Annotated in this window: 914 protein-coding genes, 1 tRNA gene, 3 other RNA genes, 56 pseudogenes, 13 riboswitches and 10 other annotated features (2 of these 997 running past the window's edge); of the genes and pseudogenes, 708 read left to right on the plus strand and 266 right to left on the minus strand. The window is 35.4% G+C overall.

What is annotated here, in order from left to right:
* The 3 genes from JFU54_RS20630 to JFU54_RS20640 all read left to right on the plus strand — a co-directional run.
* Positions 1-152: the final stretch of a putative polysaccharide biosynthesis protein gene (locus JFU54_RS20630; protein ID WP_040963037.1), read on the plus strand. 1369 nt of this gene lie to the left of the window's left edge; 152 of the gene's 1521 nt are visible here — the last part of the coding sequence; its start codon lies beyond the left edge, outside the window; its stop codon occupies positions 150-152.
* Positions 153-295: 143 nt separating this feature from the next.
* On the plus strand, positions 296-1384 hold the full coding sequence (gene csaB, locus JFU54_RS20635; RefSeq protein WP_002087333.1) for a polysaccharide pyruvyl transferase CsaB: 1089 nt from the start codon (positions 296-298) through the stop codon (positions 1382-1384).
* Between the two features lie 148 nt (positions 1385-1532).
* Positions 1533-3395: an S-layer homology domain-containing protein gene (locus JFU54_RS20640; RefSeq protein ID WP_063217452.1), complete on the plus strand. Its 1863-nt coding sequence runs from the start codon at positions 1533-1535 to the stop codon at positions 3393-3395.
* A 94-nt stretch (positions 3396-3489) separates the two neighbouring features.
* Here the strand turns inward: JFU54_RS20640 and JFU54_RS20645 are convergent, their stop codons facing one another.
* A complete protein-coding gene (locus JFU54_RS20645; protein ID WP_063217453.1) occupies positions 3490-4869 on the minus strand; it encodes an O-antigen ligase family protein in 1380 nt (459 codons plus the stop codon).
* Positions 4870-5198: 329 nt separating this feature from the next.
* Between JFU54_RS20645 and JFU54_RS20650 the strand changes: the two genes are divergently transcribed.
* The 3 genes from JFU54_RS20650 to JFU54_RS20660 all read left to right on the plus strand — a co-directional run bounded on the left by JFU54_RS20650 (position 5199) and on the right by JFU54_RS20660 (position 6789).
* Positions 5199-5987, plus strand: a complete 789-nt coding sequence (locus JFU54_RS20650; protein WP_063217454.1) for an enoyl-CoA hydratase — start codon at positions 5199-5201, stop codon at positions 5985-5987.
* 137 nt (positions 5988-6124) lie between these two features.
* The gene (locus tag JFU54_RS20655) at positions 6125-6445 is read left to right on the plus strand and encodes a hypothetical protein (RefSeq protein ID WP_012260402.1); all 321 of its coding nucleotides are present in this window, start codon (positions 6125-6127) and stop codon (positions 6443-6445) included.
* A gap of 17 nt (positions 6446-6462) precedes the next feature.
* On the plus strand, positions 6463-6789 hold the full coding sequence (locus JFU54_RS20660) for a nucleoside triphosphate pyrophosphohydrolase (protein WP_002125566.1): 327 nt from the start codon (positions 6463-6465) through the stop codon (positions 6787-6789).
* Between the two features lie 20 nt (positions 6790-6809).
* Here the strand turns inward: JFU54_RS20660 and JFU54_RS20665 are convergent, their stop codons facing one another.
* A complete protein-coding gene (locus JFU54_RS20665; protein ID WP_012260403.1) occupies positions 6810-6989 on the minus strand; it encodes a hypothetical protein in 180 nt (59 codons plus the stop codon).
* A gap of 127 nt (positions 6990-7116) precedes the next feature.
* Here JFU54_RS20665 and JFU54_RS20670 point away from each other — a divergent pair, with 127 nt between their 5' ends.
* The 4 genes and pseudogenes from JFU54_RS20670 to JFU54_RS20685 all read left to right on the plus strand — a co-directional run bounded on the left by JFU54_RS20670 (position 7117) and on the right by JFU54_RS20685 (position 11420).
* A complete protein-coding gene (locus JFU54_RS20670) occupies positions 7117-8166 on the plus strand; it encodes a M42 family metallopeptidase (protein ID WP_201066123.1) in 1050 nt (349 codons plus the stop codon).
* 58 nt (positions 8167-8224) lie between these two features.
* Positions 8225-8477: pseudogene (locus JFU54_RS20675) on the plus strand (hypothetical protein); the annotation flags it as partial.
* 224 nt (positions 8478-8701) lie between these two features.
* Positions 8702-10294: an N-acetylmuramoyl-L-alanine amidase gene (locus tag JFU54_RS20680; RefSeq protein ID WP_201051328.1), complete on the plus strand. Its 1593-nt coding sequence runs from the start codon at positions 8702-8704 to the stop codon at positions 10292-10294.
* Positions 10295-10466: 172 nt separating this feature from the next.
* Positions 10467-11420, plus strand: coding sequence for a TRM11 family SAM-dependent methyltransferase (locus JFU54_RS20685; protein ID WP_012260407.1), 954 nt, complete (start codon positions 10467-10469; stop codon positions 11418-11420).
* Positions 11421-11621: 201 nt separating this feature from the next.
* On the opposite strand, the pseudogene JFU54_RS20690 reads toward JFU54_RS20685, so the two are convergent.
* Positions 11622-12122: pseudogene (locus tag JFU54_RS20690) on the minus strand (DinB family protein).
* Positions 12123-12543: 421 nt separating this feature from the next.
* Positions 12544-12759, minus strand: a complete 216-nt coding sequence (locus tag JFU54_RS20695; protein ID WP_080466626.1) for a YflJ family protein — start codon at positions 12757-12759, stop codon at positions 12544-12546.
* Between the two features lie 240 nt (positions 12760-12999).
* Between JFU54_RS20695 and JFU54_RS20700 the strand changes: the two genes are divergently transcribed.
* The 7 genes from JFU54_RS20700 (at position 13000) to JFU54_RS20730 (ending at position 19702) form a co-directional block, all read left to right on the plus strand.
* Positions 13000-13353: a DUF3870 domain-containing protein gene (locus JFU54_RS20700; RefSeq protein ID WP_001225455.1), complete on the plus strand. Its 354-nt coding sequence runs from the start codon at positions 13000-13002 to the stop codon at positions 13351-13353.
* A gap of 529 nt (positions 13354-13882) precedes the next feature.
* The gene (glaH, locus tag JFU54_RS20705; protein ID WP_085309444.1) at positions 13883-14821 is read left to right on the plus strand and encodes a glutarate dioxygenase GlaH; all 939 of its coding nucleotides are present in this window, start codon (positions 13883-13885) and stop codon (positions 14819-14821) included.
* 58 nt (positions 14822-14879) lie between these two features.
* Positions 14880-16082 (plus strand): L-2-hydroxyglutarate oxidase, encoded by a 1203-nt coding sequence (gene lhgO / locus JFU54_RS20710; protein WP_201066125.1) that lies wholly within the window; start codon positions 14880-14882, stop codon positions 16080-16082.
* Positions 16083-16325: 243 nt separating this feature from the next.
* Positions 16326-16787: a VOC family protein gene (locus JFU54_RS20715; RefSeq protein ID WP_078184551.1), complete on the plus strand. Its 462-nt coding sequence runs from the start codon at positions 16326-16328 to the stop codon at positions 16785-16787.
* A 205-nt stretch (positions 16788-16992) separates the two neighbouring features.
* Positions 16993-18045, plus strand: a complete 1053-nt coding sequence (locus tag JFU54_RS20720) for a proline racemase family protein (RefSeq protein WP_201066139.1) — start codon at positions 16993-16995, stop codon at positions 18043-18045.
* A 19-nt stretch (positions 18046-18064) separates the two neighbouring features.
* Positions 18065-19042 (plus strand): ornithine cyclodeaminase family protein, encoded by a 978-nt coding sequence (locus tag JFU54_RS20725; RefSeq protein ID WP_201066141.1) that lies wholly within the window; start codon positions 18065-18067, stop codon positions 19040-19042.
* Positions 19043-19189: 147 nt separating this feature from the next.
* A complete protein-coding gene (locus JFU54_RS20730; protein WP_201066143.1) occupies positions 19190-19702 on the plus strand; it encodes a protein kinase in 513 nt (170 codons plus the stop codon).
* 107 nt (positions 19703-19809) lie between these two features.
* On the opposite strand, the gene JFU54_RS20735 is transcribed toward JFU54_RS20730, so the two are convergent.
* Complete coding sequence (locus JFU54_RS20735) at positions 19810-20148, minus strand: hypothetical protein (protein WP_149190189.1); 339 nt, start codon at positions 20146-20148, stop codon at positions 19810-19812.
* 319 nt (positions 20149-20467) lie between these two features.
* On the opposite strand from JFU54_RS20735, the gene JFU54_RS20740 reads away from it, so the two are divergent.
* From JFU54_RS20740 to JFU54_RS20775, 8 genes are all read left to right on the plus strand, one after another.
* Positions 20468-22054: an ABC transporter substrate-binding protein gene (locus JFU54_RS20740; protein ID WP_002193307.1), complete on the plus strand. Its 1587-nt coding sequence runs from the start codon at positions 20468-20470 to the stop codon at positions 22052-22054.
* Positions 22055-22201: 147 nt separating this feature from the next.
* Complete coding sequence (locus JFU54_RS20745) at positions 22202-23152, plus strand: ABC transporter permease (protein WP_002125592.1); 951 nt, start codon at positions 22202-22204, stop codon at positions 23150-23152.
* A 6-nt stretch (positions 23153-23158) separates the two neighbouring features.
* Positions 23159-24010 (plus strand): ABC transporter permease, encoded by an 852-nt coding sequence (locus JFU54_RS20750; RefSeq protein WP_002035185.1) that lies wholly within the window; start codon positions 23159-23161, stop codon positions 24008-24010.
* A gap of 27 nt (positions 24011-24037) precedes the next feature.
* On the plus strand, positions 24038-25030 hold the full coding sequence (locus tag JFU54_RS20755; protein ID WP_201066145.1) for an ABC transporter ATP-binding protein: 993 nt from the start codon (positions 24038-24040) through the stop codon (positions 25028-25030).
* Positions 25023-25994, plus strand: coding sequence for an ABC transporter ATP-binding protein (locus tag JFU54_RS20760; protein WP_016119685.1), 972 nt, complete (start codon positions 25023-25025; stop codon positions 25992-25994). Before JFU54_RS20755 ends, JFU54_RS20760 begins: the two co-directional genes overlap by 8 nt.
* A 647-nt stretch (positions 25995-26641) precedes the next feature.
* Positions 26642-27166: a hypothetical protein gene (locus tag JFU54_RS20765; RefSeq protein ID WP_085309462.1), complete on the plus strand. Its 525-nt coding sequence runs from the start codon at positions 26642-26644 to the stop codon at positions 27164-27166.
* Between the two features lie 287 nt (positions 27167-27453).
* Positions 27454-27615: a hypothetical protein gene (locus tag JFU54_RS20770; protein ID WP_002150223.1), complete on the plus strand. Its 162-nt coding sequence runs from the start codon at positions 27454-27456 to the stop codon at positions 27613-27615.
* A gap of 150 nt (positions 27616-27765) precedes the next feature.
* Positions 27766-27924 carry a hypothetical protein gene (locus JFU54_RS20775; protein WP_002087303.1) on the plus strand — a complete coding sequence of 53 codons (159 nt, stop codon included), beginning with the start codon at positions 27766-27768 and terminating at the stop codon, positions 27922-27924.
* 144 nt (positions 27925-28068) lie between these two features.
* Here JFU54_RS20775 and blaIII read toward each other — a convergent pair whose 3' ends face one another.
* Positions 28069-29016: a class A beta-lactamase BlaIII gene (blaIII, locus tag JFU54_RS20780; RefSeq protein WP_201066147.1), complete on the minus strand. Its 948-nt coding sequence runs from the start codon at positions 29014-29016 to the stop codon at positions 28069-28071.
* Positions 29017-29528: 512 nt separating this feature from the next.
* Positions 29529-30851, minus strand: a complete 1323-nt coding sequence (locus JFU54_RS20785; protein WP_201066149.1) for an MFS transporter — start codon at positions 30849-30851, stop codon at positions 29529-29531.
* A gap of 224 nt (positions 30852-31075) precedes the next feature.
* Between JFU54_RS20785 and JFU54_RS20790 the strand changes: the two genes are divergently transcribed.
* The 9 genes from JFU54_RS20790 (at position 31076) to dnaB (ending at position 43700) form a co-directional block, all read left to right on the plus strand.
* Positions 31076-32665, plus strand: a complete 1590-nt coding sequence (locus tag JFU54_RS20790) for an ATP-binding protein (RefSeq protein ID WP_201066151.1) — start codon at positions 31076-31078, stop codon at positions 32663-32665.
* A gap of 19 nt (positions 32666-32684) precedes the next feature.
* Positions 32685-33362, plus strand: a complete 678-nt coding sequence (locus JFU54_RS20795) for a response regulator (protein WP_201066153.1) — start codon at positions 32685-32687, stop codon at positions 33360-33362.
* Positions 33359-34333 carry a tripartite tricarboxylate transporter substrate binding protein gene (locus tag JFU54_RS20800; protein WP_201066155.1) on the plus strand — a complete coding sequence of 325 codons (975 nt, stop codon included), beginning with the start codon at positions 33359-33361 and terminating at the stop codon, positions 34331-34333. The genes JFU54_RS20795 and JFU54_RS20800 overlap by 4 nt, the downstream gene beginning before the upstream one ends.
* A gap of 88 nt (positions 34334-34421) precedes the next feature.
* Positions 34422-36962, plus strand: a complete 2541-nt coding sequence (locus JFU54_RS20805; RefSeq protein ID WP_201066157.1) for an MrcB family domain-containing protein — start codon at positions 34422-34424, stop codon at positions 36960-36962.
* Complete coding sequence (locus JFU54_RS20810; RefSeq protein ID WP_201067294.1) at positions 36937-39381, plus strand: restriction endonuclease-like protein; 2445 nt, start codon at positions 36937-36939, stop codon at positions 39379-39381. Before JFU54_RS20805 ends, JFU54_RS20810 begins: the two co-directional genes overlap by 26 nt.
* 356 nt (positions 39382-39737) lie before the next feature.
* Positions 39738-40826, plus strand: coding sequence for a hypothetical protein (locus tag JFU54_RS20815; RefSeq protein WP_201066159.1), 1089 nt, complete (start codon positions 39738-39740; stop codon positions 40824-40826).
* A 203-nt stretch (positions 40827-41029) separates the two neighbouring features.
* Positions 41030-41356 carry a nucleoside triphosphate pyrophosphohydrolase gene (locus tag JFU54_RS20820; protein WP_201066161.1) on the plus strand — a complete coding sequence of 109 codons (327 nt, stop codon included), beginning with the start codon at positions 41030-41032 and terminating at the stop codon, positions 41354-41356.
* A 197-nt stretch (positions 41357-41553) separates the two neighbouring features.
* Positions 41554-42414, plus strand: coding sequence for a DnaD domain-containing protein (locus tag JFU54_RS20825; protein WP_201066163.1), 861 nt, complete (start codon positions 41554-41556; stop codon positions 42412-42414).
* Entirely contained in the window at positions 42411-43700 is a 1290-nt protein-coding gene (dnaB, locus tag JFU54_RS20830) for a replicative DNA helicase (RefSeq protein ID WP_201066165.1), read from the plus strand. Before JFU54_RS20825 ends, dnaB begins: the two co-directional genes overlap by 4 nt.
* Positions 43701-43926: 226 nt before the next feature.
* Here dnaB and JFU54_RS20835 read toward each other — a convergent pair whose 3' ends face one another.
* On the minus strand, positions 43927-44712 hold the full coding sequence (locus tag JFU54_RS20835; protein ID WP_070139661.1) for a TrmB family transcriptional regulator: 786 nt from the start codon (positions 44710-44712) through the stop codon (positions 43927-43929).
* A gap of 110 nt (positions 44713-44822) precedes the next feature.
* Between JFU54_RS20835 and JFU54_RS20840 the strand changes: the two genes are divergently transcribed.
* Positions 44823-45590: a TSUP family transporter gene (locus JFU54_RS20840; RefSeq protein WP_201066171.1), complete on the plus strand. Its 768-nt coding sequence runs from the start codon at positions 44823-44825 to the stop codon at positions 45588-45590.
* 144 nt (positions 45591-45734) lie between these two features.
* Here the strand turns inward: JFU54_RS20840 and JFU54_RS20845 are convergent, their stop codons facing one another.
* Positions 45735-46622 (minus strand): DMT family transporter, encoded by an 888-nt coding sequence (locus JFU54_RS20845; protein WP_201066173.1) that lies wholly within the window; start codon positions 46620-46622, stop codon positions 45735-45737.
* 295 nt (positions 46623-46917) lie between these two features.
* Between JFU54_RS20845 and JFU54_RS20850 the strand changes: the two genes are divergently transcribed.
* Positions 46918-47073: a hypothetical protein gene (locus JFU54_RS20850; protein WP_201066174.1), complete on the plus strand. Its 156-nt coding sequence runs from the start codon at positions 46918-46920 to the stop codon at positions 47071-47073.
* A 173-nt stretch (positions 47074-47246) separates the two neighbouring features.
* Here the strand turns inward: JFU54_RS20850 and JFU54_RS20855 are convergent, their stop codons facing one another.
* A complete protein-coding gene (locus JFU54_RS20855; protein WP_201066176.1) occupies positions 47247-47822 on the minus strand; it encodes a TetR/AcrR family transcriptional regulator in 576 nt (191 codons plus the stop codon).
* Positions 47823-47964: 142 nt separating this feature from the next.
* On the opposite strand from JFU54_RS20855, the gene JFU54_RS20860 reads away from it, so the two are divergent.
* The gene (locus JFU54_RS20860) at positions 47965-49440 is read left to right on the plus strand and encodes an MDR family MFS transporter (protein WP_201066178.1); all 1476 of its coding nucleotides are present in this window, start codon (positions 47965-47967) and stop codon (positions 49438-49440) included.
* Positions 49441-49482: 42 nt separating this feature from the next.
* Here the strand turns inward: JFU54_RS20860 and JFU54_RS20865 are convergent, their stop codons facing one another.
* The 4 genes from JFU54_RS20865 to JFU54_RS20880 form a co-directional block, all read right to left on the minus strand.
* Positions 49483-50010, minus strand: a complete 528-nt coding sequence (locus JFU54_RS20865) for a permease (RefSeq protein ID WP_201066180.1) — start codon at positions 50008-50010, stop codon at positions 49483-49485.
* Complete coding sequence (locus JFU54_RS20870; protein WP_033706476.1) at positions 50007-50489, minus strand: hypothetical protein; 483 nt, start codon at positions 50487-50489, stop codon at positions 50007-50009. Before JFU54_RS20870 ends, JFU54_RS20865 begins: the two co-directional genes overlap by 4 nt.
* Positions 50482-50823 (minus strand): PadR family transcriptional regulator, encoded by a 342-nt coding sequence (locus JFU54_RS20875; RefSeq protein ID WP_151304814.1) that lies wholly within the window; start codon positions 50821-50823, stop codon positions 50482-50484. Before JFU54_RS20875 ends, JFU54_RS20870 begins: the two co-directional genes overlap by 8 nt.
* Positions 50824-51122: 299 nt before the next feature.
* A complete protein-coding gene (locus JFU54_RS20880) occupies positions 51123-51269 on the minus strand; it encodes a YjcZ family sporulation protein (protein WP_000540380.1) in 147 nt (48 codons plus the stop codon).
* Between the two features lie 200 nt (positions 51270-51469).
* On the opposite strand from JFU54_RS20880, the gene JFU54_RS20885 reads away from it, so the two are divergent.
* Positions 51470-51706: a hypothetical protein gene (locus JFU54_RS20885; protein WP_002140614.1), complete on the plus strand. Its 237-nt coding sequence runs from the start codon at positions 51470-51472 to the stop codon at positions 51704-51706.
* Positions 51707-51860: 154 nt separating this feature from the next.
* Here JFU54_RS20885 and JFU54_RS20890 read toward each other — a convergent pair.
* A pseudogene (locus JFU54_RS20890) lies at positions 51861-52175 on the minus strand (DUF4352 domain-containing protein); the annotation flags it as partial.
* Between the two features lie 189 nt (positions 52176-52364).
* On the opposite strand from JFU54_RS20890, the pseudogene tnpA reads away from it, so the two are divergent.
* Positions 52365-52634, plus strand: a pseudogene (gene tnpA / locus JFU54_RS20895) (IS200/IS605 family transposase); the annotation flags it as partial.
* A gap of 35 nt (positions 52635-52669) precedes the next feature.
* Positions 52670-53749 (plus strand): RNA-guided endonuclease InsQ/TnpB family protein, encoded by a 1080-nt coding sequence (locus JFU54_RS20900; protein ID WP_201066182.1) that lies wholly within the window; start codon positions 52670-52672, stop codon positions 53747-53749.
* Positions 53750-53836: 87 nt separating this feature from the next.
* On the opposite strand, the gene JFU54_RS20905 is transcribed toward JFU54_RS20900, so the two are convergent.
* Together JFU54_RS20905 and JFU54_RS20910 are read right to left on the minus strand one after the other, a co-directional pair.
* Positions 53837-53989, minus strand: coding sequence for a hypothetical protein (locus tag JFU54_RS20905; RefSeq protein ID WP_201066184.1), 153 nt, complete (start codon positions 53987-53989; stop codon positions 53837-53839).
* A 549-nt stretch (positions 53990-54538) separates the two neighbouring features.
* Entirely contained in the window at positions 54539-54640 is a 102-nt protein-coding gene (locus JFU54_RS20910) for a YjcZ family sporulation protein (RefSeq protein WP_000505688.1), read from the minus strand.
* 286 nt (positions 54641-54926) lie between these two features.
* Here JFU54_RS20910 and JFU54_RS20915 point away from each other — a divergent pair, with 286 nt between their 5' ends.
* Both JFU54_RS20915 and JFU54_RS20920 read left to right on the plus strand, forming a co-directional pair.
* On the plus strand, positions 54927-55127 hold the full coding sequence (locus tag JFU54_RS20915; protein ID WP_012260457.1) for a hypothetical protein: 201 nt from the start codon (positions 54927-54929) through the stop codon (positions 55125-55127).
* A 261-nt stretch (positions 55128-55388) separates the two neighbouring features.
* Entirely contained in the window at positions 55389-55847 is a 459-nt protein-coding gene (locus tag JFU54_RS20920; RefSeq protein ID WP_002166233.1) for a putative iron-sulfur cluster-binding metallochaperone, read from the plus strand.
* 119 nt (positions 55848-55966) lie between these two features.
* On the opposite strand, the gene JFU54_RS20925 is transcribed toward JFU54_RS20920, so the two are convergent.
* Positions 55967-56290 (minus strand): hypothetical protein, encoded by a 324-nt coding sequence (locus JFU54_RS20925; protein WP_002064068.1) that lies wholly within the window; start codon positions 56288-56290, stop codon positions 55967-55969.
* A gap of 950 nt (positions 56291-57240) precedes the next feature.
* Between JFU54_RS20925 and JFU54_RS30250 the strand changes: the two genes are divergently transcribed.
* Positions 57241-57546 (plus strand): hypothetical protein, encoded by a 306-nt coding sequence (locus tag JFU54_RS30250; protein ID WP_012260458.1) that lies wholly within the window; start codon positions 57241-57243, stop codon positions 57544-57546.
* A gap of 61 nt (positions 57547-57607) precedes the next feature.
* Here JFU54_RS30250 and JFU54_RS20935 read toward each other — a convergent pair whose 3' ends face one another.
* The gene (locus JFU54_RS20935; protein WP_002125677.1) at positions 57608-57829 is read right to left on the minus strand and encodes a hypothetical protein; all 222 of its coding nucleotides are present in this window, start codon (positions 57827-57829) and stop codon (positions 57608-57610) included.
* Between the two features lie 12 nt (positions 57830-57841).
* Complete coding sequence (locus JFU54_RS29845; RefSeq protein WP_080019748.1) at positions 57842-58045, minus strand: hypothetical protein; 204 nt, start codon at positions 58043-58045, stop codon at positions 57842-57844.
* Positions 58046-58144: 99 nt separating this feature from the next.
* Between JFU54_RS29845 and JFU54_RS30255 the strand changes: the two are divergent.
* Positions 58145-58389 (plus strand): annotated as a pseudogene (locus tag JFU54_RS30255) (N-acetylmuramoyl-L-alanine amidase C-terminal domain-containing protein); the annotation flags it as partial.
* Positions 58390-58467: 78 nt separating this feature from the next.
* Here JFU54_RS30255 and JFU54_RS30100 read toward each other — a convergent pair.
* Together JFU54_RS30100 and JFU54_RS20945 are read right to left on the minus strand one after the other, a co-directional pair.
* Positions 58468-58590, minus strand: a complete 123-nt coding sequence (locus JFU54_RS30100) for a hypothetical protein (RefSeq protein ID WP_274378587.1) — start codon at positions 58588-58590, stop codon at positions 58468-58470.
* A 93-nt stretch (positions 58591-58683) separates the two neighbouring features.
* Positions 58684-59025, minus strand: a complete 342-nt coding sequence (locus JFU54_RS20945; protein WP_012260460.1) for a YolD-like family protein — start codon at positions 59023-59025, stop codon at positions 58684-58686.
* Positions 59026-59180: 155 nt separating this feature from the next.
* On the opposite strand from JFU54_RS20945, the gene JFU54_RS20950 reads away from it, so the two are divergent.
* Positions 59181-59462, plus strand: coding sequence for a barstar family protein (locus tag JFU54_RS20950; protein WP_201066185.1), 282 nt, complete (start codon positions 59181-59183; stop codon positions 59460-59462).
* A 616-nt stretch (positions 59463-60078) separates the two neighbouring features.
* On the opposite strand, the gene JFU54_RS20955 is transcribed toward JFU54_RS20950, so the two are convergent.
* From JFU54_RS20955 to JFU54_RS20965, 3 genes and pseudogenes are all read right to left on the minus strand, one after another.
* On the minus strand, positions 60079-61254 hold the full coding sequence (locus tag JFU54_RS20955) for an MFS transporter (protein WP_002140622.1): 1176 nt from the start codon (positions 61252-61254) through the stop codon (positions 60079-60081).
* A 288-nt stretch (positions 61255-61542) separates the two neighbouring features.
* A complete protein-coding gene (locus JFU54_RS20960) occupies positions 61543-61854 on the minus strand; it encodes an ArsR/SmtB family transcription factor (RefSeq protein ID WP_002087249.1) in 312 nt (103 codons plus the stop codon).
* Positions 61855-62048: 194 nt separating this feature from the next.
* A pseudogene (locus tag JFU54_RS20965) lies at positions 62049-62150 on the minus strand (TetR family transcriptional regulator); the annotation flags it as partial.
* A 244-nt stretch (positions 62151-62394) separates the two neighbouring features.
* Between JFU54_RS20965 and JFU54_RS20970 the strand changes: the two are divergent.
* A complete protein-coding gene (locus tag JFU54_RS20970) occupies positions 62395-63021 on the plus strand; it encodes a VanZ family protein (RefSeq protein ID WP_201066187.1) in 627 nt (208 codons plus the stop codon).
* 41 nt (positions 63022-63062) lie between these two features.
* Positions 63063-63317 (plus strand): annotated as a pseudogene (locus JFU54_RS20975) (hypothetical protein); the annotation flags it as partial.
* 244 nt (positions 63318-63561) lie between these two features.
* Here JFU54_RS20975 and JFU54_RS20980 read toward each other — a convergent pair.
* The 3 genes from JFU54_RS20980 to dhaS form a co-directional block, all read right to left on the minus strand.
* Positions 63562-63669 carry a YjcZ family sporulation protein gene (locus tag JFU54_RS20980; RefSeq protein ID WP_000505673.1) on the minus strand — a complete coding sequence of 36 codons (108 nt, stop codon included), beginning with the start codon at positions 63667-63669 and terminating at the stop codon, positions 63562-63564.
* Between the two features lie 294 nt (positions 63670-63963).
* Complete coding sequence (gene dhaQ, locus JFU54_RS20985) at positions 63964-64962, minus strand: DhaKLM operon coactivator DhaQ (RefSeq protein ID WP_201066189.1); 999 nt, start codon at positions 64960-64962, stop codon at positions 63964-63966.
* A gap of 19 nt (positions 64963-64981) precedes the next feature.
* Complete coding sequence (gene dhaS / locus JFU54_RS20990) at positions 64982-65548, minus strand: dihydroxyacetone kinase transcriptional activator DhaS (RefSeq protein WP_088038669.1); 567 nt, start codon at positions 65546-65548, stop codon at positions 64982-64984.
* A 178-nt stretch (positions 65549-65726) separates the two neighbouring features.
* On the opposite strand from dhaS, the gene dhaK reads away from it, so the two are divergent.
* Positions 65727-67478, plus strand: coding sequence for a dihydroxyacetone kinase subunit DhaK (gene dhaK, locus JFU54_RS20995; protein WP_201066196.1), 1752 nt, complete (start codon positions 65727-65729; stop codon positions 67476-67478).
* 226 nt (positions 67479-67704) lie between these two features.
* Here dhaK and JFU54_RS21000 read toward each other — a convergent pair whose 3' ends face one another.
* A complete protein-coding gene (locus tag JFU54_RS21000) occupies positions 67705-68346 on the minus strand; it encodes an FMN-dependent NADH-azoreductase (RefSeq protein ID WP_060750946.1) in 642 nt (213 codons plus the stop codon).
* A 210-nt stretch (positions 68347-68556) separates the two neighbouring features.
* Between JFU54_RS21000 and JFU54_RS21005 the strand changes: the two genes are divergently transcribed.
* Complete coding sequence (locus tag JFU54_RS21005) at positions 68557-69063, plus strand: RrF2 family transcriptional regulator (protein WP_061659488.1); 507 nt, start codon at positions 68557-68559, stop codon at positions 69061-69063.
* 179 nt (positions 69064-69242) lie between these two features.
* Positions 69243-69425, plus strand: coding sequence for a DAK2 domain-containing protein (locus tag JFU54_RS21010; RefSeq protein ID WP_061689902.1), 183 nt, complete (start codon positions 69243-69245; stop codon positions 69423-69425).
* A 354-nt stretch (positions 69426-69779) separates the two neighbouring features.
* Here JFU54_RS21010 and JFU54_RS21015 read toward each other — a convergent pair whose 3' ends face one another.
* A complete protein-coding gene (locus tag JFU54_RS21015) occupies positions 69780-70376 on the minus strand; it encodes a hypothetical protein (protein ID WP_088038675.1) in 597 nt (198 codons plus the stop codon).
* Between the two features lie 197 nt (positions 70377-70573).
* Here JFU54_RS21015 and JFU54_RS21020 point away from each other — a divergent pair.
* A pseudogene (locus JFU54_RS21020) lies at positions 70574-70714 on the plus strand (DAK2 domain-containing protein); the annotation flags it as partial.
* 98 nt (positions 70715-70812) lie between these two features.
* Here JFU54_RS21020 and JFU54_RS21025 read toward each other — a convergent pair.
* Together JFU54_RS21025 and JFU54_RS21030 are read right to left on the minus strand one after the other, a co-directional pair.
* Positions 70813-71364, minus strand: a complete 552-nt coding sequence (locus JFU54_RS21025) for a DUF4352 domain-containing protein (protein WP_061674076.1) — start codon at positions 71362-71364, stop codon at positions 70813-70815.
* Positions 71365-71606: 242 nt separating this feature from the next.
* A complete protein-coding gene (locus tag JFU54_RS21030) occupies positions 71607-71813 on the minus strand; it encodes a hypothetical protein (protein WP_002035364.1) in 207 nt (68 codons plus the stop codon).
* A gap of 257 nt (positions 71814-72070) precedes the next feature.
* A riboswitch (SAM riboswitch) is annotated at positions 72071-72175 on the plus strand.
* 82 nt (positions 72176-72257) lie between these two features.
* On the opposite strand from JFU54_RS21030, the gene JFU54_RS21035 reads away from it, so the two are divergent.
* From JFU54_RS21035 to JFU54_RS21045, 3 genes are all read left to right on the plus strand, one after another.
* Positions 72258-73316, plus strand: a complete 1059-nt coding sequence (locus JFU54_RS21035) for an LLM class flavin-dependent oxidoreductase (RefSeq protein ID WP_113769044.1) — start codon at positions 72258-72260, stop codon at positions 73314-73316.
* A complete protein-coding gene (locus JFU54_RS21040) occupies positions 73309-74265 on the plus strand; it encodes an ATP-grasp domain-containing protein (protein WP_201066198.1) in 957 nt (318 codons plus the stop codon). Before JFU54_RS21035 ends, JFU54_RS21040 begins: the two co-directional genes overlap by 8 nt.
* A 328-nt stretch (positions 74266-74593) precedes the next feature.
* A complete protein-coding gene (locus tag JFU54_RS21045; RefSeq protein WP_201066206.1) occupies positions 74594-76978 on the plus strand; it encodes an immune inhibitor A domain-containing protein in 2385 nt (794 codons plus the stop codon).
* Between the two features lie 172 nt (positions 76979-77150).
* Here the strand turns inward: JFU54_RS21045 and JFU54_RS21050 are convergent, their stop codons facing one another.
* A complete protein-coding gene (locus JFU54_RS21050) occupies positions 77151-77681 on the minus strand; it encodes a cysteine hydrolase family protein (protein WP_201066208.1) in 531 nt (176 codons plus the stop codon).
* A gap of 110 nt (positions 77682-77791) precedes the next feature.
* Here JFU54_RS21050 and JFU54_RS21055 point away from each other — a divergent pair, with 110 nt between their 5' ends.
* Positions 77792-77932 (plus strand): hypothetical protein, encoded by a 141-nt coding sequence (locus tag JFU54_RS21055; RefSeq protein ID WP_002011050.1) that lies wholly within the window; start codon positions 77792-77794, stop codon positions 77930-77932.
* Between the two features lie 65 nt (positions 77933-77997).
* On the opposite strand, the gene JFU54_RS21060 is transcribed toward JFU54_RS21055, so the two are convergent.
* Positions 77998-78204 carry a hypothetical protein gene (locus JFU54_RS21060; RefSeq protein WP_201066210.1) on the minus strand — a complete coding sequence of 69 codons (207 nt, stop codon included), beginning with the start codon at positions 78202-78204 and terminating at the stop codon, positions 77998-78000.
* Between the two features lie 384 nt (positions 78205-78588).
* On the opposite strand from JFU54_RS21060, the gene JFU54_RS21065 reads away from it, so the two are divergent.
* The 4 genes from JFU54_RS21065 to JFU54_RS21080 all read left to right on the plus strand — a co-directional run bounded on the left by JFU54_RS21065 (position 78589) and on the right by JFU54_RS21080 (position 82709).
* Positions 78589-80322, plus strand: a complete 1734-nt coding sequence (locus JFU54_RS21065) for an S-layer homology domain-containing protein (RefSeq protein ID WP_201066224.1) — start codon at positions 78589-78591, stop codon at positions 80320-80322.
* 123 nt (positions 80323-80445) lie between these two features.
* Positions 80446-81090, plus strand: coding sequence for a hypothetical protein (locus JFU54_RS21070; RefSeq protein WP_201066238.1), 645 nt, complete (start codon positions 80446-80448; stop codon positions 81088-81090).
* A 195-nt stretch (positions 81091-81285) separates the two neighbouring features.
* Complete coding sequence (locus tag JFU54_RS21075; protein ID WP_201066240.1) at positions 81286-81732, plus strand: MarR family winged helix-turn-helix transcriptional regulator; 447 nt, start codon at positions 81286-81288, stop codon at positions 81730-81732.
* Positions 81733-81764: 32 nt separating this feature from the next.
* Positions 81765-82709: an acetyl-CoA carboxylase carboxyltransferase subunit alpha gene (locus JFU54_RS21080; RefSeq protein WP_201066242.1), complete on the plus strand. Its 945-nt coding sequence runs from the start codon at positions 81765-81767 to the stop codon at positions 82707-82709.
* 444 nt (positions 82710-83153) lie between these two features.
* Here the strand turns inward: JFU54_RS21080 and JFU54_RS21085 are convergent.
* Positions 83154-83261, minus strand: a pseudogene (locus JFU54_RS21085) (YjcZ family sporulation protein).
* A gap of 265 nt (positions 83262-83526) precedes the next feature.
* Positions 83527-83997 carry a hypothetical protein gene (locus JFU54_RS21090; RefSeq protein ID WP_201066244.1) on the minus strand — a complete coding sequence of 157 codons (471 nt, stop codon included), beginning with the start codon at positions 83995-83997 and terminating at the stop codon, positions 83527-83529.
* 273 nt (positions 83998-84270) lie between these two features.
* Between JFU54_RS21090 and JFU54_RS21095 the strand changes: the two genes are divergently transcribed.
* The 3 genes from JFU54_RS21095 (at position 84271) to JFU54_RS21105 (ending at position 85238) form a co-directional block, all read left to right on the plus strand.
* Positions 84271-84660 (plus strand): YflT domain-containing protein, encoded by a 390-nt coding sequence (locus tag JFU54_RS21095; RefSeq protein WP_000448809.1) that lies wholly within the window; start codon positions 84271-84273, stop codon positions 84658-84660.
* A 50-nt stretch (positions 84661-84710) separates the two neighbouring features.
* Positions 84711-84911: a CsbD family protein gene (locus tag JFU54_RS21100; protein ID WP_000004264.1), complete on the plus strand. Its 201-nt coding sequence runs from the start codon at positions 84711-84713 to the stop codon at positions 84909-84911.
* Positions 84912-84986: 75 nt separating this feature from the next.
* Complete coding sequence (locus JFU54_RS21105) at positions 84987-85238, plus strand: GlsB/YeaQ/YmgE family stress response membrane protein (RefSeq protein ID WP_201066246.1); 252 nt, start codon at positions 84987-84989, stop codon at positions 85236-85238.
* Between the two features lie 163 nt (positions 85239-85401).
* On the opposite strand, the gene JFU54_RS21110 is transcribed toward JFU54_RS21105, so the two are convergent.
* The gene (locus tag JFU54_RS21110; protein WP_002140674.1) at positions 85402-85602 is read right to left on the minus strand and encodes a methyltransferase; all 201 of its coding nucleotides are present in this window, start codon (positions 85600-85602) and stop codon (positions 85402-85404) included.
* Between the two features lie 350 nt (positions 85603-85952).
* On the opposite strand from JFU54_RS21110, the gene rsbV reads away from it, so the two are divergent.
* The 5 genes from rsbV to JFU54_RS21135 all read left to right on the plus strand — a co-directional run bounded on the left by rsbV (position 85953) and on the right by JFU54_RS21135 (position 89498).
* Positions 85953-86291: an anti sigma b factor antagonist RsbV gene (gene rsbV, locus JFU54_RS21115; protein WP_002011067.1), complete on the plus strand. Its 339-nt coding sequence runs from the start codon at positions 85953-85955 to the stop codon at positions 86289-86291.
* A 6-nt stretch (positions 86292-86297) separates the two neighbouring features.
* The gene (gene rsbW, locus JFU54_RS21120) at positions 86298-86780 is read left to right on the plus strand and encodes an anti-sigma B factor RsbW (RefSeq protein WP_063217526.1); all 483 of its coding nucleotides are present in this window, start codon (positions 86298-86300) and stop codon (positions 86778-86780) included.
* Positions 86743-87519 carry an RNA polymerase sigma factor SigB gene (gene sigB / locus JFU54_RS21125; RefSeq protein WP_201066248.1) on the plus strand — a complete coding sequence of 259 codons (777 nt, stop codon included), beginning with the start codon at positions 86743-86745 and terminating at the stop codon, positions 87517-87519. The genes rsbW and sigB overlap by 38 nt, the downstream gene beginning before the upstream one ends.
* A 70-nt stretch (positions 87520-87589) precedes the next feature.
* On the plus strand, positions 87590-88030 hold the full coding sequence (locus tag JFU54_RS21130) for a ferritin-like domain-containing protein (protein WP_000017756.1): 441 nt from the start codon (positions 87590-87592) through the stop codon (positions 88028-88030).
* A gap of 325 nt (positions 88031-88355) precedes the next feature.
* On the plus strand, positions 88356-89498 hold the full coding sequence (locus tag JFU54_RS21135; RefSeq protein ID WP_201066250.1) for a fused response regulator/phosphatase: 1143 nt from the start codon (positions 88356-88358) through the stop codon (positions 89496-89498).
* A gap of 39 nt (positions 89499-89537) precedes the next feature.
* Here JFU54_RS21135 and JFU54_RS21140 read toward each other — a convergent pair whose 3' ends face one another.
* The 3 genes and pseudogenes from JFU54_RS21140 to JFU54_RS21155 form a co-directional block, all read right to left on the minus strand.
* Positions 89538-90395, minus strand: coding sequence for a CheR family methyltransferase (locus JFU54_RS21140; RefSeq protein ID WP_002140680.1), 858 nt, complete (start codon positions 90393-90395; stop codon positions 89538-89540).
* Positions 90396-90411: 16 nt separating this feature from the next.
* Positions 90412-93101: pseudogene (locus JFU54_RS21145) on the minus strand (response regulator).
* Positions 93102-93307: 206 nt separating this feature from the next.
* Positions 93308-93558 (minus strand): annotated as a pseudogene (locus tag JFU54_RS21155) (hypothetical protein).
* A gap of 222 nt (positions 93559-93780) precedes the next feature.
* On the opposite strand from JFU54_RS21155, the gene JFU54_RS21160 reads away from it, so the two are divergent.
* The 4 genes from JFU54_RS21160 (at position 93781) to JFU54_RS21175 (ending at position 95461) form a co-directional block, all read left to right on the plus strand.
* Entirely contained in the window at positions 93781-93921 is a 141-nt protein-coding gene (locus tag JFU54_RS21160) for a hypothetical protein (protein ID WP_002011076.1), read from the plus strand.
* A 36-nt stretch (positions 93922-93957) separates the two neighbouring features.
* A complete protein-coding gene (locus JFU54_RS21165; RefSeq protein ID WP_002011077.1) occupies positions 93958-94488 on the plus strand; it encodes a general stress protein in 531 nt (176 codons plus the stop codon).
* Between the two features lie 319 nt (positions 94489-94807).
* Entirely contained in the window at positions 94808-95011 is a 204-nt protein-coding gene (locus tag JFU54_RS21170; RefSeq protein WP_000635858.1) for a DUF4028 family protein, read from the plus strand.
* Positions 95012-95149: 138 nt separating this feature from the next.
* Positions 95150-95461 carry a YbjQ family protein gene (locus tag JFU54_RS21175; protein ID WP_000637510.1) on the plus strand — a complete coding sequence of 104 codons (312 nt, stop codon included), beginning with the start codon at positions 95150-95152 and terminating at the stop codon, positions 95459-95461.
* A 560-nt stretch (positions 95462-96021) separates the two neighbouring features.
* Here the strand turns inward: JFU54_RS21175 and JFU54_RS21180 are convergent.
* From JFU54_RS21180 to JFU54_RS21195, 4 genes are all read right to left on the minus strand, one after another.
* A complete protein-coding gene (locus tag JFU54_RS21180) occupies positions 96022-96327 on the minus strand; it encodes a hypothetical protein (protein WP_201051391.1) in 306 nt (101 codons plus the stop codon).
* Between the two features lie 55 nt (positions 96328-96382).
* The gene (locus JFU54_RS21185) at positions 96383-97567 is read right to left on the minus strand and encodes an MFS transporter (RefSeq protein WP_201066254.1); all 1185 of its coding nucleotides are present in this window, start codon (positions 97565-97567) and stop codon (positions 96383-96385) included.
* 76 nt (positions 97568-97643) lie between these two features.
* The gene (locus JFU54_RS21190) at positions 97644-98324 is read right to left on the minus strand and encodes a FadR/GntR family transcriptional regulator (RefSeq protein WP_201051393.1); all 681 of its coding nucleotides are present in this window, start codon (positions 98322-98324) and stop codon (positions 97644-97646) included.
* 164 nt (positions 98325-98488) lie between these two features.
* Positions 98489-99478, minus strand: a complete 990-nt coding sequence (locus JFU54_RS21195) for a zinc-dependent alcohol dehydrogenase family protein (protein ID WP_201066256.1) — start codon at positions 99476-99478, stop codon at positions 98489-98491.
* A 361-nt stretch (positions 99479-99839) separates the two neighbouring features.
* Here JFU54_RS21195 and JFU54_RS21200 point away from each other — a divergent pair, with 361 nt between their 5' ends.
* From JFU54_RS21200 to JFU54_RS21215, 4 genes are all read left to right on the plus strand, one after another.
* Positions 99840-101057 (plus strand): sensor histidine kinase, encoded by a 1218-nt coding sequence (locus JFU54_RS21200; RefSeq protein ID WP_088038718.1) that lies wholly within the window; start codon positions 99840-99842, stop codon positions 101055-101057.
* Positions 101047-101691 carry a response regulator gene (locus tag JFU54_RS21205; protein ID WP_002087211.1) on the plus strand — a complete coding sequence of 215 codons (645 nt, stop codon included), beginning with the start codon at positions 101047-101049 and terminating at the stop codon, positions 101689-101691. Before JFU54_RS21200 ends, JFU54_RS21205 begins: the two co-directional genes overlap by 11 nt.
* A 163-nt stretch (positions 101692-101854) precedes the next feature.
* On the plus strand, positions 101855-102289 hold the full coding sequence (locus JFU54_RS21210) for a hypothetical protein (protein ID WP_002186507.1): 435 nt from the start codon (positions 101855-101857) through the stop codon (positions 102287-102289).
* 122 nt (positions 102290-102411) lie between these two features.
* Entirely contained in the window at positions 102412-102828 is a 417-nt protein-coding gene (locus JFU54_RS21215) for a hypothetical protein (protein WP_088038721.1), read from the plus strand.
* Between the two features lie 40 nt (positions 102829-102868).
* Here the strand turns inward: JFU54_RS21215 and JFU54_RS21220 are convergent, their stop codons facing one another.
* A complete protein-coding gene (locus JFU54_RS21220) occupies positions 102869-103009 on the minus strand; it encodes a YflJ family protein (RefSeq protein ID WP_000273535.1) in 141 nt (46 codons plus the stop codon).
* Positions 103010-103161: 152 nt separating this feature from the next.
* On the opposite strand from JFU54_RS21220, the gene JFU54_RS21225 reads away from it, so the two are divergent.
* The gene (locus JFU54_RS21225) at positions 103162-103524 is read left to right on the plus strand and encodes a hypothetical protein (protein WP_002011092.1); all 363 of its coding nucleotides are present in this window, start codon (positions 103162-103164) and stop codon (positions 103522-103524) included.
* 26 nt (positions 103525-103550) lie between these two features.
* Here JFU54_RS21225 and JFU54_RS21230 read toward each other — a convergent pair whose 3' ends face one another.
* Entirely contained in the window at positions 103551-103736 is a 186-nt protein-coding gene (locus tag JFU54_RS21230; RefSeq protein WP_000539551.1) for a YhzD family protein, read from the minus strand.
* Positions 103737-104338: 602 nt separating this feature from the next.
* Between JFU54_RS21230 and JFU54_RS21235 the strand changes: the two genes are divergently transcribed.
* The 22 genes and pseudogenes from JFU54_RS21235 to JFU54_RS21340 all read left to right on the plus strand — a co-directional run bounded on the left by JFU54_RS21235 (position 104339) and on the right by JFU54_RS21340 (position 126811).
* Positions 104339-105580 carry a metallophosphoesterase family protein gene (locus JFU54_RS21235; protein ID WP_201051395.1) on the plus strand — a complete coding sequence of 414 codons (1242 nt, stop codon included), beginning with the start codon at positions 104339-104341 and terminating at the stop codon, positions 105578-105580.
* The gene (locus JFU54_RS21240; RefSeq protein WP_201066258.1) at positions 105577-108501 is read left to right on the plus strand and encodes an ATP-binding protein; all 2925 of its coding nucleotides are present in this window, start codon (positions 105577-105579) and stop codon (positions 108499-108501) included. Before JFU54_RS21235 ends, JFU54_RS21240 begins: the two co-directional genes overlap by 4 nt.
* A gap of 41 nt (positions 108502-108542) precedes the next feature.
* Positions 108543-109487, plus strand: a complete 945-nt coding sequence (yhaM, locus tag JFU54_RS21245; protein ID WP_002030183.1) for a 3'-5' exoribonuclease YhaM — start codon at positions 108543-108545, stop codon at positions 109485-109487.
* Positions 109488-109885: 398 nt separating this feature from the next.
* Positions 109886-110083 carry a hypothetical protein gene (locus tag JFU54_RS21250; protein WP_002150116.1) on the plus strand — a complete coding sequence of 66 codons (198 nt, stop codon included), beginning with the start codon at positions 109886-109888 and terminating at the stop codon, positions 110081-110083.
* A gap of 457 nt (positions 110084-110540) precedes the next feature.
* Positions 110541-111518: a ring-cleaving dioxygenase gene (locus JFU54_RS21255; protein ID WP_002186504.1), complete on the plus strand. Its 978-nt coding sequence runs from the start codon at positions 110541-110543 to the stop codon at positions 111516-111518.
* Between the two features lie 256 nt (positions 111519-111774).
* Complete coding sequence (locus JFU54_RS21260) at positions 111775-112869, plus strand: response regulator aspartate phosphatase (RefSeq protein ID WP_201066260.1); 1095 nt, start codon at positions 111775-111777, stop codon at positions 112867-112869.
* Positions 112869-113114, plus strand: coding sequence for a Phr family secreted Rap phosphatase inhibitor (locus tag JFU54_RS21265; RefSeq protein ID WP_201066262.1), 246 nt, complete (start codon positions 112869-112871; stop codon positions 113112-113114). The genes JFU54_RS21260 and JFU54_RS21265 overlap by 1 nt, the downstream gene beginning before the upstream one ends.
* Positions 113115-113353: 239 nt before the next feature.
* Complete coding sequence (locus tag JFU54_RS21270; protein WP_113769064.1) at positions 113354-114226, plus strand: alpha/beta fold hydrolase; 873 nt, start codon at positions 113354-113356, stop codon at positions 114224-114226.
* Between the two features lie 76 nt (positions 114227-114302).
* Positions 114303-114503 carry a sporulation YhaL family protein gene (locus JFU54_RS21275; RefSeq protein WP_002087191.1) on the plus strand — a complete coding sequence of 67 codons (201 nt, stop codon included), beginning with the start codon at positions 114303-114305 and terminating at the stop codon, positions 114501-114503.
* 211 nt (positions 114504-114714) lie between these two features.
* Complete coding sequence (locus JFU54_RS21280; protein ID WP_000554485.1) at positions 114715-115566, plus strand: DUF2935 domain-containing protein; 852 nt, start codon at positions 114715-114717, stop codon at positions 115564-115566.
* Between the two features lie 291 nt (positions 115567-115857).
* Positions 115858-116523, plus strand: coding sequence for a DUF7018 domain-containing (lipo)protein (locus JFU54_RS21285; RefSeq protein ID WP_000644839.1), 666 nt, complete (start codon positions 115858-115860; stop codon positions 116521-116523).
* A 28-nt stretch (positions 116524-116551) separates the two neighbouring features.
* Positions 116552-117625: a DUF3994 domain-containing protein gene (locus tag JFU54_RS21290; protein WP_088292348.1), complete on the plus strand. Its 1074-nt coding sequence runs from the start codon at positions 116552-116554 to the stop codon at positions 117623-117625.
* Between the two features lie 444 nt (positions 117626-118069).
* Positions 118070-118518, plus strand: a pseudogene (locus JFU54_RS21295) (helix-turn-helix domain-containing protein).
* Positions 118519-118608: 90 nt separating this feature from the next.
* Positions 118609-119169, plus strand: a complete 561-nt coding sequence (glpP, locus tag JFU54_RS21300; protein ID WP_000394293.1) for a glycerol uptake operon antiterminator GlpP — start codon at positions 118609-118611, stop codon at positions 119167-119169.
* A 228-nt stretch (positions 119170-119397) separates the two neighbouring features.
* Positions 119398-120219, plus strand: a complete 822-nt coding sequence (gene glpF, locus JFU54_RS21305; RefSeq protein ID WP_002134791.1) for a glycerol uptake facilitator protein GlpF — start codon at positions 119398-119400, stop codon at positions 120217-120219.
* 12 nt (positions 120220-120231) lie between these two features.
* Positions 120232-121722, plus strand: coding sequence for a glycerol kinase GlpK (glpK, locus tag JFU54_RS21310; RefSeq protein WP_201066264.1), 1491 nt, complete (start codon positions 120232-120234; stop codon positions 121720-121722).
* A gap of 133 nt (positions 121723-121855) precedes the next feature.
* Positions 121856-123538, plus strand: coding sequence for an aerobic glycerol-3-phosphate dehydrogenase (gene glpD, locus JFU54_RS21315; RefSeq protein WP_201066265.1), 1683 nt, complete (start codon positions 121856-121858; stop codon positions 123536-123538).
* A gap of 255 nt (positions 123539-123793) precedes the next feature.
* Positions 123794-124129: a nucleotidyltransferase domain-containing protein gene (locus JFU54_RS21320; protein ID WP_002087180.1), complete on the plus strand. Its 336-nt coding sequence runs from the start codon at positions 123794-123796 to the stop codon at positions 124127-124129.
* Complete coding sequence (locus JFU54_RS21325) at positions 124113-124496, plus strand: HEPN domain-containing protein (RefSeq protein ID WP_002188619.1); 384 nt, start codon at positions 124113-124115, stop codon at positions 124494-124496. The genes JFU54_RS21320 and JFU54_RS21325 overlap by 17 nt, the downstream gene beginning before the upstream one ends.
* A gap of 105 nt (positions 124497-124601) precedes the next feature.
* Positions 124602-125135 carry a sigma-70 family RNA polymerase sigma factor gene (locus JFU54_RS21330; RefSeq protein ID WP_201066267.1) on the plus strand — a complete coding sequence of 178 codons (534 nt, stop codon included), beginning with the start codon at positions 124602-124604 and terminating at the stop codon, positions 125133-125135.
* Positions 125136-125139: 4 nt separating this feature from the next.
* Positions 125140-125547 (plus strand): PadR family transcriptional regulator, encoded by a 408-nt coding sequence (locus tag JFU54_RS21335; RefSeq protein ID WP_012260507.1) that lies wholly within the window; start codon positions 125140-125142, stop codon positions 125545-125547.
* A gap of 7 nt (positions 125548-125554) precedes the next feature.
* Positions 125555-126811 carry an FtsW/RodA/SpoVE family cell cycle protein gene (locus JFU54_RS21340; protein WP_201066270.1) on the plus strand — a complete coding sequence of 419 codons (1257 nt, stop codon included), beginning with the start codon at positions 125555-125557 and terminating at the stop codon, positions 126809-126811.
* A gap of 6 nt (positions 126812-126817) precedes the next feature.
* Here the strand turns inward: JFU54_RS21340 and helD are convergent, their stop codons facing one another.
* The 3 genes from helD to JFU54_RS21355 form a co-directional block, all read right to left on the minus strand.
* Positions 126818-129154: an RNA polymerase recycling motor HelD gene (gene helD / locus JFU54_RS21345; RefSeq protein ID WP_201066272.1), complete on the minus strand. Its 2337-nt coding sequence runs from the start codon at positions 129152-129154 to the stop codon at positions 126818-126820.
* Between the two features lie 293 nt (positions 129155-129447).
* On the minus strand, positions 129448-130314 hold the full coding sequence (gene prsA, locus JFU54_RS21350; RefSeq protein ID WP_201066274.1) for a peptidylprolyl isomerase PrsA: 867 nt from the start codon (positions 130312-130314) through the stop codon (positions 129448-129450).
* 446 nt (positions 130315-130760) lie between these two features.
* Positions 130761-130955 carry a hypothetical protein gene (locus JFU54_RS21355; protein WP_000172693.1) on the minus strand — a complete coding sequence of 65 codons (195 nt, stop codon included), beginning with the start codon at positions 130953-130955 and terminating at the stop codon, positions 130761-130763.
* 118 nt (positions 130956-131073) lie between these two features.
* On the opposite strand from JFU54_RS21355, the gene JFU54_RS21360 reads away from it, so the two are divergent.
* Entirely contained in the window at positions 131074-131409 is a 336-nt protein-coding gene (locus JFU54_RS21360; RefSeq protein ID WP_002087170.1) for a YhaI family protein, read from the plus strand.
* A gap of 5 nt (positions 131410-131414) precedes the next feature.
* Here JFU54_RS21360 and JFU54_RS21365 read toward each other — a convergent pair whose 3' ends face one another.
* The 3 genes from JFU54_RS21365 to JFU54_RS21375 form a co-directional block, all read right to left on the minus strand.
* Positions 131415-131972 (minus strand): HTH-type transcriptional regulator Hpr, encoded by a 558-nt coding sequence (locus JFU54_RS21365; protein WP_002011118.1) that lies wholly within the window; start codon positions 131970-131972, stop codon positions 131415-131417.
* A gap of 299 nt (positions 131973-132271) precedes the next feature.
* On the minus strand, positions 132272-132634 hold the full coding sequence (locus JFU54_RS21370; RefSeq protein WP_002011120.1) for a YtxH domain-containing protein: 363 nt from the start codon (positions 132632-132634) through the stop codon (positions 132272-132274).
* Between the two features lie 208 nt (positions 132635-132842).
* On the minus strand, positions 132843-133277 hold the full coding sequence (locus JFU54_RS21375) for an HIT family protein (protein ID WP_001016832.1): 435 nt from the start codon (positions 133275-133277) through the stop codon (positions 132843-132845).
* Positions 133278-133858: 581 nt separating this feature from the next.
* Between JFU54_RS21375 and ecsA the strand changes: the two genes are divergently transcribed.
* The 6 genes and pseudogenes from ecsA to JFU54_RS21405 all read left to right on the plus strand — a co-directional run bounded on the left by ecsA (position 133859) and on the right by JFU54_RS21405 (position 139516).
* Positions 133859-134602, plus strand: a complete 744-nt coding sequence (gene ecsA / locus JFU54_RS21380; RefSeq protein ID WP_001292616.1) for an ABC transporter ATP-binding protein EcsA — start codon at positions 133859-133861, stop codon at positions 134600-134602.
* Positions 134595-135806, plus strand: coding sequence for an ABC transporter permease (locus tag JFU54_RS21385; RefSeq protein ID WP_201066276.1), 1212 nt, complete (start codon positions 134595-134597; stop codon positions 135804-135806). Before ecsA ends, JFU54_RS21385 begins: the two co-directional genes overlap by 8 nt.
* Positions 135807-135819: 13 nt before the next feature.
* Positions 135820-136527, plus strand: a complete 708-nt coding sequence (gene ecsC / locus JFU54_RS21390; RefSeq protein ID WP_002030211.1) for an ecs operon protein EcsC — start codon at positions 135820-135822, stop codon at positions 136525-136527.
* Positions 136528-136663: 136 nt separating this feature from the next.
* Positions 136664-137401, plus strand: coding sequence for a (Fe-S)-binding protein (locus JFU54_RS21395; RefSeq protein ID WP_201066278.1), 738 nt, complete (start codon positions 136664-136666; stop codon positions 137399-137401).
* Between the two features lie 2 nt (positions 137402-137403).
* A pseudogene (locus JFU54_RS21400) lies at positions 137404-138834 on the plus strand (LutB/LldF family L-lactate oxidation iron-sulfur protein).
* A complete protein-coding gene (locus JFU54_RS21405) occupies positions 138815-139516 on the plus strand; it encodes a LutC/YkgG family protein (protein ID WP_201066280.1) in 702 nt (233 codons plus the stop codon). Before JFU54_RS21400 ends, JFU54_RS21405 begins: the two are co-directional and overlap by 20 nt.
* 132 nt (positions 139517-139648) lie before the next feature.
* Here JFU54_RS21405 and JFU54_RS21410 read toward each other — a convergent pair whose 3' ends face one another.
* From JFU54_RS21410 to JFU54_RS21420, 3 genes are all read right to left on the minus strand, one after another.
* Positions 139649-139969 carry a hypothetical protein gene (locus tag JFU54_RS21410; protein ID WP_201066281.1) on the minus strand — a complete coding sequence of 107 codons (321 nt, stop codon included), beginning with the start codon at positions 139967-139969 and terminating at the stop codon, positions 139649-139651.
* Positions 139970-140083: 114 nt separating this feature from the next.
* Entirely contained in the window at positions 140084-140413 is a 330-nt protein-coding gene (locus JFU54_RS21415) for a hypothetical protein (RefSeq protein WP_201066283.1), read from the minus strand.
* Positions 140414-140594: 181 nt separating this feature from the next.
* Complete coding sequence (locus JFU54_RS21420) at positions 140595-140858, minus strand: DUF1433 domain-containing protein (protein WP_374100977.1); 264 nt, start codon at positions 140856-140858, stop codon at positions 140595-140597.
* 140 nt (positions 140859-140998) lie between these two features.
* Here JFU54_RS21420 and JFU54_RS21425 point away from each other — a divergent pair, with 140 nt between their 5' ends.
* The 15 genes from JFU54_RS21425 (at position 140999) to JFU54_RS21490 (ending at position 160572) form a co-directional block, all read left to right on the plus strand.
* On the plus strand, positions 140999-142246 hold the full coding sequence (locus tag JFU54_RS21425) for a lipase family protein (RefSeq protein ID WP_098219282.1): 1248 nt from the start codon (positions 140999-141001) through the stop codon (positions 142244-142246).
* A 14-nt stretch (positions 142247-142260) separates the two neighbouring features.
* Positions 142261-142557: a hypothetical protein gene (locus tag JFU54_RS21430; protein WP_001137435.1), complete on the plus strand. Its 297-nt coding sequence runs from the start codon at positions 142261-142263 to the stop codon at positions 142555-142557.
* 201 nt (positions 142558-142758) lie between these two features.
* Positions 142759-143340: a TetR/AcrR family transcriptional regulator gene (locus JFU54_RS21435; RefSeq protein ID WP_201066287.1), complete on the plus strand. Its 582-nt coding sequence runs from the start codon at positions 142759-142761 to the stop codon at positions 143338-143340.
* Positions 143341-143342: 2 nt separating this feature from the next.
* Positions 143343-143477, plus strand: a complete 135-nt coding sequence (locus tag JFU54_RS30105) for a hypothetical protein (RefSeq protein ID WP_277956409.1) — start codon at positions 143343-143345, stop codon at positions 143475-143477.
* Positions 143478-143715: 238 nt separating this feature from the next.
* The gene (locus JFU54_RS21440; protein ID WP_201066289.1) at positions 143716-144192 is read left to right on the plus strand and encodes a PH domain-containing protein; all 477 of its coding nucleotides are present in this window, start codon (positions 143716-143718) and stop codon (positions 144190-144192) included.
* On the plus strand, positions 144185-145624 hold the full coding sequence (locus tag JFU54_RS21445) for a PH domain-containing protein (protein ID WP_201066293.1): 1440 nt from the start codon (positions 144185-144187) through the stop codon (positions 145622-145624). The genes JFU54_RS21440 and JFU54_RS21445 overlap by 8 nt, the downstream gene beginning before the upstream one ends.
* Before the next feature lie 202 nt (positions 145625-145826).
* Entirely contained in the window at positions 145827-146480 is a 654-nt protein-coding gene (locus tag JFU54_RS21450) for a DUF975 family protein (protein WP_002125792.1), read from the plus strand.
* 218 nt (positions 146481-146698) lie between these two features.
* A complete protein-coding gene (locus JFU54_RS21455; RefSeq protein ID WP_002087154.1) occupies positions 146699-147133 on the plus strand; it encodes a hypothetical protein in 435 nt (144 codons plus the stop codon).
* A gap of 9 nt (positions 147134-147142) precedes the next feature.
* Positions 147143-147409, plus strand: a complete 267-nt coding sequence (locus JFU54_RS21460; RefSeq protein ID WP_159146329.1) for a CPCC family cysteine-rich protein — start codon at positions 147143-147145, stop codon at positions 147407-147409.
* A 418-nt stretch (positions 147410-147827) separates the two neighbouring features.
* Complete coding sequence (locus JFU54_RS21465; RefSeq protein ID WP_012260521.1) at positions 147828-148364, plus strand: TetR/AcrR family transcriptional regulator; 537 nt, start codon at positions 147828-147830, stop codon at positions 148362-148364.
* A gap of 172 nt (positions 148365-148536) precedes the next feature.
* A riboswitch (cyclic di-GMP riboswitch) is annotated at positions 148537-148627 on the plus strand.
* A 60-nt stretch (positions 148628-148687) separates the two neighbouring features.
* Positions 148688-156295 carry a SpaA isopeptide-forming pilin-related protein gene (locus JFU54_RS21470; RefSeq protein ID WP_201066294.1) on the plus strand — a complete coding sequence of 2536 codons (7608 nt, stop codon included), beginning with the start codon at positions 148688-148690 and terminating at the stop codon, positions 156293-156295.
* 800 nt (positions 156296-157095) lie between these two features.
* The gene (locus JFU54_RS21475) at positions 157096-158067 is read left to right on the plus strand and encodes a hypothetical protein (protein ID WP_201066295.1); all 972 of its coding nucleotides are present in this window, start codon (positions 157096-157098) and stop codon (positions 158065-158067) included.
* Positions 158068-158313: 246 nt separating this feature from the next.
* Entirely contained in the window at positions 158314-158610 is a 297-nt protein-coding gene (locus JFU54_RS21480; protein WP_201051441.1) for a protoporphyrinogen oxidase, read from the plus strand.
* A gap of 74 nt (positions 158611-158684) precedes the next feature.
* The gene (locus JFU54_RS21485; RefSeq protein WP_002140736.1) at positions 158685-159161 is read left to right on the plus strand and encodes a PH domain-containing protein; all 477 of its coding nucleotides are present in this window, start codon (positions 158685-158687) and stop codon (positions 159159-159161) included.
* Positions 159154-160572 carry a PH domain-containing protein gene (locus JFU54_RS21490; RefSeq protein ID WP_201066297.1) on the plus strand — a complete coding sequence of 473 codons (1419 nt, stop codon included), beginning with the start codon at positions 159154-159156 and terminating at the stop codon, positions 160570-160572. The genes JFU54_RS21485 and JFU54_RS21490 overlap by 8 nt, the downstream gene beginning before the upstream one ends.
* Positions 160573-160671: 99 nt before the next feature.
* Here the strand turns inward: JFU54_RS21490 and JFU54_RS21495 are convergent, their stop codons facing one another.
* Entirely contained in the window at positions 160672-161205 is a 534-nt protein-coding gene (locus JFU54_RS21495) for an antibiotic biosynthesis monooxygenase family protein (protein ID WP_201066299.1), read from the minus strand.
* A gap of 127 nt (positions 161206-161332) precedes the next feature.
* On the opposite strand from JFU54_RS21495, the gene JFU54_RS21500 reads away from it, so the two are divergent.
* From JFU54_RS21500 to JFU54_RS21525, 6 genes are all read left to right on the plus strand, one after another.
* The gene (locus JFU54_RS21500; protein ID WP_201066302.1) at positions 161333-163450 is read left to right on the plus strand and encodes a transglycosylase domain-containing protein; all 2118 of its coding nucleotides are present in this window, start codon (positions 161333-161335) and stop codon (positions 163448-163450) included.
* 189 nt (positions 163451-163639) lie between these two features.
* Complete coding sequence (gene hemE / locus JFU54_RS21505; RefSeq protein ID WP_201066303.1) at positions 163640-164686, plus strand: uroporphyrinogen decarboxylase; 1047 nt, start codon at positions 163640-163642, stop codon at positions 164684-164686.
* Between the two features lie 14 nt (positions 164687-164700).
* Positions 164701-165636, plus strand: coding sequence for a ferrochelatase (gene hemH, locus JFU54_RS21510; protein WP_201051447.1), 936 nt, complete (start codon positions 164701-164703; stop codon positions 165634-165636).
* A 19-nt stretch (positions 165637-165655) separates the two neighbouring features.
* A complete protein-coding gene (gene hemY / locus JFU54_RS21515; protein ID WP_201051449.1) occupies positions 165656-167077 on the plus strand; it encodes a protoporphyrinogen oxidase in 1422 nt (473 codons plus the stop codon).
* 217 nt (positions 167078-167294) lie between these two features.
* Complete coding sequence (locus JFU54_RS21520; RefSeq protein WP_201066305.1) at positions 167295-169661, plus strand: DUF6359 domain-containing protein; 2367 nt, start codon at positions 167295-167297, stop codon at positions 169659-169661.
* A 104-nt stretch (positions 169662-169765) separates the two neighbouring features.
* Positions 169766-170044: a hypothetical protein gene (locus tag JFU54_RS21525; protein WP_201066307.1), complete on the plus strand. Its 279-nt coding sequence runs from the start codon at positions 169766-169768 to the stop codon at positions 170042-170044.
* Positions 170045-170178: 134 nt separating this feature from the next.
* Here the strand turns inward: JFU54_RS21525 and JFU54_RS21530 are convergent, their stop codons facing one another.
* Entirely contained in the window at positions 170179-171033 is an 855-nt protein-coding gene (locus tag JFU54_RS21530; RefSeq protein WP_002125815.1) for a hypothetical protein, read from the minus strand.
* 228 nt (positions 171034-171261) lie between these two features.
* Here JFU54_RS21530 and JFU54_RS21535 point away from each other — a divergent pair, with 228 nt between their 5' ends.
* From JFU54_RS21535 to JFU54_RS21560, 6 genes and pseudogenes are all read left to right on the plus strand, one after another.
* Entirely contained in the window at positions 171262-171663 is a 402-nt protein-coding gene (locus JFU54_RS21535) for a BlaI/MecI/CopY family transcriptional regulator (protein ID WP_088292318.1), read from the plus strand.
* 2 nt (positions 171664-171665) lie between these two features.
* Positions 171666-173603: a M56 family metallopeptidase gene (locus JFU54_RS21540; protein ID WP_201066309.1), complete on the plus strand. Its 1938-nt coding sequence runs from the start codon at positions 171666-171668 to the stop codon at positions 173601-173603.
* A gap of 273 nt (positions 173604-173876) precedes the next feature.
* Complete coding sequence (locus tag JFU54_RS21545; RefSeq protein ID WP_061688996.1) at positions 173877-174449, plus strand: TetR/AcrR family transcriptional regulator; 573 nt, start codon at positions 173877-173879, stop codon at positions 174447-174449.
* A 206-nt stretch (positions 174450-174655) separates the two neighbouring features.
* Positions 174656-174880 (plus strand): annotated as a pseudogene (locus JFU54_RS21550) (YhgE/Pip domain-containing protein); the annotation flags it as partial.
* 641 nt (positions 174881-175521) lie between these two features.
* The gene (locus JFU54_RS21555) at positions 175522-176652 is read left to right on the plus strand and encodes an RNA-guided endonuclease InsQ/TnpB family protein (RefSeq protein WP_088292316.1); all 1131 of its coding nucleotides are present in this window, start codon (positions 175522-175524) and stop codon (positions 176650-176652) included.
* A gap of 143 nt (positions 176653-176795) precedes the next feature.
* Positions 176796-179384 (plus strand): annotated as a pseudogene (locus JFU54_RS21560) (YhgE/Pip family protein); the annotation flags it as partial.
* A 38-nt stretch (positions 179385-179422) separates the two neighbouring features.
* On the opposite strand, the gene JFU54_RS21565 reads toward JFU54_RS21560, so the two are convergent.
* Positions 179423-180145: a hypothetical protein gene (locus JFU54_RS21565; protein WP_201066311.1), complete on the minus strand. Its 723-nt coding sequence runs from the start codon at positions 180143-180145 to the stop codon at positions 179423-179425.
* A gap of 185 nt (positions 180146-180330) precedes the next feature.
* On the opposite strand from JFU54_RS21565, the gene JFU54_RS21570 reads away from it, so the two are divergent.
* The 3 genes from JFU54_RS21570 to yknW are packed head-to-tail and all read left to right on the plus strand — an operon-like array spanning position 180331 to position 181584.
* Positions 180331-180543, plus strand: coding sequence for a hypothetical protein (locus JFU54_RS21570; protein ID WP_088031250.1), 213 nt, complete (start codon positions 180331-180333; stop codon positions 180541-180543).
* A gap of 36 nt (positions 180544-180579) precedes the next feature.
* Positions 180580-180882 (plus strand): DUF2087 domain-containing protein, encoded by a 303-nt coding sequence (locus JFU54_RS21575; protein ID WP_141535390.1) that lies wholly within the window; start codon positions 180580-180582, stop codon positions 180880-180882.
* Between the two features lie 24 nt (positions 180883-180906).
* A complete protein-coding gene (yknW, locus tag JFU54_RS21580) occupies positions 180907-181584 on the plus strand; it encodes a YknW family membrane protein (RefSeq protein WP_002134857.1) in 678 nt (225 codons plus the stop codon).
* Positions 181585-181759: 175 nt separating this feature from the next.
* On the opposite strand, the pseudogene JFU54_RS21585 reads toward yknW, so the two are convergent.
* A pseudogene (locus tag JFU54_RS21585) lies at positions 181760-182100 on the minus strand (PH domain-containing protein).
* Between the two features lie 149 nt (positions 182101-182249).
* On the opposite strand from JFU54_RS21585, the gene JFU54_RS21590 reads away from it, so the two are divergent.
* On the plus strand, positions 182250-182759 hold the full coding sequence (locus JFU54_RS21590; RefSeq protein ID WP_201066313.1) for a GNAT family N-acetyltransferase: 510 nt from the start codon (positions 182250-182252) through the stop codon (positions 182757-182759).
* Positions 182760-182983: 224 nt separating this feature from the next.
* A complete protein-coding gene (locus JFU54_RS21595) occupies positions 182984-183997 on the plus strand; it encodes a LacI family DNA-binding transcriptional regulator (RefSeq protein WP_002087115.1) in 1014 nt (337 codons plus the stop codon).
* Positions 183998-184036: 39 nt separating this feature from the next.
* On the opposite strand, the gene yhfH is transcribed toward JFU54_RS21595, so the two are convergent.
* Complete coding sequence (gene yhfH, locus JFU54_RS21600; RefSeq protein WP_000567010.1) at positions 184037-184165, minus strand: protein YhfH; 129 nt, start codon at positions 184163-184165, stop codon at positions 184037-184039.
* A 203-nt stretch (positions 184166-184368) separates the two neighbouring features.
* On the opposite strand from yhfH, the gene JFU54_RS21605 reads away from it, so the two are divergent.
* The 29 genes and pseudogenes from JFU54_RS21605 to JFU54_RS21750 all read left to right on the plus strand — a co-directional run bounded on the left by JFU54_RS21605 (position 184369) and on the right by JFU54_RS21750 (position 216165).
* On the plus strand, positions 184369-185103 hold the full coding sequence (locus tag JFU54_RS21605) for an MBL fold metallo-hydrolase (RefSeq protein ID WP_201066315.1): 735 nt from the start codon (positions 184369-184371) through the stop codon (positions 185101-185103).
* A gap of 9 nt (positions 185104-185112) precedes the next feature.
* Positions 185113-186102 (plus strand): lipoate--protein ligase, encoded by a 990-nt coding sequence (lplA, locus tag JFU54_RS21610; protein WP_201066322.1) that lies wholly within the window; start codon positions 185113-185115, stop codon positions 186100-186102.
* 145 nt (positions 186103-186247) lie between these two features.
* Complete coding sequence (locus JFU54_RS21615) at positions 186248-186673, plus strand: hypothetical protein (protein WP_201066324.1); 426 nt, start codon at positions 186248-186250, stop codon at positions 186671-186673.
* Between the two features lie 177 nt (positions 186674-186850).
* On the plus strand, positions 186851-188383 hold the full coding sequence (locus JFU54_RS21620; RefSeq protein WP_201066326.1) for a fatty acid--CoA ligase family protein: 1533 nt from the start codon (positions 186851-186853) through the stop codon (positions 188381-188383).
* Positions 188384-188568: 185 nt separating this feature from the next.
* Entirely contained in the window at positions 188569-188820 is a 252-nt protein-coding gene (locus JFU54_RS21625) for a hypothetical protein (protein WP_000435464.1), read from the plus strand.
* A 27-nt stretch (positions 188821-188847) separates the two neighbouring features.
* On the plus strand, positions 188848-189873 hold the full coding sequence (locus JFU54_RS21630) for an S-layer homology domain-containing protein (RefSeq protein ID WP_201066328.1): 1026 nt from the start codon (positions 188848-188850) through the stop codon (positions 189871-189873).
* A gap of 233 nt (positions 189874-190106) precedes the next feature.
* Positions 190107-191162: a sulfate ABC transporter substrate-binding protein gene (locus JFU54_RS21635; RefSeq protein ID WP_002011197.1), complete on the plus strand. Its 1056-nt coding sequence runs from the start codon at positions 190107-190109 to the stop codon at positions 191160-191162.
* 21 nt (positions 191163-191183) lie between these two features.
* The gene (cysT, locus tag JFU54_RS21640) at positions 191184-192011 is read left to right on the plus strand and encodes a sulfate ABC transporter permease subunit CysT (protein WP_063217645.1); all 828 of its coding nucleotides are present in this window, start codon (positions 191184-191186) and stop codon (positions 192009-192011) included.
* Between the two features lie 11 nt (positions 192012-192022).
* Positions 192023-192880 (plus strand): sulfate ABC transporter permease subunit CysW, encoded by an 858-nt coding sequence (cysW, locus tag JFU54_RS21645; protein WP_201066330.1) that lies wholly within the window; start codon positions 192023-192025, stop codon positions 192878-192880.
* Positions 192881-192892: 12 nt separating this feature from the next.
* Positions 192893-193966, plus strand: a complete 1074-nt coding sequence (locus JFU54_RS21650) for a sulfate/molybdate ABC transporter ATP-binding protein (RefSeq protein ID WP_002125843.1) — start codon at positions 192893-192895, stop codon at positions 193964-193966.
* Positions 193967-194514: 548 nt separating this feature from the next.
* A complete protein-coding gene (locus JFU54_RS21655; RefSeq protein ID WP_242489443.1) occupies positions 194515-201228 on the plus strand; it encodes a DNRLRE domain-containing protein in 6714 nt (2237 codons plus the stop codon).
* 11 nt (positions 201229-201239) lie between these two features.
* On the plus strand, positions 201240-201707 hold the full coding sequence (locus JFU54_RS21660) for a hypothetical protein (protein WP_307838313.1): 468 nt from the start codon (positions 201240-201242) through the stop codon (positions 201705-201707).
* A gap of 320 nt (positions 201708-202027) precedes the next feature.
* Positions 202028-202549 (plus strand): annotated as a pseudogene (locus JFU54_RS21665) (SMI1/KNR4 family protein).
* Positions 202550-202589: 40 nt separating this feature from the next.
* Positions 202590-203441, plus strand: coding sequence for a leucine-rich repeat domain-containing protein (locus JFU54_RS21670; RefSeq protein WP_201066334.1), 852 nt, complete (start codon positions 202590-202592; stop codon positions 203439-203441).
* 89 nt (positions 203442-203530) lie between these two features.
* Positions 203531-204133 (plus strand): annotated as a pseudogene (locus JFU54_RS21675) (hypothetical protein).
* A gap of 588 nt (positions 204134-204721) precedes the next feature.
* Positions 204722-205791 (plus strand): annotated as a pseudogene (locus JFU54_RS30395) (RHS repeat domain-containing protein); the annotation flags it as partial.
* The gene (locus tag JFU54_RS21690) at positions 205792-206325 is read left to right on the plus strand and encodes a hypothetical protein (protein WP_201066335.1); all 534 of its coding nucleotides are present in this window, start codon (positions 205792-205794) and stop codon (positions 206323-206325) included.
* 359 nt (positions 206326-206684) lie between these two features.
* Positions 206685-207693, plus strand: a pseudogene (locus JFU54_RS21700) (RHS repeat domain-containing protein); the annotation flags it as partial.
* A 19-nt stretch (positions 207694-207712) separates the two neighbouring features.
* Complete coding sequence (locus JFU54_RS21705) at positions 207713-208075, plus strand: hypothetical protein (protein ID WP_201066345.1); 363 nt, start codon at positions 207713-207715, stop codon at positions 208073-208075.
* Between the two features lie 151 nt (positions 208076-208226).
* The gene (locus tag JFU54_RS21710) at positions 208227-208514 is read left to right on the plus strand and encodes a hypothetical protein (protein ID WP_113936564.1); all 288 of its coding nucleotides are present in this window, start codon (positions 208227-208229) and stop codon (positions 208512-208514) included.
* A gap of 75 nt (positions 208515-208589) precedes the next feature.
* Positions 208590-208736 (plus strand): hypothetical protein, encoded by a 147-nt coding sequence (locus JFU54_RS21715; RefSeq protein ID WP_207192694.1) that lies wholly within the window; start codon positions 208590-208592, stop codon positions 208734-208736.
* Between the two features lie 94 nt (positions 208737-208830).
* Positions 208831-209295: pseudogene (locus JFU54_RS21720) on the plus strand (DUF6882 domain-containing protein).
* Between the two features lie 63 nt (positions 209296-209358).
* Entirely contained in the window at positions 209359-209598 is a 240-nt protein-coding gene (locus tag JFU54_RS21725) for a protoheme IX farnesyltransferase (protein ID WP_201066348.1), read from the plus strand.
* 170 nt (positions 209599-209768) lie between these two features.
* Positions 209769-209948: pseudogene (locus JFU54_RS30400) on the plus strand (hypothetical protein); the annotation flags it as partial.
* Positions 209922-210827 carry a hypothetical protein gene (locus JFU54_RS21730; RefSeq protein ID WP_201067300.1) on the plus strand — a complete coding sequence of 302 codons (906 nt, stop codon included), beginning with the start codon at positions 209922-209924 and terminating at the stop codon, positions 210825-210827. The pseudogene JFU54_RS30400 and the gene JFU54_RS21730, both read left to right, overlap by 27 nt.
* Positions 210828-210936: 109 nt before the next feature.
* Positions 210937-211785, plus strand: coding sequence for a hypothetical protein (locus JFU54_RS21735; protein ID WP_201066350.1), 849 nt, complete (start codon positions 210937-210939; stop codon positions 211783-211785).
* Positions 211786-212852: 1067 nt separating this feature from the next.
* A complete protein-coding gene (locus JFU54_RS21740; protein ID WP_201066353.1) occupies positions 212853-213959 on the plus strand; it encodes a metallophosphoesterase in 1107 nt (368 codons plus the stop codon).
* A gap of 133 nt (positions 213960-214092) precedes the next feature.
* Positions 214093-215070: an HD domain-containing protein gene (locus tag JFU54_RS21745; RefSeq protein WP_201066355.1), complete on the plus strand. Its 978-nt coding sequence runs from the start codon at positions 214093-214095 to the stop codon at positions 215068-215070.
* 483 nt (positions 215071-215553) lie between these two features.
* Entirely contained in the window at positions 215554-216165 is a 612-nt protein-coding gene (locus JFU54_RS21750) for a hypothetical protein (RefSeq protein ID WP_201066357.1), read from the plus strand.
* 67 nt (positions 216166-216232) lie between these two features.
* Here the strand turns inward: JFU54_RS21750 and JFU54_RS21755 are convergent, their stop codons facing one another.
* Positions 216233-217354 (minus strand): anti-sigma factor, encoded by a 1122-nt coding sequence (locus tag JFU54_RS21755; protein WP_201066359.1) that lies wholly within the window; start codon positions 217352-217354, stop codon positions 216233-216235.
* Between the two features lie 5 nt (positions 217355-217359).
* Complete coding sequence (locus tag JFU54_RS21760) at positions 217360-217845, minus strand: RNA polymerase sigma factor (RefSeq protein WP_000824001.1); 486 nt, start codon at positions 217843-217845, stop codon at positions 217360-217362.
* A gap of 136 nt (positions 217846-217981) precedes the next feature.
* Between JFU54_RS21760 and JFU54_RS21765 the strand changes: the two genes are divergently transcribed.
* On the plus strand, positions 217982-218884 hold the full coding sequence (locus JFU54_RS21765) for an AraC family transcriptional regulator (RefSeq protein ID WP_201066361.1): 903 nt from the start codon (positions 217982-217984) through the stop codon (positions 218882-218884).
* Positions 218885-219036: 152 nt separating this feature from the next.
* Here JFU54_RS21765 and JFU54_RS21770 read toward each other — a convergent pair whose 3' ends face one another.
* Positions 219037-220779, minus strand: coding sequence for an ATP-binding response regulator (locus JFU54_RS21770; protein WP_201066362.1), 1743 nt, complete (start codon positions 220777-220779; stop codon positions 219037-219039).
* A 9-nt stretch (positions 220780-220788) separates the two neighbouring features.
* The gene (locus tag JFU54_RS21775) at positions 220789-221490 is read right to left on the minus strand and encodes a response regulator transcription factor (RefSeq protein WP_002064182.1); all 702 of its coding nucleotides are present in this window, start codon (positions 221488-221490) and stop codon (positions 220789-220791) included.
* Between the two features lie 139 nt (positions 221491-221629).
* Here JFU54_RS21775 and JFU54_RS21780 point away from each other — a divergent pair, with 139 nt between their 5' ends.
* The 9 genes from JFU54_RS21780 (at position 221630) to aceA (ending at position 232704) form a co-directional block, all read left to right on the plus strand.
* Positions 221630-222478: a CPBP family intramembrane glutamic endopeptidase gene (locus JFU54_RS21780; RefSeq protein ID WP_088038838.1), complete on the plus strand. Its 849-nt coding sequence runs from the start codon at positions 221630-221632 to the stop codon at positions 222476-222478.
* Positions 222479-222782: 304 nt separating this feature from the next.
* A complete protein-coding gene (locus JFU54_RS21785; protein ID WP_001006056.1) occupies positions 222783-223082 on the plus strand; it encodes a hypothetical protein in 300 nt (99 codons plus the stop codon).
* 222 nt (positions 223083-223304) lie between these two features.
* Positions 223305-224573 carry a M48 family metallopeptidase gene (locus JFU54_RS21790; RefSeq protein ID WP_088038842.1) on the plus strand — a complete coding sequence of 423 codons (1269 nt, stop codon included), beginning with the start codon at positions 223305-223307 and terminating at the stop codon, positions 224571-224573.
* Between the two features lie 135 nt (positions 224574-224708).
* Positions 224709-226436: a methyl-accepting chemotaxis protein gene (locus JFU54_RS21795; RefSeq protein ID WP_201066364.1), complete on the plus strand. Its 1728-nt coding sequence runs from the start codon at positions 224709-224711 to the stop codon at positions 226434-226436.
* 219 nt (positions 226437-226655) lie between these two features.
* A complete protein-coding gene (locus tag JFU54_RS21800; RefSeq protein ID WP_078184071.1) occupies positions 226656-227552 on the plus strand; it encodes a DMT family transporter in 897 nt (298 codons plus the stop codon).
* 401 nt (positions 227553-227953) lie between these two features.
* Positions 227954-228610 (plus strand): S-layer homology domain-containing protein, encoded by a 657-nt coding sequence (locus JFU54_RS21805; protein ID WP_088030986.1) that lies wholly within the window; start codon positions 227954-227956, stop codon positions 228608-228610.
* A gap of 348 nt (positions 228611-228958) precedes the next feature.
* Positions 228959-229633: an S-layer homology domain-containing protein gene (locus JFU54_RS21810; RefSeq protein ID WP_201066366.1), complete on the plus strand. Its 675-nt coding sequence runs from the start codon at positions 228959-228961 to the stop codon at positions 229631-229633.
* Positions 229634-229811: 178 nt separating this feature from the next.
* The gene (gene aceB / locus JFU54_RS21815) at positions 229812-231401 is read left to right on the plus strand and encodes a malate synthase A (RefSeq protein WP_012260535.1); all 1590 of its coding nucleotides are present in this window, start codon (positions 229812-229814) and stop codon (positions 231399-231401) included.
* A gap of 25 nt (positions 231402-231426) precedes the next feature.
* Entirely contained in the window at positions 231427-232704 is a 1278-nt protein-coding gene (gene aceA / locus JFU54_RS21820) for an isocitrate lyase (RefSeq protein WP_201066368.1), read from the plus strand.
* A gap of 136 nt (positions 232705-232840) precedes the next feature.
* Here aceA and JFU54_RS21825 read toward each other — a convergent pair whose 3' ends face one another.
* Positions 232841-233335 carry a DUF6584 family protein gene (locus JFU54_RS21825; RefSeq protein ID WP_002011284.1) on the minus strand — a complete coding sequence of 165 codons (495 nt, stop codon included), beginning with the start codon at positions 233333-233335 and terminating at the stop codon, positions 232841-232843.
* 275 nt (positions 233336-233610) lie between these two features.
* On the opposite strand from JFU54_RS21825, the gene cspA reads away from it, so the two are divergent.
* Together cspA and JFU54_RS29860 are read left to right on the plus strand one after the other, a co-directional pair.
* Positions 233611-233814, plus strand: a complete 204-nt coding sequence (gene cspA / locus JFU54_RS21830) for an RNA chaperone/antiterminator CspA (RefSeq protein ID WP_002011282.1) — start codon at positions 233611-233613, stop codon at positions 233812-233814.
* Positions 233815-233872: 58 nt separating this feature from the next.
* Positions 233873-234101 (plus strand): annotated as a pseudogene (locus JFU54_RS29860) (hypothetical protein).
* Positions 234102-234151: 50 nt separating this feature from the next.
* On the opposite strand, the gene JFU54_RS21835 reads toward JFU54_RS29860, so the two are convergent.
* Positions 234152-234337, minus strand: a complete 186-nt coding sequence (locus JFU54_RS21835; RefSeq protein WP_002011281.1) for a hypothetical protein — start codon at positions 234335-234337, stop codon at positions 234152-234154.
* A 301-nt stretch (positions 234338-234638) separates the two neighbouring features.
* Between JFU54_RS21835 and JFU54_RS21840 the strand changes: the two are divergent.
* From JFU54_RS21840 to JFU54_RS21875, 8 genes and pseudogenes are all read left to right on the plus strand, one after another.
* A pseudogene (locus JFU54_RS21840) lies at positions 234639-234716 on the plus strand (RNA-guided endonuclease TnpB family protein); the annotation flags it as partial.
* 49 nt (positions 234717-234765) lie between these two features.
* Complete coding sequence (locus JFU54_RS21845) at positions 234766-235347, plus strand: competence protein ComK (RefSeq protein ID WP_002011279.1); 582 nt, start codon at positions 234766-234768, stop codon at positions 235345-235347.
* A 334-nt stretch (positions 235348-235681) separates the two neighbouring features.
* Complete coding sequence (locus tag JFU54_RS21850) at positions 235682-236275, plus strand: TVP38/TMEM64 family protein (RefSeq protein ID WP_002011278.1); 594 nt, start codon at positions 235682-235684, stop codon at positions 236273-236275.
* 208 nt (positions 236276-236483) lie between these two features.
* Positions 236484-237047 (plus strand): signal peptidase I, encoded by a 564-nt coding sequence (gene lepB, locus JFU54_RS21855; RefSeq protein ID WP_002011277.1) that lies wholly within the window; start codon positions 236484-236486, stop codon positions 237045-237047.
* Between the two features lie 117 nt (positions 237048-237164).
* Entirely contained in the window at positions 237165-240680 is a 3516-nt protein-coding gene (gene addB, locus JFU54_RS21860; RefSeq protein ID WP_201066371.1) for a helicase-exonuclease AddAB subunit AddB, read from the plus strand.
* Positions 240677-244402, plus strand: coding sequence for a helicase-exonuclease AddAB subunit AddA (gene addA / locus JFU54_RS21865; RefSeq protein WP_201066373.1), 3726 nt, complete (start codon positions 240677-240679; stop codon positions 244400-244402). The genes addB and addA overlap by 4 nt, the downstream gene beginning before the upstream one ends.
* Before the next feature lie 23 nt (positions 244403-244425).
* Positions 244426-244704: an RNA polymerase alpha subunit C-terminal domain-containing protein gene (locus JFU54_RS21870; protein WP_002011271.1), complete on the plus strand. Its 279-nt coding sequence runs from the start codon at positions 244426-244428 to the stop codon at positions 244702-244704.
* 215 nt (positions 244705-244919) lie between these two features.
* Positions 244920-245627 (plus strand): DNA alkylation repair protein, encoded by a 708-nt coding sequence (locus JFU54_RS21875; protein ID WP_201051505.1) that lies wholly within the window; start codon positions 244920-244922, stop codon positions 245625-245627.
* Between the two features lie 55 nt (positions 245628-245682).
* Here the strand turns inward: JFU54_RS21875 and gerPF are convergent, their stop codons facing one another.
* The 7 genes from gerPF to JFU54_RS21910 form a co-directional block, all read right to left on the minus strand.
* Positions 245683-245898 (minus strand): spore germination protein GerPF, encoded by a 216-nt coding sequence (gerPF, locus tag JFU54_RS21880; RefSeq protein WP_001141570.1) that lies wholly within the window; start codon positions 245896-245898, stop codon positions 245683-245685.
* Positions 245899-245940: 42 nt separating this feature from the next.
* Complete coding sequence (locus JFU54_RS21885; protein ID WP_002087037.1) at positions 245941-246327, minus strand: spore germination protein GerPE; 387 nt, start codon at positions 246325-246327, stop codon at positions 245941-245943.
* 14 nt (positions 246328-246341) lie between these two features.
* The gene (gene gerPD, locus JFU54_RS21890) at positions 246342-246536 is read right to left on the minus strand and encodes a spore germination protein GerPD (protein WP_002087035.1); all 195 of its coding nucleotides are present in this window, start codon (positions 246534-246536) and stop codon (positions 246342-246344) included.
* A gap of 6 nt (positions 246537-246542) precedes the next feature.
* Positions 246543-247157, minus strand: a complete 615-nt coding sequence (gerPC, locus tag JFU54_RS21895) for a spore germination protein GerPC (protein WP_002087034.1) — start codon at positions 247155-247157, stop codon at positions 246543-246545.
* Between the two features lie 67 nt (positions 247158-247224).
* The gene (gene gerPB, locus JFU54_RS21900; protein WP_001012506.1) at positions 247225-247431 is read right to left on the minus strand and encodes a spore germination protein GerPB; all 207 of its coding nucleotides are present in this window, start codon (positions 247429-247431) and stop codon (positions 247225-247227) included.
* 14 nt (positions 247432-247445) lie between these two features.
* On the minus strand, positions 247446-247667 hold the full coding sequence (gerPA, locus tag JFU54_RS21905; protein ID WP_001111190.1) for a spore germination protein GerPA: 222 nt from the start codon (positions 247665-247667) through the stop codon (positions 247446-247448).
* Positions 247668-247763: 96 nt separating this feature from the next.
* Positions 247764-247943, minus strand: coding sequence for an aspartyl-phosphate phosphatase Spo0E family protein (locus JFU54_RS21910; RefSeq protein ID WP_002087032.1), 180 nt, complete (start codon positions 247941-247943; stop codon positions 247764-247766).
* A gap of 243 nt (positions 247944-248186) precedes the next feature.
* Here JFU54_RS21910 and JFU54_RS21915 point away from each other — a divergent pair, with 243 nt between their 5' ends.
* Entirely contained in the window at positions 248187-249089 is a 903-nt protein-coding gene (locus JFU54_RS21915; RefSeq protein WP_002125896.1) for a fumarylacetoacetate hydrolase family protein, read from the plus strand.
* Positions 249090-249123: 34 nt separating this feature from the next.
* On the opposite strand, the gene JFU54_RS21920 is transcribed toward JFU54_RS21915, so the two are convergent.
* On the minus strand, positions 249124-249408 hold the full coding sequence (locus JFU54_RS21920; RefSeq protein WP_201066375.1) for a hypothetical protein: 285 nt from the start codon (positions 249406-249408) through the stop codon (positions 249124-249126).
* A 104-nt stretch (positions 249409-249512) separates the two neighbouring features.
* A complete protein-coding gene (gene rocD, locus JFU54_RS21925; RefSeq protein WP_000616665.1) occupies positions 249513-250703 on the minus strand; it encodes an ornithine aminotransferase in 1191 nt (396 codons plus the stop codon).
* A 150-nt stretch (positions 250704-250853) separates the two neighbouring features.
* Here rocD and JFU54_RS21930 point away from each other — a divergent pair, with 150 nt between their 5' ends.
* Positions 250854-251222 carry a YisL family protein gene (locus JFU54_RS21930; protein WP_002011256.1) on the plus strand — a complete coding sequence of 123 codons (369 nt, stop codon included), beginning with the start codon at positions 250854-250856 and terminating at the stop codon, positions 251220-251222.
* A 53-nt stretch (positions 251223-251275) separates the two neighbouring features.
* Here JFU54_RS21930 and JFU54_RS21935 read toward each other — a convergent pair whose 3' ends face one another.
* Positions 251276-251830, minus strand: a complete 555-nt coding sequence (locus JFU54_RS21935; protein WP_002030292.1) for a DUF2777 domain-containing protein — start codon at positions 251828-251830, stop codon at positions 251276-251278.
* Positions 251831-252072: 242 nt separating this feature from the next.
* Here JFU54_RS21935 and asnB (JFU54_RS21940) point away from each other — a divergent pair, with 242 nt between their 5' ends.
* From asnB (JFU54_RS21940) to katB, 3 genes and pseudogenes are all read left to right on the plus strand, one after another.
* Positions 252073-253920, plus strand: coding sequence for an asparagine synthase (glutamine-hydrolyzing) (asnB, locus tag JFU54_RS21940; protein WP_201066382.1), 1848 nt, complete (start codon positions 252073-252075; stop codon positions 253918-253920).
* A 189-nt stretch (positions 253921-254109) separates the two neighbouring features.
* Positions 254110-254552 (plus strand): annotated as a pseudogene (locus JFU54_RS21945) (ferrochelatase).
* A 59-nt stretch (positions 254553-254611) separates the two neighbouring features.
* The gene (gene katB / locus JFU54_RS21950) at positions 254612-256078 is read left to right on the plus strand and encodes a catalase KatB (protein WP_201066384.1); all 1467 of its coding nucleotides are present in this window, start codon (positions 254612-254614) and stop codon (positions 256076-256078) included.
* Positions 256079-256259: 181 nt separating this feature from the next.
* Here the strand turns inward: katB and JFU54_RS21955 are convergent, their stop codons facing one another.
* Positions 256260-257492, minus strand: coding sequence for an ammonium transporter (locus JFU54_RS21955; RefSeq protein ID WP_002011245.1), 1233 nt, complete (start codon positions 257490-257492; stop codon positions 256260-256262).
* 157 nt (positions 257493-257649) lie between these two features.
* Between JFU54_RS21955 and JFU54_RS21960 the strand changes: the two genes are divergently transcribed.
* The gene (locus JFU54_RS21960) at positions 257650-259011 is read left to right on the plus strand and encodes an alpha-amylase family glycosyl hydrolase (RefSeq protein WP_002140815.1); all 1362 of its coding nucleotides are present in this window, start codon (positions 257650-257652) and stop codon (positions 259009-259011) included.
* An 18-nt stretch (positions 259012-259029) separates the two neighbouring features.
* Here JFU54_RS21960 and JFU54_RS21965 read toward each other — a convergent pair whose 3' ends face one another.
* Positions 259030-259521 (minus strand): YajQ family cyclic di-GMP-binding protein, encoded by a 492-nt coding sequence (locus tag JFU54_RS21965; protein ID WP_002011241.1) that lies wholly within the window; start codon positions 259519-259521, stop codon positions 259030-259032.
* 284 nt (positions 259522-259805) lie between these two features.
* Between JFU54_RS21965 and JFU54_RS21970 the strand changes: the two genes are divergently transcribed.
* Positions 259806-260660, plus strand: coding sequence for a CvfB family protein (locus JFU54_RS21970; RefSeq protein ID WP_002011240.1), 855 nt, complete (start codon positions 259806-259808; stop codon positions 260658-260660).
* A gap of 265 nt (positions 260661-260925) precedes the next feature.
* On the opposite strand, the gene JFU54_RS21975 is transcribed toward JFU54_RS21970, so the two are convergent.
* Positions 260926-261225, minus strand: coding sequence for a hypothetical protein (locus tag JFU54_RS21975; protein WP_201066387.1), 300 nt, complete (start codon positions 261223-261225; stop codon positions 260926-260928).
* A 630-nt stretch (positions 261226-261855) separates the two neighbouring features.
* Here JFU54_RS21975 and JFU54_RS21980 point away from each other — a divergent pair.
* From JFU54_RS21980 to JFU54_RS22000, 5 genes and pseudogenes are all read left to right on the plus strand, one after another.
* Positions 261856-262764, plus strand: coding sequence for an acyl-ACP desaturase (locus JFU54_RS21980; protein WP_002030281.1), 909 nt, complete (start codon positions 261856-261858; stop codon positions 262762-262764).
* A gap of 195 nt (positions 262765-262959) precedes the next feature.
* Positions 262960-263421, plus strand: coding sequence for a CarD family transcriptional regulator (locus JFU54_RS21985; protein WP_002166152.1), 462 nt, complete (start codon positions 262960-262962; stop codon positions 263419-263421).
* 545 nt (positions 263422-263966) lie between these two features.
* Positions 263967-264113, plus strand: coding sequence for a BC1881 family protein (locus JFU54_RS21990; RefSeq protein WP_002011296.1), 147 nt, complete (start codon positions 263967-263969; stop codon positions 264111-264113).
* Positions 264114-264395: 282 nt separating this feature from the next.
* Positions 264396-264629 carry a hypothetical protein gene (locus JFU54_RS21995; RefSeq protein WP_002166151.1) on the plus strand — a complete coding sequence of 78 codons (234 nt, stop codon included), beginning with the start codon at positions 264396-264398 and terminating at the stop codon, positions 264627-264629.
* Positions 264630-264867: 238 nt separating this feature from the next.
* Positions 264868-265100: pseudogene (locus JFU54_RS22000) on the plus strand (YuzF family protein).
* A 67-nt stretch (positions 265101-265167) separates the two neighbouring features.
* Here JFU54_RS22000 and JFU54_RS22005 read toward each other — a convergent pair.
* Positions 265168-265443: a hypothetical protein gene (locus tag JFU54_RS22005; RefSeq protein WP_002166150.1), complete on the minus strand. Its 276-nt coding sequence runs from the start codon at positions 265441-265443 to the stop codon at positions 265168-265170.
* A gap of 277 nt (positions 265444-265720) precedes the next feature.
* Here JFU54_RS22005 and JFU54_RS22010 point away from each other — a divergent pair, with 277 nt between their 5' ends.
* Entirely contained in the window at positions 265721-265975 is a 255-nt protein-coding gene (locus JFU54_RS22010) for a hypothetical protein (RefSeq protein ID WP_201066389.1), read from the plus strand.
* Positions 265976-265997: 22 nt separating this feature from the next.
* Here the strand turns inward: JFU54_RS22010 and prsA (JFU54_RS22015) are convergent, their stop codons facing one another.
* Positions 265998-266855, minus strand: coding sequence for a peptidylprolyl isomerase PrsA (prsA, locus tag JFU54_RS22015; RefSeq protein WP_201066397.1), 858 nt, complete (start codon positions 266853-266855; stop codon positions 265998-266000).
* A 130-nt stretch (positions 266856-266985) separates the two neighbouring features.
* Complete coding sequence (locus JFU54_RS22020; protein WP_001120851.1) at positions 266986-267117, minus strand: DUF3941 domain-containing protein; 132 nt, start codon at positions 267115-267117, stop codon at positions 266986-266988.
* Positions 267118-267217: 100 nt separating this feature from the next.
* On the opposite strand from JFU54_RS22020, the gene JFU54_RS22025 reads away from it, so the two are divergent.
* On the plus strand, positions 267218-268075 hold the full coding sequence (locus JFU54_RS22025) for a YitT family protein (RefSeq protein ID WP_002125914.1): 858 nt from the start codon (positions 267218-267220) through the stop codon (positions 268073-268075).
* Positions 268076-268101: 26 nt separating this feature from the next.
* Here JFU54_RS22025 and JFU54_RS22030 read toward each other — a convergent pair whose 3' ends face one another.
* The 3 genes from JFU54_RS22030 to JFU54_RS22040 form a co-directional block, all read right to left on the minus strand.
* Positions 268102-268299, minus strand: a complete 198-nt coding sequence (locus JFU54_RS22030; RefSeq protein ID WP_002011309.1) for a DUF3813 domain-containing protein — start codon at positions 268297-268299, stop codon at positions 268102-268104.
* Positions 268300-268440 carry a hypothetical protein gene (locus JFU54_RS22035; protein ID WP_000516816.1) on the minus strand — a complete coding sequence of 47 codons (141 nt, stop codon included), beginning with the start codon at positions 268438-268440 and terminating at the stop codon, positions 268300-268302.
* A gap of 105 nt (positions 268441-268545) precedes the next feature.
* Positions 268546-269355 carry a Cof-type HAD-IIB family hydrolase gene (locus JFU54_RS22040; RefSeq protein WP_002011310.1) on the minus strand — a complete coding sequence of 270 codons (810 nt, stop codon included), beginning with the start codon at positions 269353-269355 and terminating at the stop codon, positions 268546-268548.
* 490 nt (positions 269356-269845) lie between these two features.
* Here JFU54_RS22040 and JFU54_RS22045 point away from each other — a divergent pair, with 490 nt between their 5' ends.
* Together JFU54_RS22045 and clpB are read left to right on the plus strand one after the other, a co-directional pair.
* Entirely contained in the window at positions 269846-270025 is a 180-nt protein-coding gene (locus JFU54_RS22045) for a YjzC family protein (protein WP_002086997.1), read from the plus strand.
* A 172-nt stretch (positions 270026-270197) separates the two neighbouring features.
* Positions 270198-272798: an ATP-dependent chaperone ClpB gene (gene clpB / locus JFU54_RS22050; protein ID WP_201066405.1), complete on the plus strand. Its 2601-nt coding sequence runs from the start codon at positions 270198-270200 to the stop codon at positions 272796-272798.
* A gap of 33 nt (positions 272799-272831) precedes the next feature.
* Here the strand turns inward: clpB and JFU54_RS22055 are convergent, their stop codons facing one another.
* Entirely contained in the window at positions 272832-273014 is a 183-nt protein-coding gene (locus tag JFU54_RS22055) for a YjzD family protein (protein WP_001211111.1), read from the minus strand.
* Positions 273015-273170: 156 nt separating this feature from the next.
* Between JFU54_RS22055 and JFU54_RS22060 the strand changes: the two genes are divergently transcribed.
* From JFU54_RS22060 to JFU54_RS22090, 7 genes are all read left to right on the plus strand, one after another.
* The gene (locus JFU54_RS22060; RefSeq protein ID WP_002030268.1) at positions 273171-273905 is read left to right on the plus strand and encodes a lipase family protein; all 735 of its coding nucleotides are present in this window, start codon (positions 273171-273173) and stop codon (positions 273903-273905) included.
* A gap of 29 nt (positions 273906-273934) precedes the next feature.
* On the plus strand, positions 273935-274807 hold the full coding sequence (locus tag JFU54_RS22065) for an NAD-dependent epimerase/dehydratase family protein (protein WP_201066408.1): 873 nt from the start codon (positions 273935-273937) through the stop codon (positions 274805-274807).
* A gap of 64 nt (positions 274808-274871) precedes the next feature.
* Positions 274872-275048, plus strand: a complete 177-nt coding sequence (locus tag JFU54_RS22070) for a ComZ family protein (RefSeq protein ID WP_002011319.1) — start codon at positions 274872-274874, stop codon at positions 275046-275048.
* Between the two features lie 427 nt (positions 275049-275475).
* Positions 275476-276408, plus strand: coding sequence for a beta-ketoacyl-ACP synthase III (fabH, locus tag JFU54_RS22075; RefSeq protein ID WP_001100550.1), 933 nt, complete (start codon positions 275476-275478; stop codon positions 276406-276408).
* 31 nt (positions 276409-276439) lie between these two features.
* A complete protein-coding gene (fabF, locus tag JFU54_RS22080; RefSeq protein WP_002030364.1) occupies positions 276440-277678 on the plus strand; it encodes a beta-ketoacyl-ACP synthase II in 1239 nt (412 codons plus the stop codon).
* Between the two features lie 115 nt (positions 277679-277793).
* Complete coding sequence (locus tag JFU54_RS22085; RefSeq protein ID WP_002030365.1) at positions 277794-278585, plus strand: DUF2268 domain-containing putative Zn-dependent protease; 792 nt, start codon at positions 277794-277796, stop codon at positions 278583-278585.
* 141 nt (positions 278586-278726) lie between these two features.
* Positions 278727-279473, plus strand: a complete 747-nt coding sequence (locus JFU54_RS22090; RefSeq protein ID WP_002030367.1) for a YjbA family protein — start codon at positions 278727-278729, stop codon at positions 279471-279473.
* A 268-nt stretch (positions 279474-279741) separates the two neighbouring features.
* Here JFU54_RS22090 and trpS read toward each other — a convergent pair whose 3' ends face one another.
* Complete coding sequence (trpS, locus tag JFU54_RS22095) at positions 279742-280731, minus strand: tryptophan--tRNA ligase (protein WP_000110999.1); 990 nt, start codon at positions 280729-280731, stop codon at positions 279742-279744.
* 74 nt (positions 280732-280805) lie between these two features.
* Positions 280806-281023 (minus strand) — a binding site (T-box leader).
* Between the two features lie 105 nt (positions 281024-281128).
* The gene (locus JFU54_RS22100) at positions 281129-281509 is read right to left on the minus strand and encodes a DUF3899 domain-containing protein (protein ID WP_002125921.1); all 381 of its coding nucleotides are present in this window, start codon (positions 281507-281509) and stop codon (positions 281129-281131) included.
* A 319-nt stretch (positions 281510-281828) separates the two neighbouring features.
* Between JFU54_RS22100 and JFU54_RS22105 the strand changes: the two genes are divergently transcribed.
* The 5 genes from JFU54_RS22105 to JFU54_RS22125 all read left to right on the plus strand — a co-directional run bounded on the left by JFU54_RS22105 (position 281829) and on the right by JFU54_RS22125 (position 287543).
* Entirely contained in the window at positions 281829-283484 is a 1656-nt protein-coding gene (locus JFU54_RS22105) for a peptide ABC transporter substrate-binding protein (RefSeq protein ID WP_002125925.1), read from the plus strand.
* 126 nt (positions 283485-283610) lie between these two features.
* The gene (gene opp3b, locus JFU54_RS22110; RefSeq protein ID WP_000534165.1) at positions 283611-284540 is read left to right on the plus strand and encodes an oligopeptide ABC transporter permease; all 930 of its coding nucleotides are present in this window, start codon (positions 283611-283613) and stop codon (positions 284538-284540) included.
* Positions 284537-285553, plus strand: a complete 1017-nt coding sequence (opp3C, locus tag JFU54_RS22115; RefSeq protein WP_012260546.1) for an oligopeptide ABC transporter permease — start codon at positions 284537-284539, stop codon at positions 285551-285553. The genes opp3b and opp3C overlap by 4 nt, the downstream gene beginning before the upstream one ends.
* Positions 285554-285571: 18 nt before the next feature.
* Positions 285572-286615: an ABC transporter ATP-binding protein gene (locus JFU54_RS22120; RefSeq protein ID WP_002011337.1), complete on the plus strand. Its 1044-nt coding sequence runs from the start codon at positions 285572-285574 to the stop codon at positions 286613-286615.
* Positions 286608-287543, plus strand: coding sequence for an ABC transporter ATP-binding protein (locus JFU54_RS22125; protein WP_002086978.1), 936 nt, complete (start codon positions 286608-286610; stop codon positions 287541-287543). Before JFU54_RS22120 ends, JFU54_RS22125 begins: the two co-directional genes overlap by 8 nt.
* 191 nt (positions 287544-287734) lie before the next feature.
* Here JFU54_RS22125 and JFU54_RS22130 read toward each other — a convergent pair whose 3' ends face one another.
* Positions 287735-289180, minus strand: coding sequence for an MATE family efflux transporter (locus JFU54_RS22130; protein ID WP_201066410.1), 1446 nt, complete (start codon positions 289178-289180; stop codon positions 287735-287737).
* A 354-nt stretch (positions 289181-289534) separates the two neighbouring features.
* Here JFU54_RS22130 and JFU54_RS22135 point away from each other — a divergent pair, with 354 nt between their 5' ends.
* Positions 289535-291181: a peptide ABC transporter substrate-binding protein gene (locus tag JFU54_RS22135; protein WP_002125935.1), complete on the plus strand. Its 1647-nt coding sequence runs from the start codon at positions 289535-289537 to the stop codon at positions 291179-291181.
* Positions 291182-291210: 29 nt separating this feature from the next.
* On the opposite strand, the gene JFU54_RS22140 is transcribed toward JFU54_RS22135, so the two are convergent.
* Entirely contained in the window at positions 291211-291414 is a 204-nt protein-coding gene (locus tag JFU54_RS22140; RefSeq protein ID WP_000559981.1) for a hypothetical protein, read from the minus strand.
* A gap of 580 nt (positions 291415-291994) precedes the next feature.
* On the opposite strand from JFU54_RS22140, the gene spx reads away from it, so the two are divergent.
* The gene (gene spx / locus JFU54_RS22145; RefSeq protein ID WP_002011348.1) at positions 291995-292390 is read left to right on the plus strand and encodes a transcriptional regulator Spx; all 396 of its coding nucleotides are present in this window, start codon (positions 291995-291997) and stop codon (positions 292388-292390) included.
* Between the two features lie 50 nt (positions 292391-292440).
* On the opposite strand, the gene JFU54_RS22150 is transcribed toward spx, so the two are convergent.
* Complete coding sequence (locus JFU54_RS22150; RefSeq protein ID WP_002030376.1) at positions 292441-293115, minus strand: TerC family protein; 675 nt, start codon at positions 293113-293115, stop codon at positions 292441-292443.
* Between the two features lie 436 nt (positions 293116-293551).
* Between JFU54_RS22150 and mecA the strand changes: the two genes are divergently transcribed.
* The 4 genes from mecA (at position 293552) to pepF (ending at position 299056) form a co-directional block, all read left to right on the plus strand.
* Positions 293552-294235 (plus strand): adaptor protein MecA, encoded by a 684-nt coding sequence (mecA, locus tag JFU54_RS22155; protein WP_002030378.1) that lies wholly within the window; start codon positions 293552-293554, stop codon positions 294233-294235.
* A gap of 72 nt (positions 294236-294307) precedes the next feature.
* Positions 294308-295852, plus strand: a complete 1545-nt coding sequence (locus JFU54_RS22160) for a cardiolipin synthase (protein ID WP_002064255.1) — start codon at positions 294308-294310, stop codon at positions 295850-295852.
* Positions 295853-295943: 91 nt separating this feature from the next.
* Positions 295944-297179 carry a competence protein CoiA gene (locus JFU54_RS22165; RefSeq protein WP_201066412.1) on the plus strand — a complete coding sequence of 412 codons (1236 nt, stop codon included), beginning with the start codon at positions 295944-295946 and terminating at the stop codon, positions 297177-297179.
* A gap of 50 nt (positions 297180-297229) precedes the next feature.
* Positions 297230-299056 (plus strand): oligoendopeptidase F, encoded by a 1827-nt coding sequence (gene pepF / locus JFU54_RS22170; RefSeq protein WP_002134970.1) that lies wholly within the window; start codon positions 297230-297232, stop codon positions 299054-299056.
* Between the two features lie 132 nt (positions 299057-299188).
* Here pepF and JFU54_RS22175 read toward each other — a convergent pair whose 3' ends face one another.
* The 4 genes from JFU54_RS22175 to JFU54_RS22190 all read right to left on the minus strand — a co-directional run bounded on the left by JFU54_RS22175 (position 299189) and on the right by JFU54_RS22190 (position 301648).
* Positions 299189-299362: a hypothetical protein gene (locus tag JFU54_RS22175; protein ID WP_002086970.1), complete on the minus strand. Its 174-nt coding sequence runs from the start codon at positions 299360-299362 to the stop codon at positions 299189-299191.
* A 230-nt stretch (positions 299363-299592) separates the two neighbouring features.
* Positions 299593-300486: a ClpXP adapter SpxH family protein gene (locus JFU54_RS22180; RefSeq protein ID WP_002011359.1), complete on the minus strand. Its 894-nt coding sequence runs from the start codon at positions 300484-300486 to the stop codon at positions 299593-299595.
* Positions 300486-300884, minus strand: a complete 399-nt coding sequence (locus tag JFU54_RS22185; RefSeq protein WP_000043388.1) for a globin domain-containing protein — start codon at positions 300882-300884, stop codon at positions 300486-300488. Before JFU54_RS22185 ends, JFU54_RS22180 begins: the two co-directional genes overlap by 1 nt.
* A 185-nt stretch (positions 300885-301069) precedes the next feature.
* On the minus strand, positions 301070-301648 hold the full coding sequence (locus JFU54_RS22190) for a CYTH domain-containing protein (RefSeq protein ID WP_088038881.1): 579 nt from the start codon (positions 301646-301648) through the stop codon (positions 301070-301072).
* A 144-nt stretch (positions 301649-301792) separates the two neighbouring features.
* Between JFU54_RS22190 and JFU54_RS22195 the strand changes: the two genes are divergently transcribed.
* Genes JFU54_RS22195 through JFU54_RS22210 form a run of 4 tightly spaced genes read left to right on the plus strand, consistent with a single transcriptional unit; the run spans position 301793 to position 304558 of the window.
* Complete coding sequence (locus tag JFU54_RS22195; RefSeq protein ID WP_002030390.1) at positions 301793-302164, plus strand: UPF0738 family protein; 372 nt, start codon at positions 301793-301795, stop codon at positions 302162-302164.
* A gap of 30 nt (positions 302165-302194) precedes the next feature.
* Complete coding sequence (gene yjbM, locus JFU54_RS22200; RefSeq protein ID WP_002125951.1) at positions 302195-302833, plus strand: GTP diphosphokinase; 639 nt, start codon at positions 302195-302197, stop codon at positions 302831-302833.
* Positions 302834-302851: 18 nt separating this feature from the next.
* Positions 302852-303649 carry an NAD kinase gene (locus JFU54_RS22205; RefSeq protein WP_002011365.1) on the plus strand — a complete coding sequence of 266 codons (798 nt, stop codon included), beginning with the start codon at positions 302852-302854 and terminating at the stop codon, positions 303647-303649.
* Positions 303650-303664: 15 nt separating this feature from the next.
* Positions 303665-304558, plus strand: coding sequence for an RluA family pseudouridine synthase (locus tag JFU54_RS22210; protein WP_088038883.1), 894 nt, complete (start codon positions 303665-303667; stop codon positions 304556-304558).
* A 45-nt stretch (positions 304559-304603) separates the two neighbouring features.
* Here the strand turns inward: JFU54_RS22210 and JFU54_RS22215 are convergent, their stop codons facing one another.
* The 7 genes from JFU54_RS22215 to JFU54_RS22245 form a co-directional block, all read right to left on the minus strand.
* The gene (locus JFU54_RS22215; RefSeq protein WP_002140844.1) at positions 304604-305998 is read right to left on the minus strand and encodes a peptidase G2 autoproteolytic cleavage domain-containing protein; all 1395 of its coding nucleotides are present in this window, start codon (positions 305996-305998) and stop codon (positions 304604-304606) included.
* 223 nt (positions 305999-306221) lie between these two features.
* On the minus strand, positions 306222-306962 hold the full coding sequence (gene prpE, locus JFU54_RS22220; protein WP_002086958.1) for a bis(5'-nucleosyl)-tetraphosphatase PrpE: 741 nt from the start codon (positions 306960-306962) through the stop codon (positions 306222-306224).
* Positions 306963-307041: 79 nt separating this feature from the next.
* A complete protein-coding gene (locus tag JFU54_RS22225) occupies positions 307042-308202 on the minus strand; it encodes an FtsW/RodA/SpoVE family cell cycle protein (protein WP_002030401.1) in 1161 nt (386 codons plus the stop codon).
* Positions 308203-308332: 130 nt separating this feature from the next.
* Positions 308333-309259: a glycosyltransferase family 2 protein gene (locus JFU54_RS22230; protein ID WP_002030400.1), complete on the minus strand. Its 927-nt coding sequence runs from the start codon at positions 309257-309259 to the stop codon at positions 308333-308335.
* A gap of 6 nt (positions 309260-309265) precedes the next feature.
* Complete coding sequence (locus JFU54_RS22235; protein ID WP_088038889.1) at positions 309266-310024, minus strand: class I SAM-dependent methyltransferase; 759 nt, start codon at positions 310022-310024, stop codon at positions 309266-309268.
* A gap of 224 nt (positions 310025-310248) precedes the next feature.
* Positions 310249-311094, minus strand: coding sequence for a TylF/MycF family methyltransferase (locus JFU54_RS22240; protein WP_088038891.1), 846 nt, complete (start codon positions 311092-311094; stop codon positions 310249-310251).
* A 123-nt stretch (positions 311095-311217) separates the two neighbouring features.
* Entirely contained in the window at positions 311218-312096 is an 879-nt protein-coding gene (locus tag JFU54_RS22245) for a BclA C-terminal domain-containing protein (protein WP_201066414.1), read from the minus strand.
* Between the two features lie 165 nt (positions 312097-312261).
* Between JFU54_RS22245 and JFU54_RS22250 the strand changes: the two genes are divergently transcribed.
* The 10 genes from JFU54_RS22250 to JFU54_RS22295 all read left to right on the plus strand — a co-directional run bounded on the left by JFU54_RS22250 (position 312262) and on the right by JFU54_RS22295 (position 320289).
* Positions 312262-313359 carry a tetratricopeptide repeat-containing glycosyltransferase family 2 protein gene (locus JFU54_RS22250; RefSeq protein ID WP_201066416.1) on the plus strand — a complete coding sequence of 366 codons (1098 nt, stop codon included), beginning with the start codon at positions 312262-312264 and terminating at the stop codon, positions 313357-313359.
* 155 nt (positions 313360-313514) lie between these two features.
* Positions 313515-314204 carry a class I SAM-dependent methyltransferase gene (locus tag JFU54_RS22255; protein ID WP_002125965.1) on the plus strand — a complete coding sequence of 230 codons (690 nt, stop codon included), beginning with the start codon at positions 313515-313517 and terminating at the stop codon, positions 314202-314204.
* Positions 314201-314887, plus strand: a complete 687-nt coding sequence (locus tag JFU54_RS22260; RefSeq protein ID WP_002140852.1) for a glycosyltransferase family protein — start codon at positions 314201-314203, stop codon at positions 314885-314887. Before JFU54_RS22255 ends, JFU54_RS22260 begins: the two co-directional genes overlap by 4 nt.
* 11 nt (positions 314888-314898) lie before the next feature.
* Complete coding sequence (locus tag JFU54_RS22265) at positions 314899-315579, plus strand: glycosyltransferase family protein (RefSeq protein ID WP_201066418.1); 681 nt, start codon at positions 314899-314901, stop codon at positions 315577-315579.
* 14 nt (positions 315580-315593) lie between these two features.
* Positions 315594-316331, plus strand: coding sequence for a sugar phosphate nucleotidyltransferase (locus tag JFU54_RS22270; RefSeq protein WP_201066420.1), 738 nt, complete (start codon positions 315594-315596; stop codon positions 316329-316331).
* Positions 316332-316339: 8 nt separating this feature from the next.
* Positions 316340-316885: a dTDP-4-dehydrorhamnose 3,5-epimerase gene (gene rfbC, locus JFU54_RS22275; RefSeq protein WP_002011381.1), complete on the plus strand. Its 546-nt coding sequence runs from the start codon at positions 316340-316342 to the stop codon at positions 316883-316885.
* A 15-nt stretch (positions 316886-316900) separates the two neighbouring features.
* The gene (rfbB, locus tag JFU54_RS22280; RefSeq protein ID WP_201066422.1) at positions 316901-317872 is read left to right on the plus strand and encodes a dTDP-glucose 4,6-dehydratase; all 972 of its coding nucleotides are present in this window, start codon (positions 316901-316903) and stop codon (positions 317870-317872) included.
* A gap of 11 nt (positions 317873-317883) precedes the next feature.
* On the plus strand, positions 317884-318738 hold the full coding sequence (gene rfbD, locus JFU54_RS22285) for a dTDP-4-dehydrorhamnose reductase (protein WP_012260557.1): 855 nt from the start codon (positions 317884-317886) through the stop codon (positions 318736-318738).
* A 108-nt stretch (positions 318739-318846) separates the two neighbouring features.
* Positions 318847-319617, plus strand: a complete 771-nt coding sequence (gene fabI, locus JFU54_RS22290; RefSeq protein WP_201066424.1) for an enoyl-ACP reductase FabI — start codon at positions 318847-318849, stop codon at positions 319615-319617.
* A 147-nt stretch (positions 319618-319764) separates the two neighbouring features.
* Positions 319765-320289 carry a CotO family spore coat protein gene (locus JFU54_RS22295; protein WP_201066426.1) on the plus strand — a complete coding sequence of 175 codons (525 nt, stop codon included), beginning with the start codon at positions 319765-319767 and terminating at the stop codon, positions 320287-320289.
* A gap of 48 nt (positions 320290-320337) precedes the next feature.
* Here the strand turns inward: JFU54_RS22295 and exsY are convergent, their stop codons facing one another.
* On the minus strand, positions 320338-320802 hold the full coding sequence (exsY, locus tag JFU54_RS22300) for an exosporium assembly protein ExsY (protein ID WP_002125979.1): 465 nt from the start codon (positions 320800-320802) through the stop codon (positions 320338-320340).
* 124 nt (positions 320803-320926) lie between these two features.
* On the opposite strand from exsY, the gene JFU54_RS22305 reads away from it, so the two are divergent.
* A complete protein-coding gene (locus tag JFU54_RS22305; RefSeq protein WP_002140858.1) occupies positions 320927-321286 on the plus strand; it encodes a DUF1360 domain-containing protein in 360 nt (119 codons plus the stop codon).
* Between the two features lie 164 nt (positions 321287-321450).
* Positions 321451-321636: a cytochrome C oxidase subunit III gene (locus tag JFU54_RS22310; protein WP_201066428.1), complete on the plus strand. Its 186-nt coding sequence runs from the start codon at positions 321451-321453 to the stop codon at positions 321634-321636.
* A 76-nt stretch (positions 321637-321712) separates the two neighbouring features.
* On the opposite strand, the gene exsF is transcribed toward JFU54_RS22310, so the two are convergent.
* The 6 genes from exsF to JFU54_RS22340 form a co-directional block, all read right to left on the minus strand.
* Positions 321713-322216, minus strand: coding sequence for an exosporium protein ExsF (exsF, locus tag JFU54_RS22315; protein WP_002011391.1), 504 nt, complete (start codon positions 322214-322216; stop codon positions 321713-321715).
* Positions 322217-322383: 167 nt separating this feature from the next.
* On the minus strand, positions 322384-322854 hold the full coding sequence (gene cotY / locus JFU54_RS22320) for a spore coat protein CotY (RefSeq protein WP_002011392.1): 471 nt from the start codon (positions 322852-322854) through the stop codon (positions 322384-322386).
* 143 nt (positions 322855-322997) lie between these two features.
* Positions 322998-325064 carry an ATP-dependent helicase gene (locus JFU54_RS22325; RefSeq protein WP_201066430.1) on the minus strand — a complete coding sequence of 689 codons (2067 nt, stop codon included), beginning with the start codon at positions 325062-325064 and terminating at the stop codon, positions 322998-323000.
* 99 nt (positions 325065-325163) lie between these two features.
* Positions 325164-325586: a GNAT family N-acetyltransferase gene (locus JFU54_RS22330; RefSeq protein ID WP_201066432.1), complete on the minus strand. Its 423-nt coding sequence runs from the start codon at positions 325584-325586 to the stop codon at positions 325164-325166.
* 1 nt (position 325587) lies between these two features.
* Positions 325588-326106 carry a YjcG family protein gene (locus JFU54_RS22335; RefSeq protein ID WP_002011397.1) on the minus strand — a complete coding sequence of 173 codons (519 nt, stop codon included), beginning with the start codon at positions 326104-326106 and terminating at the stop codon, positions 325588-325590.
* A 90-nt stretch (positions 326107-326196) separates the two neighbouring features.
* Positions 326197-326928 carry an alpha/beta hydrolase gene (locus JFU54_RS22340; RefSeq protein WP_002030493.1) on the minus strand — a complete coding sequence of 244 codons (732 nt, stop codon included), beginning with the start codon at positions 326926-326928 and terminating at the stop codon, positions 326197-326199.
* Between the two features lie 203 nt (positions 326929-327131).
* Here JFU54_RS22340 and JFU54_RS22345 point away from each other — a divergent pair, with 203 nt between their 5' ends.
* Both JFU54_RS22345 and JFU54_RS22350 read left to right on the plus strand, forming a co-directional pair.
* Complete coding sequence (locus JFU54_RS22345; RefSeq protein ID WP_201066434.1) at positions 327132-328043, plus strand: DMT family transporter; 912 nt, start codon at positions 327132-327134, stop codon at positions 328041-328043.
* A 181-nt stretch (positions 328044-328224) separates the two neighbouring features.
* On the plus strand, positions 328225-328800 hold the full coding sequence (locus JFU54_RS22350; RefSeq protein WP_201066436.1) for a Crp/Fnr family transcriptional regulator: 576 nt from the start codon (positions 328225-328227) through the stop codon (positions 328798-328800).
* Here the strand turns inward: JFU54_RS22350 and JFU54_RS22355 are convergent.
* A complete protein-coding gene (locus JFU54_RS22355; protein ID WP_201066438.1) occupies positions 328790-329461 on the minus strand; it encodes a DUF4386 domain-containing protein in 672 nt (223 codons plus the stop codon). The two genes, JFU54_RS22350 and JFU54_RS22355, sit on opposite strands and share 11 nt — an antisense overlap.
* An 88-nt stretch (positions 329462-329549) precedes the next feature.
* Between JFU54_RS22355 and JFU54_RS22360 the strand changes: the two genes are divergently transcribed.
* A complete protein-coding gene (locus JFU54_RS22360; protein ID WP_088038902.1) occupies positions 329550-329945 on the plus strand; it encodes a PH domain-containing protein in 396 nt (131 codons plus the stop codon).
* Between the two features lie 24 nt (positions 329946-329969).
* Here the strand turns inward: JFU54_RS22360 and JFU54_RS22365 are convergent, their stop codons facing one another.
* Both JFU54_RS22365 and putP read right to left on the minus strand, forming a co-directional pair.
* Entirely contained in the window at positions 329970-330368 is a 399-nt protein-coding gene (locus tag JFU54_RS22365) for an Ig-like domain-containing protein (RefSeq protein WP_002125992.1), read from the minus strand.
* A gap of 159 nt (positions 330369-330527) precedes the next feature.
* Positions 330528-332006: a sodium/proline symporter PutP gene (putP, locus tag JFU54_RS22370; protein ID WP_201038541.1), complete on the minus strand. Its 1479-nt coding sequence runs from the start codon at positions 332004-332006 to the stop codon at positions 330528-330530.
* Between the two features lie 307 nt (positions 332007-332313).
* Positions 332314-332552, plus strand: a binding site (T-box leader).
* Between the two features lie 42 nt (positions 332553-332594).
* Positions 332595-332839 (plus strand) — a binding site (T-box leader).
* A 51-nt stretch (positions 332840-332890) separates the two neighbouring features.
* On the opposite strand from putP, the gene trpE reads away from it, so the two are divergent.
* From trpE to JFU54_RS22420, 10 genes are all read left to right on the plus strand, one after another.
* The gene (gene trpE / locus JFU54_RS22375; RefSeq protein ID WP_002086925.1) at positions 332891-334309 is read left to right on the plus strand and encodes an anthranilate synthase component I; all 1419 of its coding nucleotides are present in this window, start codon (positions 332891-332893) and stop codon (positions 334307-334309) included.
* Positions 334306-334893 (plus strand): anthranilate synthase component II, encoded by a 588-nt coding sequence (locus JFU54_RS22380; protein WP_201066440.1) that lies wholly within the window; start codon positions 334306-334308, stop codon positions 334891-334893. The genes trpE and JFU54_RS22380 overlap by 4 nt, the downstream gene beginning before the upstream one ends.
* On the plus strand, positions 334890-335915 hold the full coding sequence (gene trpD, locus JFU54_RS22385) for an anthranilate phosphoribosyltransferase (protein WP_201066442.1): 1026 nt from the start codon (positions 334890-334892) through the stop codon (positions 335913-335915). The genes JFU54_RS22380 and trpD overlap by 4 nt, the downstream gene beginning before the upstream one ends.
* Before the next feature lies 1 nt (position 335916).
* A complete protein-coding gene (trpC, locus tag JFU54_RS22390) occupies positions 335917-336678 on the plus strand; it encodes an indole-3-glycerol phosphate synthase TrpC (RefSeq protein WP_201066444.1) in 762 nt (253 codons plus the stop codon).
* Entirely contained in the window at positions 336675-337289 is a 615-nt protein-coding gene (locus JFU54_RS22395) for a phosphoribosylanthranilate isomerase (RefSeq protein ID WP_201066446.1), read from the plus strand. Before trpC ends, JFU54_RS22395 begins: the two co-directional genes overlap by 4 nt.
* Positions 337286-338479: a tryptophan synthase subunit beta gene (gene trpB / locus JFU54_RS22400; RefSeq protein WP_201066448.1), complete on the plus strand. Its 1194-nt coding sequence runs from the start codon at positions 337286-337288 to the stop codon at positions 338477-338479. The genes JFU54_RS22395 and trpB overlap by 4 nt, the downstream gene beginning before the upstream one ends.
* 3 nt (positions 338480-338482) lie before the next feature.
* The gene (gene trpA, locus JFU54_RS22405; protein ID WP_002140872.1) at positions 338483-339259 is read left to right on the plus strand and encodes a tryptophan synthase subunit alpha; all 777 of its coding nucleotides are present in this window, start codon (positions 338483-338485) and stop codon (positions 339257-339259) included.
* Positions 339260-339333: 74 nt separating this feature from the next.
* Complete coding sequence (locus tag JFU54_RS22410) at positions 339334-339684, plus strand: DUF4029 domain-containing protein (RefSeq protein ID WP_012260560.1); 351 nt, start codon at positions 339334-339336, stop codon at positions 339682-339684.
* A 127-nt stretch (positions 339685-339811) separates the two neighbouring features.
* Positions 339812-341311 carry an L-lactate permease gene (locus JFU54_RS22415; RefSeq protein ID WP_201066450.1) on the plus strand — a complete coding sequence of 500 codons (1500 nt, stop codon included), beginning with the start codon at positions 339812-339814 and terminating at the stop codon, positions 341309-341311.
* Between the two features lie 81 nt (positions 341312-341392).
* Positions 341393-342085, plus strand: a complete 693-nt coding sequence (locus tag JFU54_RS22420; RefSeq protein WP_193339760.1) for a DUF2278 family protein — start codon at positions 341393-341395, stop codon at positions 342083-342085.
* Positions 342086-342099: 14 nt separating this feature from the next.
* Here JFU54_RS22420 and JFU54_RS22425 read toward each other — a convergent pair whose 3' ends face one another.
* Positions 342100-342933, minus strand: coding sequence for a hypothetical protein (locus JFU54_RS22425; protein ID WP_201066452.1), 834 nt, complete (start codon positions 342931-342933; stop codon positions 342100-342102).
* 200 nt (positions 342934-343133) lie between these two features.
* Between JFU54_RS22425 and JFU54_RS22430 the strand changes: the two genes are divergently transcribed.
* Entirely contained in the window at positions 343134-343919 is a 786-nt protein-coding gene (locus tag JFU54_RS22430; protein WP_201066454.1) for a zinc ribbon domain-containing protein, read from the plus strand.
* Between the two features lie 19 nt (positions 343920-343938).
* On the plus strand, positions 343939-345171 hold the full coding sequence (locus JFU54_RS22435; RefSeq protein ID WP_201066456.1) for a TcaA 3rd/4th domain-containing protein: 1233 nt from the start codon (positions 343939-343941) through the stop codon (positions 345169-345171).
* 43 nt (positions 345172-345214) lie between these two features.
* Here the strand turns inward: JFU54_RS22435 and JFU54_RS22440 are convergent, their stop codons facing one another.
* Positions 345215-345637 carry a hypothetical protein gene (locus JFU54_RS22440; RefSeq protein ID WP_002140880.1) on the minus strand — a complete coding sequence of 141 codons (423 nt, stop codon included), beginning with the start codon at positions 345635-345637 and terminating at the stop codon, positions 345215-345217.
* Positions 345638-345836: 199 nt separating this feature from the next.
* Here JFU54_RS22440 and JFU54_RS22445 point away from each other — a divergent pair, with 199 nt between their 5' ends.
* The 3 genes from JFU54_RS22445 to JFU54_RS22455 all read left to right on the plus strand — a co-directional run bounded on the left by JFU54_RS22445 (position 345837) and on the right by JFU54_RS22455 (position 348411).
* Entirely contained in the window at positions 345837-347171 is a 1335-nt protein-coding gene (locus tag JFU54_RS22445) for an FAD-dependent oxidoreductase (protein ID WP_201066458.1), read from the plus strand.
* A gap of 101 nt (positions 347172-347272) precedes the next feature.
* Entirely contained in the window at positions 347273-347761 is a 489-nt protein-coding gene (locus JFU54_RS22450; RefSeq protein ID WP_002140882.1) for a GNAT family N-acetyltransferase, read from the plus strand.
* A gap of 239 nt (positions 347762-348000) precedes the next feature.
* A complete protein-coding gene (locus JFU54_RS22455; RefSeq protein WP_002030461.1) occupies positions 348001-348411 on the plus strand; it encodes a DUF3908 family protein in 411 nt (136 codons plus the stop codon).
* 32 nt (positions 348412-348443) lie between these two features.
* Here the strand turns inward: JFU54_RS22455 and JFU54_RS22460 are convergent, their stop codons facing one another.
* The 6 genes from JFU54_RS22460 to odhA form a co-directional block, all read right to left on the minus strand.
* Positions 348444-349034: a class I SAM-dependent methyltransferase gene (locus JFU54_RS22460; protein WP_061675883.1), complete on the minus strand. Its 591-nt coding sequence runs from the start codon at positions 349032-349034 to the stop codon at positions 348444-348446.
* A 92-nt stretch (positions 349035-349126) separates the two neighbouring features.
* Positions 349127-350689: a SagB family peptide dehydrogenase gene (locus JFU54_RS22465; protein ID WP_201066466.1), complete on the minus strand. Its 1563-nt coding sequence runs from the start codon at positions 350687-350689 to the stop codon at positions 349127-349129.
* Between the two features lie 22 nt (positions 350690-350711).
* Positions 350712-352661: a TOMM precursor leader peptide-binding protein gene (locus tag JFU54_RS22470; RefSeq protein ID WP_201066473.1), complete on the minus strand. Its 1950-nt coding sequence runs from the start codon at positions 352659-352661 to the stop codon at positions 350712-350714.
* Complete coding sequence (locus JFU54_RS22475; RefSeq protein WP_201066475.1) at positions 352658-354577, minus strand: putative thiazole-containing bacteriocin maturation protein; 1920 nt, start codon at positions 354575-354577, stop codon at positions 352658-352660. Before JFU54_RS22475 ends, JFU54_RS22470 begins: the two co-directional genes overlap by 4 nt.
* 125 nt (positions 354578-354702) lie before the next feature.
* Positions 354703-355959 carry a 2-oxoglutarate dehydrogenase complex dihydrolipoyllysine-residue succinyltransferase gene (odhB, locus tag JFU54_RS22480; protein WP_201066476.1) on the minus strand — a complete coding sequence of 419 codons (1257 nt, stop codon included), beginning with the start codon at positions 355957-355959 and terminating at the stop codon, positions 354703-354705.
* A gap of 129 nt (positions 355960-356088) precedes the next feature.
* Positions 356089-358956 (minus strand): 2-oxoglutarate dehydrogenase E1 component, encoded by a 2868-nt coding sequence (odhA, locus tag JFU54_RS22485; protein ID WP_201066478.1) that lies wholly within the window; start codon positions 358954-358956, stop codon positions 356089-356091.
* An 825-nt stretch (positions 358957-359781) separates the two neighbouring features.
* Here odhA and JFU54_RS22490 point away from each other — a divergent pair.
* From JFU54_RS22490 to JFU54_RS22525, 8 genes and pseudogenes are all read left to right on the plus strand, one after another.
* Positions 359782-359997 carry a helix-turn-helix transcriptional regulator gene (locus JFU54_RS22490; RefSeq protein ID WP_201066480.1) on the plus strand — a complete coding sequence of 72 codons (216 nt, stop codon included), beginning with the start codon at positions 359782-359784 and terminating at the stop codon, positions 359995-359997.
* The gene (locus JFU54_RS22495) at positions 359994-360371 is read left to right on the plus strand and encodes a permease (protein WP_201066482.1); all 378 of its coding nucleotides are present in this window, start codon (positions 359994-359996) and stop codon (positions 360369-360371) included. The genes JFU54_RS22490 and JFU54_RS22495 overlap by 4 nt, the downstream gene beginning before the upstream one ends.
* 28 nt (positions 360372-360399) lie before the next feature.
* Positions 360400-360582: a DUF3976 domain-containing protein gene (locus tag JFU54_RS22500; protein WP_002011459.1), complete on the plus strand. Its 183-nt coding sequence runs from the start codon at positions 360400-360402 to the stop codon at positions 360580-360582.
* A 136-nt stretch (positions 360583-360718) separates the two neighbouring features.
* Positions 360719-361072: pseudogene (locus tag JFU54_RS22505) on the plus strand (hypothetical protein).
* 49 nt (positions 361073-361121) lie between these two features.
* A complete protein-coding gene (locus JFU54_RS22510) occupies positions 361122-361319 on the plus strand; it encodes a hypothetical protein (protein WP_201067336.1) in 198 nt (65 codons plus the stop codon).
* Between the two features lie 125 nt (positions 361320-361444).
* Positions 361445-361525: a hypothetical protein gene (locus tag JFU54_RS29865; RefSeq protein ID WP_224992862.1), complete on the plus strand. Its 81-nt coding sequence runs from the start codon at positions 361445-361447 to the stop codon at positions 361523-361525.
* Positions 361526-361557: 32 nt separating this feature from the next.
* Complete coding sequence (locus JFU54_RS22520; protein ID WP_201066484.1) at positions 361558-362457, plus strand: ABC transporter ATP-binding protein; 900 nt, start codon at positions 361558-361560, stop codon at positions 362455-362457.
* Complete coding sequence (locus JFU54_RS22525; RefSeq protein ID WP_201066486.1) at positions 362450-363691, plus strand: ABC transporter permease; 1242 nt, start codon at positions 362450-362452, stop codon at positions 363689-363691. The genes JFU54_RS22520 and JFU54_RS22525 overlap by 8 nt, the downstream gene beginning before the upstream one ends.
* Positions 363692-364339: 648 nt before the next feature.
* Here JFU54_RS22525 and JFU54_RS22530 read toward each other — a convergent pair.
* Both JFU54_RS22530 and JFU54_RS22535 read right to left on the minus strand, forming a co-directional pair.
* Positions 364340-364412: transfer RNA gene (locus tag JFU54_RS22530), tRNA-Val, on the minus strand.
* A gap of 191 nt (positions 364413-364603) precedes the next feature.
* Positions 364604-364828 (minus strand): hypothetical protein, encoded by a 225-nt coding sequence (locus tag JFU54_RS22535; protein WP_000090219.1) that lies wholly within the window; start codon positions 364826-364828, stop codon positions 364604-364606.
* A gap of 283 nt (positions 364829-365111) precedes the next feature.
* Between JFU54_RS22535 and JFU54_RS22540 the strand changes: the two genes are divergently transcribed.
* The 6 genes from JFU54_RS22540 (at position 365112) to calY (ending at position 370230) form a co-directional block, all read left to right on the plus strand.
* Complete coding sequence (locus tag JFU54_RS22540) at positions 365112-365339, plus strand: hypothetical protein (RefSeq protein ID WP_000251865.1); 228 nt, start codon at positions 365112-365114, stop codon at positions 365337-365339.
* Positions 365340-365492: 153 nt separating this feature from the next.
* Positions 365493-366779, plus strand: a complete 1287-nt coding sequence (locus JFU54_RS22545; RefSeq protein ID WP_201066488.1) for a D-alanyl-D-alanine carboxypeptidase family protein — start codon at positions 365493-365495, stop codon at positions 366777-366779.
* Positions 366780-366976: 197 nt separating this feature from the next.
* Positions 366977-367546, plus strand: a complete 570-nt coding sequence (sipW, locus tag JFU54_RS22550) for a signal peptidase I SipW (protein ID WP_201066490.1) — start codon at positions 366977-366979, stop codon at positions 367544-367546.
* A 64-nt stretch (positions 367547-367610) separates the two neighbouring features.
* The gene (locus tag JFU54_RS22555) at positions 367611-368198 is read left to right on the plus strand and encodes a CalY family protein (RefSeq protein ID WP_201066492.1); all 588 of its coding nucleotides are present in this window, start codon (positions 367611-367613) and stop codon (positions 368196-368198) included.
* Between the two features lie 161 nt (positions 368199-368359).
* On the plus strand, positions 368360-369193 hold the full coding sequence (locus JFU54_RS22560) for a DUF4047 domain-containing protein (protein WP_201066494.1): 834 nt from the start codon (positions 368360-368362) through the stop codon (positions 369191-369193).
* A 443-nt stretch (positions 369194-369636) separates the two neighbouring features.
* Positions 369637-370230, plus strand: a complete 594-nt coding sequence (gene calY / locus JFU54_RS22565; protein ID WP_002011472.1) for a biofilm matrix protein CalY — start codon at positions 369637-369639, stop codon at positions 370228-370230.
* Between the two features lie 81 nt (positions 370231-370311).
* Here the strand turns inward: calY and JFU54_RS22570 are convergent, their stop codons facing one another.
* Both JFU54_RS22570 and JFU54_RS22575 read right to left on the minus strand, forming a co-directional pair.
* Positions 370312-370635, minus strand: a complete 324-nt coding sequence (locus tag JFU54_RS22570; RefSeq protein WP_201066496.1) for a helix-turn-helix domain-containing protein — start codon at positions 370633-370635, stop codon at positions 370312-370314.
* 79 nt (positions 370636-370714) lie between these two features.
* Positions 370715-370849: an anti-repressor SinI family protein gene (locus tag JFU54_RS22575; protein ID WP_002011474.1), complete on the minus strand. Its 135-nt coding sequence runs from the start codon at positions 370847-370849 to the stop codon at positions 370715-370717.
* Between the two features lie 341 nt (positions 370850-371190).
* Here JFU54_RS22575 and inhA1 point away from each other — a divergent pair, with 341 nt between their 5' ends.
* The 11 genes from inhA1 (at position 371191) to JFU54_RS22630 (ending at position 384324) form a co-directional block, all read left to right on the plus strand.
* Complete coding sequence (gene inhA1, locus JFU54_RS22580; protein WP_002011475.1) at positions 371191-373578, plus strand: M6 family metalloprotease immune inhibitor InhA1; 2388 nt, start codon at positions 371191-371193, stop codon at positions 373576-373578.
* A gap of 153 nt (positions 373579-373731) precedes the next feature.
* Positions 373732-375117 carry an aldehyde dehydrogenase gene (locus tag JFU54_RS22585; RefSeq protein WP_201066498.1) on the plus strand — a complete coding sequence of 462 codons (1386 nt, stop codon included), beginning with the start codon at positions 373732-373734 and terminating at the stop codon, positions 375115-375117.
* Between the two features lie 237 nt (positions 375118-375354).
* Positions 375355-376338: a spermidine/putrescine ABC transporter ATP-binding protein PotA gene (gene potA, locus JFU54_RS22590; RefSeq protein ID WP_002030425.1), complete on the plus strand. Its 984-nt coding sequence runs from the start codon at positions 375355-375357 to the stop codon at positions 376336-376338.
* The gene (gene potB / locus JFU54_RS22595; RefSeq protein ID WP_002126118.1) at positions 376335-377183 is read left to right on the plus strand and encodes a spermidine/putrescine ABC transporter permease PotB; all 849 of its coding nucleotides are present in this window, start codon (positions 376335-376337) and stop codon (positions 377181-377183) included. The genes potA and potB overlap by 4 nt, the downstream gene beginning before the upstream one ends.
* Before the next feature lie 6 nt (positions 377184-377189).
* Entirely contained in the window at positions 377190-377990 is an 801-nt protein-coding gene (potC, locus tag JFU54_RS22600; protein WP_002011483.1) for a spermidine/putrescine ABC transporter permease PotC, read from the plus strand.
* A 38-nt stretch (positions 377991-378028) separates the two neighbouring features.
* Positions 378029-379078 carry a spermidine/putrescine ABC transporter substrate-binding protein PotD gene (gene potD / locus JFU54_RS22605; protein ID WP_002011485.1) on the plus strand — a complete coding sequence of 350 codons (1050 nt, stop codon included), beginning with the start codon at positions 378029-378031 and terminating at the stop codon, positions 379076-379078.
* Between the two features lie 59 nt (positions 379079-379137).
* Positions 379138-379785 (plus strand): phosphatase PAP2 family protein, encoded by a 648-nt coding sequence (locus tag JFU54_RS22610; protein ID WP_201066500.1) that lies wholly within the window; start codon positions 379138-379140, stop codon positions 379783-379785.
* 110 nt (positions 379786-379895) lie between these two features.
* Complete coding sequence (locus JFU54_RS22615) at positions 379896-382088, plus strand: MMPL family transporter (protein ID WP_201066503.1); 2193 nt, start codon at positions 379896-379898, stop codon at positions 382086-382088.
* Positions 382089-382186: 98 nt separating this feature from the next.
* Positions 382187-382603, plus strand: coding sequence for a hypothetical protein (locus JFU54_RS22620; RefSeq protein ID WP_002126125.1), 417 nt, complete (start codon positions 382187-382189; stop codon positions 382601-382603).
* 100 nt (positions 382604-382703) lie between these two features.
* On the plus strand, positions 382704-383627 hold the full coding sequence (locus JFU54_RS22625; protein ID WP_002126127.1) for an RluA family pseudouridine synthase: 924 nt from the start codon (positions 382704-382706) through the stop codon (positions 383625-383627).
* Between the two features lie 91 nt (positions 383628-383718).
* A complete protein-coding gene (locus JFU54_RS22630; protein WP_002126129.1) occupies positions 383719-384324 on the plus strand; it encodes a DUF1648 domain-containing protein in 606 nt (201 codons plus the stop codon).
* Between the two features lie 35 nt (positions 384325-384359).
* Here the strand turns inward: JFU54_RS22630 and JFU54_RS22635 are convergent, their stop codons facing one another.
* From JFU54_RS22635 to JFU54_RS22650, 4 genes are all read right to left on the minus strand, one after another.
* Entirely contained in the window at positions 384360-385190 is an 831-nt protein-coding gene (locus JFU54_RS22635) for a CAP domain-containing protein (protein WP_201066505.1), read from the minus strand.
* A gap of 465 nt (positions 385191-385655) precedes the next feature.
* Positions 385656-386984, minus strand: a complete 1329-nt coding sequence (locus JFU54_RS22640) for a (Fe-S)-binding protein (protein ID WP_201066507.1) — start codon at positions 386982-386984, stop codon at positions 385656-385658.
* Complete coding sequence (gene glcD / locus JFU54_RS22645; protein ID WP_002188861.1) at positions 386981-388393, minus strand: glycolate oxidase subunit GlcD; 1413 nt, start codon at positions 388391-388393, stop codon at positions 386981-386983. The genes JFU54_RS22640 and glcD overlap by 4 nt, the downstream gene beginning before the upstream one ends.
* A gap of 117 nt (positions 388394-388510) precedes the next feature.
* A complete protein-coding gene (locus tag JFU54_RS22650) occupies positions 388511-389626 on the minus strand; it encodes a CdaR family transcriptional regulator (protein WP_201066509.1) in 1116 nt (371 codons plus the stop codon).
* Positions 389627-389762: 136 nt separating this feature from the next.
* On the opposite strand from JFU54_RS22650, the gene JFU54_RS22655 reads away from it, so the two are divergent.
* The 9 genes from JFU54_RS22655 to JFU54_RS22695 all read left to right on the plus strand — a co-directional run bounded on the left by JFU54_RS22655 (position 389763) and on the right by JFU54_RS22695 (position 397922).
* The gene (locus JFU54_RS22655; protein WP_002011594.1) at positions 389763-390734 is read left to right on the plus strand and encodes a YncE family protein; all 972 of its coding nucleotides are present in this window, start codon (positions 389763-389765) and stop codon (positions 390732-390734) included.
* On the plus strand, positions 390731-391402 hold the full coding sequence (locus JFU54_RS22660) for a response regulator transcription factor (RefSeq protein WP_002126137.1): 672 nt from the start codon (positions 390731-390733) through the stop codon (positions 391400-391402). The genes JFU54_RS22655 and JFU54_RS22660 overlap by 4 nt, the downstream gene beginning before the upstream one ends.
* A gap of 3 nt (positions 391403-391405) precedes the next feature.
* Positions 391406-392806: a sensor histidine kinase gene (locus JFU54_RS22665; protein WP_002011591.1), complete on the plus strand. Its 1401-nt coding sequence runs from the start codon at positions 391406-391408 to the stop codon at positions 392804-392806.
* Between the two features lie 229 nt (positions 392807-393035).
* Positions 393036-393725: a FadR/GntR family transcriptional regulator gene (locus tag JFU54_RS22670; RefSeq protein WP_307838320.1), complete on the plus strand. Its 690-nt coding sequence runs from the start codon at positions 393036-393038 to the stop codon at positions 393723-393725.
* A 168-nt stretch (positions 393726-393893) separates the two neighbouring features.
* A complete protein-coding gene (locus tag JFU54_RS22675; protein WP_002188863.1) occupies positions 393894-394613 on the plus strand; it encodes a (Fe-S)-binding protein in 720 nt (239 codons plus the stop codon).
* A 16-nt stretch (positions 394614-394629) separates the two neighbouring features.
* Positions 394630-396051 (plus strand): LutB/LldF family L-lactate oxidation iron-sulfur protein, encoded by a 1422-nt coding sequence (locus JFU54_RS22680; protein ID WP_002011586.1) that lies wholly within the window; start codon positions 394630-394632, stop codon positions 396049-396051.
* Entirely contained in the window at positions 396051-396761 is a 711-nt protein-coding gene (locus tag JFU54_RS22685) for a LutC/YkgG family protein (RefSeq protein ID WP_002030525.1), read from the plus strand. The genes JFU54_RS22680 and JFU54_RS22685 overlap by 1 nt, the downstream gene beginning before the upstream one ends.
* A gap of 112 nt (positions 396762-396873) precedes the next feature.
* Positions 396874-397596 (plus strand): prepilin peptidase, encoded by a 723-nt coding sequence (locus tag JFU54_RS22690; protein WP_201066511.1) that lies wholly within the window; start codon positions 396874-396876, stop codon positions 397594-397596.
* Between the two features lie 14 nt (positions 397597-397610).
* Positions 397611-397922 (plus strand): cyclic-phosphate processing receiver domain-containing protein, encoded by a 312-nt coding sequence (locus JFU54_RS22695; protein ID WP_002064363.1) that lies wholly within the window; start codon positions 397611-397613, stop codon positions 397920-397922.
* Positions 397923-397949: 27 nt separating this feature from the next.
* Here JFU54_RS22695 and JFU54_RS22700 read toward each other — a convergent pair whose 3' ends face one another.
* The 7 genes from JFU54_RS22700 to phaQ form a co-directional block, all read right to left on the minus strand.
* Complete coding sequence (locus JFU54_RS22700; RefSeq protein WP_002011581.1) at positions 397950-398801, minus strand: formate/nitrite transporter family protein; 852 nt, start codon at positions 398799-398801, stop codon at positions 397950-397952.
* 209 nt (positions 398802-399010) lie between these two features.
* Positions 399011-399805, minus strand: coding sequence for a TerC family protein (locus JFU54_RS22705; RefSeq protein ID WP_002086840.1), 795 nt, complete (start codon positions 399803-399805; stop codon positions 399011-399013).
* Between the two features lie 79 nt (positions 399806-399884).
* A riboswitch (yybP-ykoY riboswitch) is annotated at positions 399885-400057 on the minus strand.
* A gap of 38 nt (positions 400058-400095) precedes the next feature.
* Positions 400096-401415, minus strand: coding sequence for a TrkH family potassium uptake protein (locus tag JFU54_RS22710; RefSeq protein WP_033708914.1), 1320 nt, complete (start codon positions 401413-401415; stop codon positions 400096-400098).
* A 113-nt stretch (positions 401416-401528) separates the two neighbouring features.
* Entirely contained in the window at positions 401529-401714 is a 186-nt protein-coding gene (locus tag JFU54_RS22715; protein ID WP_000241212.1) for an alpha/beta-type small acid-soluble spore protein, read from the minus strand.
* Between the two features lie 142 nt (positions 401715-401856).
* Entirely contained in the window at positions 401857-402300 is a 444-nt protein-coding gene (locus tag JFU54_RS22720) for a MaoC family dehydratase (RefSeq protein ID WP_001067911.1), read from the minus strand.
* Between the two features lie 101 nt (positions 402301-402401).
* On the minus strand, positions 402402-402926 hold the full coding sequence (gene phaP, locus JFU54_RS22725) for a polyhydroxyalkanoic acid inclusion protein PhaP (protein WP_002011575.1): 525 nt from the start codon (positions 402924-402926) through the stop codon (positions 402402-402404).
* Positions 402927-402968: 42 nt separating this feature from the next.
* Positions 402969-403421 (minus strand): poly-beta-hydroxybutyrate-responsive repressor, encoded by a 453-nt coding sequence (gene phaQ, locus JFU54_RS22730; RefSeq protein ID WP_201066513.1) that lies wholly within the window; start codon positions 403419-403421, stop codon positions 402969-402971.
* 198 nt (positions 403422-403619) lie between these two features.
* On the opposite strand from phaQ, the gene phaR reads away from it, so the two are divergent.
* From phaR to JFU54_RS22755, 5 genes are all read left to right on the plus strand, one after another.
* Positions 403620-404102 (plus strand): polyhydroxyalkanoic acid synthase subunit PhaR, encoded by a 483-nt coding sequence (phaR, locus tag JFU54_RS22735; RefSeq protein ID WP_000566956.1) that lies wholly within the window; start codon positions 403620-403622, stop codon positions 404100-404102.
* Between the two features lie 152 nt (positions 404103-404254).
* On the plus strand, positions 404255-404998 hold the full coding sequence (locus tag JFU54_RS22740) for an acetoacetyl-CoA reductase (protein WP_002030515.1): 744 nt from the start codon (positions 404255-404257) through the stop codon (positions 404996-404998).
* Positions 404999-405081: 83 nt separating this feature from the next.
* Positions 405082-406167 (plus strand): class III poly(R)-hydroxyalkanoic acid synthase subunit PhaC, encoded by a 1086-nt coding sequence (phaC, locus tag JFU54_RS22745; RefSeq protein WP_000206840.1) that lies wholly within the window; start codon positions 405082-405084, stop codon positions 406165-406167.
* A gap of 94 nt (positions 406168-406261) precedes the next feature.
* On the plus strand, positions 406262-407455 hold the full coding sequence (locus tag JFU54_RS22750) for an NAD(P)/FAD-dependent oxidoreductase (RefSeq protein ID WP_002030511.1): 1194 nt from the start codon (positions 406262-406264) through the stop codon (positions 407453-407455).
* Between the two features lie 23 nt (positions 407456-407478).
* Positions 407479-408828 carry a TrkH family potassium uptake protein gene (locus tag JFU54_RS22755; RefSeq protein WP_201066515.1) on the plus strand — a complete coding sequence of 450 codons (1350 nt, stop codon included), beginning with the start codon at positions 407479-407481 and terminating at the stop codon, positions 408826-408828.
* Between the two features lie 38 nt (positions 408829-408866).
* Here JFU54_RS22755 and JFU54_RS22760 read toward each other — a convergent pair whose 3' ends face one another.
* Complete coding sequence (locus JFU54_RS22760; RefSeq protein WP_002011568.1) at positions 408867-409250, minus strand: DUF3905 domain-containing protein; 384 nt, start codon at positions 409248-409250, stop codon at positions 408867-408869.
* Positions 409251-409347: 97 nt separating this feature from the next.
* Between JFU54_RS22760 and JFU54_RS22765 the strand changes: the two genes are divergently transcribed.
* The 11 genes from JFU54_RS22765 to cbpA all read left to right on the plus strand — a co-directional run bounded on the left by JFU54_RS22765 (position 409348) and on the right by cbpA (position 421846).
* On the plus strand, positions 409348-409503 hold the full coding sequence (locus JFU54_RS22765; protein WP_002011566.1) for a hypothetical protein: 156 nt from the start codon (positions 409348-409350) through the stop codon (positions 409501-409503).
* 228 nt (positions 409504-409731) lie between these two features.
* Entirely contained in the window at positions 409732-410808 is a 1077-nt protein-coding gene (locus JFU54_RS22770) for a putative 2-aminoethylphosphonate ABC transporter substrate-binding protein (protein ID WP_201066517.1), read from the plus strand.
* Positions 410809-410827: 19 nt separating this feature from the next.
* A complete protein-coding gene (locus tag JFU54_RS22775; RefSeq protein WP_002086828.1) occupies positions 410828-411829 on the plus strand; it encodes a putative 2-aminoethylphosphonate ABC transporter ATP-binding protein in 1002 nt (333 codons plus the stop codon).
* Positions 411830-413587, plus strand: coding sequence for a putative 2-aminoethylphosphonate ABC transporter permease subunit (locus tag JFU54_RS22780; protein ID WP_002126162.1), 1758 nt, complete (start codon positions 411830-411832; stop codon positions 413585-413587). It abuts the gene before it with no gap.
* A 21-nt stretch (positions 413588-413608) separates the two neighbouring features.
* On the plus strand, positions 413609-414403 hold the full coding sequence (phnX, locus tag JFU54_RS22785) for a phosphonoacetaldehyde hydrolase (RefSeq protein ID WP_201066518.1): 795 nt from the start codon (positions 413609-413611) through the stop codon (positions 414401-414403).
* Positions 414404-414419: 16 nt separating this feature from the next.
* Positions 414420-415517 (plus strand): 2-aminoethylphosphonate--pyruvate transaminase, encoded by a 1098-nt coding sequence (phnW, locus tag JFU54_RS22790; protein WP_088038997.1) that lies wholly within the window; start codon positions 414420-414422, stop codon positions 415515-415517.
* Positions 415514-416698 carry a saccharopine dehydrogenase family protein gene (locus JFU54_RS22795; protein ID WP_061675917.1) on the plus strand — a complete coding sequence of 395 codons (1185 nt, stop codon included), beginning with the start codon at positions 415514-415516 and terminating at the stop codon, positions 416696-416698. The genes phnW and JFU54_RS22795 overlap by 4 nt, the downstream gene beginning before the upstream one ends.
* A 40-nt stretch (positions 416699-416738) precedes the next feature.
* Positions 416739-417521, plus strand: coding sequence for a DeoR/GlpR family DNA-binding transcription regulator (locus tag JFU54_RS22800; protein ID WP_201066520.1), 783 nt, complete (start codon positions 416739-416741; stop codon positions 417519-417521).
* A 438-nt stretch (positions 417522-417959) separates the two neighbouring features.
* The gene (locus JFU54_RS22805) at positions 417960-420218 is read left to right on the plus strand and encodes an NEAT domain-containing leucine-rich repeat protein (protein ID WP_201066522.1); all 2259 of its coding nucleotides are present in this window, start codon (positions 417960-417962) and stop codon (positions 420216-420218) included.
* Between the two features lie 249 nt (positions 420219-420467).
* Positions 420468-421097 (plus strand): class II aldolase/adducin family protein, encoded by a 630-nt coding sequence (locus JFU54_RS22810; protein ID WP_002011549.1) that lies wholly within the window; start codon positions 420468-420470, stop codon positions 421095-421097.
* Between the two features lie 125 nt (positions 421098-421222).
* Positions 421223-421846 carry a cyclic di-AMP binding protein CbpA gene (gene cbpA, locus JFU54_RS22815; protein WP_002140932.1) on the plus strand — a complete coding sequence of 208 codons (624 nt, stop codon included), beginning with the start codon at positions 421223-421225 and terminating at the stop codon, positions 421844-421846.
* Positions 421847-421913: 67 nt separating this feature from the next.
* Here cbpA and JFU54_RS22820 read toward each other — a convergent pair whose 3' ends face one another.
* Complete coding sequence (locus JFU54_RS22820; RefSeq protein WP_002011545.1) at positions 421914-422684, minus strand: divergent polysaccharide deacetylase family protein; 771 nt, start codon at positions 422682-422684, stop codon at positions 421914-421916.
* A 489-nt stretch (positions 422685-423173) separates the two neighbouring features.
* Between JFU54_RS22820 and JFU54_RS22825 the strand changes: the two genes are divergently transcribed.
* The gene (locus tag JFU54_RS22825; RefSeq protein ID WP_002030543.1) at positions 423174-423455 is read left to right on the plus strand and encodes an aspartyl-phosphate phosphatase Spo0E family protein; all 282 of its coding nucleotides are present in this window, start codon (positions 423174-423176) and stop codon (positions 423453-423455) included.
* Positions 423456-423484: 29 nt separating this feature from the next.
* Here the strand turns inward: JFU54_RS22825 and JFU54_RS22830 are convergent, their stop codons facing one another.
* The gene (locus JFU54_RS22830; RefSeq protein WP_002140933.1) at positions 423485-424981 is read right to left on the minus strand and encodes a DUF3149 domain-containing protein; all 1497 of its coding nucleotides are present in this window, start codon (positions 424979-424981) and stop codon (positions 423485-423487) included.
* A 194-nt stretch (positions 424982-425175) separates the two neighbouring features.
* Here JFU54_RS22830 and JFU54_RS22835 point away from each other — a divergent pair, with 194 nt between their 5' ends.
* The 4 genes from JFU54_RS22835 (at position 425176) to JFU54_RS29870 (ending at position 428371) form a co-directional block, all read left to right on the plus strand.
* The gene (locus tag JFU54_RS22835) at positions 425176-425622 is read left to right on the plus strand and encodes a MarR family winged helix-turn-helix transcriptional regulator (protein WP_002011538.1); all 447 of its coding nucleotides are present in this window, start codon (positions 425176-425178) and stop codon (positions 425620-425622) included.
* A 160-nt stretch (positions 425623-425782) separates the two neighbouring features.
* Entirely contained in the window at positions 425783-427477 is a 1695-nt protein-coding gene (locus JFU54_RS22840) for a M3 family oligoendopeptidase (protein ID WP_002011536.1), read from the plus strand.
* Positions 427478-427615: 138 nt separating this feature from the next.
* Positions 427616-428149, plus strand: a complete 534-nt coding sequence (locus JFU54_RS22845) for a DinB family protein (protein WP_002030551.1) — start codon at positions 427616-427618, stop codon at positions 428147-428149.
* 105 nt (positions 428150-428254) lie between these two features.
* The gene (locus JFU54_RS29870; RefSeq protein WP_000038354.1) at positions 428255-428371 is read left to right on the plus strand and encodes a DUF6254 family protein; all 117 of its coding nucleotides are present in this window, start codon (positions 428255-428257) and stop codon (positions 428369-428371) included.
* A 9-nt stretch (positions 428372-428380) separates the two neighbouring features.
* Here JFU54_RS29870 and JFU54_RS22850 read toward each other — a convergent pair whose 3' ends face one another.
* Complete coding sequence (locus tag JFU54_RS22850; protein ID WP_002140936.1) at positions 428381-429589, minus strand: ATP-binding protein; 1209 nt, start codon at positions 429587-429589, stop codon at positions 428381-428383.
* Positions 429590-429797: 208 nt separating this feature from the next.
* Positions 429798-429841, plus strand: a riboswitch (PreQ1 riboswitch).
* 93 nt (positions 429842-429934) lie between these two features.
* Between JFU54_RS22850 and queC the strand changes: the two genes are divergently transcribed.
* From queC to queF, 4 genes are read left to right on the plus strand one after another with little or no spacing between them, the layout of a single operon-like run.
* Entirely contained in the window at positions 429935-430597 is a 663-nt protein-coding gene (gene queC / locus JFU54_RS22855) for a 7-cyano-7-deazaguanine synthase QueC (RefSeq protein ID WP_002086813.1), read from the plus strand.
* Positions 430597-431088, plus strand: a complete 492-nt coding sequence (gene queD, locus JFU54_RS22860) for a 6-carboxytetrahydropterin synthase QueD (protein WP_002011526.1) — start codon at positions 430597-430599, stop codon at positions 431086-431088. Before queC ends, queD begins: the two co-directional genes overlap by 1 nt.
* On the plus strand, positions 431081-431797 hold the full coding sequence (queE, locus tag JFU54_RS22865) for a 7-carboxy-7-deazaguanine synthase QueE (RefSeq protein WP_201066525.1): 717 nt from the start codon (positions 431081-431083) through the stop codon (positions 431795-431797). The genes queD and queE overlap by 8 nt, the downstream gene beginning before the upstream one ends.
* 18 nt (positions 431798-431815) lie before the next feature.
* A complete protein-coding gene (gene queF, locus JFU54_RS22870) occupies positions 431816-432313 on the plus strand; it encodes a preQ(1) synthase (RefSeq protein WP_002140938.1) in 498 nt (165 codons plus the stop codon).
* 50 nt (positions 432314-432363) lie between these two features.
* On the opposite strand, the gene JFU54_RS22875 is transcribed toward queF, so the two are convergent.
* Entirely contained in the window at positions 432364-432549 is a 186-nt protein-coding gene (locus tag JFU54_RS22875) for a YkvS family protein (protein ID WP_002064385.1), read from the minus strand.
* Positions 432550-432805: 256 nt separating this feature from the next.
* On the opposite strand from JFU54_RS22875, the gene JFU54_RS22880 reads away from it, so the two are divergent.
* Together JFU54_RS22880 and JFU54_RS22885 are read left to right on the plus strand one after the other, a co-directional pair.
* Positions 432806-432961, plus strand: coding sequence for a hypothetical protein (locus JFU54_RS22880; RefSeq protein ID WP_162531637.1), 156 nt, complete (start codon positions 432806-432808; stop codon positions 432959-432961).
* 80 nt (positions 432962-433041) lie between these two features.
* Positions 433042-433644 (plus strand): histidine phosphatase family protein, encoded by a 603-nt coding sequence (locus JFU54_RS22885; protein WP_002140939.1) that lies wholly within the window; start codon positions 433042-433044, stop codon positions 433642-433644.
* A gap of 60 nt (positions 433645-433704) precedes the next feature.
* Here JFU54_RS22885 and JFU54_RS22890 read toward each other — a convergent pair whose 3' ends face one another.
* Positions 433705-434283 carry a GNAT family N-acetyltransferase gene (locus tag JFU54_RS22890; protein WP_201066527.1) on the minus strand — a complete coding sequence of 193 codons (579 nt, stop codon included), beginning with the start codon at positions 434281-434283 and terminating at the stop codon, positions 433705-433707.
* Between the two features lie 261 nt (positions 434284-434544).
* On the opposite strand from JFU54_RS22890, the gene JFU54_RS22895 reads away from it, so the two are divergent.
* From JFU54_RS22895 to JFU54_RS22975, 18 genes and pseudogenes are all read left to right on the plus strand, one after another.
* Positions 434545-434739, plus strand: a complete 195-nt coding sequence (locus JFU54_RS22895) for a hypothetical protein (protein ID WP_002030563.1) — start codon at positions 434545-434547, stop codon at positions 434737-434739.
* Positions 434740-434764: 25 nt separating this feature from the next.
* Positions 434765-435082: a hypothetical protein gene (locus tag JFU54_RS22900; RefSeq protein WP_002030565.1), complete on the plus strand. Its 318-nt coding sequence runs from the start codon at positions 434765-434767 to the stop codon at positions 435080-435082.
* 476 nt (positions 435083-435558) lie between these two features.
* Positions 435559-435918, plus strand: a complete 360-nt coding sequence (gene nrdI / locus JFU54_RS22905) for a class Ib ribonucleoside-diphosphate reductase assembly flavoprotein NrdI (protein WP_000959445.1) — start codon at positions 435559-435561, stop codon at positions 435916-435918.
* Positions 435905-436603 (plus strand): annotated as a pseudogene (locus tag JFU54_RS22910) (ribonucleotide reductase N-terminal alpha domain-containing protein); the annotation flags it as partial. The gene nrdI and the pseudogene JFU54_RS22910, both read left to right, overlap by 14 nt.
* A 401-nt stretch (positions 436604-437004) precedes the next feature.
* A pseudogene (locus tag JFU54_RS22915) lies at positions 437005-438390 on the plus strand (ribonucleoside-diphosphate reductase subunit alpha); the annotation flags it as partial.
* A 94-nt stretch (positions 438391-438484) separates the two neighbouring features.
* A complete protein-coding gene (gene nrdF / locus JFU54_RS22920; RefSeq protein ID WP_002011508.1) occupies positions 438485-439453 on the plus strand; it encodes a class 1b ribonucleoside-diphosphate reductase subunit beta in 969 nt (322 codons plus the stop codon).
* Positions 439454-439875: 422 nt separating this feature from the next.
* On the plus strand, positions 439876-441225 hold the full coding sequence (locus JFU54_RS22925) for an APC family permease (RefSeq protein WP_002140942.1): 1350 nt from the start codon (positions 439876-439878) through the stop codon (positions 441223-441225).
* 416 nt (positions 441226-441641) lie between these two features.
* Entirely contained in the window at positions 441642-441890 is a 249-nt protein-coding gene (locus JFU54_RS22930; protein WP_002011502.1) for a biotin/lipoyl attachment domain-containing protein, read from the plus strand.
* A 143-nt stretch (positions 441891-442033) separates the two neighbouring features.
* A complete protein-coding gene (locus tag JFU54_RS22935; protein ID WP_016119865.1) occupies positions 442034-444163 on the plus strand; it encodes a sigma 54-interacting transcriptional regulator in 2130 nt (709 codons plus the stop codon).
* Positions 444164-444280: 117 nt separating this feature from the next.
* A complete protein-coding gene (locus tag JFU54_RS29490; RefSeq protein ID WP_002011500.1) occupies positions 444281-444454 on the plus strand; it encodes a hypothetical protein in 174 nt (57 codons plus the stop codon).
* Between the two features lie 99 nt (positions 444455-444553).
* On the plus strand, positions 444554-446047 hold the full coding sequence (locus tag JFU54_RS22940) for an aldehyde dehydrogenase family protein (RefSeq protein WP_201066529.1): 1494 nt from the start codon (positions 444554-444556) through the stop codon (positions 446045-446047).
* Positions 446048-447421, plus strand: coding sequence for a putrescine aminotransferase (locus tag JFU54_RS22945; protein ID WP_201066531.1), 1374 nt, complete (start codon positions 446048-446050; stop codon positions 447419-447421).
* A 194-nt stretch (positions 447422-447615) separates the two neighbouring features.
* The gene (locus tag JFU54_RS22950; RefSeq protein WP_002064403.1) at positions 447616-447996 is read left to right on the plus strand and encodes a GntR family transcriptional regulator; all 381 of its coding nucleotides are present in this window, start codon (positions 447616-447618) and stop codon (positions 447994-447996) included.
* Entirely contained in the window at positions 447993-448691 is a 699-nt protein-coding gene (locus JFU54_RS22955) for an ABC transporter ATP-binding protein (protein ID WP_002086785.1), read from the plus strand. Before JFU54_RS22950 ends, JFU54_RS22955 begins: the two co-directional genes overlap by 4 nt.
* Positions 448688-449479, plus strand: coding sequence for an ABC transporter permease (locus JFU54_RS22960; protein ID WP_201066533.1), 792 nt, complete (start codon positions 448688-448690; stop codon positions 449477-449479). Before JFU54_RS22955 ends, JFU54_RS22960 begins: the two co-directional genes overlap by 4 nt.
* Positions 449480-449493: 14 nt before the next feature.
* Complete coding sequence (locus JFU54_RS22965) at positions 449494-450396, plus strand: ABC transporter ATP-binding protein (protein WP_201066535.1); 903 nt, start codon at positions 449494-449496, stop codon at positions 450394-450396.
* Positions 450396-451172, plus strand: coding sequence for an ABC transporter permease (locus tag JFU54_RS22970; protein WP_002064410.1), 777 nt, complete (start codon positions 450396-450398; stop codon positions 451170-451172). The genes JFU54_RS22965 and JFU54_RS22970 overlap by 1 nt, the downstream gene beginning before the upstream one ends.
* A gap of 313 nt (positions 451173-451485) precedes the next feature.
* Positions 451486-452499, plus strand: a complete 1014-nt coding sequence (locus JFU54_RS22975; protein WP_201066537.1) for a CPBP family intramembrane glutamic endopeptidase — start codon at positions 451486-451488, stop codon at positions 452497-452499.
* 29 nt (positions 452500-452528) lie between these two features.
* Here the strand turns inward: JFU54_RS22975 and JFU54_RS22980 are convergent, their stop codons facing one another.
* On the minus strand, positions 452529-452711 hold the full coding sequence (locus JFU54_RS22980) for a DUF3913 family protein (protein ID WP_000707108.1): 183 nt from the start codon (positions 452709-452711) through the stop codon (positions 452529-452531).
* A gap of 100 nt (positions 452712-452811) precedes the next feature.
* Positions 452812-453264 (minus strand): Lrp/AsnC family transcriptional regulator, encoded by a 453-nt coding sequence (locus tag JFU54_RS22985; protein ID WP_002011610.1) that lies wholly within the window; start codon positions 453262-453264, stop codon positions 452812-452814.
* Between the two features lie 123 nt (positions 453265-453387).
* On the opposite strand from JFU54_RS22985, the gene JFU54_RS22990 reads away from it, so the two are divergent.
* The 3 genes from JFU54_RS22990 to JFU54_RS23000 all read left to right on the plus strand — a co-directional run bounded on the left by JFU54_RS22990 (position 453388) and on the right by JFU54_RS23000 (position 454855).
* Entirely contained in the window at positions 453388-453801 is a 414-nt protein-coding gene (locus tag JFU54_RS22990) for a carboxymuconolactone decarboxylase family protein (RefSeq protein ID WP_201066539.1), read from the plus strand.
* Between the two features lie 13 nt (positions 453802-453814).
* A complete protein-coding gene (locus tag JFU54_RS22995; protein WP_016101497.1) occupies positions 453815-454369 on the plus strand; it encodes a cysteine hydrolase family protein in 555 nt (184 codons plus the stop codon).
* Positions 454370-454456: 87 nt separating this feature from the next.
* Entirely contained in the window at positions 454457-454855 is a 399-nt protein-coding gene (locus JFU54_RS23000; RefSeq protein ID WP_002011614.1) for an SseB family protein, read from the plus strand.
* Between the two features lie 27 nt (positions 454856-454882).
* On the opposite strand, the gene JFU54_RS23005 is transcribed toward JFU54_RS23000, so the two are convergent.
* Positions 454883-455803, minus strand: coding sequence for a S66 peptidase family protein (locus JFU54_RS23005; protein ID WP_002193257.1), 921 nt, complete (start codon positions 455801-455803; stop codon positions 454883-454885).
* 73 nt (positions 455804-455876) lie between these two features.
* Here JFU54_RS23005 and JFU54_RS23010 point away from each other — a divergent pair, with 73 nt between their 5' ends.
* Entirely contained in the window at positions 455877-457013 is a 1137-nt protein-coding gene (locus JFU54_RS23010; RefSeq protein WP_201066541.1) for an NAD(P)H-dependent flavin oxidoreductase, read from the plus strand.
* Between the two features lie 17 nt (positions 457014-457030).
* Here the strand turns inward: JFU54_RS23010 and dltD are convergent, their stop codons facing one another.
* The 5 genes from dltD to JFU54_RS23035 all read right to left on the minus strand — a co-directional run bounded on the left by dltD (position 457031) and on the right by JFU54_RS23035 (position 461347).
* Positions 457031-458206: a D-alanyl-lipoteichoic acid biosynthesis protein DltD gene (gene dltD / locus JFU54_RS23015; protein WP_201066543.1), complete on the minus strand. Its 1176-nt coding sequence runs from the start codon at positions 458204-458206 to the stop codon at positions 457031-457033.
* A complete protein-coding gene (dltC, locus tag JFU54_RS23020; protein WP_002011622.1) occupies positions 458203-458442 on the minus strand; it encodes a D-alanine--poly(phosphoribitol) ligase subunit DltC in 240 nt (79 codons plus the stop codon). Before dltC ends, dltD begins: the two co-directional genes overlap by 4 nt.
* Before the next feature lie 68 nt (positions 458443-458510).
* Positions 458511-459677 (minus strand): D-alanyl-lipoteichoic acid biosynthesis protein DltB, encoded by a 1167-nt coding sequence (gene dltB, locus JFU54_RS23025; protein WP_201066545.1) that lies wholly within the window; start codon positions 459675-459677, stop codon positions 458511-458513.
* The gene (gene dltA, locus JFU54_RS23030; protein ID WP_201066547.1) at positions 459674-461188 is read right to left on the minus strand and encodes a D-alanine--poly(phosphoribitol) ligase subunit DltA; all 1515 of its coding nucleotides are present in this window, start codon (positions 461186-461188) and stop codon (positions 459674-459676) included. The genes dltB and dltA overlap by 4 nt, the downstream gene beginning before the upstream one ends.
* 12 nt (positions 461189-461200) lie before the next feature.
* Positions 461201-461347, minus strand: a complete 147-nt coding sequence (locus tag JFU54_RS23035; protein WP_002011626.1) for a teichoic acid D-Ala incorporation-associated protein DltX — start codon at positions 461345-461347, stop codon at positions 461201-461203.
* 359 nt (positions 461348-461706) lie between these two features.
* Here JFU54_RS23035 and JFU54_RS23040 point away from each other — a divergent pair, with 359 nt between their 5' ends.
* The 5 genes from JFU54_RS23040 to JFU54_RS23060 all read left to right on the plus strand — a co-directional run bounded on the left by JFU54_RS23040 (position 461707) and on the right by JFU54_RS23060 (position 464769).
* Positions 461707-462885: an amidohydrolase gene (locus JFU54_RS23040; protein ID WP_201066549.1), complete on the plus strand. Its 1179-nt coding sequence runs from the start codon at positions 461707-461709 to the stop codon at positions 462883-462885.
* A gap of 223 nt (positions 462886-463108) precedes the next feature.
* Positions 463109-463273: a hypothetical protein gene (locus tag JFU54_RS23045; protein ID WP_181777915.1), complete on the plus strand. Its 165-nt coding sequence runs from the start codon at positions 463109-463111 to the stop codon at positions 463271-463273.
* Positions 463266-463712 (plus strand): flavodoxin, encoded by a 447-nt coding sequence (locus JFU54_RS23050; RefSeq protein ID WP_201066551.1) that lies wholly within the window; start codon positions 463266-463268, stop codon positions 463710-463712. Before JFU54_RS23045 ends, JFU54_RS23050 begins: the two co-directional genes overlap by 8 nt.
* Positions 463713-463736: 24 nt before the next feature.
* Positions 463737-464510, plus strand: a complete 774-nt coding sequence (locus JFU54_RS23055) for a hypothetical protein (protein ID WP_201066552.1) — start codon at positions 463737-463739, stop codon at positions 464508-464510.
* A gap of 97 nt (positions 464511-464607) precedes the next feature.
* On the plus strand, positions 464608-464769 hold the full coding sequence (locus tag JFU54_RS23060; RefSeq protein ID WP_002126244.1) for a hypothetical protein: 162 nt from the start codon (positions 464608-464610) through the stop codon (positions 464767-464769).
* On the opposite strand, the gene JFU54_RS23065 is transcribed toward JFU54_RS23060, so the two are convergent.
* Positions 464766-465674, minus strand: coding sequence for an aminoglycoside phosphotransferase family protein (locus JFU54_RS23065; protein WP_201066554.1), 909 nt, complete (start codon positions 465672-465674; stop codon positions 464766-464768). The two genes, JFU54_RS23060 and JFU54_RS23065, sit on opposite strands and share 4 nt — an antisense overlap.
* A gap of 99 nt (positions 465675-465773) precedes the next feature.
* On the opposite strand from JFU54_RS23065, the gene JFU54_RS23070 reads away from it, so the two are divergent.
* A complete protein-coding gene (locus tag JFU54_RS23070) occupies positions 465774-466283 on the plus strand; it encodes a biotin transporter BioY (RefSeq protein ID WP_201066556.1) in 510 nt (169 codons plus the stop codon).
* A gap of 26 nt (positions 466284-466309) precedes the next feature.
* Here JFU54_RS23070 and JFU54_RS23075 read toward each other — a convergent pair whose 3' ends face one another.
* The 3 genes from JFU54_RS23075 to JFU54_RS23085 all read right to left on the minus strand — a co-directional run bounded on the left by JFU54_RS23075 (position 466310) and on the right by JFU54_RS23085 (position 468086).
* Positions 466310-466459 (minus strand): hypothetical protein, encoded by a 150-nt coding sequence (locus JFU54_RS23075; RefSeq protein WP_201066558.1) that lies wholly within the window; start codon positions 466457-466459, stop codon positions 466310-466312.
* Positions 466460-466477: 18 nt separating this feature from the next.
* Positions 466478-466651, minus strand: coding sequence for a hypothetical protein (locus tag JFU54_RS23080; RefSeq protein ID WP_000343684.1), 174 nt, complete (start codon positions 466649-466651; stop codon positions 466478-466480).
* A 76-nt stretch (positions 466652-466727) separates the two neighbouring features.
* Positions 466728-468086, minus strand: a complete 1359-nt coding sequence (locus JFU54_RS23085; RefSeq protein ID WP_002140955.1) for an MATE family efflux transporter — start codon at positions 468084-468086, stop codon at positions 466728-466730.
* 182 nt (positions 468087-468268) lie between these two features.
* On the opposite strand from JFU54_RS23085, the gene uppP reads away from it, so the two are divergent.
* Complete coding sequence (gene uppP / locus JFU54_RS23090) at positions 468269-469060, plus strand: bacitracin resistance undecaprenyl-diphosphatase (RefSeq protein WP_002030627.1); 792 nt, start codon at positions 468269-468271, stop codon at positions 469058-469060.
* Positions 469061-469254: 194 nt separating this feature from the next.
* Positions 469255-469719 carry an SRPBCC family protein gene (locus JFU54_RS23095; RefSeq protein WP_201066560.1) on the plus strand — a complete coding sequence of 155 codons (465 nt, stop codon included), beginning with the start codon at positions 469255-469257 and terminating at the stop codon, positions 469717-469719.
* A 39-nt stretch (positions 469720-469758) separates the two neighbouring features.
* Here the strand turns inward: JFU54_RS23095 and JFU54_RS23100 are convergent, their stop codons facing one another.
* Together JFU54_RS23100 and JFU54_RS23105 are read right to left on the minus strand one after the other, a co-directional pair.
* The gene (locus JFU54_RS23100) at positions 469759-470346 is read right to left on the minus strand and encodes a thioredoxin family protein (protein WP_137076219.1); all 588 of its coding nucleotides are present in this window, start codon (positions 470344-470346) and stop codon (positions 469759-469761) included.
* Between the two features lie 33 nt (positions 470347-470379).
* Positions 470380-470810, minus strand: a pseudogene (locus JFU54_RS23105) (regulatory YrvL family protein).
* 162 nt (positions 470811-470972) lie between these two features.
* Here JFU54_RS23105 and JFU54_RS23110 point away from each other — a divergent pair.
* A complete protein-coding gene (locus tag JFU54_RS23110) occupies positions 470973-471392 on the plus strand; it encodes a MarR family winged helix-turn-helix transcriptional regulator (RefSeq protein ID WP_137076218.1) in 420 nt (139 codons plus the stop codon).
* A 153-nt stretch (positions 471393-471545) separates the two neighbouring features.
* The gene (locus JFU54_RS23115) at positions 471546-471701 is read left to right on the plus strand and encodes a hypothetical protein (protein WP_002011733.1); all 156 of its coding nucleotides are present in this window, start codon (positions 471546-471548) and stop codon (positions 471699-471701) included.
* A 22-nt stretch (positions 471702-471723) separates the two neighbouring features.
* On the opposite strand, the gene JFU54_RS23120 is transcribed toward JFU54_RS23115, so the two are convergent.
* A complete protein-coding gene (locus tag JFU54_RS23120; RefSeq protein ID WP_137076217.1) occupies positions 471724-472959 on the minus strand; it encodes a dicarboxylate/amino acid:cation symporter in 1236 nt (411 codons plus the stop codon).
* Positions 472960-474398: 1439 nt separating this feature from the next.
* Here JFU54_RS23120 and JFU54_RS23125 point away from each other — a divergent pair.
* Entirely contained in the window at positions 474399-475742 is a 1344-nt protein-coding gene (locus JFU54_RS23125; protein ID WP_002140965.1) for a TrkH family potassium uptake protein, read from the plus strand.
* Between the two features lie 34 nt (positions 475743-475776).
* Here the strand turns inward: JFU54_RS23125 and JFU54_RS23130 are convergent, their stop codons facing one another.
* Positions 475777-476151 (minus strand): hypothetical protein, encoded by a 375-nt coding sequence (locus JFU54_RS23130; protein ID WP_002011728.1) that lies wholly within the window; start codon positions 476149-476151, stop codon positions 475777-475779.
* A 307-nt stretch (positions 476152-476458) separates the two neighbouring features.
* Between JFU54_RS23130 and ytfJ the strand changes: the two genes are divergently transcribed.
* On the plus strand, positions 476459-476866 hold the full coding sequence (ytfJ, locus tag JFU54_RS23135) for a GerW family sporulation protein (protein WP_002030645.1): 408 nt from the start codon (positions 476459-476461) through the stop codon (positions 476864-476866).
* Between the two features lie 108 nt (positions 476867-476974).
* A complete protein-coding gene (locus tag JFU54_RS23140; RefSeq protein WP_000608225.1) occupies positions 476975-477064 on the plus strand; it encodes a hypothetical protein in 90 nt (29 codons plus the stop codon).
* Positions 477065-477492: 428 nt separating this feature from the next.
* On the opposite strand, the gene JFU54_RS23145 is transcribed toward JFU54_RS23140, so the two are convergent.
* A complete protein-coding gene (locus JFU54_RS23145; RefSeq protein ID WP_201066561.1) occupies positions 477493-477732 on the minus strand; it encodes a YkuS family protein in 240 nt (79 codons plus the stop codon).
* Positions 477733-477818: 86 nt separating this feature from the next.
* A complete protein-coding gene (locus JFU54_RS23150) occupies positions 477819-478058 on the minus strand; it encodes a DUF3911 family protein (protein ID WP_002140966.1) in 240 nt (79 codons plus the stop codon).
* A gap of 416 nt (positions 478059-478474) precedes the next feature.
* Between JFU54_RS23150 and ilvE (JFU54_RS23155) the strand changes: the two genes are divergently transcribed.
* The 20 genes from ilvE (JFU54_RS23155) to JFU54_RS23250 all read left to right on the plus strand — a co-directional run bounded on the left by ilvE (JFU54_RS23155) (position 478475) and on the right by JFU54_RS23250 (position 496709).
* Positions 478475-479371 (plus strand): branched-chain-amino-acid transaminase, encoded by an 897-nt coding sequence (ilvE, locus tag JFU54_RS23155; RefSeq protein WP_002011723.1) that lies wholly within the window; start codon positions 478475-478477, stop codon positions 479369-479371.
* 15 nt (positions 479372-479386) lie between these two features.
* Positions 479387-479615 (plus strand) — a binding site (T-box leader).
* A gap of 73 nt (positions 479616-479688) precedes the next feature.
* The gene (gene ilvB / locus JFU54_RS23160; protein WP_002140967.1) at positions 479689-481389 is read left to right on the plus strand and encodes an acetolactate synthase large subunit; all 1701 of its coding nucleotides are present in this window, start codon (positions 479689-479691) and stop codon (positions 481387-481389) included.
* Complete coding sequence (gene ilvN / locus JFU54_RS23165; protein WP_000822948.1) at positions 481386-481895, plus strand: acetolactate synthase small subunit; 510 nt, start codon at positions 481386-481388, stop codon at positions 481893-481895. Before ilvB (JFU54_RS23160) ends, ilvN begins: the two co-directional genes overlap by 4 nt.
* Before the next feature lie 21 nt (positions 481896-481916).
* Positions 481917-482933 carry a ketol-acid reductoisomerase gene (gene ilvC / locus JFU54_RS23170; RefSeq protein WP_003188179.1) on the plus strand — a complete coding sequence of 339 codons (1017 nt, stop codon included), beginning with the start codon at positions 481917-481919 and terminating at the stop codon, positions 482931-482933.
* A gap of 1 nt (position 482934) precedes the next feature.
* Positions 482935-484455: a 2-isopropylmalate synthase gene (leuA, locus tag JFU54_RS23175; protein WP_002064438.1), complete on the plus strand. Its 1521-nt coding sequence runs from the start codon at positions 482935-482937 to the stop codon at positions 484453-484455.
* 78 nt (positions 484456-484533) lie between these two features.
* Positions 484534-485598 carry a 3-isopropylmalate dehydrogenase gene (leuB, locus tag JFU54_RS23180; protein WP_002011718.1) on the plus strand — a complete coding sequence of 355 codons (1065 nt, stop codon included), beginning with the start codon at positions 484534-484536 and terminating at the stop codon, positions 485596-485598.
* On the plus strand, positions 485598-486992 hold the full coding sequence (gene leuC, locus JFU54_RS23185) for a 3-isopropylmalate dehydratase large subunit (protein WP_002011716.1): 1395 nt from the start codon (positions 485598-485600) through the stop codon (positions 486990-486992). The genes leuB and leuC overlap by 1 nt, the downstream gene beginning before the upstream one ends.
* The gene (gene leuD, locus JFU54_RS23190; protein ID WP_012260613.1) at positions 486970-487551 is read left to right on the plus strand and encodes a 3-isopropylmalate dehydratase small subunit; all 582 of its coding nucleotides are present in this window, start codon (positions 486970-486972) and stop codon (positions 487549-487551) included. Before leuC ends, leuD begins: the two co-directional genes overlap by 23 nt.
* Before the next feature lie 308 nt (positions 487552-487859).
* The gene (locus tag JFU54_RS23195) at positions 487860-489122 is read left to right on the plus strand and encodes an ATP phosphoribosyltransferase regulatory subunit (RefSeq protein WP_002140970.1); all 1263 of its coding nucleotides are present in this window, start codon (positions 487860-487862) and stop codon (positions 489120-489122) included.
* The gene (gene hisG, locus JFU54_RS23200; protein WP_033708301.1) at positions 489098-489733 is read left to right on the plus strand and encodes an ATP phosphoribosyltransferase; all 636 of its coding nucleotides are present in this window, start codon (positions 489098-489100) and stop codon (positions 489731-489733) included. The genes JFU54_RS23195 and hisG overlap by 25 nt, the downstream gene beginning before the upstream one ends.
* 11 nt (positions 489734-489744) lie before the next feature.
* Positions 489745-491034 (plus strand): histidinol dehydrogenase, encoded by a 1290-nt coding sequence (gene hisD / locus JFU54_RS23205; protein WP_201066563.1) that lies wholly within the window; start codon positions 489745-489747, stop codon positions 491032-491034.
* On the plus strand, positions 491034-491618 hold the full coding sequence (gene hisB / locus JFU54_RS23210; RefSeq protein WP_201066565.1) for an imidazoleglycerol-phosphate dehydratase HisB: 585 nt from the start codon (positions 491034-491036) through the stop codon (positions 491616-491618). The genes hisD and hisB overlap by 1 nt, the downstream gene beginning before the upstream one ends.
* Positions 491619-492248, plus strand: a complete 630-nt coding sequence (gene hisH, locus JFU54_RS23215; RefSeq protein WP_002011707.1) for an imidazole glycerol phosphate synthase subunit HisH — start codon at positions 491619-491621, stop codon at positions 492246-492248.
* Positions 492221-492940 carry a 1-(5-phosphoribosyl)-5-[(5-phosphoribosylamino)methylideneamino]imidazole-4-carboxamide isomerase gene (hisA, locus tag JFU54_RS23220; protein WP_088039034.1) on the plus strand — a complete coding sequence of 240 codons (720 nt, stop codon included), beginning with the start codon at positions 492221-492223 and terminating at the stop codon, positions 492938-492940. Before hisH ends, hisA begins: the two co-directional genes overlap by 28 nt.
* Positions 492934-493692 carry an imidazole glycerol phosphate synthase subunit HisF gene (gene hisF, locus JFU54_RS23225; protein ID WP_002166095.1) on the plus strand — a complete coding sequence of 253 codons (759 nt, stop codon included), beginning with the start codon at positions 492934-492936 and terminating at the stop codon, positions 493690-493692. Before hisA ends, hisF begins: the two co-directional genes overlap by 7 nt.
* The gene (gene hisI / locus JFU54_RS23230; RefSeq protein WP_002086731.1) at positions 493689-493994 is read left to right on the plus strand and encodes a phosphoribosyl-AMP cyclohydrolase; all 306 of its coding nucleotides are present in this window, start codon (positions 493689-493691) and stop codon (positions 493992-493994) included. The genes hisF and hisI overlap by 4 nt, the downstream gene beginning before the upstream one ends.
* 10 nt (positions 493995-494004) lie before the next feature.
* A complete protein-coding gene (gene hisE / locus JFU54_RS23235; protein ID WP_002011702.1) occupies positions 494005-494328 on the plus strand; it encodes a phosphoribosyl-ATP diphosphatase in 324 nt (107 codons plus the stop codon).
* Positions 494329-494340: 12 nt separating this feature from the next.
* The gene (locus JFU54_RS23240; protein WP_002011701.1) at positions 494341-495360 is read left to right on the plus strand and encodes a histidinol phosphate phosphatase domain-containing protein; all 1020 of its coding nucleotides are present in this window, start codon (positions 494341-494343) and stop codon (positions 495358-495360) included.
* Between the two features lie 68 nt (positions 495361-495428).
* Entirely contained in the window at positions 495429-495593 is a 165-nt protein-coding gene (locus tag JFU54_RS23245; RefSeq protein ID WP_002011700.1) for a YozQ family protein, read from the plus strand.
* Between the two features lie 135 nt (positions 495594-495728).
* Positions 495729-496709: a 2-hydroxyacid dehydrogenase family protein gene (locus JFU54_RS23250; protein WP_002011699.1), complete on the plus strand. Its 981-nt coding sequence runs from the start codon at positions 495729-495731 to the stop codon at positions 496707-496709.
* Between the two features lie 32 nt (positions 496710-496741).
* On the opposite strand, the gene pssA is transcribed toward JFU54_RS23250, so the two are convergent.
* Complete coding sequence (gene pssA, locus JFU54_RS23255; RefSeq protein ID WP_002011698.1) at positions 496742-497443, minus strand: CDP-diacylglycerol--serine O-phosphatidyltransferase; 702 nt, start codon at positions 497441-497443, stop codon at positions 496742-496744.
* 182 nt (positions 497444-497625) lie between these two features.
* Positions 497626-499512: an LTA synthase family protein gene (locus tag JFU54_RS23260; RefSeq protein WP_033708925.1), complete on the minus strand. Its 1887-nt coding sequence runs from the start codon at positions 499510-499512 to the stop codon at positions 497626-497628.
* Positions 499513-499765: 253 nt separating this feature from the next.
* On the opposite strand from JFU54_RS23260, the gene JFU54_RS23265 reads away from it, so the two are divergent.
* From JFU54_RS23265 to JFU54_RS23320, 12 genes are all read left to right on the plus strand, one after another.
* The gene (locus JFU54_RS23265) at positions 499766-500161 is read left to right on the plus strand and encodes a DUF3888 domain-containing protein (protein WP_172796649.1); all 396 of its coding nucleotides are present in this window, start codon (positions 499766-499768) and stop codon (positions 500159-500161) included.
* Positions 500162-500250: 89 nt separating this feature from the next.
* A riboswitch (Lysine riboswitch) is annotated at positions 500251-500432 on the plus strand.
* Between the two features lie 180 nt (positions 500433-500612).
* Complete coding sequence (gene lysA, locus JFU54_RS23270; RefSeq protein ID WP_002126306.1) at positions 500613-501929, plus strand: diaminopimelate decarboxylase; 1317 nt, start codon at positions 500613-500615, stop codon at positions 501927-501929.
* Positions 501930-502045: 116 nt separating this feature from the next.
* Positions 502046-502154: riboswitch (SAM riboswitch) on the plus strand.
* A gap of 72 nt (positions 502155-502226) precedes the next feature.
* Entirely contained in the window at positions 502227-502370 is a 144-nt protein-coding gene (locus JFU54_RS23275; RefSeq protein WP_000116159.1) for a YezD family protein, read from the plus strand.
* A gap of 87 nt (positions 502371-502457) precedes the next feature.
* A complete protein-coding gene (locus JFU54_RS23280; RefSeq protein WP_201066568.1) occupies positions 502458-503162 on the plus strand; it encodes a phosphoadenylyl-sulfate reductase in 705 nt (234 codons plus the stop codon).
* 39 nt (positions 503163-503201) lie between these two features.
* Positions 503202-504338 carry a sulfate adenylyltransferase gene (sat, locus tag JFU54_RS23285; protein ID WP_002011693.1) on the plus strand — a complete coding sequence of 379 codons (1137 nt, stop codon included), beginning with the start codon at positions 503202-503204 and terminating at the stop codon, positions 504336-504338.
* A 12-nt stretch (positions 504339-504350) separates the two neighbouring features.
* Positions 504351-504944 carry an adenylyl-sulfate kinase gene (cysC, locus tag JFU54_RS23290; RefSeq protein ID WP_002030679.1) on the plus strand — a complete coding sequence of 198 codons (594 nt, stop codon included), beginning with the start codon at positions 504351-504353 and terminating at the stop codon, positions 504942-504944.
* An 11-nt stretch (positions 504945-504955) separates the two neighbouring features.
* A complete protein-coding gene (locus JFU54_RS23295; protein ID WP_201066570.1) occupies positions 504956-506578 on the plus strand; it encodes a nitrite/sulfite reductase in 1623 nt (540 codons plus the stop codon).
* 10 nt (positions 506579-506588) lie between these two features.
* Entirely contained in the window at positions 506589-506789 is a 201-nt protein-coding gene (locus JFU54_RS23300) for a DUF3906 family protein (RefSeq protein WP_000366913.1), read from the plus strand.
* A gap of 84 nt (positions 506790-506873) precedes the next feature.
* A complete protein-coding gene (gene cobA / locus JFU54_RS23305; protein ID WP_002030683.1) occupies positions 506874-507650 on the plus strand; it encodes a uroporphyrinogen-III C-methyltransferase in 777 nt (258 codons plus the stop codon).
* 1 nt (position 507651) lies between these two features.
* A complete protein-coding gene (locus JFU54_RS23310) occupies positions 507652-508404 on the plus strand; it encodes a sirohydrochlorin chelatase (RefSeq protein WP_002030685.1) in 753 nt (250 codons plus the stop codon).
* Complete coding sequence (locus tag JFU54_RS23315) at positions 508379-508996, plus strand: NAD(P)-binding protein (RefSeq protein ID WP_201066572.1); 618 nt, start codon at positions 508379-508381, stop codon at positions 508994-508996. The genes JFU54_RS23310 and JFU54_RS23315 overlap by 26 nt, the downstream gene beginning before the upstream one ends.
* A gap of 61 nt (positions 508997-509057) precedes the next feature.
* Positions 509058-509304: a binding site (T-box leader), on the plus strand.
* Between the two features lie 111 nt (positions 509305-509415).
* Positions 509416-510771 carry a sodium-dependent transporter gene (locus JFU54_RS23320; protein WP_002140989.1) on the plus strand — a complete coding sequence of 452 codons (1356 nt, stop codon included), beginning with the start codon at positions 509416-509418 and terminating at the stop codon, positions 510769-510771.
* Positions 510772-510803: 32 nt separating this feature from the next.
* On the opposite strand, the gene JFU54_RS23325 is transcribed toward JFU54_RS23320, so the two are convergent.
* Positions 510804-510968 carry a hypothetical protein gene (locus tag JFU54_RS23325; RefSeq protein ID WP_003188170.1) on the minus strand — a complete coding sequence of 55 codons (165 nt, stop codon included), beginning with the start codon at positions 510966-510968 and terminating at the stop codon, positions 510804-510806.
* Positions 510969-511065: 97 nt separating this feature from the next.
* Positions 511066-512340: a murein hydrolase activator EnvC family protein gene (locus JFU54_RS23330; protein WP_201066574.1), complete on the minus strand. Its 1275-nt coding sequence runs from the start codon at positions 512338-512340 to the stop codon at positions 511066-511068.
* Positions 512341-512832: 492 nt separating this feature from the next.
* On the opposite strand from JFU54_RS23330, the gene gltP reads away from it, so the two are divergent.
* The 3 genes from gltP to JFU54_RS23345 all read left to right on the plus strand — a co-directional run bounded on the left by gltP (position 512833) and on the right by JFU54_RS23345 (position 516331).
* A complete protein-coding gene (gltP, locus tag JFU54_RS23335; protein ID WP_002011680.1) occupies positions 512833-514107 on the plus strand; it encodes a glutamate/aspartate:proton symporter GltP in 1275 nt (424 codons plus the stop codon).
* Positions 514108-514175: 68 nt separating this feature from the next.
* Complete coding sequence (locus JFU54_RS23340) at positions 514176-514694, plus strand: ribonuclease FAU-1 family protein (RefSeq protein ID WP_002030693.1); 519 nt, start codon at positions 514176-514178, stop codon at positions 514692-514694.
* Positions 514695-514814: 120 nt separating this feature from the next.
* Positions 514815-514920, plus strand: a riboswitch (SAM riboswitch).
* Positions 514921-515014: 94 nt separating this feature from the next.
* The gene (locus JFU54_RS23345; RefSeq protein ID WP_201066576.1) at positions 515015-516331 is read left to right on the plus strand and encodes a Na+/H+ antiporter NhaC family protein; all 1317 of its coding nucleotides are present in this window, start codon (positions 515015-515017) and stop codon (positions 516329-516331) included.
* A 68-nt stretch (positions 516332-516399) separates the two neighbouring features.
* Here the strand turns inward: JFU54_RS23345 and JFU54_RS23350 are convergent, their stop codons facing one another.
* Positions 516400-516822 carry a GNAT family N-acetyltransferase gene (locus tag JFU54_RS23350; RefSeq protein ID WP_201051660.1) on the minus strand — a complete coding sequence of 141 codons (423 nt, stop codon included), beginning with the start codon at positions 516820-516822 and terminating at the stop codon, positions 516400-516402.
* A gap of 310 nt (positions 516823-517132) precedes the next feature.
* Here JFU54_RS23350 and JFU54_RS23355 point away from each other — a divergent pair, with 310 nt between their 5' ends.
* The 6 genes from JFU54_RS23355 (at position 517133) to JFU54_RS23380 (ending at position 521094) form a co-directional block, all read left to right on the plus strand.
* Positions 517133-517489: a lmo0954 family membrane protein gene (locus JFU54_RS23355; protein WP_002011676.1), complete on the plus strand. Its 357-nt coding sequence runs from the start codon at positions 517133-517135 to the stop codon at positions 517487-517489.
* A 44-nt stretch (positions 517490-517533) separates the two neighbouring features.
* Complete coding sequence (locus tag JFU54_RS23360; protein ID WP_002011675.1) at positions 517534-518196, plus strand: PspA/IM30 family protein; 663 nt, start codon at positions 517534-517536, stop codon at positions 518194-518196.
* A 106-nt stretch (positions 518197-518302) separates the two neighbouring features.
* Positions 518303-519043, plus strand: coding sequence for a cell wall-active antibiotics response protein LiaF (gene liaF, locus JFU54_RS23365; protein ID WP_002126337.1), 741 nt, complete (start codon positions 518303-518305; stop codon positions 519041-519043).
* Positions 519043-520098 (plus strand): sensor histidine kinase, encoded by a 1056-nt coding sequence (locus tag JFU54_RS23370; RefSeq protein WP_002011673.1) that lies wholly within the window; start codon positions 519043-519045, stop codon positions 520096-520098. Before liaF ends, JFU54_RS23370 begins: the two co-directional genes overlap by 1 nt.
* Entirely contained in the window at positions 520095-520727 is a 633-nt protein-coding gene (locus tag JFU54_RS23375) for a response regulator (protein ID WP_000598709.1), read from the plus strand. The genes JFU54_RS23370 and JFU54_RS23375 overlap by 4 nt, the downstream gene beginning before the upstream one ends.
* A 10-nt stretch (positions 520728-520737) precedes the next feature.
* Positions 520738-521094, plus strand: a complete 357-nt coding sequence (locus JFU54_RS23380; protein ID WP_002126339.1) for a DUF3992 domain-containing protein — start codon at positions 520738-520740, stop codon at positions 521092-521094.
* A 24-nt stretch (positions 521095-521118) separates the two neighbouring features.
* On the opposite strand, the gene brnQ3 is transcribed toward JFU54_RS23380, so the two are convergent.
* A complete protein-coding gene (gene brnQ3 / locus JFU54_RS23385) occupies positions 521119-522474 on the minus strand; it encodes a branched-chain amino acid transport system II carrier protein BrnQ3 (protein WP_002140993.1) in 1356 nt (451 codons plus the stop codon).
* A 58-nt stretch (positions 522475-522532) separates the two neighbouring features.
* Positions 522533-522791: a binding site (T-box leader), on the minus strand.
* Positions 522792-523053: 262 nt separating this feature from the next.
* On the opposite strand from brnQ3, the gene JFU54_RS23390 reads away from it, so the two are divergent.
* Positions 523054-523263, plus strand: coding sequence for a hypothetical protein (locus JFU54_RS23390; protein WP_000880630.1), 210 nt, complete (start codon positions 523054-523056; stop codon positions 523261-523263).
* 39 nt (positions 523264-523302) lie between these two features.
* On the opposite strand, the gene JFU54_RS23395 is transcribed toward JFU54_RS23390, so the two are convergent.
* Positions 523303-524079: a class I SAM-dependent methyltransferase gene (locus JFU54_RS23395; RefSeq protein WP_201066578.1), complete on the minus strand. Its 777-nt coding sequence runs from the start codon at positions 524077-524079 to the stop codon at positions 523303-523305.
* A gap of 108 nt (positions 524080-524187) precedes the next feature.
* On the opposite strand from JFU54_RS23395, the gene JFU54_RS23400 reads away from it, so the two are divergent.
* Positions 524188-525039, plus strand: a complete 852-nt coding sequence (locus JFU54_RS23400; RefSeq protein WP_201066580.1) for a YhfM domain-containing protein — start codon at positions 524188-524190, stop codon at positions 525037-525039.
* 182 nt (positions 525040-525221) lie between these two features.
* Here JFU54_RS23400 and JFU54_RS23405 read toward each other — a convergent pair whose 3' ends face one another.
* Positions 525222-525419 carry a hypothetical protein gene (locus JFU54_RS23405; protein WP_000776287.1) on the minus strand — a complete coding sequence of 66 codons (198 nt, stop codon included), beginning with the start codon at positions 525417-525419 and terminating at the stop codon, positions 525222-525224.
* A 152-nt stretch (positions 525420-525571) separates the two neighbouring features.
* On the opposite strand from JFU54_RS23405, the gene JFU54_RS23410 reads away from it, so the two are divergent.
* From JFU54_RS23410 to hmpA, 3 genes are all read left to right on the plus strand, one after another.
* Complete coding sequence (locus JFU54_RS23410) at positions 525572-526669, plus strand: site-2 protease family protein (RefSeq protein ID WP_002011667.1); 1098 nt, start codon at positions 525572-525574, stop codon at positions 526667-526669.
* Between the two features lie 114 nt (positions 526670-526783).
* Positions 526784-527302: a hypothetical protein gene (locus tag JFU54_RS23415; RefSeq protein ID WP_201066582.1), complete on the plus strand. Its 519-nt coding sequence runs from the start codon at positions 526784-526786 to the stop codon at positions 527300-527302.
* Between the two features lie 190 nt (positions 527303-527492).
* Complete coding sequence (gene hmpA, locus JFU54_RS23420) at positions 527493-528701, plus strand: NO-inducible flavohemoprotein (protein WP_201066584.1); 1209 nt, start codon at positions 527493-527495, stop codon at positions 528699-528701.
* Between the two features lie 30 nt (positions 528702-528731).
* Here the strand turns inward: hmpA and JFU54_RS23425 are convergent, their stop codons facing one another.
* On the minus strand, positions 528732-529244 hold the full coding sequence (locus tag JFU54_RS23425; protein ID WP_002149445.1) for a Crp/Fnr family transcriptional regulator: 513 nt from the start codon (positions 529242-529244) through the stop codon (positions 528732-528734).
* Positions 529245-529414: 170 nt separating this feature from the next.
* On the opposite strand from JFU54_RS23425, the gene JFU54_RS23430 reads away from it, so the two are divergent.
* Positions 529415-529642, plus strand: a complete 228-nt coding sequence (locus JFU54_RS23430) for a hypothetical protein (RefSeq protein WP_201066587.1) — start codon at positions 529415-529417, stop codon at positions 529640-529642.
* A gap of 293 nt (positions 529643-529935) precedes the next feature.
* On the opposite strand, the gene JFU54_RS23435 is transcribed toward JFU54_RS23430, so the two are convergent.
* The 3 genes from JFU54_RS23435 to JFU54_RS23445 form a co-directional block, all read right to left on the minus strand.
* Positions 529936-530736, minus strand: coding sequence for a sulfite exporter TauE/SafE family protein (locus tag JFU54_RS23435; RefSeq protein ID WP_002086690.1), 801 nt, complete (start codon positions 530734-530736; stop codon positions 529936-529938).
* Between the two features lie 117 nt (positions 530737-530853).
* The gene (locus JFU54_RS23440; protein ID WP_002126356.1) at positions 530854-531852 is read right to left on the minus strand and encodes an inorganic phosphate transporter; all 999 of its coding nucleotides are present in this window, start codon (positions 531850-531852) and stop codon (positions 530854-530856) included.
* 11 nt (positions 531853-531863) lie between these two features.
* Positions 531864-532484, minus strand: a complete 621-nt coding sequence (locus tag JFU54_RS23445; protein WP_002086688.1) for a DUF47 domain-containing protein — start codon at positions 532482-532484, stop codon at positions 531864-531866.
* A gap of 311 nt (positions 532485-532795) precedes the next feature.
* Between JFU54_RS23445 and JFU54_RS23450 the strand changes: the two are divergent.
* A pseudogene (locus tag JFU54_RS23450) lies at positions 532796-534834 on the plus strand (transglycosylase domain-containing protein).
* 178 nt (positions 534835-535012) lie between these two features.
* Here JFU54_RS23450 and JFU54_RS23455 read toward each other — a convergent pair.
* From JFU54_RS23455 to JFU54_RS23465, 3 genes and pseudogenes are all read right to left on the minus strand, one after another.
* Positions 535013-535441 (minus strand): hypothetical protein, encoded by a 429-nt coding sequence (locus JFU54_RS23455; RefSeq protein ID WP_201066591.1) that lies wholly within the window; start codon positions 535439-535441, stop codon positions 535013-535015.
* 219 nt (positions 535442-535660) lie between these two features.
* Positions 535661-536553: pseudogene (locus JFU54_RS23460) on the minus strand (Gly-Xaa-Xaa repeat protein).
* Positions 536554-536839: 286 nt separating this feature from the next.
* Positions 536840-538105, minus strand: a complete 1266-nt coding sequence (locus JFU54_RS23465) for an ATP-binding protein (RefSeq protein WP_002126365.1) — start codon at positions 538103-538105, stop codon at positions 536840-536842.
* Positions 538106-538265: 160 nt separating this feature from the next.
* Here JFU54_RS23465 and JFU54_RS23470 point away from each other — a divergent pair, with 160 nt between their 5' ends.
* Entirely contained in the window at positions 538266-539111 is an 846-nt protein-coding gene (locus tag JFU54_RS23470) for a DUF72 domain-containing protein (protein ID WP_201066593.1), read from the plus strand.
* Positions 539112-539375: 264 nt separating this feature from the next.
* Here the strand turns inward: JFU54_RS23470 and JFU54_RS23475 are convergent, their stop codons facing one another.
* From JFU54_RS23475 to deoD, 4 genes are all read right to left on the minus strand, one after another.
* On the minus strand, positions 539376-539570 hold the full coding sequence (locus tag JFU54_RS23475; RefSeq protein WP_002011737.1) for a DUF3924 family protein: 195 nt from the start codon (positions 539568-539570) through the stop codon (positions 539376-539378).
* A gap of 125 nt (positions 539571-539695) precedes the next feature.
* Positions 539696-540226, minus strand: coding sequence for a tyrosine-type recombinase/integrase (locus tag JFU54_RS23480; protein ID WP_000806230.1), 531 nt, complete (start codon positions 540224-540226; stop codon positions 539696-539698).
* 107 nt (positions 540227-540333) lie between these two features.
* Entirely contained in the window at positions 540334-542145 is a 1812-nt protein-coding gene (locus JFU54_RS23485; protein ID WP_002141011.1) for a sensor histidine kinase, read from the minus strand.
* A gap of 201 nt (positions 542146-542346) precedes the next feature.
* Positions 542347-543054, minus strand: coding sequence for a purine-nucleoside phosphorylase (gene deoD, locus JFU54_RS23490; protein WP_000110707.1), 708 nt, complete (start codon positions 543052-543054; stop codon positions 542347-542349).
* 173 nt (positions 543055-543227) lie between these two features.
* Between deoD and JFU54_RS23495 the strand changes: the two genes are divergently transcribed.
* The gene (locus JFU54_RS23495; RefSeq protein ID WP_044438004.1) at positions 543228-544022 is read left to right on the plus strand and encodes a hypothetical protein; all 795 of its coding nucleotides are present in this window, start codon (positions 543228-543230) and stop codon (positions 544020-544022) included.
* A 4-nt stretch (positions 544023-544026) separates the two neighbouring features.
* Here JFU54_RS23495 and mprF read toward each other — a convergent pair whose 3' ends face one another.
* The gene (gene mprF / locus JFU54_RS23500; protein ID WP_201066595.1) at positions 544027-546609 is read right to left on the minus strand and encodes a bifunctional lysylphosphatidylglycerol flippase/synthetase MprF; all 2583 of its coding nucleotides are present in this window, start codon (positions 546607-546609) and stop codon (positions 544027-544029) included.
* 186 nt (positions 546610-546795) lie between these two features.
* On the opposite strand from mprF, the gene JFU54_RS23505 reads away from it, so the two are divergent.
* The 14 genes from JFU54_RS23505 (at position 546796) to JFU54_RS23570 (ending at position 559844) form a co-directional block, all read left to right on the plus strand.
* Positions 546796-547185, plus strand: coding sequence for a hypothetical protein (locus JFU54_RS23505; RefSeq protein WP_002011745.1), 390 nt, complete (start codon positions 546796-546798; stop codon positions 547183-547185).
* A gap of 22 nt (positions 547186-547207) precedes the next feature.
* The gene (locus JFU54_RS23510; RefSeq protein ID WP_201066597.1) at positions 547208-547699 is read left to right on the plus strand and encodes a YpuI family protein; all 492 of its coding nucleotides are present in this window, start codon (positions 547208-547210) and stop codon (positions 547697-547699) included.
* A 106-nt stretch (positions 547700-547805) separates the two neighbouring features.
* Positions 547806-548720: a superoxide dismutase gene (locus JFU54_RS23515; RefSeq protein WP_002030730.1), complete on the plus strand. Its 915-nt coding sequence runs from the start codon at positions 547806-547808 to the stop codon at positions 548718-548720.
* A 113-nt stretch (positions 548721-548833) separates the two neighbouring features.
* The gene (locus tag JFU54_RS23520; RefSeq protein WP_002086664.1) at positions 548834-549958 is read left to right on the plus strand and encodes a D-alanyl-D-alanine carboxypeptidase family protein; all 1125 of its coding nucleotides are present in this window, start codon (positions 548834-548836) and stop codon (positions 549956-549958) included.
* The gene (spmA, locus tag JFU54_RS23525) at positions 549951-550547 is read left to right on the plus strand and encodes a nucleoside recognition domain-containing protein (RefSeq protein WP_201066599.1); all 597 of its coding nucleotides are present in this window, start codon (positions 549951-549953) and stop codon (positions 550545-550547) included. Before JFU54_RS23520 ends, spmA begins: the two co-directional genes overlap by 8 nt.
* Positions 550544-551074, plus strand: a complete 531-nt coding sequence (gene spmB, locus JFU54_RS23530; protein WP_002086660.1) for a spore maturation protein SpmB — start codon at positions 550544-550546, stop codon at positions 551072-551074. The genes spmA and spmB overlap by 4 nt, the downstream gene beginning before the upstream one ends.
* A gap of 289 nt (positions 551075-551363) precedes the next feature.
* Positions 551364-552092 (plus strand): 23S rRNA pseudouridine(2605) synthase RluB, encoded by a 729-nt coding sequence (rluB, locus tag JFU54_RS23535; RefSeq protein WP_002064494.1) that lies wholly within the window; start codon positions 551364-551366, stop codon positions 552090-552092.
* A gap of 94 nt (positions 552093-552186) precedes the next feature.
* Positions 552187-552708 carry a thiol-disulfide oxidoreductase ResA gene (gene resA, locus JFU54_RS23540; protein WP_131246000.1) on the plus strand — a complete coding sequence of 174 codons (522 nt, stop codon included), beginning with the start codon at positions 552187-552189 and terminating at the stop codon, positions 552706-552708.
* A gap of 121 nt (positions 552709-552829) precedes the next feature.
* Complete coding sequence (resB, locus tag JFU54_RS23545) at positions 552830-554455, plus strand: cytochrome c biogenesis protein ResB (protein ID WP_201066602.1); 1626 nt, start codon at positions 552830-552832, stop codon at positions 554453-554455.
* A 14-nt stretch (positions 554456-554469) separates the two neighbouring features.
* Entirely contained in the window at positions 554470-555627 is a 1158-nt protein-coding gene (gene resC, locus JFU54_RS23550; protein ID WP_061675124.1) for a cytochrome c biogenesis protein ResC, read from the plus strand.
* A 301-nt stretch (positions 555628-555928) separates the two neighbouring features.
* The gene (gene resD, locus JFU54_RS23555; RefSeq protein WP_002011758.1) at positions 555929-556645 is read left to right on the plus strand and encodes a DNA-binding response regulator ResD; all 717 of its coding nucleotides are present in this window, start codon (positions 555929-555931) and stop codon (positions 556643-556645) included.
* A complete protein-coding gene (gene resE, locus JFU54_RS23560) occupies positions 556645-558420 on the plus strand; it encodes a sensor histidine kinase ResE (RefSeq protein ID WP_085963310.1) in 1776 nt (591 codons plus the stop codon). The genes resD and resE overlap by 1 nt, the downstream gene beginning before the upstream one ends.
* 142 nt (positions 558421-558562) lie before the next feature.
* Positions 558563-559144, plus strand: coding sequence for a cob(I)yrinic acid a,c-diamide adenosyltransferase (locus JFU54_RS23565; RefSeq protein WP_088039050.1), 582 nt, complete (start codon positions 558563-558565; stop codon positions 559142-559144).
* 85 nt (positions 559145-559229) lie between these two features.
* Entirely contained in the window at positions 559230-559844 is a 615-nt protein-coding gene (locus JFU54_RS23570; RefSeq protein WP_002141020.1) for a peptidoglycan DD-metalloendopeptidase family protein, read from the plus strand.
* 204 nt (positions 559845-560048) lie between these two features.
* On the opposite strand, the gene JFU54_RS23575 is transcribed toward JFU54_RS23570, so the two are convergent.
* Positions 560049-560735, minus strand: a complete 687-nt coding sequence (locus JFU54_RS23575) for a hypothetical protein (protein ID WP_201066604.1) — start codon at positions 560733-560735, stop codon at positions 560049-560051.
* 248 nt (positions 560736-560983) lie between these two features.
* Positions 560984-561123, plus strand: a riboswitch (FMN riboswitch).
* 163 nt (positions 561124-561286) lie between these two features.
* On the opposite strand from JFU54_RS23575, the gene JFU54_RS23580 reads away from it, so the two are divergent.
* A complete protein-coding gene (locus JFU54_RS23580) occupies positions 561287-561865 on the plus strand; it encodes an ECF transporter S component (RefSeq protein ID WP_002011769.1) in 579 nt (192 codons plus the stop codon).
* Positions 561866-561982: 117 nt separating this feature from the next.
* On the opposite strand, the gene JFU54_RS23585 is transcribed toward JFU54_RS23580, so the two are convergent.
* A complete protein-coding gene (locus tag JFU54_RS23585; protein ID WP_001151994.1) occupies positions 561983-562231 on the minus strand; it encodes a ferredoxin in 249 nt (82 codons plus the stop codon).
* Positions 562232-562528: 297 nt separating this feature from the next.
* On the opposite strand from JFU54_RS23585, the gene JFU54_RS23590 reads away from it, so the two are divergent.
* The 12 genes from JFU54_RS23590 to JFU54_RS23645 all read left to right on the plus strand — a co-directional run bounded on the left by JFU54_RS23590 (position 562529) and on the right by JFU54_RS23645 (position 572540).
* Positions 562529-563590, plus strand: a complete 1062-nt coding sequence (locus tag JFU54_RS23590) for a YpbB family protein (RefSeq protein ID WP_133059784.1) — start codon at positions 562529-562531, stop codon at positions 563588-563590.
* Complete coding sequence (locus JFU54_RS23595) at positions 563580-565109, plus strand: RecQ family ATP-dependent DNA helicase (protein WP_002086642.1); 1530 nt, start codon at positions 563580-563582, stop codon at positions 565107-565109. Before JFU54_RS23590 ends, JFU54_RS23595 begins: the two co-directional genes overlap by 11 nt.
* Complete coding sequence (locus JFU54_RS23600; RefSeq protein ID WP_002064506.1) at positions 565109-565672, plus strand: CPBP family intramembrane glutamic endopeptidase; 564 nt, start codon at positions 565109-565111, stop codon at positions 565670-565672. The genes JFU54_RS23595 and JFU54_RS23600 overlap by 1 nt, the downstream gene beginning before the upstream one ends.
* 22 nt (positions 565673-565694) lie before the next feature.
* Positions 565695-566174 carry a LysM peptidoglycan-binding domain-containing protein gene (locus JFU54_RS23605; protein WP_002126396.1) on the plus strand — a complete coding sequence of 160 codons (480 nt, stop codon included), beginning with the start codon at positions 565695-565697 and terminating at the stop codon, positions 566172-566174.
* A 71-nt stretch (positions 566175-566245) separates the two neighbouring features.
* Positions 566246-567022 carry a metallophosphoesterase gene (locus JFU54_RS23610; RefSeq protein ID WP_002141026.1) on the plus strand — a complete coding sequence of 259 codons (777 nt, stop codon included), beginning with the start codon at positions 566246-566248 and terminating at the stop codon, positions 567020-567022.
* Positions 567022-567897: a MerR family transcriptional regulator gene (locus tag JFU54_RS23615; RefSeq protein ID WP_002011784.1), complete on the plus strand. Its 876-nt coding sequence runs from the start codon at positions 567022-567024 to the stop codon at positions 567895-567897. The genes JFU54_RS23610 and JFU54_RS23615 overlap by 1 nt, the downstream gene beginning before the upstream one ends.
* Before the next feature lie 77 nt (positions 567898-567974).
* Positions 567975-568583, plus strand: coding sequence for a genetic competence negative regulator (locus tag JFU54_RS23620; RefSeq protein WP_002011786.1), 609 nt, complete (start codon positions 567975-567977; stop codon positions 568581-568583).
* Positions 568584-568931: 348 nt separating this feature from the next.
* Positions 568932-570218, plus strand: a complete 1287-nt coding sequence (gene gudB, locus JFU54_RS23625; protein ID WP_000225168.1) for an NAD-specific glutamate dehydrogenase — start codon at positions 568932-568934, stop codon at positions 570216-570218.
* An 80-nt stretch (positions 570219-570298) separates the two neighbouring features.
* Complete coding sequence (locus tag JFU54_RS23630; protein WP_002126403.1) at positions 570299-570508, plus strand: hypothetical protein; 210 nt, start codon at positions 570299-570301, stop codon at positions 570506-570508.
* Between the two features lie 95 nt (positions 570509-570603).
* Complete coding sequence (locus tag JFU54_RS23635) at positions 570604-570840, plus strand: DUF3961 domain-containing protein (protein WP_002011789.1); 237 nt, start codon at positions 570604-570606, stop codon at positions 570838-570840.
* A 79-nt stretch (positions 570841-570919) separates the two neighbouring features.
* Positions 570920-571450, plus strand: coding sequence for a peptidoglycan recognition protein family protein (locus JFU54_RS23640; protein ID WP_002011791.1), 531 nt, complete (start codon positions 570920-570922; stop codon positions 571448-571450).
* A gap of 109 nt (positions 571451-571559) precedes the next feature.
* Positions 571560-572540, plus strand: coding sequence for a YpdA family putative bacillithiol disulfide reductase (locus JFU54_RS23645; RefSeq protein WP_201066606.1), 981 nt, complete (start codon positions 571560-571562; stop codon positions 572538-572540).
* A 33-nt stretch (positions 572541-572573) separates the two neighbouring features.
* On the opposite strand, the gene ansA is transcribed toward JFU54_RS23645, so the two are convergent.
* Complete coding sequence (gene ansA / locus JFU54_RS23650; RefSeq protein WP_002030754.1) at positions 572574-573548, minus strand: asparaginase; 975 nt, start codon at positions 573546-573548, stop codon at positions 572574-572576.
* Positions 573549-573760: 212 nt separating this feature from the next.
* On the opposite strand from ansA, the gene JFU54_RS23655 reads away from it, so the two are divergent.
* The 5 genes from JFU54_RS23655 to JFU54_RS23675 all read left to right on the plus strand — a co-directional run bounded on the left by JFU54_RS23655 (position 573761) and on the right by JFU54_RS23675 (position 578222).
* Positions 573761-573934: a DUF5359 family protein gene (locus JFU54_RS23655; protein WP_002135263.1), complete on the plus strand. Its 174-nt coding sequence runs from the start codon at positions 573761-573763 to the stop codon at positions 573932-573934.
* A gap of 130 nt (positions 573935-574064) precedes the next feature.
* Positions 574065-574742: a (d)CMP kinase gene (gene cmk / locus JFU54_RS23660; RefSeq protein WP_002011798.1), complete on the plus strand. Its 678-nt coding sequence runs from the start codon at positions 574065-574067 to the stop codon at positions 574740-574742.
* Positions 574743-575071: 329 nt separating this feature from the next.
* Positions 575072-576220: a 30S ribosomal protein S1 gene (gene rpsA, locus JFU54_RS23665; protein ID WP_002030757.1), complete on the plus strand. Its 1149-nt coding sequence runs from the start codon at positions 575072-575074 to the stop codon at positions 576218-576220.
* A gap of 12 nt (positions 576221-576232) precedes the next feature.
* The gene (gene fni / locus JFU54_RS23670) at positions 576233-577282 is read left to right on the plus strand and encodes a type 2 isopentenyl-diphosphate Delta-isomerase (RefSeq protein WP_088039055.1); all 1050 of its coding nucleotides are present in this window, start codon (positions 576233-576235) and stop codon (positions 577280-577282) included.
* A gap of 151 nt (positions 577283-577433) precedes the next feature.
* Complete coding sequence (locus JFU54_RS23675) at positions 577434-578222, plus strand: hypothetical protein (protein ID WP_201051680.1); 789 nt, start codon at positions 577434-577436, stop codon at positions 578220-578222.
* Positions 578223-578348: 126 nt separating this feature from the next.
* On the opposite strand, the gene JFU54_RS23680 is transcribed toward JFU54_RS23675, so the two are convergent.
* Positions 578349-578483 (minus strand): YpzI family protein, encoded by a 135-nt coding sequence (locus JFU54_RS23680; RefSeq protein ID WP_000513901.1) that lies wholly within the window; start codon positions 578481-578483, stop codon positions 578349-578351.
* Between the two features lie 117 nt (positions 578484-578600).
* On the opposite strand from JFU54_RS23680, the gene JFU54_RS23685 reads away from it, so the two are divergent.
* The 30 genes from JFU54_RS23685 to JFU54_RS23835 all read left to right on the plus strand — a co-directional run bounded on the left by JFU54_RS23685 (position 578601) and on the right by JFU54_RS23835 (position 604892).
* The gene (locus JFU54_RS23685) at positions 578601-579212 is read left to right on the plus strand and encodes a YphA family membrane protein (protein WP_002086626.1); all 612 of its coding nucleotides are present in this window, start codon (positions 578601-578603) and stop codon (positions 579210-579212) included.
* On the plus strand, positions 579205-580098 hold the full coding sequence (locus JFU54_RS23690) for a YIEGIA family protein (protein WP_002086625.1): 894 nt from the start codon (positions 579205-579207) through the stop codon (positions 580096-580098). The genes JFU54_RS23685 and JFU54_RS23690 overlap by 8 nt, the downstream gene beginning before the upstream one ends.
* Positions 580095-580280, plus strand: a complete 186-nt coding sequence (locus JFU54_RS23695) for a capping complex subunit for YIEGIA (RefSeq protein ID WP_002086624.1) — start codon at positions 580095-580097, stop codon at positions 580278-580280. The genes JFU54_RS23690 and JFU54_RS23695 overlap by 4 nt, the downstream gene beginning before the upstream one ends.
* 124 nt (positions 580281-580404) lie before the next feature.
* Positions 580405-581715: a ribosome biogenesis GTPase Der gene (gene der / locus JFU54_RS23700; protein ID WP_002011811.1), complete on the plus strand. Its 1311-nt coding sequence runs from the start codon at positions 580405-580407 to the stop codon at positions 581713-581715.
* Positions 581716-581733: 18 nt separating this feature from the next.
* Entirely contained in the window at positions 581734-582756 is a 1023-nt protein-coding gene (locus JFU54_RS23705) for an NAD(P)H-dependent glycerol-3-phosphate dehydrogenase (protein ID WP_002011813.1), read from the plus strand.
* A gap of 116 nt (positions 582757-582872) precedes the next feature.
* Positions 582873-583124 (plus strand): stage VI sporulation protein F, encoded by a 252-nt coding sequence (locus tag JFU54_RS23710; protein WP_000369753.1) that lies wholly within the window; start codon positions 582873-582875, stop codon positions 583122-583124.
* Positions 583125-583351: 227 nt separating this feature from the next.
* Positions 583352-583555, plus strand: a complete 204-nt coding sequence (locus tag JFU54_RS23715) for a DUF2768 domain-containing protein (RefSeq protein WP_002011815.1) — start codon at positions 583352-583354, stop codon at positions 583553-583555.
* A 65-nt stretch (positions 583556-583620) separates the two neighbouring features.
* Entirely contained in the window at positions 583621-584334 is a 714-nt protein-coding gene (locus JFU54_RS23720) for a hypothetical protein (protein WP_002126422.1), read from the plus strand.
* A 242-nt stretch (positions 584335-584576) separates the two neighbouring features.
* Positions 584577-586055 carry a stage IV sporulation protein A gene (spoIVA, locus tag JFU54_RS23725; protein WP_000416521.1) on the plus strand — a complete coding sequence of 493 codons (1479 nt, stop codon included), beginning with the start codon at positions 584577-584579 and terminating at the stop codon, positions 586053-586055.
* 298 nt (positions 586056-586353) lie between these two features.
* On the plus strand, positions 586354-586626 hold the full coding sequence (locus JFU54_RS23730; RefSeq protein WP_001043860.1) for an HU family DNA-binding protein: 273 nt from the start codon (positions 586354-586356) through the stop codon (positions 586624-586626).
* Positions 586627-586747: 121 nt separating this feature from the next.
* Positions 586748-587317, plus strand: coding sequence for a GTP cyclohydrolase I FolE (folE, locus tag JFU54_RS23735; protein WP_002011819.1), 570 nt, complete (start codon positions 586748-586750; stop codon positions 587315-587317).
* A gap of 271 nt (positions 587318-587588) precedes the next feature.
* The gene (locus JFU54_RS23740; protein WP_002030763.1) at positions 587589-588341 is read left to right on the plus strand and encodes a heptaprenyl diphosphate synthase component 1; all 753 of its coding nucleotides are present in this window, start codon (positions 587589-587591) and stop codon (positions 588339-588341) included.
* Positions 588342-588370: 29 nt separating this feature from the next.
* Positions 588371-589084, plus strand: a complete 714-nt coding sequence (menG, locus tag JFU54_RS23745) for a 2-heptaprenyl-1,4-naphthoquinone methyltransferase (protein WP_002141031.1) — start codon at positions 588371-588373, stop codon at positions 589082-589084.
* Positions 589085-589129: 45 nt separating this feature from the next.
* On the plus strand, positions 589130-590092 hold the full coding sequence (hepT, locus tag JFU54_RS23750; RefSeq protein WP_002011823.1) for a heptaprenyl diphosphate synthase component II: 963 nt from the start codon (positions 589130-589132) through the stop codon (positions 590090-590092).
* A gap of 124 nt (positions 590093-590216) precedes the next feature.
* On the plus strand, positions 590217-590663 hold the full coding sequence (gene ndk, locus JFU54_RS23755) for a nucleoside-diphosphate kinase (protein WP_000415879.1): 447 nt from the start codon (positions 590217-590219) through the stop codon (positions 590661-590663).
* Between the two features lie 300 nt (positions 590664-590963).
* Positions 590964-592136 (plus strand): chorismate synthase, encoded by a 1173-nt coding sequence (aroC, locus tag JFU54_RS23760; RefSeq protein WP_002141032.1) that lies wholly within the window; start codon positions 590964-590966, stop codon positions 592134-592136.
* The gene (gene aroB, locus JFU54_RS23765) at positions 592136-593221 is read left to right on the plus strand and encodes a 3-dehydroquinate synthase (RefSeq protein WP_061675130.1); all 1086 of its coding nucleotides are present in this window, start codon (positions 592136-592138) and stop codon (positions 593219-593221) included. The genes aroC and aroB overlap by 1 nt, the downstream gene beginning before the upstream one ends.
* A 116-nt stretch (positions 593222-593337) precedes the next feature.
* Positions 593338-594450 (plus strand): histidinol-phosphate transaminase, encoded by a 1113-nt coding sequence (gene hisC / locus JFU54_RS23770; RefSeq protein WP_002141034.1) that lies wholly within the window; start codon positions 593338-593340, stop codon positions 594448-594450.
* A 157-nt stretch (positions 594451-594607) separates the two neighbouring features.
* On the plus strand, positions 594608-595882 hold the full coding sequence (gene aroA / locus JFU54_RS23775) for a 3-phosphoshikimate 1-carboxyvinyltransferase (RefSeq protein WP_061688848.1): 1275 nt from the start codon (positions 594608-594610) through the stop codon (positions 595880-595882).
* A gap of 107 nt (positions 595883-595989) precedes the next feature.
* Positions 595990-597252: a tetratricopeptide repeat protein gene (locus tag JFU54_RS23780; RefSeq protein ID WP_002086616.1), complete on the plus strand. Its 1263-nt coding sequence runs from the start codon at positions 595990-595992 to the stop codon at positions 597250-597252.
* Positions 597253-597325: 73 nt separating this feature from the next.
* Entirely contained in the window at positions 597326-597862 is a 537-nt protein-coding gene (locus JFU54_RS23785) for a ReoY family proteolytic degradation factor (protein ID WP_002086615.1), read from the plus strand.
* Between the two features lie 153 nt (positions 597863-598015).
* The gene (locus JFU54_RS23790; protein ID WP_002030770.1) at positions 598016-598471 is read left to right on the plus strand and encodes a YpiF family protein; all 456 of its coding nucleotides are present in this window, start codon (positions 598016-598018) and stop codon (positions 598469-598471) included.
* A 144-nt stretch (positions 598472-598615) separates the two neighbouring features.
* Entirely contained in the window at positions 598616-599128 is a 513-nt protein-coding gene (qcrA, locus tag JFU54_RS23795) for a menaquinol-cytochrome c reductase iron-sulfur subunit (protein ID WP_002030772.1), read from the plus strand.
* Positions 599129-599803, plus strand: coding sequence for a menaquinol-cytochrome c reductase cytochrome b subunit (qcrB, locus tag JFU54_RS23800; RefSeq protein WP_000932700.1), 675 nt, complete (start codon positions 599129-599131; stop codon positions 599801-599803).
* 43 nt (positions 599804-599846) lie between these two features.
* Positions 599847-600614 (plus strand): menaquinol-cytochrome c reductase cytochrome b/c subunit, encoded by a 768-nt coding sequence (qcrC, locus tag JFU54_RS23805; RefSeq protein WP_002011836.1) that lies wholly within the window; start codon positions 599847-599849, stop codon positions 600612-600614.
* Between the two features lie 512 nt (positions 600615-601126).
* Positions 601127-601717: a lipoprotein heptaprenylglyceryl N-acetyltransferase LhaT gene (lhaT, locus tag JFU54_RS23815; protein ID WP_002086612.1), complete on the plus strand. Its 591-nt coding sequence runs from the start codon at positions 601127-601129 to the stop codon at positions 601715-601717.
* Positions 601718-601742: 25 nt separating this feature from the next.
* Positions 601743-602429, plus strand: coding sequence for a lipoprotein intramolecular transacylase Lit (lit, locus tag JFU54_RS23820; protein ID WP_002030775.1), 687 nt, complete (start codon positions 601743-601745; stop codon positions 602427-602429).
* A 107-nt stretch (positions 602430-602536) separates the two neighbouring features.
* Positions 602537-603322, plus strand: coding sequence for a sporulation protein YpjB (ypjB, locus tag JFU54_RS23825; RefSeq protein WP_002141040.1), 786 nt, complete (start codon positions 602537-602539; stop codon positions 603320-603322).
* A 105-nt stretch (positions 603323-603427) separates the two neighbouring features.
* Positions 603428-604108, plus strand: coding sequence for a zinc metallopeptidase (locus tag JFU54_RS23830; protein WP_002086606.1), 681 nt, complete (start codon positions 603428-603430; stop codon positions 604106-604108).
* Positions 604109-604241: 133 nt separating this feature from the next.
* Positions 604242-604892, plus strand: a complete 651-nt coding sequence (locus tag JFU54_RS23835; protein ID WP_002141041.1) for a uracil-DNA glycosylase — start codon at positions 604242-604244, stop codon at positions 604890-604892.
* 28 nt (positions 604893-604920) lie between these two features.
* Here JFU54_RS23835 and JFU54_RS23840 read toward each other — a convergent pair whose 3' ends face one another.
* Complete coding sequence (locus tag JFU54_RS23840) at positions 604921-605802, minus strand: YitT family protein (protein WP_002011845.1); 882 nt, start codon at positions 605800-605802, stop codon at positions 604921-604923.
* A 391-nt stretch (positions 605803-606193) separates the two neighbouring features.
* On the opposite strand from JFU54_RS23840, the gene JFU54_RS23845 reads away from it, so the two are divergent.
* From JFU54_RS23845 to JFU54_RS23925, 17 genes and pseudogenes are all read left to right on the plus strand, one after another.
* A complete protein-coding gene (locus JFU54_RS23845) occupies positions 606194-606538 on the plus strand; it encodes a nucleotide pyrophosphohydrolase (RefSeq protein WP_002011846.1) in 345 nt (114 codons plus the stop codon).
* On the plus strand, positions 606535-607335 hold the full coding sequence (dapB, locus tag JFU54_RS23850; protein WP_002126457.1) for a dihydrodipicolinate reductase: 801 nt from the start codon (positions 606535-606537) through the stop codon (positions 607333-607335). Before JFU54_RS23845 ends, dapB begins: the two co-directional genes overlap by 4 nt.
* Positions 607336-607349: 14 nt before the next feature.
* Positions 607350-607745: a methylglyoxal synthase gene (gene mgsA, locus JFU54_RS23855; RefSeq protein WP_000684753.1), complete on the plus strand. Its 396-nt coding sequence runs from the start codon at positions 607350-607352 to the stop codon at positions 607743-607745.
* Positions 607746-607756: 11 nt separating this feature from the next.
* Positions 607757-608461 (plus strand): bacillithiol biosynthesis deacetylase BshB1, encoded by a 705-nt coding sequence (gene bshB1, locus JFU54_RS23860; protein ID WP_002011848.1) that lies wholly within the window; start codon positions 607757-607759, stop codon positions 608459-608461.
* A complete protein-coding gene (gene bshA, locus JFU54_RS23865; RefSeq protein WP_199673371.1) occupies positions 608458-609603 on the plus strand; it encodes an N-acetyl-alpha-D-glucosaminyl L-malate synthase BshA in 1146 nt (381 codons plus the stop codon). The genes bshB1 and bshA overlap by 4 nt, the downstream gene beginning before the upstream one ends.
* A complete protein-coding gene (locus JFU54_RS23870) occupies positions 609590-610783 on the plus strand; it encodes a CCA tRNA nucleotidyltransferase (RefSeq protein ID WP_201066608.1) in 1194 nt (397 codons plus the stop codon). The genes bshA and JFU54_RS23870 overlap by 14 nt, the downstream gene beginning before the upstream one ends.
* Entirely contained in the window at positions 610768-611748 is a 981-nt protein-coding gene (locus JFU54_RS23875) for a biotin--[acetyl-CoA-carboxylase] ligase (RefSeq protein WP_201067304.1), read from the plus strand. The genes JFU54_RS23870 and JFU54_RS23875 overlap by 16 nt, the downstream gene beginning before the upstream one ends.
* Before the next feature lie 342 nt (positions 611749-612090).
* On the plus strand, positions 612091-612927 hold the full coding sequence (gene panB, locus JFU54_RS23880) for a 3-methyl-2-oxobutanoate hydroxymethyltransferase (RefSeq protein ID WP_002011854.1): 837 nt from the start codon (positions 612091-612093) through the stop codon (positions 612925-612927).
* The gene (gene panC, locus JFU54_RS23885) at positions 612927-613775 is read left to right on the plus strand and encodes a pantoate--beta-alanine ligase (protein WP_016101475.1); all 849 of its coding nucleotides are present in this window, start codon (positions 612927-612929) and stop codon (positions 613773-613775) included. Before panB ends, panC begins: the two co-directional genes overlap by 1 nt.
* 12 nt (positions 613776-613787) lie before the next feature.
* The gene (panD, locus tag JFU54_RS23890) at positions 613788-614171 is read left to right on the plus strand and encodes an aspartate 1-decarboxylase (protein WP_000490176.1); all 384 of its coding nucleotides are present in this window, start codon (positions 613788-613790) and stop codon (positions 614169-614171) included.
* 130 nt (positions 614172-614301) lie between these two features.
* Complete coding sequence (gene dinG / locus JFU54_RS23895; protein ID WP_201066610.1) at positions 614302-617106, plus strand: ATP-dependent DNA helicase DinG; 2805 nt, start codon at positions 614302-614304, stop codon at positions 617104-617106.
* Between the two features lie 250 nt (positions 617107-617356).
* Positions 617357-617527 (plus strand): YpmA family protein, encoded by a 171-nt coding sequence (locus JFU54_RS23900; RefSeq protein WP_002086589.1) that lies wholly within the window; start codon positions 617357-617359, stop codon positions 617525-617527.
* A 7-nt stretch (positions 617528-617534) separates the two neighbouring features.
* Positions 617535-618038, plus strand: coding sequence for a cell wall elongation regulator TseB-like domain-containing protein (locus JFU54_RS23905; RefSeq protein WP_002141044.1), 504 nt, complete (start codon positions 617535-617537; stop codon positions 618036-618038).
* An 18-nt stretch (positions 618039-618056) separates the two neighbouring features.
* Positions 618057-619244, plus strand: a complete 1188-nt coding sequence (gene aspB / locus JFU54_RS23910; RefSeq protein WP_002011860.1) for an aspartate transaminase AspB — start codon at positions 618057-618059, stop codon at positions 619242-619244.
* A 121-nt stretch (positions 619245-619365) separates the two neighbouring features.
* Positions 619366-620073, plus strand: a complete 708-nt coding sequence (gene dnaD / locus JFU54_RS23915) for a DNA replication protein DnaD (RefSeq protein ID WP_000728546.1) — start codon at positions 619366-619368, stop codon at positions 620071-620073.
* Positions 620074-620088: 15 nt separating this feature from the next.
* Entirely contained in the window at positions 620089-620736 is a 648-nt protein-coding gene (nth, locus tag JFU54_RS23920) for an endonuclease III (protein ID WP_000933020.1), read from the plus strand.
* 3 nt (positions 620737-620739) lie between these two features.
* Positions 620740-621240 (plus strand): annotated as a pseudogene (locus JFU54_RS23925) (YpoC family protein); the annotation flags it as partial.
* Positions 621241-621282: 42 nt separating this feature from the next.
* On the opposite strand, the gene JFU54_RS23930 reads toward JFU54_RS23925, so the two are convergent.
* Positions 621283-624003: a penicillin-binding protein 1A gene (locus JFU54_RS23930; RefSeq protein ID WP_201066612.1), complete on the minus strand. Its 2721-nt coding sequence runs from the start codon at positions 624001-624003 to the stop codon at positions 621283-621285.
* A gap of 66 nt (positions 624004-624069) precedes the next feature.
* Entirely contained in the window at positions 624070-624672 is a 603-nt protein-coding gene (gene recU / locus JFU54_RS23935) for a Holliday junction resolvase RecU (RefSeq protein WP_002030800.1), read from the minus strand.
* A gap of 103 nt (positions 624673-624775) precedes the next feature.
* Here recU and JFU54_RS23940 point away from each other — a divergent pair, with 103 nt between their 5' ends.
* Positions 624776-625801 carry a DUF2515 domain-containing protein gene (locus tag JFU54_RS23940; protein WP_016101471.1) on the plus strand — a complete coding sequence of 342 codons (1026 nt, stop codon included), beginning with the start codon at positions 624776-624778 and terminating at the stop codon, positions 625799-625801.
* A 343-nt stretch (positions 625802-626144) separates the two neighbouring features.
* On the opposite strand, the gene JFU54_RS30265 is transcribed toward JFU54_RS23940, so the two are convergent.
* Positions 626145-626291, minus strand: coding sequence for a phage portal protein (locus JFU54_RS30265; protein ID WP_306302660.1), 147 nt, complete (start codon positions 626289-626291; stop codon positions 626145-626147).
* 118 nt (positions 626292-626409) lie between these two features.
* Between JFU54_RS30265 and JFU54_RS23945 the strand changes: the two genes are divergently transcribed.
* Together JFU54_RS23945 and JFU54_RS23950 are read left to right on the plus strand one after the other, a co-directional pair.
* Positions 626410-626652 carry a hypothetical protein gene (locus tag JFU54_RS23945; RefSeq protein ID WP_002030820.1) on the plus strand — a complete coding sequence of 81 codons (243 nt, stop codon included), beginning with the start codon at positions 626410-626412 and terminating at the stop codon, positions 626650-626652.
* A 15-nt stretch (positions 626653-626667) separates the two neighbouring features.
* Complete coding sequence (locus JFU54_RS23950; RefSeq protein ID WP_002011864.1) at positions 626668-627012, plus strand: YppE family protein; 345 nt, start codon at positions 626668-626670, stop codon at positions 627010-627012.
* A 25-nt stretch (positions 627013-627037) separates the two neighbouring features.
* On the opposite strand, the gene JFU54_RS23955 is transcribed toward JFU54_RS23950, so the two are convergent.
* Positions 627038-627229, minus strand: coding sequence for a YppF family protein (locus JFU54_RS23955; protein ID WP_002030817.1), 192 nt, complete (start codon positions 627227-627229; stop codon positions 627038-627040).
* Between the two features lie 177 nt (positions 627230-627406).
* Here JFU54_RS23955 and JFU54_RS23960 point away from each other — a divergent pair, with 177 nt between their 5' ends.
* The 13 genes from JFU54_RS23960 (at position 627407) to pbuX (ending at position 639094) form a co-directional block, all read left to right on the plus strand.
* Positions 627407-628045 carry a YppG family protein gene (locus tag JFU54_RS23960; RefSeq protein WP_201066613.1) on the plus strand — a complete coding sequence of 213 codons (639 nt, stop codon included), beginning with the start codon at positions 627407-627409 and terminating at the stop codon, positions 628043-628045.
* A 156-nt stretch (positions 628046-628201) separates the two neighbouring features.
* A complete protein-coding gene (locus tag JFU54_RS23965; RefSeq protein WP_151304715.1) occupies positions 628202-628633 on the plus strand; it encodes a CotD family spore coat protein in 432 nt (143 codons plus the stop codon).
* A gap of 56 nt (positions 628634-628689) precedes the next feature.
* Positions 628690-629244 carry an SLOG family protein gene (locus JFU54_RS23970; RefSeq protein WP_063217946.1) on the plus strand — a complete coding sequence of 185 codons (555 nt, stop codon included), beginning with the start codon at positions 628690-628692 and terminating at the stop codon, positions 629242-629244.
* Positions 629245-629341: 97 nt separating this feature from the next.
* Entirely contained in the window at positions 629342-629677 is a 336-nt protein-coding gene (gene gpsB / locus JFU54_RS23975; protein WP_000622426.1) for a cell division regulator GpsB, read from the plus strand.
* 87 nt (positions 629678-629764) lie between these two features.
* An RNA gene (rnpB, locus tag JFU54_RS23980) (RNase P RNA component class B) lies at positions 629765-630156 on the plus strand.
* A gap of 180 nt (positions 630157-630336) precedes the next feature.
* Positions 630337-631476 (plus strand): THUMP domain-containing class I SAM-dependent RNA methyltransferase, encoded by a 1140-nt coding sequence (locus JFU54_RS23985; protein WP_002011868.1) that lies wholly within the window; start codon positions 630337-630339, stop codon positions 631474-631476.
* A gap of 61 nt (positions 631477-631537) precedes the next feature.
* Positions 631538-631720: a DUF3921 domain-containing protein gene (locus JFU54_RS23990; protein WP_002126488.1), complete on the plus strand. Its 183-nt coding sequence runs from the start codon at positions 631538-631540 to the stop codon at positions 631718-631720.
* Positions 631721-631858: 138 nt separating this feature from the next.
* Positions 631859-633796, plus strand: coding sequence for an ATP-dependent DNA helicase (locus JFU54_RS23995; protein WP_002011942.1), 1938 nt, complete (start codon positions 631859-631861; stop codon positions 633794-633796).
* 118 nt (positions 633797-633914) lie between these two features.
* A complete protein-coding gene (gene ypwA / locus JFU54_RS24000; protein ID WP_002030824.1) occupies positions 633915-635432 on the plus strand; it encodes a carboxypeptidase in 1518 nt (505 codons plus the stop codon).
* Positions 635433-635481: 49 nt separating this feature from the next.
* Positions 635482-635955, plus strand: a complete 474-nt coding sequence (locus JFU54_RS24005; protein WP_063217945.1) for a GNAT family N-acetyltransferase — start codon at positions 635482-635484, stop codon at positions 635953-635955.
* Positions 635956-636109: 154 nt separating this feature from the next.
* Positions 636110-636868 (plus strand): type I methionyl aminopeptidase, encoded by a 759-nt coding sequence (locus JFU54_RS24010; protein WP_063217944.1) that lies wholly within the window; start codon positions 636110-636112, stop codon positions 636866-636868.
* A gap of 104 nt (positions 636869-636972) precedes the next feature.
* Positions 636973-637074: riboswitch (purine riboswitch) on the plus strand.
* A gap of 106 nt (positions 637075-637180) precedes the next feature.
* Positions 637181-637774, plus strand: coding sequence for a xanthine phosphoribosyltransferase (locus JFU54_RS24015; protein ID WP_002030831.1), 594 nt, complete (start codon positions 637181-637183; stop codon positions 637772-637774).
* Between the two features lie 3 nt (positions 637775-637777).
* Entirely contained in the window at positions 637778-639094 is a 1317-nt protein-coding gene (pbuX, locus tag JFU54_RS24020; protein WP_078184210.1) for a xanthine permease PbuX, read from the plus strand.
* A 15-nt stretch (positions 639095-639109) separates the two neighbouring features.
* Here the strand turns inward: pbuX and JFU54_RS24025 are convergent, their stop codons facing one another.
* Entirely contained in the window at positions 639110-640273 is a 1164-nt protein-coding gene (locus JFU54_RS24025; protein WP_201066615.1) for a DUF418 domain-containing protein, read from the minus strand.
* A 250-nt stretch (positions 640274-640523) separates the two neighbouring features.
* On the opposite strand from JFU54_RS24025, the gene JFU54_RS24030 reads away from it, so the two are divergent.
* Both JFU54_RS24030 and JFU54_RS24035 read left to right on the plus strand, forming a co-directional pair.
* The gene (locus tag JFU54_RS24030; protein ID WP_201067338.1) at positions 640524-640781 is read left to right on the plus strand and encodes a hypothetical protein; all 258 of its coding nucleotides are present in this window, start codon (positions 640524-640526) and stop codon (positions 640779-640781) included.
* 218 nt (positions 640782-640999) lie between these two features.
* Positions 641000-644659, plus strand: coding sequence for a dynamin family protein (locus JFU54_RS24035; RefSeq protein ID WP_201066617.1), 3660 nt, complete (start codon positions 641000-641002; stop codon positions 644657-644659).
* 3 nt (positions 644660-644662) lie between these two features.
* On the opposite strand, the gene JFU54_RS24040 is transcribed toward JFU54_RS24035, so the two are convergent.
* Complete coding sequence (locus JFU54_RS24040) at positions 644663-644917, minus strand: DUF3931 domain-containing protein (RefSeq protein ID WP_000369740.1); 255 nt, start codon at positions 644915-644917, stop codon at positions 644663-644665.
* A 71-nt stretch (positions 644918-644988) separates the two neighbouring features.
* On the opposite strand from JFU54_RS24040, the gene JFU54_RS24045 reads away from it, so the two are divergent.
* The 5 genes from JFU54_RS24045 to ssrS (JFU54_RS24065) all read left to right on the plus strand — a co-directional run bounded on the left by JFU54_RS24045 (position 644989) and on the right by ssrS (JFU54_RS24065) (position 647090).
* Entirely contained in the window at positions 644989-645456 is a 468-nt protein-coding gene (locus tag JFU54_RS24045; protein WP_002086567.1) for a GNAT family N-acetyltransferase, read from the plus strand.
* Positions 645457-645477: 21 nt separating this feature from the next.
* Positions 645478-645750, plus strand: coding sequence for a YpbS family protein (locus tag JFU54_RS24050; RefSeq protein ID WP_000451806.1), 273 nt, complete (start codon positions 645478-645480; stop codon positions 645748-645750).
* Positions 645751-645752: 2 nt separating this feature from the next.
* Positions 645753-646586, plus strand: coding sequence for a sulfurtransferase (locus JFU54_RS24055; RefSeq protein WP_201066619.1), 834 nt, complete (start codon positions 645753-645755; stop codon positions 646584-646586).
* Positions 646587-646702: 116 nt separating this feature from the next.
* Positions 646703-646885, plus strand: a non-coding RNA gene (ssrS, locus tag JFU54_RS24060) — 6S RNA.
* Positions 646886-646906: 21 nt separating this feature from the next.
* Positions 646907-647090, plus strand: a non-coding RNA gene (gene ssrS / locus JFU54_RS24065) — 6S RNA.
* Between the two features lie 55 nt (positions 647091-647145).
* Here ssrS (JFU54_RS24065) and JFU54_RS24070 read toward each other — a convergent pair.
* Positions 647146-647595, minus strand: coding sequence for a hypothetical protein (locus JFU54_RS24070; RefSeq protein WP_088030904.1), 450 nt, complete (start codon positions 647593-647595; stop codon positions 647146-647148).
* An 83-nt stretch (positions 647596-647678) separates the two neighbouring features.
* Here JFU54_RS24070 and JFU54_RS24075 point away from each other — a divergent pair, with 83 nt between their 5' ends.
* The 6 genes from JFU54_RS24075 (at position 647679) to JFU54_RS24100 (ending at position 652536) form a co-directional block, all read left to right on the plus strand.
* Complete coding sequence (locus JFU54_RS24075) at positions 647679-647990, plus strand: hypothetical protein (RefSeq protein ID WP_002126505.1); 312 nt, start codon at positions 647679-647681, stop codon at positions 647988-647990.
* A 3-nt stretch (positions 647991-647993) separates the two neighbouring features.
* Positions 647994-649229 (plus strand): glutathionylspermidine synthase family protein, encoded by a 1236-nt coding sequence (locus JFU54_RS24080; RefSeq protein ID WP_088039075.1) that lies wholly within the window; start codon positions 647994-647996, stop codon positions 649227-649229.
* A complete protein-coding gene (locus JFU54_RS24085) occupies positions 649226-649612 on the plus strand; it encodes a DUF350 domain-containing protein (RefSeq protein ID WP_002086561.1) in 387 nt (128 codons plus the stop codon). Before JFU54_RS24080 ends, JFU54_RS24085 begins: the two co-directional genes overlap by 4 nt.
* Before the next feature lie 203 nt (positions 649613-649815).
* A riboswitch (M-box (ykoK) riboswitch) is annotated at positions 649816-649981 on the plus strand.
* A 354-nt stretch (positions 649982-650335) separates the two neighbouring features.
* Complete coding sequence (locus JFU54_RS24090; protein ID WP_201066621.1) at positions 650336-651061, plus strand: P-type ATPase actuator domain-containing protein; 726 nt, start codon at positions 650336-650338, stop codon at positions 651059-651061.
* 131 nt (positions 651062-651192) lie between these two features.
* The gene (locus JFU54_RS24095) at positions 651193-652059 is read left to right on the plus strand and encodes a 5'-3' exonuclease (protein ID WP_002135339.1); all 867 of its coding nucleotides are present in this window, start codon (positions 651193-651195) and stop codon (positions 652057-652059) included.
* Between the two features lie 336 nt (positions 652060-652395).
* Entirely contained in the window at positions 652396-652536 is a 141-nt protein-coding gene (locus JFU54_RS24100; RefSeq protein WP_001228051.1) for an FbpB family small basic protein, read from the plus strand.
* Between the two features lie 67 nt (positions 652537-652603).
* Here JFU54_RS24100 and JFU54_RS24105 read toward each other — a convergent pair.
* Positions 652604-667635 (minus strand): annotated as a pseudogene (locus JFU54_RS24105) (DUF7507 domain-containing protein).
* Between the two features lie 122 nt (positions 667636-667757).
* On the opposite strand from JFU54_RS24105, the gene JFU54_RS24110 reads away from it, so the two are divergent.
* On the plus strand, positions 667758-668618 hold the full coding sequence (locus tag JFU54_RS24110; protein WP_201066623.1) for a GNAT family N-acetyltransferase: 861 nt from the start codon (positions 667758-667760) through the stop codon (positions 668616-668618).
* 34 nt (positions 668619-668652) lie between these two features.
* Here the strand turns inward: JFU54_RS24110 and JFU54_RS24115 are convergent, their stop codons facing one another.
* Positions 668653-669213, minus strand: coding sequence for a cysteine hydrolase family protein (locus tag JFU54_RS24115; protein WP_002064579.1), 561 nt, complete (start codon positions 669211-669213; stop codon positions 668653-668655).
* Positions 669214-669395: 182 nt separating this feature from the next.
* On the opposite strand from JFU54_RS24115, the gene JFU54_RS24120 reads away from it, so the two are divergent.
* Positions 669396-669656: a DUF6123 family protein gene (locus JFU54_RS24120; protein WP_201066625.1), complete on the plus strand. Its 261-nt coding sequence runs from the start codon at positions 669396-669398 to the stop codon at positions 669654-669656.
* 2 nt (positions 669657-669658) lie between these two features.
* On the opposite strand, the gene JFU54_RS24125 is transcribed toward JFU54_RS24120, so the two are convergent.
* The 3 genes from JFU54_RS24125 to JFU54_RS24135 all read right to left on the minus strand — a co-directional run bounded on the left by JFU54_RS24125 (position 669659) and on the right by JFU54_RS24135 (position 671907).
* Positions 669659-670564, minus strand: coding sequence for a DMT family transporter (locus JFU54_RS24125; protein WP_201066627.1), 906 nt, complete (start codon positions 670562-670564; stop codon positions 669659-669661).
* Positions 670565-670577: 13 nt separating this feature from the next.
* Complete coding sequence (locus JFU54_RS24130; RefSeq protein WP_002011911.1) at positions 670578-670964, minus strand: reverse transcriptase-like protein; 387 nt, start codon at positions 670962-670964, stop codon at positions 670578-670580.
* 70 nt (positions 670965-671034) lie between these two features.
* A complete protein-coding gene (locus JFU54_RS24135) occupies positions 671035-671907 on the minus strand; it encodes an aldose 1-epimerase family protein (protein ID WP_201066629.1) in 873 nt (290 codons plus the stop codon).
* Between the two features lie 132 nt (positions 671908-672039).
* Positions 672040-672084, plus strand: a riboswitch (PreQ1 riboswitch).
* Positions 672085-672090: 6 nt separating this feature from the next.
* Between JFU54_RS24135 and JFU54_RS24140 the strand changes: the two genes are divergently transcribed.
* The 3 genes from JFU54_RS24140 to JFU54_RS24150 all read left to right on the plus strand — a co-directional run bounded on the left by JFU54_RS24140 (position 672091) and on the right by JFU54_RS24150 (position 673695).
* Positions 672091-672579, plus strand: coding sequence for a QueT transporter family protein (locus JFU54_RS24140; protein WP_002011909.1), 489 nt, complete (start codon positions 672091-672093; stop codon positions 672577-672579).
* A 267-nt stretch (positions 672580-672846) separates the two neighbouring features.
* The gene (locus JFU54_RS24145) at positions 672847-673506 is read left to right on the plus strand and encodes a ribonuclease H family protein (protein WP_012260647.1); all 660 of its coding nucleotides are present in this window, start codon (positions 672847-672849) and stop codon (positions 673504-673506) included.
* 12 nt (positions 673507-673518) lie between these two features.
* Complete coding sequence (locus JFU54_RS24150; RefSeq protein WP_002011906.1) at positions 673519-673695, plus strand: zinc-finger domain-containing protein; 177 nt, start codon at positions 673519-673521, stop codon at positions 673693-673695.
* A 33-nt stretch (positions 673696-673728) separates the two neighbouring features.
* On the opposite strand, the gene JFU54_RS24155 is transcribed toward JFU54_RS24150, so the two are convergent.
* Both JFU54_RS24155 and cspB read right to left on the minus strand, forming a co-directional pair.
* The gene (locus JFU54_RS24155; RefSeq protein WP_002011905.1) at positions 673729-673977 is read right to left on the minus strand and encodes a DUF2564 family protein; all 249 of its coding nucleotides are present in this window, start codon (positions 673975-673977) and stop codon (positions 673729-673731) included.
* Positions 673978-674096: 119 nt separating this feature from the next.
* Positions 674097-674294, minus strand: coding sequence for a cold shock-like protein CspB (gene cspB, locus JFU54_RS24160; RefSeq protein ID WP_002011904.1), 198 nt, complete (start codon positions 674292-674294; stop codon positions 674097-674099).
* Positions 674295-674554: 260 nt separating this feature from the next.
* On the opposite strand from cspB, the gene JFU54_RS24165 reads away from it, so the two are divergent.
* The 8 genes from JFU54_RS24165 to JFU54_RS24200 all read left to right on the plus strand — a co-directional run bounded on the left by JFU54_RS24165 (position 674555) and on the right by JFU54_RS24200 (position 681268).
* Positions 674555-675283 (plus strand): YqcI/YcgG family protein, encoded by a 729-nt coding sequence (locus JFU54_RS24165; protein WP_002030884.1) that lies wholly within the window; start codon positions 674555-674557, stop codon positions 675281-675283.
* Between the two features lie 139 nt (positions 675284-675422).
* Positions 675423-676055 carry a LysE family transporter gene (locus JFU54_RS24170; RefSeq protein ID WP_201067310.1) on the plus strand — a complete coding sequence of 211 codons (633 nt, stop codon included), beginning with the start codon at positions 675423-675425 and terminating at the stop codon, positions 676053-676055.
* 19 nt (positions 676056-676074) lie between these two features.
* Complete coding sequence (locus JFU54_RS24175; RefSeq protein WP_002011898.1) at positions 676075-676368, plus strand: hypothetical protein; 294 nt, start codon at positions 676075-676077, stop codon at positions 676366-676368.
* An 82-nt stretch (positions 676369-676450) separates the two neighbouring features.
* Positions 676451-677080, plus strand: coding sequence for a sterol desaturase family protein (locus tag JFU54_RS24180; protein ID WP_002126527.1), 630 nt, complete (start codon positions 676451-676453; stop codon positions 677078-677080).
* 237 nt (positions 677081-677317) lie between these two features.
* Positions 677318-677659, plus strand: coding sequence for a DUF485 domain-containing protein (locus tag JFU54_RS24185; protein WP_002141080.1), 342 nt, complete (start codon positions 677318-677320; stop codon positions 677657-677659).
* 2 nt (positions 677660-677661) lie between these two features.
* Positions 677662-679212, plus strand: coding sequence for a solute symporter family protein (locus tag JFU54_RS24190; RefSeq protein ID WP_002011892.1), 1551 nt, complete (start codon positions 677662-677664; stop codon positions 679210-679212).
* Positions 679213-679559: 347 nt separating this feature from the next.
* Positions 679560-680909 carry an aspartate aminotransferase family protein gene (locus JFU54_RS24195; protein WP_201066631.1) on the plus strand — a complete coding sequence of 450 codons (1350 nt, stop codon included), beginning with the start codon at positions 679560-679562 and terminating at the stop codon, positions 680907-680909.
* 80 nt (positions 680910-680989) lie between these two features.
* Positions 680990-681268: a DUF3986 family protein gene (locus tag JFU54_RS24200; RefSeq protein ID WP_201066633.1), complete on the plus strand. Its 279-nt coding sequence runs from the start codon at positions 680990-680992 to the stop codon at positions 681266-681268.
* 63 nt (positions 681269-681331) lie between these two features.
* Here JFU54_RS24200 and JFU54_RS24205 read toward each other — a convergent pair whose 3' ends face one another.
* On the minus strand, positions 681332-682495 hold the full coding sequence (locus JFU54_RS24205) for a cation:proton antiporter (protein ID WP_002030896.1): 1164 nt from the start codon (positions 682493-682495) through the stop codon (positions 681332-681334).
* A 268-nt stretch (positions 682496-682763) separates the two neighbouring features.
* Between JFU54_RS24205 and JFU54_RS24210 the strand changes: the two genes are divergently transcribed.
* Together JFU54_RS24210 and JFU54_RS24215 are read left to right on the plus strand one after the other, a co-directional pair.
* A complete protein-coding gene (locus JFU54_RS24210; protein WP_201066635.1) occupies positions 682764-683594 on the plus strand; it encodes a MerR family transcriptional regulator in 831 nt (276 codons plus the stop codon).
* An 89-nt stretch (positions 683595-683683) separates the two neighbouring features.
* Positions 683684-685063 (plus strand): MATE family efflux transporter, encoded by a 1380-nt coding sequence (locus tag JFU54_RS24215; RefSeq protein WP_088039778.1) that lies wholly within the window; start codon positions 683684-683686, stop codon positions 685061-685063.
* A gap of 12 nt (positions 685064-685075) precedes the next feature.
* Here JFU54_RS24215 and JFU54_RS24220 read toward each other — a convergent pair whose 3' ends face one another.
* Positions 685076-685741 (minus strand): DUF421 domain-containing protein, encoded by a 666-nt coding sequence (locus tag JFU54_RS24220; protein ID WP_002126540.1) that lies wholly within the window; start codon positions 685739-685741, stop codon positions 685076-685078.
* Positions 685742-685943: 202 nt separating this feature from the next.
* Between JFU54_RS24220 and JFU54_RS24225 the strand changes: the two genes are divergently transcribed.
* From JFU54_RS24225 to JFU54_RS24240, 4 genes are all read left to right on the plus strand, one after another.
* Entirely contained in the window at positions 685944-686480 is a 537-nt protein-coding gene (locus tag JFU54_RS24225) for a YdcF family protein (protein WP_306475273.1), read from the plus strand.
* Positions 686481-686626: 146 nt separating this feature from the next.
* Positions 686627-686944, plus strand: a complete 318-nt coding sequence (locus JFU54_RS24230) for a magnetosome magnetite crystal formation protein family (protein WP_002011879.1) — start codon at positions 686627-686629, stop codon at positions 686942-686944.
* 165 nt (positions 686945-687109) lie between these two features.
* Positions 687110-687844, plus strand: a complete 735-nt coding sequence (nfsA, locus tag JFU54_RS24235) for an oxygen-insensitive NADPH nitroreductase (protein WP_061688961.1) — start codon at positions 687110-687112, stop codon at positions 687842-687844.
* 174 nt (positions 687845-688018) lie between these two features.
* Positions 688019-688447 (plus strand): sigma factor, encoded by a 429-nt coding sequence (locus JFU54_RS24240; RefSeq protein ID WP_061688867.1) that lies wholly within the window; start codon positions 688019-688021, stop codon positions 688445-688447.
* A 242-nt stretch (positions 688448-688689) separates the two neighbouring features.
* On the opposite strand, the gene JFU54_RS24245 is transcribed toward JFU54_RS24240, so the two are convergent.
* From JFU54_RS24245 to JFU54_RS24270, 6 genes are all read right to left on the minus strand, one after another.
* Positions 688690-689415, minus strand: coding sequence for a sulfite exporter TauE/SafE family protein (locus JFU54_RS24245; RefSeq protein ID WP_201066637.1), 726 nt, complete (start codon positions 689413-689415; stop codon positions 688690-688692).
* Between the two features lie 149 nt (positions 689416-689564).
* Positions 689565-690785: an MFS transporter gene (locus JFU54_RS24250; RefSeq protein WP_201066639.1), complete on the minus strand. Its 1221-nt coding sequence runs from the start codon at positions 690783-690785 to the stop codon at positions 689565-689567.
* 19 nt (positions 690786-690804) lie between these two features.
* Complete coding sequence (locus JFU54_RS24255; protein WP_000461279.1) at positions 690805-691254, minus strand: ArsR/SmtB family transcription factor; 450 nt, start codon at positions 691252-691254, stop codon at positions 690805-690807.
* Positions 691255-691382: 128 nt separating this feature from the next.
* Complete coding sequence (locus tag JFU54_RS24260) at positions 691383-692597, minus strand: MFS transporter (RefSeq protein WP_002141093.1); 1215 nt, start codon at positions 692595-692597, stop codon at positions 691383-691385.
* Between the two features lie 6 nt (positions 692598-692603).
* Positions 692604-693071 carry a VOC family protein gene (locus JFU54_RS24265; RefSeq protein WP_088039090.1) on the minus strand — a complete coding sequence of 156 codons (468 nt, stop codon included), beginning with the start codon at positions 693069-693071 and terminating at the stop codon, positions 692604-692606.
* Between the two features lie 194 nt (positions 693072-693265).
* On the minus strand, positions 693266-693382 hold the full coding sequence (locus JFU54_RS24270) for a YjcZ family sporulation protein (protein ID WP_000007805.1): 117 nt from the start codon (positions 693380-693382) through the stop codon (positions 693266-693268).
* 295 nt (positions 693383-693677) lie between these two features.
* Here JFU54_RS24270 and JFU54_RS24275 point away from each other — a divergent pair, with 295 nt between their 5' ends.
* Positions 693678-693896 carry an aspartyl-phosphate phosphatase Spo0E family protein gene (locus JFU54_RS24275; RefSeq protein WP_002141097.1) on the plus strand — a complete coding sequence of 73 codons (219 nt, stop codon included), beginning with the start codon at positions 693678-693680 and terminating at the stop codon, positions 693894-693896.
* 55 nt (positions 693897-693951) lie between these two features.
* Positions 693952-694140, plus strand: a complete 189-nt coding sequence (hfq, locus tag JFU54_RS24280; protein WP_002012071.1) for an RNA chaperone Hfq — start codon at positions 693952-693954, stop codon at positions 694138-694140.
* A 38-nt stretch (positions 694141-694178) separates the two neighbouring features.
* On the opposite strand, the gene JFU54_RS24285 is transcribed toward hfq, so the two are convergent.
* The gene (locus tag JFU54_RS24285; protein ID WP_002030912.1) at positions 694179-694781 is read right to left on the minus strand and encodes an HD domain-containing protein; all 603 of its coding nucleotides are present in this window, start codon (positions 694779-694781) and stop codon (positions 694179-694181) included.
* A gap of 172 nt (positions 694782-694953) precedes the next feature.
* On the opposite strand from JFU54_RS24285, the gene JFU54_RS24290 reads away from it, so the two are divergent.
* The 7 genes from JFU54_RS24290 to JFU54_RS24320 all read left to right on the plus strand — a co-directional run bounded on the left by JFU54_RS24290 (position 694954) and on the right by JFU54_RS24320 (position 703099).
* A complete protein-coding gene (locus tag JFU54_RS24290; protein WP_002012069.1) occupies positions 694954-695787 on the plus strand; it encodes a flagellar motor protein MotP in 834 nt (277 codons plus the stop codon).
* Between the two features lie 22 nt (positions 695788-695809).
* Positions 695810-696487: an OmpA family protein gene (locus JFU54_RS24295; protein WP_002012067.1), complete on the plus strand. Its 678-nt coding sequence runs from the start codon at positions 695810-695812 to the stop codon at positions 696485-696487.
* Between the two features lie 150 nt (positions 696488-696637).
* Positions 696638-697006 carry a response regulator gene (locus JFU54_RS24300; protein ID WP_000940577.1) on the plus strand — a complete coding sequence of 123 codons (369 nt, stop codon included), beginning with the start codon at positions 696638-696640 and terminating at the stop codon, positions 697004-697006.
* Positions 697007-697135: 129 nt separating this feature from the next.
* Positions 697136-699106 (plus strand): chemotaxis protein CheA, encoded by a 1971-nt coding sequence (locus JFU54_RS24305; protein ID WP_002012065.1) that lies wholly within the window; start codon positions 697136-697138, stop codon positions 699104-699106.
* A gap of 208 nt (positions 699107-699314) precedes the next feature.
* Positions 699315-700961: a flagellar motor switch protein gene (locus tag JFU54_RS24310; RefSeq protein WP_002012064.1), complete on the plus strand. Its 1647-nt coding sequence runs from the start codon at positions 699315-699317 to the stop codon at positions 700959-700961.
* Between the two features lie 29 nt (positions 700962-700990).
* Entirely contained in the window at positions 700991-702355 is a 1365-nt protein-coding gene (locus JFU54_RS24315) for a transglycosylase (protein ID WP_201066641.1), read from the plus strand.
* Between the two features lie 27 nt (positions 702356-702382).
* Positions 702383-703099, plus strand: a complete 717-nt coding sequence (locus tag JFU54_RS24320; protein WP_201066643.1) for a hypothetical protein — start codon at positions 702383-702385, stop codon at positions 703097-703099.
* Between the two features lie 38 nt (positions 703100-703137).
* Here the strand turns inward: JFU54_RS24320 and JFU54_RS24325 are convergent, their stop codons facing one another.
* Both JFU54_RS24325 and JFU54_RS24330 read right to left on the minus strand, forming a co-directional pair.
* Positions 703138-703920 carry a CheR family methyltransferase gene (locus JFU54_RS24325; RefSeq protein WP_002166047.1) on the minus strand — a complete coding sequence of 261 codons (783 nt, stop codon included), beginning with the start codon at positions 703918-703920 and terminating at the stop codon, positions 703138-703140.
* A gap of 39 nt (positions 703921-703959) precedes the next feature.
* On the minus strand, positions 703960-704457 hold the full coding sequence (locus JFU54_RS24330; protein WP_002012058.1) for a flagellar motor switch protein FliG: 498 nt from the start codon (positions 704455-704457) through the stop codon (positions 703960-703962).
* Positions 704458-704600: 143 nt separating this feature from the next.
* Here JFU54_RS24330 and JFU54_RS24335 point away from each other — a divergent pair, with 143 nt between their 5' ends.
* The 39 genes and pseudogenes from JFU54_RS24335 to JFU54_RS24520 all read left to right on the plus strand — a co-directional run bounded on the left by JFU54_RS24335 (position 704601) and on the right by JFU54_RS24520 (position 741448).
* Complete coding sequence (locus JFU54_RS24335; protein WP_002141107.1) at positions 704601-705065, plus strand: YaaR family protein; 465 nt, start codon at positions 704601-704603, stop codon at positions 705063-705065.
* A gap of 15 nt (positions 705066-705080) precedes the next feature.
* Positions 705081-705533, plus strand: a complete 453-nt coding sequence (locus tag JFU54_RS24340) for a hypothetical protein (protein WP_002012056.1) — start codon at positions 705081-705083, stop codon at positions 705531-705533.
* Positions 705534-705550: 17 nt separating this feature from the next.
* Complete coding sequence (gene flgK / locus JFU54_RS24345) at positions 705551-706849, plus strand: flagellar hook-associated protein FlgK (RefSeq protein ID WP_002012054.1); 1299 nt, start codon at positions 705551-705553, stop codon at positions 706847-706849.
* A 283-nt stretch (positions 706850-707132) separates the two neighbouring features.
* Positions 707133-707996: a flagellar hook-associated protein 3 gene (locus JFU54_RS24350; RefSeq protein WP_002012052.1), complete on the plus strand. Its 864-nt coding sequence runs from the start codon at positions 707133-707135 to the stop codon at positions 707994-707996.
* Positions 707997-708016: 20 nt separating this feature from the next.
* Positions 708017-709396, plus strand: coding sequence for a flagellar hook-associated protein 2 (locus JFU54_RS24355; protein WP_002012051.1), 1380 nt, complete (start codon positions 708017-708019; stop codon positions 709394-709396).
* 22 nt (positions 709397-709418) lie between these two features.
* On the plus strand, positions 709419-709787 hold the full coding sequence (locus JFU54_RS24360; protein WP_002012050.1) for a flagellar export chaperone FliS: 369 nt from the start codon (positions 709419-709421) through the stop codon (positions 709785-709787).
* Positions 709777-710049 carry a hypothetical protein gene (locus JFU54_RS24365; RefSeq protein ID WP_002141115.1) on the plus strand — a complete coding sequence of 91 codons (273 nt, stop codon included), beginning with the start codon at positions 709777-709779 and terminating at the stop codon, positions 710047-710049. The genes JFU54_RS24360 and JFU54_RS24365 overlap by 11 nt, the downstream gene beginning before the upstream one ends.
* 344 nt (positions 710050-710393) lie before the next feature.
* Positions 710394-710879: a flagellar basal body rod protein FlgB gene (gene flgB / locus JFU54_RS24370; protein WP_002012047.1), complete on the plus strand. Its 486-nt coding sequence runs from the start codon at positions 710394-710396 to the stop codon at positions 710877-710879.
* 20 nt (positions 710880-710899) lie between these two features.
* Complete coding sequence (flgC, locus tag JFU54_RS24375) at positions 710900-711313, plus strand: flagellar basal body rod protein FlgC (protein WP_113938430.1); 414 nt, start codon at positions 710900-710902, stop codon at positions 711311-711313.
* Positions 711314-711330: 17 nt separating this feature from the next.
* Positions 711331-711630: a flagellar hook-basal body complex protein FliE gene (fliE, locus tag JFU54_RS24380; protein WP_002064631.1), complete on the plus strand. Its 300-nt coding sequence runs from the start codon at positions 711331-711333 to the stop codon at positions 711628-711630.
* 22 nt (positions 711631-711652) lie between these two features.
* Positions 711653-713227 (plus strand): flagellar basal-body MS-ring/collar protein FliF, encoded by a 1575-nt coding sequence (gene fliF / locus JFU54_RS24385; RefSeq protein WP_002012043.1) that lies wholly within the window; start codon positions 711653-711655, stop codon positions 713225-713227.
* A 13-nt stretch (positions 713228-713240) separates the two neighbouring features.
* Complete coding sequence (locus JFU54_RS24390; RefSeq protein WP_002012042.1) at positions 713241-714245, plus strand: flagellar motor switch protein FliG; 1005 nt, start codon at positions 713241-713243, stop codon at positions 714243-714245.
* Positions 714232-714918, plus strand: a complete 687-nt coding sequence (locus JFU54_RS24395; RefSeq protein ID WP_033710117.1) for a FliH/SctL family protein — start codon at positions 714232-714234, stop codon at positions 714916-714918. Before JFU54_RS24390 ends, JFU54_RS24395 begins: the two co-directional genes overlap by 14 nt.
* Entirely contained in the window at positions 714915-716219 is a 1305-nt protein-coding gene (gene fliI, locus JFU54_RS24400; RefSeq protein WP_002141120.1) for a flagellar protein export ATPase FliI, read from the plus strand. Before JFU54_RS24395 ends, fliI begins: the two co-directional genes overlap by 4 nt.
* 115 nt (positions 716220-716334) lie before the next feature.
* Complete coding sequence (locus tag JFU54_RS24405; protein ID WP_002012036.1) at positions 716335-716745, plus strand: hypothetical protein; 411 nt, start codon at positions 716335-716337, stop codon at positions 716743-716745.
* Between the two features lie 10 nt (positions 716746-716755).
* The gene (locus JFU54_RS24410) at positions 716756-717865 is read left to right on the plus strand and encodes a flagellar hook-length control protein FliK (protein WP_002141121.1); all 1110 of its coding nucleotides are present in this window, start codon (positions 716756-716758) and stop codon (positions 717863-717865) included.
* Between the two features lie 3 nt (positions 717866-717868).
* Positions 717869-718447 carry a flagellar hook assembly protein FlgD gene (locus JFU54_RS24415; protein WP_002012033.1) on the plus strand — a complete coding sequence of 193 codons (579 nt, stop codon included), beginning with the start codon at positions 717869-717871 and terminating at the stop codon, positions 718445-718447.
* Between the two features lie 16 nt (positions 718448-718463).
* Positions 718464-719687: a flagellar hook protein FlgE gene (locus JFU54_RS24420; protein ID WP_002012032.1), complete on the plus strand. Its 1224-nt coding sequence runs from the start codon at positions 718464-718466 to the stop codon at positions 719685-719687.
* Between the two features lie 49 nt (positions 719688-719736).
* The gene (locus JFU54_RS24425; RefSeq protein WP_060748975.1) at positions 719737-720072 is read left to right on the plus strand and encodes a DUF3964 family protein; all 336 of its coding nucleotides are present in this window, start codon (positions 719737-719739) and stop codon (positions 720070-720072) included.
* Positions 720073-720447: 375 nt separating this feature from the next.
* Positions 720448-720932 (plus strand): annotated as a pseudogene (locus JFU54_RS24430) (LysR family transcriptional regulator).
* Between the two features lie 124 nt (positions 720933-721056).
* On the plus strand, positions 721057-721965 hold the full coding sequence (locus JFU54_RS24435; RefSeq protein ID WP_002064638.1) for a chemotaxis protein: 909 nt from the start codon (positions 721057-721059) through the stop codon (positions 721963-721965).
* Between the two features lie 490 nt (positions 721966-722455).
* Positions 722456-723403: a DNA-binding domain-containing protein gene (locus JFU54_RS24440; protein ID WP_201067312.1), complete on the plus strand. Its 948-nt coding sequence runs from the start codon at positions 722456-722458 to the stop codon at positions 723401-723403.
* Positions 723404-723498: 95 nt separating this feature from the next.
* Positions 723499-723728 (plus strand): annotated as a pseudogene (locus JFU54_RS29875) (Ger(x)C family spore germination protein); the annotation flags it as partial.
* A gap of 448 nt (positions 723729-724176) precedes the next feature.
* Positions 724177-725409: an N-acetylmuramoyl-L-alanine amidase gene (locus JFU54_RS24445; protein WP_002168735.1), complete on the plus strand. Its 1233-nt coding sequence runs from the start codon at positions 724177-724179 to the stop codon at positions 725407-725409.
* A gap of 619 nt (positions 725410-726028) precedes the next feature.
* Positions 726029-728749, plus strand: a complete 2721-nt coding sequence (locus tag JFU54_RS24450; protein WP_201066645.1) for a sensor domain-containing protein — start codon at positions 726029-726031, stop codon at positions 728747-728749.
* A 171-nt stretch (positions 728750-728920) separates the two neighbouring features.
* Entirely contained in the window at positions 728921-729697 is a 777-nt protein-coding gene (locus JFU54_RS24455) for a TerC family protein (RefSeq protein ID WP_002012018.1), read from the plus strand.
* Between the two features lie 104 nt (positions 729698-729801).
* Positions 729802-729994 (plus strand): annotated as a pseudogene (locus JFU54_RS24460) (hypothetical protein).
* Complete coding sequence (gene fdhF, locus JFU54_RS24465; RefSeq protein ID WP_201066647.1) at positions 729963-732902, plus strand: formate dehydrogenase subunit alpha; 2940 nt, start codon at positions 729963-729965, stop codon at positions 732900-732902. Before JFU54_RS24460 ends, fdhF begins: the two are co-directional and overlap by 32 nt.
* 15 nt (positions 732903-732917) lie before the next feature.
* Positions 732918-733400 carry a helical membrane plugin domain-containing protein gene (locus JFU54_RS24470; RefSeq protein WP_201066649.1) on the plus strand — a complete coding sequence of 161 codons (483 nt, stop codon included), beginning with the start codon at positions 732918-732920 and terminating at the stop codon, positions 733398-733400.
* A 175-nt stretch (positions 733401-733575) separates the two neighbouring features.
* Entirely contained in the window at positions 733576-733920 is a 345-nt protein-coding gene (locus JFU54_RS24475; RefSeq protein WP_002064644.1) for a Na-translocating system protein MpsC family protein, read from the plus strand.
* 16 nt (positions 733921-733936) lie between these two features.
* The gene (fdhD, locus tag JFU54_RS24480; protein WP_201066650.1) at positions 733937-734737 is read left to right on the plus strand and encodes a formate dehydrogenase accessory sulfurtransferase FdhD; all 801 of its coding nucleotides are present in this window, start codon (positions 733937-733939) and stop codon (positions 734735-734737) included.
* Positions 734738-734753: 16 nt separating this feature from the next.
* The gene (gene moaA / locus JFU54_RS24485) at positions 734754-735770 is read left to right on the plus strand and encodes a GTP 3',8-cyclase MoaA (RefSeq protein WP_201066652.1); all 1017 of its coding nucleotides are present in this window, start codon (positions 734754-734756) and stop codon (positions 735768-735770) included.
* Positions 735771-735976: 206 nt separating this feature from the next.
* The gene (locus JFU54_RS24490; RefSeq protein ID WP_201066654.1) at positions 735977-736771 is read left to right on the plus strand and encodes a formate channel; all 795 of its coding nucleotides are present in this window, start codon (positions 735977-735979) and stop codon (positions 736769-736771) included.
* A gap of 43 nt (positions 736772-736814) precedes the next feature.
* Positions 736815-737831 (plus strand): molybdopterin-synthase adenylyltransferase MoeB, encoded by a 1017-nt coding sequence (locus tag JFU54_RS24495; RefSeq protein WP_201066656.1) that lies wholly within the window; start codon positions 736815-736817, stop codon positions 737829-737831.
* Between the two features lie 19 nt (positions 737832-737850).
* Positions 737851-739164, plus strand: a complete 1314-nt coding sequence (locus tag JFU54_RS24500) for a molybdopterin molybdotransferase MoeA (protein ID WP_201067314.1) — start codon at positions 737851-737853, stop codon at positions 739162-739164.
* Complete coding sequence (locus JFU54_RS24505) at positions 739145-739609, plus strand: molybdenum cofactor biosynthesis protein MoaE (protein ID WP_201066658.1); 465 nt, start codon at positions 739145-739147, stop codon at positions 739607-739609. The genes JFU54_RS24500 and JFU54_RS24505 overlap by 20 nt, the downstream gene beginning before the upstream one ends.
* A gap of 4 nt (positions 739610-739613) precedes the next feature.
* The gene (gene moaD / locus JFU54_RS24510; RefSeq protein ID WP_201066660.1) at positions 739614-739850 is read left to right on the plus strand and encodes a molybdopterin converting factor subunit 1; all 237 of its coding nucleotides are present in this window, start codon (positions 739614-739616) and stop codon (positions 739848-739850) included.
* A gap of 36 nt (positions 739851-739886) precedes the next feature.
* On the plus strand, positions 739887-740375 hold the full coding sequence (gene moaC / locus JFU54_RS24515) for a cyclic pyranopterin monophosphate synthase MoaC (protein WP_201066667.1): 489 nt from the start codon (positions 739887-739889) through the stop codon (positions 740373-740375).
* 20 nt (positions 740376-740395) lie between these two features.
* Positions 740396-741448 carry a P-loop NTPase gene (locus JFU54_RS24520; RefSeq protein ID WP_201066676.1) on the plus strand — a complete coding sequence of 351 codons (1053 nt, stop codon included), beginning with the start codon at positions 740396-740398 and terminating at the stop codon, positions 741446-741448.
* A gap of 80 nt (positions 741449-741528) precedes the next feature.
* On the opposite strand, the gene JFU54_RS24525 is transcribed toward JFU54_RS24520, so the two are convergent.
* Both JFU54_RS24525 and JFU54_RS24530 read right to left on the minus strand, forming a co-directional pair.
* Positions 741529-742329, minus strand: a complete 801-nt coding sequence (locus JFU54_RS24525; protein ID WP_201066678.1) for a flagellin N-terminal helical domain-containing protein — start codon at positions 742327-742329, stop codon at positions 741529-741531.
* A gap of 255 nt (positions 742330-742584) precedes the next feature.
* Complete coding sequence (locus tag JFU54_RS24530) at positions 742585-743658, minus strand: flagellin N-terminal helical domain-containing protein (protein WP_097864567.1); 1074 nt, start codon at positions 743656-743658, stop codon at positions 742585-742587.
* A gap of 256 nt (positions 743659-743914) precedes the next feature.
* On the opposite strand from JFU54_RS24530, the gene JFU54_RS24535 reads away from it, so the two are divergent.
* The 19 genes from JFU54_RS24535 (at position 743915) to JFU54_RS24625 (ending at position 760228) form a co-directional block, all read left to right on the plus strand.
* Positions 743915-744706, plus strand: coding sequence for a lytic transglycosylase domain-containing protein (locus JFU54_RS24535; protein ID WP_201066685.1), 792 nt, complete (start codon positions 743915-743917; stop codon positions 744704-744706).
* Positions 744707-744768: 62 nt separating this feature from the next.
* The gene (locus JFU54_RS24540) at positions 744769-744993 is read left to right on the plus strand and encodes a flagellar motor switch protein FliN (RefSeq protein ID WP_000775712.1); all 225 of its coding nucleotides are present in this window, start codon (positions 744769-744771) and stop codon (positions 744991-744993) included.
* A gap of 14 nt (positions 744994-745007) precedes the next feature.
* Entirely contained in the window at positions 745008-745994 is a 987-nt protein-coding gene (gene fliM, locus JFU54_RS24545; RefSeq protein ID WP_002064659.1) for a flagellar motor switch protein FliM, read from the plus strand.
* A gap of 10 nt (positions 745995-746004) precedes the next feature.
* A complete protein-coding gene (fliN, locus tag JFU54_RS24550) occupies positions 746005-746364 on the plus strand; it encodes a flagellar motor switch protein FliN (protein WP_002064660.1) in 360 nt (119 codons plus the stop codon).
* Positions 746365-746376: 12 nt separating this feature from the next.
* Positions 746377-746697 (plus strand): hypothetical protein, encoded by a 321-nt coding sequence (locus JFU54_RS24555; protein ID WP_000121176.1) that lies wholly within the window; start codon positions 746377-746379, stop codon positions 746695-746697.
* A complete protein-coding gene (locus JFU54_RS24560) occupies positions 746694-747452 on the plus strand; it encodes a flagellar type III secretion system pore protein FliP (RefSeq protein ID WP_002126633.1) in 759 nt (252 codons plus the stop codon). Before JFU54_RS24555 ends, JFU54_RS24560 begins: the two co-directional genes overlap by 4 nt.
* A gap of 33 nt (positions 747453-747485) precedes the next feature.
* Positions 747486-747761 (plus strand): flagellar biosynthetic protein FliQ, encoded by a 276-nt coding sequence (locus JFU54_RS24565; protein WP_002011993.1) that lies wholly within the window; start codon positions 747486-747488, stop codon positions 747759-747761.
* 15 nt (positions 747762-747776) lie between these two features.
* Positions 747777-748538 carry a flagellar biosynthetic protein FliR gene (locus tag JFU54_RS24570; RefSeq protein ID WP_001055697.1) on the plus strand — a complete coding sequence of 254 codons (762 nt, stop codon included), beginning with the start codon at positions 747777-747779 and terminating at the stop codon, positions 748536-748538.
* A 10-nt stretch (positions 748539-748548) separates the two neighbouring features.
* A complete protein-coding gene (flhB, locus tag JFU54_RS24575; protein ID WP_151304683.1) occupies positions 748549-749595 on the plus strand; it encodes a flagellar type III secretion system protein FlhB in 1047 nt (348 codons plus the stop codon).
* Positions 749596-749618: 23 nt separating this feature from the next.
* Positions 749619-751685, plus strand: coding sequence for a flagellar biosynthesis protein FlhA (gene flhA / locus JFU54_RS24580; protein WP_151304682.1), 2067 nt, complete (start codon positions 749619-749621; stop codon positions 751683-751685).
* A 14-nt stretch (positions 751686-751699) separates the two neighbouring features.
* Positions 751700-753010: a flagellar biosynthesis GTPase FlhF gene (gene flhF / locus JFU54_RS24585; RefSeq protein WP_201066687.1), complete on the plus strand. Its 1311-nt coding sequence runs from the start codon at positions 751700-751702 to the stop codon at positions 753008-753010.
* A gap of 43 nt (positions 753011-753053) precedes the next feature.
* Complete coding sequence (locus tag JFU54_RS24590) at positions 753054-753857, plus strand: flagellar basal-body rod protein FlgG (RefSeq protein WP_201066689.1); 804 nt, start codon at positions 753054-753056, stop codon at positions 753855-753857.
* Positions 753858-754665: 808 nt separating this feature from the next.
* On the plus strand, positions 754666-755304 hold the full coding sequence (locus tag JFU54_RS24595) for an IS607 family transposase (protein ID WP_016103084.1): 639 nt from the start codon (positions 754666-754668) through the stop codon (positions 755302-755304).
* Positions 755264-756394, plus strand: a complete 1131-nt coding sequence (locus JFU54_RS24600) for an RNA-guided endonuclease InsQ/TnpB family protein (RefSeq protein WP_201066691.1) — start codon at positions 755264-755266, stop codon at positions 756392-756394. Before JFU54_RS24595 ends, JFU54_RS24600 begins: the two co-directional genes overlap by 41 nt.
* 268 nt (positions 756395-756662) lie before the next feature.
* On the plus strand, positions 756663-757961 hold the full coding sequence (locus tag JFU54_RS24605) for an NtaA/DmoA family FMN-dependent monooxygenase (RefSeq protein ID WP_201066698.1): 1299 nt from the start codon (positions 756663-756665) through the stop codon (positions 757959-757961).
* A 177-nt stretch (positions 757962-758138) separates the two neighbouring features.
* Positions 758139-758975, plus strand: a complete 837-nt coding sequence (locus JFU54_RS24610; protein ID WP_088031615.1) for a TrmB family transcriptional regulator — start codon at positions 758139-758141, stop codon at positions 758973-758975.
* Complete coding sequence (locus JFU54_RS24615) at positions 758965-759693, plus strand: AzlC family ABC transporter permease (protein ID WP_201066700.1); 729 nt, start codon at positions 758965-758967, stop codon at positions 759691-759693. Before JFU54_RS24610 ends, JFU54_RS24615 begins: the two co-directional genes overlap by 11 nt.
* The gene (locus JFU54_RS24620; protein WP_002086437.1) at positions 759684-759995 is read left to right on the plus strand and encodes an AzlD domain-containing protein; all 312 of its coding nucleotides are present in this window, start codon (positions 759684-759686) and stop codon (positions 759993-759995) included. Before JFU54_RS24615 ends, JFU54_RS24620 begins: the two co-directional genes overlap by 10 nt.
* A gap of 62 nt (positions 759996-760057) precedes the next feature.
* A complete protein-coding gene (locus tag JFU54_RS24625; protein ID WP_098776912.1) occupies positions 760058-760228 on the plus strand; it encodes a DUF3951 domain-containing protein in 171 nt (56 codons plus the stop codon).
* A gap of 206 nt (positions 760229-760434) precedes the next feature.
* Here JFU54_RS24625 and JFU54_RS24630 read toward each other — a convergent pair whose 3' ends face one another.
* From JFU54_RS24630 to JFU54_RS24650, 5 genes are all read right to left on the minus strand, one after another.
* Complete coding sequence (locus tag JFU54_RS24630; RefSeq protein WP_201066702.1) at positions 760435-760758, minus strand: hypothetical protein; 324 nt, start codon at positions 760756-760758, stop codon at positions 760435-760437.
* Positions 760759-760769: 11 nt separating this feature from the next.
* Complete coding sequence (locus tag JFU54_RS24635; RefSeq protein WP_193652662.1) at positions 760770-761363, minus strand: dienelactone hydrolase family protein; 594 nt, start codon at positions 761361-761363, stop codon at positions 760770-760772.
* Positions 761364-761366: 3 nt separating this feature from the next.
* Positions 761367-761702, minus strand: a complete 336-nt coding sequence (locus tag JFU54_RS24640; RefSeq protein WP_193652663.1) for an antibiotic biosynthesis monooxygenase family protein — start codon at positions 761700-761702, stop codon at positions 761367-761369.
* 191 nt (positions 761703-761893) lie between these two features.
* Positions 761894-762073 carry an H-type small acid-soluble spore protein gene (locus JFU54_RS24645; RefSeq protein WP_001025736.1) on the minus strand — a complete coding sequence of 60 codons (180 nt, stop codon included), beginning with the start codon at positions 762071-762073 and terminating at the stop codon, positions 761894-761896.
* 66 nt (positions 762074-762139) lie between these two features.
* A complete protein-coding gene (locus tag JFU54_RS24650; RefSeq protein WP_201066704.1) occupies positions 762140-763354 on the minus strand; it encodes a helix-turn-helix domain-containing protein in 1215 nt (404 codons plus the stop codon).
* A gap of 118 nt (positions 763355-763472) precedes the next feature.
* Here JFU54_RS24650 and JFU54_RS24655 point away from each other — a divergent pair, with 118 nt between their 5' ends.
* Both JFU54_RS24655 and JFU54_RS24660 read left to right on the plus strand, forming a co-directional pair.
* A complete protein-coding gene (locus tag JFU54_RS24655) occupies positions 763473-764741 on the plus strand; it encodes an MFS transporter (RefSeq protein ID WP_193652665.1) in 1269 nt (422 codons plus the stop codon).
* Positions 764742-764850: 109 nt separating this feature from the next.
* The gene (locus JFU54_RS24660; protein WP_002086429.1) at positions 764851-765375 is read left to right on the plus strand and encodes an outer membrane protein assembly factor BamD; all 525 of its coding nucleotides are present in this window, start codon (positions 764851-764853) and stop codon (positions 765373-765375) included.
* Between the two features lie 40 nt (positions 765376-765415).
* On the opposite strand, the gene JFU54_RS24665 is transcribed toward JFU54_RS24660, so the two are convergent.
* Positions 765416-766309 (minus strand): LysR family transcriptional regulator, encoded by an 894-nt coding sequence (locus JFU54_RS24665; RefSeq protein ID WP_201066706.1) that lies wholly within the window; start codon positions 766307-766309, stop codon positions 765416-765418.
* A gap of 161 nt (positions 766310-766470) precedes the next feature.
* Between JFU54_RS24665 and JFU54_RS24670 the strand changes: the two genes are divergently transcribed.
* From JFU54_RS24670 to JFU54_RS24690, 5 genes are read left to right on the plus strand one after another with little or no spacing between them, the layout of a single operon-like run.
* Complete coding sequence (locus JFU54_RS24670; RefSeq protein WP_098636146.1) at positions 766471-767463, plus strand: ABC transporter ATP-binding protein; 993 nt, start codon at positions 766471-766473, stop codon at positions 767461-767463.
* Entirely contained in the window at positions 767441-768466 is a 1026-nt protein-coding gene (locus tag JFU54_RS24675) for an ABC transporter substrate-binding protein (protein ID WP_201066708.1), read from the plus strand. The genes JFU54_RS24670 and JFU54_RS24675 overlap by 23 nt, the downstream gene beginning before the upstream one ends.
* Before the next feature lie 12 nt (positions 768467-768478).
* The gene (locus JFU54_RS24680; RefSeq protein WP_201066710.1) at positions 768479-770149 is read left to right on the plus strand and encodes an ABC transporter permease; all 1671 of its coding nucleotides are present in this window, start codon (positions 768479-768481) and stop codon (positions 770147-770149) included.
* Complete coding sequence (locus JFU54_RS24685; RefSeq protein WP_201066712.1) at positions 770146-771408, plus strand: MBL fold metallo-hydrolase; 1263 nt, start codon at positions 770146-770148, stop codon at positions 771406-771408. Before JFU54_RS24680 ends, JFU54_RS24685 begins: the two co-directional genes overlap by 4 nt.
* 20 nt (positions 771409-771428) lie before the next feature.
* On the plus strand, positions 771429-772262 hold the full coding sequence (locus tag JFU54_RS24690) for a hypothetical protein (protein ID WP_201066714.1): 834 nt from the start codon (positions 771429-771431) through the stop codon (positions 772260-772262).
* A gap of 53 nt (positions 772263-772315) precedes the next feature.
* Here JFU54_RS24690 and JFU54_RS24695 read toward each other — a convergent pair whose 3' ends face one another.
* Positions 772316-772738 carry a YfmQ family protein gene (locus JFU54_RS24695; RefSeq protein WP_061688919.1) on the minus strand — a complete coding sequence of 141 codons (423 nt, stop codon included), beginning with the start codon at positions 772736-772738 and terminating at the stop codon, positions 772316-772318.
* Between the two features lie 131 nt (positions 772739-772869).
* On the opposite strand from JFU54_RS24695, the gene JFU54_RS24700 reads away from it, so the two are divergent.
* The 6 genes and pseudogenes from JFU54_RS24700 to JFU54_RS24725 all read left to right on the plus strand — a co-directional run.
* Positions 772870-772986, plus strand: coding sequence for a multidrug transporter MatE (locus JFU54_RS24700; RefSeq protein ID WP_201066716.1), 117 nt, complete (start codon positions 772870-772872; stop codon positions 772984-772986).
* A 65-nt stretch (positions 772987-773051) separates the two neighbouring features.
* Positions 773052-773213: a hypothetical protein gene (locus tag JFU54_RS24705; protein WP_000109008.1), complete on the plus strand. Its 162-nt coding sequence runs from the start codon at positions 773052-773054 to the stop codon at positions 773211-773213.
* Between the two features lie 162 nt (positions 773214-773375).
* Entirely contained in the window at positions 773376-774011 is a 636-nt protein-coding gene (locus JFU54_RS24710) for a cupin domain-containing protein (RefSeq protein WP_201066718.1), read from the plus strand.
* A 100-nt stretch (positions 774012-774111) separates the two neighbouring features.
* Positions 774112-774540: pseudogene (locus tag JFU54_RS24715) on the plus strand (serine hydrolase); the annotation flags it as partial.
* Positions 774541-775181: 641 nt separating this feature from the next.
* The gene (locus JFU54_RS24720; RefSeq protein ID WP_201066720.1) at positions 775182-776312 is read left to right on the plus strand and encodes an RNA-guided endonuclease InsQ/TnpB family protein; all 1131 of its coding nucleotides are present in this window, start codon (positions 775182-775184) and stop codon (positions 776310-776312) included.
* Between the two features lie 143 nt (positions 776313-776455).
* Positions 776456-777118: pseudogene (locus JFU54_RS24725) on the plus strand (serine hydrolase); the annotation flags it as partial.
* A gap of 84 nt (positions 777119-777202) precedes the next feature.
* Here JFU54_RS24725 and JFU54_RS29880 read toward each other — a convergent pair.
* Positions 777203-777469 (minus strand): hypothetical protein, encoded by a 267-nt coding sequence (locus JFU54_RS29880; protein WP_060751579.1) that lies wholly within the window; start codon positions 777467-777469, stop codon positions 777203-777205.
* Between the two features lie 182 nt (positions 777470-777651).
* Positions 777652-778626 (minus strand): annotated as a pseudogene (locus JFU54_RS30405) (exosporium leader peptide-containing protein); the annotation flags it as partial.
* 141 nt (positions 778627-778767) lie between these two features.
* Here JFU54_RS30405 and JFU54_RS24735 point away from each other — a divergent pair.
* Both JFU54_RS24735 and JFU54_RS24740 read left to right on the plus strand, forming a co-directional pair.
* On the plus strand, positions 778768-779343 hold the full coding sequence (locus JFU54_RS24735; protein WP_201066722.1) for a histidine phosphatase family protein: 576 nt from the start codon (positions 778768-778770) through the stop codon (positions 779341-779343).
* A gap of 89 nt (positions 779344-779432) precedes the next feature.
* Complete coding sequence (locus JFU54_RS24740) at positions 779433-779804, plus strand: hypothetical protein (protein ID WP_000461762.1); 372 nt, start codon at positions 779433-779435, stop codon at positions 779802-779804.
* A gap of 39 nt (positions 779805-779843) precedes the next feature.
* Here JFU54_RS24740 and JFU54_RS24745 read toward each other — a convergent pair whose 3' ends face one another.
* Genes JFU54_RS24745 through JFU54_RS24755 form a run of 3 tightly spaced genes read right to left on the minus strand, consistent with a single transcriptional unit; the run spans position 779844 to position 781439 of the window.
* Complete coding sequence (locus JFU54_RS24745) at positions 779844-780764, minus strand: alpha/beta fold hydrolase (RefSeq protein ID WP_193652673.1); 921 nt, start codon at positions 780762-780764, stop codon at positions 779844-779846.
* Entirely contained in the window at positions 780716-781045 is a 330-nt protein-coding gene (locus JFU54_RS24750) for a DUF3147 family protein (RefSeq protein WP_113770021.1), read from the minus strand. The genes JFU54_RS24745 and JFU54_RS24750 overlap by 49 nt, the downstream gene beginning before the upstream one ends.
* Positions 781029-781439, minus strand: a complete 411-nt coding sequence (locus tag JFU54_RS24755) for a MarR family winged helix-turn-helix transcriptional regulator (protein ID WP_201066726.1) — start codon at positions 781437-781439, stop codon at positions 781029-781031. The genes JFU54_RS24750 and JFU54_RS24755 overlap by 17 nt, the downstream gene beginning before the upstream one ends.
* A 124-nt stretch (positions 781440-781563) precedes the next feature.
* Here JFU54_RS24755 and JFU54_RS24760 point away from each other — a divergent pair, with 124 nt between their 5' ends.
* Positions 781564-782391, plus strand: a complete 828-nt coding sequence (locus JFU54_RS24760) for a PP2C family serine/threonine-protein phosphatase (protein WP_201066733.1) — start codon at positions 781564-781566, stop codon at positions 782389-782391.
* 46 nt (positions 782392-782437) lie between these two features.
* On the opposite strand, the gene asnB (JFU54_RS24765) is transcribed toward JFU54_RS24760, so the two are convergent.
* On the minus strand, positions 782438-784261 hold the full coding sequence (gene asnB / locus JFU54_RS24765; protein WP_201066735.1) for an asparagine synthase (glutamine-hydrolyzing): 1824 nt from the start codon (positions 784259-784261) through the stop codon (positions 782438-782440).
* A 268-nt stretch (positions 784262-784529) separates the two neighbouring features.
* Between asnB (JFU54_RS24765) and JFU54_RS24770 the strand changes: the two genes are divergently transcribed.
* Both JFU54_RS24770 and JFU54_RS24775 read left to right on the plus strand, forming a co-directional pair.
* Positions 784530-785096 (plus strand): sigma-70 family RNA polymerase sigma factor, encoded by a 567-nt coding sequence (locus JFU54_RS24770; RefSeq protein ID WP_002086408.1) that lies wholly within the window; start codon positions 784530-784532, stop codon positions 785094-785096.
* A complete protein-coding gene (locus JFU54_RS24775; RefSeq protein WP_201066737.1) occupies positions 785093-786199 on the plus strand; it encodes a DUF4179 domain-containing protein in 1107 nt (368 codons plus the stop codon). The genes JFU54_RS24770 and JFU54_RS24775 overlap by 4 nt, the downstream gene beginning before the upstream one ends.
* Positions 786200-786239: 40 nt before the next feature.
* Here JFU54_RS24775 and JFU54_RS24780 read toward each other — a convergent pair whose 3' ends face one another.
* Entirely contained in the window at positions 786240-787313 is a 1074-nt protein-coding gene (locus JFU54_RS24780) for a beta propeller repeat protein (protein WP_201066739.1), read from the minus strand.
* A 268-nt stretch (positions 787314-787581) separates the two neighbouring features.
* Between JFU54_RS24780 and JFU54_RS24785 the strand changes: the two genes are divergently transcribed.
* Together JFU54_RS24785 and fbpA are read left to right on the plus strand one after the other, a co-directional pair.
* Positions 787582-788481 (plus strand): cation diffusion facilitator family transporter, encoded by a 900-nt coding sequence (locus JFU54_RS24785; RefSeq protein ID WP_201066740.1) that lies wholly within the window; start codon positions 787582-787584, stop codon positions 788479-788481.
* Between the two features lie 193 nt (positions 788482-788674).
* Positions 788675-788845, plus strand: a complete 171-nt coding sequence (gene fbpA / locus JFU54_RS24790; protein ID WP_002012091.1) for a Fur-regulated basic protein FbpA — start codon at positions 788675-788677, stop codon at positions 788843-788845.
* A gap of 52 nt (positions 788846-788897) precedes the next feature.
* On the opposite strand, the gene JFU54_RS24795 is transcribed toward fbpA, so the two are convergent.
* On the minus strand, positions 788898-789569 hold the full coding sequence (locus JFU54_RS24795) for a GntR family transcriptional regulator (RefSeq protein WP_002030983.1): 672 nt from the start codon (positions 789567-789569) through the stop codon (positions 788898-788900).
* 16 nt (positions 789570-789585) lie between these two features.
* Positions 789586-790551, minus strand: a complete 966-nt coding sequence (locus JFU54_RS24800) for a DMT family transporter (protein ID WP_016103098.1) — start codon at positions 790549-790551, stop codon at positions 789586-789588.
* A 368-nt stretch (positions 790552-790919) separates the two neighbouring features.
* Here JFU54_RS24800 and JFU54_RS24805 point away from each other — a divergent pair, with 368 nt between their 5' ends.
* Together JFU54_RS24805 and nhaC are read left to right on the plus strand one after the other, a co-directional pair.
* Entirely contained in the window at positions 790920-791579 is a 660-nt protein-coding gene (locus JFU54_RS24805; protein WP_002030981.1) for a class I SAM-dependent methyltransferase, read from the plus strand.
* A 395-nt stretch (positions 791580-791974) separates the two neighbouring features.
* Positions 791975-793378, plus strand: coding sequence for a Na+/H+ antiporter NhaC (gene nhaC, locus JFU54_RS24810; RefSeq protein WP_002135474.1), 1404 nt, complete (start codon positions 791975-791977; stop codon positions 793376-793378).
* Between the two features lie 40 nt (positions 793379-793418).
* On the opposite strand, the gene JFU54_RS24815 is transcribed toward nhaC, so the two are convergent.
* Both JFU54_RS24815 and JFU54_RS24820 read right to left on the minus strand, forming a co-directional pair.
* On the minus strand, positions 793419-793808 hold the full coding sequence (locus tag JFU54_RS24815) for a MerR family transcriptional regulator (protein ID WP_080019756.1): 390 nt from the start codon (positions 793806-793808) through the stop codon (positions 793419-793421).
* A 7-nt stretch (positions 793809-793815) separates the two neighbouring features.
* Complete coding sequence (locus tag JFU54_RS24820) at positions 793816-794526, minus strand: SDR family NAD(P)-dependent oxidoreductase (protein ID WP_088039152.1); 711 nt, start codon at positions 794524-794526, stop codon at positions 793816-793818.
* A 190-nt stretch (positions 794527-794716) separates the two neighbouring features.
* Here JFU54_RS24820 and fumC point away from each other — a divergent pair, with 190 nt between their 5' ends.
* The gene (fumC, locus tag JFU54_RS24825; protein WP_002141206.1) at positions 794717-796105 is read left to right on the plus strand and encodes a class II fumarate hydratase; all 1389 of its coding nucleotides are present in this window, start codon (positions 794717-794719) and stop codon (positions 796103-796105) included.
* Positions 796106-796200: 95 nt separating this feature from the next.
* Here fumC and JFU54_RS24830 read toward each other — a convergent pair whose 3' ends face one another.
* The gene (locus JFU54_RS24830; RefSeq protein WP_044441536.1) at positions 796201-796623 is read right to left on the minus strand and encodes a PH domain-containing protein; all 423 of its coding nucleotides are present in this window, start codon (positions 796621-796623) and stop codon (positions 796201-796203) included.
* Between the two features lie 132 nt (positions 796624-796755).
* Here JFU54_RS24830 and JFU54_RS24835 point away from each other — a divergent pair, with 132 nt between their 5' ends.
* Positions 796756-796947: a hypothetical protein gene (locus JFU54_RS24835; RefSeq protein ID WP_002141208.1), complete on the plus strand. Its 192-nt coding sequence runs from the start codon at positions 796756-796758 to the stop codon at positions 796945-796947.
* 38 nt (positions 796948-796985) lie between these two features.
* Here JFU54_RS24835 and JFU54_RS24840 read toward each other — a convergent pair.
* Both JFU54_RS24840 and JFU54_RS30410 read right to left on the minus strand, forming a co-directional pair.
* Positions 796986-797711 (minus strand): annotated as a pseudogene (locus JFU54_RS24840) (MBL fold metallo-hydrolase).
* A pseudogene (locus JFU54_RS30410) lies at positions 797685-797771 on the minus strand (MBL fold metallo-hydrolase); the annotation flags it as partial. The pseudogenes JFU54_RS30410 and JFU54_RS24840, both read right to left, overlap by 27 nt.
* A 220-nt stretch (positions 797772-797991) precedes the next feature.
* Here JFU54_RS30410 and JFU54_RS24845 point away from each other — a divergent pair.
* Positions 797992-798756 carry a DUF2087 domain-containing protein gene (locus tag JFU54_RS24845; RefSeq protein WP_088039153.1) on the plus strand — a complete coding sequence of 255 codons (765 nt, stop codon included), beginning with the start codon at positions 797992-797994 and terminating at the stop codon, positions 798754-798756.
* A 98-nt stretch (positions 798757-798854) separates the two neighbouring features.
* Positions 798855-800264, plus strand: a complete 1410-nt coding sequence (locus tag JFU54_RS24850; RefSeq protein WP_002086395.1) for an MATE family efflux transporter — start codon at positions 798855-798857, stop codon at positions 800262-800264.
* Between the two features lie 53 nt (positions 800265-800317).
* On the opposite strand, the gene JFU54_RS24855 is transcribed toward JFU54_RS24850, so the two are convergent.
* The gene (locus tag JFU54_RS24855) at positions 800318-801016 is read right to left on the minus strand and encodes a peptidase E (protein WP_002031081.1); all 699 of its coding nucleotides are present in this window, start codon (positions 801014-801016) and stop codon (positions 800318-800320) included.
* A 542-nt stretch (positions 801017-801558) separates the two neighbouring features.
* Between JFU54_RS24855 and JFU54_RS24860 the strand changes: the two genes are divergently transcribed.
* The 6 genes and pseudogenes from JFU54_RS24860 (at position 801559) to JFU54_RS24885 (ending at position 805353) form a co-directional block, all read left to right on the plus strand.
* Positions 801559-801957 (plus strand): DUF3942 family protein, encoded by a 399-nt coding sequence (locus JFU54_RS24860; protein ID WP_002031084.1) that lies wholly within the window; start codon positions 801559-801561, stop codon positions 801955-801957.
* 125 nt (positions 801958-802082) lie between these two features.
* Positions 802083-802499, plus strand: coding sequence for a BlaI/MecI/CopY family transcriptional regulator (locus tag JFU54_RS24865; protein WP_201066742.1), 417 nt, complete (start codon positions 802083-802085; stop codon positions 802497-802499).
* Between the two features lies 1 nt (position 802500).
* A pseudogene (locus JFU54_RS24870) lies at positions 802501-803314 on the plus strand (M56 family metallopeptidase).
* Positions 803315-803368: 54 nt separating this feature from the next.
* Positions 803369-804082 carry a cytochrome c-type biogenesis protein CcdA gene (ccdA, locus tag JFU54_RS24875; RefSeq protein ID WP_002031088.1) on the plus strand — a complete coding sequence of 238 codons (714 nt, stop codon included), beginning with the start codon at positions 803369-803371 and terminating at the stop codon, positions 804080-804082.
* 18 nt (positions 804083-804100) lie between these two features.
* Positions 804101-804655 carry a TlpA family protein disulfide reductase gene (locus tag JFU54_RS24880; protein ID WP_201066744.1) on the plus strand — a complete coding sequence of 185 codons (555 nt, stop codon included), beginning with the start codon at positions 804101-804103 and terminating at the stop codon, positions 804653-804655.
* Positions 804656-804669: 14 nt separating this feature from the next.
* The gene (locus tag JFU54_RS24885) at positions 804670-805353 is read left to right on the plus strand and encodes a prolipoprotein diacylglyceryl transferase family protein (RefSeq protein ID WP_002141213.1); all 684 of its coding nucleotides are present in this window, start codon (positions 804670-804672) and stop codon (positions 805351-805353) included.
* 48 nt (positions 805354-805401) lie between these two features.
* On the opposite strand, the pseudogene JFU54_RS24890 reads toward JFU54_RS24885, so the two are convergent.
* A pseudogene (locus JFU54_RS24890) lies at positions 805402-805946 on the minus strand (helix-turn-helix domain-containing protein).
* 149 nt (positions 805947-806095) lie between these two features.
* On the opposite strand from JFU54_RS24890, the gene JFU54_RS24895 reads away from it, so the two are divergent.
* Together JFU54_RS24895 and JFU54_RS24900 are read left to right on the plus strand one after the other, a co-directional pair.
* Positions 806096-807433, plus strand: coding sequence for a D-serine ammonia-lyase (locus JFU54_RS24895; protein WP_201066746.1), 1338 nt, complete (start codon positions 806096-806098; stop codon positions 807431-807433).
* Positions 807434-807587: 154 nt separating this feature from the next.
* Complete coding sequence (locus JFU54_RS24900; protein WP_002086386.1) at positions 807588-808835, plus strand: DUF445 domain-containing protein; 1248 nt, start codon at positions 807588-807590, stop codon at positions 808833-808835.
* 30 nt (positions 808836-808865) lie between these two features.
* On the opposite strand, the gene exsE is transcribed toward JFU54_RS24900, so the two are convergent.
* The 4 genes from exsE to JFU54_RS24920 are packed head-to-tail and all read right to left on the minus strand — an operon-like array spanning position 808866 to position 811867.
* On the minus strand, positions 808866-809822 hold the full coding sequence (exsE, locus tag JFU54_RS24905; RefSeq protein WP_201066747.1) for an exosporium protein ExsE: 957 nt from the start codon (positions 809820-809822) through the stop codon (positions 808866-808868).
* Complete coding sequence (locus JFU54_RS24910) at positions 809819-810889, minus strand: hypothetical protein (RefSeq protein WP_002086382.1); 1071 nt, start codon at positions 810887-810889, stop codon at positions 809819-809821. Before JFU54_RS24910 ends, exsE begins: the two co-directional genes overlap by 4 nt.
* Entirely contained in the window at positions 810882-811325 is a 444-nt protein-coding gene (locus JFU54_RS24915; RefSeq protein WP_002086380.1) for a hypothetical protein, read from the minus strand. Before JFU54_RS24915 ends, JFU54_RS24910 begins: the two co-directional genes overlap by 8 nt.
* Positions 811322-811867 carry an RNA polymerase sigma factor gene (locus tag JFU54_RS24920; protein WP_307838321.1) on the minus strand — a complete coding sequence of 182 codons (546 nt, stop codon included), beginning with the start codon at positions 811865-811867 and terminating at the stop codon, positions 811322-811324. Before JFU54_RS24920 ends, JFU54_RS24915 begins: the two co-directional genes overlap by 4 nt.
* Positions 811868-812086: 219 nt before the next feature.
* Here JFU54_RS24920 and JFU54_RS24925 point away from each other — a divergent pair, with 219 nt between their 5' ends.
* The 5 genes and pseudogenes from JFU54_RS24925 to JFU54_RS24945 all read left to right on the plus strand — a co-directional run bounded on the left by JFU54_RS24925 (position 812087) and on the right by JFU54_RS24945 (position 817197).
* A complete protein-coding gene (locus JFU54_RS24925; RefSeq protein ID WP_002012250.1) occupies positions 812087-812725 on the plus strand; it encodes a response regulator transcription factor in 639 nt (212 codons plus the stop codon).
* A gap of 4 nt (positions 812726-812729) precedes the next feature.
* Positions 812730-813829: pseudogene (locus JFU54_RS24930) on the plus strand (sensor histidine kinase).
* Positions 813830-813965: 136 nt separating this feature from the next.
* A complete protein-coding gene (locus JFU54_RS24935) occupies positions 813966-814904 on the plus strand; it encodes an ABC transporter ATP-binding protein (RefSeq protein WP_002086377.1) in 939 nt (312 codons plus the stop codon).
* A gap of 36 nt (positions 814905-814940) precedes the next feature.
* On the plus strand, positions 814941-816050 hold the full coding sequence (locus tag JFU54_RS24940; protein ID WP_201066749.1) for an ABC transporter permease: 1110 nt from the start codon (positions 814941-814943) through the stop codon (positions 816048-816050).
* Between the two features lies 1 nt (position 816051).
* A complete protein-coding gene (locus JFU54_RS24945) occupies positions 816052-817197 on the plus strand; it encodes an ABC transporter permease (RefSeq protein ID WP_002086373.1) in 1146 nt (381 codons plus the stop codon).
* 44 nt (positions 817198-817241) lie between these two features.
* Here JFU54_RS24945 and JFU54_RS24950 read toward each other — a convergent pair whose 3' ends face one another.
* Positions 817242-818180, minus strand: coding sequence for an esterase/lipase family protein (locus tag JFU54_RS24950; protein ID WP_201066751.1), 939 nt, complete (start codon positions 818178-818180; stop codon positions 817242-817244).
* Positions 818181-818299: 119 nt separating this feature from the next.
* On the opposite strand from JFU54_RS24950, the gene cls reads away from it, so the two are divergent.
* Positions 818300-819511: a cardiolipin synthase gene (cls, locus tag JFU54_RS24955; protein WP_201066753.1), complete on the plus strand. Its 1212-nt coding sequence runs from the start codon at positions 818300-818302 to the stop codon at positions 819509-819511.
* Positions 819512-819564: 53 nt separating this feature from the next.
* Here cls and pyrH read toward each other — a convergent pair whose 3' ends face one another.
* Positions 819565-820308, minus strand: a complete 744-nt coding sequence (gene pyrH / locus JFU54_RS24960; protein WP_002012233.1) for a UMP kinase — start codon at positions 820306-820308, stop codon at positions 819565-819567.
* A gap of 380 nt (positions 820309-820688) precedes the next feature.
* On the opposite strand from pyrH, the gene JFU54_RS24965 reads away from it, so the two are divergent.
* The 6 genes from JFU54_RS24965 (at position 820689) to JFU54_RS24990 (ending at position 830835) form a co-directional block, all read left to right on the plus strand.
* The gene (locus JFU54_RS24965) at positions 820689-821960 is read left to right on the plus strand and encodes a cation:dicarboxylate symporter family transporter (RefSeq protein WP_002012230.1); all 1272 of its coding nucleotides are present in this window, start codon (positions 820689-820691) and stop codon (positions 821958-821960) included.
* A gap of 24 nt (positions 821961-821984) precedes the next feature.
* A complete protein-coding gene (aspA, locus tag JFU54_RS24970) occupies positions 821985-823424 on the plus strand; it encodes an aspartate ammonia-lyase (RefSeq protein ID WP_002012229.1) in 1440 nt (479 codons plus the stop codon).
* Between the two features lie 74 nt (positions 823425-823498).
* Entirely contained in the window at positions 823499-825211 is a 1713-nt protein-coding gene (gene malS / locus JFU54_RS24975; protein ID WP_016092869.1) for an oxaloacetate-decarboxylating malate dehydrogenase, read from the plus strand.
* 64 nt (positions 825212-825275) lie between these two features.
* Positions 825276-826574, plus strand: a complete 1299-nt coding sequence (locus JFU54_RS24980; protein WP_201066755.1) for an ATP-binding protein — start codon at positions 825276-825278, stop codon at positions 826572-826574.
* Between the two features lie 2 nt (positions 826575-826576).
* Positions 826577-827509 carry a response regulator gene (locus JFU54_RS24985; RefSeq protein WP_002141232.1) on the plus strand — a complete coding sequence of 311 codons (933 nt, stop codon included), beginning with the start codon at positions 826577-826579 and terminating at the stop codon, positions 827507-827509.
* A 119-nt stretch (positions 827510-827628) separates the two neighbouring features.
* Positions 827629-830835 carry a DEAD/DEAH box helicase gene (locus JFU54_RS24990; protein ID WP_201066757.1) on the plus strand — a complete coding sequence of 1069 codons (3207 nt, stop codon included), beginning with the start codon at positions 827629-827631 and terminating at the stop codon, positions 830833-830835.
* A gap of 135 nt (positions 830836-830970) precedes the next feature.
* Here the strand turns inward: JFU54_RS24990 and JFU54_RS24995 are convergent, their stop codons facing one another.
* On the minus strand, positions 830971-831102 hold the full coding sequence (locus tag JFU54_RS24995; protein WP_000047589.1) for a DUF3934 family protein: 132 nt from the start codon (positions 831100-831102) through the stop codon (positions 830971-830973).
* A 408-nt stretch (positions 831103-831510) separates the two neighbouring features.
* Positions 831511-831770: a binding site (T-box leader), on the plus strand.
* 70 nt (positions 831771-831840) lie between these two features.
* Here JFU54_RS24995 and asnA point away from each other — a divergent pair.
* From asnA to JFU54_RS25010, 3 genes and pseudogenes are all read left to right on the plus strand, one after another.
* The gene (gene asnA / locus JFU54_RS25000) at positions 831841-832824 is read left to right on the plus strand and encodes an aspartate--ammonia ligase (RefSeq protein WP_201066759.1); all 984 of its coding nucleotides are present in this window, start codon (positions 831841-831843) and stop codon (positions 832822-832824) included.
* A 200-nt stretch (positions 832825-833024) separates the two neighbouring features.
* Positions 833025-833081, plus strand: a pseudogene (locus JFU54_RS30415) (hypothetical protein); the annotation flags it as partial.
* Positions 833082-833209: 128 nt separating this feature from the next.
* Positions 833210-833551: pseudogene (locus tag JFU54_RS25010) on the plus strand (helix-turn-helix domain-containing protein); the annotation flags it as partial.
* 289 nt (positions 833552-833840) lie between these two features.
* On the opposite strand, the gene JFU54_RS25015 reads toward JFU54_RS25010, so the two are convergent.
* Together JFU54_RS25015 and JFU54_RS25020 are read right to left on the minus strand one after the other, a co-directional pair.
* A complete protein-coding gene (locus JFU54_RS25015; RefSeq protein ID WP_088039161.1) occupies positions 833841-834293 on the minus strand; it encodes a VOC family protein in 453 nt (150 codons plus the stop codon).
* Between the two features lie 280 nt (positions 834294-834573).
* Positions 834574-835803 (minus strand): aspartate kinase, encoded by a 1230-nt coding sequence (locus tag JFU54_RS25020; RefSeq protein ID WP_002126737.1) that lies wholly within the window; start codon positions 835801-835803, stop codon positions 834574-834576.
* Positions 835804-836004: 201 nt separating this feature from the next.
* Positions 836005-836191: riboswitch (Lysine riboswitch) on the minus strand.
* A 192-nt stretch (positions 836192-836383) separates the two neighbouring features.
* On the opposite strand from JFU54_RS25020, the gene JFU54_RS25025 reads away from it, so the two are divergent.
* The 3 genes and pseudogenes from JFU54_RS25025 (at position 836384) to JFU54_RS25035 (ending at position 839538) form a co-directional block, all read left to right on the plus strand.
* The gene (locus JFU54_RS25025; RefSeq protein WP_078184290.1) at positions 836384-837292 is read left to right on the plus strand and encodes a DoxX-like family protein; all 909 of its coding nucleotides are present in this window, start codon (positions 836384-836386) and stop codon (positions 837290-837292) included.
* Between the two features lie 4 nt (positions 837293-837296).
* Positions 837297-837908, plus strand: a complete 612-nt coding sequence (locus JFU54_RS25030) for a DUF4166 domain-containing protein (protein ID WP_201066760.1) — start codon at positions 837297-837299, stop codon at positions 837906-837908.
* Between the two features lie 5 nt (positions 837909-837913).
* Positions 837914-839538, plus strand: a pseudogene (locus JFU54_RS25035) (YndJ family protein).
* A gap of 27 nt (positions 839539-839565) precedes the next feature.
* Here JFU54_RS25035 and JFU54_RS25040 read toward each other — a convergent pair.
* The gene (locus JFU54_RS25040; protein WP_012260721.1) at positions 839566-840051 is read right to left on the minus strand and encodes an 8-oxo-dGTP diphosphatase; all 486 of its coding nucleotides are present in this window, start codon (positions 840049-840051) and stop codon (positions 839566-839568) included.
* Between the two features lie 137 nt (positions 840052-840188).
* On the opposite strand from JFU54_RS25040, the gene JFU54_RS25045 reads away from it, so the two are divergent.
* Together JFU54_RS25045 and JFU54_RS25050 are read left to right on the plus strand one after the other, a co-directional pair.
* The gene (locus JFU54_RS25045; protein WP_201066763.1) at positions 840189-841451 is read left to right on the plus strand and encodes an MFS transporter; all 1263 of its coding nucleotides are present in this window, start codon (positions 840189-840191) and stop codon (positions 841449-841451) included.
* Positions 841452-841480: 29 nt separating this feature from the next.
* Positions 841481-841759, plus strand: coding sequence for a hypothetical protein (locus JFU54_RS25050; RefSeq protein WP_002135550.1), 279 nt, complete (start codon positions 841481-841483; stop codon positions 841757-841759).
* Between the two features lie 19 nt (positions 841760-841778).
* Here JFU54_RS25050 and JFU54_RS25055 read toward each other — a convergent pair whose 3' ends face one another.
* Entirely contained in the window at positions 841779-842243 is a 465-nt protein-coding gene (locus JFU54_RS25055) for a hypothetical protein (protein WP_002086342.1), read from the minus strand.
* An 89-nt stretch (positions 842244-842332) separates the two neighbouring features.
* Here JFU54_RS25055 and JFU54_RS25060 point away from each other — a divergent pair, with 89 nt between their 5' ends.
* The 4 genes from JFU54_RS25060 (at position 842333) to JFU54_RS25075 (ending at position 846073) form a co-directional block, all read left to right on the plus strand.
* Positions 842333-842641 (plus strand): alpha/beta hydrolase, encoded by a 309-nt coding sequence (locus tag JFU54_RS25060; RefSeq protein ID WP_088039168.1) that lies wholly within the window; start codon positions 842333-842335, stop codon positions 842639-842641.
* A gap of 328 nt (positions 842642-842969) precedes the next feature.
* Positions 842970-843782, plus strand: coding sequence for a polyphosphate kinase 2 family protein (locus JFU54_RS25065; RefSeq protein WP_201066765.1), 813 nt, complete (start codon positions 842970-842972; stop codon positions 843780-843782).
* A 532-nt stretch (positions 843783-844314) separates the two neighbouring features.
* A complete protein-coding gene (locus JFU54_RS25070) occupies positions 844315-844650 on the plus strand; it encodes a YrdB family protein (RefSeq protein ID WP_002064764.1) in 336 nt (111 codons plus the stop codon).
* 154 nt (positions 844651-844804) lie between these two features.
* Complete coding sequence (locus JFU54_RS25075; RefSeq protein ID WP_201066773.1) at positions 844805-846073, plus strand: MFS transporter; 1269 nt, start codon at positions 844805-844807, stop codon at positions 846071-846073.
* A gap of 137 nt (positions 846074-846210) precedes the next feature.
* Here JFU54_RS25075 and JFU54_RS25080 read toward each other — a convergent pair.
* Both JFU54_RS25080 and JFU54_RS25085 read right to left on the minus strand, forming a co-directional pair.
* Positions 846211-846312, minus strand: a pseudogene (locus JFU54_RS25080) (ketoacyl-ACP synthase III); the annotation flags it as partial.
* Positions 846306-846383 (minus strand): annotated as a pseudogene (locus tag JFU54_RS25085) (3-oxoacyl-ACP synthase); the annotation flags it as partial. The pseudogenes JFU54_RS25085 and JFU54_RS25080, both read right to left, overlap by 7 nt.
* A gap of 183 nt (positions 846384-846566) precedes the next feature.
* On the opposite strand from JFU54_RS25085, the gene JFU54_RS25090 reads away from it, so the two are divergent.
* From JFU54_RS25090 to JFU54_RS25115, 6 genes and pseudogenes are all read left to right on the plus strand, one after another.
* Positions 846567-847118, plus strand: a complete 552-nt coding sequence (locus JFU54_RS25090; protein WP_201066775.1) for a cobalamin biosynthesis protein CbiN — start codon at positions 846567-846569, stop codon at positions 847116-847118.
* Between the two features lie 480 nt (positions 847119-847598).
* A complete protein-coding gene (hflX, locus tag JFU54_RS25095; RefSeq protein WP_002126761.1) occupies positions 847599-848858 on the plus strand; it encodes a GTPase HflX in 1260 nt (419 codons plus the stop codon).
* A 268-nt stretch (positions 848859-849126) separates the two neighbouring features.
* Positions 849127-850337: pseudogene (locus tag JFU54_RS25100) on the plus strand (MFS transporter).
* 10 nt (positions 850338-850347) lie between these two features.
* A complete protein-coding gene (cysK, locus tag JFU54_RS25105) occupies positions 850348-851265 on the plus strand; it encodes a cysteine synthase A (RefSeq protein ID WP_002012169.1) in 918 nt (305 codons plus the stop codon).
* A 94-nt stretch (positions 851266-851359) separates the two neighbouring features.
* Positions 851360-851872 (plus strand): GNAT family N-acetyltransferase, encoded by a 513-nt coding sequence (locus JFU54_RS25110; RefSeq protein WP_201066777.1) that lies wholly within the window; start codon positions 851360-851362, stop codon positions 851870-851872.
* A gap of 93 nt (positions 851873-851965) precedes the next feature.
* A complete protein-coding gene (locus tag JFU54_RS25115) occupies positions 851966-852790 on the plus strand; it encodes a DUF4037 domain-containing protein (protein WP_201051825.1) in 825 nt (274 codons plus the stop codon).
* A gap of 41 nt (positions 852791-852831) precedes the next feature.
* Here JFU54_RS25115 and JFU54_RS25120 read toward each other — a convergent pair whose 3' ends face one another.
* Positions 852832-854466, minus strand: a complete 1635-nt coding sequence (locus JFU54_RS25120; RefSeq protein WP_201066779.1) for a putative polysaccharide biosynthesis protein — start codon at positions 854464-854466, stop codon at positions 852832-852834.
* A 220-nt stretch (positions 854467-854686) separates the two neighbouring features.
* Positions 854687-854909: a binding site (T-box leader), on the plus strand.
* Positions 854910-855213: 304 nt separating this feature from the next.
* On the opposite strand from JFU54_RS25120, the gene JFU54_RS25125 reads away from it, so the two are divergent.
* Positions 855214-856557 (plus strand): sodium-dependent transporter, encoded by a 1344-nt coding sequence (locus JFU54_RS25125; RefSeq protein WP_061675714.1) that lies wholly within the window; start codon positions 855214-855216, stop codon positions 856555-856557.
* A gap of 39 nt (positions 856558-856596) precedes the next feature.
* Here JFU54_RS25125 and JFU54_RS25130 read toward each other — a convergent pair whose 3' ends face one another.
* The gene (locus tag JFU54_RS25130; RefSeq protein ID WP_201066785.1) at positions 856597-857301 is read right to left on the minus strand and encodes a polysaccharide deacetylase family protein; all 705 of its coding nucleotides are present in this window, start codon (positions 857299-857301) and stop codon (positions 856597-856599) included.
* Between the two features lie 326 nt (positions 857302-857627).
* On the opposite strand from JFU54_RS25130, the gene JFU54_RS25135 reads away from it, so the two are divergent.
* The 5 genes from JFU54_RS25135 to JFU54_RS25155 all read left to right on the plus strand — a co-directional run bounded on the left by JFU54_RS25135 (position 857628) and on the right by JFU54_RS25155 (position 860936).
* Positions 857628-857891 carry a CD3324 family protein gene (locus JFU54_RS25135; protein WP_002031213.1) on the plus strand — a complete coding sequence of 88 codons (264 nt, stop codon included), beginning with the start codon at positions 857628-857630 and terminating at the stop codon, positions 857889-857891.
* A 155-nt stretch (positions 857892-858046) separates the two neighbouring features.
* Positions 858047-858733 (plus strand): DUF421 domain-containing protein, encoded by a 687-nt coding sequence (locus JFU54_RS25140; RefSeq protein ID WP_002126773.1) that lies wholly within the window; start codon positions 858047-858049, stop codon positions 858731-858733.
* A 110-nt stretch (positions 858734-858843) separates the two neighbouring features.
* Positions 858844-859485 carry a FusB/FusC family EF-G-binding protein gene (locus tag JFU54_RS25145; RefSeq protein ID WP_201066787.1) on the plus strand — a complete coding sequence of 214 codons (642 nt, stop codon included), beginning with the start codon at positions 858844-858846 and terminating at the stop codon, positions 859483-859485.
* Between the two features lie 164 nt (positions 859486-859649).
* The gene (locus tag JFU54_RS25150; protein WP_201066789.1) at positions 859650-860546 is read left to right on the plus strand and encodes an RCC1 domain-containing protein; all 897 of its coding nucleotides are present in this window, start codon (positions 859650-859652) and stop codon (positions 860544-860546) included.
* 189 nt (positions 860547-860735) lie between these two features.
* The gene (locus tag JFU54_RS25155; RefSeq protein WP_002012157.1) at positions 860736-860936 is read left to right on the plus strand and encodes a hypothetical protein; all 201 of its coding nucleotides are present in this window, start codon (positions 860736-860738) and stop codon (positions 860934-860936) included.
* A gap of 167 nt (positions 860937-861103) precedes the next feature.
* Here the strand turns inward: JFU54_RS25155 and msrA are convergent, their stop codons facing one another.
* The gene (gene msrA, locus JFU54_RS25160) at positions 861104-861640 is read right to left on the minus strand and encodes a peptide-methionine (S)-S-oxide reductase MsrA (RefSeq protein ID WP_002012154.1); all 537 of its coding nucleotides are present in this window, start codon (positions 861638-861640) and stop codon (positions 861104-861106) included.
* A 90-nt stretch (positions 861641-861730) separates the two neighbouring features.
* Complete coding sequence (locus JFU54_RS25165) at positions 861731-862489, minus strand: SDR family oxidoreductase (RefSeq protein WP_000911713.1); 759 nt, start codon at positions 862487-862489, stop codon at positions 861731-861733.
* 258 nt (positions 862490-862747) lie between these two features.
* Positions 862748-862993: a binding site (T-box leader), on the plus strand.
* 67 nt (positions 862994-863060) lie between these two features.
* Positions 863061-863299, plus strand: a binding site (T-box leader).
* Between the two features lie 151 nt (positions 863300-863450).
* Between JFU54_RS25165 and ilvE (JFU54_RS25170) the strand changes: the two genes are divergently transcribed.
* The 6 genes from ilvE (JFU54_RS25170) to ilvA are packed head-to-tail and all read left to right on the plus strand — an operon-like array spanning position 863451 to position 870357.
* On the plus strand, positions 863451-864350 hold the full coding sequence (ilvE, locus tag JFU54_RS25170; protein ID WP_000528143.1) for a branched-chain-amino-acid transaminase: 900 nt from the start codon (positions 863451-863453) through the stop codon (positions 864348-864350).
* 22 nt (positions 864351-864372) lie between these two features.
* Positions 864373-866088, plus strand: coding sequence for an acetolactate synthase large subunit (gene ilvB / locus JFU54_RS25175; RefSeq protein WP_201066791.1), 1716 nt, complete (start codon positions 864373-864375; stop codon positions 866086-866088).
* Positions 866085-866315, plus strand: a complete 231-nt coding sequence (locus tag JFU54_RS25180; protein ID WP_201066793.1) for an ACT domain-containing protein — start codon at positions 866085-866087, stop codon at positions 866313-866315. Before ilvB (JFU54_RS25175) ends, JFU54_RS25180 begins: the two co-directional genes overlap by 4 nt.
* 14 nt (positions 866316-866329) lie before the next feature.
* Positions 866330-867343: a ketol-acid reductoisomerase gene (gene ilvC / locus JFU54_RS25185; RefSeq protein ID WP_201066795.1), complete on the plus strand. Its 1014-nt coding sequence runs from the start codon at positions 866330-866332 to the stop codon at positions 867341-867343.
* Between the two features lie 46 nt (positions 867344-867389).
* Positions 867390-869063 (plus strand): dihydroxy-acid dehydratase, encoded by a 1674-nt coding sequence (gene ilvD, locus JFU54_RS25190; RefSeq protein ID WP_201066798.1) that lies wholly within the window; start codon positions 867390-867392, stop codon positions 869061-869063.
* A 31-nt stretch (positions 869064-869094) separates the two neighbouring features.
* On the plus strand, positions 869095-870357 hold the full coding sequence (ilvA, locus tag JFU54_RS25195; RefSeq protein ID WP_201066806.1) for a threonine ammonia-lyase IlvA: 1263 nt from the start codon (positions 869095-869097) through the stop codon (positions 870355-870357).
* 96 nt (positions 870358-870453) lie between these two features.
* Here the strand turns inward: ilvA and JFU54_RS25200 are convergent, their stop codons facing one another.
* Positions 870454-870681 carry a hypothetical protein gene (locus JFU54_RS25200; protein WP_012260734.1) on the minus strand — a complete coding sequence of 76 codons (228 nt, stop codon included), beginning with the start codon at positions 870679-870681 and terminating at the stop codon, positions 870454-870456.
* Between the two features lie 52 nt (positions 870682-870733).
* Positions 870734-871837, minus strand: a complete 1104-nt coding sequence (locus JFU54_RS25205) for a CapA family protein (protein ID WP_201066808.1) — start codon at positions 871835-871837, stop codon at positions 870734-870736.
* A 209-nt stretch (positions 871838-872046) separates the two neighbouring features.
* Here JFU54_RS25205 and JFU54_RS25210 point away from each other — a divergent pair, with 209 nt between their 5' ends.
* From JFU54_RS25210 to JFU54_RS25220, 3 genes are all read left to right on the plus strand, one after another.
* Positions 872047-872766 carry a DUF554 domain-containing protein gene (locus JFU54_RS25210; RefSeq protein ID WP_002031194.1) on the plus strand — a complete coding sequence of 240 codons (720 nt, stop codon included), beginning with the start codon at positions 872047-872049 and terminating at the stop codon, positions 872764-872766.
* A gap of 15 nt (positions 872767-872781) precedes the next feature.
* Positions 872782-873648: a GNAT family N-acetyltransferase gene (locus JFU54_RS25215; protein WP_033715330.1), complete on the plus strand. Its 867-nt coding sequence runs from the start codon at positions 872782-872784 to the stop codon at positions 873646-873648.
* A 116-nt stretch (positions 873649-873764) separates the two neighbouring features.
* Positions 873765-874979 carry a multidrug efflux MFS transporter gene (locus JFU54_RS25220; RefSeq protein ID WP_201066810.1) on the plus strand — a complete coding sequence of 405 codons (1215 nt, stop codon included), beginning with the start codon at positions 873765-873767 and terminating at the stop codon, positions 874977-874979.
* Between the two features lie 55 nt (positions 874980-875034).
* Here the strand turns inward: JFU54_RS25220 and JFU54_RS25225 are convergent, their stop codons facing one another.
* Positions 875035-875796: a DODA-type extradiol aromatic ring-opening family dioxygenase gene (locus tag JFU54_RS25225; protein WP_002012144.1), complete on the minus strand. Its 762-nt coding sequence runs from the start codon at positions 875794-875796 to the stop codon at positions 875035-875037.
* 209 nt (positions 875797-876005) lie between these two features.
* Here JFU54_RS25225 and JFU54_RS25230 point away from each other — a divergent pair, with 209 nt between their 5' ends.
* The 7 genes and pseudogenes from JFU54_RS25230 (at position 876006) to JFU54_RS25260 (ending at position 881837) form a co-directional block, all read left to right on the plus strand.
* On the plus strand, positions 876006-876929 hold the full coding sequence (locus JFU54_RS25230) for an alpha/beta fold hydrolase (RefSeq protein WP_201066812.1): 924 nt from the start codon (positions 876006-876008) through the stop codon (positions 876927-876929).
* A gap of 56 nt (positions 876930-876985) precedes the next feature.
* Positions 876986-877363: pseudogene (locus tag JFU54_RS25235) on the plus strand (pentapeptide repeat-containing protein); the annotation flags it as partial.
* A gap of 512 nt (positions 877364-877875) precedes the next feature.
* Positions 877876-878514, plus strand: coding sequence for an IS607 family transposase (locus JFU54_RS25240; RefSeq protein WP_201066814.1), 639 nt, complete (start codon positions 877876-877878; stop codon positions 878512-878514).
* Positions 878474-879604 (plus strand): RNA-guided endonuclease InsQ/TnpB family protein, encoded by a 1131-nt coding sequence (locus JFU54_RS25245; protein WP_201066816.1) that lies wholly within the window; start codon positions 878474-878476, stop codon positions 879602-879604. The genes JFU54_RS25240 and JFU54_RS25245 overlap by 41 nt, the downstream gene beginning before the upstream one ends.
* Positions 879605-879745: 141 nt before the next feature.
* Positions 879746-879976, plus strand: a pseudogene (locus tag JFU54_RS25250) (pentapeptide repeat-containing protein); the annotation flags it as partial.
* Positions 879977-880098: 122 nt separating this feature from the next.
* Positions 880099-880458 (plus strand): YunG family protein, encoded by a 360-nt coding sequence (locus tag JFU54_RS25255; protein ID WP_201066818.1) that lies wholly within the window; start codon positions 880099-880101, stop codon positions 880456-880458.
* Positions 880459-880511: 53 nt separating this feature from the next.
* Positions 880512-881837, plus strand: coding sequence for a bifunctional S-methyl-5'-thioadenosine deaminase/S-adenosylhomocysteine deaminase (locus tag JFU54_RS25260; protein ID WP_201066820.1), 1326 nt, complete (start codon positions 880512-880514; stop codon positions 881835-881837).
* Between the two features lie 207 nt (positions 881838-882044).
* Here the strand turns inward: JFU54_RS25260 and JFU54_RS25265 are convergent, their stop codons facing one another.
* Positions 882045-883415 carry an alpha/beta hydrolase gene (locus JFU54_RS25265; RefSeq protein ID WP_201067318.1) on the minus strand — a complete coding sequence of 457 codons (1371 nt, stop codon included), beginning with the start codon at positions 883413-883415 and terminating at the stop codon, positions 882045-882047.
* Positions 883416-883976: 561 nt separating this feature from the next.
* Here JFU54_RS25265 and JFU54_RS25270 point away from each other — a divergent pair.
* Positions 883977-885605 carry a peptide ABC transporter substrate-binding protein gene (locus JFU54_RS25270; protein ID WP_201066822.1) on the plus strand — a complete coding sequence of 543 codons (1629 nt, stop codon included), beginning with the start codon at positions 883977-883979 and terminating at the stop codon, positions 885603-885605.
* Between the two features lie 64 nt (positions 885606-885669).
* Here the strand turns inward: JFU54_RS25270 and JFU54_RS25275 are convergent, their stop codons facing one another.
* Positions 885670-886200, minus strand: coding sequence for a GNAT family N-acetyltransferase (locus tag JFU54_RS25275; protein WP_201066824.1), 531 nt, complete (start codon positions 886198-886200; stop codon positions 885670-885672).
* Positions 886201-886342: 142 nt separating this feature from the next.
* On the opposite strand from JFU54_RS25275, the gene JFU54_RS25280 reads away from it, so the two are divergent.
* The 3 genes and pseudogenes from JFU54_RS25280 to JFU54_RS25290 all read left to right on the plus strand — a co-directional run bounded on the left by JFU54_RS25280 (position 886343) and on the right by JFU54_RS25290 (position 889040).
* A complete protein-coding gene (locus tag JFU54_RS25280) occupies positions 886343-887041 on the plus strand; it encodes a response regulator transcription factor (protein WP_002165973.1) in 699 nt (232 codons plus the stop codon).
* A pseudogene (locus tag JFU54_RS25285) lies at positions 887031-888097 on the plus strand (sensor histidine kinase). The gene JFU54_RS25280 and the pseudogene JFU54_RS25285 overlap by 11 nt, the downstream one beginning before the upstream one ends.
* 82 nt (positions 888098-888179) lie before the next feature.
* Entirely contained in the window at positions 888180-889040 is an 861-nt protein-coding gene (locus tag JFU54_RS25290; RefSeq protein ID WP_201066826.1) for a M23 family metallopeptidase, read from the plus strand.
* Between the two features lie 59 nt (positions 889041-889099).
* Here JFU54_RS25290 and JFU54_RS25295 read toward each other — a convergent pair whose 3' ends face one another.
* Entirely contained in the window at positions 889100-890395 is a 1296-nt protein-coding gene (locus JFU54_RS25295) for an Nramp family divalent metal transporter (RefSeq protein ID WP_001030684.1), read from the minus strand.
* A 493-nt stretch (positions 890396-890888) separates the two neighbouring features.
* On the opposite strand from JFU54_RS25295, the gene trhO reads away from it, so the two are divergent.
* Positions 890889-891848, plus strand: coding sequence for an oxygen-dependent tRNA uridine(34) hydroxylase TrhO (gene trhO, locus JFU54_RS25300; RefSeq protein WP_002086277.1), 960 nt, complete (start codon positions 890889-890891; stop codon positions 891846-891848).
* 58 nt (positions 891849-891906) lie between these two features.
* Here trhO and JFU54_RS25305 read toward each other — a convergent pair whose 3' ends face one another.
* Positions 891907-893382 (minus strand): hypothetical protein, encoded by a 1476-nt coding sequence (locus tag JFU54_RS25305; RefSeq protein ID WP_201066828.1) that lies wholly within the window; start codon positions 893380-893382, stop codon positions 891907-891909.
* 175 nt (positions 893383-893557) lie between these two features.
* Here JFU54_RS25305 and panE point away from each other — a divergent pair, with 175 nt between their 5' ends.
* Positions 893558-894490, plus strand: a complete 933-nt coding sequence (gene panE / locus JFU54_RS25310; RefSeq protein ID WP_201066830.1) for a 2-dehydropantoate 2-reductase — start codon at positions 893558-893560, stop codon at positions 894488-894490.
* 74 nt (positions 894491-894564) lie between these two features.
* Here panE and JFU54_RS30110 read toward each other — a convergent pair whose 3' ends face one another.
* Entirely contained in the window at positions 894565-894693 is a 129-nt protein-coding gene (locus JFU54_RS30110; RefSeq protein ID WP_000038255.1) for a hypothetical protein, read from the minus strand.
* 140 nt (positions 894694-894833) lie between these two features.
* A riboswitch (cyclic di-AMP (ydaO/yuaA leader) is annotated at positions 894834-894980 on the plus strand.
* 144 nt (positions 894981-895124) lie between these two features.
* On the opposite strand from JFU54_RS30110, the gene JFU54_RS25315 reads away from it, so the two are divergent.
* From JFU54_RS25315 to JFU54_RS25340, 6 genes and pseudogenes are all read left to right on the plus strand, one after another.
* Positions 895125-896951 carry an APC family permease gene (locus JFU54_RS25315; RefSeq protein WP_201066832.1) on the plus strand — a complete coding sequence of 609 codons (1827 nt, stop codon included), beginning with the start codon at positions 895125-895127 and terminating at the stop codon, positions 896949-896951.
* Positions 896952-897555: 604 nt separating this feature from the next.
* Complete coding sequence (gene nheA / locus JFU54_RS25320) at positions 897556-898716, plus strand: non-hemolytic enterotoxin NHE subunit A (protein ID WP_201066840.1); 1161 nt, start codon at positions 897556-897558, stop codon at positions 898714-898716.
* Between the two features lie 37 nt (positions 898717-898753).
* A complete protein-coding gene (nheB, locus tag JFU54_RS25325) occupies positions 898754-899962 on the plus strand; it encodes a non-hemolytic enterotoxin NHE subunit B (protein WP_000162968.1) in 1209 nt (402 codons plus the stop codon).
* A gap of 107 nt (positions 899963-900069) precedes the next feature.
* Entirely contained in the window at positions 900070-901149 is a 1080-nt protein-coding gene (gene nheC / locus JFU54_RS25330) for a non-hemolytic enterotoxin subunit C (RefSeq protein ID WP_201066841.1), read from the plus strand.
* 234 nt (positions 901150-901383) lie between these two features.
* Positions 901384-902010: a LysE family translocator gene (locus tag JFU54_RS25335; protein ID WP_002031156.1), complete on the plus strand. Its 627-nt coding sequence runs from the start codon at positions 901384-901386 to the stop codon at positions 902008-902010.
* A 223-nt stretch (positions 902011-902233) separates the two neighbouring features.
* A pseudogene (locus tag JFU54_RS25340) lies at positions 902234-902463 on the plus strand (GNAT family N-acetyltransferase); the annotation flags it as partial.
* A 144-nt stretch (positions 902464-902607) separates the two neighbouring features.
* Here JFU54_RS25340 and JFU54_RS25345 read toward each other — a convergent pair.
* The gene (locus JFU54_RS25345; RefSeq protein WP_201066843.1) at positions 902608-902874 is read right to left on the minus strand and encodes a hypothetical protein; all 267 of its coding nucleotides are present in this window, start codon (positions 902872-902874) and stop codon (positions 902608-902610) included.
* Between the two features lie 339 nt (positions 902875-903213).
* Between JFU54_RS25345 and JFU54_RS25350 the strand changes: the two genes are divergently transcribed.
* The 6 genes from JFU54_RS25350 (at position 903214) to JFU54_RS25375 (ending at position 909519) form a co-directional block, all read left to right on the plus strand.
* The gene (locus JFU54_RS25350) at positions 903214-904164 is read left to right on the plus strand and encodes a nucleoside hydrolase (protein WP_002189206.1); all 951 of its coding nucleotides are present in this window, start codon (positions 903214-903216) and stop codon (positions 904162-904164) included.
* A gap of 575 nt (positions 904165-904739) precedes the next feature.
* The gene (locus JFU54_RS25355; RefSeq protein ID WP_000083030.1) at positions 904740-905183 is read left to right on the plus strand and encodes a carboxymuconolactone decarboxylase family protein; all 444 of its coding nucleotides are present in this window, start codon (positions 904740-904742) and stop codon (positions 905181-905183) included.
* A gap of 241 nt (positions 905184-905424) precedes the next feature.
* Positions 905425-905955: a GNAT family N-acetyltransferase gene (locus tag JFU54_RS25360; RefSeq protein ID WP_002126830.1), complete on the plus strand. Its 531-nt coding sequence runs from the start codon at positions 905425-905427 to the stop codon at positions 905953-905955.
* 551 nt (positions 905956-906506) lie between these two features.
* A complete protein-coding gene (locus JFU54_RS25365; protein ID WP_201066845.1) occupies positions 906507-906902 on the plus strand; it encodes a DUF3224 domain-containing protein in 396 nt (131 codons plus the stop codon).
* A 115-nt stretch (positions 906903-907017) separates the two neighbouring features.
* Positions 907018-907908 (plus strand): Vgb family protein, encoded by an 891-nt coding sequence (locus JFU54_RS25370; RefSeq protein ID WP_002168641.1) that lies wholly within the window; start codon positions 907018-907020, stop codon positions 907906-907908.
* A 663-nt stretch (positions 907909-908571) separates the two neighbouring features.
* A complete protein-coding gene (locus JFU54_RS25375; protein ID WP_088039203.1) occupies positions 908572-909519 on the plus strand; it encodes a DNA-binding transcriptional repressor DeoR in 948 nt (315 codons plus the stop codon).
* 48 nt (positions 909520-909567) lie between these two features.
* Here JFU54_RS25375 and JFU54_RS25380 read toward each other — a convergent pair whose 3' ends face one another.
* Positions 909568-909930 (minus strand): hypothetical protein, encoded by a 363-nt coding sequence (locus tag JFU54_RS25380; protein ID WP_088039204.1) that lies wholly within the window; start codon positions 909928-909930, stop codon positions 909568-909570.
* 156 nt (positions 909931-910086) lie between these two features.
* Here JFU54_RS25380 and deoC point away from each other — a divergent pair, with 156 nt between their 5' ends.
* From deoC to JFU54_RS25410, 6 genes are all read left to right on the plus strand, one after another.
* On the plus strand, positions 910087-910758 hold the full coding sequence (gene deoC, locus JFU54_RS25385; RefSeq protein WP_002012110.1) for a deoxyribose-phosphate aldolase: 672 nt from the start codon (positions 910087-910089) through the stop codon (positions 910756-910758).
* Between the two features lie 101 nt (positions 910759-910859).
* On the plus strand, positions 910860-912041 hold the full coding sequence (locus tag JFU54_RS25390; protein WP_000876193.1) for a NupC/NupG family nucleoside CNT transporter: 1182 nt from the start codon (positions 910860-910862) through the stop codon (positions 912039-912041).
* A 36-nt stretch (positions 912042-912077) separates the two neighbouring features.
* A complete protein-coding gene (locus JFU54_RS25395; protein WP_002165965.1) occupies positions 912078-913379 on the plus strand; it encodes a pyrimidine-nucleoside phosphorylase in 1302 nt (433 codons plus the stop codon).
* Positions 913380-913412: 33 nt separating this feature from the next.
* Positions 913413-913808 (plus strand): cytidine deaminase, encoded by a 396-nt coding sequence (locus tag JFU54_RS25400; RefSeq protein WP_000358532.1) that lies wholly within the window; start codon positions 913413-913415, stop codon positions 913806-913808.
* Between the two features lie 166 nt (positions 913809-913974).
* Positions 913975-914370 (plus strand): DUF2871 domain-containing protein, encoded by a 396-nt coding sequence (locus JFU54_RS25405; RefSeq protein ID WP_002158323.1) that lies wholly within the window; start codon positions 913975-913977, stop codon positions 914368-914370.
* Positions 914371-914385: 15 nt separating this feature from the next.
* Positions 914386-914850 carry a CcdC family protein gene (locus JFU54_RS25410; RefSeq protein ID WP_201066847.1) on the plus strand — a complete coding sequence of 155 codons (465 nt, stop codon included), beginning with the start codon at positions 914386-914388 and terminating at the stop codon, positions 914848-914850.
* A gap of 78 nt (positions 914851-914928) precedes the next feature.
* Here the strand turns inward: JFU54_RS25410 and JFU54_RS25415 are convergent, their stop codons facing one another.
* On the minus strand, positions 914929-915159 hold the full coding sequence (locus JFU54_RS25415) for a DUF896 domain-containing protein (RefSeq protein WP_201066848.1): 231 nt from the start codon (positions 915157-915159) through the stop codon (positions 914929-914931).
* 143 nt (positions 915160-915302) lie between these two features.
* Complete coding sequence (locus JFU54_RS25420; protein WP_201066850.1) at positions 915303-916010, minus strand: alpha/beta fold hydrolase; 708 nt, start codon at positions 916008-916010, stop codon at positions 915303-915305.
* A 142-nt stretch (positions 916011-916152) separates the two neighbouring features.
* Between JFU54_RS25420 and JFU54_RS25425 the strand changes: the two are divergent.
* Positions 916153-917019, plus strand: a pseudogene (locus tag JFU54_RS25425) (LysR family transcriptional regulator); the annotation flags it as partial.
* A gap of 58 nt (positions 917020-917077) precedes the next feature.
* On the opposite strand, the gene JFU54_RS25430 reads toward JFU54_RS25425, so the two are convergent.
* Both JFU54_RS25430 and JFU54_RS25435 read right to left on the minus strand, forming a co-directional pair.
* Positions 917078-917326 (minus strand): urease accessory protein UreH domain-containing protein, encoded by a 249-nt coding sequence (locus tag JFU54_RS25430; RefSeq protein WP_242489447.1) that lies wholly within the window; start codon positions 917324-917326, stop codon positions 917078-917080.
* A gap of 110 nt (positions 917327-917436) precedes the next feature.
* Entirely contained in the window at positions 917437-918429 is a 993-nt protein-coding gene (locus JFU54_RS25435) for a F510_1955 family glycosylhydrolase (RefSeq protein ID WP_201066852.1), read from the minus strand.
* Between the two features lie 223 nt (positions 918430-918652).
* Between JFU54_RS25435 and JFU54_RS25440 the strand changes: the two genes are divergently transcribed.
* Together JFU54_RS25440 and JFU54_RS25445 are read left to right on the plus strand one after the other, a co-directional pair.
* Positions 918653-919936 carry an aminopeptidase P family protein gene (locus tag JFU54_RS25440; RefSeq protein ID WP_002012280.1) on the plus strand — a complete coding sequence of 428 codons (1284 nt, stop codon included), beginning with the start codon at positions 918653-918655 and terminating at the stop codon, positions 919934-919936.
* 118 nt (positions 919937-920054) lie between these two features.
* Positions 920055-921689: a multicopper oxidase family protein gene (locus JFU54_RS25445; RefSeq protein WP_201066854.1), complete on the plus strand. Its 1635-nt coding sequence runs from the start codon at positions 920055-920057 to the stop codon at positions 921687-921689.
* Between the two features lie 51 nt (positions 921690-921740).
* Here the strand turns inward: JFU54_RS25445 and JFU54_RS25450 are convergent, their stop codons facing one another.
* Positions 921741-922286 carry a hypothetical protein gene (locus tag JFU54_RS25450; protein ID WP_002141309.1) on the minus strand — a complete coding sequence of 182 codons (546 nt, stop codon included), beginning with the start codon at positions 922284-922286 and terminating at the stop codon, positions 921741-921743.
* 438 nt (positions 922287-922724) lie between these two features.
* Between JFU54_RS25450 and topB the strand changes: the two genes are divergently transcribed.
* On the plus strand, positions 922725-922746 hold the beginning of the coding sequence (topB, locus tag JFU54_RS25455) for a DNA topoisomerase III (RefSeq protein ID WP_002012275.1). The gene runs 2123 nt beyond the window's last position; the window shows 22 of its 2145 coding nt (coding positions 1-22); it begins with the start codon at positions 922725-922727; its stop codon lies off the right edge, out of view.

The following is a 922746-nucleotide window of genomic DNA, read 5'->3' on the forward strand; positions in this document are numbered from 1 at the left end:
AACTGTGTAATGTGATAGATGTTACATCTTCAAGAATTATGACGTTATTATTCAGTGGTATAGCATTAAGTATTACAACCATTTTGTATGGTGTATGTGCTTTGAAATTAAAATGGATATCAATAAAAAAAATACCATTTTTGAAAAGATAAATATAAAAATTTAATTTTTTATTAAAATTCATATGAGCTGATAAAGAGGAAACTATGTAGGGTATCAAGTGTTTAGGTAAGGAATGGGTACCAGTTTATGCTAAATGAGATAAACGGTTACCTAGTTTTGGAGGAGATTTAGGGTGCGTTTAGTCTTATCAGGATATTATGGTTTTTATAATGTTGGAGACGAGGCGATTCTACAATCAATTATTGAATCGTTAAGTAAAGAGAACCCGGATATAGAACTAGTAGTACTATCAAATGATTCTAAATATACAAAGGAAATGTATGGTGTAGAATCGGTAGATCGCTGGAATATAAAAGCTGTTTATCATGCGATTAAAAACAGTGATGGAGTTATTAGCGGTGGCGGGAGCCTTCTTCAAGATCAGACAAGTACGAAGAGTATTCTATATTATACGGGTATTATGGGACTCGCCCGATTATTAAAAAAGCCGTATTATATTTATTCACAAGGAATAGGGCCAATTACAAAAGGATATAATCGTCTATTAGTAAAATGGAACTTGTCAAAAGCTTCCTATGTATCAGTTCGAGATGAGGATTCGTTTTTATATTTAAAAGGACTTGGTATAAAAAACGATATTGAAATTGTTCCAGACCCTGTTTTAACATGGAAACGAACAAAACAATCGGATTGGTTGCAAAAGCATTCGATACATGGAAAAGTAATCGCGGTTAGTGTACGTTATTGGCATGCAAAAGAAGATTATATAAAAAAATTAGCTATGGCATTAAAAAAATTAAAGCAAGAAGGATACCAAATTTTATTTGTTCCAATGCATGAGCCATTTGATCAAAAAGCTTCGCGTGAAGTAATAGAATTAATGGGAGAAGAGACGTATATGCTTCCATATAAAATGGATATCGACGAGAAAATATTCATTTTATCACAATGTTCATTACTAATTGGTATGCGTCTTCATGCACTTGTTTTTTCTGCAGTAGCCAAAACTCCAATGGTCGGGATTTCGTACGATCCGAAAATTGATTCGTTTTTAAGTCAAGTGAATCAGCCAGTTATAGGAAGTGTGGATGGCGAATGGAGTGCTGAGTATTTATATGAACTTGCAAAAAAGCAATTAATGCAACAAGGAACTGTGCAGCAAGAGTTACAATTAACAATAGATGAACTTCGGTTGCAAGGCAAACAGGCAACAAAGAAACTCATTGATCATATGGAAAAAGACACTTTATTAAAAAAGTAAAGTGTCTTTTATTTTGTTTTTTAATTTAATGAAAATTCTAATTATAAAAACGTTTTATGTTAATTTCTATTTATTATGCTAAAATGATTGCGATTATTATATAATCAAATTTGTGATAATAAATTCGTAGATTACGAGGAGGATAACCTTGAAGACTTTTTCAAAAGGTATAACAGCAGTGGCATTAACGGGATCATTACTTTTAACTCCTATTTCAAGTTATGCGGCAAATGATGATATTACAGGACATATGTTTGAGACGCATATGCGTTCACTTATTACTAAAGGAGTTTTAATGGGGTATGGTGAGAATGTATATGCGCCTGATAAACTAGTAACAAGAGCAGAGTTTGCTACATTCATAGCAAGGGCTTTAAATTTACCGAAAGCTGATTCGAATTTCGAGGATGTGCCGAAGACTTACGGTTTATATGATGGTGTAAGTAGAGCATATGGAGCGAAAATTATTAATGGTCGTACTAACGAGACATTCTCACCAAATGATGTGATTACACGTGAAGAAATGTCGATAATGGTAAAGCGAGCGTTAGACTATAAAAATATTAAAATAGCTGTAAGTCCGCTTATCTTTACTGATAAAGATAGTATTAACTATAAAGAGCATGTACAAGTTATGGTGGCTACTCAAATTATTAAAGGGTATCCAGAAGATAATACATTTAGACCACATTTATCAGCTACAAGAGGTATGGCTTCAGCTATGTTGGATCGCATGCTTCAGACAATTGAAAAAAACGGAAATAGCAATCCTATAGAAACTAAGAAATATGTCGTGATAAATGTAAGAGAAAACGGAACAGAGCAAGAAGTAGAGCGCTATAATACGTATAAAGAAGCGGTTACGGCTGCTCAAAATAAAGGTATGAATGCGGTGAAATACGAGAACGAATTTTTATGGATTAAAGATGGTTTTGCAAGTGCGAAGAGAATAACTGGGCAAAATATTATTAATATTTATGACGAGAAATTGTCAGCAGTATATACATATATTCAGTATGGAACAGAATTGAAAGTGTTAGAAATTGGCGAAGATCGTGTGAAAGTTCAAGTTTCTGGTTTGACAGGTTATGTGAAGAAGAATGAAATCACTTTAATTCCTACAAATGAAATGAAACAGTCTTCTTATTATGTGAAATCAGATGGATATTTATACCATAAATATTATACATATAATACAAGCTCACCTGGATATACAGAATTTAGATATGGTGTGGCACCTTCTTTCATGAAGCAAGGACAGCAAATGTATAGTGTAGATGGAAAGACATTTGGAGACGAAACTTTCTATCAATATTTCAATTATTTATCATTACGTTCGAAAACAGGTTATACAGCTGAACAACTAGATAGTTATGTGAAATCGATTAAGCCAGACTCTCCATTAATTGGTTTAGGAAAGAAATTTAAAGAAGTAGAAAGTAAGTATAATGTAAATGCATTATTCCTATATTCATTAGCAGTTCATGAGAGCTATTATGGAACAAGCGCTCTTGCAAAAGACAAAAATAATTTATTTGGTTTAAAAGCAACAGACGATAGTCCATATGGTAACGGGGAAGCATTTAATTCAAAAGAAGATTGTATTGAACATGCAGCAAAAGTATACATGAATGAAGGATATTTAAATCCAGGACATTGGCGTTATACAGCAACATATACAGGTGATAAAGCTGCTGGTTTAAATGCGAAATATGCATCTGATGCGAATTGGGGTAAAAAAGTAGCGGGGCATATGAATCGTTTTGATTCTTATTTAGGTAAAAAAGAATACAACAAGTATAAACTTGCACGTGTGATGAATGATGTGGAAGTGAAAAAGGATCCGCATAGATCAAATGAACGACTTTATCGCTTAACTACAAATAAAGTTGTAACAGTTACAGGTGAAGAAACGATAAATGGACAAGTGTGGGTTAAAATTATTTCTGATAATCCTGCTGTAAATGAAGCATATATCGCAAAAGAAAACTTAGAATACGTAACACACTAATTAAATATAAAAGAGAAAAACTGTTTATCTAGATGCGTTTATAAAAAAGGTGCTCCAAAAGCCAGCATAACTGACTTGTTGGAGCACCTTTTTTTTATTCAATTTCAAAATCAACAATCATATAAGCGAGTATAACAACGAAGAAAATACTAACGGATGGCGCTGTTAATACGTGCCCGGACATAAAGCCGATTCCAAGTGATAGGACGAGCGTGCTAGCCAGTAGCATATATTTCACAGTTAATATTTTCTTGAAGTTTGTCATGATACGAATGAATAATTTAATACCGAAGTATAGAAATGGTATTAAGTAAATAAGGAAACCGACGATTCCGAATGCAAAGAATAGGTCGTGGAAATCCATTTCGATTAACTTAATTTTATCAGTATAGTTACCAGCATAGCCCATTCCGAATAGTTTTTGTGATAGTGGTGCGTCTTTATAGTATTGTTTGTATACTTTTAAAAATTTATCGCGATCACTGTAAATTAAACTTTTCATTTCAGAGTCTGTTAGTTCACCCTGCTCATGTTTTTCTTCTTTAATTACTTTTCCTTCTTTTCTATCCTTTTCTTCTTGTACTGATTTTTTGTATTCGTATATTTGCATGTGGATGCCCATATTTTTTGCGATAGGAGTATGTGGTGTAAGTACAATTAAACCTCCTAGTACAATAGCGGCAACAACTGTATTTACGAGATATGTGAATCCTGTTCCTTCTTTTTTGCGATGAATCATATATTCAATGAATGAGAATAAAAGTGCCACGCCAAGCGTTAGAACAATTGCACCATATCCTACTTTCGTTCCGACCATAATACTTGCATACATCGCAAGCATTGTTGGAATCCAGTAATAGATTTTCGAGAAAGAAGTTGTTTTATGAATCGAATAGAGCACTACGATTGGGAACATAATTGCAAAAATAGAACTTAAATCATTTCCAGCAAAGAACCAACCTCTTGAGCCAATCTTTGAGTGAGGGTAGCTTGGGAAATCTGTACCAGTTTGCATTGCAACAATCAGTGTGATGCTTAAAATTAAAGTTGCATATAAGAAATATGTAATGATTTTATGCAACGTATATTCTTTATTTTTCAACTCTTTAAAGACGATGGTATATCCAAACAGTAGCACAATTGGATATATGCTCTTTAAAATAAACTTTACTTCTTCGCCAAATGAAACTGGAGATTTAATCATCATATTATTTGCAAGACCAATTGCTAGTACGATCCCGAGTAGGCATAAATAGAGAATGTACTTTTTCGCTCCAGGTTGTTCTCTATGAAGAAGTAGATAACCTAATGCAAGAAGCATAAAGGCGAAACGGACTACGATTCCAACTGTTGCGCTCATGTGTAATACATAGATTGAAAAAGACGTTAATAAATCTAAAATTGGTTGAAACACAATGAATAGCAATAGGAAATGCGGGAAGTAGTTATCCGTTTGTTTCAACTTATTAACCATATATTCCTCCATTTCTTCATTCCTTTAGTTCAATACCCAAGAGATGGGGATAAAAGCCTTGTTTACATAATAAGGCGAATGAATTTCAATATTTATTTTTTTGCATCAAAATTAAGAATACACTATTTCATTGTAATGGTAAATAGATGAAAAATATTGATAAACCGACTTTAATTTCTATATTTTTTAACGAAATTGGATGTTTTATACGGAGATATATACAAATTACGAGAAAATTAGACAGAAAATTAAGAAAAAAGAAGGATTTTTAACATGCTTTCTATAATTATATAAGTATAATCTTTATGTTGAAAAGAGGGGTATATATAATGGAAGTAACAAGTAAAACAGAATCTGTTGTTGTGAAATATGAAGGGCGCGTAGCAACGGTTATGGTCAATCGTCCAGAGGTTTTAAATGCATTAGATGAACCAACGTTAAAAGAGTTATTACAAAAGTTGAAAGAAGTGGCGGAAAGTTCTGTTCACGTTGTTGTGTTGTGTGGAAGTGGCCGTGGTTTTTCTGCGGGTGGAGATATTAAATCAATGCTTTCAAGTAATGATGAAAGTAGGTTTGAAGGCATCATGAATACAATTTCTGAAATCGTTGTGACGTTATATACGATGCCGAAGCTTGTTATTAGTGCAATTCATGGGCCGACTGCTGGACTTGGATTAAGTATTGCATTAACAGCTGATTATGTTATGGCAGATATATCATCAGTTATTGCGATGAACTTTATTGGAATCGCTTTAATTCCAGATGGTGGTGGCCATTTCTTCCTTCAAAAGCGCGTCGGTGAAAATATGACGAAGAAAATCATTTGGGAAGGGAAGAAATTATCAGCGACAGAAGCGCTAGATATCGGTTTAATTGATGAAGTAATCGGTGAGGATTTCCAAACGGCTGTGAAGCAAAAAATTAATGAATGGTTACAAAAACCAATCAAGGCGATGATTCAAACGAAACAAATTTTATGTGAAGTAAATCGTTCTAATTTAGAACAAACGCTTCAGCTTGAAAAGCGTGGTCAATATGCGATGAGACAAACAGCGGACCATAAAGAAGGTATTGCTGCTTTTCTAGAAAAACGTTTACCAGCATTTAAAGGGGAATAAAGTGAAGCTGTAATCCGTGGGGATTTATTTATCCCCCGCGGATTATTAGTTTTACTGCCCGTTAATTCGAGATAAAGGGAAGAAAGTGCTAACACATTTTAGTATAATTGTGTTAGCACTTTTTTTAGGAGTAATAAATGAAGAAAATTATCGGTGTTATCGTTATGATCTTACTTACATATTATGCTTTGCATAGTACACCATCTCTTGCGGTACGGACTGCATTATTCTTTGAGGGACATCCAACTGTTACTTTCTCTGGTGAAGTGAAGAAAGAACGGGATGTAAAAAAAGAGGCGATTCCTGATGAGTACCGGACCTTATACGGCGATAAGAAAGAAGAACCAGAGCATTACTTCTTTCCGGTAGTAAAGGCGCACGGATCAGGAATTGATATGTTAAGTGCTTGTGTGAAAAAAGAGTGGTTTTTCTATAAAGCAGAGCTTGGGTGTTATTAAAAGTGGGAGGAAAAGTGATGTCAACTTATAACAGGTTAGTAAGAGATCGTGTCCCGGAGAAAATTTTGATGTCTGGAAAAACATATACAGCACAAAAATTAACAGGGCAAGCTTACATACAAGCGTTAGCGAAAATTGGTACAGAAGAAATTCGTGAATTTGCTTCGATGAAAGAGCGTGAACATGCGCTAGATTCACTTGCAGATGCACTTGAAATTATTATTTCATTAGCGCGTGCAGAAGGTGCAACAATGGAAGATGTAGAGCTTATTCGTAAACAGAAAGAAGAAGAGCGCGGCGGATTTACAAGAGGGATTTATTTGATGGACGTTTCGGAAGAGTAGTTTTATAGAAAAAGCACAGCTTACTCAGTAGCGCTGTGCTTTTTTCCTACAATTAGGCTAATGATTAAGAAGATAATAGTTAATGCCCAGCCAATTGTAATTGAGGTAGTAGTGTGAACGACATAAGAGACTTGTAAACATAGTAATGATGATAAAAACCAAATAAGTGCAATATGTACATGTTTTTTCGTTACATTCATTTTTGTTATCTCCTTTTCACTTACTAAACTAAATTTTACTATAATTTAGAAAATTGAACTATATGAGTAGAGGTTTTATCGTAATTTCGCTATACTAAATAGTAGAGAGAATGAGGAGGAAACGACAATGGCACATCATGCAAAAGAAACGATGGAATTAATTAAAGAGCTTGTCTCTATTCCAAGTCCATCTGGAAACACTGCGAAAATTATTAATTTTATTGAAAACTATGTAAGTGAGTGGAATGTAGAGACGAAGCGTAATAATAAAGGCGCTCTTATTTTAACGGTTAAAGGAAAGAATGATGATCAGCATCGTTTATTAACTGCACACGTTGATACGTTAGGTGCGATGGTGAAAGAAATTAAGCCTGACGGTCGTCTTCGTCTATCTATGATTGGTGGATTTCGCTGGAACTCTGTAGAAGGGGAATATTGCGAAATTGAAACGTCAAGCGGTAAGAAATATACAGGTACAATTTTAATGCATCAAACTTCTGTCCATGTGTACAAAGATGCAGGGGAAGCGAAGCGCGATGAGAAAAATATTGAAGTGCGTATTGATGAGCGTGTCTTTTCAGCAGATGCAGTACGTGAGTTAGGAATTGAAGTAGGAGACTTCGTTTCATTTGATCCACGCGTTCAAATTACAGAGAGTGGATACATAAAATCACGTCATTTAGACGATAAAGTAAGTGTAGCAATTCTATTAAAATTGATTAAAAGATTGCAAGATGAAAAGGTAACATTGCCATATACAACACATTTCTTAATTTCTAATAATGAAGAAATTGGATACGGTGGAAACTCAAATATTCCAGAAGAAACGGTAGAATATTTAGCAGTTGATATGGGAGCGTTAGGTGATGGACAAACATCTGATGAATATACAGTATCCATTTGTGCGAAAGACTCTAGCGGTCCATACCATTACGCTTTACGTAAACATTTAGTTGAACTGGCGAAAGCGAACGCTATTGAATATAAAGTGGATATTTATCCATACTACGGATCAGACGCATCAGCTGCGATTCGCGCCGGATTTGATGTGAAACATGCATTAATTGGAGCTGGTATTGATTCTTCTCACGCATTTGAGCGTACGCATGAGAGTTCCATTATGTATACAGAAGCATTAGTGTATGCATATGTAATGTCTAATTTAATTGAGGAATAATTTCATAGCAAATAGAGAGGGCTGATTGAAAATATTATTTTTAATCAGCTTTTCATTAGCGCAAGTTTTTTATATTCATAAAGGAAAAGTACTCGAAGTGAAAATTGGCGAAGGTGACCTAGGTATTGCAGGAACTCGTTTTAAAGCTTTAGATAAAGGGAAGTTCCTTATAGGGAATTATGATAATGGAGAAGGAATATGGTATTTCTCGACTTTCCAAACAAATCTTGAGACGGGAAAAGCAGAAAGGATCGATCAGGTAAAGCTTTCTTTGGAGGAAGGGAATATATATTAAAGAAAATTTTAAATAATACATTAGGAAAAGCGATTAGAGTACTATGTACTAATCGCTTTTTTATATACATTCATTATCAGTTATATATATACGATTTTTGTTATGTGAAGGGAAAACGTATTTACTATAGATATATAATGTTATAAACTATGAAAGGATTAATTATTAGTTAATACTTTATAGTTAGTTTAATGGGAGAAATTGTATAAATATGAAGTTTCGAGAGGAGATTTATTTTTCATGAAGTACAAAGCAATAGCCGCAGGTATATTAGCAGCAAATTTACTAGCACATCCAATTAGTAGTTTAGCAGAAACGAAGAAATTTCCTGATGTTTCAGACGATGCGTGGTCGAAAGACGCGATTTATTATTTAGTAGAGAGAAATGTAATTAATGGTATGCCAGATGGTAACTTTATGCCACAAGGAAATTTAACACGTGCTCAAGCGGCAAAGATTATCGCAACAGCAATTGGCGTTAAAGTGGATCCAAACGCGAAGCCATCTTTTAATGATTCAAAAAATCATTGGGCAGCTCAATATATTGCAGCGATTGAAAAAAAGGATATTATTAAAGGCCGAGGACCGGGAGTATTTGATCCTGAAGGACAAGTAACTCGTGCTGAAATGGCGGCTATGCTTGTAAGGGCATATGAATTGAAAAGCCAAGTAACCGGAACAGCGCCTACAAAATTTGCTGATTTAGAAAATCATTGGGGTAAAGAAGAAGTAAATATTTTAGTAGAATTAAAACTTTCTTTAGGTACAGGTGACGGCTGGAAACCAGATAATTCTATTACGCGTGAACAGGCAGCTCAGCTTACTGCTCAAACAGATAAATTTGGAAAGAATAGTAATCGTCCAGTAGAAACAAAGAAAATATATATCGATAGAAAATTCATTACATATCACGGACCATCATTAACATCTGGGGTTAGTGCAAATCAGCATGATCCACAAATGGTTGAAGTAAAAGAAGAGCGAGATGGATGGATTAAAATTGCAACAAGTAACGGTGATAAATGGACACCTTTAGTAGAGAAAACAGAAGCTATTAAGGAAGGATTCACTACATATGCAGGGGCTTCCCATACTGCTAAAGTACTAGGTACATATGGAGCACAACAAGTAACTGTTATTGAAGAAAGCGGTAGCTGGATTCGCATTCGTACAACTAGTGGTTTCCAATGGGTTGATAAAAATCAATTGAACCCAGTGAAACAAGGGAACTTCTTAGAAGGAAAAGCGATTATTATTGATCCGGGGCATGGCGGGGTTGATCCAGGGCATTCTGGTGTGAAAATGGATGAAAGTGCTATCGTATTAGATACATCTTTACGCGTACAAAAACTATTTGAACAAAAGACACCATTTACTGTTTTATTAACACGTAATGATGATACACGTCCAGGAAATACCTCTGGTGAATCTTTGAAAAAACGTATAGAATTTGCGCAAGAAAATAAAGGTGATATTTTTGTGAGTGTTCATGCAAACGGGTTTAATGAACAAGTAGAAGGAACAGAAACGTTCTACTACAGATCAGCATCAAATCCAAATTCAGAAGAGAGCCGTGTACTAGCAGAAAAAGTACAAAAACGTTTAGTACAAGCACTTCAATCAAATGATAGAGGTGTAAAAACAGAAGACTTCTATGTAGTGAAATACAATACAATGCCTGCTATTTTAGCTGAACTAGGTTTCATCGATGCTAAAGGCGAAGGTGAAAAACTAGCTACTGAACAATGGAGACAACGTGCAGCAGAAGCAATTTATTCTGGTATTCTAGATTACTATGAATGGCAAGGTAACGATGTATCTTCTTATCGTTAATAATAGAAAAAATTATGGAAGAGATTGCCGAGAGGCAGTCTCTTTTTATTTATAAAACAAATTATAAAGGTTTCTCTTTATTTCGGGCATATGATATCATTTAATTTTATATGAAAAAGTATTTGAGTAATTTTGATCATAACAATTTTAAACGATAAAGGATGATAATAGATTGAGTAATCATAGTAAAACACCTGCATGTATATATACGTATGCATTTCGTGAGGAGGAGCGTGCTTTATGTTACTTGGAAATGCGCTCGTTCTTTGGAATGGAGTCTCACGTTAATATTTTGAAAAGTGATGTCAAAATTGATCCGAGTAGAAGTGCGTTTATGAAAGAGCGCGTTGAGGTTATGTATGAAGGAGACGACTTAGAAAGTATTTTAAAACAAGTAGAACAAATTGATTTGGCGGGGGCGTCATTTAAAGTTATCTTCGTTAAAATCAATGATCTTGGGAAAGAAAATAAAATTGAATATGGGGAAAGGCGTCTCATTGAACGCGACCTCGGTATGCATATTGAAGGAGAAGCGGATGTTCGTAATCCAGAGCGTGTATTCGGGATTGTTCCTCTTGGAGGACGCTGGTACTTCGGACACTATGTAGAAAGTGAGCCAGTTTGGTATCATCACATAAAAAAACCGCATAGTTATTCGACATCTCTTAGCACGCGTGTTGCGAGATCAGTTGCAAATATCGCTGTACCAAATCCAGAGGGAGTACGAGCTATTGATCCGTGCTGCGGCATTGGAACAGTAGTAGTAGAAGCACTTTCTATGGGAATTAACATTGTTGGTAGAGATATAAATCCACTTGTGGTTCTTGGAACGAGGAAAAACATCGCACATTTTGGGTTTGAAGGAACAGTAACAAAAGGTCCAATCGAGGAAATTACTGAGAACTACGACGTTGCAATTATCGATATGCCGTACGACTTATTTACGCATGCAACACCAGAAGACCAGTTCTCAATTCTTTCAAGTGCGCGCCGCATTGCAAAAAAAGTAGTCGTTGTCACGATGGAAACAATGGACGACATGATTCATGAAGCGGGATTTGAAATTACAGACCGCTGTATCACAAGAAAAGGATCATTTTCTAGACAAATTCTTGTTTGTGAATAGGAAAAGTCACCCGTTTATTAAATTAATAAATTACAGGATAGTTAGTCCATTATGAGGCTGATTATCCTTTTTTATTTAACAACAAATACAAAAACTCCATTTTGAATAAAGATTGATCAAAATGGAGTTACCCTTTTTAGCTAAGTATGAGATTTTTATAAAAAAGTTTGATTATTTTGCTGAGCCTTAATGAATAACATTTCAAGAATACCAATAAAAAGCATAATCAGTCATAACTGAAGAATCACCCAACTGATGTAACATAGCTGAAATATTCCCTCTATGATAGGTTCCATGATTCACAACGTGTAAGACCATTTCAGATATACTTGTTTCTCTTAATCCTGCCCATGGATTATCCAACATTATTCTCTTTTCCATATCTTCCTGTCTGTTCAAAAAGGTTTTAAACCGGGATGTTAAAGTGTGAAATTCCGTTTCTAAGTCTTCAATGGGCAGTTTCTCAATCTTTTCTTGAATTTGAAATGAAGATTGCATTGCTTCATTCATACTCTGACCCTCAAGGGTATGAAGTCATCCATATTCCACCAAATAGAGATGAGATAAAACCTTTGAAACAGAAGAAAAGACACTTTTCATTTCCTTTTGATATTTCTCAGGAGAAAGTGTCTTAAGATGATCAATAATCCGTTGATTTGCCCATACATGATAGTTATATAGATTTTCTACATGATTGGCCATACAATCGCCTCCTTATCATCACGTTTTTTAATGTTCTTTATCAGAATGAATTATTCCTTTAAATATCATTACTTATTTGATGAGATCTTCAACTAAATGGCCCAATTGTTGAACAAAGGTCAAAGCAATCTTCAACTAACCTGCCCCGTTAGTTGAAGTACATTTCTTCACAATGTTTATCGTTAGATTAACATAAATATCCAACAAGAAAACATCAAGCTTTTTTACAAAGCTACACTTGTGACAAAAAAGCTTATTTTTTCATTTTGTGGTGATTCTGAATTCTTAAGTTGATGGGCATGCCTGTGTAGGTGACCTTTTTTGGTTTGTATCAATGTGTGATTAGTTGGTAGTTTAGATGGGAGATTTGACGGGATTTGTTGAATAGACGATATATCTCGAGAGTTGTTTTGTTAGTGAATTACTCTTCTTTCGTTGTCTCTTGTTGTGCGATTAATAAATTGCGTAATACGTGTGCGCGGTAACTTTCTAGTTTTCGTCCTTCATGATAGCGAACACCTAATTTTTTTAGCTCAGCTACGTACCAGCCTTTTGTTCCGTAATACATGAGACCACTTCCTTTTTTCTTTTGAACATTATATGTGCCTGGGTGAGAGAATTTTCTTTTTTTATTCATGAAATTCGCGGAGTTTAATATTGAATATTCAGTTTATTTTTATTATGATTAACTTATTATCGGATGACAGTGATTAGCCTCGCTGTAAGCCCAGATTTATGTTTGAAAATGAAGAGAGTAACTTCTTTCCACTTGAGCTTCTTTAGCAGAAGTACGAGCTATAAGGATAAGGGTAGTAAAATTCAATGCAAATGTGTACATTGTTTTTCTGGCTCTTAACATAGTAACGGAGGATGAAATATGCGTAAAGGGACTTTTTTTATGGCAGGACATTCGAGACTTCCGAAAGGTATGGCTGTTCGCAGTATGTATGAAACATTAACAATTACAATTGAGGCAGATCATAAATATCATGTCATTATTGAAGCGTCATGTACGCTTGCGACAGAGCATGGTAGAGACTTCGTCGCTCAAATGTTGAGAGGACATAGTTTGCAAGATGGTATTGAGGAAATCGTTCAAGATATTACGGACCATTATCAAGGAAAAGCGCAAAATGCTATCGTCAGTGCGGTGAAAGATTTACATCGCCAATATGTAAGTTATTTAAATGATGAACAGCCCAGGGGAGAGTACGAGGAAACAACACCATAAAAACTATCTAGTTTACAACCATAAACGAGAGCCAGTTGTATTTCTTTTAAAGAGATACGACTGGCTTATTTTATTGAGGAGGCAAGAACTATGAAAAAGTTAAATGAAGTGTAAGTTGTAAAACAAGAGATGAAAAAAAGAGGGTGCGTAGAAAGTAAGGGGATTTTTAAAACGTATAAAGTATGTAGAGAAAATAATAAAAAACGAATTGACAGTTAGAATATTTTGAATTATTATTTAATTAATAAGATCCATACGAGAAATTAGCCTTCTCTATATTCGATCTTGCTTTCCTGTTTTACAAATATTCTCATACAAACTGTCTATTATTATTGTACTTTAAGAGATTAAAGAACACTCGTAATTATGAGCCAGTTGTACGTTTCTACGATTTTATGTCGTGGTATGCGTATAACTGGCTTTTTCGTTGTTAGGACAGTAAGACCGAATCTCAGCATAAGAAGATAAGGATAACTGTCTGTAAAAAGCGTCAATACATTCTTCATATTTAAATTAGGGAGGAATTGAAATGTCGATTATTACAGAACAAAATGCAAAGATGAAATTTGCAAAGAAATATGAGGGGTATGAGATTGTTCCTCATCCAGAGCATAAACGTTTATATCATATTACGCTAAACCAGCAATTGCTTAAGCAGTTTTTTGAAGAGGTAAAAGAGCATTCAGAGCAGTCATTACAATACATTCCTTATTCTCGGTTTAATCTTGCGGATGGAATGAGAAAGATTTTTGGGCAATCATTTATGGATAACATTCGCGGCATTGTTCATGACCGTGAAACAGGCGGATTTACAATTGGGGTACAAGGTGAAACGTCAGATCCAGCAGACTACGTGAAATTTGCAACAGCATTAACACATTTAATCGGGGAGCCAAACTTTGATGCAATGACAGGAACGTATTATGCTAGGTTTAATGTGAAAGATACGGATAGTAGTGATTCTTACCTTCGTCAAGCGTACCGATTGTTTACACTGCATACAGACGGTACATTCGTTGATGAGCCGACAGATTGGCTTCTTATGATGAAAATTGAAGAGCAAAATGCAGTAGGCGGAGAATCTCGTTTACTACATTTAGATGATTGGGAAGACCTTCATAAATTTAGAAATCATTCGCTCGCATCTGTTAAGGTTACGTATAAAGCGCCACCAAGTAAAAATGCGCAAGAAATCGTCTATCGTGAAACGTTTTTTGATGTGAATAATGCACCATGTATTTGCTTTATTGATCAGTTCGCTTATCCAGATAATATTGAACAAGCAAACTATCTGAAAGACTTATCATATTCTGTTGAAAACTCACCAGCAACACATGCATTGAAATTACCAATTGGTGACTTAGTTCTTTTAAACAATTTATTTTGGATGCACGGAAGAGCTGCATTTGAGAAAAATAAAGATTTATATAGAGAACTAATGCGTCAACGTGGTTGTTTTTCTAAATAAGTTTGTACGGCGGGTCTTAAAAAAGGCCTGCCTTTCATCATATTAAGGGGGAAGTAGGATGTATGACTTTATAATTATTGGCGGAGGAATTGTTGGGCTTTCAACGGGAATGGCTTTAACGAAAAAATTCCCTCGTGCGAAAATCGCAATCATTGAAAAAGAAAAGGAACTTGCACATCATCAAACTGGACATAATAGCGGAGTAATTCATTCTGGAATTTATTATAAACCAGGGAGTTATAAAGCGAAGTTTGCCAAAGAAGGAAATGCAGCTATGGTTCAATTTTGTAAAGAAAATGACATCGCTTATGACATGTGCGGAAAAGTAATTGTCGCTACAGAAAAGGACGAACTTCCTCTTTTACATAACTTATATGAAAGGGGCTTACAAAACGATTTACATATTGAAAAAATAGGTAAGGAAGAATTAGCTGAAATTGAACCTCATGTAAAGGGACTAGGAGCAATCCGTGTTCCTTCTTGCGGAATTGCTGATTATAGAGGAGTAAGCTATGCATTCGCTCGCTTAATTCAAGAAAGCGGGGGAGAAGTACATTTAGGAACAGCCGCAGAGCGTATTACTGAGAAGAAAGACGCCGTAACAATTGAGACGACTCAAGGTGTATTTAAAACGAAATTTCTCATTAACTGCGCTGGATTACATAGTGATCGTATTGCGAAAAAGACAGGTATATTAACAGATATGAAAATTGTTCCGTTCCGCGGTAAATATTACGAACTTGTCCCAGAAAAACGCAATCTCGTCAAACATTTAATTTATCCAGTTCCAAACCCAGAATTCCCGTTTTTAGGTGTTCATTTCACAAGAATGATAAACGGAGACGTACATGCAGGACCGAATGCAGTATTAAGCTTTAAGCGAGAAGGCTATACGAAAATGGACTTCGATATTAAAGACTTCTTGGAAACAATGACATACACAGGATTTTGGAAAATGGCGATGCCGAATATGAAAGAAGGCATAAAAGAAATGGTGCGCTCATTCAGTAAACAATCATTCCTAAAAAGCTTGCAGCGCTTAATACCAGAGCTTACAGAGAAAGATATCGTGCCAACCCATGCAGGAGTAAGGGCACAAGCCATTTTATCAAACGGAAATATGGTTGATGACTTTTGTATTATCCCCGGCATCAATTCTCTGCACATTTGCAACGCACCATCCCCGGCCGCAACGGCTAGTATAAAGATTGGTGAGGAGATTGTAAGGCAAGTGCCGGATGTGGTGGCGGTTAGGGTTTGATGGATCCCCCGAGTGATTTGAGTCATAAATCCGCCTCACTTTGAACGATAATATTACCGTAAATCATGAATTTGAAGAATCCCTTCTTATAAAGTAAAACTTTAATCAGTGATGGTTTTTCTTCAGCATTAGGGCTACGAAATTGAAAAATATTTAAAGGAAATACGATATCACTTCTATTTCTAGTTTATTAAAGTAGGCTTTATAGTAAGGATTTCTAAAAATATAAAGGAGGGATATGCTTTGTTTCCAGGTACTTTATATGAAACGCATGTTAAAACAAAAAATTTAGAAGTGGCAAAAGAGTTTTATACTAAACTTGGATTATTTCATGCTCGCACTATTGAAGAACGCCGTGTAGCTTTCTTTTGGTTTGATAAAGAAAATAAGAAGGAACAAATGCTGGGCATTTGGGAAGTATCGGAAGAAGCATTCCATACAAGTCACTTTGCATTCAAGGTTAACTATGAAGAAATCATTCATGCAAGAGAATGGCTTCTTAATAAAGGAATAAACCCAAGGGCTGCTTTCGGTCTTGAACCTTCCGAGCCTATGGTTCAAACGTGGACACCGACTGCAAATCTTTATTTTTACGATCCTGACGGCAATTCTTTAGAATTTCTATGTTTACTTCCTGAAAAGAAAAAAGTAAAACAAGACGTCATGTATTTGAGTGAGTGGGAAAGCTTGGAGAGTGAAGAATAAATTTGATTTTTAACTCGAATTTCGCAACGCTATTTTAAAGGGAACCATAACCTTATCTAAGTGGCAAAACTATGGCTTAAATCACCCCCTGAGTTTTCGGGGGATTTTTTTGTTTTGGGGCTAATAATCACCTACTGTATAAAAAAGTAGACAGTAGTGTGTATTTTTAAAAAAATGTATACAGATTTATACTCTATGCATTGGCATGATACTTGCAATGAAAATAGTATTAACATATAGGGGAGAGATAGAAATGAAGGTTAGTAAAGTGTACACGACAATTGATGCTCACGTAGCTGGGGAGCCGCTTCGAATTATTACGGGCGGAGTGCCAGAGATAAAGGGAGAAACGCAATTAGAAAGACGCGCATACTGCATGGAACATCTGGATCATCTTCGCGAGGTTCTTATGTATGAACCGAGAGGACATCACGGCATGTACGGTTGTATCATTACTCCGCCCGCAAGTCCTCATGCTGATTTTGGTGTATTATTTATGCACAATGAAGGCTGGAGTACGATGTGTGGTCACGGAATTATCGCTGTTATTACAGTTGGAATTGAAACAGGTATGTTTGAAGTGACAGGAGAAAAACAAAAATTCATTATTGATAGCCCTGCCGGGGAAGTTAGTGCGTATGCAAAATTTAACGGGAGCGAAGTAGAGGCAGTATCATTTGAAAACGTTCCTTCGTTCGTATACAAGAAAGACGTTCCTATCAAAATAGATGACTATGAATTTCAAGTAGATATCGCGTTTGGCGGAGCATTCTACGCTGTAGTGGATAGTAAAGAGTTTGGTTTGAAAGTCGATTTTAAAGATTTAGCTGCAATTCAAACGTGGGGCGGTAAAATTAAACACTACATTGAAAGTCAAATGGAAGTAAAACATCCACTTGAAGAAGATTTAAAAGGAATATACGGCGTTATTTTCTCAGATGAACCGAAAGGAAAAGACGCTAGCTTACGAAATGTAACGATCTTCGCTGACGGGCAAGTCGACCGTTCCCCTTGCGGTACAGGAACATCCGCAAGAATCGCAACTCTTTTTGAAAAAGATGCGTTACAAAAAAGAGAGATGTTCATCCACGAATGCATTACTGACGGCCAATTTGAGGGAGAAGTATTGTCGGTAACAGCGGTAGATACATATGAAGCTGTCGTTCCGAAAGTAACGGGGAATGCATTTATTACAGGATTTCATCAGTTTGTTGTAGATCCGAGGGATGATTTGAATCGGGGATTTTTGTTAGAGTAGAAGGAGGAGGTGGAAAGATATGCTAGTCATAAGCGCGAACGAACAACGAAACTTAGTAAATATGAACGAAGTCATTGAATACGCGGCGCTTGCTTTAAAAGAATTTTCCGCAGAAAGAACGATCACACCAATTCGCGGCTCATTACCATTTGCGAACGAGAAAAATACGGCATTAATTATGCCTTCAGTAGCGGAAGGACTTGAGGCACTTGGCTTAAAAGTAGTAACAGTAGTCCCCGAGAACAAAAAGATAGGAAAGAAAACGATAAACGGGATTGTTATGCTATCAGACTTTCAAACGGGAGAACCGCTTGCGCTTTTAGAAGGATCGTACTTAACGATGATTCGAACAGGTGCCTTATCAGGAGTAGCGACAAAACATTTAGCTCGTCATAATGCAAAAACCTTATGCATTATCGGTACTGGTGAACAAGCGAAAGGAATTGCAGAAGCTGTACTTGCAGTTAGAGACATCGAAAAAGTCATCCTATATAACCGAACGGAAGAAAAAGCGTATGCATTCGCGCAATATATCCAGGAGACATTTAACAAACCAGCTTACGTCTACAGGGATCCAAATGAAGCAATAAGCGAAGCGGACATCATCGTCACAACAACGAATGCATCCACACCAGTCTTCTCAGAAAAACTACAAAAAGGCGTCCACATAAACGCCGTCGGTTCATTCAGACCGAGCATGCAAGAACTACCATCTCACGCCATAGCTAACGCAAACAAAGTAGTAGTCGAATCAAAAGAAGCAGCACTAGAAGAAACAGGTGACCTTCAAGTCCCGATAAAAGAAGGGTTATTTGAGGCGAGCGACATCTATGCTGAACTTGGTCAGATTATAAGCGGAGAAAAAGCTGGTAGAGAGAATGATGAAGAGATTACTATTTTCAAATCAGTAGGTTTAGCAGTAGTAGATATAATAGTGGCGAAATACTTATATGAAAAAGCGATGGAACGTGGAGTGGGTACTACGATTCAGTTGTGAGGCTGCCTTTTGGGTGGTCTTTTTGTTTATAATGCGCGTATGCATCTCAATTGTAATGTGTAGTGTTTGCAAAGAAATTATGTGATGTATCATATATTCTGTTAAAATTAAACAAAAATGCATATAAGAAATTGCAGGTGAGAAACCTTGGATTTAGTTCGGAAATTAACTCGTATTTACGGCTTAGGGCTTTGCTGTGGGTTGTGGAGTAAAGCTGAAGTAATTCAATGGTGTGATAAATTGATTGAAGCAAGTGACAGTCCGCCATATGAAATAATTGAGATATCCTTAATGTCTAAAGCAAAGATAGATGATATTGAAGGGAAGTTATTTGAGTTTAGTAGCACAGTTGATGAAGAATACACTGTTAAGTTAACTCTTTCCGTCATTCATGAAAAACTAAAAAAACATGAACTGACGATTGAAGAATCAATTAAATGCACCACTAGACTTTTAGTCAACAGGGGGGTGCATTGGGAGGCGGAATACTTTGAATTGTATAGTCTAGACGATAGCTATGACTTAGCTAAAGATGGTGTTCATGTTGATTTAAGTCAAGTTATTCATACATATATTGAAATGTTAAGTATTTATAGTAAGTATTTTAGTGGGTTTGAAAAACTGTATTTTAAAGTAATGGGAAATGAATGGAGATTTTAATGTATATCAGTATTTGATTAGCTTTGTTTGTCCCTTATTTTCCATTTGGAGAATAAGGGACAAAGTTTTATGAAGGAGTAAATTTAGACACCAAGTATGCAGCTTTTTTACCACTCCCGCCATTCTTCTGTAATATCTTCTTCGGATTCTAAGCCAGCTATTCGTGCAGCTGCATCGATAAATTCATAGAGATCTTCTCTTTCCATTGTTTCGATAAAATGGTCATGTTCGATATTTAGTTCATTTAGTTTAATAACTACCTCTTTAACAACTTGCATTACTTCGACTTCGGTTGGAGTCTCGCCTAATTGCTCTAGATGGTTAATGTAAGTGTCAAGAACCTTATTTGTTGCACTTATATTTTCTTCAGTGAAAAATTCCCCATCTTCATCATGCTCAACCCATGAGGTTGTTGGTTTGTTTTTTTTCAATTCATCAAACGTCATGATAACCTCCTAAAAATGTTTTTTTATCTTTAATCTCATTCTACATTTTCAATTATATATAACAACCATTTCAGAGAAACTTTCTGTAGGCTGCTAGTTTTTCAACTCATTTTACGAGGCTACCTTTGCGTGGTCTTTTTATTTTACCCCCCGCATAAATATATTTTATCGCAAGAATTCATTAATAGATTTCAAACTGTCTATCTTTGCGAAAAAGTTTGACAATACATACGGGTAGTGGTAATTTAAAACCTATAAGAAAACTCGGTATTAATTCCGAGTTTTCTTATAGGTGTAAATAGTCGAGAGGGGTCGAAATATGAAGAAGTTGTTTGCATTACCATTTGTCCTACTATTACTTATTGCATTAGCGGCTTGCTCAGGGGAGAAAGATTCTTCGAAGCAAGCAGGAACTAGTAAATCAGGGACTCCGAAAGACGGAGGAACGTTAACAGTTGGTGTTAGTGATAATCCAGATACGATGAACCCGCTTTATGCGAATGATCGAGTGTCATTAACGATACAGCAAGCTTTATATGCACCGCTGTATCATATGGAAGACGGTAAGAAAAAGTTTGTTCTTGCTGAGAGCTTTACGCCTTCAGAGGATCAATTAACATGGACTTTAAAATTAAAGGATAATTTGAAATGGCATGATGGTAAGAAAATTACATCAGATGATATTGTATTTACATTTAAATCTATTCTAGATGAGAAGCAAAATAGTTCAAGCCGTGAAAACTTTATTTTTAAAGGAAAGCCGCTTGAGGTGAAAAAAGTGGATGAGCTAACGACTCAATTCGTTTTACCACAAGTAAGTGCATCTTTCGAAGGGGTTATGAACGATTTCTTCCCAATTCCGAAACATGTATTTGAAGGTGAAGCGGATTTAGTGAAGAGTAAGAAAAACTTACAACCTGTAGGATCAGGTCCATTTAAATTAAAAGAGTTTAAATCAGATGAATATGTTGCGCTAGAGCGATTCGATGATTATTTTGCTGGTAAAGCGAAATTAGATTCTGTCGTGTACCGCGTTGTAAAAGACCGTAATACAGCAAACGTTTCACTACAAAATGGTCAAATTAATATGAAGATGATTGAGCCGCAAGACTTTAAGAAATTAGATAGCACTGGGAACTTCTCAATGGTCACATTCCCTGAAGGTAGATTATTCTACTTAGCTTATAACTTTAATACAGACCTTATGAAGAAAAAAGAAGTGCGCCAAGCAATTGCGCATGCATTAGATAAGAAAGAAATGATTAACTCAGCGTTCGTTTCTAGTCAATTTGCAGAACCGGCAAATTCAATCTTAACACCAGACGCTATGTATTATGCGAAAGATATTAAAGAGTATAAGTATGATCAAAAAGAAGCGAAAGATTTATTAGCAAAAGCTGGTGTGAAAGATAAAGAAAAAATCCGCGTTATGTATGTAACGAATAATAAAATCATGGAAAGTCTAGCACTTTATACACAGCAAAAATTACAAGAAGTTGGCTTACAAGTTGAACTGAATGCATTAGATGCTAGTGCAGCAAGTGAAAAAGGCTTAGATAAAGAGAATAAAGAATATGACATTACATTCGGTGGTTACATAATGGGACCAGAGCCAGATTCATATAAGAGCTTATTCTTAAGCAATGCGGAATACAATTACGCACGTTATAAAAACGCTGATTTCGATAAATTATGGGAAGAAGCTGCAGTTGAAACAGATAAAACGAAACGCGCAGAACTATACCATAAAATCCAAGATACAGCGAGAGAAGACTTACCTTATCTTCCAATCGCATATCCGAAAGCAGTTATTGCAGTAGATAAAAAGTTTGATGGATTAAAAGAAGCAAAAGCAATTCCAGTTACAATGTTTGAAGATCTATCGAAGATTTATGAAGTGAAATAAGAAACAGTAAAGAAGCTGGTGGAAATCAGCTTCTTTATCCCGCTTTAATGGGCAGTAAGACTCCCACCTCAAAATCCGGCGAATGCGAGGAAGTTAGGCGGGAGTAAGGCTGATTAAAGTTTCACTTTATCTTGAGGGGGGAAGTTTGTGTATAAAGTAATTGCAAAGAGGCTTTTAAATGCGATTCCGCTTTTATTTGTTATTTCTATTATTTCTTTTCTATTAATAAAACTAGCGCCGGGCGATCCCGTTCGAAACTTTGTAACGCCGAATATGAGTCCGATTGACGTTGAACGTATTCGCAAAAGTTTAGGACTAGATCAGCCGATTTACGTGCAATATTTTTTATGGTTAAAAAATATTTTAACAGGGAATTTTGGATACTCACTTCAAAACCATCGTCCTGTTTTAGAACTTATTACAGAAAGATTACCCGCAACAATCGGGTTAATGGGATCATCTTTACTCGTCTCATTTGTAATCGCAATACCGCTTGGATTATTTACAGGTGTGAAAAAGAACTCGTTCTTTGATCGCATTGTGAACTTCATCTCCTATGTGGGAATCTCAATGCCAGTCTTTTGGTTCGCGTTACTATTAATCTATTTATTCTCTTTAAAATTGAACATGCTTCCGAGTATGGGTATGCGCACAGTCGGTCAAGATTCCTTCTTGGATATTGTCCAGCACGGCATTTTACCTTGCATGGTGCTAGCGTTCCAAAACATCTCTGTTTATATGAGATATATTCGCTCAAGTACAATTCAGCAATTAGAGGAAGATTACGTACAAATTCAATATGCGTACGGTGCTTCACAGAAAACAGTTTTATTTAATCACGTACTTCGAAACGTATTAATACCGATCATTACAATCTTCGGATTATCCATTCCAAGTTTAGTAGGCGGAGCGTTCATTACGGAAACAGTATTCTCATGGCCGGGACTTGGTTCACTCGGGGTAAATGCTATTTTTAGATTTGATTATCCAATTATTATGGCAATCACATTATTATCATCGTTCATGTTAATTCTCGGTAATTTAATTGCTGATATTTTATATGGCGTAGTAGATCCGCGCATTCGAATGAGGGGGTGATTTGGAATGAACAATAGGAGATTTCAAACGATAAAAAATAGTTTTACAAAAAATAAGTTTGTAGTAATGGGAGTTATTATACTGGGTGTTTTAACAATCGCGTCTCTTTTCGCATTCGTATCACCGTACGATCCTAGTAAAATGTCGATTCCAGATCGTTTACAAGAACCGAGTATGAGTCATCCGTTCGGCACAGATGATTACGGAAGGGATTACTTAACGAGAGCGTTATATGGCGGACGAGTTTCCCTTGCGGTTGGTTTTCTAGCGATGGTCGTTTCCATTACAATCGGAACCGCAGTAGGAACAATTAGCGGATATTTTGGCGGAAAGTTAGACAACTTCTTAATGCGAATTGTTGAAGTTTTAATGTCAATTCCATCATTCTTTTTAATGCTGTTATTAAATGCGTATTTAAAACCAGGAATTACAACGCTTGTTCTTATTATCGGATTACTAACATGGATGGACACCGCCCGCATTGTAAGGGCAGAAACGTTATCTGTAAAAGAGCGTGAGTACGTTTTATACGCAAAAGTGTCGGGACAAAAATCATTGATGATTATTGTAAGACACATCATTCCGAACATTTTATCAACCATTATAATCGCAGCGACATTAACAATTGCGACATCGATTTTAATGGAATCATCACTTAGCTTCTTAGGATTAGGTATTAGAGAACCAGATTCTTCTTGGGGCAGCATGCTAAATAATGCGCAAGGATACATAGGTGAAGCTTGGTATTTAACACTCTTCCCAGGGTTCCTTATTTTATTAACAGTACTAAGTTTTAACGTAATCGGTGAAGCGTTGAAAAAAGCTTTCGCGCCAAAAGGGGCTCATCATGAGAACTAATGCTTTAAGTGAGGGGGAGTGAAAAGCGTGTCTGAAAAACTATTAGAAGTAAAAAACTTAAAGACTTCTTTTTTCATAGAAGACGGTGAAGTAGAAGCGGTTCGCGGCGTTTCATTTAGTTTGAAAAAGGGTGAAGTCGTTGGGATTGTTGGCGAATCGGGAAGCGGAAAGAGCGTTATGGCGAAATCGGTTATGGCTCTCGTTACGTCGCCAGGGAAAGTGAAAGAAGGAGAGATTCTTTTTCAAAATGAAAACGTGCTTTCTAAATCGGAGAAAGAATTACGCTCTATTAGAGGAAATCAAATTTCACTTATCTCCCAAGATCCAATGTCGGCATTAAATCCAGTTGTGAAAATTGGTAAGCAAATGACAGAAGTAATTATAAGGCATCAAAAAGTGAAAAAGAGAGAAGCGCAAAATATCGCGGTCAACTTACTAAAACAAGTTGGTCTTTCTTCACCGGAAGAAAGGGTAAAACAATATCCGCATGAACTAAGCGGCGGAATGAAACAACGGGTTATGATCGCGATGGCAATGTCTTGTAATCCAGACCTTCTCATTGCGGATGAACCGACGACAGCGCTTGATGTAACGATACAAGCACAAATACTAGATTTAATGAAAAACTTAAAAAACGAAACGAATATGTCGTTACTTCTTATTACACATGATCTTGGAATTGTTGCGCAAAACTGTACACGCGTTATCGTTATGTACGGCGGACTTATTATGGAAGAAGGACATGTACTTGATATATTCCAATCGCCGAACCATCCATATACGAAAGGGCTATTAAACTCTCTGCCAAAAATATCGAACGGCGTAAAAGAAAGACTAGCTCCAATTCAAGGTGTAACGCCAAACTTACTACACCCGCCGAAAGGGTGCCCATTCGCAGAGCGTTGCCCGCATAAAATGGACATTTGTGAAAAAGAACGTCCACCATATTTTGAAATCGGAAACGGAAGACGCTCTATGTGCTGGCTAAACGATGAAATAGTAGGTGATTCCCATGCATGAAGAAAACTTAATTGAAGTTCGGAACTTAAAAAAGTATTTTCCTATTAAAAAAGGACTATTCGGCAGAAAAACAGAGCAATTAAAAGCAGTCGATGACCTTAGCTTCACAATAAAAAAGGGTGAAACATTCGGGCTAGTGGGAGAATCCGGCTGTGGAAAATCAACGACAGGAAGAAGTATCATTCGCTTACACGATGTAACGTCAGGTAACATTTTATTTGATGGAAAAGATATCGCGGATCTAAAAGAAAGTGAACTAAAAGAATATCGAAAACGAATGCAAATCATTTTCCAAGACCCGTACGCATCATTAAACCCGACAATGAACGTATTCCAAATTATTAGCGAACCGATGAACATTCATGGCTCTTACACAGCCGAAGAAAGAAAAGAAATCATTCTAGACCTTCTCAAAAAAGTAGGACTAAAAGAAGAACACCTATATCGCTACCCGCACGAATTTAGCGGAGGCCAAAGACAGCGCATTAGCATCGCACGCGCACTATCTGTAAAACCTGACTTCATCCTATGTGACGAACCAATCTCAGCGCTAGACGTCTCAGTCCAAGCACAAGTCGTAAACATGCTGCAAGACATTCAAGAAGAAACAGGAGTCACGTACTTATTCATCGCACATGACCTATCCATGGTAAGACACATATCAGATAGAATCGGAGTCATGTACTTAGGAAACATAGTAGAAATTGCCGACAGCGAAGACCTATACACAAAACCGGCACATCCATACACACAAGCACTACTCTCATCCATGCCAGAACCAGATCCAACAAACACAGGCAAAGAACGGATCATCCTAGAGGGAGAAGTACCAAGCCCACTAAACTCACCATCCGGCTGTAAATTCAGAACGCGCTGCAAATTCGCCACTGAAAAATGCGCACAGGAAGTACCGAAGATGGTTGAGATTGCGAAGGGGCATGAGGTGGCTTGCCATTTGTTTTAGATTTGAGGAAAAGCATCGGGGGGACCTGGTGGTATTTCAGTTGGTAATATGATAGCGCTTGTAGCGTTAAATAATTTATATAATAAACAATAAACATAAAAAAGAGCTAAGGTTCTCATACAGCCGTAGCTCTTTTTTATGTTTGTTAAACAATATCCTTTCAAAAAAATATTTAAGTCTATATTTATAATTTTTTCTATCTTAATGCATAAAGACAGGGGAGGATTATATTTAATTCCCTTCCATACCTCTGATGGGGTGGACATCAATGAGATGTTGTTTTTTGTTCACGGATTTTTAACATCTTTATTTACAGTGTTTTGAATGTAATAATAAAAAGTTTGCTTTCATATTAGAAAAGGTTAGTCCCTCACTTCACTCCAGTTAAAAACCTCACACCCAAAAACAAAGGGGAACTCAATTGTTCAAACTCATATAAAGTTTCAATCTTGTCTAAGCATCCATTAGGATATACAATTGATCATCTATTTTTCTTTACATAATCTCCAGATACAGTCCATATCAACTATAGATTCTTGTCTTATGCTAAATGTAATCAAAAAGCAAGTAGATAAAGATAATGACTAAAACATTAACTCTAGATACTTTTTTGATGAATATTACAAATAAACAGGAGGTAATGAAAAATGATTAAAACATTATTAGCAGGAGCACTTTTAAGTACAGGATTGGTAGCGGGAGGTGCAGTAGGTGCAGATGATGCGAAAATGGACAATTTAAAGTCAAATGAAAATAGTTCCAATCAAGTAATTACACAGAGTGCAGATGGAACAACGTCTTTCTCACAAAACTTTGATTTACCTAAAGATGCAGTGCCAGCAACTCCTAAAGGAGACGCAAAAACTGTTGAAAGAACAGAAGGTACAGGTTCTCAAGAAGGAAAAATGGTGCCAACAAAAGAAGGTACAGATTCTCAACCTGGATTTGAAATGGGAGCCCCTGAAAAACCAGAACATGCAAAAACTGTTGAAAGAACAGAAGGTACAGGTTCTCAAGAAGGAAAAATGGTACCAGCAAAAGAAGGTACAGATTCTCAATCTGGATTTGAAATGGGAGCCCCTGAAAAACCAGAACATGCAAAAACTGTTGAAAGAACAGAAGGTACAGACTCTCAAGAAGGAAAAATGGTACCAACAAAAGAAGGAAATTAAATACTATATAGTTATAACGAAGAGCATCCAAAAGGGGTGCTCTTTTTATATTGTAGGGATTAACTAGTTTTACTCAATATAGAACTATAGGAGGAATTGAGGCTAGAATAGGGGTTACTGTCTCTTCAAATCATGGTGTTGGAAGCACTAGTTTTGGTGGTAACGTTACAACATAAACATTTTATTAGAGATTTTTTAAATTTACATACACTCTAGATAGACTACATATCAACTTCAGATACTTGTTTTATGATACAAGTAATCAAACAAAAGGAGGGCAATACAAAATGATTACAACAGTATTAACAGGGCACTCTTTTAAGTACAGGAGATTATTAACAGGTGGAGAAAATGTTGAAGATGTACAGACAGATAAGCATATTCCATATGAACAAAATGAATTGCAGCAAACTCTAGAAAAGTACGATTCGAAGAAATTTGAGTTATAAAAAGAAAATAGATAAATATAGTGAAAATAGATAAATTGACAAGAGAAAAGCACTTTGTGTATATCACAGGTGCTTTTTATTTTCATTTTAATATAGGGCTTGAATTAAATTTTTACACTAAAATATATATGGTAAAAAGGGGGGAGTTCATTGCACAAAGTTATTTATGGAATATTAATTTTAATTTATACTTTGTATTCATTTTTTGTAAGTGATGGAAGTGAAGTAAGGTTTATTATGGTGTTAACTATAGTACTTATCTTTTCTGTAGTTTTAGAAAAAGGAAATGCAAACAAAACGACTGATTAAAGGTCTTTTTGTTTGCATTTTTTAGTTGGCTATTATAGTCCAGATACTTTAGGGGTAGCACCAAATTTCGTTTTTGGGATACTATTAAATTTTTAGTTGATGAAAACACCCGCCTAAAATAGAAAACTTTTAACCTATTATCATTTATTCCGTAGCTTTTAAGGTATTTAACACGACTTTGGTTGCGTCTGCAATAAGTTTATCATCGTATTTAGCATCTTCTTTATCATGATTAGAAAGTATAGCAAGAACAATCGGCTTTTTATTTGGTGGCCAAATAATTGCGATATCATTTCTTGTTCCGTAAGATCCCGCGCCTGTTTTATCAGCTACTTCCCAGCCTTTTGGTACGCCCGCACGAATCAATTTATCTCCAGTTGTATTTCTCTTCATCCAATCTACTAATAGTTCACGTTTTTCTATTGGAAGTGCAGTTCCTAATGTAAATGATTGAAGTGTCTTAGCTATCGCTTCTGGTGTACTGGTATCGTGTGTTTCTCCTGGATGCACTTCATTTAATTCAGGTTCAAATCGTTCTGAAGTAGTAACAGTATCTCCCATTTCTCTCAAGATTTTTTCAAATTCAGAGGGGCCCCCTAACTGTTTAAGAATCAAATTATGTGCTGTGCTGTCACTATATCGAACAGAAGCATCTGCAAGTTCTTTTAAAGTCATTCCTGTATCAACATGCTTTTCAGTAATTGGATTATAATTAGAAAGATCTTCATGAGTATACGTAATCCTTTGATCAAGAGCTTCTAATGAGTTCTTGCGTAAAAGAGCGCCCACAGCTAATGATTTAGATGTAGATGCAAATGCAAAACGATCATCTGCATGATAAGCAACAGTTTGATTCGTACCTGTGTCCAGTGCATAAATACCAAGCTTAGCATCATATTCTTTTTCAAGTTTAGCGAAAGATTGATTACCTGTATTTTCTTGTTTAATTTGATTAGCTTGATTCGTTTGTTTAGGTGGTTCAGATTGAGTGTTACTATTGGAACAGCCTATAAGTGATACGCATGAAAGTAATACTACAGGTACAATCTTTTTGTAATGTAAAATGTTAAAGAACTTGTTTAAAACGAACATAAATTTTCAACCTCTTTCAAGAATATATGGATTTTGTCTAGGTATTCTAAATACCAATGCAATTAAGGATGGCATAGGGTAACAATACTACTGCAGCTAAAATTTCACAGGTTAAAGGACATCCAAAACGTTTCTATGATTGATAAGTCACGGTTTGGGCTGTTTCTTTTTTGTTTCCACTTGTAATACTTAACCGTAGTATTACAATACATATTTTTTACTTTTGGTAATAATAAGTCCTTTCTTTTTTTGGTAATACATAAAAATAGATGTCAAACGGGATATGTTGTATCCAATCTGGACAACTAATGTTAGAAATACACTTATTAGACACTCTAAGTAATAAATTTGTTCCACTTTAAGATGAGGAAGAATTTGGGGTTTGTAAAATAACAATGGAACTACGTGTTTTTTCTTCATACAAAAACCTCTACATATAAGTAGAGGTTTTTAAATTGCGTATTAGTGAATTATGCTTTTTCAGATAAACGAAGATCATAGAATACATAATTTTAACTAGATTTATTATTAGCTAGTTTATCTCCACCACCAAGCTCCGCCTCAATCTGCGAAGTTTTCGATGACTCATCCATACGCCAATACGTAATAAAGCTTATCGCGATACATCCAGCTACGTAGAAGTAGAATAGTGATTCCATTCCGATACTTTTTAGCCATAATGCGATGAACTCAGCTGTTCCGCCAAATATCGCAACAGTTAGTGCATACGGTAAACCTACGCCTAGTGCGCGAATTTCAGTTGGGAAGAGTTCTGCTTTTACAATTGCGTTAATGGAAGTGTAACCAGTAACGATAATGAGGCCGACCATCATGAGTAAGAATGCTACCATTGGTTCTGTCGTTTTTTCCATGAAGAAGAAGATCGGCGCTGTTAGTAAAGTTCCGAGAATACCGAAAGCCATTAATAGTGGGCGGCGTCCAATTTTATCGGATAATAGCCCCGCAATTGGTTGAAGTACAACGAATATAAGTAGTGCGGCAAAGTTAATCCAGCTTACAACTTCTTTCGGAAGACCGACTGTGTTTACCATGAACTTTTGTAAATATGTTGTGTACGTATAGAATGCAACAGTGCCTCCTAGTGTTAGGCCGACTACTGTTAATACTGCTTTCGGGTGTTTCATAAGAGCGCGAACGGTTCCTGCGCTTTCGCGGTTTTTCGATTCCATATTTGAGAACTGCTCTGATTCATCCATTGTACGTCGAAGCCATAATACAGCTACTGCTCCCATCGCACCAATAATGAATGGAATACGCCATCCCCAAGCTTTCATATCTGGTTCGCTTAGTAATTGCTGAAGAACAATTTGAACGCCTAACGCAACCATCTGTCCAGCAACGAGCGTTACATATTGAAAACTTGAATAAAAACCACGGCGTCCACTACTAGCCATCTCAGATAAATATGTTGCGGAAGTTCCATACTCTCCGCCAAGTGACAACCCTTGAAGTAAACGAGCAAGAACTAAAATAATTGGCGCCATAATACCGATGCTTTCGTAACTAGGTGTACAGGCGATAATTAAAGAACCACCGGCCATAACTGTAATGGAAAGCGTTAATGCTGCCCGGCGGCCGTGTCGATCTGCATAACGTCCCATTAATAAACTTCCGATAGGGCGCATTAAAAATCCGACTGCGAAAATAGCTGCTGTGTTCAGTAACTGACTCGTTGGATCTCCTTTAGGAAAGAACTCTGCTGAGAAGTAAACAGCGAAAGCAGAGTAAACGTACCAGTCGTACCATTCAATTAAATTGCCGACGGAACCTTTGAAGATATTGCCGGCGACTCGGCTTGATTTTACTTGAGCCATAATAATTCCTCCTCTTGCTTATAAATAAAAGGTATATATGAAAGCGCGTTCAATGTAGTTGAATTGTACTGTTCTTTGATTAAAATCTCAATATTACGACAATTTTATTCTTTTTGTACTTTATGTACATGGAGAGTTTTAATAGTTGCTTCATTATTAGTTTTGTCATAATAATAGAAAAAGGAGATTGATAGTTTTGAATATTTTATCAAAGGATATGGAGTATGAAGAAATCAAGTAAAGTGTCATTACAAACGAAAATAGTAAGCTTAATAATTACATTAATTTTATTTGTCGTTCTCCTATTAGCGGGAATATTCGTTTACATTCAGTCTGTTGATACGAAACGGCAAGTGGAGCAGTTAGCACTGCAAACAGCTAAATCCCTTTCTTTTATGCCAGCTATAAAAGATGCTTTTCAATATAACGAGCATAAAAGTACCATTCAATCCATTGCGGAACAAGTTCGTGAGCAAGCTGGTGCAGATTATGTAATTATAGAAGATCGTTATGGCGTTATGTATTCACATTCTAATTCGGAGTTGATTGGTACAAAGAGTAACAATCCATATAACTATGAAGCACTCACTTTTGGTGGCTATTATACACTCGAAGGAAATGGTGCAAGTGGCCCGGCTTTAATGGCGAAGGCGCCTATTATTGTTCATAACGGAGACTACGATCAAGTTGTAGGCGTTGTGACAGTAGAGTTTTTAATAGAAGGTATTGAATCTAACATACTGAGCAGAACGAAAGAAATCATACTCTTCTCTTTAGCGGTGTTACTAGTTGGAATTGTTGGCGGCATTCTTTTAGCACGTAGCATTCGTAAAGATACACTCGGTTTAGAACCGAATGAAATTGCAGCGTTATACCGGGAACGAAGTGCGATACTACTATCCATAAAAGAAGGGATTATCGCTATTGATCAAAATGGTTTTATTACAATGATGAACACGTCGGCAGAAGAGATGCTACATGTAAATGATGATTATATGCAGCAGCACATTTCAAAAGTTTTACCGAAATTTAATATGGAGAGAGTGTTAGAAAGCGATCAAGAAATCGCGTTTCAAGATAAAGTGTTTATTTTAAATATGACACCAATACTCGAAAATAACAGTACGGTAGGCGTTGTATGTAGTTTTAGAGATAAAACAGAACTGCAAAACCTTGTGAACACAATATCTGAGGTAAGAAAGTATTCAGAGGACTTACGTGCTCAAACACATGAATTTACAAATAAACTGTTCGTCTTATCAGGATTACTTCAGTTAGGACATTACAGAGAAGCAATTGAATTTATCCAGCAAGAATCTACTATTCATCAAAGTCAAAACCATATTTTATTCCATCAAATTCACGATGCGAAAGTACAAGCTATTTTATTAGGGAAAATCGGGACAGCATCTGAGAAGAAAATTGATTTTCATATTGAAGGAGATAGTGCGCTTCATCCGTTACCAGACCATATAAAAGTTTCGCACCTTATTACGATCCTTGGAAACATAATCGACAATGCATTTGATGCGGTGAGTAATCAAAATGAGAAGAGTGTTTCATTTTTTGTTACGGATATTGGACACGATATTGTGTTTGAAGTGATAGATAGTGGAACAGGGATACCGGCAGAAAAAATCACGACCATTTTTCAAAAAGGATTTTCAACGAAAGGAAATGATCGTGGTTACGGACTAGCAAACGTGAAAGAAATGGTAGATCTACTAGAAGGAACAATTGAGATTCAAAACGAGAAAAGTGGGGGAGCTATTTTTACAATTTACCTTCCGAAAACATTGAGAGAAAGTACATGACAAACAGGGGGATGGGCATATGTTGAAGGTTGCAATTGCAGAAGATGATTTCCGCGTCGCGCAAATTCAAGAAGAGTTTTTATCAAAAATAAAGGACGTAAAAGTGATTGGAAAAGCATTGAACGCGAAAGAAACGATGGAACTACTACAAAAGGAAGAAATCGATTTGCTTCTATTAGATAATTATTTACCAGACGGAATCGGCACAGACTTATTGCCGAAAATTCATGCAGACTTTCCAGACGTTGACGTCATTATGGTTACAGCGGCGAATGAAAATCATATGTTAGAAAAAGCAATTCGAAATGGCGTAAGCAATTACCTTATAAAACCGGTCACGTTAGAAAAATTCGTTCGCACAATTGAAGACTATAAAAGAAAGAAGCAACTATTACATAGTAACAATGAAGTAAATCAAGCACTAATCGATAACTTCTTCGGTACTTCGCAAACACAAGACATAAAAAACTTACCGACAGGTGTGGATCCGTTAACATTGCAAAAAGTGAAAGGGATTATAAAAGGATTCGAAGAGGGAATTACAATAGAAGAAATGGGAGAACAAATGGGAGCCTCCAGAACAACCGCAAGAAGATATTTAGAATACTTAGTAGCGACAAACGAATGCACAGTAGAGTACACATATGGCATTATCGGACGACCAGAGCGAAAGTATCGAATAGGACGAGGATTATGAAAAAACGATTATTACTATGTATATGGATCATGACAGGAGTAATAGCTGGTTGTTCCTCGGAAAAACCTCAAACGAATACAGTAAACATAGACAAAGTAGAAATCGTTGCGCCAAACGTTCAAGGAGCAGGATGGGACTTAACAGCGCGAGCAATGCAAAAAACGCTGGCAGAAGAAAAAATCTTCACAAAACCAATCACTGTCACAAACAAAGTAGGTGGCAGCGGTGATGTCGGATGGAAATATACGAAACAAAAAGGTGGTCACGTACTGGCGATTAACTCAAGCTTACTCATAACGAACAACCTACTAGGCCACAGTAAACTAACATATAAAGACTTCACACCGCTCGCGACACTCGCATCAGATTGGGAAGTCGTTGTCGTCTCAAAAGAATCAAGCATAGAAAACGCAAACGAACTAATGGAACAACTAAAACAAGACAAGAAAAACTTCAAAATTGGCGTTGCCCCCGGCCTAGGAAACGACGATCACCTATCCTTCGTACAAGTAAGTAAAGCATTTGGCATAAACCCTGCCGAACTACAATTCTTCGTCTACGAAAACAAAGAAAAAATCATAAACGCCCTAACGAACAAACAAATAGGCGCCGCAACCATGACCCTATCCGAAGCCGAAAAACAATACAAAGCCGGCAAAATAAAAATACTAGCCGTATCCGCACCAAAACGGCTAGACCGACTACCAGAAATCCCAACTTGGAAAGAACAAGGAATCGACGTCATCTTCCAGCACTGGAAAGGAATTATGGGCCCGAAAGATATGACGGAGGAAGAGGTTGCTTATTGGGATAGCATTATTAAGAAGATGGTGGAGAGTGATAGTTGGAAGGGGATTTTGAGGGAGCGGGGTTGGGAGAGTTTTTATAAGGGGAGTGGGGAGAGTAGGATATTTCTTGAGGAGAGTAGTCAGGAGTATGGGGAGCTAGTGGGGAATAATAGAAATTATTAAATCATACGGTATGGCGTATGATTTTTCTTTTACACATAGTTTGGTAAAATAGTAGTAATTGTAATTTATTGTAACGGTGGGGATGAAAATGTTAGAGCAACTCATAATTGAATTGGCTAAATCAACGAAGCAGGTTGAAGATATAAAAGGTAATAAATCTTATTTGATTATAAATAAGGATGATGAAGGGTTATACGTTGAAATTAAATTTTCACGTGAACAATATGAAAATGAAGAGGACGCATTGTCTTATTTTAAAGTGGGCTTTGAACTTCTTAAGAGTGCTTGGGGAAAATTTATCGCTATGCGTACGATAAAGGGTGAGGATTTCGGACAAGCAAATGAATGTAATGCTTTCTTGGTAGCTTTCTTTTCACAGCTTCCATTTGTGAATGTGATGGAATCAGGAGCTATTACATTTAAAGAATTCCAAACTGATAATCTACCGAGTGAAAAATATGATAAAGTTATGCTCTTTTTAGAAGAGGTAATGAATGATACATATAATCCGATTAAGTTACGTGAACAAACGGATGAAAATTTATATAGTAGGAAGTCTCGTGCGCGTCAAGATTTAAGGTTACTGGGCTTTTTGAATGAATCCCATGAAATGAATAAGCTTCTATTAAATGAATATGTTCAATCGGAAGATAAAAATGTCTACATTGTCCAGTTAGTTTTAAAGCAGGAATATTTCCGTCATGCTTTATTTGTTCTTGGAGTGTTAGAGAACTATTCAAAGGATGAAAAGAAAGAAGCTTTAGTAGATTTAGGAATGGCGATTGTCCGAAATTCATTAGGGGATAATTTGATGGTTGAATCAGTAGCGAAGCGGCGTACGAATAACTTACTAGATTGGCTTGAACAAGTAGGGTTAGTTAATAGTGAATGGATTCCATCTGAACAATACATAAAAAAGGATGGAGAAAAGGGCGGTAGTATGAACAGTAATTTACGTGAAAAGTTTTTAATGGTTATGAATGAGTATTTACAGGCAAGGACAGAAAGATTTGCGGGCCATAAAATGGGATCGGTTGTTAGGAATGAGATGACAACGGAAATAACGAGGTTACCATTTATTGATCATAATCAGTATGTTGTCACAGGATCAATTGGACAAGGAAACTGGGCTGCTGTTCCATGGCTTGCAATTATGAATAAAGATATTACGACATCTACGCAGCGAGGATATTATATCGTTTATTTATTTAGTGAAGATATGGAGCGATTATATTTAACGTTGGCACAAGGTGTGACGGAAACGTCTAAAGAAGAGATGCAAAAGATTAAAGAAGAGATTCGTGAACAAATACATATGTCCCCAAAGGTAAAAAAAGATGATGAGATTTTCCTAGGAACAAGTCCAAAAGCGAAAGGATATGCGAATTCAACAGCGGCTTATATTGCGTACGATGCTAATAAAATGCCAAGTGAAAAAGAGTTAGTAGAAGATCTAGAAGAAATGCTTCGTTATTATGAGGGATTTATTGCTTACAAAGAGGAAGGAACGAAATATGAAATGATTTATGAGAGGAAAGAAGTGTATTTAGATCAACAATCCATTATCGATCATGTGTCTTCTTATATTCAAAGTAAAGGTTTCTTTTATGAGAAAAAGGATCTTATTAATTTCTTCCTTTCATTAAAGACGAAGCCGTTTGTGATTTTATCAGGTATTTCAGGTACAGGGAAAACGAAAATTGTTCAGTGGTTTGCGGAGAGCTTAGGAGCAACGGAAGAGAATGGACAATTTACGCTTATTCCGGTTCGACCTGATTGGAGTGATAGTTCTGACTTGCTTGGGTATGTGAACCTTCAAGGGGAGTTTCAAGAAAGACCGTTAATTAAGGTTCTTGAAAATGCAGATGCAAATCCAAACAGACCTTATTTTGTAGTGTTGGATGAAATGAATTTAGCTCGAGTGGAATACTACTTTAGTGATTTTTTAAGTGTAATTGAAAGTCGTAAATGGAAAGATGGAAAAATTATTACGTCACCAGTACTTCCAGAATCAATTACGAATAAGCATATTACGATTCCATCAAATGTATATATTATTGGAACTGTAAATATGGATGAAACGACACATCCGTTAAGTAAAAAAGTATTAGATCGTGCGAATACAATTGAATTTAATACCGTTAACTTAGATTATTTTAATTTCTTAATGGATATAGAAGAGAAAGAGGCTGAAATTGTTTCTAATCGTTCTTTAGCAACCGAGTATCTTCATTTAAAAGAATGTTTTAAAGAAAACGAAGATCTTGTGAGAAACATATCAAATATTCTAATAGAAATAAATAAAACCCTTGAATCAGTTGGAGCCCAAGTTGGATATCGTATACGAGATGAAATTTGCTTCTATATGGCATACAACGAAAAAGGAAAGTTATTGTCATTCGATGAAGCACTTGATTATCAAATATATCAAAAGATTTTACCGCGTCTTGCAGGTAGTGATGGAAGAACAGAAGAGGTATTAAAGCAGTTGTATGTATTATGCGCAAATGAAGAATATGATAGCGGCAATAATGATGCTTCATATGCTAAGTATCCTCGATCAGCTAACAAGCTCTCTCATATGTTAAGGAGGTTCGAGTATGATGGTTTCACCTCTTTCTGGATCTAATAATGAGATAGAGCTAGTTAAGATTGAAACAGAGGAGCTATCATTGACGATTAAAGGAAATCCTTATCATGAAAAATACGAGAGTTTAAAAGAATATCACGCTATGAACGCAGATGAAATGATGTATTTTCATGTGGATGGAAAAGTGGAATCTGTTTCTGTATTCGATGCAGGATTAGAGAGATTGGATGAATGTAAAAAACATCCACCCATCTTTTTTGAAAATAGAAGTTATCAGCTTGTTGTTGTTCCGAAAAAGAATCAACAGCTCTCTTTTTATCATGAACATCCGGGTTTTCGAAAGCAAGTTAGTTCCATTCAAATGGGTTCACTTCATGTGTTAATGGGGAATCTTTCATTTCCAAATGAAGTAGGAAATACAACGTTTGAAATTAAAGATGATCAAGATACTTTATTAACTGTTACATTTGAAGTTTTTCCGGCGAAACTTGATTATAAGGATGATTACAGAGCTTTATTAGATGAAGTAAATGATGAAATTTATAATTTAGCGTTTCATTTACTAAAGAGAACTTACTTAGGAGCATCTGCAATTTACGCTACAAACCCATCGAAGAATGAGTTCTATCGTATTTTAAATGATTCTTTTGAACGGTTTATGAAGTCGATCTCTCATATTAAAAGACAACCGCATCATACGCTTATGACTAGGCATCAACTTGTACGAGGAGAAAAAATTCGTAAATTGGATTCTGTCGGAATGAACTATTTGCGAAAGCGACCACACTTGTTACAAGAGAAAAACTGCATACCAACTAAAGGTATTACAGCTTATAAGGAAGTGTCATATGATACGCTGGAAAATCGATTTGTTAAATGGATGATTCAAAGAGTCGTACATAAAATAGATGATCTACTTAAGGCGCTAGAACCAAAGTCTAGATATACACGTGGTGTAACTGATGAAGACTTGTTAGAACGTGTGAAAAATATGAAATATCGAATGAAAAATGAATTGAACGATCCATTTTGGAGAGGAATCGGAAAATTAGATCGCTCAGTCTTTTCACTCGTTATCCAGATGGCGGCAGGCTATAGAGATGCGTATCAAATCTTCTTAATGCTATCGCGAGGTTTAACATTACGAGGACAAATTTTCAAAATGTCGGTAAAAGATGTCGCAAGGTTATACGAATACTGGACGTATTTAAAACTTGGACAAATTCTATCCAAAAAATATATACCGCTCCATCAAGATGTAATTCAAGTTAAACAAGACGGTTTGTACGTAACGTTAGATGAAAGTAAAACCGCAAAAAGAACGTTCAAGCATCCAGTCACTGATGAAGTAATAGAACTGTATTTCCAAAGAAGAAACGGTAGACTGCCAACAGTTACACAAAAACCAGATACGATGCTCGCTATTGAGAAAAAGGGAAAGAACTATCAATATCAATACATTTTTGATGCGAAATACCGAATTGATTTTGCTGAAAGATCTCATTATAAAAGGAAGTATGGCACCCCTGGTCCAATGGAAGAAGACATTAATACAATGCATCGTTACAGAGACGCACTAGTAGTGGAACAAGAGGGGCCTTTTGAGCGAACAGCTTATGGAGCGTACGTACTATTCCCGTGGAACCAAGAGGAAGCGTACGAGAACCATCCATTTTATAAAAGTATCGAAAAAGTAAATATCGGTGGCTTTCCATTCTTACCCAACGCAACAAGACTAGTCGAACAATTTTTAGACCATCTCATTGAAAAAAGCCCAGAAGAAATTATAAGAGAAGGCATCCTTCCAAGAGGCACAAAAGAAGAATGGCACTCCTCGCTAGAAGAAAAAGTATTAGTGGGCAGCGTGAAAACTGAAGCCGACTATGAAGCATATAGAAAAGAAGGGTTATACCAGTTACCAGTCACACAGTTAAAACCAGGATGGCAAGAAGCGAAGTACATAGCATTATATGCACCGAAAAAATGGCACGGAGAAAATGGTGGCATTCAATACGTAGCCAAAATCAAACACATTCAAATGCAACAAAACGATGAGCATGTACATTTTGAACTAGAGCCATGGAAAAAACTAGATCATCTCATCTGCCCAGTAGGATATGGTATTCAAACATACACAATAACAACTATGTCGTTATTAAAAGAAGTACAAGAACTCCCGGAACTCTTCATGAAATCAAAGGAAGAACGAATTCTTTGGAAAACACTACGCCGTTTTACGAAGCAGGTTAAAGTTGAGTTGGATCATCGCAATTTAGATGAGGCTTCTGCTGTTAAGAATTATTATGTGCAGAATGTCCAGATTTGGGTTGATTATGAGAATGAGGTGGTTATGGTGGGGAGAGATGGACGAGTTAAAGAAGTTCCTTTGGAGTTGGTTGTTGGGAGAGGTTCGGTGTTGTTTAGGGAAGTTTTAGAGGTGTTAAATGTTTTGGAATAACGTTTAGATACAAAGGAAGTTAGGTTATGGATAAGGGATGAAGTTTATTTTCGCATGGAACAAGTGAGTTTAGGCGAAGTGGAGAAATTTTTAAATATTATAGATAAATATTATGTGATATTAACGATGTTATTTCCGTATATATAACAATTGGTACTATATTAAAAATATAATAAAATTGTATCAAAATGGTAAATGTTTGAAGAATAAAAGATATTGATGTTATTTTGTTAATGACCGTTATCTATTCTATCAATTCATAAGACAAGTCTGCTTTTTAAAGCAAACTATCTAATTCTAAATTACAGAGTTTTTTAGGGGTTAAAATAGAGTGATAAATTTTTAGGGGGAAGAAAATGTTTGGTGGTAAGAAAAAGAATATGTTAGAAGCTAAGTTAAAAGATTCAATAAAAAAGACATTGGAAGAGAGAAGGGATTGCTACTATAAGGTGGTCTCGCAACATAGTAGCTCAGCAATTCAATCTCATTCAATTTGGAAATCGGGTATTTTGAAGTTAATATCTAAGGATAATCGGGTGTTTTGGATTAATCCTAATGACCGTTTTGAGATGTTTAGAGATGTAAAGGAATTATTTTCGTCTGTCATAGTAAAAAACGCAACGGTTTACAGAGGTTTTTGTAATGCCCATGACACCAATCTCTTTAAAGGGATAGAGAAAGATGAAATTTACGTCGAGAGCCTTATTCAAAAGTTTTTATATTCGTATAGGGCTTTCTCTCATCAGCATGTTCAGGATACCTTGTCAATAGAAGCCTATGAATTATTTGAAAAGGAAGCTACGAAATTATTTGAAATTAAGCAATTAAATGGAAAAGAAATTATGGCCATCCGAAATATGATTAAACAGATAAAAGAGCGCACAGAGAGGGGAAAAAGAATATTTGATAAAACAAGCAAAGAATTTCATAGCATATTTAGATTGATAGAGGAAAATAAGGACTATACTAGTGAGCTAAATGAAAAATTTATTTTAAAGTCTTACAAAATAAATAAAAAAATTGAGTGTGCATGTTCAGGAATAAGTGACCCTTTTTTAGATACCAAAGGAAACAAAATTATTAGAAATAATACAGGTTTTTTATTTATTAATTTGTTCCCAAAAGATGAAGACTCTTCATACTTTATAGTAGGTTTAATGAGGGATGATGAAAAATCTTACTTAGATATTATTAATTTTTTAGACCAAGAATATAAAAATTATGAATTAGGAACGGATAACACATTTTTACTAGCAGTACAAAATTTAGTTGTAAATGGTTCCGAGAATATTGTCTTATCACCTGAACTCTATTGCAAAATGAAAGAAGACAACTCTTTAAATAATTTGGTTAACCAATTCAAAGGAAGTGTATCATTAGATATTGGTGAGCTGAAATTTTATCAAGATGTAAAAAAAGATTATGGTTTTACTTTATTTAGTTGATAAGGTGGAATTTGTTTTTACCATAATACACCTTAGTGAAACCGTATCACAAGTGATAGTAAAACGGAAGGTTGAATTAAACGTAGAGTACAGCGAGTAGTAAATTAAAAAGCGCCCAATTATGGGTGTTTTTTGTTTATATAAATGTTTTTAGGATTTTTAAGTAAATAATATAGAAGAAAAACCAAACGGAGGAAAATCCCATGCCAACCTACAACAAACTAATCCGAAATAAAATCCCACAGATAATAAAAGCTAACGGAAAAACACCCACAACAAGAATCCTAAACAAAGATGAATACATAGAGGAACTATGCAAAAAAACAGAAGAAGAACTAACCGAATACCTAGAAGCAACAACAAAAGAACATAAACTCGAAGAACTATCTGACCTACTAGAACTAATCAACGCCCTAGCCGAACATGAAGGCACAACACTAGAAGAAATCAACAACATCCGAAAAAAGAAAGCAGAAGAACGAGGTAGCTTTTTAAATCGAGTCTTCCTAATCGAAGTAACCAATAACTAGCCCCTAGTAAGCCCCTCCCAAGCCCCTACCAAGTAATAAATCACTAAGAAAAAACACAACAAAACAAAAACACCAACAAACACCGTAGTAGTAGTCAAAAAAAAATTTGAAATAACACGCCAAAAACCCACCCCTCCTTCCTATATATAGTACAAAGAAGAATTTTTTACTTTTGAATCGGGACAGGAGGAATTGGGATGGCGGTGTATCGTAATGTGCAGGTGAATTTTTGGCAGGATGATTTTGTTTTGGATTTGACGCCGGAGGAGCGGTATTTTTATGTTTACTTATTAACTTGTTCGAAGACGACGCAATGCGGGATTTTTCCTTTTCCGAAGCGGTTAGCTGAGATGGAGACGGGTTATAACAGGGAGACTGTTGATAAGTTAGTGCAGCGCTTTATTGATTATGGAAAGATTCTTTATGATGCGGAGACGAGGGAGTTATTTATTTTAAATTGGCTTCGTTATAATCCTGTGACGAATACGAATGTGGAGAAGTGTGTGCTTCGTGAGCTGAAGGGTGTGAAGAATAAGGAGTTTGTACATATGTTTCTTCAGAAGTGTGCGGAGGAGGAGCTGAGTGTTCCGATGCTTTTAGCACATTTCGGTATGCCTGGTGATTTGGCTATTCATGATGTTGATCCAGTTTGCGAGGAGACGGAGGAAAAAGAGGTTGCACAGGAAGAAACGGGAAGTAAGGTGTTCACGTTTTATGAGCAACATTTTGGTAGTTTGTCTCCTTTTACGGTGGAGGAATTGAATGCATGGATGAATGATTTGTCAGAGGAGCTGGTGCTGAAGGCTCTTCAAATTTCGTATGAGAATAAAAATCGGAAGATGGCTTATGTGAAGGGGATTTTGCGTGGTTGGCACGGGAAAGGGTTTACGAAAGTGTCTGAGGTTGAGGCGGATACTGCGAATTTTCGGAAGAAGGGGGCGTCTGTTAGTACGGGGGAGACGGAGAATTTTTTGGCGAAGTGTGAGGAGTGGGAGAAGAATGCGCCGTCTGAGGAAGAGCTTCAGCGCTTTTTAGCGGAACGCGGGTGGCGGCCATGAGTATTCAAAATGTGGAGGCGGAAAAGACGGTGTTAGGTTCTCTATTACTGGATGGAGAGCTTATTAAGGAGTGCCGTTTGACGGAGCAGTATTTTTCTATGCCAGTGCATAAGTCTATATTTCAGCTGATGCGAAAAATGGAAGAAGAGGGGCAACCAATTGATCTTGTGACGCTCGTTTCTCGGATGAATCCAAATTTTTTGGAGAATATCGGGGGAATGGAGTATTTTATAGCATTAATAGAGGGTGTGCCTACGACTAGCAACTTTTCTTATTATGAGGGGCTTGTTCGAGGTGCATGGAAAATGTATCAGGCTGGCGTTCTTGGGCACAAGATGGGAGAGCGTCTTATTACGGAGAAGAATGAGAAAATTATTGGTGAGACGATTACGGCACTTTGTGAGTTAGAGGAAAAGGACTATGTATGTGAGTTTGATTTGAAGGATGCGTTAGTTGGTTTGTATGAAGAGCTTCATCAAGATACGAAAGAGAATACTGGTATTGAGACTGGTTATACATCGTTAAATAAGATGACGTGTGGATTACAGGAAGGTGATTTTGTCGTTCTTGGTGCGCGTCCTTCTATGGGAAAAACGGCGTTTGCGTTAAATATTGCACTGCATGCGGCGAAGTCTGGAGCGGCGGTTGGGTTGTTTTCGTTAGAGATGAGTAGTAAACAATTGTTAAAAAGGCTGGCGTCTTGCGCGGGTGAAGTGTCAGGAGGTAGGCTGAAAAATCCGAAGCATCGTTTTACGATAGAGGACTGGGAAAAGGTGAGTAAGGCGTTTGCGGAAATTGGTGAGTTGCCACTTGAGATTTATGATAAGGCAGGCGTTACAATGCAAGATATTTGGATGCAGACTCGTAAGTTAAAGAGGAAGCACGGCGATAAAAAGCTGTTAGTTATTGTAGATTATTTGCAGCTTATTACGGGCGATCCAAAGCATAAGGGCAATCGATTTCAAGAGATTAGTGAAATTTCACGTAAGCTTAAGTTATTAGCGCGTGATTTAAATGTTTGTGTAGTAGCATTATCGCAATTGTCTCGTTCCGTAGAGTCACGTCAAGATAAGCGCCCCCTTTTATCTGATTTAAGAGAGACGGGACAAATTGAGCAGGATGCGGATGTCATTATGCTTATGTATCGCGAGGATTATTATGATAAGGAAACGAAGCAGAAAGAGATGACGGAGATTCATGTGGCGAAGCATCGGAATGGACCTGTGGGGAGTTTTAAGCTGCGATTTTTGAAGGAGTTTGGGCGGTTTGTGGAGATGGTAAATTAGTAGGAGAAAAAAGGTGCGATTAAAAGAGATACTATAATTTTTTTACAAAGAGTAGTATAAAGAAAGACGTAAATAATGTTGAGAGATAATCAAAAAGTTCTTAAATATATAAATTTGTTAAGGGAGTATCCCTAGCTTTTTGCTTTATTTGGATAGAGGTAAATAAAGCATAAGTTTTCTATTTAATTAACTTATGCTTTGTTTTTTGATTCTTTGAATATGCTTCTTATTTTTCCATAAAGAAGGATTTTCGCTCTGTAGTAATCCATTGCTCCAAATTATCTTGGCTACGTTGGACAAGTCGATTCACTAACACATCATGCCATACATAATCCTCTAATAGGTATATATGAACGGGGTCATCTGTATAAAAAGCAATATTACGCTCCTCAAGTGATGGTCCATAAATCATCTCTTTAGAATCTATCGATAAAATAAACCAATGTTCTGTAGACAGGGTTTCTGTATAAGGTGTTATACGATGGGCTTCTAGATTTTTAATGGGATTTTCAACATGCAGGGTAATACCTTGTACTGTAACTTTATCAGCTACCTCAGATAGTTCCTCTTTTAACGCTTCATACATCTCATCCCACATTGAAATGACAATACGTTTTTGGGCTTTTTTTATTAATGCCTGACAGTAGCTAATTATTGTTTTATTGTCTTTTAAAGTAATCACTCGATTATCTGTTTTTTCCTCGAAAGTTTCTAGTTTTTTTAATGAATCACTGATTACTTCATAAGTAGACTGCCATTCTGATTGCGCCTTTTGTAAAAAGATTTCAACAGGTAGAGGTGAATAGCGAGTGGTGTCATTTATTTCTTCCTTCATGACAATTCCTTTTTCTACAAGGTTACCCAAAATCTCATAAATTCGCGCTCTTGGGATACCCGAATCCTTACTCACTTGGTAGGCTGTGACAGGCCCCTGTTTAACAAGAGATACATAAGATTTAGCTTCATATTCATTAAAACCAATTTTTTTAAGCTGTTGCACTATGTAGTCCACTTTTTTCGTCCTCCGATGTTTGCTTTTATATTTCAACGTTACAATAACTGTTTACATTTAGCAAATTATTAGTTACTATTCGAATAGTGACTAAAGGGGAGGCTACTAGTATGGATTTTTATTTAGACCCATCAGTATTAATTATTTTGATTGCTTTTGGATTTTTAGCTGCATTTATTGATTCAGTTGTAGGTGGTGGAGGACTCATTGCCTTACCCGCTTTATTATTTACAGGACTGAATCCAGCAAGTGCAGTAGCTACGAATAAACTAGCGTCGACAATGGGGTGTGCAACTAGTAATATTGTGTTTTATCGTTCTGGTAATCTTGATTTGAAATCGGCGTTTAAATTATTTCCACTCACTTTCATAGGTTCCGTAATAGGTGCATGGACCGTTCATTTAATGAACCCAGAAGTACTGAAGCCATTGATGCTGATCATGCTTGGTGCGGTTGCTATTTATACGATTTTCAAAAAGGATTGGGGTAGTGTTTCCACTCATAAGAAATTGTCCGGTCGAAACTTCATTATTTTTACTTTTTTTATTTTTATTATTGGTTTTTATGATGGGTTTTTAGGCCCTGGCACAGGTTCATTTTTAATGTTTTCTCTTTTATTTATTGGGTATGATTTTTTAAAAGCAGCAGGTAATGCGAAGCTTCTTAATTTAGGAAGTAATGTTGGTGCATTGTTGATGTTTATGTATGTAGGGCAAGTAAACTATGTGTATGGTTTTATAATGGGGATTGCTCAAATTGCTGGAGGGATTGTTGGCTCCAAATTTGCTATAAAAAAAGGAAGCGGGTATGTTCGTGCTCTTTTCATTACAGTAACCTGTTTATTGTTAGCGAAAAATCTTTACGATTATATTCATTAAGTAATTTTGAACATTTTTTAGATGCTACCTCATTCGAAGATAGCATCTAAAAAAAAGCTCATTTAAAAGAAAATTTAAGTTAAGAGAATGAAAATAATACAAATGACTATTTTCGGGGTATGTTCATCTATCTTAATAAAATACTCACTCCACATTCTTCTTATAATTAGGCCTCAACAAACTCTTAAAATCCACCTCAGCAATCAACACACTTACTAATATAAGTGTTGCTCCTAAGTACCCTTTTCCTGTGAGCGTTTCACCTGTGAAGAAGAAGGCAAATCCTGCGGAAAAGACAGGTTCTAATGAAAAGATAAGACCTGTATGTGTGGGAGTGGTGTATTGCTGGGCAATAACTTGCACAATGAATGCGACTGCGGTGCAAAATATGCTTAAGGCTAAGATTATTAGCCATGAGTCGATAGTGCCAGGAAGTTTTGGGGTTTCCATAACTAATGAAAAAATAAGACTAAATAGGCCGACAAAACCGAGTTGTACTACCCCAAGCGCAATTGAATTCACATGTTTTGTTACGCTTCCAGTAATGATGACGTGAATCGCATAAAATAAGGCAGACAGTATGCAAAATATATCGCCGTTACCAATCTTGAATTCACTAGTTAATGTTAGTAATCCGATTCCTATTATCGTTAACACAATTCCTACTATAACTTTCTTTTCAGGAATGTGTTTTAAAAATATAGCTGATAATATCGGAATGAAAATGACTGTGAGACATAGTAAGAAACCGGCATTAGACACACTAGTATACTTTGTGCCGAATGTCGCAAAAATGTAAACGATAAATAAAACAGAAGCTAGTATAAAGGCATACTTTACAGTTTTAAAATCAATTTTGAATAAGTGTTTGTAAAATATTAAACCTGATAAAAGAAAGGCAATAATAAATCGTAATGCGATTAAATTATATTCTTCTATGCCATCAAGTCCAAGCTTTGTAAGTAGGATGGATGCACCCCAAAAAAATGTAACTAGTAGTAGCATTAAATCAGCTTTTAATTGAATTTTCATTTCTATTCCCTCGTTATGTATAATTTATGATTCTATACCCCTTCTCCCATTGTTTATTTTAATATTAATTCTGAATATTAAAAACATAAATTTATCGACGTTTTTTTCAGAACAATTGGGAAGTAATAGTATGTATATAAAAAGCCCAGTTTAGAAGGGCTTTTTTCTATGTAAAATTTCATTTGTTTTGTTTACATAATATCTTTACAATCATTTGATAAAATAAAGTCAACTGCATATTGTGAGGGTGGATGGTTATCCCTTCTTTCTATTCGGAAGGAAAGGAGGTGATAATATGGAGTTTTTGATTGATCTTGTAAAAGAGTTTGTGAAAGCGACTGTGCGCGAAGTTTCAGCGTATTTTTTGCGGAAGCAACTTCTGGATAAGGACAACAAAAAACCCACTCCGCGCCGTCACAAGCAAAAGGGTGGGTTCCGCAAAAAGAAATAGCTTATAATAACCACCACCCTAAGCGGTAGCAGTTAGGGAAGAGATGTTAGCGCATCTCTTCTTTTTATTATATGCAATTTCATTCGATGTCACACTTATATAGTATTCTACTGAAAATATATCATATGTCTATTTTTGGGTCAATTTGATTACATGATCTAAAAGTTGTAATACTACTCCTTTTCAAACTGAAAAATATCCCGGTTAATAAGTTGGTGAAGAAATTGGTCCATTTCAGCAGCAGAAACTGTTCTTCCGTTTTGAAACCACCACGCACTTAATGAGGTGATTGCCCCTGAATAAAATTCAATGGTTAAATCATTTGGCATCGTATGATTTTTACACAGTTGATTTAACGCTTCTATTTCTTGTTTTCTTGTTTCGTGACTTAAATACTGTGTCCGGCTAATAAATTGTTCATCAGACATTTGCGCCTCTAATATTTTACCGATTTCTTCATGGTGTAGAAATTGTTCCATTACTTGAAATGGTTTACTTAATCGATCTGAAACCGGTATTTCAGCAATCATCTTGCTGTAGCGTTTAAATCCAAATGCTAATAAAGCATCTTTATCTTCAAAATGTTTATAAAAGGTTGTTCGGTGTACCATCGCGCGATCGCATATTTGGTTAATCGTGATGGAACTATATTTTTGTTTTGATTGCGTCATTAATTCAAATAAGGAATCCCAAAGTAATTTATGTGTACGTCTAATACGTAAATCAAGCTGTTTTTCATTATCGTTCATCTACAATTCTCCTTTTTTGTAGATTAAATATACAATGGCTTTAAATTGATTCTCCCTTTTTAATCTACATATGTATATTATATTACATGTGTTCCGGTGTATTTAAAGATTTTTAAGTAAAAAACAGGAGGAGAATCAATACATGAATATAACAACTAAGAGCCCTGCAAGTGGCAAAGTTGATACTTCTAATATGAAACATACCCCCATTTTAATTGCATTACTTTTAGGGGCAATGGTTGCATTATTAAACGAAACATTACTTGGTAATGCGTTAACTGTATTAATGAAAGAATTTGACGTAACAGCTTCAACTATTCAATGGCTTTCTACAGCTTACATGTTGGTGGTTGGGGTTTTAGTCCCGATTACAGCGTTACTTCAGCAATGGCTCACAACGAGACAAATGTTTTTAATCGCTATGGTAACGTTTTTAGTCGGTACATTAATTGCGGGATTTGCACCGACATTTTCCGTTTTATTAGTCGGCCGTATCGTCCAAGCAGTAGCGACGGGGTTAATTTCACCGTTATTAATGAATACGATTTTAATTATTTGTCCACCTGAAAAGCGTGGTGCCACAATGGGATTAATCGCACTTGTGATGATGTCAGCTCCAGCAATTGGCCCTACATTATCTGGAGTAATCGTTGATTCATTGAATTGGCGCTGGTTATTCTACATTGTTATTCCTATCGTGATTATTTCAATTATGATTGGAATGAAGTACATTAAAAATGTTTCAGAGTTAACAAGGCCGAAAGTAGATTATCCATCTATTCTTTTATCAACATTAGGTTTCGGCGGGATTGTGTATAGCTTTAGTGCATCAGGTGACTTAGGGTGGCCCGATCCGAAAGTGTATGGTGCTTTAATTGTTGGGCTTATATCACTATGTATTTTTACTGTGCGACAATTAAAAATCGATAATCCAATTTTAGAATTACGTGCATTTAAAGTCCCGATGTTTACAATATCAGTTGGATTAATCGTCATTGTGATGATGTCGTTATTTTCAACGATGACTTTATTACCGATGTTCCTGCAAACAGTGTTACTCGTTACAGCCTTTAAATCAGGAATAATAATGCTTCCGGGAAGTATTATTAGCGCCATAATGGGACCGATCGCAGGTAAACTATTTGATAAATTTAGTCCGAAAGTTGTTATCGTTCCCGGTATTGTGTTAGTAGGTATTGCAATGTTCTTATTTAAAGGCATTACTCCTGACACATCAATGGTACAAATTATTGTCATGCATAGCGTATTAATGGTCGGGCTCATGTTTGTAATGACAGCACAAACATATGGATTAAATCAATTAACACCAGATTTATATCCGCACGGAACAGCACTGTTTAATACGTTACAGCAAGTAGCTGGCGCAATTGGTACGGCTATCTTTATTTCGAAAATGTCTTCAGGAACAACTAAGTATATGGAAAGCTCAGCAAATCCAATGGACCCAGTAGAGAAGTTAAACGGTTTAACATCTGGATTCCAAGGTGCATTTACACTTGGATTAATCTTTATCATTATTGCTTTTATCGTATCGTTGTTCTTAAAAGAAGAGAAAAAGGAAATAAAGGCAGCGCAGGTTTTACAGAACGAGAATTAAGGTTCATATAAAAAAGACATCTTTATGATTAAAGATGTCTTTTTACATTTCTTTCGTAATATCATACTGCAGCAATTGCCGTTGATCGTAAAACTTCTCAAAAATAATGCCCATTACGTAGAAGAACAATAGTCCGAAGCAAATGTGAATGAGTGTAAAGGTAGCTCCGAATGAAGAAAATTCATACACCATAATTGGTAATTTCACAGTTGTCCAAACGCCTAAGAAAAATACGATGTATCTAATACTCGCGCCTTTTTTTAATAGTAGTGCTGCAATTGGAAAGGCAACATAGAGGGGACCAGCTGCAATTCCGCCTAATAATAGGGAGAATAATATTCCATATATGCCGGACTTTTCTCCCATATATTTCATTAGCGTTTCTTTCTTCACCCACTGATCAAGTAACCCTACAAATACTAGGACAGGTGGGAGTAGAAACAACATATCTAAAATGCTATTCCCCGTTAATTGTAATGCGCTCCATCCTAAAGATTGGTTTATAAAAGTTAGAATGATAAGTCCAATCAGCAAAATGAAAAAGAAGCGATATCTTTTTAGTTCCTTCATACCATCACCACCCAAATGATATATGAGAATAGGAGTGACATGAGTAATGCAGATGCATTACGAGCGTAAGCAAAGCTTCGTCCGAATATCTTTTGTTCCATCGGCAAGGTTGTAATTCCTACTGACATTAGTGTAGACATGAGTGCCGCAACTTGAGGAAGACCTGCGCCGTGCTGCACTAACGTATTACCAAGAGGAAACACGACAAAGCTTGGGATAAGTGCCACAGATCCGAGTAGTGCTGAATAAATAATACCTAAAAATCCAGACTGTTCTCCAATGATGGAAGAGATGAAGGACGGCGTTAAGATAGAAAGTGATAGTCCAACGAAAAGCATGATGGAGAGCATGGCAGGGAGGAGGTTTCGAAATATTTTCCATGATTTTAATAGGGCAGCTTTCGTTTTATTCCGATCCTTCATAAAAGAAATCCCTGTAAGAATAATGGCCAAAGTGTAAAGGATAGCACCATTAATCATGATGGGATTCCTTTAAGTCTTTATATTTGTCTAAGAAAAATGATAAGTTTTTCATTTTTTCCTCAATATCCATTTGAAAATCTGCTAATTGTTCTTTTCCGGCTGTAGTAATTCTGTACATCTTTCTCGGCTGATCTTGAACTGATGTACTTACATAAGATTCAATAGCACCTTCGTTTTCTAATTTCTTCAGCGTGCGGTAAAGGATGGCACTATCAATTGGATTGACCGGAAGTTCTTCTTCACATTGCTGAAGTAGCTGTCCGCCATAGTTATCACCTTCTGCTAAAAATAACAAAAGAAATGCACCTGTATGTCTTCCTGTATGCTTCATGAATATACCTCCTAGAATGAATTGGAATATATACTGTTAATGACAGTATACTGTTGTTAACAGTATATGGTGCATGAAGTGCTATGTCAATTTAAAAATGTTACTGAGGGGAAATGGCAATTCATGTTTTAATCTTGTTAAATAACAAAATAAAAGCCTACTGTTTTCTTGTGACAGTGGCTTTCATAGTTGGTAAACTACTATATTACGCTTAGGGAATCTCGCCTTTTGATAGTAACATATATATGTTAGCCCTATATTGAGAAATAAAAAAAAGACACTCTCAAGAGTGCCTCTTATTAGCAGCCGAATCCGCCGCCCCAACAGCTAGCTCCAACGATGATTAATAAGATAAAGAGCACAACAAGTAAGGCGAATCCACCGCCAAAACCACAGCCTCCACCACAACTACCACCATAGCCTCCACAACTACCACCATAGCCCATATTAACTCCTCCTTCCATAAAGTCCATATATTAATGGATTTATATCACTTTATGTTTTTACGGATAAACTTGAGCAGGTCCTTTTGAAAAAATAAAAGTACTCGGTATTTTAAAAGAGTTGACGAACTTATTTTTGTCACGAGTATTCCGCTTATTACATATGGTATTTTATTCTGTGCATTGGGGGAAAGGAGATCGTTATGGCTAATTCTGAGATGATATTACGTTTACTTACGGATTTAAAGATTGAGCAGCAAGCTTTAAAAGAACAGCTGGAGAAAATGCAAACAGCTTTGAGTATTCTTGAAGAAAAACCAACTATTCCTGAAGAGAAATCAACTACTCTTCAAGAGAAACCAGTTGTTACAAAGCAACGTGGACATTCTGGGTTTCCAACATCTTTTCGTGATTGGAGAGCATCTTCTCAAAAGAACTAAGGAATCCTATTATAGTGAGTTATACAAAATCACAAATGAAAAAGTACAGTCTACTGTAGTTAATACAGAGGCTGTACTTTTTGTTATGTTAGTATAAGTTGTGATAGGTGGTTTATCTATTTTGTAGAAAAGCCATTTTTACATTTTCTTTTGACTATTCCACTTTTAACTCGATCCCTTTATCCAACATATCGCCACTCACTTTTAAAGTTAATCCCTGCGTATTTTTCGGAACATCGAATACAATGTTCCCTTCCGAATTTTCATTAGGATTAAGAACACTAAATTTAAATATAGCAGTATTTGTATATTTGAGTACTAATTGAGATTCATTAGAAATGTGATATTCTCTTCCGGCTCCGTCAATTAATTTAAAGTTATTGCTATTTAGTGTAATGGGTTCCTCTTGACGATTATGCACTCTGACGTCTAATACTTTAAATATACCTTGTGCTTTAACTTCTCCATTACAGCCCTTTCCGAACGAGAAAGCCCATTGCCTTTAGGCATGGGATGAAAGTGAGGTTGGATACGGAGTACCACTAAAAATCGTAAGGTTCGTGGTACTTTAAGTATCCAAAGAATAGGTAGTTTCTTTGGGTCTGTTTGTTGTAATTTTTCGAAAATAAATGATACATTGTAACTATGATAAATGATTATAGAAGAATGTTTCAAAGTGTTGGTTGAAGAGATATGTAACGATCTTGATATTGTTAGTATCGCAATGGAATAGGATACCAAACACGTTCATTTGTTTTTAAATACACTGTCAACACTTAGTCCTGCTGATACAAGGGCAAAAATAAAAGGAGTGACATCAAAGTGTTTGAGAGAAGAATTCCCTCATCACAAGCACTTGCAAAGTTTATAGACGCGTTCCCATTTTGTTTCTACTGCTGGAAGTGTATCAAATGAGACAATAAAATAGTATGTTGAGAATCAAAAAACAAAGGGGTGAAACGTATGTCACAGACCCTAACAGTGAAAGTGAAATTGCTTCCCACAAAAGAACAAATTCGTTTATTGGAACAAAGTAGCCGAGAGTACATTAAACTCATAAATACACTTATATCTGAAATGGTTGAAACAAAGGAAAGTACGAAAAAAAGTACGAAAGATATTGAAGCGAATATACCAAGTGCGGTGAAGAATCAAGCAATTAAAGACGCGAAAGGCTTATTTGCTACAAAAGTAAAGAAAAGCAAGTATAAAATCATTCCGATTTTAAAGAGACCTGTTTGTGTATGGAACAATCAAAATTATTCATTTGACTCCACTCATATTTCAATCCCGTTTAAGGTAAAAGGAAAGTCAACTCGTTTAAAGGTCCGTGCTTTATTAATCGATAAAAAAAATCGCAATTTGGATTTGTTAAAACATAAGTTGGGTACACTTCGTATCACAAAGAAATCGAATAAGTGGATGGCCCAAATATCTGTCACACTTCCTACAAATGAAAGAGCAGGGACGAAAATTTTAGGAGTAGACCTAGGTCTCAAAGTCCCCGCGGTAGCAATCACAGCCGATGACAAGGTTCGTTTCTTTGGGAATGGTAGGCAAAATAAATATAGGAAGCGTAAGTTTCGTAGTGTTCGTAAGAAGTTAGGAAAAGACAAAAAAGTGAATGCGATTCGGCGATTTGATGATAAAGAACAAAGATGGATGCAAGATAAAGATCATAAAATAAGTCGTGAAATCATTGATTTTGCAATTGCTAATCATATTTCTGTCATTCGTTTAGAGCAACTAACGAATATAAGACAGACGGCAAGAACAAGCCGTAAAAACGAAAAAAACCTACACGCTTGGTCATTCTATCGTTTGTCACGATTTATTGCGTATAAAGCAACATTAGTTGGTATTCAGGTTGAATATGTAAATCCGGCTTATACAAGTCAAAGCTGTCCGAAATGCGCTGAAAAGAATAAGGCACAAGACAGAAAATACAAGTGTCCATGTGGGTTTGGGACACATCGTGATATCGTTGGGGCGATGAATATTCGCTACGCAACTGTGATTGATGGTAACAGTCAATCAGCCTAAGCACCTATATGGTCTGGTTTAGGAGGGGCAATGAGATGCCCTCATCTTGAAGGCTGTTTAAAACAGAAATGGACTGCGAACGTTTAGTCATTCAAGAATCCCACTCGTAAATCCGTAAGGATTCGGGCTTGCGACTTTAGTCGTGGGAGTCTCAATGCTAGATGTATCATGTGAACTGCAAGCTGATAATCCAAATAAGAATGTGCTACATAATAATGATGTTACTAACTTTTTGTTCATAGTTTGTTCCTCCGAAATAAAAGTACTTTCATGGGTGCCATAATGATTTAATAAATCTATATTTTTCTTTATATGTATTAAATGTTACATTTTATTATATTTATTTTGGAATAAAAAGGAAACTAGATACAAATAAACAAGACACTTTGCAGTGTCTTGTTTATTTAAGTTATGCGCATTACTTAATAAGACGTTAGTTACTCATCCTGAACATGAGTAACTATGTAAGATGGTTTAATTATAACATTTTAACCAGTAATGGGTCTATATGGAATTCTCAATAGTTTTTTTAAATTATTCAGAATGATACATGTGGTGAAAGGTATATATTATCTATAATAATTGTATATATAACTAGCCTTGTAATGAGTTTCTACTATATTTGAAATTGAAATATAAATGAAAAGAAAAGCACAAAGAAGGGGCTGTGGAATATGGGCGCTTGGGGAACTGGATTATTTGTATGTCACACTAAAGACCGAAAGTGATGAAGAGCTTTTTATTACAAAGAAAAGACACCCATATAAGAGTGTCTTTTCCGATAGTTTTTTAGCAGAAGCAAGAAGCTCCAACAATGATCAATAAAATAAACAATACAACTAGTAAAGCAAAGCCGCCGCCACAACTACTACAACTACCACCAAATCCCATAATAGTTCCTCCTTTAATAAGAGGGGAAAACAAGGGGTCACTCATGTATTTTAACGGATTCAATTTACTTTATGTTTTTTACGCAATAATTGAGCAGGTCCTTTTGAAAATAAAGAAAAGACACCCTAAGGTGCCTTTCTCCGACTTGAACCATCTTAATTTTAATAATATTGGTCATTGAGAAAAAAGAAAAAGCCCTATATAGGGGTATCACCACACGACTAGCCAGCACTCACACCTAAAAACAGGATGGAATGATAAAATGCAAGTTTAAGGAGGGGGAAGAATGAAAAATGTACATAGATGGTTAAATTATTTTGGTTTTATATGTGTGTGCATGTCTAGCTTCGGTTTTGTTTCTCGTTGGATTTTTCGTGATGTGATTGCACTCGATCAATTACTTGTTTTGAGTATAGGAAATATTATTTTAATAACAGCGTTTTTTGTAAAACGTTGTAGTAAAGAGTTACGAGGTGATAAAGGTTAATCGCCCTAAATGTAGTTTTAGAATTTCGCAATCGGAGTATATCTTTTGAAAAAGACTTATTGAATAATGACAGTTTATTTTAAGAAAGTAAATCGATAATATAGTAAATAATACTTTCCTTGACCCTGTACTATGGCACAGGGTTTATACTTTATATGAGGTGAGACAGATGCAATATCTTATTATCGGAACTTTAATAGATTCAGAAAAGAAAGTAGAAGAATATTTATAAAAATAATAAATTGTAAAGGTGGGAGAATAATGGAAGATTGTTGTAGTAACCTTAAAGGAATAAAAATTGAAAATAATGGTCATTGTCCATCATGTAAAAATAAAGCTAAGAATGTAAAGTTGATTACACTAAAATCATTGCTTAAACCATCGGCATTAGAAACATTAAATGCTAAAGAAAATCACTATTTTTGTTCAAACGAAGATTGTGATGTAGTCTATTTTGATACGAATAATAAAAAATACTTTGTATCTGACATAAAGGTAGCTGTAAATCAAAAAGATGAATCAGCAACTACACCAATTTGTTATTGTTTTGATTGGACAAAAGAAAAAATCAAACAATATGTAGAAAATGGACTTACTCCCAATCCAGTAGAGCATATTCGCGAAAACATAAGAGAAAATCGATGTGGTTGTGAAGTAAACAATCCACAAGGTAGTTGTTGTTTAGGCAATGTTACAACTTATATTAGAAAAATGTCATAAGGAACTTAAATGTTGCTTTTTTTCATCAAAATACTTTGGGGTATTTCAAGATCTCAAGTCGATGGGCATGTGACGTTGCCTCATACTCACCAAGCTAGTTAGGGTATGTTAAGTAAACCTTATGGATTTGTATATCTCATCCATCCACTTTCAGATTGTTTCGCTTTATACTTCCCATAAGACAGAAGCTTCATTGCCGAGCGATTGGCCGCATGAAAAACCAAGTTTAGCTTCAATTCTTCTTCCATTTCACTGGGATAGGTGGTAGATTCATAAACATAATAACCCGCCATGATACAGGGGATTACTTGCTCCGGTTCAAATCCATAAGCAGTTGCATCATCCACAACCAAATCAATGATGCATCGGTTTCCATCTTTAACTTTTTTCTGGAGTAATTTTTTTACCGATCCTGGTACTAATTCTAATATTTTATCCTTCATGTCAGTCACCTCATCTTTTATCATGTCCAGATAGCCTGGGGATATGTGTCAAACAGAATGAAGTTCTAACCGTAATTGCACAGGTTTAACAAGATCTTAAGGACTATATCACCCTAAAAGAGAAAATGAATTTAAATAAAAGAAACCCCGATTGTCTGCGGGGCTCCTAAGGGTAATCGTCAAGTAATGACGTACTCGACTAATTAACGATATCATGAATTTTTCGGTAAAAACGCTATTTTAATTTCAAACAAAAGAACAGTCAGCAAAAGCTAACTGCTCGGTTCTCCAAGGGGGAACAAGGAGAAATAACTTAATCGGTTGTCTACAGTATTGACGGAATATTGAATTTTATTCAGGGGACTATGTTATATGATTGATAAAAAATCCCTTTATTAGCAGTAAAACTCCGAGGAGAGACAAGACTTCAATTGAGAACCAAAACATGCTTTTTTGAGGTTTTTTAAACTCCATTATTATGGAAGAAAATAAAAAGGTTGCAATCATCATGATAATTAAGAGACGGATTATATCAGACATTAATAGCACTCCTAATATTTAATCAGTTTCATTATATAGTTATTTCCAATGAGATGGAATTTAAGAATTGTTTTATTGAAATTCGAACAAAAAAGGTCCTGTTGTCTCCAACAGAACCTTTTCTAAAATGGCAAAGAGTAACTCTTACCTTACTCTTCTGCTATATAATACACAAAACACGTATAGATGTGTAGAACAAGAAATTCCAATATAATTATTTGAATAAAGTGTTTAAAAGTATCTTGTCGGGGTTTAATATAAGGAATTAAATTACAAACGTTGATTTATCAATGGATATTAATGATGAACTAGAAAATGATAGTTAATAAAAAAATATTACAATAATGAAATGTGAAATATTGCATATTCAATCAAAATAGAAATTTACAAGTAGAAAGCGAGGAATAACAATGGGGCTAGGAAACCATAGAACAGAAAATAGTTTGAGTGTAAATGACAGGTGTTCCGGGTTCTACTATTTATGCGAAGAATGTCATTGGGAATTCCATAGACACTTCGAAACAGTTAAATCACACGAGTATGTTACGGAGACACCTAAATATACAGAATTGATAGGATTATGGGAAGTATTGAATGATCCATTATCTATGAAAGAGTTCAAGGAACTTGTTTATAAAGGATTGTATTTAAAAAGAAATGTACAAAAATCATTTAATGAAGAAGAAATAGAAGCAAACAACAAACAATTAAAGTAGCGAATTCGCTGCTTTTTTATTTTACATAGAAAAAAGGAAACCGCAAAGGATCCTTTTTATATTAAGCTGCTTTATAATTTTTATTTTTAATCCTATTTCTAGTATCCATAAATGCGGCGAATGTCGCTATAGCACCACCTAAATCATAAACTTGGAATTTGTGGACAAAAGCAAGTCCTACAATGAAATTGTAGCTGTATATAAAGCATGTAATACCGAACAGCCATAACATGAACTTTAAATCTTTTAAGCTCAATCTATAATTCTTAATTTTTTTCCACATATGTATCAACTCCTATTGTTCTGAGGTTCTATAGTTTTTCTTGCAGATCTCTCGCATGTTTACGATAAAGAATAGAAAGAAGATAACAGCTGCGATGCCATTAACCCAGTAATACGTACGTCCCATCGTGAATCCATCATAGAAGGAATAGGCATTCCAAATTATAAGGATTATTGAGCAGATAGTAGAGATCATTAATGAGCCAAAACTTCTCATGCTTTTCACCTCGATTCAAAGTTTTAGAACTTTTCGTACAATTATACATTTAAATAAAAAGATTTACAAAAGGAATTACCATAAGGAGGGGGGGGATGACTATACGCCCTAACGGGACAAACTGTTGGGAATTGTGAAGGAAACGGCGGTTCTAATGTGGATATCAATATGTTAAGTCAGGTGGATTCGATACTAACTCCTTAGATGAAGCTATTCAAGCTATGGCAGAACGAGGAATAAAAGGTAGCGTTAATGTTGATTCACTTTCTGGACTGTGTTATATCCAAACCGATGTCCTACCTAATACAGAGTTAGATAAGATTACTTGGTGGGTGGATACTTGATCAGGTGGTAAATGGTGGTATGAATATATCAAAGTTAGATAATAGTTGAAGCCGTCCTTAATCGGGCGTTTTCAACTATTATCTAAATGCTTCTTTAGTTTTCTCTATTGTGTTCTGTTCCTCTTTTGTATTTGTAAATTCGATAACCATAACAGACGGTCCAAAACCTAAACAAACAGCCTTTATCTTGCTAATTCTCACAAGAACTTACACTTTTTCTCTATCTGTATTTAACCTAGAATACAAGATTCTTTCATTTTTATTCCTGGATATATTTGAAAAACTGTATGTTTTTTATCTCAAATCAATTACATCTATAAATTTAAGGAAAATTCTGTTATAAGATGCATCAGTGCAAGTTATTAAATTCTTTATCGGATTTATGTCAGTTACAGTCACATATCTAGTAAGTAAATGACCATCTCTATAATAAGTAATCAATACCTTCTCTTCAGAAAGAAATGAACATAGTAACTTGTTTTCAATAATTTCTTGTTTGTCTTGGGTTAATGTAGGGCGCTCCACTTTTGTTTGTTTTTTAACAATCTTACCAATACCGATGAATTTCTTCGGTATTGAAGTGAATGGAGTCCGCTTAATCATTCCTATTTCTTTTGGCATATGTGTATAGTTCATGCTGTATATCTCCCTGATTGCTATTAATAACTGTATCATTATATCAATTTTTGGAGATGTTAGGATTATTTATATAATTATAAGATAAACATTTAGAGGTTTTTGACTCCTTATAAAATCAACCCAATTTAACTAAGCATGATTTATATATATAATTGAGTAATGCACATGAATCAATTATTACCATAGATGTAAGCAATATTTATAATGCAAAAGAATTGCATTTACTTCTTAAAGAGAAGCTTGAGTTTTCTAATTTGTACGGGGAAAACTGGGATGCTTTTTGGGATTGTATTACAGGATTGGTGTGTCCTTTGCCAAACAAAATGATCTTCGACGGATGGTCAAAGTTTGAAAAAAGGTTACCGAGAGATACGAAAATAATGAAAGAGTGTCTTCTTGATTATAATGAAGAGGATAGAAAGGATCCTGAATGAGCGTCTTTTTTATTAAAATTTATTTTTTAAAGAGTTACCTAGAAGAGAACAAGCTATTAATTAACAAAAAAGAAAAGACACCCTAAGGTGCCTTTCTCCGACTTGAACCATCTTAATTTTAATAATATTGGACTCCCGTCCGAATATTATTTTACCATGTTAAGTTGTTTTTGGAAATATGCCATATCGATAATTACAATATACGTTTTAGTTTTTAAATTATTTATCTTTCTAAAAGTTGAAATTAATAAGAACCCCATAAATGATAAACCATTCCACTAACGAAAAATACTAATCCTAAAAACAAAACAATTAAAGCAAGTACTCCATTTTGATTATGTTCCATAAAATTAGCTCCTTTTAGATTTATTTTTATCCCGCTATTTGTGGGCAGTAAAACTCCCACCTCAAAATTCAGCTGGAGCAAAGAAGTTAGGTGGGAGCCCTGCTGCCCGTAAACGCCCGATTGGTGAAGGCTAATACTCAGTGGGGGATGAACAAAACCCCCACTGAGTAAAGTTTCACTTTATATACAAAAAAGCCTTTAGTCGTAATTATGGCTAAAGGCTTTGATCATTATACTTTTTAGTTTATAAAATTTGAAACTGAAAATGTACTAGCTTGATAATGAAGCTTGGCTATTAGAATTGAAAAATTTTAGTTTTATTATAATTAACAGAAATGAGAGTAGTGTGAATATAAATCCGCTCCAAATAAGTTGGTGAATACCTAAGTTTGAAATGAACCAGCCTCCAATAGTTGTTCCTAAAGTAATTCCGAGATTTGAGAATGAAACGAATAGGCTATTACCAAATTCAGGCGCTTCTTTTGCTTCGCTTATTAACCATGTTTGACCAACAATTAATCCACCAGCATGTACGATTCCCCAAATGAATACGATAAAAATCATTGGAACAAGGTAGGAACCTAAATAATAAACCAATATGTAAACAATAGAATATAGGATAGGGAATAATATTACTGTATTTACTATACTTTTTTGCAGGAGACTACCAAATAAATGATTGCCTAAAATCATAACTATGCCAAATATGAATAGCATGATACTGATGAGAGATCCATTCATGGAAGTTACTTTGGCAAGGTACTCAGCGAAGTAGCTGTATACGGAAAACATGGCTGCAAAAAGGAATGTGACGGTTAAAATATTCAACCATAATCCTGGTTTGCCGAGTATACGAATTTGTTTGCCGAAAGACATTTTTTCTTTAACAGGCATAGAAGGAAGTAGGATTAGTATTCCAATGAATGCAAGAGTGTTAACAAGCGCTCCGAATAAGAAAGCAATTTCGAGTGAAAATTGGTCTGCAAGGTAAGAGGTTAGTGGTACACCTAAAGCAAAGCCAACAGTAATTCCCATGAAAACTTTTGTAACCGCTTGACCGCTCTTTTCTGGAGGGACAAGTTTAGCAGCTGTTACAAGAGCAATTGAAAAGAAGAGTGGGTGAAGTGCTGCCGGTAAAATACGAAAAATAAGCATGATTTCAAATTGTGTTGTATAAGCGTAGATTATATTTGAAATAACAAATGCAAAAATTGCTGTTAATAAAATTATTTTGCGATTAATACTAGAGACGAGCAGAATTAAAAACGGACCAGAAATAGCAACAACTAGTGCAAATATACTTACTAAAAATCCAGCTTGTGTAGTTGAAATTCCGAATTTTTGAGTGATTTGTGGTAATACGCCGACAATACCCATCTCGGTAGTAATAATTCCGAACACACCTATTGCGAGTGTCAGAATAAGTAAAGGATTTACTTTTTTCATTTATAAAACTCTCCATTCGTATCAGTATTTTGAAAGTAAATTCATTAACAAAGAAGCATTATTACAAGTATGATTGGATGCCAATATTATCTGGACTATGTAATTTTAAATACAATAACAGATATCTAAATAACTAGATATGATATATTAAAAAATTTTCTCCTTTCTATGTTTCTTGCTTTTATAGGTAGTGCAATTTTTTAAAAAAATAATTGGATACCTGTAAAAAAGCAGAATGTGTGAAAGCTAATAATCAATTGATATGTAGATTGATTATTAGCTTTCATTTTATAATTCGTTTTGAACGTATTCAGAAAACTCTCGTATTGTTTTTTCATTTCGGCGATAGTAGGTCCATTTTCCAATTCGGTCAGAGTCTAGTAGTCCTGCTTTTTTCATAGTTAATAAATAACTAGAAATAACCGATTGGGCTAAGCCAGTTTTAAGCTGGATATCTCCTACACACACTCCAACTTGAAAGCTAAGGCCTTGCTCTAGATAAGGTTTTTCATCGAAATGGTTTTCTGGATTTTTCAACCATGATAAAATTTGACATCTCGTTTCATTTGACAATGCTTTATAAATTAATAAAGGTTCCATAAGGATATTATATCTACTTTTATAGATTTGTAAATGGGTTTTGGTGATTTTAAGGGGATAAGGTATACGTGATCCCCTTAAATAGGAATAAGGTGCTCTTGATCTGTACCTTTTGTAAAGGACATTCTAAAAAAAGTTAGGCAACCTAAAAAAGATGATTTCTGTATGCAAACAGGAGTCATCTTCTTTAAATTCTATTGATAGCAAGAGTGATTATAGTACGTCATATATTTCTTAATTTCATGTTTTAACTGAACAAACGATTCACATGATTTTATATATGCTTCATCGGTTAAAGTACTACGAGGATTACGTGCAAAAATGATAATATTGTTAGGTTTAAGCATGTTGTTGCCTAGCTATTAATGGCGGATTCCTAAGAAGAGTAATAATAAAACCAAACTGAAGATTTAAGAAAAATTTTATGTTTACCCCATTTTTTATTTTAAAAGTTTTTCCTATCCTATAAATGAGTTACATCAAGAAGGAGATTAAAAATGATAAAGTCATAGATGAAAATGTAAAGTTAGGGGATTCTACATGCATACAGGAGTTTTGATGAGTTATTTGTATACTTATTTCTTTACTATTATTTTTTGTGTTGTGTTTCAAATTGGATTTTATTTTAAAGCGAAAAGAAATATATCTATTGAGCATTTTCTATGGGTATATGTTTTTCTATTCTACCTTTCGCTAGTGTATGGGGTGACGCAGATCGCAACTGTATGGGATATAAGTAGATATGAAACGTGGATTCGTGTCAGTCAAATTAACTTGACTCTATTTGATACGGCAGGTAGTACTACGTATCTTTTGAACATTGTACTGTTTATGCCGTTCGGTTTTTTATTACCGACTATTTGGCCACAGTTTAGAAAAATGAAAAACACCGTATGTGCGGGATTCTTTTTTTCATTGGCAATTGAGTTAAATCAATTATTAAATAATAGAATTACAGATATTGATGATCTATTTACGAATACCCTCGGGGCAATTGTTGGGTATGTAATATATAGAGTTTTATTTAAAATGTTTAAAATGATATGTAAAAGAGAGGGGAAAAAGCTTGATACGAACTCTTCTTTAGTCATAAAATACGAAGCTATTTTTTGTTTAGTTTGTTCATTTGTAGGTGCGATGTTAATTTATTATCCTGGAGACCTGTAAGCTTCCAATGAGATACGATCTCGTTTATAAAATGAGTCTAGTATTTTTTCCAATGAGCACAAGATTCTCTTTATACGTTATTAAGTTATTCAGCGGACTTTAAAATTATCAGCAATAATACTGGTGAGATTGGATTAAAGGCTGACAGTTTCTATCCAAGCTTTTCATTTATGTATGATGCGCAAGAATTATTTATTATTGGCGGGGAAGAAAAGTGGTCAGATATCCATTATATAAAAAGATTTTTCCATCTTGAGCAGATTACAGATGAGCTAACTATTGATGTAAGAAAATGAATTTGATGATGATGTGTGTTTTAATTATATAAGTTTTGGATCTAAGGAATTAAAGTTAGTTGAGCAACTTTGTGTAGGTGAAGGATTATTTGTATGTCACACTAAAGACCGAAAGTGATAAGGTGCTGTATAAATAACTAATTTGGATGACTTGAATGTATAAACTAAAAAATTTTCCTTTATGGAGAGTTTTTTATTACAAAGAAAAGACACCCATATAAGAGTGTCTTTTCCGATAGTTTGTTTAGCAGAAGCAAGAAGCTCCAACTATGATTAATAAAATAAACAATACTACTAATAAAGCAAAGCCGCCAGAAAATCCACAGCCGCCACAACTACCACCAAATCCCATAATAGTTCCTCCTTTAATAAGAGGGGAAAACAAGGGGTCACTCATGTATTTTAACGGATTCAATTTACTTTATGTTTTTTACGCAATAATTGAGCAGGTCCTTTTGAAAATAAAAAAAAGACACATTAAGGTGCCTTTCTCCGACTGGATAACCGCATTTCGAAACTGGTGGATAACTTGCAAATAGTATGTATGCTTCGATTTATTTACAGATACCTAAGATTTATACATTCTTCATATAAGTCAGTACTTTTGATTACTAAACGTTCAATCATCATAAGGTTTAGTTTATTGTTACCAACCACTCGCTCCAACATCCGCCTTCAACCACTTCACCCAATCCGAATCTTCTATTTTAAGCAAACTGAGCGAAACACCTTTCATATCTAAAGAAGTGAGAAGGGTACCAACCTTTACGAACTTCACATGTAAGCCTTCCAGCTCACATAAACGGCGAATATCGTTTGTGAAAATGTATTGTTCCATTAATGGTGTCGCACCGAGTCCGTTAATGAGGATGGCGAAGTTGTCACCTTTTCTCCAGCGATAAATGCTTTTTAGTTTGTTCATAAGTTCGATTGCTAATATTTCAGAAGAGGATAGTGCTTCTTTGCGGTAACCTTTTTCGCCATGAATACCAACGCCGTAAAAGACTTCATCGTCGTTTAATGTGAATGAAGCTTTTCCTTGTACTGGATCGTTTGCAGGTGAAAGGGCGACTCCTAATGTGTGTAAGTTTTGGATGACAGAATGGCCAAGTGCTGTTAGTTCTTCTAAAGAATGACCGCTCTCAGCGGCCGCGCCTACTATTTTTTGAATGAAAACAGTACCAGCGACGCCGCGTCTTCTTTTATTAAAAGAAGCATCATCTTCAATTGAAACGTCGTCATTTACGATGATGTGGTCAATTTGTCTTCCTTCTTCTTTTGCGATTTGTTCTGCCGCTAAAAAGTTTTCTACGTCATCTTTAAAGTTTTTTATGATGAATAAAATACTTTTATCTTTTGGCATTAAGCGAGTTGCCGCCACAATTTGTTCCACTGTAGGCGGAGTGAAAATACTGCCGTTTACGGCCGCCGTAAGCATGCCTTTTCCTACATAACCAATATCAGCTGGTTCATGTCCGCTACCACCGCCGCTTATGATAACAACGTTTTGCTCCATTTCTGCGATATCTTTTACATAAATGATGTTATGTGTTTCGTCGTAATTTACTTTGTCGTTATGTTCAAAATAAAAGCCATGCAGCATATCTTGAACAATATTTTCTACATCATTCATAATCTTTTTCATTGCTTTTGCCACCCTTTAATTACTTTGCTGATTGCTCCAGTAATAGTAGTAATTGATTGTTTATCATATTTTTCATGAGAGAAGACATAATGGACGGATCTACTTCACATTTACCTTCAATCCAATCTTTTATCGTCCCAACGAAGCCGTGACTATAAAAAGAGGCAATCGTATTTTTTGTCTCATCAGAAAGGCTGAATCCACAGCTCATCGATAGTTCATCAATAATCTTCATATATAAGTTTTTCGTATGCTCAAATAAATAGTGATTAAACGAGTTTTGCTCAATGACTTTAAAAGCATTTCGGTAAAATTTTTGATTTTCATAAAAGTAATCAAATAATAAATCGAAAATGTTTTCCCATGTTTCATAATCAAGAAAGTCTATAATGTTTTCTTTCGTTTCTTCTCTATAAATCCAGCTTAATAGTTCAAATTTATCTTTAAAATGATAATAAAAAGTTTGCCTACGCATTTGACAGTGTAACATAATATCGCTCACTGATATTTTATGAAACGACTCTGTTTCCATTAAATACTTCAATGAATTCGCGATTATCTTTTTAGAAATTATAGAAGAGGTCATCTGAATCATCCCTAGAATGTTAGTAATATGAAAATCCTACCTACAAATGAGAGCGGTGTCTTTAGACAGATTGTCCATTTTGTCCGTTTACTATAAAACGCTTTCATTTTAACATGAGTAGTAAGAAGAGGATTTCAAATATATCACAATATATTAAAGGAATTGAGGGAGAAGCACAATGAAAAAGATTATAAACAAACCAGAAACGTTAGTAATGGAAATGTGCAACGGAATGGTTATGGCTCACCCAGAGCTTGAGTTTTTGAAAAAATATAAAGTGATTAAAAAGAAAGAAATGAATGAAAATAAAGTAACGTTAATTAGTGGCGGTGGTAGTGGTCATGAGCCAGCGCATGCAGGACTAGTCGGAAAAGGAATGTTAGATGCAGCAGTGTGCGGAGATGTGTTTGCTTCGCCTTCACAAATTCAGGTATACCAAGCGATTAAAGAGACAGCTAGTAAAAAAGGTACGTTATTAATTATTAAAAATTATAGCGGCGATATTATGAATTTCAAAAACGGTGCACATTTAGCGACTGAAGATGGAATTGAAGTCGACTACGTAAAAGTAGACGATGATATTGCGGTAGAAGATAGTTTGTATACAGTAGGACGCCGCGGCGTTGCGGGAGTTATTTTAGTGCATAAAATTGCCGGCGCAGCAGCGGAAGAAGGAATGGATTTAGGAGCGGTGAAAGCTGTAGCGGAAAAAGCAGCGGCTAACGTGCGTACAATCGGTTTAGCGTTAACTTCTTGTACAGTTCCAGCAAGCGGATCACCTACTTTTACACTTGAAGAAGATGAAATGGAATACGGCGTAGGTATTCACGGTGAACCAGGTATTAAACGTGAAAAAACGATGTCAGCAGATGAATTAGCTAACCGTATGACAAATGATTTAATAAAAGATTTAGGAGTAAAAGATGGTGAGGAAATCGCACTTCTAGTAAATGGTTTTGGCGGCACACCACTGCAAGAACTATACTTATTTAACAACGCAGTTACGAGAGAATTAGCTGCTAGAAACATTAAAATTAATAGAGTATTCGTCGGTAATTATATGACGAGTATCGATATGGCTGGTATGTCTTTAACAGTGATGAAGTTAGATGACGAGTTAAAAACGTTGTTATCGAAAGAGTGTAATACACCAGCGTTTAAAGTAGATGGACCAGTTCAAAGTGTAGAGTACGTGAATGTGCTTGAAGATGTAGAAGAGAAGGAAGTTTCCTTCGAAATAGAAACAGCGGAAGAGCACGCTGTTATTAAAGATAATGTCATTACATTAAATAACATGATTTATCTCGTTGATAAAATGAGTGACATTATTATTAAAAATGAAGTACCGTTCTGTGAGTTAGATACACATGCAGGTGACGGCGACTTTGGAATGAGTGTTGCGAAAGGATTTAAGCAATTAAAACGTGAGTGGCATTCTATTGTAGATCAAGATAACGTAACGATCGGATCATTCCTTGACGGTTGTTCAATGATTATTATGGAACATTGCGGCGGCGCTTCTGGTCCAATTTGGGGCGGAGCATTCCGCGCAGCTAGTAAAGCAGCAGGCGAAAAACGTGAGTTAGCAGCCAAAGAGTTCGCTGAAATATTGCAAGCGGCACTTCACGGCATACAATCTATCGGTGAAAGATCGTTCGGTAGAGGAGCGGTAGTTGGTGATAAAACACTTGTTGATGCACTTGCTCCATGTGTAGATTCTTGGATTGACAGTGCTTCAAACGGCACAGACGTGAAAACTGCCTTCGAAAAAGGTGCAGAAGCAGCGGTTAAAGGAGCAGAGTATACGAAAGAAATCGTAGCTCGCATGGGCCGCGCCGGTACAGTTGGTGAAAGAAGTTTAGGCTATCCTGATGCAGGTGCGCATGCACTTGGGGTGATCTTCACGGAGATTGCGGGTAGTTTGAAATAGAAATTAAAAGATCCCCTCTGCCTTAAGGTGGAGGGGATCTTTAATTATAACCATCATTCTTCCAGTGAAAAAATTTATCCCGCGTTAACGGACAGTAAAACTCCCACCTCAAAATTTAGTTGGAGCAAAGAAGTTAGGTGGGAGATCAACTGTCCGTAAACGTCCGATTGGTTCAACTAATAATCAGTGGGGGATGAACAAAATCCCCACTGATTAAAGTTTCACTTTATTTGTTAGCCAATCTAGAAGCTGCTTCTTCAACTTCTTTATATGCATTTTGTAATACTTCATTTGGATCTAGTACTGCTGTTCCTTGTGCACGAACGATTTGATAATCTTCAATACCTAGGAAATTAAACATTGCTTTTAAATATTTATGAGAGTATTCCACTTCTGTATACCAATCATCATTTGTATAGATTCCTCCACTTGCTTGTATAACAAGCATTCTTCTTCCATCTTTAAGTAATCCCACTGATCCAGTTTCAGTATATTTAAATGTTTCACGTGCAATCATGATATTGTCCATGTAATCTTTTAACTTTGATGGAATATTAAAGTTGTGCAAAGGTAATACGATAACATACGTATTTGCACTTTTAAATTGTTGTAAAATTTCGGACATACGCTCTGTTACTTTTTGTTCTTCAGCAGTTAACTTCTGTCCATTTCCTTGCTTTTCCCATGCGCTTAAAACAGTTTTATCTATCATTGGTACTACATCATCGTATAAATTAATCTGTTCAATCGTTTCATTATTAGGAATTAATTCTTTATAAGATACTAAAAAGTGGTTAAGAACCTTAATGCTGACTGATGATGTATCATCCACTTTCGGATGTGCGTTTATGATAAGTGTTTTGTTCATTTGTATTTCCCCTTTTTAAAAGTTTTTACGTTTTAATTATCGACCAAATTAATCGTCGATTAGTTTGGTCTTTAATATAAACTCTGAAATTATTTTTGTCAAATGAAATACATACTATTCTAAAAGAGCCTTTTTTTATTTGACTAAAATTCTAAATGGTCCTAAGATACAATTTGATAACCCTTAAAATAAAAAGCAGGTGATTTGTATATGCAATATAGTGTTGGGGTTGAATATGCCTTGCATTGCCTAGTTTATTTAATTAATACTCCTTCCAAGGAAAGTGTTGGAATAAAAGATTTGGCAGAGTTTCAAGGACTTTCTGAAACATTTCTTTCAAAAGTTTTCGGTAAATTATCTAAAGCTGACATTGTGAATTCTGTCCCAGGTGTAAAGGGAGGATATAGGTTAGCTAAGTCTCCAGAAGATATCTCTTTTTGGGATGTAATAGAAGCTGTCGAAGGTCCAAAAACTATTTTTCAATGTAAAAATATTGTGCAGAATGGCCTACTATATCGAGACGAGGCTTGTAATTCTTGTGAACCTAGCAATTCTTCTTGTACAATTAACTTAGTAATGCTTGAAGCAGAAGAACACATGCGTGAGTTTCTCCGTAAAAAGACTCTTGCATGGTTAGATAAAGAACTTGACATTGTTTTACCTGAAAAAATAAGGGTAGATACTCGTGAATACTTCAAACAAAAAAACTCTAACTAAATCGCCATGACGAATTAGTTAGAGTTTTTTTGTTTTTTAATATTAATTCCATCATGTGAGTACTTCATCATAAATTCCTTCTTTAAATATCACATTTAATTAACTCATAAAGTTTCAAATTGATTAACATTAAAACTCTAAAAAATACAATTTTATTTTCGTAAAAAGTAAATGAATTTATGTTTTTAGATATTTTAAACATAGTGAAAATCGCCTTTGAAAAAGGAGCAGAGTATACGAAAGAAATCGTAGCTCGTATGGGCCGCGCTGGTACAGTTGGTGAAAGAAGCTTAGGCTATCCAGATGCAGGTGCACATGCGCTTGGGGTTATCTTTACGGAGATTGCGGGTAGTTTGAAATAAAAATTAGAAGATCCCCTCTGCCTTATGGTGGAGGTTTTTTTTATAGTTGAATGATATTATATAACCTTCTCTAATTTGATATTAGTTCTGTTGTAAATGGAATCCTTCATGTTAAATTTACAGGCGATTATGTAGTAGGGGAACGCCCGTTACGTGGAAAACTTGAAATCGAAGTAGTTGGTGGATCAGTTTTTTCTAATCCTACGAATCCTGGCCTTGTTGTTGCAAATCCCTCCATGGTATTTCATTATGGTGATTTTGTAGTTTTAAAAGGAAAATGAGAAAAAAATATAGATTTAGAACGATAAAAGGAAACGAGAAAGACATTTTCTTTTAAGAAAATGTCTTCCTTAATTAATAAAACAACTTTGGATCTGTATCTTTATTTTGAACTGCGTTTTCACTAATTTCAGTACTTGTAGTACAACTTGTCGAAAATAAAATTGGTATACCACATATAGTATCATTCATTACATCACGAAAAACTTTTGCAGCGACTTCTGTGAAAGTTTGACATAGGTTGGAAATATCATCATTAAAAAACTGAATTACTTCTGCAGAAAAAACTGGAAAAATAACATTTTCTCCACCTGGTAACTGTGGTTGTACAACAACTCGCTCAAAATACAAGTTGTTTTCTAACGCTACTTGAAACAAATGTGCAATTTCAAAAGCGTCTAAAGGACAAGGAATTGGATTTACAATTCCATCTCCACTAACACTAACAACAATAGTTACATTTACATTACCAAATTGTACTGTAGGTTTAAGAAGTGTAGCTAACGCAATCGCTTTTTCAACATCCGCAGTTTGTACTAAAATAATAAAATTTCCATCAGTCGGTATTAGCGGACCTACTGTTACAGTTGGATCAGCTCCTATTGAATTTCTGAGTTCATTAAAATATGTGATCCATGGCGGCGAAAGTTGAGGTTGTACATGCTCGTCCATTCTTTTTCCACCTCCTTATGCAATTCTTAATACTATAATATGAAAAAAAACGAATAAAGCATTAGACATATTTATTATTTTTTATAATGGGGTACCGCCACACATCTATCAACTTAAGCAATACAAACACCCCATGCCCATCAAGCTAATGTTTTTAATTCCTCCTATAACAAAAACTATCACCTCTCAGAAATAAAAGAGGAGCAGAGTATACGAAAGAAATCGTAGCTCGCATGGGCCGCGCTGGTACAGTTGGTGAAAGAAGCTTAGGCTATCCAGATGCAGGTGCGCATGCGCTTGGGGTTATCTTTACGGAGATTGCGGGTAGTCTGAAATAGGAATTAGAAAGTCCCTCTGCCTTAGGGCGGAGGGACTTTTATATATTCTTCATTTGTATCTATATCAAATTTTTCATTGCTTTTTGCTTATTTGAGACTTAGTTTTTTTGTGATTGCAGCTTATCGATTTTCCAGTGTGCTCCTAGAGATTCTAAAGAGCTTTCAATATAAAACATATATTCATCTGCGGTACTGGTTACTTCAAAAGCTATTTTTAATTCTACCGTTTCATTTGGTTTAACTTGTATATCAGAAGGGTTTTGGTCAAGCACCTTGCCTTCATAGGCCTTTCCGTCTTTTTCATCTTTTAAGTTATATTTTAATTCTGATAGTCCAATCATTTGACCTCGTACATTTTTTACAGAGACATTAACAACGACGGAATCGTTGTTAGCATTTAAATATGCACTTTGAACGGTGGCCAAGTAATAGCCTCCTTTAACACTCTCACCAACTAATAAAATACCTTGTTCTAAGCGGCTCATATCTTCTTTTTCTTCAAAATTTATTAATTCTTCATTTTCATTTTTTGCGGTTGGTTCTTCTATTGGACCATTTTCAACGGCACTATCTTTTTTATCTTGTGTACAAGCAGCCGTAACACTGGCTAATACTAGAATTAAAGTAAGTAATATGAATAATTTCCTCATAAAATTTATCTGTCTCCTTAAGTTTCTCAATTTTGTGCAACTATACATATTATAAAGAGATTCTATTAAGATTAACATAATGTCTCATTATTGGCTCAAAATAGGGGGTCTTTTAGACACCTTATTCTTGTTTTTTATTAATATGATTGGTGTATTTACTCTAGTTGTAGCGAAATCGTCCGTTGTTATCATTCCTACTGTATCATTAATAAACATCTGCATAATATGTAATTAGTATTATTTTATTCTTTAAATATCTCCGGTTTTTCAACTCTAAATGATTGCACCTCACCGCACTCTAAACAAAATGTGGTTAATAGTTTGGAACGTTTCCCTCCTGAAAAGAATCTACTAGATTCATCCTCACAAACATATGCATGATAAGCAGATCCAACCCTTCCTTCTTTAAATGTAGTAGAACCACAATTCTCGCATCGTTTATTTTTCATGTTACTAACATCTCATTTGATTGATATTTATTTTTCTGTGTTTTTAAGATAGAAGTAAAGCAACTTGGTTATAAATGATGTTTTCGACATGATACAACATAGCCCTTTATATATTCGTAAGTAAAACAACATAATACCCCTATAATTCTCTATAACAATATGATTTTCTATATATCATTTAATGTTTATCGGAAAAATAAGTATTAAAGTATTGAGTTTTATTATTCTGATGATTATAATAAATAAAAAACAAACAATTCTTATGTTGAGAAGTGGAGGGACGGGCCCTATGAAACTTCGGCAACCTCGTTTTAGACGAAAGGTGCCAAATCCTGCAGGTGAAAAAACCTGAAAGATAAGAGCGGTTCACTTAGTCAAGAAGGCTACTCTTATTTCGTTAAGAGTAGCTTTTTTTATGGCTAAAAGTTAAAGGGGGAATAGGTAGTGGAGTATGGTTTTTGGTTGCCGATTTTTGGGGGATGGCTTCGAAATGTAGATGATGAATCTATGCCACCTACGTTTGAGTATGCAAAACAAACAGCGCAAGCGGCAGAACAATTAGGTTTTTCAACAACACTTATTGCGGAATTAAATTTAAATGATATAAAAGGTGTTTCAGCACCAAGTTTAGAAGCGTGGACAACTGCGGCAGCACTTGCAGCAGTAACGGATAAATTAGAGATTATGACAGCTGTAAGACCTGGCTTCCACAATCCAGCAGTTACAGCGAAAATGGCAGCAAATATCGATCAATTAAGTAATGGCCGTTTTACATTGAATGTAGTTTCAGCATGGTGGGAAGAAGAAGCGAGACAGTATGGCGGAGTATTTACCGCACATGATGAAAGGTATGATCGCACAGAGGAATTTGTAACAATTTTGAAGGAACTTTGGAAAGAAGAAGAGTTTTCTTATAAAGGGAACTTTTATGAGCTTCATCATACGCATTTAAGTCCAAAACCTGTGCAGAAACAAGGCATTAAGATCTATGCAGGTGGTGAGAGTGAGCGAGGAAAAGAAGTAATTGTAAATCACGCGGATGCATATGTAATGCATGGCGGAACAGTGGAAGAAGTATTTGTAAAAATAGAAGATATGAAGAATCGTAGAAAGAAAGTCACAGAGGAGCCATTGCAGTCATTCGGGCTCGCGGCTTACGTCATTTGTCGTGATACAGAAGAAGAGGCGTTAGAGGAATGGAGACGCATAACGGATGTGAAAGACGATGCTTTAGGTTACGCGGGTTATCAAGACTTTATTAGTAAATCGCATTTGGAACAGCAAGTGAAGCTCAATGATTATTCCGTATCTAATCGCGGGTTACGTCCTAATTTAATCGGAACACCAGAACAAATTGCAGAAAGGATACTTGCTTTTGAAAAAGTGGGTGTTACGTTATTACTTTTACAATTTTCACCGCAGCTTGAAGAGATGAAACGATTTTCTGAAAAAGTGATGCCGTTAGTTGAAGCAAAAAGAAAGGAATTGATTACAAATGAGTAAAATTTACATATTACATGAGAATAAGGAATGGACGGATCATTTGGTGAAAAGATTGGAAGAACTGGAGTTACCTTATGAGGAGTGGTTTTTAGATGAAGGAACTGTTTCGTTAGAACAAGAACCTCCCCAAGGTGTTTTTTATAGCCGTATGAGTGCCTCTTCACATACGAGAGGGCATCGATATGCACCTGAATTGACTGAAGGGGTTCTTGCTTGGCTAGAGGGATACGGACGAACAGTATTTAATGGGTCTCGTGCATTACGCCTTGAAGTAAGTAAATTGAATCAATATGCAGCATTAAGAAATTTTGGGATACAAGTGCCGAAAACAATTGGTACTGTTGGCCGTGATAATATAGTAAAAGCAGCAAGGGAGTTAGGGGAAGTACCGTTCATTACAAAGCATAACCGTGCAGGTAAAGGCCTTGGTGTTCAACTGTTTCATTCCATTGATGCTTTAGAACAATATTTGGATGGTCCGACACTTGAAGAACCTATTGATGGAATTACTTTAATCCAGCAATATATTGAAGCGCCAGAACCATATATTACACGTTGTGAGTTTGTAGGCGGTCAGTTTGTATATGCAGTTAAAGTAGATACATCAGAAGGATTTGAGCTTTGCCCGGCAGATGCATGCTCGATTCAAGATGCTTTTTGCCCAGTAGGAGAAGAGAGTAAGAAAGAGTCGTCAACAAAATTTGAAATTATATCGGACTTCCAAGAGCCAATTATTGAACAGTACAAAGAATTTTTGAAAGAAAATGAAATTACCGTTGCTGGTATTGAATTTATTCGCAGTTCGGATGGAACAATTTATACGTATGATATTAATACAAACACAAACTATAATTCTGACGCAGAGTCTGTAGCTAATCAATTTGGTATGCTTGAGCTTGCTAAATTCCTTGGAATAGAATTAGAACAACAAGTAGAATCAGTTAAATAATATTGATTAAAAAATAAGGTTTTGGTGCAAACCTTTGCTAAATTAATAGTATCAGTATGTCCAAGTTTAAGAGCGTACTTACAAGGTTTTTAGAGTTTTTGCACCAGCAAAAAAAGTATCAGTTTATATTAAAAAACAGCCCAAGTTCGAATAAGGAACTTGGGCTGTTTTTATGTTTGTATTTTTTATCCTACGTATCCCACCCTGCACAAAAAAATATTTCTCAACATTTAATTGTTGAAAAACATTGAATATTCTCTATAAAGAGAATATTATGTTGCTATCGGCAAAAAAAACAATAATTCGCAGACACTGGGGAGGAAATGCATTGAAAAAGAATAAGAAGTTAAAACCATTATCAGTTTTAGCAACAGCGGCAGTACTAAGTAGTAGTTTTGCTTTTGGAAGTCATGCGGCGTATGCTGATTCGCCATCATCTCTACCAATAGATGAGCATTTAATACCGGAGGAGCGTTTGGCAGAAGCGCTAAAACAAAGGGGCGTAATTGATCAATCTGCATCACAAGCTGAGACGTCAAAGGCTGTCGAGAAATATGTTGAGAAAAAGAAAGGGGAAAACCCTGGTAAAGAAATCTTGACAGGAGATAGTCTTACGCAAGAAGCTTCTGATTTTATGAAAAAAGTAAAAGATGCAAAAATGAAGGAAAATGAACAGGCGCAGCAGCCAACAGTAGGGCCAGTAGCTGGACAAGGTGCAGGATTGAATTCTAGTAAATTAAATGGAAAAGTACCTACTGCACCAGCGAAGCAAGAAGAGTACAACGGTGCTGTTCGAAAAGATAAAGTACTTGTTTTACTTGTAGAATTTAGCGATTTTAAGCATAACAATATTGATCAAGAGCCAGGATACATGTATTCTAAGGACTTCAATCGTGAACATTATCAAAAAATGTTATTTGGTAATGAACCATTTACGTTATTTGATGGATCGAAGATTAATACATTTAAACAATATTATGAAGAACAATCTGGCGGCAGCTACACAGTTGATGGAACTGTAACGGAATGGCTTACTGTTCCAGGGAAAGCTTCGGATTATGGTGCGGATGCAGGTACTGGTCATGATAACAAAGGTCCTTTAGGGCCACGCGATCTTGTGAAAGAAGCATTAAAAGCAGCGGTAGCAAAAGGAATTAATTTAGCTGATTATGACCAATTTGATCAATACGATCAAAATGGTGATGGAAATAAAAACGAGCCAGATGGCATTATTGATCATTTAATGGTTGTACATGCTGGCGTTGGTCAAGAAGCTGGCGGCGGTAAATTGAAAGATGATGCGATTTGGTCTCATCGTTCAAAACTTGGATCAAAACCATATGCGATTGATGGCACAAAATCTTCTGTTTCGAATTGGGGCGGAAAGATGGCTGCATACGATTATACAATCGAGCCTGAAGATGGAGCGGTTGGTGTGTTTGCGCATGAGTATGGCCATGATTTAGGCTTACCAGATGAATACGATACGAAGTACTCAGGACAAGGTGAACCTGTTGAGTCATGGTCTATTATGAGTGGCGGCAGCTGGGCTGGAAAAATTGCAGGAACAGAGCCAACAAGTTTCTCACCACAAAATAAAGAGTTTTTCCAAAAGAATATGAATGGCAACTGGGCGAATATCGTTGAGGTAGATTATGATAAACTTCGCACGGGAGTCGGTGTTGCAACATATTTAGATCAAAGTGTTACAAAATCAAAACGACCAGGAATCGTTCGTGTTAACTTGCCAGACAAAGATATTAAAAATATCGAGTCAGCATTTGGTAAGAAGTTTTATTACAGCACAAAAGGAAATGACATTCATACAACACTTGAGACACCAGTATTTGACTTAACAAATGCAAAGGATGCTAAGTTCGATTATAAGGCATTCTACGAACTTGAAGCGAAGTATGATTTCCTTGACGTATATGCGATTGCAGAAGATGGAACGAAGACACGTATTGATAGAATGGGCGAAAAAGATGTAAAAGGCGGCGTGGATACAACTGATGGTAAGTGGGTTGATAAATCATACGATTTAAGCCAATTTAAAGGGAAAAAAGTAAAACTGCAATTTGAGTATTTAACAGATATTGCAGTAGCTTATAAAGGATTTGCGTTAGATAATGTTGCATTAACTGTAGATGGAAAAGTTGTTTTCTCAGATGATGCAGAAGGTCAGCCAGCAATGACGTTAAAAGGATTTACTGTATCTAACGGATTGGAACAGAAAAAAAATAACTACTATGTAGAGTGGAGAAATTACGCTGGTTCTGACACGGCGTTACAACATGCGCGTGGTCCAGTGTTTAATACAGGAATGGTTGTATGGTATGCGGATCAAAGCTTTACAGATAACTGGGTAGGCGTTCATCCAGGTGAAGGATTCTTAGGAGTAGTAGATTCTCATCCAGAGGCAATCGTAGGAACATTAAACGGACAACCGACTGTGAAGAGCAGTACGCGTTATCAAATTGCCGATGCGGCATTCTCATTTGATCAAGCGCCAGCATGGAGAGTAGACTCGCCAACTCGCGGTATCTTTGACTATAAAGGATTACCAGGAGTTGCAAAATTTGATGATTCTAAGCAGTACATCAACAGCGCTATTCCAGATGCAGGACGTAAGTTGCCGAAATTAGGATTGAAGTTTGAAGTAGTAGGTCAAGCTGAAGACAAATCTGCAGGTGCAGTTTGGATTCATCGATAGAATAAGGTGAAACTATGAGAGCTGTCCATAAGTTGGTGAAACTGACTTATGGACAGCTCTCTTCTTATTGTAGAAATAGGCAGTCTAGGAACCAGTTCATTGGAAAGCAATTCTTTGAAAGCGCAAGAGACTATCGTAAAAAATATATAGACTATCAAATATAGAAATGGAATCAAAACTCTATACTTTCGGAATTTTTTACGCAGGCAAACCATTGACCTATTATCTCGTTATGATGCTTAATAATTTGAGACGCCGATAATATTGTAGAATTATATGTACTATGTCCATTCTTTACAAGAGTAACGTCATACCCTAAGCTGTATGCACGCCGGCATGTTGCATCTATACAAATTTCAGATTGAATTCCTGCTATAACAACTCGTTTTATATTTCTCATTTCCAGCTCTTGTTGAAGACTCGTTTTATGAAAAGAATCCGGATGATTCTTTTCAAGAACGACATCTCCTGTTGCTGGAGCAATTGATTTATGAATTTCCCATCCAGGTGTCCCTTGGCTAAGCAAGGAACCGGACTTCCCGTTAAACTTCATATAAAAAATAGGGGCTGAAGCAGAACGGGCTTTAGAAATCAATAATTGAATAACTTTTAATAATTCCGTTCTATTATATAGGACTTTTTTCTCTTCAAATGAACCTACCTGTACATCAATAATAAGGAATGCTGTACAGCTTTTCATCATAAATACCCTCCTAATACTTGGTTCAAAAATACAAAAGTGAAATATATACAAACTACAATGCTATGCATAGTTAATGTGTCCAAAAGTTCCAAAGAATATTGCATGGAGGTATGAAGTGGATTCCAATAATTGTATCTATTCTTTTTCTAGAATCTGTTATTAAACCTGAAATCAAATATATAATTATTGGTGCAGCTATAATTGCTATTCTAGCCAATGTTGTTGCTGGAACGAAGCGTCTCTTTAAATAAATCGACTTCAAATTAATTTCCAAGACATTCAAAAGTATAAATAATTTAAGTGTCTTGGATATATTTTATCCTTTAAATATTTCTGGTTTTTCAACTCTGAATGATTTTACCTCACCGCACTCTAAACAGAATGTTGTTAATAGTTTAGAACGGCCTCCTGCTTTAAAGAGCGAACTAGACGTATCTTCACAAACATATGCATGATAAGCAAATCCAACTTTCCCCTCTTTAAATTTAGTAGAACCGCAATTATCACATCTCTTATTTTTCATAGTACTAACACCTCTTTAGGTTGATATTTATTTTGGTGTGTTTTTCTATTGTAAAATACATTTCTCCATCTGCTTTACAAATAGAAGCAAATTAACTTGGTTATAAATAGTGTTTTCGACATGATACACCATGTCCCTTTGTAAAACTTTGTGAAATATGCTGCTGAGGGCGGTCTGTATGTCATATTTCCTTTTTATTTATATATTCACAAGTAAAATAGCGCAATATCAGTACGAATCACTATAGTAATATGAATTTTTGCATATTTTGAAATTTATTATATCCTTCGAAAACTTTTAATTGTATAATGTGTTTTGTCATATTCTTTTAGATTTTTCGACAAAAAATAACAAAAAATAGAAGACGTATTGGGAGAAGGCATTATGTACACAAAACTATTAAAATCAATTACATCATTATCACTAATAGGTGGTGCTTTATTATATACAAATGGCAGTGATGTGAAAGCTGCTGAAGCGGGCGTTTTTTCTGATGTGCCTACATCGCATTGGTCGTATCCTGCGATTAAAGATTTAGCGAGCAAAAATATTATTTCAGGTTATGGAAATGGGATATTTGGCTTTGGGGATGTTGCGACGAGGGAGCAAGTTGCAGCTTTAATTTATCGAGTGCTAGTGCCGAATAAGCAAGGCGGTTCGTTTAGTAATGATGGAACTCGTTACGTATTAAAAGATGGCTCTACGTTTAAAAATCCTTACGGTGATATTAATCGAGATTCTACAATGTTTCCAGAAGAGGTATTAACTTTAACGAATTTAGGGGTTTTTAAAGGTGATGAAAATGGCCGATTTAGACCTAAAGCTTCTGTGAGTCGTGCGGAAATGGCACAAATTCTTACAAATGCTTTTCATCTTGCTGCTAAACAAAAACATACATTTAATGATGTTCCAAGTCCATTTTGGGCAGAAAATGCGATTAGTGCGGTGCAATCAAACGGAATCGCAGATGGTACAGGCAACGGGGAATTTGAACCATATGGCACAGTAACACGTGAACAGTATGCACAGTTTTTATATAAAACTTTGAAATATAAAAATACTGATGTAAAGGATACAGAAGACGCAGCATTATTAACAGCATTCAAAAATGAAGTGCAAACACGTATTAATACGTACGAAACGAATATTACACTTCCATATAAAACGAAAAATAGTAATACAGAAGAAGTGATGAATACACTTTTTAACGCGTATAAAGAAGTTGCAAGTAAAAATGAGTATACAAATTATAATAGATCGAATGTTTCATATGGACTTTCTGGATCCCCTGGAAATTATACATTTACGTTAAAGATTACATATCGCGAAACGAAAGAACAAACAGAGTATGTGATGAAACAAGCGAAAGCGATCGTTTCTTCTATTATTCAAACGGGAATGGATGATCATGAAAAAGTGAAGGCAATTCATGATTATGTTGTAAAACATGTTTCTTACGATACGTCTTATAAAGCGTATACAGCATATGAGGCACTCGCGAATCGTTCTGCCGTTTGCCAAGGTTACACACTATTAACCTATCAATTATTAAAAGAAGCTGGAATTGAGAATCATTTTGTAGTAGGAACTGGAGACGGTCAGCCTCATGCTTGGAATTTAGTTAAAATCGATAACAAATGGTACCATCTTGATACAACATTTGATGATCCAGTGCCAGATGTACAAGGCCGCGTAACGTATTCATATTTCAACTTATCTGATGAGCAAATTGCAAGAAATCATGAGTGGAACCGAGGGGACTATCCGCAAGCTACTACAAACTATTATAGTACATTAACAAATAAAATTGCGACAGGTGGTACGAAAGCACCTGCATATCAGCAAATATTGAAAGATACAAAGTTAAATTATTTAGGAAATGAATATATTGCAAATAACTATATTGAATTCAAAAATAAAATGCAGCAACGTTATAGCACAAAGTCAGCAAAGATTGAAATCCTTTATAAACAATCAATGGATGGCGCACTGCAAGATGTGAAAAAAGTAATTGGAGAAATCGGTTATCCGCAAGGAGCGAACCGTGTTTCTTATAAAGCGGAGCCGTATAATGCGAAAGAAGGATATTCTTTAGTGACGATTACGTTTATGTATTGATAATGAAAAAAGCATCTATTGCAGGTGCTTTTTTTATTATTTCGGTTCAACATAATGTGACAAAGGAACATAACTGCATCTGTTATGATAACTTTTGAAATTTTACATTTTGGAGGATTAGCAATGGACAAAAAGAAGATTTTTGCTGTGTTAATAGGAATCGTGGTTTTAATTGTAATTATTAATGTAGTTGTTACGAAAGGGAACACGACATCAACTAGTGAAAAAATGTACACTGAGAAAGAGTACAATAAATTAGTAGATGAGCATTTTGAAGAAGCGCAAAAGTTAAAAAGTGATAAGCGTGTATTAGAAACTGAAAATAAATCTCTTGATGCACAAGTTAAGAAATTAAAAGATGAGTTAGCGAAAAAAGAGCAACAAGTAGCGCAGCAGCCAGTTCAACAAGAACAACCTAAGCAACAATCACAACAACCAACACCAGCTCCACAGCCAGAAAAGAAAGAAGAGCCTAAACCAGAACAGCCTACGGGTGCATTCGCAAATCCTGTGAAAAGTATAAATAAAACAGAGGCAATGAATAAAGTGAAAGAAAAGGCGAAGCAAGACTTCCAAGATGACTATATGACGCAGAACTTTGTTGCTGAGGAGCAATCAAAAGCATTCGACTTCTTAAATGGAGTAGAAATCAAATCACAAGAAGAATTAAATGTGATGAAGAATGCATTGAAAGATTTTCCTAACGATTTTATGACAGTGAAGTTTGTTTATGAAGAGCAAATGAAGGCGAAGAATAAGCAAGGGTAATATAAAAAACGCTATCTTTTAAAAAGGTAGCTTGATGTTCTGCCATTTGTAGAAAACAATCCACTTATACCATTTTAACAAGAAGAAATATCTCGTCCATGTTGTAATATTGGCTTACGTTAAGTTTGTGAAAAAAACATATTCATGTATAATACAATTGATGTATGATACATTAATTGTAGGAGGGTGACCTTTTTGAAAAGAGAAGATGCCTTAAAACTAAGAACAGATATTAAGAAAATGATTATAATAACTGGGGTTTTTGAATCTCGAAATTTGCCCAATGGACCATTTGAAAAACCTTTACCAACTTCTCAAATGATGGCGTTAGAGGAACTAGAGGTGGAAAAATTAACTGTTTGGCAACTATCCAATAAACTTAGATTAGAGACTTCAACTGTAAGTAGATTGGTAGATAAGTTAGTAAAAAAGGGGCTTATTTATCGTGAAGTAAATGAAAAAAATAGAAGAGAACTTTTTCTGCACCTCACAGAAAAAGGTCACATAACTGTTAATTGCTTAAGAGAGCAATCCATTACATTTTATCAAAGTATTCTCAATAATTTATCAGAATCAGAACAAAAAATAGTTGTGGATGGTTTTGAATTATTTATTGATTCTATTTCTAAGCCTTTTGATTAGAGTGAGGTAAATCATAACATTTGGAGGGTAAAATGAGTTTGGATTTTGAACGTCCTATTATTGAATTAAAAGAGAAATTTGATGAATTAAAGAAAATTATGAAAGAAAATGATGTAGATTTATCGTCAGAAATTCATGTATTAGAAAAACGTTTAAATAAAATGCAAGATAAAATTTATTCTAATATTACACCTTTTCAACGAGTTCAAATTGCAAGGCTACGTAACCGGCCCACGACATTGGACTATATACCTTTATTGTTTACAAACTTTCTCGAACTTCATGGTGATCGATTATATGGTGATGATAAAGCAATGATAGGTGGTATTGCAAAATTTAAAGGGATGCCCGTTACGGTTATTGGTCATCAAAGAGGTAGAAATACAAAGGAAAATATAGAAAGAAATTTTGGAATGGCACATCCAGAAGGTTATAGAAAAGCGCTAAGACTTATGAAACAAGCTGATAAATTTAATCGCCCTATTATTACATTTATTGATACAATAGGCGCCTATCCAGGGAAAGGGTCTGAAGAACGTGGAATTTCTGAAGCGATAGCTCGAAATCTATTTGAAATGGCTACACTTAAAGTGCCAATTGTTTGTATTGTAATTGGAGAGGCATCAAGTGGTGGAGCTCTTGGCATTAGTGTCGGTAACCATATCCATATGTTAGAGTATTCATGGTACTCGGTAATTTCGCCAGAAGGAGCAGCATCTATCCTATGGAAGGACGCTAAGTATGCTCCAGAAGCTGCTGAACATATGAAAATTTCAGCAAAAGATTTAAAACATTTAGGAATTATTGATGAAATCATTCCTGAAATTAAAGGTGGAGCACAAAATGATATAAAATCACAGGCAAAAGTGATTGAATCTGTAATCGAATCATCTCTAAAAAAATTGATACTATTATCCTCGGAAGAGCTTATACAACAGCGGTATGAAAAGTATAGACAAATAGAGAATTATAAATGAAAATATTTAAAGTCCGTATTACATTTCGGAGGATTCTCGCAAAAAAATTCTAAATATTTTGTAAGTAACCTCTTAAACTGGGATATGCTGATACTATTACTCTACAAAAGGTGTGTGATCGGTATGGAAAAGGAAAATTTGTTCAAATGGAAGCATTATCACATACCCATCAACTTAAGAAATTGATTGTTCCCCAAAACGAAAAAATGAGCTGAATTCTCATACATAACTGTAAAAAGGTGAAAATTTCGTTATGGGGGGTATCTCAAAAGCTTAGGTTGATGGCAATGTGGTGCTCCCCCTGTTAGTAGTAATTTTAATATCACTATGGATAAATTACTTTTAAAACTTTACTTCCGAGAACGATAATTATGTAAATAAGCTGTCCATATGGGCAGCTTATTTTATTTTTTGTTTAGCACGGGGATCTTTTTCGATAGTTTTTTAGCAGAAGCAAGCAGCTCCAACGATGATTAATAAAATGAACAATACAACTAATAAAGCAAATCATCCAGCGAATCCACAGCCGCCACAACTACCACCAAAGCCCATAACAGTTCCTCCTTTAGATAGGAGGGGGAAGACAAAGGTTCACTCATGTGTTTTAACGGATTCAATTTACTTTATGCATTTATGAATGGAGCAGGTCCTTTTGAAAATAAAGAAAAGACACCTTATAAGGTGTCCTCTTTCGACTTGGAACATTTTAAGTTTAATAATATACGGTCTCGCCACTTACCTATTAGGCTGAAATTTTATAGTATTTCTGAACAAAATTTTGTGCTGATTTTGAATCCTTAAGTTGATGGGGATCCTTTTATGTTTTATCATTTTTAAAAAAATCCTTCATTATCTTAGCGCCTTTAATATTCACCGTTACAGCTTCTACTTTATCTTTCTTCTCATCTTTAGCAATCGTAATTTGTTCCTTATTATCAACCCACACAAGAAATTCTTCTTTTGAGTCATCTTTATATGTAACGGTTATAGTAGAATGCGCAGATGCTCTCTTTTTTTGATCTAGTGTGATTGTTTTCGGTGTTCCGTTTTGGACTGCTGAAGCGATTGATTGTATCATTTCCTCGTTATCTGTTTGAGATTTGGAACTAGTATTACTTGTTGTTCTAAGCATCTCAATGTTGGTAATGTCTGCAGAGTTTAATTGAATGGCATTTTTCGTATTTTCTTGCTTAGTTGTTGGAGTATTGTTTGTAGTAGAAGTGCTTGTACAACCTATTAAAGTGAAAGATAGAACACTTAGAGCGCATATAGATATGATTTTTTTCATAGTATCCCTCCTTACGTTTAATTATAACAATTTTCTGTTATTTTAGGTAGTTATTGTAAGGAGATAATTTTGTAAATCGTAGGGAGACATGTTTACTAGTTTTAATGATGTTCGTATGAATAATATGAAGCGTATATATGAAAAATATGCGGTTCATTCTCTATCAAAATCAAAATTCACATAATTTTTTTCATATTTTATGTTTAACATTTCGAAAATGGGTGTATTACATATAATATAACAAATAATTCATTTTAGAGGAGGAAGTTAAAGATGGAAACGAAGTATAGTAAACCTTTTGTATATGAATTTATTACGGAGAAAGAGGTCATGAATGCGGCGAATGATCTAGTGAAGAAAGGAATCGACCAAAAAGATATTTACGTATTAACACATGAGAAAGAAAGGACAGATAGAATCGCAGACAATGCAGACGTGAATACAATTGGAATAAAAGAAGAGGGACTTGGGACAAGTATTATTAATGTCTTTCAAAAAACGGGAGATCAGTTAAGAAATAAGATGCAAGAGTTAGGGCTTAATGAGGAAGAAGCTAACTTTTATGAAGAAAAACTGGATGAAGGGAAAATCTTATTATTCGTTAAGGATTTAGAAAGAGTCGGTGAATGGTTACAAGAAAGAAGATGCACGTATTCTATTTAAATTCATACTCTTTAAATCTACAAAACTATTACGAAAAGGAGATTGGAAATATGAGTGAGAGCGGGCTAAAAGAACAAATTACTGGTAAAGTTGAAAAGAAAAAGGGGCAAGTAAAAGAAGGAATTGGTGAAGTTACAGAAGATAGAGAGTTGAAAAATGAAGGGAAGTGGGAGAAGACGAAGGGAACTGTAAAAGAAAAAGTCGGAAAAGTGAAACAAAAGATAAGTGATGGATTGGATAACAAAGAATAATACATGTTTATCAAGCTTTGGTTAAACGCCAAAGCTTGATAAATCCATTATAAAAATAATATAGGAGGTCTAATTGTGGGACTTATTATTACGTGTATTGTAGGTGGACTTATTGGTATGTTAGCTGGAATGATTACAGGAAAAGAATTTCCTTTAGGTATAGTTGGTAATGTTATTGCGGGATTAATCGGATCTTGGGTAGGTAGTGCCTTATTTGGTCATTGGGGTCCTGAATGGGGAGGCATCTTTATTCTTCCAGCTTTATTAGGTGCAATCGTCTTTATTTTAATCGTTACATTCTTTTCTAGAATGCTACGGAAAGCATAAGCATTATAATGAATAGTAATCTTAAGTTTATTATATATAGCTATAAAGTTAATAAACTAATAAATATACATAAAAAAGCATCCAATTAAAATAATTTGGATGCTTTTTTAATGTATTTTACATAGGAATCAGTGAGGATGGCCCCACTGATTGAGATTACATATTAAGCTATCGTTACTTTTTTACAATTATTTATTCTTACGACCTGCCTCGGTTCTATATGAGATAAGTCCTCGCTATTACCTATATCAACTACAATTGTATTCGTTAGTATGTTAATAATGGAACCAATTAATTTTGTAGCATGATCGTGTCGATAAGAAAATTGAACAAAATCTCCCTTTTTAAAGCTGTGCTCTTCCATAGATAGATCCCCCTAAAAATAATGTTTATACATTATACATACACAAATTTATAAGGTTTAAACATTTGGTAGTATTTTTTTTAGTGTTAAGCTGAGAAAGGTGTAGAAAATTTATTTATCCCGCTTTAATGGGCAGTAAGCTCCCCACCTCAAAATTCAGCGAAAGCAAAGAATTTAGGTGGGGAATCAACTGCCCATAAAAGTCCGATTGGTGAGGGCTAATAATCAGTGGGGGATGAAGAAAACCCCCACTGATTAAAGTTTCACTTTATAATTAAAATGAAAAAATATGTTTAAAACTAATTTTTATGGGTAATTAAATAGTAGTAGTTTGAGATAAGGGGGCGGAAATGATGAATTTGGCAATAAATATTTTGCAAAATGATTTAGGTTATACAGTACAACTTAATGGTGAGATTGATGCGTATACGGCATCAGATTTGAAAAATAAGGTAATGCCTATTGCAAGTGAGAAAGAGGTTTATATAGTAGTAGATTTTAATAAGGTAGATTATATGGATAGTACAGGTTTAGGCGTTTTTATAGCGCTATTAAAAGCAATTAAGAAAAATGATGGGAAACTAGAGTTTATTGGTGTATCTAAAAGGTTAAAAAGATTATTCGATATTACAGGACTAACAGAAATATTAAATTTGAATTCAGATTTTGAAAAAGTAGAAAGAAGGTGACTAGGGATGATGGAGAAATTTGAAAAGATAGAAATGAAAATTCCTGCAAAAGCAGAATATGTGGCTATTATTCGTTTAACAATGGCTGGTGTTGCGAATCGAATGGGCTTTGCTTATGACGATATAGAAGATATGAAGATTGCTATTAGTGAAGCATGTACAAACATTGTACAACATGCATATAAAGAAGACGTTGGAGAAATTACAATTGTCTTTGGTCTATATGAAAATCGATTAGAAATTATGGTTGCGGATAATGGGGTTAGCTTTGATTTTAGCACCTTAAAAAGTAAAGTTGGTCCGTATGATATTAATAAACCAGTAGAACATTTGCCGGAAAATGGTTTAGGTTTATATTTAATAAATACGTTAATGGATGATATACAAATTATGCATGATGAGGGCATGACAGTTTTAATGACAAAATATATACAAAGAGAGCAGGTGGAGAATGATGGAAATCCAATCTCAACCTACAAATCTTACTAAAGAAGACGTTATTAAACTAATTGCAGAATTCCAACAAAACCAATGTGATGAAGCGCAGGAAAGGTTGGTTGATCACTATAAAAACCTCGTACATTCCATTGCATATCGTTATTCAAAAGGTGGGCCGATGCATGAGGATATTATACAAGTAGGGATGTTAGGGCTCTTAGGCGCAATAAGAAGGTATGATTATTCGATAGGGAATGCTTTTGAGCCGTTTGCAATACCTACGATAGTAGGAGAAATAAAGAAGTATTTACGTGATAAAACTTGGGGTATTCATGTTCCAAGGCGAATTAAAGATTTAGGCGGGAAAATTAAACTTGCGATAGAGGAGCTAACAGATCACCTACAACGTTCACCGAAGATTATAGAGATTGCAGATCATTTAGGACTATCCGAAGAGGAAGTTCTAGAAATTATGGATGCTAAAAATAATTATCAAGTATCTTCCTTAGATGATGTAGTTGAAAATTCATCTGATGGAAGTTCGGTAGCGAGAATTGAATCTGTAGGTGAAGTAGAGCAAGGGTATGAACAGACAGAAAGGCGTCTCGTTTTAGATGATATTTTTAACGTATTAAATGATACGGAAAAGAGTGTTATTCATTATATATTTGGAGAAAATTTAAATCAAAAGGATACAGGGGAACGGTTAGGTATTTCACAAATGCACGTTTCTCGTATTAAAAGACAAGCGATAAGTAAATTGAAGCAAGCGGTGTTTTTAGATACATAAAAAATTTAAAATAATTATGTTTAAAACATGAGAAAAGGGGTAGTTATTAAGTATAGGAGGAGATATTAAAATGTCACACGATGTGAAAGAACTAATCGAAGGATTGAATGAAGATTTAGCAGGAGAATACTCGGCAATTATTATGTATAACCATAATGCAGCTACGGTTTCTGGTATATATAGACAAGTGTTAAAACCTTTCTTTGAATCTGAAATTAGTGATGAACAAGGACATGCCCTATATTTAGCGGAGAAAATTAAGACGCTAGGTGGTACACCTACTACGATCCCTTTACCAGTGAAGCAAGTAGAAGATGTTAGAGAAATGTTAGAATACGCTAGACAATCAGAATATGAAACAATTAAGCGTTATGAAACGAGAAAAGAACAGGCAGCGAAATTAAATATGACAGAGTTAGTTGTAAAGTTAGAAGATATGATCGCAGATGAAACAAATCATATGGAAGAATTAGATCGCCTTTTAAATGACAAAGCGATGGTGTTAAATTAATAGTGGAAATTTACCCCACTTTAATGGGCAGTAAGACCCCCACCTCAAAATGCAGCGAAAGAAAAGAATTTAGGTGGGGGATCAACTGCCCATAAAAGTCCGATTGGTTCAACTAATAATCAGTGGGGGATGAAGAAAACCCCCACTGATTAAAGTTTCACTTTATAGAGTGAAAGAACAAACTCTCATTTCTAGGGGGTTTGTTCTTTTGCTGTATAAATACGTATGAGTAGGAAATTTTTATTTTATAACTGAGTATGCAATACTAGAAAAATAGAGAATGATAATAGATTTACATTTTAAATAAGAAAAGGGGAAATAACTTGTGTCCATTTTAATTGTCGATGATAATCCGGTTAACATCTTTGTAATTGAAAAAATTTTAAAACAAGCCGGATATCAGGATCTTGTATCGCTTAATTCTGCACAAGAGCTTTTCGAATACACCCATTTTGGAAAAGATTCTTCCAGGCATAATGAAATTGATTTAATACTATTAGATATCATGATGCCTGAGATTGATGGACTTGAAGTTTGTAGGCGATTACAAAACGAGGAGAAGTTTAAAGATATTCCTATTATTTTTGTAACAGCTTTAGAAGATGCGAATAAATTAGCTGAAGCGCTTGATATAGGCGCAATGGATTATATTACGAAACCTATAAATAAAGTTGAATTGTTAGCTCGTATGCGTGTGGCATTACGCTTGAAATCGGAATTGAATTGGCATAAAGAACAAGAGGAAAATCTTCGTAATGAATTAGATTTAGCTACACAAGTACAAAGAAACTTATTAAGTAGCCCATTAAGAGAAGATCATATAAAAATTGAAGCAAGTTACTTACCTTCATTCAAACTAGCTGGAGATATGTATTATTGGTATAAAATCGATGAAAACCGCTACGGTATTATATTATTAGATGTGATGGGGCATGGTGTATCTGCTTCATTAGTTTGTATGTTTATTTCGTCTGTATTACGTGAATCGATTAAATGTTTAATCGATCCGGAACTTGTCATTAAAGACTTAAATAAATATATGACTCTTTTACATAATGAGAATGACAATATTCCATATTATTTTACAGCGATATACTTAGTAGTTGATACAGAAAAGAGAACAATTGAATATGTAAATGCAGGACATCCTTCTGGATACGTTTTAGTTGATGAAGAGAATGTAGTGGAACTAAATCGCGGGAGTTGTGCGGTAGGATTTTTTGATGAAATAAAAGTCGAGAAGACAGTCATACCTTTTGAGAAGAACGCTCAAATTGTATTATTTACAGATGGTGTTCTTGAAGCAATTGCACATGATGAATTTGAGTCTGAAGAGAAATTACGTGCTTTTACAGAAAGAAAATGGGGAGATTTAGAAGAAGAGATAGAAGGGTTTTATAAGGAAGAACAGAAGAAAACACAATCAGATGATATGTGCTTAATTATGATACAAACGAATGCGAAATAAAAAGCGTATGAAATCCAAACAGAGGATTTCATACGCTTTTTATTGTATTTTTTGATAGATTTGTTCGTTAGGATTAAATTGAATATAATGCGGCATTATATGTGAAAAACGAAGAGTTTCTTTATTTCCTAAACATAGGAATCCATTGTGGCCTAAACTTTCATAAAATAGTTGCTGTACTTGGTTTTGAAGTTTACTTGTAAAGTAAATTAAAACGTTACGGCAAAGTATAATATGAAATTCGTTAAAAGATTGATCGGTTACTAAATTATGCTGTGCAAAAATAATGTTTTGTAAAAGGGATGGATTAAAATAAGCAAAACGATTATCTGTTGAATAATAGTTAGAAAATGCTTGTGTACCGCCAGCTTGTAAATAGTTTTTCGTATAAGTTTGCATTTTATTTAACGGAAGGATGCCTTGTTTTGCTTTTTCTAACACATTCGTATTCATATCTGTTGCGTAAATAACAGCTTTTTCACTTAATCCTTCTTCGTGAAGTAAGATGGACATTGATAACACTTCTTCACCAGTTGCGCATCCAGCATGCCAAATTCTAATTTCAGGATACTTTTTTAATTCAGGAATAACATGCTCTCTTAACGCTTTAAAAAAAGTAGGGTTACGGAACATTTCAGTTACATTAATGGAGAAATCATTTAATAACTGTTCTAGAAACCCTTCCTCATGAATTACTTTTTCAATTAATTTTGAAATGGTAGGGATATTAGAGAGCTGCATTCTATTACAAATTCTTCTATAAATAGATGTGCGAGCATATTGGCGAAAATCAAATCCTGACAGTTTAAATACCGCTTCCAATAGTAATTCAATTTCTAAGTTCGTACGCTTATCCATATCTACGGATGGATCAAAATTATAATACTTATTTTCCACTTAAACTAAACCTCACTTATTTTATTAACCATACACTCATTACCGAATAGAGTTGATGTAAATTTAATGGTTTACTTATATAATCTGAAGCGCCAGCAGATAAACATTTTTCTTTATCATTTGGCATTGCTTTAGCAGTTAATGCGATAATAGGTATTTCATGTAACCCTAAATTCATTCGGATATGTTCCATCGTTTCATAACCGTCCATATTCGGCATCATAATATCCATTAAGATAAGGTCAATATTTGTATTGCTTTTTAGTATTTCTAAACACTCTATGCCGTTTTGTGCAGTAATAATGTTGGCATGTTGTTTTTCTAATGCATTTTGTAATGCAAATATATTTCGATGATCATCATCGACAATTAAAATAGTTTTCTCTTGGAAGACGTTATTTGTTTCTGGAGTAACTATAGTTTCCTCAATAACTTCAGCAGGAATAACATCTTCTATCGTTGCTGCGACTTCTAAATTGGATACTTGTATATCAGTTAACCCATTTGGAAGGTTAGGAATATATACGGTGAAAGTACTGCCTTCTCCTACATTACTCTCTAACGTAATCCAACCACCTAATAATCTAGCAAACTCTTTACAAATAGATAACCCTAAGCCTGTACCACCATATTTTCGAATCGTTGCGCCATCTGCCTGTTGAAAGGCTTCGAAAATGAGTTGATGCTGTTCTGTAGCGATACCAATACCAGTATCTTTTACTGAAATTGTCATCCAATCTTTACTTATAGACTGCATTTCATGACTCAAATTGGTTGTTTCTATCGAATCGAAATGTAAAGAGACGGATCCTTTTTCCGTGAATTTAAATGCATTGGATAATAAGTTTTTAATAATTTGCTCAATCCGCTTTGCATCTGTATAAAATAAATCAGGAATAATATCACTGTCTTCAATAGTAAATTCGACATTTTTTTGTGCAGCTATATGTAAAAAGTTTTGCTGCATATTTGCTGCCATGTCACTTATGTTCGTTGCTTCAAAAATAACATCTAGTTTCCCAGCTTCTACTTTAGATAAATCTAGTATGTCATTAATTAAAGTAAGTAAATCTTTCCCTGATGAATGAATGACGGTTGCTAATTCAATTTCATCATCGGATAAATGATTATCATGATTTTCTCTTAACATTTCAGATAATAGTAAAATACTATTTAACGGTGTTCGTAATTCATGGGACATATTTGCTAGGAATTCTGATTTGTATTTTGAACTACGTAATATTTCGCTTGCTTTTTCTTCTAATTCTGATTTAGTAATTTCTAAATCAGTTGTCTTTTGTTCAGCCTCTTCAGTTCTAGACTCTAGTTGTTCATTCGTTGTTCGTAATTCTTCGGCTTGCATTTGTAGTTCTTCAGCTTGCGTTTGCAATTCTTCTGATTGAACTTGTAACTCCTCCGTCATTGCTTGTGATTCATGTAAAAGCGTTTGAATTCGCATACGTCCCATAATACTATGGATTGTTAGACCTAGGTTATCAACAGTTTGTTGAATTAAATCTTGATGTAAGTCTGAAATCTCAGTTACACTTACTAACTCCATTACTGCAATCACTTCATCTTCAAATAAGATAGGGATGACTAGTAGGTTTTGAGGGCGTATTTCTAATAAGCCACTAGTGACATAACGAAATTCTTCTGGTATTTCTCGAAGAATAAAGCTTTGTTTTTCTAAAGCACATTGCCCAATTAAACCTTCACCCATTTTAATGGATTGTTTTCCAACATCAGAACCTTGATCGGCGAAAGAAGCTTTCTTCACATAGTAGACAGTTTCTTCAATTTCTTCACGTACATAGAATGCACCGCAAGAGGTTTGCGTTTTTTGTATAACTCCACTAAGAATTTTTTTACCTAACATCTCAATAGAAGGTACACCTTGATACATTAAAATTAATTCTGCAAGCTCGGTTTGTAACCACTCTCTTTTAGATATTTCGTCTAGTAGGTGGTTCGTTGTATGAGCAAGATCTTTTATTTCATCCCGCGTGTTTACATGAATTCTTTCAGTAATTTTTTCTTTAGAAGAAATGGATTTAATAGCTTGAATTACGTTTTTAATCGTTTTTGTAATGGAATTCGAAATATAGAGTGAAATGATAATAGAAATACAAGAAAGTAAGAACAATAAACTGTATAACCAAATCTCTAATTTATTATTTTCAGTATCTAATTGTGCAGCTCTTTTTTCGTTAGTTGCTCCTCTACACCACGGAAGTTAGTTATCTGCGATTGTAATGACTGAATTTGAGTCGTGTCGATTGCTTGTATGTTATTACTATTGTGATTTGTAATTAATGGGTGAATCTCTTTATTAATCCAACTATTGATATTTTCATTAATCTGTTTTAATTTTTCTTGCTGAGAGGGGTTATCCTCTAATAGAGCAAAAAGATCTTGATAATGTTTTTCGTAATCCTTTTCCGCAGTGTTAAGGGATTGCACGTAATTTGCATTATTAGAAGTAATAAATCCTTTCGCTTTATTTTCAATTGTTAGCAATTCTTTCTCCACTTGATTCGTTAAATTAAGAACTTTAAAATCGTGATCAATAATAAAATTACGAGATTTTTGTAAATTGGAAATCTCATTGTTTAACATAATGAAAGAAATAAGTAAGAACAAAATCATAACTAAATAACCAGCCATAATTTTGTAGCGAATACTAAATTTTGCTTTCGATTTCATTAAAAATTCCTACCTTCAAGATTATTAAAAGTTTTCTATTGTAAAGAATGAAAAACGTAATATATATTATATCAGTTTTCATAAGGCCAAACTAGAAATCCCCCTATTGTATTAGGGGGTCTCGTTTTGAATAGAGGAAATCATTTTGAAATATAAAAACATATATGAAAAGTAACAATCGAGGGAATTGGGGGATAATAAAACTTTTAAGAAGGAAAGAGTGTGCTTAAAGCTTTTTTTGCATCTATTCCTTCAAAGATAAATAATACAAGCTCTCTCTTTTTACAGTAAGGAAAAAGGATATTAATGTGCTTAAGCTTTTAATAGAAGTAAGTGTTCCGTGTTTACTTATAAATAAATTAGTTTGAAATGTTGTCATTAAAGCATAAAAATGATGAATCTGCGTTATTGTAGGTGTTTCATTATAAAGAATAGTAGTAGATTGGATTGCATTCATCGAAATATTCCTTTCCATATAGTAAGCATAACAATATAAACATACCCGTTTTAAAAAATGTTAAACATATAAATAAGAAAAAATATAATTATAGTATTTTAGGTTTAGAAAGGGTTAAGAAGGGTATACATATACTACAAAGAGATTGACTGAAGATGAATTATAAGATTTCTAGTCTATAAAAATATACTTTTACTTTAAATAAAAAGGAGTCTGGTATACATGAATGAAATGATGATTGATATTACATTTGATTTAATTTACTTGTTAAGTAGTTCGCTTGTAATGCTGTTACTATTCGCTTTTTTCGTAAATGGTTATGTTAATAAGAAGGTTAGTGTATACAGAAATGAAGAAAGATAAAGATACATTATATAAAACTTTAGGAGGTTAATAGTTATGGATGTAGATAGAAAAATAGTAGGTATTTTTAGAACAATTGATGATGCGGCATTCGTTATTAATGAATTAAAAGATAAAGGATACTCGGCGGGTAACATTTCAGCTATTGCGAAGGATCAAAAGGAAATTGAACATCTGGAAGAAAAATCGGGTGAAAAAGTGAATAGTGAAACGGCACATAAAGCGGATATCTTTTCAGCGACAGGGCTTGTGGCAGGAGGAGTAGCAGGCGGACTCGGTGGTTTATTAACAGGTCTTGGTATACTTGCTGTTTCTGGAATGGGTCCAATCGTAGCAGCGGGACCTATCGCAGCAGCTATTGGAGGAGCCGGTATTGGCGGAGGAGCTGGAAGTTTAATAGGAGCATTTATCGGATTAGGAATTCCCGAAGAACATGCTAAAAAATATGAAGAATACATTTACGATGGAAATATATTAATTTTAGTAGATGCAAAATTAGATGATAAGTTAGAAATCTATAAAATATTTGATAAGCATAATGCTTATAACTCCGATTTCTTTAAATAATATTTACTTCACATATCAATGATGAAAAATGTAAACATAGTGAATATCGTTTTTGATCTTACAACTTTGGCGCGGCCGAGGAGTCGTATGACTATAAGAGAGGAAGGGCTTATAGTAAAAGATCAAGTTCTATTATGATATCCCGCTATTTGTGGGCAGTAAGACCCCCACCTCAAAATTCAGCAAAAGCAAAGAGGTTAGGTGGGGGATCAACTGCCCGTAAAAGCCCGATTGGTGAGGGCTAATAATCAGTGGGGGATGAACAAAACCCCCACTGATTAAAGTTTCACTTTATTGAAAAGGGAAGAGGTGTCTTTTCGTGATTGTAAAAATATTAAAGGATAGTAGTAATAGTTTCCTTTGTACAGTTCAAAATCAAAATGGGGAGAAGTATGTAAAGAAATGGTTTCATAAACAGAAAAACAAGGAAGAGTTAGGGCGACCAACTTTTAAAGAAGTAGAAAAGGATTGGAAAGAAAATAGAGAATCGTTTATGTATCCGAATGTTAAAGCACTTTATTAAGCATAATAGGCGCTTTATTCTTACAAAATTGTCACACTCCTGTAAGGTAATTCAATAGATTAGATACTTTTTCCGTGTCATAATAAAGACATAAGAAAGCTAATCAAAAAACTATAAGTTATTAGGAGAGTGTCAGTCATGATTGTAACAACAACGTCTGGAATCCAAGGTAAAGAAATTATTGAGTATATTGATATTGTAAATGGTGAAGCTATTATGGGTGCAAATATTGTCCGCGACTTATTCGCTTCCGTTCGTGATGTTGTCGGTGGTCGTGCTGGTTCTTACGAAAGCAAGCTAAAAGAAGCTCGTGATATCGCAATGGATGAAATGAAAGAACTTGCAAAACAAAAAGGTGCGAACGCTATCGTTGGTATTGACGTAGATTATGAAGTTGTTCGTGATGGAATGTTAATGGTTGCTGTAAGTGGTACAGCTGTACGTATATAAGTAAGTAAAAATACAGGCTCACCCCTTGAAGCTTATGCTTTGAGGGGATTTTTTTGTTTCGTGATTAAAGTTAAAATGAAGAAGAGTGGACGGATTTTTATAAGTGGAAAAAATAAGATGAGGGCGGATGTACTAGCTCACTCAAATGATATAACGGTTTAAGTGATAAAGTTGAAAAGAAACTATAATTTACATATGTTTAAAGTGCCAAAACTTTTTCGGCAAACGTTATTGTAAAAAATGCTAGGATTTCTCCTAGCATTTCGTGAGGGGGTATTGCACGGGAATTTAGATAATAAGCAGACGTACCCGCTTATTTCAAATGTAGTATATATTGTTTTCAAGGAGAAAAGTAAGAAATACAACAATCTTTATATATGTTTAACGAGAGTGTTAACTTTATGATAAATAATAAAATTGTTATTTGAGATAAGGAGAGGGAAATCAATACAAAAGGTGTATAGGATATGAAAGGGAAGGTGATAGTGTTGATGCAAAAATAAAGGACAGTACATATTGTATATGGCTACTATGTACTGTCCTCACTTATTTCTTTTGGATTATGAAAACTCATTACCTGTCTTGCTATAAATTTCATAGGCGAAATAACCAAATAAATAGCCTATTCCAGATCCTAAACTAATGGAAAGTAGTGAGGAATCCGGAAAAAACATACCGAAAATCAAACCAATTATACAGCCAACAAGCATTCCCATAGGTATGAAACTATCTAATAACAGTTGAGCTTTTTGAGATTTTTTCTTACCTAATTTTCCGTTCTTATATTTATGTTCCAATCTTTTAATTACAAATACTACAATTCCACCAACTATTACAACAGGCGCGATTGCCGAAATGAACCACATGTTAGAAGCTCCTTTCGTTTTTAATTAAATTATACCATATATTAACATTTTAAATTTAAGCGGAGACAAGATCTTCTGCATTTCTTTTCCTTTTATTCATGACTAAAGTTAATAGGAATAAAATGAAGCTTAAAAGTGCCATTATAATAAAAACTTGCGTATAACCATCAAAATAGTCACGAGCGATTCCTGCTAGGACAGGAATGAATCCGCCCATAATATATCCTCCTGACTGCATCATAGCAGTCCATGCACTCACATCTTCTGCAGTTTTTGTTTCATATAGCGGTAGCATGAGAGCGAGTGGAAATACGCCGCCGAGCCCGATACCTAGTAAAATAGAAGGGACCCATGGTGTAGTTAATGGGTAAATCATAAGCGATAAACCTACGAGTACGAAGCATATACTCCCTAATAACCAAAGTGCTCGGTTTTTATAAATATCCGCTAATGTTGGAATTAAAAAGCTGCATATCATTTGAACAACTGTAAAAACAGTTATGAGAGTACCAGCTTGTTCGCTACTGACACCCATATTTTGATTTGCGGGCGCAAGCCAAGTCGTAATGGAGTAAAAGATTCCTGATTGTAGTCCGAAAAAGATTGTAAACAACCATGCTTTTTTATTTCTTAAAGGTAAACTATTATTCTTTTTATCTTGTGTACTCGTATTCTTTTTTCGTTTCATAACCGGATACCAAAATATAATAGCGATAATAGTAAGTACACCCCAAAAAGCGAGTGCCATATTCCAATCGTCTTTTAATACATGTTGTAAAGGAATCGTTAACCCTGCACTTAAAGAAGCGCCAGTTCCCATGCCTACTGAATATATTCCAATCATTAAGCCGATTTTCGTAGGGAATTTTTCTTTAATAAAACCTGATAGTAACGGACCTGCAAGTGCAATTCCAATGCCGATAAATAAAGAGCTCGCGAATAATGTGGAAATGGAAGAGGTAAAAGCCCTCATACATGTAGCAAAGCCAATTAAAATAAGACAAGCCATAATTGATTTTTCTGCCCCATATTTTTTAATTACCTTCCCAGTCAGTAAGGCGAATGTCCCCATACAAAAAACAGGAATAGCTGTTAAAAAACTAACGGAAAAATTGCTTATATTTAAGTCTTGTCGGATTGTTTCTAATAAAGGTGAAATAGATGTAATTCCGATACGTAGATTAATGGACACAAAAAATAGTGCTAGTATATACAAATAAGTTCGTCCTTGATGTTTCAATTTGATTTTCTCCTCTCATAAACATCAGATGTTATTGAGTATATCATCTGATGTTTAAGTGTAATATATAAGGAGCTTATTTCAGCTCCAAATTTTGAACGGCGTATGTTCGTGCTTCTTCGGCATTTTGTTTTAAAATAGCTTGGAATAATTTTTCATGAATTTCAGAGTTATCTTCATAGTTCACTGTATTTAATATTAATTGGCTTAAAATGTGGCGAAGGGCAGGTACGAAAGATTGATACAAATCAAGTAGAACTTCGTTTTTGCTCGCCTTTGCAATTGCTAGATGAAACTGAATGTCTGCATCTATGTATGCTACATAATTTCCTTCTTGAAGGGCATGTTTTCTTTTATTCAAATGTCCTTTTAAGTATAAAAGATCCTCTTCACTTCGGCGCTGTGCCGCTAACATAGCTACTTCTTTATCTAACATATTTCTTGCTTCATACACATGATTAATATTAGCTGCTTGCAGTCGTTTTTCAAATGAATCTTGTGCTGTATTTAGTGAGACAATACGAGTACCTTGTCCTTGTCGAACTTCTAATATGCCGGCATGTACTAATATCTTTATGCTTTCTCGCAGCGTTGAACGTCCTACTCCTAACTCTTCCATTAATTGCGGCTCTGTAGGGAGGCGATCGCCAACTTCATACTCGCCAGAAAAGATTTTCTCTTGTAGACGTTCCAACACTTCATCGACTAATTTCCGCCGAGAAACTTTTGAAAAAGATTTCTTTTCGTTCATATTCATCTGCTCATCTCCTGTTATATTCATTTTTATGATAACCAATTTAAGTTCTGTTGACAATGTTATTTTTTAGGTAGTTGAAGCGGGGATACTAAAATAGGGTTTATAAGACATAAAAAAATCTATTTTGAAAAAATCAATCAAAATAGATCTTTCAATAGCATTTACTAACCCGTCAAAAACACTTTCCCTTTCGTTTTCTCAGCAGACTGCACGACATCAACCGCTGTTTTCACATCCGCTAAGTCATATGTAGAATGTACCGTCATAAAACGTAATTGCTTGTTTTCCACTAAGCGAATTAAGTGACGAAACGTTTCTTGCCATTTATATGGTGATACTTCTTTATTCCAATGCCGTAAATGAAATATGTTCGCGTGCACTTTTGCTTTCGTGACAATCTCTGCCCAGTTCACTTGTATTCCTGATAGAAGGCCGATCGTTAAAAAGCGCCCGTTTGGACGTAAGGAGAAAGCTAATTCATTTCCATCCGGTCCCCCGATAGAATCAATCGCTGCATCTGCACCAAGCCCGTTTGTTAACTCCATAACTGTTTCATAAAGCGGGGCAGTGGAAGTATCTATTACATATTCGGCACCGAGGCGCAGTAATTCTTCTGTATGCTTATTATTTCTCGTAACTGCAATTAATCGGAAGTTTAAAATTTGTGATAACTGAGCAAAAAGATGACCAATAGCGGATCCACAAGCATTTACTAATAAAATATCATTCTGTTTTAAGTTTAACGTTTCTGTACATGTAACCCATGCCGTAAGGGGATTAATATACATTTGTGCCGCTGTAAAATCATCGATGGAATCAGGGATAGGGACTACAAAATCAGCTGATGTCTTCACATATTCTTGCCAAGTACCTTCCCCGCGTAACGGTAAAACACGTTTACCGATAAGGTCTCTAGTAACGCCCGCGCCAACATCTTCTACAATGCCGACACCTTCATAACCAGGTATGTTAGGTAAAGGAATTCTATGAGCGTACGCTCCGGTTATTGGAATTAAGTCAGATGGATTAATCGGCCTAACTAACATACGAACGAAAACTTCATTATCTTTTAATGGTTCTATATTTTTATATTCAACTTGTAATACATCTTTTGGGTTACCAAACTCATGAAATTGAATGTGTTTTCCGTGCAAGATAAACGCTCCCCCTTAGTTTGATTGGGTTAATTATAGCATTTTCAGTTTAAATGATTATTTCATTAGCACTAAATAAAAGGGAACAGAAAGTCATCGTTTATACTTTGAGGAGATTTTGATTGTGAAAATGTTAAAAATATACATTAGTTATGTAGCATTGTATGGATTGCTGAATAATAATCTTACATAAACATCAATGCATTTCGATATACAATATTTCGTATTTGTATTTGGTAATGAGGATGAAGAGGAATCAGTGACTTATCCCGCTATTTGTGGGAGTGGGGCTGTATGTAAAAGCCTTCACTTTATCAAAATGTAAGTTGCATCTTGTATAATGTAATGGTGGAGGTCAGATATGAAAAAAATAAGTTTAAATATAGATTTGGATACAAATGTATTGGAAGTGGTATTTATTCCAAGAAGGTTTATTATTTTATGGATTACACTCGTATATATAGCTTCAATGCTTTTAGAATTTCGTAATAATATTTTCTCTATGGATAGTTTTTTCTTTACAATAGTCATTGTTATTCATACTATTTTTCATTGGTATGCGAGTTCATTAAAAAATAGGCAATTGTTGTACTTCTTTTTTGTACAACTTTTCATTGTGTTTTTGGCTGCATTTATTGCAACAAATGCTTCGATAGCGATTTTTGTTGGATTAACTCCTATTTTAATCGCCCAAAGTTTATATGTTTATAACAATATATTTAAAGTAATGGCAGTTTTTACTCTTATGTATGCAATATTTTGTGCTGCAATTAGTATCAATTATGGTGTGAATAAATTAGCTATTCTTATCTCTATGTTTCTTTTAGTATTAGCAATTATTATTCCTTTTTCTTACATTAATAAGCAGCAATTTGATGCACGTAATCGTATACAGAGCTATATTCAAGAGTTAGAGTCTGCATATATGAGAGTGGAAGAATTGACATTAGCTAATGAAAGGCAGCGTATGGCAAGAGATTTACATGATACGTTAGCGCAAGGTTTAGCAAGCTTAATTATGCAATTGGAAGCAATAGATGCCCATATGCAAAAAGGGAATACAGGACGCTCTCAAGAGATTATGAAACAAACTATGATAAGAGCGAGACAAACTTTACATGATGCAAGGTTGGTTATTGATGATTTGCGTCATACTACTAATTCATTTAATGGAGCAGTAAAAGAAGAGGTTCAACGTTTTTCTGAAGCTACGTCTATACATGTGAGATTTACTATCCAAAGTCCACCGTATATTTCAAGCGTAGTAAAAGAGCACTGCTTATATGTAATTAGTGAATGTTTAACGAATATCGCAAAACATTCACAGGCAACAGATGTTCATTTAAAAGTTGAATATATCGATAACATTGAAAAACTTACTATAGAAGTTGAAGATAATGGAATTGGGTTTGACACTGGATATATCGGTAAGAATCCTGGACATTATGGTTTAATTGGTCTAAATGAGCGTGTTCGATTGATTAAGGGAGAAATACATATATTGAGTGAAAAGATGAAAGGTACGAAAGTGTATATTCAAGTGCCTATAAATAAAGAAGGAGATAGCCATGAAACATAACGTATTAATTGTAGATGATCATTTCGTTGTAAGAGAAGGTCTGAAATTAATAATAGAAACGAGTGATTCATTTCAAATTATAGGTGAGGCTGCAAACGGAGAAGAAGCCCTTTCTTTCATAGAAAAGAAGAAACCTGATGTCATTTTAATGGATTTGAATATGCCTAAAATGAGTGGTTTAGAAACAATTGAGGCTTTGAATGAAAAACAAAACCATACGCCGATTATTATATTAACTACTTATAACGAAGATGAATTAATGTTAAAGGGAATTGAGTTAGGGGCAAAAGGATATTTGCTAAAAGATACGGATCGAGAGAATTTGTTTCGAACATTGGAAGCGGCTATTCGAGGTGAGATTTTACTACAACCAAATATTATGGAAAAGATAGTGAAGTATAAAAGGAAAGAAGTACATGCTGATAAGGTTGCAGAAAATAACTTAACGGTTAAAGAATTGTTTGTGCTGAAAGCTATTGCGCGCGGATATAAGAATAAAGAAATTGCATTTGATATGGGAATAGCTGAGCGAACGGTAAAAGCATATTTAACAAATATATACAATAAATTAGGTGTTAATTCACGGTCAGAAGCAGTAGCTGTATCTATTGAAAGGAAGTTAATTCATTTTTAAAACATTATATATGCCCAATCGTACATTATAGGCTTGCCCTTTTGTACGATTTTTTTATTTCTTTCTCATGTTATGCTTCAGAAAGTATGAGAGATTTAAGAACAATCTAATTGCATTACAATTATAGACGTTTCTAATGTAGGAAAGGAAGAAGAATAATTAAATGGAAACTTTGCTTTTAATTCCTGTATTAATTTTCTTTATTTGGCTGCAAAGCAAACAAAGAAAATTAAACTGGATAGATATTATAACTTTTCTCATGATGATAGGGATTATTACTTATACGGCGCCGCAACAAATGACTAGGGATTTACAAGCAGAGTTACTGGCAGTTACGCTTATTTCTTTCGCTATTGGTGTTTGGCAAGGTGGGGGAATTACAGTCTGTTATGAGGATGAAATTTTATATATTACAAATGGAAAACAGTATTCCATTTCATGGATTCTCTTAATAATTGGCAACATAATTATTATTAATATATTTGAAGGTGGATTTACATTTAATGGATCGTGGTTTCTTTTGTGTGGTGTTGTCATTACATCTGGGGTGAAAAACAGTATTCTATGTGTTCTGTACAAATTAACAGTGCGAAATTGAATGGAAAACCAAAGCTATTTTCTTTTACCCCAACATAAAACGTATTGCTGTAAGTTCATTAAAAGACCGTAGTTGATAAAAAATGAGATGGAAGTATTGGAAGAATGGGGGAGTTAACGTAGATGTTTCTACCTATTACTACATTTGATAGGTTTAGTTGGCTGGGGAATGTTGCTTTCTCTTCAGAAAAGACTAGTAGGAATCGAGCGCTATCGAGGGCTGAAGAAAGCAATGTTAATTTGTGTGAAAATAAATGTAGAGATTCAGTTAATAATATTCATCAAAAAATAAATGTGGATGCTTTGGACTATAGTAATAATCGTATATTGGGCCGTGCAGAACCCCATTCAACAATTGTCATAACAAGTAGTGATATGTATGTTGGAAGCGGACGGGTTAATAAGTATGGAGAATTTAAAATATATACAAATGATTATCTGGAAGAGTATTTGGTACTAGAAATTCAGTTGATAATGGGCGGTTTCTATCAAGAAAGTATAACGGTAAAGTTAAGGTATGATGATTTCCTTTTTATTTAGTAAATAAAAAGGAAGCAACCGTAGTCGCTTCCTACATCTATTAAGCCGAAGCTTTCTTCATTCTCTCAAGTAAACTAGATAAAATATGTGTACGATAAGATTCTAGTTTTTTACCTTCGTAAGTACGAATCCCTAATTTTTTAAGTTCTTTTACATACCAACCTTTGCTTCCGAAATACATGTGATCGCTCCCCTTCAACTTTGTTTATTTGTCCTGATTGTACTTGGAGGTACGGGTAATATAATGAAGGAAATGAATTTCGCGCGAAAATGGTTAACTTTGTTGCAAAAGACATATATACTAAGGGTAGTATATAACGAGGTGGGCAAGACGTGATTATAGAGAAGCACGAAATTCAAATTGACCAAATTACGAGCGGTAAAGTGAATATCTTTACTTTCTATAGAAATAGAAAGCAAGTTGATGATCATTTTTTACGATTGCAAGAACCATCGCTTACAGCAAACTACTTCTTCCATTTTCATTTTGATGCAGAGAGCTTGCATCTTCTGCAGGAAGAATTTCCAGGCGTATATCCGTACGACCGTAGTGACACGATTCACGACTGGACGGAAAAGATGAAAGCGGAATTGCAACATCAGATCCAAACAGGAAAATGGAATAAGCGCGTACGTATCGGTAATCGTATTCTAGATGTGGCGTTTACGTGGTGTGACGAAGATATAGTAGAGTGAAAAAGAAGCGGATGACGCTTCTTTTTTTAGCGCTGGAATAAAACGAGCTTACCTGCAGAAGATGTGCAGCGATGTGTTTTTTCGTACAATCCTTTTTCTTGTAAAATAGATTCACCTTTTGCTTTCGCTTCTTTTTCAGTTGCTGCCTCGAATGATTCGTCTAATGCTTTTGAACCATCTTTTTCAAAGACTGTTAGAACGTATACTCCCATGAAAATTCCCTCCAATAATTAAAATCAGAATCTTATAACTATTTTGTCATAAATCACTAGAATATGCAAAGAAATATATGACATTGCGTGTTACAATAAAGTGAAACTTTAACTAGTGGGGAGTCTTTTCATCCCCACTAGTTATTAGTTGAACCAATCGGGTATTTATGGGCAGTTTACTTTCAGATTGGCTTCTTTGCCTACTGCCCGTTAATACGGGGTAAAGTGAAACTTTAACTAGTGGGGAGTCTTTTCATCCCCACTAGTTATTAGTTGAACCAATCGGGTATTTATGGGCAGTTTACTTTCAGATTGGCTTCTTTGCCTACTGCCCGTTAATACGGGGTAAAGTGAAACTTTAACTAGTGGAGAGTCTTTTCATCCCCACTAGTTATTAGTTGAACCAATCGGGTATTTATGGGCAGTTTACTTTCAGATTGGCTTCTTTGCCTACTGCCCGTTAATACGGGGTAAGGTGAAACTTTAATCAGTGGGGGATTTTTTATTTCCTGCTTATTACTAGTTTTCAACAATTGAGCATTTATTGTTTGTGTTCATGCGGATAAGATGAAACTTTTGAACTATAGAAAGGATCGTTATTTGTGAAACAAGTGAAGTTTATACATGCGGCTGATTTGCATTTGGATAGTCCGTTTAAAGGGATGGAAATGAATGTACCACAGTCTGTTTGGGAGAGAATGAAGCAGAGTACGTTTGAATCGTTCGAGCGTATTGTTGATAAAGCGATTCAAGAGCGCGTTGATTTCGTATTACTAGCCGGGGATTTGTATGATGCGGAGACGAGAAGTTTGAGGGCGCAAGTGTTTGTGCGTGAGCAAATGAAGAGACTTTCGCAGTACGATATTCCCGTTTTTATTATTCACGGTAACCACGATCATTTAGGGGGAAGCTGGGCAGCGATTGAGTTTCCGGAAAATGTTCACGTGTTTACGGAGCCTTATGTGGAAGAGAAGTCATTTTATAAAAATGGTGAGCTTGTAGCTTCTATTTATGGTTTTAGTTATTTGCAACAGGCGGTAACGGATAATATGACAGCGCAGTATACGAAAATGAGTGATGCGCCTTTCCATATTGGAATGCTTCACGGAAGTGTGGAAGGGGATGCAGAACATAATCGTTATGCACCGTTTCAAATTCGTGAGCTGAAAGAAAAGCCGTTTGATTATTGGGCTCTTGGTCATATACATAAACGTGAAATTTTAGCAGAAGAGCCGTACATTATTTATCCGGGTAATATACAAGGTCGTCATCGTAAGGAAACAGGGGAGAAAGGTGCGTACCTTATTGAACTTACGAAACAAGGAACGCATTGTTCATTTTTCCATACGGCGGATGTTGTGTGGGATGAGATTGAAGTTAGTATCGATGGACTTGAAACTGTTGATGATCTTATGACGAGCGCGTCAAGTGCGATGAATGAATGCAGAAGAGAAGAGGAAGGCACGCTTTTAACTGTCGTATTTACAGGGCAGGGGCCACTTTCTCCTTATTTGCGTGAAGACAAGCGCGTGGAAGAGATTTTTCATATTTTAGCAGCTGGCGAAGAGCGAAAAGACTTTGTGTATGCGATGAAGTGGAAAAATGAGACGGTTTCTTTTGCGGAAATTGAACGTTTGAAAGAAGAAAATCATTTCGTCGGTAGTGTGCTGAAAGAGTTAGAAGCTTTCACAAATATGGACGGAGTATTGCGCACCATTTGGACATCTCCTGTAGCACGTAATAGCATTGAAGCTTTTACGGAAGAAGAGAAGAAAGAGATTCAAAAGGAAGCGGAAAATATTATTTTAGAGCAATTATTCCAGCAAGAGAGGGATAAAAAATGAGAATTGAAAAACTCCATATTTATGGCTATGGAAAACTAGAAAATGTGGAAATGGATCTGTCAATGCTGACGGTGTTGTACGGTGAAAATGAAGCGGGAAAATCGACAATTCGCTCGTTTATGAAAAGTATTTTATTCGGTTTTCCGACGAGAGGACAGCGCCGTTATGAACCGAAAGAAGGCGGGAAGTATGGCGGAGCGGTCACTGTTCAAACAGAGAAGTACGGCCGTTTGAAAATTGAACGATTGCCAAAGACGGCAGTAGGCGCGGTGACCGTTTATTTTGAGGACGGGAAAACTGGCGGCGAAGATATTTTAAACGATATATTAAGCGGTGTGAATGAAAGCTTATTTGATTCTGTTTTTTCATTTGATATGCATGGTCTTCAAAATATTCATCAGCTCGGCGAAGCGGATATCGGCAATTATTTATTTTCGGCCAGCGCAGTAGGAAGTGATGCGTTATTGCAGTTAGATAAAAAATTAGAAAAAGAAATGAATCAGCGTTTTAAGCCGAGTGGTCGTAATCCTGAAATTAACGTGTCACTGCAAGAGATGAAGAAAATTGAGGAAAAGATGAAAGAGTGGCAAGGGAAGATTGGCACGTATGAAAAACAGGTCGAGCAGTTAAAAGAAAGTGAAGAGAAACTTGCTTCTGTTCGTGCGGAAAAAGAGTCAGCCGAAAGACGAAAGCAAGATTATGAAATATTAGCGGCGCTTGAGCCTCTCGTTATTGAAAAGAGTGCGCACGAGAAAGTGTTGAAAAGCGAGAACGGGCAGTTTCCTGTAAACGGAATGGCGCGCTATGAGGCGGTAAAGGCAAAGATAGAACCGCTCCAAGTACAAATAGATTCACTTCAAAAAAAGATAGAAACAGTGCAATCAGAAATTGATTCCACAGAAATAGATAAAGCATTTTTACAAAAAGAAAGTTACGTAGAAGAACTTCGTATGCAGCATATGTCTTATGAAAATGCACGCCAAGAAATGCGTGATATGACGGGAAGTATTGCGAATATAAAAGAAGAAATCGCAGAACTACAGCAACAAATTGGCGCTACTTTTGAACAAGAGACTGTTCTTTCATTTGATATAAGTTTAGCGACGAAAGAATTAATTACACAAACGGTGCAAAAAGCGAGAGAGTTAGAAACGCAAAAAACGCAGCTTGATGAACGTTTCAAAACGGCTCAGGAGCAATTAGAAGAGCAAGAAGAAAATATAAGACAAATCAGCCAGCAAATGTTAGCTGATGAAGAAAGAAATACGTTAGTTGAGAGAGAAAAATCATTTCAAGATGCGGCGTTTATCGGTATGGGCGCAGAGAGAATGAAGCATAAGTATGAGGAAAAAACAGGGGCGGCTATGCAAAAGAAAAAACAGTGGCAAAGAATTTGTCTTCTGTTACTTCCTATTAACACGCTTGTTTTATTCACGAGTCTATTTATAGATAACCGCGCGCTATTATTTATTAGTGTCATTGTTTTTGTAGGGATTGTTTTAGCACTCGTTTTATATAAAGATCCTTCGGGTGGATTACAAGAAGAGCTTCTTACTCTTCAGCAAAGTGCTGGCGGTCGTCAAAGTGAAGAGGCGATGTCCGTTCGTTATCAGTTAGAAAAGGATGAAGAGATTCGAAAGTTATTTGAGCGAGAGTCTTATAAATTACAACAAATGGAACGTGCTTATGATAAAGTCGTTTCATCGTATGAAGAATGGGAGAGAGAAACTTTCCAAATAGGAGAACAAGTAGATGCGTATAAAACGCGCTATATGTTCCCAGAATTTTATACGTATGCGCACATGTTGCCAGCGTTTGAGCGTATTGAAAAAATGCAGCAATTATATCGTGATTTAGAGAAGCAAAGTAAGCGGAAATCTTCATTGTATGAAATGATTTCGCACTTTGAGCATAAACTAGAAACTGTTATCGATAGCACGGAGTATAGCAATTTACATGAGGCGCAAAGTCGTATGCAAAATGAAAAAGAGAAGCGCCAAACTTGTAAGCAGCTGAAAGAGAAGCTGGCGGAATGGCAAGAAGAATATGAGTTCATGCAAGAGCAATTAAAACAACTACTAGTAGAGCGAGATGGGTTATGGCATATCGCAGAATCTACAGATGAAGAGATGTTTTTAGAAGCTGGAAAATTGGCAGAGAAACGTGAAGACGCGGATAAGCAAGTGGGGCGTTTATTACCTCAAATTGATTTGTTAGAACAGCGCTTAACGAGTTTGTCATTAGCTGAGCATTATGAGGCTGACGGTTATGATGAAAAATTAAAGCAAGAAATTACAGCCGCGCAAAGCTGTCTGGCGCAAGAGAAAGAACTGACAGAGCGTATTGCGAAGCATCGAATAGAAATTGCGAATTTAGAAGAAGGCAGTACGTATGGTGATTTACTACATGAGTGGGAAATGAAAAAAGCGCAAGTGCGTGAACAAGTGAAGAAGTGGGCTGCATATGCGGCCGCAAAGACAGTATTAACGAAAACGAAGCAATATTATCATGAAGTGCATTTGCCGCGTATTTTACAAAAATCCGAAGAGTATTTCGTGTATTTAACAGGCGGGAGATATAGTAAAATATTCTCACCGTCAGAAGCGGAACCTTTCATTGTCGAACGTAACGATGGTATGCGTTTTTACAGTCATGAACTAAGCCAAGCGACAGCGGAGCAGTTATATTTATCGTTACGATTTGCGCTAGCGAAAACGTTTGAGCATGACTATCCATTTATTATTGATGATAGCTTCGTACATTTTGACGCGGTAAGGACGAATCGAACGATTGAACTTATAAAAGAAATTGCGAAAGATAGACAAGTTATCTTCTTTACATGCCATGCGCATTTATTAACGTATTTTACAGAAAATGAGATTATAAAATTAACACGTAAGCGTAAAGAAAATGAGTTGTAGTATGCTATACTAAAAGTAACTGATTTGGTGGAGGAATTCGAATGAAAAAGAAAATTGTAGAATATGAAGTTGGTGAACAAGTCGATGTTTTCTTGTTAATTAAAACAGCGACAAAAGGTCTCGCAAGCAATGGCAAGCCGTTTTTAACAGTAATCTTACAAGATCCAAGTGGAGATATTGAAGCAAAGCTATGGGACGTATCGCCAGAAGTTGAGAAACAATATGTAGCAGAAACAATCGTTAAAGTAGCTGGAGATATTCTAAACTATAAAGGACGTATTCAATTACGTGTGAAACAAATTCGTGTTGCGAATGAGAATGAAGTAACAGACATCTCAGACTTTGTAGAAAAAGCTCCAATAAAAAAAGAAGATATGGTTGAGAAAATTACGCAATACATATTTGAAATGAGAAACCCGAACATACAGCGTCTAACAAGACATTTGTTAAATAAGCATCAAAACGAATTTTTAGAATATCCAGCAGCGACGAAAAATCATCACGAGTTCGTATCTGGACTAGCTTACCATGTTGTATCAATGTTAGATTTAGCGAAAGCTATCTCGGCTCTGTACCCATCGTTAGATAAAGACTTACTATATGCGGGCGTTATTTTACACGATCTTGGTAAAGTATTTGAGCTATCTGGACCAATTTCTACGACGTATACGTTAGAAGGAAATTTACTAGGCCACATTTCTATCATGGTGAACGAAATTGGTAAAGCAGCAGAGGAACTACAAATCGATGCAGAGGAAGTATTAATCCTTCAGCACATCGTCCTTTCCCATCACGGAAAAGCAGAATGGGGTAGCCCAAAACCACCATTAGTGAAAGAAGCAGAAATTCTGCACTACATCGATAACTTAGATGCAAAAATGAACATGATGGACCGCGCATTAGGACGCACAAAACCAGGTGAATACACTGAGCGTGTCTTTGCTCTTGATAATCGTTCGTTCTATAAGCCGACGTTCCATAATTAAGATTGTGAATAGAATGGCCTCATTAAGTGTGGCATGACAATAAAATTGTTTAAAAAGATGGTGTGAAATTAAGTTTTCACACCATCTTTTATTGCCCTGATAAGGGAAGACACTGCAAATAGCTTTAAAAACCATTATTTATTCCTTGATGAGGAAAGAAATAATGAGAGAAAAAGATGTAAATCATACGGCAAATTTATATTCCATTAGCTCGTGTAAAGCTAATGGATGAGGATCTGTTGTCAATAAAAAAACGGATCTTAAACAAAACAACCCTTTTGCATATCATGTGATGCAAGGGAGGCAAGAGAACGTGTTCGTTGATTGGAAATCTTTTGTAGAGTATTCTAAATATAGAGTTGTATTAGGAATATTCTTTTAAGGAGAGTGATTACTTTATGCTAGGAAAATGGATGGATAAAGTAAGAGAACCTAGATGTATACACAATTATAAATTTATTAAAACTCAGGATAGTGAAAATTTTAAAACAGGGCAGATTGGGACAGCTAATATTTATAAGTGCGAAAAATGTGGTAAAGAAAAGGTTGATTATAAATATAACAGTGATATAAATAGTGATTTTTGGAATATATAAAATAAATCATTTAATGAAACAGAGAATTACTAATATTAATTATTCGCTAAAATTACAATTTATTGTAAGGATATTTGGCTATTAAAGAATTTTAATAGCCTATGATTAGTTCATTGATTGTGGGCTATTTATTTTGGCGAGTGAAAAGGTTTTATTACCAGTAGATATGAAAATAATTACGCCACAAAACATATAGCATTTTAAACTAATACTGAGATATTAAAAAATATCTCGAATTCAAGATAATTTACTTGCTTTTTAATCACTTGAGTTGTAAAGTGATAGTAACGAAAGGAATTATTACTTTCGAACGAATCGTTTTACACAGTGAATTATTTTTTTAACTATCACTTGACTGGTAAAATGAACTGATTACTTTTATAAATACGCGCTTTGTTGACCAGCGAGCAAAAATAAAACAGTTAAATATAAATTAAAACTATTGGAGGAATATAAAATGAACCAATTAAAAGGAATACACCACGTTACAGCGATTACAAGTAGTGCAGAAAAGAACTATGAGTTTTTCACTCACGTTTTAGGAATGCGTTTAGTTAAAAAAACAGTAAACCAAGATGATATTCAAACGTATCATTTATTCTTTGCAGATGATAAAGGTAGTGCAGGAACAGATATGACTTTCTTTGATTTTCCAGGCGTTCCTAAAGGTGTACACGGTACAAATGAAATTTCAAAAACTTCATTCCGTGTTCCAACTGACGCAGCGTTAGCGTATTGGGTGAAACGCTTTGACCGTCTCGAAGTGGAACATACAGGCATTAAAGAGCAATTTGGTAAGAAAACTCTTTCATTTGTTGACTTTGATGATCAACACTATCAATTAATCTCAGATGAATTAGATAACGGGATAGAATCAGGTACACCGTGGCAAAACGGTCCAGTTCCATTAGAATATGCAATTACTGGCTTAGGACCTGTATTTATTCGTATCGCGAACTTTAGTTATTTCAAAGAGGTGCTAGAAAAAGTTCTATTATTTAAAGAGATTGATCAAGAAGGAGAGTTCTACTTATTTGAAGTGGGTGAAGGTGGAAACGGTGCCTCTGTCATTGTAGAACATAATACGGTTCTTCCCGAAGCACAACAAGGTTTTGGTACAGTGCATCATGCAGCATTCCGTGTAGAAGATCGCGCTGTATTAGAAGAGTGGATTGAGCGACTAAGTCGAGTTGGACTCCCTTCATCTGGTTATGTAAATCGTCACTTCTTTGAGTCATTATACGCAAGAGTTGCGCCGCAAATTTTATTCGAGTTTGCAACAGATGGCCCTGGTTTTATGGGAGATGAGCCATACGAGACACTTGGAGAAAAATTATCTTTACCTCCATTCCTAGAGCCAAAGCGTGAAGAAATCGAAAAATTAGTTCGTCCGATTGATACAGTGAGAAGTACGAAGGAATTTATTAAAGAGTAAAAATAGAGATAATAAGTAGAAGAGCAAGTAGTTTTAGCGAATCGCTGGAATTGCTTGCTTTTTTATTTGGTCTATAAATTTTTCTGAAAAATGTTTCTCAAGTTTTACAAATAGAAATATTTGGTATAATTCATTTAAATTATAAATTTTCTGACAATTATTTTTCAATACATAGAAAAGGGGTGATAATATACAATTTGGATAATTGTATAAATATCCAAATTTTGTAAGTTTGGAGAAAAGGGGATGCGAAGGTATGGGAACAGATGTAGTAACGAAGGAGCAAATGAAACATTCTTTAGATAATTGGTATCGTGTAATGTTGCAGCAAAACATAGAGAAAGCAACGGAAATGAAAGAAGAAATTGATAGTACGATTAGTGGGTTGGACGTGGATCAGGATGTATTGCTTTATCATACATTATTGAATTTTAGATATGATGCATTAGTTGATTGGATTTCAATTAGAGAAGATAGTTTTGATAAAGTGGAATCTTTCGAAATTCCGGAAGAAGGCTTTCTAGCGTATTACTATCATTTTTTTAAAGGATTTCATTGCACATTAATTTCAAATTATAACGAAGCGAAAGAACAGTATGAACAAGCTGAGAAGCTATTGAAATATATTGCAGATCCGATAGAGCATGCGGAGTTTAATTATCGGATGGGGAATTTCTATTATCAAAAATATGACCAAGTTCATGCAATAGATTACTTGAATAGAGCCAAAGCGGCATTTTTGAAATATCCAGGCTATGAAATAAAAGTAGGATTATGTGAAAATGCTTTTGGACTATGTTGCGTAGACATAGATCACTATGAATTAGCGGAAGAGAACTTTAATGCTGCTATGGAAGTATTGCAAAAAGCAAATCAAAAAAAATATATGCTAATGGTTCGACATAATTTAGCTTGGCTTTATGCCAGTCAAAACCTTTCAGAATTAGCGATTCGCCATATATCTGAGGTGACAAAAAATTACCCAGAACATTTTAAAGCCTTGTTTGTAGAAGCACGTGAACATTACAAATTAGGAGAATATAATTTAGCGAATCCAATTGTTGAAAAAGGTTTAAATATTTGTATTGATTTAGGTGAAAAAGAATTTCAACATCGGTTTAAAATTTTGAAAGAACTCAATGGAAATTCTTCTATATCAATTATTGAAGATGTAATTTTAAAAGGCCTTTCTTATTTTGAGAGAGAAAGATTATGGGATTGTATTCAAGAATACACTGAAATTTTAGCAATGAAATTTTATGAGGTTGATGATTATGTTAAGGCAAGTAAATATTTTTATATGAATAATAAGGCTCAAAAAAATATATTGGAAAAGGGAGCGTTAAACTAATGAAGAAATTTCGTTTAGCTATTGTTGGGGCTGCATTAGTAGGGGGATTATCAATTGGATTCAATAGTTCTTTTACAAATCAAGCTGTAAATATAGGTGACACGGGAGGGGCACCAGCAAGACCAGACTACGTTAATATAGGTGACACGGGAGGAGCGCCAGCAAGACCAGACTACGTTAATATTGGTGATACAGGTGGAGCACCTGCAGATAATAGAGGAGACGGCGGAGTAAGCCAACTCTAATAACAAAGAAAGGGACTTCAACATGAAGTCCCTTTCTTTGTTATTAGGACATGTAGAGAAAAGAATTGACTTACTTTAAATGTGTAACTATAATAGTTACAAAGTAACCATCACTAATGGCAGTGAGTAATATTTTTTTAGTATAATTGTAACTGTCATGGTTACAATTAAAAACAATCATAAAACAACCAAATAATGTAAAAACTTTAAATAGCAACAAGAGAAAGGAGACGGGAATTTTGAAACGGTTTAAATTTTATTTTATTAGCGGTATTGTTCTTGTTTTATTAATAGTATGTAACTTCGTTGATAAGCCGATTGCGAAGGTTGAAGAAGTGAAAGATACTGTGATGATGAGGCTGAATACGAAAGAGAGTATGGCGCAGATTGATGGGCAGACGATTTATTTTAAGCAAATTGGTGAGGGGAAACCGCCTTTACTTATGCTTCACGGGTTCGGTGGTTCTTCAGATGGGTTTAATGATATTTATCCGGAACTTGTAAAGGACCATACGATTATTGCGGTTGATATTTTAGGGTTTGGGCGTTCTTCTAAACCAATTGATTTTCAGTATTCGTTTCCCACGCAAGTGAATTTATATTATAAGTTAATGAAGAAGCTCGGATACGATCAATTCGCAGTACTTGGTCATTCGATGGGCGGAGAGATGTCTCTAAATTTAGCGTATTTATATCCGGATGCAGTAACGCATCTCGTTTTAGCGGATTCTACAGGAATAGAGTCTTTCCAGCAAAAAGAAAGTTATGAAGTGCCGCCACTATCGACAGACTTACAAACTGTAACAGAGATTACGGATTATAATAAAAATGAAGTGAAAAATAGTCGCGATGATAAAGAGCATTATGATCAGCTTACGAAAATGAGAGAGCGCCGCATTGCGATGGAAGCAGATAAAATTAAGGTACCGACTTTAATTATATGGGGACGACACGATAAGAGTGTTTCTTGGAAAAATGGTGAACTGTATCATGAGCTATTTGCAAATAGTACGTTCCATATCATTGAAAAAGGATACCACGCACCGTTTCGCCAGGAACCAATCGAGTTTATGGAATATGTACAAGCGTTCTTCGCGAAGAATCCACAATAAAATTTAAGCATAAATCCACTTCTTTCCTCATAAAGTGAAACTAATAAGGCTTGTCTAAGGAAAGGGATGAACGAAAGTGGAAACTTTACCATGGTGGATTTATCTTGTAATCATTGGGATCGTATTGAGTGGCTACATGGTTTTATATACTTCGAAAAAAGAGCAAGAGATGGATAATGATTTTATCGAAAAAGAAGGCGAAGTATATATGAAGCGTTTAGAAGAAGAGCGAGAGAAGCGGAATCAGGATAGTGATAAAGATTCGGTATTGCTTTAATAGAAATTTTGACAGGCTACCGACTAGTAGAACTTTACATCTAGCTGGTAGCCTTTTTTGCTGGAGGAGCAGTATATGTTCATCAAGCTAAGCTTATACAAGTTGAATTTTACATGTATACAATATTCATCATGAACTTTTATTGATGGTATTTATATATTTTTTACTCATAAGAATGGAACTAGCGCAGTATTTACTGGGGGGATTAACAATGCATAGGGATGAAACATCATTACATCCTGATACAGGTGTTACATCTGTAATGTTTGTTGAGCGTTCATTAAATGAAATTCGTTTTTGGTCTAGAATCATGAAGGAGCATTCTTTTTTTCTTCGCTTAGGGTTTAGATGTGAGGATACTCAACTAATTGAAGAGGCTAATCAATTTTATCGATTGTTTGAACATATCGAACAAATAGCGCATTCCTATACAAATGAAACAGATCCTGAGCAAATAAAAAGATTTAATTCAGAAGTACAACAAGCCGCAACTAATATTTGGGGATTTAAACGAAAAATTTTAGGATTAATTCTCACATGTAAATTGCCAGGACAAAATAACTTTCCGCTTTTAGTTGACCATACAAGTAGGGAAGCTGATTATTTTAGAAAACGTTTAATACAATTAAATGAAGGTAAATTAGATGCTCTTCCTGATGCTATTATTAAAGAAAATGTTTTCTTTTTAAGGATTATGGCAGACCATGCTAAATTTATTGGTCATCTTCTTGATCCATCGGAAAGAAAGCTTGTAGACACAGCACGGAATTTTAGCAATGATTTTGATGAATTGATGTATCAAGCAATTGACTTAGAATCTATGAAACCACAATCCCAAACAGTCCCTCTTTTAGATCAATTTTTAGATCAAAATCGTGTGTCGGTTACATCTCTTCGGGATTTTAAGAAAACAGCACGTGATTTAATTGAGCAATGTAAAATAAAGAGTATCATTCATCCATTATTAGCAGACCATGTTTTCCGTGAAGCTGATAGATTTCTTGAAATAATTGATATGTTTGATGTTCATCTTACAAATATTCAATCCCAACCTAGATATTAGAAGATAAGGAAAGATAATATTTTACTTTCAGCTGAGAAGTTAACAATTTATTGTTAGCTTCTTTTCTTTGTGAATAAAATTTCTTTTCATTTAGTAAATTTCCCTTCAAAGACTACATAAATCCCTTTGACCAAATATGTAATTCTCTGTAAAATGATATATATGGAAAGATTATGAATATACAGGAAATCTATGGATAGTAGATTCTAATAAATTATTCGGGGGGATTTATTAGTTAAGTATATTAACTTGTTTGCACTGAATTTTACACATAAAGGGGTATTAGTAATCATGAAAGCAAAGAAATTAGTAAGTTTAGCGTTACCAGTTATGTTATTGAGTGGTTGTATTACAATTGAAACTGATGGTAAGAAAGCTGAACCAAAGAAAGAAGAAACGCAAAAGGTAGAGAAAGAGAGTAAGGCTGCTGAAAAAGAGAGTAAGTCAACGGATAGCAAGAAAGAGGATAGCTTATCTGTAGCGAAAGGTGAAGATACAAACAGTAGTTCATCAAGTAGTCAACAAAGTTCTTCTTCAAATAATTCTACTTCTTCTAATTCTTCAACTGGTAAGGTAACTGGTTCAGATGTTGAAAGGTACAAGGCAGATATTATAAACAGTGCCACTCAAATTGAAGATACAATGAAATTAATTGAAGGAATAGCAGATTCAGACGTAAAATCATACAAACAAAAGAAAAGTGAAGTACAACTGAGTTTAGGTGGAGCAAAGGCAACCGCAACGAAATTGAAGAATCTACAAGCACCTCCTGAGTTACAAGGAGAACAGGCGAAGATAAAGCAGTCGATGGAACTGTATGCGGATTGTTTTCAACTTCTCTTTGATGCATTAGACCAAGAAGACGAGAGTAAAATGCATCAATCATTAAGTAAAGCACAAGAAGGCTCAAAACTGTTTGAAGAAGCAGCGAAGAGTATCGGTAGCAAAACTAACTAAGAATAAATTACTTAAAGGGGTATGAGGTATGAAAGTGAAAAAACTAATAGCTGCTGCAGTTCCAGTTGCCATATTATTAAGTGGTTGTGTTACAGTAAAAGATTCGGAAAATAAAGAAGAAAAGACAGAAGAAACAAGTAAATCTAAGGCTGCTGAAACGAAAGAAAAATCAACTAATTCGAAAGAAGAAAGTAAAGATGTTCAAAAGGTTCGAGTTTTAGATGAAGATTATGCACAATATTTATTAGATATTGAACAGGATATGTTAAGACGATTTGATTACTATGATGCTTCTGTAAGAGATTTGAGAAATGGAAGTAAATCAAAAGCTGAGGTATTAGATAGTATTAAAGACATCTATAAAGTATTTGATAAGATAGAGAAGATTTACGCACCGCAAAAACATAAAGAAGAACAAAAAGAGATTGAAAAAGCGACAGGTAAACTAAGAGAAACATTCGGTGAAATAGAGAAGTTATTCAACGATAAAGGCTTCAGCTTAGAGACCGATAAGGAAATCTTAAATAAAGCAAATGCAAAACTAGAGGAAGCAAAACGTATTTGGAAACCTACATTCGATAAGTTAAGATCCGAGATAAAAGGTGATACAGCCACAGAAAAATCTACTAGTACAACAAGTAGTTCTATATCGACAAACCCAACTACTGATAGTCAGGCTCAAACAGATAAAAGCCAAGCTAAAACGGGGGTATTTGTAGGTACAGTTGGTACAAGTGAAGAGTTAGGAATTAGTTATGGAAACATGGAGAAGAACATCAAAGATGGGACTGAGATTATTGGTAACTGGGGTATTGATTACGGTAGTGGCATAAAAACTACGTTAGTACTAAAAGGTGATAAAACATTTGAGTCCTATGCGAACGGTTCTTATCCGAATAAAGATAACTACTTAACAGGAACATATGCGGTAGATGTTCCATCATTCCAGTTATCTTTAAAAATAACAAAAGCAGTTAAAGACGGTCAAGAAGTAAAGCTAACAAATGATAGTATGATGTATAAATTACAAAACTATGATGGAAACACATTACAAATTTATCATATGGACGATAACGTTCGTATTCGTTATGCAAAACAATAAATAGTTGGCAAAAAACTCTGTAATAAATTTTACAGGGTTTTTTGTTAGTTCTAATTGTATTTCTTCATTAATTTCCCTGGCGCTATTCATATTAGTATAAGTTGAGAAATCAACAAAACGATTTTCTTTTTGGAGAATGATAAGGATTCGGTTTTATTATAATTAGGGGAGAGTGGATAACGTATTGTTATCCACTTTTTTTATTTCCTAAAATATATCAACGATTTTTTCAATATATCGACTTACTGACACAAAGCGACAATGTTAAGAAGCACGATTATTGTTCGGGAAATTATTATAGAAGAAAAGCATATGAAATCGACATGATGCATAGCGTCATTTTTAGATGTAACGCACAAGTTGCACAACCTATGCAACGATAACTAGCTTTACTCTTCATCATTTATTTGACCATACTAGACATAGAGAGGTGATAAACACAGTATGATTTTTAGTGAACGTTTAAAAGAAGAAAGGGAAAAAGAAATTGGTCGCAAAATGATTTGGCTGAAAAAATTCATGTAAGTAGGCAGTCTGTTTCGAAATGGGAGACGGGAAAGAACTATCCGAGCATTGAAATTATTATTCATTTAAGTGATCTGTTCGGTATTACAATTGATGAGTTATTGAGGAGTGATGAAGAGTTGACGCAAAAAGTAATTGAAGATAGTAAACAATTAGCGCATCCAAAATGGAAGGTGTTCTTTGATGGTCTATTCATGCTGGGTGTATTTTTGTTTATTACAAAAATCGTTGTATGGGCGTTAAATAAGTTTGCCGGAGCAAGCATTACAATTGTCGCAGATGCACCATATGTAATGAATTTTTTACCGCTCCTATTAATGATTATAGGTGGTACGGTTTCTGATAAGTTGAAGAAAATATATAGATAAGAGAAAGATTTGTAAGAAATCCCCTACACTAGCTGTTCTTTTCACCCAAATTGTGTACTATAAAGGATAGATAGGAAGGGGACGTTTAGAATGGAATTTCATGAGCAAAAGATTTTGCCGGCAGTGAGGCAAATTAAAGATTTGGAGAAGCTATTACATAGTTCGTATGAGTATATTGTTATTTTAGATATTCATGTCGGTCAATTGAAGAGTGTTGTGTCGCTCGCGAAGCAGCATAATAAAAAAGTATTTTTACATGTGGATTTGATCCATGGATTACAAAGTGATGGGCATGCGACGGAGTTTTTATGCCAAGAATATAAACCGTACGGGTTATTATCGACAAAGGCGAGCGTAATTATGAAGGCGAAGCAAAAAGGTGTCGTCTCCATTCAACGCATCTTTTTAATTGATTCTAGCGCAATGGAAAAGAGCTGTAATTTGCTAGAAAAGACGAAGCCGGATTATATAGAGGTGCTTCCTGGTGCGTTAACGGGTGTCATTGCTGAGGTGAAAGAGCGTACAGGTGTACCAATTTTAGCAGGTGGTTTTATTCGAACGGTAGAAGACGTTGAAAGAGCGTTAAATGCTGGTGCGACAGCAATTACGACATCGAAAAAAGAACTATGGAAACATTACCAAAAAAAGTGACGAAAATGTGAAAAAATTCTGTTGACACCGCTTTCATTAAAGGTTAACATTATAGACAAGTTAATAAACGTGACGGAGAAAAGAAGAGATCCACATTTTATTGTTTCTATATATATTATATAGAAGCATGTAAGCTGTGGATCTTTTTCTTTTGAAAAAAAACGAATGGCCATTCATTTTACCTCTATCACTTTTCGAAAGCATTTAAATTGATTGTGGAGGGATTTTATGTCAGCATTTTTAGGGGAATTAATAGGGACTGCATTGTTAATCTTACTTGGTGGCGGCGTTTGCGCTGGTGTAAGTTTAAAGAAATCGTTTGCGAAAGATTCTGGTTGGATTGTAATTACAATGGGTTGGGGTCTAGCGGTTGCTATGGCAGCGTATGCAGTTGGATCAATTAGTGGGGCACATTTGAATCCGGCTTTAACGATAGGACTTGCGTTTAAGGGAGCGTTCCCATGGAGTGATGTACCTATGTATATCGCAGCACAAATGATTGGGGCAATTATCGGGGCAGTTCTTGTATATTTACATTACTTACCACACTGGAAAGAAACAGAAGATCCAGGAACAAAGTTAGGTGTATTTGCAACAGGTCCAGCAATTCCGAACACATTTACAAACCTTTTAAGTGAAATGATTGGAACATTCGTTTTAGTATTTGGTATATTAGCAATTGGAGCAAATAAATTTGCAGATGGTTTAAATCCATTTATCGTTGGTTTCTTAATTGTAAGTATTGGTTTATCATTAGGTGGAACAACAGGATACGCAATCAACCCAGCTCGTGATTTAGGTCCGCGTATTGCACACTTCTTCCTTCCGATTGCAGGAAAGGGCGGTTCAAACTGGAAGTATGCATGGATCCCAGTAGTTGGTCCAATTCTAGGTGGATCACTTGCAGGATTATTCCATCAAGTTGTATTTGAAGGAAAACAAAATTCAGCACTTATTTATGTGATTATTACAACTGTGATTGTATTAGCAATCTCTTATATGACAAGTAAAAAAAGTGAAGCTACTACAAATAGTAGAAAAGTAGCATAGGGGGAAACTGATATGAAAAAATATATTCTTTCATTAGACCAAGGAACAACAAGCTCACGCGCAATTCTTTTCAATAAAGAAGGAAACATCGTTCATTCAGCTCAAAAAGAGTTTACACAACATTTTCCAAAGCCAGGCTGGGTTGAGCATAATGCACAAGAAATTTGGGGATCCATTTTAGCAGTTATCGCAACTTGCTTAAGCGAAGCAGATGTGAAGCCAGAACAAATCGCTGGTATCGGTATTACGAACCAACGTGAAACAGCGGTTGTATGGGATAAAACGACTGGAAAACCAATTTATAACGCAATCGTATGGCAATCTCGTCAAACAGTTGAAATTTGTGATGAGTTAAAAGAAAAAGGTTATAGCGAGATGGTTCGCGAAAAAACAGGTCTTTTAATTGATGCATACTTCTCTGGTACGAAAGTAAAATGGATTTTAGATAACGTTGAAGGTGCAAGAGAAAAAGCAGAAAACGGCGAGTTATTATTCGGAACAATTGATACATGGCTTGTATGGAAATTGTCTGGCGGGAAAGCACACATAACAGATTACTCAAATGCATCACGCACATTAATGTTTAACATTCACGACTTACAGTGGGATGATGAGCTTCTAGACATGTTAACAGTACCAAAGAGCATGCTTCCAGAAGTACGTCAATCATCTGAAATATATGGAGAAACAATTGATTATCACTTCTTCGGTCAAAATGTACCGATCGCAGGTGTAGCTGGTGACCAGCAAGCAGCATTATTTGGACAAGCTTGTTTCGGTGAAGGTATGGCGAAGAACACTTACGGAACTGGTTGTTTCATGTTAATGAACACAGGCGAAAAAGCAGTAGCTTCTGAGCATGGCCTATTAACAACAATTGCATGGGGTTTAGATGGTAAAGTGAATTACGCATTAGAAGGAAGTATTTTCGTAGCTGGTTCTGCAATTCAGTGGTTACGTGACGGACTGCGTATGTTTAAAGATGCGAGCGAGAGCGAAGTGTACGCTAGCCGTGTTGAATCAACTGAAGGTGTATACATAGTACCGGCATTCGTAGGACTAGGTACACCGTATTGGGATAGTGAAGTACGCGGCGCTATGTTTGGTGTAACACGCGGTACGACGAAAGAGCATTTCATTCGTGCAACGCTAGAATCTTTAGCATACCAAACGAAAGATGTACTATGCGCAATGGAAGCAGATTCAGGTATTGAACTAAATACATTACGCGTTGATGGCGGAGCAGTTAAAAATAACTTCTTAATGAAGTTCCAAAGTGATATTTTAGACGTTCCTGTAGAGCGTCCAGTGATCAATGAAACGACAGCTTTAGGTGCAGCATACTTAGCTGGTCTTGCGGTTGGATACTGGAAAAACCAAGATGAAATTAAAGCACAGTGGCATATGGACAAACGCTTTGAACCAACGATGGAAGCGGAAACAAGCGAAGAGCTATATGCTGGATGGAAAAAAGCAATTGAAGCAACTAAAGCTTTCAAATAATCATAAACAGTGTTATAATGATGACAAGTTAATAATTCGGTAGGAGATTTGGAGAGACCACAACACGCTATAGAGGCGAAATCTATAGCGGAGCTTGTGGTCTCTTTTTTCGTTATCAAAGGGAGGAATTACCATGAAATTTTCAAGTAAACAACGTAAAGACGTATTAAATGGAGTAAATAAACAAGAGTTAGATGTGATCGTAATTGGTGGAGGTATTACTGGTTCTGGTATTGCATTAGATGGGGCAACACGCGGTTTATCAACGATTGTGTTTGAAATGCAGGACTTTGCAGCAGGTACATCAAGTCGTTCAACGAAACTTGTACACGGCGGTTTACGTTATTTAAAACAACTTGAAGTGAAAATGGTAGCAGAGGTGGGGAAAGAGCGTGCGATCGTATATGAGAACGGTCCCCATGTAACAACACCGGAGTGGATGTTACTTCCGTTCCATACAGGCGGCACGTTCGGGTCATTCAGTACATCAATTGGTCTTCGTGTATACGACTTTCTAGCAGGTGTAAAACGAAGCGAGCGCAGAAAGATGTTTAACCGTGAAGAAACGCTAAATAAAGAGCCTCTTGTAAAACAAGAAGGATTAAAAGGCGGCGGTTACTACGTAGAATATCGTACAGACGATGCGCGTCTTACAATTGAAGTAATGAAAGAAGCGATTGAACATGGTGCGAAAGCTGTTAACTACGCAAAAGTAGACAGTTTCTTATATAAAGATGGAAAAGTATGCGGTGTACGTGTAATCGATTTACTAGACGGAGAAGTGTATGAAGTTTACGGTAAGAAAATTGTAAACGCAGCTGGTCCTTGGGTAGATACACTTCGTGAAAAAGATAACTCTAAAAAAGGGAAAGTACTTCAGTTATCAAAAGGTGTGCATTTAGTAATTGACCAAAAACGTTTCCCATTAGGGCAAGCAATTTACTTTGATACACCAGATAAACGTATGGTGTTCGCGATTCCTCGCGAAGGAAAAACGTACGTAGGTACAACAGATACGTTCTATGATAAAGACGCAGCTGTACCGCACATGACAACAGAAGATCGCACATATATCATTAATGCGATTAATTACATGTTCCCAAGCGTGAAAATTACAGAAAAAGATGTGGAATCAAGCTGGGCTGGTGTACGTCCGCTAATTTATGAAGAAGGTAAGAATGCATCTGAAATTTCTCGTAAAGATGAAATTTGGACTTCTGAATCTGGTTTAATTACAATCGCGGGCGGTAAATTAACAGGATACCGCAAAATGGCTGAAATGGTAGTAGACTACGTAACGAATCTATTACAAAAAGAAGGCCATAGCGCATATAAGAAGAGCGATACGAAACATATGCCAATCTCTGGTGGTCATGTAAGTGGTTCACACGGATTCCCGGCATTTGTTGCGAAAAAAGCAGGCGAAGGTACGAAATATGGTTTAACGACAGCACAAGCGGAAAAATTCGCGAAATTCTACGGCTCTAACGTTGACGTACTGTTTGACTTAGCGAAAAAACATAAAGACGAAGCGAAAGAATACAACATGCCGCTAGACGTTCTAATCCCACTTGTATACGCAATGGATTACGAAATGACAGCGAAACCAGTTGACTTCTTCGTACGCCGCAGAGGCGCTGTATTCTTCAACATCCACTGGGTATACGAGTGGAAAGAAGCAGTAATCAACTATATGGCTGCGAAACTAGGCTGGAGCAAAGAAGAGCAAATGAAATACACAGTTGAATTAGAAAAAGCGTTAAGAGATGCTGTAATTCCTGTAGATCAACAAGAGCAAGCAGCTGCGTTAGCTTAAAAATAAACCGCGTGAGGGAGAGCCCTCGTGCGGTTTTTTGTTTTATTATATTTGTATAGAGTGTACTGAAATTAACTGAGTGTAGATTTTTGTTGCTTAACAGGATATGAATACGAAAGGTATAATAAGTATTATTATACCGTTTGAATAACTTAACAATTGTAGTAGTGTATTGGAGTTGAAATGAATCAATTTATTAATTTGCTTCTACAGTTAGGATTTATTGAGCAGGATTAATTTAAAGAGGTGAATGGAATGAATACTAATGTTCAAAAAGAGTTAAATCAATTAGTGGATAAAATGACTTCCTCTCTTTCTGATGTTAATAAAATTATTTTATTTGGGTCTCATGCTTACGGTATGCCTAATGAGGATAGTGATTTTGATTTGTGTGTAGTTGTTGATGGTATTGGTAAGAGGAAAAGAGAAGCCTTAAAGAAATTGAATTTAAGTATATTCGATGTAATGAAAACACCAGTCGATTTACTTGTTTACGGTTCTGAAGAATTTAATGAGCGTTCTGGTAATCCTGTAACAATGGAATACAAGATTGCTGAAGAAGGTAAGGTATTGTATGAAAAATTTCAGTGAGGCAAATTTATGGTTTGAAATTGCAGATTCAGATCTTAGAGCTTCTAATCATTTATTGTCTTTAATGCCTATTCCTTTTGCAATTATCTGTTATCATTGTCAACAGTGTGCTGAGAAATATCTAAAGGGGTATTTAACGTTTAAAGGAACTCATCCACCTAAAACGCATAATTTATTGCTGTTAGTAAAGGGATGTGCTGAATTTAATATGGAGTTCAATGATTTAATAGATGATTGTGCAGAGTTAAATAGTTATGCGATTGAAGTCAGATATCCTTATTTTGAAGAACTTAATAAAACAGACGTATCGCAAGCTATAAAAAGTGCGGGGAATATTAAAAGTTTTGTTTTAGAAAAAATTAAATAGTAGAGGATGAGCAAAACGGTATGGACATTTCCAACCGTTTTTTTATGAATTTATAAAACTTTTCCATACAGTGCGTCGTCTAATAAATGGGAAGGAGGAAATGATGTGGATGAATTAACGGTAGAAGCGTTTGAAATAGAAGATAAGGAACTCCTTATCGATGAAATAATGAACAAGTATGGACAAGAAGTCTTACAGCTTGTGTATTCATATGTGAATAATAAAGAAGTCGCTGAGGATTTAACGCAAGATATATTTGTGAAATGTTATAAAGCTCTTCATACATACAAAGGGAAATCGAATGTGAAAACGTGGTTGTGGAGAATTGCGATTAATCAATGTAAGGACTACATGAAAAGTTGGTATAACAAAAAGGTGATCGTGACAGAGGATGAAGCTGCTTATATTGGGGTTCAAAATGATAGTGTCGAACAAACTGTTATTCAAAATGCGAAGGACCGTGAACTGGCTTCTGCAGTAATGAATTTACCGATAAAATATCGAGAAGTCATTTATCTATTTTATTATGAAGAACTATCAATTAAAGAGATTGCTATTGTAATAGAAGTGAAAGAAAACACGATAAAAACGAGACTGAAAAAAGCGAAGGAGCTTTTGAAGAAAGGATTGGAGGAATAATCAAATGGAAGATCGATTAAAAGGCCTGCGAAAATCAATGGAGAATACAACGTTTAAACATTTGAGTTTTTCTGATCAACACCGAAAGCGGGTGCGCGAAAAAATCAATGCATCACACGAAAAGGAAGAGGACATCTCGTTAGCCATTTTACAACTCCTCAGTAATGAAAAAACAGGATACGAATTGTCACAGCTACTACGAGGGAGAGGGATTCGAAAATTCGAAGGGAATGAAGGGTTTTTATATACTGTATTACATCGTCTAGAACAGAATCGTTTTATCCAATCAAGTTGGGATCATTCAGGAGCTAAATATTATCAATTAAATGATAAAGGAAGAAAGATGCTGCGAAAGGCAGAAAAAGATTCTACGAAGGCACGGTTTATATTAAAAGGATTAGTACAGGAGTGAGATAAAATTGAACAAAAAAGGGGAGCGTTTTTTAAGCGAAGTTACCAATCACATTAAATCAAAAGAAGCAAAGAGCTTTGTAGCAACTGAACTAGAGTTTCACTTAAAACAGGCGAAGAACACGTGGATAGAAAAAGGTTTAGGTGAGGAAATTGCTGAAAATAAAGCTGTGGAACAAATGGGAAGTCCAATTAAACTAGGGCAGGAACTTAACAAACTTCATAAGCCGAAGGTAGATTGGTTCTTAATTATTTTATTAGTGGCTGCTATGGGGTTAGGGTTTTTGCCAATAATAGCTCTTGGGCATACGAGTGATTTATTAATGAACAAAGTAATTTTTGTTATTCTTGGCATTGCAGCAGCTATTGGGATCATGCTACTTGATTATCGGAAGTTAGAGAGGCTCGGGTGGCTGTTTTATACAATCGGTGTACTTATCTTGTTAATGATAAAATGTTTTCCGACTGGTTACGTGATTGGGGAAGCAATAATAAAAATTGGCCCCATCAAAATTGACTGTTTAATGACGATACCATTCTTCTTTCTAGCTTGGGCTTCTTTTTTCAATAATAGTAGGTTAAAGTTTATGCATCTTCTCATGTTGTACGTATTTTCTTTATATCTATTTTCGACTATATCAATTCTTTTACCAATTTTCATCTATATTACGATGGTATTCGTTATGCTTTGGTGGAGTAAGCTAGGAAAGAAAACCGCATGGCTCATTACAATATTACCAATATTACCATTTATTATTAGGGATCTATTTTCCTGGTCGGCTGTAAAAGAATACCGGATAGCTAGAATTTTAGGGTTTATAAACCCAGCGCATGATCAATGGGATTTACGTTTACAAGAGGCGATGTCTTCAGCAGGTTGGTTTGGTACATATGGAAATATAAAGTCTATCCCTGCTGCCCATACTGATTTTGTATTCGCGAGTTTGACTTACTATTATGGATATGTGCTTGCGCTAGTTCTTGTCTTGATTCTTTCTCTTTTTGCAGTAAGAATAATGAACATAGCTTATAAAATAAATGATGGTTATGGTAAATTGCTTCTCGTTGGCGGAGTGACTCTTTTTGTAGTTCATTTCATTTATAACGTTGGTATGATTTTAGGATTATTACCGCGTACTTCTATATCATTACCCTTTATTAGCTACGGATTGATACCAACTTTATTTCATGCATTTATAATGGGGATTGTGCTGAGTGTATATCGACGTAAAGATATGTCGTTTAGAATGAAAAAAACACCTTGATGATGATCAAGGTGTTTTCGTTACAAGTTCAAAACTCTCCGAAGTAGCCCCTGTTACAAAAGGACTAACCTCACCAACGCTATAAAGCTGCAATTCATGCATTGCGCGTGTACAAGCAGTGTAGAACAATCTACGTAGGCTCTCATCGCTGTATACATCTTTAGAAGCATCGTAAATAATGACAGCATCAAATTCGATACCCTTCGCTAAATAAGCAGGGATAACGACGATGCCTTGCTCATACTCGGCTGAGTTACTTTTCACAAGTTTAATATTCTCGATATGACTGAGTGCCTCGTATGCAGCGGCACTTTCAGCCGCGGATTTACATATAATTGCGATCGTATTGTGCTGTTGTTTTTGTAGTTCAGCAACTTTGGAAGTGATACGCTCATGCAGCTCACTGTAATCCGAAACTTTAGTTACTGTAGGCTTTTCACCGTCACGTTCAAATGCATTAATGTTCTTTCCTTCAGGTACGAGGTCCCGTGTAAATTCAATTATCGGTTTTGTTGAACGATAGCTACGAGTTAAGTTAATGCTGTTCGTTTCATCTGGTCCGTATAAGCTAGTAAGTGTATTGAAATTAACTGTTTCACTCGCATGGGCAAATATCGCTTGGTTAAAGTCTCCGAGTACAGTCATTTTTGCGGCAGGGAAGAGACGTTTTAAAAACTCGAACTGAAACGGAGAATAATCTTGTGCTTCGTCTACAAGTACGTGTTTAATGGATCTGTTCGTTTGGAAGCCTTCAATTAATTCTTTTAAAAGTAAAAATGGAGTCGCATCCTCGTAATGTAGCTTTCCTTCATCAAGCATGTTCACAGTTAATGAGCAAATTTCGTCCCATTCTTTAGGCTTTTCGCCAGTAACCCATGATGCATCTGTGAAGAGTTGTTTATATATTCCTGTGAAATTGATAAAACGCAATGTTTGAACGCCTTTACGCAACGGTTTTAATTTTTTACGGACAATCATACGACCGAGTACTTTCGTTTCTTTTTCATAATCATTAAAGGAGTTGTCATCAAACTCGCCTTTTTTCTGTAAGTATTTATAAGCTTTTTGATATTCATCTTTACTAAGTAGTTCAATTTCTTCTTCTACCCAAGGTTTTTTCAGTTCTGTTTTTTCAATTGTGTCTATTTGTTTGTTTAGCCAATCCGTTAACTTCTCAATTCGATTATGGAAGCGGAGGGAGGAATCAGTATTATAAAATTGCTCTGTAATTTCTTTAGCAGAGGCAATCAGTTTTCCTCTAAATTTCATTCCTCTAAATAGCATGCCTGAAGATTCAAGAGATTGTCTGTACGTTCTAATCATATCGAAAAATTGAGTAGATGCTTTAAATCGAATGCTCGCGTTTCGAGTTTTATAATTTGCGCTATTCGTTTCAGTTAGCATATATTCTAATTGCTCATAAGGGTCTTCAACGTCAAATGACTTGCTTAGTCTATGATTTAAATATTCTTGGAATGTAACTTGCTGCATATTTTCTTCACCGAGTTCTGGCAGTACGTTAGATACGTAGCTGTTGAACATGGAGTTAGGGGAGAAGAGAATGATTTGATCTGCTTTTAGCCATTCGCGATATTTATATAGTAAGTAGGCGATTCGCTGCAGGGCAGCTGACGTTTTACCACTACCAGCAGCTCCTTGAACGATAAGTAGTCGCCCTTCATCGTGACGGATAATTTCATTTTGCTCGCGCTGGATAGTAGCAACGATACTTTGCATATGTTTGTTTGTTCCTTTTCCGAGCGCTTGTTGCAGAATTTCATCTCCAATTGTGAGGCTCGTATCGAACATGGAATCAATCTCGCCATTCTGAATAATATATTGTAATTTTTTCTCCACATTACCGCAGATTACGCCTCCTGGTGTGCTGTATTCAGCCGGTCCTGGTGGATAATCGTAGTAAACACTTGAAATTGGTGCGCGCCAATCGTATATAAGAAAGTTTTCTCCGCTTGCATCGGTAAGTGTAGCAACGCCGATATAAATTTGTTCTGCACCAATTTCTCCTTCTTCTTTGAAATCAATTCGTCCGAAGTAAGGTGCTTTATGCATACGGCGTAGTGCGGCAAGTCGATTAAAGGTGTGCTTATGGGTAATTTGTGTTACGGCTAGTGACTGAGCTTGTTGTCTTAAGTTGATAACTGTTTCAAGATAATCGTCAAAAGTATCAGTATTAACTTTTACATCATCCCAAAAGTGTTTACGAATGTTGATTACTTCTGCCCGGCGTCTGCCAGTTTCGCTTTCCAGTTTATCAATTTGCTCCGTAATCGTTTCTATTACGTTATCCAATCGTTTTTGCTCTTGATCAAGTTTTTTGTTCATACGTAAGCACTCCTTTAAAAGTGAAAAATAGAGGTTGACTGAAGATGTGTTTTGGTGTACAATTAAGATACGGATAAATACATTCTTTTATTTTTATCGAATGCGTTTCTGTACTAATTTAACATAGTTTTTTAATTTAATCAATGATAATAAGATAAACCTTGGTTTCGTGCTGTACGAAATCAAGGTTTTTTTGTGTTGAATGGAGTAAGATGGGGGAGTATATCGATTTATCGGTAAAAAACTACTACAAAATAAAAAAGCTTGGGGCTACCCAAGCTTTTTTCACTTCATTATTTCTTTTCGTCTTTTTTAGCGTCAGCTTTTGGTTCTTCGAAAAGATCTTTCAAATCTTTATCGTCAACTTTTACGTCAGCTTTTTTGATTTCTTTCATCATAAGATCATTCATAAATTGAGCATCTTGTGTTTTTTCTTGAACTACTTCTTTTTTGATGTCAGCTTTTGCTTTATCGAAAGTTGCGTCAGCATGAGTCTCAGTTACTTTAATGATATGGTAACCATGCTGTGTTTTTACTGGTTCACTTACTTCATCTTTTTTCAGCTTACGAGCAGCTTCATCGAATTCTTTTACCATTTTATCTGGTCCGAAGAATCCTAAGTCGCCACCTTTTTCTTTTGAACCTGGATCTTCAGAGTACTTTTTCGCTAACTCTTCGAAAGATTTACCTTGTGCAAGTTCTTCTTTCACTTTTTTAGCAGTCTCTTCATCTTTTACAAGAATATGGCTTGCTTTAATTTCTTGCTTATAGTCCTCAAATTTTGCTTTTAAGTCTTTATCAGTAATTGCTTTTTCAATCGCTTGTTCTTGAGCTAATGAAGCGCGAACGCCATTTTTAACTGTTTCTTCTTTAAGGCCTTGTTGTTTCATTAGTGTATCGAATTGGTCACCGACTTGCTTTTTCATTTCATCGAACTTTTTGTCTACTTCTTTTTCATCGACTTTGTAGTTTTTAATAAGTACTTTTTCCATAACCATGTTATTTAGTACTTGTTTACCAGCTTGTGTCTTCATTTGATTGTAGAACTCTTCTTTAGTGATGTCACCAGCTTTAGATGTAACAATTTTGTCTGATGATGTTCCACATGCTGATAATGCGATTACACTTGTTGCGGCTAAGGCAAGCATAGCTTTCTTCATTCAATAAACACTCCTACTATTATGTATTTTTAATTTATCCCATACGAATGAAGAAACGCCTTATGATAGGTTATTTTCGTTCATAAGAACCTGATTAAGTCTCACTGATGTCTTTGCTTTTTTTATATGTAAAAGCACGCTTAACAGGGCTTACCGAGGCTTTAGGATAAAGTTTAGATGCGTGTCGTTTATTTCATAGTATAAGCAATATGTACAAAATTTAATATATCATATTTCGACGGGTTTTCCTATTGATAAAGAAATTTTAACCAGTTTGTGTCAGATTTTGAAAGGGTACCATATTGGGCGCATGTCGCATATACAGAAAAGAGGAGGGGATGGGGGATGAATTCAAAACTTATTTTATTACTTGTACTGTTTATTTTATTAGTTATAGTAGGTATAATTTGCTTATAGAGGAAAAAATGAGGAAGGGGCTTCCTTCCTCACTTTCCATGAAATATAATTTCTACATAACTAGAAATTAATAGAATGGTAATACATACATTAATAACTCGAAAGACACCGGGCTGGCGGCTCGCAGATATTTGTTTTCGCTCACACAGTGTATGTGTCATGAAATTCGTGTAAAATATAACAAGAAGTGCGAATGCAACAAAAACAACGGTTATAAGAGTCATGAGGCGAGACCTCCTTTTGGCTAAAATACATATACTTTATATATTGTATCATACGATATTTTGTTCGTGTTACAAAATTCAGAAATAGAAGACTTTGTGTTAGGAAGCGAGGGAGAAAATGGACGTTGTAAGAAGACTAGAACAAGCTGAATACTACGTAGACCTACTATTTAAAATGATTGATGAAGAAAAGTGTCCATTTTATTCTTTAATCATAAAGAAAAAAGCTCGTAAAAAAGACATTGAACGTATACTAAAACTTTGTGAAAGACTGAACGAACAATATGTAGTGGAGAAAGCAGAAGGCCTTCTATTGTTTGATGCGCTATTAGATCAATTTGAAAAAGCGCTTCCACATCAGCTCGAAGTACACGAAACTGCGGAAGCGCTAGCAAAGCAGGGCTTATTTGTGCCACTTATGAATGAATTCTTACGCATGATTGCGAAAGGATAAATAGATTATTTCTTAACTAATTTTTGATCGGTCTCCGTAAAGTTCTCCTCAATATTCTCTAATGATTTCTCAAAAATATCGATGAAGTCCTGTCCGTAAATATTGCGAAGGATCGCAATAAGTTCGATATTTTCTGGGAACTTACCGTAAAAATTACGAAGTTCAAGTGCCCCATTAAAAACAGAATTATTTTCAGGGTCATACTCCTCCATTAAGCGAAGTAGTAATTCTTCCCCTTTGTCTGTAATTTCAATGTACGTATTTCGTTTATCATCTTCTTTTTTAGAGAATACAAGATAGCCGCGTTCTTCTAGCTTTTTAGAGAAGTTAAACGCCGTTGATACGTGCATAACTCCAAACTTAGCAATCTCAGAAATAGAAGCCCCTTTTAAATGATAAGCGATTGATAAAATATGATGCTCGTTAATGTTTAAATCGTAAGGTTTAATCCATTGTTGCCAATCTTTCTCTACGCATTTCCATAACGCTTTCGATAATTGAGCAATACGTTGGCTGAAAATCATCGCTTCTTTTACCGAGTAATTTTTTTCTCCACTTTTCATTTACTCACCCACTTTAACATTCTTTTTTCATTATTATCTATTATGCCAGTAAAATAAAAATTAATAAAGTCTTTTTGTGAGAATTGTGAAAATTTTTCGGAAAAATAACATTCTATACAAATCATGCATAACTATGGAAGCGTTTTATGAGTCGAGAATACATGTGTTGTCTTTACATGTTAAGGGATAACATATATTGTAAATGCATAAAAACACGGCATATCTATGTGATATGCCGTGTTAAGGTCAATTCGTATGAAAAATATTTGTTATATGCAAAAAACTAAGCAGGAATATGTTTACGCTTTTTCTGGAACGGCTTCTTGTAGTTTCTCAATTGACTTTTGAATATCTAAAATTTCTTTTTCGATATGTCGTTTGTTTTGAGAAATATCTTGTTTCCAGTTAGAAAGCGTGTCATGCATATCGTCTTTTAGTTCTTGGAATACTTCTTTACCTTCTGAAGCAGTTTCAACGATTTGACGCTTTAATAACTTCGTATCAGCTGTAATATCAGCTAATGTTTTTTTAATATCAGTTCCTTTTTCTTTCAGCTTACCGCGCATAGCTTTACCAGAAGAAGGAGTTGAGAAAAGAACGGCTAGTCCAGCAACTGCTCCGCCGCAAAGTACACCTGTAATAAAGGATTTAGCTTTTGACATAAAAGGAAACCTCCTTATTTTTCGTTCGTATTCATGATGTATAAAAGTGTGCATATCTTTAAGACAAGGGGAAGAAAAGTGAGCTTTTCTTTCTTGTACATGCTATGCACAAAAAATCATACCCCCGGCATTTTTTGTGAAGAAAGAAGCCATACAATAAATGCCAGAGGAATCGGCTTGTTATGTATTACTTCTTATTATAGTGGCACTATTTCACACTATTTGCAATTGTACTTGCGATGTTTTGTAAATTTTCCATTGTGTATTCATTTTGGTGTGATTTCCAAACAGCACCGAAACCATCGTTTTCACCGTAGCGTGGAATTAAATGAAGGTGGAAGTGGAATACAGTTTGTCCAGCTTTCTCGCCGTTATTGTTAAGTAGGTTGAAACCAACTGGATTAAATTCTGCTTTCATTGCATTTGCGATTTTTGGAACGACCGCAAAAATATGTGATGCGATTTCTGGCGTTAACGCAAAAATGTCTTGTTTGTGAACTTTCGGAATAACAAGAGTATGTCCTTTTGTTACTTGACTAATATCTAAAAATGCAAGTACATGTTCATCTTCGTATACTTTTGAGCAAGGGATTTGCCCGTCAATGATTTTACAAAAAATACAATTGTCCGCTGTATGATTCATCGATCTCATCCTTTCAAATAGTCTTAGCCGTATTTTACCATAATTACATAGGAGAACAAACACGAAAAACAGGAAGCTGACTCAGCTTCCTGTTTTCTGAAGAGGGATTGAAAAAGCATTTTTTATAATTTACGGTTCGCAGACACCTCATTTATTTAAGAAATGCACGGTAAATCGGCTAAAGTTTCTGCCGTAGACACCCCATTTTCAAGTGAAATGAATTGCAATCTTTTTTTAAAATGAAATTGTTTATTTTTTAAAACAGTATATGCTCTTTCGGAGACACCCCGTTTCGAAAATGAAACAAATTATCTGGTTATGTGTAAATTTCATTGTCCAACTTGGACACCCCATTTCATGATGACTTCACTATGTTGTTGTACTCATCAATTGGTGGTTGCTTTTTCAATGTGTTCCTTCTTCACTAATTATGATGTCCGCTTTCGTAAAAATATATGCCAAGAAATTTAAATTTTTTTTTGAAGGCATCGATACTATGTAGTGCACCATGATTTTTGGTAAGATGAATATATACATTTCTTACAAAAGTGAATGAATATAAATGAAGAAAGTGGTGTCGTATGAGCGAGTTATTGCGTGTAGAAAATGTTACAGGAGGATATACGAAACGACCTGTACTGCAAAATGTTTCGTTCTCTGTTAATAAAGGCGAACTTGTTGGCTTGATCGGTTTAAATGGAGCCGGGAAAAGTACGACAATTAAACATATCATCGGTTTAATGGAGCCGAAAAAAGGAACTGTCACAATTAATGGGAAAACAATTCGTGATGATATGACAGCGTACCGTTCTAGTTTCTCCTTCATTCCAGAAACGCCAGTATTATATGATGAGTTAACGTTAGAAGAGCATTTGAAATTAACAGCGATGGCGTACGGTGTAGATGAAAAACAATATGAAGAACGCGTAGGACAACTATTACAAGAGTTTCGGATGAAAAATCGTTTGAAATGGTTTCCGTCTCATTTCTCAAAAGGGATGAAACAAAAAGTGATGATTATGAGTGCATTTTTAGTTGAACCATCACTTTACATTGTGGACGAACCTTTCGTTGGGCTTGATCCGTTAGCGATTCAATCACTTCTTCAAATGATGGATCAAATGAAAAAGAGTGGTGCGGGCATCTTAATGAGTACACATATTTTAGCGACAGCAGAGCGCTATTGTGATTCATTCATTATTTTGCATCAAGGTGAAGTGAGAGCGATGGGAACATTATCAGAACTTCAATCCGGGTTTAATATGCCTGGTGCAACGCTTGATGATATTTATATTGCGTTAACGAAGGAAGAAGATTATGAATAGCACAGCGTTATGGAAAGAACGATTTCGGCACTTTCTAAAAGAAGTTCGTACATATAGTAAATACGTATTTAATGATCATTTGAAATTTATTTTCGTATTTATCATCGGCGCAGGAGCGTATTATTACCAGCAATGGTTACAAACGTTAACACCTTCGTTTCCGACAGCGTTTGTTATGGCAGTCTTACTTGGCCTCGTATTAACAGCTGGGTCCATCCAAACGTTATTAAAAGAAGCGGATCTCGTGTATTTGCTTCCAGTTGAAGAAAAGTTAAAGCCTTACTTTACGAAGGCATTTCTCTTTACGTTTATGATTCAGTTATACATAATCGCAATGGTAGCAGCTGCGCTTGCCCCGTTATATTTCCAGCAAATGAAACAAACAGGTGCCAATTACATATGGATTGTAATCGCGTTTGTCATTGTAAAAGCGTGGAATTTATTCGTAGCGTGGGAAAAATCATTTTTAACAGATCAAAGCGTTCAAAAAGCAGATTGGTTCATTCGCTTTATCTTAAACGGCTTATTTGTGTACGTCCTTGTAGAACGTACTTCATTCATTTTTACCGGTGTAATTGTCTTTCTTATGGCACTATACCTTGCTGTTATGCATCAAAAGGTGAAAGGAAAGCCGATAAACTGGGAGTATTTAATTTCTGAAGAAGGTAAAAAAATGATGCTGCTGTACCGCATTGCGAATATGTTCGTTGATGTACCAGCGTTAAAAGAGAGAGTATCACGTAGGAAATGGCTTGATTTCATTCTTTCGATGATTGGTGAGAAACGTACATATTTATACTTATATACGAGAACATTTTTAAGATCGGGTAACTATTTCGGATTATATATGCGTTTACTCGTTCTTGGGGGAATTATTCTTTACTTCATCCCATTTTTATATGGACGTTTTATCGTAAGCCTTGTTTTCTTATACTTAATCGGCTACCAGCTCTTAACCCTTTGGAAACATCACCGTATGAAAGTTTGGCTTGATTTATATCCGGTAGGGGGAGACGAGAAGAAGAGAGATTTCCTTACTTTATTAAATGCGATTCTTATTATCGGCAGCGTTGTATTTACAGTTATATTTGCACTTGCGACGAAAGATTTCATAATGACCGGCATTTTATTTGTAGTAAGCATATTATTTAGTATTGGTTTCGTTTATCAATACGGTGCAAAGCGCATTGAGCGTTTAAACTGAAAGGAATGAACCTATGATTACATATGAAGAGAAGGTTATAAAAGAATTGGAGCAGTGGAAAGCTACATTCATGAAAGATTCTTCTATGATGACACGGTTCTCTAAAAAAGTGCAGGTGAAAGTGCAACAACTAGTGCCCGCGAAAGTGCAAAAGGTACTAACAGAAACGATTCGGATGATGGTGCAAACAATTAGTGCTGGATCAAACTTCATAAAACCGAAGCTAAAAGAAACGAACTGGTCACTGCAAAGAAGAGACGATGAAGTACGTAAAAAAATGGATGAGTACAAAAAAGTCGCAGCGGCAGAAGGGGCAGGAACAGGAGCAGGTGGTATTCTCCTTGGCCTTGCCGATTTCCCGTTATTACTTACTATTAAAATAAAATTTTTATTTGATGCAGCAACATTGTACGGATTTGATACGAGTAAAAAAGAAGAGCGCCTTTTTATTCTTCACGTTTTCCAACTTGCTTTTTCAAGTGACGATCACCGAAAAGAAGTATGGAAAGCGATTGAAACGTGGGATACAGAAGAAGAAAATCATATGGACTGGGAAAAGTTCCAAACAGAATACCGAGACTATATCGATTTAGCAAAAATGCTCCAGCTCGTCCCGATCATCGGTGCCCCGGTCGGAGCGTACGCAAATTATCAATTGTTGCAAAGGCTTGGGGAAGTGACGATGAATTGTTATCGTATGCGATTGCTTAATAGAAATTAATTTGTTTTACAAAAAGTATCCTAAATTACACATTTAGGATGCTTTTTGTTATTTTTATTCATATTTTTCATCTTTTTACCAATAATATACAAATAGAGTTACTTGAGATTACTTTACTGTATTTAGGGGTGCAAATATGAAAGTATCAATTTTTATCACTTGTGTGGCAGATGTTTTTTATCCAGAGGTCGGAAGTGATGTCGTCGAAATTCTTGAAGATTTAGGGTGTGAAGTTGATTTTCCAAAAACTCAAACTTGCTGCGGACAACCTGCTTATAATAGCGGGTATGTGAAAGAAACAAAAACAGCTGCAAAACATATGATTGAAGCCTTTGCTAGTTCAGAATATGTTGTGGCACCATCGGGGTCTTGCGCTATGATGGTTCACGAGTTTTCTAGCTTATTTTCTGAAAGTGAAGCAGATTGGAAGAAAAAAGCTACTGAACTTGGAAATAAAACATATGAATTCACACAATTTCTAGTTGAAGTGTTAGGGAAAGAAGATTTAGGTGCGGAGCTTCATAAAAAAGCAACGGTTCATACATCTTGTCATATGAGCCGATTAATGGGGATTAAGGAACCACCGCAAAAACTATTAAAGTGTGTAAAGGGACTGGAAGTTGTTTCATTGCCGCATAATTATGATTGTTGCGGATTTGGAGGGACATTCTCGGTGAAAATGCCAGAAATCTCTGAGCAAATGGTTGAAGAAAAAGTAAAGCATATTATGGAAACCGGTGCGGAATTGTTAATCGGGATGGATTGTAGCTGCTTAATGAATATAAAAGGACGTTTAACACGTAATGGTTATCAGATTGATGTAAAACATATTGCTCAAGTATTAAATGAAGATCGAAAACAAGGGGGGATATAGAGATGGGAATGAAAATTGGGAACGATCCCTTTCATAAGCGTACTGCAACAGGTATTGGGGATCAATTTATGCGACAGGCTGTCAGGAAAGCGCAAGATGGTCTGAGAGTCAAGAAATTAAAAGCTACTGAGAGTCTTGGGAACTGGGAAGAATGGCGAGCTTTAGGAGAAGAAATTCGAAAGCATACATTAGAAAACCTTGATTATTATTTATATGAGCTGAGTGAAAATATTGAGAAAAACGGTGGTTTCGTTTATTTCGCAAAGACTGCAGAAGACGCAAGGGAATATGTAAAAGAGATTGTAAAAAAGAAAAACGCGAAAAAAATTGTGAAATCAAAATCGATGGTAACGGAAGAGATTAGTTTAAATGAAGCGATTGAAGAAGCTGGAGCGTAAGTGTTAGAAACAGATCTTGCTGAATTTATTCTACAAGTGAACGACCACGATCCTCCCTCGCATATTGTTGTTCCATGCCTTCACAAGGATAAAGAACACATTTGTGAAATATTTAAAACAAAGTTAGATTATACTGGAACATCTGATCCTACGGAAATGGCGAGGTTTGTAAGATCGTATTTACGTGATGATTTTTTTGCAGCGGATATAGGGGTGACTGGATGTAACTTTGCTGTTGCAGAGTCTGGATCAATTTCTATCGTAGCAAACGAAGGAAATGCAAGACTTACTACGACACTTCCAAAAACGTTGATTACAGTTATGGGGATGGAGCGTATTGTTCCGACGTGGGAAGAGCTTGATGTTTTAGTAACACTTCTATGCCGAAGTTCTGTAGGACAAAAGTTAACAAGTTATATTACAGGGTTAACTGAGCCTGGCGGGACGGATGGACCTGAGGAATTTCATTTAGTCATTGTTGATAATGGCCGTTCCGATATTGTAGGAACAGAATTCCAAAGTGTCCTTCAGTGCATTCGTTGCGCGGCATGTATTAATGTGTGTCCTGTATACAGGCATATTGGTGGACATGCATATGGCTCAATTTATCCAGGACCAATTGGAGCTGTGTTGACACCGCTTTTAGGGGGATATGATGAATATAAGGATTTACCTTACGCATCTAGCCTGTGTGGTGCTTGTACAGAAGCGTGTCCAGTGAAAATCCCGTTACATGACTTATTAATTAAACATCGTAGCCGCATTGTAGAAGAAAAACAATCACCTGTAGCTTGGAACGTGGCTATGAAAGGTTTTGAAAAAGCGGTGAAGAGTCCTAGACTATTTTCTTTTGCAGCGAAGAGCGCTCCGTATGCATTAAAACCTCTTGCAAAAGGGGATAAGATCGAGCGTGGAATTGGGCCGTTAAAAGCTTGGACGGATGCGAGAGATTTTCCAGTTCCGAAAAAACAACCGTTTCGAGAGTGGTTTGAAAAACACGAAAAGGAGAACAATGATGGCCATCCAAAATCGTGAGGAATTTTTACTCCAGTTATCAGAAAAGCTTGGTAGGAAATGTCCAGAAGCAGTGAAAAAACCGAACTGGTCTTTTTCCCCGCAGTGGGATGTTTTTGACGGACTGGCGCAAGATGAACTTGTATTAAAGTTAATAGAGCACTGCGAAGTGATTCATACAGAAGTAAAGCGAACAACAAAGGAAAACCTTGTTGAAACATTGGGGTCTTTTATAACAGATTGGAATATCAAATCTGTTATATGTTCGAATGATGAGCGCTTTAATGAGTATGGTCTTACGCCATGTTTCAGCAATGAAGGAACAACACATTTTCGTACATGGGGATTAGATCATAAAGAAGAGGACGTAAAATTTGCGAAAGCTGCTGACCTTGGCATTACGTTCAGTGATATGACTTTGGCAGAATCAGGAACCGTTGTACTATTTAATGATGGGTTAAAAGGAAGGCATGTTAGTTTGCTTCCAGAGTCATATATTGCAATCGTTCCTAAAAGTACGATCGTACCAAGGTTAACCCAAGCTACAAAACTGATTCATGATCAAAGTAAAGCGGGAGAAAACTTGCCGGCTTGTGTGAACTTCGTTTCTGGTCCGTCAAATAGCGCGGATATTGAAATGAACCTTGTGGTAGGTGTGCATGGGCCAATTAGAACAGCGTATATTATTGTGGATGATCAATAATGATTTACGTGTGCGACAGAGCGCCCGCGCATACGAGTTGGAAATATAAATGAAACATTATAAGAGTACTGAAAATAGAAAGCGCTGGCTGTTAAATATAACCGGGGCTTTTTATTTTGCGTGCCCAGGTTATTAGTTTTTAAGTTCTAAATTTTTTGAATGAGACATAGAGCTTATACGATATTCTCCGCCACCATATTCTACATCCACAGAGAAAGTTTTACTTTTGTCATCTTTAACATGTCCATTTATAAAAACTGTTTGAAAATCATTGGGAGCAAATTTATGACTTGTAAGGGTTACTTCTAAATTCTCTTTTTCTTTGAAATATTCAATTGTTACTTTTTCTGCTTTATTAACTATTTGTTGTTCATCATTTTTTTTATCTATAGTACATCCTCCTAAAAGTATAAGTGTAAAAATAATGAATAATCTTATACCAAATTTTTTCACGTAGAATCACTCCATTAATATTGCGTTATATTTCTTTTTCCTAAATTTTATACCCACTGAACATTGTGGTGGGATATAAAGAAAAGGCACTTTAAAAGAGTGCCTTTTCCTTTATTATTTTAAATGTAAATTTTCACTTGTAGAGATTGAACCTATTGTATATTCATCTCCACCGTATTCTATTGTAATATTAAATGTTTTGCTTTCATCATTTTTTATATAGCCGGAGATAAAGATACCTTGTAAATCACTTGGACCAAATCTATAATCAGTGATTACTACATCTAAGTCTTGTTTTTCTTTGAAGTATTGGATTGTTCTTTCTTGTGCCCTTTCAACTATTTGTTGTTCAGTATTTTTTTTATCTATAGTACATCCTCCTAAAATACTTAAAATAAATGTAAAGAATAGAAAAAAACTAATCTTTTTGATTTTAATATCCATATTTATGCTCCAATAATGACATCTTGATTATATAAAATATCGTGATAGAAGGAATGTTTTTAGGGAAAAAAGCACTCACTTTTTCTGGTAGCGGGTGCTTTTTAGTTTTCTTTCTTATAAGGAATACTCCTGAATGAAAGAAGCAAACTTAAATAATTATGTTGACGTGAAACTATTAGATTTAATGTTTAAAATCAAAATTATTAGACGCTGAGATAGAACCAATATGATAATCATTAGCGTATTGGACTGAAGCGGTAAACTTTTTACTTTTGTCATTTGTTACATAACCTGAGATAAGGATAGTTTGAAAATCTTTTGGTCCAAATTTATGTTTGGTAATTGTTACATCTAATCCCTCTGTTTCTTTGAAATATTTAATAGTTTCTTCTTTTGCTTTATCAATTACTTGTTGTTCTTGTTGTTTTTCTTGTTTATTTTCCATAGTACATCCTCCAAAAATGGTAATTAAAATAATTAATATCAAAGAAAATAAAACTTTTTTCTTTTTATTTCCATGATTCTCCTCCAAAAAATGTTATTCTAATTTTTAGAATAACCTAAATTTTACGGGAGGGGAATGGTTTGAACAATAATAATCAAGTATTAGATGTTACGTATTATGAATTAGCCCAGAGGGCATATGATGATGATGAAACACTTCAAGGTAAAGTTGTGCTTAAAGATAGTGATAAAAATCTGATTCAAGAATGGAAGGTAGAAAAAACATTCCACGACAAACAAACCGGAATGGACGCAGTAGCCTTTGAACGAGATGTGGATGGCAAAAAGCAAGTTATGGTAGCTTTCCGAGGTACAGAAGGGGATAAAATTATAGAGAAAAACTCTTTAGGCATTCCGATGAAGTCAGGGGAAGGCATGAAGGATTTAAAAACGGATACCAATCATTTTGTATTACGAGAAGGTGTTCATGAACCAGCAGCACCTCCTGTAGCAGGGACTGAGAATGAAGGTTCAAAGAAATATTGGAATGAAGAGAATCAGCGCTGGGAAACACACAATCAATTCGAACAGGCTGAAAGGGTCATGAAACAAGTAACGGATACATACAAGGACAGGGATGATGTGGAGATATATACGACGGGTCATTCGTTAGGGGGAGCTTTAGCGGAATATGCAGCGGCATCTAATGATAATGTAAGATGTATGTCATGGAATGCGCCGAGTGCAAAACATTTGTTACCGCCTGATTTACAAGAAAAAGCAAATAATGGTGAGTTTAATAATAGAATTGTAAGTGTTGTTCACGGAAATGATTCAATTGGCTATGGACCATTTGGTGCATATGAAAGTCATATAGGCTCTACTTATGCGGTAACCCCACCAATTTCGAAAGAAGAAATGTCAAAGCTATCATTACAGCAAAAGATCGGGATGGATGTTACTCGATTTTTGAATTCGATAAGTGGCCCTGGTTATCACTATCAAACAGATCAGAACTTCCGGTTTGGAGAGAATGGGTCTTTATCCAATAAATACTTGTTAAATGTAGACACGAATGAAAGAGTTTATGATTCACCAGGCGCGTTATTAGGCGGGGGAGAAATTCGTGTAGTGGTAGAGAATTTAGAACAAGCTGTAAGAGATATGAAGCGAAACGCGCAAGAATTTCAAGATAGAGTACCGAGGTTAATTTCTAATATGATGACATTATTAGAAACGGCTGAAAGTAGACGGGTAGAAGCTAAAGTAAATAATATACGTGCACATGTAGAGCATTTAAGTTTTTGGTACATACGAACAGCAACGGAAATTTCAGATTTTATTGAGAAGAAAGCCGATGATTATAAGAAGACAGATCAACAATATTAAGGGAGAAGATTAGGATGCCGAGAATTTACTTAAATGAAGAAGCATTGAACCAAGCCTTACAACAATTTGACCATATGATTCAAGACTTAAATCATAATAAAAGAGTTGTAAGTAATGTACATAATTTACTCTTATCAAGCTGGTCGCAACTTGGAGTGGGGAAGAAGGCCATTAGCGATTTAGAATCTTTTAAAAAAGATATCGAAAGAAGGATGGAAGAATTAGAGTCTGATAAAAGAGAGTTAAAGGGTGCGATTGATTTATTAAAAGCGCTAGATCAAAGTTATGATTACATGGGGCCTAAATATTAAATTACAAGAAGCACTCACAAAGGTGCTTTTTGTAGTTTAACTGGATTAAAGATTATTGTAGTCATTATTAAGGAATATGATCCTAGATCCATAATGTAGATTGAAAAAGTAATATACAATTTTGAATCAAACTTGCAAACGATGATTTTTTATTTTACAATTTACTTACCGACCGGTAAGTAAAAATAAGTGAGGTACAGTATGACAAAGAATTTACAAACATCGCAAAACATTGTAGAGGCATCATTTAAACTCATGGCAGAGCACGGTATTGAGAAGATGAGCCTTTCTATGATTGCGAAAGAGGTAGGTATTTCAAAACCGGCTATTTATTATCATTTTTCTTCTAAAGAAGCGTTAGTTGATTTTTTATTTGAAGAAATTTTTTCTGGGTACCATTTTGCAAGTTACTTCGATAAAGAGCAATATACGAAAGAAAACTTTGCAGAAAAATTAATTGCCGATGGTTTACATATGCTCTCTGAGTATGAAGGACAAGAAGGCATACTACGCGTCATAAATGAATTCATCGTAACTGCATCGCGAAATGAAAAGTATCAGAAACGCTTATTTGAAATACAAGAAGATTTCTTAAATGGTTTCCACGATTTATTGAAGAAAGGTGTGGAACTTGACGTTGTGTCACAACAGGCAACGGAAGAAAATGCTCATACGTTAGCGCTCGTGATCGATAATATGAGTAATTACATGTTAATGGGATTCCAGTTAAAGTATAAAGAAATTTGGATTCGAAATGTGAAAAACGTCATGAAGGAGGAATAAAAGTGAAAATGCAAAAAAACTGGTGGCTCGGTTTTCTTGGATTTATTGGCATTTATCCCGCATTAACGGGCAGTAAGACCCCCACCTCAAAATTCAGCGAAAGCAAAGAAGTTAGGTGGGGGATCAACTGCCCGTAAAAGCCCGATTGGTGAGGGCTGATTAAAGTTTCACTTTATAAAATACCAGGTATGATTGAAGCTTTTCAAGCGGATGGAAGTTGGATGAAGTTAATCGGCTTCACTTGGCTACTTTGGTTCGGATATTTTATTCCTGAGAAGAAAGATAAAGAAGAATAAATACTAATTTTCTGTAAAGTTATGTAAAATATAGATTGAGAGTATTCGTATATTAGATTAATAGATTTGGAGTGGTTACATGGATCCATTGAAAAATGAAATTCATCCTGACATGGTCAAGGTGTGGAAAGTTCGTGCTGTAATTGAAGAAGGGATAGGTATTCTCGTCATCTTAGTATACCTTTTCCTCATGATAAAGTTTGATTGGTGGGCGTGGATTTTTTATGTGATGGTTGGGTTAACAGTTGCGCTAGCACCATTTTCGTACTTTTTATTCCCGAAACTACGTCAGCGTTATTATAGCTATCAATTAAATGAAGAAGAGCTTGAAATTCAGCACGGTCTTTTCGTTGTAAAGCGCGTATTAGTACCGATGATTCGTGTACAGCACGTTACAATTGAACAAGGACCAATTATGAGAAAATATGGATTAGCAGAATTACATATTTCAACAGCGGCAACTTCTCACAGCATTCCAGGCTTAACGATGTATGAAGCAGAAATGTTAAAAACGAGAATCGCAGAATTAGCGAAAGTGAGTGATGAGGATGTATAAGAGGCAGCATCCCATTACGATGTTATTAGAATTAAAAATAACAGACTTTATACCATTATTTATTTTCATGTTTAGTTTAAATGGAAAGTTTCCATTTTGGTATTTAATTCCCACTGGATTCGGTTTACTCACCGTCTTTTCAGCGTTTGAAAAATGGTATTACACAACATACTGGGTTGAAAATAACGTATTACATGTGAAACAAGGGCTCTTTGTGAAGAAGGAGAGCTACTTAAATAAAGAACGTGTCCAAACGATTAATACGAGTTCAAACGTGTTATATCAAATGCTCGGTTTAAAGAAAATTCAAATCGAAACAGCTGGTGGAGGCGATGATGCCGAAGTAAGCCTAGCTGGTATTACAGAAGATGAGGCGAAGGAGCTTATTTCCTTACTAAATGAGCCAACTCCAGAAGTAAAAGCAGAAGAAACATCAGAAGAAGTAGTGGAAAAAGAAATCGTTACAGAGGAAAAGCAAGCGACAGAATACAAATTAACTTGGAAAGAAATTTTATTAGCATCTGTTACATCTGGGCAGTTTGGATTGCTATTTTCTTTAATATTCTTCGTTTATAACCAAGTGGATGAATACATTCCGAAATGGATAAAAAATAAAGTAGAGTCATATGTAATGGATCATGATATATACGGCTGGATTTACATGGTAGCTATTTTACTTGTCATTTCTTGGATGATATCCACAATCGGTTATGCGTTAAAACATGGAGATTTCACAGTGAATCGAAGAAATGATGAAGTCCGCATTTCGCAAGGATTACTTGAGAAAAAAGAACTCGTCCTAAAGTTACATCGTATTCAAGGTATTACGATAAAAGAAAGTATTTTACGTCAGCCATTCGGTTATTGTGCTGTGCAAGTAGAAGTCATTCAAAGTAAAGGACTGGGTGACGAAAAAGAAAAAGTTACACTGCATCCTATCATTCGAAAAGAGCGCGTACAACAGTTACTTGCACATTTACAATTACCATACGAATTGAATACAAACATTATTTCATTACCAAAAGCAGCATTACGTCGTTACTTAATTGATAGTTTTATATTCTTCGCAATGCTAGCAATCCCGCTTACTGGAATAAGTATATACTTTGAAAAGTATTACATCATGTGGGCGTTGATTCCACTCGCGATCCTTATCTTTACACTTGGATACGGAACGTTTAAAACAAATGGTTACGGTGTAAACGGAGAACAAATTACGATTGTACATCGTAGTATTGGGAAACATACAGGGCTTGTAAGAAGAAGACACGTCCAATCAATTGAAAAAACACAATCATATTTCCAGCGCCGAGCGGATTTATGTACGTATACGTTTTCTAGTGCATCATCGAATTATAAACTAGAGCATACGAGAGTAGAAGATGCGGAGAGAATGCAGGATTGGTATAAGAAGAGAATAAGTGAGAATTAATTTAAAAAAGCTTGCCTATTATGAAAGGCAGGCTTTTTTGTTATGGAGAAATGAATAGTTTGATTCATATATGGGTGCAAATACAGCTCACATTTCTCAATACGTATCAGAAAAAAAGTAGTACCTTTCTATTTCAGGGAAATTCGTGAAATTTTTGATATAAATGGTATACTAATATAGAAATAATATTAGGAGGTTATATATGATAAGTCAGTTGAAAAGAGAAGCACTTGATGCATTAAAAGGAAAATGGGGATTAGCGGTAGGGGCAACCTTATTACTTGGAATCCTTATTGGAGCTGTTGAACTTCTAATTACAGGTGTTTTCTCGATGTTTTGGGGTTGGGAAGAAGCAAGTGATTCGCTTACAGTAAGTATTATTGCAATGCTTGTTATTGGTCCGTTAACAATAGGCGCCTACTATCTTGTTTTAAATGTAATCCGTGAGACTAGTGCTCGCATTGGTGATTTATTTAGATGGTTTAGCGATGGAAGTAAGCTTATGAAGTCGTTTTTAACATATTTACTAATGTATGTATACTTGATGCTATGGACATTACTTCTTATTATTCCGGGTATTATTAAATCATTTTCTTATTCTATGACGTATTTTATTTTGAATGATCGTCCAGAATACACAGCGAATCAAGCGATTACCGAAAGTCGCCATATGATGAATGGACATAAAATGGATTACTTTTTACTATGCTTAAGTTTCCTTGGCTGGTTCATTTTAAGTATTCTTACTTTAGGAATCGGTTTCTTATGGTCTGCACCTTATTTCTACGCGACATCGGCAGCATTTTATGAAGAGATTTCAAAAGAATATTATAAAAAAGAAGGTACTAGCTTCTAATAAACCACCTAAACCACTTGTCCCTTAAAGAATATAGGGAACAGACGGTTTAGGTGTTTTGATATGTGTTCTGTTTTCGGGTTCACTTCAGGATAAGGTATAGGTTTTTATATAGAAATTATTCCCTCTATGTTTTATCATAGAGGGTTATTTTTTCATGTAAAAATGATAGAAAATAATGAATAATATATGTGAAGGGAAAAGTGAGGTGAGCATGATTGAGGAAATTTTTAATTCCGTATTCCCATTCTTTATTAAGCTTATTTATTTCAATGACGATAGTTCAAATATACGATGAGAAGGGGATTTTCGAAGGAGGGCTATTTTCTATTTTTACGAATCTTTTTATTGCTATGGCCAACATGTTGGCTGCTACTTTGATAATTGGAATCCCTGTTGTTTTAGTTGGCTGTCTTCTTGGGGAGATATTGTTTAGGTGTGTTATTTTACCTGTAAAGCTACATTTTATTCCATCCTTAATTTTATATATTCTCTTAGCTATAAGTATTGTTTTTGGTTATGAAGTTATATCTGACGGGTTCCCTACAATATATGAAAATACGCGTATTGTTGTAATGATGTACTTTATGGGACTAACTGTCATTTGCTCTATTACATTTTTAGTAAGCAGGACTACATATGAAGAGAAATAAGGTGATTATATGAAATACACTTGTCCATGCTGCGGATATAAAACATTAGAAGAAGAACCACCAGGTACATATGAAATCTGTAACATATGTTATTGGGAAGATGATCCTGTTCAGTTTAACGATCATGACTTTGAAGGCGGAGCAAATGAGGTTTCGCTAAGACAAGCGCAGAAAAATTTCATTGCATTTGGTGCTTGTGAGGAATGTTTTGTTGAATCAGTTAGAAAACCGACTGGTGAAGATATGAAGGATGCTAGTTGGAAGCAAATTTGTTAAGTGGTTTATAGGTAGAAAATGTTATTACTTATAGAAAGAGAAGTAATAACATTTTTTATTTAGTGATTAAAGAATTGGCAACGTCTTATAAAATAAAACAATAAAGCTGATAGGGTGGTAGGAAGACCAGCGTCGAAAAATGCTTGAAAACTAAAGGATAGGAAATCGACTCGTTAAAATTGTATTTCGCATTTATGGGAATATTAGGAATTTATATAAATGTATAGATGTATAGTCTACGGAGTGTATTTAATGTTATCATATTGGATGATATGGAAATTTTTAATAGAAGAAGCAACTAACAATTCAAAGATAATGAAGCCTATATTGAATAAAAAAATACCTAGTAGTACTGAACAATATTAAAAATAAAATACGTATTTAGATAGAATTAGTAGAAATGAGGGTTTAAAAAGGAATGAACACGAGCATAACACGGCAAAAGATTTTAGCCGCCGCTTCTCAAATTGTTCAATTTAAAGGGGTAGCTAAGTTAACTTTAGAAGCAGTAGCAAAAGAGGCAGGTGTAAGTAAAGGTGGATTATTGTATCACTTTTCAAATAAAGAAGCTTTAATAGAAGGCATGATACTTAAAGGGACAGAGGAGTATCATGGTGCTATTCATAATAGGGTAACGGAAGACACAGAGAAGAAAGGAAGGTGGATTCGTTCTTTTGTAGAGGAAAGATTAAGTAATGAGAAAAGAACAGAAGAGTTGTGTAGTAGTATGATGGCAGCATTAATGCTAAAACCGGAATTACTTGAGCCATTACAACAAGCATTTCAGCAATTGCAAACTAAAATAGAAAATGATGAAATGGATTCTGTTTGTGCCACAATTATTAGATTAGCAGCTGATGGATTATGGTATTCGGAATATTTAGGGATTGGAAGACTAAGTTCTGAATTAAGAGAAAAAGTGATTCAAGCTCTTATCAATGCTTCCTATAAGTAGAATATACAAACTATAGAATAAAAAATAATTCCCCATTGGTTTATTTAATCCGATGGGGAATTATTTTTTTATTAGAATAATAGAACAATTTTGCAGGGTGTTGAATTATAACCGTCCAGACGGTATAGTAATATTTGGTTCAAAAGGAAAATGAAACAAAAAAAGAATAAAAAAATATTTTTAGCACACTATTCGAAAGGATAGGCCGCAAAGCTTAGAGTCTACGGTAATATATTGGTTACTAAGATCGTCTGGTTGCACATTTTTGATGCAACCGGACGGTCTTTTTTTGTTATATAAATATAAAAAATTAGGAGGAAATTATGCAAACGAAAAGTACTAAAAGGCACATTTCAATGGTTTCATTAGTTTTTCTAGTATTATTTTCAGTGCTGAATGTATGGGCTCCAGTTATTCAAGCCGCTGTGATAAAAAATCCAGTGGACGAGATTAATATTTCTCGTACTGATGGCACAACATCTGAACCATATCAGGCTTCAGATGGTATGAAAGTAGAAGTGAAGTGGTCAGCTAAAGAGCAAATAAAAAGTGGAGATCAATTCACAATTGATATGCCAAAAGAATTTAGAAAAGATCTTATGAATATGAGTTTTCCTTTAAAAGATGCTGAAGGCAAAACAGTTGGTATATGTGAGATGAAAAAGGGTCTATTAACGTGTACTATGGGTGATTATGTAGAAGGAAAGAATAACGTTAAAGGTTCTTTATTCGTAGAATTTTACTTTGGTCTAGAAGCATATGATGGTGTCCAAAAAATCCCATTAGAATTTAACGTTGATGGTCAAATCGTAAATAAAGAAGTAAGTGTAAGTAATACGACAGAGAGACCGAAGCCGCAGCCCAATACAGATAACCTATTGAAATGGGGTTCTTATAATCAAGAAGATCCGTCCATTGCTGATTGGCTTGTATATGTAAATGCAACTGGAACAGAAATGCAAGATCTTAAATTAACAGATACATTAGGACCTGGGCATGAGTTAATTACAGACAGTGTAGTATTAGAAGAGGCTGTATTTGAAGATGGTTATGCACCAACAAATATTAAGCCAGCAGATTTATCTAAAATTAAAATTAATGCAACGAAGACTGGATTTACAATTGAATTTCCAGACAGTTCAAAAGGTTATATTTTAAGATATAAAACAAAGATTACCAATCCCGCTGCAAAGCCTCATAAAAATACAGTGAAATTAGAAGGCAAAAATATTAAAACTGAAGAAAAAGTAGGAGAAGTATTCGTAAGTGGTGGGGGAGGAAGCGGTTCAGGCGAAGATAATCCACCTAGTATTGAAAAGAATATAGTTGATGAGAATGGTAAGCTTGTAGAGAATCAGCAGTTAGCGCAAATGGATCAACCTATTCAATATCAAGTTGGTACACATATACCAAACGATCCTCCTAAATACACATCTATGGTAATTAGTGATGATTTAGAAGATGTATTAGAAGTATTAGAGGCAAAAGTGTATGATCAAAATGGCCAAGATATTACTTCTAAAGGAACACTAAAGATAGATAAACAAAAAAGTGAAGTAGCATTTACGTTCGGTGAGAGTTTTGACTATAAGTCATATGAAGACCAGATAATTAACTTGAATATTAAGGCGAAAATTAAAGCTGATGCAGACTTATCTTCTTACGTAGATAAGAAGATTCCTAATAAAGCAGAATTACATTTTGATGATAAGAAATTAACATCAAATGAAGTAACGGTTACGCCGCCTGAACCTCCAAAAGACGGTACAGTAGCTATTCATAAAATAGATGCTGAGGATCCGACTAAAGAGTTAACAGGTGCCGAATTTGAAGTTCGAGATAGTGAGGATAAGGTTGTTGCAGTACTGAAAACAGGCGAAAAAGGTTTTTCAGCCCCTCAAACTTTAGCACCTGGAACGTATAAAATTTATGAAAAAGTAGCACCTGAAGGATATCAAAAATTAACAAGTCCGGTAGAGGTTACACTTCAAGCTGGAGAAACAAAAACAATTGAAATTAAAAATACCATGCAAAAGGGTCAAATTGAATTAAAGAAAATCGATTTGGAAAATGGTGGTAAAGTATTAGCAAATGCAGAGTTTGATATAGTAAAAGACGGTGTAGTAGTTGAGCATATTATTACAGATAAAGACGGTAAGGCAATTTCTAAACCGTTAGCACCAGGAAAATATATTTTAAAAGAAACGAAAGCGCCCGAAGGATACCAATTAAAAGAAAAAGAGTTCGAAGTAAATGTAACAGGGGACGGCATATTCCCAATAACAGTAGAAAATGCAATGGTAGACAAAGGTAATGTAGAAATTACAAAAGTGGACAAAGAAAGCGGCGCAGTATTAGCGGGTGTCGAATTTGAAGTCCAAGATGAGAAAGATAAAGTGGTAAGAAAAGTAGTAACAGATAAAGATGGAAAAGCAAACGTTTCAGATCTATCAGTAGGAAAGTACAAATTAGTAGAGACGAAAAGCTTACCAGGTTACAAGAAACTAACAGAATCAGTATCATTTGAAATTAAAAAAGGTATGACGACAGTCCTATCATTGAAAGTAGAAAATGAGCAGTTAGACAAAGGCTCATTAGAAATTACAAAAGTAGATAAAGACAGCCAAAAAGCATTAGCAGGCGTAGTCTTCGAAGTGCAAGATGAAAAAGGAAAAGTGGTAAAAAAAGTAACGACAGATAAAGATGGAAAAGCGAATGTCTCAGACTTATCAGTAGGAAAATACAAATTAGTAGAGACGGAAAGCTTACCAGGTTACAAAAAATTAACAGAGCCAGTATCATTCGAAATTAAAAAGGGTATGACAGAAGTCTTATCACTGAAAGTAGAAAATGAGCAGTTAGATAAAGGCTCAGTAGAAATTATAAAAGTAGATAAAGACAGCCAAAAAGCATTAGAAGGTGTAGTCTTCGAAGTGCAAGATGAAGCTGGAAAAGTAATAAAGAAAGTAACAACAGATAAAAATGGGAAAGCAAAAATTGCAGACCTATCAGTAGGGAAATACAAACTAGTAGAAGTTGAAAGTTTACCAGACTATAAGAAACTAACAGAGCCAGTATCATTTGAAATCAAAAAAGGCATGATCGAGGTACTATCATTAAAAGTAGAAAATGAAATGGTAGATACGGGAAACGTAGAGATAACGAAGATAGATAAAGATAATAAGGCGCCGTTAGCGGGAGTAACGTTTGTTGTCCAAGATGAGAAGGGCAATGAGGTAAAAAAAGTAACGACAGATAAAGATGGAAAAGCAAATGTTTCAGATTTACCTGTAGGAAAGTATGAATTAGTAGAGGTAGAAAGTTTACCTGGTTATAAAAAGTTAGAAAAACCAGTATCATTTGAAATTAAAAAAGGTATGACGAAGTCTTTAACATTTACTGTAGAAAACGAAATGGTGGATACGGGGAATGTTGAAATCACGAAAATAGACAAAGATAGTAAAGCACCATTAGAAGGTGTTGTGTTTGAAGTACGTGATTCAAAAGGTAAAGTAGTTACTAAAGTAACAACGAATAAAGATGGAAAAGCAAATGTTTCAGATTTATCTATTGGAAAGTATGAGTTGGTAGAAGTAGAAACACCAGCAGGATACAAACCGCTAGAAAAACCAATTTCATTCGAGATTGAAAAAGGTAGAGTTACAGCATTACAATTAACTGTCGAAAATGAATTAGTGGATACAGGAAATGTAGAGATTACAAAAGTAGACAAAGAAAATAAAGATGCTTTAGCTGATGCCGTATTTGAGATTCAAGACGAAGCAGGACAAGTAGTCGCTAAAATAACGACAGATAAAAGAGGGCACGCACAGGTTACTAATTTATCAGTTGGAACATACAAGTTGGTAGAGGTAAATGCACCAAAAGGATATAAGCAATTAGTAGATCCTATTACTTTCCAAATTGAAAAAGGTATGACAAAATCTCTTGCTTTAACAGTAGAAAACGAAATGTTAGACAAGGGTAATGTAGAAATTACAAAAGTAGATAAAGAAGGCCAAAAAGCATTAGCGGGCGTAGTCTTTGAAGTACAAGATGAAGCAGGCAAAGTAGTAACAGAAGTAACGACAGATAAAGATGGAAAAGCAAAAGTCTCAGACTTATCTGTAGGAAAGTACAAATTAGTAGAAAAAGCAGGCTTACCGGGATACAAAAAACTAACAGAGCCAGTATCGTTCGAAATTAAAAAAGGTATGACGAAAGTTTTATCATTGAAAGTAGAGAACGAACTGTTAGATAAAGGTTCAGTAGAAATTACAAAAGTGGACAAAGAAAGTGGCGCAGTATTAGCGGGCGTAACCTTCGAAGTGCAAGATGAAAAAGATAAAGTAGTAACAAAAGTAACAACAGATAAAGATGGAAAAGCAACAATTTCAGATTTATCAGTAGGGAAATATAAGCTAGTAGAGGTAGAAAGCTTACCAGGATACAAAAAACTAGCGAAACCAGTATCGTTCGAAATTAAAAAAGGTATGACAGAAGTCCTATCATTGAAAGTAGAGAACGAAAAGTTAGATAAAGGTTCAGTAGAAATTACAAAAGTAGATAAAGACAGTCAAAAAGTATTAGAAGGCGTAGTCTTCGAAGTACAAGATGAGCAAGGAAAAGTAGTAACAGAAGTAACGACAGATAAAGAAGGAAAAGCAAAAATCTCAGACTTATCTGTAGGCAAGTACAAATTAGTAGAAAAAGCAGGCTTACCAGGATACAAAAAATTAACAGAACCAGTATCATTCGAAATTAAAAAAGGTATGACGACAGTCCTATCAATGAAAGTAGAAAATGAGCAGTTAGATAAAGGCTCAGTAGAAATTACAAAAGTAGATAAAGACAGCCAAAAAGTATTAGCAGGCGTAGTCTTTGAAGTACAAGATGAGCAAGGAAAAGTAGTAACAGAAGTAACGACAGATAAAAGTGGAAAAGCAAACGTCTCAGACTTATCTGTAGGCAAGTACAAATTAGTAGAAAAAGCAGGCTTACCAGGTTACAAGAAGTTAACAGAACCAGTATCATTTGAAATCAAAAAAGGTATGACGGAAGTCTTATCATTGAAAGTAGAGAATGAGCAGTTAGATAAAGGTTCAGTGGAAATTACAAAAGTGGACAAAGAAAGTGGCGCAGTATTAGCGGGCGTAACCTTCGAAGTGCAAGATGAGCAAGGAAAAGTAGTAACAGAAGTAACGACAGATAAAGAAGGAAAAGCAAAAATCTCAGACTTATCTGTAGGCAAGTACAAATTAGTAGAAAAAGCAGGCTTACCAGGATACAAAAAATTAACAGAACCAGTATCATTCGAAATTACAAAAGGTATGACGACAGTCCTATCAATGAAAGTAGAAAATGAGCAGTTAGATAAAGGCTCAGTAGAAATTACAAAAGTAGATAAAGACAGCCAAAAAGTATTAGAAGGCGTAGTCTTTGAAGTACAAGATGAGCAAGGAAAAGTAGTAACAGAAGTAACGACAGATAAAGAAGGAAAAGCAAAAATCTCAGACTTATCTGTAGGCAAGTACAAATTAGTAGAAAAAGCAGGCTTACCAGGATACAAAAAATTAACAGAACCAGTATCATTCGAAATTAAAAAAGGTATGACGACAGTCCTATCAATGAAAGTAGAAAATGAGCAGTTAGATAAAGGCTCAGTAGAAATTACAAAAGTAGATAAAGACAGCCAAAAAGTATTAGCAGGCGTAGTCTTTGAAGTACAAGATGAGCAAGGAAAAGTAGTAACAGAAGTAACGACAGATAAAGATGGAAAAGCAAAAATTGCTGATTTATCTGCAGGAAAGTACAAATTAGTAGAGAAAGAAAGCTTACCAGGTTACAAAAAGTTAGCAGAACCAGTATCATTTGAAATTAAAAAAGGTATGACAGAAGTTCTATCATTAAAAATAGAAAATGAAATGGTAGATACGGGAAATGTAGAGATAACGAAGATAGATAAAGATAATAAGGTATCGTTAGCAGGTGTAGTCTTCGAAGTTCAAGACGAAACTGGCAAAGTAGTAACAAAAGTAACAACAGATAAGGAAGGAAAAGCAAACGTTTCAGACTTATCTGTAGGAAAGTACAAGCTGGTAGAAGTAGAGAGCTTGCCAGGATACAAAAAATTAGAAAAGCCGGTACCATTTGAAATTAAAAAAGGTATGACAAAATCTCTAGCGTTCACTGTAGAAAACGAAATGGTGGATACGGGGAATGTTGAAATCACAAAAATAGACAAAGATAGTAAAGCACCATTAGAAGGTGTTGTGTTTGAAGTACGTGATTCAAAAGGGAAAGTAGTAACAAAAGTAAAAACGGATAAAGATGGAAAGGCAAACGTTTCAGATTTATCTATTGGAAAGTATGAGTTGGTGGAGGTAGAAACACCAGCCGGATACAAACCACTAGAAAAATCAATTTTATTCGAAATTGAAAAAGGTAGAGTTACAGCATTACAATTAACTGTCGAAAATGAATTAGTGGATACAGGAAATGTAGAAATTACAAAAGTAGACAAAAAAAATAAAGATGCTTTAGCTGATGCCGTATTTGAGATTCAAGACGAAGCAGGACAAGTAGTCGCTAAAATAACGACAGATAAAAAAGGGCACGCACAGGTTACTAATTTATCAGTTGGAATATACAAGTTGGTAGAGGTAAATGCACCAAAAGGATATAAGCAATTAGTAGATCCGATTACTTTCCAAATTGAAAAAGGTATGACAAAATCTCTTACTTTAACAGTAGAAAACGAAATGTTAGACAAGGGTAATGTAGAAATTACAAAAGTAGATAAAGACAGCCAAAAAGTATTAGCAGGCGTAACCTTCGAAGTGCAAGATGAAAAAGATAAAGTAGTAACAAAAGTAACAACAGATAAAGATGGAAAAGCAACAATTTCAGATTTATCAGTAGGGAAATATAAGCTAGTAGAGGTAGAAAGCTTACCAGGATACAAAAAACTAGCGAAACCAGTATCGTTCGAAATTAAAAAAGGTATGACAGAAGTCCTATCATTGAAAGTAGAGAACGAAAAGTTAGATAAAGGTTCAGTAGAAATTACAAAAGTAGATAAAGACAGTCAAAAAGCATTAGCAGGCGTAGTCTTCGAAGTGCAAGATGAGCAAGGCAAAGTAGTAACAGAAGTAACGACAGATAAAGAAGGAAAAGCAACAATTTCAGATTTATCTGTAGGAAAGTACAAATTAGTAGAGAAGGAAAACTTACCAGGATACAAAAAATTAACAGAACCAGTATCATTCGAAATTACAAAAGGTATGACGAAAGTTTTATCATTGAAAGTAGAGAATGAACAGTTAGATAAAGGTTCAGTGGAAATTACAAAAATGGCTGCTGAAAGCAAGAATATATTATCAGGAGCTGTGTTTGAAGTTCATGATGAAAAAGGTAAAGTAGTAGCGAGAGTAACAACAGATAAAGAAGGAAAAGCAAAAGTCTCAGATCTATCTGTAGGTAACTATACACTTGTAGAAGTAGAAGCACCAAAAGGATATGAAAAATTAACTAATCCAATTCCATTTGAAATCACAAAAGGAATGATAAATTCAGTTCAATTAGAAGTATTAAACGAATTGAGTCATTTAGCACCACCAGGTCCAGAAAAACCAGATCCAGAGAAACCGGAAAAACCAGATCCAGAAAAACCGGAAACAACAGATCCAGAGAAGCCTGGAACAACAGATCCAGAGAAGCCTGGAACAACAGATCCAGAGAAACCTGGAACAACGAATCCAGAGAAGCCTGGAACAACGAATCCAGAGAAGCCTGGAACAACAGATCCAGAGAAACCTGAAAAAGAATTACCGAAGACAGGGCAGAAAATGCCTGTGGAACCATATATGGGAGCACTTCTTGTAATGATGAGTTTTGGATTACTCGTATTAGGTAGAAAACAGCAAAGATAATAAAAGTGAAAAGGTATCCTCAAAGTATTTGAGGATACCTTTTTTATCTTTATTTGGCATAAAAAAAGCATCTAGCAAAAGAATTAGCTGCAAATAAAAAACACAAGGGAAGATAAATGTCTTCCCGCTTCACGAATGTGCTTATTTCAAAAAAGTATAAAAACTAGCTTTATTATATATATTTGATGTGTAAAGGTATGGAAGGAAAAGTTTATACGTTTTCGTAGTGTTTTGTTGAAAAAAGAGCAATCTATGTAATTAATTTTAATGATTTAGGAAATAAGTCCCGTTCTTAAAGCGTTTGAAGAGCGATAGTCCAATAGTAGGTGGGAGATGAAATTAGGGTTGGAATCTTATTGGATCTTAAAATGTAGAGGGGGAAAATAATGTAAAAAAAACTATTGTATGTTTAAAAACCTTATGTTACATTTGTGTTACAAGAAAGTTACAAATCGTTACTTTTGTTACGATTTGTTTTCTGTTGCTTTTCGGTATGTTACAGATTATAGTTTGTATTCCAATTAGCTGAGAATGTTTAAAGCTGAAGAAATAGCAAACTATAAACGAAAAATGATTTTTCTATGTGTATAAGAGTGTGTGTAGTAAAGATTCTGAGTAGGGGCTTTATTAAAATTCCTTTTTGTCTTAAAAGAAGAAGAAAACCAACTACCAACTATTTAGGAGTTTTAAGTAATGATAGTAAATGAAATGTACAGTACATAGTTACTTTCAGTCTAATTACTACACAGACTTTTATACATATGATGTTATTGTTTTAGTTATATATAGGGGGAGAGAAAATGAGAAAGTTATTAGCGGTAATTGGACTTACGTTTTTAATGCTAGCTGGATGTAGTAATGGGGATTTTGACAAAGCAATGGATGAAGGGAAGACCGCGTTAACGAATAAAGAATATAAAAATGCTTTATCATCATTTGAACGAGCACTAGATGAGAAAAAAGATGATTCAGATGCAAAAGTGCTTGTAGAACAAACGAAAGTAATGATTGAAGCAGTGAAGTTAAAAGAAGAAACAAAGGTAGAAGAATCGATCAAGTCATTTGAAAAAGTAGAGAGCATGAAGAATGGAAGTAATGCGCTTATAAAACAAGCAAAGGAAGAACGAACAGCATTAGTAGCGATCTTAGAACAAAAAAAGAATTATAGCGAGCAACTGGCAAAAAGTGAAGAGTTAATAAGTAAGAAAAATTATACAGAAGCGAAAGAGATATTAAATAAGCTAGTTTCAGAAACAAAAGATAACAAGAACCTTGAAGAATATAATAAAAAGGCTTTAGGATTAATCACTAAAATTGGTGAAGAGGAAAAAACTGCAAAGAGTGTAACGACAGCAGCGAAGGCACAAAAAAATGATGCAGTAACGAGTCAAAAGGCAGCGACAGAAAAAAATCAAAAGGCAGTAACAGAAAAGAACCAAAAAGCAGAGACAGAAAAAAATCAAAAGGTAGTAACAGAAAAGAACCAAAAAACAGAGACAGAAAAGAATCAGAAGGTAGTAACAGAAAAGAACCAAAAAGTAGAGACAGGAAAGAATCAAGATGCATTTACTTTTGAGAAAGCTAAAGAATATATCAAAAAAGAATATAAAGAAGAATATAATTACACGCTAGAGGATACGCAAGTAGAAAATGGAAAGAAATATTATCAAATTAGAGTGCGTACGACATATAAAATAGAAGGTGCAGCTGGAGCAGGATTTACTGGAGTATTCAAGGTGTTCGAAGATGGTACAATTGTTGAAATGCACTAAATTGATGAAAAAGGTATCCTCAAAGTATTTGAAGGTACCTTTTTAGCATAAAAAAAGCATCTAGCAAAAGTACTAGATGCAAATAAAAACACAAGGGAAGATAAATGTCTTCCCGTTTCCCGTAAGTAATTATATCAAAAAAATTATAAAAAACTAGCTTTATTTTTAATATAATGAATGTGTGAGGCTATGAAAGTAAAAGATTACACTATTTTCATAGTGTTTTATTAAAAAGGAGTTGTATAAATGATTAATTTCAAGCCAGAAAATTTAAACCAACTATTAAAAGTGACGCTTATAAGTGCGAATAAGTCTTATGATACGATTAAAGAGTATGAATTTACGGGAGAAGCAGTAGTATTCCGTGTAGACTTCGAATATATTGACGTTTCTCTAATGATTATAGATATGTTAGGAAGAACTGCTTCTAAATTTAACATTTTGCCATACGCTCGCCCTAATACGAATGAGATAGATTACATTCAGTTTCAGGTGTATTCCATTAATGAAGGGAATTTTAAAGAAATGCTCGACACAATGTAAGGAACTATAATTTTACAAAACTGTATATAACAACTAATATATAATTAATAAATTCATATAATTGGAGTGATGAGATGCAGCCGTTAGAGAGGGAGATTCATTCTAATATGCTGAAAGTGTGGAGAATTCATGCTTTAATTGGGGCGGCGGTTATACTAGCAGTCGTAATTGCGTATTTCTTTTTTATGATTAACTTTAACTGGTGGGGCTGGTTGTTTGGATTGTTAGTGACAGGAGCAGTTATATACGTACCACTCGACTATTTTGTATTTCCAAATTTACGTCAACGTTATTATAGTTACAGATTAAATGAAGAAGAGATTGAGATTCAAAAGGGAATGTTCGTTGTGAAGCGCGTACTTATTCCGATGATTCGTGTGCAGCACGTAACGATTGAGCAAGGACCGATTATGAGAAAGTATAATTTAGCAGAATTACATATTTCAACAGCGGCAACTTCTCATAGTATTCCAGGCTTAACGAAAGAAGAAGCAGAGCAGCTGAAAAGACAAATTGGAGAGCTTGCGAAAGTGAGTGATGAGGGTGTATAAGAGGCAACATCCGATCACGATATTGTTAGGTATTCGAATTGCGACTTTGTTGCCTTTTATTTTGCTTGTTTTATTTCGTTCAGATGGTGAAGTAAAACCTTGGTATTTCTTACATCTTGTTCTTTTGGCCATATTATTTATTATGGCAATTTTCTCATCTATAAAATGGTATTTCAAAGTGTACTGGGTTGAAAATAATATTGTACATATTAAACACGGTGTTTTTGTGAAGAAGGAAAGTTATTTAAATAAAGACCGTGTGCAAAACATTAGTACATCTTCTAATGTCATTTATCAAATGCTTGGGCTTACGAAATTAAATATAGAAGTAGCGGGCGGCGGTAGTGAGCCGGAAGTGATGTTAGCTGGTATTAAAGAAGATGAAGCGAAGGAACTGATTGCCTTATTAAATAAAAAAAGAAGCGCTGCGAGTGAAGAAGTACCCATGGCAGAAGAAAGTAAGACGATTTATCAGTTAACGATGAAAGAGATTTTAGTAGCTTCCATTACGTCTGGTAGATTCGGATTAGTGTTTTCTGGATTACTTCTTATTTACACAGAGTTTAATCAATTTCTTCCAGAATGGCTCATAAATAAAGTGGAAGCGTATGTGATGGATAACGGTGTATACGAATTAATCGTTATGGCCGCGATTTTAATGGCGGTTTCGTGGGTCGTTTCGACAGCTGGTTATGCGCTAAAATATGCGAACTTTAAAATAGAGCGAAACGGAAATGAAATTCGTATTGTGCAAGGGTTATTTGATAAGAAAGAGTTTGTCTTAAAGCTCCACCGCATTCAAGCAATTACTGTGAAAGAAGGAATTCTCCGCCAGCCTTTCGGTTATTGCTCTGTCGAAGTGGAAGTCATTCAAAGTATAGAAGCGGCAGGGAATGAAGTGATGTTACATCCTTTTATGAAGAAAAAAGATGTACAGCAGCTACTTGCCTATTTACAGTTGCCATATGAAATAGAAGAGGAAATCGTTCATTTACCGAAGGCTGCATTACGCCGTTACGTCGTAATGGGCTGGATTACAAGTGCTGTGCTCGCTGTGCCAATCGCTGGTGCGAGTATATATTTTAAACAACATACTGCGTTGTTCGTTCTTATACCGCTATTTATTGTATTTACAATACTTGCATACGCTAGATATAAAAGTGGTGGATATATGATACGAGACAATCAGTTAGTAATGGTGCACCGAGGTCTCGCGAAATATACAGGGATCATGCGAAGAAGGCATATTCAAGTGGTCGGATACAATCAATCTTATTTTCAAAAGAAAGACGAGTTATGTACAGCTGCTGTAGCGGTGGCGGGACATGGTTATGAAGTGAAGCATATGCGAAAAGAAGACGCGCTTCGCATATATAATTGGTACAAAGAAAAAGGAAACACCAGTGTGTAATGGTGTTTCCTTTTTTTGTGTCGTCATTTGTCGATAAGTCGATATATTCGAAAAATCGCTAATATAATTTCATGTACCGAGGTCTCTAAACTCAGAAACTTAAACTAACACATCAAAAGTAGTCACGAACGACGGGCGCGAGAAAATACTTTTTTGCTGTTCTGCATGTGGATGCGCCTGAGCCTGAGCCTGAGCCTGAGCCTGAGCCTGAGCCTGAGCTTGTCCCTCTGCTTGTGCAGGGCGTTTTTTATGAGCGTTTTCGAATGAACGTGATTCTGTCCAGTCTTTAAAGTTTTGCTCAGTTTCCCACATCGTTAAGATGACATATGTATCATTACTTAATGGGCGAAGAACACGGATTGCTTGGAAGCCAGGCTCATTTTCGATTAGACCAGCACGGTTTTTAAAACGGTTTTCAAATACAGGGCGACCTTCGTCTGTTACAGAAATGTTGTTACAAACGATGTAGCCAGATTGTCCTTTAAATTCTCCAACAGCGTCTAATACGTCATACTGAAGTGTCGATTCTACAGATTCTTCAGTATTTTCTTTATAAAACATATCTTTTTCGTTATTTTTTGCAGTGAAATGTGCTTGTTCTAGAGGTGTTTCGTATGAAATAATAGCCTTCATTTTAATGCCCCCTTTATGGTTTGTCTCTATTATATCAATTCTCTTAAAAAACTTCGAAGATTATATACATAAAGATACTTCTTTTTCAAATAATAAATGTACCATCATTTGGAAAGAAGGCCGATGTATGAAGAAAGCAAAGTGGACTTTATTAGGCGGGGTAGCAACGTTCGTAGTAGCGATTGTACTCTATAAACTTATTGTGTTAACTGGTGGCTATATGATGGATGAAAAGCAGCTTGTTTTCCACTCTTCATCACGTATCGTTGACCAGAAAGGAAAAGAAATTACGAAGTTATATGTAGAAAATAGAGAGCTCGTGCCGATTGAAGAAATTCCAAAGTACGTGCAGCAAGCATTTATCGCTGTGGAAGATGCTCGTTTTTATGAGCATCAAGGAATTGATTACCCTTCTATATTTCGGGCGCTTTATAAAGACGCGTTAGCTGGAGAGAAGGTAGAAGGCGGTAGTACGATTACGCAGCAACTGGCTAAAAACATCTTTTTAACTCGCGAAAAAACATTTACGCGCAAATTGAAAGAGGTCGCAATTTCTCTTCAATTAGAGCAAAAATATACGAAGCAGCAAATTCTTGAAATGTATATGAACCATATTTATTTCGGTCATGGGGCATATGGTATTCAAGCGGCAGCAAAGTTGTATTTTAATAAAAATGTAGAAGATTTAACAGTGGAAGAGGGAGCTATGCTTGCAGGGCTTCCGAAAGCGCCAAATGGCTATTCACCGTACTTATCCCTAGAAAAGAGTAAAGGGCGCCGTGATCTTGTTTTGTCACTTATGCATAAACAAGGCTATTTAACAGCGGAAGATAGTGTTCGTTACCAAGGGAAAACAATCGCTCTTTATAAAAATTCAGATGAACGTGAACTCGCATATATGCCGTATATCGATATGGTTATAGATGAAGCGGCGCGTTTATATGGTTTATCGCATCAAGAAGTACTGCGCGGAGGATATACGTTTGTCGTACCGATGGATGAAAAAGTTCAAAAGGTAGCATATAACCAGTTTCAAGATGCGAGAAATTTCCCTGGTAAAGAAAACGGGGCGCAAGGTGCATTTTTATTAATGGATAATCAGACTGGCGGAATTAAAGCCGCGATTGGCGGAAGAGAGTATGTTCCTAGAGGGCTTAATCGCGTTTTTGCAAAGCGGCAGCCTGGTTCTGTTTTAAAGCCGCTTATCGTATATGGACCTGCACTTGAGACGAAGAAATATAATCCATATTCTTTATTAATGAATGAAAAAAGTTCGTTTGAAGGTTATGAACCTCGAAATTATAATCATGAGTATACGAAAGAGATGACGATGTACGATGCGGTATTAGAATCAGCAAATGTGCCAGCTGTATCTTTATTAAATGAATTAGGGGTAGATGAGGGAAAGCAATATTTAGAGAAAGGGAATGTTCATATTGCGGACTCAGGTTTAAGCACAGCACTTGGCGGGCTAAAAAATGGTGTGTCTCCATTTGATCTTGTCAAAATGTACCGATCTTTTTTAGCAAACGGGAATATTATTGAACCGCACGTTATCGATAAAGTATTAAATAGACACGGGGCGGTCATTGGAGAATCATCAAAAGCTGAAACGAAAGTCTTTTCGAAGCAAACGGCATGGTATATGACAAAGATGCTTGAAGGAGTTGTGAAAGAAGGTACGGCGAAAGCTGGCGTATATAATGGAGCTTTAGCTGGAAAAACAGGCACAACTTCATTGCCGAATGATGACAATGGTGCGCGTGATATGTGGTTCGTTGGATATACACCGAATTTAGTAGGTGCAGTTTGGATTGGCTATGACCGCACCGATAAAGAGCATCAATTACAAGATGGAAATGCATCTGCAACGATGTTATTTAAAAAGATTTTAACGAAAGCAAACATACAAGATAAAGCGAGTTTTCATAGGCCAAAAGGTGTTGAAACAATTGGACTGCCAATTCGTTTAGATAAGATTCAAAACGTGGAAGCAAAACTAGCATTTAGTCCTTTCGGTTTATTTGCAATGAAACTAAGCTGGACGCCGCTTCCTGATGAGCGAATTATGTATCGGATTTATAAAGTTGAAAAAGGAATTCATACTCACGTTGGAACGGCAAAAGGAACGGGGAAATATGAGGAGAAGTTTATTAATATATTCTCAAAACCAAGTTTTTACGTTGTACCATATAACACACAAACGAACCGTGAAGGAGAAAAGTCAAAAGTAGCTAAACCGTAGTTTTTCTCTGTGCTATAATAAGAATGTTGCGAAAATAGTAAACGTTTTTACGAACGTTTGTGTCAATTTAATGAACAACGTACATAATGTTATGCATTTTGTTTTTACAAGCTGTATAGTAAAAAAAGATAAATATCGGAATAGAGCATATTTAAAGAAAAAGCATTGGTAAGGAAGGGAGCTAGGGTCTTGGTAAGAACTATAAATGAGACATTTTTAAAAGCATGTAGGGGGGAACGTACAGAGTATGTACCAGCATGGTATATGCGTCAAGCAGGTCGTTCACAGCCGGAATATAGAAAGATAAAAGAGAAATATTCTTTATTTGAAATTACACATAATCCAGAGTTGTGCGCTTACGTTACAAAGTTGCCAGTTGATCAATATAACGTAGACGCAGCAATTCTTTATAAAGATATTATGTCACCACTACCTGCAATTGGTGTTGATGTGGAAATTAAATCTGGCATTGGTCCAGTTATCGATAGTCCAATCCGTTCTTTACAAGACGTAGAAAAATTAGGGGAAATCAATCCAGAAGATGACGTACCTTACATACTAGATACAATTCGTTTATTAACGACAGAAATGTTAGATGTACCGTTAATCGGTTTTTCAGGAGCTCCATTTACGTTAGCGAGCTATATGATTGAAGGCGGTCCTTCTCGTAACTATCATAATACGAAAGCGTTTATGTATGCAGAGCCGAAAGCTTGGTTCGCTTTAATGGATAAGCTTGCAGATATGGTTATTACATATTTAAAAGCGCAAATTAACGCAGGAGTAAAAGCGGTTCAAATTTTCGATTCTTGGGTTGGAGCAGTAAATGTAGCGGATTACCGTATATTTATTAAACCAGCGATGGAGCGTATTTTTGCAGAAGTTCGCCCGATGGTTGTTCCAATGATTATGCACGGCGTAGGTGCTGCACATTTAGTGAATGAATGGCACGACTTACCGCTTGATGTAGTAGGTTTAGATTGGCGCTTACCGATTGAAGAAGCACGCGCACGTGGTGTTCACAAGGCGGTACAAGGAAATATGGATCCTTCATTCTTATTAGCACCTTGGCCTGTTATTGAAGAACATGTAAAAGGTATTTTAGATCAAGGGATGAAGCAGCCAGGTTATATCTTTAACTTAGGTCACGGCGTATTCCCAGAAGTAAATCCAGATACATTAAAACGCTTAACTACATTTATTCATGAGTACTCTAAAGAACAGTTAGCGAAGTAAAGGAGATTGTCTGTATGAAAAAGAAAATTGGTTTGCTTGTAATGGCATACGGAACGCCATATAAAGAAGAAGATATTGAACGTTACTATACACATATTCGCAGAGGAAGAAAGCCAAGTCCTGAAATGCTAGAAGATTTAACAGAGCGTTACCGTGCAATTGGTGGTATTTCTCCTTTAGCTACTATTACATTAGAGCAAGCTAAAAAGTTAGAGACACGTTTAAATGAAATACAAGATGAAGTAGAGTACCACATGTATCTTGGTTTAAAACATATTGAACCGTTCATTGAAGATGCAGTACAAGCTATGCATAAAGATGGAATAGAAGATGCAATTGCACTCGTTCTTGCCCCTCACTATTCTACTTTTAGCGTGAAGTCGTATGTAGGACGAGCGCAAGAAGAAGCAGAAAAACTTGGAAACTTAACAATTCACGGCATCGATAGCTGGTATAAAGAACCGAAATTTATTCAGTATTGGGTCGATGCAGTGAAAGGTATATATAACGGTATGTCAGAAGCAGAACGTGAAAAAGCAGTGTTAATCGTATCTGCACATAGTTTACCAGAAAAAATTATCGCACTCGGCGATCCATACCCGGATCAATTAAACGAAACAGCTGACTATATTGCACGTGGTGCTGAAGTAGCAAATTATGCAGTAGGTTGGCAAAGTGCCGGAAATACACCAGATCCTTGGATTGGTCCAGATGTACAAGATTTAACGAGAGAACTAAATGAAAAATACGGCTACAGTTCATTCGTATATGCACCAGTTGGATTTGTTGCGGAACATTTAGAAGTTTTATATGACAATGACTTTGAGTGTAAAGTGGTAACGGATGAAATTGGCGCGAAATATTATCGTCCAGAAATGCCAAACGCATCGGACGCATTTATCGACTGTTTAGCAGATGTTGTATTAAAGAAAAAAGAATCTGTAATGTAAGTAGAAAGGGGGAGCTTACTTGAGGAAAAAAGTTGTGATCATCGGCGGTGGCATCACAGGATTGACAACAATGTATAACTTACAAAAAGAAATTCGTGAAAAAAACTTGCCGATAGATGCATTGCTTATAGAAGCGTCTGGTAAACTTGGCGGGAAAATTCAAACCGTTCAAAAAGATGGATTTACAATTGAACGCGGTCCTGATTCTTTCTTAGCAAGAAAAGAGAGTGCAGCTAAATTAGTGAAAGAATTAGGACTTGATGCTGAACTTGTAAATAATAAGGCTGGTCAATCGTTCGTTCTCGTAAACAATCGGTTACATAAAATGCCGAGCGGTTCAATGATGGGAATTCCAACGCAAATTACGCCGTTTCTATTTTCCGGATTGTTCTCCCCAATTGGTAAACTAAGAGCTGGTTTTGACTTATTAATGCCTAGATCAAAACCAGTTTCTGATCAATCACTCGGGCAGTTTTTCAGGCATCGTCTTGGAAATGAAGTCGTTGAAAATTTAATTGAGCCATTATTATCTGGTATTTATGCAGGGGATATTGATGAAATGAGTTTAATGTCAACATTCCCTCAAATTTATCAAATTGAACAGGAGCACCGTAGTATTTCACTCGGTATGCGTACGCTCGCTCCAAAGCAAGAGAAGGCTGAATTGAAAAAAGGAATATTTAAAACTGTGAAAACCGGTTTAGAATCTATAGTAGAATCTCTTGAAACGAAGATTCCTAATGATATGGTAATGAAGGGAACTCGTATCGAAAAGGTTGCAAAAATTGGTGATAGTTATACGATTACGCTTAGTAACGGAAAAGAAATGGAAGCAGACGCGATTGTAGTTGCGACGCCGCATAAAGTATTGCCATCTATGTTTGCGCAGTATAAGCAGTTTCGTTTCTTCCGTAACATTCCGTCTACATCAGTTGCAAACGTGGCACTTGCTTTCCCAAAGTCTGCAATTCAGCGTGATATTGATGGTACTGGATTTGTCGTATCAAGAAATAGTGATTATACAATTACAGCGTGTACGTGGACACATAAAAAATGGCCACATACAACGCCAGAGGGAAAAACGCTTCTTCGCTGTTACGTCGGACGCCCAGGTGATGAAGCGATTGTTGAACAAACTGACGAAGAAATTGTACAGCTCGTATTAGAGGACTTACAAAAGACAATGGATATTACAGAGGATCCAGAGTTTACAATTGTAAGCCGCTGGAAAGAAGCCATGCCTCAATATACAGTAGGCCATAAAGAGCGAATGAAAAAGCTCACAACATTTATGGAGGAAGAATTGCCAGGTGTGTATTTGGCAGGTAGTTCTTACGCTGGTTCTGGTCTTCCAGCTTGTATTGAGCAAGGTGAGTTAGCGGCGAAACGTGTGTTATTTCATTTAGAAAAAGTAATGGAGACTAAATTAGTCGCACATTAAAATATTTCAAACAAAACGCCTTCAATTATATTGAAGGCGTTTTGTTTATTGGATAAAATACCTTTAGTCAATAAAGCTATATAAGTTATTTTGTATTATAGGTTGAATACTTGTAAATTAAATAAATTTTGTGTAAAACTTGTCGAAATATAGTTCTATATAACGAATCATTTGATATGATAGAAATGTTGAGAAAATATGAAATAGGGAGAGGGAAATGGCTGTGAAGAAATTATTAAGTGTCTTTTTATCATTGATGTTATTGCTTTCATTTACTGGAACTTTAGCGCAGGCGGAAGAAACTACTTCTATGTCAGTAGAAAAAGCAATTCAAGTATTTAAGCAGCAAGGGAAAACGAAGGGGATAGTGGAAGGATATATCGTTGGGTATACGCAAAGTCCTTCTAAATACACGAAAGATCCGGCTAAGTTTGACGACACAAACGTGGCAATTGCCGATTCGCCAAACGAAACGAATCCAGACAAGATCATGTCTGTTCAATTGCCAAAAGGTGATGTGAGGACGGCTGTAAACGTGAAAGATCATCCTGAAAATATCGGGAAGAAAGTTAGGTTGACAGGGACGCTTGAGTTATATTTCGGTAGCCCAGGTTTAAAATCAGTAACAGCTCATAAGTTTCAAGGAGAAGAACAAAACCGCGTTAGCGATGTAGTGGCATCACCAAATGGTGGGGAAGTTGCAAAAGGAACAGCAGTAACATTAACAACGAATACAGAAGGAGCAACAATCTACTATACGTTAGATGGCTCTAATCCTACAAATAAAAGTGTTCGTTATAACGGACAAATTGTAGTGAATGAAAATAGTGTAGTGAAAGCAATCGCTGAAAAAGAAGGGCTTACTTCTTCAGCAGTTTCGACATTTTCATTTATAATCGTAACAAATGAACCAGTTCGTATTCATGATATTCAAGGGAAATCACATATTTCTACTTACAATGGGAAGAAAGTAAACAATGTGGAGGGCGTTGTCACAGCGCTTGATAAAAATGGTTTTTATATAGAAGATAATCAGCCGGATAATGATCCAGCTACTTCTGAAGGTATTTACGTATACAAAAAAGATGCGAATGTAGCAGTAGGAGATCTTGTCCAAGTTGATGGAGAAGTAGAAGAATATGTTGGACCTGGATATGCAGAGCGATTTGAAACAGACTTAACGACGACGGAAATTAAGGCGAGTCGCGTTGCTGTAATCGCAAAAGATCAACCTTTACCAGCGCCGATTGTATTAGGAGAAAACGGTGTGAAAATCCCTGATCAAATTATCGATAATGATGCATTCGGTCTATTTGATCCAAATGAAGATGCAATCGACTTTTATGAAAGTGTAGAAGGTATGCGTGTTACGATGCCAACACCAAAAATTATCGCTCCGCAGAAAAACGGTAATTTATATGTAACAGTAAAAAATGGCGGAGATAAAGTAGTAACGAAGTATGGTACACCTTTATTAGATAAAGAGCAATTAAATCCAGAGCGCCTTTCTGTAAAAGTACCTCGTGATTATGTCGCGAAAGTAGGCGATACGTTTACTGGAGATATAACAGGCGTAGTAGGATATGACTACGGTTCGTTCCGCATTTCGCCAGTAACGGAATTACCATCTGTAGTGGACGGCGGATTTAAGCAAGTAGGGGCAAATATTCAGCCGCGTCTTGATAAGTTAACAGTTGCTACATATAACATTGAAAACTTCTCAGCGAACAAAAAAGAAACAACAGATGAAAAAGTGAAAGCGTTAGCTTATTCTATTAAATATAATTTGAAAATGCCTGATATTATCGGTGTACAAGAGATGCAAGATAATAATGGAGCAATCAATGACGGTACGACTGATGCGTCTTTAAGCGCAAAACGTATCATTGATGCTGTATTAGAAATTCGTGGACCGAAGTATGAGTATGTAGAAATTGCGCCGAACAACAATCAAGACGGTGGGGCACCTGGAGCGAATATTCGCGTCGGTTTCTTCTATAACCCATCTCGTGTGAAATTAGCGACAGTACCGAAGTTACTAGATAAAAATGTAGTTCGTATTGGAGAAGAAAATTCATTATTTGAAAGTACACGTAAACCGTTAGCGGCAGAATTTACGTTCCAAGGACAAAACGTTGTTGTCATTTCAAATCACTTAAACTCAAAACTAGGAGATGCAACGCCATTTGGAAAAGTGCAGCCGCTCGTATTAAAGAGTGAAGAAAAACGAGTTCAATTAGCACAAGAAGTGAATCATTTCGTACAAGGTATTCAAGAAAAGAATACAAATGCACCAGTTGTTGTATTAGGTGATATGAATGACTTTGAATTCTCTAAACCTTTAGAAGCACTAGAGGGAACGATATTAAAAGATATGTTAAACACAGTGCCGAAAGAGAACCGCTACACGTACATTCATGAAGGTAACGCACAAGTGCTAGATCATATTTTAGTAACAAACAACATCGCACCGCACACAATTGTAGACCCTGTACACTTAAACTCAAACATTATGAAAGAACATGGACGTGTAAGTGACCACGATCCAGTACTTGTTCAAATTGATTTGAAGAAGGCTTCTTAAATAGTCGAGAAAGAACGCTTAGAAATATACTAAGCGTGCTTTTTCTGTAAAAATCATGTTAAAATTAATTTAAAATTCAGTTTTTTATAATGAGGAGGTTAAAGATGCAAGCATGGTTAAATGGAAAGTTAATGAATCAGCTTGCAATTTTTTTTAGCATGATCGTCATGCTTCAGTTTGTAGCCGATATAACAGGGCTTACACAGAATCTAGATAGTATGTATTACTTAATAAATACCGCAACTTCCTATATAACGTTTAGTTTGGCGGTTATTTTTACTTTAATCGGTGCAAGAAGAGAATTAAGTAAATACGCAATTATTTTATTATGTTCAGTTGTAGGTATTAAAGCGATTTATTTTGCGGCGATCGTTATTTTATGAGGATTGGCAGGTACGCCGTAAATGGGAGAGGATTATATGAGTATTGAAAATATAAGATTGATAAATGTAAATGATAATAAGAGCGTAATTCTCTAAGCTAACTTAGGGAATTACGCTCTTATTCGTTCAATTAGTTAGTCCGAAATTGCTTGAAACGCTTTTCTACACCGATCTCTTTTTTGCAGCCTTCTTCTATATTTTTTTCTATCCCGCTTTACTCCTTGTATATACATAAATAAGCTAACGAGAAGGAAGAAAGCACATTGCATCGTTAAAATGTATGGTGACATGCCTTGCAATGGTTGTTTCGGATCATATAAATGAATAGGTGCTCCGCCTATTGAAGGAAATATTGTATTTAGCAGGACGTAAGGAATGGAGGCAACTGCAAATGGAAAGAGAATTGCCATATAGTCCTTTTGTGACCATACAGATGCAGCAAGTCCTAAAAGAGCCATTAAACCTGCAAATAAAAAATTAATTCCGATATATACAGTAATGTAAGTGAGAGGCGCATCGAAATATAGGTTTGCGAACATTCCATCAGCATTTATGATGCCTGAACCAATCGTAGGTGTTCCGTCTGGAATGGTTAATTTGCAAAATAATAACGATAAGATGAATGGAAATGTATAAAGAAATCCTCCGCAAAAAAACGTAACGATATATTTCATTAATGAATAAGGAAATAAAGAAATCCCCTTACTCACAAACGGTTTAAAACCATCTGACTTATCCGAATTGTAACTTGTACTAAAGGGGAAACTCGCAATAACTGGCATTAATAATAAATAAACATCCATTTCATTGTCGCGAAATCCGATCCATTTTATATCTGTTGAAATAGGTCCACTCGCTGCGTCTCCTAAATAACGAATTACATAGTAATAGTGATAAATACAAATAAGAACGAATCCACTAAACATAATAATTAAAGAAATACGACTACAAAAAGCTTGCTTTATATTTAAACGAAGCGCACGCATCATGACTGAAAAAGCCTCCACTATTTTGATAAACTTGTCTATTTTCTATATTACTATTAAATGTAAAGATTTTCTTGTTTTTTTATTTGATTATTTGAAAAAAGGGAATTTCGTTGTCATTAAGTAAGGTTTAACGGAAATTATATTTTCTAAAATATGGTTGACAATTTAGTATTACGTTTGTAATCTTAATTGTAGATTACAAATGTAATACGAGGGGTGGAAAACAATATGACAAATAAATTACCTAAAATATCTGAAGCAGAATTAGAAATTATGAAAGTGTTGTGGTCGAATTCTCCACAAACAGCGAATGAAATTATAGAAGAACTGGAAGATACAATGGACTGGAAACCGAAAACAATCCGTACATTAATTAATCGGTTAGTACAAAAGGAAGCCGTTTCTTATCATCAAGATAAAGGGCGTATGTATGCTTATTATCCGTTAGTATCACAAGATAATTATTTGCAAGTTGAAACAAAATCTTTGCTAAAGCGTTTTTGCGGCGCAGCGTTTAAGCCATTACTTGTTAATTTTTTAAAAGAGGAAAAATTGTCTTCAGAAGATATTAACGAACTGAAACGCATTTTAGATGAAAAGACCGAGGAGAATAAGAGGAAGGATAGATAACAATGATAGACACGCTTATAAATGTATACCTTCCTCATTTTTTTGATTGGCTTATAGAAACGTCACTTATGGCTAGCATATTAGTTGGATTTATTTTATGTATAAAAGTACTATTTAGAAATAAATTAACGCCCCGGTGGCAATATATGCTGTGGATCGTATTAATGATAAGACTTCTTTTACCGTGGTCACCAGATAGCTCTTATAGTATTTATTCATTACTTTCCTATAGTTCTAGTGTATCGGAAGTTATTCCAAAAAATATGCCGTCTACTGAGAGTATAGTGAACATAGAAACTAATCATACAGTGGAATTGGAATCAAATTCTGAAACTGTGACAAAAAATGGTGAACCTGAAGTAAACGCGAGTGCGGAACAACAGACTACATTTTCTTTATACAAACTTGCTCTATATGTTTGGCTAGCTGGGGTAATCGTATTAGCAGTCATAACGTTTATTACAAATAGACGTTTATATTCTTACATAAAGAAACAAGCGGATATTACGGATGAACAGGTCGTTACAGTGTTTAATCGCTGTAAGCAGTCTATGAAAATGAAGAAGGCAGTTTCATTACGTGTAGCAGGAAAGATTGCGAGCCCAACTGTTTTCAGTTTCTTTCGGCCGAAAGTATTACTATCAAAAAAACATATGAAAGTATTAAATGAGCAACAATTACAATATGTCTTTTACCATGAGTTAGCTCATATTAAGAGAAACGACGTAGCTGTAAATTGGATTATGTATAGTTTGCTCCTATTAAATTGGTTCAATCCGATTCTTTGGTACGCCTATTTCTGTATGCGAGAAGATCAAGAATTAGCCTGTGATGCATATGCGCTTACTTTTATAGATAAAGAGGAGCAAATTGCATACGGTCATACAATTATTACCCTTTTAGAACATTATTCCTATCAAGTACCAAGCCTAGCAAATTTAAGTAGAAATAAACGAACACTAAAAAGGAGAATCGTTATGATTAAAAAGTTCCAAAAGAAATCTTATCGTCTTTCTTTACTTGGAATCATTGCTATAGCAGCTATAGCAGGCGGATTCTTATTAAATGCAAGGATAACTGAGGGGGATGAAAGACAGAAAGAAAAAGTTGTAGAAAAAAAGCAATCTAAAGCGGCTTTTGAAAAAGCGATAGAAACAGTATTAGGTACACCGGAGAATGCAAGTAGGGAATGGGGGATGTCAATAAAGTCATATAAAAGGAATACAGATTTTTTGTATTTGGCAGAAAAGAATTTTACAAAAGAAGAATTTGAGCAGTATGTTCAATTATTTAAGGAAGCGCAAGAAATTCATAAAAAAGCAATGGTTAAGAAAAATGTGCCTGAGAATTATGATGGAGATACAAAGGAATATAAACCTGAACGCTTGAAGAAAGCTGATCAAGAAAGACTAGCTATTATTGAGAAGAAATTAATTCCACTTTCGGAAAAGGTGGAGAAGTCTTTAACATATACTGTGGAAGAAGCGAAAGATCATGTACCATTTCAAATTAAGCAGCCGACTTATATAACTGAAGGTTATGAGTTAAAAAGAGAATGGGCTGATTCATATTTTGGAAGAGATGTAGAATTAGTTATTAAATCAGAATATACAAAAGGGAAATATGGTTTTACAATTTATCAGTCAAGAATGTATGTAGCTGGTAATAAGGATCCACTACACTACATGATGCCTGGAGAAGAGAATCTAGAAAGTTATAGTTTAGATGGGAAAGGAATGGTATATAATAAATCTTCTCATGGAGAGGGTAAGTTAAGAGGCCTCAAAATGTTTGTACCAGCACGAGGTAAGAATAGTGAGTATCAAATTGTCATAGTGAATGATATTTTTACAAGAGATACAAAGATATACGAAGAGATAATCGATGATGAGCTAACTAAGAAAGAGATGGAGAAAATATTACTTTCTATGTCAAAATAAAAGACAGTGTTCTTAAACTTTTGGTTTTAAGAACACTGTCTATTTAATTAGATTTCTAGTGTGATCTAGCCAGCAATTATTATGAATATATTCTTGCTTTCCATACAAGTATACTTTTTGATACACTATGGACAGTATGGTATAACTTGACTGGAATTTTTTAATACTGGAAATAATAAAAAAGAGAACTTGTATAGAATGTAAGCGTGTGGTAATATCAAAGATGTACTGATTGACTATATTATCCAATTGGTCATTTTTGGAGGTGACGATGTGGCGATAGATCGAAAACGTTCTATTATTGAAGCTGCAACAAAGTCTTTTTCAGCGTTCGGTTATAAAGCAACAACGATGGATCAAGTAGCGAAGTTAGCGAATGTAGGAAAAGGAACGATTTATACTTTTTTCAAAAATAAAGAAGAGCTATTTGGTGAAATTATTTCTAATTTAATTACAGAAATGAAGCAAGTTGCAGAAAATGCAATTCGTTCAGATATTTCATTTTTTGAAAATGTACATAGAGCATTATATAGCATATTAGAATTCAGAAAAGAACATCAGCTCATGATTAAGTTAATTCAAGAAGAGCGTGATATGGGAACGAAAGAAGTACAAGAAGTGATGCAACAAGTAGATGTGGAAATCGTTTCTGTCATTCAATCGTATTTAAAGATTGCGATTGAAAAAGGTGAAATTAGCAAATGTGATCCAGAAATTACAGCATTTATTATGCTTCGCCTATACGTATCACTTATTTTTGATTGGGAAAAAAATCATGAACCGTTAGAAAAAGAAAAAATATCGGAATTATTCGAACTTTATTTACTAAAAGGATTGTCAAATTAAGATAATCCTTTTAATATTATAAAAAATGACTAATTGAACAAATCGGTCAATCGTATAAGGGGAATGGTTAAATATAATCATGTAGATGAAAATGTGCATAGTATAAATTCGGGGATAAGGCATATGTATGAACAGATATAGCCTTTTTATTTGGGTAAAAATGACCATAAATCAATTTTGGTCATTTTTAAAAAGGGGGATAAATTATGAAATGGCATAAGTTGCTTAGTAAAGAATTTGCAGAGATTATAAAAAGTAAAAAAATATTAATTCCAATTATCGCGGTTTTATTCGTACCGATTTTATATGCGGGTATGTTTTTATGGGCCTTTTGGGATCCGTATGAACAGCTAGATGACTTGCCAGTTGCGGTAGTCAATTTAGATAAAGGTGCAGTATTTGATGGGAAACCAATTGAGGTCGGAAAAGGGTAATTAACTGTTACGATTTATTTAACCAATTAAAACTAAAGTTAATTAAATATATCAGTAAGCCCTGCTAGTCAAGTGATTGGCTAGTAGTGAGGGTTAACTGCGGGCAATCCCTAAAGCTGATTGAACTACAACGTGGCTAGAAATGGCGAGCGTGAATGTCGCGAAAGCAGAAAAAATCAATCAGATGGTGCAAGGTTAAATCCTAAACACTAGAACAATGGGTCTTCCGCCTCGAATCATCTAAGTCAAAATGGATAAGATGAACGTTCAACGACTATCTCGTATAACTGACGAGAGTACATCACAAGCCTATGGTGGTGGAAAAATCCTCTATCTCTAAGTAGATAAACATATAGTCTGCGCTCATGTGAAAACATGAGAAGTTCATAAGAGAACTGGCTAAGGAATTGCGCCCTTAGTTGAACAAGATAAATTTTATTGAATCTATCAAACTTTATTGAATTTATCGAACGTACGTGCTATGTTTGGTTCAATGAGGTGAGAATAATAATGAAATTTTCACGAGTTAGTCAAGTATCGGAATTAACAGGTTTGTATCCTGGTAGTCTCAGGAGAATGCTGGTGGAACACGCTACTATTCAGAAGAACAAATCTTTCATTAAAGAAGTTAAATTCTGATGATATTAGCGAAGAAAGTCAGACTGATTCCAACGCCTGAACAAGAAAAAGTGCTTAGAAACCATGCTGGAGCTGCAAGATTTGCTTATAACTATTGTAAAAGAATGAGTGATAGATACTATAAGCTATTTGGAAAATCTGTTTCACAGTTAGCTTTACAGAAACGATTTACAAAGATCAAGAAGCGAAAGCAATATGAGTGGTTAAAAAATATCAACGCACAAGTTCCCAAACAGGCTTCAAAAGATTTTGACAAGGCGCGAAAAAATTCGTTCGAAAAGTACCAAAATGGTTATCACACTTCTTATAAATCCAAAAAAGATTTAATCCAAGGATTTTATGCCAATTATGAAAGACTGATTATAGGAAAGAAAGTAGTTCATATTCAGTCTATTGGAGAAGTGAAAACAAGCCAACAACTACCAAGAAACAAAAAGCCATCCAATCCAAGAGTTACATTTGATGGTCGTCACTGGTGGATTAGTGTAGGGTTCCAAGAAGACTTTGAATTACAAGCACTAACCAATGAGTCGATTGGTGTGGATGTTGGTTTAAAAGAGCTGTTTGTAGCTTCTAATGGTATGAAAGAACGAAATATAAACAAAGATGCTAAGGTTAAAAAACTTTTGAAAAGGAAAAAGTCAGCGCAAAGAGATATGTCTAGGAGATTTAAAAAAGGTGTAAAAATTCAATCTGCCGGATATGAAAAAGCTAAAGCGGAGCACCTGCGGTTATCTAGGAAAATTACCAATATCCGAAATAACCATATCCATCAAGCAACAGCAAAATTGGTGAAAACCAAACCAATGAAAATTGTTGTGGAAGACTTACCTATCTCAAACCTGTTAAAAAACAAAAAACTATCGAAAGCATTTTCATTTCAAAAATTAAACTTCTTCTTTCAATGTTTGTCATACAAGTGTGAGAAATATGGCATCGAGTATGTAAAAGCTGATAAATGGTTCGCCTCAAGCAAGATTTGCTCATGTTGCGGAGTTAAATACGACCATTTAGTTCAACTAGAAGGACAGTGGAGTTTAAAGATTCGTGAATGGAACTGTGTTGGGTGCAATAGCCATCACGATAGGGATGTAAATGCTGCGATAAATTTATCAAGATGGGTAAAATAAATGCTTGATAATAGGAGGTAACGATACTGCCTCGTGTGGAGTGTTATACCCCTCGTCCCTTTGGGGTTGCGAGAACACTTTGAAGCACTAACTTGTGTAAATTTGATTGAATTGTATAGATTTAGTTAAGTTTATCGTATCGGCTCGTTGATAACTTAAAAGATAATACAAGTTTCAAATGGGAATTTGTAAGTGAAAAAGAAGCGAAAAAAGGAATGGAAGGTAGAAAGTATTACATGTTAGTACGCATTCCAGATGACTTCTCAAGTAATGCTACAACGTTATTAAAAGATGATCCAAAACTATTAAACTTAGAATACATTCCAAACGAAAGCTTGAACTTCTTATCTTCACAAATTGGCGGAACAGCCATTGAAAAAATTAAAGGTGAAGTATCAAGTACGTTAACGAAAACATATGCAGAGAAAATGTTTGATTCCATTAAAGACGTCTCAAAAGGATTAGCAGATGGGGCGGAAGGAGCAAATAAGTTACATGATGGAGCTAGTGAGTTGCATGATGGATCAAGTAAAGTGACGGATGGGCTCCATACACTTCAAGGGAAATCTGGAGAGATGAAGGATGGGGTTCAGAAATTAGCAGATGGATCTAATAAATTAGTAGATGGGTCAGGCAAAGTAACAAACGGTTTAAATACGCTAAATAGCAAAACAGGTGAAATGCAGACAGGTATAGGTAAATTACAAGATGGGTCTGGAAAAGTAACAGATGGTTTAAATACGTTAAGTAGCAAAACAGGTGAAATGCATACTGGTATAGGGAAATTACAAGATGGATCCGGAAAGGTGACAGCAGGTTTAAATACGTTAAATAGTAAAACAGGTGAAATGCAAAAAGGAATTGATGAATTACAAGGTGGATCGGAGAACGTGACCGGTGGTTTGAACAAATTGGTAAGTAAATCAGATGAATTAAAAACAGGAACAACTGAACTATCAAATGGTATGGAACAACTTGTTGGAGGACAAAGTGAATTAGAAAAAGGGTCCCAAGAGATTCAAACAGGTTTGCAGGAGTTAAATAGTAAAGTACAAAATTCTGTTGCAGGCCTAGAGAAAGCGCAGTCGAATATTCCTTCTATATTAAATACAGTAAATGAGAAAATGACTGGGGCTGAAGAAAACGTAAATCAGTTAAATGAATTTACTCAATCAACAGCAGGGGATGCAACAACTGCAGCGCAAGATGTAGCGAATTTGCAAAAGCAAATTGAAAGTTTACCAAAAGAATATCAAGAGCAGTTACAACCATTTATAGCAAATGCGGCAAAAAGTACAGCGACAGTTCAGCAAAAAGCTGCCGGAGTAGCAGGTGGAACAAACAAATTAAATGAAGAAGTAAAACAATTAAAAGGTGAAATACATCAAACAACAAGTGGATTGCAAAATAAACTACCAAATCCAGCAGAGGTGAAGAATTTAACGGAGGGTATTGAGAAACTAACGAACGAACAAACCAAATTTGTTAGTAAGTTTCATGGATTTGGTGAAGGTTTAGCTAATGTGAAAATAGGTGCCGATAAACTAAAAGACGGATCAGGTCAACTAATTGATGGAGTAACTCAATTACAAAGTGGATCTGGAAAGGTGACAGCAGGATTAGGTCAATTATCGGTAGGAGCCAACCAAATGTCAGGTGGAGTAACCCAATTAGTGGACGGTTCAAGTCAAGTAACAGGCGGTTTAGGTACATTATCTACAGGAGCAAATCAAATGTCAGGCGGAATAAATCAATTGGCAGATGGATCAAACCAAGTAACAGGCGGTTTAGGCACATTATCTGTAGGAGCAAGTCAAATGACAGGCGGAATAACGCAATTAGCAGATGGCTCAAGTCAAGTAACAACTGGCTTAGGTACTCTAAATGGTGGCCTAAATAAAATGTCCACTGGCTCAACCCAGCTAATCGACGGAGTAAATAAACTAGCAGATGGATCAGGAAAAGTGACAGATGGCCTCGTAAAAGTAAATGATGGTTCAGGTGAACTTGCTGAGAAACTTGGCGAAGGGGCAGAGAAAACTGGTGAAGTGAAAGGAACGGATAAAACGTATGATATGTTTGCAAGCCCTGTAAAAGTGAAGACGGAGAAAATGGCGGAAGTTCCAAACTACGGAACAGGATTCACACCGTATTTCTTATCACTCGGTTTATTCGTTGGGGCATTACTATTATCAATCGTATATCCATTACGTGATACAGTTGGCGTTCCGAAATCAGGATTCAGCTGGTTTATTAGTAAGTTTGGTGTTTTACTATCAGTCGGTATTATTCAAGCAATAGTAGCAGATGTCATATTACTGTTCTGGTTAGGTGTAGAAGTACAAAGTATTCCATACTTTATACTCTTTAGTATTGTTACGAGCTTAGCGTTTATTTCATTAATTCAATGTTTAGTAACAGCATTCGGTGATGCAGGGCGTTTCATCGCCATCATCACATTAATTATTCAGCTTACAACAAGTGCTGGAACATTCCCGCTAGAGTTGATTCCGAAGTATTTACAACCATTTAATGCTTGGTTACCGATGACATATTCTGTATCAGGATTGAAAGCAGTCGTATCAAGCGGAGACTTTAACTTCATGTGGCAAAATATTGGGATACTCATGATCTTTATCGTTGTATTATCACTTGGAACAATTGCTTCATTAACTTGGATGCACAAACGACAATTTAAAAATATTGCTGAGAATCAATCGGTTGAAGCGTAAATAAGAAATATAAAAAAGGCACCGAAATGGTGCCTTTTTTATTGGTCTTGTTTTATTGGATGAGAAATTTTATTTGTTTTTCTATTTTTACGGAACAAGTATATACCAATACTTATAAGGATAATAGTAGCTACAATCCAAACAAATGGACCATATCTTTCAGCAAAAGTATATAGTTTCATGTTACTGGCAATGTCCTCTTTTGTTTTTCCTATTAGAATTTCTGAGCCACTATACCCTTCAAGTGTATCTCCTTTTTTTATACCAAAAATAAGAGTGTCTGATTTGTTTTCTATTCCTGTGTATCGGTATCCTTTACCTTTAATTGTTAATTGAGTATCATCTTTTTTTAGTGTGTAGTCTTCGGCGGAAATATCTTTTCCTGACAGTGTAATTGGTTCCATTGAGAAGCGGATTTCTTTTAATGTAGGAAGAGCCTCATTGTTTAGTAAGAGCTGCTTTGCAATATGCTTCTCGGTATCAATGTTTTTCCAATTTGCCTTTCGTCGTTTATATGTATTAATTTCAAGAAGTGCAAATTCTTTATTTTGAAGTTTTTCCTCTGTAATAGGTTGCGCGGTAGTTAATGTTCCTTTTAATAAAATCACACCGTCTTTTGCAGATTGAAATGAAGAGACTTCCTTCGTTTCTTTTAATGTATTGATAGCACCTCTATAATCTTCTTTTCCTAAAAGAACAGCTCCTGTATGTACAGTTAAAATAAGATATAGGATGCTTAATACTATAATAGCTTTTTTCACTATGTACCCTCCAAAGTATGTATAAATGGATTATAACATAATTTACCATGTGGAATTGTTAATTTGAATAATAAGTTACAAATATAAGGGTGATAAATAAATTAAAAAAGTGTGGATGAGAGGAGTAAAAGTGAAAAGGAATTACAACAATTTGCAGAGAAACATAGAATAGAGGAGTTGATACGATGAAAGGAAATCTTACTTATTATTTTATCTTAAATCCGCTAATCATCTTTCTTGTTTACGCCCTTTCACCTATCTTGTTTCATAAAGAAAAATATATAAATATGAAAGATGCACTAGGAATACTTTTAGTTTACTATGTGCTAATTAGCGGGTATTACCTTATGGATGTTGTAAGTGAAAGCATGAAGAAAAATGGTAAGGACAAACAATAAAGTTTTATTATATAAAAACCGATGGAGGACAACAAAATGACCGAAAGTGAAATGAAATTCAGGGATACGACCATTCGTAACTTTTTTGATAAAGAGGACCGTTTAAAATCGATTCCAGGTCAAAAGAAGAAAAAACTAGTATTGTTAGAGCATTTAATTAGCAAATTAAATGCTGAAAATCAATATACAGAAAAAGAAATTAATACATTCATAAAACAATATCATGATGATTTTTGTACGATTAGACGAGAGTTTATTGTGCATGGGTTTATGGATCGAGAGGATAATGTGTATCGTATAAATGAGAGAGAAGTATGGAGGAAATGGGAAGAGTTATAAATGTAATGAGGAAGGGGGATTTTCTTGCAAGCTAGTAGTCTTATGCATGAAGAGATTTCTGGAAAACCATCGATTTTTGGGATATTCACTTCGCCAACACTACAATTCAAAAGGATGAAGAATCAAAGAAATATATTCTTTCCACTAGCCTTTTTAATTGTGCTTATTATAATTTCAAGTGCCTTAATGTCTTGGAATTCTTTAAATAATCCTGCACTCAGTATGTTTCATGATAAAACGGGATTTACTGTTCCGAAATACATAACTTTCTTTACTACATTTGGATTTTCAGCAGTCAGTGGAATCGTAGCTATACTTTTTGCACCTATATTCTATAAGAACATTATGATTTTCTTTGGAGTTGATATTAACTATAAAGAAACATTCCCGATAATCATTTATGCTTCGTTTGTATTAAGATTAGGGATGATTTTAAACGGATTAATTGCATTTTCTCTAAGTGGGTATGAGATATCTTATACAGGTTTAGGTGCAATAGCGACAGATAATATGATCTTGCATACAATTGCTCAAAGAATAGATATATTTAATATTTGGTATTACGTTTTATTAGGAATAGGTTTAAAAACGATAACGAATTTAAATAAAGACAAACTTATCCCTCTTATTATTGTACTTTTCGTTTTCACTAGTTTATTAGCGAGCATGGCTGGGTTTATGCAGGAAATATCTAAAGCGTAAGGATAGGTGGGAAGTATAATTATAAGCTTGTATGAAAAAGGTGGTTTGAATATGGACAAACCACCTTTTATCCCGCTATTTGCCGGGCAGTAAAACTCCCACCTCAAAATGCGGCTGGAGCAAAGAAGCTAGGTGGGAGATCAACAGCCCGTAAATGCCCGATTAGTAGCCCGCGCTAGTCTTGCATTTTTCTTTGTAGTAAGTCTATGAACTCTTCAATATTTGAACTTGTAATGTATCCCACCGTTATATATTCATCTTCATAATAAAATATTATTTTTTTGTCAAAAATTCTTCTCTTCGTTTCTATAGATACAATTTTTTCATACTCAAATTCGGCAATTAATGTATTTTTATATTGGCTAAAAAGAGAAGTCTTCTATTAGTAGCAAGTAGCATGCCTGGATATGGGACTTTATGCGTATTTATATAGTCAGTAAGTGAACATTTTAAAGTAGATAAAATCTTTTCTTCTTTATGTAGTAGTTGTTTTGCGGCTGTTAAAATTGGATTCATTGCACACATTCCTTTTATATAGATGTAAGGATATTGTATCAAAAGTGAAAAGATTCTCAATATGTAATGTTGCATATTGAGCGTTTTAGAGATTCTTAGTTTGATAGTTCCAATACTATTTTTAAAAGAAAAAGGTACGAGGTGATTCGGTGGTACGATTAGCAAAAGAGCTTGATGCGGAATCAATTATGGATATTAGAAAAGAAATTATCTTATCAGAAACTACTACAAAGTTTTTTATATCATCTCCAAATAAATTACCAAATGATATTGATTCAGAAAGAGAAAAGATACAGACAAGTAGTGAAAAAGGCAACCTTTATATAGTTTACGAGGTAGATAGTAAGGTGGTTGGCTTTCTGGTTTTCAAACGATATGAACTAGAACGGTTACGACATGCAGGCACAATGGGAATGGGGATTAGGGAGGCGTATTGTAATCAAGGCATTGGTACGAAGCTAATTGAATTTCTTATTAGTTGGGCTAAAGAGCAGAAAGATTTAGAGAAAATTTGCTTAGGCGTAGTTTCTATTAATGATAGAGCAATTAAAGTGTATAAACGAACTGGCTTTGTAGAAGAAGGAAGGCACAGAAAGCAAATTAAATATGAAGATGGATCATATGGAGACGACGTATTGATGGGTTTTTATATTGAATAGAATTCTTATTAATTAAGAAGGTGTATATGCGTTATGGTATGTACATCTTTTTTTATATACATATTGTGAAATTCTAAAAGTAGTGTGTAATTCCCTGCCATTAACAGACTTTTCCCTATGTATAATATTAATATAGTAAAATCATAAGAACCTATATTGCAGTTTCCAATAATATACTATATAATCAGGATAAGAAAACGTTTTCATGCAAAGGGGGAAATTTCGTGTCGACTATCGAGGACGTGGCGAAATTAGCGGGGTTATCAAGGACAACGGTTTCTAGGGTGATCAATAATCATCCATATGTTTCAGATGAGAAGAAGAAAAGGGTTCAATTAGCAATGAAGCATTTAGGCTTCGTTCCTAATTCTGCGGCGAGAAGGCTTCGTAAACAAAAAACAGAAACAATTGCGGTGCTTGTTCCAAGGATTACAAATCCTTTTTTTAGTAGATTTATTGAAGCAATCGAGATTGCTGCTTCTGAACATAAATATAAACTGATTATTTGTCAAACAAGATATTTACCGGAAAAAGAGATGGAGTATTTACAATTATTATCTACGAAACAAGTAGATGGGATTATTCTATGTTCACTAGAAAATCCATGGGAGAATGTGGAGCCATACTTGCAACACGGTCCAATCGTGTTATGTAATGAATATATTGAGGAAGCAAATGTTCCAACAGTGAAGTTCGATCATGCACAGGGTGCATACATAGCTGCCAATCATGTATTAGAACAAGGATATCGTAATCTGATTTTTTGCCGTGGCAACGAAACGAAAGTAGTGAGCCAACAGCGAAAAATGGGCTTTTTACGCGCTATTACTGAAAAGAGTAGAGAAGTGGAAGCGATCGATTTTCTTGAAAACGCTTTCTCTTGGGATGATGGAAAACGAATATTCAATGAAGTATTAAAGGACAAAAAAAATCCTACCGCGATTTTGGCAGGAGGCGACGAGGTTGCAGCTGGAATTATCTCAGAGGCGAAACGCCATGGTTGGAGTATTCCAGAAGATCTCGCTGTGATCGGTTTTGATAATCAAATTTTGGCGCAGATTACAGAGCCAGGTATTACGACAATTGAACAACCAATCGACGAGATGGCCCGAAAAGTTGTCGACTTAATGATGGATAAAATCCATACGAAAAATTATCGACAAAAAGAATTGTATGAGTTTGAACTGGAGCTCTTGGTGAAAGGTTCAACGATGAAGGATACGATGTTATTAGCCTAGTAGACTATGTCTGCTAGGTTTTTTTATGTTTACAAACTACTATTCTTCGTGAACGCAATCGTCACATTTGTTATGGTATGCTTCGTGCTGCTCATCAATTTCCTTCCCGCAATGAGCACAAGTTTTCGTCGGTAAATTTCGGAAAAACTCCATTGGTTGATCGATCATGTCAATCCCTCCATTTCCATTTCTTACTATCATTGTATTAGTACAAAAAACAAAAGTCAACAACTGTTTTATAACAAAAGTGAAAATTAATGAAAAAGTTTAGGAAATGGATTATAGTTAACAATGTAGGATGTAAGTAAAAAACTTTCTCAAGTACGGAAAAAAACGGCATTCCTACGCGGTTTTAGAAAGGATGGATACATATGAAGATGACTGTTGTCGGCTTTTGGGGCGGCTTTCCAGAAGCGGGAGAAGCAACGTCGGGGTATTTGTTTGAACACGATGGTTTTCGTTTACTTGTAGACTGTGGCAGTGGTGTACTAGCACAGCTTCAAAAATATATAACACCATCTCATATAGATGCAGTTGTACTGTCACACTATCATCATGATCATGTTGCAGACATTGGGGTGCTGCAATATGCAAGATTAATTACGAGTGTGACAAAAGGACAACTACCGGAGTTACCAATATACGGTCATACGTTTGACGAGAATGGATTCCATTCTTTAACGCATGAACCGCATACGAAAGGAATCGCGTACAATCCAGAAGAAACACTTCAAATTGGACCGTTCTCCATTTCATTCTTAAAAACTGTTCATCCTGTTACATGCTTTGCGATGCGTATTATAGCTGGCGATGATGTTGTTGTATACAGTGCAGATTCAAGTTATATTCCTGAATTTATTCCGTTCACAAAAGATGCTGATCTTTTCATTTGTGAATGTAATATGTATGCACATCAAGAGGCTGCAAAAGCAGGGCATATGAATAGTACAGAAGTAGCAAGTATTGCGAAAGATGCAAATGTAAAAGAACTTTTATTAACGCACTTACCGCATACAGGCAACCCATCTGATTTAGTAACAGAAGCAAAACAAATTTTCAGTGGCCATATTACGCTAGCGCATAGTGGCTACGTATGGAATTCATGAGGTGATACGATGTTATTTATTGATAATAAAGGGATTACAGATCCTAGAATAAACTTAGCGATTGAAGAATATTGTGTGAAGAATTTAGATATTAACGAAACATATTTACTGTTCTACATTAACAAACCTTCGATTATCATTGGTAAAAACCAAAACACAGTAGAAGAAATTAATGCAGATTACGTAAAAGAACAAGGTATTCATGTCGTTCGTCGTCTATCAGGCGGAGGCGCAGTATATCATGATTTAGGAAACTTAAACTTCAGCTTTATTACGAAAGATGATGGAGATAGTTTCAGCAACTTCAAAAAATTCACAGAGCCTGTAACGAAAGCGCTTGGTAAATTAGGTGTAAATGCAGAACTAAGTGGCCGTAACGATATTTTAGCTGAAGGTAGAAAAATTTCAGGTAACGCGCAGTTCTCAACGAAAGGTCGTATGTTCAGTCACGGTACGTTACTATTTGACTCTGAAATCGATCACGTCGTATCAGCACTAAAAGTGAAAATGGATAAAATTCAATCAAAAGGAATTAAATCAATCCGTAGCCGCGTTGCGAATATTACAGAGTTCTTAAACGAAAAAATGACGACAGAAGAGTTTAGACAACTTCTTCTAGAAACAATTTTCGAAGGAGAAACAGAAATTCCAACGTACGAATTAACAGAAAATGATTGGAAAGAAATCCATAAACTTTCTGAAGAGCGCTACCGCAATTGGGACTGGAACTACGGAAAATCACCGAAGTTCAACTTACAACATTCACACCGCTTCCCAGTTGGACAAGTTGACGTTCGTCTTGAAGTGAAAAAAGGAGCAGTAACAGAATGTAAAATTTTCGGTGACTTCTTCGGATCACTAGATGTTCATGACATTGAAGAGCGTCTAACAGGCGTACAATTTGATAAAGATGCATTCACCGTAGCTTTAGAAGGCGTAGATATCGCACGCTACTTCGGTAATATTACAACAGAAGATTTCTTGCATTTATTCTTCTAAAAGAAGAAGCCATCCCAAAATACCTTTTGGGATGGCTTTTTTATTATGAATTCATTTACCGTTAAAAGCGTCCCTAAAAACATTTACTAGCAGGACATTCTTTTATTATAAAGGAAGTATATATAATTAAAGGAGGATGATCGAAATGAAAAGGATAATACACTTTATATTATTGATCAGCTTCGTTATAGGGATGACAGCTTGTAACGATGAAACTTCTTCAAACCGTACGACTTTGTCTATTGGCAAGCCAGCGAAGGATAATGTCATATATTATACGCATACAAAAAACAAAGAAAAAATAAATAATGTACAAACTATGTTTCAAAATAAGAAATGGAAAAGAAATGAAACGTTTAGTAGCGTTAATAAAACGCCAGATGTTGTCTTGTCGATAGATGAAGAAAATAAAGGATTACCGACACTATATGTTACAGTCTACTTGCATGAAAATGGAGCGGACGCTCTCAATTTGTATGGAGAGTATACGGCTTTAAATAAAGAGGAAGTTGAAAAACTTAGGGGAAAGATGAGTGCATATTATCCTACAATGATTTTAGCTACAGTTTAACTATATGTTTGTACCTGTTTCTTTCACATATAATTCTCGTATCTTACTAAAGTGTTCTGGAAGAAAGTGGTCGATGTATATTCAATTAATGGAATATCACTTGCTACTTTAATTTTCTTTTAATATAATTAATTTAGAATTTTTAAATATTCTAAATTTTATAAAGGTGGGGTTTGTGTGAATCTCGTTCAATCTTTGGCTGAAACGGCAAAAAAGAAGGGGGATAAACCGGCGTACATATTTATGGATCAGTCGGTCTCTTATGACCAATTAAACAAAGTGGTCACTAGGTTTTCTAGTAATTTAGCAAAAATGGGCATTGGAAAAGGGGACAATGTCGCATTAGCTGTAGGCAATTCACCACATTTTTTAGTAGGTTTATACGGAACGATGAAAGCCGGAGCAACTGTCATTCCGATTAATCCAATTTATACAGCAGACGAAATACATTACATATTACAAAATGGAGATGTAAAAACAATCATCGTACTCGACGTCCTTCTACCTGTTATACAATCTCTTACAACAAGACTTCCTTCACTTGAAAATATCATCATATGCGAAACCTCATCAGATTTTACTCATACAGAAACGGAAAAAATGAAAACGTTTACTAGTTTTATAGGAACTGGAGATATAGCTTACGAAGGTCCTGAACTAGATGAAGAAGATGTAGCTGTTATTTTATACACTTCAGGTACAACTGGAAAGCCAAAAGGCGCTATGTTAACACATAAAAACCTATATAGTAACGCAAGCGATGTTGCGTCATATTTACAATATACTGCGGATGATCGCGTCGTTGCGGCATTGCCGATGTTCCATGTGTTCTGTTTAACAGTTGCAGTAAATGCGCCGATTGTGAACGGGGCAACGATTTTAATGGTACCGAAGTTTAGTCCGAAAGAAGTATTCCGTATTTGTCGTACGTATGAACCAACGATTTTTGCAGGTGTGCCGACGATGTACAATTACTTATATTTATTTGAAGAAGCAAGCGCAGAAGATGTAAAGACGCTTCGTCTCTGTATTTCAGGTGGTGCGTCAATGCCTGTTGCCCTTCTGCAAAACTTTGAAAAACGTTTTGATGTGATTGTTTCAGAAGGATACGGTTTATCAGAAGCATCACCAGTTACTTGTTTTAATCCATTAGATCGTCCTCGTAAACCAGGTTCGATTGGTACAAATATTTGGCATGTAGAAAATAAAATTGTGAATGAACTTGGGGAAGAAGTACCTGTCGGTGCAGTTGGGGAGTTAATTGTTCGCGGACCTAACGTTATGAAGGGTTACTATAATGCGCCAGAAGATACTGCGGCGACAATTAAAGATGGCTGGCTATATACAGGTGACTTAGCGAAAATGGATGAAGAAGGTTACTTCTATATCGTCGATCGCAAAAAAGATATTGTTTTAGTTGGCGGTTATAACGTATATCCTCGTGAAGTAGAGGAAGTATTATATACTCATGATTCGGTAGCTGAAGTTGTCGTAATCGGTGTTCCTGATGAAAACTTAGGAGAAGCAGTGCGAGCTTACGTCGTTCTGAAGCAAACAAGCGTAACAGAAGAGGAGCTTACGCATTACTGCACGTTACATTTAGCGAAATATAAAGTGCCAAAGAGCATTGAGTTTTTAACAGAATTGCCGAAGAATACAACTGGTAAGTTGTTACGAAGAGCTTTGAGAGAGAAGGCATTGCAAGTATAAAAATAAAGATATCCATCACTATGACTACATGTATAGAGATGGATATCTTTTTGTCCCAAAAAAGCTGGATTAGTTTGGATGGACAAAATTCCTACTCATTAAAGTTTCACGTTATTTTTTAGAATTGGTTAAGCTATAAGCCCATATATTTAAAACGTAATATTGCTAATAAGGAGGAGATATACGTGGAGCAGAAGGAATTACGCTTACGGAAAGTACAATATCTTATTTGTGACATTATGGATGAAATGAATATGGAGAGTGAAAAGAAGAACTTAGAAACATTGCAAAAGGTAATTGATCACCTTTCAGGGGCGATAGGTGATTTAGTTGATCCATCAAGCTCGTATTCTATTGATTATTTGGAAAGAAAAGTTCACACGGCGCATTATTTGCTTTTTAAAAATGAGCGGAAGGCGTACTTATGTAGGAAATAGTATTATTAATTTTATTTGACATTGATAATGATTAAGAAAAAATATGTTAATGCGTTCGTTATAGCAGCAACTTTAGCAGTTCCATTCAGTGGTATTATGGCACCGATCGCGAAAGCAGAAGCGGCAGTAGAAATGAAAGCAAATAGTAAACTTGCAGATGGTACATATGACGTTATTTTAAAAACGTATAAAGATCAAACGAATGAAACATCTGTTGCTTCTACATATTTAAAAAATGTAAAAGTAACAATTCAAGGTGACAAAAAAATTGTTACGTTAACAGTACAAGATAGTAGCTATTTCCAGTATCTTAAAGTAGAAGATACTAATAAATTAGGGACATTCCATGATGTGAAAGTGATCTCTGAAGATAAAACAAATAATGGTACGAAAGTTGTTCAATTTGAAATCGATGAGTTCTCGAAAAAATATAATATGCAAATGCACATATTAATTCCAGCAATTAAATATGACCATAAACATCAAGTGCAGTTTGAAATCGATGCGAGTACAATTGAAAAGAAATCTAAGTTCTCAGATGTACCGACTTGGGCACAAGAGTCAGTTCAATATTTAGTAGACAAAGAGGCAGTACACGGTAAGCCAGCTGGTACATTTGCACCAGCTGAAAATATCGATCGTGGTTCAGCAGCAAAAATATTAGCTACTGTTTTAGGATTAGAAATTAATAAAGATGCGAAGCCATCATTCCGCGATGCTCAAAATCATTGGGCTACACCTTACATCGCAGCAGTTGAAAAAGCTGGCATTGTAAAAGGTGATGATAAGGGTAACTTTAATCCGAGCGGGCTAATTAACCGTGCATCAATGGCTTCTATGCTTGTGAATGCATATAAATTAGAAAGAAATGAAAATATTAAACTACCAAAAGAATTTGCTGATTTAAAAGATCATTGGGGTACGAAGTATGCGAACATTTTAATCCAAGAAAATATTTCAGTTGGAACAGATAATGGATGGGCTCCAGATAAAGCGGTAAGCCGCGCAGAAGCAGCTCAATTTATTGCGAAGACAGATAAGTTAAAGAAATAAATCGAAACTAAAATCAGTGGGATTCTATTCCCGCTGATTTTTAGCTTGTATGAAGTTTCTTATATAATAATTCCGAATTCCAAGTTGACACATGTGAATTACGGAATTAAAATGGAAAGAAATCAAACAGAATACAATAGAAGCTCATCAGAGAAACTGAAGGCGCACAACGTTCACTTTTGTGAATAGATTGTGTGCCTTTTTCTATTGTACAAACTAAGGGGGCTTTATATATGAAACAGTGGAGTAAGACAGCATTAATGAAAAGTACAGGTGTTTTATTATCAGCATTTGTCCTTTTGTCAGGGTGTGGTTCGGCAACATCCACTAACAATTCTGAAGGAAGTGCAGATAAGAAGACAGTCGAACTTTTAAATGTTTCATATGATCCAACGCGTGAGTTATATCAAGATTTCAATAAAGACTTTGCGAAGTATTGGAAAGAGAAGCATGGTCAAACAGTAAATGTAAAGCAATCACACGGGGGATCTGGAAGTCAGGCACGCTCCGTTATTGACGGTTTAGAAGCAGACGTTGTAACACTAGCGCTCGCTTATGATATTGACGCGATTAGTAAGAAGAAACAACTAGCAGAAGATTGGCAGAAGCGACTTGCGGATAATTCTACTCCGTATACATCAACGATTGTATTTCTTGTTAGAAAAGGAAACCCGAAAGGAATTAAAGATTGGGATGATTTAACGAAAAAAGGTGTGTCTGTCATTACACCAAACCCGAAAACATCTGGGGGAGCACGGTGGAACTATTTAGGGGCGTGGGGATATGCACTGAAGAAATATAACAATAGTGAAGATAAGGCGAAAGAATTTGTCGGTCAAATTTATAAAAACGTGGAAGTACTAGATTCAGGAGCACGCGGGGCAACGACAACTTTCGTTGAAAAAGGAATTGGTGATGTGTTAATCGCTTGGGAAAATGAAGCGTTATTATCACAAAAAGAACTTGGAAAAGATAAATTCGAAATTGTAACACCTTCGATTAGTATACTTGCCGAGCCGCCAGTAGCAGTTGTAGACAAAGTCGTTGATAAAAAAGGAACGAAAAAAGTAGCAGAAGGATATCTTGAATATTTGTATTCAGAAAAAGGGCAAGAAATTGCGGCGAAAAACTTTTATCGCCCTCGTAATGAAAAAGTAGCAGAAAAGTACGCATCACAATTTCCGAAAGTTCAATTATTTACAGTTGATGAACTATTTGGAGGATGGAAAAAAGCACAAGAAAAGCATTTTAATGATGGCGGCGTATTCGATCAAATGTATAAAAAATAAGGGGGGATGAGGTGACGTTATATGAGGAAGAAGCGTGTCTTACCAGGGTTTGGATTATCTCTTGGATTTACAATGCTATATATGAGTTTATTCGTGCTTATACCACTTTCTATCGTATTTATTCAAACATCGCAGCTAGGTTGGAAGAAGTTTGCTGGGGTTATAACGAGTGAGCGCGTGCTGCATTCGTATCAAGTAAGTTTCACAACTTCACTTGCAGCGGCAATCGTAAATGCCATTTTTGGTTTATTAATTGCTTGGGTACTCGTTCGCTACACATTTCCAGGGAAGCGGTTATTAGACGGACTAATCGATTTACCATTCGCTCTTCCGACTGCTGTAGCTGGTATTACACTTACGACGCTTTATGCGGAAAATGGCTTTATTGGAAAAATATTTAGTGTGTTTCATATAAAAGTAGCTTTTACCCAGCTCGGCATTATTGTTGCACTTACGTTTATTGGCTTACCATTTGTCGTTCGAATGGTGCAACCAGTGCTGCAAAGTATTGATAAAGAAGTAGAAGAAGCAGCTTCTAGTTTAGGGGCGTCACGCTTCCAAATATTTGTGAAAATCATTTTGCCAGAAATATTCCCGGCTCTACTTGCTGGTTTTTCACTCGCCTTTGCGCGGGCGTTAGGGGAATATGGATCTGTCGTGTTCATTGCAGGTAATATGCCGATGAAAACAGAAATCGCACCGCTTATGATTATGACGAAACTAGAACAATATGATTATGCAGGAGCAACAGCTGTAGCGGCTGTGATGCTTATTATTTCTCTCCTTTTCCTACTACTTATTAATATGATTCAAACTTGGAGCAGAAGGCATGAACTGAAAAGCGAATAGGAGGGGAGAAAATGGAACCAACATTATTAGAAAAGAAAATAGTAAAAAGCGTATCAGTTAAAAAAGAATCTAAGTTTGTACCCATTCTATTCATTACGATAACAGTTTTATTTTTATCTCTCTTTCTATTACTGCCGCTCGTGACAATTTTTATGAAAGCGTTCGAACGAGGAATTGATGTATATATTGCCGCAGTAACAGATCAAGAAGCATTTTTGGCAATTAGGTTAACACTTCTCGTTGCTTTAATCGTTGTGCCGCTGAATACGATATTCGGAATAGCTGCGGCTTGGCTTATTACGAAGTTTCAGTTTAAAGGAAAGCAACTATTATTATCTCTTATTGAACTGCCGTTTGCTGTATCACCAGTCATTGCAGGATTAGTATTCGTTTTACTTTTCACACCTCGTGCGAATCTTGGCGGATGGTTAATGGAACACGGGATAAAGCTCATCTTCTCTGTCCCTGGCATTATCATTGCGACGATATTTGTTACGTTTCCGTTTGTTGCGCGTGAATTAATCCCAGTTATGCAGGCGCAAGGAAAGAGTGAAGAAGAAGCGGCTCTATCACTTGGCGCAAGCGGCTGGAAAATGTTTTGGCGCGTCACATTGCCGAATATAAAATGGGGCCTTTTATACGGCATGATTTTATGTAATGCCCGGGCCATTGGTGAATTCGGAGCGGTTTCCGTTGTGTCTGGTCACGTGCGCGGCGTTACAAATACGATGCCGCTTCATATTGAAATTTTGTACAATGAATATCAATTTTCAGCAGCGTTCGCTGTGGCGACTTTAATGTCACTCATCGCAGTTTTTACGCTCGTTATAAAAAACTGGATTGAATGGAGAATGGAAAAACGAAAATAAGGAGTGAGTGCGGTGAGTATTCAAATTCAAAATGTATCAAAACAATATGGTACATTTCAAGCGCTGACAGACATTCATTTGGATATTCCAAAAGGTGAACTGGTCGCTTTATTAGGCCCATCAGGTTCTGGGAAGACGACGTTATTACGAATTATTGCAGGACTAGAAGAAGCAGATGGAGGCTCCATTTCATTTGATGGAGAAGATTTAACTGATATTCACGTAAAAAACAGGCAAGTCGGTTTCGTCTTCCAGCACTATGCACTTTTTAAACATATGAATGTATTTGAAAATGTCGCTTTCGGTTTAAAAGTAAGAAAGAAAAACTTACGACCTTCAGCTGAAGTAATAAAAGAAAAAGTAACAGAACTATTGAAACTAGTAAAAATGGATGGTTTCGCAAAACGTTATCCAGCGCAATTATCTGGCGGACAACGCCAACGTATCGCACTAGCCCGGGCACTTGCAGTCGAACCGAAAATTTTATTGCTAGATGAACCGTTTGGTGCACTTGATGCAAAAGTACGGAAAGAATTGCGAAGATGGCTCCGGAAACTACATGACGAATTTCAAATTACGAGCGTATTCGTAACGCATGATCAAGAAGAAGCGCTAGACGTTGCGGACCGCATCGTTGTAATGAATGAAGGACGCATTGAACAAATGGGAACGCCGGAAGAAGTATATGAAAAACCAGCAAGTCCGTTCGTATATGACTTTTTAGGAAACGTGAATTTATTTCACGGCCGCGTTCATAAAGGTAAGCTAAATGTAGGATCAGTGGAGCTAGAAGCACCAGAGCATAAGCACGTTTCAAACGTAGACGGAGTGGGATACGTAAGACCACATCACTTATCAATCGATCGTACGAAACAAAGTATAGATGCCATCCCGGCGAAAGTAACATACTCACATGCAGTTGGCCCTGTCGTATATGTAGAATTGAAGCGCGACGGAACAGATGAGTATTTAGAAGCAGAAATTAGTAAAGAACAGTTTAGACAGTTAGGCATTCAAACAGGTGAGTTTGTATACGTACATCCGAGAGAAGTGAAAGTGTTTATTCCGGAGGATTTTGTGATTTAAGAGAGTTAAAATCAGCAATCTATTAATAAGAGGAAGCCTCCTAAAATATATTTTGGGAGGCTTCCTCTTTGTTTGTAGTGATAGTTTTTCGTATGCGAAATGTAGTGGGGAAAAACTATAGATATCATAAGAAGAGGGGGAGCGTGTTCAAACAGTTATTTGGTATGAATAGTAAGGAAGATATTCTAATTACCCGCTATAAATAATGGTATTACAGTTAGGGAACCATATTTACCCCAGGAATATGAAGATCAGTGTACTAGATTCATTGAATGTTAGAACAAAATCGAAAGTGAAAATAAAAGGTTAGTTGAATGATGTTCATATCATGTCGCTAGCGAACAATAATAGATAAGATTATTGTTAATCTTTAAATATATAACAAAAACAGTTATCTGTAATGACATTTATAAAATTTTTGTTAAATTGTCGGATTTTGTGCACAAAATCTTCAAAACTTTAAAACTATATTTACTTTACTCTTTCCTTTGTTTAAATTGTGATATGTAACATTATATATGTTAAAAATATTTCAGCGAGGTGAGTTTATGAAAGAAAAGAAACAAAAGAATTGGTATAGGTATTTAATCCAACTTATGGTAGTTGCATTAATTGTTACCTCTATACCACTGAATGGATTGGCGGAAACAGCACCACCGTTTACACCATCTCCGAATTCAGAACAAAGTCCAGAAGTGGAAAAGAAAGAGGAAAAGGAGTTACCAGCTCCACATCCAGATCAGTTAAAGAAGGATAAGGCTAAAGCACAAGCAAATCCAACTGAGATTGTAGAAGAAAGAACGGAAACAGAAAAAGTCTTCGATAATAATGATGGTACATATACGAAAAAGGTATATACGGAACCAATTCATGTTGAGAAAGATGGAAAGTTAGAAGAAGTTTCACCCAAATTAGTAGCAGAACCAAATGAAAAAATTGTAACGGAAAATACAAAGTTAGAACCAGTGTTCGAGAAAACAGCACAAGATGGAAAGTACGTTCAATTTAAAGTAAAAGATCATAATATTCAGTACAAATTAATGAGTGCAAATGGTGAAAAAGGTGAAGTGAAGCCGTCACCAGTTACTGCAACACATGAAAATAATACAGTCTGGTATAAAGGGATCTTCCCGAATATTGATTTAAAGAGTACGACGTTTAATGAAAATGTAAAAGAAGACTTTGTTTTGCGTGAGTATACAGGACATCATATTTTTACGTTTGCATTAGAAACAGATTTAACACCGAATATACAGGAAGATGGTTCAATCGACTTCCAAAATGAGAAAAAAGAAAAAGTCTTCACATTACCGAAACCGTATATGAACGATTCAAATGTAGATCAACAATCAGGTGAGGCTGTAACGTCAGATGCGGTTCGTTACAATATTGAGAAGACAGATGAAAAAACATATACGTTAACTGTTACAGCGGATCCAAAGTGGTTACAAGCGCCGGAACGAAAATATCCGGTATATGTAGACCCTTCAATTGAACTGGATAACTTTGAAAATGCTTATGCTTCAAGCGCGTATCCAACTGTCAATTATTCAGGAGGAAAGCTTTGGGATGCTGGTCAAAATGCTTATACATTAAAAGTAGGTTATTATGACGGGGCCTCTGGGACAAACTTTTCATTCATTAAACCAGACGTTTCAAATTTAAAAGGTGCAAAGATTGAAAGTGCAACATTCCATGCCTATGCAGTTTGGCATTATTATGGAAATCAACCAAATGGTGTTTGGTTAGATGAAGTTACAGGTGGATGGAATGTCGGAGGTATTAACTGGAATAATAAACCAGGTTCTAACAACATTGCACACGCTGATGTAGGCCGCGGAAAATGGGCTCAGTTCAATGTAACGAATACAGTGAAAGCATGGGTAGAAGGTGCGAGACCAAACAACGGTTTTAAGCTACATGCAAATGGAAATGGTCAGAATCATTGGAAAAAGTTTATTGCAGCTGAAAACGGAGAAAATGCACCGTACTTAGAAGTTAAGTATTCGTATGCAAAACCGAATACACCGAGAGTACAAGCTTACTCGAATGGGAGTGGAAGTAGTTCAGGTCACTTTAATGTACAATGGGATCCAGTTCCAGGAGCAACAGAGTATAAAGTAGCTATTTTTAATGGATATGACTATGAATATATTTCAGTTGGTAATGTGACAAGTTGGACAACGAAGGATAAAAAAATATTCCCAACGCCAGAAGAAATTGCACAAGGGCGTTACTGGATACATGATGACGGACAAGGTGCAGAAGCACCTACTGACCCAGGACAAATATATATAAATGCTTATCAAGCAGGAGGTCCATACGGGGATTATAGCGGAAGAAGTAGCTACTGGATTCGTATTGTGGCAGAGTATCCATTTGGTGATAGTCCGCTTTCTGATGGAGTAGTTCCATTTATTCCACTAGAACAAGTGAAAAAGCCAGATGGCTCTGCATATATTAATGCGACAGATCAGCAAACTGGTTATGTAACGCTGAAGTGGGACTCAGTTCCAGCAGCAACAGGTTATAAAGTTTGGATTTATAACGGAAAAGATTACGAAGCGTTCGATGTGGGAAATAAAACAAATTGGACAACGCAAAATGAGAAGATTTGGCCAACGAAAGATGAAATAACGAAAGGCCAATATTTACTTCATCACGATAAAAAAGGTGCAGAATTAGCAGTTGATCCATCACCTGTGTATAAGAATTCTGGTGGAATCTATGCAGGTTCGAAAAACTACTGGTTCCGTGTAACAGCGTATAGTAAAGTAGGGCATGCTGAAAGTGAAATTTCGCATGAATTTGTACCTAAATTCTCCCAAGACTTTGGATTCATGGGGATGTTTGATTACTGGGCATCAGTTCCGGTGTTAAATGGTAAAGTAAATGCTACAAATGGTAACTTTATCATGAGTGAGAAAGATATTACGTTATCAGGGCGCGGACCGGATGTATCAGTAGAAAGAACTTATAATAGCCAAAGTAAAAAGATAGGTTTATTTGGTACGGGTTGGTCTAGTGGATTAGAAGAAAGAATTTGGGCCGACGGAAATGGAAACTTACTTTTAATTTCTGCCGACGGTGCGAATATTACCTTTACTAGAACGGGAGATAATACGTATCAAGCTCCTACTGGTATATATTTAGAAATTAAGCAAGTATCAGGTGGGTATGAAATAAAAGATAAAGACCAAACTGTTACTTTCTATAAATCTGGCGATGCACAGGGGCGTATTGAGTATACAAAAGATAAATATGGAAACACGACGACATATGAGTATGATGGTGAATCCCGTTTATCAAAAGTAAAGAACGCTTCTGGTAAAGAGTTATTAGTACAATATGATGGAAATAATAAAAAAGCAGCAAGAGTAATCGGTCCAGATAACAAGACGATTACATTTAAGTATGATGGTGATTTACTAGTTTCTTCTACAACACCAGAAGGAAAAGTATATAAATACGGATATGATAATGGATTACTAACATCTATTTATGATCCGCAACATACAGATGCAAAACCATATAAAACATCGTATGCATACGAAAATAATAGATTAGTAAAAGTGACGGATCCATTAGGAAAAGCTACAACATTATCATATAATACGGATGCGAAAGAAGTTACGTTAACGAATCCAAAAGGGCGTAAGACTGTTTATACGTATAACGATGCTGGAAATCCAGTGAAAACAGTCGAAGATTCTGGGCGTCTGAATTTAACAACGGCGTATGAATATAATGCAAATAATTTAGTGAAAACTACGACTCCTAAAAATCAAACAGAAACTGCGACCTATGACGGTAATGGGAATGTTACGTCTGTTACCGATGAAATGGGGACAGAAAAGTTTGAGTACAATAAAGACAATGGGATTATAAAGGCGACAGATAACGAAAATCGTGAAACGACTGTTGCTTATAAAGCAGCAAATACAGAAGTATCTGAAACAGATCAATCCGCACATACTTCTTCTGTTACACATTATGATAAATATGGAAATCCAATTGAAACAAGTAAAGAGCTGGGGACAGGCGAAAATTTGATTCAAAATCCAAGCTTTGAAATGAATAACACTGAGAGATGGAATGAAGAGAAGACTAATAGTCATGGATCATTGAAAAAAGATGAAATATTCGCGCCAGGTGGATTGGGTGGATCTTCATCTTTACAAATGATAGTAAAGGCGCAAAATGCTGGTTGGGGATACCATAGTGCGATTCAAGATGTGGTAGTAGAACCAAATACAACATACACATTAAGTGGGATGATGAAAACATCATTAACTCACGCTGGTGCATTTTTTAATGTTCAGTTATTAAAAGAAGATGGAACTCCTCTTGGAAGTGGAAATAACTGGTTTGATACACGTCATAATAGGATAGAGGGCGAGAAAGATTGGACGAATCGCCAAGTAACCTTTAAGACAACAGATCAAACAAAAAAAGTTAGAATATATCTACAAGTTGATTATAATCGAGCGGATTCAAGTGGTTCAGCATGGTTTGATAAGATTCAATTGGAAAGAGGAGAAGTGTCTTCCAGCTTTAATCCAATTGAAAATAGTAGTTTAGAAAATATAGCGGGAAATGGCTGTATGCCAGGTTGGATTCGGGGAGATGGAACAAGTTGTGATGCAAAAGATATTTCTCATAACGAAAGCTTTACAGGAAATTCGTCTATTGTATTAGAACGTAGCCAATATGGAGGTTCAGATGTAGGATATGGCAAGCATATCACTATAAATCAGAAAAAAGCAGAACCAATCACGCTAACAGGAATGTCTAAATCTGAAAATGTAGAAAATACTGCACCAGATAAACTCTCTCGAGATTACTCTATTTGGGCGGATGTGTATTATCAAGATGGAAGTGGGGAAAATTTCCAAGCTAAATTCCCAAGTGGGACAAATGATTGGAATCGTAGTGCATTTGTAATCCCTGCCACTAAACCAATTAAACGTATGGAAGTTTATCTTTTATTTAGAAGAGAAAACAAAGGGAAAGTTTGGTTTGATGATATACGTTTACTAGAAGGAAATGCTCTTATTAAAAATGAGTACGACAACGATGGAAGTGTTGTTGCCACGTATGATGAAGAAGGACAGAAAAACACCTTCACATATGATGCATCAGGAAATAAAAAGAGCGAGACAGATGAAAAAGGAAATACAAAATTATATGATTACAACAAAGATAATCTACTAACGAAGGTTACATTAAAGAATGGTACCTCTGTTAATTATCTGTATAATCATAATGGAAATACAACAGAGAAATCTGTCATGTTTGGTGGGAAAACGCAAACACACAAATATGAATATGATGTAGATAATAAAAATACAGTGTATATCGATGCGTTGAACCGTCGTATTGAACATACGTATGATGAAAATGCAAACAAGATTAAAACAAAAATGCCAAATGGTTCAATTTTAGAATCTGTATATGATACAGCGGATCGCGTCGTTGGTGAAAAGCGCAATGGAAAAGATTCATTTACATTTGAACTTGATCAAAATGGACAAGTCACGAAAGTAAAAGACCATGTCAACGGAGTAGAACGTACTAAGACATACGATAAGGCTGACCGTGTTACAAGCGCAACGGATAGCCGAGGTGGAAAAATTGAATGGACCTATCATGATAAAGCAAACAGTAAGACAGAAAAGTTAAAAGAACAAACGATTACGCAAGGTGGATACACAAATAAAGTATCGTATGACTACAACACGTTAGATCAAAATATTCGTGTGACAGATGGATCTCAAACATATCGATTTGATTATGATGATCAAGGAAATGTTCGTACGTATACAGCCGGAAATGGTTCTGGTTCTACCTTTAACTATGACCATGCGAATAAAATTAAAGATTTAGTAGTAGGTACATCAAACAGTATTCTTCTTTCTGAGCGATATGAATATGACCAAGCGGGTAACCGTACGAAGATTAAACATGAAGGTACGGGCGGAAAAGTAACAGAAACAAACTTTGCATATGACCCAATTAACCAACTATTAAACGAGGCATTACCAAACGGAACAAGTAAATCTTACACATATGACGGATTTGGAAACCGTACGAGTGTGAAAGTTGTAGAGAATGGAAAAGAAACAAAATCTATAGCGGCAACGTTCAATGACGGAAATCAGCTTGTAAAATTCGGAAACGAATCGTTAACGTATGATGCGAATGGAAACCGTACATCAGACGGAAAGTACAAGTATACATGGAATGAAGATGACCAGATTGTAGCGATTACAAAACAAGGTGAGGGCGATGCATTTGCGACTTATAAATATGATAATGATAGTCGTCGTATTGAAAAGAGTGTAAATGGTCAAGTAACACGCTACTTCTATGATGGAGATAGCATTAATCCGTTATATGAGACGGATGGTAGTGGAACTGTACTTCGTCAATATGTATACTCTATGGATGGCGCACGTTTGGCAATGAAATCAAAAGGGCAAACGTTATACTATCACTACAACCCACGTGGTGATGTAGTTGCGATGACAGATCAAAATAGAGAAGTTGTAGCAACGTATGAATACGATTCATGGGGTAACGTATTAAAGAGTGATACAAAAGGTATAGCAGCAGAGAATCCGTTTGGATATGCGGGATACATGTATGATAAGGAAATTGGTATGTATTACTTGATTGCGAGATACTATAATCCGGAGCATGGTGTGTTCTTATCGGTGGATCCTGATCCAGGTGATGAAGATGATCCTGTTACACAAAATGGTTATACGTATGCGGATAATAATCCTGTGATGAAAGTTGATCCGGATGGACATGCACCCTGGTTACTTATTAATGCAGCTATAGGAGGATACAGTGCTTATCAGGCTTATAAGTCTGGAAAAAGTCGAAAAGAAATTTTATTAGCTGGTGCAATGGGATTTGTTGGCGGTGGAAAAGGAAAAATTGCTAAAAAAGCTGTTGGTTTTGTAAATGATCGTGCCGTAAGAGGATATACTAAACAGATTTTTGAAAAAAGAAGAGCTATCACTCCAAGTAATATTAATCAGCAAAAACGGAAATTCTTAGGTAATAATCATGTGAAAATAAGTGCTGGAAAATGGAGAAGTGCAGATGGTACTAGACAGTTTAGGGCAAAGAAAAATGATATAACAGGTCAACATGGTTTTCCTCATGTACATTTTGAATTTTTAAAGAAAAATGGAGTTGTTAAGAAAAATGTACATGTTAGATATAGTTCAAAGAAAGGGAAAAAGAAATGATAATATTAGAAGTGCAAACATATACAAAAGAAAACTTACAAGAGTATATTGAATTATTCGATGATGAAGAGCTAGAATTAAGCTTAGTGGGTGAAATATCTGATTTGGTATTAAAATTTGATATAGAGGGGGCTCGAAATATATTACATGCTTTAAAAAGCAGTCCAATCCAAAAAGGGATAGAAATAATTTTGGATGAATCAGTAAATTTCAAAGGAACATGTCATGTGAAAAAAGTAAAGATTAACTTTACTAATATATCAGAATTTGAATTATCAAATGTTGTTGAAGATAGTTTATTTTATAAGGATGGTATAGTATTTTTAAGTTTTTATCATGAGGCGATAGATGCTACTATATTTAAATTGGAAGAATGTATTGAAAAATATGTATTTTCTCCTGCTGAGATTATTGATCTTTATTATGAAAATCGAGAAATAACTTTGTATGGCGAATTTGTACATGCAGGAGAAAGATAATAAAAATTAATACAGCTTTTTCATGAGATAATTTTATAAATTAAATATAATTTGTAGATTCGGTGCAGCTCAAAATTTAAACAGGTAGTTTAATTTTGGGCTGCATTTTTTATTTTAAATACCTTAGTACCTCAAAGACAGTAAACATATTAAAAGTGTTAAAGCATATCCTAAACATGCTGGAAATCCTAATAATATCAGGTTTGTAACACGTAAAGAACATTTAAGTCTTCATGGTGGAAAGTAGGTGAGTCACTAGTTTGCCTATGGGCATAAAGGTTTATCGTTTTGAAGGAGAATAGATAAAAGGAGTTTGAAGTATGCAAAATACTATTATAAAAAAATTGGAACCCGTATATGGGAAAGATACAAAAAATGTAAGAACTGGAACTAGAGTATTTGGAAAAATAGATAAAGTTAATTAGATGAATGTGGTGAATCCGCCGCTTAGTAAAGAAGAGATTCAAGTATTTGAAGATGAGATGGAAATTGTATTTCCAGAACCATATAAATATCTACTATCTCTTATGAACGGAAGTTTTTTGGCGAATTTAGTTCGTATAGCAGGGCAGCCGAAAATTGGTGGTCTTTCTGATGAGGAAGAATATTTTCAACCGTTTGATTTGTATAACTTTCAACAACTATATGCTTTTAAAAAAATTCCTGAGTCATATTTTGTCTTTGCAGATTCAATGGATTTGGGCACAATATATGCTATTAGCGAAGAGAATAGAGTATTAGAATTACATTTAAGAAATAAGAAAGTTTTAAGAGATTTAGGAACCATGGATGAATGGTTGGATCTATTATTAGAAGAAGCGGCGCGAATGGATTATAAGTAAATGTAACGAATGATTAGGAATGATGATTGAGGAGTAGTTTATGAACTTAAAAAATAAAAATGGTTTTTACGTAAGAGAAGATGTACATGGGGAAACGGTATTAGTATCTCAAAAAGCATTAGGAGAGTGTATAGAATATATAAATACATTTAACATTTCTGGAGTGCAAATATGTGATATGTACTATGAATTAGAAGATATCAACTTTTTAAATGAGTGTAAAAATATTACACATTTAATGTTAGACAGCATGTTTTTAAAAGATGTATCTAGTGTATACAATTTGAATAAACTTCAAGATATAGCAGTAATGGACTCTAATTTTAAATTAGAGTTAAATAAATTAACAAACTTAGAGAGCTTGGCGATGTACTGTGATAAAAAAGTGACAGGCTTAGAGGAACTAACGAATTTAAAATCACTTTCTTTATGGAAATACATTCCTAAAAATAGAGATTTGAATGAATTGAAACATTTACGAAATTTAGAAGATATAAGGATTACACAATCTAGAATAGACTCAATTAATGGTATTGAAAATTTTAAGAAATTGCAGTCGTTACAATTAAATTATTTACGCACATTAAAAACGATAGAGCATTTAAAGTATGGGAGTAGAATATTACTTAATTTAGAAATGGAAGCATGCAAAAATATTGAAGACTTTTCTGTTATTCAATGCTTAGAGTCTTTAGAGGTTTTGCACCTTTTCAATTGTGGGGATATACCGACAATAAGTTGTATACAAACATTAGATCATTTAAAACGTTTTTCTTTTTGGGGAAGTGATGTTGTAGATGGTGATGTTAGTTTCTGTGAGGGGATAGAATTTGTTAGTTTTACAGACAAGAAGCATTACTCTCATAAAAATAAGGATTTTAATGATATATAAGAGGGCATTATAATGAGGTTTCCAAAAGATGAAGATGGGCAAGTACTGAATAAATAAAAAGAGTGTTTAATTACTTTCAAGGAGAAAATATGAATATATATATTGAAATGCACAAGCCTGCAACTGAAAAAAATGAATATTTTCTTGTGCTAGATGAAAATGATAACTTTGAAAATGATAAAATTTTAAATTTATTATCATCGGTTAATAGATATATAGTTGATGTTGATACAAGCATGGAACGATTTATGGAAACAATGATATCGAGATTTCATTTATATATTTTAGTGAATTGTGAAGGGATTCAAGAAGAATTAACAAAGGTGCAAAATTAGATTTGGGAAAAAGAATTAAAAGAGCTAAACTGGAAAAAATCCACGGTAAAGAGCACAATTTTAATCAATCATTATGATCCTGCAACTGATATTTTTGATGTGATTTCTCCTGTATGTATGAATGGGAGTCTCATGTTCCTTTTCTCTGAAAAAGAAGTAAACGAAAATGAGTTAGAGCGTATCATAAAGCATATGAAATTTGATCGGACAAGAGTATATTTTAATAAAGAAACAATTGAACTGGCGGGGGAAATGGGTTATATAGTAGGGCATTTTGAAGATGAGTATTATATAGTGTCTTTACGTTCGGAAAAGCAAGTATTTGTTTGTTATGCGGAAGAACGTGTTATGGATTAGAATAAAGCCGCAAAACATGAAGTTTCTACATTGAGAATGAAAATGAACCTAAATTTTTGGGTGCATTTTTTTACAACCTTTATGTGTAGAATCAATGAGAGGGTTTTATTATTAGAAAAAAATGATTTCAATGAAAAACAGTTAGTGTGTTATAGGAGAGAATAAATGGAATCAGTATAATTTAATGAATTAAATTATACATTATAGATAGGGAAAATCCGTATGTTTATACCGGATTTTAGTTCGAAGGAATATATCATTTTTGAAGATTTAGCAGGGCTTTTAAATTTAGAGACAAATTATGATGCAATGGTTTTTGTAAGAAATCAAGTTAAAGAAGCTGGGATAAAAGGAAAGGTTCGTTTTGATTCAGAGAGCGATTGTGTAAAAATATATTCAAGCAATGGGAAGACGTTGTTACAAGTTGCGATTTTAGTGAATGAACTTATAGACGAAGAATTTACATTTGAGAATAAAAGAGAGTATGAACAGTTCATTGGATCTTGGAAACGACCTAAAAAGCAAAAATGGAAAGTTGGGGATGTATTTTCTATCCCTTTACCAAATGAAACATATTTTTTCGGACAAAATGAAGGAAATCAGCTTGTGAAATTCGGAAACGAATCGTTAACGTATGATGCGAATGGCAACCGTACATCTGATGGAAAGTATAAGTATGCATGGAATGAAGATGACCAGATTGTAGCGATTACAAAACAAGGTGAAAGCAATGCATTTGCAACTTATAAGTATGACGAGGATAATCGTCGTATTGAAAAGAATATAAGTGGAACCGTAACACGTTACTTCTATGATGGAGACAGTATCAATCCATTGTATGAAACAGATGGAAGTGGAACTGTACTTCGTCAATATGTATACTCAACAAGTGGCGTACGACTAGCAATGAAATCACAAGGACAAACATTATACTACCACTATAATCCTCGTGGTGACGTAGTCGCGATGACAGATCAAAATAGAGAAGTTGTCGCAAGTATGAATATGATTCGTGGGGTAACGTATTAAAGAGTGATACGAAAGGTATCGCAGCAGATAATCCATTTGGATATGCGGGATACATGTATGATAAAGAAATTGGCACGTATTATTTGATTGCCCGTTACTATAATCCAGATCATGCGGTGTTCTTATCGGTGGATCCTGATCCAGGTGATGAAGATGATCCGGTTACTCAAAATGCTTACACGTATGCTCATAATAATCCGGTCATGAAAATAGATGCGGATGGGCATCATCCATTAATAGTTGCTGGAATATATGGATATCGTGTATATAAAGGATATCAATCCTATAAAAAATTCAAGCAGTTTTCAAAAGCTGCGAAAACTGTGAAAACTTATAAAGGGTCTTTAAGTAATAAAACTACTCTTTACAAAGATGTAACAAGCCCTACTAGCATTGTTAAAAATAGGTCTATTAATATTGATCAGCGACAATTTGGAAGGAACTTGGTGAAAAATGGTTGGGACAAGAAAAAATCTAAAGATGGGACTGTGTCTATATATCTAAAAAACGGTTCTAAATATAGTCTAAGAAAAACATCGAAATCCAAAGGTGAACCTACGGCAGACTTTACTCCTAGGGGCAAGAAAAAGGCGACGGTAAAAATAAGATTCCCGAAAGGAAAAAAGTAAATGTTGAATCTTGAAAAAATCTTTTTAAAAAATCCTGCAGAATTTACGTTTTGGAAAAAAAAGTTAAATAGTGTGTTGAATGTGAACGCTGAATTGCCATCTCAAGTGTTTAAAAAGGGATATAATCAATATAGATGGGTAGATTCTGATTTTTTAATACATGATGTGGGATGGGAAGAATTGAGAGAGCTTGCGCGACTAACAAATGATTTATTTGTAATAGTAGGAGTCTTAGACCCTGATCCTGAAACATACTATTATAAAGAGTTTGGATATTATAATTGGATCAAAATCCCTTGTAATTTGAGTGGAGATCAGTATCTGGATATACTTAATTTATATCCGATAGATAGTCCTGCAGATTCTATGTGTGATAATTCTTCGAAGATTGTTTGGTTCCCGCCTTCGATGGAGTGGGTTATTTTTAGTGACAGAGATTATGAAGTTGGTATATTAGCAAAAAAAAGTGATAGTGAGTTGGAACGTAGATTCGTCTTTTCAAGTGCATGGAACATACTTAATGATGATATGTGACCATCAAATCCTCTGAACTTTGGACAAGAATGAAGAAGGGTACTTACAGTTAGAAAAAACAATAAAAGAGAAATGTCGATTTTATCATATATCAAGTGATTACCCAAATGTGTCGAAGGGGTAGGAACAGATTAAAGCTATTTGGAGAAATGGTTTTTAGAAGGAAGAGCTTATATGAGCTCTTCCTTCTTTATAGTTTAGTAACAGGGTAACAGCGAATAATACCAATAAATTGGAGATCCCCACAACTGAAGTCTCCAATCCTAACCTTTAAGGATTAACAGGTAGAATTCTTGAGTGATTCAACATTCGTAGTCCATATCTATTTTGAATAATCTTCAAGATGAAGGTACCTCATCGTAACGCAAGGTGGATACACAAATAAAGTATCGTATGACTACAATACGTTAGATCAAAATATTCGTGTGACAGATGGCTCGCAAACGTATCGATTTGATTATGACGATCAAGGAAATGTTCGTACGTATACAGCAGGAAATGGTTCAGGTTCTACCTTCAACTATGATCAGGCGAACAAAATTAAAGATTTAGTTATTGGTACATCAAGTCAGACTATTTTCTCTGAACGCTATGAATATGATCAAGCGGGCAACCGTAATGTAATCAAACATGAGTCTCCAAAAAAATGGAGCAGTAACACAGACAAAATATGAGTATGATGCGATTAATCAGCTGACGAAAGAAATGTTCCCGTTAGCGAGGGGGACAAAAACATACACATATGATGGTTTTGGTAACCGTACATCTGTAACAACAAAGAGACTTACCAAAACGACAACAATTGAAGCGCAATTTAATGAGGGGAATCAACTTGTTAAGTTCGGAGATGAATCGTTAACGTATGATGCGAATGAAAATCGTACATCCGACGGAAAGTACAAGTATACATGGAACGAAGATGATCAGATTGTAGCTATCACAAAACAAGGTGAAAGCAATGCCTTCGCAACATATAAGTATGATAATGATAACCGTCGTATTGAAAAGAATGTAAATGGTCAAGTAACACGTTATTTCTATGATGGAGACAGTATTAATCCGTTGTACGAGAAGGATGGTAGTGGAAATGTACTTCGTCAATATGTATACTCAACAAGTGGCGCACGTCTAGCGATGAAAGCAAAAGGACAAACGCTATACTATCACTACAACCCTCGTGGTGATGTCGTTGCGATGACAGATCAAAATAGAGAAGTTGTAGCAACGTATGAATATGATTCGTGGGGTAACGTATTAAAAAGTGAAGTAAAAGGTATCGCAGCAGACAATCTATTTGGATATGCGGGATACATGTATAATAAAGGTATTGGCATGTATGATTTGATTGCGAGATACTATAATCCAGATAAATGAAGGGAGACTAAAAGTGCTTATAGAAATTTTAGAATTTGCTTCTATCTTGGCTTTAGTAGTTGTATTAACATTAACTGTTATGTTGCAAGATATATTTTTTGTAGATATAAATAAACAATATACTGAAACACGTATTGGGGCGATTATTTTTTGTATCCGTATGCTATTCGGGACATGGGTAATATTTGTTACGGAAACTACTATAATTGCTATTTCAAAAGTGATTGTAATTCAATTAATTATTTTACTTCTTATTTGGTCATTCTCGAAGTATGTACAAAAAAATCGTGAAAACTGGCTAATTACTATAGTTGCTGTTGTTATTTATGGTGTTGGTACTTACATGTATATTCAGTTTGCTTTTAGAGGCTATTAATATATCATCAGAAAAATTAGTGATTAGAAAGATTCATTTGTTAAATGTGTGTATGAAGGAAGTACATGAAAAGTTACCATACTACAAAGTAATCCAAGGGATGTTACAGATGCTAGAAAAAGTATGTAAAATGTTCAAGGAGGATTAATGAATGTTTAGTTTTTTATTAGGATTAATTAGTGGGATTTTAGAATCTAGTGGATTAGATTCAGGTTTAAACACTAGAAAAATTGATAGAAATATAAAATGTCTTCAAAATTATGAATGGTTTCAGCAAATATATAATGATACTAAATATAGGAAGTTGTTTTTTACCAATTACAAAGTACGTTCATATTTACAAAGCACGATTAGAGTTAAACTAATAATAAGGAATGAGAAAAATAGACAGAAGTTTTATGCTGTACTGGACAACCAAATAAAGAGAGATAAAAAGTAGTTAATGGGTTAAAGATATACTGTTGGGTGTTCATTAGAAGAAGGAGAGTTGATAGGGACTCTTCTTTCTTTATATATGGAACAGTGTGATGTCATTGCGATGACAGATCAAAATAAAGAAGTTGTAGCAGCGTATGAATATGATGCATGGGGTGTTCTTATCGGTGAATCCGGGTGGTCATTTTGCGCAGTTTATTCCTATTACAATAATAGGTGGATATAGAGTATACAAAGGATATAAAACCTATAAAAGGTAAAGTTTCCTTTGAACAAATCAATATTACTTGGGAATCTTGCAGTAAAGGAGCGTGTGATAATTGGCAATGACGGATGAACAATTCGAGAATTATCTTGTTATGTGTTATGACAAATTAGAAAGTAAACAGCAAAAATTCATTTCGGATTATAATATCTATAACTTTGATGAGTATTGGTATGATCAAGATCAATGTATATTACAGTTTTAAAAAAATGGTCAAGTGTTACTTGAATTTAGTGTTGTTTTTATAGGTTCTTGGTCTGGAAAGAGTAACAGTTGGATGTGGTCTTGGGCTAATGAGAATGTGGCTGATTATGCAAGAAGTAAGTCTAACTGTTTGAAAGATTTACAAAAGATTACAGGAAGTGAGGTTTTTATAAATTCACTTTTTGAATGCGATCAAGAAATGGCGTATGAGCTAGCAGCCTTTTCTATTGAATATTTAGATGCAGCAGGAATGTATATAGCACCAGGTGAGAGAAGTGATTTGTTTATGGCTGTTATGTTATCTGATGCATTGTAAGTAGAGCCTACTAAAAATATGGATAAGGCCCTTTAAAAAATAATAATAAAGTAGGAGAGATATATGGAAGACATTTTTTTTATGGTACTGTGTTTTTTTATAGCCTGTGGAATTATAATTTTTGGAATTATAATAGATAAAGAAATTTTTAAAAAGCAGCGTGTTAACTCACTGCTATTTTCTTTATTAACACCATTCCCAATCGTACTGTCTTTCAGTTTTTATTTGTTTAAGATATTTTCGATTGGTGTAGGAGCAGCTATATTATATTCGATTTTTTATGATGTATATAGTTATTTTTGATTATAATTTATAATAACTTAGTGTGTAAGTACTTGAGAGGTTAAGAAGAAAATAATTATTGATGATAATATAAGGATTTAAAAAGAAAGAAGAGCTGAAAGTGGCTCTTCTTTTTTTTGGATAGTGATTCAATGAATTAAATTTTAAACGAGACATTACAAAACGGAACAAGTAAATCATGCACATATGATGCAAATGGAAATCGTACATCTGATGGGAAGTACAAGTATACATGGGGTGAGAATGACCAAATTATTGCGATTACGAAACAAAGTGAAAGCAATGCATTCGCAACTTATAAATATGATGAAAATAATCGTCGTATTGAAAAGATAGAAGGAAATCAACTTTATATACCTAGGGTACATTGTATAATACAGGATAACTTTATTGTTGTGGACTCTAAATCTCGAAAGTTACAGTTTAAAATTATATGTCCAACATATAAGACATTAGTAGAAGATGATTTTTTGGATGTATATTTAAATAAGTATTCTGATTTTATTCATAAGGAACAAAGTCATTACTATAAAGAGTTTAATTTTCAAGAATGGGAATTTAATATAGAGGGAGAAACTTTTACGGTCCTTAATGGAAACATCCGAATTAGTTATTTATCAATAAGGACCTTTTCTATAGCAATGGAATTAGAATTAAGAGCGAGAAATGGTTTAAGAACGATGGCTACTTTATATTTATATCCCCTTATTAAGGAAGCAGTAACAGATGAGATCAATATGTACTTTAGTAATCTTATTCCTAAAATAGTTAAAGAGGCAGGATCACTGGTGGGTTCAACTAATGGAAAACCGATAGAGGAGCTAAGTCTTGAAGATTTTTCTTTTTCATCAATTTGGGAATGGGACTTAGAAAATGAAAGCTTTGAGTATCAAGATGAAACTTGGGTCAGACCATCAACTGTTAAGAGTATATTTGAAATAGATAATATGGATGTCTTTATAAAAGCAGACTTATTATTAAAGGACGATGATAGTTTATACAAATGTATTTTAAACATAGATGTAGACCAAATAGCGGAGACTTTTTCTGTTATAGAAGGAGCTGTATTTATAAATGAAGAGTATATCGATTTGAAAGATTTTTTATTCAATCCAAAAGTAAATACACAGAAGATAGTTTTTTATATTCAAGATCAAGGATTTGAAAAGATGAGTCCAATAAATTATAGAAAACAACAATGGGATTTAACATTTTCTTGGAGTAAGTAAGGTGAAGGATATAAAATTCTAATTGAAGGTAAGCGTCAAACTTATTAAGATTAAGGAAGTTTGACGCTTATTTTTTATGTTTAGAATAAATGAGAGGTTTTTGATATATATGAAAGATATTGTATGTAAAGAGTTAATAAGTTTTAAGTCTATTGTTGAAGCCTATCAAATTAAAAAAATGAGTTTGGATTACAAACAAAATGTAATTTTACTAGTACAAGACAATCAGAATCGACCTTGTATTATTTATTTGGATAAAAATAATTTAAATATAAGTAATTTCAATTTAAACATAGATATGGATGTTGAATCCGTGCTATGTATGCAACGAATCGGAGAGAAATGGTTACTTATATTTAATTATGAAGAGGATAATGCGGTTATTTATAATGCGGACGGAAGTGAACATTGTAAGTTTTATGCCGGAGAAGGGATTCAAGATTGTCAGGTTGATGTGAACGAAGATATATGGATTAGTTATTGTGATGAAGGAGTTTTTGGAGAGTCCTCGATTGGAGCAAACGGGATAGTTGCTTTTGACTCTACAGGTCACTTGATTTTTAATAATTATGATCAATATGTAGAAAGGTTTAATGTACCTCCTATAGATGATTGTTATGCAATGAACGTTATAGATGGAGACGTTTGGCTCTATTATTATTCAGAATTTCCTTTAGTTCAAATGAAAGATAAAAAAATTCATATGTCATGGAATGAAATAAATTTAATTAGAGAAATATGGTCGGAAAGTTTTGCGGTCGCTCAAGATAAAGTAGTATTCATTACTCAAGATAAAAAGTTGGTTGTTTATGATTTAAATAATAATCATGTGTATGATATGAATCTTCGTAATGAACTAGGAGAACCGATTCAATTTGTTACTCATTATAGCCGCGGATCTGTTATGTATTTTCAGACGGATGATACGCTGTATTATGTTGAGTTACTTAATACATGAGGGGATAAATGTGAGCGAACGTTTAAAGAGAATTGCAATGTTAAGAGAAAGGGCTCTCTTTATACGCAGGGTTTTATCTTTGGTATTCTACAGGTAAACATAATTATAAACAGCAAAATGGGCCAGGCTATAACAAGGAATATGTGAATAAAGCTGCTAGAAAAGCAGGTTAAAATTAGGCCTCAAAGCATTTGTGGGCGTTAGATTAATAGAAAATGCTTATGGCAGTATACAAAGGACATAAACAAACATATAAAAACTAGCGTTAAAATAATAAAAAATCCAGAAAGTGATCTTGGTGAATTTGATGATGAATTTTAATAGTGTAGATAATTTATTTTCGATACTTTTAAAGTATCCAGTACGTATAATTTTAATATGTATTGGAATCGGCTGGATTTTTAAATGTATCAAACAAGGTTTCTTATTTTCAGCCGCACTTATGTTAACGATACTTACACTACTTTTTATTGTTACATTTACAGACATATTAGCGTCTGTTTTAAATGGTATTCCCCTTGCTATACAATATAGTGGTGTAGTATTTTTGGTAATACTATCATGTATTATATTTGACTATGAATCTTCTCGTCAGTAAACTACTCACCACTTACCGTTCTTGCAGACTGTTTTTCTATGTAGGTGTGTTGGTATAGCCAGTGGGATTTTATAAAAAGTAGTTCTTATAATTAAGTGAAAATACAGCGAAATCAGCGGTCAAAGGAGCGCTATTCACTGGTAGTAAAGCTGTTGGAGGGATAGGATGGATTCCGGACGCGGCGGTTTTTGTAGATGGATATTATAAGGTGTATAAAAAAGGATATACGGATTATAGACCGAAAAAAACTAATTCTAAGAAAAGGTGGTTTTAATATATCAGTTACAAAAAAATGTCCGATTTAATGTAAGAGGATCATAAATAGCAGGTTACTATAAAGAAAACCTGTAAAAATAACTTTGTGCTGTAGCAGATAAAGCAGCTTATTACGGTCCGTTTGGAATGCTTACTATTTACGTTCTAGGCACATAACAAGTTATAATAGAAGAAATCAATAAGGAGGCTAGCAGTGAAAAATTTTCGTTATCTCAATATATTCACTATTTTAATTGTATACACACTACTCATGTTTTACATCGGCTGGAACGGATGGGTTTGGCTTCATGCGGTGTTCGGCTGGGAATCTTGGGGATATTACGCTTTCGTAGTTGGCTTCATTTCATATGCGTATATTCTCGTACAAGTGTTTAAATTCCTTCCTTTCCTGCGAACGGTCGGTTCAATTTGGTTTGCGGTTATACAATACGCGCTTATGTTATTGCCGTTAGCCGATATTGCCGTCTTATTATTACAGTTTTCAGTGGAGAAAGAGACGGCAATTATTTGGACAGGGGCAGTCACTTTACTCGTATTTTTCTTTATCTTCGCATACGGAGTATTTAATGCGTATAGCCCGGTTGTAAGAAAGTATGATGTACATATACCGAAAAAAGTAGAAGGGCGTAAAAGTTTACGCATTGCGATGGCTTCTGATATGCACTTCGGTAAACTGTCTGGAGTTGCTCATTTAAAGAGACTCGTTCGTCATGTAAATGAAATGAAACCCGATATTATTTTACTGCCGGGTGATATTATCGATGATCATCCAGGTGTGTTCATTCAGAAAAATATGGGACCAATCATGAAACAGATGAAAGCTACATTAGGCGTATATGGTGTGTTAGGAAACCATGAATATTACGGCCGAGCTGTTCCTGAGTTTTTACAAGAGATGGATAAGATTGATATTCGTATTCTTTTAGATGAAGTCATTACAATTGAAGATGATTTTTATCTCGTTGGAAGAAGGGATAAAACAGAGCGAGATCGTCAAAGCTTTGAAAATCTAATGAGTACGGTAGATAAATCGCTTCCTGTTATCGCAATGGATCACCAACCATTTGAATTAAAACAAGCAGCGGATGCCGGTGTTGATTTATTATTATCCGGTCACACGCATCGCGGACAAATGGCGCCGAACCATATTGTGACGAGAAGAATGTACGAACTAGACTGGGGATACGCACAAAAAGGTGCATTCCACGCAATTGTTTCTTCTGGATTTGGATTCTGGGGACCACCGCTTAGACTGGGAAGTAGATCTGAGATTGTACAGGTTGAAGTTACATTTGAATAGGATTGTGAAATAGAGAGCTGAGTGCTCTCTATTTTTTAATTTAAAGGTACAAAATATTCGAGTGAAGTTCTTTATTTACTCTCTGAAAAAAGAGATACTATAAGAAGACTCTGCTTGAAAAGGGGGATTTTAAGTGATCATATTAGATGTCATATACGGTGAGTTTAAAGTAGATAAAGTGTTAGAAGAATTAATTTTAAGTAAACCTGTGCAAAGGCTGAAAGGGGTCCATCAGGCCGGAGCAAGTTACTTAATGAATGAGAAATGGAATGTAACACGTTTTGATCATTCAGTTGGTGCTATGTTGTTAATTAAAAAACTTGGTGGTTCAGTAGAAGAACAGATTGCTGGTTTACTGCATGACGTATCGCATACTGCTTTTTCCCATGTGATCGATTACGTTTTTGATAACGAAAATGAAAGTTATCATGAAGAAATATTTAGTTCTGTCGTGAAAAACTCGGAAATCCCGGCGATTCTTTCAAAACATGGTTATAACTATGAAGATATTTTGTTAGATGATTCGAAGTGGACATTACTTGAAAAATCTGCGCCAGAATTATGTGCAGACCGAGTGGATTACACATTACGGGACATGTTTACATATGGATATATTTCTTTAGAAGAAGTTCATAGTTTTTTAGAGGATTTAATCGAAGTAGATGGGAAAATGGTTCTTCAAAATATTGAAATTGCAGAATGGTTTACGAAGACGTATTACAAAGAAGTAATTGATTTCTTTATGAAACCAATGAATATTTATGGAAACGATATGTTAGCTAAAACGTTAAAATTAGCTCTTCATAAAAAGATAATCCATCCAGATGATTTTCTTCTTGAAGATCATGAGCTTATTACGAAATTGCGGCTATGTAAAGATCAAGAAGTAGATGCTTTATTAAGAAAAGTTCATCCAAGTATAGAAGTAAAAGAAGATAGAAATGAGTATGATCTACATCAGAAAAATAAAGTGCGTCTTATTGATCCTCCATTACTTCGTGAAGGTGAAGTTGTTCGATCGTCTGTTGTATCGGGAAAAATAAGACAGATGAGCGATATCGCTTATGAAAAGGCGATAAGAGGGATGTATGTGAAAGTGATTTCTAATTAGTTTATTTGTAATAGGAAAAGGTGTCATCAATTATGATGACACCTTTTCGCTTTAAAGGGTTGTTCGTATGGAAATGTGTTACATTTTTACGAGACTATAATATTTTACCAGAGAAATACCTTTTATAGTAAAAAAAAATTTTATAAAGTTTTCCATCAAAAATAATTTGTGAAAAAAGTACTAATTTTTAATGTGACAAAAATAATATATTTTTCAATAATCGCTTTAGAATCTTTCGTTCTTTATATATGGATTGTTATATTTTTTAAGGTAATTTAAAGGTTTTTGTCGTTTTTTGTTGTAATTTTCATATTATGATAAACATAATGTCCGGAATCAGCCATTATAACAGAAAAATTTTAAAAAAACAGAATTGAATCATATTGCTTATTTTAATATAATTTATTTGTTAATTAATAACATATTTAGGGTATGATTCTTTATTGCGGTGAGAATTCTTTTTAGCATAGGAGGATTTACAGAATGGTTAAAACGGCAAAACCTGAAATGATGAATGAATTAAAAGAAACAGTTTACAAATTCTTTCCGAAAAATATTGTGAAAGAAAAAGGATTGTACGAGGAGTCCAAAGAGCATAAAAAGTTTGTAGACTTGAAAGAGAGTTTTATAAAAAACGAAAGCTCTCAAAAGGAAATTTTGTCTTTAATCGAGTCAATATTTTGTGATTATCACGTGTCAGACTATACAGATTTAAACCTATATAATTGTCTAGAATATAATGTGTTACTAAATGGAAAAGAACCGATGTTAAATGATGATATTGATTGGATACGAAAATCAAGAGGCGAGCGCCTTGATTTAGGGGTTTTTGTTAGCTTACTTGATAAATATTATTATTACTACGTATTAAAAACAACATATGATGAAGATGTAAGGGAATGGACTTTTGAAACAATCGATGTAGAAATGGATACCATTTGTGAATTTGATAAACTAATGAATACAAAAGGATTTGTAAGAGTAGAACGAGAGGTTGCTAGAACTGCAATTCCTGATATAGAAACGGAATGTTTACGTATGGGGGAAGTTAACGTATTCCACGCTTTGTTCACAGATTCTGTTAGTGAAATATAGGTTTTAAATTATTAAAAAGGTTGTGTAGAAAATAGCTGCTATTTTCTACACAACCTTTTCATTTTCACTAATCAAACCAATTCCAAACCTCAATATCTCCAAGAGTCGCATAACGTACGTGCGGGGAGTTTTGTAATTTTAATAATTCTTTCGACGGCCCCGTAATGACAATGCCGTATACTTTTACGCCGTTATCTTTTACATATTTATAACGTTTATCTAAGTTGAGTTCTTTCTCAGGAAGTGCTGCTATTTTACTTACTGTTTTTTTATGGATAGAAAGGACGCGCATCATTTCGATTACTTGATCTTCTGGCATTTTGTACTTGTCTGCGTTACTATCTAGAAATCTTACATGTTCTGGAAATCCTATAGCTTCTCCGCCATGTAAGATATAGTCATCTACATTTTTTCTTTCTTGTCCTGTATCTAAAGCGTACCATACAGGAGTTGGAGGGAGTTCTTGTGCTTCGAATATGCTATATAAAAGCGGTTCTAATTCTTTTAAAGTGTAAGTTTTATCAAAAGAAATTGCTACTTCTGCAACGGTTCCATCATGTACTTTTGCAAGTGTATCCCATACTTTTTTTGAGGAATCCTTTAAATAATCACCCTGCTTTGTTTTGGGATGAACAAAGAAGAGTTTTGGTTGATAGAACGGATTCATCCAAGTTTGTTTCGTGACATCTACAGATGATAAGAAGCTTTTTGTTTCTACTGTACCGAGTGGCATTTCTTTTTTACCGACGGTTCTTACTAAATCGAAGCTGCTGTTCGTACGGAAAAAAGCTTCTACACTTGTTCCGCCCCCCATAACACGGCTATTTGGGATAGTTGCTTCAAGTGCAAGCGAAGGAACTTCTCTAATTTCTTCTAGCCTTTTATCATTATTAGCTTGAAAATAAAAGGCTGATAATACCCCACCGATTATATATATAACAATGCAAATGGATAATATAAAACCAAACGTTTGTAACCGATGTTTCCACTTAATTCTCCAAAAAGGAACTTTAAGATCTTTTGGCGGTAATTTTTTCTTTACGGGTTCACTCTTCGCAAGCAATTCATCTAAATGAGCTTCACATTCTGCACAAGTTTCTATATGACTTTCTAACTGTTCTTGTTCGTCATGTGTGAGCGTTCCTTTTTCGTATTTCGTCCACAGTTTTTTAAACTCTGCACAACCCATCTGTATCACTCCTTTATGCTTTTCGTTTCTTTTCGTCCTCGGTGTAATTCAATTTTTACTTTTGCTAACGAGAGGTTAGTCATTTCTGCTATTTCCTTATAGGAGAATCCGTAGTAATCTCGTAGTAGTAACACATTTCGTCTTTCGAGCGGAAGAGAGGATATACTTTGTAACCAACTAGTAATCTCATGTTTTACGAAATAAGAGTGTTCTGTACTTGGCACGTTTGGTAAATGGAATTCTTCAATTTGCGTTGTTTTATACTTCTTTTCTTTTCGGTACCAATCGATAAAGGCGTTGTAGGCGATTGTAAATAACCACGGCCTAATTTCTTCTCCTTTATAATAGTCAATATGGACGAGCATTCGGTAAAATGTTTCTTGCATGAGATCTTCAGCACTATGAGAATCTCCGGTTAGGGAGAGAAGATAGCGAAATAAATCTTGCATATGCTCTGAGTAAATTTCTTCTAATGATTGTTTGCGTTTCACTACATTTCCCTCCCTTCATACATAACAACGAAATACATATAAAAAAGTTACAATTTTTACGAAATTATAGTAAAAAACGTCAAGAATTGGATAGGATTCTCTTTTATCATAATACATATAAGGCGGGTGAACAGAGATGGAAAGCTATGAAACACAAATTCAAAGGTCAATTGATTATATTGAGGAAGATGTAATGGAAAAACAAACGCTGCGTAATTTAGCACGTGTTGTAGGTTTTTCTGAGTCGCATTTTCATCGTGTATTCCAGGCGTTAGTAGGCGATACAGTAATGGAGTATGTTCGAAAGAGGAGGTTAGCCCGGGCAGCTTATCAACTTTCTCATACGGATGAAAAAGTTATTGATATCGCATTTGAGCATGGCTTTCAATCTCATGAAACGTTCACGAGAGCCTTTAAAAAATTATTTCAAATGACACCAAGTGAATATCGAAAACAAGAAATTGAAACACCAATGTATTATAGAGTGAATGTAAAGCAAAGAAAATTAAATCCATATTTAGGGGGAATACAAATGGAATATCGTATTGTAAATAAACCAGAATTTTTAATGGCGGGTTATGAGCTGAAGACGACAAGTAAAGAAGGAAAAAACCATCAAGACATTCCAGCATTTTGGCAAGAATATTTACAAAAAGATCTTGGAACGACGATTCCGAATCGTAAAGATACGAGCCAATGGGTAGAACTTGGATTATGTACTGATTTTAATTTAGAAACAGGGGACTTCACTTATATTATCGGAATGGAAGTTACAGACTTTGAAAATGTACCAAATGCAGTTGCAAAGCGTACATTCCCAGCGGCGACATATGCAGTATTTACAACGCCGAAAGTTCCTCATGAAGAAATGGTATCGTCTATTCACCAAACGTGGAATGCAGTATTCTCAGAATGGTTCCCGCATTCAGGATACGAACATTGCGGCGTTAATGAGTTTGAGCTATACGATGAACGTTCCCATGCAGATAAAAGTGAGTTCGCTCAAATTGAACTTTGGATACCAGTGAAGAAGAAATAATAGAAAGAAAGACCGTTCAAAAGGTATTTTTGGACGGTCTTCTTTTATTAATAGGTTGCTACTATTGTTGTGTTTTATAGTAAGTCGATATAATTTCATTTACTAGCGCACTGTTCCGAAAAGAGAAAGGTGCTTTATAAAAGCACCTTTTCCTACGAACTAAATGGAAACACAAGTATAATCGTCGTTCCTTTTCCAACTTCACTATCAATGAAAATCGTTCCGTTATGGGCATGAACGAGCTGTTTTGTAATGGCGAGACCAAGTCCAGTTCCGATGTTGCTTTCTTCTGTATTCGTTCCTCTGTAATATCGCTCGAATAGAAGTTCTTTCGTTTTATCATCCATACCTTTTCCATTATCTGAAATAGATAGTGTAAATGAATTTGCATTTTGCGAAAGCTTTACGATTACGTTTGTCGTTTCATTATTATGTTTTACAGCGTTTGCTAATAAGTTTTCGATAATACGTTGGAACCATTTTTCTTCAATAAAATATTGGATTTTGCTTGAACTTGGCACGAATTCAATGTTTTGATTTTGTAGTGTCGGGTTATTAATAAATTGTAATAGTACTTTTCGGACGAACTGATTAATTTCAACATTTACGTGTTGCGCAGGCAGAGTATCATTTTTTAATTGATATGTTAAGCTTAAGTCGTCAATTAATGTAGTCATATATTGAGATTTTTCTTTCATTACATGGCCAAATTGTTGAATGTCTTGATCCGTCCAATTATATTGTTTCGATTCTAGTAATAATGCATAGCCGTATATAGAGCTAAGCGGTGTTTTTAGATCATGCGTCAGGCCGGTAATCCACTCTTCACGTGTTTGTTGCAGTACTTTTCTCATTGCATCGTTCTTTTTCAAAGTAATAGAAAGGTGCTCTAGTGAGTTTGTAACATCTTTAAATATGCGGAACGACCATTTTTCTTTACCGGAGCGCCGAAACCGAACAGGTTTGCCTTTTTTACTAACAGGTTCTTCATATTTTCCTCCGGCTATGTTTTTAAGCCAGCGCATCGTGTGTAATAAAGGCTTTCCAAACTTATTTCCATACCAAATTGAAAGAATGACTAAATAAGCAAACACAATAAGGAGGATTAAGCTGCATCCGATTAGAAGTTTCTTGGTAAATATATCATCTAATTCATCATCTGGATAATAATGAGCGTTTAGGGCGGATACAACGACGAGATGACCGCTATTTGAATCGTAAAAACTAGATGTATTTTCTTTATAATTCCACGGCTCTTTTTCATTAAGAGCCGTTTTTATAGCCGAAAATGTTTTTTTCTTCTCAGTTGGATAGGAAAAAACTTCTTCGCCATTGTTATTAAATATTTGCAGTGTTGCTTTTTCTTTAGAAAGTAATTGTTTTTCTTGTTCAGTTAATGCAAATTCATTTAATGATAAAGAAGGGTGTCCTTGTTGTATCGTTTTTAGTAATGCATTACTTTTTAGTTTGGCACCGTAAATAACGATCACTGGTTTCTTTTCTAATTTAATTTCCCAATAGTTAAATTTATAAATATTGTTGTTACTATTCTGTAAATACGTAAGTAAGGATGTCTTTGTGTAAGAGGTCGGAACATCGTTAGGCGTATTAAAGTTGTAAAGGACCTTTCCATCTTCAGCTACAATTTGAAGCCAATCACTCTTTTCTGTTATTAAATCTTTTACCTCAGATTTTAAAGTAATGTTATTGTCTTCAGAAGAAATATATTCGGAGATTGTAAAGGTATCATAATCAGAAATATTAGGTTCATATAAAGTACTATTAAGAAGAAAAATTAAATAAGAAAAAGAAGCAATTACTGCGATAAGTAACGTAACTAAGACAAAAACGTGTTGTAAAATAAACTGGATTATAAGTCGTTTATTAAAATTCATATCTTTAACCTACTTTGTAATGAACTTATAGCCAAGTCCACGAACTGTTTTTATGTATTCTGGTTTACTTGGATCTTGTTCAATTTTTTCACGTAGTTTTCGAATGTGAACCATAACAGTATTATCATCTCCATTATAGGCAGGTGCTCCCCAAACTTTTTCGTATAATTCTTCCTTCGAAAATACGTAGTTCGGATTCTCACAAAAGAATAGTAGTAGTTGAAAGAGTTGAGCGGAACATTCGACAACGTTTCCATCTACTGTTAGTTCCGCAGAATGTTGATCAATTTCAAATCTCCCAAAAGAAAAGGAGTATATTCTTTGTTCTTGTATGTTTTGTTTCATATGTCTTCGGAGTTGAGCTTTCATACGAGCGACTACTTCTAGTGGATTAAATGGTTTCGTAATGTAATCATCCGCACCGTATGAAAATCCGGAAATTTTATCTACATCAGATGTTTTTGCTGTTAGGAAGAAGATAGGGCAATCCGTTTTTTGGCGAATGATTGGACAAATGTCAAAACCGGATTGTCCAGGAAGCATTACATCTAAAATAATTAAATCGTAATTGTTTTGCTCGGTGAGAGATAAGGCTATTTCCGCAGATGTTGCAGTTGTAATATGAGAAAAACCTTCTTTTTCAAGAATGGTAGTTAGTAATTGTAAAATTGCTGTTTCATCATCAATGAGTAGAATATTTGCGTGATACATATGAATCCCTCCTAATTTCCTCGAATATCATATCATCTTTTTGTAACTTATGGAATTTTTAAGGAAATTTTAAGGTTTTCTTTCACAAAAAATTAAGATTCAAATGATATGATAAAAGTAACATGGGGAGGAGATGAATGTGAATCCGTTTCAAACGATGCGAGCTAGATATTTTTTAATTGTATTTGCACTATTAATTTTAATAGCACGAAGCAGTAATGAATTGCTAGAAAGTACATTTCATATACAAAATTCATCTTTTATAAATATGCTTATATTTTATATCCTTCCAATAATATGGCTTTTTTACGGATATAGAAAGCATCGTGTTTCATTTTCATTATTTATTAATAGAAACGAAACATTTAACCTAGTGCAAGTTTTGTACATCGCGATTATACTTTGTATGTTTAGTTACGGCTATCTTATTTTATATATGTACAGCTTTGCATGGATTACACCAGATTTTATTATGAATGCCTTGCATGAACCGATTATAGATAGTACCGGGGGATATGTATTTCAATTTATTAGGGTTGTATTTATCGCGCCTATTGTCGGAGAGTTTGTTTTTCGAGGGTTTTTACTGCAGCGTTTTGCGGCAAAATGGGGTACTAGTATAGCAATGGTCGTTGTAGCACTTTTATTTGCGTGCTTACATGTTGATTTCCTTGGTGCAGTTGTGTTTAGCATCGTACTATCAATTGTATATATTCGTACGAAAAGCTTACTCATGCCAATTGCTATTCATATGTTAAACAATGCGCTTGTGCTTAGTTCTTCTTTTTTAGTAAGTAGAGAAAAGATAATGAGTTTTGCCGATTTTTCGAACTATACGACATTCTTTCCAGGATTAATTATTTTTATGACAGGATTAAACTTAGTGCTCATCTTTTTATTTGTGAATCGCAAATATTGGAGTAAAGAAGTGCCTGTTATATATGCGGAGAGGGAGAAGAGCTTTTCAAGTATAATAGGAGATAAATAAGGTAGAGAAGACGTTTGAAAAAATATTGAAGGAAATGATAGATTATTGTACTTCTATTAGATATAAGTACTTTTCCATCAATAATGATACAGGAAATATTATTTTTCTTTTTATCGTGTTAGGGACATTAATAATAGTCAGCTTTATTATAGAAGAAATGATGAAGCGCATCTTCAGACAGTATGTAGAAATGAAGAGAATTATGTTAGGGCTTATAAAATGTTGGAGAAAGTGATGGTGACTTTTACTTTATGAAAACTAAATCATTATTAATTCGAAATTTGAAAGGGATGTATAAAATTATATGAATGAAACAATATCGTCAAATAAGTTTTTTTATTTGATTGTACTGAGTTTAGTATTGATTACGACAGTAAATGTTGTTCTTCGCTGGGAGGAAGCTTACTTTTTTATGTATTTAGCGCTCCATTTATTAGGGATTTTATGCATAACGGGCGGAGTAGTTGCTGAGAAAAAGCATGAAGAAAGTATTAATTATATGTGTGTGATGGGTCTTATATTACTTCTAACTGTACAAGGTATTATGAAATATAGTTCTTTTTCTTTGCAAGATTTTAGTTTGTTAATAGATGTACTTCCTTAAGAAGGATTTTAAGGACTATGAATATATACGATATGTAAAAGGCATTGGTTTGTAAGTACATTTCTTATACCAGATTATGAGCCGGTGAAACTCTTCTTGTAATAGAAGAGTTTTTTTATGTAAATTGAACGAGCTAGAACAATTATCACGATTAGCTTGTTCTAATTTTGAAAGTACGAACTTACAATAATAATAGACAGGCAGCATAGAGGAGGGAATAGCGTGAGGAAAGTTATTGGGTGGTCGCTTTTTTTATACGTTGGGTTTGCGTTACTTATATATTGGTATTTATTTGGATGGAATCATGAACTCATTCCGGACATGTATAAAGGAACGAGTGCAGATCCAGAAACCTTTATGAATGCGAGGGAGCTTACGCTAAGTCAAGATTATTCGCGTGTGAAAAATTTACTGTTCTTTTTAGCGACGCCTCTTGAATGGATTATTTTATTATTTGTACTTGTGCTCGGTATTTCAAAAAAGTTTGAGAAATGGTCGAAGGAAACGACCAAAATAAATGTCTTACAAGTTGCGATTTATTTCTTTTATTTATCACTACTAACAACAGTTCTTGCATTACCGATGCAATGGATCGGGCGTAAAGTGTCCGTTGATTACGGAATATCTACGCAAAGCACACAAAGCTGGATAAAAGATCATGTCATCGATTTTTGGGTGAACTATGCGACTATGTTACTCATTGTTACGGTTTTGTTATGGCTCATCCGTAAATTCCCGAAGAGATGGTGGCTAGCAGGATGGGCGCTCTCTGTTCCGTTTACGATTTTCTTAACGTTTGTGCAACCTGTTGTAATTGATCCACTTTATAATGATTTTTCAACGCTGAAAAATAAGGAATTAGAAACGAAAATTTTAGCGATCGCAGATAAAGCTGATATTCCAGCTAAACACGTATATGAAGTAAATATGTCGGAAAAAACGAATTCGTTAAATGCGTACGTAACGGGAATTGGCCCTAACGCCCGTATTGTAATGTGGGATACAACACTTAAGCAATTAAAAGATAAAGAGATTTTATTTATTATGGCCCATGAAATAGGGCATTATGTTATGAAACATATATATTGGGGCGTTGCGAGCTATGTGTTGCTATCGTTTATAGGTATGTATTTAATTAGTCGTATTATAAATATGTGTATTCGAAAATGGGGAGATACACTGCAAATTCCAAAATTAGCATGTTTCTCAATTTTACCTTTATTTTTCTTAATTTCCTCTTTATTATCTTTTGCAGCACAACCAGCAACAAACTACGTTTCTCGTATAGAGGAACGAGCGGCAGATCAATACGCTTTAGATATGACGAAAGATGGAAATTCAGGTGTGAAAACTTTTCAATATTTATCAAAAACGAGCTTAAGCCAAGTAAATCCACCTGCGTTAGTGAAGTTTTTCTTATATACACATCCACCAATTTTCGAAAGAATTCATACGTTTGAACAATATGAAAAACAAAAAAACAAGAAGTAGCGATTATGCTACTTCTTGTTTATAGAAATATAAGTTTGGTATTGGGAATATTTATCATTGCTTTTTATTGTGATTTTGTAAATAATAAGCTATAAAATTCTAAAAATCTATATATAAAGGAATAAAGGTGGAAATATGTATTTTTTACAAAATTTAAAAGTGAAACATAAATTATTCTTACTTATCTCATTAGCAGTTTTGGGCATGGCAATTATGAGTTGTGTAGCAATTAATTCTATTAATAAGATTAAGCACGATACAGAGGTTGTAGTAGATGATTATCAAAATTCTGCAGTTTTATTAGAAGGAATGCTTCGTACACAAAATTCACTAGAATATAACTTACTAGAATTAATTACAACGTCACAAAATGAGGGGACAAATAAAGAAGGGATTATTGGTAATGTTGAAAAGGATCTTAAAAAATATGATTCTTTATTAAAAGAATATGATGATGGCGTTAATTTAAGTAAGCAAGAGGATGAACTGTTTCAGAAGATGAAGAAATCTTTGCCAAGTTATATGGAGACATATAAGAAGTTGTTTGACAAAGCAAAGGGAACAAATGAATCTCAAATGGTAAACGAATTTCAAAAGGACTTAAAACCGAAGGGAGTAGAGTTAGCTGCTTATGCTGTAGATTTAGAAGAGTATGTTTCAAATTTAGCTGACCAAGTATTTAAAGATTCTCAAAAAATGATAGATCGGTCCGTTATTACCTTTATCATTCTTGCAGTAGTTACTACAATCATTATATGTATAGTAAGTTATATTATTAGCAAACTTATAGTTGCTCCTTTACAAACGGTTAGTCGTATGATGGAAAGAGCAAAAGAGGGAGATTTAACTGTACATGGTGAGTATAATGCTAAAGATGAATTAGGTATATTAGTAAGTGATTTTAACGAGATGATTGCAGGGCTAAGAACAAATATGCAAGAAGTAGAGAATAATATTCAGCTTTTATTCCAACATGCAGACGGAGTAGTATCTGCATCAGAAGTATCTAGCGGTGCAGCAAAGAAAATCACTATGGATATTGAAGAAGTTGCCAATGGCGCAGAGAGCCAAATGCAAGCAATGGAACAAACTGCGGGTGCGATGGAAGAGTTGACACAAGGAATGCAGAGTATAGTGAATACATCATCCTCTGTAAATGAATTGTCTGCTCAATCAGCATTAGATGCAGAGAGTGGTAACAAATTAATGAAACAAATGATTCAACAGATGGATACAATCCAAAATTCAGTACATAGCGGTGTCGAACAAGTTGAGACTATGAAGGAACAATCAGAAGAGATTGTTAAAATCATTGATGTTATGCAAGGTATTACCTCTCAGATTAACTTATTAGCATTAAATGCCGCAATTGAGGCTGCACGTGCTGGAGAAAGTGGTAGAGGATTTGCAATTGTGGCAGATGAAGTAAGAAAATTAGCAGAACAATCTAGTGATTCTGCAAAACAAATTGAGAAACTTATTATTCAAGTTATGGGAACAACGAACCATACGGTAGACATGATGGGGAAAGTAGATAATGAGGTACAGGCAGGTACACAAGTAGTGATGAATACAGAAAAAGTATTTGGAAAAATCACTGAAAAAGTGCAGCAAGTATCTAATCAAATTCAAACTGTATCTATGTCTACAGATGAAATTGCAGCGAGTAGTGAGGAGATTTCTGCTTCTGCAGAAGACATGGCTCAAATTTCCCAAAGATCATCTGATCGAACTGATAGGGTAAAAGAGTCTATTCATCAGCAAGAAAAATCAGTTCAAGAAATCTCAGTTTCAATTGAGCATCTGCATAGCGTAGCAGGAGGATTAAAGCAGATTGTTTCACAATTTACTCTTCAAAAATAGTATATTTAAGTTTATATATAGTGAAATTCCTCTGAATAAATAGCAAAAAAATCATCCTTTATAAGAAATAAAGGATGATTTTTTTATTATGAAAATTTGGTGTGAACTCTACTTTTTACATTCTATTTTTTTACAGTTTTTCAATTGTGATATATAATGATATGTAATGTTTTTAGAATTTTTAGTTTATAAAGAGATGATTGTAGGGGGAGGAGAAAATTGTTTCATTCAAAATCAATGCCGGCTATAAAAATGATCCTTTCGATGTCTATTTTCGGATCGATTGGATTTTTTTCTGTCCAAACGGGTTTACCATCTTTTGAATTAGTATTTATTCGTTGTATTTGTGCGACTTTATTTTTAACGCTATGTTGGTTTGCAACAGGACAATATAAAAATGAGAAATGGAATAAAAAAGAAATTGTGCAAATATTAGCGTGTGGCGTATTTCTCGTTTTTAACTGGGTGTTTTTATTTAAAGCGTTTGAACTCATGTCGATTACAATTGCGATTTCAGTGTATCATCTCGCTCCAATTATCGTATTAATGATCGGTAGTATCGTATTTAAAGAGAGACTTACAGTATTTGCTGTTATGTCCATTGTTATTTGTTTTATCGGCACAGTGTTAGTAGCTGGAGTGGACGGTAGTATGTCGCTTGAGAAATTAATGTCATCTGGAATGGTATGGGCACTTCTTGCGGCTTTATTTTATGCTTTTACAACGTTGCTCGGAAAAGGAATTAAGCATACGAGTGCATATGCGATGACCTTTTTACAAACGTTTTTAGGTATATTTTTATTGCTACCATTCGTAGATTTCGGGAAGTTTCAAGGATTAACAGAGATGAACTGGATGATGATTACTGCGACAGGACTTATACATACTGGGTTTGTATATTACTTATTTTTTGACAGTTTAAGAGATTTACCGACGAGACTTATTTCTGTATTAGTGTTTTTAGATCCTGCTGTTGCAATTTTGTTAGATACGATCTTTACTGGATTCAGACCGACGAGTATGCAAATTGTAGGGATTGCCTTAATATTTGTAGGAATGGCATTTACTTTCTGGAAGCCGAGGGATGAAAGAGTGAAAGTGTACTCAGAAGCATAATATTTACCGGGATTAAAAGTAGCTACGTCATTAACGTTAATAGGTGGAATGTTTTTTAGTGCAAATGGACAATATTTGCACTTTTTTTGTCTGAAAAATGAAGTTTTTATAAGCAAAGGATTTAATGAAAATCTTATAGAATATGTTAGTGTACAACATTGTAAATCCTTTGAAACTGAAGAAGGATTTACAGAGTATACGTCATAATAATTTGTCTATGATTCGGTATACCAATTGAAATGAGGACGGATTTGCTTCCCTTTAGTAGTAATCTTCAAAATAATAGATGTTAAAAATGAATGTATTACATGAGATTTGCAAATACAGCATATGTAATATGGAAAAAGAATGTAGTCTATTATTTTCCATTTTAATAAAATGGAAATGAAGGAGAGAGGGCAATGAAGAAAAGAATGTTGCGTATAATGACGGTAGCGACTATTATGGGTGGTTTATTATTAAATGTAAATGTTCCTAATATAAAAGCAGAAGAGTATCCAGAAATGATTGTATTTGATGATGTTCCAGTAGGATATTGGGCATATGAATATATTATAGAGGTTGCATATAATAAAGTTATGCTAGGTTATGGAAATGGGAAATTTGGTGTTGGCGATAATGTAACGCGAGAACAAGTGGCGGCAGTACTGTATCGCGCACTTAATATAAAACATGAAGGACCGTTACATAATCCGTATAAAGATATTTCTGAAAGATCAACAATGTTTCCAAAGGAAATTTTAGCATTAACAGAACATGGTATTTTTAAAGGTGATGAGAAGGGGAATTTCAGACCGGGGGAAACGATAACACGTGCAGAAGTAGCACAAGTCCTTACACGAGCATTTTCATTTGAAGTGAAGAAGAAACATACATTTGCAGATGTACCAAATAATTATTGGGCAAAAAATGCAATTAGTGCATTGCAATCTAATAATGTCATAATAGGAACAGGGAATGGAAAATTTGAACCAAATAAATTTGTAACACGTGAGCAATATGCAGCATTTTTATATAAGGCTATTATTAATTTTCATTTGAAAGATGAGAAGTATTAAGCGGAAATTCAAAAGTTGTTTAATAGAAAGGTGAAAATATTTTAATTATAGTAATATGTTATTTTGAAAAAAGTGCAAAAGTTTTGCGCTTTTTTTATTTAATTCATGTATATTTATTCACTTTAATACAAAACATGAATTTACCGAAAATGAAAAAAACAGGTGTGTTAAAGTGACAATTCATAAGGAAAAGATATTATTTAGTAACTTTATTATCAACGAAGTGTAAAGGGAAGTATGTGAAAAGATGTTCGAAAATTAGACAAAACTTATATAAATAAGTATATTGATACTTTTTTATTAATTCTTTATAGTAGAAAAAAAGTATGTTTTTAGGGGGAAAATGCGGTGAAGAAAAAGTTTTTAAAAATAGCAACGGCTTTAACAATTATGGGTGGAGTTGTATTAAGTGCAGAAGGTACTAAAGTAAATGCTGAAGTAGTTGTGAAGCAACAACAAGCAAATTCTGTTGTATTTAAAGATGTACCAAAAGGTCATTGGTCTTTTGAAGCTATTCACACTCTAGCAGGCTGGGGAATCATTAATGGTTATGGAGATGGGAAGTTTGGTTTTGGTGATGATGTAACACGTGAGCAAGTAGCGGCTTTAATTTATCGTACGATTGATTTTAGCGAAGTGTTTGAGGAAGGCGACGTACTTGAGAATCCATACAAAGATATTAATGAAAACTCAACAATGTTCATAGAAGAAATTTTAGTATTAACAGAAGTAGGTATCTTAAAAGGTGATGGAACTGGGAACTTTAGACCGAAGGATACGCTAACACGTGCGGAAATGGCACAGGTTCTTACGAATGCTTTTGAATTAGAAGCAAAGGGACCTCATACTTTTAATGATGTTCTAACAGATTCATGGGCAAACAATGCAATTAGCGCAATACAAACAAATAATATTACAATTGGAATAGGAGAAAATAAATTTGGTCCGTCTATGAGCGTAAAGCGCGAACAATACGCACAGTTTTTATATAGAGCCATTTCGAATGATATGGCACAGCAATAAAAAATAATACATAAAGGCCACTGTTGTATAGCAGTGGCCTTTTTTTACGCGAAAGAAAGGCGGTTTGAAAAAAACGAAGTGAATTTTCAAAAAAAACTTCCTTTTCTGAAGATTTGTTATATAATATAAAACATAAAATCAAACCTGTTATAAGACAGTTTAAGAAGGGGATGCTAATATGTCGACGCAAACTTCACGGGTTACACTGGCCGGAGAAATGTTACCAGCGTACAACGAAATATTGACACCTGAGGCGCTTAGTTTTTTAAAGGAACTGCATGAAAATTTCAATGAACGCCGCACGGAACTTTTAAAAAAGCGTGTGGAGAAACAAAAAAGAATTGATGCAGGGGAGTTTCCTACGTTTTTAGAAGAAACAAAGCATATACGTGAAGGGGATTGGACAATTGCCCAGCTTCCGAAAGATTTAGAGGATCGCCGCGTGGAGATTACTGGGCCGGTGGATAGAAAGATGGTCATTAACGCTTTAAATTCAGGAGCACATCTTTTTATGGCAGACTTTGAAGATTCGAATGCACCAACTTGGAGAAATGCTGTCGAAGGTCAAATTAACTTACGAGATGCGAGTAAGGGAACGATTTCACATAAAAATGAAAACGGAAAAGAATATCGTTTAAATAGTAAAACAGCTGTATTAATTGTGCGTCCGAGAGGGTGGCATTTAGAAGAAAAACATATGCAAGTTGACGGCAAGAACATGTCTGGCAGTTTAGTAGATTTTGGTTTGTACTTTTTCCATAATGCGAAGACGCTTTTAGCAAAAGGAAGTGGCCCATACTTTTACTTACCGAAAATGGAAAGTTACTTAGAGGCAAGATTATGGAATGACGTTTTCGTATTCGCTCAAAAGTATATCGGTATTCCGAACGGAACGATTAAAGCGACTGTGTTAATAGAAACGATTCACGCTTCATTTGAAATGGATGAAATTTTGTATGAACTAAGAGATCATTCTGCTGGTTTAAACTGCGGACGATGGGATTATATATTTAGTTTCTTAAAGAGCTTCCGTAATCATAATGAATTTTTACTTCCGGATAGAGCGCAAGTCACGATGACAGCGCCGTTTATGCGCGCGTATTCTTTGAAAGTTATTCAAACGTGTCATCGTCGTAACGCGCCAGCAATCGGAGGGATGGCGGCGCAAATCCCAATTAAAAATGATCCAGAAGCAAATGAGGCAGCTTTCGAGAAAGTGCGTGCTGATAAGGAGCGCGAAGCTTTAGACGGTCATGATGGGACTTGGGTTGCCCACCCGGGACTTGTACCGGTTGCAATGGAAGTATTTAATCACATAATGAAAACGCCAAATCAAATTTTTAGAAAGCGTGAAGGAATACGTGTAACAGAAAAGGATTTATTAGAAGTACCGATGGGAACGATTACAGAAGGTGGTCTTCGCACGAATATTAACGTCGGTATTCAATATATTGCATCTTGGTTAAGCGGGCGGGGAGCAGCTCCAATTTATAACTTAATGGAAGATGCAGCAACAGCAGAAATATCAAGAGCACAAGTATGGCAGTGGATTCGTCATGAGGGTGGAAAGCTAAGTGATGGCCGTAATATCACTTTTAAATTAATGGAAGAATTGAAAGAAGAAGAACTAGCAAAAATAGAAAGAGAGATTGGTAAGGAAGCATTTAATAAGGGGAGATTTGAAGAAGCTACAAAACTGTTTACAAACCTTGTTCGTAATAACGAGTTCATGCCGTTTTTAACATTACCGGGTTATGAAATTTTATAAGAAACAAGAAAAGGGGATGGAACATATGAAAAACGAAAGAATTGATAAATTGCAGGAAAGCTGGGAATTAGATACGCGCTGGAAAGGGATAACACGTCCATATACAGCTGAAGATGTAATTCGTCTGCGCGGATCGATTGATATTGAACATACGTTAGCGCGCTGCGGTGCAGAGAAGCTTTGGAAATCACTTCATACAGAAGTTTATATTAATGCACTTGGGGCATTAACAGGAAACCAAGCGATGCAACAAGTGAAGGCTGGATTAAAAGCAATTTATTTAAGTGGTTGGCAAGTAGCGGCAGATGCGAACCTTTCTGGACATATGTATCCTGACCAAAGCTTATACCCAGCGAACAGTGTGCCAGCTGTTGTAAAACGAATTAACCAAACACTTCAACGTGCTGATCAAATTCAGCATATGGAAGGTAACGGTGATACGGATTATTTCGTCCCAATTGTGGCGGATGCTGAAGCTGGGTTTGGTGGACAGTTAAACGTATTTGAATTAATGAAAGGGATGATTGAAGCGGGTGCATCTGGCGTGCACTTTGAAGACCAATTATCTTCAGAGAAAAAATGCGGGCATTTAGGCGGAAAAGTATTATTACCGACGCAAACAGCGGTGCGTAATTTAATTTCGGCACGTCTTGCTGCGGATGTAATGGGTGTACCAACAATTATCGTCGCAAGAACAGATGCAGATGCGGCAGATTTAATTACGAGCGATATCGATCCAGTTGATCAAGAGTTTATTACAGGCGAAAGAACGCCAGAAGGGTTTTATCATACGAAAGCAGGTCTTGATCAAGCAATTGCACGTGGTTTAGCGTATGCGCCGTATGCAGATCTCGTTTGGTGTGAAACGTCGGAGCCAAATTTAGAAGATGCAAAACGCTTTGCGGACGCAATTCATAAGAAATATCCAGGGAAGCTACTTGCTTACAACTGTTCCCCTTCTTTTAACTGGAAACAAAAATTAGATGAAAAAACGATTGCAAGCTTCCAAAAAGAAATTGCATCGTACGGTTATAAATTCCAGTTCGTAACGCTTGCTGGATTCCATTCATTAAATTACGGCATGTTTGAATTAGCGCGTGGTTATAAAGAGCGCGGCATGGCAGCGTACTCTGAATTACAACAAGCAGAGTTCGCAGCAGAGAAATACGGTTACTCTGCAACGCGCCATCAACGCGAAGTAGGAACAGGATACTTTGATGAAGTAGCACAAGTGATTACAGGCGGTACTTCATCAACGACTGCTCTAAAAGGATCCACAGAAGAAGAACAGTTTACGAAATAAAGGTATAAGTAGGTGCCCCAAAAAATATTTTTGGGGCACTTTTCTTATTTATTATTACGTCGCTGACATTGTTAAACTTTGTCGGAAAGTTGATGTAATTTTATTTGTCGCCGTATTGTGGGACGTTCACTTCTATTTAAAATATCCAATCCAATATAGTGAATATACCAACGATAGCAGTAAAAAGAAGGAATGCGAATAATGATAGACAGCCCCATGTAAATAGTTTGTCTTTCCATGTTTCTTCATAATCATCAATTAGTTCCTCTATCACTTTTTTCTGCAATGGCTGTAAGGGACGTTCGGTGTGTAGTCCTGTAATAATGTTACGATCTCCTTTGAATTTTAAAGCACGTACAATATGATAAGAGTCGTTTCCCATCGATTTTTCAAATTGTAGACATGCCGCGTGCATAACATCTGTTTTCTCTTTTTCAAGATACCAATACCGTCCAGCCATTTCTGGGTATTGTAATGTAAAGTAAATGTCACCGAGTTTTTTCCTAAGTGCTAATTCATTCGGATAAGTAGTGATTAATCCGTGTAATCTATCTCTTGCTTTTCCAAGGTTGTTATTTTCAATATCTTTTTCAATTCTCTTTAATGTTTTTTTAGGGATTATTTCTGTCATACACGCCTCCTTATTAGAATAGGTATGGTTATATTTTATAAGAAATACTAAAATTTAGAAATTTTATTTTTAAAAAGATTGTACATTCTATTTTAAGTGTGTTATGATAATACCAGTTGAATAATTAAATTAAGCAATCCATATATTATCAAATGCCGAAAACAAACGGGAAAAAGTATGTGAGAACTAGTTTATGTTTCGAATTTGATAATGTGTGGATTCTTTTTTTATACATGAAGACTAAATAAAATGTATTTTCGTAGGAGGAAATAATTATGACAGTTACAGGACAAGTAAAATGGTTTAACAACGAAAAAGGCTTCGGTTTCATCGAAGTTCCAGGCGAAAACGATGTATTCGTACATTTCTCTGCAATCGAAACTGATGGTTTCAAATCTTTAGAAGAAGGCCAAAAAGTTAGCTTCGAAATCGAAGATGGCAACCGTGGACCTCAAGCTAAAAACGTAATCAAACTATAATTTTATAGTTTATTATAGAAAAAAGGATGGCTTATGCCATCCTTTTTTTGTTGTTGAGATATACGATATTTATATTAGTAATAAAGACAGCCTAAAAAGTACGATTGAAAAAATAAAGGCGTACTCGAAAACTTATGAAAATGATAAAGTGACGGTAATTGATTTGAGGAAGTCTCATTCTCGGTATTTAGATCAAGAACCATATATAATCATAGTACAGGTTGAAAGAGATACAGAGAATCTTGGAAGAAAAAATAGTAGGTTTTTTTGAGGATGAAGAAGAATGAAGGAAATGGCAATCGGTATGTAAAAAGGGCTTTCCGTAAAGGAAGGCCTTTTAGTGTTCTTTCACAGCTTTTTTCTTTTCACGTTTCTTGCATTCTGGACATTTAGATTTACGAAAAGGCTTCGCGAAGAACAGTAAAATAAAAAATAAACCGAATATAATACTCGCTGAATTTTTTACGATAACAATGCTACTATTTTTCATTTGAATTGTTGGATGATCTTGCTTTTCTTCCATGAGAGACCTCCGTATATTTGATTTATATTTTAATTATAGCAAAATTAATTGCTGTAATTATATGAAAAGGGGAATGTGTTAAACATATTACAAATGATATAAATTCTTTTTTCGTATATAGAATCCTCTTTTTATACAGATTATTCTTTTGATATCCATATATTTTTATTAACATATTTGTATTATATTTGATTTATTATAAGTATTTGTAAAGAATAGCAGAATGTAAACCATTTCCTTTTCGTAGGTGCTACTATAAAAGGGAAATGAAGAAGGGAAATTAAATAGCAATTGAAAATTTAAAAAGAGAGGTGAAAAATCTGTTACTAACAAAAGAGCGAGTATAGATAAAAATATTCTTAGCGTGCAAAAACTACATACTCTAAGGATATACATTTGCCTATATTTGTAGTAGCAGACAGTAGACTATGGAAAGTAAAGTAGAACGTTATGTCGAAAACTATGTTGTAAGCAAAAATACAATGGCCTTACTTCCTGTTGTTCTAGGAGAAAAGAAAGTTGTTACGCGAATTGTAGAAATGGAAGATTCTTTTTTCGTATTTCAAAAGCCTCTTGATATTATAGAGAGAAGTTGCCGGAAGCATGGTTCTAGTTTCTTTGGAAGAAAAGAAGGAACGAAGGAGTTAACTCGTATTACACATAAAGCTCCTATCGCAATTAGCCCGACAGATCAACTTTATTTTTTCCCTACGTATTCTTATTCTCGAAAAGAGTGTGCGTGGTTATCTCATTTTCATATTGAAGATAATAAAGAATTAAAAGATGGAAATCTTATTATTAGATTTATAAATGGTTTCGCTGTGAAACTAGAAATGTCAAAAAGTAGCTTTGAAAATCAGCAAAATCGTACAGCGAAATTACGGACAGAGTATGAAGATCGTAAGAAAAAACAAGGAAATCCTTGCTTTAAAGAGATTGATAAAAATGAAGAATCTAAATTAACACCAGCATATGAGAAAGTGTATTTTGTGAAGGAAGGCGAAGTGTGAGAGGGAGAGGATGGGGGGACTCATCCTTTTTATTTGTCTGTTTTTGTCGGAAAGTCGATGAAAATCAAATTGTGGTCGATGTATTCAGAAAATCACCAGTGTAATTTCATTTACCGAAAAAATCATCAAAAAATATTGTTCCTCAAACAACCAAACGTACAACAAACCTTGTCGAATATTGAAAGATTATCATAGCATAATAATGAAGGAATTCTAGCGAATGATATGGAAACTTTAATAAATACATCTCCATATGTCGTATCTACCATTTCCTCTTTCATTTAAGCGATGATACAGTAGAGGTAGTAATTAGAGTAAAGGGGTAAAGTGTAGAATGGATTTTCAAACGATCAAAGAGTATTTTTCACCAGAAAATATGGATCATATTGTTGAAAGTTATCGTGCGTTCGGACCGCTTCTCGGTATTGGCTTACCGATGATAGAGGCGCTTATTCCGGCATTGCCACTCATTGTGTTTGTGTTGGCGAATGCTGTTGCATTTGGTTTTTGGTTCGGTTTTCTTTATTCATGGATTGGGTCAGTAATTGGTGCAATGCTTGTATTTTTCATTATTCGTAGCTTTGGAAGAAGTCGTTTCTTTTCTTTTGTAAATAAGCATGAGAGAGTGCGAAAAGCGATGGGATGGATTGAAAGAAAAGGGTTCGCGCCAATCTTTGTTATATTTTGTTTTCCGTTCACACCATCTGCGCTTATAAATGTTGTAGCTGGTTTGTCTCGCATTAGCGTAAAACAGTTTGGACTAGCATTAGCATTTGGAAAGCTTGTTATGATCTTTATTTTAACGTATATCGGTCATGATTTAGTGTCATTTATTCATAAGCCGGTGAAATCGGTTATTGTGGGCGTTGTTATTTTTATTTTATGGTATGTCGGTAAAAAAATTGAAGTAAAGTTAGAACTACATTAGGAAAAGTCTTCTTTGTCCCGCATTAACGGGCAGTAAAACTCCCACCAAAAAATTCGACTGAAGTAAAGAAGTTAGGTGGGAGATCAAACTGCCCGTAAATGCCCGATTGGTTCAACTAATAATCGGTGGGGGATGAACAAAACCCCCACCGATTAAGCTTCACTTTATAAATACAAGCTTCATCATTAAAGGGCGAGGGGAGAAGCGAATGAAGAAAACTTTGAAAAAAGAAGGGCTAGAGTGGGTAAGAACAATTTTAATTGGTGTACTATTAGCTGTATTTTTTCGAACGTTTTTCTTTTCAACGTACGTTGTAGAGGGGAAGTCAATGATGCCGACATTGCAAGATGGAAATATGCTCGTTGTGAATAAGGTGAGTTATCAAGTAGGGGACTTGAATCGATTTGATGTCGTCGTTTTTCATGCGAATAAAAAAGAGGACTATGTAAAGCGAATTATCGGTTTACCTGGGGATCATATCGAATATAAGCATGATAAATTATATATAAACGGACAATTCGTGGATGAACCTTATTTAGAGACGTATAAGAAAGAGACAAATGGACGGCAATTAACAGGCGATTTTAAACTAGAAGAGTTAACGAAAGAAAAGTTTGTACCACCCGGTTCTATTTTTGTAGTTGGTGACAACCGCCTTGGTAGCTGGGATAGTAGGCACTTCGGCTTTGTGAAAGCTGATACAGTTGTCGGTAAAGTTGATTTACGATATTGGCCGATTCAAGAGGTACAAACGAATTTCTCAAAAGGCTGATATAATAAAATGAAGTATAAGGAAAAGACAAACGAGTATGTTTGTCTTTTTTATCGTCCTATAATACAATTGTGATAGCAAACTAACGTTCGTTATGTAAGTGAAAGGTGGGGTTTCATGTCACTTCGATTTGTGATTGGTAGAGCTGGAAGTGGAAAAAGTACACTTTGTTTACACGAAGTGCAAGAAGAGTTAAAACAGCGCCCAAGAGGGAAAACAATATTATATCTTGTGCCAGAACAGATGACATTCCAAACGCAGCAGGCGTTAATTGGGAGCGAAGATGTAAGAGGTTCTATTCGGGCACAAGTTTTTAGTTTTTCGCGATTAGCGTGGAAGGTGCTGCAAGAAGTTGGCGGAGCGAGTCGTCTTCATATTGATGAAGCCGGTGTACATATGTTACTTCGTAAAATTGTAGAATCTCGTAAAGATGGATTATCGGTGTTTCAAAAAGCAGCGGAGCAAAACGGTTTTTTTGAACATCTTGGTAGTATGATTGCGGAGTTTAAACGTTATAATGTGACGCCATCTAACGTATATGAAATGTGGCAACAATTAGATGCGCATAGTAGTAGTGCAGAGCAAAAGCTGCTAGCGAATAAAGTGTATGATTTACAGTTATTATATGATGATTTCGAACGTGCTTTAATCGGAAAATATTTAGATTCAGAAGACTACTTACAATTATTAATTGAGAAGCTTTCAGACTCTGAGTATGTAAAAGGCGCGGAAATTTATATAGATGGATTCCATTCATTTTCCCCTCAAGAGCTAGAAATTGTTAGAGGGTTAATGAAATTAGGAACTAGAGTAACAATAACATTAACGATAGATGAAAAAACGTTAGCGCAGCCAGTGAATGAACTAGATTTATTTTATGAAACGACGTTAACGTATGAAAAAATAAAACAAGTAGCGCGTGAAGAGAAAATAGAAATTGAAAAAACAATTCCGCTGATGGAACAGCCGCGTTTTCATTCGCAAGCATTAGCACATTTAGAAACGCACTACGAAGCACGTCCAAATGAAAAATTTCATGGTGAAGCGAGTGTGACAATCAGTACAGCAGCTAATTTACGAGCTGAAGTAGAAGGTGTAGCCCGTGAAATTAGAAGACTTGTGGCGGATGAAGACTATCGTTACCGAGATGTCGCAGTCCTTCTTCGTAACGGAGAAAGTTATTACGACGTAATGCGAACGTTATTTACGGATTATAATATCCCGCATTTCATCGATGAAAAACGCCCAATGTCACATCATCCGTTAGTAGAATGCATTCGTTCTGCATTAGAAATTATTAGTGGGAATTGGCGTTATGATGCAGTGTTCCGCTGCGTGAAAACAGAGCTTTTATATCCATTAGATGTAAGAAAAGAAGCGATGCGCGAAGAGATGGATGAGTTTGAAAACTACTGTTTAGCGTACGGTGTACAAGGGAAGAGATGGACTTCTGAAGATCCGTGGATGTATCGTCGTTATCGTTCTCTTGATGATGCGAGCGAAATGATAACAGACAGTGAGCGTGAAATGGAAGAGAAAATAAATCGACTTCGCGACGTTGTAAGAACGCCAGTTATTCGTATGCAAAAAAGACTGAAGCGTGCTGGAACAGTTATGCAAATGTGCGAAGCGGTATATTTATTTTTAGAGGAGCTTGACGTTCCGAAAAAACTAGAAGAATTACGTGTTCGTGCAGAAGAAAATGGAGATTTCTTATTTGCGACAGACCATGAGCAAGTATGGGAAGAAGTGATGAATCTTCTTGATACGTTCGTTGAGATGCTTGGCGAAGAGAAGATGTCCCTTTCAATGTTTACGGAGGTTATGTCGACAGGTCTTGAGGCACTTCAATTTGCGAACATTCCGCCGTCACTAGATCAAGTGTTAGTTGCTAACATTGATCATTCTAGGTTATCAGATATTAAAGCGACGTTCATTATTGGAGTAAATGAAGGAGTGATTCCGGCAGCGCCTATGGATGAAGGTATGCTTTCTGATGAGGAAAGAAATGTTCTCACCGCTGCAGGTATCGAATTAGCACCAACGACGAGACAAACTTTATTAGAAGAACAGTTCGTTATGTATCAAATGGTGACGAGAGCATCTGAGAAGTTATACATTTCCTGTCCGCTTGCGGATGAAGAAGGAAAGACGTTACTTGCTTCTAGTTTTATTAAAAAAATAAAAAGAATGTTCCCTGATGTGAAAGAATCGTTTATTACGAATGATGTAAATGACTTATCGCGTTCGGAACAAATCTCATATGTAGCAACGCCAGAAGTAACGTTGTCTTATGTCATGCAGCAACTGCAAACGTGGAAGCGATATGGATTTGAAGGGAATTTAGACTTTTGGTGGGACGTATATAACTTCTACGTTACTTCAGATGAATGGAAGCAAAAAAGTAGCCGTGTGTTATCAAGTTTATTCTACCGAAATCGTGCACAGAAACTAAGTACAGATGTAAGTAGGGATTTATATGGAGATACAATTAAGGGAAGCGTTTCTCGTATGGAACTATTTAATCGCTGTGCGTACGCTCATTTTGCTCAGCACGGTTTATCGCTAAGAGAGCGTGATATTTTCAAACTTGATGCGCCAGATATCGGTGAATTATTCCATGCAGCGCTGAAGAGAATTGCAGACAAGTTATTACGTGAAAATCGGACTTGGGCGGATTTATCAATAAAAGAGTGTGAACACCTTTCTGCTTTAGTAATAGAAGAAATTGCACCGTTATTACAAAGACAAATTTTATTAAGTTCGAACCGTCATTTCTATTTAAAGCAAAAACTACAACAAATCATTTTCCGTACGTCACTTATTCTTCGTGAACATGCGAAGTCGAGTGGATTTGTACCAGTTGATTTAGAAGTACCGTTCGGTATGGGCGGGACTGGATCTCTTCCGCCAATGGAATTTGCGTTGCCAAATGGTGTGAAGATGGAAGTAGTTGGCCGTATTGACCGTGTTGATAAGGCGGAAGATGAGAGTGGTACGTTCCTTCGTATTATTGATTATAAATCAAGTTCGAAAGCGTTAGATTTAACAGAAGTGTATTACGGACTCGCACTTCAAATGTTAACGTATTTAGATGTTGTTACTTCAAATGCACATACGTGGATGAAAAAGGGCAGTACTGCATCACCGGCGGGTGTATTGTATTTCCATATTCATAACCCGATTGTTGAGATGAAAGGCGATGCATCTGAAGAAGAAATTGAGAAAGAAATTTTAAAGAAATTTAAAATGAAAGGTCTCGTACTAGGAGATGCTGACGTTGTGCGTTTAATGGATAATAAACTTTCAACAGGAAGCTCTGATATTATTTCTGCTGGTCTGAAAAAAGATGGTAGTTTTAGTGCGCGTTCTAGCATTGCAAGTGAACAAGAGTTTAACGTACTTCAAAAATATGTACACCACTCGTTTGAAAATATCGGAAAAGACATTACAGAAGGTGTTATCGATATTGCTCCTTACAAAAAGGGGAATAAAGCGGCATGTACGTTCTGTAACTTCAAATCTGTTTGTCAATTTGATGAATCACTTGAAGATAACCAATTCCGTACGTTAAAAGATATGAAAGATAGCGAAGCGATGGAGAAAATTAGAGAGGAGGTTGGCGGAGAATGATAGAAAATTGGCCTCAGAAACCAGAAGGTAGTCAATGGACAGATGACCAGTGGAAAGCGGTTGTAGCGAACGGACGTGATATTTTAGTCGCAGCGGCAGCTGGATCAGGGAAAACAGCGGTATTAGTTGAACGTATTATTAAAAAGATTATAAGTGAGGAAAATCCAGTCGATATCGACCGCCTGCTCGTTGTAACATTTACGAATGCAGCAGCGCAAGAAATGAAAAATCGAATTGGGGAAGCGTTAGAAAAAGTATTAATTGATGGGCCAGGTTCACAGCATATAAGAAAGCAGCTTAGCTTATTAAATAAAGCTTCCATTTCAACAATTCATTCATTTTGTTTACAAGTTATTAGAGGATATTATTACATGCTTGATGTCGATCCTCGTTTTCGTATTGCGAACCAAACGGAAAATGAGTTATTAAAAGAAGAAGTGCTAGATGACATATTAGAAGAAGAATATGGAATCGAAGATAATAGTATTTTCTTTGAACTAGTTGATCGTTATACGAGTGACCGTAGTGACGATGACTTACAACGAATGATTTTAGCGCTTCATACAGAATCAAGAGCGCATCCAAACCCGGAGAAGTGGCTTGATAAATTAGTAGAAGCATACGACGTTGAAGGAAAGACGATTGAAGATTTAGTGTACGCTTCTTACTTATTAGAAGATGTGAAGTTTCAGCTTGAAACAGCGGAAAAGCATATTCGTAAGGCGACTGAACTCGCAATGCTTCCTGATGGTCCAGCGCCTCGCGTTGAAACTTTACAAGCGGATTTAGCTTTACTTGGAACGTTATCCTCAGCAGCGAGTGGATCGTGGACAAGCGTTTATGAAGCGATGCAAAATGTATCGTGGCAAACGTTAAAGCGTATTAAAAAAAGTGATTACAACGAAGATGTTGTAAAACAAGTAGATTCTCTTCGTAATAAAGCGAAAGATGAAGTGAAGAAATTACAAGAAGAGCTATTTAGCCGCAGACCCGAAAGTTTCTTACGAGATTTTCAAGATATGCATCCTGTATTAGAAAAACTCGTGAAGCTTGTAAAAGTATTTACAGAGCGTTTCCAAGCGATTAAGCGAGATAAAGGAATGGTCGATTTCACAGATTTAGAGCATTTCTGTTTGCAAATTTTAAGCGAGCAAAGTGAAGGCGGTGAAATGAAGCCGTCAGCAGTAGCACTTCAATATCGTAATAAATTTGCTGAAGTTCTAGTTGATGAATATCAAGATACGAACTTCGTACAGGAATCAATTATTAAATTCGTAACGAAAGATTCTGAGAGTGAAGGAAACTTGTTCATGGTTGGTGACGTAAAACAGTCGATTTACCGTTTCCGACTAGCAGAGCCTGGTTTATTCTTAGGAAAATATAAACGTTTCACACAAGAAGGATCGGGCGGCGGAATGAAGATTGACTTAGCGAAAAACTTCCGTAGCCGTCATGAAGTGCTAGCAGGTACGAACTTTATTTTCAAACAAATTATGGGCGAAGAAGTCGGCGAAATCGATTATGATGCTGACGCTGAATTAAAGCTAGGTGCTAGCTATCCAGAAGGTGAAGATGTAGCGGCAGAGCTATTATGTATTCAGCAAACTGAGGAAGAAGTGCAAGACGGTGAAGAAGGTGCCGAAGTAGAAAAAGCGCAGCTTGAAGCTCGTCTTATGGCGCAGCGTATTAAAGCAATGGTCGATTCAGGCTATGCAGTGTATGATCGTAAAACTGATAGTATGCGCCCAGTGCAATATCGTGATTTCGTTATTTTACTTCGCTCCATGCCATGGGCGCCACAAATTATGGAAGAGTTAAAACTACAAGGAATTCCGGTATATGCTGACCTTGCGACTGGTTACTTTGAAGCGACAGAAGTAAATATTATGATGAACGTATTCCGCGTCATTGATAACCCGATGCAAGATATTCCGCTTGCAGCTGTACTTCGTTCACCGATCGTTGGACTAAATGACGAAGAACTTGCGACGCTTCGTGCTCATGGAAAGAAAGGCTCGTTTTATGAAGTGATGAGCTCATTCTTAAAGGGAGCGCCGCTTGAAGAAGAACAAGAACTGCATGATAAATTAGAGTGGTTTTATAACTTACTGCAAGGGTGGCGTGAATTTGCGCGACAACAATCACTTTCCGATTTAATTTGGAAAGTGTACGGTGAGACAGGCTATTACGACTTTGTCGGCGGTTTACCAGCCGGAAAGCAAAGGCAGGCAAACTTACGCGTACTATATGACCGTGCAAGACAATATGAAGCAACATCGTTTAGAGGATTATTCCGCTTCTTGCGCTTTATTGAGCGTATTTTAGAACGCGGAGATGATATGGGAACGGCGAGAGCCCTCGGAGAACAAGAAGATGTTGTTCGCATTATGACGATTCATAAAAGTAAAGGGTTAGAGTTCCCAGTCGTATTTGTAGCTGGACTTGGTCGCCGTTTTAATACACAAGATTTAATGAAGCGTTTCTTACTTCATAAAGATTTCGGTTTCGGTTCACAATTTATCGATCCTCGTAAACGAATTAAATATACGACATTATCGCAACTAGCGATTAAGCGTAAAATGAAGATGGAATTAATTGCGGAAGAAATGCGCGTACTATACGTAGCATTAACACGTGCAAAAGAGAAGTTGATTTTAATTGGAACAGTTAAAGATGCAAGTAAAGAAATGGAAAAATGGCTCGATGCAAGAGAGCATAGTGAATGGTTATTACCAGACCATATTCGTGCCGGAGCGTCTTGCTACTTAGACTGGATTGCACCTTCCTTATATAGACACCGTGATAGTGAAATGCTTCTTGAATTAGGACAAGGAAATATTTCAGGCGAAATTTATGAATATAGTGCTAGCTGGAAAGTAGAAGTTGTTGAAGGAAAAGATTTACTTGCACCAGAACCAGTTCAAGAAGAGAAACAAGAGTTATTAGAAGCGCTTCGCGATAAAAAAGCTGTTCCGTTAGAAAGTGAACGGAAAGAAGAAGTGTACGACAGATTGATGTGGGAATACGGGTATGCGTCCGCGACATCTCACCGTGCGAAACAGTCTGTTACAGAAATAAAGAGAAATTATCAATCTGAAGAAGGTAGCGATAACGCCTTTATTAAAAAACTTCGTGCACCAATTAAAACACGTCCGCGCTTTATGGAGAAAAAAGGGCTAACATACGCAGAGCGAGGGACAGCAGTCCATGCCGTTATGCAGCATGTAGATTTGAAGAAACCAATTACGATTGAAGTTCTTCAAGAACAAATTGCAAGAATGGTAAATAAAGAACTATTAACATTTGAACAAGCTGAAGAAATAGCGATTGAAAAGGTAATTTCATTCTTTGACAGTGACTTAGGTAAAAGGGTATTAGCAGCAAAAAGTGTTGAGCGCGAAGTACCATTTACGATGATGCTTTCAGCAGAAGAAGCGTATCAAGATTGGCAAGGGAAGAAAGGCGAATCAATACTTGTCCAAGGGGTTATCGACTGCATGATCGAAGAGGAAGACGGAATTACTTTAATCGACTTTAAAACAGATACGATTGAAGGAAAGTTCCCAGGCGGATTTGATCAAGCGAAACCAATTTTAGAAGACCGATACAAAGTACAGCTTTCACTATATGCAAAAGCACTCGAGAAAAGCTTAAAACATCCTGTGAAAGAGAAATGTTTATATTTCTTTGATGGAAATCATGTTGTAAATATTGACGAATAGAGCTTAGAAAGGGGTTATGGATTATGGCGACGTTAAGAACTTGTGATCAAGGACACGAGTACTACAAAAGTAGCGATTGTCCAACTTGCCCAACCTGTGAGAAAGAGAGAAAGCCAAAAGAAGGCTTTCTTTCTCTTCTTTCAGCACCAGCAAGGCGAGCGTTAGAGCACCATGGAATAACGACTGAAGCAGAACTTTCAAAGTATAGTGAAAAAGAAATTTTGAAACTGCACGGTATAGGACCAGCATCTTTACCTAAATTGAGAGCGGCTTTAGAAGATAAGGGATTATCATTTAAATAAAAAAACTAATCATTAGCGGGGAGTAGCATCTTCATTAATGATTAGTTTTTATAATCGGTATTAATTAGCTAGATAAACGCGTATAACGAAATCCCATTTTGAAAATCGTAAATCGATGGACAAAACGCTTTAAAAGATGGAGTTATGAAGTATAGAGAACTTGATAAAGAAGATAAGCGAATTGATTATAATATTGAGGAAGGAAGTGCAACACGATGGATTTTGAAACAGTAATGCAAGAGCTTGAAACTCTCAGCAAGGAACGAACTAAAAAAATATACATATCCAATGGTGCAAAGGAGCCACTTTTTGGAGTAGCTACAGGTGCTATGAAACCAATCGCGAAGAAAATAAAAATCAATCAAAGTTTAGCTGAAGAGCTTTATGCTACAGGTAACTATGATGCGATGTACTTTGCAGGCATTATTGCAAATCCAAAAACTATGAACGAATCGGATTTTGATCGTTGGATGGATGGGGCGTACTTTTATATGTTGTCCGATTATGTGGTGGCAGTAACTTTATCTGAATCAGATTTTGCACAAGACGTTGCTGATAAATGGATTGCAAGTGGTGACGAACTAAGGATGTCCGCGGGCTGGAGTTGCTACTGCTGGCTTTTAGGGAATCGAAAAGACCATGAATTTTCCGAAAGTAAGATTACCAATATGCTAGAAGTTGTGAAAAATACAATTCACGATGCGCCAGAACGAACGAAATCCGCTATGAATAATTTTCTAAACACTGTGGGGATTTCATATGTGCCGCTACATGAAAAGGCAGTTGAAACTGCAAAGGAAGTAGGCATAGTGGAGCTAAAACGGGACAACAAAAAAAGCAGTTTTCTAAATGCTTACGAAAGTATTCATAAAGAACTTGATAGAGGAAGACTCGGGTTCAAACGTAAATATGTAAGATGTTAAAATTAAAAGAAACAGCCCTAGCTCTACACAAAATAGAGCTAAAGCTGTTTCTTTTTTACGCTGTTCCAATTTGATCTTGGTCTGCAACGTCCGAATCAAATGTATTTGTTGCGCTAACGCCGCTAAAAGTGTTGACGACAAATCCGACATTGGAAGCCCCGGATCCGTTATAAGCTTTCGTATTTTCTTTCGGAGACACGTTATAAAAATCTCCTAAGTTGAAAGAGCCGTTACTGTTTTGAACGACAAGATTTCCTACAACCGAAGGCATACCATCCACCTACTTTACTAAGCTTTTTAATTACTATATGAATTATTTAGAGGAAGGTTCATCAGTAATAAATTGGCGGATTTGTAGCGTGCGAGAATTATTAAAAACATAGTCAACATTGCCGATTTGGAAGCACGCGGAATTTAAAAGCGTTCGCAAGTGAACATCATTTACTTCAATAAAAGGGCACTCATTTACAATATTTAGTTTTACATCTGTTGTTCGCTTTGGAATTGTAATGTACTCATCTGTAAAGATTTCAAACGCATCAAAACGACCTTCACCTTTTATATAACAAGGGATTTCTCGATGAACGATAAGCGCTCTATTTTTTAATTCTATTTGATTAGCATCCCCGGCCTGGAAGACAGCTGCAACCCCCATAGAAATGATAGAAACATTTTGTACAACTGAAGTATGACGGAGCATAATTTTTCCTCTCCTCAACCTGGAGTCGGAGGGACATCTGTTACTAATGGTACAAATGGTCCCTCTGTAACGGATTCGAATGGCGTATCAAGAATAGAAGAAAGGATGAGAAGGTTAGCATCTCCAATTAAAAATAATGCGGAAGAAGAAACCCCGGTCATTTTAATCTGCCCTACTTTTAACTCGCGGTTCACAACATTTAAATTCATACATACTTACTCCTTTCGGAAATTACCCGGTATGTGTTGAATAAAGGAAAGGAACGCCTTGTCAATATCTTGTTTCATCGCTTGAATAATGACGTCTCGTAAATAATCGGGATCTGAGGAAATACCCTCATACGATTGAACTTGTGATAAATAATATGGAAGTCTATGTTCCATCTGTTTTTTTATGTCATCCACCATCATTTGTCGATACATCTCATCAAGCGGCGTTCTCTCTTCTTGTTCAAAATGGAGAATTCGACTATATGCTTCTTCATCTAAATAGCGATGCATTTCTTGAAGGATACCTTGATAAAAATCTGGATTTGTTTCTGTTTCAGGATTTACTTTTAATGTTTCTGTATCCACTTGAAAATCTTCAATTTGTTGCCCTTTTGTTGAAAATGGATTCAAGCCAATATTTAAAGTGCCGTTTAAATTTTCTACTTTTAATTGATCGAATTTATATTCCACTTTTCCTATAGAAGAGGAGGGACGACTTTTTAACTCATTAAGCTCTTCTTGTAGTAGGCGAACTTGCTCTTCAAGATTTAGAATAGTTTGCTGCTGTATTTGGAGAGCTTGTTGAAGTTGGTGTAGGTAAGTATATATATCTTGATTCATTTGTGAAACCTCCTTTTCAATAGGGAGGGGAAATATATTCCTGCTATATATTTATGACAAGGATACCTTAAGAAGAACTAGTTGATGGTTTGATGGAAATAATTTGTCCTTTCGCCTGTAATGGACGAAGAGGTTCTGTAAATCCGCCAGAATTTGAGAATTTAGAAAGAGCTTTAATACTACCTGCAGTTCCAATTTGAAAAACGGAAGAGGTCGTAATGCTATCGATTTTAATGCTGTTAATGATGATACTTTGGTTCACATAAAAATTCAATGCAATCGCCCCCTTTAGTTCGAACCAATTATTGCTTGATCAATTACATCTGAATCATTGACGGTCGTTGAGCTTTGATAATTGTAGACAGAGACGTTATCCCCAACATTAAATGAACCGGCTCCGGCAAAAGCGCGTGAATAACTAATAGGCCTAATCGCAAATACATCTCCAATATGAAAAATACCACTTGATCCAATGTTAACGATACGAATATGTCCGACCATAGCTGGCATACAAAACACCTTTCGTTTTTAAAATTTTCTTTTCTACTATTGTATGGGCGTTTTCAATAAAATGTGTATTTTTTCGAAATAAAAGAAACACATACGTTATTGCGTATGTGTTTCGAACATTTGAGTATGTGTGCAATCTGTATGTATAGGCCAAACAACATTTAAGAGCCTGTCCAATTCCTGGCTACAATCTACTGTTTTTTGAGAAGTCATTCCGTAGCGTTCAGCAAAATAGATCATTTTTTCGCGTTTTTTTTCGATAGCTTGCTCAAACATTGAAATCGGCTCCATCTCTCAATAAATTTTATGTATATATGTAGTACATATTATACAAAAATCCCATAAAAAAGAAACATCTTCGCTAAAAAAAGTATAATTTCTACATTTTATGTCAAATAACGGATGAGGAACAAATGTAAGAATGGTTGAGTATTGTAAAAATTAGCGTGTGTAAGAAGGTTTTTTTCTTAAGGATGCGAATACAATTATAGGGTATGAGTTTTAGGATGGAGAGTGGAAATGTTGCGTTTTGTAACGGCGAAGAAAGAAGAAAAAGTATTTGTAGGTATTGTGGATGAAGAGGAAGAAAAGGTATTACATTTAAGAGAAGCGCAAAGACAAAAAGGGGAAAAGGTTACTATCCCAATTACCATGTTAGAGTGTATTGAAAGAGGAAGCGAATGTCTTGAGAAAGTGTACGATATTGTAAATTGGGCGAAGGAAAATGCGGGATCGGCGTATTATCCGTTAGCAGAGGTGAAAATATTAGCACCGATTCCAAGGCCGAGAAAAAATATTCTTTGTGTTGGAAAGAACTATCGTGAGCATGCGGTAGAAATGGGCGGAGTAGAGTCTATCCCTGAAAATATAATGATTTTTACAAAGGCGCCAACAACAGTGATTGGAATTGATGAGCAAATTAATGGTCACCCTCACGCGACGAATGAACTTGATTACGAAGGTGAACTAGCAATCGTTATCGGTAAGCGAGGGAAACAAATAAAAATAGAAAAAGCTCTTGATCATGTTTTTGGATATACAGTTATAAATGATGTAACTGCTCGGGATATTCAAAGAAAACATAAACAATTTTTCCTAGGGAAAAGTTTCGATACATTTTGTCCGATGGGACCGTATTTAATTCATAAATCGATGGTTAGAACGCCGAATGCATTACACATTGAAACAGTGGTAAATGGAGAAGTAAGGCAAACTTCAAATACGAGAGAAATGATTTTTTCAGTAGAAGAAATTATTTCAACTATAAGTAAAGGCATGACATTAGAGCCAGGAGATATCATTGCAACAGGGACACCAGCTGGTGTTGGTAAAGGTTTTACACCACCGAAGTTTTTACATGCTGGTGATGAAGTTGTTATTACAGTAGAGGGAATTGGTACGCTTAGAAATATTGTGAAATGAAAAAAGAGCTATCTTGTGAAAAGATAGCTCTTTTCTATGGACGTGGATTAACGGAGTAATCTATGATGGCGAAAATATACAATCCGATTAATGCTAAAGTACAAATTCCAATTAGCATAACTGCAAGTGCGCTTCTCTCACGGCCAAAACCGATAATTGTAAGGAAAACAGCAGCCCAAAATGATGTTTTGAGTAGTGTGAATGTATTAGGAGTTGAATAATGACTGAGTAAAGTTGTAGATAATATGAAGCCGATGAATGTCATAGAAATAAAAGTTGTAGCTAAATTATTAATGTGTTTACCGTATTTCAATAGCATACAGTTACCCCCTTTTTAACGAAAACAGAATATTCAATTTTATTTTACGATAAACTACTAAAAAAGAAAGAGGTTGTCCTATATTTAGGACAACCTCACTATGATTAAGATAGTACAGCTTTAATTTTTTGGAACGCCCACTCTAAATCTTCTTCAGAGATTACTAGAGGTGGTGCAATACGAATTACGTTTTCGTGTGTTTCTTTACATAATAGACCAGCTGCTTTTAGTTGTTCACAGTAAGGACGAGCTGGCTCGTTTAATTCGATACCGATGAATAAACCTTTACCGCGAATGTCAGTAATCATTGGATTATCAATTTCTTTTAATTGCCCAACTAGTTTTTCTCCTAATTGAAGAGAACGCTCTGTTAATTTTTCTTCTTCTAATACTTCAAGAGCTGCAATAGAAACAGCACATGCAAGTGGGTTACCACCGAATGTAGAACCGTGAGAACCTGGCTCGAATACACCTAAAATGTCGCTGTTTGCTGCAACACAAGAGATTGGGAATACGCCGCCGCCAAGTGCTTTACCAAGTATGTACATGTCAGGAGTTACATTGTCCCAGTCGCAAGCAAATACTTTACCCGTACGGCCTAAGCCTGTTTGGATTTCATCTGCTACGAATAAAACGTTTTCTTTTTTACATACTTCAAAAGCTTCTTGTAAGAAACCAGCTGGTGGAATGTTAATTCCTGCTTCACCTTGGATTGGCTCTAAAATGAATGCAGCTGTATTTGGTGTAATCGCAGCTTTTAACGCTTCTAAATCACCATAAGGAATTACAATAATGCCAGGAAGCATTGGACCGAAGCCGCGCTTGTACTCTTCGTTTGATGACATAGAAACAGCACCCATTGTACGTCCGTGGAAGTTATCTTCACAAACGATGATTTCTGCACGGTTTGCTTCTACCTTTTTCACATCATAAGCCCAGCGACGAGCTGTTTTAATTGCAGTTTCAACAGCCTCTGCACCTGTATTCATAGGAAGTACCATATTTTTATTTGTTAGTTTCGCAACTTTTTCGTACCAAGGACCTAATTGATCGCTATGGAAAGCACGAGAAGTTAACGTCACTCGATTAGCTTGGTCAATTAAAGCGTTAATGATTTTTGGATGACGATGACCTTGGTTTACTGCAGAATATGCACTTAATAAGTCCATATAGCGGTTTCCTTCAGGATCTTCTACCCAAACGCCTTCTGCTTTAGAAATAACGATTGGAAGTGGATGGTAGTTATTTGCCCCGTATGTGTCTGTAAGTTCGATAATATCCTTAGTTTGAATCATGATTGTTCCCCCTTTTGTTATTACAAGAAGTTTGTAAATACTCTAAATATTATAGCATTTAAATATAAAAAAGCGAAACATTTCCTGAAAATATATGAACATGTTATCATATAGAGTGAAAAAGTGTGAAAAAGAGGAGGCAGGGATACGATGGTACATATGCATATTACAGCATGGGCGTTAGGATTAATTTTATTCTTCGTTGCGTATTCACTTTATTCAGCAGGAAGAAAAGGTAAAGGTGTACATATGGGGCTTCGCCTTATGTATATCATCATTATTGTGACAGGTTTCATGTTGTACATGAGTATTGTGAAGACGGCAACAGGTAGCATGCACATGTGGTACGGCATGAAAATGCTAGCTGGTATATTAGTAATCGCTGGAATGGAAATGGTTCTTGTGAAAATGAGCAAAAACAAACCAACAGGGGCGGTTTGGGGCTTATTTATTGTCGCGCTAGTAGCGGTATTATACTTAGGACTAAAATTACCGCTTGGCTGGTACGTATTCAAATAAAAATAAAACCACCTTATGATCTCAAATATTTGGGAGATAAGGTGGTTTTTATTTTATGTCGCATCAATATGCAACTCTTCTCCGTTTACTTTCGTAAATCGCAAAATATTTTTATTAGAGGAAGAGTGGCGTACAAAATGATGCTGCAATGTACAAATCATCTCTTCATTATCAAATAAAAGAATATTTACTCCTTCGCATGCTTCCTCTTTTGGCAAGAAGGATAAATAATTATGACAATACATGCAATCATATAAAGAGTAATGAAGCGATTGTAATGCCTCAGTTAATAATGTAAAGACAGAGTCAGGTAATTCCTCAAGCCATTCATTATAGCTAAGAAGTAATTTTTTTCGAATTCGTATCATTTCCCCGTTTTGGAGAGAATGTTGTTCATTTGCAATTTGTAATATGTCTTGTTCATAAAAACGAGCTGGTAGCCAATTGTTGTTATATAAAATTTCAAAACCATCTTCAGCAATATCTTCTAATAGAAAAGCCTCATCATTTTCATCATCAAAGAATACCCATTCTTTGTTTATATATTCTACATTACCGACTGTATGAGCGCGCGGTTGGTTATACAAAATGTGTTTGCGTTGTATCATAGTTCATTTCTCCTTTTATAGAAATAGTTATTCTTGTTATGGACAGTTCGTACGTTCTTTATAACTAGACACACCTAAAGATAGATGGGCATACAATAAAACACGCTTTACACTGTGAAACTGCTATTCCATATGTGGATAGTTAGTTATCGTCAAGTTTGTTGTTTTTATGTATCCGCACTCATAGGGTGGGGATTACTGCACGTTCAGAAACAGATATTAGATTAGGAAGGATGATTCTTATGTGCGGGATTACAGGATGGGTGGATTATAAACGCTCATTAGAAGGGGAAAGGGACATCGTGACAAAGATGGCGGAAACGCTAGCGAAACGCGGTCCAGATGATAATAAAGTTTGGATTAAAGGGAACGTCGCATTTGGGCATAAACGGTTAATCGTTGTAGATCCTGAAGGTGGTAAACAACCCATGACTTGTTTAAAAGACGAAACGAGTTATGCGATTTGCTATAACGGAGAGCTCTACAATACAGAAGATATTCGCAAAGAGTTATTAAGAAGAGGTTATACATTTAAAGGGCATTCCGATACAGAAGTACTATTGGCATCTTATATTGAATGGAAAGAAGAATGTGTCGATCATTTAAACGGTATATATGCGTTTGCAGTATGGGATGAGAAAAATGAACGAGTCTTTATTGCCAGAGATCGATTAGGTGTAAAACCGCTTTTTTATAAATATGATAGCGGACGATTATTATTTGGTTCAGAGTTAAAAGCGATACTAGCGCATCCGGATGTGAAGGCGGAAGTAACGTTAGAAGGGTTGTCAGAAATATTTGGCCTCGGACCATCTAGAACGCCTGGTCACGGTGTATATGCTGGTATTCAAGAACTGCGTCCGGGTCATGCAATGACGTTCTCAAAAGACGGTTTATGCATATGGAGATATTGGAATGTAGAAAGTAAAAAACATGAAGATTCATTTGAAGAAACAGTAGAGAAAACTCGTTTTTTATTACAAGATGCGATTACGAGACAATTAGTTTCTGACGTACCACTATGCACTTTTTTATCAGGAGGTGTAGATTCAAGTGCTATCACAGCAATTGCCGCGAAAGAGTATGAAAGATCAGGGAAAGGTCAATTGCACACGTATTCTGTTGACTATGAAGATAACGACAAATATTTTAAAGCGAATGCGTTTCAGCCGAATTCAGATGCACCATTTATTAATTTAATGACAGAGACATTTCAAACAATTCATCATCGCTGCGTCATTTCTAATGAACAACTAGCACAGTATTTAACAGAAGCAGTACTCGTTCGCGATTTGCCTGGTATGGCAGATATTGATTCTTCATTATTATGGTTTTGCCGTGAAATAAAACAAGATTTTGTCGTCGGTTTATCTGGAGAATGTGCAGATGAAATATTCGGCGGTTATCCGTGGTTTTATAGAGAAGATGATTTACAATCAAGTGCATTTCCGTGGATGCGTTCTACAGAAGCGCGTGAACAACTTCTGAAGAAAGAATGGAGAAATAAATTAAATTTACAACAATATGTACAACAACGCTATGAAGAATCCATTCAAGAAGTTCCTATTTTAGAGGGAGAAAGCCCATTAGAAGCGAAGAGACGACAATTATTTTATTTAAACATGGTATGGTTTATGACAACATTATTAGACAGAAAAGACCGTATGAGTATGGGGGCAAGCTTAGAAGTACGCGTTCCATTTGCGGACCACCGACTTGTCGAATATGCGTGGAATATTCCTTGGGAAATGAAAATGTATAAAAACCGCGAAAAAGGTCTATTGCGTAAGGCTTTAGAAGGATTACTTCCAAATGATATATTGTATAGAAAGAAAAGTCCGTATCCGAAAACGCATAACCCGCACTATACGAAAGCAGTCACAGTATGGCTCCAAGATTTATTAGCGGATAAAGGCTCAATTTTGCATGAATTGTTCGATAAGGAGCAATTGAGCGGATTGATCCAGTCTGGTGGCAGTGCATTTCAAAAACCATGGTTTGGTCAATTAATGACTGGGCCGCAGCTTTTAGCTCATTTAGCGCAAATTCATGTTTGGTTTAAAGAGTATGGGGTAAATATTAAGGAATAGGGAAAGAGCGGCTTATATTTATGTGAGCCGCTCTTTTTCTTAAATAAATTGTCATATAAAATTCGAAATCATATTAGAAACAATACTTATTTAGAATTATTATTTTGACGTACTTATTATTGTTTGTTATAATTGGAAACAAATGTTCTTGAAAAGGATTCTCATTTCCAAAATTGAGGTGCTATATAGATGACGAAGAAGAAAATAGGTTTGCTTGTAATGGCATATGGAACGCCGGAGTCATTAGATGATGTATACTCGCATTCGTCACGGGCGTAAGCCGTCTGAAGAAGCGCTCCAAAATTTAATCGGACGGTATAAAGCAATTGGTGGAATTTCACCGCTTGGGAAAATAATGAAAGAGCAGGCGCATAAATTAACAGATTCAATGAATAAAATGTTTACAGAGTATGAATTTGTTTGTTACTTAGGTTTAAAACACATTGCTCGATTTAGGAGTTTTATATGACACCGATTATGAATGTAAAGTTGTAACTGATGAATTAAATGCCGCATATTTTAGACTAAATATGCCCAATTCACAATCTGTATTTATTGATTGTTTAGCTGAAATTGTTTCCAAAAAAATGAAGGAAATAGTTGACAAGGATTTAATTTTGAATAATAATTAGTTTATAATAATTTTAAATAAATAATAATTACTATGAAAGAAAGAGGAGGATCACCCTTGATGAATCCAAATAAGCGCTTAACAACAAACCAAGGTGCTCCAGTTGGAGATAACCAAAACTCTCGTACAGCTGGTCGCCGTGGACCGGTATTGTTAGAAGACTATCATTTAGTAGAAAAACTTGCTCACTTTGATCGTGAACGTATTCCTGAGCGTGTTGTGCATGCACGTGGTGCAGGTGCTCACGGTGTATTCGTAACGAAAAACAGCATGAAGCAATATACGAAAGCAGCGTTTTTACAAAATGAAGGAACTGAAACACCTGTATTCGTTCGTTTCTCAACGGTTATTCATGGTCAAGGTTCTCCAGAGACAGCTCGTGATCCGCGTGGGTTCGCTGTTAAATTTTATACAGAAGAAGGAAACTACGATATCGTAGGTAACCACTTACCAGTTTTCTTCATTCGTGACGCAATTAAATTCCCTGACATGGTGCATTCTTTAAAGCCAGCACCTGATACAAATGTTCAAACGCCAGATCGTTACTGGGATTTCATGACGTTAACTCCAGAATCTACACATATGATGACATGGGTATTTTCTGATTATGGTACACCGGCAAACTACCGTGAAATGGAAGGTTTCGGCGTACATTCATTTAAATGGATTAATGCAGAAGGTAAAATCGTTTACATTAAATATCATTGGAAGCCACAGCAAGGTGTGCGTAACTTAAGTGCAAAAGAAGTCGAGCAAGTACAAGGTAAAGACTTCAATCATGCAACTCGTGATTTATTCGATGCAATCGAAAAAGGAAACTATCCGAAATGGGATTTACACGTACAAGTAATGCAACTAGATGAAACGGATTCTTTAGATTTCGATCCACTAGATCCGACGAAAGTATGGCCGGAAGATCGCTTCCCATTAATTGAAGTAGGGACAATGACGTTAAATCGTAACCCGAAAAACTTCTTTGCGGAAGTAGAACAAGCGGCGTTTACTCCAAGTGCAACTGTAAATGGTATTGAACCATCTGAAGATAAATTATTACAAGGTCGTTTATTCTCTTACCCAGATACGCAGCGTTATCGCCTTGGTGCAAACTATTTACAAATTCCTGTAAACTGCCCATACGCTGCTGTTCGTAATCAACAACGTGATGGTGCGATGCAAGTGGATCAAAACCCATCTACAATAAACTACGAACCGAGCCGTCATACTGAAAATCCAGTTGAAGATCCAACTTACCGCGATTCAACTATGAAAGTAGAAGGCTACGTATCTCGTGAAAAAATTGAAAAACCAAATGACTTCAAACAAGCGGGTGAGCGTTACCGTTCATTCTCTAAAGAAGAGCAAGATAACTTAATTGCGAACTTAACAAACGACTTAAAAGGCGTAAATGAGCAAACGAAATTACTAGCTATTTGCAACTTCTTCCGCGCAGATCATGACTACGGAATGCGTTTAGCAGGGGCGTTAAATGTTGATATTACGCAGTATGTAGGGAATGTTCCGAAGTAAATAGGAAAAGACGACTGTTAAACGGTCGTCTTTTTTGTGTAAAATCATGCAGGGTATTTTGCGTTTTAGCTATGTCGGAATTCGTCGGTAAATCGATATATTTATTTGAATACAGGGTGGGGTATGCTAATCAGTGCGAAAAAAGAGATGCAATCTACTATTAATAGATTGCATCTCTTTTTTAATTTACTCGCTCAGTATACTCATAAGCTTTCTCCCCATGCATCGAAATATCAAGCCCCATTTGTTCTTCGTGCTCATCGACGCGAACAGGAAGGAAGAAGTTAATAGCCTTAATAATGGCGTACGTCATTATGATTGTGAATGCATATGTTGCTCCGATTGCTACAAGTTGTTTGAAAAGGAGAGTGGCGTTTCCGTAAAATAATCCGTTAGCACCATCGCTATTTATAGTAGTAGTAGCAAATAGTCCAGTTGCAATACCGCCCCAAGTTCCTCCAATGCCGTGGCATCCAAATGCATCGAGTGTATCGTCGTATCCGAATTTGTTTTTTAAGAAGAAGACAGCTCCGAAGCATAATATACCGCCGATTGCTCCGATAAGAAGAGCGGAGAAAGGTGTAACGAATCCACAAGCCGGCGTAATTGCGACTAAACCAGAAACAACCCCGGAAGCAGCTCCCATCGCAGTCGGTTTTGATTGGAAGAACCATTCAGAAAGCATCCAAGTTAGAGCTGAGGCAGCGGCGGCTATATTTGTATTAATAAATGCAGTTAAAGCTACGTCATTTAAAGATAATGCACTACCGACGTTGAAACCGAACCAGCCGAACCAGAGTAAGCCTGCGCCTAACATTGTAAATGGTAAATGATGAGGGGAGGTACCGCTTATGTTTTTTCGTTTTCCAAGGAAAATAGCTAATACAAGACCAGCAACGCCAGATGTGATATGAACGACATTACCACCAGCGAAGTCTAACGCGCCGAGTTCTCTCAGCCATCCGCCAACGCCCCATACCCAATGAGCGACAGGATTGTAAACGATTGTTGTCCAAAGAAGGATAAAAATAAGAAAGGCAGAAAATCGCATTCTTTCGGCGAATGCCCCTGAAATTAAAGCGGGAGTTAAAATAGCGAACATGAGTTGGAACATCATAAATAAATTGTGAGGAATAGTAGATGAGTAGTCTGGGTTTGGTGCGTAGGTAACTCCGTTTAGACCGAACCAATCGAGATTGCCAATAAGTCCGTGCCAATCTGGTCCGAATGATAAAGAATAACCGATAACAATCCATTGAATCGAAACGATAGCCATTGCGCTATAACTGTGCATTGTCGTGCTGAGTACGTTTTTACTGCGAACCATACCCCCATAAAAAAGTGCCAATCCTGGTGTCATCAACATGACCATTACTGTCGTTACAAAAATAAAAACTGTATCTCCCGTATTCATTCTCTCTCCTCCTATGATGTTAGAAAAAATAACATCTATATGTTATGTTTCATATCATATTCGAAATAAAAAGAAAAATCAACTAAAAATTCAGAAAACTTTTTAGGTGATGTCAGAAAACCTAACATGATGTATTTTTGGGGGGTAAAATCAACGTATGCGATTTGCTCTAAAAATTGGTATAATATTCTTACAATTGGAAGTTTGGGGGATGCGTGTGAAAAAAATATGGACTAAGGAACTATTCATTTGTTTTTGTTTAGCTGTTATTTTGTTTGTACCAGTACATACTTTTGCGGAAGAAAAAAGGGAATGGCGAGATGAAGTTATATATTCCATTATGATTGATCGCTTTAATAACGGAGAATCGAAAAATGACAAACAGTTAGACGTTGGTAATTTAGAAGGGTATCAGGGCGGAGATATACGTGGGATTATAAAAAGATTGGACTACATAAAAGAAATGGGATTTACTACTATTATGCTTTCGCCGCTTTTTGAAAGTGAAAAGTATGACGGATTAAGCGTTCGAAATTTTCAAAAAGTAAATGAACATTTCGGAACAGAAAATGATGTGAAAGAACTTGTAAATGAGGCTCACAAAAAAGGAATGAAAGTTGTCTTTCAATTTCCGTATGAAGAAAATGAACAACAATTAATAGACTCGATGAAATGGTGGATAAAAGAAGTCGATTTAGACGGAAGTTATGTGATACATAGTGAAAAAAAGCCGCGTGCTTTTTGGGATGAAGTGCAAAAGGATTTGCAGAAGGTAAAGAAAGATTTTCACATTATGACAAAGGAAGATAATGAGTACTATAAAAAAATAGTAGAGTCATTTTCAAAAGCAGATATGTCTGTGAAACCTTTATATGATGTGAGTGGAAAAGAAGAGGAATTCGCTACGTTTTTAGATAATCAAGAAACAAAGCGATTTGCACGTATTGCAAAAGAAAATATGTATTACCCACCGTCTCGTTTAAAACTAGCGATCACTTACTTATTAACATCCCCGGGGATACCGAATTTTTATTATGGAACTGAAATCGCATTAGATGGGGGAGATGCTCCAGATAATAGACGATTAATGGATTTCAAATCTGATGAAAAGTTTATGCAGCACATAACGAAGCTAGGTGAACTTAGGCAAGCGAGACCATCTTTACGACGTGGTACGTTTGAACTTCTATATGATAAAGATGGAATGAGTATATTAAAACGAAAGTATAAAGATGAAGTAACACTAGTAGCGATTAATAATACGAAAGAGACGAAAAAGGTTTCCTTACCTGTAAGTGCAATTGGTGAAAAACAAGAGTTAAGAGGATTGTTAGAAGACGAAATTATAAGAGAAGAAAACGGAAAGTTTTATCTTGTTTTAAAGCGCGAAGAGTCGAATGTGTATAAAGTTAGCGAAGAAACAGGTGTGAATTGGTTGTTTATCTCCTTAATAGTCGGTGTGAACGTATTATTTATTGCTTTTTTAATTGCGGTTAAAAAGAAAAGATCCTCTGTATAGATAGAGGATCTTTTTTTCTTAGCGGTAGTTAATGAATTGTACGTCGATTGGTAAGTCGACGCTGCGAACGGCTGCGATTACTGCTTGTAAGTCATCACGGCTTTTCGCTGTTACGCGTACTTGGTCATCTTGTACTTGCGTTTTTACTTTTAATTTCATTTCTTTAATGATGTTGTTAATTTTTTTCGCGTTATCTTTATCGATACCTTGTTGCAGAGTTGCACGTTGGCGAACAGTATTACCAGATGCAGTTTCAACTTTTCCGTAGTCCAAGTTTTTAATTGGAACGTTACGTTTTACAAGTTTAGAAATTAGAACGTCTTTTACTTGGTCTAATTTGAACTCGTCCTCAGAAGTTAAAACAAGTACTTCTTTTTCTAATTTAATATCACTTTTACTACCTTTAAAGTCATATCGGTTTTGGATTTCCTTTAATGCGATGTTAATTGCGTTTGTTACTTCAGGTAATTCTACTTTCGAAACGATGTCAAAAGAACTCTCTTTTGCCATAGTTAGCACCTCCAAATAAATTTCTATCTTTTCATGCACCTAAATAGGCTATGTAATATACATATTAAAGTATAGCGGAAAATACATCGATTAGATAGAGTGTTGCAACTTAAGTGTTTTGACGGATCATCTGTAGGGGAATATAGTCCTATAGATACAGTCTTTATTTAATTATAGTGAATTTTGGGCAGTTGGACAAATAAAGGAAAAATCGTGTTATAATTAACTTTTGTTTGGAATGATAAAAAAGATAACTTTATATATATAGAAGGGAATTAAAAAATATGTATTTGCAATTAGGATCGATTGAACAGGTAACTGTTTTACGCGAAACGGAAATCGGATATATGGTTGGAAACGAAGAGGAAGAAATCTTCCTACATAAAAACGAATTAGCTGGAGAAATTGCAGAAGGCGATACGATTGATGTATTCTTATACCTTGATCACCAAAATCGTATTTCAGCAACAATGAAGGAACCAATTATTACAACGCATGATTGGAATTGGGTAAAGGTTGTAGAAGTTATTCCTAGTTTAGGTGTGTTTGTTGATATTGGTGTATCAAAAGATATACTAATTCCACTTGATGAGTTTCCAATTTATATGCCAGTATGGCCTCAGGAAGGCGACGAATTATATTGTACGTTAAAATTAACGAATCGTGATCGTTTAATTGCCCTTCCGGCAAGAGACAGTGATATGCAAGAAATTATCGTAGATGCAACGCCATCTATGCGTAATAAAAACGTAAATGGACGTGTGTATCGCTCACTTCAAGTTGGTTCGTTCATACTAACTGACGAGCATTTCCGTGCTTTCTTACACCATACAGAAAGAAAAGAACAAGTCCGTATTGGTGAGCGTGTAACGGGTCGTATTATTGACGTGAAAGACGACGGTACAATTAACATTTCACTTCTTCCTCGTAAAGAAGAAGGAATGGAAGATGATGCAGCAGTACTTTATGCATATATGGAAGAACGAGGCGGAGCAATGCCGTTTTGGGATAAGAGTAACCCAGAAGACATTAAAGAACGTTTCAATATGAGTAAGGCTGCATTTAAGCGTGCACTTGGTAAACTGATGAAAGAAGAAAAGATTTACCAAGAAGAAGGTTGGACTTACTTTAAGAAATAAGATAAATGAAAAAGAACTATTTTTTCTCTTAATTTTTAAGAGAAGAGATAATTCTTTTTTTATTATAAAGTACATAAAAAGTAAATAAGGTGTAATAAAATTCACAAAATCTGAAGATATACAAACGACTAGAATACGTTATGGTTTTTATTATAACAAGAAAGAAGAGTATTTCGAATAAAAAGAATATTAAAATGAGTTTTTGGGCTTTTATTTAACAAAGTTTCGAAAATAAACACTTTATAAAGGTTTCCTTTAAATATGATTATTGTGTTTCGAGGGTTTCCTTATAAATCTTAGCTATATATTTTACAAAATCAATGATGGGATAGTGTATGAGCGAGCGGTGCTGCGTAAAACGAACTCCTGATTTTTCCATTTTCGAAATGATTTGTTCAATTTCCAACTCTTTTTGTTGTATCCTATTATAATTTTGATATACAATGTTTTTCCATTGATAGGAAGAACCATGAAAATAACTCTCTCCTTTTACCCTGTGATTAAATATTATTTCTATTTTTTCTCTACGTTGTCTTTCCTTCATATACGATTCCGTTGACTGCATGGTTATCGCCTCTTTCCTTTTTATTATATACTGTTTCCGAAAATTCGGTCTAACTCATCATAGCCAATGTACAGTGATTTTGTTGGGGATTGTCGTTTAAGGCTATCTTATCAACTGTATATATTTTGCAATTTCTTAATCTAATATCTTATATCTAAATAAATTGTTAGTGTGTATAAAACGCCATTAATCTTTTAAGTTTTTGCTACCAATAACAAAATTAGAAAGTAGCGAAAACGGATGAAAGATAAATTGTTTATCAATCTTTATTATAAAACGATTCTTTATGGATATGCACCTTTTTATACTCACCAAGATTTACAATATGACGAGTATCTTCATCCATGAATGTTATCCTCTATTTGCTGAGGATAGTTTTTTTATTTAGGCTAAGCAACATATCGTATGCCTCAGAACCCTTTTTATAAAAAGGACAATATATGTAACGGTTTCCCTTTTGATATGAAAAAAATCATATAGAAATAAAGCGTTCTTAAAGTGGTTTGTTAAAAATTTGTTGTATTTGACTTAAAAAAAGGAAAGTAATATTTATTTGTAGAAAATTTTTAAGGATACAAATGAATGTAAAAATAGAATGACTATCTACGATAAAAAAGGGGGCACTTATATATGCTAACAAATGATTTAGATTTCCGATTAGAACCACGTTTAAAAGAACTGTATGAACAACATAAAATAAGAGCGCAGAAGATAGACTGGGGTTATCATGAGTTTTTACCATGGGATAAGGGAATGGACTTTAAAAGAGTTCCTTGGGATGAAAGTCAAGTTACTCTTCCTTCTGGTGTAATTACGGCTATTGAGACAGCTTTATTAACAGAAGTGAATTTACCATGGTTTACAACGTATTTATCGGCGACCTTTAAAGGATCCCTTTCTGTTATTACAGACTTTATTCATACTTGGACCTCAGAAGAGGATCAACATTCGAATTTATTGGAGACATATTTACTACTGACTCGAAGTGTGAACCCTAAACGAATACATGATTTAAGAAAGTCAGTCGTTGAGGGTGGATTTGAGCCTGATTTTCATACACCAATCGAAGCAATGACGTATACGACGCTACAAGAACTTGCAACACTGGTGTTTTATAATAACGTAGCTAAGGTTTCAAGTAAGCATGATCCAGATCTTGCTACATTATTACGTCGTCTCGCCAAAGATGAGACTCTTCATTATGCGTTTTATCGAGACGTCATTCGAACACATTTGGAATTAGAACCTAATTATTGCTATCATATTGCCAATGTGATTAAGAATTTTAAAATGCCAGGTGCCGTCATGCCTGATTTTGAAAATAGAATGGCTGTGATTGCAAAAGAAGCGAATTATGGACCACTACAATATTTTGATCAAGTACTTGATGTAGTGGTTGATTATTGGGGGTTAAAAGACTTACGACCAATTGCACCTTTAGCTGAAAAAGCAAGAATTGAGATTTTGGAATACCACACAAGATTGAAAAAAATACGGGATCGATTTGGTCGTTTTCAAGGGAAAACTGATCTACGTTGATGAGTAGAAATTTCTGAATATAAGCGTGGGAATCTGACACACTCCCTATTGTTTTTGGGGTGTTTTTTACTTAATTTAATTTTTGTCAAAAAAGTAGTTGACGATAAAAACAATTTTATGATATTATAAAATATTTGATAAAAAATCACATATATGTTAAGCTTGAGAAGGTTACCATATATGGAGGTGGATTATATGTTTCAAATTGGCGATAACATTGTTTATCCAATGCACGGAGCAGGTATAATTGAAGCCATAGAAGAAAAAGAATTCTCAGGAAAAAAACAACAGTATTATGTTATAAAAATGTCGATCAGTAATATGCAAGTCATGATTCCTATGGGGAAAATATTAAGTTCGAGTATACGCCCAGTTACTGATATACTTGCATTAAAACACATTATACAAATTTTCCAGCATGGAGAATCAGATAAATTATTGCCGTGGAAACAAAGGTATAAAGTGAACACGGACAAAATAAAAACGGGTGAAATACAAGAAGGTGCTGAAGTTGTACGTGATTTAATGCGTATGAAGAAAGAAAAGGCACTTAATACAAGCGAAAAAAAAATGTTGGATAACGCACATGAATTTTTGATTAGTGAACTAGGATTAATTAAAGGAATCACTGAAAATCAAATAAAAAGTTTCTGTTAAGATTCATTATAGATAATGTATTACATCCCCCGAAAATATCCTGAATTTTTCGGGAATATGATGATTATTAAAAGTAAATCATTTCAAAGACATTCAACTTCTTTAACTCACTTTTAGAGTAGGAACCTCTTTTGTTATTACTTCAATCTAATCCATTTTTATTTTTAAATTTCTTTTGCGAACGTTCGAAGTTTCATCAAATAACTCGATTAAATAGTCACTTGATTTTGCAATCCTGATTCACACTGGCACGGACAAGGAGCCGTAAGGATGAAAGAGAGGTAGGGCTTTCATTGTTTTAGGTAATATACTATCTAAGTCATTATTTCTAGAAGAAAAAACAATCAATCTCACCGCTATCTTTAAGAATTTCTTACATCTACTGAGACAGTGAATAGTAATTGTTTATCTTCTTTACGTAAAATTGATAAGCGAACTGGTAACACCATATGGTTAACTACAAAAAATGGTTTCCAGACCAGGAAACCACTTTTAATTTTATTTACATAACAATAGTAAATTAAGCAGTAAGAAGGAGTGCACACATGAAAAAAATGTTAACCAAAGAATTAAGTAAAGAATTAAAGAAGCGGGAAGGAGTCATTTCTATTACAGTTGAGCCTTATGAAAAAATCGAAGTTGGTGGAATTCGTGTAGATGGACCAGCTGTTATTCTAATTAATCAAGAATAGCTAAAAATTGTTGAATGCACGAAGAAAAGGATCAGCCTTTAAGAGAAGGGAGGATCCTTTTTGTTTGCTGCAGCTAATAGGGGATACACATAATTTTCATCTGATATGTTGGGGTTAATAGGAAGGAGAGGGTCGGGATTATAATAGTGGAAAGCTTAACATTGGTAGGATTTCTTTTCATGTTATATACATTAGTTGCTAAAAAAACAAACTAATTATTTAAATGGACAGATTTTTCTTTTTAAGGTCGGAATTTATTTTATAGTGAAATGGATAATTTAGATGGATGCAAGGAAAGAACGCATAAAATACGAGAAAATGTCAAAGAATTATGACTGTATTTATTTAGTTTCGTTTATCTTATTAATTGTGCTTGTTTGTAGTAGTGTGATTATCATAGGAGCTACAGGGGGGAAATATGGAGTGTTTTTATTGTTAACAATTTTACTTAACGCACGTATTACTAAAGAATCTCAAAAAATGTATGAGCACTATTCTAATAAAGGGCGTATTTAAAATGATACATATCTTGAAAGGAACAGCCTGGATGTACATTCAAAATATCCCTATATCATCACCTATTAACTAGTAAAAGTAACCTTATATAAATAATTTTTTAGCAATTTAGGAATAGAAAACGCACCTTATTAAAATGTTAGTTTCGTTTTTATAATGAATTATCCTTCTAGTATAGTTATAAGATTTATATCATATATTAAGAGGAAAAATGTAAGTTAGAAAGGAGTCCTATAGAATGAGTTTTTTAGAGACAAATGACTTTAGTGAACAAAATATGGTAAGTGTACCTAATCCCTACGTATATTAGACATTACAATCGGTAATTGGTAAACATGTGGTTATTGAAGCTGTAAGAGGTAATGTAAGAGGAAAGTTAAAGAATGTGAACCGGATCATTTGCTCATTGAAGATAAGGTGCCGCATATTGTACGTATTCAACAAATTGTATGGATTATGCCAAAACAATGATCAAATTACATCTAGTTTGATTTATAACCGATTGGCGTCATAGACGCCCAAATAAAAATACAGGGTTTTATCTCTGTGTTTCTTCAAATTTTCGTTTTTGAATATATGCTTGAGCATGAATGATTTCTTCCTGAAGTGCTTCTAATTCTTCCGTAGATCCTGATTCAATCCTCATATAAGTAGTAACTAAACTAATCATCATATCCATCTTCTCTACTATATTTTGAATGACCTGTTCAGATTGCTCTTTTTTAGGGTGCTGTATTGCTATTAATACATTTTCCATATAATTGTTCTTTCTTTGCTGGATATCATAAATAAACTGTTTTGTGTTTGAGTTCATTTGTTGTTCCTCCTTTTGGATATATTTTCATTCTATCATATTTGAATAGAAAATATTGGATTCCCCTAAATTCACACCTGTCTCGTATATCTCCACAAATATACAAACTAATTCCTTAACGTACAGGGAATAAATTGAAATACGTCAATTTAATGTCTAAATGTACAGTTTTCTTTTTTGGGTATGGTGCCCCCTAATAGCTTCAGTTGAATTTTGTATGCTTTTGTTACAAGAGATTAAGAAAGAATAGATGAGATATTGAAACGGAGGTACGGAAGTGCAAGATAATGTACTAGAACAATTAATAAACCGTCTTTCCGTAGTATGCCCTGAAAAAGAACGTGAAATATTAGCGGTGGATTTAAATGATATATATGAGAGTAGTGAAAGATTCGGAAAATTGCTTGAAAATATTATGAAATCTCAGCAAAATAAAGACGACTTAATAGATATATTAATTGAAGTAGAGATAGAACTAGATCACATCAATTGGCATTATAAAAGTCTGAAGAAAAAGCACGACCTTATTTGAAAAAATAAGATCGTGCTTTTTTTTAGTTCTCTTTCCCAAAAAGATGAGAAAATGTATCTTTCAAGTCACTATCGTTTATTTTAATATCCGCCTTTTTTAATTCATCTTGTAATAATTTTTGACCGAAGGAAGGGTCGGCAAGACGTTCTTCTTCTAAGTCTTTACGTATAGAGTCTTTCACTTTATCGTAAGGTTGTAAATCTTTTTTATCAGTTAGTTTAATAATGTGATAGCCGTTTGGTGATTTTACGGGATTGCTAATTTGGCCGGGCTTTAATTTGTAGGCAGCTTTTTCAAATTCAGGTGTCATTTTGCCTGCCCCGAAGTATCCGAGGTCTCCGCCATTATCTTTTGATGCTAAATCTTGAGATTCTTGTTTTGCTAATTCTTCAAATGAAGTGCCGGTATCTAATTTCTTCTTTATCTCTTTCGCTTCATTTTCGTTACTTACTAAAATGTGACTAGCTTTAATTTCTGGCTTATAGTGGTCTTTCACATCTTTTTCTGTAACGCTTTGTTTAATCGCTTCATTCAATGCAAGTTTGAATTTAATTTGATTTTTGAAATCTTCTTCATCTTTTAAACGATTATTTTCTAGTGTTGCTTTGAATTGTTCTCCGTATTGATCTTTTGCTTTTTCTACTTCTTTATCTACTGCATCATCAGATACTTTATATTTTTTAGTAATAACATCTTGTGCTACCATTTCGTATAGCGTGTCTTTTCCGTATCGATCTTTCAATTGTTTTTCGAAATCGCTCTTCGTAATGGTTGAGTTTGTTGTTGTAGCGATTGTGGCCGAGTCATTTTTTTGTCCGCAAGCAGATAGTATTAATATACTTATTAGTGCAGTGATAATGAATGTACTTTTTCCTTTCATGCTAACACCTCATCCGAATATGTTATCGCTATTGTAGAATATAGAAGTGAACATGAAGTGAATTTTTAATGTTTTTTCCCTGTAAAATGTAAAAAAAGTACATCAACATTAAAGTTGATGTACGATGTAATCAAAGGTGATCGGTTTTCTTAGAATATGCACGTTTTCCTTGCTGAATATTTTTTTGCTCTTGTTCATTTTTTTGAGTGCGCTTTGCATTATTGTCGCGTGCTTTTTTGTCGTTATCGCTAGTATGTGGCATATGTATCAACTCCATTTCTAAACGTTGTATGTTTATCATTTCCTTTTTCGTAAAGACTATGTATAGCGGTGCATTCATGAATACTAAAGGTGGATTAGAAATGGATTTGAAGCTGAATTATACTGAACTTATTAAGAAGTTAGTCGTTGTAATTATTGCGGGTTTATTAAATGCGATTGGGATGAATTTATTTTTAACACCAGCGAAAGTGTATGCGAGTGGTTTTGCTGGATTGTCTCAATTATTGTCACAAATATTAGGTGACTTTTTATCTATTCATATATCTACGGGGGTATTGTTTAGTTTGTTTAATATTCCTGTCGTTATTTTAGCGTGGAAAAAGGTTGGGAAGGCCTTTACATTTTTTAGTTTTCTTTGTGTTGTATTTATGACTTTGTTTTTAGAAATTATCCCAGTTAGAGCGGTTTCGCACGATATTATATTGAATGCGATTTTTGGTGGTATTATTTCAGCGATTGGGGTAGGGGTTGCTTTAAAGTGGGGGGCTTCTACAGGTGGTCTAGATATTATTGCTATGATTTTATCAAAAATAAAAGATAAGCCTGTCGGCACGTATTTTTTCTTCTTTAATGCACTTATCATTATCGCTGCTGGCTACGTATATGGATGGGAAAAGGCATTATATACTTTAGTCACTTTGTATGTATCAACGAGAATTATTGATGCGATTCATACCCGTCATGTGAAGATTACGGCATTAATTGTTACAAAGAACGGGGCAGATGTGCGAAAAGCGATTCACTCTCGCTTAGTGAGAGGGATTACAACTATACCAGCAACAGGTGCTTATACAAATGAAAATAAAGAAATGTTAATGATTGTTATTACTCGTTATGAGTTGTACGAATTAGAGAGGGTTATTAAACAAGTGGACCCAGGTGCATTTACAAATATACTGCAAACGGTCGGTGTGTTTGGATTGTTTAGAAAAGATTAAAGAGGACCAAAGCTGGTCCTCCTTTTTTAATGCGAATTCGTAATGTTTTGCAATTGCTCCTGCATTTCACGTAGCTGAACTTTTTCAGCAGTTGAAGAGTTTGCATAAGCAGAGTGCAAAGAGTTTTTTGCTCTATAAACGAGTTCCTGTTGTTCAGCGCCACTTGAACAAGAAACGGCACTTGAAACAGCGTCTCTAGCTTGTTGGAATAGTAAGTTCCCCATTTAAACCCCTCCAAATGAAGAGTTACTTCTCGCTTTTTCTGCCTCAGCTAATGTACCTCTGTACGGGAATCTTGCATCATGCTTCATAACAGCATCGGCTCCTTGCTGGATAAAACGTTTTGATTTGTTCTTTTTACCCATTCGAAAAACCCCCTTTATTTAGCTGAAAACAATTGACGCGCTGACTTTTGCGTCTAATAATAGTATGAGCGTTTGGCGAGAAACTATAAGCAGGGAATTTTTAGATTACAATCCAAGAACCTCTTCTAAATATAGAGCGATACCATCTTCTTCATTCGTTAATGTCGTATGATTTGCAAGTGATTTTAATTCAGGAATCGCATTACCCATTGCGATTCCATGACCAGCAAATTCGATCATTTCAAAGTCGTTATCCTCATCACCAAAAGCGATAATTCGCTCTTTAGGAATATTATAATGGCCTGAAATTTTTTGTAATCCGACAGCTTTATTTAATCCGCTTTTTACAATTTCAATAATTGGCCAAGGCGCACCCCATTTTCTATGGTCGATGACTTCAGCATGCATATCTGTTAAATGTTGGCGAATTGCAGCAGAATGCTCGTCATGTGCATCGATTAATAAGCAAGTTGGATGGTCGTTTAAAATATTTAATAAATCTCCTGTGAAAATCCTTGGAGAACCGAATTCAAAAATATGTTTTTTATCTTCATCAATTTCACGGACATACACATCATCGATGACTTCAGCATAGACATTTTTCACGCCGAAATCAAAGCAAGCTCGGACGATTTCTTGCGCTGTTGAAAGTTCAAGAGGAGAGTGATGTGTTCCCCAACTTGAATCAAGAGGGTGATGCACGTAAGCCCCATTAAAGTTTACGATTGGTGTGTTAAGGCTAAGTTCTTTATAATAATCGTAACTAGCGCGGAATGGACGCCCTGTTGAAATAACGACAATATGTCCTTGTTCTTTTGCTTTTGCAATTGTGTTTTTCGTTCTTGGAGAAATTATTTTGTTGTCTGTTAATAAAGTTCCGTCTAAGTCTAATGCGATTAAATGTTGTTTGTTCATAATTTCACCTCTTATAATAAATTTTTTGATTCTATCTGTATTTCCGTTTTTAATATGCAGAAATAAGAGGTTAGACTGGGTGAAACTACTGTAGATGAAAGTTTCACTATATATCCATCTTACGTCGCGAAGCGCTGTGGTGTCTACTATTTCTCGTTGGAAATTAGGGAAAGTCAATATCTTTTTAGAAAGTTCAAACAATGTTTCTTTCATTATGTACAATTTGTGAAAAGGGTTACATTGTTTGAATGATGCGACTTATAATGAACATGTAATCTTCTCGTATATGTTTGACTCTCCTTTGAAACTGGCCTAAAGTAGGTTGGTTTCTTTTTTTTCAACAAATATGCCAATAATTCCTGCTTAAGCTTGTGTAATTATATATATGTACATGGGTAAACGGTAGTACTTGTTTCCTAAACATGGCAGAAAAGCTTTCTTTTAAAATGGATATACTAATGAGGCAAGACGTCATGGAAGGAGAATGGAAATGGGGCAAAATCGCAGGTTTCGTTCAGGGCAAAAGGCGCCAAATGATGGCATTTACGTAGAAATTGGTGAAACGGGAAGTATGGTGAAAAATCCGCAAATGGTACAATTAACTGCCGGTGAAAAGTTTCCAGAGAACGCAAATCATAACCGTCAGTGGACATATAAAAGAAAACCGTAACAGAAGCCGCAATCGTTATTGCGGCTTTTTTGATTAGGAAAATGAATGTTACTTTTTTCTTTTTCCAATAATAAGTTTGAACTACATAAGCAAAATTATTGTATAAAAAAGTCAGTTGGCGTATAATCAAATCAAAGGTCAAAGAAAGTCAAACATTTGGAGGGCTGTAAAGATGGTCTTAAATCAAATGACAACGAAAACACAGGAAGCGATTATGAGTGCTCAATCTTTAGCGGTATCTCATCATCATCAAGAAGTAGATACTGTTCATCTATTGCTTACGTTATTAGAGCAGCAAGACGGATTAACGGTACGTATTTTTCAAAAAATGAATGTCGATATAGAAGCGTTAAAAACAGATGTAGAAAGTTTAATTAAGAAAAAGCCTTCTGTAACTGGAAGCGGGGCAGAGGCAGGGAAATTATATGTAACAGGTGCTTTGCAACAACTGCTTGTAAGAGCAGGAAAAGAAGCGGAGAAATTGCAAGATGACTACATTTCAATCGAACATGTATTGCTTGCTTTTTCTGAAGAAAAAGGCGATATAAATCAATTATTCGCAAAATTTTATATTACGAAAGATAACTTATTACAGTCTTTAATGACAGTTCGGGGGAATCAAAGAGTGACTAGTCAAAATCCAGAAGCAACTTATGAAGCGTTAGAAAAATATGGCCGTGATTTAGTGGCTGAAGTAAGAGCGGGGAAAATTGATCCTGTAATTGGCAGAGATAGTGAAATTCGCCGCGTGATCCGCATTCTTTCACGCAAAACGAAAAATAACCCCGTTTTAATCGGAGAGCCAGGTGTTGGTAAAACAGCAATCGTTGAAGGATTAGCGCAGCGTATTGTGAAAAAAGATGTCCCAGAAGGATTAAAAGATAGAACAATTTTCGCTTTAGATATGAGTGCACTTGTGGCCGGAGCAAAATTCCGCGGTGAGTTTGAAGAACGTCTGCAAGCTGTATTAAATGAAATTAAAAAGAGTGAAGGTCGCATTTTATTATTCATTGATGAACTTCATACAATCGTCGGCGCTGGTAAAACAGAAGGAGCGATGGATGCGGGAAATATGTTAAAACCAATGCTAGCGCGTGGTGAACTGCATTGTATCGGGGCAACGACATTAGATGAATACCGTAAATATATTGAGAAAGATCCAGCGTTAGAAAGACGTTTCCAACAAGTGTTAGCAGAAGAGCCAACTGTTGAGGATACAATTTCCATTTTACGTGGTTTAAAAGAGCGTTTTGAAATTTATCACGGCGTAAATATTCATGACCGCGCGATTGTAGCAGCATCTGTTTTATCAGATCGATACATTTCGGATCGCTTCTTACCTGATAAAGCGATTGATCTAGTTGATGAAGCTTGTGCAACAATTCGAACAGAAATTGATTCTATGCCAACAGAACTAGATGAAGTAACGCGCCGCATTATGCAGCTGGAAATTGAAGAAGCTGCTCTTGGGAAAGAAAAGGACTTAGGTAGTCAAGAGCGCCTAAAAACATTGCAACGTGAATTATCGGATTTAAAAGAAGTTGCAAGTAGTATGAGAGCGAAATGGGAGAAAGAAAAAGAAGACATTCATAAAGTGCGTGACTTACGTGAACATTTAGAGCGCTTGCGCCGTGAGTTAGAAGAAGCAGAAGGAAATTATGATTTAAATAAAGCAGCTGAGCTTCGCCACGGGAAAATTCCAGCTATCGAAAAAGAGTTAAAAGAAGCGGAAGAGATGGGTGCACATAATAAACAAGAGAATCGCTTATTACGCGAGGAAGTAAGTGAAGAAGAAATTGCAGACATTGTTTCAAGGTGGACTGGTATTCCTGTCGCAAAACTCGTTGAAGGTGAACGTGAGAAATTATTACGTCTTGAACAAATTTTATCAGAGCGTGTTATCGGTCAAGAGGAAGCGGTAAGCCTTGTATCAGACGCAGTACTTCGTGCTCGCGCTGGCATTAAAGATCCGAATCGTCCAATTGGTTCATTTATTTTCTTAGGCCCTACAGGTGTTGGTAAAACTGAGCTTGCAAAAACGTTAGCGCAAACACTATTTGACAGTGAAGAGCAAATGATTCGTATCGATATGTCTGAGTATATGGAGAAACACGCAGTGTCACGCTTAATTGGAGCGCCTCCTGGATATGTTGGATATGAAGAAGGTGGACAATTAACAGAAGCAGTAAGACGTAAACCATATTCTGTTATTTTGTTAGATGAAATCGAAAAAGCACATCCAGAAGTATTCAACATTTTATTACAAATGTTAGACGATGGCCGCATTACAGATTCACAAGGACGTACAGTAGACTTTAAAAATACGGTTATTATTATGACTTCAAATATTGGATCTGCTCACTTATTAGAAGGGCTAGAAGAAGATGGTTCTATTAAAGAAGAGTCAAGAGAACTTGTAATGGGACAATTAAGAGGACATTTCCGACCAGAATTCTTAAACCGTGTCGATGAAATTATTTTATTCAAACCTCTGACAAGGAATGAAATTAAAGGTATTGTTGATAAGATTGTACAAGAATTACAAGGGCGTTTAGCAGATCGCCACATATCATTAGAATTGACGGAATCTGCAAAAGAATTTGTTGTAGAAGCTGGATTCGATCCGATGTACGGAGCTCGTCCGTTAAAACGATACGTACAGCGTCAAGTTGAGACGAAATTAGCGAGAGAATTAATTGCAGGAGTGATTACTGACAATAGTCACGTAGTGGTTGATGTAGAAAATAACGAATTAGTCGTGCGTGTGAAGTAAAAAAAGAGTTCGGATAAAATCCGGACTCTTTTTTTAGTGTTGTTCTACTGGCTCGTTTGGAATCGCAGCTGCAATCGCTAATACTAATACCGCAAGAACAACTGAGAAAATAGACGCTTGGTTAAAATCGTATGTACCGCCAGTCATAGAGCCGATTACATAGCTCATCATATGTACAAGTGCGAACGACCAAATTAATGCCCAAATGAAACGCATATTTTACACCTCTATTCGTTCAATCTGTCCTTATTGTAACACAATTGAAAAAAGAATATAGAAAAATATTTGTAGATTTTTCAACGCAAATTTGCATTCTGTTCATACATTATAAAAGAGTACTTTTATACGTTTAGAAAATAAGGCGGGGGAAAAATGAGTATTACGGAACGTTTTTTTTACTTAGAAAAAGAACCATGTGTAATTTATTTACCGGAAAAGCCAAATGGATTTTCTGTTATGCTCCTAGGAGATTATAACTATTTTATTGAGAATGGTACAAGTTTATGGACACAGCATGCAGGGAGAGCTTATTTTTTACAGGGCCTTATTGAAAAAGGCTATACGGTCTTTTCATCTAACTTATACGGAAGGCATTGGGGGAACGATCGAGCTGTTCGTCTTGCAAAACGTTTGTATGATGTCGTTCTAAGAAAAGAGACATTGAATGCGAAAATGCACATTATGGCAGATGGTATGGGAGCGCTTGTAGCACTGGAGATGATGAACAAATACCCTGAATGTATACGTTCTGTCGTTATGTTAAATCCGTGTTTAGATTTACCAGAATATGTGGATTTTGAGAAAGAGCATAAGTTTTTTTACAAAAGATTAGTGAAGGAATTAAGTTTGGCGTATGATTCCAAAGAAGAAGAATTAGAATCAAAAATAAATAAGAAATCATTTGCGCTTCTGCCGTCTTGTGTACCTGTTAAAGTTTTTGTTTCAACACAGGAAAAAAGAGGAAGAAAACAATTGTTACGTAAATACGAGAAAATGAGGCAATTCAATCAATGCGATACTTCTGTTTTATTCCATCTGCAAGATGTGAAATATAAAATGGTTAGACAAACGACTGATTTCTTTAAAAAATATGAAGAAGAATTGTGAAGCTCCCATATACATAAATGAGGAGCTATTTGTTTCAAGGGGAAAGGGTTGGTGGTATGAAACGCGTGCTGATTATAGGTGCACTTACGTTTGTAGGTTATCACCTTGTGAATAAAATGATTGCAGAAGAAGTAGAAGTATATGGTCTTGATTTTGATGAATTTGATAGTATGACAAAAATTAATGAAGAGAAATTATTGTTGATTGGGCGGAATGCGTTATTTACGTACTATTCTATAAGGGATGAAAACGGATGGCGATCGGTAGAGGAAGAGAGTTTCGATACAGTTTATTTTTGCTTGTATGAGCCGAATCAGCAAAGTGGATTTCGGAATGAAAGGGTCATATTACAATATTTAAAACGAATCGTAAGGATGTGTGAAAAAAATAAAGTGAAGTTAAATCTAATTTCTTCTATTGAAATAGGAAGCACTGAAGAATCCGAAAACAAACATCTATTTTCGAAAGTGGAAGAAGGGTTGAAAAAAGGCGAATTACAATATAGTGCATATCGAGTTCCTACATTATATGGGCCGTGGCAACCGTCGTTTATGATGTATCATCAGCTTATTTTATCAGAACTTGATGAAAAAGAGTGCCGTTGTATAAATGGAGAAAAAGGAAGTGATTTACTTTACGTTGAAGATCTATGTGAATATTTATGGGAAAATGGAATGAATGTAAAACACCTCGGTATATATATTTTACTTAGTGGAAAAGAAGAGTTATGGGAAAAGGGTATGAGTCTTTTACATGCAGATGATAAAGTAAATAACAAAAATGTGGAAGTAAGAGATGAAGCTGTAGAGGTTATTTCTATTCAAAAAAATACACCAGTAGAATTCGGTTTAAATAAACAATTGGCACATATGAAAAAATATAAAGAGTTATACGAAGGGTAGCATGCGTGTTACACTATTGTATGGATAATTGATTGAAAAGCTTTAATGGAGAGGAAGAGATTACATGAACGAAAAAAGTATGCAATTTTTACAAATCGCAATGAAGCATTTACCAGAAGCAAAGGCAATTTTAGATTCTAATGGAATTGCACTTGATATGGAGAAAGCACAGCCGGTGTTAGAGCTATTGATGAAAGTAATGGGCGAAGCATATGAGCTTGGGAAAGCAGATAAAGAATAAAAAACCCTTCTTTTTTGATGGAAGAGAGGCTCGAACCGTGGATAGAAGCGGTAAGGGCCTTTTTTTATTTCGAGCGAGGTAAGACCAGAGGGATGATGAGGCTAAAGTGGAAGGTTATGAGGAGAAGGTCTTAGTTTTGAAGGGAAAGCAGATAAAGAATAAAAATCTTCTTTTTTGATGGGAGAGAGGCTCGAGCTGTGGATAGAAGCGGAAAGGACTTTTTTTGTTTCGAGCGGAGTAAGGTCAAAAGTATTGGGAAGTTTATCTTTTGAAAGGATAGGGATTTTTCTGTTTCTTTTAATGAAAAATAAAGTTAGTAATACGCTGTCTTATTTTTTTAGCTGAAATATATTCTAGACAAAAGTACATTTATGTTTTAAAATTAGTACCAAGTCATAATAATTGATATAAAACGGAGGGCTGCGATGTGAACGTGGGCATTTTAGGGATCGGAAGATATGTGCCAGAAAAAGTAGTCACAAATCACGATTTAGAGAAAATCGTAGATACATCTGATGAATGGATTCGTACGAGAACGGGAATTGCAGAAAGACGCATTGCCGATGATACAATAGATACTTCATATATGGCGGTAGAGGCTTCTAAAAAAGCACTTGAAGATGCCGGGATTAGCGGAGAGGATATCGATCTTATTTTAGTGGCAACAGTAACGCCAGATCGCGCATTCCCAGCAGTAGCTTGTGTAATCCAAGAAGCAATTGGCGCAAAACACGCAGCCGCAATGGATTTAAGTGCAGCGTGTGCTGGCTTTATGTACGGAATGATTACAGCGCAGCAATTTATTCAAACGGGAACTTATAAAAATGTATTAGTAGTTGGTAGTGACAAACTATCTAAAATTGTAGACTGGAACGATCGAAATACAGCGGTACTATTTGGGGACGGAGCAGGTGCTATCGTAATGGGAGCTGTTTCGGAAGGAAAAGGTGTACTTTCTTTTGAATTAGGAGCGGACGGAAGTGGCGGTAAGCATCTTTATCAAGACGAGTATGTTATGATGAACGGCAGAGAAGTCTTTAAATTTGCTGTTCGCCAACTTGGTGATTCCTGTCTTCGCGTGTTAGAAAAAGCGGGACTTACGAAAGAGGATGTGGACTTCTTAGTACCACATCAAGCGAATATTCGTATTATGGAATCTGCAAGAGAAAGATTAAATTTACCGAAAGAAAAAATGAGTATGACAATTGAAAAGTTCGGTAATACATCGGCTTCTTCAATTCCAATTGCAATGGTAGAGGAATTGCAAAATGGACGTATTCAAGATGGTGATTTAATTATACTAGTCGGTTTTGGCGGCGGGTTAACATGGGGAGCAGTAGCTCTTCGTTGGGGTAAATAAGGACTGAGAGAAAAAAAGGAGTGTATTTTGTATGGAAAAAAAGAGGGTCGTAATTACAGGGCTAGGAGCTGTTACACCGATCGGAACAGATGTTGAAACAGCTTGGGAAAACATTAAAAACGGTGTATCCGGAATCGGACGACTTACAAGAATAGATTCAGAACAAATTCCTGCAAAAGTAGCAGCAGAAATTAACGACTTTGAAGTCGAAAAATATATAGATAAAAAAGAAGCGCGCCGTATGGACCGCTTTACGCAATATGCAGTAGCAGCAGCGAAAATGGCAGTTGCGGATGCGAAGCTTGAAATTACAGAAGAAAATGCACCACGCATTGGTGTATGGGTTGGTTCTGGTATTGGTGGTATGGAAACATACGAAGAACAATTTAAGATTTTTACTGAAAAAGGTCCGCGCCGCGTGAGCCCATTCTTCGTACCAATGATGATTCCAGATATGGCAGCAGGTCAAGTGTCAATCGCTACAGGAGCGAAAGGAATTAATACTTGCTCTGTAACAGCTTGTGCATCTGGAGCAAACTCAATTGGTGATGCGTTTAAAGTAATCCAGCGCGGTGATGCTGATGCGATGATAACAGGCGGAGCAGAAGCACCATTAACAAGTATGGCATTCGCTGGGTTTAGCTCAGCGAAAGCATTAACATTCAATGAAGATCCAGCAACGGCTTGCCGCCCATTCGATAAAAATCGTAGCGGTTTCGTAATGGGTGAAGGATCAGGAATTCTTATTCTTGAAGAATTAGAGCACGCATTAGCACGTGGTGCTCACATTTATGCGGAAATTGCTGGTTATGGTGCAACTGGTGATGCGTTCCATATTACAATGCCTGCTCCTGGCGGTGAAGGCGGAGTTCGTGCGATGCGTCAAGCTTTAGCTGATGCAGGTCTAGAGCCAAAAGATATTGATTACATTAATGCACATGGTACAAGTACAGATGCAAATGAAAAGTATGAAACGATGGCAATTAAAGAAACTTTCGGTGAGCATGCATATAAAGTAGCGATTAGCTCAACGAAATCAATGACAGGTCATTTATTAGGAGCAGCTGGTGCTGTTGAAGCAATCTTCTCTATTAAATCAATTACAGACGGAGTAATTCCTCCGACGATTAACTATGAAACACCAGATCCAGAATGTGATTTAGATTACGTACCAAATACAGCGAGGCATCAAGAAGTGCGAGCTGTATTAAGTAATTCATTAGGATTCGGTGGTCATAACGCAGTATTAGTATTTAAAGCATATAAATAATATGTACAATAAGGTGTCTTTTCGTAAAGTATTACGAAAAGACACCTTATTTATTTTTTATCACCTTTACGTTCCTTTCTTTTTTGCATATACATAAGAAAAGGAGGGATGAAGGTTGGGGGTTGTTGAAACGGCAGAATGGTTACATCTGTATTATGGACGTCCAGAGAAGCTTTGTGAGAAATTTACAAAGTATATTCCATTGCCAAAAGAGAGACTGTATCGCTTTTTAATCTCTAAAGGTATGTATCGCCCAGTAATGCGGGGGGAGCAGGAAATTAAAGAGTTAGAGAAGAAAGAAATTTGGAAAGAACTTAGCATGGAGTATGAAAAATTGAAAGGTTGGCTAAAAGGTCCAGATGTCCCTATCTTTATTTTATTATCAGATTCATACAATCGAACTGTACAAGAGGAATATAACGGGAAGGCTGGCTTATCTATGCGTCACGTTATTTTCTTATTCGTATGTGGACGTAATTCAGTAGAGGAACTAAAAGCTTTATTAACGCATGAATACCATCATATATGTAGGTTACATCAAATTGAGACGAAAGAAACAGAGTATACATTACTTGATACGATGATTATGGAAGGGTTAGCTGAGCAAGCTGTGTATGAAAGGTATACAGAAAAAAGATGTGCACCGTGGACTACTTACATTTCAAAAGAAGATGCTATTTATTATTGGAGGAATTCAATACAAGAACGAATAGGCGTAAAGAGAGGTACGAGGGAGCATGATGTTTTATTAAATGGACTGCACTCGTATCCGAAAATGCTTGGCTATGCACTTGGATTTCATATTGTGAAAGATTGTGTAGCATTTGAAGGAGAAAATACACTTTCTTTATTATCTATAGATGCGAAAGAAATATTGAATAAAGCAAATACATTTCATGTTTCATGAAAAACAGGGGAGCTATCTCCTGTTTTTTTTATATTATAGAAGAAAAAATAATAATTAGAATATATTTCCTCAAGTGGAATAAAGTTAAGCGAAACTGAACATAATGATTGGTACAAACAGTAGTGAAGTGAGGGGTAGTGAATGTTATATCTACATGATGTATGGGTAAATTGGTTTGAAGGTGAAGAGAATGGGTATAACGTTTGTCATTTTTACGAATGGCGGAAAGATGATACGATTGAGCTATTAGATCAAGTGCCATTATTAAAAGTAGATGCCACATTATATCATTACATCGAGAACGAATTATTAGAGCTTCCGCAAAAATTATTGGAAGACGTATATCATAAGGCTTATATTCGTAAAAATCACGAACGTTTGCAACAAGAATATTGTTTTGTAGTTACAGATGGAAAAGGAATTATTGCGATTGATTCAATCGGCTATAATGTGCCAATTAGAAAAAGTAGGCTTATACCGCGTCAAGAACAGATGGTATATGAGATGGTAGAGAATGTGCAAGCAGAAAAGTATGAGTTCCAAGTGGAAGAGATTGAAAAAGAACATCATATTTTATCGCCGTCGCCTTTCATTATGAACGGCCTAACTCGTAAAGAAAGACAGTTAAAACAATTATTATTTATGGCATTAGATCAATTACATACAACGAAAAATCCAGCTGAAATTCGCTATTGGTTCACAGAGTGGGATCCATCAGCGTACGGAATGGTCCAACATATGGAGTTTGAAGATGTTTGGGCTAAACTTTATGATGAAGCGAAAACTGGATGGTCTGAGAAGCACGAGCAATTATGTGAGCGCCTTGTAAAAGGACAGCCGTTTTTTGAAAAGTTATGGGAAATGGAAAATGAGCAGAAGGTAAATTAAAAAAAACCGCCGATTGGCGGTTTTTTTTAATGGAGTTGGCAAGAATGTTCGGTGGCTTCGCGCCTTCCTGCGAGGCAAAAAGCGCCTCTACGTCAGGAGCTCCATCCCCCTCACATTCTGAGCGAGCCGCTTCCGCTTTTTATGAAATCCAGCTCCGGCTCCTAGCCCTTTGCGTCTAAGAACCTTCCGCATAAGAAGACAAAAAGCGTCTTCTATGCGAAAGAACCTTAGCCAGTCAGAGCTGAACGAGCTGCCTCCGCTTTATAAGTTACCTACGTTTTCTACTTAATCCCATTGCGTTTTCTACTTTGCGTAGTTGTTTGAATGCAACGCGGTTTGCTTTTTCTGCACCTTTGTCTAGAATTTCGTCTAGTTCTGGGGAGTTGATTAGTTCGTTATATTTGTCTTGGATTGGACGAATTGCTTCTACGACTACTTGTGCTAGGTCGCCTTTGAAGTCCCCGTATCCTTTTCCTTCGTACATTGCTTCTATTTCTTCAACTGTTTTTCCAGAGAATGAAGAGTAGATTGTTAATAAGTTAGAGATTCCAGGTTTGTTTTCTTTATCAAATTTCACGATACCTTCAGAATCAGTTACAGCACTTTTAATTTTCTTTTCAATTGTTTTTGGTTCATCAAGCATACTGATCATTGCTTTTGGATTCGGATCAGATTTACTCATTTTTTTCGTAGGTTCTGTTAATGACATAACGCGAGCTCCTACTTTTGGAATACGAATTTCAGGAACAGTGAACACTTCACGGAAGCGTTTGTTGAAACGCTCTGCTAGGTCGCGTGTTAATTCCATATGTTGTTTTTGATCATCACCAACAGGTACGATTTCAGTGTTGTAAAGTAAAATATCAGCAGCCATTAATGGTGGATACGTTAGTAATCCAGCTGGAACTGAATCTCTACCAGAAGATTTATCTTTATATTGCGTCATACGCTCTAATTCTCCAACGTAAGCAACTGATTGCATAATCCATCCTAGTTGAGCGTGTGCTGGTACTTCTGATTGTACAAATAAAGTAGCTTTTTCAGGATCGATGCCACATGCTACATAAAGTGCAGCAAGACTGCGAATGTTTTTACGAAGTTGTACGGGATCTTGAGGTACTGTAATCGCATGTTGGTTTACAATACAGAAATAACAGTCGTGTTCATTTTGAAGCTCTGTAAATTGCTTCATAGCTCCTAAATAGTTTCCAAGTGTAATTGTTCCGCTTGGCTGAATACCAGAAAAGATAACTGACATAAGTAATTCCTCCTAAAATTGAATGTGCGATGGGGAAGAGAAGGCATACAAAAAAGCCCATTCATCCCAAATTACATAGGGACGAATGGACCGCGGTACCACCCTAATTATTTCACAGATGTGAAATCTCTCAAGATCCATAATAACGTCTGGATATAACGCCAAAGCCTACTACTTTCGGTTCGGTTTGGTGCTCAAAAGCCCATTCCATACTGCGCAATTACTTGTTCACACCAGCCACAAGCTCTCTGAAATTGCCTCAATATGTACTCTTCTTTATCATCGCATACATATAAATTTATTTATTGTTACCTAAGCTCTTTTAATATGAAAGAACTAAAGTTTTATAACAAAATGTTTTGCTGATTATTATATCATATGGGATAGTGTTTGCAAACTACATCAAAATAGTAAAGCTAATGAGGATCGAGAACAACCCAAGTACGATACCGGTAATACAAATCGGATACGTCCATTTGAATGAATATGTTTTATAAATACGTTCTTTCTTATCGATAGGTTCCTCTGCTTCTTCAATTAAAGAGTCAATTTTTTTATTCGTACCAAATACTCTTTGGAATGCGTAAATTGTTACGTTAAAAAATCCGTTTTGAAATATGAATAAAAAACCACCTATAAGAATAAAAAACAATGCAATATAGAATGAGATGTTGACAAAATTCAACAAAAAATGAGATGAAACGAGGAATGCGCCCACACTAGAAGCGATTATCGCAACCAAAAATAGTATACAAGTATGAAAAAAAACTTTATTCAAAATATTCCCCTCCGTCAAAATATTACTAGAATTATTATACTATAAAAGTTATAATAAGTAATATAAATAATTTTTTGAAAATTATACGCAATTGAGGTTCTAATTTCAAGATGATGGTAGCAATGTTACCGTATCCCTTTACAAAAAATTTAAAATATAAACATTTTATTAAAAATTTTAACAAAAAAACAAAAAACTATATTCACAATCGTCATATTATATGTATAATGAAAATTGTAGAAACTTGGAGATTATTCTTTCAATTCTACTTTTCTACAAGTGAGGGTACAGTAAGTGCAATTAGGGGAGGCAACACAACATGAAGAAAAAGATACCGTTATTACTTGCATCAACTTTAACGGCAAGTATGTTGCTTGGCGCGTGTAGCTACCAGAAAGAGGACGCTAAAGCAAAAGGAAAAGAAAACACTACTAGTAGTAGTAACGGAAAACAGATTCTTAATTTAACAGAGTTATCTGAAATTCCATCAATGGATGCATCGTTAGCATCAGATTCTGCATCTTCAACAGCATTAAATAATACGATGGAAGGTTTATATCGTACTGGCAAAGATCAAAAGAGAATGCCTGGGATTGCTGAAGATGTCCAAAAGCTAGATGATGGGAAGAAATACATATTTAAGTTAAGAAAAGATGCGAAATGGTCGAATGGGGAACCTGTAACAGCGAAAGACTTTGTGTATTCATGGAAAAGAGCAGTAAATCCAGATACAAAAGCGACGTATTCATACATTATGTTCGATATTAAAAATGCAGAAAAAATTCATAAAAAAGAATTACCTGCTGACCAATTAGGTGTAAAGGCGATTGATGATTATACATTAGAAGTGGAATTAGACAATCCCGTTCCTTACTTTATTGATTTAACGGTTTATCCGGTGTTCTACCCACTAAATGAGAACTTTGTGAAATCACAAGGTGATAAGTTTGGTTTAGAGGCAAATACAACATTATATAACGGGCCATTCGTTATGAGTGATTGGAAACATGAACAAAGCTTCCAATTTAAGAAGAACCCATCATATTGGGATAACAAGACGGTTAAAATCGAAGAAATAAATTTCAATATTGTGAAAAATACATCGACTGATGTAAATTTATATGAGACAAATTCGATTGATCGTGCGGCTCTAACATCGGAATTTGTTGATAAATTTAGACAAACTCCAGAGTTCCAAACACGAAAAGAAGCTGGAGTTGCCTACTTAAGATTTAATCAAAATAATAAGTATTTGAGTAATAAAAACTTAAGAAAAGCAATTTCAATGTCCTTTGACCGTGATAACATTGCAAAAGTTATTTTAAACAACGGCGCAATCGGTGCTTACGGATTTGTTGGAAAAGATTTCGCTGAAGGTCCGAATAAAAAAGACTTCCGTGCTGAAAATGGAAATCTAGTTGAAACGGATTCAAAAGAAGCGAAAAAACTTTGGGAAACAGCAAAGAAAGAGCTTGGCACTGATAAAATTGAACTAGAATTCTTAAGCTTCGATAATGAAGATGCGAAAAAAATTGGCGAATTCTTAAAAGGTGAGATGGAAAAGAACTTACCTGGTTTAACGATCAAAATTAAACAGCAGCCATTCGCACAAAAAAATAAGTTAGAAGACTCTCAAGAATATGATATGGCGTTTGGTATTTGGGGTCCAGACTTCCCAGATCCAGTCTCATATTTAGATATGTTTGTTACGAATGGTTCGCAAAATAAAACAGGATATTCTAATCCGAAATATGATGAGCTAATTCTAAAAGCAAAAACAGATACAAAAGATTTACAAGCTCGCTGGAACAACCTTTTAGAAGTAGAGAAAATATTAATTAAAGAGGATGCAGTTATTACTCCGATCTTCCAAAAAGGTTCAGCATATGTGGTAAAAGGTGCCGTAAAAGATATTATCCCAATTAACTATGGTGGTAGATTAACTTACAAATGGGCATCTGTTGAACAAAAATAATCTTTTTTCCATCGTTTACAAGGGTATATGCCTATGATGGGCATATGCTCTTATTTTAAAAAAATAAAAGTAAGAATATTTTAAACTATCTTATTGCTTTTGAGAAAAACGGGGAGGTGCTTGACTATGGGACGTTATGTATTAAAACGTTTCGTGTACATGGCTTTGACATTATTTTTAATTACTACACTGACTTTCTTTTTGATGAAATTACTACCGGGTTCTCCGCTTAAAAACCAGGAGAAGCTATCACCGGCACAAAAAGAAATCATTCTTGAAAAATATGGTTTAAATGATCCGGTACCAGTTCAATATGCACGTTACTTAGGTAACTTAGCAAAAGGTGATTTAGGGGTATCATTCCAATATGATAACCGCCCAGTAACAGATATGATTGTGGATCGTATTGGACCATCAGCACAACTTGGTTTACAAGCGATTATATTAGGAACATTTATCGGTTTAATTTTAGGAATCGTTGCGGCGCTTCGTAACAATACGTGGGTCGATTATGGGGCGACAATTATTTCCGTACTCGGGATGTCGGTACCCTCATTCGTATTCGCCGCATTACTACAATATTTCGTAGGGGTAAAACTTGGTTGGTTCCCAGTAGCATTCTGGAAAGGACCGGAGTTTACAGTAATGCCTACAATTGCCTTATCGATGGCAGTTATCGCAACAATCGCACGTTTCGCTCGTGCAGAGTTAATTGAGGTTATGCAAGCAGACTACATTTTAACAGCGAAAGCGAAAGGAATTAGCCAAGGCGTTATCATTATCAAGCACGCACTGCGTAACGCATTAATTCCAGTTGTAACAATTTTAGGACCAATGGTTGCAGGATTAATTACAGGGACACTAGTTATTGAGCAAATTTACGCTGTACCTGGACTTGGGGAACAATTCGTTAAATCGATTACAGTGAATGACTATACAGTTATTATGGGAACTACAATTTTCTATAGTGCGATCTTCATCTTAGTTATTTTCATTGTCGATATTTTATACGGAATTATTGATCCTCGTATTCGTTTAGCGGGAGGGAAAAAATGATGAAAGATGTACAAAAATTATCTCCAGATTTATTTCAACCAGCCAATCAGAGTAATGTTGATAATGAAGTCATTGCCCGTCCAAGCTTAACGTTTTGGCAAGATGTAAGAAGACGTTTGTTCCAACATAAAGGTGCAATGTTTGGTTTCATATTATTAATGCTTATTGTACTACTAGCAATTTTAGGACCGATGGTAAGTAAGCATTCTTATAAAGAGCAGGATTTAGGTCGTGCGAAAATGCCACCGAAAATTCCAGTGATTGAAAATGTTCATTGGCTACCATTTGACGGTACAGATCAATATGGTGTTGACCAATATGAAAAACGTGATATTAAAGAGTACTTCTGGTTTGGTACAGATGATCTTGGCCGTGATTTATGGACAAGAACATGGGAAGGTACACGAGTATCATTATATATCGCTCTTTTAGCAGCAGCGATTGACTTAGTAATTGGGGTTGCATATGGAGGTATTTCAGCCTTCTATGGCGGCAGAGTAGATAATATTATGCAACGTATTATGGAGATCATTAACGGTATTCCATACTTAATCATCGTTATTTTAATGGTAATCATTATGGGATCAGGTATTTGGTCAATTACACTTGCGATGGCAATTACAGGTTGGATAGGGATGTCGCGTATCGTTCGTGGACAGATCCTAAAATTAAAAAACCAAGAATATGTATTAGCATCTCGTACATTAGGGGCAACGAATACACAGTTAATTGTGAAGCACTTAATTCCGAACGTAATGGGACCAATTATCGTAATGACAATGTTTACAATTCCAACAGCGGTATTTGGTGAAGCATTCTTAAGCTTCATCGGACTAGGTATTCAGCCACCATTCGCATCACTTGGTTCTCTTGTAAATGATGGTTATAAATCAATTCAAACGTATCCACATATGATGTTCATCCCAGCGGTTGTCATCAGTATGTTAATCTTAGCATTCAACTTAATTGCAGACGGATTACGCGACGCGTTAGATCCAAAAATGCGTAAGTAAAAGAGGGGAGAAGTAAAAATGAAAACATTGCTAGAGGTAAAAGATTTGCAAGTCTCCTTTGATACACATGCAGGTGAAGTACAAGCTGTACGCGGTGTTACTTTTGATTTGAAAAAAGGAGAAACATTAGCGATTGTAGGAGAATCTGGTTCTGGTAAATCAGTTACTTCTAAAGCGTTAATGGGATTAATTCCGAATCCTCCAGGGCGTATTAAAAACGGTGAAATCGTATTTGAAGGTCGTGACTTAACGAAACTAACAGAAAAAGAAATGCAACAAGTACGCGGTAAAGATATTGCGATGATTTTCCAAGATCCAATGACATCATTAAACCCAACGATGACAATTGGAAATCAAATTATGGAAGGCCTTATTAAACACCAAGGGATGAGTAAAGCAGATGCACGTAAAGTTGCGTTAGAATTAATCGACCTTGTAGGTATTCCGAATCCAGAAGCGCGCTTAAAACAATATCCTCACCAATTCTCAGGTGGTATGAGACAGCGTGTAGTTATTGCGATGGCGTTAGCTTGTAACCCGAAATTATTAATTGCCGATGAGCCGACAACAGCGCTAGACGTTACAATTCAGGCGCAAATTTTAGAACTTATGAAGGACATTCAGCAAAAAACAGAAGCAGCAATCATTTTCATTACGCATGACTTAGGTGTAGTGGCAAACGTTGCAGACCGAGTTGCGGTTATGTACGCTGGTAAAGTTGTTGAAATTGGAACTGTTGATGAAATTTTCTACAATCCAAAACATCCATACACATGGGGCTTAATCGCATCTATGCCAAGCTTAGATGGTGCAGAGGACGAGCTATATGCGATTCCAGGAACGCCTCCAGACTTATTAAAACCGCCAAAGGGTGATGCTTTTGCACCACGTAACCCGCAGGCATTGAAAATTGATTTTGAAATGGACCCACCTTTATTTAAAGTAAGTGATACACACTATGCGGCAACTTGGTTACTTCACGAGCAAGCTCCAGAAGTAAAACCACCGGCAGTCGTTGAAAAACGCATTCTTCAAATGAAAGCAGGTGAACAACATGACTAAACAACGTGAGAAATTAATTGAAGTAAAAAATGTAAAGCAGCACTTCGACGTGAGTGGTGGTGTTGTCAAAGCGGTTAATGATATTTCATTTGATATTTACCGCGGAGAAACATTTGGTCTTGTAGGAGAATCAGGTTGTGGTAAATCGACAACTGGAAGAACGATTATTCGTTTATATGATGCAACTGCTGGTGAAGTGTTGTTCGATGGTGAAAATGTACATGGTAAAAAATCACGTGCCGAGCTGAAGAAGTTCAACCGTAAAATGCAAATGATTTTCCAAGATCCATATGCATCATTAAATCCTCGTATGACAGTAGGGGATATTATTGCAGAAGGTATTGATATTCACGGACTAGCAAAAGGCAAAAAAGAGCGTATGGACCGTGTTCATGAATTATTAAATACAGTTGGTTTAAATAAAGAGCACGCAAACCGTTTCCCGCATGAATTCTCAGGCGGACAACGTCAACGTATCGGTATCGCTCGTGCGCTAGCTGTAGAACCTGAATTTATCATTGCTGATGAACCAATCTCAGCACTTGACGTATCGATTCAGGCGCAAGTTGTAAACTTACTGAAACAGTTACAAAGAGAAAAAGGTTTAACATACTTATTCATCGCCCATGATTTATCAATGGTAAAATACATTAGTGATCGCATTGGTGTAATGTACCGTGGTCAAATCGTTGAGTTGACAACAAGTGAAGAGTTATATGCGAATCCAATGCATCCATATACAAAATCACTACTATCTGCAATTCCGCTTCCAGATCCAGATTATGAGCGCAATCGTAAACGTATCGTATACGATCCATCTCAACATCAATATGGTGAGGAAGCACCAACAATGCGTGAAATTCGCCCAGGACATTTTGTATTATGTTCTGAAGCAGAGTATAAGAAATATAAAGAAATCTATCAATAATAAAGTAGAGCCATTCTTCTATTAAAGAAGGATGGCTCTATTTTTTTATACTTATTAAACTTAATTTAGTATAAAGAGATTTTATCCAAGTTCTTTTTCGGTTTAAAGACAGCAAATTAAGAGTTTCCAAGAATGAAGAAAAGGCGACTGAAATCCAGCCGCCTTTTTCTTCATTTAGAAACACTTTTATTTTACTGCGCTTGAACAGAAACACTCTCATCTTGCTCATTTGGTTTAACAAGTGCATAATTTTCCCACGATCTACTTCTCCAGCGGAAGAACATAATAATTGCTCGCGTCCATTCGTCGATAGCAATCGCTAGCCAAATACCAACGAGCCCCATGTCTAAATGGAAGGCGAAAAAGTAACCGAGTGGTAAGCTCATTAACACCATGGAGAATGCGCCGATTAAAACAGGGTATTTTGCATCGCCAGCTGCACGAAGTGAATTAATGATGACGATGTTCATCGTTCGTCCTGTTTCAAGTAGTACACTTAGTAAAAGAACGCTTGCCCCTAGAGCGATAATATGAGGATTATCCGTAAATAGTCCCATTAATTGTGTTCGGAATGTAACAACGAGAATGACCATAAATAAAGTTACACCAATCGCCCATTGTACACTTTTCCATACACGTGTGTACGCTTCATCCTTTTCATTTCCGCCAACTAGGCGTCCAACGATAATAGCTGTTCCCATACCGATAGCAATGGCGAATAAATAAGTGAACATGGAAATGTTAGTAGCGTATTGTCTTGCAGCTAACGATTCCGTACCTAAGTATGTTGCGTAATATAAGAAGACAATTTGACAAGCTTGATACATGACTTGCTCGAATGCCGATGGAATGCCGATCTTTAAAATTTTGCCAACGTATTCTTTTGATAAAGTGAAGTAATATTGTAATTTCACACGGTATTCCATAACGCGGTACAGTAACCAGAAGAAAACGATAAGTGCGATTAACCGGCTGACAGCAGAAGAAATAGCAGCCCCTTGCACACCAAGTTCAGGAAGACTGAATTTCCCGAAAATAAGTACGTAGTTTCCGGCGATATGAATGATATTCATTCCAAGCGAAACAAACATTGCTTGCTTTGTAAAGCCGTGAACGCGGATAATTGCGGCTAATGAGTTAATAATAGCTTGAAGGAAAATAGCTCCTCCGACGATGGATAGATAGCTTTGTGCATACGTTAGTACATCGCCTTGTAAATTCATTGCCATCATCATATGTTTTGAAAATAAAAGAAAACCAGCGCTTATAATGAGTCCGACCACTAAATTTAATGTGACGGCTAATGCTGATATTTTTGATGCTTCCATAAAGCGTTTAGAACCGAGGTATTGGGATACAACGATAGCTGCACCATTCCCTATGACTTCTAGTACTAAAATCGCGATATGAAGGTATTGATTCGCTGCACCAACCCCAGATACAGCATCGTCTGATAATGCACTTAACATGAAAGTATCAGCGATCCCCATCAGCATAAAAAGAAAAACTTCTAGAAAAATAGGCCATGTTAATAAGAATAAACTTAATTTCTCTGTTGGCCCGTTTTTTGAGCGAATTGCTGTCATGTCCGTCCCCTCTTTACCGATATCTATTTTTAGCAAAGTGTATCGTAACACACTTTCATATCCTTTGCACTTATTTTAGCCTACATATTTTCAATATGAATAAACCTTCATTTTATGACAAAAAAGGAGGAATAATTATGCGTAAGATATTATAGAATATAAAATTTATTTTTCTCTGATAATTTAGAAAAGTATAAAAATGATCATTTTTAACACTTTAGTTCAATAAAAACGCAGTGTGAAACGTTTACAAAGGCACGTGGTGTTAACAGAAAATTTTAATAAAATAGAAATATAAATATACAAAGAATATATTTATGTGTATAATATGAATTATTAGAACATATATATATTTCTTTCTGTTTGAAAATGAAAGGGCTAACATTTTTTTTGGAGGGTGGAAGTATGAAAAAAAAGATACCAGTTTTTGTAGCATCAACAGTAGCAATGAGCATGATTTTAGGGGCATGTGGCTACCAAAAAGATGAACCGCAAGCGAACGCAAAAGGGGATAGCGGGAAAAGCGGTGCGAAGCAAGTTATTAACTTAATTGAAACACAAGAAATTCCAACGATGGACCCAGCGTTATCAGCTGATGCAGTTTCTTCAAAAGTAATGAACAATACGATGGAAGGCCTATACCGCCTTGGGAAAGACGATAAATTAGTTCCAGGTGTAGCGAAGGAATTCCAAAAGTCAGAAGATGGTAAAAAGTATACATTTAAATTACGTGAAGATGCAAAATGGTCAAATGGTGAACCTGTAACGGCGAAAGATTTCGTGTATGCATGGCAAAGAGCAATTAATCCAGATACAGCTGCGAAATCGGCGTACATTATGTACGATATAAAAAATGCTGAGAAAATTAATAAAAAAGAGATGAGTCCAGACCAATTAGGTGTAAAAGCGATTGATGATCATACGCTAGAAGTAGAATTAGATAATTCTATTCCATATCTTGTTGATTTAATGGTCTATCCGATCTTCTATCCTGTTAATGAAAAGTATGTGAAAGAGCAAGGGGCGAAGTTTGGTTTAGAAGCAAATACAACACTTTATAACGGACCATTTACATTAAGTGATTGGCAACATGAACGTAGCTTCAAAATGACAAAGAGCTCATCATATTGGGACAATAAAGAAGTGAAGCTTGAGGAAGTAAACTTTAATATTGTAAAAGATACGTCTACGCCAATTAATTTATATGAAACAAACGCAGTCGATCGAGCGACGTTATTAGCAGAGTTCATCGATAAATATAAAGGAAAACCAGATTTCAAAACGGTAGAAGATACATCTGTATTCTTCCTTCGCTTAAATCAAAAAGACCCAGCTTTAGCAAATAAAAATATTCGTAAAGCAATTTCTCTTGGTTTTGACCGTAAACCATTCGTTGATACATTATTAAATAACGGTTCTAAGCCAGCGACGGGATTAATTCCTGACAATTTCATTAAAGGACCGGATAAAAAAGATTTCCGTGTTGAAAATGGAGATATTGTAAAACCAAATGTAAAAGAAGCGAAAAAGTATTGGGAAGCTGGTAAAAAAGAGCTTGGTAAAAACGAAATTGAATTAGAGCTATTAAATGAAGACGTTGAATTATCGAAGAAAACTGGTGAATATTTAAAAGGTGAGTTAGAAAAGAATTTACCAGGTTTAACAGTGAAAATTAAACAACAACCATTCGCGCAAAAACTAAAATTAGAAGATGCGGGCGACTTTGTAATGTCATTCTCTGGATGGAGTGCAGACTTCCCAGATCCAGTTACATATCTTGATATGTTCGTAACTGATGGGGCACAAAATAAAATGAAGTATTCTAATCCGAAGTACGATGAGATTATTATGAAAGCGAAGAAAGATGGAAGCGACGTAAATGCTCGTTGGAAAAACTTACTTGAAGCAGAAAAAATGTTACTTGATGACGCTGCGATTGTTCCAGTATATCAACGTGGTAGAGCATATTTACAAAGAGAAACAATTAAAGATATGTACAACCATAAGTATGGCGGGGAAGTAAGCTTCAAATGGGCATCAGTAGGAAAATAACAAAAAAAGCAGGTGATTACCTGCTTTTTTTAGTACGTACGTTTTTTATAAATGCCTTTTCCGCCAACTTGGTTCCAGCCAGATTGTACATCTAAACTTTTATTAACAAACTTCATTTTTTCTTTCCCACCAAAGAGTTTTTCACCGATGCTATTTGTAATGACACCAATCAATGCTGTTATTCCGATGATGAGGGTAGCAACAATGATAAAATCAGTAAAAAAAGCGATCATATGCAAATTCCCCCTTTGTCTGTCTGTATTTTTATTGTATGAGATAAATGGTAAAAAAGAAAGAAATGTCAGAAAAATATTCGATTTACTTTAGAAAGCATATAGACATGAGCGGAGAGATTTGTTAAAATAAGAACAAATGTTCCTTTTTATTTCTAACCTTTAGAGTCTTACATTTCCCAATTGTTTTGTCGGGAAAAGGTAAGAAAACGCTCTCTTTTTAATGGGGAAGATTATGAAACTGTAATTGTATATCAAGTGAAGATTATTGTAGAAAGTAAGTATCAAAAGGGTTGAGGACCGTTGTTAAAGGACAGTTTTACTGAGTATAATCATGTTGCATAGCAGTGGAGTACACGGAGGAATTTTCTCAACTAGCAGTAAATTCACTGTATATTTCTTGCAAAAACTATTGTATAATGATTATAGAAGTTACTTATTAAAAGTAATTATTGTTGCTTACATGAATTGCGATTTTTTACTTTGCTATAAGACAAGTTATCGCGAAAAATTGCGGAAGTTAGAAATTTAAACTGTAATTAGTACAGAATTTGTACTCTTTAAGGAGAGTGAGCTTTGTATGGTAACATTATATAGTTCTCCAAGCTGTACGTCTTGTAGAAAGGCGAAATTATGGCTAGAGGAAAATCATATTCCTTATACAGAACGTAATATTTTCTCAGATCCATTAACGATTGATGAGATTAAAGAGATTTTACGTATGACAGAAAGCGGAACGGATGAGATTATTTCTACTCGTTCAAAAGTTTTCCAAGAATTGAATGTGAACTTAGAGTCTTTACCACTTCAAGATTTATATAAGATGATTCGTGACTATCCAGGTATTTTACGTCGTCCAATTATGATTGACGAAAAACGCCTTCAAGTAGGTTACAACGAAGATGAAATCCGTCGTTTCTTACCACGTACAGTAAGAACGTTCCAATTACGTGAAGCACAGCGTCTTGTAAATTAATTATAATAATATGAAAACCTTCTACCTATTATAGAGTAGAAGGTTTTTTTTTACTGTTTAACATTACGTAATCGCACTTGTTGAACGATAAAGCCTATGCATAAAATGGTGAAAATGAACAAATAAGGGATACTTGTGGCAAAACTAGGATTATGATGAAAAAACGTTGCAAGTCTGTCTTCATGTGTAATCATTTTTCCTGCTGTATAGGCAAGAACTGCTGCTCCGCAATAAATGAGAAATGGAAAGCGTTCCATGAGTATTAAAATAAGTTTGCTTCCCCAAATGATAATCGGGATAGAAATGAATAAACCGATAATTACGAGTGAAAGTCTTCCGTGTGCTGCTCCTGCAATGGCAATAACATTGTCAAACCCCATAACGAGATCCGCGAATACAATTGTACGCACAGCTTGGAATAAAGTCGTTTTTCCTTTGATAGAAGAAAGATCGTTGTTATTATCAGTGAGTAAATTGACCGCAATTAATGTAAGTAAAATTCCGCCGGTGAGTTGTAAAAATGGGATATCAAGTAAATAGACAGCTAGTATCGTGAGGAGAATTCGTAGCACAATTGCTAACATAGTACCAATCAAAATGGCTTTATTTCGTTTTGCTTCAGGTAAATTTCGGCTAGCTAGTGCGATGACAATTGCGTTATCGCCACCTAGTACAACATCGATACCGACAATCAGTAGTACAGATGTTAAAAACTCTAAGTCCATTCGTCTGCCTCCATTTATGATGTTTTAATAAGCGAAATATATGTATGTGGTGAAGAAAGTTTGTCTATTTTTGATCCCGCGCTCCCAGGGACAAAATAATCATCTCTAATAGAAGTTTCACTTTATTACAGTGTACGAGGGAATATGGGAATGTATGTCCAAATTTTTTGCGAGCAGTGAATTGGTATAATGGTATATTTATTCCGATTGGTGCGAGCTAATAATCAGTGGAGGATGAAAAAAATACTGATTATTGTTTCACTTTATGTAAAAAGTCGAATACAGATAGGTATATAACTATTTTTGTAAAATAAATCGATTTTATTTCCCTTCTGGAGAATCTTATCATAAAATGAGAGTACAAGAATCTATTGTTTTGTCATATGAGTGGGGAATCCCTTCATAACAATTCTAAGCAGGAAGGGAGCGTTGTATTTTGGATATTGAAAGAATTAATGACCATACGATGAAATTTTTTATTACGTACATTGATATAGAGGACAGAGGGTTTAATCGTGAAGAAATTTGGTATGATCGCGAACGAAGTGAAGAGCTCTTTTGGGAGATGATGGACGAAGCTCGTGATCATGATGATTTCTTTATCGATGGGCCGTTATGGATCCAAGTGCAAGCAGTCGATAAAGGGATTGAAGTACTTGTAACGAAAGCGGAGCTTTCAAAGGATGGACAAAAGCTGGAACTACCAATAGGTGTAGACAAAATTATAGACATTCCTCTAGATGAAGGCATCGAATCATTATTCCAGCAAGAATTAGTGGAAGAGGTAGAAGAACAAATAGGAACAAACTTTAATGAAGATGGTACGTTTGGCTTTTTAATTAAGTTTAATGATTTTGAAGATGTTATTTCATTAAGTCATCGTCTTATCTTTGAAGATATAAAAGATGAATTACATTCATTTGAGGACCGATATTATGTATATGTGGAATTCGATGAAGTGCTACATGATGAAGAAGAAATTGATCGTATTTTAAGTATTGTTTTAGAATATGGAGAAGAATCTACTTTAACGATTCACCGTGTAAGTGAGTATGGGAAACAGGTTGTGAAAGAGCGTGCGCTTGAGACAATTCGCAACAATTTCCCTCCTAAAATGTAGGCCGATTTCTATAGTATGAAATCGGCTTTTTTTATGAAGAATAGGAAGGCTTTCTTAGTAAGGAGGTAAGAGATGAAAAATACGTTAAAACTACTTTTCTTTTTTCTACTATTGTTCGCATTATTTGTTTCATTACGCATGTTTATTGATGTAGCATTTTATTCGGATGTCATTGGGATAAAGGATGTTTCTATTTTAGGTATTATTAGTATTTTATTTACGGTTTCCGCATTTTTAATTGGATGTGTTATTTTCTTAGAAAACCGCCATCCGTCTAAAACACTTACGTGGTTAATCGTACTAGGTATTTTTCCGGTGTTCGGTTTCTTTGCTTATCTTTTATTTGGACAAAATTTTCGTAGAAAAAGAATGTTCCAAAAGAAGGCATTACTCGATGAACAGGCGTTTTTACAATATAAGGGACACGAAGATTACGAAGAACGGATTTTACGAAATCATAAGCATCAAGAATTGTTATTTCGTTTAGCAGATCGATTAGGTGCTTTAAATATTTCATTTCAAACTGAAACGAGGACATTAACAAATGGAGACGAAACGTTTCAGGCAATTTTAGATGGGTTAAATCGAGCGAAACACCACATTCATATGGAGTATTACATTGTGCGTGATGACAAGCTCGGTACAGAAATTAAAGATATTTTAATAAAAAAATCAAAAGAAGGCGTTGTCGTTCGTTTTTTATACGACGCGGTTGGAAGCTTTAAATTATCAAATTCGTATATTGAAGAATTGAATGATGCAGGAGTAGAAATGATTCCATTTTTCCCTGTGCGCTTTCCAATTTTAAACGATAAAATTAATTATCGAAACCACCGAAAAATCGTTATTATAGATGGAAATGAAGGGTTTGTAGGTGGATTAAATATTGGTGATGAGTATTTAGGGAAGGATAAATATTTCGGTTTTTGGCGAGACACGCATTTATATTTACGCGGTGAAGCAGTTCAAAGTTTACAGCTAATTTTCCTTCAAGACTGGTTTTATATGACTGGTGAGGCGGTATTAGCACCTGAATATTTACAAGCGGAAGCAGTTGAGGGTGATCATTGGGGCGGAGTCCAACTTGTTGGAGGTGGACCGGATAATAAATGGGAAACAATTAAACATTTATATTTTGCAATGATTGCTTCAGCTAGGAAATCGATTTGGATTGCAACACCATACTTTATCCCAGATGATGATATTTTATCTGCATTAAAAGTAGCTGCACTTGCAGGTATTGATGTTCGTTTGTTAATGCCAAGTAAGCCAGATAAGCGGACTGTCTTTTATGCATCAAGATCGTACTTTCCGGAGTTATTAGATGCAGGAGTAAAAATATATGAATATGAAAAAGGTTTTCTTCATAGTAAAGTTGTCATCGTGGATTCTGATCTCGCATCAATTGGGACAGCTAATATGGATATGAGAAGTTTTCATTTAAACTTTGAAGTAAATGCCTTTTTATATGATACAGGTAGCATTCGAAAGCTCGTTCAAGATTTTAAAGACGATTTAGAAGAATCCAGTGAAATTCATGTTGACCGATTTCATAAGAGACGTCTTCATAGGCGGATTGTTGAATCGACGTATCGGTTATTATCACCTTTATTATAGAAAGAGATGTCCTAATTTAGGACATCTTTTTTTTTGAGAGGAATTTGTAGTAAATTGTAGAATACAAGAAGTTGAAAGGGTGTGATGGTGGATGTTTATTGCAAGGAGAGAAAACGGAGAGAAAATTCATCTATTATATAACCGGGATGAAGAACGTTTACGCGAAATGCGTAAACGAGAAAAATTCTTTTGTACAGCTTGCGGAAAAGAAGTGCAAATGAAATTAGGAACACAAAAGAGCTGGCATTTTGCTCATAAGAAAGTGGATTCATGTCTTACCTTTTATGAAGCAGAATCTATGTATCATATGCAAGGTAAAGAATTGTTATATAGATGGTTAAAACATCAAGATTTTCATGTCGATATAGAGCATTACCTTCCAAAAATCCAGCAAAGACCAGATGTTTTCGTAGAGAGAGCAGGTAGGGAAATTGCGATTGAATATCAATGCGCCAATCTCTCCATAGAACAGCTTTCTAAACGAACATACTCGTATTGGCAAGCTGGTATACAGGTCATCTGGATCATTGGTGGAAATCAATTAAAAAAGCAATCTGCATATTGGATGAAATTTTCCTCACTTCTGGCTTTCTCCTTACAATCTTATCCTCAGCCATTTCTTATTTTCTTCTGTCCGAAACAAAAATCGTTTATGAAATGCGCATTTATCACTCCGTTTTCTACAAATGTCTCTTTCTCACATACTATTTATTTACCAACTGATACGACTAATGTTGACATGCTCTTTTCCTCTGTTCCTTTCCAAAAAGAGGTATTAGGACAAGAATGGAAGAGAAAAAAGAACCATTTTCGGCAAAACGCTCTATCTATCTGGAATTATAATCATAAGTCACTACTCCGCCTCTTATATCAATATAAATGTACCCCAGCGAGCTTTCCTTCTGAAATCGGTGTTCCGCTCCCATCCGCGTTTGCTTTTCAAACAAATCCATTTACATGGCAAGCTTTTCTATACATGAAGTGTATAGGTGAGCTTGCGGTAGGGAATTGTATTTCCCTTCAATATGTGTGTAGTTATGTAAAAAAAAATACGGAAATGCGCTTACTTCCGTACTTTTCACAACATATATGGAAAGTAGCAGTTATTGAATATATGACTTTTTTATGTTTTGTAGGCGTGTTGCATAAAGTAGGGACTTATACGTACCGAAAAATGAGGAATATAGTTATGTTACAGGCGGAGGAGGAAGTTAGGAAATATGATGAGATTTGCCTAACTTATGCGCTATCTCTATTTGAGACAAAGTTCAACATGAGAGAAGAAAAAGGGGATATAATAAAGAATGAACGTGAAGGAATTACATAAGAAAAACAGAATTGTACTTAAGTAGAGATATTTAAAGGAGGGCTTACAGAATGTCTGAACAAAATAAAGCAAAAACATTACCAGATCGCAATGAGATTGAAGAAGCAAGTACATGGCGATTAGAAGATATTTTCCAAACAGATGCAGAATGGGAAAAAGAATTCCAAGCTATTAAAGAGCTATTGCCAAAGTTAACTGAATTTAAAGGGAAGCTTGGCGACTCTGCAGACAATTTGCTTGAGGCATTGCAATATGAAGATGAAATTTCAATGCGATTAGGTAAGCTATATACATATGCACATATGCGTTACGATCAAGATACAACAAACTCTGTGTATCAAGCACTGAATGATCGCGCAACAAATTTATACTCACAAGTATCTAGTAGCACAGCGTATATCGTACCTGAAATTTTATCTATTTCAGAAGATACATTGCAAACATTCTTACAAGAAAATCGAGAACTAAGTGTATATGAGCATGCGTTAGAAGAAATTACACGTCAACGCCCGCACGTATTATCTGAGGCAGAGGAAGCGTTATTAGCAGAAGCATCTGAAGTGATGAGTGCATCAAGTAATACATTCGGTATGTTGAATAATGCGGATTTGAAATTCCCATCTATTAAAGGTGAGGATGGAGAAGAGGTAGAAATAACACATGGCCGTTACATTCAGTTTTTAGAAAGTGATGATCGTCGTGTTCGCGAAGATGCATTCAAAGCTGTATTTGAAACGTATGGAAAATTTAAGAACACATTTGCAAGTACGTTAAGCGGGGCAGTGAAACGTAATAATTTCAATGCACGTATTCGTAAATATGATTCTGCTCGCCAAGCAGCATTAAGCAATAATAATATTCCTGAAGCAGTATACGATCAACTCGTTGAAACAGTAAATGATAACTTACATTTATTACACCGTTACATTGATATTCGTAAGCGTGCACTAGGACTTGATGAGCTTCATATGTACGATTTATATACACCACTTGTACAAGAAGTGAAAATGAATGTGAAGTATGAAGAAGCGCAAGACCTGTTATTAAAATCTTTAAACGTACTTGGTGATGAATATGTTGAAATTTTAAAAGAAGCATATGAAAATCGCTGGGTAGATGTGTACGAGAATAAAGGCAAACGAAGCGGAGCATATTCATCTGGTGCATACGGAACAAATCCGTATATTTTAATGAACTGGCATGATAATGTAAATAATTTATATACACTTGCTCATGAGTTTGGTCATTCGGTGCATAGTTATTACACAAGAAAGACACAGCCACACGTATACGGTGATTATTCAATCTTCGTTGCAGAGGTAGCATCAACTTGTAATGAAGCGCTTCTAAATGATTATTTATTAAAAACGACAGAAGATAAAAAAGAGCGTCTATATTTATTAAATCATTATTTAGAAGGATTCCGTGGTACTGTATTCCGTCAAACAATGTTTGCAGAGTTCGAGCATATCATTCATAAAAAAGTACAAGAAGGACATGCGGTTACGCCAGATATGTTAACGGAGATCTACTACGATTTAAATAAGAAATATTTCGGGGATGCTTTAGTAATCGATAAAGAAATCGGTTTAGAATGGTCTCGTATTCCGCACTTCTATTACAACTATTACGTATATCAATACGCAACAGGATTTAGTGCAGCGACTGCGTTATCTAAACAAATTTTAGAAGAAGGGCAACCAGCAGTAGAACGTTACATTAACGAATTCTTAAAAGCGGGAAGCTCCGATTATCCAATTGAAGTGTTGAAAAAAGCAGGAGTTGATATGGCATCTCCTGAACCAGTGAAAGAGGCACTTCAAGTATTTGAAGAGAAATTAAATGAATTAGAAGCGTTATTATTTGAAGAAAAGTAATGAGAAAAGACGAGGGATTTTATCCTCGTCTTTTTTGTTTGAAAATGTTTTTGTCGATATTTGTCGAAAAAATAAGGAGGATTTCCTTACTTTTTCTAAATTAGAAGGCAGTTTTACAGTTGATTTTTGTAATTAAAATCCTTTAAATCGTTTTCTATAGTTGAAATAAGAGACAGCGATGACGATAACTCCGAATAAAAGAGGGAAGGCAATAATTTTAGGAAAAGCTTGTAGTAGAGAAAGGATGTACAAGAAAAAAGAAACAATGAAAGCTAGAAAAATTAGCGCGATATGAGACTTTTTCATTAATAAAACCTCCTAAATGTTCTTTTTTATAGCTTATTCAAAAATGAAAACGTTTAGAATGTGACAAAAATGTGAAATTCGACAAAAGGGGTTGTCATCTGACGTCGAATCTTGTAATATAATAAGCGTGAACGAATTCACATACAAACATATACCCCTTTGTTTGAACGTGAAAATTTCTCCCATCCCCTTTAATATTTTTATAAGCCGTAAAGAAAAAGACCTGGTGTTTACACCAGGTCTTTTTCTTTTGCTATCCATTTCCAATAACGCTCGCACTTCACTTCAATCATTTGTACTTTTCGTTTTAGTTGTAATTTTTTTAGTTCACGCTCTATTTCTTGCTGAGGGCAGTCATATATAAATGAGATTTCCTTTGAAGAAATAAATTGTGTTGCTTCTAGTAATACTTCTAAAGGAGGTAATGGTTCTGGCTCAATTTCGCATTTTACCAGTTCTTTTAATAGCTGTACGTATACATCATAGGAATAAATCCCTGTGATTTTAATACCTTCCTCATCTGAATTTGCATGAAAAAATAGGAGGGAAGGTATTTCTGTAATATGCATCTCATTTGTGAATTTTAGGTCGCATTGGAAAGCTTTTTTTGCGCTAACTGAGTGTAGGTCTTTTTTAAATTCCTCTACATCAATGCCACTATCTTTAGCACATGTAAGCAATAATTCACAGTCAGGGTTTGATACATTTTCAAGAAAAATGTATTCTTGGAGTTTTCGCAAAAACTTCGAACCTGCTTTTCGGCCTTGCAACTCCGCCGCCTTAATTGCCATCGAAACTAAATACGGTGTTGACGACGCCTCTTGCATATGTACTTTTCCATCACATGAAAAACCTTGTAAACTTGTTGTCTTTTCCCACACAAATCGAATATTAGCAGGTTTATTCCATTTGTGTGAGGAAGCGTTCGCCCCGTCCACTTTTCCTGTTACTATATGACGAATAGAGAAGTATTTCCCATACTCAAGCCATAGTTTAATAATAAATGGCTCGATATCCCAGCAATCTTTACAAAGTGGATCAATAAATAAATATGCTTCTACAGATTTATGCTCGCATGTGGAAGGAGAAGGCATATTTATATGCTTTGCTTCCTGCTTATCCATTACACTTCACCTGTTTCATTTGGAGTATTGACCATATGTTGAGCAGTTAATGCTAAACGTTCAAAAACAAACTCTCTTATATGACCGTGCACTCCTGTATCATCCATTGCTTGCTCCATACATGACAGCCAAGCTTCTGCGCGTTTTGGAGTAATCTCAAACGGAAGATGGCGTGCTCTTAGCATAGGATGCCCATGTTCTTCAGTGTATAAATTAGGACCACCTAAATATTGTGTTAAAAATTGTTTCTGCTTCCTAGCAGTTTCTGTTAAATCATCCGGGAAGATCGGAGATAAGTCAGGGTGTTCACTGACATAGGAATAAAATGTATCCACTAATGTTGCAATGCATTGTTCACCGCCGATTGCTTCAAATGGTGTCATCGGTTGCTTGCTCATCCTTTATAAACCCCTTTTTCCATGAAATGTATATCTATTGTAGCAATGGAATGTTATGAAGAGCAACTAAACAGCCTTCATAACATTCTTTGCTTATTCTATATGTTGCTAATAAATCTTTTACTTTTCAAAAAGGTGAAATGTAGCCGTAAGTACAGCTCTTCTTGACTGATGGAAATTTTACTTTAGCGCTCTTCGTTTTGTTTGGCAAGGAAAAAGCGTTTTACTTTGTTGTTTGTATGACGAACTGGTACGTTATGTTGCTTTAATAACCTTATAAATGCTGCTTTACCGGTCTTTTCATCTTGCACTTCGTATTCAATTTCATAATCATCGTGATTGTAATAGAAACTATGATCAAAGACAAGCGTTCCGCCTTCAAATAATATTTCAGCTCTTTCTGTTGTTAAACTACCCATATAAGTTAAAGCGGAAACGGGAATTTGTAATTTGTGTAGCTGATCCATTACAGTTCCTTGAATGATTGTGTTTGTTTCCATCATAAGTTGTGCTTCTTTTTCTGTTACAGACTGATGAGTTTCTAATAAACCAATTTCAGCAGGTTGTTTTAATGTTAATGTATAAGTTCCATCTTTATGACGAATACGAAGTGCAGAGCCCGTATCTTTTAAAGAGAAGTGAGGCGTTTCAAAGTAATGATTTACTTGTTTTGTAAATGCTTCAATAGAAAAAGATTTGCATAATGTTTGGAATTCTTTCTCTGTAACCATATTTTTAAATTCAATTTCAATTTCTTGTGTCATTGTATGCGCTCCTTTTGAAAAATAATTCTTTCCACATTATCGCTTTTTCGCAAATTTGGTTCAATGTTTTATTTGTTTGCGTCCATGTTATGATACAATAATACTGTTAAGTAAGACAGGAAGTTGAGATGGAGGAGTTCGAGTATGCAAAATAAAATTCAAGTTAAGAGCGTAGAAACGAGAGAGAATGCGCTTATTTTTTGTGCGGAAAATACTGAAATAGAGGTAAAGGAGTTAAGTGCGCGTAATCACGTACTTGTAGACTCAGACAATTTATCATTTTTATATATCTTAGAAAATGAATCATCTTTCATTTATGTAAGTATTCCGCATACATGCTGGGAAGCAGTGCATGAAGCGATGAATAAAGATACAGCGATGTTTATTCGCGTGAATGATGTTGAAATAGAATTAGAAGGATTAAAAGAAGAAGTAGAATATTTAGTTGAAAATATTGAAGGTAATGCAAATTACGGAGAAGAACTAGTAACTGCTGTAGAAAAAGTGTTTCTATAAGCAAATGGATTGATTTTGGTGGTGGTTGAAATGAATCGTAATTGGGAAGAATTTTTAGCACCGTATCACCAAGCGGTGGCGGAGCTGAAAGTGAAACTAAAAGGAATGCGTACTCAATTTGCAATGTTAACGGAGCATTCTCCAATTGAGTTTGTAACAGGAAGGGTAAAGTCGGTTGCAAGTATTATTGATAAAGCGGAGAAGAGAAATGTACCGCTAGACCGAATTAGAGAAGATATGCAGGACATCGCGGGCCTTCGAATGATGTGTCAATTCGTAGATGAGATTAAGCCTGTTGTAGAATATCTTCGAAAACGAAATGATTTTGACATTGTAGAAGAACGTGATTATGTAACGCAAAAGAAAGATAGCGGCTATCGCTCTTACCACGTTGTCATTAGTTATCCTGTTCAAACGATACAGGGGGAGAAAAAAGTGTTAGTTGAAATTCAAATTCGCACGTTAGCAATGAATTTTTGGGCAACGATTGAGCATTCTTTAAATTACAAATATAGTGGACGTTTTCCTGAAGATATTAAAATACGCTTACAACGTGCAGCGGAAGCGGCGTTTTTATTAGATGAAGAAATGTCTTCCATTCGTCTTGAAATTCAAGAAGCGCAAAAGGTCTTTTCACGAAAGCAGGAAACGAAAGATTCTGAATCATAAACTAAAGGGTGTTGGGCGATGAAATTTACAATTATGTCAAAGGGAGATCAATCATCAGATACACTAGCAAGTACGATGAAAGAATACTTGTTAGATTTTGGGTTTACAATGGATGAAAAGGAACCTGATATTGTAATTTCTGTTGGGGGAGATGGAACGCTTTTATATGCATTCCATCGTTACTATAATCGATTAGATGAAACCGCATTTGTTGGTGTACATACAGGGCATTTAGGTTTCTATGCAGATTGGTTACCGACGGAAGTAGAGAAGTTGGTGATTGCAATCGCTAAAACACCGTTCCAAGTGGTTGAATATCCACTTTTAGAAGTGATTATTCGCTATGTGAATGGTAGTAAAGAGTCGCAGTATTTGGCGATGAATGAAGCGACTGTAAAAAGTGCAGAAGGTACATTAGTAACAGAAGTGGAAATACGCGGAGAGTATTTCGAAACGTTTCGCGGAGATGGTCTTTGTATTTCTACTCCTTCAGGAAGTACCGCGTATAATAAGGCGCTTGGCGGAGCAATTATTCACCCTTCTATTGAAGCGATTCAAATTGCAGAAATGGCATCTATCAACAATCGTGTATTTCGTACGGTAGGTTCGCCGCTCGTACTGCCGAAGCATCATACATGCGTTTTAAAGCCGGCTGCAGGAATGAACATGCAAATTACCGTGGATCATTTGACGATGGTTCATCAAGATGTGAAATCAATTCAGTATCGCGTTGCAAACGAGAAAGTACGATTTGTTCGTTTCCGTCCGTTCCCATTCTGGAAACGTGTTCGTGACTCGTTTGTTGCAGATAAATAGAGAGGGTTTATATATTTGAACAGATTTACATTGAAATGGGATATAGGGCTGGCTGAAGAGGGAACTTTAGTTAGAGAATTTTTGAAAACAAAAGGGATTTCGAAAGCTGCTTTAACGGATATAAAGTTCCGCGGGGGAGCAATTGAAGTAAACGGTCAACACACAAGTGTTCGTCACAAGTTACAAGCTGGTGAAGAGTTACAAATCTTTTTTCCAGTGGAGGAAAGAAGTGAAGGGATGGAAGTGGAAGAGATCCCTTTATGTATCGTATATGAAGATGATGCGGTTCTTGTTATAAATAAAGAAGCAAATATGTCGACGATTCCGTCTAGGGAGCACCCGTCAGGAAGTATTGCAAACGCTCTTTTATATCATTATGATAAACAAAATCTTGCAAGTACGGTGCACATTGTGACGAGGTTAGATCGTGATACTTCAGGGCTTATGCTAATTGCGAAAAATAGATTCGTTCACCACCTTTTATCGAAGCAGCATCAACAAAAAGGGGTGAAACGAACGTATGAGGCAATCGTTCATGGGACTATTTTAGAAGAATTAGGAACGATTGACGCGCCAATCGGACGAAAAGCGGATAGTATTATCGAGCGAACTGTCTGTGAAGATGGTCAAAGAGCTGTTACTCATTTTAGAGTGATGGAGAGTTCTTCCGATAAGACGCATGTAGCGCTTGAGCTCGAGACGGGAAGAACACATCAAATTCGTGTACATATGGCATATATAGGACATCCGCTACTTGGGGATGATCTATACGGTGGCCGAAGAGATGTGATAAAACGTCAAGCGCTGCATAGTACATCTTTGACGTTTTATCATCCTATTTTAGAAAAGGGAATGACTTTTACCGTAAGTATCCCAGAGGATATGCAATACGCTTTACATAACAATTAAAAGGGAACAAAATTCTTATCATAAAAAGAATTTTGTTCCCTTTTTTTAGCGGAATAATATTAAAATTTGATTTTCACCAGTACGTTTTATAACGAAAAAGCCACTTTCAGCTTTCGTGGCAATGCCGTCATCATTCGGACGACAATATCCGTGTGTTTCGCAAGTGCCGTCATCACGTACTAACATTTGTCCAATTAATCCGACAGGAAGCCACTCAGTACGGTCTCTTCTTGATATATACTTACAAGCTGGATCCCATTCTGTATTTAAAAGAGGTCGTATTTCTTGCGTATCCGTACGCGTATATTGACGTTTTCCGAAGCTGTCTGTTTTATAGCGTTTTTGCCAACTTAAAGCACCGCTATTTCCTATGAGAGCGGGGGTAGCGCTAGATATTCCTAATATGAATGAATCATTTGAAGTAGCTTTTCGAATTTTTTCTTCGCTACTAAATGTAATGAAATAGCCGATATCAATAGGGCTATGATCTGCTGCCTCAAACATTTGTGCAAAATCAGTACCACCTGCATTGTAAGAAGCACCATCGATATACATTTCTCCGTTATGGGCAAGCCATTTGGCACCTATATTATAATCAGTGTCATTTGTCCCATTTGCGATAAACCAGGAATAAGCTTCTTCTGCTGTACCAAATTTACCCATAATATGGCTGCCTGCAAAATTAGCTGTTGATGTATGATTTCCTTCCGCATGAGATGAGAATCCGTTAGCGATAGTTGCGGTTCCTTCTGCATGTGCTGCTTCGCCCAAAGCAATTGCATGTTTTCCTTCTGCATGAGAATAAGAGCCGCCTGCTGTCGTTTCACTTCCTTCGCTATGCGAACTATGTCCAGTTGCCTTTGTTTTTGTCCCTTCTGCATGAGAAAAGGGACCCGTTGCATGTGTAAGAAGCCCTTCTGCATGTGAAGCGATTCCATCAGCTTTAGAGTGAAGTCCTTCTTTATATGCGTGACGAGCTCCTTTGTTATTTTCTTTTTTTATAGGTGTAGGTACAGGAGCCTGAATAGGGGCGGATCTTTCTATTTGTACATCGTTGCCCGAGATTAATGCTTCTTTTATTTTTTTTACTTGATTTATAATAGTAGCTGGAATTTCTGGTTGTACTTTTTCCTTTATTGCTGCAGGAATGTTTTCTTCTATATTTTCTTGTATCTTTTCCGAATTAAGCACAGGTTCATCATTATTAGAAGCGAGCTTCTTTTTTTGTTTTGCTTTTATTTTCCTGCTATCTATAATTCGCCTCATAACAGCATTTTCTAAAGAGACATATGTTTCTCTCGGTTTGCTTTTTTTTGATGACTCTTGTTCTTCTATTTCTTCTATAGCTGCAGCTCGAATACTGCACCAGTTGTTAATTCCATACATGGGATGGTATAAAGGGTGGAATTTTCTTTTTTGTTTAGAAGATTTTTTCTTCATTCCGTCACCTCCTGCGACAGTATATGCCGTGCAATTAAAAAAAGATGCACTTTATTGCATCTTTTTTTAATTGCTTTATCTAGTTTTAGTGTGGAATATGTCTAGAAAACACCATGATCCTCTGCAAATCGTGAATTGTATTAAGTAGAGGTATTTATCCCGATTGGTGCGGGCTAATAATTAGTGGCGGATGAACAAAACCCCCACTGATTGAAGTTTCACTTTATGAAATTGGGCGGAACTTTTCAGGGACAAAAGGTAGGGAAGAAGGGACAGAAACGGTCTCCAACTCAGGGTAACGTAGTCCAGTTAGTTTACCACCAAATACAGCACCAGTATCAATATTGACTGTATGATTCACAAAGCGAGGTTCATTGACAGGTGTATGTCCATAAACAATCCATGTTTCACCCTTATACTCTTTCGCCCAATCTTGGCGGACAGGTGAGCCGTCAGGGTGTTTTTCGCCTGTAATATCACCATATAATACAAAGGTTTGTACTTTTTTATCTTGTCTTCCTATGTAATCTTGCCGAATACCAGCGTGACAGACGGTTAAATTTTTTTCATCCAGTATATGATATAGCGGTGATTGTTCGTAAAGAGTAATGAATTTTTCTTTTATTATTTGTTGCTTATTAGAAGGCAATGCTTCATATTCTGCAACAGTTGTTTCGAGCCCATGAGCGATTGTAACATTACGTCCAAGGAAGAAACGATACAGTTTATTACAGTGATTCCCTGGAGCATAATAAGCATCTTTTCTATTTATTACGAGCTCCCATACAATTTCAATCATCCGTAATGAATGAGGACCTCGGTCTGTAATATCACCAACGAATGCAAGCCTTCGTTTTGCGTTATGAATTGGGATACCACTATCCCAGCTATACCCTAGTTTCGTTGTTAAATCTTGAAACTCTTGGAAGCATCCGTGAATATCACCTATAATGTCATATTTCATATTTAAACCTCCAGCTCATTTTTTCATTAGTATATCTAAAATGGACATAGAAAAAAACCATACCGTTTTTCGATATGGTTCATTTAAACATAAAGATTTTAGTTCTTGAGCGTACGTTTAAAATAAATCCGATAGCAACCATATATGTGAGCAGTGAACTCCCGCCGTAGCTCATAAGCGGTAACGTTATTCCTGTAATAGGGAGTAAACCAATTGTCATCCCAATATTTTGGAATACTTGGAACGTAAACATTCCAATTGTACCAGCGCAAATATAACTACCGAAAGGTTCATTGCTTTCTAAAGCGATATGGATCATTCGGTAAATGAGTAAGAAAAAAAATGAAATAATAACACTTGCTCCTAGAAAACCGAATTGTTCAGCGATATTTGTAAAAATAAAATCTGTATGTGGCTCTGGAAAATATACTTGTCTATTTTCCCATCCTTTTCCTTGCATCTCTCCTGATCCAGTAGCTAAAAATGCTTGTCTTAATTGATATCCTTGTGCGTCATATTCATAAGGTGCAAGCCAACCATAGAAGCGATTTAATTGATATTCTTTTAGAATGTGCTCTTTAAAGAACTCTGTATGCGTGAAATAAATATATGTTAAGGTAGAGCCTATGGCGAAAATACCGGAGGTTAATCCGAGGATAAAGCGCCAACGTATACCAGAAACTAAAACCATTGTTGCAAGCATCGCTGAAATGACCATTGTGTTTCCTAAATCAGGTTCTTTTGCGATTAGAAGTAGTGGAGGTAAACTAGCTGCAAATATTTTTAAAAGTAAAATGAAATCTTCACGAGTTGTCCGAAAAAGGTATTTTTCATTATGATTCGCTATAATTCGTCCAACGACGATAATCAAAAATAATTTCATAATTTCAGAAGGCTGAAAGTTTCCGATGCCTGGAAGTCTGTACCACGCGGTAGCCCCTTTAATTGTAACGGCGCCAGGAACTTGAAGTTCTAGGCCAATTAGAAGTATGAGTGCAAAGCTATATAAATACCAAGCAATTTGTTTATAGCGATCGAAATCAATAACCATAATAACACCAATGGCGATAAATCCAATGGCATACCATTGGATTTGTTTTAATACAAAATTTACGTTTTGTAAAAATGGTGGTAAAGAAGCTTGTGCACTTGCGATAGCAAAGCAGCTAACAATCCCAATGGCAAATAAAATGAATATTAATATGTAGTCTATTTGATATTGAGTGTTCGGATCTTTCACTGTATGAATTCCTTTCTACTGCTCTCTATATTAGTGGGTTTTAGTTGGTGCATCACATAGTTTAAAAAGAATGTATGAACTATACGCATTATTCACGTAAAGCTCACACATTTTATTTTCGCAGAATAGACTAATGATGTAGTTCTTTTATAATTATGTCCAAACAATGGGAAAGACGTACATGTGCATCTGGAATGAGGTTTGGTAGCTGGCTATAATATTCTAAGGAGCCTTTACACCATTTATAAGCGCTAATTAGACCTAGTCTATAATCTGTATTATCTTGTAAAAATCCGTATTCTTTTGAAGTTATAACGAGGTGCGTAAAATCCTCAGATCCTTCAAGGAGCTTGCTGTGTATTTGTTGCCCAGTATGGTAGCGAAATTGGCTTAAAGGTTCGGATATGTATACTGCGTCTCCTTTAGAAAGTAAGGAAATCCATGATGCCATATCGACACTACAAGAATAGTGCCTTCCTTTTAGCGTGCCGAAAGGTTCAGTGAGTAACTGTTTTCTAAACAGAATAGTTGTAGGCTCACCGATAATGTTATGTCCACCTTTTAACATCCAGTCGCCTAAAAATATTCCGTTTAATTGAATGTCTTCGCTATATAATCTTTGTGTTGGATGAGCATCTCCAATTAAATTCCCGTGATCATCAATACGTACTCGATAAGAAGTTATAAGAGCGAGATTTTTATTTGTGTCTTGCTCAAAATAAGCCATCATTTTTTGTATTTTATGATTATAAAACACATCATCGTCCATTAAAAAATTTATATACTCCCCATTAGATTTCTCTAAGAGCATAAGATCGTTATGAAATTGTCCTAAAGTAGTGGTATTTCGAATGTATGTTATGTTTTTATAATTAGGTAAATACTGTTCATTTATTAAGATTTCTGTTTCATCATTTGTACTATCGTCGCCTATAATAATTTCAATGTTTGGATAAGTTTGTGCTAATGCACTTTCTAGAGCAATTTTGAAATAATGTGGTCGATTATAAGTGGGAATAAGGATGGAAACGAGAGGTGACTTTTTTTTATTATTCATACGAAACTACCTTTCAGAAGCTTTTTTTGTAAGAACGATATCTTGATAACTTGTATATTCATTTCTGCCGCACCATAAACCATAATGCGGTTGATTAATTACCTCTAAGCCATGTTTATTTAATAAGGTGCGGATATCTTCTTCAGGATAGGCAACTGCGAAATTAGGAATATCTTTATTCACAACATAACAATTTTCAATTTGATGATAAAAACCTAATGTACTTAGCCCAGAATTTAAGTAATAGGATGATTCAGGGTTAATGAGAAAGAAGGTAATAAAACATCTCCCATCTTTTTTTAGAACACGTACAATCTCAGATACGTAATGTTCTAATTCTTTCGGAAGGAGATGGGTAAATACAGAAGTTAAAAAAATAAAATCGAATGAATCGTCTTCATATGGAAATTTGTATTGAGAAGCATCTTCTTTTCCTTCTGGGTTGTAGAATTGATTATATATATCAACGTGTTCAAAATGGAAATTGCTACGGGCAGTTGAAATATTATTTTTGCACCATGTAATGCCATCTTTAAATAAATCAAATCCATAATAAGCTCCATCATCACCTAAGTAATTCATTAATGGAACCGCCATTCGACCGACACCACAACCTACATCTAACACTGTTTCATTGGATTTTAAACTACCAATTTGAATAAAATGCTTTATGAATTCTTTTCCAACCTTTTGAAAGTCGCCACCTACATATTGGACGAGTTCGGGAGGTGGGATTAATGCGATTTTTTTTTCAAGCTCGCTCATAATTTCACTCCTTCCTTGTAGTAAATAGGGAACCAACATTTTTAACATGCAGCTAACATTTTATAGTGGGAGGGGAAACGATATTAGAACTGTTGCGATATGTAAAAAGCTCCCTAGAACAACTGGAAATAGTAATGGGAGCTTTTGTTTTTATTTATCATGCTATTGGCGAAGGCTAATAATTAGTGTGAGATGGAGAAACCCTAACTGAATAAAGTTTCGCCCTATTCTTTTCGCCAATAAACCCCGAATACATCAATTTTAGTAATAGGAGCTTTTAAGTTTCTTTGATTTCTAAAGTCTGTCACGGCCTCTGCACAAGCTGGTAGTCCATAGTCATCAATAATAATATAGCCGCCCTTAGAAACTTTATCGTATAAGTTCGCGAGACCATCCATTGTGGATTCGTACATATCACCGTCAAGGCGTGCAATTGCAATTTTTTCTATTGGTGCTGTTGGTAAAGTATCTTTAAACCAGCCTTTTAAAAATTTTACTTGATCATTTAATAAATCATATTTTCTAAAATTCTCTTGTACTTGTTCTAAAGAAACGCGTAAGTAATCGAAAGAGTGTAAATAATCTCCGTAATCTTTCGGATAGTGTTCTAAATTCGGTGTTGGCAAACCTTCAAATGAATCTGCAACCCACACATTACGATCAGTAATGTTATTTGCCTGTAAAAAACCATTCATAAAAATGCACGATCCCCCGCGCCACACACCTGTTTCAATAAAATCACCTTCTATATTTTCACGGACAACTGTTTCCAGTGCTTCATGTAATTGATTCATTCGTTCCCGGCCGATCATACTGTGTGCTGCTCTGGGCCAATCCATCCCATCTTGACGTTCACTTTTTAAAACATCTGGTTTCACAATTTTCAAGTTATGGTTTTCAGCATATTGCTTAATGAATAAAGGAAGTGGTACGGTAACTGGTTCATATGGGAGTTCCTTAGAAATATGTAATGAAGCAGGTAAGTATGGCTCATACTCTAGCCATATTTCAAATAAAATTGTTTTCTTTAACAACTCGAGATAAAGCTGAACAGCAAATTTATTTTCCATATTTGTGCCTCCTGCAAAATGTCATACAACAATATGATTATGTAGATAGTGAAAGTTTCATGCTTGAATTCATAATTGAAAAAGCAGTAAAACTGATATCAGTTTTACTGCTAAGTAAAAAAATTAAGCGATTTTTTCAATAATAATGGATGCACTTGTACCAAGAGCTAGAGATAATCCAAGTCCTGTAACGACAGCTTCAACCATTGATGGCGTTATTGTAATTTGTGTAATTGCCTGGATAACGAGAGGCGCTCCAAGTGAGATTAAACTTGTTCCAGCGCCAGGTATATTAACGCCGTTCACTTGAATTGCAAGGCTACCTAATATACTTACTGCTGCAGTATATGCGATAACAGTAATTTTATAGAATCCAGTTTCACTTATGATGAAAGTATCAGCGTCTAATTGAGAAATTGCTGTACCAAACTGAGATCCAACCGTGTTAAACGGTACAGGATCATTAATTCCAAGAGCTAAAGAAATTGTAGCAGAGTTAAATGCATACAATCCTGCTGGAAGTCCTAATCCAGATGGCCCAGTAGGCCCAGTCGGTCCAGTAGGCCCAGTCGCACCAGTTGCACCAGTGTCTCCAGTAGGCCCAGTAGGTCCAGTTGCGCCAGTGTCTCCAGTAGGCCCGGTAGGTCCAGTTGCGCCAGTGTCTCCAGTAGGCCCAGTAGGTCCAGTTGCACCAGTGTCTCCAGTCGGCCCAGTTGCGCCAGTGTCTCCAGTCGCGCCAGTTGTACCAGTGTCTCCAGTAGGCCCAGTAGGCCCAGTCGGTCCAGTAGGTCCAGTAGGTCCAGTAGGTCCAGTAGGTCCAGTAGGCCCAGTTGGCCCAGTAGGTACGGTAGGTCCAGTAGGCCCAGTAGGTCCAGTAGGCCCGGTTGGAAGTGTAAACGGTGGTATTGGTGGTAAAGTTGGACCTACAAGATTAGGATCAAATGCACTAGCTGATAAGAATTCATCAGGATTTAAGCCATCTGAATAATTATTATTTGACATAAATTCACCTCCATAAAGCTTTCATTATATAGTAGATGCAAAATCACAAGAAAATGACACGGACATTTGAATTATTAAAAAGAAATCTTAAATAGCTTGAACAAGTTAAAAAAATGGAAAGTTTATTGTATGTATAACATATGATTGAGTTGGAAGAGGGTGATTGTGTTGAACAAGCAAGGAATTACAATTAGTCTATGTATGATTGTTCGCGATGAGGAAAATACAATAGATCGATGTTTGGACGCGGTAGAAAAAATTGTTGATGAAATTATTGTAGTTGATACAGGATCCACTGATCGAACGAAGGAAATTGTAGCAAAATACACTTCTAACATACACGATTTTCCGTGGATTGATGACTTTGCGGCAGCTAGAAATTTTGCGTTTTCAAAAGCAACGCAAGAATATATATTATGGTTAGATGCTGATGATGTGTTATTAGAGGAAGCTCAAGAATCACTGAAAACATTAAAACGAGAGTTAGATGGTAAAGTTGACGCTGTTTCTATGCCTTATTATCTTGTAATGGATTCTAATGGGAAACCTTTATATTGCACAAGAAGATATCGACTTGTAAAGCGTGAAAAACAATTTCAATGGTTTGGAAAGGTGCATGAGTATTTAGCTGTTTCTGGTGAGATTTACAATAGTAATGTCGCCATTACACATAAGAAAGAAAAAGAAATAACGAATCGTAATTTGAAAATTTTTCAAAATGCTGTAGCAGCTGGAGAAGAATTAAGCCCGAGAGATTTATTTTATTACGGTAATGAATCTATGGATAATCAAAAATACGACGATGCGGTTCTTCTGTATGAAACATTTCTTAATCAAGAGGAAGGATGGCATGAAGAGAAAATTTATGCATGTGGTAAGTTAGGAGATTGTTATGCGAAGTTAGGAAACTGGGAGAAGGCAGTTGAAACTTGTACGAAGTCGTTTCGTTATGGTATTCCTAGAGGAGAGAATTGTACAAGAATAGGATATATATATATGGAACAACAAAAGTATAATGAAGCGGTATTTTGGTTTAAGCTAGCAACTGAAGTGCCGCTAGCAGAGGATAGTCCTTTTCACAGTCCGGCTAGTTATACGTGGATTCCATATTTACAAATGTGTATTTGTTATAGCAGATTAGGAGATCAAGATAAAGCTTATTATTATAATGAATTGGCAGCTTCTTATGTTCCGAATAATGCTGCGATTGAATATAACCGTAAATATTTTAGAGGCATCTATGATAAACAATATAAAATGTAAGTTGTTCTATTTTTAGGAAATGACTTGTCGCTATTCTAATGATAGTAGAATGGCTATATATTAGATTATCGGTAATGTAACCAATAGAGATGGCATCCTTTGTAGAATATCTTTTGTTTATATTTCAAATTCAATTTGCATAAGGAGTGTGTGAAATGAATCGGGAGAAAAGTTCTTTATACGAAGAAAAATCTGAACATTATTATAATGCGATAAATCCTAATTTATTCAAGCATATAAAAAAGGAATGGCAAGAAGTTCTTGATATTGGTTGCTCGAGCGGTGCATTAGGAGCGGCTATAAAAGAAAATGGAGCACGTGTATCAGGAATTGAGGCGTTCCCAGAGGCTGCCGAAAAGGCGAAAGAAAAACTAGATCATGTTATTTTAGGTGATATAGAAACAATGGATCTTCCTTATGAGAAGGAACAATTTGATTGTGTCATATTCGGGGATGTATTAGAGCATTTATTTGATCCGTGGGCTGTTATAAAGAAAGTAAAGCCATATATAAAAGAAAATGGTGTGATTTTAGCTAGCATACCAAACGTTGCGCACATTTCAGTATTAGCTCCCTTACTCGCTGGAAATTGGACGTATACAGAATATGGATTATTAGATAAAACGCATATTCGTTTCTTTACTTTTAATGAAATGCTAAGAATGTTTTTAAAAGCAGGATATTCTATTAGTAAAGTAGATCGTGTATATGTTGATCATAAAATATATGAGCCACTTATTGAAGAGTTATATGGAATTTGTAAAAAGTATCGTCTTGGAAGTGGCTTCATGGCTGAGACAGTTGTATTTCAATATATTATTGAAGCAGAAAAATCACAATTATGAGTGCTGCAGAAAAAACAATACTATTTGTTACATGTATAAATGATCGGAAATTGTATGCACAATGTGCGCGACATATATTGAAATTGGCAGTACCTCCTGGGTATACTATACAATTTATGCCGATTCGAAATGCAAAAAGTATGACGAGCGGATACAATCAAGCCATTTCACATCCAGCGAAGTATAAAGTGTATTTACACCAAGATGTCTTTATTATAAATGGAGCCTTTCTATACGGATTAATTCAATTATTTGAGGAGCATGAACATCTTGGGATGATTGGGATGGTTGGATCCCAATATGTTCCTCCAAATGGTGTATGGAACGAAGGGCGTGGGATTGTCGGGAAAGTCATTGGTTATATGAACGATTTGTTTTATATGGCAAGTTTAGAGCAACCATTTCATGAATCGAAAACATTTATTCCTGTGGAATGTATTGACGGTTTATTGATGGCGACACAATATGATATTCCGTGGCGAGAGGACTTATTTGATGGGTTTGATTTTTATGATGTATCCCAATCTTTTGAATTTAAAAAAGCTGGGTATACAGTCGGTGTCCCTGTGCAGCGTGATGCTTGGTGTATTCATTATCATTTTGATGTAAATATGACGAACTATGAAAAGTATAGAAAAGTATTTGTAGAGAACTATATGTCAGATGTGAATAAGGAAGAATAGAGGGCTACAAAATGAAAGATCATACAATATTAGTCGTTGTTTGTGTAAATAATGAAGAGCTTTTCGAGCAATGCGAAAGGCAAATAAGAAACATTGTTGTTCCCACTGGCTATGTAGTGCAAATTTTTCCGATACGAGATGCGAAAAGTATGGCAAGTGCGTACAATCGAGCACTTTCATATCCGGCGAAATATAAAGTATATATACATCAAGATACTTACCTAATTAATCGTGATATGTTTTGTACCCTCATTTCTCTTTTTAAAGAAAATGAAAAGCTTGGTTTAATTGGAGTAGCTGGTGCTCAGTTTTTACCGAATAACGGGATATGGTGGGAAGGGAAAAATTTAGTAGGGAAAGTGATTGAGCATAGAAGACGGAATTATCAATTATTAAATTTAGATCAGGGGTTTTATGGAAATCAATCTTTTATGTCAGTGCAAGCAATCGATGGTTTACTCATGGCAACGCAGTATGATATTCCGTGGCGAGAGGATTTGTTTCAAGGATTCCATTTCTATGATGTGTCACAGTCTTTAGAATTTCAAAAGGCTGGATATTTAATTGGTATCCCTAATCAAGCAAATCTATGGTGTATTCATTACAACGGAGATGAGTTTGATGCGGATACATATGAGAAATACCGGGAAATTTTTGTGGAACATTATAAAGAGGTGCTATCTCCATCATAAGGGAGAGATGAAGGATGAAAGGGATTATTTTAGCAGGCGGGACAGGATCGAGATTATATCCAATAACGAAAGTAACGAATAAACATTTACTTCCCGTTGGGCGGTATCCGATGATTTATCATGCGGTATATAAGCTGAAGCGATGTGAAATTACAGATATTATGATTATTACAGGTAAAGAGCATATGGGAGATGTTGTGAGCTTTCTAGGAAGTGGTCAAGAGTTTGGTGTATCCTTTACGTATCGTGTGCAGGATAAGGCGGGTGGGATTGCGCAGGCGCTAGGACTTTGTGAAGATTTCGTAGGAAATGATCGGATGGTAGTTATATTAGGAGATAATATCTTTTCAGATGATATTTGCCCGTATGTTGAAGAGTTTGCAAGTCAAAAAGAAGGGGCTAAAGTGCTGCTTCAATCTGTAGAAGATCCCGAGCGATTTGGTGTAGCGCATATTAAAGGCCGAAAAATAATTGAAATTGAAGAAAAGCCGAATGAGCCGAAAAGTTCTTATGCTGTTACGGGAATTTATTTGTATGATTCGAAAGTCTTTTCTTATATAAAAGAATTAAAACCTTCCGCAAGAGGGGAACTTGAAATTACAGATATAAATAATTGGTATTTAAAACGAGGAGTACTTACTTATAATGAAATGAGTGGCTGGTGGACTGATGCGGGAACGCATGCTTCTCTTCAAAGAGCGAATACGTTAGCGCGGGATATAAACTTTGGGAAACAGTTTAATGGAGAATAGGTGAAAATATGAAAGTTGTAGAAACAAATTTTACCGATGCGAAATTGTTAGAACCGAGATTGTTTGAAGACGAGCGAGGTTTTTTTACTGAAAGTTATAATAAGAAGATGCTAGAATCGTTAGGGATTACGCATTCATTTCTGCAAGATAACGTATCTTATTCAGCGCATTCGGGGACGATTCGAGGGCTACACTTTCAAAAAAATCCGAAAGCACAAACGAAACTCATTCAAGTTATGCAAGGTGCAATATATGATGTTATCGTTGATTTGCGAAAAGATTCACCTACATTTAAAAAGTGGAGAGGTTATATTTTAAGTGCGGATAATCATAGGCAATTATTAGTGCCGAAAGGATTTGCTCATGGTTTTTGTACACTTGTACCCCATACAATTGTTATGTATAAAGTAGATGAGTATTATAGTGCTGATCACGATTCCGGTTTGCTTTGGGAAGATAAAGAATTATCAATTCCATGGCCGGTAACAAATCCTATCTTGTCCGATAAGGATCGAATATTACCATTACTTCAGGAATATGAAGATAGTTTTTAAGTAGGAGAGTTGTTTATGAATATATTAGTTACAGGTGGAGCTGGATTTATTGGAAGTAATTTCATTCACTATATGTTAAAAAACTATGAAACATATAAAATCATTAATTACGATGCATTAACATATAGCGGGAATTTAAATAATGTAAAGTCTATTCAAGAAAATCCTAACTACTCATTTGTAAAAGGGAAAATCCAAAATGGAGAGCTGCTGGAACATGTTGTTAAGGAACGTGACGTGCAAGTAATTGTAAATTTCGCAGCTGAATCACATGTGGATCGTAGTATTGAAAACCCAATTCCTTTTTATGATACGAATGTAATAGGTACAGTCACGCTGTTGGAGTTAGTGAAAAAATATTCACATATTAAACTCGTGCAAGTATCAACAGATGAAGTATACGGTTCTTTAGGGAAAACAGGAAAGTTTACCGAGGAAACCCCGCTAGCTCCTAATAGTCCATATTCTTCAAGTAAAGCGAGTAGCGACATGATAGCCTTATCTTATTATGAAACGTATCAATTACCGGTTATTATAACGCGTTGTTCTAATAACTACGGACCGTACCAATATCCTGAGAAATTAATTCCGTTAATGGTTACGAATGCGCTTGAAGGAAAGAAACTACCATTATATGGTGATGGATTGAATGTAAGGGATTGGCTGCATGTAACGGATCATTGTAGTGCAATTGACACCGTTTTGCATAAGGGATGTGTAGGAGAGGTGTATAATATCGGCGGAAATAACGAAAAAACAAATATAGATGTTGTGGAACAAATTATAAAAATTTTAGGGAAAACGAAAAAAGATATTGAATTTGTAACAGACCGTTTAGGTCACGACCGTCGTTATGCGATTGATGCACAAAAAATGAAGAATGAGTTTGAATGGGAACCGAAGTATACGTTCGAACAAGGATTAAAAGAAACGGTGGAATGGTATAAAAACAATGTGGACTGGTGGAAACCACTAAAAGAAAAGTAAGGGGCATGTAGATGAAAGAACGGATTATTATAACGGGAGCGAACGGTCAGCTAGGGAAGCAACTACAAGAAGAGTTGAATTCTGAGGAATATGACATATATCCATTTGATAAAAAGTTATTAGATGTAACAAATATATCCCGAATTAAGCAAGTGGTACAAGAAATAAAGCCACATACAATTGTTCATTGTGCAGCGTATACGAAGGTAGATGGTGCTGAGAAAGAACAGGATCTTGCTTACTTAATAAATGCGATTGGAGCTCGAAATGTAGCGGTTGCTTCACAATTAGTAGGGGCTAAGTTAGTGTATGTCAGTACCGATTATGTATTTCCAGGTGACAAACCGGATGGCTATCATGAATTTCATAATCCAGCACCGATAAATATATATGGAGCTTCTAAATTTGCAGGAGAGCAGTTCGTAAAAGAGTTACATAATAAATATTTTATAGTTCGTACATCGTGGTTGTATGGTAAGTATGGAAATAATTTTGTGAAAACGATGCTACGATTAGGAAAAGAGAGAGAAAACATATCTGTTGTAGCTGATCAAGTTGGTTCTCCTACGTACGTGGCGGATTTAATTACTGTGATTAATAAGCTCATTCATACATCCTTATACGGTACGTATCACGTATCAAATCGCGGTTCATGTTCTTGGTTTGAATTTGCTCAAAAAATATTTTCGCATACAAAAATAAGAGTGAATGTGTTACCTGTGTCGACTGAGGAATTTGGATCGGCGGCAGTGAGACCGAAATATTCGATCTTTCAGCATAAAATGCTACAATTAAATGGTTTTTTACAAATGCCTACTTGGGAAGAAGGATTAGAAAGGTTTTTTATAGAAACAAAAAGTCATTAACAAATTTATGTTAGTGACTTTTTTGTTTGCCTTTAAGAGGTTTTATGGTACTATAATTATAGTATCAGGTACTAATAACAAGTATAAGTATTTCTGGGAGGATATATCATGGAACTATTACAAGGGAAAACATTTGTTGTTATGGGCGTTGCGAACCAAAGAAGTATTGCATGGGGAATTGCTCGCTCTTTGCATAATGCAGGTGCAAAATTAATATTCACATATGCAGGAGAGCGTTTAGAAAGAAATGTTCGTGAACTAGCGGAAACATTAGAAGGACAAGAATCACTTGTATTACCTTGTGATGTAACGAATGATGAAGAACTTACAGCTTGCTTTGAAACTATTAAGCAAGAAGTTGGTACAATTCACGGTGTTGCACACTGTATTGCTTTTGCAAATCGTGATGATTTAAAAGGCGAATTTGTAGATACTTCTCGCGATGGATTTTTACTTGCACAAAATATTAGTGCATTCTCTTTAACAGCTGTAGCAAAAGAAGCGAAGAAAGTGATGACAGAAGGCGGAAATATTTTAACTTTAACATACCTTGGCGGCGAGCGCGTTGTGAAAAACTATAACGTTATGGGTGTTGCGAAAGCTTCGTTAGAAGCTAGCGTGAAATATTTAGCGAACGATTTAGGACAACATGGCATTCGCGTTAACGCTATTTCTGCAGGACCAATTCGTACGTTATCTGCGAAAGGTGTAGGCGACTTTAACTCAATCTTAAAAGAAATTGAGGAACGCGCACCACTTCGTCGTGCGACGACTCCAGAAGAAGTTGGAGATACAGCAGTATTCTTATTCAGTGATTTAGCACGCGGAGTAACAGGTGAAAACATTCATGTTGATTCAGGATATCATATTTTAGGATAAATATAATAGGAATTAAAGTTTAAAAAGGACAGTCTCTAAACGTTGAGACTGTCCTTTTTAATTGTTCCCAGAAAGAACGATTTTTAACGAAAGTTCTAGCCACGTTATGAATATAACTATAATAGTACACGATTTATCCAGCTACGTATGGAAGTGGGAGGGACGAGTGTGAAGAATAAAAATAAAAGTTCAACAGTTGGAAAACCGTTGTTATATATTGCACAAGTAAATTTAGAACTCGCTGCACCGAAAATAAAAAGAATTATTTTAACGAATTTCGAAGATGAGGATCAAAAAGAGCAAAGTAATAGAAATGAAAGTATTGTAAGTAGTGCTGTGGAAGAAGTGGTAGAACAAGAGAAACAAGAACCACGAGAGGAGCCTAAAGTGGAGGTGGAAGAAAAAGTAGAGGAAGAGGAAGAGCAAGTGAGAACGGTCCCTTACAATAAATCCTTTAAGGATATGAATAATGAAGAAAAAATTCATTTTTTATTAAATCGTCCTCATTACATTCCAAAAATAAGATGTAGAATAAGAACGACGACCGTCTTATATATAGGATCGATTATATCTTACCGTAATGGCATTGTATCCATTATGCCACCAAATAGTATGAGAGATATTCGATTATCTATAGAAGACATCAAATCGATTGATATGGCCGGCTTTTAAATATGTAAAGGTGGTAGAAAGCTTCTACCACCCCAATAGTTTTTTAGTTTACTTAACTATAGAAACGTCGCGTAAGCACTGAATAGCACAGAAGCAGCTTAAATCAACAGTAATGCAAGTAGATGTCGAGATTAATCTTGCATTTGGTATAGCTAAAAACGTACAAATTGGATCGTCGCCAGGTGGTACAGGAGACCCATCACCTAATACTACAGTTAACACACGTAGGACAGCACAGCTATCGTCATCTACGCTTTCTACACGGAAAATTGGAGATTGGCAGCTAGTAAGGCTTGAAGATGGTGCAAATGCTTCAAATGGCGTTCCAGCTTTTGTGTATAAAATAAAAGGGCGTGTATTTGCTACTGCTGCTGTATTGTGTGCTCCTAAAAATGGAATTTCACAACCAGAACCACATGTTGAACTAGAGCAATCTTGTAGTTCATTGATGAATTTTACGACGTCAACTACGCAGTGAGAAGAGCTATGGTGTTTATTTTCGTTACAACTCATTAATGTCACTCCTTATCTTCTTGTTTGTATTTACATTAATAAGATATTGGAGTGGGGGAGATTTGGTCACAATCTTAAGACCTTTTTTTTTAAATAGGCTAAAGAGGATAGGGAAGGTGGAATTATGTTATTTACAAGCTGGCTTTTATTTTTTATTTTTGCGCTAGCTGCATTTAGGTTAACTCGTCTTATTGTTTATGATAAAATTACAGCTTTTTTGCGAAGACCGTTTATTGATGAGTTAGAGATTACAGAGCCTGATGGAAGTGTATCGACTTTTACAAAGGTGAAAGGAAAAGGATTAAGAAAGTGGATGGGAGAATTATTAAGCTGCTATTGGTGTACAGGTGTGTGGGTTAGTGCTTTTTTATTAGTTTTATATAAATGGATTCCTATTGTTGCAGAGCCTGTACTAGCATTATTAGCCATTGCAGGTGCAGCAGCGATCATTGAAACAATTACAGGATATTTTATGGGAGAATAATAAAGTGAAAATTTAATCAGTGTGGGGCATCCCCCGCTAATTATCAGCCCGCACCAATCGGGATAAATCTTCATGATGTTAGAAAAAGCGGAGTTTAAGAGGATGCGGGAACGGAAATAAAGAGTTGTTCATATAGTAAATAGACAGAATTGACAGTAGAGGAGATGTTTGCTGTGAGCAATAATCCAAGGCAAAATGCATATGATCTACAGCAGTGGTATAACATACAGCAACAGCAACAAGCACACCAACAGGCATATCAAGAACAGTTACAGCAACAAGGGTTTGTGAAAAAAAAGGGATGCAACTGTGGGAAAAAGAAAAATACAATAAAACAATATGAAGAATGAAACACTCATGTTACGGTGAGTGTTTTTTATTGTAAAAATAAAAAGCGGTATTTCAATTAAGAAATACCGCTTTTTACTAGCTAATTTGTGCAACTGTTAATGCTGCAGCACGGATGTCTACAGTTCCAAGCAGTTCAACTGGTACAATTTGAATTAAGTCACCAGGGTTTAAGTTAATAAGAATAACACCACTGGATACGTCTACTTCACCAGTACCAATAACGTTAGAGCGAACCGCTGTACCTGATCCAGGAATAATGTTAGCTGGTGTACCTAATGATAAGAAGAAACGACCAGCTTCTGGTGCAGTAGGAACGTTATCAAGACTGATCGTTAATGTATAACTGATTTGATAAATACCAGCTACTTGAATTCGAATACCGTCTCCGACACTTACTGTATTATTTATTACAGGAACAGTAATATTTGGGTTTGGACTTACGCTAGGTAATAGTAGTGGTGTGAATAGTGAAGCGAACTGAGGTGCAGAAGCGTTGAAAGCAAAACCGAAGGCAGGTAGTGTACTAGCTGGTTTCGCCTCACAATCAATGTTATTAAATTCGCAATCAGAAGAGAACATGTTTTTCACTCCTTTATCTGTTTCTACTTTTAGTTAATGAAAAGGACAGGTTCTATGTTCTAGACAAGTTCCCAATTTTATAAAAAATACATAATAATACCTTTTAAGCATGGATTGGGTGGCAGAATCATCTGCCACCCAATCCATGCTTAAATTAGTATTCAGTTTTATATAGAAACATCGCGTAAGCATTGAATAGCGCAGAAGCAACTTAAATCAACAGTAATACAAGAGGAGGTTGATACTAATCTTGCATTTGGTACAGCTAAAAATGTACAGATTGGATCGTCACCAGGTGGTACAGAGGTACCATCACCTAAAACTACAGTTAATACACGCAATACAGCACAGTCATCATCATCTATACTCTCTACACGGAAAATTGGAGATTGGCAGCTAGTAAGGCTTGCAGATGGTGCAAATGCTTCAAAAGGTGTTCCAGCTTTTGTGTATAAAATAAAAGGACGTGTATTCGCTACTGATGCAGTGTTATGTGCTCCTAAAAATGGAACTTCGCAACCAGATCCACATGTTGTGGTTGCACATTCTTGTAGTTCATGTATAAAACGAACGACATTAGATACACAGTTGAAATCACAATCATGGTGTTGATGATCTTCATTACAATTGCAGCTCATTATGTTCACTCCTTATCGTGAGTTCTGACATACACTATTACAATATGAACGGGATATGGTTGATATTACGTTAATTCTCAGGATAGAAACAGGGAATTTATATAGAGGGGATGTACATATCGTGATATGGAAAAAGACACCCATTATTTAATGGATGTCTTTTCAGGTAAATCTTTTTGCGTAGTATATAGAAAACGAGATATATCTAGTTTCTTTCCTCTGAAAAATTGCGGGGAGGAAATGTAAAGTTCTTCTTTTGCGCGTGTAATGGCGACATAGAGTAATCGTCGTTCTTCTTCTAATGCTTCAGAAGTCTCCGTCACACGGTCATTTGCATCTTTTAAAGAAGAAGTATGCGGCAATATACCATCGCTTGCTCCGAGTAAAAAGACGCATGGAAACTCAAGGCCTTTCGCATTATGAATTGACATAAGCGATACAGCATCTTTTTGCGGCATTGTTTTTAATGCTTCCATTTCTTTTTGACCTTGAATGGCCTCGTTAATAAATTGTAAGTAAGCTGGAATATCCGTAAAGCGAGTTGCTGATTCCATTAATTCTTCTAACATTTCTTCTTGTATGTCCTTATGCATCGTAAAGGAAGAACGATCATTACTTTGTAAGTACTCTAAATACTTTCCTTTACCATGAATAATTTCTTTCAATGCTTTTTTCGGTTCAAGTTCTTTTATAAACTTAATAAAATCGATTCGCTCATTTACTTTTTTAACTTGAAAAGGTTTCAAGCTTGGGTTTAGTAATAGAAAATGAAGAAGAGAAGGGAAACGGCCCTCACCATATTTCCATTGTTCACGTTCAATAAATGAAATGCACTCATCACGGCCAATATACATTGTTGGTAATATATTTGAAAGTGATTCGAGGCGGAACGGTTCAAGCACGAGTCGTAAGTGATCTAATACGGGCCTAATTAAAGAATGTTCGTAGAACGATTGGCTCGCTCCATGTTTAATAAATGGAATCTTATGAATTGTAAGCTGATCAAGTAAAGAACGGCTTACAGAATGTGTACGATATAATAAACAAAAATCTTTATAATTTCGTTCACCACTATCTACTTTTTCCTGAATGAGTTGCAAAATTTGATTTGCTTCATCAAAAGTTGTCGCAGGTCGTGCATAAAACGGCTGTATGCCATCGTTACGAACAGAATATAGCTCTTTATCAAACCGTTCTTGATTGAGCTTAATAACTTCATTTCCAAGTCCTACGATAAATGGATTAGATCGATAATTCGTATTAAGTGCGATAATTGTAGTATTATCAAATTCCTTTGGAAAAGATAAAATAATTTGGTGACTTGCCCCTCGCCAGCCATAAATCGCTTGATCGTCATCACCTGCGATAAATAAATTATTTCTCGGCGTGGCTAACAATTTTACAATTTCATATTGTGCATACGACGTATCTTGAAACTCATCTACTTCAATGTAATGAAAACGCTCTTGTAATTGAGTAAGCAGGGGAGCGTTATTTTCTAACATATAATACATTTCTAATAAGATGTCATCAAAATCGATATAATTGTGTCGTTGTTTTACCTCTTCGAAACGTTCGTATACTTCTTTGAACTCTTGTTCAACCGGTGTTTTCGCTTTTACATCTTTCGGACGATTCAAGTTGTTTTTCTCAAGTGAAATCATAGCGAGTATAGTTTCGGCATCATAATCGTCTTTTAAGCGCAATTCTTTCAAAATTTTCTTTATCATAATTTGTTTATGTTTTTCATTTGCTAAAATTTGCTGATTATATCCTTGACTACGAAGCAATTTTAAAAAGACAGAGTGGAATGTACCAGCAACGACATAGCTACTTGCGGCATGATTCATACCAGGTAAATTCGCTACACGGCTTCGAATTTCTTCAGCTGCTTTTTGTGTAAACGTCAGCAGTAAAATATTTCGCGGATGGACATGTTTTACATTAACTAAATAACCAACGCGAGTTGTTAAAACAGATGTTTTACCACTTCCAGCACCAGCTAGTGTAAGGACAGGTCCTTCTGTCGTTTGCACTGCTTCTAACTGTTTTTCATTTAAATAAACACCTTGCTGTTCTAATGCGCGGAAATACGCCGCATCTGCATCTTCTTCCATAATTAAATGGGTAGATGTTTTCGGAATATGATACGCCGCTTGCGGAATGCCAGCGTGTGTTAACGGTTTTTGTGAAAATTTTTCTTGTGTCATATATTCACCTTCAAAACTATAGCATCAACATTTAACTTTAGCGGAAGAAAAAGAAAATAGCAATGTAAAAAACAGGAGGGGCTACCTCCTGCTACAAAATTATAATTCTTTTATCATTACGACGTGTGGGATATTTGCTTCCATAAACACATCAGAAGCCGTCACGTATCCTAGCTTTTTATAGAAAAATTCAGCATGTGTTTGAGCATGGAGTTTCAATTTCGGTAGAGACTCTTCCTTCGCATACGCTTCAAGTGCATCCATAATGATTTTACCAATGCCTTTTTTACGATGTGAAGCTAGTACGCAAATGCGCTCCATTTTTCCTATTCCATCAACGATGCGGAAGCGACCAGCACCAACTGGAACATCATTATCATATATAACAACGTGTGTTGAAATCTCTTCAAACTCATCATACTCTTCTTCTGCAGAAACACGTTGCTCATTTACAAATACTTGCTTACGTACAGAGAATGCATCTCTTAGTTGTTCGTCCGATTGTACGATTTGTGCGTGCAAATTAGTTGTTCTCCTTTCCAAGGTGGAATGTTTCATGTACAGTCCACGTTCCATTTTCTAATTGGTATAGAAGGTGGAAACGATCGATTGGTTGCTCATAATAGAAATCTTTCATACGTAATCGACCTAATACATCAGCGTGCTCTGCGTCTGATAAGTCTTGACCGATTGTTAAATGAGGTACGAAAGAGTACTCGCGCTCTTGTGTAAAGAAACCATTATGCATTTCTTCATTTAAGAAAGTAAGTTCAGGTGTTTTTTCTACTTTAAAATAAAGAACATTATTAACAGGTGCGAATGAACCGACTTTCCCAACATGAAGGGTGAAAGGGTTCGTTTTATTTGCGATTGTATGTAACTCATTCACAATCGATTCTAATTGTTCATCTTGCGTCTCAAAGGGTGTTTTCAATGTAATATGTGGCGGAACTAATGCGTAATGCGGATCATAACGTTTACGTAATCCGTTCGCTTTATCTTGAATCATTTTTGATGGGAAAATTACAATTCCTAATTTCATGTTCCAATTCCTCCCTTTGCAAGTCTAGTTAGATTTTGAGAATAAATCTCTCTATCTATTATATCAAATTATTCTGAATACCGCTCTCTATTATTTCATTGATAGAATATGAGAAAATGCTTTTGGTAAATCTGCTTGCCAATATTTCCATGTGTGATTCCCTTCAAACTCTTCATAATGCGTGATGAAATTTCTATCTGTAAGTAGTTTATTTAACTCGCGATTCGGTTCTACGAAATCAGATACTTGTCCGTCTGTACGCTTGACAGCTGTTTCTTCGGTCCCAATTACGTGATAAAGATCTAGCGCCCCCGGATTTTTGAAATCTTTTGCTAAGTTCATGACTGTTTCATCAACAAATGGTGATTGCATAACGACCTTACCAAATGTATGCGGATACATAAGTGCGGTCATGAAGGAAACTGTACCGCCGAGAGAATCTCCAATTAAAACGCGTCCTTTACCCATTTGATATGTTGGATAATTTGCATCAATATATGGAGCAAGCTCATGAGCAAGGAAACGAATGTAAGCAGCATTCTTTACATCATTTGGGAAATATTTTTCCTTACGATCGTGTACATTTTTATATGGAATACCGACAATAATTGTGCGGTCGATTTCTTCAGTTTCACGAAGACGCTCAATTACACGGTGCGCTTTACCAAGCTGAAAATAATCTCTACCATCTTGTGCAATAACAACCGTATGCTTATGGAGAGGTGTGTAATTTACTGGTAAATAAACAAGAAGTGTAAGCTCCTCTTGAAGTGATGTACTAAAAAATGAAATTTCTTCAATTCTCCCTATTGTTTGATTCATGTATATCCCCCTAAATAAAAATTTACTGTAATGATTGTAAGAGCAACGCTTGTAGTGAAAAGGAAAGAAATAATCACTAATAGGTGCCTTAATTTCTATTTTACCATAATGGTACGAAGAATCTAAAAAATTAGTATTTAAGTTGTGAAAGAAAACGGATATAATGAAGTGGGATTTTTTACAGGTGAGAGGGGAGACAGGATTTGAAACAAGAAAGATCAATCGCACTACCACTAGCAATTTCCATTATAGCAATTTCATTCGCAGCTGTTTTTGCAAAGATGTCCTCAGCACCATCTTCCATTTTAAGTATGTATCGATTATGGATTATCGTACTTATTATGCTGCCGATCGTTTGGAAAAAACGGGAAGAATTTAGTAGGATTCAAATAAAAGATTGGGGATTTTTAATTGGATCGGGTTTCTTTTTAGCTCTTCATTTTCTTCTATGGTTTGAATCCTTAAAGCATACGACAGTTGCTAGTTCGACGATTATTTTAGCACTTCAACCGATCGTATCTTTAGTGGGAGGTTTTTTCTTATTTAAAGAAAGAACAACCTATTCAGCAATTGCGACGATGGGAATTGCGATACTAGGCGTAATGTGTATTGGCTGGGGAGATTTAGGGCTAAGTGAGCAAGCAATTTATGGGGATATATTATCCTTTTTAAGTGTAATAGCAGTTGTCGGTTATTTATTTATCGGACAAACGACAGTAAAGAAAGTATCTCATTGGATTTATAGTTTCACTGTATTTGCCTTCGCTGGTATATTTATAGCGATTTATAACGTTATACTTCAAGTGCCATTTACAGGCTATACGAAGTGGGATTGGAGTATTTTTCTTTTACTTGCGATTGTACCGACAGTGTCACACGTCATTAATAATTGGTTATTAAATTACGTAAATGCAACAACGATTTCAATGAGCATTTTAGGAGAACCAGTTGGGGCATCTATACTAGCGTTCTTCTTACTTGGAGAGAAATTAAACGCAATGCAAATTATCGGTAGCATGCTCGTATTGTTTGGTGTATCTGTTTTCTTACTACAGCAACAAAAGCGAACAGCAAAAAATGTGGTGAACGAACCGGCTTATACACAGGAATTATAACGAGTTTATTCTAATATACGAAAAGAGAAGTTATTGGTAACTTCTCTTTTTTTTGTTCCATGCAGAAAATAAAACAGATTAATAGGGGGAATTCCCGCCATGTAGCATGAAAAAAGATAATATATAGTGGAGTTACATCATACGTTTCGCATACAAATATAGAGGGGGAAGGAGAGACTAAATGAAAGAGATTTTAATGAAATACATGACAAATCTTACAACATTAAGTGAAGAACAGCAGCGCATGATCGTAGAAGAATTACAAATTGAAGAGTATAAAAAAGGAACAGTGCTCCTAGGGCAAGGAGATGTTCCATCTAAATGTTATTTTGTATTAAAAGGATGCGTGAGGCAGCATTGTATAGATGAATCTGGAAAAGAAGTTACATCAAATTTTTATACAGAAGAACAAGCAATCGCGAATTTCAACCATCATAAACAAGATAAATTATCCCCACATACGTTAACGTGCCTAGAAGATTGTCTAGTTGTAGTTGGCGATCTGTATAGTGCAAAGGACATGTATAAGAAATATTCACAGTTAGAAGAAATGACGCACCAAATGATTGAATACAATTTTGGTGAAGTACAAGAAGAACTTACATTATTTATTACATCGACACCAGAAGAGCGCTACAAATCATTATTACAAAAACGACCTCATTTAATCGATCGTGTTCCTCAATATCAATTGGCAAGTTATCTAGGTATTACGCCAGAATCATTAAGCAGAATTAAGAAACGACTCAAACAGTAGAGTTTTTTCCACCTCTAAGCAATAGCCATATACTAAATCCTAGTTCACCTGCGATCATCGGTAGTTGAAAGACAACGTTAAGAATGGAAATAATCGCATCATATTGTGAAAACATCGTATTCATTACGTTAATGATGATATAGCCGATTGCAGCAATGAGCAGTAATATACTAATAGTCTTCGGTATGTTTTTAGATTGAAGGGTTACGTATCCTAAGGTGAGAAGATGTAAGCCGAAAATGATTAATCCTACAGACCAAATGTATTCAAAAGCTTCTAGAAATAACATTGTATATGCTTCTGAATTAGCAACTGTGTTTTTTGAAAGAAGTAATACAAATATTAAATTGAATATAGCAATCCCAAGTATAGCTGTATACATAAGACGAAGACAGGCAGCTAGTAATGAGAGGCTAGTATGGATAGGTTTTAGAAAGAAATAAAGAGCCCACGAGGCGATAATATCCGTAATGAAAATGATAATCCATCCGAAAATTTCTGCTTTGAAAAGTGAACTTGAAGTTTGAATATTATGGAGTGTCGTGCTCGCATCTCCTTGTACAACGAGATTTCCGTGAACAAAACCGTAAGAAAAAAATGCAGCAAATGCCATAATAAGAAGAGAAGCACCAGTAAATAAGGCAAACTTTCGTTCATTCATATGTCGTCCTCCTATTTCAATATTACTTTTATTTTAATAAGGGAAGGAGGAGAAGTCATTGACTTAAATCAAGAGAGGAGAGAGCGTAATGGAATTTCCATCAAAAAAAGATGTATGGTTATATCCAATCTTTTTCATTGTTTTAGGCGCCTGTTTCGCTCCAATATTTGCAGGGAGAGAATACTTTCTCTTATTTTTTACAATTCCATTAGCTATACTGTTTAGTTGGAGTTGGTTTTCAACAAAATATATCGTTAAGGAAGAAATAATTATAATTACATCAGGTCCCGTTAAAAAACGTATATTTATACGAGACATAAAACGAATTTCCAATACAAAAAATCCAATCGCAGCTCATGCACTATCATTCGATCGATTAGAAATTGTTTACGGATCATATGAAACAGAGATTATTTCTCCTAAAAATAAAGAACAATTTATTAATCTTGTGAAAAGTAAAAATCCGCACATTGAAATAAAGTAAAAGAGTGGCTACGAAGCCACTCTTTTACTTTGGATTTGTCATATAAGGTTGTACATGAATGACGCATAGGTCACGAAATTTTCCTTCAGCAGTTGTAACAATTACGACTGCTCTTCCTGCACTTTGGCCAGTAATCGTCACAGTTTCACCTTTTGGATATATTGTGATGACATCAGAATTCATATTTGTCCAAATAAGTTCTTTATTCGTCGCTTGCATTGGTAAAACGGAAGCTGATAACTCAGTACTTTGCCCAGTTTTTATTTTTAACTTATTTTTTTCCATATGAACACCGATAACTGAAATAACAGAAGGAGCAATTGAAATTTTGGGTGGATTAGGTTGAATGTTTAAACGAGAAGCAGAAGTATTTGTAATAGGTGAAAATTTTCTTATGTGTTGTTGCTGGAAAGCTGCTAACATGTTGGAGTCCCCTTTCTGTATAAGTGCTGATACTAATACTATAAAGGAGCAGTGTTATATTAAATTTAACGAAACATAAAGAATTTGTTAAATTTGAGAAGAAGATTGTCGAACTGTAAAAGAAAGCTCTGCTGTTGCGATAACAGCAGAGCTTTCTTTTTATAGATTATTACGGTGTTGTTTTTCAAAATCCTCAAATTTCTCTTCAACTTCTTTTGAAGGCTGTGTTAGTAAACTAACAATTACGATTACTAGTAAACTAATAGCGAAACCAGGAATCATTTCATATAAGAAATCTTTTAAGAATTTAAACTGTGTCCAAATAATTACTGTGGCTGCACCTGAAATCATGCCAGCAAGTGCGCCCCATTTCGTCATACGTTTCCAATATAAGCTTAATAAAATAGCGGGTCCAAATGAAGAACCAAATCCAGCCCAAGCATATCCAACAAGAGCTAAAATCGTATCATTTTGTTTAAACGCTAATGCGCACCCGACTAAGGCGATAACAAGTACAGCCATACGACCGACAAATACAAGCTCTTTATCAGAAGCAGAACGTTTAAAGAATGTACGATATAAATCTTCTGTTATAGCACTAGAAGTAACAAGAAGCTGAGATGAGATTGTACTCATAATCGCTGCTAAAATCGCTGCTAATAAAAATCCAGTAATAAGTGGATGGAATAAAATTTTTCCAAGTTCAAGGAAAATTGTCTCTGGATTAGATAATGTCAACCCTTGTTGTGAATAGTAAGCAATACCGATAAGACCAGTAAACATAGCTCCGACAACAGAGAAAATCATCCAGCTCATACCAATTCTTCGTGCGCTTTTAATTTCTTTTACAGACGAAATTGCCATAAAGCGTACGATAATATGAGGTTGTCCAACATAACCAAGGCCCCATGCGAATAAAGAAATCATTCCTAAAGTAGAGGCACCTTTAAAAATATCTAAACGTGTTGGATCTACAGATCGAATTGTGTCAAACGCAGGTCCAAGTCCGTTCGAATTCATAATTGTTACGATAGGAACAAGAATAAGAGCAATTACCATAATGATTCCTTGCACGAAGTCTGTCCAACTTACCGCTAAGAAACCACCAAATAATGTGTAAGCCACGACAACTGCTGCGACAATGAATAATCCAACATGATAGTTCATACCAAATGAATTTTCAAATAATACAGCACCTGAAACTAGTCCTGAAGCTACATAAAAAGTGAAGAAAATCATAATAACAAGTCCGGATACTAAGCGTAGCATATGAGATTTGTCGTGGAAACGGTGTTCCAAAAATTCTGGGATAGTAATAGAGTTGTTTGCCATTTCAGAGTAGGTACGTAAGCGAGGAGCGACATAAAGCCAGTTTGCGTATGCGCCTAGTGTTAGGCCGAGCGCAATCCAACTACTACTTAATCCAACGCTAAACATTGCACCGGGTAATCCCATTAAAAGCCAACCACTCATATCGGATGCTCCAGCACTTAATGCTGTTACTGCGGGGCCTAGTGTACGCCCGCCAAGCATATAATCTGTTAAGTTGGACGTTCGTTTGTAGGCGAAATAGCCGATTACTAACATCCCGAGCATGTAAATAGAGATAGAAGTTAAAGTTAACATCTGCGTACTCATGTAGTTCCCCTTCCTTTTGTCATGTCTTTTGATGCGTTATGCATATTTATAATCTATCATGATTATTCTGAAAAATCCATACAGAAATACGAATTTTCAGAAATGTAAGCGTTTTTTGACATCGTTTTACTTTTTAAATATATAAATTTCAGACGAAAAAACCTTAATTTTAATAGAGTATTTATTATATTTACATAAAAACACGTTGTTTTGTCAATATAATATTGAAAGAAGGGAGAAATATTTTTTTGAAAAAAGTATTGACTTGTGAAAAAAATTAGGTCTATAATGAGTGCAACTTAAAAAAATGCAAGCGTTGATGAAGAAGAGTACACATGATGAACATGTCAGAGAGCTGATGGTTGGTGCGAATCAGTATGGGATTGATGTGGAATGGGCTTCGGAGCTTCCAAACCGAAACGAAAGAAGTAGGCTTTGGCGACATGATCTCATCGATACAAGAGACACGTATTATTTTTTGATACGGCAAAGTGCGTTACATTCGTAACGAATTAAGGTGGCACCACGGGAGTACCCGTCCTTTCTATAGGATGAGTACTCCCTTTTTGTGTACAAAAAATTAAATATGTTAAATCGTTTAAGTAAGAAGAGTACGTATATTGGAGACGTTTCAGAGAGTCGGGGACAGGTGGGAGCCCGGTGCGGTGCCATATACGGAATGGGCTTACGAGAGGTATGCTGAACAATTATTTTCAGTAGGCAACCCGGGTTCCGCCGTTACAAGGATAAGGTATATATTTTGTACCTGAATAAAGCGGGATGTTTTTGCGTCCAACCTGAGGTGGTACCACGGTAAATTTATCGTCCTCTACATATTTCGATATGTAGGGGACTTTTTTATTTTTCAGAGTGAGGTGAAAGGCATGATGACAAAAGAGGAATTTATGAAGCAAAAAGAACAAAGAAACACATTTTTAGTAATTGCTGAAGAAGAAGGAGATAGCATTACGCCAATTTCTTTATATAGACGTATGAAGGGAAAGAAAAAGTTTTTATTAGAAAGTTCGCAGCTTCATCAAGATAAAGGGCGCTATTCTTACTTAGGGTGTAATCCTTATGGAGAAGTGAAAAGCGTTGGTATAGAAGTAGAGCGAATGATGTATGGGAAAAAAGAAAAGCTGCAGGGTAACGTACTGCAAATGCTAGAAGAGGTAATCGCACCAGCGCAAGTAGACAGTCCATTTCCGTTTTGCGGGGGAGCAGTTGGATATATTGGCTATGACGTCATTCGGCAGTATGAAAACATTGGAGCAGATTTACACGATCCATTAAATATTCCAGAAGTACACCTTTTACTATATCGTGAGTTTACCGTTTACGATCATTTACGCCAAAAGTTGTCATTTGTATATGTATGCAGGGAAGACGATTCAGCTTCTTATGAAGAAGTATACGAAAGATTGCAAGTATACAAAGAGGAAGTGCTAAAGGGAGAAGAAGCGGAAGTAAATGAAATACAATCAATATTATCATTCACTTCTTCAATAACTGAAAAAGAATTTTGTGAAATGGTAGAAACAGCGAAAGAATACATTCGGGCCGGAGATATTTTCCAAGTTGTATTATCCCAGCGTTTGCAAAGTGAATGTATTGGAGATCCATTTGCATTATACCGGAAACTTCGAATTGCAAATCCATCACCATATATGTTCTATATCGATTTTCAAGATTATGTTGTACTTGGCTCTTCGCCGGAAAGTTTGTTATCAGTAAGAGAGGATAAAGTGATGACAAACCCAATTGCTGGTACGAGGCCGAGAGGGAAAACGAAGCAGGAAGATGAGGAAATCGAAAAAGAACTGTTAGGAAATGAGAAAGAGCGAGCAGAGCATATGATGCTTGTGGACCTAGGACGAAATGATATTGGCAGAGTAAGTGAAATTGGCTCTGTGACGATAGATAAATATATGAAAGTAGAAAAATACTCTCACGTTATGCACATTGTATCTGAAGTTTACGGAACATTGCGAAAACAAACGAGTGGATTTGATGCATTAGCGTATTGTTTACCAGCTGGTACAGTATCAGGTGCTCCGAAAATAAGGGCGATGGAAATTATTAATACGTTAGAGCATGAAAAAAGAAATGTATATGCCGGAGCGGTTGGATATATTTCATTCTCAGGAAACCTTGATATGGCGCTAGCAATTCGAACGATGGTTGTAAAAGACGAGAAAGCGTACGTTCAGGCAGGAGCGGGTATCGTCTACGATTCAGACCCGGTTGCTGAATATGAAGAAACATTAAATAAAGCGAGAGCGCTTTTGGAGGTTATGAAATGATTGTACTTATCGATAATTATGATTCGTTCACATATAACTTGTATCAACTATTAGGCGAGTACGAGAAAGAAATTGTTGTCGTAAGAAATGATCAAATAACAATTGAACAATTAGAGGAGATGAAGCCGAAAGGAATTGTGCTCTCGCCAGGACCTGGGAAACCAGAAGATGCTGGAATTTGTATCGATGTTATTCGTCATTTTTATAAGAACGTTCCCATCTTAGGAATTTGCCTTGGCCATCAAGCAATCATATCCGCATTTGGAGGAGAAATTGTTAGAGCAGAGCGCATTAAACACGGAAAAACATCGCGTGTGAAACATAACGGAACGTCAATCTTTTCGTACGTAACGCAGCCGCTAACAGCAATGCGTTACCATTCACTCGTCGCGATGCAAAATAGTTTGCCGCAGTGTTTTGACATACTTGCGACAGCGATGGATGACGGAGAAATCATGGCAGTTCGTCACAACTATTATCCGCTCTTCGGATTACAGTTTCACCCAGAATCAATTGCAACAGAAGAAGGCGGAAAGTTAATACGTGCCTTTTTAGCAGAAGTGAAAGAGGAGGAGAGAGTATGAACAGTTATCTTCGAAAATTAGTAGAGGGACAACATTTAACAGAAGAAGAAATGTATGAAGCGGGACTTCTTTTATTAAGTGACAACTTATTGGAAAGTGAAGTTGCAGCTTTCTTAGTATTGCTGAAAGCGAAAGGCGAAACAGCAGAAGAAATATACGGTCTCGTTCGTGCTCTTCGCGAAAAGGCATTACCGTTTTCAAATCATATAAAAGGCGCGATGGACAATTGCGGAACGGGTGGTGACGGTGCGCAAACATTCAATATTAGTACAACATCGGCATTTGTACTTGCCGGAGCTGGTGTAAAGGTTGCGAAACATGGAAACCGCGCTGTTTCTAGTAAAACAGGAAGTGCTGATTTATTAGAAGAACTCGGTGTAAACATAAGCTGTACGCCGGGTGAGATTGATTATTTATTAGAGAATGTAGGTATTGCCTTCTTATTCGCACCAGCGATGCATCCAGCATTAAGACGCATTATGAAAATAAGAAAAGAATTAAACGTTCCGACGATCTTTAACTTAATTGGACCGTTGACGAATCCGGTTAATTTAGAAACACAATTTGTCGGTATTTATAAGCGAGATATGTTATTGCCAGTAGCGGAAGTATTGCAGAAACTTGGCAGAAAACAAGCGCTCGTCGTAAACGGAAGTGGCTTTTTAGATGAAGCATCATTACAGGGAGAAAATCATGTCGTCGTTTTAAAAGATAATGAAATAGTAGAAATGAGTATTGATCCAGAAAAGTATGGTTTTTCAAGAGTGAAAAATGAAGAAATTAGAGGTGGGAATTCAAAAGAAAATGCAAAGATTACACTCGGAGTATTAAGCGGAGAAAAGAGTGTCTATCGCGATACTGTTTTATTAAATGCAGGTCTAGCCCTTTTCGCAAATGGAAGAGCAGAAACGATTGAAGAAGGAATTACACTAGCAACGCATAGCATTGACTCTGGAAAAGCATTAGCAAAACTAAACTTATTAATTGCAGCAAGCCATGAAAAATTAGAAAGGGTGAATTAAAATGGGGACGATTTTAGACAAAATTGTAGAGCAAAAGAAAGTAGAAGTTGCGGAGTTATATGAAACATATTCACCAGTGAAAGAAAAAAGGAAAACACACTCACTTGTAAAAGCTTTAGAGCAGTTTACTGTAATAGCAGAGGTAAAGCGAGCGTCTCCATCAAAAGGCGATATTAATTTACACGTTGATGTGCCAAAACAAGTGAAAACATATGAAGAATGCGGTGCTGGAGCAGTTTCGGTTTTAACAGACGGTCAATTTTTTAAAGGGTCGTTTCACGACTTAGAAACGGCAAGAGCAGAAAGTAACATTCCGCTTTTATGTAAAGATTTTATAATCAATAAAATCCAAATTGATAGAGCGTATGAAGCAGGAGCAGATCTTATTTTATTAATTGTTGCAGCATTGTCAAAAGAGAAATTAAACGAGCTTTATAACTACGTGCTAGAAAAAGGATTAGAAGCGATTGTTGAAGTTCATGATGAACAGGAATTAGAAATTGCAATCCGATTAAATCCGCACGTTATCGGTATTAACAACCGTAATTTAAAAACATTTGAAGTAGATTTAAGCCAAACTGAAAAGCTCGGAAAACGACTGAATGAGGAAAACCTACTTTGGATTAGTGAAAGCGGCATTCATTCAAAAGAAGATATCATTCGCGTCAAACGAGCTGGTGCAAAAGGTGTATTAGTTGGAGAAGCACTTATGACATCATCTTCTATAAGTAATTTTTTTGAAGACTGTAAGGTGAGCATATGAAAGTGAAGATTTGCGGCATCACTGATATGGAAACAGCAAAAAGAGCGTGTGAATACGGAGCAGATGCAATCGGATTTGTTTTTGCAGAAAGTAAGCGGAAAATCACCCCAGGGCTAGCGAAAGAAATTATTGGGGAAATTCCAGTCCACGTTTTCAAGGTAGGTGTTTTCGTAAATGAATCAGTCGAAGTGATCCAGAAAATTGCAGAGGAGTGCGGGTTAACGCATGTGCAACTACATGGGGATGAAGACAATCATCAAATTAGGAGATTGAATATTCCGTCTATAAAAGCGGTAGGAGTAGCTTTAGAGAAAGATATTGAATATACGAAAAAATACGATACAGATTATCTGTTATTTGATAGCCCGAAAGAAAAGTTCCACGGAGGAAACGGAAAGACATTCTCATGGGAGTTACTCGCACATATGCCAAACGAGTTGCGAGAGAAAACGATATTAGCTGGCGGATTAAACATCCTTAATATAGAAGAAGCAATTCGAACCGTTCAGCCATATATGATCGATGTGAGCAGCGGAGTAGAGACAGAAGGAAAGAAAGATCTAAAGAAAATAAAACAATTTATTAAAAAAGCGAAGGAGTGTTCAAAATGAACTACGCATATCCAGATGAAAAAGGTCATTACGGTATATACGGAGGACGATACGTTCCAGAAACGTTAATGCAATCCGTATTAGAATTAGAAGAAGCATATAAAGAAGCGATGCAAGATGAAGCGTTTCAAAAGGAATTAGATCATTATTTACAAACGTATGTTGGAAGAGAAACACCGCTTTATTTCGCTGGAAATATGACGAAGTATTGCGGCGGAGCAAAAATCTATTTGAAACGTGAAGATTTGAACCATACGGGAGCTCATAAAATTAACAATACAATCGGTCAGGCACTTCTTGCGGTAAGAATGGGTAAGAAGAAAGTTGTCGCTGAAACAGGAGCAGGACAACACGGAGTTGCAACAGCTACTGTATGTGCACTTTTCGGTTTAGAATGCGTCATCTTCATGGGAGAAGAAGATGTGAGACGACAAAAATTAAACGTGTTCCGAATGGAATTACTCGGAGCGAAAGTAGAAAGCGTTGCGGCAGGTAGCGGCACATTAAAAGATGCAGTAAACGAGGCGCTTCGTTACTGGGTTTCACATGTACACGATACGCACTACATTATGGGATCAGTTCTCGGGCCACATCCATTCCCGCAAATTGTTCGTGATTTCCAAAGTGTAATTGGGAAAGAAACGAAAAAGCAATACGAAGCGTTAGAAGGAAAATTACCAGAAGCAGTCGTTGCTTGTATTGGCGGTGGTAGTAACGCAATGGGAATGTTTTATCCGTTCGTACACGATGAAGAAGTTGCTCTTTACGGTGTTGAAGCAGCTGGAAAAGGTGTTCACACAGAAAAGCACGCAGCCACTTTAACGAAAGGAAGTGTCGGTGTTTTACACGGATCGATGATGTACCTTCTGCAAAATGAAGAAGGGCAAATTCAAGAAGCGCACTCTATTTCGGCAGGGCTGGATTACCCAGGTGTTGGGCCAGAACATAGCTTGCTAAAAGATATTGGCCGCGTTTCTTATCATTCCATTACAGATGAAGAAGCGTTAGAAGCATTTCAATTATTAACGAAAAAAGAAGGGATTATCCCGGCATTAGAAAGTTCACATGCTGTTGCATACGCTTTAAAACTAGCGCCGCAAATGAAGAAAGACGAAGGACTTGTCATTTGTTTATCCGGCCGCGGTGATAAAGATGTAGAGAGTATAAAACGTTATATGGAAGAGGTGTAAAAAATGGGAGTAGAAAAAATTATAGCAGCGTTTGAAAATGGCAAGAAAGCATTTATTCCGTATGTAATGGGCGGAGATGGTGGACTTGAAAAGTTAAAAGAAAGAATTCGTTTTCTTGATGAAGCAGGAGCAAGCATCGTTGAAATTGGTATCCCATTTTCAGATCCAGTCGCAGACGGTCCAACTATTCAAAGGGCAGGAAAAAGAGCATTAGATAGCGGTGTAACATTGAAAGGTATTTTTCAAGCATTAATAGAGGTGAGGCAAGAAGTTCAAATTCCATTTGTACTTATGACATATTTAAATCCAGTACTCGCATTCGGAAAGGAACGTTTCATTGAGAGCTGTCTTGAAGCAGGGGTGGACGGTATTATCGTTCCGGACTTACCGTATGAAGAACAAGACATTATTGCACCGCTCCTTCGCGTGGCGAATATCGCTTTAATTCCACTCGTTACCGTAACGAGCCCTATTGAACGAATCGAAAAAATTACGAGTGAATCACAAGGATTCGTCTACGCCGTTACAGTAGCGGGCGTAACGGGAGTACGTCAAAACTTTAAAGATGAGATTCGTAGTTACTTAGAAAAAGTAAAAGAACACGTCCACTTACCAGTAGTCGCAGGATTCGGTATTTCAACACGAGAACAAATTGAAGAAATGATTACAATATGTGACGGCGTTGTCGTTGGAAGTAAAGTCATTGAGCTGTTAGAAAATGAAAAGCGAGAAGAAATTTGTGAGTTAATACATGCAGTAAAAGAAACAGAAGAGGCTTAAGTCTCTTCTGTTTCTTTTGTGTAATAAATGTTAAAATATACAGAAAATACTTATAACTTAGAGGGTGAGAAGGCATGCTAAGACGTAAACTATTATATCTTCTTTTAACTGTACCATTATACGCTTGGCTCATTAGCATGACGAAAATAGAGTTGATGGCTCTGTTTTTAGGATATGTATTCATCTTTTCTCAATTAAATCGAATACAAGAGCAATCTATTTTAGAAATATGTATATTTTCGGTTAGTATAGAACTATTTAGTATCGTTTCGATTGTATTATTAAGTGAATTATTCCAATGTATCCATTCATTTGGATTAATAAAACTTGGGAATATTGTATTGCAAGTAATATGTGCTTATATTGTGTTTGTTGTACTAGAAAAAATGATTGGACAGCAGACGGTTTTTCAGGATAAAAGATAAAATATTAGTTATTCAAAAAAGGAGCCAAGCGGCTCCTTTTTTAAATCTGTTATAAAAATAATTGAAAATCATAACATCTGTTATATAATAGTTAAAAATTGCAATTTTTACGAAAAGAGATGATAGCATGGCCATATTGTTGGCACTTATCCCGATTATGATGATTTTTATTTGTTTGTTTTTGTTTAAACAAACGTCATTAAGAGCCTCATTAATCTCTTATGCCGTTTCTGTCGGAATCGTTTTACTCTCGCCAACGTTTCAATTAGGGATAAGTGAAACTGTACACGCAACAATTAAAGGGTGGTTAATTTGTTTTATTGTCGGATACGTTTTATTTTTCGGTATTTTTTTATTTCACCTCATGAACAAAATGGGATACATCGATCAAGTAGCACGATTTCTAGAACAAGTCACGCGCGATCGATTATTGCAAATGCTTCTTATGTGTTTTGGTATTTGTCCACTTATTGAATCAGTGAGTGGATTCGGAATTGGTTTTATGGTCGCAACACCTATTTTTCTTTCGCTCGGTTATAAACCGTTTCAAGCTGTGCTACTATCGTTTATCGGTTTACTTGCAAGTTCATGGGGCGCGATGGCAACGGGTACGATTATCGGTTCTCAGCTTATTAACATGCCGCTCACAACTCTTGGTACAAATACAGCATTATTAAGCATCCCGATTTTCGCATACTTTATCATCCTTTCTTTATACGTTGTCGGTGGCTGGCAGGCAGTTATAGAAAAGTGGAAGGAAGGGATAGGATTCTTTCTATTATTTTCTCTCGGAATCTATCTTTCTAACGCATACGTAAGTGTTGAACTAGCAGGGATATTAAGTTCTATCGTTACAATTACATTTGGCTTTCTTATCATTAAATTAAAAGGGAAAAGTGAGCAAAACTTTATAACAGAACATGCTGCGGCTGTAGAGAGAGAAGTATCTATTATAAAAATTATTAGCCCTTATATATTCTTAACAGTTTGTATTTTACTTTCTCGCCTCGTTCCAGCATTACATGATTTTCTTAGGTCATATGCAGTTCTCGATTTAAAATCATATTCTTACAAACTAGAGTTACTATATTCACCAGGATTTTGGCTCGCTATAACTTGTTTATTTACAATTATTTTCTTCCGCATTCCATCAAATATTATTAAACAATCACTCTCACAAACGATAAAACAATGGATTCCTTTTGCTATTACAACGACAATGTTTATCGCAATTTCAGAACTAATGGGTGCATCTGGTATGCATTCATTACTCGCAAAAACAGCTGGTGAAACATTTGGTACGTTTTTCGTTTTCGTTGCCCCGTTTATTGGGGGAATCGGCGGCTTTTTAACAGGTAGTAACGCAGGATCAAATGCGATGTTTATAAAGCTACAAATGCAAACAGCCCAAAACGTAGCACTTCCGTGGCAATATGTCACAACACTCCAAAACACCGCATCATCAGTAGCGACAATCGCTTGTCCATCACGAATTACACTAGGTGCGTATTTATGTAATATCCCGTATCGTGAAAATGAACTATTAAAGAAGACGACGTTAATGATCTTTGGTGCGGTGTTACTTGTAGTGGTAGAGGTTATTGTTTGGTATATGTTGAGAAATTAAAAATCCTCCTAGCATAGGAGGATTTTTTTTATGATTGGATAATGTTTTAAATATGAAAAGCTTCTACTAAATGAATAGGAGATGAAATGTATGCCCCTAAAAAACTACGGTGTATTAAAAGGTACAGTTATACAGTCAAAGATTGGAAAAGGGAACACACCTCATTATCAAGTTCATTTACAAGGCGAAGCAGAAGTAGATTATCGTATTGCAATTAACGTAAAGTCGCAAAGTTATCCGTCAGAAGTTTTATATTTTGCAAGCGAACATATTGATTTAGAAGCTATTCACATTTTACCAACATTACCGTTTGGGTTTACAGAAGTGAAAAACAATGAGCCGAAAGTAGCTTTAGATTATGTAAGAGGTAATTTATTTGATTCAAAGCAAATGATTCCTTTACCTGCTGAAAAATCGGGATCTGATAATGATTTAAATGAGAAAATAGAACGTTATATAAAACGAGCAATAGATGAGAAAGCAATTATTTATGCGTTTGGTGAAAGGTGGGGACCAGAAGAAAAGGTTCCGGATTCGTATTTTCATTTTACACCTGGAAACGGTATACACGATATTCATATGAATCAAGGGAATGTAGAGAAATGGCAAGGTGATGATGGCAAATGGCAAGACGGTGGGATATTGATTCACTTTGAGAAGAAGGAAGAGTGGATTGGTATTTTTCTTGCCTTTCAGTCACAGTCATGGTGTACGGATGAAGAGGGGCATGCTCGTGTGCCGGTTGAGCATTGTGATTATAAGAGAAATAATTGATGAGAAGAGGACGTTCAAAACGAACGTCCTCCTCTCATTTTATAAAACACAAAACTCACAAGTGTAGAAATACAAGAGAAAAGAAGCGCCACACTAGAAAACGCAATGAGATACATATTATACTTCATCATTTTTCCGATTAGTTGGTTACTATCGTACTGAAAAAGTCCTGCAATTATATTGAATAAAAATAACATGATAAACATGACGATAACACCGTCTATTGATCCTTTAATGTCTGGTTTACTTAAAGCGATATGTGCAGAAATACAAATGGCGATAAATAAAAATAACCAAAATGAAGGATTTAATAAATTGTTAAATGTAAATAAGCTTTTCAATAATACAAACGTCGATAGTAGCATGTTTTGGATCATGTCTAAGTTAATAGAAGTCGATGCAACAGTTTTTTCCAGATTCGTATTAAATAAATAATATGACTCTGGTACGAAATAGCGCATTAAAAGTATTAAGGCAGTAATACCAGAAATAATAGGACCGATGCCGATAAAGAAATTACCGATCCGTTGATATACGCTTTTTTGATTGTATTGATGTTGGACGTAACCTAAAGCTCCTTGACTTGTATCTGTCGGGAAGAACTGAGTTGCTACAATTTTATGGCGGAATAATAGACACATAATTGCATGTCCAAGTTCATGAACGGGAACACCGATCCATGCAGTTAAAAGAAATCCCTTCCTACCAAAAGCTCTCGACCAATACGTTCGTGTGAGAGATTCTAAATAACCTAATATAAATCCAATTACAATGATGACACCAATTAAAGAAAATAATTGGATCACACTTGTAAGGAGTGTTTGAAAAATCGAGTTTACAAATTCCACTGTCTTCATCCAATCTGTTTAAAGTTTCACTTTATTTGCTCTGTTTCATAATACCATTATTTTTCTATAATACTAGCACACATAGTTTCGTTTAAAAGAAGGATTTCATATTCTTTTTCTTGTAGTCATGTTTTATGTACAAAGTCATATATTGAATTTGTAACACCCTATAAGGTATATGCTTAAGGAGGGATGAGAGAATGAAATGTCCGGCATGTCATACTGAAAATGCAGCGGAAGCAAGGTTTTGTGGGAATTGTGGACATTCGTTAACGGAAGAAGTGGTAGCAAGTGGTGCACAGGAAGAAGGACAGCAACAAGCGCGCGCAGCACAAGTAAAGGAAAGCCGTCCGAATGAAACGGTAGAGCAAGCGAAACAATTTGCAAGTGGCTATTTTCAGTTCTTTAAAAATGCTTTTAAATCACCATCGGCCATTATGGAAAGTGGAAATATTGAAGTGCGAAATGGAATTGTAAGTCTTGTGCTTATTTGCTTTTTAGGAGCATGTATTTTTTATAGAATGATGAGCGCAGCGGCGACTGTTACAAGGACATTAGTGCCAGATATAGCTACTCCTACTTTCTTTGGAGAATCTGTAATAGTCTTTTTCTTTTTATTAATTTTAACTTTATTTGTCGGATTTATTATTTTTGTAAGTGGTAAGATGATGAAATCATCTTTTTCTTTTCTTGAAGCATTCGGTATATGGGGGACGATAGCGACGCCAGCTATTGCTATACTAGTTCTTTCTTTTCTATTTAGTTTCCTATTGATCTTTTTTTTACCAATCTTATTAGGGCTGGCTACAACGTATATGGGAATTAGTATAATTGTAGCTATATTAAAACTAGACAACGGCGGAGTAGATCCTGTTTACACACTTATTATCGCAAATGTTTTAATCGGAATTGCAACGTTTATCGTGTTTTGGTCTTACATTAAAACGATAATCCAAACCTTTATCGGGGGATTAACAGGCTTCTAACGAAAAGGTGGTTGAATGGATGAATGTATGTACAAAATGCGGAGCTCAGTATGAAGATGGAGTGCAATTTTGCCAAAACTGCGGGATGAAGAGGGAAAGTCTTGTAGTAAAGAAGAGAATGAGCGGCGGTACAAAAGTTGGCATTACACTCTTAACATTACTTGTTATAGTAATTTTTGGATTGTATTTGTATGGATCATCGTATTATAAGCAGACGGCACAAGTAGACCGAATGATTACTATTTTACAAGAGAGGGACGGGGAGAAATTAGCTGAGATCATCACGGCAGATGATCCAACCGTTATTGTAACGAGAGAGGGTTTAACGCCTCTATTTTCATATATAAAAGAAAATCCATCTTACGTGAATGAATTGAAAGAATATTTGAGGCAAGGTGAAAAACAAGGGGATGGAATAGAAAGAGCAGATTTTTCTTTAACGAAAGATGGGAAACATTTCTTTTTATTTGATCGGTATAAATTGAAAGCAAAGACGTATTATACGACTCTGCTTACAAATGAAAAAGGTACATCTTTAAAATTGAACGGAAAAGAAATTGATAAGACAAATGACAAAAAGTTTGAGAAGCAATATGGACCGTTTCTTCCTGGAACTCAAGTATTTAAATCTGAATATAAAAATGACTATGTAAAACTATCACGTGAGGAAAAGGTTGTACTTATGAAACAAAGTCAAAATAATGTAACGGTAGATTTAACGTTGCAAGGGCAATATATTACAGTTCAAACGAATGCGTCTGGTGCAACATTGTACGTGAATCAAAAGCCAGTTACTGCGTTGACTGGAGAAGAAATTACGTGGGGACCGATAGCGACTGATGGAAGTGCGGCGATTTATTTAGAACGAAATGGAGAAAACGGAAGGGAAACGACAAAGGTAGAAACGGTAACGGCACTTTCGGCTTATAATCTTCCATTTCAAAAGAAAAGTGTAGAAAAAACAGTTGTTTACAATGTTACTCCGCCTACGACTCATTATGTATATAATGGTTTCATCTTCCCTGATAGTGATATTCGAAAATTAACGAGTACGGACTTAACATATTTATCGAAAGAACAATTGAAAATAGCAAGAAACGAAGTATACGCAAGGCATGGACATATGTTTCAAACGAAAGATATGCAAGCGTATTTTTCAAAACAGTCTTGGTATAGAGAAAATCCGTATTTTACAGGAAAGCTAACAGATATTGAAACTTATAATGTTGAATTGATCAAATCAAGAGAATAAACACGTGAAAAAGGTACAGTGCATAGCTGTACCTTTTCTATGGTTATTTAGCTGGACCAGGATCCCTTGAGAAAAAGATATGAAAGAGGAATGTGACTTTGCTTGCTCCTCCTGATGTACTTGCTTGCACATCAGATAAAGAACTAGACGTTAAAGCAGCTTCAGAACGAGGGGGAACGACTATTTTGAGTGCATCATCTGATTCGGATGATATAGTAACCGTTATTGTATCCTCAGAAAAGTTCACAATTTTTACAGTACCAACTGGGAAGATGGATTTGCGAGCGTGTGAGGCAGAAGCAAAGCGAGTTGATTTCCAAATAGTTTGTGAGAAAGTGTCATTATCAGATAACCAAGCACGTGCACTGTATAAAGTTACACTAACGGTAAATTCCTGTTCAAGCGGGAGGGCGGGTCTCGGTTCTATCGGTTCCTCTGGAAGCTGGACGAGAAGGCCGGCGCACATGTATGTTTCACCTACTTTCAATAGTTGCTGTTATAGCATATTAAACATCTTGTTTATAAGACACGACGGATACCTATTCATGCATAGGTTTGTGCACCAAATTTGTAGATAGAATTCTATTTCTTTACAATGGAAGTAGGTGTTATTTCTATAAAATATGGAAATCGTAAAGAGTATGTAAAAAAGAAGGAGTGGTAAAATGAACTATGTCATTATTGGCGGAGATGCAGCAGGTATGAGTGCAGCAATGCAAATTGTTAGAAACGATGAAACTGCAAATGTTGTAACGTTAGAAAAAGGTGAAATCTATTCATACGCTCAGTGCGGATTACCGTATGTGATTAGTGGTGTTATTGCTTCTACTGAAAAGTTAATTGCACGCGATGTAAAGACGTTTCGTGATAAATATGGAATTGATGCGAAAGTACGTCATGAAGTAACGAAAGTAGATACGGAAAAGAAAATGGTGTACGCAGAGCATACGGAGACGAAAGATGTTTTTGAATTTCCGTATGACCGTTTATTAATTGCGACTGGAGTGCGTCCTGTTATGCCAGAATGGGAAGGGCGAGATTTGCAAGGCGTTCATCTTTTAAAAACAATTCCGGATGCTGAGCGCATATTAAAAACGCTAGAAACGAATAAAGTTGAGGCTGTAACTATTATTGGCGGCGGTGCAATTGGACTAGAGATGGCAGAAACATTCGTCGAACTTGGTAAGAAAGTAAGAATGATTGAGCGAAACGATCATATTGGCACAATTTATGATGCCGATATGGCGGAATATATACATAAAGAAGCAGATAAACATAATATTGAAATTTTAACGAATGAAAATGTAAAAGCGTTTAAAGGAAAAGAAAGAGTAGAACAACTGGAGACGGATAAAGGGACGTATAAAACTGATCTCGTTTTAGTATCTGTCGGTGTACAGTCAAATACTGATTTTCTTGAGGGGACAAATATACGTAAAAACCATAAAGGTGCAATTGAAGTAAATGCTTATATGCAAACGAATGTGAAAGACGTATACGCTGCTGGTGATTGTGCAACGCATTACCATGTTATAAAGGAAACTCATGACCATATCCCGCTCGGAACGACTGCGAATAAACAAGGGCGACTTGCCGGACTCAATATGGTTGATAAACGAAGAGCATTTAAAGGTACGTTAGGTACGGGCATTATTAAATTTATGAATCTGACGCTCGCAAGAACAGGCTTAAATGAAAAAGAAGCGAAAGGGCTAAACATCCCGTATAAGACGGTCAAAGTAGATTCAACAAATATGGCAGGCTATTACCCGAGTACTTCGCCACTTCACTTGAAATTACTATATCACGCCGATACGAAACAATTATTAGGCGGTCAAGTAATTGGAGAAGAGGGCGTAGATAAACGTATTGATGTTATCGCGATGGCACTTTTCAATAAAATGAGTATTCACGATTTAGAAGATGTCGACTTAAGTTACGCACCACCATATAACAGCGTTTGGGATCCAATTCAACAAGCAGCAAGGAGAGCGGAATAGCACTTTTTTAAGTGCTATTTTTTTTGCAAAGGTAGGTAAACTTTTTTAGCGAATAATAAAGAGGGAGAAACAGTTACATATAGGGAAGGGGATTATTAAAAATGTTTGTAACACTTCAAACAGTTCAAGAATCAGAAAAAGAAATATTACGTAATTTGTACGCACTATATCTTCATGACCTCTCTACATTCACTCCTAATATAAAGATTGGGGCAAATGGATTTTTTGAATACGAAGATTTGCATATGTTTTGGGTAAATGATGGAATCACTCCGTATTTTATTAAAAGTGATACTGATATCGTAGGATTTTTATTACTATTGGAACGCCCGTTTTTGAAGAAGGAAAACGACTTTGGTATAAATGACATTTTCATATTGAATCAGTACAAAGGAAAAGGAATCGGTAAACAAGTTATTGAGAATGTATTAAAAGAGAAAAGAGGGCAATATTTCGTTATCGAACTTGTGAAAAATATACCAGCAGTTTCTTTTTGGAAGAAAGTATATAGGGAGCTAAACATCGAATTTGATGAGAAAACACAGTTAATCGATGATGAAGAATGTCTCGTTCAAACGTTTAAAATATAATAAAATCGGTGCCCCTAGTAGATTACTTTGAAATTTAACTTTATCCCGCTATTTGCGGGCAGTAAGAGCCCGATTAGTGAGGGCTGATAATCAGTGGGGGATGAAGAAAACCTCCACTAATTAAAGTTTCACTTTATTTCGAATATACCGTTCACCCTTGAAAACATAGTACGTATCGCTTATATTGTCATATAGTATTTATTTTTTAATAAAGCAATGAACGAACCAGGGGGCACAGTATGGCAATTAACATGAATACAATCGAAGAATGGATTGCTGAATCAAATGCAAGAAACGAAGAAGACTTAGGAAACGTTGTTGAAGAGATGAAAGAAGTATGTGTCGGACTTGATAACGCGACATTAATTTATACGAAAAACGTATTTTGTTTCGGTAAGAAAGTAGAAGTATTCTTCTTCTTCCAAGATCACGTCGTTATCGGAGAAGAGAAGGAAGAGTATATTGAGATTGAAAAATTAAAGTATGATGACATTACAAATAGCAACTTAAAAACAAATGACAAAAATACAACGTTAGAACTAAAGTTTTCTAACGGGAAAGCTATTAATTTAGATAGTCTAAATGATAACTACGGTACGAAAAACTGGTTATTTGCAAGACAAATTAAGAGTATTTTTAAAGTAATCTAGTAAAAAAGGCAGACCTTGAAAGGTCTGCTTTTTTACTTATTTCCTATTAAATAAAGGCACCCTCTTTCTTCGTAACATTTCACGCTTGTAAATCCCGTCTCATAAAAAAGGTTTACTAATTCTTCGGTCGTCTTAAATTTATCCATATGATATTGGATTTTGAAAGTTTCAGCGACTAGTAAAAAGGATCCATTCGGTTTTAAGACGCGAAATACTTCTTTCATATCATTCTCAACATCAGGCCAAAAGTAGTGGGTTTGAAAAGCGGTAATGAGATCAAAGAAGTCCGGATGATATGGAATAGAGGAGACGCTTGCTTGATGAATAATTACTTTCGCTGCTTTGACATCCTTCATATTTGCTTTCTTTGAGTTTTCAACAGCTTGATTGGAGTAGTCGATCCCGTATATTTTCCCAAGCGGAGTTCGTTTTGAAAGAGTCTGTATGGTTTTACCACCTCCACAACCAATATCTAAAATAACTGCATTTTCACGTATATGTATTTTTTGTAAAGCCCAATTTGTTAGTCTCGTATGCGCAGCATTCATAATGCAAAGCATAGAGGAACCAATTGTCCCGTGAGGATTTTTCGCTTGCTCGATTAACCTTTGTAAAATACTCAATTCAAACTCTCCTTTTATATAAGAATATGTATTTATTTCGCTTTTAATAATTTAACTCCTTTAAAAAAAGCACGCCATTAATCGGCGTGCTTCTAATTATGCAAGGACCCTTTTAGCCAATTTCGCGCCCTGTAAGCCCCAACCGGAATTTGAATGAGTGAAGTTTCATTTCCGGCATCAATCCCGTACAATTGATCGCATGAATTTGTATCAAAACTTAGTAACGGATGCCCGCCCATCCCCATAGCGGTCGCAGCTAAAACGAGTTTATGAACGAGCATGCCAGCTTCCATTTGATGAATGCGATATCCTCTATAACCTAATTTATTTTTATAGTAATCTTTATTTCCGATTACATGTAGACAAAGTGGTACTTGAAAAAGGTTTACGTTATCCATCGTCATACTGGATTGCAGAGAATAACGAAGGTCTCCGTACCGAATTGGCTGTATGGAATGTGTCCTACTGTTATAAGCGTAAGCGCCGTTTTCTATGTCTTTTACGTTATAAAAACATCCATATAGTGAGACTCGTGCGTTTTCATTTAAATATTTGCCATCAAGGTCGTTGTAATAAGGGAAGGAGAGGCTCGCTGCTTGTAGTAGAGTAGCGAGCTCGGCTGCATCCCATTTCGTTAAAATGAAGTCAGAATCAGGTGAATATCGTTTTTTACAAAGTTGTAAAAAATCATATGATAAACGTTCCACTTTAGGTAGCTGCATAGCGTGTGCACTATATTGTTGTCGTTCTTCACGGGTAAATGTTTGGAAGTGTTCTGTCGATTCAATCATAGAAGCCGCATTTATTTTTTTTATCATCGGATATTCATCTACATATTTTGAGCGAACGAAATGCTCATGTGTTAACGGCGGGATTTGCTGCAACAAGTCATGAGAAGTAATAGTTTTATTTTCGTGATGATCATCATGAAACCAATCTGTATTCGGTTCTGTACTTAAAGGAATAACAGCATACACACTTTCTTCACCTTCTGACAGTCCAAGTAAATGATTCATTGCCCGATCTAGAAACTGAAAATATACACCATTTGTATAACCAAATTGTTTTGCGCATTCAAGTAATTGACCGATGAGAACACCGCTATCTAATCCTTGAAGACGATACGAAAAGTTATTGTATTTAAAGAAGTTTTTCCAAAACATAGTGGATACAAATGCAGCACCAGAACAAGAATGTATGTTACAACGATTGCCGAGTGCTTCTGTAAGATAAGAATCGAAATTTCCTTCGCGAAGTAAGATAAGACGGTGATGCGCGGCGTCGTAATGGTAAATGCCGTCTGGATAATGATCAATTTTTAAATACATATATAATTCATTCGGATATAAAGCACCCCCAGAAGGGATGAATCTTCGAAATAGAGTCGTTGTTTTATTATTTTCTAGGTTAGTAGTAGGCTGACATAATTGTGTTAAACCAAATGAGTACCAAAGATAATGACCGATTTCCTCTAAGTTAGGTTTAGTAGAAGAATTTCGCAAAGTTAATGGGATTTCTAAAGAGAGAGGGATTACTGGTAAATTTCGATATAATTTATAAGGAAGTGGTGCGTCTTCCCAGTCAATCTCTTTATCGGACGACATAATTTCATTAATAGAAAAATGGAGATGATGTAAAAAAGTATCAGGTTGCATCAAATTTCCCCCTCACTATGAATTATGGAAACGGATGCGGATGTGGATTTAAACTTTCATTCGTTAAAGGCTCAGCCCAATATCCAAGTGTCATCGGTACGGTATACACTCTATCCAGTCCTGTAACCCGAGTGAGATGGTGACCGAACGTCATCGGTAACATGCCTGGAATAATTACTTTTACACAATGTAAGCCGTTCTTTTCTATAAGGGGGACCGTTTGATCTACAACAATTACTTCAAGTCCAGATTGATGTAACCTGTTTAAAAGTTGATGAAGATCAGATGTTAAATCCATATCAAATGATTGTAATGCATTCATTTCTTGGAACGTTTGCACTGGAGCATCATCACGTAAAAGGAAGTGAAGACGTTCTTCCGCTTCTTTCAATCCATACAGCATACTATGGTCTTCCATTTGCGAAACAAGATATGGATCTTGTAAACAGTTTTCATATTTCTCTCTTTTTTGTTCAAGCTCTTCATCTGTTATAAGTAACATGCCCGCTATTTCATGAATTGCATTTTTTACAGCCCGAATTGGTTCCATATGTGCGCCGCCAGCACAGACGAGATTCATACCATCTTGCCTTGTATTTTTCGCAATGACCCATATGCTCGGAATACCATGTTCCATCGTCGCGTTGAAAACGTATAATTCATATCCAGTAATTGTGCGTAAGCGTTCAATCATTAATTGCAATTCAGTATCATTGGCTGAACTAAGATCGAGACGGGGAAGAGGTAATTCGGCATACCAAGTGAGCAAAAAGGCGTCACGCTCTACAATTTCTAAAATGCCGTGAAAAATTGCTTCTTCTAAACTACCACCAATGGCACATCCATTTGATGTTTCATACACGAAAGCGTCTCTATGACCAAGGCTATAATAAGCGATTGATTCTGGAACTAGAAGGGGCCTGCTTTGTAATAAAGAATATCCCCATACCCAGTTTTGCTCATAATCAGGATCAAACGGCTTAAATGGAAAACTATCACGATTGTAATGTTCATTTGTATGCACACCAAGTGTGAGGGGATTCAGTGCAACATCTTCTAGCTCACGAAAACTGCCATGTACATTTGTTTTTTTTCCACGAGGCGACATACCGCAATAGCGTTCTAATCCTTCTAAAATAGCAGTTGCTTCACTAAGTGAAAATGAATGAGTCCGGCCTGCGACACCTTCATTTCCAAACAGTAACGGCATGTTTATAATGACATCAGCAAACGGTAATAAAGAATGTTGCATTTGGCCGTTTAAAATACCAGTCCGGTAATCTAAATAGTCTCTCGTTAAAAATGTGTTTAGCTCATGAATGGAACGACAGCGATACGTTTCAGTACTCGTTTTCAAACTTGGTTGTAAAGAAATTTGCGCTGCATCTGCTGTATCGTCAGGCAAATTGCTGCATACCGGACAGAGAGGGTCTGGAAGAAACGAATTCCGGGTACATTGTAACGTTTGTAAGTCCAGTAAAATGAGTTCGTTTTCTAAAGAAGAATATCCATGAGCTAATATTTTCTCTGTTTCAGCATGAATGAGCTGGCACATTTGTAGCATTCCATTTTGGGTGGCGCGTACATCACGCCTCGTCACGTTCTCTGCTTTTAATGCATATTTTCGTTGTAGTTCCCACATTTCTCTTTGATCAAAGCCAGCTATAAACCGGCGTCCATCAGCGCAGTGGGAACATCCAGTTGTAAGAGGCTTCACGTAAGGACCGATAATACCTTCACCAAACGAAGTAAACGCGCGAAGCCACGGAATATTATTTGAGCGAAAGATAAGCTCAGCATCATGATGTACGGAAGAAGGAGACCCGTCATGTAAAACGAGAGCAAGATGAATGTTTTCAGGAAGAGCTTCTGTAATTGTATGCTGGCGGATGAGTGAATATTGCTTACACAATTGCTCATGTACATAGTCTGTGAGTAGGCCATCTCCTATAAGTAGTATGTTTTGAGTCATTGGTCATCCTCCTTTGCAATTAATACTCCATATACACCGTCTAAGCTGTCTCTTAAAAATGACTCAATAGCTAAATCAAAAACGAATGGATACAAGTTGTTTTCCGCTAAATTTTGCAAAGCAACTTGTAAAGACTGTACGCCTGGAATTTCTTCCTCTTCTTGTATTGCTACTCTAACAGAATCCGTACTATATAAAACAATGGATGATTCCGGTAACATATTAGCTTTATAAGGAATCTCTTCATTTTGAATATGAAGGAGTGCCTGTTGCAGAGCATTTCTTAATGCGAGTGTTATATTAATATTTGCCGCACCATACCATCTATCATTAATACCGATCCAAACGACAGGAAAACCAAGTAACTCCTCACTCATTCCTACTTTAGGTATTTCATGAATTGTAGAGAGAGCATCGTAGTAAAACCTACAATGTTTATCATGAATTTCGGTTAAATCAAGCTCTGTAATCTCTTCTAGCATATGTGATTGGCGTTCGTATAACTTATTATTTAAATGTTTTTGGAGTGCTCGGTATACACCTTCTGTCATCGTTTCTCCAGCGCCAATACCGATATCAGTATGTTCGGGGATAAGACGATGAATCATTTCAGCTACATATGTTTCAACTCCTGTTAAACCAGCTTCGCGGCGTGCTTCATTATGAGTTAATCCACCGCAAGTTATAGTAGGAAGGGGAGAGGTAGGTCCGTCTGATAATGGATTTGCAACTTGAATATTGCACTGTGATAAAGGCAATTGGTGTAAATCTTGTTCATCCCACATGTGGAATATGCCAGCTTCTTTAGAAGTTAACGTATCAAAAAAACGAAAAAGTTCAGTTGAAGTATATTGTCGGGAACGTTGGGCAAGGTTTTCTTGAAGATTTTGCACCGTATCAATTGTAAAGATTTCATCGGTTGCGAGAAGATGTTTTATGAAAGGGTGCCACTTTCCTTCAAGTGTCTCCAAGTTTAATAAAAAGAATTGAGGATTATGCTGCCTATGTGAATCTTCAGCGACATGTTTAAATAACTCAAAAACGATAACATTTGCTAACATTGCAGATGCAATTGGTGAGAAAGGTTCAGGTGGATTTTCACTTTGTAAAGTAGTTTCGTGTAGACGATGCCAAGCTGATTCCCAGCATTCTTCACGGTCTGCGGTTACGACGGGTCCAGCTAAACCAATTCTTGATAAGCACATAGCTGGTATGAAATTTTTCTTAAACTCTCTACAAATAGTATGGATTGCTCTTAAACTTTCAATATCTCCATTTTGGGAAACGTATAAAATCCAGTCGAAAGGCTCGAATACTTCATGTAAAGGGCGATCAATTGTAATATCTATTTCTTGAATAAGTACATTGTCATCATTTGCATATGCACGTTCGCTTAGTTCATGAATTCGATCGTAGTTTGTTTCAGCACGATCTGTAACAAGATAATGGAATGTAGGTAAACCAGATTCTAATAAAGAAGAAACTAGGGAAGTAAGCATATCGCCAGAACCAATTATAAGCACATTTGCTGCGCGGTACGTTTCGAATTTTAAAGCGCCTGAATGGGAATCAGCTTCTAAAAACTCAATTTGCGAAGCATATCTGTCGAGTAATGCACTGTTTAATTTGTGGGGAGCATCTTGGCTTACATCACGAATGAAACCATTTTCATATAAAATCTCTCCAATTTCAAATACACGATTTTGATAGGGGAGAGGCAGGCCATCGGTTATTTCTGTCAAAGAATGATTACCGTTAAACATGGGCATTAATTTCTCAATCCAGTCATAAATTCCATCACCATCCATACGGAATGAACTGGAGTTATTTCGAAAGTAAACACCCCCGTTTGAATCGGGGAGGAAGAAAGTATCCTTATTTGCTTTAAGTTTTGCATGAACTGGAAGGTTAATCATGTTTATCCCCCTTACGTTTTAGGCATACATTATTAGTCTATGTATTGTGATTTGTCCCGTATGAACATAATAAAAAAAGGCTGTAGAATGATTCATTCTACAGCCTTTAATAGATTAATAATCTATCAACCTTCTAATAATAATGATTTTGGATCTTCAAGCATATCTTTAACAGCAACAAGGAAGCTAACTGCTTCTTTACCATCAACAATACGGTGATCGTAAGATAGTGCAAGGTACATCATTGGACGGTTTTCCATACGCTCTGCATCAATTGCAACTGGACGTACTTGGATTTTATGCATCCCTAGAATACCTACTTGTGGACTATTTAGGATTGGTGTCGACATTAGAGAACCGAACACGCCACCATTTGTAATCGTAAATGTACCACCTTGTAGCTCTTTTAATGAAAGTTTATTATCGCGTGCTTTCAGACCTAAATTACGAATCTCGCTTTCAATTTCAGCGAAGTTCAATTGGTTAGCATCGCGTACAACTGGAACAACTAATCCATCTGGAGCTGCTACTGCAATACCGATATCATAGAATTTTTTAATGATAAGCTCATCGCCTTGAATTTCAGCATTTAATAATGGGAACTGTTTTAATGCTGCAACAACTGCTTTTGTGAAGAATGACATAAAGCCAAGACGTACATCATGTTTTTTCTCGAAAGCATCTTTGCGTTCTTTACGTAATTCCATGATTGCACTCATATCAACTTCGTTAAATGTAGTTAACATTGCAGATGTTTGTTGAACTTCTACAAGACGTTTTGCAATTGTTTGACGGCGGCGGGACATTTTCACACGCTCAACTGGTTTTTCAAATTCAGTTTTTGCAACTGGAGCCGGACTTTGTTTTGGAGTAGCTGGTGCTTCTTTTGGCGCTGCAGCGTGAGCTTGTACATCATGTGGTCTCACACGTCCAAGTGGATCTGTGCTACGTACTTCGTTTAAATCGATGCCTAATTCACGAGCCATTTTGCGAGCAGCTGGTGATGCGATAGGACGATTTGTATTTGGTAAACCTTGCAACGCTTTATTTTGTTCAGCACTTGGAGCTGCTGCTTTCGGTGCTTCAGTAGTTTCTTGTTTTGGTTGCTCAGCAGGTGGTGCTGGTGTGCTTACTTCAACTGCTGCGCCGTTTGCATCTAAAATTGCGATAGTAGCACCAACTTCAACTGTATCTCCAGGTTCGCCTAGTAACTTCGATACAATACCTGAATCCTCTGCAATGATTTCTACATTGACTTTGTCAGTCTCAAGCTCAACAACGCTGCCACCTTTCTCAACTTTGTCGCCTACGTTGATAAGCCATTGTGAAATAGTTCCTTCTGAAATAGATTCTGCAAGCTCAGGTACTTTAATTTCGATCATTTTAAATGTCCTCCCCTTATTTGCCTAACGGTGTGTTTTATCTTCTTTAATCTTCGGTAATCTCCATTTGTTAGCCTGGCTGTGGCAGACTATCTGCCACAGCCAAGCCTGAAAAACTCATTGTTACTTTCAGTTGCTGAAAACTTCAATTTCTTGTTTATCTTGACGGAAGTTGTACTTCACATCTAAAGCATGTGCAACGATTAATTCTTGCTCAGCTTTGTGAGCGAATGGATCGCCACCAGATGGGCTAGAACGATCCGGGCGTCCAATGTAACCTGTTTTCACTTTATCCCCAGCTAGTTCGAACAGAATTGGAGCCATGTAATGCCATGCGCCCATATTACGAGGTTCTTCTTGAACCCAAATGATTTCTTCTAAGTTTTTAAAGCGTTTAATAATAGATTGAACTTTTTCAGCAGGGAATGGGTACAACTGCTCGATACGAACCATATGAACTTCATCTAGGCTGTACTCATGCTTACCACTTTCGATTTCTGCTGCTAAGTCAATTGCCATTTTACCTGTACTTAAAACAAGACGTTTTACTTTGTTTGGTTTCGCACCAAGGTTTTCTTGTTCTAAAGCAGGTTGGAAACGTCCTTCGCTTAACTGACTAGCAGTTGAAAGCGTAAGTGGATGACGTAATAAACTCTTTGGCGTCATAAGCACTAACGGTCGAACAGCTTCTGTTCCTAAGATAGATGCTTGACGACGTAAAATATGGAAGTATTGTGCCGCGCTCGTTAAGTTTGCAACTGTCCAGTTGTTCTCAGCAGCTAATTGTAAGAAACGCTCTGGACGTGCACTAGAGTGTTCTGGCCCTTGACCTTCATAACCGTGTGGTAATAGAAGAACTAAACCAGATTTTTGACCCCATTTTGCTCTTCCTGCTGAAACATATTGATCAAATAATGCTTGCGCAGTATTTGAGAAGTCACCGTATTGAGCTTCCCACATCACAAGAGTTTCTGGAGCAAATACGTTGTAACCATATTCGTAACCAACAACAGCAGCTTCTGATAACGGACTGTTATGAACAGAGAATGATGCGTTAATGTTCGATAAACGGTGTAATGGTGAATATGTTTCGTTTGTATCAGTATCGTGTAATACGATATGACGGTGCGCGAATGTACCACGCTGTGAATCTTGACCAGTTAAACGAATTGGCGTACCTTCTTGCAAAATAGAAGCGAATGCTAACGATTCAGCAAGTGCCCATTCAATTTTACCGTTCTCTTCAAGAGCATCTTTACGGCGCTCAAGAATTTTCTTCACTTTTGGATATACGTTAAAGCCTTCAGGCCAAGATAATAGTCCTTCATTAATTGCACGAAGTGATTCAATTGAAACACCAGTATCAATCGGCTGGATTCCTTTTGCAACAACCTCTGGAACTTTAACGTGAATTGTTGCAGCACTCGTATCAGCTGGTGGCACTTGTGCGTATTCAGCTTTTAATTCCTCTTGTATAAACTGAGTAATTGTTTCAACCTCATCTGCATTCAGAACGCCAGCAGATTGTAATTGATCTGCATAAATTGCTCTTACAGTTGGGTGATTTTTAATTTTTTTGTACACTTGTGGTTGCGTAACTGCTGGATCATCCATTTCGTTATGACCATATCGGCGGTAACCGATTAAATCGATTAAGAAGTCCTTTTTGAACAGCGTACGATATTGGATCGCAAGGTTTGCAGCAGCAAGACAAGCTTCCGGATCATCAGCATTCACGTGAACAATCGGAATATCGAAACCTTTTGCAAGGTCGCTTGAATATTTAGTAGAACGAGAATCATAGCTATCAGTCGTAAAGCCGACTGCATTATTTGCGATAATATGAATAGTTCCGCCAGTTTGGTACGCATTCAATCTACTTAAGTTGAGTGTCTCAGACACAACACCTTGACCAGGGAATGCAGCATCACCATGAACTAAAATTACGAATGATTTTGTAGTATCTTGTTCTGGAAGACCAGATTTTTTACGATTCTCTTGAGCTGCGCGTGCGAAACCTTCAACAACAGGGTTAACGAACTCAAGATGACTCGGATTATTTGCTAATGTAACACGAGTGCTAGCTTCTTCATTACCAACGACTTGTTCTCTACCTAAATGGTATTTCACGTCGCCAGTCCAGCCAGCATTTGCCACTGCACCTTCTATTTTTGCATGTTTGAATTCTGCAAACATGTGATTATATGGCTTTTCTAATACGTGAGCGAGTACGCTTAGACGACCACGGTGAGCCATACCAATCATGACATCTTCAACGCCGCCTTTAGCACCTTCTGAAACAATTTCATCTAGTACAGGTACAAGCATATCAACGCCCTCTATTGAGAAACGTTTTTGACCAACGAATGTTTTATGCAAGAATTGCTCGAAACCTTCAACAGCAGTTAAACGTTTTAAAAGAGCAGTTCGTTTTTTATTTGATAATGGTTGACGCAATGAATTTGATTCCACCATTTGATGCAACCACGCGCGTTCTTCACTATCTTGTATATGTGAGAATTCATAAGCTAAAGATTTTGTATAAACGTCTTTTAATCTATGAATTACATCAAGTGCAGTGTGAATACCCTCTGGTGCATCTTGCCATACTGTTTTTGCTGGAATCGCTTTCAAGTCAGCATCGCTCAGTTCGTTCATTGTTTTCTCGATAAGAGATTGTCCGTTTGCAGCATCTTCCATCGGATTAATGTGAGCCAATGTATGCCCGAAAGAACGGATCTGTTCAACAAGTTGAACGACCTTAAGAATCTTTTCAATGTTCCCTGTGTTTTGAGGAGAAAAATGTGTTGCTGTGTTGTCCCCTGTTACGACATCATCTTGAAACGAAGGAGCTCCAAAAATTTCAAAAAGCTCTTGTAATTCCGGATCAACAGAACCTGCTCCAGTTACGTAAAGATCATACTGTTCAATAACATAACCAAGGTTCGGACCATGGAACTTGGCCCAAGGGTTTGTCGTTGTATTCTTCCTCGTCATTTGTTTAAACCTCCCAATGCATATAATCCTTTTCCATACAAAAAGGTGCATTTTGCTCTTTTCAATAATTGATGAACCAATAATCAATGTAAATGTTTTTCTTTACTCTTATGTTATTACAATAATTTACATAATACCAAACACTATTACTTATCTGTTTTGTAAAAAAACATTCACAATAACTTATCACCCAAGTTAATCTTTCATGTTATAAAGTAATTTCACGGGAAAACGGGGTGGATATATTTGGTATACCTACATTAATACCTATAATTGTTGCATTTAAATATAAGTATAACTATCAGAATGTTTCGATAAAGTTTAGTTCGAATTATGTATATTGGAATAATAAGCGCTTTCATTGATATTATACAACAATATAACGGAATATAGTATAAAAAATAAAAAATTATGAATTTACCATAAACTTTATCTCGATAGTGTTAAATATCGAAAGGAAAATGAAGGATTTCTACAAAAAAAGTGGCTATACATAAAAAATGCTTCATAAACCGTTAGTTTCTATAAATATGGCGAAAAACAACGTAAAAACAATAGCGCATTTCACCCGATAAAGAGCAGAATGAAACATTTTAAAAGGATAAAACAAATATGGAGATATTAAATTTTCATAAAAACGGAGAGGAGATATAGTAACGGCTATATACATTGTTCCATGTTTCATTTCAAAATAGACGTGCTGAATTTGAAAAAGTTTCTTCTATATAAATAGAATGAAAAATAAACGAAATGAATGTAAAGGAACCTTGACGTAAAGTTTCCTTTACGTATATACTCGGTATAAGGAAGGAGGGAGAAATTTCCTTGGAAAATAAAATGGTCGAATATCGAAAAAAACTTGGACTATCTCAAGAAAAATTGGCTGAGAAACTTGGAGTTTCCAGACAAACCATCATTTCAATTGAAAAGGGAAAATATGATCCATCACTTCCGTTAGCATTTGAAATAGCAAAAACATTTCAGACAACGATAGAACATGTATTTATTTATGAAGGAAAAGAAGAGGGGGAGGAAGGATGAATTATTCACAAAAGTACTTTGTAATTATGGGGATTATCTTTTTAATTATGAGCGGAACTATGATATTAGCAGGTATAATGACGCATTCTGCACCGCCAATTCCAACCTATACAGTACTTGCAATGATGATCATGTGTTTTTGCCTAAGCTACTTGCACCCGCAATTTAAAGAAAAAGATGAGCGAATGAAACTCATTCGTTATAAAGGAATGTTCTTCAGCTTTTTTGCACTAACGGCATACTATCTTCTTTTCTCTATTGGCTTAAACTTAAAAGTAATTACGCTATCTGCTACTGAACTATTGAACATACTTATGGCACTCACGATGAGTACAGTTTTTATCGCATTTGTTGTTTTATCAAAAAGATATTAAGATGTAAAAGAGAAAGGAAGATTAACATATGCAAATGATGTATGCTTTTGGCATGGGGCTTGTATTATTTTTAGCCGTATTCTTATTTATTCGTAAAGACGTTCAGGGCGGAACGTTAACGAAACGAGGATTTTATAAAATGATCGGCTGCTTAGTTGTTATGTTTATAGCGATTATCGTAATGATCGTTTTAATTAATAAAACATTATAGAACTTAAAAACGGAACCTTACTTTATAGTAAGGTTTTTCTATTTGAAATTAATACCAAAAAATACCATGAAAACTATTTAGTGACTATATTTCCTATTATATAATCCAATAAAATGATAGATAAGGAGAATAGTATATGAACAAAAAAGCTATCTTCTTTATAGCAGTATGTCTACTACTTATAGCTAGTATTACTTATATGATATGTAACAAATGAGAACAAGTGCCACCTATGTTAGTATGGGAGAACCAAGAATACTACGTTACGAATGAACCTGCCAAAGCAGAAGAAATCGGACAAAGACTTGGTGAAGTAACAAAGAAAATTAAAACGAGCAAACAGCCTACTAAAGATAGTGAATCCAACATATTACAAGAAAAAACAGAAGTATTTGAAATGATTTTAGAAGAAGAGGATGAAAGGCCGCCTATACTCGCAAAAGAACCTAATAGTGAAGAATGTAGAGTAGTAAGGCCGATGTTAAAGTAAGTACTATAATAATGAAGAAATAAATTTTTAATAGAGAGTAGTGAGCGTTATGAGATGGAAGGCAGAAACTTTTGAAAAAATAAAAACGAATGACTCATCTGTTGAGCAGCTTATAAACACGTTTAAGGAACAAAACTTAAATGGTGGCGCAATAATAAGCTGTTTTAAAGTACATAACGAAAATTTTTTCAAAGAAATAGCTTATGAAAATATTAAAATATGCAAAATTGCATATTGGTTATTCTAAATCTTATGCTAACCTTATAATGAAAAATATAACATTTGTTGGTAATGAATGATTTTTGAAGGAAATAAGTTATTGAAAAAATATCATATAGGGAAATTGTTAGAAGTTCAGATGTTACAAATGTCATCTTATTTTTAATGTCTGATAAAAGTGATGCCATCAGAGGGCAAAATATTGTGGTTGACTATGGATATACAATTGTATAAATAAATCATCTTGGGAATTAAGGGTGTGGATAATGAGTTTACTAATTAAAGATTTAATAAAGAAATTTGACGAACATGTTGCAGTGAATAATTTGAATATCGAGATACCAAAAGGTGAAATATTTGGATTCTTGGGCGGAAATGGAGCAGGTAAAACGACTACATTTCGAATGATACTTGGACTTTTATCAAAAACAAGCGGAACTATTTCATGGAATGGTAAACCTGTAAATTATGATGTTACGGATAAGATTGGGTATTTACCAGAAGAACGTGGGCTTTATGCGAAAATGACTGTCAAAGAACAAGTTAACTTTTTTGCAAAACTAAAGAACATGAAAAGTAAAGATGCAGAAAAAGAACTTCACTATTGGCTGGAGCGTTTTAATATAACTGAGAATCTGAACAAAAAAGTAGGAGAACTTTCAAAAGGGAATCAGCAAAAAATTCAGCTGATAACAGCGATTATACATAAGCCTGAACTCTTAATTTTAGATGAACCATTTAGTGGTTTAGACCCAGTAAATGTTGAAATGTTAAAAGAAGCCGTTCTTGATATGCAAAAACAAGGGTCGTCGATACTTTTTAGTTCACATCGTATGGAACATGTGGAAGAGTTATGCCAACACATTTGTATCATGAACAAAGGAGTACCTGTTGTTCAAGGAGACATTGCCAAAATTAAAAGTGACTTTGGTAAAAAGAATGTTGTAATCGTTGGCGATCATGACTTTGATCATTTGAAAGAAATAAAAGGTGTAGAAAGTATGAAAAAACGTAAAAATGCAGTTACTCTTAAAATCTCATATGAAGAAGTTTCGCATGTTTTATTTAAAGAGATAACGAAATTAGGGTATGTTAAAAAGTTCGCAGTAGAAGAGCCTACACTAAATGACATCTTTATTGAGAAAGTAGGTACACAGCATGAATAGTTTCTGGACGATTTTTTTACAAAACTATAAATCTAAGGTAAAAGCTAAATCATATATTGCTATTACAATCATAATTTCTATGTTAATTATAGGATTGATGAATTTTGACAAAATTTATAACTATTTTGTAGGTAACGAGGAAGAGCAAGTTGTCATTGTTACAGAAAAAGAAGAATTATATACAACTATTCATCAAGTGTTTAAAAATGTAGATAGTAAATTGCATGTTAAACGTAGTACGGATAAACCAAAAGCAGAATCAGGTGTTAAAGATGGTGATTATACATATGCAATCGTTGTAGAGGAATTGGATAATAAGCAACTAAAGGCTACGTATATAACTGAGACAGATACAAATCAGCAAGATGTTAGTAAGGTTCAAACGATTTTATCTCAAATACAATCTTCTAATTTCGCGCAGCAATTAAATCTATCACAAGATGAATTAAAGGTGCTAACAACGCCAGTAGAAATTCATACCAAAACTATATCAGATAAGGTTAAAGATGGAAAACATACAGAGGGTGTAGGGATTTTAATTAATACCTTTATCATGTTAAATTATTTAATGATATTATTGTATGCTGCACAATTAGCTACAGATGTTGCAACAGAAAAATCTTCTCGTGTAATGGAGTTAGTTGTTTCAAGTATTTCGCCTACAAAACATTTATATGCGAAGCTCTTCTCAACATTGTTGGCAGGTATTACACAAATAATAATTTGGGGCTTGGTCGCAACTGTAGGGTATAAAACAGCAATTAATGAATCGAAAAATGATATTTTAAATAGTATTGATTTAAATTCTGTTGCTCCTACTCTAGTGTTTTATGGGATTCTATTCTTCACATTAGGATTCTTATTATATGGCTCATTATCTTGTCTACTCGGCTCTGTTATTAGTCGTATAGAGGAATCTTCTCAAGCTGTTATGCCGCTGACATTTATGTTAATTGCTGCTTTGTATATCGCACTTTATGGAATGTCAAATCCAAGCAGCACGGTTGTTACCATTACTAGCCATATACCTTTCTTTACTCCTATTGTTATGCTCGTACGAATTGGATTCCTCAATATCCCAGTATGGGAGATTGCGCTTGCATTAGCGATTCTATTAGCAACAATATGTATGATGATTGGTTTAACGAGTCGTGTTTACCGCGGTGGCGTATTATTATATGGTAAAGGTGCATTCAGTAATATAAAAAAGGCAATCAAGTTAGGGGAAAAATAAGATTGGCCTATTCATATTTAAAAAGACTACATAGTTAATCTATGTAGTTCTTTGTTGTTACAAAATATATATAAATAAATATAAAAATTATTGTATTAGGCTATTTTTCAAAGAAAACTTTAAAAAGCTCCCAAGAAGAGAGTGAAGAATTGAGTTCTGGTGAACAACGCAGAGCTATGAGTAATATAATTTATGTCTTTCTCAAAAATTGAGGAAAAGAAGTAGGGGAAATGGTATAAATATAATATTAGCGATTGATGAACTGGAAGTTTCACAGAATCTTACGCAATGTTTCAATCGAAATAAATATAAGTTGAAAGAAGTGGATATATTTATTGCTTTTTGAAGACATGTTGAATATTACAAGTTTAGAATCGCACTTTGCTATATCACGGTGAACGATATTACAAATAGCAGTAAATCAAATAAAATAAAGCTAGCTAAGATTGAACTTTTTTGTCTAAAATATTGACTCAAATCTAATAAGAGATTTAAAATCATAAGTTTATTTTCATATGAAAAATTAATCGTTAACCAAAAGAGAGCTATTGATCAAATCTTGAACAGTATATAAAAAATTTATTCTTAAAAAAGTATATTGATTTGCTACATAAAGAAAGCCCCTTGACTATCAAGGGGTTTCTCATATGATCCCGACTGGCCTCGAACCAGCGACCTCCACCCTGTCAAGGTGGCGCTCTCCCTGCTGAGCTACGGGATCTTCAATAAATGTGCTTATGTAACAGCATCTTTAATCTTTAGGCTAAAGTAATTATATATAATTAACTGAAATTTTACAATATTTTATGTTAATGTTTTGATGGGAAAATAGTTGGAATCACGCTAGTAGTGTATTAAGGAATATATAAGTAGATAATTTAATGAAAAGTGAGTTCGAATAAAGCGGTTCTATTATTTTTTCCGATACCAATCCAAAGGACCTTCATCACTTAAATCAACAAGAAAAGGGAATAAGAAATGTAAAGGTAAGCTTATAAGTTCTGGCATAGCGTTCAATGTTTTCTTTGATAGATATTGTCTTCCGAAACAATACGGACAATCTTTTTCAAATGTCACGAGTATCGACCATACATCTTTTACTTTCCACTTCGTTTTACAATATGTACAACGCGCCATGGAGTTCCTCCTCATTTTAAGGTGTTTTCTAATATATTCTATTTGATCGTACTAAAGTCAAGTGTATTTAGTGTGATAGAATATAAGTTGGTTTGTTTTTTTATATGGATGTATTCCGTAATTTATGACTAAATGAATGTAGTGTGAGGGTTATATAATAAGAGATTTTCATTTTTAATATGCAAATTGGCCAATATATCCTTTTTACAATTTTCAAGAAATCATGTATAAAAGAAGTACAAGATATTTATAAATATTCAGAAGTAGAGGGAGAATTATTGTAATGGTAAGAAAAACGTTCAAGATGCGCGTATCTAGAAATAGGACGATTTCGATTAATGGCTCAATTCTTGATGTGGATGTTACACATGATGAGTTTTTACAAGAGTTTGTTGAGTGGGTCGATTCTAAAGGTTGGTCGTTTATGGGGATGACAGATGAGATTACACCTGAGGAAGCTAGTCAAAATTTAATAGACTCATTGATTGATGAGAAGGATAAGAAAGAGTAATTCCTTCTTATTTTTTGTTGTATATTTATGTTCCTAATCGTAAAAGTGTGATATAGTAAAAAAGTGAATATTCTTCCAAATTAATACAAATTACATATAGGTTGGTAGAGGTATTTTATAGAATGTGAAAGTAAAGGGAAAAGGGAGAGTCATATGGTAAATTTTAAGAAAATTTCGGTTTTTGTTATGGTTATTTGTTTATTTTTTTTGACACCTATGACGTTATATGCTGAGACGAATATTGGAGTAAATCCGGAGCAAGTGGCACCTCCACCTGCGGAAGGGCCGAATGTTTTTAGTCAGTTTGCGACTACTATTGATGCGAAAACAGGAGATATGTTGTACGACAAAAATGCACATCATCGTGCGTTCCCTGCTAGTATGACGAAAGTGTTAACGGCGATTTTACTGATGGAGCATACGAAGCCAGAGGATCAATTTACGTTTTCACAATTAGCATTAGATCAAGAGAAGAGTAATTATCAAATTGAGTTTCACCCTGGTGAGACCATTAATAGAAATACTGCACTTATGATTTTAATGGTGCTGAGTGCGAATGATGTGTCGTATGCGATTGCGGAGCGTATTGGAGGAAGTGTTGAAAACTTCGCCAATATGATGAATGAAAGGGCGAAGCAATTAGGGGCTAAAGATAGTCATTTTGTAACGCCAAATGGATTGCATGATCCAAATCATTATACGACGCCATATGATATGGCCATGATTACGAGAGGTGTGCAAAAGTATCCTGAAATTTTACAAGCGATGAATACGAAAAGAACGACGGTTACGACATCTACGCAAACAGTTTCTATTTTTAATAAGTCTACTTATTTTGAAAATCCATATAGTATGGGTGGTAAGACAGGATTTACGAATGAAGCACGCAATACGCTCGTTTTATTAAATGAGAAGGATGGAAATCGTATTATAAATGTAGTAATGGCTTCTCAAAGACCTGAAATTTATGAAGATTTGAAGCAGATGACGGAATATTCTTTCGGGCAATTTACGAAGCAAACTGTACTAGATAAGCATAGTTGGCATCAAAAGACAACGTATTTAAATAAAGATGTTGATTCTGAGCTCGAAAACAGTGCTGAGCTTATGTTAAAGAAGGATGAAGGGAAAAATGTAAAAACGGCTTTTCGGGTTAATTCAGTGGATAAAGAAGCTTTGTACCAAAAAGGAATTCATCGCGGTGAAGTAGTTGGTGCGGTAGATATTATAAAAAATAATCAAACGATTGCGACTATAAATGTTCTTTCGAAAGAAGATGTTACTTTTGCGATGCCTAAAAAAGATACAGTTGCACCTGAAGTAAAGGAATCGAATGTGAAAGTGATAAGTGTTGGAATAGGTGCGATTGTATTATTTGGAGCGATTTTATATGTAGTGCTGCGCCGAAATAACCAAGGGATAAAATCAGAAGAAAAATAAATTGCTAGTAGACCGTGATGAGATTTTGTCACGGTCTTTTTTGCATGCATTTCAAAAGCGATTTAACTAATAATTGTAAATTTTCTTATTGCATTTCCGCATCGTTCGTTATATTATTTACTTGTGTTCTTGTTAAAGAACGGAAATGAATATTGCATACTTCAAATAATATAAAACAACGGAGAGGGAGAGAGACGATGAAATTAATTTGGAAGGTGATTAGCAACGTTATCTCATTTGTTTTATTTGCGGTAATGGTTTGTTTAGCTTTTGTAGTTATTTCTTCAAAAGCGAGTGGTGGTGATCCAACAGTGATGGGATATCAATTTAAGAGCGTTCTTTCAGGATCGATGGAACCAACATTTTTAACAGGATCAATCATTGCGATAGAGCCAACGAAAGATGGTTCTAAATATAAAAAAGGTGATGTTATTACGTTTAAAGAGAAAGATGACAAAATTATCACTCACCGTATTATCGGTGTGAAAGATACAAATGGAAAAGTAATGTATGAAACAAAAGGGGATAACAACAACGGACCAGATTTAGCACCAGTACTTGCAGAGAATGTAATTGGAAAGTATGCAGATATTACAGTTCCATACGCTGGTTATGGACTGAATTATGCGAGTTCAAAAGCGGGAGCAGCATTACTTCTCATTATTCCTGGAGTCTTTTTACTTGGCTATTCCGCAATTTCTATTTTTGGCGCTATTCGTAGCATTGACGGAGAAAAGAAAGATAAAAAAGTAGAACAATCCGTCTAGTTCGTTTGGTTATACTTTCCGTTTAGGAAGTTAACAAATATATATATATTAAGGGGATATGGACATGACTTTAAAGAAAAAATTAGGAATGGGTATCGCATCAGCAGTATTAGGAGCAGCATTAGTTGGTGGAGGAACATTTGCATACTTTAGCGATAAAGAAGTGTCAAATAATACATTTGCGGCTGGTACGCTTGATTTATCATTAAATCCATCAACAGTTGTTAATGTATCTAATTTAAAACCTGGTGATACAATTGAAAAAGAATTTAAACTAGAAAATAAAGGCTCTTTAGATATTAAAAAGGTTCTATTAAAAACAGACTATAATGTAGAAGATACGAAGAAAGATAATAAAGATGATTTTGGTAAACATATTAAAGTAACATTCTTAAAAAATGTAGATAAGCATGAGATGATTGTGAAAGAAACTACATTAGATAAATTGAAGGGTGATACACTTACAGCAGTAAATAATGATTTAGCTGCTTGGTTCTGGGATGAAAAAGGTATTTCTGCAGGTAAATCTGATAAATTCAAAGTGAAATTTGAATTCGTTGATAATAAAAAAGACCAAAATGAATTCCAAGGCGATAAGTTACAATTAACTTGGACGTTTGATGCACAGCAAGGCGATGGTGAAACGAAATAATAATGACAACAAAAAGAGACTATCAAAAGTGGTAGTCTCTTTTTGTGTTAAAAGAGAAATGTAAAAAGAAACATAATTTTTATATCATTTTGTAATTCACTTTATTATAATAAAGGTATAGTTCTTGATAAAGAACAAGTTGTTCGATAGGAGAGATTAAAATGCTGAAGGCACCTCGCAAATTCAAAAAGATGCTTATATTGCCATGTTTGTGCTCTATTACTTTTTATTTAGGTTCTCAAATGATGACTTATACAGAGGCAGCTTTCATTCATGAGACGAAAGTGCAGGCTACTATTTCTACAGCAAGTATTTTTCCAAAAACAGTTGATCAGTTGACAGAACAAGCTAAGCAACATAAGGAAGTAATTTTGCATGAGTATGAAGAGATGAAATCGAAAGTAACTTTCACTTCCACTCAAGAATTAGAACAGGCGCTTGTTACGTGGAAGCAAGGACGTGAGAAAATTGTTACTGAGAGGGAACTGTTACAAAAGGTATATGCATCAATAGAAAATCCTTATAACAAAGTGAAAGAAGAGTTAAAGGGAAATAAAAGTGAATCTAATAAGCAAGTATTCTCGTATGTGAATGCTGGTTTTCATATAGTTAAAGAGCACTGTGAGTATGTTGATAAAGAGGTTAATTTACAGGTGATTGATAAACAAATTCAAGCTTTTGAAAAATTATTAGTAGATGAAACAGCAAAGCAAGTGAGTGAGGCTGAGAAGCAAAAGAAATTAGAAGAGAGTAAGAAGCAAGAAGAAGCGAAAAAGCTAGAAGAGAGCAAGAAACAAGAAGAGGCGAAAAAGTTAGAAGAGAGTAAGAAGCAAGAAGAAGCGAAAAAGCTAGAAGAGAGCAAGAAACAAGAAGAGGCGAAAAAGCTAGAAGAGAGTAAGAAACAAGAAGAGGCGAAAAAACTAGAAGAGAGTAAGAAGCAAGAAGAGGCGAAAAAGTTAGAAGAAAGTAAGAAACAAGAAGAACAGAAGGAATAGTAAGTAAAATACAGCAGCATTTCGGAAGGAATAAATACAATGATAAGACAAATAGGTGAGAGAGCCCTACGACTCACCTATTTGCTTTGTTTTTCTTATTTCACTATTCGTGGGTATAAGGTCTTCACCTAAAAATTTAACGAATGCGAGGAAGTTAGTTGGCAGCCCACCGCTTGGTGAAGGTTAATGATCAGTGGGGATGGACAGAAAAACACTGATTAAAGTTTCACTTTATTTCTCAATACTTTTCTGAAAAAAAGGAAAAAATGTTGAGAAATAAAAATAATCAAAATATATATTGTATTTATATAGTCTTGTTCGTTATAATGAACTTAAGGTTTTAAAAAAAGAACAAATATTAGCTAAGCTAATATAGTTTTAGTTACACCTCTTATTTTGAAATAAGAGATAAAAATACAAAAAACAGCTAGGGGGAATTGATTGTGAGTCTGAAAAAGAAATTAGGTATGGGAGTTGCATCAGCAGCATTGGGGTTATCTTTAATTGGTGGAGGAACATTCGCTTACTTTAGCGATAAAGAAGTATCAAACAATACATTTGCAGCTGGGACGTTAGATCTTACATTAAACCCTAAAACGCTTGTAGATATTAAAGATTTAAAACCAGGGGATTCTGTTAAGAAAGAGTTCTTATTAAAGAACGACGGTACGTTAGCAATTAAAGACGTTAAATTAGCGACAAAGTATACTGTTAAAGATGCAAAAGGTGATAATGCTGGTGAAGACTTCGGTAAGCACATTAAAGTGAAATTCCTTTGGAACTGGGATAAACAAAGTGAGCCTGTATATGAAACAACTTTAGCAGATTTACAAAATGTGGATCCAGATGTTTTAGCTAAAGACATCTTTGCTCCAGAGTGGGCAGAGAACGGTGGTCTAGCACCAAATTCAGAAGACTATCTATGGGTACAATTTGTATTCGAAGATGATGGTAAAGATCAAAACAAATTCCAAGGCGATTCATTGAACTTAGAATGGACATTCAACGCAAGCCAAACAGATGGCGAAGAAAAATAATAAAGCAAAAAGCGGGGATTCCCCCGCTTTTTTTTATAAAGAAAAAAAGAAGTGCCCGTTTTAAGCACTCTTTCATATGTATTATTGTTGATTTTTCTTCCATTGTGTAAATTCAAGAAATTCACGAAACTGTTCTTTTGAGACACCGGAGCTCATCGCATCTTTAACGAGTTGTGTCCATTCGGAGTCTAGATGACTTTCTGTTGTTGTTTCATCGTGAAGTAACGTATCAACTGGAATTTGTAGAACAGATGAAATTTTTTCGAGAAACTGAATGGAAGGGTTTTTTTGTAAATTTCGTTCTATAGAACTAATGTAAGATTTAGCTACACCAGCTTTTTCGGCGAGTTCTGTTAGTGAAATGCCCTTTTGTAAACGAAGGCGTTTTATACGTTCTCCTATCATATTTGCGCACCTTTCTATCAATATGTAGTCGTCTTATGATGTGATTATTATAACATAAACTTCGTTAAAAAGAACGAGGCTATTGAGCCTGGCTCGTATGCTTCATACGTTGGAAAAAGTGTTCAATATCTTGCAGGGCAATGCCAGCATCTAGAGCTTCAAGTATTAAATCAATCCATTCTTGATCTAGTGAGTCAGCCTTATCTTTGTACAAATGTAATTCCTCCCTAATTATTGGTCATAATTGCTGCTACATAGTAGACGATAATTAATCGAATTTTATATTTTATGTATCAAATTATCGAATATTGTGTAGATGAAACAAAGATAAAATCCCCATTAAATTCTCTCTATGGAAATTATAAGGTTTCTGCCAAAAATTTTCAATATTTTCTGAAAACATTGTTGAATTGTGATATATTCGTATACTAACTATGAAATTTTTACAAATATATTAAAAAAATTACATAATGTGACTAAATATTGAAAAAATATTGAATATTTAATAAAATAAAATATGTAATACATATTTTATATTAGGGGAGGAAATAAGGGATGATAAAGAAACCATTTAAAGTGTTATCAACAATTGCTTTGACAGCTGCTTTAGGCCTTTCGTTTGGGGCTGGAAGCCAGTCTGCGTATGCAGAAACGCCTGGGGATAAAACAGCTACAAGCCCAGTTGATGATCATTTAATCCCAGAAGAGAGATTAGCAAATGCGCTAAAAGAACGTGGGGTAATTGATTCGTCGGCTTCAGAGACAGAAACAAAGAAAGCTGTCGAAAAGTATGTAGAGAAGAAAAAGGGTGAAAATCCTGGAAAAGAAGCGACAAATGGGGACCCACTTACGAAAGATGCATCTGACTTTTTAAAGAAAGTGAAAGATGCGAAAGCAGAAACGAAAGAAAAATCAGAGCAACCAGCAAACGGGACTGCAGCAGGAACAGGTCCAGTTAAAGGGGGCTTAAATGGTAAAGTACCAACTTCACCAGCAAAACAAAAAGGATATAACGGTGAAGTTCGTAAAGACAAAGTACTCGTTTTACTTGTAGAGTATGCTGATTTCAAACATAACAATATTGATAAAGAGCCTGGCTATATGTATTCGAACGATTTTAATAAAGAGCACTATGAAAAAATGTTATTCGGTAACGAGCCGTTTACGTTAGATGATGGAAGTAAAATTGAAACGTTTAAACAATATTATGAAGAGCAATCAGGTGGTAGTTACACAGTGGACGGAACAGTCACAAAATGGTTAACAGTTCCAGGTAAAGCTGCTGATTACGGTGCAGATGCTGGTACAGGTCATGATAATAAAGGACCAAAAGGACCACGTGATCTAGTAAAAGATGCATTAAAAGCGGCTGTAGATAGCGGACTTGATTTATCACAGTTTGATCAGTTCGATCAATATGATGTAAATGGTGATGGGAATCAAAATCAACCGGACGGTTTAATCGATCACTTAATGATTATTCATGCGGGTGTTGGACAAGAAGCTGGCGGTGGTAAATTAGGTGATGATGCAATTTGGTCACATCGCTGGACAGTTGGACCAAAACCATTCGCAATTGAAGGTACAAAAGCGAAAGTTCCATATTGGGGCGGAAATATGGCAGCATTCGACTACACAATTGAACCAGAAGATGGCGCGGTTGGTGTATTCGCACATGAATATGGCCATGATTTAGGTCTTCCAGATGAGTATGATACACAGTATAGCGGTCAGGGTGAACCGGTTGAAGCTTGGTCTATTATGAGTGGCGGAAGCTGGGCTGGTAAAATCGCAGGAACAACGCCAACGAGTTTATCACCACAAAATAAAGAGTTTTTCCAAAAAACAATCGGTGGTAACTGGGCGAACATCGTAGAAGTAGATTACGAGAAATTAAATAAAGGTATCGGTCTTGCAACATACTTAGACCAAAGTGTTACGAAGTCAGATCGTCCAGGTCTGATTCGTGTTAACTTACCAGATAAAGAGGTAAAAGGAATTCAGCCTGCATTTGGTAAACAGTATTACTACAGCACAAAAGGTGATGACCTTCATACAACGATGGAAACGCCACTATTCGATTTAACGAAAGCAACGACTGCAAAATTCGATTATAAGTCATTGTATGAAATCGAAGCAGAGTACGATTTCCTTGAAGTACACGCTGTAACAGAAGATGGACAAAAAACGTTGATTGAAAGAATTGGTGAGAAAGCAAATAGTGGAAATGCAGCTACGACAAATGGAAAATGGGTTGATAAATCATATGATTTAAGTCAATTCAAAGGTAAGAAAGTAAAATTAACATTTGAGTACATTACGGATGGTGGCTTAGCATTAAATGGTTTCCTACTTGATAATGCGTCACTAACTGTAGATGGAAATGTTGCATTCTCTGATGATGCAGAAGGTACACCACAATTCAAATTGGACGGTTTCGTTGCATCTAACGGAATGGATAAGAAAAAGCATAACTACTATGTAGAGTGGAGAAACTATGCGGGTTCAGATAACGCATTGAAATTTGCTCGCGGTCCAGTATATAACACTGGTATGGTTGTATGGTATGCGGATTCAGCTTACACAGATAACTGGGTTGGCATACATCCAGGACATGGTTTCCTTGGTGTAGTTGACTCTCATCCAGAAGCAATTGCAGGAACTTTAAATGGCAAACCAACATTTAAAAGCAGTACGCGATTCCAAATTGCTGATTCGGCGTTCTCATTCGACAAAACGCCAGCTTGGAAAGTGGTATCTCCAACGCGTGGAACATTCGTATACGATGGATTACCAGGAGTACCGAAGTTTGATGACTCTAAAAAGTATATTAATGAGCAAATTCCAGATGCAGGACGTATTTTACCGAAGCTTGGTCTGAAGTTTGAAGTAGTAGGACAAGCTGATGATAATTCTGCAGGTGCTGTTCGTTTATATCGTTAATACAGTAAAACTACCGAGAGATTTTCTTTCGGTAGTTTTTTTGTGAGCAATGAATTTTATATAAAGGGAAAAGTTATATATAATGTAACTTTAAGAATAGAAATTTGTTACATATGAAGTCTATATAAATAATGAAAGAATTGGATAAAAATAGTGGAAGAAGGTGAGCGGATGAGTATTTCCTCTATTGTAAATAAACAAAAGGAATATTTTTATAAAGGACATACGAGAAATGTAGAAACAAGAAAGAATAATTTGCAGAAGCTTTATGAAGGAATTCAGCGTTTTGAGGATGAGATTTTTCAAGCGTTGAAATTAGATTTGAATAAATCAGTTCACGAATCATTTACAACAGAAATTGGATATGTACTAAAAGAGATTTCTTTTCAAATGAAGCATATTTCATCTTGGAGTAAACCAAAGCGTGTTCGCACAGCTCTTACTCATTTTGGATCGAAGGGGAAAGTAGCGCCAGAACCGTATGGTGTGACACTTATTATCGCACCGTGGAACTATCCGTTTCAATTAGCAATTGCCCCACTTGTAGGAGCATTGGCAGCTGGAAATACAGTCGTTTTAAAGCCGTCAGAGTTAACTCCAAACGTTTCAAAAGTACTTACGAGAATGTTAGGTGAATTATTCCCAGAAGAGCTTGTATCGGTAATAGAAGGCGGTGTGGAGGAAAGCACTGCACTTTTAAAGGAACCGTTTGACTATATTTTCTTTACAGGTAGTGTTGGTGTTGGAAAAGTTGTGATGGAAGCAGCGGCAAAAAAATTAACGCCTCTTACGTTAGAACTTGGCGGGAAAAGTCCATGTATTGTACATAAAGATGCCAAAATAGATGTAACCGCAAGACGTATCGTTTGGGGCAAGTTTTTGAATGCTGGGCAGACGTGTGTAGCGCCTGATTATATGTACGTTCATTCTTCAGTGAAAGAGCAGTTAATCGAGGCGTTGCGACATGAAATCGCAGAGCAATATGGAAAAGATGCTTTGCAAAATGACAATTATGTGCGAATTGTGAGTGAGCGTCATTTTGAACGTTTATGTACATTTTTGCAAGATGGTAAACCTGTGATTGGCGGGAATTATACGAAAGAAACATTACACATCGAACCGACAGTGTTAACGAATGTTACATGGCAAAGTGCTGTTATGGAAGATGAAATTTTTGGGCCGATTTTACCAATTATAGAATATGACAAAATAGAAGAGGTAATTGAAACGATTCAGCACCATCCAAAGCCGTTAGCACTATATGTATTTTCTGAAGATAGAAAAGTGCAAGAGAAAGTGACGAGTAATATTTCATATGGCGGAGGATGTATAAATGATGTCGTATATCATCTTGCAACGCCATATTTACCTTTTGGGGGCGTTGGAAGTAGTGGATTAGGCAGCTATCATGGTGAACAAAGTTTTCGGACTTTTTCCCATTATAAAAGCATTTTGTCCCAATCTACAGCATTCGACATGAAAATTCGTTACTCTTCTACAAAAAGTGCTTTAAAATTCATACGAAAGTTGTTAAAATGATGATGGTGTTTATCAGTAGGCGTAGCCGTATGATAAAAACCCCTTCGCAACTGAAGGGGTTTTTCTGTTCGACATATGTATCATGCGAAAATGAATCAAACATACTACATAAAGAATAGAAGAGAACGCTGCTAAACAACCATTTTTGTTTGGATCGAAACAAAAAAATAGTCTATAGAACATAAATATTTATTCATGAATATAAAAATTAAAATTTAAGGTAGATAGGACGGGAAAATGAAAAAGATTATTAAAGTTGAAGCAGTAGAAAAACATTTTGGAAATCAAGTGATTATCCCCCCTCTTTCTTTAGATATTAAAGAAGGAGAATTTTTAACAATTTTAGGACCGAGTGGTTGCGGGAAAACGACTTTACTTCGTATGATCGCAGGATTTGAAACCCCAACTAAAGGGAATCTTTTATTAGATGATGAAAAGATTAACGATTTGCCGCCATACAAGCGTCATATGAATTTAGTGTTCCAACATTACGCATTATTCCCACATATGAATGTTGAAAAAAATATTTGTTTCGGTATGAAAATGCAAAAAGTATCAGCAGCAGAACAGAAAGAACGTGCGGAAGAGGCAATGCGTTTAACGCAGTTACTTGAGTTCCGTAATCGTAAACCTTCGAAGCTTTCTGGTGGACAGCAGCAGCGTGTAGCAATTGCAAGAGCAATTGTAAACAACCCACGTGTATTACTATTAGATGAGCCACTTGGAGCGCTTGACTTTAAGTTAAGAAAAGATTTGCAACGTGAATTGAAAAACTTACAACGTAATTTAGGAATTACGTTCATATATGTAACGCACGATCAAGAAGAAGCGATGAGTATGAGTGATCGTATTGTCGTTATGAATAAAGGGCATATCGAACAAGTCGGCACGCCTAAGGAAATTTACAATAAGCCGAAAACATTGTTTGTTGCGACGTTCATCGGTGAAAATAATATCGTGAAAAATGGGGAAAACTACGTAGCAGTTCGCCCTGAAAATGTAAAAGTTCGCTCGGTTGAAGAGCCAATTTTAAAAGAATACCATCTTGGACATATTGAAGATATTGAATTTGTTGGAAATATGGAAAAGCTATATGTACGTGAGGAAAAAACAGCGGAATTACTAATGGCATACCAAACTGCTGAAGAAGCAACGCAGTGGAGCATTGGAGATAATGTATATGTAGGCTGGGAGCAAGAGGACGAGGTGACCTTAAATTGAAGAAAGGGAAATTACTCGCATTACCTACAGTCGTATGGCTGTTACTCTTCTTCCTAATTCCACTTCTGTTCGTATTAGCATTTGCCTTCATGCAGCGCGGAGCATACGGGACAGTGGAAATGAAATTTACATTAGATAACATAGCACGTGTGTTTGACCCATTATATATGGGGACGTTATGGGAAACAGTGAAGATAGCTGTTATTACGACAGTACTATGTTTATTAATCGGTTATCCATTCGCCTATACAATTACAATTGTTGATCGTAAATATCGTTCTATCCTTCTATTATTGGCAACGATTCCGTTCTGGATTAACTTTCTTGTTCGTTCATACGCATGGATTGTTATTTTACGTTCACAAGGTCTTGTAAACACATTGCTATTGAAACTAGGTATTATTAGTGAACCTTTAAATCTGCTATATAATACGCCTTCTGTAATACTCGGAATGGTATATTCTTTATTACCATTTATGATTTTACCAGTGTATGCAGCAATTGAGCAGCTTGATAAGCGTAAGCTAGAGGCGGCTTATGATTTAGGAGCAACACCAGTAAAGGCATTTTGGAATGTAACAGTACCGATGACGATGTCAGGGATTACAACTGGTTCTATTTTAGTATTCGTTTCTTCTATCGGAATGTTTGTTGTATCAGACGTTATGGGTGGATCGAAAGTAGCATTAATCGGAAACGTAATTCAAAACCAATTCTTAGGTTCACGTGACTGGCCATTTGGTTCCGCGTTATCTATGATTGTTGTTCTATTCTCTGTTCTGTTAATTTACTTATATTATCGTGCAACGAAAGTATATAAATATGATGGAAACGGAGGGGAATAGGCAAAAATGAAGAAGTTTTTAGTTTCTTATTCTTGGTTAATCTTATTGTTTTTGTATTTTCCAATGATGGTTTTAATGGTATATTCCTTCAACGATTCTCGCATTAATGCGGAATGGGAGGGCTTTACACTCCATTGGTATACAGATTTATTTCAAAAACAAGATGTTATTGATGCGTTTGTAAATAGTATGACGATTGCTGTTATAACGACAATTGTGACGACAGTTCTTGGTGTGATTTTTGCTATTGCATTACACCGTTACAAATATCGTTTTGAAGGGGCCATTAACGGTCTTGTATATTTACCAATTTTAATTCCTGATATTTTAATGGGATTATCTTTACTTATCCTATTTAGTCAATTAGGTATGGAACTTGGAAAAACAACAATTATTATTGCACACATTACATTCAGTATTTCATTTGTTGTTGTTATTTTAGCGGCACGTCTTTCTGGTATGGGACGTGATTTAGAAGAGGCTGCAAACGATTTAGGAGCAACGCCGTGGCAAACGTTTCGTTATGTAACGTTTCCAGCAATTGCACCAGGAGTTATTTCAGCCGCATTATTAACATTCACATTATCGATTGATGATTTTGTAATTAGTTTCTTCGTATCAGGACCAGGATCAACAACATTGCCATTATACATTTATAGTATGGTTAAGCGTGGAGTATCACCTGAAATTAATGCTCTTTCTACAATATTAATTGTTGTAATTGTAGGATTAATGGTGCTATCGGAAATTTTCCGTAATAAAGGTGCAGACGGTGAAGAGAACTCTGGAGGACACCTTCCTTTATAATACGAATGATATAGAAAGAACGAGGAGGTAATAAACCGATGAAATTAGTGAAGAGATTAGCTGGTATAGCAATTAGCTTCAGTCTTGCTGCAGGTGTACTTGCTGGTTGTGGTGAGAAAAAAGAAGAATTAAACATTTATAGCTGGGCGGACAATTTTGATGAGCAAGTTTTAAAAGATTTTGAAAAGAAATATAACGTGAAAATTAACTACGATAAATATGCAAGTAATGAAGAAATGCTTGCAAAATTACAAGCTGGTGGCGCGACATATGATTTAATTCAGCCATCTGATTACATGGTGAAAACGATGGCGAAGATGGACTTATTAGCGCCTTTAGATAAGAAGAATATCCCGAACATCGAGAACCTTGTTTCTAACTTTAAAACACCTGCGTTTGATCCAGAGAATAAGTATTCTCTAGTATATACTTGGGGTGTAACAGGAATTGCATACAATAAAAAGTATGTGAAAGAAACACCTACAAGCTGGAATGATTTATGGAACGAGAAATATAAAGGACATGTTACTTTATTAAACGATTCTCGTGAAGTATTAGGAATGGGACTTAAGAAAAACGGTTTCTCTAATAGCACGAAAGAGGATGCACAGTTAAAGACAGCGTCTGCTGATTTGCAGAAGCTACTTCCAAACTTATTAGCATTCGATACAGATAATATTAAACAAAAATTCATTACAGAAGATGCTTGGATCGGGACAGTTTGGTCTGGAGACGCAGCATTCATTGCGAAAGACAATAAAGATGTAGGATACGTTGTACCAAAAGAAGGTGGCACAATTTGGGCTGATACGTTAGCAATTCCAAAAGGTGCGAAAAATAAAGAACTTGCAGAGAAGTTTATGAACTACTTATTAGATGAAAAAGTAAGTGTGAAAAACTACGAGTCAATTGGTTACAGTAATCCAAATGAAAAAGCTCATCCTCTTCATAGTAAAGAATATCGTGATAATCACATGATCTTCTTAACAAAAGAAGAATTAGATCGTACAGAGTGGCTTGTTGATGTAGACGATAAGTTAAAAGACTACGATCGCTACTGGACAGAGCTGAAAACAAAAGGTAAATAAGTAAGAAAATGCGGTTTCTAAAGTAGAAATCGCATTTTTTCATAGTAGGAGGAAATCGATTGAAGAAAAAGTTACATCAGTATGAGTTAATGTGTATCATTTTATTGTTTGTTCTATTTAGCATCATCGCTTGGAGGGTACATGTAGGTGGTGTTACAATGATGGATACATACGTACGTGATATGGTAAAAGGATTACAAACAGAAAGCTCAATTACATTCTTCACATATTTTACAAAGTTAGGATCTGCAATTGGAGTTATAACGACACTAATTATAAGTTTGCTCGTTTTTTGGAAAAAACGTTATTATGCTGCTATGATCGTGTATCCAATGGCTATATTAACGACACATCTTGTTAATAAAGGGATAAAAGAAATTGTAAAAAGAGACCGTCCATCATTAAACGAGGCACTTGATGCACTTGGATATAGCTTCCCAAGTGGACATGCAATGCTATCTATTATGTCATTTGGTTTTCTTGCCTATATCATTGCTGCGAATTTGAAGAGCATAGCTGGAAAATGTGGTATTACGATTTCAATGGGCATATTAATTATATTGATTGGATTAAGTAGAGTTATTTTAAATGTTCATTACCCGACTGATATTTTAGCTGGTTACTGTGCAGGTGGCATTTTGTTAATCATCGCAATTTATTGTCATCGTTTACTTACCGTGAGATTGGGACTTAATAACGAGAGATAAAAAAACGTCTAGAAAAACTAGTATTATAGTTTTTCTAGACGTTTTTTGTTTATGGGGAGATGTGATAAAGTATAAATGACAAGTGAATTATATAAAGTAGGTGAAAATGAGTGAAGACAAATGTACATAAAATTGATAAGTGGGGGAAGTTAGGAACTTTTTTGTATCAATTTCGTTATACAGTAATTGTAGCATTACTACTACTTGCGATAGTGCTCGGTATTTTTGCTCCAAAACTTCCAGGAGTATTGGGCGGTGATGGTTTCCAAACAGAAGGGGATTATCAAAAGACGAAAGAAATTTTAGATAAGGATTTTAAGCAGTCTCAAGATACACTTTTACTCGTTTTTGAGAAGGAAAAGGATACTTCGCATGAGGAGTTCCAAAAGCGTATAGAGGGGATAATAAATCAAATTGAAGAGAAAGAAAAATACGAATCTTTCCATCATCCAATGCAAAATAAAGAGATGTTACAAGATGATATCGGTTATGCGACGATTTTATTTTCCGGGAAAACAAATAAAGAACGAATGGAAAAGACATTACAATTTGCCGGGAAAATCGAGAAGGAAAGTAATAGCCTATTAAAAGTAACACCGACAGGATATCCGAAAATTAATCAAGAGATTAATGAAAGAACGCAAAATGATTTAAAAGTAGCAGAGATGATTGGATTACCTATTGCTTTTCTCGTACTATTATTCTCATTTGGTAGTCTGATTGCGTCTATTTTACCGATTGTAAATGGCGCGCTTAGTGTCATTAGTACGATGGGGATTTTATATTTTATAGGTAGTGATAAAGAGCTATCTATTTTCGTGTTAAATGTCGCGCCGATGATTGGGCTCGCATTATCAATTGATTTCGCACTGTTATTTGTAAATCGTTTTCGAGAAGAAGTTGCGAAGAGAACAGTGAAAGAAGCGATAGCGATTACGTATCAAACGGCAGGGCGTGCTATCGTATTTTCAGGGTTATGTGTATTCGTCGGTTTATCAGGCTTATTTTTCTTTAAGATAGATTATATTCAGTCTGTTGCTATTAGCGGGATGATTGTCGTTATTATGAGCATTTTGTTTTCGCTCACACTTCTTCCAGCGCTATTATCTTTAATTGGTAAAAGGATATTAAAAAAGAATCAGGCGGCGCCTACGCCATCAAATGTATGGCGTAAATTTGCACAGTTTGTAATGAAACATCCAATCGTCATGATTATTGTTGTTACAACATTTATTGTTATTTGTTTATTACCGCTACGTACAGCTAACTTGCAGTTTCCTGGTGTTGAAGCGTTACCTGAAAAGAGTGATACGAGAGTTGCATTTGAGAAGTATGAAGAAGCCTTTAATAAAACTGTCCAAACACACGCTGATGTGACATTAGTAGTAGAGACGAAGAAAGATATAATAGAAAAAGAAAGTTTACAAAAGATAGAAGCTGTTGTTCAAAAGTTAAAAGACGATAAGCAAGTATATAAGGTGAAAAGTGTATATGACGGGCTAAATGGAATGAAAGCAGATCAAGTTGCTGGAATGTTACAGTCGCTAGAGGCTGCGAAAATAGCTCCTGTATTTGAAGCGTATACGAAAGGGAATAAAACAACAATGGAAGTCTTTTTGGATACGAAGCCAAGTACAGAAACCGCAAAACAATGGGTTCGTGATTTCAAAAAGAATTATAAAGAAAATGATGTTACTTATTATTTGGGCGGTATGACGACGTTCCAGCAAGAGTTAGAAGATGAAATTAAAGATAAAGTTGCAATTGGTATGTCTGTTATATTTGGATCAACCTTTGTCATTTTATTATTCGCATTCCGCTCTATACTCATTCCAATTAAAGCTATTATTATGAACGTACTTAGTTTAAGTGCAACAATTGGAATTGTAATTTGGTTATTTGAAGGTGGCCATTTCGGATTAGAAGAGAGTTCAGTTTTATTTGTATTACCAATCTTTATTTTCGGCCTCGTATTTGGGCTTAGCATGGATTATGAAGTATTTCTTATTTCACGTATTCATGAGCTCTATGAAGAAACAGGGGATAACGATCAAGCAACGTTAGAAGGGCTTGTTTCGACAAGTAGGATTATTACGTCCGCCGCTTTAATTATGATTGTTGTTACCGGTGCGTTCGCCTTTACTGATATTTTACCAGTAAAGCAGATGGGGCTTGGGGTTGCATTAGCAATATTTCTTGATGCAACAATTATCCGTCTTATGCTCGTACCAAGTTTAATGAAATTGTTTGGGGATTGGAACTGGTGGCTACCATTTCGAAAGAAAAGAGAAAAATCATCATAAAAAAACTCATCTATAAGATGAGTTTTTTTATGAATAGCAGGGCCCATATTTTGCGCATAGTATGTGATAAGAACATTACATACAAGTAGGTGAAGGCAATGTTTCGTTATTTTAAGTTTAAGCTAAATGATACAGTACAGTTTGCTGAAAACGATGGGCATATGTATCGCATTGTCGGTTATCGGTTGGAAAAAGGGTTTTACCCAAAAGATGAATGGACTCATATTATTTATGAACTGCTTAGAGACTTTGACGGGTATACGATGGATGCGGAAGAAGAGGAACTTGTAAAAGTCATTCAAGTAGAGGATGAGTATTACAAAATACAAGAAGTATCGGGGTATCGCTATCCAGTAAAAATGAAGCAAAAGCAACAAGTTATGAAAGGAGAGAAAATAGACGACTTATTAGATACGTACAACGACTATAAACGATTGGCGGATTTCTTTAAAGATTTATTGTATGAACAAAAAGCTGAAGAAGTGTTGCAGGAAATGAAAAGGCTTAGAGCGTGAGGGGACAGTCGATTATAAGGCTGTCCTCTATTTTTGACGGTGCATCAAATTATGTTTTCCGTTACAATGAGAGAATCAATAGAAATAAGGTGATTATAGTATGGAAACAAAGAAAAAGGGCGAATGGTGCGAAATTACGGTTCCAGCGACGTGGAATGGTATAAGTATTGAGTCGTTGTTAAAAGTAGAATGGGAAGTACCAAAAAAGTTATTACATCAGCTTCGTATGGAAAAAGGTGTTACGGTTAACGGAGAACAAAGGAGATGGAATGAACTTTTAAAAGAAGGAGATAAGTTACAAGTTCATATGTTTATGGAGGAGGAGTACGGCGTAGAGCCGGAATATGGTGAATTAAATGTAGTGTTTGAAGACGATCACGTACTCATTGTAAATAAGCAGGGGCAAATGGATACACATCCTTCTGAAAAAAATGGGACGGGAACACTTGCCAATCTTGTTGCTTTTCATTTTCAAATGCAAGGTTTAGAGACGAAGGTTCGGCATATCCATAGATTAGATAAAGATACGACAGGTGGTGTTGTATTCGCAAAACATAGAATTGCGGGTGCAATTATGGATCGTTTATTAATGGAACGGAAAATCAAAAGAACGTATATGGCACTTGTTGAAGGAAAAGTAAAAAAGAAGCAGGGGACAATTGATGCAGCTATCGGAAGAGATCGACATCATGCTACAAGGCGTCGTGTTTCTCCAAAGGGAGACCAAGCTATAACGTATTATAAAGTAGAGAAATATTTTAAAAAACAAAATGCGACGCTCGTAACGTTACAGTTAGAAACTGGTAGAACGCATCAAATTCGCGTTCATATGAGCTATAATGGAAATCCATTAGTTGGGGATGTATTATATGGTGGGCAAACAACATATATGTCCGGGCAAGCGTTACATGCGATGAAGATTAATTTTTTGCATCCGATTACGAAAGAAGAGATCGTTGTTGACGTACCTTTCCCTACAAATTTAAACGATACAATGAAAAAATTTGAAAGAGAAAATAGGTAAAGTGTAAGTTTAAAGTTGAAAAAGGTAGATTTTTGCAGGGATTTCTCTGAAAGAGGCGAAGCCGTTAAGAGAAAAGAGAGGTGAGAATTACTTGATCAAATATAAATATATGCTAGGGATATTTTTCGCTTGTCTTTTACTTACTTTATGTATTTATCCATATTTACCAACTCGTATGGCAGTGCATTGGAACGAGAATGGTGGAGCGAACGAGTTTATGAGTAAACAAGTTGTCGTATTATTTATCCCTGTCCTTATTATTATTTTACATGGATTAGTATATGTTATTTTACATAATATATATAAGTTTAATGAAGGAGAGTATTTCATTATAAATGGATTTATAAAGAGTATTACTTTATTTATGATGTTTGTCCATATACTAATTCTCTTTATTAATTTGGGAAGTATTATATCCTTTCAGACAGGACTAACGATTGGAATTAGTATGTTTCTTTTTATGTTTAGTAAAGTGTTTAAAAAGGTGAAGGATAGAGAGAAAGAACCGATCAAATTACAAAAAATCCGTTTAGTTAGTAGGCGAATCTTTCAAGTGATGGCATGCAGCATATTATTTTCGTTGCTTTTGAGCCTGAAGTGGGGATTTTACTTGTTAATTAGTGTAATAAGCTGCGGGTCTATTTTGTTTATGTTCTATATTTTATACGCATACATATTAGAAAGCTATGAAACATAAAAAAAGAGTCTTCTCCTAGAAGACTCTCTTTTTATTTACTTCGTAATAAATTGTTGTGTCCAGTAGTTGCCGCTTTCTACATAGCCAACACCGATATGAGTGAAGCCACTATTTAAGATGTTTGCACGGTGTCCGGCACTGTTCATCCAAGCTTGTACAACTTCTTCTGGAGTACGTTGTCCTTGGGCGATGTTTTCACCTGCAGATTTATAAGAAATACCAAATTTTTTCATCATGTCAAACGGAGACCCGTATGTAGGGCTGTTATGATCAAAGTAGTTGTTTTTTTGCATATCTTCAGACTTAATGCGTGCTACTTTGCTTAATTCATTATCGATTTGTAATGCTGATAAGCCTTGTTTTGTACGCTCTGCGTTTGTTAATTCAACAACGCGTTGTTCGAATTCGCTTAAAGATTTTGCTTCTTCAGCAGGCTTTTGCTCAGCAGGTTTTTGTGTTTCGTTTTGAGTATTGTTGTTTTCAGCTGGTTTTTGAGCTTCTGGTTTAGCAACTTCTTCAGCAGGCTTTTGTTCAGCTGGTTTTTGAGTTTCCTCAGCAGGCTTTTGAGCTTCTGGCTTAGCTGTTGGTTGTTCAGTAACAACATTTTCAGTAGGCTGTTGACCAGGAATGAAGCAATCTTGTTGGAATTGTCCTTGGTTCCATTGTGCTAATGATTCAACTCCCATAGATTGTAAGAATGCTTGTAATTCTTGTTGGCTCATTTGCTTCATCATCATTTTTGAATGCTGAATATTTTGAACCTTTATGTTAGATGGTTGTACTGTTGCAGCTTGTGCATCTAAAGAAGATACTCCTAAAGTAAGAGCTGTTGCAGCAGCTACAGATAATAAAACACGCTTTTTCATGATGTGTGTCCCCCTATATAAAGTTTTAATTTGTTTTCACACGATTTGTTTTTGACAGCCTGTCTGACTGACCAATTCATCGTAGCATACAATTTGCGAGAAAAAAGATGGAAAAAAATTCATAGACTTAAAAATTTCCTAATTTATCCTAAGAGGAGGAAAGGGATGAAATAAGAGAAACATAGAGTATAAAAGGAATTTTTAGCATTTTTATACTTGGTTTTAAGAGGGGGTTTTTGGATAAATGTACCTATATTAAAAATGAAGAATCCTATTGTATCAATGATTTTAGCATTTTTTTGAGGAATATACTGGATGTATTTTTACAAAACTGTAATGTTTCTGTTGTTCTTTTTTATAATAAAGTAACATATTTTTAATGTTGTAGCGGACAAAAAAGCGGCTATCTCTTTACATAGACGAAGGAGATAGCCGTTTTCCTATTATTACGTATGTTACGAGTTATTACGAGTTGGTTTCAATTGCTTCTAATAATAGATCAACAATGTGAATTCCTCTCATTTTATGAGAAAGACCTTCACGTTCAATACCTAGTTTCATTTGTAATAGACATCCAGGGTTTGCAGTAACAATTGTCGCTGCATCTGTTTCATGTACACGGTCCATTTTGTAATCTAGAAATTCCATTGATAACTCCGAATGGACAATATTATAAATACCAGCAGAACCACAGCAACGGTCCGCATCTTTCATTTCGTGGTATGTTGCGCCTTGAATGGCCTCTAGTAACATACGAGGTTCCGAAGATGTTCGCATAACATTGCGTAAATGACAAGAGTCTTGATACGTAATGATTTGCGGCGTGAGTCGTAAGTCATTACGTTTATGGAAATCTAGTTCTACTAGTATAGCAGTAATATCTTTAATTTTAGAAACAAATTGCTTTGCGCGTTCAGCCCATTTGGGATCATCTTTTAACAGATAATCATAGTCTACGAGGTAAGCTCCGCAACCACCTGCATTCGTAATAATATAGTCGATGTTTAAATCTTCGAATGCTTCTATATTTCGTTTTGCTAATTCTTTTGCTCCACTCTTTTCACCAGCATGCCCATGTAACGCCCCGCAGCAACTTTGTGTTTTCGGAATAACGATATCACAACCAGCTAACTGAAGAAGTTTCATCGTTGCGTTATTTGTTTCTAAAAACATCGTATCCATTAAACAGCCTGTGAAGAATGCAACTTGTTTCTTCTTTGCCACCTCAGCAGGTAAAAATTCAGGACGATCTTTCATTGCTTTCATTTTAGGGATTTTTGGCAAAACGAGGTCCATCGTTGCAAGTGTTTCAGGGAATAACTTCATAATACCTGTTTTATGTGTTAGCGTTTGTAAACCAGAACGCTGGTAAAATCCGATTAGTCCTGTTAATGTTCGCATTCGGTTTTGATGCGGGAATAGTCCTTCAAAAACAACTTTACGAACAGCTCTCACGGGCATGGAGAACTTTTTATTTTGATTAATAATATCACGAGCTTCTTCTAATAAATGTCCATAATTCACACCAGATGGACAAACAGGTTCACAAGCGCGGCAGCCAAGGCAAACATTTAATGTATCTTCAACATCTTCATCCGGCTCAATTAAACCATCAACGACGGCTTTCATTAAGGCGATACGTCCGCGTGGGGAATGTGATTCTTTATACCCAGATTGAATGTAAGTAGGGCAAGTTGGTAAACAAAAGCCGCATCGCATACAGTTTAGTAGTTCATCTTCACTTAATCGTTCTTTAAATTCCTTTTGAATGTTTTCTTTATTTAATGTGGTCATCGTTCAACCACCACTCTTTTACGAGAGTCTTTCGCGAACATCTTTCCAGGATTCATAATGTTGTTTGGGTCGAAGGCTTGTTTAATCCCTTGCATAGCAGCAATACCTTCTTTACCTAATTTCATTTCTAAATACGGAGCTTTCATTGCGCCAACACCATGTTCACCAGTAATCGTACCACCAAGCTCAATCGCTTTCGCAAATATTTCAGCAAAAGCTTGTTCGGCACGATGCATTTCTTCTTCATTACGGGCATCTGTCATACAAGTCGGATGCAAATTACCATCACCAGCATGACCAAAAGTACAAATAGGAATATTATATTTCTTTGCAATTGCATTAATTGCTTCAACCATTGGAGCGATTTGTGAACGTGGTACAGTTGCATCTTCTAATATTGTTGTCGGTTTTAGTCTTGCAAGTGCTGATAGTGCACTACGGCGTGCTGTACGAAGCGCATCTGCTTCGGCTTCATCTTTTGCAACGCGAACATCGACCGCATTCATAGCACGGCAAACGTTAGCCATTTTTTCGATATCGCGATTGACAACCTCGGGCGGGCCATCTTGTTCAATTAATAAAATTGCTTTAACGTCAGTTGGTAAACCGATTTGTGCAAACTCTTCTACAACTTCAATTGTTGGTTGGTCTAAAAACTCAAGTGTCGCCGGAATAATTTTATTTGCAATAATAGCAGAAACAGCTCGAGCAGCTTCGTTAATATCTTCATATAGCGCAAGCATCGTTTTCTTCGTTTCAGGCATAGGGACAAGTTTTAATATAGCTTCCGTAACAACACCAAGTGTTCCTTCAGAACCAATAAATAAACGAGTTAAATCATAACCAGCTACATCTTTTGCTAATTTACCGCCAGTGCGAATGATATCGCCGTTCGGTAAGACAATTTCAAGCCCCATTACATAATCACGTGTTACGCCATATTTTAAACCACGTAATCCGCCGGAGTTTTCATTAATGTTACCGCCGATTGTAGAAATTTTCATAGAGCTTGGATCTGGTGGATAAAATAAACCTTTTTCTTCTACTGCTTTAATAATATCAAGTGTAATAACACCAGCTTGTACAGTAATTGTTAAATTCTCTTCGTCAATTTCTAAAATATTGTTCATATGGCGGAAAATAAGGACGATACCACCTTCAAGTGGACACGTTCCAGCGCAAAGATTTGTTCCAGACCCGCGAACGTATACTGGGATTTTATGAGTGTTACACACTTTTAACACGTCTGCTATTTCATTTGTATTACGAGGAGCAATGACTGCATCAGGCATCGCTTGGAAGTTTGGAGTGGCATCATAACTATAAGTTAAACGCCCCATATTGGATGTATCTACATTATCTTCGCCAACAATAGATACAAATGAATCAATAATTTGCTTTTCTAACATTGGAAATCCCCCTCAAACTGTTAACGTATTTCGTCATAATAAAAAACGTTGTAACAGTGCTTTCATTATAATGATAAAAAAGTTGGAGGATTCTTTCTATGTACAATCATCTAAAGATTAATCGATTTTATCGTTATTTTTTGTATGATTATCTAATAAAAGGAGTGCGAAGTATAAAACATTTAAATCTTTGAATTGTTTCGGGTCAAGTCCTGTATGTTCTTCAATCTTTTTTAGCCTGTAATGCAATGTGTTAATGTGTATATGTAATTGCTCAGCTGTCTGCTTATAAGATTGGTTATAATCGATAAATAAACGTAAAGTGTGCATAAGCTCAGGAGATGATACTAAGTTTTCAATGGTACGCTCTAGAAACTGTTCTCGAGTTTCAGTAGAAATATCTTGTAAGCACATTTCTAAACGTAAATCTTCATTAAATACAATTTTTTTCGTTTCAAGTGATACTGAAAGGGCGCTTAATGCTTGTTCGTACGATAAGTTCATATTGCTTGGCGTAACTGTTTGTCCAATCCCGATATATAAAGTAATAGAAAATAAAGTTTCACAGTCTTGTTTTAACCGTTTTAAAAATTGAAAGGTTTGCTCTTTGGATTGGATTGTTGTAAACAAAATAAACCGATCATTTCCCCAGCGAACAAATAAATTTTCTTTTGCTAAAATGTTGCGCATATGTTGCCAAATTTTACGCTGGAGCATCGTATTATCTTGGGTGATTGATAATAAAATAAGTTGTTTCTTCTTATATAAATCAATGCCAAGCGTTTTTGCACGATCGAGAAAACTTGGAGACCAGTCTGTATTTTGAAGCCAATCAAAGACAAATGCTTCATAAGAACGGTGCTCAAGTTCTAGTTGTTCTAAAAAGTAGTTTTCATGAATTAATAATTCGGTCATCTTACGTAATATTTCTCCGTATTGTGAAATATTTTCAGGTTCTCCTGTAATTCCAATCACGCCGATTACTTCGTCATGGAATAGTAAAGGAAGGTTCATCCCAGCTTTTACACCTTGCAGTCGTCGTTCATCATCTTTTGTAATAATGACAGTTTTTTTTTGTTTCGCACAGCGGAGTGCACCTTCATGAAATCGACCGATTCTTTCCGCATCTGTACTTGCCATAATAACGCCTTGTATATTAATAATAATAATGTTTTCAGTAATTAATCTGCGTACTTCACGTACAATTTTATTCGCTAAATCAGGAAAAAGCATAATTTACACACCTCAAATTCTATTTGTTGTACATTATATATGTAAGTTTATTAATAAAGGAAGATTTCACATTTTCCACACATTTATTTGTTATTTTACAATTATAACGAAATCATCCGAAGATGGAGGGAATCTTTTGAGAAAGTATGTTTTTCTTCTCTGTTTTTTATTTCTATTAGTAGGGTGTCAAGGAAGTTCGTATACACCGATTGCTAAAGATAAAAGTGTTATTATAACAACGAATATAAAGGAAGGTAGTATTAGTTTTATTGATAAAAAAACAAAGAAGCTATTAACAACATGGGAATTAAATGAGCCGATTGCGGGGGTTACGCTACTTCCAAATGGCGAGGAAATACTTGTTTATGGTAAGCAATTAGAATATATGTATGTATATTCACTAGCAGAAGGAAGACAAGTGGACAAATATAAGATTGGAAAAGGAATTGCTAATGTTATCGCATCAGATGATGGAACACAATTATTTGCTGCCGATCAAAATGAACAAAAGGTAAGGTTCTTTACGATAAAAGGAAAAGAGACAGGGAGTGTTTCAACAGGAAAAGGGCCGATAACGATGGTAGAGCATCATAACCAGTTATCTGTACTCAACTTTTATGATACGAAACTAACGACCATTGATACAAAGAAAAAAGAAGTGATACAGTCCTTTATGATTCCACCAGCATCAACAGGAGCAACGGTTAGCGCTGATGGGAAAGAAATATGGATTGGTGGACATGGTGATGGAAGTCAAGTGAATGAGAAAGTATTAGTGTATTCTTTACAAAGCGGAGAGATGATGCGTTCTTTACATGCTCCGTTTATGCCTGTGAATATAACAAAGGATGATAAGTATGTATATGCGCTAAGTCACGGTTCAAATACGCTTAGAAAGTTTGATGCAAGTACGTATCAAGAGGTAGGATTTGCAGAAGTAGGATCTAATCCATTTGCATTTTTGAAAAGCGGTGCAGAAGGATATGTAGCTAGTTATGATAGCGATGAAGTATGCGTAATGGATATGAAGAATATGAAAATAAAACAAACAATTAAAGTCGGAAAAGGACCGTTTCAACTCATAGAGAGAGAAGGGGAAGGACAATGAGTAAATATAACGTGCTAGTCGTAGATGACGAAAGTGATATGAGGCAACTTGTCGGAATGTACTTAGATAACTTCGGATACGAGTGGGGAGAAGCTGAAAATGGAAAAGAGGCACTTCGAAAATTAGAGACGGATCATTACGATTTCGTTGTACTAGATATTATGATGCCTGAGATGGATGGGCTTTCAGTTTGTAAAGAGATTCGAAAAACGTCGGATGTACCTATTATATTTTTAACAGCAAAAGGTGAAGAGTGGAATAGGGTGAACGGCTTGCGTATGGGAGCAGATGATTATATTGTAAAGCCATTTAGTCCCGGGGAACTAATTGCTCGTATGGAAGCTGTTTTAAGACGATATACAAAGCAAGAACAGCAAGAAGAGATTCAATTTGGACCGATTCTTATTAATGAAAAAAGTAGGAGGGTCGAGACGAATGGTGAGACGATTCCTCTTACGGTAAAGGAGTTCGATTTACTATATTTTCTTTGCCAACATAATGGACAAGTATTTAGCCGGGAACAATTGCTTGAAAAGGTGTGGGGATATGATTATGCAGGAAGTACAAGAACGGTAGATACGCATGTGAAAACGATGCGTCTAAAGCTAGGAGAAAGTGGAAACTACATTCAAACCGTTTGGGGTGTAGGTTATAAATTTGAGGTGTAACGTATGTTTACGATGGTACAAAAGCTTTGGCTTACAGTAGTATGTGCAGTATGTGTAACAGTTTCCTTTCTTTATTTTGTATCTTTATACTCATATGAAAAGTTATACGTTGATAATTTAAAAGATTCATTAGTAATGGAAGGGAAACGTCTTGCCACGCAATATGATAAACGTGAAGGAGTATCCACTTTTGAAGAGAAAGTAAGGGCATATGATCAAATATCTAGTTCAGATGTCCTTTTCGTATACAATCCGCGTGATTTAAGCGCATGTTTGCCTTTTGATGTTCACCATCATTCTCTTATAAGTGAAGGGGATAGACAGGCGCTATTAGATGGGAAAACTGTGACAAAGATAGGGTATGAAGAACATTTTGATCGTAATATTATGGGTGTTGTCATCCCTGTTTTAGATAATAAAAAATTAGTTGGTATTGTATACTCTTATATTCCTTTAAAAAGTATAAAAGACTTAATATTTGATATGGGTCTTATTTTAGCGCCGTTAGCACTTGCAATGATTTTAATTACAATATGGATTGGTAGAAAAATTATTATCGCCATTACGAGACCGCTTTCGCAAATGGAACGAGTTGCAAATCATTTGGCTACTGGAGATTTCTCAGAGCGGATTACAATTTCTTCAGAAGATGAAATTGGACGATTGGGAAAAGCCTTTAATAAAATGGCAAATTCCTTAGAAACAGAAGATGTAAAGCGTAAGGAATTTTTAGCTAATGTTTCGCATGAACTTAGAACACCGCTTAGTTATATTAAAGGATATAGTGAAGCTATTTTAGACGGTGTAGCGAAGGGGCCGCAGCAGGAAAAAGTAACGCAACTTATTCATAAAGAAGCAGGTCGCATGCAGCGCCTTGTTCATGATTTATTAGATCTAGCGCAGCTAGAAGGTGAACACTTTCCCTTAAAGAAACAACCTATCGTTTTTTCACAGCTTATTGAAGATGTACTAAATACGTACGAGTTACAGTTTGTAGAAAAAAACCTTCGTATTTCAACGAATTTAAATCCTGAAATTATCGTAATGATTGATGAGGATCGTATGCAACAAGTACTTCATAATGTATTAGATAATGCGATACGTTATACAAATCAAAACGGGGATATCATAATAACATTAAAGCAAATCGATGATTATTGTGAATTGCACATAAAAGATACAGGAATAGGTATTGATAGAGAGCATTTAGAAAATCTGGGGGAACGCTTTTACCGAGTAGATAAAGCGAGAAGTCGTCAACACGGTGGAACAGGTTTAGGTCTTGCAATTGTAAGGCAAATTGTTCATATACATGACGGTGAGTGGAGAATAGAAAGTGAAAAAGGTAAGGGCACGACAGTTAGTATTAAATTAAAAGCACAAGATGAGGAGAGCATATTCTAACTTTTGGAATATGCTCTTCATATTGAAGGTAAATAGTTACGCGTAAATGTATTAATTAATATCAAACAAATATCAAAAATTTGACTATTTTATGAACAAAACATTTGTACTTCTTACTAATTCGTTCTAAAATAGTTATGGATGCTAAGTTCTTATAAAACGTTACAATTGTTGTTTGGAAGATACTGAGGTGATTTAACTGGAGTACAAATCTATTAAACCGAAAAAAATTTACGAAGAAGTATCTGAAGCTATTTTAACAATGATTAAAAATGGTACGTTAAAACCTGGTGACAAACTACTTCCTGTTCATCAATTAGCTGAGCAGTTTCAAGTTGGCAGATCTGCTGTTCGTGAAGCGCTAAGTGCGCTAAGAGCAATGGGCTTAATTGAAATGAAACAAGGAGAAGGTACATATGTAAGGAATTTCGATCCTTCTTCATTAACAAAATCACTAAATAACAAGTTATTAATGAAGAAAGAGGATATTTTGAATTTATTAGAAGTACGGAAGGTGCTCGAAGTGGGGGCAGTTCGAGCGGCAGCGGCAAAACGTACGGAAGCTAATTTGCAAAATATGAAGCAGTGGTTAGATGAAATGGCAAAGAGCATTGGAGATGAGAAGGCTGGCGAAAAAGCAGACTTTCATTTTCATATGGGAATTGCAGAATCTTCGCATAATAACATCTTGCTTGAGCTCATGAATCATGTTTCAGAGATGATTGCTGAAACGATTGGTGAATCAAGACGCATTATTTTATATGGTGAACAAACAACATCAGAACGACTTTTAGAAGAGCATCAATCTATATATGATGCGGTGTTAAAGCAAGATGTGGAATTAGCGCAGCAAGCGATGCTAGATCATTTAACAAATGTAGAATATATTGTCACAGGTAAAAGCGATATAAATTCGTAATTTAATCTTTTAAAAATCTAATTTTCTGATAAAATAGAGAGAGATTAAGTAAGCGTTTTCTTTAGAAGAGGGAGAGGATAGGCCATGGTTGAGCCTACTTCTTCTAATCTTAGTCATCTGATGACCATATGATTTTTGGCGGAGTTGTAATGAGGGGGAATTATAGTTATGAAAGTTACTTTATTTGTTACTTGTTTAGTCGATATGTTTGAAACAAACGTCGGTAAAGCAACAGTTGAAGTATTGGAGCGTTTAGGTTGTGAAATTGAATTTCCAGAAGCACAAGTTTGTTGTGGTCAGCCTGCTTATAATAGCGGCCATGTAGAAGCAGCAAAAGAAGCGATGAAACATATGATTGAAACTTTCGAAGATGCAGAATATATCGTTACGCCATCTGGATCTTGTGCGACAATGTTTCATGAGTATCCGCATGTTTTTAAAGATGATCCGAAGTGGGCTAAACGTGCACAAAAGGTTGCTGATAAAACATATGAATTTACACAATTTATTGTAGATGTTTTAAAAGTTACAGATGTTGGTGCAAGTTTACCAGGGATAGCTACTATTCATAAATCTTGTCATATGACACGCCTGCTTGGAGTAAAAGAGGCACCAGGAATTTTATTATCAAGCGTAAAAGGATTAATTGTGAGAGAACTGCCGAACGTGCAAAATTGTTGTGGGTTTGGGGGAACGTTTTCAGTTAAGATGACTCCAATTTCTGAGCAAATGGTAGATGAAAAAGTAGAGAGTGTAATGGAAACAGGTGCTGATTATTTAATCGGTGCAGATTGTGGGTGTTTGTTAAACATTGGCGGACGTATTGAGCGTTTAGGAAAAGAAGTAAAAGTAATGCATATTGCTGAGGTCTTGAATAGTCGCTCATGAAGGGGGAACATAAGCTATGTCTATGAAAATCAGTGAGAAAAAATTTAATGATCGCGTTGGCGATGGAATTCAAGATTCGTTTATGCGCGGAGCGGTATCTTCTGCACAAACGCGTTTATATACAAATCGATTAAAAGCAGCTGACGAGTTGGGAAACTGGGAAGAGTGGCGTGAACTAGGTGAACAAATTCGTCAACATACGTTAGAAAATCTTGATTATTATTTAATGCAGTTAAGTGAAAATGTATCAAAAAGAGGCGGTCACGTTTACTTTGCGAAAACGAAAGAGGATGCAGCAAAGTATATTCAAGACGTTGCAAAAAAGAAACAAGCGAAGAAAGTTGTAAAATCAAAATCAATGGTAACTGAAGAAATTAGTATGAATCATGCCCTTGAAGAGATTGGTTGTGAAGTGTTAGAGAGTGACTTAGGAGAGTATATCTTGCAAGTAGATAACGATCCACCATCACATATTATTGCGCCTGCACTTCATAAAAACAGAACGCAAATTCGTGATGTATTTAAAGAAAAACTTGGATATGAAAATTCTGATGATCCATACGAAATGACAAAGTTTGTTCGTAAACAACTTCGTGAGAAATTTATGGATGCAGAAATTGGTGTGACAGGTTGTAACTTCGCTGTTGCAAATACTGGCTCTCTTTGTTTAGTGACGAACGAAGGTAATGCCGATCTTGTCATGTCGATTCCGAAAACACAAATTGCAGTAATGGGTATGGAACGTATGGTTCCGACAATGGAAGAATTAGATGTTTTAGTTGGTTTACTATGTCGTAGTGCGGTAGGTCAAAAATTAACAAGTTACGTAACAGTAGCAGGACCAATTCAAGAGGAAGAGGTAGATGGACCAGAAGAGTTTCATTTAGTCGTTGTTGATAATGGCCGCTCTCAAATTCTTGGATCGGAATTCCGTTCAATATTGCAATGTATTCGTTGTGCCGCTTGTGTTAACGTATGTCCCGTATATCGTCACGTTGGTGGACATTCGTATGGATCTATTTATTCAGGACCAATCGGTGCGGTATTAACACCACTTTTAGGTGGGTATGACGATTACAAAGAGCTTCCTTATGCATCTAGTTTATGCGGAGCATGTACAGAAGCTTGTCCAGTAAAAATTCCATTACATGATTTATTATTAAAACATCGTCAAGTCATCGTTGAGCAAGAAGGTCGTGCCCCACTTGCAGAAAAATTAGCAATGAAAATGTTTAGTATGGGTGCTTCTTCAGCAGCTTTATATAAAATGGGATCGAAAATGGCACCGGCAGCAATGAGTCCATTTACATCTGGTAACCGTGTATCAAAAGGTGTTGGACCACTTAAAAACTGGACGGATATTCGTGAATTCCCAGCTCCAAGTAAAGAACGATTCCGTGATTGGTATAAAGATCATAAGAAAGGCGGGGACAAATAATGACAGGATTAATTCAAAACCGTGAGTCCTTTCTAGATAATATCGCAAAAGAACTTGGGCGCGCGCGTAAAACAGAAGGTGTAGAACGTCCAGCATGGAAAAGTAATGTGAATGTAGAAACGTTAAAAGATTATTCACAAGAAGAATTGTTAGAAGTATTTAAAAAGCAATGTACAAACATTCATACAACTGTTGTGGAAACGACAAACGACCGCTTACGTGAAGATATTCAAAAAGTAATCGTTGAAAACGGCGGAGGACCTATTATATTATCAGCAGATGAACGTTTTGATTCCTATGGATTGACTTCTTTATTTAAAGAAGAGCTTCCAAAGCAAAATGTTGAGGTAAATGTATGGGATCCTGAGAAAAAAGAAGAGAATATGCGTATAGCGGAAAAAGCGAATATCGGTATTGCATTTAGTGATTATACTTTAGCTGAATCTGGTACGATTGTTGTACAAAGTCATAAAGGACAAGGGCGTTCTTTACACTTTTTACCGACAGTATACTTTGCTATTATTCCACGTGAAACACTTGTACCTCGTATTACGCAAGCAGTTCAGGATATGAACTCACGTGTGGAAAAAGGTGAAGCAGTCGCATCTTGTATTAACTTTATTACAGGACCAAGTAACTCTGCGGATATTGAAATGAATCTTGTTGTCGGAGTACACGGGCCGTTAAAAGCAGTATATTTCATCGTATAAAATAGGGGAAAGCAGGCCGGAAAACGGCCTGCTTTTTTAATAGAATAAAGATAATATGAAGTAGAAGTTCTCTCCTTTTTTTGTTATGTTCTTTTGGAAAGGAGAGGAAGGGATGTTCACTTATTTATATGCATTGTTAATAGGTATGGTGTTTGGTTCTTTTTTTATGGTGATTGCGATGAGAGTTCCAGTAGGGGAATCTATTATTACACCGCGTTCGTACTGTCATTACTGCAAGTATACGTTACAGCCGAAAGAACTTATTCCAATCATTTCATTTTGTATACAAAAAGGGCGTTGTACGAATTGTAAGAGCAAAATCTCAAGTTTGTACATAGTATTTGAATTTGTTACAGGCAGTTTATTTTTTCTTACTGCATATGTAATTGGAATGGAAAGAGAGCTCATCATCATTTTATCGCTTTTTTCGTTACTTCTAATTATTTCAGTTACAGATTTAGTATATATGCTAATACCTAATCGTATTTTAATTTGGTTTGCGCTTTTGCTTATTTTAGAATGTATTTTTGTACCGTTAGTCACTTGGACAGATAGTATAGTTGGTAGTGGCGTTATATTCATTTTGTTATATTGCATGCAAAAGATATATCCAGAAGGGCTTGGTGGAGGGGATATAAAATTATTTTCGCTGCTTGGATTTATAGTGGGACTGAAAGGGATTTTTATGATTTTATTTTTAGCATCTTGCTTTAGTCTTTGTTTCTTTGGAGCTGGTATAGTATTAAAACGTATGAAAATGAGGAGCCAAATTCCGTTTGGTCCTTTTATTAGTCTTGGAGCAATATGTTACATGCTGGTCACGTATACAAAATAGAGAGGAGATAGAAAATGAATGTATATATGGATGATCAAAGAAGTTGCCCATACGGATATGTTTTGGCAACTACAGTAGAATCTGCCTTGCAAATTGTTAGGGATAATGAGGTGAATATTATTTCCCTCGATTATAATATGGGATGGCGACAAAAAAGTGGGTTAGATTTCGTAGAAGCTTTCTGCAACGAAGGTTTATATGTTAATGAAATTCACCTTCATACAAATGATGTCATCGGTATGCATCAGATGAAAAAGAGCATAGAGAGAGGGAAGGAAAACGGGGAAATTAATCCTTATATTGCCTTGAAATATGTAGGGAGCTAAAAACTCCAAAGTAAAGCTTTGGAGTTTTTAATGTTTCATATGTGCTTGTAAAGGAATAATTTCCTCCGTTTGAGCTCCAACTAATTGAGTTTTCTCTTGTTCAACAACAGGTGCTTTCTTTGTTAAGTAATGATATACCATACCGACAAATACGGATCCGCCAATAATGTTACCGATTGTAACTGGAATTAAGTTATGAATAGCGCCCGCAAAAGAAATTGTCTCAGGATGTGGTGATACTAAAGATAAAGCAAACAGTGATAAGTTTGCAATGCTATGCTCATAACCAGATAAAAAGAAAGTGAAAACGAGCATCATCATCATTAATATTTTTGCTGTGTCACCTTTCACTTGAGAAGGTAAGAAGCAGGCAAGACATACGAGCCAGTTACATAAAATCGCTTTAAAGAATAATTGCATTGTAGGTGTATTCATCTTTCCTTCAACAACTTTATTCATTAAATGACTGTGATCAATTGCTTCGAAAATTCCAGTTGCGTAAAATAGTAAGGCAAAGAATAAAGCGCCAGCTAAGTTACCTGCATAACAAGCAACCCAGTTACGAAGTGTATCAGAAATCGTTGTTTCTTTTCTTAAAGTTGCCACTGTGAAGTACATTGTATTGCCAGTAAATAATTCAGCGCCGCCATATATAATAAGTACGAGAGCAATTCCGAAAAACATGGAGGAAGCTAAATATGTTGCTGGTGAATCTGCAATATGAAAAAAGTTACCTAATTTAAAACATAGTACAATAATAAAACCGATATAAATGCCCGCAAGTGCAGCACGAATGAAATATTGCATTGGATTTATATCTAGCATTTGTTTTTTGCTCTTAGCCAGTTTTACAACGTAATCTAATCCTTGTTCTAGCATGAGTAATACGCTCCTTTAATACATCGTCTATAAATACTCCTTATATGAATAAGGTACATGGATTTGTTCATAGTTTCAATAAGTTTGTGCAATATTTCACAAAAAGGACATACATCTAGAAAGGAAGCGTTTACAAAAAGTAGTATAATGGAATTTTTTCTAAAAATAGAGAGGGGAATTGAAACGAGAAAAAAGAAAAAGCGCTGTAATTACAGCGCTTTTTCGTCTAAATTCTTTTCTACTTTTACTTCTACTTCTTTCGAGAAGAACCAACCGCAAACTGCGATTCCAACTAATACAATCCAGAATGTAAGCTTCCACGGAGTGGATTCTGGGAATGAATGCGGAAGGACATTTAAAGCAGGGTGTGCTAGCGTATAAACTGTTAATTTCACACCAACCCAACCTACAATTAAAAATGCTGCAGTTTCAAGTCCTGGTTTACGTTTTAATATTTGTACGAAAGCAGTTGCTGCAAATCGCATTATAACTAATCCGATAAGTCCACCTGTAAAGATAACGATAAATTGACCTGTATCAAGACTACCAATCGTACCTAATCCTGTTTTCGGTAAAGTCACTGCTAGTGCAACAGCAGCTAAAATTGAATCAACTGCGAAGGCGATATCAGCAACTTCGACTTTAAATACAGTCCACCAAAAGTTCTCTTGTTTTTTCTTTGCTTCTTTTTCTTCTGTTTCTTCATGTGTATTCTTTTTAACATACGTTTTAAATAAGTGATTCCCCGCGATAAACATAAGATAAAGCGCACCAATTGCTTGCACTTGCCATACATCTACTAGGAACGAAATCATAAATAGTGATCCGAAGCGGAAAACGAACGCTCCTGCTAATCCATAAAATAGTGCTTTCTTTCGTTTTTCTTCTGGTAAATGTTTTACCATAATTGCGAGAACGAGAGCGTTATCAGCCGCTAAAATCCCCTCTAGTGCAATTAGGATGAGTAATACCCAACCATACTCCAATAATAATGATACATCCATGTACATTCTCCTCTCATTTCTATAAAGACTAAACAAGTGAAGAAGTTCCCCACTGTTTAGTTTCCCCATACTCCTGCGTATCAACGGTGGAAGGAATTTGAAAACAAAAAAGACCTCTGCCGTTGATAGGCAAAGGTCTTGCTAGACATATGTAATGAAAATGCCAACAAAGCCGGAAGAACTAAGTTCTACGTAATGACGACTTTGTTTCCAAGAAATAGTTCTTGGACGCTACTCCCCTTTGGAGATATGCTATTGTACTCTCATTATATGGATAATTTATACGGTTGTCAACCTGTTAAAATATCTTCGTTGGGATATTTTATTTTTCTTTGTTTTTTACGTGCAAATGAAAAGGCTAATGTTAAAGGCCCCATCTTTCCAAAAAACATCATAAAGATAATAATTGTTTTGCCGATAATTGTTAAGTGTGGCGTCAAATTCATGCTAAGGCCGACAGTTCCAAATGCTGAAAATACTTCAAAAGCACTCATTAATAAAGGAACCTTCTCAGTGATGCTTAAAATTAAAATGGAAAGAAAAATAAACGAAATTGAAATAATAGTAATCGTTAATGATTTGACAATGAGCGTATCTTTAATGGATTTTTTAAACACGACAATATCATCTTGTTCTTGCAAAAATTTAAATACGCCGAAAAACATAATCAAAAAAGTCGTTAACTTAATCCCACCACCAGTTGAAGCACTGCCAGCACCAATAAACATAAGAAGCATCATTAATAAAAGTGAAGGTTTTGATAATGCAGAGATATCAACAGTATTAAACCCGGCAGTACGTGTTGAAACCGCTTGAAAATAAGCAGCCATACCTTCTTCAAATGGTGTAAAACCTCTCATGGAAATTGAATTATGGAACTCAAATATAAAGATAAAAGCTGTAGCAATAATATTGACGATTAGAGTAGAAGAGAGCATAAGCTTTGAGTGCAAAGTAAGGTTTTTAAAGTTTTTCTTTCTTTTTATATCTACGATAACCGTAAAACCAATCCCACCTAAAATAATGAGGGAAGAAATAACGAGATTGACGAGAATGCTATGGGAGTGCGACATTAAATTATCGCTCCACACAGAAAACCCAGCATTGTTAAAGGCTGAGATAGAATGAAAAAAGCTATAATATATACCTTTGGCAACCCCGTATTTTGGTACCCATTCAAAAGAGAGAAGTAAAGTAGCGATACATTCTACAGTAAAAGAAAATAAAAATAATGCTTTTGCAAGACGAATGATTCCGCCGACATTTGTTTGGTTTAATGCTTGTTGTAATAAAATCCGGTTTTGAAGGCCGATTTTTCTGCCGAGCATAATTGCGATTAAAACAGCAAAGCTCATAATGCCAAGCCCGCCAACTTGTATAAGTGTTAAAATGACACATTGGCCAAATAAGGTAAATACTTTACCAGTGTCCACAACACCAAGCCCTGTAACCGTACAAGCAGAAACCGTTGTAAATAAAGCATCGAGCCATGAAATAGACGTTGTTGTAGCAATTGGCAATTTCAATAGGCATGTACCGATAATTGATAGCATAATAAAAGATACAGTAAGAACACGGGGAGGACTCATGCTAATGTTAATCCGTTTCATTTCACATATCGTTCCTTTCGATTTGCTCTTACTAGTATGTGAAGAAGCACTATTATGTATGTTAAAAAAGAAAGAGGCAGAGAATATCTGCCTCTAAGCCATAGGTTATATAGTTATCCGCGTAATTGTTGTTGAGCTAAAGCAACAAGACGTTTCGTTACTTCACCGCCAACTGATCCGTTAGAACGAGATGCTGTATTAGATCCTAAGCTTACACCGAATTCTTGTGCGATTTCATATTTGAATTGTTCAAGTGCTTGCTCTGCACCCGGAACTAGTAATTTGTTTGTTTTCACCATGTTGATACACATCCTTAAAGAGTAATCCAGTTTAGCTAAGTGCTATCTGGTAATGTTATTTTATGTGTAAACGACGTACTCATACACGGAAGTAAACGGTGTGATTAGAAGTTCTTGGATAGAAAAAAGAGTAGCAAATTTGCTACTCTTTTTTCAGTATTGTCGCTGTACCTTCTACGACAATATCATCAGATTGATTATATATGTTTGTTTGCAATGTGATAATTTTTTTATCGTCCCGTTTTTTAATAACTTCTGCCACAACGCGAAGTGTATCACCGATTTTGACAGGAGCACGGAATGAAACGTTTTGTGATAAATAAATCGTATTTTTGCCAGGAAGTTTCGTTCCAAGAATGGTAGAAATAAAACTTGAAACGAGCATGCCATGGGCAATACGTTCTTTGAACATTGTCGTTTTTGCAAAAGAGTCTAGAATGTGAATAGGATTTACATCTCCAGTCAATTTTGCAAAATTGATAACGTCCTCATCCGTAATTTTTTTTGTAAGTGATGCTTGATCACCGACTTGAATCTCATCGTAACGAAGCTCCGGAACAGTTTGTGCTTCTTGAAATGGATTCATTTTGTCCTCCTTCTTTTCCATATCGAAAAATGTAAGCCATCTTGATGTAGTAGGAGGAAGAAAGAGTTTTGTTTGTGCTGCAGTTAGTTGCCACATTTTTCTTACTTGATGGAAGTAAATAGATTTTTTGAGTTTTCCTCGAACTGCTTTGCGAGTTCTAGTTGTTTGGACTTGAACTCTCCCAAAAAAACTTCTAACTGTTTTTGAACCTCTTCACGTTGCGACTGTTGTTGTTCGATAAAGTGTTTTGTTGTTTCTTCAAATTGGCCGCTAGTTTGAGTAAGAATAGACAAAGATGTTTTCGTAGGCGAAACAGTAAGTTGGTGCATTTGATTAGAAAGCTCATTCCACTTTTCTTGCCACTCGTTAATTTGATCATTTAAGGAGTTTCCAGTTAATTGCTTCACATAGTCTGTATATTGGTTATTGAACTGAGCAGTGAATTGGTGTAGTTCTTTTTCTAGTTCATCTACTCCTGATGTTAATTTATGCAAAGCGTCTTGTTGTTGTTTTAACGTTTCTAAAGTAAGTTGCTCTAATTGTTTCCCAGCTGAAGAGAAGAGGGAAAGAGATTGAGACCAGTTTTTCCAAAATGCATCGACTAATTCGTATGGCTTAGTTTCCATTGTTTGACCTCCAAATGTTTTTTTGCATATTGTGAACGCAGATTACTCTGCTGTACCACCAGGTGAAGATGAAGAATCCTTTTCATCCTTTTCTGGAGAAGTAGAAAATGGAAAGAATGCATTGGTGTATAACGTGAAAAACGTCCGCAACATATTTTGATAATGTTCAAAAGAAGTCGCACATGTTGTTAAATATTGCTCTCCATATTCTGTTAAAGAATAAATTCGTTTCGCTGGCCCGCCTTCGCTTGTATCCCAAGTAGAAGAAATAAGATTTTCTTTTTCTAATTTGCGTAGTGTCCTATACACATTACCTTGGTCAACAGAAGAAAAGCCGATGTCCATTAGCATTTGAATAAGTTTGTAACCATGAAGACTCCAGTCTTTTAGACAGAGAAGTAAGAAAGGAACTAAGAAGTTTTTTGGCATGGAGTTTGGTGGTTTCGCTTGGTTTTTTTCCAAACTTTCTGGGTGTTCTGGTTCATTATGTAGCATGATTGTACATCACCTCATGAATCAGTTAGATGGAATTTTTTGCTTATAAGTGCAATTTACACCTATCTGTTTTTAATGTCAATACATTTGTTAGAAAATAAAGAAAAATAAAATATATACTTGAAGTTTTATTCGGAATATTAGAAAATAGTGAATAGGTTGAATTGTTTCAAAAACGAAAAAGGGAGTGTAGTCGAAGTGATTGATCAAAAATTCGATCCATTGCAAGCATGGAAAAATGCTTATGAACAAACCGAAACATTTTGGGGAAAAGCGCTCAATGAAACAATTAAAACAGAAGAATATTCTGCTTGGATGGGCAGCGTTCTAGATTTGAATTTGTTTTATCAAAAAGCATTAAATGATACGACAAAAAATTATTTAGAACAGGTGAATGTGCCGACGAGAGAGGATATCGCTAGAGTAGCTACGCTTGTTATTAACTTAGAAAATAAAGTTGATAATATCGAGGAAATTCTAGAAGAGAAAGTGGATTCATTAGGACAAGCTCCTACATTAAAGCGTGATGTTACGAAAGTAAAACAAGATATGCGCACGTTAGAAACGAAAGTTGATCAAATTTTAGAATTGCTAGAAAAGCAAAATGCAGTACTAGCTAAACTACAAGTACCTGTAAAAGAAGAAGTAAAGCCTGTAAATAAGCCAGAAAATAAAAAATGATAATGGCGTTTGTTTATAACGTGTAAAAGAGGGAGGGAGAATCTCTTTTCATGTATAAACAACGAAACATAATTAATATATGGACTCAATTAGTATGAGTACCAAAATGATTCATAACAATCGTTCACAAATTCATTTAAGGGGGAAAAGAAATGGTTCAATTAAATGGCAAAGTAGCAATCGTAACAGGTGGGGCAAAAGGAATTGGAAAAGCAATCACAGTAGCATTAGCACAAGAGGGAGCAAAAGTAGTTATTAACTATAACAGCAGTAAAGAAGCAGCTGAAAACTTAGTAAATGAATTAGGAAAAGAAGGACATGACGTTTATGCAGTTCAAGCGGATGTTTCTAAAGTAGAAGATGCAAACAGACTTGTAGAAGAAGCTGTGAATCATTTTGGTCAAGTTGATATTCTTGTTAATAATGCTGGTATTACAAGAGATCGTACATTCAAGAAGTTAAATCGTGAAGATTGGGAGCGCGTAATTGACGTGAACTTAAGCAGTGTATTTAATACGACAAGCGCGGTACTTCCATACATATCGGAAGCAGAAGAAGGAAGAATCATTAGTATTTCTTCTATTATTGGCCAAGCTGGTGGATTTGGACAAACAAACTACTCAGCAGCAAAAGCAGGTATGCTAGGATTTACAAAATCATTAGCGTTAGAACTTGCAAGAACAAATGTAACTGTAAACGCAATTTGCCCAGGATTTATTGATACTGAAATGGTAGCAGAAGTACCAGAAGAAGTGCGTCAAAAAATCGTTGCGAAAATCCCGAAAAAACGTTTTGGTCAAGCTGATGAAATTGCAAAAGGTGTAGTATATCTATGCCGTGACGGTGCGTATATCACAGGTCAGCAATTAAACATTAACGGCGGATTATACATGTAATGAAGTAAGAAAAAAGTGCATATCCATAGCAGGAATGCACTTCTTTTTTTAGAAAGAAATTGACCAAAAAGGAGATAGGAAAAATGACTACATTCGTAACGGAATGGGAAAAGCAATTGGAGTTGTACCCAGAAGAATATCGTAAAGCATATCGCCGTGTGAAAAGAGCGAGCGAAGTTTTATTACGCGAACCAGAACCACAAGTTGGTTTAACACCGAAAGAGGTTATTTGGACGAAGAATAAAACGAAGCTGTATCGTTACATTCCAAAACAAGAAAAAACACAGAGAGTTCCAATCTTATTAATATACGCTCTTATTAATAAACCGTATATTATGGATTTAACTCCAGGAAATAGTTTAGTGGAATATTTAGTAGATCGTGGTTTTGATGTGTATATGCTTGATTGGGGCACATTCGGTTTAGAAGATAGTCATTTGAAGTTTGATGATTTCGTGTTCGATTATATTGCAAAAGCAGTGAAAAAAGTAATGAGAACTGCAAAATCGGACGAGATTTCTTTACTTGGTTATTGCATGGGTGGAACGTTAACATCTATTTATGCAGCGCTTCATCCGGACATGCCAATTCGTAACTTGATTTTTATGACAAGTCCTTTTGATTTCTCTGAAACAGGATTATACGGTCCTTTATTAGATGAGAAATATTTCAATTTAGATAAAGCGGTTGATACATTCGGAAATATTCCGCCAGAAATGATTGATTTCGGAAATAAGATGTTAAAACCAATTACAAACTTTGTCGGTCCATATGTTGCTTTAGTCGATCGTTCAGAAAATGAGCGCTTCGTCGAAAGTTGGAAATTAGTTCAAAAGTGGGTAGGCGATGGTATTCCGTTCCCAGGTGAATCGTATAGACAATGGATTCGTGATTTTTATCAAAATAATAAATTAGTGAAGGGTGAACTCGTTATTCGCGGACAAAAGGTAGACCTTGCAAATATTAAGGCGAATGTCTTAAATATTTCTGCGAAACGTGATCACATTGCTCTGCCATGTCAAGTAGAAGCTTTACTTGATCATATTTCTAGCACAGATAAACAGTATGTATGTTTACCGACAGGACATATGTCTATCGTGTATGGTGGAACGGCTGTAAAGCAAACATATCCGACGGTTGGAAATTGGCTGGAAGAGCGTTCAAATTAAAGAGAAGAAATCCAACTAGCGTATGTTAGTTGGATTTTTTTATGGAAAATGACGAAACATAGAAAGGAGAAAATTACATTGTAGGAGTATAATTATGAAGCTTATGACTGGTAAGTTGTTTTGGAATGCTGGAGTTTCTGTACCTTGTTATCCAACGTTAGAAAATGATATGATATGTGATGTACTAGTAATTGGAAGTGGAGAAGCAGGTGCTCATATAGCGTATTCGTTAGCTAAAATTGGAATGCGTGTTATGCTCATTGAAAAAAGAGCAATTGCATGTGGTAGCACAGCTGCAAATACAGGATTATTACAATTTGTTCATGATAAATCGTTAACCTCTCTTATTCATACATTTGGTGAAGAGAAAGGGGTACGAGCATATAGACTTTGTTATGAAGCGCTGCAAACAATGGAGAAGGTTGTGCCAACTCTCGATATTGATCCCCATTTTATTCCGCGAAATAGTTTGTATTATGCAAGTAGAGATGAGGATGTTTCATTTTTACAAGAAGAATATAATACGTTACGCCATTATGGATTTCCGGTTGAATATTTTACAGAGTCTGATATTAAGAAACGTTATTCATTTGCAAAACAAGCAGCGTTATATACAAGCGGTGATGCAGAAGTGAATCCGTATTTATTAGCGCATAGTCTTTTGCATAAAGCGAAACAAATGGGCGCTACTATATACGAACATACAGAGGCATTACATATTAAACAAATCCAAAATGATTTAATTTGTTACACGAATACAGGAAATAAAATAGTAGCAAAGAATATTATTATGGCGACAGGTTATGAAGCAATTTTTGGAAAGAAAGAAAAAAATACAACAGTAGAAACGTCTTATGCCGTTGTGACAAATAAGATAGATTATTTTGAAGGCTGGCATGAGCAATCGTTAATTTGGGAAACAGCACGTCCGTATTTGTATAGTCGAACGTATCAAAACCGCATTGTTATAGGCGGATTAGATGAGGCGCTGAAAATTCAAAAAATCGGCGATACGAAATTATTGCATAAGCGTGATCTTCTTATTAACATTGTAAAAGAAATGTTCCCGCAGTATAAAAATATACGAGCAGAGTACTATTGGGCAGCAGCATTTGGTGGCAGTCATGACGGTCTTCCTATTTTAAAAGAAGATAAAAAAATACATAATTTATATTACGCACTGCCGTATGGGGGAAATGGAACTGTATACGGAATGGTATTTGCGAAACTATTTCAGCAGTTATTTACAAATGAAGAAAGTGATGATTTTTCTTTATTTAATCGATAGAAAAAAGGTAGCGAAGTGATGGAATGAGAGATATAAAAAAGTTTTTACAAAAGTTACGTCCCGTACAACTTATCGTTGTATTTTATTTACTAGCAGTAGTCGTATCGGTAATTTTGCTTAGTTTACCATTTGTTACGAAGCCTGAAGTGAAATGGACATTTATCGATGCACTATTTACATCTGTTAGTGCGGTAAGTGTTACGGGACTGTCTGTTGTTACGATTTCAGATACGTTTACAACGGCAGGAATTATTGTTTTAGCCCTTATTTTACAATTAGGCGGATTAGGAATTATGGCGCTTGGTACATTCGTCTGGATTATAACGGGGAAAAAGATTGGTTTGCAAAGAAGAAGATTAATTATGGCAGACCATAACCAAGGGAATTTATCGGGCCTTGTAGAATTGATGCGTTCTATTTTAATTGTAATTATTTCGATAGAACTCATTGGAGCAATACTGTTAGGTACAAGGTTCTTACTATATTTCCCGACTTGGCAAGAAGCATATTTTCACGGTTTCTTTGCCGCTGTGAGCGCAACAACGAACGGAGGATTTGATTTAACAGGACAATCACTTATTCCGTACAAAAAAGATTATATTGTTCAAATGATTCATATGTTGCTTATTATTTTAGGAGCTATCGGTTTCCCAGTGTTAATGGAAGTAAAACAATTCCTTAGTAAAAGGCGACAACAACTATTTCGCTTTTCGTTATTTACAAAATTGACGACAACGACATTTCTTGTACTCGTTATTGTTGGAACAATTATGATTTTTCTATTAGAACGAAATCATTTTTTAGTAGGAAAGTCATGGCATGAAACTGTATTTTATACATTATTCCAATCTGTGACGACGCGAAGTGGAGGACTCGCTACAATGGACATACGTGAATTATCACAACCAACGCTTTTATTTATGAGTATATTAATGTTCATTGGGGCATCTCCAAGTTCAGTTGGGGGCGGAATACGTACAACAACATTTGCAGTTAGTATATTATCGTTATATACATTTGCAAGAGGCGGGAGAACAGTCCGAGTTTTCAAACGTCAGCTACATGAAGAGGACGTGTTGAAAGCATCTGTCGTTATGACGATGGGGATTTTATTATGTGCCTCAGCGCTATTCATTTTATCTATTACGGAAAATGTACCGCTTATGAGCTTAATCGTTGAAGTTTGTTCTGCTTTCGGAACGACGGGACTATCAACAGGTGTTACTCCTGATTTAACAACTGTTGGTAAACTTGTACTCATTGTACTTATGTTTATCGGACGCGTCGGTATTTTAACATTTATATTAGCTAGTGGCGGAAGAGAGCAACCGCCTCGCTATAAATATCCGAAAGAGAGAATTATTATTGGATAGTATGAAACCATTCTACCTGCGTTAGGTAGAATGGTTTTTTAGTCGTTAATTCCGAATTGGGGATGCATAAAAGCATCATTTTTATTATCAACTTCGTTTTTTAGTAATTCTTGATTTTCTTCTGCAATCCATCCGATATCATTTGTAGGATGGATCCATTCTTCCCCAGCCATAATAGCAGGATCTACCTCATCACTCCAATTATTAAGAGGACTGTTAGTGGAATCGTATTTACTGTCTCCAATTACAACATCATATTGATTTATAAAAGGTTGTTGCATCTTTTTGCCTGTGCCTTTAAAAGAAGGAAAGTTCATTTGATGAGGGAGCGTCTCGTCTAAAATTGGCGATTGTATCGTTTCTTTTTCTTTCAAAGTAATCGCTCCTTTTTGTAATGGCTTGTTCGTATGTAGTATTTCCATTTATAAGCTCTTATGTACTTGTTAACACTTCCCAGTAATAATTACTGTAAGTTGTTTCAAACTAGAATAGAAAGTTATTTCGTGAGAGCAGGTGAGTATGTTGGTAAAAAGAAAAGTAAAACAAAATGCAGCAATTAATAATAATAAAACTCCGAAAGAAAGCTTACCAGATGCAGAATTTGCATTAGAGTATGAAGGAGAAAATAGTGCGAAGTATGCAAATCGTAATTCAAAAAAAGGTAAACAAAAATGAGGCGTTTTTTACAAACGCCTCATTTTTTTGTGGGATTATAAAGGTTTTTTTAATTATTTGTAAATTTCACGTTTGATATTAGCAGAAAAATGCGAAAAAACATAGAAGTAGCAACGTATTACACAAAAACAAACAACAAACAAAAGATTAATGTTGGTTTAATACTGCTTTTACACTAGTTGTTTATATTAGAGTTGTACATAAGATTTGTAAAAGGAGAGAGAGACAGTGAAAAAAACAATCTTTAAAGCTGTAGCAACTGGAATGGTATTTTCGTTATTAATGGGGTGTGGTGCAAAGAAAGAAGAAAGTGCTGGAGCAAAAGTAAAAGATGATAAATTATCTGGATCATTAACTGTTTACACAGCGATTGAAGAAGAGCTTGTACCGATTTATCTTGATTCTTTTAAACAGAAGTACCCAGACGTGAAGTTGAACATTGTTCGTGATTCAACAGGAGTTATTACAGCGAAATTGCTAGCTGAAGGGAAAAATACACAAGCAGATGTTGTATGGGGAACTGCAGCGTCTAGTCTATTAGCTTTAGAGAAAAAAGATATGTTAAAAGGATACTCTCCAAAAGGAGCAGATCGTGTCCTTTCGCAATTTAAAGACGATAAGAAACCAGAAAAATGGGTAGGAAATACTGCATTTATGACGGGGATTGCTGTAAATAAAGAAGAATTGAAGAAGAAAAATTTAACGATGCCAGAATCATATGAAGATTTAACGAAACCAGAATATAAAGGAACGCTAGTTATGCCGCATCCGGCTTCTTCTGGAACAGGATTTTTAACAGTTTCTGCATGGCTACAAATTATGGGAGAAGATAAGGGCTGGGATTACATGAAGAAACTTCATGATAATATGGCAACTTATACTCATTCAGGTTCAAAACCAGCGAAATTAGCAGGCGCAGGTGAATATCCAGTTGGTGTATCAATGGTTTATAGTGCTTTGAAAGAGAAACAAAAAGGTGCACCAGTTGAAGTTGTACTGCCGAAAGAAGGATTAGGCTGGGAAGTAGAAGCGAACGCACTTATTAAAAAAGATAATGCTAAAAATGATAAATTAGCGCAAGCATTTTTAGATTGGGCAATTACAGATGATGTAATGAAGTTATACTTCGAGAAAAATGGATTTGCGACAATTAAAAATGATTATAAACTTCCAGATGGATTCCCTAAAGATGTGACAGAAAAGTTATATAAAAAGAATGACTTTAAATGGGCAGCAGAAAATCGTGACAAAATTTTAGAAAAATGGGAAAAAGAGTTTGGCCAAAAAGCAGAACCGAAAAAGTAAGTGAGTGGGAGAGAGAAAAATGAGCGAATATTTATCAATTCAACACATCCAAAAACAGTTTGATGCATTTACAGCGTTAAAGGATATTTCTTTTACTGTGAAAAAAAATGAGTTTGTTTGTTTATTAGGCCCAAGTGGTTGTGGGAAAACGACATTGCTCCGAATTTTAGCGGGGCTAGAAGAGGCAACAACAGGTAGTATTGCTGTGAATGGAAAAGATATTACAGCATTACCACCTGGAAAGAGGAACTTCGGAATGGTTTTTCAATCGTATGCATTATTTCCGAATTTAACTGCACTTGAAAACATTGAATACGGCTTAAAAACAAAAAAATATGGAAAAGCAGAAGTAAAAGAAAAAGCGCTATCGGCGTTAGAACTTGTTGATTTGCTGAATGTAAAAGATAAATATCCTGCTCAAATGTCTGGTGGACAACAGCAGCGAGTAGCACTTGCACGTGCGCTCGCCCTGTCTCCCGATATTTTGTTACTTGATGAGCCGTTATCTGCTTTAGATGCAAAAGTGCGTGAAAAGTTGCGCAGAGAAATGCGTGATTTGCAAGAAAAAGTGGGAGTAACAACTATTATGGTAACGCATGATCAAGAAGAGGCATTAACGATGGCTGATAAAATTGTTGTAATGAATCATGCGGAAATTATGCAGATTGGAACACCAGAGGAGATTTATCAAAGACCAGCCAATCCGTTTGTGGCAGATTTTATTGGTTCTATTAATTTCTTTTCGAAAAATAACGAAGAACATGCGATTCGTCCTGAACATGTAACAGTTGTACAAAATAATGGTATTAAAACAGTTGTAGAAAGTATGGAATTTCGCGGTTCTGTATACCGGACGGAAGTGCGGGTCATAGAAGAGAAAACACACCTTTATAATGAGAAAATTGTAGTGGATATATTGGCATCAGAAGTAGAGGAAACTGCTATTAGAAAAGGAAAGCCAATTCAAATCTCTTTCTCAGAAAATCATATGTTGTCATATGGAAAGAAGGTCATTGTATAGATGGAGATGTTAGAAAACTTTAAGGCAGAAAGTACAAAAAAAAAGATTAAGAGACGTATCGGTAAAGAAGAGTGGATACAAAGACTATTAATTATTGGTATGCTTCTTTCATTTTTTATCATGCTTGTATTGCCTTTATTACAACTGTTTACACAAGCTTTTTATGATAAAGATGGAGCTTTTGTTGGTGTTGCGAATTTCAGTAAATATTTCACAACACCAACGCTAGTTCAATCACTACAAAATACGATATGGATTTCGGGCGCTACAACAATTATTTCGGTTACACTCGCTTTCGCTTACGCATATGCGATCGCTCGTACAAATGTTTTTGGAAAGCGCGTATTTCAATACATAGCATTATTACCATTATTCGCACCAACGATGATGCACGGTATTGCGCTTACATATTTATTTGGTAATCAAGGGTTAATAACAAAAGGAATGTTTGGTTTATTTGAAGGAATACAAATACCGTTATACGGACCAGTAGGAATTGTAATGGCTGAAGTTATGTATACATTTCCGCAAGCATTCCTTATTTTATTAATTGCTCTCCAAGGTTCTGATTATCGTTTATATGAAGCTTCTAATATGTTGGGTGCAAGTAAAGTGAAACAGTTTTTTACGGTTACTTTACCTAGTGTGAAATACGGATTAATTAGTGCGATGTTCGTTGTATTTACACTTAGTTTCACTGATTTTGGGGCACCTAAAATTGTTGGAGGACAATATAACGTACTTGCTACTGACGTATATAAGCAAGTAATTGGACAGCAAAATATGTCCATGGGCGCAACTGTCGGAATGATTTTATTGATCCCAGCTATTTTCGCATTTGCAGTTGATCGTATTACGCAAAGAAAACAGGCGAATCTCTTATCTTCAAAAGCAGTACCTTACAGAATAATAAATAATAAGAAAAGAGATGTTATTTCATTCGTATATTGTAGCATAGTCACGTTTATGATCATTCTTTTATTTGTGGCAGTTGGTATTGCTGCAAGTGTGAAAGTATGGCCATATAATATGAGTTTTACACTTGAGCATTTTAATTTTTCAAGTTTGACAGGAGACGGAATTGAAGCATTTAAAAATAGTGTAATTGTCTCAGCTATTACGGCAGTTATCGGGGCGATTTTAACATTTGTGTTCGCTTATGCGATTGAAAAAATAGAACAGCTACAGTTTTTCAGAAAAGTAGGCTACTTTTTCTCTATTGTACCGTTAGCGATTCCTGGATTAGTACTTGGATTAGGATATGTCTTTTTCTTTAGTCAACCAACAATTCAAATTCTAGGACTTTCAGTAACAAATCCGTTTCATTCCTTATATGGCACAATTGCTGTTTTAGTATTAGTAAATATCATTCATTTTTACTCTGTAACGTTTGTTACCGCAACGACTGCTTTAAAGAAACTAGACCGAGAGTTTGAACTTGTTTCACAGTCGATGAGCGTACCGTTTTATAAAACTTTCTTTCGAGTAACAGTACCGATGTGTTTACCAGCTATTTTAGAAATGGTTATGTACTATTTCGTAAATTCAATGGTGACTGTATCGGCAGTAGTGTTCTTATATGCGGCTGATTTTAAACTAGCTGCTGTATCAATTGTAAATATGGACGATGCAGGAAATGTAGCACCAGCAGCTGCAATGAGTGTACTTATTGTTGTTACAAATATTGTAGTGAGGGTTGTATATGAATGGGGAACGAAAGCACTTCGTAACCGAACGTCACAATGGCAAAAAAGATAAGTAAGAAGGGTGATGGATAGAATGAAAATTGAAGTAGTTATTTTTGATTGGGCAGGTACGACAGTTGATTACGGATGTTTTGCACCATTAGAAGTATTCATGAAAATTTTTCATAAACGCGGTGTTGAAATTACAGCAGAAGAAGCTCGCAAACCAATGGGGTTATTGAAGATTGATCATGTTAGGGTATTAACGGAAATGCCCCGTATTTCGAATGAGTGGAAGCGTGTCTTCGGACAATTACCAACAGAAGAAGATATTCATGAGATGTATGAAGAGTTTGAAAAAATTCTCTTTGCTATTTTACCGTACTATGCCACGCCAATTGATGGGGTAAAAGAAGTGGTTTCTTCACTACGTGAAAGAGGTATTAAAATTGGATCAACAACTGGTTATACGAGAGAAATGATGGACATTGTTGCAAAAGAAGCAGAAATACAAGGGTATAAACCTGATTTTCTTGTGACGCCAAATGATGTTCCAGCAGGTCGTCCATATCCGTGGATGTGTTATAAAAATGCGATGGAACTCTGTGTATACCCAATGAATCATATGATAAAAATTGGAGACACCGTGTCAGATATGAAAGAGGGTAGAAATGCTGGAATGTGGACAGTTGGTGTAATCCTCGGTAGTAGTGAGCTCGGTTTAACGGAAGAGGAAGTTGAGAATATGGATCCGTTAGATCTTCGTGAAAAAATAGAAGTAGTTCGTAATCGTTTCGTTGAAAATGGGGCTCATTTTACAATTGAAACGATGCAGGAGCTCGAAAACGTAATTGAACATATCGAGAAACAAGAACTTATTATTTCATAAAGGGGGGCACACGATCATGAATGAAAATCACTATTTATTATTAACACCAGGACCATTAACGACAACAAAAACTGTAAAAGAAGTTATGTTATACGATTGGTGTACGTGGGATGTTGAATATAACACTATGGTGCAAGATGTAAGAAATAGGCTTGTATCGCTAGCGACAAAGGAAGAAGAAAAGTACACAACAGTTTTAATGCAGGGAAGCGGTACGTTTGCGGTTGAAGCAGTAATTGGTTCTGTTATTCCTAGAAACGGAAAGCTGCTAGTTTGTACAAATGGTGCGTACGGTAAGCGGATTGTACAAATGGCAGAGATGTTACATATAGATGTGGTGGTCAGTCAAACAGAAGAGTGGGAGCCTACTAATATTGTAGAAGTAGAACAGTTATTACAACAAGATAAAGAGATTACGCATATTGTAGTTGTTCATTGTGAAACAACTACAGGTATTATTAATCCAATTGTAGACGTATGTAAATTGGGAAAAAAATATGGAAAAGTTACACTGGTTGACGCAATGAGTAGTTTCGGTGGTATTGAAATAGATATCGCTGAGTTGCAAATTGACTTTCTAATTAGTAGTGCGAATAAATGTATTCAAGGTGTTCCCGGATTCGGTTTTGTCATCGCAAATCGTGATGAACTATTGAAATGTAAAGGGCAAGCTCGTTCTTTATCATTAGATTTATATGATCAGTGGGAAACGATGGAAGAGCAAAATGGGAAATGGCGCTTTACTTCACCTACACATGTTGTACATGCTTTTTATCAGGCATTGCTTGAATTAGAAGAAGAAGGCGGGGTAAGAGCCCGTTACAATCGATATTATAGCAATCAAAAACTACTAGTGCACAAAATGAAAGAAATGGGCTTTAAGCCATTAGTAGATGAAAAATATCAATCTCCTATTATTACATCTTTCATTTATCCAGAAGCAGGATTTGAATTTTTGCAGCTATATAATGAATTAAAGCGATATGGATTTGTTATTTATCCAGGTAAAATTTCGAAAGTAGATACGTTCCGCATTGGAAATATCGGTGATGTACATGAAGACGATATTATTCGCTTAGTTGATAGTATTGCTAAAGGGGTTGTTATAGGGTGAAAGTATTTTGCTTAGGTGGAGCAGGTAAAATTTGTCGTGAAGCAATTTTAGATTTAGTTCAATTTTCATCTTTTGAGACGATTACGGTAGCCGATTTTAATGAAGAGGAAGGCCGAAAAGTAGTAGAGTGGTTAAATGATCCTCGTGTTGATTTTGTGAAAGTCGATGTGACAAATCATGAGGATACGGTCGCAAAAATGAAGGGCTATAACATTGTAATGGATGGTACGACGATAAAGTTAAATGGATTGTCTACTCGCTGTATCGCAGATGCCGGTTGTCACGGTGTGAACTTAAATGGATTTGGTGAAGAAAATGAATCCCACTCTAAATTTGTTCAACATGGAACAACATGTTTACCTGGGTTTGGTATGACACCAGGTGTAACGCAAATGATGGCCATGTATGCAGCAAATCAGTTAGATACTGTAGAGTCAGTTCGAGTAAGTCATGGCTCGTATCGTCCAATTGCTTTTTCTGCATCAATTACAGAGACAACGACATATGAATATGATCCACATTTGCCGACGCGTACAGTGTATGAGGAAGGTGAATTTAAGCAAGTACCTCCGTTTGCGCGCCCGAGAGAAATTGAATTACCAGCACCTTACGGAAAAACAATGCAGTATATAATCCCGCATTCAGAAACGATTACGTTAGCGAAGGCACTGGAAGATAAAGGTGTACAACTTATTGAAACAAGAGGAACTTGGCCAGAGCAAAATATGCAGCTCGTTCGTGCTTTATATGATTATGGTATATTGCGTAATGATCAAATTGAAATAAACGGTAAAGAAATTGGTATTATGGATTGTATTTCGAAGTATCTATTAAAATCGAAAGAAGGACAAGCAACAGAGCTTTATGGTTATGCACTTCATGTAGAAGTAGTAGGTATGAAAAATAATCAAGAACAAAGGCATGTGTTATACCATACGCATCCGCTATCTGACGGTTCTGTAGTAGGTTGGGAGAAATTAAGGGCCTATACAAGAAATGTTGGTATCCCATTTGGAATCGCTACAGAGTTAATTGCAAAAGGAGTAGTTAATAAAGTCGGTGTTATTACTCCTGAAGAAGCTTTCGAAAATCCACAAATTATTTTTGACGAACTAGAAAAGCGCGGTATTTATATTCATGAAGAGATTTCTACTTACAAAGAAAATTATAACTTTGTATAAGTAAGACAGTTTATGAGGTAGATATAAATGGGGTGAGGCTATGTCTGTAGTAGGTGAAGAGAGAAAGAGGACAATTCTTGAGAAGGTAGAGTTTAAAGGAAAAGTAAAAGTTTCAGAATTAGCGAGAGAGTTCGCAGTATCAACAGAGACGATTCGTCGGTATTTAGAAGAATTAGATCGTGAAAAAAAATTGAAGAAAGTGTACGGTGGAGCCGTTCAACTTCCGGGAGCTGGGATAGAGGCACCGATGTTAGAACGAGAGATGCTGCATATAGAAGAGAAGAAAAGAATTGGGTATAAAGCAGCAACGTTTGTGGAAGATGGAGATGTTATTGCGATTGATGATGGAAGTACACCACTTCAAATGGTGCCATATCTTGTTCATCGTAAAAATTTAACGATTGTAACAAGTTCATTTCCAGTAGCAACACAATTAATTTCTTCTATAAATAAAAAGATGTTTCACGGTGAAGTTTTATTTATAGGCGGGAAAGTATCTCCAAAACATTCACGTGTGTCGGGGTCTATTTCACAGCAAGTAATTCATCAATTTCATTTTCATAAAGCATTCGTTTCGATTGATGGGTTGTTGCAAGGTTTTGGGGCTTCTAGCTTTGAATTAGAAAAGGCGAAACTGTCAGAAGCGATGATGAAATTAGCTGAGAAAACGTATATTTTATGCGATCATACAAAGGTAGGCGTAAAAGGGAACTACCGAATAGCAGGATTTTCTCGTATTCAACATATTATTTGTGATAAGAAAATGCCCTATAGTTTTGAAGAAGAAGTCAAAAAGCATAATATTCAATGGACAGTTTGCTAAATGAATTGAATACGTTTAAACTCCCACCTAATTTTTAGGTGGGAGTTTTACTATCAGCAAGTAAAAAAATAAAAGCTTTGTATTTATGCAAAAAGTGGACACATTTTCTCATCTCGTTCATATAATTTACCAATACAAAAAAAGTTGGTCGAAGGAAAGAAGGGAAAGTATGTCGGAACGGATATATAATAAACTTGTATTGTATGCAAACATTTTGCAAAAAATTGGTGTTATTAATGAAAAAGAAAAAAGTGAAATCCTTCATACGATAGGCAAAAAAGCCCTTTGAGTAAAGGGTTTTTTATTTTTTATCTATGGAAATATAAACTTAATGTAATATTCTTATTGACAATGATAATGAGATTCATTATCATTTATTATGTTAGCAATTGATAGTAATTATCAATTGGAATATATATAAGATAAGGGGATATTATTTTGAAAAAAAGTTATATTAAAGCTCTAGTAGTAGCAACAACATTAGCTATTCCATTTGCTGCGTATTCTACTCCAGCGTTAGCAGCAATAAAAATTGAAGCAAACCAGTCGGTAGCAGCAGCCAGTGATCGCACGTATGATACTGAGATTAAAATATATAAGGATCAAAAAGATGAGCCATCTATGGTTTCTCAGTACATAAAAAATCCTAAAGTAGCAATTGAAGATGGGAAAAAAATCGTTACTGTAACAATACAAGATAGCGATTATTTTCAATATCTTAGAATAGAAGATAGAAATCAACCTGGTGTATTTCATGATGTGAAAGTTCTGTCAGAAGATAAAAGAAAAAATGGAACGAAAGTAGTCCAATTTGAAATTGGCGAATTTGAGCAGAAGCACAATATGCAAATGCATATATTTATTCCGGCTATTGGATATGATCACAAATATCAAGTTCAATTTGAAATTAAAGATCCAACTGTAGGTGAAAAAGAAACAGAGAAACCAGATGATAACTCTAATTCAGGCAATACGGAAACAGATAATCCAGTTGATAATCAAAATATGATAACAGATAACAAATTAAGAGAACTTGTTAATAAAAAAGTATTTAATAGAAAAGATTTAAATACACCAATTACGAAAGAAGAGTTATTACAAGTAAAGGACTTGTTTTTAAACACGAATGAGATTCTGGATTATAGTGCATTAAAATATATGCCAAATTTAAAATCTTTAACAGTTGCGAATGCGAAGATAACAGATCCGTCGTTCTTTGCGAATTTAAAGCAATTAAATCATTTAGCTTTGCGTGGTAATGAATTTTCAGATGTAACACCACTTGTTAAGATGGAAAATTTAGAATCTCTTGATTTGAGTAATAATAAAATTACAAACGTTGCACCACTAATTGAAATGAAAAATGTAAAAAGTTTATATCTATCAGGCAACCAAATAGAAGATGTAACAGCATTAGCGAAAATGGAACAACTAGATTACTTGAATTTAGCAAATAATAAAATTACGGATGTTGCTCCATTAAGCGCATTGAAAAATGTAACATACTTAACTTTAGCAGGTAATCAAATTGAAGATATTAAACCGTTATATTCATTACCTTTAAAGGACTTAGTATTAACGCGTAATAAGGTTAAAGATTTATCGGGTATTGATCAAATGAATCAATTAAATAAATTATTTATCGGTAAAAATCAAATTGAAGATGTGACACCACTTGCTAAAATGACTCAGCTTACAGAATTAGATTTACCTAATAATGAGTTAAAGGAGATTACTCCATTATCAAATCTAGTAAACTTACAAAAACTTGATTTAGAAGCAAATTATATTTCAGACTTATCGCCAGTTAGTAAGTTGAATAAGTTAGTATATTTAAGTTTTGTTGCAAATGAAATCCGCGATGTTAGACCAGTAATAGAACTAAGTAAGACAGCTTACATTAATGTTCAAAACCAAAAAGTCTTTTTAGAGGATACAGAAGTAAATAAAGAAGTAAAAGTACCTATATACGAAAAAGACGGTGAGGTATCTACAAAAATCCGTCTGAAGAGTGATGGTGGTACGTATAGTAATGGTGTAGTGAAGTGGAGTACACCAGGTGAGAAAGTATATGAATTTGGAGTGAAAGATCCATTTGCGGATACAGGAATCTTCTTCACAGGGTCTGTTATTCAAAATGTTGTAAATGAAAAAGTAGCGGAAGAAGTAATTGAATTTAAAGATGTGCCAAAGGGTCATTGGTCAGAAGAAGCAATTAACTATTTAGCGAAAGAAAAGTTATTTATAGGCTATGGAAATGGGCAATTTGGATTTGGTGACAACATTACTCGCGGGCAAGTAGCACTTCTAATACAAAGGTATTTAAAATTAGACACTGATTTAGAACAAAAAATGATGTTTACAGATACGAAAGGAAATATGTATGAAAAGGCTATTGATGCAGTGGTACAAGCTGGAATTATGACAGGATACGGTAATGATAAGTTCCGTCCAGATGGAGTATTAACTCGTTATGAAATGGCAGTGGTATTACAAAGAGTATTCCAGTTAAAGGAAAATGAAAATAGTGTAGAGAGCTTTAAAGATGTGCCATCTGGTCATTGGGCGGAAGGATATGTGAAAGCTTTAGTGGATAATAAAGTATCAAAAGGTGACGGCAAAGGTAATTTTTCAGGTGATGATTTCGTAACACGTGAACAATACGCACAATTTTTATATAACGCAATAATTAAATAACAAATGAGAAAAATACGTTATTCTTTAATAAGAAGAATAACGTATTTTTTATATGTACAAAATCAAGTGCTAAATAGACAGGAGTGTTTACATGTAATAGGCCTATTTTTCCGATAGGTGCTGAAACCATATTGACAAAAAGGCATTCTCGTGTGATAATTCAATTAAATTTTTAGAATAATCAAAAAACATTCCTTTTATATAGAAAGGATTTGAATATTATATTAATATTACGCCGGGGGTGACGAAATGTTATTTTTTCTGAAAAAATGGAACGAATTAAAAGATGTGAAAGCAGAATTGGCACTTCGCGATTGGTTTTATGGTACGAAAATTAGTTTATCGATGTGTACGTCAAAAGAGCCATTAACATTTTTAGTGAATGTAGAGGGAAGAGATAAAGGGGTATTTTCTGAAGAAGATTTTATTGTCGTAAATTGCATGTGTGAGCCAGTATTTGAAAACGAAGAAAAACCAGCTATAGAGTCATTTATGCATGCGGATATTTATAAAAAAAGTAGTGCAGAATGCATTTTACAAGTACAGACTGTAGATAGTCATTTAATGTCAGAGCTATATGGGAAAGAAGGAGAAGTAACATTCGAAAAACGTAGTGTGGAACGTGTTTTTGGAAAAGACGGTATTACAGAAATGACAATTCCAATTGTAGAAGATGAAAAGAAATTCGCTAATTTATTAGAAAATAATGTTCCGAATTTTATTGAAGGTGGAGGAGTAGTCCTTGTTCATAATTACGGAATGATCGTGTGGGGGAAAACTCCAGAAGAAGCGAAAAAATGGTTGGAAGGTATAGAGTATTTAATGAACTATCACGTAAAGCTTTTAATGATAAAAGGGGCAAAAAGTTCTGTTATATAAAGATGTATTCACAGAGATTACCATCTCTTAAAAATGAAAGCGTTTTAAAAAGAAATTTCACTCATAAAATATAGGTCTCCTTATTATATATAGATTACATGTTGACATGTAAGGAGGAACATATTTTGCGAGTTAAATATCATTTTCTGCCAAAACAGCAGGTGACATTTTGCAAAACGAATGATTCTGGTGAAAAGGCGTTACAAATTATGAATGAAACGGGATTTCGCGCAATTCCTGTATTAGCAGAAAATGAGAAGGAATTCACGGGGATTATTTATAAAGTAGATCTTTTAGAAAAGAAGTGTAATAGCAGATTAGAGGATGTAAGTACAGAAGATGTACTGGAAAATCCAAATTCGTTTATTTTTGAAAAGGATTCTTTTTTTAGAGCTTTTTACGTTATTCGTCGTCTCCCGTTTTTAGCGGTTTTAAATGAGTATAATGAATTTGTCGGCATTTTAACACACTCTAATGTATTTGATGTTATTGAGGATTCGTTCGGTATGCGGACGGGTGGTTATATATTAACAATTGCAACACAAGATTGTAAGGGAACAATTAAAGAGCTTGGGACATTATTAAAAGCATATAATATCGGTGGACTGTTTACGCTTGATAACGGTGATCAATATATTCGCCGTGTTATCGTAAATATATCGGATGAGTTAAATGAAAAAAAATTAAAGCAATTAATTGAAAAGATAGAGAAAAAGGGATTTAGGGTGAGTCATGTAGATTATATTTAAGTTGAAAAGGAAAGGTACCTATCTGCTATGTGTAGATAGGTATCTTTTTTAGTACGAGAAATGAATTTTATTTTGAAACAGAAGGTGGAGATAATGCTAAATCAGATAAAAAAATAAAGTCTGCATGCTCACGAATTTTAGGAATAGAAGTTTCGATAATACGTGATGTAATTTCACCTGGAGCCCCAACGTGTCCGATAGCTACCATAATGGGTTTGTCTTGGATTTTTTTTATGAGTAATTGTGCTTGTTTTGAAATGTGACTTACCGTATATACATCATCAAAAAATAATTGGTTTTCAATAATAGGAACGCCTAATTCTTTACCGATTTTTGGGACAACACTATTAGGGTTTGTTTTACTATCTAAATAAAATAAACCGTGCTTTTTACAGGCAGAAAGTATAAGACGTACAATCCTTTCATCAGCGGTTACTTTTGATCCCATATGATTGTTCATTCCTATTGCATGAGGTATTTCTTGAATTGCTTGTTCGAGTCGGTTGTTTATTTCTTCATCGCTTAAATCTGTTGTAATCGCTTTTGGTCCAAGCCACTCTTTTTTTCCTCTAATTGGTTCCATTGGCATATGTATAATAACTTCATGCCCTTTTTTATGGGCAGCTATTGCATCTTGTTTAGTAGAAGGAAGAAATGGCATAACAGCAACAGTGAGTGGAATAGGAAGTGATAACATCTTATCTGTGCCTTTCATATTATTGCCGAAATCATCGATGACAATAGCAACTTTATTCGTATGAGCGTTTGCTTGAATAGGAAAGAGGAAGAATGGTATGAACAGGGTGAAGATGAGAACTGTAATAGTATATTTGCGCATATAAATATTTCCTTTCTATTTTATCCCGCTATTTGCGGACAGTAAGACTCCCACCTCAAAATTTGGCTGGAGTAAAGAAGTTAGGTGGAAAATCCACTGCCCGTAAACGCCCGATTGGTGAAGGCTAATAATTAGTGGGGGATGGACAAAACCCCCACTGATTAAAGTTCACTTTATCAATCATCATTATGTTTTGCGTTTTTACATAAATTAAACAAAAAATGTCGAAGAAAAGTAAATTGAAAATAGAGAATCCACTGTTTACTGAGTATTTACAAAAAAGAAGATGAAAAAAATGTCTATTATTGCGAATGTATTTACAAAGATAGAATAATTTGTAATAATTCTCAAAGTGAGGGTAAAGATTTGTAAATTACAGGGGAAAAATGTTAAATTTTCTGATTCTTCAATTTTAAATAGAATTAAGTGTTTAAAGGGCTAAAGTAGATGAGGCGTTGAGAGTATGGAAGAAAAATAAGGGGGATATGGATGTTTACTGTAAAAAGGAAGTACACATTAGAAAAGCTTTCGCATGATATTCATATGAAACGTGAAGAAATGATTCATTTAGGATTAACAAGTGGGTTAAATAGTATGGAGACAATTCAAGTTAGTCAAGAATTGGACAAGCTTATCGTACAGTATCAGCGTTACAAAGAAAAACAAACACCGAAATGGTTTTCAATTATAAAGGTTCCTATTTTTCAAATTGAGTATGAAGGGAAATCAAACAATTTTTGGAGAATGTTTGTAGCTGGTTTTATGAAATAAGTATAATTACCCTTTTAGGATAAGGATAATTATACTATGTGTAATGGAATCTCTATATGAACTGTCGTTCCTTTGTTTTCTTTACTATCAATAAATATATGCCCATTGTACATCTCTACAATTCGTTTACATATAACAAGCCCAAGACCTGTTCCAGTATCTTTATTAGTAAAGAACGGATGAAAGAGGTGTTTTTGAATATGTTTAGGAATCCCTTTTCCAGTATCAATAATTTGCAAGTGTGCGTGTTTTTCGTTGTTTGTTACTACAATGGTTAATGTATCACCAGAAGCCATGGCTTCAATTGCATTTTTTGTAATGTTTAAAACCACTTGTTTCATATGGTCTTTTGAGCAACGTATATGAACAGGATGGTCTGGCAAATGTAAATGAAATACAATGTTATGTAGATTCGATTCAGATTGGATAATTAATGCTACCTCATTAAGAATCGTTCTTACATCATATGTTTGTTCAATGATGGCAGTTGGTTTTCCAAGAATAAGAAATTCGCTTACAATTTCATTAATCCGCTCTATTTCTTGCTCGATTACGGAAAAGTAGAACTGATCCTGTTCATCTTTATATTTCTCTTTTAACAGAGCAACGAGTCCTTTAATTCCAGTAAGAGGGTTACGGATTTCATGAGCTGTACTAGCTGCAAAAGTTCCAACCAATTCAATTTTTTGTAGTTCATTTTGTTGTCTTTCTAGTTTTGTTTGACGTTTTAATAACATGTATTGAGCAAGTAAAAATAAAATAGACATTAAAAATAAAGTAGCTATACACTCTATTGAAACTAACTGGTATAAAGTTTGTTGATGAATAGGTAACGGAGAAACAGAGACTTTCCAATTTAATCTTTGGAGTGGGGTAGTAAGCATGTTAGAATGCCCATCGCTTGTTTCGTTATTATCATCGGTTAGAAAAACTACATCATGTTTATCAGTCACTTCGAAATGATATTGTGGTTTAATAGCATTTAAAGAGGCTGAAATGTAGTCAAAGCGTAAACTTGCTAATAATAAGCCTGAGAGTTCCTTTTGTCTATTAAATATTGGAGACGCAATCATAATAGCTTGATGTCCAAGAACGCGATCTGTAATAACTGATGATACAGTTGTTTTCTTAGATTGCAACGCATCTTGGATGTATTGGCGGTCAGAAACGTCAATAGGCGGCGAATCGCCTTGGGATGCGAGTGTAATCATCCCATCTGTCGTAGCGTAATATAGACCGGAAAAACGTTCATCATTTCCATCGGTATCATGTACAATCTGTTTAATCCCATTGATGTTTCCAGTTTCGGTCCCTACGACTTTTGCGAGCATTTCTAAGGCAGATATAGCTTCACCAAGGTGATGGTCTAAATAGTCTCTATATAAAAAGAGAACAGTGTGAGCAGATAGTTTGTTTGCCTGTTTCATTTGATAAGTGTGATATGAAAAAAATGTGGCACCAATCCCTATCGTTGGCAGTATAACAAGCAGTATGTAAAAAACTATGCTTTGTAATTTGACTTTCAAATTTGGTACTCCTTCTTTTTTTATTATCATTATATATAAACTATGTTAAAATTGTCATGTTTTTATTCAAGAATCATTTGCATTACATTAGGGAAAGGAAAAGGAATGAGTGAATATTCATTCGGAAGTTGTAATGAAGTGCTACGTTGCTTTTCTTTTTGTTGCGGAGAATTTAAGTGAAGGGTTGAAATGGTATGACATCAAATAATGAGCGAGAAGACATTTCTCAATCTTTAAAAGTATTTATTGCATTATCCCGTGTACATCGTTCTGTTATGGATACTACAAATAAATCCATACAAAGTAACGGATTAAATCCAACTGAGTTTGCTGTATTAGAATTACTATATCATAAAGGAGGCCAACCACTTCAGCAAATCGGTGAGCGTATTTTAATAGCTAGTGGCAGCATTACATACGTTGTAGATAAGCTAGAGAAAAAAGGGCTTGTAAAACGAATTCCATGTCCAAATGACAGGCGTGTTATTTATGCACAATTAACGGAGTCTGGAGAGAGCTTTATTGCTTCTATTTTTCCAGGTCATGAGCAAGTTATATATCAGTCTTTTGAAATGTTAACGAAGGATGAGAAGGATGAATTACTCGAGCTATTGAAAAAAATTGGAAAGTATGAAAAATGATGATATGTTCCAAAGGAGCTTTGGATAAAGAAATCCAAGGCTTTTTTGTGTGCATGTATTTATGACATCATCTACCGCATTTTGCTGAAGAATAAGAGGAGATTTGTAAGTAAGAATTGAATTATAATAATGATGCATATAATGGAGAGGGGGCTCGTTCATGTCATTTAAAGACTATGAATATAAACGGCCAAATATTGAAGAATTAAAAGGGAAATTTACTGTTGCTTTAGAGAAGTTTGATAACGCAAAAACTGTAGAAGAACAAAAACAAGTTATCAATTCAATTAACGAAATTCGTAATGACTTTGGTACAATGGGGAACCTTTGTTACATTCGTCATTCTGTTGATACGACAGATGCCTTTTATAAGGATGAGCAGGATTTCTTTGATGAATTCTCTCCAGTTGTACAAGGGTATGGTACAAAGTATTATAATGCGTTAATTCATTCTCCATTCCGCGAAGAATTAGAAGCGTATTATGGAAAGCAATTATTTGCTCTAGCTGAATGTGATTTAAAAACATATTCAGATGAAGTAGTGAAAGATTTACAATTAGAGAATAAATTGTCTTCGCAATATACACAGTTATTAGCATCTGCAAAGATTGACTTTGCAGGAGAAGAAAGAACGTTATCGCAACTTATTCCGTTTATGCAAGGAAAAGAAAGAAGTGAACGCAAAGCAGCAAGTGAAGCATACTACGGATTTTTAGCTGAGAACGAGGAAGAGTTAGATCGTATTTATGATGAGCTTGTTAAAGTGAGAACGAAAATCGCAAAAACACTTGGTTTTAAAAACTTTGTTGAATTAGGATATGCAAGAATGTATCGTACAGATTATAATGCTGAAATGGTAGCGAACTATCGTCAGCAAGTATTAGATTATATCGTTCCAGTTGCAACCGAGTTAAGAAATAGACAAAAAGCACGCATTGGTGTAGAAAAGCTCGCTTATTATGATGAAAACTTTGAGTTTGCTACAGGTAATCCAACTCCAAAAGGCGATGCCGATTGGATTATTAATCATGGGAAAACGATGTATAAAGAATTATCAGCTGAAACAGATGAGTTTTTTAATTTCATGCTCGATAATGATTTATTAGATTTAGTTGCGAAAAAAGGAAAAGCTGGTGGTGGATATTGTACATATATCGAGAATTATAAAGCGCCATTCATCTTCTCAAACTTTAATGGAACGTCTGGGGACATTGATGTATTAACACATGAAGCTGGTCATGCTTTCCAAGTATATGAAAGTCGTAAGTATGAAATTCCAGAATATAATTGGCCAACATATGAAGCATGTGAAATCCATTCAATGAGTATGGAATTCTTTACATGGCCATGGATGAAGTTATTCTTTGAAGAAGATGCGGATAAATATTATTTCTCACACTTAAGTTCAGCACTTCTATTCTTACCGTACGGTGTATCTGTAGATGAATATCAACATTATGTATATGAAAATCCAGAAGCATCGCCAGCAGAACGTAAGTCAGCATGGCGTAACATAGAGAAGAAGTATTTACCACATCGTGATTATGAAGATAATGATTATTTAGAGCGTGGTGGTTTCTGGCAACGTCAAGGTCATATTTATAGTTCACCTTTCTATTATATTGACTACACGTTAGCTCAAATTTGTGCACTGCAATTTTGGAAACGTGCAAGAGATAATAGACAAGAGGCTTGGGAAGATTATGTGAATCTTTGTCAACAAGGTGGAAGTAAATCATTCTTAGAATTAGTAGAAGTTGCAAATTTAACATCACCATTCGCTGAAGGGTGTGTAAAAAGTGTAATTACAGAAATTGAAGCGTGGTTACGTGCTGTTGACGACACAAAATTGTAAAAAACATGCACTTTTTTCCTATGTTTAACATCGACATAATAGAAAAATGATGAGATAATAAAAGAAAATTCAGAATTATTTTAGGGGTGTTTCTAATGAGGAGCGCCCCTTTTCACCAACAAAAGGGGGGAAAGCACTATGCTTCAATCTAATATGGATGTTAGTTTAGAAACTTTAGTCCACTCATTACAGTCTACACGAAGCACGCTGTTATCAGAAATTGAAATGTTAAATGATACGGAGGTGAATGTAAAGCCACGCCGTGATAAATGGAGTATTATTCAAATTTTGCATCATTTGCATTTAGTTGAACAGTCTGTCACATCTGCCCTTGTATATGCTTTGCAAAAAAAAGAAAGAAAACTTGCTCCATTTAAAGACCTCCAACTTACGCTTGATCGCACACATAAAAGGGAAGCTCCTCAACAAATGAAACCAACAGAAACATTAATGAAAAAACTGCAAGGAATTCAATTACTAGAACATTCACGACAAGAATTATTACATGCCCTTCATAGTGTAATAGATGAAAAAGAATTATTTGAAAATGGATTAAAACATCCTATTTTTAATGATTTGAATTTATATCAATGGGTTCAATTTCTAGATTTACACGAACAAAGACATCTTACACAGCTAAAAGAAGCGAAACATGCAATTTTACAGCGTTAAAATGAAAGAAGTGGGGAACCGCTTCTTTTCTTTTTTACTCATGCATAGTTTTCTTTCTCATTTTGGAATACTACATGGAGAAAAGAAAAGAAGGAGTTGAAAAGCATGTCAAAGAAAAAGAGAGAAGAAGAGCGCGCCTGGAAAGCTCGGAAAGAAAATCAAAAGCCGCATGGGAAAGTGAAAGCTTTTGCAGAATTAGTTGAAGGAACAGAAAAAACGTGATGAAGTTCATCACGTTTTTTGTATGAGTGGGAAAGTTAATAAGAAAGTTGTACCTGTACCTTTTTCGCTCATAATATCAATCTTTCCATCCATTGCTTGAATGACGCTGAAGACGACCATCATTCCGAGTCCGGTACCTTTTTCTTTCGTTGAGTAGAAAGGTGATCCAAGGCGTTTTATTTGTTCTTGATCCATACCAACTCCTGTATCTTTTATATATAATTGTATATGTTTATGGTCTGGAACTAATGTAAGAATAAGGTCGCCACCTGTAGGCATAGCCTCAATACAATTTTTAAAAATATTTAATAAACATTGGTTCAGTTTTTGCTTTTCGCCAGCGATAAAGAAAGATGTACTTTGTTTTATATAATTTATACGAACATTTGCTAAATTGGCGAGAGGTGTGATCAAAGACAACGCATGAAGTAATTCTTCCTCTACTTGTAATTTTTGTTCTTTTTCAATACTCGGTTTTGCAAAAGTTAAGTAGTCTGTAAGAACGTGATTTGCTTGTTCGATACCATTAATGGCTATGTCGATATATAATTTTCGTTCTTTCTCAGAACATGCATCTGACTGTAAAAGTTGTAAAAAACCTTTCGTTGCAGTTAAAGGATTACGAATTTCATGAGAGATAGAAGCTGCCATTTCGCCGATTAAATGAAATTTCTCAGCGTTCATAAGTTCATTTTGGAGACGAACTTGCATTTGTAATATGTGTAGTAAATATAAAATAAGGATCGTACCAATCATCGTACATAGTTCGTACACAATGATATGTGGTATATAATCTGCCTCATTTGTAACACTTGCAAGGAAAAATGGTATCCAACCAAATCCATAAGTAAGACTGTAAAAAATAGCAAGTGTTATTTTTATATGATTAGAACTTCGATTAAAAAATTTGTATGTTAATAGTAGAACAATAAATAGGAGAATAGAAGCGATAAAGGATGGAAACGCACCTATTCCTCCCAATAAAAAGCGATAAATGTTTAATACAGCTAAAATAGAACCACCAGCAATAGGCCCTCCCGTTAACGTGCCGACAATTAATACGATATGTCGCATGTCGAACTGAAAACCATTATTTGTTTTTGCTGCGAAAGTGATACATAGTATGGTAGCGAGGCAACACAATACAATAAATATGGCTGAATTTAATTTAGGAGATCGTTTCCCTTTCTGATTCCAAAATAAATGATATACGAGCATTGTAACGAGAATAGATAATATATTTAAAAAGAGGTAAATAATAAAGAGTTCCAGTGGGATGCCTCCTCTCTTTTAACATTAAATTAATCATACTATAAAATGAAATAAATGAAATGCGAAATAGCGGAAAAAATCAGAAATTTTTTCTGGTAGTATACAATATGTTACAATAATCTTTGTCAATGAAAGAAGAAATTCCGTGCACTGCATGGGAGAGGTTCGCGAACTCCCTCTATAAAAAACTATGGAAACAACAATATCATTAGGTATTGTTTTGTTTTTTTATTGTGACAGTTCAAGAACGTTCTTTCTTCTTATTCGTAGTAGAGAAGGAGAATGAGTGAAATGAAAAAAGAAAAAGCAGTTGTTGTTTTTAGTGGTGGACAAGATAGTACAACATGTTTATTTTGGGCGATACAGCAGTTTGAAGAAGTGGAAGCTGTAACATTTAACTACAATCAACGTCATAAATTAGAAATTGATTGTGCAGCGGAAATTGCGAAAGAGCTAGGAATTAAACATACGATACTAGATATGAGCCTATTAAATCAACTTGCTCCAAATGCGTTAACGAGAACGGATATGGAGATTACACATGAAGAAGGTGAATTGCCATCAACATTTGTAGATGGACGAAATTTACTATTTTTATCATTTGCGGCTGTATTAGCAAAACAAGTTGGAGCACGTCATATTGTAACGGGTGTATGTGAAACTGATTTCAGTGGTTATCCAGATTGTCGTGACGTGTTTGTGAAATCATTAAACGTTACATTAAATTTATCTATGGATTATCCGTTTGTTATTCATACACCACTTATGTGGATTGATAAAGCAGAGACATGGAAATTATCTGATGAACTTGGAGCATTTGAGTTTGTTAGAGAAAAAACATTAACATGTTATAACGGAATCATTGGTGATGGTTGCGGTGAATGTCCAGCATGTCAACTTCGTAAAGCGGGATTAGATACGTATCTACAAGAACGCGAAGGAGCGAGCAACTAATGGATAACTTTTTTGGATTTCGCATCGTAGAAAATTTGCAAAAAATGGACAAGGATATTCAGCGTGAACAACTCAAATATCATAATAAAAGAGTAATGGTCAGCAAGGAATTTACATTTGACGCAGCGCACCATTTACACTGCTATGAAGGGAAATGTAAAAATTTACATGGACACACATATAAAGTCGTATTTGGAATTAGCGGATATGTAAATGAAATAGGCCTTGCAATTGACTTTGGAGATATAAAAGAGATTTGGAAAAATGAAATAGAAATTTATTTAGATCATCGTTATTTAAACGAAACATTGCCAGAAATGAATACGACTGCTGAAAATATGGTCGTTTGGATTTATGAAAAGATGGCAGAAGCCTTAACGAAAGATAATCGTGCGAACGAATATAAGGGAGCTCGTGTTGAATTTGTTCGTCTTTTTGAGACGCCGACTAGTTATGCGGAAGTAAGACGGGAGTGGATGCTCGATGAGTAAAATCCCCGTCTTAGAAATATTTGGTCCAACCATTCAAGGAGAAGGGATGGTTGTAGGACAAAAGACAATGTTTATCCGTACAGCGGGCTGTGATTATAGCTGTGATTGGTGTGATTCTGCTTTTACATGGGATGGATCGGCCAAAGATCAAATTAAACAAATGACACCGGAAGACATTTGGAATGAGCTTGTAGAAATTGGTGGAGAAAATTTTTCTCATGTTACGATTTCGGGTGGAAATCCTGTTTTGCTGAAAAATATGCAATTTCTTCTTTCTATATTAAAGGAGAATGGAATGCGAACAGCGGTAGAAACGCAAGGGAGTAAATGGCAAGATTGGTTGCTTCAAATTGATGAGGTAACGATTTCTCCAAAACCACCAAGTTCAACTATGAAAACAGATTTTCAGATGTTAGATTCTGTTATTCATAAACTAGCAGGGAAAGATTTTAGTTTAAAAGTAGTAGTATTCGATGATCAAGATTTTGAATATGCAGTTAAGATGCACGAGCGTTATCCGAATGTACCATTTTTCTTACAAGTAGGGAATGATGATACGAAAACAGTGGTTGATGCGGTGCTTATAAAAAAACTATTAGAAAAATATGAGTGGCTTATTGAAAAAGCTGTGAATTGTAAAGAAATGAATGATGCGAAAGTACTGCCTCAGCTTCATGCGTTAGTATGGGGAAATAAACGAGGGGTATAATGAGAAGGGATGTTTAAAATGGCAGGAAGATTAGATGAAGATTTAAAAGATGTAACATTATTAGGAAATCAAAATACAAAATATGTATTTGAATATAGCCCGGAAATTTTAGAGGTATTTGATAATAACCATCCAAACCGTGATTACTTTGTAAAATTCAATTGTCCTGAATTTACAAGTTTATGTCCGAAAACAGGACAACCAGATTTTGCAACAATTTATATTAGCTACATTCCAGAACAAAGAATGGTAGAGAGTAAATCTTTAAAGCTATATTTATTTAGCTTCCGAAATCATGGTGACTTCCACGAAGATTGCATGAACGTTATTATGAATGATTTAATTAAATTAATGGATCCACGCTATATTGAGGTATGGGGGAAATTTACACCACGTGGTGGTATTTCAATCGATCCTTACTGTAACTACGGCCGCCCAGGAACTAAGTATGAGAAAATGGCAGACTACCGCATGATGAATCACGATTTATATCCAGAAAAGATCGATAATCGTTAATATAGAAAGAAAGGATCTGTATGATATACAGATCCTTTCTTTCTATTATATTATGCATGTTGATTAATGACAGTATAGTTTTTATGGCTTACAACTGTAAGAGGTTCCATATCTAGTTCTCTAAAATTCTCCATAATTGTTATATCAACAATAACGGAGTTTTGATTTACCTTTTGAACACGGCCTTGCATTCCACCTTTAAATTCAATGATATCTCCAGTTTCTGCGATCTGCATAAGCAACTCTCCTTGTTCCAGTTTTCCCCAAAAAAGAATAATTTGGGCTTTTTTATTTCTTCTTATTTTGAACTATATTTACTACTTTGTAAATGTTTCCAAAGTAAAAATTCGAAAAATATTCACTTTTTGTAAGGAAATATGTAAAAAATATTGTTTAGGAGAGGAATGATGAAAATGCATACATCTTTATACGGGAGTATAATAAAAGATACAATGACCTACTAAAGTGGGGGAAATTAGGGGCTGGAAAATGATGTTTGAAATTGTGGGGAGCTTTATAGCGATTTTATTATTTTTATTTTCATATATACAGTTGAAGAAAGTGCGTCATCATGAAACAACTACATATTTTGATGGACTGGATGGTGTGCACACTTCGATAACACATGATAGTGGTGGGGATATATAACTTTCTTTTTATGCATGGTATGATGGCAATAAAAAAAGTACGTAATATAGTTCGTAAGTGATGAATGGGGAGTGGAAAGAATGCGAATTTCTTTTATTCGTCATGGTCGTTTGGACAGTACTATAGAGCCAATGACAATTATTTCATTTCGTGAATGGATGAAGCAATATGATTTAGGGACTACAGTAAAAGAAACTCCTATACCAATTGAAACAATTGAGGCGATTGAATCAGCGAAACTGGTTGTAACGAGTGATCAAAGGCGCGCTGTACAGTCAGCGGCTGAGTTATTGGATTCCCTATCTTTTGTGCAAAATCCTCTTTTTAGGGAAGCTGAAGTTCCAACGAGTTTTTATGCTCCAAAATGGTTGAAATGTAAACCGAATGTATGGATGTTTATTGGACGTACACGATGGATAGTTGGTTATAGCAAAGAGGTTGAGTCTTATAAGGAAGTACGAGAAAGAGCAAGGCAAGCCACTAATATGTTGCACCGCTATGCGCTCGTACATGGACATATTGCCCTTGTAGGTCATAGTTATTTTAATGCGATGATTGGGACTGAACTGAGGGCAATGGGGTGGTCTGGTTCGCCTATTTTCCATAGGAAGCCATGGGGATGTACAACGTATACATTTCATGAGGCGATGGATGGAAATGTATTAAATACAAAATTAATTTAAAAGAGGCTGTCCCTTTGGCAGCCTCTTTCTCTGCATAACAAGTAAAAAAGAATTGTCCTTTTAAGATATAGAAACCAATGACCGTAATGGTTTTATTAGATGGGCATACGGTTCACCGACGAGCATAACGGTTTTATCTTCTTTGAAACCAAGTTTTTCATATAGTGAAAAAGCGCGTTTGTTTTCTAAATTAACAAGTAAGGCGATTTTTTCATGCCCTTTTTCAGTTGCATGAAGTTCAGCTGCATCGATTAATTTAGAGCCAATACCACGTCCACTGTACATACTAGAAACTGACAACGTGTCAATATAATACTCATCAAGTTCAGCTTCTTTTTCTAACGTAATGGATTCGTCTTCATGTAGTTCTCTTAAGTAGTGTAGGATTGGTGCATCAAGTTGTTCAGCGTCACTACCGTGATAAACGACAATAACCCCAACTACCTTTCCACCTTGTTCAGCCACTAAACAGTTTTCATAGCTCAATCGATTATTTTCTTTTACGAACCATGTTTCAAGTCCTAGTATTACTTTTGCTTCAACTGTGCTATCTGTGATTTTTTCAGCAATTTCGTGCAGAGCGTTATACAATAAAGGTGCTACTTCTACCGCATCTGTCTTTTTTGCTTTCCGAATCATAGTATCCCTCCTAGTTCTAAATGTATATTGTAGCATAAAATAAAATATCAAACAGTGATTTGGAACTTTGTTATACAGGGCATCAAAAAGTTTGATATAGAGAAGTAGCTATGTTAGTATATGATATTTAGTGCGAATATAATAAAGTGATATAGATATAAAAATAATGAAAGTGAATTACATAATAGTAACGGGATAATTTTACCGTTGTGGACCTATAGAAGATGCGATAGAATAAAATATTGCAGAGAGGTGAAATACATGGATAAACAATTAGCAAATACAATTTTGGATCAGCTGAAAAATGATGAAATAAAGGAGTATGTTGCGAAGAAAGATGTATTTTATACGTTCAGAGAAGTTGTTGTGAATCGAGAAGATTTTAAACATATTATCGGGAACGCACAGCGCGGTGGACAGGTAATTTATACATATTCAGAAACACCACGTTCATAAATAGAAGATAAAGGAGAGGAGAATTATGGGGGATTTTAAACAAGGCATATTGCCACATTGGGATTATATGTGGAAAGATAGAGCTGGGAATAGGTTTATGGGAATGGTTATGTATCCAGAGAAACGAAAATGTTCAGCAAAAATGCTTCAGAAAATAAAAAGGGCGTATGAACAAGCAGTAGAAATTAAAGTAACGGTACAAGTTCAACATACATATCAGTACGTAGAAGGAATGATCGTATACTTTGATGAAGAAGCTCCTATATGTACAATGCTCGATAAAGATGAGAATCCACATCATATATTTGTAAGAGATATTTTGCGTATTGAGCACCCTGAATAATTTTTTTCATAAATAAATTGAAGTTCCATAATAATAATCTTTTTCTATAATAGTTATCTTTTAGTATGTAACGAGGAACGAAAGAATATGTATAATATTTAATAAAGTAAAATTGATAAATGTAATCGTTTGTTAGAACAGATTATCGTTTAATATCTGTTCTTTTTGCGTGATGCTGGAGAAATATATTACTCCAGCATTTACTGTTTTATGACAAAAAATATTGGTAACTTTTTTAAAAATAAGGTTAAATTCGTTGACAACTTTTTTGAAAAGCACTTTATTGACATGAGTTTTAGAATGTTGTTTCATAGTCTTTGTATTGAAAAAAATCGACGGTCATGTCGAAAAGTAAAATTTAAAAAAAGAAAGAATTTATACATATATCTTGTGTCTTATTTTGAAACGTAATACAATATATAGAGAAATCAAGAAACGACATACAGAGAATATAGATTGGAGAGGGAGGGTCGGAAATGTTAGTTGCATATGATTCTATGACAGGAAACGTGAAGCGTTTCATTCACAAATTAAATATGCCGGCCGTTCAAATTGATGAAGCTCTAGTATTAGATGAAGACTTTATTCTTATTACGTATACAACAGGTTTTGGAAATGTACCGGAACGTGTTTTAGACTTTTTAGAACGCAATAATGAAAAATTAAAAGGCGTATCTGCAAGTGGCAATCGTAATTGGGGAGACATGTTTGGTGCAAGTGCTGACAAAATCTCTACTAAATATGAAGTGCCTATTGTATCAAAATTTGAGTTATCTGGAACAAATAATGATGTAGAATATTTTAAAGAAAGGGTGCGGGAGATTGCGACACATTGAACTGAATAATGAAATCACGCAAATGCAGGACGGTTTTTATCAGCTTCATAAAGATAAAGAGGCATTAGAAGTCTTTATGGAAGAAGCTAGAGAGAATACCGTTCATTTTAATAGCGTGGCAGAGCGAATGGAGTATATGAAAGAACATGATTACTATTACAACGTTCTGGACGAGTATAGCTTGGAGGAAGTAGAAGGAGTTTATAACATCGCTTATGGTGAAAACTTCGAGTTCCAATCTTATATGGCAGCATCTAAGTTCTATAAAGATTATGCGTTAAAAACGAATGATCAAAAACAATACTTAGAAAGCTATGAAGATCGTGTAGCAATTGTGTCATTATACTTAGGACGCGGTGATGTTGCGAAGGCAAAACACTTCGCAAGCATGATTGTAAAACAAAACTACCAACCAGCGACACCAACCTTTTTAAATGCGGGACGAAGCAGAAGAGGAGAAATGGTGTCTTGTTTCTTGTTAGAGATGGATGATAGCTTAAATTCAATCGGCTTTAACATTAATACTGCAATGCAATTATCGAAAATCGGTGGTGGAGTAGCTTTAAACTTATCTAAGCTACGTGCACGTGGTGAGCAAATTAAAGGTATTGATAACGCCGCAAGTGGTGTAGTACCTGTTATGAAATTACTTGAAGATTCGTTTTCGTATGCGAATCAGTTGGGTTAACTTTATGGCTCAACTATAAAACCAGGTCAATTGCTGGAACGCCTGAGTATATCAAGGTAGGATACTACGAAGAAATTACGTAGCGAACCCTGAAAATCCAAGATTGCAGGAAATCAGCAGCCGAGCTCCTAAATTTATTAGATAAGGAGAAGGTTCAACGACCAAGTGGCTATGTAGGTGACTAAGTAGCTCGAACCTGGCTTCTCAAAACAACCAAATTCAAAGGGTGTATACATTTATTATAGTTTATGCCATATTCATGTGCATCAAACATATGATAAATGGTTAAATGAAGAATTTGGCGAGAAGAAGATATGGTCTGAACTCTATAGCGATATAGAGAGGATAGCAGAAATGACTATCCCCCATACGTTTTGACGATATGGAGTAACAATATGCAACGAAAAGGTGCAGGTGCAGTATACTTAAACATTTTCCATTGGGATATTATTGAATTCCTTGATACCAAAAAAATAAATGCCGATGAGAAGAGCCGTATTCAGTCTCTATCAATCGGAATTATCGTTCCAAGTAAGTTCTTTGAGCTTGCTGAGAAAAACGAACCTTTCCATGTTTTCGCGCCTTATACAATATTTAAAGAGTACGGAAAACATTTAGATGATATAGATATCGACGAAATGTACGATGAATTAATGAGCAATCCGAAAGTGAAGAAGAAGCCATTAGATATTAGTGCGCGTGATATGCTTATTAAAATTGCTATGATTCAGCTTGAGTCTGGTTACCCATACTTAATGTTTAAATCAAATGCAAATAACCAGCATCCACTGAAGGATATTGGAACTGTGAAGATGTCGAACTTATGTACAGAAATCTTCCAGCTACAAGAAACTTCTGAAATAAATGATTACGGTACAGAAGACATTATCCGCCGTGATATTAACTGTAACTTAGGATCGTTAAATATCGTAAACGTAATGGAAAATAAAGAAATTCGTGAAGCAGTTCATGCGGGAATGGAAGCTTTAACAGCTGTTTCTGATATGACGATCATTCCGAATGCCCCAACTGTGAAAAAAGCAAATGATGAGCTTCATTCAGTTGGACTTGGAGCAATGAACTTACATGGATATTTAGCAAAAAATAAAATCGCTTATGAAAGTGCTGAAGCGAAAGAATTCGCTCGTACATTCTTTATGATGTTAAATTACTACTCGATTGAGAAAAGTATGGAGATCGCTAAAGAAAAAGGCGAAACATTTAAAGACTTCGATAAGTCTGATTATGCAAACGGCACATACTTTGAAAAGTATGAAACGACAGATTACAGCCCAGTAACTGAAAAAATTCAGCAATTATTTGAAGGAATTCATATTCCAACAAAAGAAGATTGGACAAGTTTAAAAGAGCAAGTACAGAAGAATGGTTTATACAACTCATATCGTCTTGCAATCGCTCCGACACAATCGATCAGTTACGTTCAAAATGCAACTTCAAGCGTAATGCCAATCGTAAGTCAAATTGAATCAAGAACGTATGCGAATGCGACAACATATTATCCAATGCCGTATTTATCAAAAGATACGTTCTGGTACTATAAATCTTCTTATGATATGAATCAGTTTAAATTAATTGATTTAATCGCAGAAGTTCAAGAACATATTGACCAAGGAATTAGTACAATTCTTTATGTTAATAGTGATATTTCAACACGTGAGTTAGCACGTTACTACATTTATGCACATAAAAAAGGCTTGAAGAGTCTTTATTATACGAGAACACGTAAATTAAGCGTGGAAGAGTGCGTGGCTTGTACCGTTTAATATAAAAAGTGAGACATTATGAGCAGGGTTTTTCTGAACCCTGCTCATGCTTAGTTATCAATTTTTTATGTTTATTTAGAGAAGGGGCGATTTAATGCGTGCGGTAAACTGGAACAAAAAAGAAGATGATTTTAGTTTAATGTTTTGGAAGCAAAACATCGCTCAGTTTTGGACAGAAGAAGAAATCGCAGTGTCTTCTGACAAAAATACTTGGGCACAATTATCAAAAGAAGAGCAAATTGCTTATAAGCGTGTATTAGGTGGTTTAACACTTTTAGATACGAAACAAGGTGGCGAAGGGATGCCACTTGTACTTGTTCATCTTGAAAATTTACAAGCGAAAAGTGTATTAGCTTTCATGGGCGCTATGGAAGAAGTACATGCGAAGAGTTACAGCCATATTTTCACAACGTTAGCTACTGAAGAAGAAATTGATGATATTTTTGAATGGGTAGATAACCATCCATTACTTGAGAAAAAAGCTGGTATTGTTACTAGTTACTATCGTCGCTTATTAAAGCCTGAAGTAACGAAAAAAGAGTTATACATGGCAATGGTAGCAAGTGTGTTCTTAGAAAGTTACTTATTCTATAGTGGATTCTTCTATCCACTTTACTTAGCGGGTCAAGGTAAATTGACGGCAAGTGGTGAGATTATTAACTTAATAATTCGTGACGAGTCAATTCACGGCGTATTCGTTGGTATTTTAGCACAACAAATCTTCACAGAACTTTCTGCAGAAGAGCAACAAGAAGTACAAACGGAAACGCAAGAGTTATTAATGGAACTGTATGAAATTGAATTGGCATATACAGAAGAAATTTACACTTCTATCGGTCTTGTAGAGGATGTAAATCGTTTCGTTCGTTACAATGCGAATAAAGGACTTATGAACTTAGGACTTGAGCCGAAGTTTGAGGAAGAAGAAATTAACCCAATCGTTTTAAATGGTTTACGTACAGATACGAAAAACCATGACTTTTTCTCTGTAAAAGGAAATGGTTACGTAAAAGCAACGAATGTTGAAAAGTTAGCAGACGATGACTTCGTATTCAATTTTTAATATAGTGTTATAGAAAAAGCTGTCTTTATAGAAAAGACAGCTTTTTTGCTATGAATAGTTTACATAATGTTATTATTTCATGGAAATATTTTAATCTTGTAAAAGCCCAATTTTTGAGGAAGTGGGAATGAAAAAACAAGGATTAAAGTTGTATTTTTCATATTTAGTCGTATGAGAGATTGAATAACTTATGTCAAAATGAATAAAAAATGAGAAGAAATGAGGACCAACTCCACCTATACGTTCTTTCTAGTATTGAATTTTCAAATGCTAGAAATTTTGGCTTGAAAATTGCATGAATATTTAAAAAGTAACAAAAAGGGAGGTAATACTCGGTGTGATATATAGTTATTTGAAAACGCTTCCTTTTGATTGTCGATTTTTAAATGGAAATTAGATAGAGAACGTAGGAGGAATGATAGGTGGGGAAAGTAGTTGGTTTAAAACGTTCATTAGGGCTTTGGTCAATTGTTATGCTAGGGGTCGGGTATATGACACCGATGGTTGGGTTTGATACATTTGGAATCGTTTCTGAAAAAACGGGTGGTCATGTTCCAGGAGCTTATCTTATTGCATTAGCGGGGATGTTGTTTACCGCTGCAAGCTACGGCAAAATGGTAAAGGCTTTTCCTACCGCAGGATCTGCTTATACGTATACACAGAAGACAATTAGTGCAAGGCTTGGGTTTCTTGTTGGATGGTCCGCGTTATTGGATTATTTGTTTCTACCAATGGTGAACGCACTATTAACGAGAATTTATATGTCAGCATTTTTCCCAAGTGTTCCTAGTTGGGTATGGGTCATTGGCTTTGTTCTCCTGGTTACATTAATAAATATGATTAGCGTAAATGTTACTGCTAATTTCAATACGTTCTTAGTAATATTTCAAGTGTTAGTAATGGCCGTATTTGTTTTTCTAGTTATAAAAGGCTTATTAGCGGGAGAGGGAACAGGAGAAGTTTTTTCCATTCAGCCGTTTTTTCAATCAGATATACAAATATCACCGTTAGTTGCAGGTGCAACAATTCTTTGTTTCTCATTTTTAGGTTTTGATGCAGTAACTACATTTTCAGAAGAGACACCAAACGCCAAAAAAACAATTCCTCGAGCTATTTTTCTTACTGCTTTAATCGGCGGAGTTTTATTCATTACTACAACGTATTTTACACAATCTATGTTTCCAGATACATCTGTATTTAAAAATCAAGAGTCAGCATCCCCAGAAATTGCGCTATATGTTGGCGGGAAATTATTTCAAGCTTTCTTTTTAGTAGGAACCCTTATGGGGACACTTGCGTCCGGTTTAGCTTCTCATACAAGTGTATCCAGGTTATTATACGTAATGGGGCGAGATAATGTAATTCCGAAGAAAATATTCGGATACATCCATCCTCGCTGGAGAACCCCAGTATATAATATTATTTTTGTAGGAATTATTTCGCTCTTCGCTATATTCATTGATTTAGAAACAGCGGCATCTCTTATTAACTTTGGAGCGCTTATTGCATTTACATTTGTTAATTTGTCTGTAATTTCTTACTATATAATCAAGCAAAAAAGATATAAGACGATAAAAGATTTCTTAAATTACTTAGTTATGCCTATTTTGGGTGCTGCTACTGTAGCCGTACTATGGTTTAATCTCAATATCCATTCACTTATTTTGGGACTTTGCTGGGCTGCTATTGGAATTGGGTACCTTCTATATGTTACAAATATGTTCCGTTCAGCTCCTCCGCAAATGCATTTTGAAGAAGCACAGGAAATATAAAGTGAAACTATAATCAGTGGGGGGTGTTCATCCCCCTCCGATTATTAGCCCTCACCAATCGGGCGTTTACGGGCAGCGCGGCTCCCACCTAACTTCTTTGCTCCAGCCGAATTTTGAGGTGGGAGTTTTACTGCCCACAAATAGCGGGATAAAAAAGAAAAAGACATCGGGAATGGATCCGATGTTTTTTTCTTTGAAGATTGGGCAACCATGCAGTATTGCATAATTCATTCAACGGTTCATAAGGAAGAGAGGCAAGTCTAGGGAGTATGGCTGATAAATGATGATCAATATAGTATTTTCATTTGGCACAATTATTGCTTTGTACAATTAGTAAAAATATAAAAGCGGGGTGTTTTCAGTCACAAAGGTTAGAAGAACAATATTAATAGAATAAAAGAAAGGGATGATTGATTATGTATTATGATATTATTACGAGTCCGTGTTATGGAATAATTGAAAAAGTGTCTATCGATAAGGATTCTCGAATTTATGAATGGGAGCCATTATTCGCTATTAAAGATATGAATGGTAAACTGGAAGTAATTAAGATGGGATGTAGTGGAGAAGTTCAATCTTTAGAAGTAGAAGCGGGAGATAAAGTAATTCCAGGTATGGTATTAGCTTATATTCAAGAAGATCTTTTCGTTAGTGGTAGTGATTAATGATAGAACTATGAGGAAGATGGAGGCACTCATCTTCCTTTTTTATTAAATAAAGAAAGAAATGTTTTATTTTCAGATTAATTAAAAAAATCTGCATTTAATGATACAATACAAATTAAATAGTTCAAAGGAGGAATAGCAGAATGTTTTCCATCGCTCATACAAAAATTAGACCCATAGTTTCTCTACCTATCGATCAATCTGAAAAGGAATGGAATATAGATGTTAAAAATATAAAAGAATCGTTTCTATTTTTAAAAAGAGGAGAGAAATTATTTGCATACGTTCATGTGAAGGATCTGCTATCAAATAGTAAGGAATTAACTTCTAAGCTATTACTTTCAAATGCTGTTTCACTAGATACAATATGTCATCTTAGTAAAGATATTTCTTTAACAGCTCTTTTTCAAATTATTGGAGCGCCGATTGCCATAGTAAAAAATGAAGTGGATGAGCTAACAGGATATATAAGAAGAGAGGATGTTTTTGCAGAACTATTTAAACAAGAAAATCAGAGTGTTGATATATTGAAAATTATTTTAACGTCTATTCCAATGGGGATTTTTGTAGTAGATCGAGAAAAGAAAATTGTAAATTGTAATGAATCTGGTTTGAAGATGATTAAATCGACTCCTGAAAAAGTTATGAATGTACCAGCAGAACTGATTTTTAATGGAGAACACATTAATAACGTATTTACAAAGGGAAAAACGATCTTGAATCAATTACAAATCACAAATGAGATGGGTGTATTAGTTGACTATAGTCCGATTCCAAACTTTGATCAAAGTATTGAAGGAATGGTTATTATTGTGCAAGATTTGCCGATGGTCGAGGACATGGCGATGGAAATTGAATATATAAAGGATTTAAATAAAGATTTACATGCAATTTTGTCTAGCATTTATGATGAAATATTAGTTGTTAATCATAAAGGGGAATTAATTCGTTATAGTGAAACTGTTATCAATGATTTTTGGGGGAGTAATTTGAAGGACTTGTTAGGAAAAAATCTTTTAGACCTAGAAAAGAAAGGATTATTTAGTCCATCGGTTACGCGATTAGTGTTGGAAAAACAAAAAAAGGTATCAGTTGTACAAGAAACAAAAAGCGGAAGAAAAATATTAGCAGTTGGAAACCCTGTATTTAATGAAAACGGAGAGCTTCATCGTATTATTATTGCCTCCAGGGATATTACCGAAGCAACGAGATTGAAGACGGAATTACATGAAATAAAGAAGATATCAGAGCAATATAAGAAGGAGTTAGATGACTTTAAAAATAAAGATCGTTTTCTTAAGAAGCTTATTTACTGTAGTCCGAAAATGGAGCAAATTATTAACCAAGCTAAAAAAATAGCAGATTTTTCTTCCAATGTTCTTATTTCTGGAGAATCTGGCGTCGGAAAAGAAGTAATTGCTCAGGCAATTCATCAACTTGGAAACCGATCTTCAAAGCCATTTTTAAAATTAAATTGTGGTGCAATTCCAGAAACTTTGCTAGAAAGTGAACTATTTGGTTATACGAAAGGTGCTTTTACAGGAGCCGATAAAAATGGAAAAGAAGGATATTTTAAGCGAGCTGATCAAGGTATTTTATTTTTAGATGAAATTGGAGAAATGCCTTTACATTTGCAAGTAAAATTGCTTAGAGTCCTGCAGGAACAAGAAGTAATTCCTATTGGAAGTACAACACCTATGAAAATAAATGTACAAATTATTGCTGCTACAAATAAGAGCCTTGAAAAGATGGTCGAATCTGGAACATTCCGTGAAGATTTATTTTATCGCCTCAATGTAATTCCACTGCGAGTTCCTTCTTTACGAGAGCGAATGGAAGATGTTCCGGTACTTGCCTTTCATTTCTTACAACAGTTAAATGAAAAATATAATAAAAATTATCATTTAACTCCAGATGCACTTAATTTACTAGAGTTCTATTCATGGCCAGGAAATGTCCGTGAATTACAAAATATGATTGAACGTTTAGTAGTATCAGCAGACGATCCAGTAATTGAAGCGGAGTTTGTTAGTAAGTTTTTAACACCCGGTTATGACTTTAATAAATCAAAACCAGTTATTACAAGAGTATTACCATTACAAGAAGCACTACATTCTGTAGAAGAACAATTGATTTTGCTTGCAATGAAGCAGTATAAAACAACGACTAAGGCTGCAAAAGCTCTTGGAATCAGCCAATCTTCAGTGAGTCGTAAATATCAAAAGATTGTTAGTGAAAAAGAGATAGCGGCTGATATCATCTCATATTCCTAAAAAAGGAGAAGGTCACATAGACTTCTCCTTTTTGTGTGCGCTCAGCATGTACATATTCTCTGGGATTCAAGTCCCGAGTGGTGAAGGCGGTAGCGGAAATGATTAAAGTTTCACTTTATGCAAAATGGAATAGTGTATGCGGAAATGCATAAAATGTTTGTTGTTTTTAAGAAAATAGTCAGTTTATCCCGATATTTGTGGGCAGTAAAACTCCCACCTCAAAATTCAGGTGGAGCAAAGAAGTTAGGTGGAAGCCCTGCTGTTCGTAAACGCCCGATTGGTGAGGGCTAATTAAAGTTTCACTTTATGTATGATTCTTTTGAATTTTAAATATTGGCATGGAAATTGCTTATAAATATATAAACGATCGATAAAGGAGGATTCAATATAGTGCTAGATTTAAAAATGTATGTAAACGGTGAATGGAGAGACTCTAGTGATCAAGAAAAAAGAACGATTATTAACCCTGCGAATGGCAAGGGTATAGCATATGCACCTGAGGGGACGATTGAGGATGCAAAATACGCGATAGAAGTGGCAAGAACGGCTTTTGATAGCGGAATTTGGTCAGAGACATCGGCTGCTGAAAGGGCATCATATTTATTTAAAATAGCAGATGAAATTGATAAAAATATGGAAGAATTAGTATACCTTGAAACAATGGATAATGGAAAAACGTACCGTGAGGCAGAAGGAGATATTGGAGATGCAGCGGCTTGTTTTCGCTATTATGCCGGATTGATTACAAAGCCAGATGGTCAAACATATCATGTAGCCGATCCGATGCAAGCGATGGTTGTAAGAGAGCCAGTCGGTGTTTGTGGATTAATTGTTCCATGGAATTATCCGCTATTGATGAGTGTATGGAAAATTGCACCTGCTTTAGCAGCTGGAAATACAATTGTGTTTAAACCTTCTGAAGTGACACCAATCACTGCAACAAAACTATTCGAAATCCTTGAAAAAGTAGGGCTACCAAAAGGTGTTGCCAATATGGTAATGGGGGCCGGTCCAATAGTAGGAAATGAAATTGCAGCGAGTAATAAAGTGGACATGATTTCCTTTACAGGTGGAACAAAAACAGGTAAGCACATTATGAGAACAGCGGCAGATAATATGAAAAAGATTTCGTTAGAACTTGGAGGGAAATCTCCAAATATTATTTTTGCAGATGCAGATTTTGAGACCGCTATTGATTATGCTCTATTCGGTATTTATGCAGGTAGCGGACAAGTATGTTCAGCGGGATCAAGAATCCTTGTCGAAGAAAATATTTATGATAAATTTGTTAATAGTTTTGTAGAGCGAGCACAGCAAATTAACGTTGGACCTGGTGATAATCCAGAATCAGAAATGGGGCCACTTGTAAGTCAAGAACATATGGAAAAAGTATTACGCTATATTGAAATTGGGAAAGACGAAGGTGCAAACGTTGCTTGCGGAGGTAGACGAATAATGGAGGATGGAAAAGGTGATGGTTTCTTTATTGAACCAACAGTCTTTGTCAATGTAAAACCTGATATGCGCATTGTCCAGGAAGAAATCTTCGGTCCTGTTGTAGTAATTCAAAAGTTTAAAGACGAACAGGAAGCAATTGAGTTGGCAAACGGTACAGACTATGGTTTGGCTGGAGGAGTATTTACAGTCGATGGTGCAAAAGCAATGCGTGTGATTCGCAAACTTCGCGCAGGAATTACGTGGATTAATAGTTATCATCCAACATACAATGAGGCACCTTGGGGCGGATATAAGCAAAGTGGTATAGGTCGTAGTCTAGGAACGTTTGGTTTAGAAGAATTTCAAGAGATTAAGCAGATTAATATAAATCTAGAAGTAGAACCTATTGGTTGGTTTGCAAATAAAAAAAATGTAGAGGTGAATTAGATGGAAACGAACGTGAAAAATAAATTGAATGAGAAAGAATCAAATGTAAATGAGTATATTACGAAAGTACTACAGTTAATTGAAAAAGAAAAGATTACTGAAGAAGAGGCAAACTGGATTCAAAAAGAAACAGTAGATGGATTTAGAGAGCATGTAAACCCTGGTTTTCTTGCTTATAGAAAAACAGTAACAAAAGATGGACAATTTGCAGCAGTAGAATGGTCAGATGAAGGATCTTGCTTCATGGATATTAATGGTAAAAAGTATATTGACTGTTTAGGTGGATTTGGAATTTATAATGTTGGTCACCGTAATCCGAAAGTGGTAAAAGCTGTAACGGATCAATTAAAGCGTCAAGCATTGCACAGTCAGGATTTACTAGATCCACTTCGAGCAATGCTTGCAAAGATTTTAGCGGATATTACACCTGGTGATTTGAAATATGCCTTCTTCACAAATAGTGGAACAGAAAGCGTAGAGGCAGCATTAAAACTAGCAAAAATGTATAGTGAACGAACAACTTTCATTGCTACAACGCGTGCTTTCCATGGTAAGAGCCTTGGTGCTTTATCTGGGACGGCAAAAGGAATGTTCCGTAAGCCATTTTTACCATTAATTCCGGGTTTCCGTCATGTTCCGTTTGGCGATATTGATATGATGAGAAAAACATTTGAGACATGTGCATTAGTGGGAGAAGATGTTGCAGCAGTTATTTTAGAACCAATTCAAGGAGAGGGCGGTATTATTTTACCTCCAGAAAATTATTTGAAACAAGTACGAGAGCTTTGTGATGAGTTTGGATCACTCCTTATCTTTGATGAAGTACAAACTGGAATGGGACGTACAGGAAAAATGTTTGCTGCAGAATTATATGATGTCGTGCCGGATATTATTTGTCTTGCGAAGGCGTTTGGTGGAGGTGTAATGCCAGCGGGAGCTATTGTTGCGAAAGAAACAGTATTCAAAAGTTGGTTTGAAAATCCATTTATGCACACAACAACATTTGGAGGAAATCCACTTGCATGTGCTGCTGCAATTGCAACAATCCATGTATTATTGGAAGAGAAATTACCGGAACGAGCTATGGAAGTTGGGGAGTATTTCTTAAATGGATTGAAACAAGCAGCAGAAGGACACGAAGATAAAATCTTTGAAATTCGTGGTCAAGGTTTAATGATTGGGATTGAATTCCATAAAGACGAGATTGGTTATGAAGTGTCAAAGGCGATGTTTGATCAAGGTATTCTTGTTGCGGGAACATTAATTAACTCAAAAACAATTCGTATTGAACCATCCCTTACAATTAGTTATGAAGAAGTAGATACAGTTATTAATACGTTTAAATCTGTGCTAGCTCAAGTAAAAGTAAAATAAATTTCGCATAAGGTTATATGTGAATTCAAACGATTGAAACTATAATTAGAATAGATTTACCTGTATTTTATTACAGGAAGGCAGTGTAACGAAAAGTTACACTGCCTTTTTATTACATTTTTTGCTGTTGAGTATTTACATATAATTTGTCTTAGTGTACTATTTAACTAACACACTAAGACAGGAGTGGAGAAATGAAAATCGAGTTTTCTCCAAATACACCAATTTACATTCAGGTAATGGAATACACAAAGAAAGAAATTGTAACGGGTCATTTATTGCCTGGCGATAAAATTCCCTCCGTACGTGAATTAGCGAGTGAATTACAAGTAAATCCAAATACGATTCAACGCACATTTCAAGAACTAGAACGGGATGGAGTTGTTGTAACACGTAGAGGAATGGGGCGATATGTAACGAATGAAGGGGAGAAAATTATGGAGCTGCGAAAAGATATGGCGAAAGAATTGCTTCATTCTTTTATAAATGGAATGGACAATTTAGGTTTTTCAGAAGAAGAAATTCTTTCAATTCTTAGTTCTTCATTAAATAAGAAAAGGGAGGAGAACGAATGACAGAGCTATTAAAAATAGAAAATCTATGGAAGCGATACGGATTGAAAGCAGTAATCCGGGAATTAAACATAGAGATTACAGAAGGGAAAATCGTTGGGCTTGTTGGAGATAACGGGAGCGGGAAAACGACGTTATTGAAAATGATTGCAGGCTTGCAGCACCCTTCTGAAGGTAGTATTACAATAGATGGTAAAAAGGTAGGATTAGAGACGAAAAAAATCGTTTCATTTATGTCCGATAAGCCAGTATTTGATGATTGGATGACTGTAAAAGATGCTTTATTTTTCTATAGAGATTTTTATAAAGACTTCGATATTCAAAAAGCAGTAGATACGATTGTAGAATTCAAAATACCGTTAGAAGAAAAAATTAAAGCATTGTCAAAAGGGATGATTGAGAAGCTACAAATTATTTTAACATTTTCTCGAAAAGCGAAGTTATACGTACTGGATGAACCGCTTGGCGGGATTGATCTCGTTTCTAGGGAGCATGTACTTGAGCTAATCCTTAAATTTTATCGTGAAGATTGTACGCTGCTTATATCAACTCATTTAATAAGAGAAATCGAAAATATATTTGATGAAGTAATCTTTTTGAAAGATGGAGAAATAATATTGCATGAAAATGTGGAAGAACTACGATTTCAAAAGGGGAAAGCAGTACATGAGCTGTTTAAGGAGGCCTATGAGAAATGAATCAGCTTTTTCTTTATCTGTATAATTGTAATAAGAGAAAAATAGCCATTATTTACTTCGGATTTATTACAGTTTCATTAATTCTTTTATTTAATATGAAAGGAGTTTCAGGAGCTAGAATTTCAGGTAGGCAAGATATAATCATTATTATATTTTTTATCGTACTAGGTATAAATGGATTCGCAATTCTTCTAACAGGTATATCGTCTTTTCGAAAAATGCTAAAAAACTCTATGCTACGTTGTACTTCTATTTCAGCACAAAAGTATATATGTGCAAATGTTTTATTTTGTGTACTACTCTTTATGATTTTGCTAGGAATAGGAATCATTTTTCTATACTATTTTTCTTTAAATATTTATAATGGAAAAACAGATTTAGGTGTTCAGCAAGCAATCCACAGTTTATATGATTATGGAATATTACATCATATGTTATCTATTTTCTTATGGGGACTAGATTTTGTTAATATGCTAGTTTCTATTTATTTAATTATAGTAATTACGAAGCTATTCAATGTGAAATCATCGATGAGTAAGATTGTTTGCGTAATCTTATTCGTTGTTTTTATCGCATTTAATGGGGGAATAACGTATATCTTTCAGCAAATAGAAAAGTATGTGTTTGCCATAAATAATATTGGATTTATAGATCAAAACGGCTTTTTAAATACATCATTTTATTCTGGTGCAGATATTACAGTTTTAAATCTATGTTTTAACTGTTTATTAACAATTATATTATTAGTAGTTACAGGTCGCATCATCGACAAAAAACTAGAAGTTTAAAGGAGGAATCATCATTGGGAAATGTAGTAGTGAAATTAGAAAATGTCCGAAAAAAAATCGGTAGAACAGAAATTATTCGGGGCTTATCATTTGAGGTTCGTGAAGGAGAGGTATACGGATTCCTTGGACCGAACGGTAGCGGTAAGACGACGACAATTCGTATGATGACAGGTCTTATTTCTATGACAGAAGGCGATATTACAATTTGTGGTCATAGTATTCGCACAGAGCGTGAAAAGGCGCTAGAGCAAATTGGAGCGATTGTAGAAAATCCCGAGCTATATGATTATATGACTGGAATGCAAAATTTAAAGCATTTTGCGAACATGGCGATTACCCCAATTAGTAAAGAGCGCATCGCTGAAATTGTAAAGCTTGTTGAATTAGAGCATGCGATTCATAAAAAGGTGAAAACATACTCACTTGGTATGAAACAGCGTTTAGGAATTGCGCAGGCGTTACTTCATCAGCCGAAAATCTTAATTTTAGATGAACCGACAAATGGATTAGATCCAGCTGGTATTCGCCAAATTCGTGATTATTTACAACGATTAGCGAAAGAAGAAAATATTGCAGTCATTGTATCAAGTCATTTATTAAGTGAAATTGAATTAATGTGTGATCGTGTAGTTATTATAAAGCAAGGTGAGTTTGTACAAGAGTATAACTTACATGAACAAGCGAAGCATGATGAAACAGTTGTAGTTGCATTTGAAGTAGATCAAGTTCAAAAAGCGAACGAAATTATTAAAGGTAAAGTACAAGGAAATGTAGTGGTGGCATCTGTAATGAAAGAAGAGATTCCGCAAATTGTAAAACAGTTAGTGAATGCTGATGTACTCGTATACGGTGTTACTGTTCAAAATAAAACGTTAGAGGATGAGTTCTTAGCGATTACAGGGGGAGTGAAAGCGTAATGTTTAAATTAATTCAAAATGAATTTTTAAAGTTACATGCGAAAAAAGGTATGTACATTTTAATAGGTGTAATTGCAGCATTGGAGATTTTGGGAGTTTTAGCGATGCTGAAATGGGGAGGAGGAAATGAGTTTAAAGGATCATATTTAGATTTTGTAAGTTCAGAGATTGGTTTAATTACCTTATTTGCAACAATTTTTGGAATTACGATTGCGTCTCGTACAATTACTGATGAGTTCCAAAAAGGTACAATTAAGCAGTTATTAATCCGTCCGAGAAAACGAATTACAGTTTTGTTCTCTAAATATATTACAGTGTTACTTACTATATTATTTATCATATTTGCTAGCACGTTAATCTCAATGATTATTGGCGGGATTGTAATGGATGGTAGTAAAACAGGAGTAACGTTAGGAATCGTAATGAAGTCCATTTTATATCAAGTACTTTCACCGTTCTTCTTTGCAACTCTTTCATTTTGCTTAGCTAATGTATTTAGAAATTCTGTATTACCATTAATTATTTCGTTGTTCTTATTCTTCTTACAAAGTGCAATTACAATGGTGCTTATGATGTTTGCTAAAGGTGTTGCAAAGTTTGTTGTATTCTCGCATTTAAATTTAAGTGTGTACGACAGCAATAAATTAGTAAGTGGCGGAGTAGAACCACCATTTACAGAATTTACGTTTACAACTTCATTATTACTTGTAGTTGCATACTTTGCTGTATTACTTGTAGCATCAAGTGTATTATTCCAAAAACGTGACGTATTATAATCGAAAAAATCCCCGTGTTAACGGGGATTTTTATTAACCAGCTTTTTTGATTTATGTAGCTTTTAAGTGTGGCAGATACATATTTACTTAGGAACATAATTGTAACTAAGTTGAAGAACATTGATATGGTATATCAAATAGGATCGTTATTATATAATTTAATACGTATATTATTCGGAATAAAGTGAGAAAAATAGGAAGATTTTCAACTATATTCATATTATAATTTAGTTATCCGGCCATTTGTGGAGAAGGGCTACCCATAAAATACTGAATAAAGTTTCACTTTATATCATCTCTGGAGGTGTTCCATATGCAACATGCATTTTCACGTATAAGGCTACGTAGTTTTTTTGGATGGATGATTATAGGGATGTTCCTGACGATGATTCCATTAAGGTTATCAGGTGCTTCTGACAATACGATAGAGTTACTGTCACAAATATCAATATTTTTTGCATTTCCACTATTGTGGCTATATTTAAAAACAAGTAAAAATAATGTTGTTTTTAAAAGCTTTTTTGATAAGCCTGGACGTTTACATTGGGGGTTAATTGTATTAGCAACGATCATGGGAATGATTTTTGCAGTCGGTATATCCCAAATTCAATTTTATATTTTAGCACATACTTTACCTAATTTCTTAGTTACCATGTTAGAAGATGGAAATGTAATTAATACGAGTAACATATACATGACGATATTTACTTTCATTTCAGCATGTGTATTAGCCCCAATAATGGAAGAGGTTATTTTTAGAGGTTTTTTCTTGCAGCGAATGGCGTACAAATGGGGGATTAAACGAGCGGTTATTATATCCTCTCTTATTTTTGGACTAGGACATTTTGATGTTATCGGTGCTTTCATGTTCGGTGTTATTATGTGCCTTCTATACATAAAGACAAAAAATATATGGACGAATATTGCTGTGCATGCTCTAAATAATTTGATTGCAACGAGTATGCAATTTGTAGCTGGAGATGGAAGTGACGCAATCTCGATTACGGAATTACAAGCACAAAGTAATTTATGGATCGGCATTGGTCTTGTGATTATCGGTTTATTATGGTTCATTCCTTTTACTTGGAACCAATGGCGTACAGTAAAAGAAGTTGGTGTGCCACCGATTCGTTTCATAAATGAAGAAAAAGTAGTGAATACATCAGAAGAAAATGAAATATATAGCCAAGTGATAGTAACAGATAGATTGATGGCTGTAGAACTACCTGATGAAGCTGTAAATAAGCTTCGGTTAGAAGAAAATGATTATGTAACAGTTTCTGTAGAAGAAGATAAAATTGTTATAAAGAAAGCGCATAATAGATAATTAAAAAGTAGCTCCTAAAGAGCTACTTTTTAATTTGTAATAATCTCTACACGAAAATTATTACCGTTCTTTACATATTTAATATCTGTAACGATCCGAACGGTTTTTAGAAGTTCAACTTTTTCACCAATTCGAGGGATGGTCGGAACATTGTCCCAAATACCAAGCAAGTCATCTAATTGTGCCGTTTTTTCATAAAACCAGATTTTCAATGTAAAGCCCCTTTCTCGAACTTTATGTATTTTAATACATGATATATCATTTTTATTCTTAATGTAAGGGGTTTTTACTCTTTTTGTGAATAAAGATGAATTAATCTTCTGGGAATATATGTTCAATGTCCGGAGTAAGAGCTACTTCTGATAATACGATATGAGAAACTGTCGTTGCATATGAAGAAACATCATTGATAAATTCTTCAAGTTCAACGAGTGAAGGAACAGAGATTTTTACAATGTAGCATAAGCTTCCTGTTACTCGGTAACAAAAACTTGCAGATGGATAAGACTGAATAAACTGTTGCATACGTGTTGTATCACCATTTTTTAAAGTGATTTCTAAAATACAATCTAAAACAAGTCCGGCTTTTTTATAATTGATATCGATTGTGTATTTTTGAATAATCCCCTCACTTTCAAGTTTACGTACACGTTCTGTAGTAGACGGAGCCGATAAGTTTACTCGTTTTGCTAATTCACGCATCGAAAGGCGGCTATCATTATATAATTCATTTAAAATTTTTCGATCAACACGGTCTAATTGCATTTGTAAATATACCTCCAGTAAAATGATAATTTTTGTAAAGCAAAATTTAAAATTAAGATTCATATGAAATGTAAAGTGAACTTTATTTATTTTACAATAAAAAAGAAGGAAATAGGAGGGGAAATGATGGAGAGAATTACATTATCAAATGTAGGAGATACAAATTTTCAAAAATTATTAGGTCATAATCCAGATATATTAAATTCGTGGAGTACGTTAGAGAATACACTGTATAGTACAGGGGCCCTTTCCGTAGAGTTAAAGGAGCAAGTAAGAAGAACATTAGCGTTTGGGAATGAATGTCCGTACTGTATGGCAAAGGGAAAGCCGGATGATATACAAAAAATAGAAGAAATTAGCGTAGCCGTTACTTTTGCGCATGCATTTGTTCATGACCAAAAGGCGATAGATGATAATATGTTTCATATATTAAAACAATATTGGACTGAAAAAGAAATTGTAGAGCTTTGTGCCTATATTTGTTTTATTACTGCTTCGCAGCAACTTGGTTTTCTGTTTCAATTACAGCCCAATTAATTAGGAGGATATTATGCTTAATCAAGCAGCACTTATAATCATTGATGTACAGGAAGCATTCAACTTACCATACTGGGGCGTGAGGAATAACCTTTTGGCGGAAGAAAATATGAAAAGTTTGTTAGAAGAATGGAGAAAAAGAAAACTACCAGTTTTTCATATTCAACATGTAAATAAAGAAAATGTTCAATCGATGTTTTATCAACATGTGGAAACGGTAAACTTTAAAGAAGAAGTGCAACCGATGCCAGATGAAATAATTATCCAGAAATCCGTTAATAGCGCGTTCATTGGGACAAATTTGGAAGAACAATTAAGAGAACAAAATTGTAATACGGTAGTGATTGTAGGATTAACAACAAATCATTGTGTGGAGACTACAACACGGATGGCAGGTAATTTAGGGCTTACAACGTATTTAGTGAGCGATGCGACGGCTACATTCAATCGTAAAGGTCTGGACGGGACAGAGTATAGTGCAGAGGACATTCACAATATGACACTTGTAAACTTACATGATGAATTTGCCAAAATCGTTACGACTGAAGGTGTTTTAAAATTATTTTAAGAAAATAATTGTGGAATTATGTAGAAAAAAATAAGAATATTTCGTATAATCTAAGTATAATCATTTTGAAAATAGGGGTGTCATCATATGGAGCAAATTCCGGTAAAGAAAATAGAAGAAGTACTCGTTTTAGCAGGAGATGATAAACAAAAGCAAAAGGAATTTTATGAATTGCTCTTAACAACGGAGTTTTATGTTGCTGGTTCACTTGAAGCAGAAGACGGGGCAACGGAAGGAACACTTCGTTTGCGTCATTTCCAAGGAGAGGGTAGATGGATCGTTCCGTTCTTTACACAATTGAAATTTGTAAAAGATGTGTTGCCAGAAGGTACACCCCTTATTACGATACGTGGAAAAGAATTATTGGGTAGCATCGAGAAAGATGCGACAGCTGTATTAAATGTTGGAACAGATATGAGTAAAACATTTATTCCAGAAGAAATTGCAGAGATAGCATCAGGACGAATCTTTAATTATTATAAGTAAAAGGAAAAGCTTAGTAGCTTTTCCTTTTTAATTTGAACATGGAGTGGCTATACCAGAAGAAATAGAAACAGTTTTGTTAGTTGTATTTATTGTTGCTGTAGCTCCGAGGGGAATACCGATATTTGGACTTATATGTCCAATCGGTAAACCGAATAACACAGGTATATTATATGGCGTGAAATATTCATATAATATTGTTTGCAATGATTGAGATGGCTTAGAAGGGTTGCAGTCGTGACAACTTGTAAAAATAACGCCGCTGCATTCATTAAACTGTCCAGATAAAAGTAGTTGATTTAACATCCGGTCAATGCGGTACGGTTCTTCACCAATATCTTCAAGCAATAAAAGTTTATTTGACGTATTTATCTCATAGGGCGAGCCAATTATACTTGTTAACACAGTTAAATTCCCTCCAACTAATGTGCCTGTAACTGTACATGGAGAGGTAGGTACGATACATTCTGATGCATATAAGATAGATGAATACGGATGGAATAGTTGATTGAAAGAAGATAAGGAGAGAGAATCTATACCTTTTCCTAATTCTTCAATCATTGGACCATGAAAAGTAACCAGCTCCGCATAACGTGAAAAGGCAGTATGTAAAGCCGTAATATCGCTATATCCCCAAAAAATCTTTGGATTCCGTTGAATGATTTCATATTGAATGTAAGGGAGGAGACGAGCGCTGCCGTAACCACCTCGTGCACAAAAGACTGCTTTGACCTCAGTATTTGTAAATGCTTCATGTATATCATCAAGACGAACTTGATCACTTCCAGCTAAATATCCATATTTTTCATAAACACTCTTTCCAATTATTACGGATAATCCCATCTCTTGTAATACTTTCACACCTTTTAATATATTCTCAAGTGTTGGTGGGCCAGACGGTGCAATAACCATTACTGTATCACCTTTTTGCAAAGCATTTGGATAAATCATTGTTCTCAGCCTCCTTCTCTTTCAATATATTCGCTTGAGCGAAAGTTCAATCCTTGTAAAAGAAGGGGAAAGCATGTCATATAAAGAAGGTATAGGGAAAGTAGGAGGGAAAATGATGTTTACAAGTCGAGTAATAGATATATTACAAATTAAGTATCCGATCATTCAAGCAGGTATGGCAGGAGCGATTACAACGTCAGAACTTGTTGCAGCTGTGAGTAATAGCGGAGGATTAGGTACGCTTGGAGCAGGGTATATGAGCCCAGAACAAATCCGTGAAGCGATTTATAAAATAAGGGAACTAACAAATAAGCCTTTCGGTGTTAATTTACTTTTAACGAAAGAGATACAGATAGAAGAAGAGAGGGTAAACGAGGCGAAAGTATTGCTTAGTGGAGTGAATAGAGAATTAGGTATAGAGGAAGAAAAGACTTTAAAACTTCCAAAAAGCTATAAAGAACAATTACAAGTATTATTAGAGGAAAAGGTACCAGTCGTTAGTTTTGCATTTCAAACGTTAGAAAAAGAAGAAATAGATGATTTGAAAAAGGAAGGGATAAAAGTTATCGGAACAGCTACCCATGTAGCGGAAGCGAAAGCACTTGCTAAGTTAGGGGTAGATATTATTGTCGGGCAAGGTAGCGAGGCAGGAGGGCATAGAGGAACGTTTATTGGGAAAGAACAAGATGCGATGATTGGTACATTTGCATTAATCCCGCAATTAGTAGCGGAAGTACCTCATATCCCGATTGTTGCAGCGGGTGGTGTAATGAATGGGCAAGGGCTTGTTGCGGCATTTGCGTTAGGGGCAGAGGCTGTTCAAATGGGATCAGCCTTTTTAACGAGTGAAGAAAGTATTACGCATGACGTGTATAAAGAGGCGATTTTACATAGTACAGATACGAGTACAACGGTAACCCGTGCGTTTTCCGGGAAATATGCACGGGGTATTCGTAATGAATTTATAGAGAAACATGAAGGAAGAGAAGAAAATTTACCGATGTATCCAGTGCAAAACGTATTAACTTCAAAAATACGTCAAGAAGCAGCGAAGCAAAATAAGGAAGAGTATATGTCGCTTTGGGCGGGACAAGCATCATCATTAGCACGAACGGAATCAGCTCAGCACGTAGTGAAACGTGTCATGAAAGAAGCAGAGAACGTAATTGAACAATTACAAGATGTATATAAAAAAAGACCACTTGAATAATTCAAGCGGTCTTTTCGTTAGTTTGCTTTATAAAATTGTTGGATAGCTTCGTCGATGTAAACCCAGCCTTTCCAACCTAAGTGCATATGATCTTTTAAGAAGTACTTATCATATTCATGATTTGAGAAATCAGCAATTGGATAGCCAGCTTGCTTAATTTGCTCACGAACTTTATTGTAGTATAATTCGCGTTTTTCTTTCGGGAAGCCAGCGTAATCATACCAAGGACCTTTTACAGGAACAGAAATGAAGAGCGGTTTTGCGCCAGATTGTTTTAATAAATCAAGTACAATTTGTAAATCTTCATATTCTGGTGATTGGTCATAAGCATCATTTTTTAAGTAACCTTCACGTTGTTTTAATTTCTTCTTAATTTTGCTATTGAAGTAATCATCTTCGATACCATATTCGTTAGAGCTTGATTCTACTGCACCTGTTTGATCAGCATGCTTACGAGCTTCTTCCCAGTTCATTTGTTTCAATGATGGATCAAGCTGTTCTTTATGCGGCTTAATATTAAACATAACTGTAAATAAATCTTTACGATCTAGAATGTTACGATAAATATAAGCGAAAGGTTTAGCAGCAAGTGCTTTTACTTTATACTTTGTATCATCGTAGGCGATACCTTCAAGCGAAATTTTTAATAAAGTTTCTTTTTTAACAATCTCAAAGTTTAATAAGCGTTTTGCAATTTGTTTTTTCATTTCAGGTTTTAAATCATCGTTGAAAATGAAGTGGTAACCTTGTTGTTTTGAAAAGTTAGGTGCAAAGTGTGTCTCATCAATACCTTGTGGTACAAACCATTGCGGAGAAAGAACGAATATCATTTTCTTATCTTTCAATTGATCCATTGTAGATGCGAAGTTTAATACATGTACAAGGTCTTGTGTTCCACCGCGCCCAAGTAGGAATGGTGTGAATCCTTCAGGCTTTACTTTGAAATAATTCGATGGATGGAAAGCATCCATACGTGCGAATTCCGATGAACCGTACATCGGAAGATATTTCGGGTCTGCTAACATCTTTTGCTGTAAAATCATACTTTGAATCTTTTCTTCTTTTAAAGAAGTCGCAGCTTGTTCTACTTTCTCATCACTTAAAAGTGGAAGTAGGAAGCGCGTTGGAATAAGTAAGAATACAGCAAAAAGGGCCAATGCTAAAAGCATCGGACCAAATTTTACTTTGTTCATCGGATTTCTTCCAACTTTTTAATAACCATATTTGGTGTAGCCCACTCATCGCGGTCAAAATCAGAAATAGAAACTTCAATCTCTAAACGCTCTTGGAATTCTACTAATAAAGATACTACAGCGAAAGAATCAAGAATACCTTCTTCAAATAATTGAACATCTAAGTTTTCTTTCACAATATCGTTTTCACATACTTCTTCTAAAATATCTAATACTTGCTCTTTGAATTCTGCCATTTTTAAAATCTCCTTTATATCCGAAATATATTATATGTGCAACTTCTTAATAGTATAAGAAGGGTGCATTAAAAGTATCTGTTAAGGTGTCCAGAGAAGATCAGGAAACCGAAACATACAACGTGGAACGTAATTACAATCGCAAGGACGTGTGTAAATTTATTGTTTGGCCAAAACTTATGCTTCTTGTTTTTTCGTTCGAAAATATCGAATAAAATAAACAGTGCGGCATGATATAGACCATAAATAACATACTGCGCAACAGCGCTTCCTTGGATGTGCCAAATTCCCATAATGAAAAAGTTTAAAAATGCACCGATATACGAAATTGTGTAACGGTTCTTAATTAACTTTTTCTTCGTTGCAAAAAAGACGAAACGCATGTAAATAAAATCACGGAACCAGAATGATAAACTCATGTGCCAGCGGTTCCAGAAGTCTTTAATGTTACGACTAAGGAATGGCTTATTAAAGTTTTCTGGAGTTTTAATTCCCATCATGTAACTGATACCAATTACGAACGCACTATAACCTGCAAAGTCAAAGAATAACTGCATGCTAGTAGCGTACATAAAAATCACATTAGATAAAAGTGTATCTTGATTGGCGAATACTGCCTTTACAAGATATGTTGTTATCAAGTGCGCGATTATAAATTTATACAGAAAACCTTGGAAAATACGGTTAATCCCTGTATATAGTAACTTTTGATATTCCTCAGCACTAGGCGGCTTTTGAATATCTTTTTGGAATCTACGGTAACGATCGATAGGTCCACTTGAAATCGCAGGGAAGAATAAAACGAATTCCCAGAAATTAAAGAAGGAAAGTTCTTTAATTAAATTATCACGAACTTCAAAGACCATCTGTACAGCTCTAAATGTTACGTAAGACATACCTGCGAAAACAATAAAATGCAATTCAGGTACAAACGGTGCGATTTTTGCCAAAATAAGCGGTAAAATCGATAAAATAACAGCTATACAAAACGTGAATGTACTATTATTTTGTTTTCTTAAAATTAAATAGCCTTTAATAAGGGCATATTGCCAAATAATAAATGCGGCTAACATGATTGCTTGCTTCGGTTTATCAGAGAAGATAATAACGAGCATTACTAATGTTAAAGCGGCATTATATTTACGCAACATTTTACCTTTTAATCCAGCTATGATAGTAGGTATTAATAAAATGCCTACTATAGCGAAAAAATAAAATGATCCATATGCGGTCATGCTGTAACCTCACTCAATAATTTTTTGCGATCTACCTTTCCATTTGGTGTCATTGGAATAGAAGATTGATACATGAATTTACGTGGAATCATGTAATTTGGTAATCGCTCATTGAGTTCTTTTTTGATTGCAGATGTTAATTTGAATTCTTTTTCAAACGAATGCTCTCCAGGAACAACAACCGCTAATAAGTAATCATATTTTTCACCTTTTTTAATTGGAACAACAACTGCACCTTCTACGTAAGAACACGCGCGAAGATGATGTTCGATTTCTTCTAATTCCATTCGATAACCATGAAGCTTAATTTGGAAATCAAGACGACCATTATAGAATAGAAGACCATTTTCTACATAGCCAGCATCACCTGTTTTATAGGCGCGCTCACCATCAATCATGGTAAATACTTTTTCTGTTAATTCAGGGCTTCCTAAATAGCCAACGCTTACGCTTGGACCGACAATTACGATTTCACCTTTTTCACCGTCAGGTGCAATTGTACCATCTTCTTTCATAATAAGAAGGCGACAGTCTGATTTACAGTAGCCAACTGGAAGTGATTTGTATTGATCAAGCACTTCTTCTGTAACGTGAATGCCTGTTACAGCAACAGTAGCTTCTGTTGGACCGTACGTATTCATAATTGCTGCTTTCGGGAAACGCTCAATTAATTTTCTAGCTACTTCATTTGGTAACACTTCACCGCAGAATAAGAATGTTTTCATGTTTGGTAGCATACTTTCAGAGAAAGAGGCTTCCATTAAACACATTTCTGCGAAAGATGGTGTCGAAGTCCATACTTGTATATCCGATTGCTCTAAAGAAGCAAACAAGTCTTTTGGACGTGCAATCATATCTTTATCGATTGCCCAAAGTGTGCCACCTGTTACTAATGATGGGTAAATATCCATTACAGATAAATCGAATGAGAAAGGTGCTTGGTTTAAGAATACTTGCCCTGTTTGTAAGTTGAAATCTTCTACAGCCCATTTTGTAAAGCTAACAAGACAGTTATAAGTAATCTGAACCCCTTTCGGATTACCTGTACTTCCTGATGTGTAAATAATGTAGAAGTTCTCATCACCTTTTACCGCATGTTCAGGATTTGGAGTATTCCCTTTATGAGTAAAGAAAATATCTTTTAAGTTATCTTCACTTGTAATGCGAACTGGTAAGTCCGTTACCGTTACTTCTGCCCCTGATAACAGTAATTTCGTACCAGAACTTTCAGCAATACGTTGTACACGATCAGCTGGAATAGATAAATCTACAGGAATGTAAGCATGTCCAGCTTTTACACAACCTAAAAAGTTAATAATCATTTCAGGTTGCATATGGCCATAAACCATAATTGGTGAACGATCATCTGGATACTCAGAAGAAATCCAATGTGCTAACGCATCAGAATCTTCCTTTAATTGTTTGTACGTAATTTTCGCATCTCGCCAAACAAAAGCGGTTTGATCAGGCGTTTCTACAGCCCACTTTTCAATTTGTTCTAATAACTTCATAACGTTCCCACCCTAGAATTCATTGTAAATAAATGTACTTGTGTTTGTATCATGGAATCCATACAACCAAAGTAATGCAAATAAAATTGCAAGGTAATAAACCGTCTTTGCAACCCATTGTGTGAGTGGTTGAGACCATATCTCTTTTAATCTTTCCATGTCTTTCCCTCGCTTAATGAAATAATAGCTCTTTGTAGGTATCATGTCCTACATGATTGTGAAAAAAACAAAATCCCACATTTTAGGTAAAAATAAGTCAAAAGGCTCTTTTCTGATATTAGCACTAAATACTAAAAAAGAAAATCCCTAACTTAGCAATTATATTACATTCAGCATGAATTTGTAATGGGTTTGACATGTAAATAGGAAGTGGATTGTATGAATGTATAAAAGTGGATTGTGAGAAGGCGGGAAAATATAATATTTGTTTTGTTATTCCTGAATTGGAGTGGGTTAATAATCACTGGGTACTTAGTACATTTTCAAGGTATAGAGCCTTTTAAAAGGAGGTAATTATTATGAAAAGAGAGTGGAGGAGTTTTATTTCAGAGGAAAATATCATTAAATGGAGACGGCATTTCCATAAGTATCCGGAATTATCGTTTCATGAAAAAGAAACTTCGCAATTTATATATGAAACATTATGCTCATTTTCTTCTTTTGAAGTAACGAGACCAACGGAGTACAGTGTGCTAGCAATTAAAAGAGGAAGGCAACAAGGGAAAGTAGTTGCGATTCGAGCTGATATAGATGCTTTACCAATCCAAGAGGAGACAAGGAAACCTTATACGTCTGTGCATAAAGGAATAATGCATGCATGCGGGCATGATGCTCACGCAGCTATTTTATTAAGTACAGCAGAGACGATAGCAAATATGAAGGAAGATTTTGCAGGCGAAATCCGTCTGTTCTTTCAGCACGCAGAGGAAGTGTATCCCGGTGGTGGACAAGAAATGGTGGAGGCCGGTGTTATGGACGGCGTCGATTATGTAGTAGGTTTGCACGTTATGTCTGGATTAGAAAGTGGAAAGATAGGAATTGTATATGGCCCTATGATGGCAGCACCAGACGTATTTACAATTGAAATTTTAGGAAAGGGTGGTCACGCGGCACGACCAGAAGAAACGATAGATCCTATTGCTATCGGAGCACAAATTATTACAAATTTACAACATATCGTATCAAGAAATACAAGTGCTTTTATGCATAGAGTAGTGTCAGTTACACAATTTCATGGGGGGATGGCCGATAATATCATTCCTAGTGCAGCAGCTTTAATGGGAACTGTTCGATCTTTTAATCAAACATTAAGAGAGGAAGCAAAAGAGAAAATTGAGCAAATTGTAAAAGGAATTACAGAAGCACATGGGGGAGATTATACATATACGTATCGTTACGGATATGATCCAGTTGTTAATAATGAGTACATTACGAAAATAGTAGAAAAAAGTGCGATAAAATTGTTCGGAAATCAGCGTATTGTGCATCTTGAACCTTCTATGGGAGGGGAAGATTTTTCAGCGTATTTAAGAAAAGCACCTGGTTGTTTCATTAAATTAGGAACAGGGAATAAAAATATTGATACTTGTTATCCACATCATCATCCGAAATTTGATGTGGATGAATCGGCTTTAATTAATGGAGTGGAACTATTTTTAGAGACAACTATAAGACTACTAGAAATTGATAAAGCATAAAAAAAGGCAACTGCACTCTATTGCAGTTGCTTTTATTTCTTCCGTCAGAGAGGGCTGAGAAAGAACTATGCTCATTTATAGTATATGAATAGCTAACGGACAAGCTTGTACATTTTAACTATTTTTAAAAAAATAGTTATTGACTTTGATAATCAATTTCAATTAATCTAATGGTATAATTGAAATTGATAATTATTATCAATAAAATAGATGAGGAACCTTAATGAGAAAAACATTTCACCTTTTACGAAGGGAATTAAAAAATAAAGATGTTGATAAGCATATTGAATGGCAACGAAATATAATTCGTTCTGAATATGTAGGTGAGAAGAGTACACTTCAAACAGAAAAAGAGATACAAGGTAAAAGGAGAGGTTCAGTTGAGTAAGTTAGTAATGATTTTTGCAAGTATGAGTGGAAATACAGAGGAAATGGCTGACCATATTGCGGGTGCGATTCGTGAAACAGAAAATGAGATTGAAGTAATTGATATTATGGATACACCAGAAGCTTCTATATTAGAGCAATACGACGGTATTATTTTAGGTGCTTATACTTGGGGAGATGGTGATCTTCCTGATGATTTTTTAGATTTTTATGATGCAATGGATTCTATTAACTTAACTGGTAAAAAAGCAGCTGCATTCGGTTCTTGTGATTCGGCTTATCCGAAATACGGGTTAGCGGTTGATATTTTAATAGAAAAGCTGCAGGAGCGCGGGGCAGCAGTTGTGCTAGAAGGATTGAAAGTAGAATTAACGCCAGAAGATGAAGATGTAGAAAAATGTTTACAGTTTGGAGCTGAATTCGTAAAACACCTTTCTTAATGGCAGAAGGGAGATGAAGAGCAATTGCATGAAAAAATCTCAATCAAAACGATGACAGATTACCATTTGTATGATTTTATGCGTTGTCCACACAAATTTTATTTCCGTCATATAAAAAGAAGAGAACCTTCTTCATTTGAATGGCAACAAATAGCGCAAATGATTGTGAATCAAATTATTAATGAATATTACACGCTACCTGCGGGCCAACAAACGCAAATTGTACTTTTAATATTAATAGAAAAGTATTGGAAAAAAGTAAGGATTAATATGTTTGCTTCAAAGGCGGAGTACTATATTGTTTTAGCGAAGCTAACTGATCACTTATTACAGTTTGTTGAAAGGGATGATAGTCAGGCACCGCCGTTATTTTTATATGAGAAGTTTCAAACATATATGGAAGAGTTAGGTGTCCACATGTCATTGACATTTGAAGTTGGTGAGTGGAGTACTGAATCGTTTGTAATTAAAAAGTATGTTGTCGATGCGGATGAGGAAATGCTTGCTCTTTGTCAGAAGCTAATGACAGTATTCAGTTATAAAGCTTTCGGTATTCTTCCAGGGAAAATTGAAGTTATTAATTTAATAGAAGGAACTAAGTATGAGTACATTCCAAAGCAGGAAGATATTATAACTGGAATGGATGATTTATTTAGAATGAAAGAAATGTTGCAGCAACCTGAGCACTATACAGAGCGTCATTTTCGTTCTGAGTGTATGAGTTGTGCGTTTCGTAGTGAATGCCAAAGGGAAGAAGTAAAGAAAGAAGCGAAGCAGAAGAAAAATATAGTACATTAAAGGATGCAAATTTGCATCCTTTTTATTATTGACATGAAAAGCTTTTCATCATTTACCGTATATTTGTAGCAGATTTTAATAAGGGGAGGAATAATCAATGAAAGATGAAACGGCAGTATTTCAATGGTTAAAAGAACAGAATGCTCCTTTTGGAATTCAACTGCAAATTTTACAGGCGTTTCAATTGTATAAAGTTATTGTTGAAATGGATAAAAAGTTAATGATGTATGAGGAGAGAGAGTATAGGGAGAGAATTTAATCTCGTCCCTGTAGTATTGCTTTAAGCTGTTCTTCATTCTTCTTTAATGTTATTTCGTTGTTTGTTTCAATGTTATAAATAAGGTTATGTAGTAAAGGGCTGTATTGATAAAAGGTAGTGATGCGGTGAATGAGTAATGGATCGCGGTGAGAAATAAGTGCACTGTATTGTTCATATACAGATGTAGTAAACTCATGACCGAAATCATAATATAGCCCAGCAAAATCAAAAGCGGGATCGCCAATTTGAGCATCTCCAAAATCGATAACACCTGAAATGTTTTTGTGCAGGTTGTTAAATAAAATGTGATGATGTGTAAAGTCAGCATGAATGATTGTATTTTGAAAGGTAGATTTAGTTATACAGGTAAAGAAATTTTCGAATAAACGATTTAAGGCTGATTTCTGTAATGAAGTAAGACTGTTAGTAAAATATTGATTTAATTTTGTTTGTAGTTCTTTCCAGTAGGTAAGTGTTTTTTCGATAGGGAACCCTAGCGTTTCAGTACGTTTTAAAGGAATACTATGTAAAGCCGCAAGGAAAGTGGCTAATTGTGTAATAATTACTTCAAGTTCTTTTTTCTCTAGCTTTGCAACTAGTTCACTTGTTAACGGTTCACCATGAATGAGAGGATAATAGCTGCAAAATGGAACAGTATTACAATCATTCTTATACAATAAATGATACTTAGGAATCTCGATTTCTTGTAATGAATGAGAAAGAATTGTGCACAGTTCTTTTTCTAACGGAATTCGGTTTGCATATTCAAGTTTTCGTGGGAAGCGAAATAGTAGTTCATCATTTATAATAACCGTTACATTATCCCACCCTTCTTCATTTTGCATATATGAATGTATAGAAAGATCTGGTAGAGCTTCTTTTATATATTGTTTGTAAGAGTCCATAATTGTTCCTCGTTTCTAAGTTAAAGGTAGGTTATTCCACTTTATGATATCAGAATTTTCTTTCTATATGTTAAAATATAACTATCATTATGGAGGAGGGTGGGGTGCATTACGAAGAAAAGAATATTAATCATTTCTCTATGTATCGCTTTTGGATTGTTTTGGCCATATAAAGAGGAGGTTTTTGCTACCTTTAAACCGATAGATCGCTACGAGTTAAATAAGGAATTAAAGAACAAAAGTATAGAAACTTTAACTGATAAAGAAATGAAAATGATAGGAGAACACTTTGTGACAGCGCAACTAGCAGTGTTTGAGTTTAATAATAAAGAAGATGTAAAACGAAAAGGTGAAGAAATATTTGTAAATAGAGGGTATGAACAGTTAATAGAAAATTATTACCCAAACCGTTTTCGGGATTTAGAGTATAAATTTACAAACGAAGAGATACGTGAAGAGACAGATGAGAGTTTTCGCTATCATACTGTAGCGTACGTTGCTGGTATTGAAAATGATAAGAGAAGTGAAATGAAATTAAATTATGACATGAAAATTGTAAAGGTTAATAATATATTTATGGTGTTAGATCAAAAACAGTACGTACAATGAAAAATCCCTCAAGGAGAAGAGGGACTTTAAAGATTTTCATTTTGTTGACCAAGTTCTTTTTGAGCAATGTATAAATTTCCTTGCTCAACTTGTTTCAGTGTATGAACAGAATCTCCTGCATATCCTTTTTCTGTTTTAACAGTTCTTTTTGAAAGATTTGAATCTTGTTTCTTCATATAATAGACCACCCTTCCTTAAAAATAGACGAAAATGATGAGCACGAGTAATACAGCTGCGAAAATGGTAATGCCCATTAAAAAAGAAGTGTTTTTATATTTAGGTGGCTTATGTACATCTTGCCGATATCCAGGTGAAATTTCAGGGGCGAATTCTTCATCGAATGATTGTTTCTTTTGTTTTTCGTCCATATGTATCCACCTTTCTTTTTCATTATGTTACACGTTACAAGAAAAAATATGCATGAAGAAAACAGCCGCTATATCATTAGCGGCTGCTTTGCGTTGTATATTTTCTTTGTACTTGAAAGAGACGGATAAGCAGGAAGATTGCTCCAAATGCTAGACCGATAATAAGACCGATCCAATAACCTTTTGCTGCCCAGTCAGTATAAGTTGCTAACATGTAGCCAAGAGGTAGACCTATTACCCAATAAGCTATTAATGTCATAATTAAGGCAACATTTACGTCTTTATAACCACGAAGTGCTCCTTGTACTGGAGTTGCAATCGCATCTGAAATTTGAAATAAAATCGCGAATATAAGAAATTCTTTAGCTAAATGATGGACATTTGCATTTGTCGTATAAATAGAAGCAATTTCATCATCAAAGAAATAAAGAAGGATTGAATATAAAAGAGCGAAAGCAAGGGCTAACCCAATTCCGATAAATCCATATTGTTTCGCATTATTGTATCGTTTTGCTCCAACTTCAAATCCAACGGCTATCGTCATTGCCATTGCTAAACTTAAAGGAGTCATATATAACAAGGAAGCAAAGTTCATAGCTGCTTGATGTGCTGCTATTGTTGTCGTACTAAAATTACTCATCATAAGTGTTACCGCAGCGAAAATACTCGTCTCAAAAAAGATAGCAAATCCGATAGGGACGCCAAGTTTCAGGAATTCCTTCCAAATTGTAAAGGAAGGACGGTATAACTGTTTAAAGATATTGAAAGAAGCGAAAGGCTCTTTCGTACGAATAATAATAACCGTAATAATTAAAATACACCAATAGGTTGCTGCAGAAGCGATTGCCGCACCAACACCACCGAGTTTTGGAAAGCCAAAGTGACCAAAAATTAATAAGTAATTTAATACTACATTAATTGGTAATGATAGTAATGTAATAATCATCGTTGTTCGAGTTTTTCCTAATGCATCAATAAACCCGCGTAAAACAGTGTAAGTAAATAAAGGGATAATTCCAATTGCAATAATAATTAAAAATTGTGCTGCAATACGTTCCACGGGTTCTTCTAATTGCATGCCATTTAAAATAGGTGAAACAGCGAAGAATCCGATAAGGATAACAACGAAACTAGCACAAATTGCTAAATATACTGCTTGAATGACAATGTGGGGAACGTCCTCCTTTTTCTTTGATCCAACGAGCTGTGCAACAATAGGAGTAGTAGCCATTAAAATTCCTGTTAAGCCGGTACTAACGGGAAGCCATATACTTGTTCCGATAGCAACACCCGCTAAATCAATAGGACTCGCATGTCCTGACATTGTCGTATCAAAAAAGCTCATCGCAAATAATGACATTTGCGTTACAAAAATCGGGAAAAAGAGTAATAAAAATTGCTTTAACTTTTGTGAGAATGAAGTAGTTTCTTTCATAAAATCCCCTTTCAACGTAAAAAACAAACTCTTATTATCATACAATTTAATCAAAAAATAGAAAAGAAATAAGCGTATACAACAAATGAAATCAATAAAAAAAGGATGCACTTTGAAAAGGGATAAGGTATTATGATAAGGTGTGAAAAAATTACATATTCGTTATTAAGGAGGCACTACTTGTGGCTGATTGGTTAATTGGATTAATCATGGGTGCTGTTGAAGGTTTAACAGAGTTTTTACCAGTATCATCAACAGGACATATGATTTTAACAGGACACTTAATTGGATTTGAAGACGATAGAGCGAAAGTTTTCGAAGTTGTTATTCAGTTGGGATCGATTTTAGCAGTTGTTGTTATATTTTGGAAACGTTTATGGTCATTAGTCGGAATAGGGAAAGTAACTGATGGACCATCTTTAAATTTATTACATATTATTATCGGGATGATTCCTGCCGGCATACTCGGCGTACTATTCCATAGCGCAATTAAAGAAGTGTTATTCGGTCCAGGACCGGTTGTTATTAGTTTAGTAGCTGGTGGTATTTTAATGATTGTTGCTGAGAAGTTTTCAAAACCAAGTACAGCAAGAACGTTAGATGAAATCACATATAAGCAAGCATTTACAATCGGAATGTTCCAATGTTTAGCACTTTGGCCAGGATTTTCTCGTTCTGGATCAACAATAAGTGGTGGTTTATTAGCACGTGTTTCGCATACAGCGGCAGCGGAATATACATTTATTCTAGCGGTGCCAATGATGGTAGCTGCAAGTGCCTTAGATTTAATTAAAAGCTGGGATATATTAAGCGTGGCTGATATACCGTTATTTGCAACTGGATTTATTACAGCATTCGTTGTTGCGATGCTTGCAATTGTTTCATTCTTAAAATTATTAGGTCGTGTAAAACTAACACCGTTCGCTTACTACCGTTTCATTTTAGCTGCGGTATTCTATTTCTTCATTATGTAAGTATAAAATATCAGCAATACCCTATAGAATAGACACTTGAAAAAAAGTCTACTCTGTAGGGTATTTTTTTATAGAGAGAGAAAAATGAAACTTTTACCTTCAATTACTTGTATTTCACCATGTGAAATATGCCATAATGATTTCGTTATAATAATTTTAAGGAAATCGATAGGGTATTTGAGAGGAGCAATTTAGTGAGTTTTGCAATAGAAATAGTAATTCCAGCACCAATTGATGTTGTATTTGATTATGTACACAATGACGAGAAAATACTAGAATGGAGTACCTTTATGGTAGGAAATAGGTATCCTTCAAATATAGATGTTGAAAACCCTCGTGAAGGTGACAAATATATATCTGTGCAAAAGATGGGGAAGAAAATATATGAATTTGAGGCGGAAATTTTAGAGTATGATGAACCGTATATTGTTTCAGTTGGATGTGAGATGAAGCAAGGTTATACATCTGCAACTTATATGTTAGAAGAGGATGAAGAAGGTACATCGCTTACTTTAATCGTAGAATTTGAACCGAAGAATTTTTTATATAAGATTATGTACAAGTTAACTGGGTGGATGACACGTGGAATATACATGGGTGAAATGGAACGTTTAGCAGCGTGCGTAGATGCTGTATGTTCTCAGAAAAAAGGATTATAATTTAGTAAAATAAAAAACCTGCCGAAATCGGCAGGTTTTTTATTTTACTACTTTCTCAATCATGCTTTCCATTACATGTTCCCAAAGAGAAGTATCATCAGCTAATGTAGCACGGAAATTAGCATACATTTCTTTTTGTTTCTCTTCGAATGTTGGATCTTCTTTTTCAGGTAATGTAGCGCGCATTGAAGTTACTAATTCTTGTATTTTTGGAGCTCGTGGTCCAAAGACGGCTTGTTCATTTCCGTCTTTATCAATGAAAATAAAGATTGGAATCGCACGTGCTGTTCCGTTTGTTAAGTATTGATCCATTAACTCTAAGTTTTCATCGCGAATTAATAAACGCATATCAATATTTGCAACTTCAGAAATTCGTTTCATAACAGGTACACATAAAAGAGCGTCGCCGCACCAGTCAGCTGTTAATACGATAACGCGCCAGCCATCATTTTGACGTTCTTCTAAAACTGGAAGTAATTCATTTGGAATTAAAAAGTTATTGTAAATGTGTAGTAGCTCGTATTGGTTTACTTTCATTTCATTCACATATGTATCAAAGGACATGCCTTTATCAGCCCATTGTAGTAAGTTCATAAGTAACACCTCTTTAGTATGATTTATTTTTATTGTACCAATTTTTATATAGAAAAGCTTGTATTCTTACTCTTTCTTATCACTAAATAATTTATTTAGTGTGTAAAGGAATAGTGCGACACATAATTCAGCTATGTTGGGCATTTGTACACTCTCTATCCAGTCATCGGCGGTATGTATGACAAACCAATCTAACGTAATTTCAATTATAGAGAGCAGAGCAATTGAGAGCCAATTGGGTATACTTGTCATCATTGGATGTAGGAGCACTTTAAAGAAAATGAATATAAAATATGTAATACCGTCTAATAAAAGAATGAGTAAAAAAAGAGTAGTAGAGCTGTTCTTGATGAATATTCTATACCTGTAATATGAAAGATTCCCACATATACAAAAAATATAAATGCAAAGAATATAATGAGAATAAGAATAACAACACTAATAATAATAGTCTTATCTTTTAGACTGAGATTAGAAAGTTTGTCTTCTTCACTCATTACCCCAACTCCTTTTTCTGGAAAATCAATTTCATTGTACCATGAAATATCTATTAAAAAACTACGAATTATGGGGAAATAAGGTGACAAAAAGTAAGATTTCGTGTAAAATTATTAATAAGGTTTTTATTTAACTAAATTAAATAAAAGGGGCTGTCAAAGTTGTCTCAAAATCGAGAACAATTAATGGAAGAACTATCGACAAATGTTTTTGCAATGTTTCGCACGTTGCGTAATGATATTGGAAAAATATTTGGTGGTTACATACCGTGGAATGAGTTCATTGTCCTTAGAATATTGAACCGTACGAATAAAGAAATGGTCTCACGTGTAGCTAATGAGTTAAATGTGTCGAATAGTCATATTACAGCTGTTACAGAAAAATTAATTAATAAAGGCTTTGTAACTCGTTCACGTTCTACATCAGATCGCCGAGTTGTATATTTAGAGATTACAGAACAAGGGAAAGAGTTAGTTGCGAAAATGGAAGGTGAGAAAAAGAGATATTTACAAGAAAGATTTTCCGCACTTTCAGAAGATGAAATGGATATAATGATATCTATTTCTAAAAAACTTATTTAAATAATTACAAATAAGAAAACGCTTACCTAATTAAAAAGAAGACCTTCCTCATATATGGAAGGTCTTCTTCTGTGTGTAATAGATGATAAAAAATAAAATGTGTATGAAAAAAGATAGAGCGCCATACTACTAATAAAGGAAGGAGGGAGAAATATGACGAATCGTAATGGTAGTCAAGGAAGTGGAAATCAAGGTTCACCAAAATCAGGGCAATTCCAGCAGGAGTTTAGTACTGAATTTGAAACGGGAAATGATAATAAAGGAAAAGAATATCGTTCGAAAAAAGGAAGTAAATCAAAAAAGGAGTGAAATGATTCACTCCTTTTTTGATTTAAGATGCTGCAGATTGATCCGTATTATATTTTTCTTCTGATTTTGCAACAATCATTGCACAAATTGCATCACCAGAAATATTTACAGCAGTTCTAGACATATCTAGAATGCGGTCAATACCGATAATTAAAGCAATGCCTTCTACTGGTAGATTTACTTGATTTAAAACCATCGTAAGCATTACTAGTCCAACACCTGGTACACCTGCAGTACCGATACTAGCTAGTACAGCAGTTAATACGACGACAGCTAATTGAGTCACTGTAAGTTCAACGCCGTATACTTGAGCGATAAACACAGTTGCTACACCTTGCATAATGGCAGTACCATCCATATTAATCGTTGCACCTAGTGGTTGTACAAAAGAACTTATCGCTTTTGGAACGCCAAGTTTTTCTTGGGCTGTTTTCATTGCAAATGGAAGAGATGCATTAGAGCTAGATGTACTAAATCCAATTGCCATTACTGGTCCGAAATGTTTAAAGAAACGGACAATGCTTTCTTTTGCTAATACCTTTAATAAGCCGCCATAGACGAAGACGCCGTGAATAATAAGTACTAGCATAACGACAATCATATACTTGAACATCGCAGCGACGCCTGCAAGACCCATTTTACCAACGGATGAAGCGAGCAATCCAAATGTTCCGATTGGAGCTAATTTCATGACGAGATTAACAAGATACATCATTAATTCGTTGCCCTGTTCAAGTAATGAATGGATACCTTGAACTCGTTTTCCTAAAACAGCTAAACCGAGTCCGATCAATGCGGCAAAGGCAATAATTTGTAGCATGTTCCCATCAGCCATCGCTTTCGCTGGATTATCTGGTACGATATTTAGCAATGTATCGACGAAAGATGTTTCAGTTTTTGCACCTTCATACTTAAGCCCGTCTGTTTTAAAGTTACCGCCAGCTCCTGGTTTTATGATAAGTGCAAATGTAACTGCAATAGAGATAGCGACAGCTGTTGTTACGAGAAAGAATGAAATTGATTTTAAACCAATTCTTCCAAGTTGTTTCGGATCTCCAAGACCAGCAGCCCCAAGTACGATAGAAATGAACACAACAGGAACAACTAGCATTTTAATAAGTCGAATAAACAGTTGACCAAGTGGATTGAACGCATATTGATTCAATGGCTCAAAAATAGATGGAGCAGCTAAATTTAAAGTGAGTCCGACAACTAGACCGAGAAATAATGCAATTAAGATTGCCTTTGTTTGTTTCAATAAAAACCCCCCTTTGTTTTTGTAAAATTGCTTTCTAAATTAATTATACCGAAAAAATACCTATTTTGACAATATTTTCTGAATATTTAGTATAAAACTGTCTGTTTCAATGTATATAGTCCAGTTTTGCTGAAATATGTGGAAAGAATACATTTATGTATTTGGAAAAAAAATAGACCATCACATGATGGCCTAGGGAAGGGGACAATTTATATCAATTTAATTAGGGATGGAAGCTATTCAAAGACACTGGGGAATGTCTTATAAATTAGGGAGGAACAGCTCCGATACGTATACTATAAAAGGTAGATGTGATCCTCGTGTGAAAATGGAGTGAAAGAGAGAGGGAGTTTTAAATAAAAGATAGAGTAAACAAAAAAATAAGACCATCACATATAGGATGGTCAAAGGAAGGGGACAATTTATGTCAATTTAATTAGGGATGGAAAGCTGTTCAAGACACTGGGGAATGTCTTATAAATTAGGGAGGAACAGCTTCGATACATATACTATAAAAGTTGGATGTGACCTTGGTGTGAACATAGAGTGAAAGAGAGAGGGAGTTTTAAGTAAGAAGAAAGAGAGCATAAAAAATAAGACCATCACATATAGGATGGTCAAGGGAAGGGGACAATTTATGTCAATTTAATTAGGGATGGAAGCTATTCAAAGACACTGGGGAATGTCTTATAAATTAGGGAGGAACAGCTTCGATACATATACTATAAAAGGTGGATGTGATCCTCTTGTGAACATGGAGTGAAAGAGAGAGGGAGTTTCAAATAAAAGATAGAAAGAATAAAAAAATAAGACCATCACATATAGGATGGTCAAGGGAAGGGGACAATTTATGTCAATTTAATTAGGGATGGAAGCTATTCAAAGACACTGGGGAATGTCTTATAAATTAGGGAGGAACAGCTTCGATACATATACTATAAAAGGTGGATGTGATCCTCTTGTGAACATGGAGTGAAAGAGAGAGGGAGTTTCAAATAAAAGATAGAAAGAATAAAAAAATAAGACCATCACATATAGGATGGTCAAGGAAGGGGACAATTTATGTCAATTTAATTAGGGATGGAAAGCTGTTCAAGACACTGGGGAATGTCTTATAAATTAGGGAGGAACAGCTCCGATACATATACTATAAAAGGTAGATGTGACCCTCGTGTGAACTTGGAGTGAAAGATATGGGAATTTGAAAAGGGATAAAATAGTTGTTGTAAGAGTCATAGTATAAGTGGAGATATAATAGAAAATATTCTTTTGTAAAACGATAGGAGTCTGAATATAAATAAAAGTTGAAATCTATGAAAAAAAGGATTATGCTCAACTATATTATAAGAATATAAGGTTTATCCCGCTACTTGTAGGCTCTTAAAGAGTCTTTATTTATGAGGGGATAAAAGCTTCACTTGATAAAGGGAGTTAGTGATATGGAAGTAGCAAAAAAACAAGGGTTGTATAATCGTTTTATACGATTGAATCCACCACAAATTTTAGCATTAGGCTTTTTTTGTTTAATTGTGGTCGGAGGATTGTTATTAAAGTTACCGTTTGCAACGAAAGTACATATTAGTTGGGTAGATGCTTTCTTTACAGCTACGTCGGCAGCGACTGTAACCGGTTTAGGTGTTGTAGATACTGCGAGTACGTTTACGATGTTTGGTGAAATTGTTATTATGTTTTTAATTCAAACGGGTGGTCTCGGTCTTATGACGATAGCCATTTTAATTGTTTGGGTATTAGGGAAAAAAATTGGTTTACGCCACCGATTATTAATTGGAGAAGCATTTAATCAAACAAATATTGGTGGTCTTGTGAAATTAGTAAAACGTGTTTTTATTTTTTCTATTTGTATTGAGCTAATTGGAGTTATCTTTTTATCGATTCGCTTTATTCCAGAGTTTGGTTTTGGAAAAGGTTTATACTATAGTATTTTTCACGTTATTGCGTCATATAATAATGCCGGCTTTGCGCTTTGGCCAGATAATTTAACAAGATATGTAGGAGATCCTATTATTAATATTGGGATTTGTTCTTTAATTGTAATAGGAGGGTTAGGGTTTACGGTATTAATTGATATATGGTATAGCCGTAGTTTCCGAAAATTATCACTGCACTCCAAAATCATGATTGTTGGAACGATAGCACTTAATGTTATTGCGATGATTGTGATTTTTGTATTGGAATATAATAATGTGAAGACTTTGGGGCACTTATCTTTAAATGAAAAATTATGGGCTTCGTTCTTCCAAGGAATTACACCTCGTACAGCTGGTTTTAACACGGTAGATTATGGGGGGATGGAAGAGTCATCGATACTATTTACAATGGTATTAATGTTTATTGGTGCGGGAAGTGTATCGACAGGCGGTGGAATTAAGTTAACGACATTCGTTATTTTAATTACATCAGTTCTTTCTTTCTTTAGAAAGAAAGAGGATTTTGTTTTGTTTCAGCGTACGATTAAAATGTCGACAGTAACGAGAGCGTTAGCAATTGTCGTTGCTAGTCAAATACTTATTTTTACAGCGGTATTTGTATTAATGCTTACAGAAGACTTCAGTTTTATTCAGTTATTATTTGAGACAATTTCGGCGTTTGGTACAGTAGGGTTAACAATGGGGATTACTGCGAAGCTATCGGCGTTTGGAAAATGTATTATTATGTTTGTTATGTTTTGTGGATTAATCGGACCGTTAACACTTGTGTTCTCTTTGGCACGACCAGCAAAACAAAAAATTAAATATCCATCAGAAGATGTATTTACAGGATAAGGTATCCCGCATAAAGCGAGATACCTTTTTCTTTTTAAAAAAGAGAGAACAATAAACCAATAAGCGCCACTCGGAATAAAATCGCAATGAGTGCAGCGATACCACCCACAATGGCAGCGGTACCGCCAGTTACAGTAGCCCCGCGATTATAAGCGTAAATACCAAGTAGAACAGACACAAGACCAAATAGTGTTGGGAATGTGAATAATGATAATATTGCTAAGGCAAGAGCAATGAAACCAGCAGTCGATCCAGCTGCAGACGATCTTACATCATCGTTATCTTTATCATCATAATCGATACGCTGTGGTGCAACTTCAGCTGCGTATTCTTCTTTATAATCACTATCTATTCGATCTCTTTTTTTATATTCATCAAATTTCTCAGTCAAAGTAAGGACTCCTTTCATAACAAGGTTCAATAGTAGTATGTTTCTCTTTACTGTTTTTATCCCGCTATTTGCGAGCAGTAAGACTCCCACCTCAAAATTTGGTTGGAGCCCTGCGGCTCGTGAACGCCCGATTGGTGTGGGCTAATAATCAGTGGGGGATGAACAAAGCCTCCACTGATTAAAGTTTCACTTTATCTGAACTTGTACAGGGAATAATATCCAATTGGAAAGTGGAAAATGTTTTTTCAAAATAGGAAAACTTAGTATGACTTCCTCTATTTTGGAAAGTATAAAAAAGAATAATGAGGAAAGGGTGTAGTACATAATGGAACATCCAATTGAAAATTTAATGAAAACAGCAATGACAAATTTAAAAGAGATGGTAGATGTAAATACGATTGTTGGAAGTCCGGTTTCAACAGCTGACGGAAATGTAGTATTAACAGTATCTCAAGTGGCTTTTGGTTTTGGAGCTGGTGGAAGTGACTTTAAAGGTGATTTTATTTCCGAAAAACATAACGGCGGACAAGGGCAGCATAAAGAGAACAAGCAAAGTCATCCATTCGGAGGCGGAAGCGGGGCTGGGGTTTCTATTAGCCCAGTTGCTTTTTTAGTAGTTGGTTCTAACGGTGTGCAAGTGTTGCATCTCAATAGTAGTACACATTTAATTGAAAAAGCGTTAAATACTGTGCCAAGCACTGTGGATAAATTTGTGAATGGTCGCCAAAAGTGAACTTGCATTTTTTAGGAATTATGATATATTAGAAAAAGTGCGCTTTATGACGATCGGAATAATTGAACTGTAAATATATATGATGTGTGGAATAAGGGAGAGGAATTTATGATTAATATCAAAAACTTAGTAGTTGGCTTATGTATGTTAGTAAGCGGTTTTGTTGTATATGTAATAAAAGAAAAAGCTCCATTCTAAAACAGACAAACCGTTAATGTCTGTTTTTAATTTGTAAAAAATGTTGACAAGTTATTGTATTGGTGTTAGAATTTTAATTCGTGTCTCGGTTAAAGCTAGTGTAAAGTAAATAAATCTTATGAATATAATACGAAAAGTTTGCGAAAGATCGGGTAGTCTTACCAACAACTTTTGTGAACAAACCCTATAAATTGTATATGTAAGCTTTATATGTATACTAGTGAATCAAGGAGCGGTCAGTGGAACCGTAATGATGAGAGAGAGGTAGGGCTTTCATCCAGTATATGTTACTTTCCCGTTAGGTGAATATAAAAAAGAGGGCTCCTTTTGAAAAGGAGCCCTCTTTCTATAAATAAATTGAAACTATAATCAGTGGGACCATTCCATTCCCTTTACATGTTAGCTCACAAATAATGTGATAAAAATGATTAAGTGCGGTTTTCAACTTGCTGACAAATTTCATCTGTTGTTAAACCATGTGCTTTAATTACAGATCCTTTTATCGATGTATCTGCAATGCCCATCATATTAGAATCTTGCCCGGTTACAACGCAACAATCACACCCATGTGCATCATTTTCAGAGTTAAGTGAAACGATTTCATGTCCTTGTTGCTGAAGAGCTTGTTGAACATCTGTTAAAGAGTTCTCAACACCAATTCTAGCCATAATTTTCACCTCCTACCATCTAGTTGCTAGTATGCTCAAGTCCATAGCATATATTTATGAAAAAATGGTAGGAAGAGAATATTTGTTTAGTCGTTATATACACCAGTAAGCATTTGACTAACGAATTGATCATTTAATGTATCTTGTGCTGAGCTGTTATTAGACTGAATATCGATTGAAGCTGTGTAGTTGTTATGTTTCCTACTATTTGGTTCTACTTCAACGTAATTATTGAATTTACAAAATCCTTTCGTATCCATTAGATCAAATAGTTGTAGCATTTCTACTACCTCTTGTCTCGTTCCTTTAATTTGTACACACGCCATTGTTATTTCCTCCTTCAATTTGACAAATTGTTTTTTAAAAATAGGATTATGATTACTAAATGAAAAATATGAATGTTATTTTTAGACAGCGTTATTTTTGTTATTTTCCCCCTTTTTCACCAAAAGTCGTTGTATATTCCCGGATTTATAAAATCGGACGTCCGTTTATTGAATACAATAGATTCGTATCAATTGGCGAAAACCCTTCTTTTAAACAAATATTTTTTTAGTAGAATTTGAAGAAAAAATTTTTTTGACTTTTTTGTAAACGTTAACAATGTTATTAAATCAATATAAACAAAGATGTACGTACGATTAAAAATTAAAAATTTTCTAAAAATTCACTTGATTTATTTGAAAAGGAGAGTAGACTAGGAAACAATAAAAAACTCATAGAACATAGGGGGCGCTTTCAAGTGAACGAGCAGTGGATTTTCTTAAATGGAGAATTTGTTCCAAAAGACGAAGCAAAGGTTTCAGTATATGATCATGGCTATTTATATGGCGATGGAGTGTTCGAAGGAATTAGGGTATATAGCGGTAATGTTTTCCGTTTGAGAGAGCATCTTGTCCGGTTATATGAATCAGCGAAATCCATCATGTTAGAAATTCCATATACGTTAGAAGAAGCAACGAAAATCGTTGTTGAAACGATTCGACAAAACAAACTATCTAATGGATATATCCGCCTCGTTGTATCAAGAGGACCTGGGAACTTGGGATTAGATCCCGATTCTTGTACGAAACCAAATGTAGTAGTAATTGCAGAACAATTATCTTTATTTCCACAAGAATATTATGAAAAAGGGATTCCGATTATAACAGTTGCAACGCGTCGCAATCGCCCGGATGTTTTATCGCCCCAAGTAAAATCTTTAAATTACTTAAATAATATTTTAGTTCGCATTGAGGCGAAATTAGCTGGAGTACAAGAAGCACTTATGTTAAATGACCAAGGATATGTAGCTGAAGGCTCTGGAGATAATGTATTTATTGTGAAGGGAAATAAATTAATTACACCACCAAGTTCTGCTGGAGCGTTAGAAGGTATTACACGAAACGCGATTTTAGAAATCGGCGAAAAACTTGGATATGACGTAAGAGAAGAATTATTTACAAGGCATGATGTATATGTAGCTGATGAAGTGTTTTTAACAGGAACAGCTGCTGAAGTAATTGCTGTTACGACAGTAGATGGAAGAACGATTGGTTTAGGTAGAACAGGGCCACATACGAATCGTTTATTAGAAGAATTCCGTAAATTAGTTGTAGAAGATGGAGAGAAAATTTACGAAGAAAATAAAGTTGGATAATAGCTCTTATGACATGATAAAGCGTTGATAGGGAGGAGTAGTTGACTGTGAAGCCTCACAGAGAGTCGGTGGTTGCTGGAAACCGATGGTTCACGTCGACGAACATCACCCTTGAGTGCTAAGCTGAAACGTTTGTTTAGGCTTAGACGGTAGCTCCGTTATTAGCTAGACTCATATCCCGAGTCACTGAGGCAAGAGTAATCTTGCAAAGAAGGGTGGTACCGCGAAATCTTTCGTCCCTTCAGCACATAGCTGGAGTGTGGACGTAGGATTTTTTTATTTTATAAATGTTTTAAAAAAGGGGGCTTATAAGAAAAATGTCTTCAAAAACGGAAGAGAAACTGGCAACTGGTGCACAGCTATTGTTAGAAGCGCTAGAAAAGGAAGGAGTAGAGGTGATTTTTGGTTATCCAGGTGGTGCGGTTTTACCTCTATATGATGCGCTTTATGATTGTGAAATTCCGCATATTTTAACGAGGCATGAGCAAGGTGCAATTCATGCTGCTGAAGGATATGCAAGAATTACAGGAAATCCAGGAGTGGTAATTGCAACAAGTGGACCGGGTGCTACAAATGTTATTACTGGTCTAGCTGACGCGATGATTGATTCATTGCCACTTGTTGTATTTACAGGGCAAGTAGCAACAACGTTAATCGGGAGTGATGCTTTCCAAGAAGCTGATATTATGGGGCTTACGATGCCGGTGACAAAACATAATTATCAAGTACGAAAAGCATCGGATTTACCCCGAATTATTAAAGAAGCATTTCATATCGCTAGAACAGGAAGACCAGGCCCAGTCGTAATTGACCTTCCGAAAGATATGGTAGTAGAGAAAGGTGAGCGATGTAGTGATGTACAAATGGATTTACCAGGATACCAGCCTAATTACGAACCGAATCTACTACAAATAAACAAATTATTACAAGCGATTGCGACTTCAAAAAAACCGTTAATTTTAGCTGGAGCAGGTGTATTGCATGCGAAAGCATCGAAAGAATTAACAAGTTTTGCTCGCAAATATCATATTCCAGTTGTTCATACATTACTTGGTCTTGGTGGGTTTCCGCCAGATGATGAACTATTTCTAGGGATGGGAGGAATGCACGGTTCATACACCGCAAATATGGCGTTATACGAATGTGATTTACTTATTAATATAGGTGCAAGGTTTGATGATCGTCTTACTGGAAATTTAGCTTATTTTGCTAAAGAGGCGATTGTCGCACATATAGATATTGATCCAGCGGAAATTGGGAAAAATGTGCCGACTGAAATCCCTATTGTTGCGAGTGCAAAGCAAGCATTAGAAGCTCTACTCAACTTTAAAGAAGGGGAAGTACATCACAATGATTGGCTTTCGTTATTGAATAGTAGAAAAGAAAAATACCCTCTTTCTTACAAAGAACATGCAGAGCGTATTAAACCTCAATATGCAATTGATATGCTATACGAAATTACGAAAGGGGAAGCGATTGTAACGACAGATGTTGGGCAACATCAAATGTGGGCAGCTCAATATTATCCGCTGAAAAATCCAGATAAATGGGTAACTTCTGGAGGCTTAGGAACAATGGGCTTCGGATTTCCAGCAGCAATAGGTGCACAAATCGCAAAGCCTGAAGAACTAGTTATTGCAATTGTCGGTGATGCTGGATTTCAAATGACCCTGCAAGAACTTAGTGTGTTAAAAGAGCATTCTTTACCAGTTAAAGTTTTTATTTTAAATAATGAAGCTTTAGGGATGGTAAGACAATGGCAAGAGGAATTTTATAATGGGCGATATTCGCACTCCTTACTTTCATGCCAACCAGATTTTGTTGCGCTTGCCAATGCTTATGGCATAAAAGGTGTTCGTATTGAAGACCCACTTCTTGCAAAGCAACAATTACAGTATGCAATTGAGTTAAGAGAGCCTGTTGTAATTGATTGCCGCGTACTTCAATCCGAAAAGGTAATGCCGATGGTTGCCCCAGGAAAAGGCGTTCATCAAATGGAGGGAGTGGAGAAAAGGTGAAGAGAATTGTAACAGCGACAGTTCGAAATCAAAGCGGTGTGTTAAATCGAATTACAGGTGTTATGACACGTAGACATTTTAATATTGAAAGTATTTCAGTAGGTCATACGGAATCATCGGATATTTCGAGAATGACGATTGTTGTACACGTTGAAAATGAACAGCAAGTTGAGCAGTTAATTAAACAACTTCATAAGCAAATCGATGTACTGAAAGTATCAGATATTACAGAAGAAGCGATGATCGCTAGAGAACTTGCACTTATTAAAGTAGCAACGTCTGTAGCAAGAGCAGAATTATATAGTTTAATTGAACCGTTCCGAGCCGCTGTAATAGACGTTGGGAAGGATTCCATAGTGGTGCAAGTAACAGGTACCCAGGAGAAAGTAGAAGCGTTAATTGAATTACTTCGTCCATATGGTTTGAAAGAAATTGCTAGAACAGGTGTAACAGCATTTACACGTAGTATGAAAAAACAAGATAAACAAGTTATGTTAATTCAATAATTATTTAAAAAATAGGGGGAAATGAAAATGGCGAAAGTTTATTATGAAAAAGACGTAACGGTAAATGTATTAAAGGAAAAGAAAGTAGCAATCATCGGATATGGATCGCAAGGCCATGCGCATGCGCAAAACTTACGTGATAACGGATTTGATGTGGTAGTAGGACTGAGGAAAGGGAAGTCATGGGATAAGGCGAAAGAAGACGGTTTTTCTGTATATACAGTAGCGGAAGCAGCAGAAAAAGCAGATGTAGTAATGATTCTATTACCTGATGAATTACAGCCGGAAGTATATGAAGCTGAAATTGCACCAAACTTACAAGGCGGCAATTCTCTCGTTTTCGCGCATGGATTTAATGTTCACTTTGATCAAGTAAAACCGCCAGCTAATGTAGATGTATTTCTAGTAGCACCGAAAGGTCCAGGACATCTAGTACGTCGTACGTTTGCGGAAGGGGGAGCTGTTCCTGCATTATTTGCAGTATATCAAGATGCAACAGGAGTTGCGACTGAAAAGGCACTTTCATATGCAGATGGAATTGGGGCGACGAGAGCAGGTGTATTAGAAACAACGTTTAAAGAAGAAACAGAAACAGATTTATTTGGAGAGCAAGCTGTACTTTGCGGCGGAGTAACTGCACTAGTAAAAGCTGGGTTTGAAACGTTAGTTGATGCTGGTTATCAACCGGAAGTTGCATATTTTGAATGTTTACATGAACTAAAACTAATCGTTGATCTTATGTATGAAGGCGGACTTGAAAATATGAGATATTCAGTTTCAGATACAGCGCAGTGGGGCGACTTCGTATCAGGACCACGCGTTGTAACGGAAGATACGAAGAAAGCGATGGGTGCAGTGCTAGCAGAAATTCAAGATGGTACATTTGCAAGAGGCTGGATTGCAGAGCATAAAGCAGGAAAACCAAATTTCCATGCGACAAATGAGAAAGAAAATGAACATGAAATCGAAGTAGTTGGACGTAAATTACGTGAAATGATGCCTTTCGTACAGCCCCGAGTAAAGGCAGGGGTCAAATAATATGAAGCAAATTTTGTTCATGGATACGACGCTACGTGATGGCGAACAATCACCAGGAGTTAATTTAAATGAACAAGAGAAATTACAGATTGCGAGGCAACTAGAGAGACTTGGTATTAATGTAATGGAAGCTGGATTCGCAGCAGCTTCTGAAGGTGATTTTCAATCGGTAAAACGTATCGCAAATACCATTCAAAATGCTACGGTTATGAGTTTAGCTAGAGCGAAAGAAAGTGATATTCGAAGAGCCTATGAAGCTGTGAAAGGCGCTGTCTCTCCTCGTTTACACGTATTTTTAGCTACGAGTGACATTCATATGAAATATAAGCTTTGTATGTCAAAAGAAGATGTATTAGATAGCATACATCGCTCGGTTACGCTCGGGAAATCACTATTTCCAACAGTTCAATTTTCAGCAGAAGATGCAACAAGAACATCGAGAGCATTTTTAGCGGAAGCAGTAGAAGTCGCGATTCGCGCAGGAGCGAATGTAATCAATATTCCTGATACAGTTGGATATACGAATCCAGAAGAATATTATTCTCTCTTTAAATACTTACAAGAATCCGTTCCGTCGTATGAAAAAGCAATTTTCTCTTGTCATTGTCACGATGATCTTGGGATGGCAGTAGCGAATTCGTTAGCTGCGGTTGAAGGCGGAGCGTTACAAGTAGAAGGAACGATTAATGGAATTGGAGAAAGAGCGGGGAATGCGGCGCTAGAAGAAGTCGCGGTTGCTCTCCATATTAGAAAAGATTTCTATGAAGCAGAATCCTCTATGACATTAAAAGAAATTAAAGCGACGAGTACGTTAGTAAGTCGGTTAACGGGTATGGTTGTACCGAAAAATAAGGCGATTGTTGGAGCAAATGCTTTTGCTCACGAATCAGGTATTCATCAAGACGGTGTATTAAAAGAAGTAACGACGTATGAAATTATTGAACCATCACTGATTGGAGAGTCACAAAATTTATTTGTATTAGGAAAGCATTCCGGGCGCCATGCGTTTACTGAAAAAATGAAAGAACTTGGTTATGAATTTACAAAAGAAGAACGAGATGTGGTGTTTGAAGCATTTAAAAACTTGGCTGACCGTAAAAAAGAAATTACAGAAGAAGATTTACGTGCGCTTATGCTTGGTGAAGCAGCATTTGCAGCCCAGCAATATAGCATTACTCAATTGCAAGTACATTTCGTATCAAATAGTACACAGTGTGCAACGGTTGTACTAAAAGATGAGGAAGGAAATATGTACGAAGATGCAGCAACTGGTTCTGGAAGTATTGAAGCGATCTATAATGCAATTCAAAGAATTTTAGGATTAGAATGTGACTTAGCGGATTATCGCATACAATCTATAACGCAAGGTCAAGATGCACTTGCACATGTTCATGTTGAATTAAAAGAAGGAACTCATCAAGTATCAGGTTTTGGTGTTGCGCAAGACGTATTAGAAGCATCGGCGAGAGCGTATGTTCATGCGGCCGGAAAATTAAAATCTTTTATTACTCTTGTGAAGTAACTGTTTGATAAGTGAGGGGATCGTCCCTTACTTATCAAAATATATTTCTGAAAATTCGGATAAAAAGGAGTGTTTTAATTGGAAAAACGTATCGTTTGTTTAGCGGGTGATGGTGTTGGTCCGGAAATTATGGAAAGCGCGAAGGAAGTATTGCATATGGTAGAGAGGCTATATGGACATCACTTTCATTTACAAGATGAGTACTTTGGCGGAGCGGCTATCGATTTAAATGGGCAACCATTACCACAGCGAACACTTGCCGCTTGTTTAGCGAGTGATGCGGTTTTACTTGGAGCGGTTGGTGGACCGCGGTGGGATGATGCGAAAGAAAGGCCAGAGAAAGGATTATTAGCTTTAAGAAAAGGACTTGGTGTATTTGCGAACGTTCGTCCTGTAACAGTAGAAAGCGCAACTGCACATTTATCGCCATTAAAAAACGCAGATGAAATTGACTTCGTTGTCGTTCGTGAACTAACAGGCGGTATTTATTTCTCTTATCCGAAAGAAAGAACGGAAGAATCGGCAACTGATACACTTACGTACCATCGTCATGAAATTGAACGTATCGTGTCGTATGCTTTTCAATTAGCGAGTAAGAGAGAGAAAAAAGTAACCTCTATTGATAAAGCGAATGTTTTAGAATCTAGTAAATTGTGGAGAGCTGTTACGGAAGAAGTAGCTCTTCGTTATCCTAATGTTGAATTAGAGCACATTTTAGTAGATGCAGCTGCTATGGAGTTAATTCGAAACCCAAGGAGATTTGACGTTATCGTAACAGAAAATTTATTTGGTGATATTTTGAGCGACGAGGCTTCTGTATTAGCAGGGTCATTAGGAATGCTTCCATCAGCGAGCCATGCGGAAAACGGGCCGTCTTTATATGAGCCTATTCACGGATCAGCGCCAGATATTGCAGGTAAAAATAAAGCGAATCCAATTGCGATGATGCGTTCAGTAGCGATGATGCTTGGGCAATCATTTGGATTAACGAGAGAAGGGTATGCGATTGAAGAGGCAATTTCTGCAGTTCTTCAATCTGGGAAATGTACAGCTGATATTGGGGGGAATGAGACGACAACTTCATTTACGAGGGCAGTTATTCAAGAAATGGAAGAGCAGGCACTAGTAGGGAGAGGAAGATAATGGGGAAAAGGTTACTAGATAAGCTTTGGGAAAGACATGTAGTTGTAACGAATGAAAATGGATTGGATTTATTATATATCGATCTTCATCTCGTTCATGAAGTAACGTCACCGCAAGCCTTTGAAGGCTTGCGGCTTGCAAATCGAACTGTTCGGAGACCGGAATTAACGTTTGCAACGATGGATCATAATATTCCAACGAAAGATGTTTGGAATATTACCGATCGTATTGCGAAGCAGCAATTGGATACACTTCGTGACAATTGTAAACAATTTAAGGTGCGATTAGCCGATATTGGTGATGAAGAGCAAGGAATCGTTCACGTTATAGGACCAGAACTTGGGCTCACACAACCGGGGAAAACGATTGTATGCGGTGATAGCCATACAGCAACCCACGGTGCTTTCGGTGCTTTAGCGTTTGGTATTGGTACGAGTGAAGTAGAACATGTATTAGCAACTCAAACGCTGTGGCAACGAAAACCGAAAGCGATGGGGATTGAATTAAAAGGAAAGTTACCGAAAGGCGTTTATGCAAAGGATATTATTTTGCATCTTCTCTCAAAGTACGGTGTAGCGGTTGGAACGGGGCATGTAATGGAATTCTACGGAGAGACGATTCGTGATATGGGTATGGAAGAGAGAATGACACTTTGCAATATGGCAATTGAAGGGGGAGCGAAAGCTGGCATCATTGCACCAGATGAGAAAACATTTTCTTATGTAAAAGGGCGTGAATATGCACCGAAAGACTATGAAACGTTTACGGGAAAATGGTCGGAGCTTTATACAGATTCAGATGCAATTTATGATTTACATATTTCGGTAGATGTTACGGATTTAGCACCGTATGTCACTTGGGGAACAAATCCTAGTATGGGTGTTCCTATTGATGAAAAATTACCAGAGAAGCATAACGAAAATGATGAAAGAGCATTTTCATATATGGGATTGAGCCCTGGGCAAAGTACGTTTGAAATTCCTGTTAAGCATGTCTTCATTGGTTCTTGTACAAATTCACGTTTATCTGACTTAGAAATTGCTGCATCTGTTGTAAAAGGGAAAAAGGTAAAAGAAGGTGTGCGAGCACTCGTTGTACCAGGATCAAAAAGTGTGAGAGAGCGGGCGATGCAAAAAGGCTTACATCGCATATTTGAAGAAGCGGGATTTGAATGGAGAGAGCCTGGATGTTCAATGTGTCTTGGGATGAATCCAGATCAAGTACCTGAAGGAGAACATTGTGCTTCTACTTCAAATCGTAATTTTGAAGGAAGGCAAGGGAAAGGAGCACGAACACATTTAGTAAGTCCAGCTATGGCTGCAGCAGCTGCGTTATATGGTCATTTTGTTGATATTAGAAAGGAGAGTTACGATGGAACCATTTCATATTCATAAAGGTACTGCCGCAGTACTTATGAATGATAACATTGATACAGATCAAATTATTCCGAAGCAATATTTGAAGAGAATTGAAAGGACGGGATTTGGAAAATATTTATTTGATGAGTGGCGTTACGATAATGAGCGCCATGAAAATCCTAATTTCTCCCTTAATGCACAAGAACGAAAAGGAGCAAGTATATTAATTACAGGTGATAATTTTGGATGTGGTTCTTCAAGAGAACATGCTCCGTGGGCGCTTGCGGATTATGGTTTCCGTGTTATTATCGCCGGAGGATTTGCAGATATTTTTTATATGAATTGTATGAAGAATGGTATGTTACCGATTGTAATGGATAAAGAGATGCGTGAACAACTTGCCCAAACGAATGCAAGAGATCAAATGGAAGTTGATTTAGAGAATGAAGTAATTATTACGAATACGCACAGGTTTCATTTTACAATCGAGAAAATGTGGAAAGAAAAATTATTAAATGGTCTAGATGAAATCAGCATTACAATGCAATATGAACAAGAAATTGAAGAGTATGAAAGAAAAGTAGCTTCACATTAACTAAAAGTAGAATATTCGAAATGTATTTACATTCAGAATTAACTGTTATATAATATGTAAAAAATCAGAGGAGAAAGGGAGTAAGTATTATGAATATCGTGCAATCTATTAAAATGCTTACAAAACTACATCATCATACATGAAACCCTTGAACCTAACGTGAAAACGTGTAGGCACAAGGGTTATTCCCGTTGTACCTACACTCTACTAAAGAGCCTTGTAGGTATTTTGTCTACAAGGCTCTTTTTATTTTCGGTTTGGGTGGATGGAATGGCATAAATTAAAGAGGGAAGGGTGTGTGAATTCAGATGACAAAGTGGAAACGGGCAAATCCGAATGGAACGAGAGATTACTTATTCGAAGAATGTACGTTAATTGAAGAAGTGGAACAAAAATTAAGACGGACCTTTTTAGAGAGAGGTTATGAAGAAATAAGGACACCTACAATTGAATTTTATGATGTTTTTGCATTTCAAAACAGGCCGATAGATGAAGAAAAGATGTATAAATTTTTCGATGAAAAAGGACGGATTATCGTTTTACGCCCAGATATGACAATTCCTTTAGCAAGAGTAATTGGAACACAGAGAGGAGATATTCCTCTTAAAGTAACTTATAGCGGGAATGTATTTCGGGCGAATGAGTCCCTTACTGGGAAATATAATGAAATAGTGCAAAGTGGTATTGAAATTATCGGGATTGAAAATGTAAGGGCTGAAATTGAATGTGTGATAAGCGTAATTCAAGCACTTCAAAAATTAAAGGTGCAATCTTTCACAATTGAGATTGGGCAAGTGCAGTTATATAAATGTATCGTAAAAAAGCTCCCCATTAATGATGAAGAAGAGAAGTTACTTAGAACGTATATTGAAAGTAAAAATTATGCCGCACTCTCACACTTTATAGAAGAAAAGAAATTAAATCGGTGTGATGAAACAGTAAGGTTACTTGAGAAACTACCAAGGTTATTCGGGAGTTTAGATGTTGTTGAGGAAGCAGAAAAACTCGCCTCAAGTAATGAAATGAAAATGGCCATTGCGAGAGTGAAAGAAATATATGAAACAATTGAACAGTTAGGATATGGCTCTTACATATCAATTGATTTAGGTATGGTTCAACATTTGGATTATTATACGGGTGTTATTTTCAAAGGGTATATATATGAAATTGGAGAAGAGATTGTTAGTGGCGGAAGATATGATGAGTTAATTGGAAATTTTGGAGAGATGATGCCAGCGGTTGGGCTCGCGGTGCAAGTAAATCAAATAGTTAAGGCACTTCAAGAGCAGCAAGAACCATATAAACGAAAGAGAATAGATATTATGATTCATTATGAGTTAAATAGATTAGCAGAAGCGGAAAGGTTACGAAATTTACTTCAAAAGGACGGGAAGAATGCCCAGTTATCTTTATTCTCTAATTTAAACGATACTTTTCAATTTGCAAACAAGAATAAAATAATGACAGTCGTTGAGGCGAAGAGTGAGTCACTAGTGGAATATGTATGGAGAGAGAAATGGATCATCCAGAAAGAAGGGGAGGCTTCATGCGTAACATTCAAATTGCGTTAACGAAAGGAAGATTAGAAAAGCATGTTATTCCACTTTTTGAAAAAATTGGAATTGATTGTTCAGAGCTCAAAGATAAAGGAAGAAAACTTGTGTTTAAAAGTAAAAACACAAACATTTCATTTATTTTAGTGAAAGCGGTAGATGTTGCTACTTATGTAGAACATGGCGTAGCTGATATTGGAGTCGTTGGAAAAGATATATTAATGGAATTTGAGAAAGATATATATGAGATGGTCGATTTAGGAGTGGGTGTGTGTAAATTTTGTGTCGCTTCTATTCCTACGTATAATCCGAAGAGCTATCGAAAAAAACGAATTGCTACGAAATATCCGCACATTACTTCTACATATTTTCATGATAAAGGGGAGGATGTAGAAATTATTAAAATAGAAGGATCTGTAGAGATTGCTCCACTTCTAGGTTTGGCAGATGCCATTGTTGATATTGTTGAAACAGGAAAAACATTACAAGAAAACGGGTTAATTGTATTTGAGGAAATGTGCTCTATATCAGCTCGAATGATTGTGAATAAGGCTGCATTGAAAACTAAAAAAGACGAAATATTCTGTATTATAAATATGATGGAACAAGAAATTTTGTCAGGGAAATAGGGGGACTTTAAATGGAGATAGTTTTTGAAGATTTCCAAGAGGCTTTATCGAAAATAAAATCGCTACGAGAAAGCGCTAATATAATAGAAGAAACTGTTCAAAGAAGTGTAAGTGAAATTGTTCAAAACGTAAGGAAGAGTAAAGATGAGGCTTTATCGTTCTATACAAAAAAGTTTGATGGTGTAGAGACAAAAGATTTTCGTGTAAGTGAGGAAGAAATAAAACAAGCAAGTAAGTTTGTAGAACAAGCTTTTTTAGAAGCGTTAAAAGAGGCGAAGAAAAATATTATCTCGTATCACGAAAAGCAAAAAAGACAATCTATGTTTGATTGCGTGAGTGAAGGGGTAATTAGAGGGCAGCTTATTCTTCCGTTAGAAAATGTAGGTGTATATGTGCCGGGCGGGACTGCTTCGTATCCTTCATCAGTATTAATGAATGTATTGCCAGCAAAACTCGCAGGAGTGAAAAAAATTGTAATGGTAACACCGCCGAAGCAAGGAGGAATTGATCCGCATATTTTAGCTGCTGCAAGTCTTGCAGGTGTAGATGAAATATATATGGCCGGTGGTGCTCAAGTAATTGCTGCTCTAGCATATGGAACGGAATCGATTCCTAAAGTAGATAAAATAGTTGGGCCAGGGAATTTATATGTCGCGCTAGCGAAGAGAGAAGTATATGGGATAGTCAATATCGATATGATTGCTGGACCATCAGAAATTGTAGTTATCGCAGATGAAACAGGAAATGCCGAATATATTGCTGCTGATTTATTATCACAGGCAGAACATGACGAGAGGGCAACAGCTATTTGCATTACAACAAATATAAAGCTTGCTAAAGAAGTAGAAAGAGAAATAGAAAGGCAGCTAGAGACGTTGCCTAGAAGTGAAATCGCTCGTGAATCCATAAAAAGAAATGGAGCAATTTTTATTGTCCCTTCTTTAGAAGAGGCGTTTCATTTATCAAATGAAATCGCTCCAGAACATTTAGAGTTACACATAAAAGAGCCAATGAATGCTCTAGCTTATGTAAAGCATGCTGGATCAATTTTTCTTGGTCCATATGCACCTGAACCGCTCGGAGATTATTTGGCGGGGCCGAATCACGTATTACCGACAAGTGGAACGGCAAGATTTTTTTCTCCGTTATCCGTCGATGATTTCGTAAAAAAATCAAGCTTCGTTTCGTATACGGAAGAAGCGTTAAGAAGTGTACAGCATCATATTGTAGAACTTGCAAATAAAGAAGGTTTACATGCACACGCAAGAGCAATCCAAATTAGGTTTAAGGAGGAAGAATAATGCGCGAGTCTAGTCAAGTACGTGAGACGACGGAAACAAAAATCAAATTAAGTTTGCAACTTGATGAAAGTACGAATGTTTCTGTGCAAACAGGAGTTGGATTTTTTGATCATATGCTAACTTTATTTGCTAGACACGGAAGATTTGGTTTGCAAATTGAAGCTGAAGGTGATGTATTCGTTGATGCTCATCATACGGTTGAAGATGTTGGAATTGTACTCGGAACTTGCTTGAAAGAATCATTGCAAAATAAAGAAGGGATTAACCGTTACGGCTCAGCGTATGTACCGATGGATGAAACTTTAGGATTTGTCGCGATTGATATAAGCGGGCGCTCATATATTGTATTTCAAGGTGAATTAACAAATCCGAAGCTAGGGGATTTTGACACAGAATTAACGGAAGAATTTTTTAGAGCAGTTGCTCATGCTGCAAATATTACGTTACATGCTCGCATTTTATACGGAAGCAATACACATCACAAAATTGAAGCTTTATTTAAAGCGTTCGGTCGAGCGCTTAGAGAGGCAGTCGATAAAAATGCCAATATTAATGGTGTAAATTCAACGAAAGGGATGTTGTAATTGATTGCAATTATAGATTATGGAATGGGAAATATTCGTAGTGTGGAACAAGCATTAAAATATATTGGAACAGAGTACATCATAACTGATGATAAAAAAGAAATATTGAGAAGTGATGGAGTTATTTTACCAGGAGTAGGCACATTTCCGAAAGCGATGGGCGTTTTAGAAGAAAAAGATTTAGTATGTGTGCTAAAAGAAGTTGGGAGCTTAGGAAAACCGCTTCTGGGTATTTGCTTAGGAATGCAGCTTTTATTTGAAAAAAGTGAGGAACTACAAAATTGTAACGGATTAAATTTATTGCCAGGTGTTATTCGAAAGTTAAAAGTTCCTTATAAAATTCCACATATGGGGTGGAATGAATTAAAAAAAGAAGGAGAAATATCGCTTTGGAATGGAGTAGAGGACGGTTCTTTCGTATATTATGTCCACTCTTATTATGCAGATTGTCCGAATGAAATTGTGTATGGGGCAAGTGAATATGGAGTGAAAGTACCTGGTTTTGTAGCAAAAGGAAATATATTTGGCGCACAGTTTCATCCTGAAAAAAGTGGGGAAATTGGGATGCGAATGTTAAAAAATTTCAAAGGGGTGGTAGAAGCATGGAAATCTTCCCAGCTATCGATTTAAAAGAAGGACGATGCGTCAGGCTTTATCAAGGAGAGTTTAGTAAAGAAACGGTGATGAATGAAGATCCAGTCGCACAAGCAATCATATTTGAAAAACTTGGAGCGAAAATACTACACGTTGTTGATTTAGATGGAGCAATTGTTGGGGAGTCAGTAAATTTACCTGTCATTGAAAAAATATGCAAGGCGGTACGTATTCCGGTGCAAATTGGAGGAGGAGTTCGGTCACTCGCGGCAGTGGAGAAGTTGTTGTCAGTAGGTGTAGAAAAAGTGATATTAGGAACGGCTGCCCTTTACGATAAATCATTTTTAGAAGAAGCGGTTCGTCTATATAAGGAGCAAATCATAGTTGGAATTGATGCGAAAAATGGTTTCGTAGCAACGAGGGGCTGGTTAGATGTGTCTGAAATTTCGTACATCGATTTAGCGAAGCAAATGGAAAGTGTAGGTGTTCAAACGATTGTGTTTACGGACATTTCAAAAGATGGGACACTTGCAGGACCTAATTTTGAGCAATTAGAGTTATTGCAAAAAAGCGTGGGTATTCGTGTGATTGCATCTGGAGGTGTCGCATCTATTCAAGATGTGAAAAGATTAAATGATATGAACATATATGGCGTCATTATTGGGAAGGCACTTTACGAGAAAACGATTGATTTAGAAAAAGTGTTACAGGTAATAAAACTATGTTAGCAAAACGAATTATTCCATGTCTAGATGTGAAAGAAGGGCGGGTAGTAAAGGGTGTGAATTTTATAGGGTTACAAGACGTCGGTAATCCTGTTGAAATAGCCGCATTATATAATGATGCGGGAGCAGATGAAATCGTATTTTTAGACATCACTGCGACGCATGAAGGGCGAAAAACGATTATAGATGTTGTAGAACAAACAGCCTCAAAGGTGTTTATTCCTCTTACAGTTGGCGGGGGGATTTCAAGTGTTAAAGATATGTACAATTTACTAAGAGCTGGAGCAGATAAAGTTTCAATAAACTCAGCGGCAGTGAGAAATCCGAAGTTAATCCAGGAAGGTGCGGAACATTTTGGCTCACAATGTATTGTCGTAGCAATTGATGCTAGGAAAGTAGAGGAAGATAAATGGAATGTATACGTGAACGGCGGAAGAGTCGATACAGGGATGGATGCAATCGAATGGGCGAGACGCGTTGCCCAGCTCGGGGCAGGAGAAATTTTGTTGACGAGTATGGATGCAGATGGAACGAAAAACGGATATGATCTTCGTTTAACAGGAGCAATTTCAAACAGCGTTTCTGTTCCAGTAATCGCATCAGGTGGATGTGGTCATGTGGATCACATTATAGAAGTATTTCAAAAGACAACAGTTGATGCAGCATTAGCGGCATCAATCTTTCATTATGGTGAAGCGACTGTACAAGATGTAAAGAGAAAATTAAGAGAAGCAAACGTTGAGGTGCGGTTATGAAACCTAATTTTGCAAAAGGATTGATACCAGCTGTTGTTATCGAGGAAGATACGAAAGAAGTTTTAATGTTAGCTTATATGAATGAAGAAGCGTATGACAAGACGCTGGAAACGAAAAGAACATGGTTTTATTCCCGTTCGAGACAATCGTTATGGAATAAAGGAGGTACATCGGGAAATGTCCAATATGTGCAATCACTTTATTTAGACTGTGATCAAGATGCAATCGTTGTTGTCGTAAAGCAAGTAGGGCCTGCTTGCCATACGGGAGAAAAAACGTGTTTTCACTACAAAATTATATAGGGGGATACATATGGAAGATATCCTTAAGTTATTATTTGAAACAATTGAAGAACGAAAGAAAAATCCACTCTCTGAATCATATACGAATTATTTATTTTCAAAAGGTGAAGATAAAATTTTAAAGAAAATTGGTGAGGAGTGCACCGAAGTAATTATTGCGTCTAAAAATAATGATAAAGAAGAAATAGTAAAAGAAATGGTTGATGTGTTCTATCACTGTTTTGTTCTATTAGCCGAAAAAAATATTCCATTAGAAGATGTCATGCAAGAAGTGAAAGAAAGAAATGGAAAGCTTTCGCGAGTAGGGGACAGAAGAGAAATAGATACATTATAAGGGGGAATATGGATGAAAGTGGACTATCACATTCATTTAGAAGAAGGACCATATTCAATAGGGTGGCTAGCTAAAATAAATGATGCGCTACAATATTTTGAACCGCTTAAAGAAGAAAAACATTCTATGGAATGGCTTATGAAAACACAAGAACGCCTGCAAAGACGTGTGAAGGAAGGTCCATTTACAGCGAAATGGATTGATTTATATTTAGAAGAAGCTGTGCGAAAAGGTATAAAAGAAGTTGGTATTGTCGATCATTTATATCGTTTTCATGAAGCGAAAGGATATTATGAAAAGTATGTAGATATTAGTGATTCTAGGCTTGGTCGCCTGCAAAAAGAATGGTTAGATCAAGTAAGAGTAACGTCTATTTATGATTTTACAAAGGCGATTGAAGAGGCAAAAGAGCGATGGAGTAAACGAGGGATAACGCTCAAACTTGGAATTGAAGCGGATTATTTTATCGGGGGTGAACAAGAGTTAAAAGGTTTACTAGCATTAGGAGACTTTGATTATGTAATCGGTTCGGTCCATTTTATAGATGGATGGGGATTTGATAATCCAGATACGAAAGAGTATTTTGGTACGCATGAGTTACATACTTTATATCACACGTTTTTCGCTACAGTTGAAAGTGCTGTTCGTTCCGAGCTTTTTGATATTATAGCTCACCTCGATAACATAAAAGTATTTAATTACCGGTTAGATGAGAATGAACAGCTTTCTTATTATAAGGAAATTGCTCGTGCGTTAGTGGAAACAAATACAGCAACAGAAATAAATGCGGGATTGTACTATCGATATCCTGTGCGCGAAATGTGCCCAAGTCCGCTTTATTTACAAGTATTAGCTAAGCATGGAGTTCCGATTACTCTATCCTCAGATGCCCATTATCCGAATGATTTAGGAAAGTATGTGGAAGAGAATATAAAGACATTACGCAATCATGATATTTCTCACATAGCTACATTTACGAAACGAGTAAGAACGATGAGATTGCTTGAAGAAGAAGTAATAATTTCAAAATGAAACACGATTTTTTGATGAAAATCACCCTTTTTGTTCAAAATAAGAAAGAATGAAAAGGAGGATGAAAAATGGTGAAACAACAAAATAAACAAAACGTACAAGCGGCAGATCAAGCCTATACTTCTGAAACAAATAATACTGCTAACTCAGTTATTGAGGAACAAATTAGCGATACAGTTGCAGAAGGAACAATCGATGCGAAGCTTGGGAAAGAATCGCAAGAAAAAGCGTAAAAAGAGGGGAGAGTTGCATCTCCTCTTTTTTTATGGAAAAGTGTCGATTTTCAAAACTATAATCAAATTCCTTGGTTTTTATATGTAGATTTCTTACAATGAAATATAAGAGATATCATATTTTGTATAGAAGAGGTGTTAGTAGTGGCGAAAATATTAGTAGCAGGGAAAATTCCAGAAATCGGATTAGAATTATTGAAAAATCATGATGTAGAAATGTACAATAAAGAAGAATTAATTAGTGTAGAAGAGTTAGCAGAACGTGTAAAAGATAAAGATGCACTTTTAAGCTTACTTTCTACGAAGGTATCGAAAGAGGTTATTGACGCAGCACCAAACTTGAAAATTATCGCAAATTATGGTGCTGGTTACGATAATATTGATTACACATATGCAGGAGAAAAAGGAATTGCGGTAACGAATACACCGAAAGTATCAACTGAAGCGACAGCAGAATTAACATTTGCACTTCTTTTAGCAGCTGCACGTAGAATTCCTGAAGGTGATACGTTATGTCGTACAACTGGATTTAACGGATGGGCACCGTTATTCTTCTTGGGCCGCGAAGTACACGGTAAGACAATCGGAATTATTGGCCTTGGAGAAATCGGGAAGGCAGTTGCAAAGCGTGCGAGAGCATTTGGAATGAATGTTTTATATACAGGACCAAATCGAAAGCCTGAAGCTGAAAGTGAACTGGAAGCGACATACGTAACGTTGGAAGAATTATTACAAACAGCGGACTTTATTACAATTAACTGTGCTTATAATCCGAAATTACATCATATGATTGATGAAGAACAGTTTAAAATGATGAAGAAAACAGCATATATTATAAATGCTTCACGTGGACCAATTATGAATGAATCAGCACTTGCTCATGCACTAAAAACGAATGAAATTGAAGGTGCAGCTCTTGACGTATTTGAATTTGAACCGAAAATTACAGAAGAGCTAAAAGGATTAAAGAATGTAGTACTTGCTCCTCACGTGGGGAATGCAACATTCGAAACACGTGATGCAATGGCTGAAATGGCAGTAAGAAATATTTTAGCTGTATTAAATGGTGAAGAACCTGTAACACCTGTAAATCAAAAAGTATTAGTTACAAAATAAAAAAGAAACCTTCCGTATTTCGGAAGGTTTTTTTATTTTTCTTTATTCGCTTTTTTAGAAGGTCTTTGTCTAATAAATTGAGATAACATATACAAAATGTATAGTGGAATGGCAATGAATAAGAAAACAGAAATGTTGCCAAAACTTGTTTGGTACATTGTGATAATAATTCCAACTAAAAATAGTGTAATAATTATGCTATATCGTGGAATTGGTACATCTTTTAAACTTGGGATACGAACACGGCTCACCATTAAAAATGCGAACGTTACGAATACGGTAATGAGAACGATTTTTGGAATGGTATGTGAAAATAATGTTAAGAAAGCAACAAGCCCTCCTGCTGCAGTAATCGGAACTCCAGTGAAATATTTCATAGAAGTAGAAGACGGTGTTACATTAAATCGTGCTAAGCGATATGCTCCGAACAGAGGGAATAATCCCGCTATGTATAGTCCAATGATTCCATAGTTGGAAAAAGATGTGTAATACATTAAAACAGCAGGTGCTGCGCCAAATGTTACAACATCCGCGAGTGAATCAAGCTCTTTTCCCATTTGTGAATCAACGCGTAATAAACGAGCGACACGACCATCAAGACTATCTAACATCATCCCGATCAGTACTAAAATAGCAGCTGATTTATAATATCCTAAAGATGCATAGCCGATTGACAAAAATCCGCTATATAAATTCCCGAGCGTAAATAAGTTTGGAATAGCTGCTCTATACAAAATCTGATCCCTTGCTTTCTGTTATAAATTCTTAATTAGTGTATGAAAGTTTACTTATTTTATCATACCATAAATTTCTTTCTCATACGAAAAAAATTCCCAATTTGTGAAAGATTGTATAGAAGAGAAATTTGAAAAATAAGTAAAAAAAGGAAGCAACTTTTGTAAAGTTGCTTCCTACACTATTCAAATTTCGTTGTCATCGTTCCGGTTTTATATCGATTGTTAGGATCAAATCTTAATAAATCTCCATAAATGAGTTTGTCGGATAATTTTAATTCTGTTTTTGCTTTTTCAATATAAGGCTGACATAGTGTTAAATCAGCTTCTTCACCTGTGCTTCTTTTATAGCACATATTTTTTGTATAAACATAATCTTCCGAAACAAAACTGCCGTCCCGCATTACCATAAGAGGGTCTTTTTCTTTCGTAAATAAGTCTGTTCCAAATTCTACGGATTGATTTGTTTTAATACCAAGTAAATGAAGTAACGTTGGTTTAATATCAATTTGACCAGATACTTTAGAGATGACTTTCCCTTCTTGGCCAGGCACATGAATAATGAGAGGGACGCGTTGTAATTGCATAGAATCAAACGGTGTAATAGCGTCTTTCCCAAGGAACTGAGCCATAGCTGCATTATGGTTTTCAGAAATGCCGTAATGATCACCATAAATGACAATAACGGAATTATCATATAGTCCTTCGTCTTTCAATTGTTTAATAAATAATTTAAGAGCTTCATCCGTGTAACGAACGGTTGGGAAGTAGCGATTTAAAACACCACTTTCGGAATTAAATTCATCAACATATTGATCTTCTGGATTTAGAAGAAATGGAAAATGGTTTGTTAACGTAATAAATTTTGTATAGAACGGTTGTGGTAAAGATTTTAACTTTGGAATAGATTGCTCAAAGAACTCTTTATCTTTTAATCCCCAACCGACAGACATTTGTTCCGTTCCTACGTAATCATTTAAATTAAAGTAACGATCATATCCAAGCGCAGGATACATTACGTCACGATTCCAAAACGTTTTATCGTTTGAATGGAAGACAGCAGAAGAATATCCGTATTTCTTTAATTGTTCTGGTGTGGCAGTGTATTCATTTGTTGCATGAGTAAAGAATACAGAACCACGGTCTAACGGATAAAGGGAATTTTCAACGATAAATTCAGCATCAGAAGTTTTACCTTGTCCCGTTTGATGATAGAAGTTATCGAAATAAAAACTATCTTTAATAAACTCATTTAAAAATGGAGTAATCTCTTTTCCATTTATTTTTTTATTAATAACAAAACTTTGTGTAGATTCCATTGAAATTAAAATTACATTTTTACCCTTTGCAGCTCCAAATAAGTTTTTATCAACTTGTTTATCTTTTGAGTCTGTATAGTTTTTAATTTCAGAGAACCCGTCTCCACTTGCAAATACACGCTCAGCTGAAGACTTAGATTGAAGTGTAATATCAAATAGATGATATGTGTATAACCCTAAATTTTTCACGACAGTTTGACGATCAAATGAGCGTGAGAACATTTGTGGTTTATATATAACTGAAACAACAATTTGTAGTGCTAATAATACTGTTACACCGCTAAAGAAAGTTCGCTTCTCAGAGCGAGAAAGGGGTGTTTTATCACCAAATGATGGGAATTTACGCAAAATAAACATTAAAATAATTGCGTCTGCAAATAAAAGTAATGTTTTATACGTAAAGAGTTCTTTTATACTCGTCCCTAAGTCAGCCATATTATTTGTTTGGAATAAAACAGGGAAAGTAACAAAATCGTTATAGAACCCGTAAAACATTGCATTTCCAAATAAAATAAATGACAGTATAAAACTAATTACAATAATAATTCGGTTTCGGTACTTAGATGCAAGTAAAGCGAAACCAAAAAATAAAAGTAACGAAGCTAGTGGGTTAATAAAAAGCATAAACTCTTCAAAGAAGTTATCAATTCTAATATCAAATGCTAGCTTGTACACAATATATGTTTTTATCCATAATAAAACGACTGCAACTAGTGCAAATCGCAGTTTTGGAAACAGATTTTGTAGCATAATATACTCCTCTCCTAAAAGCATGACGGTTCTTGTGAGCCGGTTTGATTAGCGCCTCATTTTATATATACGAACAGTCCTTTGTTATTATGTTTATTATACTATGAGTATCATTATACGAAAATAAAAGAGAGTTGTGGGCTTTTTTATAATAATTGAGTAGAAAAAGGGCAGTGGGAGACAATAAAACGGAGTTTCTATGTATGATAATTATCGTGCGCAAAAAGAATCGAGTAATAAAACGGAGGTTATAATGCGAAAATTATTATATTTTATAGTATGCAGTAGTGTTATACTTTTTGCTTCACCGAGTGTATCGGTAGCACAATATGATGCACCCCTTATGGAAGATGCCCTTTATTCTGTTTTATTTCCAAAAATAAATAAGGTAATTGAAAAACAATATGGGAGCTTGAAGCCTTATCAATGTCCTAAAATTATTAGTTTAAAAAAAGTGTATAGTGGTACATATTTATTTCAAGCGAGTATTGAAGTAACGAAGTATGAACAGGTTGGTGGGAAAATTGTTCCACCATTTGAGAAGGTAACGATTACATTTAATAACGAAGAGGGCGAATGGGAAGTGACAAAGGTTTCAGTAAAGCGCTTACCAAATGATACAAAATTAAACTGTAAAAAAACAATATAAAAAATTGTTTGACAAATAAAATGGTCCTTTGGTATTGTTAATAGCAACAATTAGATGTTTGAAAATTAAATAGACTTACCTCATCTACTCTCAAAGGTAGAGGCCGCGATAGGAAAGAGTAAGCTATGGGAGATTTAATGGGATCTGTGATCATAGGTTGAAAGGGACTATTGCCGAAATATAAGAATAACCATCTTATTCATATATTGGGACTGCATTGAATAAATGTAGTACTGTCATAAGATTTATTTTATGAAGAGCTATTTGGAGATGTTGATGCGGTTTCTTATTTTGAGGAGATAACAACTCGTTTATTTTTTCAATATATATTTTTCCTAATAAGAAACGCGTGTGAACATTGTTCCGCGCGTTTTTTGTCTATCTAAAAGCGTGCTGCAATGAATAGAAGATTGGGGTTATGAGTTTTAGAGGAAATAAGGGAGGAATTTAAATGTATTTACACGGCACAAGCCGAATCAATGGGCAAGGACACTTAGAAATTGGTGGGTGCGATACGACGCAACTAGCAAAACAATACGGAACACCACTTTATGTATACGATGAAGAGTCTATTCGAGGAAAGTGCCGCGCGTTTCATCGTGCTTTTAAAGAAAGTGGTTTCTCTTATCAAGTAGCATATGCAAGCAAGGCGTTCTTGTGCATGGAGATGTGCCGAGTAGCTCGTGAAGAGAATATGTCTTTAGATGTTGTTTCTGGAGGAGAATTATATACTGCGCTCCAAGCTGGTTTTCCGGCATCGCGTATTCATTTTCACGGAAATAATAAAACAGAAGAAGAAATGATTATGGCTCTTCAGGCGAATATCGGTTGTTTTGTAGTAGATAATTTCTTAGAATTAGAAATCTTACATGATTTAGCAATGCAACATGGGAAATTTGTGAACATATTAATCCGTGTAACGCCTGGAGTAGAGGCACATACACACGAATATATAACAACAGGTCAAGAGGATTCGAAATTTGGATTTGGTGTTTCAAATGGTCAAGCGATGCAAGCAATTGAGCTTGCCTTGCAAAAATCAAATTATAATGTGCTAGGAATTCACTCGCACATCGGATCACAAATATTTGAAACGGCTGGATTTGTTCGAGCAATTGAAGTACTCCGCCAATTTTTAGAAGAAGTGAGAGAGCGAACACATTATGTGATGAAAGTATTAAATGTGGGCGGAGGTTTCGGTATACGTTATACGGATTCAGATACACCGTTAACACTTGAAACGTATGTGCACGCTGTAACAAGTACGATAAGAGAACAATTTACATTATGTGAATATCCGCTTCCAGAAATATGGATTGAACCAGGTCGTAGTATCGTAGGTGATGCTGGAACAACACTTTATACAGTCGGAGCGGTGAAAGAGATTCCTGGCATTCGGAAATATGTTTCAGTCGATGGTGGAATGACAGATAATTTAAGACCAGCTCTATACGGAGCCCGTTATGAGGCGATGTTGGCGAATCGAGGGAATGATGAGAATGAGGAACTCGTTTCGATTGCTGGGAAATGCTGTGAAAGTGGAGATATGCTGATTTGGGATATTAACTTACCGCAAGTTGCTTCTTCTGATTTACTAGCAATTTCTTGTACGGGGGCATATGGGTACTCGATGGCGAATAATTATAATCGTATTCGTAGACCAGCTGTCGTCTTTGCAAAAGGCGGGACGTCACAAATTGTCGTAGAACGTGAAACATATGAAAATATTATTGGGAACGATCGCATACGTATTAAAGAGCTGGTGTGAATGAGAAAGAAGGAGTTGTCTAGTAAAGGCAACTCCTTTTAAAAAAGAAAAATAATTAAATATATCGGAAAACTAGGATTGAAAAAAATCAGAATTGTGATAAAATACAAATACAAAGCTTATCAAGAGAAGCTGAGGGAACTGGCCCTACGAAGCTCGGCAACCTGCTTATAGAAAGCAAGGTGCTAAATCCAGCAAAATGGAATCCATTTTGAAAGATAAGGTAAAATATATTACCGAACAGTCTTTTCGAAATGGGAAAGATTTTTTTTATGAATAAAAAGGGGGGCTGTTTGCGTGAGCGTACGGGAGCATTTTGATGAAGTATCTGAGAAAATTCAAGCGATGCTTGCTGATATGAAATATGGTTCCATTACAATTGTTGTGCAAGATGGAAAAGTGATTCAATTAGAAAAAAGTGAAAAGGTTCGTTTAAAGTAAAAAGCGCTGACTAGAAAAACTAGAGGCGGTTTTAATCTATTTTTAATAGGTTAAAGCCGTCTTTTTGCTTTTACAGGGGGAAAAAACATGTTGACGTACGAAACGTGGAAAGAAAATAGTGTTTCATTTTCTGAAGAAGATGAAACGAAAGGCGCGCTATCAGTATTAAGTTGGGCTTATAACGAATATAAAGATGAAATTGTATATGCATGTAGCTTTGGGGTGGAGGGAATGGTTTTATTGCATCTTATAAACCAAGTAAATCCATCTGCTAAAGTTGTATTTTTGGATACAAATGTTCATTTTCAAGAAACGTACGAATTAATTAAGAAGGTACGCGAGAGATTTCCTTCATTAAATATTATAGAAAAACAGCCAGAACTTACACTCGATGAGCAAGCGAAGCTTCATGGAGAGAAGTTATGGGAAAGTAATCCGAATCTTTGCTGTAGTATTAGAAAAATTTTACCGTTAGAAAAATCATTAGCAGCGGAAAAAGCGTGGATATCAGGCTTAAGAAGGGAACAATCAGAAACGCGTAAGCATACACAGTTTATAAATCAAGATCATCGTTTTCAATCTATTAAAGTTTGTCCGCTCATTCATTGGACTTGGAAAGAAGTTTGGCGATATGTATATAAACATAGTTTGCCGTATAACCCATTGCATGATGTTGGCTATCCGAGTATTGGGTGTGAGAAATGTACATTACCTGTAGGTGATGGTGGCAACTCAAGAGATGGAAGATGGGCTGGGAAAATGAAGACGGAATGTGGCCTTCACTTTCAATGAGATAGATTTTGAAATAAAGCTAAGAAGGGATATAAGAAGATGAGTACAACAAATGAATTAGTAAACCGCATTGATGAAACATATGAAATATCGAACATTGTAAAGGAAATCGAGATAGACAAAATTGCACTTAGTGATTTAGAACTTTTGGCGACAGGAGGATATAGCCCTCTTACAGGATTTTTAGGGAAGAGAGATTATGATTCAGTAGTAGAAACGCTTCGTTTAGCAAATGGTAGCGTATGGAGTATACCGATTACACTACCGGTAACAGAAGAAGTAGCCGAGAAACTGCAGGCTGGAGAGGAAGTAAAACTTGTCAACGCCGGAAATGTATATGGTGTTATTCAAATAGAAGATATTTTTGTACCAGATAAAGAAAAAGAAGCGTTACTTGTATATAAAACGACGGATGAAGCACATCCAGGGGTGAAAAAATTATATGAACGACCAAACGTTTACGTTGGAGGAGCTATTATTCTTACAAAACGCTTTGGAAATAATCCGTTTCCTTCTTATCATTTAGATCCAATTGAAACGAGAGAAGAATTTAAAAAACGCGGTTGGAAAACAGTAGTTGGATTTCAAACGAGAAACCCAGTACATCGTGCCCATGAGTATATTCAAAAATCTGCCCTTGAAATTGTAGATGGTCTCTTTTTAAATCCGCTCGTTGGGGAAACGAAGTCAGATGATATTCCTGCTGATGTAAGGATGGAAAGCTATGAAGTATTACTTCAAAACTATTATCCGAAAGATCGTGTCTTTTTAGGTGTATTTCCTGCAGCAATGCGTTACGCAGGACCAAGGGAAGCGATATTTCATGCACTAGTAAGAAAGAACTTTGGTTGTACCCACTTTATTGTAGGGCGTGATCATGCTGGGGTAGGGGACTATTACGGAACATATGAAGCGCAGGAAATCTTTACGAATTTTACAGTAGAAGAGTTAGGGATTACGCCGTTATTTTTTGAACATAGTTTTTACTGCACGAAATGTGAAGCAATGGCTTCAACGAAAACATGTCCGCATGGAAAAGAAGACCGTGTCATTTTATCGGGTACGAAAGTACGAGAAATGTTAAGGAATGGTGAGATTCCGCCAAGTACATTTAGTCGTAAAGAAGTAGTGGAAGTGCTAATTAAAGGTTTGAAAAAAGAAGTAGTAACAGAATAGGGAGAGAATGAGATGGATACGAATATTACTTGGCATACAGCTTCTGTTTCAAAAGATGAGAGAAGAGTGAAGAATGGGCATCACAGTTTTGTAGTTTGGTTTACTGGTTTATCAGCTTCGGGCAAATCTACAGTAGCGAATGCGGTTGCTCGTAAACTATTTGAAAAGAATATCGGAAATTATGTGCTAGATGGGGATAACATTCGGCACGGTTTAAATAAAGACTTAGGTTTTTCTGAAAGTGATCGTATGGAAAATATAAGACGTATTGGCGAAGTGGCGAAGCTATTTGTAGATCAAGGTACTGTTGTCCTTACAGCGTTTATTTCACCATTTCAAGTAGATCGAAAACAAGTTAGGGATTTATTAGCGGCAGATGAGTTTATAGAAGTGTTTGTAAAATGTCCAATTGAAGAGTGTGAAAAACGTGATCCAAAAGGGTTATACAAAAAAGCGAGACAAGGTGATATTAAAGAGTTTACTGGTGTTGATTCACCGTATGAGGAACCAAAACAAGCAGAATTAATTGTAGAAACGCACAAGTATTCTATTGAAGAATGTGCAGAGCAAATTGTGAAGTACTTGCAAGAGCGTAGTTTCATATAGGGGGATAAAAGATGAGTTATGAAAAAGTGTGGGCTAATAATGAAAAATTAAATCAAACAGAGAAAAAGAAATTAGAGAAAGACGGATTAGAAATCTTTAATGATATTCCTTACTATGCGGAGAATGGATTTGAATCTATTCCGAAAGAAGAGTGGGACGCTTTTAAATGGGCGGGATTGTATTTGCAAAGACCGAAAGAAGCGGGCTATTTTATGATGCGTGTCAACATTCCTTCTGGAATTATTACAAATGCGCAGGCAGAGGTGTTGGCTTCCATTGCTGAAGATTATGGGCGTGATGTGTTAGATATTACGACAAGACAGGCGATTCAGTTTCATTGGTTAGAAATTGGGCAAATTCCGGATATTTTTAAGAGGTTAGCTAGAGTTGGTTTATCTTCAGCAGGGGCATGCGGTGATATTACGCGTAATATTACAGGTAATCCACTTGCTGGAATTGATGCGAATGAACTATTTGATACAACATCGATTGTTAAAGAAATATACGATTACTTCCAACATAATGAAGAGTTTTCTAATCTACCACGTAAATTCAAAATGTCTATTAGTTCTAACATTTATAATTCAGCAAATGCAGAGATTAACTGTGTGGCGTTTACACCTGCTACGAAAGAAATAAATGGTGAGGAAAAGGTTGGGTTTCATATAAAAATAGGCGGAGGATTATCAGCTCGTCCGTACTTAGCAGAAGAATTAGATGTATTCGTTTTACCAGAAGAAGTGAAGGCAGTGTCGATTGCAATTGCTACTATATTCCGTGATTTTGGATATCGTGAAAAACGCCACTTAGCACGTTTGAAATTTCTTGTCGCTGACTGGGGCGCTGAGAAATTTAAAGAGAAACTAGTAGAATACACAGGCCCATTGCAAAGCAAAGGGGAAAGTGCTCTCAAAGGCTGGAATGCAGGATACTTTTATGGCGTTCAAGATCAAAAACAAGCAGGATTAAAGTATGTCGGCTTTAATGTACCAGTAGGGCGTTTACACGCAAAGGAAATGTTTGAGATTGCAAGAATTGCAAAGCAATATGGAAACGGGCAAATTCGAACTTGTAACTCACAAAACTTCATTATTCCGAATGTTCTGCCAGAAAATGTTGCAGGATTATTAAGTGAACCGTTGTTTGAAGCAATTTCAGCAAATCCGAAATCGTTTATCGGTCATGCGGTTTCATGTACTGGCATTGAGTATTGCAATCTTGCGTTAGTAGAAACGAAAGAAAGATTATGCAAAATCGCAGAGTACTTAGATACACAAATTGCACTCGATGTTCCAGTTCGAATTCATATGGTAGGATGCCCGAACTCATGTGGTCAACGTCAAATTGCTGATATTGGTTTGCAAGGGATAAAACTGAAAACGAAGGAAAAGGGAATCGTTGAGGCGTTTGAAATATATGTGGGCGGAACACTATTAGACGGAGGAGCATATAACGAAAAGTTAAAAGGGAAAATAGATGGAGAAGATTTGCCGGATGTTCTCGTGTCCTTTTTAAGTTATTTCCAAAAGAATAAATTACTAGCCGAAACGTTTTATGATTTCGTAGGACGTGTTGGAGTGGAAGAATTACAAATTGTACTAAATCGTGTATTAGAAGAAGTAATAGCATCTTAGGAGGGGCAATATGGACTTATATCGATTTGAAGCTGTATTAGTAAATAGTATTGTTCCAATTGTTGTCGTTGCTCAGAGTGAAGAACAGGCATTTAAGCTTGCGGAAATTGAGCTTGAAAAACATTTTTTACCGTTACCAGAAGTGAAAGAGATTTCTTTGTTTGAAAAAAAGAAGATTCGAAAAGGGGCGGCATTTGTTATTCATGAGTAGAGAACATGTAATACGAAATAATAGTAACTTCCATTCGTGATGAAGAGTGGAAGTTTCATTTTATAGTAGAAATGAGGAGAGATTATGGGGAAGGTTTATATCGTCGGGGCGGGTCCTGGTGATCCGGATTTAATTACTGTTAAAGGGTTGAGATGCATCGAGAAGGCTGATGTTATATTGTACGACCGTCTCGTAAATAAAGAATTGCTTTCTCATGCAAAGCCTGAAGCGGATTTAATTTATTGCGGGAAACTCCCAAATTATCACACGATGAAGCAAGAGACAATTAACACATTTCTTATTAAATATGCGAAAAAAGGAAAAGTTGTAACGAGACTTAAGGGCGGAGATCCATTTGTATTTGGAAGAGGTGGAGAAGAAGCTGAAGCGTTAGCGAAGCAAAGTATCCCATTTGAAATTATTCCTGGTATTTCAGCTGGTATAGCTGCTCCTGCTTATGCTGGAATTCCAGTAACGCATCGCGATGCAAGTGCAAGTTTTGCTGTTGTGACAGGGCACCGGAAAGAAGGGGCTGAAGAGGAAGTGAAGTGGGAAAGTTTAGCGAAAGGTGTAGATACATTAGCGGTCTATATGGGGGTTAGTAATTTACCTTACATATGTGAACAACTAATAAAACATGGAAAAGATCAAAGTACACCTGCCGCTATCATTGAGTGGGGAACGACATCTATGCAACGTACTGTTACAGCGACGTTAGGAACAATTGTAGATGTTGCCAAAAAAGAACGAATTCAAAATCCAAGTATGATTGTTATTGGAGAAGTTGTTCGTTTTAGAGAAAAGATACATTGGTTTGAGAAACAAACGGAAAATGCATATCAAGTAAGCGGAGTATTGTAAAATGAAGGCTGTTATATATATATGTCATGGAAGCCGTTTGAAAGCAGCAAAAGAAGAAGCGGTTGCATTTATTACGTCATGTATGAACCGTGTAGAGGCAAATATTCAAGAAATTTGTTTTTTAGAGCTAGCGAATCCTTCTATTGAAGAAGGATTTCGTACATGTGTGAAGCGTGGTGCTACAGAGATTGTCGCTATTCCTGTTTTTTTATTAGCGGCAGGACATGTAAAGAAAGATATTCCGTTTGAATTACGAAAGTTAAACGAGGAATATCCGGATATCAAAATAGTGTATGGTAATCCATTTGGTGTATCAGAAGTGCTTGTAAAAGCGGTATATAACGGAAGTGGTATTAAAGACTATAAAGAAGAAGTAACCCTTTTGCTCGTTGCAAGAGGGAGTAGTGATCCGGAAACTTTACAAGACATAAAGTGGATTTCTTCTTTATTTCAAAAAGAAGAGAACATTAAAGAGGTGGAAGTTTGTTATTTAGCAGCCGCGGAGCCGAAGTTTGATGAGAGGTTGAAAGAAATTGTAGAACAAAAAGAACGGAACATTGTTGTGTTACCTTACTTGTTATTTACAGGCTTACTCATGAAACATGTTGAGAAAGAAGTGCGTCAATATGAGTCGGAAGAGATAAAAATAAGTCCCTATTTAGGAAAGAATGTAGCGTTTCGAGAGATGTTAATTCAGAAAACAGAGGAAATATTGAAGGGAGATCAATATGTATCCACTTACAGTGCGAGTTGATAAGAAACGTGTTGTTGTCATTGGTGGAGGGAAAGTAGCGGGGTTTAAAATTATTCCTTTACTAAAACAAGGTGCGGATATTGTTGTAGTAAGTACAGAATTAGATGCAAATTTAGTGAAACTTGTAGAAGAAAAGCAAATTCGTTGGTATCAAAGAGAGTATGAGAAAAGTGATATTAAAGATGCTTTTTTAGTAGTTGCAGCGACTAGTAATTCGGTACTAAATGAACAAATTGCTGAAGATGCCGCAGTGAATCAATTGGTAAATGTTATTACGAATCCGGAAAGTGGAAATGTTCATCTTCCGGCGGCAATTCATCGTGGATTGCTTAATGTAGCTGTTTCTACTGGAGGGGCAAGTCCGAAACTTGCAAAAAAAATTCGTGATGATATCGCAAATAAATATGATGAGAAGTATGAATCGTATCTTGATTTTTTATATGAAGTTAGACTAAAAGTGAAAGAATTACAAGTAGAGAAAAGGCAAAAAAATATATTGTTACAAGAAGTATTAAAGTCGATATATGTTCAAAGTGAACAAAAAAGAGAGCTTTTTTTACAAGAATTAGAGAGGGGAATTTATATAGGATAGTGAGCGAATTGTGCTTTACAAATATAAAAATATAATTTATAATCACAAGTAACTTCAAAAGATGAAATCGATGAGCAAGAAGAGTACGTATATTTGATGCGTTCAGAGAGCTGGGGTAAGGTGTGAGCCCGGTACGATAAAATATACAGAATGGGCTTGCGAGAGGTATGCTGAACATTGCAGTAGGCAACCCGGGTTCCGCCGTTAAAAGGATAGGGTATCGGAATTTTCCTGTACCTGAACAAGTGGGATTTATTGATCCAATTGAGGTGGTACCACGGTATTCTATTACATATATCGTCCTCTACATGCATATTTGCGTGTAGGGGACTTTTTTATTTTCTAAAGGAGGTGTGCGAGTATGAAATGAAAGTGTATAATTGATAAAAGTTATAATATTCAGAAAAGGAGAATTTATGATGAAAGAAACACAGCAATGGACGTCGAAAATTGGCTTTGTACTCGCAGCAGCCGGAGCCGCAGTAGGTCTTGGTGCAATATGGAAGTTTCCATATGTTGCAGGTAATGGTGGGGGAGGCGCATTCTTCCTTGTATTCTTACTATTAACTTTATTTATTGGTATGCCTCTTCTTTTAGCTGAATTTGTTATTGGCCGTAGTACTCAAAAAGAGGCCGTTACAGCTTATAAAGTATTAGTACCGAATAGCAAGTTATATCCTTGGATTGGTCGTATGGGGGTTGTTACTTGTTTTAGCGTACTATCTTTTTATAGTGTTGTAGGTGGATGGATTTTACTTTATTTATACTATAGTGTCACAGGTAGTTTCTGGAACGGAGTAGTCGATTATGGACAATTGTTTGCTGAAACAATTTCAAATCCAGTAAGTGCGATTGGGGCGCAATTCATCTTTATGCTTTGTACCATTTTTGTTGTTAGTAAAGGTGTGGAAAAAGGCATAGAAAAAGCAAGTAAGTACATGATGCCGTTATTATTCATTTTATTTATTGCTATCATTATTCGTGCGTTAACACTCGATGGTGCTATGGCTGGGGTAGAGTTCTTCTTAAAACCAGATTTTTCAAAGCTTACAGCAGATACGATTTTATATGCGATGGGACAATCTTTCTTCTCATTAACGGTAGGTGCCTCGGTAATGGTAACGTATAGTTCGTATTTAAAGAAAGAAGAGCATTTAGCTAAATCAGCAACATCTATTGTAAGTTTAACTGTATTTATTACAGTACTTGCAGGATTAGCGATTTTCCCAGCGATTTTCGCATTAGGAGTTAAACCGACAGAAGGACCAGGGCTACTGTTTATCGTTCTTCCTGCTGTCTTTGCAAAAATTCCATTTGGACAATTTTTCTTCATTATGTTTTTAGTTTTATTCTTCTTTGCGACTTTAACATCTGCGATTTCAATGCTTGAAATTGTAGTAGCATCTGTTGCGAAAGATAATGAGAAGAAGCGTCCGTCAGCTTCTTTATTAATTGGTATTCTTATTTTTGCAGTTGGTATTCCATCAGCGTTATCGTTTGGAATTATGAGTGATGTAAAAATATTTGGTAAGACATTCTTTGATTTCGTCGATTTTTCGGTAAGTAATGTATTACTGCCACTCGGAGTGCTAGCCATTTCGCTATTCGTACCAAATAAAATGAGTAAAGAGTTATTAATGAAAGAATTAGAAGTTACGGAAACGAAAGGGAAAACATTATTTAACATTTGGTTCTTCTTACTTCGTTATGTTATTCCGGTAACTGTAATTATCGTATTTTTAAATGCGATAGGCGTATTTAAAATGTTTGCATAATAAAAAGACGGAGATGTGGATTCTCCGTCTTTTTATTGTGTTGTAGAAGTATTTAATAAGCGATTATATGCTTTATAAGCTGTGACAACTGCGATAAATGATCCAATTAAAAATAACGCTGAGCCGCCGAATGTAAATAGCCGGCCAATGTATGTTTCTCTAGCTTCTTCTATTTCTTCTTGTAATTGTGTATTCATATTTATCACCCCGCAAAATATAGGCATTTAGTTGTAGTTTATGTAAAACGCCTAAAAAGTGTGAAGTAGTAAAAAAAACTCGGTATGCCCGAGTTTTTTATAATCCGATATAAGGAGACGGATCAACTGCGTTTGTCTTACCAACATTCCATTCCCCAAGGTGAAGTTCGAAGTGTAAATGTTGTCCGTATGATTGGCCAGTGTTCCCCATAAAGCCAAGTTGAGTGCCTTGTTTTACAGTTTGTCCATTAGATACAGAACGGCTACTCATATGTGCATATACAGTTGTATATGTTTTTCCGTTTATACGGTGAGATAAGTATACAACATTTCCGTAACTAGATGATAATTCTGAACGGATAACGACGCCATCTGCAGCGGCAATAATTGGCACTGTTCCTGAAGCTGCGATATCGATTCCTTTATGGTTATCTAAAGAACGTGTACCAAATCCTGAAGTTTTCGATCCAGCGGCAGGTTTAATAAATCCACCTTTGTTCGTATCTTGCGGTGTTGGTGCGGATTGTGTGCTTTCTTTAGCAGAAGCGGCGGCTTGTTTTTTTGCTTCCTCAGCCTTACGTGCCTCTTCAGCTTTACGCGCTTCTTCTGCACGTTTTTCTTCTTCAATTGCTTTTTGAACAGCTTGACGCTGGTTTTCTAAAATGCCTTTTGATTCTTCTAACCCTTCAATCTCTGAATCTACTTTTGCTACTTTCGTATGTAGATCGTTAATAAAAGTTTGTTGCTGTTGTTGATTACTTTGTAACTCTTGTTGTTTTTGTACTAATTTTTGCTCGGATTCTTTCAATTGTTGCTCTTTTTTCTCAACAGCTTCTTTTTCTGTTGTCACAGCATTCTGATCAATTGTTTGCTTTTTTACAATATCTGTATCGTTATTTAAAATTAAACTTACAGAATACATATTATCAACAAGATCGGCAATATTTGCAGAACTTGTTATTACTTCTGTAATGATACTCGTACGAGGCTTTTCTTGCATAGATTGTAGTCGTTGTTTAATAACTTCCTGCCGTGTATCTATGTTCGTTTGTAATTGCTCTATATGTTTCTTTTTTTCAGTAATAACTTGCTGTGTGTTGCTAATTTCTTTTTTTGTATCGTTTAATTCAGCTTCGTTTTTATTAATAGAAGTAGTTAATTCGTCGATTTTCTTTTGTAATTCCTGGATTTCTTTTTCTATTTGTTCTTTCTCAGCTGATTTATTTTGTAAGTCATTTTGTTTGCCTTCTAATTCGGATTGAATATTAGATAATTTATTCTCATTCGTTTCAGCGTATACGGGTGAAAGTAACGGGGAAACGAAAATCGTTCCAGCTGCTAAAACACTAAATGCTGCAAATTTCTTTTTCATGGTTGTCTTGCTCCTTTCCCTATGAATGTTATATATCATAAGAAGAAGAGTGTCTATCGTTGTAATCATAATGTAAAGAAAATTTTATAATTTTGCTAAGTTTTGTCGGAATTTAGTATCTTTTCGTAGTGTTTGTCATAAATTTAAAATTCTTGAATGTATAGAAAAAGATATCAATTTCTATATTTTTTTTAAAAAACATGGGAAATGATGGAGTTTTCCATAATGAAACAGTATTTTAAAAACCTATCAATCACTAGTAAGGAATCGATTTCATGTGAGGTTTTCTGACATGGAGTTTGTTTTTGTCAAGAAAATTATTTGCATTCGTGCAAACTTATTTTGTTGTCAGATTTTAAATTTTGATTTATGATTTTCAACAGGGACAAAATGTAGTGAATTGTCGAATAATATGTAATACTCTTAATTTCAAGTTTTATAGAGATAGAATGAGAGATAGAGTGACACATCGAAGAGGGGGTTACCACAAGTATGAAAAGAATAGGACTTGCATGGCAAATTTTAATAGGACTTGCGCTTGGTATTACAGTTGGGGCGATTTTCTTTGGCAATCAGGAAGTGGTGAAGTACTTACAACCAATTGGTGATATTTTCATCCGATTAATTAAGATGATTGTTGTACCGATTGTTGTAGCGAGTATTGTTGTTGGGGTTGCTGGTGTTGGCGATATTAAAAAGTTAGGTCGACTAGGCGGAAAAACAATTATTTACTTTGAAATTATTACAACACTTGCAATTGTTGTTGGTTTATTAATAGCAAACATTTTCCAACCTGGAAAAGGCGTTGATATGGATAAGTTAACAAAAACAGATATTTCTAAATATACACATACGACAGAGCAAGTACAAAGTCATTCGTTCGCGGATACGTTTGTAAATATTGTTCCGACGAACATTATGAAATCATTAGCTGAAGGTGATATGCTTGCTATTATCTTCTTCTCGGTATTATTTGGTTTAGGTGTAGCAGCAATTGGTGAGCGTGGTAAACCAGTTCTACAATTTTTCCAAGGTGTAGCAGATGCAATGTTTTATGTAACGAACCAAGTTATGAAGTTTGCACCATTTGGTGTATTCGCATTAATTGGTGTTACAGTTTCTACATTCGGATTAGCTTCATTAATTCCATTAGGGAAATTACTCATTGTAGTATACGGAGCAATGATCTTCTTCGTTGTAGTTGTATTAGGACTTACAGCGAAAATATTTGGAATAAACATTTTCCAATTCTTTAAGATTTTAAAAGACGAGCTGATCTTAGCGTATTCTACAGCAAGTTCAGAAACGGTTTTACCGAAAATTATGGAGAAAATGGAGAAATTCGGTTGTCCGAAAGCAATTACATCTTTCGTTATTCCAACAGGTTATTCATTTAACTTAGATGGATCAACTTTATATCAAGCAATTGCGGCAATTTTCTTAGCGCAAATGTACGGTATTGAATTATCCATTACACAACAAATTACGTTATTACTTGTATTAATGGTTACATCAAAAGGTATCGCGGGTGTACCGGGCGTATCATTCGTTGTATTATTAGCAACACTTGGTACAGTAGGTATTCCAGCTGAAGGTTTAGCGTTTATTGCAGGTATTGACCGTATTCTTGATATGGCTCGTACAGCGGTTAACGTTGTAGGTAACTCTTTAGCGGCTGTAGTTATGTCTAAGTGGGAAGGTCAATATGACGCTGAAAAAGGACAAGCCTATTTAAAAGAGATATCTGAAAAGGGTCAAGCAGCTTAATTATAATATGAACAAGCTCTCACATAATATGTGGGGGCTTTTCTATATATAGAAGAGGAGCGGACGTAATGAAACGTAAATATGGTGACGGTTCTTCGTGGAAGCGACTAATAGAGAAGGATTATAGGGTTAAGCAAGTAGAGGATGGAATGTTAGGAATACTGGACATAAAAAAAGTGAGAGAACCTAGTTATAAAGAATACAATGGTAAACAGCTTTGCATTGCAGGTGATGGGTATACATGGATGCAATATTTTATAAACGGGGAAAACTTTGCAATTACAGCTATGTTAGACAATCAAAAACAATTAGTACAATATTATATCGACGTGACGAAAGAATATAAAATAGACGAGCGTGGTTTACCTTATTTTGATGATTTATATTTAGATGTAGTATTGTTACCGAACGGTGAGATCTATGTACTGGATGAAGACGAGTTAGAGGATGCCTATAAAATTGGTGATGTTACAAAAGAAGAATATGAGTTAGCATGGAATACAACAAAATGGATTATCGCGACGATAAAAAATAGAAAATTTTATTGGATCTCAATATTGGATAAAGAAATCGAAAAGTTAAAATGATTGGTTTATTCATATTTTTGTATAATTACCAAAAAAATCTATACAAAAAATAATTGACTTTTGTTTTGTAAGCGAGTAAAGTTAGGAAAGAAATTATTATTAAAAAATAAATATGAAACCTTCTTATAAAGAGAGGCGGAGGGACTGGCCCTACGATGCCTCGGCAGCGGACTCGATTTCAGAGTGCTGTGCCAAATCCAGCAAGCATGTGCTTGAAAGATGAGAAGAGTGTTTCTTATAGATGTATAAGACCTCTTCTCATCGGAAGAGGTCTTTTGTTGTTCATTAGAAAAGGTTGAAAACTAGGGAGAGATGATACTTTGAAAGAAACGAGAGGAAATGGTTTAGCGTTATTACCACTTGGAATATTTTTGGCGCTATTTATTGGTTCTGGAATTATTACAGGTGATTTCTATAAATTGCCGATACTTGTAGCAATTTCAATTGCCGTAGGAATTGCTTTAGTGATGAATCGTAAGGAAAGCTTTAATGTGAAAGTAGAACGATTTGCTAAAGGTGCAGGAAACCCTGATATTATGATTATGGTATTAATTTTTGTACTTGCAGGGGCGTTTTCTGAAACAGCAAAAGGAATGGGCGGAGTTGATTCCACTGTTAACTTAGCGTTATCTATTTTGCCACCAGGATTTATCGTTGCTGGAATTTTTGTTATAGGGGCATTTATTTCATTAGCGATGGGAACTTCAATGGGAACAATTGCAGCACTAGCACCGATTGCTGTAGGTATTAGTGGGCAAACTGATATCTCAATAGCACTTGCGATGGCTACTGTTGTGGGCGGAGCGATGTTTGGTGATAATTTATCATTTATTTCAGATACGACAATTGCTGCTGTTCGTTCACAAGGAACAGAAATGAAAGATAAGTTTAAAACGAACTTTTTAATTGTATTACCAGCCGCTATTATTACAATTGTACTATTAGTAATAATTACTTTAGGAAGTGATACACAAGTTAAAGCCCATAGTTTTGACTGGATAAAGATTTTACCGTATGCAGGAGTACTTATTACAGCACTACTTGGCTGGAATGTACTTATTGTGTTAACTGGTGGAACAATATTATCAGGTGCTATCGGCCTTATAGATGGAAGTTACACGTTAGAGAGTTTCTTTAAAAGTGTAACGACTGGAATGGGCGGTATGATGGAGCTAGTACTACTTGCTATATTAATCGGTGGTATGGTTGAACTTATCCAATATAATGGTGGCATTCAATATTTAATGAATCTTTTAACACGTAATATTCGTTCGAAAAAAGGAGCAGAGTTTGGTATTGCTGGCTTAGTGAGTATGACGAATATGTGTACAGCAAATAATACAATTTCTATCATTTTTACAGGTCCGCTTGCGAAAAATATTGCGGATCAGTATGAAATTGATCCCCGTAAATCAGCGAGTGTACTGGATCTTTTCTCTTGCTGTGTACAGGGGTTAATCCCATATGGTGCTCAAATGTTAACAGCGGCAGGATTTGCTGCGTTATCTCCGGTCGAATTGTTACCATATGCATTTTATCCAATTTTAGTTGGAGTATGTGGAATCATTTCTATATTAATTGGTTTCCCGGGATTTTCTAAAGTGGCGGAAAAAAAAGAGTATCATAAAACTGCATAACATAAAGAGACATTTATTATTAGCAGTTGAAAACGCTCGGAGAACATTCTCTGAGCGTTTTTTATTATTTATAAATCCTTTTTCAAATAGTAGTGTTTATAATCTCTTCCTACGTTATCGAGGATACCATACTCTTTATAACCATATTTTTTATAGAAATCTAATGCTTGAAAGCTTAAAGTGTCAACTTTTATAAAATCACAATTTCTTTCTAAAGCGATTTTTTCTACTTCTAATAACAGTTTAGTTCCATACCCTAATGCACGTATATCTTCATCGATGATAAAAGAGTGAATCTCTAACCAATTCCAACAGACTTCACCTAATATTCCCCCGCATATTTTACCATTTTCATCCTTAAGAAATAAATGAATCTCTAAGTATCTGTCTCTTAAATCAGATGGAAAGTGCTTTAAATTATATTCATAAAGCTGATTGTTTATACAGTTTTTAGCGGCGGTATTGATTTCTTTCGTAATGTGTAAATTCATGATATATCCCCTTTAATTTAAATGTAGCCTTCTGATTTATTTTGACATAATTTTCTTAATAATATATTTAATGTAATTTAATAAACGTTTGTATGTATTACTAATTTTTTGGACGCGCAAGTTGAGATTTTCATCCGTTATTGAATAAGAATTTTTCTGTATCTATACGCATCGCATACATGTTCGTTTTGCAAAAGGCTGAATTCAACTCGGTCTTAAGTCTGAGTCGAAAACAGTTCTTAAGCTCGTTATGAAAAAATGAAAAAATAGTTAAGATAAGAGTATCAAATCGAAGGGAGGCAAGCACAAGATGAAACAATTTCTAGCGTTTATCGCAGCCGGTATTTTGGCTTTAATTGCTCTTGGTAGTCTTGCTGGTATTGTAGGATTCGCCATTGGAGCAGGAGTTGTGTACTGGAGCTATAAATCATTTGTGCGAGCTAAATCATTTTTTGGAAAGTTAGCTTGGGGTATTGTTGGTTTAATCGGTTTGTCCATTGCACTTTCTCATTCCCCAGCATTAATCGGTATCGCAGCATTAGTAGTTTTATACTACGGATACCGTGAGTGGAAAAAAGGAAAAAATGTAGTTGTTGATTCTGCTCCAGAAAGTGCTAAACCATATAGCAACTTTGAAGATGAGTGGAACAAGTTAATGAAAAACTAATATAAAATAAATCAAATTATAAAGTAGAAGAGAGGAAGATTATAATGAAACAATCTTTATTCGGACGTGTACGCGATGCAATTTTAGCTGATTTTCATAATGTGTTAGATGAGAAAGAAAGAAAAAATCCAATTGCTATGTTAAACCAATATTTACGCGATAGTGAGCGTGAAATAACAAAAATTGAGAAGTTAATTCAACGTCATAAAACATTAAAATCTAACTTCGCTCGTGAGCTTGAGCAAGCACGTTATTTCGTTAATAAAAGATCAAAGCAAGCTATCATCGCACAAGAAGCAGGCGAATTGCAATTGCATGAACGTGCATTAGAAGAAGTAGCGTATTATGAAGGGCAAGTAACTCGCTTAGAAGAAATGTATGCTGGTGTTGTAGAGCAAATTGATGAGTTAGAGCGTCGTCTTTCAGAAATGAAAAATAAATTAAAAGAAATGAACGCAAAGCGTATGGAATTAATGGCCCGTGAAAATATGGCGCATGCAAACCGCCGTATGAATACTGCTATGCATAAAATGGATGAAAATAACCCGTTCTTACGATTCGAAGAAATTGAAGATCACATTCGTGACATAGAGCTTCGTATAAATGAAGAGCATGAGCGTGATACATTTGATATGAAAATTGCAAAACTAGAGAGTGAAATGAAAGAGAAAAATGAAGTATCGTTAACGAAAGAAGTAACAAAATAATTGTAGTATATAATAAAACAGGCTTATGATATAGTGATAGGAGAAAAGGTGTTGGAAAGCAATGCCTTTTCTTCTATGTATATGTGACAAGGAGGGGGGAGCTGAAATGAAGAAGCAATTTTCAAAAACACAATTTATGGGGATGCTCCTCATCATATTTGGATTCGGTCTTTTTCTTGATATGATACTTGGACATTTTGAACCAGGTGGTCTAATATTTGCATTTATTATGATTATGTTTGGAAGACATTATCGAAAGAAGAACCGTTATGTAAGAGGGAATGTATTTTTATTTGTCGGTGGTATTGTCTTCTTATTCTTCTTATTTTCATCAGCGGCATTCGTACTTGTTGTGTTTGCTTGTTTAGCTTTAATTGGTTATCAACTTATTCAACAAGGACATCGGCAAAAAGCAATGAAAGTTGAAATTAAAGAAAAGGGATATATAAATGAAGAAAAACAAATATATCGTACAGAACCGTATATAAAAAATATGTTTGTAGGTAATGTACGAATGATGGATCATATTTATGAAATAGAGGATATTAACGTCCAATATGGTGCTTGTGACGTCGAGATTGATTTAACAACTGCTATGATTCCAGAGGGAGAAACGGTTATTGTGATTCGGGGCGTCATTGGTAATATTCGCTTATATGTACCATATGATATTGAATTGTCTTTAAATCATTCTGTTATTGTTGGGCGAGTGCTCCTGCCAGGACACGAAGAAACTGGATTTAACCGTAATGTTACGTTTAGAACAGAACAGTATAAAGAAGCCCCTCGTCGTATTAAAATTATTTCTTCGCTTGTCGTAGGCGATACGGAAGTGAGGAAAGTATAATGAAAAAACAAAGGAATATTTCGTGGATGTATATTCGTTATTCTATGTTGTCCTCTGTGAGTATCGCACTTATTTGTACAATTGTATATGTATGGAAAAGCGAGCAACAAGTTTATGATTTACTCTGGAAAGAATCCATTGCTTCTGTTCCAATTGGCTTGTTTATTATGAGTACGAGTCTTCTTATCGGAGGAATTGTAGGATATGCAATCGGTTATTATATAGAACAGCGTATACAAGGATTAAATACTTTTCTATTTGAAGTAGAGCGAGGGAATTTTCCGAGTGATGTTTCATTTACTGCGGACGATGAATTTCATGAAGTGGAACGAAAAGTAATTGGTCTTGCTCGGCGCTTAGAGGAGCAAGCTGGGCTATTTCAAAAAGTAACGAATGAACGAGCCCATTGGAATGAAGAGATGAGACAAGAAGCGATTTCTCAAGAAAGGCATCGATTAGCGAGAGAGCTACATGATTCTGTAAGTCAGCAGCTTTTTGCAATGTCGATGATGATGTCAGCCATTAATGAGCAAGCAGCTGAAATTCCAGATACGACGAAAAAACAGTTGCAGCTTGTTGAGAATATGGTTGTAAATGCACAATCAGAAATGAGAGCATTGCTCCTTCATTTACGCCCAGTGCAGTTAGAAGGTAAGAAACTAACAGAGGGTATAGAAGAATTATTAACAGAACTGTCTAGAAAGCAACATATGAAAATTGAATGGTTAATTGAACCGATTCAATTAAAAAAAGGTGTAGAGGATCATTTATTCCGTATTGTACAAGAGGCGTTGTCTAATACTTTACGGCATGCGAAGGCAAAGAAAACCGAAGTACGCCTTCGGAAAATTGATCAATATGCGATTTTGAAAATTATTGATGACGGTGTTGGGTTTAAAGTTGGTGTTAATAAGGCTGGTTCATATGGTTTAAGGTCAATGCAAGAGCGAGTTCATGAAATTGGTGGTACATTAAAAGTTCTTAGTTTTCCGAATAAAGGTACGCAAATAGAAGTGAAAGTACCTATTATGATTGAGAGAGGGGGAGAATCATGATAAAAGTATTACTAGTTGATGATCATGAAATGGTTCGAATGGGTGTATCAGCATATTTATCAACGCAGCCAGATATTGAAGTAGTTGGAGAAGCTGAAAATGGAAGAAAAGGTTCAGAGTTAGCTTTGCAATTAAGACCGGATATTATTTTAATGGACCTTGTTATGGATGAGATGGATGGGGTTGAAGCGACACGTGCTATTATTCAAGAATGGCCAGAAGCGAAAATTGTAGTTGTCACGAGCTTTTTAGATGATGAAAAGTTATATCCTGTTATTGAGGCGGGGGCGACAAGTTATTTATTAAAAACATCAAGAGCGAGTGATATTGCAGATGCTGTAAGAGCTACTTATGATGGGGAAACGGTATTAGAGCCGAAAGTTACTGGCAAAATGATGTCTCGTATGCGTCAGAAGAAAGAACAACCTTTGCATGAGGAGTTAACAGAAAGAGAGTCTGAAATTTTGTTATTAATTGCAGAGGGGAAAAGTAATCAAGAGATTGCAGATGAGTTGTTTATTGCCCTTAAAACAGTAAAGACACATGTGAGTAATATATTAAATAAGCTAAATGTAAGTGACCGGACACAGGCGGTTATTTATGCGTTTAGACACCAATTGACGAAATAAGAAGGAAGCTTTGACTATATATGGTCAAAGCTTTTTATTGACGGTTATTTATGTGAGCGTTATCATTAAGGTGTTAACAGTACATACAAAGGGGAGAGAGTGTATGTTAGTTCAAACGATATTTGGAATGGATGAAACGAAAAAATTAGGTAACTATGTGAATGCGTTGCAAGCACTTTGTGAACAATATGATATTGAAACAGATCGTATTGCAATTATTGAGGCGACAGAAGAATATTATTTATTTCTAGTGAAGCAAGAAGATTGCTATGATGTTGTAAAAGTAGAAACAGTGGATACGAATATTGATTACTATACGAAAGCTTATAAAGTAAGTAGCTTTAATCATACTTCTTATCAAATGTAAAAAACTCCCGAAATGGGAGTTTTTTTATGATACTTTCGATTCAGGTGAATGATCCGTTAATGGTACTGCTTTGGCGCCACTTAATTTTGCGATAGCAAAACCGATAATAGCCCCAACTAACGCTGGTACTAACCAGCCAATTCCTTCATTATATAATGGAATAAACTCAAAATAAGATGTGATAAATGAAACAGGAATATTCCCTTGTTTTAATCCGTCAAAAACGCTAACAACTGCTGTTCCGATTAAAGCACATACATAAACAGATCGATAGCCACCGAAATATTTATGAAGTAATGATAATAACACGAGTACAATTGCAACTGGATATACAACAAGTAAAATAGGAACAGAGATGGCGATAATTTTTGTTAAACCTAAGTTGGCAACTAATAATCCTAACAAGCAAATGACACTTGCTAACATTTTGTATGAAAATTTTGTCAATAATGTTGAGAAGTATTGACTGCACGCAGATACAAGTCCAACGCATGTTGTTAAGCAAGCAAGTGTAACGATAAGAGATAACAGAATTAGACCATATGGACCGAATAATTGTTGTACGATAACGGTAAGTAGCTGTCCTCCATTTTTTGCGTATCCGAGAGAGACACTAGTTGTACCGAGCCAGCCAAGTGCACCATATACAAGTACGAGACCAGTAGCGGCAATAAGTCCTGCTTTTGCTGTAGCGATGGCAATTGATTTACGATCACTCACACCTTTTGAGCGAATTGCATTTACAACGATAATCCCAAATGCAAGTGCTGAAATGGTATCCATCGTTAAGTATCCTTCCATAAAACCTTTGAAAATTGGAGAAGTTTGATACTCTTGCATGGCTGGTCCAGATTGCCCGAGGGGTGTAAATACACTCTTAACGAATAATAAAAAAATAGAGAGTAATAAAATAGGTGTTAATACACTTCCGATACGATCGACGAGCTTAGAAGGGTTTAAACTAAGCCAAAATACGATAGAAAAGAAGATGACTGTGTATAAAAATAGCACTAGGCTGCTAGAGCGAATAGTTTCTGGTAAGAAAGAACTAACCCCCATTTCATAAGCGACATTAGCAACACGTGGGATGCCCATAGATGGACCGATTGCAATGTATACAACTACCGTAAAGAATATTCCGAATAATGGGTGAACATGACTTGCAAGTTGTTGCATTCCATTTCCTGATAGAGAAATAGCGATAACAGTAAGTAGTGGTAAGCCGACTCCTGTTAGTAAAAAGCCAATCATTGCTGGCCAAAAGTTTTCACCAGCATTTTGTCCAAGCATTGGAGGGAAAATTAAATTTCCTGCCCCAAAAAATAAAGAAAATAGCATAAGGCCTGTGAAAAAAACATGTTTTTTTGATACAGTGTTCATTGTTTTTCCTCCTTTTTTGTAAATTCATTGTAAGAACACAAAAAAACTCGTCCCTAAAGAAAGGGACGAGTTATATTTACCCGCGATACCACCCTAATTTATACATGTAGAAATAAATCTATATGTATACGGCTTTGCAACGTACAACATGATACGTGTTCCTTGTAACGGGGGACATCCGGTAAGAACTTACTTTAGCATTCGGTTCTACTTCTCGGAGATGATTTTCGGTTAAGCACTGAACGTTGGCTTTCAGCAAATCGCCAACTCTCTGGGGAACAGTCCTATAACGTACTCGTTCTCGTCAATGAATTTTAATTCAAGTATTCTGACAGTATTTTCACATGTTTTTTTTAGAAAGTCAACATATTTTTTGGGAAATACACTTTCCTGTAGAAATATAGCTGAGAATATAAGGGTTAATACTATTTGTAAAAATGCTGTAAAACATTATAGAGAATTGTAAAGTTTATGGAGAAAATCGATATTTATAGGAGTAAGGAAGGAATTGTTTGAATTTGCAGAGAATAATACAACAATCCACTTGCTGGAAAGAACAAACCAAAAGAGGTGACTGAAATGCTTGCGATGGGAGTATTATTTGGCATTATTGCTATAATTGGTTTTATGTGGTTATATTATTCGCGTTCGTTTAAACAAGCAGAAGTTTTACTCTTTCAAAAAGGTAGTTTGTTGACAAATCAGTCTAGATATTTAGTATGTCCGAAGTGTGGAAGTGCACAGGCCAGGAGTGGAGGATATCAAGAGTGTTGTAAAATTAGATTATGAAGGAAGGAAGCCTCACATTACTTTGTGAGGCTTCCTTCCTTACAATTTTTTCGCGCTCCAAATGGTCCAACGATCTCTTTCGATGATAGGAGAGACGTTTTGTAATGCCGTTTGGATATGATGTAGAAGTTGAGAAAGTTCATTATCTGTTAGTTCATATAGAATGGATCGGCCTGTTCGAGGAGATAAATCTTGTAGCAAAGCCTCTACAGAATCATGTACTTTTCGTACTTCCCATTGTGTTTGTGTGGGGAACGCTTGAAGAGAATATTGTTGTAATTCTTGCTGAATAGTAGTGGTTTTTGGTCTTCTTTTCGCTTCTGTTTCAATGAGTTTTGGAAAGACAGAGAAAAAATATCCACGAAGGTGTTCAGGACTTCCTGGAATTGTACAATCTTCAATAGTTCGGTCTTGTAAAATAAGTATACCGTCTTTTTTTAATATGCGAGAAGCCTCTCGTATAAATGTGGGAATATCATGCGAATGATGAATGACTGCACGAGAAATGACAAGGTCGAATGTTTCATTAGGGAATGAGATATTATGTGCATCACCGTGAATGAATGAAATGTTTGGGAAGCCGTTACAATTTTCTTTTGCAGCTTGTAATATTTCTTTTGAAAAATCAAGCCCAACAACACTTTTGGCTCCCATAAGAGCAAGTTCTTTCGTGTAAATGCCACCACCACAACCTATATCAATTACTTGTTTATTTTGCACATCTACAATATTGTTTATTGTTTCCTGCCATGAAATATGTGCGTTACGACTTGCATACATATACTTATTATTTGCATCATGAAAATTAATGGACATTGTAAAATCCTCCCTTCATTGTATAGTATAGCTCATTCTATATAATGTAACGTTTTTGTTTTATGTATGAGGATTATAAGAATTTCTTATTGGAAAAGGAGAATCGATTTGAAAGGAAAATATTTAATGGTTTTATGTGTTATTTTACTCGCGTCGTGTGGTCAAGCAGAGCAAAAGAAAGAATCGAAACAAGTAGAGGAGACAGTGAATGAAGTGAAAGAACCATTACAAATAACTGTTATACAAAAAGGTACAGAAGAAAAAAAATTAAAGAAAATGGATGCGGAGTTGGTGGTGGATATTATAAACAAAGCGGAAAAACAAGAAGTAACGGGTAGTTTTGGTGAACCGGAATATGAAATACAAATTAGTAGTGATGGAAAAAAAGAAACATATTATGCATGGTTAAGAGGAGAAGATCGCCGAGGATGGATTCAATATAAGAAAGATATGTATATGCTTAACGAAAAAGATACGGAAAAGCTTTTGGCTATCTTTCCAAAGATTCCAGAACAAAAAGAAGATGAGATGCAGGTAGGTACTTTAACGGAAGTAACAAAAAAAGACATGCAGATTACTGCGTTTCATATTAAAGCAGGTGATCAAAAAATGAATTATACAGTACGTTATACGATTTCACAATCACTATATAATAAGTTAGCAAAGGAACAAGAATATTATTTGCAATTAATTTTCCCGGAAAAGGTCCAAAAATTAATTGGCGCAAAAGAGAGTGAAATAATTTTAGCTGAAAAAGTAAAGGAAGGGTATAAACAGTATGAGTTGAATGTTACTGTTCCGATAAAAGATGCTTCAGAATCACAATTAAAATCACTAGAAACTTATTATGATAATCACGATTTACAAATATTAAATAGTAAGAAAGAAAAAGTAGGAGCATTTCAAAACATTATTCAAATTGTTAAAGAGTATGGTGAAAAAATGAATTTACAAAGATAAAGTGAAATTTTAATCAGTGGGGGCATCCCCGCTGATTACTAGCACGACTCCTACCTAAATTCTTTGCTCGAGCCGAATTTTGAGGTGGGATTCTTACTGCCCGTAAATAGCGGGCAGTAAGAATCATAAAGTCTATATGGCCTTTCCTAGGAAATGATAATAGAGGGGAAAGATCCCCTCTATTATTTTGCTTTTGCAGATGGCTCATTCATTGATTTTCGTGTAATTAGAAAGGAAATCATAAGAGCAGAAAGAATAATAAGGGCTATAAATAAGTGATTTGGCAACCAATCTAATAATAATACGTAGCTGACGGTATAAAAAATAAGAGTTGAAGCTAAAAACGATAGAGCGCCTATCATAAGAGATTGTAATTTCATTTGTATTTACCTCCTTTTATTTTTATTTTTGGCTAAAAATGGATGGAATAAACATTATTTCTAACAATAGAAAAAAATATGTCATAATAGAGAAAAAGAATAAGTTTTGATGAGTGTATATGGCTCAATAAAGCGAGATAAAGGAGAGGAATATGAAAAATAATAAAAAAGGATTATGGGGAGTTATCGTTGCAATAGGGTTATTTTTACTATCTAAGTTAAAATGGGTATTTGCAATTTTTAAGTTAGCAAAATTTTCAACAGTATTTAGTATGTTTTTATCGCTTGGTGCATACGCAGTCATATATGGTTGGAAGTTTGGGGTAGCACTCGTATATTTATTGTTTGTACATGAGATGGGGCATTTATGGGCAGCGAGAAAGAAAGGGATACCAACATCGCCAGCAATCTTCATACCATTTATGGGAGCTCTTATTGGGATGAAAGAGATGCCGAAAAATGCAAAAGATGAAGCTTACATTGCATATATGGGACCTCTTTTCGGATTGCTTTCATTTTTACCCGCGATCCCACTGTATATAATCACGAAAGAGCCGTTTTGGGCGCTTATTATTTTACTTGGAAGTATGATTAATTTCTTTAACTTAATTCCAGTTTCTCCATTAGATGGTGGACGAATAATTTCAGTTGTAAGCACGAAAATTTGGGGAGCAGGGCTAGTTTTACTACTCGGCTATTCTATTTACTTCAAAAGTATTTTAGGAGGATTTATTTTTATTATCGGCTGTATGGAACTATATAGAGTAATAAAGAGAGATGAGCCGATTAAGGAATTAGGATATAAAATCGATGGAATGAAAGAATATGTTGCTAGGCTTGAAGAGGAATTAAAAGAAACTGGTGCGGTGCATCGAACGATTTATATGATTCACCATGAAATGAATGTATTAAGACAAAGAGAACGTGAAAAAGAATTAAAAACAGGAGAACTTCAAAAGATTGAAGTGCTAGAGTACCTTTTACCAAAATTTGAGCCACTTGATTATGTCCCATATGAAGATGAAAAAGAAATGCATACAATTCATATAAGAGAAGCATTTGAAATGTCAGAAAGAAAATTAAATGAATGGGAAACAGAAAAGGAACAACAAGAAAATTATTACAAAGTCGATACGAAAACGAAATGGACAGTATTTGCTTGTTATATCGGATTAATGGCTATACTCGGTTATACAGCTTATGAAGGTTATGTTGTTTTACAAGAGCATTTACCAAGGAGAAGTTTGTAGAAAAATAGTGTCGAAATGAAAAGGAGGATTTAAACAGGAATTACATTTCTACGAGAGAATGTTACAAGTGTAACAGTACATTGTAATATTCATAGTAGAAAAGGGGTTCTGTATATGAAGAAATTGTTAAGTGTATTGGTAACTATTACTGTGATGGCAATAGCGAGCTATAGTCTTATGAAATTACTATTATATTATGCGAATAAGTCTGCTGGAGTAAATACAGTAGCACAAATAGAAGAGGTGCAGGAGAAGAAGAAGACACTCGATTTTGTTCGTACGACACATGAAAGTTATAATAATTTCTTGAATTATGGCAAGGCAGAGAAATATACAGATGGGGATTGGAAACATTTTAAACAATGGTTTCAAGAGCAAGAAGCCTCTTTAAAAAATATACATAAAGAAATAAAAAATGAAAAAATAAAACGCGATGTGAATAGAAGTTATGAAATTGTAAAAAAAGGTGTGGAGCTTCAGAATATGGAGTATGTAATCTATGCTCATCGCGTATATCATGACTTGGATATACTTGTAAATAAATATAAAGGTGAGACGAATGTATGGGGGTATACCGAGTTTGGAGATGGGCAGAATATAAGAGTAATTGAACAAGCAATACAAACGAAGTAGTAGGCTAGCTAGAATTCTAGTTAGCTTTTTTTGAGCACTATTAATGATGGCTAATTAAAATTTACTTAATATGTGCATTGTTCATATATTTTTCATAAAAACACCATGTTAATAGTGATTAAAATCACAATATGTATTATACAATTCAGTTAAACTAAAAACAGTTAAGGAAATAGAGGAGTGGGATACAATGTTAAGTGCAAAAACAATTGAAATCGTAAAGTCAACAGTACCGTTATTACAAGAAAAAGGCGTTGAGATTACAACGAGATTTTATCAAATTTTATTTTCGGAACATCCGGAGTTATTGAATATTTTCAACCATACGAACCAGAAAAAAGGAAGACAACAACAAGCATTAGCAAATGCTGTTTATGCAGCTGCAATGTACATTGATAATTTAGAAGCTATTATTCCAGTTGTAAAACAAATTGGTCATAAGCATAGAAGTTTAGGTATTAAAGCAGAGCATTATCCAATAGTAGGTACATGCTTACTACGAGCGATTAAAGAGGTCGCAGGCGCACCTGATGAAGTTTTAAATGCATGGGGAGAAGCGTATGGCGTCATTGCTGATGCATTCATTAGCATTGAAGCGGGTATGTATGAAGAAGCTGCACATAAAGAAGGTGGATGGAAAGATTTCCGCAACTTTGTGATTGTTAAAAAAGTGAAGGAAAGCGACGTTATTACATCATTTTATTTAAAACCTGAAGATGGCGGGAAAGTTTCTTCATTCATCCCAGGACAATATGTAACGATTCAAATAAATATTAAAGGTGAGACATATACACATAATCGTCAATATAGCTTGTCTGATGCTCCAGGAAAAGAATATTATCGTATTAGTGTAAAGAAAGAAAAAGGTGTAGATACACCAGATGGTAAAGTATCTAATTACTTACATGATCATGTAGGGGAAGGGGATGTCTTACCAGTAAGTGCACCAGCGGGAGATTTCGTATTAAATATGGAGTCAACATTACCTGTTGTACTAATTAGTGGTGGAGTAGGTATTACACCGATGATGAGTATGTTAAATACGTTAATTGAACAAGAATCAAAGCGTAATGTATGGTTTGTTCATGCGGCGATAAATAGTAATACACATGCGATGAAAGAGCATGTTGAGACAGTAGAAAAAGAGTATGAACAAGTTAAAGCATATACTTGCTATTCTTCACCGACAGAGCAAGATGTGGAAATGAAGAATTTTGATCAAGAAGGATTCATTGAACGTGAATGGTTACAAACTATTATTCCAACGACTGAAGCAGAATTTTATTTTTGCGGTCCAGTACCATTTATGAAGCATATAAATGCTGCATTAATTGATTTGGGTGTTAAACAAGAGAACATTCATTATGAATTTTTCGGTCCCGCAGCAAGCTTACAATAGATTAATGTTGCCAAGCAAAAAAACGAGGTATTATTTTACCTCGTTTTTTGCTTGTTCTCTTAATAAGCGATTAACTGTTTCGCGGCGTACACCTATGAGCTGACCAATTTCAGTTTGTGTTAATATTTCATAGATAGGGATGTCACCTAAATATAAGGTGAACCACTCTTGTAAACGATGAAGGCGCTCTTTAGGAGAGACAGTTGTCAATTGATCGATACGCTGTTGCATCATTCTTAACTTCGATTGTAATTGTATAGCGATATTTTCATATGATGCAGGATTTGCCTGAAGTTTGTCGTACCATTCATTGCTAATTATAGGCTCGACTTCTGTTTTCATTAAAGCGATAGCTGTACCGTGATATTCCTTCGGTGAAATTAAAGAATGGTGAGGTATCGTTTCACCAGGAACGATAATATTAAATAAAAATGGTGTTCCGTCTTCTTCTAACCGAATCACTTTTAATAAACCTGTTTTTATAAAATATAATGGACCGTCCTCACCTTGACGGAATAATACATCTCCCTTATGTAGAATCAATGTTAGCCCCCCATTAAAACATTTCTATTTCTTATATTTTAGCGTATATGTATAAAGACAATATGCTTTTTAAACAGCAATTTCATTGACGAAATGTATGCTATTACAGTAGTATACTATTTAGTGTGTAATAGTACTAGCAATGAATACGCTGTAGGGGGTTTAGTATATTGTTAGATGCGATGAAGATGACGGATATGAGAATTCCGGCGAATGCTATCATTCATGTGGAAGAGATGATAGGTGGAGTCGTTTTATCCGTTGAAATAGACGGCCAAATTATTTATACGATGGCTTATGATGAAGAAACAGATAGTTATGCTGAATTATATGATCGAAACGATAAGAGGGCGTGCCAGGTACATGAAGACTTTATGGGATGGTCACTTCTTCACTAAAAAGATGTCAATATGACATCTTTTTTTATTGAATCGATAGATTGTACAAAGAAATGAAATATAAGGATAAAATTTGTAATAAATGATTTTGCATTGTTAGCGCTTTGTAACTGTAAGATAACTGTTTTTTCGCTATCATAAAGATAACAGTCATAGCTATAGGAGTGATCAACTTGAAGAAATTACATATTTCAAATTTTATGCTATTAAGTGTTTGTTTAGTTTTATTTGTTCTCCTAGGAGCCTTTTTATATTCATGTGTATAAGAAAAAACGCATTCTAGAAAGAACGCGTTATAAAAATGAAGTAATGATTAATCTAGTTCCAAGAATAATTAATGTGATACGTAATAAATTAATTACTGCATTACCGCTTAATTTTGTGTTAATATAAGCCCCGATTTTTCCGCCAATCCATGCACCAGGAATAAGAATTAATGCATAAGCCCAGCTGACATTTCCTAGAGAGATGTGAGTTAAAGAGCTTACAATTGCTGAGAGAAATACGATAAACATTGAAGTTGCTACAGCAATGTGTGCTGGGAACGCAAAAAGGAGCATCATCGCTGGCACAAGTAAGGCACCACCACCGATTCCAAATAATCCGGATATAAATCCAACTATAAAGGCAATAAAGATAGCGAGAAATGGTGGAAATTGATAGTCTACAGTATTTCCTTCGTTATCTGTAAAAGATCGCTTAATTACAGTCATATTTGATAGGGAAAGAGGTTTCAATTTGTCTCGTAGTATAAGAAGAATGGAGACGAATATAAGAAAAATCCCAAAGTATAAAGAAAATGTATCTTGGTTTAAAAATTTGTTTGCCCATGATCCGATAATACCACCAGGGCCACTCCCGATAAATAAAATAAGTCCACTTTTATAATCTACCCGTTTATGTTTCATATAAGTAAGGGTAGAAGCCAGCCCTGTAAAAACGACTGTTACCATAGAAGTTCCTACTGCGAGTTGTGGTGATAAACTGTGTAATCCAATTAATAACGGAACGATAATAATTCCGCCTCCAAGTCCGACTAGGCTCCCGACTGTCCCGGCGATTAATCCGATGAAAAGTAACATGATGTATTCCAAAATTGCCAACTCCTCTATATAACTTATCCATCAATCATTATACACGCTTTTTAATAAGAAATAGGCTTGTTCACAAAAAAGTCGTCTTCCTAGAAAAATAAGGAAGACGACTTTTGATTAAAAGATTAAGTGTAATAAGTAGTAAAATAATGCAGCTAAAGAAGCTGAAATAGGAAGTGTAATAACCCATGTAATTAACATGCGTTTTGCAGTTCCCCATTTTACACCTTTCACGCGATGTGAAGCACCAACCCCTAAAATAGAAGAAGAGATAACGTGCGTCGTACTAACCGGTAAGTGAATAAATGTTGCGCCGAAAATAACAAGTGATGATGATAAATCGGCAGCTACACCATTTACAGGACGAATTTTCATAATTTGTCCACCGACAGTTTTAATAATTTTCCAACCACCGACAGAAGTACCAAGACCCATTGCGATTGCACAAGATAATTGTACCCAGAAAGGGATATCGCCAGAAGTATGATAGTTATTGGCCATAAGAGCCATCGTAATGATTCCCATTGCTTTTTGTGCATCATTCGTACCGTGCGTATAAGCTTGTAATGCAGCGGTGAAAATCTGGAATATACGGAAGTTCTTGTTCGTTTTCGTTAAGTTAAAGTTTTTAAATACCACTTTAAAAATACTATATACGATGTAACCAATAACAAAAGCGATAATCGGTGAAATGATTAAAGCTTCAAGAATTTTTATAAACCCTTTATAGTTTAATGAGCTAATACCAGCAGCAGCAATTGCTGCACCAGCGATTGCGCCAATGATTGCATGCGAAGAACTACTTGGAATGCCATAGTACCAAGTGATCAAATTCCAGACTATTGCCGCAAGCAAAGCAGCTAAAATTACAAGAGAACCATTTTGCAAAGCAAACGGGTCAACAATATCTTTTGTAATCGTTTTTGCTACACCTGTAAATGTCATCGCACCTAAAAAGTTCATAATAGCTGCCATAACAATTGCATGTCTAGGCTTTAGAGCTTTCGTTGAAACAGCCGTTGCAATAGCGTTTGCTGTATCGTGAAATCCATTGATAAAGTCAAAAGCTAAAGCGCAAATGACTACTAAAACGGTCAGTATCAAGAGTGTATCCATGATCAAACTCCTTACGCGTTCTTCATAATGATTGTTTCTAATACGTTTGCAACGCTTTGACAGCTATCAGCTACTTCTTCAAGCTCTTCGTAAATCTCTTTAAATTGAATAATCTTAATCGGATCTTTCTCACGAGAGAATAAGTGCTTAATCGCATGACGGCGAATATCATCACATTGTGACTCGTAATCCTTAATCTTGATCGCATTTGTACGAATATCGACTAATTTCTTTTTAGAAAGTAGTTCAACAGAATTTGCAATCTCAATCGCACATTGATTAATTGCTTCAACGAATTTAATCATGTATTCATCAGCTTCTGTAATAGAATACATTTCGAATAGACTAGCACTGTGATCTAATCCGTCTAATACATCATCCATACTCATTGCAAGTTGTAGGATGTCTTCACGTTCAATAGGAGTAATAAACGCTTTGTTTAGCTCCATAATGATTTCGTGAATGAATGAGTCACCTTTTGACTCATACTCTTTCATGCGCATAGAAAACTCTTTTAAATCGCTAGCATTTTTAATTTTATACTCCACGAAAAACTGCGCGCCTTCTTTTAAATTTTCGGAAACGTTCATAAGCATTTCAGAAAATTTATCTTTTTTTGATTTAAAGACCATTATTGTTACCCCCACAAAAGTAATATATGTAAAATATATTGGCTAATCAATTCTAACAAAAAACTGTTGTTTTTTAAAACATTTTATCGAAAAGTTTACAAAAACTTAACATAACTCTCATTGTTGTATTAATAATATTAATACTCAACAATGAATATCTTACTTGTAGAATGTCCTTTTCTTGCAAAAAGTATGAATGTGAAAGAAAAGCTTTACACTATAGGAACGACTACGTTATTATAATATATTTAAAAGGAGGTATATTCTTCCTTTTAAAAAGAAGAGTGTAAACAAATGAAGGAAGTGAACCAATGAAATTGAAGAACACTCACTTAAAAAAACGCTTGAGTGGTTCAATAAGAGGAAGAAACTACGCAATTCATTAATTGTATTGGGAAGTTTACTTGCTACTCTATTTATTGTTGTAAATATAATAATTTCCATTCAAGATATATCTGAATTAAAACAAGCTGTTCCACAACCGACTTTAATTTATGATGCAAATAATGAAGTTGCGACTAAATTAGCTTCTTCTAAAACAGAAGGGGTCAAAAGGAAAGATATTCCTGATATTATGGTTCAAGCAATTGTTGCAGTAGAAGATAAGGAATTTTTTAGTCATCATGGTATTTACTATAGTGGAATTATAAGTGCTGTATTTAAGAACATTACAGCTGGAGAAGTTGTGGCAGGTGGTAGTACAATTACACAACAACTTGCGAAAAATGTATTTTTAACGCAAGACCGTACATTCTCTCGTAAAATAAAGGAATACTTTCTAACGAAAAAAATAGAACGTACTTATACGAAAGATGAAATTGTTGAAATGTATATGAATCAAATTTATTTTGGTGAAGGTGCTTGGGGGATAAAAAGAGCAGCTAAATCTTATTTTGATAAAGAAGTAAAAGACTTAACGATTTCAGAAGCTGCAACGATTGCAGGATTAATTAAAGCGCCATCTGCGTATTCGCCGTATAAAAACTTTAATAAATCAATTGAAAGACGTAATGTCGTATTAGGTTTAATGAAGGAGCAAGGATATATTTCTGAAGAACAATTTAACCAGGAGAAAGAATCAGGTCTTGTATTACGACGTGGTGTTGACGATAAATATAAGGGAAAATATTCTCAATACGTAGATTATATTGTTAGAGAAGCGATGGACAAGTATGAATTAACACAAAATGAAATTTTAGCAGGTGGCTATCGTATTTATACGGAACTTGACGCGAAAAAACAACAAGCGGTTGAAGATGTTGTGAATAATGATAGTTATTTTAAAGATAGTGGCTCAGATCAGCTTATGCAAACTGGAGTGGTCCTTATGAATCCAAAAACTGGCGGTGTTCCGGCTTTAGTTGGAGGCAGAGGTCCTTATCAATTTTTACAGTTTAATCATGCAACACAATTAAAAAGACAGCCAGGTTCAACGTTAAAGCCTCTTGCAGTGTATGTACCAGCGTTAGAACAAGGATATGAAGTATACGATGTCTTAAAAGATGAACCGTTTAATATTAAAGAATATGCACCACAAAATAGTGATCATACGTTCCACGGTAATGTGACGATGTATGAAGCGGTGGCAAAGTCATATAATGTTTCAGCAGTTTGGCTATTAGAGAAAATTGGATTAGATAAAGGATTGAAATCTTTAGAGCGGTTTGGTATTCCATTAGAGCCTGAAGACCATACGTATCCGATTGCTTTAGGAGGTATGCATGTAGGGACTTCACCATTTGTAATGGCTCAAGCGTATAGCGCACTTGCAAATGATGGTGTCCAAGTAGAAGCTCATGCCATTAGAGAAATCCAAAATGCTGAAGGGGAAACAATTGGAAAATGGTATAAGAAAGAAACTCGTGTGACGAACGAGAAAGTTGCCCAAAAGATGACATACTTATTAAAAGGTGTTATTGAAAGGGGAACAGGTGAAAAAGCGAAAGTTAATAATATCGATACCGCAGGCAAGACAGGGACTACCCAGCTTGTAAATGGACCAAGCACTGGTGCGAAGGATTCGTGGTTTGTTGGATACACACCGGATTTAGTAGGTGCGATTTGGGTAGGGTATGATAAAACGGATAGTGAGCATTATGTGCCAGGAGGCAGCCAAATTACAACGACAATGTTCCGGGATATTATGAAGAAAGCGAATGGAAATCCAACTCAAAAGGCATTTCAGCTATCACTAATACCTGAGGCGGATTATACAAAACAATTAAAAACGATTGAGGAAGAAAAACGAAGGAAAGAAGAAGAGAAAAAACGAAAAGAAGAGGAACAACAAAGAAAAGAACAGCAAAATGAATGGATAGATAAAGTGAAAGAGTGGATTCCATTTTGGTAAAAAAAGAGGCGAATAACGAGTTCGCCTCTTTTTTATGAGAAATGAGCGGTTTTATCTCGGTTCAAAATGTGGCAACAGAAAAGAAGTTAGGTGAGAATCGAGCTGCCTATAAAAATTTGATGGGTTTAACTTAATAATCCGTGGGGATGGGAAAAGCGCCACGGATTAAAGCTTCAGTTTATTTATTTAGCGTAACATTGGTCCTACCGAAGGATTGAGAATCATACGTGACGGTTATTATTCCTTTACTAATAGGTTCATATGGCAATTCCTCTTCGAAATTTCCAGTATTTTCATTATGGATAGAGAGTGTTATTTCATTAACGTCTTTATTTTTATATTGATCTTTAATCGTTTCAGCGATTTGAAGTAGGTTTTCATAACTAGAAGCTTCTGTAATAAGCATTCCTTTTATAACTTTTTTTTCATTTTGTGTGGAAGAGGAATGCGGGATGTTGTTTTGTTTTGTATACAGAAGTTCGTATGGAATTGTTTTTCTTTCTGCTTTTGAAACATTTGAATAGTTTAGAGTTAAAAGAAACCCTATACATAAAATTATGCATACCATAAGAACAAACCAAAAACGTGTCAGTGATATAATTCGCATTGTCATCCCTCTTTCATGTCTTTGTCTTCACTATTCATCATACAAAAAGAGGATTAAGCTAGAGTAAATTTGAAGTAAAGAAACGTAAAGAAGGAGCACTTATCCTCCAAAATAAGTGCTCCTTTTTATTAAAAGAAAGATTTAACATACAATCAAAATAATACAAATTACTATAAATCAAACATTCTTGGTCGTTCAAAAATAAAATGAAAACTAAAATTAGTAAATTCGGAAGACTGATAGTGTAGCTGTTGTGTCACCAGTGTTAGGGATGGAAATAGTATTTACTGTAGGTTGTACAGAGATTGTTGTACCAGCTGTTAAAGTAACAATTGTGGAGAAAGAAACCGCACTACCGATAACGTTAGTTGAAAAATTACGAGTAGGTGGTTGACCGTTGAATGAAATACCGAATCCAAATGGTGAAGAACCCGGGAAGGTTGTAGATGCTGAGAAACTAATATCGTATACTCCTGTTTCTAAAATAGTTAAAGTATCTGAAGTGTCATTAAAAATGAGATTATTTAGTTCGAAAACTTGATTAAATTGGATATTCGTTCCAGGTGATATAGTTTGTGGATTAGAATTTCCTATTGCTGCTATAGTTACAGGGAGTGGTGTGCCCGACGGTCCAGTAGCGCCAGCCGGTCCTTGAGGTCCAGTAGGTCCTATTGTTCCTCCACCAAGGCAACCTGATCCATATTGAACTAGGATAGCTTGAATTTCTGTAATGAGCTTAACTAGTTTATCGATAGTACAGCAATCGATTTTGAATAACTTAGCAATATACAATAAATAATTAAGCAAACTTTGTAGTTCAACGTACAATGCTCCGCATGAGAAAGGTGAGGACTTTAGGATAGTTAATAAGCAATAATAGAACTACCAATTTTTTCTTGTGCAGGTGATAAATCTAAGCAACTGAGGAATTTTTGAAGATTATTGAGGAGAGCAATTAGTTTATCGATGTTATCTTGAGAAGGGTTTTGAAATACAGCTTGAATACTTTGACCAAGAGCTTGAAGAAGTCTAGCATACTCTTTTAGTTCTGCCTTAGAGATATTAATATAACAGCAAGCTCTTACTTCGCAACAATCATTACCATAAAACACTTTCCCTTTATTTTTGTTGGACGTTTGTTCATTCCTTTCTTTCTTTTATAGAATAAATAGTCGTTACTATATAATAAAATGAAAACTAAACTGAATTCGTGAGGGACAAACTACTATTTCTAAAAAAATAAGAAGTTTACCTATCTTGTGAAAACAAAGAACAATTAAGAGATAGAGAAAGATTTATATGAGTTAAAAAAGAATAGGTTAGAATAAAAAAACTGCACGCAAATTGTTAGATATAATCTAACAATTTGCGTGCAGTTCGTGGAACAGCCCAACCTTTTTAATGATTAATTCTTTCATAGTTCGCTTTGGGTAAAATTGGAATAGAAATAGTGAAAGTTGTACCGTTTTGATTACTAGACATTTTTAATGTACCGTTATGATTTTGAATAATTTTCTTCGTTACTGACAAGCCCAGTCCTGTTCCTGAATCTTTTGTTGAGAAGAATGGATCAAAGATATATTCTTGAATAGCTGGAGGAACCCCAGTTCCGTTATCTGTGAAAGTAATCCGAACAAAGTTATCTAGGCGATAACTAGAGATTTGAATGGAAAGAGGTCTTTCGCCTCGAGCATCGATAGCATTTTGAAATAAATTTAAAAAAACTTGCACAAGTTCATGACGATCGATATTGACAAGTACACCATCTAATTCCGTAGAAAATTCATAGTCAATAGAAATGTTGTGTAAAAAAACTTCACTAGCAAGTAGTTGTTGAATATATTCGCGTAAAAACGTATTGATGGGAAAAGGTTCTCTAGTAAATTCACGCGTTTTTGAAATGGCTAAAAATTTTGTGATAATACTATTTGCACGATCTAGTTCAGGAATGAGTAGACTTTTAAACAATTCTTTATTGGATGGAGAAACGTTATCTTGTAGAAATTGCAAGTATCCACGTACCGTTGTAAGGGGATTTCGTACTTCATGAGCAATCCCAGCTGCGATTCGTCCTGCTAATGAAAATTTTTCTGCATCACGTTCTGTGTTTAAATAATGGAAGACACTAATAACTCTAAAAATCTCTCCGTTATAATCCCGAATAATTCGATTGTTTAAAATACCATAGTTTTTGTCTAACACTTCTTCATTATATATTTCTGTTCCTGTTCTTAATGTTTCAATCGCTTTAATTTGTTCTTCTGGCAAGTTTAGTAATTGTTGAATTGGCTTTCCAATTATATCATTTCGTACTACACCAAAATCATCTGCTGCAGCTTGATTACATAAAGTTATATTTCCTTTACTATCAACAAAGGTGACATGATGTGAAAAAGCATCAAAAATATGAACAAAGTATGTTTCAAGTTGTTCAAATAAAAATAATGAATCGCAAGTAAGTTGAAAATCAGCCTTTTTATTCTCTTTTTGTATGTTTTGAATGGAATGAGTCGTTCTCGTTTTCTTTATTTGTAAACCAATATGTGGATTCTTGTATGTAAAATGATGTGGTAATTGATTCACAAGCTCTTCATATAACCGCACTTTATTTTCTAGTTCTTCTATTCGTTTTTCATGAGATACAATATCATCGTTTGGAAGCATAAATAAATAACCCCTCAATTTAAAAATTCTTCCATTTAGTATATCATATTTTTATACGGATACTCTTAAAGAAGGGGCTACTTAATGAAATTGATTAGCTGAAATGTCCGGGAAGTGAGTAGAATGGATAGAAGGTGAAGTTAAAAAGGGAGGGATATATTTGCTTTTCATTGGAGTGACAGGGTGGGGAGATCATGATTCTTTATATATAAATCCCTATGAAAATAGAAATAAATTGCGAACTTATAGTGAACATTTTCCCATTGTGGAAGTAGATAGTTCATTTTATGCGATACAACCTGCGCGGAATTATACAAAATGGGCGATGGAAACGCCGAAAGATTTTTCTTTTATAGTAAAAGCCTATCAAGGAATGACAGGACATATGAAAGGGGAAATCCCTTTTTCTACGTTCGATGAGATGTTTGATGTGTATAAACAATCCATTCTTCCTTTAATAGAAACAAATAAATTAAAAATGATTTTATTTCAATATCCACCATGGTTTGATTGTAAAGTGAAAAATGTAGATTTACTTCGATACACGAAAGAAAAAATGGAAGATTTACCATGTGCAATAGAATTTCGAAATCAAACATGGTTTTATCCAGAAATGAGAGATAAGACGTTACAGTTTTTAGAAAAAGAAAACTGGATTCATACAATTTGCGATGAGCCTCAGGCTGGAATAGGATCAGTACCGCTTGTATTAGATGCAACAAACTCGGACATGGCGTTAATACGTTTTCATGGCCGAAATGTTCATGGTTGGCTGGATAAAGGAGAAAATTGGAGAGCGGTTCGCTGTTTATATCGTTATAATAGTAAAGAATTGGCGGAATGGGTAGAACGATTAGAGCGATTGAAAAAGAAGACGAAGGATATATTTGTATTGTTTAATAATAATTCGGGCGGAGATGCAGCGGATAATGCGAAACAGCTTATGAAAATGATGAACATTACATATGGTGAGCCGAAGCCTGAGCAATTAAATTTGTTTGAATGATGATAAACAAGAAAGGCACTGTACAAACAGGGGGAATGTACAGTGCCTTTCTATATGAAAAAGAGGGGTAACAATGTTACTGAGCGTTTGGTTGATTCATCAATTGTTGGCTTCATAATAGATGATAATGGTTATCATTATCATTGTCAATGGTTTTTCGGAAAATAAGTAAAAAACTTTTTATCCCGCTATTTGCGGCAGTAAGACCCCCACTGATTAAAGTTTCATTTTATATTTTAAATAGTAATAAAAAAAGAACAGCAATTACTGCTGTTCTTTTCCATTGATGATTTGTTGTAAATCAAAAGGAGTTATCGCTTGGATAAATTCCTTTGAGATAAGTGTTTGAACGAGAGTGCTTTCAGAAATTGTAGCACCTGTTTTCTTTTCATAAGATTTCTTTAATAAATCAAGTTTTTCAGCCGTTTCTTTCGGTAATTCAATTGTTAATGTATTCATAATTTCTCCCCCTTACTATTAGAGTACCACTACAGTATAGGAGAGACAAGACAAGAAAAGAGAATATGAAACATAAAAAAGGTTACCAAATTTACAAATGGTAACCTTTTTATGTATAAGAGTTATTAAGCAATACCGATATACTTTAAAGTTTTGGATGGAGTACTGTGATCAAAGAAGTGTTGTAAAAATGCAATATCAACACCTGATTTGTATGCACAATAGCCCCAAGTTTTTCGAAGTGTATGTGAGCTAATCCCTTCTAATCCAACTTCTTTTGCAGCTTTGTTTAAAATGTACCATGCATGTTGTCTCGTAATAGACTTTGTTCCTTTTTGAGACTTTAATAATGGTTCATTACGTTTCCAAGTTTTACGTTCTTTCATGTAGTCTTCGATTGCGTGCTGTAAGTCTTCATTTACAGCAAACCATTTATGTTTCTTTACTTTTTCATTGTAAAATAAAATGGAATGGCGAACATTTTCGTCTTCATCGATTACATCACTAACTTTTAATTGTAAGATTTCACTTACTTTTAAGCCAGAATTTACAGCTAATACGAATAATAAGCCATCACGTTTCGAAGATTGTAAAAGTATATTTTTGATAGTTTCTAATTGTTTTTCATTTTGAATAGGTTGTCCTGCTTGTTTCATTTCACGCACTCTCCTCTTTTATATGTGTAAAGGAAAGGATTAACTTGTTTCTTACTATAAAGGGAGAGTGTGAATTTCATGTGAACTCCTAGTGAAATTAAGACAAATTATTTGACTTCTTTTACTTTTTGTAAATTAAAATAAAATACAACGCTATTAGTGGTATTATACACGCCGTATTCAGCGTGATGGAGATCTAAAATGTTTTTCACAATGGATAACCCAAGGCCAGTACCCCCAGTATGACGGCTACGAGAAGCGTCTAAACGGTAGAAGCGATCCCAAATTTTTTCAAGGCTTTCTTCTGGAATAGGATTACCTGTGTTTTCAATTTTGATTTTCACTGTATCTTCCGTTTCTATAATAGAGACGTGTATTTTTTCACCATCTGGAGTATATCGAATTGCATTGCTAAGTAAGTTTACAACGACTTGCTCAATACGGCTACGATTTGCTTTAACAAATAGAGAAGAGTCAGCATGGATGTCCACTTGTAAATGTTTTTCCTCCATGCTAAATAATAATTTTGTATAGACTTGTTGAATTAATTCACCGATCGAGAATGTCGACATTTCTAGTTTGTACGTACCTGATTCTAGTTTTGCTAATTCTAACATTTCAACAATGAGCCTGTTCATATTATCTGTCTCTTCCAAAATAACATTTGTATAATATGTCGTATCTTTACTTACGCCATCTTGAATACCTTCAGCGAAGCTACGAATAACACTAAGTGGTGTTTTTAATTCATGAGATACACCAGAAATGAATTCTTTTCTCGTTTTTTCCAATTGACGTTCGCGTTCAATATCTTGTTGTAATTTTGTATTAGCAACATTTAATCGGTCGATTCGATCTTTTAAATTTACAGAGAGTGTATTAATACCACTTGATAACCCGCCAATTTCATCGTCTGCTGTAACAGGTAACTTCTCGCTAAAATCAAAGTTGGCCATTTTTTTTGTAACACGATTTATCTTAATTAATGGTTTAACAATGATTTTTGAGTAGTAGAAGGATAACAAAATAATAACGAGAAACACGATAATTAAGGCATAGACATAATAATCTTTTAAAACGAGCATTGCTTCATTCACAGGTTGTAAAGATGCTATCACAAAAGCGTACTCCTTAGTTTTTCCGTTTTCCATAATAGGCTTTACAAAGACACTGTTTTTTATATTTTCCCCACTATCTAAAATATACGTGTTTAATTGATTTGAATTAGAAGTACCTTGTCTAATAGTGCTTGCAAAATATTCAACAGCTTGTAATGTTTCAAAATCATTTGCAAGGCGAACCTCAGATTTGGAAGGGATATGTAATTTAGATATCACACCGGTAAAACTGATCTGAGACGTAGTTTTATATCGATTTGTGAGTCTATTTTTAGAGGGGTTACCACTAATTGTTTGAAAATCCGAATTGACATTTTCATTTCGCCATCGATTATAATTAGTCGTCAGTTCTAGTGGCGTTATTATATTATCTTGTAAAAATCCCTCTACGTGAATCATGCCCTCTTTTTTTAAGCCTAAATTTTCGAATTTATTATATTCTTCGGGTGTTAAAAGATTATTAAGTGGGATGGAATAGGTTTTATTGTTATTAGGGTTAATTACCTCAATGTAGTAATTGTTTTCACTTTTAATAATGCCGTTAGAATCTAAAAATTGCATTTCAGCATTCGTTTTATCGTGAAATTCTTGTTTTAGCTTTCTGATTTCCTCAAAACTTTTGTCGCTTTTTTCATAATTATCTACGAATTTTTCAAAAGCCGTTTGAACGGTTTTTACTTTTTTATTAATATAAAACTTCTCTAAAAATAGAGATTGTCCAAGGAAAAAAAGGAGAAATATGATTGTAAATAAAGTTGATGTTAATAAAAATAGTTTAAAGACGATGCTTCTGTTCTTCACTGTTTCACCTCGTATGAAAAATACTGTAATATAAATGATTTCTTAATTATAACAAAGGTTACAAAAAAGTAGAGGGGATAAATCTGTCTCTCTCTAAAGTAGTTTTTTATAGAAAGTCACATAAAGAGACGGTACAGTGACTATAGAAGTATTTTAGCATAAAAAAGAACTCGCCAGACGTATGACGAGTTCTTTAGTGTACTATTGCTGAATTGCTGCATCTAAAGCGATTTCAATCATTTCGTTAAATGTAGTTTGACGCTCTTCAGATGTAGTTTCTTCACCAGTGAAGATATGGTCGCTTACTGTTAATACAGATAATGCATTTACACCATATTTAGCTGCTAATGTGTAAAGAGCAGTCGTCTCCATCTCTACTGCTAATACACCGTAATCTCCAAGTTTTTTAACCATGTCCATGCTCTCACGATAAAATACATCTGCTGTTAATACGTTACCAACACGAACGTGTAATCCTTTTTCTGTTCCAGCATCGTAAGCTTTCTTTAAAAGATCAAAATTTGCAGCAGGAGCAAAATCAAAACCCGGGAATGTTAAGCGATTCATATTAGAATCTGTACAAGCCGTCATCGCAATAATAACGTCACGTACCTTAACATCTTTTTGAATTGCACCACATGTCCCAACACGAATTAAATTTTTCACTCCGTAGCTTTGAATTAATTCGTTTACATAAATAGAAATAGAAGGAACACCCATGCCTGTACCTTGAACAGATACACGCTTTCCTTTGTAAGTTCCAGTAAAACCTAACATACCACGCACGTTATTATAACAAGTAACATCCTCTAAAAATGTTTCAGCAATATATTTTGCACGTAATGGATCACCAGGTAATAGAATAGATTCAGCAATTTCGCCTTGTTTTGCTTCAATATGTACACTCATGAAAAATCCTCCTTATAATGTATTGATAGAAATCAATATCATTTGCATTATACACTACGACTCCTTTCAATTAAAATCTTTTTTATTTGTAATATGTGCAAAAGAGGAGGATTTCATAAATCATAATCTAGAATATATATTTAAGAGGTTTTGCATGGATAAAGACAATAAAAATGGTAGGTGATATTTTGAAAAATCTTGTCATTGGGCTTATTGCACTAGTACTTATTGTGGCAGGAGGATTTTACATAAAAAAATATCAAGAAACTGTAGAAACGACCGGAGATGTTCAAGAAGTGAAATGGGATGTGAAAAATAAAAAGGGAAATGAAAAAGCCGATATTTCGTTTCAATTGCTAAATAAAATGAATAATGAAGTTCGTGGTGTGAACGATCAAATTCGAGCAGTGATAGTGGATGGGAATTTGAAAAACATACAACAAACGAAGCCTATATTTGCTGGAAATGGATCGTATAAGCTATCTTCAGATGTAGCAAAAGGTGAAGGGTACACGATATTTTTGTATGAAAATGAAAACAAGTCCGTGGAATCATTTGCTAAGAAAGATTTTGGTGAAGAGAAAAAGGAGACAAACAAGGACAAGAATAAAAAGAAGCTACCTGTCGATACTGTACTTACAAAAAATATAGGAGAGCATCAAGTGTCTCTTTTATTTGGTGCATTACATCCGAATGAGGCAACGACATTAACATTTCAGTTTCAAGCGAAAAAGGGAGAAAAGCTGAAATTAAATTCAGGGAGAGGCGAAGTCAACGCGCTATATATCGTTGATGAAACGAGGGGACATTTTTTATATGCCATTCCTGTTGATACGGATGAGCAATTACAATATCGTATTACATTTCCAGAAGAAGGAACATATAAAATATGGGGGGATTTCTATATAAATGGTAAGAAGTATGAAAAGGAGTTTAGTATACAAGTGCAAAAACGAAAAAACAGCTAAGTACTTAGCTGTTTTTTCGTTTTCCTATTAATTTTGTTACAGAGAGCATTGTAATTGGTAAAGAATGATTCTTTCGAAATGCTAAATACTTTCCACTCCATGCAGGTTTGTATTTTTCTTTAAAATGTCGTAAACCGCTGAAGCTATATGTGTAACGAACGTTATTAAATATTGCAGCAGCAACTCGTTCAGACCAGAACGATTGCGTTGATAAACCGACATTTGAGAGTGGTGCCATACCAATATTAAAGGAATGGTATTCATTTTCTTTTGCCCAGTGGAATAAGTGGATAAAAATTGCATCCATAATTCCGCTAGGGGCATCTGGATAATAACGCATTAAATCAACAGATAATATGCCACTTTGATATACTGGCATAAAGGTTGTGAATGCAATGGTTTTTCCTTCTGCATCAGATAATGTAGCGATAGGGGCACGACTAATATACTCACGATCGAAGTACCCAAGTGAAAATCCTTTCTCTTTTTTTCCGCCGAGCCAAGCATCAGAAACTTTCTTTAATTCCTCGTATAATTCGTCTGAGAATGGTGGCTGATGAATAGAGAATGTATAACCTTCTCGTTCAAAACGGTTGAAAGTGGCTCGCATACCAGCACGTTTCTTTCCTGTTATTGTAAACGTATTTAAATCAACGACAGCCTCTTCACCAAGTTTAAAGAAGTTGTAGCCAAAATCGTGGTATAAGCTCATCCATTTGCTTTCAATTTGATAGAATACGCAAATATACCCAAATCGATCAGCTTCAGTTAAAAATTCTTGCAACACAGTGCGGTAGGAGGAGGGATCACCAATTGGATCACCTAGTACAACAAGACGTTTTCCAGTAATTGAAAAGAGAAGAAGTGCTTTTCCGTCACTACTGAAGAAGAACTGTTTATCTCCTAAAAAACCTAAATGACTAAGTACATTCCCGCCATGTTCATCTAAGAAGTTTTCTAACCTTTTATCATTAGCTGGTTGCCCGGGAAATTGACTACGGTAACGATTGGCAATTAGTGAGCCGATAAGTAAAAAAGTAGGAACGAAAAAGGCTGCTGCTAATGCACTTCGTTTAACTTGTGTAATATTTCGAACGACAAAATCAGGTTGGAACGCTTCTTTTGCACCCGCAAATAAAATACCTAAGTTTTTATATAAATATAGCGTAAGTAATAAGAAGATAAATACTTTTACGATATCAGAAAGTGAGACTTCCATTTTCTCGCGTATAAATCTTTTACGAAGCATATACAACACAGCAAGTACGATTAATAAAATAAAGGTTTCTTCAATGTCAATTCCTTTTAGGGTATTAAAGATTGCTGCTCCAATTAAAGAAACAATCGTCATATAGTAAGAACGCTTTGTTCCATAATATATGCCTCGCGAAAGAATCAGGAGGAGAATACCGAATGTTAATGATAAGCTAAAAGAAAATTGAATAAGGTGCTTTGGAGCTAAAATATGTAAGGCGTGAGCTCGATTTATACTAGTCGGTAAAATTGTTGATAGAATAACCATTAAGCCAGCGAATACTGTTAAAGCGGCGGATGCCCATGAACCTAATTTCCCTAAAAAATCACGTTGTAAAGTCCAAATTACACCAGTTGTTTCTAACGCAGGTGCAATAAATGGTTTATCTTCAATTTTTTTTATGGCAGCTCCTGTCATTTCAAAGGCTGCAAAAATGAGACCTAGGCAGAACGGTAAGATGTAATAGACAAGTCGGTATAATAACATAGCAGGTAGTAATACGCCTGTATCAACGCCGTATTGTCCTAGTCCAGTTAAGAAAACAAGGTCAAATGAACCAAGGCCACCAGGAACAAGACTTACGACACCAGCTAAAGCAGCAATTACGTAAACACCTAAAAACTTTTGAAATTCGATATCAATTCCAAACAATATTAAAATGACGTACATAACGATACCGGCAGATACCCACTCGACTAATGAAACTAATGAATATAAAACAGTTGGATTTTTCTCTTCTTCTTCTTCTTGTCCGTCTAGCTGTTTTGTTTTTCTATTTTTAATTTTAGAAAACCCAATATATATAGGAACGAAAAGAGCAAAGAAGATAAGAACAGGCCATAACCACGGTTTTTCGTGCAGAATAAAACTAGTGTCTAATATTCCAATAAGGCCGAGGAATGACAGAATGGCTAATCCGTTAATAAAAGCGGTTGTCATCCAAGCAATACTTTTAATAAGTTTTCCATTATCTTTTATATGCGGACGATATAGCATTGTACGTACACCGGCACCAACAAGACCACCAAAACCGATAAATCCATTTAAAGTGTTGGCAATCCATGAGATGCGGAAGATCTTTTGTACAGGTATATCTGCTTTTAAGTAACGAAGCATAACAAAGTCATAAAAGAACATTGTTGAAACGGCAAATGCACCGAGTGTAATCGCTAAAAATACCCCACCAGTTGGAATGTTTTTAATTGTTTCAATTGCTTCTAAAAAAGAAATGCCTGCTAATTCTTTTTTAGCTTGAAAGAAAACAATTGTTAAGACAACAAATGGGAAGATTATTTTCCCGATTTGTAAGAAACGTTTCCATGAAAACGACATAAATACAACTCTCCTTGTGTAAGAAAACTGAGACAATAATATTATTATGACAAACTTCAAGAAAAATAAAAAGGTAAATTCCTGTATAGGGAAGCTATTTTTTATATAGGTTATATTTAAAAGAATATTTCGTTTATTAGAAAATTGAGTTAAGATAAGGTGAAAGAAGGAAGAGAGGGGAAGTAGATGATTATAATAGGTTATGCAGGATATGAGTTAGAAAAAGCAAAACCGAATACATCAGAAGATTTTTTTAATAGATCTGAAGTAACATATATATTAAATAATCAAGAGAAAACCTTTTCTGTCTTATATGTTCGATATTTTGAAGAAATTTTACAAGAAATTATCCCTTTTGAAGGAAATCCAGTTTATAAAGTAGAAGAACAAGACGTATATTTACGAGATATTGTAGCGATCGCTTGTTTAGTGAAGGATAAAGAGCTACGCGCGCAGAAGCGCTTGTATCTCAATGAAGTAACAGAATTTCAACGATACTTTGATGAGGGAACAGTGGTGAAAGTACAAGAAATATTAGCTGAATTACATAAAAATAAAAGAGTAGAAATAGCGTAAAACGGCAAAGGAGAGAGAAGCCATGTCTAATTTGATGGTTGAAAATCAAACAGAACAAGTTTCTATATTTTTAGAAGATGTAATTTTCTTGATAACTAATTATGTAAATTATCATACGTTACCTTCTTTATTGGAGGAGACACCAACAGGAAACGAGCAATACTATAAAGGGATATTAGCATCAATAAGAAGACTTCTTGTTTTTTGTGAAGAAGGACTTGATGCATGTTTTGTTTTGTTGAATAGCCAACCATTTCGAAAGACCGCAGCTGAAACAGTTTTATATAAGATTTACCATCAAGTAATTGCAGAGTTTTTTTCGCCAAAGAATGATCATTGGTATGAAAATAGTCGTTCTGCTTATACAGGGAAAAATTCTATTGTTTTTCAGCAAATCCCCCCTGGATCTATAGAACGAATGATGAAGGATTTAGAAGGGAAATTTCAATTGATGCGTGAAGAACTAGAATATTATGAGACAGATTACCAAACAAAAATGTTGCACAAATATTAATTAAGGAAAAGAAGCTAAGGATACTTAGCTTCTTTTCCTTTTGTCCAGTTATATAAGGGATTTTAATTGAATATAGTTAAAGTGGATAGCATCAAGGAGGTGTGACATGAGTCAGCAAGGTGTATTTACAGATTACTTTCATGAAGTAGAAAGCTGGTGTGAAAGTGTTCTTCAAGTATTAGATAGCCGTGCAATGGAAGTGTATGATGTCCATATGCTTGCTTATAAAATTCAAACGTTATTAGAGCGTATGAAAGAGCATGAATACGACACAGATGCCGAGTTTATGTATGAAATAAGTGATGATGTAGAACATATTCAACACCATTTACAGGAAGTATTTATGCAAGAAGGAGAGGAATATGAACTATGTGAAAGAGGGGATAGCGAACGAGCTGTTCCGATTGGGGGGCATACCCTTCCGCCATTACCTTATCCATATAATGCGCTAGAACCGTACATTTCACGAGAAATTATGATGTTACACCATGATAAACACCATCGTAGTTACGTGGAAGGATTAAATAAAGCAGAGAAGATGATGGAAGAAGCAAGAAAAACGAATCAATTTGATTTAATTAAGCATTGGGAAAGAGAAGCGGCTTTTCATGGATCAGGTCATTACTTACACACGATATTTTGGAATAACATGAAAAAAGATGGTGGTGGAAGTCCGAGAGGGGCTTTTTCACAACAAATTGAGCAAGATTTCGGAAGTTTTTTACGTTTTCAAAAGCATTTCACGGAAGCCGCTTCTAAAGTGGAAGGTTCAGGATGGGCAATTCTTGTATGGGTACCCCGTTCAGGAAGGTTAGAAATTTTGCAAAGCACGCTTCATCAATTGTTTACACAGTGGGATACGATACCACTCCTTGTACTGGATGTATGGGAACATGCGTATTATTTACAATATCAAAATCGAAAAGATGAATATATTAAAAATTGGTGGAATGTTGTAAATTGGCCAGATGTAGAAAAGAGATTTGAAAGTGCGAAGCAAATTGAATGGACACCGTATTAGACGCATATCTCATGCGTCTTTTTTAGTGGAGGTGGAAGGAAGATTTCGTTCATATTTTAAAAGGCCAAGCATACACTTGTACAAAAAGTGCCAAAAGGACGTGGGGGGGAAATATGAGACGAATTTGTATAATAATTACGCTAATTATAATGTACGCAAGCGTTATGCCAATTCCTGCATATGCAAAAATGAACGGTGGTGTCAGTGCTCGTAACGCAGTCTTAATGGAACAACAATCCGGTCGTGTGCTATATGGGAAATTAGAACATGAGCCACAAAAAATTGCTAGTATAACAAAAATTATGACAGCATTGTTAGCTGCTGAATCAGGAAAAATGAAAGAATTAGTATCGGTTAGTAATGAAGCGGTACGAGTAGAAGGATCGGCAATTTATTTAAAACCTGGACAAAAAGTTAAGTTAGAAGATTTAGTTTACGGATTAATGCTTAGATCTGGTAATGATGCAGCACAAGTAATTGCTGAAAATGTGGGAGGGAGTATAGAAGGATTTGTATATTTAATGAATGAAAAGGCGAAAGAAATCGGAATGAAAGATACGCATTTCTCAAACCCGCATGGCTTGGATGGGGATGGATCGCATTATTCGTCGGCTTATGACATGGCATTATTAACGAAATATGCAATGGGGAACGAGACCTTTAAGAAAATTTTTGGAACAAAAACGTATAAATCAGATTCTTGGGATTATCCGTGGAAAAATAAACATAAGCTTGTGACATCTTATTATGAATTTGCAACAGGGGGAAAGACAGGTTTTACGAAGAAAGCAGGACGGACGCTTGTCACAACAGCTTCCAAAGATGGACTAGATTTAATTGTCGTAACTTTGAGTGCTTCTAGTGACTGGGATGATCATATGAATTTGTTTGATAAAGGCTTTGAACGCTATAAGCAAGCGAAAGTTTTAGGACAAGGCGCACTCGCTGAAATAAATGAAAAGAAATATGCCAATCATGTTTATACGAAAAATAGTTTTTCTGTACCTTTAACTGAAGAGGAAAGAAAGAGCGTGTTATTGAAAGTTGAGCTCGATAAAAGTGCAAAACTTACGGATGGAGTAAAGATTGGGAAGACAGAAATTTATGTAGGGAACGAGAAAGTTGGAGAACGAAATTTGTTTTACAGTAAACGAAAGTTAGTAGCTACAACGGGAATGTATTGGAATAACGTAAAAGAAATCTTCTCTTACATGATAGGTGTTGGGATAGATGGTTAATCTCGTATGGGCAGCGATGGCAGTTATAGGGATTGTGTATGCCATGATAAATGGAACGATGGAAGAAGTGACCAAAGCAGTGTTTGAAGGGTCAAAAGATGCTGTAACGATTTGTATTGGACTTATTAGTGTTTTAGTATTTTGGCTCGGTTTAATGAAAATTGCGGAGGAAGCTGGATTGTTAAAGAAGTTAGTATCACTTTTTATGCCGATAGTAAAAAGATTATTTCCAGAAATACCGAAGGATCACCCGTCAATGGGATTCATTTTATCAAATATGATGGCGAACTTTTTTGGGTTAGGTAATGCAGCAACACCTTTAGGTATTAAAGCAATGGAACAACTGAAAGAGTTAAATGGTGGAAAGGATTCAGCAAGTCGTTCTATGGTGACGTTTCTAGCATTAAATACTTCAGCGATTACATTAATTCCGACTACTGTCATTTCGATTCGAATGACTTATGAATCAGCATACCCTACTGAAATCGTTGGCGTAACATTTATAGCACAAGTGTTATCGATGATTGGAGCGATTTGGATTGACCGCTATTTTTACCGGAGAAGGAGTAGAAAGGGGCGGAAAAAATGAGTATTGTAAATACAATTTCATTATGGGTAATTCCTTGTGTAATTGGTTTTATCCTTTTGTATGGCACGATAAAGAAAGTTCCAACGTACGAATCGTTCGTTGAGGGCGGAAAAGAAGGGATTCAAATTGCGGTTTCCATTTTGCCGTTTATGGTTGGAATGCTTGTATCTATTTCTATTTTCCGGGCATCAGGTGCTTTAGATGCGATGATATCGGTAATGAAGCCGATGTTAGACTTTATTCATGTACCAGCCGAAATCGTTCCACTTGCACTTATACGTCCGATTTCGGGATCTGCTGGTTTAAGTATTACGACCGACTTAATCGCTACATATGGGCCAGACTCGTTTATTGGTAGGTTAGCTTCAACGATGCAAGGTAGCACAGATACGACTTTTTATATATTAACAGTATACTTTGGGGCTGTCGGTATTAGAAAAATGGGAGATGCATTAAAGGTAGGACTTTTTGCAGATTTAATCGGAATTATTTGTTCGATTGTGTTTGTTTCCCTATTGTTTCGGTAATGCTATTCATTTTTTGCGCTATTTCGCTTATAATACGTATACGACCACTATTAACGTGTAGTTTAATAGTGGTTTTTTTATGCGGTATTTTTGACAAAATGGTGAACTTTTATCGTGGACAACATGAAAAAGTGTAAATAATAATAAAGGGTGAAAACGTGATATAGCCTTTATACGTTTATTATCATTGCTATGTTGTTAAAGGTAGGCGAAGTAAATGGCATAAAGCTTAGGCGGTTGCCAAGTCTTTCTAATGTAAGGTAAGATAAATTTGAGGTGAAAAAAAGAAATGGAACGATTACAAAAAGTGATTGCGCAAGCAGGTATTGCATCGAGAAGAAAGGCTGAGGAATTAATTCAGCAAGGGAAAGTGAAAGTTAATGGGAAAATAGTGAAGGAGTTAGGAACAAAAGTAACTCCTCAAGATAAAGTGGAAGTAAATAACATCCCTCTTGAAAAAGAAGAACCTGTTTATTTTTTACTATATAAACCAACTGGTGTAATTTCAAGTGTATCAGATGATAAAGGAAGAAATGTTGTAACAGACTTTTTCCCTGAAATTAGACAACGTTTATTCCCAATCGGACGCTTAGATTATGATACGTCTGGCGTATTATTGATGACAAATGATGGTGAATTTGCAAATGTATTAATGCATCCGAGATATAAGGTTGAAAAAACGTATGTTGCGAAAATTAAAGGGCCATTAACAGGTGATAAAATTCGCATGTTAGAACGAGGTGTTGCATTAGAAGATGGGAAAACAGCACCAGCACAAGTGAAAATTATTTCTTGGGACAAGCGTAAAGAGATGGCGATTGTACAATTAACGATTCATGAAGGACGTAACCGTCAAGTACGCCGCATGTTTGAAGCGTTAGATTGTAAAGTAATGAAATTAAAACGTGAACGTTATGCCTTTTTAGAAGTGGGTAGCTTGCGTCCTGGTGATGCAAGAGAATTAACACCACATGAGGTGAAACAATTACGTGCATTGGCTTCTACAAAGCCGCGCTAATCGATAGTGTGAAACTTTCACCAGTGGAATGCTCCGCTGGTGATTTATTAAAAAATACATATATTCATCACTCGTCGAAGAGAGGGGAGACAATATGAAAAAAAATCGCTTATTATTTCGTGTTATTATTCTACTCATTTTATGCGGTGCTGTAGGATTTACACTTTATCAAGGATTTTTTGCTGATAAAGAGAAAATGCAAATTGGAAAAGAAGCACCTAACTTTGTTGTGACAGATTTAGAAGGAAAGAATATTGAATTAAAAGATTTAAAGGGAAAAGGTGTATTTTTAAATTTTTGGGGCACTTGGTGTAAACCGTGTGAAAAAGAAATGCCTTATATGAACGAATTATATCCAAAGTATAAAGAAAAAGGCGTTGAAATTATTGCGTTAGATGCAGATGAAACAGATATTGCTGTTAAGAACTTTGTGAAACAATATGATTTGAAATTCCCAGTTGCTATTGATAAAGGAACAAAAATCATAAGCACATATGGGGTAGGACCATTACCGACAAGCTTTTTGATTGATAAAGATGGAATAGTAGTCGAACAAATTATAGGTGAACAAACGAAAGAACAGTTAGAAGGATATTTAAAGAAAATTACTCCGTAATAAAGAAAGCCTTTACATATGAGGTGCATCCTTATAGTGCCTCTGATTTAAAAATTCTGAGTATTGCGGTAACTTGAGGTTAGAATATACAATAGTACATATAGATATAGGGGCGGTGAGAGTGTTGAAAGAAATTAAGTGTGAATGTGGACATGTTAATCCGATAGGAACCATTTTTTGTGAAGCATGTGGGAAACCATTTGAAAGTAATGAAAATATAAAATTATTGGATATGAGATATGAGGGGAGTGCTCGGAGATCTCTCACACATACAAAAACGATAGTCGATAAAATTTGGAGTTTTTTCTCTTCTGTAAAAGTAGGTGTATGGTTAATCGTAATAACTTTAGCTGCATCGGCAATAGGAACTATCTTTCCCCAAGAAATGTACATAACTCCAGGAATCGAACCAGCTGAATATTATAAGACCGAGTATGGATTTTTAGGACAATTATACTATCAATTAGGATTTAATAATTTATATGGATCATGGTGGTACATGATTTTAATTGCTTCCATTGGTATTTCACTTGTTATATGTAGTTTAGACCGTGTCATTCCTCTTTATAAAGCTTTAAAAAAACAAGGGGTGAAAAGACACCCAAGTTTTTTGAAAAGACAGAGAGTGCACGGGACTGGTACGCCGCATGAAGGTGACTTAGAACGAGTTCAAATTAATTTAAAGAAACGTAATTATAATGTGAAAGTGGAAGACGGTAACATTTTAGCTGAAAAGGGACGGTTTTCACGCTGGGGTCCATATGTGAATCATATTGGTCTCATTATCTTTTTATTCGGTGCAATGCTCCGTTTTTTACCGAGTATGTACGTAGACGAAGCCCTTTGGTTACGTGACGGTGAAACGAAAGAAATACCAGGAACGGATGGTCAATACTATTTAAAAAACGAGAAATTTATTAAGGAAGTTTATGATAAAAGTAAGGACAAGGAAGTTTTTGATGAAGCGATTGATCGTGTAGGCGATAAAATGATTGCGAAAAACTTCCAAACGAATGCTGTATTATATAAAGCGGTCGGCGAAAATATAGCAGGACAAAAACCGAAATTAGAAAAAGTAAAAGAAGCGGAAATTCGAGTGAATGAACCGCTGAAATTTGATCAATTTGCTGTATATCAAGTGGATTACAAAGAAAGTGAATTTAAAAGCATGTCATTCCATTTGCAAAACAAAGAAAATAATCAAAAGTGGGGACCGATTAAAGTAGATTTAACGAATCCTACAGAAAAATTTGATTTAGGAAATGGTTATTCTTTAGAACTATTAAGCTATTTTCCAGATTTTTATTTTGACGAGAATGGAAGACCAAATACGAAAACGAAATTACCAAACAACCCTGCATTTGTGTTTAAAATGTTTACGCCTGAAACACCAGATGGTGAAGTGAGTTTTGTCGGTATTCAGCAAAATATAGAACCAGATGGGAATAACAAATATAAAATGTCCTTTGCAGGTGTGGAAATGCAAAATGCAACAGCACTTACTGTAAGGAAAGATTTAACGCTTTGGATTCTCGGTATTGGAGGATTTATATTTATGGTTGGTGTGATGCAAGGGATGTATTGGAATCATCGCCGTATTTGGATACAACGCGTTAATGATGAATGGTGGATTGCAGGACATACGAATAAAAATTGGTTCGGTTTAAAGAAAGATATTGAAAGAGTACTAGAAGGTACAGCAATTCCGCAGCCAAGCGATAAAGTAGTGGATAAAAAAATTAGTTAAGGTGGGGAAACGATATGGTGCAAATAAGTAGTAACTTTCTCTTTACCGCATTTATTTTATATTTAATTGCAACTCTATTTTTCGGGGGAGCAATTAAAGAAAAAGGTCATAAATGGGCAAATATAGGAATAACGATTACAATTTTAGGGTTTATTGCACAAACAGTATATTTTGTTACAAGATGGATTGCATCAGGACATGCACCAGTTAGTAACTTTTTTGAATTCGGTACGTTTTTCGGCATGATGCTTGTTGGAGCATTTATTGTCATGTATTTTATGTACCGCGTAAGTATAATTGGACTCTTTGCATTACCAGTTGCGCTTTTATTAATTGCATATGCTAGTATGTTTCCGAGGGAAATATCTCCGCTTATTCCATCTTTAAAAAGTAATTGGTTACATATTCACGTGACGACTGCAGCAGCAGGACAAGCAATTTTAGCAATTAGTTTTATTACGGGCGTTATGTATTTATTGAAGAATGTAGATCAATCAACGAGAAGCAAACGTACATTTTGGTTAGAGACAGTAGTTTTCACACTTGTTTGTACAGTTGGGTTTATTGGAATAACAACGGTATTTTCTAGTATGAAATACGAAGCGAAGTTTCAATGGATTGATAAAAATGAACAACAAGTTGAAATGAAGTATAATCTCCCTGCTTTAGTTGGACCGCATGAAGGGAAGTTAATGACAGAAAATAAATTAGAGCCAACAGTTGAAGTTCCAGCGATTGTAAATGCGAAAAAATTAAATACTGTTATTTGGTCAGTGTTAGTGGGAACGCTACTTTATATTGTATTAAGACTTGTTTTACGTAAGCGAGTGTCAGCGGCACTTCAGCCGTTAGTAAAGAATACGAATAGTGATTTATTAGATGAAATCGGATATCGTTCTATTGCGATAGGATTCCCGGTGTTTACATTAGGAGCATTAATCTTTGCAATGATCTGGGCTCAAATCGCTTGGACGCGCTTTTGGGGTTGGGATCCAAAAGAAGTTTGGGCGCTTATTACTTGGCTCTTTTATGCTGCGGTATTACATTTACGTTTATCTAAAGGATGGCATGGAGAAAAATCCGCCTGGCTTGCAGTGATTGGTTTTGCAATCATTATGTTTAACTTTATTGTAGTAAACTTAATTATCGCGGGTTTACATTCATATGCATAGAGAAATAAAATAGGAAAGTGTATGTCACTTTCCTATTTTATTTTTGTCAAATTTTCTTCTTTTTTGAGAAAAACATGACAAAGTAGCGGTTGATTCTGTAAAATGATGTCGAGGACCAAATATACTGTTCAAAAAAAATACATAGTTTTGGAAAAAAAATGAACAAACTTTATTATTCTTGTGAAGCATAATATGGGAAGTGGAACGTTAAAAAATGCTTAATTAAACGAGGATAGGTGCAACATTATATTGTAGAAGGGTAGGTGTAAACCGTTGTGGTAAAAGTACGCAGCGGGTAGAAATGGAAAATGAATCAAGAATTTTAATTGTAGACGATGAGGATCGTATTCGTCGTTTATTAAAGATGTATTTAGAAAGAGAGCAATACACAATTGAAGAAGCGGATAATGGTGATACAGCTTTAGAAATGGCGTTACAAAATGATTATGATTTAATCCTACTGGATATTATGATGCCTGGTAAAGATGGTATCGAAGTGTGTAAAGGGATTCGTGAGAAGAAAGCGACGCCAATTATTATGCTGACAGCAAAAGGTGAAGAAGTAAATAGGGTACAAGGGTTTGAAGTTGGAACTGATGATTATATTGTAAAGCCGTTTAGCCCGCGTGAAGTAGTACTTCGTGTGAAAGCAGTATTACGCCGCGCTGTACCAACGACATTCTTTACACAAGATACAACGACGAAAGATGTTACTGTTTTCCCGCATTTAACAATTGATAATGATGCGCACCGCGTTACAGCGGATGGTAATGAAGTAAACTTAACACCGAAAGAATATGAATTACTATTATTCTTAGCGAAATCCCCGGATAAAGTTTTTGACCGTGAGCAATTGTTAAAAGAAGTATGGCAATATGAGTTCTTCGGAGATTTACGTACAGTTGATACGCATGTAAAGCGTTTACGTGAAAAGTTAAGTAAACAATCACCAGATGCAGCGAAAATGATTGTTACCGTTTGGGGCGTAGGTTACAAGTTTGAGGTTGTGAACGACTGATGCTTTGGAGAAGTGTAGTAGGGAAGTTATGGATGACCATATTACTTCTCGTTTCGTTTGTTCTTGGATTTGTTGCTATTTTACTTTCACAGTTTTTTAGAACGTATTATGTTGATATGAGTGAAGCTAGGCTTCAGAAAGTTGCAACAAGTGTCACGGAATTAATTGAAGAAGGTGCCGATGTAAAAACGATTGAGGATATTGCTTACAAATTTTCTGATCCACTTTCAAGGATTATCATTGTAGAAGACGGTAAGGAAATTTCTTCTTCGCCGAAACAAGAAGGATTAGTTACTCTTACAATAGATGATTTGAAAAATGATAAAGAATTAGCAGCTGTTTTTACAGATAAAAAGGATATTAAGAATAATATTAGAAAAGCTTCTAATAGTAGGAAGAATAAAAATACTGAAAATGATATTATGATCGTCGGGAAACCAGTACAGTCAAAAAATCAAAGTGCAGTGTTTGTATATGAATCATTGCAAGTTCCAATACAAGGTATGGAGAGAACGACTGATTTTATTTTCTTATCAGCCGGGATTGCGATTATTTTAACAACTTTCTTTGCATTTTTCTTATCTACTCGAATTACGGCACCGCTTCGTAAAATGCGTGAGGTTGCATTTGAGGTAGCGCGCGGGAAATTTGATACGAAAGCCCCTATGGTGTCGCAGGACGAAATTGGTGAGCTTGCAACTGCTTTAAATCAAATGGGGAAACAGTTGAAGTTTAATATGAATGCCCTGCAGCAAGAAAAAGAGCAGTTAGCTAGCATTTTGAGTAGTATGGCAGATGGTGTTGTTACGTTAAATCAAGAAGGTGAAGTCGTTGTTATCAACCCACCGGCAGAACACTTCTTACAAGTTTGGCAAGAAGAAAAAGAAGTAGAGTTAATTAAAAAACTGCCTTCTGAACTTGTTGAACTATTCCATCTCGTTGTAGAAAGTGAGCAACAACAAGTTGTTGAAATTAATTTGCAAAAAGGTAACTACGTAGTTCTTATGACACCGCTTTACAATCAAACAAAAATTCGTGGAGCTGTAGCAGTATTGCGAGATATGACGGAGGAGCGTCGTCTTGAGAAAATGCGTCAAGACTTTATTGCGAATGTATCACATGAGCTTCGTACACCGATGGTAATGCTTCAAGGATATAGTGAAGCAATTTTAGATGATATTGTGCAAACGAAAGAAGAAATTAATGAGTTTGTTCAAATTATTTATGATGAATCTGTTCGTTTAGGTAAACTTGTAAATGAGTTATTAGATTTAGCCCGTATGGAAAGTGGACATGTAGAGTTACATATAGGTGAAGTAGATATTCATCCATTTGTCGAAAAAATTGGCCGTAAATTCCAGGGGATTGCAAAGGATAAAGAAGTCCAATTAACAGTGGATTTCCAAAGTCCAATTGAACAATATCCGTTTGATGCAGACCGTATGGAACAGGTACTGACGAATTTAATTGATAATGCAATCCGTCATACAAATGCAGGTGGACATGTTACACTTGTAATTAATACGAAAAATAGTGGCCTTACTTTCGAAGTGCAAGATTCAGGTGCTGGTATTCCAGAAGAAGATATTCCGTTCTTGTTCGATCGATTCTATAAAGCTGATAAAGCGAGAACGCGAGGGAAAAAAGTTGGAACAGGACTCGGGCTTGCGATTGCTAAAAATATTGTTCAAGGTCATGACGGGAAAATTTCTGTATCAAGTGTCGTTGGAGAAGGAACTACATTCTCTGTATATTTACCAAATCGTATAATTTAGATATATATGTTTTTAAAAAGTTGATCATGAATAAAAGCTTTACTGTTTTTTTATTTTTTTGTAAGTGCAATTAAATAAAGAATGGTAGAGTTTTTTTCTTTAATAATCAGAATGAAAATAAAAAGAGAGGTGTCATAATGAAATGAAACTTTATACAAAAACAGGTGATAAAGGGGAAACGAGTGTCATAGGTGGCCGAGTGGATAAAGATCATATACGTGTAGAAGCTTATGGAACAATTGATGAGGCGAATTCTCATATCGGATATGCCATGTCTAAATTACAAGAGGAATGTTTTCGTAACATTTATAACGAACTTGAAAATATTCAACATGAACTATTTGATTGTGGAGGGGATTTAGCAATAGTAGAGAAGAAAATCCCTTATAAAGTAACGATAGAGATGGTCGAGTATTTAGAGAGACGAATTGATTCGTATACAGAAGAAGCGCCGCCTTTAGAGCGTTTTATTTTACCAGGCGGTAGCGAGATATCGGCTGCACTACACATTGCACGTACAGTTATAAGAAGAGCAGAACGTTGTATAGTGTCATTGCAAAAAGAAGGAGAAACCAATGAAATTGTTCTAAAGTATATAAATAGGTTATCTGATTATTTATTTGCGCTTGCTAGAGTAATAAATGCGCGTTTACAAGTGAAAGATGTGGAGTATAACCGTGGTGCACTTGTTTTTCGTAATAAAGAAGAGAAGGAAGTGGAGTAATCCACTTTCTTTTTTTTGTATACTTTTTTCTGTAATATCCCACAATAGAGAAGGTATGACGGTTATTAGAAAACGGAGGATGTATATGAAAGCGTTAAAATGTGGCGTGGTGATATTGAGTGTATTATTTTTATCTCAATTACATGTTTACGCTGAAGGGAATCAGTGGATATGGCCTGTTGATGGGCAGATAAGTGATTATTTTGGGACAAGACATGGGAAACACTATGGTATTGATATAGCTGCGCCTATTGGAACGCCTGTTGCAGCTATTCAAAATGGTAAGGTGACAAAGTCTTATTTTTCAAGTAGTTATGGAAATGTTGTGTTTATTAAACATGGAGAATATGAGGCTGTTTATGCGCATTTAAATAAGAGATATGTAGTTCAAGGTGATAACATTTCAAAAGGAGAGCTAATTGGAGAGGTAGGGAATACAGGAGAATCGCGAGGAGCGCATTTACATTTAGAAGTGCATCAAGGGAGATGGACGATGGAGAAAAGGAATGCGATGAATCCGTTGCTTGTTTTAAATGAACAAAAAAATCAAGTTGTGTCATCATCACTGTATATTGTACAAAAAGGTGATACTTTAGTTGGTATTGCCCGGAAATTTAGTATGACAGTTGAGGAAATTAAAGTGAGGAATGGATTGCGACAAGAGCAAATCTATCCGAACCAACAACTATACGTCAAGTAAAGGCAACGTCTCAAAAGCATAACTTTTGAATAAATTTATTTTTTTCTTATTTAAGATTGCGATAGTAAATGAAATTATATCGAACATAGCTCTTATTATATCGACATTTCGACAAGAAATGTCGACTAATAATAAAATGCGACAGTAAGAGCAACCTATTCCTAACGAAAAACCGTCCCAAAAGATCTTTTGGGACGGCTTCTTTTACCAAAAAATAAAGACACATATAAATCCAGTAATAGCTAAGTAGCTATATAAGTAAAAGACTTTTGTTCTTGTTTTTTCTTTTGTCCGAAATAGTACGATATTTGGTTCGATTAGACCAATTGTAAGACAAAGTAAACCAAGAAGCATAAAGCCAATTGAAAGAGAATACAGGGCGATTTGTGGTGCTTGAAATGGAATCATCCATTTTAATAAAAATGCAATAAGTGCAGTGTAACAAATGCAACCGATGTATTTATTCAATGGTGTATCAGAACGGAAACCAGGAAGTTTCTTGGAAAACGGACGGGAAACAACTTCCGTTTGTAAAGATGTATGTTCTTCAATTATTTTTTGAGCTTCTTTTCCTTTTTGGAAAAGGGATAAAATCCAGTTTCGCTCACCTTGGAAAATAAATTGAGAAGTTGTTAAATAGTGATCAACTTTTACCTTATTCCAACTCTTCCATGGATGACGCTCACACAATTTTAATTTACTTTCTGTTTTTTTATCATACTGATAAATACTTATGCCATCTTGGTCAAAAGTAGCGTAGTATGTCTCTCTTGAGAATGTGCCTAGATCAATTGGACAGTAGAAAAGTAATTCTTTTTTCAAATAAAAGTATTCTTTTCTTAAGTTCTTTTTCATTGCTTCTCGAATAGAGTGTCTTTTATCTTTCTTCATGACATTTCCTCCATAACTCAGAAAATGTTCTTATCTTAACAATTCAACATCTTATCACTTTTGACGACATATGACTAGGGGGATTCATAAGAGAAATACCGAATTATAAAAAATATGGGTTGTATTGTAAAATATAGTGATCGTTTCTTTAATTATATAAAATCAATAACTTATTTTTAGTAAGTTACACTTTTTTTGTTCACAATACGATCATGTTGTTGTATAATGAAGTGGAAAATAGAATATCGGTCTATCTTCGGGGCAGGGTGAAAATCCCGACCGGCGGTGATGAACATTTAATAATTTCGTTCTAAGCCCGCGAGCCGTTAAGGCAGGATTTGGTGTGATTCCAAAGCCGACAGTACAGTCTGGATGGGAGAAGATGGAGGTTCAAGCGTTCAAAAAAGATAAGTATTTGAACGTCTGTTTGATGTGCCTTAAAATTCTCCCTTTGTGTAAATCACAAAGGGTTTTTTCGTTCTATGAAAAAATAGGCATAGCAGAACCTTTCCACTTTCCATGAGAAGATCGATGGAAAAGGAGAGAGAAAGATGAAACAAAAAAACAGTGTAGTGCAGATGGTGAGTGTAGCGATGCTAAGTAGTATTGCGTATTTACTAATGATGTTGGATTTTCCATTCCCAGGGCTTCCGCCATTTTTAAAAATTGATTTTAGTGATGTGCCAGCTTTAATTGCGGCGATAATTTTTAGTCCAATTGCAGGTGTAATTGTAGAAGCGATAAAAAATATTTTGCATTACGGAATTCAAGGAAGTTTAACGGGAGTACCAGTAGGAGAAGTAGCAAACTTTATAGCGGGATGTTTATTTATTGGTCCAGCAGCATTCTTATTCCGAAAGTATCGCACAGTAAAAAGTTTAACGACAGGATTAATGCTAGGTACAATTACTATGACAGTTATTATGAGTGTGTTAAACTACTTTATTATTTTACCAGCGTACACTTGGTTTTTAAATTCACCAGCTATGTCTAGTGATATTATGCGACAAACTATTGTAACGGCAATATTACCGTTTAATGTAATTAAAGGAATTGTTGTAACAATTGTATTTGTAGCATTATTTTCACGCTTGAAAGTATGGGTATTTGCAAAAATGAAAAATGCTTAAAAATATTAAACCATTGGCAGCGTAACTGCTAATGGTTTTTTTGTTAGTGAGAATGAAAAAGAGTGCAAAAAATCCCCCTCATAAGTATGAGGGGGATTTTTTGAAGTTAATAAAAGACTATTCGAATTTTAAAGAGTCGCCATCAAATGATTCGTCAGCAACTTTAATTGAGTCAGTTGGACAACCTTCGAATGCATCCATCATATCTTCAATTAATACATCTGGAATTTCAACGATACCTTGGTTATCGTCTAATGTTACAAATGCAATGCCTTCATCATCATAGTCATAAATGTCTGGTGCAGCAGCACCACAAGCACCGCATGCAATACAAGTATCTTTGTCAACGATTGTATATTTTGCCATATTTTTTCCCTCCTGATAATATGTATGTGAAAAGTTCGCCAAAAAATTATAATCTTATTGTAAAACGGTTTTAAAAACTTTTCAACATAAAATTATAATGATAATGCTTATCAATTAGAGTGTCAACTTATTTTTGAATTATTTCATAAGATTTTCAAAATACTTAAATGTTATTTCGTTTGATACAATAGAATATATACAAGCATGTAGTGTGAATATGATAAGTTAAATGAATAGCAGTTAATGTGCAATCGTATTGAAAAAGGAATGAAGTTAGACTGAGAGGTGGAAGCGGTAATGCAGCTACAATATACTTTATTATATTGTTTAAAACAATTGAATGGTGAAAGAACCGTTTCTTCGATTTATTATTTATTAAAAGGAAAGAGATCGTCGCAAACATTACAAGATGGGAATATGTTTCAAATTTCTTTTTTGTTTGGGATTTATAAGTCATTAAATAGAGCTGATTATGATCAAGAAGTTGCAAAGTTGTTACAAACGGATTTAGTTCAAGGTATACATGATAATACATATGTGTTAACGACTGCTGGTAACTTGCAATTAAACAAATGGGAAGGTGACTTTGCCTTTCCGACATATTTAAATGGTTTACACTATGGTGAAATAGGTGAAACGTTTTGGAAGAGATTATCATTGATCGTTCAAACCATTTCGAATTTACAACAGGCGAATACGAAATTTATTCCAATTCAACAGGATACAGAAATAATGATGTGGGTGAAACGTTTTCTCACTGGAATACCGTATATGAGAAGTGAATTGGCTAAAAGATTATGGAAGGAAATGCATACTCTTTTACAAAAAAATAATCCAGTAGAGGCGACAATCGTAATATATCGGTTAACTGGGTATAAACGTATTGGGTGTACTTTACAACAATTAGCGGAAATTACGAAACAAGATATATTTCGAGTGTATTTTTTATTTTGGGGTACAATTCATTTCCTTATTCAAGAAGTTCGCAATAAAGAAAATGAGTTTCCATTATTAGCTGAAATTATATCTTATCCAAATGAGAAAGCTGATTTATTTAGTTTATCAACGAAAAAAACATATAATCTTTGGAGACAAGGACGCTCTTTAGAAGAAATAGCAACAATTCGGAATTTGAAGGTTGCCACGATAGAAGACCATTTTGTAGAAATTGCTTTACGAGAAAAAGAATTTTCTATTGAAATGTTTATGGAAAAAGAAAAAATGGAAAAAGTAACAAAAGTAATTGAAGCATTACAAACACGTAAATTGCGTGTGTTGAAGCAAGCGGTTGGAGAGGAAATCTCTTATTTTGAAGTACGTCTTGTATTGGCACGGATGGAGGGTATAAATGAAGCTTGAGGAATATTTATATAAGTGGTTTGGATATTCTGAATTTCGTCCGGGGCAAAAAGGAGTTATTACGGACTTATTGGAAGGAAAAGATGTTGTAGCAATGCTTCCGACTGGAAGGGGAAAGTCAATGTGTTATCAACTTCCGGGGCTTCTGCAAGAGGGTACGGTGCTTGTTGTATCACCATTATTATCTTTAATGGAAGACCAAGTTACGCAATTAAAGTATGTCGTGAAAAATCGAGTTATTGCATTGAATAGTTTTCGGACGTTAATTGAAAAAAGAGAAGCAATGAAAAAGCTATCTTTTTATAAATTTGTTTTCGTATCGCCAGAGATGTTGCAGTCGGAACTTCTAATAAGAGAATTGAAAAAAATTCATATTTCATTATTTGTCGTAGATGAAGCGCATTGTATTTCACAATGGGGCTATGATTTTCGGCCAGATTATAAAAAATTAGATAAAGTAATTGAGAGTATCGGATCTCCGACAGTACTAGCATTAACAGCAACTGCGACAAAGGATGTATTGCGAGATATAGCGGAAAGTTTAAATCTAAAAAATATTGCTGAGCATGTGTACTCAATTGATCGTCCAAATATTGCGATGGAAGTGCAATTTGTGGAAACAATAGAAGAAAAAAAAGAGGCGCTTTTTGAGCATGTAATGTATTTGCAAGGGCCTGGTATTGTTTATTGTTCAAGTAGGGCCTGGACAGAGCGTTTAACCGAGTATTTAAGAGGAAAAGGAATTACAGGTGTAGCTTTTTATCATGGTGGTATGGAACATGAAGAGCGTATGTTAATTCAACAACAGTTTATGAATGACCAGTTGCAAATTGTAATATGTACAAGTGCTTTTGGGATGGGGGTAAATAAGGCGAATACAAGATATATTATTCATTTTCAATATCCGACAAATGTAGCTTCCTATTTACAAGAAATTGGAAGAGCGGGAAGAGATGGAGAATTGAGTATAGCCATTTTATTATGTAGTCCATTGGATCACGATTTGCCAATTTCAATCATTGAAGATGAATTACCAAGTAAATCGCAAATACAATTTTTATTTTCGTTACTACAAGAAAGAATGTTTCAAACGAAAGTATTACCATTAGAAGATGTAGAAGAAATTTGTTATAATGCAGCAAGATTTAATGAACAGTATTGGCGCTTTACACGTTATCATCTCGAACATCTTGGAATCATACAACAGCGAAATCTCATGTTAGAGAGCTTGTCAGATGAAATAATGCACAGATTAATAGCGGAAGTGGAAGTGAGAATGCGTAATAAATATAGTGAGCTAGAAAATATGAAGTCATGGATACAAGTTCAAGGATGTAGACGTGAATATTTATTACAACAATTCGGTTATAGAAAAGAAAAAGAGATAGAAAACTGTTGTGATTACTGTGGTATTACAAAAACGGATTATAAAAAAAGACGAGCGCAACAGTTAGTTTTCGACTATAATTGGGAAACAGAGTTACAAAAGCTTTTCGGCCTAGGAAAGATGGAGGAATGATGAACATTCAAAGGCATAATGTTGAAGATATGAGTCCGAGAGAAATAAGACTGAATCTCTACATAACACAACTAATCATTATTGGTATCGGTTGTTTACTAGCATATATATTATTTCAAGATAAAAGAGAAGTTTATAGTTTATGGAAATGGGAACCGGTTTCTATACTTTTAATAGGTAGCTTGTTAGCGATTTGTATTGTGTTATTAGATTATGTTGCAATGCGAGTGTTTCCAGAATCTTGGTTTGATGATGGTGGCATTAACGATAGAATGTTTCAAGGGATTTCTGTCATGCATTTACTCGTTATCACGTTTATTATTGGCTTTGCGGAAGAGTTTTTATTTAGAGGTGTAGTGCAGACTCATTTCGGAATTGTAATAGCGAGTTTAATTTTTGCTGTGTTACATATTCGGTATATAACGAAGCCTTTTTTGTTTTGTTTCGTCTGCTTTATTAGTTTTGTTTTTGGTTATGTATTCGAGTGGACAGGAAATTTGTTTATAACAATCTTTGCACACTTTCTTGTTGATTTTATAATGGGGCTCCAATTAAGAAAATAAATGGAAGGTGGTGGTGAACAACATGAGAAAACGAATTCCTGATTTTGAAGAGGAGTTAGAAGTTGAGCAAGTGGAAGAAGATGAAAGTTTACCGCCGCGTAGTGAAATTCATAGAAATAAAGAGAACAAACCAAAGTTTAAAATGAATCACATTTTCGTCCGAGTGTTAACATTTTTGTTCATATTGTTACCTATTAGTATCCTATGGTATACAGATAAGTATATACAGGTAAAAAGTGATAGTAATAATGCTGAGAAAAGTGCGTTTGAAGTAATTTTCTTTGATTCCGCTAAGACTGAATCAAAGAAGCAGCCTGAGAAAGTAGCAACTCATGTTGTGAAAGATGGAGAAACTTTAGAAAGTATAGCGAAGCAATATTTCTCAGATGAAGATGGGATAGAAATAATAAAAAAGTATAATGATTTACAAGAAGACGAAGTGAAGGTAGGACAAGAATTGAAAATTCCTATAAAAGATAAGTCCACGAAGTATGAGAGCTAGCTAAATGAGTGATATATAGCTCCACATAAAATTAAGGACTATACTTTACGAGGAGGGAGAGTAAAAAATATATGTCATGGATTATATTATTATGTACTCTCATAAGCATTGGTTTTGTATGTCTTCTTGGAATGTATAAAGAAGCGATGCGTAATACAGTGTTGGAACATACTTTAGTATTCGAAGAATTTCCGGAAAGTTTTCAAAAAGTTAAAGTTTTTTTTATTTCGGATATTCATAGAAGGATCATTTCTAGCTCGCTAATTGAACGAGTGAAAGGAAAAGCAGATATCGTAATTATTGGCGGTGATTTAGCTGAAAAAGGAGTACCTTTATCGCAAATCGCTTTAAATATTCAAAAGTTAAGAGAAATAGCCCCTGTATATTTTGTATGGGGAAATAATGACTATGAAATTGAGTATCACGAATTAGATGCTTTATTAATAGAAAATAATGTGAAGGTATTAGATAATACAAGAGTTGTATTTGAGTCTGAATTAGGAGAGAAAATTTGCTTACTCGGTATCGATGATGTTGGATTAGAACGAGATCGTTTAGATTTAGCGTTGTCTGATTGTAAAGAAGAAGGTTTTCGCATTTTAATTAGTCACAACCCAGATATAATAAAGAAAATGTCTGGTAATGAACAAATTTCGCTCGTATTAAGTGGACATACACATGGAGGCCAGATTCGGTTGTTTCCATCTGAAAAGTATTTAAAGGGTGGCGTATATAAGCATTCTAATACGACTCTCTTTGTTAGTAATGGGTATGGAACAACATTGTTCCCTCTTCGTTTTCGGGCACCTTCCCAAACACATATCATTACGTTATGCGGAGGGAAATAATGCCGAATTCAAATGGAAAATATAATATAAAAGCTGTCTCAAATATACTCGGAATTCAACCGAGTACACTTCGCGCATGGGAAAGACGCTATCATATTATTGCCCCAAAGAGAAATCGTGCGGGGCATCGTTTATATACAGAAGAGCATATTCATATTTTGAAATGGTTAATGAACAAAGTTTCTGAGGGGATGATGATTGGACAAGCAGTTCAGTTATTAGAAGGGAATCGGTTGCAGAACAACGTTCAAAAAGAAAAAATTACTGATACAGAAGTTGTTTTAGTGGACGATATACTACAAGCTTTGTTAGAATTTGATGAAATTACAATTTCTGCATTATTAAACGAGGTTTTTAGTATATATTCAACGGAAAAGGTTGTTGCAAGCATCATTCTTCAAGTGGCAAACAAGTTGTTAACTTTAAAAAGTAATAATGAGATTACAATGTCGCAATTCAAATATGTTGTATCATTCTTACAAACACGTTTAGGGATGATCTATCATAATGCGTCGGTGTATTCTTCCGTTAACAAAGTTTTCGTTTTAGAAAATAATATATTAAAAGGATTTATTTTCGCGACGTATTTACGACTAAAAGGATATCAAACAATGTATATGGGGACAAGTTTAGATGAAGAAGGTATTTTACTAGCTATTGAACAATTACAACCTAAATATTTGTTTATATCTTTTGATGATGAACGAGAACTTGAAGAGGCAGTAGAATTTATTGACTTGTTGCAAGAAAAAAATGAAAACATCTCTGGTGGTTTTATAGGAAGAAAAGGCATTGGAGATCAATTAAATCTTCAAAATATCCTAATTGGTAACACGAAAGAAGAATGGGATGGATGGTTAAAGATGCCGGAATAGTCGTTCGAAAAGAACCATCTATTTTCTATTTCATATAATAAAAATTAGATGCAATGGTTACGTAGGGAGGGTATGAGATGAGACTGGAACGTTTAAATTATAATAAGATTAAAATTTTCCTAACATTTGATGATTTATCTGAACGAGGATTAACGAAAGAAGATTTGTGGAGAAATGCACCGAAAGTACAGCAACTATTCCGTGATATGATGCAAGAAGCAAATACAGAATTAGGGTTTGAAGCGGATGGACCGATTGCTGTTGAAGTATTTTCTCTACAAGCTCAAGGTATGGTTGTAATTGTAACAAAAGAAAATCACGAAGTGGACACAGAAGATGAGTTCCGTGACGAGTTTATTGAAATGCAAGTGACTCTTGATGAAAGTGAACATATACTTTACGAGTTTGCTACATTAGATGATGTAATCAATTTGTCAAATCGCTTATATAACCTTGGTGTAACTGATGGGAAGTTGTATACGTGGGATGATCGTTTTTATCTTTGGATAGAAGAAGAAGAGCAATTTCAATTATTGAAGGCGGATTTTATAGCTATTTTAGCAGAGTACGGTAATCCGTCAACGGCAACAATTTACCGCGTAATGGAATATGGTAAAGAATTAATGGATTCTCAAGCGATTGAACAAATATACAATTACTTTGTGAAAAAACAAAACCTCAGCTAATGTAACGTAGCTTGAGGTTTTATTTTTATTCAGCTGAAAATCTAAAATCTATAAAACGAAGTGTAGGTAATAAGACTAGCCGATCTGTATGTTAAAATGTAATCAGTATTTCTTGATGAAATAATGGTTTTATCGAATGTATTTTGATGAAAATAAAAAATATTTAAATATTTAAGTATTTTACTTTTCTAAAAGCAATAAAAGGACTATAATAATAGTGAAAACGCTTGCAATACAAAATAGTTTGTATATATTTGTTAGCGTTTTCTATTGCATTCCAAATTTAACGGTGTATACTAGGCAATGAAGGTTTACTAAACAAGTGAAATTACAGGGGGTTTACTTACTATGGTAGCCGAAAAGGGAACTCAAACGAAAACACAACAACAAGGGGAACAACATTTTGAATTGTTAAATTCAACACAAATTGTAATTAATGAAGCATTAGAAAAATTGGGTTATCCAAACGAAGTATATGAATTATTGAAAGAACCAATTCGTATGATGACAGTGAAAATTCCAGTTCGTATGGATGACGGGACTGTTAAAATATTTACAGGATATCGTGCACAACATAATGATGCTGTTGGTCCAACGAAAGGTGGAATTCGCTTCCATCCAAACGTAACAGAAAATGAAGTGAAAGCACTTTCTATTTGGATGAGTTTAAAATGTGGTATTGTTGATTTACCATATGGTGGAGGTAAAGGTGGAATCATTTGTGACCCACGTGAGATGTCTTTCCGTGAATTAGAAAGATTAAGCCGCGGTTATGTACGAGCAATTAGCCAAATTGTTGGTCCGACAAAAGATATTCCGGCTCCAGATGTATTTACAAACTCACAAATTATGGCATGGATGATGGATGAGTATAGCCGTATCGATGAATTTAATTCACCAGGATTTATTACAGGTAAACCACTTGTATTAGGTGGATCACACGGACGTGAAACAGCGACTGCAAAAGGTGTAACAATTTGTATTCGTGAAGCTGCGAAAAAACGTGACATTGATATTAAAGGTGCACGCGTTGTTGTTCAAGGATTTGGTAATGCGGGTAGCTTCTTAGCTAAATTTATGCATGATGCAGGCGCGAAAGTAATTGCAATTTCAGATGCTTACGGTGCATTACATGATCCGAATGGATTAGATATTGACTACTTACTAGATCGTCGCGATAGCTTTGGTACTGTAACAAAACTATTTAATAATACAATTTCAAATACAGAACTGTTAGAACTTGATTGCGACATTTTAGTTCCTGCTGCAATTGAGAACCAAATTACAGAAGAAAATGCTGATAAGATTAAAGCGAAAATTGTGGTTGAAGCTGCAAATGGTCCAACTACATTAGAAGCAACAAAAATCTTAACAGATCGTGGTATCTTACTTGTTCCAGACGTATTAGCAAGTGCTGGTGGCGTTACGGTATCTTACTTTGAGTGGGTACAAAATAACCAAGGTTACTACTGGACTGAAGAAGAAGTAGAACAACGTTTAGAAAAAGTAATGGTAAAATCATTCGATTCAATTTATGAAACATCACAAGTTCGTAAAGTGAACATGCGCTTAGCTGCATACATGATTGGTGTTCGTAAAATGGCTGAGGCTAGTCGCTTCAGAGGTTGGGTATAATATATAATGTTTTGAGAAAACGTGATTTCCTTTCGAGGGAATCGCGTTTTTTTGTTGAAGTATTAAATGAGGTGTTGTATATGGGGAATGAAATAATGGAACGAGTAGACCAATTAGAAGAAAAGGTTAAGGTGTTAGAGGGTGAACTTGCAAGAGCTAAGAGAGCCCGAAAAACAAGTGTCGTTCGGGTGTTCGGCGAAGGATTATTATTTTTAATATTTGGTGCAGTTGTAGTTGGACCAATTATCGCGTTTATATTCACAATTATTACTTGGTTTGGTGAAAAATAGAATAAAAAACAAAAAAAGAACGCTTGTTCTGCACGAACAAACGTGCTATACTTTCCTTAGATAAGCAAAACGGAAATGATTTTAAGGAGAGATAAATGATGAAAATGACAGTAGACCAAAGATTTATGATGCCAGCAGATGTTGTAGAACGAGTGGAAGTATTACGAAACAAACAAAGCAAGCGTGGCACATTATTACAATCGGTAAATAAATTTTTCGGTTTAGATACGAAAGAAGATTGTATTTGGTTTTACGGTTTTTACGGAGTGGCTGTAAGTATTGTATTATTTATGGTATTCACATCAAATATTTTCGATGTTCTCTTCGCATAAGAAATATGCCATAAGGACATTGCCACCGAATACATATATAAGGAAGTAAGGTAATTTTTTAGAGCGGGAGTTGGTAGTAATGGCGATGTTCCCTATAGAGCGTAACTATATTGGGTATGGAAATTCACGACCAGGAATTCCTCTTTCAAAAGTAAGATTTATTGTAAGTCATGACACGGGGAACCCTGGTAGCAATGCGATAGGAAATCGGGATTACTTTAATGAAATACAACCGAAAGCTTCAGCGCATACATTTATTGATGATAAAACAATATTAGAAATTGTCCCTATAAATGAAGTTGCGTACCATGTTCGATACAATGTGCCAACGGATAATGAGTTATTCGGTTATGATGCGAATAAGGCTGCAATTGGGGTTGAACTTTGCTATGGTGGCGACGTAAACTTTTGGGAGGCGTATACTCGTTTTACGTGGTATCACGCTTATTTATGTCAAAATTTCGGTTTAAATCCTAAAAAGGCTATTGTGTCACACAAAACGTTGGATCCTACTCGGAAAATCGATCCTGAGAATGTATTAGGGCAACAAGGAATTAAATTTCAGCAGTTTTTAGCAGATGTCTATCGGATGTATGTTTCGTTTAGATGACAAATATATGAAAAATGAATACAATAAAGATAGATGCCTACTGCTGTAAGTAGGTTTTTTCTTGTTTATATAAATAGAGCAGAGGTAGAAGACTAGGAGTGAACTAAGTATGCAAAAAGAAACAGTTATTATTATCGGAGGCGGTCCATGCGGATTAGCAGCGGCGATTTCGTTGCAAAAAGTGGGGTTAAATCCGTTAGTAATCGAAAAAGGAAACATTGTAAATGCAATTTATAATTATCCAACTCATCAAACATTTTTCTCCTCTAGTGAAAAATTAGAAATTGGTGAAGTTGCTTTTATTACAGAAAATCGTAAGCCATTTCGTAATCAGGCGCTTGCGTATTATCGTGAAGTAGTAAAGCGTAAATCTATACGTGTAAATGCATTTGAACGAGTGGAACAAGTTCAAAAAGATGGTGATGTTTTTAAAGTTGAAACGACGAAGCGTGACGGAAACAAAGAAATATATGTTGCGAAATACATTGTTGTCGCAACTGGATATTATGATAATCCGAATTATATGAATGTACCTGGTGAGAAACTTGAGAAAGTAGCTCATTATTTCAAAGAAGGACACCCTTATTTTGATCGAGATGTCGTTGTAATAGGTGGTAAAAATTCAAGTATAGATGCAGCGTTAGAGCTTGTTAAATCGGGTGCACGTGTAACAGTTCTATACCGTGGTGGGGAATACTCGCCAAGTATTAAGCCGTGGATTTTGCCGGAATTTGAGGCGTTAGTACGAAATGGGACAATTCAAATGAATTTCCATGCGCATGTAAAAGAAATTACTGAGCATACGTTGACGTATACAGTAGATGGTGAGGCAAATACAATTCAAAACGATTTTGTATTTGCTATGACGGGTTACCATCCAGACCACAGCTTCTTAACAAAAATGGGAGTTCGGATTGATGAAGAAACAGGGCGCCCGATTTATATAGAGGGTAGTATGGAAACAAACGCTGAAAATATTTTTATTGCAGGTGTAATTGCTGCGGGGAATAACGCAAATGAAATATTTATCGAGAACGGTAGATTCCATGGAGATGCGATTGCGCAAACCATTGCATCAAGAGAAGAATAAAAAGAAGCTGTCGAAATCTTCGACAGCTTCTTTTTAATCGTGCATAAACATATGTTGGATTGTTTCGTGAGAGTTTGTGTTTTCTAGTGCGACTAGTAATTTAATTCGCGCCTTTTGAGCGTTTAAACCGTAGGTGAAAACAATGCCCATATCTTTTAATTGTTTTCCGCCACCTTCATAAGAGTATACGTCTTGAACGATACCGTTAAAGCAGCGTGAAACTAATACAATTGGAATGCCTTTTTCTATTAATCGCCCTAGACTAGGAAGTGTTCTTGGAGGTAAATTACCTTGTCCAAGTGCTTCAATAACAATTCCGTCTACTGGTAGCGTTTCGATTGCTGATAATAATGTATCATCCATACCTGCGTATGCTTTTAGAACGACAACGTTTTTAGAAATCTGTCGTACTGTGCATGTTTCGTGATGCACTAAAGCATGATGGAAAACAACACCACGTTTTGTTACCATGCCAATTGGTCCGTACTGTGGACTTTGGAATGTCGCGACATTACTTGTGTGCGTTTTTGTTACATTTGTAGCACAATGTATTTCGTCATTTAATACGACTAGAACGCCTTTTTCAGCAGCTTCATTACTACTAGCAACTTTTACAGCTGATAAGAAATTATATAGACCATCAGCACCTAATTCATTACTAGAACGCATTGCCCCTGTCACAACGATTGGGATAGTTGCTTGAACTGTTAAATCAAGAAAATAAGCTGTCTCTTCTAATGTATCGGTACCATGCGTGATGACTACGCCGTGAATATCGTCTTGTTTTACTCTTTCGTCAATGATGACTTGCAATTGTAGCATTTCGCTAGGAGTCATGTGAGGAGATGGAAGATGGAACACATCTTCGACAATTAAATCAACATCGCCTTCTAAATCAGGAATGAATTTTAAAAGAGGATTCTTTTTACCTGGTTGTACGACCCCAGTTTCTTTATCTTCCTCCATTGCAATTGTTCCACCTGTGTGTAAAACTAGGATTCTTTTCAATGCTTATACCCCTTTCAAGTTGAAAAATACATTTAGAACATAACATGTTTTGAGTAAATTCGACAATGAAAATGTATAAAAGTATGCTTAGAAAATGACAATAAAATAAATTACCTTAAGTGTGCTCCGGTAAGTGGTTATTAGGTTAGGTTTTGTTTATGGAAATTTATGAGAGTGGATGTGTAAGTGTAGAGTGGGAAGGAGTGAGTTTTTTGAAAAAAGTGGAGAAAATTATAATTCGTATATTACTGATTCAATTTATTTTTCTTTCTGTCGTCCAACTGCTTTTTATACATAAATCTTCAGTGAAATATTTATCGAAAATTGTTTATTACGAAGGTGTCGTCACGAAAAATAAGGCGGAAATCTTACAGGTGAATAAGTAGTTTTCATTTTCTTCTATGATGGATTATGCTACAATTATTGAGGATTTAATGACGTGAGGCAAATGAGAAGAAGCAGGGGGAAAATACCTGCTTTTCGTTTTGTTTTATAAGTGAAAAATGAGGTGTTACAATGGATAAACGAATTTCGATTGCTATAGATGGTCCAGCGGCTGCTGGGAAAAGTACAGTGGCAAAAGTTGTTGCAAAAAAACTTTCATATGTTTACATTGATACAGGCGCAATGTACCGTACTATTACATATGCAGCCCTTGAACAAAAAGTGGATATTGAAAATGAAGAAAAGTTAATGGAAGTTGTAAAAAATGTAAATATTGAATTTCAGCAAGGGGAAAATACACAACTTGTATTTTTAAATGGACAAGATGTTTCTGAAGTGATTCGTACGCCAGATGTGACGAATCGTGTATCTATTGTAGCAAAGCATCGTCTTGTTCGTGAAGAAATGGTACGTCGTCAACAAGGATTAGCTAAAAAAGGCGGCGTAGTAATGGATGGCCGTGATATTGGTACACATGTACTACCGGATGCTGAAGTGAAAATCTTTATGCTTGCTTCTGTAGAAGAAAGAGCGGAAAGAAGACATTTAGAAAATATGAATAAAGGTTTCGATTCTAATTTAGAGCAGTTAAGAGAAGAAATTGCTAGGCGTGATAAATTAGATTCAGAACGCGAAGTTTCTCCTTTGAAAAAAGCTGATGATGCATTGGAATTAGATACAACTTCTTTATCAATTGAAGAAGTTGTCCAAAAAATTATGGGTATTGTTTCAGGAGTATTTGCGAAATAAAGAAAGAGGACTATCCTCTTTCTTTTTTTTTTTGAATTGTAAAGGATAAGTGAATTATAAGTCTCTTTTCTTGACAAATGGGCTAATTTGTAAGAAGTTAGTTACAGAGGGGAAAAACTGTCAGAATATATTCGCTATTATATTTCAAATCATACTTTCTTCAAGATGATTTTGCTGTATACTATTTATATAGATTTAATATAGTTTCTTGTGAACTGTATTGAAACAGAATATGTGATGATAAATTCTTAAACATGCAAATGAAAACATTTGTTTTCATTTCGTATATACATAAAAATGCTTTGTCAATTCTGTAGGGAGGTATTTCCATGGTAGAGAAAATGAATGAAGAAGTTATGAATTCAAAAGAATTACAAGTTGGTGACGTTGTTACAGGTTCTGTAACGAAAGTTGAAGAGAAACAAGTTCTTGTAAATGTTGGATACAAAACAGATGGCGTAATTCCGATTAGTGAATTAGCTAACGTTCATATTGAAAAAGCAAGCGATGTTGTAGAATTAGATCAAACACTTGAATTGAAAATTATTAAATTAGAAGATGATGATCTTGTTTTATCTAAGAGAGCTGTTGACGCAGAAAAAGCGTGGGTAGAATTACAAGAAAAATTTAATTCTGGTCATGTATTTGATGTTACTGTAAAAGATATCGTGAATGGTGGGTTAGTTGTGGACCTTGGTGTTCGTGGTTTTATCCCAGCTTCACTTGTAGAAGTACATTATGTAGAAGACTTTGCTGACTATAAAGGAAAAACATTAGCGGTGAAAATTGTTGAATTAGACCGTGAAAAAAATCGTGTTATTCTTTCACATAAAGCGGTAGTAGAACTAGAACTAGATTCTAAGAAAAAAGAAGCAATCTCTTCGTTAAAAGAAGGGGATATTGTTGAAGGAACAGTACAACGATTAACGGATTTTGGTGCTTTCGTTAACGTTGGTGGTGTGGACGGTTTAGTTCACATTTCACAAATTTCACACGAACGTGTAGAGCAACCTTCTGAGGTATTAGAGCAAGGTCAAAAGGTAAAGGTAAAAGTGTTATCTGTTGATGCTGATACGCAACGTATTTCTTTATCAATTAAAGCAGCTCAGCCAGGACCTTGGGAAAATGTTGCTGGCGAAATAAAAGCTGGAGATATTCGTGAGGGAGTAGTAAAACGCCTTGTTACATTCGGTGCGTTTGTTGAAATTTTACCTGGTGTTGAAGGGCTTGTACATGTATCTCAAATTGCAAATCGTCACGTGAAAAATCCAAATGAAGTATTGGAAATGGGACAAGAAGTAAAAGTGAAAGTACTTGAAGTCCATGTAGCAGAAAAACGTATTTCTTTAAGCATAAAAGAAACGCTTGAAGAAAATAATGTAACAGAAGATTATAGCCAATATGAGCCAAATGCTGATTCGGCTACTTTCCAGTTAAGTGATATTATTGGTGAACAACTGAAAAAATTAAAGAAATAAAGAGGGGTACAAGTGGTAAGGGCAAAACGTAAATTAGATCATATTGAATATGCTCTTTCTACTGGTCAGTCTCGTACGCATGGCTTTCATGATATTGATTTTGTGCATCAAAGCTTGCCAAATTCAAGTTATGACACTATAACATGTGAAACAAAAATCGGCGAACTTTCACTAAGTTCGCCGATTTTTATCAATGCGATGACTGGTGGTGGAGGAGAGCAAACATTACATATTAATGAGCAATTAGCATATGTAGCGAAACATCATAACCTTGCTATGGCTGTAGGTTCGCAAATGGCAGCTTTAAAAGATGAAAGTGAATCGGCTTCGTATAAAGTTGTTAGGAAAGTAAATCCGAATGGGATTTTTTTCGCAAACTTAGGAAGTGAGGCAACTGTCGAACAGGCAGAGCGTGCCGTTGATATGATTGAAGCGAATGCACTGCAAATTCATTTAAATGTCATACAGGAGTTAACGATGCCAGAAGGAGACCGTGATTTTACTGGTGTACTTCAGCGGATTGAGAAAATAGTTTTAAAAAGTAAAGTACCTGTCATCGTAAAAGAAGTCGGTTTTGGAATGAGTAAGGAAACAGTACAACAGTTAGCGAATATAGGTATAACAGCAATTGATATTGGCGGACAAGGTGGTACGAATTTTGCTGCTGTTGAAAATGAAAGAAGACAGCGAATGCTTTCTTATTTTAATAACTGGGGCATACAAACAGCTACCTCGATTATTGAAGCAACCTCTACAAATAATAACCTCTCTTTTATTGCATCTGGGGGTATACAAACAGCACTTGACGTGGCGAAGGCAATCGCATTAGGGGCGAATACAACTGCGTTTGCTGGATACTTTTTACGTATTTTAATGCAAGATGGTGTTGAGAATTTAGTGGATGAAATTGATCTTTTGCATACAGATTTAAAATTTATTATGACAGCTCTTGGCGTGAAGACGATAGAAGAGTTACAATCTGTACCTCTTGTTGTAAAAGGTGAAACGTACCATTGGTTAGCGCAGCGAGGGATTGACACTGTACATTATAGTAGGCGATAAAAAATCAACCATCCGGTTGATTTTTTTGCGTTTTATTTTCGTAAAATGAAGAGGGAGGGCGAGAAGTTATCATTCTATATAATTCTATAAATGGAAAAAAGAGAGAATTTACATTATGATAAAAGTATATATAAATATTTTGTGGAAAAACATGGTAAAAGTAAGAAAGTATTCTTCTCTATATAGCTGGTTAGCGATAAAACAAGATAAGAGATTGCTATTTAAGAGTCAAAAGAAACAAGGGAAAATTTACGATAATTTTGGGGATGAGGATGTTAATAAAAAAGGAGATAATGTATCTTCAAATAGTAAAAATTCAATAGGACGCATTACATATAATAGTGAATATTTTAACATCCATGCACGAAATATAAGAGAAGATACAGCGGTTTCTGGATATAATAAAAAGGTTGAAATTTCATTAACTTCAAATGTAAGAGAAGGAGATTCTAGTTCAACAACAGCGCAATCAGCAATTAAAACGGCGAATATTGCAATCGCAGTCGGGAATAAATTGTATAGGAATCCAACGGTGAATGCAGGAAGTGGAATAGAAGCACTAATTTTGCCAAGGGAATTAGGAGAAGACAAAAATCCATCGGAAGATTCGTATGTAATTTATTATTTTAATATACCAAATGAAGCGAGTTTAAGTAATGCTGAAGTAGTATTACTTTCTGATCAAGGAAATACCATTGTGAGTAGGGAAATTAAAGGAGAAAAAGAAGATATTGTAGGTGCGAAAAAAGAGGTTGAGCGAAAGTTAAATGAGATAGGAGAGATGGATTATGTACGTGTAGAGGTAAAGAGTAAAGATCCTTCTCTACATACGTATTATGTTATTACATATTCTAAAAAACCAACAGGTGTAGTTACGATTGATGCCTCGTTGAGTGATAGGGTTTATAATGCGAAAACAAAAGAATTATATTACGAGTAGAAATAAATAAAATAATTGTGTAAAAAGACGGTTTCGTACAATATCGAAACCGTCTTTTTGTATTGCCTATTTGAGGGCAGCTTGATTGGTGTGGGCTAATAATCCCCCACTGAAGTTTCACTTTATTTAATGCTGATTCTGCTTTCGAGCTTGCTCCGGTGTATCAAGACTTGTTGCACCGGGATATTGAAGTGATTGGTCGCGATCAGATTCAACGCGGCGTGATTCTCTTAGCTTTCGTTCTTGGCGATCTTTACCCATTGTGAGTTACACCTCCTTATTAAAAGTTTTGCTGTTATGAGAAAAACTATGCACAAAGAAAAGGAGGATTAACTTTCATAAAAAGTTCCCATAATGGAAATCATAGGAGGTGAAATGATGGATGGGAGTACTTTTTATTTTGTTGCTTGGATAGGGTGGATTGTCGTGACCTTTTTTATGAAAAAGGAATCTATTCGTTGGAAGATAAGTGCTTGTATATTAATTTTTATTATTTGTTCTCCGTTAAATGTGACGATTGCTTCTTTCACAATATCGGTAAATGCCCTTTTGCTTTGTATTATTTCTTTTGTAGGTATCGCGTTATATTCTATTTGGAAAAAATTATATACCTTACTTTCGGCACTTATTATTGCAATGTTATATACAAGCTTTCATTTGTTAGAAGTATATGATCCAATTTGGATTGTGGTTGATAGGTTGTTGCTGTTAAGTGGTGCACTTGTGTATGCATCGGTTTTATTGCACGGGGATCGCATATTACGATTATGCTCCTTATATATAGGGATGTTACAAGGAGAATTATTGGTGACGCTGATTTTTCGTAAATTACATTTTCCTTATGAATACGGCAGTTTAGCTTTTTTAGATGTTGCTGCTGTTTCCACTTTATTTATGGCGATTTTACTTTGGATTACAAAGGCATCGGTATATATGGAACAATTTAAGAGGAAAACACGTAAAAGAAAGGCGAGGGTAATACATGACTGAATATACACCAGCTATTTTATGTGGCGTAATTGCAGGTACAATAACTAGGTTGTTAATGCTTCGTACCGATACGAGGCAATATCCGACGAGGCTTCACGGGAAAATTATTCATATCGCGATGGGATTAATTGCGGCTGCCTTAGGAGCAATTGCGATTCCGTCTGTTTTGAAAAAAGATTTCTCTGCAATTACATTTCTTACGTTAGCAGCGACGCAATTTCGTGATGTGCGCAATATGGAAAGAAATACGCTTCAACAATTAGATGGATATGAGCTCGTACCACGTGGTAATACATACATTGAAGGAATTGCATTAGTATTTGAAAGTCGTAACTACTTGGCGATGTTAACGTCGTTTGTAACAACGTTTGCGTATATAGGATTCGATTCATGGATTGCCGGGGTAATTACTGGTATAGTAAGTTTTTTCATTGCGAAAAAATTAATGTCAGGTAAAAGACTTCATGACCTTGTAGAAATAGAGCACGTTCCACTTCGTTTTGAAGGAGCGGGACTTTATATTGATAATATTTACATTATGAATATTGGATTGCCAGCAAGGCAAGAAGAAATTATGAAATATGGAATGGGATTTATTTTAAAACCGAAATCGATAGATGCGATGGTTACAATCTCAAACTTAGGACAACGGCAAGCTATTTTACATGATGTTTCGGTTGCTTTAGGAATATATAGAGATTCTGGAACGCCGGCACTTGTACCGTTAGCGAAGCGTGATTTAGAGGATGGGAGAGTTGGGATTTTTGTTCTGCCGCAAGATCAAGATGCAGAAAAAGCGATAGGGGTAATCGGAAATGTACCAACATTAGAGAGTGCTGTTCATATGTCATCAGAAGCTCCGAAAGGAAGGGGAGATAAGAGATGATGTTAGAAAGTGTTATTCTCGCAGTCATTACAACAACGCCAGAGAAATTTGCAGGTGGTGCCCCTTTATTTATTTGCGAGTCGACAGAGGAACTGGAATTTGTTGCAAATAATTTAGAGGCTATTTTAGATGGTATTGCACATCGCTTACAAGATAATGTATATATTATTGTGAAACATTAGTAACGTGTGGTATAATGTGAGGTGTTTTGATACGTTGAGAAATATTCTGGAATGCAAATCCCTTCTTGCACAAAGAAGGGTTTTTTACATAATAAACAGAAGCAAGTTGAAAGGATGAAAGTATATGCCGAAACCAGTAATAGCGATAGTAGGCCGCCCGAACGTAGGGAAATCTACTATTTTCAATAGAATTGTTGGAGAAAGAGTTTCAATCGTAGAAGATATACCAGGTATAACGCGAGACCGTATTTATAGTGCGGGAGAATGGTTAAATCATGAGTTTAACATTATTGATACAGGTGGAATTGATATTGGAGACGAGCCGTTCTTGACACAAATTCGTCAACAGGCGGAAGTAGCGATTGATGAAGCAGATGTTATCATTTTTATGACGAATGGTCGCGATGGTGTAACTGCAGCAGATGAAGAAGTTGCTAAAATTTTATACCGTTCTAAAAAACCAATTGTACTTGCGGTAAATAAGGTTGATAATCCAGACATGCGTAGTGATATTTATGATTTTTATGCATTAGGATTTGGCGAGCCATTCCCGATTTCAGGTACACACGGTTTAGGACTTGGTGATTTGTTAGATGAAGCTGCAAATCATTTTCCAAAGATTGAAGAAGAAGCGTATGACGATGAAACAATCCGTTTCTCTTTAATTGGACGTCCAAACGTAGGGAAATCATCACTTGTAAATGCACTTCTTGGTCAAGAACGTGTAATTGTAAGTAATATAGCGGGAACGACACGTGATGCTGTTGATACACCATATAGTAAAGATGATCAAGATTATGTAATCATCGATACAGCTGGTATGCGTAAAAAAGGGAAAGTATACGAAAGTACAGAAAAGTATAGTGTACTTCGTGCACTTAGAGCGATTGAACGTTCTGACGTTGTTTTAGTCGTTTTAGACGGAGAAGAAGGAATTATTGAGCAAGATAAAAAAATCGCTGGATATGCTCATGATTCAGGACGAGCTGTTATTATCGTTGTAAACAAATGGGATGCAGTGAAAAAAGATGAAAAAACAATGAAAGCATTTGAAGAAAACATCCGTGCTCATTTCCAATTTTTAGAGTATGCACCGATTGTATTCTTATCTGCGAAAACGAAAAAGCGTACACAAACGTTATTACCGGTTATCAATGAGGTAAATGAAAGCCATAGCATCCGTGTACAAACGAATGTATTAAATGATGTAATTATGGATGCGGTAGCGATGAATCCAACGCCGACACATAATGGTAGCCGTCTGAAAATCTTCTATGCGACACAAGTTGCGGTAAAACCACCAACATTTGTTATATTTGTAAACGATACAGAATTAATGCACTTTTCATATGAGCGCTTCTTAAAGAACCGTTTACGTGAAGCGTTCGGTTTTGTAGGAACGCCGATTCACATTATCGCTAGAGCAAGAGACTAATGGAGAGGATGTGATTTTATGACAAAAATCACAGTAATAGGAGCAGGTAGCTGGGGAACAGCGTTAGCGATGGTATTAGCTGACAATGGGCATGATGTACGTATTTGGGGAAACCGTCCTGAACTCATGAATGAAATTAATACGAAGCGTGAGAACAGTAGATATCTTCCAGGGATTACATTGCCAAGCACAATCGTAGCCTACTCTTCTTTAGAAGAAGCATTAGTAGATGTAAATACAGTACTGCTAGTAGTACCGACGAAAGCGTACCGAGACGTATTGCAAGAGATGAAAGAAATTGTTACAGAGCCAATTACTTGGATTCATGCAAGTAAAGGAATCGAACCAGGTACGTCAAAACGTATTTCGGAAGTGATTGAGGAAGAAATTCCAGAGAGCTTGATTAAGGATGTTGTTGTACTATCTGGGCCGAGTCACGCTGAAGAAGTTGGATTGCGTCAAGCGACAACTGTTACGTCTGCAGCAAAGCGTATGGAAGCGGCTGAGGGAGTACAAGATTTGTTTATGAATAGCTATTTCCGTGTATATACAAACCCAGATATCGTTGGAGTTGAACTTGGTGGTGCTTTAAAAAATATTATTGCACTAGCTGCGGGGATATCTGACGGGCTTGGATTAGGTGATAATGCGAAAGCGGCATTAATGACACGTGGTTTAACAGAGATTGCTCGTTTAGGAAGAAAAATGGGCGGAAATCCGTTAACATTTGCTGGTCTAACTGGTATGGGAGACTTAATTGTAACTTGTACAAGTGTGCATAGCCGAAATTGGCGCGCTGGAAATATGCTTGGAAAAGGGCACTCTTTAGAAGAAGTGCTAGAAAGTATGGGTATGGTTGTAGAAGGTGTAAGAACAACGAAAGCTGCTCATGAATTGGCAGAGAAAATGGAAGTTGAAATGCCGATTACAGCTGCTTTATATGACGTGCTGTTCAATGGGAATAATGTGAAAGACGCAGTAGGCTCATTGATGGGACGTGTTCGAAAACATGAAGTTGAAGCGATACCTGATTTGTTATAAAGAAAGCGGTAGAAGTACATTTCGTACTTCTACCGTTTTTTATTTTTTATGGGTCTTTTCACCAATTTTTCATCTCTGCATAGGATGAAGAGTAACTTGAGGAGAGGGTGAAAAGAATGGATAACAACATTTTTAATAACATTGAAAAAGAAGCGAAAGTGAACAAAGAAGATATTTTTAAATTAGCGTCGTCTGTTCAAAATGCGAACTTACGTGATGAGACAGTGCTTCGCCAATTGATTCATCAAGTTGCTCTAATGGCAGGACGCGAAGTGCCGAAAGAGCAAGAGGATCAAATTGTAAAAGCGATTATTAACAATAATATGCCGGCGGATTTTGGTTCGTTAAGTAAAATGTTTAAAAAATAAATTATGAGAAACAAAGAGTTTAGAGAATGCATATGATAGTTATGAAAGAATGGGAATAGAGCTGTTAAGGGCATATTTGGTCAACCGAAGCGCATCATTTCGTGCTTCGGTTTTATTATTTTAAATAAAAATCATCAATTCACGGAAAAATGATGATTTTTATTTGTTTAAAGATTTTAATTTGTTAAAATAGTATAAAAATAGATTGAAAGTAAAGGGGTGTATATATGTCGGAAGGACTTATGAAAATGTGGTTTGCTTTAGGGGCAATTGGATTTATGTTTCTTGCAGTAAGTTTTATTTTATTGAGTAGGCATAAAATGAAGAATAAATTTTTGAAAGGGATTACAGCTTTAGTAGCGTACACCCTCATGATTGTATCGGGAATTGTTATTTTCCTTGTTGTATTTAGTGGCCCTATTGAGCAATAAAGGATGTGTAGTCGGTAAATGTTACAAAAGCAACAGTCCATACTAGCATGAAAAGGTGATTGTCAGTGAAAAAAATCCATATTATTTTAATATTTTGTTGCATGAGCATTTTAACAGGGTGTATGTATCCAAGAGAAAATATGAAACAAAGTGCTATTCCTTATGAAGACCAGTTGCAAGTTGTACAAAAAGCCATTAATACATATAAGGAGCAAACGGATGGTTTATTACCAATTAAGACGCGTGATATGAGTACGCCGATTTATCAGAAGTATCCAATTGATTTTCAAAAAATTGCTCCAAGGTACATACAAGAGGCACCAGGGAATGCGTATGAAAGTGGTGGAGTATATCAATATGTATTAATAGATGTTGAAAAAAATCCGACAGTAAAGTTAATTGATGTGAGAATGGCGGAACAAATTCAAGAAGTGGCATTGAAGCTAAGAATGTATCGTGATGAACATCAATATCCACCTTTTAAAAAAGTGATCACAGATGGTGTTTATGAATTAGACTTCAAAAAACTAGGATATAAAGATGTACCACAAGTGACAAGTCCGTACTCAGGAAAAGGTCTCCCTCTTGTAATTAATGAAAAAGGAGAATTGTTTGTTGATTATAGAATCGACTTATATGAAGCGTTGAAAAAAAATGAAGGACAATTTAAAGAAGGTGAAGATATCCGGAGTATACTATCGAAGGATTCCCCGTTTGTTCCTGCATACTCTTTGCCGTATACAGTAAAAAATGGAGAACCAATTTTTTTAAAATCATAAGTCATGAACCTTTCTTTTAGTGAATAAGTTCTAGAAGAAAGGTTTTTTATGTTATACAACTTGCGATGCAAACAAAAGGTATTTTTAAATAGTCATATGAAATTGGACAAAATTATATGATATATTGTCCGAACTTCTAGAATACCATTATATTATATCAGATATTATAGGCAACATTAGAGAAGGTATTAGTTGACTATAAACGTGGAATTATTCCCAAAAATATTGAGGGAGGGAATCACTTGGAAAAGGTAGATATTTTTAAAGATATTGCGGAACGCACAGGCGGTGATATTTATTTTGGAGTTGTAGGAGCTGTTCGAACAGGGAAATCAACATTTATTAAAAAATTTATGGAACTTGTTGTTATTCCCAATATTGAAAATGAGTCAGACCGTCAAAGAGCGCAGGATGAACTGCCTCAAAGTGCTGCTGGTCGTACAATAATGACGACGGAACCGAAGTTTGTTCCAAACCAAGCGGTTTCTATCGAAGTAGATGAAGGTCTTGAAGTAAATATTCGATTAGTAGATTGTGTTGGATATACGGTTCCAGGAGCAAAAGGCTATGAAGATGAGAATGGTCCGCGCATGATTAATACTCCTTGGTATGAAGAGCCTATTCCATTCCATGAAGCTGCAGAAATCGGAACACGTAAAGTAATTCAAGAGCATTCAACAATTGGTGTCGTTATTACAACAGATGGAACAATTGGTGAAATTCCAAGAAGAGATTATATAGAGGCAGAAGAACGCGTTGTAAATGAGTTAAAAGAAGTAGGAAAGCCTTTCATTATGATTATCAATACTGTACAGCCATACCATCCAGATACGGAGCAGTTACGTCAAAGTTTATCAGAAGAATATGATATCCCAGTAATTGCGATGAGTGTAGAGAGTTTAAGAGAAACAGATGTGTATAACGTACTGCGAGAAGCATTATTCGAGTTCCCGGTTTTAGAAGTGAATGTAAACCTTCCGAGCTGGGTAATGGTGCTAAATGAAGGGCATTGGTTACGCCAAAGTTATCAGGAAGCGGTTCAAGAGACTGTAAAGGATATAAAACGTCTTCGTGATGTGGACCGTGTCGTTTGGCAGTTTAGTCAATATGAATTTATTGATCGAGCAAGTCTAGCTGGCATCGATATGGGGCAAGGTGTGGCAGAGATTGATTTATATGCGCCAGATGAATTGTATGATCAAATTTTAAAAGAAGTAGTAGGAGTAGAGATTCGAGGGAAAGATCATTTATTAAAGCTTATGCTCGATTTATCTCATGCGAAAACAGAATATGACCAAGTGGCAGATGCCTTGCGGATGGTAAAACAAACCGGATATGGAGTAGCAGCGCCTGCATTAGCTGATATGAGCTTAGATGAACCGGAAATTATTCGTCACGGCTCAAGGTTCGGTGTTAAATTAAAAGCGGTTGCGCCGTCTATTCATATGATTAAAGTGGATGTAGAATCAACATTTGAACCAATTATCGGTACTGAAAAACAAAGTGAAGAACTAGTTCGTTACTTGATGCAAGATTTTGAAGATGACCCGCTATCAATTTGGAATTCTGATATATTTGGGCGCTCTCTTAGCTCTATTGTTAGAGAAGGAATTCAAGCGAAGTTATCTCTAATGCCAGAAAACGCTCGTTATAAATTAAAAGAAACGCTAGAAAGAATTATTAATGAAGGATCTGGCGGATTAATTGCGATTATATTATAAGAAAAAAATCCCTCTAATTGTAGAGGGATTTTTTTCTTTTTGAGTACGTAATAGAAAAATAAACAGTCATTATCTAATATTTTGTTGTAAATTGTCAAGTTTCATCAGAATTTCACATTTTTAGAGTAACAATTTCCTTAAAAATATTGAATTATAAAGGAGAATCGTATAATATAGGCGTTGATAATGATTTATCTACATCTTTGTAGTATAGAATTTGTAAAAATTGCCTACAAATGAAAGTAAGACTCATTTTATGATCATTATACAGTCTTATCTTTGGGAGGAGGTGAATGGCATGAACAAGACAGATTTAATCAATGCTGTTGCAGAAGCAAGTTCCCTTTCTAAAAAGGACGCAACAAAAGCAGTGGACGCTGTTTTTGATTCTATCTTAGAAGCTTTAAAACAAGGTGATAAAGTACAACTAATCGGATTCGGTAACTTCGAAGTTCGTGAGCGTGCGGCTCGTAAAGGTCGTAACCCACAAACAGGTGAGGAGATTGAAATCGCTGCAAGTAAAGTACCTGCATTCAAACCTGGTAAAGCGTTAAAAGATGCGGTTAAATAATCCTTACATATTAACAGGGAAGAAGAGTTTCCTTTTTGGAAACTCTTCTTTTTGCTTTTAAAAACATAAATATGCTAGAATGTGTTCGTATCACTTTTAGGTTTTTCGGGAGGGCTAGCGGATGGCAAAAGTTAATTTAGAACAAATTGAACATGCAGTACGTCTTATTTTAGAGGCAATCGGAGATGACCCAAATCGCGAGGGAGTACTTGATACACCGAAACGTGTTGCGAAAATGTACGCAGAAGTATTCTCAGGAATGCATGAGGATCCGAAAGAGCATTTACACAAAGTATTCGGAGAAGACCACGAAGAGCTTGTGCTAGTAAAAGATATACCATTCTATTCGATGTGTGAGCATCATCTTGTTCCGTTTTATGGAGTTGCTCACGTTGCATATATTCCGCAAGGTGGAAAAGTAACGGGACTAAGTAAATTAGCTCGTACTGTAGACACAATTGCGCGTCGTCCGCAACTACAAGAACGTATTACATCAACAGTAGCTAACTCTATTATGGAAGTACTAGAGCCGCATGGTGTAATGGTAGTAGTAGAAGCAGAGCATATGTGTATGACGATGCGTGGTGTGAAAAAGCCTGGTGCGAAAACAGTAACGACTGCAGTGCGCGGCGTGTTAGAAAATGATGCAGCAGCACGTAGTGAAATTTTATCGTTTATTAAGACGAATTAAAGAAGAGCGGGAAACTGCTTTTCTTTTTTTTATATACAAAAAAATGATATAGTTTTAATGTTAAAGAGCAAGAATATAAAGGTTGAAAATTACTTCTGCCTTTTGTGTAAATGAATGTTTGTAGTTGTTAGAGACGAAGATAACTTGTATGAATAAAAGTTGAGGCTTTATTCGGTAGCAGTTTGGCAGAAGTAGCCAAGTTTTGATTATAGAAAATAGAATGTATGTGTTATAATAAATTTTATGAATTAGAAAACAAGGGTGATTTTTTGTGTGTGACATCTACGGAGGGTATGCGGGTATTAAAGAGAAATTGATGGAGAAATTACGCCATCCTTATTTTATAAACTATATTGAAGAACCATTTATTGATGAAGAAAAAATAGCGCTGTTATACGGTGCATTAAAAAGTGCAAATATACATAAAGAACAAATTGATCATTATGTCGTAACGATTATGCTTGTACAAATTGCTCTTGATACACATGAAAAAGTATCAAATAAAGCAAACGAAGAGACGAGTGGATTCCATAAGCGTCGTCAATTGACAGTTCTTGCAGGGGATTATTATAGTGGTCTATACTATTACTTATTGTCAATGAATTGTGATATTATCTTAATTCGTGCACTTGCTGAAGGAATTAAGGAGATTAATGAACATAAAATTATGCTATATCAAAAAGCACATGTGACGATTCAAGACATAATGGAAAGTGTAGTAATAATTGAATCTGCGCTTTTGCAAAAAACATGTGATCATTTTCAGTTATCTAATTGGAAACCATATATAACTTATGTGTTAGGAAAAAATCGTCTTCAAAAAGAGTGTCAATTGTATGCTGATAAACAAAATTCACCTGTTTTTCAAGCAGTCCAAAAAATCTCATTGGATGATGATAAAAATTTGGAAACAGTTATTAATGAATGGCTTATGGAAATGAGAAAGCAGGAAGAAAATTTTTTAGAGAATCATACAGAAGTTAATGAGATAATTTCTATGTTAAGAGATAAATCAAGGACATAAGCAACTTTACATTGGAAGAAGGTACGAGCATGCAACAATCAAAAGAAGAAAGAGTACATGACGTATTTGAGAAAATTTCTGATAAATACGATGTGATGAATTCTGTAATTAGTTTTCAAAGGCATAAGGCATGGCGCAAAGAAACGATGCGGATTATGGATGTGAAACCCGGGAGTAAGGCACTTGATGTATGCTGCGGGACGGCAGATTGGACAATTGCACTAGCGGGAGCTGTAGGTGAAGATGGGAAGGTTTACGGTTTAGACTTTAGCGAAAATATGCTAGCTGTCGGTAAACAAAAGGTAGAAGCTTTAGAATTAAAGCAAGTAGAACTTATACATGGAAATGCAATGGAACTTCCTTATGAAGATAATACGTTTGATTATGTAACAATTGGTTTTGGGTTACGTAACGTTCCGGATTACATGCAAGTATTAAAAGAAATGACGCGTGTAGTAAAGCCTGGTGGAAAAGTAATTTGCCTGGAAACATCTCAACCAACGATGATAGGTTTTCGTCAAGGGTATGTCTTATACTTTAAATATATCATGCCGTTATTTGGAAAGATGTTTGCGAAAAGTTATAAAGAATATTCATGGCTTCAGGAATCTGCTAGTACATTCCCAGGGATGAAAGAGTTAGCATGTATGTTTGAAGAAGCTGGGCTTAAGAATGTGCAAGTGAAACCATTTACTTTTGGTGTAGCAGCTATGCATTTAGGTATTAAACCAGAATCAAAATAGAAAAAAGAAAAAAGAAAAAAGACGTTTTAGGTTAAGGTGAACAATATGAAGTTACAACTTATGTACTCTTTTTTACGATCGGATATTAATGTTATAGAAAAAGAATTGAAGAAGACAGTTGCTTCTGAGCAGCCGTTAGTAGAAGAAGCGGCATTACAGCTTATTGAAGCAGGCGGGAAGCGGATTCGCCCTGTTTTTGTTTTGCTTGCAGGGAAATTTGGGGATTATAAGTTAGATGCAATTAAGCATGTTGCGGTTGCATTAGAACTAATTCATATGGCTTCGCTTGTTCACGATGATGTCATTGATGCTGCGTTTTTACGACGCGGTAGCGCAACAGTGAATGCGAAATGGGGAGATCGTATTGCAATGTATACAGGAGACTACTTGTTTGCGAAGTCTCTTGAATGTATAACAAATATAGAAATTCCAGATGCACATCAAGCGTTGTCTCATACAATTTTAGAAGTTTGTAAAGGTGAAATCGAACAAATTAAAGATAAGTATAACTATGATCAAAATTTACGAACGTATTTAAGAAGGATAAAACGAAAAACAGCATTGTTAATCGCCGCAAGTTGTCAGTTGGGAGCGATTGCTGCTGGTGCTAATCGTGATACTGTAAATCGTCTATTTTGGTACGGATATTTTGTTGGTATGTCTTATCAAATTATTGATGATATTTTAGATTTCGTATCGACAGAAGAGAAGCTTGGAAAGCCTGCTGGTGGTGATTTATTACAAGGTAACATTACATTACCTGTTTTGTATGCCATGGAAGATCCAGTTCTTCGTCAAAAAATTACATCTGTGCATGAAAATACAACAGCAAGTGAAATGAAAGAAATTATTGATGATATTAAAGCGAGCGAAGCTATTGATAAAGCATTTTCGTTTAGTGAACGTTATTTACATAAAGCATTAGAAATAATAAAACCACTCCCTCGTGGACAGGCGAAGTATGCGTTGCAAAATGTCGCAAAGTATATTGGAAAACGAAAATTTTAGTGTTTTGTCTAAAAAATAAAATAATCTCTCTATTTCAAAACTATTGCGCAATTGTGATAAGGGTGTTAATATGTGTGTGGGGATATACAATTACATACATAATTCAGAAGTGGAGAGATTTTTTATGGAAAAAACATTTCTAATGGTAAAACCAGACGGTGTACAACGTGCCTTCATTGGGGAAATTGTAGCTCGTTTTGAGAAAAAGGGCTTTCAATTAGTTGGTGCAAAATTAATGCAAGTTACTCCGGAAATTGCTGAACAACACTACGGTGAGCATAAAGAAAGACCTTTCTTTGGTGAATTAGTAGACTTTATTACATCTGGTCCTGTATTCGCAATGGTATGGCAAGGTGAAGGTGTAGTAGATACAGCACGCAATATGATGGGTAAAACACGACCACATGAAGCTGCTCCTGGAACAATTCGTGGAGATTTCGGTGTAACTGTTGCGAAAAACATTATCCACGGTTCGGATTCTTTAGAAAGTGCAGAACGCGAGATTGCTATTTTCTTTAAGGAAGAAGAATTAGTAGACTACTCAAAATTAATGAATCAATGGATTTACTAATTATTTTGAAATAATTTGTAAACGCTTTAATAACTGTGATAATAGTAAAAAGTGTGAGAAGAATAGGGGTATTCTTCTTGCACTTTTTTTATTTCGATCAGTTACGAAGTTAGGGCTGTTATGATATATTGGTATGTAAAGTAAAAGGTTTACTATTATGAAAATAATCGAACAATTACAAGTAGGGAAAGCAAACATTCGATTTACTATATAATTTCTTTGTATTTTAAAGAGTGATGGAAGATAATATAGCTGCTTTATGTAGCGGGATAAATACATATGCGAAAAGAGGAATAACGTATGCGATATATTACAGCTGGTGAATCCCACGGTCCGCAACTTACGACAATTTTAGAAGGTGTTCCGGCAGGGGTATCTTTAGTAGCGAATGATATAAATGAAGAATTAGCTAGAAGACAAAAAGGATATGGACGCGGTAGACGCATGCAAATTGAGAAAGACCAAGTGCAAATTGTAAGTGGTGTTAGGCATGGGAAGACGATGGGGTCACCGATTGCACTTGTTGTTGAAAATCGTGATTTTACACATTGGACAAAGGTTATGGGTGCAGAGCCGTTAACTGAGCAGGAAGAGAAAGAAATGAAAAGGCAAGTTACGAAACCTAGACCTGGACACGCAGATTTAAATGGTGCGATTAAATATGGTCATAGAGATATGAGGAATGTATTAGAGCGTTCTTCAGCACGTGAAACGACAGTTCGTGTTGCAGCTGGTGCAGTTGCAAAAAAAATATTAGCGGAATTAGGTATACAAGTAGCGGGACATGTTATCGAGATTGGTGGTGTACAGGCAGCAAATATTAAATATAACTCTATTGTGGAATTACAAAGTACTACAGAAGCATCTCCTGTACGTTGTTTAGATGAAGAGGCCGGTAAAAAGATGATGCAAGCAATTGATGATGCGAAGGCAAATGGTGATTCTATCGGTGGTATTGTTGAAGTAGTTGTAGAAGGAATGCCAATTGGAGTAGGTAGCTATGTACATTATGATAGAAAATTAGATGCAAAATTAGCAGCGGCAATTATGAGTATTAACGCTTTTAAAGGTGTTGAAATTGGAATTGGTTTTGAAGCAGCACATAGACCTGGAAGTGAAGTGCATGATGAAATCCTTTGGGATGAAGCGCAAGGGTACAGAAGAAAAACGAACAATGCAGGTGGATTAGAAGGTGGCATGACAACTGGTATGCCGGTTGTTGTGCGCGGTGTTATGAAACCGATACCGACATTATATAAACCGCTTCAAAGTGTTGATATTGATACGAAAGAACCTTTTACAGCGAGTATTGAACGTTCAGATAGTTGTGCAGTGCCAGCAGCTAGCGTTGTGGCTGAAGCTGTTGTGGCTTGGGAGCTCGCAACAGCTTTAATTGAACAATTTGGATTAGATCGTATCGATCTTATACGTGAAAATATTGAGAAACATAATGAATATGCGAGGGGATTTTAATGGAGAACATACATATTCAAACGAAATCAAAAGAATATGATGTACATGTTGGAAGGGAGGCGTTGTCACACTTAACAACGCTTATTCAAAAAATGAATCCTGCAGTATCTAACATAATGATCATTTCTGATGAAGCTGTTGCATCACTGCATTTACAGACAGTTGTTGATGCATTGCAAGTAGAGCAAAAAGTATTTTCATTTGTTGTACCGAGTGGCGAAAAAGAGAAGTCTTTTGAAAATTTCTATGAGGCTCACACTTCGGCTCTTGAAAATAAATTAGATAGAAATTCTTTAATCATCGCACTTGGAGGCGGAATGATTGGAGATTTGGCTGGATTTGTTGCCGCGTCGTTTATGCGTGGTATTCGCTTTGTCCAAGTTCCAACGACTTTATTAGCTCACGATAGCGCAGTAGGCGGGAAAGTAGCAATTAACCATCCACTAGGAAAAAATATGATTGGAGCGTTTCATCAGCCAGAAGCTGTTGTATATCATACGCCATTTTTACATTCACTTCCTGAAAAAGAGTGGCGATCAGGTTATGCAGAAGTGATAAAGCATGCTCTTATTGGTGATGTAGAGCTATATCATTGGTTAAAAGAAGAAGTGCAAACGTTAACGGATCTTCGTGATGAAAAGTTAATTCATATATTAACGAAGGCGATTCCTGTGAAAGCGAATATTGTGTCGCAAGACGAAACAGAAAAAGGTGTACGTGCCCATTTGAATTTTGGGCATACGTTAGGACATGCTCTTGAAAAAGAGTTAGGATATGGGAATATTACTCACGGTGATGGAGTAGCGGTTGGCATGCTATTTGCTATGTTTTTAAGTGAGCAAGTGTACAAAGTTGATCTTTCTTATAAAGAAATAAAGCAGTGGTTCTTGAAATACGGTTATCCAAAAATGCCAAGTGACTTGAATGTAGAACGTCTCGTTCAGTTGATGAAACAAGATAAAAAAGCAAATGCTGGAACAATTCATATGGTGCTTATGCAGGAATATGGGGGAGTGAATGTCGTATCTATTTCAGATGAGACTGTTCATATTGCGTTAGAAGCATTTCAAAAGGATATGGTGTAAAAAGTCATAGAACAGGTATGAAATGCATATTTAAAGGTATTCTCGTAATGGTGACGGTTATGATTAAAGATGACAGTAAGACATTATAAATCATATCAATGACTGGGGGAAGAAAAGTGAGAGTAAAAGAGCAATTGTTAACTTTGAGAGCATATGTACCTGGGAAAAATATTGAGGAAGTAAAAAGAGAATACGGATTGTCAAAAATTGTAAAGTTAGCATCGAATGAAAATCCGTTTGGCTGCTCTGCGCGTGTGACAGAAGCATTAACTTCGTTAGCTAATCAATATGCACTCTATCCGGACGGGGCGGCATTTGAGCTTCGTGAGAAAGTAGCAGAGCATTTAGGTGTAAAAGCGGAACAGCTTTTATTTGGTAGTGGGCTAGATGAAGTCATTCAAATGATTAGTCGTGCTTTGCTACATAATGGAACAAATGTTGTAATGGCGAACCCTACGTTCTCGCAATACCATCACCATGCTGTTATTGAAGGAGCAGAAGTTCGTGAAGTACCACTTAAAGATGGCATTCACAATTTAGATGCAATGTTACAACAAGTAGATGAGAAAACGAAGATTGTATGGATTTGTAATCCGAATAATCCGACAGGTACATATGTAGAAAAACAAAAATTACTTTCATTTTTAGAATCAGTTCCAAAGTCAGCGCTCGTTATTATGGACGAAGCATATTATGAATATGCTGGGGCAGAAGATTATCCGCAAACATTACCTCTTCTTGAAAAGTACGAAAATCTTATGGTGTTACGCACATTCTCAAAAGCATATGGATTAGCTGCTTTTCGTATTGGATATGCGATTGGTGATGCAAAGCTTATTGGGCAGCTAGAGGTAGCAAGACTACCATTTAACACATCAACTATCGCCCAAGCGGTAGCATTAGCGGCAATAGAGGATCAACAGTTTTTACAAGAGTGTGTGAAGAAAAATGCCGGAGGATTAAATCAATATTATGCATTTTGTAAGGAATATAACGTATTCTACTATCCATCTCAAACGAATTTTATTTTCTTGAAACTTGGTATACCTGGTAATGAAGCTTTCGAACGATTAATGAAAAAAGGATATATCGTTCGTTCTGGTGCAGCATTTGGTATGCATGATGGTATTCGTATTACTGTTGGATTAAAAGAAGAAAATGATGAGATTATTGAATTACTTACGGAACTTGTAAAAGAACAAGTGAAGAAAGAAGAAACGTATTCTTAAGAAATGGTGGAGGCTCCTGTTACAGGAGCCTTTTTCATTTGAACTGCAATAAGGGGAGTTGTTTGCACGTTCAAGAAAGAAAACGTTACAATAGAAGTAGACGTATAAGAAGAACTATTGTACATATAACTTATTTAAAATGTGAGGAGGATACAGTTTGAAACTAGTAGGACGAAAAAATAGTTTGAATGGGAAAATTGTTGTTCCAGGAGATAAATCTATTTCGCATCGCTCTGTTATGTTTGGAGCGATAGCGGAAGGGACGACGAAAGTATCAAATTTTTTATTAGGAGAAGATTGTTTAAGTACAATTGCATGTTTTCAAAAACTAGGTGTCCAGATTGAACAGTTTGGTAACGATGTCACGATTTACGGTAAAGGATTACATAATTTACAAGAACCGAAAGAAGTATTAGATGTGGGGAATTCAGGGACGACTATTCGTCTTATGCTTGGGATTTTAGCAAATACGCCGTTCCATAGTACGATAATTGGTGATGCATCAATTGGAAAACGTCCTATGAAACGTGTTACAGACCCGCTTAGTAAGATGAATGCTCAAATTGATGGTAGAGAAAACGGACAATATACACCTTTATCTATTCGCGGTGGTAAGGTAAAAGGGATGCATTACCATTCACCAGTAGCAAGCGCACAAGTGAAGTCAGCAGTTTTACTTGCGGGTTTGCAAGGGGAAGGGATTACTACGGTAACAGAGCCTATGCAATCTCGTGATCATACGGAAAGAATGCTGCGTGCATTCGGTTGTACCGTAGATGTTAATGGACGGACTGTTTCATTACAAGGTGGACAACAACTTAAAGGTGCAGACATAGAAGTTCCAGGAGATATTTCTTCGGCGGCGTTTTTCTTAGTAGCTGGTGCAATTGTCCAAAATAGTAAGCTTGTATTGGAAAACGTTGGTTTAAATCCGACGAGAACAGGGGTTTTAGATGTATTAACAAAGATGGGTGCACTTATTTCTATCGATCATATTAGAAATGAAGAGTTTGAACCGTGCGGGGATATTACGATTGAAACATCTAAACTAAAAGGAATAGAAATTGGTGGAACTCTTATTCCAAGATTAATTGATGAAATTCCTATAATTGCTTTATTGGCAACGCAGGCAGAAGGAATTACTGTTATTAAAAACGCTGAGGAGTTAAAAGTAAAAGAAACAAATCGTATCGATACGGTTGTAGATGAATTAGGCAAATTAGGTGCGAAGATTGAAGCTACACCAGATGGTATGATTATATATGGTAAACAAAGTTTAAAAGGAAATACTGTTAATAGTCATGGCGATCATCGTATTGGGATGATGCTTGCAATCGCATCGTGTATTATAGATGGAGAAGTGAAAATAGAGAATAGTGATGCGGTCGCTGTATCGTATCCGGAATTTTTCGAACAATTAGCTGCGCTATGAGAGAAAGTATAGGAAGAGGTAGCTCACTCAAAAGGTTGCGTTCTTACACCTAGTTGCTTATGATAAATGAACAGAAGAGAATATTTTTTGAATTAAAGGAGACGTTTATGCAAAAGTTTGAACAGGCTGTTTCTTATATTGAAAACGGTGAAGCAGAAAAAGGATTACAATTATTAAAAGAACAACTACGAGTTGCTAATGATGAAGAGAAGTATGATATCGCTCGTTACTATCATACACTTGGGTTTATGGATGAGGCGTTAGCAATTACTGAAGACTTACGCTTGCTATATCCGGAAGAAAGTGAATTTACGGTATTTTTAGCAGAATTATATATTGATTTAGATAAAGAAGATGAAGCGATTGAAGTGCTTCATGATATTCCAGAAAACGATGATTTATATGTTCAATCGTTATTACTTGTAGCGGATTTATTCCAAATGCAAGGTTTTGATGATGTAGCAGAACAAAAACTATTAAAGGCGAAAGAAATGATGCCAGACGAACCTGTTATTACGTTTGGGTTAGCAGAATTATATAGTAGTAAAGGTGAAGAGCAAAAGGCGATCACTTATTATGAATCGTTACTAGCAGAACATAAAGTTATGGGTGGTGTTGTCATTGCGCTTCGTCTAGCAGAAACTTTAAGTGCTATTGGAAACTGGGAAGAGGCAATCTCTTACTATGAAGCGGGGTTAGAAGAGCAAAAAGATATTCACTCATTATTTGGATATGCCTTCACATTATACCAAGGAGAAGAATATCAAAGAGCAATTGGTGCTTGGCAAGAATTAAAAGAATTAGATCCTGAATACGCATCGTTATACATGTATTTAGCGAAAAGCTATGAAAAAGAAGGCATGCTTCAAGAAAGCTATGAAACACTTCAAGAAGGAATTAAAGTAGATGAGCTGTCTGTTCCTTTCTATGTAGAATTAGCGAATATTGCGGCGAAATTAGGTAAAATAGCGGAGGCAGAAGAAGTGCTTCAAAAAGCACTGGAGCTAGATCCGGGACATTTAGGTGCGATATTAAAATATGCGTATATTTTAAAAGAACAAGAGAAATACGAAGAGCTAATTGCAGTTGTAGAGCGTGCAATTGACAGTGGAGAACCAGATACACAACTACTTTGGGATCTTGCATTTGCAAAAAAACAATTAGAAATGTATTCGGATGCATTAAAACACTATGAAAGTGCATATACTTCTTTTAAGAATCATCCAGATTTCTTGGAAGAGTACGGTTATTTCTTATTAGAAGAAGGAATGCGAAAAGAGGCGAAAGAAGTATTTACGCAGTTAATACAACTAGACCCGACACAAATTCATATTGAAGAATTGTTATATAATTTAGAGGATTTTTCATAAGTTGGAAGGAAACTGAATGCCGCTTCTTGAATCTAAAAAGAAAAGAGAAAGACAGAGGAGGGACTTAATCGCTATGAATACCCCTGTTTCTGTAAACGAGAAGAAGGATTTTGTAAAATGGTTTTTGAATAATTACCAACTGAAACAGCGTGAATGTGTATGGATTTTGAATTATTTAATGAGTCACGATCAATTAATGCATAAAGTCCACTTCGTAGAACATGCAAAATATTGTCCGCGTGGCTTAGTAATGTCAGCAAATTGTGTGAAAGACACACCGTTTCATTTTTTTAAACAAAATGTAATGACAACAGATGCAGAAAAATCGTTTCATGATATTCGTTTGAATCGAGATGAGGATATTTATATTCAGCTTAATTTTAAATCATCGTTCCAAAATGCAAACTATGTAGCTGTATTAGAAGAAAACCCATATTTGCCAAAGCATATTGAAGTGAATGAAAAAGATCGATTGCTTGCAGAACGATTTTTAGAAGAAAGTGTATTCTCATTTAGAAGAGAACGTCTTTTGAAACAAATTGATGAAGCTTTGGATAAGCAAGATAAGGAAGCATTTCATAGGTTAACAGCAGAGTTGAAAATTTTATAGAATTCATTTTGATTATGTAATCTTTACGAAATTCAGACTTTTTAAGAAAAACTACTTAATAATAGGTAGTTTTTCTTTTTTTACCTCTTTTAGTATGGTTTAATATATATAAAGTGAAAGTTCTGTTATTTCGAATGGAGGAGGGGAGAAAAGGTGAAATGGATTGTAAAAGATGTAGAACAGTTTGAGCAAGCGAGGGAGTATGTAGATACAGGGATTATACCCCTTTTGTCTATTTCGGCAGCAAAAGAGATGAAAATGGTTGTAGAGCAAGGTGAATTTATTGAGGCTTTGAGTATGGAGTTGGAAAGGGAGTATAAAGGAAGAGTGCTTTTACTGCCCGCATTTACGTATTTGGTAGAGAGCCAAAAGAATGAAAAAGACCGTTTGCAAGAATGGACAGATCATTTAAAAAGGCAAGGTTTTAAGCATATTGCCTATGTGACAAGTGACTTTTCATGGAAAGAAGATATGAGAGATGTGCAGGGTGATTTATTTTGGTTTCCATCGTTATCATTAGAGCAATTTAGTGACCAAGCGAAAAGGGAAGTTATTCGTGCACACATAAAAAATATTATGGAAATGTTGGAAGAAAGATGGATAAAATAATAATAAACAGAAAGTTCTTATTATTATGAGTAGTATGATATTGACCTATGCAAGAGGGTATTATATCATGATAGTGTCCTAGTTTTTATTTTTTATATAATTTTTTCACGAGGGGACAATTTCTGATAGAGGGGGGAAATTTTCGTGAGCGAGAAAGAACATCGTGTGTCAAGAAGACAGTTTTTAAATTACACACTTACAGGGGTAGGAGGCTTTATGGCGGCGGGTATTTTAATGCCGATGACGAGGTTTGCGCTTGATCCGGTGTTAAGAAAAGAAGTGGGAACAGATATGGTTGCTGTTGGACAAGTAAAGGATATTACAACAGAGCCGAAGCGCTTCGATTTTAAGGTGAAGCAGGTTGACGGATGGTACAAGTCTGAAGAGCCAAAATCTGCTTGGGTGCATAAAGATGAAAGCGGAGACATTGTTGCATTTTCTCCAGTGTGTAAACATTTAGGTTGCACAGTGAACTGGAATTCGGACAAAGCACATCCTAATCAATTCTTTTGCCCATGTCACGGGGGACGTTATACAAAAGATGGGATGAACATTAAAGGCACACCGCCTCTTGCTCCGCTTGATGTGTACGAGTCTAAAGTGAAAGATGGAACGCTGTATTTAGGAAAAGCGAAGCCAAGAGGGGGTGCAAAGTAGATGTTAAATAAAATTTATGATTGGGTGGACGAACGTTTAGATATTACACCGATATGGCGTGATATCGCTGATCATGAAGTACCTGAGCATGTTAACCCGGCACATCACTTTTCTGCATTCGTCTATTGCTTTGGAGGACTTACCTTTTTCGTTACAGTAATTCAAATTTTGTCCGGAATGTTTTTGACGATGTATTATGTGCCGGATATTAAAAATGCTTGGGAGTCGGTTTATTATTTACAAAATGAAGTAGCTTACGGGCAAATTGTTCGTGGTATGCATCACTGGGGTGCTAGTCTCGTAATTGTAATGATGTTTTTACATACACTCAGAGTTTTCTTCCAAGGTGCGTATAAAAAGCCTCGTGAGTTAAACTGGATTGTTGGTGTTCTTATTTTCTTTGTTATGTTAGGTCTTGGTTTTACCGGATATTTATTACCGTGGGATATGAAAGCGTTATTTGCTACGAAAGTAGGGATTCAAATTGCAGAGCAAACGCCGCTCATTGGTCCTTATATTAAAACATTACTCGCTGGTCATTCCGAAATCGTTGGCGCTCAAACATTAACTCGCTTCTTTGCTATTCACGTCTTCTTCTTACCAGCAGCACTTCTAGGTTTAATGGCCTTCCACTTCATCATGATTCGCAAACAAGGTATTTCCGGTCCGCTATAAGAGATTGCTAAATTAAAGGGGAAAGAACAAAAGGAGGGAGATTATGCATCGCGGCAAAGGGATGAAGTTTGTAGGAGATTCTCGGGTACCAGTAGCCCGGAAACCAAATATTCCAAAAGATTATTCTGAATATCCAGGGAAAACAGAAGCGTTTTGGCCGAATTTCTTGTTAAAAGAATGGATGGTTGGTGCAGTTTTTTTAGTCGGTTATTTATGTTTAACAGTGGCGCATCCGTCACCGCTTGAGAGAATGGCGGATCCTACAGATGCAGGATATATACCACTTCCAGATTGGTATTTCTTATTCTTGTATCAGTTATTAAAGTATTCGTATGCTTCAGGCTCATTTACTGTAATTGGTGCGTTTATTATGCCGGGGATTGCGTTTGGAGCGTTACTATTAGCTCCGTTTCTAGATCGAGGCCCAGAAAGAGCACCATTGAAGCGTCCTGTAGCAACGGGGTTTATGCTTTTAGCAATTGCATCGATTATTTTTTTAACTTGGGAATCTGTAGCACACCACGATTGGGAAGCTGCAAAAAAACAAGGAGCAATTGTAAAAACAGCACCAGTTGATAAAAATGATGACGGCTACAAGTTGATGCAAAAAAATACTTGTTTAACATGTCATGGTGACAATTTACAGGGCGGAGCGGCAGCACCGGCTTTACAAAACTTAACTTTAAAACCAGAAGAAATCGCTAAAATTGCGAAAGATGGAAAAGGCTCAATGCCTAAAGGTGTATTTAAAGGTACAGATGAGGAACTGAAAAAGCTTTCGGAATTCGTTGCAAAGTATAATAAAAAATAATAGAAAAGCTGACTACAAAATCTGTAGTCAGCTTTTTATTTTGCGTGCCCAGCTTAGCTGGGCACTGTTTGATGGTGAAAGGTTTAAATAGAATTCTACAAGGATTCAAAAATTATTATAGCCTATCTTCAATTGGACAGAAGTGGCTCGGTAAAATAGATTGGTACGTCTTAGAACGGCTTAACCTTTTTTGGAATAAGAAAAGAAATGTTCGAAAGAAACATGGTCGTATCAAGGACTTGATGAAGAAAATAACATACACACTCGTGAAAGTAGGAAGCTAGAACAAACTGAAAGCTAAAGAAGGAAGAGCGTCGGAAAGCCGTATGAGGGAAAACCTCACGTACGGTTTGATGAGGGGAAGCTGAAACAGAAAAGGGATAGCAAAGCCATCCCTAAAGAAAATTTAATCTGTTTCAGTTTTCTACTCTACGATGACGGAAAGTTTGCTATATAATAGAGTAGAGTTCGATGAAAGAATTACTTTGTTTGAAAGGTGTTGGACATACAGATTGGCTTACTTGTATGCAATGTTAAGGCAACGTTCGGTACTATTATTTTTATTGGTTGTTAACATATTAGGTACAATTTACGGATTCATATGGTATGGAAATCAATTAAAAGAAACCTCACCTATATTTTGGCCGTTTGTACCAGATAGCCCTATGGCGACTCTCTTTTTTGTCTTTGTTTTAATTGCTTTCTTGATGAAGAAGAACTGGGGGTTAATAGAAGCGCTAGCGATAGTTACTTTAATAAAATATGGTGTTTGGGCTGTTGTTGTAAATGCAATTATGATTTATGTAAAAGGCCCTATTGGCCTTATGGGATATATGTTAATGTTATCTCATTTTGCGATGGCAGTGCAGGGAATGTTATATGCTCCGTTTTATCGGATAAAAAAATGGCACTTCACTGTAGCTGGCATATGGACATTACATAATGATGCAATTGATTATTTATTTTGGCAAATGCCGAGATATGGGATTATGCATTTATTTGTAGAGAAAATTGGTTATTTTACGTTTTGGTTAAGTATTGCTGTACTGTGTATTACATATTATTATTGCTTACGTGAGAACCGAAAACAGTTTTCTTTATGATGGTGAGAACATTTAGGGGGAGAAAATGAAGAAAAATAAGAGCGGTATAAACATATTGGATCGATTGATCACTTTAGTAGTTTCCTATAGCATAGCATTTTCTGTTTTCGCTCTCGCGACAACGGTAGTTATATATGGAAAATGGTTGTATTATTTTGAAATTGATTTTTTAAATATTCCAGATTTAGCGGATATGACGAAAGATGAAATTAAGAGAAACTATGATGTGCTTATTACATATTTATCGCCGTTTTATGAAGGTGCATTACAATTGCCGACATTAGATATGTCCACAAATGGACGCATTCATTTTGTAGATGTTAAAAATATTGTAGTCAAGATTCAATATATAATGTATGGAACGATTGTAATTGCTGTATTAGGAGGAGCGTATTTATTAAAAAAGAAAAAGGAAAAGTTTTTACTTCACGGAGCGATTCTTACAATTATTTTTCCAATAGCTCTTACGTTACCAATTGCTATTAATTTTGAAAAGAGTTTCGTATTATTTCATAAGCTTTTATTTAGCAATGATTATTGGATGTTTGATATTGAAACAGATCCGGTTATTTTAATGTTACCGGAAGAATTCTTTATGCATGCTGCATGTATTATTTTATTATTGATTTTAGGTGGTAGCATGCTTTGTTACGGTGTGTATAAATATTTAGTGAAAAAGAAAAGGGTTTCAAAGAAAAAATTCTCTGTTTAAAGAGAATTTTTTTGTTTTCATAGAGATAATATATTTTTTGGTTTTGTTCTGTTCTATTCTTGTCCAATTCCACATATTTTGTACTAGTAGTTATAGGGGGGACCGGGATGAAGAGAACATTAATTGGACTGATAGCATTTCTAATTATAATGTTTCCAGTACGTATATATGCTGAAGAGTGGAGTGAACTAACTGGATTGCTAGATGACTCTTTGCAGTTAGTGAAGAAAAAAGAAGATGAAAAGGCAATACAAGTACTGTACCATTTCTCAGAGCAATTTCTATCAAAGGAGAATGAAAATAATTCAAAAGTAACTCCGGGACAAATTAGAGTCGTTTCTTTAGCATACGATAAGGCGAAACAATCTCTCGCGGAAGATTCAGATAGGCAAGTTAAAGTGGATAATATGTTAGCGTTACAACTTGCTGTTGATGCACAAGTATCTAAATATCAGCCACTTTGGATGGAAAGAGAAAGAAAGATAATGAATGCCTTTTCTCAAGTAGAAAAGGCGATGGAAAAAGAAGATGATGGACAGTTCCAACAGACGCTAAATACATTTTTAAATGAATTTAATATTATTTATCCTAGTTTAATGATTGCTCTGCCAGAAAACGAAGCGCAGCGTGTAAATGCACATTTATCTTATTTGGATGAATTTCGTAACGTTATGTTAAAAACGAAAGGTGGACAAATGCAACTAGGGATTATTAAAGGTGATTTACAAAAAATATTTCATACAGTAAAAAAAGATGAGATTGCTCCCTCTCTCATTTGGTTTATGACAATTACTGGAGGACTTATTTTGTTCACTTTAACGTATGTTGGATGGAGAAAGTATAAAGGGGAGAGAGAGAAGCGGAGAAGCAACTTGCATTCTAAAGATAGATAATACGCATAAATAAAGATACGGATTGTAAGGTTTATTTATTGACAACGGTGGAAGAAAAAAATAGAATGAGAAGTACTATAATTAAAACTTCAATGGAGGTTTATGATGTTTTATTTAATTTACTTCGCGATCATTTTGATCATACCGTTGTATGCACAGTCAAAAGTACGTAGTGCCTATAGCAAGTATTCACAAGTTTATTCAACATCAGGTATGACAGGAGCGGAAGTGGCTCGAAAAATTTTAGATGAAAATGGATTGTACAATGTAGCCGTAGAAGAAACGCCAGGTCATTTGTCAGATCATTATGACCCGCGTGTAAAGACGGTTAGATTATCGACAGATAACTATTATGGTCATTCAGTTGCTGGTACAGCTGTAGCAGCACATGAAGTAGGACACGCAATTCAAGATGCGAAAGATTATAACTTTATGCGTGTACGCCATTCGTTAGTGCCAGTTGCTAATTTTGGTTCAAACATGTCATGGGTTTTTGTCCTAATTGGTGTATTTGCACAAATGTCTGGTTTGTTGTTACTAGGAATTATTTTAATGGCAGCAGGTGTTATTTTCCAACTTGTTACATTACCAGTTGAGTTTGATGCATCAAAACGCGCAATGCAACAAATTGAAGCACTTGGTATCGTATCAACAGATGAGTACGGTCAAGCTCGTAAAGTATTAAATGCGGCAGCATTAACATATGTAGCAGCAGCTGCTGTAGCAGTATTTGAATTATTACGTCTCGTATTAATTTATACTGGTATGCAGCGTAGCGACGATTAAAGACTATCAATTTTGATAGTCTTTTTTTGTTTTGTGGATTGAATCTTATAATATGTTACAAATGGAAATAATAGAGAGAATATGGGGTATAGAACTAGTTAAAATAAAGATAAGTATGGAATGATGAAAGAAGGTGACGGACATAGAATATCCATATTATTTAGTTAAACAAGTGAAGGAGCGTAGTGCTACATACCAATTAGAAGGTTTTTTAAGTGGACAGGGCCCTAAAAAACCGAAATTAATGCTTGTTGGAGAAGCACCTGGTGAAACAGAAATTCATAATGGGATTCCATTTAGTGGGAGAGCGGGAAAACATTTAATGGAATTTTTAGAACGTATTCACGTTACAAGGGAAGAAGTATATATTACGAGTGCGGTCCGGAGTAGACCTTATAAATGGAGAGAGAAAAGGGAACGAAATGGCGAAATAATACAGAAGAAGTACAATAGAACACCGAATCAAGGTGAGATACTTGCCCATGCACCTTTGCTAGATTATGAACTGGAATTTATACAGCAGCCGGTTATTGTCACACTTGGTAATATTGCATTACAGCGTTTAGTTGGTAAAAATAATAAAATTACGGATGTTCATGGAGAATTGTTAAAGCAACCTGTGCAGCGATTGAAAGATAGCAGCAGTACAGAATTTATTTGGTCAGAAAAAGAATATCATATTTTTCCGACCTTTCATCCAGCTTCTATTTTCTATAATCGGAGTTTGTTGGAGCTTATTTATGAGGATTTGGAGAAACTTAAAAGATTTATAATAAAAAACTAGAAAAGCTACAGAGCTTTTCTAGCTGAATTTAATTATGTAACGGTTTTTTATTTTCATCTAATGTAAATCCTTCACCAACAACATCGTGTACATCACTTACAGCGACAAAGGCATGTGGATCTACTGAAATAATGATATTTTTTAATTTTACGATTTCATTTTTAGCAACAACACAATATAGTACATTACGTTCTATTTTTGTATAGGATCCAACTGCTTTTAAAAAGGTTGCTCCGCGCTCCATTTCTGATAAAATTTTTGAAGCAATTTCATCGTTTTTATCAGAAATAATAGTTGCTCCTTTTGCTGCATAAGCACCTTCTTGCATGAAATCAATAACCTTAGCCCCGATAAAAACAGCAACTAACGTATACATGCCCTCGCGATATGATAAATATGTAAGAATAGAGATAATGATAACGACCGCATCAAACATAAACATCGTTTTTCCCATACTCCAGCCAACATATTTGTGAGCTAGCCTTGCGATAATATCAACACCGCCAGTAGTCCCGCCGTATTTGAATATAATTCCAAGTCCTATGCCGATAAATGCCCCAGCGAATAAAGCAGCCAGTGTCATATCATTTTGCAAGTTTAAATGTAAGTTGAGAACCTCGTAGCGCTGAAACACCCAAAGGAATAAAGAGACGCTAAATGTACCGATTAATGTGTATAAAAATGTTGTTCGGCCGAGTAATTTCCAGCCAATGAAAAATAGAGGGACGTTTAAAATTAAGTTTGTATAGGAAGGATCAAGTGAAAATTTAAAATATAATAATAGCGTAATGCCCGTAAATCCACCCTCTGCAAGATGATTTTCAATATTGATATTCACAATACCGAAAGAAAAAATAGCGGAACCGATTAAAATAAAAATGATATTTCGAATCTTCAAATTTGATGTCATTTAGAAATCCCCCTAATTATGTAATGATTGCATTGCTCCTCTTAAACGATAGAACATAATAATAAGTTATTTCTAGTTGATAGTAAAAATAGAGAATGGTATAAGAGCTTAATTAGTTCAGCCTGATATTGTGCGGAAAAAATGCAAAAGAAAGTTTCACTTTATCCCGTCCCAACGGCTGGTAGAGGGAAAAGCGAAGAAGAAAAGGTCGAACCAGCCGCAGGGACCCGATTGGTTCAGGCTGATCTTTTGTAAAAATCACGCAAAAGAAGTTTCACTTTATTATAGTCTATCCTAAAAAGAGTCGTAAATAGTGATATGAGGGAATAATATTTGTCAAATCGCGATGAATTGGCTAACATGAAAGAGGAAGGAATAAGAGGTGACTAGTATGGAAGCAAAAACGATGAAAGATATGCAGAAAGAAGTAGATGCATATATCGGTCAATTTAAAGAAGGTTATTTTAGTCCGCTTGCAATGATGGCTCGTTTAACTGAAGAAATGGGAGAGCTTGCAAGAGAGGTTAATCATTATTATGGTGAGAAACCAAAGAAAACGACTGAGAAAGAACGAAGTGTTGAGGAAGAGCTTGGAGATGTTTTATTTGTTATGATTTGTATGGCAAATAGTTTAAATATTGATTTAGAAACAGCGCATAACATTGTAATGAATAAATTTAATACACGTGATAAAGATCGTTGGACACGTATTGATGAGGGAGAGAAAGACGCATGAAAGAAATTAAAGTAATTATCGCTGGACCACGAGGACGCATGGGATATGAAGCAGTCCTTCTTATGGAAAGAACAGCGCATTTCAATTTAGTAGCAGCAATTGATTATAAGCATGGCGGAGAAAAAATTTCTGATTTACCGGGAATGCCAGCGCTAGATGCACCTATTTACGCGGATTTACATACTTGTTTAGATGAAGTAGAAGCAGATGTATTGTTAGATTTAACAACACCAGAAATTGGAAAGAAACATGTGACACTTGCAGTTGAACGTGGACTTAGATCAGTTATTGGTACAACTGGATTTACTGAAGAAGAACTAAAGCAATTAACAGAAAATGCAAAAGAAAAAGAAGTAGGAACAATTATCGCTCCAAATTTTGCGATTGGTGCAGTTCTTATGATGAAATTTTCACAAATGGCAGCGAAGTACTTCCAAGATGTTGAAGTAATTGAATTACACCATGATCAAAAATTAGACGCACCATCTGGTACAGCTGTAAAAACAGTAGAATTAATCCGTCAAAATCGTGTACCAAAAGAGCAAGGGCACCCTAATGAAACGGAACAATTAGAAGGGGCACGTGGTGCAAATGTAGACGGTATTCACATTCATAGCGTACGTCTACCAGGGCTTATTGCACACCAAGAAGTAATGTTCGGCGGAGATGGACAAATGTTAACAGTTCGTCATGATTCATTCAACCGTGCATCATTTATGTCAGGTGTAAAACTATCAATTGAAACAGTAATGAACCTTGATCATCTTGTGTACGGTTTAGAAAATATTATCGACTAAAGGGGAGACAACGGATGAAAATTGCCTTAATCGCACATGACAAAAAGAAAGATGATATGGTTTCGTTCGCATACGCATATAAACCAATTTTTGAAAAACATGAACTTTTTGCAACAGGAACGACAGGACTTCGTATTATGGAGGCAACTGGTTTAGTTGTAACAAGATATCAATCCGGTCCTCTCGGTGGCGATCAAGAAATTGGTGCAATGATTGCAAAAAATGAGATGGATATGGTGATTTTTTTCCGGGATCCACTAACAGCCCAGCCGCATGAACCAGATGTTAATGCGTTACTTCGTTTATGTGATGTATACGCCATCCCATTAGCAACAAATATGGCAAGTGCTGAAATGCTAATGCATGCATTAGAGCGGGGAGATTTAGATTACCGAAAGTTAAGAAAATGAGGGGAACAATTATGAGTGGATTACATATATTAGCGTTTGGTGCTCATGCCGATGATGTTGAAATCGGCATGGCAGGTACCATTGCAAAGTATACGAAGCAAGGATATGAAGTAGGCATTTGCGATTTAACAGAAGCTGATCTTTCTTCAAATGGAACGGTAGAACTAAGAAAAGAAGAAGCAAAGGCTGCAGCTCGTATTATGGGAGTAAAAACGAGAATTAATTTAGCAATGCCAGACCGTGGTTTGTATATGAAAGAAGAATATATACGTGAAATTGTAAAGATTATTCGTACATATAAACCAACACTAATTTTCGCACCATATTACGAAGATCGTCATCCAGACCATGCTAATTGCGCGAAACTTGTGGAAGAAGCTATCTTTTCAGCGGGAATTCGTAAATATATGCCTGAACTTCCGCCGCACCGTGTAGAGTCTTTTTATAATTATATGATTAATGGTTTTCATAAACCGAATTTTTGTATAGATATTAGTGAATACCTTTCTAAAAAGGTGGAAGCGTTAGAAGCGTATGAAAGTCAGTTTTCAACAGGGAGTGATGGTGTTAAGACGCCATTAACCGAAGGATACGTTGAAACTGTAATCGCTCGGGAGAAGATGTTTGGGAAAGAAGTTGGAGTGCTGTATGCCGAAGGATTTATGAGTAAGAAACCGGTTTTATTACATGCTGATTTAATAGGGGGATGTAAATGAAATTGAAAATAGGTATTACATGTTATCCTTCTGTAGGTGGTTCTGGGGTTGTTGGGACAGAGTTAGGAAAGCAATTGGCGGAACGCGGGCATGAAATTCATTTTATTACATCGGGTGTACCATTTCGGTTGAATAAAGTGTACCCGAACATTTATTTTCACGAAGTAACAGTAAATCAATATTCTGTTTTTCAATATCCACCTTACGATTTAGCATTAGCGAGTAAAATGGCAGAGGTTGCTCAAAGAGAAAACCTTGATATTTTACATGTGCATTATGCAATCCCGCATGCTATTTGTGCATATTTAGCAAAACAAATGATTGGGGAGCGTATTAAAATTGTTACGACCTTACATGGAACGGATATTACTGTGTTAGGTTCCGACCCTTCGTTAAATAATTTAATTCGCTTTGGTATTGAACAATCTGATGTTGTTACAGCTGTGTCACATTCGTTAATTGAAGAAACAAATGAACTTGTAAAACCAGATAAAGAAATTGAGACGGTATACAATTTTGTAGATGAACGTGTTTATTTCAAACGTGATATGTCTCAATTAAAAAAAGAATATGGTATACGAGAAAATGAAAAAGTGTTGATTCATATTTCAAATTTCCGAAAGGTTAAGCGTGTACAGGATGTTGTGCAGTCATTTGCCAAAATTGTAAAGGAAGTAGATGCGAAATTGCTTCTTGTTGGTGATGGACCAGAGTTCTGTACTATTTTACAATTGGTGAAAAGTTTACATATTGAGGAACGTGTCTTATTCCTAGGAAAGCAAGATAATGTTGCAGAGCTTCTTGCGATGAGTGATTTAATGCTACTTTTATCAGAAAAGGAAAGTTTTGGTCTTGTTATATTAGAAGCGATGGCGTGTGGTGTGCCTAGTATCGGAACGAGGGTTGGGGGCATTCCAGAGGTCATTCAACATGGTGAAACAGGATATATATGTGAAGTTGGAGATACAGACGGAATAGCTAAGCAAGCAATTCAGCTACTAGAAAATGAAGAACTTCACCATAATATGGGAGAGCGAGCGATGAAATCTGTATATGAGCAGTTTCGTTCGGAAAAAATCGTTTCACAGTATGAGGCGATTTATTATGACATACTAAGGGATGACAAGAATGGAAAGATTTAAAAAAGCTAGTTCAATTATTGAGATGTTAAAACAGCACGGACATGAGGCTTACTTCGTTGGTGGAAGTGTACGCGATCTTATTATCGATAGACCGATTGGAGATATCGATATCGCAACATCTGCTTTACCAGAAGAAGTAATGGCTATTTTCCCAAGACATGTTCCGGTTGGTCTTGAGCATGGAACTGTAATTGTTGTAGAAAATGGTGAACCGTATGAGGTAACTACTTTTCGAACAGAAAGCGAATATGAAGATTTTCGAAGACCTAGTAGTGTTCAATTTGTCCGTTCATTAGAAGAGGATTTAAAACGACGTGATTTCACGATGAATGCAATTGCAATGACAGAGGAAGGCGAAATGGTTGATTTATTTGCTGGGAAAGAAGCGATTCGTCTGAAGGAAATTACAACGGTTGGAGATGCTGCAGACCGTTTTCAAGAAGATGCACTGCGAATGATGCGTGGTATTCGGTTCGTAAGTACGTTAGGTTTCTCTTTGGAAATAAAGACGAAACAAGCAATTGAAACGTATGGGCATTTGCTCGAACATATAGCGATTGAAAGAATTACAGTTGAATTTGAAAAATTGTTGACCGGTACATATTGTGTGAATGGTCTTCAAGAGTTAGTAGAAACTAAGCTATTTTCTCATCTGCCATATTTGCAAATGTCAGAAGAAAGACTCTTGAAAGCTACGCAGTATAAATGGGATTCTTTCGAAACAGACGTTGAGGCGTGGGCATTTTTCCTATATTGTATCGGAGAAGAGCATCCATCTGTCTTTCTGCGTCAATGGAAGTTCTCGAATAAAAAGATTAAAGATATCGTAGCGGTTTTATTAGCAATTCGTTCTAGAAAGGAGAAGGAGTGGGATACAATCCTTCTTTATAAAACTGGGATTCGCATCGCTGAGATGGCGGAAAGAGTATATGAAGCGATAATAGAAAGTTATAATAGTGCGTCTGTTGAGCAAGTACAATCATTATTTCATGCATTGCCGATAAAAAATCGTCAAGAAATGAATGTGACTGGTAATGATTTATTAAGCTGGACAGATAAAAAGCCAGGTCCGTGGGTTGCCGAAATGCTTCAAAATATTGAAGAAGCAATCGTACAAGGAGATTTAGTTAATAAGAAAGAGGATATAAGGGAGTGGCTACAAAGATGCAATCTACTATAAGAAAGCAGTTATTACAAGTTTTTTCTGAAGCAGATGGTGCATTTGTATCTGGTCAAATACTTAGTGACAAACTTGGTTGTTCGAGAACCGCTGTATGGAAGCATATGGAGGACCTTCGTAATGAAGGGTATGAACTAGAAGCTGTACGCCGCTTAGGGTACCGAATTGCTAGTAAACCAGATAAAGTAACTGCGAATGAGATTCAATTAGGATTACAAACAGAGCGTATCGGTAGAACGGTTTATTTTGAAGAATCGGTTGAGTCTACTCAGCATATTGCAGCGAGACTTGCTTATGAAGGCGTAGAAGAGGGAACAATTGTCGTTGCTGAAGAACAAACAGCAGGTAGAGGACGTTTAAGTAGAAAATGGTATTCCCCAAAAGGAACAGGAATTTGGATGAGTATTATTTTGCGTCCCTCGATTCCAGTTCATCATGCACCACAGCTTACTTTATTAGCAGCTGTTAGCGTAGCGCAAGCAATTGAAAAATGTACCGGTGTAAACGTAGGGATTAAGTGGCCGAATGATATTTTAATTCAAGGTAAAAAAGCTGTCGGTATATTAACGGAGATGCAAGCTGATCCAGATAAAATTAATGCTGTTATTATGGGAATTGGCATTAATGCAAATCAGAAACAAGAACATTTTGATGAGGAAATTCAGCAAATTGCAACTTCATTAGCAATTGAATCGGGTAAGCCGATTGTTCGTGCGGAACTTATGCAACAAATTTTCTTGCAACTAGAGAAATTGTATGAAGAGTATTTAAAAAATGGCTTCTCTGTTATTAAAATTCTTTGGGAAAGTTACGCAGTAAGTATCGGAAAAGAAATTACAGCTCGAACGATGAAGGAAACTATTAATGGGCTAGCAAAAGGAATTACGGAGGATGGTGTATTGTTACTTGAGGATCATCAAGGACAAGTGCACCACATTCATTCTGCTGATATAGAAATTAAGTAAAAGAAGTTCCTATTTTGGAGCTTCTTTTTGTCATTTAGATACTAATAAATTTCACATACCGTAATAGGGATAAAAAATTATTTTTTCGAAAAAATGTAGCAATTCCTTTTCAGAGTTTGCTATAATTAGTTCGAATATGGGCAGTATCAAAGCGAACTGCACCATTATTTTACGCAGTATGAAAAAATAATAATTTGGATTCTGCCTTGATCCAATAATGGACTGGGACAGAGGGATGAATAATGCCGACTAACACACAACCCTTCTGCCCTTTTATGGCCAGAGGGGTTTTTTATATGATTTCGGCCATCTCCTCTCTCCTGCATAAAGGAGGAGTAGTTTTTGAAAACAAAAACAGATTTTTTGAAAATGAAAGAGCAAGGTGAGCCGATTACAATGCTAACGGCGTATGATTATCCATCTGCTAAATTAGCAGAAGAAGCTAAAGTCGATATGATTTTAGTGGGTGATTCTCTAGGAATGGTTGTACTTGGGTATGATTCAACAGTTCCAGTAACAGTAGAGGATATGATTCATCATACGAAAGCTGTACGCCGCGGAGCGAAAGAGACGTTTATTGTAACTGATATGCCATTTATGTCTTATCATGTCTCATTGCAAGATACGATGATTAATGCACGTCGCATTGTTCAAGAGAGCGGGGCACATGCATTAAAGGTAGAAGGTGCTGGAGAAGTTATATCAACTATTCACTACTTAACGAATGCGGGAATTCCCGTTGTGGCGCATTTAGGTTTAACTCCTCAATCTGTAGGAGTGCTAGGTGGGTATAAAGTACAAGGGAAAGATGCTGAAAGTGCAAAAAAATTAATAGAAGATGCAAAGAAATGTGAGGAAGCTGGTGCGATAGCACTTGTGCTAGAATGTGTGCCAATGCAATTAGCAGAACTTATTTCAGAGCAGTTAACAATTCCTACAATTGGAATTGGAGCAGGACAAAAAGTAGATGGGCAAGTTCTTGTATACCACGATCTTATCTCGTACGGCGTAAATCGTGTTCCGAAATTTGTGAAGCAATATACGTCTGTTCAAGAGGAGATTGTGCGAGGGATTTCGCAATACGTTACTGAAGTAAAGACAGGGCAATTTCCTGAAGAAAAACATTCATTTACAATGAAAGAGGAAGAGTGCTTAGCGTTATACGGAGGAAAACAATAATGAAAATCATAACTACAGTGCAAGAGATGCAGCAAATTACAAACGAACTGCATGCAAGTGGAAAAAGTATCGGTTTTGTTCCAACGATGGGGTATTTACACGAAGGGCATGCTACGTTACTACGTAAGGCAAGGGAAGAAAATGAAATTGTAGTTTTAAGTGTATTTGTAAATCCACTACAATTTGGACCAAATGAAGATTTAGATCGATACCCACGTGATATTGTTAGAGATGAAAATGTAGCAAAAGAAAATGGTGTTGATTATTTATTTTATCCGAGTGTAGAAGAGATGTATCCAGCAGAACAAACGACAACAGTAGAAGTTGTGAAGCGTACCGACGTATTATGTGGCAAACAAAGACCTGGTCATTTCGCTGGTGTGGCGACTGTACTAATGAAACTATTTAATATTACATTGCCAACGCGTGCTTATTTCGGTATGAAAGATGCACAGCAAGTAGCTGTAATTGAAGGATTCGTAACTGATTTTAATATTCCCGTTACGATCGTACCAGTTGATATTGTAAGGGAAGAAGATGGATTAGCGAAAAGTTCTCGTAATGTGTATTTATCACTAGAAGAACGTGAAGAGGCTCCTCATTTATACGGCAGTCTATGTATAGCGAAAGAACGAATTGAGGCAGGCGAACGTAATCCGGAAATCATTATGAATCTTGTGAAAGAGCATATTGAGAAGTATACAAAAGGCACTGTAGATTATGCTGATTTATATGCATATCCTTCATTAAAAGCAATAAATAAAATTGAAGGAAGAATCATTTTAGCGATTGCAGTTAAGTTTGAAAATGTACGATTAATTGACAATATAACATTAATGGGGAAATAAGGGGGAGCATCTATGTTTCGCACAATGATGAGAGCGAAGTTACATCGTGCAACTGTAACAGAAGCAAATTTAAATTATGTAGGTAGTATTACAATTGATGAAGATTTAATGGATGCGGTAAATATTGTAGAAAATGAAAAAGTACAAATTGTAAATAATAACAATGGAGCTCGCTTAGAGACATATGTTATTAAAGGAGAGCGCGGTAGCGGTGTTGTGTGTTTAAATGGTGCAGCTGCAAGGCTTGTACAACCGGGTGATAAAGTTATTATTATTTGCTATGGTTTAGTGGCAGAAGAAAATATTCATAAACAAGAGCCGAAAATTGCAGTATTAGACGATGATAATCAAATTATTGAAATGTTAGGTGCTGAAAAAGCTGGCACGATATTATAAGTAGGAAGGCTATCTCTAATTAAGGAGATAGCTTTTTTGTGCATCTTTTCATTAAGATGAGGTAAAACGTGGTATAGTAACATTATATAATTTTTGTGTTTGATAGGTAAGAAATTGAGGTGTTACATATATGAGTAAGCGTTATGTCGTTGTTGATTTAGAGACGACAGGGAACTCCTGGAAGGATGGGAAGGATAAAATCACCCAAATTGCAGCTGTTGTAGTGGAAGATGGAGAGATATTAGAGATTTTTTCATCTTTTATTAATCCGAAGAGAGAGATTCCCCTATTTATTACAGAATTAACTGGGATTGATGAAGATCTTGTAAAACAAGCCCCGTTATTTCGAGATGTAGCCCCGATGATTGTTGAGCTATTACAAGGTGCGGCTTTTGTTGCACATAACGTTCACTTTGATTGGAATTTTTTAAATGAAGAATTAAGGCAAGCTGGATATACAGAAGTACATTGTCCTAAAATTGATACAGTTGAATTGGCGCAAATTCTTTTGCCGACAGCTGATAGTTATAAATTACGTGATTTAGCTAAGCAGCATGAACTAGAGCACGATCAACCACATCGTGCGGATAGTGATGCTCTTGCAACAGCGGAGTTGTTTTTACAATTTTTAAGTGAAATTGAAAAGTTACCACTTGTCACATTACAATCGCTTTATGAATTAAGTGATGTTTTCCAAAGTGATATAGCTGATGTACTTTCTGAAAATATTTTAAAGAAAATGATGCATGGTAAAGAAGAGGCAGAGGAGTGTGAGGTGTATCGAAATATTGCGCTTCGAAAGCGGAATTATTCTTTAAGCCTCAGTGAAACATACTCATCTAAATTTGATGCTTTCTTACATAAGACAATCGATAAACTTGAATTGAATATGCCAAAGTTTGAAAAAAGAGAAAGCCAACAAATTATGATGAAGGAAATATATACAGCGCTAAGAGATTCTAGGTTTTCACTGATTGAAGCAGGAACAGGTACGGGGAAGACGTTTGCATATTTACTTCCAAGTATTTATTTCGCAAAGAAAAAAGAAGAACCTGTCATTATAAGTACACAAACTGTACAATTGCAACAACAAATACTAGAAAAAGAAATTCCTTTATTAAAGAAAATAATGCCATTTTCATTTGAAGTAGCTCTTCTGAAAGGAAGAAAGCATTACCTTTGTCTACACAAATTTGAATATACTTTGCAAGAGGAAGAGAAAAATTATGATATGGCGCTCACAAAGGCAAAAATTTTAGTGTGGTTATTGCAAACGGAAACTGGCGATCGTGATGAATTGAATATTCCTGAGGGCGGCAAGTTACTTTGGAACCGTATTTGTAGTGATGTACATAGTCCAGGCGGGATGCAAAGCAACTGGTATAGTCGTTGTTTTTATCAAAGAGCAAAGAATAAAGCATTATTTGCAGATATCGTTATTACAAATCATGCGTTATTATTTCAAGATTTTTCAAGTGAAGAACCACTATTTGCTTCATGTGAACATATTATTTTTGATGAAGCTCATCATATCGAGGAAGCGGCGAGTAGAACATTAGGTGAACAATTCTCATGCATGTATTTTCAATTAGCTTTATCTCGTCTTGGTACGCTAGAAACAGATGATGTACTTTCTAAAGTATATAAAATGATGAAAAAATCAGAGCAAGCATCGCGTTCGACTTTCCGTATGGTGAGTCATAGTTTGAAGGAATTGAAATTTGATGCGGATGAACTATTTCAAATGTTACGGACTTTCGTATTTAAACAAACAAAGCAGGAACAAGGGATGAGCAATATGCCACTCATTTATCGATATAACACGGAAGTAGAGAAAGGTAAGTTATGGGATAGCATTACCGAGTTAACAAATCGATTTGTGTATGATGTAAGAAAGTTATTGACTACACTTGAGAAGCAAGCTGAAATATTGCAAAGTAAATTAGAATGGGAGATGCATGTCGTTACAGGTGAATTTATGCATTTAATTGAGTTGTTGAGAAAGATGGCACAATCTTTACAATTACTCATTTTAGAAAAAAATTCATACGTGACATGGATGGAGACTGAAACGAAGGGAACGATTCATTCAACAGTTCTATATGCGCAGCCTGTTCATATTGGTGAAAGATTTGCTGATGAATTTTTAACCCAGAAAAAGAGTGTTATTTTCACATCAGCAACGTTAACAGTTAATGATTCATTCGACTATATAAAAGAGGAGCTAGGTTTACATGATTTTGCTCCCAATACATTAAAGGTTCCATCACCATTCCGTTTTGAAGAGCAAATGAAATTAATGGTTTCAACGGATGTACCTTTTATTAAGAAAGCAAGTAATGAAGAATATATTGAGTCTATATCGGCACATATTGCGAAAATAGCGAAAGCTACAAAAGGTAGAATGCTCGTTTTATTCACTTCGTATGAAATGTTGAAAGAAGCGTATACGAATTTGAAAAATGATGAGACATTAGAAGGATATTTATTATTAACGCAAAGTGTGAATAATAAGAGCCGAAGTCGTCTAATCCGCAAATTCCAGGAGTTCGACAAATCGATTTTGTTAGGAACAAGTAGTTTTTGGGAAGGGATAGATATACCTGGAGATGCCCTAAGCTGTCTTGTCATTGTCCGTCTGCCTTTTACCCCTCCTCATCAGCCGATGATGGAAGCAAAAGGAGAGTGGTTAAAAAATCAAGGAGAAGACGTATTCGATAAGTTGGCGCTCCCGCAAGCAATCTTGCGTTTCAAACAAGGGTTTGGTCGTCTTATTAGAACAAATACAGATACGGGAACTGTATTTGTATTAGATCGTCGTTTGACAAGTTCTTCCTATGGAAAACGATTTTTACAATCAATCCCAACTGTACCGCTCTATGAAGGACCGTTAGAAGAATTGTTAGTACAGTTAGAAGAATCGTCAAATGAATAAAATTGGAAGAAAAATACGCCTGAAGTACATTTAAACTTCAGGCGTAAAAAATGTGGGTAGGAGGAATTTTATTTTTCTTACTTCTTGTATACAAAATATATTGCTTTTCGATTTGAAACCTTTTTTTGCTGTACATGTCCTGCTATAATAGATGGGTGATGAAGCAGGGGTTGTAAAGAATGTACTCTTATTGTAACCGCATTGCGTTCTTCTATAATTAGAAATTTTTGTGTAACGGAGGAGTTTTTTCATGGATAAGAAAATCGAAGTCCTATCAACGACGCGTATTAAATATTCGTCTGACTTGTATAAAATTGTTGATGGTTTGAATCGTACGTTAAAAGAGCAGGACCTCATGTTCGGATTAGCATTAGACGAAAAAGATAAAGAAACAGCTGTATTTACGATTTACAGAACGTAGTGATACAATGAAAAAGTGGATCTTTACAATCATTATCGTTATCGTTGCTAGCGGAATATATGGGGCATATGTTTATAATAAAGCGATGGAAAAGAAAATTCCAAAAGAGTCAAAGTCTGTAGAAATTGCGAAAGAAAAGGCAAAGATTACAAAGGTAAATACCGTTGATTATTATAACGGAAAATCTTCATATACAGTCGTACAAGGTACAGATGAAAAAGGAGAACAACTTATCGTTTGGGTGCCTGATAAAAAAGGAAATGTCCTTGTGAAGAAAAAGAGCGAAGGTATTTCTAAAAAAGAAGCTTTGCAAAAATTGGCTGAACAAGCTACAGGAGAAGGTGCTGAGCCGAAGCCGAAACCAAAAGAAATTATAAAAGTAAAATTAGGTGCTCAAAACGATATTCCATTGTGGGAAATTACATATATTGATCAGGAAGATCGTTATACGTATTACTATTTAGAGTTTCAAAATGGGGTTTATGCTGGACACTACAGCATTGAAAAATAGATGTAGGGGGAACTACAAATGAAATTAGCAAAGCGAGTAGCTGCTTTAACACCATCTGCAACTTTAGAAATTACAGCAAAGGCACAAGCATTAAAAGCAGAAGGTCATGATGTAATTGGATTAGGAGCAGGAGAACCTGACTTTAATACGCCAAAACATATTATGGATGCTGCGCATAAAGCGATGTTAGAAGGACATACGAAATATACACCAACAGGTGGATTACAAGCGTTAAAACAAGAAATTGTGAAGAAGTTTACTCGTGATCAAGGAATTGCGTATGATCCATCTGAAATTATTGTATGTAATGGTGCCAAGCATGCATTATATACATTATTCCAAGTGTTACTTGATGAAGGAGATGAAGTTATCATCCCAACTCCTTATTGGGTAAGTTATCCTGAGCAAGTAAAGCTTGCTGGTGGTAAGCCAGTTTATGTAGAAGGTCTAGAAGGCAATGAGTACAAAATTACAGCAAAGCAGCTGCGTGAGGCAATTACAGAGAAAACGAAAGCTGTTATTATTAATTCACCGAGCAATCCAACAGGGATGATTTACAGCAAAGAAGAATTACAACAGCTTGGAGAAGTATGTTTAGAGCATGATATCTTAATCGTTTCAGATGAGATTTATGAAAAATTAATTTATGGTGACGCGGAATATACTTCAATTGCCCAGCTTTCTAATGTATTAAAAGAACAAACACTTATTATTAATGGTGTATCTAAATCACATTCTATGACAGGTTGGCGTATTGGATATGCAGCAGGAAATAAGCAGCTTATTAAAGCGATGACGAACTTAGCGAGTCATAGTACGTCAAACCCTACTTCAATTGCTCAATACGGTGCAATTGCTGCGTATGCAGGCTCACAAGAACCTGTAGAAACAATGCGTCAAGCGTTTGAAGAAAGATTGAACATTATTTATGATAAATTAATTCAAATTCCTGGTTTCACTTGCATTAAGCCACAAGGTGCTTTTTACTTATTCCCAAATGTAAAAGAAGCCGTAGCGTTAGCTGGGTATGATACAGTTGATGAGTGGGCAAAAGCATTATTAGAAGAAGAAAAGGTGGCTCTTGTTCCAGGTACAGGATTTGGTGCACCAAATAACGTTCGATTATCGTATGCGACATCTCTTGAGCAAGTTGAGAAAGCATTAGAACGAATTCATACGTTCATGAAAAGTAAAGTACAGGCTTAATCGTCTGTTTCTTGTAGTAAATGGCAAAAAACCTCCCTATATATAGGGAGGTTTTTTTGAAGAATTGTGGCAAAAAGAAATGGCTAAAGGTGTGTTATACTAGAGAACGAGGTGTTTGGTGATGAAAAAGAAAATGATGTTACAATGGTTTGAACAGGGAAGCATAGCGATTCCTAAATTGCTTATGATGCATTATAAAAAGCTAGGTTTAAATGAGACGGAATTTATGGTAGTACTTCATGTACACACATTTTTAGAATCAGGTAATTCGTTCCCGACTCCTTCAGAGATTTCAGAACGGATGACGATAACAGAAATGAAATGCATGGAAGTGATTCAGACTTTAATCCAAAAAGGTTTTTTAGCACTAGAAGGTGGACGAAGATCTGAAGCGATGATGTGTGAAAGTTATTCTTTACAACCACTGTGGGAAAAAATATTGCACTTTTTAATGAATGAATCTATAGAGGAAGAGCAAAAAGAACAAAAACAAATTCAAGTAAATTTATATACAGTATTTGAAAAAGAATTCGGAAGACCACTTTCGCCATTTGAATGTGAAACATTAGGGATGTGGGAAGATCAAGATCAACACCATCCGAATTTAATTCAAGCGGCTCTTCGTGAAGCTGTTATGAGTGGTAAACTTAATTTCCGGTATATTGATCGTATTTTGTTTGAGTGGAAAAAGAACGGAATTAAAACGGTAGATCAAGCGCAAAATCAAGGCCAGAAATTTAGAGCGAATCAACAACGCACACAACAAACGACAAAACAAGAGACGAAATTTACTGGGAAAGTGCCTTTTTATAATTGGTTGGAGCAGTAGTGTAGGAGGAAAGATATGTTGAACAAAACGCAAATTCGTTATTGTTTAGATACAATGGCGGATATGTATCCAGAAGCGCATTGTGAATTAATTCATGATAATCCATTTGAACTTGTAATCGCAGTGGCATTATCTGCGCAATGTACAGATGCACTTGTGAATAAAGTGACGAAAAACTTATTTCAAAAATATAAAACACCAGAAGATTATTTAAGTGTGTCTTTAGAAGAATTACAACAAGATATACGTTCCATTGGATTGTTTAGAAATAAGGCGAAAAATATTCAAAAATTGTGCCGGATGTTACTAGATGATTATAACGGGAAAGTTCCAGAAGACCGTGATGAGCTGACGAAATTACCAGGAGTAGGGAGAAAGACAGCGAATGTAGTTGTTTCGGTAGCGTTTGGGATTCCAGCGATTGCTGTTGATACGCATGTAGAGAGAGTGAGTAAACGGTTAGCAATTTGTAGATGGAAAGATTCTGTGTTAGAAGTGGAAAAGACATTGATGAAGAAAATTCCAATGGATGAGTGGGGAGTTACACACCACCGTATGATTTTCTTCGGACGTTATTACTGTAAGGCGCAGCGACCACAATGTGAAGAGTGTCGATTACTAGAAATATGTCGCGAAGGAAAGAAACGAATGAAGGGGAAATAAAGGATGGAGCGAGTTATAGAAATACCGAAAGAGTTTCGGTGCATACCATTTTTTAAAGAGAGTGCAAATTCGATTACGTATCACACAGACCAATCTTTTGAAGAGATAATACAAAATACTTACTTTATATTTGATATTGAAAGAAAATATGAGCCATGGAATGAAATTGAAACAAGTATTCCAGCGGTGTTAAATATATGGAAAAGCAAGCATGAAGAAATTGCTATACTATTTCGGAACAGAAAAAAACAAGAAGCTGAGGGTCCGATGATTCTTTTTGCAGCGCACTTTCTATCGGTTATATATTGGTTAAATCAGCAGCCTGTTCATAGTTTGAATGAGATGCAAGTAAATACGAATAAATTGGAAGTACAACCTGTTAATTTTATGGAGCGATATTCATTTATTATAAAGAAACCGAGTAATTACCATTCGTATATTCAATTAGTACAGTTGTATATCGAAATAGAAAAGCTATATGTAAAGAAAATGATAACAAAAAGAAGTCGGTTTCTCATTAAGAGAAACCGACTTCTTTTTTGTTTATTAAGACTCTGTTGTAACAACATTTCCGTCCGCGTGAGGTGTATCTTCCCCGGTATTTTGTTGCTGTTGCTGTTGTTGCTCTTCAGCTTTTTTTCTAGCTTCTTCGTCAGCTTTTCTTTTAGCTTCTTCGTCGGCTTTTCTCTTAGCTTCTTCGTCAGCTTTCTTCTTAGCCTCGTCGTCAGCGGCTTTCTTTTGAGCTTCTTCTTGCTGTTTACGTTGTTGTTCTTGTTGCTGCTGTTGTTCTTGTTGTTTACGTTGTTGTTCTTGTTGTTGCTGTTGCTGCTGTTCTTGCTGTTTACGCTGATCTTCATCAGCTTTTTTCTTAGCTTCTTCTTGTTTTAGTTTATCTTCATTGGTCTTTTTCAGGGCTTCTTCGTCAGCTTTTTTCTTAGCTTCTTCGTCAGCTTTTTTCGCATCTGGAGTTCCGCCAGGGGCAGTGAAGGATGCACCAACTGCAGGGCTTGTTCCAGTACCCTTTTTCGCTACTACAGAGAAACTGTAAGTAACACCTGGTTTAATACCACCAAGAGTAGCTGTCGTACCGCTTACTGATAAGCTACCACTAGAACCGTCAGTAGCTTTATAGCTTGCTGCGTATGCATCAACATTTGATGATGGTCCAGACCAGTTCAGTGTCACTGTGCTAGCGCCATCGAAAGCGACATTAAGGCCACTAGGTGGATCTACTTTAATTTCTTTAACTGCATCTTTTTTCGCACCTTTAATGTACAGTTCTCCATTTAATTCTTGTACAGAAGAAGGGCGCTCGAAACGAGATTTATCCGTAGCAAATTTGCTCATCATTGCTTGGAACATTTGCTGAGCAATTCTAGTAGAACGATCGCTAATGTAATTTTCTGGGCTATCTTTTTCATAACCAGTCCATACAGCCATTGTATATTGTGGTGTATATCCTGCGAACCAACTATCTCTGTTGGCATCTGCTGGAATACCGTATTTTTTAATAACAGATTTATCAAAGTTTTGTGTTCCTGTTTTACCAGCAACGTCGAATCCAGAAACATATGCTGTTGGACCTGTACCGCCAGAACCAGGTTTTACTACGTCACGAAGAACGTCTGTAACCATGTAAGCTGTATAGTCGTGCATTGCACGCTGTTCTTTCGGTTTAAAGCTTTTCTTTTTTCCATCTGGGAAAATAACTTCTTTAACGAAATGAGGTTTATTGTATACACCGTCATTTCCAAATGTTGCATAAGCTCCAGCGACATCTAACGGAGAGCCTTCATTACTACCGATTGCAGTAGATTCATATGCTTTCCCATCTTTAAACGTCATTCCTAAACCTTCAGCAAACTCTTGTGCCTTAGGAATACCGACTGCTTGAGCTGTTTTTAAAGCCGGGATGTTTAATGACTTCTTCAATGCTTCACGAAGTGAAACGTCACCTTTAAAATTACCTGTAGCATTTTTAATCTTTGTGCCATCAGAGTAAGTATATTCAGAGTCATTTAATTGATGATAAGTAGACCATTGAAGATTCTCAATTGCTGGACCATAGTCGAAAATTGGTTTCATTGTTGAACCAACTTGGCGTTTTAAATCAACTGCCATATTATGACCTTTGAAAGTAGACTTACTTTCTTTACGACCAGCGCCGATTGCTCGAACTTCTCCAGACTGTGTATCCATAAATACAAATGATCCTTGGAACTGATCGTTTGGATATTTAATGAGATTGCCATCCATAATTTTCTCAGCGTAATCTTGAGCATCTTGATCAAGTGTTGTATGAATCGTTAAACCATCTGAACCGATATTTACATCAGGGTATTCTTTTTCAACTTCCTTTACAGCAGCATCTATAAATGCTTGATACTTCATTTCAGTCACTTCTGAAGATGGAAGAAGTCCTTGTGTTACAGAGATTTGCATTGCGTCATTCATTTCTTGTTTCGTTATATACCCGTGTCGGTTCATTAATGTTAATACGATATTACGACGTTTCGTTGCTCTATCAACGTTATCTGGTTTTGTTGGATCATAAATGTTAGGACCTTGGGGTAAACCAGCGAGCATTGCAGCTTCGTGTAGTTGTATGTCTTTTAAATCTTTGCCGTAATATTTTTTGGCTGCTGTTGAAATACCGTAAGAGCGATTACCGAGGTTAATCTTATTTAAGTACATTTCTAAAATTTCATGTTTTGAGTACTGTTGCTCTAACTTATAAGATAAGTACCATTCCTGCACTTTTCTTTTTGCAGTTTTGTCCATCGTTAGAAAATAGTTTTTAACTACTTGCTGTGTAATCGTACTACCACCTTGTGATCCAAAACCACCAGTGACATTTTCCATGACTGCCATTCCAGTACGTCTAAAATCAATTCCATTATGATCGTAGAAACGAGCATCCTCAGTCGCAAGGAATGCACTTTCAATTACTTTTGGAATTTGATCGTATGTAACATGGGTTCGTTTTTCAGCACCGTATTCATAGAAGAAATTCCCGTTTTTATCAAGGAATTTTGTTGATAAAGGATTGACTAGCTTTGATTTGTCTAGTTTTGGAGCGTCCTTTACCATAACAAAGAAGGCCGAAACGCCAGCTACGAGACCGACGATACCAAGAAGTAGACAACCTATAAGAAATCTCTTGAAAAAGGAACCTTTTTTCTTTGGTTTTTCTTCTTTATTATTTGTTTCTTTCGTTTGATTTTTTACATGATTTCGTTCTGTACGAGAACGATAATTATCTGACATTATACTTTCTCCTACCTTTCATTCTCTCCCCCAAAAGTCGAAAAAAGAGCCTTAGTGATGACTCTATCACGAAAAATAAACCGTGTCTAGTACGCGGATATAATCAATTCGAGGGTGATAACCGCATGATAATAAAGACCCATGCTCTTCTATTTCTTGTTTTGTAATCGATTTACGTCCACCAGTATTTTGACGATTCCAAAATGCAATAATATGTTTTGCATCTAATAAATAAAATTCATCAAAAAGTGTAAATTTAATAATAACAAATGCAATTCCATTATGAGCGACTACTTGCTTCATATGTTCAATTTGATGAAGGTGGAAGTTTTGAAGTGGAAAACTGGTTTTATTTTTAGTTTCTTTCGCTTCAAAATCGATGTATTTCCCTTTGTATACACCGTTGTAATCTGTTGTAGAAGGTTGTTTGAAATACGCTTCTTTTACCACTGCAGCACTTCGAGCGGGGTAATCTACTTTTACAATTTGAAGAGGTGTAGGTTTTTTATGTACGCATGCAATATTATGGGTTAAGTAATATTGATTGGTGTCATTCAATTCCTCTTCAAGGGACATACCTCTATTACTGTAAGTATGTTTTTTTATTGGTGTTTTATGAGGTTGTGAAGCTTGATCGTACCTTTTTCCATTTGGGTAACGAATGGTCATATTTTGTCCACTCCCAACTTGATAAGATTTACTTACAAAGGTGATTATATCAAAAAATGAAAAAAGATGTGACCTTTTTCAAGAAAGGTATGGTGACTTACTCATGTTTCGATGGAATGATTACGAAAAAATTAAACAGACCCGTAATGATATTTTTTGTACAGAAGAGGAAAAAGCTATAGTTCTTAATATTAAGGAGAGCACGGATGTAGCTAACGTAGATAATATTTCACGTACACAATCTTACCAAGAATATTATTTGAGAAATAGAGAAATTAGATGGTCTTTTTTAGCAAGCATGGTTTCAAGGAATGGGGGATGGAACATGACAGATTTAGAAGGAGAATATTATTCTAATCTTTTATCTCAAACAGTTAAGAGACGATTATTTCATTTGTATGAGAAAGCCAATTGGCTCATTTTTTTAGATGCATTTCCTCAACTATTACTGTATGAGGAAAGTAAAAAGAGATGTGCGCCGCTCTTTCATTTGTTACAATTTTTCAACATATCAATTTTTATGGAAAAAGAATGGGGCGCGTTTTGGGAGAAAAAAGATATAAATAGGCTTATGACGGCACTTATTATTAATGAACAAAATAAAATTCAAAAACCAGTAATTGAGAATGCATACTTTCAAAAACATGTATTTGATACTGCACTATTCAAATTTCAAGAAATATTTCACGTTAGTGCAGTTATTTTTCCAATGGTGGAAGGGGGAATGTATGGATTTTCAGTTTATCAATTTGAAACGTTGCAAAAACGTATAGAACTGGGGAAACAATTAGCTTGGTTATTATTTCATTCAAAGTATAAGGCTTCTTTTTATAAATTTGCAGTGCAAACTAGGCATACAGGATCAAGGATGGATTATGAATGTAATATAAGGGGAATTAGAAAATCATGTACGCCGGCTCTTCGGGATGCGTATTCTATTGTCACTCATGAAAAGTTAATTGAAAAAGATTGGTTTAGTGAAGGGTTGGAAATAGATTCATTATTTTTACTTGAAAAACCTAAGGGGGAAATTAATATAACAGAATGGTATAGAAAGAAGAGGGAGCAAATACATACTCTTTCTATATTAAGTAGTTTTGTTAAAAGAATGGATGAGTTCATGATATAATAAAGAAGTCCCGCCTTCTTAAATGAGGGCGGGACTTCTTTATTAAAAGTAATATGCTCTACAACAAGTTACTTTCTAATCGGCTATTTGCCGGCAGTACGACTTTAACTTCAACACTTATCGAAAGCGAAGAGGTAAGGTAGACTAGAAAATAGTTGTTTGTAAAAGCCACTTTGGTTAAAGTGTCATTTTATCCCGCTATTTGCGGACAGTAAAACTCCCACCTCAAAATTTGGCTGGAGCAAAGAAGGTAGGTGGAAGCCCTGCTGTCCGTAAACACCCGATTGGTGCGGGCTAATAATCAGTGGGGGATGAACAAAACCCCACTGATTAAAGTTTCACTTTATGTAGCGGGGAAATTTGGACCATCAAGCTTTGGATTACCAGTCTCAGGTTTGTTTTGTTGTTTGTTTTGCTTTTTCTTTTTTTCGTTTTTATTTTTTGCCATCGTAATACACCTCCTTTTTGTATTGTTACCATTTCTAATAATGGCATACTAAATGATTTCTTTGACGAATATCAACTAGTTTTGTCATGTGAGAAGGAGTAATTAATCAATCGGCGAAATTACATGACAAAGGAAAGGCAAAGAAGGGGGCGTTTTAAATATGGCGATGGTTCAGAAGGAAGATGTTATGAAAAAAATGGATCAAATGTTAAGTTCTCTCGATTTGCTGGAAATGAAGATTGGGATTAGAATGAATCATGCATTGAAGGATAAAGGTGAAAAAATACGCAATAAGATAGAAATAACAGAAATGCATATAGAACATATGGAAAATAAATTAGTGCATCACGAAGAAAAAGGGAGCTGGGTAAAGACATTTCAAAACGTCGTAGTGAGTGCATAATAAGGTGGGAACAAAATGGGACATGAAGCATTAATCCAGTCTTCGGAGAAGTTAATGCAGTATAATGATGAAGCGAATGTGAAAAAAAGAGAGATGGCTGAATACGATTTTTATAAGGATATGAAGCCATTTGTTGATATTGTAGATGCGGAGTTAGAGATGTGGAAAGAATTAGCTTATAGGTGGATAAAGGAAGAACGACCTAAGTATATACATGTACAACAAATTGATCAAGTGTATGATAATTTACAAACTAATGTGCTACAATGTTTTGTTAATAAGGGAAAAGGCAAACGTTTCTTTGAAACTCATCAAGCTATTTCGTATACTTTGCAAAATATCGTAGATCAATGTAAATAACAAGAGGGAAAACCCTCTTGTTTTTTTATGCCTCTGTCACTGTTGTAGGTTTTGTTGCACCGTTTATTTCTAACTCTCGTATTAATGTTCGGTAATCTGATATGCATACTTTTCCTTCAAGATAACAATGTCTTGCAAAGTCTAACAGTTCATTCGAATTTTCTGTGTAATACCCCTTTTTTTGAGAAAACGCTTGTTTTAAATCCCCTAATACCATGTTGATTCCTCCCCCATGAGAATCTTCTTCCTTATTATCATAGCATGGAAGGGTTTACTTTCTAATTTTTTTAAAAATTTAAACTTCCGACAAAAACAGACAGGTACTCCGTCACACATTTTATTTTATAGGTACATATTCTATATGTAGAAACTTATGCCAAGGAGGAGAGAATGCATGTTTCAACAACCTAATGTATATCAGCAAGCAAATCCATATGCACAGCAAAATATGTACCAATATAATGAGGATACATATTTACGATATAATATGTATCCTTTCGAGCCTCATTATGGAAACCAAAATTATTATCAACCATTTGAAGTGTCGTTTGGGAATCAACCGCAGCAAGCGCATATGAATCAGCCGCAACAAGCATATACGAATCAACCACAGCAAGCGCATATGAATCAACCGCAGCAAGCGCATATGAATCAGTCGCAACAAGCGTATATGAATCAACCGCAACAACCGCACATGGATCAGTCGCAACAAGCGCATATGAATCAGCCGCAGCAAATGTATACGAATCAACCACAGCAAGCGTATATGAATTCACAAAACTACATGTCGCCAGCTCAATATGTAAATCAACAAGCTATGTTTTATCCACCAAAACAACCATATCCAACGATGAATAAACAAAAGCAACAGCAACAGCAACCAAGTCAGTTTTCTAGTTTTGTTTCACAATTTAAATCATCAGATGGTAACTACGATGTAAATAAAATGATGAACACGGCTGGACAAATGATGAACGCGATGAATCAAGTAACAGGGATTGTTAAGCAAGTCGGGGGCTTTTTTGGTAAATAATAGTAGGGGGTTGTCTATAATAGGTATTACGTATGAAATTGGATACTAGACAAATTTCCATGAAATAAATGGGTATATATAACAAGCGGCTTTACCCCCTCGCTCATATTGTAAAGTGTAGTCAGATTTTTTTAATGAGAGAGGAGAGAAAAAACTATGCATCATTGTCATCCTTGCTTTGGAGGGCATAAGCCTGTAGGACCTATTTGTACGACAGCTCCTGTCATTCACCCAACGAAACAATGCGTAACACATTCTTTTTCAACAACGGTGGTGCCACACATTTTCCCAACGCATACAACACATGTACACACTCAACAAATTAAAAATCAAAGCTTCTTCCCGCAAACAAACTCGAACGTAAACGTTGTAGATCCTGGTGATCCAGGATTCGGCGGAGGATGTGGACCATGTGGTCATGGCCATCATCACCATGGGCATCAAATATCACCATTTGGACCAGGACCGAACGTGTCACCATTTGGACCAGGACCGAATGTATCACCATTTGGACCAAATATGGGACCGAATATATCACCATTTGGACCAAATATGGGACCAAACGTTGGTGGAATGTTTAAAAAGTAAATGATATGTTAGAACTAGCAAAATGCTAGTTCTTTTTTTGTAATTGGAGTGTTGATATGAAAGTCATTGCTGTAACAGGATATAAGCCATTTGAACTTGGAATATTTAAAAATGATCATCCAGGAGTAGAATGTATAAAAAAGGCGTTGCATCGTAAATTAACTGCTTTTGTAGAAGAAGGTTTGGAGTGGGTTATTATAAGCGGCCAGTTAGGAGTCGAGTTATGGGCTGCTGAAGTTGTTTTTGAGATTCAAGTAGAATATCCAGATTTAAAATTAGCGGTATTTACTCCTTTTTTAGAACAAGAAGAAAATTGGAAGGAAGATAACCGTGAATATTACGAGTTTATTCTTTCGCAAGCAGATCACATTGATAGTATTACGAAACGGAAGTACGAAAGCCCAGAGCAATTTAAATTAAAGAATCAATTTTTTATTGAAAAAAGCGATGCACTTTTAGCTGTATATGACGAAGAAAAGTCTGGGAGCCCTAAATATATTGTAGAAGCAGCTAAGAAAAAAGGAGAAATAGAAAATTATCACAGTTATTTCATTCTTTTTTCTGATTTACAAGATATAATGGAAGAGGAACAGTGGAATAATGCAGAGTAATATGTAATATAGTACTCGTATATTTGATTGACAAAAGGCGTTGTTTCTGAAAAAATTTAGTTAATGAAAGCTTTGGCAAAAATTTGAGGTGAAGAAAATGATTTCGGATAAAATTAAATTAACAGCGAAAGATATTTTAGAAAAAGAATTTAAAACAGGTATGAGAGGTTATCAACAAGAAGAAGTAGATAAGTTTCTTGATATGATTATTAAAGATTATGAAGCTTTTCATAAGGAATTTGATCAATTAAAACAACAAAATGCTCGTTTGAAACGTGAATTAGAAGAACAAAAAGTAGCGGCAACACAAGTTCCGCAACAACCGGTACAAACACCAGTTGCACAACCAGTGTATAACAATACGAATACGGATATTTTAAAACGTCTATCTAATTTAGAAAAAGCTGTATTTGGAAGTAAGTTATACGAATAAATTAAGGTAACAAAAAGGTTAAAGCATTTTACATAGAAAAAAACATTGCAAAATCTTTTTGTTTCCACTATACTAATGTTTGTCATAACGTTTGGGTAATCGCTGCAACGCCAACGTTGTAGAGGAAAGTCCATGCTCGCACGGCCTGAGATGGCTGTAGTGTTCGTGCCTAGCCAAGTCATAAGCTAGGGTATTCTGGCTGCAAGGCTGGTTTAACGGCAGGGAAAAAACCTAAGTCCTTTCGGATATGGTTTGACTACCTTTAAAGTGCCACAGTGACGAAGTCCTTGAAGAAATGATAGGAGTGGAACGAGGTAAACCCCACGAGCGAGAAACCCAAATAATGGTAGGGGAATCTTTTCCAAGGAAATGAACGACGGAAAAGGACAGGTTTTCGTAACCTGTAGATAGATGATTACCACCGGAGTACGAGGCGTGGGCCGTTTGCAGTACAAAGGAACAGAACATGGCTTACAGAACGTTATGAACCAACTATGAAATAACTCAGCTCTCCTTTGTTAGAGGAGGGCTTTTTATTTGTATGAAGTTATAAGTTGTGAGTTAAAATGGTAAGTGAGAATATTCTTCGTAATATGTGATAATTAATAGGACAACATGTTATTAATTATTGTTTGATTATACATAAGAGGTGAATGCAAATGGGAAAAGTTACTTTAATTGCAACAGCGGCAATGGGTATTGAAGCGTTAGTTGCCCGAGAAGTTCGCGATCTTGGTTATGAATGTGAAGTGGAAAACGGAAAGGTAACGTTTGAAGCGGATGAAAAAGCGATTTGTCGTACGAATTTATGGTTACGTACTGCAGACCGTGTGAAAATTAAAGTCGGCGAATTTAAAGCAACAACATTCGATGAGTTATTTGAAAAAACAAAAGCGTTAAACTGGGGAGATTATATTCCAGAGAATGGAGAATTTCCTGTTATTGGGAAATCTTTGAAATCAACATTATTTAGCGTTTCAGACTGCCAACGTATCGTTAAAAAGGCTGTTGTTGAGAAATTAAAAACAACGTATAGACGCACAACTTGGTTTGAAGAAGATGGACCGTTATTCCGTATTGAAATTGCAATGCTCAAGGATATTGCGACGTTAACAATCGATGCGAGTGGTGTAGGTCTTCATAAACGTGGATACCGTCTTGAGCAAGGTGAAGCGCCTTTAAAAGAAACATTAGCTGCGTCTTTAATTAAGTTAACAAACTGGAAGGCGGATCGTCCTTTCGTTGATCCTTTCTGTGGATCTGGTACAATTCCAATTGAAGCTGCATTAATTGGACAAAATATCGCACCAGGATTTAACCGAGGCTTTGCATCGGATGAATGGGGCTGGGTTGGTAAACAAAATTGGCGCGAAGCTCGTCAAGAAGCTGAAGATTTAGCTAATTATAATCAACCATTGCAAATCATTGGATCAGATATCGATCACCGTATGATAAGAGTTGCCCAAGATAACGCAGAAGAAGTTGGATTAGGGGATCTTATATCATTTAAACAAATGCAAGTAAAAGATTTCACGACAAAAGAGGAATATGGCTATGTTGTAACGAATCCTCCATACGGAGAACGTTTAAGTGAAAGAGCGCTTGTTGAAAAATTATATAAAGAAATGGGAGAGGTATTCCGCCCATTAGATACGTGGTCAATGTATTTATTAACAAGTTATGAAGCATTTGAGAAATGTTATGGGAAAGATGCATCGAAAAAGCGTAAACTGTTTAACGGATTTATCCGTACAGATTACTATCAATACTTCGGAAAGCGTCCACCGCGTAATTCATAGTATAAAACTCCTCCAGCACGCATATACTGGCTATTATGTAATGCGTAAAGGAGGAAGTGATATGGATAGTTTCCAATTATCGATGATTCAAAAAGCTATTCACCGTACGTATGATGAGCTCGGAAAAGAAGTGGATAGTCAAGGTGCAATTGTAGATGGAATACAAAAAGCGCAGGAAGAATATTTGTCAGCTCTTTCACATGAAACAGCGATTGATAAACGTTATTTAAGGTCATTAATATAGAAAAAAATTTTCCTTTTTCGAAAGGAAAATTTTTTTTCGTGTATTTCTATGTATTGTAACAGGGGAAAGTGGCTGCGCACATGTGAGTAGCAGTTGCTATATCTTTTTATAGAAAAACTGTTTGGTTGGAGGCTAAGGATGTTTACTGAGAATAGGTTACCATTTGAAGTAGGAAAACAAGATAATTTTTATGATAAGTTGAATGAGTGGATTGGAGATGTGTTTTACGACATTCTTCCGGAAAAGGGCTTTGAAGAGCGTGATGAACAGATTTTTATGGCGTTTCAGTTAGAGCGCGCTTTCCAAGAGAAGAAAGTTATGTTTGCAGAAGCGGGTGTAGGAACAGGGAAAACAATTGTATATCTTCTATATGCAATTTGTTATGCACGTTATACAGGGAAGCCGGCTATTATCGCTTGTGCAGATGAAACGTTAATTGAGCAGCTTGTGAAAGAAGAAGGAGACATTGCTAAGTTATCTGAAGCATTAGGGCTATCTGTTGATGTTAGACTTGCGAAGTCAATGGATAATTATTTATGTTTACGTAAACTTGAAGATGTTATGAGTGGACGAGCTCCAGAAGTAATTGAAGATGTATATTACGAATTACCTCAGTTCGTATTCGATCATGGTACGATGCAGAACTTTACTCACTATGGTGATCGAAAAGAATTTCCGCTGTTAAATGACGAGGAATGGTCAAAGGTAAACTGGGATTACTTCCAAGATTGCTTCACTTGTGATTCTCGTCATCGTTGTGGTCAAACTCTTTCGCGCGAGCATTATCGTAAAGCGGCAGATTTAATCATTTGTTCTCAAGATTTCTATATGGATCATATTTGGACGTACGAAGCTCGCAAACGTGAAGGACAAATTCCGTTATTACCAGAAAGTAGCTGCGTTGTATTCGATGAAGGGCATCTTGTAGAATATGCAGCTCAAAAAGCTTTAACGTACCGTTTAAAACAAACGATGATGGAGCAACTTTTAACGAGATTATTACAAAATGATATTCGTGAAGAGTTCGCACATTTAGTAGAAGAAACAATTTGGCAAACTGAACAATTCTTTGGGGTACTACAAGAGAATAAAAAGGAAATTGAAGGTTCTGATCGTTTAGAAATTACTGTGACAGAAAAGGTAACTGCAGAAGCGAAAAGACTTTATGCGAAAATCGGTGAAGTCGGTGATGCATTAGTATTTGAAAGTGAAATGCATACAGTAAACACATACGATTTAAATATTGTTGATGAGCATTTAGATGTGTTAGAGCATTCACTTCGTCTTTTCATGCACGAGAAAAATGTAATTACGTGGGGTGAAGAAGGCGATGGTGCTTTCACGTTAGTTATTATGCCGCGTGCAGTTGAAGAAGTGTTACAAGAAAAAGTATTCTCGAAGAAGATTCCATATATTTTCTCTTCTGCGACATTATCTGACAATGATTCGTTCGCATTTACTGCAAATAGTCTAGGGGTAAAAGATTACTTATCATTCTCAGTTGCTTCGCCGTTTGATTATGAAGAGCAAATGACAGTAAACTTACTTCCGTATACGAAAGAAAATGAATGGGAAAGAAAGTGTCAATATACACTTGAAAATATACAAAAAACAAATGGACGTACACTCGTATTATTCCGTACAACGCAAGAACTTGCAGCGTTTAAAGAATATGTAAGTAAAGAGCAAATGTCAGTTCCGTTCCTATATGAAGGAGATCAAGAAATTAGTCAGCTCGTTTCTCGTTTCCAAAATGAAGAAGAGACTGTACTTTGTGCCGTTCATTTATGGGAAGGTTTAGACATTCCAGGTTCATCATTATCACATGTTATTATTTGGTCATTACCATTCCCTCCAAATGATCCTGTGTTTGAGGCGAAGCGTAAACATGTGAATGATCCATTCTGGGACGTAGATGTGCCTTATATGATTTTACGTCTTCGCCAAGGAATTGGACGTTTAATTCGTACAAGTGAAGATAAAGGTGCTATATCATTATTCTTATCAGATAATGAAGATGAAAAAGTGATAGAAGCAGTGAAGAAAGTACTTCCGGTAGAAGGAAAAGTACTTTAAGCGAAAAAATGTTGTAGGGAAAAGTTTGGCATTTGCCAAGCTTTTTTTCTATTAGAAAAGGAATTTATGTTTCAGTGTCGAAATAAGTTTGAGGTAGAAAAAGGAGGTTTTTTATACTATGACAGTTGCTACATATGAAGTGGAAAAACAATTTTTAACATATGTCAAGAAGATAGAGAATTACGGAGAGGCATTAAGCTTAATGTTTTGGGATTTAAGAACAGGTGCACCAAAGCAAGGAGTAGACCAGCGTTCAGAAGTAATTGGAATGCTTTCATCCGAAGTGTTTGCGATGTCGACTTCAGATGAGATGGGGAACTATTTAACTGAACTAGAATCTTTAATTGTTGAAAATAAACTTTCTGAAACGACAAAGAAAATGGTTGAAGAGTGTCGTAAAGAATATGATAGAAATAAGAAAATTCCACAAGCGGAATATGAAGCGTATGTGAAATTAGAAGCGAAAGCGGAAAGTGTATGGGAAGAAGCTCGCGAAAAATCTGACTTCGAAATGTTCCGTCCGTATTTAGAAAAAATTGTTGAATTCAAAAAGAAGTTTATTACATATTGGGGTTACGAAACGTACAAATATAACACGCTATTAGACATGTATGAGCCGGGAATCACAGTAGAAGTGTTAGATCATGTATTTGGTCAACTACGGGAACGTATCGTTCCGCTTGTGAAAGAAATTTCTGAGTCTAAAAAAGAATTAAAAACAAATGCTTTAGCTGAACATTTTTCAAAAGAAAAACAAAAGAATTTTACTTTAGAGTTATTAAAACAATTGAACTATAACTTTGAAGCGGGTCGTCTTGATGAAACGGTACATCCTTTTGAAATTACATTAAATAGAGGGGATGTTCGTATTACGACTCGTTACGATGAAAAAGATTTCCGTATGGCAGTGTTTGGAACAATTCATGAATGTGGCCATGCTGTATATGAACAAAATATTGCGGAGGAATTTGAAGGTACACCGCTATGTAGTGGAACTTCTATGGGTATTCATGAGTCACAATCATTATTCTTTGAGAACTTTATCGGTCGTAATAAATCATTCTGGAAGAAAAATTATGATTTATTAAAAGAGTATAGCGATGGTCAATTCAATGATATATCAGTAGATGAGTTTTATGATGCGATTAACGAATCGAAGCCATCGTTTATTCGTATAGAAGCAGATGAGCTTACATATCCGCTTCACGTCATGGTTCGTTATGAACTTGAGAAAGAATTATTTGATGGTACATTACAAGTGAAGGATTTGCCAGCGGCTTGGAATGATAAGATGGAAGCATATTTAGGAATTCGTCCGGAAAACGATGCACAAGGTGTATTGCAAGATGTTCACTGGGCTGGTGGCTCATTTGGATACTTCCCATCTTATGCGCTTGGTTATATGTATGCAGCGCAATTTAAACATAGGATGCTAAAGGATATTCCAAACTTTGATGCATTATTAGAAGAAGGAAACGTGACACCAATTCGTGAATGGTTAACAGAAAATATTCACCAATATGGCAAAACGAAAAAACCACTTGAAATTTTAAAAGATGTGACAGGTGAAGGTTTAAATGCAAACTACTTAGCTGATTATTTAGAAGCTAAATATAAAGAGATTTATGAGTTATAAAACAGGAGCTGCTTAATTGCAGCTTTTTTTTTATGAGGGAGTGAGAGAAATGGGTTATATGTTTACAGTAATGTCGCAAGCGGAAGCAGAAGAAATTGCATATAACTGGCATTATGAAGGGGAGTATTCCTTTTATGATATAGAGGCAGATGAAGAAGATTTAGCTGAGTTTTTAGAGGATGAGAGTAGAGGGAATCATACATTTTCTGTGAAGGAAAATGGTACACTCATTGGTTTCTTTAGTTTTAGTAACATAAATAATCAAACGGTTGATATAGGTCTCGGAATGAGACCTGATATAACTGGGAATGGATTTGGTCTACAGTTCGTAAAAGCTGGACTAGCTTTTAGTAAAGAAAAATACGGATGCAATTATATAACGCTATCAGTAGCGACATTTAATGAAAGAGCGATTAACGTGTATAAAAGAGCAGGATTCGAAGCTGTTGGAACGTTTATACAGAAAACAAATGGTAGTTGTTTTGAGTTTTTGAAAATGAATTATATATGTAAAAATGTTTAAAAAACAGAGGAGAGCTTCTGTTTTTTTATTTTGATGTAGAAATAAATGATGTTTGTTTTTGTACTTGTTGTAATTAGAAGTTTTGAAATTTTGGAAGAGGATGTGTATGATTGAAGTTTAGTAGCAAATAGCAAGTTTAGTAAGGAGAGGTAGTATGATTACAATTAAAACGAAAAATGAAATAGATTTGATGCATGAATCTGGGAAGTTACTAGCTTCTTGTCATAGGGAAATTGCCAAAATGATGAAACCAGGAATAACGACACAAGAAATTGATACGTTTGTTGAAGCGTATTTAGAAAAGCATGGTGCAATATCTGAACAGAAAGGTTACAACGGGTATCCATATGCGATATGTGCATCTGTAAACGATGAAATGTGTCACGGTTTCCCTAGTGATGTACCTTTACAGGAAGGAGATATTGTGACAATTGACATGGTAGTAAACTTAAATGGTGCGCTCTCGGATTCTGCATGGACGTATATAGTTGGAGATATTTCTGATGAAGCAAAAAGGTTATTGTTAGTAGCTGAGAATGCTTTGTATAAAGGGATTGATCAGGCGGTAATCGGTAATCATGTAGGAGACATTGGCTATGCAATTGAAAGTTATGTAGCAAATGAAGGTTTTTCTGTCGCAAGAGACTTTACGGGACACGGGATCGGTAAAGAGATTCATGAAGAACCAGCGATTTTTCATTTTGGTAAACAAGGACAAGGGCCTAAGTTACAAGAAGGAATGGTAATTACAATTGAGCCCATAGTAAATGTAGGTATGCGATATTCTAAAGTAGATTTAAATGGGTGGACTGCAAGAACGATGGACGGTAAATTATCAGCTCAATATGAGCATACAATTGCGATTACAAAAGATGGTCCAATCATTTTAACGACGCTTAAATATGAAATGTAAGAGTTTGCAAAACTCGAACGAAAATAGTATTTTCATAAAATTCGTACGTGTTTTTTTAATAAATGCTTTCCAAAATTTAAAAAGTGCGTTATAATCCTTCTATAAAATAAATAGTTAGCTACACTCATATAATCGCGGGGATATGGCCTGCAAGTTTCTACCGAAGTACCGTAAATACTTTGACTATGAGTGAGGACGAATATATTTGCTTGTTTAGCATTCTTTTTTGCGAAACTCCAAAAGCGCGTCTCTCACTTGTAACGAGTGGTGGCGGCTTTTGGAGTTTTTTATTGCATAAGAGGGGGAACAAACATGAAAGTATTACAAGAAAAGATTTTGAACGAAGGAAAGGTTTTATCTGGTGACGTATTAAAGGTAGATGCATTTTTAAATCATCAAATTGACCCAGTACTTATGCAAGAGATCGGAAAAGAATTTGCTAAACGTTTTAAAGAAGAGAACATTACAAAAATCGTGACGATTGAATCTTCAGGCATTGCACCAGCAGTTATGGCTGCATTAGAGCTTGGTGTAAAAGTAATCTTTGCAAGAAAACGTAAATCGTTAACGTTACAAGATAATATGTACGTTGCAAACGTATATTCATTTACAAAACAAGAAACGAACGAGATTTCATTATCTCGAAATCATATTGATGAAAATGATCGCGTTTTAATTATCGATGACTTTTTAGCAAACGGTCAGGCTGCTTTAGGTTTAATGAGTTTAGTAGAGCAATCTGGAGCAAGTATTGCGGGAATTGGTATTGTTATTGAAAAAGCATTTCAAGATGGAGGAAAGAAGCTGCGTGAACAGGGTGTTCGTGTTGAATCACTAGCAGAAATTGCATCACTTGATAACGGCACAGTTACATTTGTACAGCAAGAAACTGCGGAGGTGAAATAAACGATGAAGCAACATCCATTTAAAATCGCATCGCTTGGTATGCAGCATATGCTTGCGATGTATGCTGGCGCAATTATCGTTCCGCTTATTGTGGGCGGCGGACTTGGTTTAAATCAAAAAGAGTTAACATATTTAGTCTCGATTGATTTATTAATGTGCGGCGTTGCGACAATTTTACAAGCATTATCAAATCGCTTTTTCGGTATTGGACTTCCCGTTGTACTTGGTTGCACATTTACAGCGGTTGGGCCGATGATTGCAATCGGGAAACAATACGGCGTGTCTTCTATTTATGGAGCAATTATTGCTGCTGGGTTATTCGTTGTTATTTTTGCGAAATTATTTGGAAAGCTTGTAAAGCTGTTTCCACCTGTCGTAACAGGATCTGTCGTTACCGTAATTGGAGTTACACTTGTTCCAGCAGCAATTAATGATATGGCTGGAGGAGTAGGAAGTAAAGATTTCGGTAGTCTTGAAAATTTAGCGTTAGCATTTGGTGTATTATTATTTATCATCATTATGTATCGTTTCTTTGACGGATTTATTCGTTCAATCTCTATTTTACTAGGTCTATTGTTCGGTACAATCGTTGCAGCATTTATGGGGAAAGTAAGTTTGCAAGCGGTTGGAGAAGCGGATTGGTTCCACGGTATTCAGCCATTTTACTTCGGTACACCAACATTTGAATTAACGCCAATTATTACGATGATTTTAGTTGCTTGCGTAGGGATTGTAGAAGCAACAGGTGTATATTTCGCATTATCTGATATTTGCAATAAAAAGATCGGTGAAAAAGAATTAACAAAAGGCTATCGCGCAGAAGGATTAGCGATGGTGTTAGGTGGTATTTTCAACGCGTTCCCATATACAACATACTCTCAAAACGTAGGACTTGTTCAATTAACTGGAGTAAGAAATCGCGTTATTATTTATACTTGTGGTGGTATGTTAATCGTTCTTGGATTCATTCCTAAAATCGCAGCTATTACAACTATTATCCCGAAATCAGTACTTGGCGGTGCAATGCTAGCAATGTTCGGCATGGTAATGGCGTATGGCATTAAAATGTTAAGCAGTGTTGATTTTGGAAAACAAGAAAATTTATTAATTGTTGCATGTTCTGTCGGAATCGGACTTGGAGTTACAGTCGTTCCAACGTTATTCTCACAGCTTCCGGAAAACATCCGTATTTTAACAGATAACGGAATTGTACTTGGAAGTGCGTCAGCAGTACTATTAAATATCGTATTTAATATGGTGCCACAGCGTAAAGTAAAAGAAGAGCCAGTGTCTATGCAAAGTGCAGTAAGAGAAGCGTAAAAAAGCAAGGTCTCATTATGAGACCTTGCTTTTCTTTTTAAGTGGCATCATTTTCCCGTACGTACCAAGACGCCAAATGTACTCAAGTGGCCCATATTGATAACGTGACAGCCACCAGCGGCTAATAAAGATTTGCAACGTGTAGAAACCGATGCAAAATAGTGGTCCTACCCATAATGGAGCGGGATAATAATTTTTGAAAAATAGGCCGAATACAAGTAACGTAATAATCGTATGCGTGATGTAATTTGTTAACGCCATTCGTCCGACATATTGGAACGGACGTAATAATGTTTGCCATCTTTCTTTTTGTAATAAACGCATGAGCGTGAAAATGTAGAATATGAATAATGTTTTTCCACTAAACATTGTAAAGGCCTGCATATAAAATGGTTCATAAGATGGTTTTGATAAGAAGTAACGGACCATGAAGAACCACATTGGTAATGTCAAAATGAACATAATGATTTGCCATTTTTTAAGCTTTGGATCTAACTCTTTCGTGCGGCGGAAAATATCTTTTTTGCCGGCGTATAAACCAAGTAAAAATAGTCCAACTGTTTCTGGGAGCATGAATACATTTAGTCCAATTCCTTCAGAATAAAATGCATGGAAACGATTTTGTATTTGTGACACCCAGTCTTCAAGTGGCATGATTGGTAAGGAAAACCCTAACTCTGCCTTTGGTACTAAGGCAACCACTATACTAGCGATTAGCATGAAAAATTGAAAAATACTTAGTAAAACTAATGCCCATATTAAAATAGTACGAGGCTTTCTCTTATAAAATAACAATAAGAAAAATCCAGCGATGGCATAACTATGTAAGATGTCCCCGTCCCATAAAAGAACGTAATGCAAGAAACCAAATAATAATAAAATGAGCAAGCGACGAACAAATAAAGTTTTTGGGCGATCCGTTTTCGCTTCAGCACGAGTCATAAAAATGTAAAAGCCTAGGCCGAATAAAAACGAAAAGATAGTATAAAACTTTGTTTGAATAAACATATCGTAAAATAGACGGATATAGCTATTTAGCCCCTCATAGACTCCTGAAAGATCACGTGAGTCGATCCCAGCGATAACAGGCCAGTTAACAAGAAAAATACCTAGTACAGCTATTCCTCTAATAATATCGATGGAATGTATCCTCTCGCCTTGTGAAATATTTTGTGTCATTATTTTCCTCCTTGTTAAGTAATTCCCTTTTATCCCGCATTAACAAGCAGTAAGACTCCCACCTCAAAATTCAGTGAATACGAGGAAGTTAGGTGGGAGTCGGGCGCTTGTAAAAGCCCGATTGGTTCAACTAATAATTAGTGGGGATGGGAAATATCCCCACTAATTACAGTTTCACTCTATTATACAAAATGTAAAGAGGAGGGTATATAGGTAATTTCCAATTTTTAAAACTGCTAAGATGTGTATTATGAGATATAATAAGAGTGCACAGCAAGTTTTAAACTTCTTTAAAACAGGCAGTAAAGCTCCTTTTCCCGAAGGAGCTTTCTTTTTTAGAAATTTGTTGATAATGATTCTCTTTAATGATAAAATGTATTCAAAAGTGATAATCATTATCAAAAAAGGTTGGTGTGTTAATATGGTGTATGCACTTGTTGTAGGAACGATTGCTATATATGTTGGTGTTACAAAGTATGTATTAAATGGGGTAGGAACAACAAAATGAATAATATTACATAAAATCCCTTTCATTTGTAAAAAGAATGAAAGGGATTTTTTATTTTTGATGTGAATATGCTGAAAATTTAGTATGATAATAAAGTGAAACTTTAATCAGCGGGGAGGTCTATCCCTCACTGATTAATAGCCCGCACGAAACGGGTTTTTACTGCCCACAAATAGCGGGATAAAGTATATACATCTTGGATAAAGGGGAACAAGGGGATGACAAACATAGTACAGACAAACGGTATGAAAAAACTTGTTTGTTTTTATGAAGAGTGGCAAAAAAACGGCGATGTAGAGAATAGTTTGAAGTTGTTTGAAGTGATTCAAAAATATAAACAAGAGCAGCTTATGCTAGCTTTTTGTGGTCATTTTTCTGCTGGGAAATCGACAATGATGAATCACCTATATAAAGCGCAATTATTACCGACAAGTCCGATTCCAACGAGTGCTAACGTTGTTAAAATTGAAAGAGGATCTGATCGTGTTGTTGTAACGATTAAGTCTGGAGAACAGTATGAATATGACGGCGCATATTCAGCAGAAGAATTAAAACAAATATGTAAAGACGGTGATGAAGTAATTGGTGTTCATATTTATCGAAATGATGCGCCAATTCCTGATGGGGTTATGTTAGTTGATACGCCCGGAATTGATTCTACGGATGATGCCCACCAATTAGCGACGGAATCAACACTGCATCTAGCAGATGTTATTTTCTATATGATGGATTATAACCATGTCCAATCAGAGGTTAACTTACAGTTTGTTAAAGAATTGAAACAACGTAATAAAACGGTTTATCTCGTTGTAAACCAAATAGATAAACATAAAGCAAATGAGTTATCGTTTGAAGAGTATAGAGATAGTGTAAAACAGTCTTTTTCTAACTGGGATATTGAAGTAGATGGTATTTTCTATACATCATTGCGAATGATGAATCATCCATACAATGAAATTCAAAGTTTAGAAGCATTAATCTTTTCTATCATGAAAGAAAAAGAGCAGTATGTAAGAAAGGGAATGGAGCGAGAAACAGAATATTTACTACAAGAACATTGTTCGTTTATTCTTTCTGAAAATGAAAAACATCTCATGAAATATGAAGAAGAATTAACATCACCACTGTCACTTTCAGAGATAGTTGAAAAAAAGGAAGAGTTAACTGAAAATAAAAATCGGGTGGCTAGTAAAGAATCTGATGTGAGAAATGAATTTATAAAAGGTTTACAAGCCATATTAGATAACGCGTATTTAATGCCATTTGAAATGAGAGAATTGGCAAATAAATATTTAGAAACGAAATTAACGAAGTTTAAAGTTGGTTTGTTATTTGCGAAAGGAAAGACGGAGCAAGAAAAACAGAGACGTGTAGATGCTTTTTATTCTGCTCTTCAAAAGACTGTTGAAACGCAACTTGATTTTCATGTGAAAGAATTTATTGTAGCCTTCTTAAAAGAAGACGGGTTATTTACAGAGGAAATAGGGAAAGACATATATGCGTTAGAAATTGCTTTCGGACCGGAAGTGTTGGCTGAAACAATTAAACAGGGGGCTGGATTTACCGGTGATTACTTACTTCTTTATACTGCTGACGTTGCAAATGAGTTAAAGAAAAGATACTTTATGAAATCTCAGCAAATCTTTGGAAAAAGTACGGGTATATTGCAGAAGAAAGTGAAGATAGAGATTGCTCGTATTGAAGAAGAAATTGAAAAATACACGATGTTACAAACAGCAAAAGAAACAAAATTACAATACATTAAGATGTATGAGGAATATGAGAGCTATTTAGGAGATATTTGGAATGAAAATGTTTCTATACCAAATGGATTGCAAATAGACGAAATATTACAAAGTAAAAAACAAGTTGTTAGTGAGAAGTTTACACTACAAGAGCAAGAAATTGTAAATGATAACGTAGCGGCTAGTGAAGAAGAGATTAAAGGAACGAAAGCTTTAAATATTCAGCGTATATTAGAAAAAGTGAAGAAAGCTGAAACGATATTAGATCCATTGCCTACACTGAAACATCTACAGCAAGAAGTAGTTGGAAAAAGACAGCGTGTAGAAACGAAGCAATTTACAGTAGCGTTATTTGGAGCTTTTAGTGCTGGGAAATCATCATTTGCTAACGCATTGCTCGGTGAAAAGGTACTTCCTGTATCGCCAAACCCAACGACAGCAACAATAAATCAAATTTTGCCAGTTACAGAAGATAAACCACATGGAACGGTAATTGTCCAGTTTAAGTCAGAGCAAGCGCTGTTAGAAGATATGAAAGCTGTTTATAAAATGTTTCACTATGAAATTGCTACATTGGAAGAAGCGTTAACGAAAATTGATCAAATTATGAAATACCCTTCACCAAGCGGGAAGCAAAAAACAACATTTAGCTTTTTGCGAGCGGTACAAAAAGGATATGAGGCAGTTGCTAATCATTTAGGGGAACAATTACAAGTTACATTAGAGGAGTTCTCTGATTATGTAGCTAATGAAGAAAAATCATGCTTTGTTGAGTATATGGAGCTTTATTATGATTGTGCTTTAACAAGGCAAGGAGTAGCTCTTGTAGATACACCAGGGGCGGATTCTATTAACGCGCGCCATACGGATGTTGCATTCCAGTATATTAAAAACGCAGATGCTATTTTATTCGTAACATACTATAATCATGTTTTCTCTCGTGCGGATCGTGAATTTTTAATTCAGCTTGGTCGTGTAAAGGATACATTTGCACTTGATAAAATGTTCTTCTTAATAAATGCTGCCGATTTAGCACAATCTGAAGAAGAACTTGAAATGGTAAAAGGTTATATTGCGGATCAGCTCCTGCAATACGGTATTAGAAATCCACGTTTATTTGCAATTTCAAGTTTATGTGCGCTTGAAGAAAAGCAAGGGAAAAGTATTGATAAAGAAAAGTATGGTATTTTACAAAACTCCGGGATTACTAAGTTTGAAGAATCATTTACGTCCTTTATGATGAGGGATTTAATGCTTGTATCTGTGCATGCTTTATATGGTGCATTGCAAGGAGCGAATCAGCTTCTTGTAAATATGATAAATGGCGCAAAGCAGGGAAATGATGAGAAAGAGAAGCAAACAAAAAAATATGAAGCAGAGCGTAATCAGCTACTTCATATTATTTCATCATATAGTGTACTTGCTGAAGAGCAAGCAATGCAAAATGAAGTGAAAGAATTGCTTTATTATGTACACCAACGTCTATTTTTACGCTATAACGATGTGTTTACTGAATTTATTAATCCGGCGTCGTTACGAACAGATGGGAATGTGAAAATGCAGTTACAGCAATGTGTAATGGAATTAGTTTCATTTATTCAACATGATTTATTACAAGAAATGCGTGCGACATCATTACGTCTTGAAAAATGGATAGATGAAGCGATGAAGCGTGCAAAGGATGAAATTGTTGTGAATTGCAAAGTGGAAAATGAATCGATTTCTATGGGTGGAACAGTGGATTATGAATATAAAATTATTACACATAAAGAGCCGTTTCCTTCAATAGAAATAAAAGATTTTAAAAAGGCACTAGCACATTTTAAAAATGAGAAAAGCTTTTTTGAAAAAAATGATAAAGCTTTTATGCAAGAAGACGCTAAAGGAGTGTTAGAACCTTTCGTATCAAACTATGTAGTTGAGGAAGAAGATTTATTCGTTCATCATTATAAACAAGAGTGGGATGCAAAATGGAACCTATTCCAAAAAGTGATGCAGCAAGATGTTGAGAATTATTATGAAAGTATATTATTCGCTTTAGCTGAAACAATTGATGTATCACTATACGAACAAAGTAAAGAAGAGCTACAAAAGCAGTTAGTAGAAATTGAAAAAGAAATTTATATTAAATAGCTGTTATGAAAAAAAGATTCGTTCAATTTTCTTTTGTAGTACAGTATCTAAAGATTTTACAAACCCTGCAAACTCATCAGTAGAAATCATATGGGTAAGAACTAAGCGTCTGCCGTCTGGTGTTTCACCGCATAAGACGAATGAAGAAAACTCATACGTTTTGTTTTCTACTACTAATTTTGGATAGGAATATGTGTCGCTCTTCTTTTTCTTTCCATCAATAGAGATGACGTTGCATTTTTTCTCATTGTTGTCCATGGTGAATCCCTCCTTTCTATTATCTATGGTAGACAAGGGGGGTTTAGAACAATAGAGGAGGGGGAATTTTTATGTCTGTTGTCATAGAGCGTATTTCGAAAGAAGCTATACCGAAATCTTTATTACTTCTTGCTGATCCAAGTGAAAGCCAAATTGATGCATATGTACAGAGAGGGTTTACGTATATAGCTAAACAAGAAGAAAGAATCATCGGTGTATATGTGCTTTTGGAAACAAGACCAAGGACAATGGAAATTATGAATATTGCGGTTGTAGAGCATTTGCAAGGAAAAGGGATTGGAAAGCAGCTATTAAGTCATGCTGTAGAAACTGCTAAAGGATATGGTATGTCAAAACTTGAAGTTGGTACAGGCAATTCTAGTGTTTCACAACTTGCTTTATATCAAAAATGTGGATTTCGTATTTTTTCTATTGATTTTGATTACTTTTCAAAGCATTATGAAGAAGAGATTATTGAAAATGGGATTGTATGTCGCGATATGATTCGGCTTGCAATGGAATTGAATAAGAACGTATAACTTATTTAGGGGGAAGAGAAGATGGAAGTACATAAAGCAATTACAGCACATTCTCGTAAACAAAATGAAAGTGTAAAAGCATGTTTACAATTAGATGCGCAGCGTGAAGCAGCTATTGAAGCAGCCGTATCTCTTGCGTCAAAGGGGAAAGAATTTTCGGTTGATATCATTAATGTTGTAACAAAGCAAATTAATGATCTTGCAAAAAATGGTGTTACACTGCAGCGTAAATTTGTTACAGAAGAAATGGTTATGGAGTATGTAAGTCGTTTGCAAGAGAAAGAAGGTCGTTAAAGATGATAGTTACAGTCGAATGGTTACGTGAGCATATAGAAGATGAGAATGTCCGTATAATCGATTGTCGTTTTGATTTAGCGAATCCTAATTGGGGTAGAGAAAAGTATGAGGAAGAACATATTCTTCATGCGTTATATTTTGATTTAAATTTAGATTTATCAAGTCCTGTAGCAGAACATGGTGGCCGCCATCCGTTGCCAAATATTGAGGAGTTTGCAGACAAGCTTTCACAGGCCGGAATTGATGAACATACGACAGTGATTGCGTATGACAGTCAAGCTGGTGCAATGGCTTCTCGTTTATGGTGGTTATTAAACTATGTAGGACATGAGAAAGTGTATATATTAGACGGTGGATTTCCAGCTTGGAAAGAGAATGGATTACACACAACGCCGAATATCCCAGTTATTGCACGAAAACCTTTTATACCGGAAATACAAGAAAATATGCTTGTAACGTTGGAAGATGTGAGAGGGAAAATTCGTGCAGGTGCAAATATGACATTAATTGATTCTAGGGAACCAAAACGTTATGCTGGTGCGGAAGAGCTCGTTGATTCGAAGGCAGGGCATATTCCGACGGCAGTAAACTATTTTTGGAAAGATGGGATTTTAGAATCGGGACACTTTAAAAACGAAGAGGAACAGCAAGGGCGTTTCCAAAATCTTGATAAAGAGAAGGAAACAATCGTATATTGTGGTTCTGGTGTTACAGCGTGTCCGAACATAGTTGCATTAAAATTAGCTGGTTTTCAAAATGTTAAATTGTATACAGGTAGCTGGAGTGATTGGATTTCTTATCCAGAAAATCAAATTGCAAAAGAAGAAGATTAATCACTTGCATGCAAAAATAATTTGTATTAAAATAAGGTCACAAGCAAGAGATTGCTTCAAAAAAATTATATTTTACACATTGGAAACAATGTGATAATATAACGACAAGTAAATAATACATCCTGCGGTGTGCGTAACTTATTTATGTCTAAAACCGATGTTAGTTTTACGGAAGCTCAATATTTAGTGACCATTATCAAGCCTTCCTTGTGGAGGAAGATATACGGTAACTGTGAGGGCATCCACCTGCGAGTAGCGGGTTTTTGGACATTTACGAGAGACGGCACTTGCGGGGGTCTTATTTCAACTAATAGTATATAAAATTCCTACGGTGTACGTAGCTTGTGTATGTCTTAAACCAATAAGTATAATGCGGAAGTTCAATATTTAAATGTAGATAGCAGGCCATCTTTTTAAGAAGGAAGTTACAAACATTTGTGAGAACATCCACCTGTGAGAGCAGGTTTATGGACATCTATAGATAACGGCATATGTGGGACTATATAAAAAACCTTACGTTTTATACGTAAGGTTTTTTTGTTGAATAAATATACTCATGTTATCTCGATTTACCTGTAAAGTTCCCATAATAAATATAGCACTTACGGTCTTCATCAATTTCTCTTGAATCGAGGGTGAATTCCAAATGTATTCCATCCCGTTGAATATATATAATATCTGAATGGAGAGAGGGTAAGATATCCTCGTAATTCCAAATATCTTTACTTTCTATCATAATTGAGCAGGTTTCCTTTAGTTCTCTAATTTCAAAACCTATGTGCGAGTATGTAGGATCTGAAGGGTCGTTAGAAAAAACTTCTTTTTGTATATATAACACTGCTGTTCCGTCTGGATCTACTGAAGTTGCAGTAACGATATATGTATTTCCATCTTTTGTAAAATATTCACAAGTCATGCGCGCGACAATTTCAGAATTAGAAATATTTGCGTAGTTCCATAAAGCTGGATACCCGTTTGTTTCATCATTGAGCCGATATTCCAATCGCATTTTATCCCTCTTCTTCCTTTTTCTTCTACTTTATCATGACATCTTATATAATAGAAATATAATTTAAAAAGGGGAGTGCAAAGGTGACAAAAACGAAATGGCTAGTAGGTGGTGTCCTAACATCTTTAATGACGGGCACTTTATTTGGCTGCGCGCAAGATATTCCCCCCGAACCGAATGATAATAGTTGTTCTGATTGGGATTGGGATGATGAGCTTGGTGTTTGGCAGTGTGATGATAGTAGTTCAGGTTATCGTGGACATTACTTTTATGGTGGTACATACTATCAAAATAAATCCACCTTCAAAAATTCATCAGAGTTTAAAACTTATCAATCTTCGGCCGAATTTAAAGGTGGAATTGGAAGCGGTTCAAAAGGTGGATTTGGAGGTTAAAATATGTCGCAATACATAAAGAAAAGAAAAGAATTTTATTCGAATTATCCTCATTTCTGGTCGGATTTATATGAATGTGAGTATAGTTTGTTTCATGTTTTCCCGATAACAGAGCAAACGATGAAACAATTACAAGTAGCAACTGAACGAATGGGAAAAATATTTTTTAAGACTGCTAGAATTCTTCGGAATTTATCTAATGAACAGCTTCTTGAACTCGGTTTTTCAACTGCAAGCTTGCCTTTTATTAGACTGAAAGGGATGTATCCTGAATCTGTTATTTCACGATTTGATTTTGCTTTAACAGAGGATAATCGTATTAAAATGCTTGAGTTTAATAGTGATACTCCAACTTTTATTGTGGAATGCTTTCAAATGAATGGAAAAGTTTGTGAAGAACTTGACTATGATGATCCAAATGCAAATCAAGAGCGCTTACTTTCTTCTGGTATTACAAAAGCCGTAATGGAGTTTACAAAAGGAATGGAAGATCCAAATGTTGTTTTCACAGCTCATCCTGAACATATAGAAGATTGGAATACGACTATGTATTTGAGTGGGCTATGTCATGTTGAAAATAAAGTGATGCCAATGACAGAACTTAGAATTACAGATGATGCTTTAGTAGATAGAGATGGTATACCAATTGATGTTTTGTATCGCCAAACATATCCAATTGAAGACTTAATTGAAGATCAAGATCCCGAAACGGGGGATTTGGTGGGAGTAGAACTTTTGCAACTTGTAAAAGAAGGAAAGCTTTTTATTATAAATCCTTTGTCAGCCTTTTTACTTCAGTCGAAATCAATTCAATGTCTTATTTGGGGATTAGCAGAAGAAGGTGCTTTTTACACAAGTGAGGAACAAAAGTGGATTAAAGAATATATGCTTCCTACATATTTAGAGCCAGATTTATTTTTTGGGAAAAGTCCGTTCGTTCAAAAACCTTCGTTCGGTAGGGAAGGTGACACGATTACGATTCGTGATAAGGATACAAATATTATGATTCGAAATGCACATGAAACGTATAAATCGTCACTGCCTATATTTCAGAAATATACAGAGCTTCCAGTTGTATTTTTGGAAACTGAAAAAGGTATTGAGAAGCTGTCGTACGTGTTTGGGGCTTTTTTAATTGCTGGAAAAGCGAGCAGCATCGGTATACGTGCCGGAGAAAAAATTACGGGAAATGAATCGTATTATTTACCGGTAGGTATTAAGAAGGAGGAAAATAAATGATTAATTTTTTACTATATTTAGCAGTATCACTTGTACTTTTGTGTATCGGTCTTTTTCTTATGGAAGTGACAACGAAAGTTAAGGAATTTAAGTTAATGGCTCAAGGGAATAAAGCGGTAAGCTATGTACTTGGAGGAAGACTACTTGGTCTTGCTATCGTTTTATATTCAACGGCTGCTAATTCTATTTCAATTCTTGATATGGTTTCATGGGGAGCTGTTGGGATTTTAGCTCAAATTATTGTCTTTTATTTAGCGGAATGGCTTACACCACGTTTTAATATTAATAAAAGTCTTGAAGAAGATAATCAAGCAGTTGGTCTTTTCCTTATGTTTTTATCACTTTCCATCGGAATTGTAATTGCTGGTTGTGTAACGTATTAAAACCCTTACATTTTAACGTAAGGGTTTTATTTTTCATTTGCTAATTTTTTGCAATATGTGTTCAATTAATTTATGTAGCCGAACGCTGAGCAGGATGCGTATTAGTGTACTAAACTCGAGATAGTTATTGTAATAAGGAAAAGTTTCCATACAAAGTGTTGACATCTATTTTAAATAAGAGTAACATTTTCTATGTAATTATAATAAGTCTCTGTTAGGTGAGGCTCCTGTATAGAGAAATGCTACTGCCCAAAAATGTCGAGAGACGCCAATGGGTCAACAGGAATGATCGAATTAAGGTTTTTCTTAACGTAGCTGGTAATGAACCTATGCTATACAGTGCTAAAACTCGGCGAGGGAGAGGTCCATAGATTTCTAATTGTATTATATTAGGAATCGCTTATTTGTGTATGCAATGACCTTTGCTCTCTTATGAGTAAGGGTCTTTTTTGTTAGCAAGCTATGAGTAATTTCATAGTATAGATTATAACTAAAAAATTAAAGAGGAGGTGAGGAGCATGTCAAATTCTGACTCGGTTCCGTTACCCATATACTTCAAATCAAAAATATATGATGTAGGCAGGAAACGACTTGTTCCTCCCTCTATATTTATCATAATGTAGCGTTTATTCGAGTATTTAAGCGCTAGACACTTTCACGGTAAAGTGGATAAATTGAGAAACAAAGCGTTTCTTCCTATGTTGTAAAGGAGGAGACGATAATATGTTATATGTAAATAAAAGTGTGGGTAACACTTCGTATAAATTAAGTAAAAAAGCAATGAAAGAACAAACAATGCTTCAAAAAAATAAAGATTTATTAATTGAAATCGCAACAAGAGATGTAAAATCTGTATTTGCGTATTTTAAAACAACAAGAGACGGACTATCTATGAAAGAGGCACAAAAGCGTATTCAAGTATACGGCCGAAATGAATTAACTTCAAAAAGAGCGCGTATTGCGGAAGTAATGATGAAGCTAAGTGGAATGATCCCAGGTCTTTCAAAACAAAATATGGGTGATGAATTACAATGTGAAACAGTTAATGTTTCTAGAGTAGCTGGCTGTAGCGTAACAGGGCTAAACTGTGAACTGAAAATGATGAAATTACCAATACAAGAGCTTGTACCTGGAGATATGATTTTTCTTTCAGAGGGCGATACAGTGCCAGCAGATGTACGTATTATTTATGCAAATGATTTATTAGTAAATGAATCTATGCTGACAGGAAATGATGCTAGTATTGAGAAATTTGAAAGTTGCTATCATCTTGAACGTAAACGATTTATTCCATTAAAACGGATGAAAGACTATAATCCACTTGAACTTGAAAATGTATGTTTCAAAGGTACGTATATTGTTGACGGAAATGCAAAGGCTGTAGTTGTTTCGACAGGTAAAAATACGTATTCAGGAATACTTCATACGTGCTACGGTAGAATGTCTTAATGTGTTAATGATGCTAAATATACAAAAACAATGTATAATAGACAAAGTTGAACAGAAACGTAGAATGGTAATCTATATATAACCTTACGTGATAACGTGAGGTTATTATTTTTGTTAGTAGGAGAGGAATTATGAAAAAAGTATTATTAGTTGATGGTATGGCACTATTATTTCGTGCTTTTTACGCAACAAGTGTATATGGACAATTTATGAAACGACAAGATGGTACCCCGACGAATGGGATTCATGGTTATATGAAGCATTTATTAACAGCAACACAAGCAATCGAACCAACGCACATTGTAACGTGCTGGGATATGGGAAGTACGACATTTAGAACGGAATCTTTCTCGAATTATAAAGCAAATCGTGCAGCACCGCCGGAAGAATTAATTCCGCAATTTGATTTAGTGCAAGAAATGACTGCGAAATTATCTATGCCTGTAATCGGTATGAAAGGTTATGAAGCGGATGATTGTATCGGTACGCTTGCAAAACAATATTGCAATGAAGCGGAAGTTTATATTTTGACAGGTGATACAGATTTACTTCAACTTGTTGATACGAATGTTACAGTTATGCTTCTTCGTAAAGGAATTGGAAATTACGAGTATTACACACCGGAAAAAATCATGGAAGAGAAAGGTGTAGAACCTTGGCAAATTGTTCATGCGAAAGCTTTCATGGGAGATACAAGTGATAATTATCCGGGTGTAAAAGGTATTGGTGAAAAAACAGCGTATAAGCTGATTCAAGAATACGGGACAGTATCGGCAGTGCTAGAAAATATAGCATCATTAACGAAAGCGCAGCGCACAAAAATTGAAAGTGATTTAGAGAATTTAAATATCTCTTTACAATTAGCGCAAATTCATTGTGAAGTTCCAATTTCATGCTTATTAGAAGAAGGGTTACACACAATGGACGAAGAAAAACTACGCTTTGTTTGTAACGAAATGAATTGGGGAAGACCTGAAATATTAATTAATATGCTTTAAAGAGCATGGAAAGGTTGATCAAATATATTTTTGATCAACCTTTCTTTTTTTGTTCACAAAGTTGTCAGAAAATAAACGGAATTTTCATATGAAGTTCAAATGGAATTCACAACAATCAATTATTATAAGGACACACAGATAAATCCTTATCCCGCATTAACGGGAGATAGGACTTCTATCTCAGTATTATAGCTGAATAAAGAGTGATGATGGAAGAGTAACTCCCTGTAAAAGCCCGATTGATGTAGGCTAATAATTAGTGAGGGTAAATCCTCTCATTGATTAAAGTTTCAAGTTATCTTTTATATAAACCATCCCCCAAGGAGGAAAATAAACATGCGAAAAAAAGTGAGAAAATCCTTTAAACAATTATTAATAGAAAATAAACAATCCCTACTAACTAATAAAGAGAATATGAAAGAAATTGAAGAACGGATTGAGAAACGACATGTAGCATATAGTGCTGCTAGCAATTGATAATTTTGTTTATGAAAAAAGCTTGTAGTTTGGATATTATCCGAACTACAAGCTTTTTCTTTTTTGATTAACGCCACCAAATCCAAGTCCAAAAGTAATTTCGTATATTTCGAGGAGTAACGCGTATGAAACGTTCACCGTCAAAGAAACAATTTAAATTTGGAAGTGTTTCATCTGGATTTTCTGGAATGAAGGTGACGATGTTTTCGTTACTTGTAATGGTTACTGTGATTGGTGGATCGGTAGGAGAGACTTGAAGTTGTAAAGAAACGTTTGCCGTGTTTTTAAATTCATTATTAATAGGTGGACTTATCACTTGTACTGTGAATAACACGATAATTGTTTCGTTCGGTTCCAAATTAGTAGCGACTAGGAAACCGATATTCGGATTCGCTAGTGGAGAGCGTTCCCCATTAATGAAGACCGTACCGTTCATAAATTGTAAACCTGCTGGAATGGTGTCTTGTAATGAAATATTTGAAAGTGAAATCTCGGAAGTATTCGTAATATGCACCGTATAATCAAAATATTGGTTTAAATAAGCTGAGCTAACGGAAGCGTTTTTAAGCACAGTTGCAGTTATAAATTGAACTGGTATGCGAACAATGTTCGAATTAACGATGAAAATAATAATTGGATCCTGTGGTGTCAATTGGAAAGCAGCTGTAACTGTTGCGGAATTGATAATTGTACTGTTTGAAGGGATAGAAGTTACGAGAACTTTAAATGTTATAGTTGCTACTCCATCTGCCGATAAGGAACCAATGTTAATACCAGTGTCTGGTCGAATATTTGGAACCGGAGTACCGTTAATTGTTACACTGTTTTCTATAAATGTTGTATCAGCTGGAATCATATCTAAAACGGAAGTACTTACTGTAGGAATTGGGGAATGATTAAATACCTCTAATGTGAATGTAATAATATCTCCTATAACGACAGAAGATTTGTCAGCGTTTTTCTCAATGCGCACCATTGGATCAACGATCGTTGTTGTAACGGTATTTGTTTGCTTTGTAATTGTAATAGGTGGTTCATTCGGATCAATGGTAACAGTATAGGAAACAGAAGCGTCGTTATTGATAGCAGTTTGAAGAGTCGAAGAAGATATTGTTACTTGGAACGTAATGACAACAGATTCATTAGGAGCAAGGTTTCCTAATGGAATACCATTTTCAGGATTCGCATTAGGCTGATTGATCCCGTTAATCGTAACACTGCCAGTAATGAAAATTGTATCTACTGGTACGGTATCTATGGCAAGAAGGTCTTCAATCGTTACATTACCGCTATTAGTAATTGTAATTGTATACGTTAAAGTTTGACTAGGTAATGCATTCGTGGCATTAACAGATTTTATGGCAACGACATTATCATTTTGGACAGTTGTTGTGACAGTATTTGTTGTAGTCGTATTTGTAACAGGTAAGTTATTTGGGTTGACTATATAGTTAAAAGTAGTAATTGCTTTGTTGCTGAGTTCATTTGGTGTTGGAATAGAAGTCACAGTTACTTGGAAGGAAGCGATGGCATCTCCACCTACAATTATAGTACCAATTGGTATGCCGCTTACTGGATTAACTCCCGGAACAGTTTCTCTGTTTACAATGACACTATTTTCTATAAACGTAGTACCTTGAGGAATAATATCTTGAATGACTACATCATCTGCTGAAACATTACCAGTTTGATTTAGTGTAATCGTATACGTTAACGTATCACCGACCGTTGCAAATGCAAGGTCAACAGCTTTATTGCTATTTAAATTCGCGTGATGAATTTCTGTTACGGCAGCTGATGAAATAATAGTTTCGGTAATAGGTGGCCTATCTGGTACCGTGTATTCATATTCAATTGTACTCGTGTTAGAGATTGGATTTGTTTGCGGAATGGAAGTAACCCGGACTTGGAATAGAATAGTTGCTGTCGTATTAGGCGGAATGTTATCAATTGGTATACCGCTAAGTGGATTGTCATTTGGACGAGCGTTGCCATTCACAATAACACTATTCTCTATAAAACTCGTATTTGCTGGAATGATATCTGTAACAATAATGTTTTCCACTTGTATATTCCCATTATTTATGATGGAAATTGTGTAAGAGATAATAGTTTGTAGGTCAGCATATTGGATAGGCGTTGTTTTTGTAGCAATTACATTAGCAGAAATAACTTCAGTGAAGGTAATATTACTAGTCGATATTTGTTCTTCCCCATTTATTGTATAACGAGAAGTTGATTGATTTTGAACATGGCCGCTAGCTGGAAGAGCTACGACGGTAACAGAAAATGTGACTGGAATAGAAATGTCAGGAGCAATCGTTCCTACAAGTATACCGGCACTTGGATTGGCGTTAAGCTGAGGAATATTATTTACTAAAACACTACCGTCTATAAAGGTTGTTCCATCAGGAATATTGTCTGTAAATACAACAGCAGTAGCATCCGTATTCCCTGTATTCGTTAAAGTTGTTGTATAAGTTAAAATGTCACCAATCGTTACAGAAGTTAAATCAACAGTTTTCAGTGAAACGATATCAGCGTCATTAATTTGAACGAAAGTAGTATTGGAAGTAGTAGATTTTTGAATTGGTGCAAAGTCAGGATTGAAAATAAAGTCGTAGACGATGTTTGCAGTATTAGGTGTTGGATTTACAGCAGGTAAATTCGTAACGGAAACTTGGAATGTTATTGTTGTCGATTGACCTGACGCGATATTAGCAATGGAAAAGCCGATATTCGGATCTGCTGCAGGAAGTACAGTATTGTTAACTATTACACTTCCCGGAATAAATACTGTTCCATCTTCTATAGTATCTGTAAAAAAGATGGAGTTAGTTGTAGTGGATCCGTTATTTTGGATTAATACTGTATATTCAATGATTTCATCAATATTAGCTAATACTTTATTAGCGGATTTTGTAGCGATAAGAATAGTGTCAATAAATTGTATATTTGTACTATTGGAAGAGGTCGTTTCTGAAATTGGTGGTGAGCTTGGATCCGGTTGATATTCATAGTGAATGACAGCGATATTATTAATATTATTTTGTGAAGGTATAGAGACTACATTTACTTGGAACGTAACGAGAATCGTGTTATTTGGAAGGATAATGCCAAGGGTGATTCCAGTAATTGGATTTTCGTTAGGTCGTGTTATGCCATCTACAAGGATGCTATTTGGAACGAATGTGGTTCCAGCTGCAATTGCGTCAATAAGTAGTGCATTTGTAATAGCTACTGTACCAGCGTTTGTAACTGCGACTGTATATGTGATAATTTGGCCGATACGTGTAATGGATCTATTAGCGGATTTAATTGCACTAACATTTGCCGTCCGCACTTCAGTGTTTACTGCATTTGATAACGATCTACGCTGAATAATTGGAGAACTAGGGTCAATTTGGTATTCATATGAAGTGTCTGAAATGTTAATGACCGTATTGCCGGAAGGTATACTTGTAAGTTGTACTTGGAATGAAATAGTGACTGTTTCATTTGGTTGTATCGTGCCGAGAGTCACTCCGTTTTCAGGATTCGCGCCAGGCTGAATCACATTATTTATTGATAAGCTATCTTCAATGAATATCGTACCTTCTGGAATGTTATCAATGAACATAGTATTGTTAGCTGGAACGGTTCCTATATTTTGTAGTGTATTTGTATAGGTAATAATTTGCCCAATTGATACGAAAGTTATATCCGCGTTTTTAACAGAAATAATATTTGCATTTTGAAGTGATGTTGTAACAATGTTAGAATTTGCAGAGCGATTCACCGGTGGAGCTGTAGGAATACTTACATATTGATAAGTTGCTGAAGATTGATTTATAATTTCGGTTTCAGTAGGTGGATTGTTTGTTTGCACTTGAAATAGTATTGTTTTGGAACTGTTTGCTGGAATCGTTCCAATTGGTATTCCATTTTCTGGATTTGCACCTGGCTGCAGGACACCGTTAATTGTGACACTATCGGGAACGAATGTAGTCCCAGCTGGAATAGAATCTGTAAAAATAATATTGATTGCGTCAACATTGCCGATATTTTTCACTTCAGAAATATAAAGTATAGTTCCACCAATATCTACAGTTATTGGATTGGACGTTTTTGTAATTGTCAATTGTGCTTGCACAAAATTTGTAATGACAATATTACTTGTAGATGTTTCAGTAATAGGCGGCTGGCTTGGATCTGGTTGAATTGTATATGTTGTATTGGCTTGATTTGTAATAGAATCTTGCGAGAATGAATTATTAATAAGAATTTGAAACGAAATAAGGTGAGTAGAGTTTGCTGCAAGGTTAGGCAAAGTAACACCTACGTTTGGATTGGCACCAGGTATAGCTGTTCCGTTAAGTGTAAAACTATTTTCTACGAATGTAGTCCCATTTGGAGTAGAATCTAAAAATGAGAGATTAGTTGCTGAGATATTTCCGTTATTTTCTAATGTTATCGTGTAGGTCAAAATATCGCTAGTTGTTGCTTGTTGTGCATTGACTGCTTTTAAAGAAATGATAGTCGCATCTGAAATTTGTGTGGATGCTGGATTAGAAGTAATTGTACGAGAGATGATAGGAGAGGTTGGATCGGCGATAAAAGTATAGTCAATACGGGCTGTATTAGAAATTGGATTCACGCTTGGAATGGATTGAACGATAACTTGGAATGTGACGGTGACAATTTCTGACGGCGCGATGGCGTTTAATGGTATCCCTACGTTTGGATCGGCACCTGGAACGGAAACGCTATTAATGGTCACGCTATTAGGAATAAATGTAGTTCCTTCTGGGACCAAATCTGTTAAATTAACTGTATTTGCAGTTGTATTTCCGATATTTTGAACGACTACTGTGTAAGTGATTGTACCGTTAGTAGATTGTACGAGAGAATCTGTATTTTTAATTACGGATAACGATGCATCAACGACAGCTGTATTAACCGTATTAGATGAGGATGTTGCTGTAACTGGAGGTTGACTTGGATCGACAATATACGTGTAACTTGTAATGGCTTGATTTATAATCGCCCCTTGCGGTGGAATAGAACTTGCAAGAAATTGGAACGTAATAGTAGCAAAATCACCTGGTGCGATAATACCAACTGGAATACCGAGAGTTGGACTTGCATTTGGAAGTGACATTCCATTTAACGTAACGCTATTTGGAACGAATACTGCACCTACAGGAACTCCGTTTATGAGCAATACAGAATTTGCAGGGAAGTTTCCGGTATTTGTTAATGTTGCTGTATACGTAATTATATCTCCGATGGATACGATTGATCGATTTGCTTCTAAAACAGTAGTAACGGTAGCGTTATTAATTTGTGTTGAAGCGCCATTAGAATTTATTGTGCTTGTAACAGGAGGAGCTGCCGGGTCAACAATGAATGTGAATTGAATAGATCCAACGTTTGTAATTGGGTTTGAAGGTGGAGTAGATGCAACCATGACTTGGAAAGTAACAGTTAAGGAACTGTTCGTACTAACGGTTCCGATATTAACCCCGTTATTTGGATCTGCCCCTGGAATGATACTTCCATTTACAGAAAAACTATTTTCAACAAAGGTCGTTCCAGCTGGAATAAGATCTGAGAAATTTAAATTCGTAGCGTTTGTATTGCCGCTGTTTTGAATCAAAACTGTATAAGTGATTGTGTCTCCGATATTTGCAAAGGCTGTATTAGCAGTTTTTACAGCTGAAAGTATTGCTGAATTAATAGAAGTAACGAAGACGTTCGTTTCCACATTGCCAGGCTGGGCTTGTAATGAATTGCCTACGTTATATTGGAAGTTAACAAATCCTAAGTTTTGGAGTTCAGGTGTGAACGTTGTTGGATTGCTTACAATTTGAACTTGGAATATGATTGTTACGATTTGATTTGGAGTTATTGTATTTATGCCAACACCGCTAATAATAGAAGCGGATGGTAATGGAGTGCCATCAACAACAACTGATCCTGCAACAAATTGTGTCCATGTTGGTAAAGGATCTGAAAAAATAACGTTGTTAGCAGGAATATTTCCTGTGTTCGTAATAGTAGTTGTATACGTAATCGTATCACCGATAGTTGCAAAAGCTTTATCTCCTATTTTAATAGTGTTTAAAATAGCACTTTCAATTTTTGTTGTAACGCTGTTAGAAGTAATATTTTTTGAAACTGGAGGATTTGCTGGATTAACGATATGTTGGAAGCTAACGCTAGCTTGGTTGGAAATTGGATTTATAGGCGGAATTTCATTGGCATTAATATGAAATGCTACGCTGACAGATTGGTTTGGCGCGATATCACCAATTGGAACACCTGTAATTATATTTGCATTTGGGATGCTAATTCCGTTAAGTGTAAAACTATTCGGTTCAAAGGAAGTTCCGGCTGGAATAAGGTCGGTAAAAATAACATTCGTTGCACTAACATTTCCGCTATTTGTAATTGTAACGGAGTAGACGATATCTTGCCCAATATCTACTGTTTCCACATTTGAATTTTTTTGTGCAGTAAGGATAGCGCTATTAATTTGTGTTGTCGTTGTATTCGATTGATTGGAAGTTGTAATAGGTGGCAGGCTAGGATCAACGACATAATGATATGTGGTAGAAGCAAAATTAGAAATTGGATTAAGTGTTGGAAGTGTAGTAACAGTTGCTTGGAATGTAACGATTGCCGTATTACCCCCATTAATTGAACCTATGTTTACACCAGTAGACAAATCAGCGTTTGGAATGGTTTGCCCATTAACTGTGAAACTGTTTGGAATGAAACTTAAATTGCTATCAAGAATATCGATAATAGTTACATCAGTTGCAGCCACATTCCCTGTATTAGGAAGGTTAAGTGTAAATGTTATTGTATTACCAACATCCGCAAAAGTAAGATTTGCTGTTTTTGTACTAATAATATTTGCGTTGTTTATTTGAAGAAGTGTAGTGTTGGAGCTAGCTGTATTCGATACCGGCGGATTACCTGGATCAACAGTAAACTCATATGTCGTTGATGCTGTATTCGGTGCTGGATTAATAGGTGGAATGCTGTTCACTGTAACTTGAAAGACGATACTATATATTTCATTTGGTGGAAGTGCTGCAAGTAATACACCTGTATTTGGATCCGCATTAGGTTGTAAAATGCCATCGACAGTTAATGTGTTAGGAATAAATGTGAGTCCACTTGGTAATACATCTGTGAATACAATATTAGTTGCATCCGTATTGCCTACATTGGTAATAGAAGTAGTGTAAAAAGCAGTTTGCCCGACATCTGCAAAGGATAAACTTTCATTTTTCGTCATAGATAATATAGCTTCTCTAATTTGTGTTGAAACAGGATTACTAATTGAAGTTTCTGCATCAGGCGGTGAGACTAATTGGTACGATGTCGATGAGACATTTACAATTGGATTTTCAGTTGGTAATGAGGTCACGTTTACTCGGAAGGAAACATTTACTGTAGACCCAGCTGTTATAGGCCCAATATTTACACCGTTCGTTGGATTCGCACCACTTTGAGGAATTCCATTGATAGAAAATGTGTTTGCAATAAAAGTAGTTCCGCTCGGCACGGTATCTGTGAATATAACATTTTGTGCGGAGGAATTTCCATTGTTTGTTAAAGTGACAGTATAAGTGAGTGTGTCTCCGATATGGCTAAATGCTTTATCAACTTGCTTTGATGAAAGAATGGTAGCTGTATTAATTGTAGTAAACGTTGTGTTTGAAGTAACATTTCTTGAAACAATTGGTGCATTTGGATCAGCGATAAATGTGTAAGAAGCAGTAGCGGAGTTGGCAATGGGATTTTGAACAGGGGTGGAAGTAGCGGTAACTTGAAATGCTATAGATATTGAGCTGTTAGGAGCAATTGATCCAATCGTTATACCTGTATTAGGATTAAGACCAATTTGTGTGATGCCATCTATTGTAATGCTATCAGTAATAAACGTTGTACCATCTGGAATAAGGTCAGTGAAAGTAATGTTAGTTGCATTTGTATTACCACTATTCTTTAAAATGGTCGTATAGGTAATGGTATCACCTAGTGTTACAAGCGTTTGATCGACTGATTTTACCATCGTTATCATGGCATCTAGTACAGGATTTGTAACGATATTCGTTGAAGTAGAAGTTGTAATAGGAGCTCCGCTTGGATCAACAGTATAAGAATATAAAATTGTGTCATTATCCATAATCGAGCTTGAAGGGGGAATAGAAATAACATTTACTTGGAAAGTAACAGTTACAGTTTCACCGGGTGCGATATTTGGTAAATTTACTCCAAGTGCTGGTTGCGCACCAGGTTGCTGAACTCCATTTACTGTAACTGAATTTGGTATGAATGTAGTGCTAGCTGGAATAGCGCTTGTGAATGTTATATTCGTTGCTGCTGTATTCCCTGTATTTGTAATAGTAGTGGTATACGTAATCGTATCTCCAACAGACACTATAGATTTATCAGCACTTTTTGTTGTAGTTAATATTGCACTATTTATTGTCGTAGTAACGGTATTAGATGAAACGGTTTGTGTTATAGCGGGTTGACTTGGATCAACAATATGCTGAAATTGTATAGAACTAGAATTAGAGATTGGATTTATACTTGGAATGTTTGTTACAAGTACGTTTATCGTAATAGTAGCCGTGCTACCGGGATTTATATTTCCAATCTGAATTCCACTCGCTGGATTGCCTATTTGCTGCGTACCAGAATCATTTATAAGAGTTCCAGAAATATATGTCGTTCCATCAGGCAAAATATCCGTGAAAATTATATTTTGTGAAGTGACATTTCCAGGGTTATTTAATGTAATTGTATAAGAAATTGTATCGCCGATCGTTGCGAAATTTTTATCCGCGGATTTAACCGCTACAATTTCCCCGGAATTTATTTGTGTCGAAACAGAATTGGATGTTGTACTTCGTGAAACGAGTGGTAAATTAGGTCCTGTCATAAATTGATAATTAATAGAAGCATCATTTACAACCGGTGAGTTTGGTCCACCAGGTCCAATTGTGAAAATTGGATTTGGAATACTAACTACTTGCACGAGGAAGGTGACGTTTATAAAATCTCCTGCAATAATATCTCCAATAGGTATCCCATTCGCTGGATTTACTCCAGGTAATAAAACCCCACCTACTCGAACGCTATCTTCTATAAATACTGTATTATTTGGAATCGGATCTGTAAAAATGATATTAGTAGCAGTCGTGTTCCCTATATTTTCTAATAAAACAGTATACGTTAAAAATGAATTTCCAGGTGCTACGTCAGAAAAGATACGATCCACACTTTTCGTTGCTTGAATGATTGCTTCATTTATTTGAACTAAGACCGGATTACTAGTAGCCGTTTCTGTAACAGGCGGCTCGGTAGGGTCAATAATGATAGAGTATGTTGTACTAGATTGGTTCATCGTAGGGTTTGAAGCTGGTATTGAACCGACAATAGCTTGGAAGCTGATGGTTGTCGTTCCTCCAACTGGAATTGGGTCTAAAGGAACCCCGTTATCTGGCCTAAATCCGAGTTGTGGGTGGTATTAATTTGTACGCTATCAGGAACGAATGAAAGTTCAGGTGGTACTATATCGATAAAAACAGGTGTGTTTGCAGTTGTATTTCCGTTATTAGTGAGAGTAGTTGTATACGTAATTGTATCGCCAACAGCAGCAAATGCACTGCTCGCAGTTTTTGTTGCGATAACGGAAGCAGTATTTACTTGTGTAAAAGTTTTATTGGATTTAACTGTTCGTGAAACAGGTGGTTCATTAATATCTACAATAAAACTATATTGAAGCGATGATTTATTAGGGATTGGATTAGGATTTGGAATCGTTGTAATGTTTACTTGAAAGCTGAGTATAACTGATGCATTTGAATTTATGTTACCGATATTGATACCATTTTGCGGATTTGCATTAGGAATGGTTGTTCCATTTACTGTAAAACTATTTGGAATAAACGTTGTACCATCTGGAATTAAATCTGTAAAAATAACATTGTTTGCGGTAGTGTTACCGGAATTAGTAATGGTAGAAGTGAAAGTAAGTGTATCTCCAATAGTAGCGAATGTTGAATTGACAGTTTTATTTATAGATAGAGTAGCATCAATAATTGGAGTAACCGTTGTGTTTGTAATTGTACTACCAACAGCAGGTGATTGGTTTGGGTTCACTGTATATTCATAATTTACAAGGGCATTATTTGTTAATGTGCCACTAGGCGGTATCGCTAAAATTTGTGCTTGAAAAGCAATAAATACAGTATTACCTGGTGGAATATCTGCTAAGTGAATACCAAGTGATGGATTTAATCCTGGTTGTGGAACATTATTGATAGTTACGGAGTTTTGGATAAATGAAGCTCCTGCGCCAAGCCCATCCGTTAAAATATTTGCACTAGCAGGGATATTACCTGTGTTTGTAACTGCAATCGTATAGGTAACGATATCTCCAATTGCAGCTGTCGGTGTATTCACTGATTTAGTAGCGACGATCGTAGCGTTATTAATTTGAGTTGTTATTACGTTACTTAACGCATTGGCGGATGCTGGAGGTAAGTTAGGATTTACGACATATTGGTACGTTGTATTACTTTGGTTCGGGATTGGATTTGGACTAGGGATGGAATTTACTATTACTTGAAATGAGATTGTTGTATTTGTATTGGGGTTTATTGGATCAATTGCTACGCCATTTGCTGGATTTATATTAGGGAGTGTAGTACCATTTACTGTTACACTATTTGGAATAAATGAAGTCCCACTTGGAATGGCATCTGTAAATACTATATTTGATGCAAGTGTATTCCCGTTATTTGTTAAAGTAGTCGTGTACGTAATAATATCATTTACGTTAGCAAACTGTTTATCTGCAGATTTTGTAGCGGCAATTGAGGCGTTATTAATAGTTGTCTGTACCGTGTTAGAAGCCACCATCTGCATTACAGCTGGCTTGGATGGATCGTACGTATATTGGAATGTTGTGCCTGATTGATTTGTAATCGGATTTACAGCAGGGATAGTTGGTACAAGAACCTGGAATGCAACGGTTCGTGATGAATTCGCTCCTATCGTACCGATAAAAATACCGTTAGCAGGATTTGCATTTGCTATAGGGACATTGTTAATCGTTACAGTATTAGGAATGAACAGGGTACCCGCTGGAATGATATCTGTAAACGTTACATTAGAAGCAGGGATATTCCCGTTATTTGTTAAAATAGTCGCATATAATATGACATCACCAACATCAGCGAAATTTGTGCTCGTTAGTTTTGTAGCAACAATATTAGCAGTATTAATTTGTGTAGTTACTATATTACTAGTAGCGTTTTTCACAACAACAGGTAAATTTGGATCAGCGATAAAGTTATATTGAAGTGAAGCGCTATTTTGAATTGGATTTGGTGAAGGTAGCCCATTTGCACTTATTTGAAAAACAATCGTTGTAAAACCACCTGCAGGAATGGAGCCGACTTGAAGGCCGGTACTTGGGTCTGCACCTAGCTGTAAAGCGCCACCTATAAAAATACTATTTGGTACGATAGTGGTGCCGGGAGGGATGATATCGGTAACAACAACATTGTTTGCTGTAGTATTGCCAAGGTTAGCTAAGGAAATTGTATATGTGATTGGTTGCCCGACATCGGCAATAGTTAAATCTACCTCTTTGACAATAACTACATTTGCTAAATTAATTTGTGTACTTACAGTATTACTTAAAGATGTTTCTATAATTGGTGGATCACCTGGATTTAGAACGAAACTATACTGTGTACTCGATGAATTAGTTGTTGGATTTTGGGCTGGTAAAGCAGTGACAGTTACTTGATAAGAAACGGTAATTAATCCGCTAGCAGGAATAGAAGGTAACAGGACACCGATATTTGGATCTGCATTGTTTTGCAAAACGCCATTAATAAGAAAAGTATGTGGAATAAAGGTAGTACCATCTGGATTTATATCTATGAAAGTAGGATTATCAGCAGAAACGCTTCCTGCATTCGTTAAAATAACGGTATAAGTTAATATATCTCCAACAGTAGCGAACTCTCGATCCACTGATTTTGCCGAAATTACATTTGCATCATTAACTTGGATAAATGTAGTGTTTGTAGTTGTGTTTGTACTTACAGGAGAAGCGTTTGGATCAACGATAAAGTTATAGGAGATGGAAGCGCTATTCAAAATAGGATTAGGATTTGGAATACTAGTTATTAATATTTGGAATGAAGCTGTAATTGTAGTATTAGCATTGATGCTACCAATATTGATGCTAGCTGGTGTTGCGCCCGGCTGAGTAACACCGTTAACTATAACACTGTTTGGCACAAAGGAAGTGCCATTCGCAATGGAATCGGATAGTAATACATTGTTCGCTGTAACATTTCCATCGTTTGTAAGAGCAAAGGTGTAAGTTAATACATCTCCAACTTCCGCAAACGTTTGACTTACAGATTTATTAGCATGAAGATTTGCTAGTCTAATTGTTGATGTAACAGAATTAGAATTTGCTGTTTTTGAAGTTGGTGGCAGGCTTGGATTTACAGTGTAAATATAAGAGGAGAAAGCGTTATTAATGATAGGGTTTTGTGCAGTAATGTTAATGACTGTTACTTGGAAGGATAAGGTGAAAGTAGATCCACCAGGAATTGTGCCGATAGGTAAAGCAACGAGAGAATCTACATTTTGCAAAACTCCGTTGAGCGTTACAGAACCTAATGTTAATATCGTTCCATTTGGAAGTGGATCTGTTAGTTGAACGTTATTGGCGGCCGTATTTCCACTGTTTGTAATAAGGATTGTATAACTTATCGTTTCGCCAATTGTGGCAAATTGTTTATTTGTAGACTTTGTTAATGTTAAATTCGCATTGTTAATTTGAGTAGTAATGACGTTAGAAGAAATGTTTTTCATAATGGGTGATTGGCTAGGGTTAACGGTGTACTGATAAGAAGCGCTTGATCCGTTAGATACGGCATTTGACGCGGGTATTGTGTTTACTACTACTTGAAATGAAACACTTTTGGTTGTGCCAGTTGGGATGGATCCTATGTTCACACCATTAGCGGGATTAGCGCCAACTTGTGTCGAGCCATCTATTGTTAAACTGTTAAGGACAAAAGTTGTTCCTGTAGGAATGACATCTGTAAAAATAACATTGTTCGCATTCGTATTACCTGTACCTGTAAAGGCAACAGTGTAAGTCAGGGTATCGCCAATATCTGCATAGTTTTTATCTACTGATTTCGTCATTGTTACAGTTGCATTATTCACTTGAGTGGAGACAATATTTGTCGTATCAGTTCCACTTACTGCCGGCTGATTTGGTACAGGAATGTATTGATATGTTGTTGTACCACTATTTAATATTGGATTTGTTTGGGGGATAGAAGGAACGAATACTTGAAATGAAATGGTAGTAGTAGAATTTGCAGCAATAGATCCAATGGATATACCATTAGCAGGATTTGCTACCCCTTGAGTAACCCCGTTAACAGTTACACTCCCTGGAATGAAAGTAGTCCCGCTAGGAATCGGATCCGTATATATAACGTTCGTTGCAGCGATATTTCCTATATTAGCTAAGGCAATACTGTAAGTTAATGTTTCACTAATATCGGTAAAAAGTTTGTTAACTGATTTTGTGCCATTAATATCTGCGAGGTTAATTTGTGTTCCTGCAGAGTTACTTGTTGCAAGACCGTTAAAAGTCGTTCCTCCGGCAATCGGTGTATATTGAAATGTAATATTAGCAGTGTTAGAGATAGGATTTTGACTTGGAAGAGAAACGACAGTCGCTTGGAAAGCTACTGTACGAGAAGAGCCATTATTAATTGTCCCCAGAGATATACCGGCGACCGGATTTGCGTTTGTTTGTGGTACGTTATCTATCGTTACGCTTCCAGGTATAAAGGAAGTACCGTTAGGGAGAACATCTGTAAAAGTAACGTTATTTGCAGGAAGAAGCCCGGTGTTAGGAACAGTAACTGTATAGGTTAGAATATCTCCAGTTGTAGCGACACTTTTATTCACGATTTTAGTTGCTTGTATATTAGGTGAGTTTATATTAATTTGTAAACCGACTGTATTTAACATATATGCATCTCCGTTAGTAGTTAAACGGATTGCGGCGGAAACTTGGGAGTTTGTTAAATAAGGAGAAATATCAATGGAAGTAATGTCCCATCCTTGTCTTCCAGCGGAGATATTTGTACTTGTAGAGGCACTCTGGTTTCGCGTTCCAAATGTACCAGTTGTATCTAAGTTCCCTGCAGCATTATTAATTTGAGAACCGAAGAAATTATTAACAGCATTATTTGGCCCAGATAATGCATTTAATGAACTGAAATTTGGTCCAAATAAAGCTTGATCCCCAGTTAAATCAGCATCCCCTTCAGTAGAACTTAAAAATAATCTCCCGCTTACAGGTCCCCCGGCAGGTGTTAAAAACCCTGAGACAGATACATCTGCACTACCGGTTTCTACAGAAACACGGTTACCAGCTACGTAAATTGTTAAATTTCTTGCGGGTAAGGAACCGTTTTGATAAGCGACAATAAGCGTCCATCCTGCAGAATTAATGGCTCCATTAGAAGCGTCTAAAGGATCTACAAGTCCAGGAACAGAACCTGTTGTATAAGATCCAGATCCAGCAGCTTGAACGAGCGACGTTACATCCGCTGATCGTGTATAAAATCCAAATGTGACAGATCCAGAAACAAATGTTTGATTTGAAGCTGTAACAGCCGAGGGGGTAATTGAGTATGTTGACACAGGTGTTGTAAAAGAAACGGGGTTTCCTAATACACTCGTAATGTTTTGATCCCGAGATAAATAGTTTCCGCCCCAAACGAGTTCTGCGTAAAGAATAGTACTACCAGCAGGGATATTCAAAATAGCGGTAGAACTATTTTGTGTATAGTTTAACGTTGTACCTGCAGGAAAAGTAGTTACTTGTAAAGCGGTATTCGTAGTTACGAATGCACCAATTGCACCGATTGTACCAGCACGGTTTAGATTGCTAATTTTACTTAAACCTAGTGTGTTTCCTGTAATAGCGAGTGCGCCGTTAGTGGTGGTAGAAAATCGATTCGTAATGGGCATGTTGTCACCTCATTTACAATATAGTCTTGGTCAAAATAGGATATGTGTGTGACTGGTAAAGGGAAACATGTACAAGTTGATTTGATAATAATGATTTAAATGTCTAGATAAGGAGATGGAGAATGATTGAATTGAAAATGAGAGTGGAGCGTCTGAGGAAAGAAGATACAGAGGATATTGTTGCATTATCTTCATATATTGGATGGGATTATAACAAAGAAGAAGTTGAAACGATTTTTAACTCCGGTATTGTATACGGCGTATGGAATGAGAGAAAAAAACTTATTGCAAGCGCTGCAATTATATTATACGGAGAAGTGTTAGTGTCAATAGGAATGGTAATTGTACATCCAGATTATAAAGGAAGAGGGATTGGAAAGATAATAACGGATTCATGTGTTAAAAGCGTATCAACTCAAACCCCAATTATGCTTATTGCCACGGATGAGGGAAAAGTTTTATATGAAAAGCTAGGATTCAGGGCTGTTAGTTATGTTTCTAAATACATATGTAACTCGTACAATGCGAATTACCATTGTGTAGGAAATGAAGAGTATATTGTGAATTATGAAGAACGTGATTTAGAAGAAATAATACAAATAGATAAAGATGCATTTGGAACAAATAGAGAAGAGTTTTTAAAGTATCGAATTATACAAAGTGAACAATGTATTGTTACAAAGGATGCACAACAAAATGTATTAGGATACGGTATAAGTATACAAACGCCAGAAAATAAAATAATAGGACCAATTGTTGCTAAAAATGATAAGATGGCAATGAGAATGGTACATTATTTAGTAAGAGAACATAATGGTAAATTGAGAATTGATGTACCAGAAGGAAAGAAAGATTTCATGAAAGAATTAGAGATTATCGGTTTTAAAAAGGTTAATACACCACCAATTATGATGAAAAATAGCGATAAATTATTAAAAAGGAATAATGAGCTATATAGTATTGCGGCACAAATTTTTGGATAAAAAAGAATCCTTCTGAATGAAGGATTCTTTTTCGTTAATCACGATATTGGTCGTGAGTTGGCTGAAAGAGATCTTCCTCGATATCTCTCACCATAGAAAAATGATCAACATTATAATGACCGTGTAGAGTTTTATTATGATGACCAATAATTTGCTCTGCAGACAATACGTCAGAATCAGTTGTGGAATGACCATTTTTAATTAATGTAACGTCAAATCCTTGTACAGTAGCTGTTCTAACTGCGGTGTCAATACAATGTTCTGTTTTACATCCACCTATAACAATATGATTAATTTTTTCTTCTTTTAAAAGTTCAAGTAAAGAAGTGCCATAGAATGAGTTTGTTGCTGCTTTATTAATAAGGATTGCAGACTGAGGTACTTTAATTTGATTATGTACTTCAAATCCTACACCACTACCAGAAGCAACATCGATATCTCTTACGAAAACAATAAGGGCATTTGAATCTATTGCTTTCTGTACGGCTGTATTTAGTGTAGATAATAGCTCGGTTTTACGAAAAACTTCATTTTCTTGTTCATTTCCATCAATTAATTCTTGCTGAGCATCGATAATTAATAGTGCTTGTTTCATTCGATATCCCCTTTAATATAAAATAAATTCCACTTTACATATTCTTTTATATTGTAAGGAACTCCTCTTTTTTCTAAGAAGTAGACGACAGATTTACAAAGTTGTCAAATAAATTTCATTCTCATAGAGTATAAAAACATGTATGATAAGAAGTGGAGAATTTTTGAGTAGGTGGGAATATCATGCAAACAGTAGAAGATTATCTTTCATTCTTACATACGAAAGGATTTAAATTATCAGAGGAAGCACAAGGATTTATTATGTTCGGACAAGGATATACTGGTGCATCTAATGGGATTGTGAACGTAGCAATAGAAGCGACGATTAAACATCAATTACAGTTTGATGGCAGTTATTTTGTTGCGTTATTAGAACGCTTGAAAGAAGAAGAAATTACAGATAAAAAAAGCGCTAAGGCTTTTATGCGGAAGTTACAAGCGTAACTTCACGCAGCCCGCGCTTCTTTTTTCGTTTTGGAAGGTAGTTCAACAAAAACCATACCTAGGAAAATACATAGACATCCAATAATAGCAGAAATAGAAAGCTGTTCATTTGCTACTAGAACACCTGTTAATGCTGCAAAAACAGGCTCCATTGCGAAGATTATTGCTACTCTCGTTGGAGAAGTGTGTTTTTGTGCAGAAGTTTGAATGAAAAAGGCAATTGATGTCGCAAATAGGGAAGTTAGAAATAGAGCGAATAAAAAGGATTGATTCGTCCATAGTGAAACTGAAAATAATTTTTCCCAATCTTCAAACAAAAAAGCGCAAATAGAAGAAAATATACCGACAGCTAATACTTGAGAGGTGCTTAGTAATAAAGGTGATATTTTCTTAGAAAAGAAACCGTTAACAAGAATATGGGCAGCAAAAGCAACTGCACAACCGAGAACGAGTATATCTCCAATGTTTAATTGAAAAGAATCACCAGCCGTTAATAAGTATAAACCTGCTGTTGCGACAGCAATACCAAGTACGATGAAAATTGTAGCCCGCTGTTTTAAAAAGATAAAAGATAGGATTGGAACCATAACGATGCTAAGTCCAGTTAAGAAACCAGCTTTTGAAGAGGTTGTATAAAGTAAGCCGAATGTTTGTAATAAATAGCCAACACATAAAAAGAATCCAACCATCAATCCAGCGAGACTACTCTGTTTTATATCTTGTTTTGAAGTTTTTTGTGAGAAAATCATTTGAACGAATAATAAAATAATTCCAGCGAATAAAAAGCGAATCCCATTAAAAGTAAATGGACCAACGAAAGACATAGCATTTTGGACGACAACAAACGTAGCTCCCCAAATAAAAGAGACAAATAATAAAGCAAGAGGAGCAATCCAATCTTTTTTCACACTCATACCCCCGTTAATTTTGTAAGATAGCTTTTCTAGCTAATTCATCAGCAACTTTATTTTGACTACTTGGAATCCACTTAATAAAAAAGAGATCGAAACTTTTTATGTACTGCAGTGCTTCCTCTAATAGTGGTGCAAATATTTTATTTTTTGCGTATTCTTTTTCGACAGCTCGCTCGACAAGCTGCGAATCGGTACGAAAAGAGACAATGTTATAATTATGCTCCGTGCAATATTTTAATGCCGCAAGTAAAGCGTGGTATTCTGCTTCATGATTGGACATTGTCCCAAGGGGCAATGATAACTGTACAGCTGGTTGCACCCCTTTAATAAACACTCCTGCACCAGAAGGACCAGGATTTCCTTTTGATGCACCATCAATATATACTTCAATCAAAATGAGAAACCTCCAAATTATAAGATGATCCCCTACTTATATGTTTCTTTGAAGTAGGGGATAGAGTAACTTAGCCGATTGTAATACTATAACGACATGTAAATGTTTCATTCGTTTGTAAAGATTGAATTCCTTTTTTTTCCTTGAAATCTTTTGCCGGATTTACTTCATCAGCAATCCCGTACCAAGGTTCAATACATAAGAAAGGTGCGTTCTCGCCTGGTGTCCATACACCGACAAATGGGAATCCGTCAAATTCTACTTTTACAAATTTATTATGTTTATGAGAACGAATAGAGATTTCATCCGTATTCATATTTTCAAAAATAAGTGCATCATTTTTGAATAAATCGTATGTAAGTGGTAATTCATTCGTATTTTCAGCGATTAATTGCTTTTTACTTGAAAGATAAGGTCCTTCTAATACGCTTGTTTCTAAGCGTTCAGAACCATTAAATGATAAATGATAATCTGTAAATGATTCGCCCTCTAATAAGGGGAAGTTGAAACCAGGATGTGCTCCGATTGAGAAGAACATCTCTTTTGAAGTAGGGTTATTTACTTCATATGTTACATGAACGATTTGTCCATCTAGCTCATAAGAAACGATTAATTCGAATTCGTATGGGTATTTTTTTAATGTTTCTTCATTACTAGTAACAATATAAGTAATATTCGTTTCACTTTGTTCTTTTACAGAGAATGTAAGATCACGAGCAAAGCCGTGTTGTGTTAAAGAATATGGTTTACCATCTACGTAGTATGTATTATCTACTAATCGGCCGACAATTGGGAATAAAATTGGTGCGCGGCGCCCCCAATAAGTAGAATCGCCTTGCCATAAGTATTCAGTGTTATCTTCTTTTAAGCGAACGCTTTGTAATTCTGCACCTTTGTCAGAAATGGAAACGATCACTTTTTCATTTTGAATTGTTGCTGTCATGAAGTGAAACCTCCTAAAACTTTCATATGTTTTATTATACGTTTTCTAAAAGAAAAAAGGTAGTTAATGATAGGAATCTATTGACGAGAGAGTGTCTATTGCGTAGAATATATTCTTGTTGCTTAAAAAACGAATAACGTGGTTCGAAACCATCCCACGTAAAAAAACTAAGGAGATTTTGTCATGAATATAAGGACATTAGTCGGTAATGGTATTTTAGCGGCATTATATATTGCTGTTTCTATGCTTATTCAGCCATTTGGCTTTACCAGTGTACAGTTTCGTATTTCAGAGATGTTTAATCATCTTGTTGTATTCAATAAGAAAGCAATTTACGGGATTGTATTAGGTGTATTTTTAACGAATCTCTTTTTCTCACCTATGATCGCTTATGATTTAGTATTTGGAGTAGGGCAATCCATTCTTGCATTACTTGCAACTATTATTTCTATGCGCTTCATTAAAGGTGTTTGGGCTCGTATGATTTTTAATACAGTTATTTTTACAGTCACAATGTTTATGATTGCAATTGAACTTCATCTTGCGTTTGATCTGCCATTTTTATTGACATGGCTAACTTGTGCAGTTGGTGAATTTGTTGTAATGGCAATTGGTATGCCTGTAATGTACTGGATTAATAAGCGAGTGCAATTTGAAAGATTTATGCAATAGATGAAAGAGCTGTCCTTACTTAGGATGGCTCTTTTTGTATGTGATTAAATTGTATATAATACTGTGACTTTTGATAAAATATAATAAAATAAAGTGAAACTTTAATCAGTGGGGGACCCCACTGATTATTAGCCCGCACCAATCGGGCATTTACGGACAGTTGATCTTCCGCCTAACTTCTTTGCTTTCGTTAAATTTTAAGGTGGGAGTCTTACTGACCGTTCATGGGGGATAAATATAAGAAGTCTTATAAAAGGGGAATCTAGTATGAAATATAAAATACATTGGTTGTATAAAACGAAGCGTGGTTTACAGACTGAATTAACAACAGATTATATGAACATAGAAGAAGTACTTCAATTTGCGGAGGATTTTGAGAAAACAGGTAGGGTGAAAGAACTTTTATTTTTCGATGAAATGGACGCGGAATGGTCATTAAAAGAAATGAAAAAACTGAGTAAGCAAGTGGAGGAAGATCCGCAAGAAATTCAAGTTTATTTTGATGGTGGTTATGATGTACAGACGAAAGAAGCTGGGGTTGGTATATGTGTATACTATAAAAAAGGAAATACAAATTATCGAATTCGTCGCAATGCATACATAGAAGGCATATATGATAATAACGAAGCGGAGTATGCAGCATTATTATACGGGATGAATACACTCGGGGAATTAGGAATTAAATATGAAGCAGTTACACTTCGTGGAGATTCTCAAGTTGTACTGCAGCAATTAGCTGGTGAATGGCCTTGCTATGATGAACATTTAAATCATTACTTAGATCAAATTGAACAAAAAGCGAAGCAAATGAAATTAAAGCTTATTTGTGAACCGATATCTAGAAAACAAAATAAAGAGGCACATCAATTAGCAGCGCAAGCATTAGAAGGGACGACAATTGATAGTCATAAAGAAATAACCGAATAGAGAGGTGCACACGTGAAGAAGAAGCAACTCATTACAGAGGTAAATGACTTATTAGAAACGTATTGCGGAGGGTGTTTCCTGCAGGAACATAATCGGAAAAATCATAGTAAATACTATGCCCATTCTTTTTGTATACGGCAATGTACGGTTGGAGAGAAGTTGAAAAAGTATGGGGAGCAATTGTCATAAAAAAACATCCAGAGAATTTTCTCTGGATGTTTTTTAGTGCTTCGCTTCATGTAATTGATGCTCGCATTTACTTAATTTTTTTTCTTCATTCATTAGAAATGGCTCATCTAAATCCGTTGCAACGGATTTCATGATTTCAAGCTGAGAACGAGCCGATTCTACTGCAGTAGTGGCATGCTCTAATGTGTCTGGATCCATTGAAATTGTTGCAGAACCTACCATTTTTTGTGCAGTTTCTACACGGAATTTTACTTCTTCAAAATCATTTACATGTGACCCCATTGTTATTGCCTCCTTTGTATTTTGCGCATTTCACATAGTTTTTGCTCTGGAAAACGGAAATATACAAAGGAATAACAAAGGAGGTTACCAAGTAAGGTAACCTCCTGTCATAAGTGGGATTAAAGTTTTGCCACGTTAGCAGCTTGAGGTCCACGGTTTCCTTCAGTAATGTCGAAAGATACTTCTTGACCTTCCTCTAAAGCTTTGTAGCCGTCGCTTTGAATAGCAGAGAAATGTACGAATACATCTTCAGAGCCTTCCATTTCGATAAATCCAAAACCTTTTTCATTGTTAAACCATTTTACTTTTCCTTGCATGTCACAATTCCTCCTAAAAACGATTCCTTTTTTCATTTAGTGAAATTCATTAAAAAATAATAAAAATAAAAAATGCTATATTCTCGAATATTCTGCTAAATGATTAATTTAAATATACATGAATTGGTAGAATTTAGTCAAGTAAGCGTTTTTAAAATTTTGTATTTTGAATTAATTTTTTCTTGAATTTTTAAAAAGGTATAGGACAAGCCGAGTATGTAATATTCTTAAGTGAATGCTGTACATAATGAGGTGAAAGAATGGATGAGTCTTATTTATTAGATAATGAAGGGATGAAAAATAGAGTCGATATACCGAATTGGGTTGCAAAAGAATTTCATGATTTTTCGAGTGTCGTGTTAGAACCAACCTTCCCGTGTTATTTCGGTTTAACAGCTTTGAAGAAGAATGAACTTCGTTATTCATTTCTCTCTCATAATGATTGGAGTCATTTGCCCAATACAATGTTAACTTTTTTGGAGCTAATGAAAGAGCGGCCGATTGTAAGAAGAGGATTTTTTCTTTTTGTGGAACCGGAATGTGAAGAAAAATCAATCGAATATTATCGAGATTATTTTTGGAAAGTACTACAATATTTGCATGAACAAGATAATCAATTATGGCCAAAGCAAATCCCGAAAAATCCAGACCATCATTTATGGGAATTTTCATTTGGTGGTGAACCAATATTTGCATTTGGGAATGCGCCAGCTTATAAACAGCGAAAGACTAGGCATTTAGGAAATTCTCTCGTTATTGGATTCCAGCCACGAACTATTTTCGATGGATTAGAAGGAGATCGTCCTAAAGGGTCGTATTCAAGACAAATGGTCCGTGAACGAGTTGAAAAGTGGGATCAGTTGCCGAAGCACCCTAACATTAGTCACTACGGCGATCCTAATCATCGTGAATGGAAACAATATTTCATAGGGGATGATATTGAGCCGATTAAAGGTAAATGTCCTTTTCATCATAGGGTAGAGAAATAAGAGCCATCAACTGGATGGCTCTTTTGCATATTTTGGATAAAAAAGGGTATTGTATTAGTGAATAATTTTTATGAAAGCTAGTCTATTTTCTTTATTTGCATCATTACTTAATAGTAAAAGAAGTAGAAAGGATAGAGTGATGTTTGGAGCAATTATACAACAAATAGTATTAGGTATTTCATTAGCTGCACCTGTAGGTCCGATTAATATTGAAATGTTAAAACGAGGAATTGAACGTGGATTTTGGCATGCGTGGATTGTTGGAATCGGAGGAATGACTGCTGATATTTTGTTTATGCTGCTTATTTATTTTGGTTTATCTTCTGTGTTTATGTATACATATGTACAAGCTTTTATGTATTGCGCTGGTTTTTTCTTGTTGTTTTATTTAGGGTTTCAAAGTGTAAAACAAGGAATTTTTCACTCTAATATGGAATATAAACAAGAAGAGATAGGTGGACTTAAACAATCTTTTATGGCAGGATTTCTAATTGCGATATCCAATCCATTAAATCTCGTTTTTTGGTTTGGTATATATGGAAGTACACTTAGCTCGTTGCTTACAAAGGTAACGAAACAAGAAGCTTTTTTGTACAGTCTTTGTATTATTGTTGGTATTATTTTGTGGAATTTAAATATTGCTTTTTCTGTACATTTTGGAAGAACTTTATTAAAGAAAAAAGCACTTGGCTATATTACAGCCGGAGCAGGTATTATTTTAGTAGGATATTCTATCCATTTTGCATACAAAGCTTTACAGTTGTTCATATAAGATTGAAGGGGAGATTTTTATGTATCGAACCACTATTGACGGAAAAGAAATTATCATCACTTTAGCACCAAAAATCCGAAAAGAAATTACTGATAGGAATCCACTATATGAAGCGGTATTTAAAAATGCAGCAAGGTTACTGCAAACGAAACAACCAACGTTTGCGGTAAATCATGAAGTATTTGGTCTCATTATTGGAGAAGTACAAAGAGGAGAAGTAACAGTGTTTGCAGTAGAACACATTATTCCGAAGCAAAATATATTTGGTCCGAACACTTTTTTCTCGACAATAGAACAGCAGGCAAATTTGTAAAGTGAATAGAATAAGAATGAAATAGAAAAAAATGGTCGTAACGATATGTTGCGGCTGTTTTTGTGGAAAAGGGGGAAGTAAGATGAAGAGAGTGGTGAAAGAGTTTTTTTTACAACATGATATTGTTATTATGTATAGTGTTCTATTAATTTTTATTATTATTTTAAAAATGCAATTTTTTACATGGATTGGTATGTTAGCGTGTATGTTTGGGATTGTTTTTTATACGTTTAACGAATATATGACACACCGTTTTTTATTCCATTTAAAGCCGCCTAAAAACGCATTTTTATTAAAAATGTTAAGAAGATTACATTATGATCATCACGTATATCCAGATGATTTAAAACTTTTATTTTTGCCTGTATGGTTTAGTATACCTAGCTTTACTATATATTTACTTATAACGTATGGTATTACAAAAAGTGTTACTGTTACACTTTCATTCGGAATCGGAATGATTATCATGCTCCTCGTTTATGAATGGAAACATTATATTGCACATAAACCGATTCGTCCCTTCACTAAGTTTGGAAGATGGCTAAAAAAACAGCACATATTACACCATTATAAAAATGAAAAGTTTTGGTTCGGAGTTTCAAATCCAGTATTCGATTTTATATTTAGAACACTTAAAGATGGAAAAGACGTTGAATTAAGTGAAACAGCTCGTAATTTAGAAAAGGAGACAAAGAAAGAAGTAGTGCGATAAGCACTACTTCTTTCTTCTATTTTAATGGGAATAAAAGTTTAATCGAATCAATCAAATTTTATGTTAAAAAAGTATATTGAAAATTTAGGAGAAAATGACGAAAAATGTCTATCGAAAAATCTTTGCAGGAATGTATGGATTGTCTAAAATGGAAATAAGTTTCTGAATATTTATAAAATTTAGTATTTATGTATGCAAGGAGGAATTGTATTTTAAGTTAAGAGAGGGGACCAGAGAATGAAACGAGATGATACGTCAGCACGTAAGTTACAAAATGAGGTGAACTATACAGAAGTTGTTCAGTCTGAAGAGTTTCAATTGTTATTAAATACGAAAAAGAAGTTTATCATTCCGATGAGTATTTTCTTTTTAAGTTTTTTTATAGCACTACCTATTTTAACATCGTATTCAAAGGTGCTTAATACACCGGCGTTTGGTGATGTGACATGGGCATGGGTATTTGCTTTTGCGCAATTTATTATGACATGGTCATTATGTATGATTTACAGTAAGAAAGCCGAATCCTTTGATGAAATTTCGCAAAAAATTCTGCAAGATATGCAAAAAGGGAGGGGCTGAATTTGAATACTACTGCGTTTGCACTATTTTTAATTATTGTCCTTGGTACGCTCGTCATAACCTATTTTGCATCAAAAAAAACGAAAAATGCGAGTGAATTTTATACGGCTGGAGGGGGATTAACTGGCTGGCAAAATGGTCTGGCTATTGCTGGGGATTACATGTCTGCTGCGTCATTTCTTGGTATAGCCGGAGCGATAGCGTTAACTGGGTTTGATGGGTTCTTTTATAGTATCGGCTTTTTAGTTGCTTATTTAGTTGTTCTATATCTTGTCGCAGAACCGCTTAGAAATTTAGGGAAGTACACGTTAGCGGATATGATTGCGGCACGTTTTGATGCGAAAAAAGTTCGTGGTATAGCAGCGCTTAATACGATGACGATTTCAATTTTTTATATGATTGCACAATTAGTTGGTGCGGGTGCACTTATTAAACTATTATTAGGTATTGAATATACAACATCTGTATTAATCGTAGGTACACTTATGACTGTGTATGTTATTTTTGGAGGAATGACAGCTACGAGCTGGGTTCAAATTGTAAAGGCTGTACTACTTATGGCAGGGACATTTATTATTTCTGTTATCGTTTTCTCCAAATTTAATTTCAGTGTGACTGAAATGTTCGCTCACATGAAAACAGCTACTCCATTAAAAGATTCGTTTTTAAATCCAGGAGTAAAGTATAAGGATGGTCTAGATACACTTTCTTTAAATTTAGGACTAGTCCTTGGTACAGCGGGATTACCACATATTCTTGTCCGCTTTTTTACAGTACGTGATGCAAAAACTGCACGTCAATCTGTTGTATATGCGACGTGGTTAATTGGCGCGTTTTATATTATGACAATTTTCTTAGGGTTTGGGGCAGCAGCGTTTGTAGGAAATGAGGCGATTATTAAAGCAAACCCTGCTGGTAATATGGCAGCACCTTTATTAGCAAAAGCATTAGGCGGAGATTTCTTATTTGCTTTCGTATCAGCAATTGCTTTTGCAACTATTTTAGCTGTAGTAGCAGGACTTGTGTTAACAGCAGCATCAGCATTCGCGCATGATTTTTATAATGAGATTATCCGTAAAGGAAAATCAACGGAAAAAGAGCAAGTGTCAATGGCTCGTTATGCGTCTATTGGAGTAGCGATAGTATCTATTATACTTGCTTTATTTGCTCAGACATTAAACGTAGCATTTTTAGTATCACTAGCATTTGCGGTTGCAGCGAGTGCAAATTTACCGGTTATATTATTTACAATCTATTGGAAGCGTTTTAATACAACAGGAGCAATTTCTGGTATGATTGTTGGTCTTGTATCAGCGATTGTTCTTGTAGCGTTAAGTCCAAATGTTTGGAACCCAGTAGCTGGAAAAGCTATTTTTGTTGGAGAAGCGATATTCCCATATACGACACCTGGAATTATTTCGATCCCGCTCGGGTTTCTTGCAGCATATTTAGGAACTGTTTTCTCTAGTAAGAAAGAAGATGCAGCGAAATTTGATGAAATTCTTGTGAAATCTAATACTGGTCATGGTATTAGTGATGCATCTTCGCATTAAAAAAAGAGGAGCTTTTCGAAATATAAGAAAAGCTCCTCTTTCTTTTGACATTTTCTTATAAAGTGAAACTTTAATCAGTGTGGGGGATTGTTCATCCACCCACACTGATTATTAGCCTTCACCAATCGGGCGTTTATGGGCAGTTAATCTCCCACCTAATTTCTTTGCTCCAGCTGAATTTTGGGGTGGGAGTTTTACTGCCCGTTAATGCGGGATAAATATTACTTTAATTTTGGTAGGATTTGTCTTGTATTTGTGGAATGAAAATAGGCAGGGAGAAATTTAACTCATCATGGCACCAGCGCAGCTTTGTGAAAAATAAGTTGTTATGGAAGGTGGAAGAAATGATGAAGACAAAACAAACCGATGAATTATTAGCAAAAGATGAGCAATATGTTTGGCACGGAATGCGTCCCTTTAGTCCAAGTAGTACAATGGTAGGGGCAAAAGCAGAAGGGTGCTGGGTTGAAGATATACACGGAAAAAGATACTTAGATGGTATGAGTGGTCTTTGGTGTGTAAATAGCGGATATGGAAGAAAAGAGCTTGCAGAGGCAGCTTATAAGCAATTGCAAACATTATCATATTTTCCGATGTCACAATCACATGAACCAGCAATTAAGCTCGCTGAAAAGTTAAACGAGTGGCTTGGTGGAGAGTATGTTATTTTCTTCTCTAATAGTGGATCAGAAGCGAATGAAACCGCTTTTAAAATAGCAAGACAATATTATGCTCAAAAAGGTGAACCGCATCGTTACAAATTTATGTCACGTTATCGTGGTTATCACGGAAACACAATGGCGACGATGGCAGCGACTGGACAAGCACAGCGTAGATACCAATATGAGCCATTTGCTTCAGGTTTTTTACATGTAACGCCTCCAGATTGTTACCGCATGCCAGAAATGGAATCACAAAATATTTATGATGTAGAATGCGTAAAAGAAGTAGATCGTGTTATGACATGGGAATTAAGTGAAACGATAGCAGCATTTATTATGGAGCCAATTATTACAGGCGGAGGTATTTTAATGCCGCCACAAGACTATATGAAAGCTGTTCATGAAACGTGTCAAAAACACGGAGCACTACTTATAAGTGATGAAGTTATTTGTGGTTTCGGGCGTACAGGAAAAGCATTTGGGTTTATGAACTATGACGTTAAGCCTGATATCGTTACGATGGCAAAAGGTATTACGAGCGCATACTTACCATTATCAGCAACAGCTGTAAAAAAAGAAATTTATGAGGCATTTAAAGGAACAGGAGAATATGAATTCTTCCGCCATATTAATACATTTGGTGGAAATCCAGCGGCTTGTGCATTAGCGCTTAAAAACTTAGAGATTATGGAAAATGAAAATTTAATTGAGCGCTCTGCACAAATGGGTTCGCTTTTATTAAATCAATTAAAAGAAGAAATCGGAGAACATCCACTTGTTGGTAATATTAGAGGGAAAGGGCTATTAGTTGGAATCGAACTAGTAAATGATAAAGCGACGAAAGAACCAATTGATAATGACAAAATTGCAAGTGTTGTAAATGCTTGTAAAGAAAAAGGGCTCATTATTGGGCGTAACGGTATGACAACAGCAGGATATAATAATGTCTTAACATTGGCACCGCCGCTCGTTATATCAAGTGAAGAAATTGCTTTCGTTGTTGGTACGTTGAAGACGGCGATGGAGCGTATTTAATTAATTGAGCGAGCTGTAATATACAGCTCGCTTTTGTTTATTACGTGAAATAGGATAGCTTTTTAAAGGAAGGGATATTAATGGAGAAATATGACCCTAGTAAACATTATCACATCGGATATTATGAAGATGGATATGATTTAGAAGTGACAGCGTATAAAAGAATAAATAAACCAATTTGGGATGCCTATATTCCACACTATGAGGTAGATGATTTTTACAAAAAAGTGGAGGAAATGAAGCTAGGTGAATATATAGATGATTATGGCATTAAGGTGTATTCGTTTAGTAATGATATCGATGATGAAGAAGCACGAACTATGTTTGAAAACTGGTTAAAAATGAATGGAATTGTTTAAAGATAAAATGAAAAAGGAGATTGCTATCTTATAAGATAGCAATCTCCTTTTATTATAGTAAACTTATTTACTTGCTTTCATTGCTTTATCTTTTGCACCAAAAGTGTATTTTAACATTGGTGGTGTAATCATCGTTGTTAAAATAACTACGATAACGATTGCTGTAAAGTAATCTTGTGCTAATAGGCCAGAAGAAAGTCCTGTTCCTGCGATGATAAGTGCAACTTCACCACGAGAAACCATACCAGCACCGATAATTGCAGAAGACTTTGCATCAAATCCAGTCATTCGTGCACCGAATCCACAACCGATTAGTTTTGTGAATACAGCGATAACTGTTAATGCTAAGATGAACCAAATTTGATCGCCAATACCGTCAAATGTAATATTCATACCGATACTAACAAAGAATACTGGAACGAACATAGCGTAAGCAATTGGTTCTACTTTCTTTTCTACTTCATGTTTGTAGTTCGTTTGAGAAATAGCGATACCAGCTGCGAAAGCACCGATAATACCAGCAATTCCTAATAGTTCGCCGAAGTATGCGAATGAGAAACAGATGATAAGCGCAGCACTAACGATAGACTCAGATACGCGAAGCGGTGATAACCAACGCATGATTGCTGGAACACCCTTCCAACCAATTAAAATGATAGAAGCAAAGAATACTACTTTCTTCAAGATAATCATTGTTAAGTTAACGTCATCTGTGCCTAAGAAGCTCATTGCAAATGCTAATAAAATAACAACAAGAATGTCATCAAATACAGCGGCTCCAAGCATCGTCGTACTTTCACGTGTTTTCATTTTACCTAAATCACGAAGTGTTTGAACGGAAATACTAACACTTGTTGCACATAGAAGTAATCCTAAAAAGACAGCATTCCCTTGTTCCATACCGACAACAAGACCGGCAACGTAACCACCTACGAATGGAAGAACGATACCTCCAAGTGCAACAGCTAAAGAAGAATTACGATTTGCGTTTAATTCTTCTAAGTCTGTTTCAAGGCCTGCCATAAACATTAAAAGAATAACTCCGACATTACTTAATTGTGTTAGAAGCTCTGAATTTTCAATCCATCCGAATATAGCTGGACCGATAACGATACCAACAATTAATTTACCGAGTACAGAAGGTTGACCTAATCTAACACTAAGGTCACCAGCGAGCTTTGTACTTAATAAAATAAGTGCAATCTGAAAGAAAAATTCGAATTCCATTTGATCCTCTCCTCATCATTTTTTATTTTTATCATACGATTTCTCGGAATTTGCCTAATGATAATATGTAAAAATCCATTAAACAAAGGGTCTGATTACGAGTTCTTTTGAACTTGTAATTTGAACCTGTAATTAATATATAATAAAATTTATTAAAAATCAATGAAAAAATAGCAGATTTTCATGAGAGGATTCGTTTTAGAAACGGGGGATATAGATATATAATAGGAAGTAATAAAGTTTACATATAATGAATGGAGAAAGAAAAATGTTATTAAATCAACGTTTTACAATTGGGGAAATGGCGAAAATGCATAATATAGCGGAATCTACATTACGTTATTATGATGAAAAAGGGATTTTTCATCCGTCAATTGTTGACCCTCAAACGAATTATCGTTATTACACAATTGATCAGTTTTCACTATTAGATACGATTAAATTTTTACGCCAATTGAACATCCCGTTAAAGGAAATAAAGAAATATATTGATGAACGAAATCCATCTTATGCGCTGAATTTACTTGAAAAACAACAAGAAATGATGCTGAAAAAACAAAGAGAAATCGAGTATGCTTTGGCAAAAATGGAACATAAAATCCATTTAATGAAGAAAGCGACGAAATCTGAAGCAAATCAAATTATTTATAAAAAGATACCGAAACGAAAAATTACAGCAATTGCAGTTGCACCAAATACAACGGATGATATGTTTGAATATTATATCCATTCGTTGCAAAAAAATATGAAGCAAATTGATAATAGTTTATTTTCTGGAGATATCGGTGTAACAGTTTCCAAAAAAGCATTACTTCAAAATGAGTTTCAAGCATATAACAGTGTGTTTATTTTATTGGATTACATGCCTTTTGAAGCGCATACTTCAGATGAAATAAAAGAAGGGATATTTGCCTGTTCTTATCACCATGGACCATATGAAGAAACAGACGCAACGTATACGGAATTATTAAAGCACATTGATAACGAAGGATATGAAGTGTGCGGAGATGCACTGGAACTTGCATTAATTGATTGGTCCGTAACAGAAAATCCGAAGGAGCAAGTAACGGAAATTCAAATACCTGTTGTTAAAAAATAGGCTTATATATTTTTCGATTCTCTATTGACCTTCAAGTAACTTGAAGGTTTAAACTGTGAACAGAGCATTGAAAAAGGAGCATTTATATGATGGAAACAACAGAAAAATTAAGAGAAAAACCAATTAAAAGTTTATTTATTACGTATTTAATACCAGCTGTTCTTGGGATGGTATTAATGTCGGTTAATATTGTGATTGATGCAGTCATGATTAGTAGAGGAGTTGGAGCGAACGGTTTAGCCGGAGTAAACGTAGCTATTCCAGCCTTTTCAATTTTCTTCTCTATTTCATTATGGATTGGAATGGGCGGAGCAACGCTATATTCCATTGCACTAGGTGAAAATAAACTGGAAAGAGCAAGGTCTATCTTTACTCAATCTATGACAGTAGCAGTTGTTATCGTTGGCGTTTTAGCGGCTATTTGCTTATGGAGAATAGAAGATTTAGCATATTTATTTGGTGCGAATGAAGTGATTTTACCATACGCATTAGACTATTTACAGGTGTTATTAACATTTGGAATGATATACGTTTTAGAAAATATTTTAAGTACATTTATACGAAATGACGGAAATCCTAATTTAGCAATGGCAGGTCTTGTTGTAACGGCTGTATTAAATATAGTGTTCGACTATATTTTTATTTTCATCTTTGGATGGGGTGTAACTGGTGCTGCTTCAGCTACTATTCTTTCGGCGGCAATTGGTTTCCTTGTATTATTAACTCACTTCTTTAGAAAAAGTAGTATTTTAAAATGGACGAAATTCCATTTTGAATGGGATACGGTTAAACAAATTATGGTGATCGGTTTCCCAAGCTTTACAGCAGAAAGTACAGTTGCAATCGTAACAATCGGTTTTAACATTGCATTCGTTCAATATGCAGGAGAACTAGGTGTAGCTTCTTATGCGATGGTGAATAGTATTCATGCAATGACATTACTATTATTCTTCGGTGTTGGTGCAGCATTACAACCAATCGCTAGTTTCCATTACGGTGCAAACTTATCAGAAAGATTGCGTGAAGGATTACAGTTTGCTGTGAAAATTGCGCTTGTACTCGGAGGCATTGCGATTGTTGTCGGTTTATTCTTCGGGAAATATATTATAGGTTTATTTAATGTTCAATCGCCAGAACTATTGGAGTTAACGTTAACAGGTATTAGTTTATTCTTTATTCAATATGTATTTTTAGGCTATAACATTGTGTATGGAGAGTATTTCCAATCAGTGCGACAAACGAAAAAATCAGTACTTATAATAATGAGCCGAGGTTTACTATTTGTTATCCCATTGTTATGGATTATGCCAAAAGTATTTGGTATAAACGGAATTTGGCTCGTTATGCCAGTAGCGGAAGTATTGACAGCAATTATCGTATTTACGATGAATCGTATGAAACATCCTGTTCCGTTAAACATGGCGAGAGAGAAAAGCAATATAGTGAAGAAAATCCCCTTGAACAAGTAAGGGGATTTTTTTTCATTCTTTTAAACTAATTGCAAAAGATCCATCTGTCTCCTGCACAGAAGCGAAAGCCACATTTTTAATATTTGTAACGCCTTTCTCCATTAACTCTGCATGTAACCACTTTTCATTTTTATGGATTAATTTTAAGTTATCGTATTGAATTTGTGAATCAACGATAAGAGCAATTGGTAAGCCTGCATACTTAACATTTATATTCAAATCTTTTGGAGTGAGAGGCACAAGTTCTCTTTTTGGTAAAATACTAATAGCTCCATTCGCTTCTAATATCGCATACTCAATTTCATGAACACTTGGATATCCTGCGACGCGAAGGTTAGAAAGCAATTCAGGGATCGGATATCTACTTTTTTGTAAGTTCTCAAAAATAATATCACCATGTTTAATTAAAATAATGGGGTGTCCGAGAATAAAACGATTTAGTTTGTTGAGTAGGCTTAATTTTGTAAGAAGCAAATGCAAACATGTAATAACGACCATACCGAGAAATGCTTGTAAAGCACCAGCGACTGGTATGGCTTGAAAAGCTAAATAAGATAAAAAGATAATAGCCCCAAAATCATGAGGAGTTAGTTGTGCTAATGCAGATTTACCAAGTAGCTTAAGTGATAGTAAAAATAAGATGAAAAAGAATGATACGTTACATAAAAAGAGAAGCAATAGGGACACTCCTTCGTGCGAAGTTGTACTTACTATTCCCGAAATTAATAGAAATATTACCTTTTGGAGGATAAATTAGGCTTAATTGGAATTTGTCTGTGTACAAACGAATAAATGGATATTATGATGAAGGAAGTAAAGGGAATAGGGGTATATGGATATGAGAAAGAAGAAAATAATCAAGTATATTTTAGTTGTTATAATGATTTGCGCCGTATATGCGGGGTTTTTACAATATAACATTTATAAGCATGGGCATATGAATGCAATTGATGATGCGGATTATATAATTGTACTAGGATCGAAAGTAAATGGAACAAAACCTTCGTATTCATTGCAATATCGTATTGATAAAGCAGCTGAGTATTTAAAATTACATGATAAAACAATTGCTATTGTATCTGGAGGCCAAGGAAAAGGTGAAGATATTACAGAAGCATTAGCGATGAAACAAGGATTAATGAAACAAAATATTGCAGAAGACCGCATTATAATGGAAGATAAGTCGACGAGCACAGATGAAAATATTAAATTCTCAAAACCGTTAATTCCAGCCAATATGAAAAAAGGTATGATCGTAACAAACGATTTCCATATGTTTAGAGCGAAAAAAATAGCTGCAAAACAAGGTTTGCAATTAGAAGGGCTTCCGGCCAAAACACCGAAGCCAATTATCATTCCATCGAATGTACGAGAATATTTAGCGATTACGCAATATTGGTTTATGAATCGAATATAGTTAAAGTAATCCCGCCCGAAATTTGTGGCGGGATTTATTTCGAGGAAAATCTTACAAAAATGTCATGTTCATGAAAGGTAAAGCGATAGTTTCTGGAAAGGTTTCCTGACATAATGAAGGTAACAAAAACTTTAGAGGTGATTCGGTTGAAAGGAAATAATATTTTATCTTCGCTTTGTTACTTTAGTATCTTTTTTGCACCATTTTTACTACCAATTATCGTGTACTTCGTTGCGGAAGATGAAGTGAAATATCATGCGAAAAAAGCATTTTGGTCACATGTTTTCCCATATGCAATTTTATTTGGAGGGTTAGCTTTATCAGGAGTATACGGTTTAAGTTTCAATCAGTCTGAGAGCGTTGGAATTGGGATGGTTATAACGTATGCAGTGTTTATTCTTGTAGGGATTTACTACTTCATTTGGAATATTGTTAAAGGTATTAAAGTATTGAAAGCAGCTTAACGTTGTCGTTATGTGTGTAAAGTCGATATAATTTCATTTACCATATTAATATGTATTTAAAAAAGAGCAACTCATAAAGGAGTGCTCTTTTTTTGCTTATAAGTTGTGAATAATGAAAAAGATATGTTAATTTTTTATTATGAAGAGAAAAAAGGAGTGGTTTTTATGAATGAGATGATACATAAAATGGAGCAACACGTTTCAGTTCGTAAATATAAAGAAGAACCAATTTCAAAAGAGATAGTAGAAAGACTGGTGCAAGCTGCGCAGCATGCAGCTTCCTCACATTTTGTACAGGCGTATTCTCTTATATATGTAACAGATCAGGAACTAAAGGCTAAACTAGCTGAATTATCCGGGAATCGTCATGTGAAAGACTGCGCAGCATTCTTTGTATGCTGTGCGGATTTAAAACGTCTAGAAACTGCATGTGAGAAACATGGAACAGAAATTAAACATGAGGGAGTAGAGGACTTTATTGTAGCAACAGTAGATGCCTCATTATTTGCACAAAACTTAGCACTTGCAGCTGAATCATTAGGATACGGCATTTGTTATATTGGCGGAATTCGTAATAACCCGAAAGAAGTGAGTGAATTGCTTCATTTACCGGATAAAGTATATCCGGTATTCGGAATGACAGTGGGCGTACCAAATGAAGATCATGGAGTTAAGCCACGTTTACCGGTAGCGGCCATTCTTCATGAAAATGGATACGATGAAAAGAAATATGATGAATTATTAAACGAATATGATGAAACGATGAGTGCGTATTACAAAGAAAGATCGTCAAATCAAAAAAACGTAACATGGACGGAATCAATGAGCTCATTTATGTCCAAAGAGAAAAGACTGCATATGAAAGAGTTTTTAAATGAAAAAGGATTAAATAAGAAATAAGTAAAAAGGCAAACCTGGAATGCGGGTTTGTCTTTTTTAGAGGAGAAATGTATTTTTTTGCTATCATATACATAGAAATAAAAATTAATAAATTTTTACAAAAGTGATAGAAAATGAGAATGAAATGCCAATAGTAAGTAAAAGCAGCTGCTAAAGGGGAACTGAGGAAGGAAGATGTTTATGATTTTTGATTCTGAAGAGGATTTAATTATAGCTATGAAAAAACGTGATCAAGATGCTTTGAAAGAAGTCATTGATCAATATGGAAAATTAGTTTTATACATTATTCATAAATCATTAAGTACCCCTATTGAGAAACAATATGTAGATGATTGTTATAACGATGTATTTACTGTCATTTGGTTTAATATCGACCAATTTGATATAGAAAAGGGAAACTTAAAATCTTGGATGATGGGTATTACTAAATTAAAGGCATTGGAATATAAAAAGAAAGTATATAGAGAGAACAAAATGGATAAAGACGTAGAAATAGATAAAGGTATCCATGATAGCTATGAAATAGAACAAGAAGAAGAGATTATGGAAATAGTGCAAGATTTAAATAAAAAGGGTTTTTCTTATTTTTTAATATATTCGTGATAGTAAGTGCAGGTCTTTGCTTTATAAAATATTTAATGTAAAAAGCGGCATAATAGCCGCTTTTTATCGTTTTATTTAGTATTCGATTTAAAATATTTGTCTTATGAAAGAACGATTATTGCTAATTGTAAACTGCCAATAAAGTTATTTAAGTTTTGATATAGAATGCCCCATCGCACTTGAAAATGCAGCAATAATTTCGTTTGAACCTATCTATTATTGTCCACTATCTAAAGCACCCTCTATAACAAGTTCAAACTTTCAATAAGAAGATACCCCCCCGTGCAACTTAAAAGGATATACGTAAATATTTTAAAAATCCGTTGATTAAGCCATTTGAAAATAATTTGACCTATATACAAACCTAGAAATACGATTGGAATAGCATAAAAACTTGATTCCCAAATTGTTTTATTTGTGCCAGTAAAGAGTATTTGAGTTAGTAGACTAATGAAATATATAAATAGATAAAAAGCTAAAGTAGTTGCTCTCAACTTCTCTTTTTTCGTATCAGTTCCTGTAAAGTAAAGTAACAGGGGTGGTCCTGGCATACCGATACTTGTCGTTAAAAGACCGGATAATCCACCCACTAAGAAATCTCTAGATTTTGTTGATTTAATCTTAAAGTTGCATATTAGCATCAACGTTAATAGTAAGAGCAGGATGCTAATTGCTAATTTAAATGTGTTGATGTTAATGGAAATGAAAATTAAAATACCAAAAGGAACACCAACTATACTTCCGAAAATTAATCTTTTCAGTAGAATAAAATCAATGTCCATTCTTATTTTCCAAACGAGTGATATGGAAATAATTAATGATAAAATGATATTTATTTGTATAGCTTCTTGTGGTGGAAATAGCATGAGTAAGAAAGGTGTTGCCATAATAGAAAAGCCAAAACCTGTACTTGTTTGTAAAATAGAAGCTACTAATATAATACATATGAAAATGAATATAATCCCCAAAATAGCCCCCCTACATAATCAGATCCAATAAATATTTTAACATAAAGTGAAATTTTAATCAGTGGGGGTTTTGTTCATCCCCCACTGATTATTAGCCCACACCAATTGGGATCTTGCTGCCCGGCAAATAGCCGCTTTTTATGTTGCGGTTAATATTCCAAAGATGATCCTGTAGCTTTAAAATATTTTTCTCGTGAAGGCGTCATTACCCGGATTGCTAATAAACAGGAAAGGAAAAGAATGAGTAATGAACTACTGATTACAGTAATTTGAACGGAAAGAAATTGTGCGGATGCTCCAATTGCTAAAATGAAAAAGATTTGGATGAAATTTTTTATTGAATCAAACACGCTATCGATACGTCCTATCATATGTACAGGGATGTTATTTTGATAAAATGTTATAAAGCCAGTACCAGCAAATGATGAAGAAATGCCAAGTAAAATGAAACCGCTCGCTGCGACTATAAATGAATTTGAAAAGGCAAAAATCACATAACCTATTGCTGTGAAAATCATACCTAATCCGATACAATGTTGAATTGCTAATCGTTTGGCAAAGAGAGAGACGAGAAATGAACCGAAAACGTAAGCGGCACCAGTTATACTAACAAGCATGCTATATTCTATATCGGATAAAAACAGTACTTGATTTGTGAAAACAACTTCTTGTGAATCGAGTGCCATAGAAACAAGCATAGTAGCTTGAAATAAAACGAATATGAGAATTATGTAAGTTTCCGTTCGAGCGAATGAAAAAACTTGTTTCCAATCACTTCGTAATGTTTGTAAGAAAGTATTTGAAACCTCTTCGTTTTGCTTTGTTTGTAATGTAATGTTTGGCAAGAAGTAAATGAGAATGGTAGAAAGTAGAAATGAAAGTGAGTTGCAGTAAATAACAAAGGATGCTGAGTACGTGGTGAGAAGTATTCCAGCAAGGGCTGGACCGATAATAAAAGCCCCGCTTGTACAAAAGTTATTCCAAGCGTTGAATTGAGCGCGCTCTTCAGCTCGTATGAGCATTGTTTTATAAGTAAATGAAGCTGGATCGAAAAATGATGTAGCAATGCGAGTTAAAAAGATAAAAATATAAATGACCCAAATAGAATCAAATAGTGGAATACAGCCAATGAGAGCTGCTCGAATTATATCTGTGATGAGCATAATTGACCGTTTATTTAATCGATCTACAATACTACCAGACCATATTTTTGTAACAACGGTGGCAATTGGACCGACAATCCATAGGCCTGCTACAGCAGCGGGAGAGTTTGTACTATTTAACACCATTAAGTTTAGAGCTATGGGGTACATAAAATCACCTAAACGAGAAATGCCTGTGCCCGACAATAATAATAATTTATTTTTCATGGGTATATGGACCTTTCTTTCATTGTTTTTTTATCCGGCAGGAAATAGCGTATTCTTCTTCTGAGGCTGATTGACGAGCGGTTTTGCTTTCCCAGCGTAATAAAACTTGTGAGATTTCCCAAGTGAGTTGTTGTAATTCCTCTGGAGTTAAAAATAAATGAGATACAATATGGCTCCCTGTATTTGTTCCTTCAGTGCCTGCTTCTTCAATATAGAAGTGAGCAGATTTTGCTTTATAGTACTTTTCAATAATCCCCCGTTTTTCCTTTGTATCTACTAATTCAAGTAAGCCTCCGTCAAATAAAATTTGGATGTGATAGTGAACGCTACCAGCAGATTTATTTAGTTTAGTAGATACTTGTTTTGCAGTGAGTGTTTCGTCTTTTAAAAGGTGAAGGATTTGAATGCGAGTTGCATTGGAAATTAGCTTTTGTTGTTCTGCTGAAATGGTAAGTCGATCCTCAAACATTATGTTAGCTCCTTTCTTATAATCTAAATTTATTGTACGTTCTAAAAAATTAGATTGTAAGAGAAATAAATCGCCTTTTTCTTGTGAATTTCGACATAAATAAAAATGGCATGTACATATACATGCCATTAAGTGATAGTAGATTCTTCACTAAGCTCCCCATGATAAAACAAGAACAGCCATATAAAACTAACGAAAATACAGCATATAGCTAACAGGCTACCAATAACTTGCGGAGAAAGAATTTCTAAAAGCCATCCTGTTATAAACATAGATAACTGAATAAGAGATCCATAAATGGAATAATGAAATGAAAAAACTTTACCAATCATGTTTTCTTCTGTATACATTTGTAGCAATGTCGTATCAAGTGGAACGATGATTCCTCCTGCTATACGCATACAGAGTAATGTAATGATACCGATAATAAGTTGATCGGATAGAACGAATCCGAGAAAGAAAATTCCTTGTAGTAAATAGGCCCAACCAAATGCTCTTTTCATTTTGTCTTCATTTTTAGATATATATAGGTTAACGAGAAGGCTACCAATCATAAGTCCAGCCCCTTGAACCGTATATAAAATTCCAATGTTAGAGTGGAAAATTCTTTCGGCATAGATTGTTAAGAGTAGTTGATAAGCACCTCCAATAATTCCCCATGAAATTCCGACGAGAATTAATGATAAAATAATTTTTCTTTGTAATATGTATGTATAACCATCTTTTATATCAGTAAAAAATGCTTTTTTCGTGCTAAAAGTGTCACGAGAAGGGATCTTTATTTTATAAATAATATAGGCTGAAATAAAGTATGATAGGCTATTAATAAAAAAGGCAATCTCGATACTTAAAGATTGTGCAATGAGCCCACCTAAAGAGGCTCCCATAATAGACATAAAACCATTGATTGTACTAGAAAGAGAGTTAGCGGTTACTAAATGCTTTTGATGTACGATATTTTTTAGGGTTGATTGCTTAGCAGGCTCGAATAAGCAAGAGAGTACCGCTAAACATATATTAGAAACGAAAATAATTTCAATCTTGTAGAATGCTAATAAATAAGTGAGGACGATAATTCCTCGTAAAATATCGGTAAAAATCATAATTTTCTTTTTTGAAAAACGATCTACAATTCCGCCTATGAATGGGCTCAGAAGAAGTTGAGGTAACCCTTTGCTCATAAAGGTGAGTGCTAACATAAATGAAGATTCTGTTATGCTATAGACGAGTGTTAATAAAGCGACAGTATGAAACCAATCCCCAAGTACACTTAATGTTTGACCGAAAAATAGTCTTTTGAAGTTTGTATTTGTTTTAAGAAGCCTGTAATAAGAAATTGACATGAGAAATTAAACCTTATCTATAAGTGATGCCTGTACTTGTTTTTTCCATTCACTTAAATACATTTTCTCTGCTTTAGGTAGTCCAACAGGCAATTGTGTAATGAATTCTAAACTATTTCCATCAGGATCGTTAAAATATACGGAGGCGTGTGCTAATTCTGGAAAAACGATTGGTTCAATTGGTTCCATTCCAAAGTCTTTTCGTGCTGAAATTCCTTTCTGTTTGAGCCAGTGTATTGCGTTTTCTAAATCGTGTAAGCTTACTTGGAAGGCGATATGTCGTAAGGCTGGATGATAATTGACTTTGTATTCTTTTCCTTCCCAAAGACCAATCCAACTTGCATTTTCTACAATCCAAAAGAAGGCGATATCTTTGTCTCTTTTATATAATTTCAGCCCTAGTGATTCATAAAAAGGTATCGAAATTTCTAAATTACAGACAGGTAAATGTGCTTCATAAAGACCTTTAATCATTATAATCCTCCTTAGTAAAAACGTTTTCTTATTCAATAGTAAACGATGTTTTGTTTATTGAAATCGCAAAATAGAAGGAGAATAAACTCATACGAAAGTATGAAAAAACAGCTCAATTATGAGCTGTTTTCATATAGTTTTTAGTTAACATATTTCATTCATTTAGAGTTTAGCGAAAAGGATACGTATTATATTTAAAACCCTCCGCCGCCACCCCAACAGCTACATCCGATAATGATTAGAAGGATGAATAGCACGATGAGTAAAGCAAATCCACCGCCGAAACCAGCGCAACTACCACCAAAGCTCATGTTTTTTCCTCCTTTTTAGGAAATTAATCTATATAACTAATGGATTACTTTATAAGATATGTTTTTATTTAGAAAAGGAGCAAGTCTTACTTCTAATTAGACAAGAGCCTGTGATCGGATTTAAATGTGATATTTACTTTGTTTCATAGCGAAATGGTAAAACAATGTGGAAGTGTATACTAGGTGAATGTATTGCAAATGAAGGGGGTATGTAACTTACAATTACATTAAAATTTCTTTTCATAAATATAAAATTTGTAAAAAAAGCCATTTTTTTATTTTTTTATGAGTGGAAATGTACTATAATTTTACAAGTAATATTATGGGAAAAGGGAGTTTTAGTATAGAGATGGAGATGGGACAATTACACAATAAAATAGAACACAAAAAGAAAGAGTTAATTCAACTTGTTGCTAGGCATGGATTAGATCATGATAAAGTTTTGTTATTTAGTCGAGATTTAGATATACTAATTAATAAGTTTATGAATATAAAAGGCAAAGTATGTAAGTGATTAATCTTTAATTTTTTATATTAGGATTATTTACTGATAAAGGAGAGAACAGTTATTGGAACATTTACAAGAAGAGTTGTATAAACAAATAAAAGAAGAAAAAGGTGCAGTTACTATATTTTTAAAGAGCGGAGTAAGAATAGTAGGGGAAGTAGTTGGAGTAGATAGATTTACAGTATTAATATTAGTAGATGGAAAACAACAACTTATTTATAAGCAGGCAATATCAACAATTATGAAATAAGACACTCATTTTGAGTGTCTTATTTCATAATTAAATGGTTATTGTTTACATGCTTCAACGTCAATGCCAGCAGCTAGTAATTTTTTTTCTCCGTCTTGTTCAATGATTTTTTGTAATCTAGATAAGAAAGAGTCAAAATCTGTATGTTTACCAACTTGGAAAGTCATTTTATGCTCAATTGGTAGCCAAGTATCAATATCAGCTTCGTTATGCTGAATTTTCACTTCAAGTTTATCAAGTGCGTTAGCAACTTTTGCTTCATACGTTTCTTTAGCTTCGAACTCCATCCATAAATCGTATAATTCCACGCCGAGAGGACCTTCTAGTGTACGTTTAATATTTAAAATGGCCTCTAGCTCATTTTTCTGTTTTTGTAATTGTAATTCACGGCTATTCATCGTATCAAAGGCAGGAATATCACCAGCTTCTGCTTCGACAAGGTCATGAATAATAACCATTTTAAGTAATTTTTCTATATTTACTTTTTGATCCAAATAAGGCTCAACTAAGATAGCCATTAGGGACATACGCCACGTATGTTCAGCAACACTTTCTTGACGTCCGTTAGAAAGCCAACTATGTCGCATTTCATATTTTAGTTTTTCTGCTAATGCAATGACTTGTAAAATGTTATGTTCCATCGTGATCCTCCTCATATTTCCATACTATGATTCTAATATAGAAATGAAATGTGTCAATTTAATGAGTATATTGCGATAAATAGATGATACGCGTATAATGATTGTTATATGTGAAAACGCATTATTAAAATAAAAAAATGTTTTACGAAAACGAAAAAGGAAGGGCAGGAATATGGGAGACGAAAATCAAGGATTAGCTAGACCGCAAAGGAAAAAAAGGAAGTTTGATATTTCTAGCCCCTTTGGCATTGTAGTAGGTTTCGTTATTTTAATTGCAGCGATCATGCTTGGCGGTGGTGGAATAAAAGCTTTTAAAAATTTCTTAGATGTTTCATCTATTTTGATCGTTATAGGGGGAACAACAGCGACAATTATTGTGGCATATAGATTTGGAGAAATAAAAAAATATACGAAAAGTATTTTTACTGTTTTACATAGAAGAGAGGAAAATCTAGAACAGTTAACGGATTTGTTCGTTGATTTTTCAAAGAAGTCTAAAAAACATGGTTTACTCTCGTTAGAAGTTGATGGAGAGCAAGTAGACAATCCTTTTATTCAAAAGGGGATTCGTTTAATGTTAAGTGGATATGATGAAGCAGAATTAAAAGAAGTATTAATGAGAGATGTTGAAACAGAAGTATATGAGTTAAGAAAAGGAGCAACATTATTAGATAAGATTGGTGATTTCGCTCCAGCGTGGGGTATGATAGGAACTTTAATTGGTCTTATTATTATGCTTCAAAACTTGCAAGATACATCGCAAATTGGTACAGGAATGGCAGTTGCTATGTTGACGACATTGTATGGATCTGTTATTGCAAACATGATTGCAATACCGTTATCTGAAAAAGTGTATCGTGGCATTGAAGATTTGTATACAGAGAAGAAGTTTGTAATAGAAGCAATCACAGAGCTTTACCGAGGACAAATTCCTTCTAAGTTAAAGTTAAAACTTGATACATACGTATATGAAACGAAGATAAAAAAAGAAAAACGAGCAGCCTAATATTTCAAGGAGTGGTATGGTGATGATAAAACGACCGCAAAAAGGATCGCCTCGTTGGATGACGACTTTTACTGATTTAACGATGTTGTTATTGACTTTTTTTGTACTATTAGTTGCTACATCAAAACAAGATACAGTAAAATTATCGAAGATGCTTGAAAAGTTTAGTGATGCAGAACAAGTGGATGCGAAAGTAATGGAAGGTACAATACCAGATATTTCACATGAAAAAAATGATGAAAAAGCAGTTTCAAAAAAGCGAATGGATGAATTGTATAAAAAGTTAAAAGCATATGTAGATAATAATGGTGTTAGTCAAGTGAATGTATATCGAGAAGATACAGGTGTTAGCATCGTTATAGTAGATAACTTAATATTCGATACAGGCGATGCGAATGTTAAGCCGGAAGCAAAAGAAGTAATTAGTCAATTAGTAGGGTTCTTTCAATCGGTACCAAACCCAATTGTTGTAGAAGGACATACAGATAGTAGACCGATTCATAATGAAAAATTTCCTTCCAACTGGGAATTATCTTCAGCACGAGCAGCTAATATGATTCACCACTTAATTGAAGTGTATAATGTAGATGATAAACGATTAGCAGCGGTAGGATATGCGGACACAAAACCAGTAGCATCAAATGATTCACCGCAAAATTGGGAGAAAAACCGGCGCGTTGTAATATATATTAAAGAATAATATATTTCCATTTTATTAATAAAATAATAAAAATACAGAAATTCTTTTAAAAAAATATTAAATTTTCTCGTTTTATTTTGTATAATGAGTGAGAATGATAAGGTGAAATATTAAGATATATTTATACATAGAGGGAGAGAACCAAAAAGAATGGCACATAAAATTTTAGTTGTAGACGATGCAATGTTTATGCGAACAATGATTAAAAACTTATTAAAAAGTAATTCAGAATTTGAAGTTATCGGTGAAGCAGAGAATGGGGTAGAAGCGATTCAAAAGTATAAAGAACTTCAACCTGATATTGTAACACTAGATATTACTATGCCAGAAATGGACGGACTTGAAGCATTAAAAGAAATTATGAAAATTGATTCGAGTGCAAAGGTTGTTATTTGTTCTGCAATGGGACAACAAGGTATGGTATTAGATGCAATTAAAGGCGGGGCAAAAGACTTTATTGTAAAGCCATTCCAAGCCGATCGTGTTATCGAAGCTTTAACAAAAGTAGCAAATAGCTAATATAGAAGGGGTGCCACAAAGAATCAAATCAATGATAGCGGATAGACGTGTGGCCCCCTTTTTTCTCGTTATAAAACACTAAATTGTTATACATAAATGAAATGTTTGTTAGACAGGTAGGGGATTAAAATGCAAACAGATCTATTAAATATATTTTTTGAAGAAGCAGAAGAACATTTACAGTCGCTAAATGAAAATGTGCTAAATTTAGAACAGAATCCTGCCGATATGGGTGTTGTAGGGGAAATATTCCGCTCAGCTCATACATTTAAAGGTATGTCTGCGAGTATGGAATTTGCGGAAATGGCAGATTTAACTCATAAGATGGAAAATGTTTTAGACGAAATCCGTCATGGAAATATGATGGTGAATGCTAATATTATTGATGTTATTTTTGAGTGCATTGATAATTTAGAAAAGATGGTTACAGATGTACAGCAGGGCGGAATGGGTAATATTGATGTTGTATCTACAAAGCATAAATTAGAAGCATTATTAAATGGGAATGTAGAAGCTTCTATGGAACAAGTAGAGCAAAGTAGTATAAACAATGATGATACAGTTTCACATGAAGTATATATAACCGTCGAACAACAAGCCATTTTAAAAGCAGTACGTGCCATTATGTGTATTGAAGCATTACAAAATGTAGGGGATATACAAAAAACGGTTCCAAGCATTGAAGAAATCGAAGCGGATGCTTTTGGATTTGAGTTTACAGTATATATGGATACTGATCGTAGTGTTGAAGAATTGAAACAGGTGGTGCTTCACGTTTCTGAAATTGAGAAAGTAGAAGTGAAGCAAGGAAATATAGCTGAAGAAGGAATCGTACAATCTATTGCAGCAACGCAGCTGGATCCATCTCTAGAGGCACGAACTCCAACAGCTAGTACTACACCGGCTAAAAGTAATACAAAAACGAAAAATGCTAAAGTAGAGAATCGTTCTATTCGTGTTCAGTTAGAAAAAATCGAAAGATTAATGAATATGTTTGAAGAAAGTGTAATTGAGCGTGGACGAATTGATGAATTAGCAGAAACGATTCAAAATAAAGAGTTAATCGAGCATTTAAATCGATTAGGGGATATTTCAAAAGATATCCAAAATGTATTATTAAATATGCGTATGGTACCGATTGAAACGGTCTTCAATCGTTTTCCGCGTATGGTACGTATGTTAGCGAAAGATTTAGGTAAAAAAATCGATTTACAAATTAAAGGTGAAGATACTGAAGTTGATAAAATTGTTATTGACGAAATTGGTGATCCACTCGTTCATTTAATTCGTAATGCAATTGATCATGGTATTGAAACTGTCGAAAACCGACGTGATGCCGGGAAAAATGAGACAGGTACTATTAAATTAGAGGCGTTTCATAGTGGAAATCATGTCGTAATTCAAATTACTGATGATGGAAATGGTATTCATAAAGGAAAAGTATTAGAAAAAGCGATAAAAAATGGTGTTGTAACGGAATCAGAGGCAAATAAATTAACGGATCGTGAAGTGTTTGATCTTATCTTCCAACCGGGATTTAGTACAGCGGAAGTTGTATCTGACCTTTCTGGACGTGGGGTTGGATTAGATGTTGTTAAACATACGATTCATAGTTTAGGTGGGCATTTAATTATTGATTCTGAAGAAGGAAAAGGAAGTACATTCAGAATTGAACTTCCTTTAACATTGTCTATTATTCAATCAATGCTTGTTCAAACAAATGATAAGCGTTATGCCTTGCCTCTTGGCAATATTGCTGAAGCCATTCGAATTAAGAAAGAAGACATACAATCGTTACAAGGGAAAGACGTTTTAAACTATCGCAATCAAATTATTGAAGTGAAACATTTAAGTACTGTATTTGGTGAAAAAACAGTAGATGAGGCGTTCGCATCATATGATAGTCAAATGGTTCCTGTGTTAATTGTTCGTAATACACATCGTAGCTATGGACTTATCGTAAACACAATTATCGGTCAAAGAGAAATAGTTTTAAAGTCATTAGGTGATTTCTTTGCAGAGAGCTCTAACTATTTCTCTGGTGCGACAATTCTCGGTGATGGACGAGTGGTCCTCATTTTAAACCCAGAAGGTTTATAATAGGAATGAAGGAAGCTCCCCACTTGTATACAATTGGGGAGCTTTTTGGGTAGAACTAATAATATAAGTATATGAAAACCGTCGTTTACACATATTGTGGAAATAAATACATGTTCACAATTCGGATGATAAGTTTGGTAAAATATAACGAGTGTAATAGAGAGTTTAAATCATTTGATAGAAAAACAAAAATGAGGAGGCAGGAAAAATGCCTGAGCAACACACAAAAGGGGATACTGGCACAATTGTGCTAGAAAAAGAAAATGAACATTTAACGCCTCAAGAATGCGATATTCTTGGTGAGATTGCTAATATATCATTTGGTTCAGCTTCGACTGTATTATCAACAATTTTAAATAGGCAAGTAAGTATTACTGCTCCTCAAGTAGAATTGGTAGATTTATATGATACAAGTGATGTTGAAATTCCACATGTTGTATTAAATATCCATTTCACAAAAGGATTAGATATGGAAAATCTTCTTGTTCTTCAACAAGATGTTGCTTTATCTATTGCTGATTTAATGATGATGGGAACAGGTGAAGTTGAAGAGGGAAAAGAGCTTGGTGAATTAGAGCTAAGTGCAGTACAAGAAGCTATGAATCAAATGATGGGATTCGCAGCAACATCTATGTCAGAATTCTTCCAAGATACGGTAGACATGTCTCCGCCAACAATTAAAGTTGTGCAACTTACAGAAGAGATGGAGAAGATTTCTGGTATTAATGGGAATAATATGGTTGTTAAAGTATCGTTTGAATTAAAAATAGATAATCTTGTGAATTCTCAGCTTGTACAGGTTGTTTCAGTTGAACATGCGAAGCGAATGATAAATAAATTGTTACAATTATCTGGTGGTGTGGAAGAAGAAATAGATGAGCCGACGGAAGTGCAGGAAACTGAGATTGTAGAAGAGCATGTAGAAAAAGAGCAATTAACACAAGAAGAGAAAGATGTGCTTGGTGAAATTGCGAATATTTCAATCGGTTCGGCTTCAACAGTACTATCGACGCTTTTAAATCAGCCTGTCACTATTAGTACACCAAATGTAGAGGCGATTAATGTTCGTCATTATGAAGGAGTACCGGTTCCGTTTGTTATTTTAAATGTCGATTTTGTTGAAGGACTAAAAAATGAGAATGTATTCGTATTTACGAAAGATGTTGCTTTAACAATGGTAGATTTAATGATGATGGGAACGGGTGAAATTGATCCGGAGAAAGAGCTAAGTGAATTAGAGTTAAGTGGCATTAAAGAAATTATGAACCAAATGATGGGGCATGCTGCAACAGCGATGTCAGAAATGTTTAAAGAAAAAATGGATATGACACCACCAGACGTTAAATTTGTTTCTTTAAAAGAAGAAATGGAGTATTTGGGAGAGTCGATGGCAGTTGACGAACTCGTTCAAATTACTTTTAATCTTGAAATTGGTGATCTCCTTCAATCAAAGATGTATCAAATACTACCGATATCAGAAGCGAAAGAAATGGTTAGAAGACTTCTATATCCGATGGTGGAAGAGCAAGAAGAAATAGTTGAGGAAGTTGTTGAAGAGGAAGAAATTCCTGCACCAGTCGTACAGCCAATTGAATATAAAGAAGTCAAGCAAGTTGAGCCAGTATATATGGATACATCTATTCTACAAAATGTAGAAATGAATGTTAAATTTGTATTTGGAAGTACAGTGAGAACAATTCAAGATATTTTAAGTCTACAAGAAAATGAAGCGGTCGTACTTGATGAAGATATTGATGAACCGATTCAAATTTATGTGAACGATGTATTAGTGGCGTATGGAGAACTTGTAAATGTAGATGGGTTTTTCGGAGTAAAAGTGACGAAATCGCTATAAGGCATCAAAATAGGAGTTTGAACAAATAGATGAAAAAAGTAAAGTTTTTTCTAGTTAGTTGGCTATTCTTACATATATGCATATTTTCACCATCACAAGGGCAGGCAGAAGAAAAAAGTGTACAAGATCAAAATATAAGCGAAATGAATGACCAAGAGGGAAAAAATAAAGAAGTTCAGGAACAGCCGGAACAAGTGGAAATGCCCTCGGTTGAAGATGAAAAAAAAGTAGTAGAAAATGAGCAAGGGAAAGAAAAAAAAGAAGAAAGAACGATAGAAACAGACCGAGGGGTTATTACAGTTAATAAGCAGGAGCTAAAGGTTGGCGAAGAAGTGCGGATTGCTGTAGAATCAAATGAAAAAAACATTCAAAGTGTAAAAGGTATATTACAATTACAAAAAAATGGTGAGCAGTACAGACAAGAGAGAATAATATCTTTTGAGTATGAAGAAGAAACGAAGCGATGGATCGCTAATTATAAGGCCGGAATATATGATTTACAAGGTGATTGGAACCTTAGGCTTGTTGAAAGCTATAAAGAAGATGAGAAGGAAGAAGTAATAGAGAACGAATTAAATGTCCCGCTCATTCGTATAAACAATGAAGCACCAACTATAGATAAAGAATTGCCAAAGTTAGAGAAAGTTAGTATTGATGAGGCAAAAGGGAACTTAATTGAACGGAAAAAGGGAGAATCCGTTCATATACGAGTACAAACGGTAGATAAAGAATCGGTTGTTAAAGAAGTGCGCGTTATATTAAAAGGAAAAGAAGACGGTAACGATATTACTTTTTTATTAGACTATAATAAACGCGACATGGATTGGCAGAAAATATTTGAAATAACAGAAGCTTTACCTGTTGGGCCGCATCAACTTATTGTGGAAGTAACAGATGGGGCAGGTAACAAACTTGTGACAGAGAGTGAATATATCGTTTCTATCATCGAACAAAAAGTGAAAGATGATGAAAAGATAGAAGAGCAAGAGAATCAAAATGAAGTAGAAGATAAGAAAGAAATTGAGAAGCAGGAAGATCCGAAAATAGAGATGCCGCTTCCAGAAGAAAAACTTCCAGTTATTCAAATTCCAAAGCAAGACGAGAAAGTAAACTATTTTATAAAAGAGCCGTTGAAAGAGAAAGAGGAAATCAACTACGTTATAAAAGAGCCAGCGACAGACAATAAGGAAGTAAATAATGTGAAGGCTCATAAAGAGAAAAAAAGCAAAAATGAAAATCAAGTCGTTTCTAAAAAGAAAGAGAAAATAGAAGAACAACAAGAAAAGAAAGAGGAAAAAAGTGAGCAGGGAGTACAGGCTTCTAATGTGTTTGCTGTTATGTCAGGATTATTTGTACTATTTTTAGTTTTAAAGAGTAATAAAGAGTGGGGCTAATAATTTGATAGTAGTGGAGGCGCTTAGATGGAAATTAAACGTACTACAATTGAAAATAAGACGCTACACCCATTAAAACAGCCTGCAGCTATTTCAGAACATGAAATTCAAAAAGAGCGAAAACGGAGTAATCTTGTGTTTACCGGGCGGTCCCAAATCATTTCGAAAAATAATGAAATAGGGATTCTACTTGCGAGTTTAGGTGATGGAAAGATTGTAAAAGATATGCTTTCTAAGGAAATGGATACGGTGTTGCAGTTGTTTTCAAAGCTACATATGTTGTCTGAGGAAGGAAAGCAATCGGAAAAAATATATGAACAAATTGTTAAAAGTTTGCAGGGGCTTATTAAACAAGCTCATATAAAGGGAGTTCCGTTATTAGACGGAACGTATGATTTCGCTGAAGTACAGCTTTCATTCGGGCGAAAAGTACATATTCCTTTACTTGACGTAAGTGCTCTCATTTCTAGAGTGGAAAGTGATTCTTCAGAAGGAAATATAAATTTAATGATAACGGTTATTACAGCTTACATGACGAAATTGTCTAATGAAACAATCTTAATTAGCGGTACAGATCGTATTTCTAAAGAACGTGATGTGAGCGTGTGGAGAGCACTTGCAGAAATGAATATGACGCAATTATCTCATGCGTTGAAACATACGATTCAAGAGCATAAATGGTCTGTTACAGCTCTATTTCTCTTTATATGGGTTATAGGTATCATATTGATTCGTATTATATAATAAAAAAAGGTCGCCATTTCAATTATGACGACCTTTTTCTATATTTTTTCGTAGAAGAATGTATCAAAACGCTGAAGGTTGTAGCGTTCGGGTGTTAAAATTTGTTCTGTGCTACCAACGAATAGTACGCCGCCTTTTCGTAAAGAACGACTAAACTTTTCATAAAGCTTTATTCTTGCTTCTTCTGTAAAGTAAATCATTACATTTCGACAAATGATTAAATCGTAGTTCGTATCAAATGTCTGCATTAATAAATCATGTTGTTTAAATGTAACTTGCTGTTTAATATTTTGATGCAATATATATGTATCATCTTCTTTTGTGAAATGACGTTGTTTTAAATCATTAGGTAATTCTTTCAAAGAGCGTTCTGTATATTGACCACGTTTTGCAGTTTCTAAAACATGAAAATCAAGATCCGTTGCTTGAATGTCATAACGAAACGGAGCTAGATGCTTCGATAATATTAAAGAAAGTGTATATGGTTCTTCACCGGCAGCGCAAGCAGCACTCCAAATTTTTAATTTACCGTTATTTTGTTCAAGTAGCTTTGGTAGAGCTTTCGTCTCTAACGTTTGCCAGCGCTCTTTATTTCTGAAAAACTCTGATACGTTAATTGTAATATAGTCAATAAAACTTAAAAATAACGTTTGATCGGTGCGTAAATTATTTAAAAAATTTGTGTAATTTTCAAAACCTTTTCTCGAAATGAAAGCGTCGATTCTTCGGCGCATTCTATCTTGCTTATAGGAAGCGATATCCATATTAAAGTGCTGTTTAAAACTTACGACAAATTGATTATAATCTTGTTCAGTTATCATATTTACAATAGGCACAATAACGATATTGTGCCTCCCCCTTTACATCATACGAATTTTTTGTTCAAAGCTTTTTTTCATCTGCTTTTCATGTAAGCCTGGTAAATCATAAATAACAGCATCAATTCCTGCTTCTTTTGCAACGTCAACGGGAATGACAGACGTATGTTTATCTCCGTTATAAAAACAGAGAACTAAATCGGTATCTTCGACAACTTGCTTTACAAAAAACATATAATCTGATCGATAAATGGATTCGGAAGGATGATCAAAAGCAATATACTCGGCTCCGTGTTTTTTTAAGTAATCAACGACTTCTTGAAATTCGTCTGTTAATACTTGTAACGGTTGTAGTGTGTAAAGACATAAATTTTGAGCAAGTCTTTCGTTTTCAATGAAGAAACGAAGAACCTCATTTTCAATAGATTTATAACATAATATGTAAATTTTATGTTTGTGAGCATAGTCAATTAAAAATTTTTTTATTTCTTCCTGATCTAATGCTGTTAATTGATTTGAACCACAAAGAAAAATATTCATAGATTTGTGCCACCTCATGCTAAATTGTAACATATCTTCTATAAAAAATAACTGCAAAATATCATTGTACAGAGTATAATTATAAATAACTAGATTTTACGATTAAGTTTAGAAGGAAATAAAAAAATAAATAGGTGATATATATGCTGCGTTCTATCTCGCATAATCCAATTTTATCGCATATACCGCCTGCTACTCAAATGCCGAAAGAAGCAAATGTCAGGACAGGACTTGCTTTTTCGGATAATTTGCATGCAGATCCGAAAAACGATAAATTGTTAGAACAAATGGAAGCACTTGTTGATAACATTGGAGAAATTAAAGAGAAAATCGAATTAGAGTTAACGCTCGATAATGTAATGGAATACAAAAATACTGTAAAATCATTTTTGAATTTTTACGTTGATAACGTATTGCAGTATAAAGATGTTATGTCTCGTCATCCGCGTTACGGATATTCGCAGAAAATGACGATCGTAAAACAAGCTGAAATGGGATTAACTGAGTTAGAAGATGTTATGAATTTAATTAATACGAAAACAGGGCATTTAGAAATGTTAAATCAAATTGGAGAAATTCATGGTTTGATTGTAAATTTAGTCTTGTAAAGGAAAGGAAGCTATATGTACATACAATTATATGAAAAGCTCGTTATTATTCAAAAGGCATATGAAAATATTCAAACGCTTGGGGAACAAATATATGAGAATTTAAAAAATAAAAATGTAAATGCAGTTCAAAAGTTGCAAGTAGAGCAATTGCAGTACATAGAAGGTGTTAAAGGATTATCGCGATCTTTTGAGGAAATGGTTGTTCAGCTTTGTAAAGAAAAACAAGTTGAACCGTTGCGTATGCGTTCGCTATTTTCGTATTTTTCACAGGAAGAAAATGAAAAAATGGACGAATTACAAAAAAGTTTAAATGAATTAGAAGAAAATGTAAAAATGATTCTTTTGAAAAATCAATATTACTTAAACGTACTATTAAAAACTACAGAAAGTATTGTGGATTCCGTTTCTGAATACAATTTGGAGAAAAACAATAATTCGCAAATCTTTATGAATGAACTATTGTAAAGGAGAAGTGAAGCATTATGAGATTATCTGATTATAATACGCCGTTATCTGGTATGCTAGCGGCCCAAATGGGATTACAAACGACAAAACAAAACTTATCTAACATTCATACGCCGGGTTATGTTCGTCAAATGGTAAATTACGGATCTGTTGGAGCAAGTAACGGTCATACGCCTGAACAGAGAATCGGTTATGGTGTACAAACATTAGGAGTTGACCGTATTACAGATGAAGTGAAAACGAAGCAATTTAATGATCAGTTGTCACAGTTCTCTTACTACGCATATATGAATTCTACTTTATCACGAGTAGAGTCTATGGTAGGAACGACAGGGAAAAATTCATTATCTAGTTTAATGGATGGATTCTTCAATGCTTTTCGTGAAGTTGCAAAAAATCCAGAACAACCAAACTACTACGATACATTAGTTTCTGAAACTGGGAAGTTCACAAGTCAGATAAATCGTCTTGCGAAAAACTTAGATACAGCAGAAGCACAGACGACAGAAGATATTGAAGCACATGTGAATGAATTTAATCGTCTTGGTGCTAGTTTAGCAGAGGCGAATAAAAAAATTGGACAAGCGGGGACACAAGTACCTAATCAACTATTAGACGAACGTGATCGCATCGTTACAGAGATGTCTAAGTATGCCAATATCGAAGTATCTTATGAATCTATGAATCCTAATATCGCGAGTGTTAGAATGAATGGTGTTTTAACAGTAAATGGACAAGATACATATCCAATTCAATTAAATAAAGAAAAAGAACCAATGTCTGTTGCGATTTATGGATCGGATATTCCTTTAAATGGTGGAGCAATTCAATCAGCGATAGATACGAAAGTGAAGATTGCTAGTTATAAGAAAAACCTTGAAGAATTAATGAGTTCTGTAAAAGGTCAAGTGAATACAGTGATGGGAAAAGATTTCTTCGTTGGAGATCATGCGAAAGATATTCAGTTAAACCCTGAATTCGCAAAAGATGTTTCGAAAATGAAAATCTCTGCTGAAACAGCAAATAAACTAGCAGGAATTACAGATGGAGATTATAAAGAAGGTCTTTCTTATAAACAAGCATTAGACCAATTTATAGTTGGTGTAGCTTCTGATAAAAGTGCAGTGAATGCTTATCAAAATATTCATAAAGATTTATTAGAAGGTATTCAACAAGAAAAAATGAGTATTGAAGGCGTAAATATGGAAGAAGAAATGGTTAATTTAATGGCTTTCCAAAAATATTTTGTCGCAAACTCTAAAGCTATTACGACGATGAATGAAGTGTTTGATAGTTTGTTTTCGATTATTAGATAACATGTAGAAGGATCGAAAAAGCTTTTATTGTGATGGAAGAGAGGGTCCGGCGCAGGGTAGAAGCGGACAGAGCCTTTTAGTGGACCGAGCGATGTTAGACCAGAGATATGAGATGGTTGAATGGGAAGTTAAGGGGGAGAATAGCCATGTTTAGCAAGCGTCCTCCCCCATGTAAATTAAATGAAAACGAAAAGGTCTTTTTTTATGAGGGAAGAGGATAGCTGTATATAGGTGCGGTTTCTTCTTCGCGCCAATTCAAATATAGATAAAGGAGAAGGTAAAGATGAGAGTATCTACATTTCAAAATGCAAACTGGGCAAAGAATCAGATGATGGATTTGAATGTGCAACAGCAATATCATCGAAATCAAGTAACTTCAGGTAAGAAAAATCTTTTTATGAGCGAAGACCCACTGGCGGCAAGTAAATCATTTGCGATTCAGCATTCGTTAGCAAATATTGAACAAATGCAAAAAGATTTAGCGGATTCGAAAAATGTATTAACACAAACTGAAAATACATTACAAGGTGTTTTTAAATCTTTAACAAGAGCGGATCAATTAACAGTACAAGCGCTAAATGGGACGAATAGTGAAAAAGAATTGAAGGCAATCGGTGCAGAGATTGATCAAATTTTAAAACAAGTTGTATATTTAGCGAATACGAAAGAGCAAGGCCGTTATATTTTCGGTGGGGATAGCGCTGAACAAGTTCCATTCACAGAAGATGGTACGTATCAAGGTGGAAAAAATGATGTGAACTGGCAACTAAATGATGGCTATGAATTAAAAGCATTTCGTAACGGAGAAGAATTATTATCACCAGTTATAAAAACGTTAAAACAGATGAGTGAAGCGCTGAATAACGGTGATCAAAAAGCTTTGCAACCGTTATTAGGAGAAAATAAGAAAAACTTAGATAGCGTCATTAACCGTACAACTGAAGTTGGTTCAACAATGAACACAATGGAGACGTTTAAAACAATTTTAAGCGAGCAAAATTTAGCGCTTCAAGAAAACCGTAAAGAAATTGAAGATGTCGATTTGGCGGTAGCAATTTCTGACCTAGCATATATCAATGCAACGTATGAAGCGACGCTTAAAGCGGTTAGTACGATGAGTAAAACGAGTATTTTAGATTACATGTAAACAATAAGGAGTGAGACAATATGGCAGGAACATTAACAGGTATCGGTGGTAGACAACAGATTTGGAATCTCGGAAATAATATGATCGACACTTCTAACTTTGTAGAGTTAGAAATGCAAGCGTTAGATATGAGAAAAGCACCGTATACGAAAGAAAAGAGTGATCTTTCAAACGATAAACTATTATATACAAGTTTAAAATCAGAATTTAGTTCTTTTACACAGACTTTTAAAAACTTAGCAGCTTTTAAAGGAAATGAGAAAAAGGTAACAACATCACAAGACGGTTATATTAATGTAAAAGCTGATGGTGGAGCGATTGCAGGAACTTTTAATATGACGATTACACAGCTTGCACAACGTCATCAAATAGCCTCTAATAAGATTGCTGATATAAATGCGAAGCTTCCTAAAGATGAAACATTACAACTAGGCGGTAAAGAACTAAAAGTAACAACTGATATGACATATAAAGATTTAATTAACAAAATTAATGACGGAGATTATGGTGTATCGGCTTATACACTTGGAGATAAAATCTTTATGTCCTCGAAAAAAGAAGGAACAGATGGAGAAATTAATTTTAAGGGGAACACATCTACACTGTTTCAAGATATTGGTTTAGCTAAGGCGGATGGGACAGCAGTCAATACAATTAATGAAGCGCAAAATGCCAAATATAGTATTAATGGTATTGAAACTGAAAGTTTTACCAATACAATTGAAGCTCTTCCGGGCGTGAAAATTGAATTGTTAAAAGTAACTGAGCCGAAAGCAGAAGGAACACCAGATGCAGGTACAACAACAGATCCAAAAGCAAAAGGTATAGATCTGAAGTTTACAGTAAGTGACTCAAACGTAACAGATGCATCGAATGTTATTAAAAAGATGGTGGCGGATTATAATAAAGCTGTTTCTACAGTAGATATCTTTGCTGGGAAAGGTGGAGCTTTCCAAGGTCAAGCCATTATGCAAAGTGTACGTCAAGCGATGAATAATGTCGTGACATTTTCTCAAGACGGTAATTATTTATTCTCATTTGGTATCCAATTAAAGCAAGACGGGACGATGGAAGTTAATGATGAACAATTAACAAAAGCGTTAAAAGACAAGCCGGATGCAGCGAAGCAATTTTTCTTTGGTTCTAACGGTTTAGGGAAGATGATGGAAGAACCACTTGATAAACTATTTGGTGATAAAGGTGTAGTCGGAGAGCGTGTAAAAAACATCGATTCACGTGTAAGTGATTTAGATAAAAAGATTAAAGATATTGAAACACAAAATCTGCAAAAACAAGATGAGATTGTGAAGAAGTATCAAAAGCTAGAAAGTACATTAGCGGCGCTAGATAGCCAACTAAAAACAATTAAAGCAATGACAAAACAAAAAAGTGATGATTAATGAAAGTTAAGGAAGTGATTGTATGCAAGCATGGCAACGTTATATGCAAAATGATATTATGACGAGTAATCCAATTAAAAATACAATTTTTATTTATGAAAGATGTATCGTTGAGTTTCGTAATTTAGAAGAACTTTTAAATACTTTTAAACTACAAGAAGGAGATGCGCTTCTTGAAAAATTAGAACGTATTTTTGAAGAGTTAAAGCTTCAATTAAATCCTGAGATTACTAAAGATTTATATGATAGTCTATTCGGTTTATACGATTGGATTAGCATTCAAATTCAGACGATGAAAGTAACGCGTGAAGCAAAAGACATGGATGCGATTGTACAAGTGTTACAAGATTTAATAGACGGTTACCGCGGAGCACTCGAAAATGAACAATGATATTTATCGAGCGTTTGTCGGCTGTTTTAATGAAATCGGTGAATTGCAAGTATCAGATGGGGAATTTGCTGAGAAGAGTGCAATGTTAAATCGCTGGATGATGACATTGGATGAAGAGACGCGCGCAGATGTTGCAGCGGAAGTGAGTCCATTAATAATTAAGGCAGCACAGCATATTCGAGATAAGCAAAAATTTTTGGAAGAAATGATTATGACAAATGATGGACGAATGAAAGCGAATTCGTTTTACGGTAAATTTTAATGGTAAATTACGGAAATGGATACCCCTTTTAAAAGGGGATCCATTCCATTGTTTGAATAAGGCGTTCCGCTGATTGAGGTTTCACTTTATGACTGTAATAAAAAGAATGGTAATAATCCAAACAATGAAAAATAAGATGTCTTTATTTTATAGAGAGAAGTGTATGGAAGCTCTTTTTTTATTGTTTATATATCAAAATGTTACATGGATTACTACGCGTATACAGTTTTTTATATTCTTTTTTATATTTTTGTATTTTTCTAAAGACAACAATGGAAAAATGGAATAAAATATGTAAGGGTACAAAATAGATAATATTTTAATAAATAAATACATATAGGAAAATGAATAATAAAGTGAAACTTCCATCAGTGGATGATCATGCGCTAAACGAGCATGATGGAAAAGGAAGGGTGTGGAATATGCCAGATTTAGTTAGTGATGTAAGTCATTATATGAACTATTTAGTAACGAAGCGAAATACCGTTTCTAGTAATATTGCAAATGCGAATACACCTGGCTATAAAGCACAAGATGTAACATTTGCTGAGCAAATGAATATGAGCAGTGCATTATATAAAAAAAATGCTGCGGATTTAAAGAGTAATCCAGATTTATATCAAACGAATGTAATGCACTTACCGACAGCAAATACGAAAAATACATACGCAAAGATTCAAACGAAATCAATGCAAACGAATAAAGATGGAAACAGTGTTGATGTAACGACAGAAATGCTAGATTTAATGAAGACAAACCAATTATACGGTGTTTCAATTAATGCAATTAATACGCAATACGCTATTAACCAAGCAGCACGTGGACGTTAATAGTAAAAGGAGAGACAAAGATGTTTCAGGCAATTAATGCAAGTGGTTCAGGGCTAACTACAGCGAGAAAATGGATGGAAGTTACTTCTAACAATATCGTAAATGTAAATACGACGGGAGCACCGGGTGCAGAGCCGTATCACCGTCGAAGTGTAGTATTAGAATCAAATAATAGTTTTGCAAGTATGCTAGATGGAGCTCCTACTAACGGAGTGAAAATAAAAAGTATTGAAACGGATCGAAATGAAAATCTTGTGTATGATCCGACGCATCCGCATGCAAATGAAGAAGGATATGTACGTTATCCGAACATTGATGTGACAGCTGAGATGACGAATGTAATGGTTGCTCAAAAAATGTATGAAGCAAATACAAGCGTATTAAATGCGAACAAAAAAATGCTCGATAAAGATTTAGAAATCGGCCGAGGATAAGAGGGAAGAGGGGAAATATGAAAATTCAACCAATGTTAAATACACAGCCATTTGGAGCGATTCAGCCGATTGGCACACAGAAAACTTCAGAAACATCTGTAGTTGAAGGCAAAAAGTTTATTGATTTATTGGAAGATATGAATCAAACGCAAAATAATGCCCAAACAGCAGTATATGATTTACTGACAAAAGGGGTAGGAGAAACGCATGACGTTTTAATTCAGCAGAAGAAAGCTGAATCACAAATGAAAACAGCTGCTCTCGTACGCGATAATCTTATTGAAAATTATAAGTCACTAATTAATATGCAAATTTAGGAAAATGGACGGGTGTATTTAAATGGAAAAGATAAAAAATGTTTTCCAATCGTTGAAAACGTGGCATAAGTTAGTGATTGGTGCTGCGCTTTTAGCGATTGCAACAGGAGCACTTTTATACTTCACCTTGCCAGATAAATATGTTGTTGTATATCAAAATTTAAATGATACAGATAAGCAAGAGATTACAGCAGAATTATCGAAGCTAGGTGTTGATTACCAATTAGCAGCCGATGGTTCGATTCGAGTGCAAAAGAACGATGCTCCATGGGTTCGAAAAGAAATGAATGGAATGGGCTTGCCGTTTAATTCAAAAAGCGGTGAGGAAATTCTATTAGAAAGCTCACTCGGTTCAAGTGAACAAGATAAGAAAATGAAGCAGATTGTCGGCACGAAAAAGCAATTGGAGCAAGATATTGTACGAAACTTCGCGACAGTTGAAACGGCAAATGTGCAAATTACATTACCTGAAAAAGAAACAATTTTTGATGAAGAAAAAGCAAAAGGAACAGCGGCGATAACTGTTGGTGTGAAACGTGGACAACTATTAACAGCTGATCAAGTTGCGGGTATACAGCAAATGATAAGTGCTGCAGTTCCTGGGGTGAAAGCAGAAGAAGTAAGTGTTATTGATAGTAAAAAAGGTATCATCTCAAAAGGAACAGATGAAGCGCATTCTAACAGTTCCTCTTCTTATGAAAAAGAAGTAGAGATGCAGCATCAAATTGAAGGTAAATTAAAGCAAGATATTGACGCAACGTTAATGACGATGTTTAAATCAAATGAATATAAAGTGAATACGAAAGTGTCTGTAAACTACGATGAAGTTACACGTCAGTCAGAAAAATATGGCGATAAAGGTGTACTTCGCAGTAAACAAGAGCAAGAGGAAAGTTCTACTGCGCAAGAAGGAGCAGATACGAAGCAAGGTGCGGGTATTACAGCGAACGGTGAAGTGCCGAACTACGGTACGAACAATAATCAAAACGGTAAAGTTGTCTACGATAATAAAAATGGTAACAAAATTGAAAACTATGAAATAGATAAAACAGTTGAAACAATTAAGAAACATCCGGAATTAACAAAAACAAATGTTGTTGTATGGGTAGATAACGATACGTTAGTAAAACGAAAAATTGATATGACAACATTTAAAGAAGCGATTGGCACAGCAGCTGGGCTGCAAGCTGATCCGAATGGAAACTTTACAAACGGTCAAGTTAACGTTGTAACTGTTCAGTTCGACCAGCCGAAAGTTGAAAAAGAGAAAGAGCCAGAAAAAAGTGGTATGAACTGGTGGTTATTCGGTGGAATTACAGCTGGCTTGCTAGCACTAATTGGCCTAGTATGGTTCTTCTTAGCAAGACGTAAGAAAAAGAGAGAGGAAGAGGAATATGAAGAATACTTAGCAGAAGAGGAAGTTGCTGCTAGTAGTGAAAGTATTTTTGAAATTCCTGAAGAAAAAATAGTACCAGAACCAAAACCAGAGCCAGTAGAACCATCAGAGCCTACATTAGATGATCAAGTGCAGGAAGCTACGAAAGAGCATGTAGAAGGTACTGCAAAAGTAATTAAAAAATGGTTAAACGGACAGTAAGGGAGGAAAAACAATGTTAGATGAAATCTCCTCCAAAGAGAAAGCTGCCATCCTCATTCGTACATTAAACGAAGAGGTGGCAGCAAAAGTCATTGAATATATGACGGCTGAGGAAAAAGAAGTATTACTTCGTGAAATCGCGAAGTTTCGTGTATATAAACCAGAAACGTTAGAAAATGTATTAGGGGAGTTTTTGTATGAACTAAATGTAAAAGAATTGAATTTAGTAACTCCAGATAAAGAATACATTCGTCGTATATTTAAAAATATGCCAGAAGAAGATCTGGAAAAATTATTGGAAGATCTTTGGTACAACAAAGATAATCCATTTGAATTCTTAAATTCACTTACAGATTTAGAGCCACTGCTTACAGTGCTTAATGATGAATCGCCACAAACGATAGCGATTATTGCTTCTTATATTAAGCCGCAACTTGCTTCTCAATTAATTGAGAGATTACCAGATCATAAACGTGTAGAAACGGTAATGGGGATTGCAAAGCTTGAACAAGTAGATGGTGAATTAATTAATCAAATTGGTGAGTTATTAAAAGCAAAATTAAATAATATGGCATTTAGTGCTATTAATAAAACAGATGGATTGAAAACAATAGTGAACATTTTAAATAATGTTTCACGAGGTGTTGAAAAAACAGTCTTTCAAAAGCTGGATGAAGTCGATTATGCGTTATCTGAGAAAATTAAAGAAAATATGTTTGTCTTTGAAGACTTACTTGGTCTTGAGGATCTTGCGCTTCGCCGTGTATTAGAGGAAATTACAGATAACGGTGTTATCGCGAAAGCACTTAAAATTGCAAAAGAAGAAATTAAAGAGAAACTATTTACATGTATGTCTTCAAACCGTAGAGAGATGATTCTTGAAGAGTTAGATGGCTTAGGACCGCTTAAGATGACGGATGCTGAAAAAGCACAACAAACGATTACAGGTACGGTGAAAAAGTTAGAAAAAGAAGGAAGAATTATCGTTCAAAGAGGTGAAGATGATGTCCTTATTTAAAAACAGAATTCCGAAGAATTCTGTTTCTTTTTCTGAAGAAACGTATGAATTACAATTTCCGAAACCAGTATCAGTTCATATTGAAGAAGAGATACAAGTGGATCATGCAGAACTTCTTGCACAGCAAGATGCATTACATATTGAAATGAATCAGCTAAGGCAGCAGCAGCAAATGCTAGAACGAGAGCGTCAGCAGTTGTTGCAAGATAAAGAACAGTTTCAAATGCATATTCATGAACAAATGGAACAGATGGAAGCAGCGCGTATACAGTTTCAAAAAGAACAACAAGAAACAGCACACGAATGGACAGAGTTATTATGGAATCAATCTTTTCAGTTAGCAGAAAAAGTAGTGAATCAAGCGGTAGATTCGCGCTTATTAGACGTTTTGCCGATTTTAACAGGCATCGTGCAAACATTGCCTACTTCATTTGAAAAATTAATTATAACGGTTCATCCAGAAACATTTGAACGTATACAAGAAGAGAAAGAAAATACGAAAGAGTATTGGCTACTACAATTAGTAGAATGGAAGTATGATTTTTCTTTACAGTTTGGCGAATTTGTTCTGGAAGAAGAGAAAGAGTTTTTTGAGTTTAAATTTGCGCCTATATTTGCGAAGCTTCGTCATAAGTGGGAAGAAGAGAAGTTGTTTGAGGAGCAAAATGTATGAACAACGAGCTAATGAATGAACATAATAAATGGAATACATTTATTGAAACACCGTTTTATACGAAAGTTGGCAAAGTTCATAGTGTACAAGAGCAGTTTTTTGTAGCGAAAGGTCCGAAAGCAAAGATTGGAGATGTTTGTCTCGTTGGAGAACATAGTGTCTTATGTGAAGTAATTGCGATTGAAAAAGAAAATAATATGCTACTTCCATTTGGACAGACAGAAAAAGTATGTTACGGAGATGCAGTTACATTAATTGAAGAAGATGTTGTTGTACCTCGTGGTAATCATTTACTTGGGAAAGTGTTAAGTGCGAATGGTGAAGTGTTAAATGAGAACACTGAAAACATTCCACTACAAAAAATAAAATTAGATGCACCGCCGATTCATGCATTTGAGCGTGAAGAAATTACAGATGTATTTGAAACGGGAATTAAATCGATTGATTCCATGTTAACGATTGGGATTGGTCAAAAGATTGGTATTTTCGCAGGATCGGGTGTTGGTAAATCTACCTTGCTTGGAATGGTTGCGAAAAACGCAAAAGCTGATATTAACGTTATTAGTTTAGTAGGAGAACGTGGCCGAGAAGTAAAAGACTTTATTCGAAAAGAATTAGGCGAAGAAGGTATGAAAAAAAGTGTCGTTGTTGTAGCAACGTCAGATGAAAGTCACCTTATGCAACTTCGTGCGGCTAAGCTTGCAACATCTATTGCTGAATATTTCCGTGACCAAGGTAATAACGTATTACTTATGATGGATTCTGTTACTCGTTTTGCTGATGCACGCCGAAGTGTTGATATTGCGGTAAAGGAATTACCGATCGGTGGTAAAACACTGTTAATGGAAAGTTATATGAAAAAGTTATTAGAACGATCAGGAAAAACGCAAAAAGGGTCAATAACAGGTATTTATACAGTGTTAGTTGATGGTGATGATTTAAATGGTCCTGTACCAGATTTAGCTCGTGGTATTTTAGATGGACATATTGTATTAAAACGTGAGCTCGCAACTCTTAGTCATTACCCTGCCATTTCGGTATTAGATTCGGTAAGTAGGATTATGGAAGAAATCGTATCGCCGAATCATTGGCAACTTGCAAATGAAATGAGAAAAATTCTATCTATTTATAAAGAGAATGAATTGTATTTTAAACTTGGAACAATTCAAGAGAATGAAGAAAATGCTTATATTTTTGAATGTAAAAATAAAGTAGAAGCTATAAATACGTTTTTAAAACAAGGTCGAACGGATAGTTTTCAGTTTGAAGATGTTGTCCAAGCGATGCACCATATTGTATAAGATCTCGCCCTTTGAGGTCTTATTTTTTTGATTTTAATATTTCACAGATTTTTTTGTAAAAAAACTATATAATAGAAAAAGGTAACGTTATAATAGGAAGGGGCTATGAAAACGGTTGGATAAGCAGCAGTACGACACGATTAAATTGCAGATTAATCAAGAGAAAGAACATATCTTGAAAGAAGTGTACGAACTAACAGCTGAAAAAAGAAAAATAGAACAAAAAAAAGAATATGATCTATATGTTGTGAAATCACGCAATAAGGTTGTACAAACGGGACAACGTATTATGGCTGGTATGCTTTCATCACATACATTTTCACCTGAAAGAATAGAAGAATGGAATCGGAAAATTAAAAAAACAGAAGGTTTTATTCAAAAAAATGAAAGCTTTTTAGAGCAAATAAAAGAAAAAGAACGTGTCATTGATGAAATGTATGAAGAAGATTGTAAGAAGCTTGCGAAAGTAAAAGAAAAGCTGGAAGAAAAAATGCTTCTTGATTTAAAAATGTGTATGAACGGATGAGGTGGATGTAGTGATACAGTTTGTATTACCGGTGCAGCAAAGTTTACCTCCGCAAAAAGAAAAAGGGCTAGAAGTACAATCGAAAAATGAAAATTCTTCATTCGATAATACAATGAGAATTGAAAATAAAAAACAGCCGAAAACGGAGAAAATGAAACGAGAAGAAGCACCAGAAGAAGAGAAGAAAGAATATATTCTCGCAAAAAAAACGGTAACGAAAGAAGAGCCGATTGTAAAGAAAGAAGAAAAGAAAGAGACAGAACAGTTATTGTTAGCTGTATCTGAGCAGATGGTTGCAATTGAGCAATTGCGTGTGCAGCCAGAATTGTTATATCAATACATACAAAAAATACAGGCGTTATATAAAGAATACGGAAATATTAAACTGAACGAATTGCCCGCAGCTGAATTACAGCAATTACAAGAGCTTTTTTCTAACATGAATATTAAAAATGCCATATGTTTAGAAGATACAATGCAAATGGCGCTAGACAAGGTGACGATGCCAGAGCAGACGTTGCAAGTATTAAAAGTCGTAGAATCAGAAACTTGTAATATTGCAAAGAAACAAGAGGAGTCTAAGGAAGTAGAACTCCCGAAAGCAGAGAGCGATGATGTGAAGGTAGAGTTACCAAAAGTCGATCAGTTAAATGACTCAAGTTCGGCTGGAGCTGAGTTATTAAATAAAGCAACGGGTACTGATCAAATAGGAAAACAAAATAGTGGAGCTGAGAAGGTTACATTACCTGACTTAGGCAAGAAAATGGAAGCACAAGTAGAGGCTCTGCAAAAGTTTGTAGTGAAACAAGAACGTGTTTTATTCCAGCTAAATCCAGAGAAACTTGGTTCATTAACTGTATTTATGAAAAAGCATGGAGATCAAATTGAAGTCCATGTAGAAATGGAAAAACACGATGCGAAAAAGCGTGTTGAAATAATTTTTGACGAATTGAAGCTGAAATTAAAAGAAAAAGAAATTAATATTCAAATAAGTTATTCAGAAAAAGATGAACAACGTAAAGAACAGCGAGAACAAGAGCAAAGGCAAAAACAAAAATTAGCAAATACGAAACATGAGAAACAACAATCAAAAGAATTTGCGGGATTATTGGAGGAATAAAGCGTGCCAACAGTTGGATTAAATACAACGAGTACAAATCATATTCCGTTACAAGCAGGAGCGCAAAAAAGTAATGTACCTGTTAACGGTGTACAATCGCCAGTTCAACAAACAAATGGAGTTTCAGCAGGAGAGCAAAAGACTCCTGGTGTAATGGGGAAAGATGATTTTCTAAAATTGTTTTTATCAAGTTTTCAGCACCAAGATCCATTCAATGCGATGGATATGAATCAAATGATGAATCAGACAGCGCAGTTATCTCTTATGGAACAAGTGCAAAATATGACAAAAGCAGTTGATTCTTTAAGAACGACGATGTATTCGACAGCGCTTGATGGCGGAATGAAGTTTTTAGGGAAATACGTAAGAGGGATCGACGGTGACGGTAAAAAAGTAACTGGTCAAGTAGAGACAGTTCGCCTTGCGGAAAATAACGATGTACAGCTCGTTATTGATAATAAGATTGTATCTCTTCGCTTTGTTGAGAGGGTGTCTGATAAACCGATTGGAGAAACAAATCCAGAAGATGCAAAGAAAGACGATCAAAAAGTAACTGAAGAAGTAAAAACTACAAATTCATAAGGAGTGTACATACGTTATGATTAAAGCGTTATATACAAGTATTACAGGAATGAACGCAACACAAAATGCATTAAGTGTAACTTCAAATAATATTGCCAATGCACAAACGGTTGGTTATAAAAAACAAAAAGCAATGTTTGATGATTTACTATATAACAATTCAATTGGTGCAAAAGGTGACGGTAAATACGCAGGAACGAATCCGAAAAGTATCGGTAACGGTGTGAAAATGAGTGGTACGGTTACGGATTATAGTGATGGTACAATTACGTTAACAGGTGGCAAAACACAAGCTGCAATGGAAGGTAATGGTTTCTTCGTTGTAGGTGATTCAAAAGGCGGAAACATGGAATTTACGCGTAAAGGTACGTTTGGAATATCTTCAGATTATTATATTACGAACACAGAAGGTCAATACGTATTCGCATACCCTGCTAATGAGGCGACTGGTGAAGTTGATTTATCTGGTATTCCAGGCCCATTGCAAATTCCAATGGGGACGGCAATTGGTGGTATTCGAACATCGCAAGGGACAATTAAAGGGAATATTCCAACTGGTGAAAAACAAATTACGCAAGACTTACCTGTATACGATAATGCCGGTAATACATGGACAATGCGTGTAGAATTTACACAAACAAGCGAACACAATTATACATATAAAGTACAGATGCGTAATGACTCGAAAAAGGATACAAAGTTTGAGGATGTTCCAGGTGCAGGTGGTAATATGACATTTGATGCTGTTGGAAATCCAAATCCGAAAGAGCAAGGGGCCAATATTCCATTTGATGGTGGCTCTATAAAGTTAGACTTAAGTCATTTAACGAATCATCCGACAGATAAAACATTATCAGTAACAAACGTAGATGGTAGAGCGGCGGCGACTGTTAAAGATTGCTTTATTGCTGACGGTGGATATGTGATGGTAAAATATTCTGATGGAAGTATGAAATCTGCTGGTCAATTAGCTGTTGCGATGTTCCCGAATGAAGGCGGTTTGATGAAAACTGGAAATGGTAACTATACAGCGACGAATACAACTGGTATTTTAGCGTTAGGTGCATCTGGCCAAAACGGTGCAGGAAAAATACGTGGTGGTGCACAAGAAGGTGCAAACGTAGATTTATCTGTAGAATTCGTTGATTTAATGTTATACCAACGCGGATTCCAAGGAAATGCGAAAGTAATCAAAATTTCAGATGAAGTATTAAATGAAGTTGTGAACTTAATTCGATAATAAATCGTAAAGAAAAATTGTAACGTAGTAGAAAGGGTTTTATATTCGTATGACAAGACAAGAGCGAATTTTACAATTGCCTTTTTTCGAAAATAAACGTGAGCTTGCTGAGCAAGTGCTAAAAATAGAACGAGAAGAGCATATATATTTACCAGATCAATTTGAAATCAAACAAGTGCCTCCATATTCGTTTGGTGAAAAGCAAGCAATCATTGGCCGTATACACGAGTTTTATTTCGTAAGTATTGGTAGCGATAGTGTTTGGAAGTATCAACTGTTTAAAGATGAGATGAAGTGCCGTGAGTTTTTCGTTATGTTGCCGGATATTACGGATCAGCAGCTTGCTTTTTGGTTCAATAACATTGAGTTGTTGAAGGGGGCTTAAAATCTCTTAAAAGCTTTCTTTTAGGTTTTGAGAGATGTCCTAGCGATGTGTAGTAGCGGTTAGTGCCTATGAGTGGCTCGCGCATTGTGAGAACAGAGATATGGAGTGGTTCTAGGTTAGTTGAAGAGGCGAGGACCTAGCTGAGTGTAGTAGCGGTCAGAGTTGCCTATGAGCTGCTCGTACATTGTAAGACGAGAGGTATGGAGTGGTTCGAAGGCAGTTGAAGAGGCCAAAAGCCAAGTGTTTAGATGGTGCCTCATCACTTTTGGGAGAGAGGATTTATCCGAGTCTAGAAGCATTGATTTGAAATAGATTTAGATTAATTAAGATATTGTACAATTAGACTAAGTTTATATAAAAGGAGAGGTGAGGAGGATGGCGCAGAATAAGTATCGCGTTACATTCATTTCGCCAAGTGAGGTTGAGCAACGTACTGTAATGGCGGCGAGTAGTTTACCTAATTTAATACGTCAAGTAGAGAGTATTATTGCAGATCCGAACGGTTATTTTGTAAATGATAAAAAAATAATTGCTATTTTAAAGTTATTAAAGAAAATGTTACGTATATTCAATATGAGTTACTATTTTCTGATAAGGAAATTCACATTGAAAAGTTAAAACATATAGCACCGGCGGTATTGAAACAAGTATTTAAAAAAATAAACGATCCGGAGTTATATGCACTTGCGCTACTTGATGTTGATATAGCAACGAAAGAATACGTGCTAGAAGAAATGAATCCGGAGCTAAGAATAAGAGTGGAAACGGAACTTTCGAAAAAATGGGAAGCAATGCCGACAGAAATTGTAGGGGCACAAGAGGTGTTATTAGAGGCACTTGCTTCGTTTATACAAGATTAAGTGTTTTTTATAATAAATGAATCGTTCGACTATCTATATTTTTTATGTAGGTAGTTGACTTTTTCGTTTTTATAAAGCTTAATAATTAGATATACGGAATTAATGGAAGGGGAGCGACACCTTTATGTCACAAGCACAAAGTATTTTATTAGAAAGCGGAACAAACGAATTAGAAATCGTAACGTACACTGTTGGTGAAAATTTATTTAGTATTAATGTAATGAAAGTGCGTGAAATTATTAATCCATTCCCTGTTACAACTGTGCCAGAATCTCATCATGCAGTTGAAGGTGTTGTTCAAGTACGTGGTGAAATTTTACCTGTTATTAACTTAGCAACGGCTCTTAATTTAAAATCTATAAAACCACTTGATCAAACGAAATTTATCATTTCAGAATTAAACCAAATGAAAGTTATTTTCCGTGTTGATGAAGTGCATCGTATTCAACGTATTTCATGGGAACAAATTGATGAACCAGCTTCATTATCTATGGGACTAGAAGAAACGACATCTGGTATTGTAAAACTAGATGGGAAAATCATTTTACTATTAGATTATGAAAAAATTGTATGTGAAATTAGCGGTACTGGTTATGACAATAAATCACTTTCAGGATTAGAGCAAAAAACAGATCGAGCTGAAAAAGTTATTTATATTGCAGAAGATTCAGCGATGCTTCGTCAAATACTAGAAGAAACATTATCATCAGCTGGATATACGAAAATGAACTTCTTCAGCAATGGTGCAGAAGCATTAGCTCAAATTGAAAAATTAGCAAAAGAGCAAGGTGAAAAAATGTATGAACATATTCACCTGCTTATTACAGATATTGAAATGCCGAAAATGGATGGACACCACTTAACGAAAGTAATTAAAGATAGTGAAGTAATGAATCAATTACCAGTCATTATTTTCTCTTCATTAATTACAAATGAATTATTCCATAAAGGTGAAGCAGTAGGAGCGAATGCTCAAGTAAGTAAGCCAGATATCCAAGAATTAATCGGGCTAGTTGATAAGTTAGTACTATAAAGCTTCTTTTAGTTGGAAGAGAGGAGCCAGCCATGTGTGTAAAGACAGAAAGGTAGAGTGTTTCTGAGATATTTTTGTTTTTCTGTAGCCACGGTGGTAATAATGGTCATTCTTTCGGTTAATTAGTTAGCGTTGTGTAAAACCCTCACCTTTATAGTAAAGGTGAGGGTTTTTTACATGATGTTCAATTATTTCATCTATAAGATTTCGTGGTGGCGCAAACTTTTTCGGTGAAAATATATTAGGAATACCATATAATATAATTAAGTAGAATTTTTCTGATATAATATTTTGCTTAGCTATTTTTTATTTTTTAATATTTGTTAAAAATCATTTTTTATTTCGATACTTTTTATACCTTTTTATATGTTAATTATTTGACAGATAATTTCGAAATGTTATAATATGGATATGTAAAAATTTCTATTTTCTTAAAGGGCATGGGAGTCATATGAGAATTGTGAAAGGATGAGGGGGAGTGACACAGATTATGTATCACCACACAGCAATCAATGTATTAAGTCTTTTACAAAACATGTCAAATAATAAAACGAACGATATGAAATTAGAGGCGGAATTTAAAAAAATAGAGAAACAATTCCAAATCGGGTATGAAGAGCTAATCGATTTATATAATAGAATGGTATTATTTCAAATAGATATAGAAAAAAATGGCGGTATGCGAGAATATGAAAAATCAGCGATTACTTGGTTGAAGTCTGAACTAGAATTATTGTATGAAGTGTATCAATTTTGTCAACGTCATGGCTTAAACATCGCAAATATTTCAAAATATGTTAGTAAAAATGAAATGAATCTTTTCCGAAAAACGGAAAGTCAATTGCAAAACACGTATTATAAATTAAAAAAACAAGAGATGCCGTTTGAAAATATTGAAAAACAAAAGCCGGGGCGAAAACGTAAGTATACACCTGTAAAGGAGACAATTGTTGAGGCAAAACAAGAAAGCAAGCAGGAAGTAAATGAAGACGTTCGAAATGAAGAAGATGAAAAAAGCCTCGTAACAGTTATGTCTGGCATCGTGGATAACTTTGAAACAATTAGTCAATGTAGTGAAAAGAGAGAACACGAATTGCATCAGTTCATGGAGGGAATCTATAAGCTTTCTAGCATGGCGGCAGAGCGTTCGAAGGATGAGAAGAACGCACGTGGTCTTGAAGGCGAATTACATTCATTACGAGCTGAAAATGAAAGATTAACACGAGAGAAGGCAGAGCTCGTTCATGATATTAAAGAAATGACGCATCATTTAATTCATTTCATTACGAGCTCGGATATCGATCAAATTCGTACATTGCCTTACTTCGTAAAAGAATGCAAACAAGATCTACATAAGCTAGGGTTATATAACGCTCAAGACGGAAAAATGAAAATTATGGTTGACCGTAGTGGACAAGTTATGACCGTAACACAATAAAAAAATTGGGTACAAAATAAAAGGGAGATACATAGTGTATATGTATTTCCCTTTTGTTTTGTATGGAATCATTTCGGGCAGAGGAAAAGTTATAATTAATTTTAGTAAATCAAAAATTTGTAAAAAAGGAAGGAGCTAGGTCTTACTTTGTAGTATTGTGATCCGAAAAATACTGGGAATATGCGTATTGTCACTGTGAAAGGACTTAATACATAATGATTTTAAAGATAAACCGACTCTTCCTCAATATTTAACTGATTTAATTGAGGTGAATAGGTTGTATAATCGTACAGTAGTTATTACATTTCATCAACAAACTTTTAATACGGAGAATTGAAGAGTAAAGTAGGATTCCAAAGCATAGCCAAAAAGGTGGCTGTTATAAGTTATTTGCCTACCAAGATAATTAATATTTGTTTAAAATATAAGATTACTATTTTATTATACCGAGTAATTATTCACATTATATAATAATTACTTACTACATAATTAACATGGTTATCTTACAAAAATGTAAGGTTTTTTAAATTGACACTCGTACATATGAGTAACTATACTGGTTACACGACGTTGGTGAATATATTTAATAGTTTCTACCTATAAGTGTATGTCTCAGGATTCTTTTCGGAATAATAGTTCGATTTGTATTCGATATCTTTAATATAGGGATAATGCGGATTTAATCTATTCTTTATTCTAGGTCGTATTATTTAAAGATTAACTATAAATGATATATTTACCAACTTGTAATAATTTTTTAGAGGTGCTAAATTTTGAAGAAAAAATTAATTGCTACAGGAATTCTTGCTGGAAGTCTACTATCCTACTCATCTAGTGCATTTGCAAATACTCATAAATTCTCAGATGTTCCTGCATGGGCTGACAAATCCGTTAATTATTTAGTTGATAAAAAAGTATTGAGTGGTTATCCAGATGGAACTTTTGGTTCAAGTGATACATTAGATAGGGCTTCTGCGGCAACAATTATGACAAAGGCCCTTGGTATACATATTGACTTAAATGCAAAACCATCTTTTACAGATTCACAAAACCACTGGGGAACGCCGTATATTGCTGCTGCTGAAAAAGCAGGAATAATTAAAGGTGAAGGAAATGGAATATTTAATCCTTCTGGAAAAGTTACTCGTGCTGCAATGGCAACAATGTTAGTAAATGCATATAAGCTACAAGATAGAACAAATAGTAATGGGCAAAGTAAATTTGATGATTTAAAAGGACATTGGGGTGAAAAATTTGCCAATATTTTAATTGATTTAAAGATTTCTGTTGGTACTGATAATGGTTGGCAACCAAATAAATTCATAACACGTGCAGAAGCCGCACAACTTACTGCCAAAACAGATACCCTTCAATACAGTCCGAAAAACCCTTTAGAAAGTAAAACAATCATTATTGATCCTGGACATGGTGGTGCAGATCCCGGAAAGTCCACAAAAGGATTGCCTGAAAGTAAAATCGTATTAGACACTTCCTTACGCCTACAACAATTGCTCGAAAAACATACACCATTTACAGTTTTACTAACTCGTGAATCTGATACTAGACCTGGACATGACCAAAAAAGCTCTTTACAGGAACGTGTTAAATTTGCTAAGCAAAATGAGGGGGATATCTTTATAAGCATTCATGCAAATGCTTTTAATGGTAATGCAAAAGGGACAGAAACATACTACTATAAATCTTCTGAATCCGAAAAAACAAATCCTCATGTGGAAGAAAGTCGTGTGTTAGCGGAAAAAATTCAAACACGTTTAGTAGAGGCTCTTCAAACACGTGATAGAGGCGTTAAACATGGAGATCTTCATGTTATAAGAGAAAACGACATGCCAGCTGTGTTAACGGAACTGGCTTTTATAGATAATGGTATCGATTACAGTAAACTATCTACGGCAAACGGCAGACAGATTGCAGCAGAAGCCATTTATGAAGGGGTTTTAGATTATTATGAATGGAAAGGAAATAATGTATCTGAATATAGATTGTAATAGGTAAAAGAAAGTTTAGTAATTCTAGGAATATGAAATTTATAAATTGCTAAAGTATAGTTTTGTAATGTGTTTTAGTTTTATAGTGTATACTGGTGCCGACTTATTAAGGATTATAAATAAGTCGGTGTTTTAATTAGTATCCTTAATAAATACTATAGAAAGTTATGAACAAAAAACGATAAATAGTTACTATTAGAAATATTGTAGGTACTTTCATGTCTAAATAGTTTAGGTTTTTTTCTTTGTTTCACATCACAAAAAATAGATAGAAACATACATCTACATTCATTATTTTTACGTGAAATTTTAACTTGAAGATCGTTAAGCTTTATGATTCAGATGGGCAGTATATAATTAGTTCAAAGAAAACATTCTTTGAACTAATTAGCTATTAAATCTACTTGTTACATAAATAGTTCGTATAACAATAATTGATATTGTTAAGGACATAGCTGCAGATATTTGTTGTAATTCCTGTTATGGAATTTTTAAATATCTGCAGGTTTAATATAACGGTGCTTTATTTTGAAAGAAATCTTTTGAAATGGTCATAATATGAATAATAATTAGAAACAAATTTTTTAAAAATGATGAAAGACTTAAGAAGGTGAATATATTGCTTAAACATTCACATTTGCAATTTATCTTATTAACAATAGCTCTAATATTCTATATAAGCTTTTGCTATATATTTTTATTTGTTTTTCCGAATCAATATTTCGTATCAGATTTTAATATCCGACTATCATCCTTAGTTGTTGAAACTACTGTATTTATCTCATTACTGTATTCTATATTATCCGGAAAAATTAAGTTAGGAGTATTCTGGGTTTGCATTACTATTGCAATAGGGTGTTTCTTGATAGGGAATTTTATATCCGCTTTTCAAGTGCTTAATGTAGAATTGCCGATACAAAATTTTAATATCTCTGATGTGTTTTTGTTGTTTTTCTTATTCTTCTTTCTCTTTGCATTCTTTTATAAAATCATTATGGAATGTAACAAGTGGGAAAAGGCGTATTTACTTTGTGATTTATGTATTGTTGTTACTGCTATTTTTACATTAGAGTGGTACCTATTTAATAAACCTTCTGCAAATATCTTATTCTTATCAATTGGAGATGTTTTTCTTTCATTTATTTTTCCGATTATAGATTTATTGCTTCTTTTACTAGGAATTAGCCTGATCTTTCGACCAGCTATTTTTAATGCGAAAAGTAAATTATTTATTTTTATTCTCGTATTAACTGGATTGGCTATTACGGACTACTTGTATTTTTACTTACAAGATGATTTGTCAGATCGTTCACTTATATTATTAAGGTGTTTGTATAGAGTTTTCCTATTATTAATTGCTATTGCTGGTGCTATACCGAAGAATGCATCTTCTAGAAGGAATTATTTCATTATCGATCCCACATTTGGGAAGAAACTTCTTGTTATATTTCCTTATCTTGCAGTTGCGGTATTAATTGGTTTTACTCTTAAAGAGCAAACTTCCTCGGCTACACTTATTACTGGGAATTGTATTGCATTTGTATTTGTGCTGATTCGTCATACTATCGTACGAATGCAAAACAGCGATTTAACCGAAATGTTAAAAGTGTTTAATAATCAATTAGAACAAAAAGTATCTCAAAGAACAGAAGATTTAATAAACAAATCCAATGACTTGGTCAAAAATCAAGAGAGATTTAAGTCATTATATGAGTATCATCCAGATCCTATTTTAACGATTAATTCAAATGGTACTGTGTTAAATATAAACCAGGCTGGAAGTATGTTATTAGGAAAAAACAGTGATGAATTAATAGGTAAAGAGTGCTTCTCGATTTTTTTAGACGAAGATAGATCTGAATTGGAAGCAGCTCTACAGGAAGGGAAACGATGCAGTTCGGCTTCGTTACAATTACGTGTGAAAAATAATAATGAGAAGGACATTCATTTTTGGTACGTCACCATTGTTCCTATTATGATAGAAGGACAAACTTTTGGGAGTTATGTAATGGTAAAAGACATTACGAGAATGAAGAAACAACAAGATGAGATAAACTATCTAGCATTCCATGATACAGTGACGGAGATTGGAAATCGAATATTCTTCCAAAAAGAATTAGAAAAATCCATTGAGCGTGCACGAAAAACGCAGGGTGAATTTGGACTCTTGTATATAGATTTAAATCGTTTTAAGACTATTAATGATACACTGGGACATTCAATTGGTGACAGTGTTTTAAAAGAAGTTGCTAAACGTTTTAGGACATGTCTGTCACCGGCTATTCCTCTAGCGAGAATAGGGGGAGATGAGTTTGCAATCATAGTCCATAACCATACAGAGCAACAGCTATTGGATTTGTGTGAAACTCTATTTCGTATAACTGAAGAAGCATTTGTAGTAAATCAGCATAGCTTTTACTTATCTCTTAGTATAGGAATAGCAGTGTATCCGTTTGGAGGAATAAATACTACTACACTTTTACAACATGCTGATATTGCTATGTATAGTGCAAAGGAAAAAGGTAATAATGCTGTTTGCATGTATGACGAGACATTATCAAAAAAAATAACAAGACGATTACGATTAGAACAGGATTTACCTAATGCATTAGAAAATAATGAGTTGTTTCTATTATATCAACCACAAGTTGATAGTAAGGCTGGTATGGTTATTGGTGCAGAGGCTTTAATACGTTGGCAACATCCAGAGCTGGGGCTGATTTCACCTTTTGAGTTTATACCTATCGCGGAAGAAACATCGCAGATTATTTCAATTGGGAAATGGACGTTACAGGAAGCGTGTCGACAACTGGAAGAATGGCATTCTGCGGGCTATTCAAATCTAAAAATGGGGATAAATTTATCAGCTATAGAGTTTGAACAGAAGGACTTTGTTCAAACAATCATATCTACTATAGAAGAAGTAGGGGTACCTGCTAGTTCGATCGATTTAGAATTAACTGAGCGGATAGCAATGGTAGATGAAAAAGAAACGTTAGCGAAGTTAAAAGCATTAAAATCATATGGTGTACATTTATCAATTGACGATTTTGGCACAGGGTATTCTTCATTAGCATATCTCCCTTTGTATCCAATTGATACCTTAAAAATTCCAAGAGAATTTGTTAATAGGATCGGAAATTCTACTGATGGAAATGAAATTATTCATACCATTATTTCACTAGCGCATACTTTAAACATGAAAGTGATCGCAGAAGGGGTAGAAACGAAGGAACAATTAACAGTGTTACAACGTAATGCATGTTATCTAATTCAGGGCTATTACTACAGTAAACCTGTAAGTGAAGATGAATTCATCAAGTTTTTAAGCACAATGTAGCGTCACCTTTTCTAAGAAAACCACAATCTAGATTTGTTTTTTGTTGAAATTATAACAAATAGAGGACAGCAAAGTAACTGTCAAAATGTTTTAGCATTTAATTTGGCTTAATAGGAAATTCTAATGAGCAAAGACCTTATCTGATTTTAGTTTTAGAAAGGAGAGAAGCGGATGGATTCAATATGGCTAGAGTACGCTTGGGCATTATTAATTCTAATTGGATTAGAAGGATTGTTATCGGCTGACAATGCCCTTGTCCTAGCAGTTATTGCGAAACACTTACCCGAAGAAGAGAAAAAAAGAGCTATAAATTACGGAATTATTATGGCCTTTGTTTTTCGATTTGCAGCTCTATTTGCGATTTCATTTATTGCAAATGTTTGGCAAATACAAGCAATAGGAGCAGCATATCTTCTTTATTTAGGATTGAAGCATGTCATTCAGGCGCAATTCGGAAAAGACAATCAAAATATTCATAAGGACGATGAAAAGGAAGCGGCAGGTAAAAGCTACTGGTTCACAGTAGGTAAGATTGCATTAGCTGATCTTGCTTTCGCGATTGATTCAATATTAGCCGCAGTTGCTCTTGCCCTTGGTCTTCCAGATTCACCGCTAGAAGATTTCGGTGGTATGGATGGAGGCCAGTTCATAGTTGTACTTCTCGGAGGGATTGCCGGGCTTATTTTAATTAAATTTGCGGCAACTTGGTTTGTACAATTACTTGAGAAACGTCCAGCATTGGAAACAACAGCATACGCAATTGTTGCCTGGGTCGGTGTAAAACTCGCTGTAATTACACTTGCCCACGAGGATATTGGTATCTTAGACCATGATTTCCCGCACAGTACAACTTGGACTTTAATCTTCTACGGAGTATTAGTTGCTATTGCACTAATTGGTTGGTTTGCACCGGGAAGTAAGTCATCTCAGAATAATTCTAAAATGTAATACAAAGGTCAGAGCATTATGTGCTTTGTCCTTTTCAATAATAATTATATTGTGTATTTTTCGATTTAACGCTATAATTATAGTGTTAAAGATGGAATCGTGATATGACCTGTTATGAATCTATCATTTTATTTATGAATAAATGGACTGGTATTTTAGCAAGATGTGCTAATAAACTACTCCACCATGATGATAACGTGCCAAAAATGTGGTGCGTATATTTTCGTGGTGGAGTTTTTTTTATTCTCAAAAAGGGGGAGTAACCATGAACGACAGCATGGTTCATATTACAATTGACGGCAAAGAATATAGTGCTGAGCCTGGTTCAACGGTACTAGGCATCATTAATGAGAACGGAATTGAACATCCACAAATTTGTTACGTGCCGGAAGTGGATCCGATTCAAACGTGTGATACTTGCATTGTAGAAGTGAATGGAAAGCTTGTGCGATCCTGTTCAACTGTAGTGACGAGCGGCATGAATATTGAGTTAGCCTCTATTAGTGCGAAGGCAGCACAACATGAGGCGATGGATCGCTTATTAGAAAATCATTTACTGTACTGTACGGTTTGTGACAACAATAACGGGAATTGTAAACTGCATAATACGGCAGAATTAATGGAAATTGAGCATCAAAAATATCCTTACGAGCCAAAAGTTGATGCAAGCGAAGTTGATATGTCTCATCCATTTTATCGCTATGACCCGAATCAATGTATCGCGTGTGGTCAATGTGTAGAAGTGTGTCAAAACTTACAAGTAAATGAAACGTTATCTATTGATTGGGAGGCAGAGCGTCCTCGTGTTATTTGGGATGAAGGAGTAGATATTAACGATTCTTCATGTGTAAGCTGCGGTCAATGTGTAACAATTTGTCCTTGTAATGCATTAATGGAGAAATCGATGCTTGGTGAAGCTGGATTTATGACTGGGCTGAAGCCGGATATTCTTGAGCCTATGGTCGATCTTATTAAAGAGGTTGAACCTGGATATAGCGGTATTTTCGCTGTGTCAGAAGTAGAAGCTGCAATGCGCGATACTCGTACGAAGAAGACGAAAACAGTATGTACGTTTTGTGGTGTAGGTTGTTCATTTGAAGTGTGGACGAAGGGCCGTGAAATTTTAAAAGTGCAACCATCTTCTGAAGCACCAGTTAATGCGATTTCTACTTGTGTAAAAGGAAAGTTTGGTTGGGATTTCGTGAATTCCGAAAAACGAATTACGAAACCTTTAATTCGTAAAAATGGAGTGTTCGTGGAATCAACTTGGGAAGAAGCGCTTAATGTAGTGGCAAATAAAATGGGCTCTATTAAAGAAGAGTACGGTAAAGGTTCTATCGGCTTTATTTCTTCTTCTAAAATTACGAATGAAGATAATTATGTTATTCAAAAATTAGCACGACAAGTGTTTGAAACGAACAATATTGATAACTGCTCACGTTATTGTCAATCACCAGCGACGGATGGATTGTTCCGTACAATTGGTATGGGTGGAGATGCAGGGACGATTAAAGATATCGCGCAATCGGGTCTTGTTATTATCGTCGGTTGTAATCCAACAGAAGGTCACCCAGTATTAGCGACTCGTGTGAAACGTGCGCATAAACTTCACGGTCAAAAACTAATTGTTGCAGATCTTCGTAAAACTGAAATGGCAGAGCGTTCAGATATCTTTGTTAGTCCAAAGCAAGGAACAGACCAAGTATGGTTAATGGCCATTACGAAATATATGATTGACCAAGGATGGCATGATCAACAATTCATCAATGAGAATGTAAACTTTTTTGAAGATTTCAAAGATAGCCTTAAAGAATATACGCTTGAATATGCAGAAGAGATTACAGGTATTTCAAAAGAAACTCTCGTTCAAATGGCCGAGATGATTCGTGATGCAGATGGTACTTGTATTCTTTGGGGTATGGGTGTAACGCAAAATACGGGTGGTTCAGATACTTCCGCTGCGATTTCAAACTTACTTCTTGCAACAGGAAATTATCGCCGTCCAAGTGCTGGTGCATATCCACTTCGTGGTCATAACAACGTACAAGGTGCTTGTGATATGGGAACTCTTCCAGGCTGGCTACCAGGATATCAGCACGTTACTAACGACGTAGAACGTACGAAATTTGAAATAGCTTACGGAGTAAAAATTGATAATAAACCAGGTCTTAATAACATTGAAATGCTTCACGCAATTGATGAAGGGAAAATGAAAGCTATGTATCTTGTTGGAGAGGATATGGCTCTTGTAGACTCTAACGCAAATCACGTACATGAAGTGTTATCAAGTCTTGAATTTTTTGTCGTTCAAGATGTGTTCCTTTCTAAAACAGCTCAATACGCTGATGTCGTATTACCAGCAGCACCATCTCTTGAAAAAGAAGGTACGTTTACAAATACTGAGCGTCGTGTACAAAGGTTATATCAAGTACTGCCGGCGCTAGAAGATGCGAAACCAGACTGGTGGATCGTGCAGGCAATTGCTAATAAGTTAGGCGCAAACTGGAATTATAATCATCCAAGTGAAATCTTTGCTGAAATGGCAAGCTTATCACCACTATTCGCACACGCAAACTATGAAGTGCTTGAAGGGTGGAACAGTTTCCACTGGGGAAGTTTTGATGGAACGAATACGCCGCTGCTATTTAAAGATGGATTTAACTTCCCGGACAAAAAAGCTCGTTTTGCGATAGCTGATTGGGTACGTCCTGCTGAATTTCCAGCAGAATACGATCTTCACATTAATAACGGTCGTATGCTTGAACATTTCCATGAAGGGAACATGACAAATAAATCAACTGGTATTCAATCGAAAGTACCAGGTGTTTTCGTTGAAGTTTCTCCAGAGTTAGCAAGGGAACGCGGAGTGAAAACTGGTTCGTTAGTACGCCTTGTTTCTCCATTCGGAGCACTTAAATTACGTGCACTTGTAACAGATCGTGTAAAAGCGAATGAACTGTATTTACCGATGAACTCGACAGATAATGAAACGGCGATTAATTTCTTAACAGGTCCTGCGGTCGATCAACGTACGAATACGCCTGCATATAAACAAACGAAAGTGCGTATGGAAGTGTTACAAGTAGAAGGTGAAAATCCGATGCCAAAAACGAACCCACGTAATAAAAAGCGTCATCCTCAAAACGGTATTGAGGTAAATCGTAAGTGGGCTCGTCCAGGATACGTACATTTAACGGATAAATAGGGAGGAGAAAAGAGTATGGCAGCACCTATTCAAGCGATTCAGAAGCAGGAGCTAACTGAGGAAGAAATAAAACAACAAAAACTAGAAGATTTAAAAGAACTTCTAACGAATAATGAAGATGCTTTAAATCAAATGTTTAATATAGTAGGAGAACTGAATGACATCGGGATGCTGGAAGCTGCAAATTCTATGCTGAAAGCGAAAGAACCAATCGCAAAAATCGTTCTAGGCCAAGTCACTCGTGAACCAGTTACAAATTTAATTAATAATATGATGGGCGCTGCAGGAGCTTTAACAGAACTTGATCCGGAACTTACGAAAAAGCTTATAGGTAGCGTATTGACAGGTATGGATGAAGGAAATCAGCATTTGCAAAGTAATAAAAAAGTAGGAATATTAGACCTTATGAAAGTACTGAAGGATCCAGATATTAATCGTGCTATCGGATTTGGTCTTCATTTCTTAAAAGGTATGGGTAAAGGGTTAAAAGAAGAATAAATAAGCAACGATAATAGTATTTCATATGTTGTTTGCGCACTTGAGATAATTGTAAAAGATGATCCATTTCGTCTCATTATTAAATAGTTTGGACGAAATGGTCATTTTGATAAAATGGTTATGATGGAATAATATTTGAAAAGTAAATATTGATTAGCTGGGAAGGAATGAGAGTATGTCAAAAATGGTGCATGAATTTAATGATATGATACGAAAGCTTCGAAAGGATTTATTCGGAAAAGGGCCGGAACGAATTCATACTGTATTTGCTGAAAATATGGCGATTGCTACACTTTATGGGAATTTGACACCTACAGAGAAATTCATTTCGGGAACTATGGAGGGCGCGGAAATGGTTCATATGGCTCGAACGAAAATGATTCAAGAAGTGTATGCTGCTAATTCTCGTGAACATTTAGAAGAACTTGTTGGGGCGAAATTAGTTCATCTGTTTTCTGATATGAAAGTAGATGAAGATATTGCAGTTTCCGTGTTTGTCTTTGATAAAAATATAACGTGAGAGAAGGATACTCATCGTGAAATCGATTCAGGTGGAACGGAAAGTTTTTAAATATGAGCAAGGGGAATTTAAGCATATAGAGGATAGCATTGTAACAGAGTTTCCTGTAACGGTTAAAATTAACGGCCAGGAATTTGTTACAATGGTTAGTACTCCAGAGTATATTGAAGACATGGTAATTGGCTTTTTAGCCTCTGAAGGCATTATCCGAAAGTATGAAGATATTGATGAAATATGGGTGCAAGAAAAAGAAGGCTATGTACATGTAAAAACGACGAAAATCAATCCTTATTATCGTGACATACAAAACAAACGTTATATTACTTCGTGCTGTGGAATGAGTAGGCAAGGATTTGTCTTCGCAAACGATGCGCTGACGGCGAAAGAGATGAATGATATTCGCGTAAAAATATCTGCCGAGGATTGTTTTCGGTTAATGAATGATATGCAGCAATCTGCGTCTACGTTTCAACATACAGGCGGCGTTCATAATGCAGCTTTATGTGATGTGAGTGGAATTGTTTTAAGCCGCATGGATATAGGAAGACATAACGCTTTAGATAAAATTTACGGCTATTGTTTAAAAAATAACATTTCGATTGGTGATAAAATTATTGTTTTTAGCGGACGTATCTCTTCTGAAATTCTATTAAAAGTTGCGAAAATTGGCTGTGAAGTAATATTGTCAAAATCAGCTCCAACTGAGTTAGCACTTGAGCTAGCGGAGCAGTTAGGGATTACTACAATAGGCTTCATTCGTAATAAATCTTTAAATGTATATACGCATCCAGAGCGGATTGTAAATATAAATAAGTAGAAACGAGGCAATAAATATGAAATCTGTTACATTAGACAAATTGGATCGTCCTTTAAAGGACTTGCGTATTTCTGTTACTGATCGTTGTAATTTTCGCTGTCGATATTGTATGCCGGAGGAAATATTTGGTCGTGATTATTCTTTTTTGTCTAATGATAAAATTTTATCTTTTGATGAAATTGAAAGGATTACACGTATTTTCGTTTCTTTAGGTGTAAGAAAGTTACGCATTACTGGGGGAGAGCCTTTACTTCGAAAAGGCCTGCCTGAACTCATACAACGGTTAAACGAAATTGAAGGAGTAGAGGATATTGGTTTAACGACAAATGGATCATTACTTAAAAAATTTGCTCCGGATTTATATAAGGCGGGTTTATCTCGTGTGACAGTTAGTTTAGACTCGTTAAATGAAGAGCGATTCTCTTATTTAAATGGGAATAGAAGTAAAGTGAAAACGGTTCTTGCAGGAATACAGGCTGCAGCGGAAGCCGGAATGAAAATTAAAATGAACATGGTTGTTCAAAAAGGGAAAAATGAACAAGACATCGTTCAGATGGCAGAGTACTTTAAAGAGAATAAGCATATCCTTCGGTTCATTGAATATATGGATGTCGGAAATTTTAACGGCTGGGAATTAGGCGAAGTAGTTTCTAAGCAAGAAATAGTAGAGATGATTCATAAAGTTATGCCACTTGAACGTATTGAAGCAAACTATCCTGGTGAAGTTGCGACACGTTATCGCTATATCGGTAGTGATGAAGAAATAGGAATTATTTCATCTGTAACAGATTCGTTCTGTTCATCATGTATAAGAGCACGTATTTCCGCAGAAGGAAAATTGTATACATGTTTGTTTGCTTCTAAAGGAAACGATCTTAAAGAATTACTTCGCTCTGGATATACGGATGAGGAGATTACTAATGTTATTCGTGATATTTGGAATAATCGTTCAGACCGTTATTCAGATGAACGGTTAAGTGATACGAATAAAAAAATAATGCCGAAAATTGAAATGTCGCATATCGGTGGCTGAGAAACTACTATGAATATGGATTCTCTTTGTTAACGTAAATAGTGGGAAATGTGCAAGTTTTGTACACTTTCTATAAGTATAGTAAAAATGATGATTGATATTTCTGTAAGAGATATGCAGAGAGATTAAGCAGCATTCAAAAATCCTTACGATGTTAAGGTTTTTTGGTGCTGCTTTTTTTGATTAGAAAAATGGAGGAATTGGTTATGGCATTTCATAAACCGGAACAAATTGCGGCACTTGTGATTGAATCCGGTGTTCAAAAGGTAAGGCAACCGCTATCCGCAATGCTTATTCTTGGTTTTTTAGGAGGGGCATTCATTTCGTTAGGATTTTTACTTAATATTCGAGTTCTAGGTAATGTACCGGAGCAATGGGGAAGTTTAGTCAATTTTATAGGAGGAGCGGTTTTTCCTATTGGACTGATACTCGTTGTTTTAGCTGGGGGAGAATTAATTACGGGAAATATGATGTCAATGTCTATGGCACTTTATGCACGGAAAATTTCATTGAAACATGTGTTAAACAATTGGGCGTGGATCACTTTAACTAACTTCGCAGGTGCACTTTTCGTAGCGTATTGTTTCGGTCATCTTGGCGGGCTTACTGAAGGAGCCTATTTAAATAAAACGATAGCGATAGCTCAAGATAAATTACATGAAACTTTCGGGAGAACGTTAATTTTAGCAATTGGTTGTAATTGGCTCGTTTGCCTTGCGATTTGGTTAGCATACGGAACGAACGATTTAATCGGAAAGATTGTTGGAATTTGGATTCCGATTATGGCATTTGTCGTAATTGGATTTCAGCAAGTAGTAGCAAATATGTTTGTCATTTCAGCAGTTATTTTTGCTGGTCATCTTACATGGATGGACCTTGCGAAAAACTTTGTACCTGTCTTTATCGGAAACGTAATTGGCGGAGCGGGATTTGTTGGGTTCGCTTATTTTTCTTGTTACCAGAAACAAAGTGCTACCGAAGAAGATGTATTGAAAAAATAATAGTAATTGAAGCGGATTTTCTAAATGAAAGGAAGGATACCTCATGATAGAACGGTATTCACGACAACAGTTGTTCACTCCTATTGGAAAAGAAGGGCAAGCGAAGATTCGAAATAAGCATGTGTTAATAGTGGGGGCAGGTGCATTAGGAAGTGCAAGTGCAGAGTCATTTGTACGTGCAGGTATCGGAAAATTAACGATTATTGATCGTGATTACGTAGAATGGAGTAATTTACAGCGGCAACAACTTTACGCTGAACGAGATGCGATAGAAAAGTTACCAAAAGCAATTGCAGCACAGAATCGTTTACAAAAAATTAATTCAGAAGTACAAATTCAAGCTCTTGTCATGGATGCAAGAGTAGATAATATGGAAGCTTTATTAGGTGGTGTCGATGTCATTATTGATGCAACAGATAATTTCGATATTCGGTTCGGGATTAATGATTTATCACAAAAATATAATATTCCTTGGATTTACGGTTCTTGCGTTGGCTCATATGGTATGAGCTATACGATTATTCCGAAGAAAACACCGTGCTTACATTGTGTGCTGAAAAGTGTTCCTGTTACAGGGGCGACATGCGACACAGTTGGAATCATTAGTCCAGCTGTTCAAATCGTCGCTGCCTATCAAGTAGCAGAAGCATTCAAAATTTTAGTAGAAGATTACGCAGCGCTTAGAAAAACTTTTTTAATGTTTGATATATGGAGTAATCAACATCATTCTATCAAACTAGGAAAAATAAAAACGGAAGACTGTCCTTCGTGCGGAAAACATAGAACTTATCCTTATTTATCTTACGAAAATCAAACGAAGACAGCTGTTTTATGCGGAAGAAATACAGTTCAAATTAGACCGGCGCATAATAGTCATTACAACTTTGACGATTTAGAAAAAGTATTAAAAAAATACGGGAAAGTAGATCGGAATCCGTATTTGCTCTCTTGCCAACTAGAAGATTACCGCATAGTCATTTTTCAAGATGGGCGTGTATTTATTCATGGAACGAATGAAATTCAAAAAGCGAAACAACTATACTATCGGTTATTAGGCTAATAGAAAGGGATTGGTAATGATGGAAAGAAGAGTGCCAATTACAGTTGAAGAGGCTGTTCGTAAAGTGATGGAATTTGCTAATTATGGTGTAAAAGAACTAGTACCACTGGAATTAGCATACGGACGTACATTAGCAGACGATTTAGTAGCTGATCACGATGTGCCTTCTTTCGACCGCTCACCATATGATGGATTTGCTATTAGGGCAGAAGATACTTCGCGAGCAAGTCGTGAGAATCCAATCGTATTTGAAGTCATCGGTGAAATTGGAGCAGGTTCCGTATTTCATAAAGAAGTAGGAGCATTTCAAGCAGTTCGAATTATGACAGGGGCACAAATTCCGAAAGGATGTAACGCGGTCGTCATGCTAGAACTGACTCGTCATCGTCAATATGAGAATATCAGAAAAAGCTATATGGAAGTGAGGCGCTCATTTAAAAAAGGGGACAATATTTCCTTTCAAGGTGAAGATGCGCGTAAAGGAACTGTTCTCGCAAAAAGAGGTTGTTACATTAATCCAGGTATTTCAGCTCTTCTTGCTACATTCGGTTATAGCGAAGTGCCAGTAGCGAAAAAGCCTATCATTGGACTATTAGCGACTGGGAGTGAGCTTCTCGATGTAAATGAAGAACTACAACCTGGGAAAATTCGAAATAGTAATACGTATATGATATCGTCTCAAATTCGAAGAGCAGGTGGAAGAGTAAAATACTTCGGGAAGTTTAGTGACGATTTTCATACGTGCTACGAAGCAGTGAAAAGAGCGTTAAGCGAAGTTGATATGTTAATTACAACTGGTGGTGTTTCGGTAGGAGATTACGATTATTTGCCAGCTATATATGAAAAATTAGGTGCATCAGTTCTTTTTAATAAAGTAGCCATGCGGCCGGGAAGCGTCACAACTGTAGCACAATTAAATGGAAAATTATTATTCGGATTATCAGGTAATCCGTCTGCTTGTTACGTAGGCTTTGAGTTATTTGTAAAACCTAGCATACGGACGTATATGTTTAGCGAAAAACCACATGTAAAACGAGAAAAGGCAATACTCGGAGAAGATTTTCTAAAACCGAATCCATTTACAAGATTTGTACGAGCTAAGCTTCAGTATAACGAAGGACAACTAATCGCTTATCCATCAGGATTTGATAAATCTAGTTCTGTTTCTTCATTAGCGGAATCAAATGTTTTTATCGTACTACTAGGCGGAACGAGAGGATATAAGAAAGGAATGTTTGTAGATGTTCTCTTATTAGAAGATAACGAAGGTAGTGAATGGCCTTGGACATTACGTAAAGTGGGGAGAGGTTTTGATGGGACAAGCACGATTTGAAATTGTAGATACGCCGATTGTAGTTGAAGAAGTAACGGATAAAGTAGCAAGACGCGAAGCGGGAGCAATTACAACTTTTATTGGAACGGTTAGAGAATTAACGAAAGGAAAACGAACGTTACATCTTGAGTATGAAGCTTATAAACCGATGGCAGTAAAAAAGCTTACTGAAATCGGAGAAGAAATTAAGAAAAAATGGCCGGATGCGAAAATAGCAATCACGCACCGAGTAGGCCGACTAGAAATAATGGATATTGCCGTTGTCATTGCAGTATCGTCGCCGCATCGTAAAGTAGCTTATGAAGCGAATGAATACGCAATTGAACGTATAAAGAGAATCGTCCCAATTTGGAAAAAAGAATTTTGGGAAGATGGAACGGAGTGGATTGGAGATCAACTTGAAAATACTCCATATCCAGAAGGAAAACCAAAGAAAGAAGAATGAGAAAATGATTACAATTTTACTGTTCGCAAATTTGCGAGAAGAAGTCGGTTCAGAGAGATTAGTAATGATAGAAAAACGAGAGATGACTGTTCATCAATTGAAAAAATGGCTGAAAGATAACTATCACTTACAGACGCTAGAAAAAGTTATGGTAGCAATCAATGAAGAATTTGTAACGGACGAAGGTATTGTAAGAGCTGGAGATACTATCGCGTTTATCCCACCTGTAAGTGGAGGTTAATTCTTTCTATTTGAATATCGCATAAGGAGGATCATTATGATTGAATTTTCGCATTGGAATGAAGAGGGAAGAGCTAAAATGGTTGATATTTCTCAAAAGGACATTTCAACACGCACAGCTGTTGCGCAAAGTACAATTTCTTTATCAAATGAATTATTTGAGGCAATTCAAAGTGGTGGATTGAAAAAAGGTGACCCGCTTCAAGTGGCACAAGTTGCTGGCATAATCGGTGCTAAAAAAACAGCGGATATTATTCCGATGTGTCACCCGATATTAATACAAGGGACAGACTTTACGTTCCATTATGAAAAGAAAACCGATGGCTATGAGTTGATCATACGAGCAACAATAACATGCAGCGGGAAAACAGGTGTAGAAATGGAAGCGTTAACGGCCGTATCAATCGCTGCCCTTACTTTTTACGATATGTGTAAAGCTGTTGATAAAACGATGGTCATGAAAGAAACATATTTAGTTCAAAAAACGGGTGGGAAAAGCGGAGACTTTTTTCACAAGGTAAAATAATTACAATGGAAGGAATGTGTATGATGATTACTCACGAACAGATTATGAACGCTTTAAGCCACGTAGAAGATCCAGAGTTACACAAAAGTATTGTGGAATTAAACATGGTTAGAAATATAAAAATAAATGGTACAGAAGTTGGGCTAGAAGTAGTTTTAACAATTCAAGGTTGTCCGTTGAAAGCAAAAATTCAACAAGATATTGAAGAATCTCTTCGAAATATTGGGGCATCAAAAGTTTCTTTAACATTCGGCTCAATGACACCGGAAGAACGCGCGGTATTAACAGCGTCTTTAAAGAAAGAAGCTAGAACAGAAACAGGAATGCCTAGTATGCTTCGGCCTGATTCAGGAGTACGTTTTATTACTGTAACGAGCGGAAAAGGAGGAGTCGGAAAATCAACTGTGACGATTAACCTTGCTACTGCTTTAGCACGTATGGGCAAAAAGGTTGGGATTTTAGATGCAGATATATACGGATTCAGTATTCCAGCTATGATGGAAACGAATGAAAAGCCAACAATGATCGATCAAACAGCAATTCCAGTCGTTAGTCATGGTGTTAAAATTATGTCGATGGGATTCTTTACAGATGGGAATAACCCAGTAATGTGGCGCGGACCGATGTTAAACAAATGGATTCAAAACTTCCTTGCGAACACGCACTGGGGAGAATTAGACTATCTTCTTCTTGATTTACCGCCTGGAACAGGAGACGTTGCAATTGATGTCGCTGCGATGATTCCACAAGCGAAGGAAATTATCGTTACAACTCCTCATAGTGTAGCTTCATTTGTCGCTTCTAGAGTAGGAGTAATGGCAAAACATACGAAACACGATATTTTAGGTATCGTTGAAAATATGGCATATTACGAAGAACAAGATGGTTCAAGAAACTATCTCTTCGGCAAAGGTGGGGGCGAGATGCTAGCAGAACAATTGCAAACAGAAGTAATCGCTCAAATACCGTTTGCAAAACGTGAAGAGAATAAAGGCTCATGTGTATATGATGAAGACTCGCTTGTTGGGGAAATGTTTACTTCTTTAGCGGAGGATATTATTTATAAAGGATAGATTGATATAAAAGCGGGATACATAGCACCTATGTATCCCGCTTTTTATTTTTTATGGAGTTATTTTAATAATTTTAAAGGTTAAGATTGTAGTAACTTAGAAACCATTTGCGGAATTTGATTAGCTTGTGAAACCATACTAAGTGCAACTTCAGTTAACAATTTAAACTTTAAAAAATCACTCATCTCTTGCGCCATATCTGCATCTTCAATTCGAGAAGCAGCATCGGTTAACGCTGTACTTTGACTATTTAAATTCTCCATATTAAATTGCAAACGATTTATCATAGCGCCAAGATCAGCACGATGAAGTGATACATTTTGTAAAGCATCTCCAATTTTACGAATCGCCACTCTTGCTTCTTGTTCTGTTGAAATCTTGATGTCATGTTGTGTAGGGGAAGGGGGAATATATTTCGTGATATCTACTGTATGACCGATATCATCTAACGTAATAGGACGGTTTTGTCCGTCAAATACAGATAAATCATTAAACTCAGTTGTCTCACCAATATAGCCAATTTGTTCTGTTAAAGATTGAAACTCTTTATTCAGCGCATCACGGTTTTTATTAGAATTTGTACCATTCGCAGATTGAACGGCTAAATCACGCATACGTTGTAAAATATTCGTCACAGTTTGAAGGGCAGCTTCGGCTGTACGAAGCATCGATATCGCATCCTCATTATTACGAATTGCCACACGCATACCACTTTCTCTCGCATGCATACGAGTCACAATCGCAATATTAGCGGGATTATCAGAAGCATTATTTAATTTCTTACCAGTCGCCAAATGCTCCATCGCAACATTCATACGTTTCTCATTCTCATACAACGACTGCCTAGCATTCATACTCAAAACATTCGTACCAATACGCATAATGGACACTCCTTATAGATTGATATAGTCAGTGTTCTAAAGCAAATAAATGGCTATGAAAAGAAAAAAGGACTTATGCCCAACTTTATCTTTTTGTTTTCATACACGGGACGAGGCCAAAATAAGCCCTGACCGCTTCTAAATGTGGCTGGAGCTTCTCTCCAGGCTAAAAAAAAGTCTTTAAATCTGTCTATATAGAAAAAATAAACCTCTCCGCAAGCAGAGAGGTTTATTCATGAAACTAACTCAAATGGCTTATTGTAATAATTTAGAAACCATTTGTGGAGTTTGGTTTGCTTGAGAAAGCATGCTGATACCAGCTTCGTTCAAGATTTTGAACTTAGTCATTTCAGACATTTCTTTCGCCATGTCAGCGTCTTCGATTTGAGAAGCAGCTGAAGCCATAGAAGAAGATTGGCTCTTAAGGTTGTTTACGTTAAAGTCTAGACGGTTTAATGTAGCACCAAGAGTTGCACGGTTAGATGCAATGTTTTCTAGTGCAGAGTCAATTGCAGCGACAGCAGCATTAGGATTAGCAACATTTACTTTTGTTTTATCAAATGCACCACCTAAAGCTTTTGCAGCTGTAGCTTCATCACCAGCAGCCGCAGTATTGAAGGCTGCTAATTTATCAGTTACCACTTTAGCATCTGCTGCAGACATAGATCCTTTAACTTTATCGAATTCCTTCATAACAGCATCAACTTCAGTTTTTAAAGTAGCTTTGTCAGTAGTAGCTGTTGTTGAAAGTGCAGTAAATTTGCCTGCAACATCATCAATTGTTTTTTGTGCTGCGCCACCAATTGTTAGTTTATCAATATTTAATGATGCTGTAGACACGTTTGCTAATTTAATATCAATTTTCTTACCTTCATCAGCGTTATCTAATGTTTGAATTGCAATAGTTTCATTAGAACCATCTAATAATTTTTTATCATTGAATTCAGTGTTTGTAGAGATGTAATTGATTTGCTCTTTTAATGCGCCGAATTCTTTATCTAGAGCTGCTTGGTTCTCAGATGTATTTGTACCATTTGCAGATTGGTTCGCAAGGTCACGCATACGAAGTAAGATGTTAGATACTGAGTTCATTGCTGAATCAGCTGTACGGATTAATGAAATACCGTCTTGTGTGTTGTTAGCTGCTACTCCTAATCCGCTTTCACGAGCACGCATACGAGTTGCGATTGCAAGACCTGCCGCATCGTCAGAAGCGTTGTTGATACGTTTACCGCTTGATAAACGGTCCATAGCGTTGCTCATTTTTGCTTGGTTTTGGCGCATGTACTCTTGAGTACGCATGCTGTTAATATTTGTATTGATTCTCATGTTAAGAACCCCCATTTTTTTATATTGACTTTTCTGCAAATTGAAAAACGGTAATATGCGAAAAAATCGATTTCGAGATTTATTGTAATCCTTGCTACAACGGGTGTCAACTAAAAATTCGAATTAATGAATATAAAAAAATAACAGTTTAACAATCTATTCATTTTTTTATTAAAATATTATTAAAAGGATTATTGCAAACTTTTTAAAAAAACTCTAATATTAGATTATCTTTGTTTACCGAAAAGGTGATATTATGGTAGTTGGAAATATAGTAAAAGAAGTTCTTGCATATAAAAAAGGACAAATTCAGCAAAAGTTAAGTAGTCCGCAGGCGTTCGTTAGTAGTCGTTTTCAAGATCAATTGCAGAGTGAACCTGCGAAGGAGTCGAAAGTTGCTAAAGAGCCGGCAAAAGTAGAGGATATGAGTCAGCCGGTACAATCTACGAAAATAGAAACGGTTGTTAATAAACCGGAAGAATCTATTAATAGAGTAGAGGAAGCGAGTAAGCCTGAGGAGACGGAGAAAGCTGAAACGAAGAAAGTAGATGAAGTGCAAGTCGCACAAAAAGAGTTTGAACGACGTTTCCCAGAAACGAAAAATGAGGCTGCTGATACGTGGGGATTAACGAAGAAGTATAATATTCAAAAAATACGTTCTTCCAATGAAGGTAAGTATGAGGATATTATTGATCGCGCTAGTCGTACATATGGAATTCCGAAAACGTTAATTCAAAAAATGATTGAAGTGGAGTCTAATTTTAATCCGAAAACGGTGTCACATGCAGGGGCGATGGGGCTTATGCAACTTATGCCAGCGAATGTGAAAGAGATGGGTATAAAAAATCCATTTTCACCAGCTGAAAGTATTGAAGGCGGCGTGAAAGAGTTAAGTGGTTATTTAAAGAAAAATAACGGTGACTTAGTATTGGCGCTTGCTTCTTATAATGCTGGTCCTGGTAATGTGAGAAAATACGGAGGCGTACCGCCATTTAAAGAAACGCAAGGATATATTAAAAAAATATTAAATATCGACGTTTCAAAATAAGAAATTTCATATATAGAGAGAACATGAAATTTTCGTGAACATGATATGGGAGTTGGCTAGATTTGAAATTACAAGATGATATTCCGTTAACAATTTATTTTGAAATCGGAAATACGAAAAAGAAAATTGAAGATCTGCTTCATATTACGAAAGGTACATTGTATCGTCTTGAAAATTCAACGAAAAATACGGTGCGTCTTATGCTTGAAAATGAAGAGATTGGAACCGGAAAGATTTTGACGAAGAATGGGAAAATGTACGTTGAAATCGTTGAATTGAAAAGGTAGGGAAGGGGATTGTCATGAGTGGCGAAAAATTAAGCCAAGAGCAAATTGATGCCCTGCTGAAGGCGGTAAATGAAGGCGAGGAAATGCCAGCTTTCGCACAAGAAGCAGGGAAGCAAGATAAATTTCAAGAGTATGATTTTAATAGACCAGAGAAGTTTGGTGTTGAACATTTACGTAGTTTGCAGGCGATTGCGTCTACATTTGGAAAGCAGACGTCACAGACGTTGTCAGCTCGTATGCGTATTCCAATTGAACTAGAGCCCTCGGCCGTTGAGCAAGTTCCATTTACGAGTGAGTATGTAGAGAAAATGCCGAAAGATTATTATTTATATTGCGTGATAGATCTAGGTTTACCAGAGCTTGGAGAAATTGTTATTGAGATTGATTTAGCGTTCGTTATATATATTCATGAATGCTGGCTTGGCGGAGATAGTAAGCGTAACTTTACGATGCGCAGACCGCTAACGGCGTTTGAGTTTTTAACGCTTGATAATATATTCTTGCTTCTTTGTAAAAATTTAGAGCAATCATTTGAAAGCGTTGTTGCGATTGAACCGAAGTTTGTAACGACGGAGACAGATCCGAATGCGCTGAAGATTACAACGCCAAGCGATATTATTTCATTACTGAATGTAAATATGAAAACAGAGTTTTGGAATACGACAGTTCGTATCGGTATTCCGTTCTTATCTGTTGAAGAAATTATGGATAAGTTAACGTCTGAAAATATTGTCGAACATTCTTCGGATAAGCGTAAAAAGTATACGTCTGAAGTAGAAGTGAAAGTAAATCAAGTGTACAAACCTGTTCACGTTGCGATTGGTGAGCAAAAGATGACGATTGGTGAGATTGAGAAAATTGAAGAAGGCGATATTATTCCGCTTCATACAAAGGTTTCAGACCAACTACGTGGTTATGTAGATGGAAAGCATAAATTTAATTGTTTTATCGGGAAAGATGGAACGCGTAAGGCGCTCCTATTTAAAAGTTTTATAGAGTAGGAGGATCCATATGAAGCATGAAGTATCTCCTGTGTCATTAATGGGATTAGAAGAATTTGCAGGGAAGCGAAATGAAGCAGGTAAAGCGCATATTGATACCGTTTCGGATATTTCGATTGAACTTGGTGTAAAGCTTGGGAAGTCATCGATTCAGCTTGGCGATGTGAAACAATTAAAAGTTGGCGATGTTCTTGAAGTAGAGAAAAATTTAGGACATAAAGTAGATGTATATTTAAGTGATATGAAAGTCGGTATTGGTGAGGCAATAGTAATGGACGAGAAGTTTGGCATTATTATTTCTGAAATTGAAGCTGACAAGAAACACGCGGCGCTTATGAAGGCACAAAATCAAATGCAGGATAAAGAGTAGAGGAGGAGTCATATGTCGTATATGACGACCTTATTTCAAGTCGTTTTACTGTTTGGTGCGCTCGGCTATGGCGCATATTATATGACGAAAAAGACGCGCAAACAGCAGTTTTTTAAGCAAGGTGAAAACGGCCATATTCAAGTGAAAGACGGTGTTTATTTAAATCATCAAACGAGCGCCTTTTTATTTGAAGTGGACGGGAAGCAAGTGTTTACTGTTATAAGTAATAATGGTGTACAATCTGTGCAATTAACAGGAACAGGAAATCAGTTTCAACAAGCGCTAGAAGACGCGGTGAAGAGTGAAACGAAAAAAGTAGAGGATCCATCATGAGAATAAAGAAACAGTTATCGTTATTTGCCGTTATTTTCGCATTTTCTATTATTTTTTCATTTGTTTTTGTAAATCCAGCGTATGCAGCCCCGAACGGCTTTATTAATTTCGAAAATGGAAAAGAGTTTACGAGTAATTCAAGTGTACAACTATTCGCGCTCGTTACCCTTCTATCATTATCTTCTTCTATCGTTCTTTTATTTACGCATTTTACTTATTTTATGATTGTTCTTGGGATTACTCGTCAAGGGCTTGGGGTTATGAATTTACCACCGAACCAAGTGCTTGTTGGACTCGCATTATTTTTATCGCTGTTTACAATGCAGCCAGTGCTTGGTCAATTAAAGAGTGATGTGTGGGACCCGATGACGAAAGAAAAAATAACAGTAAGTCAAGCTGCGGAAACGACAGCTCCGATTATGAAAGATTATATGTCGAAGCATACGTATAAGCATGATTTGAAAATGATGCTGAAAGTGCGTGGAGAAGAGTTGCCGAAAGATTTAAAGGATCTTTCATTGTTTACGCTTGTGCCATCCTTTACGTTAACGCAAATTCAAAAAGGGTTACTTACAGGGATGTTCATTTATTTAGCGTTTGTCTTTATTGATTTAATTATTAGTACACTTTTAATGTACCTTGGGATGATGATGGTACCGCCGATGATTTTAAGTTTACCATTTAAAATACTTGTTTTCGTATATTTAGGTGGATATACAAAAATCGTCGATATTATGTTTAAAACGGTCGCCTGAAGCGTTTGATGCTATGTGATAGGAGTCATATAAATGAATACGTCACCAATTATAGATATTTTCCAAACCTTTTTTTATAAAGGGGTTATGATTTTAATGCCGATTGCCGTTGTAAGTATGATTGTCGTTATTATTATCGCCGTTATTATGGCGATGATGCAAATTCAAGAGCAAACGCTGACGTTTTTACCGAAAATGGCGAGTATTGTACTCGTTATTATCATTTTAGGTCCGTGGATGTTTCAAGAGTTAACGATGCTTATTTTAGATTTATTTGATAAAATCCCATCGCTATTGCGTTCGTACTAAGATAGGTGAACTGAAATGAATATGGAATTATGGGCGGCGACGTTTTTTGCGTTTTGTCGCATTACTTCATTTTTATATTTTCTACCGTTTTTCTCAGGTCGATCAATTCCGGCGATGGCAAAGGTTACATTTGGACTCGCTCTTTCGATTACAGTGGCAGATCAAGTGGATGTCTCTCACATAAAGACAGTTTGGGATGTAGCAGCTTATGCAGGAACGCAAATTGTAATTGGATTATCACTTTCAAAAATTGTAGAGATGCTGTGGAACATTCCGAAAATGGCAGGGCATATTTTAGACTTTGATATCGGTTTATCACAGGCGAGTTTATTTGATGTAAATGCAGGGTCACAGTCCACTTTGCTATCAACAATTTTTGATATATTTTTTCTTATTATTTTTATTTCACTGGGCGGCATTAACTATTTCGTTGCCACGATTTTAAAGTCGTTTCAATATACGGAGGCGATTTCAAAATTGTTGACGACTAGTTTTTTAGATAGTCTACTCGCAACGTTATTATTTGCAATTACATCAGCGGTTGAAATTGCTTTGCCACTTATGGGCAGTCTATTCATTATTAATTTCGTCCTTATTTTAATCGCAAAAAATGCACCGCAATTAAACGTTTTTATGAATGCGTACGTAATTAAAATAACGTGTGGTATTTTGTTTATTGCGATGAGTGTACCGATGCTCGGTTATGTGTTTAAAAATATGACAGACGTATTACTGGAAGAGTATACGAAACTATTTAACTTTTTCTTAACGAAGTAGGGGGACGCGCATGGCAAAGGATAATAAAACAGAAAAGGCCACCCCGCAGAAGCGTAAAAAATCGCGTGAAGAAGGGAATATCGCCCGGAGTAAAGATTTAAATAATTTATTTTCCATTCTTGTATTAGCAGTTGTCGTTTACTTCTTCGGAGATTGGCTCGGTTTTGAGATTGCGAATTCCGTAGCGGTGCTGTTTGATCAAATTGGAAAAAATACAGATTCGACCGAGTATTTTTATTTAATGGGCATATTACTTCTGAAAGTATCAGCTCCTATATTAATACTCGTATACGCTTTTCATTTATTCAATTATATGATTCAAGTCGGTTTCTTATTTTCTTCTAAAGTACTTAAGCCGAAAGCATCACGTATTAATCCGAAAAACTATTTTACGAGATTGTTTAGTCGTAAAAGTTTAGTAGATATTTTGAAATCACTGTTTTATATGGGATTAATCGGTTACGTTTCGTACGTTCTCTTTAAAAAGAATTTAGAGAAGATTGTTAGTATGATTGGATTTAACTGGACAGCGTCACTTACTGAAATTATTAGCCAAATTAAATTTATCTTTTTAGCCATTTTAATTATTTTAATCATTCTTTCTATTATTGATTTCATTTATCAAAAATGGGAGTACGAACAAGATATTAAGATGAAAAAAGAAGAAGTGAAAAGGGAGCATAAAGATAATGAAGGGGACCCGCAAGTAAAGGGGAAACGAAAAAACTTTATGCATGCTATCTTGCAAGGGACAATCGCGAAGAAGATGGATGGTGCAACGTTTATTGTGAACAACCCGACGCATATTTCAGTGGTGCTTCGTTACAATAAACAAGTTGATGCGGCGCCTATTGTCGTTGCAAAAGGGGAAGATGAGCTCGCATTATATATACGAACGCTTGCCCGTGAACAAGAAATACCAATGGTGGAAAACCGTCCGCTCGCTCGTTCTTTATATTATCAAGTCGAGGAAGATGAGACGATTCCAGAAGATTTATATGTAGCTGTAATTGAAGTTATGCGCTATTTAATTCAAACGAAAGAACTTGAAGTATAATAGCGCGTTTGGAGGGGATCTCTTTGTTTAAGATGGATTCTGCAAGAACCTATTTTTCTATCTTTTTAGCAGCGTCATTCGTTGTGGCGCTCTTAATTCCACTTCCACCATTTATACTTGATATCGTTATCGTTTTTCTACTAAGTATGTCAGTGCTTATTTATATGCGAGCTACAAGTATTAACGAGTGGGATGAATTAAAGTCATTTCCGACGATGTTGTTATTAATCGGGATTTTTCGCGTATCGATTAACGTTTCGACGACGCGAGCGATTTTAACAGACGGAAATGCAGGTCATGTTATTGAAGAGTTCGGCCAGTTCGTAATTGGCGGGAACTTATTAATTGGTATCGTTATTTTTATAGTTTTAATCATATTCCAGTTTATCGTTGCAAACGGTGCGTCTCGTACAGCTGAAGTAGCAGCTCGTTTTACACTTGATTCTTTACCAGGGAAACAAATGTCTATCGATGCTGACTTGAATCAGCGTCTTATTACAGAAAAAGATGCACAGGCGAAACGAAAAAAATTAAATATGGAAACAGAGTTTTATGGAGCGATGGATGGTGCCGGAAAGTTCATTAAAGGGGACGTTATTTTCGGGATTGTCATTTTATTCGTAAACATTATTTTCGGTTTAATTGTCGGTATGATGCAGCAAGGAATGAGCTTTGCAGATGCGGCTATTCACTATACACAGTTAACTGTCGGTGACGGAATTGTAAACCAAATCGGTTCGTTAATGCTTGCGATTTCAACAGGTATTATCGTAACGCGTGTATTTGACGGTTCAGCAGATACAGTAACTGAAGGAATCTTTAAAGAGTTATTAGCGCATGAAGTTGTTGTATATGCGCTCGGTGGTTTATTTATCGCAATGGGTGTTTTTACACCGTTACCATTTCTACCATTTGCTCTCGTTGGTGGAACAATTATCTTCTTAGGAATTCGCAATAAAAAGCGAATAAAGAAAGAAAAAGAAGACGAGCTTCAAAAAGAATTAGAAATGATTCAAGGCGATGAAGAGCAACTGCAACAAGTGGAAGATTCATTCGGAGTCTTTACAGATAAATATCCAATTATTGTAGAGCTTGGTTTAGATTTAGCGGCACTTGTAAAGCAGAAGATAAACGGGGAAACAGCGCGTGATAAAGTTGTTCTTATGAGGAAGTCGATTATTACCGACCTCGGTATTAACGTTCCTGGAATTAACTTTAAAGATAATACGAGTTTTAGACCGCGCGGACGTTACATTATTCGTATTAAAGGTGCGAAAGCTGCTGAAGGTGTTTTAAAATCAGGTTATTTACTAGCACTGAAAACACCGAATGTAATGGCGGATTTAGATGCAGAACCAGCGAAAGATCCAATTTTCGGTGAAGATGGATATTGGATTTTGGAGCATATGGTACAAGATGCACAAATGAAAGGTTATCAAGTGTTAGAGCCGCTTAGCATATTAATTACGCATTTAGATGTTGTCGTTAGACGTAACCTTCACGAGTTAATTCAGCGTCAGCATGTGAAAGACTTGATTAACTCGCTTGAAACTGATAATGGCGTTTTATTAGAAGAGATTAAGAAGAAAGAAATTGATTTATCACTCGTTCAAAATGTTATTAAACAACTGCTGAAAGAAGGAATTTCAATCCGGGATTTACCGACAATTATTGAAGGTATTATTGACGGGAAAGAAATTTATCAAAACCATGTTGATGGTGTCACTGCATTTGTTCGTGAATGTATTTCAAAAGTTATTTGTGAGAGTGCGAAAAATCCTGATGGAAAAATTTATGCAGCACTTTTCGCTGATTCGCTTGAGTTAGATGCAGATGTTGTTAATAATTCATACCAAGGTTATTTATTAAACTGGGATTTAGATTTAGAAACGCGTGTAGTAGAACAAGTACAGCGCGTTTTCAAACAAGCTCGTTTAATGGGACGAGAGCCAGTATTATTAACGCGTAGAAAAGATTTCAGGTTTGCTATTGTGAGACTTCTTGAACGTTATCAAATAGAAGCTAAAGTATTATGTATTAGTGAATTGGCACCAGAAATTGTTGTAGATCAAATTGCTTATATTGAATAGTAGGAGGTGAAGTAATGGAAAGTACAGAAAAAAAAGAAGCGTTAATGCGAATAAAAGCAGCTTCGAAAAATGAATTGTATCGAAAATTATTTGACCAATATGGTACAGATTATTACTACGTTGTCGATGAAAGTGTAAAACGAAATATCCCGTTTTTTTGGAAAAAGAATTATGAAATGTTAGTCGCTTTTCCTGAAGGTAAACAGGATGAAAATAGCGAAGGAACAACTCAATTTCATGAGCAATTAATGGATGTTGTAGGTGAACCTTCCGAAGAAACCGTGAAGGTGAATGGAATTCAATCTGTCTTGCACAATTTAGAAAACGTAACGACTTCTATGTCATACGCAGCGATGCAATCAGGGAATAGTGAAGAATGGGCAAGAAAAAAAGAGAAACTATTACAACTGTTTGAAAAGGGTATTGTCGTTGTGAAACATACAGAAGAGACGAAAGTAGCTAAAAAACAGCCTGTTGTGAAACAAGCTATTTCTGTAAAGAAAGAAGAAGTAGTTGTTAAAAAAGAAAAGCAGGAATCTGTGCCATTTATTATTCAAAAAGTAATTCGGATGTTAGAACAAAACGATGTGGAACAATATTTCATTCATGCATATGCTGAAAAATTAAAAGTGAAGTTTGAGAATGCAACGATGATTACAGAAGAAGAAGTCATCGGATACATATTGGAAGATATGAGATCTCATTTTAATACTGAAAACGTATTTGAGAAAGAGGTACAAACAATTGCATTAATCGGTCCAACTGGCGTTGGAAAAACGACGACACTTGCGAAAATGGCATGGCAGTTTCACGCTAAGAGAAAAACAGTTGGTTTTATTACGACAGACCACTCTCGCATTGGAACAGTGCAGCAATTACAAGATTACGTAAAAACAATTGGGTCAGAAGTAATCGCTGTGCGAGATGAAGCAGCTATGACAAGGGCACTCAGTTATTTTAAAGAAGAAGCGCGCGTCGATTATATATTAATAGATACAGCCGGTAAAAATTATCGTACGTCAGAGACAGTTGAAGAGATGATTGAGACGATGGGACAAGTAGAGCCAGACTATATTTGTTTAACGTTATCAGCTTCCATGAAAAGTAAAGACATGATTGAAATTATTACGAACTTTAAAGATATTCATATAGATGGTATCGTGTTTACGAAATTTGATGAAACAGCGAGCAGCGGTGAATTGTTGAAAATTCCAGCTGTATCATCAGCTCCAATTGTATTAATGACAGATGGACAAGACGTGAAGCAACATATACATATCGCTACAGCTGAACATTTAGCAAAACAAATGTTACAAACATCGTAAGAAAAGAGGTGAAGAATAAGGCACTTGCCTTATTCAAACGAGTATGAACGGTCTTTATATAGGTTCTATGGGTATGATGAATTACATGCAGCATATTAATGTTCATTCGAATAACGTCGCAAATGCCCAAACGACAGGATTTAAAGCAGAAAACATGACGTCTAAAGTATTTGATGTGCAAGACACATATCGCCGCGGAGACGGAGCTACGACAAATATCGGTTCGGTCGATTACGCTGTCGTACCAGCTGCGACGCATGTGAACTTAGTACAAGGAAATGTACAAATTACAAATAGTGCTACAGATTTCTTTTTAGACGACGGTGCGGCTGGCACATCATCATTTTTCGTTACATCTAAAAATGATGAAACATTTTTAACGAGAGACGGTAGTTTTACATTAAATAGTGATCGTTATTTACAAACATCTGCAGGTGCTTATGTTATGGATGTAAATAATGAACGTATTCGTATTCCTGAAAATGTTGATTTCTTCGTATCTAATAATGGAGAAATTTATAGAGAAATTAACGAAGGAACGCTGCAAGATCCAGATATTAAGAGAATAGTAATTGCACAATTGCAAACGAAAACAGTAGACGCAGAAGCGAACGCTCGCCTCATGCAACGTGAAAATAAAAGTTTTACACTAGCAGAAGGTAACCTCGCTGATTTACCGAATGGAACAGGGGCAGTACGTAATCATATGCTAGAAAATTCAAATGTGGATATGACGAAAGAAATGGCTGACCTTATGACGAATCAAAAAATGATTCAAGCATCGCAGCGCATCATGACTTCGTTTGATAAAATTTATGAAAAAGAAGCGAATGAAATATTGAGATAAAGTGAAACTTTAATCAGTGGGGGCATCCCCCACTGATTATTAGCCTTCACCAATCGGGCATTTACGGGCAGTTATTCCCCGCCTAACTTCTGGTTTTGAGCTAGGAGCCGTACTGCCCGTTAATGCGGGATAAAGGACTTCCCATTAGTGGGAGTCTTTTTTTGTTGCTTTTATTTCAGTAACATCATAAAATGATAATGATTATTAATATCATTATCATTATTGTTATTCTTTAAAAAGAATGGACGTTGTGATTGTATCAGTCTTTGGTTAACTAGGTGAATTAAAATAAGGGTAATTAACTGTTACGATTTATTTAACCAATTATAACTAAAGGTAATTAAATATATCAGTAAGCCCTGCTAGTCAAGTGATTGGCTAGTAGTGAGGGTTAACTGCGGGCAATCCCTAAAGCTGATGGAACTACAGCGTGGCTAGAAATAGCGAGCGCGAATGTCGCGAAAGCAGAAAAAATCAATCAGATCGTGCAAGGTTAAATCCTAAACACTAGAACAATGGGTCTTCCGCCTCGAATCATCTAAGTCAAAATTGATAAGATGAACGTTCAACGACTATCTCGTATAACTGACGAGAGTACATCACAAGCCTATGGTGGTGGAAAAATCCTCTATCTCTAAGTAGATAAACATATAGTCTGCGCTCATGTGAAAACATGAGAAGTTCATAAGAGAACTGGCTAAGGAATTGCGCCCTTAGTTGAACGAGATAAATTTAATTAAATCTATCAAACTTCATTGAATCTATCGAATGTATGTACTATTGCGGATTCAATGAGGTGAGAATAATAATGAAATTTTTACGAGTTAGTCAAGTATCAGAATTAACAGGTTTGCATCCGAGTAGTCTCAGGAGAATGCACCAAAGTGGTGAATTAGTGCCTGAAAAGATTACTGCTGGCAAAACACGCTATTATTCAGAAGAACAAATCATTCATTATCTAAAAGGTGAGCGACCGAATAACCGCATCATAATTGGCTATTGTAGAGTTAGTTCTTCGAGTCAAAAAAATGACCTAGAAAGACAAGTCGATAGAATGAAGCAATATCTCATCGCACGAGGTTATCAATTTGAAATTATTGAAGATATTGGCTCTGGGATCAATTATAAGAAAAAAGGCTTTAACAAGTTAATGGAACGCATTGAGAACAATGAGGTTGAAAAAGTTGTTATCATGCACAAAGATAGGCTTGTGAGGTTCGGTTATGAGTTGGTTGAAAAGATCTGTCAACTACACGGAACAGCGATTGAAGTAATTGACAATACTGCTAAAACAGAAGAACAGGAGGTCGTAGAAGACCTTGTTCAAATCATTACAGTATTTAGTTGTAAACTTCAAGGCAAGCGCTCTAAAAAGACTAAACAGATAATCAAGGAGTTGACTTCTGATGATATTGGCGAAGAAAGTCAGACTGATTCCAACGCCTGAACAAGAAAAAGTGCTGAGAAACCATGCTGGTGCTGCAAGATTCGCTTATAACTATTGTAAAAGAATGAGTGATAGATACTATAAGCTATTTGGAAAATCTGTTTCACAGCTAGCTTTACAGAAACGATTTACAAAGATCAAGAAGCGAAAGAGATATGAGTGGTTAAAAGACATCAATGCACAAGTTCCCAAACAGGCTTCAAAAGATTTTGACAAGGCGAGGAAACATTCGTTCAAAAAGTACAAAAATGGTTATCACACTTCTTATAAATCCAAAAAAGATGTAATTCAAGGATTTTATGCCAATTATGAAAGACTGATTATAGGAAAGAAAGTAGTTGATATTCAGTCCATTGGAGAAGTGAAAACAAGCCAACAACTACCCAGAAACAAAAAACCATCAAATCCAAGAGTTACCTTTGATGGTCGTCACTGGTGGATTAGTGTAGGGTTCGAAGAATCCTTTGAAGCACAAGAATTAACCGATGAGTCGATTGGTGTGGATGTTGGTTTAAAAGAGCTGTTTGTGGCTTCTAATGGTACGAAAGAACGAAATATAAACAAAGATGCCAAGGTTAAAAAACTTTTGAAAAGGAAAAAGTCAGCGCAAAGAGATATGTCTAGGAGATTTACAAAAGGTGTAAAAATTCAATCCGCAGGATATGAAAAAGCAAAAACCGAACACCTTCGGTTGTCTAGGAAAATTACGAATATCCGAAATAACCATATCCATCAAGCGACAGCTAAATTGGTGAAAACCAAACCAATGAGGATTGTTGTGGAAGACTTCCCTATCTCAAACCTGTTAAAAAACAAAAAACTATCGAAAGCATTTTCATTTCAAAAATTAAACTTCTTCTTTCAATGTTTATCATACAAATGCGAGAAGTATGGCATTGAGTATGTAAAAGCTGATAAATGGTTCGCCTCAAGCAAGATTTGCTCATGTTGTGGCGTTAAATACGACCATTCAGTTCAACCAGAAGGACAGTGGAGTTTAAAAATACGTGAGTGGTGTTGTGTTGGGTGCAATAGCCATCACGATAGGGATTTGAATGCTTCGATAAATTTATCAAGATGGGTAAAATAAATGCTTGATAATAGGAGGTAACGATACTACCTCGTGTGGAGTGTTATACCCCTCGTCCCTTCGGGGTTGCGAGAACACGATGAAGCACTAACTTGTGTAAATTTGATATAAATGCTTGATAATAGGAGGTAACGATACTACCTCGTGTGGAGTGTTATACCCCTCGTCCCTTCGGGGTTGCGAGAACACGATGAAGCACTAACTTGTGTAAATTTGATTGAATTGTATAGATTTAGTTAAGTTTATCGTATCGGGAAGGTGTGTACATATGTCTACAAAAAAACAGCTTTGCATTGGACTATGTTTGATTTCTAGAAAGAAAGAACAAGAGAATGAGTTTGATTCGGGAATTGATGAGCAAGTAGAGTTAGCGAAGCTGGCAGAGAAGGCTAAGTTAGATTTTGTTTTTAAAGCGGATTATTTAGTGGCACATCCAGATTTAATTGCACGTAATAAGGGGAATGTAATTTTAGATCCGACACTATTGTTTACTGCTATTGCTTATGCAACAGAAAAGATTGGAGTCGTTACGACCGCTTCAACATCATTTTATCCACCATATATACTAGCGAGGCAACTACAATCTTTAAATTGGATTAGTAACGGCCGAGTAGGTTGGAACATTGTCACATCAATTGATGGTGCTGAAAACTTTGGTGAGACAGGGATGCAACCATCTGAGGAACGATACGCGAAAGCGGCAGAATGTACAGAGTTAGTAAGAAAACTTTGGAGGAGTCATCCTTATGAAGTTTTGAAAGAAGACAACGCAGATGTAATTAGAGAGATGGTACAGCCAATTGAGCATCGTGGTGAGCATTTTGAGGTGAAAGGTCCACTTAATATCCCGCAACATATTTCTGGGGAAATGCCTTTATTTCAAGCGGGTGCTTCAGAGTCTGGCCGGAATTTCGCTGCTTCTGTTGCGGATGCAATTTTCGCCGCGATGCCAGATGTAGAATCAGGAATCGAACTTCGCCAAGATTTAAGAAGAAGAGCAGAAAAGCATGGCCGAAAGCAAGAGGATATACGTGTATTGCCTGGTTTATATTTCTTTATTGGCGATTCATATGAAGAAGCACTAGAAATGCACAGGCAAGCTCATCAACACCTTACAAAAGAGAAGAGGTACGCTTTACTCGAAATGGTTCTCGGATTAGACGTTAGAGGGATGCCATTAGAAAGTAAGGTTACTGAACATATGCTACCAAGTAGAAATCAAGCTGTACGTAGTAAAACGCATGCCCAATTATTACGGAATTTCATCATAAAAAATGAACCAACTGTTGAGCAAATACTAGAACGACCAGAAGTTGTTGGTTCTGCTCATTGGGTCGCTATAGGCACACCACAAGATGTTTGTAAGCAAATTATGGAAAGATTTGAAGCAGGGGCACTAGATGGATTTATTGCAATTCCAGGGGGACCTCCAAAATCATTGGATTTATTCTTTAGTGAAGTCATTCCTTTATTCGTGAGAGCAGGTGTATTTAGAGAAGAGTATACAGGTTCGACCTTACGTGAGCATTTGGAGGGTAATATATCAAATGCTCTACAGTTGAAATAATTCATTATGCACAAAAAGCCTTTCAAAAGAAGGCTTTTTATTTCGAATAAAAATTCGGAATTGTCAGTTGACTTGTAGAGGCTTCTTTTTTATATTAGTAGGTATAGCAATAACTACTAATGGAAAGTGAAATCGTAGTTTTGAAATTAGAGCTATATAAATTGTGAGGGGTTACCGATGGATGAAATAATAAAGGAGTTACAAAAGTTAGGTTTTTCCCAGTATGAATGTAAAGCGTATATTGGTTTATTAAAACATTCCCCAGTAACAGGTTATGAAGTTAGTAAACAAACAGGAGTACCCCGTTCAATGATTTATGAAGTACTTGGCAAGTTGATGGATAAAGGTGCAGTACATTTAGTTCCTTCTGAACCAGTGAAATATGTACCAGTGCCAGCTACGGAATTAATGGATCGAATGCGAAAAGATTTCGAGAAATCATTTGAATTTTTAGACCGAAAATTAAATTGTTTAGAACAAGAGCGACAAATTGATGTAATTTCGCATATTCGCTCAAATGATCGTGTTTTGAAAGAAATATGCAATATAATTAATAGAGCAAAAGAAGAGTTATGGATTTCTGTATGGGAGGATCAAGTGCACGAGATTGAGCCATTCATTCATCAAAAGGAAGCGGAAGGCGTACATATTTTTTCAATTTTATTTGGTGCTCCAGAAACAAAAATAGGAGCGACATTTCACCATAATTATATGACACCTCACGTCGTTGAAAAGAGAATGGGTGGTCATTTAACTGTTATCGCGCGTGATGGGGAAGAAGTATTAATTGCTAATTTTTCAAATGATAGCACTTCATGGGCCGTTACAACGTATGATCCAGCTTTAGTTCTCGTCGCTACAGAATATGTTCGGCACGACATTATGGTGGAGGAGATTACGAAGGAGTTTGGAGCTGATAAATTAGATACATTATGGCGTGAAAACATAGATTTAGTTCATGTCGTAACAGGAAAACGTACTATGGAAGAAATGGAGGGAGATAATGGTGAATAAAGCTCAAGCACATATGACACTGCAGAGCGATGATTCATTTCAGCAAGGTGTAAAGGATTGTTTACCAACTGTATTTGGATATTTGAGCATCGGTATAGCGGCTGGTGTTATTGCGAAAACAGCAGGTTTCTCGATCATAGAAATTGCTTTTATGTCCACATTAATTTACGCAGGTTCTGCTCAGTTTATATTAGCAGGTATGTATGCAGCGGGTGCCACAGCCTCGGCAATTATTTTTACTGTGTTCTTTGTTAATTTACGTCACTTATTAATGAGTGCTGCACTCGCACCTTACTTTACCAAGATACCTCTTTTTAAAAATTTAATAATTGGTTCGCAAATTACAGATGAAACTTTCGGCGTTGCAGTGCAACAAGCAGCACAAAAAGGCCATTTAGGCGAGAAATGGATGATGGGACTTAATGTAACAGCATATTTAAATTGGATTTTAGCTACAGTTCTCGGAGGGCTTTTTGGAGAGTGGATACCAGATCCTCATACGTACGGAATGGATTATGCGTTACCAGCGATGTTTATCGGATTATTTGTACTTCAGCTAATAAGTAGTAAACCGAAACTAGCCATTCATCTAAGTGTTGCAATTGTAGCGATTATTATCGCATACGTTTCACACTTATTTATGCCAGATAGTATAGCAGTTATTATCGCAACACTTTTAGCTGCGACAATCGGGGTGGTGATTGAAAAATGGAAGTAAGATTGGACGTATTATTCCTTTTACTAGCAGCCGGAGCTGTCACACTCGTACCACGTATTTTACCTCTTCTCGTATTTAGTAAACTACAAATTCCAGACTGGGGTTTAAAATGGTTAAATTACATACCAATTGCGATATTAGCAGCACTTTTAGCACAAGTATTATTTATGCATGAGACAGTGCAGTGGGATTATATCATTGCGGCAATCCCAACATTCTTCGTAGCGATATATACTCGTAGTTTATTAGGAACAGTATTAACAGGAGTCATTGTAATTATTTTGTTACGTTTATTTTTCTAAAAAGGATTCAGCTCATATAATAGCGAAAGGTGTAATAACATGAAATATATAGGGGTGGTGTTATGATACTTTTAACGATAGGCGCTATTTTATTAACGGTATTCATTTTCTTTATTATCGGTTTTATTACGTTTATGATGGTGGTCGATAAGGCGACACCACAAATTTACTACACACCTTGTGAATCAGGAACAGTGAAATCTAAAGGTAAACATAGAAGGAAGAAAAGTTGATGTTGGGCTTTTCTTCCTTCTATGTTTACATTTCTGAAAGAACTAACAACAATAATCCAAATAGAAAACTAATAAAGTGAAACTTTAATCAGTGGGGGTATCCCCCACTGATTATTAGCTGAACCAATCGGGCGTTTACGGGCAGTTAATCTCTCACCTAACTTCTTTGCTTCAGCCGAATTTTGAGGTGGGAGTTTTACTGCCCGTTAATGCGGGATAAAAGAAAGAAAACCGATAGATATGGAAAAAACACGATTGTTTTTCCATTCGCGTGTGAAAACGATTAAACCTAAAACGCAAAGGAAAAACCAAATGGGTAGGAATATAAATCGACTAACTTTCTCAGGTAGTAATGAATAAAAATTTGTTAAATATAATATCCAATTCGTAAAAAATAGAGCACATACGATGAATGATTGTAAGTATGGTCGGTTTAGAAAAGTTCCTTTTTTAACCGTCATAAAAATGAGAGCTAATGCTGAAATGAAAGGAATTATTATGAATATGAGTAATAGTAATGTTAGTGGCATATGAAACTCCTTTACAACATAGTTTTCATAAGAAACGAATCTATTATTTTGTATACTTGCGTTGTAGATTGTTCGTTATATGTTACTGCGGATGGATTTGAAAATCCATGTTCGCCATGTAGTTGTTTTATTTCTAATAGAGGATTCCTTTGTTGCTGCAATGCTTTCATTAAAGAGGATACTGAAAAACTAGCTTCTTGTTCAGGGAAAATAAGTAATGTAGCACATGTAGGTTTAATGTGAACATAGTCACGTATACGGGAACCGTAACATCCAATGATAAAATCTATTGTTGGATTGTTACTACAGAGCCAAGCGATGGTAGCCCCAACACTAAAGCCGATAAGTCCTATATGCGTGTAATCATTTGAAAGGGTAGAAATTACCTCATTAATTTGTTCTTTCCCATAATCAAATCCAATATGATTCATAAAATATTGATATGCTTTTTCTTCATCACTATAATGAAATGAATTTTGTAGTTGTAAAAGGTTAGGACAGAATACATCTATATGAGATGTATTGAAGTGGTCAATAACACGATGCATATGATCGTTCACACCGTATATTTCATGAATAGCAACGAGAGCCAATTTTTTCTTCATAAGTTACAAGGTATCTCTATGAAACTTATATTCTTTCTCAACAAGGCAGATACGCAGGTGGAAGTTTTCATACCATTGCTCACGGCCTCTTTTTTTCGCTTCTTTATGTAAGGCGTTCTGTTTCCAATTTTCAATTGCCGCAAGTGATTCCCAATAAGAAATTGTGATTCCGAGTCCCGAATGATCTCGTGTACTTTCTACACCTAGAAATCCAGGTTGCTGTTTCGCAAGTTCCTCCATTTTTTCGGAAACGGTACTATAGTCTGTTGTATCATTTGATAGATTAGAAGTGAATATAACCGCATAATAAGGGCTAGTTTTTTGTGGATTAGTTCCCATTATCTTTCCTCCTTAACATATATGGTACGAATGTTCAGTTCATAGTTTGTATTGTAGCACGTAATAACAAGAAAAGAAGCAGGAAGCTTCTTTTCTTGTTCAGGTGCTGAAAAACAGGGGTGAGAAGGAATATACAAATTAAGTGATACAAAGTAAGAAAAATGCCACTTCAAAAAAAGAAGTGGCATTTTTTATATTTCCTCTAAGCTATTAACTGGAACTGTTAATTCGCGTTTTGGATTTGTTACTTCATATATGCGGGCGGTTTCGTTGCTTTCGTCAACGTGTTGAATCATAACAGGCATGCCTTGAAAACTGACATTGGCTTCTTCAGATGACTCGGAAAGCTCTTTTGCGCGTTGTATATTCATTTATATTCCTCCCATCATTATTATCTTTGCAAAAAAGGGGGAATAATATACCATTTCGAGACATTTTTAAAGTTTTTGTATTATTTGTAATGTTTCTTTAATAAATGAAGAGAAGATGGAATCAGGATAGTCATCTATCGCTTGAACTGCTTCTTTTGCTTCTTTCAGAGCAGATTTTTTATCTTGAAGTTCTATATAGCAAAGAGCACGATAAGATCCAGCTGTTAATAACCACGATTGATCAAGTGGATGACTCATATAATCCGGTATGATAGCACGCTCTAATACTTCTAAAGCTTCCTCGTAACGTTTTAAACCATACAAATATTTTCCTTTTTCAAGATAATACAATCCATCGTCTTGAAAAATTGGTTCATCTTTTAGTTTTTCTCGAAATTGTTCTAAATGTTCTAATGCGATTGTATATTCATTCGTAATTGTATTGTAGTAATAAGCTTTTAATATATCTATATTTGCAGCGGATAAAGTATCTTCTGTAAAAATGGCAAATTGCTCAGATTTTTTTATGTAATATAAATATCTTTCTTTATCCGCCGTAATGATTTTTTGATAAGATAAAATACGATAAAAATCATCTGTTTTATAATACACTTGATGTTTTTTGGAAAAGGCAAGTGCATCTAAGATGACTCTTTCACATTTTTCATAATTGCCATATGCGAGTAAAATAATTGCTTCTTTTAAGTATAACTGTATATGTGTAATAAGATCCATTTCTAAATTCTTCGTTTTATATTCATCACGAATAATGGTAATCATCTGTAAACATTCTTTATATTTTTTACGCTTGAAGAGCATATAGTAAAACAGTAGTTTCGTTTCAGTGCTTTCTCGATATAAAGTATATTTTTCAAATATAGAAATAGCGGTTTCGACGTAATATTCAATATTATAATCGTTCATAATAGCTGCTCCAGTTATGAACTGTTTATATATACGAGCCGTATTTAAAGTAGAAGGTAGCTCTTTTTGAACGATAGGTAGTAAAGTATCATATACTTTATCGCATTTATTTGTCTTTATTAGTTCCTCCATTTTTTGAATGAGTTCTACAATTTCTCCATCATCTTCTTCTAGTAAAAAACTCATTTCACATCCAAGTTTATTAGCGATGTATTGTAATGTTTTCATGGAAGGTGTAGCTTTTCCATTTTCAATTTGACTTAGCATACTTTTTGTCAGTTCTGAACCTGCTAGCTCAGTTTGAGTAAACTTTTTTTCTTTTCGTAACGTTTTAATTTTTTCGCCTAGAGTAGCCATCATGTGCTCCTTTATAATTAAAAAAGTTAAATACAATTAAACTTTTTGTTGTAAAAATTGGAAAGTTGATTATATAATAAGTTTAACACAATTTAACTTTCAAGGGGAGAGTGTCATAATGGGGAATGTAAGTATAGATCAAAATGATTGGAAAATAAAGATTGCAACGAGAAATATTATTTTAATGATGATTGGAAAGATGACGTCTTTACTAGGAGCAGGTATTTATACGTTTGCAATGGGGTTATACGTATTAAAGACAACTGGTTCAGGGATGGGATTTGCAACTACACTTATTTGCGGGTCAATACCAAGAATGATATGTGGACCGATTGCAGGTGCTGTAGCTGACCGTGTCAATCGAAAATGGCTTGTCATTGGTACAGATTTATTAAGTAGTTTAACGATGCTTATTATGTTTATTCTTGCGACTACCTTTGGACCATCACTTCTGTTTATTTATGTATCAGCGGCATTATTATCAATTTGTGCAAGTTTTTATTCTGTTTCATTAACTTCGTCTATTCCTAATTTAGTAGATGAGGAGCGTATTCAAAAAGCGAGTGCTTTGAACCAGACGGCAGCATCTTTATCGAATATTTTAGCACCGATTATTGGTGGAGTTGTATTTGGTTTCTTTTCAATTAAATCTTTTTTCCTGCTAAATAGCATTACATTCTTTTTAGCAGTAATCGTACAATTATTTATCGTATTTGATTTATATAAAAAAGAAATGGCTGAAAGTAAAGAGCATTTCTTGACGAGTATAAAAGAAGGTTTTTCATATGTAAAACGACAGCATGAAATATATGGTTTAATGAAAATTGCAGTAGGGGTAAACTTTTTTGCGAGTGCACTTTTCGTTTCACTTCCGTATATTATTGTTCAAAATTTACATTTATCCTCGAAGCAACTCGGTGTTGTAGAGGGAATGTTAGCGGTCGGGATGCTAATTGGTGCGATTGCTTTATCAGTGCGTAAAGAAGTGAATAATCCGTTTCGTTCTATTTATATTGGGCTGTTTTTATTTGCGGGTTTGAGTTTATGTACAGTCTTCCCGTTGTTAGTTACCATTCCGAAAGTAGCAAGTTTTATTTACTATATGGTTTTTATGATGTTAACTGGTATGTCAATGATGATCGTAAATATCCCGATGCAAGTACATATGCAAAAGACGACAGATCCAAGCTATTTAGGACGTGTATTCGGTCTACTTGAAACAATTTCTACTGCAATCGCACCGCTTGGAATGATTGTATATGGATTATTATTAGATATGTTACCGACTAGCATTGTTATGATGACATTAGGTGGAGGATTATTGTTAGTTGTATTAGTTGGAGTAAAGCAGCATATGGCGAAAAAACAAGTGGATGTATCGGTTTAAAAGAAAATTTTAACAATATAAAAATGACCATATTAGTATTTTAGTTTTTGAAACTCCTTTTCATGTATGTTACAGTAAAGTGAGCAGGCAAAGAAAAGGAGAAAACATCATGAGAAAATTAAGTTTTGTAATGCTTTTTCTGTTAGTCGTAATGACTGGATGTAGTAATTATGACACGTATATTGAAACAGGTATGCAATCATTGAAAAATGAAAAATATAGTGATGCGATTATGTGGTTTGAAAAAGCGGAAAAAGAGAAATCAGGAAATGAAGCGAAGGCATATAAAGAAGTCGCTCAATTACTAGATCGCGGTGCGACAGCATTAAAAGACGGTAAGTATTTAGAAACGAAAGATATTGCAAATGAAGTGTTACAAAAGAAAAAAGATGATGCACTTGAAAAAGCTGTGACATCAAATGCAGAGAATATGCTTCAAAAAGCAAAAGATGTGGAAGAGAAAGTAAATGAAAGAGTAGCGAAACGAAAAAAGGTAAATGAAGAAGGAATCGATAAATTAATTAAAGCTGTTGATAGTATAGATGATGTAAAAGAAAAAGAGAAAAAAGTTTCAGAAGCATTAGATAAGGCTGAAGAGGCACAAGCGAAAATTGAGGATAAGAAAAACAAATAGAGTTATAGTTTAAAAGGCTGTCGTGTATAACGACAGCCTTTTAATTTTTTTCTGCAAAAGAAGTAATGCTATGTAGTAAAAAAGAAATTATTTTAGAATTCCATCTGTCCTCATGATGAATGGTATAAATATTACGCTGAAATTCAAAATCAGGGATCGGTATATAGCATAGCTCATTTCGTTGTACTTCTTGCTCAATAGCAAGTTTTGAAATAAAGGCAACCCCATTACCATATTTTAAAATTTGTTTCATCGTTTCTAATGAATCTAGTTCAATTTCTGATTGGAATGTAATGTTATGTTCTAACGTCCATTGTGTAAGTAAATCTCTCGTTGTAGATGGATTACGATGCAATAATATACGTTCTTTTTCGATATCTTGTAATGATACATTTGTTCTTTTAGAAAGATGATGTTCTTTGGAAAAGGCAAGAACAAGTGTATCAGGCATTACATTCATTTGTTTTAGAAGTGGTTCGTCAAACGGTGCCGCAGAAATTACCCCGAGATCAATTTCATGATTTTGTAGCATCGTTCGAATTTCAGGAGCTGTTTTTACTATGAGTGTTATTTTTATATTTGGAAATTCGCATTGAAATTGGTGAACAACTTCTGGTAAAAGATAAGTCGCTGGTACATAACTAGCACCAATTGTTATAGCGCCTTTATTAAAATCTTTAAACTCTTGTGTGACCCGCCTAGCTTCTTTCATAAGTGCATCTATTTTACAAGCATAATGATGCAACGCCTCACCAGCTTCTGTTAAGAAATACCTTCCAGAACGTAATTCAAATAAAGGTACACCAAGTTCCACTTCTAAGCTTTTTATATGAAACGTAATAGTAGGTTGTTTAACACCAAGTTTTTCTGCAACGATAGTAAGCTTTTTGTATTTCTTAATAAGCACTACAATTTCTAATTTTAAGAGATTCATGATAAGTTGGCCCCTTTTTCTTCTAACTATAGAAAAAATCTATAGAAATAAATAGTTTATTAGAGATTTTTTAATTTAATCTTTACAGTACATTAACATTCAGTATAAAACTTCCAGATAGAATGAAAGCAGGTTAAGAATGAGGGGAGAGAGGTGAAACGATGGATATTAAAATTCATGGATTAGAAAAGGCATTTGGGAAAACACAGGCGTTAAAGCCGTTACAGATTGTAATGAAAAAAGGGGAATTCACCACACTTTTAGGACCTTCAGGATGCGGGAAAACGACTTTACTTAGAATGATTGCAGGGCTTGAGGAACCGGATAAAGGTGAAATATATTTTGGAGATAAGTGCATGTATTCTTCTGCTAAAAAGATAAAAACATCTCCTCATGAGCGGAATATCGGCATGGTATTTCAAGATTTTGCTTTATGGCCGCATATGACTGTATTTGAAAATGTTGCATTTGGTTTAAGGGCTACAAAGCAAACGAATCACTTAAGAGAAAAGGTAGAAGATGCGATAAAGCGAGTTCGTTTGCAAGGTATGGAGAAAAGATATCCGCATGAACTCTCAGGTGGACAGCAGCAACGTGTCGCATTTGCTAGAGCAATTGTAACGAAACCTCATTTTATTTTGTTCGATGAACCGTTAAGTGCACTCGATGCAATTTTGCGAGAAGAAATGCGATTAGAACTTATGGACATCGTTCATTCAATTGGTTTAACGGCATTGTATGTAACACATGATCAAACAGAAGCTATGTCAATGTCAGACCAAATTATTGTCATGAAGCAGGGTGAAGTATTACAAAAAGGAACACCAGAAGACATTTATGTGAAACCGTCTCATGAATTTGTTGCAAAATTTGTTGGTAAGGCAAATTGGCTTGTAGAGGGGAAAAAAATGATTCGTCCAGAGCATGTGAGCTGGACAAAAAATGACTTATGCGAAATGTATACAGGTGAAGTTCAGCACGTTACATATGTAGGAGAACGTTATGAAGTGAAAGTAAACATGGGGACACTCGGTGTATGGACAGCTTATTACAATAGTAAGCTAAGCGTTGGTAAACCGGTATCGTTATATGTACCAAAAAAATGTATTCATCATATAGGGGGAGAATCGTATGAAGAAATTCAGTTCGCTTAAGTCTTTATTTGTATGTACTTTACTATTTTCTGCTGTAGTAACAGGTTGTAGCTCAAAGACAGGCAGTGTAGATGCAAAAAATAAAAACGCTAATGAAAAGAAAATTGTTGTATATAGTGCAGGACCAAAAGGATTAGCAGAAAAAATTCAAAAGGACTTTGAAAAGAAAACAGGGATAAAAGTAGAAATGTTTCAAGGAACAACAGGTAAGATTTTAGCAAGAATGGAGGCTGAAAAGAAAAATCCAGTCGTTGACGTTGTCGTACTTGCTTCTTTACCAGCGATGGAAGGATTAAAAAAAGATGGGCAAACGTTAGCTTATAAAGAAGCAAAACAAGCTGATAAGCTTCGTTCTGAATGGTCGGATGATAAAGGACATTATTTTGGATATAGTGCTTCAGCATTAGGAATTGTGTATAACACAAAAAATGTGAAGACAGCACCTGAAGATTGGAGCGATATAACGAAAGGAGAATGGAAAGGGAAAGTGAATCTTCCAGATCCAGCACTTTCAGGTTCAGCTTTAGACTTTGTAACAGGATATGTGAAAAAGAATGGACAAGATGGATGGAATTTATTTGAACAGCTTAAGAAAAATGAAGTTACAGTAGCTGGGGCAAACCAAGAAGCGTTAGACCCAGTTGTAACAGGTGCGAAAGATATGGTAATTGCGGGTGTTGACTATATGACGTACAGTGCAAAAGCAAAGGGTGAACCGGTTGATATCGTATATCCAAAAAGCGGAACAGTCATTAGTCCACGTGTAGCAGGCATTATGAAGGATAGTAAAAATGTAGAAGGTGCAAAAGAGTTTATTGATTATTTATTATCAGATGATGTGCAAAAACAAGTTTCTAAAGCGTATTTGTTGCCAGGTAGAAAAGATATAAAAGCTGAAAATAGACCGAATGTAGAAGAGATTCCAGTATTAAATATTGATTGGAAAACAGTTGAGAAAGAACAAGATGAAATAGCAAAACAATTTAAGAAAGTATTTCAATAAGATGGTGATTACATGGTAAATCGATTCGTATCAGTAAGACAAGTTGGAATGACAGTAGCGTTGTTACTTGTGGCGATGTTAATCGTCATTCCGCTTTTTCTCATTTTATTTTCTAGTGTATATGAAAATAGCAGTTGGAATTTTTTAAAGCCTTTTGAAGTCATGCAGAGTGGTGGATTAGCTGGGATTTTTCTAAATTCGATGCTTCTAGGTGTACTCGTTGTAATAGGAGCTACAATATTTGCGTTTCCATTGGCGTTCATTATGAGTAAAACAGATGTAGGAAAGTATAGTAAGTTAGATATTGTTTTTATGATACCATTTATGACCCCACCCTATATCGGATCGATGGGATGGATTTTGTTCATGCAACCTAACGGTTATTTTGAACAATTTTTTCCGGCTTTAAAGCCGATTTCATCATCGTTTTTTAGTTTAGGCGGTATGGTTTTAATTATGAGTCTGCACTTATTCCCATTCCTTTACTTCATGTTGAAAAACACGTTACTTCAGATTGGGAGTAGTAAAGAAGAAGCTGCAGCAGTTCATGGTGGAAGTTTTTTCTATCGTTTAAGAAAAATAATACTACCGTTATTGTTATCAAGTTATGTAATGGGTGCTTTACTCATTTTCGTAAAGACGATTGCTGAATTTGGAACACCAGCTACATTCGGACGTAGAATAGGATTCCATGTGTTAACATCTGAGATTCATAAATTTATCTCTAGTTGGCCGATTGATTTTGGCAGTGCCACAGCATTATCTTCTTTATTACTTAGTGCGTGTATGCTCATTTGGTATATGCAAAATGTATTGAATCGAAAGTATACATATGCAATGGTTAGTGGAAAAGGTGTGAAATCTAAAAGGTATACTTTGTCTATATTTGCGCGCGTTATAGCATGGGTTTATGTAATTGGCTTACTAATAGTAGCAATTGGAATCCCATACTTTTCTATACTTATTGCTTCTTTGTCGAAGTTAAGAGGCGGTGGCTTACATTTTAATAACTTTACAACAAGCCATTATGAAGCATTATTTACAATTGGTTCTCCGGGATTAGAAGCTTTATGGAACAGTTTTCTTTTTTCACTCGTAACGGCGATTGTTGCTGTAATTATTGGCGTATTTTTGGCGCTTATGATTCGAAAGGGGAAAAAGTCCTCTGAAAAATGGCTTGATATGTGCGGCATGTTACCGAATATGGTACCAGGAATAGTGATGGTTGTAGGGCTTATTTTATTTTGGAATTCACCCTATATGCCTATGTCAATTTACAATACACCAGTCATGGTTATCGTAACGTATGTTGTTCTCTTTTTACCTTATACGGTGCAGTATGTAAAAGCATCGCTCGGACAAATTGATGATTCTCTTGTACAGGCAGGAAGTATTTTTTCTGGGAATTATATTTATATTTTCAGAAAAATAATATTGCCGCTTATTATTCCAGGAATTCTTGCTGGATGGGCGATGACATTTACGATTTCGATAAGAGAGTTAGTAGCATCGCTTCTCATACTACCTCCATCAGTAGAAACGTCAGCCACGTTTATTTTTGCTCAATTTGAACAAGGAGAAGTATCTATAGGAATGGCAATGGCTGTTGTTTCTGTTGGGCTTACAACAATGTGCTTATTACTTCTGCAACATATGGAGCAAAAACGAAAAGGGGTAGTATGATGAGGATGGAAGTATGGGGAGGAGCGGGAGAATACGGTCGTTCCTGCTATTTTGTAAAAAATAAAGAGACAAAAATAGTATTTGATTGTGGTATTAATCGATCATATGAGGATAGTTATCCTAAAATAGAAAGAGAAGTTGTTCCATTTTTGGATGCAGTATTTTTATCACATATTCATGAAGACCATACGATGGGTTTACCTTTATTGACGAAGTATGGATATAAGAAAAAAATTTGGACGACTCGTTATACGAAGGAGCAACTTCCAGCTTATTTTGAAAAATGGGGAAACTACAATCTTTCAAAAGGGTGGAATTTACCTTATAACGATCAAAATATTAAAGATCTAAATTATGTATGTATTGATGAGATTAGTAATCCAAATGAATGGATACAGATTACACCAACGTTGCGGTTTCAATGGGGGTATAGTGGGCATGTATTAGGAGCTGTTTGGTTTTTAGTGGATATGTGTAATACATACGTATTTTATTCTGGTGATTATTCAGCAGAATCTAATATACTACGAGCTAATTTACCTGAAGATTTGCGAAGCGATATAAAAATTGCAATTGTAGATGCCGCTTATCACACTGATGATGTTTCACAAAAGGAACGAGTAGACGAATTATGTGCAGAAATTGAACGAGTTGCTCAAAATAAAGGAACGGCATTACTACCACTGCCCTCACTTGGTAGGGCGCAAGATATAGTATTGTATTTATATGAACGATATAAAGAGTTTCCGCTTATAGTAGATAAAGAAATTTTTGCTGGATTTGAAGAGATGTTCGTATATAAAGATTGGTTAAAAAATAATGAAAAACTTGAACGGGTTGTGGAGGGTTTAAAAAGAAACATAATAGTTATGGATAAGGACATTTGTATGCAAAATAGTTACGGAATAGTTGTAATGAGTGATGCGAATATGCAAACGAAACGAGCACAGTTGTATTATGAACAACTTCGGCATAAAGAACGAAATTCCATTATCTTTACTGGACATATTGCTAAAGGAAGTTTTGCAGAAAAAGTTTTGAAGGAACGTGTAGGTAAAGAATGTAGGGTGAAGCGAGTTCCATATAAAGTTCATCAAAGTATAAGTGACGTTAAGGAAATGTTAAATACACTATTACCAGAACATACGGTGTTAGTACATGCTTTGAAAGAGGATACGGATCGATTGCAGGAAAAGCTTAGCATAGCAGGATATGAAAATGTGTATTCACTTGCAATGGAATGTGTAGAAGTCATATAAAATGTAAAGGAGATTGGTATATGAAAAAAGTATTTGTATTCGTAAGTATTTTCTTTTGTTGTTTCCTTTATAACGTTAAGGAAGGGTTTGCTGCTAGTCCAATGAAACCTAGCTTTGAAGTGAAGTTATTATTAAAGCCAGAACAAGTATTAGGTTATAACAAAGAGGTGAATCAAGAGGTACTAGAACATTTTCAGGCGGGTACAAATTATGAAAGAATACAGGTGCAATTTTTAGATACGGCAAATAAAAATTTAAGTAATGAAGGTTGGTTTGCGAGAATTCGAAAGAAAGAATTTAGTAAAGATTTTGAGCTAACATATAAAAAAAGATATCCTATTCAAAATGGTGTAATTCAAGAAGCACTAGAAGTGGCTAAAAAGGATGGATTTGATAGTAAAACTGATAATTATGAGGCGGAAATAGATTGGGGATTTGAGAAGAAAACGTTAAGTATTTCAAATAAGAAAAGTTACAGTGCTAAAGGATATGGAGTACTTGATTTACCAAACGAACGAGTTGCTCAAAACATGTTAATAGAAAAGTTGCCAGGGAAAATGAACAAATGGTTGTATACGAATTGGGGAGAAGAAATGCTCAAGAATTCTCGTATTTATGGTCCTGTATTAATGAAAAGGTATACAGGTGAATTTGAAAATATTAAAACGAATATTGAAGTTTGGCCACTAAGTAATACCGGGAAGATAGAAGATGACTTCGTAATAGAAGTGTCGTTTAAAACAAATGAGGAAAGTATCGCGACAAAACAAAGAGAATTATTAATGGCGAGTATAGAGAAAAAAGGATGGTTGTTACCGAAAGATAGTTTGAAGACAGAGCTTATTTTTCAGTAAATAGGAAAGAAGGAATCCATGGCACATGGATTCCTTCTTCTAATATATGAGTATTAAGCTAAATCAGCTGACACGAACATATCATTATTTTGAAGGCTTTTAGAGCGTAAACTATAAGCAACTACCTTCTTTTTATGTTGTTTTACTACATCAACATGCTCTTCATGACTATAAATATAAAATGTAAAATCTTTTTTGCCACGTTTTGCATTGATAATTAAAGGAGTGCCTTCATTGTGTGGTGGTGCATAATAGCGATCTAAAAATAATCCTTCGTTAAAATCATGAATAATTTTGGATTTCTTTTCACCTTCTAAGTTATTTCCATTGATTGTAACAGTCACATTCTCTTCTTCAAGTTGTGGATGTGTTTCGTACTTGCTAATAATGGATTCAATAGCAGAGTTAGGAAGGCTAGAAACAATAATTTTAAATGCTCCAAATACAACTAACATTACAATAAACCAAGTCGTCATAGTATTTCATCCCCTTTATCCCACAGTAACGGTCCGTAAAATCCTGGTTGGTGCGGGCTAATAATCAGTGTGGGATAGATACCCCGTACTGACTAAAATTTCACTTTATCCTATTTAACAATATAACTCATGTGGCAATAGTACATATGGTGAATTTTTGTATAATTTGTGAAAAATATTCCATTTTTATGAACGAAATATTAGAAAAATCAATTTTGTTACAAAAAGTTGAAATCGAAGTATTTTAAAAGAAAAAGGTTTATAATAAAAATATAACTAATAACAACATTACTAATTATAAGGAAGTGTAACTATGAGTACTGTAACAATCGTATATGGTATTATTCTTTCTACAATTATTGTTTTATTTATTGTCGGGGTATCGCGTTATATTCATAAGTGGAAAGAAGGAGTTGCGAAATTAAATCACATTGAAGAAGAACTTAGTGATTTAATGTTACATCATGGTAAGTAAAAAGTTTATTTTTTAACTAAATAATGTGAAAAAAATCACAAAACATGCTCTCATCATGAAGGCATGTTTTTTTTGTTATGTGAATGATAGGCACATTCATACATTTTTTCCATACGATACAGTGTGAAAGTAGAAATGTTCGGAGTGGAAAAGAGGGATAAAATGAGTAGTTCAGGCTATGTTCCAGATAATAAAAATTTAAAGAAAAGCTCAGGAACTCCAAACCTTTTCTTTGATTCGAGAAAAAATGTCTTTTTTAAAAGAGATGAGAAAAACGTTGCATATGAAGTTACCTCAACGCAGTTACCTGCGTTGATAGGAGGGGCGTTTGTTGATTTATTTATGACGAAAGGGCATATGCGGGAACCACATTGGCATCCGAATGCGTGGGAATTAGATGTTGTTGTATCAGGAGAAGCAGTTACATCCATTTTAAATCCCGAAACGAATCAATTGCAAAATTATCATGTGAAAGCGGGGCAAACTGTCTTTATTCCAATGGGATGGTGGCATTGGATTACAGCGGTAACAGAAGAAGTACAATTACATTTGTTCTTCAATAACGATCAGTTTGAAACAGCAGAAGGATCAGACATACTTAGATTAACACCGCCAGAAGTATTTCAAGCTGCATACGGTGTAAGTGCAGAAAAATTAGGAAAGGACCTTTCGCCAATTAAGGAGTCAGTTGTAATTGGTCCTCCTAACTCAAATCGACTAAATAGCGTTAAAGAAAGTGACGACTCAAATATAGTTGTTACGTTAAATGGACAAATAACATCATGTGAAATAGAGTAACTCTTTCTTTTTTTAGGAAGAGTTACTCTATTTTGTATAATTTTGTATTTTTATTCGTTATAATTATTATATAGAAGGGAATTTATAGAGGGGGCATATTGTGAACATATTAAAGATTATAGGAATTGTTGCAGGAGTGATTGTAGTAGCTGTTATAGCTTTCTTTGTTATTATGAAGTACTATTTGTCAAAAGAAGATCCTGATTACGTATTAAACTACATAAAAGAACATAAAGGTGATGAAACATGTTCATTACTTATTAGAAAAAACGGTGAAGTAGTAACATCTGTAAATGAAAATAAAAAATTACCATTAGCAAGTACGGCAAAAATCGTAATAGCAGTTGAATTTGCTAAGCAAGTGTCAGAAGGAAAAATAAGTCGAGATGAACAAATTTCATTGCAGGATTTAGAAAAATATTATGTTAAAAACACTGATGGTGGAGCGCATCCTGGTTGGTTAGAAGATGCTAAAGCGAGAGAATTAGTGAAAAGTGGGCAGATCGCTTTAGAAGAAGTTGCAAAAGGGTAACTAACTGTTACGATTTATTTAACCAATTATAACGAAAGTTAAGTAAATATATCAGTAAGCCCTGCTAGTCAAGTGATTGGCTAGTAGTGAGGGTTAACTGCGGGCAATCCCTAAAGCTGATTGAACTACAACGTGGCTAGAAATAGCGAGCGTGAATGTCGCGAAAGCAGAAAAAATCAATCAGATCGTGCAAGGTTAAATCCTAAACGCTAGAACAATGGGTCTTCCGCCTCGAATCATCTAAGTCAAAATGGATAAGATGAACGTTCAACGACTATCTCGTATAACTGACGAGAGTACATCACAAGCCTATGGTGGTGGAAAAATCCTCTATCTTTAAGTAGATAAACATATAGTCTGCGCTCATGTGAAAACATGAGAAGTTCATAAGAGAACTGGCTAAGGAATTGCGCCCTTAGTTGAACAAGATAAATTTTATTGAATCTATCAAACTTTATTGAAGTTATCGAACGTACGTGCTATGTTAGGTTCAATGAGGTGAGAATAATAATGAAATTTTCACGAGTTAGTCAAGTATCGGAATTAACAGGTTTGTATCCTAGTAGTCTTAGGAGAATGCTGGTGGAACACGCTACTATTCAGAAGAACCAATCTTTCATTAAAGGAGTTAAATTCTGATGATATTGGCGAAGAAAGTCAGGCTAATTCCAACGTCTGAACAAGAAAAAGTGCTTAGAAACCATGCTGGTGCTGCAAGATTTGCTTATAACTATTGTAAAAGAATGAGTGATAGATACTATAAGCTATTTGGAAAATCTGTTTCACAGTTAGCTTTACAGAAACGATTTACAAAGATCAAGAAGCGAAAGCGATATGAGTGGTTAAATGACATCAACGCACAAGTTCCCAAACAGGCTTCAAAAGATTTTGATACGGCGAGGAAACATTCGTTCAAAAAGTACAAAAATGGTTATCACACTTCTTATAAATCTAAAAAAGATTTAATCCAAGGATTTTATGCCAATTATGAAAGACTGATTATAGGAAAGAAAGTAGTTCATATTCAGTCTATTGGAGAAGTGAAAACAAGCCAACAACTACCAAGAAACAAAAAAACATCCAATCCAAGAGTTACCTTTGATGGTCGTCACTGGTGGATTAGTGTAGGATTCCAAGAAGACTTTGCATTACAAGAACTAACCAATGAGTCGATTGGTGTGGATGTTGGTTTAAAAGAGCTGTTTGTAGTTTCTAATGGTACGAAAGAACGAAATATAAACAAAGATGCTAAGGTTAAAAAGCTTTTGAAAAGGAAAAAGTCAGCACAAAGAGATATGTCTAGGAGATTTAAAAAAGGTGTAAAAATTCAATCTGCCGGATATGAAAAAGCTAAAGCTGAGCACCTGCGGTTATCTAGGAAAATTACGAATATCCGAAATAACCATATCCATCAAGCAACAGCTAAATTGGTAAAAACCAAACCAATGAGGATTGTTGTGGAAGACTTACCTATCTCAAACCTGTTAAAAAACAAAAAACTATCCAAAGCATTTTTATTTCAAAAATTAAACTTCTTCTTTCAATGTTTATCATACAAGTGTGAGAAGTATGGCATTGAGTATGTAAAAGCTGATAAATGGTTCGCTTCAAGCAAGATTTGCTCATGTTGCGGAGTTAAATACGACCATTCAGTTCAACCAGAAGGACAGTGGAGTTTAAAAATACGTGAGTGGTGTTGTGTTGGGTGCAATAGCCATCACGATAGGGATGTAAATGCTGCGATAAATTTATCAAGATGGGTAAAATAAATGCTTGATAATAGGAGGTAACGATACTGCCTCGTGTGGAGTGTTATACCCCTCGTCCCTTCGGGGTTGCGAGAACACGATGAAGCACTAACTTGTGTGAATTTGATTGAATTGTATAGATTTAGTTAAGTTTATCGTATCGGATGATTCATTATAGTTCTAATGCAAATACAACATATTTGTTAGATAAGCTTGGAATAGAAAGAGTAAATGAAAGTATAAAAGAGTTACAGCTTACTAGTCATGACGAGTTCACTCCGTATACGGCTTCACTATATATGAGAGGGTATGTAGAAAAAGAGTTTCATGAGCCAGAAAATCAATCGTTAGAAACGATACGAAACATGCCAAAGGATGAGTATAATAAACATGTGTTACAAATTCATGAATGGATGAAAGATGAAGAAGAATGGAAAAAACGGGATATCCCATTAAAAGTAGATATGGAATTTCAGCGAATTTGGTCAGATCGATTAGTGGGTGCAAACGCTAAAGATTATATGAGTATAATGGAAAAGATAAATAGTAGAAATTATTTTCCAAAATCAATGCAAGAAGAAATCGAGAATATTTTCAAAGGAACGGTTAATAATAGTAAGTTAGAATACGCTGGTCAAAAAGGTGGCTCTACCGCATTCGTATTGACAAAAAGTTTGTATACTACAGATAAGAAAGGGAATAAGGTAGAAGTTGTAATTATGTTTAACGGTATAGAAGATCAAGTTGCATACCAAAAGCTGAGAAATAATATAGATTATTTTATTCAAGATGCTATAACAGATGAGGAATTCAGAAGAAAGTTATAATGAAATAATTTTATTATGTAAACAAAAAGATGCTTTGTATAAAGCATCTTTTTGTTGGTTTTATAAGAAGTGTACTCAAAGGAATTAACCGATATCTAACCGAATTAATTGAATAGATGCGTTAATGGCAGGAGCACCAGTAACTGTAATAGGGATAACAGGTAAAGCGTTTGTAGTAGCACCAACATTTCGTATTGTTACAGGAGTTCCACCAGGAATGTTGATGACGGCAGATCCGGATAATAATAAATTTCCAGTTGCATCTGTAGATTGTGAATAAGAAGTAGTAGCTTGAGCAACGCCCCCTACAGTGATAGCATAGGTTGCTGTATCTGGTGATGTAACTAGCACTTTGAAAATAGCTAAATATGAACCCCCTACTGTAGGATCTACATTGGCGGATACTGTACCAGGTGTATAAAAAACACTTTTTAATGAGCCGTTAGAATCAAATTCAATATCAGCACCAGGTCCAATAGACTGAGCAGTTGTACTATAAATATGACCATATGCTTCGGTACTTGTATCAAATGTTCCGGTAGATCCAGTGTTCCCAGTAGACCCAGTGTTTCCCGTAGGTCCAGTGTCGCCAGCAGGTCCGGTGTCACCGGCAGTCCCAGTGTTCCCTATAGGTCCAGTGTCGCCAGTAGGTCCAGTGTTTCCTATAGGTCCAGTGTCACCGGTAGTCCCAGTGTTCCCTATAGGTCCAGTGTCGCCAGTAGGTCCAGTGTTTCCTATAGGTCCAGTGTCACCGGTAGTCCCAGTGTTTCCAGTAATCCCAGTGTTCCCAGTGTTCCCTGTAGGTCCAGTGTTCCCAGTAATCCCAGTGTTCCCGATAGCCCCAGTGTTGCCAGCAGGTCCGGTGTTTCCAGCAGCCCCAGTGTTGCCAGCAGGTCCGGTGTCACCGGCAGCCCCAGTGTTTCCAGTAGCCCCAGTGTTGCCAGCAGGTCCGGTGTTTCCAGTAGCCCCAGTGTTCCCGGTAATCCCAGTGCTCCCGGTAGGCCCAGTGTCGCCAGTAGGTCCAGTGTTCCCGGTAATCCCAGTGTTCCCGGTAATCCCAGTGCTCCCGGTAGGCCCAGTGTCGCCAGTAGGTCCAGTGTTCCCGGTAATCCCAGTGTTCCCGGTAATCCCAGTGCTCCCGGTAGGCCTAGTGTCGCCAGTAGGTCCAGTGTTCCCGGTAATCCCAGTGTTCCCGGTAATCCCAGTGCTCCCGGTAGGCCCAGTGTCGCCAGTAGGCCCAGTGTTTCCGGTAATCCCAGTGTTTCCGGTAATCCCAGTGTTCCCGGTAATCCCAGTGCTCCCGGTAGGCCCAGTGCTCCCGGTAGGCCCAGTGTTTCCAGTAGCACCAGTGTCGCCAGTAATACCACATCAGGTCCAGTAGATCCAGTGCTACCAGTAGGGCCAGTAGGAAAAGGGAATAAGGAAGGAGGTGGAAATGTAGGTCCAATGTGCTCGGGGTTAAATGAATTTGATAATGGAACTTTATTATTTTTTTTGTTGAAAGACACTGTATTCCCCCCCTAATGAAAAGCATAGTACATTATAAACAAAAAGTATGAAAATAATGAGTAATAAAGTTAAGAAGGTTTTACATATAAGTAGGTTGCGATTTGAATGTAAATGATTTTCATGGGAAAGGGTTGAATGTTATGACTACAATATATTTCGTTCGCCACGCTCACTCTACATATACAAAGGAAGAAAGGGAACGCCCCTTATCTGACAAGGGACACATTGATGCAGATAATGTAATACATTTATTAAAAGAGGAACATATTGATGTTGTGATCTCTAGTCCGTATAAAAGGGCGATTCAAACCGTGCAAGGAATTGCGAATACATATAATTTATCAATACAACTGGAAGAAGATTTACGGGAAAGGTTATTAAGTAAAGAGCCAGTAACAGATTTTAACGATGCTATTCAGAAGGTATGGGAAGACTGGACTTTTACATACGAAGGCGGAGAATCAAATGATGTAGCGCAGAGGCGTGCTGTATTATGTATGCAAAATATATTAGGAAAATATAAAGGGAAGAATATTGTAATAGGCATTCATGGGAATATTATGGTATTACTAATGAATTATTTTGATTCGAAATATGATTTTCAGTTTTGGAAAACACTTCATATGCCCGATGTGTACAAATTAACTTTTGATAATAATCGTTTCATTTCTGCTGAAAGAATAGAGAAAACAGGTCATCGGATAAACTTTTTGTAAAAGTTTATCAAAAAAAGAGGAAAGAGAGAAAGTATTGTAGAAGTATGACTTTGTAACATAAAAAATATTTGTTAAAGGAGGCTGTTTACATGTTTGAGAAAGAGAAAGAAGGGCTTATTGAAGTTCACAACGTATATGAAATCGCACCAGCAGATGGAGCAATTATAGGTATGGCAACGGAAGAAGAAATGGAGATTGCTGCTGAACTAGAGTTACAGTACTATGCCCATTCTCGTTTATTAGAAGCAAATATTCAGTTAGACGGTTCCTCCTATAAAGAGTTACTTCAGGAGTTCCAGGAGTACGAAAGAAAATCAATGAACTTTTGGAGAGCAATACATAAACGTTTAGCTGTGCCGTGGGCATGGGTACTACGTATTGATGTTGCGAACGGTCCTATATATGTAAGCAATGGGAGTTCGTATTATGAAGAAGTCGATGATGAAGAAGACTATGAATAGATAAGTAAGGAAGCAGCTTTAGTTGCTTCCTTTTTTTATTTACAATAAGTGAATGGCTTCAATGATAGCATCTGGACGATCGTTTTCTATCCCGTGACTAGCATGTTCAGCCAAAATGTATTGGCTGTTTATTGAGAGATTTAATTGTTCACGAATAAGTTCTTGCCACATATCTTCAAGTTGTGTAGCTTCTTCTTTTGGCATACCGCCCTCAATTAATTGAGCAATAGAATATTGAGGATCTCTACCGATAACAATTAATGGTATTTCTAATGTTTTATGTTGTTTTTTTATTGAGCGAGCACAATTTTTCCACTCGGACAGTTCAGAAGCTGTCGCTTTATATAATGAAGGAGAGGTCGAAAATTTGATATGCTGTTTTGTTGTATTGAGGAGCATAGATTTTAGTTCATTATAAAGTGCGTCTGCATCCATGTTGGAGTAAGTATGATATTTTTGTAGCCACATATCATCAGAATCAGTTTGATCAGAAACTGGTAAATGAAGCTCATCTAATCGGTGTAAGTTCATGGAAGTAGAATCAACTAAAAGAAGTGCTTGCAGCCTATCTTCATGTAACATTGCAAAATGTTGTGCACATAACCCTCCATAGGAATGGCCGATTAGAATGATTGGCTCGTGAATATGGAGTTTGTTTAGTAACATATGTAGTTCCTTTGTAACTTGCCTTGCTGTACGTGGAGTATTTCCTAGCTCACTTTTTCCGTAACCTGGGCGATGGTATGAAACAACTGTAAAGTGTTGTGAAAGCTCTTCTATAATAGGGAGCCAATCATAAAATGAGCAACTCATTCCTGTTTGAATGACTACAGTTTGTTTACTGTTACCTCTTATATATACTTCTACAGTTTGTCCAAATATCTCTACTGATCTATTAATAGTAATTCCTCCTAAGCTTGAAATATTTTTTGGCAAGTAAAGACGATACACCAGGCACATATGCCTAAGAGTATAGATGTACTAAGTGAAAAGGAGTTTTTTAAACCGATATAAACAATAAATAATAGTAGTGCAGATGCAGGAAATCCATATAATACGCCTAAAGCGAATTGACTTAATTCTTGTTTACTCCCACCTTCGAAAGAAATCCAAAATAAACTAAGTAAACTAATAAGAGGAAGGGCTGCGATAAAGCCACCAAGCGTACTAAAATATTTGGCAAATTCGGTTACACCCCCAATAATGAGGGCGGAGACGATGACCTTAACGAGGAAATGCATATTTTGCCTCCTTCGCTAATAACGAAAAGGCTTTTTCAATTAATTGTTGTTCTTCTTTTGATAACTGTGATTCTAATATTTTTATCTTTTCTTTATCTAGTAAAGTATGCTTTTCTAATACTTCAATGCCTTCTTTCGTTAAAGTAAGGTTTACAACCCTTTCATCGTGTTTGTTTCTTTCTTTTATAATAAATCCTTTTTGAATAAGGCGCTTTACGTGTTCAGATGCTGTGTTATGAGAGAGACTAAGCTCAGTAGCAACTTTTCCAATTGTTATATCTTTCTCACGAGAAATGATTTGTAAAATACGAATTGCTTGATGAGAAAGATTGTCTTCATATTCATAGCGTAAGTGATAATAAATACTTTCCCAATGTTGATTAATGTCTTTCATAATGATAAATCCTCCTATTTTTATATCGTATAGTAAGATATATTCGTTGATTAAGAAGTAAAATCCTTTTATTTTCATTAAAAATGCTGAAAAAGTTTATTTTTATTGAAATATAAGGTAATCTATGTGTAAAGGTATACATTTAGCAAGAGAGAGGATGATAGCTGTGAATACATTTAAATGGATTAGTCATGAAAAGATGTATGTAGATCAAATACATGTTGAAAAATGTGGTCCTCTTTCAGTCGGCGTATATGGAGGAAATCAAGAGAGTGATGCATATGAAAGAGGAGATGCAGTGCTAGCTTGGTGGGATCCGAAATTAGAATTTGAATTTGTTATGATTTTTGATACACATCATAAAACGAAAAATATACATTATATAATAGAAGAGATTTCAGAAAGAGAAGAAAAACTAAAAGAGTTATTTTCATACCCAATCCATTTAGCTTTTCATCATACACATATGTATTTATTAGCGTTATTTACAGATGAGCTATTTATCGAGAAATGTGACCAAGATGATGAGGAACTTGCATGTTTAATTTGTTTACGAAAAGGCGAGTTCTTATATTGGCTATCAGTTGGTGATTGCTTCGCGTATTTATTCCATTCAGAGCAAACGAAAAATGGAAAAGGTAGGCTAAATAAGCGTAAGAACTATGAGTATATCGGAAGAAAAAATGTTTTTGCAGCGAATACACCTTGTTTTACATCAGGGGTAAGGGGATTAGAAAAAGGTCAGAATCACATTGTAATGGCAACGGATGGTATTTTAGAGTGTGATAAACTAAAGTTTGATGATGATCAATCTTTAGTAGAAATATTACACGACGGATCTTGTTTACAGATTGAGCCTGTATTAACAAATGTACTTCAGTGGAAAGGTAGAGATTGTGCCACTATTATTGGATGGTCCATCGATACTGAAAATAGACAATGTGCCAATTAATAAATGAAAGAGAGTTCAAGGGTTTTTGTCCTTGAACTCCTTTTTGTTAAGCAATATGAATATGATACGTTTTCAACCATTCATTTACTTGTAGCATATACTCCATAGCACTTCTTGCTTCAAAATTGGTAATCTCTTTGTTACTTTGATCAGCAATTGCAAGTAATATGGAATGGTTAATGAGTGAGAAAACAGGATTGTTTTTATTGCTGCACATATCAAGCGTTAAATTGCGGATTGTTTGTAAATAGTGTGGATCCTGTGAAGTAGGGTAAGCGCTTTTTCTTCTATTTCGTACGTCATCAGGTAAAGCTGGTTTCAGTGCCCTACGTAAAATTCCTTTTTCAATATTATCAATACTTTTTATGTTGAAAGGAACGTTCCATAAATATTCAACTAATCTATAATCGCAAAACGGTACACGAACTTCAAATCCTACAGCCATACTCATACGGTCTTTACGGTCGAGTAAGAACGGAAGGAATCGTGTTAAAAATAAATAAAACATTTGACGTTGTTTCGCGGATTTTTTACTTTCACCTTCAAGAGTAGGTACTTCAAGAGCAGCCTCATGGAATCGTTTATTAATATACTGCTCAGGATTACATTGAGTTGTTACGTCGTTTAATAATAAAGAAGATGTGTTTTTCCAGTTTGTTAACCACGGAAACTTATCTACATATAATAGTTCTTCTTGATGAAACCAAGGATATCCCCCGAATACTTCATCAGCAGATTCTCCAGATAAAGCTACAGTTGCATCTTTTTTCATTTCGCAAAATAGTAAATATAGTGAAGTTTCCATTTCGCCTGCACTAGGTAAATCCTTCGCATGAAGGGGAACGAATAAGTGATTTGCTAATTCTTCTGCATTAACAACAATGTCATGATGCGATGTCCCTACATGCTCAGAAACACGTTTTACCCAAGGAGCATCTAGACCAGTTCGAGCAAATGTCAGTTTGAAATCTTTCGCACTATTTAAAAAGTCGATTGAATATGTGTGAAGTGTTTTGTTTTCCTCTCTAAATTCTTTACCCGCCAGTGCAGTAATACCGCTAGAATCTAATCCGCCTGATAACATACATACGAGGGGAACATCGGCAATTAATTGTCTTTTTACTGTATCTTGTAAAATAGATAAAATATGAGAAGATGTGTCTTGGATAGAGTCGGTATGGATCTTACTTTCTAAATTCCAATACTTCTTAACTACTTTTTTATCACGTGTGAATGTTATAGAATGTCCAGCACGAACTTCTTGAATATGTTTAAAGACACCATATCCTGGAGTTCGAAATAAGCCTAATCCAAATATTTCATTTATGCCGTCCGCATCAATTTCAGCAGGAACAGATGGATGAGCTAATAATGCTTTGATTTCAGATCCGAAAATAATACTGTCATTTCTTTCTGTATAAAAGAGTGGCTTTACGCCTAAATGATCACGTGCTAAAAACAGTTGTTGATTCTGATCATCCCATAAGGCGAAAGCGAAAATTCCGTTTAAATGTTGTACGCAGTCTTCTTTCCATTCTAAATAAGCATGTAGTAATACTTCTGTATCTGAATGCGTTTCAAATGCATGACCACATTTTCGAAGCTGTTCTCTCAGCTCACGAAAATTATAAATTTCTCCATTATAAGTAAGAGCATACGTATAATCACCAGTACGAAATGTCTTCGGCTGCGTCCCGCCTTCTGGGTCAATAACAATTAAACGTCGGTGTGCAAAAGCCGCATGAGGTGAAAACCAAAATCCTTCAGCATCAGGACCGCGATGCTGAATACTATTCGCCATCTTTTCTAAAATAACATGTTCATTTGAAAGATCTTTCTTCCAATCTACCCAACCTGTAATTCCACACATACAAATCTCATCTCCTAATTTAAAATTATAAAAGTAGATTAATCAAATGAAATGTACACCAGGTTAAAGAGTGTCTACATAAATAGTGTACTACACTAATTGAATTACAGACTTGAGAAAATTTTCTTCAAGCTTATATTTATATGAGACAATGGCTAAGGAAAAGTATTCCATTACATACAAAAAATAAAAAAGATGAGAGAAAATATTTTTTTAGACGTTATATAGGGTGTAAAAGCTTTTACAAAAAAATAAGGGGAATCGCTACATGAAATCAAATGAGAAAAATTTTATAAAAAGATTACAGCGGCAAAAAGAAGATGCGCTAGAATTTGTTGTCGATACATACTTACCACTCATAAAAGGAATCACGCACAAAGTACTTCTTCCAGTTCAAAATGATGGATTGATAGAGGAATGTGTAAATGATATATTTCTTTCCATTTGGAATAACGCAAATAAGTTTCATGGAGAGCCGAGTGATTTTAAAAAATGGATTGCAGCGATTGCAAAGTTTAAGGCGATTGATTATTACCGGAAAGCGACTAGAACAGTAGAAATTATTTCAGATGAGTTTCATATTAGTACAGAAAAATCGGCAGAAGATGAATTAATCGTTATGGAAGATAGGGAAGAGTTATTGAAGCTTATTAATCAATTAGAACCGTTAGATCAAAAGGTGTTCGTTATGAAATATCTTCTCGGTATGAAGACAGAGGAAATCGGTGACAAGTTAGGATTAACCAGGGCGGCGATCGATAATCGTGTGTACCGGGGAAAAAAGAAACTACAACAAAATGCTACGAATATTAGTTTTGGAGGTAGTGCAATATGAAAGACATTTATGAACTATTAAATGATATTGATATAGATGAAAAAGAACTTGAGGAAATTGAGGCTTCTGAAATTGAAAAAGAAAAAGTAAAACGCAATGTAAAACAATCGATGCGTACGAAGAAAAAGATGAAAAGTTGGAAAAAAAGTGTTGCTGCTGCATCCATTTTAGTAGGATTATCAGTTGTAACACTCGGTATCGGATTTCCTACATATGCTGGAGGATTGCCAATTGTAGGTGACATATTCCGCTTTTTAGATAACGGTAGAACAGGATTATATGAAAATTATAAAGAGTTTTCGACTGAATTGAATATGACGAGAGAGAGTAATGGGGTTAAAGTTACAATTAATGATGCTGTGTTCGATGGTAGAACAATTACAATCACATATTCTATTGAGAGTGAAAAAGATTTAGGAGAGAAACCGTTCCTATTTGGAAGTCCGCAAGTTATGGGCTTTAATGGCGGAGGAGGTAGTTCGAACGTTTCAAAAGTTGGAGAGGGAAAATACGTAGGTATGACTACGATGAGTGGTAATAGTAGTAAAAGGTTAGATGTTGCAAATGTTTGGTGGGATATGGAAGAAATTGAGATGGACTATAAAGGTAATTCAATTAAAGGGAACTGGAATTTCGCACTTAGTTTAAAAGCAATGGATAGTAAGGAAGTAAAGCTCAATAGGGTTTCTGAAAATGAATTAATAAAAGTAAATATAGACAAAATGGAAGTAACCCCGATGTCCTTTATCGTTTTTTACAATCAAGAAGAATCTAAGGCATTACGAAGTATATGGGATAGCGCGGATGTGGAATTAGAAATAAAAGATGATTTAGGAAATAAATATGCAGGTGAAGGAAATGGAGGAACTGGTACAGTAGCAGAACCACATAAAAGTAGTTGGAGTGCTACATTCCAAAAGTTAAACGAAAATGCTACAAAGCTTATCGTTACACCTCGTGTGCACTTGCGAGTTCATACACCTGAAAATCATGGTGGAGTGGAATATGTGAATGGAAAAGAGAAGAAAATTGAAGTGCCGAAAAAAGAAGCGAAGAGTAAAGATATTGTTCTAGATGATATTGTAATTGATTTAAAGAAATAAAAGAGAGACTGCCTAAAAACATTAGGCAGTCTCTTTTTCGTTAAGAACTAGTAACGAGCAATGCATGCGGATGCTGCGTTTTATACTCATCTTTCCATGTAATGTTTAGCTGTTCCCACGTTTCGCCGCTATCAGTGGATTGAAAGATGCCATTGTTATTTAAAGTGTAAAACGTATGTGGTTCGGCTGGATTTGTAGCAAACATCGAAATGACTGTACCAATTGCAGATGGTAGACCTTGCTGTACTTGCTGGAACGGAGTATCTTTCGTTTTCCGATAAATATAAGATTCATAAGGAATACGGTGATGAGCAAGGTCGGCACTTGGTGCGGCAGAAACGAGAATTGTATCGCAATCAGCCGGATCGATAGCCATGCTGTATAAATAATGATGCTCAAGTCCGTCACTACATGAGATCCAGCTGTTTCCACTGTTATAACTTTCAAGATATGCACGATCAGGTCCGCCCATAAATCCGTCACCACATGATGCATAAAGGCGATTTGGGGCTTCAGGGTGCATGAGTAATTGATGAGCATCGATAGGAGCACCGAATTTTTTATCAATCCATGTATGCCCTTTATCATTACTTTGAATAACAGCACCAGCTTCGATTGAAACATGGAGTGTATTTGGATTGTTTGGATCAACTGTAATCCAGCGTACGTGATGGGTAAAAGGTCTAGGCGGAAAAGCCCACGTATAGGAAGATAATAATGATTTCATATTTTTAAGTTCAGTCCACGTTTCACCACCATTTTCTGAACGGAATAAAGCACTAGGTTCTGTACCTACATAAACGACGCCGTAGCCGTTAACTTGTTCATTTGAGCTTATCGTTATAGAAGTAATAGAAGAGTGTAAAATACCATCCTCTTTAGGGAAATCAAAGTAACGATATGAATCTCCAATTGGTCTCCACGAATCCCCGCCATCGTCACTTAGCCATAAACCTCGTCCAAATGTGCCGCAATAAACACGATTTGTTTGGAATGGATCAACCACAATACAGGTAGGTTGCATATTTTGTAAATGATATGTGGTTTCATAGTTATCATATTGTTCTTTTACTACAACAAGTTCACGCTCCATGCAGAGAAATAGTCGTTTCAATTTTGTAACCCCCTTAAAAATTCTTTCATTAGTAAACAATATGAAAATAAAAAAGAAGTAGTCTTGTTTTTAGTTGAGAAAAAGGACTTGTTTGAAAAGTAGCGAAGTTTGTATACAGAGGAAGCGGGATAAAGTGAAACTTTAATCAGTGGGGTATTGTTCATCTTCTACGGATTAGTAGCATTCACTATCGGGCGTTAATGGGGGATAAAGATAGGGAATGTGTTTCATACTAACATACAGATATTGCACTTAAAGGAGCATTTGTATGGGACACTCACATGATCACGGTCATTCAAAAAATAAAAAAGCGTTATTAATTGCCTTCTTATTAACAACAAGCTTTATGATTGCTGAAGTTGTTGGCGGATTTGTAACAAATAGCTTAGCACTATTGTCTGACGCAGGGCATATGTTAAGTGATGCAGTATCCTTAGCTTTAAGTTTACTTGCGTTCAAGCTTGGGGAAAAAACGGCAACGGCTGCGAAAACATATGGGTATAAGCGAGTCGAAATGTTAGCGGCATTATGTAATGGTGTCGTTCTTATTGTCATTTCAGTATATATTTTTATTGAAGCAATTCGTCGTTTTAAGGAACCAGTTGAAATCGCTAGTAATGGAATGCTCATTATTGCTGTGCTTGGTCTGCTTATTAATATTGTATCAGCTTGGATATTAATGAGAGGCGGAGATGTGAAAGGTAATTTAAATTTAAGAAGTGCGTTCTTACATGTACTAGGCGATTTATTAGGTTCAGTTGGAGCGATTATTGCTGCGTTACTTATTAAATTTTTTGGATGGACTGCTGCAGATGCGGTTGCTAGTATTCTTGTGTCTATTTTAGTCATTATAAGTGGATGGCGTGTAACACGTGATACAGTTCATATATTAATGGAAGGTGCACCGCAGCACATAGATGCTGAAGAGGTGAAAAATACATTATTAAATATTACTATTGTAAAAGAAGTTCATGATTTACATATATGGTCTGTAACATCAGATTTTCAAGTATTAACTTGCCATCTTATTATCGAAGGTAATGAAACGCAAAGCGTATTGAAAGAAGCAACGGATGTATTAAAGGGGAAATTTCATGTAGAACATGTCACCATTCAAGTTGAAATAGAAGGTGAATTTAACCATAATGAGACAACTTGCAAAGTATGAAAGAAAAAGGGTATGAAAAAGTGTCATAACATTTTTCGCGTGGCATACATATATATAATGTGGCCACAAATACTTTGTAAGGTAAATATTTCATAAGATTACTTTACTTATTAAGAATCATCTTTTATAATCAAAAGTGGTAATTGATAAAGATTATCATTTTCAATGATCGTAGAAAGGAGTTTTTTAAAAGATGAGTAGTCAACTCCGTTTTGCTGTTGAAAATCGTAAGAGACATTTAATTGATGAGTTAATTGGAGCAGGGGTGTTTAAGATTCGCGACCGACAATTATACGAGCTATCTTTAGAGGAATTGGAAAAAGAGTACGAGCATATTGAAGATTACGCAAATATTCAGGCATAGCATATAGATTATTAAAGAAGGAGCTGGTTACACTTTTGTGTAACCAGCTTTATTATTTCATAGAAATTATTTTTTGTATTTCTTTCATTGGACGGAGCCAGTTTTGAGACATCATTTGTTCCATTCGTTTTTCATCCTGTTTTTGTAGTGCTTGAATTATAGAGTGATGTTCTTTAATAGATTGACTTGCAGGCACGAAGTTTTGGAAAAATAAATATTCAAGGCGTAAAATGTGAAGTTGCATATTTTCTAGAAAAGGTTCAATATATCGGTTTTTAGCAATAGAAGTAATTGTATTGTGAAATCGTATATCTAGTTCTAAAGCTTTTTTTGAATCTTTTTCATGTATAGATTGTTGAAAAGCATCATTTATCTCGGAAAGTAGTTTAATATCAGCGTCTGTAACTTTTTGAAGTGCTTGCTTTCCTATAATTGAGTGAAGACCAGCTATCGTCTCATAAATGATAGATACGTCGTCTAACTTAATAGGCGCGATTTTCGTTTTTTGCCCAGGTACCATTTCAACTAATCCAGAAAGCTCTAAAATTTGTAAAGCTTCTCTAACAGGTGTTCTGCTTACTCCTAGTGCTTCTGCCAATTCCCCATCATTTATTTTTTCATCAGGTCGTAAAACACCTTCTATAATCCAATCTTGCAGTTGATTTAAAACGAGTGACTTTGCTGAAACTCTTCCTGGTTTTTTATAATTTTGAGGGACAGGCATAGTGAATTCAATCCTTTCATTGTATATATTTCTTTTTCGTATTAACAAGCTTTAATTTTGGTTTTCCTTTATCCGGTTTTTGGCTTAATATGAGCACCATTACAATTACACAAAAAGCACCTAATAACTGAAAAGATTGAAACGGTACGTGCAAAATAAGCACAGAAGAAATAATAGCTGCGAGTGGTTCTGTACAGCCAAATAATGTTGTTTCTTTAGGCGTAAGGTATCTTATGCTATCTAAGTATAAATAAAATGCGATGAGTGTCCCGAAAATGACGACAAATGTAATGAGCGGGAGGGTACTTAGTTTTACATATTTCATAGTTGATAATAAAATGAATTCGTTTGTGGAAATAAAGTGTAAAATCGTTACGCCAATCCCCCCAATGATCATCCCCCATCCAACGATAACGGATGAAGACCACTTTTCTAACAATTCTTTTGAATACAAACTATAAAATGCAAGAGATAGTCCAGATAAAACGCCCCAAATGATAGCAGGTGTAGATACAGCTAAGTTATGAACAGAACCGTTTGTTAATAGGAGAAAAGTCCCTACTAATGAGAGGGTAATTGAAATATAATCAATTTTTGATGGACGAACGCTCCATTTGAAAAGTAAGTATACAGTGATAAATATAGGGGCTAAATATTGTAACAAAGTTGCAACAGCAGCGTTTCCTTCTTTAATAGAAGCGAAGTACGTGTACTGTACAGCAAGCATGCCTAAAAGCCCGAACAAAATTATCTTATTTGCATCAGACTTTTGTTTCCAAATTCCAAATATTTCTTTTTTGTTCGCTCCGAATGATGACATAATGAGCAAAATAGCACCGGATATAAGCAAACGGATTGTAACTAACCATTCAGTAGAAACGTTTTCATACTGAAAAAGTTGTTGCGCAGCTGTTCCGGATAAGCCCCATAAACAAGCACCGATTACAACCATAATAATTCCTTTTAAACGATTTGAATCCATAAAATATATAAGTCCTCCTTTTTAAAAAAATATATTGAATACAATATGCAATATATCACAGAATGGAATATCAATAAACTGAAATTTCTAATTTAAAATAAAATTGTTTATCCCGCATTAACGGGCAGTAAGACTCCCACCTTGAAATTCGGCGAATGCGAGGAAGTTAGGTGGGAGTCGTGCTGCTCGTAAAAGTCCAATTGGTGAGGCTAATAATCAGTGGAGGATGGAAAAACCCCCACTGATTAAATTTTCATTTTATTAAGAACGATCATCTTTTTATGAAATATAATCATAATCGCGACGCCAAAAAAATAAAGATAAGAGTAATTTGGTTTGTTAAAAATATGTGTATAAGGAGATACGTGATGAACTGGGTTACTCATAAACCATCGTTTGAATTTGAAAATTTTAGTCCTATTATTCGGTCACAATCTGCGTGGAGTGGGCATTTAGATTTCGCATATGATTTAGTAAGATTTGAAGAACCAGCAACTTTAGTTGAGTTAGGTACGCATTTAGGTGCTTCATTTTTTAGTTTTTGCCAGGGGGTAAAAGATGGTGGGTTAGCAACAAAATGTTTTGCTGTAGATACTTGGGCTGGAGATGGGCATACAGGTCCATATGGAGAAGGGGTTTTTCAAATAGTAGAAAAAGTGGTGAGGGATAACTACCTGAATATAGGGAATTTAATTCGGTCTACTTTTGATGATGCTCTGGATGAGTTTCAAGATGAAACGATAAATCTTTTGCATATTGATGGCTATCATACGTATGAAGCTGTTTCTCATGATTATAAAACATGGTTACCTAAAGTTGCGAAAAACGGTATTGTATTATTTCATGATATTGAAGTTAAAAACGGTGATTTCGGTGTGTATAAGTTTTGGGATGAGGTCAAGGTGAAATACCCTCATTTTCAGTTTGGGCATTCATATGGACTCGGAGTTTTATTTCCGAAAGGTTGTAGCGATAAGTTTTCGGAAATACTTAAAAATAAAGAAGAGATACAAAATATGTATAAATAAAAGAGGGGCATGCATCGATTAAATGATGTATGCTCTTTTTTTATGTGGAAATATATTATTACATATGAGGTGAAAGCGGTAGTAAAAAGTTTTGTTGAGGCAAATATTAAAAAGGTTATTATGGGTTAATAATTAGTGGGGATGGATAAAACCCTCATTGATTAAAGTTTTATTTCATTAGGTGTTTTTATCTAAATAAATAAAAATACAACATTTTTTATATTTTTCATTGCGAAAAGCGCAATCTACTTTTACAATAGAAAGGGTTGTGAATATATTATACTGGAAAAATAAATCGAAATAATATGAAAATTTTGTTTTGTCTTCGCTAATTGTATACTACATACATGTAAGACTACATACATCATGTTATCGACTTGTAAGGAGAGAAAAAAATGAAAAGTGTAAGATTACCATCGATGCTAGAAATTATTATTCTTTTATGCCTATTTCTTGCTGTCGTCTTTTCCTTCCAAACGATTTTTGATCTCCCAATTCAATTAGCGCTATTTATTTCATGGTTTTTAGTTATTGCGCTTGGATTAAGATTAGGATTTCGTTATCAAGAATTGCAAGATGCAATTACGAAAGGGATTTCTAATGGATTAGAAGCAATTCTTATTTTAGTTGCAGTTGGGGCTTTAATTGGAACGTGGATTGCTGGTGGGGTTGTACCTACATTAATTTATTATGGATTAGAATTCATTCACCCTAGCATATTCTTATTGGCAACTTTAATTATTTGTTCAATCACTTCTATCGCGACAGGAACATCATGGGGAACAGTTGGAACTGCAGGTATTGCTATGATGGCGATAGGTGAAGGGCTTGGATTACCACTTCCGCTTGTTGCGGGTGCAGTCCTTTCAGGAGCTTATTTCGGAGACAAATTATCACCACTTTCTGATAGCACAGTTCTTGCAGCTTCTATGGCGAAAGTAGATGTTATTGCTCACGTTCGAGCTATGCTCGTATTAGACGTTCCAGCTTATATTATTACCAGCATTATGTTTACTGTTGCTGGATGGATGTATGGCGGGGATAATGTAGATTTAAATAGAGTTGAGTTTTTAAAAGAATCTTTATTAAAGCACTTTGATATTAAAATATGGATGCTTGTTCCAGCGGTAATTGTTATTGTGCTATTGGCGATGAAGAAACCATCTATGCCAACAATTGCTATGGGAGCTTTAATTGGTGCAATTTGGGCAACACTTTTCCAAGGAATGAACTTTGGAGAGGCAATTGGAACAGCATATAACGGATTCTCAATTCAATCTGGTGTCGAGTTTGTCGATAAGTTATTAAATCGTGGTGGAATTAATGGTATGCTTGGTTCAGTAGCCGTTATTATTTTCGGCTTAGGTTTTGGTGGATTACTTGAAAAGCTAGGTGTTCTAAAGGTAATCGTATCGAAATTTGAGAAGAAATTAAATTCTGCAGGTAATGTAACATTGTCTACACTAATCGTTGCATTTTTAGCTAACATATTTGGTTGTGCGATGTACGTATCACTTATTTTAACACCAAAAATTATGGAAGAAAGCTATGATAAATTAAAAATAGATCGCCGCGTATTAGCACGTAACTCAGAAGTAGGTGGAACTTTGACTTCTGGTATGGTTCCATGGTCTGATAATGGTATTTTTATGGCTGGTATTTTAGGTGTATCAACATTATCATACGTTCCATTTATGTGGCTAAGCTTCGTATCACTCATTTTAGCAGTTATTTATGGATATACAGGCAAGTTCATTTGGTATGTAGATGATGCAGATAAAGGAAAGCAAGCATCATAAAATAAAAAATCACCTTCTACAATATGTAGAAGGTGATTTTTTATTTTATAATAGGAGTTGAAGAAGTTATTTCGTCCTCATATTTAGCAATTTTTTGTTGTATCTTTTTTAAGTTTTTTTCAGTGTCTTGAATGAGCTGTAAGACATTGGTCTCCTGTTGTTTCATTAATTCCAACCGTTGAAGGATGGTAGATTCCCCCACCATAGACCAGTCGATAAATTTTTTTATTTTTTGAATTGGCATACTGGTGTTTTTTAAACATAAAATCATCTCTAAATATTTCAGTGCTTCTTCATCAAAAACGCGATCTCCTTTTTCATTTCTTTTAAGAAAAGGGAACAGTCCTTGTTTATCGTAATAACGTATTTGAGAAATAGTTAAGTGGTGCATTTTGGCGACTTGCCCAATTGTATAATACATATCATTCATCCCTTTATTACCAAGGTATAATGCCGTCTTTATTTAGTATTTTACCATTATAGTTTGTTTCACTTAATGCATATTTAATAATAATTTTAGCACTTTCATTGGTCGTATGGCCACCTGGGGAATTTCCATTTAGGTCAGTAGTTGTAAAACCAGGGGTTACTCCGAAAATTGCTGGACCGTTAGTACCAAATTCTTTGCTAAATGCTAATGTTAAAGCATTAATAGCTGTTTTTGAAGAATTGTATCCTAATGTATTAATTGGGTGTGTTTCACCGCTAGCAAACATTGTTAGTGAGGCCATGTCAGTTGTTACATTTATAATTTTACTGTTGCTTGATTTCTTTAATAATGGTAAAAAGGCTTGCACCATTTGGAATGTTCCAAAAAAGTTAACTTCAAATCCTTGGCGTAAAGTTTCAATATTTAATTCACTAGGTAGCGTATGGAAGTCGAGTGCTATGCCTGCATTATTGATTAATAAATCTAAGTGGTCAGTCGTTTCATGGATTTTTTTGATTGCTTCTTGAATGGATTGAGCACTAGAAATGTCTACTTGAATATAGGAAACGTTTGAAACATTTAAAGATTCTACGGCTTGTTGTCCAAGTTGTTTATTACGAGCACCTAAAAATACGTGATAGTCTTTTTCTGCTAATTGACGAACCAATTCATATCCGATCCCTTTATTCGCACCTGTTATGAAAGCATATTTTTTCATTTTGAATTCCTCCAGTGTCGTTATAGTAGGTTACAATGGAAAGGATACAGCCTAAACCTAAGTTTAGGTCAAGAGGAATTTATGAAAAAAATATTGAATATTTGTATATATGAGTGAGAATTCTTATCATTTGATTAAAAGTCTGTTAATATAAGAGATGTAGGTATTATATTTTCAAGGGGATGAAAAAATGGAGTACAGAATTGAAAGAGATACATTAGGAGAAATAAAAGTTCCAGCTGATAAATTATGGGCAGCACAAACGCAGCGTAGTAAGGAAAATTTTCCGATTGGAACAGAGCATATGCCGCTTGAAATTGTAAAAGCATTTGCGATTTTAAAGAAGAGTGCAGCGCTTAGTAATCAAAATTTAGGAAAGCTATCAGAAGAGAAGACGCAAGCAATTGTGGAAGCTGCTGATGAAGTTATCGCAGAAAAATGGAATGAACATTTTCCACTTGTCGTATGGCAAACGGGTAGTGGTACACAATCGAATATGAATGTAAATGAAGTAATTGCAAACCGCGGTAATCAAATTTTGAAAGAAAAGGGATCTGACGTACATATTCATCCGAATGATGACGTGAACATGTCTCAAAGTTCCAATGATACGTTCCCAACAGCACTTCATGTAGCGTGTGTAATTGCGGTAGAAAATCATGTATTGCCAGCTATTACGAAATTAAAAGAAACATTAGCAGAAAAAGTAACTGCATTTGAACATATTATTAAAATCGGTCGTACACACTTACAAGATGCAACACCGTTAACATTAGGACAAGAAATTAGCGGATGGCACCGTATGCTTGAAAAAACAGAGCGTATGATTGCAGAGAGCAATACATATATGAAAGAGCTTGCAATTGGTGGTACTGCAGTTGGAACAGGTATTAATGCTCATCCTAAATTTGGTGAGATGGTGTCAGAGGAAATTAGCCAATTTACAGGTAAGCAATTTATTTCTGCACCAAATAAGTTCCACGCATTAACGAGCCATGATGAAGTTGTATATACGCATGGTGCATTAAAGGCATTAGCAGCTGATTTAATGAAGATCGCTAACGATGTACGCTGGCTGGCAAGTGGTCCACGTAGTGGTCTAGGAGAAATTATTATTCCGGCAAATGAGCCAGGAAGCTCTATTATGCCAGGTAAAGTAAATCCAACGCAAAGTGAAGCGTTAACGATGGTTGTAGCGCAAGTGATGGGAAATGACGCAACAATCGGATTTGCTGCGAGCCAAGGTAATTTTGAGCTAAACGTATTTAAACCAGTTATTGCATATAACTTCTTACAATCCGCTCACTTATTAGCAGATGCAATTGTTTCATTTAATGATAATTGTGCAGTTGGCATTGAAGCGGATGAAGAAGTAATTAAAGAGAATGTGAATCGTTCATTAATGCTTGTTACTGCATTAAACCCGCATATAGGATATGAAAATGCAGCGAAAATTGCGAAGCATGCTCATAAAGAGGGGTTAACTTTAAAAGAAGCAGCATTGCAATCGGGCCTATTAACAGAAGAGCAATTTGATGAAATTGTAGATCCGAAAAAAATGATTGCTCCGAAAGAGTAATAGAAAAAGCCAAGGTTCTTAGTTTAGAATCTTGGCTTTTTTTGATATTTATTTTATGTTTCCGCCACTTGTACTACTGCAAGCTCCAAAAGATATTATTTGTTAGAAGACGTATTCATTACTTTCATATGTGGGCAGTTCTCTTTTAAGAGTGAAATGAATTTTTCTTCTTCTTGTGGTACGAAAGTTGTCACAGAGTCAAATAAATTATAATCAATTTCTAATTGCTGCCTAGTCCATTTTTCTGAACGGAGTGTTTTGCCAGAGTATTTAATGTGACGAATATCTTCAAATGGAATTTCAGTACGTAATATGAAACCGTGTTTTACAATAAGAGAAGATTCCGTTATGTTGTAGTGAGAGAAATAGAATGAAGAGAGATTCACGATATTTAACAGCATCATAAGAGTGAAAAAAATAGAATTTTCGTTTTGGAAGAATAGCGAAATGAAAAAAATAATTATAAATAATGTAATAAAAATGACGTGAAATGGATTTTTTTTCGCTTTAAACTTCAAGTTAGTCACCTCGTTATACGTGTTATTTAACTAAATTAAATCACAACATCGTAATAAACCGAAAGAATATGCAGAATTGCATATTCTTTCGGTTTATTATTCGTGTAAAATTTTTTGATAGGGTAAATTTAAATGAAGTTTTTAATAGTGGAGTGGCATAAAGTGACTAACAAGAATAGAAGTGTAGTGCTAGTCATAATTAGTTGTATGATGATTATGAATGGCTGCTCAAATAGATTCGCTGAGGATGGAAAGCGAAAACATGTATTTGTACAAGCGAGTAAAGTTTTAGTGGAAGTTGTTTATAAAATATATAAAGGGTAAAAAGGGTGTTTCTATATGTGGAAACACCTTTTTTGTAGTTAAAATTGAATACTGAAGTTTTGGAATGAGTGAATGTTGGTTCCATGTTGAACGAGGTTGTTATCACTTAAATATTGAATAGCGTATTTTACTTCTTTCAATATAGTAGGAGAAAGACCAAGTGTATGATATGAACCGTAAATTTGTTTAATAGGAGAGAAGTTTGTAATTTTGTTTAGAGACTGAACTAAGTCTACAGGATTTGTCGATGGATAAAACGCAAAAATCGTGCCTTCATAAAGTAAATCTCCTGTGAATAAAAACGCAGTTTTATAATCGCATATACAAATATATCACTGATGAGTGAACTGGAGTATGTATAATTTGAATTTTCCTATTTCCGATATCAATAATGTCTCCATCCTGTAGTAATTTTGTTGGTGTTCCTTGAAATGGATTGAATGTTTCAGGTTGAAATGTTTTAGGTGTAGGTTTAGTAATGTCACGAGCGATGTCGTGCCTAATTTGAGTAATAGGAAGTCCTTTTATGCCGTTAATGAGCCAATCTTCTTCTAAAGCATGTACATAGATTTCTTCATATTGTGAGTGACTACCGATATGATCCCAATGAACGTGTGTTGTGACAACTGTAATTGGTAAGTTTGTTAGTTGGTCCGTTATACGTTTCATCTTATCGATACCTAGTCCAGTATCGATAAGGAGTGCGGTGGTATCGCCTACAAGTAAGAAGGAATGTACTTCTCCCAATGTCCATATTCACTAATCGCATATGTATTTCGAGCGATTTGTTTAACAGTAAACCAAGGGTCGTGCAGAATAGTCATGTTTTGTTTCACATCCTAAATTCATTTATTAAACACATTCGCTTTTCGTTGCTTTAAGTCCTTTTTTAATTTGTTTAATAGATTTTTTTATAAAAGTTTATAAAATGGGTAAACGGAACGTTGAAATGTTTGTTTGTGCTATGTTAAGATGGTGAAGTGGTAATAAACGTTATTGTGATTTGTTTGGTTTTTGAATAAACGTTTTGAAGGAGTGTTTAGTGTGAGTGATATTTCAGAGAAGTTTTGGGATGCATCGGTTGAGGAATTGAAGAAAGGGTATGTGTTTGAAGCGGAAGCAGAGGAATATATTTGTTTAGCTTGTGGAGAAGCGTTTATTAAGGGGGTTATTTATCAAGATAATCAAGTTTTGTATGAAGCAGAGAAGTTTGTGCAATTGCATGTGCAAAATGAACATACGTCTATGTTTGATTATTTATTAAATCTTGATAAGAAGTATACGGGTTTAACGGATTTGCAAAAGAAAATGGTTCAGTTTTTCCATATGGGGCTAAATGATAAAGAGATTGTAAAAGAGATGGATGGCGGAAGTACATCAACCATTCGTAATCATCGATTTACACTTCGAGAAAAAATGAAGCAAGCGAAAGTGTTTTTAGCGTTAATGGAACTGTCAGAAAAAAAATCAAAAGTACAAACGAAATTTGTACCCATTCATAGAACAGCAACGATGGTGGATGATCGCTACAATATTACGGAAGAAGAAAATGAGGAAGTATTAAAAGCACATTTTATAGAAGGATTAGATGGACCGCTTTCTAAATTTCCGAAGAAGCAAAAGCGTAAATTAATTATATTACGCCATTTAGTGACGAAGTTTGATAGTAATAAAAAGTACAATGAAAAAGAAGTAAATACTGTCATAGAAAGTGTATACCCGGATTTTGTAACTTTAAGAAGATATTTAATCGAATATGGGTTTTTAGATAGAACAGCTGATGGAAGCCAATATTGGGTGAAGTTATAATAATACGGAAAAGAAAATGAATGGAAGCACATCGTTATAACAACTATACAAAGAGATAGAAGTTGAAAAACAGATTTTTAGTAAAAGGGAAATGAAATTTGAAACCACCTACAGATAACAATAAAGAAGGTGTAGAGTCACAGAAGTCAGAAACGGAACATAAGCCGATATGGAAATCGATGTCCATGTTTTTAGTGCCGTTACTTTTAAGTAATGTATTACAGTCAGTTGGACAGTTATTTGGAATGGTAGTAGTAGGAAGATGGCTTGGCGTAAATGATCTAGCAGCTATATCGGCATTTTTCCCGTTATTTTTCCTACTCGTTTCATTTGTAATTGGAATTGGTTCTGGTAGTTCAATTTTAATTGGTCAGGCATTTGGTGCTAAAAATGAGGAGCGCTTAAAAGCTATCGTTGGTACGACGCTTACGTTTACTTTTATTATCGGAGTCGTGTTGGCGATAATAGGTAGTATTTTTGCGATGGATATTATGCGTCTTATGGGAACGCCAGAAAATATTATTGAAATAAGTGTGCATTACGCAAGAATTTTATTTATATCTATGCCAGTATTATTCTTATATTTTGCATATACAACATTTATGAGAGGTACAGGAGATTCAAAAACGCCATTTTACTTTTTAATCGTAAGTACAGCGCTAAATATGATTTTATTACCAATTCTTATTTTTGGCTGGTTAGGAGCTCCGAAATTAGATGTTTATGGAGCAGCATATGCTTCTGTTATATCTACAGTTATTACGTTTATTGTCATGCTAGTGTATTTAAAGAAGAAAAATCATCCACTACAATTAGACGGGACAGTAAGAAAATATCTTCGTATGGACTGGGAGTTATTAAAATTATTGTTACGCCTCGGTATTCCAGCGAGTATTAATATGATATTAGTTTCATTATCAGAGATCGCGGTAATCGCATTTGTAAATCGGTACGGTTCAGATGCAACAGCGGCGTATGGTGTTGTGAACCAAGTTGCAAGTTATGTACAAATGCCAGCGGTTAGCCTCGGCATTACCGTATCAATTTTTGCAGCGCAATCAATTGGTGCGAACCAATTTGATCGATTACAGAAAGTTGTTAAGGCCGGAATTATTATGAATTACATCATTGGTGGTGTATTAATATCTCTTATTTACTTGTTCTCAAGAGATATTTTAGCACTATTTTTAACAAGTCAAAATACAATTGACATTGCTCATAGTCTAATCATGATTACATTATGGAGCTACTTAATTTTCGGTCATGCACAAATTATTAGTGCGACAATGCGAGCAAGTGGTACTGTATTATGGCCAACTGTAATCAGTGTTGTATCAATTTGGCTTGTTGAAGTACCTGTGGCGTATTATCTTTCTTACCATACGAGCCTTGGAATAGAAGGGATATGGATTGGGTATCCAGCTGCATTCATCGTCAGCTTAATATTACAGTATGCATATTATAAGCTTTCATGGCAGAAGAAACGAATTACACGATTAGTGAGTTAAAAGATGAAAATGTCCCTAAGTCATTATACTTAGGGACATTTTTTTATGAATGCTTATAAATAACTTTTTAAAGTTATGTCAAAATGTTGTCTAATGAGTTCTCCATTATTCATATAAAACTCCCAAGCTGTATCTGGCTCACCGATAATTTCAAATGAACCTTCTGTAATATATAAAGCACAATTATCTTCTAATGCAATACCTTCTATATTACCTTGGTGCGTTTGTAAAAACGTATGGAAGGCATTCATTCTATTTAATTGATTGTAATGGGGGCAAAATCTTTTGTTAACAATCCCCCAGCCACTACTTTCTATATAACCGGAACCTTCATAATCCGAACGAATGCTAGATGTGAACCAGCACATAGCACCGGCACTATATCCTGCAATAAGTGTTCCACGTTTTAAAGCAAATAGTAACTTTTCATCTAGTTTATGTTCTTTCCATTGTTCAAGCATGTGAACGTAATTTCCACCGCCAAGGTAAATTAAATCGGCAGAATGAATCATCTCATCTATTTCATATTTAGTAGGTGTTTCGGTTGAAATGCGTAAAATTTGAACCTCACAATGTAATTGCTTTTCAAATGTTGCTAAAAATAACTTTATATATCCTTCATCATCACGACTAGCTGTAGGAATGAATAATACTTTTGGGTATTGTTTATTCGTTAATTCTATAAGTCGTTCATTAATATGCAAGTGATTTGGATCTTGTAAATCACCGCCACCAATGACAGCTAATTTCATAGTAAAGCACCACCTAATAATATTTGTTATGTAAAAATTCGATAGTGGGGAGTTACATTCCTTCTGTGATTTAATGAATAAGGGAAATAAAGTAAACAATATATTGAAATAGCATAAGGGGTCGATAGCTGTGGATAGAAAGGAATTAGAAGCAGTTTATCCCGCTATTTGAGGGCAGTAAACTCCCGCCTCAAAATTCGATTGGAGCAAAGCAGTTAGGTGGGAGCCCTGCTGCCCGTAAACGCCCGATTGGTGTGGGCTAATAATCAATGGGGGATGAACAAAATCCCCATTGATTAAAGTTTCACTTTATTGATATATAATACTGGAAAATATTGTTTCAAAATATGGGGACAATATGTTTAAATGAATATAACGACGTACTAATGAATGTTGAAAGAGTATTTATATTTAAAAAGTACAGGGAATACCAAAAGTTTTACAAAAGTGTTTTTTACTTTTTATAGGAACTTATTTTATAATATAGTTAAATTATATTAATATATTTATTAGCGTAGACTAAAAAGAGGGAGCGTGAAAGAGTGGATTTTCGATTTGAGTTCGCAGCGAAGGTGAAAGAATATTTAGATGATGAAAAAGATGAAAAAATAATAAAAGATGGACACAGAGATATAATTTATAAATATTTATATCCGTTAGAGAGTGAAATTGGAATTTTTAAAAACCCTAACTTTACTTTTTTTGCATCAGGAAGACGTTCACATATAGTATTAGAAAATATTGAATTTAAAACAGAAGTAAACGTAGAAAGTAATATAATTGAAATTACAAAAATAGTGGATAATGTGGTGATTCCATTAGATACTATCGTAGCTAAAGATCGGGAATTATTTGCACTTGGGCGTAACGAGAAATTTAGTGTGCAAATATTAGAATATTATCTCTATGATACATTTGGAGAGAAGTTAGGTTTACAATGAATCGAACGTGGTACAGATAACTAATTAGTGAAGATTAGGATTCATTTAAGTATCAGTTAATATCATTTATGTTTGACCTTCTATATATTTTATACTACAATCTGTAGTGTGAAAGGGGCCATACGATGTTTACTCAAAACTACAAGTTAAATGAGCAAGGGTTAAATCACTTTTTCGGACCGCTTGAAGCGAAAATAATGGAAATTGTTTGGGCTACTGAGGGTATTACCATTAAAGATGTGCAACAGAGATTAAGTGAAGAATCCCCGGTGAATTTTAATACTGTAATGACAGTTATGAACAGATTAGTAGAGAAAGCACATTTAGAAAAGCATATTGTGAAAAGAAGTGGTATGTATCGTACTACACAAACGAAGGAAGAATTTTTATCTAATCAAACGAAGAAAATGACACAGGAATTAATGGGTGAATTTGGAGATCTTGTTGTGAACCATATGATAGATGAGTTAGAACAAGCTGATCCATCTTTAATAAAAAAATTAGAAGAGAAATTAAGTCGGCTAAAAAAAGAGGACCAATAAAATGAAGTGGCAAATGCGTAAAATCGTTTTGTTAGCAGTGACTATTAGTGTGCTTTTTTTAAGCATGTTAGTATACTACGTTACATACCCATTTCTTTTTCAAAATAAAGCATTTTTCCTTTCTCAATTTTGTTTATTTGAATTACAAAAACATATGAGGGAACTATCAATACTTCGTATAATGATAGCCGGATTACTGTTATTTACTGTAATCATTATGAGTAAAAAGAATTTGGAAGCAATTTTTTTATAGTAAAAGATTGAAAAGAAATCTCGTGTCTATTACTAGAAAAGGAAAGCAAGTGTACGTATTATCAACGTTACAGATTACGGCATTTACAATTGGATTATTTCGACCGAAAATTGTCATTTCAGAAGGAATGTTTCAGGCATTTTCTGAGGAAGAAATTGATGCGATTGTATTACATGAGGAATATCATCAAAAAAATCGAGATCCATTAAAGTTATTTTTCTTTACATTGTTAGCTGAGGGAATGATGTATATTCCTATATTAAAAGGGATGTTGCAGCGTTATCATGTATATCAAGAGCTATCAGCAGATAAATATGCGATGCAAAAAATGAAATCTTCATTTGAGCTAGGTAGTGCATTATTAAAGTTAATTAAAATAAAGACGATGGAAAATCAATGTATTACAGCGTCGTTTGCGAAAACCGCAATTAATTTACGAATTGAGCAAGTGTTGAATGAGAAAGTTGTTAAGCTGAATATACCATTACATACAAATTCAGTATATGTAACGTTAGGGCTATTTTGTATGTCGATTGTACTTATTGTCGGAGAGTGCATATAGCCTCTTTTTTTAATAATTAACACTACGCATTGTAGTGTGTTTAGGAGGGATAAAATGAATGCGGCGGATTTAACAATTTGGCTAGTAGTAGGGGCTGGGATACTTTCATTTATATCACCATGTTCTTTACCGCTATATCCATCTTATTTATCATATATTACAGGTGTGTCTATTCAAGATTTAAAAGAAAATCGTGGGATTATGCAAAAGTCAGCGATTATACATACAGTATTTTTTATGATCGGTTTCTCGGTTATATTTTATGCGTTAGGTTTATCGGTGAGTTGGATTGGGATTACTTTTTCATCTAATCAAAGATTGATTCAGCAAATTGGTGGGGTTTTTATTGTTTTGATGGGGTTATTTATGACTGGATTGTTTCAGCCTAAGTGGCTTATGGCAGAGAAAAAAGTGCAGTATAGAAGTAAATCGACAGGATATATTCGCTCAGTTTTGGTCGGCATGACATATGCAGCAGGATGGACACCGTGTGTTGGTCCGATATTTTCTGCAGTGCTTATGCTCGGGGCGACCAATCCGGAAAGTGCGCTTCTTTATATTACGGCATATACTCTTGGCTTTGCAGTTCCGTTTTTCGTGATGGCATTTTTTATTGGAAAGGTAAAATGGATTGTTACTTATGCCAATGTCATGATGAAAATCGGCGGTGGAATGATGATTTTAACAGGGGTTTTATTATATACAAATCAAATGACGAAAATTACAGCGTTCTTTATTCGTCTATTCGGCGGATTTACGGGATTTTAGAAATGAGGAGGAAGAAAAGTGAAGAAACTAATTGCTATTATACTAGCTGGGGCACTAATTTGGGCAGGAGTTAACTTTTATAATACTAAGAAAGAAGAAAAAGAAAGAAAAGCGAAACAAGCGGAGTTACAAGAGAAGGAAGTATTACCACAAGTGGGATTTAAAGCGCCGAACATAACATTAAAAGGATTGAACGGGAAGCTTTATTCGTTAAATGATGCAAAGGGAAAACCATATGTTATTAATTTTTGGGCATCATGGTGTGGTCCATGTGAAATGGAGGCTCCTGATCTAGTTCGTTTGTATGATAAATATAAGGAGGATGTTGAAATCTTTGCGGTAAATGCAACAATCGGGGATCCAGTACAAGAAGCGAGCGCATTTGCAGATCGTCACGGATTTAAATTTCCTGTTCTATTAGATATGGACGGAGTAGCTGGAATAGATTATAAAGTATTTTCTTTACCAACGACATTTTTTGTTAATAAAGATGGAATTATTGTAGATCATGCACGAGGTGTATTACCTCCAAATCAATTAGAAGAGAAGTTTAAGAAAATAATTGAGAATTAAGAGGGGATTTCATAGTGATGGAGTGGATGGTGAGGTTACAACCCGTTTCTCTTATAATAGGAAGTTTATTTGGATTTACTCTAATGAAACTAAGGATGAAAAAGCAAAATATTCAATATGAAAAAATGATGGATGCAGTAATGAATGGCTTTCTTATCATTGTATTAGTATGGAAATTCGCACCGGCAATTTTAAATCCGGTATGGGCCATTGGGGCGCCAATGCCAGCATTATTAGCTGTAGGAAGTATTCAGCATATTATAGTAGGGTGCGTAATTGCGAGTATATATATTGTTTGGAAAAGTAAAAAAGAACAATTTTCTCTTCGGATTTTACTTGATACATTACCTTTTGGATTTTGCGTGAGTATAATCTTTTATTTTATATTCCATCAAGAAGTAGGTGCACAAACGACACTGCCGTGGGGGATGAAAATATATGAATCAAAATTTTTGTATCATCCTATTTTCATGTATGAGATTATACTCGCACTCGGTATAATTGGCTCGTTATGGATTAAAAATGAAAGATTAGGAAATGGAAAGAATATAATCTTTTTTCTAATTTGCGAGGGAATTGCTCATATCATTATTTCACTTATTAGTGAACAAAATTCAGTTCTATTTGGTCTTTCAATACAGCAAATACTGAGCTTCTTTGTTATTAGTTTAGGGATTTTGTTAGTACCAAAAAAATAAAAGTAGCCATGCACGGAGAGCATGGCTACTTTTGTATCATCATATGAATTAAAAAATCGGCGGAGTAACAGAAAATAAAACAATCGCATTTTTCTCGAATTGATTTACCCATTTATGTTTTAAATAAGCTGGTATTTTTACGCTATCACCAGTTTCTAATGTGTATTCTTCTTCATTTAAGTGCAATGTGATTTTTCCGTCTAATACAAATGCTAATTCTTCACCTTTATGTTCTAGAACATTTTCTGATGAAGCAGTATTTGGTGGGATAGTCATAATTGCTGTTGCTAAATTTCCTGTGAAATCAGGTGATAACAATTCATATGATAAATTATCGATAATCATTTTTTTCTTTTATGAGAACGTACAATTAAATCGTCTGTATTATTTTCTTCAAGTAAAAAACTAAATGTTGGAACATCAAGAGCTTTTGCAAGTACCTTTAATGTTTGAATAGAAGGGTTAGCAGAACCACGTTCAATTTGACTAAGCATTGATGGTGTGATTTCGGCCATCTTTGCTAATTCTTTACTAGTTAACCCTTTTTCTTTTCTTTGTTTTTCAATCTTTTTACCAATATCTATATTTTCCATAATAAATGCTCCTTAATAATTATTAAATTATATTTAAATAAATTAAATTGAAATTAACTAAAATGAATTATTTATGTTAAACTATATTAAAATTAATTTAATTATAATTTATTATATGGCTATCTACAAGGATATGAGGAGGAAGAGGAATGAAGGAGATAGAGGCATTAAAAGAGCAATATCCACTAGTAAATAACTTAATCGCAACAGAAGAAGTATTTTGGGTAAACCCGAATATAGAAAAGTATGAAACAGCAATAAAAAATTCACCACTTAATGAAGAACATGTAAAAGACGCGGAAGAGAGATTAAAGCGTTTTGCACCATATATTGCGAAAGTATTTCCTGAAACGAAAGAAACAGGCGGTATTATAGAATCACCTTTAGTGAAAATCTCTTCTATGAAACAATCTTTAGAGAAAAGTTATGGGAAACCTATTTTAGGGGAATTACTATTAAAATGTGATAGCGGGCTTCCGATATCAGGATCAATAAAAGCTAGAGGCGGAATATACGAAGTGCTGAAACATGCAGAGCAATTAGCATTGCAGCATGGAATGTTAACAGAGAAAGATGATTATTCAATTTTAGATAGTGATAGATTTAGAGGTTTCTTTGCGAAGTATTCAATTGCAGTAGGTTCTACTGGGAATTTAGGGCTTAGCATCGGTATTATGAGTGCGAAACTAGGTTTTAACGTGACTGTTCATATGTCAGCAGACGCAAAAGAATGGAAAAAAGATTTATTAAGAAGTAAAGGTGTAAACGTTATTGAATATGAAGCTGATTATAGTAAAGCAGTAGAAGAAGGAAGACTGCAAGCAGATGCAGATCCTAGCTGTTATTTTGTTGATGATGAAAACTCGCATGATTTATTTTTAGGATACGCAGTAGCAGCGTCACGTTTACAAAAACAATTAGAAGAGTTAGAGATTGTAGTAGATGAAGAGCACCCTTTATTCGTTTATCTTCCGTGCGGAGTAGGGGGCGGACCTGGCGGAGTAGCATTTGGTTTAAAGTTATTGTATAAAGACAACGTACACTGTTTCTTTGCGGAGCCAACGCACTCTCCGTGTATGTTACTCGGTTTAATGACAGGGCTTCACGATAAAATCGCCGTTCAAGATATCGGGATTGATAATGTAACTGATGCGGATGGACTTGCGGTAGGAAGACCATCTGGATTTGTCGGTAAAACGATGGAACCATTTTTGAGTGGAAATTACACAGTAAGTGATGAGGAGTTATATAGATTATTAAAAGAACTGGCTGATACTGAAAATATTTATTTAGAGCCTTCTGCATTAGCGGGTATGATAGGGCCGTTGAATGTATGTAAAGCTGAAAATGAGTATTTACAAAAACAACAGTTAACAGAGAAGGTGAAGAAAGGTACTCATATTGTGTGGGGAACTGGTGGGAGTATGGTTCCGGAAGACGTGATGAATGGGTATTATAAGAAAGGTTTGGAATTAACGTTAAAATAAAAATGAGGCTATTTACAGCCTCATTTTTTTCATGTGCATAAAATTCTTTGTTATTTTCGCATTAGTTCATTATAGTATAGATATAAAGGATTGCTAATATCGAATAAATATAACAAAAAAGCTTTATTTTACATAATAAGAGGATGTGTATACGATGTCATTACAGACTAAATATATAGCGGGTATTTCGCTTGGGGTTATGGGCGTAGGTTTTGCGGCTTCAATCCCTTTTCAAGGAACGGTAGCTGGAGAAATTATACAAGGTGGATTTGAAGCTGGGTTAGTTGGTGGACTTGCGGATTGGTTTGCGGTTACAGCTTTATTCCGTCATCCGTTGGGAATCCCAATTCCACATACAGCATTATTACCGAAAAATCGTAAGCGGGTAACAAAGGGACTCGTTTCTACGTTAGAAAATGAATGGCTGACGAAAGAAAGTATTACAAGTAAAGTAAAAGAAATGCAGCTAGCGCAAATGGTACTGCAAATTGCTGAGAAAGAGTTACAGTCTGATGCTGTGAAAAAAGGGATTGTAACAATTGCTGAGAAAGCGATTCTTCAAATAGATACGGAAAAATTAGCAGTTATTATTGAAAAAGAATTAAAAACGTATTTGCATACAATTAATACAAGTAACATATTACAAGTTCTCGTGGATCAATTAGTAGTGCAAGAATATGATGAAAAAACACTTGATTACATATTAGTAAAAGTGAAAGATTGGACAGCTCAAGATGAAGCACGTTATCAGCTCGGAAGCTTAGGCATGAAGGCGATGGAAAACATAAAAGTAGATGGATTCCTACAGTTTACTTTGAAATCGTTTATGAATATTGTTGATGAGGATAAAATCGGCGGCATTTTGCAGAAGTTTATCATTAGCAATATTAACAGCTTACAAGATGCAGATAATAGCACAAGGCAACTTATATTAGCGAAAATTCGTCAAGAGATTATAAATGTAAAAGAAAATGAATCTTTATTACAGGAATTAGAGAAGTGGAAAGAAAAATGGATTGCAAATTGGGATGCTACTGACAAAATAAAAGAGATGCTAGAGCAAGTACAGAGTAGGGCAGTTACTTTTGTGAAGAATGAAGAATTTGCTGATAAATATGTTGTTCCATTCTTACAAACACAAATGAATAAAATAAAAGAAGACGAATTGACTGTTCAAAAAATAGAAGATTGGTTACAAAAACAAGTTGTTACTATTGTTGAAAAGAATCATTCGAAAATTGGAAAGCTTGTGCAAGAAAACCTTGATAAGTTAGATGATAAAACATTAATCGAAATGATTGAAAATAATGTCGGTAAAGATTTGCAGTGGATTCGTGTGAACGGGGCTGTTTGTGGTTTTATGATTGGATTAATTTTAGAAGGAATAAAAGCGATTATATGAGAAAAACCTTCCACAACTGTGGAAGGTTTCTTATTTTTCGATAAAGCTCATATTTAAATTATAAGCTTTCTCAATATTTAATTTGTACGTTCCATTTCCTGTTTTTATCGAGTTTTTATACCAATGTTCTTGCCCATTTAATTCTGGATTTTCTTCTGAAGAATTATTTTCTTTTTTCGCTAAATCTTCTACTTGTTCCCAAGGTGTGTTTCCGTGAGTTTCTTTTTGATTTGTTACGGCTGTTAAAGAAACATCACTTTCTTTAGTTAAATGAACAGATACGTTTGAACTGTTTTGTACAAACCAATTATTTTGTAATTGACCTGGATAAAGAGATAGTTCGTTATTCGAAGCGCGGATCTCTACATTTTTATTTTGCGGAAGAACGAGTGTTTGTTTCACCTGTGGTGCGAAGTTAAAAAACGTATGCTGAACCGGTAATGGTTTTAACGTTATATACATCGTTTCTCCAGCCGTTTGAACTGAAAGGAAATCCTCTTGTTTTAAATTAGGTTTTTCATTTGCCTTTGTCGTCATTTCATATGTTCCAAAAAGATGAATTTGATTTGTATTATTTCCCTCTATCGTTAGAGGGTGATGCCCCGCATCCACTACGATTTTTTTGATAGATTCAGGTATATCAAGTTGTCCGTCTGGAATATTACTCGTTTGTCTAGTTGTGTTAATAGAATGACGAACTTCTTCTAGCAATCCAGTTGATAATAAGCAGTAAAAAGCAATTCCAACACTTCCTAAAACTCCGATAAAGAAAATACTAAAAATATCATATTTAATAAATGAATGTTCCTTCTTAGAAAATAGAAGGTATAGTAAAATTTCAGCGCCAAGTATGATAAGTAAAACAGGCCACCAGGCTGTTAATGTATCTAATGCTTGAACTCCTTTTACGACTGAAAATAGTAAAAAGCAACCTAATGTAATAATGGAGAGCCCCATTGAGAATGTTCCAACGCGCCATGTTCTCATTCGTTTGTACCACCTTTGTTTTCTTTATTTCCAAGTAACAATTTAAAGCCGCCACCAATTAAAAGGAGAGCAACGATAGATGTTTGGAAATAGCGATAATATAGTTCGCTAAGATGAATATTAAATATAGTTGCAAAATAGTCATTCAAAATAGGAAGGACTGTTTGATCTAATAAATAATAACCACCGAGTGTAATTAACCCAATACCGATCCATCTTTGATGATTGATAAAATAGTCAATGATAGGTTCGTCATTTACACGTTCTTTTCCGTATTTTGCAGTTTGCTGTAACGCATCAAAAAAGCTATAGAACCAAATGATTGGTACTAAAAATAAAAACGCAGAAAGTCTTAATAAGTCGAGCAAATAAATAGATAGTAAAAAGGCTGCCATAAGCTGAAGACCACGGCGCTGTAAGCCTAAATACATATGTCCTGCTCCAGGAAACATTGCTAAAATGGAAGCGAATGTTTTATTTTTCTTTCCTTGTTCTCGGTGCTCTTCAAATTCTTCAAAAATAGTACGATCCACTAATTGCTCGCCGCGTTCTTTTTTCTGTAGTTGTTGAACAACATCGAAGAAATTATAAATCCATAAAACAGGTAATGTAATAAGAAAGATAAGGAAACTTCCTTGAGATGTTAAGAGTGCAACGAATATAATCATACTTCCGATTCCTGTGCAAGCGACTAAAAATGTAAGTCCGCGTTGCATAAGTCCTAATTGAAAATGACCAAGCCCAGGAATGATTGATAGAAGAATGATATAAAATCGTTCGCTTTCTTTAGAGGACTCTGTAAATTCTCCGGCTGCTTGTTTTTTCGATTGATTAATAATAGTGATAACTAAATCTAATAAATTGATCGCCCATAACACGACTAGTAAAAATAGAGAAAGAAAAGCAATATCACGCGCTCCTAATGCTATTGTACAAAATGCTGCAAGGATAAATAGAAATAAAGCCCCGCCGCTATATAAAATAAATCGTCCAAATTTCTTTAAATATAAATGTCCAAGCCCAGGAATTAGCCCTAACACAAGTGCTAAAAAGGGATTTTTATTCATGCTTTGAACCTCCGTCCTTTTTTGATGTGTCTACCGATTTGTTTACAATTTGTTGTGAGATAGAAGACTCGTTATGTTTTGAAGATTTCTCGAAATTTGATGTCGCTGTGAAAATATACTGGAATAAACCACTTACCATAAAAATAATTGTAGCCGCAGTCGCAATTATGTAGTGAATAATTGTGCGCTTTAGTGAGTTTGTTTTTATATTTTCATTAGATTGTAGTGTTTCAAAATTAATTTGCGTCATAACTTCGTTCGTAAATGAATCATCATTTATCATTGGAAGGTTTTCATGTTGTTCATCAATACTTTCCATATAAAGTGCTAAACAATGATCACATTCATAAAGATGTTCTTCCATAGATTCACGTTCATTGTTTGATATAACATCTAATGTATAATTGCGCCAATCTTCTTTTGAATAATGCATCATAGAAACTCTTCCTCCTTCCAATGTTTTTTAATCCATTTTCTTGCCCGATACAGTTTCATTTCGACTGTTTTCACTTCAATATTTTCTTGCAAAGCAATTTCTTGATAACTTTTTTCTTCTAAGTAATGTGCGAGAACGACGTCACGGTAATTGTCGGGAAGTTCTCTCAGTTTTTGAGCAATGAGTAATTTTTGCTCTTTCGTCAATAATAAAGCCTCAATATTATGAGAGGATTTTATATTTTCCGCAGTTTCTTTACATAAGGAGAGTTCTTCGTTTTCTCTAGCTTTTTTTCTCTTATAATCAATAGCGTGATTGGTGGCAATACGTGCCATCCACGTTTTTAATCCGCGAAATTGATAATTTGGGAGAGAGGCGTGAATTTTTACGAATACTTCTTGTGTAACATCTTTAGCATCTTCTTCATGTCTTAAAATAGAAAAGATAACTTGAAAAATATAATGACGATATGTTTGTACAAGGATACGAAAAGCATGTTCGCTTCCTTGTTGTGCTTTTTCAACTAATTGTTTTTCCTCAATCGGTCTCTCCCTCCTTTTTGACGCATTCTATTATATAGACGTAAGAAATGATAAGTCACCCTACACATGTTATAAAAAAAGAATAATATATTTTTAGCAGGAGGGCTATATGAAAAAGGTGTGAAAAAATGGTAAAGAGAATTATATAATGAGCAAGAAGGAAATGTTACACAGAGAAAGGATGTGAATGTTAGTAGGGGAAGGTCCATACTAACAAACATGAAAATTAAAATATTAATAGCGGACGATAATTCTTTTATTAGAGAAGGCATGAAAATTATTTTAAATACATACGAAGAGTTTGAAGTATTAGATACTGTAAATGATGGGAAAGAGGCTGTAGCGTATTGTAAAAAGTATGAAGTTGATATCGCGCTTTTAGATGTTCGTATGCCAAACATGAACGGGGTAGAGGCGACGAAGTTAATTTGTGAAGAGACAAAAACGAAGCCTCTCATTTTAACGACGTTTGATGATGATGAATATATTTTGGATGCAGTAAAAAACGGAGCGAAAGGTTATTTGTTAAAAAATAATGATCCTGAGCGTATTCGTGATGCGATAAAAGGAGTTTATAACGGTCAAACTGTTATGCAAGATGTAGTGCTTGATAAAATTAAGTCTAATTTAATGGAAAGTAAAGAGGAAGAATCTAAAATTGATAAGAGTCTTTTTACAGAAAGAGAGCTTAGTATTATCGCATTAATTGCGAAAGGTTTCTCAAATAAAGAAATTTCGAAGCAACTTTTCATATCTGAAGGAACGATTGCAAATTATATTACATCAGTTTTAGGGAAAACTGGACTAGAACATCGCACACAAATTGCGATTTATTACTTAACAGGGAAAGTAGATTAATGTTATGGAATTTTGGTTAACTGTAAGTAAACTTATTGTCTTTTTATATATAGTGTTTAGCTACATTCATTTAAATGTTACGAACTTACCGTGGATTATACTTACTTTGCTTTTATATCTTTCTGTCAATGTGTTGATCTCTATATTTAAAAAAGATACGTACAAAAACATATTAACTTGTGTGTCAATTGGCGTAGTTATGTTATTTACATGGAAGGTTCATCCGTTTTTTATTTTGTTTTTACCTTTGAACTTATATGAAATTGCAAATTATTACATAAAAAAGAAATGGTTAATCTTTTTCATTATGATTCTTCCTATTATTTTTATAGGTGAAGGTATTCAAATGACGTATGGACTTATTAGTGCATTTTGTTTTTTTCCTTAACGATAGCTCATCGCTATATAGCACGATTATTAAAACTAGAAATGCAAAATGATAAAATGAGAAAAGACATACAAAGACTTACGAAAAGTTTAAATGAAAATAAAGATTACATAAGGCAATCTGAATACACATTTAAATTAGAGGAAAGAAATCGACTATCTCAAGAAATTCATGATAAAATCGGTCACTCAATGACAGGTGCACTTATTCAAATGGAAGCAGCGAAGAGATTAATGGAAATAGATAAAGTGAAATCTGCTGAGTTATTACAAAATGCAATTCATATTTCAAAAGATGGAATTGAAAGCATTCGGATTACATTAAAAAATATGAAGCCACCAACTGAGCAAATTGGTATTCATCGTATGAAATTATTCATAGAGGAATTTGCCGGTAAGCATGATATAAATATTCCTTTCGTATATAAAGGGAATTTAGATATGATTTCACCGATTCAGTGGAAGATTATTGGTGAAAATGTTACGGAGGCACTAACAAACGCGATGAAATATGCTGATGCGACAGTCATTTCAATAGATATTCATGTACTGAACAAGATGGTGAAAGTACAAGTGAAGGATAATGGTAAAGGTGCAGCTCTTGTTAAGAAAGGCCTCGGTATTATGGGAATGGAGGAGCGAACAGCATCAGTAAACGGAAAAATTATTGTAGATGGAACAAGTGGTTTTTCAGTAACAATGTTATTGCCGATATAAGAGGATGAGACGAGGATGAATCATCTCATATGAAAAAAGTGAATAATCTCATGTGAAAAGGGTGAACTTCTGCACTGAGCAGGTTCATTCTTTTTGTTTATAATAAAAGCAGAGAAACCGAAATAGGGGTGAAATGATGAATACATTGGAAATTAAAAATTTAACGAAAAAATTTGGTGACTTCATCGCAGTAGATAATATGTCTTTATCTATTAAAGAAGGAGAGATATTTGGCTTTTTAGGATCAAATGGTGCTGGTAAAAGTACAACGATTAATATGATTGCTGGTTTGTTAAGAAGTAATGAAGGTGAAATTAGCATACTAGGAAAAAATATAAAGAAACATAATCGATTTGCGAAAATGAATATCGGTATCGTTCCGCAAGATATTGCGATTTATGAAGAGTTAACTGCCTATGAAAATGTGAAATTCTTTGCTGGATTGTATGGATTACGAGGAGCCGAGCTAAAAGCGAGAGTAGAGGAAGCACTTCAATTTGTAGGCCTTAGTGATAAACATAAAAGTTATCCGAAAAACTTTTCTGGCGGGATGAAACGAAGACTGAATATCGCTTGTGCAATCGCTCATAGACCGAAGTTAATTATTATGGATGAACCGACAGTTGGAATTGATCCGCAGTCAAGGAACTACATTCTTCAGTCTGTCCGAAAATTAAATGAAATGGGAAGTACGATTATTTATACGAGTCACTACATGGAAGAAGTAGAAGAGATTTGTACGAAAATAGCAATTGTCGATCACGGTAAAGTAATTGCAGAAGGAACGAAAGAACAGTTAAAAGCAATTATTACAGATACGAAAGATATTTGGATTGAAGTAAAGTCAGTAGAAAATTTAGATGTAGAAAATTTAAAAGAGATAAATGGTGTGAAAGCTGTTCAAATTGAAGAGAACGTAATCAAGGTAAACTCGGATGCAGGATTAAATAATTTAAATAAAATTATTCAGCATTTCATTAATCATGACATTGAAATTCGTTCGTTAGAGGAGCAGGCTCCAAACTTAGAAACAGTATTTCTTACGTTAACTGGAAGAAACTTACGAGATAAATAAAGGTAAATGAAGAAAAGGTAAAGGGAGGTTCATCAATTGAACATCTTTAACATTGCAGTGATGCACATTAAAAGAGATTTCAGGGACGTAAGAACTTTAGTTTTTATGTTAGCATTTCCGATTGTACTTATGCTTGTGTTAGGAACAGCGTTAACGAATGCATTTAATAGCGATAGTCAATCGTTTAAGGATATACAAGTGCTATATAAAGATGAAGCAAATAGCACGTTTTCTCAATCATTTGAAGCATTTACGAAAGAAGTCGATAAATCAGGTATTCATTTTAAAAAAGCTTCCGAAGGTATAGATGGGAAAGAAGAAGTGAAGCAAAATAAATATGCTGCTTATGTAGAGTTAAATAAAGATGGTGCAAAATTTTATGGAAGTGACAAAAGTAGTATTGAGGGAAGTATTGTGGAAGGCATGCTTACAACATTTGTTGATAAGTACAACGTAGTGGCCGAAGTTGCAAAAGTAGACCCGAGTAAGGTTAGCGCAGTTATTTCAAACGGAAATCATAATGATTATATTAAAGAAACATCTTTACAAGCTGCTAAAAAACCAGGTTCTATGGATTACTATGCGGTTGTAATGACGACGATGATTGCACTGTACGCTGCAATGGGGGCGAGTTTTTTAATTCGAGGAGAACGAATACGTAAAACAGGAGATCGTTTAATTGCAGCACCTATAAGTAAGGCTGAAATTTTCATTGGGAAAGTGCTCGGTAGTCTTGTAGCGAATGCACTTTGTCTATTACTTGTCGTTTTATTTAGTAAATTTGTTTTTCAAGCGAATTGGGGCGACCATATTGGAATCATATTTATTATTTTACTAACAGAAGTCTTTTTAGCAATTAGCTTCGGTTTAGGAATCGGATATATTACAAAAACAGGTGAGGCATCTAGAGCGATTATTATGGTTGTTGTGCAATTAGCGTCTATTTTTGGTGGTGCGTATTTCGTAGTGGAAGAAAATTTCGTTACGAATTTATCACCATTAACGTGGGCAAACACAGCTATTATGAAAATTATTTATGCAAATGATGTAGGAGCGGCACTGCCGGTAATATCTTTAAATCTTGGGATTTCAGCAATCTTCTTATTAATTGCGATTATTGCATTACGTAGACGGGAGGGGCTATAGTATGAAAGATATTTTATGGCTCATACAAAAAACGTTATCTGTGCTTCTGAAAAATAAAAAGGGGTTACTCATTATTATTAGCTTGCCGATAATAGGAACGCTCATTTCCTTTTCGATATATGGGAATGTAGGGCAAGGAACGTTAAATATTGGGGTTATAAATAAAGAAAATCAACCTATCGCAAATGATACAGTGAAATTTTTAGAAGGACTCAATCATGTAAATGTTAGTAAAATTAAGGAATCTGAAGTGGAAGATAAACTCACTTCAAAAAAACTTGATGGTGTTATTACATTACAGTCTGGTTTTTCTGAAAGTGTTCGAGAAGGGAAACCGAGTCATATTGAGATTTCATCGATTAAAGGCGATCAAGTAACAGGATTTATAAAATCGTATTTATATAACTATGTTGATAACATCGCTGCGATTAGTAAAGTGGCAGGGGCCGATCAAAGTACGTTTAATAGTATGTACGCGGGTTATCAAAAAAGTTCATTTAAAGTAAAGTCTGAGACACTTGAAGATACTTCAAAAAATAAAGATATGACAAATCAAACGATGGGTTATCTTATTATGTTTATGTTATTTTCAGCAGTGAACTTATCAGGATTTATTTTAAAAGAAAAAGAGAACAGAACGTATTTTAGATTATTATCAACGCCGATTGACGGAAAGAAATTTATATTATCTAATGTCGCAGTAAATATGATGATATTAACAGTACAAATTGTAATTGCAGTATTCTTTATGACGAATGTTTTTCACACAACTATAAATATGCCTTTCATAGTTATGATTGGTGTGCTTATGATATTCGCTTTAATTGCAATTGGTTTATCGTTAGTCATTGTGTCTTTTTCAAAAAGTTCAACTGCTTCAAATGCAATGCAAAATATAGTAATAGTACCAACATGTTTACTTGCTGGATGTTATTTCCCGTACGACATTATGCCGAAAGCAGTACAAAAAGTAGCTGATTTCCTTCCGCAGCGTTGGTTACTAGATACGATTTCAAAACTACAGCAAGGCATTCCATTTTCTGAGTTGTATTTAAATATTTTAATTTTATTCGCTTTCGCGATAGCATTCTTCTTAATTGCTATTTATAAGTTTGGAAGAAATAATGATGCGAGGAACTTCATTTAATGAAAAGGTGTGGCGCAATGCCATACCTTTTTTGTATTCGTAATTTAAAGTATCTTTTGTAATATAGGAATGCTTTTGTAGAGCACTTCGTTATGTGAAGCATGCACAACATATTTATTTCCTTCTAGAAGAAAAACGCTATGTAGAACAGCGTTACCGTCACCATGTTTTGTAAGTATATCACCGACGACTTTTCCGTCTGTCCATTCTAGTTTTGAATGTGAAGGGACGACTTGTAAATATTGAATCGTTTCTACTCCATCTCCTGCAATAAGTGTAGTTTCAATATTTCTTTTCTGTATAATAAATCTATTTTCATTTAATGTATCGAGGAAAGGGTTTTTCATTTGCATCTTACTATAAGGAAGAAATGTAATAGAAGAGCCTGATCTTATAAATAAATAATTTCCATAATCTTTACAAGGAATAACATCTTGTAATCCTGGAAAGTAACGGTGTATCGCTTCGACTTTATTCATTTTATACAAGGTACTTAAGTAGTGTATGTACTGTTCCATATAGGAACGAACAATATTTATTTTAGAAGATGCATGTACTGGGAGACTACCTCCAGTCCAATAACTATAATTGGGGGGAGATCCAGCGTTTGGTGTACAAAGTATAATAAGTTGCTCCACATCATTTTCATATTCTTCACTTTGAACGTAAGAACGTGCAAGAAGTCCACCCATACTATGACAAACTAAATTTAGTTTATCGCACCCTGTAAATTCTTTAACATAGGCAATTGTTTTTAATAAATATTTTTGAGTGGAAAAAGCAATACGCTGACGCCAGTCATAAAAACAGATAAACAAGTTTTTATTTCGTTCATAGCCGATACTTTCTAACATCATAATGAATGGTTCATAAATAAACGAAGAAAGCCCAAAGTTCCAATTACCGGTACCAGGAATAATAATATTACTCATTGAACCGAAAAGACCTGGGATAAAAATAATAGGAGTTTTTGCTCTTTTCATAGTCTGCTCTCCTTTAAGTTTTTAACATCCGACAAAAAGTAAGAAATACATTTTGTATGAAAACATACTTTAATGAAACACTACGAAATAGTAAGTAATATGAGTGGAAGGAAATCAAAATGATTAAAAAAATATTGCGAGTCACTTCTATTATTATTGCTATTTTCGTTGTTATTTTAATTTGGATGCATATTGACGTTACGCTCGGAAGGAAAATGGAAGCCGTGAAAAATATGCCGACAGAGTATGCGCCTCATTATAGTGACTTTCAATTATATGTGGAAGGGAAGTCGTTTTATAAACAGTTGTTTACTGATATAAGAGAAGCGAAGCGATCTATTTACACTTATTTTTATATTTTATCGGATGATAAAAGTAGCCATACTTTTTTAAACTTATTAAAGGAGAAGGCGAAAGAAGGAATAAACGTATATTTATCGGTTGATTTAATTAATGATTTATCATTTGAAAGAAAGATGAAAAATGAATTGCGGGAAAGTGGTGTTCATTTTACATATAGTAGAAAACCGGAATTGCCATTTGGATTTTATTCACTTCACCATCGTAATCATCGTCGTATTACGACGATTGATGGGGAGATTGGCTATACGGGTGGCTTTAATATGGGGGATGAGTACTTAGGGAAAGATAAGCGATTTGGATATTGGCGTGACTATCATGTGCGGCTTAGAGGAGAAGGAGCAAAAGATTTAGAAGAGCAATTCGCTTTAGATTGGAAACGAGATACGAAAGAACATATAAAAAGAAGTACGAATAAAGCGAGTAAAGGGAATACATTACATACGATGGTTAGCTACAATGGACATCACGTCGCTGAAAAATATATAAAGTTAATAAAACAAGCGAAACATTCAATTGTAATTACAACACCTTATTTTATAGCGAAAAATAAAGAATTAATGAATGCTTTAATTGGAGCGCAAAAACGTGGTGTTACAGTAAAAATACTATGGTCATATAAACCAGATATTCCTCTTATTAAAGAGGCAGCGTATCCTTATATTCGTCAAGCTGTTAATAACGGGATTACGGTATATGGTTATAAAAAAGGTATGTTTCATGGAAAGTTAATGCTGATTGATAATGAACTAACTGTTATCGGTACTACAAACTTTACTGCACGTAGCTTCTATATTAATGATGAGATGAATTTGTATATTCATGGTGGTCCTATCGTAGCGCAAGTAAATAAGGCGTTAATAGAGGATTTTAATGATTCGAAAGAAATGAAGAAAGAGTTTTTTGATAACTTATCTTTTTGGGAGCGTTTTAAGGAGAGGTTGGCGGGAGTAGTTGATTTTTATTTATAATAATTAAGGAAGAAAGGGTGTCTATAAAGGACACCCTTTTTTGATGGGAATAACTATTTTTCATGCACAAGCATCGAAACATCATCATTAATCAACGTCCCAACATGTTCACCTAAACAAATTCTTTTCATAACACCAGGCTCATCAAAGTTAAAGACGTGTGCCGGTAAATTATAATCTCGAGCAAGTAATAAAGCGGCTTGATCCATTACTTGTATGTTTTGCCTAACAATATCGTTATAGTTCAGTTTACTGTACATTTTCGCTGATTTGTTATGTTTCGGATCACTTGTAAAGACACCGTCTACTCCTTGTTTTGCGACTAAAATGGCGTCGCTATTCATTTCAATGGCTCTTTGTACACTTGGGTAATCTGTTGTAACGAATGGTTGCCCGTTACCACCACCGAATATGACAACATAACCGTTATCTAAATGATGTACTGCACGTAGGCGAATATATGGCTCAGCTACTGCATTAAAAGGGATGGAAGTCATAACGCGTACTTCTCTATCTGTTTTACTTGTTAAAACGCCGCGAAGCATTAAGCTGTTAATAATCGTACCTAGCGTACCGATATTATCAGCTTCTACACGATCAATTCCCCATTCTTCAGCTAGATGACCTCTGAAAATGTTACCGCCGCCGATGACAATGGATACTTCGATATCTAGGTCAATAATGGATATTATTTCGTTTGCGATATGTTCTAATCGTTTGGAGTTAAAGCTATTTCCAGATTGATCAGCAAGTGCGCCGCCACTTAGTTTAATTAAGACGCGTTTATATGGTTTCATAACAATTCCCCCTATATAGATTGCAATAAAAAAGGAACAAAGGCGAATGCCTTTGTTCCTTCGTAAGAAAATGAAATAGAAAAGAAATAGATATGATGAACTTCTTCACGTGATTTTTCATAACATCCACTCCTTTTCATCCCCATTTATTTAGAATACGTATATCTTTTAGATTATACGAAATAATCTGATGTTTTATCAAGGTTATTTTATTTCTTTTTTATAAAAAAGTGTCAATGAATATTATAAGAAATAAATTTGAATTTTTTGTGACGAACTTGTAGGTTTTTGTATGATTTTGTAGGTTCGCCTATATGATGTGTGAGTAAGCTTTTATAAATACGAAATGAAAGCGTTCGCATAAAAGGGGATGAACATAAATGAAAAAATTCGGATTGGCAACACAAATTTTTGTCGCACTTGTTTTAGGGATTGTAGTAGGGGCAATCTTTTATGGCAATAAAACGGCGATTTCTTATATCACACCAGTTGGGGATATATTTATTCATTTAATTAAAATGATTGTAGTACCGATTGTTATTTCAGCATTAATTGTTGCGGTAGCTGGTGTAGGTGATATGAAAAAGCTTGGGAAACTGGGCGGTAAGACAATTCTTTATTTCGAAATTATTACGACGATTGCTATTTTAATGGGATTACTTGCAGCAAATATATTCCAACCAGGTACTGGCGTTGATATGAGTAATTTACAGCAAAGTGATATTTCTTCTTATAAACAAACAGCAGATGCAACAGAGAAGAAAGGCTTTGCAGAAACGATTGTTCATATTGTACCGAAAAATATATTTGAGTCTATTACACAAGGTGACTTATTACCGATTATATTCTTCTCAGTACTATTCGGTTTAGGAGTCGCAGCAATCGGAGAAAAAGGAAAGCCTGTTTTTAACTTTTTTGAAGGTGTGCTCGAAGCGATGTTCTGGGTTACAAATCAAGTGATGAAATTCGCACCATTTGGTGTATTCGCATTAATTGCTGTTACGGTTGCAAAATTTGGTGTAGCAACACTACTTCCTTTAGGAAAACTAGTGCTAGCTGTATACGTAACTGTTATACTATTCGTTGTGATTGTATTAGGTATTAATGCGCGAATGGTTGGAGTAAATATTTTTACATTAATGAAAATTTTAAAAGAAGAACTTATTCTTTCATTTACGACAGCAAGTTCAGAAGCTGTTTTACCTAATATAATGAGAAAAATGGAAGAGTTCGGTTGTCCAAAGGCAGTTGCCTCTTTCGTAATTCCCACAGGTTATACATTTAACTTGACTGGATCAGCTATTTATCAAGCGTTAGCGGCATTGTTTGTTGCACAAATGTACGGTGTACACATGTCACTGACGGAGCAAATAACGCTACTATTCGTTCTCATGTTAACATCCAAAGGTATGGCGGGAGTTCCGGGTGCATCATTCGTTGTTGTATTAGCGACGTTAGGATCAATGGGCTTACCGCTAGAAGGCATCGCATTAATTGCGGGAATTGACCGCATTTTAGATATGATTCGCTCAGCTGTCAATGTATTAGGAAATGCATTAGCTGCCATTGTTATGTCGAAGTGGGAAGGCGAATTCGATGATGAGAAAGCAAAACAATATGTAGAAACGGTCAAACAAACAAAAGCAGCGTAAGAGATTGTTAAGGAGTGAGTAATCATGGCAACATTAACTGAAGTTAAAAATGGAGTACGAATTGAAAAAGATTTTTTAGGTGAAAAAGAAGTACCAAATTATGCGTACTACGGTGTACAAACAATGCGTGCAGTAGAGAATTTCCCGATTACAGGATACAAAGTTCATGAAGGTTTAATTAAAGCGTTAGCAATTGTAAAAAAAGCGGCAGCACTTGCTAATGCAGATGTAGGAAGATTGGAATTGAAAAAGGGTGGTGCTATCGCAGAAGCATCACAAGAAATCCTTGAGGGGAAATGGCATGATCATTTCATCGTTGATCCAATTCAGGGCGGTGCAGGAACTTCAATGAATATGAACGCAAATGAAGTCATTGCCAATCGTGCCCTTGAATTATTAGGAATGGAAAAGGGAGACTATGATTATATTAGTCCAAACAGTCATGTAAATATGGCACAATCAACAAACGATGCATTCCCAACAGCGATTCATATTGCAACATTAAATGCATTAGAAGGCTTATTACAAACAATGGGTTATATGCATGATGTATTTGAATTAAAAGCAGAACAGTTCGATCATGTTATTAAAATGGGTCGTACACATTTACAAGATGCTGTGCCAATTCGTCTTGGACAAGAATTTAAAGCATACTCCCGCGTACTTGAACGTGACATGAAACGTATCAAGCAATCACGTCAACATTTATATGAAGTAAATATGGGAGCAACTGCAGTTGGTACAGGCTTAAATGCAGATCCAGAATATATTGAAGCAGTTGTAAAACATTTAGCTACAATTAGTGAACTACCACTTGTTGGTGCAGAAGATTTAGTAGATGCAACTCAAAATACGGATGCGTACACTGAAGTATCTGCAGCACTTAAAGTATGTATGATGAACATGTCTAAAATTGCGAATGACCTTCGCCTAATGGCATCAGGTCCACGCGTTGGATTAGCGGAAATTATGCTACCAGCTCGTCAACCAGGTTCATCTATTATGCCAGGGAAAGTAAACCCTGTTATGCCAGAAGTAATTAATCAAATTGCGTTCCAAGTAATTGGTAACGACCATACAATTTGTCTTGCTTCAGAAGCAGGACAATTAGAATTAAATGTTATGGAACCAGTACTTGTTTTCAACTTACTTCAATCTATTAGCATTATGAATAACGGTTTCCGTGCCTTTACAGATAATTGCTTAAAAGGAATTGAAGCGAATGAAGATCGCTTAAAAGAGTACGTTGAGAAGAGTGTAGGAATTATTACAGCCGTGAACCCTCATATCGGCTATGAAGCAGCAGCTCGCGTTGCGAAAGAAGCAATTGCGACAGGGCAATCCGTTCGAGAACTATGTGTGAAAAATGGTGTATTGTCACAAGAAGAATTAGAGTTAATTCTAGATCCATTCGAAATGACACACCCAGGGATTGCAGGAGCAACTCTTTTAAAGAAAAATTAAAAGAAGAGGGGGACAATCCCCTCTTTTTTGTTTACAATATAGAAATGCTATATATGAATAGAGGTAGGGATGTTATGAGTAAGTTTACAGTGGCTTCTAATGGTGCATTAGAAACAACATTAAGAGGAGCAGAAGTATTATCAACACCACTTTTAAATAAAGGGGTAGCTTTCACACAAGAGGAAAGAGAAGAGTTAGGTTTAAAAGGGTTACTACCGCCAGCGGTTTTAACGTTAGAAGAACAAGCACGCCGAGCATATGAACAATTTAGTTCTCAGCCGGATGATTTATTAAAGAATGTATACTTAACAGCGTTACATGATCGAAATGAAGTGTTATTTTATCGTATTTTAACAGAGCATTTACGTGAAATGTTACCGATTGTATATACACCAACTGTAGGTGTAGCAATTCAAAGATATAGTCATGAATACCGTAAACCACGTGGCATTTATTTATCAATTAACGATCCATCAGGTATTGAAGATGCATTTGCAAATATCGGTGCAACAGCTGAAAACATTGATTTAGTCGTTGTAACGGATGGAGAAGGTATATTAGGAATTGGTGATTGGGGTGTTGGTGGAATTAACATCGCAATCGGGAAATTGGCTGTATATACGGCCGCAGTTGGAATCGATCCTAGCCGTGTATTACCGGTAATTTTAGATGTAGGTACAAATCGTGAGGAATTATTAAACAATCCATTTTATATTGGAAATCGTCACCCTCGTATAACAGGTGAAGCTTACGATGAATTTATTGATACGTTTGTTCAAGCGGTAAATAAACAATTCCCGAAAGCACTTCTACATTGGGAAGACTTCAGTTCTCGTAATGCACGAAAAATTTTAGATAAATATCGTCATGACGTTTGTACGTTTAATGATGATATTCAAGGTACAGGGGCAGTTTCACTTGCTGCTGTATTATCGGCAGTAAAAGCTTCTGGTGTACCGTTAAGTGAACACCGTGTAGTTGTGTTTGGTGCTGGTACGGCTGGAATCGGTATCGCAGATCAAGTAAGAGATGCAATGGTTCGTGTCGGCTTATCAGACGAAGAATCACATAATCGTTTCTGGTGTATTGACCGTAATGGGTTGGTTACAGATAATATGGAAGATCTTCTTGATTTCCAAATTCCATATGCAAGAAAAGAAGCTGAAGTAAGTGATTGGAAACAAAATGATGCTATCGGACTTACTGAAGTTGTGAAACATGTAAAACCGACAATTTTAATTGGTACATCTACTGTTGCGGGCGCATTTAAAGAGGAAATTATTAAAGAAATGGCTTCTCATGTAGAAAGACCAATCATTTTACCAATGTCGAATCCAACGCCACTTGCTGAAGCGAAACCAGCAGATTTAATCGAGTGGACAGAAGGAAAAGCATTAGTTGCAACAGGAAGTCCGTTTGAACCGGTTACATATAACGGTGTAACGTATGTAATTGGACAGTCAAATAACGCACTTATTTTCCCAGGACTAGGTCTTGGTACAATTGTTGTTCGTGCAAGCGTCATGACGGATGGAATGTTCGCAGCAGCAGCAGAAGCAGTTGCAAGTATGGTAGATACAAGTCAGCCAGGAGCGCCTATTTTGCCAGAAGTTGAAGAGTTACGTAATATCTCTGAACTGGTTGCGATTGAAGTAGCGAAAGTCGCAGTTGCAGAAGGTGTTGCTAGAGAGAACTTAAGTGATGACGATATTAAGATTGCAGTAAAAGAAGCAATATGGGAACCGGAGTATCGCCAAATAAAAGCGGTAGAAAAGGTTAGAATATAGAAATAAAGCCCGTTTATAATTATAAGCGGGCTTTCACTTTTACAATTGAAAAAAAGCATAGGAAGTGGCACCTTTGAATTGGAATCAATTATGGAAGAAAGATATGTATCTTTTAATTATATTAATGGTTGTTGTTCCGATTGCTGGAGAGCTGAATTTTCATCCTTTTAATGATATGTTTCGTGTTAGTTTCGGGACACCGCTTTTCTTCTTTTTATTACTATTTTTAAGAAGAGTGCCAGCAGCAGCTGCAGGTATTCTTGTAGGTATATCTGTAGTCTTATTTCGTGTATGTCTTGACTGGGTATTGCAAGGTTCATTCCATATGACAGAATCATTTTATTTGCGTTATCCTGTTTTCTTTTATTATTTTATTTATGGAAGTCTTTTTTCGCTTTGTAGGGTGAATAAGTTTCATCAGAAGCCAATTGTGATAGGATGTCTTGGAATTACAATTGAAATTATCGCAAGTATGTCTGAACTTGCGTTTTATCATATGTTAGTGCTGGGGACAACGATAACAGTTTCTGAAGTGAATAAACTAATTATTATTGCTATTTTTCGTAGTTTCTTTGCGCTTGGTTTTTTAAATATGATGAACTTGTATGAAACAAAATTAAAAGAATCACAAGTGCGAAAAGAAAATGAAAAAATGTTGCTGCATCTTTCTAACTTATATGTGGAATCTGTTCATTTGAAAAAAACGTTACAAAATGCGGAGTTAATTACACAAACAGCGTATCAATTATATCGGAATTTACAAGCGAACGATGATTCGAGTAGTAAAACAGCATTGAAAATAGCGGGAGAAGTACATGAAATAAAAAAGGATAATCAAAGAATTTTTGCAGGGTTATCTAAACTGTTATTAGATAAAAATGTGGCTGAGTATGTAGAAGGACATGAGCTTGCGGAAATGATTGTGAGAATAAATGAGAAGTACGCTGAAATGTTGGGAAAAGATATACGTTTTTCTAAACGTATAGAAGGTGAGCATGCAGAATATCATGTGTACACGGTCTTATCAATTTTTAATAATTTAGTTGCAAATGCAGTTGAAGCAATTGCGGATAATGGCGTTATTATTATTAAGTTATATAAACTTGATAACCATATATTCTTTGAAGTAATTGATGATGGGCCTGGTATTGCACAAAAATATAAGAAATTAGTATTTAAGCCTGGATTTACTTCAAAGTATGATCAAACGGGAACACCATCAACAGGAATTGGACTTTCTTACATAAACGAAATGGTAACAGAGCTCGGAGGAGAAGTGAGATTAGAAGACCGAGAAACTGGCGGAGGGTGTAAGTTTGTCGTTTGTTTACCGGAGTGCAGTTTAAAGCGGGAAGGAGAATGAAGTTGTTTTATTATATCGTAGATGATGATGAAGTTTTCCGCTCTATGCTTTCACAAATTATTGAAGATGGTGATCTTGGGGAAGTAATTGGAGAATCGGAAGACGGAGCTTTTATTGAAGCCGACCAACTAAATTTTAAAAAAGTAGATATTTTATTTATTGATTTATTAATGCCAATGCGAGACGGGATTGAAACAGTTCGCCATATTGCGTCCTCTTTTTCAGGGAAAATCATCATGATTTCTCAAGTTGAATCGAAACAGCTTATTGGTGAGGCGTATACACTTGGTGTTGAATATTATATTACTAAACCATTAAATAAAATTGAGGTTATATCTGTTGTACGTAAAGTAATGGAACGTATTCGTTTAGAGCGCTCTATACATGATATTCAAAAATCATTGAATAACGTTTTTAAGTGGGAACAGCCGCAAGTTCGAAATGAGCCAATGCAAGAAGGAAAAAGAATAGCAGATTCAGGGCGCTATTTATTATCAGAACTCGGTATTGCGGGAGAGAATGGAAGTAAAGATTTACTTAGTATGTTGGAATATTTATATGGACAAGAAAAAGAGCAAACGTTTGAATTTGGATTTCCTGCGCTAAAAGATATCTTTCACCATATAACTATAAGAAAATTAGAGAATATAGCTTCAGATGCAGATATAGATAAGGAGAGAAAAGCATCTGAACAAAGGGTACGTAGAGCGATTTATCAATCGTTAAATCACTTAGCTTCCCTTGGATTAACAGACTTTTCAAATCCGAAATTTGAAAGCTATGCTCCGAAATTTTTTGATTTCACTGTAGTTAGAAAACGAATGACAGAAATGACAAAGGATGAAGTAGCAACTTCTGGCCATATACGAATTAATACGAAGAAATTTATTCAAGTGTTGTATTTTGAGGCGAAAAGGTTGATGGAGATAGAGTGAAAAAAGGTGCTTATATACAAGCATCTTTTTTTATTAAATCTACATTTTATATTTTCTCTTGGAGCATGTAAAATGTTAGTTAAGAGAAACTGGTTTTAAAGTAAGGAAGTGTCAAAACAATGGGTTTTACATTAAATAAATCGATTATTAAAGAAGTATGCGGAGAAACCTCATATAAAAGAGGCGAAGCTTATTATAAATCAAATAAAGTAATAATAAATCATTATGATGAAAATAAAGAAATTTGCGAAGCGACGGTAAAAGGGAACGAAGATTTTCATGTTACAGTAGAAAAAGCTAAAAAAGGTGATGTTGTTGCGAAATGTAGTTGTCCTTCGTTAGCGTCTTTTCAAACATACTGTCAACATGTTGCGGCAGTATTGATACAAATAAATTATAACCAGCAAACCGGTGGAATGGTGCCTATTAGTAGCGGGAATATGAGTGGAAATGATCAATTAACAAGCGGGATGTTTCATTTATTTGCAGAAAAACCATTAAGACCAAAAAGTAAACAACACCGTTTTGATACACGTGAAATACTTCATGTTGAATTTATATGTACGCCAGTAGTTACGAAAAATGGTGGGGCACTGCTAGGTATTCAGTTTAAACTCGCCAAGATGTATTTTGTAAATCATATTAGAGAATTTCTTTCCAATGTGGAGAAAAGAGAGTCCTATAATTGTTCGAATGAATTTACATATACACCAGATGTACATAGCTTTAAGCAAGAAACGGATGCGATTATTCAGCAGCTCATTAAAATTTATCATAATGAAAAAATGTATGAGGATACACTGGAAGTACATGCAAAACAAGATGATAGTATGATTTTAATACCGCCAGCTTCATGGAAGGATATGCTTTCTTTACTTTCTAAAGTTGAGTTTGTGGGACTTAATCAAGATGGAAAATCTTTTCACGGTTTACAAATTTCAAAAGGGCTACTTCCTTTACATTTTGAGTTTAATAAAGGGAGTAACGGTGGGTTTACACTTTATATTGACGGCTTACAACAAGTAGAAGTAATGGATACGTATAGTTATGCTCTATTTGGAGGGAAACTGTATCAGTTGAATGCTGAGGATTGTAAGCGACTTATCGAATTACAAAAAATGATGAATCGTTCTAGTAGTAACCAATTGTATATTCCAGCAGATAAGATGGAGCACTTTGTAGCAAAAGTTGTACCAGGGTTAATGAAGCTAGGAACTGTGCGAATAGATGAGGTAGTATCAGATCGTGTTGAAACACCCGCATTAAAAGCAAAATTGTATTTAGATCGAGTGAAAAATCGTTTGTTAGCAGGTCTCGAATTTCATTATGGAAACGTCGTGATTAATCCGTTAGAAGAGGATGGGCAGCCATCTGTTTTTAATCGTGATGAGAAAAAGGAAAAAGAGATTTTAGACATTATGAGTGAAAGTGCCTTTGCGAAAACGGAAGGCGGTTATTTTATGCATAATGAAGAAACTGAGTATAACTTTTTATATCATGCTGTTCCAACGTTAAAAGGTTTAGTTGATATTTATGCGACGTCAGCCATCAAATTACGAATTCATAAGGGAGACACAGCTCCTCTTATAAGAGTTAGAAGGAAAGAGAGAATTGATTGGTTATCATTTCGCTTTGATATAAAAGGTATTCCAGAGGCAGAAATTAAAGGGGTATTAGTGGCACTTGAAGAGAAACGAAAATATTATCGTTTAGCAAGTGGTGCTCTACTATCACTTGAGAGTAAAGAGTTTAATGATATTAATCAGTTTATAAAAGAATCTAGTATTCGAAAAGGATTTTTAAAGGGCGAAGAAATAGATGTCCCTCTTATTCGTAGTGTGAAATGGATGAATTCACTGCAAGAAGGAAACGTATTAAGTTTAGATGAGTCTGTTCAAGAATTGGTAGAGAACATTCAAAACCCTAAAAAGCTGAAGTTTGCGGTGCCAAGTGGCTTAGATGCGATAATGAGAGAGTATCAAACATACGGATTCCAGTGGATGAAAACACTTGCCTATTATCGTTTTGGCGGCATTTTAGCTGATGATATGGGACTGGGGAAAACGTTGCAAAGTATTGCTTTTATAGACTCTGTTTTGCCGGAAATTCGAGAGAAGAAACTGCCTATATTAGTTGTTTCTCCGTCGTCCCTCGTTTACAACTGGCTTAGTGAGTTGAAAAAATTCGCTCCACATATTAGAGCAGTTATTGCCGCTGGAAATCAAGCAGAGCGCCGAAAAATTTTAAAAGATATAACGAAATTTGATGTTGTCATTACGTCATATCCTCTACTGAGAAGAGATATAAGGTTATATGAGCAGCCATTTCATACGCTATTTCTTGATGAAGCACAAGCGTTTAAAAATCATACGACGCAAACTGCAAGAGCGGTAAAAACAGTGCAGGCGGAGTACCGTTTTGGATTAACAGGAACACCTGTAGAAAATTCATTAGAAGAGCTATGGTCTATCTTCCACGTCGTCTTCCCAGAATTATTACCGGGAAGAAAAGAGTTCGGTGATTTAAGACGTGAAGATATTGCGAAGCGGGTAAAACCTTTCGTGTTAAGAAGGTTAAAGGGTGATGTATTACACGAACTCCCAGAAAAAATTGAGCACTTGCAATCATCAGAACTTTTACCAGATCAAAAGAGGCTTTACGCAGCTTATTTAGCAAAGTTAAGAGAAGAAACGTTAAAACATTTGGATAAAGATACGTTACGTAAAAATAAAATTCGGGTTTTAGCTGGTTTAACGAGACTACGGCAAATTTGTTGTCATCCTGCTTTGTTTGTTGATGACTATAAAGGTAGTTCAGCTAAATTTGATCAGCTGCTAGAAATTTTGGAGGAATGCAGAAGTACAGGGAAGAGAATTCTTATCTTTTCCCAATTTACGAAGATGCTTTCGATAATCGGACGTGAATTAAATCGTCAAGCAGTTCCATACTTTTATTTAGACGGGAGTACACCAGCGCAAGAACGTGTAGAGCTATGCAATCGGTTTAACGAAGGAGAAGGGGATCTATTTCTTATTTCGTTAAAAGCTGGTGGCACAGGACTAAATTTAACAGGTGCAGATACAGTTATATTGTACGACTTGTGGTGGAATCCAGCTGTTGAACAACAAGCTGCGGATAGAGCGTATCGAATGGGACAAAAAAATACAGTGCAAGTGATTAAGTTAGTAGCACATGGAACAATTGAAGAAAAAATGCACGAGTTACAAGAGAGTAAGAAAAATTTAATCGCTGAAATTATCGAGCCGGGAGAAGAGAAGTTATCTTCTATTACGGAGGAAGAAATCCGCGATATTCTTATGATTTAATATGCAAAAAGCTATGCTTTCATAGAGATGAAAGCATAGCTTTTTTGTTGTAATAATTATATTTTGTTTTGTACAAAGTAAAGAGATAAAGTGAAACTTTAAATAGTGGGAGTTGTTCGTCTCCCACTATTTATTTTATTTCTTTGTACCTTTACTTTTGTAAGGTTTTGCAGCTTTCTTTTTCGCACTTGATTGCCAACGGTTCCATCCTTTACTTCCTGTACCTTGTCCTACACCTTTTTTCGGTTTTGCTTTCGTTTTACTCATATGATCACTCCGTTATATAAAAAATCTGATTTGATAATAGCCAATGTTTTAGAAAAATACTATCGATAAATGACTATGCTTGCTTTAAATAAAAACAAACTGCTTGAATGCTATAGTATATCATGAAATTGCGAGTAAACTGAAAGGAATTATAAAGAAAATGAAAATAATAAGAAATACTGCGGATTCTATATTTCGAACAATCACACTAGTTGTTGTATATATGTTAGTTTCAATTAGTGAAATGTTTTTTGGATTGAAGAGACAAAGGAAATAAAAATGTTATATTAAGAACAATCGGTAAAGGCATAAAATAAAGAATTGAAAATTTTTTTGAAACTTTTTGTTGACTTTATCTATTTTTTGTATAGAATAATCATTAATAAAATGTTTCAGAGATGTGACAATAAAACGACTATGAAAGGACGAGTAGTAGTAGGATGTAGTTTAAGCGAGTCAGGGACGGTGTGAGCCTGATACGAAGCCTATTATGAAGAACCTCCTGGAGTCGCTAACCGAAATCCTTTATAGGAAAGTAGACTTAGCCGGGAACTTCGCCGTTACAAGAAGAACAGTATCGAGATTTTTTAATCTCCGTATTGTATAAGTGAGCAACCTCTGTTGCTAATTTGGGTGGTACCGCGGAACCAAAGTCTTTCGTCCCAGTTTTTTGGGAAAGAAGGGCTTTTTTTGTTGGCTTCTTTTCACAACATCCAAACATTTTAGGAGGAAACCACCATGTATCAATCATTAATGACAGTAAGAGAGACTCAAATCGCAATTAAGGAAGTTAAAACATTTTTCGAGGATCAATTAGCAAAACGACTTGAACTATTCCGCGTATCTGCACCATTATTCGTAACGAAAAAATCAGGATTAAACGATCACCTAAACGGTGTAGAACGTCCAATTGAATTTGATATGTTACATTCAGGAGAAGAATTAGAAATTGTACATTCACTAGCGAAGTGGAAAAGATTCGCATTACATGAATACGGATATGAAGCTGGTGAAGGTTTATATACAAACATGAACGCGATTCGTCGTGATGAAGAACTTGATGCAACGCATTCCATTTATGTTGACCAATGGGATTGGGAAAAAATCGTTCAAAAAGAATGGCGTACTATCGATTACTTACAAAAAACAGCACAAACAATTTATGGAATATTCAAAGAATTGGAAAATCACTTATTTGAAAAGTATCCGTTCCTTGGAAAGTATTTACCAGAAGAAATTGTTTTCATTACTTCTCAAGAACTGGAAGATAAATATCCAGAATTAACACCGAAAGATCGTGAACATGCAATTGCGAAAGAACACGGTGCAGTCTTTATTATTGGAATTGGTGATGCACTCCGTTCAGGTGAAAAGCACGATGGACGCGCGTCCGATTATGATGATTGGAAATTAAACGGTGACATTTTATTCTGGCACCCAGTACTACAAGCTTCGTTCGAATTATCATCAATGGGAATTCGTGTTGATAGTAAAGCACTTGATGAGCAATTAACGAAAACTGGTGAAGACTTCAAACGTGAGTATGATTTCCATAAAGGTATTTTAGAAGACGTACTACCATTAACAATTGGTGGTGGTATCGGCCAATCAAGAATGTGTATGTACTTCTTACGTAAAGCACATATCGGTGAAGTTCAATCTTCTGTATGGCCTGATGATTTACGTGAAGCTTGTAAGAAAGAAAACATTCATTTGTTTTAATATAAGTGAGAGGGAGAATGGCTCGAAAATAGAGTTACTCTCCCTTTTTTATTGTGTAAACTGGTGGTTTACAGTGAGTGTTACTAATAGTTTCTTTCTTTTTTATCTCCTTTTATGTAATAATTTGTTAAAGGAGGGGACGTTATGAACTTAGGAGCACAGCTAAAAAACTACGAGAGTCAAAGGGTTTTTCGCAAGAGGATGTTGCAAAGAAAATCGGTGTAACTAGGCAAGCGGTGTATAAAGTGAAACTTTAATCAGTGGAGCGATTTATCCCACTGATTATTAGTTGAACCAATCGGGCTTTTATAGGCAGTTAATCCCATCTGGCTTCCTTGATGTATTTAAAAGCTACGATGGGATTTAGTGCCTGTTAAAGCGGGATAAGTGGGAAAATGATAAAAGTTACCCTGACATTGATAATTTAATTTTATTGAGCGAAATGTACAACGTTACGCTCGATGAATTAATAAAAGGGAATCAAAGCTTTAAAGAGAAAATACATATTGATGAAGAAGATGAGGATTTTGAGAAAGAGAATGAGTTTGGTTTTTATATTGGATTTGGTTTGCTAATTATGAGTGCTTTCATTGATTACGAAGGAATTCAAGAGATTTTATTAGGGGCTGCGCTATTCATGATGGTCTTTTATTCCGACGTGAAGAAAGTTATTTTGAATGAATTTCGCTCATTATTTAAAGGGAAAGATATATATGATAAGAAGTGAGAAGAGTCCGTTATATTTCCTAGGAAAAGGTATTGTGAATATTTCTATTGCTTTATAACGATTTTTAGATATAGGTAATATGTTAAAAAGCTGTTTGTATAGAGTCTTGAAATCTATGTGTAAAATGATAATAAAGTTATTTAATTTTAAAAGCTCAAACGAGTATAGCCCCGTTCTAAAGTTAGGACGGGGTTGAAAATCTAAGTTTTATTGAATAAGAATTTTTTTCAAATATTTTTACTTCAGTAATGTATATTTCAGTAAAGGCCTTTTATAAAACGTCACTTACTTATTTGTTACTGAGTTGTTCCGCCAAACCGATTAGAATTCCTTCGGTTCCACGAATGTAGCAGAGTCGATACGAGTTCTCATACTGAACTACTTCTCCAACGAGCTGAGCACCATGCTTAGTAAGTCTGGATACCATTTCGTCAATGTCCTCGACGGTGAACATGACGCGCAGATAACCGAGGGCGTTTACAGGAGCTGTCCGGTGATCTGCTATAGTAGGTGGGGTGAGAAATCGCGAAAGTTCAATTCGGCTGTGACCATCTGGCGTAACCATCATAGCAATCTCTACGCACTGAGAACCGAGTCCAGTTACGCGACCAGCCCATTCACCTTCGACAGTAGCTCGCCCTTCGAGTTTTAATCCAATCTCCTTGAAGAAAGAGATTGCGTTATCAAGAGATTCTACAACGATGCTGACATTGTCCATTCTTAGTAATCTGTTGTTTGCCATAGTCTTTATCTCCTTATGTGTAAAAATTTATCCCGCTATTTGCGGGCAATAAGACTCCCACCTCAAAATTCGGCGAATGCGAGGAAGTTAGGTGGGAGATAACTGCCCGATTGTTGAATAGAATGACTTGCTTCCGTTTTTTAACAATTTTATTGTTCTTCAAACGACTTTATTTTAAACTAAATAACCTTTTTCTCACTTTCCACTATGCAAACAGCTTTCTATTTATATAGGAAGGAAATAGATTCATATAATTTGTTGTAAGTTTTACTGGTGGAAATTAAATCATTTGCACTAAAGGTTCAATTTTCGCCATAAATGATTGATGAAGTGCTTCAACACCCGTTACTAAATGAAGACGGTCAATAACGACAGATACTTTAATTTCTGATGTACTTACCATTTTAATATGAATATCTTCTTCTTTTAAAGTAGTGAACATATTCGCAGCAACTCCTGGGTTAGATACCATACCAGATCCTACAATTGATACTTTTGCTAAATGATTTTCATGTTCTACAGATTCGTAGTGAAGTGCTTCTTGATTTTGTTCCAATACTTCTAATGTTTCTCTTAAATCATTAGAATGGATTGAGAAGGAGAGGTGAACAGTTCCTTCATTTGTAATACTTTGAATAATAATATCTACATTAATATGTGCTGCTGCTAATGTAGAGAAAACTGTTGAAAGTGCACCTTGTTCTAATCCTTTAATTGTGACGCGTGTAATATTATCCTCAAATGCAATACCTTTAACGATTGATTGTTGTTCCATGTTACATTCTCCCCTTACAATTGTTCCGTTTTCTTGTTCCATACTTGAGCGAACTTCTAAAATTACATTATGATTTTTAGCAAATTCAACAGCGCGTGGGTGTAATACGCCAGCACCGAGGTTGGCAAGCTCTAACATTTCGTCATAAGAAATTTCATCTAATTTATAAGCATCTTGTACAACTCGTGGATCAGTCGTATATACGCCGGTCACATCCGTATAAATATCACATTTTTTTGCTTTTAGTGCAGCAGCTAATGCGACAGCAGTCGTATCGGAGCCACCGCGACCAAGTGTGGTAATTTCATTTTCTTCACTTATTCCTTGGAAACCAGCTACTATAACAATCGTGCCTTCAGTAAGGTGAGACTGAATACGAGTAGTGTTAATGTCAGTAATCCGTGCACTACTATGTACAGATTCTGTCGTAATACCAGCTTGCCATCCTGTTAATGAAATTGCGTTATAACCTTTTGTTTGTAGTGCCATTGTTAATAATGAAATGGTTACTTGTTCTCCTGTAGATAGGAGCATATCCATTTCACGTTTACTTGGATTTTCAGTAATAGCGTTAGCAAGTGCTACAAGTTTATCCGTACTTTTTCCCATTGCTGAAACGACAGAGACAATACTATGTCCTCGTTCATATTCTTCAATAATTAAATTTGCTACATGTTGAATGCGTTCGACGCTTCCGACAGAAGTACCGCCAAATTTTTGTACAATCGTTTCCATTACGAATTCCTTCTTTCGTCCATTTTTAAGAATAGGTTAGGACATATACAAATCCCAATATTCCTGTAGTTACCAGAGAGAAAAACAAAAAACACCATCTCAAATAAGTGAGGATGGTGCTGTTACAGGAAAAGGGAAACAGAAAACGGAGCTAATAAAAAAACCGCCAAAAAAGGAATATCATAAAAATGATATCTCTTTTTTGTAGATAGCTCTTCATACGTACACGTCTGTACATATGACAGTTCTGTTTCTATTCGAAAACAGCCCCAATTGATAAATGCAGAGAAATTTATCAATTTCGGCAACACTTCCTTTCCTCTAAAATCATAGACATCTCTGTGTCTCCTTTAGAATACTTATAAGCGTTGCAACCTCTATCTCACGTTTTAGGCGAGAGTGTATGATTTATGAAGTTGTTGGTAACATTTGTTTTATAATAATTTAAATTTTTCAGGGAATCAAGTGTTTTTTGTATTTTTTTGAAATTCTATCTTTTTATTAAATTAGTTTGTGAAAAATGTAGCAAAATCGATTCATTGCATGTACATTGAAAATATAGCGCATGGGAGGTGGAAGGATGGGGAAGAAAAAGCCTATTTATGTAGCCACAGAAATGAACACAACAATGGAGAAACTATGGGCATATACACAAGAGCCTGATATACATACAGAGTGGGATGCTCGTTTTACTGAGATTTCGTATTTAGAAAAAAAAGAGGGAGAACCACAGAAGTTTTTATATAAAACAAAGATCGGATTTGGACTTGAAATAGCCGGAGAAGGGGAATCGATAGGTGAAATAAGAAAAGAAACTGGAGAACGCATTTCCTCTTTAAAATTTTGGACAGACAATCAATTATCACTTATACAAATAGGGCGTGGTTATTGGAAGTATACACCGAATGAAGAACATATTCATTTTGAAACGCAATATGATTATGATACGAGATTTGGTCGTATAGGAAATGTGATAGATTTATATGTTTTTCGTCCACTATTAGGTTGGGCGACAGCATGGAGTTTTGATGCTTTAAAATTATGGTTAGAAAAGGGACTTCATCCTAAGTTGCTAATTAGAAGAACGATGACGTATTGGCTAGTTTGCTTTTTATTTGCTTTTGTATGGTTATATCAAGGGATTGTACCGAAATTGATGTTTACTCATTCAGAAGAAGTAAAGATGCTTTCTGTACTAATCGGATCGAATGAAAATAGTATTTTTATGCTTAAAATAGTTGGATTTCTAGAAATAATATTGGGTGTGATATGGCTATTGCCACTTCCAAAACGAAAATTATTTATAGGGCATATTATTATGTTAATCGCCTTAACAATTGCGGCAGGAATTACGAATATCACAAGTTTTACGCAACCGTTTAATCCGATTACATTAAATTTTCTTCTAATAGGGTTATCGATTGTCGGTTATATAAATAGCACTAATTTGCCAAGCGCAAAAAATTGCAAGAGGACGAGAAAGGGATAAGTATATGGTTAATATTTATGAAAGATTATTAGGGGATTCTTATAAAAGGCTTCATCCAAAATTGCAGGAACGATATGCGATAACAAAGGAAAATAGCTTTATTGGGGAAGGGGAAATGGATGAAATTTATGGAGGATCTTTTTTCGTTAAATTAATATTAAAAAGTACATCGAAGTTTCGAATGTTTTTCTCTGAGCGAGGGCAAAAAGTTCCGTTTGTGATACATAATACCGCTGAGCGAGATGAACATGGAAATGAGTTTGTACGGTGGAATCGTACTTTTTATTTTCATAATAAGAAAAGATATTTTAACGCTGTTATGCAGTTGGATGAAGAGAATAATGAAATTGTAGATTATTTTGGTGAGCCACATTTACTCGTTTCTACATTGAATTTTTATATTGATGAAAAAGGCGGGATGCATATTTCTTCAAAGAAACAATGGTTTTTTATGTTTGGAAGAAAAATACCGTTACCTAGATTTTTATACGGAGAGGCAAAAATTGTAGAAAGTTATGATGAAACACTACAATGTTTTCGAATTCATGTACAAGTACGAAATCCGTTAATTGGTTCATTATTTTCATATAAGGGAACATTTGTGGAAAGGGAATAAACGATATGAAAAATATACTATTTGGGCTTGCTTGCTATATTATTTTTCTAATATGTGAGTGGTCAAATGTAAACCCAGTTGAAGCAATTATTTTATTATCTATTTTGTTATTTATACCGATGTCTTTTTGTATTATTGATAAGAAAAAAGAAATGGATCGTATGTATTATTTTATAAATTTGTATCGTTTTTATATCCAATCGCAGCAATCAGTGCAATGCTAGCTTTCGTAACAAATCACTATTTCTTTGCGCTACTTTGGTTTGCATATACAGGAATCGTTGCGTTATTTGGTGTAAGTAGATTGTTAGAAAGAGGATGGAAACCGATAGAAGAGACGGCTATCGATAGTGCGTTTATTTATTTGTTTTTAGGTGGTTTTTGGTTTTTTGCTTCAGTAGCAAAGGTTTCAATTATGCACTTTAGTTCTGACATTGTTTTACTTACAGCGGCACACTTTCATTACTCGGCATTTCTATTGCCGTTATCAGCTGGTTTACTTGGAAGGAAAAGAGAAAAGAGAAGTAAAGTGTATGATGCTATTATGTTTATCATAGTCATTTCACCTATGACAGTTGCGATAGGAATTACATACTCAAGGATACTTGAATTTTTTGCAGTGTTCATATATTTATGTGCGATTTATGGATATGGAGTTTACGTGTGGAGAACGAAATTCAATGCTATAAGTGCAAAGATTCTCCTTACTCTTTCATCCAGTACACTTATGGTAACAATAATGTTTTCACTCATATATTCATACGGAAATTTCAAACAAGTAATGGCGATTACAATTGCACAAATGGTCTGGATTCACGGTGTTGTAAATGGAATTGGAGTAGCGTTACCAGCATTTTTTGGCTGGATGATTGAAAAGAGTACTCCGAATTATAAATATTACGGGAAACCAATGAGCAGGTTAAGAGGAAATGCGACAGTTGGTGAAGTATTTTTACATAACAGAAATTTAATAGATAGCAAGGAATACAAAGGTTTAGTTGATAAAATGAATGATTTTCATAGTGAGGCAGTTGACATGGCGAAGATTCCTTTAAGTATTATTCGTTTTTATGAAAATACAAAAGAGTATGAGTTACAATCGCATATTAAATGGACTCGTTGGTTCCGTCCGGTTGCATTTTGTTATGAGAAAATGAGTAAGCGTGTAGGACAAATACATTTAGGAATGGGCGGCAAGTGGGAAACGATGCATGGCTCTATCATTGGGATAATAGATGAGAAGGATGGAAGAGAGAATGTAAGGGCTTGGCTAAGAAAAAATGAAGCAGGGGAGACAATTTTTGTAGCTCTTTATTCAAAGCATACATACAAGAAAGATACATATATGAATATCGCATTACCTTTACCATATTCGAATATGACAGGTATTTTGAAGTTATGCAATGATGATAATGCTTTAATCATTACAAGTAAGTTAAGAGAGAATGACAGGGGGGATGAGGGGATTTATTTATATACTCGTTTCTTTACAATACGTTTACCATTAGCAGAGACATTTATCATTAAAGAGAGCGCGGACCAAATGTTAACAGCTCACCATAGAATGTGGATATTCGGAGTCAAGTTTTTAGAAATTGATTATGAGATTAAGAAAATAGAGGAGAAGTAAGAGAAGCTTGGAGAGATTCCAAGCTTTTTATGTATGGGTAATTGTCATAGCAACTTGTTTATCCAAGTCTTGGTCCCAAACACGCTGAATTTCAAACGTACCTTTTTCAAAAAATAATGGGAATCTCTCTTTAAACCAATCTTGCATAGGAAGATTGAGTGCTGTATCAATTGGCACCCATAATAATTCGCCTTCAGGAGGATTCAAAAGGAGTTCACCTTCAAATGAATCTGTCCAATAGTTAAATACCATATATCGAACATTTTCCTTAGGATTTACATATTCGTCTAACCCCTTGAAAATTAAATTAGAAACGTGGAGTCCGGTCTCCTCTTTCGATTCTCGTATAGCAGCTTGTAATATGCTTTCTGGGAAATCTACTTTTCCACCAGGAGCTATGTAGCCAGGAAAACCTCGATGGTCGGGGCGTTTTATAAGTAAAGCGTCATTATTTCGCTGGATCATACACATTGTATAGATGCGGTGCTCGATATTATGAGAATTTTGAGGCATAATAATGTATTCTCCTTTATCTTTTTTTGATAATTTTACCATAACATAATAGTTTCTTATATAATTAAAAATAGAATATTATTAATTTTCGGTTATTCATTATAAAGTCTATAATCATTTGAAAAGAGGAGAGAGATATGCAAGGAGAAATACCAACAGAGAAAAATTCAGGTTATGTCGGTAAAGTGTTATTGCCAGTTAAAGTGTCACCGCACTTTAAGTTTTTATGGATTGGGCAATTACTTTCGACTTTAGGTAGTTCGATAACGATGGTTATTCTGCCAGTCGTTGTGTATTCATTAACTGGTTCAACAGTTGTAATGGGAATGACTATGGCAATATACATGCTTCCTAATATTCTTGCGTTACCGTTTGCTGGATTAGTCGTGGATCGAATTGACCGGGTGAAATTGATGTTATTTACAGATATAATTCGCTGTATATTAATGCTCTTATTTGCAACACTTATATTTATGGACATTTTAACAATTCCACTTTTATATGTACTTGTTGCATTATATGGACTTATGGAAGGGATATTTCAGCCGGCATATTCAGCTGTAAGAGCGAAAGTATTTGTACCGGAAATTCGAAATGCAGCTAACGCATTAACGCAAATGAGTAATCAGGGTATACGATTAATTGGACCGGCTCTTGGAGGGTTGATAGTATCAGTTACATCTGCAGGGATAGGCTTCGGACTAGATGCAGCAACGTATTTGTTGTCATTTTTATGTTTATTATTTTTAAAAGAAATAAAGTTTAATAAAATACAGAAATTTGAAAGAAATAAAGTCAATTACAAACAAGATTTTCTGGAAGGGATTCTTGTTCTAAAAAGCCATCCGTGGTTGTGGATTACTATTCTAGTCTTTTCTTTCGTTAATATTTGTTATGCAGGCATTATCGTTGTATTAATTCCATGGTTGTTTAATGTTCATCATCATTTTGAAGCTTACGTATATGGATTGGGTATGGCTGCTTCTGGTGCTGGAGCTGTAATTGCAGCGCTAATTTTTGGTGTGAGGCAGCAGTGGCATAAGAGAGGATTACTTGCGTATGGCGGTGTTTTAATAAGTGGAATGGCACTATTAATTATGCCTCTCGTTTCTTGGGCACCTGTCTTAATTGGATTAATGGCAATTGAAGGATTCGGTATTATGATATTTGGGCTCATTTGGGAAACAAGTTTACAAGAGCTTGTACCAGAAGAAGCATTTGGAAGAGTGGCAAGCCTTGATATGTTAGGTTCATTTGCTTTATTGCCATTAGGATATGTGGTTGTAGGCTGGTTAGCTACTGTAATAGGTGGAAAGATAACAATTATAATGCTAGCTATTTTAGTACTCATAACAATTGGAATGGCATTGTCTGTACCAAGTATTCGGCGGTTCGATTGATTATGTAGGCAAAAAGGGGGGGATGGTATATGACTATAGAAAATCTACATGATTTAGTAGTACATGAATTGGGATGTAAATACGTTTTGGGAGAAAAGGTATTTGAAGCAAGGAATTTCACGGTGTATATTGCTACTCCTATAGAAAATAAAATGACATATAATCGATTCATCTTAATTAAGCATTTGTCTAATGAAGAGCCTTCCGTACATGTTTGGGACAAAAAAATATGTGTAGACGCTACAAAAATACATATTGCAAAAGAAGTGACAGAAGCAATTCAATCGGGTTTTGTAAATAAAGAGTAAGCCCTAATCAAATTAGGACTTACTCTTCATTAAACACAAATGTTTGCTTCATTTTTTTACTCTCATGTACTGGATGACCGTTGTAAGAGAAATTCTTTTCTTCCCAAGTAATGACAACTTTAAAATTATGGCTATTAAAGTCTAATGGGAATACCATGTAGTCAAAGCTTGTATGACTTTTTGAAACGTTGTTATTAGATGAAGTAGGATTAAAGGTAGCTTTAGATGTAGGTGTGTTATCAAGTATTTCCACCGATACATTTGCAACATCATTACCAATATTTTTTAAGAGTAAACTATACGTATCATATACACCTTGTTTTGGCTGCACGGCTTGCTTGTTTGAGTTATGAGATTTGTCAATTTCGATATACCACTGTTTAGACTTTGACGCAATTGGTAGTGATTGAAATGTGTATGCACTAGCTTGTATTGGTAGTGCTAAGCAGATTAGTGCAAAGAGAGAAAATATTTTTCGTTTCATCTTTAGAGAGCTCCCATTCTTTAAAGGATTTATTTGTTATTATCTTCTCTTTTTAAGATAATATACCATGTAGTTTAGGGGAGGGTATATTGAAAGAATTAGTAAGTATGGGAAGCAGCATGTTTCTACAACTGTTATTTTTGTATATATTTATTTCTGTTGTTTTATTGGAACTCAATCCATGGTATGCGGTAGTGGTTTATGTGGCTATTGCTATAATCAGTCTTCTGCTAGGAATATACTCGATTGCTTTCCCTATGAAGAGTAGCTTGAATACTATTTTTCTAACACTACCAGGTGGAATTATAATAACATTATTTTCAATATTAATTATTGGATTTACAGTGTTTGCTTACTTTTTACGAGAAGGAGATATTCCGCCTATAATTCGTTTGTAGTATAAGTGAATCGATAGAGCTCCTATCTTTTCGTTATTAATCTTCCCAAGTATGTCACACGCACATTAAAAAAAACAAGGAAACTGTGTAGAGATTTTTCGGCATAGTTTCCTTATTTTGTTTTTTTTGATTAATAATAAATGCTTGCTAAAGGATACGAAAAAGCATATCAGGGGGATTAATTTATTAATATAAAGTAGCGTCCAACTTATAAAAGATAGATATAGGTGGAGGGGTACGAGTATTAGTTAAAAGAGATATTAATATGAAAAAATTACCAATAAATATGTTAAAATAACATTGTCATATAACAAGGGGGATTCGTTTGATGGAAAAAGAGCATCTTGCTAAAGTAGATTTAACGAAAAGAATTGATTCGAAATCTAAGTACAATAAGAAACTTGAAAAATATCAAATGCGCTTATTGGCACTACAGCAAATATTAAAAGAAGAGAAAATAGCCGTTATGATGGTTATGGAAGGTTGGGATGCGGCAGGTAAAGGCGGAACAATTAAGCGAGTGACTGAACATCTTGATCCACGCGGATTCCAAGTAAATCCAATTGGAGCGCCTGCTCCTCATGAAAAACGGTATCATTATTTGCAACGTTTTTGGCGGAAACTTCCTCAGTACGGGCAAATTACTATATTCGACCGTTCATGGTATGGACGTGTATTAGTTGAACGTGTTGAAGGCTTTGCTACAAACGAAGAGTGGACGAGAGCGTATGATGAAATTAATGATTTCGAAAAACTATTAACAGATGATCATTACATAATAGGAAAGTTTTTCTATCATATTAGTAAAGATGAGCAGTTAAAGAGATTTACAGAAAGAGAGAACAACCCTCTTAAAAGGTGGAAAATTACAGATGAAGACTGGCGAAATCGTGAAAAATGGGATGAGTATGTCGAAGCAATAGAAGACATGTTTGAAAATACAAATAAGCCGAATGCAAAATGGCATATTATCGCGAGTAATGATAAATTATACGCCCGTTTGAAAACATTGAAAGTAATTATTTCATTAATTGAGGATTATCTCTTAGAGCATAATATAGAATTACCTTCTTATTATAATGAAATAAAAGAAGGAAAGAAAAAGAAAATTGAATCTGTGCAAGATGCAGGAGTCAAATAGTAAAAAGGTTTGTATAGGAAATATGAAGGGAAGCTGTCTTGTAATTTGGTTTTACCAAATTACAAGACAGCTTTTTAGTTGGAAGTATTTTATATATTTATATAAAGCGAGTGTACCAATTATTTTAGTTTGTGCTGTAGTAAGTTTGTTGTTTTAGGAAGGGGAAGCTTTAAGAAAGAGTAGTAGGGGAATAGGCTAAATATGAATCGCATTTTAATTATGGAACGTTAGCCGTCAAAAAAATTTATAGAGTTATTTTGGGAACTCCTCGGTAATGGGCAAAACGTAAACCGTGGAGTTCTTTATTTTGTGCTTATAGGCATATGTATCACTGTCATTAAGTATTTGCTTTCATTCATTATCCGTCAAGATCAAGTTTTCGAAGTTTAGAAAGATAAACTGAATAATATTAATAAGACGTATAATTGTTTTTTTACATGTCATGAATGGGCACGTATCAAGTTCAAATAACGGATGCATAATATTATTTTCATAGGATTTTAAATATATTTTTCAAAGGGGTGTTCTTTAAATGTTTATAAAACCTATAAATTTAGCGATTCGATTTTTTCTAGAATTATGTGCTCTTGCATCACTATGTTACTGGGGCTTTCAATTTTGGGAAAGTGTATATGTGAAATTTATTTTTGGCATTGGCTCACCACTACTTTTTGCGACAATATGGGGGATTTTCATTGCACCTAAAGCATCATTAAAACTGCCAGAACCATATAGGTTTATGTTGGAAATCATATTGTTTGGAGTTACCTCAGTTGCTCTATATGTTGTTGATCAAATAACCTTAGCTATTATTCTTGGAATGGTATTTATAATAAATCGCACTTTAATCATTATTTGGAAACAATAATTTTTTTGCTAAGTTTCTTCACGAAAGGAACTTAGCATTATTTAAGGTGTAGGAGTAACGAAATATGGATAAATTTAAGCGCTTTAAATTTTGGGATTTTGTTGTTTTATAGTACATTAACAAGAGATATTAGTTTCATAGGGAGGGTGAGGAAATGATAGATACAGCAGATGCTTTAATAAGTAAGCGTATGTATACAGAAGAAGACCAACAAAAATTATATAAACGAACATTAATAATCGTAAGTATTTCACAAATGTTTGGCGGAGCCGGGTTAGCCGCTGGAATTACAGTAGGTGCACTTCTTGCACAGCAAATGCTTGGGACGGATGCGTATGCAGGATTACCGGCTGCTATGTTTACAATGGGATCTGCGGTAGCGGCTTTCTTTGTTGGGAAGTTATCGCAAAAATATGGTCGCCGAATAGGACTTGCAACAGGGTTTATAGTAGGAGGACTAGGAGCTATTGGAGTTGTATTGGCTGCGTTAACAAATAGTATTATTCTATTACTAGTTTCTTTACTCATATATGGTGCGGGTACAGCGACGAATCTACAAGCTCGTTATGCTGGTACCGATTTAGCAGATAAGAAACAACGAGCAACTGCTATTAGTATTACGATGGTTATGACGACTTTTGGTGCGGTAGCTGGTCCAAATTTAGTAGGCGTAATGGGAGATTTTGCCCATTCAATTGGAATTCCTAACCTTGCTGGTCCGTTCATATTATCAGCAGCGGCATTTATACTTGCGGGTCTTGTACTTTTTGTTATGCTTCGTCCAGATCCGTTAATTATTGCTAACATAATAGAAACATATAAACAAGAACATACATATAAAGGGCAACCAGTAACAGAAGAAATGATAGAAAATAAACGTGGTGTTACTGTTGGAGCAATCGTAATGATACTTACTCAAATAGTGATGGTTGCGATTATGACGATGACGCCAGTTCATATGGGGCATCATGGTCATGGCTTAAGTGCAATAGGGCTTGTAATTGGTTTTCATGTAGGTGCAATGTATCTTCCGTCTCTCGTTACAGGAATGTTAATTGATAAAATCGGCCGAACTACGATGAGTATAGCTGGTGGAGTAATTTTACTAGCGGCGGGTGTCATAGCTGCGATAGCGCCGAGTGATTCTTTACTATTATTAATTGTTGCTCTGTCTTTACTTGGGTTAGGGTGGAACCTCGGTTTAATAAGTGGTACAGCTCAAATTGTTGATGCAACTATACCTTCTACACGTGCAAAAACACAAGGAAAAATAGATGTATTTGTTGCGTTAGCTGGAGCTTCTGGTGGAGCGATGTCAGGTATGGTAGTAGCTAATTCAAGTTATGCGGCATTATCATTAGCGGGAGGGGCTGTAGCCTTACTGCTTATTCCAGTTGTGATATGGTCTCGGACAGGTAAATAAAATTCAGATAAAAGAAGCGGCGTTCAAAGGGAGATAATCAATCTTTGAATGCCGCTTTTTTGTGATCAACTAATAGTCTAACTGGAATCGTTGATATAATTTCATTTACCGTAATGTTAGTTGTATAAAAGGAAATTTCAGTTTAAATCCCACTCCAAAATAAGCCCTAAATGCATACATCCATCGCCAAATCCCTACAGTAAAAGTGTATCTCCATTATTTAACTTTCCTTCTTTTCTAAATCATTATTAGATAATATTTGATCTGGAACATAAGTACCAATTGCAGTAATACGAGATTGAGAATTCATAAGAACATCTCCTAACTTATTTTTTATAATCTGATACTAATATTAGATCGTAAAAATATTGATAAAGATTTTCTGTTTAATAAAATTAATATATTTTATTAAACGGAAAGAGATTTGAGGAGTGATGTCCAAATAATATACGGAAAGCTTCTAAAATTGATACTTTGAAGGGGTCTGAGATTCTTGAAAAGAATCATTTATTCGTTGTCTCTTGTTTTAATTTGTAGCTTTACTTTTTTTATTTTGCCAGAGAAATCTTATGCTTGTGACTGTATTAATGTATCACCAGAAGATGCATTCCAAAAAAATGATGTGGTGTTTGAAGGTAAGGTGTTAGAAGTTCAAGAGAAAGGTGAAGGCGGAATTAAAACATTATTCGAAGTGAAGAAAATTTGGAAAGGGACAAGTTCTTCGCGAATTATTATATATACAAGTGTAAGTAGCTGTGCATTTCGTTTTGCAGAGGGAGGAGAGTACTTAGTCTTTTCTTCTTATAGAGGAGAGGAAAAGTTAGAGACATCTATCTGCAGTGGAACGAAGAGATTAGATGAGGCAGAGATTGAGAAAAATGCTTTAAGTCATATTGCAAAAGAGTCTGTTCCAACGAAGAAAGTGAATTTAAAAGGGGATATGGTGAGCGGCTTAAGTTTGTGGCAAGTTGTGGTTATTGTTATAGGTGTATTATTCATTGTAGCTGTTGTTATTTTTATTGTGAGAAGAACTCGCAAAAAATGACGATTAAAGTAAAAATATAAAGATTTTCTTTCTGTTTCTATGAGTGGTTTAATCTTGTGAAAGCGAATTACTTATGCTACACTTTATGTAACTTAAAATGAACGGAGGGGCTTCCTTTGATCTTAATCAGATTACGTCTCAATACTTTGTGCCAATAATTGAATAGCGCTCAAAGGCTCTGTCTGTGTACAGAGTGAACGGGATTGGTCTGCCTATTTTAAAGGAACCCTTTATTAAGCTTATATGTGAAAAAGAGGGAGGGACGAATACGCCCTCTTTTTGTTTTGCCTTTATAAATAGAATGGGATAGTATAGGTGAACACTTGTTGGATACGTATACTATCTTGGGACTTTTTGACCATGTATAGGACGAAAGCACTGCTTTCTTCTATTTCTTTGGTGAACCCTTATCCGTTTACGAAAACACAGGCAGTGACCTGTGTTTTTTATTTTGCGTAATCGAAATGGAGGAATAAATATATGGAAGAATTATTACAAAGAGCAATATTAGTTGGAGTGAATTTAGGTAAGGAAGCTGATTTTGCATATTCGATGGAAGAGTTAGCAAATCTTACGGAAGCTTGTGATGTGGAAGTAATCGGTCAAGTGACGCAAAATTTACAACGAGTAAATCCGTCGCATTATATTGGAAAAGGGAAGATTGAAGAAGTAGCAGCGTATGTGAAAGAAGCAGATGCAAATATGGTCATCTTTAATGACGAATTATCTCCTTCACAAATTCGAAATTTAGAAGAGGATTTAGATTGTAAAGTAATTGATCGTACCATTTTAATTTTAGATATCTTTGCGCAACGTGCGAAAACGAAAGAAGCGCAGTTGCAAGTAGAAGTGGCCCATCTTCAGTACATGATGCCTCGTTTAATCGGTCTTCGTGAATCTTTAGGAAGACAAAGCGGGGGAGTTGGCACGAAAAATAAAGGTGTCGGTGAGAAGAAGTTGGAATTAGATCGTCGTAAAATTGAAGAACAAATTGCGGCTCTAAATAAAGAATTAGAAGCACTTGTTGCACAGCGCCAAACGCAGCGTAAACAACGTAAGAAAAATGAAATTCCAGTTGTGTCGTTAGTAGGATATACGAATGCAGGTAAATCAACGATAATGAATACAATGCTTGAAATTTTTAATGGTACTGTAGAGAAACAAGTATTTGAAAAAGATATGTTATTTGCGACGTTAGAGACATCTGTACGAAATATTGATTTGCCGGATAATAAATCATTTTTATTAACGGATACTGTTGGATTTGTAAGTAAGTTACCGCATCATCTTGTGAAAGCATTCCGTTCAACGCTAGAGGAAGTGGCGGAAGCAGATTTACTTATTCACGTTGTAGATTACTCAAATCCCAATTATGAGCAATTAATTGATATTACAAATGAAACGTTAAAGAAAATTGGCGTGGAAAATATCCCGACGATATATGCATATAACAAATCAGATTTGGTAGATGTTGAAATTCCGAAAGTGCAAGAAGATCGCGTTTATCTATCTGCGAAGAAACATGTTGGAATTAAAGAGCTTGTAGAAGTAGTTCGTTCACACATTTATAAAGAGTATACGAAGTGTGAAATGTTAATTCCGTATGATCAAGGGCAGGTAGTTTCGTATTTCAACAATCATGCACACGTTTTATCTACGAGTTATGAAAACGAAGGTACGAAAATGGCACTAGAATGTAAGACGAGTGATTATGAGAAATATAAGCGTTTTTCTATTTAATAAAAAAAGGCGACCCTAATATGTTTTAGGATCGTCTTTTTCTTCATAATTGCAAGCCTTCCTTTCGTCCTGCCTTAGTATAAAAGAAAATACAAAGAGTTCATATGAATAAATCCGACAAAGCACATAGAAAAAATATATTTTTTTAGAAGTTGAATTTCTGGAAAAAGAAATGAAACCAGTATAGAATAGAAATGTTTCAAAAATCAGAATTTATTACACCTACTGTAATAAATATATATTTTGTACAGAAAGGAGAAATACACATATGCAGGCAGTTTCACAAAAAAATACAGTAGAAACACCGACAATATATCGTATTTTATTTGCGATTAGCTTCGGACATTTTTTAAATGATTCGATGCAAGCAGTTGTGCCAGCGTTGTTTCCTATTTTGGAAAAAACGATGAATTTATCCTATATGCAAGTAGGGTGGATTGCGTTTGCGTTAAATATGACGTCATCGATTATGCAGCCGGTTTTTGGGATGTATTCAGATAAGAAGCCGTCACCATTTTTATTACCGCTCGGTATGTTTTCGAGTATGCTTGGGATGATTGGACTCGCATTTGCACCGAACTTTATAGTTGTTATTATTTCTGTTTTATTTATTGGATTAGGTTCCGCGGTCTTTCATCCGGAGGGCGCTCGTGTTGCTTACATGGCAGCCGGTGCAAAACGAGGTTTAGCACAAGCGATTTATCAAGTGGGGGAAATACAGGGAATTCTCTAGCACCTATTTTTACAGCATTAATTTTCGTTCCGCTCGGTCAAATTGGTTCTTTAGGTTTTACAGCCTTTGCAGCAGTTGGAATTGTATTACTAATTTTCGTATCAAATTGGTATAAAAATGAATTAGCCACTGGTGCTGTAAGAAGGAAAAAGAGGGCTGCACTTGAGGCTGAAAATGCGATTGTAAGTACGCACATTAAATTTGTTATTATACTTCTTGTTTTTCTAACATTTGTACGTTCTTGGTACGGTGCTGGTATCGGGAATTTCTATCAATTTTATTTAATAGAGCATTACGGTTTATCTATAAAAAATGCACAGTATTTCGTCTTCGCTTTTATGATTGCTGGTGTATTAGGTACTTTCTTTGGTGGTCCGCTAGCGGATCGATTCGGTAAGAAAAAGATTATTGTCTTTTCGATGCTCGGTTCAGCGCCGCTTGCACTATTGTTACCTCACGTTTCTCTTATGTGGGTTGTACCGTTATTTTTATGCATTGGATTTATTAGCTCTAGTAGTTTTAGTGTAATCGTTGTATATGCTCAAGAACTTGTTCCAGGGAAAGTTGGAATGGTGTCAGGATTAATTGTCGGTCTTGCGTTTGGTCTTGGAGCATTAGGTGCTGTAGTCCTTGGGAAATTAGCTGATATGTATAGTCTTCAATTTATTATGCTATTATGTAGTGGTTTACCATTAATTGGACTTACTTCATTGTTACTGCCAAATGATAAGAAAACGATAGAATAGGGGATGCGCTATGAAATTATGTGAAAACGTTACAGAATTAATAGGAGATACACCTGTTGTCCGATTATCTAAATTTATTCCAGAGGACGCAGCGGATGTGTATGTAAAATTGGAAATGTTTAATCCGTCACGCAGTGTGAAAGATCGTGCTGCCTATAACTTAATTCATATTGCCGAGGAACACGGTCTCATTAAGCCAGGTGATACAATTATTGAACCGACAAGTGGAAATACAGGAATTGGCTTAGCGATGAATGCAGCTGCTAAAGGATATAAAGCTATTTTAATTATGCCAGATAATATGTCCAAAGAGCGTATTAATTTATTGAAAGCATACGGCGCAGAAGTAGTTTTAACACCAGCAGAACAAAGAATGCCAGGAGCAATTGCGAAGGCGGTAGAGTTACAAAAAGAAATTCCAAATAGTTTTATTCCGCAGCAATTTGAAAACCCAGCAAATCCGAATATTCATCGTTATACGACTGCACTTGAAATTTATGAACAAATGGATGGAGAACTTGATGCATTTGTAGCAACCGCAGGAACAGGCGGAACAATTACAGGGACCGGTGAAACGTTAAAAGAGAAACTACCAAACTTATATATTGCCGTAGTAGAACCGAAAGGATCACCAGTGTTATCTGGTGGTGTTCCAGGCCCTCATAAACTAGTCGGAACAAGCCCAGGGTTTATTCCCAAAAACTTAAATACAGAAGTGTATAACGAAATTATGCAAATTGCAGATGAAGAGGCATTAACTACAATGAGGAACTTGGCAAGACAAGAAGGATTACTAGTAGGGCCATCTTCAGGAGCTTCTGTTTACGCAGCAATAATGATAGCGAAGCGTTTAGGTGCTGGTAAAAAAGTTTTATGTATTGCACCTGATACAGGTGAGCGTTATTTGAGTATGGGGCTATTTGAATAAAAGTGATAGAAGCACCTTAATAGTAAGGATGAAAATCCGCTATTAAGGTGTTTCTTTTAGAAAAATAGATAATGGGTGAGTGGGGAGAATGACAATGAAGCTATTGAAACCAACATACGAATATAGCGAACAAATTATGGAGTATAGGCAGTCATTTTTACATGCAGGAGAACAACCACACGGCAGTAGCTCTTTACAAAATTTTGATTCACTAGATGAATGGTTTGAAAAAGTGAGTATACAAGAAGTAGGAGAAAACTTACAAGCAAATCGAGTGCCATCTAGTCAGTTTTTAAGTTTTGAAAAAGGAGAACTTATCGGTTTTGTGAATATTAGACATCGATTAAATCCAGAATTATTGCTGGAAAGCGGTCATATCGGTTATAGTATCCATCCGAATAAACGTCGCCTAGGTTACGCGACAAAACAATTGAAACTTGCATTAAGTGAAGCGCAAAAGTTAGGGTTGAAGAAAGTGCTAATAACTTGTGATAAAGCTAATATTGGTTCGGCTAAAACGATTCAAAAGGTTGGCGGTGTGCTAGAAAATGAAGTAGTTTCTTCTAATTCTGGCGAAATTGTTCAGCGTTATTGGGTAGAAATATGATTTAGTGGAAATTTGAAAAGGTAATATAATGTTTAATATCGAAATAGATAAATGAAAAGTAAGGGGAGTACTGCAGTTTTAGGGGGAAATGCAATGGGATTAAAAGAGAAAGCGATAGAGATGTCGGAGATTTATAGGCAAAACCAGAAAGTCGAAGCTATTATTTTAGCAGGATCTGTAGCGAGAAAGTTAGAAGATGAACATTCAGATATTGAATTACATATTTTATGGTCAGAACCACCAGAGGATGAAGAGCGTCTAGGTCCAATTAATAATATTGGTGGAACGATTTTGTCATATCATCCTTACGAGGACGAAGAATGGTCGGAAACGTATTTGACGAAAGAAGGAATTAAACTAGAGATTAGTAACTTTTTAACATTGACAGTAGAAAAAAATATTTCAGAAGTTATAGAGCAGTATGATATAAATTATGAGAAACAATGTATTGTATCATCGCTTCATGATGGTGTGAGTTTGTATGGAGAAGTAAAAGTACATGCTCTAAAAGATAGAGTTGAAGCATTTCCAGAAGAACTGGCGAAAAGGATGATTTCAGAAAATCTTTGGTTAAGCAATCGTTGGCATAATCGAGAGGCGCTTTTAAAACGAAAAGACTGGCTTATGCTTTATGATGTTATTTGTGAAGTACAAAGGGATTTATTCGGTGTTTTATTCGGTTTGAATAGAATGTACGTGCACCATCCTGCATTTAAATGGATGGCTTATAATGTAGAGCGTATGAATATTAAACCTGAAAATCTATATGAGCGTATGGCGGATACGCTGATAGGGGAACCAGAGTATAGTGTACAGGAGTTAGAAGTGTTGATCGAAGAGGTATTACATTTAGTAGAACAATATGCTCCGGAGTTAAATATCGCGGAACAACAAAAGCGTATTCAATATGCGAAGTAAAAAAACAAGAGATGTAACAATGAGTTACATCTCTTGTTTTTTTATTTAACTAACTTTCCTAGTATAGGTAAACGTTGAATGCGATTACCGAGAATATGCGAAGCAAGTCCACTCGTTAATACGAATAAAAGATAAACAAGTCCTCCTGCTGATGCGCATATAAACACAATGATCAGTGATTCTATATAAGATTGTCCAGGAATAATCCAGCTTATAATTGCTCTTAATGCAATTACAACAGCAGACATTGCTGCGGAGTAAATCGTAATTAGAAATACTGTTTTTGCTGTTTCGCCAATTTTAAATTTCGCAAACTTAACGATGCAGTACAACATAATAATATTTGAAACGAGATATCCAAGAATTGTTCCAAGTACAGCACCATGTCCACCGAATAAATGTAAGAGCGGTGTGTTCACCACAATTTTAACGAGAATACCGGCTGAGAATGCAATCATTGTTTTTCTTTGATAATCAATTCCTTGTAATATAGCGGCTGAAACTGTGAAAATCGCACTTAATACAGCAGAAGGTGCAAATGAAATTAAATATTGTGATCCACCAAGTGCAATTTCAGGATTTACATAAACCATGCGGAATGCATCGTAAGCGATACTTGCTAGACCGAATGCGGCTGGGATAGTGAAGAATAACAATACTTGGAATATCTTTGAAATTTGTTCTTGTAATTCTTCTAGTTTCCCGCTTGTAAATGATTTCGTTATAGCCGGAATAATTGTTAATGAAAATCCAGTTGCAAGTGAAGCCGGAATCATAATTAACTTTTGGGCATAGTTCGTTATATAAGCGAAAACTGCATTCGCGGTTTCTAAAGGTTCTCCCATCGCTCTAAGGACATCAGCTACGGTATATTGATCTACTAACGTATAGAGCGGGATTGCAATGCCTACAAATACAATTGGAATTGCATAACGTAGTAATTCCATATAAATACTTCTTAACGGAATGTTTGATGATCTCGTTTTTAGCTCACCTTCAGGAGGTTTTAATCCATTATATTTTTTCCAGTACATCATTAAAATAGAGACGCTTGCAAGTGCCCCGATAACAGCACCAAATGTAGCAACTGCAACAGAAGAAGCTACTGAACCTCCTAATAGTTTTGAGACGATAAAACTACCAACTAAAATGAAAACGACACGTGCGATTTGTTCTACGACTTGAGAAACAGCACTTGGTTTCATATGTTGAAAACCTTGGAAATAACCACGTGTAACACTCATAGCTGGTACGATAATAAGCGCGAAGCTTAATGCTCGCATTGTAAGTGTTACGTCTGCGATAAATTGTGGATCTGGTGTTTTCGAGCGAATAATAAATTGTGATATGTACGGTGCTCCAATAAATAAAGTTAAAAATCCTAAAAAGCCCATAAACATCATTAATTTTACGCTCGAGTTATACAATTTTTTACTTGTACTATAATCACCAAGTGCATTATGTTTTGCAACAAATTTTGAGACGGCAATAGGAATACCAGCTGTTGAAAAGCTTAATAAAATACCGTACCAAGAGTATGCGTATCCATATAAAGCGACCCCTTGCGTTCCAACTAATAATTGAAAGGGGAAAAAGTATATAAAACCTAAAATTCGTGAAATCATTGTTGCACCACTTAATAAAGCGGTACCTTTTAAAACTTTTGAAGTAGACAAAATTCTTTCCTCCTACTCGTGCTGTCTTGCATTTATCGTATACTACTATAAACCTGCTAGAGAAGTTAATACAGTATAAACCATAAATGTTCTAATACTATTCATACAAAAGTCATATTTTGAATTTTTAAATAGAATGTAATGCATAAAATTTCAAAATATAAGTTGACACTATTTTTAATGTGTGATAAAAATGATAGTAATCAATTCGGAAAATAATATTTGGGCAATGAAAGGGTATAGTAGTGAAAATCTCCCTATTTCAGAGAGCTGATGGTTGGTGTGAATCAGTATATAGATTATTCATGAAGTTCGTCCTGGAGCATCTTTCATAAATCTCACATTATGAGGAAATGAAAGACGGTAGTTTATACCGTTATCAAATAAAGTGGTGAAGATTGTTTCACAACTAGGGTGGTACCGCGATATTTATCGTCCCTACGTATTTACGTAGGGACGTTTTTTATTTAGGTCCTAATTTTGGTGTGGCTTCATAACTAGGGTGGTACCGCGATATTTTATCGTCCCTACGTATTTGCGTAGGGACGTTTTTTATTTAGGTCCTAACTTTGGTGTATCTTCACAACTAGGGTGGTACCGCGATATTTTTGTCGTCCCTACGTATTTACGTAGGGACGTTTTTTATTAGGGAGGAAGTGAACGTATTAGAAAAGAGTATGGATAGAACAATATAAATACCGGATTGTAAAACAGAAAAAGATAAAGATAAAGAGAGGAGATTAACAAATGAATTCACAGCAATGGACATCGAAATTAGGTTTCGTATTAGCTGCAGCAGGTTCAGCGATTGGTCTTGGAGCGATTTGGAAGTTCCCGTATATGGCCGGAATTGGAGGAGGCGGCGCGTTCTTCCTTATTTTCATCGGTTTCACATTATTAATTGGTTTACCGCTATTATTAGCTGAATTCGTTATCGGAAGAAGTACACAAAAAGAGGCTGTTGAGGCGTATAGCGAAATCGCACCAAAAACACTATGGCCTTGGTTAGGTAAATTAGGGATTGTAACTTGTTTCATACTACTTTCTTTCTACAGTGTTGTAGGGGGATGGATTTTACTATATTTATGGAATGCAATTACAGGTAGACTATGGGAAGGAAATGGGGCATACGAAGCTACGTTTGGTGAAATCATTTCCAATCCATATTTAGCAGTTGGATCACAGCTATTATTCATCCTTATTACTATTTTTATCGTAAGTAAAGGTGTACAAAATGGTGTTGAAAAAGTAAATAAATATTTCATGCCAGCATTATTCGTATTATTCTTTGTACTAATTGTTCGTGCACTTACTTTAGACGGTGCTGGAGAAGGAGTTCGATTCTTCTTACAACCTGATTTCTCAAACGTAACGTCAGAAATCATTTTATATGCAATGGGACAATCGTTCTTCTCGCTATCCGTCGGTGTAGCCGTTATGGTAACGTATAGCTCATACTTACCGAAAGAAGAAAGTTTACCGCGTTCAGCATTTTCTATCGTAGCTTTAACACTTGTGATTACATTACTTGCAGGGCTAGCGATTTTCCCAGTTGTATTCGCATTTGGAATGGAGCCATCTCAAGGACCAGGGCTATTGTTTATCGTACTGCCAGCTATTTTCAGTAAAATGGCGTTCGGGAAATTATTCTTCATTGTTTTCTTATTACTATTCTTCTTTGCTACTATTACATCAGCAATTTCGATGTTAGAAATTAGTGTTGCGTCTTTAACAACTAAAGGTAAAAGTAAAGGGAAACGTGAAAAAATGGCATTAATTGTTGGCTTGTTAATCTTTGTTGTAGGGGTTCCATCAGCCTTATCATTCGGTTTGTTAAGTGATGTGAAACCATTTGGGAAAACAATTTTTGATTTAGCAGACTATGCGGTTAGTAACATACTAATGCCACTTGGTGTTTTATTAGTTTCCATCTTTGTCCCTTTAAAAATGAAGAAAGATGTATTAATGAAAGAACTTGGTGTAAGTAAAAATAAAGGCTATAAACTGTTCGTATTATGGTTATTCTTACTTCGCTATATTGCACCAATTGCGATTATTATCGTATTCCTAAATGTACTTGGAATTATATAAAAAGAAAGGTAGCGTATCGCTCTATGATACGCTACCTTTTTATTTTGCTCTTTTTTGTAATTCGTTTACTGTTACGAACTGATAGCCCTTTTTAGATAAAGAGTCTAAAATACCTTCAATAGTTTGCAGATTTTCATTAGACTCATCATACATAGAGTGTAATAAAATGATAGAACCTGGTTTTACATTTTTACTAACATATTCAATTTTATCAGCTGTAGATGTATAAAAAGTATCAGGTTCAAGGTCCCATGTGATTGTTTCGATATTGTTTTTATTTAAATAATAGGGCAGACCCATTAGCTTTTTACCGTTAGGTGGTCTAAAATCAATTTCGCCTGTAAATCCTGTTTGGCGGATTAATGAATTCGTTTTTTCTATTTCTTCTTTAATAAAAGAAGGTGTTTTAAAAACCATTCTGTTATGAGAGTATGTATGGTTTCCAATTTGGTGTCCAGATTGTACGATATCTTCTCCTAACGATAGGTTTTTCTCTAGTTCATTTCCGATTAAAAAGAAAGTAGCTTTTGCATTGTATGTATCTAGTAGTGGTAATATTTGTTTTACATTGTTCGTAGGGCCATCATCAAAAGTTAAAGCAATCACTTTTTCATTTGTTTCTACTCGGTTTGTTAAACCTCCAAACAATTGAAAACTTCTTGCGTTCATCAATTTGTATGTTCCGAATAATGCTACAGTAATAATGAATAATGTAACGATTGTAATGATTATATTCTTTTTCATAACGCAACCTCACTATACTTTTGGATTGGACTAAAAAGTATTATATCAAACTAAGTAACTTCGTGCTTTAAAAAGGATGTGGATGCAAGGGGAAGAAATTTATCATATAATAAAATGCAAAAGGTATATTAGGAGGTGTTTATATGGCGATTATAATTCAATTGCCAGACACTGCAGCGTCTCATGCAAAGCCAAGTATGGAAATGGCGATACTTTGCGTGGGGTAGACAAGTAATATACAATCGCCTAAATGAGCTCGTATCATTTTTTATATTTGGCTTTGCACCTTATTGAAATGAACCATAAAAAATAAGGGGCGAGCAGAAATGAAATACGTTAAAGCTGCGACGGTTTTACCAGAAAGTTTAATTGCTGAAATTCAAAAGTATATACAAGGTGAAACAATTTACATTCCAAAACAAGAAACAAAACATTGTAAATGGGGTACACAATCTGGAGGAAGAAAACAACTAGATGAAAGAAACAAAGCTATTAAAGAAGCGTTTAAAAGTGGAATTTCCATTCATCAACTTGCGGAGGAGCATTTTCTTTCCGGAGAAACGATTAAAAAGATTGTGTATTCTAAATGAAAATAAAAGAGTCTAGTTCAATTATTAAATTGAACTAGACTCTTTTTGTTTTGTATCTATTGGATATGAATGGGCAAGATAATAGAAAAAATGTGCCGGCTTTTTACTAAATAGAATATAGAGCATTTGAGTGAAAAGCAGAAAGGTGAGCATATATGAATCATCTAGGACAAATAACGATAGAACTATTTTTTGGTTTTTTTGTGCTATTGATTGCTACTAAAATATTAGGGAAGACACAAATATCTCAGTTAACGCCATTTGATTTTATTTCTGCCATAGTTCTCGGAGAATTAGTAGGAAATACTATATATGATCCGGAAATAAAAGTATGGTCTATTTTATATGCAGTACTTGTATGGGTAGTGTTAATTTATACAATAGAAGTGATAACGCAAAAATTTAGGGGGACGAGAAGTTTTTTTGAAGGCTCTCCGTCAATCATTATCCGTAATGGATATATTGACCGGGAACAACTAAGTTCAAATCATTTGGATATTAATCAACTACAACAAATGCTAAGACAACAAAAAGATATATTTTCAATCCGAGAAGTTGAATATATGATTTTGGAACCTAATGGAAACATAAGTGTTCTGAAGAAAAGTAAATATGAATCTCCTACTATAAATGATTTAAGCTTAAAACATAAACCTGTATACTTACCGATTTCATTAATTAGTGATGGAAAAGTAGTGAAAGATAATTTGAGGGAAGCAGGTTTTGATGAAGGATGGCTTTATAAACAAATAAAGCAAAAAGGGATTACTAAATTTGAAGATGTATTATATGCAGAATGGAAAACAGATGATGGTTTCTTTTGTCAGGAAATGCCTCGGTAGAACATAGTCAGAGTATGTAATGTTCATTTCTAAGTTATCTTTTACATATCAAAAAGCTGAATCATTGTATACAATAAGACTAGATCAACAATTTGTATGGAGTGATAAAGATGGAAGCTTTTATTAGAAGTGATCAATATAATTTTATAAAATCACAAGCTTATATTTTAGCAAATGGGCACGCAACAGCAAATGATAGAGGTGTAATTCAAGCATTAAAATCACTTGCGATTGAAAAAATAATACATGTATTTGAAAATTTAACAGATGAACAGAAAGAGTTAATTGATACGGTATTAACAGTTCAAAATAGAGAAGATGCAGAATCGTTTTTACTGAAAATAAATCCGTATGTCATTCCGTTTCAGGAAGTTACAGCGCAAACATTAAAAAAATTATTTCCTAAAGCGAAAAAGTTAAAACTTCCTGATATGGAAGAACTGGATATGAAAGAATTAACTTATTTAAGCTGGATTGACAAGGGATCAAGCAGGAAATTTATTATAGCGAAAAATGATAAAAATAAGTTTGTTGGTCTGCAAGGAACATTTCAAAGTTTAAATAAAAAAAGCATTTGTTCATTATGTCATGGGCATGAAGAAGTAGGAATGTTTTTAGTTGAAATTAAAGGTGATGTACCAGGAACTTTCGTTAGAAAGGGAAACTATATTTGCAAAGATGGTGTAGCTTGTAATCATAATATGAAATCGCTTGATAAGTTACAGGATTTTATTGAGAGACTAAAGAAATAAAAATAGAAGACCTCTAGTATTTAAACTGGAGGTTTTTATTTTTTGAAGAAGAAGTAATAGGTTCTTTTGGAGATGTAGATTTATAAAAAAGTTAGTTCATTTATAATGAAATTTGATGAAAATATCTATTTGGATACAGCTGCTTATATGCAAGGAGGTAAAACATGAATTACATTTCACCGAAAGAAGAGGTGTTAAAAGTGAAAAGGTGGCCTAAAAATACGATAGCAGCGGGTCGTGGTCATACCGTTGCTCTTAAATCGGATGGCACGGTGGTAGCAGTGGGCCGAAATAAAGAAGGAGAATGCAATGTAAGTGGCTGGCGTGATATTGTATCGGTCGCAGCGGGCAATGTTCATATGGCGACGAACACGGGTAATGCTCATACAATCGGTCTTAAATGTGACAGTACTGCGGTTGCAGTGGGTTGGAATAATCATGACCAATGTGATGTAAATGATTGGCATAATATTGTATCGGTTGCGGCGGGGTGGCGCCGTACCATTGGCCTTAAACCGGATGGCACGGTGATAGCAGTGGGCCGAAATAAAGAAGGAGAATGTAATATAAGTAGCTGGCGTGATATTGTGGCGGTCGCGGTGAGTGACTGGCATACAGTCGGTCTTAAATTGGACGGAACGGTGACGACTGTGGGTAATAATCGATATGGCCAATGCAATGTAAGTAGCTGGCGTGATATTGTGGCGATAGCGGCGGGATATCTTCATACAGTTGGTATTACATCTGACGGTATGGTGACGGCAGTGGGTAATAATAAACGGGGGCAATGTGATGTAAGCGATTGGCGCGATATTGTGGCGATAGCGGCAGGGAGTAATCATACAATTGCTCTGAAATCAGATGGTACTGTGGCGGCAGTAGGTTGGAATGAGTATGGCCAATGTAATGTAAGTGATTGGCGTGATATTGTAGCGATAGCGGCTGGTTGTGCGCATACGGTTGGACTTAAATTAGATGGCACGGTGGTAGCAGTAGGTGATAATACATACGGTGAATGCGATGTAGGTAGTTGGCGCAGCATCCGATTGCCTGGTAAATAGTTAATTTATAATAAATCACTAGTAATATTATTCTAGTTTAGGAGTAATTATGGAATAGGATATGTAGATAAGAATCCCTTTTTAAAAGAGGTTCTTATTCTTTTTCCGTAAAATGAGTGTCTAAATGGAATTTTTTAAAGCTACAGTAGAGGATATGATTTATAAATAAAGCATAGGAGAGGTGAAGAATTGTATAAAAAGCTTTTATTTTCTTTACCAGATATTTTACTTGTGTGTATTGTTTTCTACATAACATATACAAAATCTTTTAGTTTTGGACAGACGTTAGTAATTTCAATTGCAATCGGAATCATCGGTGGTCTTGTTATAAGAATTTGTAAGGATGTATTCACGTATATAAGGTGGACAATTAAACAGAGGAAATGTTGAATAAGTTGTATTGCTATTAGGAGGAGATGAAATGACTAATAAAAAGAATAGAGTAAAAAACGAGATAGTACTTTGGACATTAACAGCGGTTGTTCTTTTAATTGTATGGTACTTTTTTCAAAGATAAAAACGCATCGCACTTTGAAAAAAAGCACGATGCGTTTTTATTATTTTTTTTGCCAATTTTCTTTTATAAAGTCTTCACGGCCAGATTCTTTTTGCTCAGTAGCATATTTCTCTGGATTCTTTTTATAGAAATGTTGATGGTATTCTTCGGCCTCATAAAAAGGTGCAGCCGGGCGAATTTCAGTCACGATTGGATCTTTAAACATACGGCTTTCTGCTAGCGTTTGCTTCGATTTTTCTGCAAGCTCTTTTTGTGTTTCATTATGATAAAAAATTGCTGTGCGGTAAGAGGGACCACGGTCAAAAAATTGTCCGCCATCATCAGTCGGATCGATTTGTGGCCAATATAAATCTAGTAATTTTTGATACGGGAAAATAGAAGGATCGAATGTAATTTGAACGACTTCTAAATGGCCAGATGTTCCAGCTTTTACTTGTTCATATGTTGGATTTTCTATATGACCACCTGCATAGCCAGAAAGTACTTTATGAATACCAGGAAGTTCATCAAATGGTTTTACCATGCACCAAAAGCAACCACCTGCGAAGGTTGCGAGTTCGTATGTTTTTTCGGACATTGCTGTAATCCTCCTAAATGTATATGTTTTATATAGTATTATATAAATTGTTTTATTGCGCAATAAAAAAGATTTGAAAATATATGTTTTTTATAAACAAGATCCTCCGCTCACATCAATTAATTGTCCAGTAACCCAGCGGCTGTCTGGAGAGGCAAGAAAAGCAGCGGTATCGGCAATATCTTCTACTTCACCTAAGCGATTGAAGGCGGAAATAGTAGTAGCGTACTGTTTCATCATTGGGTCGCTCAATAGTTCTGCATTCATATCTGTTTTAATAAAGCCTGGAAGTATTGCATTTACTGTTATTCCTCGTGCTCCGAGTTGTTTTGCAAGCGTGAAAGTCATCGTGTTAATTGCACCTTTCGTCATACTATATGCAACGAAATCAGGCAAAGAAATGCGGGTGGCAGCTGATGAAATATTAATAATTCGGCTATTATCACGTAAACGTGGTAGTGCTTGTTGAATGATAAAGAATGGTGCTTTTGCATTTACTGAAACCATTCTATCAAAAAATTGTTCAGTCGTTTCTTCAATAAAAGCACCAGGACCGATTCCAGCGTTGTTTATTAAAATATCAAATTGTGTTCCACCAGTTCTTTTTTGTAGTTCGTTATCTAGAGAAATATACAGGTTATCTACACCGTGTAAAGATTCAAGATTTGCACCGATAGAAAAAGCTGATCCGCCATTTGATTGAATTTCATGAACAGTTTCTTCAGCATCTTCTTTTCGATTTCCATAATGAACAGCAACTAATGCACCGTCGTTTGCTAACCGTTTTGCGATAGCACGTCCAATTCCTCGGCTTGCTCCTGTAACTAATGCTATTTTACCTTTTAACATAGTTTTCTCATCTCCTCATAAATTGTATATGTTTTTAAGTTGTTTTTCTTTATGTAGTAATGCGAACATACTTAAGTAATATATGAGTATGTGTAAGAAGTTCATTCCGATTTTGTTTTGAGAAAAAATAAATATATTTCTGGTAAATAGAATGAATTTTAATGTTTTTCTAAAAACATGTTGACAATGGAAAGAACCGCGTCCTATAATACGTGTAACAAATGAAAGTTAATTAAGAATTTTCTAACTTTATATGTTGTATATGCAAAGAAGAGGAAAGTAGATGATTATGGTCGTTTCAGAGAGCTACTCCTAGGCTGTGAGAGTAGTAGCAATCGAATCATTGAAGATCACCTCGGAGCATCGCTTACGAAAGGGAAACTGAGTAGAGGGCGGCGGCATCGTCTCCGGTAAAAGGACGGAGGTCTGATTGGACCTATGAAGCTTATATTTCGTGAGAAGTATAAGGAAGCTGAGTGGTAACGCGAAACTCTCGCCTCAGCAATCAAAGCTACTAATTTGTAGTAGTTGATTGCTGAGGCGAGAGTTTTTATTTTAAAAAATAGAATAAAAGAATGCGAGGAAGAGGAGAGTAAATGATAAAGATTGTTTCAGAGAGCCGCCCAAAGGCTGTGAGGGTGGTAACAATTGAATCATTGAAAATCACCTCGGAGCACTGCTTTTGAAGTTAGTAAAAAGTAGCGGAGTGGTTTCCGATAGAAAAACAAAAGTCTAATTGGACTTGCAGAGCTTATATTTCGTGAGAAGTGTAAGGAAGCTGAGTGGTACCACGAGTCTCTCGTCTCAGCAATGGATTGCTACAAGTGTGTAAGTAATCGATTGTTGAGACGAGTATATTTTTAAGGTTAGTATACTGAATATTCTGTTAAAAATACTCATCTCAGCAATCGATATAGAAATAGGTTGCAAAAATAGAGAGAAAAAAGAGGAGAGATGTGAGATGGGAAACCAGTACATTTATATGAATGGGGAATTTGTAGAAAAAGAAAAGGCAGTTGTTTCAGTATATGATCACGGCTTTTTATACGGGGACGGTGTATTTGAAGGGATTCGTAGTTACGGAGGAAATGTATTTTGTTTAAAAGAACATGTGAAACGATTATATGAATCGGCGAAATCTATTTTACTTACAATTCCAATGGCGGTTGACGAAATGGAAGAAGCAGTTTTACAAACATTGCAAAAAAATGAATACGCGGATGCCTACATTCGATTAATTGTTTCAAGAGGAAAAGGTGACTTAGGACTCGATCCGAGAAGTTGTGTGAAACCGAGCGTAATTATTATTGCAGAGCAATTAAAGTTATTCCCGCAGGAATTTTATGATAATGGACTAAGCGTTGTATCTGTTGCATCAAGACGTAATACACCAGATGCATTAGACCCACGTATTAAGTCAATGAACTATTTAAATAACGTACTTGTGAAAATTGAAGCCGCACAAGCAGGCGTACTTGAGGCACTTATGCTCAACCAACAAGGATATGTTTGTGAAGGATCTGGAGATAATGTTTTCATTGTGAAAGATGGAAAAGTGTTAACACCTCCTTCGTACTTAGGGGCGCTAGAAGGTATTACGAGAAATAGTGTGATTGAGTTATGTGAGCGACTTAATATTCCGTGTGAGGAAAGGCCGTTTACTCGCCATGACGTATATGTAGCAGATGAAGTGTTTTTAACAGGAACTGCAGCGGAACTAATTCCTGTAGTGAAAGTAGATTCAAGAGAAATTGGAGATGGAAAACCAGGAGATGTAACAAAAAGATTAACCGAAGAATTTAAAAAATTAACGAGAGAAAGAGGAGTACGTGTTCCAGGATTGGCGGAAAGTTTAGCGTAAATAGGGAGAGGAGTTAATTGAAATGGAGGAACAGTATACAGCATATGATGAACTGCAGAGTGAAGAAGCTACAGGTGCTGGACACGTTATTCAATGTTTGAAGAAATTAGGTGTAACGACTGTTTTCGGTTATCCGGGCGGCGCGATTTTACCAATATACGATGCGTTATACGAAAGTGGTTTAAAGCACGTGTTAACTCGTCATGAACAAGCTGCCATTCATGCGGCAGAAGGATATGCGAGAGCTTCGGGAAAGGTTGGGGTAGTCTTTGCTACCTCTGGCCCAGGGGCGACGAATTTAGTTACGGGTTTAGCAGATGCTTATATGGATTCGATTCCTTTAGTTGTCATTACAGGGCAAGTTGCAACGCCTTTAATTGGTAAAGACGGATTTCAAGAAGCGGATGTTGTCGGAATTACAGTACCTGTTACGAAGCATAATTACCAAGTTCGTGATGTAAATCATTTATCACGAACTGTGCAAGAAGCTTTTTACATCGCCGAAAGCGGGCGACCGGGACCGGTATTAATTGATATTCCAAAAGATGTTCAAAATGCAAATGTAACAAGTTTCTTTAATGAAGAAGTGGAGATTCTAGGATATAAACCAGAACCTTTTCCAGACAGTTTGAAACTGAGAGAGGTAGCAAAATCAATTTCAAAAGCAAAACGCCCACTCCTTTATATCGGGGGAGGCGTCATTCATTCAGGCGGATCTGAAGAACTCATCAAGTTTGCGAGTGAGAATCGTATTCCAGTCGTTTCAACTTTAATGGGACTGGGGGCATATCCGCCGGGAGATCCGTTGTTTTTAGGAATGCTCGGTATGCATGGAACGTACGCTGCAAATATGGCAGTAACAGAATGTGACTTATTACTGGCGTTAGGTGTTCGTTTCGATGATCGTGTAACAGGGAAATTAGAACTTTTTTCTCCGCATTCGAAAAAAGTACATATTGATATTGATCCTTCTGAGTTCCATAAAAATGTAACTGTAGAGCATCCGATTGTTGGTGATGTGAAAAAGGCGCTACATATGCTGTTACATATGTCTATTTATACACAAACAGATGAATGGCTTCAGAAAGTGAAGAAGTGGCAAGAAGAATATCCACTTTCATATAAGCAAAAAGAATTTGAGTTAAAACCACAGCATGTTATCAACTTAGTAAGTGAATTAACGAATGGTGAAGCGATTGTCACGACAGAGGTAGGACAGCATCAAATGTGGGCTGCTCACTTTTATAAAGCGAGAAAACCACGGACTTTTCTAACATCAGGGGGATTAGGGACGATGGGATTTGGTTTTCCAGCAGCAATTGGTGCTCAGCTTGCAAAAGAAGAAGAACTTGTCATCTGTATTGCTGGTGATGCTTCTTTCCAAATGAACATTCAAGAGCTGCAAACAATTGCTGAAAATAATATTCCTGTCAAAGTATTCATTATAAACAACAAATTTTTAGGAATGGTAAGGCAATGGCAAGAAATGTTTTATGAAAACCGTTTGTCGGAATCGAGAATTGGGTCACCAGATTTTGTGAAAGTAGCAGAAGCTTATGGTGTAAAAGGGCTAAGAGCAACAAATTCGTTTGAGGCGAAAAAGGTAATGTTAGAAGCGTTTTCTCATGAAGGTCCTGTCGTAGTTGACTTTTGTGTAGAAGAAGGTGAGAACGTCTTTCCAATGGTTCCGCCAAACAAAGGGAATAACGAAATGATTATGAAGAGGTGGGAAGAATGAGTCATACTTTTTCATTAGTTATTCATAACGATCTGAGCGTCTTATTACGTATAAGCGGAATTTTTGCTCGGCGTGGTTATTATATTTCTTCTTTAAATTTAAACGAAAGAGATACAAGTGGTGTTTCTGATATGAAACTAACAGCAGTTTGTACTGAAAATGAAGCAACGTTACTTGTCAGTCAGTTGAAAAAATTAATCAATGTACTGCAAGTAAATAAATTATAAGGAGTGTATGGAATATGAAAACTTATTATGAGAAAGATGCAAATTTAGAGCTATTAAAAGGGAAGACAGTTGCGGTAGTTGGATATGGATCTCAAGGTCATGCTCAAGTACAAAACTTACGAAATTCTGGTGTGGAAGTTGTAGTTGGTGTTCGTCCTGGTAAATCATATGAAGTAGCAAAAGCAGATGGGTTTGAAGTAATGTCCGTTTCAGAAGCGGTTCGAACCGCACAAGTTGTACAAATGTTATTGCCGGATGAACAGCAAGCGTATGTATATAAAACAGAAGTAGAAGAGAATCTTCGTGAAGGACAAATGTTACTTTTCTCACATGGATTTAATATTCACTTCGGGCAAATTAATCCGCCAAGTTACGTAGATGTAGCGATGGTCGCACCGAAGAGTCCAGGTCATCTCGTTCGCCGTGTCTTCCAAGAAGGAAATGGTGTTCCGGCATTAGTCGCAGTGCATCAAGACGCAACGGGAACAGCACTACATGTAGCATTAGCGTATGCAAAAGGTGTAGGTTGTACACGTGCAGGTGTAATTGAAACGACATTCCAAGAAGAAACAGAAACAGACTTATTCGGTGAGCAAGCAGTGCTTTGCGGAGGAGTAACAGCACTTGTGAAAGCTGGTTTTGAAACGTTAACGGAAGGTGGATATCGTCCTGAAATTGCATACTTTGAATGTTTACATGAATTAAAGTTAATTGTTGATTTAATGTATGAAGGCGGATTAACGAATATGCGCCATTCTATTTCAGATACGGCAGAGTTTGGAGATTATGTAACAGGATCGAGAATTGTTACAGATGAAACGAAGAAGGAAATGAAACGTGTTCTTGCAGAAATTCAGCAAGGTGAATTTGCGAAGAAATGGATTTTAGAAAATCAAGCAGGGCGTCCAACGTATAATGCGATGAAAAAAGCAGAACAAAATCATCAGCTAGAAAAAGTAGGAGCAGAGCTTCGTGAAATGATGAGCTGGATTAAGGAACCAGAAAAGAAAACGTTAGTAAAGAAATAGATTGAGAGAATATAAGTGAAAAATACGTAAGAGGGGATTTGACAAGATGAGAAGTGACATGATTAAAAAAGGTTTTGATAAAGCTCCGCATCGTAGTTTATTAAAAGCAACTGGTTTAAAAGATGAAGATTTTGATAAACCATTCATAGCAATTTGTAATTCTTTTATTGAAATTATTCCAGGTCATAAGCACTTGAACGAGTTTGGGAAACTTGTAAAAGAAGCCGTTCGTGCGGCAGGCATGGTGCCATTTGAATTTAATACAATTGGAGTAGATGACGGTATTGCGATGGGTCATATCGGTATGCGTTATTCGCTTCCGAGTCGTGAAATCATTGCAGATTCAGTAGAAACGGTTGTAAATGCACACTGGTTTGATGGAATGATTTGTATTCCAAACTGTGACAAAATTACACCAGGTATGATGATGGCTGCACTTCGAATAAACATTCCAACTGTTTTCGTTTCAGGTGGTCCGATGGCAGCGGGGAAAACATCTAAAGGGGAAGTTGTCGATTTAAGTTCTGTTTTTGAAGGGGTAGGAGCCTATCAATCTGGGAAAATTTCAGAAGAAGAATTAAAGGATATTGAAGATCATGGCTGTCCATCTTGTGGTTCTTGTTCCGGTATGTTTACAGCGAACTCTATGAACTGTTTATGTGAAGTGTTAGGTTTAGCTCTTCCTGGTAACGGGAGTATTTTAGCGATTGATCCAAGACGTGAGGAGTTAATTAAACAAGCAGCAGAAAAATTAAAAATTTTAATTGAAAGAGATATTAAGCCACGCGACATTGTAACAGAAGAAGCAATTGATGATGCGTTTGCACTTGATATGGCGATGGGTGGATCAACGAATACAGTATTACATACGTTAGCACTAGCACAAGAGGCGGGGTTAGATTACGATATGAACCGCATTGATGCAGTTTCAAGGCGTGTACCGCATTTATGTAAAGTAAGTCCAGCTTCTAATTGGCATATGGAAGATATCGATCGCGCAGGCGGGATTAGTGCAATTTTGAAAGAGATGAGCCGAAAAGAAGGGGTACTTCACCTTGATCGTATAACTGCTACTGGGCAAACATTAAGAGAAAACATTGCTCATGCAGAGATTCAAGATAAGGAAGTTATTCATTCTCTAGAAAATCCTCATAGTGAAGAAGGAGGATTACGTATATTAAAAGGAAACCTTGCGAAAGACGGAGCGGTTATTAAAAGCGGAGCAACAGAAGTAAAACGATTTGAAGGACCTTGCGTTATTTTTAATTCACAAGATGAGGCGCTTGCCGGCATTATGCTTGGGAAAGTTAACAAAGGAGATGTAGTTGTTATTCGCTATGAAGGACCAAGAGGCGGACCTGGTATGCCGGAAATGTTAGCACCAACATCAGCAATTGCTGGTATGGGATTAGGAGCAGATGTTGCACTTTTAACTGATGGTCGCTTCTCTGGTGCTTCACGTGGTATTTCGGTAGGGCACATTTCACCAGAAGCAGCAGCTGGCGGAACGATTGCACTTCTTGAACAAGGAGATATTGTATGTATTGATGTTGAGGAACGCTTGTTAGAAGTGAGAGTTAGTGATGAGGAATTAGAGAAGCGTAAAAAAGGGTGGAAACGACCAGAACCAAAAGTGAAAACTGGGTGGCTTGGACGTTATGCACAAATGGTAACATCGGCGAATACAGGTGCAGTTCTAAAAATCCCGAATTTCGATTGAGCCAATTTAAAAGAGATAAGGATGATATGAAATGGTGCAGAAGGTAAAGGAGAGAGTGAAAATTGAAGATATCTTAATGGCTCATAATTGCATGAAAGATATCGTTATTAAAACACCGTTACAACGAGATTCAGTTTTATCTGAGAAATATGAATGTGACGTATATGTTAAGCGAGAAGATTTACAAGTTATTCGTTCTTTCAAAATTCGTGGTGCGTATAATTTAATTCAAAGTTTACCGAAAGAAAAGTTACAAAATGGTGTTGTTTGTGCAAGTGCTGGTAATCATGCACAAGGAGTTGCTTATACGTGTAATTTATTGAAGATTCCGTCAAAAATTTTCATGCCGACAACGACACCTAAGCAAAAAGTATCACAAGTCGAATTTTTCGGTGGTGATTTCGCAGACATTGTATTAGTTGGTGATACATTTGATAGTTCTTTCCAAGAGGCGCAGCACTATTGTGTAGAAAATAGGATGACATTTGTACATCCGTTTGATGATCCGTATGTCGTTGCTGGTCAAGGAACAGTCGCTGTTGAAATTATGCATGATATGGAGAAACCAGTTGATTATATATTTACAGCAATTGGCGGTGGTGGATTAGCATCTGGTATTGGTACATATGTAAAGGGGGTTAGTCCTACTACAAAGGTAATCGGTGTAGAACCGATGGGAGCTGCATCTATGAAAGAAGCTTTTCTTCAAAATGAAAATGTTGCATTAGAAAAGATTGATAGTTTTGTTGATGGAGCAGCTGTTAAGAAGGTAGGAAAGTTAACTTTTGAAACATGTAAAGATGTAATTGATGACATAGTTTTAGTACCAGAGGGAAAGGTTTGTACGACGATTTTAGAACTGTATAAGAAAAATGCAATTGTAGCAGAGCCAGCTGGTGCGCTTTCTATTGCGGCACTTGATCTATACAGAGATGAAATAAAGGGAAAAACAGTTGTATGCACGTTAAGTGGTGGAAATAATGATATTGATAGAATGCAAGAAATGAAAGAACGATCCCTTATTCATGAAGGATTAAAGCACTATTTCATCATTGAATTTCCGCAACGTTCAGGAGCACTACGAGAGTTTCTTGATAAAGGTTTAGGACCGGAAGATGATATTACTCGCTTTGAGTATATTAAGAAACATAATAAAGAAAATGGTCCAGCTTTAGTGGGGGTAGAATTAAAGCATAAGGAAGACTATGAAGCTTTAATTACTCGTTTTCAAGAAAATAACATTCAATTCGTGGAGCTTAATAAAAATCCTGTGCTGTTTGATTTACTTATTTAATAAAAGAAAAGAGTTAACATACAATTCTACTTGAAATAAAAAAGATAGATACAGGAGGGAAATCCTGCTTGTTCTATCTTTTTTATTCTTTGAAAGTTAAACGAAATACGCTCCATATTCAAGAAGGATAAAGCTAGTTAACCAAAAAAGTATTGCAATACGAATGATTACATACATTGTAAATTCAAAGGGAGTAAGTTTTCTCTCTCGCTTTATTTTTCTTAGAAGTCTAACAGAAAAAAATGAACATAAAAGCAGGATCGCTATAGATATTTTATACACGTTTTCTAACAGACTTATATTTTCTAATAAGTTTTTCAGCATATTCATCACCTATCCCGTAATGTATGTTACAGAGAAATGAATTTCGTGCTGTTTAGTTGCGTTTGTTTATTATTTTCCCAGTATCATCAATTTCTACATCAGTTGAAACCGTTTGTAAATATTGCAGTGCTTTTTTCTTTTCTTCTTCATTTACAGGAGAAACTTGGTTGTTGCGAATGATGTAAGGATTGAATGACATTTGGACATCCTTACCTTTAAAGGTTAAAGTTAATACACCTGTTTCGGCACTCTTTCCATTTACATAATTCGGGAATAAAAAGTTTCCTAACGAGTATGCGATAGGAACTTTATTGTAATACTCAAATCCTTGTAACCAATGCGGGTGACTTCCAACGATTGCATCAGCACCCGCCTCTACCATTTTTGGAACATATTGTTTCTGGTATTCTATTGGACGATTAGATTTTTCGACGCCCCAATGCATATAGACGATTACATAATCAGCATCTTTCTTTTGCTCTTGAATCGTTTTTGTTACAAGATTTAGGTCATATCCGTTTGCAACGCCGGGTTTATTGTCACCAACTACCCAATTAAAGTTGGGCATAAAGCGTACAAAGGAAAGAAATTTAAACTTTTTTCCTTTTACAGTTAGTTCACGAGCAGTATAAGCATCTTCAGCATTTTTTCCGGCTCCAGTGTAAGGTAGTTTTAATTTTTCGACGTGAGAAATGGTGTCTAGTAGTCCATCTTGCCCATAATCAAGCGTATGGTTATTGCCAATGTTCACGATGTCATATCCGGTGTTTTTAATGGCTTGTAGAGTGGATGGATCACTTTTAATCCAAAATTGTTGCCCAGGTACTCTTTTTTCTCTCGTTGTAAATGCTGACTCTAAATTAACAAAAGAAATATCAGCTTTCGTTATTTCTTCTTTTACGTGTTGGAATGGATAATCAGCCCCATTTTTTTCGATTACGGGACGTAATTGCCAATCGAACATTGTATCACCAGAGAAGGTGAGTGTGATTTCAGGGTCTTCGGTTTTCTTTTCGCTTTTTGAAGCTGTTTTACTAGATTTGTTTTGCATATCAGGTTTGTCTTTCGCTTTTGAAATAAAAGAGTAGTTGATTAATAAAACAATTGGTGTAATGAAAAAGGCTATTAACAGAAATCGTTTTAGTAAAGTTTTCATAAATACCTTCCCTTTTGAGTTTATCCCGCAATTAGATTAATAATGAATTAAAGGCAATCGATCTTTGTATAGTTACAAAAAAATAGCGGGTTATGTAGTGAAAAACGTTTGTTAATATTCACAATATTACGTTAACATATAGGTAACCTGTAAATCAATGTATAAACCAAAATATAGAAATAAAGAATTCGAAGGGTGAAGAATGAGAAATGGTTATATTAGGAGCAGTTGTAAATGGGATTTGTATTATATTTGGTACTTTACTTGGTAAATTATTTAGTGCGATTCCAGAAAGTATGAAGGGAACAATTATGCATGCAATTGGTTTAGCGGTTACTGTACTTGGACTTCAAATGGCATTAAAAAGTGAAAATTTTCTTGTTGTCATACTAAGTTTAGTTATTGGTACGGTAATCGGAGAATGGCTACAATTAGAAGAAAGGTTAAAACTGTTAGGGGATTGGCTAGAAAATAAAGTTGGATCGAAAGGGAAAGGGAGCATATCGGAAGGCTTTGTAACAGCTACGCTTATTTTTGCAATCGGAGCGATGGGGATACTTGGTGCATTGGACAGTGGGATTCGCGGAAATCATGATATTTTATTTACAAAGGCGATTATCGATGGATTCATTTCTATTATATTAACGACAACTCTAGGAATTGGAGTGGTATTTTCAGCAATTCCAGTGATTTTATATGAGGGAGGTATTGCAGTTTTTGCAACACAAATTAATAGTTTTGTACCAGAGAAATTAATGAATCAATTTATAGTTGAAATGACAGCAACTGGTGGTATTATGATTTTTGCAATTGGATTAAACTTACTTGGATTCATTAAAATTAAAGTAGCAAATTTACTTCCAGGGATATTAGTAGTTGGAATAATTGTTTCAATTATATATATTTACGGCTTGATATCAAGTTATTAGGGGGAAGGGATGTATATGGAGGAATTTCAATTTACAAAACGTGCACATAAAATATTGGAGATTGCAACGCGAGAGGTTGAGTGTAATAAAGGTATTATTCATCCTATGCATCTATTTATAGGAGCTTGTAAGGAAGGTAATGGAGTTTGCGCGGAGTTACATATGTATTTATTTCACACGGTGGGTATGGATTTTTTAGCAAAGGTATCGCTACTTCAACAATATTATGCAAATGAAATAGAATACATAAATGTTGGGGAGTTTAAAGTTTCAAATAAGACGATAGAAGTTTTACAAGTAGCAAAGAAACGGATGGACCGTTTTCAGCAAGTATTAATAAATGAAGGGCATGTTTTATATGCACTGTTTCAAGTTGATACAGTTATTGAAAAGGTTATAAGTAAAAACGTGCAAAAAGAGCTGCTGAGTATTACATCTGAGTCAAGAGACTTAACCGTTGATTTAAAAAGATTTAATCCTATTTATAATAATTTAAATTTTAATGTTAGAAGAGCTGTCTTTTCTGATTTTGAAAAGTTGGCACGTTTTGTTAAGGATGAATTTGGTGAACGTTGGTTAAAATCTTTAGATTATGGATTTCGGACATATAAAGAGGAGTTGCCTATTTTTATTGCTGAGCAGGAAGGAGCAATCATTGGTTTCGCTTGTTACGATGTTGTGAGAGGGAAAAAAGGGTTGTTTGGCCCGATGGGTACAGCGAAACATAATCGTGTGAACGGTGTTGGGAAGACGTTATTGAATCATTGTTTATATAACATGAAGAAAAGCGGATATGAGTATGCAATTATAGGACAAGCAGGTCCGATTGAGTTTTATGAGAGGTGCTGTAATGCACGTTTAATACCCATAGGAGATAATTAACTCTATCCCTTTGCAAAGAATGCAAAGGGATAGAGTTTTATTATGTATAAATCAAATTACTAAACTTTTTCCAGGAAACGGTGTAGAATGGGTATCTAATGAAAGAAGGTGTGAAAATGGCCAGCTGGAAACGAAATTTAATGATTTGTTGGCTAGGTTGTTTTACCACTGCAGCCGGTATGAGTTTAGTAATTCCTTTTTTATCTTTTTATATTGAGGAATTAGGGGTGACCGGCACTTCTAGTATTGCACAGTGGTCGGGACTTGCATTTGGTGTAACATTTTTAATGGGTGCGATTGTATCACCGATATGGGGAAAGCTGGGTGATATACATGGACGGAAATTGATGCTTATACGTGCTAGCCTTGGTATGGCGATAATTATGACGCTTATGGGGTTTGTGACAGATGTGTATCAATTAGTCGCACTTCGGTTTTTAATGGGATCGGTATCAGGTTTCCTTTCTACAGCGATGACACTTATTGCTGCAGAAACTCCGCAAGAACATTCAGGTTGGGCAATTTCTACAATCTCAACTGGAGGCGTGAGCGGTTCGTTACTTGGGCCGATACTCGGAGGTTATTTGTCAGAGTTAATCGGAATGCGCCATGTTTTTCTAGTTACAGGAGCTTTCTTATTCCTGTCCTTTCTTATCGTCTTTTTCTTCTTACATGAGGAGAAACATTCTGCTAAAGAAAAAAAGGAACAGCCGAAAAAAGTATGGACGATGGTCCCTGCAAAACATTTAATAATAAGTTTATTTGTAGCAACGTTTATTATTCAGCTTGCAAATATGTCGATTCAACCTATTATTACGTTGTATGTAAAGCATTTGGCAGGACCAGGAACAGATCATATTGAAATGCTTGCAGGTGCAGTCATGTCTGCGACAGGATTAGCAGTTATTTTAGCAGCTCCTAAGCTAGGAAGATTATCAGATCATATTGGACCTCAAAAAACGTTAGTTGTAGCGTTGTTTGCTGCAGGAATTATTTTTATTCCGCAAGCATTTGTAACCTCAGCTTGGCAACTATTAATTCTTCGCTTTTTATTAGGTATTGCACAAGCAGGACTATTACCTTCCGTACAAACTCTACTAAAACAACATACGCCAACCCATGTAACGGGACGAATATTTGGATATAATCAATCATTTCAGTTTTTAGGAAATATGATTGGGCCAGTACTTGGTGGACAAATTGCAGCTCATGCAGGCTTCCAATATGTTTTCTTCTCTACATCATCACTATTATTTATTGCGTGCATTTGGGTTTATTTTCATAGTAAGAACGAAGAGGTATCAGAGAAACGACATTTGGAAGTTAGTTAACTATGTGAATGAAAAACAGAAAAAGGATGAAGCAATATTGCTTCATCCTTTTTCATTAAAATTGAAGGCAAAGATAACTTAATGTACCAAGCTCGTAGCTACGGTGAATGACCGTACCGTCGTTCTCACCACTACCCATCGCGATAAATAGAGGAACAAAATGTTCCGCTCTTGGTACAGCTAATTGTGCATGAGGAGCATTTCTTTCCCAGTTAAACAATGCATCTTTATCGCTAGTATGCATATGATTTATAATCCAATCATCAAATTCAATCGCCCATTGTTCCGGAGTTGTTTCATTCCATTTTAATGCTCGTAAATTATGAACAGTAACTCCGCTGCCGATTACTAAAATATCTTCTTGTCCAAGTCCTTTTAGTGCTTCTCCAATTTCAAATTGTTCTTTTGCAGGAAGGAATGGATTTACTGATATTTGTACGACAGGAATATTGGCTTCTGGGTACATACGATGCAGGAGTGTCCATGAGCCATGATCTAAACCTCTCGTCATATTATGATGGACTGGAATGCCTTTGTTTTTAAATTTTGTTTCTAGCATAGACGCAATGCTAGAAGAGCCTTTCGCATGATATTTGATTTCGTATAACTCAGGAGGAAAACCTCCAAAGTCATAAATTGTTTCATATACTTCATCTGAAGAGGAGATCGTTAATACTTCACTTTCCCAGTGAGCGGTAAAAATAACAATAGCTTTCGGTTTATATGTTTCTCCAAGTGTCTTTAAAAAGCGTGTATAGTCTGTATCTTGAATAGCAAGCATAGGTGATCCATGTGCTAAAAATAGTGAGGGCATCATGATTAAAACCTCCTAAAAATATATTAATTACTTTATGTAAGTAACTATATAATTTTATTTTAAATTCGTCAAGATAATAGTTTAATATGTAATCGGAAAAATAGATCATTTGTCATAATGAAAGCAATTGCATATAATACATAATAAGAATAATGAATGTTTATTCATTATAAAAAAAGATATACATAATAGATTTGGAGGCTGTCGGAATGAGCATACAGGAAAATTTCGTTACGGCATTGGATAAATCGGAAATTTACTTGCGTAAATGGTTACCAGAAGAAAATCCGCGGGGAATTGTTCAAATTGCACATGGTATGACAGAACATGCAGGTGTTTATACAGAATTTATTGATGCTTTATTAGAAGCAGGATATGGTGTTTATGCTCATGATCATAAAGGGCATGGAAAAACAGTGAAAAGGGAAGAAGACTATGGTCATTTTGAACCAAATGTAGGTTGGAATCAGGCTGTGTCTGATGTTATCTTTGTTTCGGAAATGATAAAAGAAGAGCAGACATGCCCGTTATTTTTACTTGGACATAGTATGGGTTCTTTTTTATCAAGACGTGCTGTACAACTTAAAGGTGAATTATATGATGGATTCCTTATTTCAGGAACTGGTGGAAATCCAGGGCTTTTAGGAAGTATCGGTCATAAAGTAGCGACAATTGAGATGAAACTTCGCGGAAAGAAAACGAAAAGTCCGATGCTGAACTTCTTATCTTTCGGAAACTTCAACTCACACTTTAAGCCAAATCGTACGAAATTTGATTGGTTATCTTCAGATATTCATCAAGTTGATAAGTATATTGCGGATCCGTTATGTGGATTCATTTGCACGACTAGTTTTTACCGAGAATTGTTTCATGGAGTTCTAGAAGTAAATAAAATAGAAGAATACAAGAAGACACCAAAAAATCTTCCAATACATATATTCTCTGGTGATCGTGATCCTGTTGGGGATATGGGGAAAGGTGTAAAAGAAGTATACGAAAACTATAAAAAATGTGGTGTGAAAGATGTAACACTTCGTTTATATGAAAATGGTAGACATGAAATGTTCCATGAAGTGAATAGAGAAGATGTATTTCAAGATTTGATTTCATGGTTAGATGAGCATATTGTATAAGAAGAAACCTCACTTCATGCTGAAGTGAGGTTTTTTGAAAAATTGGAGGATTGATTATGAGTGAATTTGTAAATAAAGAATATGTAGAAATAGATTTTCAAGATGTCTGGATAAAAGACGAGGAATTGAAAAATTGTACCTTTATAAAATGCCGTTTTAGAGGGATAGATGCATCAGAAGTTTTTACTAAAAATTGTAATTTCATAGAATGTGATTTTACTGGTACTCTTTTTAATGCTTCTATCCATCAAGGAACTACGTTTGCTAATTGTAGGTTTTTTGGTGCGAATTTATTTGTATCTAAGTTTGAAGAATGTAAAATGACTGGTTCGGATTTCGAAGAGGCGAATTTAGACGGAATAACAATTATATCAGGCGATTGGTCATATACGAATTTAAGGTTTGCGAACTTAAGTAAACAAATGTTAAAGGGTAACTAACTGTTACGATTTATTTAACCAATTATAACTAAAGTTAATTAAATATATCAGTAAGCCCTGCTAGTCAAGTGATTGGCTAGTAGTGAGGGTTAACTGCGGGCAATCCCTAAAGCTGATTGAACTACAACGTGGCTAGAAATGGTGAGCGTGAATGTTGCGAAAGCAGAAAAAATCAATCAGATGGTGCAAGGTTAAATCCTAAACATTAGAACAATGGGTCTTCCGCATCGAATCATCTAAGTTAAAATTGATAAGATGAACGTTCAACGACTATCTCGTATAACTGACGAGAGTACATCACAAGCCTATGGTGGTGGAAAAATCCTTTATCTCTAAGTAGATAAACATATAGTCTGCGCTCATGTGAAAACATGAGAAGTTCATAAGAGAACTGGCTAAGGAATTGCGCCCTTAGTTGAACAAGATAAATCTAATTAAATCTATCAAACTTCATTGAATCTATCGAAGGTATGTACTATTGCGGATTCAATGAGGTGAGAATAATAATGAAATTTTTACGAGTTAGTCAAGTATCGGAATTAACAGGCTTGCATCCTAGTAGTCTTAGGAGAATGCACAAAAGCGGTGAATTAGTACCTGAAAAGGTGACTGCTGGTGGGACACGCTACTACTCAGAAGAGCAAATCTTTCATTATCTAAAAGGGGAGCGCCCAAATAATCGCACAGTAATTGGCTATTGTAGAGTCAGTTCTTCGAGTCAAAAAAACGACCTAGAAAGACAAGTCGATAGAATGAAGCAATATCTTATCGCGCGAGGTTATCAATTTGAAATTATCGAAGATATTGGTTCTGGAATCAACTATAAGAAAAAAGGCTTTAACAAGTTAATGGAACGCATTGAGAATAATGAGGTTGAAAAAATTGTTGTCATGCACAAAGATAGACTTGTGAGGTTCGGTTATGAGTTGGTTGAAAAGATTTGTCAACTACACGGAACAGCGATTGAAGTAATTGACAATACTACTAAGACAGAAGAACAGGAGGTCGTAGAAGACCTTGTTCAGATCATTACAGTATTTAGTTATAAACTTCAAGGCAAGCGCTCTAAAAAGACCAAACAGATAATCAAGGAGTTGATTTCTGGTGATATTGGCGAAGAAAGTCAGATTGATTCCAACGCCTGAACAAGAAAAAGTGCTTAGAAACCATGCTGGAGCTTCAAGATTCGCTTATAACTATTGTAAAAGAATGAGTGATAGATACTATAAGCTATTTGGAAAATCTGTTTCACAGTTAGCTTTACAGAAACGATTTACAAAGATCAAGAAGCGAAAGCGATATGAGTGGTTAAATGACATCAACGCACAAGTTCCAAAACAGGCTTCAAAAGATTTTGACAAGGCGCGAAAAAATTCGTTCAAAAAGTACAAAAATGGCTATCACACTTCTTATAAAACCAAAAAAGATTTAATCCAAGGATTTTATGCCAATTATGAAAGACTGATTATAGGAAAGAAAGTAGTTGATATTCAGTCTATTGGAGAAGTGAAAACAAGCCAACAACTACCAAGAAACAAAAAACCATCAAATCCAAGAGTTACATTTGATGGTCGTCACTGGTGGATTAGTGTAGGGTTCAAAGAAGAATTCGAACCACCAGAACTAACCAATGAGTCGATTGGTGTGGACGTTGGTTTAAAAGAGTTGTTTGTAGCTTCTAATGGTACGAAAGAACGAAATATAAACAAAGATGCTAAGGTTAAAAAACTTTTGAAAAGGAAAAAGTCAGCGCAAAGAGATATGTCTAGGAGATTTAAAAAAGGTGTAAAAATTCAATCTGCCGGATATGAAAAAGCTAAAACTGGGCACCTTCGGTTATCTAGGAAAATTACGAATATCCGAAATAACCATATCCATCAAGCAACAGCTAAATTGGTGAAAACCAAACCAATGAGGATTGTTGTGGAAGATTTACCTATCTCAAACCTGTTAAAAAACAAAAAACTATCGAAAGCATTTTCATTTCAAAAATTAAACTTCTTCTTTCAATGTTTATCATACAAGTGCGAGAAGTATGGCATTGAGTATGTAAAAGCCGATAAATGGTTCGCCTCAAGCAAGATTTGCTCATGTTGTGGCGTTAAATACGACCATTCAGTTCAACCAGAAGGACAGTGGAGTTTAAAAATACGTGAGTGGTGTTGTGTTCAATGTAATAGCCATCACGAGAGGGATTTAAATGCTGCGATAAATTTATCAAGATGGGTAAAATAAATGCTTGATAATATGAGGTAACGATACTGCCTCGTGTGGAGTGTTATACCCCTCGTCCCTTCGGGGTTGCGAGAACACTTTGAAGCACTAACTTGTGTAAATTTGATTGAATTGTATAGATTTAGTTAAGTTTATCGTATCGGTATTCGTTTAATTGAAGCTGACCTATATGAATGTAATTTAGAAAAAGCAGACTTACGTGAAGCAGATTTAACGGGCGCACAATTAGGCAAGGTAAAACTTAGCGGAGCAGATTTAAGAGGAGCTGTAGTTGATAGAGTTGATTTTAAAGCTTTTGATTTAAAAAACGTGAAATTAGATATAGCGCAGGCGGTTGCAGTTGCGAGATGTTATGGAGCAAAGGTGAATTAAATCATTTGTAACACCGTTCAATATATTGAACGGTGTTACAAATAGTAATGATTTTTAAAGATTGCCTTTTACCGCTTTTATAATATGATGTGTGAAATTGCTAATGTCAGGAGATGCTGAATATGGATAGCATAAAGATTAAACAACTATATGAAGCATTAAGAAAATCTTGGTCAATAGAAACGAGTTCTAAGTGGACGAGCGAAAGCCCAGCAAAGGGACAATGTGGTGTAACGGCCCTTATTGTCCAAGAATTGTGCGGGGGAGAGATAATAAAGACGAAGATAGGTGAAGTATGGCATTTCTACAATAAAGTAGATGGGAAAAGGTATGATTTTACTAGGATCCAATTTCATGAAACATTAAACTATATGGACATGAAGTCGAGCCGTGAAGAAGCATTTGCAGATACAAATGAAAAACAATATAGCATTTTGAAGGAAAAGACAACGAAAGAATTAAAATTATCTTTTGACTCTTAATCTTCAATAAGTTACTATAATGGTGGTAACTAATTAAAGGGAACTTCATAGAGTTGAAAGGGGAAATACTTTTGAAAACAACTTATGTAAACGCTACAATTGTAACGATGAATGAACAAAATGAAGTGATAGAAAATGGATATATCATTGTAGAAAATGATCAAATTATAGATGTAAATAGCGGAGAATTCGCTAACGATTTTGAAGTAGATGAAGTAATTGACATGAAAGGAAAGTGGGTTTTACCAGGGCTTGTCAATACACATACACATGTTGTTATGAGCCTTTTGAGAGGTATCGGAGATGATATGTTATTGCAGCCATGGCTTGAGACGAGAATTTGGCCACTTGAAAGTCAGTTTACGCCAGAGCTTGCGGTCGCTAGCACGGAATTAGGATTACTTGAAATGGTGAAAAGTGGTACAACATCATTCTCTGATATGTTTAATCCTATTGGAGTAGACCAAGATGCAATTATGGAAACGGTATCAAGGAGTGGAATGCGAGCTGCTGTTTCAAGAACTTTATTTAGCTTCGGAACGAAAGACGATGAAAAGAAAGCAATTGAAGAAGCTGAGAAATATGTGAAGCGTTACTATAACGAAAGTGGTATGTTAACTACGATGGTTGCACCGCATAGTCCATATACATGTTCCACAGAACTGTTAGAAGAGTGTGCTCGTATTGCAGTAGAAAATCAAACGATGGTTCATATTCATCTTTCTGAAACAGAGCGTGAAGTACGTGATATTGAAGCACAGTATGGGAAGCGTCCAGTAGAATATGCAGCAAGTTGCGGATTGTTTAAACGCCCAACAGTTATTGCGCACGGTGTAGTATTAAATGAAAATGAGCGTGCATTTTTAGCAGAACATGATGTTCGAGTAGCTCATAACCCAAATAGTAATTTAAAACTAGGTTCTGGTATAGCGAATGTAAAAGCGATGCTAGAAGCAGGAATAAAAGTAGGAATTGCAACAGATAGTGTGGCGTCTAACAACAATTTAGATATGTTTGAAGAAATGCGTATAGCGACTTTATTACAAAAAGGTATTCATCAAGATGCAACAGCATTACCAGTTGAAACAGCTCTTTCTCTTGCGACAAAAGGAGCTGCGGAAGTAATTGGTATGAAACAAACGGGATCACTTGAGGTTGGTAAGTGTGCTGATTTTATTACGATTGATCCATCTAATAAGCCACATTTACAACCGGCAGATGAAGTGTTATCACATCTTGTGTATGCAGCTAGTGGAAAAGATATAAGCGATGTAATTATTAATGGTAAACGTGTCGTTTGGAATGGTGAATGTAAAACGTTAGATGAAGAGCGTATTATATTTGAAGCAAGTCGTTATAAACGAGGTTTACAAAGATAGGTATTTTCAGGCTGTGGAGAAAGTCTTCTCTGCAGCCTATTTTTGTGCCTGGACCTTTTTTATGTGTCAACATTGATAAAAAGAGGGAAAGGAGAGATTTCTTATTAGTGTTGATTAATAAAATAGAAGAGAATGATTTAGATAAAATCACTAGTCTCAAAAAATCCTTCACGCAATAATGATTGCATGAAGGATTTTGATGTTTTCTTATTTTTTTGTCTCGTTGACCCATGTAATAAGGTCCTGGATGACGTACTCAGGAACATTAGCAGGGATTTCGTATTCACTAGGAAGACTTAATTCCCCATCACCCTCCGTGAAGAAATGATTCAATTTCGGGTATTCTTTGAACTGAACATTCCTGCGGTTTGAAAGTCCTTCCTGCCATTTTGTATATTCATCTTTTACTGTTACTTGATAATCGCGTGCCCCTTGCAGAATCAGTAAAGGCTCTTTTCGTGATTTTGCCTCTTCAACTGGGCGCCATCTAGAAACATCATACATAAAATGGGACGACCCCAAATTGTAATTGTAGTCAGCTGGCGGATGGTCAGGATTGAAAGTAGGATCCAGGATAAAAGCGATCTGTCTTTTTAGTTCATCGATTACTTCCTTTGGCGCCCCAAGGTATTGATTCACATCAATGGCAATGTCAGTTAAAGGGCGTGCAGGTGGTGCGAGTAAGATACTTCCTCGGACAAGTGAGGAAGGCGCTTTGCTCAGTATACGAGGCATTGTGCCAGCTCCTAGGCTATGTCCAAGAATGAAAATATTATTTGGATCAATGCCTTCCTGCTGCGCTGCTGATTTTGCTGCATATATGGCATCATCTGTAGTATCACGGTCTAACGTAACAGGTTCTGCACTCATCTTTAATGCGTGTTCTAAGGTGCGTTTTTCATAGCGCAACACTGCAATTCCGTTGGACGAAAGGCCCACCGCAAGGTCTCGTAAGATTTTTGTCCCGAGATATGTACTATCGCGATCATGGATGCCAGCACCATGAACAAGAACAACTACGGGTACCTTTTCACCAGGCTTATGTTTCGGAACCGTTAATGTGGCTGGTAACGGATAGGTAGAATTTCCGATGACGATTTGACGTTCTTGATAGGAAGCAGGTTGATCATAGCTAGGATGTGGGATGGTATAAGATTCCGGAGGCATCCTTACCCCAATTTCATCTACTTTCCCACCAGGTGTGAATTTAAGGAGTAACGGTATGGTAGTTCCTTGGGTAGTTCCTGAAATTCCCACCGTCTGATGGACCAAGTTTCGTTCTTTTATCACGGGGGTTCCCATGCTTTTTATCCCGCTCCAGTCACTTTGTTTCCACCAGTTTTGTAATGTGTTTGCTGTAAACTTGGATTGAAAAGCAGCAGACGTCAGCTGAAGTGCCTCTGCATACTTACCTTGCTGGAGATATTCAAAAAATAATGATGTACGCTCCGTTAAAGAGACTCGTTTCTTTTCTACAGATTGTTCCTCACGTGTATCTGCGTGAATAGCTGTTGTAAGCGGAAAAGATGAAATGCCTAAAGAAAAGATTAGGGTAAAGGAAAGTACTGATTTTTGTATTTTCTTTTTTTATTCATGTTTTAACCTCCAATATGTGATGATAAAAAACAGGTATGGTAATTAGGGTTCTGGTGCAAAAACGTCTAAACCATTGATATGTTCATCTAAAACCAACAGTTCTGGTTTTGTCGTAACCTCTCTTTCTTCCTTCACTTTATATTTTGACTATACGAAACAAAGCTCTCGTTTTTCTTACTTGATCCTTACAAAATCCTTAAGTGTATAAGATTTGTAAAATACAATTTTCTATCTGAACTTCTTTTTATGTGTAAACACTGATAAAAAGAGAATAAGGAGAGATTTCTTAGGATGGTGATTTAAAAATCATTGTGACGAACGTGTATCTGTTTCTGTAGAAGAGTTAGTTCCGAAAGAACATTTCCTTCATACAATTGAGGCGACAATTAGTTTTGATTTTATTAAGGAAAAGCTATCCTTTTTAAAAGGATAGCTTTTTTTCTTGAACGAATAAATATTCAAAAGAATGTCGCATCTTTCTGTTGGTATTTCTGCTATAATATATAACGTTTTATAATATTATATTTTTAAGGAGAACAATTCATGAAGCGAAAAAAGAGCCATTTAATGGTAATGGCACTTGTTACATCTTTATTATTAACAGCTTGTAATAATAAAGCGAATAAAAGTGACACAGAGGCAAAAAAACAAGTATTAAATGTAACGGTATCAGAAGAAATTCCTTCTCTTGATACTACAAAAACGATGGATGGTACATCAGCGCACGTTATGCAAAACATATTTGAAGGGTTATATGTATTAGATGATCAAGATCAGCCTATTCCAGCAGTAGCAAAATCGTTTAAAAGAAGTGAAGATGGTAAAAAATATACATTTGATTTGCGTAAAGATGCAAAATGGTCAAATGGAGACAGTGTGACAGCAAATGATTTTATGTTTGCATGGAAACGTGCAATTAATTCTGAAACAGCGTCTCAATATGCGTACATGCTCTTTTACGTGAAAAATGCGAAAGAGATAAATAAGGGAACAATGCCTCTTGATGAACTTGGGGTTAAAGTTATAAATGATTATAAGTTAGAAGTGGAACTCGAACAGCCAATTCCTTATTTTTTACAGTTGTTAGCACTACCTATTTACTTACCACAGCATGAATCATTTTTGAAAGAACAAGGAAAGAATTATGCATTGGAACCTAGTAATCTCATATATAATGGGCCATTTGTATTAGAGAAATGGAAGCATGAACAAGAGTTTCAATTAAAGAAGAATGCTACATATTGGGATCAAAAGAAAGTGAAATTAGACGAAATAAACTTTCAAATTGTAAAAGATACAATGACGGTTGTTAATTTATACGAAGCTGGTGATTTGGATCGAGTGCCTATTAATTCGCAATTTGTAGACAAGTATAAAGGGAATAAGGAATTACATATGTCAAGCGATCCTGGAATTGCTATGCTACGTTTTAATGAGAAAAATAATGCGTTAGCAAATAAGAAAGTACGTCAATCTATTTCATTAGCGTTAAATAAGAAGGATTTTGTTACGCACTTTATTAATAACGGGGCAAAACCTGCAAGTGGACTTGTACCAGTTGGTCATGTAAATGAAGAGACTGGTAAAGATTTTAGAAAAGAAAACGGAGATCTTTCTCCATATGATTTGCAAAATGCGAAAAAGATTTGGGAAGAAGCGAAGGAAGAACTGGGAGTAGACGAAGTAAAACTCGAATTTTTAACGTTTGAACAAGATAACGCAAAACGTATGGCGGAATATATAAAAGGTGACTTAGAGAAGAATTTGCATGGATTAACGATACAAATTAAACAACAGCCATTTAAGCAAAAATTACAATTAGAACAAACAGGTGATTACGATATATCTATGGTAAATTGGGGACCAGATTATAAAGATCCAATTAGTTATTTAGAGCTATTTACGACAAGTAATCCAAATAATAAAATGAATTATTCTAATCCTCATTACGATGAGCTAATAAAAAAAGCTAAAAATGATCTTATACTAGATCAAAAGAAAAGATGGGAAGCGTTGCGAGAAGCTGAGCAGGTCATATTAGAGGACGCTGCGGTAGCACCGCTTTATCATATTGGTTCCGCTTATGTACAAAAGGATTATGTAAAAGGAATTGAAAAGCATCAATTTGGTGGCGTTTATACTTATAAGAATGCTTATATCGATAATAAGTAAAACTATTAATCAAAAAAGAAACCTTACTTTTAAAAGTGAGGTTTCTTTTTTGGAATTATATCTATTAAACGGATTTTAATAAAGAATAAATATTCGTATCATATGGAATATCATCTTGATACATATAATTTTTTAGAACACCTTCTTTTTCAAACCCTAATTTTAATAGCACTTTATTTGAAGCCTCATTTTTAAGAAAGACAATTGCTCCGATACGTTTTAAATGAAGTGTGTGGAAACCGTATGATATAACTTCAGAAACCGCTTCAGTCGCATATCCATTTCCCCAGTGTTCAGGCAAAAAGGCATAACTTATATTTGCTCGTTTATGTTCAGAAGACCAATCATGAAAACCAATTGTTCCAATGAGCCCTTTCTTGTCTTTTAATTCGATTCCCCATTTAATGCCGCTTCTTGCGTTGTAACCCAATTTGAAATTATTAAGGATTTGTTTTACTTGATCCAAATTTTGTAATGGTTTTTGGCCATAATGGCGCAGGACATCAGTATTAGAAAAGCATTGTAGTATACTCGGTGCATCTTCGTCGGTAAGTTCTCGTAAAATGAGTCGGTTGGTTTTTAATATAGGAAACATGCTTTCACTCCATTTCTTCTGAAACTAGAATGTGTTGTTATTATATAATCTAATCTGAAAATAAAGATTATTCAAGAGGGAAGTATGGTTTTGATTTGTGATAAAATTGATTGTGGAATATATTTCAAAAAGAGGTTTAGATATGGAGAAAAACTCAATTTTAATTGTAGATGATGATCGAGATATTGTTCGATTTGTGAACGCAAATTTAATGCAAGAAGGTTTTAAAGTTTTTAGTGCTCATAACGGAGAAGAGGCTTTAGAAATAATAAATAATAACAGTATTCAACTTGCTATTCTGGATATTATGATGCCGCAAATGGATGGGATAGAATTGTGTAGAAGGATTAGAGAGAAACATAGTTTACCAATTATGTTTTTAAGCGCGAAATCATCGGACGTAGATAAAGTAATTGGCTTTAGTACTGGGGCGGATGATTATATTGTGAAGCCGTTCAGTACAATTGAATTTATAGCAAGAGTGAAAGCTCAATTAAGAAGGTATACCTACTTCAATCAAAATGCTGTTCAAGTAATAGAAAAGAAAATAAACATTAGAGGTTTAGAAATAGATGAAGTGTCGAGAACAGTGATGTTATATGGAGAAACAATCAATCTTACGAAAACTGAATATGATATTTTGTACTTAATGGCCGCTGCAATGAATCGTGTGTTTACTATTGAAGAAATATATGAAAGCGTTTGGAAAGAAAGGGCCTATGAAAGTAATAATACAGTAATGGTTCATATTGCAAGATTAAGAAATAAAATTGAAGAGAATCCAAAAGAGCCGAAGTTTATTCAAAATGTTTGGGGAGTCGGATATAAAATTGAAGATTAAATCATTACAAGGCATGAGAGCTAAGTTTTTTATCGCATTCATATGTAGCATTTTGTTAGCAACTGTAAGTATAATAGCGTTTCAAATTGTAATTGGAAATATATATAGTCATGTTACTGCGTTAGAGGAAAAATATTCATTTTTATATTTAATAGTTTTTTTAATTTTTACTACAATATACTTTGCATTCATGACAAAAACAATGATGAAAAGATTATCTGAAATTAACAAGAGTCTGAAGGAAATAAGTAATGGTAATTTTGAAATAGATATACCTATTTCAAAAAATGACGAGATTGGTGAATTAGCAGCGAATGTTAATAGAATGGCCAAAAGTTTAAAAGAGTCTATCGAGAATGAAAAAAATCGCAAGAAATGAAAAATGAAATGATTAGTAATATTTCTCATGACTTACGAACACCTGTAACATCCCTAATAGGTTACGCGGACCTGTTAGGAAATCAGCTTCATTCAAATAGAGAAGAATGTGAACAGTATGTAAGTATATTAAAGCGAAAAAGTTATGAATTAAAAAATCAAGTAGATGATTTATTAGAATATTGTCAAATAAATTATAGAGAGATCGAATTACATAAAAGTGTAGTAAATATGAAAGCGTTCATTGAACAAATCATGATTGATTTTGTACCACAACTAGATGATGCCGATATGAGCTTTTGTATTAAAGGTGATAAGGTGTTACATGTGGAAATGGATGTAGCGGTTATGGTGAGGCTATTCGAAAATGTAATTAGTAATAGTATTATGTACGGGAAAGACGGAAAGGAGCTTTTAATTCAAGTTTCTAAAAGAGATATGAATGTTGAAATAGAAATTAAAAATTTTGGACAATGCATTCCGAATGAGAACCTTCCTTACGTTTTTGAAAAGTTTTATCGTGGTGAAAAATCACGTAGCTCTCATACGGGTGGAAAAGGAATGGGGCTTGCAATTGCGAGAAGTATAGCGGAACTTCATAAAGGAGATATCACTGTACGTAGTAACGATAAAGAAACGGTTTTCACTATCGTTTTACCGCAGTATAAAGAAATGTAAGAAAGTCGTAAGTATTTCTTTCATATGTCGTAATTTTTACTTCGTATCATGGGGAACAAAGATAGGAGAGTAGGGATACAGCATGTGGAAGAGATTTTTATTAGCGATTATAGTTGCTTTTTTAATTATAAGTTGGAGTTTAGTTTATTTAGGTAATGGCGTTACATCAGTCTTTGTTTGGTGGATTATACAGGCTTTTAGTGTAATTTCAATTTTTCTCTTAATAGGCTCAGCAGTAATGTTTGTTTGGAAAGGCATTTTTAGAAAGCGGATAGATGGAACGCTACTATTAATAGTTCTGTTTTCTACCATTGGAGCTTGGCCCGTGGGGTGGTTCGCTAACATTGGGAGAATTGCATACCCAGTAGATGTACAGTCTATGAGTCCTAAAGTAGTCATTCGTTTTCCTTTGAATGAACGAGCATTGATAGGTTGGGGCGGCGATAAATTAGAAACGAACTATCACGTTATAAAACCAAATGAACGATGGGCATACGATATTCTCATTCCACCTGCTGAAGTGAAAAGTAGTAAGTTAGAGGATTATGGAATATATGGAGCGAAAGTAATGGCACCAGCTTCTGGGACAGTTGTATCAATTAAAAATGATGAAATAGATTTAGTTCCGGGGTCGGATGATTTTCAATCGATGGCGGGAAATCATATTTATTTACGATTGGATGAAACAGGTACATTTTTGTTTCTTGCCCATTTAAAGAAAGGATCAATTAAAGTGAGGGAAGGCGAACATGTAAATGAAGGAGAATTTCTTGCCCAAGTCGGTAACTCAGGAAGTTCAAGTGAGCCGCATTTACATATTCATCATCAAAGGCAGGATCCATCTAAGGTGAGCATATTTCTTTCGGAAGGATTACCACTTTATTTTCGAACTGAAAAAGGTGCGATAATGCCAGAAAGAGGGACATACATAAGTGGTAAGTAGAAGGAAATCATTTCATACAAAAAGGGTATTCCAAATCAAATTTGGAATACCCTTTTTTATTAACCTACAAATGTTTGATACAGTAAGAAAATATTTAAAACGATAATAAGTGCAGCGATTAACCACGCGATAAATGTTGTAATGCGATGGTTGACGAGTGCGCCCATAATCTTCTTATTACTTGTAAACATAATAAGTGGTACTAATGCAAAGGCAATACCGAAAGATAAGACAACTTGACTCATAACGAGAGCGTAAGTTGGATTTACACCTAAAGCGATAATAACGAGAGGCGGAATCATTGTTATAAATCGGCGTAAGTATAACGGAATATGCATTCGAATGAATCCTTGCATAATAATATCACCAGACATCGTACCAACAGAAGAACTAGATAAACCTGCTGATAAAAGTCCAATCCCAAATAATGCAGCCGATACAGGACCGACTAAATTACTGAACTGGTTAAAAGCAACATCAAGGTCTTCAACGTGCAAGCCGTTTTTAAAGAATAGTGCAGCTGCTACAATTAACATACTTGCATTAATTGCTCCAGCGATAACCATTGCAATAATAATATCGATGAATTCGAAGCGGAAAATCTTTTTCTTTTGTTCATCATTTGTTCCGACTACACGGCGCTGCGTTAAGGCCGAATGTAAATATATCGCGTGCGGCATTACTGTCGCACCTAAAATTCCAGCTGCTAAAAGGATGCTATCTACACCTTGGAATTTTGGAGTGAAAAGTCCTGAGAGTAGAGGGCTTAATTCCGGTTTTGCGTAAAAGACTTGGATACCAAAAGCGATAACAACGATAAAAATCATACCTGTTATGATAGCTTCTAATGGACGAAAGCCTCTGCGTTGAAATTCAAGAATAATAAATGATCCAACTGCTGTAATTAAAGCAGCTGGTAACATCGGAATTCCAAATAGTAAGTATAAGCCAAGTGCTGCCCCAATAAATTCAGCTAAATCTGTAGCCATAATAACGAGTTCTCCTTGTATCCATAAACCGATGGAAACTGGTTTGGGGAAGTTCTCGCGAGCTACTTCAGGAAGATTTCTCCCAGTAGCGATTCCTAATTTAGCTGATAAAGTTTGAATTAATACAGCCATTAAATTAGAAGCGAGTATTACCCAAAGCAATAAATACCCATATTGTGATCCAGCTGCGATATTTGTAGCGAAGTTCCCAGGATCAATATAAGCAACTGATGCGATAAAAGCAGGTCCTAAGAATGGTAACAGTCTTTTAAAGCCTTTTGTTTGTCCACTTAACGCTAAATGGGCTGATTGAACTGTTGTACTTTGAGAAGGGACTTGTTCATCTTTTGTTATATCTTTATTCATAGTAGTATTCCCCTTTGAAATCTTAACTTGATTAAAGTTTCACTTTATTTTTACTCATTATTTCAATACATTTAGATATATGATGTGGCAATTTCATTTGAACATAAAAGTTTCCTTAATGCAAATTATATGACTGTGTGCAATGAATGGTGTGACGATGCAAAAATATTTTGGGAGTTTATGGTTGTTGAATAAGGGAGAAGATAATAAATTATAGGGTTGTTTTTGAAATTTATGTGAACATACAGCCTATATTACAGCATATTAATTGATGGAAATGAAATTGTATGATATATAATATATTGGGATTACAACCTAACCGTAGTGTTTTGTTCTGTAATCTTGTTTTTATTTTTGTTAACTTATAGAAAAAATTGTAAATAGAAGAAAATAGGCTAAGTACAATTTAGTATGTATTTTCTTATTATATATGTTTTGATATGAACGTTAACTTATACATGATTTTAAAATTTAGATAGGTGGTAGAAATACATTGGCAACTACAAAACCATATAGAGTATTACTGTATTACATGTACACAACAATTGAAAATCCAGAAGAATTTGCTGAACAGCATTTAGAATTTTGTAAATCACTTGAGTTAAAAGGAAGAATTCTTGTAGCGACAGAAGGAATTAACGGAACTTGTTCTGGAACTGTTGAGCAAACAGAAAAATACGTGGAAGCGATGAATAATGATCCACGTTTTGCTGGAATCGTATTTAAAATTGATGAGGCAGATGAACATGCATTCAAGAAAATGCACGTACGTCCTCGTTCAGAGTTAGTTACACTTCGTCTAGAAGACGACATTAACCCGAAAGAAATTACTGGGAAGTATTTAGAACCAAAAGATTTTTATGAGGCAATGAAACAAGAAGATACAGTTATCATTGATGCACGAAATGATTATGAATTTGATTTAGGACACTTCAAAGGTGCGATTAAACCAGATATTGAATCATTCCGTGAATTACCAGATTGGATTAGAGAAAATAAAGAAACACTTGAGGGTAAAAAGATTTTAACGTACTGTACAGGTGGAATTCGTTGTGAGAAATTCTCAGGTTGGTTAGTTCGTGAAGGTTATGAAGATGTAAGCCAGCTTCATGGCGGAATTGTAACGTACGGAAAAGATCCAGAAGTACAAGGTGAACTTTGGGATGGTCAATGTTACGTATTTGATGAGCGTATCGCTGTACCAGTAAACCAAAAAGAACATGTTATCGTTGGTAAAGATCACTTTACAGGTGAACCTTGTGAGCGCTATGTAAACTGTGCAAACCCTGAATGTAACAAGAAAATTTTATGTTCTGAAGAAAGTGAAGCAAAACATTTACGTGCATGTTCTCATGAATGTCGTGTACACCCACGTAATCGTTATATCGTGCAACACGAATTAACAGAAGAGCAAGTAGCTGCTACATTAGAAAAAATCGAAGCAGGTAAGTAAGCAAAATTAGCTTAATAAAAAAACAGATGGTAGCATCGTGCTGCCATCTGTTTTTTATTTACTTTGTATCTTTTTTCTCTTTAACAGCAGAAAGTACAGTTTGTTTTACCCATGCTTTTCTTCGTTTATGTTGTACACTCCATTGGTATAAACTTTGTATACCTAAAATAAGTGAAATGACTATGCCACTAATCGCTATTAATAGAGCAAAAAATTCAAAAGGCGATGATATTTTGTTTGAATCGGTGTTTCTTAAAAGATCAATCATAGTAAACCCTAACATTTGGCCTACAACAGAGTAGAGCGTTAAAATTAATAATAAGAGGCTATCTTTTTTTGAAGCAACATTTTCTTGATATTTAAATAAACTATCGAGATTTTGTTTCGCGTTCGTGTACAGTACTTCAATGTTAAAAAGTTTTCTTAGACGAAAGAAAATATCTTCACTTTGTGATTGGGATACTAATTCTAAAGAAAAATAATTAGCTGTAAACGAATTTATTGAATAAATTAATTTCTCTATTTCATTTGTATCTTGTTCAATATTTAACTCGGCATAAGCGTTTGCCATCTTTAATAAAACAACTTTATGAAATAAATTTAATAATAAAGCGTAATAAAACTCCCCGTACATTTGACTAGCAAGTTTAGTGACTGCTTGTTCACCTTCATTTGTAATACATGTGAAAATATGTTCTTCCATAATAAAGTAACGGTTAGGAGCCCATCTTTGATAAGAATGTTTTGTTAAATAATCGTGAATATAAGGAACATTATTTGCACTAATATATGGCTTACCATCATCTGATAATCCGGAAAGACTGGAAGCTCGATATACATCGATTATATGAAGGTCTGACTCTTTGTTTATGGATAATAGAGTTTGTACATACATTCGCTGGTCTTCAAAGAAAGGGAATGTTTGAAAGTAAGAACTCCGCAATCTCTTGTTCTCAAAGAAGTCTGTTAAACCATGAAATAAATCACCGAATATAAGTTTTTCTACTTGTGAATATTTTTTGCCATCACATTCAATACAAATAGTCTCAGTCGTATCACTTTTAGTTTCAAGTACACGGAAGCGAGCCGCGAATTCAATCGCTTCTGATAATGTCATGTTAGGAGCGGTTTTTATTTCTGTCCGAATTGTTAAGAACCCAAGCTCATAAGGACAAAGTGTTACATCAATAGAATGTATCTTGAATGGAACGGAAATAAGGTTAGTTGTTAAATGTCCATTTAAATTAAGGTCTTTAGAATAGCGCTGTAATCCTTTTTGATGTTCTGAATGAGGAAAGAGAATTTTATTTGTAAAGGAAAGATAGTATGCTTCCATATTTTGATGTGAAACTTGAAATTTCCCGTAATATGTATTTTCATCTTCAAGATGATCGAGTCGAAAAGGCAGAAAATCATTTTTTTGTAAGAAAGGGAACATATTTTGTTCATATCCAGTTTTAAACGAAAACGGGAATATAAATTGAAATATAGCTGTTGTTACATCTTTTTCCTCGATTGTTTGTATTGCCTCCATTTACATTGTTTCCTTTCCGTATAAGCTATAGAAACAACATGCCCAATTTTTCTTGAAAATAACCTCTCTTGTTCATTAGATTAAGAATGAAAATTCAGCTTATTTAACAAGGGACATGTATAATGTTATGTATACTAAAATTAGTATAATTGTGTTAGAAAAAGGGGGATGTTGTATGCGTATTTTAGTATTAGGAGCTGGGGGCGTTGGTGGATTTTTCGGTGGCCGATTAGTAGAAAAGGGAGAAGATGTTACATTTCTCGTTCGCAGCAAAAGAAAACAGCAATTAGAAGAAAAAGGCCTTGTTATTCGTAGTGTTAATGGAGATTTTTCATTTCAACCGAAATTGGTAACGAAAGAAGATAGAACGACTCCATTTGATGTGATTTTATTTTCAACAAAAGCGTATCATTTACACGAGGCGACCATAGATTTAAAGCCGTTTGTAGGTAAAAATACTGTAATAATCCCATTGTTAAATGGTATCGCTCATTTATCACTATTACAAAAGGAATTCGGTGAAGAGAAAGTAATTGGCGGTCTATGCTTTATCGAGACGACATTAAACGATCAGGGAGAAATTGTACAAACGAGTGCTGCCAACAGACTTGTATTTGGAGAAATTAAGTCTCAAGATTCAGAGAGAATCAATCATATTTCCAAAGCATTTGCAGGTACGAAATCTAGTTTTGTTTTGAGTGAAAATATTACGCAAGATATGTGGCATAAATATTTATTTATTACTGTAATGTCAGGTGTGACAACATTAATGCGTGCACCAATAGGACCGATTCGTGAGAGCGAAGGTGGACGTGATTTTATCCGAAACTTATTTGAGGAATCTGTGCAAATTATGAGGGCATTGGGGGCTCCGGTTAAAGATAATATTATTGAGGACCATATGAAAACGATTGATAAAATTTCTTATGATATGAAGTCATCTATGCAGCGTGATATGGAAAAAGGCTCGCTCATCGAAGGGGAACATTTACAAGGATACTTACTGGATGTAGCAGAACAATTTTCTATAGAAGCACCTTCATTAGGTGCTGTATATCAAAATTTGAAAGTGTATGAGGAAACGCCCTTTAATAAATCCATAATATAATTAGATGTATGAAATAATAAAAAAGATAGCAATATATAAGTGTATTGCTATCTTTTTTATTTGAGTATGACAAATTATTTGTTTCTTTTAATTCTTTCTGTCAAATTTATTTCCTGTTCGCGTTTACCATATAACTGATTAATTTCATTTGCTACTGCATCTAAATATGAGTCAGAAAAAAGCGGTTTCTTCTTTTTAGACATACGGGTCTCCTTTAAGGTTTTTTTAGTATTCATTATGTATATTTATCGGCGGATTATGCGCAATCATTTAAAATTTTTTATTTTTAAAAATTTTTGTTTACATTTTAAAAATAAAGGAGTATTATAATCCACAGTTTCAATTTTCTAAACCGCTGAAGCCGCATGGTGCGGGGGACCCGTTCTTCTGGATTAGTACTTAATCCAATGGGGTGAATCCTTGAAAAAGGTAGGGCTACTCATAGGCCCGAATCCGACAGCTAACCTCGTAAGCGTTATATTGAGAAGGAAGGTGGAGCTTGTGCGACAAAAAAAATAATGTCTACAAGTCTATTTCGTTATGGCTTGTAGACATTTTTTGTTTTCTGAAGAAATAGTTTATCCGCTGTAACTAGCAGAAAAGTTCGTACAAAATTATTGGAGAGTGGACAGCAGTGGTTTCATCTATCAAAAGGTTTTTAATTGGAAGGCCGTTAAAATCAACTGAGTTAGGAGAGCAAAAGCTTAATAAAACGAAGGCGCTAGCAATTTTATCTTCTGACGCATTGTCATCGGTTGCATACGGACCAGAGCAAATTTTAATTGCTTTAGCAGGTCTTGGAGCAGTAGCTTATTGGTATTCCATTCCGATTGCTATTGGGGTATTAGTATTATTGACAGCTCTTATTTTATCTTATCGACAAATTATTTTTGCTTACCCTCATGGCGGCGGAGCATATGTTGTATCAAAAGAGAATTTAGGGATGAATCCAGGTTTAATAGCAGGAGGATCTTTATTAGTTGATTACATTTTAACGGTTGCAGTAAGTGTATCTGCAGGTACAGATGCGCTCACATCAGCTTTCCCTAGCTTACATGCACATAATGTAATCATTGCGATTATATTTGTTATATTGATTACTATTTTAAATTTAAGAGGGGTAACGGAATCAGCTTCTGTTTTAGCATATCCTGTTTATTTATTTGTTTTAGCACTATTTATATTAATTGGTGTAGGGATATACAATATTTTAACGGGACACGTTTCGCAGGCCTTACACACGCCAATTGGAACACCAGTTGCAGGAATTAGTTTGTTCTTACTGTTACGAGCATTTGCTTCAGGAAGCTCTGCTTTAACGGGTGTTGAGGCGATATCTAACGCAATTCCAAACTTTAAAGATCCTGCACCTAACAATGCAGCGAAAACATTGCTTGCAATGGGTGCATTACTTGCAGTTTTATTTTCAGGAATTGTCTTTTTAGCTTATTATTACGGAATTAATCCAAGTAAGGAAGTAACAGTTGTTTCACAAATTGCTGAACAAACATTTGGACGTAATTTCATGTACTATTTCATTCAAGGTACAACAGCTTTAATATTAATTCTTGCTGCTAACACAGGTTATTCTGCATTTCCGCTATTAGCAGTTAACCTTGCAAAAGATAAGTTTATACCGAGAATGTTTACGATTAGAGGAGACCGCCTAGGTTATTCAAACGGTATTATTATACTTGGGATTTCTTCGATTATTTTAATTGTAGCTTTTCAGGGGAAAACAGAACACTTGATTCCGCTATATGCAGTAGGGGTATTTATTCCGTTTACACTTTCTCAAACTGGAATGGTACTAAAATGGCTTCGTGAAAAGCCTGAAGGATGGGCTTTAAGATTAACGGTCAATTTAATTGGTGCAGTCATTAGTTTTATCGTAATGAGTATGTTCTTTTTAACTAAATTCGCACAAGTTTGGTCGATCCTTATTTTCTTACCTGCCATTATCTTCTTGTTCCATCGAATAAAGAAGCATTATGATGCAGTGGGGGATCAATTAAGTTTAAAAACTTGTGAACCACTTGTTCCGATTGAAGGGAATGTAATTGTCGTTCCTGTAGCAGGTATGACTCATGTAGTAGAAAATTCACTGAACTATGCTAAAGCTCTTTCTGCAGATCAAGTTATCGCTGTGTATGTTGCTTTTGACAGAGAAGAGGAAAAGAAATTTGAAGAGAAATGGGAGAAGTGGCAACCTGAAGTAAGGCTTGTTACATTACATTCTCATTATAGAAGTATTATTCAGCCGCTAACAAAATTTATTGATACAGTACAATATAAGGCGAGTGAATCAAATTACCGAGTTACGGTCGTTATACCACAGTTTATTCCGAAAAAAGGTTGGCATAACATTCTTCATAATCAGTCTAGTTTACTCATTCGTGCGTATTTACTCTATAAAAGAAATGTTGTTATTACGACAGTACCGTATCATTTGAAAAAGTAAGGGGATTTTTTAAGGATAACTTCACGAAAGTGAAGTTATCCTTTTTGTGTATATGCTATGCATAATTGCATATGGATTTAAAAAATATATTAGTATAATTTTAATGGTTATGAATATGTAGTGTTTCCTGTTGTGGTATATAGATAGTTTAATCGAGAAAGTGAATTGAATTTTATTTTGGGATAAGGACATGAGAGCTTGAAAATAAAGGGAATTAAAATACTTCTTTACGTTATATAAATAGCTGTGTTTAAATGACCTTACAGTACAAAACTTACATGAAAACAAAACGAAATTTCATACTTTCACACGTTAATTAGTTTAAAATGAATAATATTTTCATGTAATATATTCACTGTGTGAATGTGGAAATCGCAATAAAATAGAAAATTTATACAGTTTTATTCATACTAAGCACATATGAAAAGTTATGAAGTGTTTTATAACAATAAGTAAGTACTGTAGAAATAAAGTTTGAGAGAGGTGGTTCGTACATGACTCACGGTGAGAACGTTCTCTATTTTTAACCATCTCAAATCATTTGCAAGAAAATAGAATACTAAAATGCGATAGTAATAGTTGCTAATACATAGGAGGAGTTAAAGTGAAAAAGACTTTAATTACAGGGTTATTGGTTACAGCAGTATCTACGAGTTGCTTCGTTCCTGTAAGCGCTTACGCTAAGGAGGGGCAAACAGAAGTGAAAACAGTATATGCGCAAAATGTAATTGCTCCAAATACATTATCCAATTCAATTAGAATGTTAGGATCACAGTCACCGCTTATACAAGCATACGGATTAGTTATTTTGCAACAGCCAGACATTAAGGTAAACGCTATGAGTAGTTTAACGAATCATCAAAAATTTGCAAAAACGAATGTACGAGAGTGGATTGATGAATATAATCCGAAGCTAATCGACTTAAATCAAGAGATGATGAGATACAGCACTAGATTTAATAGCTATTATAGTAAGCTCTATGAACTAGCAGGAAAAGTAAATGAAGATGAACAGGCAAAAGCAGATTTTACAAACGCATATGGAAAATTACAATTGCAGGTCCAAAGCATTCAAGAGAGTATGGAGCAAGATTTATTAGAGTTAAATCGATTTAAAACGGTATTAGACAAAGATAGTAATAACTTATCAATTAAAGCTGATGAAGCAATAAAAACACTGCAAGGATCAAGTGGAGATATTGTGAAATTAAGAGAAGACATAAAAAGAATTCAAGAGGAAATTCAAGCTGAACTAACTACTATTTTGAATAGACCACAAGAAATTATTAAAGGTTCTATTAATATCGGTAAACAAGTATTTACAATCACAAATCAAACTGCACAAACGAAAACAATCGATTTTGTTTCTATCGGTACGTTAAGTAATGAAATTGTAAATGCAGCAGATAGTCAAACGAGGGAAGCAGCTCTTCGTATTCAACAAAAGCAAAAAGAGTTATTACCGCTTATTCAGAAGTTATCACAAACTGAATTAGAGGCAACACAAATTACATTCGTTGAAGATCAAGTAAGCAGCTTTACAGAACTAATTGATCGCCAAATTACAACTTTAGAAACGTTATTAACGGATTGGAAAGTTTTAAATAATAATATGATCCAAATACAAACAAATATTGAAGAAGGCACGTATACAGACAGTAGTTTACTTCAAAAACATTTCAATCAACTTAAAAAAGTAAGTGATGAAATGCATAAGCAAACAAATCAATTTGAAGATTACGTTACAAACGTTGAAGTACATTAAACAGAAAAATAATTAGCGATATAGGGAGAGAAGAAAAATGACAAAAAAACCATATAAAGTAATGGCTCTATCAGCACTTATGGCAGTATTTGCAGCAGGGAATATTATGCCGGCCCATACGTATGCAGCTGAAAGTACAGTGAAACAAGCTCCAGTTCATGCTGTAGCAAAAGCTTATAATGACTACGAAGAATATTCATTAGGACCAGAAGGCCTGAAAGATGCAATGGAAAGAACAGGTTCAAACGCTTTAGTAATGGATCTGTACGCTTTAACAATTATTAAACAAGGTAATGTTAACTTTGGTAATGTATCGTCTGTTGATGCGGCTTTAAAAGGGAAAGTGATTCAGCACCAGGATACAGCTAGAGGAAATGCGAAGCAATGGTTAGATGTATTAAAACCACAGCTTATTTCAACGAATCAAAATATTATTAATTACAATACGAAATTCCAAAACTATTATGATACTTTAGTCGCTGCGGTTGATGCAAAGGATAAAGCGACTCTTACGAAAGGTTTAACTAGATTATCAAGTAGTATTAATGAAAATAAAGCGCAAGTAGATCAGTTAGTAGAAGACTTGAAAAAATTCCGAAACAAAATGACGTCCGATACGCAAAACTTCAAAGGTGATGCAAATCAAATTACATCTATATTAGCTAGTCAAGATGCAGGAATCCCGCTTCTGCAAAATCAAATTACAACGTACAATGAAGCGATTAGTAAATATAATGCAATTATTATCGGTTCATCAGTTGCGACAGCTCTAGGGCCAATTGCAATTATCGGTGGTGCAGTAGTTATTGCTACAGGTGCAGGAACGCCGCTAGGAGTCGCGTTAATTGCAGGTGGTGCAGCAGCTGTAGGTGGTGGAACAGCTGGAATCGTATTAGCGAAGAAAGAGCTTGATAATGCACAGGCAGAAATTCAAAAGATAACAGGACAAGTTACAACTGCCCAATTAGAAGTGGCAGGACTAACGAACATTAAAACACAAACTGAGTATTTAACAAACACAATTGATACAGCAATTACAGCGTTGCAAAATATTTCAAACCAATGGTATACAATGGGATCGAAATATAATTCATTACTTCAAAATGTAGACTCTATTAGTCCAAACGACCTTGTTTTCATTAAGGAAGACTTGAATATAGCTAAAGATAGCTGGAAAAACATTAAAGACTATGCAGAAAAGATTTATGCTGAAGATATTAAAGTAGTAGATACGAAAAAAGCATAATTGAATAAGAATCGTAAGAGCGTTAAGTATTAATGAATGAGTTGAAGCTCCTGTTCAGTTGTGAGCAGGAGCTTTTGATATCCTTATAAAGAGAATAGGTGAAAAGTATGGAGAAAAGATTTTATAAGAAATGCCTTTTAACGATAATGATTGCTGGAGTGGCAACGAGTAATGTGCTTCCTTTACATCCTTTTGCAGCGGAACAAAACGTAAAAACATTGCAAGAGAGTGCAAAAAATTATTCTCTCGGACCAGCAGGATTCCAAGATGTAATGGCGCAAACGACATCAAGTATATTTGCGATGGATTCATATGCAAAATTAATTCAAAATCAACAAGAGACTGATTTGAGTAAAATAAGTTCAATTAATGGTAATTTAAGAGGGAATATGATTCAGCATCAAAAAGATGCAAAAATTAATGCGGCATATTGGTTAAATAATATGAAGCCTCAAATTATGAAAACGGATCAAAATATTATTGATTACAACAATACTTTTCAAGCGTACTATAGTGACGTGCTATTAGCGATTGATCAAAAAGATAGCGTAAAGTTAAAAGCGGATTTAGAAAAGTTGTATGCGGACATTTTAAAGAATCAAAATGAGGTAGATGTATTATTAGGGAATTTGAAAGCTTTTCGCGATAGAATGGCGAAAGACACAAATAGTTTTAAAGAGGATACAAATCAATTAACAGCGATTTTGGCAAGTACGAATGCTGGTATTCCAGCTCTAGAGCAACAAATAAATACATATAACGATTCGATCAAAAAGAGTAACGATATGGTGATTGCTGGTGGTGTACTTTGCGTAGCGCTAATAACATGTCTTGCTGGCGGACCGATGATTGCGATTGCGAAAAAAGATATTGCAAATGCAGAACGAGAAATAGCCAGTTTAAAGAATAGAATTTCAGGAGCACAAGCAGAAGTGGCAATTTTGACAGATGTGAAAAATAAAACGACTAATATGACAGAAACAATTGATGCAGCAATTACAGCACTGCAAAACATATCAAATCAGTGGTATACGGTAGGTGCGAAATATAATAATTTACTACAAAACGTAAAAGGAATCAGCCCTGAAGAATTTACCTTTATAAAAGAAGATTTAAATACAGCGAAGGATAGCTGGAAGGATGTAAAAGATTATACAGAAAAATTACATGAGGGTGTGACGAAATAAACAGTGGACTAGTTCCGCTGTTTATTTTTTTATCCCGTTTTTTGTGAGAGCCGAGCTTGTAATTTTACCCATAAGTTTGCCGTGTGTTTTATCAATGTAACTTTAGGATAATGTTTGGTCAAATTGATACTAATAACCTCGATAAACTCCTGATCACGCTTTTTATATTTAATATTTTAAGTAAAAAAGCTATACTATAGGCAAAACTAAAAATTGGAAAGGAAATACTAGAACATGGAAAATTATTTGTTATTTATCCTTACAGCAATCCTAATCATAATAATGCCTGGTCCCGGTTTTGCCTTAGTTACAAAAAACACTATCTCGCATGGTAAAAATGGTGGGATAAAGACCGTCTTAGGAACGGTATCTGGAATGATGATTCATACAATAATGGCTACACTAGGACTTTCTGCTATCCTAATGAAATTTGCTATGCTATTTACATTAATAAAATATGCTGGGGCTTTTTATTTAATTTACTTAGCTGTAAAGTCAATTAAAAGTGCCTTTTCTAAAAAAGAAGATATGTCAGGTTCAGTGGGAATGAACTCTAAGGATATTGGAACGATTAAAAGTTTTAGACAAGGATTTACCACGGCAATCTTAAATCCAAAAACTGCTGTATTTTTCCTTAGTTTTCTACCCCAATTTATTGTGAACAATCAAAGTCATCTCTTCCAATTTCTTTTGTTAGGACTCACATTTACGACTTTGACAGCAATATGGTATTTACTTTATATCTCACTAATACGTCAATTAAGAACTTTTTTAAGAAAAGAAAAAGTGAACCGTACAATAGAAGGTATTACTGGCGCAGTATTGTTAGTATTTGGAGTTAGGTTATTTTTCCAAAAATAAATATGTATATGAAAAGAGAAATAATCAATGGTGGTTATTTCTCTTATTCACTTATTCTAAAACTATCATTATAGATTTCTAGAGGTGAGATGATTTTTTGTTGGGTATTTATGTTACTATCACTGTAAAAATTGTGAAGAAATGTACTTAAACTAACGGGGCAGGATAGTTGAATAAGAATAAAAATATTTTTATAAGTTAAATTTATTGAATATCATAAAATATAACACATCAAGGTGGATGGAGAGCTACTATCGAAGGAGTGAGAACATCTGCTTCTGTAAGAGGAAAGGGTGTAGGTACTGAACTTATAAAATGGGCAATTCAACGTGCAGAAGAACGTGGTTGTCATTTGGTACAACTGACAACTGATAAAAAAGACCAGATGCGTTAAGGTTTTATGAACGGTTAGGTTTTAAAGCAACGCACGAAGGTTTAAAGCTAAAGATTTAAAATAATCATAATCAATCTTTTTTATAAAAAACAGTTATTAAAAATAAAAGAAAGCTGTCATTTTGATCAATCTTTATTCAAAACGACAGCTTTTTATATACAGTAAAATCAAGGGTTTCGAGTAATTTATAATCAAACTTTTTTCTAAACCAACACTCGATGGCGATGTGGTGTTACCTCAAATATAATTATTTTATTTGAAGGTCTCATTTTAATTTTTTCAAATCTTTTCATAGGTTGATATACAAAGACGTGTAGTGATAAGCCTATAACTGCAGTAATGTTTAAAATAATACTTATAAGCATTAAAGACCATTCTATAGCTGGAGAAAAGTATCCGTTCGTACTTAATGTAGAAGAACTTACATCTAGTATTAAAATAACTATTAGTAAAGGTAAGTTTTTAACCAATTTGAATCCCCTCTTTAAGTGTAATATCTTTATATTATTATATTGAAAAATAAATTATATAATTAATTATAAGATAGTTATCTATGAGAATTTAACTTATTTTTTCGTTTTGGGGTGTTAAAAAATTCTTAAGTTGATGGGCATGGGATAGCACAACATGCCTATGAACTTAAGAACAGAAACTTACGCTTGAACATAATATCAAATTTAGATGAGCAAAGCTATTTCAAGTGAATAGAATCCACTCTTTAAGAATACATACAATATATACATACAAGCTTAGCCTGATCACTACATCATTAGTGAAAGTAGGATTCTATAGATTTTGGAGGAAGAGATATGAAAAAAAAGGTTCTCCTGTTTACAGATTTGGGGATTGATGATGCGTTTGCTATACTGTACACCTTTTTTCGTAAAGACATTCAACTTGTAGGAATTGTAGCCGATTATGGAAATGTATCCAGAGAAAATGTAATAAGAAATATTAACTATTTGAAGTACATTGCGGGAAAAGAAGAGATACCTGTATTCCTTGGTGCTTCTGTACCGCTGACAGGTATATTGATTCAGTATTTCCCTGAGGTACATGGAAAAGTCGGATTAGGACCTATCATTCCCCCTGAAATTTCATATCCAGTGTATCCTTTAAATGATATTTATCAAATTATAGAATCAAATTTAGAAGATCTTACAATTATCAATTTAGGAAGACTTTCTTCGCTAGCTACGACTTTTGTGTTGAATTTAGAAACAATGCGAAACGTAAGAGAATGTATTTGCATGGGGGGAGCTTTTTTCTATCCAGGTAACGTAACTGCTGTGGCTGAAGCTAACTTTTACTCAGACCCTTATGCAGCAAACTTAATTCTGCAGCATGCAAAGAACTTGACAATTATTCCTTTAAATGTGACTCAACATGCGATTGTTACACCCGAAATGGTCCAGCAAATCGATGCATTTCATCGGAATACACAGGATCTTGCAGGACTCATCATCAAACCTATGTTAGACTATTATTATAAATTCTACTCTAAGTCTAATCCTGGTATAAGTGGAAGCCCTATGCATGATTTTGTAACAGTGTGGTATTTGCTGAATCAAGAGGCTGTTGGCCTTTCAAGAGTACCCATTAAAGTAATTCCTGATCAAGGAGAAGGATTTGGTCAAAGTATTGCAGACTTTCGTTTTGCTACTAATCCAGGCTATAAAACGCATAATGTAGCTTTTCAGCTTGATTATAAAAGATTCAAGAAGGATATTATGGAAACGTTTTTAAAGAAGAGAGTGTAACAGACTTTATTAACTTCAGATAATAGGGATTATGTGAATGAAATGCCACTTCACTTAACGTACAGGAATTCGACTTTTTTAGGTTAAAATTCGCTTAGCATATAAAACTTCCAAAATGTTGGCTGTATCCCATCACTATCAAGCTAACAAAACAAAATCCCCCTAAAATGAAAAAATCCGCTGACTTCTCAAAGTAATTAACTGTAGTGAAAGAAAATTTTTATTTTGGGGGTACATTAAAACTTTAGCTTGACGGGCAGGGGGTCTCGTCACATAGCTTATCAAGCTAAGAAATTAGTTGTTCTCCAAAACGAAAAAATTAACTAAATCCCCATAAATAACTATAGGAAGATAAAAACACTGTAGCTTTCGAATAAAGTTTGATCAAAATTATGTAGTTGTTTGGAAAATACGGTTACTCATTTGCGATATTTACGTACCATGAAACAACTAATTACACTGTCTATAACTGAAATTCTCTTTGATTTCGAATGCTTTACAAACAAAAAAATAGCACGAATGTTCGTATGAAGGTATAATTATAAGTATCTTAAAATCAAAGGAGGTCTTGCCTTATGAGTCAAAGAATTTCCTACTATGATGTTGCACCTGATGGCATGAAAATTATGATGGATATGGAGAAGTACACTAAGAAATCTACAATTAATCGAATTACTAGAGAACTTATAAAGATTAGAGTCTCTCAAATTAACGGTTGTGCTTTCTGCATGGATATGCATACATCAGATGCCCGTAAGATAGGTGAAACCGAACAACGAATTTATTGCTTGAATGCTTGGAATGAATGTGATTTTTATACACCTGAAGAGAAAGTTGCTCTTGAACTATCTGAGCATATTACTCTAATTCCCACTAAAAGAGTTCCTGAAGACCTATATAAGCGAGTACGTGAACACTATGACGAGAAACAATATGTTGACCTTGTTCTGGTAATTAATCAAATCAACAGTTGGAATAGAATTTCTATTGCAATGGGAAATACAGCAACTAAAAAATAATTGCTCTCAACGAACGGTAAATAAGAATAAAATTAAAGATGTTAAAAAATCACAATACAATTGTTTCATTTTTCTTTATTACGCAGTTAGCATAAACTGTGACATAACCAAATTTTTGAAATTTATTGGTTCATCCTTTATAGCTTTTATAATAATATTATCTTGAAACACGAAGGGACTGAACTATGCGCAGATATCAATATCTTGACCCCAAAATAAAAACATAATGGAGGTAAAAATATTGATTACAGAACTACAAACCGAAAGATTAGTTTTAAGAAAAATGAAAGTATCAGACTCAGCTAGCATGTTTACAATTTGGGCGGATCCAGAAGTTACAAAATTTATGAATATCAATAGTTTTACTGATGAAAGCCAAGCGGTAGATATGATTGAAATGCTTGATAAGTTATCTCGGGAAAACAGAGCTATTCGTTATTCAATAATTGAATTAGAATCAAATGAAATTATCGGTTCTTGTGGTTATAATTCATTTGATTTCAAAAACGCCAAAGCAGAAATTGGTTACGATATTAGTAAAGCTTTTTGGGGTAAGGGGTATGCGCCAGAAGCCATTCTCTCTTTAATGGATTATGCGTTTAGTACTTTAGAATTCAATAGAATAGAAGCAAAAGTTGAATCTGAAAACATCAATTCAATAAAAGTCTTACAAAAGTTAAACTTTACATTCGAAGGGACAATGAGAAAGTGTGAAAAATCTAATGAAAAGTTTATTGATCTAAGTATTTATTCAAAATTAATAACAGATTAACTTATATTACTTAGCCTACATTCCTTAAAATGTAGGCTATTAAATACCCTCGAAGCATCCTTAATTGCTATTAATTGAAAGTGAGGGCTACGGCTCTCTTTTTTAATTCACAATTTCTAGTACAATTGAAATAATTAAGAAACGTATAGAGTAATCCGTCCGATCTTAACCACTGAAGAAAAATTAACAGAGGAAGAGATCATGAACTTTGCTGTTGAAATGAGGGAAAAGAAATAGAAGGACACAACTATATAATAAGAAAAGTCTAGAAGATACGTAATATTTAAAAATGAACCGTCTCATAAAGAACATGTAGTAATTTCTACGTGTTCTTTTTTAATAAAAATGAAAGTAAACTGTTAAATAAAAATTTACTTTCAATGTCATATAAGAAGAACAAAAAATAAGTCGTCTTTTGCTCTTAACAGGTTCTTACCAGCGGCATCCGTTACTTTAGAAACACTCCTATGAGATATAATTATTGATGGTACTTTTTAGGTGATATACTGGAGGTAGATTACTCATCTAATGATGAAGGGAGGTTTACGCGTATGGAAGTAACATTTACAGTAAGTAAATGGGATGAAAAGCCAGTCAATGAAACTAGAAAAGATTTCCCTATTAATATTGCCCATGTCGAATATGATATTGACGGTGAATTAAAAGGAAAAGCTTTTGTTGAATATTTATTATATTATTTAGAATCAACTATAGATGATGGTCACTTGGCTACTGCTAAAATTTCCGGATTTTTACATTTTGAAGGAATTTATAAGGGAAAACGAGGGACATTTATAGCTATGGAGCAAGGGATATTTGATAAAGGAAATCTAGATTCCCCTGCAACAATCATCAAAGCTACTGGTGAATTAGAAAGCCTGAAAGGGTCCTATAATTATAAGTTTACAGGTCAAACCAGTAAAATGATTCTAGACTTTGAATTCTAACAAAATATCTTATAATTTAGCCAAAAGGGCATCCACTGTAATACCAGGAATGTCCTTTTTTAAACTAAATTATACCGAAAAACAAGACTCAAAATTTTCAATGGGAGGAAATGATATGAGGATCACGATACAAGAATATGTGGTCAATGAAATAGATTCAGGACCATATGGAATAACCGTAGGAAAAGACGGAGCATTGTGGTTTACGGAACAGAAAGGGAATCAAATTGGTAGAATAAATGCTACTGGTGAAATAAATTCTTTTCCCATTCCGACAGCAAATGCAGGAGCTATGTCAATTATCTCGGACCAGACCGGTGACTTATGGTTTACGGAATATAACTCAAGCAAGATCGGTAAAATGTCGATGAACGGTCTTTTTGAAGAATATGTACTCCCTACAACGAACGCTGCACCTTTTGGCATAACGGAAGGCCCAGATGGAGCAATATGGTTTACAGAAATGAATAATGGTAGGATCGGAAGAATAACAAAGTCAGGGGAAATCACCGAGTTTGAATTGCCTAACTCCAAATCATTTCCCTCTTTTATTACTCTGGGATCAGACGGTGCATTATGGTTTACACAGAATCAGAACAATAGGATTGGGAGAATAACCACTAAAGGTGAGGTCAAAGAATATCCAATCCCAACACCCAACTCCGGGCCAGTTGGAATTGCGAGCGGCCCAGATGGAGCAATATGGTTTGTGCAAATCATAGGCAATAAAATTGGTAGAATTACGTTCGAAGGTGAGATCAAAGAATTTGTTATACCGACGCCGAACGCTCGTCCTCATGCCATAATACCTGGGAAGAACAGAGATCTTTGGTTCACAGAATGGGGAGGTAACCAAATCAGCCGTATTACAGTTGAAGGAGTTATTACGGAATATACGATACCTACAAATAATGCAGAGCCACATGGTATCACGTTTTGTCCGGATGGCGATCTTTGGTTCGCTGAAGAGTGTAATCAAATTGGACGTCTAACAATCATTACGTAATAGGGATATCGTCCATCGCTATCAAGCTCAGAAAAGTAAATATCCCATCACCATCAAGTTAAGAATTTGGTTGCTCCCCAAAACGAAAAAATGTGCTTTTTTGTTACAAGTAGCACAAAATTTCGTTCTGGGGGTACTATAAAATTTTAGCTTGATGGCGATGGGGTCTCGCCATCAAAACGTGAATTTCGCACGCTAAGGAATTTCTATATTAAAAACTTGGCTTTACCGTACGTTAAGGAAGTTCCATAAACGATATTTAATGTTTGTTATTGTTACTACAGAAAGAACAAAAAGAATGAATTAAATATGAATCGATTTATCCCGCTATTTGCGGGCAGTAAGACTCCCACCTCAAAATTCGGCGAATACGAGGGAGTTAGGTGGGAGTCGGACTGCCCGTAAAAGCCCGTAAAAGCCCGATTGGTGAGGGCTAATAATCAGTGGGGGATGAACAAAACCCCCACTGATTAAAGTTTCACTTTATCTGATTCAAGATCATTTGTATCGAGTGTATGAAGCTAAAAAATAAAAGTTTCATTGTAAATCCTAAGTGGAGTAGAAGTTTAGGTTGATAAATAAGGGAGTCGAATTTTTTTGCATAAAGCTGTATAATGCTTGTAACGAAAAGGAAATACAGGAAAGGATATGTAATGAGTTACTATGGATAAGGATAAACAACAATTAAGCGTTGAAGTTGCAAGATTATATTATCAATCAGATTATAGTCAGCAAGAAATTGCTAATAAATTAAATATTTCAAGACCGACGATTTCTAGATTATTGAAGTATGCGAAAGAAAAAGGATTTGTTCAAATTAGTATAGCTGATCCATTTGCTGACTTAGATAACGTTGGGAACTTACTTAAAGAAAAGTACAACTTGTTAGAGGCGCATGTTATATTTTCTCCAGTACCAGAATATGCAACGATTACGGAGTATATTAGTAAGTATGCAGCTGAGTATATGGAAAAGACAGTGAAAACTGGTGATATCGTTGGTGTAAGCTGGGGAATGACGATGTATGAAATCGCTAGAAAAATCGTACCGCAACATGTGAAAGGTGTAGAGGTTGTTCAGTTAAAAGGTGGCATTAGTCACTCAAGTGTAAATACATATGCGAATGAAACGATCGCGTTATTTGCAGATGCTTTTCAAACGACGCCAAGAAATCTACCTCTTCCAGTTATATTTGATAATGCGGTGACAAAAGAATTAGTGGAGCAGGATCGACATATTCATCACATTATTGAAATGGGAAAACAAGCGAATATTGCAATTTTCACTGTTGGAACAGTGCGTGATGAAGCGTTATTATTCCGATTAGGATATTTAGATAAGGATGAAACGAACATTTTGAAAGAACAAGCTGTCGGTGACATTTGTTCACGTTTCTTTGATGGAGACGGAAATATTAGTAGCGAAGAAATTAATAAGCGTACAATTGGAATTGAGTTAGAGGAACTTAAATTAAAGAAACGTTCTATTTTAGTTGCAGGTGGTAATAGAAAAATAAAAGCAATTGACGGTGCGTTACGTGGCGGCTATGCAAATGTACTAATTATAGATCAGCATACAGCGAAAGAATTGTTACATTATCAAAAAGGTTAGAAATAAAAGGCTTTCTCAAAATATTAATTTTGAGAAAGCCTTTTATTTTTAGTATGAATAAATCAATGTGTAGTACCTTGTAAAGTATTTGTAAGGAACGCTCTTTGATTGATCTCCTTTTTCAAAAATTAGTGAGTTAGCCATAATATCTCTATCTACAAAACTCCATCCATCTTGCTCCATCATATCGATAAAAGGTTCCATTTTTCCGCGCTTTACTAAGTAGGGGTATTGATTATCTATCGGTTCTACTTCCACCATTTCTTTATCTTGAATAACCATCTTAGATATAGCTAAAGCAAATGGAACTGGGTTTCCTTCTTGGAAAATAACATCCCTTTTATAAAAAATAAATATGGATAGTGAGGTGCATACTAGCAATGTGAATATAAAGAATTTTGACTTAAACAAGTGGTTCACATCCTTTATTTACAAGCTTATACTACTTTCAATGTATTACTAGAAATTCCCTTCTAAAAAAGAATGAACAAAAGTTCAAAAGTGTATTTACATTTGTTCAACTAAGAGTTAGAATGAAGTTGTTAAAAGATATGAGGAGTGAAGATAATGAACATTGCAAAGTTAATTGATCATACAATTTTAAAACCAAATTCTACAAAAGAAGATGTTATGAAAGTAATCGAAGAGGCAAAGCAATACAAATTTGCTTCAGTTTGTATTAATCCTACATGGGTAAAGCTAGCTGCTGAAGAATTAGCTGGACATGATGTAGACGTTTGTACTGTAATCGGTTTCCCATTAGGAGCAAGCACTACTGAAACAAAAGCATTCGAAACAAAAGATGCTATCGCAAAAGGTGCAACTGAAGTTGATATGGTAATCAACGTAGGTGCTCTAAAAGATGGCGACAACGAATTCGTTGAAAAAGACATTTATGAAGTAGTACAAGCAGCAAAAGGAAAAGCTCTTGTAAAAGTAATCATTGAAACTTGTCTGCTAACAGATGAAGAAAAAGTTCGTGCTTGTGAATTATCAGTAAAAGCTGGCGCTGATTTCGTAAAAACTTCAACTGGATTCTCAACTGGCGGAGCAACTGCTGAAGATATCGCGTTAATGCGTAAAACAGTTGGACCAAACGTTGGCGTGAAAGCATCTGGCGGCGTTCGTACACGTGAAGATGCAGACAAAATGGTAGAGGCTGGAGCTTCTCGCGTTGGAGCAAGTGCTAGTGTTGCAATCGTATTAAATGATGCAAAAGGTGCTACAGATAACTACTAATCAATAAAGAGTGAAGAGCAACAGATACACAACGTATAGTGTATCTATTGCTCTAACAATTGAAAAGAATGTAAGCGGATACGAATGGGAGGAGACGGCTTATGAAATACTTAATCGGTGTTTTAGGCCTCGTATTGATTTTAGGTATCGCTTGGCTTGCTAGTAATGATAGAAAGAAAGTCAAATATCGCCCAATCATAACGATGGTTATATTACAATTCATTTTGGGGTTTTTATTATTAAATACAAGCGTAGGGAATATATTAATTAGCGGAATAGCAGATGGTTTTGGAGAATTATTAAAATATGCCGCTGATGGTGTGAATTTCGTATTTGGTGGATTAGTAAATCAAAAAGAGTTTTCATTCTTTTTAAGTGTATTAATGCCAATCGTATTTATATCAGCTTTAATAGGTATTTTGCAACACATTAAAGTATTACCTATTATTGTGAAATCTATCGGTCTAGTATTAAGTAAAGTAAATGGGATGGGGAAACTCGAATCATATAACGCGGTAGCTTCTGCGATTTTAGGACAATCTGAAGTGTTTATTTCAGTTAAGAAACAACTAGGATTATTGCCAGAGAAAAGAATGTATACATTATGTGCATCTGCAATGTCTACAGTATCTATGTCTATCGTTGGATCATATATGGTGTTATTAAAACCGCAATATGTTGTAACCGCTTTAGTGCTTAACTTATTCGGTGGTTTCATCATTGCTTCTATCATTAACCCGTACGAAGTTACTGAAGAAGAGGATATGTTAGAAGTACAAGAAGAAGAGAAAAAGACATTCTTTGAAGTATTAGGGGAATACATTATAGATGGATTTAAAGTTGCGATTACAGTAGCAGCTATGTTAATCGGTTTTGTTGCCCTTATCGCATTCATTAATGCAGTATTTAAAGGTGTAATCGGTATCTCATTCCAAGAAATTCTTGGTTATGTATTTGCACCATTTGCATTTATTATGGGTGTTCCATGGCATGAAGCAGTTAACGCAGGGAATATTATGGCGACAAAACTTGTATCAAATGAATTTGTTGCGATGACAGATTTAGCAAAAGGAAACTTTAATTTCTCAGATAGAACGACAGCGATTATATCTGTATTCTTAGTTTCATTTGCAAACTTCTCTTCAATTGGAATTATTGCTGGGGCAGTTAAGAGCTTAAATGAAAAACAAGGAAATGTAGTCGCAAGATTTGGTTTGAAATTACTTTTCGGTGCAACATTAGTAAGTTTCTTATCAGCAACAATCGTTGGCTTATTATTTTAACAGATTCATATAATATAAAAAGGAATGGTGATTGTAATGAGAATGGTAGATATTATTGCGAAAAAACGTGATGGAAAAGAATTAACAACTGAAGAAATTAATTTCTTTATTAACGGTTATACAGACGGAAGTATTCCTGACTATCAAGCGAGTGCACTTGCAATGGCAATTTTCTTTAAAGATATGACGGATCGTGAACGTGCAGATTTAACGATGGCAATGGTTGAGTCTGGGGAAACAATCGACTTATCAGCAATTGAAGGCATTAAAGTAGATAAGCATTCAACTGGCGGTGTTGGTGATACAACAACATTAGTATTAGGACCATTAGTCGCTGCTTTAGATGTACCAGTAGCAAAAATGTCAGGTCGTGGTTTAGGACATACGGGCGGAACAATTGATAAATTAGAAGCAGTGGAAGGGTTCCACGTTGAGATTACGAAAGAGCAATTCATTGATATTGTAAACCGTGATAAAGTGGCTGTTATCGGACAAACAGGAAACTTAACACCTGCTGATAAAAAAATCTATGCACTTCGTGATGTAACAGGAACAGTAAACTCGATTCCTCTAATCGCAAGTTCAATTATGAGTAAAAAAATTGCAGCTGGTGCTGACGCGATCGTACTTGATGTAAAAACAGGTGCTGGTGCATTTATGAAAACCGAAGAAGATGCAAAAGAATTAGCTCATGCAATGGTACGTATCGGAAATAATGTTGGACGTCAAACGATGGCAGTAATTTCAGATATGTCACAACCTCTTGGTTTTGCGATTGGTAACGCTCTAGAAGTGAAGGAAGCAATTGATACTTTAAAAGGCGAAGGTCCAGAAGATTTAACAGAATTAGTACTTGTATTAGGTAGCCAAATGGTTGTACTTGCGAAAAAAGCAAATACATTAGAAGAAGCTCGTGAAATGCTAATTGAAGTGATGAAAAATGGAAAAGCAACTGAGAAATTTAAAGAGTTCTTAAGCAACCAAGGCGGAGACAGCTCGATTGTAGACAATCCAGAAAAAATGCCACAAGCGAAGTATGTAATTGATGTACCTGCAAAAACTTCAGGTGTGATTTCAAACATTGTTGCAGATGAAATCGGTATCGCAGCTATGTTATTAGGTGCAGGTCGTGCGACAAAAGAAGATGAAATCGATTTAGCGGTAGGATTAATGTTACGTAAAAAAGTTGGCGATGCAGTAAAAGAAGGCGAGCCGTTCGTAACGATCTATGCAAATCGCGAAAATGTAGAAGATGTAAAAGCAAAAATCTATGAGAACATTTCTATCGCTGAAACAGCAGTGGCTCCTAAATTAGTTCATACAGTTATTACTGACTAATCATAATTACATTTACTTTGAGGAGGAAATAATATGGATAAGAAAAAATATATCGAAGAAGCAAATAAGATGTTATCGAAAGCGTATATTCCGTATTCAAAATTTCCTGTTGGTGCAGCGTTAGTTACGAAAGAAGGTAAAATCTATACTGGTTGTAATATAGAGAATGCTTCTTACGGTTTATGTAACTGTGCAGAAAGAACGGCAATATTTAAAGCGGTATCAGAAGGTGAGCGCGACTTTAGTTACTTAGTCATTACAGGCGAAACGGACGGACCTATTTCACCATGTGGTGCTTGTAGACAAGTGATTGCTGAATTTTGTGATCCGAAAATGCCAGTTTTACTAACGAATGTAAAAGGCGATGAAAAAGAAGTGACTGTGGAACAGTTACTGCCTGGCGCCTTCTCAATTGAAGATTTAAAATAAGGTGAAAAGCCCTTCCATAACTCATAGTTGTGGAAGGGCTTTTTTATGTATAAAAATTGCAATGTAATCTTCTGTTCATATTCCGTTCATAAACTTTGCGTAAAATGATTGCAGTGAATATGGAAAGTGACGATATAAATTGTCGTTCTACAGCAGGAGGAATATGATGAAGAAATTATATAATGCAGCATTCATTTACTTAATTATTGGTTTATTGTCAGGTGTATTTGCAAGAGAGTATACGAAAGCGCAAGGCATTAAAGGATCCACTATGTTGCAATTAGTGCATACACACGTATTAGTGCTCGGCTTTGTATTCTTTTTGGTCGCTTTAGCTCTATTTAAAGTATTTAATGTCCGTGAAACAAAAAGTTTTCGCGCATGGTTTGTTGTGTATAACATAGGATTAATTTTTACAATCGCTACAATGGTATTTAGAGGTATTTTACAAGTAAACGGAACAGACTTTAACGGTTTAAGCCATATGGCTGGATTAGCTCATGTCATTATAAGTGTCGGGCTTGTTTGGTTTATGATTTTGCTCAAAAAGTCTTTTAAATAGATAGGGGTGGAGAGTATGAGTTTAGCACTTTTATCAAGTATCGTAGCAGTTTGTATGGCCGTTGGGGTAATGTTTCTTCGCTTTAAGTCAGCGAAAAAACCGATAACGAAAAAGAAAATTATATTACCGCCAATTTTTATGAGTACCGGTGCAATGATGTACTTCTTACCAGAGTTTCGGTTAACATCATTAGAGATAGTAGAAGCAATTAGCGTAGGACTTATTTTCTCTATATTTCTTATTAAAACAACTAAGTTTGAAATAAGAGGCGAACATATATATATGAAACCGTCAAAAGCGTTCATATTTATTTTAGTTGGTTTATTAGCTGTACGGGTAGCATTAAAATCATATTTAAGTCAATCAATTGATTTGACGCAATTAAGTGGGATGTTTTTCTTACTTGCCTTTGCGATGATCGTATCGTGGAGAATTGCAATGTATCGCTCGTATGTTACATTGCAAAAACAACAATATTAAATAGAAAAAGAGCTGGAATTTCATTATGAAAAGTCCAGCTCTTTTATGTTATATACAATTGTTTATTTAGCTTTGATTTCATTTGCTTAATTTCAAACGAATTTGAGCATCTTGTAATGCAACTGGTGTAACATTAAAACCATTTGAATCGACAATTTTTGTGTTTAATAAAATGGAATCTAAACTTCCACGAAATGTTTTTGTGTAGTTTTGACGTAACATTTGTTGTTCTTGTTTTTCATCAACAGTTAATCCAGATGTTCTTTCTTTTTTTGATAATTCGTTAATACGGAATAAAATGTTTTTCATTTTGTTCACCTCTAATTTTAATTTAAATTAGTTACTTACTAATTTATAGTTATTTTAACTTTTTTATTTGACTATGTCAAGAAGTGTAAAAAAGTAGACACCCGTATTAAAGTAAGCGGGTGTCTACAAGGTAGATATAAGATTTAGCTTAATTCATGTAAGTGATTCACAAGTTCTGTTGTTTTAGAAAAGAATGGTGAATGATCAGCTTCCAAAGTAATTATTTTTGTGCAAGGAGTTTCTGTATTCATTCGGCGCTGAAAATCAATCGGAATCGCTCTATCTAGAGTTGTTTCAATATAAATGCGATCTATAGTTCCGAAGCTTTCTTCAGAAATTTTTAGCTCTTGCTGGAATGGTCCTAACGGTTGAGGACGCATTTGTTTGAAAGAAGCTTCTTTAATCGCTTCGTCTTCTGTAGCATTTAAAAATGTTTGTTCAATCAGATTAGGTATAAGTTCTGCAGTCATGTCATTCTCATTTACAGAGAATTGTGGGCCAGCCTCTCCGGCTAGTTTACTACCAAGACTTTCACCGTTTTGTGGTAAGAATGCGCAAAGATAAACTAATTTATCGATTTTATTCGGTATATATTCAGCTGTTTGTGTAATAACAATGCCGCCCATACTATGTCCAACGAGAATAACATTTTCATTTTGTTGATGTATAGCATCAGTTACTGCATCAACATAGGAATCTAACGTTACATTCTGAGAGGGAGTCATATCTTTCCCGCTTCCAGGTAAGTCTAGTGTAATAACAGTGTGACCTAAAGCCTCTAGCTGAGGTTTTACTAATTCCCATGCCCATTCGCCTTGCCATGCTCCATGTACTAAAACGTAAGTACTCATTTAATCAACACTCCTCTAATGTTTATATGCTTTATTTTTTGTGAAATTGATGATGTATACTTAGTGTATAGGAAGTGGTTTGATAAATATAATGAAGGTTATTTATAGATGATATAAATATCTTTTATATAAGGAGAACAGAATGAACGTTTTTGATTTTAAAGTTTTTAAAAATGTGGCTCGGTTGAACAGCATTAGTTTAGCAGCGAAAGAATTACATATGACACAGCCGGCTATAACTCATATCATAAACAAATTAGAGAAACGATATGCTTTAACTTTATTTGATCGCTCTAGACAAGGAACGATGTTAACTGAAAATGGAAAGGAATTTTTAGTTTGTGTAGATCGACTTCTAATGGAGTATGAAAACCTTGAAGAAACAGCTTTACAATTAAAAAATAATAACTTGTATAAGATTGTATTAGCTACATATCCTTCAGTTACTGTATATTGTTTGGCGGAGTGTATCGAACTAGGTAATTTTGATCAAAGTCAGTATGTGCTTGCAGTTCGAGAAGGAAGCTATCAAGAAGTGTTAGATTGGCTGTCTTCTGGAAGTGCAGATTTTTCTATTTCTATAAAGGAAAATTTAATACCAGGATTTCATTATGATGTAATTGGTGAAGATCCGTATGTTATGGTTTCTTCTAAGTCAGTTCCATCTGGTCTTACAATGAAAGAGTTGAAAAATTATCCTTTTATAATGCCGCTCTCTGGTTGTAAAGAAGTACTTGAACCATATTTGACGAAAAATGAAATAGTAGTTAATAAAGTGATGGAATCAGAGACCATTAGTTCAGCATTAGCACTGGCTTTACAAGTTAACGGTATAACAATCGTTCCGTTATCAGGACTTCATAAACAAATTATTCATGACTTCATCGTGCAACCGATTGAAATTAAAATTCCACGGCAACTAATAATGCAATGGTCACCTAAAAAAGAAAATGACCCATTGTTTCTGACGTTTGCTATGAATTTATTAGCGCAGTTACAAAAAAAGAAAAATAATAACATGTTTGTAAAAAAGGTAAGTTCGACTCACTTGAAATTGCCTTTTTTATTTATACCCAATATAAGGATATGTCATAAAGTCCGATTAAAATGAGTAGTCCCCCTGCTATACGCTGAATGTTTTTTCCTGTTTTTCGGCTCTTTTTAAGTAGTGCTCCATTTAATCCAAGGTAGGAGATGATGAACATAAGTACAACGATAGGTAGAGCGGTTCCTATTGAAAAGAATGTCGGAAATAAGTACCCATAATTATATGATAAAGATAAAGGGATTAACGTTCCGAAAAATAGAACGAACATAGTCGGACAGAAAGCTAAAGAAAAGAAGAACCCAAGTAAAAATGAGCTGACTTCATTTTATTTTCGTATAAATTTGATAGGGAAGATGGTAGAGAAGAAACTTCTTCCTTTTATAATACCTGATAAGTTCCATTTTTAATAATCTGCTTCCACGTTTTACCACCATCCGTAGAAAGAAACACATTTGCTTTCATTGTAGCAAATACCATTTCAGCTGAATTTTGAGGGTTTTGTGAAATATATATAATTGTATCTTTAGGATCTAAAGATGGAACTTGTATGTTTGTCTCTTCATTTGTAGCGATAGATTGCTTCGTTATCATTTGTTTGTTTTCCTTATTAATAGAGGCATAAATGACATCTTCATCGCTAAATGTAACTGCGGTCGATTCAAGAGATTTAGAGAATAATTTAAAAGTATTCCCGTAATCTGTAGATAAATAAACGCCGTCTTTAGCACTTACTGCTACAACACTAGATTGATCCGGATGTACTGAAAAGGAGTGGATTGTACTTGAAAGACCGTTTAATTTACTATTTTTCCAATCTTGTCCGTTGTTCGTACTGAAATAAAAACCTTGTTGTAATTTAGAATTTGGACGCTCATTGTATAAATAAATTGCTTCCGTATTATATCCGACAGCAAGGTTATGAAAATCAGATTCTCCATAAAACGCTAGCTTTTCGAGGGTATTACCGTCATCAGAACTTTTCATTAACCCTAAAGGATTTTTTAAATTTGCACCTGGTTCAGGATGACCGCTGGCAACGAATCCATTCTTTGTTGCCTGAAATCCCATGTAATCATGTAGCTCAGTCGTAGTTTCAAACCATTTACCATTTTGATAAACTTTTATACCACTGTGAGTTGCGATAGAAACCCCAGGCATATTTCCCGTGTAGCCAATTCCATGAATGTGCTCGATTTTTCCAGAGGTAATTACTTTATAGAAGTTTTGCGGAATCGTATTTGCTGTTTCTTTATTTTTGGGCTGAGATTGCACCGTTTCTTTTTTAGCTGGTGCTGTTTCAGCATTGCTAGAACATCCTGTAATTATTAATAAAGAAGTAATTGCTAACCCTGTTGCTACATAATGTTTCACTTTTGTAGACTCCTTTCCATATATATGAGATTTTAAGTATATGAAATAAATGTCAATAAATTGTGGAGTGGTATGCATAATTTAGAGTGGAAGGGGCCCTAGTAATGAAGATTTTCTTTTCTCTATGAGCACTATTAATTGACGAAAAATTATAACAATAATAGAATGAATTATATTGGATAATCAGTTTCAAAATTATACATAGAACGCTAGGGGGATTATTATGAAATCAACATTTTTTGCTCAAAATAGAGAACGATTAGTAAACACATTACCGGATGAATCTATTACTATTTTATTTGCTGGGCAAGCACCTCATATGTCAGCCGATGCACATTATAAATTTGTGCCGAATCGAAATTTTTACTATTTAACGGGAATCGATGAGCCAAATGTTATTTTCATGTTGAAAAAGTTTGGAAATAGTGTGGAAGAAACTCTTTTCATTGAAAAATCAGATCCAGTAATGGAAAAATGGGACGGTAAAACAGTTTCTAAAGAAGATGCAGAACAAATTTCAGGCATAAAAAAAGTTGTATATATAGAAAGCTTTGAGAAGACAATGGCAAATACACTTTTCACAGAAAATGTGAAGCATCTGTATTTAGATTTAGAGCGTCGTGAGTGGAAGGGTACTGAGACGAAAACGTTAGCGTTTGCTAAATATGTAAGAGAACAGTATCCACACGTTTTAATTGGTAATGTATATCCGCATATTTGTGAATTACGAGTGTTTAAAACGGAAGAAGAAATTGAAATCATTAAAGAAGCGATTGCTGTAACTAAAGAGGGTATTTATAACGTGCTGAAGCATGCAAAAGCAGATGTGATGGAATATGAATTAGAAGCTCATTTTGATTTTACGCTTAAATCATCTGGAATTAAACATCATGCATTCAATACAATTTTGGCGAGTGGTAAAAATGCTACAGTCCTTCATTATGAAGATAATGATGCACAAATTCAAAATGGTGATTTAGTGCTGCTCGATTTAGGTGCTCAAAAAGATTACTACAACGCTGATATTAGTTACACATTCCCAGCTAGTGGAACATTCTCTAGTCGCCAAAAACAAATATATAATATAGTGTTAAAAGCATTGAAAGAAACAACGGAGCTTATTAAGCCAGGATTAAAGTTTACTGCATTAAATGAGCATACAAAAAAGGTACTGGCAGAAGAGTGTAAAGCAATTGGTTTAATTCAAGAAGATGAAGAGTTATCAAAATACTATTATCATGGCGTCAGCCATTTCCTTGGTTTAGATACTCACGATGTAGGAACATACAAAGATAGAGTGTTAGAAGAAGGTATGGTTATAACAATCGAACCTGGTCTTTATATTGAAGAAGAATCAATTGGAATTCGTATTGAGGATGATATCCTTGTAACAAAAGATGGGTATGAAAACTTGTCAAAAGATATCATTAGAGAAGTTGAAGAGATTGAAGAGTTTATGAGTGAAAATAATGTGAATGTAAAAGAAGATGAAGTTGTTACGAAATAATTATTAGAAGAGGCGCTCAATTTTGGGCGTCTTTTTATTTGGGCCATTTTAAACCTCCATATTTTCTTGAAAATTGTCTTCTATAATAATCTTGAAAAAGAAAAAGGAGGGATTTTCATTGAAGAGATTTATATTAACAGCAGTTACAGTCTCCGTAATATCTTTAATTGCTGCATGTTCTGCGACCACGAATACAACAAATGATCATAAAAATATGGAAGATAAAAAAACAACACAGACTGAAACGGCTACAAAACCATTGAAAGTTGTAAAAGGGCCAGAAGTTACTTTAGTAGCGAAAGAAGAAAAGCAAAAGCTAAGTAACGGTATTATTGTTCCAGTCTGGACATTTAATGGCTCATCCCCAGGTCCAGAAATTAGAGTGAAAAAAGGTGAAAAGGTTAAAGTGACATTAAAAAATGAATTATCTGCACCAGTATCTATTCATTGGCATGGGTATCCTGTCCCAAATAACATGGATGGAATTCCAGGTGTGACGCAAGATGCGGTTGAACCTGGAAAGAGTTTCACCTATGAATTTGAAGCGAACGTACCAGGAACATATTGGTATCATTCGCATCAAGATTCTGTGAATCAACTAGATAGAGGTTTATATGGTGCTCTCATTGTAGAAGATACTAATGAAAAATATGATAAAGATTACACATTAATGTTGGATGAATGGGTTACAGATAAAGAAGAAATTAATAAGCAGTTAAAAGAAATGACAAAAGGGCCAACAGGTAATAAATCTAAGGGTAATGAAAATACGAAAAAGAATGATGATATGAAAGGCATGGATCATTCCGGTATGGACAGTGATAAAAAAGACTCTAGTAATATGGCAGGAATGGACCATGGAAATATGAAGATGGAAGGTCATGATATGAGTATGTATGACTTATTCACAATCAATGGTAAAAGTGGAGATTTAGTAGAGCCATTAAAAGTGAATAAGGGTGATAAGGTTCGTCTTCGACTCGTTAATGCGGGTTATCTATCACATGATATACACGTTCACGGTCATGATTTAAAAGTAATTGCAACAGATGGTCAACCAATTAATGATCCAAAAGTTATAAAAGACAAAGTAATTTCAATTGCACCGGGTGAACGTTATGATATTGAATTTACAGCTAACAATCCTGGAAAATGGTACGTTGAAGACCATTCAGAAAGTAAAGGTGCAAAAGGAATGAAAGCTGTTATTGAATATGATGGCAGCAAAGAGATGAAAGATAAAGCAAACGAAAAAGAAAAATTACCGAAATTAGATATGACGAAATATGGTGCTAAAAAATTAGGTAGTTTCACGTTAAATCAACAATATATTGCCACATATAATATGGACTTGAATACGCAAATGAATGGAAATGAAATGGTATATACAATTAATGGAAAGGTATTTCCGGACATTGACCCGATTCCAGTAAAAAAGGGTGATTTAGTAAAAGTAAAATTGGTAAATCGTTCTAAAATGGACGATCACCCGATGCATTTACACGGTCACTTCTTCCAGGTGTTGAGTAAAGATGGAAAACTGATAGAAGGTTCTCCAATTGTGAAAGATACTTTGAACTTCAAACCAGGAGAAGAATATGAAGTAGCCTTTGTAGCAGACAATCCGGGTGAATGGATGTTCCACTGTCATGATTTACACCATGCTTCAGCGGGGATGGTAACAGAAGTGAAATATACAGATTATAAATCTGATTATGTTCCAAACCCTAACATTCCTAATAAGCCAGAATAATATGAAGCAGTTATCCTATGGATAGCTGCTTATTTATTTTCGTTGCAAGTGTTAATGCATATGTTGATCGTGCCCGGATGAAGATGGGGGAGTATGATCGGGGAATGTCACGAACACGGCAACAATAATTACCACACTAATTGAAAGTAATAATAAAAAACGCCGTTGGATAAAAGTAGAAAAGGTTTCTGATAAAAGTTGAATTATACATGACATAGTTATTGTTATAGTAAGTAAAAGACTAATGAACAGTATACTGTGGGCTTGTTGAGCGTTTAACATTTCTGTAATCATAGCTCCCATCATACTTGCCATTAATCCAGAGAACAGTCCTTCTAAAGCAGTATATAGGTGAAAACGTAGACCGACTAAAAAACCGATAAACCCACTAATCAAAATAGCAAGCAAAGTAGAATATAGTAATTCTCCTTTGAAGAGAATCCCTAAATAAAAACCTATACTTAAACCGATACACATACTAAAAGACATAATAAATACCATATACTCCATTAGGGTACCCTTACGTTTAGAAATATATGATGTAATAATAATCGAGATACAACAAAGTGTTAAGGCAGTTAACGTATAAGCGAACATCATGATACCTCCCTGTCCTATCATTCACTTCATCATATGTTCAAATGGAGAGTACTTATGCTAATATATATCTGCAAATTATCTGCACAATTTAAAAAAGGTAAGTTCAATATAATTTTCAAATAATGATGGTTCTCTTAGTGGACGATGCTTCATAAAGAATTGTTGTATTTTTATTTTGAAAGAATATATGTAAGCAAGTAGTAGTGAATGGAAAAGATGTTCGGTTTTTGAGCGTCTTTTTTGTCTATAAGCATGAGAAAGAAAGTGTTATATAATGAGTTTCTATTGTGAAGCTATAAAGAATAAGCGTATAATATTATAGGTCTCCCATTTGTGAGGCAAACCGCGAATGATAAATAAGATGGTTGTTTTATCATCGCTTCTAAACAGATAGACAATGAAAGTAACACTGGAATACAGATAGGGAGTTAGAAGATGAAATTAATTATTGCCGAGA

It is taken from the genome of Bacillus sp. TH19 (assembly GCF_016651075.1).
GTDB classification, from domain to species: domain Bacteria; phylum Bacillota; class Bacilli; order Bacillales; family Bacillaceae_G; genus Bacillus_A; species Bacillus_A mycoides.

Coding starts and splice junctions, on each gene's coding strand:
- JFU54_RS20645 (WP_063217453.1), bottom strand. CDS start 4,869: ATGGTTAATAAGTTGAAACAAACGGATAACTACTTCCCGCATTTCCTA.
- JFU54_RS20650 (WP_063217454.1), top strand. CDS start 5,199: ATGGAAGTAACAAGTAAAACAGAATCTGTTGTTGTGAAATATGAAGGG.
- JFU54_RS20655 (WP_012260402.1), top strand. CDS start 6,125: ATGAAGAAAATTATCGGTGTTATCGTTATGATCTTACTTACATATTAT.
- JFU54_RS20660 (WP_002125566.1), top strand. CDS start 6,463: ATGTCAACTTATAACAGGTTAGTAAGAGATCGTGTCCCGGAGAAAATT.
- JFU54_RS20665 (WP_012260403.1), bottom strand. CDS start 6,989: ATGAATGTAACGAAAAAACATGTACATATTGCACTTATTTGGTTTTTA.
- JFU54_RS20670 (WP_201066123.1), top strand. CDS start 7,117: ATGGCACATCATGCAAAAGAAACGATGGAATTAATTAAAGAGCTTGTC.
- JFU54_RS20680 (WP_201051328.1), top strand. CDS start 8,702: ATGAAGTACAAAGCAATAGCCGCAGGTATATTAGCAGCAAATTTACTA.
- JFU54_RS20695 (WP_080466626.1), bottom strand. CDS start 12,759: ATGAATAAAAAAAGAAAATTCTCTCACCCAGGCACATATAATGTTCAA.
- JFU54_RS20700 (WP_001225455.1), top strand. CDS start 13,000: ATGCGTAAAGGGACTTTTTTTATGGCAGGACATTCGAGACTTCCGAAA.
- glaH (WP_085309444.1), top strand. CDS start 13,883: ATGTCGATTATTACAGAACAAAATGCAAAGATGAAATTTGCAAAGAAA.
- lhgO (WP_201066125.1), top strand. CDS start 14,880: ATGTATGACTTTATAATTATTGGCGGAGGAATTGTTGGGCTTTCAACG.
- JFU54_RS20720 (WP_201066139.1), top strand. CDS start 16,993: ATGATACTTGCAATGAAAATAGTATTAACATATAGGGGAGAGATAGAA.
- JFU54_RS20725 (WP_201066141.1), top strand. CDS start 18,065: ATGCTAGTCATAAGCGCGAACGAACAACGAAACTTAGTAAATATGAAC.
- JFU54_RS20735 (WP_149190189.1), bottom strand. CDS start 20,148: ATGACGTTTGATGAATTGAAAAAAAACAAACCAACAACCTCATGGGTT.
- JFU54_RS20740 (WP_002193307.1), top strand. CDS start 20,468: ATGAAGAAGTTGTTTGCATTACCATTTGTCCTACTATTACTTATTGCA.
- JFU54_RS20750 (WP_002035185.1), top strand. CDS start 23,159: ATGAACAATAGGAGATTTCAAACGATAAAAAATAGTTTTACAAAAAAT.
- JFU54_RS20760 (WP_016119685.1), top strand. CDS start 25,023: ATGCATGAAGAAAACTTAATTGAAGTTCGGAACTTAAAAAAGTATTTT.
- JFU54_RS20765 (WP_085309462.1), top strand. CDS start 26,642: ATGATTAAAACATTATTAGCAGGAGCACTTTTAAGTACAGGATTGGTA.
- JFU54_RS20770 (WP_002150223.1), top strand. CDS start 27,454: ATGATTACAACAGTATTAACAGGGCACTCTTTTAAGTACAGGAGATTA.
- blaIII (WP_201066147.1), bottom strand. CDS start 29,016: ATGTTCGTTTTAAACAAGTTCTTTAACATTTTACATTACAAAAAGATT.
- JFU54_RS20785 (WP_201066149.1), bottom strand. CDS start 30,851: ATGGCTCAAGTAAAATCAAGCCGAGTCGCCGGCAATATCTTCAAAGGT.
- JFU54_RS20790 (WP_201066151.1), top strand. CDS start 31,076: ATGAAGAAATCAAGTAAAGTGTCATTACAAACGAAAATAGTAAGCTTA.
- JFU54_RS20795 (WP_201066153.1), top strand. CDS start 32,685: ATGTTGAAGGTTGCAATTGCAGAAGATGATTTCCGCGTCGCGCAAATT.
- JFU54_RS20800 (WP_201066155.1), top strand. CDS start 33,359: ATGAAAAAACGATTATTACTATGTATATGGATCATGACAGGAGTAATA.
- JFU54_RS20805 (WP_201066157.1), top strand. CDS start 34,422: ATGTTAGAGCAACTCATAATTGAATTGGCTAAATCAACGAAGCAGGTT.
- JFU54_RS20810 (WP_201067294.1), top strand. CDS start 36,937: ATGGTTTCACCTCTTTCTGGATCTAATAATGAGATAGAGCTAGTTAAG.
- JFU54_RS20815 (WP_201066159.1), top strand. CDS start 39,738: ATGTTTGGTGGTAAGAAAAAGAATATGTTAGAAGCTAAGTTAAAAGAT.
- JFU54_RS20820 (WP_201066161.1), top strand. CDS start 41,030: ATGCCAACCTACAACAAACTAATCCGAAATAAAATCCCACAGATAATA.
- JFU54_RS20825 (WP_201066163.1), top strand. CDS start 41,554: ATGGCGGTGTATCGTAATGTGCAGGTGAATTTTTGGCAGGATGATTTT.
- dnaB (WP_201066165.1), top strand. CDS start 42,411: ATGAGTATTCAAAATGTGGAGGCGGAAAAGACGGTGTTAGGTTCTCTA.
- JFU54_RS20840 (WP_201066171.1), top strand. CDS start 44,823: ATGGATTTTTATTTAGACCCATCAGTATTAATTATTTTGATTGCTTTT.
- JFU54_RS20845 (WP_201066173.1), bottom strand. CDS start 46,622: ATGAAAATTCAATTAAAAGCTGATTTAATGCTACTACTAGTTACATTT.
- JFU54_RS20850 (WP_201066174.1), top strand. CDS start 46,918: ATGGAGTTTTTGATTGATCTTGTAAAAGAGTTTGTGAAAGCGACTGTG.
- JFU54_RS20855 (WP_201066176.1), bottom strand. CDS start 47,822: ATGAACGATAATGAAAAACAGCTTGATTTACGTATTAGACGTACACAT.
- JFU54_RS20860 (WP_201066178.1), top strand. CDS start 47,965: ATGAATATAACAACTAAGAGCCCTGCAAGTGGCAAAGTTGATACTTCT.
- JFU54_RS20865 (WP_201066180.1), bottom strand. CDS start 50,010: ATGAAGGAACTAAAAAGATATCGCTTCTTTTTCATTTTGCTGATTGGA.
- JFU54_RS20870 (WP_033706476.1), bottom strand. CDS start 50,489: ATGATTAATGGTGCTATCCTTTACACTTTGGCCATTATTCTTACAGGG.
- JFU54_RS20875 (WP_151304814.1), bottom strand. CDS start 50,823: ATGAAGCATACAGGAAGACATACAGGTGCATTTCTTTTGTTATTTTTA.
- JFU54_RS20880 (WP_000540380.1), bottom strand. CDS start 51,269: ATGGGCTATGGTGGTAGTTGTGGAGGCTATGGTGGTAGTTGTGGTGGA.
- JFU54_RS20885 (WP_002140614.1), top strand. CDS start 51,470: ATGGCTAATTCTGAGATGATATTACGTTTACTTACGGATTTAAAGATT.
- JFU54_RS20900 (WP_201066182.1), top strand. CDS start 52,670: ATGTCACAGACCCTAACAGTGAAAGTGAAATTGCTTCCCACAAAAGAA.
- JFU54_RS20905 (WP_201066184.1), bottom strand. CDS start 53,989: ATGAACAAAAAGTTAGTAACATCATTATTATGTAGCACATTCTTATTT.
- JFU54_RS20910 (WP_000505688.1), bottom strand. CDS start 54,640: ATGGGATTTGGTGGTAGTTGTAGTAGTTGTGGCGGCGGCTTTGCTTTA.
- JFU54_RS20915 (WP_012260457.1), top strand. CDS start 54,927: ATGAAAAATGTACATAGATGGTTAAATTATTTTGGTTTTATATGTGTG.
- JFU54_RS20920 (WP_002166233.1), top strand. CDS start 55,389: ATGGAAGATTGTTGTAGTAACCTTAAAGGAATAAAAATTGAAAATAAT.
- JFU54_RS20925 (WP_002064068.1), bottom strand. CDS start 56,290: ATGAAGGATAAAATATTAGAATTAGTACCAGGATCGGTAAAAAAATTA.
- JFU54_RS30250 (WP_012260458.1), top strand. CDS start 57,241: ATGGGGCTAGGAAACCATAGAACAGAAAATAGTTTGAGTGTAAATGAC.
- JFU54_RS20935 (WP_002125677.1), bottom strand. CDS start 57,829: ATGTGGAAAAAAATTAAGAATTATAGATTGAGCTTAAAAGATTTAAAG.
- JFU54_RS29845 (WP_080019748.1), bottom strand. CDS start 58,045: ATGAGAAGTTTTGGCTCATTAATGATCTCTACTATCTGCTCAATAATC.
- JFU54_RS20945 (WP_012260460.1), bottom strand. CDS start 59,025: ATGAACTATACACATATGCCAAAAGAAATAGGAATGATTAAGCGGACT.
- JFU54_RS20955 (WP_002140622.1), bottom strand. CDS start 61,254: ATGAAAAAAGTAAATCCTTTACTTATTCTGACACTCGCAATAGGTGTG.
- JFU54_RS20960 (WP_002087249.1), bottom strand. CDS start 61,854: ATGGAACCTTTATTAATTTATAAAGCATTGTCAAATGAAACGAGATGT.
- JFU54_RS20970 (WP_201066187.1), top strand. CDS start 62,395: ATGCATACAGGAGTTTTGATGAGTTATTTGTATACTTATTTCTTTACT.
- JFU54_RS20980 (WP_000505673.1), bottom strand. CDS start 63,669: ATGGGATTTGGTGGTAGTTGTGGCGGCTGTGGATTTTCTGGCGGCTTT.
- dhaQ (WP_201066189.1), bottom strand. CDS start 64,962: ATGAAAAAGATTATGAATGATGTAGAAAATATTGTTCAAGATATGCTG.
- dhaS (WP_088038669.1), bottom strand. CDS start 65,548: ATGACCTCTTCTATAATTTCTAAAAAGATAATCGCGAATTCATTGAAG.
- dhaK (WP_201066196.1), top strand. CDS start 65,727: ATGAAAAAGATTATAAACAAACCAGAAACGTTAGTAATGGAAATGTGC.
- JFU54_RS21000 (WP_060750946.1), bottom strand. CDS start 68,346: ATGAACAAAACACTTATCATAAACGCACATCCGAAAGTGGATGATACA.
- JFU54_RS21005 (WP_061659488.1), top strand. CDS start 68,557: ATGCAATATAGTGTTGGGGTTGAATATGCCTTGCATTGCCTAGTTTAT.
- JFU54_RS21010 (WP_061689902.1), top strand. CDS start 69,243: ATGTTTTTAGATATTTTAAACATAGTGAAAATCGCCTTTGAAAAAGGA.
- JFU54_RS21015 (WP_088038675.1), bottom strand. CDS start 70,376: ATGGACGAGCATGTACAACCTCAACTTTCGCCGCCATGGATCACATAT.
- JFU54_RS21025 (WP_061674076.1), bottom strand. CDS start 71,364: ATGAGGAAATTATTCATATTACTTACTTTAATTCTAGTATTAGCCAGT.
- JFU54_RS21030 (WP_002035364.1), bottom strand. CDS start 71,813: ATGAAAAATAAACGATGCGAGAATTGTGGTTCTACTACATTTAAAGAA.
- JFU54_RS21040 (WP_201066198.1), top strand. CDS start 73,309: ATGAGTAAAATTTACATATTACATGAGAATAAGGAATGGACGGATCAT.
- JFU54_RS21050 (WP_201066208.1), bottom strand. CDS start 77,681: ATGATGAAAAGCTGTACAGCATTCCTTATTATTGATGTACAGGTAGGT.
- JFU54_RS21055 (WP_002011050.1), top strand. CDS start 77,792: ATGAAGTGGATTCCAATAATTGTATCTATTCTTTTTCTAGAATCTGTT.
- JFU54_RS21060 (WP_201066210.1), bottom strand. CDS start 78,204: ATGAAAAATAAGAGATGTGATAATTGCGGTTCTACTAAATTTAAAGAG.
- JFU54_RS21065 (WP_201066224.1), top strand. CDS start 78,589: ATGTACACAAAACTATTAAAATCAATTACATCATTATCACTAATAGGT.
- JFU54_RS21070 (WP_201066238.1), top strand. CDS start 80,446: ATGGACAAAAAGAAGATTTTTGCTGTGTTAATAGGAATCGTGGTTTTA.
- JFU54_RS21080 (WP_201066242.1), top strand. CDS start 81,765: ATGAGTTTGGATTTTGAACGTCCTATTATTGAATTAAAAGAGAAATTT.
- JFU54_RS21090 (WP_201066244.1), bottom strand. CDS start 83,997: ATGAAAAAAATCATATCTATATGCGCTCTAAGTGTTCTATCTTTCACT.
- JFU54_RS21095 (WP_000448809.1), top strand. CDS start 84,271: ATGGAAACGAAGTATAGTAAACCTTTTGTATATGAATTTATTACGGAG.
- JFU54_RS21100 (WP_000004264.1), top strand. CDS start 84,711: ATGAGTGAGAGCGGGCTAAAAGAACAAATTACTGGTAAAGTTGAAAAG.
- JFU54_RS21110 (WP_002140674.1), bottom strand. CDS start 85,602: ATGGAAGAGCACAGCTTTAAAAAGGGAGATTTTGTTCAATTTTCTTAT.
- rsbV (WP_002011067.1), top strand. CDS start 85,953: ATGATGAATTTGGCAATAAATATTTTGCAAAATGATTTAGGTTATACA.
- rsbW (WP_063217526.1), top strand. CDS start 86,298: ATGATGGAGAAATTTGAAAAGATAGAAATGAAAATTCCTGCAAAAGCA.
- sigB (WP_201066248.1), top strand. CDS start 86,743: ATGATGGAAATCCAATCTCAACCTACAAATCTTACTAAAGAAGACGTT.
- JFU54_RS21130 (WP_000017756.1), top strand. CDS start 87,590: ATGTCACACGATGTGAAAGAACTAATCGAAGGATTGAATGAAGATTTA.
- JFU54_RS21160 (WP_002011076.1), top strand. CDS start 93,781: ATGAATGAAATGATGATTGATATTACATTTGATTTAATTTACTTGTTA.
- JFU54_RS21165 (WP_002011077.1), top strand. CDS start 93,958: ATGGATGTAGATAGAAAAATAGTAGGTATTTTTAGAACAATTGATGAT.
- JFU54_RS21175 (WP_000637510.1), top strand. CDS start 95,150: ATGATTGTAACAACAACGTCTGGAATCCAAGGTAAAGAAATTATTGAG.
- JFU54_RS21180 (WP_201051391.1), bottom strand. CDS start 96,327: ATGTGGTTCATTTCGGCAATCGCGCCTGTTGTAATAGTTGGTGGAATT.
- JFU54_RS21190 (WP_201051393.1), bottom strand. CDS start 98,324: ATGAATATGAACGAAAAGAAATCTTTTTCAAAAGTTTCTCGGCGGAAA.
- JFU54_RS21200 (WP_088038718.1), top strand. CDS start 99,840: ATGAAAAAAATAAGTTTAAATATAGATTTGGATACAAATGTATTGGAA.
- JFU54_RS21205 (WP_002087211.1), top strand. CDS start 101,047: ATGAAACATAACGTATTAATTGTAGATGATCATTTCGTTGTAAGAGAA.
- JFU54_RS21210 (WP_002186507.1), top strand. CDS start 101,855: ATGGAAACTTTGCTTTTAATTCCTGTATTAATTTTCTTTATTTGGCTG.
- JFU54_RS21215 (WP_088038721.1), top strand. CDS start 102,412: ATGTTTCTACCTATTACTACATTTGATAGGTTTAGTTGGCTGGGGAAT.
- JFU54_RS21220 (WP_000273535.1), bottom strand. CDS start 103,009: ATGTATTTCGGAAGCAAAGGTTGGTATGTAAAAGAACTTAAAAAATTA.
- JFU54_RS21230 (WP_000539551.1), bottom strand. CDS start 103,736: ATGGGAGTATACGTTCTAACAGTCTTTGAAAAAGATGGTTCAAAAGCA.
- JFU54_RS21240 (WP_201066258.1), top strand. CDS start 105,577: ATGAGAATTGAAAAACTCCATATTTATGGCTATGGAAAACTAGAAAAT.
- yhaM (WP_002030183.1), top strand. CDS start 108,543: ATGAAAAAGAAAATTGTAGAATATGAAGTTGGTGAACAAGTCGATGTT.
- JFU54_RS21250 (WP_002150116.1), top strand. CDS start 109,886: ATGCTAGGAAAATGGATGGATAAAGTAAGAGAACCTAGATGTATACAC.
- JFU54_RS21255 (WP_002186504.1), top strand. CDS start 110,541: ATGAACCAATTAAAAGGAATACACCACGTTACAGCGATTACAAGTAGT.
- JFU54_RS21260 (WP_201066260.1), top strand. CDS start 111,775: ATGGGAACAGATGTAGTAACGAAGGAGCAAATGAAACATTCTTTAGAT.
- JFU54_RS21265 (WP_201066262.1), top strand. CDS start 112,869: ATGAAGAAATTTCGTTTAGCTATTGTTGGGGCTGCATTAGTAGGGGGA.
- JFU54_RS21280 (WP_000554485.1), top strand. CDS start 114,715: ATGCATAGGGATGAAACATCATTACATCCTGATACAGGTGTTACATCT.
- JFU54_RS21285 (WP_000644839.1), top strand. CDS start 115,858: ATGAAAGCAAAGAAATTAGTAAGTTTAGCGTTACCAGTTATGTTATTG.
- JFU54_RS21290 (WP_088292348.1), top strand. CDS start 116,552: ATGAAAGTGAAAAAACTAATAGCTGCTGCAGTTCCAGTTGCCATATTA.
- glpP (WP_000394293.1), top strand. CDS start 118,609: ATGGAATTTCATGAGCAAAAGATTTTGCCGGCAGTGAGGCAAATTAAA.
- glpF (WP_002134791.1), top strand. CDS start 119,398: ATGTCAGCATTTTTAGGGGAATTAATAGGGACTGCATTGTTAATCTTA.
- glpK (WP_201066264.1), top strand. CDS start 120,232: ATGAAAAAATATATTCTTTCATTAGACCAAGGAACAACAAGCTCACGC.
- glpD (WP_201066265.1), top strand. CDS start 121,856: ATGAAATTTTCAAGTAAACAACGTAAAGACGTATTAAATGGAGTAAAT.
- JFU54_RS21320 (WP_002087180.1), top strand. CDS start 123,794: ATGAATACTAATGTTCAAAAAGAGTTAAATCAATTAGTGGATAAAATG.
- JFU54_RS21325 (WP_002188619.1), top strand. CDS start 124,113: ATGAAAAATTTCAGTGAGGCAAATTTATGGTTTGAAATTGCAGATTCA.
- JFU54_RS21335 (WP_012260507.1), top strand. CDS start 125,140: ATGGAAGATCGATTAAAAGGCCTGCGAAAATCAATGGAGAATACAACG.
- helD (WP_201066272.1), bottom strand. CDS start 129,154: ATGAACAAAAAACTTGATCAAGAGCAAAAACGATTGGATAACGTAATA.
- prsA (WP_201066274.1), bottom strand. CDS start 130,314: ATGAAGAAAGCTATGCTTGCCTTAGCCGCAACAAGTGTAATCGCATTA.
- JFU54_RS21355 (WP_000172693.1), bottom strand. CDS start 130,955: ATGACTCTTATAACCGTTGTTTTTGTTGCATTCGCACTTCTTGTTATA.
- JFU54_RS21360 (WP_002087170.1), top strand. CDS start 131,074: ATGGACGTTGTAAGAAGACTAGAACAAGCTGAATACTACGTAGACCTA.
- JFU54_RS21365 (WP_002011118.1), bottom strand. CDS start 131,972: ATGAAAAGTGGAGAAAAAAATTACTCGGTAAAAGAAGCGATGATTTTC.
- JFU54_RS21370 (WP_002011120.1), bottom strand. CDS start 132,634: ATGTCAAAAGCTAAATCCTTTATTACAGGTGTACTTTGCGGCGGAGCA.
- JFU54_RS21375 (WP_001016832.1), bottom strand. CDS start 133,277: ATGAATCATACAGCGGACAATTGTATTTTTTGTAAAATCATTGACGGG.
- ecsA (WP_001292616.1), top strand. CDS start 133,859: ATGAGCGAGTTATTGCGTGTAGAAAATGTTACAGGAGGATATACGAAA.
- JFU54_RS21385 (WP_201066276.1), top strand. CDS start 134,595: ATGAATAGCACAGCGTTATGGAAAGAACGATTTCGGCACTTTCTAAAA.
- ecsC (WP_002030211.1), top strand. CDS start 135,820: ATGATTACATATGAAGAGAAGGTTATAAAAGAATTGGAGCAGTGGAAA.
- JFU54_RS21395 (WP_201066278.1), top strand. CDS start 136,664: ATGAAAGTATCAATTTTTATCACTTGTGTGGCAGATGTTTTTTATCCA.
- JFU54_RS21405 (WP_201066280.1), top strand. CDS start 138,815: ATGGCCATCCAAAATCGTGAGGAATTTTTACTCCAGTTATCAGAAAAG.
- JFU54_RS21415 (WP_201066283.1), bottom strand. CDS start 140,413: ATGGATATTAAAATCAAAAAGATTAGTTTTTTTCTATTCTTTACATTT.
- JFU54_RS21420 (WP_374100977.1), bottom strand. CDS start 140,858: ATGGAAAATAAACAAGAAAAACAACAAGAACAACAAGTAATTGATAAA.
- JFU54_RS21430 (WP_001137435.1), top strand. CDS start 142,261: ATGCCGAGAATTTACTTAAATGAAGAAGCATTGAACCAAGCCTTACAA.
- JFU54_RS21435 (WP_201066287.1), top strand. CDS start 142,759: ATGACAAAGAATTTACAAACATCGCAAAACATTGTAGAGGCATCATTT.
- JFU54_RS21440 (WP_201066289.1), top strand. CDS start 143,716: ATGGATCCATTGAAAAATGAAATTCATCCTGACATGGTCAAGGTGTGG.
- JFU54_RS21445 (WP_201066293.1), top strand. CDS start 144,185: ATGTATAAGAGGCAGCATCCCATTACGATGTTATTAGAATTAAAAATA.
- JFU54_RS21450 (WP_002125792.1), top strand. CDS start 145,827: ATGATAAGTCAGTTGAAAAGAGAAGCACTTGATGCATTAAAAGGAAAA.
- JFU54_RS21460 (WP_159146329.1), top strand. CDS start 147,143: ATGAAATACACTTGTCCATGCTGCGGATATAAAACATTAGAAGAAGAA.
- JFU54_RS21465 (WP_012260521.1), top strand. CDS start 147,828: ATGAACACGAGCATAACACGGCAAAAGATTTTAGCCGCCGCTTCTCAA.
- JFU54_RS21470 (WP_201066294.1), top strand. CDS start 148,688: ATGCAAACGAAAAGTACTAAAAGGCACATTTCAATGGTTTCATTAGTT.
- JFU54_RS21475 (WP_201066295.1), top strand. CDS start 157,096: ATGAGAAAGTTATTAGCGGTAATTGGACTTACGTTTTTAATGCTAGCT.
- JFU54_RS21480 (WP_201051441.1), top strand. CDS start 158,314: ATGATTAATTTCAAGCCAGAAAATTTAAACCAACTATTAAAAGTGACG.
- JFU54_RS21485 (WP_002140736.1), top strand. CDS start 158,685: ATGCAGCCGTTAGAGAGGGAGATTCATTCTAATATGCTGAAAGTGTGG.
- JFU54_RS21495 (WP_201066299.1), bottom strand. CDS start 161,205: ATGAAGGCTATTATTTCATACGAAACACCTCTAGAACAAGCACATTTC.
- JFU54_RS21500 (WP_201066302.1), top strand. CDS start 161,333: ATGAAGAAAGCAAAGTGGACTTTATTAGGCGGGGTAGCAACGTTCGTA.
- hemH (WP_201051447.1), top strand. CDS start 164,701: ATGAAAAAGAAAATTGGTTTGCTTGTAATGGCATACGGAACGCCATAT.
- JFU54_RS21520 (WP_201066305.1), top strand. CDS start 167,295: ATGGCTGTGAAGAAATTATTAAGTGTCTTTTTATCATTGATGTTATTG.
- JFU54_RS21525 (WP_201066307.1), top strand. CDS start 169,766: ATGCAAGCATGGTTAAATGGAAAGTTAATGAATCAGCTTGCAATTTTT.
- JFU54_RS21530 (WP_002125815.1), bottom strand. CDS start 171,033: ATGATGCGTGCGCTTCGTTTAAATATAAAGCAAGCTTTTTGTAGTCGT.
- JFU54_RS21535 (WP_088292318.1), top strand. CDS start 171,262: ATGACAAATAAATTACCTAAAATATCTGAAGCAGAATTAGAAATTATG.
- JFU54_RS21540 (WP_201066309.1), top strand. CDS start 171,666: ATGATAGACACGCTTATAAATGTATACCTTCCTCATTTTTTTGATTGG.
- JFU54_RS21555 (WP_088292316.1), top strand. CDS start 175,522: ATGATATTAGCGAAGAAAGTCAGACTGATTCCAACGCCTGAACAAGAA.
- JFU54_RS21570 (WP_088031250.1), top strand. CDS start 180,331: ATGAAAGGAAATCTTACTTATTATTTTATCTTAAATCCGCTAATCATC.
- JFU54_RS21575 (WP_141535390.1), top strand. CDS start 180,580: ATGACCGAAAGTGAAATGAAATTCAGGGATACGACCATTCGTAACTTT.
- yhfH (WP_000567010.1), bottom strand. CDS start 184,165: ATGATCGATCAACCAATGGAGTTTTTCCGAAATTTACCGACGAAAACT.
- JFU54_RS21605 (WP_201066315.1), top strand. CDS start 184,369: ATGAAGATGACTGTTGTCGGCTTTTGGGGCGGCTTTCCAGAAGCGGGA.
- lplA (WP_201066322.1), top strand. CDS start 185,113: ATGTTATTTATTGATAATAAAGGGATTACAGATCCTAGAATAAACTTA.
- JFU54_RS21615 (WP_201066324.1), top strand. CDS start 186,248: ATGAAAAGGATAATACACTTTATATTATTGATCAGCTTCGTTATAGGG.
- JFU54_RS21630 (WP_201066328.1), top strand. CDS start 188,848: ATGATTAAGAAAAAATATGTTAATGCGTTCGTTATAGCAGCAACTTTA.
- JFU54_RS21635 (WP_002011197.1), top strand. CDS start 190,107: ATGAAACAGTGGAGTAAGACAGCATTAATGAAAAGTACAGGTGTTTTA.
- cysT (WP_063217645.1), top strand. CDS start 191,184: ATGAGGAAGAAGCGTGTCTTACCAGGGTTTGGATTATCTCTTGGATTT.
- cysW (WP_201066330.1), top strand. CDS start 192,023: ATGGAACCAACATTATTAGAAAAGAAAATAGTAAAAAGCGTATCAGTT.
- JFU54_RS21655 (WP_242489443.1), top strand. CDS start 194,515: ATGAAAGAAAAGAAACAAAAGAATTGGTATAGGTATTTAATCCAACTT.
- JFU54_RS21670 (WP_201066334.1), top strand. CDS start 202,590: ATGAACTTAAAAAATAAAAATGGTTTTTACGTAAGAGAAGATGTACAT.
- JFU54_RS21690 (WP_201066335.1), top strand. CDS start 205,792: ATGTTGAATCTTGAAAAAATCTTTTTAAAAAATCCTGCAGAATTTACG.
- JFU54_RS21710 (WP_113936564.1), top strand. CDS start 208,227: ATGTTTAGTTTTTTATTAGGATTAATTAGTGGGATTTTAGAATCTAGT.
- JFU54_RS21715 (WP_207192694.1), top strand. CDS start 208,590: ATGGAACAGTGTGATGTCATTGCGATGACAGATCAAAATAAAGAAGTT.
- JFU54_RS21725 (WP_201066348.1), top strand. CDS start 209,359: ATGGAAGACATTTTTTTTATGGTACTGTGTTTTTTTATAGCCTGTGGA.
- JFU54_RS21735 (WP_201066350.1), top strand. CDS start 210,937: ATGAAAGATATTGTATGTAAAGAGTTAATAAGTTTTAAGTCTATTGTT.
- JFU54_RS21750 (WP_201066357.1), top strand. CDS start 215,554: ATGGTTAAAACGGCAAAACCTGAAATGATGAATGAATTAAAAGAAACA.
- JFU54_RS21755 (WP_201066359.1), bottom strand. CDS start 217,354: ATGGGTTGTGCAGAGTTTAAAAAACTGTGGACGAAATACGAAAAAGGA.
- JFU54_RS21765 (WP_201066361.1), top strand. CDS start 217,982: ATGGAAAGCTATGAAACACAAATTCAAAGGTCAATTGATTATATTGAG.
- JFU54_RS21770 (WP_201066362.1), bottom strand. CDS start 220,779: ATGAATTTTAATAAACGACTTATAATCCAGTTTATTTTACAACACGTT.
- JFU54_RS21775 (WP_002064182.1), bottom strand. CDS start 221,490: ATGTATCACGCAAATATTCTACTCATTGATGATGAAACAGCAATTTTA.
- JFU54_RS21785 (WP_001006056.1), top strand. CDS start 222,783: ATGAATGAAACAATATCGTCAAATAAGTTTTTTTATTTGATTGTACTG.
- JFU54_RS21795 (WP_201066364.1), top strand. CDS start 224,709: ATGTATTTTTTACAAAATTTAAAAGTGAAACATAAATTATTCTTACTT.
- JFU54_RS21805 (WP_088030986.1), top strand. CDS start 227,954: ATGAAGAAAAGAATGTTGCGTATAATGACGGTAGCGACTATTATGGGT.
- aceB (WP_012260535.1), top strand. CDS start 229,812: ATGTCGACGCAAACTTCACGGGTTACACTGGCCGGAGAAATGTTACCA.
- aceA (WP_201066368.1), top strand. CDS start 231,427: ATGAAAAACGAAAGAATTGATAAATTGCAGGAAAGCTGGGAATTAGAT.
- JFU54_RS21825 (WP_002011284.1), bottom strand. CDS start 233,335: ATGACAGAAATAATCCCTAAAAAAACATTAAAGAGAATTGAAAAAGAT.
- cspA (WP_002011282.1), top strand. CDS start 233,611: ATGACAGTTACAGGACAAGTAAAATGGTTTAACAACGAAAAAGGCTTC.
- JFU54_RS21835 (WP_002011281.1), bottom strand. CDS start 234,337: ATGGAAGAAAAGCAAGATCATCCAACAATTCAAATGAAAAATAGTAGC.
- JFU54_RS21845 (WP_002011279.1), top strand. CDS start 234,766: ATGGAAAGTAAAGTAGAACGTTATGTCGAAAACTATGTTGTAAGCAAA.
- JFU54_RS21850 (WP_002011278.1), top strand. CDS start 235,682: ATGGATTTTCAAACGATCAAAGAGTATTTTTCACCAGAAAATATGGAT.
- lepB (WP_002011277.1), top strand. CDS start 236,484: ATGAAGAAAACTTTGAAAAAAGAAGGGCTAGAGTGGGTAAGAACAATT.
- addB (WP_201066371.1), top strand. CDS start 237,165: ATGTCACTTCGATTTGTGATTGGTAGAGCTGGAAGTGGAAAAAGTACA.
- addA (WP_201066373.1), top strand. CDS start 240,677: ATGATAGAAAATTGGCCTCAGAAACCAGAAGGTAGTCAATGGACAGAT.
- JFU54_RS21870 (WP_002011271.1), top strand. CDS start 244,426: ATGGCGACGTTAAGAACTTGTGATCAAGGACACGAGTACTACAAAAGT.
- JFU54_RS21875 (WP_201051505.1), top strand. CDS start 244,920: ATGGATTTTGAAACAGTAATGCAAGAGCTTGAAACTCTCAGCAAGGAA.
- gerPF (WP_001141570.1), bottom strand. CDS start 245,898: ATGCCTTCGGTTGTAGGAAATCTTGTCGTTCAAAACAGTAACGGCTCT.
- JFU54_RS21885 (WP_002087037.1), bottom strand. CDS start 246,327: ATGCTCCGTCATACTTCAGTTGTACAAAATGTTTCTATCATTTCTATG.
- gerPD (WP_002087035.1), bottom strand. CDS start 246,536: ATGAATTTAAATGTTGTGAACCGCGAGTTAAAAGTAGGGCAGATTAAA.
- gerPC (WP_002087034.1), bottom strand. CDS start 247,157: ATGAATCAAGATATATATACTTACCTACACCAACTTCAACAAGCTCTC.
- gerPA (WP_001111190.1), bottom strand. CDS start 247,667: ATGCCAGCTATGGTCGGACATATTCGTATCGTTAACATTGGATCAAGT.
- JFU54_RS21910 (WP_002087032.1), bottom strand. CDS start 247,943: ATGTTTGAGCAAGCTATCGAAAAAAAACGCGAAAAAATGATCTATTTT.
- JFU54_RS21915 (WP_002125896.1), top strand. CDS start 248,187: ATGTTGCGTTTTGTAACGGCGAAGAAAGAAGAAAAAGTATTTGTAGGT.
- JFU54_RS21920 (WP_201066375.1), bottom strand. CDS start 249,408: ATGCTATTGAAATACGGTAAACACATTAATAATTTAGCTACAACTTTT.
- rocD (WP_000616665.1), bottom strand. CDS start 250,703: ATGATTCAAACTAAGGATATTATCGAACTTACAGACACATACGGGGCA.
- JFU54_RS21930 (WP_002011256.1), top strand. CDS start 250,854: ATGGTACATATGCATATTACAGCATGGGCGTTAGGATTAATTTTATTC.
- JFU54_RS21935 (WP_002030292.1), bottom strand. CDS start 251,830: ATGATACAACGCAAACACATTTTGTATAACCAACCGCGCGCTCATACA.
- asnB (WP_201066382.1), top strand. CDS start 252,073: ATGTGCGGGATTACAGGATGGGTGGATTATAAACGCTCATTAGAAGGG.
- katB (WP_201066384.1), top strand. CDS start 254,612: ATGAATCCAAATAAGCGCTTAACAACAAACCAAGGTGCTCCAGTTGGA.
- JFU54_RS21955 (WP_002011245.1), bottom strand. CDS start 257,492: ATGAATACGGGAGATACAGTTTTTATTTTTGTAACGACAGTAATGGTC.
- JFU54_RS21960 (WP_002140815.1), top strand. CDS start 257,650: ATGCGATTTGCTCTAAAAATTGGTATAATATTCTTACAATTGGAAGTT.
- JFU54_RS21965 (WP_002011241.1), bottom strand. CDS start 259,521: ATGGCAAAAGAGAGTTCTTTTGACATCGTTTCGAAAGTAGAATTACCT.
- JFU54_RS21970 (WP_002011240.1), top strand. CDS start 259,806: ATGTATTTGCAATTAGGATCGATTGAACAGGTAACTGTTTTACGCGAA.
- JFU54_RS21975 (WP_201066387.1), bottom strand. CDS start 261,225: ATGCAGTCAACGGAATCGTATATGAAGGAAAGACAACGTAGAGAAAAA.
- JFU54_RS21980 (WP_002030281.1), top strand. CDS start 261,856: ATGCTAACAAATGATTTAGATTTCCGATTAGAACCACGTTTAAAAGAA.
- JFU54_RS21985 (WP_002166152.1), top strand. CDS start 262,960: ATGTTTCAAATTGGCGATAACATTGTTTATCCAATGCACGGAGCAGGT.
- JFU54_RS21990 (WP_002011296.1), top strand. CDS start 263,967: ATGAAAAAAATGTTAACCAAAGAATTAAGTAAAGAATTAAAGAAGCGG.
- JFU54_RS21995 (WP_002166151.1), top strand. CDS start 264,396: ATGGATGCAAGGAAAGAACGCATAAAATACGAGAAAATGTCAAAGAAT.
- JFU54_RS22005 (WP_002166150.1), bottom strand. CDS start 265,443: ATGAACTCAAACACAAAACAGTTTATTTATGATATCCAGCAAAGAAAG.
- prsA (WP_201066397.1), bottom strand. CDS start 266,855: ATGAAAGGAAAAAGTACATTCATTATCACTGCACTAATAAGTATATTA.
- JFU54_RS22020 (WP_001120851.1), bottom strand. CDS start 267,117: ATGCCACATACTAGCGATAACGACAAAAAAGCACGCGACAATAATGCA.
- JFU54_RS22025 (WP_002125914.1), top strand. CDS start 267,218: ATGGATTTGAAGCTGAATTATACTGAACTTATTAAGAAGTTAGTCGTT.
- JFU54_RS22030 (WP_002011309.1), bottom strand. CDS start 268,299: ATGGGGAACTTACTATTCCAACAAGCTAGAGACGCTGTTTCAAGTGCC.
- JFU54_RS22035 (WP_000516816.1), bottom strand. CDS start 268,440: ATGGGTAAAAAGAACAAATCAAAACGTTTTATCCAGCAAGGAGCCGAT.
- JFU54_RS22040 (WP_002011310.1), bottom strand. CDS start 269,355: ATGAACAAACAACATTTAATCGCATTAGACTTAGACGGAACTTTATTA.
- JFU54_RS22045 (WP_002086997.1), top strand. CDS start 269,846: ATGGGGCAAAATCGCAGGTTTCGTTCAGGGCAAAAGGCGCCAAATGAT.
- clpB (WP_201066405.1), top strand. CDS start 270,198: ATGGTCTTAAATCAAATGACAACGAAAACACAGGAAGCGATTATGAGT.
- JFU54_RS22055 (WP_001211111.1), bottom strand. CDS start 273,014: ATGCGTTTCATTTGGGCATTAATTTGGTCGTTCGCACTTGTACATATG.
- JFU54_RS22060 (WP_002030268.1), top strand. CDS start 273,171: ATGAGTATTACGGAACGTTTTTTTTACTTAGAAAAAGAACCATGTGTA.
- JFU54_RS22070 (WP_002011319.1), top strand. CDS start 274,872: ATGAACGAAAAAAGTATGCAATTTTTACAAATCGCAATGAAGCATTTA.
- fabF (WP_002030364.1), top strand. CDS start 276,440: ATGGAAAAAAAGAGGGTCGTAATTACAGGGCTAGGAGCTGTTACACCG.
- JFU54_RS22090 (WP_002030367.1), top strand. CDS start 278,727: ATGTTATATCTACATGATGTATGGGTAAATTGGTTTGAAGGTGAAGAG.
- trpS (WP_000110999.1), bottom strand. CDS start 280,731: ATGTCAGTTATCTTTTCTGGTATTCAGCCAAGCGGAACAATTACACTT.
- JFU54_RS22105 (WP_002125925.1), top strand. CDS start 281,829: ATGAAGAAAAAGATACCGTTATTACTTGCATCAACTTTAACGGCAAGT.
- opp3b (WP_000534165.1), top strand. CDS start 283,611: ATGGGACGTTATGTATTAAAACGTTTCGTGTACATGGCTTTGACATTA.
- opp3C (WP_012260546.1), top strand. CDS start 284,537: ATGATGAAAGATGTACAAAAATTATCTCCAGATTTATTTCAACCAGCC.
- JFU54_RS22120 (WP_002011337.1), top strand. CDS start 285,572: ATGAAAACATTGCTAGAGGTAAAAGATTTGCAAGTCTCCTTTGATACA.
- JFU54_RS22125 (WP_002086978.1), top strand. CDS start 286,608: ATGACTAAACAACGTGAGAAATTAATTGAAGTAAAAAATGTAAAGCAG.
- JFU54_RS22135 (WP_002125935.1), top strand. CDS start 289,535: ATGAAAAAAAAGATACCAGTTTTTGTAGCATCAACAGTAGCAATGAGC.
- JFU54_RS22140 (WP_000559981.1), bottom strand. CDS start 291,414: ATGATCGCTTTTTTTACTGATTTTATCATTGTTGCTACCCTCATCATC.
- spx (WP_002011348.1), top strand. CDS start 291,995: ATGGTAACATTATATAGTTCTCCAAGCTGTACGTCTTGTAGAAAGGCG.
- JFU54_RS22150 (WP_002030376.1), bottom strand. CDS start 293,115: ATGGACTTAGAGTTTTTAACATCTGTACTACTGATTGTCGGTATCGAT.
- JFU54_RS22160 (WP_002064255.1), top strand. CDS start 294,308: ATGAAAAATACGTTAAAACTACTTTTCTTTTTTCTACTATTGTTCGCA.
- JFU54_RS22165 (WP_201066412.1), top strand. CDS start 295,944: ATGTTTATTGCAAGGAGAGAAAACGGAGAGAAAATTCATCTATTATAT.
- pepF (WP_002134970.1), top strand. CDS start 297,230: ATGTCTGAACAAAATAAAGCAAAAACATTACCAGATCGCAATGAGATT.
- JFU54_RS22175 (WP_002086970.1), bottom strand. CDS start 299,362: ATGAAAAAGTCTCATATCGCGCTAATTTTTCTAGCTTTCATTGTTTCT.
- JFU54_RS22180 (WP_002011359.1), bottom strand. CDS start 300,486: ATGGATAAGCAGGAAGCAAAGCATATAAATATGCCTTCTCCTTCCACA.
- JFU54_RS22185 (WP_000043388.1), bottom strand. CDS start 300,884: ATGAGCAAGCAACCGATGACACCATTTGAAGCAATCGGCGGTGAACAA.
- JFU54_RS22190 (WP_088038881.1), bottom strand. CDS start 301,648: ATGACACAAGAAATTGAAATTGAATTTAAAAATATGGTTACAGAGAAA.
- JFU54_RS22195 (WP_002030390.1), top strand. CDS start 301,793: ATGCAAAATAAAATTCAAGTTAAGAGCGTAGAAACGAGAGAGAATGCG.
- yjbM (WP_002125951.1), top strand. CDS start 302,195: ATGAATCGTAATTGGGAAGAATTTTTAGCACCGTATCACCAAGCGGTG.
- JFU54_RS22205 (WP_002011365.1), top strand. CDS start 302,852: ATGAAATTTACAATTATGTCAAAGGGAGATCAATCATCAGATACACTA.
- JFU54_RS22215 (WP_002140844.1), bottom strand. CDS start 305,998: ATGAAGAAAAAATCTTCTAAACAAAAAAGAAAATTCCACCCTTTATAC.
- prpE (WP_002086958.1), bottom strand. CDS start 306,962: ATGAAATATGACATTATAGGTGATATTCACGGATGCTTCCAAGAGTTT.
- JFU54_RS22230 (WP_002030400.1), bottom strand. CDS start 309,259: ATGAATAATAAAAAAAAGTCACCTCTCGTTTCCATCCTTATTCCCACT.
- JFU54_RS22235 (WP_088038889.1), bottom strand. CDS start 310,024: ATGAGCGAGCTTGAAAAAAAAATCGCATTAATCCCACCTCCCGAACTC.
- JFU54_RS22240 (WP_088038891.1), bottom strand. CDS start 311,094: ATGGAAAATAAATTTGCTGTTCAGCTTTATCTCGAGTTGTTAAAGAAA.
- JFU54_RS22245 (WP_201066414.1), bottom strand. CDS start 312,096: ATGTCAAATAATAATTATTCAGATGGCTTAAATCCTGATGAATTCTTA.
- JFU54_RS22255 (WP_002125965.1), top strand. CDS start 313,515: ATGAATCGGGAGAAAAGTTCTTTATACGAAGAAAAATCTGAACATTAT.
- JFU54_RS22260 (WP_002140852.1), top strand. CDS start 314,201: ATGAGTGCTGCAGAAAAAACAATACTATTTGTTACATGTATAAATGAT.
- JFU54_RS22265 (WP_201066418.1), top strand. CDS start 314,899: ATGAAAGATCATACAATATTAGTCGTTGTTTGTGTAAATAATGAAGAG.
- JFU54_RS22270 (WP_201066420.1), top strand. CDS start 315,594: ATGAAAGGGATTATTTTAGCAGGCGGGACAGGATCGAGATTATATCCA.
- rfbC (WP_002011381.1), top strand. CDS start 316,340: ATGAAAGTTGTAGAAACAAATTTTACCGATGCGAAATTGTTAGAACCG.
- rfbB (WP_201066422.1), top strand. CDS start 316,901: ATGAATATATTAGTTACAGGTGGAGCTGGATTTATTGGAAGTAATTTC.
- rfbD (WP_012260557.1), top strand. CDS start 317,884: ATGAAAGAACGGATTATTATAACGGGAGCGAACGGTCAGCTAGGGAAG.
- fabI (WP_201066424.1), top strand. CDS start 318,847: ATGGAACTATTACAAGGGAAAACATTTGTTGTTATGGGCGTTGCGAAC.
- JFU54_RS22295 (WP_201066426.1), top strand. CDS start 319,765: ATGGAAGTGGGAGGGACGAGTGTGAAGAATAAAAATAAAAGTTCAACA.
- exsY (WP_002125979.1), bottom strand. CDS start 320,802: ATGAGTTGTAACGAAAATAAACACCATAGCTCTTCTCACTGCGTAGTT.
- JFU54_RS22305 (WP_002140858.1), top strand. CDS start 320,927: ATGTTATTTACAAGCTGGCTTTTATTTTTTATTTTTGCGCTAGCTGCA.
- JFU54_RS22310 (WP_201066428.1), top strand. CDS start 321,451: ATGTTTGCTGTGAGCAATAATCCAAGGCAAAATGCATATGATCTACAG.
- exsF (WP_002011391.1), bottom strand. CDS start 322,216: ATGTTCTCTTCTGATTGCGAATTTAATAACATTGATTGTGAGGCGAAA.
- cotY (WP_002011392.1), bottom strand. CDS start 322,854: ATGAGCTGCAATTGTAATGAAGATCATCAACACCATGATTGTGATTTC.
- JFU54_RS22325 (WP_201066430.1), bottom strand. CDS start 325,064: ATGACACAAGAAAAATTTTCACAAAAACCGTTAACACACGCTGGCATT.
- JFU54_RS22335 (WP_002011397.1), bottom strand. CDS start 326,106: ATGAAATTAGGAATTGTAATTTTCCCATCAAAAATGATTCAAGATAAA.
- JFU54_RS22340 (WP_002030493.1), bottom strand. CDS start 326,928: ATGAATCAAACAATAGGGAGAATTGAAGAAATTTCATTTTTTAGTACA.
- JFU54_RS22350 (WP_201066436.1), top strand. CDS start 328,225: ATGAAAGAGATTTTAATGAAATACATGACAAATCTTACAACATTAAGT.
- JFU54_RS22355 (WP_201066438.1), bottom strand. CDS start 329,461: ATGAATGAACGAAAGTTTGCCTTATTTACTGGTGCTTCTCTTCTTATT.
- JFU54_RS22360 (WP_088038902.1), top strand. CDS start 329,550: ATGGAATTTCCATCAAAAAAAGATGTATGGTTATATCCAATCTTTTTC.
- JFU54_RS22365 (WP_002125992.1), bottom strand. CDS start 330,368: ATGTTAGCAGCTTTCCAGCAACAACACATAAGAAAATTTTCACCTATT.
- putP (WP_201038541.1), bottom strand. CDS start 332,006: ATGAGTACGCAGATGTTAACTTTAACTTCTATCTCTATTTACATGCTC.
- trpE (WP_002086925.1), top strand. CDS start 332,891: ATGATGACAAAAGAGGAATTTATGAAGCAAAAAGAACAAAGAAACACA.
- JFU54_RS22380 (WP_201066440.1), top strand. CDS start 334,306: ATGATTGTACTTATCGATAATTATGATTCGTTCACATATAACTTGTAT.
- trpD (WP_201066442.1), top strand. CDS start 334,890: ATGAACAGTTATCTTCGAAAATTAGTAGAGGGACAACATTTAACAGAA.
- trpC (WP_201066444.1), top strand. CDS start 335,917: ATGGGGACGATTTTAGACAAAATTGTAGAGCAAAAGAAAGTAGAAGTT.
- JFU54_RS22395 (WP_201066446.1), top strand. CDS start 336,675: ATGAAAGTGAAGATTTGCGGCATCACTGATATGGAAACAGCAAAAAGA.
- trpB (WP_201066448.1), top strand. CDS start 337,286: ATGAACTACGCATATCCAGATGAAAAAGGTCATTACGGTATATACGGA.
- trpA (WP_002140872.1), top strand. CDS start 338,483: ATGGGAGTAGAAAAAATTATAGCAGCGTTTGAAAATGGCAAGAAAGCA.
- JFU54_RS22410 (WP_012260560.1), top strand. CDS start 339,334: ATGCTAAGACGTAAACTATTATATCTTCTTTTAACTGTACCATTATAC.
- JFU54_RS22415 (WP_201066450.1), top strand. CDS start 339,812: ATGGCCATATTGTTGGCACTTATCCCGATTATGATGATTTTTATTTGT.
- JFU54_RS22420 (WP_193339760.1), top strand. CDS start 341,393: ATGAAATGTATGCCCCTAAAAAACTACGGTGTATTAAAAGGTACAGTT.
- JFU54_RS22430 (WP_201066454.1), top strand. CDS start 343,134: ATGAAATGTCCGGCATGTCATACTGAAAATGCAGCGGAAGCAAGGTTT.
- JFU54_RS22435 (WP_201066456.1), top strand. CDS start 343,939: ATGAATGTATGTACAAAATGCGGAGCTCAGTATGAAGATGGAGTGCAA.
- JFU54_RS22440 (WP_002140880.1), bottom strand. CDS start 345,637: ATGTGCGCCGGCCTTCTCGTCCAGCTTCCAGAGGAACCGATAGAACCG.
- JFU54_RS22445 (WP_201066458.1), top strand. CDS start 345,837: ATGAACTATGTCATTATTGGCGGAGATGCAGCAGGTATGAGTGCAGCA.
- JFU54_RS22450 (WP_002140882.1), top strand. CDS start 347,273: ATGTTTGTAACACTTCAAACAGTTCAAGAATCAGAAAAAGAAATATTA.
- JFU54_RS22455 (WP_002030461.1), top strand. CDS start 348,001: ATGGCAATTAACATGAATACAATCGAAGAATGGATTGCTGAATCAAAT.
- JFU54_RS22465 (WP_201066466.1), bottom strand. CDS start 350,689: ATGCAACCTGATACTTTTTTACATCATCTCCATTTTTCTATTAATGAA.
- JFU54_RS22470 (WP_201066473.1), bottom strand. CDS start 352,661: ATGACTCAAAACATACTACTTATAGGAGATGGCCTACTCACAGACTAT.
- JFU54_RS22475 (WP_201066475.1), bottom strand. CDS start 354,577: ATGATTAACCTTCCAGTTCATGCAAAACTTAAAGCAAATAAGGATACT.
- odhB (WP_201066476.1), bottom strand. CDS start 355,959: ATGATCGAAATTAAAGTACCTGAGCTTGCAGAATCTATTTCAGAAGGA.
- odhA (WP_201066478.1), bottom strand. CDS start 358,956: ATGACGAGGAAGAATACAACGACAAACCCTTGGGCCAAGTTCCATGGT.
- JFU54_RS22495 (WP_201066482.1), top strand. CDS start 359,994: ATGAATTATTCACAAAAGTACTTTGTAATTATGGGGATTATCTTTTTA.
- JFU54_RS22500 (WP_002011459.1), top strand. CDS start 360,400: ATGCAAATGATGTATGCTTTTGGCATGGGGCTTGTATTATTTTTAGCC.
- JFU54_RS22510 (WP_201067336.1), top strand. CDS start 361,122: ATGAGATGGAAGGCAGAAACTTTTGAAAAAATAAAAACGAATGACTCA.
- JFU54_RS22520 (WP_201066484.1), top strand. CDS start 361,558: ATGAGTTTACTAATTAAAGATTTAATAAAGAAATTTGACGAACATGTT.
- JFU54_RS22525 (WP_201066486.1), top strand. CDS start 362,450: ATGAATAGTTTCTGGACGATTTTTTTACAAAACTATAAATCTAAGGTA.
- JFU54_RS22535 (WP_000090219.1), bottom strand. CDS start 364,828: ATGGCGCGTTGTACATATTGTAAAACGAAGTGGAAAGTAAAAGATGTA.
- JFU54_RS22540 (WP_000251865.1), top strand. CDS start 365,112: ATGGTAAGAAAAACGTTCAAGATGCGCGTATCTAGAAATAGGACGATT.
- JFU54_RS22545 (WP_201066488.1), top strand. CDS start 365,493: ATGGTAAATTTTAAGAAAATTTCGGTTTTTGTTATGGTTATTTGTTTA.
- sipW (WP_201066490.1), top strand. CDS start 366,977: ATGAAATTAATTTGGAAGGTGATTAGCAACGTTATCTCATTTGTTTTA.
- JFU54_RS22555 (WP_201066492.1), top strand. CDS start 367,611: ATGACTTTAAAGAAAAAATTAGGAATGGGTATCGCATCAGCAGTATTA.
- JFU54_RS22560 (WP_201066494.1), top strand. CDS start 368,360: ATGCTGAAGGCACCTCGCAAATTCAAAAAGATGCTTATATTGCCATGT.
- JFU54_RS22570 (WP_201066496.1), bottom strand. CDS start 370,635: ATGATAGGAGAACGTATAAAACGCCTTCGTTTACAAAAGGGCATTTCA.
- inhA1 (WP_002011475.1), top strand. CDS start 371,191: ATGATAAAGAAACCATTTAAAGTGTTATCAACAATTGCTTTGACAGCT.
- potA (WP_002030425.1), top strand. CDS start 375,355: ATGAAAAAGATTATTAAAGTTGAAGCAGTAGAAAAACATTTTGGAAAT.
- potC (WP_002011483.1), top strand. CDS start 377,190: ATGAAGAAGTTTTTAGTTTCTTATTCTTGGTTAATCTTATTGTTTTTG.
- potD (WP_002011485.1), top strand. CDS start 378,029: ATGAAATTAGTGAAGAGATTAGCTGGTATAGCAATTAGCTTCAGTCTT.
- JFU54_RS22620 (WP_002126125.1), top strand. CDS start 382,187: ATGTTTCGTTATTTTAAGTTTAAGCTAAATGATACAGTACAGTTTGCT.
- JFU54_RS22625 (WP_002126127.1), top strand. CDS start 382,704: ATGGAAACAAAGAAAAAGGGCGAATGGTGCGAAATTACGGTTCCAGCG.
- JFU54_RS22635 (WP_201066505.1), bottom strand. CDS start 385,190: ATGAAAAAGCGTGTTTTATTATCTGTAGCTGCTGCAACAGCTCTTACT.
- JFU54_RS22640 (WP_201066507.1), bottom strand. CDS start 386,984: ATGACCACATTAAATAAAGAAAACATTCAAAAGGAATTTAAAGAACGA.
- glcD (WP_002188861.1), bottom strand. CDS start 388,393: ATGTTAGAAAAGCAAATTATTGATTCATTTGTATCTATTGTTGGCGAA.
- JFU54_RS22650 (WP_201066509.1), bottom strand. CDS start 389,626: ATGCTTTTTCCTGATTTAGCGAATAAAATTGTACGTGAAGTACGCAGA.
- JFU54_RS22660 (WP_002126137.1), top strand. CDS start 390,731: ATGAGTAAATATAACGTGCTAGTCGTAGATGACGAAAGTGATATGAGG.
- JFU54_RS22665 (WP_002011591.1), top strand. CDS start 391,406: ATGTTTACGATGGTACAAAAGCTTTGGCTTACAGTAGTATGTGCAGTA.
- JFU54_RS22675 (WP_002188863.1), top strand. CDS start 393,894: ATGAAAGTTACTTTATTTGTTACTTGTTTAGTCGATATGTTTGAAACA.
- JFU54_RS22680 (WP_002011586.1), top strand. CDS start 394,630: ATGTCTATGAAAATCAGTGAGAAAAAATTTAATGATCGCGTTGGCGAT.
- JFU54_RS22685 (WP_002030525.1), top strand. CDS start 396,051: ATGACAGGATTAATTCAAAACCGTGAGTCCTTTCTAGATAATATCGCA.
- JFU54_RS22690 (WP_201066511.1), top strand. CDS start 396,874: ATGTTCACTTATTTATATGCATTGTTAATAGGTATGGTGTTTGGTTCT.
- JFU54_RS22695 (WP_002064363.1), top strand. CDS start 397,611: ATGAATGTATATATGGATGATCAAAGAAGTTGCCCATACGGATATGTT.
- JFU54_RS22700 (WP_002011581.1), bottom strand. CDS start 398,801: ATGCTAGAACAAGGATTAGATTACGTTGTAAAACTGGCTAAGAGCAAA.
- JFU54_RS22705 (WP_002086840.1), bottom strand. CDS start 399,805: ATGGATGTATCATTATTATTGGAGTATGGTTGGGTATTACTCATCCTA.
- JFU54_RS22710 (WP_033708914.1), bottom strand. CDS start 401,415: ATGAAACGGATTAACATTAGCATGAGTCCTCCCCGTGTTCTTACTGTA.
- JFU54_RS22715 (WP_000241212.1), bottom strand. CDS start 401,714: ATGGTGAAAACAAACAAATTACTAGTTCCGGGTGCAGAGCAAGCACTT.
- JFU54_RS22720 (WP_001067911.1), bottom strand. CDS start 402,300: ATGAATCCATTTCAAGAAGCACAAACTGTTCCGGAGCTTCGTTACGAT.
- phaP (WP_002011575.1), bottom strand. CDS start 402,926: ATGGAAACTAAGCCATACGAATTAGTCGATGCATTTTGGAAAAACTGG.
- phaQ (WP_201066513.1), bottom strand. CDS start 403,421: ATGCTACATAATGAACCAGAACACCCAGAAAGTTTGGAAAAAAACCAA.
- JFU54_RS22740 (WP_002030515.1), top strand. CDS start 404,255: ATGGTTCAATTAAATGGCAAAGTAGCAATCGTAACAGGTGGGGCAAAA.
- phaC (WP_000206840.1), top strand. CDS start 405,082: ATGACTACATTCGTAACGGAATGGGAAAAGCAATTGGAGTTGTACCCA.
- JFU54_RS22750 (WP_002030511.1), top strand. CDS start 406,262: ATGAAGCTTATGACTGGTAAGTTGTTTTGGAATGCTGGAGTTTCTGTA.
- JFU54_RS22755 (WP_201066515.1), top strand. CDS start 407,479: ATGAGAGATATAAAAAAGTTTTTACAAAAGTTACGTCCCGTACAACTT.
- JFU54_RS22760 (WP_002011568.1), bottom strand. CDS start 409,250: ATGGAAATACTACATACGAACAAGCCATTACAAAAAGGAGCGATTACT.
- JFU54_RS22765 (WP_002011566.1), top strand. CDS start 409,348: ATGTTGGTAAAAAGAAAAGTAAAACAAAATGCAGCAATTAATAATAAT.
- JFU54_RS22775 (WP_002086828.1), top strand. CDS start 410,828: ATGAGCGAATATTTATCAATTCAACACATCCAAAAACAGTTTGATGCA.
- JFU54_RS22780 (WP_002126162.1), top strand. CDS start 411,830: ATGGAGATGTTAGAAAACTTTAAGGCAGAAAGTACAAAAAAAAAGATT.
- phnX (WP_201066518.1), top strand. CDS start 413,609: ATGAAAATTGAAGTAGTTATTTTTGATTGGGCAGGTACGACAGTTGAT.
- phnW (WP_088038997.1), top strand. CDS start 414,420: ATGAATGAAAATCACTATTTATTATTAACACCAGGACCATTAACGACA.
- JFU54_RS22800 (WP_201066520.1), top strand. CDS start 416,739: ATGTCTGTAGTAGGTGAAGAGAGAAAGAGGACAATTCTTGAGAAGGTA.
- JFU54_RS22810 (WP_002011549.1), top strand. CDS start 420,468: ATGTTATTTTTTCTGAAAAAATGGAACGAATTAAAAGATGTGAAAGCA.
- JFU54_RS22820 (WP_002011545.1), bottom strand. CDS start 422,684: ATGCGCAAATATACTATTACAGTTCTCATCTTCACCCTGTTCATACCA.
- JFU54_RS22825 (WP_002030543.1), top strand. CDS start 423,174: ATGTTTACTGTAAAAAGGAAGTACACATTAGAAAAGCTTTCGCATGAT.
- JFU54_RS22835 (WP_002011538.1), top strand. CDS start 425,176: ATGACATCAAATAATGAGCGAGAAGACATTTCTCAATCTTTAAAAGTA.
- JFU54_RS22840 (WP_002011536.1), top strand. CDS start 425,783: ATGTCATTTAAAGACTATGAATATAAACGGCCAAATATTGAAGAATTA.
- JFU54_RS22845 (WP_002030551.1), top strand. CDS start 427,616: ATGCTTCAATCTAATATGGATGTTAGTTTAGAAACTTTAGTCCACTCA.
- JFU54_RS29870 (WP_000038354.1), top strand. CDS start 428,255: ATGTCAAAGAAAAAGAGAGAAGAAGAGCGCGCCTGGAAAGCTCGGAAA.
- JFU54_RS22850 (WP_002140936.1), bottom strand. CDS start 429,589: ATGCTCGTATATCATTTATTTTGGAATCAGAAAGGGAAACGATCTCCT.
- queC (WP_002086813.1), top strand. CDS start 429,935: ATGAAAAAAGAAAAAGCAGTTGTTGTTTTTAGTGGTGGACAAGATAGT.
- queD (WP_002011526.1), top strand. CDS start 430,597: ATGGATAACTTTTTTGGATTTCGCATCGTAGAAAATTTGCAAAAAATG.
- queE (WP_201066525.1), top strand. CDS start 431,081: ATGAGTAAAATCCCCGTCTTAGAAATATTTGGTCCAACCATTCAAGGA.
- queF (WP_002140938.1), top strand. CDS start 431,816: ATGGCAGGAAGATTAGATGAAGATTTAAAAGATGTAACATTATTAGGA.
- JFU54_RS22875 (WP_002064385.1), bottom strand. CDS start 432,549: ATGCAGATCGCAGAAACTGGAGATATCATTGAATTTAAAGGTGGAATG.
- JFU54_RS22880 (WP_162531637.1), top strand. CDS start 432,806: ATGTTTGAAATTGTGGGGAGCTTTATAGCGATTTTATTATTTTTATTT.
- JFU54_RS22885 (WP_002140939.1), top strand. CDS start 433,042: ATGCGAATTTCTTTTATTCGTCATGGTCGTTTGGACAGTACTATAGAG.
- JFU54_RS22890 (WP_201066527.1), bottom strand. CDS start 434,283: ATGATTCGGAAAGCAAAAAAGACAGATGCGGTAGAAGTAGCACCTTTA.
- JFU54_RS22895 (WP_002030563.1), top strand. CDS start 434,545: ATGGATAAACAATTAGCAAATACAATTTTGGATCAGCTGAAAAATGAT.
- JFU54_RS22900 (WP_002030565.1), top strand. CDS start 434,765: ATGGGGGATTTTAAACAAGGCATATTGCCACATTGGGATTATATGTGG.
- nrdI (WP_000959445.1), top strand. CDS start 435,559: ATGTTAGTTGCATATGATTCTATGACAGGAAACGTGAAGCGTTTCATT.
- nrdF (WP_002011508.1), top strand. CDS start 438,485: ATGCGTGCGGTAAACTGGAACAAAAAAGAAGATGATTTTAGTTTAATG.
- JFU54_RS22930 (WP_002011502.1), top strand. CDS start 441,642: ATGTATTATGATATTATTACGAGTCCGTGTTATGGAATAATTGAAAAA.
- JFU54_RS22935 (WP_016119865.1), top strand. CDS start 442,034: ATGTTTTCCATCGCTCATACAAAAATTAGACCCATAGTTTCTCTACCT.
- JFU54_RS29490 (WP_002011500.1), top strand. CDS start 444,281: ATGCAAAATGGAATAGTGTATGCGGAAATGCATAAAATGTTTGTTGTT.
- JFU54_RS22945 (WP_201066531.1), top strand. CDS start 446,048: ATGGAAACGAACGTGAAAAATAAATTGAATGAGAAAGAATCAAATGTA.
- JFU54_RS22950 (WP_002064403.1), top strand. CDS start 447,616: ATGAAAATCGAGTTTTCTCCAAATACACCAATTTACATTCAGGTAATG.
- JFU54_RS22955 (WP_002086785.1), top strand. CDS start 447,993: ATGACAGAGCTATTAAAAATAGAAAATCTATGGAAGCGATACGGATTG.
- JFU54_RS22960 (WP_201066533.1), top strand. CDS start 448,688: ATGAATCAGCTTTTTCTTTATCTGTATAATTGTAATAAGAGAAAAATA.
- JFU54_RS22970 (WP_002064410.1), top strand. CDS start 450,396: ATGTTTAAATTAATTCAAAATGAATTTTTAAAGTTACATGCGAAAAAA.
- JFU54_RS22975 (WP_201066537.1), top strand. CDS start 451,486: ATGCAACATGCATTTTCACGTATAAGGCTACGTAGTTTTTTTGGATGG.
- JFU54_RS22985 (WP_002011610.1), bottom strand. CDS start 453,264: ATGCAATTAGACCGTGTTGATCGAAAAATTTTAAATGAATTATATAAT.
- JFU54_RS22990 (WP_201066539.1), top strand. CDS start 453,388: ATGATGGAGAGAATTACATTATCAAATGTAGGAGATACAAATTTTCAA.
- JFU54_RS22995 (WP_016101497.1), top strand. CDS start 453,815: ATGCTTAATCAAGCAGCACTTATAATCATTGATGTACAGGAAGCATTC.
- JFU54_RS23000 (WP_002011614.1), top strand. CDS start 454,457: ATGGAGCAAATTCCGGTAAAGAAAATAGAAGAAGTACTCGTTTTAGCA.
- JFU54_RS23005 (WP_002193257.1), bottom strand. CDS start 455,803: ATGATTTATCCAAATGCTTTGCAAAAAGGTGATACAGTAATGGTTATT.
- JFU54_RS23010 (WP_201066541.1), top strand. CDS start 455,877: ATGTCATATAAAGAAGGTATAGGGAAAGTAGGAGGGAAAATGATGTTT.
- dltD (WP_201066543.1), bottom strand. CDS start 458,206: ATGAACAAAGTAAAATTTGGTCCGATGCTTTTAGCATTGGCCCTTTTT.
- dltC (WP_002011622.1), bottom strand. CDS start 458,442: ATGGCAGAATTCAAAGAGCAAGTATTAGATATTTTAGAAGAAGTATGT.
- dltB (WP_201066545.1), bottom strand. CDS start 459,677: ATGACCGCATATGGATCATTTTATTTTTTCGCTATAGTAGGCATTTTA.
- dltA (WP_201066547.1), bottom strand. CDS start 461,188: ATGAAGTTATTAGAACAAATTGAAAAGTGGGCTGTAGAAACGCCTGAT.
- JFU54_RS23035 (WP_002011626.1), bottom strand. CDS start 461,347: ATGGAAAGATTAAAAGAGATATGGTCTCAACCACTCACACAATGGGTT.
- JFU54_RS23040 (WP_201066549.1), top strand. CDS start 461,707: ATGAAAAGAGAGTGGAGGAGTTTTATTTCAGAGGAAAATATCATTAAA.
- JFU54_RS23045 (WP_181777915.1), top strand. CDS start 463,109: ATGAGAAAAACATTTCACCTTTTACGAAGGGAATTAAAAAATAAAGAT.
- JFU54_RS23060 (WP_002126244.1), top strand. CDS start 464,608: ATGAAAGATGAAACGGCAGTATTTCAATGGTTAAAAGAACAGAATGCT.
- JFU54_RS23065 (WP_201066554.1), bottom strand. CDS start 465,674: ATGGACTCTTACAAACAATATATAAAAGAAGCTCTACCAGATCTTTCT.
- JFU54_RS23075 (WP_201066558.1), bottom strand. CDS start 466,459: ATGAAGAAACAAGATTCAAATCTTTCAAAAAGAACTGTTAAAACAGAA.
- JFU54_RS23080 (WP_000343684.1), bottom strand. CDS start 466,651: ATGGACGAAAAACAAAAGAAACAATCATTCGATGAAGAATTCGCCCCT.
- JFU54_RS23085 (WP_002140955.1), bottom strand. CDS start 468,086: ATGAAAGAAACTACTTCATTCTCACAAAAGTTAAAGCAATTTTTATTA.
- JFU54_RS23115 (WP_002011733.1), top strand. CDS start 471,546: ATGACGAATCGTAATGGTAGTCAAGGAAGTGGAAATCAAGGTTCACCA.
- JFU54_RS23125 (WP_002140965.1), top strand. CDS start 474,399: ATGGAAGTAGCAAAAAAACAAGGGTTGTATAATCGTTTTATACGATTG.
- JFU54_RS23130 (WP_002011728.1), bottom strand. CDS start 476,151: ATGAAAGGAGTCCTTACTTTGACTGAGAAATTTGATGAATATAAAAAA.
- ytfJ (WP_002030645.1), top strand. CDS start 476,459: ATGGAACATCCAATTGAAAATTTAATGAAAACAGCAATGACAAATTTA.
- JFU54_RS23140 (WP_000608225.1), top strand. CDS start 476,975: ATGATTAATATCAAAAACTTAGTAGTTGGCTTATGTATGTTAGTAAGC.
- JFU54_RS23145 (WP_201066561.1), bottom strand. CDS start 477,732: ATGGCTAGAATTGGTGTTGAGAACTCTTTAACAGATGTTCAACAAGCT.
- JFU54_RS23150 (WP_002140966.1), bottom strand. CDS start 478,058: ATGGCGTGTGTACAAATTAAAGGAACGAGACAAGAGGTAGTAGAAATG.
- ilvB (WP_002140967.1), top strand. CDS start 479,689: ATGTCTTCAAAAACGGAAGAGAAACTGGCAACTGGTGCACAGCTATTG.
- ilvC (WP_003188179.1), top strand. CDS start 481,917: ATGAAAATGGCGAAAGTTTATTATGAAAAAGACGTAACGGTAAATGTA.
- leuA (WP_002064438.1), top strand. CDS start 482,935: ATGAAGCAAATTTTGTTCATGGATACGACGCTACGTGATGGCGAACAA.
- leuC (WP_002011716.1), top strand. CDS start 485,598: ATGGGGAAAAGGTTACTAGATAAGCTTTGGGAAAGACATGTAGTTGTA.
- leuD (WP_012260613.1), top strand. CDS start 486,970: ATGGAACCATTTCATATTCATAAAGGTACTGCCGCAGTACTTATGAAT.
- JFU54_RS23195 (WP_002140970.1), top strand. CDS start 487,860: ATGACAAAGTGGAAACGGGCAAATCCGAATGGAACGAGAGATTACTTA.
- hisG (WP_033708301.1), top strand. CDS start 489,098: ATGCGTAACATTCAAATTGCGTTAACGAAAGGAAGATTAGAAAAGCAT.
- hisD (WP_201066563.1), top strand. CDS start 489,745: ATGGAGATAGTTTTTGAAGATTTCCAAGAGGCTTTATCGAAAATAAAA.
- hisB (WP_201066565.1), top strand. CDS start 491,034: ATGCGCGAGTCTAGTCAAGTACGTGAGACGACGGAAACAAAAATCAAA.
- hisA (WP_088039034.1), top strand. CDS start 492,221: ATGGAAATCTTCCCAGCTATCGATTTAAAAGAAGGACGATGCGTCAGG.
- hisF (WP_002166095.1), top strand. CDS start 492,934: ATGTTAGCAAAACGAATTATTCCATGTCTAGATGTGAAAGAAGGGCGG.
- hisI (WP_002086731.1), top strand. CDS start 493,689: ATGAAACCTAATTTTGCAAAAGGATTGATACCAGCTGTTGTTATCGAG.
- hisE (WP_002011702.1), top strand. CDS start 494,005: ATGGAAGATATCCTTAAGTTATTATTTGAAACAATTGAAGAACGAAAG.
- JFU54_RS23240 (WP_002011701.1), top strand. CDS start 494,341: ATGAAAGTGGACTATCACATTCATTTAGAAGAAGGACCATATTCAATA.
- JFU54_RS23245 (WP_002011700.1), top strand. CDS start 495,429: ATGGTGAAACAACAAAATAAACAAAACGTACAAGCGGCAGATCAAGCC.
- JFU54_RS23260 (WP_033708925.1), bottom strand. CDS start 499,512: ATGCTACAAAATCTGTTTCCAAAACTGCGATTTGCACTAGTTGCAGTC.
- JFU54_RS23265 (WP_172796649.1), top strand. CDS start 499,766: ATGCGAAAATTATTATATTTTATAGTATGCAGTAGTGTTATACTTTTT.
- lysA (WP_002126306.1), top strand. CDS start 500,613: ATGTATTTACACGGCACAAGCCGAATCAATGGGCAAGGACACTTAGAA.
- JFU54_RS23280 (WP_201066568.1), top strand. CDS start 502,458: ATGTTGACGTACGAAACGTGGAAAGAAAATAGTGTTTCATTTTCTGAA.
- sat (WP_002011693.1), top strand. CDS start 503,202: ATGAGTACAACAAATGAATTAGTAAACCGCATTGATGAAACATATGAA.
- cysC (WP_002030679.1), top strand. CDS start 504,351: ATGGATACGAATATTACTTGGCATACAGCTTCTGTTTCAAAAGATGAG.
- JFU54_RS23295 (WP_201066570.1), top strand. CDS start 504,956: ATGAGTTATGAAAAAGTGTGGGCTAATAATGAAAAATTAAATCAAACA.
- JFU54_RS23300 (WP_000366913.1), top strand. CDS start 506,589: ATGGACTTATATCGATTTGAAGCTGTATTAGTAAATAGTATTGTTCCA.
- cobA (WP_002030683.1), top strand. CDS start 506,874: ATGGGGAAGGTTTATATCGTCGGGGCGGGTCCTGGTGATCCGGATTTA.
- JFU54_RS23310 (WP_002030685.1), top strand. CDS start 507,652: ATGAAGGCTGTTATATATATATGTCATGGAAGCCGTTTGAAAGCAGCA.
- JFU54_RS23315 (WP_201066572.1), top strand. CDS start 508,379: ATGTATCCACTTACAGTGCGAGTTGATAAGAAACGTGTTGTTGTCATT.
- JFU54_RS23320 (WP_002140989.1), top strand. CDS start 509,416: ATGAAAGAAACACAGCAATGGACGTCGAAAATTGGCTTTGTACTCGCA.
- JFU54_RS23325 (WP_003188170.1), bottom strand. CDS start 510,968: ATGAATACACAATTACAAGAAGAAATAGAAGAAGCTAGAGAAACATAC.
- JFU54_RS23330 (WP_201066574.1), bottom strand. CDS start 512,340: ATGAAAAAGAAATTTGCAGCATTTAGTGTTTTAGCAGCTGGAACGATT.
- gltP (WP_002011680.1), top strand. CDS start 512,833: ATGAAAAGAATAGGACTTGCATGGCAAATTTTAATAGGACTTGCGCTT.
- JFU54_RS23340 (WP_002030693.1), top strand. CDS start 514,176: ATGAAACGTAAATATGGTGACGGTTCTTCGTGGAAGCGACTAATAGAG.
- JFU54_RS23350 (WP_201051660.1), bottom strand. CDS start 516,822: ATGAATTTACACATTACGAAAGAAATCAATACCGCCGCTAAAAACTGT.
- JFU54_RS23355 (WP_002011676.1), top strand. CDS start 517,133: ATGAAACAATTTCTAGCGTTTATCGCAGCCGGTATTTTGGCTTTAATT.
- JFU54_RS23360 (WP_002011675.1), top strand. CDS start 517,534: ATGAAACAATCTTTATTCGGACGTGTACGCGATGCAATTTTAGCTGAT.
- liaF (WP_002126337.1), top strand. CDS start 518,303: ATGAAGAAGCAATTTTCAAAAACACAATTTATGGGGATGCTCCTCATC.
- JFU54_RS23370 (WP_002011673.1), top strand. CDS start 519,043: ATGAAAAAACAAAGGAATATTTCGTGGATGTATATTCGTTATTCTATG.
- JFU54_RS23375 (WP_000598709.1), top strand. CDS start 520,095: ATGATAAAAGTATTACTAGTTGATGATCATGAAATGGTTCGAATGGGT.
- brnQ3 (WP_002140993.1), bottom strand. CDS start 522,474: ATGAACACTGTATCAAAAAAACATGTTTTTTTCACAGGCCTTATGCTA.
- JFU54_RS23390 (WP_000880630.1), top strand. CDS start 523,054: ATGCTTGCGATGGGAGTATTATTTGGCATTATTGCTATAATTGGTTTT.
- JFU54_RS23395 (WP_201066578.1), bottom strand. CDS start 524,079: ATGTCCATTAATTTTCATGATGCAAATAATAAGTATATGTATGCAAGT.
- JFU54_RS23405 (WP_000776287.1), bottom strand. CDS start 525,419: ATGAAATTACAATCTCTTATGATAGGCGCTCTATCGTTTTTAGCTTCA.
- JFU54_RS23410 (WP_002011667.1), top strand. CDS start 525,572: ATGAAAAATAATAAAAAAGGATTATGGGGAGTTATCGTTGCAATAGGG.
- JFU54_RS23415 (WP_201066582.1), top strand. CDS start 526,784: ATGAAGAAATTGTTAAGTGTATTGGTAACTATTACTGTGATGGCAATA.
- hmpA (WP_201066584.1), top strand. CDS start 527,493: ATGTTAAGTGCAAAAACAATTGAAATCGTAAAGTCAACAGTACCGTTA.
- JFU54_RS23440 (WP_002126356.1), bottom strand. CDS start 531,852: ATGGATACACTCTTGATACTGACCGTTTTAGTAGTCATTTGCGCTTTA.
- JFU54_RS23445 (WP_002086688.1), bottom strand. CDS start 532,484: ATGGTCTTTAAATCAAAAAAAGATAAATTTTCTGAAATGCTTATGAAC.
- JFU54_RS23455 (WP_201066591.1), bottom strand. CDS start 535,441: ATGCGAATTATATCACTGACACGTTTTTGGTTTGTTCTTATGGTATGC.
- JFU54_RS23465 (WP_002126365.1), bottom strand. CDS start 538,105: ATGCTTCCAAACGATGATATTGTATCTCATGAAAAACGAATAGAAGAA.
- JFU54_RS23475 (WP_002011737.1), bottom strand. CDS start 539,570: ATGAATACATTAACAATTGAATTACCGAAAGAAACGGCTGAAAAACTT.
- JFU54_RS23480 (WP_000806230.1), bottom strand. CDS start 540,226: ATGAAACAAGCAGGACAACCTATTCAAAATGAAAAACAATTAGAAACT.
- deoD (WP_000110707.1), bottom strand. CDS start 543,054: ATGAGTGTACATATTGAAGCAAAACAAGGCGAAATTGCTGAATCTATT.
- JFU54_RS23495 (WP_044438004.1), top strand. CDS start 543,228: ATGGTAGGTGATATTTTGAAAAATCTTGTCATTGGGCTTATTGCACTA.
- mprF (WP_201066595.1), bottom strand. CDS start 546,609: ATGTCGTTTTCATGGAAACGTTTCTTACAAATCGGGAAAATAATCTTC.
- JFU54_RS23505 (WP_002011745.1), top strand. CDS start 546,796: ATGATTATAATAGGTTATGCAGGATATGAGTTAGAAAAAGCAAAACCG.
- JFU54_RS23510 (WP_201066597.1), top strand. CDS start 547,208: ATGTCTAATTTGATGGTTGAAAATCAAACAGAACAAGTTTCTATATTT.
- JFU54_RS23515 (WP_002030730.1), top strand. CDS start 547,806: ATGAGTCAGCAAGGTGTATTTACAGATTACTTTCATGAAGTAGAAAGC.
- JFU54_RS23520 (WP_002086664.1), top strand. CDS start 548,834: ATGAGACGAATTTGTATAATAATTACGCTAATTATAATGTACGCAAGC.
- spmA (WP_201066599.1), top strand. CDS start 549,951: ATGGTTAATCTCGTATGGGCAGCGATGGCAGTTATAGGGATTGTGTAT.
- spmB (WP_002086660.1), top strand. CDS start 550,544: ATGAGTATTGTAAATACAATTTCATTATGGGTAATTCCTTGTGTAATT.
- rluB (WP_002064494.1), top strand. CDS start 551,364: ATGGAACGATTACAAAAAGTGATTGCGCAAGCAGGTATTGCATCGAGA.
- resA (WP_131246000.1), top strand. CDS start 552,187: ATGAAAAAAAATCGCTTATTATTTCGTGTTATTATTCTACTCATTTTA.
- resC (WP_061675124.1), top strand. CDS start 554,470: ATGGTGCAAATAAGTAGTAACTTTCTCTTTACCGCATTTATTTTATAT.
- resD (WP_002011758.1), top strand. CDS start 555,929: ATGGAAAATGAATCAAGAATTTTAATTGTAGACGATGAGGATCGTATT.
- resE (WP_085963310.1), top strand. CDS start 556,645: ATGCTTTGGAGAAGTGTAGTAGGGAAGTTATGGATGACCATATTACTT.
- JFU54_RS23565 (WP_088039050.1), top strand. CDS start 558,563: ATGAAACTTTATACAAAAACAGGTGATAAAGGGGAAACGAGTGTCATA.
- JFU54_RS23570 (WP_002141020.1), top strand. CDS start 559,230: ATGAAAGCGTTAAAATGTGGCGTGGTGATATTGAGTGTATTATTTTTA.
- JFU54_RS23575 (WP_201066604.1), bottom strand. CDS start 560,735: ATGAAGAAAGATAAAAGACACTCTATTCGAGAAGCAATGAAAAAGAAC.
- JFU54_RS23580 (WP_002011769.1), top strand. CDS start 561,287: ATGAAACAAAAAAACAGTGTAGTGCAGATGGTGAGTGTAGCGATGCTA.
- JFU54_RS23585 (WP_001151994.1), bottom strand. CDS start 562,231: ATGGCAAAATATACAATCGTTGACAAAGATACTTGTATTGCATGCGGT.
- JFU54_RS23590 (WP_133059784.1), top strand. CDS start 562,529: ATGCAGCTACAATATACTTTATTATATTGTTTAAAACAATTGAATGGT.
- JFU54_RS23595 (WP_002086642.1), top strand. CDS start 563,580: ATGAAGCTTGAGGAATATTTATATAAGTGGTTTGGATATTCTGAATTT.
- JFU54_RS23600 (WP_002064506.1), top strand. CDS start 565,109: ATGAACATTCAAAGGCATAATGTTGAAGATATGAGTCCGAGAGAAATA.
- JFU54_RS23605 (WP_002126396.1), top strand. CDS start 565,695: ATGAGAAAACGAATTCCTGATTTTGAAGAGGAGTTAGAAGTTGAGCAA.
- JFU54_RS23610 (WP_002141026.1), top strand. CDS start 566,246: ATGTCATGGATTATATTATTATGTACTCTCATAAGCATTGGTTTTGTA.
- JFU54_RS23615 (WP_002011784.1), top strand. CDS start 567,022: ATGCCGAATTCAAATGGAAAATATAATATAAAAGCTGTCTCAAATATA.
- JFU54_RS23620 (WP_002011786.1), top strand. CDS start 567,975: ATGAGACTGGAACGTTTAAATTATAATAAGATTAAAATTTTCCTAACA.
- gudB (WP_000225168.1), top strand. CDS start 568,932: ATGGTAGCCGAAAAGGGAACTCAAACGAAAACACAACAACAAGGGGAA.
- JFU54_RS23630 (WP_002126403.1), top strand. CDS start 570,299: ATGGGGAATGAAATAATGGAACGAGTAGACCAATTAGAAGAAAAGGTT.
- JFU54_RS23635 (WP_002011789.1), top strand. CDS start 570,604: ATGATGAAAATGACAGTAGACCAAAGATTTATGATGCCAGCAGATGTT.
- JFU54_RS23640 (WP_002011791.1), top strand. CDS start 570,920: ATGGCGATGTTCCCTATAGAGCGTAACTATATTGGGTATGGAAATTCA.
- JFU54_RS23645 (WP_201066606.1), top strand. CDS start 571,560: ATGCAAAAAGAAACAGTTATTATTATCGGAGGCGGTCCATGCGGATTA.
- cmk (WP_002011798.1), top strand. CDS start 574,065: ATGGATAAACGAATTTCGATTGCTATAGATGGTCCAGCGGCTGCTGGG.
- rpsA (WP_002030757.1), top strand. CDS start 575,072: ATGGTAGAGAAAATGAATGAAGAAGTTATGAATTCAAAAGAATTACAA.
- JFU54_RS23675 (WP_201051680.1), top strand. CDS start 577,434: ATGGTAAAAGTAAGAAAGTATTCTTCTCTATATAGCTGGTTAGCGATA.
- JFU54_RS23680 (WP_000513901.1), bottom strand. CDS start 578,483: ATGGGTAAAGATCGCCAAGAACGAAAGCTAAGAGAATCACGCCGCGTT.
- JFU54_RS23685 (WP_002086626.1), top strand. CDS start 578,601: ATGGATGGGAGTACTTTTTATTTTGTTGCTTGGATAGGGTGGATTGTC.
- JFU54_RS23690 (WP_002086625.1), top strand. CDS start 579,205: ATGACTGAATATACACCAGCTATTTTATGTGGCGTAATTGCAGGTACA.
- JFU54_RS23695 (WP_002086624.1), top strand. CDS start 580,095: ATGATGTTAGAAAGTGTTATTCTCGCAGTCATTACAACAACGCCAGAG.
- der (WP_002011811.1), top strand. CDS start 580,405: ATGCCGAAACCAGTAATAGCGATAGTAGGCCGCCCGAACGTAGGGAAA.
- JFU54_RS23705 (WP_002011813.1), top strand. CDS start 581,734: ATGACAAAAATCACAGTAATAGGAGCAGGTAGCTGGGGAACAGCGTTA.
- JFU54_RS23710 (WP_000369753.1), top strand. CDS start 582,873: ATGGATAACAACATTTTTAATAACATTGAAAAAGAAGCGAAAGTGAAC.
- JFU54_RS23715 (WP_002011815.1), top strand. CDS start 583,352: ATGTCGGAAGGACTTATGAAAATGTGGTTTGCTTTAGGGGCAATTGGA.
- JFU54_RS23730 (WP_001043860.1), top strand. CDS start 586,354: ATGAACAAGACAGATTTAATCAATGCTGTTGCAGAAGCAAGTTCCCTT.
- folE (WP_002011819.1), top strand. CDS start 586,748: ATGGCAAAAGTTAATTTAGAACAAATTGAACATGCAGTACGTCTTATT.
- menG (WP_002141031.1), top strand. CDS start 588,371: ATGCAACAATCAAAAGAAGAAAGAGTACATGACGTATTTGAGAAAATT.
- hepT (WP_002011823.1), top strand. CDS start 589,130: ATGAAGTTACAACTTATGTACTCTTTTTTACGATCGGATATTAATGTT.
- ndk (WP_000415879.1), top strand. CDS start 590,217: ATGGAAAAAACATTTCTAATGGTAAAACCAGACGGTGTACAACGTGCC.
- aroC (WP_002141032.1), top strand. CDS start 590,964: ATGCGATATATTACAGCTGGTGAATCCCACGGTCCGCAACTTACGACA.
- aroB (WP_061675130.1), top strand. CDS start 592,136: ATGGAGAACATACATATTCAAACGAAATCAAAAGAATATGATGTACAT.
- JFU54_RS23780 (WP_002086616.1), top strand. CDS start 595,990: ATGCAAAAGTTTGAACAGGCTGTTTCTTATATTGAAAACGGTGAAGCA.
- JFU54_RS23785 (WP_002086615.1), top strand. CDS start 597,326: ATGAATACCCCTGTTTCTGTAAACGAGAAGAAGGATTTTGTAAAATGG.
- qcrB (WP_000932700.1), top strand. CDS start 599,129: ATGTTAAATAAAATTTATGATTGGGTGGACGAACGTTTAGATATTACA.
- qcrC (WP_002011836.1), top strand. CDS start 599,847: ATGCATCGCGGCAAAGGGATGAAGTTTGTAGGAGATTCTCGGGTACCA.
- lit (WP_002030775.1), top strand. CDS start 601,743: ATGAAGAAAAATAAGAGCGGTATAAACATATTGGATCGATTGATCACT.
- ypjB (WP_002141040.1), top strand. CDS start 602,537: ATGAAGAGAACATTAATTGGACTGATAGCATTTCTAATTATAATGTTT.
- JFU54_RS23830 (WP_002086606.1), top strand. CDS start 603,428: ATGTTTTATTTAATTTACTTCGCGATCATTTTGATCATACCGTTGTAT.
- JFU54_RS23840 (WP_002011845.1), bottom strand. CDS start 605,802: ATGACATCAAATTTGAAGATTCGAAATATCATTTTTATTTTAATCGGT.
- JFU54_RS23845 (WP_002011846.1), top strand. CDS start 606,194: ATGGAAGCAAAAACGATGAAAGATATGCAGAAAGAAGTAGATGCATAT.
- dapB (WP_002126457.1), top strand. CDS start 606,535: ATGAAAGAAATTAAAGTAATTATCGCTGGACCACGAGGACGCATGGGA.
- mgsA (WP_000684753.1), top strand. CDS start 607,350: ATGAAAATTGCCTTAATCGCACATGACAAAAAGAAAGATGATATGGTT.
- bshB1 (WP_002011848.1), top strand. CDS start 607,757: ATGAGTGGATTACATATATTAGCGTTTGGTGCTCATGCCGATGATGTT.
- bshA (WP_199673371.1), top strand. CDS start 608,458: ATGAAATTGAAAATAGGTATTACATGTTATCCTTCTGTAGGTGGTTCT.
- JFU54_RS23870 (WP_201066608.1), top strand. CDS start 609,590: ATGGAAAGATTTAAAAAAGCTAGTTCAATTATTGAGATGTTAAAACAG.
- JFU54_RS23875 (WP_201067304.1), top strand. CDS start 610,768: ATGCAATCTACTATAAGAAAGCAGTTATTACAAGTTTTTTCTGAAGCA.
- panC (WP_016101475.1), top strand. CDS start 612,927: ATGAAAATCATAACTACAGTGCAAGAGATGCAGCAAATTACAAACGAA.
- panD (WP_000490176.1), top strand. CDS start 613,788: ATGTTTCGCACAATGATGAGAGCGAAGTTACATCGTGCAACTGTAACA.
- dinG (WP_201066610.1), top strand. CDS start 614,302: ATGAGTAAGCGTTATGTCGTTGTTGATTTAGAGACGACAGGGAACTCC.
- JFU54_RS23900 (WP_002086589.1), top strand. CDS start 617,357: ATGGATAAGAAAATCGAAGTCCTATCAACGACGCGTATTAAATATTCG.
- JFU54_RS23905 (WP_002141044.1), top strand. CDS start 617,535: ATGAAAAAGTGGATCTTTACAATCATTATCGTTATCGTTGCTAGCGGA.
- aspB (WP_002011860.1), top strand. CDS start 618,057: ATGAAATTAGCAAAGCGAGTAGCTGCTTTAACACCATCTGCAACTTTA.
- dnaD (WP_000728546.1), top strand. CDS start 619,366: ATGAAAAAGAAAATGATGTTACAATGGTTTGAACAGGGAAGCATAGCG.
- nth (WP_000933020.1), top strand. CDS start 620,089: ATGTTGAACAAAACGCAAATTCGTTATTGTTTAGATACAATGGCGGAT.
- JFU54_RS23930 (WP_201066612.1), bottom strand. CDS start 624,003: ATGTCAGATAATTATCGTTCTCGTACAGAACGAAATCATGTAAAAAAT.
- recU (WP_002030800.1), bottom strand. CDS start 624,672: ATGACCATTCGTTACCCAAATGGAAAAAGGTACGATCAAGCTTCACAA.
- JFU54_RS23940 (WP_016101471.1), top strand. CDS start 624,776: ATGTTTCGATGGAATGATTACGAAAAAATTAAACAGACCCGTAATGAT.
- JFU54_RS23945 (WP_002030820.1), top strand. CDS start 626,410: ATGGCGATGGTTCAGAAGGAAGATGTTATGAAAAAAATGGATCAAATG.
- JFU54_RS23950 (WP_002011864.1), top strand. CDS start 626,668: ATGGGACATGAAGCATTAATCCAGTCTTCGGAGAAGTTAATGCAGTAT.
- JFU54_RS23955 (WP_002030817.1), bottom strand. CDS start 627,229: ATGGTATTAGGGGATTTAAAACAAGCGTTTTCTCAAAAAAAGGGGTAT.
- JFU54_RS23960 (WP_201066613.1), top strand. CDS start 627,407: ATGTTTCAACAACCTAATGTATATCAGCAAGCAAATCCATATGCACAG.
- JFU54_RS23965 (WP_151304715.1), top strand. CDS start 628,202: ATGCATCATTGTCATCCTTGCTTTGGAGGGCATAAGCCTGTAGGACCT.
- JFU54_RS23970 (WP_063217946.1), top strand. CDS start 628,690: ATGAAAGTCATTGCTGTAACAGGATATAAGCCATTTGAACTTGGAATA.
- gpsB (WP_000622426.1), top strand. CDS start 629,342: ATGATTTCGGATAAAATTAAATTAACAGCGAAAGATATTTTAGAAAAA.
- JFU54_RS23985 (WP_002011868.1), top strand. CDS start 630,337: ATGGGAAAAGTTACTTTAATTGCAACAGCGGCAATGGGTATTGAAGCG.
- JFU54_RS23990 (WP_002126488.1), top strand. CDS start 631,538: ATGGATAGTTTCCAATTATCGATGATTCAAAAAGCTATTCACCGTACG.
- JFU54_RS23995 (WP_002011942.1), top strand. CDS start 631,859: ATGTTTACTGAGAATAGGTTACCATTTGAAGTAGGAAAACAAGATAAT.
- ypwA (WP_002030824.1), top strand. CDS start 633,915: ATGACAGTTGCTACATATGAAGTGGAAAAACAATTTTTAACATATGTC.
- JFU54_RS24005 (WP_063217945.1), top strand. CDS start 635,482: ATGGGTTATATGTTTACAGTAATGTCGCAAGCGGAAGCAGAAGAAATT.
- JFU54_RS24010 (WP_063217944.1), top strand. CDS start 636,110: ATGATTACAATTAAAACGAAAAATGAAATAGATTTGATGCATGAATCT.
- JFU54_RS24015 (WP_002030831.1), top strand. CDS start 637,181: ATGAAAGTATTACAAGAAAAGATTTTGAACGAAGGAAAGGTTTTATCT.
- pbuX (WP_078184210.1), top strand. CDS start 637,778: ATGAAGCAACATCCATTTAAAATCGCATCGCTTGGTATGCAGCATATG.
- JFU54_RS24025 (WP_201066615.1), bottom strand. CDS start 640,273: ATGACACAAAATATTTCACAAGGCGAGAGGATACATTCCATCGATATT.
- JFU54_RS24030 (WP_201067338.1), top strand. CDS start 640,524: ATGAGATATAATAAGAGTGCACAGCAAGTTTTAAACTTCTTTAAAACA.
- JFU54_RS24035 (WP_201066617.1), top strand. CDS start 641,000: ATGACAAACATAGTACAGACAAACGGTATGAAAAAACTTGTTTGTTTT.
- JFU54_RS24040 (WP_000369740.1), bottom strand. CDS start 644,917: ATGGACAACAATGAGAAAAAATGCAACGTCATCTCTATTGATGGAAAG.
- JFU54_RS24045 (WP_002086567.1), top strand. CDS start 644,989: ATGTCTGTTGTCATAGAGCGTATTTCGAAAGAAGCTATACCGAAATCT.
- JFU54_RS24050 (WP_000451806.1), top strand. CDS start 645,478: ATGGAAGTACATAAAGCAATTACAGCACATTCTCGTAAACAAAATGAA.
- JFU54_RS24055 (WP_201066619.1), top strand. CDS start 645,753: ATGATAGTTACAGTCGAATGGTTACGTGAGCATATAGAAGATGAGAAT.
- JFU54_RS24070 (WP_088030904.1), bottom strand. CDS start 647,595: ATGCGATTGGAATATCGGCTCAATGATGAAACAAACGGGTATCCAGCT.
- JFU54_RS24080 (WP_088039075.1), top strand. CDS start 647,994: ATGTCGCAATACATAAAGAAAAGAAAAGAATTTTATTCGAATTATCCT.
- JFU54_RS24085 (WP_002086561.1), top strand. CDS start 649,226: ATGATTAATTTTTTACTATATTTAGCAGTATCACTTGTACTTTTGTGT.
- JFU54_RS24090 (WP_201066621.1), top strand. CDS start 650,336: ATGTTATATGTAAATAAAAGTGTGGGTAACACTTCGTATAAATTAAGT.
- JFU54_RS24095 (WP_002135339.1), top strand. CDS start 651,193: ATGAAAAAAGTATTATTAGTTGATGGTATGGCACTATTATTTCGTGCT.
- JFU54_RS24100 (WP_001228051.1), top strand. CDS start 652,396: ATGCGAAAAAAAGTGAGAAAATCCTTTAAACAATTATTAATAGAAAAT.
- JFU54_RS24110 (WP_201066623.1), top strand. CDS start 667,758: ATGATTGAATTGAAAATGAGAGTGGAGCGTCTGAGGAAAGAAGATACA.
- JFU54_RS24115 (WP_002064579.1), bottom strand. CDS start 669,213: ATGAAACAAGCACTATTAATTATCGATGCTCAGCAAGAATTAATTGAT.
- JFU54_RS24120 (WP_201066625.1), top strand. CDS start 669,396: ATGCAAACAGTAGAAGATTATCTTTCATTCTTACATACGAAAGGATTT.
- JFU54_RS24135 (WP_201066629.1), bottom strand. CDS start 671,907: ATGACAGCAACAATTCAAAATGAAAAAGTGATCGTTTCCATTTCTGAC.
- JFU54_RS24140 (WP_002011909.1), top strand. CDS start 672,091: ATGAATATAAGGACATTAGTCGGTAATGGTATTTTAGCGGCATTATAT.
- JFU54_RS24145 (WP_012260647.1), top strand. CDS start 672,847: ATGAAATATAAAATACATTGGTTGTATAAAACGAAGCGTGGTTTACAG.
- JFU54_RS24155 (WP_002011905.1), bottom strand. CDS start 673,977: ATGGGGTCACATGTAAATGATTTTGAAGAAGTAAAATTCCGTGTAGAA.
- cspB (WP_002011904.1), bottom strand. CDS start 674,294: ATGCAAGGAAAAGTAAAATGGTTTAACAATGAAAAAGGTTTTGGATTT.
- JFU54_RS24165 (WP_002030884.1), top strand. CDS start 674,555: ATGGATGAGTCTTATTTATTAGATAATGAAGGGATGAAAAATAGAGTC.
- JFU54_RS24170 (WP_201067310.1), top strand. CDS start 675,423: ATGTTTGGAGCAATTATACAACAAATAGTATTAGGTATTTCATTAGCT.
- JFU54_RS24175 (WP_002011898.1), top strand. CDS start 676,075: ATGTATCGAACCACTATTGACGGAAAAGAAATTATCATCACTTTAGCA.
- JFU54_RS24180 (WP_002126527.1), top strand. CDS start 676,451: ATGAAGAGAGTGGTGAAAGAGTTTTTTTTACAACATGATATTGTTATT.
- JFU54_RS24185 (WP_002141080.1), top strand. CDS start 677,318: ATGAAACGAGATGATACGTCAGCACGTAAGTTACAAAATGAGGTGAAC.
- JFU54_RS24195 (WP_201066631.1), top strand. CDS start 679,560: ATGAAGACAAAACAAACCGATGAATTATTAGCAAAAGATGAGCAATAT.
- JFU54_RS24200 (WP_201066633.1), top strand. CDS start 680,990: ATGGAGAAATATGACCCTAGTAAACATTATCACATCGGATATTATGAA.
- JFU54_RS24205 (WP_002030896.1), bottom strand. CDS start 682,495: ATGGAATTCGAATTTTTCTTTCAGATTGCACTTATTTTATTAAGTACA.
- JFU54_RS24210 (WP_201066635.1), top strand. CDS start 682,764: ATGTTATTAAATCAACGTTTTACAATTGGGGAAATGGCGAAAATGCAT.
- JFU54_RS24215 (WP_088039778.1), top strand. CDS start 683,684: ATGGAAACAACAGAAAAATTAAGAGAAAAACCAATTAAAAGTTTATTT.
- JFU54_RS24225 (WP_306475273.1), top strand. CDS start 685,944: ATGATTTGCGCCGTATATGCGGGGTTTTTACAATATAACATTTATAAG.
- nfsA (WP_061688961.1), top strand. CDS start 687,110: ATGAATGAGATGATACATAAAATGGAGCAACACGTTTCAGTTCGTAAA.
- JFU54_RS24240 (WP_061688867.1), top strand. CDS start 688,019: ATGTTTATGATTTTTGATTCTGAAGAGGATTTAATTATAGCTATGAAA.
- JFU54_RS24250 (WP_201066639.1), bottom strand. CDS start 690,785: ATGAAAAATAAATTATTATTATTGTCGGGCACAGGCATTTCTCGTTTA.
- JFU54_RS24255 (WP_000461279.1), bottom strand. CDS start 691,254: ATGTTTGAGGATCGACTTACCATTTCAGCAGAACAACAAAAGCTAATT.
- JFU54_RS24260 (WP_002141093.1), bottom strand. CDS start 692,597: ATGTCAATTTCTTATTACAGGCTTCTTAAAACAAATACAAACTTCAAA.
- JFU54_RS24265 (WP_088039090.1), bottom strand. CDS start 693,071: ATGATTAAAGGTCTTTATGAAGCACATTTACCTGTCTGTAATTTAGAA.
- JFU54_RS24270 (WP_000007805.1), bottom strand. CDS start 693,382: ATGAGCTTTGGTGGTAGTTGCGCTGGTTTCGGCGGTGGATTTGCTTTA.
- JFU54_RS24275 (WP_002141097.1), top strand. CDS start 693,678: ATGTACTATAATTTTACAAGTAATATTATGGGAAAAGGGAGTTTTAGT.
- JFU54_RS24285 (WP_002030912.1), bottom strand. CDS start 694,781: ATGGAACATAACATTTTACAAGTCATTGCATTAGCAGAAAAACTAAAA.
- JFU54_RS24290 (WP_002012069.1), top strand. CDS start 694,954: ATGGGAGACGAAAATCAAGGATTAGCTAGACCGCAAAGGAAAAAAAGG.
- JFU54_RS24295 (WP_002012067.1), top strand. CDS start 695,810: ATGATAAAACGACCGCAAAAAGGATCGCCTCGTTGGATGACGACTTTT.
- JFU54_RS24300 (WP_000940577.1), top strand. CDS start 696,638: ATGGCACATAAAATTTTAGTTGTAGACGATGCAATGTTTATGCGAACA.
- JFU54_RS24305 (WP_002012065.1), top strand. CDS start 697,136: ATGCAAACAGATCTATTAAATATATTTTTTGAAGAAGCAGAAGAACAT.
- JFU54_RS24310 (WP_002012064.1), top strand. CDS start 699,315: ATGCCTGAGCAACACACAAAAGGGGATACTGGCACAATTGTGCTAGAA.
- JFU54_RS24315 (WP_201066641.1), top strand. CDS start 700,991: ATGAAAAAAGTAAAGTTTTTTCTAGTTAGTTGGCTATTCTTACATATA.
- JFU54_RS24320 (WP_201066643.1), top strand. CDS start 702,383: ATGGAAATTAAACGTACTACAATTGAAAATAAGACGCTACACCCATTA.
- JFU54_RS24325 (WP_002166047.1), bottom strand. CDS start 703,920: ATGATAACTGAACAAGATTATAATCAATTTGTCGTAAGTTTTAAACAG.
- JFU54_RS24330 (WP_002012058.1), bottom strand. CDS start 704,457: ATGAATATTTTTCTTTGTGGTTCAAATCAATTAACAGCATTAGATCAG.
- JFU54_RS24335 (WP_002141107.1), top strand. CDS start 704,601: ATGCTGCGTTCTATCTCGCATAATCCAATTTTATCGCATATACCGCCT.
- JFU54_RS24340 (WP_002012056.1), top strand. CDS start 705,081: ATGTACATACAATTATATGAAAAGCTCGTTATTATTCAAAAGGCATAT.
- flgK (WP_002012054.1), top strand. CDS start 705,551: ATGAGATTATCTGATTATAATACGCCGTTATCTGGTATGCTAGCGGCC.
- JFU54_RS24350 (WP_002012052.1), top strand. CDS start 707,133: ATGAGAGTATCTACATTTCAAAATGCAAACTGGGCAAAGAATCAGATG.
- JFU54_RS24355 (WP_002012051.1), top strand. CDS start 708,017: ATGGCAGGAACATTAACAGGTATCGGTGGTAGACAACAGATTTGGAAT.
- JFU54_RS24360 (WP_002012050.1), top strand. CDS start 709,419: ATGCAAGCATGGCAACGTTATATGCAAAATGATATTATGACGAGTAAT.
- JFU54_RS24365 (WP_002141115.1), top strand. CDS start 709,777: ATGAACAATGATATTTATCGAGCGTTTGTCGGCTGTTTTAATGAAATC.
- flgB (WP_002012047.1), top strand. CDS start 710,394: ATGAATAATAAAGTGAAACTTCCATCAGTGGATGATCATGCGCTAAAC.
- flgC (WP_113938430.1), top strand. CDS start 710,900: ATGTTTCAGGCAATTAATGCAAGTGGTTCAGGGCTAACTACAGCGAGA.
- fliE (WP_002064631.1), top strand. CDS start 711,331: ATGAAAATTCAACCAATGTTAAATACACAGCCATTTGGAGCGATTCAG.
- fliF (WP_002012043.1), top strand. CDS start 711,653: ATGGAAAAGATAAAAAATGTTTTCCAATCGTTGAAAACGTGGCATAAG.
- JFU54_RS24390 (WP_002012042.1), top strand. CDS start 713,241: ATGTTAGATGAAATCTCCTCCAAAGAGAAAGCTGCCATCCTCATTCGT.
- JFU54_RS24395 (WP_033710117.1), top strand. CDS start 714,232: ATGTCCTTATTTAAAAACAGAATTCCGAAGAATTCTGTTTCTTTTTCT.
- fliI (WP_002141120.1), top strand. CDS start 714,915: ATGAACAACGAGCTAATGAATGAACATAATAAATGGAATACATTTATT.
- JFU54_RS24420 (WP_002012032.1), top strand. CDS start 718,464: ATGATTAAAGCGTTATATACAAGTATTACAGGAATGAACGCAACACAA.
- JFU54_RS24425 (WP_060748975.1), top strand. CDS start 719,737: ATGACAAGACAAGAGCGAATTTTACAATTGCCTTTTTTCGAAAATAAA.
- JFU54_RS24435 (WP_002064638.1), top strand. CDS start 721,057: ATGTCACAAGCACAAAGTATTTTATTAGAAAGCGGAACAAACGAATTA.
- JFU54_RS24440 (WP_201067312.1), top strand. CDS start 722,456: ATGTATCACCACACAGCAATCAATGTATTAAGTCTTTTACAAAACATG.
- JFU54_RS24455 (WP_002012018.1), top strand. CDS start 728,921: ATGGATTCAATATGGCTAGAGTACGCTTGGGCATTATTAATTCTAATT.
- fdhF (WP_201066647.1), top strand. CDS start 729,963: ATGAACGACAGCATGGTTCATATTACAATTGACGGCAAAGAATATAGT.
- JFU54_RS24470 (WP_201066649.1), top strand. CDS start 732,918: ATGGCAGCACCTATTCAAGCGATTCAGAAGCAGGAGCTAACTGAGGAA.
- JFU54_RS24475 (WP_002064644.1), top strand. CDS start 733,576: ATGTCAAAAATGGTGCATGAATTTAATGATATGATACGAAAGCTTCGA.
- moaA (WP_201066652.1), top strand. CDS start 734,754: ATGAAATCTGTTACATTAGACAAATTGGATCGTCCTTTAAAGGACTTG.
- JFU54_RS24490 (WP_201066654.1), top strand. CDS start 735,977: ATGGCATTTCATAAACCGGAACAAATTGCGGCACTTGTGATTGAATCC.
- JFU54_RS24495 (WP_201066656.1), top strand. CDS start 736,815: ATGATAGAACGGTATTCACGACAACAGTTGTTCACTCCTATTGGAAAA.
- JFU54_RS24500 (WP_201067314.1), top strand. CDS start 737,851: ATGGAAAGAAGAGTGCCAATTACAGTTGAAGAGGCTGTTCGTAAAGTG.
- JFU54_RS24505 (WP_201066658.1), top strand. CDS start 739,145: ATGGGACAAGCACGATTTGAAATTGTAGATACGCCGATTGTAGTTGAA.
- moaD (WP_201066660.1), top strand. CDS start 739,614: ATGATTACAATTTTACTGTTCGCAAATTTGCGAGAAGAAGTCGGTTCA.
- moaC (WP_201066667.1), top strand. CDS start 739,887: ATGATTGAATTTTCGCATTGGAATGAAGAGGGAAGAGCTAAAATGGTT.
- JFU54_RS24520 (WP_201066676.1), top strand. CDS start 740,396: ATGATGATTACTCACGAACAGATTATGAACGCTTTAAGCCACGTAGAA.
- JFU54_RS24525 (WP_201066678.1), bottom strand. CDS start 742,329: ATGCGTATTGGTACGAATGTTTTGAGTATGAATGCTAGGCAGTCGTTG.
- JFU54_RS24530 (WP_097864567.1), bottom strand. CDS start 743,658: ATGAGAATCAATACAAATATTAACAGCATGCGTACTCAAGAGTACATG.
- JFU54_RS24535 (WP_201066685.1), top strand. CDS start 743,915: ATGGTAGTTGGAAATATAGTAAAAGAAGTTCTTGCATATAAAAAAGGA.
- fliM (WP_002064659.1), top strand. CDS start 745,008: ATGAGTGGCGAAAAATTAAGCCAAGAGCAAATTGATGCCCTGCTGAAG.
- fliN (WP_002064660.1), top strand. CDS start 746,005: ATGAAGCATGAAGTATCTCCTGTGTCATTAATGGGATTAGAAGAATTT.
- JFU54_RS24555 (WP_000121176.1), top strand. CDS start 746,377: ATGTCGTATATGACGACCTTATTTCAAGTCGTTTTACTGTTTGGTGCG.
- JFU54_RS24560 (WP_002126633.1), top strand. CDS start 746,694: ATGAGAATAAAGAAACAGTTATCGTTATTTGCCGTTATTTTCGCATTT.
- JFU54_RS24565 (WP_002011993.1), top strand. CDS start 747,486: ATGAATACGTCACCAATTATAGATATTTTCCAAACCTTTTTTTATAAA.
- JFU54_RS24570 (WP_001055697.1), top strand. CDS start 747,777: ATGAATATGGAATTATGGGCGGCGACGTTTTTTGCGTTTTGTCGCATT.
- flhB (WP_151304683.1), top strand. CDS start 748,549: ATGGCAAAGGATAATAAAACAGAAAAGGCCACCCCGCAGAAGCGTAAA.
- flhF (WP_201066687.1), top strand. CDS start 751,700: ATGGAAAGTACAGAAAAAAAAGAAGCGTTAATGCGAATAAAAGCAGCT.
- JFU54_RS24590 (WP_201066689.1), top strand. CDS start 753,054: ATGAACGGTCTTTATATAGGTTCTATGGGTATGATGAATTACATGCAG.
- JFU54_RS24595 (WP_016103084.1), top strand. CDS start 754,666: ATGAAATTTTTACGAGTTAGTCAAGTATCAGAATTAACAGGTTTGCAT.
- JFU54_RS24600 (WP_201066691.1), top strand. CDS start 755,264: ATGATATTGGCGAAGAAAGTCAGACTGATTCCAACGCCTGAACAAGAA.
- JFU54_RS24605 (WP_201066698.1), top strand. CDS start 756,663: ATGTCTACAAAAAAACAGCTTTGCATTGGACTATGTTTGATTTCTAGA.
- JFU54_RS24610 (WP_088031615.1), top strand. CDS start 758,139: ATGGATGAAATAATAAAGGAGTTACAAAAGTTAGGTTTTTCCCAGTAT.
- JFU54_RS24615 (WP_201066700.1), top strand. CDS start 758,965: ATGGTGAATAAAGCTCAAGCACATATGACACTGCAGAGCGATGATTCA.
- JFU54_RS24620 (WP_002086437.1), top strand. CDS start 759,684: ATGGAAGTAAGATTGGACGTATTATTCCTTTTACTAGCAGCCGGAGCT.
- JFU54_RS24625 (WP_098776912.1), top strand. CDS start 760,058: ATGATACTTTTAACGATAGGCGCTATTTTATTAACGGTATTCATTTTC.
- JFU54_RS24630 (WP_201066702.1), bottom strand. CDS start 760,758: ATGCCACTAACATTACTATTACTCATATTCATAATAATTCCTTTCATT.
- JFU54_RS24635 (WP_193652662.1), bottom strand. CDS start 761,363: ATGAAGAAAAAATTGGCTCTCGTTGCTATTCATGAAATATACGGTGTG.
- JFU54_RS24640 (WP_193652663.1), bottom strand. CDS start 761,702: ATGGGAACTAATCCACAAAAAACTAGCCCTTATTATGCGGTTATATTC.
- JFU54_RS24645 (WP_001025736.1), bottom strand. CDS start 762,073: ATGAATATACAACGCGCAAAAGAGCTTTCCGAGTCATCTGAAGAAGCC.
- JFU54_RS24650 (WP_201066704.1), bottom strand. CDS start 763,354: ATGGCTACTCTAGGCGAAAAAATTAAAACGTTACGAAAAGAAAAAAAG.
- JFU54_RS24655 (WP_193652665.1), top strand. CDS start 763,473: ATGGGGAATGTAAGTATAGATCAAAATGATTGGAAAATAAAGATTGCA.
- JFU54_RS24660 (WP_002086429.1), top strand. CDS start 764,851: ATGAGAAAATTAAGTTTTGTAATGCTTTTTCTGTTAGTCGTAATGACT.
- JFU54_RS24665 (WP_201066706.1), bottom strand. CDS start 766,309: ATGAATCTCTTAAAATTAGAAATTGTAGTGCTTATTAAGAAATACAAA.
- JFU54_RS24670 (WP_098636146.1), top strand. CDS start 766,471: ATGGATATTAAAATTCATGGATTAGAAAAGGCATTTGGGAAAACACAG.
- JFU54_RS24675 (WP_201066708.1), top strand. CDS start 767,441: ATGAAGAAATTCAGTTCGCTTAAGTCTTTATTTGTATGTACTTTACTA.
- JFU54_RS24680 (WP_201066710.1), top strand. CDS start 768,479: ATGGTAAATCGATTCGTATCAGTAAGACAAGTTGGAATGACAGTAGCG.
- JFU54_RS24685 (WP_201066712.1), top strand. CDS start 770,146: ATGATGAGGATGGAAGTATGGGGAGGAGCGGGAGAATACGGTCGTTCC.
- JFU54_RS24690 (WP_201066714.1), top strand. CDS start 771,429: ATGAAAAAAGTATTTGTATTCGTAAGTATTTTCTTTTGTTGTTTCCTT.
- JFU54_RS24695 (WP_061688919.1), bottom strand. CDS start 772,738: ATGACGACTTGGTTTATTGTAATGTTAGTTGTATTTGGAGCATTTAAA.
- JFU54_RS24705 (WP_000109008.1), top strand. CDS start 773,052: ATGAGTACTGTAACAATCGTATATGGTATTATTCTTTCTACAATTATT.
- JFU54_RS24710 (WP_201066718.1), top strand. CDS start 773,376: ATGAGTAGTTCAGGCTATGTTCCAGATAATAAAAATTTAAAGAAAAGC.
- JFU54_RS24720 (WP_201066720.1), top strand. CDS start 775,182: ATGATATTGGCGAAGAAAGTCAGGCTAATTCCAACGTCTGAACAAGAA.
- JFU54_RS24735 (WP_201066722.1), top strand. CDS start 778,768: ATGACTACAATATATTTCGTTCGCCACGCTCACTCTACATATACAAAG.
- JFU54_RS24740 (WP_000461762.1), top strand. CDS start 779,433: ATGTTTGAGAAAGAGAAAGAAGGGCTTATTGAAGTTCACAACGTATAT.
- JFU54_RS24745 (WP_193652673.1), bottom strand. CDS start 780,764: ATGTGCCTGGTGTATCGTCTTTACTTGCCAAAAAATATTTCAAGCTTA.
- JFU54_RS24750 (WP_113770021.1), bottom strand. CDS start 781,045: ATGCATTTCCTCGTTAAGGTCATCGTCTCCGCCCTCATTATTGGGGGT.
- JFU54_RS24755 (WP_201066726.1), bottom strand. CDS start 781,439: ATGAAAGACATTAATCAACATTGGGAAAGTATTTATTATCACTTACGC.
- JFU54_RS24760 (WP_201066733.1), top strand. CDS start 781,564: ATGTGTAAAGGTATACATTTAGCAAGAGAGAGGATGATAGCTGTGAAT.
- asnB (WP_201066735.1), bottom strand. CDS start 784,261: ATGTGTGGAATTACAGGTTGGGTAGATTGGAAGAAAGATCTTTCAAAT.
- JFU54_RS24770 (WP_002086408.1), top strand. CDS start 784,530: ATGAAATCAAATGAGAAAAATTTTATAAAAAGATTACAGCGGCAAAAA.
- JFU54_RS24775 (WP_201066737.1), top strand. CDS start 785,093: ATGAAAGACATTTATGAACTATTAAATGATATTGATATAGATGAAAAA.
- JFU54_RS24785 (WP_201066740.1), top strand. CDS start 787,582: ATGGGACACTCACATGATCACGGTCATTCAAAAAATAAAAAAGCGTTA.
- fbpA (WP_002012091.1), top strand. CDS start 788,675: ATGAGTAGTCAACTCCGTTTTGCTGTTGAAAATCGTAAGAGACATTTA.
- JFU54_RS24795 (WP_002030983.1), bottom strand. CDS start 789,569: ATGCCTGTCCCTCAAAATTATAAAAAACCAGGAAGAGTTTCAGCAAAG.
- JFU54_RS24800 (WP_016103098.1), bottom strand. CDS start 790,551: ATGGATTCAAATCGTTTAAAAGGAATTATTATGGTTGTAATCGGTGCT.
- JFU54_RS24805 (WP_002030981.1), top strand. CDS start 790,920: ATGAACTGGGTTACTCATAAACCATCGTTTGAATTTGAAAATTTTAGT.
- nhaC (WP_002135474.1), top strand. CDS start 791,975: ATGAAAAGTGTAAGATTACCATCGATGCTAGAAATTATTATTCTTTTA.
- JFU54_RS24815 (WP_080019756.1), bottom strand. CDS start 793,808: ATGAATGATATGTATTATACAATTGGGCAAGTCGCCAAAATGCACCAC.
- JFU54_RS24820 (WP_088039152.1), bottom strand. CDS start 794,526: ATGAAAAAATATGCTTTCATAACAGGTGCGAATAAAGGGATCGGATAT.
- fumC (WP_002141206.1), top strand. CDS start 794,717: ATGGAGTACAGAATTGAAAGAGATACATTAGGAGAAATAAAAGTTCCA.
- JFU54_RS24835 (WP_002141208.1), top strand. CDS start 796,756: ATGAAGTTTTTAATAGTGGAGTGGCATAAAGTGACTAACAAGAATAGA.
- JFU54_RS24855 (WP_002031081.1), bottom strand. CDS start 801,016: ATGAAATTAGCTGTCATTGGTGGCGGTGATTTACAAGATCCAAATCAC.
- JFU54_RS24865 (WP_201066742.1), top strand. CDS start 802,083: ATGTTTACTCAAAACTACAAGTTAAATGAGCAAGGGTTAAATCACTTT.
- ccdA (WP_002031088.1), top strand. CDS start 803,369: ATGAATGCGGCGGATTTAACAATTTGGCTAGTAGTAGGGGCTGGGATA.
- JFU54_RS24895 (WP_201066746.1), top strand. CDS start 806,096: ATGAAGGAGATAGAGGCATTAAAAGAGCAATATCCACTAGTAAATAAC.
- JFU54_RS24900 (WP_002086386.1), top strand. CDS start 807,588: ATGTCATTACAGACTAAATATATAGCGGGTATTTCGCTTGGGGTTATG.
- exsE (WP_201066747.1), bottom strand. CDS start 809,822: ATGAGAACATGGCGCGTTGGAACATTCTCAATGGGGCTCTCCATTATT.
- JFU54_RS24910 (WP_002086382.1), bottom strand. CDS start 810,889: ATGAATAAAAATCCCTTTTTAGCACTTGTGTTAGGGCTAATTCCTGGG.
- JFU54_RS24915 (WP_002086380.1), bottom strand. CDS start 811,325: ATGATGCATTATTCAAAAGAAGATTGGCGCAATTATACATTAGATGTT.
- JFU54_RS24925 (WP_002012250.1), top strand. CDS start 812,087: ATGAAAATTAAAATATTAATAGCGGACGATAATTCTTTTATTAGAGAA.
- JFU54_RS24935 (WP_002086377.1), top strand. CDS start 813,966: ATGAATACATTGGAAATTAAAAATTTAACGAAAAAATTTGGTGACTTC.
- JFU54_RS24945 (WP_002086373.1), top strand. CDS start 816,052: ATGAAAGATATTTTATGGCTCATACAAAAAACGTTATCTGTGCTTCTG.
- JFU54_RS24950 (WP_201066751.1), bottom strand. CDS start 818,180: ATGAAAAGAGCAAAAACTCCTATTATTTTTATCCCAGGTCTTTTCGGT.
- cls (WP_201066753.1), top strand. CDS start 818,300: ATGATTAAAAAAATATTGCGAGTCACTTCTATTATTATTGCTATTTTC.
- pyrH (WP_002012233.1), bottom strand. CDS start 820,308: ATGAAACCATATAAACGCGTCTTAATTAAACTAAGTGGCGGCGCACTT.
- JFU54_RS24965 (WP_002012230.1), top strand. CDS start 820,689: ATGAAAAAATTCGGATTGGCAACACAAATTTTTGTCGCACTTGTTTTA.
- aspA (WP_002012229.1), top strand. CDS start 821,985: ATGGCAACATTAACTGAAGTTAAAAATGGAGTACGAATTGAAAAAGAT.
- malS (WP_016092869.1), top strand. CDS start 823,499: ATGAGTAAGTTTACAGTGGCTTCTAATGGTGCATTAGAAACAACATTA.
- JFU54_RS24990 (WP_201066757.1), top strand. CDS start 827,629: ATGGGTTTTACATTAAATAAATCGATTATTAAAGAAGTATGCGGAGAA.
- JFU54_RS24995 (WP_000047589.1), bottom strand. CDS start 831,102: ATGAGTAAAACGAAAGCAAAACCGAAAAAAGGTGTAGGACAAGGTACA.
- asnA (WP_201066759.1), top strand. CDS start 831,841: ATGTATCAATCATTAATGACAGTAAGAGAGACTCAAATCGCAATTAAG.
- JFU54_RS25015 (WP_088039161.1), bottom strand. CDS start 834,293: ATGGCAAACAACAGATTACTAAGAATGGACAATGTCAGCATCGTTGTA.
- JFU54_RS25020 (WP_002126737.1), bottom strand. CDS start 835,803: ATGGAAACGATTGTACAAAAATTTGGCGGTACTTCTGTCGGAAGCGTC.
- JFU54_RS25025 (WP_078184290.1), top strand. CDS start 836,384: ATGGGGAAGAAAAAGCCTATTTATGTAGCCACAGAAATGAACACAACA.
- JFU54_RS25030 (WP_201066760.1), top strand. CDS start 837,297: ATGGTTAATATTTATGAAAGATTATTAGGGGATTCTTATAAAAGGCTT.
- JFU54_RS25040 (WP_012260721.1), bottom strand. CDS start 840,051: ATGCCTCAAAATTCTCATAATATCGAGCACCGCATCTATACAATGTGT.
- JFU54_RS25045 (WP_201066763.1), top strand. CDS start 840,189: ATGCAAGGAGAAATACCAACAGAGAAAAATTCAGGTTATGTCGGTAAA.
- JFU54_RS25050 (WP_002135550.1), top strand. CDS start 841,481: ATGACTATAGAAAATCTACATGATTTAGTAGTACATGAATTGGGATGT.
- JFU54_RS25055 (WP_002086342.1), bottom strand. CDS start 842,243: ATGAAACGAAAAATATTTTCTCTCTTTGCACTAATCTGCTTAGCACTA.
- JFU54_RS25065 (WP_201066765.1), top strand. CDS start 842,970: ATGGAAAAAGAGCATCTTGCTAAAGTAGATTTAACGAAAAGAATTGAT.
- JFU54_RS25070 (WP_002064764.1), top strand. CDS start 844,315: ATGTTTATAAAACCTATAAATTTAGCGATTCGATTTTTTCTAGAATTA.
- JFU54_RS25075 (WP_201066773.1), top strand. CDS start 844,805: ATGATAGATACAGCAGATGCTTTAATAAGTAAGCGTATGTATACAGAA.
- hflX (WP_002126761.1), top strand. CDS start 847,599: ATGGAAGAATTATTACAAAGAGCAATATTAGTTGGAGTGAATTTAGGT.
- cysK (WP_002012169.1), top strand. CDS start 850,348: ATGAAATTATGTGAAAACGTTACAGAATTAATAGGAGATACACCTGTT.
- JFU54_RS25110 (WP_201066777.1), top strand. CDS start 851,360: ATGAAGCTATTGAAACCAACATACGAATATAGCGAACAAATTATGGAG.
- JFU54_RS25115 (WP_201051825.1), top strand. CDS start 851,966: ATGGGATTAAAAGAGAAAGCGATAGAGATGTCGGAGATTTATAGGCAA.
- JFU54_RS25125 (WP_061675714.1), top strand. CDS start 855,214: ATGAATTCACAGCAATGGACATCGAAATTAGGTTTCGTATTAGCTGCA.
- JFU54_RS25130 (WP_201066785.1), bottom strand. CDS start 857,301: ATGAAAAAGAATATAATCATTACAATCGTTACATTATTCATTATTACT.
- JFU54_RS25135 (WP_002031213.1), top strand. CDS start 857,628: ATGAAATACGTTAAAGCTGCGACGGTTTTACCAGAAAGTTTAATTGCT.
- JFU54_RS25140 (WP_002126773.1), top strand. CDS start 858,047: ATGAATCATCTAGGACAAATAACGATAGAACTATTTTTTGGTTTTTTT.
- JFU54_RS25145 (WP_201066787.1), top strand. CDS start 858,844: ATGGAAGCTTTTATTAGAAGTGATCAATATAATTTTATAAAATCACAA.
- JFU54_RS25150 (WP_201066789.1), top strand. CDS start 859,650: ATGAATTACATTTCACCGAAAGAAGAGGTGTTAAAAGTGAAAAGGTGG.
- msrA (WP_002012154.1), bottom strand. CDS start 861,640: ATGTCCGAAAAAACATACGAACTCGCAACCTTCGCAGGTGGTTGCTTT.
- JFU54_RS25165 (WP_000911713.1), bottom strand. CDS start 862,489: ATGTTAAAAGGTAAAATAGCATTAGTTACAGGAGCAAGCCGAGGAATT.
- ilvE (WP_000528143.1), top strand. CDS start 863,451: ATGGGAAACCAGTACATTTATATGAATGGGGAATTTGTAGAAAAAGAA.
- ilvB (WP_201066791.1), top strand. CDS start 864,373: ATGGAGGAACAGTATACAGCATATGATGAACTGCAGAGTGAAGAAGCT.
- JFU54_RS25180 (WP_201066793.1), top strand. CDS start 866,085: ATGAGTCATACTTTTTCATTAGTTATTCATAACGATCTGAGCGTCTTA.
- ilvC (WP_201066795.1), top strand. CDS start 866,330: ATGAAAACTTATTATGAGAAAGATGCAAATTTAGAGCTATTAAAAGGG.
- ilvD (WP_201066798.1), top strand. CDS start 867,390: ATGAGAAGTGACATGATTAAAAAAGGTTTTGATAAAGCTCCGCATCGT.
- ilvA (WP_201066806.1), top strand. CDS start 869,095: ATGGTGCAGAAGGTAAAGGAGAGAGTGAAAATTGAAGATATCTTAATG.
- JFU54_RS25200 (WP_012260734.1), bottom strand. CDS start 870,681: ATGCTGAAAAACTTATTAGAAAATATAAGTCTGTTAGAAAACGTGTAT.
- JFU54_RS25205 (WP_201066808.1), bottom strand. CDS start 871,837: ATGAAAACTTTACTAAAACGATTTCTGTTAATAGCCTTTTTCATTACA.
- JFU54_RS25210 (WP_002031194.1), top strand. CDS start 872,047: ATGGTTATATTAGGAGCAGTTGTAAATGGGATTTGTATTATATTTGGT.
- JFU54_RS25215 (WP_033715330.1), top strand. CDS start 872,782: ATGGAGGAATTTCAATTTACAAAACGTGCACATAAAATATTGGAGATT.
- JFU54_RS25220 (WP_201066810.1), top strand. CDS start 873,765: ATGGCCAGCTGGAAACGAAATTTAATGATTTGTTGGCTAGGTTGTTTT.
- JFU54_RS25225 (WP_002012144.1), bottom strand. CDS start 875,796: ATGATGCCCTCACTATTTTTAGCACATGGATCACCTATGCTTGCTATT.
- JFU54_RS25230 (WP_201066812.1), top strand. CDS start 876,006: ATGAGCATACAGGAAAATTTCGTTACGGCATTGGATAAATCGGAAATT.
- JFU54_RS25240 (WP_201066814.1), top strand. CDS start 877,876: ATGAAATTTTTACGAGTTAGTCAAGTATCGGAATTAACAGGCTTGCAT.
- JFU54_RS25255 (WP_201066818.1), top strand. CDS start 880,099: ATGGATAGCATAAAGATTAAACAACTATATGAAGCATTAAGAAAATCT.
- JFU54_RS25270 (WP_201066822.1), top strand. CDS start 883,977: ATGAAGCGAAAAAAGAGCCATTTAATGGTAATGGCACTTGTTACATCT.
- JFU54_RS25275 (WP_201066824.1), bottom strand. CDS start 886,200: ATGTTTCCTATATTAAAAACCAACCGACTCATTTTACGAGAACTTACC.
- JFU54_RS25280 (WP_002165973.1), top strand. CDS start 886,343: ATGGAGAAAAACTCAATTTTAATTGTAGATGATGATCGAGATATTGTT.
- JFU54_RS25290 (WP_201066826.1), top strand. CDS start 888,180: ATGTGGAAGAGATTTTTATTAGCGATTATAGTTGCTTTTTTAATTATA.
- JFU54_RS25295 (WP_001030684.1), bottom strand. CDS start 890,395: ATGAATAAAGATATAACAAAAGATGAACAAGTCCCTTCTCAAAGTACA.
- JFU54_RS25305 (WP_201066828.1), bottom strand. CDS start 893,382: ATGGAGGCAATACAAACAATCGAGGAAAAAGATGTAACAACAGCTATA.
- panE (WP_201066830.1), top strand. CDS start 893,558: ATGCGTATTTTAGTATTAGGAGCTGGGGGCGTTGGTGGATTTTTCGGT.
- JFU54_RS30110 (WP_000038255.1), bottom strand. CDS start 894,693: ATGTCTAAAAAGAAGAAACCGCTTTTTTCTGACTCATATTTAGATGCA.
- nheB (WP_000162968.1), top strand. CDS start 898,754: ATGACAAAAAAACCATATAAAGTAATGGCTCTATCAGCACTTATGGCA.
- nheC (WP_201066841.1), top strand. CDS start 900,070: ATGGAGAAAAGATTTTATAAGAAATGCCTTTTAACGATAATGATTGCT.
- JFU54_RS25335 (WP_002031156.1), top strand. CDS start 901,384: ATGGAAAATTATTTGTTATTTATCCTTACAGCAATCCTAATCATAATA.
- JFU54_RS25350 (WP_002189206.1), top strand. CDS start 903,214: ATGAAAAAAAAGGTTCTCCTGTTTACAGATTTGGGGATTGATGATGCG.
- JFU54_RS25355 (WP_000083030.1), top strand. CDS start 904,740: ATGAGTCAAAGAATTTCCTACTATGATGTTGCACCTGATGGCATGAAA.
- JFU54_RS25365 (WP_201066845.1), top strand. CDS start 906,507: ATGGAAGTAACATTTACAGTAAGTAAATGGGATGAAAAGCCAGTCAAT.
- JFU54_RS25370 (WP_002168641.1), top strand. CDS start 907,018: ATGAGGATCACGATACAAGAATATGTGGTCAATGAAATAGATTCAGGA.
- JFU54_RS25375 (WP_088039203.1), top strand. CDS start 908,572: ATGGATAAGGATAAACAACAATTAAGCGTTGAAGTTGCAAGATTATAT.
- deoC (WP_002012110.1), top strand. CDS start 910,087: ATGAACATTGCAAAGTTAATTGATCATACAATTTTAAAACCAAATTCT.
- JFU54_RS25390 (WP_000876193.1), top strand. CDS start 910,860: ATGAAATACTTAATCGGTGTTTTAGGCCTCGTATTGATTTTAGGTATC.
- JFU54_RS25395 (WP_002165965.1), top strand. CDS start 912,078: ATGAGAATGGTAGATATTATTGCGAAAAAACGTGATGGAAAAGAATTA.
- JFU54_RS25400 (WP_000358532.1), top strand. CDS start 913,413: ATGGATAAGAAAAAATATATCGAAGAAGCAAATAAGATGTTATCGAAA.
- JFU54_RS25405 (WP_002158323.1), top strand. CDS start 913,975: ATGAAGAAATTATATAATGCAGCATTCATTTACTTAATTATTGGTTTA.
- JFU54_RS25410 (WP_201066847.1), top strand. CDS start 914,386: ATGAGTTTAGCACTTTTATCAAGTATCGTAGCAGTTTGTATGGCCGTT.
- JFU54_RS25415 (WP_201066848.1), bottom strand. CDS start 915,159: ATGAAAAACATTTTATTCCGTATTAACGAATTATCAAAAAAAGAAAGA.
- JFU54_RS25420 (WP_201066850.1), bottom strand. CDS start 916,010: ATGAGTACTTACGTTTTAGTACATGGAGCATGGCAAGGCGAATGGGCA.
- JFU54_RS25430 (WP_242489447.1), bottom strand. CDS start 917,326: ATGTTCGTTCTATTTTTCGGAACGTTAATCCCTTTATCTTTATCATAT.
- JFU54_RS25440 (WP_002012280.1), top strand. CDS start 918,653: ATGAAATCAACATTTTTTGCTCAAAATAGAGAACGATTAGTAAACACA.
- JFU54_RS25450 (WP_002141309.1), bottom strand. CDS start 922,286: ATGTTCGCTTATACGTTAACTGCCTTAACACTTTGTTGTATCTCGATT.